Annotated in this window: 810 protein-coding genes, 19 tRNA genes, 6 rRNA genes, 5 other RNA genes, 5 pseudogenes, 1 riboswitch and 2 other annotated features (2 of these 848 cut by a window edge); of the genes and pseudogenes, 498 read left to right on the top strand and 347 right to left on the bottom strand. The window is 49.8% G+C overall.

All coding sequences use genetic code 11. From position 1 onward, the window contains the following. Positions 1-419 carry the 3' portion of a GMC family oxidoreductase gene (locus A7K98_RS18040; protein ID WP_198361119.1) on the top strand. The gene continues 1207 nt to the left of window position 1, outside the view, so only the last 419 of its 1626 coding nucleotides appear in the window; its start codon lies beyond the left edge, outside the window; it ends in the stop codon at positions 417-419. Beyond that, positions 419-1843, top strand: coding sequence for a c-type cytochrome (locus A7K98_RS18035; protein WP_198361118.1), 1425 nt, complete (start codon positions 419-421; stop codon positions 1841-1843). The genes A7K98_RS18040 and A7K98_RS18035 overlap by 1 nt, the downstream gene beginning before the upstream one ends. A gap of 52 nt (positions 1844-1895) precedes the next feature. On the opposite strand, the gene A7K98_RS18030 is transcribed toward A7K98_RS18035, so the two are convergent. Further along, positions 1896-2804: a LysR family transcriptional regulator gene (locus tag A7K98_RS18030; protein ID WP_087489805.1), complete on the bottom strand. Its 909-nt coding sequence runs from the start codon at positions 2802-2804 to the stop codon at positions 1896-1898. A gap of 151 nt (positions 2805-2955) precedes the next feature. Here A7K98_RS18030 and A7K98_RS18025 point away from each other — a divergent pair, with 151 nt between their 5' ends. After that, complete coding sequence (locus A7K98_RS18025; protein ID WP_087489804.1) at positions 2956-4599, top strand: alpha-keto acid decarboxylase family protein; 1644 nt, start codon at positions 2956-2958, stop codon at positions 4597-4599. 469 nt (positions 4600-5068) lie between these two features. Then, a complete protein-coding gene (locus A7K98_RS18020; RefSeq protein WP_087489803.1) occupies positions 5069-7441 on the top strand; it encodes a glucose/quinate/shikimate family membrane-bound PQQ-dependent dehydrogenase in 2373 nt (790 codons plus the stop codon). Positions 7442-7531: 90 nt separating this feature from the next. Here A7K98_RS18020 and A7K98_RS18015 read toward each other — a convergent pair whose 3' ends face one another. After that, positions 7532-8326, bottom strand: a complete 795-nt coding sequence (locus A7K98_RS18015) for an AraC family transcriptional regulator (RefSeq protein ID WP_087489802.1) — start codon at positions 8324-8326, stop codon at positions 7532-7534. A 109-nt stretch (positions 8327-8435) separates the two neighbouring features. On the opposite strand from A7K98_RS18015, the gene A7K98_RS18010 reads away from it, so the two are divergent. Next, positions 8436-9260, top strand: coding sequence for a sulfite exporter TauE/SafE family protein (locus A7K98_RS18010; RefSeq protein WP_198361117.1), 825 nt, complete (start codon positions 8436-8438; stop codon positions 9258-9260). A 16-nt stretch (positions 9261-9276) separates the two neighbouring features. Here the strand turns inward: A7K98_RS18010 and A7K98_RS18005 are convergent, their stop codons facing one another. Both A7K98_RS18005 and soxS read right to left on the bottom strand, forming a co-directional pair. Next, complete coding sequence (locus A7K98_RS18005; protein WP_087489800.1) at positions 9277-9558, bottom strand: YjcB family protein; 282 nt, start codon at positions 9556-9558, stop codon at positions 9277-9279. 252 nt (positions 9559-9810) lie between these two features. Further along, the gene (gene soxS / locus A7K98_RS18000) at positions 9811-10221 is read right to left on the bottom strand and encodes a superoxide response transcriptional regulator SoxS (RefSeq protein WP_087489799.1); all 411 of its coding nucleotides are present in this window, start codon (positions 10219-10221) and stop codon (positions 9811-9813) included. A 102-nt stretch (positions 10222-10323) separates the two neighbouring features. Between soxS and soxR the strand changes: the two genes are divergently transcribed. Both soxR and A7K98_RS17990 read left to right on the top strand, forming a co-directional pair. Beyond that, a complete protein-coding gene (gene soxR / locus A7K98_RS17995) occupies positions 10324-10863 on the top strand; it encodes a redox-sensitive transcriptional activator SoxR (protein ID WP_087489798.1) in 540 nt (179 codons plus the stop codon). Positions 10864-11169: 306 nt separating this feature from the next. After that, entirely contained in the window at positions 11170-12819 is a 1650-nt protein-coding gene (locus A7K98_RS17990; RefSeq protein ID WP_087489797.1) for a Na+/H+ antiporter, read from the top strand. Between the two features lie 42 nt (positions 12820-12861). Here the strand turns inward: A7K98_RS17990 and A7K98_RS17985 are convergent, their stop codons facing one another. After that, positions 12862-13764: a LysR family transcriptional regulator gene (locus A7K98_RS17985; protein WP_087489796.1), complete on the bottom strand. Its 903-nt coding sequence runs from the start codon at positions 13762-13764 to the stop codon at positions 12862-12864. 102 nt (positions 13765-13866) lie between these two features. On the opposite strand from A7K98_RS17985, the gene A7K98_RS17980 reads away from it, so the two are divergent. From A7K98_RS17980 to A7K98_RS17970, 3 genes are all read left to right on the top strand, one after another. Then, complete coding sequence (locus A7K98_RS17980; protein WP_087489795.1) at positions 13867-14295, top strand: CidA/LrgA family protein; 429 nt, start codon at positions 13867-13869, stop codon at positions 14293-14295. Then, positions 14288-14983, top strand: coding sequence for an LrgB family protein (locus A7K98_RS17975; RefSeq protein ID WP_087489794.1), 696 nt, complete (start codon positions 14288-14290; stop codon positions 14981-14983). Before A7K98_RS17980 ends, A7K98_RS17975 begins: the two co-directional genes overlap by 8 nt. 120 nt (positions 14984-15103) lie before the next feature. After that, positions 15104-15646 (top strand): YfaZ family outer membrane protein, encoded by a 543-nt coding sequence (locus A7K98_RS17970; RefSeq protein WP_087489793.1) that lies wholly within the window; start codon positions 15104-15106, stop codon positions 15644-15646. Between the two features lie 38 nt (positions 15647-15684). On the opposite strand, the gene A7K98_RS17965 is transcribed toward A7K98_RS17970, so the two are convergent. The 3 genes from A7K98_RS17965 to acs all read right to left on the bottom strand — a co-directional run bounded on the left by A7K98_RS17965 (position 15685) and on the right by acs (position 19796). Continuing rightward, the gene (locus A7K98_RS17965) at positions 15685-17337 is read right to left on the bottom strand and encodes a cation acetate symporter (protein ID WP_087489792.1); all 1653 of its coding nucleotides are present in this window, start codon (positions 17335-17337) and stop codon (positions 15685-15687) included. Continuing rightward, complete coding sequence (locus tag A7K98_RS17960; protein ID WP_087489791.1) at positions 17334-17645, bottom strand: DUF485 domain-containing protein; 312 nt, start codon at positions 17643-17645, stop codon at positions 17334-17336. Before A7K98_RS17960 ends, A7K98_RS17965 begins: the two co-directional genes overlap by 4 nt. Positions 17646-17840: 195 nt before the next feature. Beyond that, positions 17841-19796, bottom strand: coding sequence for an acetate--CoA ligase (acs, locus tag A7K98_RS17955; protein WP_087489790.1), 1956 nt, complete (start codon positions 19794-19796; stop codon positions 17841-17843). Positions 19797-20311: 515 nt separating this feature from the next. Here acs and gltP point away from each other — a divergent pair. From gltP to yncE, 3 genes are all read left to right on the top strand, one after another. Then, complete coding sequence (gene gltP, locus A7K98_RS17950) at positions 20312-21619, top strand: glutamate/aspartate:proton symporter GltP (RefSeq protein WP_087489789.1); 1308 nt, start codon at positions 20312-20314, stop codon at positions 21617-21619. Positions 21620-21767: 148 nt separating this feature from the next. Then, entirely contained in the window at positions 21768-22679 is a 912-nt protein-coding gene (gene murQ / locus A7K98_RS17945) for an N-acetylmuramic acid 6-phosphate etherase (protein WP_087489788.1), read from the top strand. Between the two features lie 225 nt (positions 22680-22904). Beyond that, positions 22905-23948 carry a 7-bladed beta-propeller protein YncE gene (yncE, locus tag A7K98_RS17940; RefSeq protein WP_087489787.1) on the top strand — a complete coding sequence of 348 codons (1044 nt, stop codon included), beginning with the start codon at positions 22905-22907 and terminating at the stop codon, positions 23946-23948. A gap of 149 nt (positions 23949-24097) precedes the next feature. Here the strand turns inward: yncE and A7K98_RS17935 are convergent, their stop codons facing one another. Beyond that, entirely contained in the window at positions 24098-25015 is a 918-nt protein-coding gene (locus A7K98_RS17935) for a ParB/Srx family N-terminal domain-containing protein (RefSeq protein WP_087489786.1), read from the bottom strand. A 227-nt stretch (positions 25016-25242) separates the two neighbouring features. Continuing rightward, on the bottom strand, positions 25243-26478 hold the full coding sequence (gene sbmA / locus A7K98_RS17930; protein WP_087489785.1) for a peptide antibiotic transporter SbmA: 1236 nt from the start codon (positions 26476-26478) through the stop codon (positions 25243-25245). Positions 26479-26779: 301 nt separating this feature from the next. Here sbmA and A7K98_RS17925 point away from each other — a divergent pair, with 301 nt between their 5' ends. From A7K98_RS17925 to A7K98_RS17915, 3 genes are read left to right on the top strand one after another with little or no spacing between them, the layout of a single operon-like run. Further along, on the top strand, positions 26780-27517 hold the full coding sequence (locus tag A7K98_RS17925) for a gluconate 2-dehydrogenase subunit 3 family protein (protein ID WP_087489784.1): 738 nt from the start codon (positions 26780-26782) through the stop codon (positions 27515-27517). Positions 27518-27519: 2 nt separating this feature from the next. After that, entirely contained in the window at positions 27520-29304 is a 1785-nt protein-coding gene (locus A7K98_RS17920; protein WP_087489783.1) for a GMC family oxidoreductase, read from the top strand. A 12-nt stretch (positions 29305-29316) separates the two neighbouring features. After that, the gene (locus A7K98_RS17915; RefSeq protein WP_087489782.1) at positions 29317-30639 is read left to right on the top strand and encodes a c-type cytochrome; all 1323 of its coding nucleotides are present in this window, start codon (positions 29317-29319) and stop codon (positions 30637-30639) included. A gap of 53 nt (positions 30640-30692) precedes the next feature. On the opposite strand, the gene A7K98_RS17910 is transcribed toward A7K98_RS17915, so the two are convergent. Together A7K98_RS17910 and A7K98_RS17905 are read right to left on the bottom strand one after the other, a co-directional pair. After that, complete coding sequence (locus tag A7K98_RS17910) at positions 30693-32105, bottom strand: MFS transporter (protein WP_087489781.1); 1413 nt, start codon at positions 32103-32105, stop codon at positions 30693-30695. Positions 32106-32342: 237 nt separating this feature from the next. Continuing rightward, entirely contained in the window at positions 32343-33215 is an 873-nt protein-coding gene (locus A7K98_RS17905; protein WP_087489780.1) for a nucleoside-specific channel-forming protein Tsx, read from the bottom strand. Between the two features lie 497 nt (positions 33216-33712). Here A7K98_RS17905 and A7K98_RS17900 point away from each other — a divergent pair, with 497 nt between their 5' ends. The 3 genes from A7K98_RS17900 (at position 33713) to A7K98_RS17890 (ending at position 36455) form a co-directional block, all read left to right on the top strand. Then, positions 33713-34183, top strand: a complete 471-nt coding sequence (locus A7K98_RS17900) for an OsmC family protein (protein WP_087489779.1) — start codon at positions 33713-33715, stop codon at positions 34181-34183. Positions 34184-34227: 44 nt separating this feature from the next. Next, positions 34228-35124, top strand: a complete 897-nt coding sequence (locus tag A7K98_RS17895) for a LysR family transcriptional regulator (RefSeq protein WP_087489778.1) — start codon at positions 34228-34230, stop codon at positions 35122-35124. Positions 35125-35240: 116 nt separating this feature from the next. After that, on the top strand, positions 35241-36455 hold the full coding sequence (locus A7K98_RS17890) for an MFS transporter (protein WP_087489777.1): 1215 nt from the start codon (positions 35241-35243) through the stop codon (positions 36453-36455). Positions 36456-36504: 49 nt separating this feature from the next. Here A7K98_RS17890 and A7K98_RS17885 read toward each other — a convergent pair whose 3' ends face one another. Next, positions 36505-37962 carry a peptide MFS transporter gene (locus A7K98_RS17885; RefSeq protein ID WP_087489776.1) on the bottom strand — a complete coding sequence of 486 codons (1458 nt, stop codon included), beginning with the start codon at positions 37960-37962 and terminating at the stop codon, positions 36505-36507. A 476-nt stretch (positions 37963-38438) separates the two neighbouring features. On the opposite strand from A7K98_RS17885, the gene A7K98_RS17880 reads away from it, so the two are divergent. Both A7K98_RS17880 and A7K98_RS17875 read left to right on the top strand, forming a co-directional pair. After that, a complete protein-coding gene (locus tag A7K98_RS17880) occupies positions 38439-39137 on the top strand; it encodes an EAL domain-containing protein (RefSeq protein ID WP_087490579.1) in 699 nt (232 codons plus the stop codon). A gap of 128 nt (positions 39138-39265) precedes the next feature. Continuing rightward, a complete protein-coding gene (locus A7K98_RS17875) occupies positions 39266-39973 on the top strand; it encodes a flagellar brake protein (protein WP_087489775.1) in 708 nt (235 codons plus the stop codon). A 143-nt stretch (positions 39974-40116) separates the two neighbouring features. Here A7K98_RS17875 and A7K98_RS17870 read toward each other — a convergent pair whose 3' ends face one another. The 7 genes from A7K98_RS17870 to A7K98_RS17835 form a co-directional block, all read right to left on the bottom strand. Continuing rightward, positions 40117-41178, bottom strand: coding sequence for a fimbrial protein (locus A7K98_RS17870; RefSeq protein WP_087489774.1), 1062 nt, complete (start codon positions 41176-41178; stop codon positions 40117-40119). 11 nt (positions 41179-41189) lie between these two features. Further along, a complete protein-coding gene (locus A7K98_RS17865; protein WP_157666003.1) occupies positions 41190-43748 on the bottom strand; it encodes a fimbria/pilus outer membrane usher protein in 2559 nt (852 codons plus the stop codon). A 26-nt stretch (positions 43749-43774) separates the two neighbouring features. Beyond that, a complete protein-coding gene (locus tag A7K98_RS17860) occupies positions 43775-44449 on the bottom strand; it encodes a fimbrial biogenesis chaperone (protein ID WP_087489773.1) in 675 nt (224 codons plus the stop codon). Positions 44450-44486: 37 nt separating this feature from the next. Then, entirely contained in the window at positions 44487-45026 is a 540-nt protein-coding gene (locus A7K98_RS17855; RefSeq protein ID WP_157666001.1) for a fimbrial protein, read from the bottom strand. 476 nt (positions 45027-45502) lie between these two features. Continuing rightward, complete coding sequence (gene araD, locus A7K98_RS17845) at positions 45503-46198, bottom strand: L-ribulose-5-phosphate 4-epimerase (RefSeq protein ID WP_087489770.1); 696 nt, start codon at positions 46196-46198, stop codon at positions 45503-45505. Between the two features lie 51 nt (positions 46199-46249). Then, positions 46250-47752 (bottom strand): L-arabinose isomerase, encoded by a 1503-nt coding sequence (araA, locus tag A7K98_RS17840; protein WP_087489769.1) that lies wholly within the window; start codon positions 47750-47752, stop codon positions 46250-46252. Between the two features lie 10 nt (positions 47753-47762). Further along, entirely contained in the window at positions 47763-49475 is a 1713-nt protein-coding gene (locus A7K98_RS17835) for a ribulokinase (protein WP_087489768.1), read from the bottom strand. Between the two features lie 235 nt (positions 49476-49710). On the opposite strand from A7K98_RS17835, the gene ytfQ reads away from it, so the two are divergent. From ytfQ to araC, 8 genes are all read left to right on the top strand, one after another. Beyond that, complete coding sequence (gene ytfQ, locus A7K98_RS17830) at positions 49711-50667, top strand: galactofuranose ABC transporter, galactofuranose-binding protein YtfQ (protein ID WP_087489767.1); 957 nt, start codon at positions 49711-49713, stop codon at positions 50665-50667. 48 nt (positions 50668-50715) lie between these two features. After that, on the top strand, positions 50716-52236 hold the full coding sequence (locus tag A7K98_RS17825) for a sugar ABC transporter ATP-binding protein (RefSeq protein ID WP_087489766.1): 1521 nt from the start codon (positions 50716-50718) through the stop codon (positions 52234-52236). Continuing rightward, positions 52229-53242 (top strand): galactofuranose ABC transporter, ATP-binding protein YtfT, encoded by a 1014-nt coding sequence (ytfT, locus tag A7K98_RS17820; RefSeq protein ID WP_087489765.1) that lies wholly within the window; start codon positions 52229-52231, stop codon positions 53240-53242. The genes A7K98_RS17825 and ytfT overlap by 8 nt, the downstream gene beginning before the upstream one ends. Continuing rightward, complete coding sequence (gene yjfF / locus A7K98_RS17815) at positions 53242-54225, top strand: galactofuranose ABC transporter, permease protein YjfF (protein ID WP_087489764.1); 984 nt, start codon at positions 53242-53244, stop codon at positions 54223-54225. Before ytfT ends, yjfF begins: the two co-directional genes overlap by 1 nt. Before the next feature lie 366 nt (positions 54226-54591). Next, the gene (locus A7K98_RS17810) at positions 54592-55575 is read left to right on the top strand and encodes an arabinose ABC transporter substrate-binding protein (RefSeq protein WP_087489763.1); all 984 of its coding nucleotides are present in this window, start codon (positions 54592-54594) and stop codon (positions 55573-55575) included. Positions 55576-55654: 79 nt separating this feature from the next. Continuing rightward, complete coding sequence (gene araG, locus A7K98_RS17805) at positions 55655-57178, top strand: L-arabinose ABC transporter ATP-binding protein AraG (protein WP_087489762.1); 1524 nt, start codon at positions 55655-55657, stop codon at positions 57176-57178. Positions 57179-57193: 15 nt separating this feature from the next. Further along, positions 57194-58180 carry an L-arabinose ABC transporter permease AraH gene (gene araH, locus A7K98_RS17800; RefSeq protein ID WP_087489761.1) on the top strand — a complete coding sequence of 329 codons (987 nt, stop codon included), beginning with the start codon at positions 57194-57196 and terminating at the stop codon, positions 58178-58180. A gap of 69 nt (positions 58181-58249) precedes the next feature. After that, positions 58250-59143: an arabinose operon transcriptional regulator AraC gene (gene araC / locus A7K98_RS17795; protein WP_087489760.1), complete on the top strand. Its 894-nt coding sequence runs from the start codon at positions 58250-58252 to the stop codon at positions 59141-59143. Between the two features lie 36 nt (positions 59144-59179). Here the strand turns inward: araC and copC are convergent, their stop codons facing one another. From copC to frmR, 14 genes are all read right to left on the bottom strand, one after another. Next, entirely contained in the window at positions 59180-59551 is a 372-nt protein-coding gene (gene copC, locus A7K98_RS17790; protein ID WP_087489759.1) for a copper homeostasis periplasmic binding protein CopC, read from the bottom strand. 302 nt (positions 59552-59853) lie between these two features. Next, positions 59854-60285 (bottom strand): DUF2946 domain-containing protein, encoded by a 432-nt coding sequence (locus tag A7K98_RS17785; protein ID WP_157666204.1) that lies wholly within the window; start codon positions 60283-60285, stop codon positions 59854-59856. Positions 60286-60495: 210 nt separating this feature from the next. Then, positions 60496-61785: a TonB-dependent receptor gene (locus tag A7K98_RS17780; RefSeq protein WP_232461560.1), complete on the bottom strand. Its 1290-nt coding sequence runs from the start codon at positions 61783-61785 to the stop codon at positions 60496-60498. Positions 61786-61856: 71 nt separating this feature from the next. Then, on the bottom strand, positions 61857-63239 hold the full coding sequence (locus A7K98_RS17775; RefSeq protein WP_087489757.1) for an 8-oxoguanine deaminase: 1383 nt from the start codon (positions 63237-63239) through the stop codon (positions 61857-61859). Beyond that, positions 63232-64635 carry a uracil-xanthine permease family protein gene (locus A7K98_RS17770; protein WP_087489756.1) on the bottom strand — a complete coding sequence of 468 codons (1404 nt, stop codon included), beginning with the start codon at positions 64633-64635 and terminating at the stop codon, positions 63232-63234. The genes A7K98_RS17775 and A7K98_RS17770 overlap by 8 nt, the downstream gene beginning before the upstream one ends. 498 nt (positions 64636-65133) lie before the next feature. Beyond that, a complete protein-coding gene (locus tag A7K98_RS17760) occupies positions 65134-65748 on the bottom strand; it encodes a cupin domain-containing protein (protein ID WP_087489754.1) in 615 nt (204 codons plus the stop codon). 50 nt (positions 65749-65798) lie between these two features. Next, complete coding sequence (locus tag A7K98_RS17755; protein WP_087489753.1) at positions 65799-66497, bottom strand: DUF1989 domain-containing protein; 699 nt, start codon at positions 66495-66497, stop codon at positions 65799-65801. Next, positions 66494-67753, bottom strand: coding sequence for a M20 family metallo-hydrolase (locus A7K98_RS17750; RefSeq protein ID WP_087489752.1), 1260 nt, complete (start codon positions 67751-67753; stop codon positions 66494-66496). The genes A7K98_RS17755 and A7K98_RS17750 overlap by 4 nt, the downstream gene beginning before the upstream one ends. Continuing rightward, positions 67750-68562, bottom strand: a complete 813-nt coding sequence (locus A7K98_RS17745) for an amino acid ABC transporter ATP-binding protein (protein ID WP_087489751.1) — start codon at positions 68560-68562, stop codon at positions 67750-67752. The genes A7K98_RS17750 and A7K98_RS17745 overlap by 4 nt, the downstream gene beginning before the upstream one ends. A 4-nt stretch (positions 68563-68566) precedes the next feature. After that, a complete protein-coding gene (locus A7K98_RS17740; RefSeq protein WP_087489750.1) occupies positions 68567-69214 on the bottom strand; it encodes an amino acid ABC transporter permease in 648 nt (215 codons plus the stop codon). Then, positions 69211-69870 (bottom strand): amino acid ABC transporter permease, encoded by a 660-nt coding sequence (locus A7K98_RS17735; RefSeq protein ID WP_087489749.1) that lies wholly within the window; start codon positions 69868-69870, stop codon positions 69211-69213. The genes A7K98_RS17740 and A7K98_RS17735 overlap by 4 nt, the downstream gene beginning before the upstream one ends. Positions 69871-69881: 11 nt before the next feature. Beyond that, a complete protein-coding gene (locus A7K98_RS17730; RefSeq protein WP_087489748.1) occupies positions 69882-70736 on the bottom strand; it encodes a transporter substrate-binding domain-containing protein in 855 nt (284 codons plus the stop codon). A gap of 278 nt (positions 70737-71014) precedes the next feature. Next, entirely contained in the window at positions 71015-72124 is a 1110-nt protein-coding gene (locus A7K98_RS17725; RefSeq protein WP_087489747.1) for an S-(hydroxymethyl)glutathione dehydrogenase/class III alcohol dehydrogenase, read from the bottom strand. Positions 72125-72156: 32 nt separating this feature from the next. After that, positions 72157-72432, bottom strand: coding sequence for a formaldehyde-responsive transcriptional repressor FrmR (gene frmR / locus A7K98_RS17720; protein ID WP_087489746.1), 276 nt, complete (start codon positions 72430-72432; stop codon positions 72157-72159). Positions 72433-72769: 337 nt separating this feature from the next. On the opposite strand from frmR, the gene A7K98_RS17715 reads away from it, so the two are divergent. From A7K98_RS17715 to A7K98_RS17680, 8 genes are all read left to right on the top strand, one after another. Continuing rightward, positions 72770-74674 carry a beta-glucoside-specific PTS transporter subunit IIABC gene (locus A7K98_RS17715; RefSeq protein WP_087489745.1) on the top strand — a complete coding sequence of 635 codons (1905 nt, stop codon included), beginning with the start codon at positions 72770-72772 and terminating at the stop codon, positions 74672-74674. Then, positions 74661-76073: a glycoside hydrolase family 1 protein gene (locus A7K98_RS17710; protein ID WP_087489744.1), complete on the top strand. Its 1413-nt coding sequence runs from the start codon at positions 74661-74663 to the stop codon at positions 76071-76073. Before A7K98_RS17715 ends, A7K98_RS17710 begins: the two co-directional genes overlap by 14 nt. 9 nt (positions 76074-76082) lie before the next feature. Next, positions 76083-76946, top strand: coding sequence for a PRD domain-containing protein (locus A7K98_RS17705; RefSeq protein WP_087489743.1), 864 nt, complete (start codon positions 76083-76085; stop codon positions 76944-76946). Between the two features lie 446 nt (positions 76947-77392). Beyond that, the gene (locus A7K98_RS17700; protein ID WP_087489742.1) at positions 77393-78382 is read left to right on the top strand and encodes an LLM class flavin-dependent oxidoreductase; all 990 of its coding nucleotides are present in this window, start codon (positions 77393-77395) and stop codon (positions 78380-78382) included. After that, positions 78382-79134, top strand: coding sequence for an amino acid ABC transporter ATP-binding protein (locus tag A7K98_RS17695; RefSeq protein ID WP_087489741.1), 753 nt, complete (start codon positions 78382-78384; stop codon positions 79132-79134). The genes A7K98_RS17700 and A7K98_RS17695 overlap by 1 nt, the downstream gene beginning before the upstream one ends. Before the next feature lies 1 nt (position 79135). After that, positions 79136-79810 (top strand): ABC transporter permease subunit, encoded by a 675-nt coding sequence (locus A7K98_RS17690; RefSeq protein ID WP_087489740.1) that lies wholly within the window; start codon positions 79136-79138, stop codon positions 79808-79810. A 1-nt stretch (position 79811) separates the two neighbouring features. After that, a complete protein-coding gene (locus A7K98_RS17685; protein ID WP_087489739.1) occupies positions 79812-80513 on the top strand; it encodes an amino acid ABC transporter permease in 702 nt (233 codons plus the stop codon). A gap of 11 nt (positions 80514-80524) precedes the next feature. Next, positions 80525-81364 (top strand): transporter substrate-binding domain-containing protein, encoded by an 840-nt coding sequence (locus A7K98_RS17680; protein ID WP_087489738.1) that lies wholly within the window; start codon positions 80525-80527, stop codon positions 81362-81364. A 62-nt stretch (positions 81365-81426) separates the two neighbouring features. Here A7K98_RS17680 and A7K98_RS17675 read toward each other — a convergent pair whose 3' ends face one another. Both A7K98_RS17675 and A7K98_RS17670 read right to left on the bottom strand, forming a co-directional pair. After that, positions 81427-81693 carry a hypothetical protein gene (locus A7K98_RS17675; RefSeq protein ID WP_087489737.1) on the bottom strand — a complete coding sequence of 89 codons (267 nt, stop codon included), beginning with the start codon at positions 81691-81693 and terminating at the stop codon, positions 81427-81429. A 267-nt stretch (positions 81694-81960) separates the two neighbouring features. After that, positions 81961-83139 carry an aminotransferase class I/II-fold pyridoxal phosphate-dependent enzyme gene (locus tag A7K98_RS17670; protein WP_087489736.1) on the bottom strand — a complete coding sequence of 393 codons (1179 nt, stop codon included), beginning with the start codon at positions 83137-83139 and terminating at the stop codon, positions 81961-81963. A gap of 239 nt (positions 83140-83378) precedes the next feature. Between A7K98_RS17670 and A7K98_RS17665 the strand changes: the two genes are divergently transcribed. The 9 genes from A7K98_RS17665 to A7K98_RS17625 all read left to right on the top strand — a co-directional run bounded on the left by A7K98_RS17665 (position 83379) and on the right by A7K98_RS17625 (position 92777). Further along, positions 83379-84191, top strand: coding sequence for a MetQ/NlpA family ABC transporter substrate-binding protein (locus A7K98_RS17665; RefSeq protein WP_087489735.1), 813 nt, complete (start codon positions 83379-83381; stop codon positions 84189-84191). A gap of 8 nt (positions 84192-84199) precedes the next feature. Further along, positions 84200-85213 carry a methionine ABC transporter ATP-binding protein gene (locus tag A7K98_RS17660; RefSeq protein ID WP_232461649.1) on the top strand — a complete coding sequence of 338 codons (1014 nt, stop codon included), beginning with the start codon at positions 84200-84202 and terminating at the stop codon, positions 85211-85213. Further along, positions 85206-85874: a methionine ABC transporter permease gene (locus A7K98_RS17655; RefSeq protein ID WP_087489733.1), complete on the top strand. Its 669-nt coding sequence runs from the start codon at positions 85206-85208 to the stop codon at positions 85872-85874. The genes A7K98_RS17660 and A7K98_RS17655 overlap by 8 nt, the downstream gene beginning before the upstream one ends. A gap of 36 nt (positions 85875-85910) precedes the next feature. Beyond that, positions 85911-88247, top strand: coding sequence for a molybdopterin-dependent oxidoreductase (locus tag A7K98_RS17650; RefSeq protein WP_087489732.1), 2337 nt, complete (start codon positions 85911-85913; stop codon positions 88245-88247). A 141-nt stretch (positions 88248-88388) separates the two neighbouring features. Further along, on the top strand, positions 88389-89405 hold the full coding sequence (locus tag A7K98_RS17645) for an isopenicillin N synthase family dioxygenase (protein ID WP_087489731.1): 1017 nt from the start codon (positions 88389-88391) through the stop codon (positions 89403-89405). A 33-nt stretch (positions 89406-89438) separates the two neighbouring features. Beyond that, on the top strand, positions 89439-90236 hold the full coding sequence (locus tag A7K98_RS17640) for a MetQ/NlpA family ABC transporter substrate-binding protein (RefSeq protein ID WP_407703122.1): 798 nt from the start codon (positions 89439-89441) through the stop codon (positions 90234-90236). Next, on the top strand, positions 90233-91021 hold the full coding sequence (locus tag A7K98_RS17635) for a methionine ABC transporter ATP-binding protein (RefSeq protein ID WP_087489729.1): 789 nt from the start codon (positions 90233-90235) through the stop codon (positions 91019-91021). Before A7K98_RS17640 ends, A7K98_RS17635 begins: the two co-directional genes overlap by 4 nt. After that, a complete protein-coding gene (locus tag A7K98_RS17630; RefSeq protein ID WP_087489728.1) occupies positions 91009-91677 on the top strand; it encodes a methionine ABC transporter permease in 669 nt (222 codons plus the stop codon). Before A7K98_RS17635 ends, A7K98_RS17630 begins: the two co-directional genes overlap by 13 nt. Positions 91678-91694: 17 nt before the next feature. After that, positions 91695-92777 (top strand): iron-containing alcohol dehydrogenase family protein, encoded by a 1083-nt coding sequence (locus A7K98_RS17625; protein ID WP_087489727.1) that lies wholly within the window; start codon positions 91695-91697, stop codon positions 92775-92777. Positions 92778-92829: 52 nt separating this feature from the next. Here A7K98_RS17625 and A7K98_RS17620 read toward each other — a convergent pair whose 3' ends face one another. From A7K98_RS17620 to A7K98_RS17600, 5 genes are all read right to left on the bottom strand, one after another. Beyond that, positions 92830-93402, bottom strand: coding sequence for a helix-turn-helix domain-containing protein (locus A7K98_RS17620; RefSeq protein ID WP_087489726.1), 573 nt, complete (start codon positions 93400-93402; stop codon positions 92830-92832). Positions 93403-93517: 115 nt separating this feature from the next. Then, on the bottom strand, positions 93518-94468 hold the full coding sequence (locus tag A7K98_RS17615; RefSeq protein ID WP_087489725.1) for a PDR/VanB family oxidoreductase: 951 nt from the start codon (positions 94466-94468) through the stop codon (positions 93518-93520). Positions 94469-94481: 13 nt separating this feature from the next. Beyond that, the gene (locus A7K98_RS17610) at positions 94482-94985 is read right to left on the bottom strand and encodes an MOSC domain-containing protein (protein WP_087489724.1); all 504 of its coding nucleotides are present in this window, start codon (positions 94983-94985) and stop codon (positions 94482-94484) included. 8 nt (positions 94986-94993) lie between these two features. Next, the gene (locus tag A7K98_RS17605; protein ID WP_087489723.1) at positions 94994-96301 is read right to left on the bottom strand and encodes an MFS transporter; all 1308 of its coding nucleotides are present in this window, start codon (positions 96299-96301) and stop codon (positions 94994-94996) included. A 266-nt stretch (positions 96302-96567) separates the two neighbouring features. Next, positions 96568-97503 (bottom strand): LysR family transcriptional regulator, encoded by a 936-nt coding sequence (locus A7K98_RS17600; protein WP_087489722.1) that lies wholly within the window; start codon positions 97501-97503, stop codon positions 96568-96570. A 123-nt stretch (positions 97504-97626) separates the two neighbouring features. Between A7K98_RS17600 and A7K98_RS17595 the strand changes: the two genes are divergently transcribed. Both A7K98_RS17595 and A7K98_RS17590 read left to right on the top strand, forming a co-directional pair. After that, on the top strand, positions 97627-98400 hold the full coding sequence (locus tag A7K98_RS17595; protein ID WP_087489721.1) for an SDR family oxidoreductase: 774 nt from the start codon (positions 97627-97629) through the stop codon (positions 98398-98400). 157 nt (positions 98401-98557) lie between these two features. Then, positions 98558-99748, top strand: a complete 1191-nt coding sequence (locus A7K98_RS17590; RefSeq protein WP_087489720.1) for a low temperature requirement protein A — start codon at positions 98558-98560, stop codon at positions 99746-99748. A gap of 75 nt (positions 99749-99823) precedes the next feature. Here the strand turns inward: A7K98_RS17590 and A7K98_RS17585 are convergent, their stop codons facing one another. Next, the gene (locus tag A7K98_RS17585; RefSeq protein ID WP_087489719.1) at positions 99824-101194 is read right to left on the bottom strand and encodes an MFS transporter; all 1371 of its coding nucleotides are present in this window, start codon (positions 101192-101194) and stop codon (positions 99824-99826) included. A 99-nt stretch (positions 101195-101293) separates the two neighbouring features. On the opposite strand from A7K98_RS17585, the gene A7K98_RS17580 reads away from it, so the two are divergent. Together A7K98_RS17580 and A7K98_RS17575 are read left to right on the top strand one after the other, a co-directional pair. Continuing rightward, positions 101294-102154, top strand: a complete 861-nt coding sequence (locus tag A7K98_RS17580; protein WP_087489718.1) for a LysR family transcriptional regulator — start codon at positions 101294-101296, stop codon at positions 102152-102154. 177 nt (positions 102155-102331) lie between these two features. Further along, entirely contained in the window at positions 102332-102808 is a 477-nt protein-coding gene (locus A7K98_RS17575; RefSeq protein WP_087489717.1) for a cold-shock protein, read from the top strand. A 56-nt stretch (positions 102809-102864) separates the two neighbouring features. On the opposite strand, the gene A7K98_RS17570 is transcribed toward A7K98_RS17575, so the two are convergent. Continuing rightward, entirely contained in the window at positions 102865-103383 is a 519-nt protein-coding gene (locus tag A7K98_RS17570; RefSeq protein ID WP_087489716.1) for a DMT family transporter, read from the bottom strand. Positions 103384-103917: 534 nt separating this feature from the next. On the opposite strand from A7K98_RS17570, the gene A7K98_RS17555 reads away from it, so the two are divergent. The 3 genes from A7K98_RS17555 to A7K98_RS17545 all read left to right on the top strand — a co-directional run bounded on the left by A7K98_RS17555 (position 103918) and on the right by A7K98_RS17545 (position 106893). Further along, positions 103918-104193 carry a LysR substrate-binding domain-containing protein gene (locus A7K98_RS17555; protein WP_087489714.1) on the top strand — a complete coding sequence of 92 codons (276 nt, stop codon included), beginning with the start codon at positions 103918-103920 and terminating at the stop codon, positions 104191-104193. A 302-nt stretch (positions 104194-104495) separates the two neighbouring features. Then, positions 104496-105674, top strand: coding sequence for an MFS transporter (locus A7K98_RS17550; protein WP_087489713.1), 1179 nt, complete (start codon positions 104496-104498; stop codon positions 105672-105674). 112 nt (positions 105675-105786) lie between these two features. Further along, entirely contained in the window at positions 105787-106893 is a 1107-nt protein-coding gene (locus A7K98_RS17545; protein WP_087489712.1) for an alkene reductase, read from the top strand. On the opposite strand, the gene A7K98_RS17540 is transcribed toward A7K98_RS17545, so the two are convergent. Together A7K98_RS17540 and A7K98_RS17535 are read right to left on the bottom strand one after the other, a co-directional pair. Then, the gene (locus A7K98_RS17540) at positions 106894-107805 is read right to left on the bottom strand and encodes a LysR family transcriptional regulator (protein ID WP_087489711.1); all 912 of its coding nucleotides are present in this window, start codon (positions 107803-107805) and stop codon (positions 106894-106896) included. It lies immediately after the preceding gene. Positions 107806-107808: 3 nt separating this feature from the next. After that, complete coding sequence (locus A7K98_RS17535; RefSeq protein WP_087489710.1) at positions 107809-108552, bottom strand: hypothetical protein; 744 nt, start codon at positions 108550-108552, stop codon at positions 107809-107811. Positions 108553-108760: 208 nt separating this feature from the next. Here A7K98_RS17535 and A7K98_RS17530 point away from each other — a divergent pair, with 208 nt between their 5' ends. The 9 genes and pseudogenes from A7K98_RS17530 to A7K98_RS17495 form a co-directional block, all read left to right on the top strand. Beyond that, the gene (locus tag A7K98_RS17530; RefSeq protein WP_087490576.1) at positions 108761-109759 is read left to right on the top strand and encodes an LLM class flavin-dependent oxidoreductase; all 999 of its coding nucleotides are present in this window, start codon (positions 108761-108763) and stop codon (positions 109757-109759) included. 3 nt (positions 109760-109762) lie between these two features. Beyond that, on the top strand, positions 109763-110848 hold the full coding sequence (locus A7K98_RS17525) for an alkene reductase (RefSeq protein WP_087489709.1): 1086 nt from the start codon (positions 109763-109765) through the stop codon (positions 110846-110848). 44 nt (positions 110849-110892) lie between these two features. Next, positions 110893-111864 (top strand): nuclear transport factor 2 family protein, encoded by a 972-nt coding sequence (locus A7K98_RS17520; RefSeq protein WP_087489708.1) that lies wholly within the window; start codon positions 110893-110895, stop codon positions 111862-111864. Between the two features lie 36 nt (positions 111865-111900). After that, the gene (locus tag A7K98_RS17515) at positions 111901-112341 is read left to right on the top strand and encodes a nuclear transport factor 2 family protein (protein WP_087489707.1); all 441 of its coding nucleotides are present in this window, start codon (positions 111901-111903) and stop codon (positions 112339-112341) included. A gap of 191 nt (positions 112342-112532) precedes the next feature. Beyond that, positions 112533-113558: an LLM class flavin-dependent oxidoreductase gene (locus A7K98_RS17510; RefSeq protein WP_198361115.1), complete on the top strand. Its 1026-nt coding sequence runs from the start codon at positions 112533-112535 to the stop codon at positions 113556-113558. Between the two features lie 551 nt (positions 113559-114109). After that, positions 114110-114829 carry a transporter substrate-binding domain-containing protein gene (locus A7K98_RS17505; RefSeq protein WP_087489706.1) on the top strand — a complete coding sequence of 240 codons (720 nt, stop codon included), beginning with the start codon at positions 114110-114112 and terminating at the stop codon, positions 114827-114829. Between the two features lie 3 nt (positions 114830-114832). Further along, a complete protein-coding gene (locus A7K98_RS21425) occupies positions 114833-115045 on the top strand; it encodes a hypothetical protein (RefSeq protein WP_157665999.1) in 213 nt (70 codons plus the stop codon). A 368-nt stretch (positions 115046-115413) separates the two neighbouring features. Then, entirely contained in the window at positions 115414-116082 is a 669-nt protein-coding gene (locus A7K98_RS17500) for an outer membrane protein (RefSeq protein ID WP_087489705.1), read from the top strand. 1044 nt (positions 116083-117126) lie between these two features. Next, positions 117127-117433: pseudogene (locus A7K98_RS17495) on the top strand (integrase core domain-containing protein); the annotation flags it as partial. A gap of 75 nt (positions 117434-117508) precedes the next feature. Here A7K98_RS17495 and A7K98_RS17490 read toward each other — a convergent pair. Then, positions 117509-117584 (bottom strand) — tRNA-Phe (locus A7K98_RS17490). A 299-nt stretch (positions 117585-117883) separates the two neighbouring features. Between A7K98_RS17490 and A7K98_RS17485 the strand changes: the two genes are divergently transcribed. The 6 genes from A7K98_RS17485 to A7K98_RS17460 are packed head-to-tail and all read left to right on the top strand — an operon-like array spanning position 117884 to position 123369. Beyond that, positions 117884-118909 carry a LacI family DNA-binding transcriptional regulator gene (locus tag A7K98_RS17485; protein WP_087489703.1) on the top strand — a complete coding sequence of 342 codons (1026 nt, stop codon included), beginning with the start codon at positions 117884-117886 and terminating at the stop codon, positions 118907-118909. After that, positions 118902-119909, top strand: a complete 1008-nt coding sequence (locus A7K98_RS17480) for an ABC transporter substrate-binding protein (protein ID WP_087489702.1) — start codon at positions 118902-118904, stop codon at positions 119907-119909. The genes A7K98_RS17485 and A7K98_RS17480 overlap by 8 nt, the downstream gene beginning before the upstream one ends. Continuing rightward, positions 119910-120752, top strand: coding sequence for an ABC transporter permease (locus tag A7K98_RS17475; RefSeq protein WP_087489701.1), 843 nt, complete (start codon positions 119910-119912; stop codon positions 120750-120752). Continuing rightward, positions 120749-121546 carry an ABC transporter permease gene (locus A7K98_RS17470; protein ID WP_087489700.1) on the top strand — a complete coding sequence of 266 codons (798 nt, stop codon included), beginning with the start codon at positions 120749-120751 and terminating at the stop codon, positions 121544-121546. The genes A7K98_RS17475 and A7K98_RS17470 overlap by 4 nt, the downstream gene beginning before the upstream one ends. 12 nt (positions 121547-121558) lie before the next feature. Beyond that, positions 121559-122527 (top strand): ABC transporter ATP-binding protein, encoded by a 969-nt coding sequence (locus A7K98_RS17465; RefSeq protein ID WP_087489699.1) that lies wholly within the window; start codon positions 121559-121561, stop codon positions 122525-122527. 5 nt (positions 122528-122532) lie between these two features. Further along, positions 122533-123369: a phosphodiesterase gene (locus A7K98_RS17460; RefSeq protein WP_087489698.1), complete on the top strand. Its 837-nt coding sequence runs from the start codon at positions 122533-122535 to the stop codon at positions 123367-123369. Positions 123370-123410: 41 nt separating this feature from the next. Here A7K98_RS17460 and dicD read toward each other — a convergent pair whose 3' ends face one another. The 4 genes from dicD to aspA all read right to left on the bottom strand — a co-directional run bounded on the left by dicD (position 123411) and on the right by aspA (position 127634). Beyond that, positions 123411-123977: a division control transcriptional repressor DicD gene (gene dicD / locus A7K98_RS17455; protein WP_087489697.1), complete on the bottom strand. Its 567-nt coding sequence runs from the start codon at positions 123975-123977 to the stop codon at positions 123411-123413. A gap of 51 nt (positions 123978-124028) precedes the next feature. After that, entirely contained in the window at positions 124029-125765 is a 1737-nt protein-coding gene (locus A7K98_RS17450; RefSeq protein WP_087489696.1) for a protein-disulfide reductase DsbD, read from the bottom strand. Continuing rightward, entirely contained in the window at positions 125741-126064 is a 324-nt protein-coding gene (gene cutA / locus A7K98_RS17445; RefSeq protein WP_087489695.1) for a divalent cation tolerance protein CutA, read from the bottom strand. Before cutA ends, A7K98_RS17450 begins: the two co-directional genes overlap by 25 nt. A gap of 136 nt (positions 126065-126200) precedes the next feature. Further along, positions 126201-127634 carry an aspartate ammonia-lyase gene (aspA, locus tag A7K98_RS17440; RefSeq protein WP_087489694.1) on the bottom strand — a complete coding sequence of 478 codons (1434 nt, stop codon included), beginning with the start codon at positions 127632-127634 and terminating at the stop codon, positions 126201-126203. A gap of 369 nt (positions 127635-128003) precedes the next feature. On the opposite strand from aspA, the gene A7K98_RS17435 reads away from it, so the two are divergent. The 4 genes from A7K98_RS17435 (at position 128004) to A7K98_RS17420 (ending at position 131441) form a co-directional block, all read left to right on the top strand. After that, complete coding sequence (locus A7K98_RS17435) at positions 128004-128477, top strand: FxsA family protein (protein WP_157665997.1); 474 nt, start codon at positions 128004-128006, stop codon at positions 128475-128477. Between the two features lie 314 nt (positions 128478-128791). Next, positions 128792-129085 carry a co-chaperone GroES gene (locus A7K98_RS17430; RefSeq protein ID WP_025901066.1) on the top strand — a complete coding sequence of 98 codons (294 nt, stop codon included), beginning with the start codon at positions 128792-128794 and terminating at the stop codon, positions 129083-129085. Between the two features lie 47 nt (positions 129086-129132). Beyond that, entirely contained in the window at positions 129133-130779 is a 1647-nt protein-coding gene (groL, locus tag A7K98_RS17425; protein ID WP_087489692.1) for a chaperonin GroEL, read from the top strand. 308 nt (positions 130780-131087) lie between these two features. Continuing rightward, positions 131088-131441, top strand: coding sequence for a DUF4156 domain-containing protein (locus A7K98_RS17420; protein ID WP_087489691.1), 354 nt, complete (start codon positions 131088-131090; stop codon positions 131439-131441). A gap of 87 nt (positions 131442-131528) precedes the next feature. On the opposite strand, the gene A7K98_RS17415 is transcribed toward A7K98_RS17420, so the two are convergent. Beyond that, positions 131529-131957 carry a DUF1090 domain-containing protein gene (locus A7K98_RS17415; RefSeq protein ID WP_087489690.1) on the bottom strand — a complete coding sequence of 143 codons (429 nt, stop codon included), beginning with the start codon at positions 131955-131957 and terminating at the stop codon, positions 131529-131531. A gap of 151 nt (positions 131958-132108) precedes the next feature. Next, the gene (gene epmB / locus A7K98_RS17410) at positions 132109-133137 is read right to left on the bottom strand and encodes an EF-P beta-lysylation protein EpmB (RefSeq protein ID WP_087489689.1); all 1029 of its coding nucleotides are present in this window, start codon (positions 133135-133137) and stop codon (positions 132109-132111) included. Between the two features lie 40 nt (positions 133138-133177). On the opposite strand from epmB, the gene efp reads away from it, so the two are divergent. From efp to epmA, 4 genes are all read left to right on the top strand, one after another. Continuing rightward, positions 133178-133744 (top strand): elongation factor P, encoded by a 567-nt coding sequence (efp, locus tag A7K98_RS17405; RefSeq protein ID WP_087489688.1) that lies wholly within the window; start codon positions 133178-133180, stop codon positions 133742-133744. Positions 133745-133823: 79 nt separating this feature from the next. Then, positions 133824-133928: an entericidin A/B family lipoprotein gene (locus tag A7K98_RS17400; RefSeq protein WP_407703121.1), complete on the top strand. Its 105-nt coding sequence runs from the start codon at positions 133824-133826 to the stop codon at positions 133926-133928. A gap of 110 nt (positions 133929-134038) precedes the next feature. Further along, positions 134039-134173, top strand: coding sequence for an entericidin A/B family lipoprotein (locus A7K98_RS17395; RefSeq protein ID WP_038023569.1), 135 nt, complete (start codon positions 134039-134041; stop codon positions 134171-134173). A gap of 235 nt (positions 134174-134408) precedes the next feature. Beyond that, positions 134409-135386 (top strand): elongation factor P--(R)-beta-lysine ligase, encoded by a 978-nt coding sequence (gene epmA / locus A7K98_RS17390; protein ID WP_087489686.1) that lies wholly within the window; start codon positions 134409-134411, stop codon positions 135384-135386. Positions 135387-135448: 62 nt separating this feature from the next. Here epmA and mscM read toward each other — a convergent pair whose 3' ends face one another. The 3 genes from mscM to rsgA form a co-directional block, all read right to left on the bottom strand. After that, positions 135449-138769 carry a miniconductance mechanosensitive channel MscM gene (gene mscM, locus A7K98_RS17385; protein WP_198361191.1) on the bottom strand — a complete coding sequence of 1107 codons (3321 nt, stop codon included), beginning with the start codon at positions 138767-138769 and terminating at the stop codon, positions 135449-135451. Positions 138770-138797: 28 nt separating this feature from the next. Continuing rightward, on the bottom strand, positions 138798-139694 hold the full coding sequence (asd, locus tag A7K98_RS17380; RefSeq protein WP_087489684.1) for an archaetidylserine decarboxylase: 897 nt from the start codon (positions 139692-139694) through the stop codon (positions 138798-138800). 87 nt (positions 139695-139781) lie between these two features. Beyond that, on the bottom strand, positions 139782-140834 hold the full coding sequence (gene rsgA / locus A7K98_RS17375) for a small ribosomal subunit biogenesis GTPase RsgA (RefSeq protein WP_087489683.1): 1053 nt from the start codon (positions 140832-140834) through the stop codon (positions 139782-139784). A gap of 103 nt (positions 140835-140937) precedes the next feature. Here rsgA and orn point away from each other — a divergent pair, with 103 nt between their 5' ends. The 3 genes from orn to A7K98_RS17360 all read left to right on the top strand — a co-directional run bounded on the left by orn (position 140938) and on the right by A7K98_RS17360 (position 141827). Next, positions 140938-141486 carry an oligoribonuclease gene (orn, locus tag A7K98_RS17370; protein WP_087489682.1) on the top strand — a complete coding sequence of 183 codons (549 nt, stop codon included), beginning with the start codon at positions 140938-140940 and terminating at the stop codon, positions 141484-141486. A 149-nt stretch (positions 141487-141635) separates the two neighbouring features. Continuing rightward, a tRNA-Gly gene (locus A7K98_RS17365) sits at positions 141636-141711 on the top strand. Positions 141712-141751: 40 nt separating this feature from the next. Continuing rightward, a tRNA-Gly gene (locus tag A7K98_RS17360) sits at positions 141752-141827 on the top strand. 167 nt (positions 141828-141994) lie between these two features. On the opposite strand, the gene A7K98_RS17355 is transcribed toward A7K98_RS17360, so the two are convergent. Together A7K98_RS17355 and A7K98_RS17350 are read right to left on the bottom strand one after the other, a co-directional pair. After that, positions 141995-142471: a DMT family transporter gene (locus tag A7K98_RS17355; RefSeq protein WP_087489681.1), complete on the bottom strand. Its 477-nt coding sequence runs from the start codon at positions 142469-142471 to the stop codon at positions 141995-141997. 2 nt (positions 142472-142473) lie between these two features. Then, positions 142474-142911 (bottom strand): DMT family transporter, encoded by a 438-nt coding sequence (locus A7K98_RS17350; RefSeq protein WP_087489680.1) that lies wholly within the window; start codon positions 142909-142911, stop codon positions 142474-142476. Between the two features lie 108 nt (positions 142912-143019). Between A7K98_RS17350 and A7K98_RS17345 the strand changes: the two genes are divergently transcribed. Beyond that, positions 143020-143949: a LysR family transcriptional regulator gene (locus tag A7K98_RS17345; RefSeq protein WP_087489679.1), complete on the top strand. Its 930-nt coding sequence runs from the start codon at positions 143020-143022 to the stop codon at positions 143947-143949. A gap of 237 nt (positions 143950-144186) precedes the next feature. Then, positions 144187-144262: transfer RNA gene (locus A7K98_RS17340), tRNA-Gly, on the top strand. A 205-nt stretch (positions 144263-144467) separates the two neighbouring features. Here A7K98_RS17340 and A7K98_RS17335 read toward each other — a convergent pair. Continuing rightward, a complete protein-coding gene (locus tag A7K98_RS17335) occupies positions 144468-145325 on the bottom strand; it encodes a branched-chain amino acid aminotransferase (RefSeq protein WP_087489678.1) in 858 nt (285 codons plus the stop codon). 816 nt (positions 145326-146141) lie between these two features. On the opposite strand from A7K98_RS17335, the gene nnr reads away from it, so the two are divergent. From nnr to rlmB, 14 genes are all read left to right on the top strand, one after another. Continuing rightward, the gene (nnr, locus tag A7K98_RS17330) at positions 146142-147638 is read left to right on the top strand and encodes a bifunctional ADP-dependent NAD(P)H-hydrate dehydratase/NAD(P)H-hydrate epimerase (RefSeq protein WP_087489677.1); all 1497 of its coding nucleotides are present in this window, start codon (positions 146142-146144) and stop codon (positions 147636-147638) included. Between the two features lie 14 nt (positions 147639-147652). Then, positions 147653-148129 carry a tRNA (adenosine(37)-N6)-threonylcarbamoyltransferase complex ATPase subunit type 1 TsaE gene (tsaE, locus tag A7K98_RS17325; protein ID WP_087489676.1) on the top strand — a complete coding sequence of 159 codons (477 nt, stop codon included), beginning with the start codon at positions 147653-147655 and terminating at the stop codon, positions 148127-148129. Further along, positions 148126-149718 carry an N-acetylmuramoyl-L-alanine amidase gene (locus tag A7K98_RS17320; protein WP_087489675.1) on the top strand — a complete coding sequence of 531 codons (1593 nt, stop codon included), beginning with the start codon at positions 148126-148128 and terminating at the stop codon, positions 149716-149718. The genes tsaE and A7K98_RS17320 overlap by 4 nt, the downstream gene beginning before the upstream one ends. 51 nt (positions 149719-149769) lie before the next feature. Then, positions 149770-151653, top strand: coding sequence for a DNA mismatch repair endonuclease MutL (mutL, locus tag A7K98_RS17315; protein WP_087489674.1), 1884 nt, complete (start codon positions 149770-149772; stop codon positions 151651-151653). Further along, positions 151646-152596 (top strand): tRNA (adenosine(37)-N6)-dimethylallyltransferase MiaA, encoded by a 951-nt coding sequence (gene miaA / locus A7K98_RS17310; RefSeq protein ID WP_087489673.1) that lies wholly within the window; start codon positions 151646-151648, stop codon positions 152594-152596. Before mutL ends, miaA begins: the two co-directional genes overlap by 8 nt. A gap of 99 nt (positions 152597-152695) precedes the next feature. Then, the gene (gene hfq / locus A7K98_RS17305) at positions 152696-152995 is read left to right on the top strand and encodes an RNA chaperone Hfq (RefSeq protein WP_087489672.1); all 300 of its coding nucleotides are present in this window, start codon (positions 152696-152698) and stop codon (positions 152993-152995) included. A gap of 77 nt (positions 152996-153072) precedes the next feature. After that, on the top strand, positions 153073-154353 hold the full coding sequence (gene hflX, locus A7K98_RS17300) for a ribosome rescue GTPase HflX (protein WP_087489671.1): 1281 nt from the start codon (positions 153073-153075) through the stop codon (positions 154351-154353). 92 nt (positions 154354-154445) lie between these two features. Beyond that, the gene (gene hflK, locus A7K98_RS17295; RefSeq protein WP_087489670.1) at positions 154446-155696 is read left to right on the top strand and encodes an FtsH protease activity modulator HflK; all 1251 of its coding nucleotides are present in this window, start codon (positions 154446-154448) and stop codon (positions 155694-155696) included. Next, positions 155696-156709 carry a protease modulator HflC gene (hflC, locus tag A7K98_RS17290; RefSeq protein ID WP_087489669.1) on the top strand — a complete coding sequence of 338 codons (1014 nt, stop codon included), beginning with the start codon at positions 155696-155698 and terminating at the stop codon, positions 156707-156709. The genes hflK and hflC overlap by 1 nt, the downstream gene beginning before the upstream one ends. Positions 156710-156766: 57 nt before the next feature. After that, positions 156767-156955, top strand: coding sequence for a DUF2065 domain-containing protein (locus A7K98_RS17285; RefSeq protein WP_087489668.1), 189 nt, complete (start codon positions 156767-156769; stop codon positions 156953-156955). Between the two features lie 148 nt (positions 156956-157103). Continuing rightward, on the top strand, positions 157104-158402 hold the full coding sequence (locus A7K98_RS17280; RefSeq protein ID WP_087489667.1) for an adenylosuccinate synthase: 1299 nt from the start codon (positions 157104-157106) through the stop codon (positions 158400-158402). A 195-nt stretch (positions 158403-158597) separates the two neighbouring features. Then, positions 158598-159041: a nitric oxide-sensing transcriptional repressor NsrR gene (gene nsrR, locus A7K98_RS17275; RefSeq protein ID WP_087489666.1), complete on the top strand. Its 444-nt coding sequence runs from the start codon at positions 158598-158600 to the stop codon at positions 159039-159041. 14 nt (positions 159042-159055) lie between these two features. Next, complete coding sequence (gene rnr / locus A7K98_RS17270; protein ID WP_087489665.1) at positions 159056-161557, top strand: ribonuclease R; 2502 nt, start codon at positions 159056-159058, stop codon at positions 161555-161557. Between the two features lie 75 nt (positions 161558-161632). Beyond that, positions 161633-162370, top strand: a complete 738-nt coding sequence (gene rlmB, locus A7K98_RS17265; RefSeq protein WP_087489664.1) for a 23S rRNA (guanosine(2251)-2'-O)-methyltransferase RlmB — start codon at positions 161633-161635, stop codon at positions 162368-162370. On the opposite strand, the gene bsmA is transcribed toward rlmB, so the two are convergent. Next, on the bottom strand, positions 162371-162721 hold the full coding sequence (gene bsmA, locus A7K98_RS17260) for a biofilm peroxide resistance protein BsmA (RefSeq protein ID WP_087489663.1): 351 nt from the start codon (positions 162719-162721) through the stop codon (positions 162371-162373). 103 nt (positions 162722-162824) lie between these two features. Further along, the gene (locus A7K98_RS17255) at positions 162825-163292 is read right to left on the bottom strand and encodes an Ivy family c-type lysozyme inhibitor (protein WP_232461559.1); all 468 of its coding nucleotides are present in this window, start codon (positions 163290-163292) and stop codon (positions 162825-162827) included. A 335-nt stretch (positions 163293-163627) separates the two neighbouring features. Between A7K98_RS17255 and rpsF the strand changes: the two genes are divergently transcribed. Genes rpsF through rplI form a run of 4 tightly spaced genes read left to right on the top strand, consistent with a single transcriptional unit; the run spans position 163628 to position 165071 of the window. Continuing rightward, the gene (gene rpsF, locus A7K98_RS17250) at positions 163628-164023 is read left to right on the top strand and encodes a 30S ribosomal protein S6 (protein WP_038023514.1); all 396 of its coding nucleotides are present in this window, start codon (positions 163628-163630) and stop codon (positions 164021-164023) included. Between the two features lie 3 nt (positions 164024-164026). Then, positions 164027-164347 (top strand): primosomal replication protein N, encoded by a 321-nt coding sequence (priB, locus tag A7K98_RS17245; protein WP_087489662.1) that lies wholly within the window; start codon positions 164027-164029, stop codon positions 164345-164347. Positions 164348-164351: 4 nt separating this feature from the next. Then, on the top strand, positions 164352-164579 hold the full coding sequence (gene rpsR / locus A7K98_RS17240; protein ID WP_000135199.1) for a 30S ribosomal protein S18: 228 nt from the start codon (positions 164352-164354) through the stop codon (positions 164577-164579). Positions 164580-164618: 39 nt separating this feature from the next. Next, entirely contained in the window at positions 164619-165071 is a 453-nt protein-coding gene (gene rplI / locus A7K98_RS17235; protein ID WP_087489661.1) for a 50S ribosomal protein L9, read from the top strand. Between the two features lie 81 nt (positions 165072-165152). Here rplI and A7K98_RS17230 read toward each other — a convergent pair whose 3' ends face one another. Then, the gene (locus A7K98_RS17230; RefSeq protein ID WP_232461558.1) at positions 165153-165812 is read right to left on the bottom strand and encodes a LysM-like peptidoglycan-binding domain-containing protein; all 660 of its coding nucleotides are present in this window, start codon (positions 165810-165812) and stop codon (positions 165153-165155) included. Between the two features lie 208 nt (positions 165813-166020). Between A7K98_RS17230 and fklB the strand changes: the two genes are divergently transcribed. The 3 genes from fklB (at position 166021) to A7K98_RS17215 (ending at position 168251) form a co-directional block, all read left to right on the top strand. Beyond that, positions 166021-166641 (top strand): FKBP-type peptidyl-prolyl cis-trans isomerase, encoded by a 621-nt coding sequence (gene fklB, locus A7K98_RS17225; protein WP_038023492.1) that lies wholly within the window; start codon positions 166021-166023, stop codon positions 166639-166641. Between the two features lie 201 nt (positions 166642-166842). Then, a complete protein-coding gene (gene cysQ, locus A7K98_RS17220) occupies positions 166843-167589 on the top strand; it encodes a 3'(2'),5'-bisphosphate nucleotidase CysQ (protein WP_087489660.1) in 747 nt (248 codons plus the stop codon). Positions 167590-168044: 455 nt separating this feature from the next. Continuing rightward, positions 168045-168251: a DUF1107 domain-containing protein gene (locus A7K98_RS17215; RefSeq protein WP_038023414.1), complete on the top strand. Its 207-nt coding sequence runs from the start codon at positions 168045-168047 to the stop codon at positions 168249-168251. Between the two features lie 37 nt (positions 168252-168288). Here the strand turns inward: A7K98_RS17215 and A7K98_RS17210 are convergent, their stop codons facing one another. Beyond that, positions 168289-169632, bottom strand: a complete 1344-nt coding sequence (locus A7K98_RS17210) for a hemolysin family protein (RefSeq protein WP_087490572.1) — start codon at positions 169630-169632, stop codon at positions 168289-168291. A gap of 496 nt (positions 169633-170128) precedes the next feature. Here A7K98_RS17210 and tamA point away from each other — a divergent pair, with 496 nt between their 5' ends. The 3 genes from tamA to A7K98_RS17195 are packed head-to-tail and all read left to right on the top strand — an operon-like array spanning position 170129 to position 176114. Beyond that, on the top strand, positions 170129-171874 hold the full coding sequence (tamA, locus tag A7K98_RS17205) for an autotransporter assembly complex protein TamA (protein WP_087489659.1): 1746 nt from the start codon (positions 170129-170131) through the stop codon (positions 171872-171874). Then, a complete protein-coding gene (gene tamB, locus A7K98_RS17200; RefSeq protein WP_198361114.1) occupies positions 171871-175761 on the top strand; it encodes an autotransporter assembly complex protein TamB in 3891 nt (1296 codons plus the stop codon). The genes tamA and tamB overlap by 4 nt, the downstream gene beginning before the upstream one ends. Positions 175762-175763: 2 nt before the next feature. Then, complete coding sequence (locus A7K98_RS17195; RefSeq protein ID WP_087489658.1) at positions 175764-176114, top strand: gamma-glutamylcyclotransferase family protein; 351 nt, start codon at positions 175764-175766, stop codon at positions 176112-176114. Positions 176115-176167: 53 nt separating this feature from the next. On the opposite strand, the gene ppa is transcribed toward A7K98_RS17195, so the two are convergent. Continuing rightward, the gene (gene ppa, locus A7K98_RS17190) at positions 176168-176695 is read right to left on the bottom strand and encodes an inorganic diphosphatase (RefSeq protein WP_087489657.1); all 528 of its coding nucleotides are present in this window, start codon (positions 176693-176695) and stop codon (positions 176168-176170) included. A gap of 255 nt (positions 176696-176950) precedes the next feature. On the opposite strand from ppa, the gene A7K98_RS17185 reads away from it, so the two are divergent. Beyond that, on the top strand, positions 176951-178507 hold the full coding sequence (locus tag A7K98_RS17185) for a methyl-accepting chemotaxis protein (RefSeq protein WP_232461557.1): 1557 nt from the start codon (positions 176951-176953) through the stop codon (positions 178505-178507). Positions 178508-178565: 58 nt separating this feature from the next. Here the strand turns inward: A7K98_RS17185 and fbp are convergent, their stop codons facing one another. Next, complete coding sequence (fbp, locus tag A7K98_RS17180) at positions 178566-179573, bottom strand: class 1 fructose-bisphosphatase (protein ID WP_087489656.1); 1008 nt, start codon at positions 179571-179573, stop codon at positions 178566-178568. A gap of 152 nt (positions 179574-179725) precedes the next feature. On the opposite strand from fbp, the gene mpl reads away from it, so the two are divergent. Next, positions 179726-181087: a UDP-N-acetylmuramate:L-alanyl-gamma-D-glutamyl-meso-diaminopimelate ligase gene (mpl, locus tag A7K98_RS17175; RefSeq protein WP_087490569.1), complete on the top strand. Its 1362-nt coding sequence runs from the start codon at positions 179726-179728 to the stop codon at positions 181085-181087. A 38-nt stretch (positions 181088-181125) separates the two neighbouring features. On the opposite strand, the gene yjgA is transcribed toward mpl, so the two are convergent. Beyond that, positions 181126-181671: a ribosome biogenesis factor YjgA gene (gene yjgA, locus A7K98_RS17170; protein WP_087489655.1), complete on the bottom strand. Its 546-nt coding sequence runs from the start codon at positions 181669-181671 to the stop codon at positions 181126-181128. A 114-nt stretch (positions 181672-181785) separates the two neighbouring features. Between yjgA and pmbA the strand changes: the two genes are divergently transcribed. Together pmbA and cybC are read left to right on the top strand one after the other, a co-directional pair. Further along, on the top strand, positions 181786-183126 hold the full coding sequence (gene pmbA / locus A7K98_RS17165) for a metalloprotease PmbA (RefSeq protein WP_087489654.1): 1341 nt from the start codon (positions 181786-181788) through the stop codon (positions 183124-183126). A 77-nt stretch (positions 183127-183203) separates the two neighbouring features. Continuing rightward, positions 183204-183590: a cytochrome b562 gene (gene cybC, locus A7K98_RS17160; RefSeq protein WP_087489653.1), complete on the top strand. Its 387-nt coding sequence runs from the start codon at positions 183204-183206 to the stop codon at positions 183588-183590. A 45-nt stretch (positions 183591-183635) separates the two neighbouring features. On the opposite strand, the gene A7K98_RS17155 is transcribed toward cybC, so the two are convergent. From A7K98_RS17155 to A7K98_RS17125, 7 genes are all read right to left on the bottom strand, one after another. Next, positions 183636-184418: a class II aldolase/adducin family protein gene (locus tag A7K98_RS17155; RefSeq protein ID WP_087489652.1), complete on the bottom strand. Its 783-nt coding sequence runs from the start codon at positions 184416-184418 to the stop codon at positions 183636-183638. Between the two features lie 19 nt (positions 184419-184437). Continuing rightward, a complete protein-coding gene (locus A7K98_RS17150; protein WP_087489651.1) occupies positions 184438-185223 on the bottom strand; it encodes an ABC transporter ATP-binding protein in 786 nt (261 codons plus the stop codon). After that, positions 185217-186215 (bottom strand): ABC transporter permease, encoded by a 999-nt coding sequence (locus A7K98_RS17145; protein WP_087489650.1) that lies wholly within the window; start codon positions 186213-186215, stop codon positions 185217-185219. The genes A7K98_RS17150 and A7K98_RS17145 overlap by 7 nt, the downstream gene beginning before the upstream one ends. Next, a complete protein-coding gene (locus A7K98_RS17140) occupies positions 186196-187293 on the bottom strand; it encodes an ABC transporter substrate-binding protein (protein WP_087489649.1) in 1098 nt (365 codons plus the stop codon). Before A7K98_RS17140 ends, A7K98_RS17145 begins: the two co-directional genes overlap by 20 nt. A 90-nt stretch (positions 187294-187383) precedes the next feature. After that, the gene (locus A7K98_RS17135; protein ID WP_087489648.1) at positions 187384-188571 is read right to left on the bottom strand and encodes an acyl-CoA dehydrogenase family protein; all 1188 of its coding nucleotides are present in this window, start codon (positions 188569-188571) and stop codon (positions 187384-187386) included. 20 nt (positions 188572-188591) lie between these two features. Then, positions 188592-189683, bottom strand: coding sequence for an LLM class flavin-dependent oxidoreductase (locus tag A7K98_RS17130; protein WP_087489647.1), 1092 nt, complete (start codon positions 189681-189683; stop codon positions 188592-188594). Positions 189684-189855: 172 nt separating this feature from the next. After that, the gene (locus tag A7K98_RS17125; protein ID WP_232461556.1) at positions 189856-190818 is read right to left on the bottom strand and encodes an ABC transporter substrate-binding protein; all 963 of its coding nucleotides are present in this window, start codon (positions 190816-190818) and stop codon (positions 189856-189858) included. Between the two features lie 111 nt (positions 190819-190929). On the opposite strand from A7K98_RS17125, the gene A7K98_RS17120 reads away from it, so the two are divergent. Continuing rightward, the gene (locus A7K98_RS17120; protein WP_087489646.1) at positions 190930-191814 is read left to right on the top strand and encodes a LysR family transcriptional regulator; all 885 of its coding nucleotides are present in this window, start codon (positions 190930-190932) and stop codon (positions 191812-191814) included. 120 nt (positions 191815-191934) lie between these two features. On the opposite strand, the gene rnpB is transcribed toward A7K98_RS17120, so the two are convergent. Both rnpB and rsmI read right to left on the bottom strand, forming a co-directional pair. Beyond that, positions 191935-192309, bottom strand: an RNA gene (rnpB, locus tag A7K98_RS17115) — RNase P RNA component class A. Between the two features lie 33 nt (positions 192310-192342). Further along, positions 192343-193218: a 16S rRNA (cytidine(1402)-2'-O)-methyltransferase gene (rsmI, locus tag A7K98_RS17110; protein WP_087489645.1), complete on the bottom strand. Its 876-nt coding sequence runs from the start codon at positions 193216-193218 to the stop codon at positions 192343-192345. 62 nt (positions 193219-193280) lie between these two features. Between rsmI and A7K98_RS17105 the strand changes: the two genes are divergently transcribed. The 4 genes from A7K98_RS17105 to dolP are packed head-to-tail and all read left to right on the top strand — an operon-like array spanning position 193281 to position 196965. Beyond that, a complete protein-coding gene (locus A7K98_RS17105; protein WP_087489644.1) occupies positions 193281-195422 on the top strand; it encodes a penicillin-binding protein activator in 2142 nt (713 codons plus the stop codon). Further along, positions 195380-195775 carry a YraN family protein gene (locus A7K98_RS17100; protein ID WP_087489643.1) on the top strand — a complete coding sequence of 132 codons (396 nt, stop codon included), beginning with the start codon at positions 195380-195382 and terminating at the stop codon, positions 195773-195775. The genes A7K98_RS17105 and A7K98_RS17100 overlap by 43 nt, the downstream gene beginning before the upstream one ends. A gap of 15 nt (positions 195776-195790) precedes the next feature. Then, a complete protein-coding gene (gene diaA, locus A7K98_RS17095) occupies positions 195791-196378 on the top strand; it encodes a DnaA initiator-associating protein DiaA (protein WP_087489642.1) in 588 nt (195 codons plus the stop codon). Between the two features lie 14 nt (positions 196379-196392). Next, on the top strand, positions 196393-196965 hold the full coding sequence (gene dolP / locus A7K98_RS17090; protein WP_087489641.1) for a division/outer membrane stress-associated lipid-binding lipoprotein: 573 nt from the start codon (positions 196393-196395) through the stop codon (positions 196963-196965). 20 nt (positions 196966-196985) lie between these two features. Here the strand turns inward: dolP and A7K98_RS17085 are convergent, their stop codons facing one another. Beyond that, the gene (locus A7K98_RS17085; RefSeq protein WP_087489640.1) at positions 196986-197702 is read right to left on the bottom strand and encodes a pirin family protein; all 717 of its coding nucleotides are present in this window, start codon (positions 197700-197702) and stop codon (positions 196986-196988) included. Positions 197703-197808: 106 nt separating this feature from the next. Here A7K98_RS17085 and A7K98_RS17080 point away from each other — a divergent pair, with 106 nt between their 5' ends. Then, positions 197809-198723: a LysR family transcriptional regulator gene (locus A7K98_RS17080; protein ID WP_087489639.1), complete on the top strand. Its 915-nt coding sequence runs from the start codon at positions 197809-197811 to the stop codon at positions 198721-198723. Positions 198724-198758: 35 nt separating this feature from the next. Here the strand turns inward: A7K98_RS17080 and A7K98_RS17075 are convergent, their stop codons facing one another. From A7K98_RS17075 to A7K98_RS17035, 9 genes are all read right to left on the bottom strand, one after another. After that, a complete protein-coding gene (locus tag A7K98_RS17075; protein ID WP_087489638.1) occupies positions 198759-199739 on the bottom strand; it encodes a glutathione S-transferase family protein in 981 nt (326 codons plus the stop codon). 137 nt (positions 199740-199876) lie between these two features. Next, on the bottom strand, positions 199877-200161 hold the full coding sequence (locus A7K98_RS17070; protein WP_087489637.1) for a YqjK-like family protein: 285 nt from the start codon (positions 200159-200161) through the stop codon (positions 199877-199879). Then, a complete protein-coding gene (locus A7K98_RS17065; protein WP_087489636.1) occupies positions 200158-200556 on the bottom strand; it encodes a phage holin family protein in 399 nt (132 codons plus the stop codon). Before A7K98_RS17065 ends, A7K98_RS17070 begins: the two co-directional genes overlap by 4 nt. Before the next feature lie 2 nt (positions 200557-200558). Continuing rightward, a complete protein-coding gene (locus A7K98_RS17060; RefSeq protein WP_087489635.1) occupies positions 200559-200864 on the bottom strand; it encodes a DUF883 family protein in 306 nt (101 codons plus the stop codon). A gap of 129 nt (positions 200865-200993) precedes the next feature. Then, positions 200994-201227, bottom strand: a complete 234-nt coding sequence (locus tag A7K98_RS17055; protein WP_087489634.1) for a DUF1090 family protein — start codon at positions 201225-201227, stop codon at positions 200994-200996. A 166-nt stretch (positions 201228-201393) separates the two neighbouring features. After that, the gene (gene mzrA / locus A7K98_RS17050) at positions 201394-201717 is read right to left on the bottom strand and encodes an EnvZ/OmpR regulon moderator MzrA (protein ID WP_087489633.1); all 324 of its coding nucleotides are present in this window, start codon (positions 201715-201717) and stop codon (positions 201394-201396) included. After that, entirely contained in the window at positions 201717-202388 is a 672-nt protein-coding gene (locus A7K98_RS17045; protein WP_087489632.1) for a DedA family protein, read from the bottom strand. The genes mzrA and A7K98_RS17045 overlap by 1 nt, the downstream gene beginning before the upstream one ends. Before the next feature lie 432 nt (positions 202389-202820). Then, a complete protein-coding gene (gene sstT, locus A7K98_RS17040; RefSeq protein ID WP_087489631.1) occupies positions 202821-204071 on the bottom strand; it encodes a serine/threonine transporter SstT in 1251 nt (416 codons plus the stop codon). A 245-nt stretch (positions 204072-204316) separates the two neighbouring features. Continuing rightward, a complete protein-coding gene (locus A7K98_RS17035) occupies positions 204317-205279 on the bottom strand; it encodes a TerC family protein (RefSeq protein WP_087489630.1) in 963 nt (320 codons plus the stop codon). Between the two features lie 346 nt (positions 205280-205625). On the opposite strand from A7K98_RS17035, the gene A7K98_RS17030 reads away from it, so the two are divergent. Together A7K98_RS17030 and rlmG are read left to right on the top strand one after the other, a co-directional pair. Beyond that, complete coding sequence (locus A7K98_RS17030; RefSeq protein WP_232461555.1) at positions 205626-207314, top strand: chloride channel protein; 1689 nt, start codon at positions 205626-205628, stop codon at positions 207312-207314. A 116-nt stretch (positions 207315-207430) separates the two neighbouring features. Further along, complete coding sequence (gene rlmG, locus A7K98_RS17025; protein ID WP_087489629.1) at positions 207431-208555, top strand: 23S rRNA (guanine(1835)-N(2))-methyltransferase RlmG; 1125 nt, start codon at positions 207431-207433, stop codon at positions 208553-208555. Here the strand turns inward: rlmG and A7K98_RS17020 are convergent. Together A7K98_RS17020 and A7K98_RS17015 are read right to left on the bottom strand one after the other, a co-directional pair. Then, positions 208552-210576: an NADPH-dependent 2,4-dienoyl-CoA reductase gene (locus A7K98_RS17020; protein WP_087490566.1), complete on the bottom strand. Its 2025-nt coding sequence runs from the start codon at positions 210574-210576 to the stop codon at positions 208552-208554. The two genes, rlmG and A7K98_RS17020, sit on opposite strands and share 4 nt — an antisense overlap. Positions 210577-210685: 109 nt before the next feature. Then, on the bottom strand, positions 210686-211411 hold the full coding sequence (locus A7K98_RS17015; RefSeq protein WP_087489628.1) for a polyphenol oxidase family protein: 726 nt from the start codon (positions 211409-211411) through the stop codon (positions 210686-210688). A 111-nt stretch (positions 211412-211522) separates the two neighbouring features. On the opposite strand from A7K98_RS17015, the gene A7K98_RS17010 reads away from it, so the two are divergent. Beyond that, positions 211523-212320, top strand: coding sequence for a 5'-nucleotidase, lipoprotein e(P4) family (locus A7K98_RS17010; protein WP_087489627.1), 798 nt, complete (start codon positions 211523-211525; stop codon positions 212318-212320). Between the two features lie 46 nt (positions 212321-212366). On the opposite strand, the gene A7K98_RS21420 is transcribed toward A7K98_RS17010, so the two are convergent. Then, positions 212367-212507 (bottom strand): hypothetical protein, encoded by a 141-nt coding sequence (locus A7K98_RS21420; protein ID WP_157665994.1) that lies wholly within the window; start codon positions 212505-212507, stop codon positions 212367-212369. Positions 212508-212699: 192 nt separating this feature from the next. Between A7K98_RS21420 and A7K98_RS17005 the strand changes: the two genes are divergently transcribed. Further along, entirely contained in the window at positions 212700-214100 is a 1401-nt protein-coding gene (locus tag A7K98_RS17005; protein WP_087489626.1) for a GGDEF domain-containing protein, read from the top strand. A 23-nt stretch (positions 214101-214123) separates the two neighbouring features. Here the strand turns inward: A7K98_RS17005 and ddlA are convergent, their stop codons facing one another. The 3 genes from ddlA to A7K98_RS16990 all read right to left on the bottom strand — a co-directional run bounded on the left by ddlA (position 214124) and on the right by A7K98_RS16990 (position 218361). Beyond that, entirely contained in the window at positions 214124-215224 is a 1101-nt protein-coding gene (ddlA, locus tag A7K98_RS17000) for a D-alanine--D-alanine ligase (RefSeq protein ID WP_087489625.1), read from the bottom strand. A gap of 108 nt (positions 215225-215332) precedes the next feature. Continuing rightward, on the bottom strand, positions 215333-216007 hold the full coding sequence (locus tag A7K98_RS16995; protein WP_087489624.1) for a Fe2+-dependent dioxygenase: 675 nt from the start codon (positions 216005-216007) through the stop codon (positions 215333-215335). Positions 216008-216057: 50 nt separating this feature from the next. Further along, complete coding sequence (locus A7K98_RS16990; RefSeq protein WP_407703120.1) at positions 216058-218361, bottom strand: catecholate siderophore receptor Fiu; 2304 nt, start codon at positions 218359-218361, stop codon at positions 216058-216060. Between the two features lie 773 nt (positions 218362-219134). On the opposite strand from A7K98_RS16990, the gene A7K98_RS16985 reads away from it, so the two are divergent. Further along, positions 219135-220463 carry an MFS transporter gene (locus tag A7K98_RS16985; protein ID WP_087489623.1) on the top strand — a complete coding sequence of 443 codons (1329 nt, stop codon included), beginning with the start codon at positions 219135-219137 and terminating at the stop codon, positions 220461-220463. A 113-nt stretch (positions 220464-220576) separates the two neighbouring features. On the opposite strand, the gene A7K98_RS16980 is transcribed toward A7K98_RS16985, so the two are convergent. After that, entirely contained in the window at positions 220577-221425 is an 849-nt protein-coding gene (locus tag A7K98_RS16980) for a YfaZ family protein (protein ID WP_198361113.1), read from the bottom strand. Between the two features lie 473 nt (positions 221426-221898). After that, complete coding sequence (locus A7K98_RS16975) at positions 221899-222657, bottom strand: glycosyltransferase family 2 protein (RefSeq protein WP_087489622.1); 759 nt, start codon at positions 222655-222657, stop codon at positions 221899-221901. A 241-nt stretch (positions 222658-222898) separates the two neighbouring features. On the opposite strand from A7K98_RS16975, the gene A7K98_RS16970 reads away from it, so the two are divergent. Then, positions 222899-224275, top strand: coding sequence for an aldehyde dehydrogenase family protein (locus A7K98_RS16970; protein WP_087489621.1), 1377 nt, complete (start codon positions 222899-222901; stop codon positions 224273-224275). A gap of 21 nt (positions 224276-224296) precedes the next feature. On the opposite strand, the gene pdxR (A7K98_RS16965) is transcribed toward A7K98_RS16970, so the two are convergent. Further along, complete coding sequence (gene pdxR, locus A7K98_RS16965) at positions 224297-225826, bottom strand: MocR-like pyridoxine biosynthesis transcription factor PdxR (RefSeq protein ID WP_087489620.1); 1530 nt, start codon at positions 225824-225826, stop codon at positions 224297-224299. A 111-nt stretch (positions 225827-225937) separates the two neighbouring features. On the opposite strand from pdxR (A7K98_RS16965), the gene gabT reads away from it, so the two are divergent. The 6 genes from gabT (at position 225938) to argE (ending at position 232312) form a co-directional block, all read left to right on the top strand. Beyond that, complete coding sequence (gene gabT / locus A7K98_RS16960; RefSeq protein WP_087489619.1) at positions 225938-227194, top strand: 4-aminobutyrate--2-oxoglutarate transaminase; 1257 nt, start codon at positions 225938-225940, stop codon at positions 227192-227194. Between the two features lie 139 nt (positions 227195-227333). Next, complete coding sequence (gabP, locus tag A7K98_RS16955; protein ID WP_198361112.1) at positions 227334-228737, top strand: GABA permease; 1404 nt, start codon at positions 227334-227336, stop codon at positions 228735-228737. A 141-nt stretch (positions 228738-228878) separates the two neighbouring features. Next, positions 228879-229640 carry a dimethylarginine dimethylaminohydrolase family protein gene (locus A7K98_RS16950; protein ID WP_087489618.1) on the top strand — a complete coding sequence of 254 codons (762 nt, stop codon included), beginning with the start codon at positions 228879-228881 and terminating at the stop codon, positions 229638-229640. Positions 229641-230044: 404 nt separating this feature from the next. After that, entirely contained in the window at positions 230045-230476 is a 432-nt protein-coding gene (locus A7K98_RS16945) for a RidA family protein (RefSeq protein WP_087490562.1), read from the top strand. Positions 230477-230490: 14 nt separating this feature from the next. After that, positions 230491-231165: a DUF1028 domain-containing protein gene (locus A7K98_RS16940; RefSeq protein ID WP_087489617.1), complete on the top strand. Its 675-nt coding sequence runs from the start codon at positions 230491-230493 to the stop codon at positions 231163-231165. Further along, positions 231158-232312, top strand: a complete 1155-nt coding sequence (gene argE, locus A7K98_RS16935; RefSeq protein ID WP_087489616.1) for an acetylornithine deacetylase — start codon at positions 231158-231160, stop codon at positions 232310-232312. The genes A7K98_RS16940 and argE overlap by 8 nt, the downstream gene beginning before the upstream one ends. A gap of 17 nt (positions 232313-232329) precedes the next feature. On the opposite strand, the gene A7K98_RS16930 is transcribed toward argE, so the two are convergent. Further along, positions 232330-233238: a LysR family transcriptional regulator gene (locus A7K98_RS16930; protein WP_087489615.1), complete on the bottom strand. Its 909-nt coding sequence runs from the start codon at positions 233236-233238 to the stop codon at positions 232330-232332. Between the two features lie 351 nt (positions 233239-233589). Here A7K98_RS16930 and A7K98_RS16925 point away from each other — a divergent pair, with 351 nt between their 5' ends. The 8 genes from A7K98_RS16925 (at position 233590) to A7K98_RS16890 (ending at position 242918) form a co-directional block, all read left to right on the top strand. Then, positions 233590-235110 (top strand): amino acid ABC transporter permease/ATP-binding protein, encoded by a 1521-nt coding sequence (locus tag A7K98_RS16925; protein ID WP_087489614.1) that lies wholly within the window; start codon positions 233590-233592, stop codon positions 235108-235110. A 60-nt stretch (positions 235111-235170) separates the two neighbouring features. After that, a complete protein-coding gene (locus A7K98_RS16920; RefSeq protein ID WP_232461648.1) occupies positions 235171-235947 on the top strand; it encodes an ABC transporter substrate-binding protein in 777 nt (258 codons plus the stop codon). 67 nt (positions 235948-236014) lie between these two features. Further along, entirely contained in the window at positions 236015-236746 is a 732-nt protein-coding gene (locus A7K98_RS16915; protein WP_087489613.1) for a class II aldolase and adducin N-terminal domain-containing protein, read from the top strand. Between the two features lie 4 nt (positions 236747-236750). Further along, the gene (locus A7K98_RS16910) at positions 236751-237734 is read left to right on the top strand and encodes a 2-hydroxyacid dehydrogenase (protein ID WP_087489612.1); all 984 of its coding nucleotides are present in this window, start codon (positions 236751-236753) and stop codon (positions 237732-237734) included. A gap of 288 nt (positions 237735-238022) precedes the next feature. After that, positions 238023-238922 carry an ABC transporter substrate-binding protein gene (locus A7K98_RS16905; RefSeq protein ID WP_232461554.1) on the top strand — a complete coding sequence of 300 codons (900 nt, stop codon included), beginning with the start codon at positions 238023-238025 and terminating at the stop codon, positions 238920-238922. Next, the gene (locus A7K98_RS16900; RefSeq protein WP_087489610.1) at positions 238919-239830 is read left to right on the top strand and encodes an amino acid ABC transporter permease; all 912 of its coding nucleotides are present in this window, start codon (positions 238919-238921) and stop codon (positions 239828-239830) included. Before A7K98_RS16905 ends, A7K98_RS16900 begins: the two co-directional genes overlap by 4 nt. Further along, positions 239823-240584, top strand: a complete 762-nt coding sequence (locus A7K98_RS16895) for an amino acid ABC transporter ATP-binding protein (protein WP_087489609.1) — start codon at positions 239823-239825, stop codon at positions 240582-240584. The genes A7K98_RS16900 and A7K98_RS16895 overlap by 8 nt, the downstream gene beginning before the upstream one ends. Before the next feature lie 27 nt (positions 240585-240611). Then, positions 240612-242918 (top strand): molybdopterin-dependent oxidoreductase, encoded by a 2307-nt coding sequence (locus A7K98_RS16890; protein WP_087489608.1) that lies wholly within the window; start codon positions 240612-240614, stop codon positions 242916-242918. A 24-nt stretch (positions 242919-242942) separates the two neighbouring features. On the opposite strand, the gene A7K98_RS16885 is transcribed toward A7K98_RS16890, so the two are convergent. From A7K98_RS16885 to A7K98_RS16875, 3 genes are read right to left on the bottom strand one after another with little or no spacing between them, the layout of a single operon-like run. Continuing rightward, entirely contained in the window at positions 242943-244262 is a 1320-nt protein-coding gene (locus tag A7K98_RS16885) for an MmgE/PrpD family protein (protein WP_087489607.1), read from the bottom strand. After that, a complete protein-coding gene (locus A7K98_RS16880) occupies positions 244259-245416 on the bottom strand; it encodes an amidohydrolase (RefSeq protein WP_087489606.1) in 1158 nt (385 codons plus the stop codon). Before A7K98_RS16880 ends, A7K98_RS16885 begins: the two co-directional genes overlap by 4 nt. A 12-nt stretch (positions 245417-245428) precedes the next feature. Further along, positions 245429-245971, bottom strand: a complete 543-nt coding sequence (locus A7K98_RS16875; RefSeq protein WP_087489605.1) for a GNAT family N-acetyltransferase — start codon at positions 245969-245971, stop codon at positions 245429-245431. Positions 245972-246228: 257 nt separating this feature from the next. Between A7K98_RS16875 and A7K98_RS16870 the strand changes: the two genes are divergently transcribed. Beyond that, entirely contained in the window at positions 246229-247299 is a 1071-nt protein-coding gene (locus A7K98_RS16870; protein ID WP_087489604.1) for an iron-containing alcohol dehydrogenase family protein, read from the top strand. Between the two features lie 42 nt (positions 247300-247341). Further along, a complete protein-coding gene (locus A7K98_RS16865; protein WP_087489603.1) occupies positions 247342-248646 on the top strand; it encodes an LLM class flavin-dependent oxidoreductase in 1305 nt (434 codons plus the stop codon). A gap of 46 nt (positions 248647-248692) precedes the next feature. On the opposite strand, the gene A7K98_RS16860 is transcribed toward A7K98_RS16865, so the two are convergent. From A7K98_RS16860 to A7K98_RS16835, 6 genes are all read right to left on the bottom strand, one after another. Then, complete coding sequence (locus tag A7K98_RS16860; RefSeq protein WP_087489602.1) at positions 248693-249388, bottom strand: ABC transporter ATP-binding protein; 696 nt, start codon at positions 249386-249388, stop codon at positions 248693-248695. Next, positions 249381-250163 carry an ABC transporter ATP-binding protein gene (locus tag A7K98_RS16855; RefSeq protein ID WP_087489601.1) on the bottom strand — a complete coding sequence of 261 codons (783 nt, stop codon included), beginning with the start codon at positions 250161-250163 and terminating at the stop codon, positions 249381-249383. Before A7K98_RS16855 ends, A7K98_RS16860 begins: the two co-directional genes overlap by 8 nt. Beyond that, positions 250150-251199: a branched-chain amino acid ABC transporter permease gene (locus A7K98_RS16850; protein WP_087489600.1), complete on the bottom strand. Its 1050-nt coding sequence runs from the start codon at positions 251197-251199 to the stop codon at positions 250150-250152. The genes A7K98_RS16855 and A7K98_RS16850 overlap by 14 nt, the downstream gene beginning before the upstream one ends. Further along, entirely contained in the window at positions 251199-252098 is a 900-nt protein-coding gene (locus A7K98_RS16845; protein ID WP_087489599.1) for a branched-chain amino acid ABC transporter permease, read from the bottom strand. The genes A7K98_RS16850 and A7K98_RS16845 overlap by 1 nt, the downstream gene beginning before the upstream one ends. 20 nt (positions 252099-252118) lie before the next feature. Then, a complete protein-coding gene (locus A7K98_RS16840; protein WP_087489598.1) occupies positions 252119-253255 on the bottom strand; it encodes an ABC transporter substrate-binding protein in 1137 nt (378 codons plus the stop codon). A 560-nt stretch (positions 253256-253815) separates the two neighbouring features. After that, positions 253816-254112, bottom strand: a complete 297-nt coding sequence (locus A7K98_RS16835; RefSeq protein ID WP_087489597.1) for a DUF5862 family protein — start codon at positions 254110-254112, stop codon at positions 253816-253818. Between the two features lie 1021 nt (positions 254113-255133). On the opposite strand from A7K98_RS16835, the gene A7K98_RS21680 reads away from it, so the two are divergent. Then, the gene (locus tag A7K98_RS21680; RefSeq protein ID WP_269466928.1) at positions 255134-255559 is read left to right on the top strand and encodes an RcnB family protein; all 426 of its coding nucleotides are present in this window, start codon (positions 255134-255136) and stop codon (positions 255557-255559) included. A gap of 58 nt (positions 255560-255617) precedes the next feature. Here A7K98_RS21680 and opgB read toward each other — a convergent pair whose 3' ends face one another. Continuing rightward, entirely contained in the window at positions 255618-257945 is a 2328-nt protein-coding gene (opgB, locus tag A7K98_RS16825) for a phosphatidylglycerol--membrane-oligosaccharide glycerophosphotransferase (RefSeq protein ID WP_087489596.1), read from the bottom strand. A 685-nt stretch (positions 257946-258630) separates the two neighbouring features. Here opgB and A7K98_RS16820 point away from each other — a divergent pair. Then, on the top strand, positions 258631-259836 hold the full coding sequence (locus tag A7K98_RS16820) for an MFS transporter (protein WP_087489595.1): 1206 nt from the start codon (positions 258631-258633) through the stop codon (positions 259834-259836). A gap of 29 nt (positions 259837-259865) precedes the next feature. Here A7K98_RS16820 and A7K98_RS16815 read toward each other — a convergent pair whose 3' ends face one another. Then, positions 259866-260324, bottom strand: a complete 459-nt coding sequence (locus A7K98_RS16815; RefSeq protein ID WP_038023247.1) for a YbaK/EbsC family protein — start codon at positions 260322-260324, stop codon at positions 259866-259868. A gap of 190 nt (positions 260325-260514) precedes the next feature. Between A7K98_RS16815 and A7K98_RS16805 the strand changes: the two genes are divergently transcribed. Further along, positions 260515-260799 carry a DUF1435 domain-containing protein gene (locus A7K98_RS16805; protein ID WP_087489593.1) on the top strand — a complete coding sequence of 95 codons (285 nt, stop codon included), beginning with the start codon at positions 260515-260517 and terminating at the stop codon, positions 260797-260799. Between the two features lie 120 nt (positions 260800-260919). Here the strand turns inward: A7K98_RS16805 and A7K98_RS16800 are convergent. The 4 genes from A7K98_RS16800 to rsmC form a co-directional block, all read right to left on the bottom strand. Next, positions 260920-261006 (bottom strand) — tRNA-Leu (locus tag A7K98_RS16800). A 27-nt stretch (positions 261007-261033) separates the two neighbouring features. Next, positions 261034-261120: transfer RNA gene (locus tag A7K98_RS16795), tRNA-Leu, on the bottom strand. A gap of 27 nt (positions 261121-261147) precedes the next feature. Next, positions 261148-261234 (bottom strand) — tRNA-Leu (locus A7K98_RS16790). A gap of 143 nt (positions 261235-261377) precedes the next feature. Next, positions 261378-262409 carry a 16S rRNA (guanine(1207)-N(2))-methyltransferase RsmC gene (gene rsmC, locus A7K98_RS16785; RefSeq protein ID WP_087489592.1) on the bottom strand — a complete coding sequence of 344 codons (1032 nt, stop codon included), beginning with the start codon at positions 262407-262409 and terminating at the stop codon, positions 261378-261380. Between the two features lie 105 nt (positions 262410-262514). Between rsmC and A7K98_RS16780 the strand changes: the two genes are divergently transcribed. The 3 genes from A7K98_RS16780 to yjjG are packed head-to-tail and all read left to right on the top strand — an operon-like array spanning position 262515 to position 264048. After that, complete coding sequence (locus A7K98_RS16780; protein ID WP_087489591.1) at positions 262515-262925, top strand: DNA polymerase III subunit psi; 411 nt, start codon at positions 262515-262517, stop codon at positions 262923-262925. Further along, on the top strand, positions 262897-263337 hold the full coding sequence (gene rimI / locus A7K98_RS16775; protein ID WP_087489590.1) for a ribosomal protein S18-alanine N-acetyltransferase: 441 nt from the start codon (positions 262897-262899) through the stop codon (positions 263335-263337). Before A7K98_RS16780 ends, rimI begins: the two co-directional genes overlap by 29 nt. Before the next feature lie 24 nt (positions 263338-263361). After that, the gene (gene yjjG / locus A7K98_RS16770; protein ID WP_087489589.1) at positions 263362-264048 is read left to right on the top strand and encodes a pyrimidine 5'-nucleotidase; all 687 of its coding nucleotides are present in this window, start codon (positions 263362-263364) and stop codon (positions 264046-264048) included. A gap of 23 nt (positions 264049-264071) precedes the next feature. On the opposite strand, the gene A7K98_RS16765 is transcribed toward yjjG, so the two are convergent. From A7K98_RS16765 to A7K98_RS16745, 5 genes are all read right to left on the bottom strand, one after another. Beyond that, complete coding sequence (locus A7K98_RS16765) at positions 264072-264956, bottom strand: LysR family transcriptional regulator (RefSeq protein ID WP_087489588.1); 885 nt, start codon at positions 264954-264956, stop codon at positions 264072-264074. Positions 264957-264983: 27 nt separating this feature from the next. Next, positions 264984-265874: an AEC family transporter gene (locus A7K98_RS16760; protein WP_087489587.1), complete on the bottom strand. Its 891-nt coding sequence runs from the start codon at positions 265872-265874 to the stop codon at positions 264984-264986. An 87-nt stretch (positions 265875-265961) separates the two neighbouring features. Then, positions 265962-267422, bottom strand: coding sequence for an aldehyde dehydrogenase family protein (locus tag A7K98_RS16755; RefSeq protein WP_087489586.1), 1461 nt, complete (start codon positions 267420-267422; stop codon positions 265962-265964). A 51-nt stretch (positions 267423-267473) separates the two neighbouring features. Next, positions 267474-268001 carry a lactoylglutathione lyase gene (gloA, locus tag A7K98_RS16750; protein ID WP_087489585.1) on the bottom strand — a complete coding sequence of 176 codons (528 nt, stop codon included), beginning with the start codon at positions 267999-268001 and terminating at the stop codon, positions 267474-267476. 264 nt (positions 268002-268265) lie between these two features. Beyond that, the gene (locus A7K98_RS16745; protein WP_087489584.1) at positions 268266-268982 is read right to left on the bottom strand and encodes a YtjB family periplasmic protein; all 717 of its coding nucleotides are present in this window, start codon (positions 268980-268982) and stop codon (positions 268266-268268) included. Between the two features lie 118 nt (positions 268983-269100). On the opposite strand from A7K98_RS16745, the gene serB reads away from it, so the two are divergent. The 3 genes from serB to nadR all read left to right on the top strand — a co-directional run bounded on the left by serB (position 269101) and on the right by nadR (position 272855). Continuing rightward, positions 269101-270078 (top strand): phosphoserine phosphatase, encoded by a 978-nt coding sequence (serB, locus tag A7K98_RS16740; RefSeq protein WP_087489583.1) that lies wholly within the window; start codon positions 269101-269103, stop codon positions 270076-270078. 14 nt (positions 270079-270092) lie between these two features. Continuing rightward, positions 270093-271478, top strand: a complete 1386-nt coding sequence (radA, locus tag A7K98_RS16735) for a DNA repair protein RadA (RefSeq protein ID WP_087489582.1) — start codon at positions 270093-270095, stop codon at positions 271476-271478. 117 nt (positions 271479-271595) lie between these two features. Then, complete coding sequence (nadR, locus tag A7K98_RS16730) at positions 271596-272855, top strand: multifunctional transcriptional regulator/nicotinamide-nucleotide adenylyltransferase/ribosylnicotinamide kinase NadR (protein WP_087489581.1); 1260 nt, start codon at positions 271596-271598, stop codon at positions 272853-272855. 48 nt (positions 272856-272903) lie between these two features. On the opposite strand, the gene ettA is transcribed toward nadR, so the two are convergent. From ettA to A7K98_RS16715, 3 genes are all read right to left on the bottom strand, one after another. Further along, positions 272904-274571, bottom strand: coding sequence for an energy-dependent translational throttle protein EttA (gene ettA, locus A7K98_RS16725; RefSeq protein ID WP_087489580.1), 1668 nt, complete (start codon positions 274569-274571; stop codon positions 272904-272906). Between the two features lie 137 nt (positions 274572-274708). After that, entirely contained in the window at positions 274709-275635 is a 927-nt protein-coding gene (locus A7K98_RS16720; RefSeq protein WP_087489579.1) for a DMT family transporter, read from the bottom strand. Beyond that, a complete protein-coding gene (locus A7K98_RS16715; protein WP_087489578.1) occupies positions 275632-276216 on the bottom strand; it encodes a TetR/AcrR family transcriptional regulator in 585 nt (194 codons plus the stop codon). The genes A7K98_RS16720 and A7K98_RS16715 overlap by 4 nt, the downstream gene beginning before the upstream one ends. A gap of 609 nt (positions 276217-276825) precedes the next feature. Between A7K98_RS16715 and A7K98_RS16710 the strand changes: the two genes are divergently transcribed. After that, positions 276826-277362, top strand: coding sequence for an OB-fold protein (locus A7K98_RS16710; RefSeq protein WP_087489577.1), 537 nt, complete (start codon positions 276826-276828; stop codon positions 277360-277362). Between the two features lie 238 nt (positions 277363-277600). Here A7K98_RS16710 and urtE read toward each other — a convergent pair whose 3' ends face one another. From urtE to atzF, 8 genes are all read right to left on the bottom strand, one after another. After that, entirely contained in the window at positions 277601-278299 is a 699-nt protein-coding gene (urtE, locus tag A7K98_RS16705) for an urea ABC transporter ATP-binding subunit UrtE (protein WP_087489576.1), read from the bottom strand. 1 nt (position 278300) lies between these two features. Further along, on the bottom strand, positions 278301-279092 hold the full coding sequence (gene urtD / locus A7K98_RS16700; RefSeq protein WP_087489575.1) for an urea ABC transporter ATP-binding protein UrtD: 792 nt from the start codon (positions 279090-279092) through the stop codon (positions 278301-278303). Then, positions 279085-280161: an urea ABC transporter permease subunit UrtC gene (gene urtC, locus A7K98_RS16695; RefSeq protein ID WP_087489574.1), complete on the bottom strand. Its 1077-nt coding sequence runs from the start codon at positions 280159-280161 to the stop codon at positions 279085-279087. The genes urtD and urtC overlap by 8 nt, the downstream gene beginning before the upstream one ends. Then, positions 280161-281735: an urea ABC transporter permease subunit UrtB gene (gene urtB, locus A7K98_RS16690; RefSeq protein ID WP_198361190.1), complete on the bottom strand. Its 1575-nt coding sequence runs from the start codon at positions 281733-281735 to the stop codon at positions 280161-280163. The genes urtC and urtB overlap by 1 nt, the downstream gene beginning before the upstream one ends. 85 nt (positions 281736-281820) lie before the next feature. Beyond that, positions 281821-283089, bottom strand: a complete 1269-nt coding sequence (urtA, locus tag A7K98_RS16685; protein ID WP_087489572.1) for an urea ABC transporter substrate-binding protein — start codon at positions 283087-283089, stop codon at positions 281821-281823. Between the two features lie 22 nt (positions 283090-283111). Beyond that, positions 283112-283819: a GntR family transcriptional regulator gene (locus tag A7K98_RS16680; RefSeq protein WP_087489571.1), complete on the bottom strand. Its 708-nt coding sequence runs from the start codon at positions 283817-283819 to the stop codon at positions 283112-283114. Further along, complete coding sequence (gene uca, locus A7K98_RS16675; protein WP_087489570.1) at positions 283816-287445, bottom strand: urea carboxylase; 3630 nt, start codon at positions 287443-287445, stop codon at positions 283816-283818. Before uca ends, A7K98_RS16680 begins: the two co-directional genes overlap by 4 nt. A gap of 2 nt (positions 287446-287447) precedes the next feature. Then, positions 287448-289247 (bottom strand): allophanate hydrolase, encoded by a 1800-nt coding sequence (atzF, locus tag A7K98_RS16670; RefSeq protein WP_087493489.1) that lies wholly within the window; start codon positions 289245-289247, stop codon positions 287448-287450. A gap of 279 nt (positions 289248-289526) precedes the next feature. On the opposite strand from atzF, the gene sltY reads away from it, so the two are divergent. After that, positions 289527-291473 carry a murein transglycosylase gene (sltY, locus tag A7K98_RS16665; RefSeq protein WP_407703087.1) on the top strand — a complete coding sequence of 649 codons (1947 nt, stop codon included), beginning with the start codon at positions 289527-289529 and terminating at the stop codon, positions 291471-291473. Positions 291474-291517: 44 nt separating this feature from the next. After that, positions 291518-291835 (top strand): trp operon repressor, encoded by a 318-nt coding sequence (gene trpR / locus A7K98_RS16660; protein ID WP_087489568.1) that lies wholly within the window; start codon positions 291518-291520, stop codon positions 291833-291835. Here the strand turns inward: trpR and yjjX are convergent. After that, on the bottom strand, positions 291811-292347 hold the full coding sequence (yjjX, locus tag A7K98_RS16655; RefSeq protein ID WP_087489567.1) for an inosine/xanthosine triphosphatase: 537 nt from the start codon (positions 292345-292347) through the stop codon (positions 291811-291813). The genes trpR and yjjX overlap by 25 nt on opposite strands. A gap of 57 nt (positions 292348-292404) precedes the next feature. Between yjjX and gpmB the strand changes: the two genes are divergently transcribed. Beyond that, entirely contained in the window at positions 292405-293052 is a 648-nt protein-coding gene (gpmB, locus tag A7K98_RS16650) for a 2,3-diphosphoglycerate-dependent phosphoglycerate mutase GpmB (RefSeq protein ID WP_087489566.1), read from the top strand. Positions 293053-293095: 43 nt separating this feature from the next. Here gpmB and robA read toward each other — a convergent pair whose 3' ends face one another. Then, positions 293096-293980, bottom strand: a complete 885-nt coding sequence (gene robA / locus A7K98_RS16645) for an MDR efflux pump AcrAB transcriptional activator RobA (protein WP_087489565.1) — start codon at positions 293978-293980, stop codon at positions 293096-293098. Positions 293981-294187: 207 nt separating this feature from the next. Here robA and creA point away from each other — a divergent pair, with 207 nt between their 5' ends. After that, positions 294188-294676 carry a protein CreA gene (gene creA, locus A7K98_RS16640; protein ID WP_087489564.1) on the top strand — a complete coding sequence of 163 codons (489 nt, stop codon included), beginning with the start codon at positions 294188-294190 and terminating at the stop codon, positions 294674-294676. Positions 294677-294753: 77 nt separating this feature from the next. Here creA and arcA read toward each other — a convergent pair whose 3' ends face one another. Continuing rightward, positions 294754-295473 carry a two-component system response regulator ArcA gene (gene arcA / locus A7K98_RS16635; protein ID WP_087489563.1) on the bottom strand — a complete coding sequence of 240 codons (720 nt, stop codon included), beginning with the start codon at positions 295471-295473 and terminating at the stop codon, positions 294754-294756. Positions 295474-296032: 559 nt separating this feature from the next. Here arcA and A7K98_RS16630 point away from each other — a divergent pair. From A7K98_RS16630 to A7K98_RS16605, 6 genes are all read left to right on the top strand, one after another. After that, entirely contained in the window at positions 296033-296719 is a 687-nt protein-coding gene (locus A7K98_RS16630) for a tRNA/rRNA methyltransferase (protein ID WP_087489562.1), read from the top strand. Between the two features lie 202 nt (positions 296720-296921). Further along, on the top strand, positions 296922-296993 hold the full coding sequence (gene thrL, locus A7K98_RS16625) for a thr operon leader peptide (RefSeq protein ID WP_072055937.1): 72 nt from the start codon (positions 296922-296924) through the stop codon (positions 296991-296993). Next, positions 296929-297051: a sequence feature (Thr leader region), on the top strand. (Overlaps the previous gene by 65 nt.) A gap of 26 nt (positions 297052-297077) precedes the next feature. Continuing rightward, entirely contained in the window at positions 297078-299540 is a 2463-nt protein-coding gene (thrA, locus tag A7K98_RS16620; RefSeq protein ID WP_087489561.1) for a bifunctional aspartate kinase/homoserine dehydrogenase I, read from the top strand. Between the two features lie 2 nt (positions 299541-299542). Continuing rightward, complete coding sequence (gene thrB / locus A7K98_RS16615) at positions 299543-300472, top strand: homoserine kinase (RefSeq protein ID WP_087489560.1); 930 nt, start codon at positions 299543-299545, stop codon at positions 300470-300472. Positions 300473-300475: 3 nt separating this feature from the next. Further along, positions 300476-301768, top strand: coding sequence for a threonine synthase (gene thrC, locus A7K98_RS16610; RefSeq protein ID WP_087489559.1), 1293 nt, complete (start codon positions 300476-300478; stop codon positions 301766-301768). Positions 301769-301844: 76 nt separating this feature from the next. Next, a complete protein-coding gene (locus A7K98_RS16605; protein WP_087489558.1) occupies positions 301845-302249 on the top strand; it encodes a YybH family protein in 405 nt (134 codons plus the stop codon). Positions 302250-302303: 54 nt separating this feature from the next. On the opposite strand, the gene yaaA is transcribed toward A7K98_RS16605, so the two are convergent. Then, on the bottom strand, positions 302304-303083 hold the full coding sequence (yaaA, locus tag A7K98_RS16600; RefSeq protein ID WP_087489557.1) for a peroxide stress protein YaaA: 780 nt from the start codon (positions 303081-303083) through the stop codon (positions 302304-302306). A gap of 261 nt (positions 303084-303344) precedes the next feature. Here yaaA and tal (A7K98_RS16595) point away from each other — a divergent pair, with 261 nt between their 5' ends. From tal (A7K98_RS16595) to nhaA, 6 genes are all read left to right on the top strand, one after another. Next, positions 303345-304298 (top strand): transaldolase, encoded by a 954-nt coding sequence (gene tal, locus A7K98_RS16595; RefSeq protein WP_087489556.1) that lies wholly within the window; start codon positions 303345-303347, stop codon positions 304296-304298. 100 nt (positions 304299-304398) lie between these two features. Further along, positions 304399-304986, top strand: coding sequence for a molybdopterin adenylyltransferase (gene mog, locus A7K98_RS16590; protein ID WP_087489555.1), 588 nt, complete (start codon positions 304399-304401; stop codon positions 304984-304986). 117 nt (positions 304987-305103) lie between these two features. Further along, entirely contained in the window at positions 305104-306396 is a 1293-nt protein-coding gene (locus A7K98_RS16585; RefSeq protein ID WP_087490558.1) for an MFS transporter, read from the top strand. A gap of 306 nt (positions 306397-306702) precedes the next feature. Next, a complete protein-coding gene (dnaK, locus tag A7K98_RS16580) occupies positions 306703-308613 on the top strand; it encodes a molecular chaperone DnaK (RefSeq protein ID WP_087489554.1) in 1911 nt (636 codons plus the stop codon). A gap of 102 nt (positions 308614-308715) precedes the next feature. Continuing rightward, a complete protein-coding gene (dnaJ, locus tag A7K98_RS16575) occupies positions 308716-309858 on the top strand; it encodes a molecular chaperone DnaJ (RefSeq protein ID WP_087489553.1) in 1143 nt (380 codons plus the stop codon). 140 nt (positions 309859-309998) lie between these two features. Next, on the top strand, positions 309999-311168 hold the full coding sequence (gene nhaA, locus A7K98_RS16570) for a Na+/H+ antiporter NhaA (protein ID WP_087489552.1): 1170 nt from the start codon (positions 309999-310001) through the stop codon (positions 311166-311168). Between the two features lie 95 nt (positions 311169-311263). Here nhaA and rpsT read toward each other — a convergent pair whose 3' ends face one another. Next, positions 311264-311527 carry a 30S ribosomal protein S20 gene (gene rpsT / locus A7K98_RS16565; RefSeq protein WP_038023165.1) on the bottom strand — a complete coding sequence of 88 codons (264 nt, stop codon included), beginning with the start codon at positions 311525-311527 and terminating at the stop codon, positions 311264-311266. A gap of 318 nt (positions 311528-311845) precedes the next feature. Between rpsT and ribF the strand changes: the two genes are divergently transcribed. The 13 genes and pseudogenes from ribF (at position 311846) to ascB (ending at position 330376) form a co-directional block, all read left to right on the top strand. After that, positions 311846-312784, top strand: a complete 939-nt coding sequence (gene ribF / locus A7K98_RS16560; RefSeq protein ID WP_087489551.1) for a bifunctional riboflavin kinase/FAD synthetase — start codon at positions 311846-311848, stop codon at positions 312782-312784. 27 nt (positions 312785-312811) lie between these two features. Then, positions 312812-315628 (top strand): isoleucine--tRNA ligase, encoded by a 2817-nt coding sequence (gene ileS / locus A7K98_RS16555; RefSeq protein ID WP_087489550.1) that lies wholly within the window; start codon positions 312812-312814, stop codon positions 315626-315628. Next, positions 315628-316131 (top strand): signal peptidase II, encoded by a 504-nt coding sequence (gene lspA / locus A7K98_RS16550; RefSeq protein ID WP_087489549.1) that lies wholly within the window; start codon positions 315628-315630, stop codon positions 316129-316131. The genes ileS and lspA overlap by 1 nt, the downstream gene beginning before the upstream one ends. Before the next feature lie 3 nt (positions 316132-316134). Further along, a complete protein-coding gene (fkpB, locus tag A7K98_RS16545; RefSeq protein WP_087489548.1) occupies positions 316135-316605 on the top strand; it encodes an FKBP-type peptidyl-prolyl cis-trans isomerase in 471 nt (156 codons plus the stop codon). After that, positions 316586-317539 (top strand): 4-hydroxy-3-methylbut-2-enyl diphosphate reductase, encoded by a 954-nt coding sequence (ispH, locus tag A7K98_RS16540; RefSeq protein WP_038023152.1) that lies wholly within the window; start codon positions 316586-316588, stop codon positions 317537-317539. The genes fkpB and ispH overlap by 20 nt, the downstream gene beginning before the upstream one ends. Before the next feature lie 231 nt (positions 317540-317770). Continuing rightward, the gene (gene dapB, locus A7K98_RS16535; RefSeq protein WP_087489547.1) at positions 317771-318586 is read left to right on the top strand and encodes a 4-hydroxy-tetrahydrodipicolinate reductase; all 816 of its coding nucleotides are present in this window, start codon (positions 317771-317773) and stop codon (positions 318584-318586) included. 457 nt (positions 318587-319043) lie between these two features. Further along, positions 319044-320192, top strand: a complete 1149-nt coding sequence (carA, locus tag A7K98_RS16530; protein ID WP_087490557.1) for a glutamine-hydrolyzing carbamoyl-phosphate synthase small subunit — start codon at positions 319044-319046, stop codon at positions 320190-320192. Between the two features lie 14 nt (positions 320193-320206). Further along, positions 320207-323431, top strand: a complete 3225-nt coding sequence (carB, locus tag A7K98_RS16525; RefSeq protein WP_087489546.1) for a carbamoyl-phosphate synthase large subunit — start codon at positions 320207-320209, stop codon at positions 323429-323431. Positions 323432-323723: 292 nt separating this feature from the next. Then, positions 323724-324812: a porin gene (locus A7K98_RS16520; protein WP_407703119.1), complete on the top strand. Its 1089-nt coding sequence runs from the start codon at positions 323724-323726 to the stop codon at positions 324810-324812. A 277-nt stretch (positions 324813-325089) separates the two neighbouring features. Beyond that, positions 325090-326232 carry a porin gene (locus A7K98_RS16515; RefSeq protein ID WP_087489545.1) on the top strand — a complete coding sequence of 381 codons (1143 nt, stop codon included), beginning with the start codon at positions 325090-325092 and terminating at the stop codon, positions 326230-326232. Positions 326233-326447: 215 nt separating this feature from the next. Continuing rightward, positions 326448-326930, top strand: a complete 483-nt coding sequence (gene folA, locus A7K98_RS16510) for a type 3 dihydrofolate reductase (protein ID WP_087489544.1) — start codon at positions 326448-326450, stop codon at positions 326928-326930. 538 nt (positions 326931-327468) lie between these two features. Further along, a pseudogene (locus A7K98_RS16505) lies at positions 327469-328854 on the top strand (PTS transporter subunit EIIC); the annotation flags it as partial. 130 nt (positions 328855-328984) lie between these two features. Next, positions 328985-330376 (top strand): 6-phospho-beta-glucosidase, encoded by a 1392-nt coding sequence (ascB, locus tag A7K98_RS16500; RefSeq protein ID WP_087489542.1) that lies wholly within the window; start codon positions 328985-328987, stop codon positions 330374-330376. 51 nt (positions 330377-330427) lie between these two features. Here ascB and apaH read toward each other — a convergent pair whose 3' ends face one another. Genes apaH through lptD form a run of 6 tightly spaced genes read right to left on the bottom strand, consistent with a single transcriptional unit; the run spans position 330428 to position 337213 of the window. Next, positions 330428-331252 carry a bis(5'-nucleosyl)-tetraphosphatase (symmetrical) ApaH gene (gene apaH / locus A7K98_RS16495; protein ID WP_087489541.1) on the bottom strand — a complete coding sequence of 275 codons (825 nt, stop codon included), beginning with the start codon at positions 331250-331252 and terminating at the stop codon, positions 330428-330430. Positions 331253-331306: 54 nt separating this feature from the next. Beyond that, positions 331307-331684 carry a Co2+/Mg2+ efflux protein ApaG gene (gene apaG, locus A7K98_RS16490; protein WP_087489540.1) on the bottom strand — a complete coding sequence of 126 codons (378 nt, stop codon included), beginning with the start codon at positions 331682-331684 and terminating at the stop codon, positions 331307-331309. Positions 331685-331687: 3 nt separating this feature from the next. Continuing rightward, positions 331688-332512, bottom strand: a complete 825-nt coding sequence (gene rsmA / locus A7K98_RS16485; RefSeq protein ID WP_087489539.1) for a 16S rRNA (adenine(1518)-N(6)/adenine(1519)-N(6))-dimethyltransferase RsmA — start codon at positions 332510-332512, stop codon at positions 331688-331690. Continuing rightward, positions 332505-333497: a 4-hydroxythreonine-4-phosphate dehydrogenase PdxA gene (gene pdxA, locus A7K98_RS16480; RefSeq protein ID WP_087489538.1), complete on the bottom strand. Its 993-nt coding sequence runs from the start codon at positions 333495-333497 to the stop codon at positions 332505-332507. The genes rsmA and pdxA overlap by 8 nt, the downstream gene beginning before the upstream one ends. Next, positions 333490-334782, bottom strand: coding sequence for a peptidylprolyl isomerase SurA (gene surA, locus A7K98_RS16475; RefSeq protein WP_087489537.1), 1293 nt, complete (start codon positions 334780-334782; stop codon positions 333490-333492). Before surA ends, pdxA begins: the two co-directional genes overlap by 8 nt. 55 nt (positions 334783-334837) lie before the next feature. Beyond that, positions 334838-337213, bottom strand: coding sequence for an LPS assembly protein LptD (gene lptD / locus A7K98_RS16470; RefSeq protein ID WP_087489536.1), 2376 nt, complete (start codon positions 337211-337213; stop codon positions 334838-334840). 179 nt (positions 337214-337392) lie between these two features. On the opposite strand from lptD, the gene djlA reads away from it, so the two are divergent. Continuing rightward, on the top strand, positions 337393-338208 hold the full coding sequence (djlA, locus tag A7K98_RS16465) for a co-chaperone DjlA (RefSeq protein ID WP_087489535.1): 816 nt from the start codon (positions 337393-337395) through the stop codon (positions 338206-338208). A 57-nt stretch (positions 338209-338265) separates the two neighbouring features. On the opposite strand, the gene rluA is transcribed toward djlA, so the two are convergent. The 3 genes from rluA to A7K98_RS16450 all read right to left on the bottom strand — a co-directional run bounded on the left by rluA (position 338266) and on the right by A7K98_RS16450 (position 344378). Further along, complete coding sequence (gene rluA / locus A7K98_RS16460; protein WP_087489534.1) at positions 338266-338919, bottom strand: bifunctional tRNA pseudouridine(32) synthase/23S rRNA pseudouridine(746) synthase RluA; 654 nt, start codon at positions 338917-338919, stop codon at positions 338266-338268. 37 nt (positions 338920-338956) lie between these two features. Continuing rightward, positions 338957-341863, bottom strand: coding sequence for an RNA polymerase-associated protein RapA (rapA, locus tag A7K98_RS16455; RefSeq protein WP_087489533.1), 2907 nt, complete (start codon positions 341861-341863; stop codon positions 338957-338959). 154 nt (positions 341864-342017) lie between these two features. Beyond that, complete coding sequence (locus A7K98_RS16450) at positions 342018-344378, bottom strand: DNA polymerase II (protein ID WP_087489532.1); 2361 nt, start codon at positions 344376-344378, stop codon at positions 342018-342020. 177 nt (positions 344379-344555) lie between these two features. Here A7K98_RS16450 and A7K98_RS16445 point away from each other — a divergent pair, with 177 nt between their 5' ends. Beyond that, positions 344556-345320 carry a DedA family protein gene (locus A7K98_RS16445; protein WP_087489531.1) on the top strand — a complete coding sequence of 255 codons (765 nt, stop codon included), beginning with the start codon at positions 344556-344558 and terminating at the stop codon, positions 345318-345320. Here the strand turns inward: A7K98_RS16445 and thiQ are convergent. The 4 genes from thiQ to sgrR form a co-directional block, all read right to left on the bottom strand. Continuing rightward, positions 345310-346023 (bottom strand): thiamine ABC transporter ATP-binding protein ThiQ, encoded by a 714-nt coding sequence (thiQ, locus tag A7K98_RS16440; protein ID WP_087489530.1) that lies wholly within the window; start codon positions 346021-346023, stop codon positions 345310-345312. The two genes, A7K98_RS16445 and thiQ, sit on opposite strands and share 11 nt — an antisense overlap. After that, positions 346007-347617 carry a thiamine/thiamine pyrophosphate ABC transporter permease ThiP gene (thiP, locus tag A7K98_RS16435; RefSeq protein ID WP_087489529.1) on the bottom strand — a complete coding sequence of 537 codons (1611 nt, stop codon included), beginning with the start codon at positions 347615-347617 and terminating at the stop codon, positions 346007-346009. Before thiP ends, thiQ begins: the two co-directional genes overlap by 17 nt. Then, complete coding sequence (gene thiB / locus A7K98_RS16430) at positions 347593-348579, bottom strand: thiamine ABC transporter substrate binding subunit (protein ID WP_087489528.1); 987 nt, start codon at positions 348577-348579, stop codon at positions 347593-347595. The genes thiP and thiB overlap by 25 nt, the downstream gene beginning before the upstream one ends. A 42-nt stretch (positions 348580-348621) precedes the next feature. Further along, a riboswitch (TPP riboswitch) is annotated at positions 348622-348713 on the bottom strand. 35 nt (positions 348714-348748) lie between these two features. Further along, on the bottom strand, positions 348749-350410 hold the full coding sequence (gene sgrR / locus A7K98_RS16425) for an HTH-type transcriptional regulator SgrR (RefSeq protein ID WP_087489527.1): 1662 nt from the start codon (positions 350408-350410) through the stop codon (positions 348749-348751). Positions 350411-350650: 240 nt separating this feature from the next. Between sgrR and A7K98_RS16420 the strand changes: the two genes are divergently transcribed. After that, entirely contained in the window at positions 350651-351832 is a 1182-nt protein-coding gene (locus A7K98_RS16420) for an MFS transporter (protein WP_087489526.1), read from the top strand. Between the two features lie 66 nt (positions 351833-351898). Here the strand turns inward: A7K98_RS16420 and leuD are convergent, their stop codons facing one another. From leuD to leuA, 4 genes are read right to left on the bottom strand one after another with little or no spacing between them, the layout of a single operon-like run. Continuing rightward, on the bottom strand, positions 351899-352504 hold the full coding sequence (leuD, locus tag A7K98_RS16415; protein WP_087489525.1) for a 3-isopropylmalate dehydratase small subunit: 606 nt from the start codon (positions 352502-352504) through the stop codon (positions 351899-351901). Positions 352505-352514: 10 nt separating this feature from the next. After that, a complete protein-coding gene (leuC, locus tag A7K98_RS16410) occupies positions 352515-353915 on the bottom strand; it encodes a 3-isopropylmalate dehydratase large subunit (RefSeq protein ID WP_087489524.1) in 1401 nt (466 codons plus the stop codon). Between the two features lie 3 nt (positions 353916-353918). Continuing rightward, positions 353919-355010, bottom strand: coding sequence for a 3-isopropylmalate dehydrogenase (gene leuB / locus A7K98_RS16405; RefSeq protein WP_087489523.1), 1092 nt, complete (start codon positions 355008-355010; stop codon positions 353919-353921). Positions 355011-355012: 2 nt separating this feature from the next. Beyond that, positions 355013-356578, bottom strand: coding sequence for a 2-isopropylmalate synthase (gene leuA, locus A7K98_RS16400; RefSeq protein WP_087489522.1), 1566 nt, complete (start codon positions 356576-356578; stop codon positions 355013-355015). Between the two features lie 902 nt (positions 356579-357480). Here leuA and ilvI point away from each other — a divergent pair. The 22 genes from ilvI to mutT all read left to right on the top strand — a co-directional run bounded on the left by ilvI (position 357481) and on the right by mutT (position 383198). Next, positions 357481-359202: an acetolactate synthase 3 large subunit gene (ilvI, locus tag A7K98_RS16395; RefSeq protein WP_087490555.1), complete on the top strand. Its 1722-nt coding sequence runs from the start codon at positions 357481-357483 to the stop codon at positions 359200-359202. Next, positions 359202-359693 carry an acetolactate synthase small subunit gene (gene ilvN, locus A7K98_RS16390; protein ID WP_087489521.1) on the top strand — a complete coding sequence of 164 codons (492 nt, stop codon included), beginning with the start codon at positions 359202-359204 and terminating at the stop codon, positions 359691-359693. Before ilvI ends, ilvN begins: the two co-directional genes overlap by 1 nt. Before the next feature lie 170 nt (positions 359694-359863). Beyond that, positions 359864-360874 (top strand): catabolite repressor/activator, encoded by a 1011-nt coding sequence (gene cra, locus A7K98_RS16385; protein ID WP_087489520.1) that lies wholly within the window; start codon positions 359864-359866, stop codon positions 360872-360874. A gap of 428 nt (positions 360875-361302) precedes the next feature. Continuing rightward, a complete protein-coding gene (gene mraZ, locus A7K98_RS16380; protein ID WP_087489519.1) occupies positions 361303-361758 on the top strand; it encodes a division/cell wall cluster transcriptional repressor MraZ in 456 nt (151 codons plus the stop codon). 3 nt (positions 361759-361761) lie between these two features. After that, positions 361762-362703, top strand: coding sequence for a 16S rRNA (cytosine(1402)-N(4))-methyltransferase RsmH (gene rsmH / locus A7K98_RS16375; RefSeq protein WP_087489518.1), 942 nt, complete (start codon positions 361762-361764; stop codon positions 362701-362703). Next, the gene (gene ftsL / locus A7K98_RS16370; protein ID WP_087489517.1) at positions 362700-363020 is read left to right on the top strand and encodes a cell division protein FtsL; all 321 of its coding nucleotides are present in this window, start codon (positions 362700-362702) and stop codon (positions 363018-363020) included. Before rsmH ends, ftsL begins: the two co-directional genes overlap by 4 nt. A gap of 15 nt (positions 363021-363035) precedes the next feature. Next, positions 363036-364802 carry a peptidoglycan glycosyltransferase FtsI gene (locus A7K98_RS16365; RefSeq protein ID WP_087489516.1) on the top strand — a complete coding sequence of 589 codons (1767 nt, stop codon included), beginning with the start codon at positions 363036-363038 and terminating at the stop codon, positions 364800-364802. After that, the gene (gene murE / locus A7K98_RS16360; protein WP_087489515.1) at positions 364789-366276 is read left to right on the top strand and encodes a UDP-N-acetylmuramoyl-L-alanyl-D-glutamate--2,6-diaminopimelate ligase; all 1488 of its coding nucleotides are present in this window, start codon (positions 364789-364791) and stop codon (positions 366274-366276) included. Before A7K98_RS16365 ends, murE begins: the two co-directional genes overlap by 14 nt. Next, a complete protein-coding gene (gene murF, locus A7K98_RS16355; RefSeq protein WP_087489514.1) occupies positions 366273-367637 on the top strand; it encodes a UDP-N-acetylmuramoyl-tripeptide--D-alanyl-D-alanine ligase in 1365 nt (454 codons plus the stop codon). Before murE ends, murF begins: the two co-directional genes overlap by 4 nt. Continuing rightward, a complete protein-coding gene (gene mraY, locus A7K98_RS16350) occupies positions 367631-368713 on the top strand; it encodes a phospho-N-acetylmuramoyl-pentapeptide-transferase (RefSeq protein ID WP_087489513.1) in 1083 nt (360 codons plus the stop codon). Before murF ends, mraY begins: the two co-directional genes overlap by 7 nt. Positions 368714-368715: 2 nt before the next feature. After that, complete coding sequence (murD, locus tag A7K98_RS16345; protein WP_087490554.1) at positions 368716-370032, top strand: UDP-N-acetylmuramoyl-L-alanine--D-glutamate ligase; 1317 nt, start codon at positions 368716-368718, stop codon at positions 370030-370032. Next, positions 370032-371258, top strand: a complete 1227-nt coding sequence (ftsW, locus tag A7K98_RS16340; RefSeq protein ID WP_087489512.1) for a cell division protein FtsW — start codon at positions 370032-370034, stop codon at positions 371256-371258. Before murD ends, ftsW begins: the two co-directional genes overlap by 1 nt. After that, on the top strand, positions 371255-372313 hold the full coding sequence (murG, locus tag A7K98_RS16335) for an undecaprenyldiphospho-muramoylpentapeptide beta-N-acetylglucosaminyltransferase (RefSeq protein ID WP_087489511.1): 1059 nt from the start codon (positions 371255-371257) through the stop codon (positions 372311-372313). The genes ftsW and murG overlap by 4 nt, the downstream gene beginning before the upstream one ends. A gap of 64 nt (positions 372314-372377) precedes the next feature. Beyond that, the gene (murC, locus tag A7K98_RS16330) at positions 372378-373853 is read left to right on the top strand and encodes a UDP-N-acetylmuramate--L-alanine ligase (protein ID WP_087489510.1); all 1476 of its coding nucleotides are present in this window, start codon (positions 372378-372380) and stop codon (positions 373851-373853) included. Further along, entirely contained in the window at positions 373846-374766 is a 921-nt protein-coding gene (locus A7K98_RS16325; protein WP_087489509.1) for a D-alanine--D-alanine ligase, read from the top strand. The genes murC and A7K98_RS16325 overlap by 8 nt, the downstream gene beginning before the upstream one ends. Position 374767: 1 nt before the next feature. After that, positions 374768-375604 (top strand): cell division protein FtsQ, encoded by an 837-nt coding sequence (gene ftsQ / locus A7K98_RS16320; protein ID WP_087489508.1) that lies wholly within the window; start codon positions 374768-374770, stop codon positions 375602-375604. Beyond that, the gene (gene ftsA, locus A7K98_RS16315; RefSeq protein WP_087489507.1) at positions 375604-376860 is read left to right on the top strand and encodes a cell division protein FtsA; all 1257 of its coding nucleotides are present in this window, start codon (positions 375604-375606) and stop codon (positions 376858-376860) included. The genes ftsQ and ftsA overlap by 1 nt, the downstream gene beginning before the upstream one ends. 71 nt (positions 376861-376931) lie before the next feature. After that, entirely contained in the window at positions 376932-378086 is a 1155-nt protein-coding gene (gene ftsZ / locus A7K98_RS16310; RefSeq protein WP_038023055.1) for a cell division protein FtsZ, read from the top strand. A 101-nt stretch (positions 378087-378187) separates the two neighbouring features. Then, positions 378188-379105: a UDP-3-O-acyl-N-acetylglucosamine deacetylase gene (lpxC, locus tag A7K98_RS16305; protein ID WP_087489506.1), complete on the top strand. Its 918-nt coding sequence runs from the start codon at positions 378188-378190 to the stop codon at positions 379103-379105. 255 nt (positions 379106-379360) lie between these two features. After that, positions 379361-379867 carry a secA translation cis-regulator SecM gene (gene secM / locus A7K98_RS16300; RefSeq protein ID WP_211276809.1) on the top strand — a complete coding sequence of 169 codons (507 nt, stop codon included), beginning with the start codon at positions 379361-379363 and terminating at the stop codon, positions 379865-379867. Between the two features lie 65 nt (positions 379868-379932). Beyond that, positions 379933-382638 carry a preprotein translocase subunit SecA gene (secA, locus tag A7K98_RS16295; RefSeq protein WP_087489504.1) on the top strand — a complete coding sequence of 902 codons (2706 nt, stop codon included), beginning with the start codon at positions 379933-379935 and terminating at the stop codon, positions 382636-382638. Between the two features lie 164 nt (positions 382639-382802). After that, on the top strand, positions 382803-383198 hold the full coding sequence (gene mutT / locus A7K98_RS16290; RefSeq protein WP_087489503.1) for an 8-oxo-dGTP diphosphatase MutT: 396 nt from the start codon (positions 382803-382805) through the stop codon (positions 383196-383198). 50 nt (positions 383199-383248) lie between these two features. Here the strand turns inward: mutT and yacG are convergent, their stop codons facing one another. From yacG to coaE, 3 genes are read right to left on the bottom strand one after another with little or no spacing between them, the layout of a single operon-like run. Then, entirely contained in the window at positions 383249-383440 is a 192-nt protein-coding gene (yacG, locus tag A7K98_RS16285; protein ID WP_087489502.1) for a DNA gyrase inhibitor YacG, read from the bottom strand. Positions 383441-383449: 9 nt separating this feature from the next. After that, the gene (zapD, locus tag A7K98_RS16280) at positions 383450-384193 is read right to left on the bottom strand and encodes a cell division protein ZapD (RefSeq protein WP_087489501.1); all 744 of its coding nucleotides are present in this window, start codon (positions 384191-384193) and stop codon (positions 383450-383452) included. Continuing rightward, complete coding sequence (coaE, locus tag A7K98_RS16275; protein WP_087489500.1) at positions 384190-384807, bottom strand: dephospho-CoA kinase; 618 nt, start codon at positions 384805-384807, stop codon at positions 384190-384192. Before coaE ends, zapD begins: the two co-directional genes overlap by 4 nt. A gap of 197 nt (positions 384808-385004) precedes the next feature. Between coaE and A7K98_RS16270 the strand changes: the two genes are divergently transcribed. Then, entirely contained in the window at positions 385005-386051 is a 1047-nt protein-coding gene (locus A7K98_RS16270; protein WP_087489499.1) for a GMP reductase, read from the top strand. 342 nt (positions 386052-386393) lie between these two features. Here the strand turns inward: A7K98_RS16270 and hofC are convergent, their stop codons facing one another. The 4 genes from hofC to nadC all read right to left on the bottom strand — a co-directional run bounded on the left by hofC (position 386394) and on the right by nadC (position 390462). Continuing rightward, positions 386394-387593, bottom strand: a complete 1200-nt coding sequence (hofC, locus tag A7K98_RS16265) for a protein transport protein HofC (protein ID WP_087489498.1) — start codon at positions 387591-387593, stop codon at positions 386394-386396. Next, complete coding sequence (gspE, locus tag A7K98_RS16260) at positions 387571-388971, bottom strand: type II secretion system protein GspE (protein WP_087489497.1); 1401 nt, start codon at positions 388969-388971, stop codon at positions 387571-387573. Before gspE ends, hofC begins: the two co-directional genes overlap by 23 nt. Then, entirely contained in the window at positions 388968-389414 is a 447-nt protein-coding gene (gene ppdD / locus A7K98_RS16255; RefSeq protein WP_087489496.1) for a prepilin peptidase-dependent pilin, read from the bottom strand. The genes gspE and ppdD overlap by 4 nt, the downstream gene beginning before the upstream one ends. 169 nt (positions 389415-389583) lie before the next feature. Then, the gene (nadC, locus tag A7K98_RS16250) at positions 389584-390462 is read right to left on the bottom strand and encodes a carboxylating nicotinate-nucleotide diphosphorylase (RefSeq protein WP_087489495.1); all 879 of its coding nucleotides are present in this window, start codon (positions 390460-390462) and stop codon (positions 389584-389586) included. Between the two features lie 206 nt (positions 390463-390668). Between nadC and ampD the strand changes: the two genes are divergently transcribed. Both ampD and ampE read left to right on the top strand, forming a co-directional pair. Beyond that, entirely contained in the window at positions 390669-391223 is a 555-nt protein-coding gene (ampD, locus tag A7K98_RS16245; protein ID WP_087490553.1) for a 1,6-anhydro-N-acetylmuramyl-L-alanine amidase AmpD, read from the top strand. Positions 391224-391255: 32 nt separating this feature from the next. Continuing rightward, positions 391256-392110, top strand: coding sequence for a beta-lactamase regulator AmpE (ampE, locus tag A7K98_RS16240; protein ID WP_087489494.1), 855 nt, complete (start codon positions 391256-391258; stop codon positions 392108-392110). A gap of 81 nt (positions 392111-392191) precedes the next feature. Here ampE and aroP read toward each other — a convergent pair whose 3' ends face one another. Beyond that, entirely contained in the window at positions 392192-393547 is a 1356-nt protein-coding gene (gene aroP / locus A7K98_RS16235) for an aromatic amino acid transporter AroP (RefSeq protein WP_087489493.1), read from the bottom strand. 469 nt (positions 393548-394016) lie between these two features. Here aroP and pdhR point away from each other — a divergent pair, with 469 nt between their 5' ends. From pdhR to lpdA, 4 genes are all read left to right on the top strand, one after another. After that, positions 394017-394781 carry a pyruvate dehydrogenase complex transcriptional repressor PdhR gene (pdhR, locus tag A7K98_RS16230; protein ID WP_087489492.1) on the top strand — a complete coding sequence of 255 codons (765 nt, stop codon included), beginning with the start codon at positions 394017-394019 and terminating at the stop codon, positions 394779-394781. Between the two features lie 115 nt (positions 394782-394896). Then, positions 394897-397560, top strand: a complete 2664-nt coding sequence (gene aceE / locus A7K98_RS16225; protein WP_087489491.1) for a pyruvate dehydrogenase (acetyl-transferring), homodimeric type — start codon at positions 394897-394899, stop codon at positions 397558-397560. 13 nt (positions 397561-397573) lie between these two features. After that, positions 397574-399457, top strand: coding sequence for a pyruvate dehydrogenase complex dihydrolipoyllysine-residue acetyltransferase (aceF, locus tag A7K98_RS16220; RefSeq protein WP_087489490.1), 1884 nt, complete (start codon positions 397574-397576; stop codon positions 399455-399457). A 258-nt stretch (positions 399458-399715) separates the two neighbouring features. Further along, positions 399716-401140 (top strand): dihydrolipoyl dehydrogenase, encoded by a 1425-nt coding sequence (gene lpdA / locus A7K98_RS16215; protein ID WP_169715441.1) that lies wholly within the window; start codon positions 399716-399718, stop codon positions 401138-401140. 60 nt (positions 401141-401200) lie between these two features. Here lpdA and mgtA read toward each other — a convergent pair whose 3' ends face one another. After that, complete coding sequence (gene mgtA, locus A7K98_RS16210) at positions 401201-403900, bottom strand: magnesium-translocating P-type ATPase (protein WP_087489488.1); 2700 nt, start codon at positions 403898-403900, stop codon at positions 401201-401203. Between the two features lie 778 nt (positions 403901-404678). Here mgtA and acnB point away from each other — a divergent pair. Both acnB and A7K98_RS16195 read left to right on the top strand, forming a co-directional pair. Beyond that, positions 404679-407276 carry a bifunctional aconitate hydratase 2/2-methylisocitrate dehydratase gene (acnB, locus tag A7K98_RS16200; protein WP_087489486.1) on the top strand — a complete coding sequence of 866 codons (2598 nt, stop codon included), beginning with the start codon at positions 404679-404681 and terminating at the stop codon, positions 407274-407276. Positions 407277-407525: 249 nt separating this feature from the next. Beyond that, positions 407526-407840, top strand: coding sequence for a YacL family protein (locus A7K98_RS16195; RefSeq protein WP_407703118.1), 315 nt, complete (start codon positions 407526-407528; stop codon positions 407838-407840). 67 nt (positions 407841-407907) lie between these two features. Here the strand turns inward: A7K98_RS16195 and speD are convergent, their stop codons facing one another. The 3 genes from speD to A7K98_RS16180 all read right to left on the bottom strand — a co-directional run bounded on the left by speD (position 407908) and on the right by A7K98_RS16180 (position 410048). Continuing rightward, positions 407908-408711 carry an adenosylmethionine decarboxylase gene (gene speD, locus A7K98_RS16190; RefSeq protein ID WP_087489484.1) on the bottom strand — a complete coding sequence of 268 codons (804 nt, stop codon included), beginning with the start codon at positions 408709-408711 and terminating at the stop codon, positions 407908-407910. 30 nt (positions 408712-408741) lie between these two features. Further along, on the bottom strand, positions 408742-409602 hold the full coding sequence (gene speE / locus A7K98_RS16185; RefSeq protein ID WP_087489483.1) for a polyamine aminopropyltransferase: 861 nt from the start codon (positions 409600-409602) through the stop codon (positions 408742-408744). 95 nt (positions 409603-409697) lie between these two features. Further along, positions 409698-410048, bottom strand: a complete 351-nt coding sequence (locus A7K98_RS16180; RefSeq protein ID WP_087489482.1) for a YacC family pilotin-like protein — start codon at positions 410046-410048, stop codon at positions 409698-409700. Positions 410049-410204: 156 nt separating this feature from the next. Between A7K98_RS16180 and cueO the strand changes: the two genes are divergently transcribed. The 4 genes from cueO to A7K98_RS16160 all read left to right on the top strand — a co-directional run bounded on the left by cueO (position 410205) and on the right by A7K98_RS16160 (position 414634). After that, entirely contained in the window at positions 410205-411851 is a 1647-nt protein-coding gene (gene cueO, locus A7K98_RS16175; protein WP_087489481.1) for a multicopper oxidase CueO, read from the top strand. Positions 411852-412002: 151 nt separating this feature from the next. Continuing rightward, positions 412003-412539 carry a hypoxanthine phosphoribosyltransferase gene (gene hpt / locus A7K98_RS16170; protein WP_087489480.1) on the top strand — a complete coding sequence of 179 codons (537 nt, stop codon included), beginning with the start codon at positions 412003-412005 and terminating at the stop codon, positions 412537-412539. A 401-nt stretch (positions 412540-412940) separates the two neighbouring features. Then, positions 412941-413864: an ABC transporter ATP-binding protein gene (locus A7K98_RS16165; protein ID WP_087489479.1), complete on the top strand. Its 924-nt coding sequence runs from the start codon at positions 412941-412943 to the stop codon at positions 413862-413864. Next, positions 413864-414634 carry an ABC transporter permease gene (locus A7K98_RS16160; RefSeq protein ID WP_087489478.1) on the top strand — a complete coding sequence of 257 codons (771 nt, stop codon included), beginning with the start codon at positions 413864-413866 and terminating at the stop codon, positions 414632-414634. The genes A7K98_RS16165 and A7K98_RS16160 overlap by 1 nt, the downstream gene beginning before the upstream one ends. A 43-nt stretch (positions 414635-414677) precedes the next feature. Here A7K98_RS16160 and panD read toward each other — a convergent pair whose 3' ends face one another. The 9 genes from panD to thpR all read right to left on the bottom strand — a co-directional run bounded on the left by panD (position 414678) and on the right by thpR (position 421687). Beyond that, positions 414678-415058, bottom strand: a complete 381-nt coding sequence (panD, locus tag A7K98_RS16155; RefSeq protein WP_087489477.1) for an aspartate 1-decarboxylase — start codon at positions 415056-415058, stop codon at positions 414678-414680. Positions 415059-415092: 34 nt separating this feature from the next. Then, the gene (panC, locus tag A7K98_RS16150) at positions 415093-415944 is read right to left on the bottom strand and encodes a pantoate--beta-alanine ligase (protein ID WP_087489476.1); all 852 of its coding nucleotides are present in this window, start codon (positions 415942-415944) and stop codon (positions 415093-415095) included. Positions 415945-415960: 16 nt separating this feature from the next. After that, positions 415961-416755, bottom strand: coding sequence for a 3-methyl-2-oxobutanoate hydroxymethyltransferase (gene panB / locus A7K98_RS16145; protein WP_087489475.1), 795 nt, complete (start codon positions 416753-416755; stop codon positions 415961-415963). Between the two features lie 100 nt (positions 416756-416855). Next, positions 416856-417335, bottom strand: coding sequence for a 2-amino-4-hydroxy-6-hydroxymethyldihydropteridine diphosphokinase (gene folK / locus A7K98_RS16140; RefSeq protein WP_087489474.1), 480 nt, complete (start codon positions 417333-417335; stop codon positions 416856-416858). Positions 417336-417337: 2 nt separating this feature from the next. Further along, the gene (gene pcnB / locus A7K98_RS16135) at positions 417338-418753 is read right to left on the bottom strand and encodes a polynucleotide adenylyltransferase PcnB (protein ID WP_211276811.1); all 1416 of its coding nucleotides are present in this window, start codon (positions 418751-418753) and stop codon (positions 417338-417340) included. A 40-nt stretch (positions 418754-418793) separates the two neighbouring features. Continuing rightward, positions 418794-419726 carry a tRNA glutamyl-Q(34) synthetase GluQRS gene (gene gluQRS / locus A7K98_RS16130; protein WP_087489472.1) on the bottom strand — a complete coding sequence of 311 codons (933 nt, stop codon included), beginning with the start codon at positions 419724-419726 and terminating at the stop codon, positions 418794-418796. A 69-nt stretch (positions 419727-419795) separates the two neighbouring features. Next, the gene (gene dksA, locus A7K98_RS16125) at positions 419796-420251 is read right to left on the bottom strand and encodes an RNA polymerase-binding protein DksA (RefSeq protein WP_038022990.1); all 456 of its coding nucleotides are present in this window, start codon (positions 420249-420251) and stop codon (positions 419796-419798) included. Between the two features lie 179 nt (positions 420252-420430). Continuing rightward, complete coding sequence (gene sfsA / locus A7K98_RS16120; RefSeq protein ID WP_087489471.1) at positions 420431-421135, bottom strand: DNA/RNA nuclease SfsA; 705 nt, start codon at positions 421133-421135, stop codon at positions 420431-420433. A gap of 12 nt (positions 421136-421147) precedes the next feature. Next, positions 421148-421687 carry an RNA 2',3'-cyclic phosphodiesterase gene (gene thpR, locus A7K98_RS16115; protein WP_087489470.1) on the bottom strand — a complete coding sequence of 180 codons (540 nt, stop codon included), beginning with the start codon at positions 421685-421687 and terminating at the stop codon, positions 421148-421150. Positions 421688-421823: 136 nt separating this feature from the next. Between thpR and hrpB the strand changes: the two genes are divergently transcribed. Next, on the top strand, positions 421824-424271 hold the full coding sequence (gene hrpB, locus A7K98_RS16110; RefSeq protein ID WP_087489469.1) for an ATP-dependent helicase HrpB: 2448 nt from the start codon (positions 421824-421826) through the stop codon (positions 424269-424271). A 95-nt stretch (positions 424272-424366) separates the two neighbouring features. Then, entirely contained in the window at positions 424367-426865 is a 2499-nt protein-coding gene (gene mrcB / locus A7K98_RS16105) for a bifunctional glycosyl transferase/transpeptidase (protein WP_087489468.1), read from the top strand. 72 nt (positions 426866-426937) lie between these two features. Here the strand turns inward: mrcB and hemL are convergent, their stop codons facing one another. Continuing rightward, on the bottom strand, positions 426938-428218 hold the full coding sequence (gene hemL, locus A7K98_RS16100; protein WP_087489467.1) for a glutamate-1-semialdehyde 2,1-aminomutase: 1281 nt from the start codon (positions 428216-428218) through the stop codon (positions 426938-426940). A gap of 156 nt (positions 428219-428374) precedes the next feature. Here hemL and clcA point away from each other — a divergent pair, with 156 nt between their 5' ends. Then, positions 428375-429787, top strand: a complete 1413-nt coding sequence (gene clcA, locus A7K98_RS16095; RefSeq protein WP_087489466.1) for a H(+)/Cl(-) exchange transporter ClcA — start codon at positions 428375-428377, stop codon at positions 429785-429787. A gap of 72 nt (positions 429788-429859) precedes the next feature. Continuing rightward, positions 429860-430207, top strand: coding sequence for an iron-sulfur cluster insertion protein ErpA (gene erpA / locus A7K98_RS16090; RefSeq protein WP_087489465.1), 348 nt, complete (start codon positions 429860-429862; stop codon positions 430205-430207). Between the two features lie 321 nt (positions 430208-430528). On the opposite strand, the gene mtnN is transcribed toward erpA, so the two are convergent. After that, complete coding sequence (gene mtnN / locus A7K98_RS16085) at positions 430529-431230, bottom strand: 5'-methylthioadenosine/S-adenosylhomocysteine nucleosidase (RefSeq protein WP_087489464.1); 702 nt, start codon at positions 431228-431230, stop codon at positions 430529-430531. Between the two features lie 96 nt (positions 431231-431326). On the opposite strand from mtnN, the gene dgt reads away from it, so the two are divergent. Continuing rightward, a complete protein-coding gene (gene dgt, locus A7K98_RS16080; RefSeq protein ID WP_087489463.1) occupies positions 431327-432814 on the top strand; it encodes a dGTPase in 1488 nt (495 codons plus the stop codon). Between the two features lie 131 nt (positions 432815-432945). After that, a complete protein-coding gene (gene degP / locus A7K98_RS16075) occupies positions 432946-434376 on the top strand; it encodes a serine endoprotease DegP (protein WP_087493488.1) in 1431 nt (476 codons plus the stop codon). Positions 434377-434453: 77 nt separating this feature from the next. Here the strand turns inward: degP and A7K98_RS16070 are convergent, their stop codons facing one another. The 4 genes from A7K98_RS16070 to map all read right to left on the bottom strand — a co-directional run bounded on the left by A7K98_RS16070 (position 434454) and on the right by map (position 439488). Continuing rightward, a complete protein-coding gene (locus tag A7K98_RS16070) occupies positions 434454-434840 on the bottom strand; it encodes a DUF3461 family protein (protein ID WP_087489461.1) in 387 nt (128 codons plus the stop codon). 202 nt (positions 434841-435042) lie between these two features. Further along, complete coding sequence (gene dapD, locus A7K98_RS16065) at positions 435043-435867, bottom strand: 2,3,4,5-tetrahydropyridine-2,6-dicarboxylate N-succinyltransferase (protein ID WP_087489460.1); 825 nt, start codon at positions 435865-435867, stop codon at positions 435043-435045. A gap of 110 nt (positions 435868-435977) precedes the next feature. After that, complete coding sequence (gene glnD / locus A7K98_RS16060; RefSeq protein ID WP_087489459.1) at positions 435978-438632, bottom strand: bifunctional uridylyltransferase/uridylyl-removing protein GlnD; 2655 nt, start codon at positions 438630-438632, stop codon at positions 435978-435980. 61 nt (positions 438633-438693) lie between these two features. Then, positions 438694-439488: a type I methionyl aminopeptidase gene (gene map / locus A7K98_RS16055; RefSeq protein WP_087490552.1), complete on the bottom strand. Its 795-nt coding sequence runs from the start codon at positions 439486-439488 to the stop codon at positions 438694-438696. Between the two features lie 397 nt (positions 439489-439885). On the opposite strand from map, the gene rpsB reads away from it, so the two are divergent. From rpsB to tilS, 19 genes are all read left to right on the top strand, one after another. Next, on the top strand, positions 439886-440611 hold the full coding sequence (rpsB, locus tag A7K98_RS16050; protein ID WP_087490551.1) for a 30S ribosomal protein S2: 726 nt from the start codon (positions 439886-439888) through the stop codon (positions 440609-440611). 194 nt (positions 440612-440805) lie between these two features. After that, a complete protein-coding gene (gene tsf, locus A7K98_RS16045; RefSeq protein ID WP_087489458.1) occupies positions 440806-441657 on the top strand; it encodes a translation elongation factor Ts in 852 nt (283 codons plus the stop codon). Positions 441658-441820: 163 nt separating this feature from the next. After that, positions 441821-442546 carry a UMP kinase gene (gene pyrH / locus A7K98_RS16040; RefSeq protein WP_087489457.1) on the top strand — a complete coding sequence of 242 codons (726 nt, stop codon included), beginning with the start codon at positions 441821-441823 and terminating at the stop codon, positions 442544-442546. Between the two features lie 148 nt (positions 442547-442694). Continuing rightward, a complete protein-coding gene (gene frr / locus A7K98_RS16035; protein WP_046791789.1) occupies positions 442695-443252 on the top strand; it encodes a ribosome recycling factor in 558 nt (185 codons plus the stop codon). A gap of 132 nt (positions 443253-443384) precedes the next feature. After that, on the top strand, positions 443385-444578 hold the full coding sequence (ispC, locus tag A7K98_RS16030) for a 1-deoxy-D-xylulose-5-phosphate reductoisomerase (protein ID WP_087489456.1): 1194 nt from the start codon (positions 443385-443387) through the stop codon (positions 444576-444578). 172 nt (positions 444579-444750) lie between these two features. After that, positions 444751-445503 (top strand): (2E,6E)-farnesyl-diphosphate-specific ditrans,polycis-undecaprenyl-diphosphate synthase, encoded by a 753-nt coding sequence (gene ispU / locus A7K98_RS16025; protein WP_087489455.1) that lies wholly within the window; start codon positions 444751-444753, stop codon positions 445501-445503. An 18-nt stretch (positions 445504-445521) separates the two neighbouring features. After that, the gene (cdsA, locus tag A7K98_RS16020; RefSeq protein WP_087489454.1) at positions 445522-446379 is read left to right on the top strand and encodes a phosphatidate cytidylyltransferase; all 858 of its coding nucleotides are present in this window, start codon (positions 445522-445524) and stop codon (positions 446377-446379) included. 12 nt (positions 446380-446391) lie between these two features. Next, positions 446392-447744 (top strand): sigma E protease regulator RseP, encoded by a 1353-nt coding sequence (gene rseP, locus A7K98_RS16015; RefSeq protein WP_087489453.1) that lies wholly within the window; start codon positions 446392-446394, stop codon positions 447742-447744. A gap of 49 nt (positions 447745-447793) precedes the next feature. After that, positions 447794-450208 carry an outer membrane protein assembly factor BamA gene (gene bamA / locus A7K98_RS16010; RefSeq protein ID WP_087489452.1) on the top strand — a complete coding sequence of 805 codons (2415 nt, stop codon included), beginning with the start codon at positions 447794-447796 and terminating at the stop codon, positions 450206-450208. A gap of 111 nt (positions 450209-450319) precedes the next feature. Beyond that, positions 450320-450820 carry a molecular chaperone Skp gene (skp, locus tag A7K98_RS16005; RefSeq protein ID WP_087489451.1) on the top strand — a complete coding sequence of 167 codons (501 nt, stop codon included), beginning with the start codon at positions 450320-450322 and terminating at the stop codon, positions 450818-450820. 3 nt (positions 450821-450823) lie between these two features. After that, positions 450824-451849, top strand: coding sequence for a UDP-3-O-(3-hydroxymyristoyl)glucosamine N-acyltransferase (lpxD, locus tag A7K98_RS16000; protein ID WP_087489450.1), 1026 nt, complete (start codon positions 450824-450826; stop codon positions 451847-451849). A gap of 164 nt (positions 451850-452013) precedes the next feature. Further along, positions 452014-452469 carry a 3-hydroxyacyl-ACP dehydratase FabZ gene (fabZ, locus tag A7K98_RS15995; RefSeq protein ID WP_038022936.1) on the top strand — a complete coding sequence of 152 codons (456 nt, stop codon included), beginning with the start codon at positions 452014-452016 and terminating at the stop codon, positions 452467-452469. Between the two features lie 2 nt (positions 452470-452471). Next, entirely contained in the window at positions 452472-453260 is a 789-nt protein-coding gene (gene lpxA, locus A7K98_RS15990; protein ID WP_087489449.1) for an acyl-ACP--UDP-N-acetylglucosamine O-acyltransferase, read from the top strand. Positions 453261-453263: 3 nt separating this feature from the next. Continuing rightward, the gene (gene lpxB / locus A7K98_RS15985; protein WP_087489448.1) at positions 453264-454409 is read left to right on the top strand and encodes a lipid-A-disaccharide synthase; all 1146 of its coding nucleotides are present in this window, start codon (positions 453264-453266) and stop codon (positions 454407-454409) included. Then, positions 454406-455005, top strand: coding sequence for a ribonuclease HII (rnhB, locus tag A7K98_RS15980; protein ID WP_087489447.1), 600 nt, complete (start codon positions 454406-454408; stop codon positions 455003-455005). Before lpxB ends, rnhB begins: the two co-directional genes overlap by 4 nt. A gap of 37 nt (positions 455006-455042) precedes the next feature. Then, positions 455043-458525, top strand: a complete 3483-nt coding sequence (dnaE, locus tag A7K98_RS15975) for a DNA polymerase III subunit alpha (protein WP_087489446.1) — start codon at positions 455043-455045, stop codon at positions 458523-458525. Between the two features lie 12 nt (positions 458526-458537). Next, complete coding sequence (gene accA, locus A7K98_RS15970) at positions 458538-459497, top strand: acetyl-CoA carboxylase carboxyl transferase subunit alpha (RefSeq protein ID WP_087489445.1); 960 nt, start codon at positions 458538-458540, stop codon at positions 459495-459497. 141 nt (positions 459498-459638) lie between these two features. Further along, the gene (locus tag A7K98_RS15965) at positions 459639-460028 is read left to right on the top strand and encodes a VOC family protein (RefSeq protein WP_087489444.1); all 390 of its coding nucleotides are present in this window, start codon (positions 459639-459641) and stop codon (positions 460026-460028) included. 135 nt (positions 460029-460163) lie between these two features. Then, positions 460164-461483: a tRNA lysidine(34) synthetase TilS gene (gene tilS / locus A7K98_RS15960; RefSeq protein WP_087489443.1), complete on the top strand. Its 1320-nt coding sequence runs from the start codon at positions 460164-460166 to the stop codon at positions 461481-461483. Positions 461484-461532: 49 nt separating this feature from the next. Here the strand turns inward: tilS and rof are convergent, their stop codons facing one another. Next, entirely contained in the window at positions 461533-461793 is a 261-nt protein-coding gene (rof, locus tag A7K98_RS15955) for a Rho-binding antiterminator (protein ID WP_157665988.1), read from the bottom strand. Positions 461794-462140: 347 nt separating this feature from the next. On the opposite strand from rof, the gene A7K98_RS15950 reads away from it, so the two are divergent. Then, positions 462141-462686: a YaeQ family protein gene (locus A7K98_RS15950; protein WP_087489442.1), complete on the top strand. Its 546-nt coding sequence runs from the start codon at positions 462141-462143 to the stop codon at positions 462684-462686. Then, entirely contained in the window at positions 462683-463102 is a 420-nt protein-coding gene (arfB, locus tag A7K98_RS15945; RefSeq protein ID WP_087489441.1) for an alternative ribosome rescue aminoacyl-tRNA hydrolase ArfB, read from the top strand. The genes A7K98_RS15950 and arfB overlap by 4 nt, the downstream gene beginning before the upstream one ends. An 86-nt stretch (positions 463103-463188) precedes the next feature. On the opposite strand, the gene proS is transcribed toward arfB, so the two are convergent. The 6 genes from proS to metN form a co-directional block, all read right to left on the bottom strand. Next, on the bottom strand, positions 463189-464904 hold the full coding sequence (gene proS, locus A7K98_RS15940; protein ID WP_087489440.1) for a proline--tRNA ligase: 1716 nt from the start codon (positions 464902-464904) through the stop codon (positions 463189-463191). 95 nt (positions 464905-464999) lie between these two features. Then, positions 465000-465707, bottom strand: coding sequence for a tRNA (N6-threonylcarbamoyladenosine(37)-N6)-methyltransferase TrmO (gene tsaA / locus A7K98_RS15935; protein WP_087489439.1), 708 nt, complete (start codon positions 465705-465707; stop codon positions 465000-465002). Next, the gene (gene rcsF / locus A7K98_RS15930; protein ID WP_087490549.1) at positions 465704-466108 is read right to left on the bottom strand and encodes an Rcs stress response system protein RcsF; all 405 of its coding nucleotides are present in this window, start codon (positions 466106-466108) and stop codon (positions 465704-465706) included. The genes tsaA and rcsF overlap by 4 nt, the downstream gene beginning before the upstream one ends. Before the next feature lie 126 nt (positions 466109-466234). After that, positions 466235-467053: a MetQ/NlpA family lipoprotein gene (locus A7K98_RS15925; RefSeq protein WP_087489438.1), complete on the bottom strand. Its 819-nt coding sequence runs from the start codon at positions 467051-467053 to the stop codon at positions 466235-466237. Between the two features lie 32 nt (positions 467054-467085). Further along, the gene (locus A7K98_RS15920) at positions 467086-467739 is read right to left on the bottom strand and encodes a methionine ABC transporter permease MetI (RefSeq protein ID WP_087489437.1); all 654 of its coding nucleotides are present in this window, start codon (positions 467737-467739) and stop codon (positions 467086-467088) included. Continuing rightward, positions 467732-468763 (bottom strand): methionine ABC transporter ATP-binding protein MetN, encoded by a 1032-nt coding sequence (gene metN, locus A7K98_RS15915; RefSeq protein WP_087489436.1) that lies wholly within the window; start codon positions 468761-468763, stop codon positions 467732-467734. The genes A7K98_RS15920 and metN overlap by 8 nt, the downstream gene beginning before the upstream one ends. 667 nt (positions 468764-469430) lie before the next feature. Between metN and gmhB the strand changes: the two genes are divergently transcribed. The 7 genes from gmhB to A7K98_RS15870 all read left to right on the top strand — a co-directional run bounded on the left by gmhB (position 469431) and on the right by A7K98_RS15870 (position 479185). Next, positions 469431-469997 carry a D-glycero-beta-D-manno-heptose 1,7-bisphosphate 7-phosphatase gene (gene gmhB / locus A7K98_RS15905; RefSeq protein ID WP_087489434.1) on the top strand — a complete coding sequence of 189 codons (567 nt, stop codon included), beginning with the start codon at positions 469431-469433 and terminating at the stop codon, positions 469995-469997. 413 nt (positions 469998-470410) lie between these two features. Next, a 16S ribosomal RNA gene (locus tag A7K98_RS15900) occupies positions 470411-471952 on the top strand. Positions 471953-472038: 86 nt separating this feature from the next. Further along, positions 472039-472114, top strand: a tRNA-Glu gene (locus tag A7K98_RS15895). A gap of 191 nt (positions 472115-472305) precedes the next feature. Further along, positions 472306-475209: ribosomal RNA gene (locus A7K98_RS15890) — 23S ribosomal RNA — on the top strand. A gap of 171 nt (positions 475210-475380) precedes the next feature. Beyond that, positions 475381-475496 (top strand): 5S ribosomal RNA (gene rrf, locus A7K98_RS15885). The 16S, 23S and 5S rRNA genes sit together here with 1 tRNA gene alongside, the layout of an rRNA operon. Positions 475497-476627: 1131 nt before the next feature. Further along, positions 476628-477890: an MFS family transporter gene (locus A7K98_RS15875; protein ID WP_087490548.1), complete on the top strand. Its 1263-nt coding sequence runs from the start codon at positions 476628-476630 to the stop codon at positions 477888-477890. 77 nt (positions 477891-477967) lie between these two features. Further along, positions 477968-479185: a glycosyltransferase gene (locus A7K98_RS15870; protein WP_087489432.1), complete on the top strand. Its 1218-nt coding sequence runs from the start codon at positions 477968-477970 to the stop codon at positions 479183-479185. A gap of 83 nt (positions 479186-479268) precedes the next feature. Here the strand turns inward: A7K98_RS15870 and A7K98_RS15865 are convergent, their stop codons facing one another. The 5 genes from A7K98_RS15865 to trxC all read right to left on the bottom strand — a co-directional run bounded on the left by A7K98_RS15865 (position 479269) and on the right by trxC (position 490290). Further along, positions 479269-484287 carry an autotransporter outer membrane beta-barrel domain-containing protein gene (locus A7K98_RS15865; RefSeq protein ID WP_087489431.1) on the bottom strand — a complete coding sequence of 1673 codons (5019 nt, stop codon included), beginning with the start codon at positions 484285-484287 and terminating at the stop codon, positions 479269-479271. A gap of 642 nt (positions 484288-484929) precedes the next feature. Next, a complete protein-coding gene (gene pssA, locus A7K98_RS15860; RefSeq protein ID WP_087489430.1) occupies positions 484930-486285 on the bottom strand; it encodes a CDP-diacylglycerol--serine O-phosphatidyltransferase in 1356 nt (451 codons plus the stop codon). A 99-nt stretch (positions 486286-486384) separates the two neighbouring features. After that, positions 486385-489057 carry a bifunctional acetate--CoA ligase family protein/GNAT family N-acetyltransferase gene (locus A7K98_RS15855; protein ID WP_087489429.1) on the bottom strand — a complete coding sequence of 891 codons (2673 nt, stop codon included), beginning with the start codon at positions 489055-489057 and terminating at the stop codon, positions 486385-486387. A gap of 30 nt (positions 489058-489087) precedes the next feature. Next, the gene (locus A7K98_RS15850) at positions 489088-489789 is read right to left on the bottom strand and encodes a tRNA-uridine aminocarboxypropyltransferase (RefSeq protein WP_087489428.1); all 702 of its coding nucleotides are present in this window, start codon (positions 489787-489789) and stop codon (positions 489088-489090) included. Between the two features lie 81 nt (positions 489790-489870). Then, positions 489871-490290 carry a thioredoxin TrxC gene (gene trxC / locus A7K98_RS15845; protein WP_087489427.1) on the bottom strand — a complete coding sequence of 140 codons (420 nt, stop codon included), beginning with the start codon at positions 490288-490290 and terminating at the stop codon, positions 489871-489873. Between the two features lie 175 nt (positions 490291-490465). On the opposite strand from trxC, the gene A7K98_RS15840 reads away from it, so the two are divergent. After that, positions 490466-491458: a tRNA/rRNA methyltransferase gene (locus A7K98_RS15840; RefSeq protein ID WP_087489426.1), complete on the top strand. Its 993-nt coding sequence runs from the start codon at positions 490466-490468 to the stop codon at positions 491456-491458. 55 nt (positions 491459-491513) lie between these two features. Here A7K98_RS15840 and emrB read toward each other — a convergent pair whose 3' ends face one another. The 10 genes from emrB to A7K98_RS15785 form a co-directional block, all read right to left on the bottom strand. Continuing rightward, complete coding sequence (gene emrB / locus A7K98_RS15835; protein WP_087490547.1) at positions 491514-493064, bottom strand: multidrug efflux MFS transporter permease subunit EmrB; 1551 nt, start codon at positions 493062-493064, stop codon at positions 491514-491516. Between the two features lie 17 nt (positions 493065-493081). Next, positions 493082-494260 (bottom strand): multidrug efflux MFS transporter periplasmic adaptor subunit EmrA, encoded by a 1179-nt coding sequence (gene emrA, locus A7K98_RS15830; RefSeq protein WP_087489425.1) that lies wholly within the window; start codon positions 494258-494260, stop codon positions 493082-493084. 152 nt (positions 494261-494412) lie between these two features. Then, positions 494413-494922 carry a transcriptional repressor MprA gene (gene mprA, locus A7K98_RS15825; protein WP_087489424.1) on the bottom strand — a complete coding sequence of 170 codons (510 nt, stop codon included), beginning with the start codon at positions 494920-494922 and terminating at the stop codon, positions 494413-494415. A gap of 394 nt (positions 494923-495316) precedes the next feature. Continuing rightward, entirely contained in the window at positions 495317-496315 is a 999-nt protein-coding gene (proX, locus tag A7K98_RS15820) for a glycine betaine/L-proline ABC transporter substrate-binding protein ProX (protein ID WP_087489423.1), read from the bottom strand. A gap of 51 nt (positions 496316-496366) precedes the next feature. Beyond that, positions 496367-497554 carry a glycine betaine/L-proline ABC transporter permease ProW gene (proW, locus tag A7K98_RS15815; RefSeq protein WP_087489422.1) on the bottom strand — a complete coding sequence of 396 codons (1188 nt, stop codon included), beginning with the start codon at positions 497552-497554 and terminating at the stop codon, positions 496367-496369. Further along, positions 497554-498747, bottom strand: coding sequence for a glycine betaine/L-proline ABC transporter ATP-binding protein ProV (gene proV / locus A7K98_RS15810; RefSeq protein WP_087489421.1), 1194 nt, complete (start codon positions 498745-498747; stop codon positions 497554-497556). Before proV ends, proW begins: the two co-directional genes overlap by 1 nt. A 380-nt stretch (positions 498748-499127) precedes the next feature. Continuing rightward, complete coding sequence (gene nrdF / locus A7K98_RS15805) at positions 499128-500090, bottom strand: class 1b ribonucleoside-diphosphate reductase subunit beta (protein ID WP_087489420.1); 963 nt, start codon at positions 500088-500090, stop codon at positions 499128-499130. A gap of 16 nt (positions 500091-500106) precedes the next feature. Then, positions 500107-502245 (bottom strand): class 1b ribonucleoside-diphosphate reductase subunit alpha, encoded by a 2139-nt coding sequence (gene nrdE / locus A7K98_RS15800; RefSeq protein ID WP_087489419.1) that lies wholly within the window; start codon positions 502243-502245, stop codon positions 500107-500109. Continuing rightward, positions 502221-502628: a class Ib ribonucleoside-diphosphate reductase assembly flavoprotein NrdI gene (gene nrdI, locus A7K98_RS15795; protein ID WP_087489418.1), complete on the bottom strand. Its 408-nt coding sequence runs from the start codon at positions 502626-502628 to the stop codon at positions 502221-502223. Before nrdI ends, nrdE begins: the two co-directional genes overlap by 25 nt. Positions 502629-503136: 508 nt before the next feature. Continuing rightward, positions 503137-503451: a DUF883 family protein gene (locus tag A7K98_RS15785; protein ID WP_087489416.1), complete on the bottom strand. Its 315-nt coding sequence runs from the start codon at positions 503449-503451 to the stop codon at positions 503137-503139. A gap of 150 nt (positions 503452-503601) precedes the next feature. On the opposite strand from A7K98_RS15785, the gene A7K98_RS15780 reads away from it, so the two are divergent. Beyond that, a complete protein-coding gene (locus A7K98_RS15780) occupies positions 503602-503937 on the top strand; it encodes a DUF2002 family protein (protein ID WP_087489415.1) in 336 nt (111 codons plus the stop codon). A gap of 52 nt (positions 503938-503989) precedes the next feature. Here the strand turns inward: A7K98_RS15780 and speG are convergent, their stop codons facing one another. Further along, positions 503990-504538: a spermidine N1-acetyltransferase gene (gene speG / locus A7K98_RS15775; protein WP_087489414.1), complete on the bottom strand. Its 549-nt coding sequence runs from the start codon at positions 504536-504538 to the stop codon at positions 503990-503992. A 183-nt stretch (positions 504539-504721) separates the two neighbouring features. On the opposite strand from speG, the gene puuE reads away from it, so the two are divergent. Then, a complete protein-coding gene (gene puuE / locus A7K98_RS15770; protein ID WP_087489413.1) occupies positions 504722-505672 on the top strand; it encodes an allantoinase PuuE in 951 nt (316 codons plus the stop codon). Between the two features lie 48 nt (positions 505673-505720). Here the strand turns inward: puuE and hpxZ are convergent, their stop codons facing one another. The 4 genes from hpxZ to A7K98_RS15750 are packed head-to-tail and all read right to left on the bottom strand — an operon-like array spanning position 505721 to position 509282. Beyond that, positions 505721-506104 (bottom strand): oxalurate catabolism protein HpxZ, encoded by a 384-nt coding sequence (hpxZ, locus tag A7K98_RS15765; protein WP_087489412.1) that lies wholly within the window; start codon positions 506102-506104, stop codon positions 505721-505723. Further along, complete coding sequence (locus A7K98_RS15760) at positions 506101-507501, bottom strand: AtzE family amidohydrolase (RefSeq protein ID WP_087489411.1); 1401 nt, start codon at positions 507499-507501, stop codon at positions 506101-506103. Before A7K98_RS15760 ends, hpxZ begins: the two co-directional genes overlap by 4 nt. After that, complete coding sequence (hpxX, locus tag A7K98_RS15755; RefSeq protein ID WP_038022849.1) at positions 507498-507683, bottom strand: oxalurate catabolism protein HpxX; 186 nt, start codon at positions 507681-507683, stop codon at positions 507498-507500. The genes A7K98_RS15760 and hpxX overlap by 4 nt, the downstream gene beginning before the upstream one ends. Positions 507684-507695: 12 nt before the next feature. Then, on the bottom strand, positions 507696-509282 hold the full coding sequence (locus A7K98_RS15750; RefSeq protein WP_087489410.1) for a gamma-glutamyltransferase family protein: 1587 nt from the start codon (positions 509280-509282) through the stop codon (positions 507696-507698). A 139-nt stretch (positions 509283-509421) separates the two neighbouring features. Between A7K98_RS15750 and A7K98_RS15745 the strand changes: the two genes are divergently transcribed. The 7 genes from A7K98_RS15745 (at position 509422) to uraH (ending at position 515042) form a co-directional block, all read left to right on the top strand. Beyond that, positions 509422-510261, top strand: coding sequence for a MurR/RpiR family transcriptional regulator (locus A7K98_RS15745; RefSeq protein WP_087489409.1), 840 nt, complete (start codon positions 509422-509424; stop codon positions 510259-510261). A 186-nt stretch (positions 510262-510447) separates the two neighbouring features. Continuing rightward, on the top strand, positions 510448-511233 hold the full coding sequence (locus A7K98_RS15740) for a transporter substrate-binding domain-containing protein (RefSeq protein WP_087489408.1): 786 nt from the start codon (positions 510448-510450) through the stop codon (positions 511231-511233). A 252-nt stretch (positions 511234-511485) separates the two neighbouring features. After that, positions 511486-511653, top strand: a complete 168-nt coding sequence (locus A7K98_RS21410) for a hypothetical protein (RefSeq protein WP_157665986.1) — start codon at positions 511486-511488, stop codon at positions 511651-511653. A gap of 23 nt (positions 511654-511676) precedes the next feature. Further along, on the top strand, positions 511677-512921 hold the full coding sequence (locus A7K98_RS15735) for a pyridoxal-phosphate-dependent aminotransferase family protein (RefSeq protein WP_087489407.1): 1245 nt from the start codon (positions 511677-511679) through the stop codon (positions 512919-512921). After that, positions 512914-514185, top strand: coding sequence for an allantoate amidohydrolase (hpxK, locus tag A7K98_RS15730; RefSeq protein WP_232461552.1), 1272 nt, complete (start codon positions 512914-512916; stop codon positions 514183-514185). The genes A7K98_RS15735 and hpxK overlap by 8 nt, the downstream gene beginning before the upstream one ends. Before the next feature lie 30 nt (positions 514186-514215). After that, entirely contained in the window at positions 514216-514710 is a 495-nt protein-coding gene (uraD, locus tag A7K98_RS15725; protein WP_087489406.1) for a 2-oxo-4-hydroxy-4-carboxy-5-ureidoimidazoline decarboxylase, read from the top strand. Next, the gene (gene uraH / locus A7K98_RS15720; RefSeq protein ID WP_038022834.1) at positions 514707-515042 is read left to right on the top strand and encodes a hydroxyisourate hydrolase; all 336 of its coding nucleotides are present in this window, start codon (positions 514707-514709) and stop codon (positions 515040-515042) included. Before uraD ends, uraH begins: the two co-directional genes overlap by 4 nt. 54 nt (positions 515043-515096) lie before the next feature. Here uraH and A7K98_RS15715 read toward each other — a convergent pair whose 3' ends face one another. Continuing rightward, positions 515097-515870 (bottom strand): amidohydrolase, encoded by a 774-nt coding sequence (locus A7K98_RS15715; RefSeq protein WP_087489405.1) that lies wholly within the window; start codon positions 515868-515870, stop codon positions 515097-515099. Next, complete coding sequence (locus A7K98_RS15710; RefSeq protein WP_087489404.1) at positions 515858-517018, bottom strand: pyridoxal phosphate-dependent aminotransferase; 1161 nt, start codon at positions 517016-517018, stop codon at positions 515858-515860. Before A7K98_RS15710 ends, A7K98_RS15715 begins: the two co-directional genes overlap by 13 nt. A gap of 199 nt (positions 517019-517217) precedes the next feature. Here A7K98_RS15710 and mtnC point away from each other — a divergent pair, with 199 nt between their 5' ends. Both mtnC and A7K98_RS15700 read left to right on the top strand, forming a co-directional pair. Then, positions 517218-517901 (top strand): acireductone synthase, encoded by a 684-nt coding sequence (mtnC, locus tag A7K98_RS15705; protein ID WP_087489403.1) that lies wholly within the window; start codon positions 517218-517220, stop codon positions 517899-517901. 1 nt (position 517902) lies between these two features. Further along, a complete protein-coding gene (locus A7K98_RS15700) occupies positions 517903-518445 on the top strand; it encodes a 1,2-dihydroxy-3-keto-5-methylthiopentene dioxygenase (RefSeq protein ID WP_087489402.1) in 543 nt (180 codons plus the stop codon). A gap of 15 nt (positions 518446-518460) precedes the next feature. Here A7K98_RS15700 and mtnA read toward each other — a convergent pair whose 3' ends face one another. Next, positions 518461-519492, bottom strand: coding sequence for an S-methyl-5-thioribose-1-phosphate isomerase (gene mtnA / locus A7K98_RS15695; protein ID WP_087489401.1), 1032 nt, complete (start codon positions 519490-519492; stop codon positions 518461-518463). Positions 519493-519605: 113 nt separating this feature from the next. Between mtnA and mtnK the strand changes: the two genes are divergently transcribed. Next, a complete protein-coding gene (gene mtnK / locus A7K98_RS15690; protein WP_087489400.1) occupies positions 519606-520802 on the top strand; it encodes an S-methyl-5-thioribose kinase in 1197 nt (398 codons plus the stop codon). Between the two features lie 38 nt (positions 520803-520840). On the opposite strand, the gene fadE is transcribed toward mtnK, so the two are convergent. Further along, positions 520841-523291 carry an acyl-CoA dehydrogenase FadE gene (gene fadE / locus A7K98_RS15685; protein WP_087489399.1) on the bottom strand — a complete coding sequence of 817 codons (2451 nt, stop codon included), beginning with the start codon at positions 523289-523291 and terminating at the stop codon, positions 520841-520843. A gap of 250 nt (positions 523292-523541) precedes the next feature. On the opposite strand from fadE, the gene lpcA reads away from it, so the two are divergent. Together lpcA and A7K98_RS15675 are read left to right on the top strand one after the other, a co-directional pair. Then, positions 523542-524120 (top strand): D-sedoheptulose 7-phosphate isomerase, encoded by a 579-nt coding sequence (gene lpcA, locus A7K98_RS15680; protein WP_038022824.1) that lies wholly within the window; start codon positions 523542-523544, stop codon positions 524118-524120. Between the two features lie 137 nt (positions 524121-524257). Beyond that, a complete protein-coding gene (locus A7K98_RS15675; protein ID WP_087489398.1) occupies positions 524258-525031 on the top strand; it encodes a class II glutamine amidotransferase in 774 nt (257 codons plus the stop codon). Here A7K98_RS15675 and dpaA read toward each other — a convergent pair. Beyond that, positions 524996-525736 carry a peptidoglycan meso-diaminopimelic acid protein amidase gene (gene dpaA / locus A7K98_RS15670; protein ID WP_087490545.1) on the bottom strand — a complete coding sequence of 247 codons (741 nt, stop codon included), beginning with the start codon at positions 525734-525736 and terminating at the stop codon, positions 524996-524998. The genes A7K98_RS15675 and dpaA overlap by 36 nt on opposite strands. Before the next feature lie 265 nt (positions 525737-526001). Between dpaA and dinB the strand changes: the two genes are divergently transcribed. Next, complete coding sequence (dinB, locus tag A7K98_RS15665; RefSeq protein WP_087489397.1) at positions 526002-527057, top strand: DNA polymerase IV; 1056 nt, start codon at positions 526002-526004, stop codon at positions 527055-527057. Between the two features lie 51 nt (positions 527058-527108). Here the strand turns inward: dinB and A7K98_RS15660 are convergent, their stop codons facing one another. Beyond that, on the bottom strand, positions 527109-528113 hold the full coding sequence (locus tag A7K98_RS15660) for an ABC transporter permease (protein WP_232461551.1): 1005 nt from the start codon (positions 528111-528113) through the stop codon (positions 527109-527111). Further along, positions 528110-529615: a sugar ABC transporter ATP-binding protein gene (locus A7K98_RS15655; RefSeq protein ID WP_087489396.1), complete on the bottom strand. Its 1506-nt coding sequence runs from the start codon at positions 529613-529615 to the stop codon at positions 528110-528112. The genes A7K98_RS15660 and A7K98_RS15655 overlap by 4 nt, the downstream gene beginning before the upstream one ends. 821 nt (positions 529616-530436) lie before the next feature. Between A7K98_RS15655 and A7K98_RS15650 the strand changes: the two genes are divergently transcribed. Beyond that, positions 530437-531057, top strand: a complete 621-nt coding sequence (locus tag A7K98_RS15650; protein ID WP_157665984.1) for a hypothetical protein — start codon at positions 530437-530439, stop codon at positions 531055-531057. A 247-nt stretch (positions 531058-531304) separates the two neighbouring features. Here the strand turns inward: A7K98_RS15650 and pepD are convergent, their stop codons facing one another. Further along, entirely contained in the window at positions 531305-532762 is a 1458-nt protein-coding gene (gene pepD, locus A7K98_RS15645; protein WP_087489394.1) for a beta-Ala-His dipeptidase, read from the bottom strand. A gap of 250 nt (positions 532763-533012) precedes the next feature. Here pepD and gpt point away from each other — a divergent pair, with 250 nt between their 5' ends. From gpt to A7K98_RS15610, 7 genes are all read left to right on the top strand, one after another. Further along, complete coding sequence (gpt, locus tag A7K98_RS15640) at positions 533013-533471, top strand: xanthine phosphoribosyltransferase (RefSeq protein ID WP_087489393.1); 459 nt, start codon at positions 533013-533015, stop codon at positions 533469-533471. Between the two features lie 116 nt (positions 533472-533587). Then, positions 533588-534835: an esterase FrsA gene (frsA, locus tag A7K98_RS15635; protein ID WP_087489392.1), complete on the top strand. Its 1248-nt coding sequence runs from the start codon at positions 533588-533590 to the stop codon at positions 534833-534835. A gap of 58 nt (positions 534836-534893) precedes the next feature. After that, positions 534894-535292, top strand: coding sequence for a sigma factor-binding protein Crl (crl, locus tag A7K98_RS15630; RefSeq protein WP_087490543.1), 399 nt, complete (start codon positions 534894-534896; stop codon positions 535290-535292). A gap of 382 nt (positions 535293-535674) precedes the next feature. Beyond that, positions 535675-536778: a glutamate 5-kinase gene (gene proB, locus A7K98_RS15625; protein ID WP_087490542.1), complete on the top strand. Its 1104-nt coding sequence runs from the start codon at positions 535675-535677 to the stop codon at positions 536776-536778. A gap of 9 nt (positions 536779-536787) precedes the next feature. Continuing rightward, entirely contained in the window at positions 536788-538041 is a 1254-nt protein-coding gene (gene proA, locus A7K98_RS15620; RefSeq protein WP_087489391.1) for a glutamate-5-semialdehyde dehydrogenase, read from the top strand. A gap of 283 nt (positions 538042-538324) precedes the next feature. Then, complete coding sequence (locus tag A7K98_RS15615) at positions 538325-538780, top strand: RcnB family protein (RefSeq protein WP_087489390.1); 456 nt, start codon at positions 538325-538327, stop codon at positions 538778-538780. A gap of 41 nt (positions 538781-538821) precedes the next feature. Next, positions 538822-539283 (top strand): RcnB family protein, encoded by a 462-nt coding sequence (locus tag A7K98_RS15610; protein ID WP_087489389.1) that lies wholly within the window; start codon positions 538822-538824, stop codon positions 539281-539283. Positions 539284-539332: 49 nt separating this feature from the next. Here A7K98_RS15610 and A7K98_RS15605 read toward each other — a convergent pair whose 3' ends face one another. The 3 genes from A7K98_RS15605 to A7K98_RS15595 all read right to left on the bottom strand — a co-directional run bounded on the left by A7K98_RS15605 (position 539333) and on the right by A7K98_RS15595 (position 541636). Further along, positions 539333-540055: an amino acid ABC transporter ATP-binding protein gene (locus A7K98_RS15605; RefSeq protein WP_087489388.1), complete on the bottom strand. Its 723-nt coding sequence runs from the start codon at positions 540053-540055 to the stop codon at positions 539333-539335. After that, positions 540042-540806: an amino acid ABC transporter permease gene (locus A7K98_RS15600; protein WP_087489387.1), complete on the bottom strand. Its 765-nt coding sequence runs from the start codon at positions 540804-540806 to the stop codon at positions 540042-540044. Before A7K98_RS15600 ends, A7K98_RS15605 begins: the two co-directional genes overlap by 14 nt. A 65-nt stretch (positions 540807-540871) precedes the next feature. Then, positions 540872-541636, bottom strand: coding sequence for a basic amino acid ABC transporter substrate-binding protein (locus tag A7K98_RS15595; protein WP_087489386.1), 765 nt, complete (start codon positions 541634-541636; stop codon positions 540872-540874). A 200-nt stretch (positions 541637-541836) separates the two neighbouring features. Between A7K98_RS15595 and A7K98_RS15590 the strand changes: the two genes are divergently transcribed. After that, complete coding sequence (locus tag A7K98_RS15590; RefSeq protein ID WP_087489385.1) at positions 541837-542364, top strand: isochorismatase family protein; 528 nt, start codon at positions 541837-541839, stop codon at positions 542362-542364. On the opposite strand, the gene A7K98_RS15585 is transcribed toward A7K98_RS15590, so the two are convergent. After that, the gene (locus tag A7K98_RS15585) at positions 542339-543205 is read right to left on the bottom strand and encodes a LysR substrate-binding domain-containing protein (RefSeq protein ID WP_087489384.1); all 867 of its coding nucleotides are present in this window, start codon (positions 543203-543205) and stop codon (positions 542339-542341) included. The two genes, A7K98_RS15590 and A7K98_RS15585, sit on opposite strands and share 26 nt — an antisense overlap. Positions 543206-543334: 129 nt before the next feature. Between A7K98_RS15585 and A7K98_RS15580 the strand changes: the two genes are divergently transcribed. The 4 genes from A7K98_RS15580 to tyrA all read left to right on the top strand — a co-directional run bounded on the left by A7K98_RS15580 (position 543335) and on the right by tyrA (position 547944). After that, positions 543335-544507 carry a methionine aminotransferase gene (locus A7K98_RS15580; RefSeq protein WP_087489383.1) on the top strand — a complete coding sequence of 391 codons (1173 nt, stop codon included), beginning with the start codon at positions 543335-543337 and terminating at the stop codon, positions 544505-544507. Between the two features lie 89 nt (positions 544508-544596). Then, positions 544597-545379: an ABC transporter substrate-binding protein gene (locus tag A7K98_RS15575; protein ID WP_087489382.1), complete on the top strand. Its 783-nt coding sequence runs from the start codon at positions 544597-544599 to the stop codon at positions 545377-545379. Between the two features lie 363 nt (positions 545380-545742). Continuing rightward, positions 545743-546819, top strand: coding sequence for a 3-deoxy-7-phosphoheptulonate synthase (locus A7K98_RS15570; RefSeq protein ID WP_087493487.1), 1077 nt, complete (start codon positions 545743-545745; stop codon positions 546817-546819). Positions 546820-546822: 3 nt separating this feature from the next. Next, positions 546823-547944 carry a bifunctional chorismate mutase/prephenate dehydrogenase gene (gene tyrA / locus A7K98_RS15565; RefSeq protein ID WP_087489380.1) on the top strand — a complete coding sequence of 374 codons (1122 nt, stop codon included), beginning with the start codon at positions 546823-546825 and terminating at the stop codon, positions 547942-547944. Positions 547945-548001: 57 nt separating this feature from the next. On the opposite strand, the gene pheA is transcribed toward tyrA, so the two are convergent. Next, on the bottom strand, positions 548002-549162 hold the full coding sequence (pheA, locus tag A7K98_RS15560) for a bifunctional chorismate mutase/prephenate dehydratase (protein ID WP_087489379.1): 1161 nt from the start codon (positions 549160-549162) through the stop codon (positions 548002-548004). Positions 549163-549196: 34 nt separating this feature from the next. After that, positions 549197-549322: a sequence feature (Phe leader region), on the bottom strand. Positions 549323-549416: 94 nt separating this feature from the next. Then, a complete protein-coding gene (gene raiA, locus A7K98_RS15555; protein ID WP_087490541.1) occupies positions 549417-549743 on the bottom strand; it encodes a ribosome-associated translation inhibitor RaiA in 327 nt (108 codons plus the stop codon). Between the two features lie 295 nt (positions 549744-550038). Here raiA and A7K98_RS15550 point away from each other — a divergent pair, with 295 nt between their 5' ends. Beyond that, positions 550039-551361, top strand: coding sequence for an IS4 family transposase (locus A7K98_RS15550; RefSeq protein ID WP_087487838.1), 1323 nt, complete (start codon positions 550039-550041; stop codon positions 551359-551361). Positions 551362-551420: 59 nt separating this feature from the next. On the opposite strand, the gene bamD is transcribed toward A7K98_RS15550, so the two are convergent. Next, entirely contained in the window at positions 551421-552155 is a 735-nt protein-coding gene (gene bamD, locus A7K98_RS15545; protein WP_087489378.1) for an outer membrane protein assembly factor BamD, read from the bottom strand. A 128-nt stretch (positions 552156-552283) separates the two neighbouring features. On the opposite strand from bamD, the gene rluD reads away from it, so the two are divergent. From rluD to A7K98_RS15500, 9 genes are all read left to right on the top strand, one after another. Beyond that, positions 552284-553264, top strand: a complete 981-nt coding sequence (gene rluD / locus A7K98_RS15540) for a 23S rRNA pseudouridine(1911/1915/1917) synthase RluD (protein WP_087489377.1) — start codon at positions 552284-552286, stop codon at positions 553262-553264. Beyond that, positions 553261-553989: a purine nucleoside phosphorylase YfiH gene (gene yfiH / locus A7K98_RS15535; protein WP_087489376.1), complete on the top strand. Its 729-nt coding sequence runs from the start codon at positions 553261-553263 to the stop codon at positions 553987-553989. The genes rluD and yfiH overlap by 4 nt, the downstream gene beginning before the upstream one ends. Before the next feature lie 125 nt (positions 553990-554114). Continuing rightward, entirely contained in the window at positions 554115-556688 is a 2574-nt protein-coding gene (clpB, locus tag A7K98_RS15530; RefSeq protein WP_087489375.1) for an ATP-dependent chaperone ClpB, read from the top strand. A gap of 483 nt (positions 556689-557171) precedes the next feature. Beyond that, positions 557172-558713: ribosomal RNA gene (locus A7K98_RS15525) — 16S ribosomal RNA — on the top strand. 74 nt (positions 558714-558787) lie between these two features. Beyond that, positions 558788-558864, top strand: a tRNA-Ile gene (locus A7K98_RS15520). Positions 558865-558972: 108 nt separating this feature from the next. Further along, a tRNA-Ala gene (locus tag A7K98_RS15515) sits at positions 558973-559048 on the top strand. A 181-nt stretch (positions 559049-559229) separates the two neighbouring features. Then, positions 559230-562133: ribosomal RNA gene (locus tag A7K98_RS15510) — 23S ribosomal RNA — on the top strand. A 229-nt stretch (positions 562134-562362) separates the two neighbouring features. After that, positions 562363-562478, top strand: a 5S ribosomal RNA gene (gene rrf / locus A7K98_RS15505). 100 nt (positions 562479-562578) lie between these two features. Then, positions 562579-562655, top strand: a tRNA-Asp gene (locus A7K98_RS15500). 277 nt (positions 562656-562932) lie between these two features. Here A7K98_RS15500 and A7K98_RS15495 read toward each other — a convergent pair. From A7K98_RS15495 to tauA, 5 genes are all read right to left on the bottom strand, one after another. Further along, positions 562933-564438, bottom strand: coding sequence for a sugar porter family MFS transporter (locus A7K98_RS15495; protein ID WP_087489374.1), 1506 nt, complete (start codon positions 564436-564438; stop codon positions 562933-562935). A gap of 562 nt (positions 564439-565000) precedes the next feature. Further along, positions 565001-565846, bottom strand: a complete 846-nt coding sequence (gene tauD / locus A7K98_RS15490) for a taurine dioxygenase (protein WP_087489373.1) — start codon at positions 565844-565846, stop codon at positions 565001-565003. After that, positions 565830-566675, bottom strand: coding sequence for an ABC transporter permease subunit (locus tag A7K98_RS15485; RefSeq protein WP_087489372.1), 846 nt, complete (start codon positions 566673-566675; stop codon positions 565830-565832). Before A7K98_RS15485 ends, tauD begins: the two co-directional genes overlap by 17 nt. Continuing rightward, positions 566668-567447 (bottom strand): taurine ABC transporter ATP-binding protein, encoded by a 780-nt coding sequence (locus tag A7K98_RS15480; RefSeq protein ID WP_087489371.1) that lies wholly within the window; start codon positions 567445-567447, stop codon positions 566668-566670. Before A7K98_RS15480 ends, A7K98_RS15485 begins: the two co-directional genes overlap by 8 nt. 12 nt (positions 567448-567459) lie before the next feature. After that, positions 567460-568443, bottom strand: a complete 984-nt coding sequence (gene tauA / locus A7K98_RS15475) for a taurine ABC transporter substrate-binding protein (RefSeq protein WP_087489370.1) — start codon at positions 568441-568443, stop codon at positions 567460-567462. A 326-nt stretch (positions 568444-568769) separates the two neighbouring features. Between tauA and dkgB the strand changes: the two genes are divergently transcribed. Continuing rightward, positions 568770-569573, top strand: coding sequence for a 2,5-didehydrogluconate reductase DkgB (gene dkgB, locus A7K98_RS15470; protein ID WP_087489369.1), 804 nt, complete (start codon positions 568770-568772; stop codon positions 569571-569573). Here dkgB and yafC read toward each other — a convergent pair. Next, positions 569570-570466: a DNA-binding transcriptional regulator YafC gene (gene yafC, locus A7K98_RS15465; RefSeq protein WP_087489368.1), complete on the bottom strand. Its 897-nt coding sequence runs from the start codon at positions 570464-570466 to the stop codon at positions 569570-569572. The genes dkgB and yafC overlap by 4 nt on opposite strands. Positions 570467-570571: 105 nt before the next feature. Between yafC and A7K98_RS15460 the strand changes: the two genes are divergently transcribed. Together A7K98_RS15460 and A7K98_RS15455 are read left to right on the top strand one after the other, a co-directional pair. After that, complete coding sequence (locus A7K98_RS15460) at positions 570572-571750, top strand: MFS transporter (protein ID WP_087489367.1); 1179 nt, start codon at positions 570572-570574, stop codon at positions 571748-571750. A 157-nt stretch (positions 571751-571907) separates the two neighbouring features. Then, on the top strand, positions 571908-572693 hold the full coding sequence (locus A7K98_RS15455) for an endonuclease/exonuclease/phosphatase family protein (RefSeq protein WP_087489366.1): 786 nt from the start codon (positions 571908-571910) through the stop codon (positions 572691-572693). A gap of 69 nt (positions 572694-572762) precedes the next feature. On the opposite strand, the gene mltD is transcribed toward A7K98_RS15455, so the two are convergent. Both mltD and gloB read right to left on the bottom strand, forming a co-directional pair. Continuing rightward, positions 572763-574142: a murein transglycosylase D gene (gene mltD / locus A7K98_RS15450; protein WP_087489365.1), complete on the bottom strand. Its 1380-nt coding sequence runs from the start codon at positions 574140-574142 to the stop codon at positions 572763-572765. Between the two features lie 76 nt (positions 574143-574218). Further along, on the bottom strand, positions 574219-574974 hold the full coding sequence (gloB, locus tag A7K98_RS15445; protein ID WP_087490540.1) for a hydroxyacylglutathione hydrolase: 756 nt from the start codon (positions 574972-574974) through the stop codon (positions 574219-574221). Between the two features lie 57 nt (positions 574975-575031). On the opposite strand from gloB, the gene A7K98_RS15440 reads away from it, so the two are divergent. Beyond that, on the top strand, positions 575032-575769 hold the full coding sequence (locus A7K98_RS15440) for a methyltransferase domain-containing protein (RefSeq protein ID WP_087489364.1): 738 nt from the start codon (positions 575032-575034) through the stop codon (positions 575767-575769). Here the strand turns inward: A7K98_RS15440 and rnhA are convergent. Then, a complete protein-coding gene (rnhA, locus tag A7K98_RS15435; protein WP_169715418.1) occupies positions 575751-576317 on the bottom strand; it encodes a ribonuclease HI in 567 nt (188 codons plus the stop codon). The genes A7K98_RS15440 and rnhA overlap by 19 nt on opposite strands. Between rnhA and dnaQ the strand changes: the two genes are divergently transcribed. Then, entirely contained in the window at positions 576271-577002 is a 732-nt protein-coding gene (gene dnaQ / locus A7K98_RS15430) for a DNA polymerase III subunit epsilon (protein ID WP_087489362.1), read from the top strand. The genes rnhA and dnaQ overlap by 47 nt on opposite strands. Before the next feature lie 126 nt (positions 577003-577128). After that, positions 577129-577205: transfer RNA gene (locus tag A7K98_RS15425), tRNA-Asp, on the top strand. 87 nt (positions 577206-577292) lie between these two features. On the opposite strand, the gene A7K98_RS15420 is transcribed toward A7K98_RS15425, so the two are convergent. Both A7K98_RS15420 and A7K98_RS15415 read right to left on the bottom strand, forming a co-directional pair. After that, a complete protein-coding gene (locus A7K98_RS15420) occupies positions 577293-577760 on the bottom strand; it encodes a hypothetical protein (RefSeq protein ID WP_087489361.1) in 468 nt (155 codons plus the stop codon). A gap of 265 nt (positions 577761-578025) precedes the next feature. Then, positions 578026-580326 (bottom strand): heavy metal translocating P-type ATPase, encoded by a 2301-nt coding sequence (locus tag A7K98_RS15415; RefSeq protein ID WP_087489360.1) that lies wholly within the window; start codon positions 580324-580326, stop codon positions 578026-578028. Positions 580327-580407: 81 nt separating this feature from the next. Here A7K98_RS15415 and cadR point away from each other — a divergent pair, with 81 nt between their 5' ends. The 4 genes from cadR to A7K98_RS15395 all read left to right on the top strand — a co-directional run bounded on the left by cadR (position 580408) and on the right by A7K98_RS15395 (position 583563). Beyond that, positions 580408-580851, top strand: coding sequence for a Cd(II)/Pb(II)-responsive transcriptional regulator (gene cadR, locus A7K98_RS15410; protein ID WP_087489359.1), 444 nt, complete (start codon positions 580408-580410; stop codon positions 580849-580851). Between the two features lie 123 nt (positions 580852-580974). Then, complete coding sequence (locus A7K98_RS15405; RefSeq protein WP_087489358.1) at positions 580975-581889, top strand: extracellular solute-binding protein; 915 nt, start codon at positions 580975-580977, stop codon at positions 581887-581889. Positions 581890-581894: 5 nt separating this feature from the next. After that, entirely contained in the window at positions 581895-582677 is a 783-nt protein-coding gene (locus tag A7K98_RS15400; RefSeq protein WP_087489357.1) for a molybdate ABC transporter permease subunit, read from the top strand. Between the two features lie 319 nt (positions 582678-582996). Beyond that, entirely contained in the window at positions 582997-583563 is a 567-nt protein-coding gene (locus tag A7K98_RS15395) for an RBBP9/YdeN family alpha/beta hydrolase (RefSeq protein WP_157665982.1), read from the top strand. Between the two features lie 129 nt (positions 583564-583692). Here the strand turns inward: A7K98_RS15395 and A7K98_RS15390 are convergent, their stop codons facing one another. Then, positions 583693-584604, bottom strand: coding sequence for an SDR family oxidoreductase (locus A7K98_RS15390; protein WP_087489355.1), 912 nt, complete (start codon positions 584602-584604; stop codon positions 583693-583695). Between the two features lie 102 nt (positions 584605-584706). Here A7K98_RS15390 and A7K98_RS15385 point away from each other — a divergent pair, with 102 nt between their 5' ends. Then, on the top strand, positions 584707-585528 hold the full coding sequence (locus A7K98_RS15385; protein ID WP_087489354.1) for a helix-turn-helix transcriptional regulator: 822 nt from the start codon (positions 584707-584709) through the stop codon (positions 585526-585528). A gap of 23 nt (positions 585529-585551) precedes the next feature. Here A7K98_RS15385 and A7K98_RS15380 read toward each other — a convergent pair whose 3' ends face one another. Further along, positions 585552-585941, bottom strand: coding sequence for a winged helix-turn-helix transcriptional regulator (locus A7K98_RS15380; RefSeq protein WP_087489353.1), 390 nt, complete (start codon positions 585939-585941; stop codon positions 585552-585554). Between the two features lie 97 nt (positions 585942-586038). On the opposite strand from A7K98_RS15380, the gene A7K98_RS15375 reads away from it, so the two are divergent. Then, positions 586039-586767, top strand: a complete 729-nt coding sequence (locus A7K98_RS15375) for an SDR family NAD(P)-dependent oxidoreductase (RefSeq protein ID WP_087489352.1) — start codon at positions 586039-586041, stop codon at positions 586765-586767. Between the two features lie 95 nt (positions 586768-586862). Here A7K98_RS15375 and A7K98_RS15370 read toward each other — a convergent pair whose 3' ends face one another. From A7K98_RS15370 to A7K98_RS15360, 3 genes are read right to left on the bottom strand one after another with little or no spacing between them, the layout of a single operon-like run. Further along, on the bottom strand, positions 586863-587339 hold the full coding sequence (locus tag A7K98_RS15370) for an OmpA family protein (RefSeq protein ID WP_087489351.1): 477 nt from the start codon (positions 587337-587339) through the stop codon (positions 586863-586865). Next, entirely contained in the window at positions 587336-588553 is a 1218-nt protein-coding gene (locus tag A7K98_RS15365) for a diguanylate cyclase domain-containing protein (RefSeq protein WP_087489350.1), read from the bottom strand. The genes A7K98_RS15370 and A7K98_RS15365 overlap by 4 nt, the downstream gene beginning before the upstream one ends. Positions 588554-588557: 4 nt before the next feature. Beyond that, on the bottom strand, positions 588558-589136 hold the full coding sequence (locus A7K98_RS15360) for a YfiR family protein (protein WP_087489349.1): 579 nt from the start codon (positions 589134-589136) through the stop codon (positions 588558-588560). A gap of 682 nt (positions 589137-589818) precedes the next feature. On the opposite strand from A7K98_RS15360, the gene A7K98_RS15355 reads away from it, so the two are divergent. From A7K98_RS15355 to A7K98_RS21505, 4 genes are read left to right on the top strand one after another with little or no spacing between them, the layout of a single operon-like run. After that, entirely contained in the window at positions 589819-590100 is a 282-nt protein-coding gene (locus A7K98_RS15355) for a PTS sugar transporter subunit IIB (RefSeq protein ID WP_087489348.1), read from the top strand. A gap of 3 nt (positions 590101-590103) precedes the next feature. Then, entirely contained in the window at positions 590104-591468 is a 1365-nt protein-coding gene (locus tag A7K98_RS15350; protein ID WP_087489347.1) for a PTS galactitol transporter subunit IIC, read from the top strand. Continuing rightward, positions 591465-591920, top strand: coding sequence for a PTS sugar transporter subunit IIA (locus tag A7K98_RS15345; RefSeq protein WP_087489346.1), 456 nt, complete (start codon positions 591465-591467; stop codon positions 591918-591920). The genes A7K98_RS15350 and A7K98_RS15345 overlap by 4 nt, the downstream gene beginning before the upstream one ends. Positions 591921-591962: 42 nt before the next feature. Beyond that, the gene (locus A7K98_RS21505) at positions 591963-592322 is read left to right on the top strand and encodes a MerR family transcriptional regulator (RefSeq protein ID WP_087489345.1); all 360 of its coding nucleotides are present in this window, start codon (positions 591963-591965) and stop codon (positions 592320-592322) included. A 659-nt stretch (positions 592323-592981) separates the two neighbouring features. On the opposite strand, the gene A7K98_RS15335 is transcribed toward A7K98_RS21505, so the two are convergent. The 3 genes from A7K98_RS15335 to A7K98_RS15325 all read right to left on the bottom strand — a co-directional run bounded on the left by A7K98_RS15335 (position 592982) and on the right by A7K98_RS15325 (position 595514). Next, positions 592982-593839 carry a PA4780 family RIO1-like protein kinase gene (locus A7K98_RS15335; RefSeq protein ID WP_087489344.1) on the bottom strand — a complete coding sequence of 286 codons (858 nt, stop codon included), beginning with the start codon at positions 593837-593839 and terminating at the stop codon, positions 592982-592984. A gap of 320 nt (positions 593840-594159) precedes the next feature. Then, entirely contained in the window at positions 594160-594591 is a 432-nt protein-coding gene (locus A7K98_RS15330) for a carboxymuconolactone decarboxylase family protein (protein WP_087489343.1), read from the bottom strand. Positions 594592-595070: 479 nt separating this feature from the next. Further along, entirely contained in the window at positions 595071-595514 is a 444-nt protein-coding gene (locus A7K98_RS15325; protein ID WP_087489342.1) for a MarR family winged helix-turn-helix transcriptional regulator, read from the bottom strand. Positions 595515-595589: 75 nt separating this feature from the next. Here A7K98_RS15325 and A7K98_RS15320 point away from each other — a divergent pair, with 75 nt between their 5' ends. The 10 genes and pseudogenes from A7K98_RS15320 (at position 595590) to A7K98_RS15260 (ending at position 613917) form a co-directional block, all read left to right on the top strand. Further along, complete coding sequence (locus tag A7K98_RS15320) at positions 595590-596402, top strand: HPP family protein (protein ID WP_087489341.1); 813 nt, start codon at positions 595590-595592, stop codon at positions 596400-596402. Then, entirely contained in the window at positions 596399-598204 is a 1806-nt protein-coding gene (locus A7K98_RS15315) for a chloride channel protein (protein WP_198361110.1), read from the top strand. Before A7K98_RS15320 ends, A7K98_RS15315 begins: the two co-directional genes overlap by 4 nt. A gap of 576 nt (positions 598205-598780) precedes the next feature. Further along, a complete protein-coding gene (locus tag A7K98_RS15305; protein ID WP_087489338.1) occupies positions 598781-600484 on the top strand; it encodes a ShlB/FhaC/HecB family hemolysin secretion/activation protein in 1704 nt (567 codons plus the stop codon). 200 nt (positions 600485-600684) lie between these two features. Next, the gene (locus A7K98_RS15300; protein WP_087489337.1) at positions 600685-609117 is read left to right on the top strand and encodes a two-partner secretion domain-containing protein; all 8433 of its coding nucleotides are present in this window, start codon (positions 600685-600687) and stop codon (positions 609115-609117) included. Continuing rightward, the gene (locus tag A7K98_RS15295; RefSeq protein WP_087489335.1) at positions 609114-609374 is read left to right on the top strand and encodes an immunity protein; all 261 of its coding nucleotides are present in this window, start codon (positions 609114-609116) and stop codon (positions 609372-609374) included. Before A7K98_RS15300 ends, A7K98_RS15295 begins: the two co-directional genes overlap by 4 nt. Positions 609375-609396: 22 nt before the next feature. Beyond that, a complete protein-coding gene (locus tag A7K98_RS21675) occupies positions 609397-610686 on the top strand; it encodes a VENN motif pre-toxin domain-containing protein (protein WP_087489336.1) in 1290 nt (429 codons plus the stop codon). Next, the gene (locus A7K98_RS15285; RefSeq protein ID WP_087489335.1) at positions 610683-610943 is read left to right on the top strand and encodes an immunity protein; all 261 of its coding nucleotides are present in this window, start codon (positions 610683-610685) and stop codon (positions 610941-610943) included. Before A7K98_RS21675 ends, A7K98_RS15285 begins: the two co-directional genes overlap by 4 nt. After that, a pseudogene (locus A7K98_RS15280) lies at positions 610930-612438 on the top strand (VENN motif pre-toxin domain-containing protein); the annotation flags it as partial. The gene A7K98_RS15285 and the pseudogene A7K98_RS15280, both read left to right, overlap by 14 nt. Beyond that, on the top strand, positions 612438-612704 hold the full coding sequence (locus A7K98_RS15275; protein WP_087489333.1) for a hypothetical protein: 267 nt from the start codon (positions 612438-612440) through the stop codon (positions 612702-612704). The pseudogene A7K98_RS15280 and the gene A7K98_RS15275, both read left to right, overlap by 1 nt. Positions 612705-613353: 649 nt before the next feature. Next, entirely contained in the window at positions 613354-613917 is a 564-nt protein-coding gene (locus A7K98_RS15260; RefSeq protein WP_087489331.1) for an Ail/Lom family outer membrane beta-barrel protein, read from the top strand. Between the two features lie 254 nt (positions 613918-614171). Here A7K98_RS15260 and A7K98_RS15255 read toward each other — a convergent pair whose 3' ends face one another. The 3 genes from A7K98_RS15255 to smpB all read right to left on the bottom strand — a co-directional run bounded on the left by A7K98_RS15255 (position 614172) and on the right by smpB (position 615779). After that, on the bottom strand, positions 614172-614645 hold the full coding sequence (locus tag A7K98_RS15255; protein ID WP_087490539.1) for a hypothetical protein: 474 nt from the start codon (positions 614643-614645) through the stop codon (positions 614172-614174). Between the two features lie 238 nt (positions 614646-614883). Continuing rightward, positions 614884-615247: a transfer-messenger RNA gene (gene ssrA, locus A7K98_RS15250) on the bottom strand. 49 nt (positions 615248-615296) lie between these two features. After that, complete coding sequence (gene smpB, locus A7K98_RS15245; RefSeq protein ID WP_038022759.1) at positions 615297-615779, bottom strand: SsrA-binding protein SmpB; 483 nt, start codon at positions 615777-615779, stop codon at positions 615297-615299. A 155-nt stretch (positions 615780-615934) separates the two neighbouring features. Here smpB and A7K98_RS15240 point away from each other — a divergent pair, with 155 nt between their 5' ends. Further along, positions 615935-616369 (top strand): type II toxin-antitoxin system RatA family toxin, encoded by a 435-nt coding sequence (locus A7K98_RS15240; RefSeq protein WP_087489330.1) that lies wholly within the window; start codon positions 615935-615937, stop codon positions 616367-616369. Further along, positions 616359-616658, top strand: a complete 300-nt coding sequence (locus A7K98_RS15235; RefSeq protein ID WP_087489329.1) for an RnfH family protein — start codon at positions 616359-616361, stop codon at positions 616656-616658. Before A7K98_RS15240 ends, A7K98_RS15235 begins: the two co-directional genes overlap by 11 nt. Before the next feature lie 100 nt (positions 616659-616758). Here the strand turns inward: A7K98_RS15235 and bamE are convergent, their stop codons facing one another. From bamE to nadK, 3 genes are all read right to left on the bottom strand, one after another. Beyond that, on the bottom strand, positions 616759-617100 hold the full coding sequence (gene bamE, locus A7K98_RS15230; protein WP_087489328.1) for an outer membrane protein assembly factor BamE: 342 nt from the start codon (positions 617098-617100) through the stop codon (positions 616759-616761). A gap of 184 nt (positions 617101-617284) precedes the next feature. Continuing rightward, positions 617285-618946 carry a DNA repair protein RecN gene (gene recN / locus A7K98_RS15225; protein WP_087490538.1) on the bottom strand — a complete coding sequence of 554 codons (1662 nt, stop codon included), beginning with the start codon at positions 618944-618946 and terminating at the stop codon, positions 617285-617287. Positions 618947-619031: 85 nt separating this feature from the next. After that, positions 619032-619910, bottom strand: coding sequence for an NAD(+) kinase (gene nadK, locus A7K98_RS15220; protein WP_087489327.1), 879 nt, complete (start codon positions 619908-619910; stop codon positions 619032-619034). 119 nt (positions 619911-620029) lie between these two features. Here nadK and grpE point away from each other — a divergent pair, with 119 nt between their 5' ends. Further along, a complete protein-coding gene (gene grpE, locus A7K98_RS15215; protein WP_087489326.1) occupies positions 620030-620614 on the top strand; it encodes a nucleotide exchange factor GrpE in 585 nt (194 codons plus the stop codon). Positions 620615-620731: 117 nt separating this feature from the next. Here the strand turns inward: grpE and ung are convergent, their stop codons facing one another. Beyond that, complete coding sequence (gene ung, locus A7K98_RS15210) at positions 620732-621409, bottom strand: uracil-DNA glycosylase (RefSeq protein ID WP_087489325.1); 678 nt, start codon at positions 621407-621409, stop codon at positions 620732-620734. A 256-nt stretch (positions 621410-621665) separates the two neighbouring features. Between ung and grcA the strand changes: the two genes are divergently transcribed. Next, positions 621666-622049, top strand: a complete 384-nt coding sequence (grcA, locus tag A7K98_RS15205; protein ID WP_087489324.1) for an autonomous glycyl radical cofactor GrcA — start codon at positions 621666-621668, stop codon at positions 622047-622049. Positions 622050-622274: 225 nt separating this feature from the next. Here the strand turns inward: grcA and srmB are convergent, their stop codons facing one another. Beyond that, positions 622275-623621 carry an ATP-dependent RNA helicase SrmB gene (gene srmB, locus A7K98_RS15200; protein WP_087489323.1) on the bottom strand — a complete coding sequence of 449 codons (1347 nt, stop codon included), beginning with the start codon at positions 623619-623621 and terminating at the stop codon, positions 622275-622277. 207 nt (positions 623622-623828) lie between these two features. Here srmB and A7K98_RS15195 point away from each other — a divergent pair, with 207 nt between their 5' ends. The 12 genes from A7K98_RS15195 to acpS all read left to right on the top strand — a co-directional run bounded on the left by A7K98_RS15195 (position 623829) and on the right by acpS (position 634335). Then, on the top strand, positions 623829-624566 hold the full coding sequence (locus A7K98_RS15195; RefSeq protein ID WP_157665980.1) for a tRNA1(Val) (adenine(37)-N6)-methyltransferase: 738 nt from the start codon (positions 623829-623831) through the stop codon (positions 624564-624566). 473 nt (positions 624567-625039) lie between these two features. Next, complete coding sequence (gene rpoE / locus A7K98_RS15190; protein ID WP_087489322.1) at positions 625040-625615, top strand: RNA polymerase sigma factor RpoE; 576 nt, start codon at positions 625040-625042, stop codon at positions 625613-625615. A gap of 29 nt (positions 625616-625644) precedes the next feature. Next, positions 625645-626301: an anti-sigma-E factor RseA gene (gene rseA, locus A7K98_RS15185; protein ID WP_087489321.1), complete on the top strand. Its 657-nt coding sequence runs from the start codon at positions 625645-625647 to the stop codon at positions 626299-626301. Further along, positions 626301-627251: a sigma-E factor regulatory protein RseB gene (rseB, locus tag A7K98_RS15180; protein WP_087489320.1), complete on the top strand. Its 951-nt coding sequence runs from the start codon at positions 626301-626303 to the stop codon at positions 627249-627251. Before rseA ends, rseB begins: the two co-directional genes overlap by 1 nt. Positions 627252-627253: 2 nt before the next feature. Further along, the gene (rseC, locus tag A7K98_RS15175; RefSeq protein ID WP_087489319.1) at positions 627254-627724 is read left to right on the top strand and encodes a SoxR-reducing system protein RseC; all 471 of its coding nucleotides are present in this window, start codon (positions 627254-627256) and stop codon (positions 627722-627724) included. 223 nt (positions 627725-627947) lie between these two features. Continuing rightward, a complete protein-coding gene (gene lepA / locus A7K98_RS15170; protein ID WP_087489318.1) occupies positions 627948-629747 on the top strand; it encodes a translation elongation factor 4 in 1800 nt (599 codons plus the stop codon). A gap of 9 nt (positions 629748-629756) precedes the next feature. Beyond that, the gene (lepB, locus tag A7K98_RS15165) at positions 629757-630728 is read left to right on the top strand and encodes a signal peptidase I (RefSeq protein ID WP_087489317.1); all 972 of its coding nucleotides are present in this window, start codon (positions 629757-629759) and stop codon (positions 630726-630728) included. Between the two features lie 133 nt (positions 630729-630861). Further along, the gene (rnc, locus tag A7K98_RS15160) at positions 630862-631542 is read left to right on the top strand and encodes a ribonuclease III (protein ID WP_087489316.1); all 681 of its coding nucleotides are present in this window, start codon (positions 630862-630864) and stop codon (positions 631540-631542) included. Next, on the top strand, positions 631539-632444 hold the full coding sequence (era, locus tag A7K98_RS15155) for a GTPase Era (protein WP_087489315.1): 906 nt from the start codon (positions 631539-631541) through the stop codon (positions 632442-632444). Before rnc ends, era begins: the two co-directional genes overlap by 4 nt. Positions 632445-632447: 3 nt before the next feature. Continuing rightward, positions 632448-633179 carry a DNA repair protein RecO gene (recO, locus tag A7K98_RS15150; RefSeq protein WP_087489314.1) on the top strand — a complete coding sequence of 244 codons (732 nt, stop codon included), beginning with the start codon at positions 632448-632450 and terminating at the stop codon, positions 633177-633179. A gap of 44 nt (positions 633180-633223) precedes the next feature. Then, positions 633224-633955, top strand: coding sequence for a pyridoxine 5'-phosphate synthase (gene pdxJ, locus A7K98_RS15145; RefSeq protein WP_087489313.1), 732 nt, complete (start codon positions 633224-633226; stop codon positions 633953-633955). Then, the gene (acpS, locus tag A7K98_RS15140) at positions 633955-634335 is read left to right on the top strand and encodes a holo-ACP synthase (protein ID WP_087489312.1); all 381 of its coding nucleotides are present in this window, start codon (positions 633955-633957) and stop codon (positions 634333-634335) included. Before pdxJ ends, acpS begins: the two co-directional genes overlap by 1 nt. A 13-nt stretch (positions 634336-634348) precedes the next feature. Here the strand turns inward: acpS and A7K98_RS15135 are convergent, their stop codons facing one another. Together A7K98_RS15135 and A7K98_RS15130 are read right to left on the bottom strand one after the other, a co-directional pair. Further along, on the bottom strand, positions 634349-634603 hold the full coding sequence (locus A7K98_RS15135) for a YfhL family 4Fe-4S dicluster ferredoxin (protein ID WP_087489311.1): 255 nt from the start codon (positions 634601-634603) through the stop codon (positions 634349-634351). Between the two features lie 419 nt (positions 634604-635022). Further along, positions 635023-635850 carry a phytanoyl-CoA dioxygenase family protein gene (locus tag A7K98_RS15130; RefSeq protein WP_087489310.1) on the bottom strand — a complete coding sequence of 276 codons (828 nt, stop codon included), beginning with the start codon at positions 635848-635850 and terminating at the stop codon, positions 635023-635025. A 347-nt stretch (positions 635851-636197) separates the two neighbouring features. Here A7K98_RS15130 and yfhb point away from each other — a divergent pair, with 347 nt between their 5' ends. Next, a complete protein-coding gene (gene yfhb / locus A7K98_RS15125; protein WP_087489309.1) occupies positions 636198-636830 on the top strand; it encodes a phosphatidylglycerophosphatase C in 633 nt (210 codons plus the stop codon). 28 nt (positions 636831-636858) lie between these two features. Here yfhb and A7K98_RS15120 read toward each other — a convergent pair whose 3' ends face one another. From A7K98_RS15120 to A7K98_RS15100, 5 genes are read right to left on the bottom strand one after another with little or no spacing between them, the layout of a single operon-like run. Beyond that, positions 636859-637812 (bottom strand): Csu type fimbrial protein, encoded by a 954-nt coding sequence (locus A7K98_RS15120; protein ID WP_169715417.1) that lies wholly within the window; start codon positions 637810-637812, stop codon positions 636859-636861. Then, positions 637802-640168, bottom strand: coding sequence for a fimbria/pilus outer membrane usher protein (locus A7K98_RS15115; protein ID WP_087489308.1), 2367 nt, complete (start codon positions 640166-640168; stop codon positions 637802-637804). Before A7K98_RS15115 ends, A7K98_RS15120 begins: the two co-directional genes overlap by 11 nt. Before the next feature lie 2 nt (positions 640169-640170). Beyond that, positions 640171-640932, bottom strand: a complete 762-nt coding sequence (locus A7K98_RS15110; protein ID WP_087489307.1) for a fimbrial biogenesis chaperone — start codon at positions 640930-640932, stop codon at positions 640171-640173. A gap of 13 nt (positions 640933-640945) precedes the next feature. Beyond that, the gene (locus A7K98_RS15105) at positions 640946-641470 is read right to left on the bottom strand and encodes a Csu type fimbrial protein (RefSeq protein WP_456154846.1); all 525 of its coding nucleotides are present in this window, start codon (positions 641468-641470) and stop codon (positions 640946-640948) included. Between the two features lie 2 nt (positions 641471-641472). Further along, complete coding sequence (locus tag A7K98_RS15100; RefSeq protein WP_087489306.1) at positions 641473-642036, bottom strand: Csu type fimbrial protein; 564 nt, start codon at positions 642034-642036, stop codon at positions 641473-641475. 503 nt (positions 642037-642539) lie between these two features. Here A7K98_RS15100 and tadA point away from each other — a divergent pair. Continuing rightward, a complete protein-coding gene (gene tadA, locus A7K98_RS15095) occupies positions 642540-643037 on the top strand; it encodes a tRNA adenosine(34) deaminase TadA (protein ID WP_087490534.1) in 498 nt (165 codons plus the stop codon). A gap of 1 nt (position 643038) precedes the next feature. Here the strand turns inward: tadA and mltF are convergent, their stop codons facing one another. Beyond that, complete coding sequence (gene mltF / locus A7K98_RS15090; RefSeq protein WP_087489305.1) at positions 643039-644475, bottom strand: membrane-bound lytic murein transglycosylase MltF; 1437 nt, start codon at positions 644473-644475, stop codon at positions 643039-643041. A 271-nt stretch (positions 644476-644746) separates the two neighbouring features. On the opposite strand from mltF, the gene purL reads away from it, so the two are divergent. After that, positions 644747-648637 carry a phosphoribosylformylglycinamidine synthase gene (gene purL / locus A7K98_RS15085; protein WP_087489304.1) on the top strand — a complete coding sequence of 1297 codons (3891 nt, stop codon included), beginning with the start codon at positions 644747-644749 and terminating at the stop codon, positions 648635-648637. Positions 648638-648688: 51 nt separating this feature from the next. Here purL and A7K98_RS15080 read toward each other — a convergent pair whose 3' ends face one another. Beyond that, on the bottom strand, positions 648689-650011 hold the full coding sequence (locus tag A7K98_RS15080; RefSeq protein ID WP_087487838.1) for an IS4 family transposase: 1323 nt from the start codon (positions 650009-650011) through the stop codon (positions 648689-648691). Positions 650012-650692: 681 nt separating this feature from the next. On the opposite strand from A7K98_RS15080, the gene A7K98_RS15075 reads away from it, so the two are divergent. The 4 genes from A7K98_RS15075 (at position 650693) to glnB (ending at position 654592) form a co-directional block, all read left to right on the top strand. After that, positions 650693-652126 (top strand): sensor histidine kinase, encoded by a 1434-nt coding sequence (locus tag A7K98_RS15075; RefSeq protein WP_087490533.1) that lies wholly within the window; start codon positions 650693-650695, stop codon positions 652124-652126. Next, a complete protein-coding gene (locus A7K98_RS15070) occupies positions 652123-652794 on the top strand; it encodes a hypothetical protein (protein ID WP_087489303.1) in 672 nt (223 codons plus the stop codon). Before A7K98_RS15075 ends, A7K98_RS15070 begins: the two co-directional genes overlap by 4 nt. A gap of 3 nt (positions 652795-652797) precedes the next feature. After that, a complete protein-coding gene (gene glrR, locus A7K98_RS15065; RefSeq protein WP_087489302.1) occupies positions 652798-654132 on the top strand; it encodes a two-component system response regulator GlrR in 1335 nt (444 codons plus the stop codon). 121 nt (positions 654133-654253) lie between these two features. Further along, a complete protein-coding gene (gene glnB, locus A7K98_RS15060) occupies positions 654254-654592 on the top strand; it encodes a nitrogen regulatory protein P-II (RefSeq protein ID WP_087489301.1) in 339 nt (112 codons plus the stop codon). Between the two features lie 52 nt (positions 654593-654644). Here glnB and hmpA read toward each other — a convergent pair whose 3' ends face one another. Next, entirely contained in the window at positions 654645-655832 is a 1188-nt protein-coding gene (gene hmpA / locus A7K98_RS15055) for an NO-inducible flavohemoprotein (RefSeq protein ID WP_087489300.1), read from the bottom strand. Positions 655833-656158: 326 nt separating this feature from the next. Here hmpA and glyA point away from each other — a divergent pair, with 326 nt between their 5' ends. After that, positions 656159-657412, top strand: coding sequence for a serine hydroxymethyltransferase (gene glyA / locus A7K98_RS15050; RefSeq protein ID WP_087489299.1), 1254 nt, complete (start codon positions 656159-656161; stop codon positions 657410-657412). 97 nt (positions 657413-657509) lie between these two features. On the opposite strand, the gene csiE is transcribed toward glyA, so the two are convergent. Together csiE and suhB are read right to left on the bottom strand one after the other, a co-directional pair. Then, positions 657510-658784: a stationary phase inducible protein CsiE gene (gene csiE / locus A7K98_RS15045; RefSeq protein WP_087489298.1), complete on the bottom strand. Its 1275-nt coding sequence runs from the start codon at positions 658782-658784 to the stop codon at positions 657510-657512. Positions 658785-659016: 232 nt separating this feature from the next. Continuing rightward, positions 659017-659820 (bottom strand): inositol-1-monophosphatase, encoded by an 804-nt coding sequence (suhB, locus tag A7K98_RS15040; protein ID WP_087489297.1) that lies wholly within the window; start codon positions 659818-659820, stop codon positions 659017-659019. Between the two features lie 118 nt (positions 659821-659938). Between suhB and trmJ the strand changes: the two genes are divergently transcribed. The 11 genes from trmJ to sseB all read left to right on the top strand — a co-directional run bounded on the left by trmJ (position 659939) and on the right by sseB (position 668566). Next, entirely contained in the window at positions 659939-660679 is a 741-nt protein-coding gene (gene trmJ / locus A7K98_RS15035) for a tRNA (cytosine(32)/uridine(32)-2'-O)-methyltransferase TrmJ (RefSeq protein WP_087489296.1), read from the top strand. A 147-nt stretch (positions 660680-660826) separates the two neighbouring features. Then, on the top strand, positions 660827-661327 hold the full coding sequence (gene iscR, locus A7K98_RS15030; RefSeq protein ID WP_087489295.1) for a Fe-S cluster assembly transcriptional regulator IscR: 501 nt from the start codon (positions 660827-660829) through the stop codon (positions 661325-661327). Between the two features lie 84 nt (positions 661328-661411). Further along, positions 661412-662626 carry an IscS subfamily cysteine desulfurase gene (locus A7K98_RS15025; RefSeq protein WP_087489294.1) on the top strand — a complete coding sequence of 405 codons (1215 nt, stop codon included), beginning with the start codon at positions 661412-661414 and terminating at the stop codon, positions 662624-662626. A gap of 21 nt (positions 662627-662647) precedes the next feature. Continuing rightward, positions 662648-663034, top strand: a complete 387-nt coding sequence (iscU, locus tag A7K98_RS15020) for a Fe-S cluster assembly scaffold IscU (protein WP_038022194.1) — start codon at positions 662648-662650, stop codon at positions 663032-663034. A 13-nt stretch (positions 663035-663047) separates the two neighbouring features. Beyond that, positions 663048-663371: an iron-sulfur cluster assembly protein IscA gene (iscA, locus tag A7K98_RS15015; RefSeq protein ID WP_038022191.1), complete on the top strand. Its 324-nt coding sequence runs from the start codon at positions 663048-663050 to the stop codon at positions 663369-663371. 78 nt (positions 663372-663449) lie between these two features. Further along, positions 663450-663965, top strand: coding sequence for a co-chaperone HscB (hscB, locus tag A7K98_RS15010; protein WP_087489293.1), 516 nt, complete (start codon positions 663450-663452; stop codon positions 663963-663965). 14 nt (positions 663966-663979) lie between these two features. Next, a complete protein-coding gene (hscA, locus tag A7K98_RS15005; protein ID WP_087489292.1) occupies positions 663980-665830 on the top strand; it encodes a Fe-S protein assembly chaperone HscA in 1851 nt (616 codons plus the stop codon). 2 nt (positions 665831-665832) lie between these two features. After that, positions 665833-666168, top strand: a complete 336-nt coding sequence (gene fdx, locus A7K98_RS15000; protein ID WP_087489291.1) for an ISC system 2Fe-2S type ferredoxin — start codon at positions 665833-665835, stop codon at positions 666166-666168. Between the two features lie 56 nt (positions 666169-666224). Next, on the top strand, positions 666225-666425 hold the full coding sequence (gene iscX, locus A7K98_RS14995; RefSeq protein ID WP_087489290.1) for a Fe-S cluster assembly protein IscX: 201 nt from the start codon (positions 666225-666227) through the stop codon (positions 666423-666425). A gap of 18 nt (positions 666426-666443) precedes the next feature. Next, positions 666444-667730 (top strand): aminopeptidase PepB, encoded by a 1287-nt coding sequence (pepB, locus tag A7K98_RS14990; RefSeq protein ID WP_087489289.1) that lies wholly within the window; start codon positions 666444-666446, stop codon positions 667728-667730. Positions 667731-667792: 62 nt separating this feature from the next. Beyond that, positions 667793-668566, top strand: a complete 774-nt coding sequence (gene sseB / locus A7K98_RS14985) for an enhanced serine sensitivity protein SseB (protein ID WP_087489288.1) — start codon at positions 667793-667795, stop codon at positions 668564-668566. 34 nt (positions 668567-668600) lie between these two features. Here sseB and sseA read toward each other — a convergent pair whose 3' ends face one another. Beyond that, a complete protein-coding gene (gene sseA / locus A7K98_RS14980) occupies positions 668601-669443 on the bottom strand; it encodes a 3-mercaptopyruvate sulfurtransferase (RefSeq protein WP_087489287.1) in 843 nt (280 codons plus the stop codon). Between the two features lie 344 nt (positions 669444-669787). Between sseA and ndk the strand changes: the two genes are divergently transcribed. The 10 genes from ndk to A7K98_RS14930 all read left to right on the top strand — a co-directional run bounded on the left by ndk (position 669788) and on the right by A7K98_RS14930 (position 679728). Beyond that, the gene (gene ndk / locus A7K98_RS14975) at positions 669788-670219 is read left to right on the top strand and encodes a nucleoside-diphosphate kinase (RefSeq protein ID WP_038022177.1); all 432 of its coding nucleotides are present in this window, start codon (positions 669788-669790) and stop codon (positions 670217-670219) included. A 190-nt stretch (positions 670220-670409) separates the two neighbouring features. Next, positions 670410-671576, top strand: coding sequence for a bifunctional tRNA (adenosine(37)-C2)-methyltransferase TrmG/ribosomal RNA large subunit methyltransferase RlmN (locus tag A7K98_RS14970; protein WP_087489286.1), 1167 nt, complete (start codon positions 670410-670412; stop codon positions 671574-671576). Between the two features lie 79 nt (positions 671577-671655). After that, positions 671656-672393, top strand: coding sequence for a tetratricopeptide repeat protein (locus tag A7K98_RS14965; RefSeq protein ID WP_087489285.1), 738 nt, complete (start codon positions 671656-671658; stop codon positions 672391-672393). Then, positions 672383-673396: a cytoskeleton protein RodZ gene (gene rodZ / locus A7K98_RS14960; RefSeq protein WP_087489284.1), complete on the top strand. Its 1014-nt coding sequence runs from the start codon at positions 672383-672385 to the stop codon at positions 673394-673396. The genes A7K98_RS14965 and rodZ overlap by 11 nt, the downstream gene beginning before the upstream one ends. A 33-nt stretch (positions 673397-673429) precedes the next feature. Continuing rightward, positions 673430-674551, top strand: coding sequence for a flavodoxin-dependent (E)-4-hydroxy-3-methylbut-2-enyl-diphosphate synthase (ispG, locus tag A7K98_RS14955; protein WP_087489283.1), 1122 nt, complete (start codon positions 673430-673432; stop codon positions 674549-674551). A gap of 108 nt (positions 674552-674659) precedes the next feature. Then, positions 674660-675934 (top strand): histidine--tRNA ligase, encoded by a 1275-nt coding sequence (gene hisS / locus A7K98_RS14950; protein WP_087490532.1) that lies wholly within the window; start codon positions 674660-674662, stop codon positions 675932-675934. Between the two features lie 39 nt (positions 675935-675973). Continuing rightward, complete coding sequence (locus tag A7K98_RS14945; RefSeq protein WP_087489282.1) at positions 675974-676591, top strand: YfgM family protein; 618 nt, start codon at positions 675974-675976, stop codon at positions 676589-676591. A 19-nt stretch (positions 676592-676610) separates the two neighbouring features. Continuing rightward, positions 676611-677792 carry an outer membrane protein assembly factor BamB gene (gene bamB, locus A7K98_RS14940; RefSeq protein WP_087489281.1) on the top strand — a complete coding sequence of 394 codons (1182 nt, stop codon included), beginning with the start codon at positions 676611-676613 and terminating at the stop codon, positions 677790-677792. Positions 677793-677966: 174 nt separating this feature from the next. Beyond that, positions 677967-679454: a ribosome biogenesis GTPase Der gene (gene der / locus A7K98_RS14935; RefSeq protein ID WP_087489280.1), complete on the top strand. Its 1488-nt coding sequence runs from the start codon at positions 677967-677969 to the stop codon at positions 679452-679454. Positions 679455-679503: 49 nt separating this feature from the next. After that, the gene (locus A7K98_RS14930; RefSeq protein WP_087489279.1) at positions 679504-679728 is read left to right on the top strand and encodes a YfgJ family double zinc ribbon protein; all 225 of its coding nucleotides are present in this window, start codon (positions 679504-679506) and stop codon (positions 679726-679728) included. A gap of 17 nt (positions 679729-679745) precedes the next feature. Here A7K98_RS14930 and A7K98_RS14925 read toward each other — a convergent pair whose 3' ends face one another. Beyond that, the gene (locus A7K98_RS14925; RefSeq protein WP_087489278.1) at positions 679746-680630 is read right to left on the bottom strand and encodes an AraC family transcriptional regulator; all 885 of its coding nucleotides are present in this window, start codon (positions 680628-680630) and stop codon (positions 679746-679748) included. Between the two features lie 88 nt (positions 680631-680718). Further along, complete coding sequence (gene xseA / locus A7K98_RS14920; protein WP_087489277.1) at positions 680719-682113, bottom strand: exodeoxyribonuclease VII large subunit; 1395 nt, start codon at positions 682111-682113, stop codon at positions 680719-680721. A 159-nt stretch (positions 682114-682272) separates the two neighbouring features. Between xseA and guaB the strand changes: the two genes are divergently transcribed. The 7 genes and pseudogenes from guaB to A7K98_RS14885 all read left to right on the top strand — a co-directional run bounded on the left by guaB (position 682273) and on the right by A7K98_RS14885 (position 689553). Next, on the top strand, positions 682273-683739 hold the full coding sequence (guaB, locus tag A7K98_RS14915; protein ID WP_087489276.1) for an IMP dehydrogenase: 1467 nt from the start codon (positions 682273-682275) through the stop codon (positions 683737-683739). A gap of 66 nt (positions 683740-683805) precedes the next feature. Further along, the gene (gene guaA / locus A7K98_RS14910; RefSeq protein ID WP_087489275.1) at positions 683806-685386 is read left to right on the top strand and encodes a glutamine-hydrolyzing GMP synthase; all 1581 of its coding nucleotides are present in this window, start codon (positions 683806-683808) and stop codon (positions 685384-685386) included. A gap of 286 nt (positions 685387-685672) precedes the next feature. Then, positions 685673-686095: a GNAT family N-acetyltransferase gene (locus tag A7K98_RS14905; RefSeq protein ID WP_087489274.1), complete on the top strand. Its 423-nt coding sequence runs from the start codon at positions 685673-685675 to the stop codon at positions 686093-686095. A 196-nt stretch (positions 686096-686291) separates the two neighbouring features. Beyond that, the gene (locus A7K98_RS14900) at positions 686292-686774 is read left to right on the top strand and encodes a glutathione peroxidase (RefSeq protein WP_087489273.1); all 483 of its coding nucleotides are present in this window, start codon (positions 686292-686294) and stop codon (positions 686772-686774) included. Between the two features lie 46 nt (positions 686775-686820). Further along, a pseudogene (locus A7K98_RS14895) lies at positions 686821-686991 on the top strand (type II toxin-antitoxin system RelE/ParE family toxin); the annotation flags it as partial. A 205-nt stretch (positions 686992-687196) separates the two neighbouring features. Further along, positions 687197-688255: a HoxN/HupN/NixA family nickel/cobalt transporter gene (locus A7K98_RS14890; protein WP_087489272.1), complete on the top strand. Its 1059-nt coding sequence runs from the start codon at positions 687197-687199 to the stop codon at positions 688253-688255. 320 nt (positions 688256-688575) lie between these two features. Further along, positions 688576-689553 carry a YncE family protein gene (locus A7K98_RS14885; RefSeq protein WP_087489271.1) on the top strand — a complete coding sequence of 326 codons (978 nt, stop codon included), beginning with the start codon at positions 688576-688578 and terminating at the stop codon, positions 689551-689553. A gap of 151 nt (positions 689554-689704) precedes the next feature. Here A7K98_RS14885 and A7K98_RS14880 read toward each other — a convergent pair whose 3' ends face one another. The 3 genes from A7K98_RS14880 to A7K98_RS14870 all read right to left on the bottom strand — a co-directional run bounded on the left by A7K98_RS14880 (position 689705) and on the right by A7K98_RS14870 (position 692766). Further along, a complete protein-coding gene (locus A7K98_RS14880) occupies positions 689705-690418 on the bottom strand; it encodes a DUF3750 domain-containing protein (protein WP_087490531.1) in 714 nt (237 codons plus the stop codon). Between the two features lie 316 nt (positions 690419-690734). Then, positions 690735-691760 carry a methionine synthase gene (locus tag A7K98_RS14875; RefSeq protein WP_038022130.1) on the bottom strand — a complete coding sequence of 342 codons (1026 nt, stop codon included), beginning with the start codon at positions 691758-691760 and terminating at the stop codon, positions 690735-690737. Positions 691761-691788: 28 nt separating this feature from the next. Continuing rightward, the gene (locus tag A7K98_RS14870; protein ID WP_087489270.1) at positions 691789-692766 is read right to left on the bottom strand and encodes a DUF1852 domain-containing protein; all 978 of its coding nucleotides are present in this window, start codon (positions 692764-692766) and stop codon (positions 691789-691791) included. A 507-nt stretch (positions 692767-693273) separates the two neighbouring features. Here A7K98_RS14870 and A7K98_RS14865 point away from each other — a divergent pair. From A7K98_RS14865 to A7K98_RS14845, 5 genes are all read left to right on the top strand, one after another. Then, positions 693274-694923: a purine-cytosine permease family protein gene (locus A7K98_RS14865; protein ID WP_232461550.1), complete on the top strand. Its 1650-nt coding sequence runs from the start codon at positions 693274-693276 to the stop codon at positions 694921-694923. Beyond that, positions 694920-696626 carry a nitrilase-related carbon-nitrogen hydrolase gene (locus A7K98_RS14860; protein ID WP_087489268.1) on the top strand — a complete coding sequence of 569 codons (1707 nt, stop codon included), beginning with the start codon at positions 694920-694922 and terminating at the stop codon, positions 696624-696626. The genes A7K98_RS14865 and A7K98_RS14860 overlap by 4 nt, the downstream gene beginning before the upstream one ends. A gap of 40 nt (positions 696627-696666) precedes the next feature. Continuing rightward, positions 696667-697827, top strand: a complete 1161-nt coding sequence (locus tag A7K98_RS14855; protein WP_087489267.1) for a transporter substrate-binding domain-containing protein — start codon at positions 696667-696669, stop codon at positions 697825-697827. Beyond that, on the top strand, positions 697824-698432 hold the full coding sequence (locus A7K98_RS14850; protein ID WP_087489266.1) for an ANTAR domain-containing response regulator: 609 nt from the start codon (positions 697824-697826) through the stop codon (positions 698430-698432). The genes A7K98_RS14855 and A7K98_RS14850 overlap by 4 nt, the downstream gene beginning before the upstream one ends. Positions 698433-699085: 653 nt before the next feature. Continuing rightward, on the top strand, positions 699086-700216 hold the full coding sequence (locus tag A7K98_RS14845) for a lactonase family protein (RefSeq protein WP_087489265.1): 1131 nt from the start codon (positions 699086-699088) through the stop codon (positions 700214-700216). Positions 700217-700482: 266 nt separating this feature from the next. Here the strand turns inward: A7K98_RS14845 and A7K98_RS14840 are convergent, their stop codons facing one another. Then, entirely contained in the window at positions 700483-701424 is a 942-nt protein-coding gene (locus A7K98_RS14840; RefSeq protein ID WP_407703086.1) for an AraC family transcriptional regulator, read from the bottom strand. Positions 701425-701573: 149 nt separating this feature from the next. Between A7K98_RS14840 and A7K98_RS14835 the strand changes: the two genes are divergently transcribed. Beyond that, on the top strand, positions 701574-702407 hold the full coding sequence (locus A7K98_RS14835; protein ID WP_087489264.1) for an oxidoreductase: 834 nt from the start codon (positions 701574-701576) through the stop codon (positions 702405-702407). 121 nt (positions 702408-702528) lie between these two features. Here the strand turns inward: A7K98_RS14835 and A7K98_RS14830 are convergent, their stop codons facing one another. Further along, a complete protein-coding gene (locus A7K98_RS14830) occupies positions 702529-703032 on the bottom strand; it encodes a GNAT family N-acetyltransferase (RefSeq protein WP_157665976.1) in 504 nt (167 codons plus the stop codon). A gap of 191 nt (positions 703033-703223) precedes the next feature. Beyond that, a complete protein-coding gene (locus A7K98_RS14825) occupies positions 703224-704150 on the bottom strand; it encodes a LysR substrate-binding domain-containing protein (RefSeq protein WP_087489262.1) in 927 nt (308 codons plus the stop codon). Between the two features lie 171 nt (positions 704151-704321). On the opposite strand from A7K98_RS14825, the gene A7K98_RS14820 reads away from it, so the two are divergent. Both A7K98_RS14820 and A7K98_RS14815 read left to right on the top strand, forming a co-directional pair. Further along, positions 704322-705098 (top strand): SDR family NAD(P)-dependent oxidoreductase, encoded by a 777-nt coding sequence (locus A7K98_RS14820; RefSeq protein ID WP_087489261.1) that lies wholly within the window; start codon positions 704322-704324, stop codon positions 705096-705098. A gap of 574 nt (positions 705099-705672) precedes the next feature. Next, positions 705673-706107, top strand: coding sequence for a GNAT family N-acetyltransferase (locus A7K98_RS14815; RefSeq protein ID WP_087489260.1), 435 nt, complete (start codon positions 705673-705675; stop codon positions 706105-706107). A 39-nt stretch (positions 706108-706146) separates the two neighbouring features. On the opposite strand, the gene A7K98_RS14810 is transcribed toward A7K98_RS14815, so the two are convergent. Beyond that, positions 706147-707526 (bottom strand): MFS transporter, encoded by a 1380-nt coding sequence (locus A7K98_RS14810; RefSeq protein WP_087489259.1) that lies wholly within the window; start codon positions 707524-707526, stop codon positions 706147-706149. Positions 707527-707792: 266 nt separating this feature from the next. Here A7K98_RS14810 and A7K98_RS14805 point away from each other — a divergent pair, with 266 nt between their 5' ends. The 4 genes from A7K98_RS14805 (at position 707793) to A7K98_RS14790 (ending at position 711500) form a co-directional block, all read left to right on the top strand. Then, a complete protein-coding gene (locus A7K98_RS14805) occupies positions 707793-708665 on the top strand; it encodes a LysR substrate-binding domain-containing protein (RefSeq protein WP_087489258.1) in 873 nt (290 codons plus the stop codon). A gap of 151 nt (positions 708666-708816) precedes the next feature. Then, positions 708817-709347, top strand: coding sequence for a sugar ABC transporter (locus A7K98_RS14800; RefSeq protein ID WP_087489257.1), 531 nt, complete (start codon positions 708817-708819; stop codon positions 709345-709347). Positions 709348-709545: 198 nt separating this feature from the next. Next, complete coding sequence (locus tag A7K98_RS14795) at positions 709546-710376, top strand: MBL fold metallo-hydrolase (protein ID WP_087489256.1); 831 nt, start codon at positions 709546-709548, stop codon at positions 710374-710376. A 197-nt stretch (positions 710377-710573) separates the two neighbouring features. After that, positions 710574-711500: a 2-hydroxyacid dehydrogenase gene (locus A7K98_RS14790; RefSeq protein WP_087489255.1), complete on the top strand. Its 927-nt coding sequence runs from the start codon at positions 710574-710576 to the stop codon at positions 711498-711500. A 99-nt stretch (positions 711501-711599) separates the two neighbouring features. On the opposite strand, the gene A7K98_RS14785 is transcribed toward A7K98_RS14790, so the two are convergent. From A7K98_RS14785 to A7K98_RS14760, 6 genes and pseudogenes are all read right to left on the bottom strand, one after another. Next, positions 711600-712493, bottom strand: a complete 894-nt coding sequence (locus tag A7K98_RS14785; RefSeq protein WP_087489254.1) for an oxidoreductase — start codon at positions 712491-712493, stop codon at positions 711600-711602. A gap of 35 nt (positions 712494-712528) precedes the next feature. After that, positions 712529-713293 (bottom strand): molybdopterin-dependent oxidoreductase, encoded by a 765-nt coding sequence (locus A7K98_RS14780; RefSeq protein WP_087489253.1) that lies wholly within the window; start codon positions 713291-713293, stop codon positions 712529-712531. Continuing rightward, entirely contained in the window at positions 713286-713912 is a 627-nt protein-coding gene (locus tag A7K98_RS14775; RefSeq protein ID WP_087489252.1) for a cytochrome b/b6 domain-containing protein, read from the bottom strand. The genes A7K98_RS14780 and A7K98_RS14775 overlap by 8 nt, the downstream gene beginning before the upstream one ends. Positions 713913-713990: 78 nt before the next feature. Then, positions 713991-714611, bottom strand: a complete 621-nt coding sequence (locus A7K98_RS14770) for a hypothetical protein (RefSeq protein WP_087489251.1) — start codon at positions 714609-714611, stop codon at positions 713991-713993. 332 nt (positions 714612-714943) lie between these two features. Next, positions 714944-715351: a DUF2000 family protein gene (locus A7K98_RS14765; protein WP_087490529.1), complete on the bottom strand. Its 408-nt coding sequence runs from the start codon at positions 715349-715351 to the stop codon at positions 714944-714946. 55 nt (positions 715352-715406) lie between these two features. Beyond that, positions 715407-716254 (bottom strand): annotated as a pseudogene (locus A7K98_RS14760) (helix-turn-helix domain-containing protein); the annotation flags it as partial. A gap of 643 nt (positions 716255-716897) precedes the next feature. On the opposite strand from A7K98_RS14760, the gene A7K98_RS14750 reads away from it, so the two are divergent. Further along, complete coding sequence (locus tag A7K98_RS14750) at positions 716898-717410, top strand: helix-turn-helix transcriptional regulator (protein ID WP_087489249.1); 513 nt, start codon at positions 716898-716900, stop codon at positions 717408-717410. Positions 717411-717589: 179 nt separating this feature from the next. Here A7K98_RS14750 and A7K98_RS21600 read toward each other — a convergent pair whose 3' ends face one another. The 3 genes from A7K98_RS21600 to A7K98_RS14740 form a co-directional block, all read right to left on the bottom strand. Then, positions 717590-717799: a type 2 periplasmic-binding domain-containing protein gene (locus tag A7K98_RS21600; RefSeq protein ID WP_232461548.1), complete on the bottom strand. Its 210-nt coding sequence runs from the start codon at positions 717797-717799 to the stop codon at positions 717590-717592. Continuing rightward, on the bottom strand, positions 717748-718413 hold the full coding sequence (locus A7K98_RS14745; RefSeq protein WP_232461547.1) for a LysR family transcriptional regulator: 666 nt from the start codon (positions 718411-718413) through the stop codon (positions 717748-717750). Before A7K98_RS14745 ends, A7K98_RS21600 begins: the two co-directional genes overlap by 52 nt. 228 nt (positions 718414-718641) lie before the next feature. Further along, the gene (locus tag A7K98_RS14740) at positions 718642-719001 is read right to left on the bottom strand and encodes a hypothetical protein (protein WP_087489248.1); all 360 of its coding nucleotides are present in this window, start codon (positions 718999-719001) and stop codon (positions 718642-718644) included. Between the two features lie 232 nt (positions 719002-719233). On the opposite strand from A7K98_RS14740, the gene A7K98_RS14735 reads away from it, so the two are divergent. After that, positions 719234-721669 (top strand): glucose/quinate/shikimate family membrane-bound PQQ-dependent dehydrogenase, encoded by a 2436-nt coding sequence (locus A7K98_RS14735; RefSeq protein WP_087489247.1) that lies wholly within the window; start codon positions 719234-719236, stop codon positions 721667-721669. Positions 721670-721706: 37 nt separating this feature from the next. Here the strand turns inward: A7K98_RS14735 and mgtE are convergent, their stop codons facing one another. From mgtE to purM, 6 genes are all read right to left on the bottom strand, one after another. Then, positions 721707-723137 (bottom strand): magnesium transporter, encoded by a 1431-nt coding sequence (gene mgtE / locus A7K98_RS14730; protein WP_087489246.1) that lies wholly within the window; start codon positions 723135-723137, stop codon positions 721707-721709. Positions 723138-723335: 198 nt separating this feature from the next. Continuing rightward, entirely contained in the window at positions 723336-723959 is a 624-nt protein-coding gene (gene tehB, locus A7K98_RS14725) for a tellurite resistance methyltransferase TehB (protein WP_087489245.1), read from the bottom strand. A 16-nt stretch (positions 723960-723975) separates the two neighbouring features. Further along, positions 723976-725502 (bottom strand): exopolyphosphatase, encoded by a 1527-nt coding sequence (gene ppx / locus A7K98_RS14720; protein ID WP_087490528.1) that lies wholly within the window; start codon positions 725500-725502, stop codon positions 723976-723978. Between the two features lie 5 nt (positions 725503-725507). Beyond that, positions 725508-727568: a polyphosphate kinase 1 gene (gene ppk1 / locus A7K98_RS14715; protein ID WP_087489244.1), complete on the bottom strand. Its 2061-nt coding sequence runs from the start codon at positions 727566-727568 to the stop codon at positions 725508-725510. Between the two features lie 159 nt (positions 727569-727727). Further along, positions 727728-728381, bottom strand: coding sequence for a phosphoribosylglycinamide formyltransferase (gene purN / locus A7K98_RS14710; protein WP_087489243.1), 654 nt, complete (start codon positions 728379-728381; stop codon positions 727728-727730). Beyond that, a complete protein-coding gene (purM, locus tag A7K98_RS14705; protein ID WP_087489242.1) occupies positions 728381-729421 on the bottom strand; it encodes a phosphoribosylformylglycinamidine cyclo-ligase in 1041 nt (346 codons plus the stop codon). Before purM ends, purN begins: the two co-directional genes overlap by 1 nt. Before the next feature lie 241 nt (positions 729422-729662). On the opposite strand from purM, the gene upp reads away from it, so the two are divergent. From upp to hda, 3 genes are all read left to right on the top strand, one after another. Beyond that, on the top strand, positions 729663-730289 hold the full coding sequence (upp, locus tag A7K98_RS14700; RefSeq protein ID WP_038022096.1) for a uracil phosphoribosyltransferase: 627 nt from the start codon (positions 729663-729665) through the stop codon (positions 730287-730289). 246 nt (positions 730290-730535) lie between these two features. Continuing rightward, the gene (gene uraA, locus A7K98_RS14690) at positions 730536-731804 is read left to right on the top strand and encodes a uracil permease (protein WP_087489240.1); all 1269 of its coding nucleotides are present in this window, start codon (positions 730536-730538) and stop codon (positions 731802-731804) included. Positions 731805-731906: 102 nt separating this feature from the next. After that, positions 731907-732608 (top strand): DnaA inactivator Hda, encoded by a 702-nt coding sequence (hda, locus tag A7K98_RS14685; RefSeq protein WP_087489239.1) that lies wholly within the window; start codon positions 731907-731909, stop codon positions 732606-732608. Here the strand turns inward: hda and arsC are convergent. From arsC to A7K98_RS14665, 4 genes are all read right to left on the bottom strand, one after another. Further along, the gene (gene arsC, locus A7K98_RS14680; RefSeq protein WP_087489238.1) at positions 732605-732961 is read right to left on the bottom strand and encodes an arsenate reductase (glutaredoxin); all 357 of its coding nucleotides are present in this window, start codon (positions 732959-732961) and stop codon (positions 732605-732607) included. The genes hda and arsC overlap by 4 nt on opposite strands. Before the next feature lie 3 nt (positions 732962-732964). After that, a complete protein-coding gene (gene bepA, locus A7K98_RS14675; RefSeq protein WP_087489237.1) occupies positions 732965-734443 on the bottom strand; it encodes a beta-barrel assembly-enhancing protease in 1479 nt (492 codons plus the stop codon). A 210-nt stretch (positions 734444-734653) separates the two neighbouring features. Further along, positions 734654-735118 carry a thioredoxin-dependent thiol peroxidase gene (bcp, locus tag A7K98_RS14670; protein ID WP_087490527.1) on the bottom strand — a complete coding sequence of 155 codons (465 nt, stop codon included), beginning with the start codon at positions 735116-735118 and terminating at the stop codon, positions 734654-734656. Positions 735119-735287: 169 nt separating this feature from the next. Further along, positions 735288-735866 (bottom strand): glycine cleavage system transcriptional repressor, encoded by a 579-nt coding sequence (locus tag A7K98_RS14665; protein ID WP_087489236.1) that lies wholly within the window; start codon positions 735864-735866, stop codon positions 735288-735290. 142 nt (positions 735867-736008) lie between these two features. On the opposite strand from A7K98_RS14665, the gene dapA reads away from it, so the two are divergent. The 6 genes from dapA (at position 736009) to ypfH (ending at position 742616) form a co-directional block, all read left to right on the top strand. Continuing rightward, positions 736009-736887 (top strand): 4-hydroxy-tetrahydrodipicolinate synthase, encoded by an 879-nt coding sequence (gene dapA / locus A7K98_RS14660; RefSeq protein ID WP_087489235.1) that lies wholly within the window; start codon positions 736009-736011, stop codon positions 736885-736887. A gap of 14 nt (positions 736888-736901) precedes the next feature. Beyond that, a complete protein-coding gene (gene bamC / locus A7K98_RS14655) occupies positions 736902-737930 on the top strand; it encodes an outer membrane protein assembly factor BamC (protein ID WP_087489234.1) in 1029 nt (342 codons plus the stop codon). A 141-nt stretch (positions 737931-738071) separates the two neighbouring features. Beyond that, entirely contained in the window at positions 738072-738785 is a 714-nt protein-coding gene (gene purC, locus A7K98_RS14650) for a phosphoribosylaminoimidazolesuccinocarboxamide synthase (RefSeq protein ID WP_087489233.1), read from the top strand. A gap of 177 nt (positions 738786-738962) precedes the next feature. Then, positions 738963-739850 (top strand): KPN_02809 family neutral zinc metallopeptidase, encoded by an 888-nt coding sequence (gene ypfJ / locus A7K98_RS14645; protein ID WP_087489232.1) that lies wholly within the window; start codon positions 738963-738965, stop codon positions 739848-739850. Continuing rightward, entirely contained in the window at positions 739847-741850 is a 2004-nt protein-coding gene (locus tag A7K98_RS14640; protein WP_087489231.1) for a tRNA(Met) cytidine acetyltransferase TmcA, read from the top strand. Before ypfJ ends, A7K98_RS14640 begins: the two co-directional genes overlap by 4 nt. A gap of 70 nt (positions 741851-741920) precedes the next feature. Continuing rightward, a complete protein-coding gene (ypfH, locus tag A7K98_RS14635; RefSeq protein ID WP_087489230.1) occupies positions 741921-742616 on the top strand; it encodes an esterase in 696 nt (231 codons plus the stop codon). A gap of 69 nt (positions 742617-742685) precedes the next feature. Here ypfH and A7K98_RS14630 read toward each other — a convergent pair whose 3' ends face one another. Genes A7K98_RS14630 through A7K98_RS14620 form a run of 3 tightly spaced genes read right to left on the bottom strand, consistent with a single transcriptional unit; the run spans position 742686 to position 744402 of the window. Next, positions 742686-742874: a YpfN family protein gene (locus tag A7K98_RS14630; protein ID WP_087489229.1), complete on the bottom strand. Its 189-nt coding sequence runs from the start codon at positions 742872-742874 to the stop codon at positions 742686-742688. 20 nt (positions 742875-742894) lie between these two features. Then, on the bottom strand, positions 742895-744022 hold the full coding sequence (gene dapE, locus A7K98_RS14625; RefSeq protein WP_087489228.1) for a succinyl-diaminopimelate desuccinylase: 1128 nt from the start codon (positions 744020-744022) through the stop codon (positions 742895-742897). Next, a complete protein-coding gene (locus tag A7K98_RS14620) occupies positions 744022-744402 on the bottom strand; it encodes an ArsC family reductase (RefSeq protein ID WP_087490526.1) in 381 nt (126 codons plus the stop codon). The genes dapE and A7K98_RS14620 overlap by 1 nt, the downstream gene beginning before the upstream one ends. Positions 744403-744970: 568 nt before the next feature. Between A7K98_RS14620 and ansP the strand changes: the two genes are divergently transcribed. Then, complete coding sequence (gene ansP, locus A7K98_RS14615) at positions 744971-746437, top strand: L-asparagine permease (RefSeq protein WP_087489227.1); 1467 nt, start codon at positions 744971-744973, stop codon at positions 746435-746437. Between the two features lie 152 nt (positions 746438-746589). Further along, positions 746590-747717 (top strand): DUF1176 domain-containing protein, encoded by a 1128-nt coding sequence (locus A7K98_RS14610; protein ID WP_157665974.1) that lies wholly within the window; start codon positions 746590-746592, stop codon positions 747715-747717. Here the strand turns inward: A7K98_RS14610 and ampH are convergent. From ampH to amiA, 5 genes are all read right to left on the bottom strand, one after another. After that, positions 747714-748853 (bottom strand): D-alanyl-D-alanine-carboxypeptidase/endopeptidase AmpH, encoded by a 1140-nt coding sequence (gene ampH / locus A7K98_RS14605; protein WP_087489225.1) that lies wholly within the window; start codon positions 748851-748853, stop codon positions 747714-747716. The genes A7K98_RS14610 and ampH overlap by 4 nt on opposite strands. A 148-nt stretch (positions 748854-749001) precedes the next feature. Beyond that, positions 749002-750993 (bottom strand): transketolase, encoded by a 1992-nt coding sequence (gene tkt / locus A7K98_RS14600; protein ID WP_087493486.1) that lies wholly within the window; start codon positions 750991-750993, stop codon positions 749002-749004. A 44-nt stretch (positions 750994-751037) separates the two neighbouring features. Next, positions 751038-751988 carry a transaldolase gene (gene tal / locus A7K98_RS14595; protein ID WP_087489223.1) on the bottom strand — a complete coding sequence of 317 codons (951 nt, stop codon included), beginning with the start codon at positions 751986-751988 and terminating at the stop codon, positions 751038-751040. Positions 751989-752187: 199 nt separating this feature from the next. After that, complete coding sequence (gene hemF / locus A7K98_RS14590; protein ID WP_087489222.1) at positions 752188-753096, bottom strand: oxygen-dependent coproporphyrinogen oxidase; 909 nt, start codon at positions 753094-753096, stop codon at positions 752188-752190. A gap of 36 nt (positions 753097-753132) precedes the next feature. Next, positions 753133-753987 carry an N-acetylmuramoyl-L-alanine amidase AmiA gene (gene amiA / locus A7K98_RS14585; RefSeq protein WP_198361186.1) on the bottom strand — a complete coding sequence of 285 codons (855 nt, stop codon included), beginning with the start codon at positions 753985-753987 and terminating at the stop codon, positions 753133-753135. A gap of 235 nt (positions 753988-754222) precedes the next feature. On the opposite strand from amiA, the gene A7K98_RS14580 reads away from it, so the two are divergent. The 11 genes from A7K98_RS14580 (at position 754223) to A7K98_RS14530 (ending at position 764029) form a co-directional block, all read left to right on the top strand. Then, complete coding sequence (locus A7K98_RS14580; protein ID WP_087489221.1) at positions 754223-754648, top strand: GNAT family acetyltransferase; 426 nt, start codon at positions 754223-754225, stop codon at positions 754646-754648. 46 nt (positions 754649-754694) lie between these two features. Then, on the top strand, positions 754695-755150 hold the full coding sequence (locus A7K98_RS14575; protein ID WP_087489220.1) for a DUF2919 domain-containing protein: 456 nt from the start codon (positions 754695-754697) through the stop codon (positions 755148-755150). Between the two features lie 63 nt (positions 755151-755213). Then, a complete protein-coding gene (locus A7K98_RS14570) occupies positions 755214-755825 on the top strand; it encodes an RpoE-regulated lipoprotein (RefSeq protein ID WP_087490524.1) in 612 nt (203 codons plus the stop codon). A gap of 124 nt (positions 755826-755949) precedes the next feature. Further along, positions 755950-756849: a Dyp-type peroxidase gene (locus A7K98_RS14565; RefSeq protein WP_087489219.1), complete on the top strand. Its 900-nt coding sequence runs from the start codon at positions 755950-755952 to the stop codon at positions 756847-756849. 240 nt (positions 756850-757089) lie between these two features. Continuing rightward, positions 757090-758103, top strand: a complete 1014-nt coding sequence (gene cysP / locus A7K98_RS14560; RefSeq protein WP_087489218.1) for a thiosulfate ABC transporter substrate-binding protein CysP — start codon at positions 757090-757092, stop codon at positions 758101-758103. After that, positions 758103-758936, top strand: a complete 834-nt coding sequence (cysT, locus tag A7K98_RS14555; protein ID WP_087489217.1) for a sulfate/thiosulfate ABC transporter permease CysT — start codon at positions 758103-758105, stop codon at positions 758934-758936. Before cysP ends, cysT begins: the two co-directional genes overlap by 1 nt. Beyond that, a complete protein-coding gene (gene cysW / locus A7K98_RS14550) occupies positions 758936-759811 on the top strand; it encodes a sulfate/thiosulfate ABC transporter permease CysW (protein ID WP_087489216.1) in 876 nt (291 codons plus the stop codon). The genes cysT and cysW overlap by 1 nt, the downstream gene beginning before the upstream one ends. After that, positions 759801-760889, top strand: coding sequence for a sulfate/thiosulfate ABC transporter ATP-binding protein CysA (gene cysA, locus A7K98_RS14545; RefSeq protein WP_087489215.1), 1089 nt, complete (start codon positions 759801-759803; stop codon positions 760887-760889). The genes cysW and cysA overlap by 11 nt, the downstream gene beginning before the upstream one ends. 84 nt (positions 760890-760973) lie before the next feature. Then, complete coding sequence (gene cysM / locus A7K98_RS14540; protein ID WP_087489214.1) at positions 760974-761858, top strand: cysteine synthase CysM; 885 nt, start codon at positions 760974-760976, stop codon at positions 761856-761858. A 123-nt stretch (positions 761859-761981) separates the two neighbouring features. Beyond that, positions 761982-762662, top strand: a complete 681-nt coding sequence (locus tag A7K98_RS14535) for a response regulator transcription factor (protein WP_087489213.1) — start codon at positions 761982-761984, stop codon at positions 762660-762662. Continuing rightward, positions 762659-764029 (top strand): ATP-binding protein, encoded by a 1371-nt coding sequence (locus tag A7K98_RS14530; protein ID WP_087489212.1) that lies wholly within the window; start codon positions 762659-762661, stop codon positions 764027-764029. The genes A7K98_RS14535 and A7K98_RS14530 overlap by 4 nt, the downstream gene beginning before the upstream one ends. A gap of 31 nt (positions 764030-764060) precedes the next feature. On the opposite strand, the gene arnF is transcribed toward A7K98_RS14530, so the two are convergent. From arnF to cysZ, 12 genes are all read right to left on the bottom strand, one after another. Next, a complete protein-coding gene (arnF, locus tag A7K98_RS14525; RefSeq protein ID WP_087489211.1) occupies positions 764061-764441 on the bottom strand; it encodes a 4-amino-4-deoxy-L-arabinose-phosphoundecaprenol flippase subunit ArnF in 381 nt (126 codons plus the stop codon). Continuing rightward, positions 764441-764776 (bottom strand): 4-amino-4-deoxy-L-arabinose-phosphoundecaprenol flippase subunit ArnE, encoded by a 336-nt coding sequence (gene arnE, locus A7K98_RS14520; protein ID WP_087489210.1) that lies wholly within the window; start codon positions 764774-764776, stop codon positions 764441-764443. Before arnE ends, arnF begins: the two co-directional genes overlap by 1 nt. After that, complete coding sequence (gene arnT / locus A7K98_RS14515; RefSeq protein WP_087489209.1) at positions 764773-766422, bottom strand: lipid IV(A) 4-amino-4-deoxy-L-arabinosyltransferase; 1650 nt, start codon at positions 766420-766422, stop codon at positions 764773-764775. Before arnT ends, arnE begins: the two co-directional genes overlap by 4 nt. A gap of 4 nt (positions 766423-766426) precedes the next feature. Next, complete coding sequence (gene arnD, locus A7K98_RS14510; protein ID WP_087489208.1) at positions 766427-767326, bottom strand: 4-deoxy-4-formamido-L-arabinose-phosphoundecaprenol deformylase; 900 nt, start codon at positions 767324-767326, stop codon at positions 766427-766429. Continuing rightward, the gene (gene arnA, locus A7K98_RS14505) at positions 767323-769305 is read right to left on the bottom strand and encodes a bifunctional UDP-4-amino-4-deoxy-L-arabinose formyltransferase/UDP-glucuronic acid oxidase ArnA (protein ID WP_087489207.1); all 1983 of its coding nucleotides are present in this window, start codon (positions 769303-769305) and stop codon (positions 767323-767325) included. The genes arnD and arnA overlap by 4 nt, the downstream gene beginning before the upstream one ends. Further along, positions 769302-770285 carry an undecaprenyl-phosphate 4-deoxy-4-formamido-L-arabinose transferase gene (arnC, locus tag A7K98_RS14500; RefSeq protein ID WP_087489206.1) on the bottom strand — a complete coding sequence of 328 codons (984 nt, stop codon included), beginning with the start codon at positions 770283-770285 and terminating at the stop codon, positions 769302-769304. The genes arnA and arnC overlap by 4 nt, the downstream gene beginning before the upstream one ends. A 1-nt stretch (position 770286) precedes the next feature. Then, the gene (arnB, locus tag A7K98_RS14495; protein ID WP_087489205.1) at positions 770287-771426 is read right to left on the bottom strand and encodes a UDP-4-amino-4-deoxy-L-arabinose aminotransferase; all 1140 of its coding nucleotides are present in this window, start codon (positions 771424-771426) and stop codon (positions 770287-770289) included. 858 nt (positions 771427-772284) lie between these two features. Continuing rightward, complete coding sequence (gene crr, locus A7K98_RS14490) at positions 772285-772788, bottom strand: PTS glucose transporter subunit IIA (protein ID WP_087489204.1); 504 nt, start codon at positions 772786-772788, stop codon at positions 772285-772287. A 42-nt stretch (positions 772789-772830) separates the two neighbouring features. Further along, entirely contained in the window at positions 772831-774558 is a 1728-nt protein-coding gene (gene ptsI / locus A7K98_RS14485; RefSeq protein ID WP_087489203.1) for a phosphoenolpyruvate-protein phosphotransferase PtsI, read from the bottom strand. A 156-nt stretch (positions 774559-774714) separates the two neighbouring features. Then, complete coding sequence (gene ptsH / locus A7K98_RS14480; protein ID WP_087490523.1) at positions 774715-774972, bottom strand: phosphocarrier protein Hpr; 258 nt, start codon at positions 774970-774972, stop codon at positions 774715-774717. A gap of 388 nt (positions 774973-775360) precedes the next feature. Further along, positions 775361-776332 carry a cysteine synthase A gene (gene cysK, locus A7K98_RS14475; protein ID WP_087489202.1) on the bottom strand — a complete coding sequence of 324 codons (972 nt, stop codon included), beginning with the start codon at positions 776330-776332 and terminating at the stop codon, positions 775361-775363. A 91-nt stretch (positions 776333-776423) separates the two neighbouring features. Continuing rightward, on the bottom strand, positions 776424-777215 hold the full coding sequence (gene cysZ / locus A7K98_RS14470) for a sulfate transporter CysZ (RefSeq protein ID WP_087489201.1): 792 nt from the start codon (positions 777213-777215) through the stop codon (positions 776424-776426). Between the two features lie 215 nt (positions 777216-777430). On the opposite strand from cysZ, the gene zipA reads away from it, so the two are divergent. The 3 genes from zipA to A7K98_RS14455 are packed head-to-tail and all read left to right on the top strand — an operon-like array spanning position 777431 to position 780804. Further along, the gene (gene zipA / locus A7K98_RS14465) at positions 777431-778510 is read left to right on the top strand and encodes a cell division protein ZipA (RefSeq protein WP_087489200.1); all 1080 of its coding nucleotides are present in this window, start codon (positions 777431-777433) and stop codon (positions 778508-778510) included. 60 nt (positions 778511-778570) lie between these two features. Further along, positions 778571-780589 carry an NAD-dependent DNA ligase LigA gene (gene ligA / locus A7K98_RS14460; protein ID WP_087489199.1) on the top strand — a complete coding sequence of 673 codons (2019 nt, stop codon included), beginning with the start codon at positions 778571-778573 and terminating at the stop codon, positions 780587-780589. Between the two features lie 2 nt (positions 780590-780591). Next, positions 780592-780804 (top strand): DUF3820 family protein, encoded by a 213-nt coding sequence (locus tag A7K98_RS14455; protein WP_087489198.1) that lies wholly within the window; start codon positions 780592-780594, stop codon positions 780802-780804. Positions 780805-780838: 34 nt separating this feature from the next. On the opposite strand, the gene A7K98_RS14450 is transcribed toward A7K98_RS14455, so the two are convergent. The 4 genes from A7K98_RS14450 to A7K98_RS14435 all read right to left on the bottom strand — a co-directional run bounded on the left by A7K98_RS14450 (position 780839) and on the right by A7K98_RS14435 (position 786350). Beyond that, positions 780839-782392 carry an efflux transporter outer membrane subunit gene (locus tag A7K98_RS14450; protein WP_087489197.1) on the bottom strand — a complete coding sequence of 518 codons (1554 nt, stop codon included), beginning with the start codon at positions 782390-782392 and terminating at the stop codon, positions 780839-780841. Position 782393: 1 nt separating this feature from the next. Beyond that, a complete protein-coding gene (locus tag A7K98_RS14445) occupies positions 782394-783962 on the bottom strand; it encodes a DHA2 family efflux MFS transporter permease subunit (protein WP_087489196.1) in 1569 nt (522 codons plus the stop codon). Next, the gene (locus A7K98_RS14440; RefSeq protein WP_087489195.1) at positions 783959-785101 is read right to left on the bottom strand and encodes an HlyD family secretion protein; all 1143 of its coding nucleotides are present in this window, start codon (positions 785099-785101) and stop codon (positions 783959-783961) included. Before A7K98_RS14440 ends, A7K98_RS14445 begins: the two co-directional genes overlap by 4 nt. Positions 785102-785348: 247 nt before the next feature. Then, complete coding sequence (locus A7K98_RS14435) at positions 785349-786350, bottom strand: bile acid:sodium symporter family protein (protein ID WP_087489194.1); 1002 nt, start codon at positions 786348-786350, stop codon at positions 785349-785351. A 92-nt stretch (positions 786351-786442) separates the two neighbouring features. On the opposite strand from A7K98_RS14435, the gene A7K98_RS14430 reads away from it, so the two are divergent. After that, a complete protein-coding gene (locus A7K98_RS14430; RefSeq protein ID WP_087489193.1) occupies positions 786443-787360 on the top strand; it encodes a LysR family transcriptional regulator in 918 nt (305 codons plus the stop codon). Positions 787361-787451: 91 nt separating this feature from the next. Next, positions 787452-787673, top strand: a complete 222-nt coding sequence (locus A7K98_RS14425) for a DUF1737 domain-containing protein (protein WP_198361109.1) — start codon at positions 787452-787454, stop codon at positions 787671-787673. 71 nt (positions 787674-787744) lie between these two features. On the opposite strand, the gene A7K98_RS14420 is transcribed toward A7K98_RS14425, so the two are convergent. Next, on the bottom strand, positions 787745-788368 hold the full coding sequence (locus A7K98_RS14420; RefSeq protein WP_087489192.1) for a LysE family translocator: 624 nt from the start codon (positions 788366-788368) through the stop codon (positions 787745-787747). Positions 788369-788479: 111 nt separating this feature from the next. On the opposite strand from A7K98_RS14420, the gene A7K98_RS14415 reads away from it, so the two are divergent. The 3 genes from A7K98_RS14415 to A7K98_RS14405 all read left to right on the top strand — a co-directional run bounded on the left by A7K98_RS14415 (position 788480) and on the right by A7K98_RS14405 (position 791198). Continuing rightward, positions 788480-788947: an Lrp/AsnC family transcriptional regulator gene (locus tag A7K98_RS14415; protein WP_087489191.1), complete on the top strand. Its 468-nt coding sequence runs from the start codon at positions 788480-788482 to the stop codon at positions 788945-788947. A 417-nt stretch (positions 788948-789364) separates the two neighbouring features. Continuing rightward, entirely contained in the window at positions 789365-790108 is a 744-nt protein-coding gene (locus A7K98_RS14410) for a DeoR/GlpR family DNA-binding transcription regulator (protein WP_087489190.1), read from the top strand. Positions 790109-790124: 16 nt separating this feature from the next. Continuing rightward, positions 790125-791198, top strand: coding sequence for an oxidoreductase (locus A7K98_RS14405; protein WP_232461545.1), 1074 nt, complete (start codon positions 790125-790127; stop codon positions 791196-791198). A 149-nt stretch (positions 791199-791347) separates the two neighbouring features. Here A7K98_RS14405 and A7K98_RS14400 read toward each other — a convergent pair. The 7 genes from A7K98_RS14400 to A7K98_RS14370 all read right to left on the bottom strand — a co-directional run bounded on the left by A7K98_RS14400 (position 791348) and on the right by A7K98_RS14370 (position 792240). Beyond that, positions 791348-791468: non-coding RNA, RtT sRNA (locus tag A7K98_RS14400), on the bottom strand. 57 nt (positions 791469-791525) lie between these two features. After that, positions 791526-791645: non-coding RNA, RtT sRNA (locus tag A7K98_RS14395), on the bottom strand. Between the two features lie 44 nt (positions 791646-791689). Then, positions 791690-791809: non-coding RNA, RtT sRNA (locus A7K98_RS14390), on the bottom strand. A gap of 44 nt (positions 791810-791853) precedes the next feature. Next, positions 791854-791929, bottom strand: a tRNA-Lys gene (locus A7K98_RS14385). A gap of 3 nt (positions 791930-791932) precedes the next feature. Beyond that, positions 791933-792008, bottom strand: a tRNA-Val gene (locus A7K98_RS14380). Between the two features lie 40 nt (positions 792009-792048). Further along, positions 792049-792124: transfer RNA gene (locus tag A7K98_RS14375), tRNA-Val, on the bottom strand. A 40-nt stretch (positions 792125-792164) separates the two neighbouring features. Then, positions 792165-792240 (bottom strand) — tRNA-Val (locus A7K98_RS14370). A 271-nt stretch (positions 792241-792511) separates the two neighbouring features. On the opposite strand from A7K98_RS14370, the gene gltX reads away from it, so the two are divergent. Further along, positions 792512-793927 carry a glutamate--tRNA ligase gene (gene gltX, locus A7K98_RS14365; protein WP_087489188.1) on the top strand — a complete coding sequence of 472 codons (1416 nt, stop codon included), beginning with the start codon at positions 792512-792514 and terminating at the stop codon, positions 793925-793927. Between the two features lie 47 nt (positions 793928-793974). Here the strand turns inward: gltX and A7K98_RS14360 are convergent, their stop codons facing one another. After that, positions 793975-794331 carry a YfeC-like transcriptional regulator gene (locus A7K98_RS14360; protein WP_087489187.1) on the bottom strand — a complete coding sequence of 119 codons (357 nt, stop codon included), beginning with the start codon at positions 794329-794331 and terminating at the stop codon, positions 793975-793977. Between the two features lie 275 nt (positions 794332-794606). Between A7K98_RS14360 and A7K98_RS14355 the strand changes: the two genes are divergently transcribed. From A7K98_RS14355 to A7K98_RS14340, 4 genes are all read left to right on the top strand, one after another. Next, positions 794607-794682 (top strand) — tRNA-Ala (locus A7K98_RS14355). 46 nt (positions 794683-794728) lie between these two features. Next, positions 794729-794804, top strand: a tRNA-Ala gene (locus tag A7K98_RS14350). A gap of 237 nt (positions 794805-795041) precedes the next feature. After that, entirely contained in the window at positions 795042-796196 is a 1155-nt protein-coding gene (locus tag A7K98_RS14345) for an AI-2E family transporter (RefSeq protein ID WP_087489186.1), read from the top strand. A 310-nt stretch (positions 796197-796506) separates the two neighbouring features. Beyond that, positions 796507-797550 carry a glycosyltransferase family 9 protein gene (locus A7K98_RS14340; RefSeq protein ID WP_087489185.1) on the top strand — a complete coding sequence of 348 codons (1044 nt, stop codon included), beginning with the start codon at positions 796507-796509 and terminating at the stop codon, positions 797548-797550. A 103-nt stretch (positions 797551-797653) separates the two neighbouring features. On the opposite strand, the gene A7K98_RS14335 is transcribed toward A7K98_RS14340, so the two are convergent. Further along, on the bottom strand, positions 797654-798844 hold the full coding sequence (locus A7K98_RS14335; protein ID WP_087489184.1) for a NupC/NupG family nucleoside CNT transporter: 1191 nt from the start codon (positions 798842-798844) through the stop codon (positions 797654-797656). A gap of 391 nt (positions 798845-799235) precedes the next feature. Here A7K98_RS14335 and A7K98_RS14330 point away from each other — a divergent pair, with 391 nt between their 5' ends. Together A7K98_RS14330 and glk are read left to right on the top strand one after the other, a co-directional pair. Beyond that, a complete protein-coding gene (locus A7K98_RS14330; protein WP_087489183.1) occupies positions 799236-800474 on the top strand; it encodes an Nramp family divalent metal transporter in 1239 nt (412 codons plus the stop codon). A gap of 290 nt (positions 800475-800764) precedes the next feature. Further along, positions 800765-801727: a glucokinase gene (gene glk / locus A7K98_RS14325; RefSeq protein WP_087489182.1), complete on the top strand. Its 963-nt coding sequence runs from the start codon at positions 800765-800767 to the stop codon at positions 801725-801727. A 58-nt stretch (positions 801728-801785) separates the two neighbouring features. Here glk and A7K98_RS14320 read toward each other — a convergent pair whose 3' ends face one another. After that, positions 801786-802517 carry a LytR/AlgR family response regulator transcription factor gene (locus A7K98_RS14320; protein WP_087489181.1) on the bottom strand — a complete coding sequence of 244 codons (732 nt, stop codon included), beginning with the start codon at positions 802515-802517 and terminating at the stop codon, positions 801786-801788. After that, positions 802514-804238, bottom strand: coding sequence for a sensor histidine kinase (locus A7K98_RS14315; RefSeq protein ID WP_087489180.1), 1725 nt, complete (start codon positions 804236-804238; stop codon positions 802514-802516). Before A7K98_RS14315 ends, A7K98_RS14320 begins: the two co-directional genes overlap by 4 nt. Positions 804239-804496: 258 nt before the next feature. On the opposite strand from A7K98_RS14315, the gene alaC reads away from it, so the two are divergent. From alaC to A7K98_RS14290, 5 genes are all read left to right on the top strand, one after another. Continuing rightward, positions 804497-805744, top strand: a complete 1248-nt coding sequence (gene alaC / locus A7K98_RS14310) for an alanine transaminase (RefSeq protein WP_087489179.1) — start codon at positions 804497-804499, stop codon at positions 805742-805744. Between the two features lie 377 nt (positions 805745-806121). Continuing rightward, positions 806122-806592 carry a universal stress protein gene (locus A7K98_RS14305; protein ID WP_087489178.1) on the top strand — a complete coding sequence of 157 codons (471 nt, stop codon included), beginning with the start codon at positions 806122-806124 and terminating at the stop codon, positions 806590-806592. Next, positions 806589-807392 carry a hypothetical protein gene (locus A7K98_RS14300; protein WP_087489177.1) on the top strand — a complete coding sequence of 268 codons (804 nt, stop codon included), beginning with the start codon at positions 806589-806591 and terminating at the stop codon, positions 807390-807392. The genes A7K98_RS14305 and A7K98_RS14300 overlap by 4 nt, the downstream gene beginning before the upstream one ends. Before the next feature lie 146 nt (positions 807393-807538). Next, positions 807539-807832: a hypothetical protein gene (locus A7K98_RS14295; RefSeq protein ID WP_232461544.1), complete on the top strand. Its 294-nt coding sequence runs from the start codon at positions 807539-807541 to the stop codon at positions 807830-807832. A 127-nt stretch (positions 807833-807959) separates the two neighbouring features. Then, on the top strand, positions 807960-808220 hold the full coding sequence (locus A7K98_RS14290) for a hypothetical protein (protein WP_087489176.1): 261 nt from the start codon (positions 807960-807962) through the stop codon (positions 808218-808220). A gap of 403 nt (positions 808221-808623) precedes the next feature. Here A7K98_RS14290 and A7K98_RS14285 read toward each other — a convergent pair whose 3' ends face one another. Together A7K98_RS14285 and A7K98_RS14280 are read right to left on the bottom strand one after the other, a co-directional pair. After that, positions 808624-809838, bottom strand: coding sequence for an L-lactate MFS transporter (locus tag A7K98_RS14285; protein ID WP_087489175.1), 1215 nt, complete (start codon positions 809836-809838; stop codon positions 808624-808626). A gap of 152 nt (positions 809839-809990) precedes the next feature. Beyond that, the gene (locus tag A7K98_RS14280) at positions 809991-810890 is read right to left on the bottom strand and encodes a DMT family transporter (RefSeq protein ID WP_087489174.1); all 900 of its coding nucleotides are present in this window, start codon (positions 810888-810890) and stop codon (positions 809991-809993) included. A 177-nt stretch (positions 810891-811067) separates the two neighbouring features. On the opposite strand from A7K98_RS14280, the gene A7K98_RS14275 reads away from it, so the two are divergent. Beyond that, entirely contained in the window at positions 811068-811934 is an 867-nt protein-coding gene (locus A7K98_RS14275; protein ID WP_087489173.1) for a helix-turn-helix transcriptional regulator, read from the top strand. A gap of 24 nt (positions 811935-811958) precedes the next feature. On the opposite strand, the gene A7K98_RS14270 is transcribed toward A7K98_RS14275, so the two are convergent. Next, complete coding sequence (locus A7K98_RS14270; RefSeq protein ID WP_087489172.1) at positions 811959-812210, bottom strand: DUF2534 family protein; 252 nt, start codon at positions 812208-812210, stop codon at positions 811959-811961. A 429-nt stretch (positions 812211-812639) separates the two neighbouring features. Here A7K98_RS14270 and A7K98_RS14265 point away from each other — a divergent pair, with 429 nt between their 5' ends. The 6 genes from A7K98_RS14265 to cho all read left to right on the top strand — a co-directional run bounded on the left by A7K98_RS14265 (position 812640) and on the right by cho (position 821247). Then, entirely contained in the window at positions 812640-812861 is a 222-nt protein-coding gene (locus A7K98_RS14265; RefSeq protein WP_087489171.1) for a hypothetical protein, read from the top strand. Positions 812862-814248: 1387 nt separating this feature from the next. Then, complete coding sequence (locus A7K98_RS14255; RefSeq protein ID WP_087489169.1) at positions 814249-815694, top strand: cytochrome ubiquinol oxidase subunit I; 1446 nt, start codon at positions 814249-814251, stop codon at positions 815692-815694. Between the two features lie 16 nt (positions 815695-815710). Next, entirely contained in the window at positions 815711-816757 is a 1047-nt protein-coding gene (locus A7K98_RS14250; RefSeq protein WP_087489168.1) for a cytochrome d ubiquinol oxidase subunit II, read from the top strand. Positions 816758-816763: 6 nt separating this feature from the next. Continuing rightward, a complete protein-coding gene (gene cydD, locus A7K98_RS14245) occupies positions 816764-818524 on the top strand; it encodes a thiol reductant ABC exporter subunit CydD (RefSeq protein ID WP_087489167.1) in 1761 nt (586 codons plus the stop codon). After that, complete coding sequence (gene cydC / locus A7K98_RS14240; RefSeq protein WP_087489166.1) at positions 818521-820164, top strand: thiol reductant ABC exporter subunit CydC; 1644 nt, start codon at positions 818521-818523, stop codon at positions 820162-820164. Before cydD ends, cydC begins: the two co-directional genes overlap by 4 nt. Positions 820165-820401: 237 nt before the next feature. Further along, positions 820402-821247, top strand: a complete 846-nt coding sequence (gene cho, locus A7K98_RS14235; RefSeq protein ID WP_087489165.1) for an excinuclease Cho — start codon at positions 820402-820404, stop codon at positions 821245-821247. Between the two features lie 22 nt (positions 821248-821269). On the opposite strand, the gene A7K98_RS14230 is transcribed toward cho, so the two are convergent. Next, entirely contained in the window at positions 821270-821731 is a 462-nt protein-coding gene (locus tag A7K98_RS14230) for an ester cyclase (protein ID WP_087489164.1), read from the bottom strand. A gap of 14 nt (positions 821732-821745) precedes the next feature. Beyond that, positions 821746-823170 (bottom strand): gamma-aminobutyraldehyde dehydrogenase, encoded by a 1425-nt coding sequence (locus A7K98_RS14225; RefSeq protein WP_087489163.1) that lies wholly within the window; start codon positions 823168-823170, stop codon positions 821746-821748. A gap of 271 nt (positions 823171-823441) precedes the next feature. Here A7K98_RS14225 and A7K98_RS14220 point away from each other — a divergent pair, with 271 nt between their 5' ends. Together A7K98_RS14220 and A7K98_RS14215 are read left to right on the top strand one after the other, a co-directional pair. Beyond that, on the top strand, positions 823442-824167 hold the full coding sequence (locus tag A7K98_RS14220) for a FadR/GntR family transcriptional regulator (protein ID WP_087489162.1): 726 nt from the start codon (positions 823442-823444) through the stop codon (positions 824165-824167). Positions 824168-824176: 9 nt separating this feature from the next. Continuing rightward, positions 824177-824887, top strand: a complete 711-nt coding sequence (locus A7K98_RS14215; RefSeq protein ID WP_087489161.1) for a cache domain-containing protein — start codon at positions 824177-824179, stop codon at positions 824885-824887. A 47-nt stretch (positions 824888-824934) separates the two neighbouring features. On the opposite strand, the gene A7K98_RS14210 is transcribed toward A7K98_RS14215, so the two are convergent. The 4 genes from A7K98_RS14210 to A7K98_RS14195 all read right to left on the bottom strand — a co-directional run bounded on the left by A7K98_RS14210 (position 824935) and on the right by A7K98_RS14195 (position 830593). Beyond that, positions 824935-826371: an NAD(P)/FAD-dependent oxidoreductase gene (locus tag A7K98_RS14210; protein WP_087489160.1), complete on the bottom strand. Its 1437-nt coding sequence runs from the start codon at positions 826369-826371 to the stop codon at positions 824935-824937. 61 nt (positions 826372-826432) lie between these two features. Continuing rightward, positions 826433-827758, bottom strand: coding sequence for an APC family permease (locus A7K98_RS14205; RefSeq protein ID WP_087489159.1), 1326 nt, complete (start codon positions 827756-827758; stop codon positions 826433-826435). Between the two features lie 100 nt (positions 827759-827858). Further along, positions 827859-829319 (bottom strand): APC family permease, encoded by a 1461-nt coding sequence (locus tag A7K98_RS14200; protein WP_087490520.1) that lies wholly within the window; start codon positions 829317-829319, stop codon positions 827859-827861. 374 nt (positions 829320-829693) lie between these two features. Next, positions 829694-830593, bottom strand: coding sequence for a LysR family transcriptional regulator (locus A7K98_RS14195; RefSeq protein ID WP_087489158.1), 900 nt, complete (start codon positions 830591-830593; stop codon positions 829694-829696). A gap of 95 nt (positions 830594-830688) precedes the next feature. Between A7K98_RS14195 and A7K98_RS14190 the strand changes: the two genes are divergently transcribed. After that, a complete protein-coding gene (locus A7K98_RS14190; RefSeq protein ID WP_087489157.1) occupies positions 830689-831699 on the top strand; it encodes a nitrilase family protein in 1011 nt (336 codons plus the stop codon). Positions 831700-832296: 597 nt separating this feature from the next. Here the strand turns inward: A7K98_RS14190 and A7K98_RS14180 are convergent. Next, the gene (locus A7K98_RS14180; protein WP_087489155.1) at positions 832297-832980 is read right to left on the bottom strand and encodes an O-methyltransferase; all 684 of its coding nucleotides are present in this window, start codon (positions 832978-832980) and stop codon (positions 832297-832299) included. A 574-nt stretch (positions 832981-833554) separates the two neighbouring features. On the opposite strand from A7K98_RS14180, the gene A7K98_RS14175 reads away from it, so the two are divergent. After that, positions 833555-834460, top strand: coding sequence for a sugar phosphate isomerase/epimerase family protein (locus A7K98_RS14175; RefSeq protein WP_087489154.1), 906 nt, complete (start codon positions 833555-833557; stop codon positions 834458-834460). A 97-nt stretch (positions 834461-834557) separates the two neighbouring features. On the opposite strand, the gene A7K98_RS14170 is transcribed toward A7K98_RS14175, so the two are convergent. From A7K98_RS14170 to A7K98_RS14155, 4 genes are all read right to left on the bottom strand, one after another. Beyond that, a complete protein-coding gene (locus tag A7K98_RS14170) occupies positions 834558-835499 on the bottom strand; it encodes a 2-hydroxyacid dehydrogenase (RefSeq protein ID WP_087489153.1) in 942 nt (313 codons plus the stop codon). A 43-nt stretch (positions 835500-835542) separates the two neighbouring features. Beyond that, positions 835543-836859 carry an MFS transporter gene (locus tag A7K98_RS14165; RefSeq protein ID WP_087489152.1) on the bottom strand — a complete coding sequence of 439 codons (1317 nt, stop codon included), beginning with the start codon at positions 836857-836859 and terminating at the stop codon, positions 835543-835545. Between the two features lie 186 nt (positions 836860-837045). Next, positions 837046-837897, bottom strand: a complete 852-nt coding sequence (locus A7K98_RS14160) for a sugar phosphate isomerase/epimerase family protein (protein ID WP_087489151.1) — start codon at positions 837895-837897, stop codon at positions 837046-837048. A 118-nt stretch (positions 837898-838015) separates the two neighbouring features. Beyond that, entirely contained in the window at positions 838016-838495 is a 480-nt protein-coding gene (locus A7K98_RS14155; RefSeq protein WP_087489150.1) for an RpiB/LacA/LacB family sugar-phosphate isomerase, read from the bottom strand. Positions 838496-838828: 333 nt separating this feature from the next. On the opposite strand from A7K98_RS14155, the gene A7K98_RS14150 reads away from it, so the two are divergent. The 13 genes from A7K98_RS14150 (at position 838829) to A7K98_RS14085 (ending at position 856023) form a co-directional block, all read left to right on the top strand. Next, complete coding sequence (locus A7K98_RS14150; RefSeq protein ID WP_087489149.1) at positions 838829-840589, top strand: dihydroxyacetone kinase family protein; 1761 nt, start codon at positions 838829-838831, stop codon at positions 840587-840589. After that, on the top strand, positions 840580-841350 hold the full coding sequence (locus tag A7K98_RS14145; protein WP_087489148.1) for a triose-phosphate isomerase family protein: 771 nt from the start codon (positions 840580-840582) through the stop codon (positions 841348-841350). Before A7K98_RS14150 ends, A7K98_RS14145 begins: the two co-directional genes overlap by 10 nt. Before the next feature lie 128 nt (positions 841351-841478). Further along, a complete protein-coding gene (locus tag A7K98_RS14140) occupies positions 841479-842441 on the top strand; it encodes a sugar-binding transcriptional regulator (protein ID WP_087489147.1) in 963 nt (320 codons plus the stop codon). Between the two features lie 492 nt (positions 842442-842933). After that, positions 842934-845120: a 1,4-alpha-glucan branching protein GlgB gene (glgB, locus tag A7K98_RS14130; RefSeq protein WP_087489145.1), complete on the top strand. Its 2187-nt coding sequence runs from the start codon at positions 842934-842936 to the stop codon at positions 845118-845120. Beyond that, positions 845120-847138, top strand: a complete 2019-nt coding sequence (gene glgX, locus A7K98_RS14125; protein ID WP_087489144.1) for a glycogen debranching protein GlgX — start codon at positions 845120-845122, stop codon at positions 847136-847138. Before glgB ends, glgX begins: the two co-directional genes overlap by 1 nt. Continuing rightward, positions 847135-848412 (top strand): glucose-1-phosphate adenylyltransferase, encoded by a 1278-nt coding sequence (gene glgC / locus A7K98_RS14120; RefSeq protein WP_087489143.1) that lies wholly within the window; start codon positions 847135-847137, stop codon positions 848410-848412. Before glgX ends, glgC begins: the two co-directional genes overlap by 4 nt. 75 nt (positions 848413-848487) lie before the next feature. Further along, positions 848488-849936, top strand: a complete 1449-nt coding sequence (gene glgA, locus A7K98_RS14115; RefSeq protein ID WP_087489142.1) for a glycogen synthase GlgA — start codon at positions 848488-848490, stop codon at positions 849934-849936. Between the two features lie 68 nt (positions 849937-850004). Next, positions 850005-852452 carry a glycogen phosphorylase gene (glgP, locus tag A7K98_RS14110; RefSeq protein ID WP_087489141.1) on the top strand — a complete coding sequence of 816 codons (2448 nt, stop codon included), beginning with the start codon at positions 850005-850007 and terminating at the stop codon, positions 852450-852452. A gap of 469 nt (positions 852453-852921) precedes the next feature. Next, on the top strand, positions 852922-853404 hold the full coding sequence (locus tag A7K98_RS14105; RefSeq protein ID WP_087489140.1) for a DUF1003 domain-containing protein: 483 nt from the start codon (positions 852922-852924) through the stop codon (positions 853402-853404). A gap of 228 nt (positions 853405-853632) precedes the next feature. After that, positions 853633-853707: transfer RNA gene (locus A7K98_RS14100), tRNA-Arg, on the top strand. A 763-nt stretch (positions 853708-854470) separates the two neighbouring features. Then, complete coding sequence (locus A7K98_RS14095; RefSeq protein WP_087489139.1) at positions 854471-854683, top strand: hypothetical protein; 213 nt, start codon at positions 854471-854473, stop codon at positions 854681-854683. Continuing rightward, entirely contained in the window at positions 854670-855191 is a 522-nt protein-coding gene (locus A7K98_RS14090; protein ID WP_087489138.1) for a hypothetical protein, read from the top strand. Before A7K98_RS14095 ends, A7K98_RS14090 begins: the two co-directional genes overlap by 14 nt. Then, a complete protein-coding gene (locus A7K98_RS14085) occupies positions 855178-856023 on the top strand; it encodes a hypothetical protein (protein WP_087489137.1) in 846 nt (281 codons plus the stop codon). Before A7K98_RS14090 ends, A7K98_RS14085 begins: the two co-directional genes overlap by 14 nt. Positions 856024-856110: 87 nt before the next feature. On the opposite strand, the gene A7K98_RS14080 is transcribed toward A7K98_RS14085, so the two are convergent. Both A7K98_RS14080 and A7K98_RS14075 read right to left on the bottom strand, forming a co-directional pair. Further along, a complete protein-coding gene (locus A7K98_RS14080) occupies positions 856111-856998 on the bottom strand; it encodes a LysR family transcriptional regulator (RefSeq protein ID WP_087489136.1) in 888 nt (295 codons plus the stop codon). 115 nt (positions 856999-857113) lie between these two features. Beyond that, a complete protein-coding gene (locus tag A7K98_RS14075) occupies positions 857114-858007 on the bottom strand; it encodes a formate/nitrite transporter family protein (protein WP_087489135.1) in 894 nt (297 codons plus the stop codon). A 455-nt stretch (positions 858008-858462) separates the two neighbouring features. Between A7K98_RS14075 and ccmA the strand changes: the two genes are divergently transcribed. Genes ccmA through mlaA form a run of 10 tightly spaced genes read left to right on the top strand, consistent with a single transcriptional unit; the run spans position 858463 to position 866315 of the window. Then, entirely contained in the window at positions 858463-859089 is a 627-nt protein-coding gene (gene ccmA, locus A7K98_RS14070) for a cytochrome c biogenesis heme-transporting ATPase CcmA (RefSeq protein WP_087489134.1), read from the top strand. After that, a complete protein-coding gene (gene ccmB / locus A7K98_RS14065) occupies positions 859080-859739 on the top strand; it encodes a heme exporter protein CcmB (protein WP_087489133.1) in 660 nt (219 codons plus the stop codon). Before ccmA ends, ccmB begins: the two co-directional genes overlap by 10 nt. Positions 859740-859785: 46 nt before the next feature. Then, positions 859786-860526, top strand: a complete 741-nt coding sequence (locus A7K98_RS14060; RefSeq protein ID WP_087489132.1) for a heme ABC transporter permease — start codon at positions 859786-859788, stop codon at positions 860524-860526. Further along, positions 860523-860756: a heme exporter protein CcmD gene (gene ccmD, locus A7K98_RS14055; RefSeq protein WP_087489131.1), complete on the top strand. Its 234-nt coding sequence runs from the start codon at positions 860523-860525 to the stop codon at positions 860754-860756. The genes A7K98_RS14060 and ccmD overlap by 4 nt, the downstream gene beginning before the upstream one ends. Next, the gene (ccmE, locus tag A7K98_RS14050; RefSeq protein WP_087489130.1) at positions 860753-861244 is read left to right on the top strand and encodes a cytochrome c maturation protein CcmE; all 492 of its coding nucleotides are present in this window, start codon (positions 860753-860755) and stop codon (positions 861242-861244) included. Before ccmD ends, ccmE begins: the two co-directional genes overlap by 4 nt. Next, positions 861241-863205 (top strand): heme lyase CcmF/NrfE family subunit, encoded by a 1965-nt coding sequence (locus tag A7K98_RS14045; RefSeq protein ID WP_087489129.1) that lies wholly within the window; start codon positions 861241-861243, stop codon positions 863203-863205. Before ccmE ends, A7K98_RS14045 begins: the two co-directional genes overlap by 4 nt. Continuing rightward, positions 863202-863759, top strand: a complete 558-nt coding sequence (locus tag A7K98_RS14040) for a DsbE family thiol:disulfide interchange protein (protein ID WP_087489128.1) — start codon at positions 863202-863204, stop codon at positions 863757-863759. Before A7K98_RS14045 ends, A7K98_RS14040 begins: the two co-directional genes overlap by 4 nt. A gap of 4 nt (positions 863760-863763) precedes the next feature. Further along, complete coding sequence (locus tag A7K98_RS14035; protein ID WP_087489127.1) at positions 863764-864222, top strand: cytochrome c-type biogenesis protein; 459 nt, start codon at positions 863764-863766, stop codon at positions 864220-864222. Then, positions 864219-865433 (top strand): c-type cytochrome biogenesis protein CcmI, encoded by a 1215-nt coding sequence (gene ccmI, locus A7K98_RS14030; protein ID WP_087489126.1) that lies wholly within the window; start codon positions 864219-864221, stop codon positions 865431-865433. Before A7K98_RS14035 ends, ccmI begins: the two co-directional genes overlap by 4 nt. Before the next feature lie 33 nt (positions 865434-865466). After that, positions 865467-866315 carry a phospholipid-binding lipoprotein MlaA gene (gene mlaA / locus A7K98_RS14025; RefSeq protein WP_087489125.1) on the top strand — a complete coding sequence of 283 codons (849 nt, stop codon included), beginning with the start codon at positions 865467-865469 and terminating at the stop codon, positions 866313-866315. A 64-nt stretch (positions 866316-866379) separates the two neighbouring features. On the opposite strand, the gene fadL is transcribed toward mlaA, so the two are convergent. Then, positions 866380-867654, bottom strand: coding sequence for a long-chain fatty acid transporter FadL (gene fadL, locus A7K98_RS14020; RefSeq protein ID WP_087489124.1), 1275 nt, complete (start codon positions 867652-867654; stop codon positions 866380-866382). Between the two features lie 349 nt (positions 867655-868003). Between fadL and A7K98_RS14015 the strand changes: the two genes are divergently transcribed. From A7K98_RS14015 to sixA, 4 genes are all read left to right on the top strand, one after another. Further along, positions 868004-868300: a YfcZ/YiiS family protein gene (locus A7K98_RS14015; RefSeq protein WP_087489123.1), complete on the top strand. Its 297-nt coding sequence runs from the start codon at positions 868004-868006 to the stop codon at positions 868298-868300. Positions 868301-868498: 198 nt separating this feature from the next. Further along, complete coding sequence (gene fadI, locus A7K98_RS14010; protein ID WP_087489122.1) at positions 868499-869809, top strand: acetyl-CoA C-acyltransferase FadI; 1311 nt, start codon at positions 868499-868501, stop codon at positions 869807-869809. Then, on the top strand, positions 869809-871905 hold the full coding sequence (gene fadJ / locus A7K98_RS14005) for a fatty acid oxidation complex subunit alpha FadJ (protein ID WP_087489121.1): 2097 nt from the start codon (positions 869809-869811) through the stop codon (positions 871903-871905). The genes fadI and fadJ overlap by 1 nt, the downstream gene beginning before the upstream one ends. A gap of 261 nt (positions 871906-872166) precedes the next feature. Then, entirely contained in the window at positions 872167-872649 is a 483-nt protein-coding gene (gene sixA / locus A7K98_RS14000; RefSeq protein WP_087489120.1) for a phosphohistidine phosphatase SixA, read from the top strand. Positions 872650-872679: 30 nt separating this feature from the next. Here the strand turns inward: sixA and smrB are convergent, their stop codons facing one another. Next, on the bottom strand, positions 872680-873228 hold the full coding sequence (gene smrB, locus A7K98_RS13995) for an endonuclease SmrB (protein ID WP_087489119.1): 549 nt from the start codon (positions 873226-873228) through the stop codon (positions 872680-872682). Between the two features lie 271 nt (positions 873229-873499). Here smrB and prmB point away from each other — a divergent pair, with 271 nt between their 5' ends. From prmB to A7K98_RS13965, 6 genes are all read left to right on the top strand, one after another. Beyond that, complete coding sequence (prmB, locus tag A7K98_RS13990) at positions 873500-874432, top strand: 50S ribosomal protein L3 N(5)-glutamine methyltransferase (RefSeq protein WP_087489118.1); 933 nt, start codon at positions 873500-873502, stop codon at positions 874430-874432. Positions 874433-874486: 54 nt separating this feature from the next. Further along, positions 874487-875572: a chorismate synthase gene (aroC, locus tag A7K98_RS13985; RefSeq protein WP_087489117.1), complete on the top strand. Its 1086-nt coding sequence runs from the start codon at positions 874487-874489 to the stop codon at positions 875570-875572. Between the two features lie 4 nt (positions 875573-875576). Continuing rightward, a complete protein-coding gene (gene mepA / locus A7K98_RS13980) occupies positions 875577-876401 on the top strand; it encodes a penicillin-insensitive murein endopeptidase (protein ID WP_087489116.1) in 825 nt (274 codons plus the stop codon). 8 nt (positions 876402-876409) lie between these two features. After that, on the top strand, positions 876410-877204 hold the full coding sequence (locus A7K98_RS13975) for a sulfite exporter TauE/SafE family protein (RefSeq protein WP_087489115.1): 795 nt from the start codon (positions 876410-876412) through the stop codon (positions 877202-877204). Between the two features lie 74 nt (positions 877205-877278). Beyond that, entirely contained in the window at positions 877279-877824 is a 546-nt protein-coding gene (locus tag A7K98_RS13970; RefSeq protein WP_087489114.1) for an elongation factor P hydroxylase, read from the top strand. A 32-nt stretch (positions 877825-877856) separates the two neighbouring features. Continuing rightward, a complete protein-coding gene (locus A7K98_RS13965; protein ID WP_087489113.1) occupies positions 877857-878141 on the top strand; it encodes a YfcL family protein in 285 nt (94 codons plus the stop codon). 22 nt (positions 878142-878163) lie between these two features. Here the strand turns inward: A7K98_RS13965 and mnmC are convergent, their stop codons facing one another. Beyond that, complete coding sequence (gene mnmC, locus A7K98_RS13960; RefSeq protein ID WP_087489112.1) at positions 878164-880173, bottom strand: bifunctional tRNA (5-methylaminomethyl-2-thiouridine)(34)-methyltransferase MnmD/FAD-dependent 5-carboxymethylaminomethyl-2-thiouridine(34) oxidoreductase MnmC; 2010 nt, start codon at positions 880171-880173, stop codon at positions 878164-878166. 155 nt (positions 880174-880328) lie between these two features. On the opposite strand from mnmC, the gene fabB reads away from it, so the two are divergent. Beyond that, positions 880329-881549, top strand: a complete 1221-nt coding sequence (gene fabB / locus A7K98_RS13955) for a beta-ketoacyl-ACP synthase I (RefSeq protein WP_087489111.1) — start codon at positions 880329-880331, stop codon at positions 881547-881549. Between the two features lie 70 nt (positions 881550-881619). On the opposite strand, the gene A7K98_RS13950 is transcribed toward fabB, so the two are convergent. Beyond that, the gene (locus A7K98_RS13950; protein WP_087489110.1) at positions 881620-882789 is read right to left on the bottom strand and encodes a M20 aminoacylase family protein; all 1170 of its coding nucleotides are present in this window, start codon (positions 882787-882789) and stop codon (positions 881620-881622) included. Between the two features lie 268 nt (positions 882790-883057). Here A7K98_RS13950 and A7K98_RS13945 point away from each other — a divergent pair, with 268 nt between their 5' ends. Then, positions 883058-884251 carry an arabinose transporter gene (locus tag A7K98_RS13945; protein WP_087489109.1) on the top strand — a complete coding sequence of 398 codons (1194 nt, stop codon included), beginning with the start codon at positions 883058-883060 and terminating at the stop codon, positions 884249-884251. On the opposite strand, the gene pdxR (A7K98_RS13940) is transcribed toward A7K98_RS13945, so the two are convergent. Beyond that, complete coding sequence (gene pdxR / locus A7K98_RS13940; RefSeq protein ID WP_232461543.1) at positions 884224-885648, bottom strand: MocR-like pyridoxine biosynthesis transcription factor PdxR; 1425 nt, start codon at positions 885646-885648, stop codon at positions 884224-884226. The genes A7K98_RS13945 and pdxR (A7K98_RS13940) overlap by 28 nt on opposite strands. Before the next feature lie 82 nt (positions 885649-885730). Here pdxR (A7K98_RS13940) and A7K98_RS13935 point away from each other — a divergent pair, with 82 nt between their 5' ends. Continuing rightward, positions 885731-886174 (top strand): rhodanese-like domain-containing protein, encoded by a 444-nt coding sequence (locus tag A7K98_RS13935; protein WP_087489107.1) that lies wholly within the window; start codon positions 885731-885733, stop codon positions 886172-886174. On the opposite strand, the gene flk is transcribed toward A7K98_RS13935, so the two are convergent. Both flk and A7K98_RS13925 read right to left on the bottom strand, forming a co-directional pair. Beyond that, positions 886171-887205 carry a flagella biosynthesis regulator Flk gene (gene flk / locus A7K98_RS13930; RefSeq protein ID WP_087489106.1) on the bottom strand — a complete coding sequence of 345 codons (1035 nt, stop codon included), beginning with the start codon at positions 887203-887205 and terminating at the stop codon, positions 886171-886173. The two genes, A7K98_RS13935 and flk, sit on opposite strands and share 4 nt — an antisense overlap. 132 nt (positions 887206-887337) lie before the next feature. Next, the gene (locus A7K98_RS13925; protein ID WP_087489105.1) at positions 887338-888234 is read right to left on the bottom strand and encodes a DMT family transporter; all 897 of its coding nucleotides are present in this window, start codon (positions 888232-888234) and stop codon (positions 887338-887340) included. A 188-nt stretch (positions 888235-888422) separates the two neighbouring features. On the opposite strand from A7K98_RS13925, the gene pdxB reads away from it, so the two are divergent. The 16 genes from pdxB to yfcD all read left to right on the top strand — a co-directional run bounded on the left by pdxB (position 888423) and on the right by yfcD (position 903101). Beyond that, positions 888423-889559, top strand: coding sequence for a 4-phosphoerythronate dehydrogenase PdxB (gene pdxB / locus A7K98_RS13920; RefSeq protein ID WP_087489104.1), 1137 nt, complete (start codon positions 888423-888425; stop codon positions 889557-889559). A 78-nt stretch (positions 889560-889637) separates the two neighbouring features. Beyond that, the gene (locus A7K98_RS13915; protein ID WP_087489103.1) at positions 889638-890645 is read left to right on the top strand and encodes an aspartate-semialdehyde dehydrogenase; all 1008 of its coding nucleotides are present in this window, start codon (positions 889638-889640) and stop codon (positions 890643-890645) included. A gap of 2 nt (positions 890646-890647) precedes the next feature. Continuing rightward, positions 890648-891475, top strand: a complete 828-nt coding sequence (gene truA / locus A7K98_RS13910; protein ID WP_087489102.1) for a tRNA pseudouridine(38-40) synthase TruA — start codon at positions 890648-890650, stop codon at positions 891473-891475. Between the two features lie 6 nt (positions 891476-891481). Beyond that, a complete protein-coding gene (locus A7K98_RS13905) occupies positions 891482-892138 on the top strand; it encodes a DedA family protein (protein WP_087489101.1) in 657 nt (218 codons plus the stop codon). A 151-nt stretch (positions 892139-892289) separates the two neighbouring features. Then, complete coding sequence (gene accD, locus A7K98_RS13900; protein WP_087489100.1) at positions 892290-893201, top strand: acetyl-CoA carboxylase, carboxyltransferase subunit beta; 912 nt, start codon at positions 892290-892292, stop codon at positions 893199-893201. 66 nt (positions 893202-893267) lie between these two features. Continuing rightward, positions 893268-894536, top strand: a complete 1269-nt coding sequence (gene folC / locus A7K98_RS13895; RefSeq protein ID WP_087489099.1) for a bifunctional tetrahydrofolate synthase/dihydrofolate synthase — start codon at positions 893268-893270, stop codon at positions 894534-894536. Next, positions 894526-895392 (top strand): SPOR domain-containing protein, encoded by an 867-nt coding sequence (locus A7K98_RS13890; protein WP_087489098.1) that lies wholly within the window; start codon positions 894526-894528, stop codon positions 895390-895392. Before folC ends, A7K98_RS13890 begins: the two co-directional genes overlap by 11 nt. 215 nt (positions 895393-895607) lie before the next feature. Continuing rightward, positions 895608-896096: a colicin V production protein gene (cvpA, locus tag A7K98_RS13885; protein ID WP_038022700.1), complete on the top strand. Its 489-nt coding sequence runs from the start codon at positions 895608-895610 to the stop codon at positions 896094-896096. Between the two features lie 36 nt (positions 896097-896132). Further along, positions 896133-897650 carry an amidophosphoribosyltransferase gene (purF, locus tag A7K98_RS13880; RefSeq protein ID WP_087489097.1) on the top strand — a complete coding sequence of 506 codons (1518 nt, stop codon included), beginning with the start codon at positions 896133-896135 and terminating at the stop codon, positions 897648-897650. A gap of 128 nt (positions 897651-897778) precedes the next feature. Continuing rightward, a complete protein-coding gene (locus A7K98_RS13875; protein WP_087489096.1) occupies positions 897779-898351 on the top strand; it encodes a UbiX family flavin prenyltransferase in 573 nt (190 codons plus the stop codon). A gap of 264 nt (positions 898352-898615) precedes the next feature. Further along, on the top strand, positions 898616-899398 hold the full coding sequence (locus A7K98_RS13870) for a lysine/arginine/ornithine ABC transporter substrate-binding protein (RefSeq protein WP_087489095.1): 783 nt from the start codon (positions 898616-898618) through the stop codon (positions 899396-899398). Positions 899399-899464: 66 nt separating this feature from the next. Continuing rightward, positions 899465-900151 (top strand): histidine ABC transporter permease HisQ, encoded by a 687-nt coding sequence (gene hisQ, locus A7K98_RS13865; RefSeq protein ID WP_087489094.1) that lies wholly within the window; start codon positions 899465-899467, stop codon positions 900149-900151. After that, on the top strand, positions 900148-900852 hold the full coding sequence (locus A7K98_RS13860; protein ID WP_087489093.1) for an ABC transporter permease: 705 nt from the start codon (positions 900148-900150) through the stop codon (positions 900850-900852). Before hisQ ends, A7K98_RS13860 begins: the two co-directional genes overlap by 4 nt. Positions 900853-900869: 17 nt before the next feature. Continuing rightward, entirely contained in the window at positions 900870-901643 is a 774-nt protein-coding gene (hisP, locus tag A7K98_RS13855; RefSeq protein ID WP_087489092.1) for a histidine ABC transporter ATP-binding protein HisP, read from the top strand. A gap of 162 nt (positions 901644-901805) precedes the next feature. Next, positions 901806-902450, top strand: coding sequence for a glutathione transferase (yfcF, locus tag A7K98_RS13850; protein ID WP_087489091.1), 645 nt, complete (start codon positions 901806-901808; stop codon positions 902448-902450). Between the two features lie 105 nt (positions 902451-902555). Beyond that, entirely contained in the window at positions 902556-903101 is a 546-nt protein-coding gene (yfcD, locus tag A7K98_RS13845) for an NUDIX hydrolase YfcD (RefSeq protein ID WP_087489090.1), read from the top strand. Between the two features lie 66 nt (positions 903102-903167). Here yfcD and pta read toward each other — a convergent pair whose 3' ends face one another. Together pta and A7K98_RS13835 are read right to left on the bottom strand one after the other, a co-directional pair. After that, positions 903168-905303 carry a phosphate acetyltransferase gene (gene pta, locus A7K98_RS13840; protein WP_169715439.1) on the bottom strand — a complete coding sequence of 712 codons (2136 nt, stop codon included), beginning with the start codon at positions 905301-905303 and terminating at the stop codon, positions 903168-903170. An 89-nt stretch (positions 905304-905392) separates the two neighbouring features. Continuing rightward, the gene (locus A7K98_RS13835; RefSeq protein ID WP_087489088.1) at positions 905393-906595 is read right to left on the bottom strand and encodes an acetate kinase; all 1203 of its coding nucleotides are present in this window, start codon (positions 906593-906595) and stop codon (positions 905393-905395) included. Between the two features lie 307 nt (positions 906596-906902). On the opposite strand from A7K98_RS13835, the gene yfbV reads away from it, so the two are divergent. Both yfbV and A7K98_RS13820 read left to right on the top strand, forming a co-directional pair. Beyond that, positions 906903-907352 (top strand): terminus macrodomain insulation protein YfbV, encoded by a 450-nt coding sequence (yfbV, locus tag A7K98_RS13825; protein ID WP_087489086.1) that lies wholly within the window; start codon positions 906903-906905, stop codon positions 907350-907352. A 109-nt stretch (positions 907353-907461) separates the two neighbouring features. Then, on the top strand, positions 907462-908118 hold the full coding sequence (locus A7K98_RS13820; RefSeq protein ID WP_087489085.1) for a sugar phosphatase: 657 nt from the start codon (positions 907462-907464) through the stop codon (positions 908116-908118). A gap of 56 nt (positions 908119-908174) precedes the next feature. On the opposite strand, the gene yfbR is transcribed toward A7K98_RS13820, so the two are convergent. Then, positions 908175-908780, bottom strand: a complete 606-nt coding sequence (yfbR, locus tag A7K98_RS13815; protein WP_087489084.1) for a 5'-deoxynucleotidase — start codon at positions 908778-908780, stop codon at positions 908175-908177. Positions 908781-908934: 154 nt separating this feature from the next. Next, positions 908935-910152, bottom strand: coding sequence for a pyridoxal phosphate-dependent aminotransferase (locus A7K98_RS13810; protein ID WP_087489083.1), 1218 nt, complete (start codon positions 910150-910152; stop codon positions 908935-908937). A gap of 936 nt (positions 910153-911088) precedes the next feature. Here A7K98_RS13810 and A7K98_RS13805 point away from each other — a divergent pair. The 12 genes from A7K98_RS13805 to nuoL all read left to right on the top strand — a co-directional run. Beyond that, positions 911089-912045, top strand: a complete 957-nt coding sequence (locus A7K98_RS13805; protein WP_087489082.1) for a LysR family transcriptional regulator — start codon at positions 911089-911091, stop codon at positions 912043-912045. 506 nt (positions 912046-912551) lie between these two features. Then, the gene (locus A7K98_RS13800; protein ID WP_087489081.1) at positions 912552-912998 is read left to right on the top strand and encodes an NADH-quinone oxidoreductase subunit A; all 447 of its coding nucleotides are present in this window, start codon (positions 912552-912554) and stop codon (positions 912996-912998) included. 15 nt (positions 912999-913013) lie between these two features. Then, positions 913014-913694 (top strand): NuoB/complex I 20 kDa subunit family protein, encoded by a 681-nt coding sequence (locus A7K98_RS13795; protein ID WP_087489080.1) that lies wholly within the window; start codon positions 913014-913016, stop codon positions 913692-913694. Positions 913695-913808: 114 nt separating this feature from the next. Next, positions 913809-915608, top strand: coding sequence for an NADH-quinone oxidoreductase subunit C/D (gene nuoC, locus A7K98_RS13790; protein WP_087490519.1), 1800 nt, complete (start codon positions 913809-913811; stop codon positions 915606-915608). Positions 915609-915610: 2 nt separating this feature from the next. Continuing rightward, positions 915611-916126 (top strand): NADH-quinone oxidoreductase subunit NuoE, encoded by a 516-nt coding sequence (gene nuoE, locus A7K98_RS13785; protein WP_087490518.1) that lies wholly within the window; start codon positions 915611-915613, stop codon positions 916124-916126. A gap of 2 nt (positions 916127-916128) precedes the next feature. Continuing rightward, entirely contained in the window at positions 916129-917469 is a 1341-nt protein-coding gene (nuoF, locus tag A7K98_RS13780) for an NADH-quinone oxidoreductase subunit NuoF (protein ID WP_198361182.1), read from the top strand. Positions 917470-917582: 113 nt separating this feature from the next. Next, the gene (nuoG, locus tag A7K98_RS13775) at positions 917583-920303 is read left to right on the top strand and encodes an NADH-quinone oxidoreductase subunit NuoG (RefSeq protein ID WP_087489078.1); all 2721 of its coding nucleotides are present in this window, start codon (positions 917583-917585) and stop codon (positions 920301-920303) included. Further along, entirely contained in the window at positions 920300-921277 is a 978-nt protein-coding gene (nuoH, locus tag A7K98_RS13770; RefSeq protein ID WP_087489077.1) for an NADH-quinone oxidoreductase subunit NuoH, read from the top strand. Before nuoG ends, nuoH begins: the two co-directional genes overlap by 4 nt. A gap of 11 nt (positions 921278-921288) precedes the next feature. After that, positions 921289-921831 (top strand): NADH-quinone oxidoreductase subunit NuoI, encoded by a 543-nt coding sequence (gene nuoI, locus A7K98_RS13765; protein WP_038021743.1) that lies wholly within the window; start codon positions 921289-921291, stop codon positions 921829-921831. A gap of 10 nt (positions 921832-921841) precedes the next feature. Continuing rightward, positions 921842-922396: an NADH-quinone oxidoreductase subunit J gene (gene nuoJ, locus A7K98_RS13760; protein WP_087489076.1), complete on the top strand. Its 555-nt coding sequence runs from the start codon at positions 921842-921844 to the stop codon at positions 922394-922396. Then, the gene (gene nuoK / locus A7K98_RS13755; protein WP_087489075.1) at positions 922393-922695 is read left to right on the top strand and encodes an NADH-quinone oxidoreductase subunit NuoK; all 303 of its coding nucleotides are present in this window, start codon (positions 922393-922395) and stop codon (positions 922693-922695) included. Before nuoJ ends, nuoK begins: the two co-directional genes overlap by 4 nt. Beyond that, a protein-coding gene (gene nuoL / locus A7K98_RS13750) for an NADH-quinone oxidoreductase subunit L (protein ID WP_087489074.1) crosses the window boundary here: on the top strand, positions 922692-922746 show its 5' portion. The gene runs 1781 nt beyond the window's last position; the window shows 55 of its 1836 coding nt (coding positions 1-55); the start codon lies at positions 922692-922694; its stop codon lies beyond the right edge, outside the window. Before nuoK ends, nuoL begins: the two co-directional genes overlap by 4 nt.

Below are 922746 nucleotides of genomic sequence, written 5' to 3'. Positions count from 1 at the left end.
CTATTGAACATGAGCTGATGCCGGATGCCAATAACCGCTTAACTTTATCGGCTAAAAAAGACTGGCTGGGATTACCTAAACCCAACATTTACTACGATGTCGGTGACTATGTACGCCAGGGATCGCAGCGCCATTCTTTACCTATCGCCCGCCAACTGGCAAAAGCGATGGGAGCGACCAAAGTAGATATTTCGACCGAATATACCAACAGTGACCATATTATGGGCGGCTGCATTATGGGGACCGATCCTGCAGTCTCGGTGGTGGATGTGGATTGCCGGGCTCATGACCATGAAAACCTGTTTTTACCGGGTGGAGCTGCGATGACTACCGGAGGATGTGGTAACAGTACCCTGACAATGTCTGCCTTAGCACTGAAAGCCGCAGATGCCATTCATGCACAATTAGGGAAAGCATAATGAAAAAACATGCCATAAAGTTTTCCCTGTCGCTAATGTTTGCCGGAAGCATGTTGTGGGCTGGTTCCGCTGCAGCCGCAACTGGCGATGCCGCGGCGGCCATTAGCCGTGGTGAATATCTGGCGACGGCTTCGGACTGTGCTGCCTGTCATACTGATAAAGGCGGTCTGCCGTTTGCCGGTGGATTAAAAATTGAATCCCCGGTCGGGACGATTATTGCCAGTAATATTACTCCCTCCTTAACCGCTGGGATTGGTCATTATACTGAACAGCAGTTTGCGGATGCGGTGCGTAAAGGGATTCGTGCCGATGGTGCTAACCTTTACCCGGCCATGCCTTATACAGCGTACTCGGTGATGACAGATCAGGATATTCATGATCTGTACCAGTACTTTATGCAGGGCGTAAAACCGGTGGATCATCCGGCCGCGGAGACTGAGTTACCGTTCCCGATGAACATCCGCATGATGATGAAGGCCTGGAATTTACTGTTCCTCAACGATAAACCATTCAGCCCGGATGCATCACAAAGCGCTGCGTGGAACCGGGGTAAATATCTGGTAACTGGTGCAGCGCACTGTAGTACCTGTCATACACCCAGAGGGCCACTGATGGAAGAGGAAAGCAGTCAGTTCCTGAGCGGTGGTCAGGTCGGGGCATGGTACGCGCCAAATATTACTTCGGATCCACAGTCAGGGATTGGCCGCTGGAGCCAGGCTGATATTGTACAGTATCTGCGCACTGGTAATCTGCCAGGTAAAGCCCAGGCTGCCGGTAGTATGGGAGAAGCGGTAGAGCATAGCTTCCAGCATCTGACAGATGATGACCTGAATGCGATTGCTACCTATATTCGTACCGTGAAGCCAGTGGCAACGCCCGAAAACGCCGGTTCAAGATTTATGCAGGGTGACAGCCACGATGCTACCGGAAAAATTCGTGGTCTGAGTCAGCAACAGGTCACTGATGCTAAACAGCAAGGGCTGGCGTTGTTCCAGGGCAATTGTGCCTCCTGTCATGAAGCTGGCGGGCAGGGAAGCAGGGATAGTTATTATCCGAGCCTGTTCCACAATTCAGTGACCGGCGCAGAGAACAGTAATAACCTGATTGCTACCATTCTGAATGGCGTTAACCGTACCACCCGGGACGGTCAGGTATTTATGCCAGGTTTTGGTCATCATCCAAATGATATCAATAATCTGACTGACGAGCAGATAGCGTCGCTGGCAAACTATGTGCTCACAACCTATGGTAAACCGTCGAAACCGGTGACTGCGGCGATGGTTGCCACCGTACGCCAGGGAGGGCCGGGTTCCAGTCTGGTGCTTCTCGCCCGGTTTGGAATAGCTGCCGGAGTGGTAGTTGTTTTGATTCTGCTGGGATTCTGGGTGGTTCGCCGCAAAAAAAACGTCAGGGATCCGTCGTAGTTATTTCGATGGCCTGACCCGGGCCACTGCTGTCAGGCAGTGGCCTGTTGTTTCAAGGGACCGAAGATGAAGCAGAACTGATACCCAGCATTTCGGCGGCCAGTTGATTCCATTGCTGGCAGCTGTGGCTAAGATAACGATCTTTGGCGTGCACCAGTGCCAGCTCATAGCTGAGTTCAGGTTCGATCAGCGGAATGGCTACAAAATCTTCCGATAAGTTATTAATACGAACGCTGCGTGGTAGCAAAGTAATACCCACTCCGGCATGAACCATTGCCATCATCAGGTCCAGATGGCAGGTCCGTCCGGCGACTACAGGTTTAACGCCGTATAATCCGCAGGCGCTGTTAATCAGGTTATTAATCCGGAATTCTTCAGCAAAAAAGATAAACGCTTCATGCAGCAGTTCTTTTATCCGGACTGTCTGGCGACTGGCCAGACTGTGTTGTTTCGCTGCCAGTAAAAACAACTGATCACGGGCGAAAGGCTGTAAGCTGAATTGTTCACCGTCAAACGGCAACATCACCGCTGCCGTTTCCACCCTGCCGGCTTGCAATGCCTCAGCCATCTGATTCGAACCCAGCTCAATAATCTTTAGCTCTACAGCCGGAAAACGGCTGCGAAACGCCATAATAATATCGGCAAAATAACTGGAACCAACTACCGGCGGCAGCCCGACCCGTAGTTCTCCGGACACAGAAGATGAATTGTCTTTGATTTCGCGGGAGAGATTATTGAACTGACAGAGAATCAGTTGTGCGTGCCGCAGCAGAATTTCCCCGTCAGAGGTCAGGCTGATCCCATGAGGATCACGAATCAGCAGTGTTTTTCCCAGCTGAGTTTCCAGGCGCTGAATATTACGGCTGACGGCGGGTTGTGTCAGATGCAGGGCTTCTGCGGCCCGGCCAAACCCGTTAAGACGAACCACTTCAGTGAAACAGCGTAATTCGCGGATATCCATACACACTCCGGTTGTTAATAACCATAGGTAATGGGCGGGATGATCATAATGCATTTCCATTATCGGTGACAGAGCGATAAAACAGATTTGGCCGTTTTTATCCCCGCGACGTTGACGACGTTACACCCCTTTATTCTGAGTGGAGAATGTCATGAAACAAACAGTGATTGAATATGTGCTTGAGCGGATTGCTGATTTAGGGATCCGCGATATTTTTGGTGTTGCCGGTGATTATGCCTTTCCGATAGAAGACGCAATATGTGCCAGTACTACATTGCGCTGGGTCGGTAACTGTAATGAATTAAATGCTGCTTATGCCGCTGACGGCTATGCCCGGGTTAACGGGGTGGCAGCATTAGCGACTACGTTTGGTGTTGGTGAACTCAGCGCTCTGAATGGTATTGCCGGTTCATATGCCGAGAACCTGCCGGTGATCCACCTGGTAGGTATGCCGGCCAGCGCGGTGCAGAATAAGCGGCGCCTGGTTCACCATACTTTGGGAGATGGCGATTTTTCGGTGTTCTATAAAATGTCTCAGGGAGTGGTCTGTGCCCATGCGCTTCTGACCCCGGACAACTGTATCGCTGAAACGGAACGGGTGATTGCCTGCGCTTTACGTGAACGACGCCCGGTCTATTTGGGGATTGCCTCAGATCATGCGGAAATGCCGGTAACCGGTGAGGCTATTTCTCTGCCAACACCGAAAAGCGATCCACTGGCGCTGGATGCCGCGCTGACTGCTATCCATCAGCGGCTCAGTCACTGCCGGAGTGCCTGCATTCTGCCCGGAGTAATAGTAGCAAGACGTGGTCTGCGGGAAGAAGTCACCTGTCTGGCAGAACGCAGCGGGTTGCCGTTCGCCACCATGTTTATGGATAAAAGTGTGCTGGATGAATCCCTCCCTAATTATCTTGGGATGTACGACGGACAACTGATGAATGAACCGGTCAGGGAGTTTGTCGAAAATTGCGACTGCGTACTGGGGATTGGTGTGGTCATGACCGACTTTAACTCCGGCTGTTTCACCGCCCGACTGGCTGTAGAAAACACCATTAATATTCACTCAGAATCTGTTGACGTCGGAGAAGTGAGTTTTCCGAATGTATTTATGAAAGATGTGCTCGACGGGCTCAACCGGCAAATCCGGCCGATGCAGGTGAATGCACCACAGGCGACAGGGTGCGGGAAACCAGAGATTCCTGCATCCGGTGAAATCAGTGTCGGTTACCTTTATCCGCGCCTGGAGCAAATGCTGAAATCAGATGACATTATTATTGCGGAAACCGGTACCTGCTCAATGGGGTTGGGATTTGCCCGCTTGCCCACCAATGTGCAGTTTCATAACCAGACATTATGGGGTTCTATTGGCTGGGCAACACCCGCCGCTTTTGGGGCTGCTGTCGCGGCACCACAACGCCGGGTGATTTTGCTGACCGGAGAAGGCTCCCATCAGTTAACTGTTCAGGAAATAAGTCAGTTTGGTCGTATGGGCCTGAAACCTATTATTCTGGTGTTGAACAATAACGGTTATCTGATCGAAAGACTGCTGTGTAAACAACCGGAGGCCAGTTATAACAATCTGGCTGGCTGGGAATACAGCAAACTGCCGGAGGCTTTGGGGTGCAAACAGTGGTTTTGTTGCCGGGTGACCCGCTGTGATGAACTGGACGATGCTTTATTGCAGGCAGAAAATGCACAACACGGCAGCTATATCGAGATTGTCACCGGCAGATATGAAGCTCCGGAACTTGCAACTAAACTGCATCAGTCACTCACTGCTCTTTACTCCGCCTGATGTCGTTTACGGACCTTGTGCCGCTGACAGGGTCCGGGTTTTACATCAGCACTCCGCGATTTCCCGCTGGTAATTTGTGAACAGAAAGACAAAATTTGCCAAAATGTGAATTTCACAAAGGTGTGTTATTTCACTGTAAACGTTACCACTCCTCAGCATAAACCTATATAAAGATTATTTTTACTGTTTTTTTATGCCAATTTATTCTCTAAAATTTGGTTTATCTGCAATCCTGGTATATCCGCGATTAAAGTAATATTCCGAATTTTGCCGCTAATTTATGGATTTTTTTACGAAAATTGTGCGAACAAATGAACATTTTTGTTGGTGCCGTGTCACGATTTCTATGAACAAATGTTATTGTCAACGGATCTGGATCACAAAAAACGATATTAAAGACAACTAAAAAGGACTAACCTTATGCGGTTCTTTACATATCTATAAAGTTGTTGATTCTAAGGTTAATTCAATGTCACAGGAATCCAGAGGCCTGCGCCTCATCACACTAGCAATATCAGTATTCTGCACCTTGTGGCTGATAATCGGCGGTGGCTGGTTACTGGCAATTGGCGGCAGCGCTTACTATCTCATCAGCGGCATCGTTATGGCGGTGTTCACTGTGATGCTGATGAAGAAAAGAAGCTGTGCTTTTTATCTTTACTCACTCATTCTGTTAGGCACCGCAATCTGGGCCTACTTCGAATCTGGCCTTGATTTCTGGGCCCTGGCACCTCGTCTTGATATCTGGGTACTGTTTGGTATCTGGATGATTTTGCCGTTTGTTTATCGCCAACTGGCGGCACCAAATCGCAAAGCGACTTCACTGATGGTGGTTGCTATCGTAATCAACCTGGCGATGGTCGTTGGTGCTTTCTTCGGTAAAGACCCTCAGGCAATCTACGGTAACCTGAATGTTGAAGCTCCGGCAACTCAGCCTGCTTCTGCCGGCAATGACTGGACCGCATATGGTGGTACTCAAGCCGGTGACCGTTACTCTTCATTAAGTCAGATCAATGAAAGTAATGTTAAAAACCTGCAGGTAGCATGGGTCTACCAGTCTGGTGATGTAAAACGCCCTGATGATCCGGGTGAGATTACTAATGAATCAACTCCGCTGAAAGTCGGTAACCTGCTGTATACCTGTACTGCGCACCAGATTCTGGTTGCTATTGATGCTGCAACAGGTAAAGAAAAATGGCGTTTTGACCCAAAAATCAAATACGACCCGACCTTCCAGCACATGACCTGTCGTGGTGTTTCTTATCATGACTTTAATACTGCGACTGATCCTCAGAGTGCTCCGGTTTCACCGGCAGCCTGTTCACGCCGCATCTATCTGCCGGTCAATGATGGTCGTCTGATTGCGGTTGATGCTGAAAGTGGTCAGCTGTGTAAAGACTTTGGTAACAACGGTGAGCTGGATCTGCAGCATCAGCAGCCAAATGCTTTCCCGGGTGGCTATGAGCCAACCTCACCTCCGGTGATTACCGATAAAGTGATTGTGATTGCCGGTGCGGTTACCGATAACTACTCAACCCGCGAGCCGTCAGGTGTTATCCGTGGTTTCGACGTGAAAACCGGTAAACTGCTGTGGGCATTCGATCCGGGTGCTAAAGATCCAAACGCAATTCCTGCGGATGGTCAGCACTATACTGCTAACTCGCCAAACTCCTGGGCTCCTTCAGCCTACGATCCGAAACTGGATATGGTGTACCTGCCAATGGGCGTGACTACTCCGGATATCTGGGGCGGAAACCGTACTCCTGAGCAGGAACATTATGCGAGTGGTATCCTGGCGCTGAACGCGACTACCGGTAAAGAAGTCTGGTTCTATCAGACTGTCCACCACGATCTGTGGGATATGGATATTCCGGCGCAGCCTTCACTGGCAGACATTACCGATAAAGACGGTAACAAAGTTCCTGTCATCTACGTTCCGACCAAAGTAGGTAATATCTTTGTTCTGAACCGTGTGACTGGTCAGCTGGTAGTTCCGGCTCCTGAGCGTCCGGTACCGCAAGGTGCAGCGAAAGGCGATCACACTTCTGCGACTCAGCCGTTCTCTGAACTGACCTTCCGTCCGGAAGCGAAACTGACCGACAGTAAGATGTGGGGCGGTACGATGTTTGATCAGATGATCTGTCGTATCATGTTCAAACGTCTGCATTACAATGGAACGTTCACACCACCATCAGAGCAGGGCACCCTGGTATTCCCGGGCAACCTGGGGATGTTTGAGTGGGGTGGTATTTCAGTTAACAGTGGTAGCGAGTTTGCTATTGCTAACCCAATGCAACTGCCATTTGTTTCAAAACTGATCCCACGTGGTCCGAACAACCCAATGGAACCGGGTAAAAACGGTGCCGGCGGTTCAGGTGGTGAGGCAGGTCTGCAACACATGTATGGCGTACCTTTTGGTGTGGAACTGAATCCGTTCCTGTCACCGTTCGGTCTGCCATGTATGCAACCGTCATGGGGCTTTGTCTCTGCGGTTAACCTGAAAACTAACCAGATTGTGTGGAAAAAACGTATCGGTACTATCCGTGACAGCGGCGGCCCGATTCCATTACCACCAATTACTGTAGGTACCCCGATGCTGGGTGCACCGATGACCACAGCCGGTAATATCTTCTTTATCGCAGCGACACTGGATGACTACATCCGTGCTTACAGTGTGCGTGACGGTAAACTGTTGTGGCAGGCACGTCTGCCAGCAGGTGGTCAGGCAACGCCAATGACCTATGAAGTAGACGGTAAGCAGTATCTGGTGATTGTTGCGGGCGGACACGGTTCGTTCGGTACTAAAATGGGCGATTATATTGTTGCTTATAAATTACCTTAACAGGTGAGTTCCGGAGGCTGTTATCAGCTTTCGGATTATCCCGGGGTAATCATCATCCCCGCCGGTAGTCAGCTACCGGCGGGGATTTTTTTATCTGTCGGGCAGGGAATTCACCTGTGATGGCGTAGTAGTAAACATGCCGGGAGTTTGCCCGGTCGCCTGACGGAACATGGCCGAGAAGGCGCTGATATTCTGATAGCCAAGAGTCAGTGCTGTGGCAGTAACTGACTCACCCCGGCTTAGTGCCAGGAAACTGTAATTAAGGCAGGCACGCTGTCTCCAAAGACCGAATGACAACCCGGTTTGCTGTCGAAAAAAGCGGCTGAATGTGCGCGGACTTTTATGTAACACGGCTGCCCACTGCTCCGGACGCTGGCGTATATCGGGGTGCCGGTTAAATGCACTGCACAGTGCTTTCAGGGTCGGATCGTAGGGAAGCGGGGTAAACAGCGGGTTAATCCCGGCCAGCGCCAACTCCTGCATGATTAACAGTATCACCAAATCATTCCGGCTCCCGGCCGGATAATCCAGAGGAATGTCTGCAGAAGTGAGCAATAGCTGGTGCAGCAACGAGCTGACATTCAGCACCTCACATTGGGTTGCAGGGCGTGGTGCTGCGGCCGGCTCAATATACAGGCTGCGGGTACTGGCCCCGAGCATTCTCACCGCATGAGTCTTACCTGCAGGTATCCAGACCCCATTGCCAGGCAACACCATCCATTGGCCTTCTTCACTGTTAACTTCCATCAGACCGCTGATGCTGTAGAGAAATTGCGCTCTGCGATGCTGGTGCGGAGCCAGCCAGGTATCGGGGGGATAGTCGGTCGCCAGAGCCAGTACTGTGCGTGGAATATGATCGACGTTGTTAATCGGTGTGTTACGCATGACCTGTCTCAGATGGCCCGAATTCGTTAATGATTGTCCTGAACCCGTAATTAAGTCATTCCCTGAAGTTTGTATACTCTGACCCACAGTAGCGGACAGGTAAATATTTATGATGGTTTTTTTAGCGATTGCCGGAGTTATTTCAGGGATCACCACGGTGCTATTTGGATTTGGTGGCGGGTTTATTACCGTGCCGCTGTTGGTATCGGTACTGGCGGCACAGCATTTACCCACTGATGCCGGGGGAGGAGAGGTGATGCAAATCGCGGTGGCAACTTCTGCTGCAGTGATGCTGTTCTCATCCCTGGTGGCCAGTCTGCGTCAGAGACAGTTACTCAGGCAACTGGCCGGGGTATTAAAACCTTTGTGGCTGATGATTGCGGTAGGTGGCGTTGTCGGAGCTGTGGCGGCACAGTTCAGCAGCGGGCAGTGGATTCGTGCGGGATTTGTGGTCTATCTGCTACTAACATTGCTGGATTGCCTGTTTCGGCCTGGTTTTTTACGCACGGCGCCTGCCGGAGAAGCAGGGATTCAGCCACTGAAACATTCTGCGCTGGCAGGGGGGCTGATCGGTGTAATTGCTGCGTTTCTCGGTGTTGGCGGTAGTGTGATGACGGTTCCGCTGATGCGGCGACGGGGAGCGACCATGGTACAGGCCGCAGCGTTAGCAAATCCACTCACCCTGCCGATGGCGCTGACTGCCACCCTGACCTATGCAATCACATCGCTGTATTACTCAGCACCTTCGATGCCAGGATTTGTGGGCTATATCGATGTGCAGGCCGCTATTATCCTGATGGCTGCCAGCTTTGTCGGAATGTGGCTGGCTGGTCATATGGCCTCGCAGGTACCGGATCAGTTACACGCACGGCTCTATCCGTGGCTGCTTAGCCCGGTACTGGTGGCAATGATATGTCTTCCTGTCGGCCACTAAGACCGTATGGCACTGATTAGTAGGTTGGCCAGCTTGACGGTGTCATTTCCATCACATTAATAAACGCTTCCTGAGCACTGCTGACAAACAAATGCCATTGCTGCATGCTCAGTGTGATGCCCATCAGACCAGTGACAAACCAGCATGACATAACGACACCAATGCTGCTGCAAACAAAGCTAAAGAAATAGTGACTGTTCTGCCGGCATTTAATTTTCACTGTGCTGGCGAGAAACATTACGATAGCACTGAGCAACCCCCAGCGCATGATGAGAAAACCTGCAGTTAATGTGCCCATTTTTTCTACCCGTGACAGATGCTTATAACAATTTTTCGAGTGACATAAACTCCGTCATCCGGGAAAACTGCAGCGGGAGCTGTACCTGGCGGGGACGGAATTTTGTGATGCAGGTCACATTATAGGCTTTTTTGTAAGAAAATCGAACGAAAAATACACGCTGTGTAAGTTTTTGTGGCAACAGGGCAACAGGCAGGCGGGAAATTATCTGAACATGCAGGGTGCCGCCGGTGAGGGCGGCAACATGACGACTTACATCATCCCCGATACGGACGCCGGGCGAGCTGAAGATAACCGGGACTCGCGGTTAATACTCTCAGCCGGGCTGAGTTCGCGGCAGCGCATCGCCTGACGATAAGCGGTAGGGGTTTGATCAAACTGACGGCGAAACACCCGTGAAAAGGTTTGCTGTGATTCATAGCCATACTGCAGAGCAATATCAAACACCGGGCGGCGGGTTTTGCAAAGTGCATCTGCGGCCATTTCCAGCCGGCGTTCGCGAATATAATCACCCAGCGTCTGCTGTGTCACTGCCCGGAACATACGTTGCAGATGCCATTTCGAATATCCTGATTTAGCAGCGACTTCATCGATCGATAAATGTTTCCCAAGGTTCTGATTGATCCACTGGGTTAACGAATGAATGATTTCTTCTTGCATCATAGTTCTGTCCTGTACGGCGAATATTATCACCGGGAGTGGTTCGGGATTTTTGCGTCGGAGTGGAGTATAATTCCTCAAGTTAACTTGAGGTAAAGGCCGAAAATGAAAAAAGAGAGAAACTATCCAAAACCGGTCCTGACACCCGGCGAAGTTGCCCGCCGAAGTGGGGTCGCAGTCTCTGCCCTGCATTTTTATGAAAGCAAAGGGCTCATTTCCAGTACCCGCAACAGTGGAAATCAGCGGCGGTACAGCCGTGATGTACTGCGTCGGGTGGCAATTATTAAAGTGGCACAGCGTATTGGTATTCCTCTGGCGTCGGTCAGCGAAAATCTGGCGCAACTGCCGCCGAATAAGCGGATGTCTGCCGGTGAATGGGAGGCTTTAACCCTGCACTGGCGTGAAGAACTGGATAAAAGAATCGCTACCCTGACTCATTTACGGGATGATTTGAACGGATGTATTGGTTGTGGCTGCCTTTCAATGCGCGATTGTCCGTTACGAAATCCGGGGGATCAGCTGGCGGCCAGTGGGCAGGGCGCCGTATTACTGGAACGAGGCCCTGCGGGGGAAACACTTGCCATCACCGATACCGATGATTTGACTCCTTCGGTGAGAAAGCGTCGCTCCCCATCCTCAGAATAATGAGCGCCGGGTTTTCCGGAAACAATCTGGCAGCTTGCACTGAGTGATTTATCAGGGGGCTGACTGAAATCCGTCGATGGGTGGGTTGCTGTTGCCGGGCAACCGGGCTTCTGTCCGGGCCGGATTGCGGTGGTTACGGTGAGCGCCGGGCACAGGCAGAAACCTGGAGAAATCCGTAAAGGACCGGTTTGGCCGCATTTTCGCACACCAGGATGCATTTAACTCCCTTATTTTGTTTTACACTATTACTGTATCTGATTTGTTCCTGGTTCATAAAACGCCTGTGGAAGAGGCTTAAAGGAAAGCATGGAAATCTTTTTTACCATTTTGATCATGACATTAGTGGTATCCCTGTCTGGAGTTGCAGGCCGGTTACTCCCGTTTCATATTCCCCTGCCACTGGTGCAGATTATCTCCGGGGCGATACTGGCATGGCCTTCAATCGGACTGCATGTCGATTTTGATCCGGAGCTATTCCTGGTCCTGTTTATTCCGCCATTGCTGTTCGCTGATGGCTGGAAAACTCCGACCAGTGAGTTTTTGCATCATGGGCGTGAAATTATCGGGCTGGCACTGGTGCTGGTACTGATTACAGTCGTGGGTATTGGTTATCTTATTTACTGGGCAGTACCTGGTATTCCGTTGATTCCGGCGTTTGCCCTGGCTGCCGTTCTGTCGCCAACCGATGCCGTCGCCTTATCCGGGATTGTCGGGGAAGGGCGAATTCCTAAAAAAATCATGTCGATAGTTCAGGGTGAAGCCCTGATGAATGATGCATCCGGCCTGGTGTCGCTGAAGTTTGCGGTGGCAGTTGCCATGGGTACCATGGTGTTTAGCTGGTCCGGAGCCACCCTCGAATTTTTAAAAGTAGCTATAGGCGGATTAGCCGCCGGGGTAATTATTTGCTGGTTGTACGGTAAATCTCTGCGTTTGCTAAGCCGCTGGAGCGGTGATGACCCTGCAACCCAGACGGTATTATTGCTGTTGTTACCTTTTGCTTCTTATATTATCGCTGAACATTTCGGTTTTTCCGGCATCCTGGCCGCGGTGGCCGCAGGGATGACCATTACCCGTTCCGGAATTATTCGTCAGGCTCCGCTGGCGATGCGTCTGAGAGCAAACAGCGTCTGGCAGATGCTGGAATTCGTGTTTAACGGCATGGTGTTTTTAATGTTGGGGCTTCAACTGCCCAGCATTCTCGAAACATCGATTCAGCAGGCTAATGCCGATGCCAACGTTAATATCTGGACATTGTTTGCCGATGTAGGCCTGGTGTATGTCGCTTTGCTGGTGGTACGTTTTGGCTGGTTGTTTATCATGCAACGGCTGAGTGTCCGGTTACTGAAGAAAAACCCAATGGAGTTCAGCAACTATTCGTTCCGTGAGTTGCTGATTGCTACTTTCGCCGGAGTTCGTGGAGCGGTGACCCTCGCCGGTGTGCTGTCAGTTCCTTTATATCTGGCAAATGGCGATGCCTTTCCCGCGCGTTATGAACTGGTGTTCCTTGCCACCGGAGTCATCATGTTCTCGCTGATCGTGGGCGTGATTATTCTGCCGATACTGTTACGTGGCATTCCGGGTATGGATAAGAGTGAGAATGCCCGTGAACTGAGGACTGCCCGTGCGGTAATGGCGAAGGTCGCTATCGACAGTTTGTATAAAATGGAAGAGCGCCTGGGGAAAGATAGCGAAGAAAATATCGATCCTGATGTCCTGAAAGAGGTCAGCTCCCGGGTGACCGGAAATCTGCGACGCAGAATTGACGGCAAAGAAGATGTAGAGCGGGCGATGTTTGCCGAAAACCTTGAACGGCGTTTCCGTCTGGCGGCCCTGCGCGCTGAACGGGCAGAGGTTTATCATATGCGTGCGACTCAACAAATCAGCAATGAGTCGATGCAGAAGCTTCTGCGCGATCTCGACCTGTTGGAAGCATTGCTGATCGAAAAAGAAGAGTGATCACTGTTGGAGTCACCTGGCAGCACAGGTGACTTCGGCCGTTTAAATAGACAGTACCGGAGAGTCTCCGGGCCAGAATTTCCGGCAGCAATCGATCCATGCCCTGGTGCTGCTGGAAATGTAATTCCCTTCACGCCAGACTAATCCCAACGTCCACGTTAGCTCTGATTCCAGCGGGATCCACAGTAACGAAGTGGGGTCCAGTCTCTGGCAAATCGGTTCCGGCAGAATTGCCACCCCCATATCCGCCTGTACCATGGCGGCCAGAAAATCCCACTGTCCGCTGCGAATAGCAATCGTCGGCGACAACCCCAGACGCTGAAAAGTTTTATGTAACTGGCGGTTCAGCGAAAACTCTTCGTTAAATACCAGTAGCGGGTAACGGGCGACATCCTGCAGCGTCAGGCTTTTCCGCTGTAACCACTCTTCGGTGCGAGGGACCAGCACACATAACGGATGTTCCATGAGCGGCAACACCTGCAACGGGAATTCACTCTCGGCGGGCAGCGCGGTCATGGCTATATCAAGACGCCCCTGCAGCACCGCCTGTTGCGCTGCCAGGCCGCCAAATTCAGAAATTTTAAGTTCGACACCCGGATAACGTTTATGAAAAGCGGAAATAGAACCGACAATCTGCATGCCTACCATCGGTGGGATCCCCAGCCGTAATTCACCGGTGGTCAGCTGGTTAATATCACTGATTTCGGCCTCCAGCTGGCGAAACTCCTGCAAAATTGCATTGCCGCGCTGGTAGACCGCTTTGCCGCTGTCGGTCAGGTACAGTTTTCGTCCTTCCCTCAACAGCAAGGTGCAGCCCAGTTCTTCCTCCAGTTGCCGCAGCATTTTGCTGATAGTCGGTTGAGTGACATACAGTTTTTCTGCCGCACGGGTGAAGCTTTGTTGACGTACCACCTCAGTAAAGTAACGAATCGCTCTCACATCCATAACTATTCCTAAATGGCATGGTTGGGATAATTTTAGTTCATTTTATTCACCCTGTGGTCAGGCTGTATACTAATTTCATTAATTTTCCTGGAGGAATTCGCCATGCTTGCAGCCCTTCGTTCACAGCGGCTGACAAAATTACCACGGTTGTTGCAGTTGCCTGTGCAGGTACTGATTTATATCGTTTTTTTTCTGTTTTCCCAACAACTGGTAGTGTGGCTGCATATTCCTTTGCCAGCAAATATTGTCGGTATGATATTGATGCTGATATTGATTGTGACCAAAGTTTTACCCGTGAAGTGGGTAAAAGCCGGTTCCAACTGGCTACTGGCCGAAATGCTGTTGTTTTTCGTCCCGGCGGTCGTGGCAGTGATTAACTATGGAACATTACTCCGTGAGGATGGTGTGCGTATCTGCCTGGTGATTGCTATCAGTACCGTATTGGTCCTGTCAGCGACCTCCTTTGTGGTTGAGCGCATCTATCGTTATGAAACACAGCGTGCAGAACGCAGGCAGGGCCGTGATGAATGATTTAGTGATTAGTCTGTTATGTGCGGTAGTCACTGTTCTGGTCTATTACCTGAATAAACGGCTCTACCGCCGCTGGCGTACTCTGCTGTTGATGCCACTGGTGATGACTCCGTTGGTTCTGGTAGTTCTGCTGCTGGTGACCCATATCAGCTGGAGTGACTATATTGCTCAAAGCCACTGGCTGTTATGGTTGTTGGGCCCGGCGACCTTAGCATTTGCGGTGCCGGTGTATGAGAATATCTACATTATCCGCCGTCACTGGATGTCACTCAGTGCCGGGGTGATAACTGCAACCCTGGTCGCGGTATGCAGTTCGGTCTGGCTGGCACGGCTGTTTACTTTGCCGGAAGAGATTCAGCGCAGCCTTGCCGTTCGCTCTATTACCACTCCGTTTGCTCTGGCTGCCGCGCAGCAGGAAGGAGGACAGCCCGATTTAGTCGCGTTGTTTGTGGTTCTGACTGGCGTATTTGGCATGGCGATTGGGGACTTTATGTTTCTCCGGCTGGCGATTAAACAAAGCCTGGCAAAAGGCGCTGGCCTCGGGGCTGCATCTCACGGTGCCGGTACGGCGAAGGCTTATCAACTGGGACCTCAGGAAGGCGTGGTTTCCAGCCTGGTGATGATGCTGGCGGGTGTTGTTACCGTACTGGCTGCACCGATTATTGGTCATGTGATGTGGCGGGCTTAATCCCCCGCTGATTTCAGAATATGACGAAATATACTTCTGCTTACCTATAAACAGGTTGCCGCCCCTATTTTATGCTGTTCCAATACCGGGTGCGCGTTTTTATTAACCAGGAGTATCACAATGAAAAAAATTATCCTCGCTGCAGGAGTAGCAGGTTTACTGGTCAGCGGTATGGCCCAGGCGATTGAAGGTGGAGTGGACATTGGCAGAAAGAGCACCAACCTGAATCTTGGTCTGGGTACCGCATCGCCAGGGTTGTTTGTTAAAGGCAACTGGCTGCGCAGTAATGATGACGGAAGCGTCACCGGCGCAGCACTGGGCTATAACCTGTCCGTAGGTCCGTTAAATTTCTCCCCGACAGCCAAAGCACTGTTTACTCATCCTGAAGACAGTAAAGATGGTTTTGCCGTTGCCGTTGGTTCCGGTGTCAGCTATCAACTGAATAACATGTGGGGCGTGTATGGTGAATATTATTACGCACCAAAATCGTTCTCTACTCATCTGCAAAACTACCAGGAAGCCGCCGGTGGTGTCAGCTTTTCTCCTATCTCTATGCTGAGCCTGCGGGCTGGTTATCAGTATGTTGAGCTGAACAATAAAGGCGACAATAAAAATAATGTACTGGTTGATGGCCCGTACATAAGTGCCTCAGTGAACTTCTGAGTCTTCTCCCCCGCAGGTAAGCCTGCGGGGGTACCTGCTTAGTGTGCTTTGCCCTGATCTATCCCAATACCGGTCTGTGACCGGATAAACTGCGCAGTGAAACGTTCCCGCTCACTTCTTCCCGCCACCGAATGGTCGGTGACCGAAAACAGCCAGCAGCAGACAAACGCAACCAGCATGGAAAACAGCGCTGGATATTCATAGGGATAAACGGGTTTATCGTGTCCCAGTACCTGCACCCAGATAGTCGGGCCGAGGATCATCAACACAATGGCGGTGAGTAAGCCCAGCCAGCCACCAGTGACCGCTCCACGGGTAGTCAATCCCCGCCAGTACATTGACAGCAGAATGATTGGGAAATTACAGCTGGCTGCGATAGAGAATGCCAGGCCGACCATAAAGGCAATATTCTGTTTTTCAAACAGAATACCGAGTGCGATCGCAACAACTCCCAATAACAGTACTGTGATCCTCGATACCCGCAACTCCTGCTGTTCGCTGGCGTTACCATTGCGTATTACACTGGCATAGATATCATGCGAAACCGCAGAAGCGCCTGCCAGGGTCAGTCCGGCTACAACCGCCAGAATAGTGGCGAAGGCAACGGCAGAAATAAATCCGAGGAAGGTACTGCCACCCACTGCGTTCGCCAGATGAACCGCGGCCATGTTAGTTCCGCCAGCCAGTGCGCCTGACGCATCCCTGAATTCCGGGTTGGCACTGACCAGTAGAATGGCGCCAAAACCAATAATAAAGGTCAGAAAGTAGAAGTAACCCATAAACCCGGTAGCCCAGAATACGCTCTTACGGGCTTCTTTCGCGTCGGCCACGGTGAAAAAGCGCATCAGGATGTGTGGCAGGCCCGCTGTACCAAACATTAATCCCAGCCCCAGAGACAGTGCCGATATCGGATCACTGACCAGACCGCCAGGCCGCATGATTGCCGCGCCTTTAGGATGGACCGCCATGGCCTGGCTAAACAGGCTGCTGAAACTGAATCCGGCAGCTTTCATCACCATTACAGCCATAAAAGTGGCACCAAACAGCAACAACACTGCTTTGATAATCTGTACCCAGGTCGTTGCCAGCATGCCGCCGAACAGTACATACAACACCATCAGTATCCCGACCATAACTACCGCTACAGGGTAGTTCAGGCCGAACAGCAACTGAATGAGTTTTCCGGCCCCGACCATCTGGGCAATCAGGTACAGCGCGACTACCACCAGTGAACCGCAGGCTGACAGAATGCGGATAGGTTTTTGTTGTAAACGGTAGGAGGCGACATCAGCAAACGTATAACGCCCAAGGTTCCTCAGCCGTTCGGCGATAAGAAACAGAATCATCGGCCAGCCCACCAGGAAACCCAGCGAGTAGATAAGACCGTCATATCCTGAGGTGTAAACCAGTGCCGAAATACCGAGAAATGAGGCGGCAGACATAAAATCACCCGCCATGGCCAGGCCGTTCTGAAAACCGGTGATATTCCCCCCGGCGGTATAGTAATCACTGCGCGAACGGGTCCGGCGTGATGCCCACCAGGTAATTCCCAGGGTAAAAGCCACAAAAACAACAAACATGGCGATTGCCTGATAGTTCACTGGCTGGCGGTGAACCTCACCGGTCAGGGCGTCGGTGGCCAGTAATGACGGGGCATAACAGAGTACCGCGAGTAAGCTGAGTTTTTTCATGATTCGCACTCCCTGATCACCTGGCGGGTTAACCGGTCATATTCCCCGTTTGCCCGCCAGACATACAGCCCGGTCAGCAGGAAAGAGATCACAATTAGCCCCACGCCGATGGGGATGCCGCGGGTCACGCTACTGGTTGCTGACAATGGGGTTCCCAGCCAGCCAGGAGCGAAAGCAATCAGCAATATAAAACCGATGTAGAGCGCCAGCATGATTAGAGAGAGCAGAGTGGCAAAATGTTGTCTCTTCTTTACCAGCTCGCGAAAGGTAGGGTTATCTGCAATTTTCTGACACAAGATATCGTTCATCGCTATGTCTCCGGAGGTAAAATAGTTTGCAGGTCTGTCTGTTTTATTATCCGGTGTTACGTGCCATGGCTGGCCGTTAGCCGGTGATGGACTGCATTTTCAGAGCGGGCATATCTTTGGAACGGAATACGGGGAAAGCGGGGCGGGTGGGCTGAAAACAGGGGCAGAGAACCCGCCCCTGATATTTTCAGGCGATTAAGGCATTTTTATCGACTGTTGTTCTTCGAGCAATTTCTCTACCACACCAGGGTCGGCCAGTGTCGAGGTGTCGCCCAGTCCGGAGGTATCCCCGGTGGCAATTTTTCTCAGGATACGGCGCATGATTTTCCCTGAGCGGGTTTTGGGTAACATATCCGCCCAGTGCAGTACATCCGGGGTAGCAATCGGACCGATTTCTTTGCGCACCCACTGGCGCACCTCGTTATACAGCTCCGGAGTGGGTTCCTCACCGGCATTCAGCGTGATATATGCATAAATAGCCTGCCCTTTGATGGCATGAGGAATACCAACTACTGCGGCTTCGGCGATTTTCGGGTGTGAGACCAGTGCCGATTCGATTTCGGCAGTACCCAGACGGTGGCCGGAGACATTCAACACGTCATCGACACGACCGGTGATCCAGTAATCACCATCCTCATCACGGCGTGCGCCATCGCCACTGAAATAGCAGTTCTTAAAGGTCGAAAAGTAAGTCTGCTCAAAACGGGCATGATCGCCATACAGTGTACGTGCCTGGCCAGGCCAGGAGTCGGTGATCACCAGGTTACCTTCGCAGGCTCCCTCCTGAACCACGCCGTCATTATCGACCAGGGCAGGCTGAACACCAAAGAACGGACGGGTGGCTGAACCGGCTTTCAGTTCGGTTGCTCCCGGCAACGGGGTGATCATAAAACCTCCCGTTTCGGTCTGCCACCAGGTATCGACGATCGGGCAATGGCTGTTGCCGATATTCTGGTAATACCATTCCCAGGCTTCAGGGTTGATAGGCTCACCCACCGAACCGAGGATTCTCAGGCTGGTACGCTCTGTGCCGGCAATCGCCTTATCACCTTCTGCCATCAGAGCACGAATGGCGGTTGGGGCGGTGTAAAGGATAGATACCTGGTGTTTATCAACCACCTGAGACATTCTTGCCGGCGTTGGCCAGTTTGGAACGCCTTCGAAAATCAGGGTTGTTGCGCCACAGGCCAGTGGTCCGTACAACAGGTAACTATGACCGGTAATCCAGCCTACATCGGCAGTACACCAGTAGATATCTTCCGGATGATAATCAAACACATATTTAAAAGTGGTGGCTGCATATACCAGGTAGCCGCCGGTGGTGTGCAGTACACCTTTAGGTTTACCGGTAGAACCTGAGGTATAGAGGATAAATAACGGATCTTCGGCATTCATCGCGACCGGAGTATGTTCAGTACCGGCTTCAGCCATCAGGTCATGCCACCACAGGTCGCGGCCTTCCTGCCAGCCAGGGAATCCGCCCGTTCTGCGGAATACCACAACATTTTTAATGCTGGTGACAGCAGGGTTTTTTAATGCGTCATCGACATTCTTTTTCAGAGGGATGGCGCGTCCTGCCCGGATACCTTCATCCGCAGTGATCACCAGTTTCGCCCCACAATCGACAATTCGACCTGCCACTGCTTCCGGTGAGAAACCGCCAAAAATAACAGTATGCACTGCGCCAATGCGGGCGCAGGCCAGCATGGCGACTGCGGCTTCCGGAACCATTGGCATATAGATGGCCACGACATCGCCTTTACGGATACCTAAATCCGTCAGCATATTGGCTGCACGGCACACCTGTTGGTGTAATTCACGGTAGCTCAGTCGGGTACTCTGGCTGGCATCATCACCTTCCCAGATAATCGCGGTTTTATCCGCATCAGTTGCCAGGTGACGATCAATGCAATTGGCAGCCAGGTTGAGAGTGCCATCCTCAAACCAGCGAATGTTGATATTGCCCGGGGCAAATGAAGTATTTTTTACCTGCTGGTAAGGTGTGATCCAGTCGAGGATTTTGCCCTGTTCAGCCCAAAATGCGTCAGGGTTTTCTACCGAGTTCCGGTACATTTCTGTATATTGCTGCGGATTAATCAGGGCATTTTCAGCAATCCCTGCAGGAATTGGGTGCTTGTGAATCTGGCTCATGTCAGGCCTCCTCTGCTATTGTTAGTATTATGTGACTAAATAGTTAATTAAAGAGCGATGGAAGGAATTTTTTGCTTTTGCGTTGCAGATCACGCGTCAGGGAAAAGTCATATTATCGGGGTGTTTTTTCACTTTAGTGTAAATCACAGGCAAAAGCAGCAATTATAACGATTTCCTCTGGATTGTTATCCGCTTCTGCCAACGGGTTAATGATTCTCAGTGTGTGGTTGGTCGCAAAATTCAGGATATTCTGATCTTATTATCTATTTCTATAACAATTAGTTATAACAGAAATCACCCCGGGGTAAAGATTTTCGGGGTTAATTGTTGTTTTTATTCGTTACGGAATAAGGTTGCCATTACCTGTCCAAAAATGTTACTTATCTATCTCTTATGCAGGGTTTGGCAGCAATTCTCGTCGATTTGAGGTCTGTTTTTACCCGGTGTTTGTTCACTTCACCGAATAATTCTCTGTTGATGAGAAGCGGAAGGGAAGTCTGACTAAGGAAACAAAAATGAAGAAAGGCATAAAGATTAGTCTTGCCTGGCAAATACTGATTGCGTTGATTTTGGGAATTATTGTAGGTGCTGTCCTGCATAACCAGCCCGGTGACCGTGACTGGTTAATTATCAATATTCTGAAGCCCGCCGGAGATATCTTCATTCATCTGATTAAGATGATTGTGGTACCTATTGTTATCTCCTCACTGATTGTCGGCATTGCCGGGGTCGGGGATGCTAAGAAACTCGGGCGGATCGGTGTCAAAACCATCCTTTACTTTGAAATTATCACCACGATAGCCATCATTCTTGGGATCACGTTAGCTAATGTGTTCCATCCGGGAACGGGTATCGATATGTCAACCCTGGCCACTACCGATATTTCAAAATATGAAGCGACGACTCAGCAGGTGCAGCATGGCCCGCACAGTCTGGTGACGACTATTTTGTCGGTCATCCCGCAGAATATTTTTGTCTCGCTGGTCAATGGTGACATGTTGGCGATTATTTTCTTTTCAGTGATGTTTGGAATGGGGCTGTCAGCACTGCCTGCTGAGCACCGTGACCCGCTGATTACGCTGTTCCGTTCAGTCTCCGAAACCATGTTTAAAGTTACGCATATGATCATGCGCTACGCTCCGGTCGGGGTATTTGCGCTGATTGCCGTGACAGTCGCCAGCTTTGGTTTTGCATCATTGTTACCGCTGGCTAAACTGGTCGGGCTGGTTTATGCCGCAATTCTGCTGTTTGGGCTGGTGGTTTTCGGGATAGTGGCAAGAATCTGCGGGTTACGGATTATGACTATTATCCGAATCCTGAAAGATGAGTTGATCCTTGCCTACTCAACGGCCAGTTCTGAAACCGTACTGCCACGAATCATGGAAAAGATGGAGGCTTATGGCGCTCCGAAATCTATCACCAGTTTCGTTGTGCCTACAGGCTACTCGTTTAACCTCGACGGCTCTACTCTTTATCAGAGTATCGCGGCAATATTTATTGCTCAGCTGTATGGCATTAATCTGTCACTCAGTGCAGAGATTATGCTGGTACTGACGTTGATGGTAACCTCTAAAGGGATTGCAGGCGTTCCGGGAGTTTCGTTTGTGGTACTGCTGGCGACACTGGGCAGTGTTGGTATTCCACTGGAAGGTCTGGCGTTTATTGCCGGAGTTGACCGTATCATGGATATGGCACGTACCGCGCTTAACGTAGTGGGTAATGCCTTAGCCGTGCTGGTTGTCGCTCGCTGGGAAAAACAGTTCGATACCGAAAAAGCCCGCGATTACGAACAAAAAATGAAAGCGCATTTGCTGGCTGATTAATCTGTATTGTGCGGGGTTATCACTGACCCCGCACCTCCTGCTACACTCTGCTTCTCCCCGTGATGTTCCTCCTGCCCGTCCTGCACTTTCCCCTCTGCGCGCCATGTTCTATGATGCAGCCTGACTTTCCCCGGAACAGGTAACGGATATGACTCTTGACCTGAATAAGATGATTACGGAAGGCCGTAATCCTGCCAGTGAAACGATCGATCAACTGACAACAGAACAGATGCTGACGGTTATCAATCAGGAAGACCAAAAAGTCGCCCTTGCTGTGGAAGCGATTCTGCCGCAGATTGCCAGGGCGGTGGATGCGATTACCGCAGCCTTTGCTGCGGGTGGACGACTGATTTACTGTGGTGCCGGAACCTCAGGGCGGCTGGGAATACTGGATGCCAGTGAGTGCCCGCCAACCTTTGGCTCTCCCCCGGAACAGGTGAGAGGGCTGATTGCCGGTGGGCATCGTGCGATTTTGCAGGCCGTCGAGAATGCCGAAGATAATCGTCAGCAGGGCGCGGCAGATTTACAGGAGATTGAGTTTGATGGCCGGGATGTGCTGGTCGGAATTGCGGCCAGTGGCCGGACTCCTTATGTACTCGGGGCGATGGAATATGCTGCACAATGCGGGGCGGTGGTGATAGCCCTGAGTTGTAACCCGCAAGGGGAAATGGCTGACAAAGCGTTAATCGCGTTGACCCCTGTGGTCGGGCCTGAAGTTATCACCGGCTCTTCACGCCTGAAAGCGGGCACAGCACAAAAGATGGTACTGAATATGCTGACCACAGGAGCGATGATCCGTAGTGGCAAGGTATTTGGCAATCTGATGGTCGATGTCGAAGCGACGAATCATAAACTGGTGAAGCGGCAGATCAATATTGTGATGCAGGCCACTGATTGTGATGCAGCTACGGCAGAGCAGGCGCTGAGTGCCTGCCACGGCCACTGTAAGACCGCCATCGTGATGTTGCTGGCAGGTCTGGATGCTCCTCAGGCGACGGCTCTGTTAGAGCAGCATCGCGGATTTATTCGCCAGGCACTTGCTGCATCACTACAGAACTAAGCCGCAACTTCCACCCGGAACTTCCTTTTTTTACGAAGTCAGTGCTTACTGACTTCGCGCCATCGCAATCTGTACTGATAAAATACTATTCATTTTATATGTAAATGATTATCCTTATCATATGGAAACTCATTTTACTTTCCTCTCAGGCTATTGCATCGCGAATCACTGATTCGTCGATATTCACGATTATGCGCAGTTTCTTATTCTGGAGAAGTCACCGAAATGCTTAGTTCTCATTCTGCTTTTTTACGTCCGCTGGTACTGGTTACCGCACTGTTTTCTGCCCATGCCTTTGCGGCTGAAGCCACAGCTATTCACCAGCCGGTAGGCAGTGGTTTATATGAACTGGCATACAGCCAGCCGGATAATGCCTTATTTGTTACCAGCTCGCAGGGTCGTGATGACAAAGGCGGAGTGGTGTATCAACTGGACCCGAAAGATTTGCATACCGTGCAGGCCCTGAAAAACCAGTACAAACCTTTCGGTATCGCCCTGGATGCGCAGGATAGCCTGTTATTCCTGGGGAACAGCCGTGACAATGCCATCACTTCGGTAAATGCCAAAACCGGTGCCGAAATTAAACACCTGGTCCTGGACAGCCGCCAGCGCAGTGAAACCGTTCATCCGCTGCAGATACGTGAAATAGTTTTTGATGCTACGACTCAGCGTTTGTACATTCCCGGCGTCGGTGGTGACAGTGTGGTCTGGGTAGTGGACGCAAAAAATCTGACTCTGTTGAATACCATTGAACATACCGGGAAAATTGCGACAGGTATTGCACTCGACAGCGATAACCATACTCTGTACATCTCTAATGGTGACGGTGAATTACTGGTGATTAACACCAATACCAATGCCATCGAAAAACGCGTTAAGCTGGTTGAAAACGGCGACAGTGCATTGCTGAATATCGCGCTGGATAAAGCAGGGCACCGGTTGTTTATTTCTGACTTTAAACAGGCTGGAGTGCTGGTGGTTGATACCCGTACTGACAAGCTGATTCATACTGTGGCAGTTCCTGAATCGCTGTCGGTATTATTTAACCCCTCCCGTGATGAGTTGTATGTCACTCACCGCAAAGCCGGTACAGTCAGTATCGTAAATGCTAAAGATTACTCGGTGAAACAAACAATTAAAGCTCCGGGTCTGCCAAACAGCCTGGCGCTGTCAGCGGATGGTAAAACGCTGTTTGTGACAGTGAAACAACCAGCAACACGCCAGAAACCAGCGACATCGCCGGATGAAGTGATGCGTATTAGCCTGTAACTGATGCAGGGCTGATGAAACTACCAGAAAGGGGAGTGAACTGGCCTGTGGTACTGCATTCACTGCCTGTCTCAGGGGGGTGAATGCAGAGGGAGCGTCCTTGCTCCCTTTGCCTGCTCAGGCGCTTCAGATCTGATTCTGAATGCGGTTTATGATTTGGCAGTAGCACCGCTAAACAGTACCGACAATTTCCCGTCAGGTTTACTCAGTTTATCCAGTTTTTTCTGGTTCACAGAATCCATTTTACCCAGTTGATCCAACGTAGGGGATGATGCATCGCTGGTGGTATGCTGGCTGCCATCTGCACTTACCATCGCTCTCGCAGCCTTCGACAGATAGGCCGCGTAACCTGCTTTGGTGGTTAAATCACTCTGAGTTGCTGGCTGATGATGACGCAACCAGTCACCTAAATAGAACTCAAGAAACGGCGGTGCATTCTTTGGTTTCTTGTAAGAAACCGAACGCAGGAAATAGAGCACTGAACGATAGGTATCGTTAGCCATAAATTTCATACCAACCTGTGCGGGTAAATCCGCCGGAGTTACTGCGTTACCTGCAGGGTCTTTCAGCCAGGTCAGATTATGCTGTTGCATCCATGTCCAGAATGCCGCCATGTTTGGCAGTGAACTCAGGTCATTAGTTATCCGTACACTGTAAGTAAAGTCCTGGCTGCCGGCGATATCGCGGTAAACACTGACAGTATGATGGCCATCAGTCAGATAAACCTGATGATCTGGCGCAATAACCGCGCTTTTAACTTCATCAGGATACGTTCCGTAGGCTGACTGACAGGTAAAGCTGGTGGGTTTGGTGATCAGCGACTGGCTATCGTAATGGCTGGCTTTACCGGCACCATTTTCTTCACAGAAACTATTAAACAACTCACCAGGGTTTGCTTTGTATTTCGCAACCTTATAAAGAATTTCATCATAACCTACCGCAGGCTGGGTAGGATGAATCTGGCTGACAGAAAGTTGTTTAATGCTGACAGTGTCTGCTGCCATGCTGTGTGCTGATACTACGCCGGTCAGCAACAACATCAGACAGGATAATCCGGTTTTTTTCATTCTTAGGTTCCATTCTTAAATGATTGGTGTCTGCAAATGTTCACTGACGGCGCGAGTATGGTGGCCGGAATGCATCAGCGGATACAGTCACTATACCCATGAAATTCCCTGACCATCGTGAATATTAGCGGTATATTCTAGGCCTGCTTTATGAATTAAAAATGAATGAATCTGTCAGGAAAGCAGACAGGTTTCTGTTACTGCACAGAAACCTGTCCGTGAGAGAGTTACTCTGCTGCGTCGTGCATCATTTCGTCATGAGGCTTATCCTGCAGGATCTGCTCAAAACTTCTCAGACGTTTGTAAATAGACATCAGCTCAACCAGTGTTGACCAGGAAGTGATCAGATACTGGAAGGATGAACGAACCTGGTCAAACACATTCGATACCTGATTCATGATTCCCAGCGTAATGGTCCCGGCAACAATTGACGGGAACAGAACAAACAGGCCAAACACGTTATCGACCTGCAGATAAAGGATGCGGGTAATGTTGAAATACAGGTAATGAAAATAGAGCCGGAAGTAGTTGTATCTGACCCGGCTAAACAGGTCATGAACTGTAGGCGGAGAAGCGCGTTCCCCGTCATCTTCGCCGTAAACCAGCTCTTTACGATATGCCGCCTCAACCCGTTGATTACGAAACTCCAGGCCCGGTAATTTTATCCCGACCAGTGCCAACAGTGCGGTACCAAACAGTGACCACAACAGCGCGATAATCACCAGGGCATACGGAATATTACCGACAATCGGCACATCTTTAACGTAATGAGATAGCGATACCAGCACCGGCAGGAAAGCAACCAGTGTCATAATGGCCTGAATAAAGCTGACCCCCCAGCCTTCGAGAGTACTGGCAAAACGCATGGTATCTTCCTGAACCCGCTGTGCCGCACCTTCTACCTGCCGCAAACGCTGCCAGTTAGCCATATAGTAATTGTTCATTGCGGTACGCCAGCGGAACACCCAGTGGCTGATAAAGAATGAATTCATCACCCCAATCACCACCGCGACCAGTGCTATTCCAAGGAAGGCAATGACCTGTGAGTAGAATACTGTGATGGGAACTGAACCTGCTTTGGTGAGTGCCTTCTGAATCAAATCGCCAAATGGACCATACCAGGCGTTAATCGCAACCCCAACCTGCACGTTAAACCAGGAAGTGAAGATGATCAGGGCAGAGCCCCAGACAGACCATAACTGCCAGGGATGGTTATCAATCACCCGCCAGCATAGTGCAAACAGTGCAGTCGCTATCCAGAAATAGAGATAAAACCAGATCTGTGACAGGTGAAAGAAGCGGGTTACTGTGGTTGGCAGCGGGCTGCTGGCTGATTTTGCCAGTGCCGGAATCATCTCCAGCGCATGCTCGGCGAAAAAGAACCAGACAAGGATAGTCACCAGACTCCAGATGGCCGCACTGGCGAAAAACGGCCCCGGGCGCGGGAAAAAACTTTTAAACATAGCAACTCCGTTAAATAGTCACATCCTGTTATAGCGTTAAAGCCTGTTAACTGTCTGTTGAAGTATGTTTCTGACAGTGACAAACCCTGATTAGTGCCAGCTGCTACTCCTGCAGCCTGGAAAAAATGTTAATAAAAATAGTGATTGATGTTTTTTTCTACTGAACCTTATTAATAACAGGTGTAGAATAAAATACATTGTTACCGGTAACACTAATTTGTTACTCACCCCGGAAACAAAAAAACATCATTATAAAGTTTAACATTTCATGCTGCATTATATGCGGTACTGAGGCAATGTCATGTCAGAACAGAACAAAGGGCAGTCTCGCAGGGATTTTTTACTAAAAACGATCACTTTAGCACCTGCAATGGCTGTCGGAAGCACCGCTATAGGTTCACTTGCTCTTAGCCCGGCAGTACAGGCCGCCGATACTCAAACCAGCGGCCCGCAAAAGGCCCGGGATTATCAGCCAAACTGGTTTACCAAAGAAGAGTTTGCATTTATCACTGCTGCTGTGGCGAAACTGATTCCAGCAGATTCCCGTGGCCCGGGAGCCCTTGAGGCGGGTGTACCTGAATACATCGACCGGCAAATGGATACTCCTTATGCCACTGGTTCAAACTGGTATATGCAAGGCCCGTTTGCCCCCGATACGCCGAAAGAACTGGGTTATCAGTTACCGCTGGTGCCGCGGCAAATTTATCGTCTGGGACTGGCCGATGCAGATAATTTCTGCAAACAACAATATGGTCACGTGTTTGCTGAGCTCAGCGATGATCAGCAGGTCACTGCACTGAAAGCTTTTGAATCTGGTCAGGCTAAATTCACTCAGCTTCCTGCCACACTGTTTTTTTCCTATTTACTACAGAACACCCGCGAAGGTTTCTTCAGCGATCCGATCCACGGCGGCAATCAGGGTATGGCTGGCTGGAAACTGATTGGTTTCCCTGGTGCCCGGGCTGACTTTATGGACTGGGTCGAACGTGGTGAACATTATCCGTTCCCACCAGTATCAATTCGCGGAGAAAGGGCATAAAAATGGCCAGTGTAATGAAAAAAACAGATGCAGTGATTGTCGGTTTCGGCTGGGCCGGGGCTATCATGGCAAAAGAGCTGACAGAAGCCGGGCTGAATGTTGTTGCGCTGGAACGTGGACCACAGCGTGATACTTATCCGGACGGTGCTTACCCGCAGTCTATTGATGAGCTGACTTACAACATCCGTAAGAAGCTGTTCCAGGATTTATCAAAAAGTACGGTCACTGTTCGCCACAATCCATCACAGACCGCCGTGCCTTATCGCCAGTTAAATGCGTTCCTGCCTGGAACCGGTACCGGAGGCGCCGGGCTGCACTGGTCAGGGGTTCATTTTCGTGTTGATCCGGCTGAACTTCGCCTGCGTAGCCACTATGAAGAGCGCTATGGTAAAGACTTTATCCCTCAGGGGATGACCATCCAGGATTTTGGTGTCAGTTACGATGAACTGGAGCCATTCTTTGATCAGGCAGAAAAGGTCTTTGGTACATCCGGAACCGCCTGGACAGTGAAAGGTGAGTTGGTCGGGAAAGGTAAAGGGGGCAACCCGTTTGCACCTGATCGTTCCAGTGACTTTCCTCTGAAAGCACAGAAACGTACTTATTCAGCGCAATTGTTTGCAGAGGCTGCGGAGTCTGTAGGCTATCATCCGTATGATATGCCGTCTGCTAACACTTCTGGTCCTTACACCAATACTTATGGTGCTCAGATGGGGCCGTGTAATTTCTGCGGATATTGCAGTGGTTATGCCTGCTATATGTACTCGAAGGCTTCGCCAAACGTCAATATATTGCCAGCCTTACGTCAGGAACCTAAATTTGAATTGCGCAATGATTCCTATGTGCTGCGGGTTAATCTGACCGATGATAAGAAACGCGCTACCGGAGTCACCTATGTCGATGCCAGCGGTCGTGAGTTTGAACAGCCTGCTGACCTGGTCATTCTGTCTGCGTTCCAGTTTCACAATGTCCATCTGATGCTGCTTTCCGGTATCGGTAAACCCTATAACCCGGTGACTAATGAAGGGGTTGTTGGGCGTAACTTTGCTTACCAGAACATTTCTACTCTGAAGGCTTTGTTCGACAAAAATATCACAACCAATCCGTTTATCGGTGCGGGTGGTGCGGGTGTCGGGGTGGATGATTTCAATGCCGATAACTTTGACCATGGTCCGCACGGTTTTGTCGGCGGATCGCCGTTATGGGTAAACCAGGCCGGTGTTAAACCAATCTCCGGACTGCCGACTCCTACCGGAACTCCGGCCTGGGGTAGCGAATGGAAAGCCGCTGTCGCAGACACTTATACCCATCATGTATCGATGGATGCGCACGGTGCTCACCAGTCTTACCGTACTAACTATCTCGATCTTGACCCTAACTACAAGGATGTCCACGGACAACCCTTGCTGCGCATGACTTTTGACTGGCAAGAGAACGACATCAAAATGTCGCAGTTTATGGTGTCGAAAATGCACAACATCGCACAGGCCATGAACCCGAAAATGATCATGGGTGGGCCAAAGACCGCCGGTACGCATTTTGATACCACCGTGTATCAGACCACTCATATGAATGGCGGCGCCATTATGGGTGAAGATCCGAAAACCAGTGCGATCAACCGCTATCTGCAGAGTTGGGATGTGTCGAATGTGTTTGTACCAGGGGCTTCTGCGTTCCCGCAGGGGTTGGGTTATAACCCGACCGGGATGGTCGCTGCACTGACCTATTGGTCAGCAAAAACCATCCGGGAAGTTTACCTGAAAAATCCGGGTCCGTTGGTACAGGCATAAGAGGCACAGAGAATGAAAAAAAGCATATTAGCGCTGGTGTTTGGTTCACTGGCTTTTTCTGCCATGGCCGAGGATAACAGTGGTCAGGATTTAGTGAAGCGGGGCGAGTATCTGGCGCGGGCAGGTGACTGTGTTGCCTGCCATACCAGCGAAGGCGGTCAGCCTTTTGCCGGTGGATTGCCGATGGCAACACCTATCGGAAAGATCTATTCGACCAATATTACTCCCGATAAGACTTACGGCATCGGAGATTATACTTATGACGATTTCCAGAAAGCGGTACGCCACGGGGTAGCGAAAAATGGTGAGACATTGTATCCGGCAATGCCTTATCCGTCGTACGCAGTGGTCAGTGATGACGACATGCACGCTCTCTACGCCTATTTTATGCAGGGTGTGAAACCTGTCAGCCAGCCTAATCACGCCACTGATATTCCATGGCCTCTGTCAATGCGTTGGCCGCTGGCTATCTGGCGGGGAATGTTTGCTCCGGCAGTAAAACCTGCCACAGCACAGCCAGGAGAAGATCCGGTGCTGGCGCGTGGACGCTATCTGGTTGAAGGGTTAGGCCACTGTGGTGCTTGCCATACTCCTCGTAGCATCACCATGCAGGAGAAGGCGCTTAACAATAGCGAAGGTACCGATTATCTGTCTGGCAGCAGTGCTCCGATTGATGGCTGGACAGCCATTAATCTGCGCGGCGACGATCGTGATGGTCTGGGCCGCTGGTCGACCAGCGATATTGCACAATTCCTGCGTTATGGACGAAATGATCGGACCGCCGTATTTGGTGGCATGACCGATGTGGTACAGCATAGCCTGCAATACCTGAGTGATGACGATATTAACGCGATAGCACGTTACCTTAAGTCTCTGTCACCACGGGATAGCCATCAGCCGGTATTTAAGGCGGATGATTCTGTCTCGCAGGCATTATGGAAAGGTAATGATCAGCGAACCGGGGCTGCTGAGTATGTTGACAGTTGTGCAGCCTGCCATAAGACCGATGGTAGCGGGTACACCCGCTTCTTCCCGGCGCTGAAAGGCAACCCGGTGGTACTGGCAGAAGATCCAACCTCACTTATCCATATTGTTCTGACAGGGGATACGTTACCCGGAGTTCAGGGCGCGCCATCGGCGATCACTATGCCGGCATTTGGCTGGCGGCTTAATGATCAGCAGGTAGCAAATGTCGTGAACTTTATCCGTAGCAGTTGGGGAAATACCAGCACTGCGGCGGTATCGGCAGATCAGGTGGCTAAGTTGAGAAAATCAGCCGATGTGCAGGGAAAAATGGGTGATGCATCAGTAGAGAAATTACCTAAACAGCCTTAAATGTAATATCCGGCTCTCCGTCACAGGGATGTTGCGGAGAGCCGGGCAACAAATTAAATATTCTCCAGGTCCAGACCGCGGGTTTTCGGACCATAAATGCCTACCGATAGCATCACTATCAGCATACTCAGGACGATAAAGATAATGACGCCCTGGCTGCCAGCGTACTGAAGTATCAGCCCAATCATAATGCTGCTAAACACCGTCGATAACCGGCTAAAGGAATAACAGAAGCCTACTGCCCGTGCACGGATATGAGTCGGGAAAATTTCGGTCTGATAAGCATGATAACTGTAAGTCAGCCATGCATTTGAGTAGGTTACCAGGAAACCACACGCGATAAGCAGCAGTGGCTGAGTCACCAGCGCGAATAATGTACCGAACACTACCGTCATCAGACAGGCAAACACAATCTGCCATTTGTTTTCGATTTTATCTGCGTAGCGGCTGCAAATCAGCGAGCCCAGAGGATAGGCCAGAGTAATAAAAAACGCATACAACAGGCTGTGGGTCAGTGTCGTCCCTTTACCGGACAGCAGAGCCGGCAGCCAGTTACCAAAGCCAAAGAAACCAATCGCCTGGAAGAAGTTCATCACCACTAACATCAGCGTTCTTTTCCGCCATTCCGGCGCCCATATTTCGCTGAATTTTCCCTTGCGCGGTGTCGCGGTTGCATCTGTTTTTGGCAGCTGTTCAGCCGATGGTGGTGTCACTCCACAACGTATTTCCATCTGACTCAACACCTGGTGAGCTTCCTGATGTCGCCCCTGCTGTGCCAGCCAGCGGGCCGATTCCGGCAGATTGCGGCGAATACTCCAGATCACTAATGAACAGACAGCCCCGGCAATAATCACCCAGCGCCATCCTTCGAGACTCAGCAAGGTTTGCGGAATCAGCCACCATGACATCAGCGCAACAGCGGGTACCGACAGAAACTGAATAAAGAACGAGAAGGCAAACGCCCGGCTGCGTAAATGTGCAGGCATCCATTCGGCCAGATAGGTATCAATAGTGACCAGCTCGACTCCCAGACCAATGCCGACCAGGAAGCGGCACAAAATTATGCCTTCAGCACTGTTCTGGAAGGCCATAATTAATGAAAAAATTCCATACCAGGCGAGGGCACACATAAAGCTGAAGCGCCGGCCAAATTTATCGGCGTACTTTGCCAGAAAACTGGCTCCGACAAATAATCCCAAAAAAGTCACCGAGGCAAATGCGGCCTGATCAGATATTCCGAAAACGCCATCCTTTCCCAGATGAAATATCTTTTCAGAGATTAAACCTGAACTAATATATCCCGTTTCGAATAAATCATAGAGTTCAAAAAAACCTCCCAATGCCAGAAGGGAAATAAAACGCCACAGGCTTTTACTGGAAGGTAATGCATCGATGCGGGCAGCGATGGTGTAATTATTATTTTGCTGAACAGCAGAAGATCCTGCTGTGGTACAGGTAGATGACATAACGAACTTAACCTCGGGATAACTGTATTTGCAATGCTGCGGATCACATTATTAGTATCGGATATCGGGGGTGATCAGCAGTGAATAAACAGCAGAATAGTCGAAGGAACGTAAAAAGACGAGATTAAATATGATTAATTATCGGGGCGAATTGAGCGGTTTTTTTCCTGCAGGAAAAAGATATCCTGCAGGAACAACACGGCTTATTACATTTGCTGCGTGGCAGTGAATTTCTTATCAGAAACTATAACCAACAACGGCATAATATCCCCAGCCGGTGGCTTTGGTACTGAAATCGCCGTCACCAAAATTAAGTTGTGTACCTTCTGACCATTGTCCGCCGTTATGGAAATAGCGGGCGACCAGAGAATAGTGCCAGTGATCATAACTGAGTGACAGAATATGGCTGGAGGCGATAGAGTTCCCGGAACGTGACGGTCCGGCTTTTTCACGCAGGTCAGAATCCCAGTCAACGTTGGTAAAGCCGATATAACTTAAATTGCCGCCCCAAAGCGTGGTCAGAGGCAGGAAGTATTTAATTTTGAAACGGTATCCGTCCCAGCTGTTTTCATTCGCTGCACCGTAGTTTTCCCACTGATATTTCGCGTAAACATTCAGCGATAATCCCAGTTTGGTTCCGGTATCGATATCGGTACCCAGGCCCATATACCAGGTATTCTGGCGATTAGCGTTATTCGGCCCCATGTCATAGATATAGTTGTTGGCGAAATACCACTCTTTAAACGGTCCGAAAGCCAGGCTGGTGCCGGTCAGTTTATCAATCGAAAAACGGGGTTCAATTTCCATAAACAGCGGAGAACCCACTCCTTTGTCCCAGATCCCGTTATCATTGCCGTTACCAGTGCCGAAAAATTTGGGTAAATCTACATAGCCGTAGAAATCAAACCAGTCTTTATGGGCAAATGCTTCGTACTCGAGATACAAATCATTATTCAACTTCGGTCCGAAGCGGGTGTGGTAACTGCCGACCACGTTAACGCTTTGATGCCACCAGTCAGAAACATACTGCGGAGATGTATCTGCGGCGTAAGACGAGCCCATGACTGAACCCGCTAAAATTGTTGCTGCCATCATTAATTTATATTTCATTTTATATTGACCACTCACTTTTTGTACAAATCGCGCCGCTCGCTGACGGAGTAAATAACCACGCAGAAAAAGAAATCAAACCATAAAGATAGCTCCGGGCAAGCCGGTGCTCTGTCAGGCAGGATCATGCCCGATATCATACGCGAGTAACCAGACAAAATTCACATTTGACAAAAGTTGTTGCAGTTTTAATCACCATTAATGTGACACATGTCACATTAATGTGCATGAAGAAGGGAACTTTTCCCACCTGATGGGTACCAGGAAAGACGCTGGCTTAATTGTCGTTAACCAATGAAGATGATTTTCTAAAGCGGATTTAGCGGGAAAACAGAGGCCACTATGCCCTCACTCCGCGCAGAGAAACCGGTTCTGCCAGCCGTTGCACCAGTGGTTAAACAATAAGTAAGTGTTATGATTAAACGATCAAATTCAGCGGATTCAATAGCCGTATCAGCGTTTCATCAACTGGCCTTTTACTCACACGGGAGTTGCCGATGGCTGTCAGACAACATCATTATCAGGTCACAGTGACATGGACAGGAAATCGCGGAGAGGGAACTTCCTCCTATACTGCATATGAACGATCGTCTGATTTACAGGCCACAGGCCGGGATACCATCTCACTGAGCGCCGACCAGGCATTTCGCGGTGATCCTTCCTGCTGGAACCCGGAGCAATTGTTGCTGGCCTCTGCTGCTGCCTGTCATAAATTATGGTATCTGCACGTCTGTGCTGATGCCGGGATTATTATTGACGAGTACCAGGATAACGCTGAGGGGATCATGGTGGAAGGCGTACGGGGGCATTTTACCCAAATCACCCTGCGGCCACAGATTCGCCTGCGTTATGCAGAAGATCAGCCGCGTGCTACAGATTTACATCACAAGGCCCATGACGCTTGTTTTATTGCTAATTCACTGAATTTTCCGGTCAATATTGAGCCGGTATTTCTTCCCGCCACATAGTCAGCCATTTAAGCTGTCACAGCCGTTAAACAGGAGGACAGGTCGTGCAACAGGGTGAAAACTTATTAGCGATGTATATTTTTTCCCGTGTTGTGGAGCAGCAAAGCTTCAGCCAGGCGGCCAGAATCCTCGGCATTTCCACTGCCAGTGTCAGCAGAGAGATTGCCGCTCTGGAAAAAAGACTCGCCATGAAACTGTTGCACCGCACCACACGGAAAGTGACTGTGACCGAATGCGGCCAGCAATACTATCGCTATTGTGAGCGAATCAGTGCGCAACTGGAGCATGCCGAAGATTTTATCCAACAAATGCACAGCCAGCCGAGTGGTCAGGTCAGGCTGATGACTCCGGTCACTTATGGCTGCCAGTGTATTGTGCCGGTATTACAGCCGTTTATGCAGCATCACATTCATGTCCGGGTCGATCTGGACTTAAGTGACCGTGAGCCGGACATGGCCCGCGATGATATAGATGTCGCGATAGTGGTACGCCAGCGCCCGCCGGAATATGAGCTGTTCCGGCCATTGTCGGTTATCCATTGGGGGCTGTATGCCAGTCAGGATTACCTGGCGGTAAATCCTCCGGTGACCCGACCTGAGCATCTTAACAGCCACCAGTTGCTGACCTTTCATGGCACAGCGCATCAGGCGGCACTCTCTTTCCGGCACGAGAAAAAACGAGTCGAAATTAATGCAGTCAGTCGTTTCCGTGCCAATAACAGCATGGCATTACTGACCGCTGCCTGTGCAGGTGCCGGAATTGCCTGCCTGCCTTCTTATATGGTGCATCAGGCACTGACGGACGGTATTTTACAACCCGTATTACCAGGCTGGCAGCTGCCAAGTTATCAGAGTTACCTGCTGCTTAAACAACCGGAACAGCGCTCCTCGCCTGTCACCTGGCTGTGTGACATGCTGACCGAGAAGCTCAGCCACAGCTGATTATTGCAGTGTGGTAACAATCGACGACCAGCCGGTAAATATCTGTCCGGATCTAGGGCTTTTTACCACCGACAGTTATTCTGTTATCTCCTTAACAAATTACCGGGTTATTTTCAATGACAGGATCTTCGGCCGAAGCGGCGGAACAGCACGTTTACTGGCGGCGTAATCTTTGGGTATGCACTCTGGGTTCGTTCACCACACTGATTGCAATGACACTGCTGTTACCGTTTCTGCCACTTTACCTCCGTTCGCTCGGTGTGGAAGAAGATGTCAGTATCGCACACTGGTCGGCAGTAGCCTACGGAGCAACTTTTCTGACAGCTGCGCTGACGGCTCCCTTGTGGGGACGACTGGCGGATAAATATGGTCGTAAGCTAATGCTGATCCGGGCCAGCCTGGGAATGGCGGTCGCCATGTCACTGATGGGGATGGCAACAGCACCCTGGCAGCTGGTGGCACTGCGTTTACTGGCCGGTTTACTGGGAGGTTATGCCTCCGGGTCAATGATTGTTGTGGCTTCACAAACCCCGAAAGAGAAAACGGGTTGGGCAGTCGGTATCCTCTCGTCGGGCATTATGGCGGGAAATATTGCAGGACCCTTAGTCGGTGGAATTTTACCCGGCTGGATCGGTATCCGTGCCACCTTTCTGCTGACCGGTGCAATTATATTTGTCACTTTCCTTGCTACCCTGTTTTTACTGAAAGAGCAGCGCCAGCCACCGAAAAAAGCGGCTGCCAACGCCGTGGCAGAAACCCCGGCCACAATACCGTTACCAGTAAAAATTATGTGGGTCTCCGGGATGTTACTGGTCTTTGCCAGTATGTCAGTTGAGCCGATTATTACGTTGTATGTCGCCACTTTTACATCATCGTTGCAACACGCCACCCTGTTAGCCGGGGTAGTGATGGCGGCGACTGCTCTGGGCAGTATTCTGGCTGCACCGCGCGTTGGCGCGCTGGCAGACAGAATAGGGCACTGGCGGGTATTATCCGTGGGTCTGGTGGTGTGCGGAATACTGCTGATTCCTCAGGCATTTGTGACCGGAGTCTGGCAGTTAGTGGTACTGCGTTTTTGTATGGGACTGGCGTTGGGCGGAATGTTGCCCTGTATTACCGCGATTATCCGTCATCATGCCGGTGCTAATAATACTGGCCGGTTACTGGGTTATTCCACTTCGGCGCAATATATTGGTCAGGTGACCGGGCCGTTGTTTGGCGGGCTGGTGGCGGGTAAATTGGGTACGCCGGCGGTATTTATTGGCACTGCGGTGGTAATGCTGGCGGCCGGAATACTTAATATCAGCTGGCGTCTGAAAAATCAGGGCTGAGTGAGAAATATCCGGCCGGTGCAGCTATCCTGCCCGGCCGGAAGTCAGATCACGATTTCGCGCTGTTCAGCGGGTTGATCAGACGGCGAAGTAACGGGATAAGCAGGGCGATGATAATGGCAGCAATCACCGATCCCCAGCCGAGAATACTGAATATATGGCTATATCCCGGATTCGTAGCTTGCGGGGTGGAGTCTGCATTTTGTGGCATCATTCCTGAGAAATAGCCGGCAAGTACCGAGGCAACACCTGTCACCATCATCCAGCTACCCATCATCAATCCCTGATGCTGTTTCGGTGCCAGCTTGCCAATCATGGCGTAGCCGATAGGCGAAATCAGCAGTTCACCAATGCTCTGCAGAACATAGCTGATTACAATCCATTTAAACGCCATCAGACCATCGCTGCCAGCCAGCTGAATTCCAACGGGTAACACCAGCATACCCAGTCCGATAAATATCAGTGAGCTGGAAAACTGCAATGGAATATCGATCCGCCAGCCTTTCGCCCGCAAACGGTTAAGGCCTGCCGCCAGCAACGGGCCACCGACAACAATTACGATAGTATTGATATCCTGAATCCACTGTGGGGCGACCTGCCAGCCATAGACATTCAGGTCAATATTGTGTTCAGAGAACAGCATCAGCCCCATTGGCGCTAACTGATACAGAGACCAGAAGACCAGAGAACCCAGCATCAGAATCAGATAAGCCCCCATTCGCGAGCGCTCTTCTGCCACCTGGTGTCTGGCAGTGAGAGCACACAGCAGAATAAACACCAGTACCCCAATAGCAATCACAAAGTAGCTACTGATCCCGGCATGGCTTAGCATCATCCGAATCACCGGCAGCAGTACAAGCAGGATGACTATTCCGGCCAGCAGGCGTTTACGAAAACTGGCAGGAGTGGCGGTACTCAGCGGCGTATCTTTATCTTTCACCTGTTTCCAGTAGATAAAGGTGAGCAGGATAGCGATGAGATTGCCGGAAGTCGCAAACAGGAACAGTGATTTGTAATCGGCAGACAATTGGTAGTAACCGGCAACGGTAAAACCGATGAAAAAACCGAGGTTCATTCCGGCATAGTTCCACAGGAACGCACTTTCACGGCGCGGGTCATTTGGAGTGAATCTCTGCGTTAGCATCATATTCAGGCAGGTCACATTCAATCCGCTGCCGGTCAGGAACATAGCCAGACCCCAGTACAATCCGCTGACTCCGGCACTGGCAATCAGATAACAGCCGATCACCTGCAAAACCATTCCCATGACGAACAGATTACGGTTACTCAGATAACGGCCGCCTAGGTAGCCGCCGAACAGGTGCAGGCCGTAATTGAAAGCGCCGAAGACTCCCATGATGGCATTCGCTGAGCTTTCGCTAAATCCCAGTTTTTTCGTGGCGTACAGCACCAGTGTTGAATACAGCACTGCGAAGCCAAGTGTCGAAAACATTTGTATAAAAAACAGCACGCCGGAACCGGCGCTTTTCTGTGGAAGCTGAGTCATTGAAGCGTTCAACGCTTTCCCCTTGTGATAGGTGATGTTGTGATGATTGTTTTATATCGCCGGACTGGCCGGCATCTTTTTGTCAGGTTTGTAAAAAAATGCCATTTTTTTGTAAGACTCACAACCGTTAATCAGTAATGAACTTTGGTTTTATGTCGCATAACCGGGATTTGGTTTTAATTAATATATTTTTTTAACACTTCGGTAGTATAAAATTCCGTCAATTGCTGGCTCGTCATCACCAGATATCCAGTCGCACAAAGGTTGTCCGGGCCTGGTTTTCGTTAATCGCTTTTTATCAGGGTTTGCCTAGGAATAATTCAATATTGATAGGGAGAGACTCTCATAAAACTATCTGCAAACGGGGCAGGCGGCGTATACTTTTATCAGCAGCCAGGCAGGCAGCACATCATCTGCCCGCTGAAAATTCAGGTCAAATGAGTGGCCTGCTATTTTTACATTATTCCGGGTGGGCTATGACCCCTTTAAAACTTGCTAATTTTTCTATTAATTTTGTTTTCCAGCCGATGTTTGGTAAAACCGGAGAATTGTTAGCGGTTGAATGTTTGTCAAGAATCACCGCCAACAACCAGGGGACAGCAATTTCTCCGGAGTTTTTTTTCCAGAATCTGACACCCGGAATGAGTATTGATATTCTGAAAGCACAGATTGCATTAATTGAAACTTACCGTGAATGGTTTGTGAGTAACAATGTGATTGTGACGCTGAACGTGGACGATAAATCATTAGAATTTGTAAACGAACACTATCTGTCCCGGGATAAAAATGCACTTAGCTTTATCCATTTTGAAGTCAACGAATCGTCAGACAGTCTGGTCGCTGAGCCCAATCAGTCTCCGGTATTTCTGAAGAAACAGACCTTCTGGCTGGATGATTTTGGCTCAGGGTTGTCAGGCTTTTCGGCCTTTTTTGATAACCAGTTTCGCTTTATAAAAATAGACCGTTTTCTGCTCTGGAATTTTATGAGCAAGCCAGGCGGTAGTCAGTTGATGGAAGCACTGTTGAATTTCTTTGCCCTGAATAACTGTAATGTTGTGGTGGAAGGTATAGAAACCGATCACCATGAGCAATGGTTATCGCAGATGCCATACTATGCTCTGCAGGGGAAACTCTGGAAAGAGCTGACAATTGAAGAGCTGTGCTGCGCTGCCTGAACATCAGGCAGCACTCAGTCATACTTGCTAAAGGTTAATCCGTCTTAACACCCACAACAATCTTGTGAACCTCTTCTTATTTTAATATGTTATTCTTCAGGCATGGTTAAGTAAGAAGGGTTGTTGTTATGGTGCGTTTTGAGACTGATTCCCTGACGATCAAAAAAGATCGTTTCGAGCTGATGGCAATCCTGAGGACGTTGATCAAGGAAAAACATCGTCTGAATCTGGGCTCAGAACAGGGATTTGATTTTGAAGTGCTACGTCTTGAATCCGGGCGGATCAATCTTATCCCTCTGCAGGACCCTGCAACCCTCCCTGATAACCTCGACCTGATTGCGGAAGGCCGTGAAGCCAAAATAATCTTCAGCACTCAGGTGGTGGCTTCACAGAATACCGACAATGGTGTGGTGATTGTTGGCGACATTCCTAATGAATTTCAGTACTACCAGCGCAGGATTAATCTGCGCGTTCCTCTGCCGATATGGAAACACTACACCCTGACACTGCCTGTCTCTGGTCTTACTGTTCCTCCGCCGTTTATTATTTATGACTTTTCTGTCGGCGGCGTTGGGGTTTACACCCAAAAACCCTTGTCAGAAAAGATTAAAGTGGGCTCGGTGTTTAAAAAAGCACAGCTCTCACTGGGTGAGTATGGTGAATTTAAAGCGAACGTTGAGATTATTGCCATTAACGATCTGGAAGATGAATTACCGGAGCACCCAGGTTATCAGCAGCGAATGTCGGTAAAATTTACCAATTTGTCACTGATTACTCAGAGAAATTTCCAGAAAATTGCGTATACATTTGAAGTGAATTTTAAGCGTAAGAAGTAAATCTGTCGCGGCTAATCAGCGGAATTAGCTGCGTCTGACCTTTCCTGATTTTCCCGATAATCAACATTGTTCCTGCCATGCCCTGTTGCGGTGGCCTGACCTGTTTTTATCCGCCCCCGGTCATTCCCGGGGGGCGGATATGGCTATTTAAAGGTGATATTAACGGTTGCAGTGGTATTAAAGGTACCCACTGTTGGTGAGTTAGTCAGCCATTTCAGATAAGCAATATAGCCCACCGGAATAGTAGTCACAGAACTGCTGGTAATGGCAGCCGAGGTGAAATTATAGGTCTGACCAAAAACAATTGGGGTACCGGTATCCGTACTGGAGGTCAGATAGACCCCAATACCCGGTTTAGTCGACGGGATCAGCAAAGTACTGTCGGAAGTACTGACATCGTTACTACTGAAACTTGCCACCAATTGTTGACCGACGCAGCCTCCACCGGAAACGTTAGCGGTGACGGTAAAGGGGATTGTTTTGGCAATCTTACCCACCGCAGAGGTCTCACGCATTACGCTGCCAAAGTTAATTGTTGACGGCGAGATGGTGACCGTCGGGGTGCACTGAATGACTTTAATATTATTAAAGTTGGTCAGGTTGGCCACATAGTTACTGTTGGGAGTGGAGTTAATCCCCAGCTCGCCATCCACCTGAAATATTCTGGCAGTACCAATGTCAGTGTACGTGGTTGGTGGCGCAACGCCGGTCGCTTTCAGATAAATTGAGAAGGTAAAACTGATAGTAAGTGGACGTGCCTGACCATATTGTCTTCTGTAGGCGGAATCCGCAATGGTTCCTCTGCCAACATCAATAGCTTTGGTCGCTACTGCGCTGTTAATGGAATCATAATCTTTACCATTAATGGTAACACCGACACTTAATGAAGAGTTAATTTTGCTCAGGTCGCCTTTTGGGTTCCAGTATAGCCAGGCATCTTCTCCCTGTGGGTAGCCTTGCATGTCCCAGCAGGTAAAAGTCGCGGTATAAGTCGAAGAACGCCATAGTACTTTGCCGGCAGTAAAGTCTGATTTTGCGAATGAGACTGAACCTATCGGGAAGTTTTCGGCAATATTGCCCGTCGGAGTCGTCGAACTGGCATTACTTCCCTGGCGACAGGACAGGGCAAAACTCTGCTGGCTGGCAAAGATTGCGCACAGCAACAGCAGCAGGCCGGTCAGTTTTTTAATCATATGCAGCGTCATTGCCTGGCTCCTCAGGGGCGTTGGCAGGTAAGTGTAAGTTCCTGGTAACCACTGGTTTTAGTTTGTGCATCCAGTTTTGCAGGGATCTGCAGATAGCATTTGTCGGCAGGGCCTTCACCCCATTTCACCGTCAGTTTATCGCCAGCGGCAATACCTGCGACGTAAAGATCACCATTCATACCCACAGTTCCGCTGTTACGGCCCTGGGAATTAAATACACTGGCGCCGATCTGCGGGAAGCTGTTATCCGCTAACCTTGAATGGATCAGCAGACTGTGCCCATAGAAGGTATTAAAGTTTACCCGGACAATCGCCTTCTCGGTCGGTACGGTCTGAATAATCGATTGTGGGATATCCAGACCCGGCCGCATTTCCTCGGTATTCAGGGCAACGGTGTTATAGCGGTATGGGGTGACGTTATTCACAATGGCGTAGCCAAATCGATCCACTTTCACGCCTGGTGAATTCAGTACGCCTACTCCTTCGGCATCCTTCGCCTTCACAATCACAAAAGTATCGCCCAGCGGTTGCGACAGAGTGACGCCACCGGAGTGAACGACCAGGCCACCGCTGGCACCCAGCGACGACTGGGTATAATCAGAGCTGTAACTATAGCTGCCGTTGACATTACCTTTGCTGCCGTCATAGCTCAGGTTACCGCTGCTGCTTTGTCCCCCTGACTGTGTATGGCCGGTAGAGACACCATAACTCAGACGGTTATCGTCAAGCAGGGTACCGGAAACACCAGTATTGTAACTATCGCCGCTCTGCTGATCGTGTGACAACTGAGTCGTGGAGACAATGACGTTGTTGTTGCTGTTGATCACCAACGGAATCGACAAGGTCACATTGACACTATTGTCAGAGTATCCGTATTGCGAACGGGTAGACTGCCAGTAAACACCATAGCTGGCGCCTTTCCATGAACTGGAATAACCAACCTGTACAGTACGGGTTTTTTCGCTGGTTCCCCAATAGGTTTGCTGGTTAGCATTCATATAAATGCTGCCATAACCATTCAGACTTTGGTTAATCGATACTTCCATCCGCTGACGTTTGTTGGCGTAGACGTTGGAATAGTAGGTAGCATTATTGGTTTGTGCCCAGCCGGGAGTCCCGGTGGCTACATCATTCGGATCAATATAGTCAGATTCGTATTGACCATTTTTCCATTCACGCCGTTCCTGAACAGCATCGTTGAAATCATAATATCCGGAAGTTGAATAGCGATAGCCGGCCAGCCGGAAGTCGGTGCCCAGCTCGTTGAGTGATTTTGCATACAGAATACGGTAACTCTGGCCCTGTTTAGTCCCACCAGAGGCCAGATTCGTTTTAGCGTAACTGCCGTCCAGTGAAATAGCGCCTAACGGACCCAGCCCGGAACCAACACCGGCGACAGCGGACTGGTAATTCTCGGCAATCAAAACCCCGCCATAGGGGGTCAGGTTATGACTGATACCACGCGCCACAGTGCCCTGAATAAATTCAGGGTTATATCCCCCGGTACCATCGTGGTAACGGCCCGCAGTCACTTCGTAATTCCATAACCCTTCACGCAGCATATTGGTCACAGAGGAATAGGCGACAGTAAACTGATGCGAAGAGCCATCGGCTTCAGTCACAGTGACATAGAGCGTACCACTGGTATTCGGGTAAATATCATGAATAGCAAACGGCCCCGGAGGTACCGTAGTGCTGTAAACCAGATAGCCGTTCTGCCGGATGGTTACCCGGGCATTAGAGGAGGCTACACCGCGGACTACCGGGGCATAGTTACGCATACTGTCAGGCAGCATGTCATCCACGCTGCTGAGTTTAACACCACGGAACTGAATACTGTCGAAAACACTGTTACTGGTAGAGGATTGTCCCACCAGAAAACGACTGCGCATAGAGATAATGTCAGTTTCCGCCCAACTGGAAATATTGTTCCAGTGGGAACCCGAGGTATTATCGTGGGTGTAGTTACCATTTTCCCGTAACCGCCAGCGGCCGAGATTAAGTCCGTTATTCAGCGACAGATAAGTATATTCATTACTGGAGGCTGAAGATGACCCATGGTAGGTATTTTTACTGTAATCCAGGTTGTAGTTAACAAATCCTGCATTAACTCCTTCATCCCACAGACGTGTCGGAATAGAACCTTTCGGCACAACGGTCATACTGGTTTGTGGGATAGTCAGATCAATACGCTGCTGGGTAATGTCGGGCGAAACTTTACCATCAGGGATCAGTTTCTTTAAATTCACACATTGCTGACCAGCGACCGGAGCAGGCAGAATAATACCGTAATTGTGCAATTGTTCAGCACTAAAGCACGGTTCTACGTCATTACCATCGCGGATAAAGGTGACCTGCAGGCTGTCTATTTTTTCTGAATTAAGGTAGATATCAAACGGGTAGCTACCAGGCTGAATACTGTCGCCAACAGATACTTCACGAGCAGTATTCATATTTCCAGCGCCATGAACGAACTGCATATTAAACTCTTCAGCACTAGCCGCAGAAATAACAAACATTCCTGGCAGGGCGACAACAAGCGGCAGAGAGCGAAACGTCTTTTTTTTCATGGCGACTGGCTTCTGAATTGTCTTTATTATTTGGTTGGGAAGTCTTTCACTTCAGAGGTCCCGCCAAAATCATTGACATAACTGAATGAAACGGCTGAACCCACCTGAGTATTCGCCGGTAAAGTAAACTGTTCGGTAGAATCTGGTGCAACCATATCCAGATAAATATCTTTGCCGCGAGCAAGATGTAAACGGTTGAGAGAAACATACATCGGGCCATTATTAGTCACCGATAATTTATTTCCAGTCTGCCGCCATACCAGTTTCTGAACTTCTTTATCCAGCGTGGTATTCAGTCCCTGCGGACGATAGAAAAGTTTTAACCGGCTATGTACCGCAATCTGCAATGTATTTGTGTCTTTAGCTGACGGCGGAATTTCCTGGAGATTAATCCAGAATAATGACTCACGATTAGTTGGCAGCCCGTGACCTGAATAAATAAAACGCAATGTGGCTTCCTTGCCGGCATCGATGCGCATAATTGGCGGAATAACCTGCATAGGTATCGCAGCATTACTGCTACGGTTTTCATTTTCCAGCCAGCTTTGCAGCATGTAGTTTTGGTCGCTGCCATTATTTAATGACAAAGATGCAGAACTACTGTTCGAATTATAGATAACTCTGGTGGCTTCCAGTTGAATCGCCGCAAAAGAAGAGACGGAAAACAACTGCAGCAGTGCAAAAATAAACAACTTCTTCATTATTTATTACCTGTTTTTGCCACCAGAATCTTAGCGATTACTGATATTCGATAGAGAAATCAGTAGTTGCATTTGCCGCACCACTTGGAGTACCGGTTGCAAACGCGTGATATCTGGCCGCCAGTTTAATATTCAGTGCACCGGTAGAGTCAAGTGCCTGGAAAGGCACTGCACTGCTGGTGTCGCCGATAGTATAAGCAGCTCCGCTCGCTAAGTCAGTGATTTTAATACCCACTGAGGTTGAAGGATCGTTGCTGGCACCGGTAGAAGTCAGTTTCAGTAAGGTTGGGTTGCCTGAAACCGCAGTACCATCGAAACGCACTTTAACTGAACCGGTTGCACATTTGGTCAGGTCGATTTCAAAAGGTTTTGGACCAGCTTCCTGGCCTGCAGTGGCTAATGCAGAACTGGAGTAGTTACCCATAGTTACAGTGATTGTCTTATTGGTTGCATTTGAAACAACGCAGCCTGACTGAGTGATGTTACCGGTGAAAGACACAGTACCATCGGCAGCGAATGCTTGTACAGATGCCAGACCTAAAGTTAATGCCGCAATTGGTAACAGAACTTTTTTCATTTTAATACCCCATGACTGATTAGTAAAACGCATCTTTTATTGTTGGGACGAATCAGTTTTATGATTCATCGGGGACTGCATTCTGATAACCAGCCTTGCGGGCAACACATCAGTCAGCATTTCCGTTGAAGAGAGATTACCACCAGGAATTATCTGTAGTGATAGGCAATGGAAATGGATATTTAGTTATTGATAGTTAATGTGCGCTTTACTGGAAGAAGTACAGAAAAAACAAGGGGTGAAAATACTTAGCAATATCCTGATCTTAGGTAGGCACCCTGTTTTAGATCAAAAAAAAATGAATTTTATGTCAGAAATGACGTCACCGGGGCGGTTGCAGGAAAATTTGGAGGCTTTTTCACCCGGGGCCTGCCACCAAAAATAAGTTAAGTAGCGTGATTTTTTTCGCTAAAAATCGAATGATTCAGATCAGCCGTAATTAAAAAAATTAAATTACGGCTGATGAAAGCGCAGGATTACTGACCGTAGTAGGCGTGACTGCCATGTTTACGCAGATAATGTTTATCCAGCAGGGTTTGTTGCATCGACGGTAAGTCAGGATTCAGCTGGTGAGAAAACAGACCCATATAGGCTATTTCTTCTAACACGATAGCGTTATGTACTGCATCAGCGGCATTTTTCCCCCAGGCGAAAGGGCCGTGAGAATTGACCAGCACTGCCGGAATCTGCCCGGGATCAAGCCCTTGCTGCCGGAAGGTTTCGACAATCACTTCACCCGTTTGCCATTCATATTCTCCATTGATTTCCTCATCGGTCATCAGCCGTGTACAGGGCACTGCACCATAGAAGTAGTCAGCCTGGGTTGTTCCGTTAGCCGGTATTGCCAGTCCGGCTTGTGCCCAGATGGTGGCATGACGGGAGTGGGTATGGACGATACCGCCAATCTCAGGGAATTTCTGATACAACAGCCGGTGGGTGGGAGTATCAGACGAAGGGCGTTTGTGACCTTCTACTACTTCGCCGGTTTGCAGACTGACCACCACCATATCGTCGGCTGTCATGGTGCTGTAGTCCACCCCTGAAGGCTTAATAACCAGTACGCCCTGCTGACGGTCTACTGCGCTGACATTTCCCCACGTCAGGGTCACCAGATGATGTGCCGGCAGCGCCAGGTTGGCGGCCAGCACCTGTTGCTTAAGTGATTCAAGCATTGTTCTGTCCTCATTGATGGCCAGTGCCGACGGGCAGCACTGGCCGCAGGATTATGACTGCCAGCGGTAATACACAGAATTCCAGCGCAGACTATCTTTCAGGCCATGCAGGGTGGTGTTCTGATCGATCACCGTGATCTCAATATTGTGCATTTCGGCAAACAGATACATATCTTCCAGCGTCAGTGCCTGGCTGAATACGGTATGGTGCGCTCCACCGGCCAGCATCCAGGCTTCAGAGGCGGTATAAAGATCCGGTTGTGGCTGCCACAAGGTTGCTGCCACCGGCAGTTTAGGCAGTGGGTGCTGTGCGGGTATGGAATCGACACAGTTGACCAGCAGACGGAAACGATCTCCAAGATCGATCAGTGAGGCATTAATCGCCGGTCCGGTCTGTGCAGCAAAGATAAGCCTCGCCGGATCCTCTTTACCGCCAATCCCCAGCGCCTGAACATCCAGTACTGGTTTTTCTTCATTGGCAATGCTTGGGCAGATCTCCAGCATATGTGAACCCAGAACCTGCTGTTCACCGGGCCGCAGATGGTAGGTGTAATCTTCCATAAAGGAGGTACCGCCTTGCAGGCCGCTGGCCATGACTTTCATCATTCTCAGTAGCGCCGCGGTTTTCCAGTCCCCTTCACCTGCAAAACCATATCCTTGTTGCATCAGGCGTTGCACTGCCAGGCCTGGTAGCTGTTTCAGCCCGTGCAAATCTTCGAACGTTGTGGTGAACGCATGGAATCCACCGTCGCTCAAAAAGCGTTTCATGCCTAGCTCAATCCGCGCAGCATCCAGCAGGTTCTGCCGCTTATCACCGTTAAGTTGCACTGCCCGGGTCAGCTGATAACTGCTTTCATACTCATCTATCAGGGCGTTAATCTCACCGTCGGTGATCTGATTAACTACGCTGACTAAATCCCCGACACCGTAACCATTCACCGAATAGCCAAAGGCAATTTGCGCGGCCACTTTATCCCCTTCCGTGACGGCCACTTCGCGCATATTGTCACCAAACCGCGCGACTTTTAGCTTACGGGTATCCTGCACCGAAACGGCCTGACGGACCCAACGACCCAGACGTTTCAGCGTGTCCTGATCCTGCCAGTGTCCGGTAATTACGCTGTGTGATAGCCGCATTCTGGCGCCAATAAACCCGAATTCCCGGCCACCGTGCGCCGTCTGGTTCAGGTTCATATAGTCCATATCAATACTGCCCCAGGGGATGTGGTCATTGAACTGAGTGTGGAACTGCAACAGTGGCTTGGTCAGCACATTCAGTCCATTGATCCACATTTTGGCCGGCGAGAAAGTGTGCAGCCAGACGATAATCCCGGCACAGCGGGTATCGCTGCTGGCCTGCTGGCAAAGTGCGGTAATATCATCCGGGCGGGTTGCTGTGGGTTTAAGTTGCAACCGACAGGGCAGGCCGCCCTGAGAGTTCAGGGAATCAACCACCTGTTGCGCCTGGCTGGCAACCTGACGGAGTGTTTCTTCACCGTACAGGTGCTGGCTGCCGATGACGAACCAGATATCATATTGCTGAAAAATGTTCATTCAATGCTCCTTAATGCGCCAGAGAGATACCGTCTGCGGCACTGACCGTGTCGGAAGTCCGGCTGTTCGGGGTATAGAGTTGTTCGGCAGCTACTGCCCATTGCTGATAGCGCTGGTACAGCTGCCTGAAAATGGCTGAACGTTGTGGGTCGGGTTGCAGTGTCTGCTCGATATTACTGGCCATATGCTGTTGAGCGGAGGCGATATCCGGCCATTCACCCGCAGCGACTGCGGCAAAAATAGCTGCCCCCAATGCGCAGCACTGATCAGAGGCCACGACCTGTAACGGGCGATTCAGTACATCGCAACACACCTGCATAATGACGGGGTTTTTACGGGCAATACCGCCCAGTGCCATGACGTGATTGACCGGAATATCCTGTCCGGTAAAGCAGTCCATAATGGCGCGAGCGCCAAACGCTGTTGCCGCAATCAGGCCGCCAAAAATAGCCGGTGCCTCACTGGCCAGTGTCAGGCCTGTAATCACACCTTTCAGTCGTTGGTTGGCATACGGGGTACGGCGACCATTTAACCAGTCGAGTACCAGTGGCAGATGCTCCAGTGCCGGCTGACTGGCCCATGCGCGGGTCAGTTCCGGTAATAATTGCTGTCGGCTTTTTTCGATGGTGTCCTGTAATTCAGGATGCTGTGTGGCCAGTTGATCCAGTGGCCAGCTCAGAACCCGGCCAAACCAGGCGTAGATATCCCCAAAGGCCGATTGCCCGGCTTCCAGGCCGATAAAATCAGGAACCACGCTGCCATCAACCTGTCCGCAGATACCGTGGACAGCGCGTTGCCCGACCTGCTGTTTATCGGCAATCAGGATGTCGCAGGTCGATGTGCCAATCACCTTAACCAGCGTATTTGGCTGGGCACCGGCACCCACGGCGCCCATATGACAGTCAAAAGCGCCACCGGCGATAGCTATTCCTGCAGGTAACCCCAGTTTTGAGGCCCACTCCGGGGTCAGTTTGCCCACCGGTTTCTCGGCAGTGAAGGTGTCACTGAACATCGGGTAAGGGAGATGCTGATTAAGTAGTGGATCCAGTTGATCAAAGAAAGCGGCGGGCGGCAATCCTCCCCAGCTTTCATGCCACAGAGCTTTATGCCCCGCAGCACAACGGCTACGGTGAAATTCGTTCAGGGCCGTCGTTCCGGAAAGAATCGCCGGGATCCAGTCGCACAACTCGACCCAGGCGACAGCCTGTTCCGCGACGGCGCGATCCTGACGGGTAATATGGAGGATCTTCGCCCAGAACCACTCACTGGAATAGATCCCGCCAATAAACAGAGAGTAATCTTCCGCAGCCTTGCCATGGCATAGCCGGGTGATCTCTTCGGCTTCATCCACCGCAGTGTGATCTTTCCACAGAATAAACATGGCATTTGGATTAGCGGCAAATTCTGGTCGCAGGGCAAGAACCTGCCCGCTGGCATCCACCGGGGCCGGGGTAGAACCAGTGGTATCTACCCCAATACCGGTAATTTGCTGTCGCTGTTGGTCGCTCAGCCTGCCCAGGGTCTGTTGCAGAGCACTTTCCATAGCTTCCAGATAATCACGCGGATGGTGGCGAAACTGGTTCACCGTTGCATCGCAAAATTCCCCGTGCTTCCAGCGGGAATACCAGGCCACACCTTCGGCAAGTTCTTTGCCATTTTCACAATCCACCGCCAGTGCACGGACAGAATCACTGCCAAAATCGAGCCCCAGTGTTACAGACATAATCAAACTCCGGTCAGGTAGTACATGGGGAAACAGTAGGGGGCTGGCAGAAAAAGCGGTATGACTCCGTGGCTGTAGATATGGACGATTTTGCTGAGGTCATCAGAAGTGTGAGCTGGCGCGATTTGCTGAACAGATCCTTATCTATATTTGCTCTACGCAACGATTTTTCTGCTACGGCAGGTTGCGAATAAATACCTATAAAAAACTCTACCCTACAAGCAAGAGGTGTCTTATGTGGAAACGTATTTTACTGGCAACAGCCATCTCCGCAGCCTTCACGTCGGCAGCTATGGCTCAGAACCTGACCGTTGGTTTTTCTCAGGTAGGTTCAGAATCCGGCTGGCGGGCAGCAGAAACCACCGTTGCAAAACGTGAAGCAGAGAAACACGGTATTACCCTGAAAATTGCTGACGGTCAGCAGAAGCAGGAAAATCAGATTAAAGCAGTGCGTTCTTTTATCGCTCAGGGAGTCGATGCCATTTTTATCGCCCCGGTAGTGCAGACCGGCTGGGAGCCGGTATTGCGGGAAGCTAAAGATGCAGGCATTCCGGTATTCCTGCTCGACAGGGCGATTACCGTAAAAGATCCGTCGTTATACATGTCGGTAGTCACCGCTGATAACGTGCTGGAGGGACGACTGATTGGTGACTGGCTGGTAAAACATGAAGCCGGTAAGCAATGTAATGTGGTTGAACTGCAGGGCACTGTCGGTGCCAGCGTAGCTATCGATCGTAAGAAAGGATTTGCTGAGGCGATTGCCGACCATCCGAACATTAAAATTATCCGTTCTCAGTCCGGTGACTTTACCCGCAGTGGGGGTAAACAGGTGATGGAAAGCTTTATCAAAGCTGAGAACAACGGCAAAAATATCTGCATGGTGTTTGCTCATAATGACGATATGGCCATCGGTGCCATCCAGGCGATTAAAGAAGCCGGCCTGAAGCCTGGTAGCGATATCCTGACCGGATCGATCGACGGTGTGCCGGATATCTATACCGCCATGCTGAAAGGTGAAGCCAATGCCAACGTAGAGCTGACTCCGGATATGGCTGGTCCGGCATTCGATGCGCTGGAAAAATATAAAAAAGACGGCACTCTCCCGCCAAAAATCATCCGCACAGACTCCCGACTGTATTTACCGGCTGACGCCAACGCGCAGTTAGCGAAAAAACAGGGTATGGGCTACTAACCGCCGGGCCGCCTGGTCACAGGCGGTCTGCTGCCAGAGGAGAACCCTATGGAGCTGTCACAGGACACCGGCTTACTGACTTTGCAAAATATCAGTAAGCGCTTTCCTGGCGTCAAGGCGCTGGATGATGTGTCATTTTCTCTCAGGAAAGGCGAAATCATGGCGCTGCTGGGTGAAAACGGTGCAGGAAAATCGACACTGATTAAAGTGCTGACGGGGGTATATACCCGTGATCAGGGCAGCATAATGCTCAATGGCCGGGAAATTAACCCGCGCAGTACGGCTCAGGCGCAGGAATCCGGCATAGGTACGGTTTATCAGGAAGTGAATTTGCTGCCAAATATGTCGGTGGCCGATAACCTGTTTATGGGGCGTGAACCCCGGCGTTTTGGGTTGATCGACCGACGCACCCTCAACCGCAAAGCCAACGAGTTGCTGCGGGAATATGGTTTTGAACTGGATGTTACCGCTCCGCTGGGCGTATTTTCGGTGGCGATGCAGCAGATTATAGCTATCTGCCGGGCGGTTGATCTGTCGGGACAAATACTGATTCTGGATGAGCCTACCGCCAGCCTGGATACCAGCGAAGTAGAAATGCTGTTCACCCTGATGGAGAGGCTGAAAGCCAGGGGAATGAGCCTGATCTTTGTGACCCATTTCCTTGATCAGGTCTACCGTATTACCGATCGGATCACGGTGTTACGTAACGGACGTTATGTGGCTACGCGGGATACTGCCACGCTGCCGCAACTGGAGTTGATCAAACTGATGTTGGGCAGGGAGCTGCTCAGCACCTCGTTACAACGCCAGGGCCGGACTCTGCACAGTGAAAATCCGGTAGTCAGTTTCAGCCAGTACGGACGTAAAGGAGATATTGAACCGTTCGATCTGGCTGTCCGCCCCGGTGAAATTGTCGGGCTGGCCGGATTGCTGGGTTCTGGCCGTACCGAGACAGCAGAAGTACTGTTCGGTATCCGCCGTGCCGATCAGGGGACTGCCTTGATCCGTGGCGAATCACAAAATATCCGCACTCCGGCACGGGCTTCCCGGGCAGGGATCGGATTCTGTCCTGAAGACCGCAAAACCGACGGTATCATTGGTGCCGCTTCAGTCAGAGAAAACATCATTCTGGCACTTCAGGCACAACGCGGCTGGCTCAGACCGCTCTCCCGTCATCAACAGACAGAAATTGCGGAACGGTTGATTAAAAGCCTGGGGATTCGTACTCCGGATGCTGAACAGCCGGTGGAGCTGCTGTCGGGCGGCAATCAGCAAAAAGTATTGCTGTCGCGCTGGCTGGTGACCCGTCCACAGTTTCTTATTCTCGACGAACCAACCCGCGGTATTGATATTGGCGCTCATGCGGAAATTATCCGACTGATTGAATCATTGTGTGCCGATGGACTGGCGTTACTGGTGATTTCGTCCGAGCTGGAGGAACTGGTGGGCTATGCCGACCGTGTGATTATTTTGCGTGATCACCGGCAGGTGGCGGAGATCCCACTGGAGCGATTATCAGTAGCGACGATCATGACTGCGATTGCCGACGGAGGAGGTCAGAATGGCTGAGATCCCTGAAACCGTTGTAATAACGGAAAAACGTAAACGGCGCTGGCCACCGGGGATTCCACAGATCCTCGCTCTGATACTGGTGCTGATTATTGACAGCCTGGTGTCGGATAATTTTTTTTCTGTACAAATTCGTGAGGGCCGGTTGTTCGGCAGCCCGATAGATATTCTCAACCGTGCAGCTCCGGTAGCCATTCTGTCTCTGGGGATGACTCTGGTGATCGCGACCGGGGGTATCGATTTGTCGGTAGGCGCGGTGATGGCTATCTCCGGGGCTACCGCTGTCAGCATGATGGTCGCGGGCCACTCACTGCCAGTAGTGATTGGTGTCGCGTTGCTTAGCGGTGTGGTTTGCGGCCTGTGGAACGGCATTCTGGTGGCTATTCTCAAAATACAGCCGTTTGTCGCGACACTGATCCTGATGGTCGCCGGGCGTGGTATTGCACAGTTGATCACCCAGGGACAGATCGTCACATTTGATAATCCGTCGCTGGCCTGGCTGGGATCAGGATCACTGGCAGGGCTGCCAGTACCGGTATGGATCACCTTACTGATCGCTTTACTGACCGGGCTGCTGGTGCGTAAAACTGCGCTCGGGTTGTTCCTTGAAGCTACAGGGATCAACCTGCGGGCAGCCCGTAACGCCGGAGTAAATGGCGCGGTAATCGTCATAGTGGCTTATGTGATCAGCGGATTGTGTGCGGCGGTGGCCGGAATTATCGTCGCGGCGGATATCCGTGCCGCAGATGCTAACAATGCCGGTCTGTGGCTGGAGCTGGATGCCATTCTGGCGGTAGTGATTGGCGGTACTGCACTGGCGGGCGGGCGGTTTAATCTGTTTCTGTCGCTGGTAGGGGCTCTGATCATTCAGGCGATGAATACCGGTATTTTGCTGTCAGGATTCCAGCCGGAACTGAATCAGGTGGTGAAAGCCCTGGTGGTTATGGCGGTACTGCTGTTGCAGTCTCCGCGGTTTCTGGCGCTGTTTACCCGGAGAGAACGCTGATGATTAAACGCTATTTACCTTTAATGATCACCCTGGTGGTATTTATCGCTGGCTACCTGTTTTGTCTGAGTCAGTATCCGGCGTTTGCCACCACAAGGGTTATCTGCAATATACTGACCGATAACGCTTTTCTCGGGATCATCGCGGTGGGTATGACTTTCGTGATCCTCTCAGGGGGTATCGATCTGTCGGTGGGGGCGGTGATCGCTTTTACCGGGGTTTTTATTGCACGGATGATCACTCAGTATCATATGGATCCGTGGCTGGCATTTGCCATTATTCTGGCAGCCGGAGCAGCGTTCGGGGCACTGATGGGCTGGCTGATTGATGCGCTAAAGATCCCTGCGTTTATCATTACGCTGGCCGGGATGTTTCTGTTGCGCGGCTGCAGTTATCTGATCTCTGAAAACTCGATTCCCATTGACGATCCCTTATATACCACGTTGTCCTCACTGAGCTGGAAAATACCCGGAGGAGGTCGCCTGAGTCTGCTGGCCGTCATTATGCTGGTGGTGGTAGCAGGGGGGATCCTGCTGGCTCACCGCAGTCGCTTTGGTAACCAGGTGTATGCCATTGGCGGAAACCTGACTTCTGCCCGGCTGATGGGGGTATCGGTCAGAGCGACGACTCTGCGGGTGTATATGCTATCCACCACCCTGGCGGTACTGGCCGGGATTGTTTTCTCGGTTTATACCTCTGCGGGCTATGCACTGGCGGGTGTCGGAGTTGAACTGGATTCGATAGCGTCAGTGGTGATTGGCGGAACATTATTATCCGGCGGAGTCGGCACTGTGTTAGGTACTCTGTTCGGCGTACTGATTCAGGGCCTGATTCAGACCTGGATTAATTTCGACGGCACCCTGAGCTCCTGGTGGACCAAGATTGCTATCGGAATTTTGCTGTTTGTCTTTATCAGCTTACAGCGCCTGCTGACTTACTGGTGGAGCCGTCAGAAAAATGCCCCGGTACGCCGGTTAAGTTGATTGTCTGCAGCGGCAACGGATTGCCTGCTGAACCGGTAAAAAATCGCTATACATAGCGATTTGAATGTTTGCTTCTTCCCTCCGCCAGTTGCAGTAAAATCCACAAAATATGGTCATATTTCTAATTTTTATCCGCTTAATGACCGAAATTGTGATCAACTTCAAATGTTACTCAAAGGTTAATTTAGCTGTATATATGGATAAATTAACTGTCATTGAGCGGTGTGATTTCGCTCTCCCTTTCCTGATGTAAACAAGGATAAAACTAACCCTGATTTTACCGGGGGGAGTGACCATTCGGCCAGGCGTAACTGCTGAAGTCCATTGTTCTGCCACCCGACATTGTGAACATTGCCGGAGAGAATGATGCGTAAATATACCCAACTGTTAGCTGCGCTTGGCCTGGCCGCTGTGATGTCCCATTCGGCGTTGGCAGAGAACCTGAAACTGGGTTTTCTGGTCAAACAACCGGAAGAACCCTGGTTTCAGACCGAATGGGCATTTGCTGATAAAGCCGGTAAAGATATGGGCTTTGATGTCATAAAAATTGCGGTGCCCGACGGAGAAAAGACTCTGAATGCTATTGATAGTCTGGCCGCCAGTGGCGCCAAAGGCTTTGTCATCTGTACTCCGGACCCAAAACTCGGGGCTGCCATCATGGCGAAAGCTCGTAGCTATGATATAAAAGTTATTGCTGTGGATGACCAGTTCGTCAATGCAAAGGGTCAGCCAATGACGACAGTTCCCCTGGTGATGATGGCGGCTACCAAAATTGGTGAGCGCCAGGGCCAGGAACTCTATAAAGAGATGCAGAAACGTCAGTGGGATGCCAAAGATACCGCAGTGATGGTGATTACCGCCGATGAGCTCGATACAGCCCGCCGCCGGACGACCGGTTCGATGGATGCCCTGAAAGCTGCAGGTTTCCCGGCCGCACAGATTTACCAGATTCCGACCAAATCGAATGATATCCCCGGAGCACTGGATGCCGGCAACTCACTGCTGGTTCAGCATCCGCAGGTTAAGCACTGGTTGATCGTAGGTATGAATGACAACACGGTGCTGGGCGGTGTCCGGGCGACCGAGGGCCAGGGTTTTAAAGCAGCAGATGTGATTGGGATTGGTATTAACGGAGTTGATGCTGTCAGTGAACTCTCCAAGTCTAAAGCCACCGGTTTCTACGGTTCCTTACTCCCGAGTCCGGACATCCACGGCTATAAAAGCAGCCAGATGTTATACAACTGGGTGACGAAAGGTCAGCAGCCTGCGGCCTTTACCGAAGTGACCGATGTGGTACTGATCACTCGCGACAACTTTAAACAGGAACTGAAGAAAAAGGGACTGATGTAAGCCTCTGCACCGGTCCCCGCAGCCTGGTGCCGGGGACCGGAACAGGAATTTCTGTCATCTACTGTGAGCGAGCGTTGTCATGATTACATCCTCCGCCCCCCTGGCATTTCAGGGAATTGGCAAAAGTTTTCCCGGGGTCAAAGCACTGCAGGATATCTCCTTTCGCTGTGAGCAGGGGCAGATTCATGCATTGATGGGAGAAAATGGCGCCGGAAAATCGACGTTGCTGAAAATCCTTAGCGGCAGCTATACACCCACCGAAGGCACTCTGATTTTGCAGGGCAAGCCAGTAGCCTTCAGTAATACCACCGAAGCATTGCAGGCGGGGATTGCCATCATTTATCAGGAGTTACATCTCGTCCCTGAGCTTACGGTTGCCGAGAATATATTCCTGGGTCAGTTACCGCGGCGTGGGGGATTGCTGAATAAAAAGCTGTTACGACAAAAGGCACAACAGCAACTGAACGCTCTGGGGATGACGCTGGACCCGGAAACTCCACTTAAATACCTCTCTCTTGGGCAATGGCAGATGGTGGAAATTGCCAAAGCGCTGGCGCGTGATGCGAAGGTGATTGCTTTCGATGAACCGACCAGTTCGCTGTCTGCCCGCGAAACTGAACACCTGTTTCGTGTGCTTCGCCAGCTGCGGGCACAGGGCAAAGTGGTTTTGTATGTCTCCCACCGGATGGAGGAAATCTTTGCCTTAAGTGATGCTGTGACCGTGTTTAAAGATGGCCGTTACGTCTGCACTTTTGATGATATGAACAGCCTTAGCCACGAGCAACTGGTACAGGCGATGGTTGGCCGCGATATTGGTGATATCTATGGTTACCAGCCGCGCCCCACTGGTGAAACTTTGTTGAGGCTGAACAAATTCCATGCCGCCGGGGTAAAACAACCGGTTTCCCTGGAAGTCCGATCCGGAGAAATTGTCGGACTGTTTGGACTGGTCGGCGCCGGACGAACTGAATTACTGAAAGGGTTATTCGGGGCCAGCAAAATACTTTCCGGGGAAGTGTGGCTTGAAGGGGTAAAGCTCCGGCTGTCGCAACCCATTGACGCTATTCGCTCCGGCATTCTGTTATGCCCTGAAGACAGAAAAGCTGACGGCATTATTCCTGTTCACTCGGTCAATGAAAATATCAATATCAGCGCAAGGCGGGAGCATTTGTCAGCCGGTTGGCTGGTGGATAACCGGTGGGAGCTGCAGAATGCCGGGCAGCATATCCGCGGTTTAAAAATCAAGACACCCACCGGCGAGCAGCAAATAGCCCGGCTCTCTGGCGGAAATCAGCAGAAAGCTATTCTCGGCCGTTGGTTATCTGAGAACCATATCAAAGTGATGTTACTGGATGAGCCTACCCGCGGTATCGATGTGGGAGCCAAACATGAAATTTATCAGCTGATCTATCAACTTGCCTCGCAGGGCGTCGCCGTGCTGTTTGCCTCCAGTGACCTGCCGGAAGTGTTAGGACTGGCTGATCGTATTATCGTGATGCGTGAAGGTGCCATTGCCGGAGAACTTTCCCATGATCAGGCTACCGAACCTCAGGCGTTAAGCCTGGCGATGCCGGTGGCTTCCGGACAACCGGCTGTTGCCTGAAACCAGGAGTTAACTATGACTAATTCAACTTCAACCCCTTCTGCCACCGCACCGCTGGCAGCGTCTTCCGGGCAACGCCTGAACCGGCTATGGAACAATTTTGGCATGCTGGTGGTGTTTGCATTGTTGTTTGTTGTCTGCGCCATTTTTGTACCGAACTTTGCCACGTTTATTAATATGAAAGGCCTGGGACTGGCGATGTCGATGTCAGGCATGGTGGCCTGCGGGATGCTATTTTGCCTGGCTTCCGGCGATTTTGACCTTTCAGTCGCTTCAGTCATTGCCTGTGCCGGGGTCGTGACCGCGGTGGTGATGAATCTGACGGAAAGTATGTGGATTGGCGTAGGAGCCGGTTTGCTTCTGGGCTGTCTGACCGGGCTGGTCAATGGCTTCGTGATTGCGCGACTTAAAATTAATGCACTGATCACCACTCTGGCGACGATGCAGATTGTGCGTGGCCTCGCTTATATCATCTCTGACGGGAAAGCGGTGGGTATTGATGATGATTCGTTCTTCAGTCTGGGATATGCCAACTGGCTGGGCGTGCCGGCACCGATCTGGCTGACCATTCTTACGATGGTTATCTTTGGATTTCTGCTGAACAAAACGATCTTTGGCCGGAATACTCTGGCAATAGGCGGTAATGAAGAAGCCGCCAGACTGGCCGGGGTACCCGTTGTCCGTACCAGAATCATTATTTTTATCCTTTCCGGGCTGGTGTCCGCCGCTGCGGGAATTATTCTGGCCTCACGCATGACCAGTGGCCAGCCGATGACCTCGCTCGGGTACGAGCTGGTAGTCATTTCTGCCTGTGTATTAGGAGGCGTCTCACTAAAAGGTGGGGTAGGACGCATTTCTTATGTCGTTGCCGGGGTATTAATACTGGGTACCGTGGAAAACGCTATGAACCTGCTGAATATTTCACCATTTTCACAGTATGTAGTACGTGGTGCTATTTTGCTGGCGGCCGTTATTTTCGACCGTTATAAACAAAAGAACTGAGCCTGAAAGTCTCGCTCTCCAGCATGCATTCTGGCTGATTTACTTCTTTAGTCCCGGGGAGAATTTACGATGCTGCATTCGCCATCCGGTATGTTACAGAAAGATCCGTTACTGCCTGGCTATCATTTTAATGCCTGGCTGGTGGCGGGGCTGACACCCATTACTGCCGGAGGGGCTCTTGATTTCTTTATAGACCGCCCTGAAGGTATGAAAGGCTATATTCTTAACCTGACTATCAGCGGCAAGGGTCGGGTTTTTGAAGGCGAATCCGGGTTCAACTGCGAACCGGGGGACATGTTGTTGTTTCAGCCACAAATGGCCCATTATTATGGCCGGGCGCCGGAGAGTGATAACTGGTTTCACCGTTGGGTCTATTTCCGTCCCAGAGCGTTCTGGAGTAACTGGTTACAGTGGTCGACACTGCAATCCGGCGTAGGCAGGTTACGGTTACCGGAGAGTCTGCAGGCTGAATTTAATCAGCTGTTTATTAATATTGAGCAGGTGCACAATTCAGGAAGACCGTTCGCCGAAGAAATGTCGATGAATTTGCTGGAAAATCTGCTGCTAAGAGCGGCGGAAGAAGACCCAAGACATCAGCAACAGGTTCGTGATGCCCGAATTGTTGAAGCCTGTCAGTTTATGACCCTGCGGCTGGCCAGTGACCTGAAAATTGAGGACATTGCCCGGCACGTTTGCCTGTCACCGTCACGCCTTGCTCACTTATTTCGCGAGCAACTGGGAGTTAACCTGCTGCGCTGGCGCGAAGATCAGCGGATTATCCGTGCCAGATTATTGCTGCAATCTACTCTCGAACCGGTGGCAACGGTTGCCAGAGAAGTGGGATATGACGATCAACTCTACTTTTCCCGGGTCTTCCGTAAACGGGTGGGAGTCAGCCCGAGTGATTTTCGTCGTCGCAGTCATGAAGATGAAGCGATGTTATCTGCCGAATCTCACCGGTAAGACGGCCGACATCTTCTGATGCCGGCATCTGCGTATTTACTTCACACTAAAGGTATAGCTGCCTTTGGTTTTATGGCCATCGACAGACAGTGCGTGCCAGTCAACCTGATACTTCCCCTGGCTCAGTGGATGAGTCACCGGCACAATCAGGGTGCTTTTTGAGGTATCTTCCACACTGGCTTTACCGGTAGCGACCTGAGTACCGTCGTGTGACAGGGTGATACCAGTGAAAGCCACTTCTAAATCTTCAGAAAAGTGCAGCGTTAAATGGTCAGGTGCAACCGAAACTTCGCTCTGTTGTGCCGGTTCGGCAGACGTCAGATGAGCATGGGCCAGAGCCTGCTGACTGAGTAAGGCACTGCCGAGTAAAGATAACGCTATAACGGTCTGTTTTGCTGAAAAAGACATAATTATTCCTTGTTAATTGCCGGTCGTTAACTGACCCGCATGAATCAATAATATATTTCAGGCAGCACGCCTTATGGCGGGCTGTTATTTATTCCCGAAGACTGAACACTAGCCTCCGGACCGTAAAGGCCACGGTGGGTGATTATTCTGTAAATATAGAAATTACCGATCCTGATACTGAAAATAATAACGGAATATTTGTCATTTATTTAAGACGTAATTATCCCTGCGCGAATGCACATATTATTTACCCATGGCAAAATAATCTGCCGTTTATCATCAGTGATCAGAACAGAAGAAGATCAGATACAGGAAGGAGGCCCACGGGGTTGCAGGTAGCCGGTGAATAAGCGAACCGGCAGGGCACAGTGCCGCCTGACAGGGGGTGCCCTGCGTATCAGTAAACTGAACCAGCACAGGAATACCATCATTGCCAGCAATACCGGCATATGCAGCAGCATCACGCAGTAACCACAGGCAATATCATCCATGCCTGACATCGGGTCAACAGACGGAACAGAGTGGGTAGTGCTGTGCTTTTCCATTGTCATATGCGCGGGCATCGACATGCCGGGCATGGCCATCTCAGAAGATGCAGAGATACCGGCCGGGGATTGCGGGGATGAATCTTGTAATGAACGGGATATTTCCGGGGCGATAAACAACATCAGTATTGCCAGGATGGCAATAACTGCTGGAAGTTTAGCGTGTGATAACCGGATAAGAAATGACAAATGAAAATTCCACATCGTTCCCGTTAATAATGGCGTTAGTGTAATCTTTTTTTTGCCCGGTTGTTAAGTGTGTTGTTATTTTATTTAAAATTAATTTCGCCATTGCTTTACCGGATTGTGGCTAATGGTCATGGCTGACCGTAGAGAAATGACGTAATTAGCGGAACAGATCAGAAAAACAGCGGGTGCAGGCACCCGCCGGAAAATACATTAGAAATCGTATTGCAGAGTTACGCGGTTCTGCCAGAAATCTTTTTTGTACAGCGGAGAGGTCTGCACCCCAAGGAAGTCGTTCAGGCTCAGCCCTTTCAGCACGCCATCAAAGTTCCAGACGCCATAGACCAGATATTCTGACTGACGCAGGCTACCGGAAGCAGCCGGAGGAGTCAGATCCATCCAGGTATAACGGGTACCGACGGTCAGATTCTGGTTGTAGTTATAGTTCAGGCTGGTTGACCATGCGTTGCCATTTCCCAAATCCTGAGTACTGGTGAAGAACGGTTGTGCAAAGTAAGGGCCGGATGACGCGTTGTGTGCGTACGGAGTGACCAGCGCGTACTGATAACTGTTGGCGTTATTCGCCAGGTAGTCATAACCGAGTTTCCAGTTCAGTTGCGGTGTCAGATTCAGAGATAACTGCCAGCCGATGCTTTGGCTGTTGACCGGTCCGGCCAGATCTTTGCCGTTACCCGTACCACGAATATACTGCACCCCAAAATCAGGGGTCATGGCGACGTTATTCCAGCTGGCGTGACCTTCGGTATAGAAAATATTGGTGTAGTCACGATAGCTTTCGTACCAGGCTGCCCCATTCAGATGAGTGCTGCCGACATCCAGGTGATGTCCGGCGCCCAGTGACCACATGCCCGGGGTTTTATCGGTAGTGTCATAGGCGGTATAGCGGCCCTGAGTATCGCTGCCCCACGGCTTGTAGCGGAAAACTTTAGTTGCGCGCAGGAAATCTTCACCCTGGCCATACTGCATATCCACGGCCTGGTAAATAATAGGAGTAATACGCCAGTCATAGCTGCCAAGGAAAGGTAAATCCAGCTGTTGGTTACCGCCAGTAATGCGGAAATCATCACCTTTCCACTGTAACCAGGCCTCACCGATATTCGTCTGGTTATCACCCAGCTCGCTCACGGTTTGTTCAGCACTGCCGTGATCAATGCCACGGACAAACAAACCACTGACGCCCAGGTTAAAGCCGTCATAAGGCGCAGTTTCATATTTCAGGAACCCCCCGTAGCTGACGGTATCCTGGTTGTACTTAGAGACAAAATAGGCATTATGCGTGGAATAGTAGAGCGAACGGATACTACCGCTGACTTTACCTTTGGTGAAAATTTCACTGAAATCGTTAGCAGTCTGTGTGTTGCCATCATCGGCGACGGCCTGAGCCATCACTGGTAACAGGCAGGCAGCCAGTAATCCACCACCAATCGCCTTTTGCCAGCCGGCACGGCGTAGTACATTGCTATCATTAGTTATTTTTTTCATTCGTCGTTCCCGTTTTTTGCCACATTACTTTTATGCAGGAGCAGTCAATGCTGCTCTGCTGTTTTATTTTGTTATGCCATAACCAGTTGCTTTGCCGCCTGACGATGACGGGCAATCAGCGCTTCGGTATCCAGCCCGACAATACTGCCGTCGGTGACCCGCCATTTGCCGCCAATCATCACACGATCAGCCTGTTCCGCCCCGCACAGCAGCAAGGCTGCCAGAGGGTCGTGACTGCCGCTGAATCGCAAATCATCCAGCCGGTACAGGGATATATCGGCCTGTTTACCCACCGCCAACAGTCCTATATCGCTGCGTCCCAGTGCTTTTGCTCCCCCCAGGGTCGCCCAGCGCAGGATCAGCTCCGGGGTAATGTCCCTGGCACCGTAACGTAAACGCTGCAGGTACAGCGTCTGCCGGGCTTCATACATCATGTTGGAAGCATCGTTTGAGGCAGAGCCATCAACGCCCAGGCTGATTATTGCGCCAGCCTGTTCCAGTTCCAGCGTTCTGCAGATCCCTGAGGCGAGACGCATATTAGAGACCGGACAATGGCATATCGCGCAGCCGGCTGCTCCCAGACGTTCAATTTCCTGCTGATTAAAGTGAATTCCGTGTGCAAGCCAGGTGCGGTGACTTAACCAGCCCACTGAATCCAGATAATCGACGGTACGCAAACCGAAACGTTTCAGACAAAACTCTTCTTCATCAAGCGTTTCGGCCAGATGGGTATGCAAACGGACATCCAGAGCTTCAGCCATTTCTGCGCTGGCGCGCATGATATCAGTGGTAACCGAAAAAGGAGAGCATGGTGCTAAGGCAATCTGAATTTGTGCACCGTCACCACGCTGATGATAACGTTTAATCAGACGCTCGCTGTCAGCCAGAATGTCTTCTGCGGTCTGAACCGTATGCTCAGGAGGCAGGCCGCCGGAGGCCTGACCAAGACTCATTGAGCCCCGGGTCAGCATCGCCCGCATGCCCATCCGACTGACCACCTCAGCTTCAATATCAATGGCATCTTCCATCCCCTGAGGGAACAGATAATGGTGATCGCTGGTGGTGGTACAGCCCGAAAGTAATAGTTCCGCCATAGCCACTTCGGTTGCGAGGGCCAGTGCCTCTGGCGTCAGTTTTGCCCATACCGGGTATAACTGTTGTAACCAGGGAAACAGCGGCTCACTCACTACCGGGCCCCAGGCCCGCGTCAGAGTCTGATAAAAATGATGGTGAGTATTTACTAACCCTGGTAGAACCACATGCTCACGCGCATCAAATACTTCGTCACAGGGCTGTGAGGGCTGCTGTCCCGTAGCCAGTACTTCGCTAATGGTATTGCCGGTGATGACCAGGCCGCCGCCGGCCTGTTGGTCGGTGGCAGTAAAACAGGCCAGTGGCTGTTTAATCCAAATCCTGCGCCCGGAAGTTCCGGAAACCGGGTGCTGTTCAGACATGAGTTTCTCCCGAAATTGAAGTGTTGCTATCATTCTGAATGTGAGTATTTACTTCGGCTTTATGCTTTGAGCGGGGAAGCACCAGGTTCAGCAGAATTGCCAGAATACCACCGCTGGTGACCGCGCTCTGGAGCAGGGTGCGTGCAAAGGCTGGCAGTTCTTTAATCACATCCGGTTGAGCTTCAATACCCAGACCAACACCAAATGAGATGGCAATAATCAGCATGCCCCGGTTGTCTATAGTTTCGCGGGTCATAATACGAATGCCTGCCGCGACAACATTACCGAACATGACCAGTGTGGCACCACCGAGAACCGGAGGCGGCAGTTGTTCCAGTACATGGCTAAACATCGGGAACAGGCCGAGCAGCACAAAGATGCCGCCAATCCAGAAGCCCGCATAGCGGCTGGCCACCTGGGTCATCTGAATCACGCCATTATTCTGTGCAAACGTGGTATTCGGGAAAGAGGAAAAAGCAGCGGCCAGAATGCAGCTGACACCGTCACCGAGAATCCCGCCTTTGATACGTTTTTCAAATTCAGGACCTTCAACCGGTTGTTTTGACAGCATACAGTTGGCTGTCAGGTCACCTACGGCTTCGATAATCGAAATCAGTGATACCAGAGCAATTGGGATAAACACGCTCAGGTTAAACGCTACACCAAAGCGGAATGGAACCGGCACTGTCAGTAGTTCTCCACCAGAAGTAAACTGTGGATGGAAAGAACCTGTCAGCCAGGCGGCCACACTACCAACCACAATGCCGGTAACAATCCCGGACAGTCGTAGCCACGGTGAGCGACTGCAATTCATCAGTACAATGACAACCAGAGTCAGTGCGCCCAGACCCAGATTATGCGGAGAACCGAAATCTGCTGCCCCGAAACCGCCGCCCCAGTCACTGATGCTGACTTTAATCAGGCTAATACCGATCAGTACAATCACACTACCGGTCACCAGCGGGGTCAGCAGTCGTGAAAAGGTATGAATAAAGCGGCTAACGATCAGTGGAATAATGGCTGCCACCAGGTTACAACCGAAAATCATGGCCAGAATCTGCTCCGGCGTTCCGCCCTGGCCTTTGATCATCATCCCACCGGAGATAATCACACCCAGAAACGCAAAGCTGGTGCCCTGCAGACAAATCATTCCCGCCCCGATAGAAAAGAAACGCCCGGCCTGCAGAATAGTCCCCAGACCGGATGCAAACAGTGACATGCTGATCAGGTAAGGCATGTAAGCATTCAGCCCCAGAGTTGAACCAATGATCAGTGGCGGGGTGATAATACCGACGATACTGGCCAGCATGTGCTGAATAGCGGTAAAAATCGCAGGGACGGTCGGTATTTTCTCATTCAGGCCATACAACAGCCCAGTATCACGTTGAGTCTTCATCGGGTTGGCTCCGGGGAAACGAAAGTTTCTTACCAAAGCAATAATCAGGCCATATCGCGACATGCACAGGCTCGCCATCGTTAAGAAATTGCTAACTCACGGCGAATTAAAGAAAATTTATCGCAGATGACTTTTATGAAACAACCGGCTCACAATTTATGGATTTGTTGTTTTTTGGTTCATTGGTTTGCAGTGATGCACCAATTTGATGCTTATGCACCGTTGTCTGGCGTGAGGCAATTTCAGAAAATCCGCCGTGTATTGTGGGGAAGGAAACCATTGTCAGGCGGGTAACCTGTTTATAATAATAAGAATAATTATTATCTTTCCGATGTGAGTCTTCATTTTTCTGTGTGGAGGGCATCAGGTGAGGTGAAACTTAAGGTCGCAGATTATCAATGGAATGATTTTAATGTTTCAGACGCAGCAGCCATCATATAGCTGGTAAACATCAGCCTGTGGCCTGCTGCTGAGTGGAATAAACAGCCTGGCAGGCTGTCAGAAAGTGACCGGGGTATTCACCCAGAGCACCTGAGCTTCTTCATCCCCGTGGTTATGATAGCCGTGAGGGATGTGGCTGGGAAAATGGAATGAATCCCCGGCAGACAGCGAATAGCTTTTGTCACCCAGAATCAGTTCAATACTCCCTTTTAATACATAGCCCATCTCTTCACCCTGATGTTCAATCAGCCCGTCACTGCGGGTATCGGGGGCAATAATATGAATATTCCCCTGTAATAACATTCCTTTACGGGAAGGCGTCAGCCGTTCCAGCTCAATACCTCCACCTTTATTGCGTTTAACAAACCGGGTCCGGGAACGTTTTGATGCTGTCTGCACCGGTTCTTCCTGTTCCCAGGTTTCGGCAGTCAGATCTGAAATATTGGTATTGAGGGCGCGTGCCAGGCGGTGAAGCATCGCCAGCGATGGTGAAGCGGCATCGTGTTCGAGTTTGGAAATCAGGCTTTCAGAACAACCAGCCTGTACTGCGACTTGTTTGAGTGTCAGCTCTGCAACCAGCCGGGCATGTTTAAGCCGGCCTCCCAGCCCTGGCAGGCTGGCGGAATTTCCTGAAGGTGCATTCTGCGCGGTTTTTTTTTCAGTATTAGCCATCAGTACTCTCTGGAATGAAAAACGACCTCATCATGAGGCCGTCAGTAATATCAGTCGTTGACCACAAAATGCACATCGACCGGATTTAAGTCATTGATTGGCACAATGTCCTGAGGGCAGGCGGACATCACTACCACACAATCCATCGTGGCACGAATCTGTACATAATCGCCCGGTTTTGATACCGGCGGCAACCAGTCAACAGTGTAATCCGGTTTCACCGGAATGTTCATCCATAAGTTAAACGGCTGTGGAACTTCTCTGGCGCGTAGACCGATAGCATTTAACGCCATCCGCATATTGTCAGCACAGCTGTCGTGGTAGCCTTCAACACCAAGATTAGTATAACGATACAAATCACAGGCTGCCATCAGGGTATCGTGAATCCCCGGCGAGGTGTCTGCAATCAGTTCACCAATCGGCCGTCGCTGGTTGGTGACCAGTAAATCGCCTGGCTTAGGAATGATTTTATCGATAAAGGCACGGGCATGCTCCATTGACAGGAACTCGCTCATATCTTCTGCATTAAACATCCACGTGTCACAGACCTGCGTCCCGTGGGTATTGGTGATAGTGATCACCTGGCCTTTTTTCAGTTTCACAGCCCGTCCACAACGCGCAGGAACGGTATAGGTTTTGCCGGTTTCCGGGGTGCCATCAGCCGAAATAGGTTGTTCAAGCGTTGCGTTATGGCCTAATGAGGTGCCGTTATCTTTATGGCAGCAGGCAGGGTAAGTGTTCTCGTTCATAAACTCTCCGGTGATTCAGATTGATTAGCAAGTTCGGCCAGACACCAGGCAAGGATCCGGGTGCCAGCGGTAAGATCCGCAGGTTCAGTAAATTCTGCGGGGTTATGGCTGATACCGTCCCGGCTCGGAACAAAGATCATTCCGGTCGGGCAATGGGCGGCCAGGTACATCGCATCGTGGAATGCGCCTGATCGCAGGGTAATAAACGGTTGGTTCAGTGCCTGACAGGCGGCGGTGACGGTACCGACAATCGTGTCAGGGAACTGCACGGGTGGGTGGATAAAACCGGCAGTGGCCTGGCAATATTCAGGTAAGCACTCTGTCAGTTGCTGATCGAAAGCTTCCAGTACCGCCGGGTCTGCATGCCGGAAATCCACACTAAACGTCACTCTGGAAGGAATGGTATTGATAGCATTTGGTTCTACCTGCCAGCGGCCAAAGGTAATGCGCAGCTCACTCCCCGCCAGAGTATCCCCTAACCGGCGAAGCTGCTCTGTGGCAGCAATCGCCAGTGACATAGCATCACGCCGCATATGCATCGGAGTGGTGCCTGCATGTGCAGCGCTTCCCTCACAAACCACCTGATACCAGCGAACCCCCTGAATGCCAGTGACAGCCCCGAGAGTTATCCCAGCATTTTCCAGTACCGGGCCTTGTTCGATATGCAGTTCAAGGAATGCGGACATCGGGATTGCTGCACGGTGTGGCAGATCAGGGAACGCCTGATGATGATCAGTTAATGCTTGCTGCAAAGTCACCTGATCCGCATCGGTAGCCTGCAGATAGAGTGGCAGGCGTTCAGGATGGACAAATGCGCTGGAACCCATCGCGCCTGGCGAGAAACGGCTGCCTTCTTCATTCATCCAGATGGCGACTTCTATCGGACGTAAGGTAGAAATACCGGCATCATTCAATGCGGCAAGGCATTCGAATCCGGCCATGACTCCCAGGCAGCCATCATATTTTCCGCCGCACGGCTGAGTGTCGATATGGCTGCCGGTGACGACCGGCGGCAGGTCTGAGGTTCCGGCACGACGGAAAAACAGATTGGCGCAGTCATCGGTAAACACGCTACAACCCAGCGACACGGCCCGTTCAACCAGCCATTGTCTGGCCTGCAGATCCTGCTCTGACAGTGCCTGACGGTTGACCCCGCCATCTCCGGTGGAACCGAAGCTGGCCAGATATTCCAGCGAATCAGTCAGGCGCTGTTGGCTGACGGCCATTGCCAGTTTCCCGGCACAGGAATCACTCATGACACACGTTCCTTGTTATCAGAAAAATTAAGACTGCGGTTAAACCAGGGGCGCAGGAAAGTTTGTAAGCGTTCTGTCTCCGGGGTATGAAACAGTTTTTGTGGCGGGCCGGTTTCGATAATTTTCCCGGCTTCCATAAACACCACCTGACTGGAAATTTTGGCAGCAAAGCTCATCTCATGGGTGACCATCACCATGGTCATGCCGGCGCTGGCCAGTGATGAAATGACCTGCAGTACCTCTTCAACCAGCTCAGGGTCGAGTGCAGAGGTCGGTTCATCCAGCAACATCAGTTGTGGTTCGACAGCCAGTGCCCGCGCAATACCCACCCGCTGCTGTTGTCCGCCAGATAAGCGTGCCGGAAAAGCAGACATTTTCTGCCGCATTCCGACTCTGTCGAGTGCAGCAATCGCCTGATTCTGAGCCTGGTGTTTCGCGATATTTTTTCCCAGAACCAGCGGCGCCATGACATTTTCCAGCACAGTCATATGTGGCCACAGATTGAACTGCTGAAAGACCATCGATAACGGGCGACGCACTTCAGCAATGGCGGCCGGGCTGTCCTGAAATCTGGCACCGCGCTGACTGCCACTGTAACCGAGCAACTGACCGGCAATAATGACTTCACCTTCATCGTAGGTTTCAAGAAAGTTCATACACCGCAGAGCGGTGGTTTTTCCTGACCCGGATGGGCCGATCAGCGAAACAATTTCACCAGGCATCACCTGCAAACTGATATCACTGAGCACACGATGTGAGCCGTAAGATTTACCCACGGAGCGTAGCTCCAGAAGCGGAAGGGTTGTCATACGATCATCCTTTGAGATAACGGTTGGTTCGCTGTGCGGCGAAACGAAAAATAACGGTGACACTCTGCGTCAGGAACCAATAGCTCAGCACCAGCAAGGTATATGGCACCACATAGGAAAAGGTGTCACTGACAATCTGGCCTGCGGTCATGGTCAGTTCAGGCACAGTAATAATGGAGGCGACGGCACTCTCTTTAATGGTCAGAATGACCTGGTTACCGAGCAATGGCAGACAGAAGCTGAATGCCTGCGGTGCCTGAATATGCCAGAAAATACGCCGGCCAGGGATTCCGTGGACACGGGCTGCCTCAATATGACCCGCCGGGACAGTATTCCATGCGGTACGAAACAATTCGGCAAAATACGCAGCACTGTATAAAGCCAGAGACAATATTGTGGCCTGTACTGCACTGAGAGTGATTCCAATGACTGCCAGGCCAAAATAGGCAACAAACAGCTGTGCCAGATAGGGTGTTCCGCGAATAATCCAGATGTAAAAGCGGTAAGGCAGCACGAAAACCGGCAGGGTGAGCCGCAGAGCATTCAGCCCGAATCCCAGTAATCCGCCCAGTAAGGCTGCAGCCAGGCTTACTTGTAAGGTCACCAGTAAAGCGTGAACAAATAGCGGGAAATCGGTGAGGTAGGCATTCACTGATAGCGCTCCTTCCAACGTTTTTCCAGCAGCGAGGCGGCCATCGACAGTAAACTGGTCAGCAGCAGATAGAACACTGCAGTGACCAGATAAACTTCCAGTGGCCGGTAAGTCTGAGAAACCAACTGCTGCCCCACACGCATCAGGTCTGTCACCGAAACTACAGAAACGACGGCCGAGACTTTAATGACATCGATTAACTCCGACACCAGTGCGCTGAGGGTTAAACGTAAAACCTGAGGTAGCTGAATGCTGCACAATGTTCTGAAACGGCTGATCCCAAAAATGGCGGCAGCTTCAAGCTGCCCCCCGGGTATGGCATCGAATCCACTGCGCAGAATCTGTGACTGATAAGCTGAAGTATTCATTGCCAGCACAATAATGGCGGCCATAGTGCCGGGAATATCCAGCCCCAGAGCGGTAGGCAGATAAAAGCACAACAGCAATTGTGCCAGTAATGGCGTGCCCCGAAAGAAACTGCAATAAACGCCACAGAAGGCTTGCAGGCTTTTATGCCGTGACTGGCTCAGCTGGCAGAGCAACACTGCCAGAACAAAGCCAATTGCCATCCCTGCCACACACAGTGTAAGTGTCACCATTGCTCCGTGACGCAACTGTGGGATATACATCACCAGCCGTTGAATAAAATCAGTCATCAGTGCCTGCCTTAGATCTTAGGTACCGGCATCGGGCCTTGTGGCAGCTGTGTGGTAAAGCCAAACCATTTCTGCTGCAGGCGCGTCAGGGTGCCGTCTTTTTCAGCCCGGGCGATGCCATCGCTAAAGAAGGTCACCAGAGACTGGCTGTCAGCATCTTTACGTCCAACCCAGCCAAAATAGGTTTTCGGACCCAGCATTTCAGGCAGGGTGGCGAACACACCTGGCCGCGCTTTGATTAACGGGCCAAGATTGGCCAGTGACTGGGCTACACCGTCCAGACGATGTGTGGCAAGGTCAGCATAGGCTTCGTCAAAACTGACATACTGACGTATTTCTTTAATGCCAGGTTTGCCTTCGCTTTTCAGATGCTGGTTGTAATCCTGCAGAATCTGTAACTGACCGGAACCCGCCTGTGAACCCACGACTTTGCCGCTCAGATCTTCCGGGGATTTAATCGAGTTATCATCATTACGTTTAAGCAATGCCACCGTGGATTCGGCAATTGCAGAAGAAAAAGCAAAATTATCCATCCGTTGCTTATTAACGGTCACCGCGGTAACGACAAAATCGAATTTTTTCGCATCCAGACCCGGCAGGATACTCTGGAAAGGCAGATCCAACTGTTTCACTTTGACACCAGGCAGTTGTTTCAGGATGTAGTTCATCAGATCGACATCGAAGCCCACGATCTTTCCGTCTACTACAGATTCAAATGGTGCATAGCGCGCCTCAGTGGCGATAGTGATTTGTTTATTCTGTTTAATTCTTGCCAGTAAATCTTCGGCATGTGCTGCGGCAGATGCCGCCAACAGGGCACATGAAACAACAGCGGCAGTAGTCAGTCTCAGTCGTGGAAATCGCATGTTCAACTCTCCGTGGGGCTCTGTCCAGTTATTGATTTAAATTCAAGTTACTTGAATGAAATTAAATAAGCATGAATCATGCCAGGATCGTTATGAATTTTTGTTGTTAAAAATCATGAAGTTGATTTTTTCGATCATTAGAAAGGGCAACAGAGTGCACAGTCAGAGCGCAACTTACAGGGAAGTGCATCAGCAGAGAGCAACGATGAGGGTGTGTAATGATTCGTGGGAAAAACGATGGAAAAACAAAAATCCCCCTCCGTGGAGGGGGAACAGCATCAGAAATTAATGACAGTACGGATAGACTTGCCTTCGTGCATCAGATCAAAGGCATCATTGATCTTGTCCAGGGTCATGGTGTGGGTCACAAACGGAGCCAGTTCAATTTTACCGTTCATTGAATCTTCAACCATACCAGGCAGTTGCGAACGGCCTTTGACGCCGCCGAACGCCGTGCCTTTCCAGACACGCCCAGTCACCAGCTGGAACGGACGGGTAGAAATTTCCTGACCGGCACCGGCCACACCGATGATCACTGATTGTCCCCAGCCACGGTGAGCACTCTCCAGCGCAGCGCGCATGACATTAACATTACCAATACATTCAAAGGTATGGTCAACACCCCATTTAGTCATTTCGATAATCACCTGCTGAACCGGCTTATCGTAGTCATTAGGGTTGATAAAGTCGGTGGCACCGAACTGTTTCGCCAGGGCAAATTTATCAGGGTTAGTATCGATGGCGAAAATACGGCCAGCTTTTGCCTGACGAGCGCCCTGAACAGCGGCCAGACCAATTCCGCCAAGCCCAAAAATAGCCACTGAATCGCCTTCCTGAACTTTGGCAGTGTTATGAACCGCACCGATACCCGTAGTCACGCCACAACCCAGCAGGCAGACATGTTCGTGGTTGGCTTCAGGGTTAATTTTTGCCAGTGATACTTCTGCAACCACAGTGTATTCACTGAACGTTGAACAGCCCATATAGTGGTACAGCGGTTGACCGTTATAAGAAAAACGTGAGGTACCGTCTGGCATCACCCCTTTCCCCTGAGTTTCACGCACCGCGACACAGAGGTTGGTTTTACCTGATTTACAGAAATCGCATTCACCACATTCAGCGGTATATAACGGGATAACATGGTCGCCAACACTGACGCTGGTAACACCTTCTCCCAGCTCTACAACCACACCGGCACCTTCATGTCCCAGCACTACCGGGAACAATCCTTCCGGGTCACTGCCGGACAGGGTGAACGCATCGGTATGACAAACACCACTGTGGGTAATTTTGATCAGCACTTCGCCTTTTTTGGGCGGAGCAACATCAATTTCGACGATTTCCAGCGGTTTTCCGGGGCCGAAAGCGACCGCAGCACGTGATTTCATAGTGTGTATCCTTTATTCATGGGAAAGGGGCGCTATTTCAGATAAGCGCGAACCAGATCAATAGTATCGTTTACCGAGGTATTCAGCTGTCGGCTGTCTGTATCAGAACCGTCAAATGTTTCTCTGATATGACTCTCCAGCACTTCAGCCATCAGGCCATTAACTGCACCGCGCACCGCAGCAATCTGCTGCAATATTGCCCGGCATTCTGCACCCTCATCCAGCGCACGTTCCAGGGCATCAATTTGCCCGCGGATGCGCCTTGCACGGGTCAGGGTCTTCTTTTTTGCTTCAGGAGTTGACGGCATAGGTCGTTTTCTCAGTCGGGTGACGCAATCAATATACTATATGGGAGTATAGTATATGAAGTGTTTTTATTGTTATTAACCGGCAAGTCGTCATCTCTGATGGTTGCTTTAGCCCAATTTTTCCTGTGAATCCATAACTCTATGCTATGTGATTTAGATCACATTTTTAATTTCTGTGAATTGCCACCCCGGGGCGGCTAAACAATACTCAGGCCAGAAAACTGATCTTATTGCGGCGTGTTACTGCATTCGCAGGCAAGACCAAAATAGAGTTGTTTCCCGTATTGGGGAGCATCACTATTTTGGTCTTTTTTTTTGCTTAAATGTGAGAAAAATCATGAATAACAATGAATTGTCGGAAGAGATCATCAGAGAGATTGGCGGAGCGGCAAATATTCGTACACTGACCCATTGTGCCACCCGACTGCGGATGGAGTTTAATCAGCGCCACCGGGTTAACCAGACCGCCATCGAACAGCTACCCGGTGTGATCAGTGTTGTCGACAGAGGGGGGCAGTTTCAGATTGTAATTGGTAATGACGTTCAAAGGGTATTCTCAGCCATTCAGAAAAAGCGTAATGCCAGCCAGTCAGATACCACGCCGGATACAGATGAGGTTGCGGATAGCCCACATCAGAATATCATGAGCCGGATCATCAGCGTGATCTCTACCACGTTTACCCCGGTCATCCCGGCTATCACCGGGGCTGGGATGATAAAAGCATTACTGGCCATTCTGACACTCACGGGAGTCTTGTCTCCTGACAGCAGTAGCTACCAGATACTTAACATTATTGCGGATGCTGCTTTCTTCTTTTTACCGGTGTTACTGGCCTACGGTGCATCCGTCAAATTTGAATGTAGCCCGATTCTGGCAATGACCGTGGCCGGGGTATTGTTACATCCCGGCATCGCACAGATGATGGCAGCGGGCAAACCCGTGGACTTCCTGGGGATCAAAGTCCTGCTGGCTGATTATTCCGGGTCAGTTTTGCCTATTATTCTGACTGTCTGGTTAATGTCATGGATAGAGCGCTTCGCTGAAAAATATTCTCCTGCGATCATTAAGTTTTTCGTCAAGCCCATGATTGTGCTGTTGGTTTCTGCGCCGCTGGCTTTGGTGGTAGTCGGCCCGTTAGGCATTTTTCTGAATGATATTGTCGCGTCAGGCGCAGCGATCATTGACCAGCATGCCCGCTGGTTAATTCCGATGCTGATGGGGGGATTACAACCATTCCTGGTCATTACCGGAACAGCATGGGCAATGACGCCAATAGCGACTGGTCAGTTGAGTAAAAACGGCTTTGAGATGATTAATGGCCCGGGAATGCTGGCGTCAAATATCGCACAGGGTGCAGCCACGCTGTGTGTGGCACTGAAAACTAAAAACAGTGGCTTACGCCAACTGGCTTCTTCTGCCGGATTTACTGCTCTGATGGGGATTACTGAACCTTCGCTATACGGGGTCACACTTCGACTAAAAAGGCCACTGATTGCCGCGATGATTGGTGGAGGTTGCGCAGGGATTTATGCCGGCCTGAGCGGGTTGGTTCGATATGCGTTCGTTTCCCCGGGACTGGCAGCATTACCGGCGTTTATCGGTGCTAATCCGATGAACATCGTCCATGCACTCATTACCTGTCTGATTGCGCTGGTGGTGACTTTTGTCCTGACCTGGGTATTGGGTTTCGAAGACAGCGCCTTGTCAGTGCCTGGTACGACCTCTACCGCTGAGCCCTTGACACCGGAAAGGGCAGGGGATGATGAACTGCGTATTTTCAGCCCACTTCAGGGAGAAGTAAAACCGTTGTCGGCGGTGAATGATGATGTGTTTTCCGGAGGACTTTTGGGTAATGGCGTCGCTATTGAACCGCAGGAGGGGGTACTCCGTGCGCCTTTCAGCGGAAAAATCCAGATGTTTTTACCTTCACGGCATGCCGTGGGTATCCTGCATGAAAGCGGTCTTGAACTGCTGATTCATATCGGTATTGATACCGTGAATCTGCAGGGACAATATTTTGATTCTGACTTGCAGCCGGGAGATGTTGTCAGCCGGGGGGATGTGTTGGTCCGGTTTGATAGCGATGCTATCCGTGCTGCCGGATATGACTTAATCACCCCGGTCGTCGTGGTGAACAGTGATGACTATCCACTGCAGGATTGTCATGAAACGGGAATCGTAGGATTTGGAGAAGTGTTGATGACTCTGAATGCCGGAGGAAAAAATCATGCAATATCATAAAACGACAGAGTTTCCGGACGATTTTCTGTGGGGAGCATCAACAGCCGCTTATCAGGTCGAAGGTAACGGTGGAGGAAAGGGGCCGTCGGTTGTGGACAGGTTACTTCACCCGCCCGGTACCGCCGATTTTTCAGTGGCCAGTGATCACTATCATCACATGGAAGAGGACGTTGCGTTATTTGCCGAACTCGGCCTTAAAGCCTATCGTTTCTCGATTGCCTGGTCGCGTGTTCTGCCCACAGGCAGGGATGTGCTGAATCCAGAAGGCATTGCCTTCTACCATCGGTTAATTGATGCATTACTGGAAGCCGGTATTACGCCCATAGTCACTATGTATCACTTTGATTTGCCACAGGCTCTGGAAGAAGATGGTGGCTGGCTTAACCGGTCAACTATCGACGCATTTGTCGACTACGCCGGGATATTGTTTGGTGAATACGGGCATAAGGTGAAGTACTGGCTAACCATCAATGAGCAGAATACGATGATTCTGCATCCCGGAGCTATCGGATTGCCGCCAGGTAAATCATTGCCGGATAAAAAAACACTCTATCAGCAAAGCCATCATATGCTGGTGGCTCAGGCCCGGGTTTTCGCGCTATGTCACCAGTTGTGCCCGCAATCCGGTATCGGGCCAGCAATTAATACCACCTCGATGTACCAGGAAAGTTGTCGTCCTGAAGATGCCATAGCGGCTCATAACTGGGAAACATTGCGTTGCTGGAGCTTCCTTGATGTAGCGGTACTCGGGCGTTATAACGCGCTTGCCTGGTCTTATCTTGAAGACAGAAACATTGCACCGACGATGTTACCAGAGGATCTACAGATTTTAGCGGCGGCAAAACCCAATTTTGTGGCGATTAACTATTACTCGACCGCCACTATTGCAGCCAGTCAGGGAGACAATAGTGATATTTCAGCCAGGGCCGGGGATCAGCAGATTATGCTGGGAGAACCCGGCGTTTATCGTGCCGCAGAAAATCCGTTTGTCGGCAAAACGCCCTATGGTTGGGTGATTGATCCTGTGGGGTTACGTCTGACCTTACGAAAAGTCTACGAACGTTACGGCCTGCCTGTGATTATCACCGAAAACGGTATTGGTGCCAGAGATGTGCTGGAGGATGGAGACTGTATTAATGACGATTACCGTATCGATTTTTATCGCCAGCATATTGAACAGATGAAACTGGCCATCGCGGATGGTGTAAAGCTATTTGGCTACTGTCCATGGGCCGCTGTCGATGTGGTCAGCACCCATCAGGGTTATGCCAAACGCTACGGATTTATCTATGTCGACAGGGGGGAACAGGAACTTCGATCTTTGCGCCGTATTCGTAAGCGCAGTTTTACATGGTATCGTGACGTTATCGCAAGAAATGGCTGTATGCCCCCGGAATAAGCTGATGCTATGAAAGTTGAAAAAGTACTGAATAATAGTCTTATTCTGACCAGGGATAGCGACAACCGTGAACTGATCGTGATGGGTAAAGGGCTTGGGTTTAACAGTCGGCCTGGCGATGATATCACCGAAGACAAAGTTGAAAAGCGGTTTGTGGTACAGGAAAATGTCCGGGGGAAGGATTATCTGCAAATGGTCGCCGGTTTGTCGGAGGATATTCTGCAAATGGCGGGACATATATTGTCAGTGGCCGACCAGCAACTGGAAAATAAGGTTCGCGGTCAGATATTATTTACCCTGGCGGATCATCTGGCTTTTGCGGTTGAGCGTCACCGACAGGGCATTGTGATTCAGAACCGGTTATTACATGAAGTTCAGCGTTTTTATCCGGCGCAATACCAGGCGGCGCGACAGGCACTGGATACCATTAACCTGCAGTACGGGTTAAGTCTGCCGGATGAGGAAGCCGGTAATATCGCTTTCCATCTGGTTAACGGGCAAAGTGACGGCGATGATGTGGGTAAGGCAATGCAGTCCGTTAAAATGCTGAAAGATATTCTCACCGTTGTTCAGTATCATTTTCAGATTACCCCTGCTTATGAATCATTAAATTATTCACGATTTCTGACTCATATCCGCTTTTTTATACAGCGTCTTCAAGGAGAGCAATCCCGTTCTCTGAATAAAAATCCATTAACCTCACAACTGGCCTGTCAGTATCCTGAGTCATTCCGGTGTACCTTGTTAATCTGTGAATATGTGAAAAATCAGGTGCAGACTGAATTATCTGAAGATGAACAACTCTGGTTAATGGTGCATTTAGTCCGGCTTTCCGGAGAAGACAGACAGGGGGGGACCTCAGGTAGCGACTAAGCAAAAGTCATGCAAAGCAGGCGACAGTTTAAGCACTGACCTGATCTCGCAAGGGGGGGGGTAACTGTGTACATCAGTCTTCTTAACCGGCTCTCTGCTTCGTTCATCGTTTAGCTGACACCGTAATGTGTTTCACTTTGCCAATCCCTACGGTGTTTTTCCTGTGTCCGACAATGATCATATATAAAAATTTCGCCGGGAATAGTTCTTTATTTCCTCCTGAAATTAACAATTTATTTTAAATAAGTACAAAATAAATACACATTTAATGGTTCGCTTAATAAAGGGGTTTGGGTAAATAAATCAGCAATGATTAAATATTTTTCTAAAGCTAAAAAAAACATATCAATAGATAAATTGGTTGTTTAGCAGCAGATTGCGGCTGACTTTTAATACTGATATTTTTAAAAAAGAAAATTAATAATGAAATAATTAATGGTACGGTTATGTCTTTAGTCAGCAAAAAAAAACAGTTAGGTTTTCTTACCCGTCTGCTGGATGATACTTCGGCGCAGCAACGTTACCAGATTGCATTAGAACAAATAATCCTCGCAGAAAAGCTGGGATATGATAATGCCTGGATAGCACAACACCATTTTGACCGTGAAGAAGGCGGCTTACCGTCACCCTTTGTGCTGCTGTCAGCCGCAGGCCAGGTTACTCAAAAAATCACTCTCGGTACCGCAGTTATTACCCTGTCATTTGAAAACCCGCTGCGGGTGATTGAAGACGCCACCGTACTGAATTTACTGCATAACCAGCGTCTGGAGTTGGGGCTGGGCAGTGGAGCGACCGATGCCACGTTTAACGGTTTCGGTCTGCAGGCAACGAATCGCCGCAAAATCTTTGGTGATAACTTTTCCCGGTTTCAGGAAATACTCAGCAATAAACAACAACTCTATCCGGCACCGGAAAATCTGCAGCCGAAAACCTGGCTGGCCACGTTTTCTGAACAGGGGGCGGCTCAGGCTGGCGCCGCTGGCTATGGCCTGATGCTATCCCGCACCCAGCCACGGGTCGCCGGAGGAGAGCCGTCATTGCTGGCTATTCAGCACCGGATTATTGACAGTTACCTGGCGGCATTACCGGCAGGAACGGAACCGCGAATTATGGTGTCTCGTACTGTACTGGTGGTCGATGAGCACAGTGAAGGCCAGCAATGGCTGGATGGATTTATCAAAAGATTCGACGAGAAATATGCCGATCCGGCGAGTCAGGATTACTGTGCGCTGAATGAATTTGCCACTATCAAAGATGCTTATTATGGCACTCCGGAACAGGTGGGGCGTTTGTTGGCTGAGGACAGTGTGTTGGAGCGTGCGACTCATATTGCTTTCCAGTCGCATACTATTGAGCCTGATTACCGGCTCAGCAATCGTTCACTGGAACTGCTGATTGATGTGGTAGCCAAAGACCTGGGCTGGAGAGGCAAATAATGTCGCAGGAAACGATTTTTTCTGCCAGTAATCTCTCGAAGAAAATAGGCAATGCAGAGATTCTTAGCCAGGTATCGCTGGAAGCAAAACGTGGTGAAATTATTACACTTATAGCCCCAAGTGGGTCAGGGAAAACCACTCTGCTGAGAACTCTGAATTTATTAGCTCCGGCTGATAGCGGTACTCTGAATATTTCAGGGACTGTTATTGAATTTGGCCAGTATAATAAAAAACAGGAAGGCGATATCAGGAAAAAGACCGGTATGGTTTTCCAGAACTATAATCTGTTTAATAACCTGACGGCTTTGCAGAACATTACTGAAGGCATTATCTACGGTAAGAAAATAGCTGCAGCACAGGCGAAAGAAATTGCAGTTAAGTATTTAACTGAAGTCGGGCTGGCGGATAAAGCCGGTGAATATCCGCGCAATTTATCCGGTGGCCAGAAGCAGCGGGTGGGTATTGCCAGAGCACTGGCTATGCAGCCAGAAATATTGCTGCTTGATGAACCCACATCGGCGCTGGACCCTGAAAATATTGGCGGTGTTTTGCAGCTTATCCGTAAGATTGCTGCCGCGGGTCAGACCATGATCATCTCCACCCATGAATTCTCTTTTGCCGAAAAAATCTCCGGTAAAGTGGTATTTATGGAAGGCGGTAAAATCATTGAATCTGACACGCCTCAGGTGATTTTCCATGCGGCTAACAATGAACGTACCCGCAATTTCGTTGATAAAGTAACGCATTACTAATATGAAAAGCTTCAGCGACGTTTTTATTAAATTATTGCTCGGCTTAGGGACCACACTGGAAATTATCCTGTTTTCGGTGCTGATTGGCGCTGCTCTCGGACTGGTGTTACTGGCACTGAGAGCGGGCGGTGTGGCGGGCAGAACTCTGTATGGTCTGTATACCGGAGTAATGCGAGCTTCACCTATTCCGATAGTGATCCTGCTGTTTTATTTTGGTGGCAAATTTCTGTTGCAGCAAGCCGGAGCCGATATCACTGCTGTACGCGACATCTGGTATGCCATCGGTGCCATTGCGGCGATTGCAGGGGCTTACTTTGCAGAAATTATCCGCTCGGGTATCCAGTCTGTGGATAGTGGGCAGGCAGAAGCAATTACTGCCAGCAATATTCCACCCCTCACGGGATTTCTCAGAATCATTTTACCGCAGGCCTGTGTGATTTCGGCAGGAAGCTTTGCCAATCTTTTAATTACCATCGTTAAAATGACCTCAGTGGTGAATCTGGTGGGGATTAATGATGTGTTCGGACTGGCGAAGCGAATATCTAATGCCAGTTACGGTATGCTGCAAATTCAGTCATTTATTAGCACACTGCTGATTTACTGGTTACTCAGTATGATTATTGCTGGTCTGCTGAAAATTCTGGAACATAAATACCAGATCATTACGGGTAAATAGCATGGATAAGTCATTTTTATTCACCTCCACGCCATTTATCCTTAGCGGATTAGGCGAAACGCTGCAAATTATACTGTGGTCATTATTATTTTCACTGATAGCTGGCGGAGTAGTTTGCCTGATAAGCCTTAAGGTAAAACACAGAGCCTGGCAGAAACTGATTTTCCTGTATCTGTCGCTGACCCGTTCCATCCCGGTGATAGTTCTGATGTATATGGTGTTTTATACCCTGCCTTATCTGCTGGTGGCGGTATTTAACCTGGTGGGGATTCACGGTATATCAGCCTGGAAACTGAAGTTGCCTCAGAATGTTGCGGCAATTGCTTCGCTGGTGTTTGTGTATTCCGGTTATTTTTCAGAGTTCTTTCGTTCTGCCTGGCTCTCAGTTGACAGTGGACAGTCGGAAGCCGCCAGAACCGTTAATCTGCCGCAGTTCAGCAGCTTTCGGCGAATTATTTTCCCGCAGATGATGGCGACCAATAGTCCGGCATTCTGTAACGTTGTGATGGATTTGATTAAAGACTCGGCACTGGCTTCCACTATCGGGGTGATTGATGTGGTTGCTAAATCCAATATTGTTTCAGCCCGGACGTTTAATTATGTCGAATCCTACCTGATTGTTTATATCGTGTTTGTCGGGCTGGGATTGTTATTCGCCAAAGCTATCGATCTTATTATTAAAAAAACACTAATAAAATATTAAAAGGAATACTCATGTCATTTAAAAAATCACTTGCAGGTGCCCTGATAGTTTCCGGGCTGGCATTATCATCGTTTGCGTCTCTGGCTCAGGCCGCCACGCAACAGGTAAATGTCGCTATGGACAGCAATAACTATCCATTTTCTTATGTAGATGAGAATGGAGCTATATCCGGTTATGATGGCGATCTTCTGAAAATTATTCAGAAGAAACTGCCGGAATATAAATTTACTTACAGTACGGTATCTCAGGATGCGATTTTGACCGGGCTGAAAACCGGTGCTTATGATCTTTCATCAAACCATTTTTATCTGAATAAAGATCGTGCGAAAAGTTTTGATTATTCACATGAACCTACCGGTATCAGCGATTTAAGGCTGATTGTCAGAAAAGATGATAACAGCATTAATTCTCTGGATGATATTGCGACTAAGCATAAAAAACTGAACCCGATTAATGTCAATGATGCCCGTTATACCGTCATTGAACAGTATAACCAGACGCATCCGAAAACCCCGATTACTCTCACACCTTCCGGTGAGGAATCAGCATTAGATATGTTCCGTTCGGTAGATTCAGGTGAATATGATGCGGCCATTTATCCTATCGGTGGCTATCTGTCACTGATAAAGAAAGTACCGTTGAATATTAAAGCGTCTGCCAGTGTTGGCCTGTTCCCGACTATTGTCCTGTACAAAAAAGGGGAAGACCCGGTACTGATCAGCAAAATTGATAATATTCTCAAAACGCTGAAACAGGATGGTACGTTGGCGAAGCTGTCTGAAAAGTGGTATCAGGAAAACGTCTATACCCTGCCTGGTGCTGATAAGGTCGTTGTGAAAAACGATCTTTAATCTGACTAAGTAATTACTGAGAACATGCAATCAGGGCACCGTGGGTGCCCTGATTTTCACAATTAACTTTCCTGTTCACTGTGGTTTACTGAGATTTCCAGATCCTGAATCACGGATTCTGTCTCATCCAGCAACTTCCCTTGCTGATTCAGTAATGTATTAATCCGTTCTGCCAGTTCTTTATCTTCATATTCACCGGTATCAAAAGCCAGCCAGTGTGCTGATAAAGTTTCGGTATTTGTCTGTGCATAATGGCGTATTTCTTTTAGCTGTGAAATAACATCACGAAGAAAATCAACTTTAGTTTTTTTGATTTCTGAATCACTCATTACTCACCTCGGTTAATATTATTTTTTCACTATTAATCCTGGCATGATTTATATGTTTATCCTTAAGAAAATTCTAATAGTTATATTTTTTATTTTTTATTTGAAATATAGGCTGATAACTTACTGACTGCTAAGGATTATTTTATGTAAGTGTTGTGGTTATATTTACTTTTTTTCACCAATAATACAGTAATGAAATTTATTTGATGGCAGTAAACTAAGGCTAAATGGCGAACGAAATTGTCAGCCATTTAGCACAGCATTACATTAATAGAAAAGTTTTAGTGCAGCAATTCGCTTCAGTGCTTCATCAAGTATGTTGTCATCGGTAGTCAGACTCAGTCGGATATAGCCTTCTCCTGCAGGGCCAAATGCCTGGCCTGGCGCTACCAGAACCTGAGCTTCGCGCAGCAGATATTCAGCAAATTGTTGGCTCTGGTAACCTGCCGGGACGGGTAACCAAAGAAAGAATGTTCCCTGGTCAGGGGCTACCGGCCAGTGCATATCATTTAGCCTTTGGATAACCTGCTCCCGGCGGCGGTGATAGGCTTCAGCAAACTGGCTGACAGACTCTGCTGGCAGAGATAATGCAGTGACAGCTGCGTCCTGTATTGCTCCGAACACCGTGCTGTAACTCTGCGTGTGTAGCTTTTTAAACGCACCAATCACCGAGGCATTACCGACTGCAAACCCTAACCGCCAGCCTGCCATCAGGAAAGTTTTCGACATGGTATAAATTTCCACTCCCCATTCTGCACCTTCCGGGCGGGACATCAGGCTCAGTGGAGCATGATGGGGCTGGCTTCCCACCGAGGCATAAGCAAAATCATGCAGCAACGGAATATTCTGCGTTCTGACAAAGTCCAGTGCTTCATCAAATAACTGTTCAGTGGCAATGGCTCCGGTCGGGTTGTGCGGGTAATTCAGCATCAGCAAGCCGGCATTCTGTCTGACTTCGGCGGGCACCTGGCTAAAGTCTGGCAGAAACTGTCGTTCAGGCTGTAAAGGAATACCATAAAATCTGGCCTGAGCCTGTGCAGCGGCAGAACGATAGATGGGGTAGCAGGGATCGGTAGATATCAGGTATTCACCAGGGCTCAGAATTGCCCGGGGGATCCCTGAAACTCCGATATGCGCTCCCTGAAAAATAGCAATTTCGCTCTCCGGGTCCGGATGATAGCCGTAGTTTGCCTCGCAATAGCGGGCAATGGCCTGGCGCAACTCCGTTTTTCCCCAGAAAGAAGGGTAATCATGATTATCAGGCCTGGCAGCCGCCAGCTGTAGTGCTGCGACTACTGCAGGGGGCGTCGGCTGGCGCGGACTACCGGATGACAGGTCAATAACGGGACGCTGCAAAGCATCGGTTTGTGCTGCCATTTTCTCCAGCACACTAAAGATATTGTCTTCTAACTGGCTTATCAGTGGTGACGAGCGAAATACCGGCATAGTTTTCTCATTTTCAGTTCGTACAGATAAACTATCTCACAGCTTACTCCTGCCCGGGAATGATATCCGCTAAGCGAACAAGCAATAATTAATATAAAGATAGTGATAAAAGGCAATAACAAATTAACGCTAAACCTTAGCAAATAAAAGCCATAAGCAGAGTCTGGTACTGACCGAAAGTTTCGGGTAGATATGTGATTTATCAATAGTTACCGGAATTTTTGGGAGATCTTTTTCTTATGTATCGTTCACTGACGAACACGCTGATTGTTTCTTTACTGGCTTCCTCGGCTCTTTTCTCCGTGGCCCATGCTGATACAAAGCTAATCAGGGTAGGATTTAACCCGGGGCCTTATAAAGATGAGTTCCGTGACGGAGTGGCCCCTTATTTAATTAAGAAAGGCTATAAAATTGAATATCTGGATTTCAGTGATGGAATTCAGGTGAATGATGCCGTCGCCCGGGGAAAAATTGAAGCTAATATTATGCAGCATCCGGTATATCTGAAATCAGTGAATGACCGGCTGGGTATTGATAATGTCGGGATTGTGCAGGTTCCTACACCTCCTATGGGATTGTATGCCGGTAAACTGAAAACGCTGAATACTCCGGCTCCGGGCACGGTGATTTCAGTGCCTAACCAGGCACCGAATGAATATCGTGCCGCTTTGGTGCTGCAAAGTTTAGGCTGGCTGAAGATAAGTCCGGACAGCGACCCTGCGACTTTTTCGCAGCGTAATATTAGCGAAAACCCTTACAAACTGGTTCTGAAAGAGATGGATAATGCTCAGCAGGTACGGGCATTACCGGATGTCGATTACGGATTGATTCAGGGGAATTTTGCGGTTTCCAGTGGGATTAAACTGGCATCGGCACTGAAACTGGAAACACCTGTCAGCCAGTTTATTAATGTGGTGACCGTCGCCGGTAAAAATAAAGATGCACCGTTCGCCAAAGATATTATCGCCGGATATCATTCAGCCGAATTTAAAACCTACATTCATTCTCACCATCAATATGATGGCTATTTGTTACCTGACTACTTCAAATGAACTCTCCAATAATTAGTTTTAACGCTGTCAGTAAAGTATTTTCCCGTAAAGGCGAAAGTGTTACTGCATTAGATAATATTAATCTGACTATTCAGCAGGGAGAAATTTTTGGGGTCATTGGAGCCAGCGGGGCAGGTAAGAGTACCCTGTTAAGGCTTATCAATAGCCTGGAAACTGCCGACCGTGGTGAAGTCCTGATTAATGGTGTTTCACTGCAGGGCCTTTCCGGGCGGGAACGTAGCCAGGCTAAAAAAGATATCGGTATGATTTTTCAGCATTTTAATTTGCTGAATTCCAGAACCGTATTCCATAACGTGGCTATTCCGCTGATTCTGCAAAGAAGGAGTAAGCAGGAGATCCGTGAACGGGTACGTGAATTGCTGGCGTTTGTTAATCTTAGTGACAAAGCACAGAGTTATCCGGATGAATTGTCCGGGGGGCAAAAACAGCGGGTGGGTATTGCCAGGGCACTGGCTACCAATCCGTCGGTGCTGTTGTGTGATGAAGCGACCTCGGCGCTCGATCCGCATACCACGGTTCAGATTTTATTGTTATTGCAGGAAATTAACCGCCGCTATGGGATCACGATTGTGCTGATCACTCATGAAATGTCGGTGGTACAAAAAATTTGCCATAAAGTCGCGGTGATGTCCGGAGGGCGAATTGTCGAACAGGGAAATGTACTGGATCTGTTCAGCCAGCCACAGCAGGCAGTGACTGCGGGGCTGGTGGAAACGGTTATCCATGACCGGTTGCCGGAACAGACGCTGGCGGCAATTCGTGAGCAGCCAGACGGACGGGCACTGCGGCTGGAATTTGTCGGCCAGACAGCACAGCAACCGATTATAAATCAGCTGATCCGTGACTATCCGGTACAGGTCAATATCCTGTTTGCCAGTATGTCGGAGGTAAGCCAGACCATCCTTGGTTTTATGATTCTGCGGATCAGTGGTCAGGCGGCTGATATTGATTCTGCAGTCGGGTATTTAGTGAATGCAGGGGTGAAAATCAGCGATGTTTGATTTCTTTAATACCGCCGTCACCGGCGATCAGTTCCTGGGGGCAGCACAGGACACCTTACTGATGGTCAGTATTTCTCTGGGATTTGGTGCGCTGGTTGGAATCCCGTTGGGGATCGTTCTGGTGATTTGCCGGCCGGGGGGAATACTGCCTAATCGCGCCGTTCATCAGTTACTCAATCCTGCGATTAATATTCTGCGTTCACTGCCGTTTATTATTCTGCTGATTACTATTCTGCCGCTGACCCGTTGGCTGGTTGGCACCACCATTGGAACGGCTGGCGCGATTGTTCCGCTGGTCGTGTTTATCGCCCCGTATATCGCCCGGCTGATTGAGAGCTCGTTGCTGGAGGTGAATGATGGAATACTGGAATCTGCGGATGCCATGGGTGCCAGTACATTCCAGACTATCTGGCACTTTATGCTGCCGGAAGCGGCTTCCTCGTTAGTACTGGCGCTCACTACTGCCACTATCGGTTTACTTGGTGCCACCGCAATGGCCGGTACCGTGGGCGGAGGCGGGATTGGCGATCTGGCGATTACCTATGGCTATCAGCGTTTTGATGTGTTTGCCACCGTGTCTACTGCATTAGTCCTGATTGTGGTCGTGCAATTGCTGCAGACACTGGGTACCCGACTGGCACGTCGGATTCGCCGTGAGTAATTTCCTGAACTCTGTTGACTGAAATCCGGGAGCGTTATGAACCATCGGAAAAATGCTAAACATTCACTGATTGTTACTCACTGGGGAACCTATCAGGCACAGGTGGAGCAGGGAGTGCTGACGGCGGTTACCCCGTTTGCTGCTGACAGCCAGCCTTCACTTATCGGCTATTCGTTGCCGGATAGTGTTCAGGGAAACAGCAGGGTAAGGCGTCCGGCGGTTCGTCTTGGTTTTTTGCAGGGTAAAAATAATCCGCAGCAGCGTGGCCGGGAACCTTTTGTTGAAGTGAGCTGGGAAGAGGCACTTAGCCTGACTGCCGGAGAGTTACAGCGGGTCGCGACCTCTTACGGTCATCAGGCCATTTATGGAGGGTCATACGGCTGGGCCAGTGCTGGCAGATTCCATCATGCTCAGAGTCAGTTACACCGGTTTTTTAACTGCTTCGGCGGTTATACCGGCAGCACCAATACCTACAGTATCGCCGCGGGTGAGCGCGTGCTGCCACATATTTTGGGTGATCTGGACGAACTCCAGCGCCAGCATACCCACTGGCCGGTACTGGCAGAGCATTGTCAGTTGTTTATCGCGATTGGCGGATTGCCATCACGAAACTCTCAGGTCAACGGGGGAGGAGCTAATGATCATGCGCTGGATCAATGGCTGCGTACCCTGCAGGATAATGGTTGCCGGTTTATCAATGTCAGTCCGGTTCGCAATGATCTCACCAGTGGAATTTCGTCTGACTGGCTGGCGATTAAACCAGGCACAGATACCGCATTATTGCTGGCGATCTGCCAGGTATTGAGCGAAGAACAGTTAGTTAATCAGGAGTTTATCCGGCGATGTACGGTTGGCTTTGAGCAGTTTAATGACTATCTGCAAGGCAACATCGACGGTCAGGTAAAAAATCCACAATGGGCTGCAGAGATAACCGGCCTGGAAGCGACAACTATCCGTTCACTGGCCCGGTTGATGGCTGAACGGCGAACGATGGTGAATATGGCCTGGTCTGTGCAGCGAGCCAGGCAGGGAGAGCAGGCATTCTGGGCTCTGGTCGCCGTGACCGCACTGTTAGGGCAAATAGGGACCCCGGGTGGGGGAATTGGTTTTGGTTACGCTTCGACCAATTTGTCGGGAGCACACCGGCGTCGTTTTTCCGGGCCGCGGATGCCTGCGGGCACCAATCCGGTGAAGGAGAGGATTCCGGTAGCGCGAATTACCGATATGTTGCTGAACCCGCGAAAGCAGTATCAGTTTGATGGTCAGACGCTAACCTATCCGGATATCCGGTTGATTTACTGGGCTGGCGGGAATGCCTTTCATCATCAGCAGGATCTGAACCGGTTGATTCGTGGCTGGCGTCAACCCGAGGCGGTAATTGTCCATGAGCAATACTGGACTGCTCAGGCAAAATTTGCCGATATTGTGTTGCCGGCGACGACCTCTCTGGAAAGAGAAGATATTGGCAGTGCCTCTAATGATGGTTTTATGATAGCCATGCACCCGCAGTTTCCGCCACATGCAGAAGCCCGCGATGATTACCTGATTTTTAGCCAGCTTGCCGACAAACTGGGATTTGCAGAGCGCTTTACCGAAGGGCGCAATGAGCAGCAGTGGCTTGAATATCTCTATCAGCAATCGCTGCCCAGAGCGGCCGCCGAAGGCATTAGATTACCCTCTTATGCTGAATTTCAGGAAGCTGGCGTTATCGAGTATCCACGACCAGTGAAGCCACAAATCTTACTGCAGGCTTTCCGCGAAAATCCACAGGCTGCGCCGCTGGCAACGCCTTCGGGAAAAATTGAGTTATTCTCCTCGACCGTCGCCGGATTCGGCTATCCGGAGGCACCCGGCTATGCCTGCTGGTACCCTCCCGAACAGAACCACCGACAGCAGGAGCAACAGCAGTGGCCGTTGCATTTATTATCCAGCCAGCCACGAACCCGCCTGCATAGCCAGTATGACCAGGGATCTGTCAGCCGTAAAACCAAGATCCACGGCCGGGAACCTCTCTGGATGCACCCCGTGGATGCGGCATTGCGGGGGATTACTGATCAGTCGGTGGTCAGAGTATTTAATCAGCGTGGCGCGCTGTTGGCAGGCGTGCGTTTGAGTGAAGATATTTTGCCAGGGGTGATCCAGATCTCGACCGGAGCCTGGTATGATCCGCTGGATCCTATGCTCGAAGGATCTCTGGATAAGCACGGTAATCCAAATATTTTAACTCCGGATACCGGCAGCTCACGACTTGGTCAGGGTTGCAGTGCTCAGACCTGTTTTGTTGAGGTAGAAATATATCCCGGGCCGTTGCCAAAAATAACGGCCTGGCAGCCTCCTGAATTTATTTTTCGCGAAGATTTTCCCGGGGAATAAAGTGTTTTTTCCCGTATCCGGATGATAAATATATAAATAGCGATATTCATTTTTTTGCTTAAGCACAGAACTTTATGTTGGTAGTGAATAGCAAACTGCAATGGCATGATGCAATTATTCATCAGTCAGGGGCAGATATTCATGGCAGCAGATAATATAGCGTTACCGGTGATAGATTTCTCCGAATTACAGGGTAACCCACAACAACGAGCGGCATTACTGGAAAAACTGGGAAAAGCCGCACGGGATATCGGATTCTTTTATCTGACCGGCCACGGTATTTCCTCTGAATTACTCACCCATGTTCAGCATATTTCCCGACGTTTCTTTGCCCTGCCTGAAGCCGATAAGCTGAGCGTCAAAATGGCAAACTCCCCCCATTTCCGTGGCTACAATCGTGCGGGCGTGGAAATAACCCGCAGCCAGCCGGATTACCGCGAGCAGTTTGATATTGGTGCAGATCGGCCGGCGATAGATAACCCTCAGGCCCCTGTCTGGCAGCGGATGCAGGGGCCTAACCAGTGGCCGGAAACTTTGCCGGAACTGCGGATTGTGCTGACCCGCTGGCAGCAGGAGATGACCTCCGTTGCTCTGGAGTTATTACGGGCGTTTGCTGAATCATTGTCTCTGCCGCGCCATGCTTTTGACAGACTGTATGGTGAATATCCTAACGAGCATATTAAGGTTATCCGTTACCCCGGACGCAGCCAGGACCAGTCACGCCAGGGGGTCGGAGCGCACAAGGATTCTGGTTTTTTAACCCTGTTATTGCAGGATGACCAGGGAGGTTTGCAGGTCGAGGTTTCGCCCGATGAATGGGTGGATGCGGTCCCCGTGCCGGATGCCTTTGTGGTGAATATTGGCGAATTGCTGGAACTGGCGACTAACGGCTATTTACGGGCGACCATCCACCGGGTGATTTCTCCGCAGGCCGGCCATGAACGGTTGTCTGTAGCTTTCTTCCTTGGTGCACAGCTGGATGCCACGGTGCCGTTATATCAGTTGCCGGAACATCTGGCGAAATTAGCTCCCGGACCGGCCAGTGATCCGTTAAATCCATTGCTGCGTGATGTCGGCTGGAATTATTTAAAAGGTCGCCTGCGTTCCCATCCACAGGTTGCCGAACGTTTTTACAGTGAGTATCTCAATAATAAATAACAATTCATTCGGAAAATAAGGAAGAGTGTGATGATGAAATCAGCATATTATGGTCTGGCAGGGCTGGCGTTAATTATTTCTCAGACGGTGCATGCCGCACCATTAAGGGTTGCTGCTGATCCCGTGCCACATTCAGAAATACTGGAATATGTTCAGAAAATAGATCCAAAATTAGATCTGAAAATTATCCAGATGAATGGTGGTGTGAATCCGAATGCGTTATTAGCTTCCGGCGATGTCGATGCTAACTATTTTCAGCATCTGCCGTATCTGAAGGATCAGGAAAAAGAGCTGGGTAAGACTTTTAGTGTCGTAGCCTCAGTACATATCGAGCCATTAGGTATCTATTCCCATAAAGTGAAATCGCTGGCCGATCTGCCGGAAGGCGCCAGTATTGCAGTACCGAATAATTCCACCAACCTGAGTCGTGCACTCTATTTACTTCAGGACAAAGGCGTTATTAAGCTTAAATCCACCGGCGATGCGACTTCTGTACTGGTGACTCCGAAGGATATCGTTGATAACCCTAAAAAGATTAAAATCATCGAGATTGAATCACCTCAAATCCCGCGTTCTCTTGATGACGTAGATGCCGCGATTATTAACGGCAACTATGCACTGGAAGCCGGTCTGGTTCCGGCCAAAGATGCACTGGGACTGGAATCAGCCAAAAATAACCCGTATGCCAACCTGCTGGTAACCCGACCTGAGCTTAAAAATGATCCACGGATCGTTGAACTGGCAAAAGATCTGGAGTCTCAACAGGTCGCTGACTTTATTCGCAAGAAATATAACGGATCAGTGATTCCTGTCAGGGATGCAGGGCAATGATTCGCCTGGAACAGGTCAGCAAGCTTTACCCCGGAGCGGCTGAACCAGCAATCCGCGATGTGTCACTGACCATAGAGCAGGGCACCATTTTTGGAATCCTCGGACACAGCGGCGCGGGGAAAAGTACTCTACTGCGCTGCCTGAATCGCCTGGAACAGCCCACTTCGGGGCGGGTGGTGATTGATGGTCAGGATATTGCGCAGCTTCCGGTCAGTGGTCTGCGCCAGCAGCGACAGCAGATGGGAATGATCTTTCAGCACTTTAACCTGCTGCACTCACGTACCGTCAGCCGCAACATCGATCTGGCCCTGGAGATAGCCGGGGTCGCAAAGCCGCTGCGCCGGCAGCGGGTAACAGAGTTATTGCAACTGGTCGGCCTGGAAGCCTTTGCTGATGCCTGGCCAGGTCGCTTGTCTGGCGGGCAGAAGCAGCGGGTTGGTATTGCCCGCGCACTGGCGGCCAGTCCGCGTTATCTGCTGTGCGATGAAGCCACCAGTGCGCTGGATCAGGAAACGACCTGTTCGGTGCTCGATCTGCTGGCGGATATTCAGCAAAAACTGAAGATAACAGTGGTACTGATCACCCATGAAATGATGGTGGTGAAGCGTATCTGCCATGGCGCGGCATTGATGCAAAAAGGTCAGTTGGTGGAGAGCGGGACGCTGCAACAAATTATGGCCCGCCCTGACGGGGAACTCCGGCAGCTACTGCTGCAGGATGGCGATACCGATCGTGCTTTCAGGGCAAAATATCTGACGGAGGTGGCTCAGAGATGCGTAGCGTAGACTGGGGACAATTTCGGGATCTGATGATCAGCGGAACCACGGATACTCTGTATATGGTGTTGTTGTCGGCACTGTTTACATTGCTGATTGGTCTGCCGGTGGGTGTCTTGTTATTCCTCACCCGTAAGGGGGGCTTGCTGTCAAACCCGCTGATCTCTCACCTGCTGAACTGGGTGGTGAACATTGGCCGTGCCTTACCGTTTGTGATCATGCTGATCGCTGTGATCCCTTTCACCCGACTGATTGTCGGGACCACTCTGGGCAGTACTGCTGCCGTGGTACCTATTACTCTCGGGGCGTTTCCGTTCTTTTCACGGATAGTAGAGAGTGCCCTCAATGAAGTGGATCGCGGCCGTATTGAAGCAGTGCAGTCACTGGGAGGCAATCTCTGGTATATCGTCAGCCGGGTGTTGCTGCCGGAAGCGTTACCGGCACTGGTTTCCGGTGTCACACTGACCATTGTTATGCTGATTGGTTTCTCTGCCATGGCCGGTGTGGTGGGGGGGGGCGGGCTGGGAGATTTGGCGATTCGTTATGGTTATCAGCGCTTTGATAACACGCTAATGGCAGGGACAGTGATTATGTTGCTGTTTCTGGTACTGGCGATTCAAAAAACCGGCGATATTGTAGTGCGATCGCTGGCCCATCGTCGTTAACCGGCTAAGGAACTCAGATGTTTAGCGTAAAATCTCCGCAAAATTATCTGCAACGGGCAGGTCTTCTGGCACAGGCTGGTGAGCTGATTCGGCCACAGGCCGGTTATCTGAGGATACTGACTTCTCCCCGCGCCTGGCAGGCGGTAAACCCACAGCTGATCCATAGCCTGGAACAGGCAGGGATTCGCTGGGAGACCGAATATTTACAGGGTGAGTGTACTGAACAGGCGGTAGCTGACTTCCGTGACAATGTCAGGCAGCAGGGAGCGGATGGCATTCTGGCGGTCGGCGGTGGCCGGGTACTGGATACCGCTAAAGCAGCGAACGAGGCCCTGGGGGATCGTCGGCTATTTACCGTACCCACTCTGGCAGCAACCTGTGCAGCCTGGTCACCGTTAGCGATTATTTATAATTCACAGGGTGGTCACCTGAGCAGTAATGAACTGTCAGAAATGCCGGCACTTATTCTGGTGGACAGTGCTGTTATTGCTGCGTCAGATCCGCGTTATTTGCGTTCCGGCATCGTAGATGCATTAGCAAAATGGTATGAGTTCGAACCCTTTCAGCGGAAAAATCCTCACTTGCTGGCTTTGGATTTAAAAGTGGCGGCAGCTCGTCAGGCCACTGATATTTTTCTGCGCCAGGGACATGCGGCAGTGGTCGCTAATCAGTCGCAGCAGGTCACTGAAGATCTTGAGAAGGTGATCGAAGCGAATATTGCCCTGGCCGGACTGGCAAACAGTGTCCGTGGCTCGCTGGCGACCCCCGGGGTTGCGCATGTGATTCATGATACGTTGACCCATCAGCCTGAGCTTCATCACTGGCTGCACGGGGAAAAGGTTGGCTTCAGCCTGCTACTCCAGTCATTGCTGGATAACGATCTGCAGCAGCCCGACTCGCAGTTGCTCAGCCTATTACGGCAGTTTGGTACCCCACTGCGCCTGCCGGCATTGCAGGGTGACAGGGCAGCCAGACTGTATCAGATTGCGCATCAGATTCGTTTTCCGGCTGGCAGCCTGGATGATTTACCGTTTGCAGTGACATCCACGGCTTTATTACGGGCCCTGCAACTCACCGAAACTACAGATTATTCCGTCTGAGTCAGCCGGGGATGCTGAACAAGTCAGATTTATCACCGGCAGACCGGCTGATTTATTTTCCGTCAATAATCAGCAGATATTCACAGGCCTCCGCCGCTGGGTTAGAGAAACCATGGCGGACGGTGGCAGTGTAAAACATAGAATCCCCTGCATTTAACAGGCTGACGGTTTCCCCCACCGTAATCTGTAATTGCCCCTGCAGCACGTAGACATATTCTTTAACGGAGTGGCTGTGGGCGACCAGTTCACCGGAGTCTGAATGTCCGCCCAGGTTCACTTTCACCACATCAACCCCTCTGCCGGGAAGGATTGGAGATAAACAGGTGCGGGTAAAATGATTAGCTTTGTCCCGGAGAACCGGGTGTTCTCCGGAGCGCAGAACCACAATGTCCTCTGAGGCTCTGGAACCCATCAGGCTGGCAAAACTCAAATCCAGCGCATTGACCAGCCGCGAAAGCACCGAGGTTGAAGGGGTGACTTCACCGCGTTCCGTCCGCGAAATCATTGACACGCTGACCCCTGAACTTTCTGCCAGGGACTGCAGAGAAAGGTTTAATTCTTTGCGGCGTTCTTTAAGTTGCAGGGCAATTTTTTTGCGGGTAATTTCTTCAGGGCCACTGGTCATAGCTTATCTGTGTTCATCCTGGACTCAGCAGATCAGGCTTGAGTTCTTAGGTTATAGGGCAGTTCACTATAGCCTGAACTTTTCAGCGATGCGATGAAAAAACCGCCGTTTATCATTATAAATCGAGGACCAGCCTGCGACTTTCACAGCCAGCGACACACAGGATCAGCTCCTGCTGGCGTTGTTGCTCAGTCAGTACTTTATCTCTGTGTACCGGGCTGCCTTCACACCAACTGACACGACAGGCCCCACATATCCCTCCTTCGCAGGAGTGGTCAACATAAACATCGGCCTCCAGCAAAGCCTGCAATGGAGACTGCCCTTTTCTGACCGTGATTTCTCTGCCGGATTGCCGAAGTTCAAGCTGGTAGGACGGAAACATGGAATCATCCAGCTCCATCCCGGAAAAATGCTCCTGCTGGCACTGAGAACTGTGCCACTGTGCAGTGCTCGCATTAAATGCGTCCATCATTCTCTGAGGACCACAGCAGTAGAGGCACCAGTCGTCACCGGGTTGCGGAATAATATCCGGCAATTCTGTTTTCCTGCCCTCCCTGTACCCCTGCGGATAAAGAAAGATCTCTCCCTGTTGCGCCACTTGCTGAATCTCTGCCAGTAATGGCGGAGTTCCGCGATAAAAATAATGTAACTGATAAGAGAGTCCGGCGCGCTCCAGTGAATAAATCATCGACAGCATAGGGGTGATACCAATTCCGCCGGCAATTAACAGATGTTTTTGTCGGTGCGGCTGAATCTGTAAAGTCGTGCGCGGCAGAGAAACCCGGACTTCCATCCCGGGAGTAAACTGTTCATGGATCCACTGTGATCCGCCGCGACTCTCTGTTTCTCGTTTTACCGCTAACTGATATTCATAACGGTTAGCGGGATCACCACACAATGAATAGCTGCGTCTTATCCCGTTACCGAGCAATAAATCAATATGGGCTCCGGCAGAAAATGGCGGAAGCTCCCAGCGATCCGGATCCGCCAGTGTGATCAACAAGGCATCATCACCGGTAGTCTGTAGCCCGGTAATGACTGTCGTTATATAGGTGATAGGGTGCATAGTATTTATTCACTCATTCATTGCGGATCAGATCGTTCAGAGTCACGATCCCGCCCTGTAAAATTTTACAATTCAGCCCGGATCGGTTAATTAACGGATCAAAGACCGGTTTTCCGGTAATTTCCTCCAGGTGCTTGCAGGGAGTTGAAAGCCGGGTGGATTCCAGTAACACCTCTCCAACCCAAAAGCGTTTGCCAACCAGATGATTTAGCGGCACTCCCCGGACAGTGATATTTCTGCGATGTTCTTCCGGGGCAAAATCAATATTGTGGTCCCGTTTCAGGGCTTCAAGCGTTTCAATTTCAAACAGTGTGACCTGGCGTCCTTCCTCTGGCTTATGTGAGTAAAAACCACTGCTCAGGCTGTAGCGATCGCCCTCAATCCCCTGACCAGCAATAAGATTTAATGAGCTGACTGATCGCATTGGCAAAAACGCCCGCGGGCATAAATGTAAGAACTCGACCTTGCCGCTAAAGGTGATCAGGTCATTGCTGGCGGGTTGGGTAAGTGAATTCATGGTTACCTCTAAAGATCACTGTGAGCTGTTTCTCTGGCGGCAAATGTTGCCCAGAGGGTGAGCATGGCGATGATTATCAACATCACGGATACCGCCCAGGTAGAACCACCGGCCCAGACCAGTAAGGCTGAGGCAGCCACAGGTACCACACCGCCTCCCAGCGCACCACCGATCTGCATCCCCATAGAAGCGCCGGTATAACGTAAATGGGTAGGGAACAGCTCACATATCCACGCAGCTTCCGGGCCAAACATGATCCCCTGGCCAAAACTGACAGCCACGGCCACGGTCAGTGCAATAATTGTCGGATCGCGGGTATCCAGCAGGGTAAACAACGGAAATGCCGCAATGATGGTGAACAGGCAGCCGCAGAAAAACAGCGGCCGCCTGCCGAAACGGTCAGATAAATAACCGAATAACGGGATGGTGAGCAGTTCCAATGCCGCGGCGCAGACTAACCCGTTCAGAATGACTGTTTTTGGTAATCCCAGTTGCCGGGTGACATAACTGACACCAAAAACAGTGATGGTCACCACCCAGGCGATTTCCGAGAGTTTGATACCAATCGCGGTGAAAAAGGTCCGGCGGTGATATTTAAGAATATCGAGAAAAGGCAGCGACGTTTTAGCTGTCTGATTAGCCGACTGTTCGAATACCGGGCTTTCTTCAACGTAAATGCGGATCAGTGTTCCGGCAAACACCAGCACAATGCTGACCAGAAACGGAATGCGCCATCCCCAGCTCATAAAACTGTGTTCCGGCAGCAGGGTCATTAATGCAAAAACTGCGGTAGACAGCAGGACGCCCAGAGGGTAACCGAGCTGAATAAGGCTGCCAATCAGTCCCCGGCTATTTTTTGGTGCATGTTCTACCGCCAGTGCGACAGAACCAGCCCACTCCCCGCCAATTCCCAATCCCTGTGTAAAGCGTAATATCACCAGTAATACCGGAGCCAGTAGCCCGACCTGGTGATAAGTTGGCAGGCAGCCAATCAGAAATGTTCCCATCCCCATCAGCACCAGGGTCAGCGTGAGCATCGCTTTGCGCCCCAGCTTGTCTCCAAAATGCCCAAAAATGATGCCTCCGAGCGGCCTGGAAAAATAGCCTACGGCATAAGTACTCAGAGAAAGAATGATGCCAACCGAAGGATCAAAAGCTGGAAAAAAGAGATGATTGAACACCAGTGCTGCTGCCATTCCGTAAATCACAAAATCGTACCATTCAATGACGGAACCAATAATGCTGGCGTATAAAACACGTTTCATCTGGCGACTGAACAATGTGCTTTCATTCACCGTAGTCACAACATTCACCATGGCAGCCTCTTTTTTGCATTTAAGGGAAAAATTTATACTTAATGCAAAGCCAGAATCGTGCCATGTTTTATTCTGAGGAAAATGAAAATTTAACTGTTTGATTCGTATCAGCTAAAAAGTTTTTTCTTCAGGAATTAGCTGTTGATTTCATTATGTATTTTTTTATATAGCGCGAGAAACGATCCATGCTGGTACGTAATATGCACTGTTGGCGGGCGTGGCGGAATCTCAATACAGGCAAAATCGTCCGGCGGGTGCCTGCAAAATTATGAATTTGCAGGACGGCGGTTCCTGGCATCTCTGAGCTGCATTTTTTCCCTGAGCAACGGTTCCAGCCAGTCAATAAACAGCTGTAATGGTCGTGAGAGGTGACGGCGATGTGGGTAAATGATATTGACCGGCAATGGCGGTGGCAGATAATCCATCATCACTTCAAGCAGAGTGCCGGCAGCCAGCAGTCCGGCAACATCATATTCCGGAATCTGAATCATCCCCATCCCTGCCACACAGCCGGTTATCCAGGCTTCTGCATTGTTGACACTCAGCAGGGCATTCACCCGGGTCGACAATATTTTATCATCTGCGACCCATTGCCAGTTTTCCCTGCGACCGGAAGTGGGCGAGGCATAACCGACCACGTAGTGATTCTGTAACTGTCCGGGGTCGACTGGTCTGCCATAGCGGTGCAGGTAACCGTCTGAGGCGACGTTAATCAGCTTCAGCAGACCGGTAGGGCGGGCAATCAGTCCGGAGTCGCTGAGCACGCCGACCCGAACCGCACAGTCGATACCTTCTTCTGCCAGATTGACACTACGATCGGTCACCCCCAGTTCGATGGAAATCTGCGGATAGCGGGCAAAAAAGTCGGGCAGGGCGGGGATAATAATCTGGTTGCCGACTCTTCCCGGCACATCGACCCTGAGCCGGCCGGTGACTCTGTCATCCTGCTGCCGGAACAGATTTTCGGTTTCTTCCATATCCTGTATCAGCTGTTGGCTACGTGCGTAGAGGGTTTCTCCGTCAGAAGTCAGAGAAACGTTGCGGGTTGTCCGGTGGAACAGCCGTGTCCCCAGCCGGTTTTCCAGCTCACGAATGGCTGCCGAGACCGTTGAAGCTGGCCGGTTCAGGGTTTCCGCGGTGCGGATAAAGCTACCAATCTCCGCGACACGAATAAAAATACGAAATTGTTCCAGAGTATCCATAAGCGCTAATTAATCGTGTTTTCTGCATAGTGAATACAAAATAATCACCTTTATACAATAAAAATCTGTACTAATCTGCTTATCAGCGGGATCGTCGCGTCATAATTCACTCAGGGGCAGGTTATGTCAGAACATTCAGTTAAAGGTAAAGTCGTGATTATTGCCGGGGGCGCAAAAAACCTCGGAGGGTTGATTGCCCGTGATTTTGCACAGCAGGGCGCAGCGGCTGTTGCCGTGCATTACAACAGCGCAGCTACCCGTCAGCAGGCCGATGATACTGTGGCGGAGATTATCGCTGCCGGGGCGAAAGCAGCAGCTTTTCAGGCAGACCTTAGTTCAGCGGCGGCGATGGAGAAACTGTTTGCTGATGTAGTGGCGCAGTTTGGCCGTCCGGATATTGCCATCAACACAGTCGGTAAAGTGCTGAAGAAGCCAATGGCTGATATCAGTGAAGCAGAATTTGATGAGATGAGCACGGTCAATGCCAAGACTGCGTTCTTCTTCCTGAAAGAAGCCGGCAAACACCTGAATGATAATGGCCGGATTTGTACGCTGGTCACTTCTTTACTTGGGGCTTATACCCCTTACTATGCCGCCTATGCGGGCATGAAAGCGCCGGTAGAACATTTTACCCGGGCTGCGTCGAAAGAGCTGGGTGAACGTGGGATTTCGGTAACAGCAATCGGACCCGGGCCGATGGATACTCCTTTCTTCTACCCTGCAGAAGGGGCAGATGCCGTGGCTTATCATAAAACCGCCGCTGCGTTATCGCCGTTCAGTAAAACCGGTCTGACAGATATCAAAGATATAGTGCCGTGGGTACGTTTTCTGGTCACTGATGGCTGGTGGATGACCGGACAAACCATCCTGGTTAATGGTGGCTATACTACAAAATAACTGCCATAGCCTGTTGCCGGGAATATCCGGCAAAGCCTTCGCAGGATCATTGCCCGGCGTTTTCCGTCTGATAGCGGAAAGCGCCGGGTTTGTTGCATTAAAAAGTGGGCGGCAGCCGCAGAGCAGGAAGCCCTGACTGACGATAAAGAGACTATGTATGGCTGATAATAATAATCTGGCGACTGCTTTGTTACGCCAGCGTGATGGCCACCATGCGCGGGTTACATGGGAGGAGTTGTTTTTTGACCTGGTGTATGTGTTTGCGGTCACGCAACTCAGCCACAGCTTATTGCATGACCTGAGTTTTTCAGGAGTGCTGCACACACTTATCCTCTGGTTTGCAGTCTGGCTGGGCTGGCAATACACCTGCTGGGTAACTAACTGGTTCAGCCCGGAAACCCCGGCTATTCGCGGGCTGCTATTTTTTGTCATGGCGGCTGCGCTGGTGATGTCGGCTGCGTTACCGGAAGCCTTTACTGACCGGGCATGGATTTTTACTCTGGCCTATGTGGTGATTCAGGCCGGTCGTACGCTGGTGATTGTGGTTATTCTCGGGCGTGAACATGCGCTCAGCCCTAACTATCGACGGATGCTGGCGTGGCTACTGGTTTCAGCATTGTTCTGGTTTGGCGGGGCGCTGGCCGGAGGGGAATGGCGCACATTACTCTGGGTGATTGCGGTGTTATGTGAATACCTGTCGCCGATGAATGGTTTTGCCTTCCCGGGAATGGGGCGATCCTCCACCCGTGACTGGACGATAGAGGGGGGACACCTGACGGAGCGTTGTCAGTTGTTTGTGATTGTGGCACTGGGGGAGACTCTGTTGGCGACCGGAGGATCACTGTCGGCAGAAACTCACTGGAGTGTTTCTGAAATATCCGCAATGGCAGCAACTTTTCTGTCAGTGCTGGCGGTTTGGTGGCTTTATTTTGGCACTTCCGGCAAAGAAGCGACGCTGGCGATTAGCCGCTCTGATGATCAGGGGAAGATGGGGGCCAGATTCCATTATCTCCACGTCATCCTGATCGGCGGTATTATCGTGATGGCTGTCGGTAATGATCTGACCATGGAAGCTCCGCAACAAACCACGCAGCTTTTGCACAGCCTGGTACTGTGCGCAGGTCCGGTGATCTTTCTGGCAGGTAGTGCGTTTTATAAAAAAACCGTTTACGGGAAAATCCCTGTGCCACACCTGGCCGGAGCCGTGGTGCTGTGCCTTATTCCATGGCTTATTGCGCCACTGAGACTGGAATGCGCCAGTTGGGTGACTACCGTAGTGTTGCTGCTTACCGCGCTGGCAGAAGGTCGGGTTCACCGCCGCCGCCGGGAACCGGGAAGCGAAGAGTAATAACAACGGGCGGCAGGCTATTTTTGCTGTGCCGCCTTGATGATAATTGTGCTGATATGATCTTCTGTTTACCGGTCAGGCCGGAAGATGCTGCTTTTTTCGGGAATTTGGCACGGGTTTTAGCCAAAACCCGCTGATTCCGGCCGCCAACAGTAGCAGTCCGACAGAGATCATCAGAGCAGTATGCATTCCGTGAGTAAACTGCAACGGGCTGTGGCTGTTAATCAGTGTACCGAATAACGCAACCCCGAATACCCCGCCAGCCTGCCGTGCTGCATTCAGTAGCCCACCAGCGATCCCCGTCTGATTCGGTGCGACAGAAGCCAGTGCTGCACTGGTGATTGCCGGAATAGCCAGCGCAATCCCGCTACCGGCCAGTAACATTGCCAGAGGTGTTGCCAGATGACCGGCGCTGATAAGCCATCCGTAGCCGCTGGCGGAAATCAGTAATCCATAAACTGTCAGCCGTTTTACCCCGACCCGCGGCATGATTCTCCCGGCCAGAATATTCATGACGACCAGGATTGCCATCATCGGTAAAAAGGCACTCCCGGCCTGCTGCGGAGAGTAGTGCAGTACCGTCTGAAAGTAGAGGCTCAGCACAAAGATCATGCCGTAAAATGCCAGGTTTGCGATAAAACCAACCAGGGTGCTGGTGGTTAAAGTTACCTGGCGAAACAGGCTGAGTGGCAGCATAGGGTCAGGATGGTGGCGTTCCGCGACCATAAACAGTAGCGCGCTGACCACCGAAATGATTAGTGAGATAAGCACGTGCTGGCTGGTCCAGCCGTCATGTCCGGCAGTAATCAGCCCGTAAGCCAGTGAACCTGCCATGATTATCGCCGCTAACTGACCGGCAATATCCGGGCGCTTAGCAGGCCGTGGCACTGAAGGTGGTGCATAGCGCGCGACAATCAGTAGTCCGAGAATCCCGACAGGAACGTTTAACAGAAATACTGATGGCCAGCCCTGTAATGTCACCAGCCAGCCACCGGCTACCGGACCTGCTGCCAGGGCAATTCCACCGGCTGCTCCCCACCAGCCGATGGCTTTACCGCGTTCGGCGTCATCACGGAACAAAATGTGAATCAGAGACAGTGAAGCCGGGACCAGTAAGGCAGCTCCCACTCCCTGAATGATCCGTGAGGCAATTAATGTTCCGGCAGTAGCAGACATTCCGCAACACAGAGACCCGAAAGTAAACAGAGCAAACCCGGCAAGAAACACTGGCTTACAGCCAAATCTGTCCCCCAACACCCCGGCGGTGAGTAACAGAGCAGAAAAAGTCAGAGAGTAGCTGTTAATAATCCACTGTATACCGCGCATATCGGTATGCAGGCTATGACGTATTGTGGCGATGGCTACATTCACTACGCTGGTGTCCAGCAGCACAATCGCGAAGGCCAGGCAGGTGGCAACCTGGGTGATTCTGGTTTGAAAATTCATGGTGACATCACTCCTTTCTTCAGAGGATGCAGCATAGATAATTGTGAGCTGTGCGTTAATTCTCTATAGTTGCACAATACTCCGGGGAAAAATGCACAAATGCTAAACTGGGAAGATCTGCGTTATTTGCTGGCAGTGGCAGAAGCCGGCAGTTTGTCGGGGGCTGCTCGTCGGTTAGCGGTCGATCATGCTACTGTCAGCCGGCGGCTCAACAGTCTCGAAACCAGCCTTAACAGCACACTGATTCGACGCTCTACCCGTAGCTGTTCTGTAACCCCGTTTGGACAGCAGATTCTCGGTATGGCCAGACGGATGGAAGAAGCGGCCTTCGCTATTGAGCGCAGTGCCCGTGCCGAACAGGAGCTGGTCGCAGGTAACGTTACTATCAGTGCGCCACCGGTGCTGGCGACCCATATGCTGGCAGGCAGTCTGCAACTTTTCCGCGAGCGCTATCCGCAGATACAGCTCAGTATTGTCAGCCAGGCAGCGCGGATCTCCCTGAGTCGCCGTGAAGCCGATATAGCTCTGCGGCTGGCTCGCCCTGTAGACAATAACGATGTGGCTCGTAAACTTGGAGCTATGCCGTTTTCACTCTATGCACACAGAGATTACCCACAGAAAAATCAGCCGGCTGACTGGGCATTTATCGGCTATGGCAGCCAGTATGCCACCATGCCGCATGCCCGATGGATAGTGGCAGCGGCTGACGGACGACCGGTTAGCTGTGCTGTCAGTGATATCACCAGTCAGTTGATGGCTGCGAAAAGTGGTGCCGGAGTGGCATCGCTGCCACAATTTATTGGTGATGTGGAACCTGAGCTGCAGCGTTTGCCGTTCAGCGGGGAACTGTTTGCGCCGGAGATTTGGCTGGTGGTGCATGCTGATTTACGCGGTTCTCCGCTGTTGCGCAGAGTGCTGGACTTTGTCGGTGAAGTCGTGACTGCCAAAGGGCTTGCCTGACAGCCAGTAAATCATCACTGTTTTCTACTGGCCGGGCAAAATGGTCGTGAATCAGATGAACACCTGCAAAATTATCACTCAGTCAGGTGCCAAAAACATAGTCTGTGCGGGCATTGTATTTTACACTGCGCGCTGCAAAAATTGAGCAGATAAACGAGTTAACAGGCGGTAACAGCGATGAACGGAACAATCACAACCTGGTTTAAAGATAAAGGTTTTGGATTTATCAAAGATGAAAACGGCGATAACCGCTATTTTCATGTGATTAAAGTCGCCAACCCTGAACTGATAAAGAAAGACGCAGCGGTGACTTTTGAGCCCGGCACAAATAACAAAGGGCTTTCTGCATTCTCGGTAAAAGTCATTCCTGACAGTAAATATATCTTTATTGCCGGTGAGCGACTGAAACTGACCGCGATTAAATCCTTTGTGGTTTACAGCGAAGAAGTGCCTGCTGATGCCGGAATCGATAAAGAAAATACCGTACTGTCCGTCGGCGCGCTGATGAACAGTATCCGGCCAAAATCCGAGATTACCCCGGGGGCCATGCGGTCACTGAGAAAACTGGCAATCACCACTTTTCAGGGCTCGACACTGATTTTCACTGAAGATGAAATCGATATCGATGCCACAGTAAAAATGCTGAAAATCTAACTCACCCGGTATCCCGGCCGGAGCTGAGAATGGCTCACTCCGGCCTGTGTCCTGTATCAGCGGGAAGCACTGATACCAGGTTTTGCTGATTTGGCAGGCGAGCTGACAAGCATCCAGACCGACAGACCAATAATCACTGCCCCTGCGGTAAATCCGCGGTTGATTGTTTCACCGAGCACCAGATATCCCCACAGGACAGCAAAAGGCGGGATTAAAAAGGTTACGCTAAATGAGCGTAAAGGCCCGATATCTGCCAGCAACCGGAAATAGACAATATACGCCCAGGCGGTGCAAAAAAGCCCGACAGCAATCACACTCACCCATGCACTGGTCTCTTCCCAGTGTGTCGGCGCACCGACGCTAAGGTGTCCGATAAAAAATGGCAACAGGAACAATGAAGCGCCGCCCTGGCTGCCGCAGGCAACCATTTCGGGGGCCAGACCACCTTTGTCTGCTATCCAGCGCCGGGCAAGAAATCCCGCCAGGCCATAGCAACTGGTGGCAACCAGGCAAAGCAGAATCCCTGTGACAGTCCCGGTTGCCTGACTGGTGGGATCTCCGCTGTCGAAGCGCAAATATTGGTTGCCATCTGTGCTGCCTGAATTTCCTTACTTATCTGTGAGTTTCCAGCGGAATAATTAATGCTATGCCCAGCCCGTAAATAAGATGCCGGTGATGTTCCGGTTCGGCGATTGTCCCGGGCGTCCCCATGTTTCGGGATAACCGGCGGAAGAAAACAGTCGTGGTCTCGAACGTTCAATGACCCGGCTAATATATTCTGTACTGGTATGACCGTCACCGATCCTGATTGCCAAATCAAGTCCTTCTTCCGCAAAATCAACTACCCGATCGGTAAAACTGGCTTCGACTTTCAGCAGTGGATGAGCGGAAAGAAACTGACCGGAGAACGGGATAATACTGGACTGGTAGCTAAGAAGTTAGGCATACAAAAGCTGGTTGTTTGTGCTGCCCCTGATTATCCTGAGCGTTCTGGCATCCCAAAAACGCCTGAGGATCTGAAAGGCAGAGACTGTGTCACAGGCTGGAAAAAATCGGGGTGATATAGCTGATTTTTGAAAGATAACTCAGGAAACGAAGTTCAACTCCCTGTGAAGTCACGTTTTGAAATGAGCGATGGAGAAGGGATGGCAAGCTCAGTACTTGCCGGTTGCGGTCTTTGCCCATTACCTACCTGGCTTATTAATAAAGAGCTTGAGGAGGGGCGTCTGGTGACTGTTTTGAATAGCTTTGCAGGAGCAAAAATGCCTATTCATGCTATATGGCCAAAGACCCTTTATCCAAAACCAAAAGTTAGGGCCATTATTGACGAACTGCAAAAGGTTTCAATAAATACCCCTGAGATCTTTGGCAGCGATAAACTTTAATATACCAGAGAAAAATTGGATGGTTGGTTGCTATACGTTCACTGATAAATAGCTTTTCTGGAATAAATACCCCGTTAGTAATCCTGCTTTCTATCTGTTTAAAAAACACCTTTTCCAATGGTTATGATATGAAAATCAGATTGAAGAATCTATGTCTTCACTGTAGCTCCTGAATACCTGTTTTTCCCGATGTGAAAGTTCGCGATGATGTACGTCCGGAAATTATCTGACCATCGCAAATAACAATTTCTTTGTCAGTTTAGTTTCCGTTTTTTATTGTTGTTCTTTCATAAGGGTATGCTATGCAAAATAAAAGCACTTTGCTTTTACTGGCTTTGTCGGTTGCTGTATTCGGGGTAATTACAACAGAAATAGCCATCATTGGCCTGTTACCAAAACTTGTCTCACAACTTCATGTGACGTCACAGCAGGTCGGTTTTCTGGTCAGTATCTATGCTATTATTGTGGCGATCACTGGTCCGTTTATTACCCTGTTACTTTCAGGATTTAACAAGAAAACAGTTCTGCTGACTATTCTGTGTGTATTTATCATCTCTAACTTAATTTATGCGACAACAGATGTGTTTAATCTGATGCTGGTATTCCGTATTCTCCCTGCACTGGCACATGCTGTTTTCTTTGCTGTTGCATTGGTGGTTGCTGCCAGCTCTGTCCCTAAAGAGAAAGCTGCTGGTGCTGCTGCTAAGGTGTTTGCCGGGGTGGCTATAGGCCTGGTATTGGGTGTTCCTTTAAGTTCTCTGATTGCCGACCATTTCTCACTGGCCGCGGCTTTCTATTTTGGCGCTGCTGCCTGCGTTGTGGCTTTTATTGGGGTCCTGTTCCTTATGCCTTCAATGCCTGCTACGCATAAAGTGTCTTTTGCCAGTCAGGTTTCTGTGCTGAAAAACAAAAAGCTATGGTTGACTATTTCCACTGTTACGCTGGTTTTCGCAGCCATGTTTTCCTGTTTCAGCTATGTTGCCGATTATCTGACCCGAGTGACACATCTCAATAGCAATTCTATCAGCGCTATGCTGATTTTGTTTGGTGTGTGTGGTTTTGTAGGTAACTTTATCTTCAGTAGTTTTTTGCAAAAGAATACTGTGAAGACAACTCATATTTATCCACTGCTGTATATTTCTGTTTTACTGTTGGTTTGGTGGTTAGGTTTTTCTCCAATGGCAATGTGTCTGCTCACAGTTTTCTGGGGCGCATGTCATTCTTCCGGCCTGGTGATCAGTCAGACATGGCTAATGCGTGAAGCCAGAGAGGCACCTGAGTTTGCGAACAGCCTGTATATGTCATTTTCCAATCTGGGAATTACTATTGGCTCGCTTGCCGGTGGTTGGTTTATTGCCCACCTTGGCGCTCACTCTGTAGTACTCAGCAGTGTAATTTTTGCGGGGCTCGCATTCTACAGTATTGTTATTAAACATCGTTCTGATGTTAAAACAGTTTGCTTATCAGAAGGATCAGCATAAGAATTTAAAGTAATGTAGAACTTATGGAACATCTGTGAGGAACAAACAGGTGTTCCATAAACGGCAGCAGAGCTCCATGATGAAAGCATTATTTGCAGCTAAGGAGCTAAATATGGACAAATTATTTACAGCTTATCAGTTAGGTGGAATTACTCTTAAAAACCGAATTATTATGGCGCCTATGACCCGTTCACGAGCCAAAGCGGGAGATACCGCCGATGATCTGACGGCAAAGTATTATCAGCAACGTGCTTCAGCAGGACTGATTATTACAGAAGGTGCTCAAATTTCAGTTCAGGGGCAAGGATATTTGTTCACCCCGGGTATTTATAATGACGAGCAGATTAAAGGGTGGGAAAAAACGACCCGTGCGGTTCATGAGGCGGGTGGAAAAATTTACCTCCAAATCTGGCATGTAGGACGAATCTCACATACCAGTTTGCAGCAAGACGGTGAAGCACCGGTCAGCTGTGTTGCTGTCAGAGCAAACAATTCAACCTGCTATGCCCGCGATGAACAAGGAAACCCTGGTCCTGTACCCGTCTCTGCTCCACGTGCATTGGCGACCGATGAACTCAGCCAGATTGTGCAGGATTATGCACGAGCTGCCAAAAATGCCATACAGGCAGGTTTTGATGGAGTAGAAATCCATGCGGCGAATGGTTATCTGTTAGAACAGTTCATTAATGGCGGTCTTAACACCCGTACTGATGAGTATGGCGGCCCGCGACCAGAGAACCGGCTGCGTTTTGTTCTGAATGTTACTGATGCAGTATCTCAGGCTATTGGCGCAGACAAAACAGGGATTCGACTTGCTCCTTTTGGTCGCCTGTTTGATATGCATGCTTTTTCAGGGGAAGAAGAAACCTGGTTACTCATCGCGAAAGAACTGAGCCGCAGATCGTTAGCTTATGTACATCTCAGCGACCAGCAAACACTGGGTGAGCAGGCGATACCTGATGGGTTTATTGAAAAATTCCGAGATGCTTATCACGGCACATTGATCATTGCTGGCGGATTTAATAAAGCTCTGGCGGAGTCTTATATCACTTCAGGAAAAGCTGATTTGATTGCCTTCGGCCGGCCTTACATTGCGAATCCGGATCTGGTGGAAAGAATGCAAAATGACTGGCCATTGAATGAAGTAAACCGGGCGACTATGTATGGCGGTCTTGAAGAAGGTTATACGGACTACCCTGTTTACAAATCGCAGGACTGATTAATCGAGTGTGCCGTCTTTTGCCGCCTGAACCAAAGTGTCTACGACATATCTGATTTTCGGTAGCAGCTGGCGGCTTTTAGGCCAAAGAGCGCTGATGGGCATTTCACCTCCGGAGTGCCCTACCAAAACTTCCTGCAATTCTCCGCTTTCCAAATATTTACCTACCAGCCATATGGGTAGCTGTGACAAACCACACCCTGCCAGAGTTGCCTGCAGCATGGCGTCACCATCGGCAAACTCATGTGTTGCAGGGGGAGTATATCGTGTTATGTGTCCCTGGGAATCTTTCAATAGCCATGACACAGGCTGATGTCGTCTGAAACCAATGACACATTGGTGTCCGGAAATATCGTCTATGGTTTCTGGTTCACCGCTATAGAGCAGATAGTCCGGAGAGGCGCAAATCACCAGTTTTTGAGTCGTGAGCCTTCTGGCGACCAGCCCGCTGCTATCGGCAAGCTCGCCAATGCGGATGACCAGATCGATGCCTTCATCAATAAGATCAACAAACCGCTCGCTGAATGTCACTGTCAGAGCAAGTTCGGGATATTTACGGGTAATTTCCAGTAAGATTGGCAATATGCGTTGCCTGCCGAAAGCAGCAGGCAAATCTACCCGAAGCCTGCCAGCAGGCTGTTGGATATGAGATTTTAATTCCGCTTCCGCCTGGTCAAGAATATCGAAAGCGCTCTGGCAACTGATTAAAAATCGCTCACCATCCGGAGTCAGGCTGAGTCTACGGGTGGACCTGTGGAATAGTTTTAGTCCCAGGCGGTCTTCAAGCCGACTGACGCTTTTACCCACTGCAGATTTAGTCAATCCCAGCCGTTCGGCGGCTGCCGTAAAATTACCCAACTGAGCTGTGGTTATGAATGCATTTATTCCACCCAGATGATCGGTTTTTCTCATGGTTTATCCAACTTTCTCTAATAATTCAGCATGTTTTATAGATATATAGCGTCCTGGTGCTTCGTTAAGTGACAGGCTCAACTCATAAATCGTAGTGGATAAAGAAAATTGAATCAAAAATGATAATGATTCTGGATCTGAACTTATAAGCAAAATATCACTTATGTTCGAGGATTCAGGCAATGATAAAACTCTGTTTAAGCTATAAGATTCAGGCGCAGAGCTGAATAATGACCGAATATCTGCGTTGGGTGTCAGCATCAGATAGAAGAGATGGTTAATAAATGACCTCAGGCGATTGTCAGCAAATGAATCATGAAATACTTTATCAGGATTTGGCATCAGTGGGGTTTTCTGTATAAAAGTAAATACAGCATTATTCTCATTATCATAAGTAACCAGTGTCTGGTATTTAGATAACGCTCCTCCAACTGTTCCGTCTTTACCTATTGCCTGATAACTGATATCCATATTTACTTCGGCCTGGTCATTCTCTAAAGGTTTAACATCAATATGTCGAATAAAATGTGATCCTTTTTCATAAGGCAAGTTATTCAGCCACTGAATAATTTCTGATTTCCCTTTTGCCAGCAGATGAGTTCCTGCATGTACTAACATAATGTCTTCAGAGAAGATGCTGCTGTGAGAAATAACATCTTCTGTTTCTCCTTCAAAATACGCAAACCAGCGGTGTGCAATGTCACATGCTGAATGATATCGGGCTTCAGTTTTTGCTGTTCTGGACATCAGATCTCCGTGGGAAAAAATTAAGGATTAAATGATATATCTGTACATTTTCTTCAGTGCTAAGAATAGCGCTATTTAATCCGGGGTATTGGAGAATATATGTATACACAGCTCCGAATGTAACCTGATTTATCATGCTTATGAAACCTGACATAGTGACTGCCATATTTATTTTTTACGACAGAGGAAGGAGATTAAATTGATGACTATGAAATTTTCTGACATTCCTCTGTCACTTTTGGACTTGTCTCCTGTCACCGAAGGGCATTCTGTTTCTGATGCCATTAACACCAGTATTACTCTTGCCAGGGCGGCGGAAGATGCAGGTTATCATCGTTTCTGGATGGCTGAACACCATAACAAGCCAGATATTGCCAGTGCTGCTACTGCGGTGCTTCTGAGCCACATTGGAGCCCGGACTCATAAAATACGGATTGGTTCTGGCGGGATTATGTTGCCAAATCATGCTCCTTTAATTATTGCTGAGCAGTTTGGGACGCTTGAGACACTCTATCCTGGCCGGGTAGATCTTGGTATTGGGCGAGCCTCCGGAATCGATCAGGAAACTCGCCGGACGTTACGGCGTGATGGCCTTTCACAAAGTTTTGAATTTCCTGGCTTGCTGGAAGAACTCCAATATTTTCTGGCTGAGGCACACTCCGGACAGAGTATCACTGCCATACCAGGTGCAGGGCTGCCTATTCCTGTCTGGCTGCTTGGGTCTGGTACTTTCAGTGCGAAGCTTGCGGCACAGAAAAGTTTACCTTTTGTGTTTGCTTCTTATTTTTCACCAGGCGATATGGCTAACGCTATTGATACTTATCGATCAGAGTTTAAGCCGTCGGAATTCCTCGAAAGCCCGTTTGTCATGGTATGCGTTAACGTTATTGCAGCAAATACACAAAAAGAAGCTGACCTGTTGGCGACTACGGAATTGCAGAAGTTCCTCTATTTTCGGCGGGGGATTGCTGTAAAGCTGCTGAAGCCAGTTCGTAACATGAATATATTATGGCGGCCCTCTGAAGCCCAACAAATACTCACGCAGTTAAGAGAATCAATATGGGGAACTCCGAAGGGGGTCCGCGCAGGCTTAATGGACCTGATCCGTCGTACTGGTGCAAATGAAATTATGGTGAATTCATGGATTCACGATGCTGAAGCACGTATTTATTCTCACCAGCTTATTGCTGATTGTTGGAGCAACTGAACAATGTCAACTAATGAACTTTTTACAACTTATCACATGGGGAAAACACAGCTTGTGAACCGTTTTGTCATGGCTCCCATGACACGTTCCCGTGCAAGAGATGAACATGCAGATGATCTGACCACTCAATACTACGCTCAGAGAGCCAGCGCCGGGTTGATAATCTCTGAGGGGTTGCCTATATCCCGTGAAGGCACCGGATATCTTTTTACCCCGGGGATTTACCGTGAATCGCAAGTAGTTGCCTGGCGTCCGGTCACCGAAGCTGTTCATCAGCAAGGCGGAAAGATTTTTGCTCAGCTATGGCATGTCGGGCGAGTCTCTCACGTCAGTTTGCAACCTGAAGGGCTTGCACCTGTCAGTGCATCCTCTGTTAAGGGAGGCAACGCATTTGCCTGGGACGACAATGGACAGCCTGCGACAGTGACAGCAAGCACACCAAGAGCACTTGCTACCGAAGAAATACCCCGGATAGTGAATGATTTTCGCCTTGCGGCAATTAATGCGATAGCGGCTGGTTTTGATGGGGTAGAAATTCATGCTGCTAACGGATATTTGATCGAACAGTTTATCAATCCCCTGATAAACACTCGTGATGATATATATAACGGAGCGACTATTGAAAACCGAACCCGTCTACTACTCGAAATTACCGATGCAATAGTGGGTGAAATTGGTGCTGATCGCACGGGGGTGCGTCTTTCCCCCTGTAATCAGTTGCAGGATATGCCCGCTTATTCAGAAGCATCGGACACATATCTTTATATTGGCCAGCAACTCAGCCAACGGAATATCGCTTATGTGCATCTGATGGCGCAGGGAGATGTTATGTTCAATGGATTTCTGCGTAATTTTCGTCGGGAGTGGAAAGGGACGTTGATCCTGGCTGGAGGACTGAATATTAATCAGGCTGACACGCTTATCAAAGATAATATGATTGATCTTGCCGCGTTCGGCAGCCCATTTATTGCAAATCCGGATTTTGTTGAACGAATTAAAAATGGTTGGCCGCTATCCCAGGCAAATAAAAACGCTTATTACGGAGGAGGCTCGAGTGGATACACAGATTACCTGCCGTATCGGGAATAGCAATTTTACTAATGGCTTTTAACTGTATCCGGAAGTGAATTACCATGACAGAGAAAAATTTACGAACTGCAGTGAACTCAATTATCAATAGCTTTTTTAATTCATGGTCTGATGGTCAGTGGGAAACACTGTTCCCCAGTCTGGCAGATGATACTGTATTAATGAGCGGCCAACATGGCGAGGCTCACGGAGGCGCTGAGTGGAAACAACTGCTGGCAGAAGATACTGATTTGTTCAACTGGATGCGTACCAGCAACCATGCTACGGTAATCGGAAATAATAATATCGCAGTATCCAGCGCCTATGTGATGGGGTTACTGCAACGTGGTCGGCAGCAGTTTCTTTTTGGTGGCAGTGTTATATTTCAGTTTCGGTTTAATGCGTCCGGGGAAATACTTTTGCATGAAGTGCGCATTCAGGCTAACTGGTCTAAAGGTGATCCATCGCTGGCTAAACACTGGCTATATATTCCCACAGATAATGGCTGGCAATTAGGAGATCCCTCCCCGGTCATTGTTAGCGAACTGAATTCTCCCTGGAGTGTTGTTCGGGATGAACAACAACAATCTGAACTGGCAGGTGCGGTTGCTCAGTTATACAGTAAATATTCCTGGGCTATTGATCAGAATGATATTTCTTTGCTGAGCGACAGCTATTCAAAAGATGCCGAGGGCGGATTTTCGCCTATGGGACGTCTGAAGGGACGTCAGTCAATTATTGGACAGCAAAAAAACTTTCGCCGTCATTGGCCATGGATGCAGCATTTTGCAGATGTCTTAAAAATTGAACCTGAAGCTGATCAAAAAACTGCCCGTATGATAGTTGGACGTATTATTCCTGATCAGCCTTATGATGAAAAAGGGCATAAAGTCTATGGCGCTCATTATCAATTGCAGGTGCAGCTGGAAAATGATAACCAATGGCGTATTAGCTGGTTCGATTACAGACCAGGCTGGTTCAACGAAAAAAATATTCCTGCTTTCGATATTGGTGTGACCGAGGCTGAATTTTTATAGTAACAAACAACCTAAATTTAACCAGAGGGTGATGTTATGGACAAGAATATTCAGAAATTAATTGATATTGAAGAAATTCGTAATCTCCGGGTGCTGTATTCTCATTATCTTGACGGAAATAATATTCAGTTGCTTGATCAGGTCTTTTCTGAAGAGGCAGTGGTCGAAGTCACTGTCGGGAAAATGGAAGGGATTACAGAAATTAAAGCTGGCCTGGCAGATGCTTTCAGATTATATGACAGAGATAACACAGGGTCTTATCCGTTTATGCATGTTATTTCAAATCATTGGGTTAATATCACCGGGGAAGATACTGCCGAAGGCAAGTGCTATCTGATTGACCTGGAAACCGCATCTAAACCATCATCAAATCCTCTTCTACTCTTTGGAGTATATAAAGATGAATACCAACGGATTGACGGTGCCTGGAAAATCACACGAACTGTTTTAGATGTTGTCTGGGAAAACAAAGAATAGTTCATGTAACTCGTCTATTGACGATTAAAATTAAATCCTTCATTGAAGATTTATTTTTTTTATAAAACTGACTTTAATTTTGATATGGTAATTTAACTGCATCTTATTGATTTGATAACAACAAGATGTAAGGCTAACTTTTTGTCTTAATTAAAGGTCTCTATATTTTTTATTTAGTGCTGGATTATTATATGTATCAGAAAAAATTGAAACTTAGCTTACTGGATTATTCACCTGTAGATGAAGGTCTGATGCCTCATGATGCTTTATCCGCAACTGTGCGTCTTGCACAATCTGCAGAAAAGAATGGTTTTCACCGCTACTGGGTATCGGAGCACCATGGTATGCCGGCGATTTCAGGTAATTCTCCTGAAATACTCATGGCGCGAATTGCTTCTGCAACACAGAAGATTCGCCTGGGGTCCGGGGCTGTTCTGTTACCTAATTACAGTAGCTTAAAAATTGCAGAAAATTATCAGTTGCTGGAGTCATTATTTCCAAATCGTATTGATCTTGGTTTTGGACGGGCGCCAGGTGCTGATAGCAGAACAGGCTCTGCACTTAATGATGAGAAGGGACGAACAATTCCTTACCCGCAAAAAGTTTCTGATTTAATAGGTTTTATTACCGGAAAGCATAGTGAAAATTCACATTATGCAGGTATGAAAGCTTATCCTGAAACAAATACGAAGCCTCAACCTTTCGTACTGGGGGCGTCGGGTTCAACAGCACAGTTTGCTGCTAAAATGGGCCTGGGTTTTACATTTGCCCATTTTATTAACCCTGGCTTCACTGGCCCTCATGCCGCAGATGAGTATCGTGATGCATTTCAGAAGAGTGATTTTTCTGAAAAACCAACGGTCATCGTTTGTGTATTTGTGGTCATTGGTAATACTGAGCAGGAAGCGAAAGAGTTTGCTGATGCGTTTCATTTGTGGCTGTCATATGCAGAAAGCGCTCATCCTTTTTCCAGAATTCCTTCTCTGGAATCCAGCAGAAAGCATTCCTGGTCTTACAGTGAATTAGCCGTACGGGAACAAAATAAGCACAGATTAATTTCCGGAACAGCTTCGGCTGTTGCTGAGAAACTGCGAAATTTAGCAGATTCTTATGATACGGATGAGGTTATGATTAATCTTATGATGCCCGGTGAAGCTTCCCGGATAAATGCTTTAGAGATTTTAAGTGCTCAACCAGGAATGTCAGTAGGTGATTAGTTCTACATCAAGGACAAGAAACTAGCGCCTGTGTTTTTTATTTCAATGAAAGTTAGCTGATAATTAATTTAGGCGCTATTTTATTTATTTTCTCATTATTGTAATAGACGATCGAAAAATACATCAAGGGCGAAGTGCTCTCTGGAATTAGTCTGTAAATGTTCATGGTCTGGTTTCTGGTGATAGCGATTGATGAGGGCTACTGTAAAAGTGAAGTGGCTATTATTATTTTATTATGATTCTTTTGTTTGTTGGTTTTTTAGTGGGGTTGTTCTGAATCATATTCGGGTATTATTATCTATAAAATACTCGTTCCAGGCTATTGGTTATTTATTTTTGATTGATCCAGATTGTTGGTTTCATTAAACATGGAGTAATGGAAATTTTTGTGTAATTAAAGTTTAACAGTTTATATGCAGAAGCTTGCCTCATACCAGAATATTTTCCTGATAAGGAAAAGCGTTTAAAAATAACAGATACGAATTGCCCACTTTTCCATTAAACTCTCATTATCCGATTATCAGGGATTATGCCTGAAGAGGCGTTTGACTATGGCAGAAAAAACAATCATTGCAGAGCTTGCACCCAAAGGTCGCCTGCGGGTGGCCATTAACTATGGAAACCCTGTGCTGGCACAGCAGGGCGAAGCAGGGCAGCCTAAGGGCATTTCGGCAAAGCTGGCCGGTGAACTGGCGCAGGAACTGAACCTGGCTATTGAATGGGTAGAGTTTGATGCCGCTGGCCGGGTTTTTGCTACCGTGGATGATGATTGCTGGGATATTGCCTTTCTGGCCATTGACCCGTTGCGGTCAGAGAAAATAGCTTTCAGTCAGCCCTATGTGACCATTGCCGGGACTTATCTGGTAAGGGCCAGCTCGGATTTTCAGCAGGTTGCCGATCTGGACCAGCAGGGAGTCACTGTTTCGATAGAACGCGGTGCTGCCTATGACTTGTTTCTTAGCCGCCAGCTACAACATGCAGAAATTAAAAGGGTGGATACTGCCTCGTTAGCCATTGAGGCATTTATGGCTCGCGAGGCAGATGCAGTGGCGGGATTACGCTATCAGTTACAGGCTTATGCACAGCAAAATAGTGACTTTCGGTTACCTGTAGACGATTTTACCAGTATCCACCAGGCGATGGCGGTACCCCGACAACGAACTGTAGCAGCGGGCTATGTCGGTGATTTTATCATTCGGAAAAAACGGGAGGGATTTGTAAAAGCTGCACTGGTGGCTAACGGGCAGCCAGGGTCGCTGGCGGCTGAATAAGGCATGCCTCTGATACCTGATATCTCGTTGTGTAAGGATAAATCATCTATTTTCACTTTTGGATTGCCGTGGGTGGATAAATTTACCCGCGGGTACTACGAAACACACCGCGACTGCGGGATGCTTTATGTCACCCCGGAAAAGCGGCATCGAGGAGAAGATGTGAGCTTCCTGAAGCAACGGGATGTACCGTCAGGTGCAGAGAATATACTCTGAACGGTAGTCAGGGAAAACGAGCAAATGGCAGAGACGTTAGTCCTGAATGGGAAAAACAGGCTGCTTAAATTAACCCGTGCTGACGACTGCCTGGACTACCGGTTTTAATAACGCTGAGTAACTATTATTTTCAGATCGCAGATATTTTTGATATGAAGAGTAAAACCACGACACAGGCAGCCCAAAACGCATTTATCGCCAGGAAATCCTCTCAGCGACAGGGCCACTTATCCGGAATATCCTTTATTCAATAAAACTTCAACAAAGTAAAAAAAGATGAATGAAATGATGATTAGCCTGTTTATGTTAAGAAAAACCGAATCCCGGCGATAAGATTGAAACACGTTTATCATACAGGCAATTAAGTAATGAAAAAGTTCATTTTAACTTCTCTGATTTCACTGTTATCAGTATCCACAGTATATGCAGCTGATAACTCGGGAGTTTACGTTTCCGGTAAGGTAGGTTCATCCATCGAAAACACTCATGGAATGAAATATGATTATGCAGGAAATGACTCTAAGTCATCGTCAAAATCAAAAGGTGTTTTTGGTGGCGGTGTCGCTGTTGGTTATGATTTTTACTCTCAATATCAGTTCCCTGTGAGGGTTGAAATTGCATCGACTTTTAGGGGGAAGAGTAAATCTGTAGGTGAGGCTGATAATGGAAGTGTAAGTACGCGTAACAAAGTCAGAATGGATACGTATATGGTGAATGGTTATTATGATTTACATAATCAGTCAGCCTTTACACCCTATTTGACTGCTGGTATTGGTATTGCTGATTTAAAACTTAAGAACAGTTTTGAGTCAGGTGCTCTTTCAGGAAACTCATCGGATTCCAATACAAATTTTGCCTGGGATGTCGGACTTGGTGTTAAATATGCGGTAACTACAAATATAGCTATTGATGCAAGTTACGTATATACCGATGGTGGTAAATCTCATACAAGTAATTCATATGGTGGGGATGAGTACAGAACAAGAGTGAAATCTTCATCGAATGATATTATGCTAGGTGTTTCTTACATGTTTTAAATAATACCTGTAATCTGTTGATTGATAATTTCTGACGCTGCAAAGGGCATCAGATATCGTAATATCTGTTTAATATTCATCTTCAATATTTATCATCAGATTGATAGCGTGATCGGAAAATAGCCGCCTTAACCTATAACAGGTTAAGGTGACTTCATGCACAATAACGAAACAACTAACTGCCGGGCGGATTGCGATTGCTCTGGTCAGTTTTCATGGCCTCCTCCGACCCATAGCAGGGCACGATATGCAGCGTTAGGATCACCGACAGATTGTCTGCCAACCAAAACCGCAGAATTCCACCCTCCCAGCCGGTTAAGAAACTCACCGGCAGTATAGCAACTGACTTTTCCGTGATTTTCAGAATGATCTATCTTCACGTTGCTCACATAAATACCATGGGGTTGTGTAAGGCTGAATCGTCATTCACATTGTACGATGGCCAGCTGTCGTGGGCCCATCGATACCATTCCAGCGCAAATTATCCCGTAAAGACATTAATAATATTTTCCCATGACCAGTCACGGATCACGGGGGAGTTAAACGTTTCATGTCTTCGGAAAGAACACACCAGCAGACTGGGCTCCCGGAGACGGACAGACACAGGGTAAATACATTTTCAGCAGACTCTGCAGCGGCCAGGCAGGAGTGCTATCTGTAAAATATCTTCAGTTGTTCTGTTCGGTGATTCAGGCCAGAAAAGCACGGATGCGGAAATACTGTGTCCGGGACGACCCGATAAGACCGAGTTTCGGACTACGTAATACTGCTACCAGAAAAACGGGAACGCTTCATAGAAATCCCCCTGAATTCACGTTAGTAGAAAATTCTACTTATGAACACACCGATTTTTCGGGAGGATATACCATATTCGGCCATCCGGATGACGAATTTTTGCATCGTGGTGTTTTTTAACTATATCCAGGGCTATCAGTGTCGCTGACAAAAGTGTTCATTAGTTTTCTCCACTTGTGACGGATACAGACATTACAAGTTGTAGAAAATAGCTGACTCAAATGCCAGACGGATGCACTCAATAGGTATCACGGACCGGAATTTATCTCACTGATACTGGCCCAATGGGCTGAAGATCACGGTGTGCAGCTGGAGTTCATTCAGCCCGGAAAACCCACTCAGAATGCTTTTATTGAACGATTTAACCGGACATACCGAACTGAAATACTGGAATTTTATCTGTTCAGAACACTGAATGAAGTACGGGAGATCGCAGATCGCAGGCTGACAGAATATAACAGCGAACGACCTCATGAATCCCTGAATAATCTGACGCCGGAAGAATACCGGTTGATGGCTGAAAAACCGGAAACCTCAAAAAAGTGCCTGGAACTAAAACGGGTCTACTTACATTGCTGTTCACTGGTGCTTAAAAGCAAAAAACCCGCCAGAGGCGGGTTCTTCTAAATAGTGGTGCCCGAACTCGGAATCGAACCAAGGACACGGGGATTTTCAATCCCCTGCTCTACCGACTGAGCTATTCGGGCAACGGGGCGCATTAAACCGTAATGGCCCTTGCGCGTCAACACTTTTTACCAGGGGAAATGTAAAAATACGACTGACTGATTGCTTTATATACTAAAACCCTCGTTTTGCTGATTTTTCCTGCTGTAAACACCCGCAGTAACGCCCATAACGCTTTTTATTTTGTGATACCTGGCACAAATCGACGATGAAACCTGTTCCCTGTGGCGTGTCTGCAAATTCACTGGAATGACACATTACTGTCATTTTCTCTGCTTAGGCTTGCTGCCATGAGATCGATCTCATTGGTTATGGAGAAGTGATGAGTAATCTGAATACAGTTGCCAGACTGGCCGGTGTGTCGCGGGCCACAGCTGCCCGGGCATTTTCCAGCCCCGAAAAAGTACAACCGGCGACCCGTGAAAAAATCTATGCCGCAGCCCAGCAGTCAGGATTCCGCATCAATCTGGTGGCCCGGCAGCTTCGTACCAGCACCACTCATCTGATTGGCGTGATGGTACCGACTCTCGACAACCCGGTGTTTAACGAACAACTGAGTGCCATGGAGCAGGTGGCCCGGCAGGCCGGTTATTCGTTACTGGTCGCCACCACTGGCTATGACCCGCAGCGTGAGCAACAAACTCTTGAGCAGATGCTGTCACGTCAGGTTGACGGGCTGGTGATGACGGTAGCAAGCAGCGGTGAGCAACTGTCCGAATCCGGCAGTGGCTGGCCGCCGTTGCCGGTGGTACTGGTGCACAACGAATCGGCTGCCGGTGAGGTTGTCTGCCTGAGTATTGATAACTGTCGTGCCATGGCTGAGGCAACCCGTTATCTGCAACAGCAAGGGCATACGCGGATTGCCATGGTTGCCGGTCCGTTACAGCAATCCGACCGGGCAGCGAGGCGCTATCAGGGATATTGCCAGGCAATGTCCGCTGAAGATCTGACACCCTGGCCATTAATCGAGATGCCGGAGCATACCCGCAGCGATGCCAGCTATCTGCAGGATTTACTGGAGAGCCCGGAGCCGCTGACTGCGGTGTTGTGTTCTAACGATCTGTTGGCGATCAGCCTGATTGGTCAACTGCAAAGGCGCGGAATCCGGGTACCACAGGATCTGTCAGTAGTCGGTTTCGATGGCATCGCACTCGGGCAGATGGTGACACCATCATTGTGTTCGGTAGTACAGCCGCGTGAGGCGCTGGGTTCCGGTGCTATCACCACTCTTTTACAACTGATTCAGGGCCAGCAGGCAGTATCACGTCAGCTGGATTTTGAAATTCGTCAGGGGGAAAGCGTGGCTGCCCCCCGGAATATTGCCCACACCAGAGGAAATTATGAATAAATCTGTTTTTGTCCGCAGTGCTTTGCTGGCGACTTCGCTGGTTATCACCGCACAGGCCCAGGCCGCCGTATCAACCGCTATCTGTTACAACTGTCCGCCAGAATGGGCTGACTGGGGAACCCAACTCAAACATATCCGTCAGGATCTGGGGATCCAGGTGCCGCAGGACGATAAAAACTCCGGCCAGGCTCTGGCGCAGCTGGTGGCAGAAAAAAATAATCCGGTGGCTGATGTTGCTTATCTGGGAATCACCTTTGGTATTCAGGCGGCGAAATCAGGAGTGGTTGAAGGGTATAAACCTGCCAACTGGGATCAGATCCCGAAAGATATGAAAGATCCGGACGGAAAATGGATTGCACTGCATTCCGGAACCATCGGCTTTATGGTGAACGTAGATGCGCTGGGAGGATTGCCGGTCCCACATTCCTGGAAAGATCTGTTGAAGCCGGAATATAAAGGGATGATTGGCTACCTGGATCCGGCCAGTGCTTTTGTGGGTTATGCCGCTGCTGTCGCGGTAAACCAGGCAATGGGCGGTTCATTAAATAATTTCAGTCCGGCAATTCACTATTTTCAGGAGTTAAGTAAAAACAGCCCGATCGTGCCGAAACAGACTGCCTATGCGCGGGTGCTTTCCGGAGAGATTCCGATTCTGCTGGACTATGACTTTAATGCTTACCGCGCCCGTTATACGGATAAGGCGAATGTACAGTTTGTGATCCCTCAGGAAGGGACCATCCAGGTACCTTATGTTATAAGCCTGGTCAAAAATGCCCCGCATCTGGCTGAGGGTAAAAAGATTATCGATTATGTGCTGTCACCCAAAGGGCAGCAACTGTGGGCAAATGCCTGGTTACGACCGGTGATTGAGACAGCCGGAATGAGTAAAAAAGGCTTCCTGCCAGACAGTGATTATGCCCGTGCACATACCGTGAATTATCAGCAAATGTCGGATGTGCAAAAGGCATTTTCTGCTGAATATCTGAGTGAGGTTCACTAAATGCGGCGGTTGTTCGCCGGCAGCAAGTGGCCAGGGGTAAGGATCTATGCCCTGGCACCGGCGCTGACGGTATTTGTTGCCTTCTGGGCAATCCCTTTTGTGTATCTGGTAGTGATGGGGGCAGAGCCGGACAACAGCACCCATCTTAATGCTTATCTGACGGTTCTCACGCGCTCACGTTATCTGAGCAGCCTGGGCACGACACTATTGCTGTCAGCAGCGGTTTCGCTGGCAGCAGTGGCCATCAGTGCAGTAGTTGCCTGCTATCTGGCCCGCCACGCAGTTCCAGGTAAAGGGTTATTGCTGGCGCTACTGACTTTCCCGCTGGCATTTCCCGGCGTGGTGGTTGGCTTTCTGATGGTGATGTTGGGTGGTCGTCAGGGATTGCTGGCCCAACTAAGTGTACTGCTGACCGGTGAACGCCTGACTTTTGCCTATAGTCTGGGCGGGCTGTTCCTGGGTTATCTCTACTTTTCAATTCCCCGGGTCATTATGACTTTGTATGCAGCCTGCGAAAAACTGGATATCTCACTGGAGGAAGCGGCCAGGGCAATGGGGGCGGGTCCACTGCAGATCACCCGTGATGTTATTTTACCGGGCCTGGCTCCGGCACTGATTGCCAGTACTGCGCTTTGCTTTGCCACCAGTGTCGGGGCGTTTGGTACTGCCTTTACTCTGGGTACTCAACTGAACGTGCTGCCTCTGACCATTTATGGCGAATTCACCAATTATGCCAACTTCGCCACTGCGGCTGCATTATCAGTGATCCTTGGGGTCATCACCTGGGCAGTATTGCTGCTGGCCAGACGCCTGACAGAAATTCCTGCGGGAGGTTCGGCATGAAGAAACTGTTATCCGGAGGCCAGGCACTGCTGACCCTGCTGGTGTGCCTGTTTTTGATTGTTCCGGTGGTGATGTCAGTGATGACCGGATTTATGCAGAACGCATTTCGCGGTATCAGCGGAGGATTCACGCTGCACTGGCTGACGGATGTGTGGTCAATGTATTCCGGCACCTTCTGGCTTACGCTGAAAATTGCACTGGCCTGCCTGATATGCAACCTGATACTGGGGATTCCGGCGGCCTGGGGATTGCTGAAACTGCCCCGGCGCCAGCAGGCAGTTATTGAAGAGTGCCTGCTACTGCCGGTAGCTATTCCCGGGCTGGCAACGGCTCTGGGGATGTTGCTGCTGTATGGGCGGTTTCATGATTTCCGTGGCAGCTGGCTGTTTATTCTGAGTGGCCATGTGCTGTTTACCCTGCCGTTTATGGTGCGTCCGGTACTGGCAGTGATGAAGTCATCCGGGATTTCGGTAATGGAAGAAGCAGCATCCAGCCTCGGTGCAGGCAGCCTGTACCGACTGTTTACGGTGGTGATCCCTAACTGCTGGTCGGGGATTATTGCCGGGGCATTTATGGTAATTACGTTGTCGATTGGCGAATTCAATATTACCTGGATGCTGCATACCCCGCTCACCAAAACTCTGCCGGTCGGACTGGCCGACAGCTATGCCTCAATGCGGCTGGAAACCGGTTCTTCATACACCACCTTATTCCTGATCATGATCATGCCGCTGCTGACTGCTATGTATGCGTTACCCCGACTGCAAAAACGACTTTGTCGTGATGATAAATAGAGGAGAGAGACAATGTCTCAGCCTGTAGGTATCCGGTTAACTGAATGTTCCCGGACCTTTAATCAGCATATTGCCCTGCATCCACTCAGCCTGGAAATTATCCCGGGAGAGACGCTGGTGTTGCTGGGCCCTTCCGGATGTGGAAAAACCACAACGCTCCGGATTATCAGCGGGCTGGAACAGTGCGATCCCGGTGGTGAAATCTGGTTTGGTGATCGCAATGTCACGAATGTTGCGATCGAAAAGCGGCATGTAGGAATGGTGTTTCAGAACTACGCACTGTTTCCCCATCTGAATGTGGCGCAGAACGTTGCCTATGGCCTGAAAATTCAGCGATTGCCATCTGATGTTATTCGCTCAAGGGTGGCAGAAATGCTGGAAATGGTGGATCTGACTGCGCTGGCGCAGCGCCCGGTGCAGGCACTTTCCGGTGGTCAGAAGCAGCGGGTAGCGCTGGCAAGGGCGATGGCTGCCAGACCCGGCGTTTTATTGTTTGATGAACCTCTGGCGGCCCTTGATGCGCAACTTCGCGACCGGTTGCGTGACGATATTGGCCGGTTGCTGAACCGGCTGTCTATCACGGCCGTTTATGTCACTCATGATCAGCAGGAAGCGATGGCGCTGGGAGATCGTATAGCTGTAATCAATCAGGGACGTATCGAGCAAATCGGGACTCCGCGCGAAATTTATCATCATCCGGAAACGGCGTTTGTCGCCGATTTTATCGGTGCGGTGAATCGTATTGGCAATCACTATTGCCGTCCGGAGGATATCCGGCTCGGAAGTATCAGTGGAGCCACCCTCACAGGGCAGGTGGTGGAAAGTGTGTTCCTCGGTCAGGTGCTGAGGGTCACAGTAGATACCGGCAGCCAGCATAAAATCAGTGTCGATTGCCCGCCGCGCGAACAATGGTTTGCCGGACAGCATGTCGGTTTGCATCTGGCGGGGGATGCGTTATTTATGGCAGGAAAAAGGATTTAAAGGAAATGGCAGACACTCAATTTACCCTGGTGCAGATCAGTGATTTACATATAAAAGCAGCCGGTCAGCTAACCTATAAAGTTGTCGATACCTATCATGCGTTGCAACAGGTTACTGAGCAAATTAACCGGATGGTCCCTGCAGCAGATGCTGTGGTAATCACCGGGGATTTAACCGATTTTGGACGCGATGATGAATATCGCCAGGTGCGCCAACTGCTGGATACATTACAAATGCCGTGGTTTGCGATTCCGGGGAATCATGATGACCGACAGGCGTTTTGTCGTGCTTTTGCTGATAAGTCATGGTGCCCGGTTCCGACTCCGGCACTGAACTGGGTGAACGACGATTATCCGTTACGGCTGATTGGCCTGGATTCATCCATTCCGGGGAAGCCCGGCGGAAGGCTTGATACGCAGACATTGCTCTGGCTGGAGCAGGTGTTACAACAGGCGCCAGATAAGCCAACAATGGTCATGCTACATCATCCGCCGTTTGTTAGCGGAATAGGTCATATGGATCGTCAGCGTCTGGAAAACCCTGATGAATTGCAGAAGATTATTAGCAGACACCCGCAGGTGATTCGTCTGCTGTGCGGCCATGTTCATCGCTATATGGTCAGCACTCTTGGGAACACTCTGGTATGTACAGCACCCGGGACATCTCATCAGGTTGCGCCGGATTTCAGTGCTGGCGGGGCTGCCTGTTTTGTACTGGAACCTGCAGGCTTTCTGGTACACCGCTGGCAGGCGTCACAGCCACTGGTGACCCATTATCTGCCGGTTGGAAACTATCCGGGACCCTGGCCATTTTACGATGAGAATGGACAGTTAATTGATTAATCCCTGTCACTCCGGGCCTGTAGGCCCGGCAGTGGGAGGGATCAGCTGAGGGCGCCGTTCTGCCGGCATAATGCCATTTGCAGAATATCTTCGGCTAACCGTCGGGCAGTGGCGATATCCTGCAGGTTACGTTTTACCAGCAATTTGCTCAGACAGCCTTCCAGCACCAGTTCCAGTTGATCGGCCACCATGGTTGGGTTATCCAGCTCCAGCGCAGTCAGATGCTGGTGAGTGTATTGCCATGAGGCTTGTTTTTGCTGCTCAGCTACCTGATGAATCGGATGATGAGGAGCAGGAAAAATGCTGCAGGCGGCAATAAACAGGCAGCCGGGGAAACGACCGCGCCGGACATGCTCTTCCAGCAGGGTGTAACGCATCAGTAATTTCTGAATCTGGCTCAGTTCAGCATTCTGTTCAATTTGCTCCCGCCATTCGCCTATCTGACGGCCGTGAAACTCCAGTGCATCCCGCAGCAATATCTCTTCTGAGAGTGCTTCGTCGGCGGTGGTGCCACGGTCCTGCAATTGTTGCTTCAGGCTACCGGCCGCAGCAAGGCCCTGTTGCTCCAGAATGAGTAGTATCTGCTCATGTACTTGTTCCTGAGACACATTAACCTCCGTGAGTTCTGCACCGGCGATTAGCCGGTACAACTGGTTATGTTATTCAGCGCGTAGCTTTCGCAGATGTGCCAAAAACTCGCTGGCGTTCATATAGCCGGTGACCCGTGAATCAGGAATTTCATGTCCGTTGGCATCAAAAAACAGCAATGTCGGCAGTCCCAGCACATTCAGATGTGTCAGCAGGGCGTTATCCTGCGCACTGTTGGCTGTAACATTTGCCTGCACCAGCCGGAACTGACCAAACTCCTGTCGCACCTGCGGGTCGGTAAAGGTATATTTTTCGAACTCTTTACAGGCTACACACCAGTCAGCATATAAATCAACCATGGTGATTTTTCCCTGAGCCTGACCGAGTTGCTGCTGCAGTTCAGAAACCGTGTTGATGTTATGGAACGGCAGAGTCGGGGCCTGTGATACTGTTCCGCCCGGGGTGGCAAATGCCCAGTCCTGTAAAGGACGGGCGGCCACCAGGGCTGCCAGCAACCAGACAATCTGCAATACCCGCATCCAGCCTTTTGGACTTTTCAGGCTGAGTGCAAATGCCCAGCCAAAAAATGCCACGCCTAACAGGCTCCAGAGTCTCATTCCCCAGAGATCTCCGGCGACACGGTCAATCAGAAATACCGGCAGCGCCAGGATAACAAAGCCAAAACCTTCTTTTACCGACTGCATCCACGGTCCGCTTTTTGGCAGCAGTTTATTGCCAAACACAGTCACGATAATTAACGGCAGTCCCATACCCAGAGCATAAAGATACAGGGTGCCTCCGCCGGCCAGCATGTTACCGCTCTGGGCGATATAGAGCAGGATGGCGCTCAGCGGTGCTGTGGTGCAGGGTGAACAAATTAAGCCAGCTAAAGCTCCCATCAGGAAGACTCCGCTCAGCGAACCGCCTTGCTGCCGGTTGCTCCAGAGTGCCAGCCGGGTTTGCAGTGAGGAGGGCAGTTGCAGTGAAAACAGCCCAAACATCGATAAGGCCAGCAGGATAAATACCGCGGATAAGGTCAGCAATATTACCGAGCTTTGTAGTGCAGCCTGAAAACGTAGTCCGGCGGCGGCGACAATAATACCCATCAGCGTATAGGTCACAGCCATGCCCTGCACATAGACGAAGGCCAGCAACAGAATTCTCGAGGCTCTGACATCACGGCGCCCGCCAAGAATGATCGCCGAAATTAGCGGATACATCGGCAGTACACAGGGGGTAAACGCAATACCAATACCGATCAGCAACGCCCATAACGGTGAAAATGGCAACCGGGATACTGCCGTGCCACTTTGTGGTTCCGGTACGGGGGCCTGTGTGGCAGCCGCTGTTGTCGAAGCTTCGGAACCTGTTGCGCTAATCTGCGATAACGGGATTTCACGGGTTTCTGGCGGATAACAGAATCCGGCAGCCGCACACCCCTGATAACTGACTTTCAGAGTCGCACCAGGGCGGGTGCTTTTCAGCGTAACAGGGACCTGTAAATCCTGAGGGAAAATCTGACTTTTGCCGAAGAATTCATCTTCATGAGGCTGTCCGGGGGGCATGGCAATACCGGCAATATCTGCATTGCTGCCGGTGATACTTATTTGCTGGCGATACAGGTAATAACCCGATTTCACCTTCCAGCTCAGCAATACCTTGTTGTTATTCTGGCTAAAGTCGAAACCAAAAGCCTGATTCACCGTCACAAAATGTGGCGATGATCCGTTATCGAATAAGCCTGCCTGCGCTTGCAGGCTGAAAAGTGTCAGTGCCAGTAAAATCAGGCGAGTGAGGCGTGCAACCATGACAAGTATTCACTATCTCCGTGTTGTACAGGGATCACCAGCAATTCAGGGACATCATAAGGATGGGCCTGTTTCAGCAGTGACAGTAAGTCCTGTTGATGCTCCGTATCACTTTTAAAAATCAGTTGTACTTCTTCGGAACATTCCAGCTGATCCTGCCAGCAATACATTGAGGTAATACCGGGCAGAATATTAACGCATGCAGCAAGTTTGTGGCGTAAGGCCAGACGGGCCAGAGCCGTTGCTGTCACTTTATCGGGGGTGGTGCATAACACAATAATGGCAGAAGATGGATTCATCACGCACTCCTGAGTCAGGCGGGCATGATAGCATTTTTTTTCAGCAGCAACAGAATGCAGACCGTAACAGAAAAATTCAGGCAGGCGGGAAAGCGGACAAGGTCCGGCCCGGCATCAGCTGCCGGGCCGGAAATTATTACTCGTTATCTTCGGTATAACGTTTGGCTTTATACACCGGGTGCATCAGGTTTTCTACCGAGAAAATATCATCCAGCTGCTCATCCGTCAGCAGCCCGCGTTCGAGCACGACTTCACGAACACTCTTACCGGTTTCAGCACAAATTTTCCCGACGATATCACCATTGTGATGGCCGATATACGGGTTCAGATAGGTCACGATACCGATAGAGTTGAATACGTATGACTCACAGATTTTCTGGTTAGCCGTAATGCCGGTGACGCATTTTTCCAGCAGGTTAAAGCAGGCGTTGCTCAGAATGCTGATGGACTCAAACAGTGCCTGACCGATGACAGGTTCCATCACATTCAGCTGCAACTGCCCGGCTTCTGCTGCCATGGTCACAGTAGTGTCATTACCAATCACTTTAAAGCAGACCTGGTTGACGACTTCCGGCACTACCGGGTTTACTTTAGCTGGCATAATTGATGAACCGGCCTGTAACTGCGGCAGGTTAATCTCGTTCAGACCGGCACGGGGACCAGAAGATAACAGCCTGATATCATTACAGATTTTCGACAGTTTTACCGCCAGTCGTTTCAGCGATGAGTGGACCATGACATAGGCGCCGCAATCGGAAGTCGCTTCAATCAGGTCTTCGGCGGCCACAACCGGCAGGCGGCTGACTTCGGCCAGATATTTGACGGCCAGTGGCTGATAACCGTCTGGCGTGTTCAGACGGGTACCAATAGCGGTTGCTCCGAGGTTCACTTCCAGTAGCAGTTCACCGGTACGCAGAATACTGCGGGTCTCTTCTCTCAGCAGTACGCTGAAAGCCTTAAATTCCTGGCCGAGAGTCATAGGTACTGCATCCTGAAGCTGGGTACGACCCATTTTCAGGATGGTTTTGAATTCTTCTGATTTGCGCTGAAAACCATCGGCCAGCGAATTAATAGCATCCACCAGTTTCAACAGTGAATTATACACCGCAATACGAAATCCTGTCGGGTATGCGTCGTTGGTTGACTGACACATATTGACGTGATCGTTAGGGTTAAGGTATTGATATTCGCCTTTATTATGCCCCATCAGCTCCAGGCCAATATTAGCCAGCACCTCATTGGTATTCATATTTACCGAGGTTCCCGCACCGCCCTGATAAACATCTACCGGGAACTGGTCCATGCAGGTGCCATTATTCAGCACTTCATCACAGGCTCTGATCAACGTATCAGCAATGCTGTGGGGGATGGTTTGCAATTCACGGTTGGCCATGGCTGCAGCTTTCTTCACCATCACCATGCCACGGACAAATTCAGGGATGTCACTGATTTTATTACTGCTGATGTAAAAGTTTTCAATTGCACGTAACGTATGAATTCCGTAATAGGCATCCGCCGGAACTTCACGCATGCCGAGCAGGTCTTCTTCGATACGAATATTGTTAGCCATGTTAACCTTCTTATTGTGTGCTTTCTTACTGAAGCGATGTGTCACAGGTTATGTGATCATTTTGTTGTGAGTGTCTGATGCCGAGATTTTATCTGCATATCAGTTTATCAGCACGATCATCTTCTGTTTATACATTAAATAAGCAATGCAGATCACTTTTCAATCACTTCTTTTTAACATAACAGCTCAATGTGGCGCGATTTATGAAATACTGGCGGTACGGACAGCCGCAGGGCTAGTTATAACGAATTTCCGTCGCGCGGTTGAAATCACTTTTTGTTATACCCATCTATAACTTTATCATCATTACGATGTGACTGATTTTGCTGCCCTGCCACATTGCGGGGCCTTCACTTACAGGAGACCGCCGTGCGCTGGTTACCGTTTATTCTCTTTTTTCTGCTCGCCTGGATCGAAATTTCGATATTTATCCAGGTCGCTCATGTGATTGGCGTCCTGCTGACGCTGATACTGGTGATTTTCACCTCCGCAATCGGTATTTCCCTGGTCAAAAATCAGGGGATGAAAAATTTTATGTTGTTGCAGGAGAAACTGGCCCGTCAGGAAAACCCTGCGGCTGAGATGATAAGAAGTGTGTCATTGATCATTTCCGGCTTCTTACTGGTTTTACCGGGCTTCTTTACCGATTTCCTGGGGCTGTTGCTGTTGCTGCCTCCGGTTCAGAAACACCTGACCCTGAAAGTTATGCCGTATCTGAAAGTGTGGCGGGGTGGTCCCGGTGGTGCGGCCAATGACAGTGGCTTCACCGTTGAAGGAGAGTTTGAGCGTAAGTCGCAGGATGTGATTGAACATCAGGACGACAGTTCTCCACGGAAACCTTAACCGACCTCCGGCAGCTCAGCATCTACATTTTCTGATGCTGCCGTTCCCTCCTGAATTCCGTTGCCATTACTGCAGATTGCCATCCTTCCAGCATAAAATGGTGATTTCCTCTTCGCTCCCTTAACTCTTCCAGCAGACTTCCCCTGAGACAGGCTTTGGGGCAGTAGTTGTTATCGAATTAAAAAAAATAATTTTTTTTACCCTTGAAAGCACTGTGGGCTGACCTTATCTCTGGTTGCATGAAGCCGACGCCAAGAGGCCGGTGTTCAACCTCAATAAACCAGTGACTGGGCATTTCAAAGGAGAGCTATCAAATGACAATTCGTCCATTGCACGATCGCGTTATCGTCAAGCGTAAAGAAGTAGAAGCTAAATCTGCTGGCGGCATCGTTCTGACCGGTTCTGCTGCGGGTAAATCTACCCGTGGTGAAGTGCTGGCCGTAGGCAATGGCCGCATCCTTGAAAGCGGCGAAGTTAAACCACTGGATGTGAAAGTGGGTGATGTTGTGATTTTCAACGAAGGTTACGGCGCTAAAACTGAGAAAATTGATAATCAGGAAGTCCTGATCATCTCAGAAAACGATATCCTGGCCGTTGTGACAGAGTAATCTGGCAACCTATTCCACCAACGAACTCAATTTAAGGAATATTTCAAATGGCAGCTAAAGACGTAAAATTTGGTAGTGACGCGCGTGTGAAAATGCTGCGCGGTGTGAACGTACTGGCAGATGCAGTAAAAGTTACCCTGGGCCCGAAAGGCCGTAACGTGGTTCTGGATAAATCTTTTGGTGCACCGACCATCACTAAAGATGGTGTTTCTGTTGCCCGTGAAATCGAACTGGAAGACAAGTTCGAAAACATGGGAGCCCAGATGGTTAAAGAAGTAGCTTCTAAAGCTAACGACGCTGCCGGTGACGGTACTACCACTGCAACCGTTCTGGCTCAGTCTATCGTTAACGAAGGTCTGAAAGCAGTTGCTGCGGGTATGAACCCAATGGATCTGAAGCGCGGTATCGACAAAGCGGTTGTCGCTGCAGTTGAGAAACTGAAAGCACTGTCAGTTCCTTGCTCAGACTCTAAAGCAGTAGCTCAGGTTGGTACTATCTCTGCAAACTCTGACGAGTCTGTAGGTACCCTGATTGCTCAGGCGATGGAAAAAGTTGGTAAAGAAGGTGTTATCACCGTTGAAGAAGGTACCGGCCTGCAGGACGAGCTGGACGTGGTTGAAGGTATGCAGTTCGACCGTGGTTACCTGTCTCCTTACTTCATCAACAAGCCAGAAACAGGTTCTGTTGAACTGGAGCAGCCATTCATTCTGCTGGCTGACAAAAAAATCTCTAACATCCGCGAACTGCTGCCAGTTCTGGAAGCGGTAGCTAAAGCAGGTAAACCTCTGCTGATCATCGCTGAAGATGTTGAAGGCGAAGCGCTGGCGACTCTGGTAGTTAACACCATGCGTGGCATCGTTAAAGTTTCTGCGGTTAAAGCTCCTGGCTTTGGTGACCGTCGTAAAGCAATGCTGCAGGATATCGCTATCCTGACCGGTGGTACTGTTATCTCTGAAGAGATCGGTATGGAACTGGAAAAAGCTACCCTGGAAGATCTGGGTCAGGCAAAACGCGTTGTGATTAACAAAGATACCAGCACCATCATCGATGGTATTGGTGAAGAATCTGCTATCAAAGGCCGCGTTACTCAGATCCGTCAGCAGATCGAAGAAGCGACCTCTGATTACGACAAAGAAAAACTGCAGGAACGTGTTGCTAAACTGGCCGGCGGTGTTGCTGTGCTGAAAGTTGGCGCTGCGACTGAAGTTGAAATGAAAGAGAAAAAAGCCCGCGTTGAAGATGCCCTGCACGCAACCCGTGCTGCGGTAGAAGAAGGTGTTGTTGCTGGTGGTGGTGTGGCGCTGGTTCGTGTGGCTGCACAGATCTCTGGCCTGACCGGTCAAAACGAAGACCAGAACGTGGGTATTCGTGTTGCTCTGCGCGCGATGGAAGCTCCACTGCGTCAGATCGTTGCTAACGCCGGTGAAGAACCTTCTGTAGTTGCAGACAAAGTGAAAAACGGTGAAGGTAACTTCGGTTACAACGCTGCAACTGAAGAATACGGCAATATGATCGACTTCGGTATCCTGGACCCAACTAAAGTTACCCGTTCTGCACTGCAGTACGCAGCTTCTGTTGCTGGTCTGATGATCACCACCGAATGTATGGTGACTGATCTGCCTAAAGATGACAAAGCTGACTTAGGTGCTGCCGGCGGTATGGGGGGCATGGGCGGCATGGGCGGCATGATGTAATCATCCTTGCACTTACTCCGGTAAGTGCACGGACAGAACGGCAACCAGCGCTGGTTGCCTTCTGGAGCATCATTTCTCCCCGGACCCGGTATCCTCATGAACCGGGTCTTTTTTTTGCTTGTATGAGTGTGATAAAACATTCTGAACAGGCATTTGGTCACTATTATATGGCAAAGTATTTCGTGGCTGGTTTTTTAATTTTGCCAGCGCTATGGTGTTAATCTGTTTTGCGGATTATATTTCCCACTCTCTGGTTGAAAGCTGCCACAGTTGTCGGTTCTGGCATAACGAAAATAATGAGGAAGAATATGCGTTTAAAAATCTCTGCGGGGCTGTTTTTTGCCGCTGCAATGCTAACGGGATGTAGTTCTGCCGGTAATCAACTAACTTCCAGCGGCGAGAGCGTGCGTTTTGTCGATGCGCAACCTGCAGCACAGTGTAAATTCCTGGGAACCGCTACCGGAGAGCAGAGTAACTGGCTGTCTAATCAGGGCACCGAAGGTGGAAGCTCCATGCGTGGTGCGGCCAACGATTTGCGTAACAAAGCTGCCGAAATGGGTGGTAACGTGATTTATGGTGCCAGCACTCCTGGAATGTCTATTGTTTCCAGTTTTGTGCCACTGGCGACCAAAATGTCTGGCCAGATTTATAAGTGTCCTTAATACCCCGGTTAACCCTGATAGTGGCTGTTGTATCCACTGTGGGACGGGAGGTAACAGGCAGGGAAAGCTACCCTGCCTGTACTTTATTTAATTCAGGCGCTTAAAGTCATGATTTGCCTGATTTAGCTGACGGTTCAGTTTTTCAATATCCTGTTTTTTCTCCGCCACTTTTTCCTGATATTTCTTTATTTTACTGCTGTTACCGCGGGCAATTGCCTGGTTCAGGTCGTCTTCTGCTTCACGCAAATCCTGCTTTTTATCGGCAAGTTTCTTTTCTGCCTGCTTAATGTCCTTACGAGCATCATGTCGAACTGACTCTGGCGTACAGTGAGCATTCACCTCGTCCAGTGCTTTCTGCAATCCAGACAGCTGGAAACTGTTGTTATGCTGACGGGCGTAGCTCATTTGGTTTTCAATCGCGGCACGTTTATCGGCGCAAGTTTCTGCGGCACTGGCTGCATTGATGGCCAGCAGAGAGAGCAGGGTCATACTTAATGCGGTCAATGTCTTTTTCATAGATTATCCTTTGGTATTGTTTATCAGTGCTGTGCAAACAGTGCACAACAAAATAAAGCTGCCGGGCCAATGAGCCAGCCTGACAGCAATGGCCGGATAATAGTCATTTATTGCGGAGTTTTAGCTGCGTTTGATCAGTAAATGTCAGGTTTCAGTTTTGTCTGAGTTGTAAATCCAGCGGGGTTTTGCTGGGTTCTCCGCCAATTTCCCGTGCCAGTTTTGGTACCAGATAGCCGGAAACCATCGTCAGTAGCTGGCGCATAATCTGCCGGGCCTGTTCATCAGAAACATAAAAATGAGCGGCACCCTGTACTTTATCCAGCACATGCAGGTAATAGGGCATGATTCCGGCATCAAACAGCGCATTGCTTAATGCAGCCAGCGTTGCAGCATTATCATTCACTCCACGCAATAACACACTCTGGTTGAGTAATGTCACGCCACAGCGTTTCAGACGCCCCATGGCTTCTGCCAGTGACCTGTCTATCTCATTGGCATGGTTAATATGCGCTACCAGAATCACCTGCAACCGGGATTCAGCTAACCGACGACATAGTGCATCAGTAATTCTGGCCGGAATAACAACCGGTAACCGGCTGTGGATCCTTAACCGGCGGATATGCGGGATAGCTTCCAGTTCACTTATCAGCCAGTCCAGCTCATGATCTTTAGCCATCAGCGGATCGCCGCCTGAAAAAATGATCTCGTCCAGTTCCGGATGCTGGCTGATATAGTCCAGAGCGGCACGCCAGTTTCGCTTATTACCCTGATTATCCTGATAAGGGAAATGGCGGCGGAAACAGTAACGGCAATTAACGGCGCAACCACCTTTTACCAGCAGGAGTGCACGATTACGGTACTTATGTAGCAGGCCAGGCACTGCACTCTGCTGCTCTTCCAGCGGATCGGTGCTATAGCCAGGAGTGACGATAAATTCTTCCTGGTCGGTGATCACCTGACGTAACAGCGGATCTTCCGGATTGCCTTTTTCCATTCTCCGGATAAATTCGCGCGGTACCCGTAAGGCAAATAACCGGCGAGCATCAGCTCCGGCATGTAAAGCCGGGAGGTGTTCCAGATTTAAAAGTTTCAGTAATTCATCAGGTTCGGTCACAACTTCCGCAAGTTGATGCAACCAATCTTCTCTGGAAGGGGTATTTAGGGTTACAATGTTTGCCATTTTTTTGGCTTAGTCCAGTATCCATATGTCGAGGGCCTTCATGGCAACATATTCTAGCAACGATTTTCGTAACGGTCTTAAAATTATGTTTGATGGCGAACCTTATGCCATCGAAGCGAGTGAGTTTGTTAAACCAGGTAAAGGCCAGGCGTTTGCTCGTGTAAAAATGCGCCGTCTGCTGACCGGTAAACTGATTGAAAAAACATTTAAGTCTACCGACACCGCAGAAGGTGCAGATGTTGTCGATGTTACTCTGACTTACCTGTACAACGACGGTGAATTCTGGCACTTCATGAACAACAGCACCTTTGAACAGCTGGCTGCTGATGAGAAAGCTGTTGGTGAAAACGGTAAGTGGTTACAGGATCAGGCGGAATGTATCGTTACGCTGTGGAACGGTAATCCAATCACCATTAACCCGCCTAACTTTATCGAAGCGGAAGTTATCGAAACTGATCCGGGCCTGAAAGGTGATACAGCTGGTACAGGTGGTAAGCCTGCAACTCTGTCTACCGGTGCAGTGGTTAAAGTGCCACTTTTCGTACAGATCGGCGAAGTCATTAAAGTTGACACCCGTTCCGGCGAGTACGTTTCCCGCGTTAAATAAGTTTTATCAGGCGCATCCCTGTGATGCGCCTGAATCACGGATTGAAAACACAATGAAACAGCGAATCTGGAAGCTACTGATGCTCTGTTTACTGACATCAGCACTGAACGGATGCAATACTTTTCATGGTTTCGGCGAAGATGTTTCCCACCTCGGCAATGCCATCGCCAAAGCAGCGAACTGAAAAATAAATTTTGTGAACTACCTCATTTAGTTGACTCACAAATTTCCAAATAGCAGCTATGCTTTAGTTGCTGGTCATTTTGTTGTCATTTCTGTCATGAGGGAGTTTATATGATTGCTAAAGGCGTGTTGGCTCTGGTTTCTGTAATTCTGCTTTCTTCGGTTCTGACGGCTTGTAATACCACCCGGGGTGTCGGCGAAGATGTTGAAGCCGGAGGGAAGGCTATTCAACGCACAGCCCAGTAAAGCGCAATATTCTTTCTGTGTTACGGGGACGGCGCTGCCGGCCCCTCTTCTGACAGTTTCCCCCGCGGGTTTTCTTTTCTTCTGAGTAACTTAACCATCTGTAGCCACTGCCTGGTAGCCGATAGCGGTGAGACTGCGGCCAGCCACAGAACACCACACCCCGTCAGACCGCCATTGTTTGTCGGTTAAGTTGCATGTAGACTTCCTCACTTTTGTGAGATCCGGAGTCCCAGACATGAACGAAACCGCAACCTGGCAACCCAGTGCCCCTGTTGCTAATCTACTTAAACGTGCGGCTATTTTAGCGGATATCCGACGTTTTTTCGCAGATCGCGGTGTCCTCGAAGTTGATACTCCGGCAATGAGCCAGGCTACGGTTACCGATATTCATCTGGTACCTTTCCAAACCCGTTTTGTCGGCCCTGGTGCCTCACAGGGGCTGGATTTATGGCTGATGACCAGCCCTGAATATCATATGAAGCGCCTGTTAGCCGCTGGCAGCGGCCCGATTTATCAGATGAACCGCAGTTTCCGTAATGAGGAAGCCGGGCGTCACCATAACCCTGAATTCACCATGCTGGAGTGGTACCGGCCACATTACGATATGTACCGGCTGATGAATGAAGTGGATGATCTGTTGCAACAGATCCTTGAGTGCGACAGCGCAGAAACGCTTTCCTATCAGCAGGCTTTTATTCGTTGCCTGAATATCGATCCGCTGTCTGCTGAAAAAGAAGCGTTAGTAGCGGTTGCTGAAACACTGGGGGTGGGTGATCTGGCTGCCGCAGAAGATGATCGCGATACCATTTTGCAGCTGTTATTTATGCTTGGGGTAGAACCGAACATTGGCCAGGATAAACCGGCATTCGTCTATCATTTCCCTGCATCTCAGGCATCACTGGCCGAAATCAGTACCGAAGATCATCGTGTTGCTGAGCGGTTTGAGGTCTATTACAAAGGTATTGAGCTGGCGAATGGTTTTCGTGAACTGACGGATGCCCGTGAACAACGCCAGCGCTTTATGCAGGATAACCGGCGTCGTGCGGAGAAAGGGCTGCCACAGCAGCCGATTGACCAGTTTTTGCTGGACGCACTGGAACACGGATTGCCTGATTGCTCAGGAGTCGCGCTGGGTGTTGACCGGTTGATTATGCTGGCTCTGAAAGCGGAATCACTGAGTGAAGTTATTGCCTTTCCGGTAGATCGTTGCTGATTATTCGGGCCCTGCCATCCGGCAGGGCCTTCTGCTTCTAACCTGTCTCTGATGGTTAACCGTTATAATCCACCCGATTTATAGGTTTTAGTCGCTGGTGTTCCCTGGCTGGCTGGCGACGCACTGCCAACTTTTTCCATTCTGACCTGGAAAGGCGGGAAAGGCATTTCGATGTCATTCTGCTCGAAGCCATGCAAAATCAGCTGATGAAGTTCATGCCGCAATGGCATACGGTGCCCCATTTCTGCGGCGTAAATACGCAATTCGAACAGCTGTATCCCTTGTTGTAAATCGACCAGAAATGCTTCCGGGACAGGGGTGTCCAGTACGTAGCTGCAACGCTCAGCGGCCTGCTTGAGTATCTTTGTCACCAGTTCACTTTTCACATGAGCAGGTGCCGGGATGGTCAGCACTACACGGGTCACTGCGTCAGACAGTGACCAGTTAACAAACTGCTCGGTGATAAAGGCTCTGTTCGGCACAATAATTTCTTTGCGATCCCAGTCGGTAATGGTTGTCGCACGGGTGTTTATCCGGGAAATAGTACCGGTCAGGTCGCGGATGGTGACCGTATCACCGATACGGATCGGTTTTTCAAACAGAATGATCAGGCCGGAAATAAAGTTAGCAAAAATCTCCTGTAAACCGAATCCCAGCCCGACACCCAGAGCAGCGACCAGCCATTGCAGCTTAGCCCAGTCTATACCCAGCATCGAGAACCCGGTCATCACGCCGATGATCATCAGTACATATTTGGTCAGCGTGGTGATGGCATAACCGGTACCAGGAGTCAGGCTCAGGTGTTGCAGTATCGCCAACTCCAGCAGCGCCGGCATATTTCTTACCAGCTGCAGGGTGATAATCAGCACCAGAATGGCAATCAGAACAGCTCCCAGGGTGACCGACTGAATATTTTCACCGCCTTGTGAGGAAGAGACATCCCACAAAGGGATATTTTCGAGGAAAGCGAAGGCTGAATGTAATTCAGACCACAGCAGGATCAATGAAACCAGGGCTATCAGGGTGAGCAGGGAACGTACCAGGCGCAGTGATTGTGCGCTGATGGTATCCAGATCGACTACCGGTTCATCAATCTCGTAAGATTCGCCGCCGGTCGAATGATGTTCTTTTTCTTCTTCGCCACTACGGGCGCGACTGGCCAGTTTATCGGCCCGCTTCTGCCGGGCACGGTCAAATTCAATTCTGCGGCGCTGAATCAACATCCAGCGACGAATAATATGATAAATGACCAGCAGTACAAACCAGATAGCCAGTGAGCTTTCCAGCCGTGCAAGCAACGCCTGCGATGTTGCCAGGTAACCGACACAGGAGGCAAGGGCGGCAACCAGTGGGATGGCCATCATCACATCCCAAAGCAGGGTGTTGGTCATATTGTCGCTGTTGCCTTGCCGGTCAAAATAGAGTGGCAGCCCGGCACGTTTCAGGGCATTGGTCACAACGGTCAGAGCAATACAGATACAGATAAAACTCAGACGGCCCAGTGAAGCCGAAAATTGCCGATCCTCCAGGTTATCAAAGGTAATCAGTACCATGATCAGTGGAACGATAACCCCGACGGTCAGCGAGTAATAACGCATTGCTCTGGCAACACTGGCCTGCGGCCAGCGAAAATGGGTAATAAACAATCCGTGGTTACGGGCAAACGCAGCACTGATCATAAAAGCCCACAACACTGGCAGCGTGGCTGTCACCCCGTCACCGATCGCAACAGCGATGGGATAGGGCCAGGCATGCTGTAAACCATAACCCAGGGCTGCCCACAGTACCGGCAGTGGCAGCGCCACCAGGATAGACCAGAAAACGGTGCGGACAGTCAGGCTAAAGCTGTCCAGTGTCACCTTGCCAACTTTTGATGCGGCACGTTCGAGAAATGCGCGGTAGTGGCGTCGCGAACTGATACTGATGACCACCAGAAACAAAGCACCAATCACCGGAAGAATAGATTCGCGAGTGGTAAACATCATGATCAAGGCTTTACCTAACTGGCTAAAGGTATCCAGCGAAATCAGCCGTGACAGATCCTGAGCGACTTCAATCGGATAGTGCAGCGTGACTGGGCCGACATCGGCTGTCCAGAACAGGTAGCGGTGAGTAGCATCTTTAACTTCGTTTAATGCATCCTGAAGTTGAGTATTTGCAACTTTCAGTTTGGTAATTTCGAGAATCAGAGAATCACAGCCGGAAATCAGTGAGTTCAGCAATTCCCGCTGTGTTTTTAGTTGTGCATCCAGAATACGTGTCTGGTCGCTGGTCAGTGCTGCACCGTTTTCCTGGGTCAGTGAGTGCAAACTTGCCTGACGGTTAAGTAAATCCTCGTAGTGCAAACGCTGAACCCGTAATTCACCCATCTCGCTGTCAATCTGCTGAGATTTAGGAACTTCCGGTAACCTGGCCACCTGGGCCCGCAACGCTTCACCCAGTAAGTTAGACTCCCCCAGCCATTGTGACTGTTCCCGTAAGGTGGTGAGTGCCTGACGTACCTGCAGTGTCTGGTTGGCGGCCAGGCGTTGCTGGGAGGCCACCAGATCCATACGTTGCGCCTGCTGATTCAGGTCAGAGGAGAGATCACGGTTAATATTGAATTGATCACTGATGCCAGGTGGCAGTTCACCACTGTTTTCCGCCAACTGCTCGGTACGTTCCAGTGCCTGCTGTGCTTCCTGCTGGCGCAAAGTATTCAGCTGATTACGCAACGCCTGCAAATAGGCATCCAGCTGCGTCATGGTTTTCTGGTGCAGTTCTGCCCGCAGACGTGCCAGTTCCTGGCGGTTACTGGCAGATAACTGAGCCAGTTCCAGCTCATCGACTCTGGCTTTATTGGCTGCATTGCCCGTTTCCCTGGCCCAGATTTTAGCCTGGCCCACGGCGGTCGGCGGGGTCTGTAACCCCTGTAAACGGCGGTCACTGTCGGCCAGTGCCCTCCGGGCTTCGGTCTGTTGTTGTGGTAACAAGGTCAGGGAGTCACTGATTTCACGTGCTCTGTCCTGTTCCTGCTGAGCCTGGCGGCCTTCTTCCAGTTGCTGGCTGCTGGCCTGCAGGATTTCCTGTTCCAGGTCACTGCTGTTCAGCGAAGTGTTAACGGTTTTTGCTGTATCGCTGACAGCAGCGATCTGCTGCCTGAGTTCTTTAGATAATTTAGGAAAATTATCAATGACCGACTGATACTGACGGGCCTGATCAATAGATGCTGTGCGCTGATCGACAAATTCCAGGGCTGCCTGCAGCGACTGTATCTGCTCGGTTTGTGCGGCACTGGCTTTAGTATTTTTTGCCTCTTCCAGTGCCTGTTTCAACTGGGTGGCGTCCGGTACAGTGGCCGCACACAGTGAAAAGCTGAGCATTAAGCCCAGCAGTAAAACCATTATCGAGCGCACAGTATCGTTCTCCGGATTAGCCTGCTACTGAACTGTCATCACTGTCCGTAGTGAACGGAGTTGCCAACGGCTGGCCGAGGCGTGTTTTCGATTCCGATTCCAGAGACTCGCTGAAAATGACTTTGTTGCGGGCAAACAGATTGATCACCGTGGAACCGAGTTTGAAACGTCCCATTTCGGCACCTTTCAGCAATACGACAGCGCCTTCTGCATCGGCGTCCGGATAGTGCCAGCGTTTAATCACACCTTCACGAGGTGGCGTGATAGTGCCCGCCCACACGGTTTCGATACTCCCGACAATGGTCGCTCCCACCAGAATCTGTGCCATCGGGCCAAAATCAGTATCGAAATAGCAGATTACACGTTCATTACGGGCAAACAGATTAGGGATATTGCGTGCCGTCAGGGGATTCACGGAATAGAGATCGCCCGGGACATAGACCATCTCACGTAAAATCCCGTTACACGGCATATGCACGCGGTGATAATCACGCGGAGCAAGGTAAGTGGTAATAAACTGTCCGTCACGGAATGCTTCTGCCCGTTGGTCATTGCCTGCCAACAGAGCTTCCAGTGAATAGTAATGACCTTTGGCCTGGAAAATCTGGTCATTTTCAATACGGCCTGCCTGGCTGACAGCACCATCAGCCGGTTGGATCAGGTGGTTAGGGTTCTGATCGATAGGCCTGGCATCTTCTTTCAGCGGACGAACGAAAAAATCGTTAAACGTCGGGTAGGCAGTGGTGCTTTTTTGCAAAGCTTCAGACATATCGACTTTGTAGTACCAGACAAACAGATCGATCACGGCGCGGGTCAGCCAGCCACCACGACGACTAGCCGCCCATCCGGCCAGTTCGGTTAAATGTTTTTTGGGTAAAATTGCATTGATGCCTAATTTGATACGGTCCAGCATTTTGCCTCCTGCGTAATCACAAAGTTAAAATAAACAGGCGCAACAAAGTGATGCCTGAGTGCGTTGGCGAACCCGCCGTTATGTCAGTTAGTCCTCACTGACAGAGAAATTTTTTCTGACTTTAACTGCAGCCATACTTTCCAGAATCCGGTGATAACTGTCGAAACGAATATCACTGATTTTCCCTTCCTCCACCGCCTGGCGGATAGCACATCCCGGGTCTGTGCCATGTTTGCAGTCGCGGAATTTGCAGAGGCCGAGATAGTCGCTAAATTCGACAAAACCCCGGGTGATTTGTTCAGGCTCAAGATGCCACAGGCCAAATTCACGTACTCCCGGAGAATCGATAACATCTCCGCCTTTTGGAAAATGGTAAAGGCGTGCTGCCGTGGTGGTATGTTGCCCCAGGCCGGAGTTATCAGAAACATCGTTAGTCAGAATTTCATTCTTACTCTCGACAGTTAGCCCCAGCAGCGTGTTCAGCAGACTTGATTTTCCTACACCGGACTGGCCGGCAAAAATGCTTATCCGGTCAGTGAGTGCTTGCTCAAGGGGTTGTAAACCCAGTTGGCTGTGGCTGGATACCATCAGTACCGGGTAGCCAATCTGGCGATAGATATCCATCTGTCTGTCCACAAACCGCCGGGCTTCTTCATCCAGCAGATCGGTTTTGTTCAGTACCAGCAACGGAGCAATGCCAAGTGTTTCACAGGCTACCAGATAACGGTCGATAATATTCAGTGACAGTTCAGGCAATATCGCCGAAACGATAACAATCTGATCAATATTCGCAGCTACTGGTTTCAGACCATCATAATAGTCAGGCCGGTTGAGCTCCGAGGTTCGCTCATGCACCGCTTCAACAATACCTTTGCCGGTACCGCTCTTCGGTGCACGCCAGACCACGCGGTCACCGGTAACCAGTGAACGGATCGTACGGCGGATATTACAGCGCAGAGTCTGTCCTTCGCTGTCTTCCACATCGGCATGCATTCCCAGGCGGCTTATAACAACACCTTCCTGCGGTTCGCCAAACAGGCTGTCATCCGGCTCGGCTTTCTCAACCCGTGGTTTCAGACGCCGCTGATGGTTAGCATTGACACGGCGTTGCTGACCTTTTGACAGTTTATTTTTGCTCACACACCCTCTCATGACTTGCCGGACTTCGACCCGACGATGCAAAACGGCTATGATACCATTAATAGTGTTCAATAGACGATTTTAGCAACGGCGAGAAATACTCATGTCCACAGCAAGTGAAAATAACCTGATTTGGATCGACCTTGAAATGACCGGCCTGGAGCCGGAGCAGGATCGAATCATTGAAATTGCCACTCTGGTCACCGATGCTGACCTGAATATTCTGGCAGAAGGGCCGGTGATTGCCGTTCATCAGTCAGATGCGCAACTGGCTCTGATGGATGACTGGAATGTCCGAACTCATACCGGCAGCGGTCTGGTAGACAGGGTGAAACGTAGCGAATATGACGACCGTGCTGCTGAGTTGGCGACCCTGGAATTTTTAAAACAATGGGTTCCGGCTAATGCCTCACCTATCTGCGGCAACAGTATCGGTCAGGACCGGCGCTTTTTATATAAATATATGCCAGAGCTGGAAGCCTGGTTCCATTATCGGGCCCTGGATGTCAGTACTCTGAAAGAGCTGGCTCGTCGCTGGAAGCCGGAGATTTTACCTGGCTTTAAAAAAGCCGGTACCCACCAGGCGCTGGACGATATTCGTGAATCAGTGGCGGAACTGCGTTACTACCGCGAAAATTTCCTTAAGCTTTAAGCTAAATTGTCTAATCTGTCAGCAACCTGCCGATTAAAGCAGCAGTCAGCATAAAAGCAGGAAAAATATCATCTGCGGGGCTTGCGCCGGGAAATTATTCTCGTATAATTCGCACCCCGTAACGATGAAGAAATTTATACGTTGCCGGCGCGGGAATAGCTCAGTTGGTAGAGCACGACCTTGCCAAGGTCGGGGTCGCGAGTTCGAGTCTCGTTTCCCGCTCCAGATTAAGATGTAAAGTTACAGATGTAAAAAGCACCACCCTGCGGGAATAGCTCAGTTGGTAGAGCACGACCTTGCCAAGGTCGGGGTCGCGAGTTCGAGTCTCGTTTCCCGCTCCAGATTCAGAGATACAGAATGACAATTGCCTCTGTGTTTCACAGAAAAAAGGACCCTTCGGGTCCTTTTTTCGTTTCTGCGTTTCGTCCGAACAATTATGCGCGACCATCACTACCGGCTGTGCGGAGCCTTATCCTGAACCCGGTGTTCAGAACAAGGCCATGTAGGATTATCCGGCACGTTTTTTCTGGCTGGCCTGAGATGCAGATTTATTCCCGCTATAGATAAACCAGAGCGCAATCACCAGACACACCGCAGCCAGGATGCGATTCCACGACAGAGGAATGGCGTGGTTGCCCAGCCAGCCAAAGCTGTCAATCATCATCGACATCGCCAGTTGTCCAAGAATCACTGCCACGGTAGCCACGGCAGTGCCGATACGCTGCACAGCAAAAACCATGGTCAGTACATAGGCAAGGCCAAGGAATGATCCGGTTAGCTGCCATTTCGGGACATCAAACAGAGTGATGCTGTGTGCCGGTTCCAGAAAGATGACCAGCAGCGCACTGACTGCAGTGCCACAAAGAAAGGTCAGAAAGGTGGTGCGGATAGCCCCCTGGGTTGCCCCAAGCTTACCGTTAACAGCTGCCTGTACACTGAGCAACGCACCGCCAATAATGGCGAGTATCACCATCAGAATAATCATTGTTATTTGCCTCCGGCAATTAAAATCAGGGCTGCAGCAACAAACACCAGAGCTGTCAGCCTTTTACCATTCACCGGCCGGCGCGGTGCACCAAACCAGCCAAAATGGTCAATCAGCAGGCTTTTACTGACCTGTCCGGCCAAGACTCCTGTCATCAACAGAGTGATTCCAATCACCGGGGTTGCGACGGTCAGAATAATGACGTACATCGGCCCCCAGATACCCCCGGTCAGTTGCCAGCCCGGGGAGGTAAGAAAGGGTTGAGGATTTCTTGGCCCCCAAAACAGCATCAGTATCCAGGTTAAGGCGGCTTCAACACCGAACAAGCTCAGGCTTGCCCAGTAATGCCCTACACGTTCCCCCAGTGGTCCAAGGATACCGGCTTCAACGGAGAGTCCCATCCCGGCCAGTATTACCAGCAGGATTGCGGCTAATTTCATGATTTTTAACTTCCGAAAATAAAGAAAAAACCAATAATAAGATTTGAGCAGTTTTCTAAAAAGAGGGAAGATTGCATAACACTTATGCAAAAGATGCACAGATAAATCATGATGAGTATTAGCACCAGGGCGATGCAGTTGTATGTTGCGGTTCTTGATACCGGCAATTTTTCCGGCGTAGCGCGCCGGGAATCTATGTCACCGTCATCGGTATCAAGGATTATCAGCCAGCTGGAAGATGAACTGGGATTACAGCTGTTGTTTCGCAATACGCGAACTATTGTTCCGACAGAGGCAGGGCGGCTGTATGGCAATACTTTTCGGCGGGTACTGGATGAGCTGAGTAGTACGACTCAACTGTTACTGGACCGTGAGAGCCAGCCGGCAGGGTTGGTACGAATCAATGCACCGGTGGTTTTTGGTTACCGGCATATTGCACCCTGGCTGGCAGAGCTGACTGAACAGTATCCCGGGTTGCGCATTGAACTGACTCAGACTGACGATTTTATCGATCCGCTAAGCGATACTGCTGATCTATTGTTTCGTATTGCACCTTTACAGGATTCTGGTCTGCACGTCAGAGTCGTCGATACTTCTGTTTATCATCTGGCAGCCAGTCCTGAATATCTTGCCCGCCACGGTACGCCGCAACTGCCGGGTGAGCTGGATGATCATCGTTGCCTGGTCTACAAAGGGGTGATGGGGGCACAGCGGTTGTTTTTGACAAAACCAGGCCAGACGACTGAGATTCAGGCTCCACAAGGGGTGCTGTTATCTAACAATGCAGAAACTTTGCTGAATGCTGCATTACAGGGCGGCGGTATTATTGCCATGCCGGACTGGCTGATTGGTGAATTACTGAAACAACGCCAGCTGGTGCGTTTGCTACCTGATTACCAGGTTGCCATCAGCCAGCAGGAACTGGCCATTGCTATGCTTTATCCGCATGCACGTTTTATGCCGCTGAACGTACGTACGGTTATCGACTTCTTCGCCGATAAATTTGGCAGTCCTGCATACTGGAAATACCAGCCATAAGAAAGATAACCCGTCGACGGGGGAGAGCGCATCGCCGCAGGCTTTGAAACTGGCGGATGTGGCAATGAATATCACCCGAAAAAAAAAGATGGCATGAGGCTTGCTGTCACTGAAAAGTTAGTCCATAATACTGTCCATCCTGTTAAGGGGAACAAAAAACACCTTTCAATCAAAGGGTTAGTTCAGGTTCACCAGCGAAAGCACAGTAACAGAGATGCAGCAGTAACACCTTCCAATGCGGGAATAGCTCAGTTGGTAGAGCACGACCTTGCCAAGGTCGGGGTCGCGAGTTCGAGTCTCGTTTCCCGCTCCAGTTTTTTTGTATCTTCTCTTTTTACTTCTTTCAGTCTTTCAGTCTTTCAGTCTTTCAGTCTTTCAGTCTTTCAGTCTTTCAGTCTTTCAGTCTTTCAGTCTTTCAGTCTTTCAGCTGATAAAGCGTGATTTCTTACGCCTGTAACTATTCAGCACATAAAAAAGCCAGCGTATCAACGCCGGCCTTAACTGATAAAACCTGCGTGTTATCCGGCAACTTTCTCTGATTGCAGAGTAAATTCCTGATACAGCTCACGGGCGCGGGCACTGACAGGACCACGGGTGAGGGCTTTGTCTTCAATGCGGTTGCAGTGCAGGACTTTTCCGTGGTTACCGGTACTGAAAATTTCATCGGCATTCAGTACATCTTCCGGAGTCAGGGTCACTTCCTCTACCTTAATTCCGTCACCACTCAGCAGCTTAATCACTCGCTGGCGGGTAATCCCGTTCAGGAAAGTACCGTTTGGCACCGGTGTATAGGCGATACCATTTTTCACGATCCACAGGTTAGCAGCGGCAAACTCAGCAATGTTGCCTTCTGCATCCAGCACTGCAGCGGTGTTAAAGTCACGCTGGTTAGCTTCGCGGATAATACGCTGTGTATTCGGGTACAGGCAGGACGCTTTTGCTTCGGTCGGAGCCATAGTCGCATCCGGACGACGGAACGGGCTGAAGGTAGCGCTAAATCCGTTATCTTCCGGCAGAGCAGTTTCAAAAATATGCAATGCGAAAGTGGTGGTATCCGGATCAGGTAACAGGAATCCGCCCGGAGAGAAGAACAGGACCTTAATATAGTAATCAGTATCATGAGGCAGTTGTTTCAGACCTTCACGAACCAGATTCGCAATCTCTTCTGCAGAGATTTTAGGAGCCATACCCATAGTGATCGCGGAACGGATCGCCCGCTGGCAGTGCGGTTCGAGATCCGGCAGGTGGCCTTTGACAGAGCGCGCGCCATCAAATACCCCTGAAGCCATCCATAGTGCATGATCGGTTAATCCAATAACCGGCTTGTCCGTTGTACTCCACTCTCCATCAAACCAAATGATTTCGCGACTATTCATTGTTATTTTCCAGGTTGCTTATTTAATTTTCTATCGAAACTGTTTCGTATGGAAAGTAATTACCAGTTAGAACAACAGCTAAATGCAGCATACCAAGAAATACAGCGGGCTGAATAGTTTCCTGCGGGATGATTTTATCGCGATCTATTATCCTGCTGACAAACGATCCCGGAGTCGATCCTTGTCTGTGACTGAAGGATCGAAAGATCTTATTCCTATCCTGCTGATCAGGTTATTTTTTCTCCCTCTGCCCATGCAGGTTTTACTACAGAATATTCGCCAGCTATTGTACAGATACTAAGCGAACAGTCTGCAGCAGAGGATTTGGTGATTGCTATCACGGGGGGATACCTGCATAATGCGCCTCCCCGAAAGGCATCGGCTGATGTCACTCTGCGCAATGCAGACTTAAAGTAGTTTTTTCTTCGGGAAAATCGTCTGAAATCGGTCAAAAACCATGGTTTTATTCTGTAGTCTGTAAACAGAGTTATCCACAGTCACAGATGATTTGTTTTCTCTGAACGCGCTACTGTCCTGGTATGACCAGGATGATATAATCTATTGATTTAATTATTTATATTTTTCCTTCCTCACAGATGTGACCCCGGTCATATTTCGTCTGTAGCCTTTGAATGTCTGAGGTTTTTTATTTTTATCCACAGAAGAAAAAAACTACCAGCCAGCCCTCCGGAATTATTTTCTGTCTCAGACCAAAATAGTGTATTCAACTGATGTCAGGACAATTTCTGCTCAACCCCCTTTTGACCTTTGGTATGTTATTGTGACTGCTTTCCTTTTGCTGGTAAGAGGTGGTCCATGTCTGCAAATAACTTCAGTCTGTCGTCACTTTCCGGGGCCGTCTGGCCAGCCAGTCAGTTTCCGTCACTTGAACAACAACTCTGTAGTATTTGCGGGATATCCACCAGAACGTTGATGGAGAGGGCGGGGCACGCGGCTTTTCAGCATATTTGCCGTCTATGGCCGCAGGCTGAACACTGGCGGATTCTTTGTGGTAGCGGAAATAACGGCGGTGATGGTTATGTGGTGGCCCGGCTGGCTAAAGAGGCAGGTTTCCGGGTGACAGTGATTGCCTGCGATGCCGCCCGGTTACCGGCGGAAGCATTGCAGGCAAGAGAGCAATGGCTGGCCTGTGGTGGCGAATGTTTGCCAGCTGACAGCGACTGGATCGGTGAAGAACATCTGATCGTTGATGCTTTGCTGGGGATCGGCCTGAATCGTGCACCGGAAGATCCTTACCGTCAGTTGATCGAAAAAGCGGAGGAGCGATCCGTCCCGATAATTGCTTTGGATATTCCGTCCGGAGTCATGGCCGACAGTGGCACGGTACCTGGTGTGGCAATCAAAGCTGATGTCACACTGACATTTATTGCTCTGAAAGCCGGATTACTTACCGGTAAAGCCCGCGATTATTGTGGAACGATCCTGTTAGATCCTTTAGGCCCTGAGCTGGCAGGGAACTATGCTGATCCTCCGGTATGGCGCAAGGACGTTAGCCATCTGGCTGGCTGGTTACCTGCCCGTAAAGCGACTGCGCATAAAGGTGATCATGGCAAACTAGTACTGATAGGCGGTGATGATGGTACCGGTGGCGCAATTCGTCTGGCGGGGGAGGCGGCTCTGCGTAGCGGTGCCGGGCTGGTGCGGGTTCTGACGCATCCAGATAACGTTAACGCGTTAGTGACGGCACGCCCGGAACTTATGGCTGCTGCAATGTCTGAACAATGGCTGGAGGAAAGTCTGGAATGGGCCGATACCGTGATGATCGGTCCGGGGCTTGGCCAGCAGGCATGGGGAAAATGGGTCTTTAACCAGGTAAAAAAAAGTAAAAAACAGACACTTTGGGACGCAGATGCCCTTAACCTTCTGGCAATCAGTCCCGATACACGTCAGAATCGCATTCTTACTCCTCATCCGGGAGAAGCTGCAAGATTATTAGGCACATCGGTGCAGAAGGTGGAAAACGATCGTTTGCTGGCGGCGCGGCAGTTAGTCCAACGCTATGGCGGAGTCGTGGTGCTGAAAGGTGCAGGTACTGTTATCAGCTCATCGACCGGGGAAACAGTCATTGCCGATGTAGGCAATCCGGGGATGGCGACGGGTGGGATGGGGGATGTTCTGAGCGGGGTTATTACTGCACTTGCCGGTCAGAAGCTCTCTCTCTATGATGCAGCCTGTGCAGGGGTAGTCGCCCACGGTGGCGCTGCCGATTGGGTGGCCCGCGAGCATGGAATGCGAGGTATGTTAGCCAGCGATCTGTTTGAACCGCTCAGGCGATTAGTTAATCCGGAATGAATCTAAAACAAATAATGAATACCATTGTCATCTCTTTACCCGAAGAATCAGCAACGCTTGCCTTAGGTGCGGCTTTGGCTCAGCTCTGCCGTCAGGCAACCATTATTTATTTGCACGGCGATCTCGGAGCCGGCAAAACCACGTTCAGTCGCGGTTTTATTCAGGCACTTGGTCATCAGGGAAATGTGAAAAGCCCGACTTATACTCTGGTAGAACCCTATGTGATTGCTGAACGGTCAATCTATCATTTTGATCTTTATCGTCTGGCGGACCCGGAAGAACTCGAGTTTATGGGAATCCGCGACTATTTTGGCGGTGATGCTATTTGCCTGGTGGAGTGGCCACAGCGGGGACAGGGCTTTCTGCCTGAGCCGGATTTAGTCGTAACGATGAGCTACGATGGCGATGCCCGACAGGCTGAGATTGCTGCGGGAAGCCCGTATGGTCAGAGTCTGGTGAATGCACTCACTACCGACGGGAAGCACGCATGACCTGGCAGTGCCGCTGCCGGTATGGGGTCACATTGTTGCTGCTGTTGCTGTTGCCAGGGCTGTCGTCTGCGGCTTCCCTGTCTGACATTGGCGTGGATAATGGCCAGTCACTGACAACCGTGACTCTCAATTTTACCGGCAAACCTGGCTATTCATGGTTTCCTCTGCATAACCCGGAACGGATTGTGCTGGATATTCGCCAGGCCGGAACCATTAAAGGTTTACCACTGAATTTTAGTGGTCAGAACCTCGTAAAACGTATTCGTACCAGTCGTCCGGTGAATAATCAGAGTTTCCGCCTGGTGTTTGAACTGGCACAGCCATCCAGCACAGTGGTGCGGGTGGCGCAAAAAGGCAATCTTTATCAGGTTATCTTTTCGCTGCGAGGCAAGGGCGCAGCCAACCCTTCCAGCTCATCAGCGTCTGCTGCACCGCCGGTGAATACGGTCACCCAGGTCGCCTCGCCGACACCCGTCAGCCACGCTGTGATTGACGAACGGGTGATTGTGGCGATTGATGCCGGGCATGGCGGCCAGGACCCTGGCGCCATTGGGCAACATGGCCTGAAAGAGAAGAACGTCACTATTTCTATTGCCCGTAAATTACAGAAGTTGCTCAACGCTAACCGGATGTTTAAAGCTGTGATGACCCGTACCGGAGATTATTATGTGTCGGTGATGGGACGTTCTGAAGTAGCACGTAAAGAGAATGCTAATCTGCTGGTCTCTATCCATGCCGATTCAGCACCCAGCCACAGCGCGACCGGGGCATCAGTTTGGGTATTGTCGAACCGGCGGGCAAATTCTGAGATGGCCGGCTGGCTGGAGAAAACCGAGAAGCAGTCTGAATTACTGGGTGGTGCCGGAGATCTTCTGGCCAATAGTCAGGCCGACCCATATTTCAGCCAGGCTGTATTAGATCTGCAATTTGGTCATTCTCAGCGGGTTGGATATGACGTTGCGGTGAAAGTTATCCAGCAATTGCGGGCAGTAACGCCGATGCATAAACGACTGCCGGAGCACGCCAGTCTGGGAGTTTTACGTTCGCCGGATATCCCGTCATTGCTGGTGGAAACCGGATTTATCAGTAATCGTAATGAAGAGCGGTTACTGGGCAGCAATGCCTATCAGGATAAAATAGCCAAAGCGATTTATCACGGGCTGTATAACTATTTTAAAGCCCACCCGATACAAAATATCCCAAGAAAAGAGAACAAAGCACTGCCGGTGAATTCGGTTAAACCTGTCAGCGGTGGCACACTTCAGATTCATGTCGTTCAGCGTGGTGAAACTTTATCGGGGATTGCACAGCGATACGGCGTCAGCACTCGTGAACTGACAGAACTGAACAAACTGAAGAAACCTGGTGTCTGGGTAGGGCAGCGCCTGAAGATTAATGCGGTGGCCAAAAATGTGTCGGCGACTGGAGTAGGAAAACCTGCCGTGATAAGACATAAAGTCGTGCGGGGCGATAGCTTAAGCAGTATTGCTTCCCATTACGGGGTAAGCAGCAAAACAATCATGCAGCAAAACCATATGCGCTCTGAAAATGTCATGCTGGGTCAGACCCTGACTATTTCGCAGCCATAGATTACCCGGCAACGGCGGGCTGCCCGGACGCAATTTTTGTGAGGATCGGCGATGGCAATACAGATATTACCGCCGCAACTGGCGAACCAGATAGCTGCCGGAGAGGTGGTTGAACGCCCGGCATCGGTGGTAAAAGAGCTGGTGGAAAATAGTCTGGATGCAGGCGCGACAAAAATTGAAGTTGAGATAGATAAAGGCGGCGCAAAGCGGATATCTATTCGGGATAATGGTGCGGGTATTGCTAAAGATGAGCTGACAATGGCGCTGGCGCGCCATGCCACCAGTAAAATCACCAGTCTGGATGACCTTGAAGCCATCATGAGCCTGGGATTTCGTGGCGAAGCGCTGGCCAGTATCAGTTCGGTGTCGCGACTGACACTCACCTCCCGTACCGCCGAACAGAGCGGGGCCTGGCAGGCCTATGCAGAAGGCCGGGATATGGCGGTAACGCTGAAACCCGCAGCACATCCTTGCGGAACTACGCTTGAAGTGCTGGACCTGTTTTATAACACACCGGCCCGCCGGAAATTTTTGCGTACCGAGAAAACAGAATTTGCCCATATTGATGAAATTATCCGACGGATTGCGTTGGTGCGTTTTGATGTGGAGTTATTGTTAACTCATAACGGTAAAATGGTCAGGCATTACCGGATTGCTACCGATCAACGACAGCGGGAACGTCGTTTAGCGGCAATTTGTGGTTCAGCTTTCCTGGAACATGCTTTGCATCTGGAGTGGCAACACGATTCTCTGAATCTGACCGGTTGGGTTGCAGACCCTCAGGGGGCCCGGCAGATCACCGACCTGCAATATTGTTACGTCAATGGCCGCATGATGCGGGATAAACTCATTAATCACGCCATCCGCCAGGCCTATCAGGATAAACTCGGGGAAGATCAGCAACCTGCTTATGTTCTTTATTTGCAGATTGATCCGCACCAGGTGGATGTCAATGTGCATCCGGCCAAGCATGAGGTCCGTTTTCACCAATCCCGGCTGGTTCATGATTTTATCTATCAGGGAGTATTGAGTGCGTTGCAAAGTGCAGGGCAAATCTTACCTGCCGAACCATCACTTCCTGATGAAGGTCTGAGATTTGCACCGGTCAACCGAAGTGCTGCCGGAAGTAACCGTTTTTCGCAGCCCCCGGTGGTCGAACCTCAGGTGACAAAGCCAGTAGAATTGTCATCACCCGCGCCAGCTGCTGCAGGAACGGCGGGAAACCGCAGTTCTTCCGGTCGTTCTGCGACGCCAGCGTTTGGTGCTCCGGAGTACCAGGCTAAGCAGGGAGCGCTGTATCAGCAGATGCTGTCCACTGCCAGCCAGTCACTTCCTAAAGCCAGGGAGCCAGTCCCGGTTCAGGCGCCGCTGGCATCACACCAGCAGAGTTTTGGCCGCGTATTAAGTGTGCTGCGGCAGTCATATGCGTTGACAGAAGGTTCGCAGGGGCTGAGTATCATTTCTCTGAGTGTTGCCGCTCGCTGGCTGATTCGGGCCCAGTTGCAACCTGTCGATGGCGCGTTACGTTCGCAACCTTTGCTGATTCCGGTACGGTTAAAAACTGAAAAACAGGAGCGCCAGAGTCTGGCGCGTCATGCTGACTGTTTGCAGGCTCTGGGGCTGGATTTTGCGACGGATGCTCAGCATGTGACCCTGCGCGGGGTGCCTTTACCATTGCGCACACAAAATTTACAAATCTTGATTCCGGAACTGTTAGGCTATCTTGCCCTTCAGTCAGAGAGTAGTGCAGAGCAGCTTGCCCAATGGCTGGCATTACGTTGCCATACTGCACATTCAGAATGGAATCATACACAGGCGATTGCCCTGTTGGCTGAGCTGGAACGTCTGACACCTGCCCTGGTGTCGGCACCTCCTGCCGGATTATTACAGGCAGTGAATTTAGATAATGTTTTTGAAGCGTTGGAACATGAGTAACATAAATCCGGCTGACCGGCCGAAGGCGATATTTTTGATGGGGCCGACAGCTTCAGGGAAGACAGCACAGGCAATTGCATTACGTCAGAAACTGCCGGTTGAGATTATCAGCGTTGACTCTGCGTTGATCTATAAAGGAATGGATATTGGTACGGCCAAGCCTTCGGCAGAGGAACTGGCGCAGGCACCACACCGCTTACTGGATATCCGTGACCCGGCAGAAGCTTATTCTGCAGCTGATTTTTGTCGGGATGCTCTGAAGGAAATGGACGATATCGTACAGCAGGGGCGTATTCCGATGCTTGTTGGCGGTACCATGCTGTATTTCAAAGCGCTGCTTGAAGGATTATCACCATTGCCAGCGGCAAACCCTGAAATCCGCCAGCAGATTGAAGACAGAGCAAAAAAGGAAGGCTGGGAGTCATTACATCGTGATCTATGCCAGATTGATCCGCAATCCGGAATGCGTATTCATCCGAATGATCCCCAGAGACTCTCGCGGGCACTGGAAGTTTTTTTTATTTCAGGTAAAACTTTAACAGAGCTGACGAAAGTTTCCGGTGAAGCGTTACCATACGATGTCTTACAATTTGCTATTGCACCTGCCACACGTGAATTGTTGCATCAGCGTATCGCGTTACGTTTTGAACAGATGCTGGCGTCAGGTTTTGAGACTGAGGTGCGGGAATTATTCGCGCGAGGTGATCTGCATACCGATATGACTTCAATTCGTTGCGTAGGTTATCGCCAGATGTGGTCTTATTTATTGGGTGAAACCGATTACGATGAGATGGTTTTTCGCGGTATTGTGGCTACCCGCCAGCTGGCAAAACGGCAGGTAACATGGTTGCGTGGCTGGCAAAATGTTCACTGGCTTGACAGTGATCAGCCCTTATTGGCACAAGATGCGATTATGCAGGTAGTTAGTGCTAACATTGGGTGAATGTGTACAATTGATTGGTTACCGTGCGCAAAATTTTTCGCAATTTTTACACTGTTGGTTCTGCAATAATAAACAACAAGCATATAAGGAAAAGATAGAATGGCTAAAGGGCAATCATTACAAGACCCGTTTTTAAACGCTTTGCGTCGCGAACGTGTACCGGTTTCGATTTATCTGGTGAATGGCATTAAATTGCAAGGTCAGATTGAGTCATTTGATCAGTTTGTCATTCTGTTAAAAAATACCGTGAGTCAGATGGTTTACAAGCACGCAATTTCGACGGTAGTTCCTTCCCGCCCGGTCTCTCATCATACTAATGCACCGGCAGGTGGCAGTAACTATCATAACAACGGGTCAGCACCGGCTCAGTCACAACAAGACGGTGACAACGCAGAGTAATTAGTAATCCGCAATGCCAGGGTCGGTGACAAACGTGTTGTCCCCCGCCCTGGTCTTTTTTTAAGAGAGGTTGTCGCTTGTTTGAGCGTTATGATGCCGGCGAGCAGGCCGTACTGGTCCATATCTGGTTTACACAGGACCGGGATGTTGAAGATTTACAGGAATTCGAAACACTTGTCTCTTCAGCGGGTGTTGAATCACTCCAGGTAGTGACCGGAAGCCGTAAAGCCCCCCATCCCAAATATTTCGTTGGTGAAGGCAAAGCAGAAGAAATTGCTGATGCGGTGAAGGCGACGGGTGCCTCAGTGGTACTGTTTGACCATGCTTTATCGCCTGCCCAGGAACGAAATCTTGAAAGTTTATGTCAATGCCGGGTTGTTGATCGCACCGGGCTGATTCTGGATATTTTTGCACAACGTGCCCGTACTCATGAAGGTAAGCTACAGGTTGAGTTAGCCCAGTTGCGCCATCTGGCGACCCGACTGGTCAGAGGCTGGACCCACCTTGAGCGCCAGAAAGGCGGAATAGGCTTGCGCGGGCCTGGTGAAACACAGCTGGAAACCGACCGTCGATTGCTGCGTAACCGTATCAGTCTGATATTGTCGCGGTTATCCAGGGTTGAAAAACAGCGTGAACAGGGACGTCAGGCCAGAGCGAAAGCCGATGTTCCCACGGTTTCGCTGGTGGGGTATACCAACGCCGGAAAATCGACACTGTTTAATACCGTGACCTCCGCGAATGTTTACGCCGCAGATCAGTTATTTGCCACCCTGGACCCGACCCTGCGTCGGTTGCAGATAGCTGATGTCGGAGAAGTTGTTCTGGCGGATACGGTCGGTTTTATTCGTCATTTGCCCCATGATTTAGTCGCCGCTTTTAAAGCGACATTGCAGGAAACCCGGCAGGCTTCATTGCTGATGCATGTGATTGATGCTGCAGATTTACGGGTGAATGAAAATATTGATGCGGTAAATGAAGTGCTGGCTGAAATTGAGGCCGACGAAATTCCGACATTATTAATTATGAATAAAATCGATATGCTGGAAGATTTTGAACCGCGTATTGATCGTAATGAAGAAAATATGCCAGTCCGTGTCTGGTTATCTGCACAGACTGGTGCCGGAATTCCCTTGCTGTGGCAGGCGTTATCAGAACGTCTGGCCGGCGAAATTGCCAGCTATGAGCTGCGTCTTCCGCCAGGTGCGGGAAAATTACGCAGCCGCTTTTATCAGCTGCAGGCCATTGAAAAAGAGTGGAATGAAGAAGATGGCAGTACCGGAATGCAAATCCGGATGCCAATTGTTGACTGGCGGAGAATGTGTAAACAGGAACCTTCAGTAATTGATTATATTGTCTGATTTTTTATTAATACCTTAAATAGTATCGCAGCATCGGATACCACCGCACATACGTTAAATTATCACCGCACTACTATAAATGGAGTATAAGCATGGCGTGGAATCAGCCCGGTAATAACGGACAGGACCGCGACCCCTGGGGAAGCAGCAATAAAAAAGGCGGCAATTCCGGGGAGAATCGTGGGGGTCGTGATCAGGGACCTCCTGATTTGGATGATATTTTCCGCAAGCTTAGCAGCAAGCTGGGCAAATTCGGTGGCGGAAAATCTGACGGTCAGGGCCAGGGTCAGGGTCAGCACGGCGGTAAAATTGCCGCGGTGGTGGTGGCCGTTGCGGTGGTGGTCTGGGCCGCCAGTGGTTTTTACACTATCGGTGAAGCAGAGCGTGGGGTGGTTACCCGTTTTGGTCAGTTTAGTCATCTGGTGGAACCGGGGCTTAACTGGAAACCGACCTTTATTGATAAGGTCCGCGCTGTGAATGTGGAAGCCGTGCGTGAACTGGCAACTTCCGGTGTGATGCTGACTTCAGATGAAAACGTCGTGCGTGTGGAAATGAACGTCCAGTACCGGGTCACGGATCCTGAACGTTATCTCTATTCTGTCACTGATGCAGACGATAGCCTGCGCCAGGCGACTGACAGTGCGTTACGCGGTGTCATTGGTCGTTCAACAATGGACAGAGTTCTGACCGAAGGGCGAACTGTAGTGCGCAGTGAAACTCAGCGTGAGATCGAAGAGACTATTCGTCCTTACAATATGGGCATCAGTGTACTGGATGTTAACTTCCAGGCGGCACGTCCACCGGAAGAAGTTAAAGCCGCTTTTGATGATGCCATTGCGGCCCGTGAAAACCGCGAACAGTATGTCCGTGAAGCCGAAGCTTACGCCAATGAAGTTCAGCCAAGGGCCAACGGCCAGGCACAGCGTATTCTGGAAGAAGCTCGCGCATATAAAGAACGTACTGTGCTGGAAGCTCAGGGTGAAGTTGCGCGCTTTGCCGAAATTTTACCGGAATACAAAGCAGCACCTCAGATTACTAAAGAACGTCTGTATCTGGATACCATGGAGCGGGTGCTCTCTCATACCCGTAAAGTGATAGTGAGTGATAAAAGTAATAACCTGATGGTATTGCCACTCGATCAGTTGCTGAAAGGTGGCGCTGCAGCGGCAGCTACGTCAGGTAAAACGGCTAAGCCGGTAACCCCGTTGAAGCCTTCATCTTATTCATCTTCTGATGTCAGCATGCGCCAGAGCACTTCTGGTTATTCACCGGAAAGTGTTCTGGATCAGCGCAGAGCCAATGCGCTACGCAATGATGGCCAGCGTGATGGAGGAGATGAATAATGCGTAATTCTGTAATTGTAGCGATTGTTGTAGTGCTGGTGTTGTTATTCACCTCTATGTTTGTTGTGCCGGAAGGCCAGCGCGGTATTGTTGTGCGTTTTGGTAAAGTTCTGCGGGACAGCGAAAATAAACCGCTGGTTTATACTCCGGGACTGCATTTTAAAATGCCTTTCTTTGAAACGGTTAAGACGCTTGATGCCCGTATTCAGACCATGGATAACCAGGCTGACCGGTTTGTAACCAAAGAGAAGAAAGACCTGATTGTTGATTCCTATATTAAGTGGCGGATCAGCGATTTTAGTCGCTATTATCTGGCTACCGGTGGCGGTGATATCTCTCAGGCCGAGTTGCTGCTGAAACGTAAGTTTAGTGACCGTCTGCGTTCTGAAATTGGTCGTCTGGATGTACGTGATATCGTTACTGATTCTCGTGGCCGACTGACAACGGATGTCCGTGATGCACTGAATACCGGCAGCGCGGGAACGGATGATGAAGTACAGACTCCTGCAGCTGATGATGCGATTGCCAGTGCTGCGGCACGGGTAGAGCAGGAAACTCAGGGTAAAGTTGCAGCGGTAAATCCTAACAGCATGGCAGCTCTGGGGATTGACGTGGTCGATGTTCGTATCAAACAGATCAATCTGCCGGCAGAAGTGTCGGATGCTATCTACAACCGTATGCGCGCAGAGCGTGAATCGGTAGCCCGTAGCCAGCGTTCACAAGGCCAGGAAGAAGCGGAAAAACTGCGTGCCCAGGCTGATTACCAGGTCACCACGACTCTGGCAGAAGCACAGCGTCAGGCATTGATCATTCGCGGTGAGGGAGATGCTCAGGCCGCGAAACTGTTTGCGGATGCCTTTGGCAAAGATCCTGACTTCTATTCTTTCGTCAGAAGCCTGACTGCGTATGAAAACAGTTTTAAAGATAATCAGGATGTGATTGTTATGAGCCCTGATAATGATTTCCTGCGCTTTATGAAACCACCGACTGCGGTGGCAACTCCGGCGCATTAATCTGCAATTAATAATGACAGGCCGGCGTTAGCCGGCCTTTTTTATGGAATATCAGAAATGAATACAACAATCTGGATGGCGCTGGCTCTGGTATTAGTGCTGGAAGGCCTGGGACCGATGCTCTACCCCGGGGGATGGCGAAAATTTATTGCGGCGATGACTCAGCTTCCCGATAGCCTGTTGCGGCGGTTTGGCGGTGGTCTGGTGGTTGCAGGTATTGTTATCTATTACATGGTGAGCCGCTGAACTTTTCATGAAACAGGCCGGGCTGACCGGGTTTTGTGCGGCTGCGCAAAAACAGAGCAAAAAAAGTGCGCAATCGTATGCTAAAAATGCTGAAAGAGCGGTTTTCAGATGGTAGAATCCTTTTTTAAGCAATCGGTGGTTTTGGAAAATGGGTAAGAACGTTGTCGTACTTGGCACCCAATGGGGTGACGAAGGCAAAGGTAAAATCGTAGATCTTCTGACTGAACGTGCGAAATATGTTGTTCGCTATCAGGGTGGCCACAATGCCGGTCACACACTTGTCATCAACGGTGAAAAAACCGTCCTCCACTTAATTCCATCAGGTATTCTGCGTGATAACGTGACCAGCATTATTGGTAACGGCGTAGTGTTGTCACCTGAAGCTCTGATGAAAGAGATGAAAGGCCTGGAAGATCGCGGGATACCGGTACGCGAACGTCTGCTGTTATCTGAAGCCTGCCCGTTAATTCTGCAATACCATGTTGCGATGGACCTGGCCCGCGAAAAAGCGCGTGGGGATAAAGCCATTGGTACCACCGGACGTGGCATTGGTCCTGCTTACGAAGATAAAGTTGCCCGCCGTGGTCTGCGTGTTGGTGATCTGTTCGATAAAGAGACTTTCGCCACCAAACTGAAAGAGATTGTTGAGTATTACAACTTTCAGCTGGTGCATTATTACAAAGCAGAAGCGGTTGATTACCAGACTGTCCTGAATGATGTACTGGCGATTGCTGACATCCTGACAGGTATGGTTGTTGATGTTTCTGAACTGCTGGATAACGCACGTAAGCGCGGTGATCTGGTGATGTTCGAAGGTGCTCAGGGTACACTGCTGGATATCGACCACGGGACTTACCCGTATGTTACCTCTTCAAACACCACTGCAGGTGGCGTGGCGACCGGTTCAGGCCTGGGTCCTCGCTATGTTGACTATGTACTGGGTATTGTGAAAGCGTACTCTACCCGTGTGGGTGCAGGTCCTTTCCCGACAGAACTGTTTGATGACATCGGCGAGTTCCTGGGTAAAAAAGGCAACGAGTTCGGTGCTACCACTGGCCGTCGCCGTCGTACCGGCTGGCTGGATGCAGTTGCAGTGCGTCGCGCAGTGCAAATCAACTCCCTGTCTGGTTTCTGTCTGACCAAACTGGATGTGCTGGATGGTCTGGAAACCGTTAAAATTTGCGTCGGTTACCGGATGCCGGATGGTCGTGAAGTGACAACCACTCCACTGGCTGCTGAACTCTGGGAAGGCATTGAGCCAATTTACGAAACCATGCCTGGCTGGAGTGAAAGCACCTTTGGTGTGAAAACACCGGAAGGTCTGCCACAGGCAGCACATGATTATATTCGTCGTATTGAAGAACTGACCGGCGTTCCGATTGATATTATTTCTACCGGTCCTGACCGTAGTGAAACTATGATTCTGCGCGACCCGTTTGATGCATAATCATACTCAGGCCGGAATATTTCCGGCCTTTGTCTTTCCTGCCAGCATTTTCCTTTCTCCCCGCTTGCTGACCTGGTTTACCGGTTCTTTAAATAATTCTCCGTAACCCCGCTCTCTGGTTTATTATCAGTACACAGAGGTTTTTTTGTTTAACCACTATTCAGTTTTTTGCCCGGCAAACACGACGAGGAAACAGTGCAGCTAACCAGCTTTACAGATTATGGCCTGCGGGCACTCATCTTTATGGCGACGTTACCGGAGCACCGGATGACCAGTATCACTGAGGTGACGGATGTCTATGGTGTTTCGCGGCACCATATGGTTAAAATTATTAATCAGTTAAGTCGTGAAGGGTTTGTCCGTGCCAGCAGGGGAAAAAATGGTGGAATCCGTCTGGGAATGCCTGCTGAGTCAATTAATCTCGGTGATGTGGTGCGGAAACTGGAGCCTTTGCAACTGGTGAATTGTGAGGAGTGTGCTATTACCCCGGCTTGCCGCCTGAAAGCAGCGTTAAATAGTGCAATGGAACAATTTCTGAGCGAACTGGATAACTATACGCTGGCGGATATCGTTCAAAATAACGACAATTTATACAAAATTCTTATCACGGATGCCGCTGTGGTAAATACACATTCATGACATTGGAGGAACCTATGTCAAAAGATCCTTTTCAGCAACGGGAAGCGGAAAAATATGAAAATCCGATCCCCAGCAGAGAATTTATTCTTGCCCATTTGGATAAACGGGAAAAACCTGCCAGCCGTGAAGAACTGGCCCGCGAACTGAATATCAGTGGTGAAGAGCAGACAGAAGCCCTGCGTCGCCGCCTGAGAGCTATGGAACGTGACGGACAGTTGGTCTTTACCCGCCGTCAGTGCTATGCCTTACCTGAGCGCCTGGACCTGTTACGTGGCAAAGTTATTGGTCATCGTGATGGTTACGGTTTTCTGCGGATAGAAAATTCCAAAGATGACCTGTACTTATCGGCCGAACAGATGAAATTCTGTATGCACGGTGATGTTATCCTGGCACAGCCGGGTGGCGCTGACCGTAAAGGTCGTCGTGAGGCGCGGGTTGTACGGGTGTTAGAGCCACGTAACAGCCAGATTGTCGGACGTTATTTCGTGGATGCCGGCGCTGGTTTCGTCGTGCCGGATGACAGCCGCCTGAGTTTCGATATTCTGATTGAACCGGAATTTACCCTCAATGCCCGGATGGGTGCTGTGGTGGTAGTGGAACTGGAAAAGCGTCCGACCCGTCGCACCAAAGCTATTGGCCGTGTTATTGAAATTCTCGGTGACACCATGGGAACCAGCCTGGCTGTAGATATGGCACTGCGCACCCATGAAATTCCACATAGCTGGCCGGAAACCGTTCTGCAGCAAATGGCTGCCATGAGCGAAGAGGTTCCGGAAAAAGCTAAAGCAGGTCGTGTCGATCTGCGCAAACTGCCTCTGGTCACTATCGACGGTGAAGATGCCCGTGATTTTGATGATGCCGTCTATTGCCAGAAAAAACGTGGTGGAGGTTGGCGTTTATGGGTTGCGATAGCTGACGTCAGCTATTATGTACGCCCCGGAACCGAACTGGACAATGAAGCACAGCTTCGCGGAACGTCAGTTTACTTCCCGTCCCAGGTGGTTCCAATGCTGCCGGAAGTTCTGTCCAACGGCCTGTGTTCACTGAATCCGCAGGTAGACCGTCTGTGTATGGTCTGCGAAATGACTATTTCTGCTTCAGGAAAACTGAGTGGCTATAAACACTACGAAGCAGTAATGAATTCTCACGCCCGTCTGACTTATAACAAGGTGTGGAGCATTCTGCAGGGCAATCCGGAACTGCGGGAGCAATATGCACCGCTGGTCGGAGACCTGGAAGAGTTGCATCGTATGTATCAGGTGCTGGAAACTTCGCGGGCCGAACGTGGCGGTATTTCGTTTGAAACCGAAGAAGCTAAATTTATCTTTAATGCCGAACGCAGAATCGAACGGGTAGAACGTACCAGCCGTAATGATGCGCATAAGCTGATTGAAGAGTGCATGATTCTGGCAAATATCGCCTCGGCGAAATTCGTCGAAAAATATCAGGAACCGGCGCTGTTCCGCGATCATGACCGGCCATCTGATGACAGTATTAAAAGTTTCCGCACTGTGTTGAGTGAACTGGGGCTTAGCCTGTCAGGAGGCGTTAAACCCGCACCTCTGGATTACGCAGAGTTGTTGGAAAAAATTGCCGACCGGCCGGATGCAGAAATGCTGCAGACCATGCTGCTGCGTTCAATGAAACAGGCGGTTTATGACCCGGAAAACCGTGGTCACTTTGGTCTGGCACTGACATCTTACGCGCACTTTACCTCGCCTATTCGTCGTTATCCGGATCTACTGCTGCACCGTGCAATTAAGTACCTGCTGGCAAAAATTGCCGGTGAACAGGAAGGGAATACTACCCCGACCGGCGGTTATCACTACGATCTGCAACAGATGCTGCAACTGGGTCAGCACTGTTCTATGACCGAACGGCGTGCTGATGAAGCGACCCGTGATGTTGCTGACTGGCTGAAGTGTGATTTCATGCAGGATCAGGTCGGTACTACTTTCAGTGGCGTTATCTCCAGCGTCACCGGATTTGGCTTCTTTGTCCGGCTGAATGATCTGTTTATCGATGGCCTGGTGCATGTCTCAACTCTGGATAACGACTACTATCGCTTTGATGCGATAGGACAGCGGCTGATCGGTGAATCCGGCGCCCATACTTACCGGTTGGGTGATATTGTCGAAGTTCGGGTTGAAGCCGTACATATGGATGAACGTAAGATAGACTTCGCTCTGATATCGAGCCAGCGCCAGCCGCGCGGAGCCGGTAAAACCGCCCGTGAAAAAGCGAAGAAAACGGGCACGGCCAGTGCTGCCGGAAAGCGTCGTCGAGAAGTTAGTTCCTCTGCTAACTTCGAGCCAGACAGTGCTTTCCGTACTGACAGCAAGAAACCGGCGAAGAAGCGCAGTTCGAAAAAGAAAGCCGCGCAAAACAGCAGTAGCGCTGAGACTCCGGTGAAGAAAGTCAAAAAAGTCTCGGAGAAAACACGTAAAATCGCCGCAGCCACTAAAGCGAAACGTGCAGCTAAAAAGGAAAAGTCTGCGGCTAAAAAAGCTGACTGACAGCCTTTATCCAAGGACATCTGTCGCTCCCCCGACAGATGTCTGTTATTTAACGTCCAACCATTGAACTGAGTTATGAGCGAAATTATTTTTGGTATTCATGCCGTCGAGGCCTTACTGGAGCGTGATCCGCAGCGTTTTCAGGAAGTATTTATTCTGAAAGGACGCGATGATCGCCGTCTGCAGCCGTTGATCACTGCACTGGAAGCCCAGGGTGTTGTGGTTCAGATAGCCACGCGTCAGTGGTTGGACAGTAAAGCGGAAGGGGCGGTACATCAGGGGATCATTGCTAACGTGAAGCCCGGTCGTCATTACCAGGAAGGGGATTTACCCGATCTACTGGAAAAAATCGAACAGCCATTCCTGCTGATTCTGGACGGAGTGACTGACCCGCACAACCTCGGTGCCTGTCTGCGGAGTGCAGATGCCGCCGGAGTTCATGCTGTTATTGTACCGAAAGATCGCTCGGCTTCACTGAATGCAACGGCTAAAAAGGTAGCCAGTGGAGCAGCAGAGTCTGTGCCATTAATCCGTGTTACCAACCTGGCACGTACCATGCGTCTGCTTCAGGAATACAATGTATGGATTGTGGGCACAGCTGGTGAAGCTGACCATAATCTGTATCAAAGTAAAATGACCGGCCCGATGGCACTGGTGATGGGGGCTGAAGGCGAAGGTATGCGCCGCCTGACCCGTGAGCATTGTGATGAACTGATCAGCATCCCGATGTCCGGCAGCGTTTCGTCACTGAATGTGTCGGTCGCGACCGGAATTTGTCTGTTTGAAGCGGTGCGCCAGCGCCAGACTTCCTGATTAACAGCCTCCGTCCGTGGTGCTTCCGGCTCTGCGGACGGCGGGACTGGTCCGGTAAAATATTGCCTCACTGTACCATCTGCCCGGCACCACCGTATCACTCACCATAATAATCCGGTACCAGCGTACGCCAGCCTGATTCGCCATCGCGTGAATTGCCCGTTCTGCATCATCCGGCGATCCGTAGACAGTCACATGCACATTGGCGGTTTTACACAGATCCAGCGTCTGCGCCAGACTGAGTTCCTGGGCATAAGGCTTCAGGGGCGGGCGGGGCACCGGGGTTGGATGTACCAAAGCGCAACCACTCAGTAGCAGCGAAAAACATAGTGTGAGTACACGTAACGGCATTTTATCCTTCACCTTAGTGTCAGAGGGCAGCAATCACAGAGTGACTTGCGGATATTCACGGATGGCCCCCGGAAGGCAGCTGCCGTGCTGTGGACTATCGGGCTTAGTGTTGACTGGTATAATTGAAATCGTGCGGATGATTGGCCAGACTGCCGCTGATGGCCGCATACAGCACGGTCTTACCATCCACTGAAAACTTATCACTGATATTCAGCCAACGTAGCTGCTCTTTATGATTTTTTTCATCAACACGGGACCATAATCCACTCATACTGTTGTCAGCCGGTGAATAAATCAGGGCAAAACGATCAGCGGCGCAGTCATGAGGCTTGCAGCTGTAGTACAGCTGGTAAGTCGTACCGTCCAGAGTCACTTCCTGCATCGGCGTTTCTACTCCGCCTTTCTTTATCCAGCCAGGTAAATGCTGTCCGGCAATTAGTTGTGAAAAGGCTATGCGGCCTTGCTGGCTCTGGAGCAGGGAGCTGAGGCCGGGCAGTGGTTGAGCAACAACGGGCAGGGCCGTCGCAGAGAGCAGTACGGCAGCACATGCGATACGGAATGTCATATTCATCACTTCCTCCTGTTGAGTCAGCAGCCATTTCTGAATGGCTGTGGATGACCTGCTGAGCATAGCACGTGGGTGAGATTTTCACCTGCGCGTCAGGATGATTGTGGTCTGAAAGGGGAATCGCAGGGGGAAATGATCAGGCTTTTGCCTGACCGTCAGCCGGTTTCTGCCCGACGGACAGATATTTTCTACCACTGGCTGATTTATTTGCTTGAGTTTCACTCATCTGGTCAGTATTATTACGCGTCAATTTTTCAGCCGTACTTAAAAACGTTCCTTGCTTCCATGGGCCACGGCTGACCCTGACAGGAGGCTGAATAATCCGTAAGGAGCAACCGATGCGTCATTACGAAATCGTATTTATGGTCCATCCTGACCAGAGCGAGCAGGTTCCAGGAATGATCGAGCGTTACACTGGTGCTATCACCGGTGCTGAAGGCACGATTCACCGTCTGGAAGACTGGGGTCGCCGTCAGCTGGCTTACCCGATCAACAAACTGCACAAAGCACACTACGTTCTGCTGAACGTTGAAGCGCCGCAGAGTGTTATCGATGAGCTGGAAACTAACTTCCGCTTCAACGACGCCGTTATCCGTAGCATGGTTATGCGCGTTAAAAACGCGGTAACTGAAGCGTCACCAATGGTTAAAGCAAAAGAAGAACGTCGTGATCGTCGTGAAGATTTTGCTAACGAAACCTCTGATGACTCAGATGCTGAGGATTCTGAAGAGTAATCCATGACGGTGGCTAATCATCTGCGCTTGTCCGGTACTGTCTGTGGCAATGTTGTCAGAAAGACCAGCCCCTCAGGAATTCCTCACTGTCAGTTCGTGCTTGAGCACCAGTCACTGCAGGAGGAAGCCGGATTATCCCGGCATGCACGATGTCGTATCCCTGTGATTATCAGTGGTAATGAACATCTGCAGATTACTCAACATATAACGGTCGGCACACAACTCATTCTTGGCGGTTTCCTGCATTGCCATCAGGCAAAAACAGGACAAAGCAGAATGGTGTTACATGCCGAGCAGATTGAATTGATAGATTCTGGAGACTAGCCTAATGGCACGTTATTTCCGTCGTCGCAAGTTCTGCCGTTTCACCGCGGAAGGCGTTCAAGAGATCGATTATAAAGATATCGCAACGCTGAAAAACTACATCACTGAAAGTGGCAAAATTGTACCGAGCCGTATTACCGGTACTCGCGCAAAATACCAGCGTCAGCTGGCCCGTGCTATCAAGCGCGCGCGCTACCTGTCTCTGCTGCCGTACACTGATCGTCATCAGTAATCGGCCACTGTCCATTAACGACTTTGAGAGGATAAGGTAATGCAAGTTATTCTGCTTGATAAAGTAACAAACCTGGGTAACCTGGGTGATCAGGTCAACGTAAAAGCGGGCTACGCTCGTAACTTCCTGGTTCCACAGGGTAAAGCTGTCCCTGCAACCAAAACCAACATCGAGTTTTTCGAAACTCGTCGTGCTGAGCTGGAAGCTAAACAAGCTGAAACTCAGGCTGCTGCCAATGCCCGTGCTGAGAAAATCAATGCACTGGGTACTGTAACCATCAATTCTAAAGCCGGTGACGGTGGCAGACTGTTTGGTTCTATCGGCGCACGCGACATCGCTGACGCAGTAACTGCGGCTGGCGTTGAAGTTGCTAAAAGCGAAGTGCGTTTACCGGAAGGCGTTCTGCGCGCTATCGGTGAATACGAAGTTAATTTCCAGGTTCACAGCGACGTTGTTGCTAAACTGGTTATTAATGTCGTTGCTGCTGCTTAATCTGCAGCGCAACAAAAACGCCGGCATTATGCCGGCGTTTTTGTTTCTGCCATATGCTGGTATCACCAGCATAAAATAAGCTCACTGAGCCCGGATAAAGCTGCCGTTGCCCTGACGGACAAACAGCACTGGTCCGTTGCTACCGTTAAGGGTTAACCCGGTCACGGTACCTCTGGCATTAATTCGCAAGCGTATTTGCTGACCAGTCTGTAAATTACTTAACGGTTTATCCGCCCCTTCGACATTTGCCATCGCAAACACATCACTGACCGGTAAATTATTATCTCTGAACAGCTGTGCCAGCGTCTGACCATCGGCAATCTGATAGTTATGCCATTGGCCCTGTGGATCATCTGACGATGGCACCGGAATAGATGATGAAGTATCACCGCTGTTATCTAACTGTGCCTGCATCACTGTTGAGTTGCTATTCACCGGGCGCTGTACCGGAAATTGCTGTGACTGACCTGGTAGTAAAATTCCGATTACCACCAGTATGACTCCGGCAAAGATTCCCCAGCGATGAGTGAGTGGCAGGGGGTCCATCCAGCGCAGTTTCTCAGGCCAGTGCCCGACCGAACTGAACAGGGAAGGCTGACCGGCGGTATTTTCCTGTTTCCGCATACTCGTTTCCTCTGGCGGAGTAAACAAATGGCGCAGACTGCCGGGCTTTGCTGCCTGTATGGCATCTGCAACGCGACTTCGGATAGTAGGGTGCTGACGGCGGGCAAATTGGCCCATCTTTATTCTCTCTTGTTACACAGCGAATGAATGTTCTGTTACGAATCTGACATATTGTTTATAGCAGACCCGCAGATAGTTGCACTTTATGCCTGCTATTGTTTATCTTTCAGAAAAAAAAGTCACCAGTTGCAGGTTCGGTTTTACCCCGGGGCCGCGCACTGTTATGCTGCCGTCTCAATTATCGAGGATAAAACAGGAACAGGAAATGACGACTCTTTCTTTTGATAGCGTTGAAGCGCAGGCAAGCTACGGTATTGGACTGCAGGTTGGGCAGCAGCTGCTGGAATCAGGATTACAGGGATTACAGCCTGAAGCGTTACTGGCCGGTCTGCGTGATGCACTGGAAGGAAACTCGCCGGCTGTCCCTGTGGACGTCGTACATCGTGCACTGCGTGAAGTTCATGAACGTGCTGAAGCTGTGCGCCAGGAACGTACTCAGGTTATGGCTGCTGAAGGGCTGAAATACCTCGAAGAAAACCGCCAGCGTGAAGGCGTCAGCAGCACAGAATCCGGCCTGCAATTCCGGGTACTGACTCAGGGTGAAGGTCCGATTCCTTCTCGTCAGGACAGGGTTCGTGTTCATTACACCGGTAAACTGATCGACGGAACTGTGTTCGACAGTTCGGTTCAGCGTGGCGAGCCTGCTGAATTTCCTGTCAGCGGTGTTATCGCTGGCTGGATTGAAGCGTTAACCCTGATGCCGGTTGGCTCGAAGTGGGAGCTGGTTATCCCTCAGCAGCTGGCCTACGGCGAGCGTGGTGCAGGCGCATCTATTCCGCCATTAAGCACTCTGGTGTTTGAAGTAGAATTACTGGAAATCCTGTAATTCTTCTGCTCAGTGTAAACCGGCCAGTGTGCCGGTTTTTTTTGGCTTAAATTTACCCGTTTTGATGGATTAAAGGGCATTGAGTGGCAGATATTCGCCTGTTACAGCCTTCTGCAAGCCAGATAAAAATACGTTACACTGAAAAAACTGAGATTAATGATGCATCTCCCTGATGAGATGCTGAATGCAAAGAGGTGAATCATGCTGGAACAACTTTGCCAGCTGGCAAGAGCGGCCGGGGCTGAAATTATGCAGATCTACAATGCCAGCCAGCCCACAGAAGTGTTACATAAAGCAGATAACTCACCGGTTACTGCGGCCGATATTGCAGCGCATCATGTGATCCTTGAAGGATTGTCCAGGCTAACCCCGGATATTCCGGTATTGTCGGAAGAGTCTCCGGTTCCCTGGGAAGAGCGCAGACAATGGCAGCGCTACTGGCTGGTAGACCCACTGGATGGGACTAAAGAATTTATCCGTCGTAATGGTGAGTTCACCGTGAATATTGCTCTGATTGAGCAGGGTGAGCCGGTTGCCGGAGTGGTTTATGCCCCGGCTAGTGATCTGATGTACTTTGCCGCCGATGGACAGGCCTGGAAAGAAGAGCAGGGCGCCCGCACTCCTATCCAGGTACAGCAGGCTAATCCACCGCTGGTGGTTGTCAGTCGCTCGCATGCGGATGCTGACAGCGAACTGAAAGAGTACCTCAGCCAGTTGGGTGAGCATCAGACCGTTTCAGTAGGCTCTTCTCTGAAATTCTGCCTGGTCGCAGAAGGCAAGGCTCAGCTTTACCCGCGTTTCGGGCCTACCAATATCTGGGATACCGGAGCCGGGCATGCAGTTGCAAAAGCCGCGGGTGCGCATGTGACCGACTGGGCCGGGAAAACGCTGGATTACACGCCTCGTGAATCCTTCCTTAACCCGGGTTTTCGTGTCAGCCTGTTCTGATACTACGATTTCATTTGGAATAATCTGCTGCTTTCCACGGGCATAAGCACAGCCAGTAACGGAAAACAGCAGATTTCAAAGAGCACTCTGGTGTGCTCTTGTGGCTTTTTGTGCGGCAGGAATATTTCTTTAGCTTCGTTGTCTGCCACGAATTACCGCTTTACCCGGCCTTTAACTGCGGCACCTGCCTGCTATTTTAACCTTCGTTCATTTTACTGAAACATAACCCCTGCATGATACGCGCTCGCAGGTTGTTAATAATTTGTGTGAGACTGCACAGATATTAGTTTTATACTGTATTACAATAAATATACAAGATATAAGACTATTCCATGATGATTTTGTGGTTTATCTGATTGAGCGGTGGGGCACTTTTTCAGTAAATTGTGGTCATAACAGTGAAATCCGTTTTGGATCTCTGACTGTCAGGGCATCAGCAAGTAAGGATCATAAGGATGAAGATTTTTCAGCGATATAACCCTCTGCAAATCGCTAAATACGTCAAAACGTTATTTAAAGGCCGTTTGTATATTACTGGCATTGGGGCTTTTGATTTCGATAAAGGCAGGTTGTTACTGCCATCTGTAAAAGATAAGCAGCAACTGAATGTGATGTCGGAGATTAACCGGCTGGTATTGCGCTTACAGGCAGAATATCGTTAAAAAAGCCAGGGCGCCGACAGGCGCCCTGATTGTTGGTTTAGCTGACCGTGGTACTTTCTTCAGCCACCGCCGTTCCCGCCGGAACCAGAACTGCAGGTCGCTCATCTATCCTCGTGACCAGTAACTGATCGATACGGTAGCTGTCGATATCCACCACCTCGAATTTGTAGCCAGAGAACATCACAAAGTCGGTACGTTTCGGTATTTTCCTCAGCATATACATCATAAAGCCGCCGATGGTTTCGTAATTACCGTTATGCGGGAACTCATCAATATGTAAAACCCGCATCACATCGTCGATAGGCGTACCGCCCTCAACCAGCCATGAATTCGCATCCCTGGCGACGATTTGTTCTTCAAAGCCCTGTCCTACCAGGTCACCCATCAGTGTCGTCATTACATCATTCAGTGTGATAATACCCACTACCAGTGCGTATTCATTCATGATGACTGCAAAGTCTTCACCTGCAGATTTAAAACTTTCCAGTGCTTCTGACAGGGTTAAAGTATCCGGAACTATCAGTGCCGAACGAATCTGCACACCACTGTTGAGCGTCAGACTTTGGTTACCCAGTACACGTAACAGCAATTCTTTGGAATCGACATAACCAATAATATGGTCAATATCGTTATTACAGACCAAAAATTTGGAATGCGGATGACGTGCGATTTTCGACTTCAGGCTCACTTCATCTTCATTCAGATCGAACCAGACAATATTTTCACGCGAGGTCATGGAAGACGGAACAGTACGTGATTCAAGCTCAAATACGTTCTCAATTAACTCATGTTCCTGTTTCCGAAGTACCCCGGCCAGCGCACCCGCTTCTACTACTGCGTAGATGTCATCAGGTGTGATGTCATCTTTACGTACCATCGGTATTTTAAACAGGCGGAAAATATTGTTGGCCATGCCGTTAAAGAACCATACCAGTGGCCGGAACACCGTCAGGCAAAAACGCATCGGGTGGATAATTCGTAAAGCAATTGCTTCCGGAGCAATCATACCGATGCGCTTCGGCGTCAGGTCAGCAAACAAAATGAACAGGCTGGTAACGATGGTAAAAGAGCAGATAAAGCTTAACTGGTCGGCAACTTCCGGCGAGAAAAAGCGTAAAAACAGCGAGTTGAAAGCCGGTGAAAACGCTGCATCACCGACGATACCGCCAAGAATAGCAACTGCATTCAGGCCGATTTGTACGACGGTGAAGAACATGCCCGGGGATTCCTGCATTTTCAGGATATGTTGCGCCCGAACATCTCCTTCATCCGCCAGTAATTTAAGTTTAATTTTGCGGGCGGCAGCCAACGAAATTTCAGACAGAGAGAAGAATGAACTGATCACTATCAGTAATAAGATGACAAATAAGCTATCTAACATAGAAGGTCCAATTTTTATACTTTTGTCATTTTTGGCGTGGGCAACAGAAACTTCCACGTATGACATGAGTGCCATACTGGCTATCCGCGCCAAAAATGTCTGTCCGGCAGCTAAATAGCATACCTCTCAGACAGAAACGACTCAGGTTTTCCTGAAGGGCCGATTATAGCAGCAGCCGCAGAGGGGCCGCCAGAGGTAAAGGTGAACAAATTTTCATCAATAGAAAAATGTATCGCCAATATGAAAATGGTAGTTTTTTATCCCGGATTTTGTGGTGAGTTTGCCGGTTAAAATCGCTGGAGTGGTTTTTTATCTCACTACGGGTGTTGTGTTAACTGATGCATTTACCGACAATAGCCGATATCTCTGTTATTTTTATCTTTTTGGTTGTTTTTTTACCCGCGGGTCCGGATGGACGACTACGCTGTAGATAAGGTATTTATATATACTCCGGGCGATGACTCCGGGAAAACGGCCGGTATAAACAGGAGTTTGCGTGCCACGTCTACGTTTATCGCTATATGGTGTGACGGTATTGCTTTTGGCAGCGCCTTCGCTTCAGGCTGCGACTGTTAAGTTGCAGCTGACAGGGCTTTCAGGCGAATTACAGAACAATGTCCGGATTCGCCTGGCGGCAATTGCCAGTGAAGAAGTCTCTGCTGACAGTCGTTTTCAGGCTCGTCTGACGGATTCTATTAAAGTGAGCCTGAGAGCGCTGGGCTATTATCAGCCAGAAATCACTTTCCCGACGCCACCCGATGCGCTGGGGGGGGGAAACACGGTAATCCGTGTGAATGTCGATGCAGGCCCGCCAGTGAAAATTGCCGGCAGTACCATAGTGGTGGAAGGCGAGGCCAGTAAAGATCCTGATTACGCTCAGTGGGTGAAAAAAGGACGGCCGAAAAACGGTACCGTACTGAATCACGGACAATATGACAGTTTCAAAAGTGGCTTTTCCAGCATCGCATTGCGTAAAGGCTACTTTGACGGCGAATTCAAAAAAAGCCAACTCGGCGTCTCGGTTGACCGGCATGAGGCTTTCTGGGACCTCGACTATGACAGCGGGCCGCGTTACCGCTTCGGGGATGTCAGCTTTGCAGGCTCAAATATCCGCGAAGAATATCTGCGCAACCTGATCCCTTTTCATAAAGGGGACTATTACAGTTCCACTGACCTGGCCGAGTTAAACCGTCGGTTATCTGCCACAGGCTGGTTCAGCTCAGTAGTGGCTGCCCCTGAATTTGATAAAGCGCATACGACTAAAATTCTGCCGGTTAATGCAGCACTCACCCCGGCGGTAAAAAATTCTGCAGAGACTGGTATTGGTTATTCCACCGATGTCGGCCCGCATCTTAAAGCCACCTGGAAACGACCGTGGGTTAACGATTACGGCCAAAGTCTGTCGGTGAATACTTACCTGTCACAGCCGGAACAACAGCTGGACACGACTTATAAAATCCCGTTACTGAAAAGCCCGCTGGAGCAATATTATCTGTTGCAGGGTGGGTTAAAGCGTATCAACCTGAACGATACCAAATCAGATACCTCGACAGTGGCCGTATCACGTTACTGGGACAATCAGTCCGGCTGGCAAAAAGCACTGAATTTGCGCTGGAGTCTGGACAACTATACCCAGGGTAATGTGTCGGATAAGACCATGTTGATCTACCCCGGAGTGAGTGTTAACCGGACCCGCTCGCGTGGCGGGATGATGCCTACCTGGGGAGATTCCCAACGCTATTCAGTAGATGTCTCTGATACCACCTGGGCTTCGGATGTTAATTTTGTTATTTTTCAGGCACAAAACGTCTGGATCCGAACGCTGGCGCAAAAACACCGTTTTGTATTCCGTGGCAACTTTGGCTGGATAGAAACCAGTGATTTTGAACGTATTCCACCGGATTTACGTTTTTTCGCCGGGGGTGACCGCAGTATTCGTGGTTATAAATACCAGGGTGTTTCGCCGCGCGATTCTGACGGCAAGCTGACCGGTGCTTCGAAAATGGCTACCGGGTCGATTGAATATCAGTACAACTTTACCGGCAAGTGGTGGGGGGCGGTATTCGTCGACTCCGGCGAAGCGGTAAATAATTTTAAAGATACCAACATTAAAACCGGGACCGGATTTGGTATCCGCTGGGCTTCCCCTGTGGGCCCAATCAAACTGGATATCGCCGCCCCGGTGGGTGACAAAGATAATCACGGAATGCAGTTTTATATAGGACTGGGGCCGGAACTATGACGCGATGGAAGAAAGTCCTGACAGGGATTCTGATATTTTTACTGCTGCTGATAGCGATAGTTGGTTTTCTTATCGGCACAGCGCCAGGCCTGCATCTGGTGCTTAACAGCGCAGCCCGCTGGGTGCCAGGGCTGAAAATTCAGCAGGTTGAAGGTGGCTGGAGCAACCTTACTATCAAAGGGCTGGGATATCAGATGGCCGGTGTTAGTGTGTCAGGTGGCGAACTACACCTGTCGCTGGATGCTTCGTGTCTGATTCACTCTTCAGTCTGCGTTAACGATATTTCCCTGAAAGATGTCAGCGTGGTGGTGGACAGCAGTAAAATGGCACCCGCTGCACCTGAAAAAACGGAAGACGATAGCAGCAGTGGTAATCTTTCCACCCCGTATCCCATCACATTACGGCATCTTGGTTTAGATAATGTCAGTGTTAAGATTAATGATACGGCGATTGCTCTGGGAAGTTTTTCGACCGGGCTGAACTGGCAGGGTCGCCAGCTGACACTGACACCAACCAAAATCGCGAACCTGCTGCTGGCATTGCCTAAAGCCAAAGCCGCGGCAGAGCAGGTTTCAACTGAGGCTGTGGTTAAACAGACTGACAAGCTGAAGCAGAATGTTGCCGCGACGGCCGGACAACCGGTAACCCCAACGGCTACCCCTGCGACCGCAACAGATAATCAACCCTCTTCAGAGTCGAAAACCGCACAGACAAAACCCCAGCCGGTTCCGGAACAATCGCCGTCTGAGATGCTGAGAGCGTTGTTTGCCAAACCATTACTGGATTTGCCTGAGTTTCACTTACCGCTGGATCTGACTATTGAAGAGATCAGCGGTGAAAATCTGCGTCTGACCGGGGATACCGATCTGACCGTCAACCAGTTGCTGCTGAAAGCTCAGGCGGTCGATAATAAAGTGGATTTACAGACCCTGAAAGTGAATGCTCAGCAGGGAATACTCAGCGTCACCGGCCAGGCGACCCTGAGTGGTGACTGGCCGCTAAATCTGACGCTGAACAGCGACATTAATATGGACCCGGTCAAAGGCCAGAAAGTGAAGCTGGTGATGCAGGGCGCAGCCAAAAAACAGGTCAGTCTGAATCTTAATCTGTCCGGTCCGGTAAAAGCCCAACTGCAGGCGATGGCTCAGCCTGCGGTAACGGGGCTGCCGTTCTCGTTATCTTTCAACAGTTCTCAGTTACGCTGGCCACTGACCGGGCAGGCTGACTGGCTGGTGAAAAATCTGGCCCTGACCACTGGCGGGAAAGCGACGGATTACACTATCTCATTACGGACATCAGTGTCCGGTACCTCCATCCCGCCAGCGGATATTGCCCTCGATGGTAAAGGGAATACCGATCAGTTCTCTCTGGATAAGTTGCGGGTGTCGGCGTTGCAGGGCAATGTCGATCTTCATGCATTGCTGGACTGGACTAAAGCGATTAGCTGGAACAGCCAACTGACGCTCAGTGGTATTAATACTGCAAAACAGTATCCGGACTGGCCGGCGAAACTTGACGGTAGCATAACCACGCGCGGCAGCCTGTATGGTGGTAGCTGGCAGGTTCGGGTGCCGTCACTCTCACTGACCGGCAATGTGAAACAGAATGCAGTTAACGTAAAAGGTTCTCTTTACGGCAACAGCTATAACCAGTGGAGTATTCCGGAGATCAGTCTGCTGCTGGGCCAAAACCGGTTGGATGTGAAAGGAACACTGGCCGATAAAATTAACCTTGATGCCACTATTGATGCCTCGCACCTCAATAATGCCTTACCGGGGCTGGGTGGGGTCGTGAAAGGGACGATTAATGCCCGTGGTACATTACAGCAACCGGAACTGCAAGCTGATCTTGATGGTCGTGGTTTACGCTGGCAGCAGCTGAGTATTGGCAGCTTTAGTCTGAAAGGTAATGTCAGTTCAGCACAGCAAATCGCCGGTAAGCTGGCCTTGCGGGTCTCGCAGTTACAGCAGGCGGCGCTAAAAATTAGCAGCATTGTGCTGGACGCCAGTGGTAACGAAAAACAGCACCAACTGAAACTGACGGTGGATGGTGAACCGGTATCGGGGCAGTTACAGCTAAACGGTAGTTTCGACCGGCAGACCCAACGCTGGCAGGGCGCACTCAGCAATACGCACTTTAATACTCCGGTGGGTGAGTGGCGACTGAGTAAGGCTGTTAGCCTGGATTATAAAAATGCGCAGAAAACGATCACGGTGGGTACCCATTGCTGGCTGAATCCGAACGCACAGATTTGTGTTCCGGAGCCAGTGGTCGCCGGGGCCGACGGGCATGCGCATATTCAGCTAAGCCGCTTCGATTTGGCGATGCTTAAACCAGTGTTACCGGCGGATACGGAACTTAAAGGGGTATTCAGCGGCGACGCCCGGGTTAACTGGACAGCAGCCGGTGGCTTGCCGACCGGTAATGTCACTCTGAGCGGTAAAGGTGTTGAGGTAAAACAGAATGTTCAGGGCAATATTTTACCCATAGCCTTTGATGCTCTGAATCTGAAAGCCTCGCTGGTGGGAGGAAAAGCCCAACTGGGATGGCTGGTGAAGATTGCTAACAATGGTCAGTTGGATGGCAACATTCTGATTAATGATCCACAGAAGGTGCGCAATCTCAGTGGTTCGGTCAATATTGCTAATCTGTCACTGGCGCTATTTAATCCTGCGCTGGCGAAAGGCGAGCAGATTAAGGGAATGTTGAACAGCAAGCTGCGGTTGTCCGGGAATCTGCAAAATCCACGGATCTTCGGCCAGACAGCATTAACTGATATGGTGATTAACGGCAATTTTATGCCGGTAGAGATGACCGGGGCGAATCTGAATCTGGTGTTCGCCGGAGTCAGCTCAACCCTGCAGGGGCAGATCCAGACCCGACAGGGTACCCTGAATCTGACAGGGAATGCCGACTGGGCTCAGTTGGATAACTGGCGCGCACGAGTGGCAGCCAAAGGCGATAAAATCCGGGTGACGGTCCCGCCAATGGTCAGGATGGATGTCTCACCAGATCTGGTGTTTGAAGCGACTCCGTCGGCCTTTAATCTCGACGGTAAAGTGGATGTGCCCTGGGCAAGAATTACCGTTCAGCAGGTACCGGAGAGCGCCGTAGGGGTTTCTTCTGATGAAGTGATGCTGGATGATAATCTGAAGCCGATTCAGCCTAAAACAACATCAATTCCAATAAACAGTAATTTAATCATACATGTAGGTGACAACGTCCGGCTGTCTGCTTTTGGTCTGAATGCCCGTCTGACCGGGGATTTAAAAGTAATACAGGATAAGAATGGACTAGGACTTAACGGACAGATTAATATCCCGTCAGGACGCTTCCATGCTTACGGTCAGGATCTGCTGGTACGTAAAGGACAATTACAGTTCTCCGGCCCGCCGGATCAGCCGTATGTTAATCTGGAAGCTATCCGCAACCCTGAAGCGACAGAAGATAGTGTGACAGCGGGGATCCGTGTGACCGGTCTGGCTGATGAACCTAAAGTTGAAGTGTTCTCAGACCCGACGATGTCACAACAGGAAGCGTTGTCTTACTTATTACGCGGACAAGGGCTTGGCAGTGACGGTGACAGCAATGCACTGACATCGGCACTGGTTGGGTTAGGGGTTGCACAAAGTGGTCAGGTCATGGGCAAAATCGGCGAAACCTTCGGTGTGAGTAATCTTTCTCTTGATACCGCAGGGGTCGGTGATAGTCAGCAGGTGCAGGTCAGCGGTTATGTCCTGCCAGGGCTGCAGGTGAAATATGGTGTCGGATTATTTGATTCTCTGGCGACCTTAACCCTGCGCTACCGGCTGATGCCTAAACTCTATTTGGAAGCGGTGTCTGGTGTTGATCAGGCCCTCGATTTGCTTTATCAGTTTGAGTTTTAGCAATGCGAATAATCGTCTATGGCAGTTTAAGGCGCAAACAAGGAAACAGTCATTGGATGACCAATGCGCAGTGGTTAGGGGATTATCAGGTCGAAGGTTACGATCTGTATAATCTCGGCCTTTATCCTGGCGTGGTTGCCGGGCAGGGAAGTGTTTATTGTGAAGTGTACCGGATCGATGCAACTACGCTTGGTGAACTGGATGCGTTACGCACCCGGGGCGGAGAGTATAAGCGTCAGTTAATATCCACTCCCTATGGTACTGCGTGGATGTATATCTACCAGCGACCGGTAGCAGATCGTCAGCAGATTATGAGCGGCGACTGGCTGAAAAGGGATGAAGAGTCGTTATAAATAAAAAACGCCGTCTGAAACAGACGGCGTTTTTTTATCCGCGGAGCCGCAGATTACTTCTTAGCGCGTTCAAAAGAAGAGACGATTTCGGCTTTCGCTGCAGCAGCATCTGCCCAACCGTCAACTTTTACCCACTTACCTTTTTCCAGATCTTTGTAGTGCTCAAAGAAATGGGTGATCTGCGCACGCAGTAATTCCGGTAAATCGGTCACATCTTTAACGTGATCGTATTCTTTGGTCAGTTTGCTGTGCGGAACAGCAACGACTTTCGCATCTTCACCGGATTCGTCGGTCATTTTCAAAACACCGACCGGACGGCAGCGGATCACTGAACCATGCTCTAACGGATATGGTGTAGGAACCAGAACGTCTACCGGGTCACCATCCAGTGACAGGGTATGGTTGATGTAACCGTAGTTACATGGGTAGAACATGGCAGTAGACATGAAACGGTCAACAAACAGAGCGCCTGATTCTTTATCAACTTCATATTTGATCGGGTCAGCGTTTGCCGGGATTTCAATGATTACATAAATATCTTCTGGCAGATCTTTTCCTGCCTCAACCAGGTTCAGACTCATCGTTTAATTCCTTCAATGACATCAATTAAGTGCCCGGTATTATAGCTAACTGACAGTGAAAGTATTGCCTCTTTTTCTGCTTTCAGAGTGATCCGTCCAGTGCTTTATGCGAAAAAACCCCTTATACAAAGCGCTCCCGGATAACTTAGCCCTTAAGTCACAGTGCTGGTGGCTGGTAAACCATGTAAAGGATTACCGGCCAGGGACGATAAACAGAGTATTCCTCCCCACAGACCTGTTAAGGAATGGGTTGTTATGCTGTTTAAATTGTCTCTGCGTAGTGGCTTACTGATTATTCTGACGCTAATGGCTGCACTGCTGATTGTGGTCAGTGCTACCGGATTTTTTGCGCTGAATGCGGCAGACCACTCACTGACCGAAATTAACCGTATTCATGAAGATGAACTGGCCAGCCTTTACCAGAGTAACAGTGATCTGTTGCATGGGCGGTCGCTGGCCGCACTGGCCGTGCGTAAAGCTGAACTGGGTGACAGTCGTGCGGCGGAAAAATATTTTCAGGACGTAAGTACGGCGGTCACTAATTCACAATCGCATATGAAGAAGTTTCTGAAAGCAGGTACCGTCACTTTGAAAGGCAAAGAGATGGCAGAGGATGTAGCTCAGAACTACCAGGCTTATATGGATCAGGCAATACTGCCAATGGTGGCCGAACTGCAACACGGAGACCTGGAAGGCTATTACCGGAGTATAGAAAAATTTCCGGCGTTAATGGCCGCGTTCAGTCAGTCAGTTCAGAATTTTAATCGCTATGCCAGCCATGTTGCCCAACAACAGTTTATCCTGGCCGGAAGTCGTAAATGGCAAATGGAAGTGCTGCTGGTTATCTGTTCGGTTATTGCCCTCGGTACGATGGTCGTCAGCTGGCGTATTTTACGTAAAGCATTGCTGAATCCGCTGGCCCTGGTCAGGGAACATCTGACATTGATTGCTGACGGGGATCTGACCCGCAGCGTCCCGCTGGCCGGTAACAAAGATCTGCATGTGGTGATGGGTACGCTACAACATATGCAGAACTCACTGACCCATTCTGTACAACAGGTATCGGGAGCCAGCTTTCAGATTGATCTCGGTTGCCGCGAGTTGGGGGCAGGGATTGTTAATCTGTCACAGCGTACCGAAGAGTCTGCGACTTCTCTGGAACAGACTGCAGCAAGTATGGAGCAGATTACAGCCACTGTGCGGCTAAATGCCGGTAACGCGCATCAGGCTCATCATTTATCTACCAGAGTATCTGAAACGGCACAGCGCGGGGCTAATGTGGTGAATCAGGTGGTTGAGAAAATGCAGGATATCACCCAAAGCTCGCAAAAGATCGGCGATATCCTGGGAATGATTGATGATATTGCCTTTCAGACCAATATTCTGGCTCTTAACGCCTCGGTAGAGGCGGCTCGTGCCGGTGAGCAAGGGCGGGGTTTTTCGGTGGTCGCTAATGAAGTCCGGAGTCTGGCGCAGCGCAGCGCCAATGCGGCAAAAGAGATTCGGCAATTGATTGTGACTTCGCAATCGCAGGTCTCCGACGGCAGTAAAATGGCCAGCCGTGCCGGGAGTGCAATGAATGAAATTTATTCTGAAGTATCTCAGGTCACTGTATTGATGAAAGAAATATCGGTGGCTTCAGATGAACAAAGTCGTGGGATAGAACAGATTAATGTCGCAGTAACTCAGATGGATGAAGTCGCACAACAAAATGCGGCACTGGTAGAACAGGCCACCTCTGCCACTCATGTGCTTGAAGAACAAAGTGCGCGGTTACAACAGACAGTCGCGGCGTTCAGGCTGGCTGTCTGACAGAAAACTCCCCCGCAGAGGCCGCCTGTGGCAGCGTTCTGTGGGGGACTACGGCAGATTATTTAGCGTTGTCGTCCGGATTATCATGGATGAGACGTTCAACATCATCCACCATCGCCGTGTTGCCGACAAAGAACGGACTGCGCTGATGGATGGTCTGCGGTTTCAGTTCCAGAATACGGTTAACACCGTCGCTGGCTTTACCACCGGCCTGCTCAGCCAGGAAAGCCATTGGGTTGCATTCATACAGCAGACGCAGTTTTCCTGTAGGATAACTTGCCGTGCTTGGATACAGATAGATACCGCCTTTCAGCAGGTTACGGTGAAAGTCAGCCACCAGAGAACCGATATAACGTGAAGTGTAAGGACGGTGAGTCTCTTTATCTTCTTGCTGGCAGTACTTCAGGTACTTCTTCACGCCGTTAGGGAAACGGGAATAGTAGCCTTCGTTAATTGAATAGGTAGCACCATAGGCCGGGAAGGTCATCCGTTCCTGGCTCAGACAGAACAGGCCAAGAGAAGGATCATAGGTGAAGGCATGAACGCCGTGACCGGTGGTGTAAACCAGCATGGTGGAAGAACCATAGACCACATAACCGGCAGCAACCTGCTCAGTGCCCGGTTGCATAAAGTCTTCTTCGGTGACCGGAGTGCCGACAGGGGTGATACGGTGGTAAATAGAGAAAATGGTACCTACCGATACGTTTACGTCGATATTTGATGAGCCATCCAGCGGGTCCATCAGTACGACGTATTTACCGTTCTCTACGCCTTCAAAGATGACAAACTCATCTTCTTCCTCAGAAGCGATACCGGCGACAATACCACGGGCTTTCAGTGCGGACTTCAGCTTTTCGTTGGCAAACAGGTCGAGCTTCATCTGCTGCTCGCCCTGAACGTTTTCAACACCGTTGGCACCCAGAATGTCCACCAGGCCTGCTTTATTGATGTCGCGATGTATAACTTTCGCGCCAAGTTTGATTGCTGAAATCAGTGCAGTCAACTCACCGGTAGCGTGCGGAAAGTCATTCTGCTTCTCAACAATAAATTCACCCAATGTTTTCATAACAATTCTCTGGAAAGGTTAATTAATGAATTACTCGATATTAACACTATTGCAAACTTAACGGGCGTGAATAACTTAATCAATCATCCTATTTCTTAGTTATCAGCTCTGGCGTTACACTGTACAGTAACTTTTGGGCAATGGATCAGTTTATGCGCATTCACATTCTGGGTATTTGTGGCACCTTTATGGGCGGGCTGGCAATACTGGCACGCTCGCTGGGGCACGAAGTGACAGGTTCGGACAGCAATGTCTACCCACCAATGAGTACTCTGCTGGAAAAACAAGGTATTGAACTTACTCAGGGCTATGATCCGCAGCAGTTGGAACCCGCACCGGATCTGGTGATTATCGGTAATGCCATGGGCAGGGGAAACCCTTGTGTTGAGGCTGTGCTGGAAAAAAATCTTCCCTTTATGTCTGGTCCGCAATGGCTGCATGATTTTGTGTTGCGGGACCGTTGGGTACTGGCCGTGGCCGGAACCCACGGGAAAACCACCACCTCCGGAATGCTGGCATGGATACTGGATGCCTGCGGTCTGGCGCCAGGCTTTGTGATTGGCGGTGTCCCGGGCAATTTTGACGTGTCTGCCCGGCTGGGTGACAGCCCGTTTTTCGTGATTGAAGCGGATGAGTATGACAGCGCATTTTTCGACAAACGTTCGAAGTTTGTCCATTACTGCCCACGTACACTGATCCTGAATAATCTGGAGTTTGATCATGCGGATATTTTTGATGATCTGCGGGCAATTCAGCGTCAGTTCCATCATCTGGTGCGTATTGTGCCAGGTCAGGGAAAAATTATCTGGCCAGAGCAGGACAGTAATCTGCGTCAGGTGATTCAGATGGGCTGCTGGAGTGAGCAGGAGACACTCGGTGAGCAGGGACACTGGCGGGCGCAAAAGCGTAATGCGGATGCTTCACACTGGGAAGTTCTGTTCGACGGTCAGCCTGTGGCTGAGGTGAACTGGTCGCTGGTGGGTGAACATAATATGCATAATGGTCTGATGGCGATGGCGGCCGCCAGGCATGTGGGTGTTACCCCTCGCGATGCTGCTGCGGCACTCAACAACTTTGTTAATGCCCGTCGCCGCCTGGAGTGGCGTGGTAAGTTTAACGGTATTGATGTATATGATGATTTTGCGCATCACCCGACAGCCATTCTGGCAACATTGTCAGCATTACGCAGCAAACTGGGTGGCAAAGCGCGGATTCTGGCGGTGCTCGAGCCTCGTTCAAACACCATGAAACTGGGAATCAGTAAAAACGATCTGGCGCCATCGCTGGCCAGGGCGGACCAGGTATTCCTGTTCCAGCCGCCTCACATTTCATGGCAGGTGTCTGAGGTGGCTGAAGCCTGTATGCAACCGGCACACTGGAGTGCCGATATCGATACACTGGTCGAAATGATTGCCAGAGAAGCGCAGCCAGGCGATACCGTGCTGGTGATGAGTAACGGCGGCTTTGAAGGTATTCATCAAAAACTGCAACAACGACTGGAAAAGCTCAGCTAATCCGCCGGCAGGGCGAAAAGTTCGCCCTGCCAGAACCTTTATTCGGCTTCAGCCAGTTCACGCAGGTACTGAAAAATCAGTCGTGCAGATTTTGGTGGCTTATTGGCGGACTTCTCTTTCTGAGCATTACGAATAAAGCTACGCAGCTGCTGACGATCAGCATCCGGATAGAGATTAATCACTTCGGCGATGGCATCATCACCCTGCTCAATTAAGCGGTCACGAATGGCTTCCAGTTTATGGAACAGTGCCACCTGCTGATTATGGCGGTTCTTCAGTTTATCTAACGCCTGACGTAATGGTTCGACGTCACGTGAACGTAATAATTTACCGATTAATTGTAACTGGCGGCGACGGGCTTCCTTCTTGATACGCTGTGCCAGTTCAATGGCATCGCGCAGTTGCTCATCCAGCGGAATGCGTTCCAGCTCATTTTTGCTTAAGTCGATAAGCTCCGCACCGAGGCGCTTAAGCTCTTCGGCATCGCGTTTTATCTCACTTTTACTGACCCAGATAATCTCATCATCTTCATCTTCCTGTGGGTCTGGCTCGTTGTCGAGCCACTCTTCTGGCTGTTTGGTCATTATCGGGCTCCTGAAAAAAGAGGCTAATGCTAACAGGTTACAGGGCGACTGCGAAATTGTTCTCTGACTCTGATAGACTGAATATATTCATACATAAGAGTAGACGGCGAATCGATGAACGTATCAACTCAGGTTGCAGAACAACGTAAGCTGCTGGAACAGGCAGTGTCTCACGCACTGGAACTGGCAAAAAACAGCTCAGATGGTGCAGAAGTCGCAGTAAGCAAAACCACCGGTATCAGCGTCAGTACGCGTTATGGCGAAGTGGAAAATGTTGAATTCAACAGTGATGGTGCGTTGGGTATCACCGTCTATCTGCAACAGCGAAAAGGCAGTGCCTCTTCGACTGACCTGAGTCCGGAAGCTATCCAGCGTACAGTTCAGGCTGCGGTAGACATTGCCCGTTATACCTCACCGGATCCCTATGCCGGAGTTGCCGAAAAAGATTTACTGGCCTGGGATGCGCCGGACCTGGATCTTTTCCACCCGTTAGACATCGAAGTTGACCGGGCTATCGAACTGGCGGCAGAAGCAGAACAATTTGCCCTGCAGGCAGACAAACGGATTATCAATACCGAAGGCGGCAGTCTCAACAGCCATGCCAGTATCCGCGTATTTGGTAACAGCCATGGTCTGCTTAACAGTTATTGCAGTAGTCGTCACGGCATCTCTGCCAGCGTAATTGCTGAGCAGGATGGTCATATGGAACGTAATTACGCTTATACAGCGTCCCGTGATTTTGCTGATCTGCAGTCTGCACAATGGGTGGGTGAAGAGTGTGCGCGCCGTACACTGGCCCGACTGGCACCGAGAAAACTTTCCACTATGGAAGCCCCGGTTATTTTTGCTGCTGAAGTGGCGACCGGACTGTTTGGTCATCTGGTTGGAGCAATCAGCGGCGGGAATGTCTATCGCAAGTCTACTTTTCTGCTGGATTCTCTCGGCAAACAAATTTTTCCTGACTGGCTGACCATTGAAGAACGCCCACATTTGCTGAAAGGCGTGGCTTCCACACCGTTTGACAGTGAAGGGGTTCGTACCCTTGACCGGACGATTATCGACCGTGGTGTATTGCAGGACTGGTTACTGACCAGCTACTCAGCCCGTAAACTAGGCTTGCACAGCACCGGGCATGCCGGAGGCATTCATAACTGGCGGATTGCAGGTCAGGGCAGCTCTTTTAACGATTTGCTGAAACAGATGGGCACCGGGCTGGTGGTGACAGAACTGATGGGACAGGGCGTCAGCGCGATTACCGGTGATTATTCGCGCGGAGCTTCAGGTTTCTGGGTAGAAAATGGAGAGATTCAGTACCCGGTCAGTGAGATCACTATCGCAGGAAACCTGAAAGATATGTGGCAGAACATGGTTACTGTCGGCGATGACATTGAAACCCGCAGTAATATTCAGTGCGGATCGGTGTTGTTGTCCGGGATGAAAATCGCCGGCCAGTAGTTCGGCGATAAGCTGCGGGTTCCGGTGACAATCATAACTATGCCGGAGCCCTGATTATCCACATTGAGGAGTGAGCAATGCATAAATCGTTGAAAACAGCATTATCTGCTGCGTTACTGCTTTCCTGTGCCACAGCCTATGCGCTACCGCTGGAACAGGATATGGACATCTTAGGTACCGAACTGGCTACCGTTCAAAGCACCAGTAGTGCGACAGAAATGCAGCAATCATTACAGAAAATGCACGATGCGGCTGAAGATGCGAAGAAATCGACCCCTTATAAACTGCAGGGCCAGTCAGCCGACAGTGAAGGGATAAAGGAATACCATGCCGGGCTGGATCAGCTGATTGCACAAATCGCGGTGGTGGATAAGCTGGCTGCTGCCAATAAACTGCCGGAAGCCAAAGCTGCAGCCAAAAAGCTGGGTGATATCCGTAATCAGAACCACAAGAAGTTCCGCTAGACCATAAAAGCCGGCACTGCCTTGTCAGGACAGTGCTGGTTGTTTTCAGCGCAACTCCGGGTCGGGTAGCGAGCGGAGTAATGCCTGCCAGTGTTTCCGGGTGATGGGGTCGTTACCGTCGCGGAAACGGGACGATTGCTGACGAACCTTATCAATCGCCTCCTGCGGCGCCAGTAAAATATTTTCCCTGCCACCGGCCAGTGCAGCTATCTGAATATTACAGGCCCGCTCCAGCATATGCAGATTACGAAATGCCTGGGCGATGTTTGCACCCGCCGCCAGTAAGCCATGATTTCTCAGGATCATCACATCGCTGTCCCCCAAATCATTCACCAGCCGCTGCTGTTCATCCAGATCGAGAGCAATGCCTTCATATTCGTGGTAGGTGATACGCGAGTAAAAACCGAGTGCATGCTGTGAAATGGGCAGTAACCCTTCACGCTGTGCCGAAACCGCAACACCATCACGGGTATGGGTATGCAGAATGGCTTTCAGATCCGGACGGGCTTCATGGATAGCCCCATGAATCACATAGCCGGCTTCATTAATTCCCAGCCCTGTCGGATCATCAATAATATTGCCACGCACATCAATTTTGATCAGGCTTTCAGGAGTAATTTCTTCAAATAACAGACCGTAAGGGTTAATCAGGAAATGCTCTTCTTTTCCCGGCACCCGTACCGAAAAATGAGTGTAAATATGGTCGGTAAACTTGAGTTGTGCGGCCAGTCGGTAGGCACGGGATAAATCCAGCCGGACAGCATATTCTTCAGCAGTCCAGGGATGTGCAGCAGCAGTACTGTGGCGAGCTAAGGTGTCTGTACTCATAAGGATTCCTGTCGATAAGTTACCAGTCAGTCCCCTGGCCCAGCAGGGCCAGAATTTCCTGACGTTGTTTCACCAGCAAAGGAGCATCACGATGGCGCGGGAAAGGCGCCGGATTATGAAATTCCGCGAGAATTCGCGCCGGACGTGGCGAAAACACCACCACCCGGTGGCTGAGTAACAAAGCTTCTTCAATATCGTGGGTAACCAGTACACTGGTATAACCCTGGCTTTGCCACAGGGTAATTAATTCACTTTGCATCCGGATTCGTGTCAGTGAATCCAGTTTGCCCAGCGGTTCATCCAGTAACAGCAACCGGGGTTCATTCAATAAAGCTCTGGCCAGCGCGGCACGCTGCGCCATACCCCCTGAAAGTTGTGCTGGCCAGGCATGGGCAAATTCCTGTAAACCGATACGGGAAATCAGCTGATCAGCTTTGGGGTGCTGGTCTTTAAGTTTTCTGGCCTGTGGACCGAGCAGGACGTTTTGCCGCACGGTTAGCCACGGATAGAGCGTCGGATCCTGAAATACCAGAATCCGGTCAGGGCCGGGAGCCGTCACCGGCTGATTATCTGCCAGCAGTTGCCCTTGTTGCAGAGGTTCGAGTCCGGCCAGCAGTCGTAACAGGGTCGATTTTCCACAGCCTGAAGGGCCGAGCAGCGCGACACTTTCCCCCGGCTCAATCTGCAGGCTGACATTATCCAGTACCGGCAGTTGTTTATCTTTCAGGGTGAAGCGGTGACTGATATTGTTCAGGCGAATACTCAGTCCGCGGGAATAGTCTGTTGCCAGTGCGGTATTTACCATTTCATGGTTCCTTTTTGCCAACGTAATACCCGGTTTCTGACGGCAAACAGCAGGCTAATCAGACCTGAACACAGCAGAGCCATCAGTATTAAGGCCGCATACATATTGGAATAAGCCGCCCAGCCTTGCGCCCACTGCAGATAGAAACCAATTCCCGATTTCACACCCACCATTTCGGCCACAATTAACACCGAAAATGAAGCGCCAAGGCCCATAAATAAGCCGACAAACACGCTGGGTAACGCCGCAGGAATAGCGACCCGCAAGATCAGAAAGCGCGAATTCCCACCCAGAGTACGTGCGACGTCGTACCATGCCTGATCGATACTGGCGACGCCGGACCAGGTCAGAACGGTTACCGGAAACCAGGTCGCCAGAGCGATTAAAAATACGCTGGCATCGTGGCTGGTAGGGAACAGGAAAAAGCAGAGTGGTAGCAGGGCGGTTGCCGGTAGTGGTCCCAGCACCCTGAGTAACGGATGCATCCAGTAGCCGACCCGGGGTGACCAGCCAATCGCCAGACCTGCAATAAAGCCGAATAGTGTGCCCAGCACTACTCCACTAAGCAGCAAGGACAGTGAGTGATACAGGCTGTCCAGCAGACGTGGCCAGTCATCGTGGAAAACCTGCAGCAATGCCTGAGGTGGCGCGAAAAATGGCACCGGCAGTAACAACAGTTTTGCAGTCAGGATCTGCCAGCTACCGAGCAGTACCGGCAAGGCTATCAGCCACGCTGCGGCATGATTCAGGCGTGGCAGGCGGCCAACCCAGTGTCGGTAAGTCAGGGTCAGCGCCAGCAATAATATCGCGATAGCGGTATTTATTTCCGCCCACAATTGTGAGTAAGGCCAGTCTCTGGCGCCATTTGGCCAGTAAACGGTAATTGCGGCGGAGAGAAGCCAGAACAACGCGGCAATTCCGCCTTTAGTCCAGAGCCGCGGTAATCTCAGTCGGGCAGGGGCCAGCAGGTCATCAGGCGAATACATTTGCATAAATACTCTCCGCGAACTGGTGAGGATTTACTGAAGCACTGATGACCTGTACCCGTTGCAAATCAGTCACGTAACGGGTCATTTCATTGACAAATACCTCTCCCACCGCATGGTGGTCGTGTGCCTGACTCATCAGGATGGCTGAAACTTCCTGTGGCGTGGTATTCAGTGCATGGGCCATAAATTCAGTACCCACTTTTTGCGGGTTTTTTGCTGCAAAGCTATGAGCATCCAGCAGGGACTGGGTCAGGGCTGCGGCTGCAGCTTTATGCTTACGTGCCAGAGTGCCGCTGACCCCGATAACACAGCAACTGAGATTGGCGTATTCGCCGGTCATATTACTGGCCAGTAGCTTGTATTTACCGGTATCCAGCATTCTGGTGCTGAAGGGTTCACTACCGCTGACGGCAGCAATTTCCCCGTTATCCAGTGCACGGGTCATCAGGTCCGCCGGATAAACTTTCCACTGAACATCGGAAATTGGGTCAACGCCATGATTTTTCAGTAAAATTGCGAAGAAGTTCTTATCCGGCCCGGCCATGTCTGTGACACCGATAGACTGGCCTTTCAGGCTGCTCAGTGAAGTGTAGGAGGAGTTTGTTGTGGTCAGCAGGCTCAGGCATCCCCCATGCGTTCCTGCCGTCAGTTTGACATCGAATCCCTGCTCCAGGGCTTTTAACCAGCGCAGGGCCATACCAATTCCGGCATCGGCTTTACCGGTGGCAATCGCCTGCAACAGCACATCGGTCGAGTTACCGAAGTTAACGAACTCGACATCCAGATTGTATTTGCTGAACAGATTCTGCTGCTGCGCCACCGTGACCGGCGCAATACAGATAGCACTTTGATTTATTGCCAGTTTTAATTTAAAAGGCTCCGGCAAACGTAGCGACGAAGTATCCGCCACCCCGCCTTTGGTATTGTCGGCAGCCTCTATCATCCCGGCCATACCAGCCATAGAATCACTGGCCGGCTGAGCCGCCCACAGTGGTGAAGAAAATCCCCCCAGTAACGGTGTGGCGGCAAGTCCGGAACTTAGCGCCAGAAAACGCCTGCGGGATAATACAGAAGAGCGCATAAATTATTTCCTTGTCATCAGTTCCCGGTCGCGGGAAGAAAGCCATTACCGGGCAGCATTACCCGGATCAGATTCGTGGCATGAAGGTGATTATTCCGTTGCCGGTGATATCGTTGTGTTTGTGGTCATCAGTCGCTGGCGCCCTGCGAGAATCCAGGCACTATCCCGTTGCGGTGTGTGAACTCTGCCGCAGAGAACATTGCGGTAATGACGCTCCAGAGGATTATCACGGGTCAGCCCGTGGTTACCGGATAACTGCAGAGCCAGATCGACTACCGTAATGGCATTGTCAGTAATGGTCGCTTTGGCCAGCCCGGCATCGGACTGGCTGAAGGCTTCACGGGCAGCTAAATCCAGCAGGCTGCGGTTGGTCAGTAACAGAGCTTCAATCTGTCCGACCTGCTCATGGACACGTGGCAGTGAAGCCAGAGGTTTGCCCAGTCCGGAAGGTATTCGTTGTTGCAACCAGCCGGTAAGCCAGGTGATAGCTGAACGGGCTATCGAATCATAAATGGCTGCCAGCAAAGCGGTATTTGCGTTGGCAAACCGGGTTAAAGCCTCATTATCTGGCGTAACTGCTCCGGTATACGGAGTCACATCTGCGGCATAATTCAACGGAACTGTTACATCTTTCAGGATCACCTCATGGCTGCCGGTACCGCGCATACCAAGATGATCCCAGCTGTGAATAATGCTGATGCCCGGCGCTGATTTAGGCACCAGCCAGCTTCCGACCAGTGGTGTCTGGTCGTCGCTCCGGGCCCAGACCGCCAGCCAGTGCAGTCCCTCAATGCCGGTGGTATAAAGTTTGTGGCCATTCAGCACCCAGCCGGTTGCGGTACGTTTGGCTATCGTCTGCGGTAACCCGCCACGGGCAGGCGAGCCAAGTTCCGGTTCTACCCGCAGGCTGTTAATTAATCCACCTTCACTGACCGCCGATTCCGAAACCCGACGGATAAGCTCTGCCGGCCAGCGATTAGGCTGGCGCAGACGGAGATGATGAAGATAGTGCATACAGGTAATCAACGCGGTAGAAGGCTCTCCTCCGGCAATCGCGGCTATCACCTGTTGCAGTGTGGCTAACGACGCACCATTACCTCCGTATTGCTGAGCCGTTGCCAGAGACAACAGTTTATTTTGCCGCAGCCATGTCAGATTCTGATGCGGGAAAGCGCCATTCTGGTCAATCTGCTCTGCACTTTCTGCCATCTTTCGGCCGATGTCAGCAAACTGCGGGCCGGCAGGCCAGGGGGACGAACGGTTTTCTGCCTGGATCATTGAAGCTTCCTCTACAGGTATCAGGCGCGTTTGCGTTCAGCCTGCTCACGGGCAGCGACTTTTTCCCGGGTCAGAGGCAGCAGAGCTTTGCCGTAGTCCACCGCATCATTGAGCGGATCAAAACCACGAATCAGGAAATTCCGCACGCCGAGATCGTAGTAATCCAGTAGTGCATCAGCCACTTGTTCCGGAGTACCGACCAGAGAGGTAGAGTTTTGGCCGCCGCCAACCAGACGGGCAATTCCTGTCCACAGACGTTTATCCACCACATCACCGAGGGCGGCGGTTTCGCGCAGCCTTCTGGCTCCGACACTTTGCGGCTTATTGTCTGGTTTCAGCGGTCCTGAGGTCTGTTGACGATGGGTAGCAGTAGCAAGAATCTGCTTAGCTTTTTCCCAGGCGGCTTCTTCGGTATCTGCAATAATTGGCCGGAAAGAGACACTAAACTCAACTTCGCGACCATGACGCGCGGCTTCTGCCCTCACACGCTCAATGGTTTCTTTGGTCTGGGCCAGAGATTCTCCCCACAGCGCATAAACATCGGCATGCTTACCGGCGACGCGGATGGCTGCGTCTGATGAACCACCAAAGAATACCGGGATTGGCTGATCTGCTGCCGGACGAATAGCAGATACTGCCTGCTCTGCCTGGTAGAACGAATTACTGAAATCGAAAGGTTTGTCACTGGTCCAGACATTACGTACTACATCAAGAAACGCCTCACTTCTGGCGTAGCGTTGATCATGGTTGAGAAAATCGCCATCTTTACGCTGCTCGGCATCACTGCCACCACTGATGATATGCACCGCCAGGCGGTTATCCAGCAGCTGATGCAGAGTTGCAAATTTCCGGGCTGCGAGGGTAGGAGAAACAAAACCTGGGCGATGGGCGAGTAAAAACTTAATTTTTTCGGTAGAAAGTCCGGCCAGCGCGGTGACCAGAAAGCCGTCAGGCTGGTCAGAGGCATGGGCAACCAGCAGTCGGTCAAAGCCGGCATCTTCATGGGCGCGGGCGATACGGGTGATGTAATCTTTATCAAAAATAGGGCCAGAGGCTGCAATAGTTTCTGAACTCAGGCGGTGGCTGATCATGCCGATAAACTGAATGCTCATAGTCGTTTCCTGTATACCTAACTGGTTACCGGGGACCTCCGGAGGCCGGAGGAGATTTTTTATACTCTAGGCTGAATATTAATATGATCAAAATTCATTTTTAACATTAGTAATTATGCATATCAGATATAACAAGCCCGTGCTGGCGGCGACTGAGATGATTTAGCGCCAGTTACAGAAATCCTTTGATGGCATGATCGGTGACGTTGATTTTGTCCGGCAGGATGCCGTAGTGATAAAAACGGTCTGCAGTTGCCTGCAAACTGGCAAGATCGGCAGAGGTCACACTGCGTGAGTCTGTAGCGGCCCGGGAAGTGATCAGCACGGCGGTGGCTGGTGGCAGATGACTTAGTTTTGCGTAACTGTCAGCATATTGTTGTGGATGGCTAAGAGCCCACAACCTGGCCTGACGAACCCTGCCGGCAAAATCTTTTATAGCCTGCTGTTTGGCCGGATCAGCTAACGATTGGCTGGTGGCCGTCAGAAATGAAAATGAGGAAGTGAGTTTGCTGGCGTCGGTAATTAGCCGTCCGCCATTTTGCTGAGCTACGGCCAGGTAGGGATCAAATACAGCCCACGCTTTGATTTGGCCACTGTTGAAGGCCGCGCTGGCATCGACGGGTAGCACAAAGCGGATTCGTGCATCCTGACGTGACAGACCTGCTTTTTCCAGTGCCAGATAGAGCAGGTTTTGTGAAATACTGCCGGCGGCTGAAGAAACCACCACCTGCTGTCCGCGCAGATCACTGACAGTTTTAACCGGACTATTGGCCGGCACTACGATCCCGTTACCTTTGCCGCTGCTCACTTCGGTAAGAATAATTTTAAGATTAACCCCTCCGGCCAGTGCCTGTAATACCGGCAGATCGCCTGCATAAGAAGTATCGACGGCATCGGCCCGCTGGGCTTCAAACAGTGGGGCGGCGCCCTGAAAATTGGCCCAGCGGATTTGGTACGGAATCCCCTGTAATACTCCTGAGGCTTCAAGCAGGCTGCGTAAAATACGAGCCTGATCGCCAATGACCAGTGTGGTTTGCGCTGCACTGGCACTGATAACCGAGCCCAGCATCAACCACAGACCCAATATCCCGGCAATCATGCGTGTGGACTGACGAACTGCTAAGGAAAAACGCATAAATAATTCCTGACTGAAATGAAATGTGATATTACGTTAGCAAAGGGATTTTTATTCCTAAAATGCAATTTTAAGCTAAGCTAATATGCAATAAGTTCATAAGAGAAAAGCATGCGAATAGACGACATTGATGCACTGCTGGCAGTGGTGCAGTTTTCTTCACTGAGCCAGGCAGCCGAACATCTGGGGATCACTCAGTCGGCGATTACCCGCCGCTTACAAAGCCTGGAGCAGTCACTGGGTACACAGCTGCTGGACAGACAGACCAAGCCTTTGCGTCTGACTACCGTCGGGCAGCGGGTTTATCAGCAATGTCTGACCCTGAAAAGAGAAGCCAGACGGTTGTATGCACTAGCGGATGAAGAAGGCCAGGCCCGCGGGCCACTGCGGCTGGGCTTACCTCAGAGCCTGAGTGAAGTCAGCCTGACCCGGACGCTGGAGAAATTACGCGAGCAATTTGAACATGCCGGCGTGACTATCAGTTGCGGGTGGGGAGGGCAGTTGCTGAAAAGGCTGGAAAATCTTGATCTGGACGCGATGCTGGCAATCGGTCCTGCTAATCTGGCGATACCGGAAAATATCCAGGCAGCCAACCTTAAACCCCTGGCCGTTGCCGTCATTGCCCGTAAAGGGATGTATCCGGACGATATTCCTTTGTGTGAAGCTGCCCGGCAGGGATGGGTTCTGAACCCGGAAGGGTGCGGCCTGCGGGCCGGGGTTATCCGTTATCTTGAACAGCAGGGCAGCCGGTTAAAGGTCAATGTGGAAAGTGCCGGGGCACATTTGCAGATGGAGCTGGTAGCTAACGGTGTTGGTATTGGTATCGTGCCACTGGCGGTGCTGGAAAGCAGCCCGCTACGGGATAAATTGCAGATTATTGCCGGTCGGGAATATCAGCCGGAAAACTTTCTGTGGCTGCTATCTCCGCCAGAACAGGGAAATCTAATGCCTGCCATCCAGGCATTTGCCCGCCAGGTGGCTGATCAACTGCCGTAAGCTGGTCAGGGGCGTTTTGTGGGGTGAACAGCGTCGTGGACCGTCCGCGACAGGGCAGCGGTGAGCATGTTTCATAATGCAGAAAGCAAAAAACCCGCCGAAGCGGGTTTTTCACATAAAAGTTGAAGCTGACCGGTAAGCCGGGTTCTGTCGTGGACAGTCATTCGTCTAGGCCAGCAATCGCTCACTGGCTCAAGCAGCCTACCCGGGTTCAGTACGGGCCGTACCATGTGAACCCCTATTTGGCCTTGCTCCGGGTGGAGTTTACCGTGCCACGGACTGTTGCCAGCCGCGCGGTGCGCTCTTACCGCACCCTTTCACCCTTACCTGATCCCGTAAACGGGCCATCGGCGGTTTGCTCTCTGTTGCACTGGTCGTAGGCTTGCGCCTCCCAGGCGTTACCTGGCACCCTGCCCTGTGGAGCCCGGACTTTCCTCCCCTCCGCCCGTCTCCCCGAAGGGACGACGACGAAGCGGCGACTGTCTGGTCAGCTTCGGCGGCGGATGATAGGGTATTCGCTGACATTTGTCACGCGTCTTGCGCATCTTCCTGTTGATCTAATGCGTAACGGTAAAGTGCATTTTTCTTTACGCCATGAATCTCTGCCGCCAAAGCAGCCGCTTTTTTCAGCGGTAATTCACGCTGCAACAGGCTCAGGGTGCGCAGTGCTTCCGGAGGTAAAGCCTCTTCCTCTGCACGGTAGCCTTCCACAATCAGCACCATTTCGCCTTTACGCCGGTTCTCATCTTCTTTCACCCAACTGAGCAATTCGGCCACCGGTGCACCATGAATACTCTCCCAGGTTTTGGTGATTTCTCGCGCCAGCACGACATACCGGTCGGCACCCAGTTCCTGCACCATATCCTGCAGGCTATCCAGCAGACGATGGGTAGATTCATAGAAGATCAGGGTTCGGGGCTCAGTCACCAGGGCACGCAAGGTATCGCAGCGCCCCTTGGTTTTCGCGGGCAGAAATCCTTCGTAACAGAATCGATCTGACGGTAATCCCGAGGCACTTAATGCTGTTATCGCCGCACAGGCTCCGGGCAAAGGTACAATACGCACTCCAGCCTGGCGGCATTTGGTCACCAGATGATAGCCGGGGTCATTAATCAGCGGAGTACCGGCATCAGAAACCAGCGCTATACTTTCTCCTGCCTGTAACCGGGTTATCAGCAGGTCGGCCTTTTGCTGTTCATTGTGGTCGTGTAGTGCGAACAGGCGCGCATTGATTGCGAAATGTTGTAGTAACATGCCGGTGTGGCGTGTATCTTCTGCGGCAATCAAGTCTGCGTTTGACAGGACATCCAGTGCACGTTGTGTGATATCGCCCAGGTTACCTATCGGGGTGGGGACGATATACAAGGTGCCCGCAGAAATCTCTGTCTGATCGTTTTGTTTCATTGTTTCATCCGAATTGCCGAATTATTATTAGGCGTTCTGAAAAAAACATAACCGGAAACCGTATGCTTCTTTCAAATGTGAATCGTCGTAAAGCAGGGCGTTTTGTTCCTGTCGTTCTCGCCGGACTTATTCTGGCTGCCTGCTCCACTCAGGGGCCACAGACACCTGCGGTTAATGTGCAGGCTCCGGCCACCGGCACCTCTGCTTATTACCTGCAGCAAATGCAGCAAAGCAGTGATGATAGCAAGACCGACTGGCAATTACTCGCAATCCGCGCGTTAATGGCTGAAGGAAAGTATCCGGATGCCGGAAAACAGTTGCATACACTGCCGCAGAAAGTCACCGCGACTCAGCAGCAGGAGCTGAATTTACTGAAAGCGCAGTATGCGGTTGCTACCAATAATTCCGCCGCAGCTCTGCCATTGCTGAAATCGACTGATGTTTCCGGTTTATCTGCCGATCAGAAGACTCGCTATTACGCAACAACTATAGCTGCGACCAGCAATCAGCCAACCCTCGAAACGGTACGTGCTTATATAGCCTTACAGCCGTTGTTGCAGGGTGATGCAGCACAAAAAAATCTGGATGCTACCTGGCAAACGCTGCGCAAATTCTCTCAGCAACAGACCAATAACTTCGTGTTCAATGCGAATGAAAATGTGCTGCAGGGATGGTTGGATCTGCTGGGCGTCTACTACCGTAGCAATGGCGATCAAAATACACTAAAAGCCGGTGTTAAAGACTGGCAAACCCGTTATCCGGACAACCCGGCTTCTAAACAGCTGCCTGCAGGGCTGCTGCAAAGCATGAATATGACCCCGGCCTCGACCAATACCATTGCCTTGCTGCTGCCATTAACCGGGCCAGCGGCAGTATTTTCTCAGGCGATTGAGAAAGGGTTTGAAGATGCGCGTAACGGAGTGATTAATCAGGTGGCTGCAGCACCGGCACAACCCGGCACTGCAACCCCTGCGGCAGGTACTGCGGCACCTGCCGGAGCGCAAGGGGCAGTAACACCGCCAGCGACAACAACAGTCACCGGTAGTGCTAATGCACCGATCAGTGCGACTTCGCCGACTGACCCGAATACCGTAGTCAGCCCGGCGGCCGCATCTGTGCCTGGCACTACTCCGGCCATAACAGCTGCGAGTGCAACACCGGCAACGGCTGCTGCACCAGCTCCGGCTCAACCGGAGACCGCACCAGCCAGCAGTAACGCGCAGATCAAAGTGTACGACACCAATGCTCAGCCGGTCGCACAGCTGATTCAGCAGGCACAGAATGATGGTGCAACGCTGGTGGTCGGGCCTTTACTGAAAGAAGATGTCGCGACTGTGGCCGGTTTATCTACTCCGCTGAATATTCTGGCACTTAATGAGCCTGGCAGCCTGCAGAACCACCCGAATATGTGTTATTTCGCATTGTCACCGGAAAATGAAGCCCGCGATGCAGCCCGCCATATCTGGCAGCAAAATAAGCGGATGCCATTGTTGCTGGTTCCGTCGAATAATTACGGTACCCGCGTGGCTAACGCATTTACTCTGGAGTGGCAAAAGCTGGGCGGTTCGGTGGTTGAAGAACAGACCTTTGGTTCAGTCGCAGATCTGAAACAACGAATTAACGGTAACTCTGGTATTCCGATGTCCGGAACTCCTGTGGTGGTTCAGGCGCCTGCAGCAGCAGCACCTGCTGCAGTTTCGGTCGCAGGTCTGACCTTTAATGCGCCAGAACAACCAGCACCTGTCACTGATACACCAGCCTCCGGCAAGATAGATTCGGTGTATATCGTTGCAAGCCAGAACGAACTGTCGCTGATTAAACCGATGATCACTATGAGTACCGGTTCCCGCAGTAATATTGCACTGTATGCGAGCTCACGCAGTTCCCAGGCAGGTGCCGGACCAGATTTCCGTCTGGAAATGGATGGATTGCAGTTTAGTGATATTCCGTTACTGTCCGGCGCTAATCCGGCGCTAATGCAGCAGACAGTGAAAAACTTTAATAACGATTACTCACTGGCACGTCTGTATGCCATGGGTATCGATGCCTGGACACTGGCTAACCATTTCAGCCAGATCCGTCAGCAACCCGGTTATCAGATTAATGGTGATACCGGTATTCTGAATGCCAGCCAGAATTGCGTGATAAACAGGACGTTATCATGGAATCAGTATTCTCAGGGACAAATCGTGCCGGTGCATTAAGCCGGATTTTCAGCGGAAAGTTGCAGGAGCGGCGTGCGCGCCGTTTTCTGCAACGCGCCGGGCTGAAATGGGTAGCGAGTAATGTCAGTTATCGCTCCGGCGAAATTGACCTTATTATGCGCGATGCGCTGCAATGGGTGTTTGTCGAAGTCCGTTATCGACGAACGGATGAATATGGCGGCGCGCTGGCCAGCATTACCTGGCAAAAACGACAGCGGGTACTTAAGGCCGCCGCAATCTGGCTGGCCGCCAGGCAGCAGAGTTTCGCTACCACAGACTGTCGTTTTGACATCATTGCTGTGACCGGAAACCGGTGGCAATGGTTAAAAAACGCTTTTAATACCGAAATGTAATCACCAGGTGGTCTTGTGCAGGAAAGAATTAAAGCTTGTTTTACCGAAAGTATCCAGACGCAGATAGCAGCGGCGGAAGCCTTACCGGATGCTATATCCCGGGCTGCAATGACTCTGGTTCAGTCGTTACTTAACGGGCATAAAATCCTGAGTTGCGGCAACGGAGCCTCAGCGGCGAATGCGCAGCATTTTACTGCCACCATGATAAATTACTTCGAAAATGAACGTCCCAGCCTGCCCGCAGTCTCATTAAGTGCAGATAATATTATGCTGACGGCTATCGGCAATGACAGACAGCATGATGAAATTTATGCCAAACAAGTCAGAGCGTTGGGCCAGGCAGGCGATGTATTACTGGCTATCTCCACCCATGGCAACAGCCGTGATATTGTCAGGGCGGTCGAAGCAGCGGTAACCCGCGATATGACTATTGTCGCTCTGACCGGATTTGACGGCGGAGAACTGGCCGGTTTACTGGGGCCTCATGATGTTGAAATTCGAATTCCTTCGCATCGAAATGCAAGGATTCAGGAAATGCATATGCTGACGGTGAATTGTCTGTGTGAACTGATTGATAACACTCTATTTCCCCAGCAGGAATAACTGAAGGAGCATTAATGAAACAATTTTCGGTGTTAGCGATTCTGATCTCTGCCCTGATGCTACAGGGTTGTGCCGCCGTAGTGATCGGCAGTGCAGCAGTAGCAACAAAATCGGCAACAGATCCGCGTACCGTTGGGACTCAGGTCGATGATGGTACGTTAGAACTGCGGGTAGCCAATGCACTGGCGACCGACAAGCAGATTAAAGCTGAAACTCACATTAATGCCACAGCGTATCAGGGCAAAGTACTGCTGACCGGTGAAGCTCCGTCGCAGGAAGTTGCTGACCGTGCCAAACAGATCACTGCAGGTGTGGATGGCGCAACTGATGTGTATAACGAGATTCGCATCGGGCCAAATGCTACCCTGGGAACTTCTTCCAGTGATACCTGGATTACTACCAAGGTTCGTTCACAGCTACTGGCCAGTGACAAAGTTAAATCTTCCAACGTGAAGGTGACCACCGAACAGGGCGAAGTATTTCTGCTGGGGCTGGTAACCGCTCAGGAAGGGCAGGCAGCCGCAGAGATTGCCAGCCGGGTCAGCGGGGTAAAACACGTGACGACTGCCTTTACAATGCTGAAATAACCCTTGCTTCAGGCAGCCACTCAGGCTGCCTGAAGATCATCTTTACAGTCAATAATCAGTAGTTTCCCGTCTGTAGCTGCCGTGATCTGAATTTCTGATTCATCTCTTATCAATGCTCCGTCGCCACAGGTGAGTGCCAACGCATCCTGTTCACCTGTCAGAGAAACTTCTCCGTGCACTGACTGAAAATAGCTCCGGCTGCCTTGCAGACGAAACGGCAGTGTCTGCCCTTCACGGCAGTTAATCTGATAAACCCAGACTTGCTGGCGCAGTTGAAGACTGCCATTTTCACCTTCCGGAGAAGCAATCAGAATACATTGTTCATCACAAGGCAGAGCACGGTGTTGAACGGGCGGTGCGCTTTGCTGCGGACAGGCATTTAGCCATAGCTGCAGACGAATTAACGGACGGATTTTGCAGGGGTTAGATTCCTGATAGATACTTTTATCATTGGCTGATAACAACAGTGCTTCTCCCTCTGCGGCGCGTGAAATTTGCCCGTCATTACTGCGGTATTCCGCTTCACCCTGCAGAATAATATTCAGGACATCGACTTTCGGGAAACTGCGTGGCTGAAAAGTACTCCCTGCTGCCAGAACTTCCTGATTCAGTACCTGCAGATATCCAAAACCCATCAGCGCAGGATCGAAATAGTGACCAAAGGAAAAACTGTAGCGGGCTTTCAGCCAGCCATAATCGGCTGTGCCGCATTTTTCTGCTGACCGGAGAGTTAGCATTTTTCCTCCTGTGGGTAATATGCTGCTTTTATCTTAAAGGGCTGGACGGCGTAATGTTAGCCAGTTAATCTGCCTGCTATATTCAAATTTACTGAAAGAGAATCCGATGGTAAGAGAACGTGCACTGACACTTGAAGCTCTGCGGGTCATGGATGCGATAGACAGGCGGGGTAGTTTTGCTGCGGCAGCAGATGAACTTGGCCGTGTTCCTTCTGCCTTGAGTTACACCATGCAAAAGCTTGAAGAAGAACTGGACGTTGTGCTGTTTGATCGCTCTGGCCATCGAACTAAATTCACTAACGTCGGACGTTTGTTACTGGAGCGTGGCAGGGTGCTGCTGGAAGCGGCAGATAAGCTCACCACGGATGCCGAAGCGCTGGCTCGCGGTTGGGAAACCCATCTGACCATTGTTACTGAAGCATTAGTGCCCTGTGAGCATCTGTTCCCGCTGGTGGACCGTCTGGCAGAGAAAGCTAATACTCAGGTTTCTATTCTGACTGAAGTGTTGGCAGGTTCCTGGGAGCGGCTGGATCAGGGGAAGGCCGATATAGTGATTGCCCCGGCCCTGCATTTCCGGACCTCCAGTGAAATAAATACCCGCAAACTGTACAATATGGTCGGCGTATATGTTGCCAGCCCTGATCACCCGATTCACCAGGAACCGGAACCTCTCTCGGAAGTGACGAGGGTAAAATACCGGGGAATTGCGGTGGCCGATACCGCACGGGAACGCCCGGTAATCACCGTACAGCTACTCGATAAGCAGCAGCGCCTTACTGTGAGTTCATTAGAGGCTAAGCGTAAAGCTTTACTGGCGGGGTTAGGCGTTGCCACCATGCCATGGCCCTGGGTAGAAAAGGATGTGGCGGAAGGACGGCTGAAAGTGGTCAGCCCCGAGTATCGCAATGACATCAATATCATCATGGCGTGGCGGCGTGACAGCATGGGCGAAGCAAAAGCCTGGGCATTACGTGAGATCCCGCGGCTGTTAGCCAAATATCAGACATCCTCAGTATGGTAACAGGGGGCGGGAAATTCCCCGCCCTTATGCTTTAATCAGCGGTTAACCCGTTGGTGCGGGGTCAGCCAGTCGTGTTGCGGGCCGACCGGGACAATTCCGTACGGGTTTATTTGCCGGTGACTGGCGTAGTAGTGATAACAAATATGTTGCAGATTGACTGTCTCCGCAATTCCCGGCATTTGATAAATTTCACGCAAAAAACCATACAGATTTGGATAATCAATGATACGCCGATGGTTGCATTTGAAATGCGTGACATAAACATCATCGAAACGAATCAGAGTGGTCCATAACCTGATATCGGCTTCTGTCAGACGATTACCGGTCAGATACCTGCGTTCTGCCAGAATAGCCTCAGCTTTATCCAACCCGGCCATTACACTACTGACTGCTTCATCGTAGGCCTGTTGAGTGGTGGCAAATCCTGCGCGATAGACGCCATTATTGATTTGCGGGTAAATCCACTCATTAAGCTGATCAATTTCCTGTTGCAGTTCAACCGGGTAAAAGTCGTGGTCGTTAGCACCACAGGCAGCAAAGGCAGTATTCAGCATCCGCAATATTTCGGCAGATTCATTGCTGACTATAGTCTGACGCTGTTTATCCCATAACACCGGGACGGTAACACGGGTGGTAGCTTGTGGATCGGCTTTCAGATAGACCTGATAGAGATAATCCAGCCCGTAAAGCGGGTCGCCATCCGCACCCGGAAAATCACGGTCGAATGTCCAGCCGTGTTCCAGCATCAACGGATGCACTACGGAAACTGAGATCACTTCGGTCAGAGCTTTCAGCTGACGCATGACCAGTGTGCGATGTGCCCAGGGACAGGCCAGTGAGACATACAGGTGATACCTGTCTTTTTCGGCAGCAAATCCGCCTTCGCCGGTAGGGCCGGCTTCCCCCTGCGGGGTGACCCAGTGGCGCCATTGTGATTGTGTGCGTACAAAGTTACCGCCACTGGCTTTGGTATCGTACCAAACATCTTGCCAGCGACCTTCAGTCAGCATTCCCATAATAATCTCCGGAGATAAACAGCCAGGCAGTGATTTTGCAGGACAGGACAAACAGATGGAAGAATAAATATCCGCGTAAATATTTCAGTGTCAGAAAACAATCAGCCAGCCCGAAGGCTGGCTGAGATAGCCGGAATTTATTTTCGCGGCAAGGCATTACGTATTACCCGCCAACTGCTCCATAAGCCGAAGGCGCGCTTGCCCCAGCGAATCATGAATTTCGGATGGCGCAGCGACCATACAGCGGCAAGGCCGCTGCCGACAGCAATATAGCGGCGCAAACCGAGTGCGGTATGCCACAAATCATCGTAACGCCGTGTCGCCTGGTACCAGTCACGTTCGCAGGCTTTTAAATCCAGACGCTGTTGCTGAACCACAGCCAGCAAAGCATCGCGGCGGCGTTCTATATCGCGACGGCTCATGACTGACGCTCCTCCAGCAGCTCCCGATCGGTAGACAACTCCTTACGGGTATGACGTAACAGGGTAGAGCGCCGGGATTTTACCAGTACCCATATTCCCAGAATCAGTGCCAGGGCAAATAACACTCCGGTAGTGATCCCAATAGCCATCAGGCGATATTCAGCCCCAACTGCCACGATGATTAATATCATCAGGCTCATCAGCCCGAATGCTGTAAAGATCATGGTTAAGCCGACCATTAACAGCATCTGAATCAGATTGGCTTTTTCCTCTTCCAGCTCGACAATTGCCAGACGAACCCTTGTCTCGACAATGCTGGCAAGGGTTGTCACCATGCGCTGACCGATAGTAATAAGGCTCTTGCCCGGTCCTTCGTTTTGAGGATGAGTAGCCATAATTAACGGCGCGAAATCAGGATGCCGAAGACGACACCAAGGGCTGCGGCGATACCGACACCGTGCCATGGTTTTTCATGAACATATTCATCGGCTTTTTGCGCGGCTTCACGGGTAGTTTTTGCAATGTTCTGTCCCGATTCACCAAGGCTGTCGCGGGTGCTTTGCAGTGTAGCCCGGGCTTTTTTATGCAGTTTATCGACTTCAACTTTTGATTTTTCGCTGGCGCCACTCAGTACTTCTTCCAGGGTATCCGCCAGAGTTGCCAGTTCAGCACGCAGGTCCTGTGATGATGGAATATTAGCCATTTGAAACTCCTTCTGAAAGTTGTGTTAAACCGCAAACGCGGAGGAAACAGACTCAGTTGTGATGTTCAGTCAGACTCAATAATAGCAGTCATTACACACTTTTTTTGGCTCTCTGGTGTCAATGACCAGTTACTGGTGCTGTTTACGTGAAACTTCGCTGTCAGAACAGCTGGTTTGTAATTCACTCAGCGCCCGTTTTAAGCCATTAATCCTGCGTTGATTATGATGCCGCTGAGCCAGAGTAATTTCGTGCTCAATGCCTGCCGCTTTTTCTTTGTATTGCGGCGGGCAGCGGTTTTCCTTTGCCTCAGCGGTGGCTGATAACATCATCAGAATGCAAATCAGCAGTACCATTATTTTCATCAGGATCAGTGTTATCACATGAGAGAATCAGCAAAAAAACAGTACTGATAAAATTTACCTGACTGTTTTCATTTAGTTATCTGAGTATAGATTCAGGTGGCGGAAAGTTCAAAGTTATGATGAGTCAGAACGATTTACCCCGGAGGTTCTGTGAACCTCGTGGCTCTCAGGCACTGGTGTAAGCGTCAGAAAGTATCTGATTAAGTACTTTTTGTGCAGCCAGTCGCTGTTCTTCGTTTTCCAGACGAATCACCAGTTTGCCTTGCTCAGGGGTGATACTCTTGATGTTCACACCATGAGACGCCAGTTGCTGATAGACAAAAAAACCATCGGGTAAATTACTGCCTTTCCGGGCTACACCGATTTGAATTTCAGGTTCTTTTGCCATTAAGCCTGAAGCCAGCACGATTCCGGTAATGGCCATAATCGTGCTGAGCAGCACTACCCCGGCCAGCCGGTAACGGCTATACAGTGTTTGCGAATGTTGCATTAACCCGCATCCCTGTCTTGTCTGGCACGCTTACGCCACAAAATATATAAAGAACCGAACAGGCCAAACACCAGAAGCACCAGTGGCAACATCATCAGGCAGAACATCAGCTGATCTTCATACTTGCGAAATAACGGCGTTTTGCCAAGGGCATATCCTGCAACGGTCAGTATGACTACCCACAGTAAGGCGCTTATCCAGTTGAAGAACTGAAAGCGGGCGCTTTTCAGGCCGGAAATCCCGGCGATAGTAGGCAGCAGGGTACGGACAAAAGCGATAAACCGGCCAACCAGTAACGCCGATAAGCCATGACGGTGGAACAGGCTATGAGCGCGCTGATGGTATTGCGCAGGTAAATGAGACAGCCATTTCTGCACCAGCGGGGTATTCCCCAGCCATCGCCCCTGAATATAACTAACCCAACAGCCAAGGCTGGCGGCGGTCGTCAGAATAAACACGGTGAGTGGAAAGCCCATGGTGCCTTTAGCAATCAGCACCCCGACCAGAATTAATAAACTGTCTCCCGGCAAAAATGCGGCGGGCAGTAAACCGTTTTCCAGAAACAAAATAATAAATAAAATGCCATAGATCGCCCAGACCAGTGATGGGTCGGCAAGTGTTTCGAAGTCCTGCTGCCATAAGGCGTGGAGTAAGGCTTGTAGGGTATCCATGTTTTGTTCCTGGCCAGCATTAATATTCCCGGGAGAAGTCTTAAAGATAATGCACTCCGGGGAATCTGCCGGAATGGTTCCAGACTTCTGCTCAACGACCCTTGATTTATTTTGGTGAAGGGTAAAAAAAGCGTACTAAGTGTAACAAAAAATATGTGACTTCAATACAGCTAACGCTGCGTTGAGGCAGAGTTTTACCTGGTCAGGCATATTGCAAAAGGATATTTACAAGGACTGACATAACAGGGGTTTTTTAACCGGTTGACGGGGATCAGAGTGCGCGTTTCTGGCCGGGGTTCAGAAAAGCTCATCGCTAAATAGAGAATTTCTCAATGTGGGAGAGGAGATTATTAATTAACCCTGCCATAGGGCCAAATCATTTATATCAGTGATGCAGAAAACAGGGGAAAACAGTGTTTCCCCTGTGAGCGATTATTTTGGCAGATTCTGTTCAGCCAGAGACAATTTCTTTTGCTCATCTGACTGACAAACGGCGGCGGTAAACAAAATATCGGTGGATGAATTCAGGGCTGTTTCGGCAGAGTCCTGTAATACGCTAATCAGGAAGCCAACGGCGACCACCTGCATGGCAGTATCATTCGGAATACCAAACATATTACAGGCCACAGGAATCAGTAACAGCGAACCACCGGCAACACCTGATGCTCCGCAGGCGCAGATTGACGCGACCAGGCTCAGCATAATTGCGGTAGGCAGATCGACCGGAATATTCAGAGTATGAACGGCTGCCAGGGTGAGTACGGTAATAGTAATCGCCGCACCAGCCATACTGATATTGGCACCCAGAGGGATTGAAACTGAGTAGGTATCTTCATCCAGTCCCAGGCGTTTAGCTATCCCCATATTCACCGGGATGTTAGCCGCAGAACTGCGGGTAAAAAAGGCGGTAACTCCACTTTCCCGCAGACATAAAAAGACTAACGGATAAGGATTACGACGGATTTTCCAGAACACCAGTAGCGGGTTTATGACCAGCGCCATAATCACCATACAACCCAGTAACAGCGACAGCAGCGATGCATAATCCCAGAGAGTAGAGAAGCCGCTGCTGGCAAGGATGGATGATACCAGACCGAAGATTCCCAGCGGCGCACAGCGAATGACTTTACGCACCACCCAGCCAATCGCGGAGGAGATATCATTCAATACCTGACGTGTTGTATCGCTGCTGTGACGGAAGGCCAGGCCCAGGCCAATTGCCCATACCAGAATACCAATGTAATTGGCGTTCATCAGAGCATCAATAGGGTTAACCACCATACTCAGTAGCAGGCTGTGGAGGATTCCGCTGATTCCCTGTGGAGGAATGATTCCCTGATGAACGTGCGACAGCAGCAGTTGCTGAGGAAAATGGTAGCTGGCAATAACCGCCACCAGAGAGGCAAAAAATACACTTAACAGATAGAGGACAACGACAGGACGAATATTTGACTGTTTACCTTGCTGATGATTGGCAATAGAGGAGGTCACCAGGACCAGAACCAGAATAGGGGCAACCGCTTTCAGCGCATGAACAAATAATTCACCTAACAGTCCGACAGAACTGGCCGTCTGTTTAGAGACCAGAGCCAGTAAAATACCAGCCAGCAGTCCGACAATAATCTGCCCGACCAGGTTACCTGTGCGTAACCAGTTCAAAAAACCATTTGTTTTATTAATCATATAATATTTACTTAGTTGTCAGGATGTTATCATTTTTTTAACTTATGCCGAAGTCGGTAAAATGACGTTTGCCCGCGCAAGTATAAGTAAAAGATCTGCAAGATAAAGGATAAATTAAGGGCAGAGTAAATGACTGCAGGGATAAACAGGTGATTTGGCAGAAAATTCCGGAGATAAATAACGCTTATTATGGGAAGTTCTGTGTTTAGCAGGGAGATATGCTCTCCCTGCGGGATTTTATCTTGTTATCTGTTTTGCGACAGCTGACGGTTTTTTAGGTGATTTATCAGTAACGTCACCACTAAAATAGTAGCAATCACTGCCAGTGAAACAAATGTTGGTATATGCCAGATATCCAACAGCAGCATTTTTATACCGATAAATACCAGGATAATTGCCAGCCCGTATTTCAGTAATGAGAAACGTTCTGCAATACCAGACAGCATAAAGTACATGGCCCGTAATCCAAGAATCGCGAACAGGTTAGAGGTCAGTACGATAAACGGATCGGTGGTAACAGCAAAGATGGCAGGGATACTGTCTACAGCAAAGATAACATCACTGAATTCCACCATGATCAGTGCCAGCAACAGTGGGGTGGCATAACGTACACCGTTGCGGACCACAAAGAATTTTTCTCCTTCCAGAGTATCGGTTACCCGGATATGTCGGCGTAACCAGCGGATCATCGGTTTGTCATCACTATCCTGCGCTGATTTTTTTTCCGGGACTGCCATTTTTATGCCGGTGATGACCAGGAAGGCACCGAACAGATAGAGGATCCAGCTGAATTCATTAACCAGCCAGCTGCCGGCAAATATCATCGCGGTCCGCAGCACAATGGCTCCCAGCACACCATACACCAGCACCCGTTGTTGCAAAGCAACAGGCACCGAGAAGTAGCTGAAAAGCATCAGCCAGACGAAGACATTGTCCACCGCCAGTGCTTTTTCCAGCAAATAGCCGGTGAGAAATGCCAGGGTCTGAGTGCCGGCGATTTCGGGGCCGACCTGCGCCTGTAAATACCACCACAACGCGGCAGCAAACAGTAGTGAAATGATAACCCAGACGGCTGACCAGCAGGCAGCCTGACGAAAGGTCATTCCGACGCGGTCACGACGACCCTGCAGCCGAAGGTCGACCAGCAGCATGATGATAACGACGACTGCGAAACAGCCCCACAACAAAGGATTGCCAATGCTTTGCATAATTCTGTCCTGATAAAAAAACGGCTGAGATCAGAAGATGTCAGCCGCGTATTTACTGCAAGCAAACCTCACCTTCCGGCAAGGTCTCACTTACAACACAGAATTATTCCGGGTTGCCTGGTGACCGGTTGTTTTCACAACGTAATGACGATCAGCCAGCTTTTAAGTTACTCCCCTTTGCTTTATGCAGCCTAATCGCAGACTGCGGTCATTGCAATACACATCAGATAATATTTAGAAATATTCAGACATTTTTACCCGGGGGAGGACTGTTGATTCCCGAATTGCATGCCTGCAGCGACAGTTTTATCATGGCACTCTCGCTCCCCTCTGTGCAGGATACTCAGTGAAGGAAGGAAAATTCGTACTCAGCTGGACAGCATTACTGATAGCGATACCCGTTGGCTGTGCCGGAGCTATGGTAACTCTTGGTTTTCGTCTGGTTATTGAGTGTGTTAACCGTCTGCTGTTTGGTCGCAGCGATGATATTACGCAGGCGATGCACGTCTGGCCGTGGTTTTTCTGGCCGGTGATTGTCGGCGGAGGCGGGGTTATCGCCGGTTTTTTCCTGCGCTATGCCGTTGCTCTTGAAAAAAAACAGGCGGTCGGAACTGATTATCTGGATGTACTGAATGCCCGGCTGGATGCGGTACCCACCCGTACCTCTCTGTTTCGCGCTATTTCCTCTATAGCCAGCATTTCGAGCGGGGCCTCCATTGGTAAAGAAGGGCCAATGGTTCAGCTATCGGCATTATGCGGCAGCATTATTGGCCGTTTTCTGCCTGGTAGTTTTCATCTGAAAAATTCCGATGTGGTGGCAATGGCTGCGGCTGCCGGGCTGGCTTCGGTGTACCATGCCCCACTGGCCTCAGCGATTTTCGTGGCTGAAGTGGCTTTTGGGATCAGTGCATTACAGCGTCTTATCCCTTTGGTGATTGCCTCAGGGACTTCGGTGATGACCATGTGGCTACTGGGCTACCGTTCTGCGCTCTATCCACTGGCGGATGTCAGATTTCATGTCAGCATCCATAGTGTATTGATAGTGATTGTTATCGGCCTGGTATGCGGGCTGGCGGGGGCAGGGTTTATTACTCTGGCCGGCTACAGCAAAAAGCAATTTGCCCGGATCTCCAGTTTGCCTGTACGGCTCGGTGTCGGGGGTGTCGCGGTAGGTGTACTGGCGATGTTCTCCACTGACATTCTTGGCAATGGTTACGAAGTTATAGTTAATATTTTCAGTGGCCAGTATCTGTTATGGGGGCTGGCCGGTCTGCTGGTGCTCAAACTATTAGCAACCTGTTGTTCGGTGGGTTCTTCTGCGGTCGGGGGAATGTTTACTCCGTCGTTGCTGATTGGTGCACTGGTCGGGGCCATTTTCAATGTTGTTACCTCTGATAGCGGTTTTGCCGCACAACCAGGCTGGCTGTATGCCGCACTTGGGATGGCGGCGGTACTGGCTGCCATCAGTCAGGCGCCGTTGATGGCCATGCTAATGGTTACAGAGATGACACTGAACAGCAGTCTGCTGTTTCCGCTGATGATTACTTCCGTGCTGGCCACGATGGTGGCTTACCGGTTGCAGTCCGCAGTGACTTATCCGCTGATCTCCACCCATTTTAACCGTGCTGAGGCACGTTATGATTTCGACAATACCACAATAGCCGGGCTGATAATCCCCGGGGCAGCATTACTTCCGGATGCCTCGGTAGGCGACGCTTTAGCGATCAGTTCACTCAAACGTGAGCGCTATGTGTATGTCATTAATGAAGGCGGGCGTTTTTTAGGGGTTGTTTCGATTCATGAAATTGCCGCCAGTGTACTGTCGCAAAAAATCACACCGGATTCACCGGTCAGGGAAGTGATGGATGATGATTTCCCGTATATTTGCCAGAACAAGAGCCTGCGTGAAGGCTGGGAGGCATTTTCTCAGGTTACTCTGGAACGCCTGCCGGTACTGAGTGATGATGAGCAACGCTATTTTCTGGGAGCACTGACGAAAACCAGTCTGATCCGTAAAGCCGGAGCCTTTATCTGAAGCAGCAGAGCAAGGTCTGCGGGACAATAGCGAGCTTTACGGTTGGGTTTATCCGGTAAAGCCAGTATACTGCGCCCCTTTTCTGCGTGACCCCCCAGACCTGTGCCGGAGATACCATGAGCCAATTCGAACTGAGTGATTTTTCACTTACCCTGCATCGCTTTCCGCGTACCGGCGATGATAACGCGCTACAGGCCTGGGATGCAGCTGATGAATATCTGTTACAGCAGGAACTGCCAGCGGGACCGGTGGCTGTTTATAACGATAATTTTGGGGCACTGACCTGTTCACTGGTTCAGGCCGGGCGGCAGGTCTGGCATGTTGGTGATTCACTGAACAGCCAACAGGCTGCACAGATGAATCTGGCGGAAAATAATCTGGATGCAGATCAGGTTACTTTCCTCGACAGCCTGAGCCCGCTCCCTTCTGCCCCTGCGGTCGTGTTAATTAAAGTACCCAGAACACTGGCGCTGCTTGAGTATCAACTGATCAGCCTGCGCAGTGTCGTTACTCCTCAGACGCTAATCATCAGTGGTGCCAAAGCTAAGGATATCCATAATTCCACTCTGGCTATCTTTGAAAAGATTATTGGTGAAACCCGGACTTCGCTGGCGAAGAAAAAAGCCCGTTTAATTTTCAGTCAACTGACTGTGCAGCAACTGCCTGAACGCGATTTAGCCCTGCGCTGGCCGCTGGATGGTACGCCTTATATTATCCATAACCATGCCAATGTGTTTTCGCGTCAGTCGCTGGATATCGGTGCTCGATTCTTTATGCGTAATCTGCCGCGCAATATTGAGGGTGATATTATTGACCTCGGCTGTGGCAACGGCGTTATCGGGCTGACAGTACTGACTCATAACCCTGAAGCGACGGTACATTTTGTGGACGAGTCGTGGATGGCGGTCGATTCGGCCAGAATCAATGTTACAGAGAATCTGGCCGATGAGCTGGCTCGTTGTCGCTTTACGGTCAATAACTCGCTGAGCGGATTTCCGGCCGACAGCTTTGCCGCGGTAGTGTGTAATCCTCCGTTTCACCAGCAAAATGCGGTGACCGATCATGTCGCCTGGCAAATGTTCCGTGATGCTTTCCGTTGTCTGCGTTATGGCGGCGAATTCCATGTCGTGGCAAACCGCCATCTGGACCATCAGGGAAAACTGAAAAAACTGTTTGGTAACTGTCAGGTCGTGGCTTCAAATACTAAGTTTGTGGTTCTGCGTTCGGTCAAATTACGCTAAATCTGCAGTGCCAGAGCAGTCGCCGCGGCAATCGCCTGGCGGGCATCTGTCTGTGCATTCTGACCATCTCCGACCAGTATATGCACAGGTCGTTGTTCTCCGGCTGACCGCAGTTGTTCTGCCAGCGTGGAACAGGGCTGCTGGCCGGTACAGATAATAATGGTATCGACCGGCAGCAGTTGCGATTTCCCCTGATAACCGATGTGCAGACCCTGATCATCAATATACTGATAATCTACGCCACCCAGCAGATGTACCCCGTTTGCCTGCAGGCTGATGCGCGAGATCCAGCCGGTCGTTTTTCCCGGCCCCCGGCCAGGAGTGGCACCACTGCGTTGCAGTAACCAGACCTCGCGTGGAGATTTTTCCAGCAACGGCTGGATCAGGCCACCACGCCGCTGACGTTGCGGATCGATTCCCCACTGCCGACAAAACTGCCGCTTTTCTTCTGCGGGAGTTGCCGTGGGTTCACTGAGATACAAGGCGATATCGACTCCAATCCCCCCGGCCCCGATCACTGCCACCCGCTGACCAACCGCCACTTTTTCCTGCAATACCTGTATCCAACTCACGACTGAAGGATGACCGATACCTTCAATTGCCGGCATCTTCGGAAGAATACCTGTCGCGAGGATTATTTCATCAAAACCTTCCAGTAGTGCCGGAGTCACGGTGATACGAGTTCGTATTTCAACACCGCTGGCAGCCAGCTGGTAACGAAAATAGCGGAGTGTTTGGTTAAATTCCTGTTTCCCCGGAATTTGGCTGGCCAGCAGCAGTTGCCCGCCGATATGAGTACCGGCATCGAACAGAGTAACCTGGTGCCCGCGTTGTGCAGCATTCAAAGCAAAGGACATCCCGGCAGGACCGGCTCCGACCACCGCCAGTTTTTTCGGGAGAGCGGCCGGTAACACCGGCATTTCAGTTTCATGGCAGGCACGCGGATTGACCAGACAGGAGGTGATTTTTCCGGCAAAGACATTATCAAGGCAGGCCTGATTGCAGGCGATGCAGGTATTGATCTGCTGAAATTGCTGTTGCCGTGTCTTTTCGACAAAACGTGCATCAGCCAGAAATGGTCTGGCCATTGAGATCATATCAGCATCTCCCCGTGCCAGCAGCTGTGCTGCCAGTTGCGGGTCATTAATCCGGTTTGTGGCTATCACCGGTACATTAACGTGGCGACGCAACTCAGCAGCCAGCCAGCTAAACGTTGCACGGGGGACAACAGCGGCAATCGTCGGGATTTGCGATTCATGCCAGCCAATGCCGGTATTTAGCATGGTGACACCATTACGCTCCAGCAAACGTGCCAGCAGCAATGTTTCTTCGGCCTGACAGCCTTGCTCCACCAGATCAATCATAGAAATACGAAAGATGATAATAAAGTCATCACCAGCTGCCCTGCGAACCGCTTTGAGGATGTTGAGCGCAAAACGCATTCTGCCGCGAACTGTTTTTCCATAGCGATCCTGGCGCTGGTTGGTGGCGGGGGCCAGAAACTGATTGATCAGATAACCCTCAGAACCCATGATTTCCACACCGTCATAACCCGCCTGACGAGCTAACTGAGCACATCGGGCATAGCTGTTAATCGTGTTGTTAATGGCCGTGTCAGTCAGCTCTGCAGGAGTGTAAGGATTAATCGGGGCTTTCAGTGCTGACGGAGCCACCAGTGAGGGCTGATAACTGTAACGCCCTGCGTGCAGGATCTGTAATACGATTTTCCCCCCTGCCTGATGAACTGATTTAGTCACTGGCTGATGCCAGCGGGCTTCATCTTCATTGGTCAGGCAGGCAGAGTGTGGGTTAATCCGGCCCTCAGGGCAGGGAGCAATGCCTCCGGTAACGATCAGAGCAACACCTGCGGAAGCGCGTTCTGCATAGAACGCTGCCAGTCGCTCAGCACCTTGTGGATGCTCTTCAAGACCGGTATGCATAGAGCCCATCAGAAAACGGTTGTTAAGCCGCGTAAATCCCAGATCCAGTGGCTGGAATAATAGTGAGACAGGTTCCACCATAATCATCACTCACTTTCAAGTGGTCGGATGAGTTAACCATAGTCTGGTTGTGGCAGAATCCTATCTCTTCCGCTGCGAGTTGTGAGCAGAATCAAATAACTTCAGCGGCTCAGTCCGGATTGGCAGCGATCCAGGAAAAACGCAATTGGTACCCTTCTCCGGTATGAGTATTACGCCGGTAACTGGCTCCGCTTTCAGCCATACAGTATGTGCAATGTTGCAGGCACTCTATCTGTCCGTCCGGTACTCCTTCATTGATTAGCATTTGCCGTGCCAGTTCCGGTAAATCCAGCCACAAAGCAGGAAAGGATTGCGGGGCACATGAGCGCACTGAGTGAGGGTTTTTCGGGGGAGGTGAGTACCAGGGAATAGTGCTGTTCACCCGTGGATTCTCCTCCATCTCTTCCAGTAACGGCATTCCGAGCTGATAACAGCAAGGGCCAATGGCAGGCCCGATGGCAATATATAAACTGTCAGACGGGGCTCCCTGTTGTCTGAGCTGTTGCAGGGTTTGCTGAAGCACCCCTGCCAGAGTTCCTTTCAGCCCGGCATGCACTGCCGCGACCTGGCGGGTAAGGGGGGATGCAATCAGTACCGGCAGGCAATCGGCGGTATACACCGCGACCGGCTGGTTGGTATGGCTGATCAGAGCATCGGAAATCGCCTGCTTCGGCGGGAAGTTCTGTTCCGCAGGCAGTACATTGGCGGTGTGGCGCTGGATTCCATAAGCGGTATTGTCCGGGGGACGAACACCGGCAGGCTGAAACTGGTGGCTGATCCAACCCAGAGAGTCGAGCAGTGGGGATCGCAGGCCGTCAGAAGCAGTAAGAGACATAAATGTTTCCTGTATCAGAAGCGCATCCGGAGTTGCATTTCCGGTGAAGATACTGCGATAGTCATTACGGGGTCAACTACTGATAACTTTGGCATAACAAGAGGATATCCGATGCAAAAACGCTGGCTTATGACGCTACCGGCCGTATTTATTCTCGGGCTGACAGGCTGTGCTGACAATGTACAGCAGCGGCTCAATGATCAGACAGTGACGGCAGTTAACTGGACTCAGCAGTCCGGAGAGTATCAGGCCCTGACCTGGCAGGCATTTAATTTGGCCACTATGGCCTTCGATAAAGCGGGCTCCCTGACCGGAAAACCGAAAGCAGTCATTGTCGATCTGGATGAGACAATGCTGGATAACAGTGCTTATTCAGCGTGGCAGGCGAAAAATGGTCAGCCATTTACTGATGCAACCTGGTCAACGTGGACCCGTGCCCGCCAGGCGCTGGCTGTTCCGGGCGCGGTGGAATTTGCCCGTTATGTTGACAGTCACGGTGGCACGGTATTCTATGTTTCCAACCGTGATCAGAAAGATTATCAGGCCACAGTCGATAATCTGAATGCGTTGGGTTTCCCGGGAGTGAACAGCAACACTCTGCGTCTGAGTACCACAACTTCAAACAAACAGGCCAGGTTTGATGAGATTAAACAATCCGGGGCCAATGTGGTTCTGTACATCGGCGATAACCTGAATGATTTTGGTGGCGCGACCTGGCACAAAAATAATGCGGAGCGCAGAGCGTTCGTCAGCACTAATCATGCCCTGTTTGGTACGCAGTTTATTATTCTGCCAAATCCGGAGTACGGAGACTGGGAAAGCGGTCTGGCCGACGGATACAATAAACTGAGCGATCAACAAAAGATTCAGGTGCGGGAGAAAAGTTTACGCGCCTGGAACGGTAAGTAACTCCTGACTATTCACCCTGGCACCGCATCTGGTGCCATTAAATTTGTTAATTATTGCTGGTCATTTGCTGCCATTTTGCCAGAATAGAGCCAAACGCAGGATAATTCTGAGAACCAGAGGTTCCGCTGCAATCCAAAATCCGGGAATCACGGCGCTCACAGTGACGCCGGAACTCTGAAAATGTCATATTCCTCCGGCAGAATAATCAGCGCCGGAGAAATGTGTGAGTCAGGTGATTCTTGTCCTGAGACAAACAATAAGTTTCTGCTGCCTTTCCGGTCAGCCGCTGTGCCATATCTGAATATCCTGTGTCTTACCCTGCGGGGTGACAGCAGACAGAGAACAGTGTGGAAGGACCGGCAGCATGGGGTATTAAGTAATGAAGTTTCGGCTTTTTAAAGAAAACAGAATTATACAGAACGGTATGATTCTGCTGGTCATTACAGGTCTGCTGTCCGCGTTTGGCAGTCACCTCAGGTTGCCAATGGTATTGTCGCTGTTTTGGATTGTTAACGCAGTGATAGCCGGACTATTTATCCGTAAACCCTGGCTGCATACGCCGCTGAACTATCTGTTTTGCTATGCCGGTATGGTTGCGAATGATCTGCTGTTCTCCGGCTGGGCCAAAGAAGCCTTCACCATTAACTTTGCCAATATCATTTTTATTATGATTACGGCAATTCTGCTGAATCGCCTCCCTTCGTTTAATTCCGGGAAAACCAGCATCACTAATGTGATGATTATTTTTCCGGTGTGCCTGCTGGCTGCTCTGGTATCGGCCACCTGGGGAGTGATGGCTTCGCCGGATGTGAACACCGGGCTGGCGTTTTTTAGTGCGCTGGGCGCGTGGAGCAGTGAGCAGTTTTCCACCGGGCTGTTGTTGTTACCATTGATACTGACGATTGGCCGGAAAAATAATTATCAGTGGCGGGTAACGTCAGTGCTGCCGGTGATTGCTGTGGTAGTGTTACTTACAGCCTCTATCATGTTGGGCGGGCCTGGTAGTCTGACGCTGCCCTTGCCAGGGCTAATCTGGTGTGCTCTGGTGTTGCCGGTCTCTGTTGTCTGCCTGATCACCTGCGTGATCGGTGTTGTCGAAATCATGCTGATTTATTTAAATATTATCACCGTCGGTTCCGGATTTATGCCGTCAGAGGTGACACCTTTGATTTCGGTGCGGCTGGGTATTGCCGCGCTGGCACTGACTCCGTATATGGTGGCAGTGAGTATGAATTCGATACGCAGCCTCAACCGGCAGCTGGCGATCCGTGCTAATTATGACTTTTTGACTCAGCTCCTGTCGCGTTCCGGGCTATTTGATAGCCTGAGCAGTGAGCCGTTTCAGCAGAAAAAACCGATGGGACTGATTCTGCTGGATATCGATTTCTTTAAATCCATTAATGATAATTTCGGTCATGATGAAGGTGATCATGTACTGAGAGAAATGAGTCGCCGGCTGGTGGCTCTGTTGGGTGAACAATGCCGTGTCTCCCGGTTTGGCGGAGAAGAGTTTGCCATCGTACTGTTCAATACCGATGCGGCTGAAATCTACCAGCGTGCCGAATCCGTCCGTAAAGTGGTTTCGGATGAAACTTTTATCATTCAGGGTACTGAGGTGCCGGTTTCGGTGAGTATTGGTACGGCTTTAGAACCGGCAGGTAGTGAAGACAACAACTGGGTTTCTGTCATGAACCGGCTAATTAGTACAGCGGACAGAAACCTGTATGTGTCAAAACGCGGCGGGCGCAATCAGACATCACCGGCCTGGCTGGAACAGTAACCGCCAGGGCCGGTAATCAGGGATTAGTGATCGAAAGAGGCCATCATCAGTTGGTCCTGCTGATAACGTTCCTGAGCCAGTTCAATCAGCCGGGTAATCAAATCACTGTATCCCAGACCACTGGCTTGCCAGAGTTTGGGATACATGCTGATATTGGTAAATCCTGGCAGCGTATTGATTTCATTAATCACTATCTGTTTGTCGGCGGTCAGAAAGACATCCACCCTTGCCATACCGCAACATTCCAGAGCCTGGTAAGCCTGTAAAGCAACCTGACGAATACGTTCATCGGTTTCTGGATCCAGCTGCGCCGGCACCACTACCTGAGCCCCTTTTTCGTTAATGTATTTGGTCTGGTAGGAATAAAACTCATCGCTGAGAACAATTTCTCCGCAATGGCTGGCCTGTGGCGAGTCGTTGCCTAACACCGCACACTCAATTTCACGGCCAACAATGGCAGTTTCGATCAGGACTTTACGATCATAACGGAATGCATCCTGCAACGCCGGTAACAGTTGTTCTGCGCTACGGACTTTGCTGACTCCGACCGATGATCCCTGATTGGCTGGTTTAACAAACAGTGGCAGCCCCAGCTGTTCGATAGCCTGCTCCGGGTTGAATTCTGCCAGACGGGTGCGGGTCAGGCTGATAAACGGCGCCACCTGCAGACCAGCGTCACGCAGCAGGCGCTTGGTGACATCTTTATCCATACTGACGGCAGAACCTAATACTCCGGAGCCAACAAACGGCAGGTTAGCCATCCGCAGTAGTCCCTGTAATGACCCGTCTTCACCCAGTGTGCCGTGGACGATAGGGAAAATAATATCGACCTGAGGTATCGGGGATGACTGCTGACTGCCGACTAACTGTTGCTGCTGTTGGCCAGGAATAAGAGCTACCTGTTGAGCAGATGGGTTCAGGGCAATATGTTGAGGGTCATTCGCATTGAGTAAAAAGTCAGATTGCTGATTAATCTGCCAGTGTCCCTGCTTATCAATACCCAGAAGTACAACTTCAAATTTTGTTTTATCAATAGCATCAATGATGTTTTTGGCTGACTGTAAAGAGACTTCATGTTCAGCCGATTTCCCGCCAAAAATAATTCCTACGCGTTGTTTTGTCATTCTGGTTTGCCTGATAGCCTGGAACAAAACAACAACATAACATGCTGAGAATAGTGACAACAGCCTTCAGCAATATTCCGGAGTGGTTATTCCTGTTGACCAGCTCAGTTACTGTTCACTCCACTCTCTCAGCAGGTTGTGATAGAGGTTTAGCAGTGACATTGAGACCTCTGATGACTGAGAGTGCTGATTGAGTTCCTGAATGTTTTCATCCAGTGAGATCAGCATTGCCCGTTTTTTGTCATCACGGATCATTGACTGTATCCACATAAATGAGGCGATCCTTTCCCCTTGTGTCACCGGAGTCACACAATGCAGGCTGCTGGAAGGATAGAGAATCATATCACCGGCTGGCAGTTTGACGCTGTGCTGGCCATAGGTGTCCTGAATAATCAGCTCCCCGCCTTCGTAGCTGTCCGGTTCTGTCAGAAATAAGGTGGCCGAAATATCCGTCCTGAGCCATTCATTACCTTCGCGCCGTACAGCACCATCCACGTGAAAACCATAGGTTCCGCCACCGCTATACCGGTTAAACAACGGGCTGGAGATATTGACTGGCAGAGTGGCAGAAAAGAACTGAGGATGGCTGTTTAGAGTGTTCAGCAGATATTGCTGTAGTTCCTGCCACTGTTCGCTATTGGTATCGACCTGCTGGTTGGCCTTGACCTGCGCACCCTGAGTGCCGGTAGTCGCGCGGCCATCCACCCAGCGACATTGTGACAGTTTATCGAGTACCTGTCGGACTTCCTGTTTACTCAACAGACCCGCGATTTGTTGCATCATAACGATAATTCCTGAAAAAAACGCCGCAGATCCCTGCGGCGTGGATAGGGTCAGAAGTGGACGTTAGCGGTCAACATCCAGCTACGCTCTGCACCCGGGAAGTAGCGATAACCGCTCTTGTTGATCGATGAAACATAATGAGTGTTAGCCAGATTATAGACATTCAGTTGCAGATCAAGGTTGTTATTCACTTTGTAACCCGCCATAGCATCCGCGACCCAGTAGCTGTCCACTTTATCCGGCGTACCGACGGCACCGTCGGTGCCACGATGCATGCTGCCCACGTAGCGCGCACCGGCCCCGACGATTAAATCATTAGTAACCTGATAAGTGGTCCATGAAGTGAAGGCATGTTTCGGGGTATAGCTGATGGCGCTGGAACCGTCATTACTGACGGCAGCACCTTCTTCCACCGTTGCATTCTGCAGGGTGTAACCTAACATCACATGCCAGTCACGGGTAATATCGCCGCTGGCGGTCAGCTCATAGCCCTGAACCCGTTTGCGACCAGTCTGGATATACTCCAGTGTGGAGGCATCCTGGCTCACTTCATTTTTAATATCGGTGCGGAACAATGCACCGGTCAGCAGCAGAGTATCATTGAACAGGCTCCATTTAGTGCCCAGCTCCGCAGTTTGCGCTTTCTGTGGCTGGAAATCAGTGCGGTTGGCACTGTTACCGGTGCCTCCGTCAGCCAGCTGGAAGTTACTGCCTCCTGGCGGTTGCTGTGAAACGCCATAGTTAACATAAACATTCCCCTGACGAGTCAGGTGATACAGAGCGCCAGCTTTCCAGTTGAACAGATTGCCATGTTTGGTGGTATCAACAGTGGTGACCGGAGTTCCGGTTGCCGACCCGGCAGGGCAGGTGATAGCACCACGACCGGTTCCGCCACAGGCGGTTGAAGAGTCATATTCGGTATGATAGCTGTCCAGTCTGATGCCGCCGTTCAGCTCAAAGTCAGAGGTGATTTGTAGCGTATCGAAGGCATAAATGCCGAAAGTGTTAGTGGAACCATTGGCATTGGCTCCGTTGGGGCTCAGCCCGCCAATAGAAACATTACTGTCAGGCGCATAGATATTAACTGCCGGGGCTGTCATTGCATTCAGCCCATAGGTTGTCTGTGTTTCACGGGTGAACTCAACCCCGGTACTGATATCGTGTCCGACAGAACCGGTATAGAACTTCGACGTCAGGTTGGTCTGGTTGGTGAGTATTTTATTGACCACATCTTTGGTGTTGATCAACCGCGATAGCTGCCAGTCATCAGGATTATCTGAGGTGCTGGCAGTCACTCCCATAAATGACGACAGCAAATACTTTTGTTTCGTTTCTGACCAGCGGGTGGTGTTTCTGATGGTAGTATTATCTGACAGATCATGCTCGAAACGCATAGTGGCAGTATCTGTGGTGGCATTACTAAAATCAGAATTGGTGCCGTAATAGTTATGCGGGTTCACTTTCCCGCTGCGCGTCAGGGCTTCAAATCCAGCCGGGGCGCTATAACCTGGCAGACCAATCGTCGGTACACCTCCGTCCGGAGTACCGCGCTGATGCAGATGGAAATAATCGAGATATAAGCGGGTCGGAGTATCCAGCCCGAAAGCCAGTGAGGGTGCAATCCCATATTTTTCATGGCTGATATTATTACGGGTTCGGTCGTTACCCTTGTCACCCATCATATTGACGCGAAACGCACTGTTGTCGCTGATCATCTGGTTATAGTCGAGGGTGGCACGGCGCTCAGAGGCGCTGCCATAGCTGACTGAACCATCGACACTGGTATCCAGCGTCGGTTGTTTGGAGATCATATTGATAGACCCGGATGGAGCGCTACGGCCATAATCCGAACCTGAAGGTCCTTTAATCACTTCCACACTTTGAGTATTAAACGTATCACGGGTGGTGGAACTGATATCACGAATACCATCGACATAAATACTGTTCGAGGTGTCGATACCCCGCATGTAGATAGTATCCCCGGTTGAAGTACTGCCGTTTTCTCCGGCAAAGAAGGCACCTGCACCAGCCACGTTTTTCAGGGCATCCGTCAGTGTGGTGGCATGCTGTTCCTGAATGACTTTTTCAGGAATTACGGTCACTGTACGCGTGGTATCTGCTAGTGGCCGGGTAAATTTAGGGTCTGACAAACTTTTGGGCAGATAGAGCGATGGCAATGCTGCACTGACGACCAGAGTGGGTTCCGGTTTCTGAACAGTCACCTTGTGGTTAACCCCCGAAGGGGTAGCATCAGCCGTTGCTGGTGTCGTGGCGGCGATTGCCGGCCCTGAAAGTCCTGCACACAAACCTGCAAAAACACCCAGTTTGCCGACGGCAGGAAATGACGGGGATATATTATGCTTACTTTTCAAAGAGGTACCCTTGTAATAATTTACAGTATAATGAGAATTGTTATCATGTACATTCGTATTATTATTTTTTTCTAATCTCTGGTAAAGACTTTGTAAGCATTTATTGTCTTATTACGTCATTGTGTAAGATTTATGGTTATTTTTTGTCTGGTTTGGGTGAGGGAAGATAGTTCGACTGTGGCTGAGCAGAGGCTGATTGACGGTGGTTCGAACACGCCAGTGTTTTCCGCGATCATTACCTGTATTGCAGTCAGGCTCTGGTAATAAATTCCGACATCACTGATTCCCGAACAGCGCCGCGATGCTGCAAAATCTGCAGTGATGCAACAGACCCCGCAGGCAAAACTACATCGTCGTTTTCTCTGTCGAATAGCGTTGTCTTAGTCAGCCGATGCTGACTAATTAGTGCGCCATACTTGTTTTCACGCTTCTTTCTACAGTCTCAGTACAGGGGTAAAAATCCCCTGCTTCAGCGCTGTCCGGAAACTTTTTTGTCCGAAAAGCGCGAGGGATATGGTTTGATGGGCTACAGTAAACAACAGGTGGGTATGGTTTTTATGCCACCGGAACGTCATTTAACAACATCGGGAAGCGCCCGGGAATCAGATCAATTTTCCACCCTCAGAGGGATGATTGAAGTGCAGGGATGACCACATCCTGCACCGGCCTGATCAGCGGTGCCACTGTTCAGGCCGGCTGCCATCTATTCCCGGACGTTATTCATTCATTCTGTGAATAACTCTCGCGGAGATTTAATGCAAAAAATTTTGAATACCTTTCTGCCTTTGTATACCACCACTCTCCTGATGTTACTGGGGTCGGGTTTACTGACTACCTATGTTTCATTGCGGCTGGCACACGAAAATATCAGTGGTACGGTGATTGGTTTAATTACTGCGGCTCATTACATTGGATTAGTGGTGGGTGGGAAAGTCGGGCATAACCTGATAGCGCGGGTGGGGCATATCCGTGCTTATGTGGCTTGTGCGGGAATTATTACTGCATCGGTTATTGGCCACGGGCTGAGCGATTACATTCCGGTGTGGATAGTGCTGCGTTTTATCATCGGATTATGCATGATGAGCCAGTACATGGTGCTGGAAAGCTGGCTGAATGACCAGGCAGAATCTAATCAGCGAGGGGTCATTTTCGGCCTGTATATGGTGGCAACCTATCTTGGATTGTCCGCCGGGCAGATCATCCTTACGCTGCAAAGTGGTTTTGGCATGCTGCCATTACTGATAGTTGCTCTGTGCTTTGCTCTGTGTCTGGTTCCAATTGCCCTGACGACCCGGACAAAAGTTCATCCTATGTCACCCGCACCGCTGGAGCTGGGTTATTTTCTCAGGACAATTCCCCGCATTCTGGTCATTACCCTGCTGACAGGCATGGTGACCGGTGCTTTCTACGGGATGGCCCCGGTATATGCCAGCCAGATGGGATTCACTACTTCTCAGACAGGGATCTTTATGGCGGCAACCATCTTTGCCGGCCTGGTAACTCAGTTTCCGTTAAGCTGGCTTTCAGATCGTTATGATCGTCAACGGCTGCTGTTTTTTACCGCAGTTATCTTTCTGTTGGCTTCGTTACCACTGGCTGCTCTGAAACATCTGGGCTTTGCTCCGGTCACCGGTATCGCGTTTGTCGCCAGTATGATGCAGTTTGCTTTGTACCCGCTGGCGGTGGCTCTGGCAAATGACCGAATTCTCGCTGAGCGCCGTGTTTCGCTGACCGCCTGTTTGCTGATGTCGTATGGTATCGGTGCCAGTATCGGACCGTTGCTGACAGGTGCTTTGATGCAACCGCTGGGTGGCAATATGCTGTACGCCTTTTTTGTGGTTTGCTGCGCAGTAGTCATCGGATTAACCCGCCTGCGTTCATCTTTACCGGAAGTGACTGCGGAAGAACAGGTTCCGCACGTACCTTTAACCGATGGTCTGGTGAGCTCACCGCTGGCAGTAGCACTCAATCCGGCCATTGATGAGGAAGATATTCAGAATACGATGGTGAATTTGCCGGAAGAGGAACTCAACGAGAACGAAGCCAGTCCTCCGGAGGAGGAGGAACAGAAGCCGCCGCAATAAGAGATATTATGCTGAGCCATGATAATAATTGAGATCATTCGTGGTGAATAAAAGAAAATTATTATCTGGTTTTTGCATTATTACCGCAGCTGGTGTCCCAAAATTCGTCATGGTCAGAAACGCCAGCTCGCTCCTAACATAGGGCCGTTTAATCGTACATCGTAAACCCGGCCAGCATGATCGTAATTGATTTTTAAAATCTTATATCCGGCTGATACTGATAAATTACGGGTGACTATGTAATTGGCTGTAGCATTAACAGACCAGGTTATCTCTGAACCTATGCCGAACCCGCCAACATCTGCCTGATTCTGTAGCGATAATTTATTAGTTAACGGAATAAATGCACGTACTCCAATGACAGGATCTACCCAGCCAAAATCTTCGCTGTAACTTTCGGTACGCTTTCCGATATATGGATTATTCGCGGTCACTGTGACTTTATTGTCGATGTGCCATAAGCGCACACCGGTGAGTGCATCCAGGGTGATATTTGATTTGTCGACTAACCGATACCCTGCCATTAGCGTCGCCATCGACTGCCTGCTATCAATTTTTGCTCCGACATGACTGCCGGGTGGGATTGTCACTCCTAAACCAGGGATCTGATAAGAAGATAACGGGCCGCTTGCGTGAGAGTTGGTGGTGTCGATATAGAGAATATCACCGGAGAAAACGACCCGGTCATGGCGAGCCCAGATATTTAAAAACCCTCCCGCGTTAAAATCACTCATGATATCGGAAAAAGATTTATCCACATTCATTGTTGTTCCGCGTTGATACGGTGACATTCTTCCATGAAGCCCGGCAGCCCAAATAAAAGGGGTCACCTGTAAAGCCCATGCAGATTTATCAACATTACTCAGCGGTGGAGTACCAGCATCTGCCGGGCTTTGAGCGATAGCATAAGAGATGTTTATCCCGCAGAGGGTTAACACGGTGAGTGATTTCAGGGTTTTCAATCACTGGCTCCTTATTAAGAAATACTTATTAAATAAATGCGGTCATTGGTGAAATAAGCAGAAATAAGTACATTTTTAATAATATTATCTAATGTTTTATGAAGTCCATCTCAATTGACTGACTGGCGGAGAAATCTTCATTTTATAGTCCGTGCTGGTTAATACATTTCTGTGAGAACCCGGAAAACCAGGGGGGAAGGGGATAAGTACATTCCAGTAGCTTTGCTAAATTCGGCAGGGTTCAACCGTGAATTGTATTATTTCCCGCAGAGGTGTAGTGAATTGCGGCTGTTGACCAGACTGGCCCGCGGCAATACGGGTATTCCGGGGAGAAGAAGAAGTTTGTGGGAAGGGGATAAACGCTAATCCTTTCCGACAAACCACAGACCCGGTGAGAATGTGGTTTGCAGGTTGTTCTCAGCCAGACGATGTCCCGACAGGGGAAGGCATGACAATGACTGAAGGTCCGTCGGTTACTTATTGTTGTGCTGATACCAGGCCTTAAAATATTTCATAAAGCTGTAGAGTGTGGCGTAAACGCCGGTGGCAAAGCCCACTTTCCCCAGACGCCAACTGCCGTTAAGCAGATACCACTTAAAAAAGGCACCAATGGCACTGAAGGTACCACGAACCAGTGACGGGCGAATGCGCTGATTTTTGACCAGCCGGGTGGTATAGCTGTTCATCTTACTGAACATTTCGTGCAAAGAATAAAAGGTGTCGTGGCGGACATGGCCCGGGATGACCGAACTCTGTTTTTCACCGACAACTTCATCATCGACTGGCCGGTCATTAAAACCAGCGACGGTGCGGTTAAACAGCCGTACAGGGTAGTCAGGCGAGGAAACCGGGTAAATGGTTTTTACCTCTTTACCCAGTACATACCAGTAGCGGGAAATGCGCCATGCCTGATCGATAGCCGGCTGATCTGCTGCAGACTTTAGCTGCTTAATAAAATCCAGCGTCTGAGTATCAAGAATTTCATCGCTATCCAGACAAAATACCCAGTCATTCTCAGCCAGCGCAATGGCTTTATTCATTTGTCTGCCATGCATTTCATACGGACTGTAATGGGCTTCAATCCCATGATTACGGCAGATTTCTAATGTCTGATCACTGCTGCCGGAATCCAGCACAATGACCTGGTCTGCGATGGTAAGTACCGGGGGAAGAACGTCGTTCAGGGTGCGTGCAGAGTTGAAGGTTAACACGCAGACAGTTATTTTTATCATTGCCTGGCTCATCAGGTTTAATATTTACGGGCGCAATTATAGCTGAATCATAACACTTTTCTGGTCTTTAGGTGTGACCATGCCCGCAGCTAACCGTGAGTGTTAATGGTTTCATCTGTTTAATGTTTGACAGGTTGTTCTTTATTCATCACTAACTTCGTTATAAATATTCATTTTAAAACAGCTACTGGTGGGCGTATGGTAATCAGCATTGCCTGTTAACCCGCAGTAAGGATTATTTATGACTGATTATGCTGTATCTATCAACCCTGCCACCGGTGAAGAACTGGCCCGCTATCCGTTTCAGAACAGTGACGCTATCGAAAGCAGCCTGCAACGTAGTGCCAGCGCATTTTCAGACTGGCGTGTGACTCCGATGGAGACTCGTGTCAAAGTGCTGCGGACGTTGGCTGCACGACTGCGGGAACGTTGTGATGAACTGGCACAGATGATGACACTGGAGATGGGGAAACCTATTGTTCAGGCGCGTGCCGAAGTCAATAAATGTGCCCAGGTTTGCGAATGGTATGCCGATAACGGCCCTGCGGTATTGGCGGCTCAGCCAACTCAGGTCGAAAATCAGCAGGCCTGGCAGGAGTTTCGTCCTCTCGGCGCCATTCTGGCTGTTATGCCGTGGAACTTTCCTTACTGGCAGGTTTTGCGCGGTGCTGCCGGAATGTTGTTGGCCGGAAATACCTATATTCTGAAACATGCGCCGAACGTGATGGGATGTGCGACTCTGTTACAGGAAGTCATGAATTCTGTGGGTTTCCCTGAAGGTACCTTTGAACTACTGAATGTGGATAATGCCGGGGTTTCTCAGCTGATTAAAGATCCACGAGTCGCTGCCGTTGCAGTTACCGGTAGCGTCAGAGCAGGGGCAGCTATTGCCACTCAGGCCGGGGCTGCGCTGAAGAAGACAGTACTGGAACTTGGGGGTTCTGATCCGTTTATCGTACTGGCAGATGCTGATCTGGATGAGGCGGTGAAAGCCGCGGTAGCGGGGCGTTATCAGAATACCGGACAGGTCTGCATGGCGGCAAAACGTTTTATCGTTGAAGCGCCGGTAGCAGCGGAATTTGAATCCCGTTTCAGTGCGGCAGTTCAGGCACTGAAGAGTGGTGATCCCCTCGATGAAGCGACTTATCTGGGACCGATGGCCCGTTACGATCTGCGTGACGAGTTACATCAGCAGGTCCGGGATACGTTGAGTCAGGGCGCCAGACTGGTGTGTGGCGGCGAGAAAATTGCCGGGGTTGGTAACTACTATGCACCGACAATACTGGCTGACGTCAGCGAAGAGATGACCGCATTTCGCGAAGAAATCTTTGGTCCGGTCGCCGCCCTGACAGTTGCCCGCGATGCAGCACATGCGCTGGCACTGGCAAATAATAGCGAATTTGGCCTGAGTGCAACCGTGTGGACAGCGGATGAAGCACTGGCAGACCATTTTGCCGACAGCCTGGAAACCGGAGCAGTCTTTATTAACGGTTATGGCGCCTCTGATCCTCGTGTGACCATTGGCGGGGTGAAGAAAAGTGGCTACGGGCGTGAGCTGAATCATTTTGGCCTGCATGAGTTCTGTAATATTCAGACCGTATGGCGTAACCGTCGCTAACGCACCAGAGTGGTCCTGCCGTCAGGCCGGACCACTCTGCTCTTCGCCCGGAATTGCCGGTCGTTGCCGGCAGAGCCCGGCGTTGATCAGACACTGACGCAGCAGATGGAAAGCAGTAAAAATCTGCTGTTCATTGACGCAGGCGTAACCCAACAATAATCCGCGCTTTTTCTGACGCTGCATATAGTATTGTGACAGCGGCCGGACACTCACTCCTTTACGCAGGGCTTCCCGTGCGATAGCCACATCATCACTTTTATCCGGCAAAGTCATGACCAGGTGTAACCCGGCATCGTGGTTATACCGCGGCATAAAAGCCTCCCCGAGATAGCGCTGAATCAGACTCAGTAAAAATTTTCTCCGCTGATTATACAGTAGCCGCATGCGACGGATATGGGCTGCGTAATGCCCCTGACTGATAAATTCGGAAATGGCCCGCTGGATAATCAGGTGTCCGCCCCGGTAAAGTTCGGCTGCTGCGGTACGAAGCTCGGTCTTTAGATTTTTTGGCACCACCAGATAACCAATACGTAAGGCCGGATAAAGCGTTTTACTGAAGGTACCCATGTAAATCACCGGGGCGTCTTCCTCCAGACCCTGCAATGATGGCCAGGGGCTGCCGGAGAAACGAAATTCACTGTCATAGTCATCTTCAACTATCCAAAAACGATGCCGGCGAGCCATATCCAGTAGCTGTTTACGGCGGCTCAGGCTGAGGTGAACCCCTAACGGATACTGGTGAGATGGAGTCACGAACACCATTTTGGGTGCTGGTCTGCGGGCAGTGATTTCCGGCAACATTCCCTCTTCATCGACCGGTACTGCATGTACATCCAGGCTGTTAATTCTTAATAAATTTCGGGTTCCCCAGTAGCCAGGCTCTTCAATCCATACCGTATCGTTCTGATCGCACAATACCCGCGACACCAAATCGACCGCCTGGTGAATCCCTTCGGTAATGATTATCTGATCTGCTTCAGCCCGAATTGAACGGGCAACTCTCAGGTAATCTGCCAGCGCCTGGCGCAGATAAGCGCAACCACCGTCATTACTGTAGATCAGCTGATTGATATCAGGCTGCTGACTGAGTCTTGCCTGGATTTTGCTCAGTGTTTTATGTGGAAATGCAGTGACATCCGGGGCTCCCGGTACAAAAGCTCCCCACTGGAAAGGAGACGCGGTCGCATGCCCCAGTAGCGCGGCACCCCGGGCAGACAGTATAGGGGGCAATTGCTGCTCAGGAATTTCTGCTGTCTGCTGGCTGGCACTGTTAAGACAAAACTCGGGCAATGTTTTGGCGACCCGTGTCCCGCTGCCGGTTCGTGATGTGACATAGCCTTCAGCCAGTAAACTGTCGTAGGCGTTAAGCACGGTATTACGTGAAATTCCCAGCTCTTTCGCCAGATCACGGGTAGCGGGCAGCCGGGTTTCCGGCGGAAAAACGCCGTCAATAATCGCCTGCTGTAACACCCGCAGTAAACGCTGGTGCAGCCTGCCATGCTGTTCGAATTGCAGACGTTCCAGCAGGTGATCGGCATAGAGTGTTCGCAATTGGCACCTTCTTTTTACGCTCAAATGGCTCTGGAAAGTACACCAAATGGCGGGATAAATAAAAGCAGTTTTATAACAAAAGATACAGCAATCTTACGAGGCAGATATAACATGAGTGACTCTAAAAACGCATTAAACCAACGTAAACAAAACGCTCTGCCACGCGGTAATGCGGTGATGTGTGACTGGTTTGTCAGCAGCGCCGAAAATGCCACCCTCCGGGATACAGAAGGTCGTGAGGTGATTGATTTTGCAGGTGGTATTGCGGTACTAAATACCGGCCATCGTCACCCGAAAGTCGTGGCTGCAGTGGCTGAACAGTTGCAGAAATTTACCCACACCGCCTTTCAGATTGTACCTTACGAGAGTTATATCTCTCTGGCCGAGCGTATTAATCAGCGTGTTCCGGTGGAAGGCCCGGCAAAAACCGCATTTTTCTCTACCGGCGCTGAAGCGGTCGAAAACGCTGTGAAAATTGCCCGCGCCTATACCGGCCGTCACGGAGTAATCACTTTTGGTGGCTCCTTCCACGGACGCACCATGATGACCATGGCAATGACCGGCAAAGTGGCTCCTTACAAACAAGACTTTGGCCCGATGGTTCCTTCCGTTTTCCATGCCCGTTTCCCGGTGGAAAACGAGGTCACTGTCGGACAGGCACTTAGCAGCCTGGAAGACATTTTCCACTACGACATTGCGCCACACAACGTTGCTGCGATTGTGCTGGAGCCGGTGCAGGGTGAAGGTGGATTCCGTGTGGCACCTGACGAGTTTATGGCTGGGCTGCGTAAACTGGCTGACCAGCACGGTATTCTGTTAATTGCTGATGAAGTTCAGACCGGGTTTGCCCGTACCGGAACCTTGTTTGCGATGGAAAACTTCAGCGTGAAGCCAGATATCATCACTATGGCGAAAAGCCTGGCTGGCGGTTTCCCACTGTCTGCTGTTTCCGGACGCGCAGAAGTTATGGATGCTCCGAATCCCGGCGGCCTGGGCGGTACCTATGCCGGTAACCCGCTGTCGATTGCGGCGGCGCACGCAGTACTGGATGTGATTGACGAAGAACAGCTTTGCCAGCGTTCACAGCAACTGGGCAGTGAGCTGGTTAGCTGCCTGCGGGAACTGCAGCCACGCTGTCCGGCCATCAAAGAGGTTCGCGGACTGGGTTCAATGGTTGCAGCCGAGTTTCATGACACCCAGGTAGCCCGCCAGGTACAGGCTGCTGCAATGGAACAAGGACTGCTGTTGCTGACCTGTGGTCAGAAAGGCAATGTCATTCGCTTCCTTTATCCGCTGACCATTCCTACCGATCAATTCCGACAGGCACTGGGTATTCTGACCAATGCATTACAGCAATATGCTGTCTGATTTTTAACTATTCGCAGTACAGGGTGTTCTCCCGGGGACCGTTCCTCCCCGGGAAATTTATTACCTCTATTCCCGACCAACCACGGCGTATCCAGTGTTACGGGGTATTCCGTCTAAAAATATTATGATGAGGGAAATCATGAGCATTACTTCTCCAAACACAGACACACTTTCTCCGGGACTTAAATCCCGGCATATCCGTATGCTTTCAATTGCCGGCGTCATTGGCGCAGGCTTATTTGTGGGTTCGGGCCATGCGATTGCAGAGGCCGGACCGGCAGTGTTGATTGCCTATCTGATTGCCGGCGGTCTGGTAGTATTAATTATGCGTATGCTGGCCGAAATGGCCGTCAGCTCACCGGATTCCGGGTCATTCTCGACCTACGCACATCGGGCGTTAGGCCGCTGGGCCGGGTTTACCATTGGCTGGCTGTACTGGTGGTTTTGGGTACTGGTGATTCCGCTGGAAGCCAATGCTGCAGCGACCATTCTTAATAGCTGGTTTCCGCAAGTCGCTATCTGGCAGTTTACCCTGGCCATCACACTGATCCTGACAGTCAGTAACCTGTTCAGTGTGAAACACTATGGCGAATTTGAATTCTGGCTGGCGCTGGTTAAAGTGGCCGCCATCGTGGTTTTCCTGGTGCTGGGATGTGTCGCTATCTTTGGTCTGATGCCGGGCAGCCAGGTCAGTGGTATGAGCCATCTGTATGACAGCGGTGGATTTATGCCACATGGCTTTGGAGCAGTACTGGCAGCGATACTGACCACGATGTTCTCTTTTATGGGGACCGAGATTGTCACTATTGCGGCAGCAGAATCTAAAAATCCAGGCAGCGAAATCTCTAAAGCGACCAATTCGGTAATCTGGCGTATCTCTTTATTCTATTTGCTGTCGATTCTGTTTATTGTTTCGCTGGTACCCTGGAACACCCCTTCACTCGCCAGCAAAGGGTCTTACCAGACGGTGCTGGAGATGATGAACATCCCGCATGCCAAACTGATTGTTGATATTGTGGTGCTGACGGCGGTGTGCAGCTGTCTGAACTCTGCTCTTTATACTTCGTCGCGGATGCTCTATTCGCTGGCAACCCGTCAGGACGCTCCGGCGGCGGCGGCAAAAACCAGCGCTGCAGGTACCCCGTGGGTGGCGGTTCTGTTCTCTACTGCTGCTGCTTTCCTGGCCGTGTTTGCCAACTATGTTGCCCCTGCGGAAGTATTTAACTTCCTGCTGGCCAGCTCCGGGGCCATTGCTCTGCTGGTGTATCTGGTGATTGCCTGTTCTCAGTTGGTGATGCGCAAGCGGATGGAATCTCAGGGGGAACTTCCGTCATATAAAATGTGGCTGTTTCCTGGTCTGACCTGGTGTGTCATTGTCGTGATTGTCGGGATACTGTGTTCTATGTTGTTTATGCCTGCTCACCGTATCGAGATTATAGCGACCGGAATACTGGCCGTGCTGGTGGTGCTGGCCGGTATGGTGTTGAGTTCTCGTCAGCGTAACAGCCAGCGATTGCCCGACGGACAACGCAGCGGCATATAGGTCTGACGAACAGATAAAATAGTGAACTGTCATACCGCAGACCTAAAAGCTGCGGTATTTTTATGTCGCTTCAGACCTATCGTTAAGATGATTCGCGGATTTTTTTATCGTTAACCTTAGTTTTCTGTAAAAGGATAAAGAATGCATTTTACTCAGGTAATCACCCGTCTCCCTGCTCTGAACTGTGCCCGTGGCGAAACCACGGCGACAGAAGGGCTTCCCGACAGCGCCAGAACACGTCAGCAATTCTTTCGTTATATCGAGGTTCTGCTGGAGCAGGGACTGCGCGTGACATTATTACCTGCTGAACCAGATTACCCTGATGCGCATTTTGTAGAAGACCCTGCGGTGATTATTCCGGAACTGGCGATAATGACTCATCCCGGGGCTATCAGTCGGCAGGGAGAAGAAGAGTTGCTGGCTGCCGAACTGGAGAAATACCGACCTTTGTACCGCATGAGCCACGACGGGCATCTGGATGGCGGGGATGTTTTGTTAGTGGGCAAACAATTCTTTATCGGCCTGACACAAAGGACCAACCAGATAGCTATTGATGAGTTTACCTCGGTGGTTACGCCACTGGGCTATCAGGTGAAGGCGGTAAAAACCGGCAGCGGATTGCATCTGAAAAGTGTGGTCAACTATATAGGTAACAATACTCTGTTGCTCACCGCAGCCTATGCAGAACTGCCTGCTTTTGCTGATTTTCAGCGTATCGTCATCCCCGATGAGGAAGCCTATGCAGGTAATACGCTACTGATTAACGGTACCCTTATCACTCCCGCCGGATATCCTGTCACACTAAAAAAACTGAGTGAACTTGGACTGCCGGTTGTCACCATTGATACCAGCGAATTTAAAAAAATGGATGGCAGTTTGTCCTGTTTGTCACTACGTTTCTGAACAGAAGGCGGGTCCGGGACTCGCCTGTTTTCTGCAGAAAACCCTCCCTGTATTACATCCTCGCGGCTCTGCCTCCTTATCCTGTCCCCCTGTCTGCGGTGATATTTTGTCTTGTCAGCAGAATGCAGGAACTGTAAAAAAATCTGATAAGTATTTAACTGGGCAGTCGCTATAAAAAAAATAATTTCTCTGTTGTTCCGCTCTGGCGATGATGGTAGTCAGGAAACTACTGGGAATGGCATCAGCGAATCGTCCGACAGGCAACGAAAACCCGATGACACCCGGTATCAAGCCAGATCAATTTTCTGCCGCTCCCCGTGGACTGCCGGTATGGCTCCGAAGGGATGAGCGATTATTCCGGTCATGACCGGAAACTGACTGATGACTCAAAGAGAGAGAACATGATGAGTAAGCCAACCCATACCCGTATTCGTATGTTTAATACCAAAGAAACTTACCCAAACCAGTCACTGAATAATGATCTTTGCCAGGCAGTGCGGGCCGGAAACACGGTCTATGTGCGTGGACAGGTTGGTACTGATTTTGACGGTAATCTGGTCGGGTTAGGCGATGCCCGCGCTCAGGCTGAGCAGGCGATGAAAAACGTGAAACAACTGCTGGAAGAAGCTGGCAGTGATTTATCACATATTGTGAAAACCACGACTTATCTTATCGACCCGCGTTACCGTGAACCAGTCTACCAGGAAGTCGGGAAATGGCTGAAAGGCGTGTTCCCGATCTCTACCGGACTGGTTGTTTCTGCACTGGGTCAGCCACAATGGCTGATGGAAATTGATGTTATTGCGGTGATCCCTGACGACCAGATGCCTGAATAAACTGAGGAGCGACTATGACATTCTCTATTGCTGCACGTTGCGCCGAGACCGGCCAGTTAGGCATTGCCATTAGTTCGTCGAGCATTGCGGTCGGCGCGCGCTGTCCGTGGCTTCAGGCGGGAGTCGGAGCGGTTTCCAGCCAGAACATTACTCTGCCGGCACTCGGGCCACAGATTCTTGACCAGCTCGAAAAAGGGAAACAGCCACAACAGGCGATAGATGACGTTCTCTCCAGTCAGGGCTACAGCCAGTACCGTCAGGTGACGGCAATTAACGCTGACGGTACAACTGCATTCTTCAGCGGCAGTAAAGCCCTCGGAACTTACCATGCGGTGGCTGGTAAAGATTGTGTGGTCGCCGGTAACATGCTGGCCGGAAAAGAAGTTATCGAAGCCATGGTAGAGGCCTTTGAGCAGAGCAGTGGCCAGTTGCCTGAACGACTGATTATTGCCATGCAGGCTGGTGTAGCCGCGGGAGGCGAAGCGGGCCCGGTGCATTCCGCAGCAGTAAAAGTCGTCGGCGACCTGGTATGGCCGATTGTTGATTTGCGTGTCGACTGGGCGGAAGAGGACCCGATTGGCGAACTGGCCAGTTTGTGGCAAAGCTACCAGCCACAGATGGATGACTATATCACCCGTGCTATCGATCCTACCCGTGCACCGAGTTATGGAGTCCCCGGAGATGAGTGATGCCACCCGTGACTGGCTGGCGCGCTTGTTATCCTTTGATACTACCAGCCGTGAATCAAATCTGCGTTTAATTGAGGCTATTGCCGGTTATCTGACTGAGCTGGGAATTGAACATCAGCTGATTTATAACGATGACCGTAGTAAAGCCAATCTGCATGCGAGACTGGGTCCGGCTGAAGATGGCGGGGTCATGCTTTCCGGGCATACCGATGTAGTGCCGGTTGACGGACAAAACTGGACCACAGAACCTTTTGCCCTCACGGAGCGTGATGGCCGCTATTACGGCCGTGGCAGTGCGGATATGAAAGGTTTTATTGCCTGCGTGCTGGCTGCGTTACCGGGCTTTCTGGCCCGGCCGTTACGCTTACCACTGCACCTGGCTTTTTCCTATGACGAGGAAGTGGGCTGCCTTGGTGTCCGGAGTCTGATTGAGATGCTTAACAGCAGCCCGCAGAAACCAGGTTTATGCATTGTCGGCGAACCTACCGAAATGCAGCCGGTGTTTGGTCATAAAGGAAAAATTGCCATGCGCTGTCATGTGCAGGGCCATGCCTGTCATTCTGCGTATGCTCCTGAGGGCGTCAATGCTATTGAATATGCCTCGAAAATCATTCACCGGATGGGCGAGGTTGCAGAGCAACTGACTCTGGAGCAGGATACGCGTTTTTCTCCGGCGTTTAGTACGCTTCAGACTGGGGTGATTCGTGGTGGTAATGCGTTAAATATCGTTCCGCGTGAGTGCCAGTTTGATTTTGAACTGCGTCATCTGCCTGACCAGCCAGCTGAGCAAACTATCCGTAGCATTACGGATTTTGCCCAGCAGCAACTGTTGCCGAAGATGCGAGCGGTATCAGACCAGTGTGATATCACCTTTACTCCGCTCAGTCAGTATCCCGGATTATGCACCGATCCTCAGTCGGATATAGCCCGCTGGGTCAGTGAATGGTGCGGGCACAGTACATTAACTACCGTTCCTTACGGAACCGAAGGCGGATTGTTTGATGAAGCGGGGATCGCCACGATGGTGTGCGGACCCGGATGTATGGACCAGGGGCACAAAGCTGACGAGTTCGTGGCCATAGAACAACTGGCACAATGCAGCGCGATGCTGGATAAATTGTGCCAGTGGATGCGTAGTGACAGTTAAACCACGCTAACGCTGGCTCAGGACTCCTGAGCCAGCATCTCTTTGCAGAAATCAACAAACAGCCGTGCAGGCTTAGTCAACTGAGTTCGGGTCAGCCAGGCGGCGGATAACCCGGAGCCTTCCACATCTTCGCGAATCTGTAGCGTGACCAATGGCTTGCCATCGTAGCTAAAGGTACTGTGCGGTTTGGTCACCAGCAAAGCAAAACCAAATCCCTGACCGACCATTCCCCGTACCATTTCAATCGACGGTGAGCTGAACACAATATTGGGAGTGAGGTCCGCCTGAGTGAACAGATCGACAAAATAGTTACGGCTCGGTTGTACATCCAGCAGAATCATTGGTTCTGAGACCAGATCTTTTAGCGAGACTGACTGTTGTTGTGAGAAACGGTGATCCGCCGGTAACAACACATAAGGCCTGGAAGGGGGCATCAGTGGTTCGGTGGTAATACTTTTATCCAGCTCATGCTTATACAGCAGTGCCAGATCGAAGCTGCCAGCGGTTAATCCCTGAACCAGTTCATGCTGTTCACCGTCACGCAAAATAAATTCGACACCCGGATAACGCTCTTTAAATCCGGCAATCAGCTTTGGCAGGATTAACGGCGCCACCGTTTCAAAGCAGCCAATATCAATTTGCCCGGCCACCACATCATTATCGGCCAGTGCATTCTGCTCAAACTCGTGGGCCATGCGCAGCAGTTTCTGCGCTTTACGGTAAAAACGTGCCCCGGAAGGTGTCAGAGAAACTCCCTGAGCATGGTGACGGATAAACAGCTGTACACCAAAGCTGTCCTCCAGCCCTTTTATTGCCGTCGATATCGATGGCTGGGCGATATAAAGCTTTCGCGACGCTTCCGCCACACTGCCGCACTCAACTGTGGTAATGAAATACTTAAGTTGTCGCAGAGTATAGTTTGCCATACGTCCTCTTTTATCATCGCAATTTCCTATGATAAAGCAATTAACATGCCACCAAATCATTACATATTGTGTGGTTATTGTTTTCCTAAGGATAACTGAAAAATAACACTGGCAGTTGCAGGGCTATTATGGTTAAAAAATACTCAGTTAGTTTTTTTAGTGTCATGCTCAATATATTTAATAATTTTCATATATCCCAAAAGCCATGAGGATGAATATCAAGGAGACCGTCTCCATTCATCAGTGTCAGCCACGGTAAATCCTGTCCGGCATTCTGCCCTTGTAGTCACGTATGTAGTCAAAATGTATACGGACTGATACTGGCGTCAAAGAAGATTAAAAGGTGTATATATGACGTTTGACTGGAACTATTTATTCAGCCTGTTCAAAGACAAAGATTTTTGGTGGGCCACATGGACCGTTATCAGACTTAGTCTGATGACCTGGGTGATCAGTATGGTGCTGGGCTTTGCGCTGGCATTGGCAAAACAGTCCTCTAAACCGGTTCTGCGCTTTCTGGCCAACCTGTATATCTGGTTTTTCCGCAGCCTACCGCTGTTGGTATTGCTGATATTTGTCTACAACATGCCACAGGCGGTTCCTTCAACCTCAGTGGTGCTGAGTAATCCGTTCTATGCCGGGCTTATTGCTCTGGTGCTGAGTGAAACCGCCTACATGGCAGAAATTCACCGTAGCGGCCTGTTATCGATTAACAAAGGCCAGTATGAAGCGGGCAGGGCGTTGGGGCTGGCTTACGGTGGAATTCAGTGGAAAATCATTATTCCACAGGCTGTCAGAGTCGCTCTGCCAGGTCTGGCGAATGAATATATTTCGATTGTAAAACTGACATCGCTGGTGTCGGTGGTTTCTCTGACCGAAATCCTGCTGGTTGGACAGCGTCTTTATTCAGAAAACTTCCTGGTCATGGAAACCATGACGGCGGTGGCGTTCTACTACATCCTGGTAGTGACTGTGTTCGATTTCCTGCTGAAACAGCTGGAAAAATACCTGGATGTCACGCGTAAAAAAGGACAGACCGTTCCACGGGAATGGCTGGACCTGGCGGAAAAACCAGTTTCAGTTATGGCGCCGCCGGTGAGTACCCAGGGAGTTCCTGCTCTGGATGCGCGTCGCCTGCACAAAGCCTATAACAATGTGGAAGTGTTGGGAGCTGTCGATCTGCAGGTCAAACCAGGCGAAGTTGTATCGGTGATTGGACCTTCCGGTTCCGGTAAAACTACTCTGATTCGTCTGCTGAATGGTCTGGAGCAGATTGATCACGGTGAAATTGAAATGAACGGCCAGCCGTTTATTCAACTGAAACAGCAGGGTGCAAGTCCGCCGGTGTTCAGTGAGAATAATGCGCTACGCCTGAATATTGGTATGGTGTTCCAGAGCTTCAACCTGTTCCCGCACCGTACAGTGATGGAAAACCTGTTGCTTGCACCAAAATATCACAAAGCAGGCGACACTTCGTCGCTGGTGCACCAGGCTTGTGCACTGTTGCACAAAGTTGGGATGCTGGAACATGCCTGTAAATACCCGCATCAGTTATCCGGCGGTCAACAGCAGCGTGTGGCAATTGCCAGAGCGTTGATGATGCGCCCACAAATTATGTTGTTTGATGAACCCACTTCCGCGCTGGATCCTGAAAAAGTGAATGAAGTGCTGGGTGTTATCGAAAGTCTGGCACAGGAGGGCATTACCATGGTGATTGTGACCCATGAAATGAACTTTGCATTTGGTGTTTCAGACCGGATTGTATTTATGGAGAAAGGTCGGGTGGTCGTTGATGAGGCACCGGCTTTACTACGAAGTGGCAGCAATGCAAGGGTCACCGATTTTCTTAAAGACGTCACACTGGCGGGTTAATCAGAGGTTGATATGCGTAATAAAATGACAGCAGTTAAACTGGCAGTACTTTCTCTGGGTATGGTTGCGGCAGGAGCACATGCTGACTTCCTGCAGGCGGGAAAAATTGTAGCCGGTTCAGATGTGACATTTGCTCCTTATGAATATATGAAGAATGATAAGCCGGCAGGCTTTGACATTGAGATGCTGACCGGAGTGGCGAAAGCGATGGGTCGTCAACTGGTCACTCTGGATACCCGTTTCCCGAACCTGATCCCGGGGCTGAAAGGTAAAAAGTTTGATGTGACCAACTCAGCCATGTACATCACTCCGGAACGTCTGAAGGTGGTGGATATGATCCCTTACCTGAAAACCGGACAGAGCATTGTGGTATTGGCGGGTAGCCAGTTTAAGCCAAAATCTGCGGAAGACTTATGTGGTCACAAAGTTTCTGTAATGGCCGGGACATCTTTCCTGCAGAATCTGCATAAATTCTCGACCGATTATTGCGTTAAAAATAACCTGAAACCGATGGCTATCAGTGAATTCTCTACTGACCCACAGGCAACTCAGGCGCTGCTGTCACACGCGGCTGACGCACAGATTACCGATGTGGCTGTCGCACTGTCTGCGGTCGATAAGCTGAAAGGTCGTCTGATTATCAGCTCTGACAAACTGTTATATCCACAGCTGTTGGGCATGGGTGTCCGTAAAGATGATCCGCAGGTGAAACAGGCGATCACTGAGGGATTACAGAAGTTCACTCAGACAGCGGAATACCGTCAGTTACTGGCAAAATATAAATTTTCTGCCCCTACCGCGGAAGATATCAAAACGCTGATGCCGACAGCTGAATAAGCTGTTTTGCTATCATCCCTGCCGGCAGCCGTGAGCTGCCGGCATCCCTGGACACGCGGAGAATGAGATGTCGTTAAGCCACGAACAACAGTTACGTATTGATTTGGCAGCAGTATTTCGCATCTGTGCACAGCTGAATATGCATGAAGCTGTTGCTAACCATTTCAGTGCGGCAGTTTCAGAAGACGGTAAAAAATTTCTGATCAACCCGAAATGGGTACATTTCTCACGGATTAAACCGGGGGATCTGCTGCTGCTGGATGCAGATAATCCTGAAGATGGTAAACGCAGTGATGTTGACCCGACAGCCTGGGCCATTCACGGACAGATTCATCAGCGACTCCCGCATGTGAAAGTCGTTCTGCATCTGCATCCGGTCTACACCACCGCCATTTCCTGTCTGGAAGAACCGGTGATCCCGCCAATCGACCAGAATACCGCCAGATATTTCCGCCGGGTCGCGGTTGATACCATGTATGGTGGTATGGCGGATACGGAAGCGGAAGGTGAACGCCTGACCAGCCTGTTGCAGGGCCACAGTCGTTTGCTGATGGGTAACCACGGAGTAATGGTAACGGCGGCGAATGTCGGCGAAGCGTTTGATGATATTTATACTCTGGAACGCGCCTGTCAGATCCTGATTACTGCACTGTCTACCGGTAAGCCGTTACGGGTACTGGCAGATGATGTTGCTGAAAAAACCGCTCAGGACTGGGAAAAGATTACCGATTTCTCCCGTGAACATTTTGAAGAAATGAAGCGGATGCTGATCAAAAACGATCCATCGTTTCTGGAGTAGTTGAATGACTGCAGCCTCAGAAGGCCGTGCGGCGAACAAGGCAGTATTTTTAGACTATGCGTCGCTGGATTTTGGCGATCTTGATCCGGCGTGTTTGTACAACGTACTACCTGAACTGGAACTGTATCCACATACCGCACCCGCGGAAATCGTTGAGCGGTTACAGGATGCAGAAATTGCCATTGTCAGCGATCTGCTGTTACCGGCGGAAATTTTTAGCCAGTTACCGCAGTTAAAGCTGGTGCTGTTGTCGGCGACCGGAACCAATGCAGTGGATTTACAGGCTGCCCGCCAACATGGGGTGACAGTGTGCAACTGCCAGGGGTACGGCACCCATTCGGTTGCTCAGCACACCCTGGCTCTGATCCTGTCACTGACCAATCATGTTGCCCGTTATGATGCACTGGTCAGACAGGGTGACTGGGCCGCATCGGACCGGTTTTGTCTGACAAATTACCCGCTGACAGAACTCAACGGTAAATTGTTGGGGATTGTGGGGCAGGGTGAACTGGGCAGTAAAGTGGCACAGCTGGCAGAAGCATTTGGTATGCAGGTCAGGTTTGCGCAGTTACCGGGGCGCGACAGCAGTCCGGATAAACTGCCACTGGATGAGCTGCTGGCGACAGCAGACGTGGTGGCATTACATTGTCCACTGACTCCGGAAACCAGCGGGCTGATTAATTCTTACCGGCTGAGTTTAATGAAGCCATCGGCCTTGCTGATCAACAGCGCCCGCGGAGCATTGATTGATGAACAGGCGCTGGCGGAGGCTTTACGTCGCGGTGAAATCGGCGGGGCTGCGGTGGATGTGCTGAGCCAGGAACCGCCGTCACCGGACAATCCATTACTGGCCGGGGGGATTCCAAATTTGTTGATTACTCCACATATCGCCTGGGGCAGTACCGAAGCTCGTCAGGGAGCACTTTTTCAGCTGGCTGAAAATGTCAGTGCCTGGCAGTCAGGTGCTGCGCTGCGGGTAGTCAGTTAGTGCGGTAGTTTTATCTGTAAAACGGGGTTCTGTCATGACAGAGCCCTTTTTTGTGGTTTTTTATCTCCGCCAGTGCTGCTTATTCTTAAATGGAATTAGAATAGCTGTTTTTGGAATTTGCGATTAGTTTGTGATTAAAAGACAATGATCTTGATCACAGCCTTGTGAGTTTTTATCATCCGCACACGGTTTATAACTCGTATTTATAACGCGGGGCCAACAGCCCGGCGTTTTTTCTTTATTCCCGTTCGGGAAATACTTTGCAGACCAACCAGGAGAATGATTCCGGTGAACAGATTTTTAAAAGGAATAGCTGTCGTCGTGTCAGCACTCAGTGCGACCAGTGCTCTGGCAGCCGATCTCTCAGTACCGACTCACAGTTCAATCCAGGTCAAAGAAGATCCTGCACTGAATAAGCTATTACCTGCCGATATTGCCAAACGTGGTTACATTGTGGCGGCAACCAACCCAAACACACCACCGACCACGTTTTTTGAAACTGACAATAAAACTCTGGCAGGGCGCGAAATCGATGTGATGAATGCCGTAGGTCAGCGTCTGGGTGTTCAGGTGCAGTGGCGTAACAGTGGTGGTTTTGACAATATCATTCCTGGTCTGAAAACCGGCCGCTATGATGTGGCGTTATCCAATATTAATGCCACTCAAACCCGTCTGAAACTGATTGATTTTGTCAGCTACTACGATGCCAGCAAACTAGGGGTTATTTCGCTGAAATCTTCTGATATTAAGCCGTTTACCTCATTTGATGCGTTGTGTGGCAATCAGGTCGGCGCCGGTTCAGGCACCACTCAGGTGACCCGTCTGGAAGATGCCAGCAAACAGTGCCAGACCGAAGGTAAAAAACCTATTCAGGTCGCGGTATTCCCGGACCGTCCGGCAGGTGTTCAGGCCGTGGTCAGCGGACGGGTACCGATGTTCCTGGGACCGTATGAAGGTCTGATCTGGCAGGTGAAACAGATTAAGCCTGCCACCGTCAGTGGTGTGTTAACGGTGAATGATGCCCCGGTGTCAGTGGCTTTCCCGAAAGACTCTCCGTTGGAACCTGCGGTTCAGGCGGCACTAAACTCCCTGATTAAAGATGGCTCATACCAGAAAATTCTCGACCACTGGGGTATTGGTTTTGGTGCAGTAAAACAGTCACTTCGTAATGAAGAGATCTTTAAATGAAATCAGTAACTGAACCGGCAGAAGAACTAAAAATTGTCGGTAAACGTTATTATGGTCGTTGGATTAGCGCACTGATCGTCCTGTTATGTGTGGCGGGAATGATCGATTCAATGGTCAATAACCCGAACTTTGCATGGCAGGTGATAGCCGATAACTTTACCGAAGCGTCGATACTGCAGGGGGTATTAATGACCCTGCACCTGACCGTGATCTCGGTAGTGCTTGGTTTCTTTTTCGGTACCTTGTTAGCGTTAATGCGTCTGTCGTCGAATCCGGTGCTTTCCACCGTGAGCTGGGCCTATACCTGGTTCTTCCGTGGTGTACCGATGCTGGTTCAGCTATTCCTGTGGTACAACGTTGCTGCGTTGTACCCGACCCTGTCCGTTTCTTTGCCGGGACTGGGTGAGCTGTGGAGTGTGAAGTCAAATACGCTGATAAGCCCGTTCACGGCGGCAGTGATTGCCCTGGTGATGCATCAGTCGGCCTATGCCGCCGAGATTGTACGTGCCGGTATTCAGAGTGTCAGTAACGGACAGATTGAAGCCGCCCGCGCGTTGGGATACCGCCCGGCACAGATTTTTCGCTACACCATTTTACCGCAGGCGATGCGAGCCATCCTGCCTCCGGCGGGTAATGAAGTGATTGGTCAGCTAAAAACCACGGCGATAGTTTCGGTAATATCCCTACAGGATGTACTTTACTCGGCCCAGATCATCTATCAACGCACTTACGAGGTGATTCCTCTGCTGTTGGTAGCAACGCTCTGGTATCTGCTGATGACGTCAGTGCTTTCTGTGGGGCAGTATTATATTGAACGCTATTTTTCCCGCGGGGTGACACGCCGTGAACCTTCGGGGATCGCTAAACTGCTGAGCCGTGTGGCCCGCAAGGAGGTATCCCGTGGCTGAGGCTATTTACTTACGTAAAGTGACCAAGCGATTTTCCGGTAACACCATTCTTAAACAGGTTGATCTGGATATTCCTGCCGGTTCAGTGACGGTGATTCTGGGGCCTTCGGGGTCCGGAAAATCGACTCTGTTACGTTGCATCAACCATCTTGAAAAACTGGATGGCGGTACGATCCGTGTCGGTGAAGAGCTGGTGGGATATCACCAGAAAGGTCATACCCTGCATGAACGCAGCAACCGTGATATCGCGCGTCAGCGTCGCGATATCGGGATGGTGTTTCAGCAGTTCAACCTGTTCCCTCACCGTACTGTGCTGCAGAACATCATTGATGCACCGATGCGGGTTAAAAAACAGGGGCGTCAGCAGAGTATCGATCAGGCGCTGGAACTGCTGAAACATGTAGGGCTGGATGGCCGTGAAAATGAATGGCCACAAAACCTTTCCGGTGGGCAACAACAGCGAGTGGCGATTGCCAGAGCGCTGGCGATGAACCCCGGAGTGATGTTGTTTGATGAACCGACCTCCGCACTTGATCCTGAGCTGGTGGGTGAAGTATTGCAGGTGATTAAGCAACTGGCACATTCCGGAATCACTATGGTGATTGTGACCCACGAAATCGGCTTTGCTAAAGAAGTGGCTGATAACATCGTGTTTATGGAGTCAGGCAGCATTGTTGCCGCTGGCCCCACGCAGCAGGTACTTGATGATCCGCAAAACGGACGGGTACGTGAATTTATCGCAACGGTGCTTTAGGGCACCGTTTTTTTTACTGGCAGAATCATGAGTTCATCTAAGAAAATGCATAGCGCCCATTGGGGGGCTTTTCGTGCCGAGATGCAGGACGGAGAAGTCCGCGTGACTCCGTTTCCGGGCGATCCGGACCCCAGTCCGTTACTGGATAACTTTACCAACGCACTGAATCATCCGGCTCGTGTCACTCAGCCAATGGTTCGCCGTGGCTGGCTGGAACAGGGGCCTGGCCCGGACTCTCGACGTGGTAGCGATGAATACCTGCCACTCAGTTGGCCGGAAGCTATCGAACTGGTAAGTAACGAACTTAAACGGGTGGGTTCGGCTTACGGCCCTGAAGGGATCTTTGGCGGGTCCTACGGCTGGTCGAGTGCCGGGCGTTTTCATCATGCCCAGAGTCAGGTACACCGGTTTCTGAACACTGCGCTTGGCGGCTATGTGCGATCGGTTAACAGCTACAGTTCCGGTTCTGCAGCCGTGTTGTTACCGCATATTGTGGGCTCAATGGATGAGATTGCCCGTAAGGGCGTAAGCTGGCAGGAAATTGCCACAGACACCGATATTGTTATGGCGTTTGGCGGCCTGGCTCTAAAAAATTCGCAGGTAGCCAGTGGTGGAATCAGTGAGCATACCGAGCGTGGCTTTATGCAACAGGCTGCAGCACGGGGAGCCCGGTTTATTTCAGTCAGCCCGCTGGCCAGTGATCTGCCTGCTGAGGCCGATGGTGAGTGGCTGGCCATTATTCCTGGAACAGATGCGGCACTGATTATCGGCATTCTCTCTGTTCTGACGGAACAACAACTGACTGATGAAGCCTTTCTGGCAGAGTATTGTGTTGGCTGGCCAGCTATGGTGGCTTATCTTCGTGGTGAAGAGGATGGGGTGGTGCGGGATGCTCACTGGGCAGCGGATATTTGTGGTATCAGCGCTGCTGAGATCACCGCACTGGCGCAGCGTTTACACGGGAAGAGGGTACTGATTACCGTAGCACATGCCCTACAGCGCTCTCAGCACGGAGAACAGCCGGTATGGCTGGGACTGGTACTGGCAGCGGCTCTTGGTCAGCCTGGCTTACCCGGGGGTGGTTTTACCTACGCGCTGGGTGCGTTGGGACATTACGGTAAACTGTTTAATCTGGTGAGTTTCCCTTCGCTGCCACAGGGGCGTAACGGAATTGACCGTTTTATCCCGGTCGCAAAAATTTCCGATATGCTGTTACATCCCGGCGAGCCCTTCCACTATAACGGCCGTCGACTGACCTATCCGGACATTCGGCTGGTGTACTGGGCGGGAGGAAATCCTTTCCATCATCACCAGGATCTCGCCAGGTTGCGTCGGGCATTTTGCCAGCCTGATACTCTGATAGTGCATGAAACCGCCTGGACCGCGACTGCCCGTCATGCTGATATTGTGTTGCCGGCGACCATGACGCTGGAACGTGAAGATATTGGCGGTGCCCCGACTGACCGGCATCTGTTTGCCATGCATCCGGTGGCTAAACCGGTAGGTCTGGCCCGTGATGATTTCGAGATTTTTGTGGAGCTGGCGCGTGCGCTAGGCCGTGAGCAGGAGTTTACCGAAGGGCGGAGTTCTCAGCAGTGGCTGGAAATGATGTATGGTCAGTTGCGGGAAAAACTGGCGGCACTGCAGTTTACGTTACCGGATTATCAGACGTTTCAACAACTGGGTATGATTGAATTACCTCAGCACACCGAAAGCGGACTGATGATGAAAGCGTTTCGTCGTGATCCGCAAGGGGCACCGCTGACCACGCCCAGCGGGAAGATAGAGATCTATTCCGCGACGATTGCTGGTTTTGGTTATGCCGACTGCCCCGGACATCCGGTGTGGTTAGCTCCGCAAGAACAGGCTGTGGCGGGAGAGTCCTGCTGGTTAATTGCCAACCAGCCAGCTACCCGGTTACACAGTCAGCTGGATTTCGGTAAGTACAGTCAGAGCAGTAAGCGTCAGAATCGTGAAGTTTGTTGCCTGCACCCTGAAGATGCCAAAGCTGCGGGGATCAGCGAAGGGGATATCGTTGAACTGTATAACGACAGGGGGACGGCTCTGGCTTCAGCCAGCCTGACGGCGCAGATTCGTCGGGGAGTAATTCAGCTGCCGACCGGTGCCTGGTATGATCCGGTGGAACCGCGTGCCGATAAGCCGGTATGCAGACACGGTAACCCGAATGTTCTTACCCGGGATATTGGCACATCCGCTCTGGCTCAGGGCTGTACCGGGCAGATTACCGTGGTTAAAGTGCGGAAGTTCACCGGCGAATTACCGCCGATGCAGGCGTTTATTCCTCCTGCCGGGGCAGTTTGCCAGACCGCCTGAGTCAGACTCAGGCGGTGATGCTGATTACGCCAATAAGGCGTTAATCAAATGGTTAAGTTGCCGGCTGTCGGTCAGCCGGCAATCATCGACCACGCTCTGCCGGCTGTCTGCCGTTTCCTGTTGCAGTGCCAGCCAGAGTTTTTCCTGCACATTCACCGGTTCTGCCAGAGATTCCTGACGGGTACGGCGGCAGCTGAGCTGGCGCCCGTCGGTCAGCATCAGAGTCACCTCATGAAAACGCAGTGCCGGATTAATGGCATCCGGCGGCGCAGTTTCGTCCGGCGTTCTGTGAACTTTGGCGGCCAGTGCCATCACTTCCGGGTTGACCGGACCCTCGGCAAAATCAGTCATACGTAAATCATCGTACAGCAGCATGGCGGCGATAACATATTCCAGACTAAACCGCGCTTCGATACCGGTGTGTGGATGACGGACCGATGCGGCGATATCTCCGCCAGGCGGAAAGGTGACGGTGATGCTGTCGGTTAACGCCAGTAAACGGTCGATATTTCCCTGTTCGCTGATCCACTGTCGGCGAATAATCCGCGCAGCTTCTGCAGCACTGTGGGTACCACTGCAGGTGGCAAACGGTTTAAATTCCAGCCCGGGCTGAGTGATACGCCAGGGGGTTCCCCAGTCTGCAGTCAGTTTTTCTGGCAGCGCCTGATCGTTGCTGGTGGCTGACAGAAAAGCTTCAATCACCCCGTGAGGTTGCCCGTCAAAACCGGCCAGAGCCAGTTGAGTCGCTCTGACAGCCCGTTCAGCAGCCAGTCCGGCATGCAGAGGTTTTACCGCAGAACCAAACTGTGCTCTTAAACCACTGGCTTCCGTGGCGGCTATCCCCAACAACACAGCGGTTTGTGCCATACTAGCCCGGCTAAGACGAGCCAGCGCTGCTGCTGCTGCCAGGGTGCCAAGTGTCGCAGTATTATGGTAACCACGGGTATAGTGTTGTTGAGTGGCAGCCAGCCCCAGTCTGCCGGCGGTTTCCACTCCGACAATATAGGCATCGAGAAACTCTTCAGCACTGTACGACGGTTGAAAGCTGCACCAGGCGAGTAAGGCGGGCAGAATCACCGTGGTGGGGTGGCCCCGAAAATCAGCATGGAAGTCATCATAGTCCAGGGCATGACCGGCATAGCCAAGTAACAGCGCACGCTGCGCAATGGTTTGTTCGGGATACACCTGCCTGAGTATCGGCAGACCGGAATCCGGAACCTGCTGATGCATCAGCGGCCAGCAGACAGCAATAAAATCACAGACCCCATCGCGGGCATTCTGTCGTGCCTGATCATCAGGACGACTGCTGATAATCTTTTCTGCCAGCTGTTCAGTGATATTCACTGTGCGGACTCCTGCTTCAGATCCAGCGCGCGTTCTGCCAGCTGTGCCAGATACTGTGATGTTGGCAGCAATACTTCATCATTGATCCGAAATGCCGGGTGATGCAGGGCGTATTGCTCACCGGTACCGACCATAACGAATGCCCCCGGCAGCTGCAACTGATAGAAAGCAAAGTCCTCGCCAATCGGGCTCGCTTCGACCACACGGGCTTCAAAGCCACATTTTGCCGCCTGTTCAAGCGCAAAATCAGCCCAGCGCGCATCGTTGATCACCGAAGGAGGACCTGCCTGCCAGTCGAGACTGATATCGGCATCAAAAGCGGCCGCGAATCCATCCAGAATGGCGCGAAAACGTTTTTCGATCAGTTGTCGTGTGTCCGGGGAGAACGTTCGTACCGTTCCTTCCATCCATGCACTGTCCGGAATGACATTCCAGGTGCTGCCACTGTGGATTTGGGTGATGGAAACGACTGCATTATCTGATGACGGAGCATTACGGCTGATCACCGTTTGTAGGACACCCGTCAGCTGTCCGGCAATAATTATCGGGTCATTGCCTTCATGGGGCCGGGCCGCATGGCTACCGGTGCCTTTTATTGTGATACTGAAACGATCAACAGAAGCCGTCAGAGCGCCGGCTTTACTGCCTATCACTCCGGCCGGCAGCGTCGGGTCATTGTGCAATCCGAAGATAGCGAAAGCTTCTGCCAGTGCCCCAGTATTAATGATATCAGGTGCCCCCTGGCCGGTTTCTTCTGCTGCCTGAAACAGAATTCTGACACGGCCCGGCAACGAAGCTTCATTTTTTTTCAGCAGAATAGCGGCACCCAGGGCTGCGGTACTGTGAAAGTCGTGACCACAGGCATGCATAACGCCCGGGTTTTGTGAACGATAGTCTACGCCTGATTGCTCTTCGATAGGCAATGCATCAATGTCTGAACGAAGAACCACCAACGGCCCGCTGACGGGGCCTACTTCGGCGACCAGCCCGGTATTCAGAGGCAAGTCCAGCACCCGGATGTGATGTTGTTCCAGTTGCTGGCGGATACGGGCTGTTGTCTCAAATTCCTGATTGGACAGTTCAGGAAAACGGTGCAGTTCATGGCGAAAAGCGATCAGGCTTTCAGCGAACAAATCTTCAGTAATATCAGTCATGGTGTTCTCCGGTTACTTTTTTCCGTCAACAGGCACCTGACGTGCCAGCCAGCGCTGGTGAGCCTCTTTATCGAGGACTTTTTTCATATACAGGGTGATATGTCCTTTCCCCAGGTCAGCCTGGTGCATCGGCTCAAAGCCGCGCTTCCGGTACATTTCGATCAGCCAGGGATGGTTGGTGGCTGTTCCCAGAGAAACGGCCGGAGCTCGCAGCTCGCCTGTCAAAATTTCCTGCTCCAGTCGTTGCAGAATTTTACTGCCATAGTGCTGACCAGGATACTCCGGATGGGCGGCAAACCAGCCGATATGTGGCAAACCAAAGGGCCCGGGCAGAGGTCCCCATGGATAGCGGATAGTGACGGATGCCACCATCAGCTCATCCTGGTAAAGCCCATAAACCCCATGATTTTGCAGGTGCAACAGGGCTTTTTCCCGGGTGGTAGTGGCTGCATCGAAATGGATTCCCATCGATATTGTGGGTTGGTAGGCGGCCAGCACCAGTGCAAGATAGGTATCTACCTCGTCGTCTTTGACCTGACGGAAAGTAAGGTTCATGGTTATTTCCGGGATTATGAAAAAAAAGAGTATAACAAAGCGTGGGGAACAGAGATTAACAGTAAAGTGAACACTCCCTATATATAAAAAAGCTATAAGCTAATTCCATTTTGGAAAGTCGGACGGGCGGCTTTTCATTGCGTAAATAGCCAGTTACCGTAGACTATATTGCATCTCCGGTGTATCCCTGTCAGGGATACTCAGCTTAGTTACCATCGGATGCCGGTGGTCTGCAATATAGTGTTCAGGGTGACCCCGTGTTAGCAATCAAATCTCCAAATGGCTATTTTCAACAGCCCGGTCTGCGTACCCAAACCGGAAGCTATCTGAAAGCTTTTTCCTCCGAAGTTCGTATTATCACCTCTCCGGCGGCCTGGCAGGCGGTCAATCCTGAGCTAAGCCATAGCCTTGAAGAACAGGGCATTCGCTGGCAACTGGAATATCTGACCGGAGAATGTACTCAGCAGGCGATTGATACTCTTCAACAAAATGTTGTGGAACAGGGTGCCGGAGTATTACTGGGAATTGGCGGCGGGCGTGTGATGGATGCGGCAAAAGCTGCAGGCGCCGCGCTGGCAGAGGTTAAAGTGGTGAATATGCCCACCCTGGCGGCTACCTGCGCAGCCTGGTCCCCGGTGAGTATCATTTATAATGATCAGGGCGGACACCTGCGTAGCCAGTTACTGCCTGCCATGCCGGAACTGGTGCTGGTAGACAGTGAAGTGATTGCCCGGTCTGATGTGCGCTACCTGAAAGCTGGCATGGTGGATGCGATGGCGAAATTGTTTGAATTTCGTCCTTACCAGCTCAATAATCCCGACAACCTGTCGCTGCAATTAAAAATATTGCCAGCGCAACAGGCGCTCGAAATATTTAAACAGTATGGTGATCAGGCGATTGCTGATAACCAGGCTGGCGTGGTGACTCCGGCACTGATCAAAGTGATTGAAGCCAATATCGTTTATGCCGGGCTGTCAAACAGTGTGCGCGATACTCTGGCAACTCCTGGCTTTGCCCATGCAATCCATAACCGGCTGACTCATCAGCCGGAACTGCATCACTGGCTGCATGGTGAAAAAGTAGGTTTCTGTCTGTTGATTCAGTCACTGATCGAAAATCACGGAGAAGCCGACGCAGAACTATTGGCATTACTGCAGCGCTATTCAGCACCACTGAAACTGCCTGAACTGGCGGGAGAGCGGAAAGCAGTATTACGCACCATGGCAGGAGCTGTACGTTTTCCGGAGCGTAGTGCTGCTATGCTGCCGTTTGAGATTTCACCAGCTTCGCTGGAAAAAGCTTTTTTACTTGCCGATACCCTTTTTTAACCACCGCTGTGCGGTGATGAATGCTACAAACAGGAATGATTAATGGACAGTTCAACAACTCAGCGTCGTCTTCGTCTTGGCCTTTTTGTTCAGCCAGTAGGACATCATGTCAGCGGCTGGCGGTTAACCGAAAACCTTGGTTCACCTACCGATATTGACTGGTTGATTACCCTGGCGAAAAAGGCAGAGGCAGGCACCTTTGATCTGTTTTTTGTCGGTGATGCGCTGGCAACCAGTATGTATCGCCTGCCTTCTACGATGGCACGTCTGGAGCCACTGACTCTGCTATCTGCGCTGGCCGTAAATACCCGGCGTATTGGTCTGGCAGCAACGGCATCAACGACTTTCAGCGATCCCTTTACTCTGGCACGCAGTTTTTCTTCGCTGGATCATATCAGCCGTGGGCGTGCCGCCTGGAATGTTGTGACTTCATTCTCTACCGATGTGGCGCGTAATTTTAGCCGTGAAGATATGCCTGACCATGCGCAACGTTACGGACGTGCCCGTGAATTCCTGGAAGTAGCCGATAAATTATGGGCTGGCTGGGAAGAAGGCGCGGTTCAGCCGGATCCTGCCAGTGGTCGTTATTTCGTGGATGAAAAAATTAAGCCGATTGATCACCGGGGAGAACACTTCCAGGTGCAGGGTCCACTGAATATTACCCGTTCTCCTCAGGGACGTCCGGTGATCATTGAAGCGGGCTCATCTGCCGATGGTCAGAAGCTGGCAGCAGAAACCGCCGAAGTGGTATTTACCGCCGCAGCAAGCCTGGAAGAAGCTCAGACATTCTATCGTTCGCAAAAAGATCAGGTAATCGCTGCCGGGCGTAATCCTGACCATGTGGTGATTATGCCGGGTGTGATGCCAATTGTTGGCCGGACCCGTGAAGAAGCCAAAGCATTGTGGAAAGAGCTGAATACTCTGGTGGATATTGAGAACGGTCTGCGCCAGCTTTCATTGCGGTTCGGTATGGATCTTTCTGCCTATCCGCTGGATGGTCCGGTACCGGAAGTTCCACTGGGTGAAGGTAATCAGAGCCGGGTGAAACTGATGACCGATATGGCAAAACGCGAAAATCTGACTTTGCGTGAACTGGCTGCGATTGCTGCCGGATCCCGTGGTCACCGTGTCATTGTCGGTACTGCGGAAGATATTGCCGATGATTTTCAGCTGTGGCTGGAACAAGGCGGGGCTGACGGCTTCAATGTGATGCCAGCGATCATGCCTGAGCAACTGGATCTGTTTATTGAACTGGTGATCCCGGAATTACGTCGTCGTGGGCTGTTCCATGAAGACTACGAGTTTGCCACGTTGCGTGAAAACCTCGGATTGCCGGTAGTTCGTTAATCCTGTCTGACGAGCCGGTGTGGCAGTAAACCACACCGGCGTATTCTCAGGCCCCCAGATACATCTTCTTCACTTCCGGATTTTTCAGAATATCCTGCGCATCACCGGACAGCACAATCTTGCCGTTTTCCAGCACATAGGCCCGGTCAGCAATTCTGAGCGCTGCGGTGGCATTCTGTTCGACCAGCAGAATAGTGATATTGTCTTCCCGTAGCTGGCGAATAGTGGCAAATAATTCACCGACTATTTTGGGAGCCAGACCGAGGCTCGGTTCATCCAGCATCAGTAGTACCGGCTCGCTCATCAGTGCACGGGCAATCGCCAGCATTTGCTGTTCACCACCACTCATGGTTCCCGCCATTTGGGTACGGCGTTCCTTAAGACGTGGGAATAGTTCAAACATCCGGTCACGTAGTACGGTAAAACGGGCCAGATTATTGTAGGCACCCATCTTCAGATTTTCTTCAATCGTCAGATTGGTAAACACCTTTCGGCCTTCAGGAACCAGTGCCAGCCCTTTACGGACAATGTTATGGGTCTGGCTGCGGGAGATATCTTCATTGAGGAAGCTGACCGAACCGGTCGACTTCACCATATTGATAATCCCGTTAAGTGCCGAAGTTTTGCCTGCACCGTTACTGCCAATCAGAGTGACAATTTCCCGGTCATTAACCTGTAAATCGATGCCCTTCAGTCCCTGAATCATGCCATAAAATACTTTCAGCTCACGGGCATTAAGCATAACTGAGGTCTCCCAGGTAAGCGGCAATCACTTCCGGATGGTTAATGGCCTCTGACATCAGCCCGCTAAATAAGGGTTTGCCATATTCCAGAACCATGACGCGTTCGCAGAGTGCATTCACAAATGGCATATCGTGTTCGATGAGTAACACGCTGAGCTGATAGTCTTTACGCATCCGGAAGATTAACTGAGCCAGATCTTCGGTTTCTTTCGGGTTCATCCCGGCGGCTGGTTCATCAAGCAACAGCAGTTTCGGAGAGGTTGCCAGGGCGCGGGCAATTTCCACCTTACGCTGGTTACCATAACTGAGGTTAGTGGCCTGCATATTGGCAAAGTCAGCAATTCCGATGTAATCCAGCAACTCCATTGCTTTGTCACGGGTCTGGCGCTCTGCTGAAAAAAAGCGGCCAATACGTAATGCGGCTTCTGCCAGCGAATAACGGCTGGTGCGATCCAGCCCGATCATCACATTTTCCAACACGGTCATTGAATTAAACAACCGGATGTTCTGGAAAGTGCGGGCGATTCCCCGAGCAACGACCTGGTTCGGTTTTAGCCCGGTCAATGGTTTTCCGGCCAGCACTACTTCACCAGAGGTTGCCCGGTAATTAGCCGTGATAATGTTGAACATGGTGGTTTTACCGGCGCCGTTTGGCCCGATCAGACCGAAAATTTCGGCTTCACTCACCTGAAAGCTGACATTATCGATAGCCCGTAAACCACCAAACTGAATACTGACATTTTTTACGTCAAGGATAACTTCAGGACTTTCCATGGCGCTTTCTCCCCGGACGAATTTGCCAGATCTCTTTCTTGCCCAGTAAACCTTCACGGGCAAATAACATAATAATTAACAGGATCAGTGAAAATACCACCATACGTAACCCGGGATAGGAACCGAGGTCATAGCCGAACAGGCTCAGTGGCTGGTCAAGGAAACGCAGCCATTCACCACTGCCAATCACAATAATCGTGCCCAGAATGGCGCCGGTAGTGCTGCCCAGGCCACCAAGCACAATAATAATCAGCAACTGGAAGGTCAGCATAAAATCAAATAAGCCAGGGGAGATAGTGGTCAGCAGCGAGGCCAGCAAACCTCCGCCGATCCCTTCGAAAAAAGCACTGGTGGCAAATGCACAGGTCTTAATCCGGAAAGTGTTTACCCCCATTGCGATTGCTGCGTCTTCATCGTCACGAATCGCTTTCATCATCCGGCCATATTTAGAACTGACCAGTTGTAAAATGATCCCTGTAGAAACTAACGCGGCCAGCCCACACCAGAACAGCAGGTGGGGTTGCTGAGGGATATCGCTCAGGCCAATCGCACCGTTGGTGATCTGCGGGTTATTAATCGCCAGAATCTTAATAATGAAGCCAAAACCCAGGGTGACAATAGCCAGATAATCTCCCCGCACCCGGAACACCGGAAACGCCAGACAGACTGCCAGGACCGCAGAACATACTCCGCTTATCAACAGAGCAGGCAGGAAGCTGGTATGCAGCGCGAGGATAAACTGGCTGGGCGAAGCCATTTCGTACATGTCCAGTTTACTGTCACTGGTCAGCAGCAGGATTGAGGTCACATAGGCTCCTACCGCCACAAAACCGTTCGGTTCCAGCGATAGTTGCCCGGTCACCCCGTTAATCAGGTTATAACTGACCGCCAGAATCATAAAAATAAAAATGGTGCTGATAACCCTGATAATGTAGTCATTAAACAAGGAGTTAATGGCAAACAGCAACGCAATACCGATCACTATGACCAGCAGGCTGCGGCCCACAGAGGCCGGACCAGAAGTGGCTATTTTCATCAGAAACGGCTCCTTTCCAGACGTTCATCTCCCATAATTCCGACAGGGCGGAACAGCAGAACCAGAATCAGGAACATAAAGGCAAAGGCATCTTTATAGCCTCCCAGTTCAGGGAATAGTGCAACGGCGACAACTTCGGTGAACCCCAGAATAAATCCACCCAGTACGGCTCCGGTGACACTGCCAATGCCGCCGAGTACTGCGGCAGCAAACGCTTTCAGACCGATCAATACCCCCATCAACGGATCGATGGTCGGATAGCTGATGGCATAAAACACTCCGCCCAGTGCCGCCAGGCTGCTGCCAAGCGCAAATACCAGTGAAATAATCCGGTTGGCATCAATGCCCATCAGCCGGACCGTATTGACATCAAAAGCCACTGCGCGAATAGCCATGCCATAACGGGTACGGTATAGCAGCCAGAGAATGGCACACAGCAACAGAACAGTTATTACCGGAACCAGCCAGGCAACGTTGGTAATGGTGATACCGCCAGGATTGATGGTGCGGTTGAAAAAGTCCGGTGCAGCGAAGAAGCGGGTGCTGCCACCAAACAGGACATTAAACAGATTTTCCAGGAAAAAGCTGACACCGATAGCGGTGATCAGCATTGAGATTTTTGAAGCATTGCGCAGGGGGCGATAAGCCACCCTGTCAATCAGCATCCCGAACAGCCCACACAACATGAGTGTCAGGAATATGGCTACCCAGAAGGGTAGCCCGAGCGAAGAGAACAGAAATAACGTCAGGAAGGCACCTACCATCATGACATCAGCATGAGCAAAGTTAATTAAGCGCAATACGCCGTAGACCATGGTGTAACCAATGGCAATTAAAGCGTACATACCTCCCAGGCTCATCCCATTGACGACCTGCTGCAGAAAAATGGCACCATCCATTGCTATCTCCTTATTAAAACCTATGGATTAACCACAGTTTTAAACGCCAGTTTTCCGTCCTGTACTTCGTTGATGACTGCACTGCGGATAGCATCGCCGTCTTTCAGAGTCAGAGTTCCGGTAATACCTTCGTAATCTTTAGTGGCACGAATTTTATCATTCACGCAGGTACGATCATGGGCGTTACTACACTGGTTCATTGCATTCACGATGACGTTATAAGCATCAGCGGTCATTGCACCCCAGGTGTGGGTCGGCTGTTTATATTTATCTTCCCAGGCCTTGATAAATTTCTCGCCTTCCGGAGTCTGCTGTTTAGCAGTAGGTGAATAGTAGTCGGTGGTCATATAACCATTAACCGCATCTTTACCCACTTCGAAGAACACCGGATCTGCTGCCAGACCATCGCCGCCCACAACCGGTTTTTTCAGCCCAAGTTGCTGAGACTGAACGGCTATCAACGCACCTTCGGTGTAATAAATAGGCATGTAGATCATGTCCGGATCTTTGGCTTTCACACTGGATAACTGGGCTTTAAAATCTTTGCTGCCAGTGGGTGCCTGAACTTCGATGACGATTTTGCCGCCGTTTTTGACAAACTGATTGCGGAAGGCTTTTGCCAGACCCACGGAATAGTCATTACTGCTGTCAAACACGATAGCGGCGGTTTTGGCATGCAAATCGCGGGATGCCAGATTTGCACCAACGACGCCCTGGAAACTGTCAGAGAAACATACGCGGCTGACATACGGATGATTGCGGGTTACGCGGTCATTGGTGGCAGTAGGGGAAACAATCGGGGTTTTGCTGTCATCGGCAATTTTTACCATCGCCAGAGTATTGGTGGAGGTGACTTCACCAATGACCGCATCGACTTTATCGCTGGACACCAGGCGCTGCATAGCATTTGCCGCTTCAACTTTGTCGCTCTTGTCATCAATCACAATCAGTTTAATGGTATCGCCATTTTTCAGTTTAGGTGTCAGAGACTGAATGACTTCCAGGCCTTTTTGTGAAGGCTGGCCGTAACCACTTAACGCGCCACTGAGTGGCAGAACAACACCAATTTTAATTTCATCAGCATGAGCTGCCCAGCTGCCAGCCAGCGCCGGAACCATTAATGCAGCGACAGATAATTTCCCAACAAAGCTTTTCATAGTTACCTCATCATCCGTTTATATAAGTTGTGTAAGACGTGTACAGGTACATCAGTTGAAACAGGGAAAGCGACAGGCTGATAAAACTCCCCACAGGTTAAATAACCCGGCATGTTGATTCTCCCGGGTCAGAACAGAGTGGATTTCTGCGGTTCCTTATGTCAGTGACGGAATATTTCAAAATGCTTCACACTAGCTAAAGCAAGTTGCATGCCATTTTTAAATGAAACAAAATGCAGTTAATGTGTCGCCCGATTAATCTATGTTGCACTAATGTAAATATTATAGTCATCGAAATGGTGCATTCGGGCTTTTTTCTGAACTCTTTTAGTGCAATGTGACGGTGGTAAATATTTTGGGTCCGGAGGATGATCGTAAACAGTGCAGAAGGTCAGAAAATGGCAGGTCAGCAGGGTGAACGAATAAAGTCATCTGAGAAGTGGAAAGTATTCAGTGACCCAAAGCGGTTATTCCGTTATGGGGAGGTTGCTATAAATATTAAACAGCGGAGATAAAGGAAGAAAGAGAGTAAACGGATTACTCTCTTTAGTAAGGACTAATTACATTTTCCGGTAGGTTTCAATATAAGCCTGAGCTTTTTCATAGCCAACTAATCCGCCATATAAAAAGCCGCCAATCCCGCCACCAACCGCAGAAACGGTTAAACCGACCAGTTGGGCTATCCCACCGACAATCCAGCCACCTGATCCGCCGTATTTACCGCCGACTGCAGCACCGGTTCCGAAACCGTCAATAGCACCCAGGACAGAGCCCCAGATGGCACCCGTAAAATCATTATCAACGATGCCACCAGCACCGGAAACAGAAGCGACTTCAATAATGGTGAGTTCTTTCATATCAATACTCCCTGTAGATGTTAAGTCAGGCTATTTCCTTGTGACCAAAACTCCCGACGAGATAAAACAACCATCCTAAATGGTCATTCCGGTGATAAGTTCTGCCGGAATGCACAATAAAAATATACACATTGATAGTGGAACCTTTAATAAGGAATGGTAGATTTGCGATATCTATCACATTAATTAATGTTGCTGGGTTTTTTTATTAAGAATAATACAAGACTGGATTAACTTATTGTAATTAATCAGAACTATTCTTTTTTTGTTTTTGAATGGCGTGGTGTTTATCCTGTGAATTACGGATAAGGTAATTTCAGTAATGGGTTTTTTCTACTGCTTCCTGTGATTCAGTCGCTAATTCAGAGGGGCGTGATGATAATTATAAACGGAATAATTTGCTGCAGAATAAGTTTTTATTAATTTAAAGTTTTGCTGCTTATTGAGACAAAGTGCTGATGTCCGTAAACCATCATGTGGGTGGTTCACTATTGCAATGATTTATGGCCGAAAGAGATTCTCTGTATCTGATGAGGGTGAGGAAGGGGCATCCGTTCAGTGGAAATCTGGTTTGCTTTTCTTCGGGGGCCGGTCAGCGTGGGCGAGGATGCAGGTTATCATAACGGCAAATCAGCGTAATTTCAGGAATTGGGTCCTTTGGGTCACTGGTGAGTGTGAAAACCCGTAAAATAAATGATGGCAGTGAAAAGCAGTCTGCAGTGGTGCGCTGTTGCCGCTTCTAATGCTGAATAATGACAGAGCAAAAAAGAGTTTCAGCCGTCCTCCGCAGGCGATAATTCCAATGTTTCTGAGGTCTGATCTGTAATTTTTGTATCGTATGGTGTATTTTTCACCGCTCAGAAATGATTTTTGATAGTTTGAGATATTATGTCACAGATGAGTAGGGGAAAAAGTACCCCAATACTGTTCTACTTATCGGCTGATAAATCTGTGTGCAATCGCAGCACAATTGTTGTCTCCTGTACTGTGGGTTACGGGAAACGTTTGTTAGGGAGTAATTATGCGTAAGCCGTTAATTTTGGCCTCATCTGTCATCCTGATGTCAGTGAGTTTATTAAGCGGGTGTTCTTCGGCATCAAAGCACGCCTCAGAGGCACCTGTGACCACTGAAGCACCCGCGGCAGATGCAAATCAGCCTGCACCTGAGGTCGCGACACCGGCTCCGGCAGCGGCACCGGAAACTAAGTTTGCTGACCCACTGGAAAAAAATTCAGTGTTTGGTGATTTCCGCCACTACAAAATTGGCGACATCATTCCTGCTCTGTACCGGACTCAGACTTACAACATATCTAAGTGGCAACTGAGAAAAATTCCTGCGCCAACAGCCGGCAGTCACTGGACTTACTTCGGAGGTGATTATGTGCTGATTAGCGATGAAGATGGGAAAATACTGCGTATTTTCTCTGGCGATATTATCTATCGTTAATACTGCCGGTCAGGAGTGCTGATAGCCGCGCTCGCGCGGCTATCAGCAGGTATTTCTGTTATTCCTGTTGCGGGGTGTTTTCTGGCTGATCCCTGCTATCTCCACTGATAATCTGTAGCGATTTCAACCCAATGCCCAGTTTTCGTGGGTCCTGCCCGATAATATTGTCCAGCATACTTTCAACAGGTGATGGTGGAGTAATTACCAGCGTACGACTGTTGCCGTGCCGAGTAAATTGCAGTGAATAATCAGCCATACTGGCGGTCGGAATAAAGCTATGTTGCTCATCGCCGACGCTGACGACGACAGGCTTGCCAATATTCGGCCCATATCCTTTGGCGGAGATTTGCAGCGTAAACTCTTCCGGCAGCGGGTGGGTATAGTTAATGGTAACAACCGGTGCCAGGTTGGCATTCGACCAACGTCCCCAGTTCTCTGCACGGGATAAGCCGCTGTAACTGGCTACGGATTGTGGAGCACCTGGCAGATAAAACAGGTAACTGTCAGACGGGTAACGGATATCGTTATCTGCAATCTGTAACTGTTGCAGAGTATGCTGATAGGTATCTTCTGAGATAACTGCAGGGGTAAAAGCCACATTGCCCTGGTAATTACCGTGGCCGATTTCCGTCACCACTGGTCTCCCTCCCGGTTCACCGGTGGTGTAACAAAGCGCATCAGACAGTGCAAGGTTCGGCGCCCATAGCCGGCCAGCTTTATAACATTTATCAAACCAGACAAATTTATCCCCGGCTGCGAATTTAGCCAGGCGTGAGGTTAATGTTTCGGCATAGACTCCTTCCGGAATCGGTTCGACTTTATCACTTTCTACTTTTATCAGTACCGGCAAGCGGAACGTGGATCCGGAGAAGCTCAGGGTATTTTTTTGCTGATCGACAGTAAACCGGTCAATACGGCGCGGGAAATTCCATAACTGAATAATATCGGGTTTCCACGCGGTGATCTTTTTCGGCAGGTCAGTGAATATTTCGGATAATGAGGTTCCTGACAGGCTGCTTCGTCCCAGACCAATAAAATTGTCTCCCCCCAGAATATCCAGCACGGTAGCACCGTTATCCATTGTACTGCGTTTACGGTTAATCTCAGTGGCTTCCGGCTTATCACCACGGATAATAAAGAAGCTATCGTGGCGTGGATGTTTAATCAGGTAACGATAGGCCGTGTTATTCATCGCCAGATGGTCTGATCCCACCACGATGATAGTATTTTTAAACCATGGTGAGCTTTTTATCCGCGAAATCAGCCGGGCAATATGTTCCTGTGAGCAGGAGACAGCACTAAACGACTGATTATTTTTCCCGTCGTAGGAGTAGGTTTTACGCTGACAGGTAGCAGAGATAAACCCGTCCGGGTGATGGGTATCTACGGTCAGGGCAAATAATGCGAAGCGTTGTTTTTGCTCAGACAGTTGCTGGTATTTTTCAAAGACTTTGTCCAGAACCGTATCATCATAAAACCCCCAGTTATTGCGGTAACCCGGATCGGCGACCTGAGATTTCAGTTCTTCTGACCCTTCCAGATGTTGCGGGTCAAACCCGTGGGATTTCAGAAATACGTCTTTACCACCGAAACGCAGGTCTGCACCCTGCAAAAACCAGTTCTGATAACCAGAATTTTTCAGTATATCCCCAAGGCAGATATTTTGCGGATAGAAGCTGGAGAGGGAAGAGGATGCATTGCCTTCAAACGGCGCAAACAGCGGGATACCACATTGCGAGGCAACCATTCCCGCGATGGTATAATCGGTCCCCGGGAGCTGTTCGGTGCGGGTAAAATCGAGGCCTGAGTGCATCTGCTGTGATAATTCCGGGGCCAGATCAGGGAAGGCTTGTTGATCAAAATAGGTCCGTTCCAGGCTTTCCGCATAGATATAGACCAGGTTCAGTGAAGGCTTTTCAATCTTTGCCGCAGGGACTTTAAAATAGTCATCAAAATCTGAACCATCTTTACCGGCATGGGACGTAATAATCTCTTTAACCTGGTAGTACGCCGGGCTGGTTTTGATCGACAGCAGAGCGAGAACACAGGCCAGCAGGCTCCAGCCTAAATGGTGCTGGTGGTCTTTTTTATGCAGCAGCCAGCCCAGCAAGCAGAACAACGCGATAATCAGCAGGATCAGGGCCCCTGCCGGCAGGATGTATTTGGCGGTGCCGGCACCGGTCAGGCTGCTGGTCAGGGTATAGATCACTGCATCAGTGATGCCATTGCCGGTAAAATAGTTACTGGCAAATAACACCGCGTTAAGCAGCAGGAAAATCATCAGCAACAGCAGCATAAGCGTGAACCACAGACGATGCCGTCCGGCCTTACGCGAATAAAGCAGTACTGACGCAATAAAAAGTCCGAATGAAACAATGACTGACACTACCTGATTCTCCTGAATAAAAACGTGCTACTGACAGGCCGGTCCGCCCCTGTGTCGCCCGGTGTTCTGCAGAAATAAAACCATCCGGCAGGCAAGGGGGATTTTCTTCCGGCCAGGCAACGTGAAATACCGTTGTTACCCGGTTGTTCACCGGCTGAGAGGTGAACACGCAGGCTGCTGTGCGATAACCGCAGCAATTGTCATACAGATGTCATCCAGGCAGGGTAAGTTGCCACTATGGCATGCTGTCTCTGACTGACTGGCCAGCCACAGGCTGAAGACATCAGCGTTGTAGCTAACTATTTGATTTTTTTTCTTAATGTGTTTTTTTGTTCCAAAGAATAAGTATAAAACACATTCTGTATCTTGTGATGATATTTCCGGGCTAATTGAGATCTGTTGAAGTTTTTTACACGCAGGATAATCTTTACTCCGCTGATGCCGGTTGCTAAAACCCGATTCTTTCGGCGGTTACCGTTATTCCTTTGATAAACCCCTGACATTTTTACTTACATCTCACTAACATTTCTGACAAATACTCTCCTTTAGCTTCTGTTCCGAAGTGCTATAAAAAAGAGTATTAACAAAAAAATAACCTCACCTCTTCCCTCTTGTTATCCGCGTTACCCTGGCCTTCCTGATAACGGGTACAGCCTTAGGTAATGTGCTGAAAAGGATAAATAATATGTTTAACTGGACGTCAACTCAGCGTAATGTCGCCTTTGCCAGCTTTATAAGCTGGACTCTGGATGCGTTTGATTTTTTTATTCTGGTGTTTGTGCTGAGCGATCTGGCCCAGTATTTCCATAACAGCATTACCGATGTCTCACTCGCTATCATGCTTACTCTGGCAGTCAGACCTATCGGTGCGTTGATATTCGGCCGCCTGGCTGAAAAATTTGGTCGTCGCCCGATTCTGATGGTCAACATCGTCATGTTTTCGGTATTTGAACTGTTATCTGCCTGGTCTCCGACCTTCGGCGCATTCCTGGCTTTCCGTGTGATCTATGGGATTGCAATGGGCGGAATTTGGGGCGTTGCATCTTCACTGGCAATGGAAACTATTCCGGACCGCTCCCGTGGTTTGATGTCAGGGATTTTTCAGGCAGGATATCCGTGTGGTTATCTGCTGGCTTCTGTGATTTTCGGTCTGCTGTATAACCTGATTGGCTGGCGTGGAATGTTTATGGTGGGTGCTCTGCCTATCCTGCTGCTGCCTTTTATCTATTTCAAAGTTCCTGAATCGCCGGTATGGCTGGCATCTAAAGCCCGTGCAGAAAGCCATGCTTTGTTGCCGGTAATTAAGCAGAATGCCAAGCTGTGCTGCTACCTGGTGATACTGATGGCCTGTTTTAACTTCTTTAGCCATGGTACTCAGGATCTCTATCCAACCTTTCTGAAAGTCCAGCATCAGTTTGATGCACATACCGTCAGTATTATTGCCATCTGCTATAACATCGCGGCAATGCTGGGTGGTGTTTGCTTCGGTTTGCTGTCTGAGAAAATCGGGCGTAAGAAAGCTATTATGCTGGCATCGATCCTGGCTTTGCCGGTTCTGCCGTTATGGGCTTTCTCTTCCGGTTCCTGGATGATTGGTCTGGGCGCATTTTTAATGCAGTTTATGGTGCAGGGTGCCTGGGGAGTAATTCCAACCTGGCTGACCGAACTGGTTCCTTCTACTGCCCGTGCTGTATTGCCTGGCTTCGTTTATCAGTTGGGGAATCTGATTGCCTCGGTAAACGCGACGTTGCAGTCAAAAATTGCCGCAACGCATGGCGGTAACTATGGTCTGAGTATGGCTATCGTGGCAGGAACAGTGGCGGTGCTTATTTGCCTGCTGACTGCTTTTGGCCGTGAAACCCGGGGTATCCGGATTTCAGGTCAGGATTGATACCGGCGGTGGAAATCACCGCCAGCTACTCACTGGCAAACGTCAACCCAGCTGGCGTTTGTCAGTTCTGCCATGCGTTGCGGGGAAATTCTGACCGCACTGTGAGTGGCTCCTGCGGCAGGCAGTACTTCATCAAACGCCTGCAAAGAGACATCGCAGTATACTGTTAACGGATTTTCCAGCCCGAAAGGGCAGACGCCTCCTACCGGATGGCCGGTAGCATTAATCACCTCATCAACACTCAGCATTCGTGCTTTGGCACCCAGAGTATCTTTCAGTTTCTTATTGTCCAGTCGCGCATCACCGCGCATCACAATCAGCACAATTGCCTGCTTTACTTTCAGAGACAGGGTCTTGGCTATCTGACCGGGAGTGACACCATGAACCCGTGCTGCCATATCGACCGTCGCGGTACTTTCTGTGGTTTCAATCACTTCAATATCAGGGGCATGCTCAGCGAAAAACTGCTGTACCGACTGCAGACTCATGTTTATCTCCGGGAATTATTCAGCCTTAAAAATTGCCACAAGCCGGAGGCGCTGTAAACGCCAGGCCCCTGAATTCAGCCGTCTGGCTGCCAAAAAAACTTTTTTTTGTGTCACAAACGTAAAAAAGCTGGAAAATGACAACTATTATCATATGATAGTGAAAATCATTATCATTCACGAGGCGTAATCGATGGAAGTTGCAATGCTGGCTTCAGGGTCGTTATGGATGTTCAGTTGGGTGATGGGTAAACGACTGGACAGTGGCTGGGGAATTTTGCTGCCATGTATCGCGTTACCACTATTTGCATTGTGGCAGCCCGGTTTTGATCAGTGGCGAACCATCATGCTGATTGCGTTACTCATGACACTGGTGATGCTGTTCCACCATCGTCTGCGCCACTATCTGTTATTGCCTTCCTGCCTGGTATTGTCCGGAGGACTGGCAGCAATGATGGTTAATTTTCAGCTAAGCTAAGCGGCTGGCAGGAAGAATTCAGGGAACAAGAAGCAACGAATTTACGGAAGAATTTCAGGGAAAATTGTCAGGGATGACTTTCTGAATGCAGGCGTAATAGCCCAGGGATGTGAGACAACGTGGTGCGAAGAGAGGGACTTGAACCCTCACGTCCGTTAAGACACTAACACCTGAAGCTAGCGCGTCTACCAATTCCGCCACCTTCGCATTGGTTGTCATTTTATATCAGTATCCTGGTGCGAAGAGAGGGACTTGAACCCTCACGTCCGTTAAGACACTAACACCTGAAGCTAGCGCGTCTACCAATTCCGCCACCTTCGCAGTGGTTGTCATTTTATATCAGTATCTTGGTGCGAAGAGAGGGACTTGAACCCTCACGTCCGTTAAGACACTAACACCTGAAGCTAGCGCGTCTACCAATTCCGCCACCTTCGCATACCGTCAATACAGCGTTACTGTATTGTCACCACGGAGGCGCATTTTAGAGGTTTTCCACCCCGCGTCAACTGATATTTCATTGACGGGGGTGTATTTGCTGTAAAATTCAGCAACGCTGCCAGCCGCTTAGCAACAGCAGGTTATTTCGAACGGCTGCCACGACCATACACGCTACGGTAGACACGGAAGCGACCTGTCTGTGCCAGCACTTCATGGTTACCGAAGGTTTCGTCCAGTACCTGCGGGTAAGGTAAAAAGGCATTAGCGACAATCCGCAGTTCACCACCTGTGTTCAGATGTTTCGCTGCACCGCGAATCAGTGCTGTTGCGGCGTCCAGACTGGTTTGCAGCCCTTCATGAAATGGCGGATTGGAGATTATCATATCAAACCGGCCGGTGACGTCAGAAAACACATTGCTGGCAAATACTTCACCTTCAATCTGATTCGCCGCCAGGGTAGCCTGACTGGCTGCCAGGGCCGCCGCATTGACGTCGGTTAACCACAGGCGCACTTTCGGCGAATGTCTGGCCAGTGTTACAGACAGCACACCAGCGCCACAGCCCACATCCAGTACTTTCCCTTTAGTATGCGGGGTAAGGGTAGAGAGGAGTAAGGCACTGCCAATGTCCAGTCCGTCGCGACTGAATACACCCGGCAGGGTATGAATTGTAAGCCCGTCACTCTGATAGTGATTTGCAAAACTGTCGGCACTGAATTCCGGCTGCTTATCAAGACGGCCGTGGTACAGCCCGCAACGTCTGGCACTGTCAATTTTTTCGAGTGTTGCAAAGGGTGCCAGTATTGTTTCTGCACTGCGAACACCGCTACGGTTCTCTCCAACGACAAAAATATCGCTACCCACGGGCATCAGCGACAGCAGGTTCTGCAACTGGAACTGAGCTTCCGGTTTGTTTTTGGGCCAATAATACACCAGGGTGTCACAGCCGCTGACCATTTCGGCATCAGCCACCAGACTGAAACTGGCATCGTCACCCATCCGCTGGCTGAGATTCTGCCAATGGTGATATTGCTGGGTATGAACTTTGCGGGACGCGGTGGCCAGCTGTGCCGGCAAATCATCCTGCAGGTCCCCGGCAAATAAAACATGACGGGTTTCGAACTCTTCACTGTGGCGCAGTATGACTTCACTGGCCGGTGTATACGCGGACATATTGGCTCCTTATTCTTAAGCCCGATGATTATAGTGGTTTGTTGGCGCATGTACGATGGGTTTGCTAGCATAGGCACGCAATCTTCTTACTGACGGACTTAATTCATGGCAAGCAGGCGCGACTGGTTGTTACAGCAGATGGGTATCACGCAATACCGGCTTCATCATCCCCGTGTGTTACAGGGGGAGGTTGCAGTCAGGCTGCATCCGGATACCCGGCTGGTGATCGTTGCGGCCGACAATTTGCCATCCCCGCAGAGCTTCCTGCAGGATGTGCTGCGCAGCTTAGGACTTGAGGAGCATCAGTCCCGGCTATTGACGGCCCGCCAGCTCGCCATGCTGCCGGAACCTCTGAGTTGTCCGGTCTGGCTGCTGGGCATTCCGGCCGATAAGCAATATTCGACGGTACAGTTGGTTTCGCCTCCGCTTGCGGAGCTTATTAACAGCAGCGCGGCAAAGCGCACCTTGTGGCAACAAATAACAACTTATGACAGTCATTTCTTCTCTCGCGCCTGAAGATCAGGCACAGGCGCTGGCCATTGAGCAGCGTTGCCATGCTTTCCCCTGGTCAGCAGAAACCTTCGCCGGAAATCAGGGTGAGCGTTTTCTGAATTACCGGATTGATGCTGACGGCAAAATGGCCGGTTTTGCGATTACCCAGATAGTGCTGGATGAAGCCTCATTATTTAATATTGCGATTGACCCGGATTTTCAGCGACGTGGTTTCGCCCGCCGTTTACTCGAGGCCCTGTTAGAAGAGTTAATTGCCCGCGGTGTACTGACACTGTGGCTGGAAGTGAGAGAGTCTAATCTGCCGGCAATTGCGCTTTATGAACAACTTGGTTTTAATCAGGTCTCTCGCAGACCCCGTTATTACCCCACCCCTGCAGGCCGTGAGGATGCACTCATCATGGCTCTGGTGCTGTAATCAGATTTAATGGCGGAGACCCCCATGCTGGATAGACTGGACTGCATTATTTTTGATGCAGACGAAACACTGTTTACTTTTGATTCATTCCGCGGCCTGCAGCAAATGCTGCAGGCTTATCAGGTAACTTTCACCGAACAGGATTACGCCGATTATCAGGCAGTGAATAAGCCGTTGTGGGTGGAATATCAGGACGGAAAAATCAATGCCACTCAGTTACAGGTCAGGCGTTTTATGCACTGGTCAGCCCGGCTGGATGTGCCGGCTGAACAGCTGAATGACCAGTATTTAGCGGCAATGGCCGATATCTGTCAGCCATTGCCAGGTGCGGAAGCACTGCTTAACAGCCTGCGGGGTAAAGTCAGGCTGGCTATCATTACGAATGGTTTTACCCGTTTACAGCAGATCCGACTGCAACGTACCGGTTTCAGTGATTACTTCGATGCCCTGGTGATCTCTGAGCAACTGGGCATTGCCAAACCGGACCGGGCTATTTTTGACTATACCCTGCAACAACTCGACAATCCTCAGCCTGGCAGAGTGTTGATGGTGGGAGATACCCCGGAGTCAGATATTCTGGGAGGTATTAATGCCGGAATGAAGACCTGCTGGCTGGATCATGGTACCCGGACTCTGCCCGGGACAATACGTCCTGACTGGCAAATCAAAAATCTGGCGGAATTACAGGCTTTATTGTCCGCAGAATCCTGAGAACGGAGAGTGGCAGCCAGCCGTTAGTTAACGGCCGGCTGTTTTGCTACCCGATGGCCAGTGACATGCCGGTAAAAGGCTTCTGCCAGCGCTGACTGTTCTACGGACTGACTCACCAGATAGATATCGCAGGATGGAATGTTATCCAGCGGAAACAGGTGCAGACCTGACAGTAGCGGATTATTGTCGATAAAGGTCTGCGGCATCACAGTAAATCCCAGCCGCCGGTGAACGGCACTTAGTATCAGATCGTAAGACTCGATATCCGACTGGCGTGCATAACGCAGGTTCTGCTGGCTCAGCCACTGGCGGACCAACAGATGGTAGAAACATTTTTCCCCGAAACTGAACAGAGTCAGACCAGAGGCATGGTCACGAAACTGCTGACGATCGGCCAGGTGAGTGACCAGCGACAGCCTTTCCGGTGCAAAAAATTCTGCTTTCAGCGCCGGATGTTCTATCGGGCCATCGACCAGAATCATATCCAGCTCGCCCTGTAACAACTTCTCCATCAGTGTCAGGGACGAGTGACAGCAGATATTGATTTGTACCTGCGGATTTTGGTGCATAAATTCCACAACCGCCTGTTGTAGCGGGCCTTTCAGGGCCACATCCAGAACCCCTATCTGTAGCTGGCCCTGCAACAGTGAATGCTGAAAGAAGGTCAGGCATTGCTGGCTCTGCTCAAGTAACCTCTGAGCTTTAGGATAAAAAGCGCGTCCTTCCGGCGTCAGAGTCAGGCGTTGTTTATCGCGGTTTACCAGCGCGACCCCGAGACTGCTCTCCAACTCCTTAATACGTGTGCTGATGTTCGACGGGACACAACACATTTTATCTGCAGCCGCAGCGACACTGCCTTCTTCTACCAGGGCACAAAAGAAACCTAACTGATGTAATTTTAATAACATACTGACTCCGTTAACCGTACTCTACGGTCAAAACACTCCATGCCAACCCACAATGGTGGCAAAGGAGAATAAAATACCGTAACTCTGTAATGCAGTGGCCAGCTCCGGTTTCAGCCCCGCCCGTTGGGCCATAATCGCGGCTGCTATCATCGGTGCCATACCGGCCTGTAGTACTGAAATATTTCTGACTTCAGCGCTGACAGGGAACAGCAGTGAGGTCAGCAATACCAGTGCCGGGGCTGCCAGTAGCTTCCATATCGTCCCTGCCAGCAACGGAGCAAATAACCGACGTGGCGGACGCAGCCGGATCTGTAATCCGACCGTAAACAGCGCCAGCGGAGTCATTGTTGCTCCGATACTGGCAACCGGAGTTTGCAGCATGTCCGGCAGACCATCGGTCAGTTTCAGCAACAGACTTGCGATCAGGGCCACAAAGGGAGGAAAAGAGATAATCCGTTTTGAGACCTGCCTGAGACTGACCTGGTTTCCTGAGCAGAGAGCCATAACAATAACTCCGACAGTGGACAGGATAATAAAGCTGCCTAACTGATCGGCAATCACTGCCGTTTTCAGTCCTTCTGCCCCGTAATAGCCAGAAATAATGGGATACCCCATAAACGACGTGTTACCGATACCTGCGACCAGAATGATGACTCCGCAAACTTCCCGCGACCAGCCGGCAACCCGGCGGGCCAGCACCGCCAGTATCAGGGCTCCGAGGAACACCAGCCACATGCTTAGCACAGGAAACAGACTGGAGCTATCGAACCGGGTATGCGGGATCAGGGTCAGGATAACGCAGGGCAAAGCAATACTGATCAGCCACCAGTTAACCGAGGGGATCAGCTGTTCAGGAAACGTGATAAATCGTCTGACAAAAATTCCCAGCAGCAGACAGAGGATCAGTAACACATTCATAAAAAGTCCTGTTATTCAGAGCAGGCTATATACGCCTCACATTCTGGCGTAACCCGGGACACAGGACGCGCCCCGGGTCATAGCAGATTACTGATAATCGATGTAGATGGTCTTGCGTTTAATGTACAGCTGATAGCCATATTCGCCGTCATCACCGCCAAGTCCGGAGAGTTTCCATCCGGCATGGAAGCCATTGATCTCTTCGGGGCCGAAGCGATTAATATAAACCTCACCATATTCCAGCTGATCGGAAATCTGCAATGCAGTTGAAAGGTCACGGGTATACAGATAAGAACTCAGGCCATATTCTGCGGCATTGGCTTTGTCGATGACCTCTTCCTGAGTGTCAAATACCACCACTGGCAGAATCGGGCCGAACACCTCTTCGGTGAGGATTTGAGCATCAGCCGGTAAGTCGGTAACAATTGCCGGCGCGACCCAGTTGCCTTTTGCCAGAGCCGGGTCCTGCGGCAGTTTTGCCTGCCAGAGGATTTTTCCGCCCTGTTTAACGGTGGTTTCCAGTAACTCATCGACATGCTGTTTTTCTGCCGCTGAAACTTTCGGGCCTACAATAGTGCCTTCCTGCAACGGATCACCCACCACAATCTCCTGTGCGGCTTTCTGCAAAGCTTTGATAAACTGATCGTACACTGCCCGCTGAACGTAGGTTCTTTCGTTACAGATACAGACCTGTCCGCAGTTTGCCATCCGTGAATTCAGTGCGTCACGTGCAGCTTTCTCAATATCCGCATCCGCCATCACAATGAATGGCGCTTTACCGCCCAGTTCAAGTGATACCGGAATCACTTTCTCTGCGGCATTTTTCATGATCTCTTTACCGGCACGGGTTGAGCCGGTCATGGTGATCAGTGCTGTGCCAGGATGTTTAACCAGGGCATCGCCAACTGAGCGACCTTCGCCACACACCACATTGACAATACCGTCAGGAATTCCGGCCTGCTGGCTCAGTGTTGCCAGAGCCAGAGAACTGAGTGGTGTCACTTCACTTGGCTTAATCACAATCGAGTTTCCGGCAATCAGGGCCGGAGCTGCTTTACGCAGGAACAGTGCCAGCGGGTAATTCCACGGGATGATTGCCCCGATAACGCCTAACGGCACTTCACGGGTCACGGAATGTTGATGAGGTGCCGAGGATGCCAGTACATCTCCCTGACGTTTCCAGGCAAAATTAGCGGCATAACGCAGCATAGTGATTGCCATATCAACCTCACCACGGGCTTCACTGAGTGGTTTACCTTGCTCAGTGGTCAGTAGTGTCGCCAGGGCTTCATAATTTTGTTTAATCTGTTCTATCCAGGCCTCCAGAAAAGTCGCACGCTCTGGCTGTGGCTTGCTGGCCCATGCTTTCTGCGCTTTTATGGCTGCCCGTACGGCCTGGTCGACGACTTCTTTATCGCCCTTAGCTACCTGACAAATAACCTTGCCAGTGGCCGGGTTCAGAACTTCATCGTGTTGTGCTGACTTCACCCAGTGTCCGTTAATAAAATGGGCAGGTGAATCAGGGAGCAGGTGATTATATTGGGTCATAGAATTCTCCGGTACAGTGAAAGGTTAGCGATAACCACGGTAAACGGATAGTTAGTTATCCAACGGGGTAGGTTGCAGAATCTCAATCCAGTAGCCGTCAGGATCCTTAATAAAAGCCACGTAGTTCATGCGGCCCTCCGATAACTTTTTCTGGAAAGGCACCGACAGCTGTTCAAAGCGCTCACAGGCCTGGCGGACATCGGGTACGCTGACACACAGATGTCCAAATCCTTGTGGCTGGGCATTTCCGTTGTGATAGTGGAAATCAGCCTCTTTTTCTGTGCCGTGGTTCCAGGTCAGTTCCAGCACGCCGGGCTGACTTAATGCCCATTGTTTCAGTTGCTGATCGTCCTGTGGGATCTCAGACAACGGACGGCGTACCAGATAAACGATGGTAAAAGCAGCCTCTTCAAAACGTTCTTCATACACCGGAATAAATCCAAGAACCTTGCTATAGAAATCGATGGCTTTCGGCAGGTCTTTCACGCGGATCATGGTGTGATTAAACACATAATCGTCTGCCTTACGGGCTGCTTCGATATTAATCTGGTACTTATTAATCAACTCAGATAATGACATTGTCGGGTTCCTCATCGTCGGTGATGAATCTGGTTAAGCCAGTAGCGAGAGCCGCTACAGGCTGCGGCGGATGGTACTAAGTATAGAAATACCTGGTCGCCATATTTGCCGATTGTTGCGGGGCTGGTGACCAGACTGCCGTCAGAGTGCATTAGCCGCAGCGATATGCAGGTAAGCATGGCAGAAATTGTTGTTACACGAAATTAACATTTAAAGCGGGGGTCTGTTCACTATTTGTGAACAGACTGGCAGGTATTGGCAGGACTAGCGTGAAGAGCGGCGTCTTTTACGGTTACGTGGTGGTCGGGAATATTTGGCCGGAGCCTTCCTGGCGGGCGATGGCTGGTCGTTGTCTTCCGGTTCCGCCGGTACTGGCTGGCTGGCCGTCAGCAGGAAGGGGGACTGCTGCCAGTGACTGCGCCGGTTTCTCAACAACGTACGGCTCAGTACCAGGCCGATAGCCAGAGCCAGCAACATCATCAGTCGCAATATATTGGTGGTGTTATCTACTTGCCGGGATTCAGTGGCCAGTACATGGGTATCCAGTGTCAGTCGCAAAAAGCCCAGCGGCCCGTTTTTGCCCTGTACTGGCTGAACAATCTGATGATTGAAATAGCTGCCGGCACGTTGTCCGTCAAGCCCCAGGCGATCCCTGACCGTGATGCTTTCGCCACTACGGGCAACCAGTGCGCCGTTAGTGTCATAGACTGAAGCATCGAGTATCCGACTGTTGGTGGTCAGCTGATTTAAAATCGCTTCAATCTTTCCCTGTTGGTTATTACTGTCATTGAGTAACGGGACCAGGCTAAATGCGACCTGCCGGGAAAGAGTTTCTGCCAGTTGTCGGACCTGAGTGGATTGTACTTTCTGGCTGTTCAGGCTGAACCAGGACGCTCCCTGCATCAGCAGTACCAGCAATGCCAGGCAGGCCAGAATGATCACTGAGCGGTGCAGGGTAAACTTGATTTTCTGTTGTGCCATGGGCGGCGTGTCTCATTCCTACGCGAATAATCGTAATGACTTATGGTTTATGTTGCCAGAATAGCTGCACTCGGGGTAGCCTCTTGCGTGGTTTTGTTGTCCCCCTACAGGAGCTCTGATGCCAAACCGTCTTACCTGGTGTGATCTGCCTGCGAATGTCGCGCAATGGCCGGGTCTGCCTTTATCTTTAAGTGGTGATGAAGTAATGCCACTGGATTACCGTGCCGGCAGTACCGGCTGGTTACTTTACGGGCAGGGGCTGGATAAACAGCGCCTGACTGACTATCAGCATCGTCTGGGTGCAGCCATGGTAATCGTCAGTGGCTGGTCTGTCGAGGATATGCAGGTGATCCGGCTGGCCGGTTCTCTGACACCCCGTGCCAGTAAACTGGCTCATGAGTGCGGCCTGGATGTCGTACCTCTGGGGGAGTTACCGCACTTGAAAACTCCCGGATTACTGGTGATGGATATGGACTCGACTGCAATCGAAATTGAGTGCATTGATGAAATTGCCAAACTGGCCGGCTGTGGTGAACAGGTTGCAGAAGTTACCGAGCGAGCCATGCGTGGTGAGCTGGATTTTGAAGCCAGCCTGCGCCAGCGTGTTGCTGCACTGAAAGACGCTGATGCATCAATCCTTAAACAGGTTCGTGATGAGCTGCCGCTGATGCCGGGCCTGCGTACTATGGTGGCTGAGCTACAGTCGCATGGCTGGAAAGTGGCCATTGCTTCCGGAGGCTTTACCTTTTTTGCCGACTATTTACGTGATGAACTGGACCTGGTGGCGGTAGCGGCCAATGAGCTGGAAATTTACGATGGCCGGCTGACGGGTAATGTGCTGGGCACCATTGTTGATGCAAAATATAAAGCAGTGACTCTGGAAAAACTGGCAACCCGGTTTGACATTCCGAAGCACCAGACCGTGGCAATTGGCGACGGAGCCAATGACCTGGTCATGATGAAAGCCGCAGGATTGGGGATTGCTTATCATGCCAAACCCAAGGTGAACGAAAAGGCCGGCGTAACCATTCGAAATGCATCCCTGATCGGTGTGCTCTGTATTCTGAGTGGTGGTTTGATCCACGAACAACGATAAGCTGAGGAGTCATTTTGGCCAAAGCGGTAAAACGTGCATACGTTTGTAATGAGTGCGGAGCTGACTATCCGCGCTGGCAGGGACAATGCAGTGCCTGTCAGGCATGGAACAGTATCACTGAGGTGCGCATCGCTGCGACTCCCACGGCGGCCAGAAACGAGCGATTGTCTGGTTATGCAGGCAGTGCCGGAGTCTCCAAAGTACAAAAACTTTCAGAGATTAGCCTGGAAGCGTTACCTCGTTTCAGTAGCGGGTTTAAAGAATTCGACCGGGTGCTGGGAGGTGGTGTGGTACCAGGCAGCGCCATTCTGATCGGCGGAAATCCGGGAGCCGGGAAATCGACCTTACTGTTGCAGACGTTGTGTAAACTCGGTGAGCAGATGAAAACGCTGTATGTCACCGGGGAAGAGTCATTGCAGCAGGTGGCGATGCGTGCCCATCGTTTGGGACTGCCGACAGATAATCTGAATATGCTGTCTGAAACCAGCATTGAACAAATTTGCCAGATTGCCTCGGAAGAGAAACCGCGTCTGATGGTTATTGATTCCATCCAGGTAATGCATATGGCCGATATCCAGTCTTCGCCTGGCAGCGTGGCGCAGGTCCGGGAAACCGCGGCTTATCTGACGCGATTTGCCAAAATGCATGACGTAGCGATAGTGATGGTCGGGCATGTCACTAAAGACGGCTCGCTGGCCGGACCTAAAGTTCTTGAACACTGTATTGACTGTTCGGTATTGCTGGATGGTGATGCAGACTCACGCTTTCGGACCCTGCGCAGCCACAAAAATCGTTTTGGTGCAGTGAACGAGTTGGGTGTATTCGCTATGACAGAGCAGGGAATGCGCGAAGTCAGCAACCCTTCCGCTATTTTTCTGTCCCGGGGCGATGAGGTCACTTCCGGAAGTTCTGTGGTGGTGATTTGGGAAGGTACCCGGCCATTGCTGGTGGAGATTCAGGCCCTGGTCGACCATTCAATGATGGGTAATCCCCGCCGGGTGGCCGTCGGACTGGAGCAAAATCGTTTAGCCATTTTGCTGGCAGTTTTGCATCGTCATGGCGGATTGCAAATGGCGGATCAGGACGTATTCGTTAATGTTGTCGGTGGCGTAAAAGTCACCGAAACCAGTGCCGATCTGGCATTATTGCTGGCAATGGTTTCCAGCCTGCGTGATCGTCCGTTGCCGCAGGATTTGGTTATCTTTGGAGAAGTGGGACTGGCGGGTGAAATTCGCCCGGTACCCAGCGGTCAGGAGCGTATTTCTGAGGCGGCGAAACACGGTTTTCGTCGCGCGATAGTTCCAGCCGCCAACGCTCCTAAAAAGCCCCCGGAAGGGATGACGGTTTATACTGTCAAAAAGCTGTCCGATGCACTGGATGTTTTAGAAGAACTGGCATGATATACCCGGGCCGGCACTTTTTTTGTGCCGGTTCTGTCACCCCTGTAGTACCCGGTTACCGGCAGCGCAGCAAAGTGGATGCCAGACAGCTGTCCGGCAGATGACAAGAGGCAATGAATGTCGACTTATGACTATCTGAAAAAGGCAATTCGTCAGCAAGGATACACGCTACAGCAGGTAGCGGATGCCTGCGATATGACTAAGGGCTACCTGAGCCAGCTGATTAACGCCAAAATAAACAGCCCCAGTGCCCGAAAACTGGAAGCATTACATCGCTTTCTTGGGTTGGAATTTCCCCGCCGTCAGAAAACGGTTGGAGTGGTGTTTGGCAAATTCTATCCGTTGCATACCGGTCATATCTACCTGATACAGCGTGCCTGCAGCCAGGTTGATGAACTGCATATCATTATGGGGCACGATGATCCACGGGATCGCCTGTTATTTGAAAGCAGTTCAATGTCTGAACAGCCAACCACCAGTGACCGTTTGCGCTGGTTATTGCAGACCTTTAAATACCAGAAAAATATTCGCATCCACTCTTTCAATGAAGAAGGAATGGAGCCATATCCGCACGGTTGGGATGTCTGGAGTCACGGTATGAAACAGTTCCTCGCCGCGCAAGGAATTGTTCCTGATAAGGTGTACACCAGCGAGGCTGCCGACGCGCCGATGTTCGAAAAACATCTGTCGATTCAGGCGGTACTGGTCGATCCTGATCGTTCATTTATGAATATCAGTGGCAAGCAGATCCGTCAGGATCCGTTTCGTTACTGGGACTATATTCCGACTGAAGTGAAGCCGTTCTTCGTCCGTAAGGTCGCGTTACTTGGCGGAGAATCCAGTGGCAAATCTACCCTGGTGAATAAGCTGGCGAACATTTTCAACACCACCAGTGCGTGGGAATATGGGCGTGATTATGTGTTTTCTCATCTGGGCGGCGATGAGATTGCATTGCAGTATTCAGATTACGATAAAATTGCACTGGGTCAGGCACAGTATATTGATTTTGCGGTGAAATATGCCAATAAAGTCGCCTTTATTGATACTGATTTCGTGACGACTCAGGCTTTTTGCCTGAAATACGAAGGGCGCCAGCACCCGTTTGTCCAGGCGCTAATTGATGAATACCGTTTTGATCTGGTGATAGTGCTGGAGAATAATGTGCCCTGGGTGGCAGATGGCTTGCGTAGTCTGGGCAGTTCGGTTGACCGGCGGGAGTTTCAGACGATGCTGCTGGGGATGCTGGAGCAGAACAATATTCGCTATGTGCGGGTTGAGGAAGATGACTATGATTCCCGCTTCCTGCGTTGTATTGAACTGGTGAAACATATGCTGGAACATCCGGCTGATCAGTTGCCACCGGAACGTCAGCGTTAGGATAACACCCGAAAAGTTACCGGGCCGCCGGGCCCGGTAAGCTCAATACTACTTGGTCATACGCTTGTACTTGATACGTTTTGGTTCCAGTGCTTCAGCACCCAGAGTCCGTTTCTTGTACTCTTCATATTCGGTGAAGTTACCTTCGAAGAAGGCGATATTCCCTTCATCCTGGTAATCAAGGATATGGGTAGCGATGCGGTCAAGGAACCAGCGGTCATGCGAGATAACCATGGCACAGCCCGGGAACTCCAGCAGGGCGTTTTCCAGGGCCCGCAGGGTTTCCACGTCCAGGTCGTTGGTAGGTTCATCGAGCAGTAACAGGTTGCCGCCAACCTGCAGCAGTTTGGCCAGGTGCAGACGGCCACGCTCACCACCAGACAGCTCACCAACACGTTTGCCCTGGTCAGTCCCTTTGAAGTTGAAACGACCCACATAAGCGCGGCTCGGCATTTCAAAGTTACCAATTTTCATGATGTCCTGACCGCCGGACACTTCTTCCCAGACCGTTTTGCTGTTGTCCATCGCATCACGGAACTGATCAACTGACGCCAGTTTCACGGTTTCACCCAGTTCAATGCTGCCTGAATCTGGCTGTTCCTGCCCGGATAGCATACGGAACAGGGTCGATTTACCGGCACCGTTCGCCCCGATAATTCCGACGATGGCCCCTTTCGGTACTGAGAAGCTCAGGTCATCAATCAGCAGACGATCACCGTAGCTCTTGGTCAGGTTATTCACCTCAACCACTTTATCCCCGAGACGTGCGCCAGGTGGGATAAACAGCTCACTGGTTTCGTTACGTTTCTGGTACTCAACGCTGTTCAGCTCTTCAAAGCGTGCCAGACGGGCTTTACCTTTAGACTGACGGCCTTTAGCCCCCTGACGTACCCATTCCAGCTCTTTTTCAATCGATTTGCGACGAGCTGCTTCTGAGGACGCTTCCTGAGCCAGCCGCTGATCTTTCTGCTCCAGCCAGGAGGAGTAGTTACCTTCCCACGGAATACCTTCACCACGGTCCAGTTCCAGAATCCAGCCGGCCACATTATCCAGGAAGTAACGGTCGTGGGTAATCGCCACTACCGTTCCTTCGAAGTCGTGCAGGAAACGTTCCAGCCAGGCGACAGACTCAGCATCCAGGTGGTTGGTAGGTTCGTCGAGCAGCAGCATGTCAGGTTTTTCTAACAGCAGACGACACAGGGCGACACGACGACGTTCCCCCCCGGAGAGATTGGCAATTTTTGCATCCCAGTCTGGCAGGCGCAGAGCATCGGCTGCACGTTCAAACTGAGTGTTAATGTTGTGGCCGTCATGTGCCTGGATGATTTCTTCCAGACGTCCCTGTTCTGCAGCCAGCTTATCAAAGTCTGCATCGGGATCGGCGTACAGTGCATAAACTTCATCCAGACGCTTCAGCGCGCCAACCACTTCTGCCATGGCTTCTTCAACGGATTCACGGACAGTGTGTTCAGGATTAAGTTTTGGTTCCTGTGGCAGGTAGCCAATTTTCAGGCCAGGCTGAGGACGTGCTTCACCCTCAATGTCGGTATCAATACCGGCCATAATGCGCAACAGGGTGGATTTACCGGCACCGTTAAGTCCCAGAACCCCGATTTTGGCCCCGGGGAAAAAACTCAGGGAGATGTTCTTCAGGATATGCCGCTTTGGCGGGACAACTTTGCCCACGCGATGCATGCTGTAAACGAATTGAGCCACGAGAATGAGCCTCTTTTAATACATATTGATCATGATAATTCAGCTGTGGAGTGTAGCCTGTTTCCGGGCATAATCACAGAGAGCGACAGCGGATGTCATCCCGGAAAACAAGGTAGTTTTCCAGGATGCGGCAAAGATCATGCGGTAACACGACGACGCAGACGGAACAATCGCGCCGGCAGGGTAATAATGACCAGACACAGGATGATAAGCCCGATACCGGCCCAGCCGGAAGCCGGCAGGCGTTCTCCCACCAGAGTCACCGCCAGCAAGGCCGCGACTACCGGCTCTGTTAATGACAACGTGGTAGCGGTACTGGCTTTGATGCGTGCCAGGCCGATTCCGTAGCACAGATAACCGATAAACATTGGCACCAGTGCCATATAAAGAGCGACGGCGATATTGGTAGTGGAGGCCAGCAGTGGTGCGCCGGTCAACAGTAATACAGGAATCAGCAGTATCCCACCGGCTCCGAAAGTGGAACCCATGGCGGCCGTGGCATTGACGCTGTTGTGCATCATGCGTCGTGCTGACCATGAATAAAGAGCATAAGTGAAGCCAGCCACCAGTCCCAGCAAAATACCACTTAGTGTTTGCAGGCTGTCTCCGGAAGTAGCAGCCCGGTCTTCGGCAATACACAGCAGAATCATCCCGGCCACTCCGATCGATGCACCACAGATCCACTGGCGGCTAAGTGGATGTCCGTCAAAATAGTATTCGATCAACGCGGATAACAGCGGGGCAGAACCAATAGAAATCACAGTACCTGCCGCCACTCCGGCATAATGCATCGAGGCATAAAACGCCAGCGGATAAACGGCGACCGCCAGTGCGCCAATAAGTAAATTCAGCCAGTTAGCTGCAATCTGCCGGCGACCGGAGAGCATTTTTGGCAGGGCCAGCAAAGCCTGTAATATTCCGCCACCCCCCATAGCCACCGCTCCAATCGCCAATGGGCTGACGCCTGAAGCGAAAGTCGCGGCAGTCCCCGTCGTTCCCCAGAGAACAGAGGCGGCCAGCACGGCGGCTATTCCTGCCTGCGGGCGAGAAGTCTGTGAGGTCATAGGGTCTCCAGCAGGCTTTGTGCCATGGCGGAGGCCTGGCTTATGCAGTCACTGTTACCTTCCAGACCGGCCCGTGTAATGCTTCCTTCCAGCAGAAATGATAAATGTCGGGCCAGTAAATCACAGCGCGTCTGGTCTTTCGTCAACTGACTAATGTGCTGTTTCAGAATATCTTCCACCTGTTGTTTGTGCTGACAAATAGCTTTACGGCCAGGAGCTCCGGTAGGCAGTTCTGCGGCGGCATTCAGCAGCCCGCAGCCACGAAAAGCATATTCGTATTCAAATTCAGCGTGATCGGTATAGGCGTTAAATACGGCCATGATGCCTTGCTGAGGAGTGGTTGCGGTTGCAGAACGGCGCTGATAGAGATCCAGCCATTCCTGATGACGAGCTGTCAGATAGGCCTCAATCAGTGCGTCTTTGGAACTGAAATTGTTATACAAACTTTTTTTAGCCACACCGGCCCGTTTCACTACCGCATCGATACCAGTGGCAGCAATGCCGTAGTTATAAAACAGCACTCTGGCAGCCATCAGTAGTTTGTCATAGGCCGTGGATTTTTGATCCTGAACGACAGTCATAGAGAGATCCTGAAAGTTAGTAGGTAGACCAGTATACTTACTTGTAAGTTAAAGTCATGCCGGATGATCAGGTGATTTGCACGAACAGTTATCAGTGCCGGAGGGGGAGTAACACGACTTTATCCGGAAAGTTTAGGGCAATACTTTGCCATTTCGTCGAAACAAACTCTGCTACTGACCAGATAACCGGTGATTACTGACAATATTGTTCAGGGCTGAACCTGGCGAATAACCGGTGTTACACCGACTGACGGTCTGTCTACGAAGACCCATATTTTCGGCTATTGAGACTGGTGTGCCGGTTTGTATTTCGATAAGGAAGAACAGTCGATATTTCTACCTGAGGCATAGCCCCGGATTAGACTAATCCAACAGAATTTCTAATTTTTCCAGCCGAGTTCCCGAAAGATAATATCCTGATCAGGATAATGCTTTAAATGAAATGCAAACAGTATCATTATCTTAAATGGTGTAGGCTGAAAGGGGAAGGTGGGAACGGCTTGAGTATACATTAATAATAATATAGATTCATTCGGCTTGCATGATAACTTTCTGATGTTAATTCTTCATTCAATACCGCTGTTAAATTTATAAGGGTTTGTCTATAAAATGAAAAAATATATCCTTCCCGTCATTGGTGCAGCTATATTGCTGTCGGGCTGCCAGCAATTACAACAAACTTTAAATGATGCCTCAGCGCAGGTTAATAAACTGACCAGCAAAAGCTCTTCAACATCAGGGACATCAGGTAATGATGATGCCTTACTGAATGGTAGTGCAACCAGCACGACGTTGGCACAAATATGCAGTGACTTTAGTAAGAACTCCTTCAGGGCAAAAGAACGCTGGGAAAATAAGACCGTTCAAATTACTGATGTGATCACTAACATTAATGAATCGAGACCATTAGTTAATGGCGACCCGGGATTTGTTAAGCAGGCAACGTTGAGTTTCAGAACTAAATATGAAGCGACCGCAAACCTGGGTGGATGTAATGCCAATGCCTTTATCGATTACAGCGAACTGACTAAATACAGTGTTGGCCAGCGGGTGACTTTAAAAGGTGTTGTCAGAATGGGAATGGGCGATTCAAGTGTGACATCGGTAATTGTACTGTCGCCGGCAAAAGTTATCAGCGCACATTAATCCCGTCTGTTGTTATCACCGGGTGATGAGATAAAATTCATGATGGTTAAAGTTTTCCGCCATCATGAAATTTAGTTACCCTCACTCTCTGTTTTTAACAGCGGCAATGAGTCGTGGAGCAAAGCCAGAAGGAGTAACAATTACCGCACGAATAACGCAGTACGGAATTCAGACGGGCCATCGTGAATGGCCAGATAACAGACCAGCGGCTGTTGAAGCACAACCGCCAGTCCTGGTACTAAATTGCCACCAGTTTTCTGACTCCATCCTTTTCCATATCTGCGCCAGAGCCTTGTTGAATAATCTCGCCTCTGGACATCACCAGATACTGATCCGCCAGTTCAGCGGCAAAGTCATAGAACTGCTCAACCAGTAAAATCCCCATATCACCACGCTGAGCCAGCATTTTAATAACCTGGCCAATTTCCTTAATCACCGAAGGCTGAATACCTTCTGTCGGTTCATCGAGGATGAGTAATTGCGGGCGGCTGGCGAGCGCACGGCCAATTGCCAGTTGCTGCTGCTGGCCTCCGGAGAGATCCCCGCCACGACGATGTTTCATCTCCTTTAGTACCGGGAACAGCTGATAAATATCTTCCGGGACGTGACGTGCCTCGCGGGCTGAAAAGCGTGACATACCCAACAGCAGGTTTTCTTCTACCGTCAGACGTGGAAAAATTTCACGCCCTTGCGGTACCCAGGCAATGCCTGCATTGACCCGCTGGTGGGGTTTACGCTGATTAAGCAGCTGTTGCTGCCAGTGGATAGTGCCTGACTTCACGGGTAACAGCCCCATCAGGCAACGCAGCAGGGTGGTTTTACCAACCCCGTTGCGACCCAGCAAACAGGTCACCTGACCGACAGGCACTTCAAACGACAGGCCGCGCAAAATATGGCTGCCGCCATAATACTGATGTAATTCGGCAATCTGTAACATGTTAGCGCCCCAGGTATACGTCAATAACGTGTTCATTGGCCTGTACTTCACGCAGAGAACCCTCTGCCAGTACCTGCCCCTGATGCAGGACTGTGACATGGTCGGCGATAGTTTCGACGAATCCCATATCGTGCTCCACCACCATCAGTGAGTGTTTTCCTGCCAGCTCGCGGAATAACTCAGCGGTGTATTCTGTTTCTGCATCGGTCATCCCTGCGGCGGGTTCATCCAGCAACAACAGATGGGGTTCCTGAACCAGCAGCATACCGATTTCGAGAAACTGTTTTTGTCCGTGCGATAACAACCCTGCCAGCCGTTGTTGCTGGTCTGACAGACGGAGCAATTGCAGAGTCGAGGCGATTCTGTCCTGTTGCTCTCCGTTCAGTCTGGCCCGCAATGAGGCCGCCACGGTTTTTGGTGCTTTCAGTGCAATTTCGAGATTTTCGAACACGGTTAGCGCTTCAAACACGGTTGGTTTCTGAAATTTACGGCCAATACCGGCGCGGGCAATTTCTGAGGGTGACAAGCGTGTCAGATCGGTACGCTGGTCGTACACTACTTTGCCCTCGTCCGGCCGGGTCTTACCGGTGATAACATCCATCAGGGTAGTTTTACCGGCACCATTCGGCCCGATAACGCAACGCAGTTCCCCGACGCCGATATTCAGCGACAGGTTATTCAGGGCGCGAAAACCGTCGAATGTCACCGAAATATTTTCCAGCTGCAACACCGGATCGGTTTGCTGACGATGCCGGTCGGCCGGTGAGCTGTGGGTATAAATTTGATCAGTCATTTTTCCTCCGGCGCAACAGCCCGACAACACCCTGTGGCAGAACCAGGGTAACCACAATAAACATCAGGCCGAGGAAAAACAGCCAGTAATCCGGGAAACTGACGGTAAACCAGCTCTTCGCCCCGTTAACAATCGCCGCACCTAACACCGGGCCAATCAGTGTGCCGCGGCCGCCGAGTGCTACCCAGATTGCGGCTTCAATTGAGTTAGTCGGTGACATTTCTCCCGGGTTGATGATTCCAACCTGCGGAACATAGAGTGCCCCGGCCAGGCCACACATGACGGCCGACAGGGTCCAGATAAATAATTTGAAACCGCGTGGGTCATAACCACAAAACATCAGACGGTTTTCGGCGTCACGCACTGCCGTCAAAATGCGGCCGAATTTACTGCGCGCCAGCAGGAAGCCAGTGAGCAGTGATAACGCCAGCAGAATCACTGTGGCCATAAACAGCGCAATACGGGTTCCTGTGGCATCAATCTTCCAGTCGAGCAGTGTGGTGAAGCCGGTGAATCCGTTATTGCCGCCAAATCCGGTCTCGTTACGGAAGAACAGCAGCATTCCGGCGTAGGTCAGTGCCTGAGTCATGATCGAAAAGTAGACCCCTTTGATTTTTGAGCGAAAAGCAAAGAAACCAAATAACGCAGCCAGCCCGCCAGGCAACAACACAATCAGGCATAACGTCCAGATAAATGACTGAGTTCCGGTCCAGAACCAGGGCAGATGGTCCCAGGAGAGAAACGACATAAAGGCCGGCAGGGCGTCACCAGAGGCCTGACGCATCAGGTACATCCCCATAGCGTAGCCCCCCAATGCAAAGAACAGCCCGTGACCCAGCGACAGCATCCCTGCGTAGCCCCAAACCAGATCCAGGGCGACGGCAACGATGGCATAACAGAGGATCTTACCGCACAGTGTCAGAGTATAAGTCGAGACTGACAGCGGATTGCTGGCCGGAAGTAAACTAAGAAACGGCATAATCAGCAATGCCAGCAGGACCACACTGACCAGCGTCAGCGTCAGTACCGGCATTTTTTTGCCTATGGTGACAGTAATTGGCTGGCTCATTAGTCAATGACCCTCCCTTTAGCAGCGAACAGCCCCTGAGGACGTTTCTGGATAAACAGGATAATCGCCAGCAGGATGATGATTTTACCCAGCACAGCACCGACCTGCGGTTCCAGCACTTTATTCAGAATACCCAGACTCAGTGCGGCTGCCACGGTTCCTGCCAGCTGCCCGACACCACCGACCACCACTACCAGGAAGGAATCAATAATATAACTTTGTCCCAGTTCCGGACCGACATTACCTAACTGAGATAAGGCGACGCCTCCCAGACCGGCCAGGCCGGAACCCAGGCCAAACGCCAGCATATCCACTTTGCCGGTAGCTACTCCGCAACAGTCAGCCATTGCGCGGTTTTGGGTAACGGCACGGATATTCAGTCCGAGCCGGGTTTTGTTGAGCAGCAGCCAGGTGAGCAGCAGCACACCAACCACAAACACAATGACGGCAATCCGGTTATAAGGCAGTACCAGGTTCGGTAACACCTGCCAGCCTCCGGATAACCAACCCGGGTTAGCAACTTCCAGGTTCTGCGCGCCGAACAGTATCCGGACTCCCTGGATCAGAATCAGGCTGATGCCCCAGGTAGCCAGCAGTGTTTCCAGCGGGCGGCCATAAAGGTGACGAATAATAGTACGTTCAAGGATCATGCCGATAGCGGCAGTCAGCAGGAAGGCGGCCGGCAGCGCCAGTATTGGATACCATGCCAGCCATTGTGGTGCCCATTGCTGGAACAGGCTTTGGATCATCCAGGTGGTATAAGCACCTATCATCAGCATTTCGCCGTGGGCCATATTAATCACCCCCAGCAGGCCATAGGTAATGGCGAGACCAAGTGCTGCCAGCAGCAGTATGGAACCAAGAGACAGGCCACTAAATGCCTGACCGAGCCAGTCACCCCACATCAGTCGATGGTGGATCTGCTGCAGGCTGTCAGCTGCAGCCTGGCGTACCTTCGCATCCGGTTCGGTTGATGCCTGAGTAAGAGGTTGCAGGCTGGCCTGTACATCAGGGTTACTGGCCTGACCTAACAGTTTCACTGCCTGCAGGCGCACTTCCGCCTGAGGATTAGTCAGTTGCAGCAGGGCTACTGCCTGTGACAGGGCATCGCGAACCTGCGGGTTAGTTTCTTTCTGCAACTGTTGTTGCATTAGTGGTAGCTGATCGCTGGCTACATCATTCTGTAACTGCCGTGCGGCCAGCAGACGGAGTGCCGGATCATGGCTGGTTAGTTCGATAGCTGACAAGGCGCGGGAGGTCAGAATTCGCAGCCGGTTGTTCATCAGCAATTTACGGGTATTGCCGGTAGGCTGTTGTGCACTGTCCAGTGGCACCAGTTTGTCGCCGGTTTTACTGAAAGGCTGCTTGTTCTCATCTGTTACCACATTCTCATTATGTAATGCATTCAGTAGTGGCAGTAAATGTTCATCAGGTGCGGCAGCCCACTGCTGTAACAATGTGGCCTGCTGTGTGCGGCTGGCGGCGGCAAAATCTGCCGCAGGACCGGCACTGGCGAGTAATGGCTGGCACAGTGTTAACCACAGTAATGACCAGAAAACGCGGCGTAGTGTGATCATAATCTTTGCTCAACTGAGGGCAGGAACGGACCTGACCGGGTTAGCTAACGGACCCGCCGACAGGCAGCGGGTCAGCGGATGGTCAGAACGTACCTTTGACCGGGGTATCAGGTTTTTTGTCGTTCCCGGCAATATACGGGCTCCACGGCTGAGCACGTACGGTACCGTCGGTCTGCCAGACCACGTTAAACTGGCCGTTGGCTTCAACTTCACCAATCATCACTGGTTTATGCAGGTGGTGGTTGGTTTGGTCCATGGTCAGAGTGTATCCATCCGGCGCTTTAAACGTCTGTCCGGCCATTGCTGCACGAACTTTGTCCACATCGGTGGTGCCGGCTTTCTCGACTGCCTGAGCCCACATATGGATGCCGACGTAGGTCGCTTCCATCGGGTCATTGGTAACTACGGAGTCAGCGTTTGGCAGATGGTGAGCTTTGGCATAGGCACGGTAATCGGCAACAAATTTAGCGTTTACCGGGTTATCCAGAGATTCAAAATAGTTCCAGGCAGCCAGTTCACCAACCAGAGGTTTAGTATCAATACCACGCAGCTCTTCTTCACCTACCGAGAAGGCCATGACCGGAATATCGGTAGCTTTTATGCCCTGGTTAGCCAGCTCTTTGTAGAACGGAACGTTGGAATCGCCGTTAATGGTGGAGATAACCGCAGTCTTACCACCGGCAGAGAATTTTTTGATATTGGAAACAATGGTCTGGTAATCGCTGTAACCAAACGGGGTATAAACTTCCTGAATATCTTTATCCTGAACCCCTTTGGAATGGAGATAGGCACGCAGGATTTTATTGGTGGTACGCGGATAGACATAGTCAGTACCAAGCAGGAAGAAGCGTTTAACATTGCCGCCATCTTCGCTCATCAGGTACTGTACTGCCGGAATTGCCTGCTGGTTTGGTGCCGCTCCGGTATAAAAGACGTTCGGTGACATCTCTTCGCCTTCATACTGCACCGGGTAGAACAGCAGACCATTAAGTTCTTCAAATACCGGCAGAACGGACTTACGTGATACCGAGGTCCAGCAACCGAAGACGACAGCAACTTTATCCTGGCTCAGTAACTGACGGGCTTTTTCGGCGAACAATGGCCAGTTGGATGCAGGGTCAACCACCACTGGCTCCAGTTTTTTACCCAGCACACCACCGTGCGCATTAATTTCATCAATGGTCATCAGAGCCACATCTTTCAACGGCGTCTCTGAAATCGCCATGGTGCCGGAGAGTGAATGCATAATCCCGACTTTGATAGTGTCGGCAGCATAAGCACCGAGACTGACCCCCATACTGACGACAGTAGCGGAGAGAGCAAAAGCTTTAAGTAATGAACGTCTTTTCATTGTAATACCCCTGATAAGCGAATTATGACTCGGGTGATGTTCTTGCCTGCTGTAACATGTGTAGTGTTATTTTGCGGACTTCCGCTTTACTCTCTGCGATATGCCTGGTGAGCAGTAGCTGTGCCTCCTCGCTGTTTTGTTGAAAAATCTGGTTTAAAATCAGGGCGTGTTCCCGGTATGTGGCACTGATCCTGTCTTCGCGGGTAAAGTCCAGACGACGGATGATGCGAATTTTCTCGGTGACAATCGCATGGACTTTCGCCATTTCACGGTTTCCTGCCGCATCCAGTAACCCGCGATGAAACTCTTCATCACAGGCTGAGATTTCCTTGCCATCACTGAGTGGCAGCGGTGGCGTATCAATCCAAAAATTTTGCAGTTCGGTTAATGCCTGGCGGCACTGCTCTGCCGGTAAACGGCACAACCGGCGCACGGCTTCACATTCCAGAACGGTACGGAAGTCGTACAGTTCTTCGAAATACTCGAAATCGAACGGTTTAACCTGCCAACCACTGCGGAAATAGACCTCCAGGTAGCCTTCATGGGCCAGCCAGTAGAGTGCCTGCCGGACCGGGGTCCGGCTGACCTGCATTTTTTCAGCAATATCGTTTTCACTGAAGCGATCACCCGGCAGTAAACGGAAGTCGAAAATATCGTCCTTCACTGCCTGATAAACCCGCGAAGCCAGTGCTTCTGGTCGTGATTTATTGCTGTTACTCACAGAACTCATTGCTCCTCCCCGGCTAACCACAGCAGCACATCCCCCGGAGCAACCTGGCGCCCTGGCTGGCATGCAATCTGGCTGACCACACCTGCGGCAGGTGAACTGATGGTCAGTTCCATTTTCATCGCTTCCACAATCACTACTGGCTGACCGGCAACGATGGTGTCGCCTGGTGACACCAGGACTTTCCAGACACTGCCATTCAGGTCGGCATTGACCGGCAATAATCCTGCGGTATCTTCTTCGGCGACCAGAGGCTGATCGTCTTCTGACGGAGAGTTCAGCGCTTCGCGGCTCCACAACTCCACTTCTTCAGCAAAAGCAGTGGCCTGGCGCTCTTTAAACTGGTTAATAGAGTCCGCGTTTTCTGCCAGGAAACGGCGATGGGCTGCGTAATCAAATTCACTTTCCTCGATGCGCACGCTGGCACGGCCTTCACGGAAATCATCACGCAGTTGCAGTAATTCATCTTCAGTGACCGGATAGAAACGCACCTGATCGAAGAAATGTAATAACCAGGGTTCGTCGGCGGCGAACTGATCGTTTTTCAGATATTTGTTCCAGATAGGCAGCGTACGGCCCACCAACTGGTATCCACCCGGCGAATCCATCCCATAAATACACATATACATGCCGCCGATACCGACAGTACCTTCGGCAGTAAAGGTGCGGGCAGGGTTATATTTTGAACTGAGCAGCCGGTGGCGCGGATCTACGGGGACTGCACAAGGGGCTCCCAGATAGACATCGCCCAGGCCAAGAATCAGATAGCTGGCATCAAACAGAATGCGTTTAACTTCCTCACGGCTTTCCAACCCGTTGGTCCGTTGCAGGAAATCAACGTTATTCGGCAACCACGGCGCCTGCTGACGGACGGTCTGCTGATAACGGCTGACCGCGTCTAAGGTTGCGCTGTCTTCAAAAGCCATTGGCAGCCAGACAATACGTGAAGGGACTTTCAGCTCGCTGACATCACCGAGCGAGGTTTCCAGCTCCAGCAGCAGGTCAATCAGTGCTTTCTGTGATAACTGCAGGCTGTCATAGCGGATCTGTAATGAACGAACACCCGGGGACAGTTCGCGGATCGCCGGGATCGCCTGCTGACGAATCGCTTCAATCAGCAGATGAATCCGAAGGCGTAACGCCAGATCCAGGACGTTGTCGCCATACTCGATCAGGATGTAATGATCACCCGCCTGACGGTAGACCACAGACGGACGGTCCCCTTGTGCCGGTAATGCAGCCAGTGCGGTCGCCGGAACTCCGTCAGTGGGTTGCAGATTAACCGGAGAAAATTCTGGTATCGCTGCGGGTGTAAGCTGTTCAATTTGCTGATTGCAGGCCGTTTCCAGCGCCTGAGCTTCATCAAAACTGATCGGATAGAAGCGGATTTTATCGCCGGGTTTGACCTGACCGACTTTCCATAGCTCGGCGCTGGCAATTGTCACCGGGCAGACAAAACCACCGAGGCTCGGTCCGTCACGGGTCAGGATGACCGGGAAATCACCGGTAAAGTTAATGGCACCAATGGCGTATTCGCAGTCATGCACATTAGAAGGGTGCAGGCCGGCTTCGCCGCCGTTTTCCCGCGCCCACTCGGGTTTAGGGCCACTCAGCCGGACACCCAACCGGTTTGAGTTGTAATGCACTTCCCAGTCGGTCGCAAAGAAGGTATCGATCGCCTGTGGGGTAAAAAAGTCCGGAGCACCATGCGGGCCATATAACACCCCAATCTGCCAGTGATTACCGTATTCCGGAATCATCTCTGTCGGCAGAGCCTGCGGTTCACTGATAGCGGGTGGTGTAGTGCAGGCAGGTAATTCTGGTTGTGATACCGGCAGCATATCTGCCTGGCGTAAAATTCGTCCTGCATGGCCCCCAAACTGTCCCAGGGCAAAGGTTGAGCGGCTGCCCAGATAGACCGGGACATCAAAACCGTGGCGGATGGCAAGGCAGGTACGGCAACCGGAAGTGGCACGACCAAGTACCAGAGTCTGACCTGCTTTTACGGTCACTGGCTGCCAGAATGCGACCGGCTCATCATCCAGGGTTGCTTCTGAAGGGGCTCCGGTCAACGCGATAACGCAATCGCAGTGGAATTTTAAAACGGGTCCCTGCAGAGTAAATTCCAGCCCTGCTGCTTCCGGCGCATTACCTACAATTCGGTTAGCCAGCCGGAAGGCATAATCATCCATCGGGCCGGAAGGCGGAACGCCGATATCCCAGTAGCCCGGGCGGCCCGGATAGTCCTGCACCGAGCTCCAGGTACCTGGCTGAATCACTTCCACCACATGGGCATTGGCGGTAAATTTATCGAGGAAGCGGGTGTAGCTGCGCCCTTCGCGGAACTCACGGGTATTAATGACCTGACGCAGATAGTCGAGATTTGAAGCAATCCCCTGAATCCGGGTTTCTGACAGGGCCTGACGTAATTTTTCCCAGGCAGCTTCACGGGTATCGGCATGAACAATCAGTTTTGCCAGCAGTGGATCGTACCAGGCGGAAACTTCCGTGCCGGTACTCACCCAGCCATCGACCCGCACATTATCCGGGAAGCTGACATCGGTCAGTGTACCGGGTGAGGGCTGAAAGTTTTTCAGCGGGTCTTCTGCATACAGGCGAACTTCGATAGCTGCCCCTTGCGGAGCTTTAGCCATGGCCTGCCAGTCCGGAGTTTCGCCGGCGGCGACCTGCAACATGCAGGCGACCAGATCCAATCCGGTGACTGATTCAGTTACCGGGTGTTCTACCTGTAACCGGGTATTCACTTCCAGGAAATAGAATTTATCCTGAGCGCCGTCATAGATGTATTCGACTGTACCTGCACTGCGATAATTCACACTCTCACCAAGTCTGACCGCACTTTCCAGTAACGTACGGCGTGTTTCTGGCGGCAGGTGAGGGGCAGGCGTTTCCTCGACGACTTTCTGGTTGCGGCGTTGCAGAGAACAATCGCGTTCTCCCAGGGCAACGACCTTGCCCTGACCATCTCCGAAAATCTGTACTTCAATATGCCGGGCCTGATCGATACAACGTTCGAGGAAAACACCCGCATCATTGAAGAATTGTGCGCCCAGACGACGGACACCTTCCCATGCATCGGATAAGGCTGCTTCATCGGCACAGCGGGTCATGCCAATGCCACCGCCGCCGGCGGTGCTTTTCAACATCACCGGATAGCCGATAGTAGCGGCAGCCTGCAAGGCTTCCGGTAGTGAATTCAGCAATGGAGTTCCCGGAGTCATGGGGACTCCGGCAGCAGCAGCCAGTTCGCGGGCGCGGTGTTTTAATCCAAACTCGCCAATCTGATGGGCGGTAGGACCAATAAACACGATCCCTGCTTCTTCACAGGCAGCAGCAAAAGGCAGGCTTTCTGATAAAAATCCGTATCCCGGCCAGATAGCCTGGGCGCCACTCTGTCGGGCCGCCTGTAAAATTTTCTCTATCGACAAATAACTGTCAGTCGGTTTATCACCGCCAAGGGCAATTGCCTCGTCAGCCTCTTTCACATGCGGGGCGTTTTTATCTGCATCGGAATAGACAGTGACGCTACGAATTCCCAGACGTTTCAGAGTTTTCAACGCACGGCAGGCAATTTCACCACGGTTAGCAATCAGTACGGTATCAAACATGATTAACGGGTCTCCTGTGAGCTTAACCAGCGGCGCCAGCCACCTGTTTCGGTGATATCGAGGGCATTACTCAGTGCATAAGGTTCGCAGACAAATCCCTGAACAGTGCGCCCGTCGGCCAGCGTCAGGGTGCCAATTCCTAAAGGTGCCGGGATCTCGGCAACAAACTCGCCATAACGGGCCAGGGGGATATCCCAGAGTTCGACGATAATGGCAGCGCCACTGTCATCGCGAACCAGACCTGGTTTTTTAATCGCTCCGCCACTCAGGGCATACAGGCGGTAATGCGCAGCAGTGGTGGTTTCTTCCACCAGAACCGCCTGGCGGGAGGTGAGCTGATAATTGAGAGGCATACCAGTCAGATGCGCACCGACGACCGCGATGCGTACATGATCAGCAGATGCCGGCAGAGAAACCGCTGACTCTGGTGCAGGCAGTCTGGTGGCACCCAGAGGCAGTTGTTGTTGCTGTTGCCAGCGTAAGCCAAAACCAGCCAGGGCCCGGTCATACCAGGCAGGAGCAATCAGCGTGATTCCGGCGGGCAGTCCGTCGGCCCGAAAACCTGCTGGCAGGGCCAGCGCACAGAGATCGGCGAGATTAGTAAAATTGGTGTAGGTACCAAACTGAGCGTTGTATTTCACCGGTTCCTGCTGCATTTGCTGGCGGGTGCGGATAGTGGGTGAAGTCGGGACCACCAGTCCGTCGAACTGTGCCAGAGTTTGCTGAATCTGACGGCTCAGTTCGGAACGCAGATATTCAGCCCGCCAGGCATCGGTAGCTGAGAATTTCTCACCCTGCCTGACAATGCCGTAGACCACCGGGTCGAGTTTGTCCGGATTCTGTAACATCTCACCAACGGCCGCGGTTCTTTCAGCAACCCACGGGCCGTTGTACAACTGTTCTGCCAGCCGGTGAAACAGTGTGAAATCAATAGCCGACAACGTGGCACCGCAGGTTTGCAGGTCGGTTAATGCGGCTTCCCAGGCGGCACGAGCCTGCTCATCATCAAAGAATTCCGGATTGGCAGGAATGGCAAACTTAGGGGAGGCCGGCAAGGCAGCTGGCGCGGTATGGGGAGAAGACCGTGAATAGCTGTCTCCGCTGTCATAACCCCCGGCGAGGCTGGCTACCTGCCAGGCATCTTCGGTGGTGAGTGCAAACACTGAAATAGTATCAATCAGACGACAGGCAGGGACCACGCCGGAGGCAGAGAGCCAACCTTTGGTTGGTTTCAGACCGACAATATTGTTAAACCCGGCCGGAACACGTCCTGAACCGGCAGTATCTGTTCCCAGAGAGAAAGGCACCAGGCCGCGTGCTACCACCGATGCAGAACCAGAACTGGAACCGCCGCTGACATAATCCGGATCAAAGCTGTTAGGTACTTCACCATAAGGTGAACGGGTGCCGACCAGTCCGGTGGCAAACTGATCGAGATTGGTTTTTCCGGCCACAATGGCCCCGGCAGACTTCAGACGGGCTATTACTTCAGCATCATTGTCGGCCACATAACTGAACGCGGGACAGGCGGCGGTGGTGTTAAAACCGGCAACATCAATATTATCTTTAACCGCAAACAGGACGCCGAACAGTGGCAGCGAGGTTGGATCCTGCAGAAAACGTGGCAGAATTTCGCTGACCTGTGCAGTGATTTGTGCCGGAGTCGCGACACTTATCCATGCCGGATCCTGTGGATCAAACGTTGCCAGCCATTGATTCAGAATTTCAGCCAGCTGCTGAGGGTGTTGCTGACAATGGTGAGTCCACTGTCCAAGAGTAAGTCCTGCGCTTAAAGAGGTCATATGAATTCCATCATGTATACCAGATGGTATTCATCTGAGCAAAGAGCGTGCCATAGTTGTAACTTAATGAAATTTATTGATTAAATGAATTGTGGCGAATGACGTAATCAGCAAGGTTGACCATTTTTGGCGCAGGGCCGCCTTCGAATGGTGCAAATTTGTGCAATGCTTTTACACTCAAACGTGCCAGTGAACGTCAGACTGAGTAAATTTTTGGCAGATGATAGTAAGTCATCATTTAACCCGCTAGCATGGAAGACTGTCAGCGGGTCTGCTGATATGTGCCGGGGAAAAGAGGAGAAGCATGTGATTAATTGGAAGCATTGGGTATTGGGTCTCTGTCTGACAGGGGTTGCCGGTCTCAGTCAGGCAGACTCGTTGGATCAACAGCGTCTGCGATACCAGCAAATTAAGCAGGCCTGGGATAACAATCAAATGGATGTTGTGGCGCAGATGATGCCGTCACTGAAAGATTACCCGCTTTATCCTTACCTTGAATACCGGCTACTGTCCCAGGATTTGAATCAGGAAACCTCTCTGGCAATTACCAATTTTGCCAACCAGTACCCGACATTGCCTTCCGCCCGCAGTCTGAAAAACCGCTTTATCAATGAACTGGCAAGACGCCAGGACTGGCAGGGCTTATTAAGCTTCAGTCCAACCCGTCCGGCACCGGTACAGGCACAATGTAACTGGTATTACGCCAACTGGGCGACCGGCAACCGGCAACTGGCCTGGGAAGGCGCGAAAAAATTATGGCTGACCGGGGCCAACTTACCCGACAGTTGCGATGCACTGTTTACTGCCTGGCAGTCATCGGCACAATTCAGTCCGCAGGCTGTTTTACAGCGTGTGATCCTGGCCTTTAAAGAGGGGAATGATTCGCTGGTGCGTCATTTGATCACCATGCTGCCGGTAAATTATGCAACCGTTGCCACAGCCCTTTCGACGCTGGGACAAAACCCGCAGACGGTCAGCAGTTTTGCCACTACGGTGGCCCCCGGGGATTTCAGTCGGCAGATAACCCTGATTGCTTTCAGCCGGCTGGCACGACAGGATGCCGAAAATGCCCGCTCACTGATCCCGGTGCTGGTGGCGGCCCAGAAAATGTCTGATTCTGAAGCTCAGGCCATGAAAGAGTCAGTGGCCTGGCAATTTATGGGCAGCGATGTGACGACGGAACAGATGCGCTGGCGGGATGCTGTTGTGATGGACAGTGATTCTACGTCACTCATCGAGCGACGTATCCGCCAGGCGATTTCGGATAATGATCACCGGGGCCTGAATACCTGGATCGCCCGGTTACCTGTCGAGGCTAAACAAAAGGATGAGTGGCAATACTGGCAGGCGTGTCTGTTACTGGAGCAGGGCCGTAAACAGGAAGGCGATGAACTTCTCAGCCAGCTGACACAGAAACGTGGTTTCTATCCTATGGTTGCGGCCCAAAAACTGGGTGTACCTTATAAACTGACGATTGATCCGGCACCTGCACCGACCGCCGCAGTTGCCAGCGGCGCAGAGATTAGCCGTGTCAGAGAACTGATGTACTGGGGAATGGATAATCTGGCCCGAAGTGAATGGGCTAACCTTATCAGCAGCAAACCCCTGGAACAACAGAAGATGCTGGCTCGCTATGCCAGCGAGCAGGACTGGTGGGATCTGAGTGTTCAGGCCACCATTACCGCCAAAATGTGGGACAGCCTGAAGGAGCGTTTCCCGCTGGCTTGGCAGCAGTACTATCAACAATATTCTGCCGGGAAAGCCATCCCGGTGAGTTATGCGATGGCCATTTCGCGACAGGAAAGTGCATGGAACCCAAAAATTCGCTCGCCGGTCGGTGCCAGCGGGCTAATGCAGGTAATGCCCGCGACTGCGGCGCATACTGTCAAAATGTTCCCGATCAGTAATTACGTGAACAGTAGCCAGCTGTTAGATCCGCAGATGAATATCCAGATCGGGATGCAGTATCTGGATTACGTGTACCGTCAGTTTGACGATAACCGTATTTTCTCTTCTGCGGCCTATAATGCTGGTCCTGGCAGAGTCAGGAAGTGGCTGGCAGTGAGTGGGGGTAAGCTGGATGCTGTCGGGTTTATTGAAACCATTCCTTTTGCCGAAACACGTAACTATGTGAAAAATGTGCTGGCTTATGATGCCTACTATCGTTATTTCATGGGACAGCCGGGCAAACTGTTACAGGATACAGAGTGGAATCGCCGCTACTGAGTATGCTATGCTTCTGTACTCATCAATGAGTACGGAAGCCGTCTATGTTGCCCACTGCCAATGCAGAAGAAAATTTTGAGTTTAACTGGCCTCGTGTTGTCAGCTTACTGAAGCAGGCAGTGGACGATCAGCAGACAGAGGCGTTACTGCAACTGATGATGACTCCGGATGAACGGGAAGCGTTGGCGACCCGGTTAAGAATTATTGAAGAACTGATGCGTGGTGAACTGAGCCAACGGCAGTTAAAAGATCAACTGGGCGTTGGAATTGCCACCATTACCCGGGGTTCTAACAGCCTCAAGGAGTCACCGGCTGTATTTCGTCAATGGCTGGAACATCAGCTGTCGCTGAGTGGTGACTGATTGTAGTAAGGGTGCAGCAACGGGCATAGCGCCAGCAATAAAGCCTGATGATAAACGGAGGTCCGGGTCAGCCGGCCTTCAGTCAGTGCTCCAATCGCTCCCCCTTTTTGTTTGATATTATCGATGCCGGTCAGTTGTGCCATCACATCTCCGAGCTCCCGCCCCTGATGGAGTTGTTCAGAGACTGCCGCGGGTAATAAGAAACTGGCAGAACGCGATTCACCCCGCTGTGAAGCATTTTCTATCACCATCCAGGCGAATGCCTGCTGACCGTCAATACCGGCTTCAATCGCTACCCAGAAATCTGCTTCGGGCTGACGATGACGGGCATTAGCAACGCGCTGACGGGCACCTTTAAGCGTTTCTTCATCACTCATCGGTTGCGCTGAAACACCGCTGTCAGTTTCTGAACCCGAAATCTGGCATTGGCCGGCACCAAAAACATCTTCGAATGCCTGTAGGATAGCGCTGATTTTTGCCGGGTTGCTGGTAGCGGCGACAACATGGTACATAATAGTTAAACTCTCAGGGCAGATGGTTGCACTGACTCAGTATAATGGATAGGTAACATGCTACAAGTCTTTCTGGTTCGTCATGGTGAAACCCTGTGGAATACCGAACGTCGTCTGCAGGGACAAAGCGATAGCCCATTAACCGTACAAGGAGAGCAACAGGCAAAGCAGGTGGGAGAGCGGCTTCAGTCTTATGGTATCACGCATATCATCAGCAGTGATTTAGGCCGGACCCGCCAGACTGCGGAAATTATTGCGCAGTATTGCCAGTGCCCGATAGTGACCGACAGTCGGTTACGGGAATTGAATATGGGAATACTGGAAACCCGTCGTCTGAGCGAGTTGTCTGCTGAAGAAGAAGGCTGGCGTAAGTCGTTAGTGGATGGCACTGAAAATGGGCGGATCCCCGGCGGGGAAAGTATGACTGAACTGGCCGGCCGTATGCATCAGGCGCTGGATGCCTGTCGTGAGTTACCGTCTGGCAGTCGCCCGGTGTTGGTCAGCCATGGTATGGCTTTGGGAACGTTAATCAGTACTTTGCTGGGGTTACCGGCTTTTGCTGAGCGGCGCTTGCGGCTACGTAACTGCTCGCTTTCCAGAGTGGATTATCAGCACAGTGAATGGCTGGCTAATGGCTGGGTGGTGGAAACTGCCGGAGATGTGGCTCATTTAACGGCTGACGCTCTGGATGAACTACAGCGTTAAATAACATACCCCGGATTCTGTGAATCCCGGGGTATGTTAGTGGTCAGGCAACGCGTCGGGCTTCGTTGCGAATAGGGATCAAATATTCGCAGGTCAGTTCTGCGGTATTTTCTTTGGTCAGTTTGCCACCCGGGGTATAGAAGCGTTCAATATCCTGTCCGGCACGTCGGGTCAGCCCAAGGGTTGGCATACAGGTGCTGTACAATACCAGGATAAAGTCCTGGAGTTGTTCTTTAGGACCTTTGTAGCTGAACTGAACGTATTCACCACCTTCCAGAATGATCTTCTGTGCTGATTGCAGGCTCTGCCCTGAATCGTTTTCGGTGACTGCAGTGGTGTAAAGAATTTCCTGCTCGTCTTCTTTATCTGCACTACTTTTCACCTGATGCAGTCCATATAAAATATGCGGCGCATCGGTATCGTGCAGGAACTGGCGCCAAAAATGGCCGCGCATTTCCGCACGATAAACAGAAATCTGTTCCAGAGTACAATTGTAGCTTTGAGTTTGCCCCATCAGCGTGGTTTCCGGCAACGTGACATACGTTGGCTGAGGCATAGAAAACTCGCCCATACGAATTGGTGGACGTAACCCAAAGGAATTCCAGTCAGAGGCACGGCGATAACCAGCAGGTGTCTGATTGAACTGTTTTTTAAATGCACGGGTGAACGTTTGCTGAGAATCAAACCGGTATTGCAGCGCAATATCCAGAATTGGGCGACTGGTAAGTCTCAGTGCAACAGCAGCTTTAGACAGGCGTCTGGCCCGGATATAAGCGCCAATAGCATGACCTGTTACGTTCTTAAACATCCGCTGTAAATGCCATTTGGAGTATCCGGCCTTAAAGGCAACATTATCCAGAGATAAGGGTTGGTCCAGATGGCTCTCCAGCCAGACAAGCAAATCGCGAATGATACCAGCTTGGTCCATATTACATCCTCACAGTCCTGGTTGGCATAATTGATCAGGCAACCTTCATAAAGCTAAGAGTAGCATTAAATGCAAAAAAAACAGGAAAGGGCGCAAATATACCGTTTCCTGTTGTTACAATAATTCAGTGCGACAAAGGAACACTTGAAGGTATCAATAGTAACCTTATATTGATTATTCAGTAATCACCTAATAAGCGGTAACTTAATGAAAATCAAAAAACTACAGTTTTTTATCAACAAATTTGCGGCAGCCGGCTGTGTACTTTTTGCTCTTAATGGCATGGTACATGCTGAGGAAATTGGCTCTGTAGATACCGTTTTTAAATTACTTGGTCCGGATCACAAGATTGTAATCGAAGCCTTTGATGATCCAGATGTTAAAAATGTTACATGTTATATCAGCCGGGCTAAAACCGGAGGTATAAAAGGCGGACTGGGTCTGGCTGAAGATACGGCAGATGCCGCCATTTCCTGTCAGCAGGTCGGACCGGTAACTATTCCTGACAACCTGAAACCAGGGGAGTCAGACGTGGTATTTAAAAAACGTACCTCGTTGATATTTAAGAAACTTCAGGTTGTTCGTTTTTATGACAAAACACGGAATACACTGGTATATCTGAGCTATTCTGACAAACTGGTCGATGGTTCGCCAAAAAATGCGATCAGCGCTGTCCCAATCATGCCATGGCACTAAGGGTGTCGCACAAAATGTAAAAAAGCCCGCCGGTCATCAGACCGACGGGCAGCGTAAAACAGTCCGCATCCGGGAAGTTAGTTATCTTCTAACTCACCGCAAAAACGATAACCTTCACCGTGGATCGTAGCGATGATCTCCGGGGTATCACTGTTTGACTCGAAATGCTTACGAATACGACGGATGGTCACATCCACCGTACGATCGTGAGGTTTCAGATCTCTGCCGGTCATTTTCTTCAGCAAGTCAGCGCGGGTCTGAATTTTTCCCGGATTCTCACAGAAGTGCAGCATGGCACGGAATTCACTACGTGGCAGTTTGTACTGCTCGCCTTGCGGGCTGACCAGAGAACGGCTGTTAATATCCAGTGTCCAGCCGTTAAACTGGTAATTTTCCACATGCTTACGTTCTTCACTGCTGACCGCCAGATTCATGGTACGGGACAGCAGGTTACGTGCACGAATGGTCAGTTCACGTGGATTAAACGGTTTGGTGATGTAATCATCCGCACCGATCTCCAGCCCAAGAATCTTGTCGACTTCATTGTCACGCCCTGTCAGGAACATCAGCGCTACGCTTGCCTGTTCGCGGAGCTCGCGAGCCAGCAGCAGGCCGTTTTTACCTGGCAGGTTGATATCCATTATCACCAGATTGACATCATTGTCAGTCAATAACTGGTGCATTTCAGCACCATCAGAGGCTTCGAATACGATGTATCCTTCAGCTTCGAAAATACTCTTTAAAGTATTTCGGGTTACTAGCTCGTCTTCGACGATAAGAATTTGCGGGGTCTGCATGGTTCGCTACCTAAAATTTGCCATCAAAATTGATACAAGGCATACAGTGCTGATGTCTGAGATATCGGTCGACGTATAATGAGTCTGCATTGCCAATTTACGACGTTTTGTTCTTGATGCATCACAGATTAATGTCACTGACGAATTTCAACGTAAATACAGTTGGACTGTATGCGCCTAAACTGGTCTTTATGCGCTTCATCCTAACCTCTTTAACAGCGGGCTAACAGCACCAACAACATTCAGGAAGCAAATAAAAACGCTTCGTTGACTTATATCAAAACTGAGTGTAGCACGTTAACACTTGTGTGAAAAATATCTCTTTTTTATTCTCCTTATAGGAGAAATCGCTAAATTATGCCGTAGCACGTGCCAGGTACTCACAGTAAACTCGCTGATTTTTTAATTTAACATATTGTAATTTAATGATAAAAAAATAATTTTCCGGTTTTTTTTGTTGATTTCATGTTCTGTCTGGCATTTAACTGGTTAAAATTTCTTATGAAACCAGACAAAATAGCCAGTACTGAGTTGTTTAGTGCATTGTTTAGGTGATGATATGTCATTCCCGATTATTTTAGTTTCTCCGGCGCGTGCCGAAAATGTAGGGGCGGCAGCCCGGGCGATGAAAACCATGGGTTTTAGTGAGCTGCGTATCGTCAACAGCAGTGTCTGGCAGGAGGCCGCCGCGTATCGGGTGGCTCATGGGGCTACCGACATACTGGATAATGTGCACCAGTACCCTGATTTGGCAGCCGCGCTGGCCGATGTAGATTTTTCAATTGCCACTACTGCCCGTAGCCGTGCCCGTTATCATTATTATGCAACGCCTCAGCAGGCTGAAGCATTGTTGAAAGAAAAGCAGCAGTGGCTGAACCGGCTGGCATTGATTTTTGGTTGTGAGGAAAGCGGTCTGACCAACGAGGAGCTGGCGCTGGCCGATGTGCTGACAGGAATTCCTATGGCGGTTGACTATCCGTCATTAAATCTGGGGCAGGCGGTAATGGTACTGTGTTATCAGTTTTCTTCACTGATGCAGGTAAAGGCAGAGGCTCAACCGGTGGCAGATCCACAACAACTGCGGGCACTGCGTCTTAGAACTCATCAGTTACTTGAGCGTTTGTCGGTCAGCGATGACCTGAAAATGGCCGACTGGCTGGATCAGCGGCTCGGGTTGCTGGAGCAGAGAGACAGTGCAATGCTGCATCGTTTACTGCATGATATCGAAAAAAAGCTTGCAGAGTGATCTGCTGATAAATTGATATTTTATGGTGTCCGGTCAGGAATATTGTGCCGCAGAGCATATAGATTAGTTGTTTTTGACCAAGTGAACAGAATCAATGCGTAGTAGTCTTGTTAAGCAGAAAATGACAAATTGATTGACTTATCGGGCGGTTTGTTTTACTTCTGAGAGCAGACAGTTTAGATAAAAGACAGACAGACATTAAATGCGAAATCACAGCCTGAACATTACTATTATTACCACCATCACCATTACCACAGGTAACGGTGCGGGCTGACGCATAACAGGAAAAAACGAAAAAGCCCGCTCCCTAATCAGGTGCGGGCTTTTTTTTCGGCATAAATTCAGGAGTTATTGACCCATGCGAGTGTTGAAATTTGGCGGAACCTCGGTCGCAAATGCAGAACGTTTTCTGCGTGTTGTCGACATACTGGAAAATTATGCACAGCAGGAACAGGTTGCGACAGTCCTCTCCGCTCCGGCAAAAATTACCAACCACTTAGTTGCACTTATCGAAAAAACTATCTCCGGGCAGGACGCCTCAGCCAATCTGAATGATGCCCGCCAGATATTTGACCAGTTACTGCAGGGGCTGGCTGAAGCGCAGCCTGGCTTCGGTTTGCAGGCAATGACTCAGTTTGTCGATAACGAATTTGCCCGGTTACAGGAAATTATCCTCGGGATTAACCTGCTGGGACAATGCCCTGACAGCGTGAATGCAGCGGTGATCTGCACCGGTGAAAAGCTGTCCATTGCCATTATGCAGGCACTGTTGCAGGCCCGTGGTCACCAGGTCACAGTTATTGATCCGGTCGAGAAGCTGCTGGCTGTAGGCGGCTATCTGGAATCTACCGTTGATATTACTGAATCGACCCGGCGGATTGCTGCCAGTCAGATTCCACCAAAAAATTATGTACTGATGGCTGGTTTTACTGCCGGAAATGAGCAGGGCGAACTGGTGGCGTTGGGACGCAATGGTTCAGACTATTCAGCAGCAGTGCTGGCTGCATGTTTGCGTGCCAGCTGTTGCGAAATCTGGACAGATGTTGACGGTGTTTATACCTGTGACCCTCGTCAGGTGCCGGATGCGCGTCTGCTTAAATCGATGTCCTATCAGGAGGCCATGGAGCTCTCCTATTTTGGTGCCAAAGTACTTCATCCGCGCACCATTACCCCGATTGCCCAGTTCCAGATCCCTTGCCTGATTAAAAACACTGCTAATCCGTCAGCACCAGGTACCCTGATTGCCGCAGGGCAGGGTGAAGATTCGACTCCGGTGAAAGGCATCACCAACCTGAATAACATGGCCATGTTTAATGTTTCCGGACCGGGAATGAAAGGCATGGTTGGTATGGCTGCCAGAGTGTTTGCCGTGATGTCGCGCAAAGGGATTTCGGTAGTTCTGATTACCCAGTCTTCTTCTGAATACAGTATCAGTTTCTGTGTGCCGCAAAATGAAGCCCTGTCTACCCGCCGTGCTCTGGAGGATGAGTTCTATCTGGAGCTGAAAGACGGCTTGCTTGACCCGCTGGAAGTTATCGAAAGCCTGGCCATCATTTCTGTAGTGGGTGACGGAATGCGCACTCTGCGGGGGATTTCGGCAAAATTCTTCTCAGCACTCGCCAGGGCCAACATTAACATTGTCGCTATTGCTCAGGGCTCGTCAGAACGCTCTATCTCGGTGGTGGTCAGCAATGATGAAGCAACTACCGGTGTGCGGGTCGTCCATCAGATGCTGTTTGCCACTGATCAGGTCATTGAGGTGTTTGTAGTGGGTACCGGCGGAGTCGGTGCGGCATTACTTAACCAGTTACACCGTCAGCAATCCTGGCTGAAAAACAAACATATTGATTTACGGGTGTGTGGTATTGCCAACTCAAAAGCATTACTGACCAACGTTCATGGTATTAATCTGGACCAATGGCAGGATCAGCTTTCCCGGGCAACTGATGAGTTTTCCCTCGAACGCCTGACTCGTCTGGTTAAAGAATATCACCTGCTGAACCCGGTGATTGTTGACTGTACTTCCAGTCAGCAATTGGCCGACCAGTACGCTGATTTTCTGAGTGAAGGCTTCCATGTGGTGACGCCGAACAAAAAAGCGAACACCTCCTCATGGGAGTATTATCAGCAGATTCGGGCAGCAGCAGAGAAAACACGGCGTAAATTCCTGTATGACACTAACGTGGGTGCAGGGCTGCCGGTGATTGAGAATCTTCAGAACCTGCTCAATGCCGGTGATGAGCTGCTTAAATTCAACGGCATCCTGTCTGGCTCTCTGTCGTATATTTTTGGCATGCTGGATGATGGTGTATCGCTGTCAGAAGCGACCACCAAAGCCCGCGAGCTGGGCTTTACCGAACCTGACCCACGGGATGATTTGTCGGGGATGGATGTCGCGCGAAAACTGCTGATTCTGGCCCGTGAAGCAGGAATGGCGCTGGAACTCAGTGATATTGAGATTGAAGCCGTACTGCCGGAAAGATTGTTATCGCTGGCCGACGCGGATGAGTTTATGCAGCAACTGCCGTCACTGGATGCAGAGTTCTCGGCGCGGGCAGCTAAAGCCCGTGATGAAGGTAAAGTGTTACGTTTCGTCGGTGCCATTGATGAACAGGGCAAGTGTAGCGTGAAAATTGCGGCAGTGGATGGCAATGATCCGTTGTTTAAAGTGAAGAATGGTGAGAATGCACTGGCATTCTACAGCCGTTATTATCAGCCTCTGCCTCTGGTGCTTCGGGGGTACGGAGCCGGTAACGATGTTACAGCGGCCGGGGTGTTTGCTGATTTATTGAGAACTCTGACGTGGAAGCTGGGAGTCTGATCATGGTAAAAGTTTATGCACCCGCCTCTATCGGGAATGTCAGTGTCGGGTTTGATGTGCTGGGCGCGGCGGTTTCGCCGGTTGACGGCACATTGCTGGGCGATTGTGTCACTGTTGAGACAGCGGAATCTTTTAGTCTCGAAAACCGTGGCAGTTTTGTGTCAAAACTCCCGGCAGATCCAAAAGAGAATATTGTTTATCAGTGCTGGGAGCGTTTTTGCCAGGAAATTGGCCATGAAATTCCGGTCAGAATGGTGCTGGAAAAGAATATGCCGATTGGTTCCGGGCTGGGTTCCAGTGCCTGTTCGGTGGTCGCCGGACTGATGGCGATGAATGAGTTCTGTGATCGGCCTCTGGATGATGACCGGTTACTGGCTCTGATGGGCGAACTGGAAGGCCGGGTTTCCGGTAGCGTACATTTTGATAACGTTGCTCCCTGCTTTCTGGGAGGAATCCAGCTGATGCTGGAAGCGAATGGTATTACCTGTCAGCCAGTGCCGGGCTTCGATGAATGGTACTGGGTGATGGCCTATCCAGGGATTAAAGTGTCCACCGCTGAGGCCAGAGCAATTTTACCGGCGAGTTACAGTAAAGCCGACTGTATTACCCACGGGCGGATGCTTTCAGGATTTATTCATGCCTGTCATACCCGCCAGCCACAATTGGCTGCCAGCCTGATGAAAGATGTCATCGCTGAGCCATACCGTACCGAATTACTGCCAGGCTTTGCGCAAGCACGGCAGGCCGTGACCGAACTCGGAGCGCTGGCCTGTGGTATTTCCGGTTCCGGACCGACACTGTTTGCGGTCTGTGATACACCGGAGGTGGCTGAGCAGGCTAAAGCATGGCTGCAGCAGCACTATCTGCAGAACGATGAAGGCTTCGTACATATTTGCCGTCTTGATACGACGGGCGCACGTAAACTGGGATAAGCGATGAAATTATATAATCTGAAAGATCATAACGAGCAGGTCAGTTTCACTCAGGCCGTAAAACAGGGTCTGGGTTCACAACAAGGGCTGTTCTTCCCGAATGAACTGCCAGAGTTTGAACTGACTGAAATTGATCAACTGCTGGAGCTGGACTTTGTCAGTCGCAGCAGCAAAATTTTGTCAGCATTTATCGGTGATGAGATCCCTGAAGCAGAACTGGCTGCACGGGTAAAAGCGGCATTTGCTTTCCCGGCACCGGTTCAACCCGTCTCAGCAGATATCGCTTGCCTGGAGCTGTTCCACGGTCCTACGCTGGCATTCAAAGACTTCGGCGGCCGGTTTATGGCGCAGATGCTGGCACTGAGCAGTAATAAAGATGAAAAAATCACTATCCTGACAGCAACCTCCGGAGATACCGGTGCTGCCGTGGCTCATGCATTTTATGGCATGGAAAATATCCGGGTAGTTATTCTCTATCCTCAGGGCAAAATCAGTCCGCTACAGGAAAAACTGTTCTGTACTCTGGGTGGAAATATTCAGACCATCGCTGTAGACGGCGATTTTGATGCCTGTCAGGCACTGGTGAAACAGGCATTTGATGATCAGGCACTGAAACAGGCGATTGGCCTTAACTCGGCGAACTCCATCAATATCAGCCGTTTGCTGGCTCAGGTTTGCTATTACTTTGAAGCAGTAGCTCAGTTGCCTCAGGAAAAACGTAACCAGCTGGTGATTTCAGTACCGAGCGGGAACTTTGGTGATTTAACCGCCGGATTACTGGCGAAGAGCCTTGGACTGCCGGTTAAACGTTTTATTGCCGCGACCAATGCCAATGACACCGTTCCTCGTTTCCTGAGCAGCGGTGAGTGGGCACCGAATAAAACCGTTGCGACGCTTTCTAATGCCATGGACGTCAGCCAGCCGAATAACTGGCCACGTGTTGAAGAGCTATTCCGTCGTAAAACCTGGCAACTGAATGAACTGGCCTACGGTGCACTGAGCGATGAGCAGACACGCACGGCGATGCGTGAACTGGCTGCTGAGGGTTATATCTCAGAACCGCATGCTGCGATTGCCTGGAGTATGCTGCGTGACCAGTTACGTGACGGCGAGTATGGATTATTCCTGGGTACTGCGCATCCGGCGAAATTCAAAGAGAGCGTGGACGAGATTCTGCAGAAAGATCTGCCGTTACCGGCTGAATTAGCGGAACGTGCCGACCTGCCTCTGCTGTCTGATAACTTGCCGGCAGATTTTGCGGTTTTAAAAGAGTATCTGCTGACCAAACGTATCTGATCCTTCCTGTCATAACTCACCTGCAGGCGCTGCCTGCAGGTTTTCTGTTTTCCCCTTCCAGCCAGCCGGAGCTCTGATGACCACACACCCTGTTCGACAGATCATCGAAGATTGTGACCGTGCTATTTCTGCCGGTGACTTTGATGCAGTGATGGAGTACTACACCGAAGATGCGGCGTTGGTGATTAAACCAGGCATGATTGCCCGTGGAAAAGCCGATATCCGTAAAGCCTTTGGGCTGATTTCTGACTATTTTCAGGGGCAGTTGCAGGTCACTCAGGGCGATATGCAGGTAATTGAAGGGGGCGGGGATGTGCTGGTCATAATGGAAAGCCGGCTAAAATTTCCCGGGCCGCAGGGGGAACCCGTTGAGATAAACCGTCGTGCGACCTATGTTTTTCGGAAAGAGCCGGACGGGCGCTGGTTGTGCAGTATCGATAATTCGTACGGCACGGACCTGCTGAATACAGAAACAGTCTGAATTGCTCAGTGACTGCCGTCGTTGCTGAGTGCCAACCACGACGGCTTACTGTGATCAGGCAGTTTGCTCGTGGCGTTTAAACACCAGTTCCTGCCCGTCGCTGGCAGCACCGTCAAAAAAGTAGCCTTCACTGTCGAAACCGGTCAGCTGTTCCGGAGTCGTCAGCCGGTTCCGGATAATGTAACGGCTCATCAGTCCACGGGCTTTCTTCGCATAGAAGCTGATGACTTTAAATTTGCCGTTTTTCTCATCGAGGAATACGGGTTTAATAATTTTTCCGGCCAGCTGTTTTGGTTTAACCGCTTTAAAATACTCATCAGACGCCAGATTAATCAGAACATCATCGCCCTGTTCTGCCAGAGCTTCATTCAATACTTTGGTCAGCCGGTCTCCCCAGAAGCTGTAGAGATCTTTGCCTTGCGGATTGGCCAGTTTGATCCCCATTTCCAGCCGGTAGGGTTGCATCAAATCAAGCGGGCGAAGCACGCCATATAATCCTGACAGCATACGCAGGTGTTGCTGAGCGAAGTCAAAATCATCGTCACTCAGGCTCTCGGCCGCCAGCCCTGTATAGACATCGCCTTTAAAGGCCAGAATGGCCTGACGGGCATTGTCCGGAGTGAAATCTGCCTGCCAGTCATTAAAGCGCTCAGCATTAAGATGGGCCAGTTTATCGCTGATGCTCATCAGTGAGGCAACCTGTGCCGGAGAGAGCTGACGTGCAATATCAATTAACTGTTGAGAATATTTTAACAGTGCTGGTTGGGTGTATTTTTGGGTTGCCAGCGGGCTTTCATAATCCAGCGTTTTGGCCGGAGAGATAACCATCAACATCTTTTTTTCCTCATAACTGGCCCGCGCGGGCTCACTGTTTTACCGGCAGTGTAACAAAAAAGTTGCACGGATAGATCAATCGTTGTCATTCATCCGGGCTATGGTGTAAGGCAGATGGCCGGGAAAACCGGGGGCGAATGCCTGTGTTGTACAATGCGATTTCGTGATTGTTTAGCCGGGCTGGTCTTGCACCTCAGGAAGTGCGTGATATTATCCGGAGAGGCTTTTTTACCCTGACAGTTCAACAGAAGAGAAGCAAACATGACGGACAAACTTACCTCACTGCGCAAGTTAACCACAGTCGTTGCCGATACGGGTGACATTGCAGCAATGAAACTGTACAAACCACAGGATGCAACCACTAACCCTTCACTGATCCTCAATGCTGCACAGATCCCTGAATATCGTAAGCTGATTGATGAAGCTATCGAATGGGCACGTAAGCAGAGCAACGATAAAGATCAGCAGATTGCTTTCGCCTCTGACAAGCTGGCCGTAAATATCGGCCTGGAAATCCTGAAGTTAATCCCTGGCCGTATCTCTACCGAAGTTGATGCTCGTCTTTCTTATGACACCGAAGCCAGCATCGCTAAGGCACACAGCCTGATTAAACTGTATAACGATGCTGGTATCAGCAATGACCGTATTCTGATCAAACTGGCCTCTACCTGGCAGGGGATTCGTGCGGCAGAACGTCTGGAAAAAGAAGGTATCAACTGTAACCTGACTCTGCTGTTCTCTTTTGCTCAGGCGCGTGCCTGTGCTGAAGCGGGTGTATTCCTGATTTCTCCGTTTGTCGGCCGTATCCTTGACTGGTACAAAGCTAACACCGACAAAAAAGAGTACGCACCGCATGAAGATCCGGGTGTGGTTTCTGTGGCTGAAATCTACAGCTACTACAAGCAACACGGTTATGAAACTGTCGTCATGGGCGCAAGTTTCCGTAACACCGGCGAAATTCTGGAACTGGCTGGTTGCGACCGTCTGACCATTTCTCCGGGACTGCTGAAAGAGCTGTCAGAAACTGACGGTGAAGTTGAGCGTAAGCTGAGCTACAGCGGTGAAGTGAAAGCCCGTCCGGAAAAAATGTCAGAAGCCGAGTTCCTGTGGGATCACAACCAGGATCCAATGGCCATTGATAAACTGGCTCAGGGTATTCGTAACTTTGCTCTGGACCAGGGCAAACTGGAAAAAATGATTGCAGATTTACTGTAATTAACCAGCCCGCAGCAGCAACGCTGCTGCGGGACATAAACATTCCCTGTAATCCCCCGCATTTGCTGCCACTGGCGGCCCTCAGACAAAGCGAATAATCATGACTATTTTACGTATCGGACTGGTCTCCGTTTCCGACCGCGCCTCTCAGGGGGTATATCAGGATCAGGGTATCCCGGCCCTTGAAGAATGGTTGTCCCGGGCACTGACTACACCGTTTCAACTGGAAAGCCGGGTGATCCCGGATGAACAGGCGTTGATAGAGCAGACTCTGGTGGATTTGGTTGATGAGCAGCATTGCCACCTGGTCCTGACCACTGGCGGCACCGGGCCGGCATTACGTGATGTGACTCCGGATGCAACCCTGGCTGTGGCAGACCGCGTGATGCCAGGCTTCGGTGAGCAGATGCGCCAGATAAGCCTCAATTTTGTCCCTACGGCTATTTTGTCGCGACAGACCGGCGTTATTCGCAAGCAGGCTCTTATTCTGAATCTGCCGGGGCAACCAAAATCGATTAAAGAAACCCTGGAAGGGCTGAAAGATGAGTCCGGTCAGGTTAAAGTGGCTGGCATTTTTGCAAGTGTACCATATTGTTTACAGTTGCTTGAGGGGCCTTATGTCGAAACTGACCCGCAAGTGGTAGCAGCATTTCGTCCTAAAAGTGCAAGACGTGAGATAAACGACTAAAAATAGACTTTTTTAAGGATAAAGTTCATTGTTGCTGGTGTGATAAATGATTGCCGATATAGTAAGGAAATATTTACAACCATCCCTTTGACCTTACCTCTGAAAAGTATATTTATTATGGATAATCACCCCCCGGGCCGCCTGAGCGGGCAGGACTATAAAACACTCATTCTGGCTGCACTGGGCGGTGCCCTGGAATTTTACGATTTTATTATTTTCGTTTTCTTCGCTGCGGTTATCGGCGATCTGTTTTTCCCTGCCGATATCCCTCAATGGTTACGTCAGGTTCAGACCTTTGGTATTTTTGCTGCCGGTTACCTTGCCAGACCGTTAGGCGGGATAGTTATGGCGCATTTTGGCGATGTTCTCGGACGCAAAAAAATGTTTAGCCTGAGTATTCTGTTAATGGCACTGCCAACTCTGGCTATGGGATTATTACCTTCCTATCAGTCGATCGGTCTGGCGGCTCCACTGTTGATGTTGCTGATGCGTTTACTGCAGGGAGCGGCTATTGGCGGTGAGGTGCCTGGTGCCTGGGTGTTTGTTGCTGAACATGTACCTGGCAACCGGACCGGAATTGCCTGTGGCACACTGACCGCCGGGCTGACGGTGGGTATTCTGCTGGGATCGTTGGTTGCCGGTGCGATTAACCGCAGCATGTCTCCTGAGCTGGTGGCATCTACCGGCTGGCGTCTGGCTTTTCTGCTGGGCGGCGTATTCGGTTTTATTGCGCTATATTTGCGTCGCTGGTTGCAGGAAACGCCTGTGTTTCGCCAGATGCAACAGCAAAAATCCTTATCTGAAGCTCTGCCACTGAATACGGTAATCCGCTTTCATCGTAAAAGTCTGCTGATCTCAGTATTGCTGACATGGCTACTGTCAGCTGCCATTGTGGTAATTATCCTGATGGCTCCGGCCTTAATGCAGAAAATGTATCACATCCCGGCTGCGTTGAGTTTGCAGGCCAATAGCATCGCTACTGTCATGCTACTGCTGGGATGTATTATCGCCGGATCACTGGTTGACCGTTTTGGTGCGGGGCTCTGCTTGTCGGTGGGATGCCTGTTGCTGGCTATCAGTTGCGGGTTATTATTCAATGTCATGGCAAGCCAGCCACAGTATCTGATAGCTGTGTATGCTCTGACCGGACTCTGTGTCGGGACTGTTGGGATAGTGCCGTTTATTATGGTCCGCGCATTTCCTCCGGCGATCCGTTTCAGCGGTATATCTCTGGCTTACAATCTTTCTTATGCATTGTTTGGTGGGCTGACGCCGATTTTTGTGACACTGGCTTTACGTATCACTCCGATGGCACCCTGTGGGTACATTATTGGACTGTGTGTGATGGGTGGGGTGATTGGTTTATATCTACACTCGCAGACTCGTTCTCTCCGCCAGGCCAGTGCCTGAACACATTGGGGGCCTGGCCCCCACTGTGCATTAACACCTTCTTTCCTCTGCCTCACCGTTATTTGCTGGCTGACCGAACCCACAAGAGATGTTCTCCCTCAGCCCCCAGTCTGTTGTCATCACGCTGCTTTTTTTTACTTTTTTTTACTCCACCCCTTGATGGTCGACAAACTGACCCCATCTTGTTCTCATAGCGAGTTATGAGCCGAAAAAAAAATGCAATCCGGGGCTTGAATTAATCACCTGAGACCGCATTTAAGGTTCATATCCGAACGAAAACAGAATTTAAGTGGGAGATGTGTAGAGATGGGTAAAATTATTGGTATTGACCTTGGTACAACCAATTCATGCGTAGCAATTATGGATGGTGGTAAAGCACGCGTACTGGAAAATGCTGAGGGTGATCGTACAACACCTTCAATCATCGCTTACACCCAGGATGGCGAAACTCTGGTAGGCCAGCCTGCTAAACGTCAGGCCGTGACTAACCCGCAAAACACGCTGTTTGCTATCAAACGTCTGATCGGCCGTCGTTTCCAGGACGAAGAAGTTCAGCGTGATCTGAAAATCATGCCTTATAAAATCATCGGTTCTGACAACGGTGACGCATGGTTGGATGTAAAAGGCCAGAAAATGGCACCGCCGCAGATCTCTGCTGAAGTGCTGAAAAAAATGAAGAAAACGGCTGAAGATTATCTGGGTGAGCCAGTAACTGAAGCGGTTATCACTGTACCTGCATACTTTAACGATGCACAGCGTCAGGCTACTAAAGATGCCGGTCGTATCGCAGGTCTGGAAGTCAAACGTATCATCAACGAACCAACCGCTGCTGCACTGGCATACGGTATGGATAAAGGCCAGGGTAACCGTACTATCGCGGTTTATGACCTGGGTGGTGGTACTTTCGATATCTCAATCATCGAAATTGATGAAGTTGATGGCGAAAAAACCTTCGAAGTTCTGGCTACCAATGGTGATACCCACCTGGGTGGTGAAGACTTTGACAGCCGTCTGATCAACTACCTGGTCGATGAGTTTAAGAAAGAGCAGGGTATTGACCTGCGTAACGATCCGCTGGCAATGCAACGTCTGAAAGAAGCTGCAGAGAAAGCGAAAATTGAGCTGTCTTCTGCACAGCAGACTGACGTTAACCTGCCGTACGTGACTGCCGATGCAACAGGTCCTAAACACCTGAATATCAAAGTGACCCGTGCGAAACTGGAAGCTCTGGTTGAAGATCTGGTTAGCCGTTCTATCGAGCCGCTGAAAGTTGCTCTGAAAGATGCCGGCCTGTCAGTATCTGACATCAATGACGTGATTCTGGTTGGTGGACAGACCCGTATGCCACTGGTTCAGACCAAAGTTAAAGACTTCTTTGGTAAAGAACCACGTAAAGACGTTAACCCGGACGAAGCAGTAGCAGTAGGTGCAGCAGTTCAGGGTGGTGTTCTGGCTGGTGATGTTAAAGATGTTCTGTTGCTGGACGTAACTCCTCTGTCCCTGGGGATCGAAACCATGGGCGGCGTAATGACCAGCCTGATCAGCAAAAACACCACTATCCCGACCAAACACAGCCAGGTGTTCTCTACAGCAGAAGACAATCAGTCTGCGGTAACTATCCACGTGCTGCAGGGTGAGCGTAAACGTTCTTCTGATAACAAGTCACTGGGTCAGTTTAACCTGGATGGTATTCAGGCAGCACCACGTGGTATGCCTCAGATCGAAGTCACCTTTGACATCGATGCGGATGGTATCCTGCATGTGTCTGCTAAAGACAAAAACAGCGGTAAAGAGCAGAAGATCACCATTAAGGCTTCTTCCGGTCTGAACGATGAAGAAATCGAAAAAATGGTTCGTGATGCAGAACTGAATGCAGAATCTGACCGTAAATTTGAAGAGCTGGTTCAGGCGCGCAACCAGGGTGACCAGGTAGTACACAGCACCCGTAAACAGTTAGAAGAAGCCGGTGATAAATTATCTGCTGAAGATAAAGCACCGATTGAATCTGCACTGACTGCGCTGGAAGCTGCGCTGAAAGCAGAAGATAAAGCTGAAATTGACGCCAAAATTCAGGCGCTGGTTGAGGTATCCGGTAAGCTGATGGAGCTGGCACAGCAGGCTCAGGCGAACGGTGCAGCTCAGGGTGCAGACGCTTCTGCTCAGAAAGATGACGATGTTGTCGACGCTGAATTTGAAGAAGTTAAAGACAAAAAATAATTGCCCATGACCGGGCTCAGCGGTGGGGGATCCTGCCGCTGCTAACCAGCACGGGCGTAGGAGAATATCCACGCCCGTGCGATCATGTTAAAGGCAATGAAAATGGCGAAGAGTGATTACTACGAGATTTTAGGCGTATCCAAATCAGCGGATGAGCGTGAAATCAAAAAAGCCTATAAACGGCTGGCAATGAAATATCACCCTGACCGTAATCCAGGCGATACCCAGGCCGAAGAGAAGTTCAAAGAAGTTAAAGAAGCCTATGAAATTCTGACGGATGATCAGAAACGTGCAGCTTATGACCAGTATGGTCATGCGGCGTTTGAACAAGGCGGCATGGGCGGTGGCGGATTCGGCGGTGGCTTTGGTGGCGGCGGCGCAGATTTCGGCGATATCTTTGGTGACGTGTTCGGTGACATTTTTGGCGGTGGTCGTCGTCAGCGAGCAGCCCGCGGTTCCGATCTGCGTTATAACATGGAACTGACTCTGGAAGAGGCGGTTCGTGGTGTAACCAAAGAGATTCGTATCCCGACACTCCAGGAGTGCGATACCTGTCATGGTAGCGGGGCGAAAGCAGGCTCTAAACCACAAACCTGTACTACCTGCCAGGGAGCTGGTCAGGTGCAGATGCGCCAGGGGTTCTTCACGGTGCAGCAGCCGTGTCCGACCTGTCAGGGCCGTGGCACCATTATTAAAGATCCGTGCAACTCCTGTCATGGTCATGGCCGTGTTGAGAAAACCAAAACTCTGTCAGTGAAAATTCCGGCAGGCGTAGATACCGGTGATCGTATCCGTCTGAGTGGAGAAGGTGAAGCTGGCGAGCAGGGTGCTCCGGCGGGTGATCTGTATGTACAGGTCTCGGTGAAAAAGCATCCGATCTTTGAACGTGAAGATAATAATCTTTACTGCGAAGTACCTATTAATTTCGCTATGGCAGCATTGGGTGGCGAAATTGAAGTTCCCACCCTGGATGGCCGGGTGAAGCTGAAAATCCCTGCCGGCACGCAAACCGATAAATTATTCCGGATGCGTGGTAAAGGTGTGAAATCGGTTCGTGGCGGTTCCATTGGTGATTTGTTGTGCCGCGTGGTGGTCGAAACGCCGGTGAACCTGAGCGAAAAGCAGAAAGAGTTGCTCAGTGAACTGGGTGAGACTCTGGGTGGCCCGTCAGGCGACAATAACAGCCCCCGCTCGAAGAGCTTCTTTGATGGTGTGAAGAAATTCTTTGACGATTTGACCCGCTAAACGGTCGGTTCAACGAAATAAGCCAGTGCTCTGTAGTGCTGGCTTTTTTTTTGTATATTAATCCGGGAATGTTTGGCAATCAGCAACATAACTGAGAACATTATCCGAACCGAAAAAACAAACCGGAAGGATGCTGTTTGATGTCAGTTTTGAAAAAATTATTCCTGAGCGAGGCTGCCGGAGGCGTAGTCTTAATCGTTGCCGCAGTGCTCGCTATGGTGCTGGCAAATGCCAGCTGGAGTGCGGAGGGATATCAGCATTTCCTGCATTTTACCCTGTCGGAAGGCAGCAGTGCTGATGCACATCCTCACAACACCCTGTTCTGGATTAATGATGCCCTGATGGCGGTCTTTTTCCTGCTGGTCGGGTTGGAAGTCAAACAGGAACTGGTCAGTGGAGCACTGGCAACCCGTCAGCAGGCTATTTTCCCACTGCTGGCTGCGCTGGGGGGAATGATTGCACCGGCGGTTATCTTTCTGGCAGGCAACGGTCACCATCCTGAGTTTCGTAATGGCTGGGCCATTCCAACGGCCACGGATATAGCTTTTGCTCTGGGCATCCTGGCATTGCTGGGGCACAGGGTTCCGGCGGTTCTGCGGGTGTTTTTGATGGCGCTGGCGGTGATTGATGACCTGGGCGCCATTATTATCATCGCTTTATTTTACAGCGGGCAAGTCTCACTGCTGGCGCTGGGCGCTATGGCGGTGATGGTTGTGATTCTGGCGCTGATGAATCGTGCCGGAGTACAAAAACGCAGTGCCTGGCTGCTGGCCGGGGTGGTGCTGTGGTATGCGGTGCTCTCATCCGGAGTGCATGCCACCATTGCCGGCGTCATCCTTGGGCTGATGATGCCAGTCAGGGGGCAGGGAGAGCATTCTGCGGCATCTGCGCTGGCACACGCTCTGGCACCGTGGAGCCGTTGGCTGATCCTGCCATTATTTGCTTTTGCCAATGCCGGAGTCGTCCTGAATAACCTGAGTCTGTCTGATGTATTGTCGCCATTACCGTTAGGGATTATCGCGGGCCTGCTGATTGGTAAGCCTCTGGGAATTGCACTGATTTGCTGGCTGAGTACCAGGCTGGGTATCGCCAGATTCCCCGGCAAAACAGGTATTGCTGATATTGCGACCATCGGTGTGTTGTGTGGTATTGGTTTTACCATGTCGATATTTATTGCCTCACTGGCATTCGGGCAACAGCATGCACAACTGGTGAATGAAGCTAAGCTGGGAATTCTGGGGGGCTCTGTTTTGTCTGCGGTCGTAGGATATGTTCTACTGCGGCTGCGTTATGCGGCGCCATCACACTAGCAAATCCACTTGCCAGTAAAGTCTGGCCAGTGGAATTTCAGGCATAAAAAAACCGGCCAGGGCCGGTTCTTTTCAAAGCAACAACAATCAGGCGATTAAGCCAGTTTGTTGATCTGTGCAGTCAGGTTAGCTTTATGACGTGCAGCTTTGTTTTTGTGGATCAGACCTTTAGCAGCCTGACGGTCCACGATTGGTTGCATTTCGTTAAATGCGTTCTGCGCAGCTGTTTTATCGCCAGCGGCGATTGCAGCGTATACTTTTTTGATGAAAGTACGCAGCATTGAGCGACGGCTTGCGTTGTGCTTGCGACGTTTCTCAGATGTTACAGCGCGTTTCTTAGCTGATTTGATATTAGCCAAGGTCCAACTCCCAAATATGTTCTATATGGACAAATCAAAGGCCGAGGACTATGCCTTTTGCGCCTTCTTTTGTCAATGGATTTGTGCAAATAAGCGTCGTTTAAACAACAACACCCGGTTACGTAATTGATGGCGCAAGATTCTACCAGCTTCCTGGCGCTGAATACAGCTTTTCGCAACAAAATTGTCGGGAATTTACCCGGCCACAAATAAACATGAGGAAAAGCAGTAAAGAAGCATCGAAAGGGTAAGTTGACGGGTTAAATTTGTACGCCGTAAAGGGTATAATCCGGCGATTTCCAGCGATTTGAGTCGACCATGAAGTTTATCCGCGGTTTACATAATCTTTCAAAGCAGCATCAAGGCTGCGTTTTGACTATTGGTAATTTTGACGGTGTGCATCGCGGGCATCAGGCGCTACTGACGCAGCTTTGCGAAGAAGGACGGAAACGTCATCTTCCGGTAGTGGTTATGTTATTTGAACCACAACCGTTGGAGTTTTTTGCCCGCGGGCAGGTCCCGGCACGACTGACAAGATTACGGGAAAAAATTCATTATCTGGAACAGGCCGGAGTTGATACGGTACTGTGTGTTCGTTTTGACAGTGCGTTTTCGGCACTGACAGCGGATGATTTTATCCGCAACATCCTGGTGGATAAACTGGATGTTCGCTTTCTGACTGTCGGCGATGATTTCCGCTTCGGCGCTGGCCGGGAAGGGGATTTCCTGTTATTACAGAAAGCCGGGCAGCAGTATCACTTTGAAATTGCTAATACCCAGACATTTTGTCATGAAGGGCTGCGGGTCAGCAGTACCAAAGTCCGGGAAGCGCTGGCTGCTGATGATTTCGCTGCGGCAGAACGATTGCTGGGACGTCCTTATGCAATTTCCGGCAAGGTGGTACACGGTGATGCTCTGGGCCGAACACTCGGCTTTCCAACTGCGAATATTCCGTTGCGACGGGCTGTGGCGCCAGTGAAAGGTGTGTTTGCGGTCGAGGTACAGGGCATCAGTGGAAGTCCCTTTTATGGCGTGGCGAATATTGGAACGCGACCAACTGTAAAGGGCATCCGCCAGCAACTGGAAGTGAATTTACTGGATGTAAATATTGATTTATATGGCCGCCATATCTCAGTGGTATTGCGGCATAAAATACGTAATGAGCAACGATTTGCCTCGCTTGATGAACTAAAAGCGCAAATTGCCAAAGATGTGGTGACGGCCCGGGAATTTTTTGGGCTAAAAGCAACGGTGTAATGACCGAAATATGGAACCGAGAATCTGATGAGTGACTATAAATCTACCCTGAATTTACCAGAAACAGGGTTCCCGATGCGTGGCGATCTGGCCAAACGGGAACCAGCAATGCTGCAGCGCTGGACCGACGATCAACTGTACCAAACTATTCGTGCAGCTAAGAAAGGTAAAAAAACCTTTATTCTGCATGACGGCCCTCCGTACGCTAACGGCAGCATTCATATTGGTCACTCAGTTAATAAGATTCTGAAAGATATTATTGTTAAATCCAAAGGTCTGTCAGGCTTTGATGCCCCGTACGTGCCGGGTTGGGACTGCCACGGATTACCGATCGAACATAAAGTTGAACAGATGATCGGCAAACCTGGCGAAAAAGTCACTGCGGCGGAATTCCGCGCGGCTTGTCGTGAGTATGCGGCTGAGCAGATTGAAGGGCAGAAAAAAGATTTTATCCGTCTGGGTGTGTTAGGTGACTGGAACCACCCTTACCTGACGATGGATTTCAAAACCGAAGCCAACATTATCCGTGCGTTAGGACGTATCATTGGTAACGGCCATCTGCTGAAAGGGGCAAAACCGGTTCACTGGTGTACCGAGTGCCGCTCTGCACTGGCTGAGGCAGAAGTTGAATATTACGATAAAACTTCACCATCTATCGATGTGATGTTTAACGCGACAGATGCAGCTGCGGTAGCCGCGAAATTTTCTGCGGCGGTTCCGGAAGCTCCGATATCGCTGGTTATCTGGACCACTACTCCGTGGACCATGCCTTCTAACCGGGCAATTTCTGTTAATCCGGAATTTGAATACCAACTGGTTCAGGCCGACGGCCATGTACTGATTCTGGCAAAAGAACTGACCGAAAGTGTACTGAAACGTGCCGGGATCACCGAATGGACTGTGCTGGGCGAATGCCGGGGTGATGCGCTTGAACTGCTGCGCTTCCGTCATCCGTTCCTCGACTTCGATGTTCCGGTACTGCTGGGTGATCACGTTACTCTGGATGCCGGTACAGGTGCGGTCCATACCGCTCCGGGCCACGGTCCGGAAGACTATGTCATTGGTCAGAAATATGGCATTGAAGTAGCCAATCCTGTCGGCCCTGATGGCAGCTATCTGCCAGGAACTTATCCGGGTCTGGATGGCGTTAATGTGTTCAAAGCAAATGATCTGATTGTGGAATTGCTGCGTGAGAAGGGTGCGCTTCTGCATGTGGAAAAATTACACCACAGCTATCCGCACTGCTGGCGCCACAAAACGCCGATTATCTTCCGTGCAACGCCGCAATGGTTTATTAGCATGGATCAGAAAGGTTTGCGTGCTCAGTCACTGAAAGAGATCAAAGATGTGCAATGGATCCCGGACTGGGGCCAGGCACGTATTGAATCGATGGTAGCTAACCGCCCTGACTGGTGTATTTCCCGCCAGCGTACCTGGGGTGTGCCAATGGCGCTGTTTGTCCACAACCACACTGAAGAGCTGCACCCGGATACCCTGCAACTGATGGAACAGGTTGCACTGCGGGTTGAGCAGGATGGTATTCAGGCATGGTGGGATCTGGATGCTAAAGAGTTACTGGGTGATGATGCCGAAAACTACAGCAAAGTCCCTGATACTCTGGATGTGTGGTTTGACTCAGGATCGACCAGTTGTTCTGTTGTCGATGTGCGTCCGGAATTTAACGGCCACAGTGCAGATATTTATCTGGAAGGCTCTGACCAGCACCGTGGCTGGTTTATGTCATCCCTGATGATCTCTACAGCTATCAAAAGTAAAGCACCTTACCGTCAGGTACTGACTCATGGATTCACCGTGGATGGTCAGGGCCGTAAGATGTCTAAATCGATTGGAAACACCGTCAGTCCTCAGGATGTCATGGATAAACTGGGTGCAGATATTTTACGTCTGTGGGTAGCTTCTACCGACTACTCAGGTGAAATGGCAGTATCAGACGAGATTCTGAAACGTTCTGCAGATGCCTATCGCCGTATCCGTAATACTGCCCGCTTCCTGCTGGCGAACCTGAACGGATTTAATCCGGAAACTGATCAGGTAGCTGCGGAAGATATGGTGGTTCTGGATCGCTGGGCTGTCAGTTGTGCGCTGGCTGCACAGCAGGATATCGTTGCCTCTTATGAGCGCTATGATTTCCACGAAGTGGTACAACGCCTGATGCAGTTCTGTTCAGTCGAGATGGGCTCGTTCTATCTGGATATCATCAAAGATCGTCAGTACACCGCGAAAGCCGATAGTGTGGCTCGCCGGAGTTGTCAGACCGCGCTGTGGCATATTGCCGAAGCACTGGTTCGTTGGATGGCGCCAATTATGTCGTTTACCGCCGATGAAATCTGGGGACACCTGTCCGGACAGCGTGAACAATATGTGTTTACCGGTGAATGGTACCAGGGACTGTTTGGCTTGTCGGAACATGAAGCGCTGAATGATTCGTACTGGGAACAGCTGCTGAAAGTTCGTAGTGAAGTGAATAAGGTGATTGAACAGGCTCGTGCCGATAAGCGAATTGGCGGTGCTCTGGAAGCTTCAGTTGTCCTTTATGCCGATGATGCTTTGGCTGAAAAACTGAAAGCTCTGGGAGATGAGCTGCGCTTTGTGCTTCTGACGTCTGCGGTGCAGGTTGCTGACTACTCGTCGGCGCCGGCTGATGCCGTTCAGAGTGAACACCTGAAAGGTCTGAAAGTAGTGCTGACTAAAGCTGAAGGCGAAAAATGCCCTCGCTGCTGGCATTACACCAAGGATGTTGGTCAGAACCCTGAACATGCTGAAATCTGTGGACGTTGTTACACCAACGTGGCAGGTGCTGGTGAAGAGCGTAAGTTTGCCTGATGAGTAAATCATTGTGTTCAACCGGCTTACGCTGGCTATGGGTTATGGTACTGGTGATAGTCATCGATTTCGCCAGCAAACAGTGGATTATGGCAAATATGCAGTTGCACGAGAGTCGTGCGCTGGTGCCTTTTCTGAATCTGTTCTATGCGCATAACTATGGTGCAGCGTTTAGCTTTCTGGCAGATAAAGGCGGATGGCAGCGTTGGTTCTTTGCCGGTATTGCGGTGGCTATTGCCATTGCATTACTGGTATTGATGTACCGCAGTCGCGCCAGCCAGAAGCTAACTAACATTGCTTACGCTATGATTATTGGTGGGGCATTAGGCAATTTACTTGACCGGGCATGGCATGGTTTTGTTGTCGATTTTATCGACTTCTATGTTGGTGACTGGCATTTCGCAACCTTCAATATTGCAGACTGCGGAATTTGTATTGGTGCGGCACTGGTAGTTCTGGAAGGGTTTATCCCTTCCTCAGCTAAACAGGCTGACAAAGGGTAAGGCATGAGTAACACGCTACAACATGATAATTCGCTTCTGGTGCATTTCACTCTGACCCTGGAAGATGGATCTGTTGCCGAATCAACCCGTGCAAACGGTAAACCGGCATTGTTCCGGCTGGGAGACGACAGTCTGTCTCCGGCATTTGAGGCTGCTCTCAACGGGCTGAATGCCGGCGATACCCATCAGTTTACTCTGGCGCCGGAAGATGCTTTTGGTGCAGCGAATCCTGATTTGATTCAGTATTTTTCTCGCAGAGACTTTGCTGATGCCGGTGAGCCTGAACAGGGTGCGATAATGTTGTTTACGGCAATGGATGGCAGTGAAATGCCAGGCGTTATCCGTGATGTGTCCGGTGATTCTATTACCGTGGATTTTAACCATCCACTGGCCGGGCAAGTGATCACTTTTAATGTTGAAGTGCTGGAAGTTAATCCACGACCGGAGGCCGAAAATGCAAATTCTGCTCGCTAATCCGCGAGGATTTTGCGCCGGTGTTGACCGGGCTATCAGTATTGTGGAACGTGCGCTGGAGATGTATGGCGCACCGATTTATGTCCGCCATGAAGTGGTACACAATCGCTATGTTGTGGAGAGCTTACGTGAGCGTGGAGCGATTTTTATCGAAGAAATCAGTGAAGTGCCTGATGGTGCAATTCTGATTTTTTCCGCCCATGGCGTTTCTCAGGCGGTCAGGGCGGAAGCCCGCTCCCGTTCACTGACTATGCTGTTCGATGCAACCTGTCCGTTAGTGACAAAAGTGCATATGGAAGTTGCCAGGGCCAGCCGCAAAGGGGTGGAAGCGATACTGATCGGGCATGCAGGACATCCGGAAGTTGAAGGTACCATGGGGCAATACAATAACCCGGAAGGGGGAATGTACCTGGTGGAGTCTCCTGAGGATGTGTTCAGACTGAAAATTAAAGATGAATCTAATCTGAGCTTTATGACTCAGACGACCTTATCTGTTGACGATACTTCAGAGATTATCGATGCGTTGCGTGAGCGTTTCCCTGCCATTATAGGCCCACGTAAAGATGATATCTGTTACGCCACCACCAATCGCCAGGAAGCTGTAAGACATCTCTCTGATCGTGCAGAGGTTATTCTGGTGGTCGGGTCGAAGAATTCTTCTAACTCTAACCGGCTGGCCGAACTGGCACAACGAGCGGGTAAACTGGCCAAACTGATTGATTCAGCCGAAGATATTCGCGAGAGCTGGCTGGAAGGCGTCAGCTGTGTCGGGGTTACTGCAGGCGCTTCAGCGCCGGATATCCTGGTTCAGCAGGTGATTGCCAGGTTGCGTGAGTTTGGTGGTGAAGCGGCAATAGAGCTGATTGGTCGCGAAGAAAACATTGTTTTTGAAGTGCCAAAAGAGCTTCGGGTTGATATTAAAGAAGTTGAATAATCCCACGTTCCTGCAGCCGGCTCTCGTGCTGCGGAACTTCAGCTATAGCTGATCTGTTTTTACCGGTGGTATTTGTTTCTGAGTGCCACCGGCTTCACGTCTCATTGTTTTTGCTGATAATATCCTCATATTCCACTGAAATTCTAATGATGCTTTATTTTACTGGTGCCCGCTTACGAGGCTGGTTACTCTGAGCCGGCATTTTATGCACACGTACAGGAATGAATAGTTATGAAAAACATCCGAATAGGTATTGTCGGAGCCTCAGGAAGAATGGGTCGCCAGTTAATCGAAGCCACCTTGCTGGCGAGCGGTGCCAGCCTTGGCGCAGTAGTGGTTCGTCAGGGTTCTTCTTTAGTGGGGTGTGATGCTGGCGAGCTGGCAAGTGCCAGCAAAACAGGAGTATTGGTAACCGACAATCTTCTGAAGGTGAAAGATGATTTCGATGTCCTGATCGATTTTACTCGTCCGGAAGCCACACTTGAGTACCTTGAGTTTTGTCAAAATCATAAAAAAGCGATGGTGATTGGTACTACCGGGTTTGACGAAGCCGGCAAGCAGGCTATTCGTTCTGCCAGCCAGCATGTCCCGATTGTTTTTGCGGCCAATTTCAGCGTTGGTGTAAATCTTGTGCTTAAATTGCTGGAAAAAGCAGCGAAGGTGATGGGTGAATACAGTGATATAGAAATTACTGAAGCGCATCACCGCCATAAAGTCGATGCGCCTTCAGGTACCGCACTGGCGATGGGCGAATCAATAGCAGAAGCTATGGACTGGAAGCTTGCAGAACATGCAGTGTACAGTCGTGAAGGTCATACAGGTGAGCGTAAGGCGCAGACTATCGGCTTTGCCACGGTACGAGCCGGAGATATTGTCGGTGAGCATACGGCTATGTTTGCAGATATTGGTGAGCGGGTAGAAATTACTCATAAGGCTTCCAGTAGAATGACTTTTGCAAAAGGGGCAGTTAAAGCCTCTGAATGGGTTGTGTCTCATGAAAATGGTCTTTATGACATGCGTGATGTGCTGTCATTAAATGACTTGTAAAGTGTTGTGATGTGAATGGCAATCAGTAAGTAATTGATTGTGATGGAGGGATTTTTTAATCCCTCCTAATTTTTTAAATACAGACCACTGGTTTTATTTTCTTCATTTAACTGTCATTTTATGACGATAACCTGTTTTTTATCCCCGTCTCAGACATGAATTTCGGACCATTTGGTCTGAAAAGTCGCTTTTTTAGCATCTGTGCTATGCTCCTTGTCAGGCAATCGTTTTAATGCGCTATTAATCCACCATTTTTGCAGCTGTCATTAGATTTTTAGCTTCAGTGCGTTAAAAAAAACAATATTATTGGCTTTCAGACTGGACATAGTGCATGACGCTCATTAGAATGCGCCCAATTTGCCAAAAATCGACCTGAAAGGTGTTTTTTGGATTGATTCAGGTGCTATTCATGAATTAATATGCAGGTATAGTGACTATTTATTCCCTGGAGGAAGTTTTGACAAAGTCAGCAATCCTGGTTCTGGAAGACGGAACCGAGTTCCACGGTCGGGCCATTGGGGCATGTGGGTCGGCAGTGGGAGAGGTCGTTTTCAACACGTCAATGACCGGTTATCAAGAAATCCTTACTGATCCTTCCTATTCCCGCCAGATCGTCACTCTTACTTATCCCCATATCGGTAATGTTGGTACCAATCCCGCAGACGAAGAATCATCTCAGGTTCATGCTCAGGGATTAGTCATCCGAGACCTGCCATTGATTGCCAGTAATTACCGCAGTACCGAAGACCTCTCAGCCTATCTTTCCCGTCACAATATTGTTGCTATTGCCGATATCGACACCCGTAAGCTGACCCGCTTATTACGCGAAAAAGGTGCTCAGAATGGCTGCATTATTGCCGGTGATAATCCGGATGTGGCCGATGCACTGCAGCAGGCGAAAAGTTTCCCTGGTCTGAAAGGGATGGATCTGGCGAAAGAAGTAACGACGGATAAGACGTATGCATGGCAGCAGGGTAGCTGGACGCTGGAGAATGAACTGCCGGCGGCAAAAGATGAGAGCGAATTGCCTTATCACGTAGTGGCTTATGACTTTGGTGCTAAACGCAATATCCTGCGTATGCTGGTTGATCGTGGTGTCCGACTGACTGTAGTTCCGGCCAAAACATCAGCAGATGAAGTTTTAAAAATGAATCCGGACGGTATCTTCTTATCGAATGGTCCTGGTGACCCGGAACCTTGTGATTACGCAATCAGCGCAATCAAACAATTCCTGACGACTGATATTCCGGTATTTGGTATCTGTCTTGGACATCAGTTGCTGGCTCTGGCCAGTGGCGCTAAAACGGTGAAAATGAAGCTGGGACATCACGGCGGAAACCATCCGGTGAAAGATCTGGACCGTAATGTCGTGATGATCACCGCGCAGAACCACGGTTTTGCTGTCGATGAGCAGAATCTGCCTGAATGCCTGCGTGTGACCCACAAATCCCTGTTTGACCATACTGTGCAAGGGATTCACCGGACAGATAAACCTGCGTTTAGTTTCCAGGGGCACCCGGAAGCGAGCCCGGGACCGCATGATGCGGCACCGCTGTTCGACCACTTCATCGATTTAATTAACACTTTCCGTTCCGGTAAAAGGTAATCAGGAGCCAATAAATGCCAAAACGTACAGACATAAAAACCATCCTGATCCTTGGTGCCGGCCCAATTGTGATTGGCCAGGCGTGTGAATTCGACTACTCCGGTGCTCAGGCGTGTAAAGCATTGCGTGAAGAAGGTTATCGTGTGGTGCTGGTGAACTCAAACCCGGCAACCATCATGACTGACCCGGATATGGCGGACGCCACCTATATTGAGCCAATCCACTGGGAAGTGGTACGTAAGATTATCGAGAAAGAGCGTCCGGATGCAGTATTGCCAACAATGGGTGGCCAGACAGCTCTGAACTGTGCACTGCAACTGGAAAAGCACGGCGTACTGGAAGAATTCGGCGTCACCATGATTGGTGCAACGGCAGATGCTATTGATAAAGCAGAAGATCGCCGCCGTTTTGATACAGCAATGAAAAGTATCGGACTCGACACCGCGCGTTCCGGCATTGCCCACACTATGGAAGAAGCCTTAAAGGTTGCTGAAGAGGTCGGTTTCCCGTGCATCATCCGTCCTTCCTTTACTATGGGTGGCACCGGTGGCGGTATTGCTTATAACCGCGAAGAATTTGAAGAGATTTGTGAACGCGGGCTGGATCTCTCTCCGACTAACGAGCTGCTGATTGATGAGTCGCTGATTGGCTGGAAAGAGTATGAGATGGAAGTGGTTCGTGACAAGAATGATAACTGTATCATTGTTTGTTCTATCGAAAACTTCGATGCGATGGGTATTCACACCGGTGACTCAATCACTGTAGCACCAGCTCAGACCCTGACCGACAAAGAGTACCAAATCATGCGTAATGCCTCGCTGGCAGTACTGCGTGAAATTGGTGTAGAAACTGGCGGGTCAAACGTGCAGTTCTCGGTGAACCCTGAGAATGGCCGTCTGATTGTTATTGAAATGAACCCAAGGGTTTCACGTTCTTCAGCTCTGGCCTCGAAAGCAACCGGCTTTCCGATTGCGAAGATCGCCGCCAAACTGGCAGTAGGTTATACCCTCGATGAACTGATGAACGATATTACCGGTGGCCAGACTCCGGCGTCATTTGAACCTTCAATTGACTATGTCGTGACTAAGATTCCTCGCTTTAACTTTGAAAAATTTGCCGGCAGCAACGATCGTCTGACCACGCAAATGAAATCCGTTGGTGAAGTGATGGCCATTGGCCGCACGTTCCAGGAGTCAATGCAGAAAGCATTACGTGGTCTGGAAGTTGGAGCCTGTGGTTTTGACCCGAAAGTGGATCCGGAAGATGCTGAAGCATTAACCCGTATCCGTCGTGAACTGAAAGATGCTGGCAGCGACCGAATCTGGTACATCGCCGATGCTTTCCGTCTGGGCATGTCTGTGGATGGTGTCTTTAATCTGACTAATGTGGATCGCTGGTTCCTGGTACAGATTGAAGAACTGGTTCGTCTGGAAGAGCAGGTAGCACGCCAGGGGCTGAATGGCCTGAGCTATGATTTCCTGCGCCAGCTGAAACGCAAAGGTTTTGCTGACCTGCGTCTGGCTAATCTGGCCGGAGTAGCTGAAGGTGAAGTCCGGAAACTGCGCCAGCAATATAATTTGTACCCGGTCTATAAGCGGGTAGATACCTGTGCGGCAGAATTTTCGACTGATACTGCGTACCTGTACTCCACTTATGAAGAAGAGTGTGAAGCTAATCCAAACCATGATCGTGAAAAAATCATGATCCTTGGCGGTGGCCCTAACCGTATTGGTCAGGGGATTGAGTTTGACTACTGCTGCGTGCATGCCGCATTGGCATTACGTGAAGATGGTTATGAAACCATTATGGTCAACTGTAACCCTGAAACAGTGTCTACCGATTACGATACTTCGGATCGTCTCTACTTCGAACCGGTTACTCTGGAAGATGTACTGGAAATTGTCCGGATTGAACAACCGAAAGGGGTTATTGTGCAATACGGTGGTCAGACACCACTGAAACTGGCACGTGCCCTGGAAGCCGCAGGAGTTCCGGTTATCGGAACCAGCCCGGATGCTATCGACCGTGCAGAAGACCGCGAGCGTTTCCAGCAAGCAGTAGATCGTCTGTCCCTGAAACAGCCTGCCAACTCAACCGTTACAGCGCTGGAGCAGGCGGTAGAAAAAGCAGCAACCATTGGTTATCCGCTGGTTGTTCGTCCGTCTTATGTTCTGGGCGGTCGTGCGATGGAAATCGTTTACGACGAAGTTGACCTGAAGCGCTACTTTATGACTGCGGTTTCCGTGTCCAACGATGCTCCGGTATTGTTGGACCGCTTCCTGGATGACGCAGTAGAAGTTGACGTAGATGCAATCTGCGACGGTGAGCAGGTATTGATTGGCGGAATTATGGAGCATATCGAGCAGGCGGGTGTTCACTCTGGTGACTCTGCGTGTTCTTTGCCAGCCTATACGCTGAGTCAGGAAATTCAGGATGTGATGCGTGAGCAGGTGAAAAGCCTGGCCTTTGAACTGAATGTCCGTGGATTGATGAACGTGCAGTTTGCGGTAAAAGATAACGAAGTGTATCTGATTGAAGTTAACCCGCGAGCTGCCCGTACTGTTCCTTTCGTTTCTAAAGCGACAGGCGTGGCACTGGCTAAAGTCGCAGCCCGTGTGATGGCCGGGAAGACTCTGGCACAACAAGGTGTCAATAAAGAGATCATCCCTCCTTATTATTCGGTCAAAGAAGTTGTGCTGCCGTTTAATAAATTCCCGGGTGTTGACCCTATCCTTGGACCAGAAATGCGTTCTACCGGGGAAGTCATGGGTGTCGGTCGTACCTTTGCCGAGGCGTTCTCCAAAGCGATGCTGGGCGCTCAGTCCACCATGAAAAAATCCGGGCGTGCTTTGTTATCGGTTCGCGAGGGAGATAAACAACGGGTTGTCGATCTTGCGGCAAAATTGCTGAAGTTTGGCTATGAGCTGGATGCAACTCACGGTACTGCTGTAGTACTGGGTGAGGCCGGAATTAATCCTCGTCTGGTAAATAAAGTCCATGAAGGGCGTCCACATATTCAGGACCGTCTGAAGAATGGTGAATACAGTTATATTGTAAATACTACTGCCGGTCGTCAGGCAATCGAAGATTCTCGTTTGATCAGACGCAGTGCACTGCAATATAAAGTACATTACGACACAACACTAAACGGCGGCTTCGCAACCGCAATGGCTTTGAATGCTGATCCAACTGACCGGGTTATTTCGGTCCAGGAAATGCATTCTGAAATAAAAGCGTAATACTCCTCGCGTAATATAAGCGGTCCTTATAACAAGGATCGCTTATTTCATAAATATTCTTTATAAAAACCGCACTTTCTACCCTATAAATACATTTATTTTTCTGACAGGATATGTTTCGATATGTATGTATGTACGGACATATAAGAAAATTAGAAAGTGTTAGTTGTTTTTTTGCTTTGCCTCAATACCCCGGACAAAAAAAATTTAAATTTTATTATTCATGTGGATAATCTTAATGAAGAAAAGCTGGCGTAATAAATCTCTAACCGGTGGCCTGGTGCTAATGTCGATGCTTCCTCTGGCCTCTCAGGCGGAGATTCACTTAGTTCCTCAGGTTCCTGATGATAGCGTGTTGAGCCGTCTGGATTTAACTGTTGGCGGAAGTATTCGTCCTCAGTTTAACCATTCTACAGGGGTGAACGACAAATCTTATAAACGTAATGGATTCGATGGTGGTACACGTTTTCGTTTCGGAGCTAACTATCACTTCAATGATGATCTGACCTGGATCAACTACTATGAGCTGGGAGTAAATATCCCGGCGGTATTAAAGTGGGATAACCACTATCAGAAAGGTGCAAACCATACGACTCGTCGTATGCTGTACACCGGTCTGGACAGTAAAGAGTGGGGTCGCCTGACTATTGGTCAACAGAACAGTGTTTACTATGATGTAGTCGGGGCTAAAACCGACATCTGGGATGACGATATGTTGGCCCAGGCACCAGGTAACGGTATCAGCGGTGACTACGATGGATCTTATCGTGGGCGTAAAATGCTGAAATATAAAAAATCCATTGACCAGGTTGACGTCTATGCGGGCTTCCTGTTTGCTGATTCAAGCTATTATCCGGGCAATGGCCTGGCGTATAAGCGTCAGGGCGGTGGTTCTTTAGGTGCTGATTACCATATCACCAAAGATCTGACCTGGGGTACGGCATGGAACTACACCAAAGCTTCAATGCGCAATCCTTCTACCGGTGAAGGCAGCAAATACAACCAAAACATTTTTGGTACTGCTCTGAGCTGGACCCCGGATAACTGGGTATTATCAGCAGGTGGCGGTTTCTATGAGAACTTCCTGCTGACTAAGAGAGCGAACCTTAACGACTACTTCGCGGGTAACGCATGGGGTCTCGAGTATTTCGCCGGATATAACTTCCATATCGATCAATACGGTCTGAAAGTTATCCAGCCTTACTTCATGGGTGACCGTCTGCAGTACGTGAGTGGTCGTAATTATCAACGTATTGATAATGGTCTGGGTGTATCGTTCCAGCTGCAGCACGGTTTCCGTGTTGATGTTGAACATATGTTCACCTCCAGCACCGACAAAATTGGCGACCTGAATCTGGTTCGTCTGCGCTACGACTTCTAATCCGTTGTACGCATAAAAAGGGGCAGCTTTTTAGCTGCCCCTTTTTTATTGCCGTTATTTCACCTTTTAAAAATATAAAATATTTTACAGTGAAGACGAATTATTTTTTTCTGTGAGTAAGTTAATATTCACTGAACAGTGATCGTGTGCTTTAGACGATAAAATGTCCTGTTATCTTCGCTATTAATTACATTCTGGCGTGATAGTTTGTTGCCGGTAATTTACCAGGGAACATGAATGCTAATGTAAGAATAATTAATATTAACCAGGATTAACTATGAATAAATGCCGTTGTCTATTACTCTCAGGATCATTAACAATATTATCATTACTTCCAATGATCAGTCGGGCTGAAATAACATTAATAAAAACTGACCCACAAAAAAATGATGTGATGAGTCGCCTGAATTTTAAAGTGGGTGGTAGTATTCGCCCGCAAATAAATCATATGACCGGAGTGCAAGGTAATAACTATAAACGTAATGTATTTGATGGAGGTAGCCGGTTTCGTTTTACTGCTGATTTCCGGATCACTGACTCACTTATCTGGACGAATTATTATGAACTGGGAGTTAATATTCCGGCATTGTTGCACTGGGATAATCACCATGCTGAAGGGGCAAGAAATACGTTACGCAGGATGATGTACACCGCATTACGTAGTCAGCAGTGGGGGGAACTGAGTTTCGGTCAGCGCAATAGTATTTATTATGATGTGGTGGGAGCTAAAACCGATATCTGGGATTACGATATGCTCGGACAGGGGCCCGGTAACGGAATTAACGGTGATTATGATGGTTCGTACCGGCCCCGGAAGCAGTTGAGGTATCAGAACCAGTTCGGTGATGTCAGTTTATACGTTGCCTACCTGTTTTCTGATGATGATTATCTGCCGGGAGACGGGCTTCGCTACAAACGGCGAGGCGGTGGCTCACTGGGATTTAATTACACTATCACCCCTGATTTAAACTGGGGGATGGCATGGAACTACACTAAGGCCCGGATGAGAAGCCCACAACTCCATGAAAATAAAAACGAAAATCAGAATTTGCTGGGAACTGCATTCAGTTGGCGACCCGGTCAGTGGCGGCTGGCTGCCGGCGGAGGCTGGTATCAGAACTTCGCGCCCAGCCATCGTATTGATGTTCAACATTATTTCGCAGGGGATGCGTGGGGTGTAGAATATTATGCCGGATATAACATCCCTGTGCAGCGTTATATTCTGCAATCAGTGCAACCCTATTTTATGGGGGACCGTATGCAGTTTGTTACAGGAAGAGATTATCAGCGTACAGACAATGGATTAGGGATATCTTTTGCACTGGATTATGGATTCAGGGTCGATTATGAGTATGTCATTACCGCTGATTCTGATCACCAGGGAAATATGAATGTAATCCGGCTCTATTATAATTTTTAACCGATACAGCACGGCCAGCCACTGCATAATACCTGTGAGTGTTTGCTGCAATTTAATATCCTGTTTCACCGGACTTTTCTGCAGCAGGAAGACTGTCTGGCCGTCAGCCAGACCAGCATATGGTCCATAGATAATGATGAAATAGTTTCCATGCCTATCGACGAACACAAAGCCTTTCCGTATGATGTCGCCAATTTTTCGAGCGGGTTAACGTAATGATTAGTCTGATTGCTGCCATGGCAGCGGATCGTATTATTGGCATGGATAATGCCATGCCGTGGAGCCTGCCGGCGGACCTGGCCTGGTTCAAAAAGCATACTCTGAACAAGCCTGTAATTATGGGGCGCCGGACGTTCGAGTCGATAGGCAGACCACTCCCTGGACGGCTGAACATTGTTATCAGTCGCACACCCGGGGAAACCGCGGGTGTCACCCGCGCCACATCTCTGGAAGAAGCTTTACAGCTCGCAGGGGAAGCTTCTGAGATTATGATCATCGGTGGTGGAAAAATCTATGCTCAGATGCTGGAAAAAGCTGACCGGTTATATCTGACACATATCGATGCCGAAGTAGAAGGAGATACTCAGTTTCCTGACTATAACCCGGATCAGTGGCACTCTGTTTTTAGTGAGTTCCATGATGCTGACAGTAACAACACCCACAGTTTTTGCTTCGAAATCCTCGATCGCCGTCGTTAGTCTTTGCCCTGTACCGTCAGGAGTTCTGTCGTGTTATCAGGATTCCTGACAGCTATTGCTGCCGGCTGAAACGCATTATCGGCCGGAATTGCAAAATACAGTTTCCCACGTCTTAATTCTCTTTTTATAAAACGATCTCGTTCACAATTTTTATCTTCCCGGTAAATAAAAGTGGATTAACCAGCCTGCAGTGTTATTTTTGGAAATATCGATGCCAGTAAGGCAATAGGAATTTTCCATAATAATGATCGTAAATCATCATTATGTCGGTGATTACCTGAAGAAAGTGTTTTTAATCTGTAGTTGTCTCTGGAATTGTAAACTTTAATGGCAGTCCTTAAATGTTACTTTCCTGGCGTGCTTGCTTGTAACACAAAGTTAACATTTTTATGAATAAGGATATGTCATCAGAAACAATGACAGCCGGGAATGCAGAAAGTTATTTCCGTGACTGCAGAGAGAAATGAAAGCAGACGAAACTGTTGAACGGATATTAACAGTAAATAAGGAAATTAAACAGTAACTCAGGGAGATAAGAATGACAGGATTTGTGCAACTGGCGAGGCAGATCGTCGAAACCGTTGGCGGAAAAAATAATATCCTGACGGTGGTTCATTGTGCAACCAGATTACGTTTCAAACTGGTATCAACACCTACTGGTGCGGCAGAAGCCATTAAGTCACTCGAAGGGGTGATTACCGTGGTTGAAAGCGGCGGACAATTCCAGGTCGTGATTGGCAACCATGTCGGAGAAGTATTCAGGGCGATAGAAGACCATCTGTCCGGGAGAGAAGAGTCATTACCCGATCCAAAACACGCGCCACAGTCAGAACCAGGCAGCAATCTGCTGGCGCGCTTTATTGACCTGGTTTCAGGGATATTCACTCCCGTACTGAGTGTGATGGCCGCCTCAGGAATGCTGAAGGGTTTTCTGGCTTTAGCGCTGGTACTTAACCTGCTGACACAGGAGAGTGGTACTTATCAGCTATGGTTTGCTGCCAGTGATGCGTTGTTTTATTTCTTCCCACTGGTACTGGGGTATACCGCGGGTAAAAAATTCGGTGGTTCCCCGTTCCTGACCATGGCGATTGGCGGGGCACTGGTTCATCCATTGGTCATGTCATTGAGCCAGGGTAGTGACCCGTCGGCAGTTGATACCTTTTTTGGTTTGCCACTAACCTTTATTAATTACAGTTCATCGGTCATTCCAATTATTTTTGCCTCATGGGCGTGTTGCTGGCTGGAAAAACGGCTTTATCCACGTCTGCCTTCAGCCATACGTAATTTCGCTACCCCGCTTTTCTGCCTGATGGTGATAGTCCCTCTGACATTCCTGGTGATAGGTCCGGTGTCTACTTTCCTGAGTCAGTGTCTGGCTACGGGGTATCAGTGGATCTATGACATTGCACCGTGGATTGCCGGCATGTTCCTCGGCACTGTGTGGCAGATTTGCGTGATTTTCGGCCTGCACTGGGGGCTTATTCCGGTGGCTATTAATAATCTGAGTATGCTGGGATTCGATACTATCGTTCCGTTGTTGTTGCCTGCAGTCCTGGGGCAGACAGGGGCTGCGTTGGGCGTTTTGCTGGCTTGCCGGGATCAAAAACTAAAAATGCTGGCAGGCACATCCGTGACCGCCGGTTTGTTTGGTATTACAGAGCCGGCCATCTATGGCGTGACGTTACCGCTCAGAAAACCATTTATGTTTGGCTGTATTGCCGGGGGACTTGGTGGTGGCATTGTTGGGCTGTTCCAGGCAAAAGTCTGGTCATTCGGACTTGTGAGTATATTTTCGTTTACTCAGATGATCCCAGCCGAAGGTGTTGACCCCTCAGTCTGGGGGGCTGTGGCCGGGGCATTGAGTGCTCTGGTGCTTTCCTGCCTGTTGACGTTTTTCTTTGGTGTTCCCCGTGTAGCACCTGCAGCAATGACTCAAAAATGATAACTACCGGTGGGCCACAATCTGTAAAACCTGCAAGATTGCAGGCCTGCCGGAAATCAGAGACTACGGCCACTGTGCCGGAGAATGACAGCCACTATCTAAGGAGAGATAAATGAATTTGTTTCCGGAATCATTTCTATGGGGAGGGGCCATTGCAGCCAACCAGGCGGAGGGAGCGTGGCAGGAAGATGGTAAAGGACTTTCAACTTCAGATGTACAGCCGAACGGTATTTTCGGAGGAATTGATCCACGTACTTCCGCACAAAGCTATCTGAAAGATGTTGCAATCGATTTTTATCACCGCTATCCGCAGGATATTGCGCTGTTTGCCGAAATGGGCTTTACCTGCCTGAGGTTATCCATTGCCTGGACACGAATTTTTCCGCGCGGTGATGAGAGTGAACCAAATGAAGCCGGACTGGCATATTACGACAAGCTGTTTGCGGAACTGGAAAAGTATCACATTCAGCCGGTGGTCACTCTGTCGCATTATGAGATGCCGTGGGCGCTGGTTTCTGAGTACGGTGGATGGGGCAACCGTCAGGTCATTGAGTTTTTTATGCGTTATGCCAGAGTGGTCTTCACGCGCTATCAGCAACGCGTTCGTTTGTGGCTGACCTTTAACGAGATCAATATGTCTCTGCATGCGCCATTAACCGGAGTAGGGATTGCCGCTGACAGCAGCCTTAATGATATTTATCAGGCCATTCATCATCAGCTGGTGGCCAGTGGGCTGGCGGTACAGGCATGCCACCAGATTATCCCGCAGGCCAAAATTGGCAATATGCTGTTGGGGGGATTGTTGTATCCGTTAACGCCAAAACCTGACGATGTCTGGGCAACCCTGAGTGAAAACCGCCACTGGTTGTTTTTTGGTGATGTCCAGGTCAGAGGAGAGTATCCGGGCTATATGCGGCGCTATTTCCGTGACAACAATATCAGCCTGAAGATAACGGAACAGGACAAAGCGGCCCTCAGGCACAGTATAGATTTTATCTCTTTCAGTTATTACATGTCCGGATGTGCCTGTGCAGATGCATCAGCTCAGGAATCCTGCCAGGGTAACATTTTGAATATGATCCCTAATCCACATCTTGCGGCCTCTGAGTGGGGCTGGCAGATTGATCCGCTGGGGTTGCGGGTGCTGCTGAATCTGCTGTGGGATCGTTACAATAAACCATTGTTTATTGTTGAGAATGGTCTGGGCGCCCGCGATCAGTTAACAGAGGATCATCAGGTGATCGATGATTACCGGATCAGTTACATGAACGATCATTTACTGCAGATCAGAGAGGCTCTGGAAGATGGGGTGGAAATTATGGGATACACCAGTTGGGGTCCAATTGATCTGGTCAGTGCATCTAAGGCTGAAATTTCGAAACGCTACGGTTTTATTTATGTCGATCGACAGGATGACGGACAAGGCAGCTTAGAACGCTATCGTAAGAAAAGTTTTGGCTGGTATCAGTCTGTCATTGCCAGCAGGGGAGAAACACTTAAATAAAGGCATTTACGGTTGCCCTGTGACTTATCACGGGGCAACTGTATCAACGGATCAGTTCTTTTTACGTTTCAGTGACGGCTGGCGGAAATATTTTTTGTCTTCCCAGCGTAACATCGTCAGATTACCACCCCAGCAGCAGCCTGTATCCAGTCCGATAATCCCTTCAGGTGTTCCTTTGCCTTCCAGTGATGCCCAGTGACCAAATACGATAGTGTAGTTATCCCGAACCGGGCCATTCAGCATAAACCAGGGTTTTAGCGGAGGAATGGCTTTTTCCGGAGAGTCCTTGCAGATCATATCCAACTGCCCGTTAGGAAAACAGTAGCGCATCCGGGTGAATGCGTTTGCACTAAATCTCAGGCGTGACAAACCGCTGAGATCCGGTGACCAGTTATTAGGCATATCACCATACATTGCATCAAGAAATAGTGGGTAACTGCCGCTGGAGAGAATGGCTTCCAGTTCTCTGGCACAGGCTTTCGCAGTCTCTATATCCCACTGTGGTGTGATACCGGCATGAGCCATAACCAGTTTTTTCTTCTCGTCTATCTGCAGTAACGGTTGACGACGAAGCCAGTTGATCAGACTGTCACAGTCTTCAGCAGTCAGTAAGGCAGAAAGATTGTCTTTTGGTTTATTACGGCTAATTCCGGCATATACCGCAAGGATATGCAAATCGTGGTTGCCAAGAACCAGCCGGACCGAATCACCCAGCGCTTTCACTTTACGTAACACCGCCAGGGAATCAGGCCCACGAGCCACCAGATCACCGGTCAGCCAGAGCTCATCTGTTGACGGGTCGAAGTTGACCTTTTTCAGCAACGCAGTAAATTCAGCGTAGCAACCGTGAATATCACCAATCAGATAGGTACTCATGAAAATCCTGTCAGCGTAAAACAGCCGCCCCGGGGGACAGGCCGGCGATGGTTCTTAATGGAGCTGTGCGGAGACGGCCAGACGGAATACAGGGATAGGGGTATGGAATTGTTCGCCATGCTCATCCTGCATAATATAATGTCCCTGCATGGTGCCAATAGGTGTTTCCAGGACGGCACCACTGGTGTATTGATACTCACCACCTGGCGCAATCACGGGTTGTTCACCGACCACACCTTCTCCGCGAACTTCAGTTTCGTTGCCGTTACCATTAGTAATCAGCCAGTAGCGTTCAAGCAACCGGACAGTGTCATGCCCAAGATTACGAATAGTAATAGTATAGGCGAACACATAACGTTCAGCTTCCGGTTGAGACTGTGAAGCTACATAAAACGTCTGTACGTTGACGTAAACGCGTCTGGATCCACTCATGGTTTAGCTCTCCTGAGGTTGCTCCGGATGTTCAGTCAGCCAGTGTGCCAACTGGCAATACTGGGCAATAGTCACATTTTCTGCACGCAGATTATTATCAATACCTAAATCGGCAAGGACAGCTTCAGGAAACAGGTGTCCCAGACTGTTACGCAGAGTCTTACGGCGTTTACCGAAAGCCTCGGTAGTGATACGGCTCAACACTTTCACACTGACTGCCGGATAAGGAGACTGCGTATGCGGTATCAGACGAACAACCGCAGAGTCGACTTTAGGCGGAGGCGTGAAAGAGTGTGGCGGTACTTCCAGTACAGGGATAACCTGACAGTAATATTGTGCCATCACGGTTAAGCGCCCATAAGCTTTACTGCCCGGACCAGCCACCAGCCGGTTAACCACCTCTTTTTGCAGCATAAAGTGCATGTCTTTAATCGCACCAGGATAGCTGAAAAGGTGGAACATCAGTGGGGTAGAGATGTTGTAAGGCAAATTACCAAACACCCGCAGTGGCTGTCCTCGTTCTACTGATAACTCAGCAAAATTGAAGGTCATGGCATCCTGCTGGAAAATCGTCAGTTTCGGACCAAGGAACGGATGAGTCTGCAAACGCGCAGCCAGATCACGGTCGAGCTCGATCACCGTTAAGGCATCGAGTTGCTCTCCGACGGGTTCAGTCAGTGCTCCGAGTCCGGGACCGATTTCAACCATCGCATCGCTTTTTTGCGGATGAATGGCTGAGACGATGCTATCTATAATGTATTGATCGTTAAGGAAGTTTTGCCCGAAACGTTTACGGGCGTAGTGCCCCTGATGGACGCGATTATTCATTACTGCTCTTAATCATATTTATGGCGAGGTTGATCGCCGTAATAAAGCTTCCCGGATCTGCCAGGCCCTGGCCGGCTAACTCAAGCGCAGTTCCGTGGTCAACAGAAGTCCGGATAAATGGCAGGCCAAGGGTAATATTCACCGCCCGGCCAAAGCCCTGATATTTTAACACGGGTAAGCCCTGATCGTGATACATCGCCAGCACCGCGTCTGCGTTTTGCAGATACTTAGGCTGGAACAGGGTGTCGGCGGGTAAAGGCCCGATAAGGGAAATCCCCTGCTGCCGCAGTTCTTCCAGTGCCGGTTCAATGACATCAATTTCTTCATGGCCCATATGACCACCTTCACCAGCATGCGGATTCAGGCCGCAAACCAGAATTTTAGGGCTGGCAATATGAAATTTATGCTGTAAATCGTGATGAAGAATAGTGATTACTTCATGAAGATTCTCGCGGGTAATTGCCGCAGAGACATCTTTCAGGGGCAGGTGAGTTGTGGCTAATGCTACCCGCAACTCTGTGGTTGCCAGCATCATTACTACTTTCTCACAGCCTGCGCGGTCAGCAAAAAACTCAGTATGTCCGGTGAACGGGATGCCGGCATCATTAATAATGCCTTTATGAACCGGGCCGGTAACCAGCGCGGAAAATTCACCATTCAGACAGCCATCACAGGCCGTTGCCAGAGTTCGCAGTACATAATCACTATTGTCTACTGACAACTGTCCGGCAATAGTATCAGTATTCAGAGGAACGGATAACAGGGTTAAACTACCCGCTTGCTGGGGTTGTGCCGGAATGCCTGGCTGATAATCTCTCAGCGTGAGTGGCAGTCCAAGTTGTGCTGCCCGGTCCAGCAGTAGCTTTCTGTCAGCGCAAACAACTAATTCGGCCGGCCATTGCTGGCCGGCCAGAAGTACGGTCAAATCAGGACCAATCCCGGCGGGTTCGCCGGGAGTGATCACTATTCTTGGAATATCAGCCATTGTTATCCAGAATCTTCACATAAGCTTCAGCACGTTGTTCCTGCATCCAGGTCTGTGCTTCTTCTGCAAACTTACGGTTAAACAGCATCCGGTAAGCACGGTCTTTACCGGCATCTTCGGTGCGGTCAACCTGGCGGGTATCCATCAGTTGAATTAAATGCCAGCCGAAAGATGAACGGACAGGCTCGCTGATCTGGCCTTTATTCAGATGCATAACTGCGTCACGGAAAGCCGGGTCGTAAATGTTAGGTGAAGCCCAACCCAGATCGCCGCCCTGGTTAGCTGATCCCGGATCTTCTGAGTACTGTCTTGCAGCCTGAGCAAAGGTAATTTTACCGCTACGGATGTCTGCGGCAATTTGCTCAATTTTAGCGCGCGCCTGCTGGTCAGACATGATTGGCGAGACTTTAACCAGAATATGACGAGCATGAACTTCGGTGACCGAAACATTTTGAGATTCACCGCGTACATCATTCACTTTCAGAATGTGGAAACCAACACCAGAGCGGATAGGGCCAATGATATCGCCTTTATGAGCGGTGCTCAGCGCCTGGCTGAACAGGCTTGGCAGCTCTTCAATTTTACCCCAACCCATGTTGCCGCCTTTCAGCGCCTGAGGGTCAGCAGAGTAAGTGACGGCCATTTTACCGAAATCGGCACCGTTCTTCAGTTCACCAACCAGTTTCTTAGCCAGAGCTTCTTCATCATCTACCTGTTGCTGAGTAGGATTTTCAGGCAATGGTAACAGAATCATGCTCAGGTTCAGTTCAGTACCTGGTACGTTCTGGCTGGCTATCTGTTTTGCCAGGTTATCAACTTCCTGCGGGAGAATAGTGACCCGGCTTCTGACTTCGTTGTTACGAACGGTAGAGATCAGCATTTCCTTACGGATCTGGTTACGGTAGTTCGCGTAGTTAACACCGTCATAGCTCAGTCGGCTGCGCAACTGATCCAGAGTCATATGGTTCTGCGCCGCAATATTCTGAATAGCCTGATCCAGTTCCTGATCGCTTATCTGAATTCCGGCACGCTGGCCTATCTGAGTGATGATACTGTCCATGATTTCACGATCCAGAATCTGATGACGTAACGTCTGATCGTCAGGCAATTGCTGGCCGGCCTCTTTAGCCTGAGTCTTCACCGTACTCATCATGTCATCAACGTCGCTTTCTAACACCACACTGTTATTCACAATCGCAGCGACTTTATCAACCATCTGTGGTGCTGCAATAGCAGTAGTAGCATTCATCGCTACGCACAGAATCAGCATTCTCCAGTTCTTCATACTTTATCCATCGTTGTTACCGCTTTGCGGAATTTACCGGCCATACATTACAACATCAAAACGCTGGCTGATAAGGGATAATTCCCTGATGCAGCATTTGAGCAGTTCCCAGACTGTAATCAGAACTCAGGCCCCGGAACTCTATGTTGAATGAAATCGAGTTGTCATATTTACTTGTGTCATTTTCCCAGCCGTTGATTTTACGCTCGTATCCGAAACGGATAGCGTAACAACAGGAGCTGTACTGAACGCCTAACAGTTGGTCCGCCGGTTTGCTATTACGGGTATCGTAATAGTAAGAACCCACGATAGACCATGCATCTGCAATCGGCCAGCTTGCCGTCATCCCGACCTGTGAAATCCCGTTCTTATAAATCGGGTTCTCCAACAATGATGCATCATTCAGTGCCTGCGCGACATATTGCGGGCTGCTGTAGCGATAACTCAGTTGCACCATACGATCGGCATCACGACGATATTCCAGAATCGCATTGCCCTGGGCAATGTTATCCAGTTTTGTATCATATTGCAGACCGCCACGGACACCCCAGTAATCACTAACTTTCCAGTAAGTATCACCGGCCCAGGTCAGACTTCCACGGTCGTTACTATCGTCAAGTTCATCACTTCCCGTACGTGCTGGTGTAAACGAATAGATTTGACCTACAGAAACGTTAAAACGTTCAACCAGATTGTTATCATAAATTCGGGTGGTCACCCCGGAAGCAACCTGGTTAGCAGAAGAGATACGATCCAGACCACTGTATGTGCGGTCACGGAACAGCCCGGTATAGTCGGTCTGTAACAATGTTGAATCGTAGGGATAGATATTACTCTGGTTACGGTATGGCACATACAGGTACTGAACCCGGGGTTCCAGCGTCTGGGTATAGCCAGGCGACCAGTCCATATCCCGGTCGAACACCATTTTTCCATCCACTTTAAACTGTGGCATGGTGCGGTTAACCGAGTTTTTCAGCTGATAGCGATCAGCGGAGCTGTCAATTGAACCGTTGTTATAGTTTTCAATATTATCCTGCTGATAGTGGGTCGCCAGTAATTTTGCTTCAGTATCCAGACTGGCCCAGCCATTTGACAGTGGCAAATCGAGAGTGGGTTCAATATGCAACCGGTCTGCCCGCGGATAATTCGGGTTAGTGTTGGTAAACCTTGCAAACTGGCCGTAAACATGCGCATTAAACGGACCGATATCATTCTGGTAAACATTCACATCCAGCTGTGGCAGTACACGGTAAATACTGTTGGAGTTGGTATGTGAGAAGGTCTGGAAGTCTTTACTGGACAGTGTGGCGTCCCAGTTCGTATCTGCATAACCGATACTGAATTTCTGGTTCGCATAGCCGTCAGTCGAACTGTAGTATTTTGACGCCAGATCGTTGAAGTAATAGCTGTCACTGACTTTGCTGTAATCTACGTTGAAGCGCCAGTGTTGGTCATAAACACCGGTATGGCGCCAGTAGAACAGCCAACGGTTTGAACTGTCATCGGATGCAATGTCGCGAGCTGCTTTGTCTTTATTGTACTGGCTATCAGAAGGCAGATAATCCAGTTCCATCAGACCACTACCAAATACAGACAGATAACGGAATTCGTTTTGCAGTTGCAGGCCGCGTTTACTCATGTAGTGCGGAGTAATAGTCGCATCCATCTGCGGCGCAATATTCCAGTAATATGGCAGCATAAACTCGAAGCCATTATCATTACCGTATTTTGCGTTCGGGATCAGGAAACCGGAGCGGCGACGATCGCCAATCGGTAACTGCAGGTATGGGCTGTAGAAAATTGGCACTGAACCCACTTTAAAGCGGGCATTCCAGATTTCTGCCACCTGTTCCTGGCGGTCTTCAATGATCTCTGAACCGGCGACACTCCAGCTGTTGTCTCCGGGGAGGCAGGAAGTAAAACTACCGTTTTCAAGGATGGTATAACGGTTATTACCGCGTAATTTCATCTGATCAGCAGAACCACGGCCCTGGCGGCCAACCATCTGATAATCGCCGTTCCAGACATTAGTATCTTTAGTATTCAGATTGGACCACGCTTTCGGGCCCTTAAGAATTACCTGATTATCGTCATAATGCACGTTTCCCAATGCATCAACGGTACGTGTCGGTGTACCCTGCCCGGGCTGCTGGCGCTGATGAAGCTGGACTTCATCAGCCTGTAGCTGGCCGTTACCCTGGTTTACACTGACCTTGCCGGTAAAAACGGAATCGTCAGGATAAGTCCCTTTAGCGGAATCAGAATGAATAGTGACCGGTTGCTCATTCGGCGTACCGCTGGTTAAAGGACGGTTATAAGAGGGTACGCCCAGCATACATTGCGACATAAGATCATCGGCAAGGCTGTGCTGGCTGTAGAGCGCTGCGCCAATCATCGTGGCCAGCAAGGTTGGTAATCTTTTATTCATACGTAGTATTAAGGATTCCGTAAAAACTGGCATCATGCCGACAATCAGACGGAGACTAACTTACCGCATAATAGCGCTGGTGTTAATCCTGATCTCTTCGGTTTGCGGATAGGCGGTTAACCAAATGACAGGTATGATAATGCAAATTTCGGCCGTAAGCATGGCGAATTGAGGAGTTTATGCGCTATTGGGGTAAAGTAATTGGATTAGCAGTGGGTATTTTATCCGGAGCAGGCTTCTGGGGCATTGTTCTGGGAGTAATGATAGGCCACGCAATCGACAAAGTTCGTATCGGAAACGGGCAAGGGTACTTTTCAGATAACCAGTCCCGGCAGAATCTGTTCTTCCGCACCACTTTCCAGGTGATGGGGCATCTGACCAAGTCTAAAGGGCGTGTGACGGAAGCAGATATTCAGATTGCGTCGGCATTTATGGAGCGGATGCAGCTGCATGGCGAATCCCGCCTTTCGGCTCAACAGTCCTTTCGTGAAGGTAAAGACAGCAATTATCCGTTGCGGGAAAAACTGCGGGAATTTCGCAGCGCCTGTTTTGGGCGTTTTGACCTCATCCGGATGTTTCTGGAAATTCAGGTACAGGCTGCTTTTGCAGATGGCGTATTGCATCCTAAAGAGCGCCAGGTGCTGTATGTGATTGCAGAGGAGCTGGGGATCTCGAGGGTACAATTCGATCAGTTTCTGCGGATGATGGCTGGCGGTGAACAATTCTCCGGTTCGGGTGGTGAATATCACCAGGGGAGTTATCAGCAGCAACAGCGAGGTCCGACACTGGAAGATGCCTGCAGTGTGTTGGGAGTGAATCCGGGAGATGACAGTACTACTATCAAACGGGCTTACCGGAAACTGATGTCGGAACATCATCCGGACAAACTGGTGGCGAAAGGTTTGCCACCAGAGATGATGGAAATGGCAAAACAGAAAACCCAAAAAATACAGTCTGCTTACGATCTGATCCGTAAGGAAAAAGGGTTTAAATAACCCCGGAAACGGGCATTACCACTTATGGGTAATGTCCGCAGAGCCGATTGTGCATTTTCAGAAGTCCGCCGGCTGGCGGAATGTCATGGGAGTGCCATAGTGCGGGTGAGTAATAGTCAGTGATTCTGCATGCAATAACAGACGGTCTGCCAGTGCTTTGGCTTCCGGATGCGCGTAGAAGCCATCTCCGAGAATCGGATGACCGAGTGCCAACATATGAACCCGCAACTGATGTGAGCGACCAGTGACAGGCTTTAATTCGACTCTGCAACTTAAGTCGTCGCAATACTCAAGCACCCGCCATTCAGTCTGAGCTGCTTTACCGGTTTCAAAACAAACTTTTTGCTTTGGCCGGTTCGGCCAGTCACAAATTAACGGCAGATCCACCAGCCCCTCGTCTTTTTCCAGGTGTCCCCAGATCCGTGCGATATAGGTTTTCTTAGGTTCACGTTCCCGAAACTGTCGCTTCAGCTCGCGCTCTGCCGCTTTGGTTAATGCCACCACAATAACACCGCTGGTCGCCATATCCAGCCGGTGCACCGACTGTGCACCAGGAAAATCGCGCAGAATCCGCAGCATCACACTGTCCTGATGTTCAGGCAGGCGACCTGGAACGGATAACAGCCCGCTGGGTTTGTTAACCACCATGATATGACTGTCCTGATACAGGATATGCAGCCAGGGTTCGGTGGGGGGATTATAAGCTTCCATTGTGTATCCATCGGGGGGATTTTCCCCCCGTTTGCGGTTACTGATGTGTGACAACAATCAGCCGTAATGCATCCAGTCGCCAGTTGGCCTGAGCCAGGCTTTCGGTGACTTCACGGCGGTTAGTTTCCAGTGCTTCAACTTCATCGTCACGGATATTCGGGTTGACGGCCTGTAATGCCCGCAGACGATCCAGTTCAGCCCCCAGTGTTTCATCAGCCTGGCGACGAGCCTGTTCAATGACCCCCTGTGCATCACTGACCACCAGTTCTTCACCACGGGTCAGAATCTGGTAAACATCCTGCTGGACGGCATTGACCAGTTTACTGCCGGTATGACGGTTTACTGCTGTCAGTTGGCGGTTAAAGCTTTCAAATTCCACTTTGGTCGCCAGATTATTGCCGGCTTTATCCAGTAACAGGCGAAGCGGAGTCGGCGGCAGAAAGCGGGTCAGTTGCAGATGTTTTGGCGCCTGCGCTTCAACAACATACATCAGTTCTACCAGCAGAGTACCTACCGGTAATGCTTTGTTTTTCAGTAATGAAATAGCGCTGCTGCCAGTATCACCGGAAAGAATAAGGTCCAGCCCGTTACGGATTAATGGATGTTCCCAGGTAATAAACTGAGTATCTTCACGGGACAATGCCTGTTCACGGTTAAAAGTGATAGTACAGCCATCTTCCGGTAACCCGGGGAAGTCCGGTACCAGCATATGGTCTGATGGTGTAAGCACAATCAGGTTGTCACTGCGGTCGTCCTGATTGATCCCGACAATATCAAACAGATTCAGTGCAAAGTTGACCAGTTCAGTATCATTATCCTGAGCGGCAATGGCATCAGCCAGCTCTACGGCCTGCTCTCCACCGTTGGAGTTAAGCTCCAGCAACCGGTCGCGACCTTGCTCCAGTTGTGATTTCAGTGATTCGTGTTGTTGGCGGCTGTCGGCTATAAATTCATCCAGCCCTGAGGTATCTTCCGGCGAGGCCAGATATTTCAGTAGCTGTGGATGTACATTGTCATAGATCGTGCGACCAGTAGGGCAGGTATGTTCAAAAGCATCCAGACCTTCATGGAACCAGCGAAGTAACACAGCCTGGGCGGTATTTTCCAGCCAGGGTACCAGAATCTGAATGTCATTCTGCTGGCCGATACGATCCAGACGACCAATACGTTGTTCCAGCAGGTCCGGGTTGAAAGGCAGGTCAAACATGACCAGTCGACTGGCGAACTGGAAGTTACGGCCTTCCGAGCCAATCTCCGAACACAACAGGACCTGAGCGCCATCTTCGCGGGAGGCAAAAAACGCCGAGGCTTTATCCCGTTCAATGATGGATAAACCTTCATGGAATACTGCGGCACGGATACCTTCGCGCTCACGAAGATATTGTTCAAGTTGCAGCGCGGTGGCGGCTTTAGCACAGATAACAAGCACTTTCTCTTTGCGGTTTTCCAGTAAGTAATTGCTCAGCCACTCAACGCGTGGATCAAATGCCCACCAGGTTCCGCTGTCACCTTCAAACTCCTGATAAATCTGCTCCGGATAGAGCATGTCCCGGGCTCGTTCTTCGGCGCTCTTACGGCTGCCCATAATGCCGGATACTTTGATCGCGGTCTGGTACTGAGAAGGTAACGGCAGACGGAATTGCTGTAACTGGCGTTGCGGAAAGCCTTTCACACCCTGACGGGTATTACGGAACAGAACACGGCTGGTACCATGACGATCCATCAACAGTGCCACCAGTTTCCTGCGAGCTTCCAGCCGTTGTTCATCGCGACTGTTGGCTTTTTCGATCAATGGGGCGATATCCTGATCGCTGATCAGATTATTGATCATTGCGACTTCTTCTGCGGAGACCGGATGATCGGCGAGTAATGAGGTAACGGCATCAGCAACCGGTTGGTACTGCTGTTGCTCTGCCACAAATTGCTGATAATCATGGAAACGGTTAGGATCGAGCAACCGCAGACGGGCGAAGTGGCTCTCCATTCCCAGCTGCTCAGGGGTTGCTGTCAGCAGCAACACTCCGGGAATATTTTCTGCCAGCTTTTCAACCACCAGATATTCACGACCGGCTTTACCATCATTCCAGGCCAGGTGATGGGCTTCATCCACCACCAGCAAATCCCATTCGGCTTCAGCCATCGCTTCCAGACGCTGCTTATTTTTACAGGCAAAATCCAGCGAGCAAATGACCAGTTGCTCGGTGTAGAACGGATTGCTGGTATCAAACTGAGCTTCGGTATAGCGTTCGTCATCAAACAGCGCAAAACGCAGATTGAAGCGACGCAGCATCTCCACCAGCCACTGATGTTGCAGGGTTTCCGGTACAATAATCAGGACACGTTCGGCACGGCCTGCCAGTAATTGTTGCTGGATTATCATCCCTGCCTCAATGGTTTTCCCCAGTCCGACTTCATCAGCCAGTAATACCCGGGGAGCGTGCCGGTGACCAACATCATGAGCGATATGTAGCTGATGTGGGATCAGATTGGTGCGCATACCACGTAATCCACTAACCGGCAGACGGTACTGAGCACTTTGATATTTACGGGCACGAAAACGCAGAGCAAAACGGTCCATGCGGTCAAGCTGACCGGCAAACAATCTGTCCTGAGGTTTACTGAATACCAGTTTACTGTCGAGCATAACTTCCCGCATGCTGACACCGGTTTCCTGCGTATCAGTCCGCACTCCGGTGTAAGTCATTATCCCGTCATTATCTGTGACGTTTTCTACGGTTAGCTGCCAGCCTTCATGGCTGGTAATGGTATCGCCCGGGTTAAAAATGACGCGGGTGATCGGAGAATCATTGCGGGCATAGAGTCTGTTTTCGCCAGTTGCCGGAAAAAGTAAAGTGACCATACGTGCATCGATAGCGACGACCGTCCCCAGTCCAAGTTCACTTTCTGTATCACTAATCCAGCGCTGACCAAGTGTAAAAGGCATAAATAATTAGCTCGATTCTCTTAACATGTAAAAAGATATTCATGCTCTGCAGGCAATAGCACGGTGACCAGACAAGAGGTCTGGTAAATAAATGCAGAGCAATGAAATTCAGGGAGGGCGCTATGGTACTGGAAGGCGAGCCATTCGTCACCTATCAAAACAGCCCCAGTTGCCCGGTAATCAGTGTGGCAAAATTTCCGCCTACAAACCCAAGTATGCCGTCTGCAATCGGCTCTAACTGCCGGCTCAGATAGTGATCATAATCCAGCGGTGCAGTACGGGCGTTCAGGGGTTCAGGTCCACGGGTGGTTATCACATAATGTATTGTGCCACCTTTCTGGTAACGCAAAGGCTGGCCGGCTTTACGGTGCTGTTCATCTGCCAGTAAGGCTGCCCGGGCGTGTGGTGGAACATTTTTCTGATAGTCGCCCAGTGGCCGGCGCAGTCGCTTACTATAAATCAGCAAGTCATCCAGTTCCCCTGCCATCAGTTGTGCGACGGTATCCCGCACATATTGTTGCCAGGGCTGGCGACGGAAGATTAAATCATACAGTGTCTGCTGAAACTGTCGGGCCAGTGGGGTCCAGTCGGTACGTACCGTTTCCAGCCCTTTAAAAATGATTTGCTGTTCGCCTTGCTGGCTAACCAGCCCTGCATAGCGTTTTTTACTACCTTGTTCTGCTCCACGGATGGTAGGCATCAGAAAGCGGCTGAAGTGAGTTTCATATTCCAGTTCCAGTGCACTCACCAGATTGAACTGCTGAGCCAGTTGCTGCTGCCACCAGGCATTCACGCCTTCTGCCAGTTGCCGGCCAATATCCGCGGCTTGCTGTTCGCTGTGGGCGGTTTTCAGCCAGACAAATGTGGAGTCAGTATCACCATAAATCACCTCGTATCCCTGCTGTTCAATAAAATCACGGGTTTTTTGCATGATTTCATGCCCGCGCAGAGTAATCGATGAAGCCAGTCGCGGATCGAAGAAACGACAGGCCGGAGTCCCAAGCACGCCGTAAAAGGAGTTCATAATTATTTTCAACGCCTGGGACAGCGGCTGATTTTTCTGCTGCTTTGCCAGTTCACGGTTTTGCCAGATCTGACTGATGATTCCGGGCAGGCATTGCACTGTCCGTGAGAAAAAGGCTCCGAGGAAGCCCGGCACCGGATCAGGATCGGCAGGGTTTCCCATTCCTTCTGCCAGTCCCACAGGATCTATCAGAAAGGTTCGGATGATCGACGGGTAGAGGCTTTTAAAATCCAGTACCAGCACTGAGTCATATAATCCGGGCCGGGAGTCCATAACATATCCCCCGGGGCTTGCTGCCGGAGTCACCTCTCCTAAATTCGGAGCAACAAAGCCAGAACGGTGCATACGCGGGATGTACAAATGCCCAAAAGAGGCCACCGAACCGCCATGGCGATCGGCCTGAAGCCCGTTGACACTGCTTCTTTCCAGTAAGAAGGGCATCAGGCTGGTTTCGTGGAAAATTCGGGTCACCAGTTCACAGTCCCGCAGATTATAGCGGGCCAGAGCACTCTTATTGGTGGCAAAATTGCGGTTAATTTCGTCCATTCGCTGGTCAGGATCTTCGGTAAGTTTGCCTTCACCGAGCAGTTCACGTGACACATTTTCCAGACTAAAAGAGCTGAATTCGCGGAACGAAGATTTGAGCGCTTCAATACCATCAACAATCAGTCGGCCAGCGGCCTGCGCCATAAAGACACCGGGTTTAAAACCATGTTCCCGCCATTCCAGAGTGCTGCCACCACGCCCGGCCCTTAACGGAATCTGGTAACGGTCGGCATGTTTTTGCAGAACCCGTAAATCAAACTGGATCAGATTCCAGCCAATGATGACATCGGGGTCGTGGTCAACAAACCACTGATTAAGCATCTCCAGTAACTGCTGAGGAGTAGCTGCGTAATCCAGTTGAAAATCAACCTGCTGATTTTCCGTTGTTGGTTCTCCCAGCATCATCACCTGACGCTGGCCACAACCTTCAATGCCAATACAGTAGAGATCTCCGTGTTCGCTGGTTTCAATATCCAGAGACATCCACTTTAACGTTGGCCGGTAATCAGGATGTGGTTTCAGCCGGGCATTATCAATCAGCGTGCCGTCCTGCTCACCATTGAACCATACCGGGGCGGTGATAAACCGTTCCATAAGAAAGCGTTCTGCCGGGCGGATATCGGCCTCATACACCGGAATTCCCTGCTCACGGAGAACTTTCTCCAGCCGCTGCAGTTGCCGGTACTGACGGCAGTAAAGACCGGACTGAGGTTGCTGGTGGAAATCACGTAGCTGCAATGGCAGCAAACGAATATTTCTTTCGCCGCTTAACAGCTTTGCCGCTTCATCTGCCGCAGACTGCGGGATAAACGCGACAGCTTCCTGCGGCGGCACACGAATCTGCACCGGCCCCTGGTCGGTTGCCAGCCAGAAGGTCAGTTCGATGCCACGAGGGGTATCCCGCCAGTGACGGGTTAACAGAAAGCCAGGTTGGGGATTATTCACGGGATCTCCGGAGTTTCACTCCCCGGAGTATAACATATCTGCCGGGAGGGACCGGCATTCCCCGGGGTCATAGCCTGATGTGTGGTTTTGTATTTGTTTGTATTAAAGCTCAGACATTGCTTGACGTCTGTGCGCTTGCTCTGGACAATCCAGGCTCAGTTTACGTGAGGAATGTTTATGGAAGTCTGGATCCAACACCTTCTGACTCAGTCACTGGAGTGGGCTTTGTTTGCGGTCGCCGTGGTGACTTTTTTTGAGTCTCTGGCGCTGGTGGGGTTGATCCTCCCGGGAACGGTGTTGATGGCAAGTCTTGGCGCACTGATTGGCAGCGGAAAAATTGGTTTGTATCCGGCATGGGGGGCAGGGCTGGCAGGGTGTCTGCTGGGCGACTGGCTTTCCTTCTATATAGGCTGGCGTTTCCAGGGCCCTTTGCATCGCTGGAAATATCTGCAAAAGCATCGCAATTTACTGGACAAAACTGAACATGCCCTGAATGAACACAGTGTGGCAACGATTCTGATTGGCCGGTTTGTTGGTCCTACCCGGCCATTGATTCCACTGCTGGCGGGGATGCTGGAATTACCAGTGAAGAAATTTCTTCCGCCGAACATTATTGGCTGTATTTTGTGGCCGCCGGTTTATCTGTTACCCGGTATTCTGGCCGGAGTGGTGATTGACGCACCTCATAATGCGCAAACCAGTTTATTTAAGTGGCTGCTACTGGCCGAAGCTATCGCTCTGTGGCTGGCTGTCTGGACCGGGTGGCGTTGGTTACGCGGCACCAAAAAACAGGACTGGGCCAGCAAACTGTTGCCGGCCGGTCGCCTGCGCTGGCTCGCACCGTTACTGATTATTCTGGCCGTTGCCGGGCTGGTGGGTTTACAGTTCGATCCGATGATGCCGCATTTTCGACAACTATTATGGCGGGTATTTATTGCCTGATTGTCGCGGGTGAGATGCCGAGCAGTTCTGCATCCGCAACCTCTCCGTTAAGCAGTGTCTGACTCTCTCCCTGCCAGACAATGTGACCATCATTCACCAGCAAAGTCTGTCCGGCAATTTGCCGGACATCTTCCAGATTATGTGACACCATCAGTAATGTAATATTATGAGCGGTGCACATTTGATCGGTCAGTATCAGCATTTCCTGACGCAGTGCCGGGTCCAGTGCCGAAAAAGGTTCATCCAGCAATAACACCGGTTGTTGACGTAACAGACAACGGGCCAGTGCGACTCTTTGGCGCTGCCCGCCTGATAGTTGTCCGGGGAGTCTGTCCAGCAGTCCCTGCAATCCAACACTGGCGGCAATATCTGTTACCTGTTGCTGCTGCTGACGGGTGAGCCGCAGTCCCGGATGCAATCCAAGCCCCAGGTTTTGCCCGGCGGTCAGATGAGCAAACAGGTTATTTTCCTGGAACAGCATCGATACCGGCCGTTTGGAAGGGGGCAATCGGGTACAGTTTTTCCCGTCAATCCATAGCTCACCGCCACTGAGTGGCAAAAAGCCGGCTATCATACTGAGCAGAGTACTTTTACCCGCGCCGCTGGGGCCAAGAATGGCGACCCGTTGGCTCCGCGCTATCTGCATTGAGAAGCGCATCGTTTGTGACTGATAGTGATAGGTCAAATCATTCAGCGTCAGCATGATTTCCTGCAATTTTTTCAATCAAAGTGAACAGTACAAAACACACCAGTAACAGCAGCAGGGCACTGACTGCTGCCTGTTGTCCGCGATAGGCACCAATCTGCTGGTAAAGGTAGAACGGCAGAGTCCGGAAATCATCGCTGCCAAATAACGATACCACCCCAAAATCACCTACCGACAGTACGCAGGCAAAGGCCAGTGCCTGAGCCAGCGGCCGCTTCAGTGCCCGTTCTTCAACCAGACGTATTCTTTGCCAGCCCTGAATTCCCAGTGACAGACAGAGCTGGTTATAGTGTTGGGCAATATCACGCATTGGCGTATCCAGAACTTTTAGGGCATAGGGCATGGCAATCAGGGCATTCACCAGTACAATGATATTTTCCGGAGAATCCGGGACCCCGCTGGTGCTGTTGTAAAACATAAAAATTCCGCTGGCCAGTACGATTCCTGGCATCGCAAGGATCAACATACCGCTGGTATCAAGCAATTGCGCTGGCAGCAGATTTCCGCGCAGCCGCAACTCACGACTACTCCACAGTAGCATCATGGTCAGGATGACTGATAACACCCCTGCGCGTACTGCAATACTGACAGAATTCCAGGTGGCTACCCAAAGTCCGGACTGACGTAATGAACTGAACAGATTAGGGTTCAGACCATTAATTACCACCGCCAGTACAGGCGGGATCAATAATAACAAAGTCAGAATGATCACCAGACTGTCGGTAATTCTGGGGCGCCAGCGATCGTCCGGGGAACGCCAGTGACTGACCAGCGGACTGTTACCAGCCAGCGTTGTATTTAGCCGCAGGCTGAGCAATACCAGCAGCAGACAGAAACTCAACTGAACCAACGCGAGTACTGCGGCTTTCTCCGGGTCGAAATCGTAACTAAGTGCCTGGAAAATCGCCAGTTCCAGTGTCGTTGCCCGTGGCCCGCCGCCCAACGCTAGTACAATGGCAAAACTGGCAAAACAGAGCATGAAAATCAGCGCAGCCACCGGCAGTAACTGGCGTTTCAGCCAGGGCCACTCCAGCCAACGGAACAGGTAAAATCCCTGCATATTGAGCTGTGCTGCCAACTGACGCTGTTCGGCTGGGATCTGTTCTAAAGATTGCAGCAATAACCGGGCTGCCAGTGGCAGGTTAAAAAAGACGTGTGCCAGCAAAATCCCTTGCAGACCATAGACAGAAAAGCTGTAGTGGAACCCGGCAAGAGTAGCGAGGCTTGCCAGCCAGCCATCTCGGCCATAGACACTCAGCAGACCAAACACCGCCACTAATACCGGCAGTACCAGTGTCATTGCGCACAAGCGGAGTAGCAGTTTTCGGCCCGGAAAGCGGCGTCGGTAGAGTGCTCTGGCGACCAGAATCGCCGGCAGCACAGAGAGTAAGGTGGATAATGCTGCCTGCTCAAAGGAAAAAGCGATGACATGCCGCAGATAAGGATCGCTCAGCCAGCGATATCCGTGAGTCAGAGGTGCATTCCAAAGCAGGCTTGCGAAAGCCAGCAGCGCTATACCACAGGTGACCAGGGCTGCCAGCAGCCCTGGTATTAACCAGCGAGGCATCAGTGGCTGACTGCGTTCTGCCATGCGCTAATCCATGCATCGCGGTGAGTAGCGACTTCTTCAGGTGTAAACTGCAGGGCAGTTTTAGGAACCGTGAGTTGCTGATAACCCGCTGGCAAAGTGGTTTTTATGACCGGATACATCCAGTTCCCGGTCGGCAGCGTTTGCTGGAAGGCCGGGCTGGTGACAAACTGCATAAACTGTTTTGCCAGCGCCGGGTGTGGGCTGTCTTTCAGCCGGGCTGCCACTTCCACCTGCATATAGTTACCTTCCGGGAAGTTGGCGGCGGCATAATCAGAATTATGCTCCTCAATAATATGATAGGCCGGTGAGGTGGTGTAGCTCAGAACCAGATCACTTTCCCCTTTCAGGAACAGACTATAAGCTTCACTCCAGCCACGGGTCACGGTCACTGTTTTGGCGGCCAGTTTCTGCCAGGCAGCCGGAGCCTGGTCGCCGTAAACTTTTTGCATCCACAGCAGTAGGCCAAGTCCCGGAGTACTGGTCCGTGGATCTTCATAAATAACCCGCCATTTCTCCGGGCTTTCGACCAGTTGTTTCAGGCTGGTCGGGGGATTTTTCAGGAGTTTTTTGTTGTACACGAACGCAAAGTAACCGTAGTCATAAGGAACAAAGGTTGTGTTATTCCAGCCGCCTGGTACGGTGAGATGGCTGTAATCAACTGGTGTAGGTGCGAACAGGCCGGTTTTTTGCGCGGCATCCAACAGATTGTTGTCCAGCCCGACTACGACATCGGCTTTACTGTGTTTCCCTTCCATTCTCAGGCGGTTTAACAGAGCAACGCCATCACCGAGGGAGACATATTTCAGGGTGCAGTTGCAGTTAGTTTCAAAGGCTTTTTTAATGGCGGGTCCCGGGCCCCAGTCTGACGAGAAAGAGTCGTAGGTGTAAACGGTCAGTTCTGGTTTGGCGGCCAGAACCGGGGCAGATATCAGCAATAATACAGGCAGAACTTTTTTTAACACTTTGCGCTCCTTGAGGCGGGAATTTTTGTGCGCAAAGGATCTGAGTGAGTCAGTCTCAAATCCCTACGCCGGTGTTAACCGGATCAGGTTCTACGGGTATATCTCAGCAACAATGTGCACCCCGTTGAGAACGGCTTATTCTAGTCAATTCACGGCCGTGGTGAAAGCATCAAAGTTCCGGTGGAACAAACCAGGCTGATTTAAAATCAAACCAGCCCAGCGAATTCATCCGGATGCCACGCATGCTTCGTTGTCCCTGTAATGTCAGCCAGTGATGGAACAGTGGCAGCAGGAGATGGCGGTGATGTAATTGCTGGTACCACTGTTCTGTATTGAGTACCTTCTGGTGCCAGGATGGTAACGACAGCGAGAGTTCATCTCCCAGGCAGTGATGAAAAAGCGGCATTTCACAGACCAGGGCAAACACCGACCACTCCAACGGGGCGGTGAAGTTGCAACTCCCCAGCCAGAGATCGGCACTGGCATCACCGTTAAACCATTGCTGGTAGCTGACTTCTTTACTGATTAACCGGATGCCATGACGGGCGAGTAGTGGGCTCACAATCTTCACAATGGCCAGATGTTCAATATGTGAGCCGTACCAGCAGAGCGTGAGATGAGTAAGGCCGTCCGGCTTTTCTGACAGAGACTCATAACAGGTGTGTTGCCAGTCAGGTAACATCCCTCGCGCCGGAGACCAGAAGCGTTGGTGTGTTGAGGCGGCCTGTTGCAATAAATTGTCCGGGTTAAACAAATTACTCAGCCAGCGTCGTATTGATGGCTGGCGAGCAAGCGCTGAACGCTGATCGAACAACATAAAATAGCAACCTTGTTCCAGCCGGCTCTCTCCGGTGGTTTGCTGATTTTCATTTCCCTGTAATGTCAGGCCCTGATAAACAAGATCTTCACTGATTTCCGGCAATACCCAGATAGTGACATTGTCAATCAGTGGGCGATAACCAAAGTAGTCATCAAACGCTTCTATACGGAGCTGGCTTTTCTGGTTTTCCACCACGTAATAGGGGCCCGTACCGCTGGGTTTAGTGGCAAAGTCGGGCATGGTTTGCCATTCTGCGGGCAGTATCAGGGCAGCAACGCTGCCAAGCAGCCAGGGCAGCCATTCATCAGCAGAAGTCAGATGGATATCCACAATCCAGGCCGCCGGTGAGTCGATACTTGCCAGATGACAAAACAAAGGATGGTTGGTTAAGCGCTGCAGACTACTAATAATATCGGTGACCTGCAGTTCACGACCATGATGAAAGTGAACCGCAGGGCGAATATAAAATCGCCAGTGCAATGGTGAGAGCTGTTGCCAGTGATGGGCAATATCGGGACCGGTTTCGCCGGAAAGCTCATCAACCCGTACCAGACCATTAAATATTTGCCGGGCAATGTGAGTTTCACTGCGCCGTAGCGGTGAGCCCGGGAGTAAACTGAGCAATGGCCGGTAGTAGGGTACCCGCAGAATATGTCGCCCCTGGCGAAAGCTGCGGCCGAGCCTTGCCAGTATCATTTGCCGTACCCGTGACTGATCTCCTGTTAGTTGTAGTAACTGTTCAGTCTGGTCTTGTTCCAGAAGTGCTTCGGCTTGTTGTTGACGGAGTTCACCTGCGGTTATCTGAAAGTACAGCCCGGAGCGTTTTCCTCTGCCGGAGTGGCTTTCCCAGCGCAGCCATTGCTGCTGTTGCATACGATTTAGCAGGTTACGGATATGCCTGGCAGAACAATGCAGTTGTTCTGCCAGCTGTGCCAGAGTGGTTTGCTGGTCCTCACCGTGGCTCAGTTCCCACAGACGGATAAATTGCTCTTTCAGTCGTTTGGTTGTCATAAAAGAGGAACTCTTTTTTTAAACTGCTCAATATTAATTTCCTTATATTAAGAGCAGACTTCAGGTGAACGGAAGTCTGCGATGCCGGTTTTGTGCTCCCCGTCTTTTGTTCATCTTTCTCAAAAAAATTTGCGACATTTCGGGTGTTAATTGCTCTGCCGGCAGACAATGTCTGCCGGCTTTTCCCTATTTGTTATATGATCTTTCTATCGTCACATTTTGATGCGGATGTATTTTTCTATGCAAACCCCTGAGCCTCAGCCAGCAAAAGGCAACACCATATTTGTATTTTTTATGCTGGTGACCTTTATCGTCAGTATTGCCGGCGCGTTGCAGGCACCGACACTTAGCCTGTTTCTCAGTAAGGAACTGCATGCTGAGCCCTTTAAAGTCGGGCTGTTTTTTACCGTGAATGCCATAACCGGGATTCTGGTCAGCTTTTTGCTAGCTAAGCGATCGGATAAGAAAGGAGATCGCCGTAATTTACTGATGCTTTGCTGCATGATGGCGATTGGCAATGCCATTGTGTTTGCTTTTACCCGCAGCTACTGGCTGCTGATTAGTCTGGGATTATTGCTGTCGGCTTTTTCAACCGTGGTAATGCCACAGATTTTTGCACTGGCAAGGGAATATGCCGACTATACCTCGCGGGAAGTCGTGATGTTCAGCTCACTAATGCGGGCCCAGATGTCGCTGGCCTGGGTGATAGGCCCTCCGCTTTCGTTTGCACTGGCGCTGAACTGGGGGTTTATGACCCTTTATCTGGTGGCCGCGTCGTTGTTTCTGGTGGCATTGTTTTTTATCCGGCTTAGCCTGCCTTCGGTACCGAAGATTTTTCCGGAGGCAAATATTGCCCGCAGTACTGTCTCTGGCTGGAAAATACCTGGAGTACGCCGCTTATTTATTGCGTCGGTGCTGATGTGGACCTGCAACATTATGTACATCATTGATATGCCACTCTATATCAGTAGTACGTTGGGGATGCAGGAGAAGGTCGCGGGGATCTTTATGGGAACTGCGGCGGGTCTGGAAATTCCTGTGATGCTGCTGGCGGGGTTGATGGCGAAACGAATTGGTAAACGCCCACTGGTGCTGGCCGCAGTATTTGCAGGGGTGCTGTTTTACCCGGGGATGCTGTTGTTTCATTCGTTCCACAGTATGCTGATGCTGCAACTGTTGAATGCCATATTTATTGGTATTGTGGCCGGACTGGTTATGCTGTGGTTCCAGGATCTGATGCCTGGCCGGGCTGGTGTTGCGACCACTATGTTTACTAACTCTGTCTCTACCGGGATGATTTTTGCCGGATTATTACAGGGGAGTGTCAGTGACTGGTGGGGGCATGAGGCAATTTACTGGCTGGCCTCAGGATTGATACTGGTGTCACTACTGCTGACCTGGCGGGTGAAAGAGTCGGCATAACAGGCCGGAAACGAAAACCCCCTCAAAAGAGGGGGTATCGGCTAAAAACAGTGACTCAGCTGCGGCTTAACGCAGAAACACCGGCTGGCGGGTTTCGTAGGCCGAAATAGCCGCTTCGTGCTGTAACGTCAGGCCAATACTGTCCAGACCGTTAAGCATGCAATGGCGGCGGAAACTGTCCAGGGTAAACGGATAGTGTTTATCACCTGCGACTACTTCCAGTTTTTCAAGATCAACCAGGAATTCGATCCCCGGTTGTTCTGCGACCAGACGGAACAACTCATCCACTTCTTCTTCTTTCAGTTTTACCGGCAACAGCTGGTTGTTGAAGCTGTTTCCATAAAAAATGTCAGCGAAGCTTGGGGCGATAACGGTACGGAATCCAAAATCAGTCAGAGCCCACGGAGCATGCTCACGTGATGAACCACAACCGAAGTTTTCCCGTGCCAGAAGAATACTGGCACCTTTGAACACGGGTTTGTTCAGTACAAATTCAGGATTAGGGATTTTCCCTGCATCGTCCAGAAAACGCCAGTCATTAAATAAGTGCTGACCGAATCCGGTACGGGTTACTTTCTGCAAGAATTGCTTTGGAATAATTGCATCAGTATCGACATTGGCTGCATCCAGCGGCGCAACAATCCCGGTATGTTGGGTAAATTTAGTGGCCATCAGAAGCTCCTTAGTTCAGTTCACGGATGTCGGCAAAACGGCCCATCACAGCTGCAGCAGCGGCCATCGCCGGGCTGACCAGATGAGTACGCCCGCCACGGCCCTGACGGCCTTCGAAGTTACGGTTGCTGGTGGAGGCACAACGTTCACCGGCATTCAGCCGATCGTTGTTCATTGCCAGACACATTGAGCAACCAGGCAGGCGCCATTCGAAACCTGCATCGGTAAAGATTTTATCTAAACCTTCTTCCTCTGCCTGGGCTTTTACCGGACCTGAACCCGGTACTACCATTGCCACGATTCCCGGGGCAACTTTACGGCCCTTGGCAATGGCTGCTGCGGCACGTAAATCTTCGATACGTGAATTGGTACAGGAACCGATAAACACTTTATCAATGGCGACATCGGTCAGTTTAACGCCGGCATCCAGTCCCATATAGGCCAGTGCTTTTGCTGCTGAGGCACGTTCAACCGGATCGCTGAAAGATTCAGGGGCCGGAATGGCCTGATTAATTGCAATAACCTGACCAGGGTTAGTTCCCCAGGTTACCTGTGGTGCAATATCAGCAGCATCCAGAGTAACGATGGTATCAAAAACCGCGTCGCTGTCAGATTTCAGACTTTTCCAGTAAGTTACAGCCTCGTCCCACTGTTCGCCGGTAGGAGAGAACTGACGGCCTTTCAGGTAATTAAAAGTGGTTTCGTCCGGAGCAACCAGTCCGGCTTTAGCACCCATTTCAATCGCCATATTGCACAGGGTCATACGGCCTTCCATGCTCAGCGCTTCGATGGCCGGGCCGCAGAATTCCACCACATGTCCGGTACCACCGGCACTACCGGTTTTACCGATCACCGCCAGCACGATATCTTTCGCGGTAATTCCCACGGCAGCTTCACCGGTGACTTCAATTTTCATGGTTTTCGCACGACCCTGTTTCAGGGTCTGGGTTGCCATGACATGTTCAACTTCTGAAGTACCAATACCAAACGCCAGTGAACCAAAGGCACCATGAGTAGCGGTATGTGAATCTCCGCAGACGATGGTCATGCCAGGCAGGGTCATTCCCTGCTCAGGACCGATAACATGCACGATACCCTGGTAAGGGTGGTTCAGGTCATACAGCTGTACGCCGAATTCTTCGCAGTTTTTAATCAGTTCCTGCATCTGAATACGGGCCATCTCACCGGACGCATTAATATCACGGGTCTGGGTAGACACGTTATGGTCCATGGTGGCGAAGGTTTTGGATGGCTGCCGTAAACGGCGGCCATGAGCGCGTAAGCCATCAAATGCCTGCGGTGAGGTCACTTCATGAACTAAGTGGCGATCGATATACAGTAACGGGGTTTCGTTTTCTGCTTCATAGACGACATGTGCATCAAATAACTTCTGGTATAAAGTTTTGCTCATTTTTTATTTTTCTCCGGTGATAAAGCGGGCAATGATATCGCCCATTTCATCAGTACTGACAGAAGGACCCTGACCAGCTAAATCACGGGTGCGATGACCTTCTTCTAACGCACGGTTAACGGCGCGTTCAATACTGTCTGCGGCATCACCGGCGTTCAGGCTATAGCGTAACAGCAAGGCCAGTGACAAAATCTGTGCAATAGGGTTAGCGATGTTTTTACCGGCAATATCCGGTGCTGAACCACCAGCAGGTTCATACAGGCCAAAACCTTGTTCGTTCAGGCTGGCAGACGGCAACATTCCCATAGAGCCGGTGATCATTGCACACTCATCGGAAAGGATATCGCCGAACAGGTTGGAACACAGCAGTACATCAAACTGAGAAGGATCTTTGATTAACTGCATGGTCGCATTATCAATATAGATGTGTTCCAGTTCGATTGCCGGGTACTCTTTGGCAATTTCTGTCACAGTTTCACGCCATAAAATGGATGACTGCAACACGTTAGATTTGTCGACAGAAGTTACTTTACCGCGACGTTTTGCAGCTGACTCAAAAGCCAGACGGGCGATACGTTCGATTTCATAACGGTAATAGACTTCAGTATCAAACGCCCGCGTCTGATCGCCGCTGCCATCACGACCTTTCGGCTGACCAAAGTAGATACCACCGGTCAATTCACGGACGCACAGAATATCAAAACCTTTTGCGGCAATATCGCTACGCAACGGACAGAAAGCTTCCAGGCCATTATACAAGGCAGCCGGACGCAGGTTACTGAATAATTTGAAGTGTTTACGCAGTGGCAGCAGGGCGCCGCGTTCTGGCTGACCATCCGGTGGCAGATGCTGCCACTTTGGACCACCGACGGAACCAAACAAAACTGCATCGGCTTTTTCACATCCAGCCAGAGTTTCTGGTGGCAGTGGCTGACCGTGGTTATCAATTGCAATACCACCAACATCGTATTGCGCAGTGGTGATGTTAATTGAGAAACGCTGCCGGATAGCTTCCAGAACTTTCAGCGCCTGGGTCATGACTTCCGGACCAATACCATCACCCGGTAATACTGCAATATGATAGGATGTAGACATAATTACACAGTTTCCTTAGCTTCAGTCTTAAATTTACGCTGCAATTCTTTTTCAACCTGTTTGGCCTGCCAGATATTATTCAGGGCATTGACCATTGCCGTTGCTGAAGATTCGACAATATCTGTCGCCAGCCCGACACCATGGAATTTGCGATCGTTATACCGAATCACAATATCGACCTGACCCAGTGCATTTTCGCCCTGGCCTTTGGCTGACAACTGATATTTAACCAGCTCTGCCTGGTAACCAGTGATGCGGTTGATAGCCTGATACACGGCATCTACCGGACCGTTACCGGTCGCTGCTTCTTCTTTAACTTCATCGCCGCAAGCCAGTTTTACCGATGCGGTAGCAGTAATGCTGGAACCCGACTGGACATTAAACTCCTGCAGGCGGAAGTGGTCATGTTCTTCATTTTGCTTATTAATAAACGCCAGCGCTTCCAGATCGTAATCAAAAATCTGGCCTTTTTTATCTGCCAGTTTCAGGAAGGCGTCATACAATGCTTCCGCATTATAGTCGGTTTCTTTGTAACCCATCTCTTCCATACGATGTTTCACGGCGGCGCGACCGGAACGTGAGGTCAGGTTCAATTGCACCTGATTCAGACCGATAGATTCCGGGGTCATGATTTCGTAGTTTTCACGATTTTTCAGTACGCCATCCTGGTGGATACCGGAGGAGTGAGCAAAAGCGTTGCTGCCGACTACCGCTTTATTGGCAGGAATAGGCATATTACAAATCTGGCTGACAATCTGACTGGTACGGTAAATTTCCTGGTGGTTTATTCCGGTGGTCACGTTCATCATCTGCTGGCGGGTTTTGATGGCCATGATGACTTCTTCCAGAGCACAGTTCCCGGCACGTTCGCCCAGACCATTCAGCGTTCCTTCAACCTGGCGTGCGCCTGCCTGAACGGCAGCAATTGCATTACCTACGGCCATCCCTAAATCATCATGAGTATGGACAGACAAAATAGCTTTATGGATGTTAGGAACGCGCTGAGTTAAGGCTGAAATGATGTTGGCATATTCGTGGGGCAGGGTATAACCGACAGTATCCGGGATGTTAATGGTTCGGGCGCCAGCATTGATCGCCGCTTCTACCACCCGACACAAATCATCAATCGGTGTCCGGCCGCCATCCTCACAGGAAAATTCTACATCATCAGTATACTGACGAGCGTGCTTAATCATATAAACGGCACGTTCGATAACCTCCGGCAAAGTACTGCGCAATTTAGTCGCAATATGCATCGGAGAGGTTGCAATAAAGGTATGAATACGGAACGCTTCAGCAACTTTCAAAGCTTCATAAGCGGCATCGATATCTTTTTCAACACAACGTGCCAGTCCGCAAACGCGACTGTTTTTGATAGTTCGCGCAATCGTCTGAACCGATTCAAAGTCACCAGGAGAAGAAACCGGAAAGCCAACTTCCATAACATCGACTTTCATTCTTTCCAGTGCCAGAGCAATTTGTAATTTCTCTTTGACACTCAGGCTTGCCTGCAGCGCCTGTTCACCGTCACGTAACGTTGTATCAAAAATAATGACTTGCTCGCTCATCAGTAAATTCCTTGTGTGTTTTATGGCACCAGTCTGCGGGCATAAAAAAACCCGCGCTGCGGCGCGGGTTTTTCTGTTTTCAGGCCCGAATCATTTTTTGATTCCGCCCACAAAACTACCGCGCACATTTAATGCGAGAAGGAGTAGTCCTGATAGGCGGATAAAACGAATCATTGGTTCAGACCCTGGAAAATAAAGTATGCCTATATTGGTACTGGAATCTGTGGCTGATGTCAACTTAAAGTCAGTGGCTATTCTGCGGGGGGCAACAGAGGATTATTCTGCATTCATCAGCTCAGCAAGATATCTGTCGTAAGAGTGTGTTATCGGTATGCGGAGGTGGTGCGGTTGTTGAGTTTGTTTACGAAGATTGAATCATAACATGCTGAAATAAAGTCACTTTATGTCTGGTGATTAAGGGTGAATGCTTTGGTGCAGATGAAGGGTTCCAGTGAAATATTTTGCAAGGCGATTATTTTTCAGAGAATAACGTTATCACTGCAAAGATATCCGGAACAGGGTTCTGAGTTTATGGCAGAAATAAAATAGTTAAATTTCATTATTATCTGTGGGTAATCATAAAGTCAGAATATTAAACTACGAAAAAACGTGGCAGTAGTTTTATTCAGGACCGGTTGTTCGTGATCGCAGTAACTTTTATTAAATATTTATCTCCCTTAAACAGACAGGGGTTTGCCTGACAACATTTCTGCGGTTATGTTAGCCGAATGAAATGCAGATAATAAATGCTGTCTTTCCCTGTATACACTCAATGAAGAGATGATTCCAGCACCTTACTCAAGGTATAAGCTTTTGATCTTCATTGCAGAATGTCATTAACGGAAGGCTATCGTTTGTCAGTCGTGCGTGTCCGTGAATTCAGTTATCGCCTGGAGGCAAAAATGGAGATGTTGTCAGGAGCCGAGATGGTCGTTCGATCGTTGATTGACCAGGGCATAAAACAGGTTTTTGGTTACCCCGGGGGGGCAGTGCTGGATATTTATGATGCACTGCAAACCGTTGGCGGGATTGACCATATCCTTGTTCGTCATGAACAGGCTGCTGTGCACATGGCTGACGGCCTGGCCCGCGCCACCGGGGAAACCGGCGTGGTACTGGTGACTTCCGGGCCGGGAGCAACTAACGCCATTACCGGTATTGCGACGGCCTATATGGATTCAATTCCGATGGTTGTTCTTTCGGGGCAGGTAGCTTCCTCGCTCATTGGTAGTGATGCTTTTCAGGAATGTGACATGGTGGGAATATCCCGCCCCGTGGTTAAACACAGTTTTCTGGTAAAACGCACCGAAGATATTCCTGCCATTATAAAGAAAGCCTTCTGGCTGGCATCGTCCGGGCGTCCGGGGCCGGTAGTGATCGATCTGCCAAAAGATATTCTGAACCCGGCAGTAAAACTGCCCTATTACTGGCCGGAACAGGTATCCCTGCGTTCTTATAACCCAACGACCCAGGGCCACCGTGGCCAGATTAAGCGGGCTTTGCAGGTGTTGCGGGCGGCGAAACAGCCAGTGATTTATGCCGGTGGCGGGGTGATTACTTCCGGCTGCGAACAGGCGCTGATTACACTGGCAGAAACCCTGAATATTCCGGTGACCACGACTCTGATGGGCCTGGGTGCTTTCCCTGGTACACATCAGCAAAGTGTCGGTATGCTGGGTATGCACGGAACCTATGAAGCCAATATGACGATGCATAATGCTGATGTTATCTTTGCGATAGGTGTGCGTTTTGATGACCGTACTACCAATAACCTGGCAAAATATTGTCCGGATGCCACGGTAATCCATATCGATATCGACCCGACATCCATCTCCAAAACCGTTGCTGCGGATATTCCTGTTGTTGGTGATGCAGGGCAGGTATTACAGCAGATGCTGGAACTGTTGAACGCCGGTGAGAAAACTGCCGAAGATCACAGTGACTGGTGGCAACAGATTGAAGGCTGGCGTGCCCGTCACTGCCTCGCTTTTGATACCGAAGGTGAGACCATTAAACCTCAGGCCGCTATTGATGCCATCTGGCGTCTGACAAACGGCGATGCTTACGTGACCTCTGATGTCGGTCAGCACCAGATGTTTGCAGCGTTACACTATCGCTTTAATCAGCCGCGTCGCTGGATTAACTCTGGTGGTCTGGGCACGATGGGCTTTGGTCTGCCTGCTGCGTTAGGCGTGAAAATGGCGGTGCCGGATGCCACGGTTGTCTGCGTAACAGGCGACGGCAGTATCCAGATGAATATTCAGGAATTATCGACGGCATTGCAGTATGAATTGCCAGTGTTAATTCTGAACCTGAATAACGGTTATCTGGGGATGGTGAAGCAATGGCAGGATATGATCTATTCTGGTCGCCACTCACAATCCTATATGCAGTCATTACCCGATTTTGTCCGGCTTGCAGAAGCTTATGGCCATGTCGGAATGACCATCAGTAATCCGGCTGAGCTGGATGAAAAGCTGAGTGAAGCTCTGAAAATTGTTGCCGGTGGCCGTCTGGTATTTGTTGATGTGCATGTCGATGGCAGTGAGCACGTTTACCCGATGCTGATTCGTGGTGGCGGTATGAATGAAATGTGGTTAAGCAAAACCGAGAGGACTGAATAATGCGCCGTATTTTATCTGTATTACTTGAGAATGAATCCGGAGCATTATCGCGCGTTATCGGACTGTTTTCACAACGTGGCTATAATATCGAGAGCCTGGCGGTAGCACCGACTGATGATCCTACTTTATCCAGGATGACAATTCAGACTGTAGGTGATGCCAAAGTTCTGGAGCAAATCGAGAAGCAGTTACACAAACTGGTAGACGTATTACGGGTGAGTGAATTGGGCCAGGCTGCCTGCGTAGAACGCGAAATTATGCTGGTTAAAATTCAGGCGGAAGGCGCTCAGCGTGATGAAGTTAAACGCTGTTCTGATATTTTCCGCGGACAGATTGTTGACGTGAGCGCCTCTCTGTACACCGTACAGCTGGCGGGAACCAGTGACAAACTGGACGCATTCCTGAATACACTGCGCGGAGTGACAGACATTGTCGAAGTGGTTCGTTCCGGAGTCATCGGGCTTTCCCGTGGCGAACGCACCATCGGCTAAAGGCAGAATCCTGCCTCTGTCATTATTTAAGGCCCGTTATCCGGGCCTTTTTTATCGGTATCAATAAAACGGTTGCTCCGTTGCGGCATCTGCGCTTAGATCAGAAAAAAGTTCGCGGCTGTACGCAGCTCATCGGGCATCGGTAGAATTCTTTGTACGCTGGGGTAAAAGTGAAACTGGATGAAATTGCACGTCTGGCGGGTGTTTCCCGGACGACGGCGAGTTATGTAATCAATGGCAAAGCCAGGCAATACCGTGTCAGCGAAAAAACGGTAGAAAAAGTCATGGCTGTTGTCAGGGAACATAATTATCAGCCAAATGCGGTTGCAGCAGGATTACGTGCAGGACGTACTCGTTCTATCGGGCTGGTGATCCCTGATCTGGAAAATACCAGCTATACCCGGATTGCAAAATATCTCGAACGCCAGGCCAGACAGCGCGGTTATCAGCTTCTGATTGCCTGTTCTGAAGACCAGCCAGATAACGAAATCCGGTGCATCGAACATTTACTACAACGCCAGGTGGATGCATTAATTGTATCAACGTCGTTGCCCCCTGAGCACCCTTTCTATCAGCGCTGGGTTGGCGATTCATTGCCGATTATTGCTTTGGACCGGGCTCTGGACAGAGAACATTTCACCAGCGTAGTAGGGGCTGATCAGGAGGATGCATTTGCTCTCTCCAGCGAATTACGCAAACAGCCGATAGACAATGTATTGTTTTTAGGCGCATTACCCGAACTGTCAGTAAGCTTTCTTCGCGAGCAAGGCTTTCGTGATGCCTGGCGCGGTGACAACCGTCAGGTGGAATTTATCTACAGCAACAGTTTTGAGCGAAGTGCGGCGGCAGAGACTTTTGTCCGTTACCTGGAAACACATCCGATGCCTGCAGCATTGTTCACTACCTCATTTGGCCTGCTGCAGGGAATGATGGATGCCTGCCTGCGGGTTCATGGTCATCTGCCTGGTCATGTTTCGATTGCTACGTTTGGTGATAATGAACTGCTGGATTTTCTGGAATGCCCGGTACTGTCGGCAGGACAACGTCACCGGGATATTGCTGAACGAGTGCTTGAATTAGTTCTGGCCAGCCTGGATGAGCCTAAACGGCCTAAACCGGGGCTGACCCGTATTCGTCGTAATCTTTATCAGCGCGGCAAACTGGGGCGCCGGCCTCAATAACTCACCGGCTGAAGCTGCTTTCTTGCCAACAGAGCTCAGTTTTCATGGCTGTCGTTTGACTCAGACAGCCACAGGCTGATTAGCTTTACTAATATCACAGTATCTCTGCTGTGATTCCGGTAAGAAATTCCTTAAAATGCCCGCCGTGAATACACCGCCCGAAGTTAACAATTCCGTCGTTTTTCGCCGATTTTTATTAACCCTTCCCCGCAGTGTTCTCAATTTATTGCAGTTATTCATCGAGTTAATTCTTTTGGCTCTGTTTTTTATCAGTGATGTCTCTGGAATTATATGAATTTGCCGCAGGAAATAATGTTATTAAGCGACCTTTGTTGCTTGACAAGGATTTCATCCGCTCCGTACACTCAATTAGTGGTAAATTGTGGGGTAAAGTGGTGAAACAGGTTAACTGAGGGGATCAACAGTCAATGTTTCGCGGGGCAACGCTGGTTAATCTCGACGGTAAAGGCCGGATAGCAGTACCTACTCGCTACCGGGAAATACTGATCGGGGAATCTCAGGGGCAAATGGTATGTACCATTGACCTCCACCAGCCCTGCCTGCTGCTTTATACCCTGCCTGAGTGGGAAGTCATTGAAAGAAAGCTGTCTCGCCTGTCGACTATGAACCCGGCCGAACGCCGTGTGCAGCGCCTGTTACTCGGGCATGCCAGTGAATGTCAGATGGACAGTGCAGGGCGGTTGTTGCTGGCAGGAACACTCAGACAACATGCCGGATTACAGAAAGAAATCATGCTGGTCGGTCAGTTCAACAAATTTGAACTGTGGGATGAACAGGCCTGGTATCAACAGATCAAGGAAGATATTGAAGCAGAGACGGCTCAGGATGTGTTATCTGAGCGTTTGCAGGATTTATCGCTATAGCTTATGTCGGAAAATTTTAAACATACCACAGTGCTGTTAGATGAAGCAGTCAACGGACTTAACCTTCAGGAAGACGGCATCTACATTGATGGCACCTTTGGCAGGGGAGGGCACTCACGTCTGATCCTTTCCCGGTTGGGAAAAAATGGCCGGCTTATCGCGATTGACCGAGATCCTCAGGCGATTGCGGCGGCGGCGGAAATTAATGATCCGCGTTTTTCCATTATCCATGGTCCATTTTCCGGCCTGGCTGAATACACAGATTCACTGGGATTGCGTGGCAAAATAAACGGCATCTTACTGGATCTGGGAGTTTCTTCCCCGCAGCTCGATGATGCCGAGCGTGGATTCTCCTTTATGCGTGACGGGCCACTGGATATGCGTATGGACCCGACGCGTGGACAATCAGCTGCAGAATGGTTGTTGCAGGCGGAAGAGCAGGATATTGCGTTTGTACTTAAGGCATATGGTGAAGAACGCTTTGCCAAACGAATCGCCAGGGCCATCGTTGAACGTAATCGTGAACAACCGATGACCCGTACCAAAGAGCTGGCCGAAGTGATTTATAACGCGACGCCAGTGAAAGACAAGTTTAAACACCCGGCAACCCGCAGCTTTCAGGCTATCCGGATCTGGGTGAACAGTGAACTCGAAGAGATTTCACAGGCATTAAACGGGGCTCTGACAGCCCTGGCACCGGAAGGTCGCCTGTCAGTGATCAGTTTCCATTCACTGGAAGACCGACTGGTAAAACGCTTTATGCGTGATCAGAGTCGTGGTGCACAGGTTCCTTCGGGATTACCACTGACTGAAGCACAGTTGAAAGCTCTGGGCGGTCGTGAACTGAAAACACTGGGCAAGCTGGTACCAGGAGAACGTGAAGTTGCCGATAATCCCCGGGCCCGCAGTTCGGTATTGCGTATTGCACAGAGGACCGCTGAATGATCGGCAATGAACGCCACAGCCTGCCCGGCATTATAGGCGGAGATTTACTGCGCCACGGAAAATTGCCCTTGCTGTTAATTATTGCAGTACTGGTTTCGGCGGTAATGGTGGTTATCACTACCCATAAAACCAGGTTACTGACCGCACAGCGTGAACAGATGGTACTGGAGCGGGATTCGTTGGATATCGAGTGGCGAAACCTGATCCTTGAAGAGAATGCGCTTGGAGATCATAGTCGGGTAGAACGACTGGCGATTGAAAAACTTCATATGCAACATGTTGATCCTTCTCAAGAAAACATTGTGGTTCAACCATAGGAAACCGATAACGGCATGAGCAGCGCGAAAAAAACGCTGAAGTCCAGAAAACCGGAAAACAAAGCCAGCTTTATCAGCTGGCGTTTTGCGTTGCTGTGTGTCGGAATTCTGGCTGCACTGGTGGGACTGGTTTCGCGGGTAGGATATCTACAGGTCGTTAGCCCGGATCGTTTAGTCAAAGAGGGCGATCTCCGTTCATTGCGTGTTCAACCGGTGCCTACCTCCCGGGGAATGATAAGCGATCGTGCCGGTCGTCCTTTAGCGGTAAGTGTGCCGGTGAACGCCGTTTGGGTCGATCCGAAAGAGCTGAATGATAAAGGCGGGATCACGGTTGATAATCGTTGGAAGGCGCTGGCTGATGCGCTGTCGATGACTCAGGACCAGCTCTATGCCCGCGTAAATACCAATCCTAATGGCCGGTTTATTTATCTTGCCCGGCAGATCAACCCGTCAGTCGGCGAATATATTAAAAAACTGAAATTACCGGGTATCCATCTGCGTGAAGAATCCCGCCGTTACTATCCGGCAGGCCAGGTGACCGCTCATCTGATAGGTTTCACCAATATTGATGGTGAAGGCATTGAAGGAATCGAGAAGAGTTTTGATAAATGGCTGACAGGACAGCCAGGTGTCAGAACCGTACGCAAAGATCGCCAGGGCAGAGTGATTGAAGATATCTCCTCTGTCGACAGCAAGGCCGCACATAACCTGACCCTGAGTATCGATGAGCGTTTACAGGCGCTGGTTTATCGTGAACTGAGTAATGCGGTTGCGTTCAATAAAGCTGAATCTGGTTCCGCCGTGCTGGTGGATGTGAACACCGGAGAAGTGCTGGCTATGGCAAACAGCCCCGCATACAACCCGAATAATCTGGGTACCACCACCAAAGATGCGATGCGTAACCGGGCCATTACCGATATTTTTGAACCGGGTTCTACTGTAAAACCGATGGTGGTGATGACCGCGTTACAGCGTGGGGTTATCCGCGAAAACAGCGTCATCAACACCGTGCCGTACCGGATTAACGGCCATGAAATCAAGGATGTCGCACGCTATAACGAACTGACACTGACAGGTGTCTTACAAAAATCGAGTAATGTCGGTGTATCAAGACTGGCATTAGCGATGCCCTCCTCAGCGCTGGTAGAAACCTACTCGCGTTTTGGATTGGGTAAACCGACTAATTTGGGGCTGGTCGGGGAAAGCAGTGGCATATACCCTAAAAAACAACGGTGGTCTGACATAGAGAGGGCCACCTTCTCATTCGGCTACGGGCTAATGGTAACGCCGTTACAGTTAGCGCGTGTTTACGCCACCATTGGCAGCTACGGCATCGCCAGACCATTATCAATCACCAAAGTTGACCCACCGGTAGCAGGAGAAAGGGTCTTCCCTGAATCGACTGTAAAAACTGTGCTGCACATGATGGAAAGTGTTGCTCTGCCTGGCGGTGGTGGCGTTAAAGCTGCCATTAAGGGTTACCGGATTGCTATCAAGACCGGGACGGCCAAGAAAGTGGGTCCGGATGGTCAGTATGTTAACAAGTATATTGCTTACACCGCAGGCGTAGCGCCTGCCAGTCATCCACGTTTTGCACTGGTTGTGGTGATTAACGATCCACAGGCAGGCAAGTATTACGGTGGTGCGGTATCTGCACCGGTTTTCGGCGCCATCATGGGTGGCGTATTGCGAACGATGAATATCGAACCGGATGCATTACCTGCCAATGACAAAAACGATTTCGTGGATAACAGAAATGAGGACGAAAGTGACAGATCGTAACTTGCGCGACCTGCTGGCCCCGTGGGTGCCCGGTGCGCCGGAACGTCAGCTAAAGGAAATGACACTGGACAGCCGCACTGCGGCTGCCGGCGATCTGTTTGTGGCTGTGACGGGACATAGCGTTGACGGACGTCACTATATCCCTCAGGCCATTGCCCAGGGTGTAGCTGCAGTGATTGCCGAAGCAGAAGGCGAAGCTGCAGATGGTGATATCAAAGAATTGCATGGTGTGCCGGTTGTTTATCTGAAGCAATTATCTCAACGGCTATCTGCACTGGCTGGTCGTTTCTATGATAATCCGGCAGAGAAACAGACATTAATCGGTATTACCGGCACCAATGGTAAAACCACTACCAGTCAGTTGCTGGCTCAGTGGGCTAATCTGCTGGGTGAAACCGGTGCGGTAATGGGCACGGTAGGTAATGGCTTATACGGACACCTCACGCCGACAGAAAATACCACCGGCTCGGCAGTTGATATCCAGCAGGTTTTAGCAGGATTAGTGGAGCAGGGTGCAACACTGACGGCGATGGAAGTTTCGTCACACGGGCTGGTTCAGCATCGTGTTGCTGCCTTGCCATTTGCCGCGGCAGTGTTCACCAATCTGAGCCGTGATCACCTGGATTATCATGGTGATATGCAAAATTACGAAGCGGCAAAATGGTCGCTGTTTGCTGAACACCAGGTCGGGCAGGCGATTATTAATGCCGATGATGAAACGGGCCGTCGCTGGCTTGGAAAACTCACCGATGCTGTTGCGGTTAGCATGCAGGGACAGATTCCTGCCGATCATCATGGCCGTCGTCTGGAAGCCATTCAGGTCGAATATCTGGATAAAGGGGCGAAAGTCACGTTCCGCTCTGACTGGGGTAACGGCGAGTTTACCAGTCAGCTGATGGGTGCATTTAATGTCAGCAACATGCTGATGGCTATGGCGACTCTGCTGGCATTAGGTTATCCGATGGAGCGTTTGCGTGACACGGCTGCCCGCTTGCAACCTGTCTGTGGCCGGATGGAAGTTTTCCATGCTGATGGCAGACCGACGGTAGTGGTCGATTATGCTCATACCCCGGATGCGCTGGAAAAAGCACTGGCTGCAACCAGGTTGCATTGTAGTGGCAAACTTTGGTGCGTGTTCGGATGTGGCGGCGATCGCGATAAAGGTAAGCGCCCACTGATGGGAGCTATTGCCGAACAACTGGCCGATCAGGTGATTGTTACCGATGATAACCCACGCAGCGAAGATGCTCAGGCGATTGTTAATGACATTCTGAGCGGGCTGCTGGACCCGGGCAGAGCGCTGGTGGTACCCGGACGCGCACGTGCAGTTACTCATGCACTGATGCAGGCTGGCCCGCAGGATATCGTCCTGGTGGCAGGTAAAGGGCATGAAGATTATCAGATAATAGGTCAGCGCCGTCTGGATTACTCAGACAGAGAGACCGTAGCTTCATTACTGGGGGTGCTGGCATGATTTCGATGACCCTGCAGCAACTGGCAGATCTGACCGGCGGTCAGCTTTCCGGAGATTCTGCACTGAGCTTTTCTTCGGTGACCACAGATACCCGTAAAGTCACGGCAGGTTGCCTGTTTATCGCCCTGATTGGTGAACGTTTTGATGCCCATGATTTTATCAGCGATGCCCTGAAAGCCGGAGCATCCGCGCTGTTGGTCAGCAAACCTTTGCCGCTGGATGTCCCTCAGGTGGTGGTCAGAGATACCCGTATCGCATTCGGCGAACTGGCTGCGTTTGTCCGCCAGCAGGTACCGGCGCGCGTCGTTGCCCTGACAGGTTCGTCCGGGAAAACCTCGGTTAAAGAGATGACCGCATCTATTCTGAAACAATGCGGCAATACCTTGTATACCGCAGGGAACCTGAATAATGACATTGGCGTGCCCATGACCCTGTTACGGCTGACGCCGGAGCACGAATATGCAGTAATTGAACTGGGTGCTAATCATCAGGGTGAAATCGCCTATACCACCGCGATGGTCCGCCCGGAAGCTGCTCTGGTCAATAACCTGGCAGCAGCACACCTTGAAGGTTTTGGATCGCTGGCTGGTGTTGCCAAAGCTAAAGGCGAAATTTTCGGTGGCCTGCCACAGAATGGTATCGCCATCCTCAATGATGACAGCAATGACTGGCCTCACTGGCAGACTCAGCTGTCGGATAAGACAGTATGGCGTTTCTCCCCTGCCGCAGAGTCGACAGCAGATTTTCATGCCCGCGATATTGTCGTTAGTGGTGCGGGTACTGCATTCACCCTATCTACCCCGCAGGGCAGTGTGGCGGTTCGTCTGCCATTGCCCGGACGACATAATATTGCCAATGCACTTGCTGCAGCTGCGCTCTCTCTGGCGGTTGGCGCTCCGCTGTCAGCAATTGCTAAAGGGCTCAGTGACCTGCAACCGGTACCCGGAAGACTGTTCCCGGTCAGATTATCCGAACAACAGCAACTGTTGGACGACAGTTATAACGCAAATGTCGGCTCAATGACGGCAGCAGCACAGGTGCTGGGCGAGATTCCCGGATACCGGATTATGGTAGTAGGCGACATGGCTGAATTAGGCGATGAGGCTGAACAATGCCATCGTGCGGTTGGCGTCGCTGCGCGGGAAGCAGGTATTGATAAAGTATTAAGTGTCGGAGCACTGAGCCGTTTTATCTCTCAGGAAAGCCAGCACGGTGAACATTTTACTGGCAAACCGGAGCTGATTGCACGGTTGCGGACATTATTATCTGAACATCAGGAAGTTACCATTTTGATTAAAGGTTCGAGAAGTGCAGCTATGGAAGAAGTGGTTCAGCAATTACAGGAGAAAGGCACATGTTAGTCTGGTTTGCTGAGCACCTGGTTTCCCTCTACTCAGGATTTAATATCTTTTCGTACCTGACGTTTCGCGCCATCGTCAGTCTGCTGACATCGCTGTTTATCAGCCTGTGGATGGGGCCGCGCTTGATTGCATGGCTGCAAAAACTGCAGATTGGCCAGGTTGTTCGTAACGACGGCCCGGAGTCACATTTCAGCAAACGTGGCACGCCAACGATGGGCGGGCTGATGATTCTGACATCGATCACTATTTCGGTGCTGATGTGGGCTTATCCGTCTAACCCTTATGTCTGGTGTGTCCTGGTCGTTCTGATTGGTTACGGGATCATCGGATTTGTCGATGACTACCGCAAAGTGGTGCGCAAAGATACCAAAGGTCTGATTGCCCGCTGGAAATACTTCTGGCAGTCGGTAATTGCATTGGGTGTCGCTTTCGCACTCTATGCCATTGGTAAAGGCACTCCTGCCACCCAGTTGGTGGTTCCATTCTTCAAAGATGTTATGCCACAACTGGGTCTGAGTTATCTGCTACTGACTTACTTTGTCATTGTGGGCACCAGTAACGCAGTAAACCTGACAGACGGTCTGGATGGCCTGGCAATTATGCCAACAGTATTCGTCGCTGCCGGTTTCGGTCTGGTGGCCTGGGCCACTGGTAACGTGAACTTTGCTGAATATCTGCACATCCCTTATCTGCGTCATGCAGGGGAGCTGGTGATTGTCTGCACGGCGATTGTCGGAGCAGGACTGGGCTTCCTGTGGTTTAACACTTACCCGGCACAGGTCTTTATGGGGGATGTCGGTTCGCTGGCTCTGGGCGGTGCGCTTGGGACAATTGCTGTGTTATTACGTCAGGAATTCTTACTGGTGATTATGGGCGGGGTATTTGTGGTTGAAACTCTGTCGGTCATTCTGCAGGTAGGGTCATTTAAGCTGCGCGGACAACGTATTTTCCGTATGGCTCCTATCCATCACCACTATGAACTGAAAGGCTGGCCGGAACCTCGCGTTATCGTGCGTTTCTGGATTATTTCTTTAATGCTGGTTCTGATTGGACTGGCGACCCTTAAGGTACGCTAATGATGTCTGACTATCGGGGTAAAAAAGTTGTCATTATCGGGCTGGGGCTGACCGGCCTGTCCTGTGTTGATTTCTTTTTAGCCCGTGGGGTAACGCCGCGGGTGGTAGATACCCGAATGTCCCCACCTGGTCTGGATAAATTGCCGGAGCATCTGGAGCGTTACCTGGGGGGGATTAATGAAGACTGGTTACTGGATGCCGATTTAATTATTGCAAGCCCGGGTATTGCGCTGGCACATCCGGCGTTGGCAGAAGCTGCCGATGCCGGAGTGGAAATTATCGGTGACGTTGAACTGTTCTGTCGGGAAGCCCGTGCGCCGATCATTGCGATTACTGGTTCTAACGGTAAAAGCACCGTCACCTCTCTGGTTGGAGAAATGGCTAAGGCTGCCGGTTGGCAGGTAGGAGTAGGCGGCAATATTGGTTTACCGGTGTTGTCCTTACTGGAACAACCGGCTCAGTTGTATGTACTGGAATTATCCAGTTTTCAACTGGAAACTACTTACAGCCTGGCAGCGGCAGCGGCAACGATTCTGAATGTTACCGAAGATCATATGGATCGTTATCCACTCGGGATGCAGCAGTATCGTGCGGCCAAATTACGAGTTTATGAAAATGCCAGTGTCTGTGTGGTTAATGCCGATGATGCGTTGACGATGCCGGTACGCGGAGTCGATGACCGTTGTATCAGCTTTGGCGTGAATGTGGGTGATTACCACCTGAACAGCCAGCAAGGCAGTACCTGGTTAAGAGTGAAAGGCGAAAAAGTGCTGGATACCCGGGAAATGAAGCTGACCGGCCAGCATAACTTTACCAATGCGCTGGCGGCTCTGGCACTGGCTGATGCAGTAGGTCTGCCTCGTGCATCCAGCCTTAAAGCACTGACTACATTCAGCGGGCTGAGCCATCGTTTTAATCTGGCCCATCGTAACAAGGGTGTGGACTGGATCAATGACTCCAAGGCAACCAATGTTGGCAGTACTGAAGCTGCGTTGAAAGGTCTCAATGTTGCAGGAACATTATGGTTATTACTGGGGGGAGACGGAAAGTCAGCAGACTTCTCACCTCTGCAACCTTACCTGCAGCGGGATAATCTGAAGGTCTACTGTTTTGGCCGGGATGCGGCTGAACTGGCGGCATTACGTCCTGACGTTTCTGAATGCCGGGAAACATTGCAGCAGGTCATGGCAGAGATTGCGCCACAGACCCGACAGGGAGATATGGTGTTGCTGTCTCCGGCGTGTGCCAGTCTGGATCAGTTTAAAAATTTTGAGCAACGGGGCGATCTTTTTACCCGTTTAGCTAAGGAGTTAGGCTAATGCGTATTCCAGGCCTGGCACTTGCCGGCACGGCAGTGATGGCAGTTTCCAGTCGGTTAAGAGACTGGGTCATGGGTGCCAGAGAAAGTGATGATACTGCCATCATTCTCTATGACCGCACTCTGCTGTGGCTGACCTTTGGTCTGGCGATTATTGGTTTTGTGATGGTGACTTCGGCGTCTGTTCCGGTGGGGCAGCGTATGAGTGACGATCCGTTCTACTTTGCAAAGCGTGATGCGTTCTACCTGGGACTGGGTTTTGCGATATCACTGTTCACATTGCGGCTACCGATGTCTTTCTGGCAGCGCTACAGCAATGTGATGCTGATGGCCTCGGTGGTTATGTTACTGGTCGTTCTGGTGGTGGGAAGCTCTGTAAACGGGGCCTCGCGCTGGATTGCTTTGGGCCCGTTGCGTATTCAGCCAGCAGAATTTTCCAAACTGTCCCTGTTTTGTTATCTCGCCAGTTATCTGGTGCGAAAGGTGGATGAAGTCCGGAGTAACTTCTGGGGATTCTGTAAACCGATGGGAGTGATGGTTGTTCTGGCCGTATTACTGCTGGCGCAGCCAGACCTTGGTACGGTGATTGTACTGTTTGTTACCACGCTGGCGATGCTGTTTCTGGCCGGGGCAAAGTTATGGCAGTTCCTGGCGATTATCGGGTCCGGTATGTTTGCGGTTGTTTTGCTGATTATCGCTGAACCTTACCGCATGCGGCGTGTAACTTCGTTCTGGAACCCATGGGCCGATCCTTTCGGCAGTGGTTATCAGTTAACCCAGTCACTTATGGCCTTTGGTCGCGGAGAGTTCTGGGGGCAGGGACTGGGAAATTCGGTCCAGAAACTTGAATATTTACCGGAAGCCCACACCGACTTTATCTTCTCGATTATTGGTGAAGAACTGGGCTTTTTCGGTGTGGTACTCGCACTTTTAATGGTATTCTTCGTCGCTTTTCGTGCTATGTCCATTGGCCGCAGGGCGCTGGAGTTAGATCAGCGTTTTTCCGGATTCCTGGCGTGTGCGATAGGTGTCTGGTTCAGTTTCCAGGCATTGGTTAATGTCGGGGCGGCTGCAGGAATGCTGCCAACTAAAGGTCTGACGTTACCCCTGATCAGTTACGGGGGATCGAGTCTGATCATTATGTCTACAGCGATAGTGTTGTTATTACGAATAGATTATGAAACACGTCTGACAAAAGCACAGGCGTTTACCCGGGGTAGTCGATGAGCGGCAAACGACTGATGGTGATGGCCGGAGGCACCGGCGGACATGTGTTTCCCGGACTGGCTGTAGCCCATTATCTGATGGAACAAGGCTGGCAGGTGCGCTGGCTGGGAACGGCAGACCGGATGGAAGCTGATCTGGTGCCAAAGCATGGAATTGATATCGACTTTATTCGTATCAGTGGATTGCGTGGCAAAGGAATAAAAGCACAGTTAATGGCGCCGTTGAGGATTTTTACCGCATGGCGGCAGGCCCGGACAATTATGAAGTCCTGGCAACCAGACGTAGTACTCGGAATGGGCGGTTACGTTTCCGGCCCTGGTGGTCTGGCAGCCTGGAGTTGTGGAATCCCTGTAGTGTTGCATGAGCAAAACGGGATAGCCGGGCTGACAAATAAAGGACTATCGAAAATCGCGCGCAAAGTGTTGCAGGCTTTTCCCGGGGCGTTCCCTGATGCAGAAGTGGTTGGCAATCCGGTACGAACCGATGTGCTGGCGCTGCCGGCACCGGAACAGCGTTTTGCCGACAGAACAGGACCGGTACGGGTACTGGTGATTGGTGGTAGTCAGGGAGCCAGAATCCTTAATCAGACTATGCCACTGGTCGCTGAAAAAGCAGGTGAGAGTATTACCCTCTGGCATCAGACCGGTAAAGGTGCTTTGCAACAGGTAAATGACTTGTATGCCAGCGTCGGACAAACCGGCCACAGGGTTGCTGAATTTATCGATGATATGGCCGAAGCCTATGCCTGGGCTGATGTGGTGGTGTGCCGTTCCGGAGCACTGACGGTCAGTGAAATAGCGGCGGCAGGTTTACCGGCGATTTTTGTTCCGTTTCAACATAAAGATCGCCAGCAGTACTGGAATGCCTTACCGCTGGAAAAGGCGGGGGCCGCAAAGATTTTCGAACAGCCAGATTTTAACGCTCAGGTGGTCGCTGATACCCTGGCGGGCTGGGATCGCCCACAGTTACTGGCTATGGCTTTAAAAGCTCGTGCCATTGCGATTCCGGATGCAACAGAACGTGTGGCAAATGAAGTGGCGAAAGCCGCCAAATGAATAGTGCTCCAGAAGAGCAGCTTCCCGGTAAAACGGGCAAAGTGATAACAGGTAGTGTGAATAAATGAATACTCAGCAATTAGCAAAACTTCGCTCTGTTGTGCCTGAAATGCGTCGGGTCAGGCATATCCATTTTGTCGGCATCGGTGGTGCCGGCATGGGCGGTATTGCTGAAGTGCTGGCAAATGAAGGCTATCAGATCAGTGGTTCTGATCTGGCGCCAAATCCGGTGACCCAGCATCTGAGTTCACTGGGTGTGACGGTTTACTTTAACCACCGCCCGGAAAATGTGACAGATGTCAGTGTGGTCGTGGTATCCAGTGCGATTTCTCAGGATAACCCGGAACTGGTCGCTGCCCGTGAGGCACGGATTCCTGTAATTCGTCGGGCTGAAATGCTGGCTGAACTGATGCGTTTCCGGCACGGAATTGCGATTGCCGGTACTCACGGTAAAACCACAACTACCGCGATGGTTTCCAGCATCTACGCGGAAGGTGGTCTGGATCCAACATTTGTTAATGGTGGTCTGGTTAAAGCTGCCGGAACCCATGCACGGCTGGGCAGCAGCCGTTACCTGATTGCTGAAGCAGATGAAAGCGATGCATCGTTCCTGCACCTGCAACCGATGGTTGCGATTGTTACCAATATTGAAGCGGATCATATGGACACGTATCAGGGTGATTTTGAAAACCTGAAACAGACGTTCGTTAACTTCCTGCATAACCTGCCATTTTATGGCCGTGCTGTGCTGTGTGTGGATGACCCTGTGATCCGTGAACTGATCCCTCGAGTCGGGCGTCAGATAACAACTTATGGTTTCAGTGATGATGCTGACGTAAGAATTGAAAATTATCAGCAGCAAGGTGCCCGTGGCCACTTCCGGCTGGTGCGCCATGACAAGCCGGTTATGGAAGTGACACTGAATGCTCCTGGCCGACACAATGCACTGAATGCCGCCGCTGCTGTCAGTGTCGCGACAGAAGAAGGCATTGAAGATGAAGAAATTCTGGCGGCACTGGAGAATTTCCAGGGAACAGGCCGGCGATTCGATCTACTTGGCGAATACCCGACAGCCCCGGTAAATGGCATCAGTGGAACAGCGATGCTGGTGGATGACTATGGTCATCACCCGACAGAAGTTGATGCCACTATTAAAGCGGCGAGGGCGGGCTGGCCAGATAAGAAACTGGTCATGATATTTCAGCCACATCGCTATACCCGGACCCGTGACCTGTTTGATGATTTTGCTAATGTGCTGTGCCAGGTCGATGTGTTACTGATGCTGGATGTCTATTCGGCCGGTGAAGCGCCGATTGCCGGAGCAGACAGCAGGGCATTATGCCGGTCAATCCGTAGCCGTGGCAAAGTCGACCCGATTCTGGTCGCTGACAATGAGTTACTGGCTGAAATGCTAGCTCCGGTGCTTAGCGGTAATGATCTGATTCTGGCTCAGGGAGCAGGGACTGTTGGTCGTATTGCCCGTACTCTGGCAGAGCATAAGTTACAGCAGGTCACCCGAACGGAGGAGCAGCATGGTTGAAAAAATTGCTGTTCTGATGGGCGGAACCTCCGCAGAACGTGAAGTTTCTCTTGAGTCTGGTCATGCTGTTTTGGCCGGATTAAAAGCAGCGGGACGCAACGCTTACGGCATAGATACCCGCGACCAGTCCGTGCTGACTTTGAAAGAGCAGGGTTTTACCCGTGCCTTTATCGCTCTGCACGGGCGGGGAGGGGAAGATGGTACTTTGCAGGCAGTCCTGGATTTTATCGGTTTGCCTTATACCGGCAGTGGTGTGATGGCTTCGGCAATCACCATGGATAAAGCACGGACTAAATGGTTATGGCAGGGGTGCGGATTACCTACCAGTCGGTTTGTTTGTCTGACTCATCAGCAGATGACGGCAGGGCTGGATCAGTCCACTTTGGAGTCAGTTAACGCACTGGGGCTGCCATTATTTGTAAAGCCTGGTAACGAAGGTTCCAGTGTCGGTATTAGCCGGGTTAACCATGCTGACGACCTGTTCGCTGCTTTAGAGCTTGCTTTTCAATATGATAACGAAGTTCTGGTCGAAGCTTTTGTTAGTGGCGCAGAATATACGGTTGCAATTATTGGCGATAAAGTTCTGCCTTCGATACGAATTAAAGCTAAAACAGAATTTTACGACTACAATGCAAAATATCTCGCTGATGACACAGAATATTTTTGTCCGTCAGGATTAGATGAACAACAACAGATTGCGCTGAATGAATTAGTGATTGCGGCATGGCATTCTTTAGGTTGCACCGGATGGGGCCGTGTTGATGTCATGATGGACGGAGACGGTAATTTTCAGCTGTTAGAAGTCAATACCTCGCCAGGCATGACCAGCCATAGTCTGGTGCCAATGGCAGCAAAGCAGGCGGGTATGGAGTTTTCGCAATTAGTGACCATGATTCTGGAGTTAACAGACTGATATGTCTCAGGCGGCTTTAAATACACGCAACCGGGAACCACAGGATCGTATGGGGTCCGGACGTAGTAATGGTTCACGCCTGTTCGGGATGATCTTTTTGTTAATGGTCATCGGTGTCATGGTGTTGGGCGGTGTAATGGTCCTGAAGTGGATGGATGATGCATCCCGTTTGCCACTTTCGAAACTGGTGGTCACCGGTGAAACTCATTACACCACTCATGATGATATCCGCCAGGCGATTTTATCACTGGGCCCGCCAGGCACTTTCATGTCCCAGAATGTGGACGTGATACAGCAGCAGATAGAGCGGTTGCCATGGATTAAACAGGTCAGTGTACGTAAGCAATGGCCTGATGAGTTAAAGATTCACCTGGTTGAATATGTTCCTGTAGCCCGCTGGAATGATCAGAACGTTGTGGATGCAGACGGTGTTTCCTTTAGTTTGCCGCTTAGTCAGTTAGGTAAGCAGGCGATGCCCATGCTTTACGGGCCGGAAGGCAGCGAGAAAGAGGTCATGGCTGGTTTCTATCAGATGAGCGATATGTTAAAGCCTTCAAAAGTCACTCTGAAGGCAGCGTCGATGACCGCCAGACGTTCATGGCAACTGGTCACCAGCGATGATATGAAAATCGAACTGGGACGCGATGAAACAATGAAACGCCTACAGCGTTTTATAGACCTTTACCCGGTACTGCTCAGGCAGGGGCAGGCAGAAAATAAACGGATAGGTTATGTGGACCTGCGGTATGACTCCGGTGCGGCTGTTGGTTGGATAGCCGTTCCTGTTGACCCAAAGACCACTAATCAGCAACAAAAGCAGGCACAGGCTAAACAATAATGATCAAGGCAACGGACAGAAAACTTGTAGTAGGACTTGAAATCGGCACCGCTAAGGTTGCTGCCCTTGTAGGGGAGATTCTGCCCGATGGTATGGTCAATATTATCGGAGTAGGCAGCTGTCCGTCCCGTGGGATGGATAAAGGCGGCGTAAACGATCTTGAGTCAGTGGTGAAATGTGTTCAGCGGGCAATCGACCAGGCTGAATTAATGGCTGACTGCCAGATATCGTCGGTTTACCTGGCACTGTCCGGTAAGCATATCAGTTGTCAGAACGAAATCGGGATGGTTCCGATTTCAGAAGAAGAAGTAACCCAGGATGATGTAGAGAATGTGGTACATACGGCGAAATCAGTTCGCGTCCGTGATGAACATCGTATTCTGCACGTTATTCCTCAGGAATACGCCATCGATTACCAGGAAGGGATCAAAAATCCTGTAGGGTTATCGGGAGTCAGGATGCAGGCGAAAGTACACCTGATCACCTGTCACAACGATATGGCGAAAAACATCGTCAAAGCAGTTGAACGCTGCGGGCTGAAAGTAGACCAGCTGATTTTTGCCGGACTGGCATCAAGTTATGCCGTTCTGACCGAAGATGAACGTGAACTGGGTGTCTGTGTGGTTGATATTGGTGGTGGTACAATGGATATGGCGGTTTATACCGGCGGTGCATTGCGTCATACCAAAGTGATTCCTTATGCAGGGAATGTGGTGACCAGCGATATCGCTTATGCGTTTGGCACCCCACCGACCGATGCGGAAGCGATTAAAGTCCGTCACGGCTGTGCATTAGGTTCGATTGTGGGTAAAGACGAGAATGTCGAAGTCCCGAGCGTGGGTGGACGACCACCACGTAGCCTGCAACGTCAGACGCTGGCAGAGGTTATCGAACCTCGTTATACCGAACTGTTAAATCTGGTGAATGACGAAATCCTGGAACTTCAGGAACAGTTACGTCAGCAGGGAGTTAAGCATCATCTGGCTGCCGGTATCGTGTTAACCGGTGGGGCAGGGCAGATCGAAGGTCTGGCAGCATGTGCACAACGGGTATTCCATACTCAGGTTCGTATTGGCCAGCCTTTAAATATTACCGGCCTGACCGATTATGCGCAGGAACCTTACTATTCAACGGCTGTTGGCCTGTTGCATTATGGTAAGGAGTCGCATATGGGTGGCGATGGTGACAGCGAAAAAAGAGCATCAGTCGGCGGTTGGTTCAAACGAATCAACAGTTGGCTCAAAAAAGAGTTTTAATTTTTACTAAAGGAGATCATGCTAACAGCATTTATGGTCTCCAGGCGACAGGCACATAACGGAGAGAAATCATGTTTGAACCTATGGAATTAACCAACGATGCGGTGATAAAAGTCATCGGCGTTGGCGGCGGCGGCGGTAACGCCGTAGAGCATATGGTACGCGAGCGTATCGAAGGTGTTGAATTCTTTGCAGTAAATACCGATGCTCAGGCATTACGTAAGACTGCTGTCGGCCAGACCATCCAGATTGGTAATAACATTACTAAAGGGCTGGGTGCGGGTGCTAACCCTGAAGTTGGTCGTAACTCGGCAGAAGAAGATCGTGAAGCACTGCGTGCCGCACTGGATGGTGCAGACATGGTGTTTATCGCTGCAGGCATGGGTGGTGGTACCGGAACAGGTGCTGCACCGGTTGTTGCTGAAGTGGCCAAAGATCTCGGCATTCTGACAGTGGCTGTTGTTACTAAGCCATTTAACTTTGAAGGCAAAAAGCGTATGGCTTTTGCTGAACAAGGTATTGCTGAGCTTTCCAAACATGTTGACTCATTAATCACCATCCCTAATGACAAACTGCTGAAAGTGCTGGGCCGTGGTATTTCGTTGCTGGATGCCTTTGGCGCAGCTAACGATGTATTAAAAGGTGCTGTTCAGGGTATCGCTGAACTGATTACCCGCCCGGGCCTGATGAACGTCGACTTTGCAGACGTACGTACAGTGATGTCTGAAATGGGTTATGCCATGATGGGTTCTGGTGTAGCTTGTGGTGAAGACCGTGCTGAAGAAGCTGCCGAAATGGCAATTTCCAGCCCGTTACTGGAAGATATCGACCTGTCTGGTGCTCGTGGTGTGCTGGTTAACATCACTGCAGGCTTCGACCTGCGTCTGGATGAGTTTGAAACCGTCGGTAACACCATCCGCGCATTTGCTTCAGATAATGCCACCGTGGTTATCGGTACTTCCCTGGATCCGGAAATGAACGATGAGCTGCGTGTTACTGTCGTTGCGACCGGTATTGGCATGGACAAACGTCCTGAAATCACCCTGGTGACCAATAAGAATGCCAGCCAGCCAGTGATGGATCATCGTTACCAGCAGCATGGTCTGACTCCATTACCACAGGAACAAAAACCTGCGGCTAAAGTGGTCAACGATCCGGCAGGCCAGGCGAACAAAGAGCCTGATTATCTTGATATTCCGGCGTTTTTGCGTAAGCAGGCTGACTAAGAATATACCGATATTTGGCCTTGCTCGCTCTTTGTGCTAAAATGGCGGCAACTAAGTAGTGTATAGTCACGAACGAAGAGTAATTTTGCGAGATTAATACGATGATCAAACAAAGGACATTAAAACGTATTGTTCAGGCGACAGGTATCGGTTTACATACCGGTAAGAAAGTCACTCTGACACTGCGCCCTGCGTCGGCCAATACCGGGGTCATCTATCGTCGCACAGACTTGAATCCACCGGTGGATTTCCCGGCTGATGCAAAATACGTGCGCGATACCATGCTGAGTACCTGCCTGGTTAACGATGAAGGTGTGCGTATTTCAACCGTTGAACATTTAAATTCAGCGCTGGCTGGCCTGGGTATCGACAACATTATTGTTGAAGTTGATGCGCCAGAAATCCCGATTATGGATGGTAGTGCTGCGCCGTTCGTTTATCTGCTGCTTGATGCAGGAGTTGAAGAACTTAACAGTGCTAAAAAATTCGTTCGTATCAAACAGGCTGTACGTGTTGAAGACGGTGACAAGTGGGCAGAGCTGAAACCTTACAATGGTTTCTCACTCGACTTTACTATCGACTTTAAACACCCGGCGATTGATGCGAGTTCACAGCGCTATCAGCTGAACTTCTCCGCCGACGCGTTTGTTCGCCAGATTAGCCGTGCCCGTACTTTCGGCTTCATGCATGAAATTGAATATCTGCAGTCTCGTGGCCTGTGCCTGGGCGGTAGTCTTGACTGTGCGATTGGGCTGGATGAATTTCGTGTACTGAACGAAGATGGCCTGCGTTTTGAAGACGAATTTGTTCGTCACAAAATGCTGGATGCTATCGGTGACTTATTTATGTGTGGCCATAACGTGATTGGTGCATTTACTGCATTCAAATCCGGACACGCACTGAATAACAAGTTGCTGCAGGCAGTACTGGCGAAACAGGAAGCCTGGGAATGGGCGACCTTCGAAGATGAAGCTGAGTTGCCTCAGGCGTTTAAAGCACCGAATCTGGTCTTTGCCTGATAAAATCTAAGAACAGCAGGAATTACTGATACTCTCTCCGGTCAGTAAGCCTGCTGTTTTTTTATACCCTTCAGTTGTTCTGTTGAAAAAAACAGCAAAACCCCGAATTTCTTCCCTGGTTTCTTATTCTCTGATGTTGAAAACTGTCATTAGTGTTACTATCTCTCTTATATCAAATGACATGTCCGGCCGGCTTTTGCAGGGATAGCTGAATTTCCCCCGGAGATGTGTATACCCGTATTCAATGGACAGATTGTGATCGGACTTTTTTCGCGTTGGCGACAACTTGGCATGCGTTATTTCTGGCCGCATCTCCTGCTGGGGATGGTCGCGGCGAGTCTTGGCTTGCCGGTAGCGAATGCTCAGGCGCTTGAATCCGGCAACGGGGCAGATGTCCCCGCAAATACACTGTTCATCGGTACTGCTGCTCCGTTTGAGAATCTGCTGCGAATTCGCTCGACGGTACGCCGTCCCGGAGTGAATGTCGATTACTGGCATCAGCATGCTATCCGGGTGGTAATCCGCCATCTGTCATTTTCCCTACCGCAGCTTCAGCCAGAAACACAGCAACAATTATTGCCACTGGCAGTACAAAAAATTGCAGTGCTACAGTCACTGCATGCGTTGCTGACTACCCGGCCTCCTGTTGGTGTACTGATCTCCCGCCCGCTGCCTGAGGGTATGCGGCACCCTTCCGTTTTCAATAGTGGCCTGTGGCTGGCCGGGACTCAGGGCATACGTGCCGGACCCGTGGCCGCCTGAGATCAAGCAAACAATTACCCCCGGTTTTTTGCAGCAAATTTTTGCTGAATTGAGATTATAAAAAAATGGTCATTAAATTATTAACTAAAATTTTTGGTAGCAGTAATGATCGTACTTTACGCCGTATGCGTAAAACGGTTGATATTATTAATAAAATGGAACCTCAGTTCACAGCACTGACTGATGAACAGCTTAAAGAGAAAACTACAGAATTCCGCGCTCGCCTGGAAAAAGGCGAAGTCCTGGAAAGCCTGATTCCTGAAGCCTTTGCCACGGTTCGTGAAGCCAGTCGCCGTATCTTTAATATGCGCCATTTCGACGTGCAGTTAATGGGTGGTATGGTTCTGAACGAACGCTGTATTGCTGAGATGCGTACAGGTGAAGGTAAAACACTGACCGCGACCCTGCCTGCTTACCTGAATGCATTGTCAGGTAAAGGCGTGCACGTGGTAACAGTCAACGATTACCTGGCTCAGCGTGATGCGGAAAATAACCGTCCTCTGTTTGAATTCCTTGGCCTGACTGTTGGTATTAACCTGCCTGGAATGCCGGCACCTGCTAAGCGTGAAGCCTATGGTGCAGATATTACCTACGGTACCAACAACGAATATGGTTTTGACTACCTGCGCGACAATATGGCTTTCAGCCCGGAAGAGCGCGTACAGCGCAAACTGCACTATGCGCTGGTGGATGAAGTCGACTCCATCCTGATCGATGAAGCACGTACACCTCTGATTATTTCTGGTCCTGCAGAAGACAGTTCTGAGCTGTATATCAAGGTGAATAAAATTATTCCTCACCTGGTTCGTCAGGATAAAGAAGACTCTGACACTTTCCAGGGCGAGGGAGATTTCTCTGTTGATGAGAAATCACGTCAGGTGCATCTGACTGAACGTGGGCTGGTGAAAATTGAACAGCTGTTGGTCAGCCAGGGGATTATGGAAGAAGGCGAGTCTCTGTACTCTCCAACCAATATCATGCTGATGCATCACGTCACTGCTGCACTGCGTGCCCATGCGCTGTTTACCCGTGATGTTGACTACATTGTGAAAGACGGTGAAGTTGTCATCGTTGATGAACACACCGGTCGTACCATGCAGGGCCGTCGCTGGTCTGATGGTCTGCATCAGGCGGTAGAAGCTAAAGAAGGTGTTGAAATCCAGAATGAAAACCAGACTCTGGCGTCAATTACCTTCCAGAACTATTTCCGTTTGTATGAAAAACTGGCCGGGATGACCGGTACTGCAGATACCGAAGCCTTTGAATTCAGCTCAATCTACAAACTGGATACGATTGTGCTGCCAACTAACCGTCCGATGGTACGTAAAGACCTTCCTGACCTGGTCTATATGACAGAGAAAGAGAAAATTGATGCCATCATCGAAGATATCCGCGAGCGTACCGCTAACGGACAGCCGGTACTGGTCGGTACTATCTCGATCGAGAAATCAGAAGTGGTTTCTCATGAACTGACTAAAGCGGGAATTAAGCATAATGTTCTGAATGCGAAATTCCACGCCAGTGAAGCTGATATTATCGCGCAGGCTGGTCAGCCATCTGCTGTGACCATCGCCACCAATATGGCCGGTCGTGGTACCGATATTATGCTGGGCGGTAGCTGGCATGCTGAGGTTGAGGCCCAGGATAATCCATCGGAAGAAGAAATTAGTGAGATTAAAGCTGAATGGCAAAAACGTCATGATGCAGTACTAAACTCAGGTGGTTTGCATATTATCGGTACCGAACGTCATGAATCACGTCGTATCGATAACCAGCTGCGTGGCCGTGCTGGTCGTCAGGGAGATAAGGGTTCTTCCCGTTTCTACCTGTCGATGGAAGATGCTCTGATGCGTATCTTCGCCTCTGATCGTGTGTCTGGCATGATGCGTAAACTGGGAATGAAACCAGGGGAAGCTATCGAGCACCCGTGGGTGACCAAAGCTATCGCTAATGCACAGCGTAAAGTTGAAAGCCGCAACTTCGATATCCGTAAGCAGTTGCTTGAATACGATGATGTTGCAAGCGATCAGCGCCGTGCAATCTATACCCAGCGTAATGAATTGCTGGATGTGTCTGATGTCAGTGAGACCATTAATGGTATTCGCGAAGATGTCATGACCGCGACCATTGACAGTTATATTCCACCACAGTCACTGGAAGAGATGTGGGATATTCCAGGACTGGAAGAGCGGTTACGTAATGATTTCGATTTGAATCTGCCGATTGCCGACTGGCTGGATAAAGAGCCGGAACTGCATGAAGAGACATTGCGCGAACGTATTATGCAGCGCACTTTGGAGAACTACAGCGAGAAAGAAGTTGTGGTCGGTGCAGATATGATGCGTAACTTTGAAAAAGGGGTGATGCTTCAAACCCTGGATTCATTGTGGAAAGAACATCTGGCGGCTATGGATTATTTACGTCAGGGGATTCATTTACGTGGTTATGCACAGAAGGATCCTAAACAGGAATATAAACGTGAATCCTTCTCTATGTTCTCTAACATGCTGGAATCACTGAAATATGAAGTTATCAGTACCCTGAGCAAGGTTCAGGTTCGCATGCCAGAAGAAATTGAAGCGCTCGAGCAGCAACGTCGCGAAGAAGCGGAACGTTTAGCCAGCCAGCAGCAGCTTAGTCATGTGGATTCTGATACCGCTGCAGCAGCAGAGTTAGCTTCTCAAAGCGGTGAGCGTAAAGTTGGTCGTAATGACCCTTGCCCTTGTGGTTCAGGTAAAAAATTCAAGCAATGTCATGGGCGTATTGCCTGAGTGACAGGCAACCGGCCGTAAGGCCGGGATATTGCTAACCAATATGACGGAGGTTCATGGCAACATGGACCTTTTTCTTGGCCGTCATTCCCGGGCAGCACTACAGATATGCCACGAACACCGGCATTTTATCTCCGGGCATGCAATGACTCTAAAGGTAATCAATGAAACATCTTCAGGTAGCGGTAGGTATTATTCGGGACCCTGTGCGTGGAATTTTCCTGGCCCAACGTTCATCAACCTCCCATATGGCAAATAAATGGGAATTTCCCGGCGGGAAAATTGAACAGAGTGAAACCGCTGAGCAAGCGCTGAAGCGTGAACTGATGGAAGAAACCGGCATTGAAGTACTCTCTTCCCGGCCAGTGGGCAATGCCGATCACACGTATGACAATGTCCGGGTGACCCTGCACTTTTTTATTGTGGAACAATGGAATGGCGAGCCGTGGGGAAAAGAAGGGCAGCCGCAACGCTGGGTTGCACAGCAGGATCTTCAGGCGGAAGAATTTCCACCGGCTAATCATCAACTGGTCGGCAGACTGGTTGCCGGAGAGCTGTAATCAGAAAAGGGGCGATGCCATAGGCATTTAGCCCCTGTCTGGTGGGCGTGTTATTCTCCGCTCCACTCTTCATCTTCAGAAAGTTTATCATCCACCGGGATACGTTTTTCCTCAGCAGCCCACTCACCTAAATCAATCATCTGGCAACGTTTTGAGCAAAACGGTCGCCACGGGCTGAGCTCATCCCAGATAACATCTTTTTGGCAAGTCGGGCATTGAACCGTGACAATATCTTCCTGCATACTTTCCTCTTAACAACATGCGAGTTCAAACTGTAACCGGGGCGGTATTTCCCCGCCGCCAGTGTCCATCGGTAAAAAACGGATGGCATAACGATTTTTGTGGCCGGAAATTTGTGGATAAAGTGCCGAGCTGTTCTCCAGCCTGAGCCTTAACAAATCGGCATCTTCGGCGGTATCCTGGAAAAAACCATTCAGGCTGGTCTGTGGCTGAAAATTGCCTGACTGGCGAATCAGTTCCAGTACTGAAGTCAGACTTTCGCGCAACGGTTCCAGCGAATCGAACCATTCTGTCACCTGAGACTGACGTTCATCTTCCGGAAGATTCAGCCAGACATGCAAAGCTGGCAGGTCAAAGCTGCAACATCCACCCGGGATGCTCAGACGCTGGCGAACCTGGCTAATAAACCGGTCTTCGCGAAGCTGCTGTCCCATACGCGGGGCACTCATCAGCCGGGCTGACTGACCTTTCAGCTGTTGCTGCAGTTCAGATACCCTGAGCGTATCAACCCCGCTGACGCTCAGCCAGCTTTGCAGTTTCTGTTGTTGGCGATCCAGTTCTTTTACAAGATCTGCCCGCATATCACCACGATCAAAGATATCCAGTAAATCGCCGATTCCGCGGAAAAAACTCAGAGCGGATACCGGATCACTGACCGGCATGCTTCCGGTTAATTGTTGTATGAGATACTCAATTCTCAGCCAGGTACGCATTTTTTCATTTAACGGATATTCAAACAGGACAACAGAACTCATGGTACCGATCCTTTTTTTGCTGACGCCAGTAACTGATAGCGCTGGTGTAGCATCGCCACGACCTGCTGCTGATCCTCCGGTGAACCGGAGTTATCAATCACATCATCGGCAATCTGTAAGCGCGATTGCCGGCTGGCCTGAGCCGTCAGAATGTCAGCGGCCTGCTGACGCGTAATATTATCTCTGTCCATGGTGCGCCGTATCTGGGTTTCTTCATCGACATCCACCACCAACACCCGATCTGCACGATGATGCAAGCCGTTTTCTGCCAGCAGTGGCACGACCCAAAGGCACCAGTCATCGGTAATTGCGGTAATCAATTGCTGTGTCTGTTGCTGAATTAATGGGTGCAACAGAGCGTTCAGCCAGTTTTTACTGGCAGGATCAGCAAAAATGCGCTGTCGTAACCATCCCCTGTCCAGATTGCCTTCAGGCAGTATGGCCTGTGGGCCAAAGTGATGGCGAATCTCTTCAAGAGCCGGTGAACCGGGTTCGACGACCTGACGGGCTATGATGTCTGCATCAACAATTTTTACCCCTAACCGGGCAAACATCTCTGCGATAGTGGTTTTGCCGCTACCAATACCTCCGGTGAGCGCAACAACATAAGGCATATTGCATGTATCCTGACTGTAAGCGGACGAACCGGAATGCAGAGAAACTCACGGGTGGCGAAAATTATCTCAGCCTGATTAAGCGAATTGTAGCGCAATAAAAACCAAAAACGCAGCCTTGTTGTTGCTTTATTGCGGCGTATGATAACACTGGAAGGAACCTACGTTGTCTCACTGTAACAGGAACGGACTAAATTATGCGTATTGAAGAAGATATTAAACTGGGATTCAAGGATGTCCTGATCAGACCCAAACGCTCTACACTGCAAAGCCGCTCTCAGGTTGAACTCAGCCGTGATTTTACCTTTAAACATTCCGGACTAAGCTGGTCCGGGGTGCCGGTCATTGCCGCAAATATGGATACTGTCGGCACTTTTCGGATGGCAACTGCATTGGCCGATTTTGGTATGCTGACCGCCGTTCACAAACACTACAGCGTAGAACAGTGGCAGCAGTTTTTACAGGCTGCTCCGGAAAAGGTACTTAGTCATGTGATGGTATCAACCGGAACGTCTGCTGCTGATTTTGATAAGCTGAAGCAGATACTGTCATTGTCCACCCGATTGAGTTTTATCTGTATTGATGTGGCGAATGGTTACTCAGAGCACTTTGTTAATTTTTTACAACGTGCCAGAGACGCTTTTCCTGATAAAACGATTTGTGCCGGTAATGTCGTTACCGGCGAAATGGTTGAAGAGCTGATTCTTAGCGGTGCCGATATTGTAAAAGTCGGGATTGGTCCTGGTTCAGTATGCACAACCCGGGTTAAAACCGGTGTAGGTTATCCGCAGCTATCGGCCGTCATTGAATGTGCTGACGCAGCTCACGGACTGGGAGGACAGATAGTCAGTGATGGTGGCTGCAGCGTGCCGGGTGACGTAGCTAAAGCATTCGGCGGCGGTGGCGATTTTGTTATGCTTGGCGGAATGCTGGCCGGACATGATGAATGTGAAGGCACCATTGTTGAAGAGAACGGTCACTCCTTTATGCTGTTTTATGGAATGAGTTCGGAATCTGCGATGAAGCGCCATTCAGGAAGTGTCGCAGAGTATCGCGCTGCAGAAGGTAAGACTGTTCGCCTGCCACTTCGGGGGCCTGTTGACCCTACCGTCAGAGATATTCTGGGAGGATTACGATCTGCCTGTACTTATGTAGGAGCTGAGCGATTAAAAGAACTCACCAAGCGCACTACGTTTATCAGGGTCGCAGAGCAGGAAAACCGCACATACAACGGTAAAGAGTAATTTCCCCGCCGTCTGTATAAAAGCAGTCTGCATAATAGTAATCCGCAGGCTGCCTTCTTAATCGGACAGATACTGAACGACTCTGTCATCCCTGACGCGAATGGCGATATAAGTCTGTCGTTTATGTCGCTGCAGGTTGTAGCTTCACCGGTTGTAGCTTCACAGGTTGTAACCTCATTAAGGTTGTAGCGCTATACAGGGCTGTCTGATAACCCTTGCTACAACACCTGTCTGGTGTTGGTGAATAACTGTGTGCCGTTTTCATCAGCTTCTTCCACTGGCAACGGGCCAACGCCCGCGAAGTTAACAGGTATGGAACAAGCTGAATCCCGTAGCCTGCTGCTAAAACAAGGCTTCACCCAGACTGAACATGGGTAAATACATTGCCACCACAATGCTGCCGGTAATAATACCGGTAATCATTAACATGACTGGTTCGACAGACGTTGTCAGTTCAGCTGTAGTTCTGCTGGCCTGGGCTTCATACCAGTCAGCCAGCCTGCCAAATAACTGGTCAAGAGTGCCGGTTTGTTCACCCAACCTTATCAGCATATAGCAGAGCGGCGGAAAACCTACCTGTTGAATTAAGCCTGATGACAGCGATTGTCCTTGTTCAATATGCAGGCGCAAATTTTCCAGTGCCTGATGCCAGAGCCCGCCATGTTGTAGTTGTCCTGTGATGTTCAGTCCTTCCCTTAGTGGCAATCCGGATTGCTGTGTCAGCGCCAGTATGCTGAATATCTGTGCCAGAATTGTGGACTGCCACAAAACACCCGCCAGCGGTAGTCGCAGCAACCAGCGTTGTTCAGTCTGTTGCCATGAGAGATTGTTTTTTCTTTTGAGCCGCCATCCGAAAATTAAGACAATCCAGAACAACAGAATCCCGGGTAACATGGCTAGCAGGTTGTCTGATAACGAGATTAACCAGCGGGTGAATTCAGGTAGTGGTGTGTCTGATGAGCGGTAAATCTCTGCAAATTCGGGCAGCACCCATAACAGCATTCCGCCACTGATCATCACTGTTAGCAACAGCATAAACAATGGATAGCGCATAGCTTTGAATAGCTGCTGTTTCAACTGCAACTGACGTTGCTGTTGCTGTGCCAGTTTCATGCAGCAGTATTCCAGTTTCCCGGTCTGCTCTCCGGCACTGACCAGTGAAATACAGACTGACGGGAAAATCTCTGGCCACTGACGAAGTGCTACCGAAAATGATTGTCCGGATAGTATTTGCTGCTGTAACTGCAGCATTACCGACCGCCAGTGTTTCGCCGGATGGCTGCTAGCCAGCAGATTTAAGCCATCTGCCAGCGGCAGACCGGCTTGTAGCAGAGTACCTGCCTGGCTGAAAAACAGTATTCTGTCCGACCAGCGCCAGTGGCGCGCTGAGTAGGTTTTCTTTCTGGTAATCTGTACCGGCACCAGTCCTTCAGTCTGCATGAAATCGTCCAACTGTTGGCGTGTTCTGACCAGTCTTGTCCCTGAACAGTGTTCGCCCTCACGGTTGACTGCCTGCCAGTCAAACAATATTGAATGATTCACCGGGACCTCCGGTTATCCTGACAACCTCAGCCCAGGATGTCTGGCCCTCTCTGACGGCGTTGAGCCCTGCAAAGAATAGTGTCTGCATTCCCTGACGGGTAGTTATGGAGATTAGCTCCTCAGCAGTAGCATCACGGGCAATAGCCTGATGAAGGTCTCCCTGTACGGTCAGTATTTCAAATAATGCAATACGGCCGTAATACCCGGAAAAACAGAAGTCACAACCAACAGGCAGCCAGTGTGTTAAGCAGGGATCTCCGAATGAAACCGGCAGTGTAATCACTGACTCAGAAACTCTGCGACAGTGAGTGCAAAGTTTGCGAACCAGCCGTTGGGCAATCACCAGTTTAAGAGAGGCGGCCAGCAAATAGCCGGCAATGCCCATCTGTCGCAGGCGAATTAGTGTTTCATGAGTTGAATTGGTATGCAGTGTGGACAGAACCAGATGTCCTGTTTGTGCAGCTTTTACCGCTATTTCTGCGGTTTCATTATCCCGAATTTCGCCAATCATGATGACATCAGGGTCCTGGCGAAGTAAGGCCCGTAGAATACGGGCGAAATCAAGTCCCGCTTTGCTGTTAATCTGCGACTGGTTGACACCATTCAGAGGCATTTCAACGGGGTCTTCAACACTGCTGAGATTTTTATCACTGGTGTTAAGCTGGTTCAGCAGACTATACAGGGTAAATGTCTTCCCACTGCCTGTCGGGCCGGTCACCAGAATCATTCCCTGGGGTTGGCTAAGAACATCAATGACCTGCTTTAAATGCTGTTCGCTCAGTCCCAGTTGTTGCGGATTCAGGGTGGCGGGAAGTAGCTGCAACCGCCTGAGCACCAGTTTTTCTCCAAGCCTGGTAGGCAGAGTCGATAAACGAAAACTGTGATTTTCTCCGTTAATTTCCAGTGATAACTGGCCGTCCTGAGGTAAGCGGGATTCGGCAATATCCAGCCCGGCCAGGATCTTAAACCTGGCAATCAGTGCCGGAGCAGTAAACGAGCCGGGAAGAGTCGCGGGTTGCAGCAAACCATCAATACGTAAACGAATAACGGTACCCTGAAGCGTTTGTTCAAGATGAATATCTGATGCACGTTGTCTGACCGCCAGCTGCAGCAGTTGGCTGGCAACCTGCGGAACACCTGGGATTTCATATTCAGGAACTTCCTGGTGCAAACGGCGAGGCTGATTCCTGAGCTGATTTTCAATTCGGGTCAGTGGCCAAATCTCATATTCCACCTGACACTGGCTGGCAAAACATAATGCTTCGGTGATTTCCGCAGAAGGCTGTGTAGCCACCGCCAGTTTCAACTGTTGATGATCCCTGGAAATAATGCAGGCAGGGAGCTGACGACAGAGAATATCCAGGGATAAACCGGTCATAGTTGCTCCTGTTGATCACTAAATCTGAACTGGTTCTGGCAGTTATTCAGAAGTAAGCGATTCTCGCTCTGGCACTTCTTATACCACTGCAAATCCCCTTTTTTGGCGTCCCAGTGAGGGAAAAGTTGCACACTTAAACCTTTCAGGGTTTCAAGGCCAGTGAGTGTGATTTGCCCGTTGCTGATGGTCACTTTTTCGCTGTAACGGGAGCCCTTTTCGGCGGGGATGCCATAGGTTTCAGCATTGCAGTTTTGCACGCTGCCTCTTTCCATAGCACAGAGCTCAATGGCGGTTTTATAGGGCATCATCAGTTGCAGCATATCGGTGATAGCGGCTTTCTGCAGGTAGTTCTGATAAGCAGGTAACCCAATGGCGCTGAGGATTGCAATGATAGCAATCACGATCATCAGCTCTGTTAGCGTAAATCCTTGCTGGTTATGCATGTTGTCCTCCTTAAGCACTAAGCCAGGAGAATAACGTGGGCATGGCTGAAATACCTGGGGCCGATAATCACGTTGAGAAAGGGCTCTGCGTGATTATCGGGAGGTTTCGGCCATACAATAAAACGTGGGAGATGGCTTCAAAAAACTGCCTGGTAGCAGCCGGTTGTGATTAGCTGGCAGCAGCCTGGAATTGCAGCGATATACTGAGAGGTCTCTGGTGGCGAATCAGGGCGTCTGCTGATACATAACCGATGCCTGTCCGGACCAGTTCATCAAGGTCATCCCCGGAAATATTCCCTCCGGCTTCCAGATGAGTTTGTGCTGCATTTTTTCTGACAAAGTCGACAGCAGTTGTGATCTCAGCTGTAGTAAAACCATTAAGCAAAATAAAGTTAGCTCCGGCACTGCTCGCCTCTGACAACTGCTGTTGAGATGTCACTTCAATTTCAACCGGCCGGTCCGGATCTATCCAGCGGGCATTTTCTATCGCTTCTAATACTGAACCACAGGCAATAATATGGTTTTCCCGCAACGGAATCATGTCACTGAAGTCCAGACAGGCGGATTGCTTCGTACCCATGAGCAGAGCATATTTCAGACTGTTCGTGCCGGGGGTGCTGCTCAGGCTGTCAATCAACCGGGTTTGGGAACCATTCAGTTGCTCAACAAGCTTATTGATTTGTGTGGCAACTCCGGAAAGATTTTGTAAAAAATTAACAACCACACTCTCCGCAACTAACAGCGCTGCTGCCGGGCCATTTACTATTGCCAGTGTCTGACCGGCCTGAATAGCGTCCGAATCGTTGACCTGCCATTGCACAGTGATGCTGGTATCCAGTTGGCTAAATATTTCATCTGCCCAGGCCTTTCCACAGAAAATACCGTCTTCTTTACAGACAATAATGGCCTGTCCTGGTCTGTCTCCTGGCAGGGTAGATGCGGGGTGCGCATTTTTAAGTGCCAGTTGAACAGATTCAGGAATTTCTGTTTGAATTCGTTCCAGTAATAACTGGCGGCAGTGTTCTGCTGCGTAATGGCTGATCGGCATAAGACGGTTTGCTCCTTTAATGGCAGGAATAAATACTGTAGCCTGAAGCGCAACACACCACCAGTTGAATAGAGTAACCAGTTAAGTATCAGGGTAAGCATCGGAATAACCACAATAAACATATGATACTGGTCTGTATTAACAGGAAACAATATCATGCCAGTATTTATGATATTCTCAAATTCAGGCAGGGGAACGGCACAGGTATGAAAATAGAATCAGGCTGGCTGACAGAGGCAAGGAAGGTACCTTCAGAACATTTTAATGAGCGTCCTGAAGATACCAGTCCCTGGTTACTGGTTGTACATAATATCAGCCTGCCTCCTGGCAAGTTTGGCGGCCCATGGATTGATCAGTTATTTACCGGCAACCTTGACCCGCAGGCCGATCCTTATTTCAAAGATATTGCTGAGCTAAAAGTGGCCGCGCATTGCCTGATTCGCCGTGACGGAGAAATTGTCCAGTATGTGGCCTTTGATAAGCGGGCCTGGCATGCCGGACAGTCTTGTTACCAGGGGCAGAGTAATTGCAATGATTTTTCTGTAGGTATTGAGCTGGAAGGAACCGATACTCTTCCCTATACCGAACAGCAATATCAGGCACTCTGTTCACTGACCCGTGCTCTGATGAACTGTTACCCGATTAAAAGTGAACATATTACCGGGCATAGTGATATCGCTCCCGGGCGAAAAACCGATCCGGGAGAAGCTTTTGACTGGCGCTATTACCGCCAACAATTGCTGGCTATGACAAATAAGTAAACCGGAATAAATAAAGAGAAAGGCTGGAAAGTATGACGTTATTTAGTTTGTTACTGGTTCTCGGCTGGGAACGTTTATTTAAGCTCGGTGAACACTGGCAACTTGAGCACCGTCTGAGACCTGTATTTCGTGGACAAACGCATTTCTCGATGGTGCGAACCGGTGGAATGGTTATTCTGGCCATGTTAATCACCCTGGTGCTGGTACTCAGCTTAAAGGGAATATTATTTGGTATTGCCTCTTTATTGTTATGGGTTGTTGTCGGGGTTCTCTGCATTGGTGCCGGAGTGACCCGTCAGCATTATCATGCTTATCTGAAGTCCGCCAGCCATGATGATAACGTTGCTCATCAGGCAATGGCTGAAGAGTTGGGTATGATTCACGGCCTGCCTGATGTCGCCAACGAACGTGTATATCTGCGGGAGCTGCAAAACGCATTATTGTGGATTAATTATCGCTTTTACCTTGCGCCGCTGTTCTGGTTTGTCGTCGGAGGTCCCTGGGGGCCGGTGACGCTGGTGGGTTATGCTTTTTTACGGGCCTGGCAGGGCTGGCTGGCAGCGAATCATACGGCGGCAGAGCGTGAACAATCCGGCGTTGACCGGCTACTGTTTGTTATCGACTGGATTCCGGTCCGTCTGGCAGGGCTGGCCTATGCGTTGCTGGGTCACGGAGAGAAAGCATTACCGGCATGGTTTAAGTTTATGTCAGATGTTCGCCACAAGCCTTATCAGGTTCTGACACAGCTGGCACAATTTTCACTGGAACGCGATCCCTGCACCGATAAAGTTGAAAAACCTCGTATTGCAGTAGCACTGGCGAAACGAATTACTCTGGTGCTGGTAGTTGTAGTGGCGTTACTGACGATTACCGGGACGTTGTTATAACCGGAAAAAGTGTACATCGTAGCGAAAAAAACGGGCGCAGTTCAGACTGCGCCCGTTTCTGTTTATATTGCCCGACAAGTATCAGGCCGCTTGTTTTTTCCTGGTAAAGCGATAACCGATAGCCAGAATAACCAGCCAGACCGGAATCAGCCATACAGATATCGCCATGCCTGGTGTCATCGCCATGATGACCAGGATTGCCAGCATAAACAGCAGGCAGATCCAGTTACCCAGCGGATAGAGCAGCGACGGGAAACGAGTGATTACCCCTTGCTTATCTTTGGCTTTGCGGAATTTCAGGTGCGCCAGACTTATCATCGCCCAGTTAATCACCAATGCAGATACCACCAGTGACATCAGCAAGCCGAAGGCTTTCGCCGGCATCAGATAGTTAATTAATACACCGATTGCAGTGGCTACTGCAGACAAGCCTAAGGCCACATAAGGAACACCACGGCGGTCAACTTTTAGTAATGAACGCGGGCCATTCCCTTGTTTCGCCAGACCGTACAGCATACGGCTGTTACTGTATACGCAACTGTTATACACCGATAATGCTGCAGTCAGAATGACCACATTCAGGGCATTCGCAACCAGACTGTCACCCAATTCATGGAAAATCATGACAAACGGGCTGCCGCCTTCAACGACTTTTGTCCACGGATAAAGAGACAGCAGAATGGTCAGTGAGCCGATATAAAAAATCAGGATACGGTAGATGACCTGATTGGTGGCTTTTGGAATGCTGATTTCCGGATTATCGGCTTCTGCCGCGGTAATTCCTACCAGCTCCAGCCCACCAAAGGAGAACATAATCACGGCCAGTGACATCACCAGCCCGGTAATTCCATGCGGGAAAAATCCGCCTACCTGCCAGATATTGGTGATAGATGCCCCGGGAGCCCCATGGCCGCTGAACAGCATCCAGCCACCAAAAATGATCATGCCCACCACGGCGACAACTTTAATGATTGAAAACCAGAATTCCATCTCACCGTAAATTTTGACGTTTGTCAGGTTGATGGCGTTAATCAGCACGAAGAAGATCGCGGCGGAAACCCAGGTCGGGACATCAGGCCACCAGTACTGGATATATACACCTACAGCGGTGAGTTCTGCCATGGCGACCAGCACATAGAGGACCCAGTAGTTCCAGCCAGAGGCAAACCCGGCAAAACTGCCCCAGTATTTGTAGGCAAAGTGGCTAAAAGAACCTGCTACAGGTTCTTCAACAACCATCTCTCCCAACTGGCGCATAATCATAAACGCAATAAATCCGCCAATGGCATATCCCAGAAGTACCGATGGCCCGGCCATTTTAATCGTTTGAGCAATCCCCAGAAACAGGCCAGTACCAATGGCACCTCCCAGAGCGATCAACTGAATGTGACGGTTTTTTAACCCTCTCTTCAGTGTGTCCTCTTGCTGTTTTTCCATACAAACCTCGTGATGATGAACAGAGCGACGATTCGTAGTTACGAATGCCGCTATTTATTTGACTATGATTATTATTTTTACCCTGTGACTACCGGTGAAAGCACCAAATCAGTCCGCGCATCAGAATAGTGATAAGTTGCCTGTATTGCACCAGACTTTTGTTGTTTAGTGCGGAAAATATGATATACAACTGCCGGACAGCGACAGCGTGGCCGAAAATAGAATTGCCGCGAGCTGATTGTTTTCAAACAAAAATATCCACAGGCCTGTTGAGGGTTATCTGAACAGTTGCCGCACACTCGTCTGAATCGCAGGGCGAAAACAGTGAATAACGGCATTTGATCCTTCTGAAAACGCGATCGCGGATTATAGACACCTGGTAAATAGTTTGTTACTTTACGGCCGTATTTTGCGAATTGGTCATACCAATTATCCGGTTCATGGACAGGAAAATAACGAATACTCCGCGATGGCATATAGCAAAATCCGACAACCCAAGCTCTCTGATGCCATTGAGCAGCAGTTGGCGACACTTATTATGGAAGGTTCACTGTGCCCCGGGGAGCGACTTCCTCCGGAACGTGAGCTTGCACGCCAGTTTGAAGTGTCACGCCCTTCAGTGCGCGAAGCTATTCAACGTCTGGAAGCCAGAGGATTATTATCACGGCGCCAGGGAGGAGGAACCTTCGTGCAAAACGAGTTGTGGCAAAGTGTCAGCGATCCACTGGTCGGGTTGCTGGCCAACTCTTCGGAATCCCGTTTTGATTTTCTGGAAACACGGCATGCGCTGGAAGGTATAGCCGCGTATTATGCTGCTCTGCGGGGAACCGAGGAAGACTTGCAGCGAATTCAGGAATATTATCTGCGGATTCGGCTGGCCCAGGACAGTGGCAACCTTACTGCTGAAGCCAGTGCCGTCATTAAATATCAAATAACCGTTACCGAAGCCGCCCATAATGCTGTGTTACTGCATTTGGTTCGTGCAATGGGACCGTTACTTGAGCAAAATGTCCGGGAAAATTTTGAAATACTTTACTTAAGTCGCGATATGTTAGCGAAAGTGAGCGGACACCGCGCCAGAATTTTTGAGGCGATTATTGCACGTGAGCCGGAAAAAGCCCGTGAAGAATCAAACTCACACCTGGCGTTTATTGAGGAGATATTGCTGGACAGAAGTCGGGAACAAAGCCGGCGGGAACGTTCTTTAAGGCGTCTTCAGCAACGCAAGGATTAAGCACATTCGGTGTGCAATAAAATATAGGTTTATCTGCGGTTTTGTACCCTGAAATTTGCCGGTCAGATATTCTTATGAAAACTCAACGAAATAGACACAGATAAGGAATAGCCCCATGTCAGAACGTTTACCTAATGACGTGGATCCGATTGAAACCCGCGACTGGCTACAGGCGCTCGAATCGGTCATCCGTGAAGAAGGTGTTGAACGTGCTCAGTACTTAATTGATCAGGTACTGGACGCTGCACGCAAAGGTGGTGTTAATGTTGCGGCCGGTGCTACGGTACACAACTATATCAATACTATTGCCGTTGAAGACGAACCGGAATACCCGGGGAATCAGTCACTGGAACGACGCATTCGTTCAGCCATTCGCTGGAATGCTATTATGGCAGTACTGCATGCCTCCAAAAAAGATTTGGAGCTGGGTGGGCATATGTCGTCCTTCCAGTCATCAGCGACCATCTACGAAGTGTGCTTTAACCACTTCTTCCGCGCCCGTACCGAGCAGGACGGTGGCGATCTGGTTTACTTCCAGGGTCATATCTCTCCCGGTATATACTCCCGTGCTTTCCTTGAAGGCCGTCTGACCGAAGATCAGATGAATAACTTCCGTCAGGAAGTTCACAGTAAAGGTTTATCGTCCTACCCGCATCCAAAACTGATGCCGGATTTCTGGCAGTTCCCGACTGTATCTATGGGGCTGGGGCCGTTGGCTGCGATTTATCAGGCGAAGTTCCTGAAATATCTGGAACACCGTGAACTGAAGAAAACTTCAGCGCAAACCGTTTATGCCTTCCTGGGTGACGGTGAGATGGATGAGCCGGAATCAAAAGGCGCTATCACCATCGCAACCCGTGAAAAACTGGATAACCTGGTGTTTATCATTAACTGTAACCTGCAGCGTCTTGATGGCCCGGTAACAGGTAACGGTAAAATTATCAACGAGCTGGAAGGTATCTTCGCAGGTGCCGGCTGGGAAGTGATCAAGGTTATCTGGGGTGGCCGTTGGGATGAGCTGCTGCGTAAAGATACCAGCGGTAAGCTGATCCAGCTGATGAATGAAACCGTTGATGGTGATTACCAGACCTTTAAATCCAGGAATGGTGCTTATGTTCGTGAGCACTTCTTTGGTAAATATCCGGAAACCGCTGCATTGGTCAAAGATATGACCGATGATGAAATCTGGTCTCTGAACCGCGGTGGTCACGATCCGAAGAAAGTTTATGCTGCTCTGAAAAAAGCGCAGGAAACTAAAGGTAAGCCAGTAGTGATCCTTGCCCACACCATTAAAGGTTACGGCATGGGTGAAACTGCAGAAGGCAAAAACATTGCTCACCAGGTGAAGAAAATGAACATGGATGGCGTGCGCTATATCCGTGATCGTTTTAATGTGCCGGTCAGCGATGATCAGATTGAAAAACTGCCTTATGTGACCTTTGAGAAAGGCTCAGAAGAGTATAACTACCTGCATGGCCAGCGTGAAAAACTGGGTGGCTATCTGCCAAGCCGTCAGGAAAAATTCAGCGAAAAACTGGAAATTCCTGCGCTGGATGAGTTCAAATCTCTGCTGGAAGAGCAGAATAAAGAGATCTCAACCACCATTGCTTTCGTCCGTGCCCTGAACGTTATGCTGAAAAATGCTTCAATCAAAGATCGTCTGGTACCGATCCTTGCTGATGAAGCCCGTACCTTTGGTATGGAAGGCTTGTTCCGTCAGATCGGTATTTACAGTCCTAATGGTCAGCAATATACCCCTCAGGACCGTGAGCAGGTTGCTTACTATAAAGAAGACGAAAAAGGTCAGATCCTTCAGGAAGGGATCAACGAACTGGGTGCCGGGGCTTCCTGGCTGGCTGCGGCCACTTCGTACAGTACTAACAATCTGCCGATGATCCCGTTCTACATTTACTATTCAATGTTCGGTTTCCAGCGTATTGGTGATTTGTGTTGGGCGGCAGGTGATCAGCAGGCGCGTGGCTTCCTGGTGGGCGGAACCTCAGGACGTACAACGCTGAACGGTGAAGGCCTGCAACACGAAGATGGTCACAGCCATATTCAGTCTCTGACTATCCCTAACTGTATCTCTTACGATCCAGCCTATGCCTATGAAGTTGCAGTGATCATGCACGACGGTCTGGAGCGGATGTATGGTGAGTCTCAGGAAAATGTTTATTATTACATTACAACCCTGAACGAAAACTACCATATGCCAGCGATGCCAGAGGGTGTCGAAGAGGGTATCCGTAAAGGTATCTACAAACTCGACAGCGTTGCAGGCAGCAAGGGCAAAGTACAGTTACTGGGCTCAGGATCTATTTTACGCCATGTACGTGAAGCCGCAGAAATTCTGGCCAAAGATTACGGCGTTGGTTCTGATGTCTACAGTGTGACATCGTTTACTGAACTGGCCCGTGACGGGCAGGACTGTGAGCGTTGGAATATGCTGCATCCGACCGAAGAGCCTCGTGTACCTTACATTGCTCAGGTGATGAATGAAGCACCGGCCGTAGCGTCAACTGACTACATGAAACTGTTTGCCGAGCAGGTACGTAACTATATTCCTGCCAGTGATTACCGCGTGCTGGGTACCGATGGTTTCGGTCGCTCTGACAGCCGTGAGAATCTGCGTCATCATTTCGAAGTTGATGCTTCTTATGTGGTGGTGGCTGCACTGGGTGAACTGGCGAAACGCGGTGAGATTGATAAAAATGTGGTGGCTGAAGCTATCCGCAAATTTGATATCCATGCGGATAAAGTCAACCCGCGTCTGGCCTAAGAGGTAATGATTGATGTCTATTGAAATCAAAGTTCCGGATATCGGTTCCGATGAAGTTGAAGTGACCGAAATTCTGGTCAAAGTGGGTGACAAGGTAGAGACCGAGCAGTCACTGATCACCGTAGAAGGTGATAAGGCATCTATGGAGGTGCCTTCACCTCAGGCGGGTGTGATCAAAGAAATTAAAGTCGCAGTTGGTGACAAAGTTGAAACTGGCTCACTGATTATGGTGTTTGAATCTGCTGATGCGGCTGTAGAAAGCAAAGCGGAAGCACCTAAGGCAGCTGCACCTGCGGCGGCCCCTGCTGCCAGCAGTGCAGTGCGTGAAGTGAATGTGCCTGACATTGGCGGCGATGAAGTAGAAATTACTGAGATTCTGGTGAAGGCGGGGGATACCGTTGAAGCTGAGCAGTCTCTGATCACCGTTGAGGGCGATAAAGCCTCGATGGAAGTCCCTGCACCATTCGCGGGTAAAGTGAAAGAGATCAAAGTGGCGACCGGTGACAAAGTCAGTACCGGTTCGCTGATTATGATTTTCGAAACTGCTGAAGCTGGTGCAGCAGCTGCGCCTGAAGCTCCGGCTTCCCAGGCATCGGCATCGGCACCTGCCGCTGCTCAGGCTAAAGAAGTCCAGGTACCAGATATCGGCGGTGATGAAGTAGAAGTCACCGAAGTGATGGTCAAAGTGGGCGACAAAATTGCAGCAGAGCAATCACTGATCACTGTTGAAGGCGACAAGGCCTCGATGGAAGTTCCGGCGCCGTTTGCCGGGACAGTCAAAGAGATCAGGATTGCGACCGGAGATAAAGTCAGCACCGGCTCACTGATCATGGTGTTTGAAGTGGCGGGTGCAGCAGCACCTGCTCAGACCGTGGCACCTGCTGCAGCGCCTGCGCCTGCTGCAGAAAAACCAGCGGCTCCGGCTGCGGCGAAACCTGCAACACCGGTACCGGCGGCGAAAAATGATTTTGCCGAGAATGACGCCTATGTCCATGCCACTCCGGTTATCCGCCGCCTGGCTCGTGAATTTGGTGTGAACCTGGCGAAAGTCAAAGGCACGGGTCGTAAGAACCGCATTCTGCGTGAAGACGTACAGGCTTATGTTAAAGATGCAGTGAAACGTGCAGAAGCACCGGCTGCAGCTGCTGGCATTAGCGGAATGCTGCCATGGCCAAAAGTTGATTTCAGCAAATTTGGCGAAATCGAAGAAGTTGAACTGGGTCGTATTCAGAAACTGTCAGGGGCTAACCTGAGCCGTAACTGGATGATGATTCCCCATGTTACTCATTTCGATGAAACAGATATCACTGAGCTGGAAGCCTTCCGTAAGCAGCAAAACGTGGAAGCTGAGAAGCAGAAACTGGATGTGAAAATCACTCCTGTTGTCTTCATCATGAAGGCGGTAGCTAAGGCGCTGGAAGCATATCCGCGTTTTAACAGTTCAATTTCTGAAGATGCGCAACGTTTAACGCTGAAAAAATACATTAATATCGGTGTCGCAGTCGATACGCCAAACGGCCTGGTCGTTCCGGTATTCCGCGATGTTAACAAAAAAGGTATTACCGAGTTATCTCGCGAGTTAATGGAGGTCTCCAAAAAAGCCCGTGGTGGTAAGCTGACCTCCGGCGATATGCAGGGCGGTTGCTTTACTATCTCCAGCCTTGGCGGGTTGGGAACCACGTCCTTTACTCCGATTGTCAACGCGCCAGAGGTTGCCATTCTTGGCGTCTCTAAATCTGCGATGAAACCGGTATGGAATGGTAAAGAGTTTACCCCACGCCTGATGCTGCCGTTATCACTGTCGTTTGACCATCGGGTCATTGACGGTGCCGATGGTGCACGGTTTATCACTTACATCAATCAGGTGCTGTCAGATATTCGTCGCCTGGTGATGTAAAGCAGGATGGATAAGGCCGGTGAAGACCGGCCTTATTGCTATTAACGCAGATTGACAGGTTGTTTTTTGGGTTCAGCCGGCCCTGGCTGACAGGGATGTGCTGATACCGGAAAGTCGTTTTTCTGTTCAGACAAAGCCGTTTGCAGTTTATTAACAATTCTGTAAACTCTTGCGCTAAATGCGTCCCGGTGGCTAGCTGAACGTTATCACTGATAACAACTGGCGTCGGACCGCCGGATAGTCAACTAAGAGGTCATGATGAGTACAGAGATTAAAACCCAGGTCGTGGTACTTGGAGCGGGCCCTGCAGGTTACTCTGCGGCTTTCCGTTGTGCCGATTTAGGATTAGAGACAGTACTGGTTGAACGCTACAGCACTCTTGGTGGTGTTTGTCTCAATGTGGGTTGTATCCCTTCCAAAGCGCTGTTGCATGTGGCGAAAGTCATTGAAGAAGCAAAAGCGCTGGAAGCACACGGTATTGTCTTCGGTCAGCCACAAACTGATATCGATAAAGTCCGTACCTGGAAAGAGAAAGTCATTAACCAACTGACCGGCGGTTTAGCCGGTATGGCGAAAGGTCGTAAAGTTACCGTAGTCAACGGGCTGGGTAAATTTACCGGGGCCAATACTCTGGTAGTTGAAGGTGAAGGCGGCGCGACAACGATTAACTTCGATAACGCGATTATTGCTGCCGGCTCACGTCCGGTGAAATTGCCTTTCATTCCACATGATGACCCGCGTGTCTGGGACTCTACAGATGCACTGGAGCTGAAAACTGTCCCTGAGCGTCTGCTGATCATGGGTGGTGGGATTATCGGTCTGGAAATGGGTACCGTTTACCATGCTCTGGGTTCACAGATTGAAGTCGTTGAGATGTTTGATCAGGTGATCCCTGCAGCTGATAAAGACGTAGTGAAAGTATTCACTAAGCGTATCAGCAAGCAGTTTAAACTGATGCTGGAAACGAAAGTCACCCAGGTCGAAGCTAAAGAAGATGGTATTTATGTTTCGATGGAAGGCAAAAATGCCCCTGCTGAACCACAGCGTTATGATGCTGTGCTGGTAGCTATCGGACGCGTACCGAACGGTAAGAATCTGGATGCCGGCAAAGCTGGCGTTGAAGTTGATGATCGTGGCTTCATTCAGGTTGATAAACAAATGCGTACCAACGTCCCGCATATCTATGCGATTGGTGACATTGTGGGTCAGCCAATGCTGGCACACAAAGGTGTGCATGAAGGTCATGTGGCAGCTGAAGTCATCTCTGGTAAGAAACACTATTTCGATCCAAAAGTGATTCCTTCTATCGCTTACACCGAGCCGGAAGTTGCCTGGGTTGGTCTGACCGAAAAAGAAGCCAAAGAGAAAGGCATCAGTTATGAAACCTCTGTCTTCCCATGGGCGGCTTCGGGGCGTGCGATTGCCTCTGACTGTGCAGACGGTATGACTAAACTGATTTTCGACAAAGAGTCACACCGTGTTATCGGTGGAGCGATTGTCGGGACCAATGGTGGTGAACTGTTGGGCGAAATCGGTCTGGCGATCGAAATGGGCTGTGATGCTGAGGATATTGCTCTGACTATTCACGCTCACCCGACTCTGCATGAATCAGTCGGCCTGGCGGCAGAAATTTACGAAGGTAGCATTACCGATCTGCCAAATCCGAAAGCGAAGAAAAAGTAATTTTCGGAATCATGATGGAAACGGCTCCGGATGGAGCCGTTTTTTTTTACCGCTGAGAAATTAAAACCACTGACCAAACCGGCGGCAGTAGAGTTGTTTCATCGTCTGACTCAGCAGGCAATAGCCTGCCAGAATGAGCAACAGCCACGGGAAATAGCTGAGTGGTAAAGCCTGTAAGTGAAAATTAGCCGCCAGCGGCGAGTAGGGCAATACAATGCCGATCACCACCACTGCCAGAGTGCTCAGTAATACCGGCCAGCGGGCGCAGCTCTGTAAAAATGGCACTTTACGGGTTCTGAGCATATGGACTACCAGCGTCTGTGATAATAATCCTTCGACAAACCACCCTGACTGAAACAAAGACTGAGTTTCACTGCTGTGAGCCGCAAAAACGTGCCACATCAGGGCAAAAGTTGCCACATCGAACACTGAAGATACCGGGCCAAAAAACAGCATAAACCGGCCGATATTGCCCGCATCCCATTGCCGGGGTTTTGCCACAAACTCCTCATCCATTGCATCCCAGGGTAATACCATCTGTGACACATCATAAATCAGATTTTGCAGCAGTAACTGAATCGCCAGCATGGGCATAAAAGGGATAAATGCACTGGCAATCAATACTGAAAATACATTGCCAAAATTTGAGCTGGCGGTAATGTTCAGATATTTAATAATATTGCCAAAAGTCTGACGACCAATTCGTACCCCTTTTTCCAGCACCTGCAAATCTTTCTCCAGCAGGATAATATCTGCTGCACTCTGCGCAATCTGAGTAGCATTATCAACAGAGATCCCGACATCCGCGGCATGTAATGCAGCGGCATCATTAATACCGTCCCCCAGGAAGCCGACAGTTTCTCCGCCAGCCTGGAGCAGAGTGACAATCCGGGTTTTATCAGACGGTGTCAGTCGGGCAAAAATAGTATGGCCGGCCAGTTGCTGTTGCAGGGTGTCATCATCCATTGCTGCAATTTCTGGCCCCTGCAACGGTTGCCCGCTGTCCAGTCCCAGTTCTTTGCAGATTTTTTCGGTGACTTCTGCATTATCCCCGGTCAGCACTTTTACCTGCACCCCGTGCTCTTTAAGTGCCCGGAGTGCAGTATCGGCGCCGCGTTTTACCGGATCAAGAAACAACAGGACACCGCACAGAGTCAGATTTTGTTCATCGTCATAAGTCAGACGCCGCAGAGATTCTGTCATATCCAGAGTTTTACGACCCAGCAACAGTACGCGGTATCCTTCGCGGTTGTAACCGGCAATTTTATCCCGTAACTGGCGATTTAATTCGGGAGTCAGCTCTGACTCCTGGTCCCCGGAGAGCACATACTGACAGCGAGCCAGCATCTCTTCGCTGGCACCTTTGCTGATCAGTTGCTGGCGACCGTGGTCATCATAAACAGAAACAGACAGACAGCGACGGGTAAAGTCGAAAGGTAATTCGTCAGCTTTGCGGACATGCATCAGACGCCTGGCCATACCATGTGCATTGGCAAAGCGGTTGATTGCTCTGTCCATCGGGTTATCAATTCCCTGCTGGAAATGGCTGTTCAACCAGGCCATTTCAGCAACACGGGGATCTTCCTCGCCCTGCAGATTCAGCGCCTGTTCAAGGACAATATTATCGTCAGTCAGGGTGCCGGTTTTATCAGTACAAAGAACGGTCATTGCCCCGAGGTTCTGAATAGCATTGATCCTTTTTACCACCACCTGGCGAGCAGCCAGAGCCATTGCCCCTTTAGCCAGATTGGTACTGACAATCATTGGCAGCATTTCCGGAGTGAGGCCGACAGCGACTGCCAGAGAAAAAAACAATGCTTCTGTCCATTCGCCTTTAGTAAAACCGTTGATCAGGAAAACGATCGGTACCATCAGCACCATAAAGCGGATCAATAACCAACTGACACTGTTTACACCTTTATCGAAAGACGTTTTAGGTGCCTCACCGGCAATACTGCCAGCCAGTGATCCAAACCAGCTATGTTCGCCAGTGGCAACCACGACAGCAGTGGCAGAACCACTAAGTACACTGGTACTCATCAGCACAATGGCAGGCTGGTGTAGCAGGGCATTTTCACTGACACTGGATAATGTCTCTTCCTCTGTCAGCCTGGCGTGTTTTTCCACCGGCAGAGTTTCTCCGGTTAGTGCTGACTGATTCAGTTGTAATGAGGTACTTTCCAGCAACCGCATATCAGCGGGAATAATATCCCCGGCACTCAGCAGAACAATATCTCCGGGCACCAACTGATGGCGGGGGACTTTAGCTTCGATTGGCTGGTTTTGTGCATCACGACGACGCACTGTGGTAGTTACTTCAACCAGTGAGTTAAGGGCGTTCGCTGCTTTATTGGTTCTGAACTCCTGAACAAAACGTAGCAGGGTGCTGAACAGGATCATGCAGCTCATGATGATGACCCCGGTGAGGTCCGGAGTATCTCCTGAACGGAGTGGAATCCAGTAATCCGTAATAAAACTGACGGCAGCTAATGCCATCAGAACGTAGATAAACGGATTATTAAACGCCAGTATCCACTGCAGCAGAGCGGAAGGGGCTTTTTTAGTGGCGATTTCATTAGGGCCAAAGGTTGCCTGGCGTTCATTCACCTGCTGTATGGTGAGCCCGTCAGTAGTGGCATCCAGTAGCTCCAGAGTGGTCTCTGTGCTGGTCGCAATATGCCGGGTAATCTGCCAGTCATTTTGCTGTTGCGGTTGTTTTTTTCCCTGCAGTGGCAGAGAGAAATTTATAATCTGAGTCATCTCTTTTGGTCCATTTATTTACCGCCAGGCACGCTTCACAGCGATACAGGCAGCCAGTCATTGAGATGCGTTGCAGATTTTTCGGGGTTCAGGCGGGAATACCCCTGCAACGCGCGTAACGTTGCCTGGTCGGGTCATCATCCATTTTGGGCTCCTTCATTAACCGCACGGATGTGCAATGCTGATTTTAAAAAACTGGGACTATCGGAATGTGTGCCTGAGAGGCTCGCCCGGAGGAAAGAGGGTATGGGTAATCATTGTGAGTGACCTCGCGTCTGTTGCAAAAAATAAGACAAGCGGGGCATCATTTATGGCTCGCTGTCTGCCGGTTGAGGCAGACAATATATTTATCTGCCCTTGTTGGTTCGGTAACTGTTCAAGGGAGGTTCCTGTGATTAAAGACGGGCAAAATATAAGGTTTTTATTCTTGTCGGTAAACCTGTAACTTAAACCATGAATCAACCATCGAAATTTTTATCTGGCGGAAGGATGCACAAGCTCACAGTCGCCAGCAGAGTTACAGGTTATAGTTTGTCGTTATATTTCTGGGATAGTCGTCATTATTATAATAATTTATTATTTTTCAATTAGTTATATAAATGTGAGCTCAGCGAAGGGCCTGGTGCAGATATGTTGATTTTTTGTAAACAGATTAACAATCAGACAGGTTCCTGATATGCTGTCAAGGCGGAACCGGACACCGTAACCCTGCATAGAAAAATATCAAGTGGTGAGTCGGGGGCCCGGAAGCCAATACAATGTGAGTGAGGAGAACGTCGTGCTAGAAGAATACCGTAAGCACGTTGCCGAACGTGCTGCCCAGGGAATTGTACCAAAACCCTTAGATGCAACCCAAATGGCAGCACTGGTTGAACTGCTGAAAAACCCGCCAAAGGGTGAAGAAGAATTTCTGACAGACTTACTGATAAACCGTGTTCCCCCTGGTGTTGATGAAGCCGCCTATGTGAAAGCCGGTTTTCTGGCCGCCATTGCCAAAGGTGAAGCGACTTCCCCACTGGTTACCCCTGAAAAAGCTATCGAACTGCTGGGTACTATGCAGGGTGGCTACAATATTCATCCACTAATTGAAGCCCTGGATAACGACAAACTGGCCCCGGGCGCGGCAAAAGCGTTATCTCATACACTGCTGATGTTTGATAACTTCTACGATGTAGAAGAGAAGGCGAAGGCCGGAAACAGCTATGCGCAGCAGGTATTACAATCCTGGGCCGATGCAGAATGGTATCTGTCCCGTCCTCAACTGGCCGAAAAAATCACACTGACAGTATTCAAGGTTACCGGTGAAACAAATACCGATGATCTGTCGCCTGCGCCGGATGCCTGGTCACGTCCTGATATCCCGTTGCATGCTCTGGCGATGCTGAAAATTGCCCGCGAAGGTATTGAGCCGGATGATGCCGGCAATATCGGCCCGATTAAACAAATCGAAGCACTGCAAAGCAAGGGCTTCCCGCTGGTTTATACCGGTGATGTTGTTGGTACCGGATCTTCTCGTAAATCAGCAACCAACTCGGTGTTGTGGTTCATGGGTGAAGACATTCCTTATGTACCTAACAAAAAGGGTGGTGGTCTGGTTCTGGGTGGTAAAATTGCACCTATCTTCTTCAACACGATGGAAGATGCCGGTGCATTGCCAATTGAACTCGATGTCAGCGAACTCAATATGGGTGACGTGATTGACGTTTATCCGTACAAGGGTGAAGTTCGTCGTCATGACAGTGATGAACTACTGGATAAGTTTGAGCTGAAAACTGATGTACTGCTGGATGAAGTACGTGCCGGAGGAAGAATCCCGCTGATTATCGGTCGTGGCCTGACTACCCGTGCCCGTGAATCACTGGGGCTGCCTCACAGTGATGTCTTCCGCAAAGCAAAAGATGTTGAGAAAAGCAGCCGTGGTTTCTCCCTGGCGCAGAAAATGGTCGGGCGCGCATGTGGCGTAGCCGGCATTCGCCCTGGTGAATACTGCGAACCTAAAATGACCTCTGTCGGCTCGCAGGATACCACCGGTCCGATGACCCGTGATGAGCTGAAAGATCTGGCATGTCTGGGCTTCTCTGCTGACCTGGTGATGCAGTCTTTCTGTCATACTGCGGCTTATCCTAAGCCGGTAGACGTTGCGATGCAGCACTCTCTGCCTGACTTTATTATGAACCGTGGTGGTGTTTCACTGCGTCCTGGCGACGGTATTATCCATAGCTGGTTAAATCGTATGTTGTTACCGGATACTGTAGGTACTGGCGGTGACTCTCACACCCGTTTCCCGATTGGTATTTCGTTCCCGGCAGGTTCAGGGCTGGTGGCATTTGCTGCGGCCACTGGCGTGATGCCTCTGGATATGCCTGAATCGGTACTGGTACGTTTTAGCGGTAAAATGCAACCGGGTATCACCTTACGTGACCTGGTACATGCCATCCCACTGTATGCTATCAAACAGGGTCTGTTAACCGTTGAGAAGAAAGGTAAGAAGAACATCTTCTCTGGCCGGATTTTGGAGATTGAAGGGCTGCCGGAACTCAAAGCCGAACAGGCTTTTGAACTTTCCGATGCATCAGCAGAACGTTCTGCCGCAGGCTGTACCATTAAACTGGATAAAGCGCCGATTATCGAATATCTGAATTCGAATATTGTGCTGCTGAAATGGATGATTTCTGAAGGTTACGGCGATCGTCGTACCATCGAACGTCGTATTCAGGGAATGGAAAAATGGCTTGCCGATCCGCAACTGTTGGAAGGTGATGCTGATGCCGAATATGCCGCAGTGATTGATATTAATCTTGATGAAATCACTCAGCCTATTCTGTGTGCTCCAAACGATCCGGATGATGCCAGACTGTTGTCTGATGTTCAGGGCACCAAAATTGACGAAGTATTTATCGGTTCCTGCATGACCAACATTGGCCATTTCCGTGCGGCTGGTAAATTACTGGACAGCCAGAAAGGTCAGTTACCAACACGTCTGTGGGTTGCTCCACCGACTAAAATGGACGCCGCTCAGTTAACTGAAGAAGGCTACTACAGCGTCTTTGGTAAGAGCGGAGCCAGGGTAGAGATTCCGGGCTGTTCATTGTGTATGGGTAACCAGGCACGTGTAGCGGACGGGGCAACGGTAGTATCTACTTCTACCCGTAACTTCCCTAACCGTTTAGGTAACGGAGCCAATGTTTACCTGGCTTCTGCTGAGCTGGCGGCAATTTCTTCTCTGCTGGGCAAATTGCCAACTCCGGAAGAATATCAGCACTACATGGCTCAGGTAGATAAAACAGCCAGCGATACCTATCGTTATCTGAACTTTGATCGCCTGTCACAGTACACAGAAAAAGCCGATGGTGTCATTTTCCAGAGCGCCGTCTGATTTTTAAACGTTGTCTCTGAGCTAGCTAAAGCACAGCATCCGCTGTGCTTTTTTTGTTTTTCTTCAGGCTGATTTCTAACGGTGGAGTGAAGACACTTTCCTGCCAATGGTGTCCGCAGTTCGGTTATTTGGTTACACTATGCTGATTCTCTGTCAGCACCAGTGCGCTGACAGGCATAACGTCGCAGTAAGGAGTCCGATGTGGAATACCAGTTTGTCAATGATGTCACCGGCAATGTTATCGTCAGGATGTCGATGGATCATGAAGCCGTGGGGCACTGGTTTAATGAAGAAGTGCAGGGTGATATGGCGCTGCTGGATGAGGTAGTCGCGGCATCACTGGCACTGAAAGGCACCGAAAATCAGTGGCAGAAAACCGGTAAAGAATACACGCTGTGGCTGGATGCGGAAGAAGTGATGATTGGTGCTAATCTGCTTTCTTTCGAAACGGATGAATTAGAAGAAGGAATGGCCTACTACGATCAGGAATCCCTGTCATTCTGCGGGCTGGAGGATTTTCTGCAGCTGATTTCGGCTTACCGTGAATTTGCCCGTGGTCGCTAAGTAACACGTTGTCTGAGATAACTGCGTTAAGATCTTGTGGACCGGCATAAGCGCCGGTCCGTCTGCATTATTTATTACTGATCGCCGGAATGTTGCGGCCATAATAAATTTCCCGCATCTCCTTCCACAGCAGATCAGTGATCCGCTGATGCTCCTGAGGCGTCAGGTCTTCCGGGCGGGTATTAAACAGGTAATGTTTCAGGTCAAATTCCTTTAACAGCATTTTGCTGTGGAAGATATTTTCCTGATATACATTCACATCCATCATGTCATACATTGATTTGATATCTTTGGACATGAAATTCTGTATCGAGTTAATTTCGTGATCAATAAAATGCTTTAATCCATTGATATCACGAGTAAAACCTCTTACCCGGTAATCGATGGTGACAATGTCTGATTCCAGCTGGTGGATCAGATAATTCAGTGCCTTCAGCGGTGAGATCACCCCGCAGGTTGAAACTTCTATATCGGCGCGGAAGGTACAGAGTCCACCTTCTGGATGGCTCTCCGGATAGGTATGCACGCAGATGTGGCTTTTATCCAGGTGCGCGACAATAGCATCCGGTAACGGGCCTGGGTGTTCCGAGGTATCAATATCTTCAGGATTAATGGGTTCTTCGCTGACAAGGATAGTGACACTCGCTCCCTGAGGCTCGTAGTCCTGGCGGGCAATATTCAGAATATTTGCGCCGATAATTGAACAGGTTTCGCTGAGTATCTCGGTTAGCCGGTTGGCATTATATTGTTCATCAATATAGGCAATATAACCATCACGTTCTTCTTGTGAATTCGCATAGCAAATATCGTAGATACAAAAACTCAGGCTCTTAGTCAGGTTGTTGAAGCCATGTAGTTTAAGCTTTTGCAATTTAGTTCACCTCCTCAGGTATTTCAGGGATTACTCTGCGTTCAGAGCGTCCAGTAAATATTGTGGCAGGGCGAAGCTTGCCTGGTGAATGTCCGGAGTATAATAACGGCAACGTATGTCAGTTTCCTTAAAGCGTGCTTTTAGCGTGTCCGCAGGTAACTGGCGTAACTGTGAATTGTTGCTGGCCCAGGCAAAAGTCATGATGCCACCGTAATAGGTTGGCACTGCCGCCTGATAAAAGGTGACGTCGGAAAAATAAGGACTGAGTCGACGATGGCTGTTGACCGCTTCATCCTGTTGCAGGAAGCAGACGCCGTTCTGGGCAACAAAGATACCATCTTCATTCAGGCAGCGTTGGCAGCCGGCATAAAAGTCTGAAGTAAAGAGGCTTTCACCAGGGCCAATCGGGTCGGTACAGTCAGAGATGATCACATCAAATTTCTGTTCAGTCTGACTAACAAAATTTACACCATCATCAATGACCAGCGTGAAGCGAGGATCGTCATAGGCTCCGTTGCTGTGGGACGGCAGATACTGGCGACAGAAGTTAACCACTCCGGCGTCAATTTCTACCATGGTGATTTTTTCAACCCCCGGATGGCGGGCAACTTCCCGAAGCATACCACCGTCACCGCCACCGATAATCAGCACGCTTCTGGCATCACCGTGTGCAAACAACGGAACATGGGTGAGCATCTCATGATAGATGAATTCATCCCGTTCTGTGGTCTGAACCACGCCGTCCAGGGCCATTATACGGCCAAAGGCGCTGTTTTCAAAAATGACCAGATCCTGGTGTTCTGTCTTGTCCCGGTATAATTGTTTATCGACGGTAAAATACTGCCCGAACCCGTCATGAAGTGTTTCATGCCATTTCTCATGCTGAGACATGTTATGACCCCCCTCTGCTACATTGCGATGAAAATGAGCAGGCTATGATAGCGAAGTCCGGGGGGGGATGCACGACTGGTAAGGGAAAGATGGCGTTACTTATTCACATAGGCCAGTAAACTTAGCGATTTTTCTGCCAGAGAGTGGCACTTTTTCGCTTCAGGTACTGCAATACCACTGAGATCTTCATAACTTGATTCACCACGTTGCTGCATGTTCATCAAATCATAATTGCTCAGATCCCAGTGGTTCTGGCGGGCAAAGAAAACCAGTGCGTTACGAATTTGTGCATCGGGAATATCCTGATAGCCACAGTCATTTTTAAGATAGATAAATACTGCCGTTAAATCGGCCATATCTTCTGCCTGTGATTCGTCAAGTGCGAAACTTGTGCCGGATGCCCCTAGTAACACGGATAGCAGCAGGAACCTGAACATTTTGGTCATGGGCGTTCTCTGATCACTGTAATGTGATGAACGTTAACATAGTTATTGTCAGGATGACGATAGTTTTGACCTCTTGACCGGGAAGCGTTACTTGACCTTCCTGCAAGGGAAGGGTTTAAGCTTAACAAATCACATTTTTGTCTAAGGGATACGGGTATGCAGCGTCGCGACTTTTTGAAACTTACTACCGCATTAACGGCAGCCGGAATTTTGCCGGTCTGGAGCCGTTCACTGATGGCAGCTCAGCGGCCCTTACTTCCGATCCCGGCACTGCTGACCCCGGATATTCGTCAGCAAATCAGGTTGACCGCTATGGCGGGGACCACCCAATGGCAGGGGAAAAATGTTGAGACCTGGGGTTATAACGGCAGCCTGCTTGGCCCGGCTATTCGTCTGCAACGCCATCAGCCAGTGACAGTGAATATTAATAATACCTTACCGGCAGCCACCACTCTGCACTGGCATGGGCTGAAAGTGGGGGGAGAAGTTGACGGAGGCCCACTGGAAATTATCGCCGCAGGTAGCCGTCGTCAGGTTACGTTTACCCCGGACCAGAACGCCGCAACCTGTTGGTATCACCCCCATTTACATGGACATACCGGATTTCAGGTCGCCAAAGGGCTGGCTGGCCTGGTGATTATTGATGATGATGAAATTGGCAAAATGCGCTTACCGACCGAATGGGGAGTTGATGATATTCCGCTGATATTTCAGGATAAACAACTGACCAGTGACGGAACTGCCATTGATTATCAACTGGATATTATGCGGGCCGCTGTTGGCTGGTTTGGCGATATGATGCTGACTAATGGTGTCAGTTATCCTCAGCATGCAGTGCCGCACGGCTGGGTTCGTTTTCGTATGCTCAATGGTTGTAATGCCCGCAGCCTGCACTTAACTACCAGTGACAAGAGACCTTTGTACATTATCGCCAGTGATGGCGGCCTAATGGCGGAGCCGGTCAAGGTTGAATCTCTGTCGTTTATTCCGGGTGAGCGTTTCGAAGTGATGGTCGATACCACAGATGGGCAGCCTTTTGATTTTGTGACTTTGCCGGTTGAACAGGCCGGTATGACGCTTTCTCCGTTTGATCAGCCTCTGCCACTGATTAATATTCTTCCGTTGCGCGTTGCCGGCAGCAGCATTTTGCCAGACCAGCTAACTACCATGCCAGCCCTGCCTGCAGCAGACTCAATTAAACAGCTAAATCACAGAACTCTGACGCTATCCATGGATAAACAGTTGGACCAGCAGGGAATGGCGGCACTGATGAAACGCTATGGTCATAAGGCAATGGCAGGAATGCATCAGTCTGATTCACAGGAGTCTGCAGACAGTATGCAGGGTATGCAGATGCCTGCCGACGACCATATGGCAGGTATGTCTATGTCCTCTGACCATTCGATGCATTCAATGAGTATGGGATCGGGTCATCCAACCGGAAGTTATGATTTCCATCAGGGAAATAAAATTAACGGCAAGGCGTTTGACATGCATCAGCCATCTTTTGATGTCCCGCTACAAACGTCGGAAGTCTGGCGGATAAGCGGGGAGGGAGACATGATGCTGCACCCGTTCCATATTCACGGTACGCAATTTCGTATTCTTTCTGAGAATGGCCAGCCGGTCGCCGCACACCGTAGTGGCTGGAAAGATATGGTAAGAGTGGAAGGAGGGGTTAGCGAAGTGCTGGTCAGTTTCCCCCATACTGCCTCGAAAGAGACCGCATATATGGCGCATTGTCATCTGTTGGAACATGAAGATACCGGTATGATGCTCGGGTTTACGGTGAGTGGCAGCTGACAAGGGGGCCAGAATTGCCGGGTTAATCGGCTGTCGGTCTATCGTGCAGGCCCTTGTCTGTGCGATAATCCGCGCCATGATCGCAGGATCATCAATGTATTTATTCCGGCCATTAATGAGGTTTAGCTGAGTAAAATCAGTGAGATATATTATGAAACACACTGTAGAAGTGATGATTTCCGAACAGGAAATTAAACAGCGTATCGCAGCGCTTGGACAGCAAATTTCCGCCGATTACCGTGACCGCGGCAATGATATTGTGCTGGTCGGGCTGTTGCGTGGATCATTTATGTTTATGGCTGATCTGTGCAGAGCCATAGAGGTATCTCACGAAGTCGATTTTATGACTGCCTCAAGCTATGGCAGCGGCATGTCGAGTACCCGTGACGTGAAGATCATGAAAGATCTGGATGAAGATATCCGTGGGAAAGATGTGTTAATCGTTGAGGATATTATTGATTCAGGAAATACCCTGAGTAAGGTTCGCGAAATATTGAGCCTGCGTGAACCAAAGTCACTGGCTATCTGTACTCTGCTGGATAAGCCGGACCGCAGAGAAGTTCATGTAGATGTTGAATATGTTGGCTTTACTATTCCGGATGAGTTTGTTGTCGGCTATGGAATTGACTACGCGCAACGCTACCGTCACCTGCCGTATGTCGGCAAAGTGGTAATTCTTGAGCCCTGAGAGGGCCAGTGAAATAGCACAATCTTTCAGGCCAGCTTTGCTGGTCTGAACTATACTGAGCGCGATTTTTCACCGGCTAACCGGTTGATCGTGGCCTGGCAGGTAATGATAACCACCTCCGGGTCAATAAGCAGAGGTTCGCGGCTAAGGCTGACGAACCCTGTTACTCTGCTGCCACCCTGGTGTGAAATTCCCAAGACATTGAGTTCGGCCTCATTTTGACTGAGTGCTCATCTTCAGCAGTATGTCCTGTTTTGTGTTGCGTCTGAGCGCGTGATTCACGGTGAACGGGGACGCAGCTATGCACAGTATTGTAATGCTCTGATGGCCGGAAGACCCCGGCGCAATCACGACACCATTATTCATGTTAAACACGTCAACACGACGGGTATGGAGCAGGTATGACTTATGCACTGGAAATTTCCGGACTGACCAAAACCTATGGGGACAGTGTCAGAGCACTGAAAGGGCTCGACTTAAAGGTACAGGCGGGGGATTTTTATGCACTGCTGGGGCCTAACGGTGCCGGAAAATCAACAACTATCGGGATCATCAGTTCACTGGTTAATAAATCTTCCGGGCAGGTAAAAGTGTTCGGTCACGATCTTGATACTGACAAAGTGAATGCCAAACGCAAGCTGGGACTGGTCCCGCAGGAATTTAATTTCAACCCGTTTGAAACCGTACTACAGATTGTGGTTAGCCAGGCGGGTTACTACGGTGTTGAACGCAAGGAAGCGCTGGTTCGCGCTGAAAAGTACCTGCGTCAGCTCGATTTATGGGAAAAACGGGATCAGCGGGCCAGAATGCTCTCCGGTGGGATGAAACGCCGCTTAATGATTGCCCGCGCCCTGATGCACGAGCCAAAGCTGTTAATTCTTGATGAACCTACCGCCGGGGTAGACATCGAATTACGGCGTTCTATGTGGGTCTTCCTCAAGGAACTGAATATCCATGGAACCACGATTATTCTGACTACCCATTATCTGGAAGAAGCTGAAATGCTTTGCCGTAATATCGGTATTATTCAGCGCGGGGAATTGGTTGAAAATACCTCGATGAAAAATCTGCTGGGTAAACTCAAATCGGAAACATTTATTCTGGATTTGGCACCCCACAGCCCGTTGCCGAAGCTGGAAGGTTTTAATTTTAAACTGGTAGATACCTCGACTCTTGAAGTTGAAGTGTTACGTGAGCAGGGGCTGAATAGTGTGTTCAGCCAACTGACCGCACAGGGCATTTCGGTACTGAGTATGCGTAATAAAGCGAACCGTCTGGAAGAACTGTTCGTCAGCCTGGTCAACGGCACAACGGAGGAAAAATAATGGCGCATTTGTATTGGGTAGCGCTGAAAAGCATCTGGGCAAAAGAAACCCACCGTTTTATGCGGATCTGGATTCAGACGCTGGTGCCGCCAGTCATCACCATGACCCTGTATTTTATTATTTTCGGTAATCTGATCGGCTCACGAATCGGTGATATGCATGGTTTTACCTATATGCAATTCATTGTTCCCGGCCTGATTATGATGTCAGTGATCACTAACTCTTACGCGAATGTGGCTTCATCATTTTTCAGCGCTAAGTTTCAGCACAATATAGAAGAGTTGCTGGTTGCTCCGGTCCCAACCCATATTATTATTGCCGGCTATGTTGGTGGCGGCGTTGCGCGGGGAATTTGCGTCGGGGTGTTGGTCACGGCGATATCACTGTTCTTTGTGCCGTTCCATGTCTACTTCTGGCCAATGGTGGCACTGACCATAGTTCTGACCTCGGTATTATTCTCACTGGCAGGGCTGCTGAATGCGGTTTTCGCCCGCAGTTTTGATGATATCAGTCTGATTCCTACTTTTGTGCTGACGCCTCTGACTTACCTGGGCGGGGTATTCTACTCACTGTCATTACTTCCACCGGTCTGGCAGATTGTCTCTAAGCTGAACCCGATTGTTTATATGATCAGTGGATTCCGTTATGGATTCCTGGGGATTAATGATGTTCCGGTGGGGCTGACCATTGGGATTTTGCTGGTGTTTATTGCGGTGTTTTACGCAGTAGTCTGGACGTTAATTCAGCGTGGCAGAGGTTTGCGCAGCTGATTTATCAGAATCAATCCGGCCCCCTGAGGGGCCGGATTGCCATTCAGGCCATCTGCACCGGAACAGCTTTCGCCACCCGCTGCATCTCATTACCTTCGCCAAAATAAGCAACTTTTGGCTGCCACACCCGGGCCTGTTCATCCGCTACCTGCACATAGCTGCAAATAATCAGTAAATCACCGACACAGGCACAACGCGCTGCTGCCCCGTTAACCGAGATTATGCGCGAGCCGCGTTCAGCCGCAATCGCATAGGTTGAGAAGCGCTGACCGTTATTCACGTTATAAATATCAATAGCTTCATATTCGAGGATCCCGGCGGCTTCCATAAAGTCCTGGTCTATCGCGCAGGAACCTTCATAGTTAAGATCGGCCAGAGTCACACTGACGCGATGTAATTTGCCCTGCAGCACGGTACGTAACATAGCACTCTCTCCCCACAAATTTAGCGTGTCAGTTTTACAGAAAACTGACCTGCTGATTATCGATAAGGCGGGCTTTACCCAGCCATGCAGCCATCAGGATCACCGCACTGTCACTGTCAGCAGTCAGTGGATGCAGAGTCTGGCTGTCACAGATAGCAATCCCGTCAGGCGTAAATCCATTGTCACGTAACTGCTGCTCCGCCCCGGCAATGATAGCCGCAGTATCAGACTGAGCGCTGGTGAGCTGCTTTGCCATGGCATTCATGATTTGGCTAAGCCGTGGCGCATTCTCGCGCTGCTCTGCTGTCAGATAGCCATTACGTGAACTGAGTGCAAGATGGTCCGGAGCCCGAACTGTAGGCACGCCGATAATCCGGATGTTATAGCCGAGATCGGCCACCATTTTGCGGATAAGCTGCAGTTGCTGAAAATCTTTTTCACCAAAGCAGGCAATATCAGGCTGCACCATATTAAACAACTTACTGACAATGGTTGATACGCCACGGAAATGCCCGGGGCGACTGGCTCCCTCCAGTAAATAAGAGATTTCAGGGACCTCAACGAATGTCTGAGCACCGGTGCCACCAGGGAAGATCACTTCTGCTGACGGAGCGAATAAAATATCGACCTGATGTTGTTGTAGTTTTTCGCAGTCTTCTGCAAAGGTTCGTGGGTAGCGGGCCAGATCATCGGCACGGTCAAATTGCATCGGATTCACAAAAATTGATGCCACGACGATATCTGCCTGTGCTTTTGCAGTATCCATCAACGTCATATGGCCGTCGTGCAAATTCCCCATTGTCGGGACCAACGCGATACTCTGATTCAGTTGTCGCAGTCGGCGAATTTCCTGATGCAATTCTGCCGGCGTTTCAATCACTTTCACGATTCTTTCTCCTGAACTACTGATAACTGTGTTCTGCGGCAGGGTAACTGCCTTCCGCAACCTGACGAATATACAGGCGTACGGCATCGCGGATATTGCCCGTTTCTGCCAGGAAGTTTTTACTGAATTTTGGCAAATGGCCATCGGTGACACCCAGGGCATCATGCATGACCAGAATTTGCCCGTCGGTCTGATTACCGGCACCAATGCCGATCACCGGGACAGATAATGCGGCAGTCACTCTCGCGGCCAGAGACTGTGGCACACATTCCAGAACCAAAAGTTGCATACCTGCACGTTCCAGTGTCAGGGCGTCGTTCAGTAATGTTTCGGCCGCTTCGTTGTCACGTCCCTGAACCTTGTAGCCGCCGAATACATTGACTGACTGCGGTGTCAGCCCCAGATGACCACATACCGGCACTGCCCGTTCGGTCAGTCCGAGAACTGTTTCAGCCAGCCAGGCGCCTCCTTCCAGTTTTACCATATTCGCTCCGGCCCGCATCAGTTGCGCAGAGTTTTCATACGCTTGCGCAGGGGATGAATAACTCATAAATGGCAGGTCTGCCAGCAGCAGAGCGGCACCGGCTCCGCGGCGCACTGCTGAGGTATGGTAGGCAATCTGTTCAACTGTGACCGGCAGAGTGGAATCATGGCCCTGAATGGTCATACCCAGAGAATCGCCCACCAACAGCACCGGAATGCCTTCGTCAGAGAAAAGGTGAGCAAAGCTGTAATCATAAACGGTCAGTGCGGCAAATTTTTCGCCCGACAATTTCCATTTGCGAAGATCATTAATCGTGACTGATTTCATTATGACCTCTTGTCATTATTTTTTCTTATGGGGAGTTTACAGGATTAATCAGCCGGGGTGAATGGCCTGTAAGGGCCAGCCACCGGGCCGTAAAACGGGGCTACCAAAGGCTGATAGCGGAACTATCCAGTGTGGAAAGTAGTGATGCAACAGAACGCCCATCGGGATAGTGGCAGTCAGGGGCTATCTCGTTAAGCGGCAGCAGCATAAAAGCACGGTTGTGCATATCGTAATGCGGAACAGTCAGGCGCGAGGTCATAATTTCCTGCTGGCCAAACAACATAATATCCAGGTCCAGCGTACGGGGACCCCAGCGCTCATCTTTACGTTCACGCCCCTGCTCGAGTTCGATACGCTGGGTATGTTCCAGTAGTTGCTCTGCAGTCAGCGAGGTTTCCAGTGCAATGACGGCGTTAAGATAGTCAGGCTGGTCCGGCGGGCCATAAGGCGGGGTGCGGTAAAACGATGAGGTAGCGATCCGCTGACTGTGCGGGATCGCATCCAGTGCCTGTAAGGCTGCATGTACCTGTTGCAGAGGATCCGCCAGATTACTGCCCAGGGCAATATAAGCCAGCGTCATTCTCAGCTATTCCGTGGTGCCGGTTGACGACGGCGCGACCGGTTAGGACGACGACGTTGATGCGGATCGCTTCCCAGACTGTTGATCATCGAAGACTGTCGTGCCGGAGGTGCTGACTGAAATTCTCCCCACCATTGTCCCAGTCGCTCCAGCTCGCTGTTTTTTTCTACCTCAGCACGCAGTAACAACAGGTCGTAGGCTGCACGGAATTTTGGATGCTCCATCAGTTTCCATGCCCGTTTACCGTGGCGACGTGGCAGGCGTAGCTGCAGCGACCAGATATCACGAATCAGGCTGGTAATGCGTTTCGGAATGGCAATCGCACGACAGGCTTCATCCAGGGTGTCATTCATGGCCAGCGCAAAGGCTTCGTACCATGGAAGACCGCTTTCCTGGGCAATCTGCTGAGCACGTTCTGACTGCGGATACCAAAGCATAGCGGCAAACAGAAATGCCGGATTAACACGCATATCGTTGTTAATCCGCCGGTCAGTATTTTTCAGTACCTGGACTATCATCCGTTCCATTGCACTGTCACCCTGTGGGGTCAGATATTGTGTAATGGTTGGGAAAAGAGGCTGGAACAGCTGGTACTGCAATAATAACTGGTAGGTTTGTTCCCCGTGACCGGCCTGCAGTAATTTCAGTGATTCTTCGAATAAACGTGCTGACGGAATGTCGGTCAGCAGACTTGCCAGCCGGGTCACAGGTTCTGCTGTTTCCGGAGCAATGCTCATATTCAGTTTGGCGGCAAAACGGACTACCCGCAGCATCCGCACCGGATCTTCACGATAACGGGTTTCCGGGTCACCAATCAGGCGAATAATCCCTTGTTGCAGATCCTGTAATCCACCAACATAATCGCGAACAGTAAAATCAGCCACGCTGTAGTAGAGGCTGTTAATCGTCAGGTCACGGCGTTGAGCATCATCTTCAATGGATCCAAAGATATTGTCGCGCAGTAACATACCATTCTGACCACGTTGAGACTGGTTGCGGTCATGTTCATTATCATTTTCGGCTTCAGCTTCGCTGGCATGATGGCCGCGAAAAGTCGCCACTTCGATCACTTCCGGGCCAAACATTACATGTGCCAGACGGAAACGTCTTCCCACCAGACGGCAGTTGCGGAATAGCTTACGCATCTGCTCAGGAGTTGCATTGGTGGTAATGTCGAAATCTTTCGGTTTTTTACCCAGCAGAAGATCACGGACACCACCGCCGACCAGATAAGCTTTAAAGCCTGCTTTATTCAGCCGATACAAGACTTTAAGCGCATTTTCGCTAATGTCTTTTCGGGAGATATTATGCTTATCACGTGGAATGATAGTCATCAGATTTTGGTCTTTTGTCTCAGCGGGGACCTCTTCTTCGCGAAGAAGAACTTTCCGACAAAAATTCGCTACTCGGGTAAAAATAGTACACCTCGACAGTGACATAAAATAAGTAATGCTCAAATCAGCGGCTAATCATAGCCTGTTGTGAGCAATTTGAGAATGCTGTAAGTGGCTCTGCCGGGATTAAAGCGTCATTTATTGGGATATCGACGACATTCCAACGGGATATTGCCTGAATCAGCAATGCTTCTCTGGAGAGATCCTGCCATCCATCGTCTACCGTCTGTCCCAGAAAACGCAGTGCTTTCACCAGTACCGGCCGCGGATCACCTTCCGGTAAGTGAGGAGCGTGATTCTGTTTCGACAATTTGTTGCCTTCAGGATTTAAGGCCAGCGGTAAATGCATATAGTCAGGGACAGGCCAGCCAAGTTGCAGATACAGAGAAATTTGCCGTACCGTCGGAGCAATTAGATCAGCACCACGAACAATTTCAGTGACTCCCTGAAAATGGTCATCTACGACTACTGCCAGGTTGTAAGCAAACAGACCGTCACGGCGATGAATAATAAAATCTTCGGCAGCTAGTGCCTGATCGGCAATTAACCGGCCACGTAACCGATCTTCGAAGGAGAATACTGGCTGATGCTGGCAAATCCGCAATGCGGCGTCGTCAGATGAAAGCTTTAGCTGACGGCAATGGCCATCGTAAATACCGCCTGTCTCACGGATTCTGCTGCGGGTACAACGACAAAAGTAGCTGTTATGGCAGGTAATCAGTTGGTTGATAACTTCCTGGTAAGCATCGGCTCGTTGTGATTGCCACAGGACATCGCCGTCCCAGAACAAGCCATAATGTTCCAGCTGGCGAAGAATGGTGTCGGCAGCGCCCTGAACTTCACGGGGAGGGTCAATATCTTCGATACGCACCCACCAGCGGCCTTGTTGCGCCCTGGCATTCAGATAGCTGCCAAGAGCAGCAATTAAAGATCCGAAGTGTAAAGCTCCGGAAGGGGATGGCGCAAAGCGCCCGGTACAACCTTTATCTGGCGTCATAAGCAATCATACAGCGTACAACAGAGCCAGTGTGACTCTGTTGTACGTTAGCTTTCCGGCAGGCAGAAATCAGCCAGCCATTTGCTTTTCACGGATCTCAGCCAGCGTCTTACAGTCGATACATAAATCGGCAGTAGGACGGGCTTCCAGACGACGAATACCGATTTCAACTCCGCAGGATTCGCAGTAGCCAAAATCATCATCTTCAACTTTCTTCAGCGTTTTTTCGATCTTTTTAATCAGCTTACGCTCACGATCACGGTTACGCAGTTCCAGACTGAACTCTTCCTCCTGAGCAGCCCGGTCAACCGGATCGGGGAAGTTTGCCGCTTCGTCCTGCATATGTGAGACAGTACGGTCGACTTCATCCCTGAGTTGATTACGCCAGGCTTCAAGAATTTTTCTGAAGTGTGTCAGCTGGGCTTCGTTCATATACTCTTCGCCCGGTTTCCCTTGATACGGCTCCACCCCAGCGATGGCGAGGATACTCAGGGACGATGTTTTACGGTTTTGCCCTTCTTGCATGCTGTTTCTCCTGGATAACACGCACTATCGATTCCCGATGAGGGAAAAAAACAGGCCGCTATAAATAGCAGAAGCTATCTCTGTTGGCAATTACTGATATTGTATGTTGTTGCTCACTTGTCAATAAATTTGACGCTTAAATGCCGAATTATCTTTTCAATACACGCCGTTGCAGCCATTTATTGGCCGAAACCAATAGAAAATTCTATTTTAGCATCGGCAGGTGTGAGCGAAGCTTTATAGACCAGAATCTCCACTCCAGCCAGTATTGCTTGATCAAGAAGTGCTGCGTAACCTGGATCGATATGACGGGCGGCGTTTACGTTATGAATCCCGCTATGCAGCACTGCAAAAAAAAGCACTGCACGATGGCCCTCTGCGACGATAGACATCAACTCCCGAAGATGTTTTTGTCCCCGCAATGTCACCGCATCCGGAAAGTATCCCTGGCCGTCCTGCAGTAAGGTGACCGATTTTACCTCCACATAGCAGTCCTTAAGACCCGGTTGTTGCAGTAAAAAATCAACCCGGCTGTTTTCCGAACCATAACGAACTTCACTCTGACATTGCTGATACCCGGCAAGCTCCGGGATGCATTGCCGCTCAAAAGCTTCACGAAACAACGTATTGGCCCGCAGGGTGTTCACACAAATCATGTCACCCGTGGCAGTTTCGGTGAGTTCCCAACTGTGGGGATATTTACGTTTCGCATTGTCTGAAGTGGAGTACCAGACAGTATCCCCGGGAGTCGCACAGCCGGTCATCGCACCGGTATTGGCGCAATGCAAAGTGAAAACCTCTTGCTCAGGAGTTACCACATCGGCCAGAAACCGCTTGTAGCGTTTGATTAACGTGGCTGACTGTAAGGGCGGCTTAAACTGCATCTGAACATCTCTTTATGGTTGTAAATGGGTTTGCAACGGGAATGTGGCCACGCAGCGATGAGCGGCTTTTCGACCTGATGCCCCTGCCGACATTAATGAAAACTGAGTGACCGGAAATTGCCAGCGAAATCCGGCAGGTGGCAAATGAACCCTGCTAAAAGCATGGTGCAGAATTCTTACATGCGGATGAAAGTCACCGGTAGATTGCTGGCACCCCTGTCGCGCAGCCTGTGAACGTAACAGTGCCCCCAGCTTTAGCAGCTCCCGGGGGGCGGGGCGACATCCCAGCCATACCGATCCTGAACGGGGCCAGTGGCCAGCATCATTCAGCGTCAGCATAAAATCCGGTTGTTGAATTCTCGCTGCCTGTTGTTGTAATCGCCGGAGAGTCGTGTCGCTGATCTCTCCCAGCCAGGCCAGGGTAAGCATCATTGCTGCGGCCGGAACTGGCCGGCCGCTATCGGCAGGAAAATTTTCCGCCCGCCAGTGGACTAAGGATTTTTGCAGCTCTGTGGGAAGCTGAATGGCAAAGAAATAATGTTGCCCTGTCATTTCAGGCTCCTGATGTCGGTCTGCTCCTGACGGCCACGGTTCAGGCTCTGCGCACATACCACGGGGCAGGCGTGAGGAACCGACGGTTGAGTGTTATTATGGACGTTATATTAACACAGCTTGCAGGGAGTTTTATTTGCAGCCATTACCTGTCAGTGAAGTGCTGGATGAATTGTCCGCTGCACTGGAATATGCCCCTCAGGCGTTATTAATCGCCCCTCCGGGAGCAGGGAAGTCAACCTGGTTACCTTTGCAACTGCTTACGCGGATACCAGACGGTGGGCGCATTTTGCTGCTGGAGCCAAGACGTCTGGCAGCGCGCAATGTTGCCAGACGGCTGGCAGAAACACTGAATGAGCCGGTGGGTAAGACGGTGGGATACCGGATGCGTGGCGAAAGCCGTAGCGGACCAGAAACCCGACTGGAGGTGGTAACCGAAGGTATTCTCACCCGTATGCTGCAACAAGATCCGGAACTGCAGGATGTCGCCCTGGTCATTCTGGATGAATTTCATGAACGAAGCTTACAGGCAGATATTGCCCTCGCATTGTTACTGGATGTTCAGCAAAGCCTGCGTGACGACCTGAAAATATTGCTTATGTCAGCGACACTGGATTACCAGCGATTATCGGCATTGTTGCCACAGGCTCCGGTGATTATCTCAGAAGGTCGCAGCTATCCGGTCGAACGCCGTTATATTTCTCTGCCTGCACGGCTACCATTTACGGAAGCTGTGGCGCGAGAAGCCGCACAACTGCTAAATGAGCATTCGGGGTCGATGCTGGTTTTTTTACCCGGAGAGCGGGAAATTCTGGCGGTTAAGCAACAACTGATAGCACGACTCAGTAATGAAACTGATGTTTTTCCTTTATATGGCGCAATGAGCCTGGCAGACCAACAATTAGCCATCAGCCCGTCTTTGCCGGGGAAACGTAAGGTTGTGCTGGCGACCAATATTGCTGAAACCAGTCTGACGATTGACGGCATACGTCTGGTGGTTGACTGTGCGCTGGAACGGGCAGTACGTTATGACAATAAAAGCGGTTTGAGCTTGTTACAAACTCAGCGTATCAGTCAGGCATCTATGGTCCAGCGGGCAGGGCGTGCCGGCCGTCTGGAACCCGGAATTTGCTGGCATTTACTAAGCCAGGAACAGGCTGAACGTGCTGCTGCGGTTAGTGATGCGGAAATCCTTAACAGCGATTTAAGTGCGCTAATGCTTGATGTGTTGTGTTGGGGATGTCGGGAACTGACACAACTGCAATGGCTCGACCTGCCGCCTGTCAGCCGTCAGGCCGCAGCGTTTCGTCAGTTGCTACAGCTCGGTGCAGTGAACCCGGCGAATCAGTTAACTCCTCGCGGGAGGCAAATGGCAGCAGCGGGTACTGAACCGAGACTGGCGGCCATTCTTTGTGCAGCACACGACTCTCCTGCAGCGATGGCGACAGCGTGTTTGCTGGTGGCTATTCTCGAAGATCCACCACGTAACAGCAGTGCTGATCTGCTGTCGCTGTTTTTGCATCCTCAGCCTCAGTGGATAACGCGTGCCAGGGCACTGCAGCAACGCACAGGCATCCAGGGTGGGCAGGTTGATGATGGTTTATTACCTAAGTTGCTGATGGCTGGTTTTAGTGATCAGTTGGCCCGGCAACGCGATCAGAGTGGACGATATCTGATGGCAAAAGGGACCGGAGCTTCGGTGGCCATCGATGATCCACTGGCGCGCTACGAATGGTTGCTGATACTGAGACTGTCGTTTGGTCCACAACAGAACGAAGCCCGGATAAGGCTGGCATTGCCGGTGGATATTACAGAGCTTACCCGGCAATGTCCGGACCTGATTGAAGAACGGGATGATGTTGAATGGGATGAAGAGAAAGGTATTTTGCGGGTGCGGCGGCAGCAGGCTATTGGCGCGCTGATCCTGACTTCACGGCCGGGGAACCGACCGGAAGCAGAGGTGCTGCATCAGGCAATGTTACGTTGGATCAGAAGTAAAGGCCTGTCAGTGCTGCCCTGGAACCCTGCAGCTTTGCAGCTTCGGGCCAGACTGGGTTGTGCAGGTAAATGGCTGGCGGAGGAGAATTGGCCCTCCATGAGCGATTCGGAGTTGCTGGAGACGCTTGAACAGTGGCTGCTACCGGAAATGGCGACAGTAACCGATGCCCGTTCTTTTAACTCTATTAATATTTCGGCAGCTTTATTACATTTAATCACATGGTCACAACGCCAGCGACTGGATAGTGAGCTGCCAACTCATTACACTGTGCCCACGGGCAGTCGTATACTGATCCGTTATGACACCGAACAACCACCGGTTCTTGCAGTACGTATGCAGGAGATGTTTGGTGAAGCTCATACGCCAGTGATTGCCGGGGGAAGAATCCCTCTGCTGCTGGAATTATTATCACCGGCAATGCGTCCGTTACAAATTACCCGGGATTTAGCCGGGTTCTGGCAGGGGGCTTATCGCGAAGTGCAAAAGGAAATGAAAGGCCGTTATCCAAAGCATCCATGGCCGGATTCGCCAGCTACTGCACTGCCAACCCGCCGGAGTAAAAAATTTTCCCCCGGACATTTGTGAAGTTCCCTCGCTTTCAGAGGGTTCCGGCATGTAATTATGCCGGAACGGGATTAAAGTAACGCGCATGCTGAGGCTATGCCTGGAGAATAAAATTCATGTCTGGGAACGATCGCGAACCGATCGGGCGGAAAGGGAAAACGCCTCGTCAAACGGAAAAAGTCCGCAAACCTGCGAAGAGTAAAAAGAATAGTAGTTACGATGATCAGGATATCAACGAGTACGCTGAGGAGCAGTCATTGCCACGTAAAGGAAAAAAGAAACCCCCGGTAAAGAAACGGCGTTGGCTGGGGCTGTTTATCAAACTGTTTCTGGTAGCTGCTGTGGTGATAGCTGCCTGGGGCGTCTATCTCGATTCTGAAATCCGCCATCGGGTGGATGGTAAGGTCTGGCAGTTGCCAGCGGCAGTTTATGGCCGTGTGGTAAGTCTTGAGCCAGGCATGCCTTTCGACCGTAAAGGGATGGTTGATCTGCTGGAAGGAACTCAGTATCGCCAGGTGACCAAAATCACCCGACCTGGAGAGTTTACGGTTAAAGGCAATACTATCGATTTATTACGTCGGCCATTTGATTTCCCGGATGGAAAAGAAGGTCAGATCCATGCACAGATGACTTTCAGCAATGGTGAACTGTCGGAAATTAAAAATCAGGATACCGGGCGTGACTTTGGTTACTTCCGTCTTGATCCACGGCTGATTACTATGCTGCAGTCACCCAATGGTGAACAGCGGTTATTTGTACCACGTTCCGGTTTCCCGAATTCACTGGTCGATACGCTGGTGGCGACCGAAGATCGCCATTTTTATGAGCATGACGGAATCAGTTTATATTCCATCGGCCGTGCGTTTGTCGCGAATATCACCGCCGGCAGAGCAGTGCAGGGGGGAAGTACCCTGACACAGCAACTGGTGAAAAACCTGTTTCTGACCAACAAGCGTACCTTGTGGCGTAAGATTCGTGAAGCCTATATGGCTATCATCATGGATGCTCACTACAGCAAGGATCGTATTCTGGAACTGTACCTGAATGAAGTGTATTTAGGGCAGGCAGGAAATGATCAGATTCGCGGTTTCCCACTGGCCAGCTTGTATTATTTTGGCCGCCCGGTAGATGAACTGAGTGTCGATCAGCAGGCGCTGCTGGTTGGTATGGTGAAAGGTGCATCGCTGTATAACCCGTGGCGTAACCCGAAATTAGCTCTCGAACGGCGCAATGTGGTCCTGCGATTGTTGCAACAGCAAAAATATATCGATGAAGATATGTATAACATGCTGTCTGCACGACCGTTAGGTGTGCAGCCTAAAGGCGGGGTGATTACTCCTCAGCCAGCCTTTATGCAGATGGTTCGTAGCGAGTTGCAGGATAAACTGGGTGATAAAGTCCAGGATCTGTCCGGCGTGAAAATATTCACTACTCTGGATCCTATATCTCAGGATGCCGCCGAAAAAGCGGTGACTGAAGGTATTCCACTGCTGAAAAAGCAACATGGCTTAAAAGATCTTGAAACTGCAATGGTGGTGGTCGACCGCTTTAGTGGGGAAGTCCGTGCGATGGTCGGTGGTGCGGATCCTCAGTTTGCCGGGTATAACCGTGCAATGCAGGCGCGTCGCTCTATCGGTTCTCTGGCTAAACCGGCAACCTATCTGACGGCTCTTGCTCAGCCTCAGGTATACCGCCTAAACAGCTGGATCGCCGATCAGCCATTATCGCTGAAACAGCCGAATGGTCAGATCTGGAGCCCGGAGAATGATGACCATAAATTCAGCGGCAAGGTGTTACTGGTGGATGCATTGACTCATTCGATGAACGTTCCGACAGTTAACCTTGGGATGTCTCTGGGGCTGCAGAATGTGGTGGATACCTGGACTAAGTTAGGGGTCGGCAAAGATCAGCTGACTGCTGTTCCGGCGATGCTGCTCGGTGCGCTTAACCTGACACCAGTCCAGGTAGCTCAGGCATTCCAGACTATTGCCAGCGGTGGTAATCGCGCGACGTTGTCCGCAGTTCGCTCAGTAATTTCTGAAGATGGTAAGGTGTTGTACCAGAGCTACCCTCAGGCACAGCAGGTTGAACCTCCGGAAGCGGCTTATCTGACACTGTACGCAATGCAGCAGGTCGTTAATCGCGGTACTGCTCATGCTCTGGGTGCTCAGTATCCGACAATGCATCTGGCAGGAAAGACCGGGACGACCAACAATCTGGTGGACAGCTGGTTTACAGGGATTGACGGTAAGGAAGTCACCGTGACGTGGGTTGGCCGTGATAATAACCAAACCACTAAACTGTGGGGATCGAGCGGGGCGCTCCAGTTGTACCGTCGCTACCTGGCGAACCAACCACCAACACCGTTGGATCTGACTCCACCGGAAGATGTGACAACCATGAACATCGATTCGGCCGGTAACTTTGTCTGTGGTTCCGGTAGTGCGACCTGGCGTTCTCTGCCGGTTTGGGCGGCTGATCCGACAACGCTTTGCCAGCAGCAACAGCAGCAGCAACAGCAACAGCAGCAACAACAACAGCAGCAGCAACAGGTACAGCAGGACAGTGATGGTAAGGGTGTCGCCGGATGGATTAAGGATATGTTCGGTCAGTAACCTGAGTCATCAGGTCATCAACCATAAAAAAGGCGCCTCGGCGCCTTTTTTTTCTGCTGAAATCCAGTGCTATTACAGGCGGGCAAAGCTGCGACGGGCAGCATCAACTGTTTTCCGGATATCTTCCGGACTGTGGGCCAGTGACATAAAACCAGCCTCAAACGCCGAAGGTGCAAAGTAAATCCCCTCTTCGAGCATCAGGTGGAAGAATTTTTTGAAACGTTCCACATCACACTTACAGACATCCTGATAGCAGGTCACAGTTTCGGCATCGGTAAAGAAAATACCAAACATACCGCCAACATGATTGATGACCAACGGGATATTTTCCTGTTGCGCCGCATTCAACAGGCCTTCAGCCAGGCTATTGGTCAGTTCGGTCAGCGTGGCGTGAGTTCCGGGTTGTGCAACTTGGCCCAGACAGGCAAAGCCGGCGGCCATCGCCAGCGGGTTACCCGACAGAGTTCCTGCCTGGTAGACCGGACCGGTAGGGGCTAAAGCTTCCATAATTTCACGACGCCCGCCGAAGGCACCTACCGGCATACCGCCACCGATAATTTTTCCAAGGCAGGTCAGGTCTGGCTGCACATCATAATATTCCTGCGCGCCTCCAAGGGCGACACGGAACCCGGTCATGACTTCATCAATAATCAGCAGCGCGCCATTTTCATCACAAATCTGGCGTAAGCCCTGCAAAAATCCTTCAGCAGGAGGAATACAGTTCATGTTCCCGGCAACCGGTTCAACAATAATACAGGCAATCTCTTGCGGGTGTTGACCGAAAGCTTCACGAACGGATTGCAGATCATTGTAAGTACAGGTCAGAGTGTGTCGTGCAAAATCTGCCGGGACTCCCGGGGAGTTTGGCTGACCAAGGGTTAATGCACCAGAACCTGCTTTGACCAGCAGACAATCAGCATGTCCGTGGTAGCAGCCTTCGAATTTAATAATTTTATCACGACCGGTAAAGCCACGGGCCAGACGGATCGCGCTCATCGTTGCTTCGGTGCCAGAGTTAACCATACGCACCATGTCCATTGACGGAACCAGTTCACACACCAGTTCTGCCATTTTGACTTCCATTTCGGTAGGAGCGCCAAAACTTAGACCACGCGCTGCAGCTTCAATCACGGCATTGCGAATTACCGGATTGTTATGCCCCAGAACCATCGGTCCCCATGAACCGACGTAATCGACATAGGCTTTACCGTCAGCATCATATAAGTAAGCCCCTTCAGCCCGTTCAATAAAGAGGGGGACGCCGCCTACGCCGGTAAAAGCGCGCACCGGAGAGTTAACGCCTCCCGGAATTAGACGTTGCGCCGCACTGTAGAGGTTTTCAGACTTGCTCATCGCTTCGGTTCCTGTTGATAACTGAATATGTCACTAGTGTACGAGAACTTCGGGACCGGACGAAAGCCCCGGTTATTGGTTTGCTACATTTAAGCCCTAAAAATTAGCCGCTTCACAGGTATACTGTACTGATGGTCCTTAATCTGTTGCCTTATCATGCAAAATATACCTGCTTCAACTGATGAGATACCGGTCGTTCCGTTACGACGCATTGATTATTTACGTTTGTTAATACGCAAAGATAAAACCCCACTGGCAGTGCTGCTGCTGGCAGGGTTAGTCGGTATTCTCGTCGGACTGGTCGGAGTCGCTTTTGATAAAGCAGTCAATGCCGTACTGCACTACCGGCTGCATCATTTTGCCGGTAGTTTTGGTTTTGTCTCGCTGATAGGTGGAATAGTAGTCTCTGCGTTGCTGGCAGTAGTAGGTTACTGGCTGGTAAGGCAATTTGCCCCTGAGGCGGCGGGTTCTGGTATTCCGGAAATAGAAGGTGCGCTGGAAGAATTACGTCCGGTTCGTTGGTGGCGAGTCATTCCGGTTAAGTTTTTTGGTGGTATCGGCACTCTGGGGGCTGGTCTGGTGTTGGGCCGGGAAGGGCCGACAGTTCAACTGGGGGGGAATATCGGGCGTATGGTGCTGGATATTTTCCGAATGAAAGGGGCTGAGGTCCGGCATACATTGCTGGCGACCGGAGCGGCATCGGGTCTGTCGGCGGCCTTTAATGCACCGCTTGCCGGGATACTGTTTATCATTGAAGAGATGAGGTTGCAGTTCCACTACAGCCTGATTTCAGTGAAAGCGGTGTTTATCGGAGTCATCATGTCCTGTATCGTTTTTCGCGTTTTTAACGGGGAAAGTGCGGTGCTGGATGTTGGCAAGCTGACCAATGCACCACTGAATACGCTATGGCTATACCTGGTGGCCGGGATGGTGTTTGGTATTGTCGGGGTAATTTTCAACCGGCTTATTTTTAAAGTTCAGGATCGTTTTCAGCAACTGCATGGCGGGCGAATGAAGACTATCCTGTTAATTGGGGCGATCATCGGCGGGACCTGTGGCGCACTGACACTTCTGTTTCCGGAACTCACTGGTGGAGGATCGTTGCTGATCCCGTTAGCAGCCAAAGGCGAATATGGTCTTGCCATGTTGCTGACGCTGTTTATTCTACGGATGCTGATGACATTGCTGTGCTTCTGTTCCGGTGCTCCCGGCGGTATTTTCGCACCAATGTTATCGTTAGGGACTTTGCTGGGAACCGCTCTGGGTGTTCTTGCCACATCGATGTTTCCGGAATACCACCTGCAGGCAGGGACATTTGCCATTGCCGGAATGGGGGCGTTGTTTGCGGCGTCTGTCAGGGCACCCCTGACCGGTATCGTTCTGGTACTGGAAATGACAGATAATTATCAGCTGATTCTGCCAATGATTATTACCTGCCTGGGTGCCACATTACTGGCGCAGTTTTTGGGTGGCACTCCGCTGTATTCAACATTGCTGGCACGAACTCTGGCAAAGCAGGCATCAACGGAGGCCAGGGAAGCGGCACAGAGTGTACAGCAGAGCGCTTGATCGCAGCCGATGGCTGACGGATAATGTAGCAATTGAGGTCCTTAAAGACCCTGTAGTTTACCGGAGTAATTTATGAGCGATGATATTGCAGCACTGCCGTTACAGTTCACTGAAGCTGCGGCCAACAAAGTAAAATTCCTGATCGCTGACGAAGATAACCCTGAGCTGAAATTGCGGGTGTATATCACCGGGGGTGGGTGCAGTGGATTCCAGTATGGTTTTACCTTTGATGATAAGGTAAATGATGGTGATATGACCATCGAGAAGCAGGGTGTATCACTGGTAGTCGACCCGATGAGCCTGCAATACCTGGTAGGTGGTTCGGTTGATTATACCGAGGGCCTGGAAGGGTCAAGGTTTATTGTGACTAACCCTAACGCTAAAACCACCTGTGGTTGCGGTTCTTCATTCAGTATCTGATTTTAATCAGCATCTTTCATCCGGAAGATGCTGATTCTCTCTCCCCCCCTCAACGTTCTTTTCACTGATACCCATTTTATCTGAACAGACTGTCTGAAATGCCAGATGACTGATTAATTATTGTGCAAATAATCTGAAGATCTGACGGGCACGTTGTCAGCCTGATTCAGCCGTTCGTTTTTTTTTGTAAAGTTAAAGGTGCGTGTGGTTATGGCGCAATCAATCGGGGATTTTCTGAAACATTTTTGAGAACAGACAGGTAACTTTCGCGGGAATACTGACAGTCCCCATACGGAGACTGCCAGAAAAAGCTTAAATAAATCAGTGGCTGGCAGAAAGGCGGGCCACCAGATCCTCTACCATCAGAGAGGATTGTTTTGCTGCAACGTCGAGGAACTCTTCAAAGCTGAGATGCGATTCCTGATCAGCAACGTCAGAGATAGCGCGAACCACCACGAAAGGCACGTTAAAACGGTGACAGACGTGTCCAATCGCAGTAGCTTCCATTTCAACTGCAATGGCAGCAGGGAAGGTTTCACGGATACGCGCCAGCGGAGCTGCGCCATTGATAAAAGCATCACCGCTTACGATTAAACCACGAACCGCATGCAGATTTAAGGCCTTAATGCTCTGTTCTGCTGCGCTAATCAGTTTCTCGTCAGAAACAAAACTTTCCGGACAACCGGCCATCTGACCAGGGGCATAACCAAAAGCGGTAACGTCAGCATCATGGTAACGTACCTCTTCAGAAACCACGATATCACCCACTTTCAGTGACGATGCGAGTCCGCCGGCAGAACCGGTATTGATCACGATATCAGGCTGGCAGATGTGCAGTAATAACGTGGTGCCCAGCGCGGCAGAAGTTTTACCGATTCCGGATTTCAGCAGGGCCACTTCAGTACCGTTCAGAGTTCCGGTATAAATTTCGCACCCGGCGATGAAGAGAGTTTTAAGACCTTCAATCTTCTCACGCAACAGAGTGACTTCCTGCTCCATTGCACCAATTATTCCTGCTTTCATAGCGTATCTCACCAATGTTATAGAATTAATCTTCAGGCATGGCATAGTCTACCATGAGAGGGCAGGTATTTATTATTGAATCGTAGCGGAGCTGAAATGGAGATTAACTTTAAGCGCAGAATCAGTGTCAGCCGTCCTTATCCTTCGGGCAAGCCGCCTCAGGGCGAAGAGCAGATCACCCGCTATTTTGAAAGTGACCGCGGCAGAATTATCCATTCTGCGGCTATTCGCCGTCTTCAGCAAAAGACTCAGGTGTTCCCGCTAGAGCGAAATGCCGCAGTGCGTTCGCGTTTGACGCATTCCCTGGAAGTACAACAAACGGGGCGTTATATCGCCAGAGAAATCCTGCAACGGCTTAAAAAGCAGCCCGGTGGCTTAGAGGCTTTCGGATTAGAAGAGTTTGAACGTGGTTTTGAGAGTCTGGTCGAAATGGCCTGCCTGCTGCATGATGTTGGCAATCCTCCGTTTGGACATTTTGGCGAAGCCGCGATTAATGACTGGTTCCGCGAGCATTTGCCGGAAATTTTGTCACTCACCATGCCTTGTGAACCAGAGGTTCCCGATAATTTGAGTGAATTACAGAATGTTATACGCCAGGACTTGTCGCATTTTGAGGGCAATGCTCAGGCTATCCGGCTGGTACATACTATTCTGCAGTTGAATCTGAGCTATTCTCAGGTGGCCTGCATCCTGAAGTACACAGCTCCCGCCTGGTGGCAGGGTGAAAAACCGCAGAATTTTTCGGTGTTGATGAAAAAGCCGGGTTTCTATTTATCCGAACAGAGCTATGTTGCTGATTTATGTGCAGCTACCGGTATGCAGGAATTTCACCGTTTTCCACTGACTTACATCATGGAAGCCGCTGATGATATTTCTTACTGTATTGCCGATTTAGATGATGCCGTTGAAAAAGCGATTTTTGATGTAGATAAGCTGTATCACTATTTATGCGATGCCTGGGGGGATGTACAGCCAAATGATATTTTCCAGCGAACTGTAACTGATGCCTGGCAGGAAGCCGGTTCAGGAAAACGTCGCAGCCAGAGCGATCAGTTCTTTATGTCACTGCGGGTGAATGTCCAGCGTACGTTGGTATCTTTTGCCGTCCGTCGTTTTCTGGATAATCTGCCGGCTATATTCCGTGGCGACTTTAATCATGCATTACTGGAAGACGGTGGTGATGAGGAGCGCTTACTGGCTGTTTTTAAACAGGTTGCCCGAAAACATGTGTTTAATCACACGGAGGTGGAACAACTGGAACTGCAAGGTTACCGGGTCATTCGGGGATTGTTAGATGCTTACAAGTCAATGATGTTGTTGAGTGCCAACGATTTTTCCCGGCTAATGGAAACTGACGAGTTAGCCGGACATCCCATCGAAACCCGTCTGTTTCACCGTTTATCTGATAAACATCGTAAAGCTTACCAGAATCATGTCAGGCAACTGGACCCGGCCAGCGATGCTGAATGGCCACTGCGCGAACGCTATTACCGGTTGCGGCTGGTGCAGGATTATATCAGTGGTATGACCGACTTATATGCGTGGGATGAATATCGCCGTCTGATGGCCGTCGATTTTGTCTGACTTTTGTAAAGCGCGGGAATAATTTTTTACTTTTAACAAAAGCTTTGATGTGAACTAACGGGTAAATAATAACTCTCATCAATTGACCACAGCAATGGGTCCAAATAGCAAATACTACAGAGAGCCGGAAAATGAAAAAAACCACTTTAGCATTAAGTGCACTCGCATTAAGCCTGGGATTGGCATTTGCGCCTTTGACTGCTTCTGCGGCGGAAACTGCATCTTCATCAAGTCAGCAATTACCGAGTCTGGCTCCTATGTTGCAAAAAGTCATGCCCTCAGTTGTCAGTATCAGTGTTGAAGGAACAGCGCCGGTGAAAGCCGCTCAGGGCGGCCAGCAATTCCAGCAGTTCTTCGGTGATATGTCACCTTTCTGTCAGGACGGTTCACCGTTCCAGTCTTCCCCGATTTGCCAGGCTCCGGGCGGCGGTAATGGCGGGGCTCCTCAGCAGGAAAAATTCCGTGCTTTAGGTTCAGGTGTTGTGATTAATGCCGAGAAAGGCTACGTGGTTACTAACAACCATGTGGTTGAAAATGCCTCAACTATTCAGGTGCAGCTCAGCGATGGTCGCCGTTTTGATGCAAAAGTCATCGGTAAAGATCCTCAGTCAGATATTGCATTGATTCAGCTGAAAGATGCTAAAAACCTGACCGCAATTAAAATTGCTGACTCTGATAACCTGCAGGTCGGTGATTACACCGTAGCGATCGGTAACCCGTACGGACTGGGCGAAACAGTGACTTCCGGGATTGTTTCAGCCCTGGGACGTAGCGGACTGAACGTCGAAAACTATGAAAACTTTATTCAGACCGATGCAGCGATCAACCGTGGTAACTCTGGCGGTGCGCTGGTTAATCTGAATGGTGAACTGATCGGAATTAATACCGCGATTCTGGCACCGGATGGTGGCAACATCGGTATCGGTTTTGCTATCCCAAGTAATATGGTGAAAAACCTGACTGCCCAGATGATTGAATACGGCCAGGTGAAACGTGGCGAACTGGGGATTATGGGTACCGAGCTGAATTCTGAACTTGCTCAGGCAATGAAAGTTGATGCCCAGCGTGGTGCTTTCGTCAGCCAGGTACTGCCAAACAGTTCAGCAGAAAAAGCGGGTATTAAAGCCGGGGATGTCATTGTCTCTCTGAATAACAAACAGCTGAACAGCTTCGCTCAGTTGCGTGCTGATGTAGGCTCTCTGCCAGTGGGTACCAAACTTGAGCTGGGCTTACTGCGTGACGGCAAACCACTGACAGTGAATGTAGAACTGCAGCAGAGTACTCAGGCAAAAGTCCAGTCTGCAACTATCTATACCGGCATTGAGGGTGCGGAACTCAGCAACTTCGATTCTGCGGGTCAGAAAGGGGTAAAAGTTGACAGTGTTAAAGCTGGCAGCCGTGCCGCTGCGATAGGCCTGAAAAAAGATGACGTAATTCTGGGTGTTAACCAGCAGGCAATTACTAACCTTGGTGAGCTGCGCAAAGTTCTGGACAGCAAACCTACAGTGTTGGCACTGAACATTAAACGTGGTGACAGCAACCTGTATCTGCTGGCTGAGTAATCTCAGGCAGCAGTTGTAAAAAAGCCGGTCAGTATTGACCGGCTTTTTATTTGCCTGAACAGTCTGCACGCAGAAAATCAGCGGTTAGTCAGTTTTTCCAGATCGGCTTCAATTTCAGAAATCTTATTCGATACCACCAGTTCAAGGTGACGAAGATCATCAAGGATCTTAATTTTCAGATCGACTTCGGCTTGTTCCTGCTGGCACAGCTGATCCAGTTCATCTATGACGTAACGCAGATTTGGGCTGATTTCCTGAACTTCTTTAAAGCCTTGTCCGGATTGATCAGAGACGACCGTCTTACGCTGGCGTGGATATTTAAACTTCACGCTTTTAGCAAAAAATTCGCCTTTATCCTTACGGAAATAAATTTTCAGAATATCGTTATTGGCTTCCTGGCGCAGGCTGTAACGGTCAACTTCTTCAGGATGGGTAATACCTAAGCTTTTTAAGTTATCGTACATGGAAAATTACCTTTTCAGAGAACAACATTCAGAATGAACCGTGGCAATTGTTCAGGAACAGTGCTCACGGGCCGCAAAGTCATCACACCAGGCTGCAGGCTTGAAGGGCCAGTGCAGAAAATTCACTGCCCGCGGTCAGGTATTCGTAACCACAGGCAGCAGATTCAGGACTGCATCCGCCGTATTGGCGGAAAGTACTGAATTAGTCGATAGAACGCAGCAGTTCGTTGATTCCAACTTTACCGCGGGTTTTGGCATCAACTTTTTTAACAATCACTGCGCAATACAGGCTGTAGCTGCCATCTTTAGACGGCAGGTTACCGGAAACTACTACTGAACCTGCAGGCACACGACCGTAATGAACTTCGCCGGTTTCACGGTCATAGATTTTGGTGCTCTGACCGATATATACACCCATTGAAATCACAGAACCTTCTTCAACGATGACACCTTCAACGATTTCTGAACGGGCACCGATAAAACAGTTATCTTCAATAATGGTTGGGTTTGCCTGTAATGGCTCAAGTACACCACCGATGCCAACACCACCTGACAGGTGGACGTTTTTACCGATCTGTGCACAGGAACCCACTGTCGCCCAGGTATCAACCATAGTACCTTCATCTACATAGGCACCAATATTGACATAAGAAGGCATCAGAACGGTATTACGGGCAATAAAGGCACCCTGGCGAACGGCAGCCGGAGGGACTACGCGGAAACCTTCTTTTTTGAAACGAGCTTCGTCGTATCCGGCAAATTTCATCGGAACTTTGTCGTAGAAACGGGTTTCTGAACCTTCCATGACCTGGTTGTCATGGATACGGAAGGATAACAATACTGCTTTTTTCAGCCATTGATGAGTGATCCATTCACCGTCAATCTTCTCGGCAACACGCACTTCACCGCGGTCAATTAATTGTACAACCTGAGTAATCGCATCACGGGTTTGTGCATCTACATTGTCCGGGGTGATATCGGCACGGCGTTCGAATGCGGCTTCAATAATTGTTTGTAACTCTTGCATTGTCTGTTTCCTGCATCAATGGTTTGGTAAAAAATCTGACAACCGGGGAGTTGGATAACTCCCCAAAGTAAAAGTGAATCCCGGAGCGAATATCGCTGGCCGGAGGGTAATTACCCTTTATCGTTTGGATTCAGTGCCTCTGTCAACCGTTGTCGTAAACTATCACGCATTTTATCGTCTAACGCTCGTCTTTCGCTGTCTGCCAGAATGAATAAGTCTTCAACCCGTTCACCGATGGTACTGATTCGGGCACCATGCAATGAAATTCCTGCCTCAGCAAGAACAGCACCGATCTGTGCTAACAATCCCGGGTGATCTAAGGCAACTAACTCCAGATATGTCCGGTGATTGGTATGAGCAGGCAGATAACGAATTTCGGTATCAACGTTAAAATGACGCAGGCGGGGTGACAGCCGCCGTGGCCTTGGTGGTACCCACTCTGGCTGTGATAACGCCTGCGTCAGGCCATGAATAATCGCTTCATGACGGTCAGCAGCCAGTGGCCGGCCATCGGGCTCCAGGACAATAAATGTGTCCATCGCCATGCCGTCACGGTTGGTGAAAATCTGTGCGTCGTGGACACTCAGATTACGTCGATCCAGCTCCCCGGCGACGGTGGCAAACAGGTAAGGGCGGTCAGGACTCCAGATAAAAATCTCGGTCCCCCCCCTGGATGCCTGAGGACTTATCAGCACCAGTGGTTTTGAAAGCGAATGCTGCAACAGATTACGCGCATGCCAGGCCAACTGACTGGCACTGTGGCGCAGGAAGTAATCGGCTCTGCAACGGTTCCAGATCTTATGCAGACGGGTTTCATCAATATTGTCCATCCGCAGTAACGCGAGAGCCTGCAGGCGGTTGTGGCGAACCCGCTCGCGCAGATCGGGGTTGCTGTCCATTCCCCGGCGCAACTGTTTTTCGGTGCCAAAATAGAGTTCACGTAACAGACTCTGTTTCCAGCTGTTCCATAAGCTTTCATTGGTTGCGCAAATATCAGCAACGGTTAAACAGATCAACAGTCGCAGCTGCTTCTCGTTCTGCATAACTTCGGCAAATTGCTGGATAACACTCTGGTCCTGAATATCCCGGCGTTGTGCCGTCACTGACATCAGCAAATGGTGTCTGACCAGCCAGGCGACTAACTGAGCATCCCGTGAAGGCAGTGCGTGCAGCCGGGCAAATTCCATGACATCTTCAGCTCCCAGAGTAGAGTGATCTCCCCCGCGGCCTTTGGCAATATCGTGGAACAGTGCTGCTATCAGCAAAATTTCCGGATGGATCAGCCGTTGCCAGATTTCGACACACAGCGGATGTTTTTCCCGGGATTTTTCGTTGCCAAAGCTTTCCAGCTTTTGTAATACGCGGATGGTATGTTCATCGACGGTATAAGCGTGAAACAGGTCAAACTGCATCTGCCCGACAATTTTGTTCCATTGAGGCAGGTAGGCGGATAAAACGCTGTGGTGATGCATTGGCACCAGGGCACGGCTGACCGCGCCAGGATGACGCAGGATATCCATAAACAGTAACCGCGCTTCGGGGATTTCACACAGCGGATAATCCAGGGCTCGCAGGGCATAACGCAGCTGTCGCAGTGTCGCAGAATAAATACCGTCAATGGTTTTATTCCGTACAATCACATTAAACATGCGAATGATGGATTCCGGCTGACGGATAAATAACTTGTCGTCCCTGAGATCTATCAGTGAGCCACGTAGTTGAAACTCATCATCCAGCGGTTGTGGCTTATCTGTAGCGGGCAGCGCCAGAATGGCTTCATCAAACAACTGCAGCAACATTTCGTTGAGTTCTCCGATGTCCCGGGTGACGCGATAAAAATCTTTCATCATCCGTTCGACCGGTTCGTTTCCTTCGCCCTGATAATTCAGCCGTTGTGCTACCGCCAACTGTCTGTCAAACGATAACCGGTTGTCATATCGGATCAGAGTCAGGTGCAGAGCAAAACGAATTCTCCACAGAAAGTCCTGGCACTGATTCAGTTCATCCCGTTCGTCACGGGTCAGGAAACCAAAATCAACCATCTCAGCCAGTGAGGTAGCACCAAAATGACGGCGCGCTACCCACAGCAACATATGAATGTCCCGCAGTCCCCCGGGGCTGCTCTTAATATCCGGCTCAAGGTTATAGCTGGTACCGTGATAACGCTGGTGGCGTTCCTTTTGTTCTTCAATTTTGGCGGCATAAAATTCAGACGAAGGCCAAAAACCTTCACTGAAAATATTTTTCTGCAATTCAAGAAACAACGTAACGTCGCCGGTAAGCATCCGCGATTCGATGAGATTTGTGGCAACAGTGAGATCTGATAACCCTTCCAGTAAACACTCTTCCAGGGTCCGGACACTGTGCCCGACTTCCAGCTTGAGATCCCAGAGCAGGGTCAGTAATTCGCTGGCCCTGTGAGCACTTTGCTCATCCAGCGGCTGGCGACTAAGAATTAATACATCGATATCAGAGAGCGGATGCAGTTCTTTTCGACCGTAACCGCCGACCGCAACCAGGGCCAGGCCTTTAATTCCATCGAATTTAAAGAAGCGCCAAAGTCTGCATAACAGATGGTCAATAAACTGGGTTCTGGCGTCAATAAGCTGGTGGACGGACTGACCTGCATCAAAAGCTTCTCCCAGCCGGTTTTGGAACTCATCCAGCAGGGATCTCAGCATTTCGCGGTTCAGGGTTTCATCGGGCCAGTGAAGCGGAGCGTTAATACTTTTTTTATCAATTATTTCCGGCAGGCGGCTACTCATCGTCGCTACTCATTGGATAAAAAAGCCGGCAATAGCCGGCTTTGGGAATTATTTGTCAGGTTTAACCCTCGTTAACCAGAATGGCCGGAAGTGTTTCTTCCTTACGCAGGGTTAAAATCTCACAGCCATTGTCTGTCACCACAATAGTATGTTCGTATTGTGCCGACAAGCTTCGATCTTTGGTTTTTACCGTCCAGCCGTCTTTCATACTGCGAATCCGGTAATCACCTGCATTGACCATTGGTTCGATGGTAAAAGCCATTCCCGGTTGCAGCACGACTCCGCCGTCATCTGCATCGTAATGCAATACCTGAGGTTCTTCATGGAAGCCTCTGCCAATACCGTGGCCGCAATATTCACGTACAACAGAGAAGTCCTGAGCTTCAACAAACTTTTGAATTTCGCGTCCCAGGGTGCGTAAACGGATGCCTGGTTTTACCATTTTCAGCGCCAGGTAAAGACTCTCCTGAGTCACCCGACACAGCCGCTCACCCAGAATAGTCGGGGTGCCGGCAATAAACATTTTTGAGGTGTCGCCATGAAAGCCATCTTTAATTACGGTCACATCAATATTGACGATATCGCCATCTTTGAGCAGGCGATCGTCGCTGGGGATACCATGGCAAACTACTTCATTGATCGAAATACAGACAGATTTCGGGTATCCGTGATAGCCAAGGCAGGCTGAAACCGCCTGCTGATGTTGAGTAATATAGTTATCACAGATACGATCCAGTTCACCGGTAGAGATACCTGGTTTCACATGTTCTGCAATCATTTCCAGCACTTCAGCCGCCAGGCGGCCGGCAACGCGCATTTTTTCGATATCTTCGGGAGTCTTTATTGAAATAGCCATCAAATCAGTCCGGGTGCAGCCAGCCAAAGCCGGCAAAAAAACAAAAACAACGATACCGGATATGTTAACAGCCAGCCAAACGACTGCCAATGTTAATCCGTCCGTAAGGCTTGTACAGAGCCGCAGGAATTTTAACCATTCCTGGTAACAAATATTGCCGTGAGTAGGGGATTTGTGGTATAAAACGCGCCGACGAATCTGTGGGTCAGCTTTCGCTGTTCCGGGTCCGTTTAATTCTCGTTATGTGAAAAGGCAGGGCATTCCATCGCGTTAAGCGACAGGAAATGCAGACTGACCAAAACACACATGTATCGACACATACTCCGGGGTGCCTTAACAGGTCGGTGGTATGGGATACATGGAGGCTCAACCCCAACATATATTTTTAGAGGTAATCATGGCTACTGTTTCCATGCGCGATATGCTTAAGGCCGGTGTTCACTTTGGTCACCAGACCCGTTACTGGAACCCGAAAATGAAACCTTTCATCTTCGGTGCTCGTAACAAAGTTCACATCATCAACCTTGAGCAGACTGTACCAATGTTCAACGATGCACTGGCTGAACTGAACAAAATTTCTTCCCGTAAAGGTAAAATTCTGTTTGTTGGTACTAAGCGTGCTGCAAGCGAAGCGGTTAAAGAAGCTGCTCTGAGCTGCGATCAGTACTTCGTTAACCACCGTTGGTTAGGTGGTATGCTGACTAACTGGAAAACTGTTCGTCAGTCAATCAAACGTCTGAAAGATCTGGAAGCACAGTCTCAGGACGGTACTTTCGAAAAACTGACCAAGAAAGAAGCTCTGATGCGCGGTCGTGAACTGGCTAAGCTGGAAAACAGCCTTGGCGGTATCAAAGACATGGGCGGTCTGCCGGATGCCCTGTTCGTTATCGATGCTGATCACGAACACATCGCTATCAAAGAAGCAAACAACCTGGGTATCCCGGTATTTGCGATTGTTGATACTAACTCTGATCCGGATGGCGTCGATTACGTTATCCCTGGTAACGACGATGCGATCCGTGCTGTCACTCTGTATCTGACTGCTGTTGCTACTACCGTTCGTGAAGGTCGCTCTCAGGACCTGGCTGAACAGGCTGAAGAAGCATCTTTAGAAAACGTCTAATAAGGTTTGCTCTGTAAAGAGCCCTTAACGTCAGATGTGATCTGCAAGGGGCCGAAACCGGCCCCTTTCATTATTTAAAATTCGTTTAGCGTGAATACGTTCCGCTGGGCGAAGTAAATCTCCTGCGAAATGATGCTGTTTGTTGCTATCTCCGGGTAAAGCAAACAGACCACAGTTAACCGAGGACATTAAGAATGGCTGACATTACCGCTGCTCTGGTAAAAGAACTGCGCGAGCGTACTGGCGCTGGCATGATGGAATGTAAAAAAGCGCTGGTTGAAGCTAACGGCGACATCGAACTGGCTATCGACAACATGCGTAAGTCTGGCCAGGCAAAAGCTGCGAAGAAATCTGGTCGCGTTGCTGCTGAAGGTGTGATCCTGACTAACGTTGAAGGTAACACTGGCGTAATTATCGAACTGAACTGCGAAACTGACTTCGTTGCTAAAGATGCTGGCTTCCTGGCATTTGGTAAAGAAGTTCTGGCTGCAGCAGTTGCTGAGAAAATCACTGATATCGATGCTCTGAAAGCTAAATTTGAAGAACAGCGTACTGCGCTGGTTTCTAAAATTGGTGAAAACATCAATATCCGTCGTGTTGCTCAGCTGGAAGGTGACGTTGTAGGTTCTTACCTGCACGGCGCACGTATCGGTGTTCTGGTTGCTGCAACCGGCGCTGACGAAGAACTGGTTAAGCACGTTGCTATGCACATTGCTGCCAGCAAACCTGAATACGTTAAACCAGAAGACGTTCCTGCAGATGTGGTTGCTCGTGAGCACCAGATCCAGCTGGATATCGCGATGCAGTCTGGTAAGCCTCGCGAAATCGCAGAAAAAATGGTTTCAGGCCGTATGAACAAATTCACCGGTGAAGTTTCTCTGACCGGTCAGCCGTTCGTTATGGATCCTTCTAAAACTGTTGGTCAGCTGCTGAAAGAAAAAGGCGCTGATGTAGTTAACTTTATCCGCTTCGAAGTGGGTGAAGGTATCGAGAAAGTTGAGTCTGATTTTGCTGCTGAAGTTGCAGCAATGTCCAAACAGTCTTAATGCTCTGAAAGAACCGCCAGAAGGGCGGTTCTTTTTTGTCTGTTGATAGTGAGTTCACAGACAATTTTCGTTTCATCCCGTGAGCCTGTTGAAAAAGGGCCTGGCGGATGAAAGACCAGATTTACCTCTTCTTTATTCACTCATGTTCCAGGAATTAATGATCATGGCGACCAACGCAAAACCGGTATATCAACGTATCCTTCTGAAACTGAGCGGCGAAGCCCTGCAGGGTGCCGAAGGTTTCGGTATTGATGCCAGCATCCTTGACCGTATGGCTCAGGAAATTAAAGAGCTGGTTGAATTGGGCATCCAGGTTGGGGTCGTGATTGGCGGCGGTAACCTGTTCCGCGGAGCCGGTCTTGCTAAAGCCGGAATGAACCGTGTGGTCGGTGACCATATGGGAATGCTGGCTACCGTAATGAATGGTCTGGCCATGCGTGATGCTTTACACCGCGCTTATGTCAATGCCCGTCTGATGTCCGCAATTCCTCTGAACGGTGTATGTGATAACTACAGCTGGGCAGAGGCGATTAGCCAGCTGAGAAATAACCGGGTGGTTATTTTTGCTGCCGGAACCGGTAACCCGTTTTTTACTACGGATTCAGCGGCCTGTCTGCGTGGTATCGAAATTGAAGCCGATGTCGTTTTAAAAGCGACCAAAGTTGATGGCGTGTACTCTGCGGACCCAATGACGACGCCGGATGCTGAATTACATGAAAAATTGAGCTATCAGGATGTACTGGAACGCGAACTGAAGGTCATGGACCTGGCTGCCTTTACTCTGGCACGCGATCATAATCTGCCGATTCGGGTATTCAATATGAATAAACCGGGAGCATTACGTCGGGTGGTTATGGGTGAAAAAGAAGGCACCCTGATCGCGCAGTAATCCTGTCAGCATAAATTAAAATAAGGTATATTCTGAACAACACTGGTTATCTGTCATTGGTGCTGTTCAGATTAACTGATGATGACGGACCCCATTTTGCCTGCCACTAAGGCAAAACATCAGATCAAACGAATCCAAGGGTTTTAATGTGATTAACGATATTAAAAAAGATGCTGAAGTACGCATGGAAAAATGCGTAGAAGCGTTTAAAAATACGATTTCTAAAGTGCGCACCGGGCGTGCATCTCCTTCTCTGCTGGATGGCATTGTAGTTGAGTATTACGGTGCCCCAACGCCTCTGCGTCAGCTGGCTAGCGTTACTGTAGAAGACTCCCGCACACTGAAGATCAATGTGTTTGATCGTTCATTAAGCCCGGCAATCGAGAAAGCAATCATGGCTTCTGATCTGGGGCTGAATCCAAGTTCAGCCGGGTCGGACATCCGTGTTCCGCTTCCAGCGCTGACTGAAGAGCGCCGTAAAGATTTGATCAAAGTGGTGCGTGGTGAAGCCGAGCAGGGGCGTGTGTCCGTGCGTAACGTGCGTCGCGATAGCAACGATAAAATCAAAGCTCTGCTAAAAGATAAAGAAATCAGCGAAGATGATGAACGTCGTGCTCAGGACGAAATCCAGAAAATGACTGATGTCAGCATCAAAAAAGTAGATGCAGCTCTGGCAGAAAAAGAAGCGGAGTTAATGGAGTTTTAATCTCGCTTTGCCAGACTGAATAACGCCGCGTAGAAAGACATAACTATGGCTTTCTCTCGCGGCGTTTTACATTGCTGGCTACCCCGACAGCATCTCTGGTTGTTTACTCTTTGATTATAAATGGAAATATTCATGAAACATTTGACTCTGCTGGGTTCCACAGGTTCTATCGGGACCAGTACTTTGTCGGTTGTGCGTGAAAACCCTGAAACATACCAGGTGATTGCACTGGTTGCGGGTAAAAATGCCGAACTTATGGCTGAACAGTGTCGCGAATTCAGGCCGACTTATGCCGCAATGGCAGATGAGCTGGCGGCGGTGGAGTTGCGTGAACGACTGAAAGCATTGAAGGTTGATACTGAAGTGCTCTCCGGCGTTCAGGCGATAAGTGAATTAGCCGCTTTACCTGAAGTTGATCAGGTGATGGCGGCAATTGTCGGGGCATCAGGTTTGTTGCCAACACTGGCAGCGATTCGCGCAGGCAAACGGGTTCTGCTGGCTAATAAAGAGTCGCTTGTCACCTGTGGACGACTGTTTATGGATGCGGTTCGTCAGGCAGGAGCCTGTCTGATGCCGGTAGACAGCGAACATAATGCGATTTTTCAGAGTTTGCCTGCGGTTATACAACAACAGTTGGGCTATGCTCAGCTGCGTGATAGTGGCGTTGACTCGATTATTCTGACGGGATCCGGAGGACCTTTCCGCGATGTCCCGCTGGCTGATTTACCCCTGATGACGCCGGAACAGGCTTGTGCTCATCCAAACTGGACGATGGGTAAGAAGATCTCGGTAGACTCCGCCACTATGATGAATAAAGGTCTTGAATACATAGAAGCTCGCTGGCTGTTTAATGCTGCTGAAGCGCAAATGGAAGTGGTGATTCATCCTCAGTCGGTGATTCACTCCATGGTGCGTTATTGTGATGGCAGCGTCATTGCACAGTTAGGATCACCTGATATGCGTACTCCGATTGCTCATTCAATGGCATGGCCGGACAGGATTCAGGCAGGCGTGAAGCCTCTGGACTTCACCCGTCTGGGCGGATTAACGTTCGCGGCACCTGATTACCACCGTTACCCCTGCCTGAAACTGGCGATGGATGCCTGTGCATCGGGACAGGCCGCAACAACGGTGCTGAATGCAGCAAATGAGGTGGTAGTAGAAGCATTTCTCAACCAGCAAATTCGTTTCACTGATATTGCAGCTGTTAATCAACAGATACTGGATACCGCGGTATTAGAAGAACCTGAAACTGTGGAAGCGGTGATGGAGATTGATAAGCAGACGCGGATTCGGACAAAAAACTGGCTGGCGAAACTGATGTAACAGGTTTGTGTCGCCGCTATTTGTTCGTATCGGGCGAAAATGGTATAGTCCCACGCTCATATTTCAGATGTGCGTGGGGGGCTTTTGCCTTGCCTCAACGGTGAAAAGTTTTTGCGAGTAGAAAGTATTCAGAGGTATCTGGCTCTCTGATGAAAGGAATTTAATACGCATTATGTCGTCCCTATACCAAGAACATATCCCTGATACACACAGGGCTCTACCGCGGCATGTTGCTATCATTATGGATGGTAACGGTCGCTGGGCGAAAAACCAGGGAAAGTTACGTATATCAGGACACCGGGCCGGAGCAAAAGCCGTAAGACGTGCGGTCAGATTTGCTGTCACGAAAGAGATGGAAGCACTGACGCTGTATGCATTTAGCAGCGAAAACTGGAACCGTCCCGAACAGGAAGTTTCAGCACTGATGGAGCTTTTTATCTGGGCACTCGACAGTGAAGTTAAAAGTTTACATAAACACAATGTACGCCTGAAAGTGATTGGCGATGTTAAGCGTTTCAGTGCCCGGATTCAGGAACGCATTCGACTGGCAGAGTCTCTGACGGCCGAAAACAGTGGTCTGACGCTTAATATTGCCGCAAATTATGGCGGTCGCTGGGATATTGTCGATGGCGTCAGGAAACTGGCACATCTGGTACAGCAGGGTGAGTTAGCCCCGGAAAATATCTCTGAACAACTGCTGGGTGATGAGCTTTGTCTGTGCAAACTCTCCCCGGTTGATTTAGTAATAAGGACAGGGGGAGAGCATCGGATTAGTAATTTTCTGTTGTGGCAGGTAGCCTATGCAGAATTTTATTTTAGCGATGTTCTCTGGCCCGATTTTGATGATCATGTTTTTCAGGGTGCACTGGATGCCTTCTCTTTACGGGAACGCCGGTTTGGCGGCGCAGCACCGGATGGCGCATAAATGGAGCGGGGGTAACCTTTGTTAAAGTCACGTTTGATTACCGCGATGATTCTGATTCCGTTGGTAATCATTGCATTATTCTGGTTACCACCTATCGGCTTCAATATTATTGTTCTGATTATTTGCATGCTGGCAGCCTGGGAATGGGGTCAGTTTGCCGGGCTGGTCAACACACAACAACGTATCTGGCTGGCCGTCCTGTTTGGCCTGGTGTTGGCGTTGATGATGCTGCCATTACCTCCCTATCAGCATGATATCCATCAGCCACCGGTTTCACTCTCATTGTATGTCTCACTCAGTTGGTGGTGTGTAGCGTTGGTTCTGGTGTTATTTTACCCAAAATCGGCAGTGCTCTGGCGTGAGTCTCGCTTCCTGCGTCTGGTGTTTGGAGCGTTAACCCTGATCCCGTTTTTCTGGGGAATGATTGCACTGCGTCAATACCATTACGAAATTGATCACTTCACAGGTGCGTGGTGGTTGCTGTTTGTCATGTTATTGGTATGGGGCGCAGATTCCGGAGCTTATATGTTTGGTAAGCTGTTTGGCAGGCATAAACTTGCGCCCAAAGTTTCACCGGGGAAAACTCTCGAAGGATTTCTGGGGGGACTGGTGACTTCCGCGATTATTGCCTGGGTATTTTCAAGGCTGGCTCCTTTATCCGTCGACACTAAAACTCTGATTATTTGCGCTATTTTCGCTACCCTGGCGTCAGTTCTTGGCGACCTGACCGAAAGTATGTTCAAGCGGGAAGCGGGTATTAAAGACAGCGGAAATCTGATTCCGGGACATGGCGGTATACTTGACCGTATCGATAGCCTGACGGCTGCGGTACCGGTTTTTGCGTGTCTGCTACTGCTGGTGTTCCATATCGTTTAAGGAAGTCATGTGATGGGAAGCATACTTTGGAGTATTGGCGCATTCATTGTCGGACTAGGGATTCTGATTACCGTCCATGAATTTGGCCACTTTTGGGTTGCCCGTCGCTGCGGTGTTTGGGTAGAACGCTTCTCTATCGGTTTCGGTCCTGCGTTATGGCGTAAGAAAGACAAACAAGGGACCGAGTATGTTATTGCTGTCATCCCGCTGGGCGGCTACGTCAAAATGCTGGACGAACGTGCCGGTGAAGTTCCTGCCGACCGCCTTCATCAGGCCTATACTCGTAAAACAGTTGGCCAGCGCGCAGCTATTATTGCTGCGGGTCCTGTCGCAAATTTCATCTTCGCTGTGTTTGCTTACTGGCTGGTTTTTATGCATGGTGTACCAGGCATAAAGCCGGTGACCGGTGAAATAACCAACAACTCTGTGGCTCAGCAGGCCCAAATTCAGCCGGGAATGGAACTTAAAGCAATTGACGGTATCGAAACGCCTGACTGGGATGCTGTGAGAATGGCATTGATAGGGAAAATTGGTGACAGTGAAGCAACTGTAACTTTATCTCCTTTCGGCCAGTCAAATGAAGTGGTAAGACACCTGGACCTGCGGCAGTGGGCTTTCGATCCTAAAACACAGGATCCTGTGACCTCGCTGGGAATTATTCCAAAGGGTCCGGTCATCGAAACCACTCTTGCACAGGTGCAGAAAAATTCACCTGCAGCAATGGCAGGTTTGCAAGCCGGAGACAGGATCGTTAAAGTCGATGGTAAAGTTATAGAAAACTGGCAATCTTTTGTGGTTGATGTCAGGGATAATCCGGGTAAACCGCTGCAGGTTCAGGTTGAACGTAGTGGTGAAGTTCGGGAATTAACCATGACTCCAGCGGTCAAATCAGCTGGTCAGGGCAAGGAAGGGTTTGCGGGAGTTATTCCCCGTGTTCAGCCTCTGCCGGATCAATACAAAGTATTGCGACAGTACGGGCCTGTAGTGGCAATAGGTGAAGCCTCGGTAAAAACCTGGCAACTTGTGAAGCTGACAGCGTCAATGCTGGAAAAATTAGTGACTGGTGATATAAAGCTGAATAACCTAAGCGGGCCGATATCCATCGCCCAGGGAGCTGGTGCTTCAGCTGAGTACGGAATGATATACTATTTGATGTTTTTGGCGTTGATTAGTGTCAATCTGGGGATCTTTAACCTTGTCCCGTTACCGGTGTTAGATGGTGGGCATCTGCTCTTCCTGTTGGTCGAAAAGATCAAAGGCGGGCCGGTGTCTGAGCGAGTTCAGGACTTTAGTTATCGCATTGGCTCTGTTGCGCTGGTGTTGTTAATGGGGCTTGCACTTTTCAATGATTTCTCACGTTTGTAGAGAGTGGAATTCTGCTAACGGGGATGTGTTAGGAACACGCATAATAACGATGGCGATGAAAAAGTTGCTCATAGCGTCGCTGCTGTTCAGCAGCGCCACCGTGTACGGTGCAGACGATTTCGTAGTGAAAGATATTCATTTCGAAGGGTTGCAGCGAGTCGCCGTCGGGGCGGCATTGCTCAGCATGCCTGTTCGTGTTGGTGATTCAGTAAATGATGATGATATCAGAAACACTATTCGTTCACTTTTCGCAACCGGTAATTTCGAAGATGTTCAGGTACTGCGTGACGGTAATGACCTGATAGTCCAGGTCAAAGAGCGCCCGACGATTGCCAGTATCACTTTCTCCGGTAACAAAGCGGTTAAAGATGATCAGCTGAAGCAAAACCTGGAAGCGTCCGGGGTTCGCGTGGGCGATGCTCTTGACCGTACGACAATTTCTTCGATTGAGAAGGGGCTGGAAGATTTCTATTACAGCGTCGGTAAATATACCGCCAACGTAAAAGCGATTGTGACCCCCCTGCCACGTAACCGTGTTGATCTGAAATTTGTCTTTGTCGAGGGTGTATCTGCTCAGATTCAGCAGATTAACATCGTCGGTAACAAAGCATTCAGTTCTGACGAACTGATCTCACGTTTCCAGTTACGGGACCAGGTGCCATGGTGGAACGTGGTTGCTGACCGTAAATATCAGAAGCAGAAACTGGCGGGTGACTTAGAAACTCTGCGTAGCTTCTATCTGGAGCGCGGTTATGCACGGTTTAATATCGATTCAACCCAGGTCAGTCTGACTCCGGACAAGAAAGGGATCTATATCACTGTAAACATCTCTGAAGGCAATCAATATAAGATTGCCGGTGTCGAGGTGAATGGTGATATGGCTGGCCATTCTGCTGAAATCGAACAGCTGGCTAAAATTAAGCCAGGTGAGTTGTATAACGGAACTAAAGTTACACATATTGAAGACAGCATTAAGAAACTGTTGGGTAACTACGGATATGCCTATCCGCAGGTTATGACTCAGCCAGAAATTAATGACAAAGACAAAACTGTAAAACTGCATATCAGTGTAAATGCCGGAAATCGTTACTACGTGCGTAAAGTGATCTTTGAGGGGAATACTACCTCTAAAGATTCCGTACTACGTCGCGAAATGCGCCAGATGGAAGGTGCGTGGCTGGGCAGTAACCTGGTAGAGCAGGGTAAAGAACGTCTGAATCGTACCGGCTACTTTGAAAGTGTTGATGTGGATACTCAGCGCGTACCTGGTTCACCGGACGAAGTCGATGTTATCTATAAGGTGAAAGAGCGTAACACCGGGACCTTTAATATTGGTCTGGGTTACGGCACAGAAAGTGGCGTCAGCTTCCAGGTGGGTGTGACCCAGGAAAACTGGATGGGTACTGGTAATACCGTGGGTATCAGTGGTACCAAAAACGATTACCAGACCTATGCAGAGCTGTCGATGACCGATCCGTACTTCACCGTTGATGGTGTGAGTCTGGGTGGGCGTTTATTCTATAATGACTTTAAAGCAGATGATGCTGACTTGTCTGACTATACTAACCGTAGTTATGGTCTGGACGGTACGCTCGGCTTCCCGGTCAACGAGAATAACACCCTGCGTGTCGGGCTTGGTTATGTACATAATGATTTGTCGAATATGCAACCCCAGGTTGCGATGTGGCGCTACTTCAAATCAATGGGTAAAAACTTTAGCACCGATAATGACGACAGTACTTATTCATCGGATGATTTTACCTTTAACTATGGCTGGACCTATAACACCCTGGACCGTGGTTTCTTCGCAACCTCAGGTAACCGAACTAACCTGAATGGTAAAATCACTATTCCTGGTTCTGATAACAGCTACTACAAGCTGACGTTTGATACTCAGCAATATGTGCCGTTAAACGAAAACCGGACCTGGGTATTACTCGGCCGGAGCCGTCTGGGCTATGGTGATGGTCTGGGCGGTAAAGAAATGCCGTTCTATGAAAACTTCTATGCCGGTGGTTCCAGTACTGTCCGTGGCTTCCAGTCAAATACCGTGGGGCCAAAAGCGGTATATAATAACTACGGTAGCAGTTCGAATTGTGGAACCAGTAGCAACAGCCTTTGTAAATCGGATGATGCGGTAGGTGGTAATGCTATGGCTGTCGCCAGCCTGGAATTAATCACTCCGACACCGTTTGTCAGTCAACAATACAGTAACTCACTGCGTACCTCGGTATTCTTTGATGCCGGTACAGTATGGGATACTAAATGGCAGAATACCGCGGAAACTGAAGCCTTAGGTATTCCTGACTATAGTAAAGCCGGTAATATCCGTGCTTCAACGGGTGTTTCCTTACAGTGGATGTCGCCGTTAGGTCCGCTGGTGTTCTCATATGCCCAGCCTGTTAAGAAGTATGATGGTGATAAAGCGGAGCAGTTCCAGTTTAATATCGGAAATACCTGGTAAATTACAGGTTGTAATTTGCTAAAGTGTATTGCAACAAAACAGCATAACCTGCTGTTTTGTTTTTGCAAAAACAGTGTCTAAGACACAAACGGTGATGGTAAGGAGTTTATAGTGAAAAAGTTGTTATGTGCCGCAGGTCTTGGTCTCGCTCTGGCTGCTTCTTCTGTAGCAGCACAGGCCGCTGACAAAATTGCAGTAGTCAACGTATCTAATATTTTCCAGCAGCTGCCACAGCGTGCTGCGATCGCCCGTCAGCTTGAGAACGAGTTCAAAGGTCGTGCAACTGATCTGCAAGCTCAGGAACGTGCTCTTCAGGCCCAGATGCAGAATTTCCAGCGTAACGCTTCTACAATGAAAGCCAGTGTTCGCGCTAGTACTGAGAAAGACATCATGGCTAAACGCCAGGCTTTCTCTGAAAAAGCGCAGGCTTTTGAAGATGACAACCGTCGTCGCCAGACTGAAGAGCGTAACAAACTGCTGACTCAGATTCAGGCTGCAGTGAAGAAAGTTGCAACCAGCGAAGGCTATGATATTGTTATCGATTCAAACGCTGTTGCCTACGCAACTGATGCAAAAGATATCACTGCTGACGTGCTGAAACAGGTTAAATAATTAATGTCATCTATTCGACTGGCTGACTTAGCTCAGCAGTTAGATGCAGAATTGCACGGAGATGGTGATATCGCCATCTCCGGCATTGCTTCTATGCAATCTGCAGTCCCCGGGAAAATTACATTTCTGGCAAACAGTCGCTACCGCGAGCAACTTGCGCACTGCAAAGCAGATGCTGTGGTGCTGACGGAAGCCGATCTGGAATGGTGTCATAGTGCGGCGTTGGTGGTAAAAGATCCCTATCTGACATATGCCCGTATGGCTCAGATCCTCGACAGTACCCCTTCTCCTGCAGAAAATATTGCACCTGGTGCGGTAATTTCACCTGCCGCGAAACTGGGCTCAAATGTTTCAGTGGGCGCAAATGCCGTGATTGAATCAGGCGTTGAGCTGGGTGATAACGTGGTTATCGGTGCTGGCTGCTTTATTGGTAAGAATACCCGCATCGGTGCAGGGACAAAACTCTGGGCAAATGTGTCGGTCTACCATGAAGTTGTGATTGGTCAGCAATGTCTGGTGCAGTCCGGGACAGTGATTGGTGCCGACGGTTTCGGCTACGCCAACGACCGGGGCAACTGGGTTAAAATCCCTCAACTCGGTTCAGTCATTATCGGTGACCGTGTAGAAATCGGTGCCTGTACCACAATTGACCGCGGAGCGCTGGATAACACTCAGATTGGTAATGGTGTTATCATAGATAACCAATGCCAGATTGCACACAATGTTATAATTGGTGACAATACAGCAGTCGCTGGTGGTGTTATCATGGCCGGTAGCCTGAAAATTGGTCGTTACTGCATGATTGGCGGCGCCAGTGTGATTAATGGTCATATGGAGATTTGTGATAAAGTCACCGTCACTGGTATGGGAATGGTGATGCGACCTATCACTGAATCCGGGGTTTACTCTTCCGGGATACCTCTTCAGGCGAACAAAGTCTGGCGCAAAACAGCTGCGCTGGTAATGAATATCGATGATATGAGTAAACGACTGAAGGCCATCGAGCGTAAAGTCGGTAAAGATAACTAACCATAATACCGGCCTGTTCCGCAGGATGTTGTGACTGATTTCAGCATGCATCCGGGAAACATTGAGCTGACTCGATATTTTTCTATTTGCGACCTGCGGTGCACTTTTTGAGCATGCGGGTCGTGTTATTATTGATAACAGATTTTTAGGACAGGAAGAGTATTTTGACTACTGAAATACATACTCTGAAAATTGAAGAGATTCTGGAGCTTCTGCCACACCGCTATCCATTTTTACTGGTAGATCGTGTAGAAGATTTTGAGCCACATAAGTATCTGCGTGCAGTGAAAAATGTGACTGTCAATGAGCCGTTCTTCCAGGGGCATTTCCCGGGGAAACCTATTCTGCCAGGTGTGTTAATTCTTGAAGCAATGGCACAGGCCACCGGTATTCTGGCATTCAAAAGTGTTGGTAAACTGGAACCGGGTGAACTGTACTATTTTGCTGGTATTGATAACGCACGTTTCAAAAGACCTGTCGTACCGGGAGATCAGATGGTGATGGAAGTCACTTTCGAGAAAACCCGTCGTGGTTTGACGCGTTTCAGTGGCGTTGCTACTGTTGACGGTAAGATTGTCTGTGAAGCAACAATGATGTGTGCACGTAGCCGGGAGGCATAAACGTGATTGATAAAACCGCCAGCATTCACCCCAGCTCTATCATTGAAGACGGTGCCATCATCGGACCTGGCGTTCAGATTGGCCCGTTCTGTGTTATAGGACCTCATGTTGAGATTGGCGAAGGGACTGTCGTTAAGTCGCACGTCGTGATCAATGGTCATACACGGATTGGTAAAGAGAATGAGATTTACCAGTTTGCTTCAATCGGTGAAGTAAACCAGGATCTCAAATACGCGAGAGAAGAAACCCGTGTTGAAATCGGGGATCGCAACCGTATTCGTGAAAGTGTCTCGATTCATCGCGGGACGACGCAGGGCGGTGGTGTCACTGTAGTAGGCAGTGATAATCTTCTGATGATCAATACCCATATTGCACATGACTGTCAGATTGGTAACCGCTGTATTTTTGCGAATAATGCGACTCTCGCCGGCCATGTGACGGTAGATGATTTCGCTATTATTGGTGGTATGACTGCGGTACATCAGTGGTGCACGATTGGTGCGCACGTGATGGTTGGTGGATGTTCAGGCGTTGCTCAGGATGTCCCTCCTTATGTTATTGCTCAGGGCAACCACGCCACACCGTTCGGTATTAATATTGAAGGTCTGAAACGCCGTGGGTTCAGTAAAGAGGCGCTACACGCTATTCGTAACGCTTATAAATTACTGTACCGCAGTGGTAAGACACTGGATGAAGTGAAACCAGAGATTGAAGCTCTGGCAAAACAGCACAGTGAAGTTCAGCCGTTTTACGACTTTTTCGACCGTTCAACCCGTGGAATCATTCGGTAACGAATGGTGATACGTCCTCTGACAGTTGCACTGATCGCCGGGGAAACCTCCGGCGATATTCTTGGTGCTGGCCTTATCCGGGCTTTAAAAGCAAAACATCCTGATATCCGTTTCGTTGGTGTCGCCGGGCCGCTTATGCAGGCAGAAGGCTGTGAAGCATGGTACGAAATGGAAGAGCTTGCCGTCATGGGGATCGTCGAAGTGCTGGGCCGGCTCCCCCGGTTGCTGCATATCCGGCGTGACCTGACCCGACGGTTGACTGCCCTCAGACCCGATGTTTTTGTCGGTATTGATGCTCCCGATTTTAATATTCCGCTCGAAGGCCGTCTGAAACAGGCCGGTATCCGGACTATTCATTACGTCAGCCCGTCAGTATGGGCCTGGCGACAGAAACGGGTATTTAAGATTGGCCGTAATACCGACCTGGTGTTGGCCTTCCTGCCGTTTGAAAAAGCCTTCTACGATAAATATGATGTTCCCTGCAGGTTTATTGGTCATACCATGGCTGACAGTTTGCCATTGGTTCCGGACAAGTCTGCAGCACGGGAAAAACTGGGAATTTCGTCAGAGGCTCTCTGTCTGGCATTATTGCCTGGCAGCCGGAGTGCTGAAGTTGAGATGCTGAGTGCTGATTTTCTGAAGGCTGCGCAGATACTACGTGTGCGTTATCCGGCGCTCGAAATTGTTGTACCTATGGTCAATGCTCGTCGCCGTGAGCAATTTGAGCAGATCAAATCTGAGGTAGCTCCTGAGCTGGTATTGCACCTGGTTGATGGTCAGGCTCGTGAGGTGATGATTGCCAGTGATGCTGCTATTCTGGCTTCTGGTACCGCTGCGCTTGAATGCATGCTGGCAAAATGCCCGATGGTCGTCGGCTATCGCATGAAGCCGTTTACTTTCTGGCTGGCTAAACGCCTGGTAAAAACTGAGTGGGTTTCTCTGCCGAATCTACTCGCAGGCAGAGAAGTGGTAAAGGAATTACTCCAGGATGATTGCCAGCCTGAATTGCTGGCAGCTGCACTCGAGCCTCTGTTGCATCAGGGGCCTGAACGAACGGCTCTCCTCGCAACCTTTACCGAATTGCATCAGCAAATTCGTTGGAATGCAGATGAACAGGCAGCACAGGCAGTACTGGAGTTAGTATCATGACAGAATTTATTTACCCACAGGCAACGTTAATTGCTGGCGTGGATGAAGTTGGCCGCGGACCGCTGGTTGGCGCCGTGGTGACCGCTGCGGTAATACTTGACCCTGCAAATCCGATCCAGGGACTGGCCGACTCCAAAAAGCTCAGCGAGAAACGCCGGCTGGCATTGTTTGATGAGATTAAAGAGAAGGCGCTGTGCTGGAGCCTGGGACGCGCAGAGCCGGAAGAGATAGACCAGCTCAATATTTTACATGCCACTATGCTGGCGATGCAAAGAGCAGTTGCCGGGCTTTCTGTCACTCCTGACTGGGTACTCATTGATGGTAACCGTTGTCCGTCTCTACCCATGAAATCCCAGGCAGTAGTAAAAGGTGACAGTCTGGTGGCAGAAATTAGTGCTGCATCTATTATTGCTAAAGTCACCCGCGATGATGAAATGGCGAAGCTGGATGCTGTTTATCCTGAATATGGTTTTGCTAAACATAAGGGATATCCCACAGCTTACCACCTCGAAAAACTGGGTTTGTTGGGAGCAACGCCTCATCATCGCCGTAGTTTTGCACCGGTCAGAAATGTTCTGAACACGGGTCGAAACTGATTTCACTTATCTCTTAAATTGTATTACCGGATACTCTATGGCTGAACCCCGTTTTATACATCTGCATGTACACAGTGACTATTCCATGATTGATGGATTAGCGAAAACGGGTGCAATGGTAAAAGCTGCAGCAGCTCTGGAAATGCCGGCAATTGCTATTACAGATTTTACTAATCTGTGTGGTCTGGTGAAATTCTATGGTTCTGCCCACGGGGCCGGAATCAAACCGATTATCGGAGCAGATTTCCTGGTTGCCAGTGAACTTACCGGAGATGAACTTAGTGCTCTGACCGTTCTGGCAGCCAACAACACCGGCTATCAGAATCTTACTTTACTGATCTCTAAAGCTTATCAGCGTGGTTATGGTCCTCAGGGGCCGGTGATCGATCGCGACTGGCTGGTGGAATTAGGTGAAGGTTTGATTCTGCTGTCCGGTGGGCGTAAAGGTGATGTTGGTAAAAGTCTATTACGCGGTAATGATAGTCTGACACGGCAGTGTCTTGAATTTTATCAGCAATATTTTCATGACCGTTTCTATCTTGAATTGCATCGTACCGGCCGCCAGGATGAGGAAGATTATCTGCATCTGGCCATAGAGCTGGCCGTTGAACATGATATTCCGGTAGTTGCCACCAATGATGTCTGTTTTCTGAATAGCGATGATTTTGATGCGCATGAAATCCGCGTGGCTATTCACGATGGCTACACCCTGGATGACCCCAAACGCCCTCGTCTTTACAGCTCACAACAATATCTGCGCAGTGAAGCAGAAATGTGCGAGTTGTTTGCCGACATTCCTGCTGCACTGGCAAACAGCGTTGAAATTGCCAGACGCTGTAATGTAACTGTCAGACTGGGTGAGTACTTTTTGCCCCAGTTTCCAACCGGGGAAATGAGCACCGAAGACTTCCTGGTAGACAGTTCACGTAAAGGATTAGAAGAACGGCTTGAATTTCTGTTTCCGGACCCGACTGTACGTGCTGAAAAAAGACCTCCCTATGATGAGCGCCTGGAAATTGAACTGGGGGTTATCAACCAGATGGGATTCCCGGGCTACTTCCTCATCGTTATGGAATTTATACAGTGGTCGAAGGATAACGGCGTACCGGTCGGTCCTGGAAGGGGATCCGGAGCAGGATCATTGGTCGCTTATGCACTGAAAATCACCGATCTTGATCCGCTGGAATTTGATCTGCTGTTCGAACGTTTTCTGAACCCTGAACGTGTATCTATGCCAGATTTCGATGTCGATTTCTGTATGGAAAAACGTGATCTGGTTATTGATCATGTTGCGGAAATGTACGGTCGTGATGCGGTTTCGCAGATCATCACTTTCGGTACGATGGCTGCAAAAGCGGTTATCCGGGATGTGGGCAGGGTGCTGGGCCATCCTTATGGATTCGTCGATCGGATCTCTAAACTGGTTCCTCCGGATCCGGGAATGACGCTGGAAAAAGCTTTTGCAGCAGAACCTCAGTTGCCGGAAATATACGAGGCTGACGAAGAAGTCAAAGCGCTGATCGACATGGCGCGTAAGCTGGAAGGCGTCACCCGTAATGCCGGTAAACATGCCGGTGGTGTGGTAATTGCACCGACCAAAATTACGGATTTTGCTCCCTTATATTGCGATGAGTTCGGGCAGCATCCGGTCACACAGTTTGATAAAAATGATGTCGAATATGCCGGGCTGGTGAAGTTCGACTTCCTCGGTCTGCGTACCCTGACTATCATTAACTGGGCATTGGAAATGATCAATGCCAGGCGTGCAAAGTTGGGCGAACCGCCGATCGATATCGCGTCTATTCCGCTGGACGACAAGAAAAGTTTTGATATGTTGCAACGGTCGGAAACTACGGCTGTTTTCCAGCTCGAATCCCGGGGCATGAAAGACCTGATAAAACGTCTGAAACCGGACTGTTTTGAAGATATGATCGCGCTGGTGGCATTGTTCCGTCCGGGGCCCCTGCAATCCGGGATGGTAGATAACTTTATTGACCGTAAACATGGCCGTGAAGAGTTGTCCTATCCGGATATTCAGTGGCAGCATGAGTCACTGCAACCGGTGCTGGAGCCCACCTATGGCATTATCCTGTATCAGGAACAGGTAATGCAGATTGCCCAGGTTCTGGCCGGCTATACCCTTGGTGGAGCAGATATGCTGCGCCGTGCGATGGGTAAAAAGAAACCGGAAGAGATGGCTAAGCAGCGATCGGTATTTCGTGACGGTGCAGAGTCGATGGGAATTGACGGTGAGTTGTCGATGAAAATCTTTGACCTGGTAGAGAAATTTGCCGGTTACGGATTTAACAAATCTCACTCAGCTGCCTATGCTTTAGTGTCCTACCAGACCTTATGGCTGAAAGCCCATTACCCGGCAGAGTTTATGGCGGCAGTAATGACCGCGGATATGGATAACACCGAAAAGGTGGTGGGGCTGGTAGATGAATGCTGGCGTATGGGGCTTAAAGTTCTGCCGCCGGATATTAACTCCGGATTGTTCCCGTTCCATGTCAACGATGACGGTGAAATCGTTTACGGTATTGGTGCAATAAAAGGTGTCGGGGAAGGGCCGATAGAGGCGATTCTCGAAGCACGAAACAATGGTGGCTACTTTAAAGAGTTATTTGACCTGTGCGCCAGAACAGATATTAAAAAAATAAATCGCCGGGTGATGGAAAAACTGATAATGTCCGGAGCCTTTGATCGGTTGGGGCCTCATCGTGCTGCATTGATGAGCTCCCTGAATGCAGCATTAAAGGCTGCCGATCAGCATGCGAAAGCTGAGGCGATTGGCCAGGCGGATATGTTTGGTGTACTGGCTGAAAAACCTGAACAGGTGGAACAGTCTTATGCCAGTGTGATGCCTTGGCCGGAACAGGTGCAGCTGGATGGTGAACGGGAAACGTTAGGATTGTACCTGACAGGTCACCCGATCACCCAGTACCTGAAAGAAATTGAGCGCTATGTCGGGGGGGCGCGTCTTAAAGATATGCACCCGACAGAACGTGGTAAGATAACCGTTGCTGCCGGATTAGTTCTGGCTGCACGAGTTATGGTGACCAAACGAGGTAATCGTATTGGCATCTGTACTCTGGATGATCGTTCCGGTCGTCTGGAGATCATGCTTTTCACTGATGCGCTTGATAAATACCAGCATTTGCTGGAAAAAGATCGTATTCTGATCGTTAGCGGACAAGTCAGCTTTGATGACTTCAGTGGCGGACTGAAAATGACTGCCAGGGAAGTTATGGATATTGACGAAGCCCGGGAAAAATATGCCCGTGGTCTTGCTATCTCGCTGACGGACAGGCAAATTGATGACCAGCTTTTAAACCGTCTCCGTCAGTCCCTGGAGCCACATCGTTCGGGGACCATTCCGGTACATCTCTACTATCAGAGAGAGGATGCTCGGGCCAGGTTACGCTTTGGTGCATCGTGGCGAATCTCGCCCAGTGATCGTCTGCTAAACGATTTGCGTTCGTTGATAGGATCGGAGCAGGTGGAACTGGAGTTTGACTAAAACAGGAACATTATGAGTCTTAATTACCTGGATTTTGAACAACCAATTGCAGAACTGGAAGCGAAAATTGATTCGCTGACTTCAATTGGTCGTCAGGATGAAAAACACGATATTAATCTGGATGAGGAAGTTCAGCGTCTGCGTGAAAAAAGCGTAGAGCTGACCCGTAAAATTTTCTCAGATTTGGGTGCATGGCAGGTGGCGCAACTTGCGCGCCATCCAATGCGTCCATATACCCTGGATTATATCCGCCATGCGTTCGATGATTTTGATGAACTGGCGGGAGACCGTGCTTACGCGGACGATAAAGCTATCGTCGGCGGTATTGCACGTTTAGACGGTCGGCCAGTGATGATCATTGGTCATCAGAAAGGCCGTGAAACTAAAGAAAAAATTCGCCGTAATTTCGGAATGCCGGCCCCGGAAGGTTATCGCAAAGCACTGCGGCTGATGGAAATGGCTGAGCGTTTTAAAATGCCAGTGATCACTTTCATCGATACTCCGGGAGCTTATCCTGGTGTTGGTGCTGAAGAACGTGGTCAGTCTGAAGCGATCGCACGCAATTTACGTGAGATGTCAGGTCTGAAAGTTCCGGTCATTTGTACCGTTATCGGTGAAGGTGGTTCCGGCGGAGCACTGGCTATCGGCGTCGGTGACAAAGTGAATATGCTACAGTACAGCACCTATTCAGTGATCTCTCCGGAAGGTTGTGCATCAATTCTGTGGAAAAGTGCTGATAAAGCCCCTCTGGCAGCTGATGCCATGGGAATTACTGCAAATCGCCTGAAGGAACTGGATCTGATTGATACCGTGATTCCTGAGCCTTTGGGTGGTGCTCATCGCCATCCGGAAATTATTGCCGCGTCCCTGAAACAGCAGTTGCTGAGTGACCTGGCTGAACTGGATGCGCTGAGCGAGGAACAGTTACTGGACCGTCGTTATCAGCGGTTAATGAATTACGGCTACGCCTGATCATTCTTTCAGTCCAAAAAGGCCGCATAATGCGGCCTTTTTTGTGGAAATCAAACAGCAGGGATGTTGCTCTTCTTGATCTCCTGACTTTAGTCCATTAGCGTAGACCCTCGTTGTGGACGATTAAACAGGAGTGCCGCGGTGCCCGGACTAAAAAGTATCAATCATATTGCCATTATTGCTTCTGACTACCCGTCGAGCAGGGCATTTTACTGCGATATCCTGGGGTTTACTCTGTTACAGGAAACTTACCGTGAAGCGAGAGACTCCTGGAAAGGTGACCTGAGCCTGAACGGAGAGTATCTTATTGAGTTGTTTTCATTTCCTTCAGCGCCCCCGCGTCCCAGTTTTCCGGAAGCTATTGGCTTACGCCATCTGGCCTTCAATGTAGATGATATTGAAGCCTCAGTCGCGGAGTTAAAACAGCGGGGGGTGGAATGTGAGCCGATCCGGATAGATCCGATTACCGGTAAACCATTCACTTTTTTTGCCGATCCTGATGGTCTGCCACTGGAACTTTGCCAGAACTGAGATGCCCTGAGCAGCTACAGGTGAATACTGGTTACTGTTCAGGAGATCACTACAGATATAGCCACGACGGTAGCTTGAATGAAATCTGCTTTCCCGGTAACGTGCCGGATATCAATACCGACAGATAGCTAATCTATGGGCCAGAATCGCGGGTTTTTCGGGAATATTTCTCTCTATGGGTTCAGCCAGGTGCTGGTGGCATTCAGCGGTGGTCTGGATTCGACGGTGCTGTTACACGCAGTTGCAGGTTTACGCCGGCAGCAGAATATTGCTGTGCGTGCAATCCATATCCATCATGGTCTCAGTCGTTATGCTGATCAATGGGCGGAACACTGCCGGTCAGTTTGTCAGTCACTGGATATTCCGTTAACCGTAGAAAGAGTGAAACTGAACACTCAAGGGCTGGGCACAGAAGCTTCTGCTCGCCATGCTCGTTATGCAGTGTTCGCCGATATGCTGAAGCCCGAAGAAGCATTATTAACGGCTCATCACCAGGATGATCAATGCGAAACCTTACTGCTGGCATTGAAAAGAGGTAGCGGCCCGGCGGGGCTGGCAGCGATGCCCGCGGTGTTGCCGTTTTCTGGCGGTGCGATTGTCCGTCCGTTGTTAGCTTTTACCCGGCAACAACTGACAGATTATGCAGAATATCACCAGTTACAGTGGGTCGATGATGACAGTAACAGTGACCCTGCTTATGACCGTAATTTTTTACGGTTAAATATTCTGCCACTACTTGAGCAGCGCTGGCCCCATTTTCCGGTAGCTGTAGCCCGCAGTGCAGAGTTGTGTGGCGAGCAGGAAGCTTTACTGGATGAATTATTACAGGATGAACTAGGTCAACTCATTACCTCCCGGAATAGCCTGCCAATCCCCCCGCTTACCGAAATGACGCCCCTGAAACGCGCAGCAATACTGCGTCGCTGGCTGGCACATTGCGGAGCTGCGATGCCATCACGTAATCAGTTAGCACAACTCTGGCAGGATGTGGCCTGTAGCCGTGAAGATGCCAATCCTTGTCTGGTGGCCGGAAACGGAGAGATTCGTCGTTATGCCAGTCAGTTATGGTGGGTCAGGCCCGTCCGTGGATTACGTAATAACCAGCTTGAGTGGGCTGATCGGAATCAACCGCTGACACTACCAGGTCATCTTGGTCAACTGGTGTCTGCCTCTTCGGGGGTTCGGATACGGAAGCCTGCCATTAATGAACATTTGTCGGTTCGGTTCGCTGTTACGGGGCGTTTGCATATTGTAGGGCGTGATCGCGGGCGGGAACTAAAGAAAATCTGGCAGGAGTGCCAGATTCCACCCTGGCAACGAGGGAATATCCCGATACTCTTCTATAACGACGAACCGGTATGCGCTCCCGGCGTATTTGTTTGCAAGCAGGCTCAACCGACAGAGTTATCGGAACAGGAATGTTGGTATCTGCAATGGCTGCAAGGGGAAACATAGATACGTGTAACAGAAGGGAAAAGGGCAGCTGAGGCTGCCCAAAGGAGACTTAGCTTTCGCTGATAACCACCGTGCCGATTTCCGGGTGGCTGAAGCTGCTGATGCTGTCCAGACGAAGTTCGCGCTGTTGCCCACTCAGTTCGACAATCAGATATTCGACTTTTTTACGCAGCAATAAGTCGCTGGCTTTAGCCTGAAGCTTTTCGCCATTTTTCAGTTCAATCATCAGTTCCAGATGATGCTGGCAGGCGAGTTCAAGGTAGTCATAATCATCACAATTGATGGGTTGATAGGTATCATTCATTGACATAGTCGCTCACCGTGAATTCTTAGCGGTAACTCCCGCATAATCCCTGAAAAATGCGCAATATCCGCGCCCTGTGATCTCTGAATCCCCTGCAGGCAGAGAGATATTTATCAGAAGGTGCCTGATGATTTCATCATAGCGTGTGCGCGCTGATTCACAATATTTATCCACAAAACCTCCTTTTATTTCCGGGTCTGGTGATAAAATTCTGTCACTAACAGCCTATGCTGTTGATGCAATAATCGCAAGATCCCGAAGATCTCCGGCTGCCTGCGATGAAAAAAATATTCGGATTATCTGTCACGTACTGCTTTCCGTTACAATAGCCGGATTCTGTTATCGGAGGGGCCATGGCCTTAAAAGCAACTATTTATAAAGCGACAGTCAATATCGCCGATCTCGATCGTCAATATTTTACTGATGTACAACTGACACTGGCCCGGCATCCTTCTGAAACTCAGGAACGTATGATGCTGCGACTGTTGGCATGGATACTTAATGCGGATGACCATTTGCAGTTCACTAAAGGTCTTTCTGCTGAAGAAGAGCCTGAAATCTGGCTGCATTATGATTATGGCTCGGTAAAACTGTGGATTGAACTGGGGCTGCCTGAAGAGCGGCGTCTGAAAAAAGCATCTGCGCTAGCCGGGCAGGTTGTGTTGTACACCTACAGTGAACGTGCGGCTCAGGTCTGGTGGCAGCAAAATCAGAACAAGCTAAGTACTCTTTCCAACCTGAGTATCTGGTATATCGATGATCAGCAACTGGGGAAACTGAGCGAATTTGCCAGTCGGAATATGAATCTGCAGGTTACCCTTCAGGAAGGTGTCATTTGGTTATCTGACGGAGAACGTCATACAGAACTGCAATTACACCACTGGCAGGCTGCAAAATGATTGAGGTTACCCGCAGGATTAGCCTGGATCCGGAAGATATGCAGTTTAGTGCCATTCGTGCTCAGGGTGCCGGCGGGCAGCATGTGAATAAAGCGTCTACTGCGATACACCTGCGGTTTGATATCCGCGCGTCACAACTTTCTGAAGAGATTCAGCAGAAGCTACTCAGTGTTAACCATCATCTGATCACTGCGGAGGGTGTTGTGGTCATCAAGTCACAATCTTTCCGAAGCCAGGACAAAAATAAAGCTGAGGCAATACAACGGTTGGTCGATTTGATTCGTGAACTCACTCACGAAGACGCGCCACGTAAAGCAACGCGGCCGACCAGGGCGTCTAAAGTCAGGCGACTACAGTCGAAATCCCGGCAGTCGACCACCAAAAGTTTACGCGGTAAAGTCCGGGATTTGGGGTAATACTCAACAGAACTGAAAGCAAAAAAAAACACATTCGCCCGAATGTGTTTTTTGTCAGCCCCGAAAACCGGGGCAGCTTGTTAAGATTAGCCAATCTGAGCGGTAAGATGTGCAATGATTTCGCTGGTTTTAATCATCTGCTTTTCAGACTCACGACGATTTTTATACTCAATCTCTTCGTTATCCAGGTTGCGATCACCGATAACAATTGTATGAGGCACACCAATCAGTTCCATATCGGCAAACATAACTCCCGGACGCTCTTTACGATCGTCGAGAATGACATCAATGCCTTTTGCCCGCAGTTGCTGGTATAACTCTTCAGCCAGTTGCTGGACGCGGAAAGATTTATGCATATTCATTGGCAGAATAGCTACCTGGAAAGGTGCCAGAGCATCAGGCCAGATAATACCACGCTCATCATGATTCTGTTCAATGGCGGCGGCCACGATACGGGTAATCCCGATACCATAACAACCCATCGTCAGTACCTGATTACGTCCGTCTTCTCCCTGAACTGCAGCTTTCATTGCTTCAGAGTATTTAGTACCCAACTGGAAGATATGCCCAACTTCAATACCACGTTTAATCTGTAGCACACCTTTACCGTCCGGGCTGATATCACCTTCTACCACATTGCGGATATCGGCTACTTTGGCTTCCGGCAGGTCACGGCCCCAGTTAATACCAAACCAGTGTTGGTCATCAATGTTTGCACCGGCACTGAAGTCGCTCATTTTAGCCACAGTGCGATCAACGATAACTGGCAGAGTGAGACCTACAGGACCCAGTGAACCGGGACCCGCACCTAACTCACTACGTAATTCTTCTTCGGTGGCGAACGTCAGAGGTGCCGCAACTTCCGGCAGCTTCTCAGCCTTGACTTCGTTGAGCTGGTGGTCGCCACGAACCAGTAATGCTACCAGACGATGACCGCTCTCTTCCGAGGCCTTAACCAGCAATGTTTTAACCGTTTTTTCAACCGGAATACCAAACTGTTCAACCAGTTCAGCAATAGTTTTCGCGTTCGGAGTATCTACACGAGTCATTGTCTGGGTTGGTGCAGGACGCTCTCCTGCCGGGGCAACGGCTTCGGCCAGTTCAATATTGGCTGCGTAATCTGATTCGCTGGAGAAAATCACATCATCTTCACCATTTTTTGCCAGTACCTGGAATTCATGTGAAGCATTACCACCGATGGACCCTGTATCCGCCTGTACAGCGCGGAAATCCAGCCCCATACGGCTGAAAGACTGGCTGTACGCACGATACATTGCATCGTAGGTTTCCTGTAATGATTCCTGTGAAGTATGGAAAGAGTAGGCATCTTTCATAATAAATTCACGGGAACGCATGACGCCGAAACGTGGACGAACTTCATCACGGAATTTGGTCTGAATCTGATAAAGATTCAGTGGCAGCTGCTTATATGAACTCAGTTCATTACGGATAAGATCGGTAACCACTTCTTCATGGGTCGGGCCGAGTACAAATGGACGTTCGTTACGATCATTAATGCGCAACAGCTCCGGGCCATATTGTTCCCAACGACCACTTTCCTGCCACAGATCGGCGGGTTGTACTACTGGCATGCTGATTTCAATGGCTCCGGCATTATTCATTTCCTCTCGTACGATAGTCTCGACTTTTCTGAGGACACGAATACCCGTTGGCAACCAGGTATATAACCCTGATGCCAGTTTGCGGATCATGCCGGCACGCAGCATTAACTGATGACTGATGACTTCAGCATCAGACGGAGTCTCCTTAAGAGTGGAGAGCAAGTATTGAGAAGTACGCATTAATATAATATTCCAGTTAAACGGAAGATCGGAAAAGAGACTATTGTTGGCTGGTGGCTAGTGTATCAGTGAGTGACGCTGTCAAAAAGCGTGATTTAACCGGGTTCAATAGCAAAAACCTCATTACTCCCGGCGATTACTCTCCAGCGAACATTAAAATCCAGCAGTCTGACGGCATACTCATGTTTATCTTCGCTATTTTTTCGGTAAGCCGGGCGTGGGTCCTGGGCCAGAACTTCAGCCAAAAATTGCGGTAAATTAGGGTAGCGGGCGGATAAAAGCTGTAATTGCTGTTGGGCCTCTGCAGTAAATATTACCGGCATGCTGGCATCCGGTGCCTGTTGTGCATAGCCAGCTTTGGCATCAGGGATTGATTCAGCAAATGGCAGATAAGGCTTAATATCTACTACCGGGGTACCGTCAATCAAATCCAGACTTCCCAGCTCAAGAATGACCTGTTGCTTAGCAATACGTATTCCGTTAAGCGCTACCAGTGACATCCCCAACGGATTAGGCCGAAAAGTGGAACGTGAAGCAAAAACGCCCATCCTTTGGTTACCACCGAGGCGAGGAGGGCGGACAGTCGGGTTCCATCCCTGAGCCATGGTCTGGTGAAAAATAAACATAACCCAGAGATGGCTAAAATTTTCCAGCCCCCGGACTGCATCACTCTGGTTATAAGGAGATAGCAGATGCAATTCCCCACTTCCCTGAGTAATCAGGCCCGGCTGACGCGGTACGGCAAATTTCTCTTTCCACGGGGAGTGGATAACCCCGATCTGCTGAAAGGTAAATCCGGTCATTGGTTAGTAACTTTCAGTGCCGAGCCCTGGCAGACTGCCTGGCGATAACAGCCAGGTGTTGTTGTAATTACAGCACACTGGTGCAATAACACAGCGTTGGCCTTTAATGCTGAAGCCTTAATCTGCATACGCTTACGGGCGGTATTAATATTAGCCGGTGAATCCTGTGAGTCTGACTGGCAATCTTCGCCTGACACTTCTCCTAAATCGCGAAACGGCTTATTAATCAGATCGGTAGGTGTGGTATAAATCTGCACCGGAGCTGCCCGGCGTACCGGTCGGCTGCGCTCAGGTTCAGAGTGTCTGCCGGAGGTTAGCGGCTGATGTTGCGCTGGTGTTTCATGTTGGACAGAACAGCCTGTCAGCATTAACGCAAACACGCAAAGCGGGAACAGACGCATGGAAATACCCTCATAGAATAGAATTGCGGCTATTGAAACAAGAGAGTGAAAAAATAACAAGCCGCAGCTGCGGATAAATAAAAAGGGTGGCATTTCTGCCACCCTTACTTGTGAACTATCGTCGGCTTACCAGCCCTTGACAGCTCCACCATTGAAGATTTTTTTCGCTGCTTCAGCAACTTCGTCAGACTGATATGCCTTAACGAATTCTTTCACATTTTCCGCGTCTTTATTATCTTCGCGGGCAACAATCAGGTTCACGTAAGGTGAATCTTTATCTTCCACAAAGATACCGTCTTTTTCCGGAGTCAGACCAATCTGGCTGGCGTAGGTAGTGTTGATAACGGCCAGAGTAATTTTATCGTCATCCAGTGAACGTGGCAGTTGTGGTGCTTCAAGTTCAACGATTTTCAGGTGTTTTGGATTGTCGGTAATATCCAGTGCGGTAGGCAACAGGCCAACACCATCTTTCAGTTTAATCAGGCCAACTTTCTGCAGCAGCAGCAATGAACGTCCCAGGTTCGTCGGGTCGTTAGGGATAGCAATCTGAGCTCCATCCTGCAGTTCGCTCAGTGATTTAATTTTCTTGGAATAACCGGCAATCGGGTAAACGAAGGTGTTACCGACCGGGACCAGTTTATAGCCACGATCTTTAATTTGCTGATCCAGATAAGGTTTATGCTGGAAAGCATTCGCATCGATATCACCCTTGCTCAGGGCTTCGTTAGGCAGTACGTAATCATTGAAAGTAACCAGTTCTACGTCCAGACCATATTTTTCTTTGGCAACTTTCTGTGCAACTTCAGCAACCTGTTGTTCTGCGCCGGCGATAACACCGACTTTGATATGATGCTGGTCTTCTTTACTCTTCTGGTCGCAGCCTGCCAGTGCGATAACACCGATCAGAGCACCCAATGCGGCCATTTTCTTAAAGGTAGAGGTCATAAGTCGTCCTTAATAAAAATTATTTAAATGTCTTATTTATGGGTGACGGCACGCACAATGCGGTCACCGCCAAACTGAATTAAATACACCAGAATAACTAACAATACTAATACCGTATTCATCACTAAGGCGTTATATCCGATATAACCGTACTGGATACCGATTTGACCAAGACCACCGGCTCCTACTGCACCACCCATAGCTGAATACCCAACCAGAGTGATCAGTGTGATCGTCGCGGCATTAATCAGTCCCGGTAATGCTTCTGGTAGCAGAACCTTACGGATGATTTGTAACGGAGTTGCTCCCATGGCACGTGAGGCTTCAATCAGCCCGGCAGGGAGTTCCAGTAAGGTATTCTCCACCATTCGTGCAATAAAAGGAGCCGCGCCGATAGTTAACGGAACGATAGCTGCCTGCAACCCGATAGATGTTCCGACCAGAACACGGGTAAAAGGTATCATCCAGACCAACAGGATAATAAATGGTATGGAGCGAAAGATGTTAACGATCGCTGAAATTGTCCGGTAAAGAGATTTGTTTTCAATAATCTGTCCCGGACGGGTGACATACAGCAGTACCCCAACAGGAAGACCTATCACAAATCCAAAGAATCCCGAAACAAAGGTCATTACTAGTGTTTCCCAGACCCCGCCGGCCAGTAACCAAATCATGGCCTCAGACATACCCTAATACCTCTGCTTTTACATGTTGTTCACGCAGCCATTCGATGGCCGCCTGGCTTTTTGTCGGTTCACCGCTAATTTCAGTGAGCATAATTCCAAATTTGACCCCTCCGGCATAATCCATCTGAGCGCTGATAATATTGCAGTCAACGGTGAAGCGGCGGGCGACTTCTGAAAGTAAAGGTGCATCCACAGATTCACCGGTAAATTCCAGACGCAGAAGCGGAATTTTACCTTCGGTTGGTGTGGCGCTCAGGCGTTGTTGATAATCATCAGGAATATCAAGATGCAGAGTTGACTGAATAAACTGCTGAGCCAGTGGGGTTTTAGGATGTGAGAATACTTCGCTCACCTGATCTTTCTCTATCAGCTTGCCCTGACTGATGATGGCAACCTGATCACAGATTCGCTTTACCACATCCATTTCGTGGGTGATGAGCAGGATAGTCAGCCCCAGACGACGGTTAATATCTTTTAGCAATTCCAGAATTGAACGGGTTGTTGCCGGGTCAAGTGCGCTGGTGGCTTCGTCACAGAGTAATACCTTAGGATCGCTGGCCAAAGCACGGGCAATCGCTACTCTCTGTTTTTGTCCGCCGGACAGGTTTGACGGGCGGGATTGATGTTTGTCTGCCAGACCAACCAATTCCAGCAATCCGGTGACCTTACGGTTAATTTCTTCACGCGGACGGTTTTCCAGTTCCAGAGGCAAAGCCACATTCCCAAACACGGTACGTGAATTCAGCAGATTAAAGTGTTGAAAAATCATGCCAATCTGCCGACGCGCCAGAGTCAGTTGCTTTTCTGAAAATGCGGTCAGATCCTGGCCATCGACCAGAACCCTTCCGGAGGTCGGACGCTCCAGTAAATTGACGCAGCGGATAAGGGTGCTTTTACCGGCACCTGACGAGCCGATAACACCATAAATCTGGCCGGCAGGAACATGCAGACTAACATCGGACAATGCCGTGATTGTCTGGGTGCCCTGGCTGAAGACCTTACTGATGTTTTCTAATTTAATCATCTAATTAATCGTTGTTTTGTAAGATTATTCCGTGGTTATCAGACATAAATGCAGAGACAATGTCTGTCAATGCGTGGATGTTAAGGCATCCAGACGTCTAAATCAATGAAAGTCTTATCGTCATTAAGTATATCTGATAGCTATCTGATCGTTATCAAAAGGCAGGCGGGTATTGCTTAAGGTAAGGGAGACTTTTTTAATCTCTGCCTGTCTCACTTTGCTATGGTATTTATTACTATTCTGGTCTGCAGAAAATCTTATCAATGACTGAATTTGATATGAATGTTGTCCTGATGGCTGTTCTGTCAGTGCGGCATCTGACGATTACCATTCTGGTTGTTTTCGGTATAGGGACATCACTGGTTATTGCACTACGGGCAAATGAAATGAATGAACCAGTACTAAATACCTTCCTGCTAATAAGGTGGAAGTACCTACCATTCATGCCCTGAATGCAGACTCCCGGAGACTCAAAGCAGTCTTGCCATATAAATGAAAGAACTTTGGGTGTAACTGGCATAATGACTTTACTGGTTTGTTGCCTGCTTAGATCCCGATAAACCTCTCCGGGATGGCAGAACGTTCCTCTATCCCACTTTCCGGCTTTTAATGCACACGCGTCGTGGATCATGCGATAATGCTGGCAGTTAAACAGAGGAGTGAATGAGTGGCGAACAAAATACCGGCAATTTTCCTGGACCGTGATGGCACAATTAATATTGATCATGGTTTTGTGCATCAGATTGATGATTTTCAGTTTATTGAAGGTGCTATCGAAGCGATGCATGAACTGAAAGCTATGGGCTACGCACTGGTGATAGTGACCAATCAGTCTGGCATCGCACGTGGTAAATATACTGAAGATCAGTTTATGCAACTGACCGAGTGGATGGACTGGTCGCTGGCTGACAGGGGCGTTGACCTGGACGGTATCTACTATTGTCCGCATCATCCTGAAGGTGTGGTTGCTGAATACACTCAACAATGTGATTGCCGTAAGCCGCAGCCGGGTATGTTGCTGTCAGGGCAGAAACAGCTGAATATCGATATGGCAGCTTCTTATATGGTCGGCGATAAACGAGAAGACATGTTGGCTGCTCAGGCTGCAGGAGTAGGGCATAAAATACTGGTTCGCAGTGGTCAGCCGCTGAACGCAGATAGTGAATCTGCTGCAGATGTCGTACTCAATAGTCTGGCGGAATTACCAGAACTGATTAAAAACTCCGCAAAATAGCCCCGAATCGCTTAAGTTTGTATGAAGTTTCAGCAGTCAGAAAAAAAACTTTGATTTGGGCTTGCGCTCCTGAAAACATTCCCTATAATGCGCTCCCACTGACACGGTAAAGCGCGATGCGCCAAGGCGTGACAGGGACTGAAGCGATTCGGTCCGGAGAAAAAATCACGAAATAGTGATTGACTCCTGAGGTGAAAAGCGTAATATACGCCACCTCGCAGCGACAACCTAAACGGTTGAGTTGCAACGCTCTTTAACAATTTATCAGACAATCTGTGTGGGCACTCGCAGGATTGATATCAGCGTCTCCGGACGTAAAAAATATCAAGTCTTAAGAGTGAACACATAATGAAATTCATTATGAATGTTTTACACTTGAGCATCGCTTAACTCGTTTAAGCAAATCAAACTTTAAATTGAAGAGTTTGATCATGGCTCAGATTGAACGCTGGCGGCAGGCCTAACACATGCAAGTCGAACGGTAGCACAGAGGAGCTTGCTCCTTGGGTGACGAGTGGCGGACGGGTGAGTAATGTCTGGGAAACTGCCTGATGGAGGGGGATAACTACTGGAAACGGTAGCTAATACCGCATAACGTCGCAAGACCAAAGTGGGGGACCTTCGGGCCTCACACCATCGGATGTGCCCAGATGGGATTAGCTAGTAGGTGGGGTAACGGCTCACCTAGGCGACGATCCCTAGCTGGTCTGAGAGGATGACCAGCCACACTGGAACTGAGACACGGTCCAGACTCCTACGGGAGGCAGCAGTGGGGAATATTGCACAATGGGCGCAAGCCTGATGCAGCCATGCCGCGTGTATGAAGAAGGCCTTCGGGTTGTAAAGTACTTTCAGTCAGGAGGAAGGGTGTAGTCTTAATACGGCTATGCATTGACGTTACTGACAGAAGAAGCACCGGCTAACTCCGTGCCAGCAGCCGCGGTAATACGGAGGGTGCAAGCGTTAATCGGAATTACTGGGCGTAAAGCGCACGCAGGCGGTCTGTCAAGTCGGATGTGAAATCCCCGGGCTCAACCCGGGAACTGCATTCGAAACTGGCAGGCTAGAGTCTTGTAGAGGGGGGTAGAATTCCAGGTGTAGCGGTGAAATGCGTAGAGATCTGGAGGAATACCGGTGGCGAAGGCGGCCCCCTGGACAAAGACTGACGCTCAGGTGCGAAAGCGTGGGGAGCAAACAGGATTAGATACCCTGGTAGTCCACGCCGTAAACGATGTCGACTTGGAGGTTGTGCCCTTGAGGCGTGGCTTCCGGAGCTAACGCGTTAAGTCGACCGCCTGGGGAGTACGGCCGCAAGGTTAAAACTCAAATGAATTGACGGGGGCCCGCACAAGCGGTGGAGCATGTGGTTTAATTCGATGCAACGCGAAGAACCTTACCTACTCTTGACATCCAGAGAACTTAGCAGAGATGCTTTGGTGCCTTCGGGAACTCTGAGACAGGTGCTGCATGGCTGTCGTCAGCTCGTGTTGTGAAATGTTGGGTTAAGTCCCGCAACGAGCGCAACCCCTATCCTTTGTTGCCAGCGATTCGGTCGGGAACTCAAAGGAGACTGCCGGTGATAAACCGGAGGAAGGTGGGGATGACGTCAAGTCATCATGGCCCTTACGAGTAGGGCTACACACGTGCTACAATGGCGCATACAAAGAGAAGCGACCTCGCGAGAGCAAGCGGACCTCATAAAGTGCGTCGTAGTCCGGATTGGAGTCTGCAACTCGACTCCATGAAGTCGGAATCGCTAGTAATCGTAGATCAGAATGCTACGGTGAATACGTTCCCGGGCCTTGTACACACCGCCCGTCACACCATGGGAGTGGGTTGCAAAAGAAGTAGATAGCTTAACCTTCGGGAGGGCGTTTACCACTTTGTGATTCATGACTGGGGTGAAGTCGTAACAAGGTAACCGTAGGGGAACCTGCGGTTGGATCACCTCCTTACCTGAAGATACGTTCCCGTGAAGTGTCCACAACAGATTGTCTGATAGAAAGTATGAGCAAGGCGTCTTGCCGAAGCAGACTTCAGTGTCCCCTTCGTCTAGAGGCCCAGGACACCGCCCTTTCACGGCGGTAACAGGGGTTCGAATCCCCTAGGGGACGCCACTTGCTGGTATGTGAGTGAAAGTCACCGACCGAATTATCTTAAAGATGACTTACGAGTCATGTTTAAGATATTGCTCTTTAACAATCCGGAACAAGCTGAAAATTTGAAAACAATGAATGACGAAAGTTATTCAGAGTCTCTCAAAAACTTTTACGATTCATAGTCGTTGCAAGACGTCTGTGGGTTGTGAGGTTAAGCGAATAAGCGTACACGGTGGATGCCCTGGCAGTCAGAGGCGATGAAGGACGTGCTAATCTGCGAAAAGCGCCGGTAAGGTGATATGAACCGATACAGCCGGCGATGTCCGAATGGGGAAACCCGGTGCACTCAGTGCATCATCGTTAACTGAATTCATAGGTTAACGAGGCGAACCTGGGGAACTGAAACATCTAAGTACCCAGAGGAAAAGAAATCAACCGAGATTCCCCCAGTAGCGGCGAGCGAACGGGGAGCAGCCCTGAACCATCATCAGTGTGTGTGTTAGTGGAAGCGTCTGGAATGTCGCGCGATACAGGGTGAAAGTCCCGTACATGAAAATGCACACATCGTGAGTTCGAAGAGTAGGGCGGGACACGTGGTATCCTGTCTGAATATGGGGGGACCATCCTCCAAGGCTAAATACTCCTGACTGACCGATAGTGAACCAGTACCGTGAGGGAAAGGCGAAAAGAACCCCGGCGAGGGGAGTGAAAAGAACCTGAAACCGTGTACGTACAAGCAGTGGGAGCACCTTTATGGTGTGACTGCGTACCTTTTGTATAATGGGTCAGCGACTTATATTCTGTAGCAAGGTTAACCGTATAGGGGAGCCGCAGGGAAACCGAGTCTTAACTGGGCGTTAAGTTGCAGGGTATAGACCCGAAACCCGGTGATCTAGCCATGGGCAGGTTGAAGGTTGGGTAACACTAACTGGAGGACCGAACCGACTAATGTTGAAAAATTAGCGGATGACCTGTGGCTGGGGGTGAAAGGCCAATCAAACCGGGAGATAGCTGGTTCTCCCCGAAAGCTATTTAGGTAGCGCCTCGTGAATTCATCTCCGGGGGTAGAGCACTGTTTCGGCTAGGGGGCCATCCCGGCTTACCAACCCGATGCAAACTGCGAATACCGGAGAATGTTATCACGGGAGACACACGGCGGGTGCTAACGTCCGTCGTGAAGAGGGAAACAACCCAGACCGCCAGCTAAGGTCCCAAAGTCATGGTTAAGTGGGAAACGATGTGGGAAGGCTCAGACAGCCAGGATGTTGGCTTAGAAGCAGCCATCATTTAAAGAAAGCGTAATAGCTCACTGGTCGAGTCGGCCTGCGCGGAAGATGTAACGGGGCTAAACCATGCACCGAAGCTGCGGCAGCGACACTATGTGTTGTTGGGTAGGGGAGCGTTCTGTAAGCCGTTGAAGGTGGGCTGTGAGGTCTGCTGGAGGTATCAGAAGTGCGAATGCTGACATAAGTAACGATAAAGCGGGTGAAAAGCCCGCTCGCCGGAAGACCAAGGGTTCCTGTCCAACGTTAATCGGGGCAGGGTGAGTCGACCCCTAAGGCGAGGCTGAAAAGCGTAGTCGATGGGAAACAGGTTAATATTCCTGTACTTGGTGTTACTGCGAAGGGGGGACGGAGAAGGCTATGTCATCCGGGCGACGGTTGTCCCGGTTTAAGCGTGTAGGCTGAGGTTCCAGGCAAATCCGGAACTTCTTAAGGCTGAGGCGTGATGACGAGGTACTACGGTACTGAAGTGACAAATGCCCTGCTTCCGGGAAAAGCCTCTAAGCTCCAGGTAACACGAAATCGTACCCCAAACCGACACAGGTGGTCAGGTAGAGAATACCAAGGCGCTTGAGAGAACTCGGGTGAAGGAACTAGGCAAAATGGTGCCGTAACTTCGGGAGAAGGCACGCTGGCGCGTAGGTGAAGGGACTTGCTCCCGGAGCTGAAGCCAGTCGAAGATACCAGCTGGCTGCAACTGTTTATTAAAAACACAGCACTGTGCAAACACGAAAGTGGACGTATACGGTGTGACGCCTGCCCGGTGCCGGAAGGTTAATTGATGGGGTTATCCGCAAGGAGAAGCTCTTGATCGAAGCCCCGGTAAACGGCGGCCGTAACTATAACGGTCCTAAGGTAGCGAAATTCCTTGTCGGGTAAGTTCCGACCTGCACGAATGGCGTAATGATGGCCAGGCTGTCTCCACCCGAGACTCAGTGAAATTGAAATCGCTGTGAAGATGCAGTGTACCCGCGGCAAGACGGAAAGACCCCGTGAACCTTTACTATAGCTTGACACTGAATATTGAGCCTTGATGTGCAGGATAGGTGGGAGGCACTGAAGTACGGACGCCAGTTCGTACGGAGCCATCCTTGAAATACCACCCTTTAATGTTTGATATTCTAACGTAGACCCGTCATCCGGGTTGCGGACAGTGTCTGGTGGGTAGTTTGACTGGGGCGGTCTCCTCCCAAAGAGTAACGGAGGAGCACGAAGGTTAGCTAATCACGGTCGGACATCGTGAGGTTAGTGCAAAGGCATAAGCTAGCTTGACTGCGAGAGTGACGGTTCGAGCAGGTGCGAAAGCAGGTCTTAGTGATCCGGTGGTTCTGAATGGAAGGGCCATCGCTCAACGGATAAAAGGTACTCCGGGGATAACAGGCTGATACCGCCCAAGAGTTCATATCGACGGCGGTGTTTGGCACCTCGATGTCGGCTCATCACATCCTGGGGCTGAAGTAGGTCCCAAGGGTACGGCTGTTCGCCGTTTAAAGTGGTACGCGAGCTGGGTTTAGAACGTCGTGAGACAGTTCGGTCCCTATCTGCCGTGGGCGCTGGAGAATTGAGGGGGGTTGCTCCTAGTACGAGAGGACCGGAGTGAACGCACCACTGGTGTTCGGGTTGTCATGCCAATGGCATTGCCCGGTAGCTAAGTGCGGAAAAGATAAGTGCTGAAAGCATCTAAGCACGAAACTTGCCCCGAGATGAGTTCTCCCTGACTCCTTGAGAGTCCTGAAGGGACGTTGAAGACGACGACGTTGATAGGCCGGATGTGTAAGTGCAGCGATGCATTGAGCTAACCGGTACTAATGACCCGTGAGGCTTAACCTTACAACGCCAGAGGCGTTTTGCAGAGACGCAAAGAATTTTCAGCGAAGTTCCAGATTAAAGAACAATTTAAGAATTAGCAGTGTTCTGCGGACGAACGTATTCTCCGCAAGAGCAGAGCGATTTTAAGAATTAGCGGGAACGAAAAAGATTTGTTCCGTGCACCAAGATTTGCCTGGCGGCTAGAGCGCGGTGGTCCCACCTGACCCCATGCCGAACTCAGAAGTGAAACGCCGTAGCGCCGATGGTAGTGTGGGGTCTCCCCATGCGAGAGTAGGGAACTGCCAGGCATCCAACAAGACAAAAAGGCCATCCTGACGGATGGCCTTTTTGCATTTGTACTTCCAAAAACTGTTCATCAGACAACAAACAGGCACAGTGAAACGCCGCAGCGCCGGTGGCAGTGTGGGGTCTCCCCGGGCGGGAGCAGGACAGAAGCAGAGCTTCTGAACGCTGCCTGCGGCAGCGGCCCGGAGGGCGGTTCACGGAGTGAGCCGTCAACTGCCAGGCATCCAATAAGACAGAAAGGCCATCCTGACGGATGGCCTTTTTGCATTTGTACTTCCAAAAACTGTTCATCAGACAACAAACAGGCACAGTGAAACGCCGCAGCGCCGGTGGCAGTGTGGGGTCTCCCCGGGCGGGAGCAGGACAGAAGCAGAGCTTTTGAACGCTGGCTGCGGCAGCGGCCCGAAGGGCGGTTCACGGAGTGAGCCGTCAGCTGCCAGACATCCGGTAAGACAGAAAGGCCATCCTGACGGATGGTCTTTTTGCATTTTTGTATCTGAGTACCGGAAATAACAGATAACAGACCGCGAATACAGACCGGCACAATAAAAAGCTACTGCGCTGCTGGTTTTGCGAAGAAAGCCCGGACAGAAATAACAATACAAAGCAGTTGTCGCAGAATCAGTATGCAGCAAAACAAAAGCCAAATACGGGCAACGGGTATAAGCAGATCTTTTGGATAGTTGAGTATGATTTCTTAGTTAGTCACAGCTAGCAGACTACAGCAAACAGGGCTGGTAACATGCCTCAATCGGGAAACTGGATGATTATGCAATGATTTTGCAATTTTATTGCCGTGACGAGGCCAGGATCAGTCCATTTTCAGGAAGTTTATCAAAGTTAACTAATTAATTATTCGGATAATTATTTTATTTTTTTGATGTTCTTTAGTTAAATCACTTAGCATAAAGTCATATTTTCGTGTTTATTGCTGAAAAAATACAGATTCTTCTTATCTTATGCTTTCGGCATGCTTAATTTAACTTCAATATAACAAAAAACGATAAATAAGCTTTACTTTAAATCTACGATACTTATGCTTGGATAACCAATAAATATCTAAAAAAATACTAAGGCCACTCATGATAAAGAGCCAACTCTCTGCGGCCGCTACTGCAGATCCACAACAACCTATGACCAATATGCAGCGCATAAAAGCTATTGTCGGAGCTTCCTCTGGCAATCTGGTCGAATGGTTTGATTTTTATGTCTACTCATTCTTCTCACTCTATTTTGCCCATATCTTCTTCCCGGATGGGGATACGACTTCACAGTTACTGAAAACTGCAGGCATATTTGCTGCCGGATTCTTAATGCGGCCGATTGGTGGCTGGCTGTTTGGTTACATTGCGGATCGCTACGGCCGTAAAAATTCGATGCTGATCTCTGTGTGTATGATGTGCTTTGGTTCGTTTGTTATTGCCTGTCTGCCTTCATATTCCTCAATCGGCGTTGCAGCACCAGCACTGCTGCTGCTGGCCCGTATGTTACAGGGGCTATCCGTCGGGGGGGAGTATGGTACCAGCGCAACTTATATGAGTGAGGTGGCGGTTAAAGGGCGCAAAGGCTTTTACGCTTCATTCCAGTATGTCACTCTGATTGGTGGCCAGTTGCTGGCGGTATTAACTGTTGTCGTATTGCAGCAGATTTTATCTGATCATGAGTTACGGACGTGGGGCTGGAGAATTCCTTTTATCATTGGCGCGGTACTGGCCATTATTGCCGTCTGGTTACGCCGTTCTCTGCATGAGACCTCAGAGTCAAAAAACCGGCAGCATAAAGATGCTGGTAGCCTGAAAGGGCTTTTGACTCACCACTGGCGTCCTTTCCTTATGGTCATTGGATTTACAGCCGGCGGTTCTCTCAGCTTTTATACCTTCACCACTTATATGCAGAAGTATCTGGTGAATACTGCCGGGTTTAATGTGAAGTCGGCCAGTCTGATTATGACTTGTGCCTTGCTTATCTATATGATCCTTCAACCGGTTATCGGAGCGCTTTCAGATAAAATTGGCCGTCGTGCTTCTATGCTGATCTTCGGTGCCGGGGTAACGTTATGTACTGTTCCTCTGCTGACATTACTGAAAATACCAGGCAACAGTAGCGGATTTACCTTACTTCTGATCGTGGTAGCTCTGTTAATTACCAGTTTTTATACTGCGATTAGCGGCGTGCTTAAAGCGGAAATGTTTCCACCAGAAATCAGGGCACTGGGTGTCGGGTTACCTTATGCATTAGCCAACGCTATTTTTGGTGGTTCCGCGGAGTACGTTGCGCTAACGCTCAAAGATGTCGGGACAGAGAGCACGTTCTTCTGGTATGTTTCTGTGATGGGTGCGGTTTCGTTCCTGATAGCTTTAGGGCTGCACAGAAAAAATAAAGGCATTGAACTTTAAGCGGTCAGTAAACAGCCCTCCGGGGCTGTTATTCCTGATACTAAAAAGCGCTGATTACTGAGCGATACGGAGCCGGAATGAGCAGTATCTGCCTTAATATGATAGTTAAAAATGAATCAGCTATTATTGCCGCGACTCTGCAAAATATCATTCAACATATCCCGATATCCTGCTGGGTGATATCTGACACCGGTTCAGCTGATAATACCTGTGACATTATTCGCCAGTTTTTTGATGAAGCCGGAATTAATGGTGAACTTTACCAGGATGAATGGGTAGATTTTGCCCATAACCGGAATCTGGCATTACAACGTTGTCATGGGAAATCTGATTATGTGTTTTTTTTTGATGCAGACGATTTTTTTGAAGGGGAAATTAATCCCGGAGAACTGACTCAACACAGTTACTTTATGAATATGTGTGACGAAAGCAAAACCACATATTACTTCCGAAAATTACTGATAAAAAATGACCCACGCTTTAAATGGCGCGGAGTGTTACATGAGTTTATTGAAGATCCTGTTAAAGATACCGGAACACTTCGTGGTGATTACACGGTAATTTCAGGACGCAAAGGTGCACGGAGTCTGCAAAAAGATAAATATCTTCGGGATGCTCAGGTGCTGCAAGCAGCTTACCAAAAAGGAGCAGACCCGGATTTACAGCCGCGTTATGCGTTTTACTGTGCACAGTCTTATCACGATGCTGCGTTGTATGATGAAGAGAACCGACAGCAACTCTATCGAAATGCACTGCACTGGTACAAAGTGCGTTTGACAGAGCAGGGATTCTCCGAGGAAAAATATTACAGTCTGATGCGTATCGGGTTGCTGTATGAACGTTTGTCTGATATTTCTGCGGCAGTTCCTTTTCTGCTGGAAGCTTATCAGGAAAATCCGCTACGGACGGAAAGTCTCTATCATCTGGCCAGGATCTATAACCATCTGGAAAAACATCATCTGGCTTATCAGTTTGCGTTGATGGCTAAGAAAGTAAAAATTCCGGAAGGTAATTTTCTGTTCGTTAATCATGATATTTATCATTACTGGATTGATTATGAACTGATGATCAATGCATTCAAAGTAAAGGATTTTTCTGCCAGCTATTTTTATGCAAGGAAACTGCTGCTCGATGACAGAAATGAAAATATGGCTTTAAGAGCAATAGCCGTGCTCCGTGATTTACCGGTCAACCTGCAATCAGATTCACTGCGCAACAAAAAATTACTTCGCCTCAGTCTGGATAAATACTCTCAGCATACACATGTAGCAGAACTTTTAAGTTTATTAAGTTAACTACTGGTATATTTCCCGGAATTAAACGCAAAAAAATGCTGACCAGTGAACTGATCAGCATTTGAGTACAATGTGCTTCAATATCAGAACTTCAGTTTAAATCCGACACTGCCTTGTAAAGTCTGATAATTATGGCTACCCGTGGTATAGGATGTATTCACCCACAAACTTGCCTGGCGGGTTAATGCAGCCTCAACCCCTACCTTAGTTTCAAAGGCAGTTTTCCCACTGATAGCCGCGACCGAAGTGCCATCAAGCTGTGGCGTTTGGTCCTTGCTGCTATTTTTGAGATTAAATTCAACATAAGGCTGAATAAAACCATCCCTGCTCAGTGAGGTTATGTAGCTGCGTACGCCTAATCTGGTCTCTGTTGCCTTGCCATTTCCGGTGACTTTGGTTCCGGTTTGTTCTGTAAAGTCATCAGAGGTCACCCCGAGGTAGGTAATCTGAGCCTGTGGCATGATCCAGAAGCTGGTTTTATCGTTGCCTGTGACTTTCCAGGCATAACCAGTTTCAAATGCCGCGGTAATACCGCGCAGGTGGTATTTTTCTTCCTGGAACTGATCACCGGAAACCTTGGCATTAAAATCATTCCAGCGCAACCAGGTGTCGGTATACCATCCTGACTGATCCGCTGCATTCTCAAACCAGGTCAGGTACATCCCGACACTGTAACCATTAAGCTCACCTTTCGAGCTGTAACCGGTGACTGAGGAGCGGGTTTTGCTGTCGCTGTTCCCATAACCTGCCATCAGACCAAGATGGAAACGTTGTTGATTCACGTCCCATTGGACTATATCGCCACCCATTTCTACAGAAGTATCATATATACGTGTATTCAGCTGACCATAGGCATTACTCTCGGTGCGTTTTCCGGTACTGCGAATCCAGAAGCTGTTAGCCAGATTACTGTCTTTGCCCTGACCCATAATGTTGTTTTCACCTACACGATCATGCAGGGACATAGAGAACATATGGTTAGCACTCCAGGCGTTGGCAGCATAGCTGCCCGTTTCCGGACGATAAACAGGGAGATGCGGTTCACTGCTGCCTGTTGAACCACTGTTTCCGGTGGCTCCGGTATCGCCTGTTGTGCCGGTATCACCGGTCGCACCAGTCTCACCTGTAGCTCCTGTAGCTCCTGTAGCTCCGGTCGCACCAGTGGCTCCGGTAGAGCCTGTTGCACCAGTGGCTCCGGTAGAGCCGGTCGCACCGGTGGCCCCGGTGGCCCCGGTAGAGCCAGTCGCACCAGTGGCTCCGGTAGAGCCGGTCGCGCCAGTGGCTCCGGTAGAGCCTGTAGCGCCGGTAGATCCAGTCGAACCTGTTGCGCCAGTAGCTCCGGTAGAGCCGGTCGCACCGGTGGCCCCGGTGGAGCCGGTCGCACCAGTGGCTCCGGTAGAGCCGGTTGCACCCGTAGCTCCGGTAGAGCCGGTCGCACCAGTAGCTCCGGTAGAGCCAGTCGCACCAGTGGCTCCGGTAGAGCCGGTCGCACCAGTAGCCCCGGTAGAGCCTGTTGCACCCGTAGCTCCGGTAGAGCCGGTCGCACCCGTAGCTCCGGTAGAGCCGGTCGCACCAGTAGCCCCGGTGGAGCCGGTCGCACCAGTAGCCCCGGTAGAGCCTGTTGCACCCGTAGCTCCGGTAGAGCCGGTCGCACCCGTAGCTCCGGTAGAGCCAGTCGCACCAGTGGCTCCGGTAGAGCCGGTCGCACCAGTGGCTCCGGTAGAGCCAGTCGCACCAGTGGCTCCGGTAGAGCCGGTCGCACCAGTGGCTCCGGTAGAGCCAGTCGCGCCAGTAGCTCCGGTCGAACCTGTTGCACCCGTAGCTCCGGTAGAGCCTGTAGGCCCGGTGGCTCCGGTAGAGCCGGTCGCTCCGGTGGCTCCGGTGGAGCCGGTCTCACCAGTAGCTCCGGTGGAGCCGGTCGCGCCAGTAGCTCCGGTAGAGCCTGTAGCGCCGGTAGATCCAGTCGAACCTGTTGCGCCAGTAGCTCCGGTAGAGCCGGTTGTACCAGTAGCTCCGGTAGATCCTGTTGCACCAGTGGCTCCGGTAGAGCCGGTCGCGCCAGTAGCTCCGGTAGAGCCGGTCGCACCCGTGGCTCCGGTAGAGCCTGTTGCACCAGTAGCTCCGGTAGAGCCGGTTGCACCAGTAGCTCCGGTCGAACCAGTCGCACCAGTAGCTCCGGTAGAGCCGGTCGCACCAGTGGCTCCGGTAGAACCGGTCGCGCCAGTAGCTCCGGTAGATCCTGTTGCACCAGTAGCTCCGGTAGAACCGGTCGCGCCAGTAGCTCCGGTAGAGCCAGTCGCACCAGTGGCTCCGGTAGAGCCGGTCGCACCAGTGGCTCCGGTAGAGCCAGTCGCACCAGTGGCTCCGGTAGAGCCGGTTGCACCCGTAGCTCCGGTAGAGCCGGTCGCACCAGTGGCTCCGGTAGAGCCAGTCGCGCCAGTAGCTCCGGTCGAACCTGTTGCACCCGTAGCTCCGGTAGAGCCTGTAGGCCCGGTGGCTCCGGTAGAGCCGGTCGCTCCGGTGGCTCCGGTGGAGCCGGTCTCACCAGTAGCTCCGGTGGAGCCGGTCGCACCAGTAGCTCCGGTAGAGCCTGTAGCGCCGGTAGATCCAGTCGAACCTGTTGCGCCAGTAGCTCCGGTAGAGCCGGTTGTACCAGTAGCTCCGGTAGATCCTGTTGCACCAGTGGCTCCGGTAGAGCCGGTCGCGCCAGTAGCTCCGGTAGAGCCGGTCGCACCAGTGGCTCCGGTAGAGCCTGTTGCACCAGTAGCTCCGGTAGAGCCGGTTGCACCAGTAGCTCCGGTCGAACCAGTCGCACCAGTAGCTCCGGTAGAGCCGGTCGCACCAGTGGCTCCGGTAGAACCGGTCGCGCCAGTAGCTCCGGTAGATCCTGTTGCACCAGTAGCTCCGGTAGAGCCGGTCGCACCAGTGGCTCCGGTAGAACCGGTCGCGCCAGTAGCTCCGGTAGATCCTGTTGCACCAGTGGCTCCGGTCGAGCCTGTTGCACCAGTAGCTCCGGTAGAGCCGGTCGCCCCGGTGGCTCCGGTAGAGCCTGTAGCCCCGGTATCTCCGGTGGCCCCGGTATCTCCGGTCGCGCCTGTTGTACCTGTCATCGAATAACTTTCCAGATACCATGAACCATCATCGGCATGCTGATTTAACAGATACTCGTAATTACCTTTTACGACCCTTTTCTGTAACAGGAATTCGCCGTCAGAACTTCCGTCAACTTTGATCAGTTCAAGAGATTCCTGGCCGGTAGGGTTATTGATATTCAGGTTATTAATCCAGACCTGATCATAACCACTGCCAGTAACGTTCCCTTTAATTTCGACAGTATCTGTATAAGATTTGCCATCAGATTCGTTATCGGTGCTTTGCCCTGTACCGGTCAGATATGAGTCCATCAGCCAGGTATTATTCTGGGTGGTATAGTTTCCAGAAATCACCATCTTATCGCCCGCCACACCATTCGCCAGGTCGATAGTCGCTCCGGACGCAGTAAGATCACCGCCGATGGTCAGGGTTGAAGGTGTTGAATCCGTGGAATTAAGTTGCATCAGGGTATCGGTGGTCACATTACCATCGAGCATGGTACTGCCATTACTGATAAAGGTCCCCAGGAGGTTAATCGCTGATTCAGAATTGGCGCTGGCTGCCCAGGTGGAACCGTCATTAAGCGTTAATGTACTGCCCTTCGCCAGATTGATTTGCGAAACACTGGCATTATCGCCGGCAGCATGGTTGAACGAGGTCACATCGGATGTGCTGCCAATGTTTATCACAGAGCCAGTGGTACCGGTAATATTTCCTGCGATAGTGGGGTTTGATACAACTGCATCAGAAGATGCCAGTAAATTGAGGGTATTGGTTCCCAAAGCAACATTACCTACCAGGCTGCCGTAGTTATTCAGCCCGTTAGTCAGGATTCCACTGGTTGAATACACGGCATCAGTACCTGTGCCGGAAATGGTTCCGTAGTTATTAAACGTATCAATAGTACCGGCGTTATATACCCCGTAATTACTGCCGCTGATTATCGCACCATTATTATTGGTTAAGGTAGTCAGATAGGGAGTAAGCACCAGGCTTGATAACGTTAACGGATTAAGATTAATTCCGGTACCGGATGAAGTAATGGATCCTGAGTTGGTAATATAAGCATTTGCCACTTGCTTAGTTGTCAGTATATCCACACCAATATTACTGCTGGAAATTGATGCATTTGCATTATTAACAACATAAGCCTGGGCAGCTGACGGAACCAGTAACTCAACGGCTGAAGCATGCGCCTTCAACACGTTAGACGATGATGAACTCAATGAGCCGGTCTGGGAAATGGTTCCGTTATTGGTTAACCCCACAATATTATTATAGGAGTAGGCGTAGGTACTGAGCGCCCGAAACGCACTGGATGAGCTGGTGGCTGCATCCCTGAATGAAATTCCCCAGGCCGAGGATGAATTGACTGTACCATTGTTCGTAATTAACTGATCGACCGGGCTGTCATCCGCGTCCATACCAATAGCGCTGCCAAAATCCAGACTACTGGTACTCGAAGTACCGGTGTAATTAACTGTTCCGTTATTGGTAATTGACATGCTGGCACGCGCATCCGGAGTGATCCAGCTGGCGACTACTGAAGTTCCGTCGCCATTAGTGGTGTAATAGCCAGTTCGGGAATAAAGCACAGGACGTGTCAACCCTGAACCAGTCACGGTAACTCCGTCATCGACATTAATTTCCATCGCGGTAGAGGAACTGGCATTGGTCCAGCGTAATACCTGAGAGGTTTCTGCTGCTATTTTAGGACTAAACTCCAGTAATGACCCGTATCCGGCATAGGAGCCTGATATCGTAGTAGTTGCTGTATCTGAACTGCAATCAATTATAGCATTCTGAATATAGGAACCACTAAAACCATTAGTATTGGTTCCATTACTTGAGGTACAGGTAGCAAAAGCACTGACTGGTATTGCTGAAACAGCTAATGCCGCAGTAACGACTAATCTGCTACGACCTTTTCCCTGGCGACTGCCAAGTTCAGAACAGACTACCCAGGCTCTTTTGGCCTGGCACCATACTAACCGGTATATTTTATTCATTTAATTTTCATCCGTATCCATGCATCATTACAGGACATTCCCTGTTAATGATTATTCTTATTACGAATCTGTGAAATAGAAAATGAATGCCTGCAACAATTAAATTATTATTAATGAGGCGGTGGTGGGTATTAATAAATACCTCCCCGAATAATAATGATTGAATGGTCGTAGTGTGACTATTTCTCAGCTGTGTGTAGCCCGTAAAATAACGGGTGGTTATTTTTTAAATTAAAAATTATTTTTTTTATTAATGTCCACCGGATAAAACCAATGGATGTAGGGTTTAACCAGATATGCCCTGAAACCAATCTGTCGCATATTTAGAAATATCAGGAAATATCTCATAACATTAATCCTACTTGAACAGTGTTATGTAAGCAATCTGTAGGGTAATTGTTAATGATAGTAATAACCAATCAACCTGATGGCTTTGATAGCATTTGTTGATGGTCAAAAATACAAAAGTGGTTTAGCAGCGAAGGGAGCTGGCAACCTGAAAAGATAGAGGAAGGCCGCGAACATCATAAATCCAACGGAGATATTGGCAGCTTTATGCTTTCAGGTACCGAAAAGATAGTCAGGGTGATGGCGGAGAGTGAAAATCAGGCAGATAACCCCGTGATAACGGGGTTACAAAACTCAGAGAATCCGGCCAATCAGGCGATCCATACGGATGCGTCTCATCCTGCGGATCAGTTTTTTTATCCGCGCCGGGTATTCCGAGATACTTTCCAGATCATTGTAGTGAGCAACCACGCTAGTATGCTGACGAATCAGAGCAAGTTCTTTCACTTTCTGTTCCAGCAGCTGGTGGCGGGGATCATGTACCAGAATGGCATTTTCGAGGTCCAGTCTCCAGGCGCGAGGATTCAGGTTATTACCGGTCAGCAACATCCATTCATCATCAACCCAGATACCTTTCAGGTGATAACTGTTTTCTCCGTCTTTCCATAAGCGTACCGTCAGCTGTTTGTTATCAATGTAATATTGCAGACGGCTGACAAACCGGCGCAGATTGATCTCGTACAGATAAGGTAAAGCCCCGATAATTTTAAACGGTTCCTGGGGAGGAATATAAAAATCATTCGCGGTTTTATCACCAATAATAATTTCAACCTGCTTACCCTGACGCAGCAAGCGAATGATATTGCGCACCAGAATTGCCGGCAGATTAAAATAAGGCGTGCAGATAGTTAATTTATGCTCGGCACAAGGCATCAGATGGAAAATAGTCTGATTCAGAATATTGCGTTTACCCAAACCGACTAATGGCGTCACACTGAGCTCGCCTTCCTGAGCCTGTGCTTCAAACTGATAGTTAAAGGTTCGCAATTCCTGGCGGAATAAGCGGGTTTCAGTTTTAATTTCCGGGCTGGAAGGTCTTTCAGTCTGATCAAGACGATGTACTGCCTCAGCCTGCTTCAGGTTAATACCAATCCATTCAAACATCGTATCTGCCAGGGCAGGGTTACGGATGATTTGATATCGATCGTAGCGATAACGCTCATGTTGGTGAAGGTAAACATTGTTCAGACTGGCGCCACTATAAATCACGCAATCATCAATGATAAATCCCTTCAGATGAAGTACACCGAGGGCTTCACGGGTATTCACCGGGATTCCGTAAACCGGAATGGCAATATCGGGATTGGCAGACGCCATTTCACAATACCAGTCAGCATTGGTTGATCCCTTAGCTGCACCAATTCGTCCGCGCTGTGCACGATGCCAGTCAACGCAGATGCTGATATCCAGCGCCGGATTAGCCCGTCTGGCTGCATAAAGTGCATCCATAATACTTCGCCCGCCTTCATCATTTTCAAGATACAAAGCGACCAGACAGATGCGAGTTGTGGCGGCGGCAATTTTATCCAGCAAGGTACGGTGAAACTCAGCCGCAGAATAAAGCATGGTGAAATCAGCGGCTGATTGCGAAAGTGCGGGCAGTTGCGCGAGGTACTGTTGGTGATTATTGAGTTTAAATTTTGACAACATCACAATGCGCTTCTTCTCTGTTCAATATATTGTCATAATCGACAATGTCATGGCCTTAACCTTGAAGTGTAACATTAACCATCTGCTGTCGTGACAATTTTACTCTTCTGTACGTTTTTTTTCGGCAGCCTGCAAAGCCAGTTGCAGGGTAACAATCCCTTCATCCAGTTGCCGCTCAATCCTGAAATCCAGCTTACGTGCCAGAGTGATCATCCCCTGATTATTAGGCATGGTGATGCCATTGAGCTGTTGCAGGCCATGTTGGCGGGTATACAAAATCATTTTTTCCAACAATTGCCGGCCAAGACCAAGATTTTTTAGATCAGATCTGACCAGGATTGAAAACTCCGCATCAATGTTATCAGAGTCAGAAATCGCTCTGGTCACGCCAATGATCTCGTTGCGATCTTCATCGGTATAAACCGCGACGATTGCCATTTCCCGATCATAATCGATCTGGGTCATATTGGCTAAATCTTCATGAGTGAACTCATTGATTTCACTGAAATAACGATAGTAGAGATCTTCTTTTGTCACTCTGGAAATAAACTCTTTCAGCCCGGGTTCATCTTCCGGCAAAATCGGGCGGAACAGACATTCACTACCATCTTTCAGGATAACCGCCTGTTCGAGACGTTGTGGATAAGGGCGAATGGCGAGTCGGGATTCGCTTTCACCGCTAAATTCCTTCAGGGACACGGTGGCATCGAGCAGAGTGAGATTATTTCCCGAAGCAAGTAAAGGGTGAATGTCCAGCCATTCGATTTCCGGGCAGTCGATAATCATATTCGAAATATGCACCAGACACTGGCTCACAGCATTGATATCCAGAGCCTGAAGCGAATTTCTGCCACGTATCGCGCCGCGGATGATGGCCTGATTGACCAGATTTTTTGCCAGAGTCATATTCAGGGGAGGGAGGGCAACCGCAGGCTGCTGGTCTGTCTGCCAGTCACCATTTCCTTCACCAAGAATTATTACAGGACCGAACAGTGGATCGGGTTGAACTGAGATCCTGAGCTCTTCCGCCCCTGCACGTCGGGCCATGCTCTGAACCACCAGACCCTGAATATGAGCTTCCGGCCATGCAGTTTTGGCCCGTGACAATATGGCATCTGCTGCGCTGGCCACCTCTGCAGCAGTATGCAGATAAAGCATAACCCCCTGAATTTCTGATTTATGTGGTATATCCGCAGAGCGGAGTTTTAGCGCTACCGGATAACCAATATTGTCTGCAATTACCACGGCTTGCTGGCTGTCAGTCGCAGCCCAGGTGGACAGGGTGTTTATTCCGTATCCCTGAAAAATGGCCTGAACTTCATGAGTATCCAGCCGGTTTCGTCCTTCAGCCAGAGCCTGCTGCAATAGCTGACGGATATTAATTCGTGTTTGTGGTAGCCGGGCGGGGAGCGAAGGTGTTTCCCTTAATTGTTTCTGATTGCGCCGGTATTCTACCATGTGCATAAATGCAGTTACCGTGCCTTCCGGGGTTCTCCACGTTGGTATACCTGCTCGGGTAAATGCAGCCCTTGCTTCACGTGACGAGTATTCTCCTCCCCAGTTGGTCAGTAAAGTGATCTGCCGGCCCCGGGGATGTTGCCTGACCAGTCGGATAATCTCGTTGGCACTTTCACTGGCCGGAGAAACAGCGCTGGGGGCGTGAATAATCATCAGTGCATCCAGGGCATGACTTTCCAACAGCAGATTGATGACTGACAGATAGCGTTCTGTCGTAGCATCATCCTTCAGGTCCAGCGGATTGCCTGCGTGGACAGACGGAGGCAATATTTTATTCAGTGCTTCGATCGTGGCCTGGTCGGGACTGGCTAATGTGCCGTTACGTTCGGTCAGTTCATCCAGAGCCAGTGCCGCGGGTGCAGCACCGTTGCTGATAATAAATAATCGTTCACCGCGTAGCGGTCGCATGTGATTGAGCGTCTCTACCGCAGAAAATAGCTCATGGGTATCTTTGACCCGCAACATGCCTGCTCGCTGAATAGCGGCATCCCATGCGGCATCCAGGCTATCAGCCGTGCCGAGAAATTGTCTTGCCTGGCGACTTCTGCCACTTTTAATCACCAGGATAGGTTTGTTGCGTGCAGCACTTCGGGACGAAGAAACAAACCTTCGGGCATCTTCTAAATGTTCCAGAGACAGTAATATGGCGCTGGTTTTACTGTCTCTGGCAAGAAAATCGAGTAAGTCATCGACATCAATATCAATGCTGTCACCCAGGGCGATAAACCAGGAAAACCCCAGATTACGTTGCTGCGCCCAGTCCAGTAAGGTATTAGAAACAGCGGCAGATTGTGAAATGAACGCCAGTTTTCCACGCTGGACGGGTACCGGAGAGAAACTGGCATTGATTCCCTGCCAGGGAGAGAGCAGACCCAGGCTGTTGGGACCAAGAATACGAATATTCCAGTGAGCAGCACACTCTTTTAGTTCGCTTAGCTGTTCTCCGGGGGACGAAAGGATAATACAGGCCCGACAGCCTTTTTCTCCCAGTTGCTGCAGAATTTCCAGATTACGCCGTGAATGGGTACAAATGACGGCGAGGTCAGGAATGCAAGGCAACTTATCAATCGAAGGATAAGCCATCACACCGCATACGGCTTGCCATGCAGGTGTCACAGGTAATACCGGGCCACTAAATCCTCCTGCCAGCAGATTTCGCATCATCAGATGGCCAGCCCGGTCAGGTTTCTCTGACGCGCCAATAACCGCGATAGAACCGGGTTTGAGTAATGCTTCAAGACCGCGCTGACTCATCTGTATCCTCCTGAGGCTGAAGGCAATAGTTTATCCGTTTTCCGGGAGCTTTTCCGTGAGGTATGCCTGATGTGAGGCTTTACCCGCCAGATATCGCTGGCGGAAACGTTCAAAGTGCGCCTGTAGTCCTGCCGCGGCTGCGGTGTCTCCAGCCTGCTCCAGCAGTGCAATCGCTACCTCTGCAGTGCAGTGTTGGCCAGCTGTCGGCGATTCACGCAGGCTGTAACGTGAAGGGCGTGACACATTTAGCGACATTACCGGAAAGCGATCGAGCCACGGGCTTTTACGGAACATTTTTGCGGCTTCGGTCCAGGTACCATCCAGCATAACAAATAGTGGCGGTTTACCGGTTGTTGGAGGGGTGGTCATCACTTCCCGTCCCGGGGCTGCATAATGACCGGGAAATACAACCAGAGGCTGAACATTCTCATCATTGACGGTGGCCAGCAATTGTTCAGGCGGTGCTGTTCGTGACCATTCAAACGCGGTGGTCTGAGGTAAAATATCGGCGATCAGACGGCCGGTATTACTGGGTTTCAGCGGCTCAGTATCGAACATCACCAGACAGAACTGACTACGGGCAGCAACAGGGGTGATGGTAGTGCACAGGCACTGCGCAACCGGTAACAGACAGCGTTGACAACGAACAACCCGGTTTCCTCTGGCGAGAAAAGGACGGGTTGCTCTGGCCAACCGTTGTGCCCTGAGGGTCAGGACGGCATTATCCAACATAATCTTTCATGACCAGCAAAAAGCGCAGTGTAATCGAAAACCGCGGTTCTGCGTAGTCTGGCTGAAAGCTTTAAACGTAAATCACAGGGATTCATCCAGCCACTGCTCGAATGATGCTTTAGGTAAGGCACCTGCCATTGTGTCGACATGCTGACCTTTACGGAAGATCATCAGTGTCGGGATGCTTCGGATATGAAAGCGGGCACTCAGTGCGGTCTGTTGTTCGGTGTTCACTTTAATAAAACGAACCTGTTGTGCCCGCTCTTCCGCGACATCTTCGAAGATCGGCGCAAAGCCAACACAAGGGCCACACCATGGAGCCCAAAAATCAATCACTACCGGAAGGTCATCCTGTAACAGCTTATCCAGCGTCTGTTCTGTGGCGTTAATAATCTCACCCTCAAACAGTGGTTCTTTACAACGTCCGCATTTTGCGGAATCGCTGATCTTTTCGTCCGGCACGCGGTTAGTGGCAAGGCAGTGGCTGCATACGGTATTCATCATGACCTCTGATTAGGATTGTCGCAAAATTTTGCGTATGATTATCAGACATCCTGAACGGTTGAACCAGCAGGATCTGTCGATGGCTATAATAGATGACAGCATCAAAGTCAAAGTTGATAGATTAGCAGCGTGACATCAGGTAATCTTCGCGCTCCAGGAACAGGAGGAAACAATGAACGACGATGTAAAAGGCAAAAGCAGTAAAGTAAAAGTGATGTATGTTCGCAACGAGGATAATACCCGTCAACGTACCGGTAACCCGCGGACAGGCAAAGGAGGTTATTCTCCGTCACGTCAGCAGGAGCCAGGTCGTCGTCAGGAAGAAAAATCCCGTTCCCCGTGGCGGACAGTTTCGCGCTCACCGGCAGAAGAACCAAAGGCATTGCCTACCGAGACCGGTCCACGGCCGATCGTCGATCCTGAGGTCATTCGCAAGCAGCGTCAGGAAGAAACCCGTGTCTATGGTGAAAATGCCTGTCAGGCTTTATTCCAGAGCCGTCCTGAAGCGATTGTTCGCGCCTGGTTTGTTCAGAGCGTCACTCCACGTTTTCGTGAAACCCTGCGCTGGCTGGCTGCAAACCGTAAAGCCTACCATGTGGTAGAAGATGCCGAACTGGTAAAAGCATCCGGTACAGAGCACCATGGTGGGGTCTGCTTCATTATCAAAAAACATATGGGACTGGCTGTCAGCGAGTGGCTGGAACAGGCTGCAGAAAAAGAGTGCGTTCTGGCCCTGGAAAATGTAGGCAACCCACATAACCTCGGCGCAATTATGCGCAGCTGTGCCCACTTTGGCGCAAAAGGTATTCTTGTTGATGATGCTTCTCTGCTTGAATCAGGGGCTGCTGTACGTACCGCTGAAGGTGGTGCTGAACATGTTCAGGCGATAACGGCGAATAGCTTTGCTGAGGGGCTGGATGCATTTCGCCAGGCGGGTTACACCATCGTGACAACTTCCAGTCATCAGGGAAGTCCGTTATCTGCGACAACCTTGCCTGAAAAAATGGTCCTGGTGTTAGGTCAGGAAAGTGACGGCCTGAAAGAATCTACCCTGAAACAGGGAGATATCAGTCTGTCCATTGATGGCACTGGCAGTGTGGAAAGTCTCAATGTCTCGGTTGCGACAGGGATTCTTCTGGCAGAATGGTGGCGTCAGAACCATTAATCAGCCATAAAAAAAGCGCCATCAGGCGCTTTTTTTATCCGCAGAGTAAACCCGATTAGTGAGCGCCTCCTCCGGCATCGCTTTTTTTACCTCCCGACCCCCCAAACGGCGGTTTGGCAAACCAGATGGTCACCAGCAACAGAATAAATATCCCGCCGGCAGCCCAGAAAATCTCATTGGCAGAAATAATCAGTCCCTGGCTGGTGATTTGCTCAGCAATATACTCAGAGGCCTGCTGGTGGCTCATCCCTATTGATTCCAGTTGTTGATACATATGCTGAGAATTAGGATTAAATGCCGTGACAGACTCTGTCAGATGGCTGTGATGCAGCGATTCCCTGTCGGTCCACAGTGTTGTGGTGATGGAAGTACCTATCGAACCGGCCAGGGTTCGTAAAAAATTGGACAGACTTGATGCCGCAGCCATCCGTTCCGGAGGTAATCCGGATAGGGTAATGGTGGTTAACGGCATAAAGAAGCAGGCAACTGCAAATCCCTGGATAAACTGTGGCCATGCTGATGCCGCAAAATTCATCGCCGGTTCAAACGTATAAGCCCGCCAGTAAAAACAAACTGCATACATGATGAAACTGAAAGTTACCAGTAATCGCATATCCAACTTATGCGCAAAACGTCCGATGATTGGCGAAAGTATCACTGGTAACACGCCCACCGGGGCAGATGCCAACCCCGCCCAGGTTGCGGTATAGCCGAATACCTCCTGGAGTAGCTGTGGCAGTAGGACAATCGTGCCAAAATAAAGCATATAAGCCAGGCTGATAGAGACGCACCCTATGGTAAAGTTCCTCGACCTGAATAATGACAAATCGACGATAGGGTGATCATCTGTCAGCTCCCAAATCAACAGAATTGAGAGTGCGACTACCGCAAAAACAGTCAGAGTGATAATTTCGGTCGAATTAAACCAGTCCAGCTCTTTTCCCCGGTCCAGCATTACCTGAAGGCAACCGATGCCCACCACCAGACATACCAGCCCTACCAGGTCGATTGGCTGCCGTGTGATAGTGGTTTCTCTCCCGCGTATGGTCTGAAGGCTTAAGAAGATCACCACTGCACCGATGGGTACGTTGATAAAAAAGATCCAGCCCCAGTGGTAGTTATCACTGATCCAGCCACCAAGGATCGGACCACAAATGGGCGCCACGATTACCGTCATTGCCCACAGTGACAGAGCAATACTGCGTTTAGCGGGTGGATAGTTATTCAGCAGCAAACTTTGCGAAAGAGGAATCAATGGTCCGGCGACCACCCCCTGAATGACACGAAAGAAAATCAGCATTGTCAGACTGTTCGACATACCACATGCCCATGACGCGATGGCAAATGTCACCGTGGAAAGCATAAACAGTCTGACCTCACCGAACCGTCGGGCCAGCCAGCCGGTCAACGGAATGGAAATGGCATTGGCGACCCCGAATGAGGTAATAACCCAGGTTCCCTGGGAGTTTGAAGCCCCCAGGTTACCGGCAATGGTCGGTATGGCTACGTTGGCAATGGTCGAGTCCAGTACCTGCATAAAGGTAGCCAACGACAAGGCAATCGTCATCAGTACCAGTTGCGTACCTTCGAGCGGTTTCTGCGCCATGGTTTTCTCCGCAGACATCAGCCGGCATTTGCCTTGATGATGTCAGAGATAGTCTGATTCACCTGACCCAGTTGCAGTTCCAGAGCATTACTCTCATAAGCCGGAGTTGTGCGTACTGAAGTGGCAAGAACCTGTCCGTCTTTATTTGCCGTATCAACGGTGACTAAGGTTGATAAGCCAATACGCAGCGGGTGTTTTGCAAGGTCTTGTGGATCGATATCTACGCGAACCGGCAAACGCTGGACCACTTTAATCCAGTTACCGGTAGCATTCTGGGCAGGCAGTAAAGAGAATGCACTACCTGTTCCCATGTCCAGACCAACCACTTTGCCGTGATAGACGACATTATCGCCATAGATATCAGAAACAATGGTCGCAGGCTGACCAATACGAACGTCGGCCAGTTGTGTTTCTTTAAAATTAGCGTCAACCCACAGTTGTTTATCAGGTACTACCGCCATCAGTGAACTGGAGGATGAGATCTGCGAGCCCACCTGAACGCTACGCTGCGAAACATAACCGTCTACCGGGCTTCGGATATCCGTACGTTGTAAAGCCAGCCAGGCGTCACGGACTGCGGAAGCACTTTGCTGCACAGCCGGCTGATTTTCCAGCGTGGTATTCAGTAATATTGCCTGGTTGGCATTATATTGTTGAGTAGCCACGTCGAGGTCTGCCTGGGCACTGGTTACCGCATCGCGGGCATGCTGTAAGTCTTCGCGACCAATTAACTGAGATTTGCCCAAGGGGATACGGCGTTCCAAATCGGCCTGCGCCTGTGCCAGTGCAACTTTTTTCAGGGTGATATTAGCCTGATACTGTTTGCTGTTGATCATTTCCTGGCGGGTTTGACGGACGCTGGTGGCAAGTGCAGTTTCTGCTTTGTCAAAAGCCTGTTGAGCATCGGTTTTGTCCAGTGACACCAGAATGTCACCTTTTTTGACATAATCAGTATCGTCAAACCAGACCCGGGTTACGCTGCCCGATACCTGCGGCATAATGACCACCTGGTTACCGGAAACATAGGCGTCATCAGTATCCTGGTAATGGCTGAGTACCAGAAACCAATAGGCAAAGTAGCCAACAGCGGCAATCAGGCAAATGATAGCCAGCAGAATCAGCAGAGTTTTACGTGCTTTCTTTTTATTTTGGGGCCGCGGGGCACCGGATTGCAGAGTTTCCTCACCTGCACTCATAGAATTTTCCACCTGTCATTGGTATTTTGGAACAGCAAATAAGGCCCGGTAATGCCAGTGTTTTTTTTACTGGCAAAGGTGCTGAAGCATAACCAAAACCCGATCATAATCTTTAGCACTTGATGACATATTACCGTCGCGTTACTAAATGGTTATGCTTTACTGTCCATTTCATCCAGGCGGCCGAGCAGTTTACGGGTAATACTTTCGAGTTGTTGTTGTTCTTCAGTAGAAAGAACTTCCCACAGATGTTTCAGACTCTGGTGCTGAGGTGGCATAACCTCACACAGAAACTCATAGCCCTGTTCAGTCAAATGCAGGTGTAAACAGCGGCGATCATTACTGCTTTCACGACGTTCTATCCAGCCGCGTTTCTCGAGCTCATCTGCAATACGTGTTGCATTGGTACGGGAAGACCCTAACGCAGAACTCAGTTCCGACGGTTGAATACTCTGATCCTTGCGTGCATCCAGGGTGACCAGTGCTGTAAACAGGGTGTCATTAATTCCACGTTCTTTCAGAATTTTGTTCCTGTTATCGAGCAGTTTTCCCTGAATATGCATACATAACCGGGTCAGCAGCATTTCCCGCAACGGGTAGTTAGTGTGGCGCTGAACCAGGACATGCAACATTTCTTCAATCGGAGTGAATGAACTTTCCACGCGAATACCTCACAGAAATTATTATTAGGATATTTTGGTGAGCCAAAGTCAGATGCAGGCATTTTCCCCGCAAAGTGATTGTCCCGTTAGTTACCTGAGACTGACTGGTCCTGTGTAGGGCAGAAATTAATCACCAGGTAATAGTTACTATTGGGAAAGTCACCTGACTAAAACTATATCCCGCTAACGATATCAGACCCCATGTCATGTTAATAGTCTGTAAGAGGCTTTTTGTCGCGGCAAATGTTACAAAAATGTGGATGGAAGAGGGCGGCTGAACTTTTCACCGGTGCTGAAGCAGGAAGGCAGAGGTGGGAACTGGCTGGTGATAAACGAGAAACTAACACTATAAAAAAAGGACAGCGCAGGCTGTCCTTAGGTGATTCAGAGCAGATTAGGATTTGGCAGCAGCTAATGCATCCTGAATCCAGTGGTTAAATTCAGCCTGATGAGCATGAATCCAGCCATCTACCTGACGATTTACATCTGCATCACTGCTTTGTCCGGCATTCATGGCTGCGTTCTGCGCATTGATATCTGCCAACGGCAGTTTCATTTCAGCAAACAGTTTTGCTGCGGCAGGATTCTTTTCAGCCCATGCTTTGTTGGCAACGATATGCATGGTATTTACAGGGAAGCCATAGTTCGCACCGTTAGGCAGTTTTGTATCGACATTTTTCTGTCCACCCGGCAAAGAAGAGAAAGGAACCTGTAACCAGACAACATCACGACCCGGTTTCAGCACATCACTCACCCAGTAAGGAGTCCAGGTATAATAAAGGATAGGTTTACCCTGTTTGTAACGAGCGATAGTGTCAGCCATCATCGCGGAATAATTACCCTGATTGTGCTGCACGGTGTTTGATAAACCGTAGGCCTGAATCTGGTGATTAATTACTGCCTCACAGCCCCAGCCCGGAGTACAACCGGTCAGGTCAGCTTTGCCGTCGCCATTGGTATCAAACAGTTTTGCCAGTTTAGGATCTTTTAGCTGAGCAATATCAGTAATATGGTATTTTTCGGCGGTTTTCTTATCGATCAGATAACCCTGCGCAGCCCCGCTGACATAGGTCCCTTCACGATAAAACACTTTATCGCCACCCGCCGCGTTATACATATCGTCATGCAGCGGCTGCCAGTTCACAGCGGTAAACGTTGCATCGCCCGCAGCGATAGAGGTGTAGCCAACGTTATAGTCCACTTCATCCGGGGTATCGACAGTGTACCCCAGTTTTTCTAAGGCACGACTCACCAGCAGAGTCTGAAAGGTTTCTCCGCTGATGGTGCTCTGAACAGGTTTAACGGTGATTCCCTTGCCTGGCAGATCAGCAGCATAGCTTTGTCCTGCAAGCAGCAGAGTCATTGCAGTGGTAGTGATGATTAACTTACGCATGTTTATTCCTCATCTCTGTGAGATGTCCGCTCATGGCGGACACCTCTGTTATTATTTGGTGGGTGAATTTTTAACAAACGGGCGCAGGACCAGGCCTACCGGACCGGTAAGATACCAGTGACGCTGTCCACGGCTACGGCTATCTGCACCAACAGACTGTGTCAGTCGATCAAGAATAATGGCCAGAATCACAATGCCGACTCCGCCGACGGTTGCCAGCCCCATGTCCAGCCGACCAATACCGCGTAACACCATCTGACCAAGGCCCCCGACGGCTATCATTGAGGCAATAACCACCATGGAAAGCGACAGCATCAGTGTCTGGTTGACGCCGGCCATAATGGTTGGCATGGCTAATGGCAGCTGTACTTTAAACAGCATCTGGCGTGGGCTGGCACCGAATGATTCGCTGGCTTCGATCAAATCTGCCGGTACCTGCTTGATACCAAGGATAGTCAGCCTGATTACCGGTGGCAGGGCGAAGATAATAGTTACTACCACACCAGGAACGTTGCCGATACCAAACAGCATGACAATAGGCACCAGATAAACAAAGGCTGGCGTTGTCTGCATGGCATCCAGCAACGGACGGATGATTTTTGCAGCACGATCACTGCGGGCCAGCCAAATTCCGACGGGCAGGCCAATAACCACACAGAACAGCAACGACGTTAATACCAGTGACAGCGTGACCATGGCATCTGACCATGCGCCGATGGCACCTATCACAATCAGAGAAAGCAGTGTCGCGATACCCATACCGACATTGGTCATCTGCCAGGCTATCAGTGTGAAAATCAAAATCGCTATAGGCGAAGGCATAACAGTCAGCAGATGCTGGAAGGTACTCAGGATAAAATCAACCGGTACACGGATTCCCTGAAATACCGGGCGGAAATTACCGACCACCCAGTCAATAGCATGAGTCACCCAGCTGTCTAACGGAATTAATGTCTTATGGAATGGATCCATAATATTAAAATGCTCATGCGTTACCGGAGCAGGAGCATTCAACCAGTCGTTAGATGAGGCTGCTGCATCGTGCCCGCCACTGCCGGAACTGGTGCCGGCAGAGCCCCAGGCATCTGACGAGCTGGTATCTGTAGAACTGCCAGCAGAGGGCGATGATGAACCGGAGGTTGACCAGGGATCACTAGCGCTGCTACTGCTGTCTGCCGCAGGAGCACTGCTGGCCTGAGCTGAAGTATCACTCCATGGATTATTATCTGGCTTGCTCATTATTGATTCCCCTCGCGATCCAGCGCCCGTAACAGACTGCTTTTTGAAATAATGCCGACATATTGGTTGTTTTCATCAGTAACTGGTACGGCACACGGGGCCGCAGCAACATGAGAAAATATTTCATTCAGCGGGGTTGCGGCAGGAATCGGCAGTGGAGCTTCCAGAAAAGCACTTTCCAGCGATCCCCCGGAAGCCAGGGCCTGTTGTAATGAATCACCGGAAACGATTCCGGCAAATTTCTGCTTATCCAGTACATAGCCGAATTCCCGATCCTGATCCCGGAGTAATTGCAGTGCAGTACGTGGACCGAACCCTGGTGCTTTACGCATCAGAGTATTTGCCCCACGACGGGCAATATCTTTCGCGCTAAATACCTGGCTGATATCGACGCCGCGGAAGAAGGTTTTCACATAATCATTTGCCGGATTATTGAGTATTTCATCCGGAGTACCGACCTGAACGACTTCCCCGTTTTGCATAATCGCAATCCGATCTCCGATACGCATAGCTTCATCAAGATCGTGCGATATAAACACAATGGTACGTTGCTGTCGGGTTTGTAATTTAATTAATTCATCCTGCATTTCAGTACGAATTAACGGGTCAAGTGCCGAGAAAGCTTCATCCATTAACAAAATATCCGGATTAATGGCTAATGCTCTGGCAAGACCCACACGCTGACGCATCCCTCCGGATAATTCATCCGGCCATGAGTGGGCATATTTTTCCAAACCAACCTGGCGAAGGGACTCCATCGCTTTTTCCTCTCGTTCCTGCAGAGGAATACCTGCCAGTTCCATACCAAAGGCAGCATTATTTAATACCGTCATGTGCGGCATTAATGCAAAGGACTGGAAAACCATGCTGATTTTATTACGGCGAATTTCCCGTAGCTGTGTGTCAGGAATTTTAGCAATATCCAGGCCATCAATAAGCACCTGTCCACGGGTAGGCTCGATCAGACGATTGAGAAGGCGAACCATAGTAGATTTACCGGAACCGGATAAACCCATGATCACAAAAATCTCGCCTTCTTCAATGGCCAGACTGGCATCTTTGACGCCAACAGACAGTCCTGTTTTATCCAGAATCTGTTCTTTGCTTAGCCCCTGGTCCAGATATTTAAATGCTTTACCCGGATGGTCACCAAAAATTTTATATAGATTTTTTACTTCAAGTTTAATTGCCATTCAGTCGTATTGTCCTGAGTTATATTTATTTTTTCATGGGGTTATAGTGTCCGGAAGGTGATGTACATTTATAACCGTACCATACTGAGATTATCTGACAACCCTTGATTTTTCTATTTTGCGGACAATGACGAAGGATATTTCCTGTGATGCCAGTGATATCAGGGGATTCGGGAGGGTAAAAGAGTGGGCAATATTTTCCTGGTGAAGTTAATTCATTGTTAATAATAATCTGCGGTACTTTTTTAAACGTACTGAAACAGCATTGGAAATATTTAACGGAATCGCCGTGAATAGAAGGATTTATTATGGCGGATTATTCACCGCAGAGAGATGCTGTCAGGAGAAAATATCGGGGAGAAAATCCCCGGTATTTTAGCTCAGAAATTCCAGTCATCATCTTCGGTGACGGCTAAATTTCCTATGACGTAGGATGAACCAGAGCCAGAGAAGAAGTCATGATTTTCATCTGCGTTTGGAGACAATGAGGTGAGTATTTCGGCGCTGACGTTGCATTCTCTGGCAGGAAATAATGTCTCATATCCCAGGTTCATTAAGGCCTTATTTGCATTGTACCGCAGAAACATTTTTACCTCATCAACCCACGGGGTTTCTGCATACAATTCTTCGGTATATATCAGTTCGTTTTGATATAATTTTTGTAATAATTCTCGTGCATACTGCTGTAATTCTTCTTGCTGTTGTGTCGGCAATTGGTGTAATTGTTGCTGGAATTTATAGCCGATATAATATCCATGAACTGCTTCATCCCGAATAATTAGCCGGATTAGATCAGCTGTGTTGGTCAGTTGTCCACGGCTTGACAGATGCATAGGCAGCCAGAAACCGGAATAGAACAAAAAGGATTCAAGAAATACACTGGCTATTTTCTTTTTCAGTGCATTTTCTGCAGCATAGTGCTGAAGAATGATAGTCGCCTTATGTTGCAGGGCCTGGTTGTGTTCACTCCAGCGATAAGCATCATCCACATCAGCGGACCGACACAGTGTAGAAAATATGGAGCTATATGAACGGGCATGAACGGCTTCCATAAAGCAGATATTGGAGAAGACGGCTTCTTCATGAGGCGTAGTTGCATCGGCCATCATTGCCACAGCGCCAACGTTATTCTGAACGGTATCCAGTAATGTCAGCCCTGTAAACACTCGCAGAGTCAGGGTCTGAATCGCAGGACTCAGGGTCTGCCAGCTTACCCGATCGTTAGATAATGGTATTTTTTCCGGCAACCAGAAATTACTGGTTAAACGATTCCAGACTTCCAGGTCTTTATCGTCCCGAAGACGGTTCCAGTTAATAGCCTGAACTTGCATGAGTTTCTGCATAATATTTTCTCTTCGGTTACAGGGCGCAGGCGACACAGCCTTGCAGCTCAGTGCCTTTCAGCGCTGCCTGGCGCAGACGGATGTAATACAAGGTCTTAATCCCTTTTTTCCAGGCATAAATCTGCGCTCTATTAATATCGCGAGTGGTCACATCCGCATTAAAAAACAGGGTCAGAGATAATCCCTGATCAACATGCTGTGTGGCTTCTGCGTAAGTATCAATAATTGCCTGCGGGCCTAACTGATAAGCATCCGCATAGTAAGCCTGATTGTCATTGGTCAGGTAGGGGGCAGGGTAGTAAACCCGACCGAGTTTTCCTTCTTTACGGATTTCTATCTTCGCGGCTATCGGGTGAATACTTGAAGTCGCATGATTGATGTAGGAAATTGAGCCGGTGGGTGGCACGGCCTGTAAATTGCTGTGATATAAGCCATGAACCATCACCTGTTGCCGTAACTGTTGCCAGTCGGCAACGGAAGGTAATGTTATCCCGGCTTTTTGAAACAGTTCTGTAACCCGGGCCGTTTTTGGCAGCCATGGCTGAGAGGTGTATTTATCGAAAAATTTCCCGCTGGCATAAGTCGATTGTTCAAAACCGGCAAAATGCTGTTGCCGTTCTCTGGCAATGTCGCAGGAAGTTTGTAATGCGTAGTAGGCGATACAATAAAAATAGAGGTTAGTGAAATCCAGACCTTCCGGTGAACCATACATTATATGTTCACGGGCCAGGTAGCCGTGCAGGTTCATCTGCCCTAAACCAATGGCATGAGATGCCCTGTTTCCTGCAGCCACTGAGGGGACGGAATTCATCTCACTCATGTCGGATACTGCGGTTAGCGCCCTAATCGCTACACTCACAGTATGCTCAGGTTGCCCGGCATCCATAACTTTTGCGATATTCAGGGAGCCAAGGTTACAGGAGATATCTTTTCCGGTGTGCCGATAACTCAGATCTTCGCGGAATTCACTGGCTTCGTTAACCTGTAAAATTTCGGAGCACAGGTTACTCATATTGATTCTGCCGGCCAGTGGGTTCTGGCGGTTGACGGTATCCTCAAACATCAGGTAAGGATACCCCGACTCAAACTGGATGGCAGCGAGTGTCTGGAACAGTGCCCGGGCGGAGATCCAGGTTTTCCGGATACGTTCATCCGCAACAAATTCGTCGTAACAGTCATTGATGCTGATATCCGCAAACGCTTTACCGCAGACACGTTCTACGTCATAGGGGGAAAACAACGCCATTGACTGATTTTCTCTGGCGAGACGGAAAGTCACATCCGGCAGAACGACACCGAGCGACAATGTTTTGATTCGGATCTTCTCATCAGCATTTTCCCGCTTGGTATCAAGGAAATGCAAAATATCAGGGTGATGAGCGTGTAACCAGACGGCACCGGCACCCTGGCGGGCACCAAGCTGGTTGGCGTAGGAAAAAGCGTCTTCAAGCATTTTCATCACCGGTATTACTCCGGATGACTGGTGGGCAATTTTTTTAATCGGCGCACCCTGCTCCCGAAGATTACTCAGACAAAATGCCACGCCGCCTCCACGCCGGGAGAGTTGCAGAGCCGAGTTTACCGCACGACCGATCGATTCCATATTGTCTTCAATACGTAGCAGGAAACAGGAAACAAACTCTCCCCGCTGTTGTTTTCCGCAATTCAGAAACGTAGGAGTGGCGGGCTGGAAACGTCCATGCAAAATATCCTTTAGGATATTTACCGCCAGTGCCTGATCACCTCGTGCCAGTGTGAGAGCCACCATGCAGCAACGCTGGTTGAAATTTTCCAGATACTGACTGCCGTCGAAAGTTTTCAACGCATAGCTTTGGTAAAACTTTAATGCACCAAGAAAAGTGGTAAAACGGTGCTCTGCATCTTCTGCCTGCTGGTGGAGTTCAGTGACAAAACTGAAAGGGTACTGATTGAACACTTCCGCTTCGTAATATCCTTCGTCCACCAGATAACGCAGCCTCTCTGCAATCCCTGAGAACCTGACCGTCCGCGGCACAACAGAGTCCCGGATGTAGAGATCGGCTGCCTGCAAATCCTTTTCAAACGGAATATTTCCCTGTTCGTCGAACAGATTAAGCATGGCATTCAGGGCATGAAAATCTTCGGCAGGGGTTAACATTGTGTGTGTTGTTGCCATAATTTCTCTACTCCGCAGCGAACGTTAATTAAGTCTTCGGGGGTGCCCATCAGTTCCACATTGCCGATACAGGGCACACCGCATTTCCGGGCGATGATTTTGCCGGCCAGGCAGTAACCGGCTCCGAAATTACGATTGCCGGTAGCAATGACACCGCACAGGTATTCCCGATAGCAGGGATTATTCAAAAAGTGGATAACCTGGCGAGGCACACTTCCACGCACTTCTCCACCGCCATAGCTGGGTACCACCAGTAAAAAAGGCTGAGAGACTTCAAATGTGGCTGGTTCGTCAAGCGGGATTCTTTTAGCGTCGAAGCCCAGTCGGGAAACGAACCGGTGCGTATTTTCAGAACGGCTGGAAAAGTAAATGAGTGGAAACATATGCCTTTATCTCCGTTGCTCTGCCTGCGGCTAACAGGCACATGGTTACTAATGCAAATGACATTGAGTGTGATTCGTATTCTCGTGTATGGATTAAAAAAAACCTGCAATGACAAAATTGCAGGGAGATTACTATCAACGTCGTCATGAAAAGATACTATATCTGGATTTTAAAAATATCAACACACACAATATGTGGTGTTGGAAGGGTGAGGCAGCCAGGTGGACGGGAAGGTGCAGAAACTATGGGGTGGAGACAGAAAAAAAATTAATGATTTTTTTTCCACCGCAAGTCGTTCCACAAACCTGATAATTCGTCCGCGGGATAACGGTGATTCGATTCACTACTTCCGTGATGCCATGTTTGACAGGGAATATCACAGAAAACCGGCGAGGGCAGGAAAACAAAATGATAAAGGGCGCTGTTCAGCGCCCTTCAGAGGTGGCTAACACCCGATTAGGTGACAGCCCGGGTTGATTCGCAGTTAAGCGAACAACCGGTATTAATTTATCGCCGTGCCAGTAACAGCCCAAATACTACACCCAACGCGGCCCCGATACCTGCTGCCGGAAGAGGATTATCGCGGACCCAGCTATCGGCACTACAACCGGACTGGTAAAATTTATCTTTAAGCGTTTCCTGGCCTTCATTCAGAGTAGCACGCGCCTTTTTCAGTAGTTTTTCGGCATTTTTTTGTGCTTCTTCCAGCCCCCCTTTAGCGTCATCACTGTAGGACTTCAGTAAAGCCTCCAGGCTGTCTGCCAGTTCACTTACTTCCAGTTCGCTTTGATCAATCTGTGATTTTTCTGCCTGAGTTGCCATTTTTTTCTCCGGTTTTATCAGCACTGTTTAATAATTATAGACGGGTAAAAACAGATTGCTGCCAGTTAGAGAAGATTCCGAATGATCCGGGCTACAGGATACTACACCTGCGATAAAGTAAGGCGGCATAAAAGTATAAGGGGATTAACTATGTATTTACGTCCGGATGAGGTGGCTCGTGTGTTGGAAAATGCCGGGTTTGAAATGGACATTGTGACACCAAAAGCCTATGGCTATCGCCGCGGCGAAAGCTATGTCTATGTAAACCGGGAAGCGCGACTGGGGAGAACCGCACTGGTGATTCATCCGACCTTAAAAGAAAAAAGTCATACCTTTGCTGAGCCAGCCTCAGAAATGAAAACCTGTGATCATTATAAAGAATTTCCGCTCTACCTGGCGGCTGATCCGCACGAGCATTACGGTATTCCACACGGGTTTAGTTCCAGAATGGCACTGGAACGTTATATCCGTGGAGTCTTTGGCTGAAGGAAATGGCAAACCGCAGAGAAGATGGCCTCTGCGGTTTGCCGATACCTGGTTACTGGGCGGTAGGCCCAAGCATAGGCGACCGTTCTGTCTTATATTTTTCAAGGAACTGGTGCTGAAAAATACACATCCGGATAGTATTTCGATACTCCCCGTTTATAAAAAATTCGTGTTTCAGCACACCTTCTGTTTCAAAGCCAAGTTTGGAATAAATATGAATGGCTTTTTCGTTTTCCTGATCAACAATCAGATACAGTTTATATAAATTGAGTACCGAAAACCCGTATTCCATCGCCAGTCTGGCGGCCTGGCTGGCCAGTCCTTTCCCCTGATGCAATGGATCGATGATTATCTGGAATTCAGCCCGCCGGTGAACATGATTAATTTCTACCAGCTCGACCAGTCCGGCATTTTGACCCTCATGTTCGACAACGAAACGACGTTCAGTCTGATCATGAATATGTTTATTGTACAGATCTGAAAGTTCGACAAAAGCCTCATAAGGCTCTTCAAACCAGTAGCGCATTACACTGGCATTATTGTCCAGTTGATGAACAAAATGCAGATCTTCCCGTTCCAGCGGGCGAAGTTTAATGGTCATTGCCTGTTCCTTTTCTTTCAGCAAAGCCGCTGTTGAACGGTTTATCTGATAAACCTTACGACAGCCGACGACAGATCGAATCTACTACAGCACAGAGCAAAAATCTCTGGCACAGAGCTTGCATTAATCAGATCAACGTTTACAGAGGGGGATGGTGCTCCTCTGGATCAGGAGAAAGCAGTGATGCCAAAAAGTAATCTACAACACTATGGACTGACGGATAATTATCCACGTGATTTAATCGGTTATGCCGGTAAACCCCCCGCCGCAAACTGGCCCGGGAATGCCAGAGTGGCAGTACAGTTTGTACTTAATTACGAAGAAGGTGCTGAGAACCATATCTGGCACGGAGATGCCGGATCTGAGCAGTTTTTATCGGATATCGTCGGAGCCGCCAGCTTTCCGGCACAGCATATGTCTATGGATTCAATGTATGAATATGGCTCGCGGGCCGGATTCTGGCGAATCCACGCAGAATTTGCCAAACGTGGCTTGCCACTGACTGTGTTTGGTGTCGCTATGGCACTGGCACGCAACCCTGAAATAGTTTCCGCAATTAAAGCTGCGAACTACGATGTGGTTAGTCATGGCTGGCGTTGGATCCACTACCAGGATATGCCGCCAGAAGAAGAGCGCCGGCATATGAAACAGGCAATAGATGTGCTGACAGAGCTGTTCGGCAAGCCGCCCACTGGCTGGTATACCGGACGTGACAGCCCAAATACCCGTCAGTTACTGGTAGAGGAGGGGGGATTTCAGTATGACAGTGATAATTACGGTGATGATTTGCCGTTCTGGACGCCAGTGACCTGCACTTCAGGTGAAACCCGCCAGCACCTGGTCATCCCTTACACCCTTGAGTGTAACGATATGCGTTTTGCCACGCCGCAGGGCTTCAATACCGCAGAGCATTTTTTTAGTTATCTGCGTGACAGCTTTGATGTGTTGTACGCCGAGGGAGAAACCTCGCCGAAAATGATGTCTGTGGGTATGCATTGTCGGATTTTAGGAAGGCCAGGCCGTTTTCGGGCGTTACAGCGCTTCCTTGATCATATCAGTCAGTTTCCTGATGTCTGGGTATGCACCCGCCAGCAAATTGCTGATCACTGGATTAAGGCTCATCCTGCGCCCTAGTTCTGCTTGCTATTCCGCTAGCGCCCCCGGCAGACCGGGGGCAATCATTTATGACATCAGACTGACCTGAGCAGCAACAATCCTCCAGCCTTCGGGGAAACGTACCCAGCTCTGCTGCTGACGACCGATTTTGTCGGTATTGGCACGGGTAAATTCAGTGCTACATACTGCAAAATCATTGCCATAGGTGGTGATAACAGTATTGCGTAGTGTCCGATCCAGCCCTGCCGATGGTCGGGCAGCGCGAAACGCCTGGATCTGTTCAATACCATAAAGGTTTTCACCGGCCCCGAGACGTACCGTAAATGAGCTGTGCCAGAACAGTTCATCCAGCACGTCAATATCATTCCCGGTCAGTGCTTTTTCGTAGCGATAAAACTGAGCGGTAACCTCTTCTAAAACTTCCGGTGCATTGATAACTGGCGTGGTCATTCAGCGTTATTCCTGAGAGTAAAGGGTGGCAGGGTTATCTGTTGCTGTTCCAGTATTCTGGCGGCCTGCAGGGCATGAGCTTCTTTAAACGGAGCCGCAATAATCTGTACTCCAACGGAGAGGCCGTTAGCCGCTGGTAACGGGACGGTACACACCGGCAATCCTAAGAAGGAAATGGGTTGCGTCAGCATACCCATGTTGGCACGAACCGGCAGCTGTTGTTGATTAATCAGCATAGTTTCCTGATTGATCACCGTTGCGCTGCAAGGGGTTGCCGGGGCCAGCAGAATATCAACATCATCAAATACCGGGAGAGTCTGCTGGCTGAAATGGCGGCGAAAACGCTGAGCCTGAACATACCAACTGCCTGGCAACATTGCCCCTGCCAGCAATCTTTCCCGTGAGTGAATTTCAAACAACTCCGGATGTTCACGCAGTGCTGGCAGATACTGATTACCGCCTTCACTGGCACTGATAATAAACGCGGCAGAACGGGCCAGCGCAGCATCTTCCCACACAATTTCACAGCTGGCATTCAGCGCTTTTGCCACAACAGCAACTGCCTGTCGTGCTTCATCATCACACCATTGTGAAAAGTAACCCCCCAGTACGCCCACTCTGAGTGGTCTGACAGGTGCGGTATGAGAGAGAACCGGTTCAGCCGCTCTCGGAGACTGGAATGCATCATTCGGGTCCTGACCTTGCAGACAGTCATAGACTAATGCCAGGTCTTCAACGTTACGGGCAAAGGGGCCGATATGATCCAGGCTGGCAACGAAAGGATGTGAACCCTGACGGGACAGGCGACCATAAGTTGGTTTCAGACCAAATATCCCACATAACGATGCCGGAACCCTGATAGAACCATTGGTATCAGTGCCTAATGAAAATGGGATCAGTCCTGCCGCGACGGCAGCCGCTGAGCCGCCGGAGGATCCCCCGGCAATACGCTGTAAATCACGCGGATTATGACATGGGCCATAATGGCTGTTTTCTGTGGTGAAGCCATAAGCGTAGGCATCCATATTTAGCATGCCGGAAAGCAATGCACCGGACTGGCTGAGTCGGGTCACCGCATATGCATCTTCTGTTGCCGGTGTTCGTCCGGCAAACAGTCTGGCGCCCGCGACGGTGGAATATCCTTTTACATCAAACAGATTCTTAACTGCATACGGAATGCCACTCAGCGGGCCTCCGTGGTTTCCTTGCTGCTGTTGTTTATCAACCTGGTCGGCTTCCTGCAACATGCGTTCGCCAGTCACTTCCGTCCAGGCATTAATTTGCGGGTTATATTCAGCGATTAATTGCAGCGTATGGCTGGCGATTTCACGGGCGCTGACTTCTCCACGTAACCGGGCCTGTTGCAGTGCGCTGATAGTCATTTCGTTCAGATTCATAACCGGTAAACCCCTGCAATTTCCAGACGGTCATCCAGCGGATAATCCATCAGAGGTTGTGCCATACCGGCAATACGGGTGATCTGTACCAGTAATTCAGCACGTCTTTCTTCGTTCAGTTCAAGATCTAAAATCTTTTCCATATGTGCCAGATATTCTGACCATTCGACGGGTTGTGTCATTGGGTATTCTCCTCAGAAACCAGCGGCGCTACCGTTGCTACGTGGGTCATAGGCACCTTCGAGCATGCCATTACTATGCCGTACGATGGCACCGGCATGGCCGACGGCTTCGCTATAATCTTCAAGAATTTCGACGTCGTGACCCATTTCTTTCAGAGCCTTAATCACGGTTTCACTGAAACGGCCTTCGAGTTTTAGAGATTCTGAGGATTGTCCCCAGGTGCGGCCAAGTAACCAGCGAGGGGCCGAAATAGCCTGCTGTAAAGGGATATTCTGCTGAATATGGCGGGTAAACAGGGTAGCCTGGGTTTGTGGTTGACCATCTCCTCCCATCGAACCATAGACCATAACACGGCCATCATTCAGACGTGCTGCAGCCGGATTCAGAGTGTGGAAAGGCTGTTTGCCGGGCGCCAGACTCAGTAACTGATTAGGTTTCAGGGTAAAAGAGGCTCCGCGGTTCTGCCAGATAAGTCCGGTGTCAGGGATCACCACACCGCTGCCAAACTCATGATAAAGACTTTGAATAAATGATACGGCCATACCCTGGCTATCAATTATCCCCATCCACACCGTATCTCCGGGATTTCGCTGACCTTCTGTCAGGGCAGCTTTGGTCAGATCAATCCGTGCAGTGAGCTGATCGAGCGTGTCGTCATTCAGCAAACTTTGCGCGTCAATGGTCATTTCCCCGGGGTCGGTGAGGTATTTATCCCGCAGACTGAAAGCCTGTTTAGTGGCTTCTACAATCCGGTGGATACTTCCGACTTCATCGGCTGCCGGCATATCCAGCCGGTCGGTGATCCCTGCAATAGCCAGAGAAACCAATCCCTGGGTCGGTGGGGTCAGATTGTAAAGTGTGCCTGTACTGTGCTGTAGTTCCAGCGGTGTTCTGCGGCGGGCACGATGTTGCTGTAAATCCTGCAGCGTCACCGGCATACCCAGTTCAGCCATTCCTTGTGCAATTTTATCGGCCAGCGGGCCGCGATAAAAACTGTCGAGCCCCTGGTCTGCAAGCATTTTCAGTGTAGAGGCCAGCGCAGTTTGCTTAAAACGGCTGCCAGCTTGCGGTATCTGCCCTCCGGGCAGGTAGGTCTCAGCAAAACCAGGTTGGTGCTGCAATTCGTTGAGCTTGGCTGAACTGGCGGCGGCCTGTGACTGTGAAACCGGAATACCGTCGGTTGCGTAGCGGATCGCATCTCCCAGTAAATCTCCGACAGAAGCGGGTGCGAAGCCTAGTTCTTCAGAAACAGACAGCGCTTCCTGCCAGCCACTGACGGTGCCGGCGACGGTGAGTGCTGCTTTTGGGCCCCGGTAAGGGATGCTGTCCATTCCGGCATAAAATTCAGCTGATGCCAGACTACCAGCGGCGCCGCTGGCGTCGATTGCCTGAGGTTGTCCTTCCGGTGGGACTATCAGCCAGAAACTGTCACCGCCCAGGCCATTCATATGCGGATAGACCACCGCGATGGTCGCGGCTGCGGCAACCATTGCTTCAATGGCGTTGCCACCGCGGCGTAATACTGCCAGAGCACTTTCGCTGGCCAGATGGTGGGGCGTGACCGCCATACCATTAGGAGCCATATTGCTTTGATTCATGAGTTCCTCAATACGGGACTTGCTGAGATACCCCTTCCCTAGCAATTTTTGTTCCGTTTTGCTGAATTTTCGTTGGCCACGCATAACAATGGATCGAATTGTGCTAGCTTTTGCTGTAACAAACGTTGCAGGAGTGATGATGAAACAACTTGATCAACGGCTGGAAAGCCATTACGCCCGGTTGTCCCCGCGGGAAAAACGGGTTGCTGATTTTGTTTTTGATCACTTCGATGATTTGATCAGTTACAACAGCGCCGAACTGGCCAGACTGAGTGGGGTTTCAAAAGCGACAGTCAGTCGGTTATTCAAACGGCTGGGCTATGAAAAATATAAAGATATGCATGACGAACTCAGGACATTACGCCAGTCCGGCATGCCTCTGACAGACAATCGCGATGCAGTACAGGGAAATACCTTACTTGCGCGGCATTATAAGCAGGAAATGGCGAATCTGACGTACTGGACGAATGCCATTGATGCTCAGCAGTTTACCGAAATAATTCAGTCGCTTAGCCAGTCAAAGCGGGTGGTGATTATCGGATTACGTAACTCTTATCCGGTGGCGATGCATCTGCGCCTGCAACTGATGCAGGTTCGTAACCAGGTCTCTTTATTACCGTCACCGGGTCAGACATTGTCAGAGGAGCTGGCTGACCTGAATAATGAGGATGTTGTAATTGTCGTAGGGTTTCGCCGGCGGCCGGCCATTATCAGGCTGGTGCTGGAACAGCTGCAACGCCAGTTTGTCCCGACAGTACTGTTAAGTGAGCCCCAGGTGCCAGGGTTACAGGAACTGGCACGGTGGCAGCTGGCAACCCCTCTGGAAAGCGTATCAGCCTTTGATAGCTACAGTGCGGCGATGAGTCTGGTCAATCTGCTGTCCAATGCCTTACTGCATGAAATGCTGACCGAAGGGCGGCAACGAATTCATCAGATCGCTGATTTGTACCAGCAACTGGATGAACTGGAGAGACGTTAATGGGGCGCAGTTATGGTGCATTGCATTATTTTTGTGCATATTAATGCACTGAAGGATGACGGGTAATTCAGCTTTTAGTTTAACTATACTGGTTTTAAACAAATTTTTTTGTTTGTGCTTCTGGCACATTAGTTGCAAACATTAATTCATAAGAATCTTTTGTTTCACTTAAGGCCAGAGGAAAATATGAAAAAGTTGATGATGGTATTTGCAGGAATGGCTTTACTGGCCGCTCAGACCAGTCTGGCCCTTGCTGATCAGTGGCAGGATATCCAGAAAAGAGGTGTTATCCGGATTGCAGTACCACAGGATTTTGCTCCTTTTGGTTCTGTCGGTACAGATCTCCAGCCGCAAGGCTATGATATTGATATGGCCAGATACCTGGCGAAACAAATGAAACTAAAGTTACAAATGGTGCCGGTGAGTAGTGCTAACCGCGTGGCTTATTTGCAGACTGACAAAGTTGATTTAGTGATTTCCAGTCTGGGAAAAAATGCTGAACGTGAGAAGGTGATTGATTTCAGTAGTGCCTATGCACCTTTCTTCCTGGGAGTTTTCGGGCCTAAAGGTGAGACGCTGAAAGATGTGTCAGCCCTGAGTGGCAAAACCATTGGTGTGACCCGTGGTGCGGTGGAAGATTTGGTTCTGACCGGTATCGCCCCAAAAGACGCCAATATTCAGCGTTATGAAGATAATAATACCACTCTCTCGGCCTACCTTTCCGGCCATGTTCAGTATGTCGCAACCGGTAATCTGGTGATTGCAGCTATCGCTCGTCAGCATCCTTCTGATGCCCCCGTTGCCCAGTTTATGCTCAAAGATTCTCCCTGCTATATCGGCCTGAGAAAAGACGAACCGGCTCTGAAACAGGAAGTAAATACTCTGATTGCTCAGGGGATTAAAGATGGCACTTTAAATCAGTTGTCAGAAAAATGGATGAAAGCACCGTTACCGGCTGATTTAGGTAAGTAAGTGCTGCTGTGGCCTGACACCTAAATTTTCGGGAATCCAGGCGTTATCACCAGCCACTTATCTGCGAATTATTGAAGAGCGTATTCATTATTCCCGTGCTGGTCTGTACGGGAGGCAGCAATGTCGGGTCACCTTCACCACGATTCTGGTGATAACCCCGGATGCGCTGTCAGATGATGACATTGTCTCCACGCCGGACCCGGAGCTGACAGGCTAAGTTTGCGGGTCCCTGAACAAAACATCACTGAGAGAATGACACTTACCCTGGTCACTGATGAGATAAGTTTCGCCACAAATATCCGTAACCGGGCAGTGTTTATGCATCAGGTAAAAATTCCGGTGCCAGGCAACCGCAAAATGCTATTCGCGCAGTCGCTGGTGACCGGATTTAGACAATTTATCTCGTCGGTTCATTTGTAACCTCAATTTCAAAGGAACGAGTTATGGAACTCAGCCAGTTTTCACCCTTAAATCCACCACAACGCTTGCTGATGGGCCCGGGCCCGATTAACGCTTATCCTCAGGTATTGCGGGCAATGTCCAGCCAGTTACTTGGTCAGTATGATCCGGCGATGACTGGCTATATGAATGAGGTGATGGCGCTGTACCGTGGCGTATTTTGTACCCAAAATCAGTGGACCATGCTCCTTAACGGGACTTCCCGTGCCGGAATTGAAGCGATATTAATCTCAGCCATTAAGCCTGGCGATAAAGTGCTGGTTCCTGTATTCGGTCGGTTCGGGCATCTGTTGTGTGAGATAGCTCACCGCTGTCGCGCAGAAGTTCATACCATTGAGGTTCCGTGGGGTGAAGTCTTTACCGCCGATCAGATTGAAGATGCCATTCGCCAGATCAGGCCACGTATGCTGTTGACCGTACAAGGTGATACCTCCACTACCATGCTACAACCTCTGAATGAGCTGGGGGCGATTTGCCGTAAATATGACGTGCTGTTCTATACCGATGCAACGGCATCACTGGGAGGCAACGTACTGGAGACCGATGCATGGGGGCTGGATGCGGTTTCTGCCGGGATGCAAAAGTGCCTGGGAGGACCTTCCGGGACATCTCCCGTGACTCTTAGTCCGGCGATGGAAGCTGTTATTCGGCAGCGCAAGCGGGTAGAGCAGGGGATCCGCACTGCCGATCACCAGGACGGCGATGAGGAAATGATCTATTCCAACTATTTTGATCTGGGGATGATCATGGATTACTGGGGACCTGAACGGTTGAATCATCATACCGAAGCAACCAGTGCATTATTTGCCGCCCGTGAATGTGCGCAAATTATCCTGAAAGAAGGTGTGGAAGCGGGTATTGCCCGGCATAAACTACACGGTGATGCCATGCTGAAAGGCATTCAGGCCATGGGATTACAGGTATTCGGTGATATCAGCCACAAAATGAATAATGTGCTGGGGGTTATCATCCCACAACAGGTGAATGGTGATCAGGTTCGCAGCATGATGCTGAACGATTTTGGTATTGAAATCGGCACTTCATTTGGGCCGCTGCACGGTAAAGTCTGGCGCATTGGCACCATGGGCTATAACGCCCGTAAGCAGTGTGTGTTACAGACGCTGACTGCTCTGGAAGCAGTGCTTAACCAGCTAAAATTCAGCACAGTCCAGGGGGCAGCGATGCAGGCCGCCTGGGATCATTATCAGACGGAAGGCAATCATGGATAACGGTATGAGCCCTGTTCAGGCGCAGCAGGCTGGCAACCGTGTGATGACCCGTAGCGATGAACTGGCAAGCATCAGTGAAACGCAGGGGCAGCTCACCCGCGTTTATTTGTCGCCTGAGCATTTGCGTGCCAACCAACAGGTAGCTGAATGGATGCAGGCGGCAGGAATGCGGACATGGCAGGACGAGGTAGGAAATATTTGCGGTCGTTATGAAGGTCAGACGGCCAATGCTCCGGCAATCCTGTTGGGCTCCCACCTGGATAGTGTCAGAAATGCAGGTCGTTATGATGGCCCGCTGGGAGTACTCACTGCCATTGAAACTGTTAGCTGGCTTCACCAGCAAAACATCCGCTTGCCGGTGGCTGTTGAAGTGGTTGGTTTTGCCGATGAAGAAGGCACCCGGTTTGGTATTACTTTACTGGGGAGCAAAGGGATCACCGGGCGTTGGCTGGAATCCTGGGCGAATCATCCGGATGCCGAAGGAATTACGGTCGCTCAGGCTATGCAAGCCTGCGGGCTGGATGTGGCGAAAATAGGCCAGGCTGCACGCCGGCCTGAAGAAATCGCGGCTTATCTGGAGTTGCATATTGAGCAGGGACCTTGCCTGGAAGATGCCGGACTGGCACTCGGGGTAGTGACTGCCATCAATGGAGCCAGACGTCTGAATTGCCGCTTTACCGGGCTTGCCGGACACGCGGGCACAGTTCCGATGACTCACCGGAAAGATGCTTTGGCGGCGGCAGCAGAGTGGATGGTTTTTATTGAAAGCTGTACTCAACAGCGCGGTTCTCAGCTGGTGGCCACGGTTGGTACCATTTCCTGTGCTCCCGGGGCTGTTAATGTGATTGCCGGAGAAGCGAAACTGTCGCTGGATATTCGCGGACCGCAGGACGAGCCTCTGGCCGCGCTGCTGGAAACGTTACTTGAACAGGGGAAACAAATTGCCCTGCGTCGTGGATTACAGTTCAGCGCTGAAGAGTTCTATGGAATTCCGGCAACTGCTTGTGATGAAGGGCTGCAACAGGCATTTACCGATGCGGTTACTGAAGTTCAGGGGCAATCAATGTTACTTCCCAGCGGTGCGGGGCATGATGCAATTGCGATTGCTGAATGCTGGCCGGTTGCGATGCTGTTTGTTCGTTGTGCCGGCGGTATCAGCCATCACCCGGCTGAGTCAGTCACCCCGGAAGATGTGGCTTTGGCTATTCGTGCTTACCTGCTGGCGATTCAGCGGGTTGCTGACCAGCATAAGTCTGCTGCCTGAGCTATTGATTATACGGAGAAGTGTTGTCTGATGAATATCGTCCAGTTTAATCACCTTTCGCTATCAGAAGCTAAAGCTGCCATTGAAGCCTGTGTTGCAATAGAAAGCTGGCAGCAACAGCTGGTGGCAGCCAGACCGTTTGATTCAGCCACTCAGTTAATGGAGGTTGCACGGTCGCTGACAGAAAACTGGCAGGAGACGGAACTGCTGCAGGCACTGAGTGCCCATCCGCGGATTGGTGAAAAAGCTACCGGCAGTCAGTCGCATGCTACGGCATCACGTTCTGAACAGTCTGCTGTACTCTCAGCAGATAGTCAGATAAAACAACAGATGTCAGAGGGAAACCGAGCCTATGAACAACGGTTCGGTCGTATCTTTTTGATCAGGGCCAAAGGGCGCAGCCCACAGGATATTCTGGCTTGCCTGGAGCAACGTCTGAATAATAATGACACCACTGAGATACAGGAAAGCATTCAGCAACTGCGGGAGATTACGTTGTTGCGTTTGCAGGAGATCTTTTCATGAGCACTATCACCACCCATATTCTGGATACAGCGCTCGGCAAACCCGCCCGCGATGTCAGAATTACTCTGGAGCAGCAATCACCTGAAGGTTGGTCGTTGACAGGACAGGGGAAAACGGACAATGACGGGCGACTGAAATCACTGACAACGGAACCAGTAACTCCGGGACATTACCGACTGACTGCAGAAATTGGTGACTATTTTGCGGTGACCGGACGACAGTCATTGTACCTGACGGCACAGATTGATTTTTTGATCCCTGAAGCAGGCAGCCATTACCATCTGCCATTTTTGATTACACCATGGTCATGGTCAACCTATCGCGGTAGCTGATATCAGTCTGACAGCTGGCTGTGGAAAATCATCACAGCCAGCTGTCAGTGATATTTACAGATCAAGAGTAAAATCGTCAGCATCACGCCAGGCCGGAAAACGCTCGCGATAGGCCTGTAACTCACTCAGTGACAGAACTGCCTGAGCAACCGCGGGTTGACTGGCCGGTAATGTAACCAGCAGCTCACCTGTCGGGCTGATGATTCTGCTGTCACCACTGTAGCTGTGGTTATTCGCATCATCCCCTACACGGTTACAACCCATCACGTAAGCCTGATTCTCGATAGCTCTGGCGAGCAACAGTGCCTGCCAGTGCAGACTACGTGGTGCCGGCCAGCTGGCGATATACAGTGCCAGATCATAATCATTACGATTACGTGAAAAAACCGGGAAACGCAGGTCATAGCAGACTTGTGGCAGAATCCGCCAGCCACGCCACTCAACGATCACCCGCTGCTGACCAGCCTGATAATAGTGATGTTCATCCCCCATCCGGAACAGGTGACGTTTATCATAACGATGAACCTCACCTTCCGGGGTAACCAGCAGAAAACGGTTCACTGCGCCTTCCGGAGTTTGTAGTGCAACACTTCCCCCCACCAGGGCCTGAAAACGGCTAGCCTGAGCATGTAACCACTCAATGACTACCGGCTCAGGCAGTGAACTTTTAGCCGCTTCCATAGCAAAACCGGTCGTGAACATCTCTGGCAGCAGAATCAAATCGGCTTCGGAGACTTCGTTCAGAGCCTGTTCAAAATGGCGAAAGTTGGCTTCACCATCCATCCAGACCAGGGGTTGCTGTAATAGCGCGACTTTTAGATCTGACATAATTTCTCCGCAGCGGCCTGCAATGTGGATTCCTGCTTAGCAAAACAGAGACGGACCAGCTTGTGAGGAAATTCACCGGCACAAAACACCGATAACGGAATGGCTGCAACACCGACTTCTTTGGTCAGCCACAGGCAGAAATTCACATCATCCATGTCTGATATTGCACTGTAATCGAGTAGCAGGAAGTAGGTTCCTTCACACGGCAGAACTTTAAAACGGCTGTTCTGCAGTGCATTGGTCAGGAAATCACGGCGGCTGCGGTAAAACTCTGGTAATTCCAGATAATGCTCCGGTTCCTGACGCAGCATATCCGCCAGTGCCAGCTGCGCCGGGGTATTTACGGCAAAGGTCAGGAACTGGTGAACCTTGCGAATTTCGGCTGAAATACCAGCAGGAGCCACGCAGTAACCTACTTTCCAGCCAGTCATGTGGAATGTTTTACCAAAAGACGATACCGCAATTCCGCGCTCACGTAATTGTGGGTGCTGTAGCAGGCTGACATGTCCGGCAGGTGCAAAACAGATATGCTCGTAAACCTCGTCACTCAGGACATAGATTTCCCGTGACTGAATTGCCTGCCACAGGCTGGCGAAATCGCTACTCTGCCAGACAGTGGCTGTTGGGTTATGCGGGGTATTGAGGATCACTAACCGGGTTTTATCACTCAGCAACTGATCAAATGCCTGCCAGTCCGGACGGAATCCCGGTGGCTGTAATGCGATACGTTTCAGGATGCCGCCGGATAATTCTACCGCGGGCGCATAGCTGTCATAACTTGGATCAAAACAGATAACTTCATCACCCGGTCTGACCAGCGCGGTGATCGCCGCAAACAGGGCTTCGGTAGCACCGGCCGTGACCGTAATATCGGTATTCACATCCGGGGTAAAGTCATAGCAGCGGTGAGTTTTTTCAGCAATAGCTTCGCGCAGCGACTGGGTTCCGGTCATTGGTGCATACTGGTTTGCTCCCTGGCTAACATGCAAGGCCAGGCGCTGTTGCAGATATTCCGGACCATCGAAATCAGGAAATCCCTGTGACAGGTTAATCGCGTTGTGTTGTTGTGCCAGGGCACTCATCTGACTGAAAATGGTGGTTCCCAGAGCAGGGAGTTTGCTTTCGGGGGTGAAGGTCTGCTGCGTCATTATTACTCTGCCTTATCTGCGGCTGTCCGGGTGAAAGATTAATCACTTGTCAGTTATACCTTTATTGATGCCACTATAAACAGGATGGTAATATTTGGCAATCAAGACACTTAGATGGCTAAATAGTAATTTGCGTTGCTGAACCTAAAAAAATAATGTCTGTTTTTCAGACAACAGGCAGCTATGCTGCGGAGGGTGAATGATTCGAGCAATTGTGACGGATATTGAAGGAACAACCAGTGATATCCGCTTTGTCCACCAGGTGTTATTTCCTTATGCACGTCAGCACCTGGCATCATGGATTAATCAAAATATTCATCGGTCAGAAGTGCTTCAGGCGCTTGATGACCTTAAAATCGAGCTGGCACAACCCGCTGCTGACAGAGAGCAACTGATTACCGCACTGTACCGGTTTATGGATGAAGACCGTAAATCTACTGCGCTGAAGGCATTGCAGGGGATGATCTGGCGGGAGGGTTATCTGAACGGCAGTTTTACCGGACATTTATACCCGGATGTATTGCCGGCATTGAGAAGCTGGCAACAGCAGGGGCTGGCACTCTATGTCTACTCCTCTGGTTCGGTCGCCGCGCAAAAGCTGTTATTTGGTTACAGCGATGCCGGAGATATCAATAACCTGTTCAGTGGTTATTTTGATACCCATGTGGGAGCCAAGCGGGAAGTAGAGTCTTACCGGAATATTGCACGTCAGTTGGGAATTGATGCCGGACAGCTGCTGTTCTTGTCAGATATCCACCAGGAACTGGATGCAGCACAGCAGGCTGGCTGGAAAACGCGGCAGTTAATCCGCGACGATGCTGATAACGACAGCGTTCACCTTCAGGTGAGCAGTTTTGAGCAGATTAACCCACAGGAGATCTGAGATGAGTGCTTTGACGATTTTTACTGACAGTGATGCTCTTCAGCCGGTTTGGCACAGTGAAGAGGCCACCGAAATTCACGACAAGCTGGCAGAAAAGCATGTCCGGTTTGAACGCTGGGCGGCTGACCGTGATTTAGGGGATAACCCAACGCCGGATAGCGTGCTGGAAGCCTATCAGCATGAGATAGAGAAACTGGTAGCAGAAAAAGGCTACCAGAGCTGGGATGTGATCAGTATGCGGGCTAACCACCCCGATAAGCAGGTCCTTCGTGACAAATTTCTGTCAGAACATACTCATGGCGAAGATGAAGTGCGCTTCTTTGTTGAAGGGGAAGGGTTATTTTGCCTGCACCTTGACGGTCATGTGTATCAAATTCTGTGCGTAAAGAACGACCTGATCTCGGTGCCCGCAGGAACTGCCCACTGGTTTGATATGGGTTCAGAGCCTAATTTTACCGCGATTAGAATCTTTGATAATCCGGAAGGTTGGGTGGCACGGTTTACCGGTGACAAGATAGCAGACAGTTATCCCCGTCTGGCCTGACGGGGATAGTGATTGCTACAGGGTTTTGGTTGGGTGAAATATGCCTTCAGCCACCTGTTGTGGAGTTACCACACCACTGTCCAGTACCCAACCACTGATAAGGTTCGCCGGAGTCACATCGAAAGCCGGATTATGCACCCGAATATTTTCCGGAGCCCACTGTACCGCTCCAAAGCAGCCGGACACCCCGGTGACTTCGGTGGCGGCACGTTGTTCAATCGGAATCTGTTTTCCGGAAGGACAGAAGCGGTCCAGAGTAGTCTGTGGAGCGGCAACATAAAACGGAATCCCGTGATGACGGGCCAGCACGGCCAGACTATATGTACCGATCTTATTGGCTACATCGCCGTTGGCGGCAATCCGGTCTGCCCCGACCCAGACAGCATCAACTTTGCCCTCTGCCATAAGCGCTGCTGCCATGCTGTCAGTGATTAGCTGGCAGGGGACTCCGGCTTCCGACAACTCCCATGCGGTAAGACGTCCTCCCTGCAATAGCGGGCGGGTCTCACCAACCCAGACATTCGCCACTTTCCCTTGCTGCCAGGCTCGCAGAACAACACCGAGTGCGGTGCCGACTCCGGCCGTTGCCAGTCCGCCAGTATTACAGTGAGTCAGGAGTTGGCTGCCTGGTTTAACCAGCGGTACGCCGGCATCGGCAATATTGTCGCATAGCTGGCGGTCTTCGTTGATAAGCCGCAGAGCTTCTTCCTCCATTGCTGATACAAATTGATCAGCAGCCAGCGCCTGTGACATCCGGTCAAGATTATTCATCAGATTTACCGCTGTCGGGCGCGCAGCCCGCAAGGTTTGTAATGATTCCTGTAGAGCATTACGTGGCATTCCGGCCCCGGCCTGCAAAGCAAGTAACAGTGACGCCGACAGGCCAATCAGCGGTGCGCCTCTGACCCGTAAAGCATGAATATGCTCAACCAACTGACCGGTAGTATGGGCACTCAGCCAGTTTTTTTCCTGAGGCAGGGCCTGCTGATCCAGGATCCATAACTGGTTACTGACAATTTTCAGGCTGGTGGTTTGCAGGTTTTGCATCGTTATCATTTCCGGGTTGCTCAACGGGCGGTTAGTATGCCAATATGCGTGATGGATGTGTAGACGTCTGAACGGCTTAAAATAACAAGTTATCAGCAGAGAGGATACAGGCAATGTCGCAATACCAAACATTCACCGCCACAGATGCTGTGGAATATGCCAGAAAATTTTCCGGTCTGAAACACCCGGAAACACTGGTGGATGCGCTGGAGGTTGGCGACGGCAATCTGAATCTGGTATTCAAAATTCTTGATCAACAGGGAGTTAGCCGGGTTATTGTCAAACAGGCCCTGCCGTATGTTCGCTGTGTGGGTGAGTCGTGGCCACTGACTCTGGATCGTGCCCGGCTGGAGGCTGAAACTCTGATCGGGCATTATCGTTTCTGTCCTGAGCATACTGTCAATGTCACGCACTATGATCCAGAGCTGGCAGTAATGATGATGGAAGATCTTTCTGATTACAAAATCTGGCGCGGTGAATTAGTCCGGGGTCGGTACTATCCCCGGGCTGCAGCACAGTTGGGGCATTATCTGGCCAGTGTGCTATTTTCCGGTTCTGATTTTGCACTGCACGCTCATGAGAAGAAAGCCCGGGTAGCGCAGTTTATTAACCCGGAGATGTGTGAGATCACTGAAGATCTTTTCTTTAACGATCCTTATACCGAACATCCACGAAATGATTATCCGCAGGCTCTGGAGCCGTTGGTGGCTTCGTTACGTGACGATGGTGAGTTGCGTCTTAGAATTGCAGAGCTGAAATTTGCCTTTCTGACTCATGCCGAAACGTTGTTGCACGGGGATATACATTCGGGATCCATCTTTGTGACTGAAACCGGACTGAAGGCTATCGACGCCGAATTTGGTTATTACGGCCCGATGGGTTTTGATATTGGTACCGCTATCGGTAATTTATTACTGAACTATTGTGGTCTGCCTGGTTTACTGGCTCCCAGAGAAGCTGCTGACGCCAGAGAGCAGCGTCTGGCAGATATTGTTACTTTGTGGCAGACCTTCAGCGCAGAATTTTTATCCCGTAGTCAACAGACCCGCGATATAGCTCTGGCTGTCCCCGGTTATGCTGAGCGTTTTTTACAGAAAGTCTGGCAGGATGCTATCGGGTTCAGCGGAACAGAACTTATCCGGCGTACCGTAGGGATGTCACATGTCGCGGATATTAGTGAAGTAAGCGACGATATGATGCGACTTGATTGTCTGCGTCATGCTATCACTCTGGGGCGTACCTTAATTCTTGCTGCGGCTCATATTCAGGACGCAGATGCTCTGGTTGCCCGTATCCGTCAGACCGCCTGAAAACGGACCCTGCCTGAGGCAGGATCCATTTCAGTGATTCAGGCTGCTTTTCCCGGATGAGCGTCGCTGGTTGTCGCAGGTTTATCACTTGCTGCGGCCAGTGCATCCGCGGCAAAGTCGTCAACATTAATGGTCTGCAACCGACTCACCTCAGCACGGCGTAAAATTTCAGCGTCATCATGCGTCAGCCATCCCTCTTTCAGACCTTCATCGGCCAGCTCATCCAGCCGGACAAATTGCGGTTTTTTCTTCAACTGTGGTGATACTCTGTCCATCAGATTTTCTGCCGCAATAATGTCGTTCAACGCCTGCTCTGCCAACCCGGCAGGGTTGTTTTCACTGGCTGCAAGATACTGTCCCCGGCCCAGGCGTGAGCGGGTCTCTGACGGAGTTTGCAGAATCTGAGCCAGTTTATGATCCAGCCGGTCAGTCGGTGCCTGGCTGTAGCGTCCGGTGGGGAAGATAAACAGCCGCAAAACCCCCGCCAGCCATCTGACCGGGAAGTTACGTAGCAGTTCTTCAATCGCGGTATCCGCGCGGTTTACCGCATCACTCACTGCCCATTCTACCAGTGGCAAATCTTCCCGCGGACGCCCCTCATCATGAAAACGTTTCAACGCCGCCGAAGCCAGATAGAGCTGGCTCAGAATGTCTCCAAGGCGTGCAGAAGTCCGCTCACGACGTTTCAGGCTGCCTCCAAGGGCTGCCATGGAAATATCTGCCAGTAATGCCAGGTTAGCACTCAGACGGTTGAGTTGCTGATAGGTACCCCGGGTAGCATCACTGACCGGAGCACGGCTGCCTTTACCGCGGGTTATCCCCAGCCACAGACTGCATAGCAGGTTAGCCGCAACATGACCGGTATGTCTGAACAAAGCGTCATCAAATCCGGCCAGATCCTGCTGTTGTGCCGCTGTCATCTCTTTTAACAGGAACGGGTGGCAGCGAATTGCCCCCTGACCAAAGATAATCATGCTGCGGGTCAGAATATTAGCCCCTTCAACAGTAATTGCGATGGGTGCTCCCTGATATGCGCGGGCAAGGAAATTACTTTTGCCCAGCATGATGCCTTTACCCCCGGCGATATCCATGGCATCGATGATGCTGCGTTGCCCACGGTCGGTACAGTGATACTTGACGATGGCAGATAGCACGGCAGGTTTTTCCCCGGCCACAATACCGTAAGTAATCAGTGATGCAGCAGCGTCCATGACATAACTGTTTCCTGCAATGCGGGCCAGTGGTTCTTCAATACCTTCCATTTTTCCAATCGGAATACGGAACTGACGACGAATGCGGGCATAAGCGCCGGTGGCCAGGGCAATAGTTTTAAGACTGCCGGTAGAGTTTGAAGGCAGAGTAATTCCACGACCAACCGCCAGACATTCAACCAGCATCCGCCATCCCTGACCGGCCATTTTCGGACCACCAATGATGTAATCGAGCGGGACAAAGATATCTTTGCCGCGGGTTGGTCCGTTCTGGAAAGGAATATTTAGTGGGAAATGACGACGACCAATTTCTACCCCGGGGGTGGCTACCGGGATAAGGGCACAGGTAATCCCAAGGCTGGTGGTCTCACCCAGAATATGTTGAGGATCGTACAGTTTGAATGCCAGGCCCAGAACGGTGGCAATTGGTGCCAGGGTGATGTAGCGTTTGTTCCAGGTAAGACGCATACCCACCACCTGTTTACCCTGCCATTCGCCGTAGCAGACCACACCTGTATCTGGTATAGCTCCGGCATCTGAGCCCGCTTCAGGACTGGTCAAAGCAAAGCAGGGGATCTCTTCGCCACGCGCGAGTCGCGGCAGATAGTGTTGTTTCTGTTCATCAGTACCGTAATGCTGCAGCAATTCTCCTGGTCCAAGAGAATTAGGTACCCCGACGGTAATTGCCAGAATACCGGAAACCCCGGCCAGTTTTTGTAACACCAAAGACTGGGCATAGGCAGAAAATTCCAGACCGCCATACTCTTTCTTAATGATCATGGCAAAGAAGCGATGATCTTTCAGGTACTGCCAGAGTTCAGGAGGAAGATCGGCCAGCTCATGGCTGATTTGAAAATCACAGGCCATACGACAGGCTTCGGTAACCGGACCCTCCAGGAATGCCTGCTCTTCCGGGCTAAGTTCCGGCTGCTTGTAACTGTGCAGTTTTTGCCAGTCAGGACGGCCACTGAATAAATCGCCTTCCCACCATGTGGTACCGGCATCGATGGCTTCTTTTTCTGTGGTGGACATTGCCGGCATGACCTGGTTAAACCGGCTCATGACAGCCCGGCTGATCAGTGACTGACGCAGCGCCGGTACATTGAGAATCAGCAGAATGAGGAATACCGGTAATAATACCCAGGCATTCCACAAGCCGGACAGGGCGAGTACAACCCCGAAGGCAGCCAGAATCAGGCTGGAAGTTCGCAATGTCAGGCGCCGACCGATAAGCACGGCAATCAGCACCAGGGTGGCAAGTATACTGAGTATTATCATAGTAAACTGCTCCGTTCATGGTAAGAGGTCTGACCTGTTGTCATTATGGTGTAATTTAGCTGGGATTTTTTATCAATCAGTTCACATGATAATTACAATCCATCTCACAGAATCTCTGCTGTACGACAACATTTTGCGAGCTGGCGCGACCGGGATAACAATCTGAGCAGGATAAGCTTGTCGCAGGCTTGCACTGCCCGATGATTGGGCTAAACTGGCGGCGTTAATTTTCCGATCAAGGACATCCCCTATGTACCAGGATATTATTCGTTCAGAATTGAATGAAGCAGCAGAAACGCTTAACAACTTCCTGAAAGATGAAAACAATATTCAGGCAATTCAGCAGGCTGCTGTGTTGCTGGCCGACAGTTTTAAGGCCGGAGGAAAAGTACTTTCCTGTGGTAACGGTGGTTCCCATTGTGATGCGATGCATTTTGCCGAAGAATTAACCGGCCGTTACCGGGAAAACCGTCCTGCATACCCGGCGATTGCGATTTCAGATGTCAGCCATATCTCCTGTGTCAGTAATGACTACGGTTATAATCATGTTTTCTCACGTTATATTGAAGGCGTGGGCCGTGCAGGGGATGTTCTGTTAGGTATTTCCACTTCAGGAAATTCTGCGAATATCATCAAAGCTATTGAAGCGGCACGTGCTCAGGGGATGAAAGTGATTACTCTGACCGGAAAAGATGGTGGTCAAATGGATGGCAGTGCAGATGTCGAAATTCGTGTACCGCACTTTGGTTTTGCTGATCGTATTCAGGAAATTCATATTAAAGTTATCCATATTTTGATCCTGCTGATCGAAAAAGAGATGGCGAAGTAATCATATCTTGCTACACCTGCTGAAATACCCCGGCTGGCTACCTCTGACGACTTGCCAGAGGATGGCCCGCATGCTATTCCTTTACTTATCTGTTGCATATTGTGCCTGACGACGGGAATTTAACGAGGTTTTAACTGATGTGTGAACTGCTCGGGATGAGCGCCAATGTGCCGACTGATATCTGTTTCAGTTTTACCGGGCTGGTTCAGCGCGGTGGCGGGACAGGGCCACATAAAGATGGCTGGGGTATTACTTTCTATGAAGGAAAGGGATGCAGGACGTTTAAAGATCCTCTGCCGAGTATTGATTCGCCGATTGCCAGTCTGGTCCGTGATTATCCCATCAAATCTCATTCGGTGGTTGCCCATATTCGCCAGGCGAATCGCGGTATGGTCTCGCTGGAAAATACCCATCCGTTTACCCGTGAGCTTTGGGGTCGTCACTGGACTTATGCACATAACGGGCAGTTGACGGGTTATCAGAAACTGGATAGCGGGAATTTTCGCCCGGTGGGTGAAACCGACAGTGAAAAGGCTTTCTGCTGGATTTTGCATAAACTTGCGACCCGTTATCCGCGTACTCCGGGAAACTGGCCGGCTGTTTTTCGCTATATTGCTACACTGGCTGCTGAGTTGCAGAAAATGGGTGTGTTTAACATGCTGCTGTCAGACGGACGTTATCTGATGGCTTACTGCTCAACCAATCTGCACTGGATAACCCGCAGAGCGCCGTTTGGCAAAGCCACTCTTATTGACCAGGATGTTGAAATTGATTTTCAGCAGCAGACTACGCCTCAGGACGTAGTGACAGTGGTCGCGACGCAGCCATTGACGGGAAATGAAACCTGGCACAGGATTGCACCAGGTGAATGGCAGTTATTTTGTCTGGGTGAGCGCCAGGAAAGTCTTTGAAGCATTCTCTGAGCTGTTGCTGAACGGGTTCTGATTCAGGACATATTGCCCGTTATCTACGGTCACGTTCGGCGGCTGCTTATGCTTGAGAAAATAATCATATCCTGGTTTTAACTGTTTCCAGAAACTGAAGTAAGCTGAATCCCGGTGGCGTTGCATATTACTGTCGGTCATCCGGAACGGGAAAATATTCACCTCAACTTCAGACTGGCCATTTCTCAGTGCAGCATTCACGTAGGTATAAATCTGATCCATATAGGCATTGGTCATGGCATAGCAGCCAATCGATACGCAGTTGCCGTGAATCATCAGATAGTTACCACTATAGCCATTTTCGCGATCATACTGATTTGGAAAACCAATATTAATAGCGCGGTAGAAATGGCTGTCCGGTTTTAGCTGATTAAGCTGCACAGAATAGAATCCTTCCGGACTTTTAAAATCTCCCTCGACTCTTTTCGGTCCAAGACCTCCGGAAAAATCGCAGATCCGGAAACTGTTCAGCAGCCGGTATTCATTACCTATTTTGCCGTACAGATCGAGTGTACGTTCTTCTTTAAAGATCTGAATAAATACCGGGGTACCCAGCAACTGTTGTTTGAGTTCTTTACTGACGGGCTGCTGTGGGGAGACCGGAGTTTCGGTCATCGCCAGGCAATAGGCCGGGATTAAAAGCATCGCAAGGAAAAGTGCGATTTTACGCATGCTGCTACTACCTTGAACAAAGAGTGAGAGAATACTGTCTTTTATACCATCGCTACGGATTAATCTTACATTGCGCTGGTTAAGCGCAACATTAGCATTGTCAGCAGTTTTATCAAGCAACAGACGCATAAATTTGTATCAATAGTCGTGTCAGTCAGGTTTCTGCGATTGATTAAAAAGCAGACAGGCCGACTGATACTCTGTAGTTGATATTTTAACTGAATATTTATACAGTACTTGCTCTGTTTATACCGGGGTCTGGCAGATGCGTAAAATCATTCATGTTGATATGGACTGTTTTTATGCAGCCGTTGAAATGCGCGATAATCCATCGTTGCAGGATATCCCTCTGGCAATTGGTGGCAGTCGCGAACGACGCGGTGTCATTAGCACTGCGAATTATCCGGCCCGAAAATTCGGAGTCCGGAGTGCTATGCCGACAGCAACGGCGCTACGACTGTGTCCGCAGCTAACATTGCTGCCAGGTCGTTTTGATGTCTATAAACAGGTTTCTGAACATATCCGACAAATTTTCGCCCGTTATACTTCGCTTATCGAACCACTCTCGTTGGACGAAGCTTATCTCGATGTCAGTGACTGTGCGCAGTTTCATGGCTCGGCAACGCTGATTGCCCGGGATATTCGCCAGGCTATCTGGCAGGAATTACAATTAACAGCTTCAGCCGGAGTGGCACCTGTTAAGTTTCTGGCTAAAATTGCTTCTGATCTGAATAAGCCTAACGGCCAGTTCGTCATTACCCCTGCCGAAATGGACTCCTTTATTTGCCAACTGCCGCTGGAGAAAATCCCCGGGGTAGGGCAGGTGTCAGCCAAAAAATTGACGGATATGGGCCTGAAGACCTGTGCTGATGTCAGGCAGGCTGATTTGTCATCGTTACTGAAAAATTTTGGAAAATTTGGCCGCGTCCTTTGGGAGCGCAGTCACGGGATAGATGAGCGGGATATCATTGCCGATCGGCAGCGCAAATCGGTTGGCGTTGAAACGACGCTGGAGAAGGATATCGATCGCTGGGAGCAGTGTCTTGAAGTTCTGGAGTTGCTTTATCCTGAGCTGGAACGCCGGCTCAAAAAAGTCCGTCCTGATTTGCGAATTTCCCGTCAGGGGGTGAAGTTTAAATTTTCAGATTTTCAACAAACCAGCCGCGAGCACGTCTGGCCGGTATTGAATAAACAGGATCTACTGACGATTGCGAGGGAAAGCTGGGATGAGCGCCGGGCTGGCAGAGGCGTCAGGCTGGTTGGCTTACAGGTGACATTGCCTGACCCCTATGCCGAACGGCAATTGCCGTTGGGGCTGTAATGCTTTGTCGGTCACATGCCGGCAATGACAGCCACTGCCGGCACAAATAAGTTATCCCTGACGCCCCCGAAAATAAGTCAGCGCCAGTGCCAGTGCCAGCACCAGACCTTTAATAATGTCCATTGCATAGTAGGGCACAGATAACATCACCAGGCCATTTTGCAGCACACCAAGTATGATGGCCCCAATCAGTGTGCCCAGGGCATTCGGTTTCCCTGACCCTGCCAGTGATAAACCTATCCAGGCTGCGGCGACAGCATCCATCAGATAACCACTGCCTGCGTTGACCTGAGATGAACCGATTCGGGATGCCAGTAATATGCCACCAAGCCCGGCCAGCAACGATGCCAGAAGGTAGGCGGCAACCCGATAACGGGTGGTACGGATACCGGAAAGTCGTGCAGCTTCCGGGTTACCCCCCAACGCATACATCCGACGACCGTGTTTGGTCAGTGAAAGACCAATCTGGGCTATGACGGTTACGACCAGCATGATGATTACAATGCCCGGAATTTCACCCAGAACACTGAAGTTTGCCGGAATAATGCCTTCAGCCATGTCACCACTTGGCATTACCATATTCTGAGTGATGGAACCGCCATAGCTGTAAGTCATAGCAACCCCTTGTACCACGAACAATGTTGCCAGTGTTGCCAGCATGTCCGGTATACGCAGAACGACAATCAGGAAGCTGTTAAACAACCCGACTAACAGGCACAGGGCCAGAGTAATAAGGATGGCGGTGGTGGTACCAAAACCGTGCCAGACAAACATCGAAATAACCAGTGCGTTGGCTAACGATGCGGTTGAACCTACCGACAGATCAAACCCACCAACGGTTAGTGACACCGCAACCGCCATTGCAATCACTGTAACGATGGCTATCGAACGCAGGATATTCAGCAGATTATCCGGCTCCAGGAATCCGTTGGCAGTCAGGCCAAAACCCGCCAGCAGGATCACTACAGTAAGTAACATTCCCCATTTATACAGGAAATCAAAAAAACGGTGATGCCAGCTAATCGCTGAAGAGGTTGAATTAGGGGTGCTGCTCACGCAGGAGTTCCTCCGGTTGAATAAAGTAACAGTGTTTCTTCACTGGCATTTTTTCCCTCCAGTTCGGCGACGATCCGCCCGTCCCAGAGAACACAAATTCGATCGCATAACCCGACCAGCTCGGCAAATTCACCGGAAGCATAGATAATCCCTTTGCCTTCTCTGGCAAGCTCATCGACTAACCAGAAAAGATCGGATTTAGCTTTAACATCGACGCCTTTGGTTGGTTCGTCGAAAATCAGAATGTCAGACTGGCTGGCCAGCCATTTACCGATGGCGACTTTTTGCTGATTTCCCCCCGACAAACGGCGTAATGTCTGTTGAGGACCCCGGCTTTTCACTGCAAGCTTGCTAATAATCTGCTGCGCCCATTGCACTGACTGCTTTACGCTAAAAAATCCATGAGAGGAAAAGCGATCGTCCGCACTGACAGACAGATTCATCGCAACCGATTCATCAATAAAAATACCTTCTTTGCGTCGCTCTTCCGGCACCAGAGCGATGCCTGCAGCGACTGAATCGGCAGGTGAACGGGGAGCCCAGGGTTTTCCGTGTAACTGATAACGGGACACCTTACTTTTGGTTGCCCCAAACAGAGCTTTGCACAATTCGGTTTTACCTGCCCCTGCCAGCCCGGCAATACCGAGGATCTCCCCTTTATGTAGTGTCAGGCTGATGTCCTGTAGCAGTTTTTTGTCATGCAAGCCTTCCACTTTCAGTAACTGTTCTGTGGAATGTGCCGGGCGGGCCGGTGGATACAAATCAGTTAGCGTATGTCCTATCATTTTTTCAACGATCTGCTCACCACTCAGGGCATTCATCTTTGTAGTTTCAATCAGTTTTCCGTCACGCAACACGGTGAGTTGATCGCAGATAGTTTTTAATTCATGAATGCGGTGGGAAATAAAAACAATTCCGATCCCCTGCTGCTGTAGATTTCGGACCACACTGAACAGCTGCTCACTTTCATGTTGATCCAGTGGGGCCGTGGGTTCATCAAGAATCAGAAAACGGCATTCGTGAGACAGGGCACGGGCCAACAGGATTTGTTGTTTTTCTGCCAGCGAGCATCGTTCCGCCGGTTGACGCAGGTCGATAGAAACATTGAGTTGTTTTAACAGTGTTGCGGCCTGGCGATATATTTCTCCCCAACGACAGATCTGTCCGGGGGCAGCCAGATAATCGAGCATGATATTCTCTGCCACACTGAGCGTCGGTATAAGACCATTATCCACCTCTTGCTGTACCAGATGGATTCCTGCCCGTTTAGCCTGAAGTGGTGTGCGAATATCCAGTGGCTGGCCGTCGAGCAATATCTCGCCCTGATAATGGTGGTGTGCACCGGATAACACTGCCATCAGCGTTGATTTACCGGCACCATTAGCGCCCGTCAGAGCATGTACCGAATGCCCTTCCAGGATAAAATCAACATTATCCAGCGCGGCAAATCCGGCGAAATTTATCGATATATTGCGCATTTCGAGGCGGTGAGCATCGGCCATAATTTATCCATACACAGCTAAGTAATGACTACAGGGTTTCTGTCTGAGAAGTCTGCGATCCGCGCTTCCTGAGTGACAGGGGTCATAAGCTACCACAAAAGACGTTTAGCCATCCAGAAGTCTGATTAGAATGATCGGTTTATCTCAAAACTGACGAATTTTTAGCGTCTAATCACAAGCTTGTGGGATTATTTGGTGAAAGATTCTGTTGTTACACTCCCTAAAAGCAGGAACCCGCAGTGGATATTCTCTGGTGGCTAGTGTGAAACCTAACGTCTGCAGAATGATCTGTCAGTTATTGAATGACCGATCAGAGAAGGAGCAAAACGATTGCCGCCATTGGTCTGAACAGTACTGCGAAAAAATTAACATTAGGCTTTTGAGCTATCAATATTCTGAAATAACACAATGGTGTTATTTTCTGAGTCTTCATAAGCAACAGTTTTGTTATGTCAGGGATATATTTCCAGTCGATGAAAATTTCGAGGCTGTCCGTTTTTTGACTATTTAATTTGCTAAAACAGAGATAGTGTTTTTATAGTTTGTTATTACCTGTCATTAATCAGGTATCTTATTTTGTTGTAATAAAACCTCTGGTTTAACAAGGTTATAGATGTTCTTGTTAGATAACAATAAGAGTGAAATCTATGATAAACATGAAATTAAAAAGGCTGACTGCCATAGTCGTGATAATTGTATTGTCTGGCTGTAGCAATCATGATGATGCTGACTCACTTCATACAGAAAGTGGGTCAACAGCATTACGATTTGCGCGGGCTATGAATTTGCATTTAATGGCGGACAGGGGAAAAGAGGGATATTTGATTTATAATCAATATACCAATAATACCGTTACTGCTCTGCCATCTCCTCTGATTGTTGATCAGCAAGGCAATGCCCAAAGGCTGGATAATAGCGCTGCTGAGGTTAATGCAGGTTTTATCGCGCATAATTCCATACTTAAACCCTCATTGGCTCAGCGTCAGGAAGGGCGGGCTCCGGTTCCGGAAGGGCTGGTGCGTATAGCATCATGGAATCATCAGAACGAGATGCTGAATGTCAGTAAAATGAGGGATGTTTTTTTAAAATATATCCCCTTGTTTTCCGGTTTCAGTTCCACTGAATACTGCACCGGTAAGGTTAGCCATGCAGAAGTCAGGCGGGAAAACCTTAAGGTGAATGCCTCTCTGCAAAACATCGATATGTCAGCATTGCCCCGGCCGCCATTAAAGAGAGCGTCACGAGTGCAGTTTTATGGGTTTAATACCTGTTTCAGCTATCTTGCTCAGCAGAAATCTAATTTGCCTGTGTTTGCTGCCATGAGCAGAGAGTTGGGGGAAAACTGGGCTATTTTTGTTCCCGGTAGCCAGCAACATCAGCCGTGGATATTTAATGAAGGGCGAGCTTATCCCTTTGCAAAAGAGGGTGAATCCCGTAGTTAGCCGGTCTCTTTTTACTTGTGTAAAAACAGATAACATCTGAAGGTCACAATGCCTGGCTGCGGCCCGGATATTTAGCGAAGAAGAGTGGCTTGTTCCAAACGGGAAGGGCTGTCATTACCGTCAGGCAGAGAAGATGTGGTTACGAAATGGAGCTTTACCAGTCAGATAGCTGGTGACAAAAAAGCCAGAGCAGGGCTCTGGCTTTCGTTTAACTCAAAATACCCGGGGTCAACCACAGTGCGGACAATTATTTCACCGGCACTTCTTTTAACAGACCAGTCAGTAACTGCCAGTATAAACCAACACTGCCAATATGAACCTGTTCATCCGGTGAGTGCGGGCCGGTGATGGTCGGACCAATCGAGACCATATCTAAATGCGGATAAGGTTTTTTGAATAACCCGCATTCCAGTCCGGCATGAATCACCTGAATATCGGGCATTTTACCAAACAGTTTCTGATAAATTTCCCGGGTTTTTGCCATGATTGGCGAATTCTTATCCGGCTCCCATCCAGGATAGCTGCCTGACGCCAGCGTTTTTGCACCCGCCAGCTCACCCAGAGAGGTCAGGGTATCCACGACATACTCTTTACCACTGTCGATCAGTGAGCGTACCAGACTGATAATTTCAGCGGTCTTGTCATTGAGTGTAACTACTCCGACATTCAGAGAGGTTTCCACAACGCCGACAGCTACGTCTGAATTACGAATCACGCCATTCGGGATGGCATTGAGTAACCGCAGGAAGGTATCACGACTGGCCACAGTTAATGCCGCTTGTGTTGTGGTGACTGCTTCAGTCAACAACACGACATTCTCGTCTTTAGGGCCTGCTTCATTTTTCAACAACTGTTGGTAATCGCTGACGGCCTGGTCAAACTGCTGACGATCTTTCTGACTGACTGCCAGAGTGGCAAAGGCCTCGCGGGGGATAGCATTGCGCAGAGTCCCACCATTAAAATCAACCAGTTGCAGATCTACTTTTTTGCTCACGTTGACCAGAAAACGAGCCAGTAATTTATTTGCGTTGCCCAGTCCCATATGAATGTTTGCGCCGGAATGACCACCACGCAGACCTTTTAACGTCAGTTTTAGCGTCTCGTAGCCTGTGGATACGGCCTCACGCTGTAATGGCAGTTCGGTTACACAGTCAATGCCTCCGGCACATCCCATGTAAATTTCACCTTCTTCTTCCGAATCGGTGTTAATCAGGATATCGGCCTGAAGCCAGTCAGACTGCAGGCCAAATGCGCCATCCATTCCTGCTTCTTCGGTCATGGTGAGCAGGACTTCGAGTGGCCCATGGACCACTGTGTCATCGGCCAGAACGGCTAAAGCCGAGGCCATACCAATACCATTATCAGCTCCAAGAGTCGTACCGCGGGCTTTCAGCCATTCACCGTCAACATAGGGGCGGATGGGGTCAGTGGTAAAATCATGCACAGTGTCGTTATTTTTCTGTGGCACCATATCCAGATGGGCCTGCAGCGCGACCGGAGTCCGGTTTTCCATGCCCGCAGTTGCCGGTTTCCGAATCAGAATATTTCCGACATTATCCCGTTCACACCACAATCCCTGCTCTTTGGACCAGGTGATAATATGCTGTGCTAAGGCTTCTTCATGATAAGAAGGATGTGGGATAGAACAGATTTTTGCGAAGATATCCCACAAAGGCTGTGGAGAAAGCTGAGACAGTTCAGACACAATTACTCTCCTGTAATGTTGCGGGTCAGGTCTGCCCGGGTTTACATTGGTCTGGCAGAGCGAGGAAATTTCTCTGCCGGCATGGCCTGAGAATACCATCGTTTGGTAACCGGCGGGGGAATTGAGGAGGAAAAAAGCGCCTGGCAGCAGCAGATGCTGGTTTTTAGTGCGGCATATCCTTATAATCTCGCGCAAACTTTTTACCCTTGCACTTAATTTAGGTCATCTGTATTGGCCGGGACTCCTTTAAATGAGCGAAAAATACGTCGTCACCTGGGATATGTTACAAATCCATGCCCGTAATCTCGCCCGGCGTTTGCTGCCGGTGGAACAGTGGACAGGTATCATTGCTGTCAGCCGCGGTGGGCTGGTACCCGCAGCATTGCTGGCCCGTGAGTTAGGGATCCGTCACGTTGATACAGTCTGTATCTCCAGCTACGATCATGACCATCAGCGCGATATGAAAGTTGTTAAACGTGCGGAGGGTGATGGTGAAGGCTTTATCGTTATCGATGATTTAGTCGATACCGGCGGCACTGCGAAAGCTATTCGTGAGATGTACCCTAAAGCACATTTCGTCACCATTTTTGCCAAGCCAGCTGGTCAGCCTCTGGTGGACGACTATGTGATCGATATTCCACAGAATACCTGGATCGAACAACCCTGGGATATGGGTGTGGCTTACGTACCGCCAATCGTCAAAGATTAATCATTACCTGGCAGCATTCTGAGTTTTAAGAATGCTGCTTTTTGTTTTCCGTCATCGCCTCGTCGTTTTCTCTCAGGTACACTGCTTCATTATTTTCCGCCCACGGAGCTGTGGCTATGCCGGAGAAAAATCTTAGTGAAGAGTTGTTTAAACCCCGTTTTGAACATCCTGAAACCTCATCCTTAGTCCGTCATATTGCGGGTCATGTGGCAGGTTCATCCTCAGTGATGTCTGCTAAATCTCCGCAGCGCTGGTACCGGACGCTCACGCCACTGGTGTGGAGCTGGCGAGGTGTTCCGGCTATCGAAATCAATGAAGTGCTGTCCAGAGTGGCGGCGAGCTCACTCGCCCGAACTAACGAACAGCAACTGGACACTGTTCGTGGATACCGTAATGGTAACTGGATTTATGAATGGTCAGTTCAGGCTGCCCGCTGGCAGCAGCTGGCACAGCAGCAAGAGGATAATGACACTGCGGGCCAGTACTGGTTGCATGCCGCAAATTTATTCAGTGTGGCTGCCTATCCCCATTTAAGTGGTGACGAACTGGCCGATCAGGCGCAACTACTGGCTTACCGTGCCTATGAACAGGCAACAGGTTTTTTGTCGGGTGAACTGAAATCTCTCAGTTTCCGAATGGAAGACGGTAAAACGGTGAACGCCTTTCTGCATATGCCAGGGCAGGTAAAACCCCCTTATCCGGTAGTGATGTTGTGTGGCGGGCTGGATACACTTCAGCTTGATCATTTTCGGTTATTTCACGACTATCTGGCACCCCGTGGACTGGCAATGCTCACCATTGATATGCCTTCGGTCGGCTACAGTTCCCGTTGGCATCTGACCCAGGATACCAGCATGTTGCATCAACAGGTCCTGCGACAACTGGCTGATGTTCCGTGGATTGACCACCGACGTGTCGGCATCTGGGGACACAGGTTTGGCGCGAATGTCGCTGTCAGGCTGGCTTATCTGGAAATTCCAAGGTTACGTGCAGTCGCCTGCCAGGAACCTATAGTGCATGGTTTACTGACGGATCCCTCGTTGCAGCAAGCGGTTCCGGATATGTTTCTTGATATTCTGGCCAGTCGCCTGGGTAAAACGACCCGCAGCGATGCAACATTATCTACAGAAATGAATGCTTATTCGCTTAAAACTCAGGGTTTGCTCGGCAGGCGGACTCCGCTACCGATGTTATCGGCTTGCCGGAAGAATAATCTCTACAGTCCGGCGGAGGATTCTGAGCTCATCTGCAATTCTTCTGCTAAGGGGAAATTAATCAGGATTGCCGATACTCCGGTGATGGCATCCTTTGAGCGCACGATCGTAGAAATCAGCGACTGGCTGGCAGGGCATCTAAAAAGATAAGTTGCGATTATTAGCAGGTTTGTTAAAAATTGACCCATCTTATAATGGAGGTGAAGTCATGGCATTACCTGGCGGACAACTAAGAGGACGTCTTTTAAAGCGTTTTAATGAACTGGGACCGTATCTCAGGGAAAATCAATGCGGGGCGGAGAACTTCTTTTTCGATTGCCTTGCAGTCTGTGTGAATGTCAAACCTGCACCTGAAAAACGTGAGTTCTGGGGCTGGTGGCTGACATTAGAAGCGCAGGATGATCATTTCACGTACCAGTATGCTTACGGATTATTTGACAAAGAAGGCGACTGGCAGGAAACCGTGATAAAGAAAGCGGAAGATAAAGAGGGTGTCGAACAGACATTACAAAAATTTTTTCCGCGCCTGGAAGCCCTGCTTACTCAGCTCAATATTCAGCTGATACCGGCAGCTGGTGCAGAAAAATTCGTACAGCAGTCGAAGTAAATCCGCACAGGGCAGAATGCATTCTGCCCTGTATCAGCGAACCTCCTTTCCCCGCGATTGTTCACTTGCTTAATCCTGTAAATGTCCATTATGGCTAATGTCTCCGGAGTTACCACAGGTTATCACTGCTGGTTCGACAGACATACGCGATGGTCACTCCGGAACGTTTAGCCGATACACAAGGGAGAGCCCTCAGAATCCGGCTGAGTTTTACTTATGGGCCTGAGCACAAAAAACACCTGTTTTGTGCGGTAAAAACGTCTGACTCTGCCCGCAGAACGGATAAATATTTTTATCTTTGGTCTGTGGCGGAATAAGGGTTGGATTCCCGCCCGACACCTGCTAAAAGGAAGGTTTGTTTATTGGTGAAATGGCAGGAAATATGAGTGGCAGTCAGACCCTGGTGGTCAAATTGGGAACCAGCGTACTGACCGGCGGATCCCGCCGGTTAAATCGTGCGCATATCGTAGAACTGGTCAGGCAATGTGCTCAGGCCATTGATGCCGGTCACCGGATTGTTATTGTGACCTCCGGCGCAATTGCCGCGGGACGTGAACATCTGGGTTATCCCGAACTGCCCCCCACCATTGCCTCTAAACAATTGCTGGCAGCTGTTGGTCAGAGTCAACTGATTCAGTTATGGGAACAGTTATTTGGTATTTACGGCTTGCATGTTGGTCAGATGCTGCTGACCCGTGCTGATATGGAAGACAGAGAACGTTTTCTGAATGCCCGGGATATGTTACATGCATTGCTGGATAACCGGATTATCCCGGTTATCAATGAAAATGATGCGGTGGCGACGGCTGAAATAAAGGTCGGCGATAATGATAATTTATCCGCGCTGGCCGCTATTTTGTCAGGCGCTGATAAATTACTGTTGCTGACCGATCAGCAAGGGCTGTTCACTGCCGATCCCCGTAGTAACCCGGATGCCAGGTTGATCACCGATGTGCATGTCATTGATGATGAATTGCGAATGATTGCCGGTGGCAGTGTTTCCGGCCTGGGAACTGGCGGAATGGCAACTAAGCTGCAGGCAGCCGATGTGGCCTGCCGTGCAGGAATTGACGTGATAATCGCCAGTGGTAGTCAGCCGGTATTAATTAATGAGGTGCTGAACGGACAACCGGCCGGCACTTTATTCCATGCGCAGAAAAATCGCCTGGAAAACCGTAAACACTGGATCTTCGGCGCACCTCCTGCCGGTTCGGTAACCATTGATGACGGAGCACTGAATGCGTTAATGGAACGCGGAAGTTCTCTGTTACCCAAAGGTATCCGTCAGGTTCAGGGCGATTTCTCCCGCGGTGAAGTAATTTCAATCCGCAGCCTGCAGGGGCGGGATATTGCTCATGGAGTTTCACGCTACAACAGTGATGCATTACGCATGATTGCGGGGCATCATAGTCAGCAAATTAGTGAAATTCTGGGTTATGAATACGGTGCAGTTGCGGTACACCGCGACGACATGATTGTCAGTTAAGGAATTATCATGCTTGAGACTATGGGTAAAGCCGCTCGTGCAGCGTCATACCAACTCTCTGTGCTTAGCACAGAACAAAAAAACCAGGTCCTGATGACCATTGCCAGCCAGCTGGAGCTGGAAGCCGGGGCTATTCTGCGGGCAAACGCAGAAGATGTTGCTGAAGCCAGGACCAACGGAATGGGGGATGCCTTGCTTGACCGTTTGACACTGACTCCCGAACGTCTTAAAGGAATTGCCGATGATGTTCGCCAGGTCTGTAATCTGGCAGATCCGGTGGGGCAGCTGATTGACGGAGGCCTGCTTGACAGCGGCCTGCGGATTGAGCGCCGTCGTGTGCCGCTGGGAGTGATCGGTGTTATTTATGAAGCCCGGCCAAATGTCACCGTGGACGTTGCCTCCCTGTGCCTCAAAACCGGGAATGCGGTTATTTTACGTGGCGGTAAAGAAACGGTCAGAACAAATGCGATGACCGTCAGTGTTATTCAGAAGGCTCTGGCTGCACATGGACTTCCGGAAGCGGCAATCCAGGCGATCGATAATCCTGATCGTCAACTGGTCACAGAAATGCTGAAGCTAGATCGCTATATTGATATGTTGATCCCTCGTGGTGGGGCCGGTTTGCATAAACTTTGTCGGGAGCAATCAACTATTCCGGTAATCACCGGAGGAATCGGTGTTTGTCATCTGTATGTTGATGAGACCATGGAGATTGACGCTGCACTCGATGTTATTGTTAACGCAAAAAAACAGCGTCCAAGTGCCTGCAACTCTTTGGAAACATTACTTATTCATCGGGATATTACTGCTGAGTTTCTGCCGCGATTCTGTCGCCGGATGGCAGAAGAGCAGATTATCTTACATGCCGACGAAAACATTCTGTCGCAGGTCAGAAACTTTCAACCTGAGACAGTTGCCGTGGCTGAAGGCGATTATGACGATGAATGGCTGTCACTTGATTTGAATATTAAACAGGTCGCTGGTCTTGATGAGGCGGTCAGCCATATTCGTGAACACGGCACTCAGCATTCTGATGGCATCCTGAGTCGCAGCCTGAAAAATGCTAATGACTTTGTGAATAAAGTTGATTCATCGGCGGTATATGTTAATGCCAGCACCCGTTTTACTGATGGCGGACAGTTTGGTCTGGGAGCGGAGGTGGCTGTCAGCACTCAGAAGCTGCATGCCCGTGGCCCGATGGGACTGGAAGCTCTGACGACTTATAAATGGATTGCCTGGGGAGAAGACTCCCTGCGCCGGTAATCTCTGACTCTTCCTGCCTGCGGGCAGGAAGAGGCTTTACTTTGCATACCATCGCTCTTTTCTTCCCCGGATAGTTGTTATTTTTCCTTTCGGCTATTCCACGAAACCCCTGTTTATCCTGCGAATTGTCATTAATTTAAACGTGCTGTAAGGATTGCGTTAAGGAAATTAACCGGTGTAATGACTGTTCACACTCCTGCCGGTTAAACCAGGAATAATCTTCATAAAATACTCACAGCTCTTATCCATAATTACCTGCATATCTCCTGTGAGGAACATAACAATGAAACGTACCATAATTGCTTTATTAACTACCTTACTCATTACCAACGGTGTCGGTATTTCTTCAGCAATGGCTGCTCCTGGCGATGATCAGGGACGTCCGGTGCCACATCAGCAGAATGATCACCAGGGCCAGGGTACACAACATCAGGGTCAGGGGCAACAGCATCAGGGCGGTCAAAACCGTCCACAACAGGCGGGTGATCGTGAGCATGGTCAGCCACATCGCCAACAGGCTTCGCGCTTTGCCTTCCATGGCAATGATTTCCGCAGAGGCCATGCAGCACCTGAAAGCTATCGCGGTGCTCAGTACCGTGTGAATGACTGGCGTGCCCGTGGCTTATCTCAGCCACCACAGGGTCATTACTGGGCGAATATCAACGGCAATTACGTGTTAATGGCCGCAGCTACCGGGATTATCACCTCTATTATTCTTAACGGTGCGCTGTCCCGCTAACTGTCAGCGTTATACGGTATCGATTTTCCGGAGGAAAAAAGATGAAAAAATCACGGATGGCTCTGCTGACACCAGCTGTGATGTTAGTCAGCGTAATCTCTTCTGCGCCAGCGAGTGCGGATGACCATGGACAGTGGGATCATCATGGGGGCGGTAATCACCAGGACGGCGGACGCGGCCCGCAAGGTGGACCTCACGGCGGCCCAAATGGAGGTTTTCATGGTGGGCCGCAGGGCGGACCTCATGGCGGACCCCACTGGCAGGGCGGTGGACCAGGTCGTGGCAATTCCTTTGCATGGCGGGGACATCGTTTTGAACCCGGACAACGTTTCCCGCGTGATTTCCGTGGACCGCATTATTGGGTGAATGACTGGAATAACCGCGGTTTACCACCACCACCTTATGGTCACCGCTGGTCATATGTTGATGGTAATTATGTGCTGGTGGCGATTGCCAGTGGCGTGATTACTTCAATCATTCTGAACAGCGCATTACATCCCTGAGTGATGTTATGCGGGAAAAAAGCATCCGGCTTGCCGGATGCTTTTTTTTTCAAAGAACTTTACTCAGAAAGCTTTGTGTACGCGGGTTCTGCGGATGAGTGAAGATATCTTCAGGTCGCCCTTGTTCCTGTATTATCCCCTGATCGATGAAAATGACCCGGTCAGCCACTTCACGCGCAAAGGTCATCTCATGCGTCACAATCACCATGGTCATGCCTTCGCGAGCCAGAGTTTTCATTACTTCCAGCACTTCGCCGACTAGCTCAGGGTCCAGTGCCGAGGTTGGCTCATCAAACAACATGATCTGCGGTGACATAGCCAGTGCACGGGCTATGGCGACCCGCTGTTGTTGTCCCCCCGATAAGCTGGCTGGCCAGGCTTTGCTTTTATCTTCCAGTCCGACTTTTTTCAGTAATATTTCAGCCTGTTGAGTCGCGGCGGCCCGGGATAATCCTTTCAGGCTTACAGGAGCCATGATGATATTTTCCAGAACCGTCATATGCGGAAACAGGTTAAATCGCTGAAATACCATTCCGGCAGACTCGCGGATCTTGTTCAGGTCACTTTTTTTGTCATGTACTGGCTGACCGTTAAGGAAAATCTCTCCTTCAGTGGCCGTTTCCAGTGCATTCAGGCAACGTAAAAAGGTACTTTTGCCTGACCCGGAGGGGCCAATGATGCATACCACTTCAGAGGGCTGAATATCACAGCTAATCCCACGTAATACGTGAGATTCGCCATAGTATTTGTGCAAATTATTAACGTGAATCACTTTTAGCCAGCCTTTTTTCTGTCAGGTCAACAAGCCGGGCAAGCAGGAACGTAATTACCCAGTAAATAACTGATATTGTCAGGTAGGGCTCCCAGTAAGTTGCGTAAGCACCGGAAACTGTACGGGCTGCATAAGCGAGGTCGGCCAACCCGATGGCCGAAGCCAGTGAAGAATCCTTTACGATGGCAATCGCATTATTACCGAGTGGTGGAAGTATCCGACGAAAGGCCTGCGGCAGAATGACCTTACGCATACTTTTCCACCATGGCATCCCCAGCGCTCTGGATGCTTCCATCTGCCCACGATCAATGGACTGAATACCAGCCCTGAAAATTTCAGAAACATAGGCCCCGGCATTCAGGGTAATAGCAACTATACAGGAGAGAAATGCACCATAGTCCGAACGTAATTCTCTGGCAAAATCCCCTCCCATAATCCCTGATGAAACCAGTATTCCGTTGTTAGGATTGATAAATAGCGGGATCAACGCAAAGTGAACCACCATTATCTGAACAAACAGTGGGGTTCCACGAATGGCGCTGACATAAAAACGCACCGGAAATTGTACCAGTATTGCCAGAATGTATTTCCAGGGACCATGCTCAGCACGGGCAAGGCGGCCGAGTCCCAGAATAAGTCCCCATAATGTGCCGGTGATAATACAGATAACCGTACATTTCAGTGTCATCAGGGCGCCTTCAATGAACAAGGGTTCATAGTCCCGGATGATTTCCCAGTTAAATCCACTCATGATAATTACCTGAAGCAGCCTCATGACACAGCCAGCGCTGCATCATGAGGGGGTGACGGCGAATATTATTCGGCAGGAAGGGTTGGAACGTTATTATCGAACCAGGTTTTATAAATTTTTGCGTAAGTACCGTCGGCAACAATTTTCTTCAGGCCATCATCCAGTTTGTTTTTCAGTGCCGTATTGCCTTTAGCTACTGCAATTCCGAAATACTGATGCTCGAATTTGCTGTCATCAACCAGTTTGAAGTCCTTGTCAGGGTGTTGATTAATATAGTATTTAATAACACCTACATCCCCGACTGCGGCACTGACTCCGCCCTGAGATAACTCCTCCAGCATCAGCGGAGTATTATCGAAGCGTTTAATAGCAGTGCTATTGCGTCCCAGGGTGTCGGATACCGCAATATCCCCTGCGCTGGAGTTAACCACTCCGACATTTTCACTTTTCAGTGAGGCCAGCGAAGTCACTTTTGAATTTTGTGGTACCACAATAACCTGTTGAGCAGGGAAGTACGGCGCTGAAAAATCGACCATCATTTTACGTTTATCAGTAATGGTAATACCTGAAATAATGATGTCGCGATCGCCGCTACCCAGCGTGGCAAAAATGCCTTCCCAGGGGGTATTGACTAATTTAATATTAAAATCTTCAGATTTTGCAATGGCTTTAATAAGATCGATATCAAAGCCTTCAAGCTGTTGCTGACTGTTTTCGTATTCAAAAGGGCGATAAGTTCCTCCTGAACCGACTACGTAAGTTTCTCCGGCGGCAAAACTGCCATAACTGACAGCCATCAGGCAGGCAGCGGCAAAAAGTTGTTTAATCATTGAATATACCCTGTCGTTTTATGCTAATAATCTGCATAAAAATACATAGGCGAAGCCGCTAATGCAACCCTGCTGCACGGGATTTACATCAGTAATCCGCGTCAGGACACAAAATTAATAGATAGTGGCTGTTATGGCGTTTATTCCCGGATATTCCTTCCGGGACAATAACTCAACGACGAAACGTATTAAAAGGGCAGATGATGTCTAACGTATTAATGGTTATCGATATGCAACAAGGGGTGCTGGCCACAGAGCGCTACCTTGTCGATGAAAAAATCAAAGTAATGAATCAGTTAATCAGCGCGGCAGATCAGGTGATTTTTATCCAACATTGCGAAGGTGAAATGCAGCCCGGACATCCGTCATGGGAGATTGTTTCCGGGCTTTACCAGCCTGAAAATGCCGGATATGTCAGTAAAACAGCCTGCGACAGCTTTTACCGGACATCGCTGGCAGAAGAACTGGAAAAGTCACAGATCAGGGCGTTTACCGTTTGTGGATGCGCGACAGATTATTGCGTAGATACCACCATTAAAGTGGGTGCCAGTATGGGATACGCAATTACGGTAGCCGCAGATGCGCACACCACCGCAGAAAGAAATTCAGTCACTGCAGCACAGTTAATCAGCCAGCATAATGAAGTTTGGGCGGAACTCTCTCTGCCTGATAACCAGATTCAGGTTTTGCCGGCTCAGCAGATTATTTCCCGTTGGCAGTCGGTTTAACTGGCTGATGAAGCCAGTGGATCAATGTTTTTAAAGCTTCATCTTTAACTGTTGTCGTCCGGTGCAACAGCCGGTAACTGGCCCCGGTTTTGGCAGTCTGATGAAACGGTGCTATCAGCCTTCCCTGGGCAATTTCAGGTGCGGCAAGATGAATATCGGCTACAGTAATTCCGAAACCTTGCGCGGCGGCATTGATGGCTAAATCCATAGTCTCAAAATGCTGGTTACGAATCATCTCTGGTGGTGCGGCCTGCTTATTCAGCCATAACTGCCAGTCTGACATATCGCGGGTAGGATGCAAAAACGTATAATTTTGCAGTTGCTGATAGTTTTCAGGAGCTGTCAGATGTCCTGCCAGTACCGGGGTGATTTCTTCGTCGAAAAGTTTTTCCCCGGGCGAATCAACGGCACCATAAATAACAGCAGCATCAAAATCCTCCAACTGCCGTCGGTGATCCAGCGTGGTCGTCAGAGCGACATGAAATTGCGGATAATGCTGTTCGAAAGAGACCAGTCGTGGAACCAGCCAGCGCATGGCGCAACTGGGAGCTTTCAGACGTATCTGTTCTGGTGAGAGCCTGACCTGTTCTGTCAACCGGTGCAGTTTCTCCAGTAATTGAGTCAGTTCGGGTAGCAACTGCTCAGCACGAGGGGTCAGAGTCAGGCCGCGAGCATGACGGTTAAATAACGGAAATCCGAACCAGGCTTCCAGAGTCTGAATCTGTCTGCTGACGGCTCCCTGAGTAATACATAGTTCGGTGGCTGCATGGGTCAGATTCAGGTGTCGGGCAGTGACCAGAAAAGTCTGGAGCCCGTTCAACGGCAGGGAGCGTTTTGACACAAATACCTCAGCTATGCATTTAACTCATGGCTATTATGACAACTTTTCGCTTGTTCTCCTAACGTTGTCACCGTTGAATATATCTCTGTCAGATTTCACATACTCACGTTTAACGTTCAGGGGTTACGCATGACTGTTCATACCGCCGTTACTTTACGTTCAAGGCTTCCAGATGTAGGGACCACCATTTTTAGTGTAATTGGTGATCTTTCCGCAAAGCATAAAGCGATTAATCTCTCCCAGGGCGCGCCTAATTTTCCCTGCGATCCTACGCTGATTTCAGCAGTGAGCCGGGCGATGACTGAAGGCCATAATCAGTATGCGCCAATGGCTGGCTTGCCGGTGCTTCGTGAAGGTATTGCCGCAAAAGTACAGCAGTTGTATGGACGTGAGTATGATCCGGCTGACGAAATCCTGGTCACCGGCAGTGCCAGTCAGGGGCTGTTTATGGCGATTTCAGCGCTGGTACATCAGGGAGATGAAGTGATCTTCTTTGAACCCGCTTTTGACAGTTATGCACCTATTGTCCGCTTACAGGGGGCGACCCCTGTGGGGCTGAAACTTACCGTTCCCGGTTTTACCATCGACTGGCAAGCGGTGGCTTCGGCGATTACCCCGAAAACCCGGATGATTATTCTTAACAGCCCACACAATCCGGGGGCGCAAACCCTGACGGTTGAGGATTTACAGCAACTAAACCGGCTGACCAGAAATACCGATATTGTGATCCTGTCTGATGAAGTGTACGAACATATTATTTTTGACGGGCAAAAGCATCTCAGTATGGCCACTGATGCACAACTGGCAGAACGCAGTGTCATCGTATCTTCTTTTGGTAAGACCTTCCATGTGACGGGCTGGCGAGTGGGTTATTGCCTGGCTCCCGCAGCGATTATGGGAGAGATCATTAAAATCCACCAGTTTATGATGTATTCTGCCGATACCCCCATGCAATGGGCGTTTGCGGAGTATTTACGTCATCCGGAACACTATCTTAGTCTTGCTGCTTTTTATCAGAAAAAAAGAGATTTACTGGCGAGCCTGTTGGCTGATTCACCGTTCCGGTTATTGCCCAGCGCTGGTTCATTCTTTATGTTGGCCGGATACGGGCATCTGAGTCAGCAGGCTGACAGCGAGATTGTCACCCAGCTCATCACCGAATGCGGAGTTGCTACCATCCCGTTATCAGCATTTTATACCGATGGTACAGATAATAAATTTATCCGCTTGTCTTTTGCGAAAGATGAAGAAACACTGAAAGCTGGTGCTGAAGCGCTTTGCCGTTTTTCGTTTCCGGCCTGACGCCGGCATCGCCGTTGATTGCTGAACAAAACCACTGTCCATTCCCCGACAGGGGATAACAATAATAACCAGATTTGGGGTGTCAGAATATGCAAAAGAAAATGAAAGCATTATGGATGGTATTAGGTATGTGTACCGCTTTACAGGCATTTGGTGCAGATACATTACGTTACGGGCTGGAATCACAATACCCGCCATTTGAAAGCCGGGATTCCCAGGGCCAACTGGTCGGGTTTGATATTGAGTTGGGTAAAGCCGTTTGTCAGACAGCTCATCTGCAATGCCAGTGGGTTGAAAGCAGCTTTGATGCATTGATTCCGGCGCTTCAGGCGAAGAAATTTGATGCAATTAACTCGGCAATGAATATTACCGAAGCACGGGCCAAAAGCATCGACTTTACGGTACCTATTTATCGTATTCCCAGTATGCTGATTGCTAAAAAAGGGCAGGCACTTAGCCCGACCGCTGAGAGTCTGAAAGGTAAATCCATTGGTGTATTACAGGGATCTATCCAGGAAACCTATGCTAAAAAGCATTGGGAATCTCAGGGGGTTAATGTTGTCTCTTATCAGGACCAGAATCAGGTTTACACCGATATGGTAGCAGGCCGTCTTGACGGAACACTGGTGATGTCAGCCGCAGGGTTAGATGGATTCCTGGATAAACCTCAAGGCAAAGATTTCACCTTCGTTGGTAAACCAGTGGAAGACGATGTGATTTTAGGCACCGGAATTGGTTTCGGGTTACGTAAAGGTGATACGGCGCTGAAACAGAAACTGGATACTGCAATTACCACGATTCAGAGCAACGGGACGCTGACAAAACTGGCAGCTCATTATTTCCCGGGAATTGATGTTAGCGTGAACAAATAATCTGATTTTTATCTTCTTACAGAGATCCTGCATTCAGCGGGATCTCTTTTTCCTGCCTGCTACCTGTCTCAGATCTCTTTGCCGGCCACTGCGCTCTGCCTTTTTCATATTTTCCCAAAAATAAATATCAAAAAATAACGATACTCACGTTGCGGAGCTTTTTAGCTGATCACTAACAACTTCAGTCATTTGCTGTTTTTAATGTATATTTTTGTTTACGATTGTCGTTTTATTTTGACCGCAATCGTCATAATGTAAATTAAAGTGTACACCTTGTGGATTGAATACTTTACTATCTGTGATAGTCTGTGACTCATAAAGCAGAGACAGCCCCGGAACTGCAAATTTCACAGGATAAGCACCATGCAAAAAGACGCGCTGAATAACGTACATATTTCCGATGAGCAGGTCATGATTACCCCCGAACAGCTAAAAGCTCAGTTTCCACTAACCGAACAGCAGGAGATGCAAATTTCTGCCTCCCGACAGATAATTTCGCGGATTATTTCCGGCGAAGATCGTCGTTTACTGGTGGTCTGTGGGCCTTGTTCCATTCATGACCCTGAAGCTGCACTGGAATACGCGCGTCGCTATAAGCAGCTGGCAGATAAATACAGTGACAGCCTCTACCTGGTGATGCGGGTCTATTTTGAAAAACCTCGTACAACGGTAGGCTGGAAAGGACTGATTAACGACCCTCATATGGACGGTTCATTTGATGTTGAACAGGGACTGCATATTGCCCGTGATTTGTTGGTGAAATTAGTGGCGATGGGGCTTCCTTTGGCAACCGAAGCGCTGGACCCTAATTCACCGCAATACCTGGGCGATTTATTCAGCTGGGCAGCTATTGGTGCAAGAACTACCGAATCTCAGACTCATCGCGAAATGGCGTCCGGGCTTTCTCTGCCGGTAGGATTTAAAAATGGTACCGACGGTAGCCTGAGCACGGCAATTAACGCGTTACGTGCCGCAGCAATGCCTCACCGTTTTGTAGGTATCAACCAGGCGGGGCAGGTATGCTTATTACAGACCCGCGGAAATTCGGACGGGCATGTTATTCTGCGTGGCGGTAAAGCACCAAATTACAGCCCTGCGGATGTCGCGGCCTGTGAAAAAGAAATGCAGAATGCAGGATTACGGGCTTCTTTAATGATAGATTGCAGTCATGGTAACTCCAGTAAAGATTTCCGCCGGCAGGCGGCGGTTGCTGAATCAGCAATGGCACAGATTAAAGATGGCAGCCGTTCGATTATTGGGCTGATGCTGGAAAGTAATCTGCATGAAGGTAATCAGTCTTCTGAACAACCTCGTTCAGAAATGCGCTACGGGGTATCGGTGACCGATGCCTGTATTAGTTGGGAAACGACAGAAGACCTGCTGCGTGATATTCACCAGGATATGTGTAGTACGTTGCAGGCGTCACAAGAGGTGTTATGAGTCATGGTGGCTGAACTAACCGCGCTACGCGATAAAATTGATGAAACAGATAAAGCTTTGCTGGAATTGCTGGCAAAGCGTCTTGAACTGGTAGCAGAAGTTGGTGAAGTCAAAAGCCGCTATGGATTGCCTATTTATGTTCCGGAGCGTGAAGCCAGCATGCTGGCTTCGCGTCGTAAAGAAGCTGAACAACTGGGTGTACCACCTGAGTTGATTGAGGATGTTTTGCGGCGTGTAATGCGTGAATCTTACTCAAGCGAGAATGATAAAGGATTTAAAACACTGAATCCTGATCTTGGCCCGGTAGTGATCGTGGGTGGCAATGGCCAGATGGGGCGGTTATTTACCAAAATGCTTACCTTGTCCGGTTATCAGGTAAAGTCGCTGGACAAAGATGACTGGCACCAGGCAGAACAACTGCTGGCGGATGCCGGGATGGTGATCATCAGTGTGCCAATTCATCTGACAGAGCAGGTAATCAGCCAGCTGCCTCCGTTACCGGAAAAATGTATTTTACTGGATTTATCATCCATTAAAAATCAGCCTTTACAGGCGATGCTGGCTGCTCACCCTGGACCGGTACTTGGGTTACATCCAATGTTCGGCCCTGACAGTGGAAGCCTGGCAAAACAGGTGGTGGTGTGGTGTGACGGCCGCCAGCCGGAAGCTTACCAGTGGCTGCTGGAACAGATTCAGGTCTGGGGTGCGCGTTTACATCGTACCAGTGCAGTAGAGCATGACCAGAATATGGCGTTTATTCAGGCTCTGCGGCACTTTGCGACTTTTGCTTATGGTCTTCATCTGGCTGAGGAAAATGTTGACCTGGGACAGTTGCTGGCTCTGTCTTCTCCTATCTATCGGCTGGAGTTGGCGATGGTAGGCCGCCTGTTTGCGCAGGACCCGCAATTGTATGCAGATATTATTATGTCTTCGGAAGCCAATCTGGCATTAATCCGGCGTTATTACACCCGGTTTGGCGAGGCCATTAGCTTGCTGGAAACGGGTAATAAATCAGCGTTTATTGAAAGCTTCCGTCGTATTGAGCACTGGTTTGGTGATTATGCCGGCTCATTTATGGCAGAAAGCCGTGGCTTACTCCGCTCGGCCAACGATAATCGTCAGTAACCGCCGGAAGTGATATTACTGCAACGGGCATCGTTAACGATGCCCGTTGGCATTCTGTTATTCTGCCGAAACCGGGATAACATCATCCCCGGGATAACAACCAAGAATTTTGATAAACCGCGTCAGTGCGGTTAGCTCTTCAATCGCTTCTTCCATGGCCGGCGAGTGGACATTGGCCTGAATATCCAGATAAAACATTTCTTCCCACGGATTACCATGAATAGGCCGTGACTCCAGTTTTGTCATGACCAGTCCCTGTTTTCTCAGAACCAGTAATGCATCAACTAACGCACCTGATTGCTGCCCGGTTGCCATCAGTAAAGTTGTTTTGGCCGGAACCTGTTCGGAAACCTTAACCGGCTTGCGTGCCAGAATGATAAAACGGGTCATGTTCTGTTGCTGGTTAGCTAAATCACGTTGCAGAACCTGCAGATTATAGAGTTTTCCTCCGGCTTCGCTTCCCAGTGCTGCAACGTGCTTGTCCTGCATTGCTGCCACTTTTTCCATGGCTGCTGCAGTACTTTCTGTATATTCAATTTTCCAGTGTGGGTAGCGGTTAAGAAACTGACTACATTGCTGGAAAGGCTGAGGATGACTATAGACAGTTGTTATTTCGTCCAGTGAGGTCTCTGACGGGACCAGTACGCAGTGATCGATTGGCTGCGTCATTTCACCGACGATATGCAAACGGGTGTGCTGAAGCAGGTCATAGACATCATTGATTGAACCAGAACTGGTATTTTCCAGTGGCAGTACGGCATAGTCAGCCAGTCCGGAGTCAACCTGTTGCAAAATATCCTGGAATTTACTGCAGCCAATTTCCGTCAGGTGATCAAAGTGACGTGATGCATACTGCCGTGCGGCCAGATGTGAATAGGAACCTTTCGGGCCAAGGAAAGCAATACGGGCAGTGTTTTCCTGTGACTGGTTCAGGGCTTTTTGCAGCAATGCCTGTTGAGTGAGCACCGATTCCTCGATGATCAGCTGAAAAATACGGGTGACAAAATGGCTGTCGAGTGACAGTTTCTTGCCTTTATCGATCAATAGCTCGAGCAGTTGCTTTTCTCTTTCAATGTCGCGGACCGGACGGTGAGTGGTCAGTTTAAATTTTCCGACTGCAACTGAGATATCCCGCCGTTCTGCCAGCAGGGCCAGCAGTTGATTGTCCAGCTGGCTGATTCTTTCCCTCAGCTGGTCTAAAGAGAGATCTGCACTCATTATTGTCACCTGTATTCCTGTTATTTTTATACCCAATAAAAAAGCCTCCCGGTTGGGAGGCTTTTCTGTTCGTCTTCTCATTCATTCTTACAGGACGAATCATCTCCCGGAGGGGGGGAAGCTAAAAAAGAATGAGAAGAAAAACATTGTAGTTTGCATGTAACTGTTCCTGCGTTTAGTTAAACCGAGATTAGCTTTTGCGGCGGAGCCCGTCAACTAAAAACGCGCCGGATGGCGCGTCTTCAGTGGCTGGATTATTCGGTAGGGATAATATCCTTCACGCTGGCTGCGGCTCTGCGGGCTTCCCCTTTATGCTGAACTTTATTTAACTGACGCTCCAGTTTAGCAATCAGTTCATTAATGGCGGCGTACATATCCTGATGACGCCCGGTAGCCACTAACGGGCCGTTTGGCGTGTTAATCGTCGCATCGGCGACAAATTCTTTAGGTTCTTTTGAGAGTACGATATGCGGGTTGATCAGCGGCGTCTGCCATTTCTCGAGCTTGGTAATACGCTCTTCAACGTGACTGCGGATAGCGTCGGTAATTTCCATTTGTTTACTGGTGATGTTCATGATCATCGCACTTACCTCTCTCGTTACCATCAGATTGATAACCAGAATAACGGCTTGTAATAACAATAATGTGATCTGGATCACAAAATAATGTCCATTTTTGTCAATAACATCGTTTTGTAAAAATCACCACAGAAACCCCCGATAACCATTGCCAGATACCGAAAAAACGGCCATTATCGACAGGATGACAAAAATGAAAAGGCAGCCTTATGGCTTAATGCCGATCGTTTAAGGATCATTTGACCGATCCGGTGGTTGGTGTAAAAAGGGTTCATGTGCAGACATGGACCCTTTTTAAATGGAACTTTCGCAAGCTCTCGGCATTATTAATCTCACTGCTCCCGAAGAAGTACAAAGCCTCTCTGACCTGCTCTCTCCTGACCTCATCCGACAGGCGTTTTCCCTCACTGATACCGTCACGCTGCGTAAGCGTAAACTTCCCCTTGAGTCGATGGTCTGGCTGGTTATCGGTATGGCCATATTCAACAATAAGCCCATGAGCCATATCGTGAATTTGATGGATATTGTTGACCGGACCGGACGGTCATTTACCGCACCCAGCTCTGTGATTGCCCGCCGAAAAACACTGGGCGAAGATGCCATCCGGGTCCTGTTTGATCTCACTCAACAACACTGGCACGAAGAAGCCAGACATCCCCTCTGGCACGGGTTGACGCTTAATGCTGTTGATGGCGTTGTCTGGCATACCCAGGACACTCCTGAAAATGCAGAGGCCTTCGGCAAAGCATCTAATCAGCATGGTGAACGCGGTTATCCTCAGGTTCGTATGGTGTGTCTGATGGAACTCAGCAGCCATCTGCTGCGTGCAAGTGTGTCAGGTCGCTACGATATCAACGAAATGCGGCTGGCCGCTCAGCTGGCAGAAAATGCACCGGATAACAGTATTACGCTGTTTGATAAGGGCTTTTACTCTTTAGGGTTGTTACATGACTGGCATAATGCAGGTGAAAATCGCCACTGGCTAACGCCGCTGAAAAAGAACACTCAGTATGAAGTGGTACGAAAGCTCGGCAGGCAGGACGAACTGATACGACTGAAAACCACGCCTCAGGCCAGAAAGCAATGGAAAGGCCTGCCGGAAGAACTCATAGTGAGGCTAATCAGGCGGAAAGTGAACGGGACGGAACGGCAGGTAGTCACTTCCATGACAGATGCGATGCGTTATCCGGCGACTGACGTGGCAGAACTTTATAAGCATCGCTGGGAAATCGAGCTGGGATATCGTGAGGCAAAGCAGTTTTTACTGGGAAACCGCTGGACGCTGAGAAGCCGGTTGCCCGATCTGGTGAAGCAGGAGCTATGGGGAATACTGCTGACGTATAACCTGGTGCGTTACCAGATGATTAAAATGGCGTTCAGCCTGAAAGGAAATTACCTGCCTTACCAGTTGAGCTTCAGCGGTGCAGTATCAGAGATATTACGGCTACTGATCGGTCTGCCGTGGGCTTCACCGGGAGCCATCCCGGGTCACCTTAAACACTTTTACAGTAATGCCGGGATGCTGAAACTGCCACCACGACGAGAACGGGAATATGTGAGAGAAGTGAGGGAGAAAAGGTCGAAATATCCCTTTAAAAACAATGCCGGTCACCTTAAGTGACCGGCATTAGCCTTATGGCTGCCTTTTTCGCTGAAAGAGTTCAGTTCGAACTGTTCAGATTAACTACTTTTGTTGGCTGCAATCAGCTTCGCCACTTTATCGGCTTCACCATTCAGCTGCATTTTACGGTAAGCATTTTCCATCAGTGGCAATGCTTCGCGGGTGGCTTCGGTGTCCGGATAATTGCTCAGCATACCCTGAGTACGGTTAACAACCGCGACATAAGCACCACGTTTGGTATAGTATTGCACCACTGAGAGTTCAAATTTCGCTAAACGATCTTTCAGCGCGACCAGCCGTTTTCTGGCATCGGCAGCATACTGGCTGTGTGGATAGTTCTGCAGTAACTGAGAAAAATCAGTGAACGCCTGGCGTGCATTGGTTGGATCTCTGTCTGAACGATCGATTCCAAAGAAATGCTGCACCGCAGATTCATCCATAGCCATGTCTGTCAGACCTTTCATGTACAGCACATAGTCGATGTTTGGATGGGTTGGATTGAGGCGCATGAAACGGATAATCGTTGCCTGTGACAAAGCCATGTCACCATTTTTGTAATAGGCGTAGATCAGATCAAGCTGCACCTGCTGTGAATAAGGACCAAAAGGATAGCGGTTATCCAGAGCTTCTAACTGGGTAATAGCAGCTTTAAAATTCCCGTCCTGCAGTTTTTGCTGCGCGGTTGCATAGATCACTGACGGTGGGTTGTCCGGGACAACTTCTTTAGAGCCGGAACATCCCACCAGTGCCAGGCCCAGAGTGGCAACGGCCACCAGATGTTTCATACGCGTCATGACGAAATGATTATCCTCAAAGTTTTATCGGAAGCTTTCTGTGAAGCTTCCATTGATGTTCAGCTAAGATAGCACATTATAGTAAACGGCTTTGCCGTGAAAACCCAACGTTAACGAAAGAAGCTTATATGGCACAACAAGTACAACTCACCGCGACAGTCTCCGAAGCGCAACTTGGACAACGCTTAGATCAGTCTTTGGCGGAATTGTTCCCTGATTATTCACGTTCCCGCATAAAAGATTGGATTTTGCAGGGACGAGTCACTCTCAACGGAGTGACAGCAACCATTCCGAAAGAAAAAGTTTTCGGCGGTGAGCGGATTAGTATTGATGCCGAAATCGAAGAGGAACTCCGCTGGGAGCCTCAGGATATCGCACTTGATATTGTTTACGAGGATGATGATATCCTCGTTATTAACAAACCTCGTGGTTTAGTTGTGCATCCCGGTGCCGGTAATCCGGATGGTACTGTATTGAATGCATTATTACACCATTATCCTGCTATTGCTGATGTACCCAGGGCCGGGATAGTCCATCGTCTGGATAAAGATACGACCGGGTTGATGGTGGTTGCCAAAACGGTTCCTGCTCAAACGCATCTGGTGGATTGTCTGCAGCGTCGCGAAATTACCCGTGAATATGAGGCTGTGGCGCTTGGTACTATGACTGCTGGTGGTAGCGTGGATGAACCAATTTCACGCCACCCGACTAAACGTACTCACATGAGTGTGCATCCGATGGGTAAACCGGCAGTGACCCATTACCGCATTATGGAGCATTTCCGTGCATCAACGCGGTTACGCTTGCGGCTGGAAACCGGACGTACTCACCAGATTCGTGTACATATGGCCCACCTGAGCCATCCGTTAATTGGTGACCAACTTTATGGCGGAAGACCGCGCCCGCCTAAAGGAGCCTCGGAAGAGTTTATTACAGTATTGCGGAATTTTGATCGTCAGGCACTGCATGCCACGATGCTGCGTCTGTATCATCCTATTACGGGGATTCAGATGGAATGGCATGCTGAGCTTCCTCAGGATATGGTCGAGCTGATCGAGGCACTGAAAGCCGATACCGCACTGCATAAAGATGAAATGGACTGGTTATGAGTCTGATTATCCCGGACTGGCCAGCACCGGCAAATGTGAGAGCTTGTTCCACAACCCGAATTGGTGGATTTAGCCAGGAACCCTGGAACAGCCTTAATCTGGGTGATCACGTCCGGGATTGTCCGCAGACGGTACAAAAAAATCGCGAGCAGCTTTGCAAACTTGCCGGGTTGCCGGCGATGCCAGCATGGCTGACTCAGGTGCATGGTACTGATGTACAGTCATTGCCTGCAGCATCGGAGGGGCCACTGGTTGCTGACGCCTGCCAGACGACTCAGCCCGGTCAGGTATGCGCAATAATGACCGCAGACTGTCTGCCGGTGATTTTCTGTTCAGCTGACGGGCGGCAGGTGGCCGCTGCTCATGCCGGTTGGCGCGGATTATGTCAGGGAGTGTTGGAAAAAACTCTGGCGGAGTTTAGTTGCCCTCCGGATGAGGTCCTGGTCTGGATGGGACCCGCCATTGGTCCTCAGGCCTTTGAAGTTGGCCCGGAAGTTCGTGATGCATTTATTGCGGTAGATCCTGCCGCTGACCAGGCTTTCCTCCCACATAACAGCAAATATATGGCGGATCTCTGGCTATTGGCTCGCCAGCGATTAACCCGTGCCGGAGTCGTTTCCATCAGTGGTGGCGGGCGTTGTACCTATACTGAAGGCGAATATTTTTTCTCCTACCGGAGAGAGAGCAATACCGGACGTATGGCAACTTTGGTGTGGCTGATATAATCTTAGCCGCTGGACGATCCTGTACGTATAATTTTTCTTTGTTTTCCGGGTCATTAAACTTGAATATTTGAGGGATTGGCCTCATTTAATCTCCTGTAGCATTTTGACCTTTAACAGGAGGAATTATGCGTCTGGATCGTCTAACAAGTAAATTTCAATTAGCACTGGCCGATGCACAGTCATTGGCTCTCGGCAACGACAATCAATTTATCGAACCTCTTCACCTTATGAGCGCATTACTGTCTCAGGAAGGGGGATCGGTGCGTCCTTTACTCTCCTCTGCCGGACTGGATGTTGCGGCAATTCAGGAGAAAATCAGTCAGTCCATAAAACGGCTGCCACAAATAGAAGGTAGTGACGGCGACGTGCAGCCGTCGGCTGATTTAATTCGTGTATTAAATTTGTGTGACAAGCTGGCTCAAAAACGCGGTGACAGCTTTATTTCATCTGAACTGTTTGTACTTGCTGCGCTGGAATCCCGCGGAGCACTGGCTGATATTCTGAAATCAGCAGGCGCCTCCACTGAGAAACTCACCAGTGCAATCGATCAGCTGCGTGGGGGAGAAAACGTGAGTGAACAAGGTGCCGAAGATCAACGGCAGGCATTAAAAAAATATACCATCGACCTGACTGAACGTGCCGAGCAGGGAAAACTCGATCCGGTGATTGGACGCGATGAGGAAATTCGCCGCACTATTCAGGTATTGCAACGTCGTACCAAAAATAACCCGGTATTGATTGGTGAGCCCGGGGTAGGTAAAACCGCGATCGTTGAAGGGCTTGCACAACGTATTATCAATGGTGAAGTCCCGGAGGGCTTAAAAGGCCGTCGGGTGCTGGCACTGGATATGGGTGCACTGGTTGCCGGGGCTAAATTTCGCGGTGAATTCGAAGAGCGCCTGAAAGGGGTGCTGAATGATCTGTCTAAACAGGAAGGTAATGTCATCCTGTTTATTGATGAGCTTCATACCATGGTGGGTGCCGGTAAAGCTGACGGCGCAATGGATGCTGGCAATATGTTGAAACCTGCACTGGCTCGTGGGGAATTACACTGTGTAGGTGCCACAACGCTTGATGAATATCGTCAGTATATTGAGAAAGATGCCGCACTTGAGCGCCGCTTCCAGAAAGTGCTGGTGGCTGAACCAACAGTAGAAGATACCATCGCCATTCTGCGCGGCCTGAAAGAGCGCTATGAATTGCACCATCATGTGCAAATTACCGATCCGGCGATTGTTGCAGCAGCGAATCTTTCGCACCGTTATATTGCTGATCGCCAGTTGCCGGACAAAGCTATCGACCTGATTGATGAAGCGGCTTCCAGTATTCGTATGCAGATCGATTCTAAACCAGAATCGCTGGACCGTCTTGAACGCCGGATCATCCAGTTAAAACTGGAACAGCAGGCTCTGAAAAAAGAGTCCGATGATGCCAGCGTTAAACGTCTGGAAATGCTGGAAACTGAGCTGAACCAGAAAGAGCGTGAATATGCTGAACTCGAAGAAGAGTGGAAAGCGGAAAAAGCCTCTCTGACCGGAACCCAGAATATCAAAGCCGAACTGGAGCAGGCTCGCCTTTCTCTGGAACAGGCTCGTCGTACCGGGGACCTGGCCGAAATGTCAGAACTGCAGTACGGTAAAATTCCTGATCTGGAAAAACAGCTGGCTGCCGCAACTCAGGCGGAAGGCAAATCCATGAAAATGTTACGTAACCGCGTAACTGACGTAGAAATTGCTGATGTGCTGGCCCGTTGGACAGGAATTCCGGTCGCAAGAATGATGGAAGGTGAACGCGATAAATTGTTGCGGATGGAAGAGTCTCTGCATAATCGGGTGATTGGTCAGGATGAAGCGGTTGAAGCAGTCGCGAATGCTATTCGTCGTAGCCGCGCAGGACTGGCAGATCCAAATCGTCCGGTGGGTTCGTTCCTGTTCCTTGGTCCTACCGGGGTGGGTAAAACTGAATTATGTAAAGCACTGGCTGACTTCCTGTTTGACAGCGATGAGGCGATGGTGCGGATTGATATGTCTGAGTTTATGGAAAAACATTCTGTTTCCAGACTGGTCGGTGCACCTCCGGGATATGTTGGCTATGAAGAGGGGGGGTACCTGACTGAAGCGGTCAGACGCCGCCCGTATTCGGTGATTTTACTTGATGAAGTTGAGAAAGCGCACCCGGATGTATTCAACATTCTGTTGCAGGTGTTGGATGACGGACGTCTGACGGACGGGCAAGGGCGTACCGTTGATTTCCGTAATGCCGTGATAATCATGACCTCTAACCTGGGATCAGACTTAATTCAGGAACGGTTTGGTGAACTGAATTATGGTGAGATGAAAGCGTTAGTCATGAGCGTTGTTGGTCATCATTTCCGGCCTGAGTTTATCAACCGTATTGATGAGCTGGTGGTCTTCCATCCATTAGGGGCTGATCATATTGCATCAATTGCACAGATACAGTTGCAGCGGTTACATAAACGTCTGGAAGAGCGGGGTTATCAGTTACACATTTCTGATGAGGCTCTGAAACTGTTAGGTCAGACAGGTTTCGACCCGGTTTATGGGGCGCGGCCTCTGAAAAGAGCTATTCAACAGGAAATTGAGAATCCGTTGGCTCAGCAGATTCTTTCTGGTGATTTGGTGCCGGGTAAAACCATCGAAATGGAAGTACGCGATGGCGAAATCGTCGCTCATCAGTAATTACTGACTCATGTTAATCACAAAAGCGGGCGTTTTTTGCCCGTTTTTGTCGTTTTTGCAGGGCAGGTAGCGGTTTTTTAGTGCGATGTGAGTAAAAATTCAGCTATCGGAAAAAGAATTCAAAATAGCGCTTGCGGGAAAATTTAATCTCCCTATAATGCGCTCCCACTGACACGGTAAAGCGCGATGCGCCAAGGCGTGACAGGGACTGAAGCGATTCGGTCCGGAGAAAAAATCACGAAATAGTGATTGACTCCTGAGGTGAAAAGCGTAATATACGCCACCTCGCAGCGACAACCTAAGCGGTTGAGTTGCAACGCTCTTTAACAATTTATCAGACAATCTGTGTGGGCACTCGCAGGATTGATATCAGCGTCTCCGGACGTAAAAAATATCAAGTCTTAAGAGTGAACACATAATAAAATTCATTATGAGTGTTTTACACTTGAGCATCGCTTAACTCGTTTAAGCAAATCAAACTTTAAATTGAAGAGTTTGATCATGGCTCAGATTGAACGCTGGCGGCAGGCCTAACACATGCAAGTCGAACGGTAGCACAGAGGAGCTTGCTCCTTGGGTGACGAGTGGCGGACGGGTGAGTAATGTCTGGGAAACTGCCTGATGGAGGGGGATAACTACTGGAAACGGTAGCTAATACCGCATAACGTCGCAAGACCAAAGTGGGGGACCTTCGGGCCTCACACCATCGGATGTGCCCAGATGGGATTAGCTAGTAGGTGGGGTAACGGCTCACCTAGGCGACGATCCCTAGCTGGTCTGAGAGGATGACCAGCCACACTGGAACTGAGACACGGTCCAGACTCCTACGGGAGGCAGCAGTGGGGAATATTGCACAATGGGCGCAAGCCTGATGCAGCCATGCCGCGTGTATGAAGAAGGCCTTCGGGTTGTAAAGTACTTTCAGTCAGGAGGAAGGGTGTAGTCTTAATACGGCTATGCATTGACGTTACTGACAGAAGAAGCACCGGCTAACTCCGTGCCAGCAGCCGCGGTAATACGGAGGGTGCAAGCGTTAATCGGAATTACTGGGCGTAAAGCGCACGCAGGCGGTCTGTCAAGTCGGATGTGAAATCCCCGGGCTCAACCCGGGAACTGCATTCGAAACTGGCAGGCTAGAGTCTTGTAGAGGGGGGTAGAATTCCAGGTGTAGCGGTGAAATGCGTAGAGATCTGGAGGAATACCGGTGGCGAAGGCGGCCCCCTGGACAAAGACTGACGCTCAGGTGCGAAAGCGTGGGGAGCAAACAGGATTAGATACCCTGGTAGTCCACGCCGTAAACGATGTCGACTTGGAGGTTGTGCCCTTGAGGCGTGGCTTCCGGAGCTAACGCGTTAAGTCGACCGCCTGGGGAGTACGGCCGCAAGGTTAAAACTCAAATGAATTGACGGGGGCCCGCACAAGCGGTGGAGCATGTGGTTTAATTCGATGCAACGCGAAGAACCTTACCTACTCTTGACATCCAGAGAACTTAGCAGAGATGCTTTGGTGCCTTCGGGAACTCTGAGACAGGTGCTGCATGGCTGTCGTCAGCTCGTGTTGTGAAATGTTGGGTTAAGTCCCGCAACGAGCGCAACCCCTATCCTTTGTTGCCAGCGATTCGGTCGGGAACTCAAAGGAGACTGCCGGTGATAAACCGGAGGAAGGTGGGGATGACGTCAAGTCATCATGGCCCTTACGAGTAGGGCTACACACGTGCTACAATGGCGCATACAAAGAGAAGCGACCTCGCGAGAGCAAGCGGACCTCATAAAGTGCGTCGTAGTCCGGATTGGAGTCTGCAACTCGACTCCATGAAGTCGGAATCGCTAGTAATCGTAGATCAGAATGCTACGGTGAATACGTTCCCGGGCCTTGTACACACCGCCCGTCACACCATGGGAGTGGGTTGCAAAAGAAGTAGATAGCTTAACCTTCGGGAGGGCGTTTACCACTTTGTGATTCATGACTGGGGTGAAGTCGTAACAAGGTAACCGTAGGGGAACCTGCGGTTGGATCACCTCCTTACCTGAAGATACGTTCCCGCGAAGTGTCCACAACAGATTGTCTGATAGAAAATAAAGAGAGCAGTAATCTTCTGCAGGCTTGTAGCTCAGGTGGTTAGAGCGCACCCCTGATAAGGGTGAGGTCGGTGGTTCAAGTCCACTCAGGCCTACCAAATTCTTTCTCATACGGCGTTACGACTCCGGCTCGCATAGTTCACTATGCGTCGTGAAGCCATGCCTTGTCTGATAAAGAATTAAGGTACAGAAGTTTACCCATCGATGGGGCTATAGCTCAGCTGGGAGAGCGCCTGCCTTGCACGCAGGAGGTCAGCGGTTCGATCCCGCTTAGCTCCACCATCATTCAGTATGCTCACTGAATACTTATCTTAAAGATGACTTACGAGTCATGTTTAAGATATTGCTCTTTAACAATCCGGAACAAGCTGAAAATTTGAAAACAATGAATGACGAAAGTTATTCAGAGTCTCTCAAAAACTTTTACGATTCATAGTCGTTGCAAGACGTCTGTGGGTTGTGAGGTTAAGCGAATAAGCGTACACGGTGGATGCCCTGGCAGTCAGAGGCGATGAAGGACGTGCTAATCTGCGAAAAGCGCCGGTAAGGTGATATGAACCGATACAGCCGGCGATGTCCGAATGGGGAAACCCGGTGCACTCAGTGCATCATCGTTAACTGAATTCATAGGTTAACGAGGCGAACCTGGGGAACTGAAACATCTAAGTACCCAGAGGAAAAGAAATCAACCGAGATTCCCCCAGTAGCGGCGAGCGAACGGGGAGCAGCCCTGAACCATCATCAGTGTGTGTGTTAGTGGAAGCGTCTGGAATGTCGCGCGATACAGGGTGAAAGTCCCGTACATGAAAATGCACACATCGTGAGTTCGAAGAGTAGGGCGGGACACGTGGTATCCTGTCTGAATATGGGGGGACCATCCTCCAAGGCTAAATACTCCTGACTGACCGATAGTGAACCAGTACCGTGAGGGAAAGGCGAAAAGAACCCCGGCGAGGGGAGTGAAAAGAACCTGAAACCGTGTACGTACAAGCAGTGGGAGCACCTTTATGGTGTGACTGCGTACCTTTTGTATAATGGGTCAGCGACTTATATTCTGTAGCAAGGTTAACCGTATAGGGGAGCCGCAGGGAAACCGAGTCTTAACTGGGCGTTAAGTTGCAGGGTATAGACCCGAAACCCGGTGATCTAGCCATGGGCAGGTTGAAGGTTGGGTAACACTAACTGGAGGACCGAACCGACTAATGTTGAAAAATTAGCGGATGACCTGTGGCTGGGGGTGAAAGGCCAATCAAACCGGGAGATAGCTGGTTCTCCCCGAAAGCTATTTAGGTAGCGCCTCGTGAATTCATCTCCGGGGGTAGAGCACTGTTTCGGCTAGGGGGCCATCCCGGCTTACCAACCCGATGCAAACTGCGAATACCGGAGAATGTTATCACGGGAGACACACGGCGGGTGCTAACGTCCGTCGTGAAGAGGGAAACAACCCAGACCGCCAGCTAAGGTCCCAAAGTCATGGTTAAGTGGGAAACGATGTGGGAAGGCTCAGACAGCCAGGATGTTGGCTTAGAAGCAGCCATCATTTAAAGAAAGCGTAATAGCTCACTGGTCGAGTCGGCCTGCGCGGAAGATGTAACGGGGCTAAACCATGCACCGAAGCTGCGGCAGCGACACTATGTGTTGTTGGGTAGGGGAGCGTTCTGTAAGCCGTTGAAGGTGGGCTGTGAGGTCTGCTGGAGGTATCAGAAGTGCGAATGCTGACATAAGTAACGATAAAGCGGGTGAAAAGCCCGCTCGCCGGAAGACCAAGGGTTCCTGTCCAACGTTAATCGGGGCAGGGTGAGTCGACCCCTAAGGCGAGGCTGAAAAGCGTAGTCGATGGGAAACAGGTTAATATTCCTGTACTTGGTGTTACTGCGAAGGGGGGACGGAGAAGGCTATGTCATCCGGGCGACGGTTGTCCCGGTTTAAGCGTGTAGGCTGAGGTTCCAGGCAAATCCGGAACTTCTTAAGGCTGAGGCGTGATGACGAGGTACTACGGTACTGAAGTGACAAATGCCCTGCTTCCGGGAAAAGCCTCTAAGCTCCAGGTAACACGAAATCGTACCCCAAACCGACACAGGTGGTCAGGTAGAGAATACCAAGGCGCTTGAGAGAACTCGGGTGAAGGAACTAGGCAAAATGGTGCCGTAACTTCGGGAGAAGGCACGCTGGCGCGTAGGTGAAGGGACTTGCTCCCGGAGCTGAAGCCAGTCGAAGATACCAGCTGGCTGCAACTGTTTATTAAAAACACAGCACTGTGCAAACACGAAAGTGGACGTATACGGTGTGACGCCTGCCCGGTGCCGGAAGGTTAATTGATGGGGTTATCCGCAAGGAGAAGCTCTTGATCGAAGCCCCGGTAAACGGCGGCCGTAACTATAACGGTCCTAAGGTAGCGAAATTCCTTGTCGGGTAAGTTCCGACCTGCACGAATGGCGTAATGATGGCCAGGCTGTCTCCACCCGAGACTCAGTGAAATTGAAATCGCTGTGAAGATGCAGTGTACCCGCGGCAAGACGGAAAGACCCCGTGAACCTTTACTATAGCTTGACACTGAATATTGAGCCTTGATGTGCAGGATAGGTGGGAGGCACTGAAGTACGGACGCCAGTTCGTACGGAGCCATCCTTGAAATACCACCCTTTAATGTTTGATATTCTAACGTAGACCCGTCATCCGGGTTGCGGACAGTGTCTGGTGGGTAGTTTGACTGGGGCGGTCTCCTCCCAAAGAGTAACGGAGGAGCACGAAGGTTAGCTAATCACGGTCGGACATCGTGAGGTTAGTGCAAAGGCATAAGCTAGCTTGACTGCGAGAGTGACGGTTCGAGCAGGTGCGAAAGCAGGTCTTAGTGATCCGGTGGTTCTGAATGGAAGGGCCATCGCTCAACGGATAAAAGGTACTCCGGGGATAACAGGCTGATACCGCCCAAGAGTTCATATCGACGGCGGTGTTTGGCACCTCGATGTCGGCTCATCACATCCTGGGGCTGAAGTAGGTCCCAAGGGTACGGCTGTTCGCCGTTTAAAGTGGTACGCGAGCTGGGTTTAGAACGTCGTGAGACAGTTCGGTCCCTATCTGCCGTGGGCGCTGGAGAATTGAGGGGGGTTGCTCCTAGTACGAGAGGACCGGAGTGAACGCACCACTGGTGTTCGGGTTGTCATGCCAATGGCATTGCCCGGTAGCTAAGTGCGGAAAAGATAAGTGCTGAAAGCATCTAAGCACGAAACTTGCCCCGAGATGAGTTCTCCCTGACTCCTTGAGAGTCCTGAAGGGACGTTGAAGACGACGACGTTGATAGGCCGGATGTGTAAGTGCAGCGATGCATTGAGCTAACCGGTACTAATGACCCGTGAGGCTTAACCTTACAACGCCAGAGGCGTTTTGCAGAGACGCAAAAGAATTTTCAGCGAGTTCCTGATAGTTAAATTAAAAAATTAGCAGTGTTCTGCGGACGAACGTCCGAAGGATTTTGCGCTGAGACAAGGCGGCAACTGCGTGATGAGAAGGAGCATACATGAGTATGTGACTGAACAGCACAAAGGCAGTCAACGCAGTATCAGTGAAAAAGACACAGGACACGGCACCAAGATTTGCCTGGCGGCTAGAGCGCGGTGGTCCCACCTGACCCCATGCCGAACTCAGAAGTGAAACGCCGTAGCGCCGATGGTAGTGTGGGGTCTCCCCATGCGAGAGTAGGGAACTGCCAGGCATCCAATTACGACCGGAATAATGGTCATGACTTTTACCGTGACGGGTAAAAGGTGAAATACCTGAGTTCAGACAGTTTCTGAGTTCAGTACAGAATCGGTGGAGCGGTAGTTCAGTTGGTTAGAATACCTGCCTGTCACGCAGGGGGTCGCGGGTTCGAGCCCCGTCCGTTCCGCCACTTTATACAGTGCATATCCGATTGATATGCCATAAGAAGACCGCACATTTCGATGTGCGGTTTTTTTTTGCTCCTGTTTCCCCCTGCGACAGAGATTTTTAACACCATTCACTGCTGATTTGACAGCCCGGGCCCCGGTTATTTATATACACAAGACAATTGTTTGTCGAAATCTGCGCTGAGTATGCCAGCCGTAAGTTCAAAGCTAAGTCAAAAAAATCCCCCCGTACAAACGGAGGGACTTGCAGCCAACAGGTAAATTGCTAAACCTACATAATCAGGAACCAGACTGAGCCGGAGACTGAGTTTGCTTAGCTTCTTTAATTTTCTGTCGGGGATAAAAACGGCCTTCTTTTAGCGAGATTTCTATCTCTTCCAGTGAACGGCCTTTGGTTTCCGGCACGACGAAATAGATAAACAGGAAGCCTAGTAAGTTCAGTAAGGCATAGAACCACATAGCCCCGCCAATCCCTAAGATATTAACCAGTGACAGAGCAGTTGCAGTCAGCAGCAGGTTTGAACCCCATAACATGGCTGCATGCAGACTGGTCGCTTTTTCTCTGATACCGGTAGGGTAAACCTCCGAACCAATCAACCAGCCAATGACCTGGATACCCCCGGAATTAAACACCATAAAAGCAAACAGGCAACTGACCACTAACCAGCCATGGCTGCCACCGTGGCTGTCCAGAATAAATACCGTGCCCAGCAGTATCAGACTGATAATTGCTCCGGGCATCATCCAGAGTGTTAATTTACGGCGCCCAATATGGTCAACCAGCAACTTACCCACAACAGTCAGCACCAGATAGATAACCGCGACACCCAGCGCAGAGTGCAGGGCAGCTGCGCGGCTGAATCCTGCATCAGTCAGAAACGTCGGGGTATAGTAGATCATCATCTCTATGCCGGAGAGCTGAGTAAAGGCCGCGACACCTAAGCCTGCAAATAGCGCAGGGCGTAGCCAGGGTTGTTTCAGATCCTTCCATCCCATCGTAGATTTTCGTTCTGTTTTATCGTGCACTTTTTGAATATTTCTAAGTTCATGCCGAACTTCACGATCCGTCTCTCGTACCATATTTAAAGCGATACGTGCTTCACGGGTTCGTTTTTGCCCAACCAGCCAGCGTGGGCTTTCCGGGAGTGGCAGCATACCAAACATCAGAATAAGCGCTGGAATAGCTGCAACGGAAAACATCACCCGCCAGCTCCAGATATCCTGCAGGAATGCACCGACCAGTCCTGCAGTAAGAATTCCGACACCAATGGAAATATTAAAAAAGGTCACCAGCCGGCCACGTTTATGTGAAGGCGCCAGCTCTGCAATATATACCGGAACTATTTGTGAAGCGCCGCCGACGGCAAATCCGAGCACAATTCTAGCCAAAGCCAGTGCTGTGGCCGAATCTGACCAGCCTGAGGCCAGAACACCAATAGCAAAGATCGCTGCGACAGTCATGACTGTATAGCGACGACCAATAGTTGCAGAGAGTTTTCCGCAAACCAGCGCGCCCATCACTGCACCAACCAGAATGGCGCTGGTGACCAGTTCCTGAGCCTGGCCGGATAGTGAAAAATCGTGGCTGATTTGTAACAACGCACCGGAAATAATCCCGGTATCATACCCGTAAAGAAAACCCGCAATAGCGGCAATTCCGGTAGCAGTTAACAGAAAGGCATCTGCGCTGAGAAAATAAGTTGTACTGTTCTCTTCGGTCCCGGCTATATCTGAGACTTCCGGTGGTCTGTCAGGTGAGGAGTGTTTGAGCTGTGGATCAGTCATAATTACCTTTTATAGTTAATGAGCGGAGTGTATTTTCCTTGCGATAAGTAATTTGGGAATCATCGGTTATCTGTCCGATAATGTGGTCTGAAAGCAGGAGTAGTGCGAAAGTTACGTACTACTCATACTTAAAAGATATAAGCAGATAAAAAAACATCTATATAAGCTATAACAGCTGAGGTGCGTGGTGTCATGTTATTTGTGACTCATATCACAAAAACTGCCGATATTTAGACGATAAATCTCCGGATCGCTGAACTCATAATATATATATCTGAAATATTTCCCGTATATCACAACATTAGTGAGGGTAGAACTTCTGCCAGGATAGATGATTTTTGCGGTAAATATTTTCTGTCAGGATATCTGAAGAGTCGTACTAGCAGGAAAGAGAAGGAGAGGGTATTCCAGAGTAAAAGTGAGACGGCAGACAAAGGAAGTATCCGGGGATAAACCCGCGGAAATGAGTTGTGATATCAGTTAAATCGCTGTGGTCCTGCCGGAAGCAGGGTGCTGCAAGAGCTGGCACCAAACCTCCGGAGGTATTGATATAGCGAGAATATTATCCGTTGATACCTTTTGGCCGGTCTCCCAGAATAGTGGCCCTGTGCATCACACGGCGCTGTGGACGATAATCATCACAGGCATAGTGTTGTGTAATGCGGTTATCCCACATGACCAGATCATATTGCTGCCAGTGCCAGCGCACACAGAATTCTGGCTGGGTGCTCTGAGCAAACAATAAATCGAGCAGAGCACGGCTTTCATTATCATTCAGTTCAACAATTTTACGAGTGAAACCGGCTGAGACAAATAACCCTTTTTCACCCGTCTCCGGATGTACTCTGACCACCGGGTGAATCACTGGTGGATTGTTGAGCCTGGCTTTATCAAACCGCTCTGATGCCTCAGGAGTACTGGCAAAACGGCTGACGGGAAAGGATAAAGTAATATCATGTTCCGCATGCAGCGGTTCAAGCAGAGCTTGTAACGGGGCCGACAGAGCGTTCCAGGCGGCGCTGCAACTTGCCCATAATGTATCCCCGCCAAACTCTGGCACCTGACGGGCACTCAACAGTGAAGCCATCGGTGGTGTCTGAATAAAGGTGACATCTGTATGCCAGAGGGCATTATCACGTAAATCATTGAGCTCAGTATCCAGAACCATGACCTCAGGATTTTCCGGTGACGACGGGTAAATCGGGTGTATATGGAGATCACCAAAATGGTTGGCCAGACGTGCCTGCTGTGCCGGAGTTACCGGCTGATTGCGGAAGAAAATAACCTGATGTTCCCGCAGTAATTGTCTGATTAATGCAACTTCTTCTGCCCGAAGATCCTGGCATAAATCTATACCACTGATCTCTGCGCCCAGCGCACTGGCAATCCGTTTAACTTTGGGCATCATGCAAACTCCAGCTGACAAAATGTTTTTGAACCTGGCGTAGGCCAAACTCGATAATTAATGCAATAAACGCAATGATAATGATCCCGGCAACCACCACCTCAGTGGAGAGAAACTGGGCCGCTGATTCCACCATAAATCCAAGCCCCTGATTTGCGGCTATCAGTTCTGCGGCAACCAGAGTAGACCAGCCGACACCCAAAGCAATTCTCAATCCGGTGATAATGTCCGGTAAAATAGCAGGCAGGATAACCAGTCTTACAACCTGCCCGTATCCTGCTCCCAGACACCTGACGACCTGAATCCGGTTGCGATCGACACGTCTCACCGCTTCTGATGTTGCAATCACCAGTGGGGCAAAAATCGCCAGGTAAATCAGCAGAACTTTCGAGACTTCACCAATACCAAACCAGATAACAATTAGCGGCAAATAGGCCAGTGGTGGGATAGGGCGATAAAAATCAATAAACGGGTCAACTACCGCTTTGGCAATTTTGTTTAGCCCCATCAGTATTCCCAAAGGCAATGCTGTAATCAGGGCAAAAAATAGTGCGGCCAGCACCCGGTACAGACTGGCTTCAATATGCTGCCCCAACGTCACATCCAGGTATCCCTGTTGCCAGAGGGTAGAAAATGCTTTCAGTAATTCCGGAATCGTAGGGAAAAATAACGGATTAAGCCATCCTGCATAGGGAGCGATAGCCCAAAGCAGAATAACTATTGCAATACTGAACAATGAAATTAATGTCGGATGCTCACTCAGGCGAAATGTTGCCTTTGGGGCTCCACTGATCGTTCGGGGGGCTAACTGATCGATAGCTTTATTAGTCATCACTCTCCTCCAATAACAGATCCAATATCTGCTGACGTTGTTGAGAGAATGAGTGTTCAGCCTTAAGCGTTCTGACACTTTCTCCGTCATGGAACCGGCGGGAAAATTCGGGATTAAAACGGGCAATTACACCGAGTGGCGGGCCTTTAAGTACCAGCAGATTACTGGCGAGTAACAGACCTTCATCGACGCTGTGAGTAATTAATAAAATGCCGACTCCGGTCTCTTTCCAGATTCGCAGTAATAACTGCTGCATCTTTTCGCGGGTTAATGCATCCAGAGCGCCGAACGGTTCGTCGAGCAAAATAAATCGTGGTTTGATTGCCAGTACCCGGGCAAGGCCGAGCCGCTGGCGTTGACCTCCGGATAACTCACTGACTGAATGGCTGGCATAATCCGCCAGCCCGACCAACTGCAGGTAGTGTAGTGCCTGTTGGTGTCTTGCCTGTTTGTTAACGCCATTAATCCGTAATCCGATAGCGACATTATCGATGGCATTTAGCCAGGGCATCAGAGCATGATCCTGAAATACCACCGCACGTTCTGCTGAGGGAGATGTCAGTTGCTGATGATCAAGGCTGACAACTCCAGAGTCAGGAGCTTTGAAGCCGGCGAGGATATTCAGTATTGTCGATTTACCACAACCGGAAGATCCCAGTAATACATTGATTTCTCCCTGTTCCAGGCTCAAAGAGAAGTCCTGAATAATCGGGCGAACCGAACGGCCTTTGGTATAAGACAGACTGATATTATTTGCAGTTAACCGGCTCATAGCTTTCCCCTGTTAATGTGCTGCGGGAATGTACTGACTGCTGACATACGGACTGTAGTCAGGAAGTACTGAAGGAATTCGTTTTTGCTGAAACAGAAATTCTGCTGTAGCTTTCGTCGCTTTCGCAATTCCACCGCCGAGATATTCAGGCCCTGCCTGTTCACTGGTGTCAGGGTATTTGTTTCCGGCGATCAATGCCGGAACATCGGCAGGATTAACCCCGACCAGCCGTGCAGTTGCGGCAGCATTTGCTGATGTCGCACTCCATTTTTCCGGGTGCTGACGATAATCATTGATACTGTCGAGGGTAACGGCAGCAAATTTTTTCAGTATCTCCGGATGTTTATCGGCAAAGTCCTTACGCGCTACCCAGACTTCAAACGTCGGCTCTCCCCATTTTCCAACCTGTGCTGCATCAGTCAGGACTGTACCTGATTTTTCAATTTCACTGAGTGCCGGAGCCCAAACGAAAGCACCATCTATGTCACCCCTTTTCCAGGCTGCTGCAATTTCTAAGGGCTGCAGATTGACGATTTTTACTTGTTTATCTGAGATGCCCCAGTGTTTCAGTGCACCCAGCAGGCTAAAGTGTGAGGTTGACACAAAAGGGGTAGCAATGGTTTTACCTTTCAGGTCCGCAGGGCTTTTAATTCCGCTGCCGTTTCGTACCACCAGTGATTCTGAAGACTGGATTTGATCCACCACCAGAAAAGCAACAATTGGAACTTTACGTGATACTGCTGCCGCAAAAGGGCTGGAACCTAAATCACCAATCTGAATGGCACCGGAAACCAGTGCTGAAACCACTCCCGGACCACTGTCAAAACGGCGCCAGTCCAGCTTCTGGCCGATTTCTTTATCATAAGTGCCAGCCGCTTGTGGGACTTTCGAAGGGTCAACCCCTGTCTGATAGCCAACCACAATATTTTCGGCCTGTGCAGATAAGGATAAAGCTAAGGCACTGAGTGCCAGGACAATCTTTCCGGTTTTTTTCATGGTGTTCTCCCCTTTAAAGATTTGATGCTAATTCGGAAAAACCACACGGAGAAATAACAAAACAGAAGATGTTAGTGATAATTGATATAACTACTTTCGATTAATTTATAGAAAGCTTATGTGTTTATTGAATAAGGCGGTAGGTGATTTATTTGTAGCGGTTTTTTCCTTTTTACAGCGCAGTTTAGGAAGGTGTGCGAAAGCTGTCAGATAACAGAACAGATTAATTATTGCTGTTTATGCAAAAATATTATGACAATTATGTCATTTCTCTGAAAGGCAAGGGTTGCAATACTTACCCCATAATTTCTACAGGAGAAAATACAATGACTGTTCCACTGTTTGGTTTAGGCACCTTCCGTCTGAAGGATGAAGTAGTCAAAGCATCTGTTACTCAGGCACTGGCTCTGGGATATCGGGCGGTTGATACGGCGCAGATCTATGATAATGAGGCTGCGGTGGGTGAGGCTATTCGCGACAGTGGTGTGGCCCGCCAGGATATTTACCTGACAACTAAAATCTGGGTGGAAAACCTGTCTGCAGACAAACTTATTCCCAGCCTGAAAGCCAGTCTGGAAAAACTACAGACCAGTTATGCTGATTTGGTACTGGTTCACTGGCCGTCACCTGGTCAGGCTGTCTCTGTCGCAGAAACAATGCAGGCGTTGGTTGAGGCTAAGGCTCTGGGGCTGACTCGGGAAATCGGTATTTCTAACTTTACCATTGATCTTATGCAGCAGGCGGTGGATGCCGTTGGCGCTGAGAATATTGCCACTAATCAGATAGAACTGTCACCGTTTCTGCAAAACCAGAAAGTTGTCGATTATGCGAGAACGTTGGGCATCCACATAACGTCTTACATGACGCTGGCTTATGGTGAAGCTCTGAAGTCAGAAGTGATTGGCCGGATTGCTGAAAAACATAATGCGACTCCGGCTCAGGTCATTCTTGCCTGGGCAATGGGGCTGGGATACTCAGTGATCCCGTCTTCAACAAAAGCGGAAAACCTGCAAAGCAATCTGCAGGCCGTCTCACTTCAGCTGGATGCTGATGATTATGCGGCGATTGCAGCTCTGGAGTCTGCTAACCGTCTGGTAAGCCCTGAGGGACTGGCTCCGGACTGGGATTAAACCTGCCGGGCAGACAGTTCGCTGCTAATGAAATCGATAAAAGCGCGGATCCGGCTGCTGACTGCGTTATCACTGTAAAATACAGCACTCACCGGCATTCCTACTGGCTGAGTGCTGTCTGCCAGCAGGACGACCAGTTCTCCACGGGCAATCTCATCATCCACCATAAAGTCTGACAAACAGGCGATTCCATTGTGCTGCAGGCACAACTGCTTAATAACTTCACCACTATTCGAACTCATGGCGGCAGTTACAGGCAACAGTTCCCCGTCAGCCACGTGAAGTGGCCATAAATTGAGTGAGGCTGGCTCAGTAAACCCCAGACAACGATGCTGGCTCAATTCTGCGGCAGTTTCTGGTGTACCCCACTCTGCAAGGTAGGCCGGAGTGGCAACAATACGCCGGTAACTGGTTAGCAGAGGCTTTGCTCTCAGTGTCGAATCACTTAAGGTACCCGCCCGGATAGCAATATCTACTTTACGTTCAATCAGATTTATAAAAGTTTCAGAAGAGATCAGCGACAGATTAATCTGCGGATAGCGACGATGAAATTTGGCGATAAGTGGGTTTAGCAGATAGAGCAAAACCGGCGTGGCTGCATCAATACTCAAATTACCCACCGGGATCTGTTGGCTTTCCAGTAATTCACTTTCGGCAGAAGCCATTTCCTGCAAGATAGCCTGGGCGCGACGAAAGTAACGTTCTCCCTCACGGGTCAGACTTAACTGGCGCGTCGTCCGGTTCAGCAGACTGATATTAAATTTATTTTCCAGCTTCTTAATTGAGCGACTGACGGCCGAATTGGCCATATCAAGTTGTTCTGCTGCACGACTAAAGCTGCCGCTTTCTACAACCGCGACAAAAATGGCCATTTCTTCTGAGGAGGCTTTCATTATTGCTCCGGTAGCAAAATTCAATTGAGATTATAGGTATTTTTGTCATTTAAACATAGCGGGATACTTCGCGTCATCTTAATAACAGAAGTTCCGGAGATAAAAATGCCTTTAGCACTACTCGCACTGACTATCAGTGCATTTGCCATAGGGACAACCGAGTTTGTAATTGTCGGTCTGATTCCCGCCATTGCTGATCAACTGTCGATTGGAATACCACTCGCAGGATTGCTGGTATCTATCTATGCTGTCGGGGTCGCTGTCGGAGCTCCGTTACTGACAGCACTGACGGGAAAAATGCCACGTAAACTGCTGCTCGTTGGCCTGATGGGATTATTCACTGTAGGTAACCTGGTGGCATGGCTGGCGCCGGATTATGAAACTCTGGTGATTGCCCGCTTATTGACGGGGCTTGCACACGGTGTTTTCTTCTCAGTAGGCAGCACCATTGCAACCAGTCTGGTCCCGAAAGAGAAAGCGGCTTCAGCAATAGCCCTGATGTTCGGGGGGCTGACAGTCGCTTTGGTCACCGGTGTGCCACTGGGAACATTTATCGGCCAGCATTTTGGCTGGCGTGAAACTTTCCTGGCGGTTTCTTTTATCGGCCTGATTGCTTTGCTGGCCAGTCTGCTGCTGGTTCCGTCTGATATCCCTCAGCGTGCAGCGGTTAGTGTAAAGCAGCAACTCAGTGTTCTGACCCATCCACGCTTGTTACTGATTTATGCCATTACCGCGTTAGGATATGGCGGGGTGTTTACTGCATTTACTTTTCTTGCGCCAATGATGCAGGAACTGGCAGGGTTTTCACCATCAGCGGTCAGTTTGATTCTGCTCGGCTACGGTATTTCAGTGGCAATTGGCAACCTGTGGGGAGGCCGGTTGGCGGATAAAAATGGCCCGGTCCCGGCACTGACTATTATTTTTACCGGCCTTGTCGTGCTATTGCTGGTATTCCAGGTGACAGCTTCACTACAGTATCCGGCACTGATTACGGTATTACTGATGGGGATTTTTGCTTTTGCTAATGTACCTGGCTTGCAGGTCTATGTGGTGCAAAAAGCGGAAGAAATTACCCCCGGGGCGGTGGATGTGGCTTCAGGACTGAATATTGCCGCTTTTAATATTGGAATTGCTCTGGGATCTCTGGTTGGTGGTCAGATTGTCACGCATTACGGACTGTCAGAAACTCCGTGGGTTGGTGCAGTCATTGTACTGGTAGCTCTGGTGATGGTGATTGCCGGAGGGCGGGCAGATAAACGGCACCAGACAGCGATCAGCAGTTAGGGGCTGGCAGGGCAAAAGGCTGGCCATGACCAGCCTTTATGGATTTAAAGTGTGGCGGCACACTGGAATTGACGGTTGCTGATTGAAACCCGGGCATAAAATCCCTATAACTGAGTTATGGGAAAAAAAACGGGTTTTGATAAGAGCAGGCGCTAACGTGCAGAAAAAGACTTATGCCATGAGATATGTCGCAGGACAGCCTGTGGAACGAACTTTTCCTCCGGCAGCTCTGTTACATGTCGGGAAGGCATTGCCTGCCGGTACACCACTGACCACCGAAGCGCGGTTAAAGGTATTGGTGTGGAATATTTTCAAACAGCAGCGTGCAGAGTGGCAATCGGTCCTGCAGAATTTCGGTAAAAATTCACACCTGGTGCTGTTGCAGGAAGCGCAAACTACACCGGAACTGATTCAGTTCGCCACCACTCACTATCTGGCTGCCGATCAGGTCCCGGCACTGGTACTGCCTCAACATCCTTCAGGTGTGATGACTCTTGCGTCTGCTCATGCCGTGTATTGTTGTCCGTTACGCGAACGTGAACCCTTACTGCGCCTGGCAAAATCCGCATTAGTTACTGCTTATCCGTTAGCTGGCGGAAAGATGCTGATGGTGGTTAACATTCATGCGGTTAATTTTAGTCTGGGGATTGATGTTTATCGCAAACAACTGGCAGTGATTGGCGATCAGATAGAGCATCATAATGGCCCGGTATTGATGGCCGGAGATTTTAATGCATGGAGTCGGCAACGTATCCACGTGCTCTATGAGTTTATGCGCCAGTTGGGGCTACGTGAGGTTATGTTTGCCCATGATTTGCGTCGTACAGCCTTTGGCCGGCCACTGGATTTTATTTTCTACCGAAATATGGATGTGAAGCATGCTGCTGTTCTAGAAACATCAGCTTCTGATCATAATCCTTTGCAGGCTGAATTTGCTTTCTGATCAGTGTCAAAGGCTTGCTTATCAATAAAAAAAGGGCTGACAATTGTCAGCCCTTTTTTGGCAGCAAAACTAACTGTTATTCACAAACAACGTCAGTTTATCGCCAGGTCGTAATGAACGCTCATCCGACAACAGTGCATTCCAGCGTAAAACATCTTTGATGTTTACGCCGTGCCGTACAGCGATGCTGGAAAGAGAATCACCCTTGCGAACATTGTAGGTGATACTGTTTCCATTATCTGCCAGCTGGCTCACTCTGGTATTACCAGAACCAAGCTTCAGTGTCTGTCCAGGTTTTAGCGCTGCCGTTCTCAGATTATTCAGTGATTTCAGGGAACGAACACTGATACCTGTTTTAGCGGCTACTGCAGAAAGTGTATCTCCGCGACGAACTCTGTAACTGCGTGGCTGCGGTATATTGTCATTACTGGCCATCAGTTCAGGCTGAATCGCCTGGATATCTGTTGAAGCCAGAGACATTTTCAACTGCTCAACATGGGACTTCGGTACCATAATGTACTGTGGTCCGTGGGGAGCAGTGGTCCCTTTTTTATACCCGGCATTAAAACTCTTCAGTCGTGAAACCGAAATGCCTGCCATTTCAGCCGCCTGGGTCAGCTTAATCTGCTGCCCAACGTCAACCCGTGCCAGAGCACGGCTGTCGTTCGGTGCCGGCAAACGGACACCATAACGTCTGTTGTTCTTCAGTATCTCACTCAATGCCAGCATTTTCGGGATGTAAACCGTCGTTTCTTTTGGCAGTGATAAGTGCCAGAAGTCGGTTGGTTTTCCACGCGCCTTATTTTCTTTGATGGCTTTTAGCACTGTACCCTCACCACTGTTATAAGCAGCAATTGTCAGTAACCAATCACCGTCAAACATCTTATTCAGGCGTTGCAGCATATCCAGAGCAACCCGCGTTGATGCAACAACATCTCTGCGACCGTCATACCACTGGTTTTGTTTCAGTCCATAATTCCGACCCGTGCTAGCCACAATCTGCCAGATGCCTGCGGCATTAGCGGCTGAGGTTGCATGCGGATCAAAAGCGCTCTCCACTATGGGTAGCAGTACCAGTTCCATCGGCATTTTACGTTGCTGTATTTGCCCGACTATCCAGTACATGTACGGTTCTGCCCGTAATGTTACATCGTGGAGATAGCTCTTATTTCTCAGATACTTATTTTTTTGTTCACGGATCCGGCTGTTATCCGGAATCCCCATCTTCAACTCGTCACTAATGGTAACCCAGAGATTGCTGTCTTGTGCGATATTAGTTCCATCATCCTGCCATCGCGGCGACAACATTCGCTCCCCGTATTTCCCATTTTCTCCCTGACCAGCCGAAGACAGACTCTGTGCATGCTGGACCGGTACATCAGCATCTTTCCCTGACGCCTGACATGCCACCAGCAAGACCGAGGCGAATAATATCGCTTTAGCCTTCATGTATGTGTCATCGTTGATAGTAGATTAAAAGACGAGCAATCATACGTGACGCAACGGCACAACACAATGAAAAATGTTAATAGTTGTCTTTCTTACGGCGCAGGGCAGCAAAAACTTGCGATGCTGCCGGTAAATTTACATCAGGCAGTATATTTCTTTGTAAATCAGTGTTGTGGGTGTTAAGGAAAACGTTAATTTCCCGTTCGGTTGCCAGGGTTGAAGGCAGTGTAATGCGATGATTATCGCGTAACTGCTTAATTTTATGGTGATAAGCGAGAATTGTCTGATTTTCCGGCCATACTGCGGCGGCAAAGGCCATATTTGATAAAGTATATTCATGTGCGCAGCATATGAGTGTGTCTGCGGGTAGGTTGTTAAGTTTTTGAAATGAGTCATACATTTGCTCAGGAGTGCCTTCAAAAAGCCTTCCGCAGCCACCAGAAAACATAGTATCACCACAGAAAAGATAAGGTTCACTGTAGTAAGATACGTGTCCTGAAGTGTGCCCGGGGGTAGCAGTTACACTGAACTCATGTTCAAGAATTGTGATGGTACTCCCACCGTGGACCAGTTGTCTGGCTCCCTTATTTTGGGTTTCCTGTGGGCCATAGACCACCAGTTCCGGCCATTTTCTGACCAGCTCAGCAACTCCATCTACGTGATCGCTGTGGTGATGAGTCAGCAAGATAGCGACAGGTTGCCACTGATTTGCTGCTATAGTATCTGTCACTGGCTGAGCTTCTCCCGGGTCAACGATAATACACTGTCCCCGGGTATTGCTGAGTACCCAGATGTAGTTATCGCGAAGCGCGGGGATACTGGTAAGATTCAAACGGGGAAGACTCATACTCGCCTCTCATAATTCTGAATGTTTTAATGATGGTAAAACATGAAGCCTGCGAAAACACGCCAAATTCTGACAGCCCCTGAGCGCTGGGAAGATATGCCCTGGGGCAACTATTTCCATGACGCGTTGAATTATCACCTGCAACCTTACCTGAATAAGCTGTACGGCACACATTTGCTTAAAATAGGTCAGTTAAGCAGCGCTATTGATACCCGTAGTTGTGCTATCAGCCATCAGGTAGACGTCAGTCCGTCGTGTGTCGCTGGTGGTGTGGCCGGGGAATATGGTCGGTTGCCATTTCTGAGTAAATCTGTGGATGCCTGTTTACTGGCTCATACTCTGAGTTGGAGCCAGGATCCACATCAGGTGCTACGGGAAGCTGACCGGGTACTGATTGATGACGGCTGGATTATCCTGAGTGGCTTTAATCCTTATAGCCTGCTGGGTATCGGTAAAATCGTGCCGGGCCTGCACCGACATTCTCCCTGGAATGGCCGGATGTTCAGTCAGGGGCGTCTGGTTGACTGGCTGGGGCTGCTTAATTATGAAATTATCTGCCGCAGCCGTTTTCAGGTCGTGCCCTGGAAGCAACAGGGCGGTAAATTAATCAGCGCCCATCTGCCGGCACTGGGCTGTATTAATATCTTAGTGGCCAGAAAACGAACCTGGCCATTGACGCCAACCCGGAATAAATTATCCGCCAGCAGGCCAAGGATCAGATCAACTGTCAATGTTACGCGACAGCTATCTGAGGCCAATGATCATGATAAAACGGAATAGCCAGTATCTTCGAGGTCAGCTTTTCCGGCAGCCTGACGCGCCAGTTCATCGCAGCGTTCATTTTCAGGGTGCCCGGCATGGCCTTTGACCCATTGCCAGTCAATGGTATGTCCCTGTAATGCCTGATCCAGCCGTTGCCACAGATCTACATTTTTAACCGGTTTTTTATCTGCGGTTTTCCAGCCACGTTTTTTCCAGTTAAATATCCACTGAGTAATGCCCTGGCGGACATACTGACTGTCGGTGCTGATAGTGACATCACAGGCTTCTTTCAGAGCTTCCAGCGCGACAATCGCTGCCATTAGCTCCATCCGGTTATTGGTGGTCAGTCGGTACCCCTGACTAAATTCTTTTTCGTGTTGTCCGTAGCGTAAAATTGCACCATAACCGCCTGGCCCGGGATTGCCCAGACAAGAACCGTCGGTGAAAATTTCTACCTGTTTGCACATCTCTGGTAGACTTCCTGTTGTGAAAAATCCAAGTCTGACATAAACGGCCCCTATGAGCACAGTAAAAAACCGCCAAATCGTTCTCGATACAGAAACCACCGGTATGAATATGATCGGTGTACATTATGAAGGTCACCGCATCATCGAGATTGGTGCGGTCGAAGTGATCAATCGTCGTCTGACCGGGAATAACTTTCATGTGTATCTGAAACCCGACCGGCTGGTGGATCCGGAAGCGTTCGGAGTTCACGGGATATCAGATGAGTTCTTGCTGGATAAACCGGTGTTTTCCCAGGTGGCCGATGAGTTCATGGATTATATTCGTGGGGCTGAACTGGTCATCCATAATGCTTCGTTTGATATCGGTTTTATGGACTATGAGTTCGGAAAACTGAATCGCGGACTGGAAAAAACAGAAACTTTCTGTCAGATAACCGATAGCCTGTTGATGGCACGTAAGATGTTCCCCGGTAAGCGTAACAGTCTTGATGCACTTTGTTCACGATTTGATATCGATAATACCAAGCGTACTCTGCACGGCGCATTGCTCGATGCCGAAATTCTTGCTGATGTTTATCTGGCTATGACCGGCGGGCAAACGACACTGACGTTTGCCTCTGACACCGATGCCTCTCAAAGCTCTGAACAGGGCATTTCCCATCGTGAAGTTCAGGCGAGTGGGGGATTGCGTGTGATTCGTGCGGACGATGATGAAATTGCTGCCCATGAATCACGACTGGATCTGGTTTTGAAAAAAGGAGGCAGTTGTCTGTGGCGTGTTTAATGCATCACTACAGAGAATAGCCGAAAGACTAAAAAAGCGGCAAACACATTGATTGCTGAAGAAAAACCATTGACGGGTTGAGTGAAGGCCATTAATATTCGCCTCGTTCCCGACGGGGAATGAAGCGGAGCGGTAGTTCAGTTGGTTAGAATACCTGCCTGTCACGCAGGGGGTCGCGGGTTCGAGTCCCGTCCGTTCCGCCACTATTCAGGGCCATGTCAGCAATGACGTGGCCCTTTTTCGTTTCTGCTTTTGACGGCAGGAATCTGGTTCACCGCCTGTTGATATCGCTATTTGTTTTTGCTTTTTCTGTATTCTTCCAGAAGATTTTTCTCACCGCTGTCATCTCCCTGCGCATTCAGACTGTTATAAAACGCAGTTTTGAAGGCATAGTGACTGGCGAGGCATGCGGTTAAATCATTATTATAGGCAGGGCTGTTTTTGGTGTTCATCAAGCCTGCGGCCTCACAGTCGTGGAGGATACTCATTTCCCAGGCTTTCTTTCCTGCGCTGAGATTTTCCAGAATCTCTTTTTTATTCTCTGCGTCTTTTAACCCATTAGCCAGTTGAGTCCATGCCTGACTATTCTGTTTTTTCTGTTTATCCAGAACAGATTGCAGACAGATTCCAGCCCCTTGCGTTCCGAAACAGGAATGAATGGCTGACTGAACAGAGATGCTGTTATCAGCACCCGGAGGTTTGTTTGCCAAAGCGAAAGGTGAAATAGCTAACATGATAAAAAAAACAATCTTTTTCACTCTGTCGCCCTCTTTTTAGATAAGAAATTCGATGGTGGCCATTTTCATATTTAAGTATTGCCGGTGTTGATGGAAAAAGCTTAATCCATCTGAAACAGCTGGTTGCCCGCAATTCTGAAATAAAGCAGTATGCAGATACTAACTACGACGGTAGCTGGTCTGCAATGTTTGGCCAGTGATAACCAGGTGTTATTTCAGCTGACAGGATATCGGAATCCAGCCAGCGGAGCCGGAGACCAGCCTGTGGTCCCGGCCGCTGAGTAATTTAGTCTGGCAGCGCTGTTTTTACCGCGGCATCATAGCGGAGTATTCTTAACCCGTTAGCCACGACTAACAGACTGGCACCGACATCAGCAAAAACTGCCATCCACAAAGTTCCTTTTCCGGCAATAGTCAGAATCAGAAATACCAGCTTGATAACCAGCGCCAGAGTGATGTTCTGAACCAGAATTTGCCCAGTTTTGCGTGATAGTCTGACAAACATGGCAATTTTACGTAAATCATCATCCATCAGGGCCACATCTGCAGTTTCGATGGCAGTGTCCGTCCCTGCAATCCCCATAGCAAAACCGATATCCGCTCTGGCCAGTGCCGGGGTATCGTTAATTCCGTCACCTGCCATCCCGGTCACACCCTGACGGCTAAACTCTTCGATTGCCTGTAATTTATTTTCCGGCAATTGCTGTGCTCTGGCCTGATCTATTCCTACCTGGCGGGCAATCTCTTCCACTGCAAACCGATTATCACCGGACAATAACAGGGTTTTTACGCCCAACTGATGCAGTTCATCAATGGCCTGTTTGCTGGTCTGTTTAACGGTATCTGCCAGTGCAAATATCGCCAGTAATCCGCGTTTACTGCCGAGTAATACCAGGGTTTTCCCCTGACTCTCCAGTGACCTAAACTGGTCTTCACTGTCGGTCATCGTAATACCCTGTGATTCCAGCAAACGACGATTTCCCAGCCAGTAATCTTCTCCCCCGATCTGGCCTGTGATGCCCTGTCCGGTGACTGAGGTAAATCCGTTAATATTCAGCGTCTGGCCAGTTGTATGAAAGCGGGTGATGGCCTCAGACATCGGATGATCAGAATAACCTGACAGGCTGGCGGCTATGGTTAATTGCTGATCCCTGTCTGCATCACCGGGGGTGATAACGTCAGTGACCTCAGGCTTGCCTTGCGTCAGAGTGCCGGTTTTATCCAGCGCCAGCCATTGCAGTTTTTTTCCCTGCTCCAGGTAAACGCCGCCTTTAATCAGTATCCCCATGCGGGCGGCCGCAGTCAGACTGCTGACCAGAGTGACAGGGGTAGAAATCACCAGCGCACAAGGGCAGGCAATTACCAGCATCACCAGTGCATTGTAAATCCATAATGACCAGGATTGTGCCAGTAGCAGAGGTGGCAGCAGGGCGATCGCCAGAGCCAGTACAAAAACTACCGGGGTATAAATCCGCGCAAACTGATCAACAAACCGTTGGGTAGGTGCTTTACTGGCCCGCGCTGACTCCACCGATCGGATGATTTTTGCCAGAGTGGTATCCTGAGCTTTGGAAGTCACCTGATAATCGAAACTTCCTGACTGATTCAGCGTACCGGCAAATACACTGTCATTGAGATTCTTTTCTACCGGCAGACTTTCTCCGGTGATGGCTGACTGATTGACTGTCGAACTTCCGTTAACCACTACCCCATCCAGGCCAATTTTTTCACCTGGTTTCACCCGGACAATGGCGGAAACAGGCACATCTTTGGGCTGCATTTGTTGCCAGCTGCCATCAGGCTGACAAACTGTCATCCATTCGGGCGCCAGTTTCAGCAGAGTATCAATGGCATTTCTGGCACGATCTAATGCCCTGGCCTCAATCAATTCGGCAATATTAAACAACACCATAACCATGGCGGCCTCTGGCCACTGCTGCAATAGTAGTGCGCCGGTCACCGCAACACTCATCAGTGCATTAATGTTCAGATTGAAATTTTTAACCGCAATCCAGCCTTTTTTGTAAGTCTTCAGCCCCGCCAGCAGTACTGCTGCCAGAGCACATAGCGCCTGAAATAGCGGCGGTAACTGCCACCAGTGCAGAAGTTCGGCGGCAAATGCCAACACTCCGGCTATTATCAACGGCAGATAGTTTAAACGCGGCTGAATGACCGGAGAGCTTTCTGTGGAGGAAGAGGGCAGTTCTGGCTCGAATCCCAGAGAACGAATGGCCTGCATAATTTCGTCCAGTTTTTCCTGGTGATGAGTCACGGTCAGTATTCTCTGAATTAAATCGAACTGCAGACTGACAACCCCCGGCATTCCGGAGAGCTTTTTAGTGATCAGGTTTTCTTCAACCGGACAATCCATTTGCATAATACGGATTGCCGTTACGCTGCCGTCACGGGTGCTTTTACCTGCAGGAATACCGGTAAATTGCGGTTGTGTGTCATTGCAACAACCACAGGAATCTTGCTCATCAGCGGCGGAAGGCAATGTTATCGCGGTTACTGCTTTAATTTTCCCTACGGATTGAGGTGATCCATCAGGCTGAAGTACGAGGTTATTTTTTTTATAGATGTTCATTATTTCTCCCGGTAGGTGTACCCTGGTGTTTATAGTAAAAACCCTGTAGTCGCTGTAGGGTCAAGGCGCAAAGGAGAGAAAATGAAAATAGGCGAACTGGCGCGTTTATCGTTATGTAGTGTCGGTACTATCCGCTACTACGAGAAAGAGGGGCTGTTGCAGGAGGCTCTGCGTGATCAGAATAATAATTACCGTTATTACGATCAGCAGCATCTGGATACTCTGATGTTTATTCGTCGCTGCCGTGCCCTGGATATGGCACAGGATGAAATCAAACAGTTATTACAGGCCCGTAGTCAACCGGAGGCCGATTGTACGGTGATAAATCAACTAATCGATGAGCATCTTAGCCATGTTCAATCCAGGATTAGCGAACTACTGGCACTGGAAAAACAACTCTCGGATTTACGCGACTCTTGCCATGACAGCCTGCCAACCCGTGATTGCGGTATCCTCAAAGAGCTGGAACACCCCCAGGCTGATTTACCGATTTTGACCAGTAAACATATCAGCAGTACCCATTAGGCGGAAGGAGGGTGAGCTACCCTGCAAACCGCACAAAAAACCGGCATAAATACATTGTGTTCCTGTCAGTAAGCCCGGATAATCGCTATATATTTTCTTACATATCGAAAGGGGCTGAAGAGTATGTCCAGGGTTATTTGTTCACTATTAGTTGCTCTGTCTGTCAGTATGCCTGCACTGGCATCAGATAATATTCGTGTGACTTATGCCGGTTCGATGGGCAAAGTTATGGATCAGTCTCTGGGGCCGGCATTTGCCAGTCAACAGCACGGAACCTATCAGGGCCAGGGGCAAGGTGCTTACGGAATGGCGCGGTTACTGGCCAGCCATAAAGTTACTGCCGATGTTTTTGTCTCTATCACTCCCGGGCCGATGCAGATCCTGAAAGATGCCGGTTTAATCGATAATGCAGTGCCAGTTGCCAGTACCAGCATGGTGATTGCCTACAACCCCAAAAGTAAATATGCCGCCGAATTTGCCGCAGCCAATAGCCGAAATGATGGCAGCTGGCTGAAAGTACTGGCGACGCCAGGACTGCAATTTGGCCGCACCGATCCTTACCTCGATCCTAAAGGGCAGAACATAGTATTCACACTGCTGCTGGCAGAGAAATATTATAAACAACCTGGTATCGCCAATAAGATTCTGGGTGGGGTACAAAACCCGCGCCAGGTTAACCTGGAAGGTGGGTTGCTGACGCGGCTGGAAGGCGGACAGGTGGATGCAGCTGCAGGCTACGAAAGTGAGGTAATCTCTGCAAAACTGCCTTACCTGAAATTCCCTGATGAAATAAACCTCAGCAATCCGGACATGGAAAAGCAGTGGTACGACACAGTCAGCTTTACCATTAAAGACAGCAAAGGCCAGGATAAAGTACTGCATACCCAACCACTGGTTTATTATGCAGCTGTGTTGAAAAATGCGCCAAACGGTGTCGCTCAGGGCGAGAAATTCGTCGACTTTATGCGCTCATCGCAGGGACAGAAGTTATTCCACGAAAGTGGTTATGCTGAACCTAAAGGTAAGGCGTTATACTGATTAGCATGCCTCCGCGACTGCCCCTGTTAGCTTTACTGGCCATGCCTGCACTTTTGTTGCTGGCATTGCCGTTTGCCACCTTACTGGGAATTACTCCGTGGGATAATTTTAGCCTGTCATACGGAGACGGTGGCTCGGTACTGGTGTCAGTCGGCTATGGGCTGGTATCACTGCTGCTGATTGTGTTAACTGGTTTACCGGTCGCCTGGTGGCTGGCAAGTTCAGCACGGGAAGGTAGCCTGCGGCGGCTGGTAGAGTTGCTGGTACTGTTACCTTTAATGACACCACCACTGGCGATGGGGATACTGCTTATCTCGGCGCTGGGACCTTACAGTCTGCCGGGGCAGTGGTTATCCTCAGTTGGCCTGACACTGGTTAACAATCCGGGGGCATTTATTCTGGCGCAAATCTATGGTGGTTTACCCTATTTTATTGTGACTGCCCGTTCAGCATTTGCTGCAGTTCCCCGCAGTTTGCTGGAAGCAGGACAAACTCTGGGGGCCAGACCATTACAGAGGTTTCGTTACCTGGTTCTGCCCTTATCTGCTTCGGGGCTGGCATCGGCGGTCGCTCTGGCATGGGTACGTGCAGTAGGTGAGTTTGGCATTGTGATGATTTTTGCCTATTTCCCGCAAGGTATGCCGGTCAAGTTATATACCAATCTGCAAAACGACGGTGTGGATGCCGTTTACACTCTGGTCTGGATACTGTTACTGGTGACCCTGCCGGTACCTTTGTTCTGTTTTATGCATGCGAGGAAGCGTGAACGAGCCGCTCTGTTAAAGTGACGCATCTGCAGAAGCTGGCCTCAGATTGTCAGCCGGCGGCCCTTTGAGTGTGTTCTGCAACATAACCCCGAAAGCCTGTATCCTGAAATTTTAGGAGTAGTGGGGCATAATCTATCGGGCTTAGCTTCCGGACAGTTTCACAATCCTTTCAGAAATGTCTTTCCCGGCGAACATAAATCCTGCCCGTTCTCACTTGTTTCATGCAACTGACTTGCTTTGCACTATTTGATAGTTGTGCAAATACCTCCGCAGATACAAACTGTTGCCGGTATCCTTCCGGTCGGACGGAGTTCATCAGTGTGCAATGGAGAACAAAGAGATGGCAGCAAAAAGACTGGTTATTGTCCATGGGTTTATGGCAGCACCGGAACATCACTGGTTCCCATGGCTGCAACAACAGGCCGAACAATCAGGTCTGAATGTCACCGTTCCAAAGCTTCCCGATTCTCAGGCTCCTCAGCCTGAAGCCTGGCTGGATGCCCTGACAGAAAGCATCGGTGAACCCGATGAAAATTGCTGGCTGGTGGGACACAGCCTCGGATGTATTACCTTGCTCAATTATCTGACGCAGCGTTTTCCGGAAGCCGTTGCTGGTGGGCTGTTATTGGTATCCGGATTCAGTGAACCCATACCCGGACTGGAAATGTTAGACAGTTTTACCCGGGAACCTGTGAATGCGGGCTCAGTAATTGCAAGGATCTCACAGCGGGTGGTTATCGGTTCACTGAATGATGAGATAGTCCCGCCGGAATATTCTTTACGGTTAAGCCAGCAACTTTCAGCACCTTTTTATGCTTTACCTGATCAGGGCCATTTCCTGGCCCGCGACGGGGTAACCGAGCTTCCGTTAATTACCTCGTTATTCAGCCCGTTCTGGCAGAAATAGCCACCAAGGCTGCGGCGTTATTGCAGCTGTAATTCATCATCGGGTTGCCGGCAGCCTTAACAATAAGCTGCCGGTTTCTGTATCTGATAAAAGGGGATCCAACCGCAATACCGGTGTCTGACCGTAATGTCAGGAAACGGTTTCGCCTTTGAACAGGCGATAATCCATATTCGATAAGTCTTCGATCAGGCCAGGGCCACGCGGTTTCCAGTCTAATTGCTGTTGAGTCCATGTCCCTGAAGCCGGCATATCCTTATCTGCAAACATGCTCATCCAGCCAAAGAATGCCTGTAGTTCATCACCACTGATAAATACCCGGGGTAAATTCAGCCCCTGACTCAGTGCCTGAGTAATCAAATCACTGGTCACTCCTTCTTCCGCTACCGCGTTATAACGTTGCCCTTTTTGTCCGCTCTTCAGAACCAGTGCATACAGGCGGGCGGCATCACTGACATGAACTGCCGGCCAGCGGTTGCTGCCATTATTCGCACAGGCAACTTTGCCCTGTTGAATACAGATGGCGGCATACGGAGAAAGCAGGCCTTGCCTGGTGGTATCGTGGACCTGCGGTAAACGAACCACACGCACATCAACTCCCCGGGCCAGTAATTTGGTACCTTCCAGTTCTGACACGATACGTGGGTTAGGATGGTCAGAGTTAAACACCGATTCCCGGGCAGGAAGCCCGTCTCCGGCATCGCCGGTTCCGGTGCCCGAAGTAATGATCAGTGGCCGGTCGGTGCCTTGTAAGCCAGCACCCAACGCTTTGATGGCTTCACGTTCTTTTTCACAGTTCTCTGCAAATTTTTCGAAGTTATGATCAAAGGCACAATGAATCACGGCATCAGCCAGAGAAGCCCCTGCGGTAAGTGTCTCAGGATGTTCTAAACTTCCCTTGTGCGCCAGAGCGCCACGTTGGTGTAGGTACTGTTCCGCTGCCTCTGTTCTGGCCAGCCCGATAACCTGATGTCCCGCTTCGGTGAGTTCACCAATAATCCGGGAGCCAATAAAACCGGTTGCACCAGTTAAGAATACTCGCATAGTCTGTTTCTCCGGGTCACATGTTCTGAAACTCAGTGTATCCGCGTCGTCACAGGATAAAAGTAGTGAGATTATCAGGGTATAAAAACTAACAGGAACACTATGACAACTGATCACGCGGACAACGCTTTAGGTGAATTTTTACGCAGTCGTCGGTTACGGCTCGATCCTGATCATTTTGGCTTTGCTGCCGGTCGCCGGCGCACTCCGGGGCTGCGTCGTGAAGAGGTTGCCTCGCTGGCAAATATCAGCCCTACCTGGTATACCTGGCTGGAACAGGGGCGGGGAGGCTCTCCGTCCAGAGAAGTCCTGGAGCGGATTGCCGGCGGTCTGATGATGAGTGAAGCCGAGCGGGAACATCTGTTTTTACTGGCGTTCGGCCATCCACCCTCAGCACTGTCTGCCGGACCGGAGAAAGTGACCCCTCGCCTTCAGGGGGTACTTGATGCACTGATCTACAGCCCGGCGATAGTCAGAACCCGTAGCTGGGAAGTCGTGGCCTGGAACCGTGCGGCGACGAAAGTTATGACGGATTACAGTGTGTTGCCACCAGAGCAGCGCAATGTGTTACGGAGAATTTTCACTGATCCGCAGATGCGTGAAATTCAGGCTGACTGGCAGAGTCTGGCCCATTTTATGGTCAGCGCATTTCGGGCGGATATCGCCCGGGCCGGAATAACCGAAGAAGTACAACAACTGGTGGCAGAATTATCGGTAGTCAGTCCCGAATTTGAGGCATTCTGGCGCAGCAATGATGTGGCTCACTCCGGGGAAGGCCGAAAGCGTATGTATCACCCGTTGTTGGGAGAGATAGAGCTGGAGTTTACCTCATTGCTGGTGGATGGGCAGCCGGAACTCAGCATGATGATTTTTAATCCGGCGACCGCAGAAACCTGGCAAAAAATCCGCCAGTGTCTGGAGTAACCCCTCAGTCAGCCCCGCCAGCACTATACGATGCTGCTACACTCAGCGGCGTTTTTTTCTGCATACTCCTGTTGAGCAGAGGCAATGCTTTCATTATAGCGACTGGCCCACTGCACCAATGCCACAAACGGATCTTTTAACGATAGACCCAGCTCAGTTATTGAATATTCTACTGCCACAGGAGAAGAGGCTATCACCCGGCGATTGACCAGCCCATTTTTCTCCAGTCTTCTGAGTGCTTCGGTCAGTGCTTTATGGGTAATTGGATCAAGTCGTTTTTTTAACTGATTGAAACGGGCTGGTTGTGGACACAGTACCGTCAGGATCAGAATTGACCACTTGTTGGCAATCTGATCGAGTACCACCCGCGTTGCATTAATTTCTGCCAGGGCTAATTCAACATTCTGAGTCATGGAAGTTTCCTGATGTATACCTGGTTTACTCCAGGTGCGTAATTGACACTAAATATACACCGTGTATCTTTGCTGAGTCAAAACTCAGGAGATAAACATGCTAAAACTGACAGGAAAAACGGCGGTAATCACCGGCGGCAACAGTGGAATAGGATTAGCCATTGCCCAAAGCTTTATTGGTCAGGGGGCCCGGGTTTTCATTGCTGGCCGACGTCAGGATAAACTCGATGAGGCGATAAAATTACTGGGCCCGGCAGCCGAAGGGGTTCAGTGTGATGTGACAAAAAGCGAAGATATTGTACGTTTATTTTCTGTGATATCAGAAAAAGTGGCACAGGTGGATATTCTGGTAGCTGCTTCCGGAATAGGTGAACCAGCTCCTCTGAATTTATTGTCTGAAGAGCATTTTGACCGGTTATTTGCGACTAATGTTCGTGGACTGGTGATCACGGTCAGAGAAGGTGTAAAGCTAATGGCTCAGGGCGGTAGCATCATCTTACTGGGATCGATTGCCGGTAAAGCTAATCCGGCGGGTTATGGCACTTATTCGGCAACGAAAGCGGCTGTTCGCAGCTACGGCCTTGCCTGGAGCAAAGAGCTCACAGGGCTGGGAATACGGGTAAATATTTTAAGTCCGGGTCCGACAGATACCCCTATCTTTGACGGCGTCAGTGATGAAGTCCGGCAAGGGTTTATCGAAAAAATACCGATGAAACGTATCGGTAAGCCGGAAGAAATTGCATCAGCAGCCCTGTTTTTCGCCTCAGAGGACAGCAGTTTTATTACCGGAACAGAGTTGTTTGTGGACGGTGGAATGACCGCCTGAATAAACAACACCCGCCCGGGGAGTAAAGTATTTCCACGGGCAGGTTATCTGTTATTCTCAGCCAGACCGGAACCCGGCGCAGCGGTATGGATAATTCAGGGGGCAGCAATAATAATAGCGACTCTGCGGTTCTGAGCACGGCCCTGGCTGGTACTATTACTTGCCACTGGGTATTTCATTCCCAGGCCACGGGTCTGTATGTTTTCACGTGGTACCGGCCCGCCAGCAGACCACTGGTCAGCGACGACATTGGCGCGTTTCAGTGATAATTGCTGATTATAGGAGACTTCACCATAATTATCGGTATAGCCATCTATTCTCAGGTGACGAATCCCCAGCGAGGAGAGTTTTGCGGCAATACGGCTAATGCTCGCTTTACTTTGTCCGGTCAGCGATGATTCATTAATCCCAAACAAGATACGGTCAGATAAACCTAAAGACCATCCATCATTTTGCTGAGTAAAACCCTCTTCCTGCATTCCTTTTATCTGGGCTGAGCTAAATACACCGCGGGTCTGACAACCTGCGGTACAGAGCAATAAAACACAAACCAGGCCGGTTACTACTTTCATCTCTGATCTCCATGAGTTTTTTTTATTTTGTACATATTGGCATCTGCCCGTTCAGTAATATCTTTGGCAGTATCAAAAGTACGCGACCATGCATAACCAATGGTCACTGAGGTGGCTATAATAATCCCGTTATCCAAAATAATTGGTATGGCGATTGCCGAAGAAATATGAGCGATAAGCTGTTGTACCTGATAATCATCAGCCAGGCGGGTCATCAGCATCGCAAATTCATCGCCGCCGATTCTGGCGACCATATCGTTGTCGGATTCGAACTGGCTTAGGCGCTGACTGATAGTTTTCAGTACCTCATCACCGGCACTGTGACCCCAGTTATCGTTGATACTTTTGAACCGGTCACTGTCGATAAATAGTAGTACAAACGGTTTATCAGCGGCAGAATCGAGCAATTTTTGCAAATGTAACACAAAGGCTGAGCGGTTAAAAATTCCGGTCAGTGGATCTTTCAATGCTTTTGCTGCCAGTAATTGATTTTCACTTAACAAAGATGCCTGTAACGAATGTATTTCGCTTAATAGCTTATTAATATCACCGGATAAAACATTAAACTCTTTAATTTCTATAGGAGGGATTCGCTGCGAAAAATCACGATGTTCGATGATATTATGGATCAGCTGAGTAATATTACGCAGTGAGTCAACGATACTCCTGTGTAACAGTTCACTGACAATCACTGAAGCTGATATAACAATAACAATTCCAACCAGCAAAATAATTACCGAATATTTAACAAAGTCAGCAACACCACTGATACTGCCGGTGATCGTTAAATGGCCAATAACTTTATCTGAGTGAACAATATTAATTTCCAGCGGGGAAGAAAATACCCAACAACGAAGGGTGTGGCGAAACCAGCTTTCATTATTATCATCATTATCATTATTCCAGCGAGCAATCAGAGTATTGTGCTCTGTCTTTAGCACTGCCGAGCTGAACATCCCCCTGGCTCCGGACTGGGCTATTTTATTTGCGGCATCATGGGCATCTTCAAACACGACACTGGCGGTCAGGCTGCTACTAAGAATCGTCGATATCAGTTCGAGATTCCGGAGTTCGTATCGTTTAATAAACAACAGCGAAGTCGAAAAAAGAAACATCCAGCACAGTAGTAAAATCAGCGTTGCATTGATAGCACTAACTTTCCTTAACCTGTAGATCAGTGATGTTTTATCTTTCCTGCTGTTGCTGTAATCCATGATATCAGTATCCTTTCCGTGAAAGTAACAAGACATCAGGGCTGACTTTAACCCCACTTCTGGAAAGAGAATCCAGATTGACAGAGAACGCAGGCGGAGACTGTTTCACCAGTAAACAGAATACTGCACCCAGAGTGCAGCCCGGATTATTTTCGGCAATCGATAATGTTGGACGACCTCTGGTCTTTTCCAGAATATCTGACTGTTGCTGTGGGGTCTCACTGCCAAAATAGATGGCATCACATTGTGCAGAAGGCAGGCTGGCTTTATCATTAATATAGGTAATATCAAAGGCTTTAGCCGGCTGAGACCTTATGTAATCATTACTGTATGAAAGATGCCTGGCTGTGGTGAAAATACAAAGCCTTGGCAAACCACTTTTACCTGGCCAGTGAGTGAAACTGATTATTCCACTGACAATCCGGTTAGCGACAGAATCAGTTTTATCGGCTGATAAGGCAGCGAAACTGCTCGTTGGCAGAAAAAGAAACAGCCAAACCAGCGGTACAAATACGCGAAGTTCTGGTTTTATTTTGTAGAGCAGTTTGAAATAACAGCTCAGAAAACCGATAGCTGATTTCATGACAATACAATATTTTCCGCAGTAACGAACGGATGCTGCAACAAATGGCTGATGCCAGTGAATATCATAATAGGGTCCGCATTATCGTTATTAATGTATTATCTGTGATCGCAGACAAGCATCGCAGGGATAATTATTAAAGATTACCCTCAGGAGAAAATTAAATAGTGCCACTACCCCGTGGGATAAATAAGATAATCAGGTAGCTAACGGATTTATTCTCCGTGAACTGTTTATGCCTGTCAATTCACATTTAACAGGCATAACCAATTAAACCCGATAAACTGATTGATAATTCCTTGATATTTCTACCCGACCGCCAGGAGATTTCTGGTATGCATTGCCGGGAAACCTATCCATTTTTAATGGCTGGCTCGTAACCTTACATGTTGCTAACAGTAGAGGTTCTACGGTACAGCGATAACTTAGTTCAGATTGTTTAACATCGACCGAAAATCATAAATAACCTTAATATTTGACGGGGTTAACCCACCAAAACCGTGAGCAGATTAACATAATTATTAAGAGGTGATTATTTTATTGGTTTAAAAATTATTTATTTTCAATGAGATGATTTTGGTAGTGCTAATCATAGTGTATTCGGTGTGTAAAATTACACATAGATCACAATTATGCATATCATGAAATGCTTTAATTCCGCTAACTAAATGGAGGGGGAATTATGAAGCATATGATGATTTGTTGTGGTGCCGGCGTGGCGACCAGTACAGTTGCACTTAACAAACTGCAGGACTACCTGAAGAAAGAGAATTTACTGGATAAAGTTCGTATCTCACAGGGAACGGTTTCCGAAGCGAAAACCCGCGATGATATTGATTTCATCGTCTCTACTTCCCCGATAAGCCTGTCTATTCCGGTGGTTAATGCACTGCCATTACTGACAGGTATGGGAACCGAAAAAGTCTTTAGCAGCGTAAAAGAATTAATTCTCGCCGGGAGTTAAGCCATGTTTATTATTGACTACATTGTGGGTCTGGGGGCATCCGTAATGATGCCTCTGATCTTTATGATCCTCGGGCTGATTCTGCGCTTGCCATTAGCTAAGGCTATTCGTGCGGGACTGATGGTAGGGATAGGTTTCATCGGTTTAAGTATCACCGTTAACCTGATGATCGAATCGCTGACCCCGGTGAGTAATGCACTGGTCGAACGCTTTGGTTTGCATCTTTCAGTACTGGATGTTGGCTGGCCGGCTGCAGCTGCTGTGGCCATGGGAACCCGTGTCGGGGCGCTGGTGATTCCGGTATGTGTCGCGATTAATGTCTTTATGCTCTATACCAAAACCACCCGCGTACTTAACGTCGATATCTGGAATTTGTGGCACCATGCATTTACAGGCTCACTGGTAGCTATTATTACAGACAGTTTGTGGATGGGGATTTTTGCGGCAGTCATTAACTGTATGGTAACGATGGTGATTGCGGACCGCACCACTAAGGATGTGGAAAAATATCTCAATCTGCCTTCGATATCTGTACCACATGGTTTTTCTGCTTCATTTGTGCCGGCAGCCTGGCTGGTGAATGCTATTGTCGATCGTATTCCCGGAGTACGGGATATCAAAATTGATACCGAAGTCATCCAGAAAAGACTGTCTATTCTGGGAGATCCGGCGTCTTTAGGGGCAATTATTGGCGGGTTACTGGGAATTATTGCCGGTATTGAGGTTAAGGCGATTCTGCAGACAGCAATTACTATGGCAGCAGTCATGACCATTATACCCCGCATGGCAAAAATGCTGATGGAGGGTGTGTATCCTATCAGTGAACGGATCCAGGAGATTGCTCAGTCCCGTGCCGGTGCCTTTGGTAATATTGCTATCGGTCTTGATTCAGCGGTTAGTGTGGGTCATCCGGTGACATTATCTGTGTCGATGCTGATGATTCCGGTGATGCTGGTGCTGGCTGCGGTGATTCCCGGAAATGAGTTCCTGCCATTTGCGTCGTTAACCGGACTGCCATTTGCTTTTGTTCTGGTAACGGCAGTATGCCGTGGCGATATGTTCCGTACTCTGCTGACAGGCATTTTGACATTAAGCCTGGCATTGTTGATTGGCACCAGTCTGGCCCCGATAGTGACCAGTACCGCTGTTAGTACCGGTTTTTCACTCCCTCAGGGAACAACCAGTATCAGTAGTCTGGATTATGCGGGTTCGATGTTGCCATGGGCCATTATCCAGGGATTCAATTTTAAAGCTATTGGGATCGCAGTTATATCGGTGCTAACAATACTGTTGTTGCTGTGGAACCGCAGAAAACTGGCTGTGGAAAGTCGTCAATTATCAGAAGCCACAGAGGAGAGCCAGCCATGATGTTCAGTGCACAACGTGTTTTCAAATTTACTACCCCGGTCAGCCGGACCGAACTACTTACAACCCTGGCTGCCAGTCTGCAACACGACGGGCTGGTGCATCCCGGGTTTGCTAACGGAGTTCTGGAGCGGGAAAAAATCTACCCTACCGGCATTTTTATGGAAACCCACAGTGTGGCTATTCCGCATACTGAGTTTGAACATGTGATACAAACCGGATTTGCGGTGGCGATTAACCAGGCTGGCGTGGAATTTCACCGGACAGATGAACCGGAACAGGTGGTGGTGCCACAGATAATCGTCATGATGGCGATTGATCAGACCTGTGAAAAAGTGTCCATTATCCAGTCCCTGTTTGCCTTGCTTGCCGACAGCCAGCGTGTTGAAGAAATCAGCCATCTAAGCACAGAGGAAATAGCAAAAGTCTTCACCCATGCGGTCATCACGCAGTAAGATACAATGCAGCGTGATGTGAGCGGGTCGGAGAAGGGCAAGATGCTACGAATCAGTGATGTCATTGATATGGCGAAAGTCAGTCGTAAAACTATCTATAATGCGATCAACAGTGGCCGGCTGAAATATCAGCTGGTCAGTGTCGATAACCGCCAGGTTCGCATGTTTCTGGAAGCGGATGTGTTCGAGGCTTTTCCAAAAACCAGCCATCCGTTATCACGGGAAAGTGAAGTTGAAGCTTTGCGAAAGGAAGTTGCCTCGCTCAAATTTGCCCTGGCAGAACTACAAAAAGCGGTAAGTGCGATGGACCCGGAGGTGCGGTTTGAAATGACCTCTGCAAATACTCTGCAGGATAAAGGAAAATCAGAATCTGATCCTGTGAACACTTTGAAAAGTAGATAACAGGCAGGTTAATTATTTCACTCGCTCAGAATTAACCGCTGAAAAGTTATGGGAGAGCCGTTATTTAGCCGGCGGTTATATATAATTCCGGTCATCAGGTCTGCCAGATTCTTTTTTCTTCTGGCATCAGCCGAGACCGGATACGGTATATATAATGTTCTGAACATTATATGTTGAGTCTTAACAGGATAAGGTAATAACCCGTACCCATGGAAGACTTGCTGATATTATGACTGAGGCTGGCCTACAGGACCCTGACCCACAGGACCACCCGGAACGGATTGCCCGCCGGCAGCTTGCGGTCTTCCTTGATCTATGGCATCGCTTTTATGCTGACATCCGGCTAGCACAGCCATTGTCGTGAGAATTAACAATCCTTTAATTGTGCGATTAATCATAACCAATCTCCTCATCTGATATAGAATTTAAAGGTGACCTGTAAAGAATAGATAATAATTCACTATGCCGGGAAACATTGAGAGTATTCTTATAAAATCATTATCGATTAAATCCTGATGAATTAAATTTAGGAAGGTGGGCAGGATGAATTATATCGGTGTCTGCATTATTAAAAAAGACACTAATATATGATAAATGAGAATTATAATATGTTGTGATTCATTTTATTGTTGTCCAATACTCTGAAGTTAACAGGGTGATTACTCATCCTCATTATTCTGCCGGATTGACCTCAGTCGTTCATAATGCTCATTTTCTGCTGTGATGATTTCATCAAGCAGTGACTCCATATCCACCTTATGTTGCTGTTCGGCATATTTTCCGGTTAACGGGGTTTCCGGAGTTAGTTTGCCCTGTGCATAAAGCGACCAGATTTCTTTGGCATACTGAGTGTCTGCCAGTGCCGGAGCAAACTGGCTGTAGTACGCGGTTATATTGCCGATATCACGTTCAAACATCGAGACTGCATGATGGTTGGCGGCGGCATCTACGGCCTGCGGCAGATCAATAATGACCGGGCCTTCCGCGCTCTGTAGCACATTAAACTCTGACAAATCACCATGGACTACGCCGGCACACAGCATGCGGACAATCTGACGGATCATCACCCTGAAATCCGCCTCTGCCTGCTGCTCATCCAGCATAATATCACTCAGTCGCGGGGCAACGGCGCCACCGGCATCGGTGACCAGTTCCATTAACAGTACCCCATCGATGCAGACATAAGGGCGGGGGACCCGAACTCCGGCATTATCCAGCCGAAACAGCGCATCGACTTCTGCTGTCTGCCAGGATTCTTCCTGCTGCTTTTTGCCGAATTTCGATCCTTTCTGCATCGCCCGGCTGTGGCGGGAATTGCGGACTTTACGTCCTTCCTGGTATTGCACGGCTTGTTTAAAACTACGCTGGGTCACTTCTTTATAAACTTTGGCACAACGAATCTCATCGCCACAGACGACAGTGAAAACATCGGCTTCTTTGCCGCTTTTCAACCGCCGCAGCACTTGATCGATTAAACCATCATCGATAAGAGGCTGGAGTCTGTGAGGAATTTTCATGCGGCGTTCTACCTTAGTTCGGCCGCTATTCTTATCAATAACAAATTATCGATGCTGTAGAAACAGGCAGCCAGGAAATGAATTCGCCAATTATACCGAAAAAAATAGTTTTGGGGAGTACTGCGCAGAGATGAATATTACTGTGTTTATTTTATTAAAAAACAATATATTAATTAATTTTCCCATGCGTTAACGATGTTGTCAGCAACCAGGCGATTCGGCCATTGCTGGCCGTTAGATGGCAGATAACCGGGCACGAGCCAGCGTTCCGGTAACACCAACGGCCCGCGGTTCCTGTTATTCGTTCCTGTCTAAAACAATTATTGTCTCATACCGATGGCCAGCCGGTTAAATGCGCTCATAAGGGCTACTGCAAAAGTAAGATCAGAGATCTCGTTATCCGTGAAATGTGATTTCAGGAGGTCATAATCACTGTCAGGAGCATGAGTCCCGGCGACATTGGCCAGAGATTCTGACCATTGCAGTGCTGCACGCTCGCGCGGAGTAAAGTGAGTACTGACATGCCAGCCAGCTACTGCATCCAGTCTGGACTGTTTTTCACCGCCATCACGTAGCGATTTTGAGTGCATTTCCAGGCAAAATGAGCAGCCATTGATCTGCGATACACGCAGATAGACAAGTTCAATCAGTTGGCTACCTAACGAGCTTTTCTCCAGGGATTTTTTAACCGACAGCAGCCCCTGATAGGCTTCGGGCGATAAAGATGAATAAGCAAGGCGAAGTGGTTTCATGATAAATCCTGTAGTTAAGGGACCCGTTATGGGCGGCTTGCAGGCCGTAGATTGCAGCATAGTGTTTAGCCGACCAGCCACTTTCCCTGAAATGCTCAGAACAGGACTTTGGTGATGTTAACGAGTGAGTGAAACTTTTAACTGAGCTGCGCTATTCACTCCGCAGATCTGCGAAGTGAGCAGTTATCGCGACGTGAGTGACTGCTTACCGACGGTTTACGGCTATTTTCGCGGGACAACGCCAGAACATTACCTGTTGTTAAGCAGGTGATCCCGGGGACGGGATTCACCTCTTGTTAATCCTGCCGACAGCGAACCGAAACTACCGTAGAAAACCTGTGTTTAAACAGTAAACGGCATATGCTACCTTCTCAGCCCTGGAGGTTGCCCCGGATCTCAACTGGAGAGGGGGAGTACGCAGCAAAGTCACACCATCAGGCAGTCTGAGTGAGTGCCACAGATGCGCGCTATGTTGAGGTTTATGAGTTGTGTTTCTTTTTACCGCCATCGGCAGGTAATGTTTCATTATTAAAGGCGGTAATCTGATTAACCTGGAAAATATCTTTCAGGGATGTCAGTTCAGCTTCGTGCAGGGCCGCCAGCTTTTCGAGCCTTCGTTGTCCTTCTGCCAGCAGGTGTACCTCAACACAACGCCGGTCATGTTCGTTCTTTCTTCTCTCCACCAGACCCAGGGATTCACAACGGGTTAGCAGTGCAACAGTACCGTGATGTTGCATCTGCAGACGCTCCGCCAGTTCTCCTACTGTTGCCCAGTGACGACCCGGAAATCCTTCAACATGCAGTAACAAAAGATACTGCAAAGGAGTTAACCCTTCAGTTCGGGCAATGGTTTCACTAAAGTGCAAAAAACGTCTGAGTTGATAGCGGAACTCAGACAACGCCTCATACTGGCTTTTTTTCATGTCAAAAACTCACTTGATAAAAAACATGATTAAAGTTGAAGTAAACATGATTTATATCATAACATGATATAAATCATGTTTAACTTTCCTATACTGATAATGAAATCGTTGCCCCGGATAAATATTCAAAACCTGTACAGTTTCAGGCCCATATTGTTACTCAGGGATGACCCTGGCTTTTTTTTATCAGCCATTGGTGCTGCTTTGGGGCTGATGCTGACGGCATGGATATCACACTCCCTGCTGGCCCAGGACATTCCGTGGTTGATTGCTCCAATGGGGGCGTCAGCGGTCTTACTGTTTGCCGCACCATCCAGCCCGCTGGCTCAGCCCGGTGTCGTCATTGGTGGTAATTTGCTGGCTTCACTCAGCGGGGTGACCTGCGCACTATGGATACAGGATACCGCACTGGCTGTTGGTTGCGCGGTAGCATTAGCAATTGTGGCAATGTTTTTCTTACGCTGCCTTCATCCGCCCAGTGGAGCTGTCGCGGCGACCGCAGTACTCGGTGGCCCGACGATCACTCATCTTGGGTATTATTTTGTTCTTATGCCAGTGATGCTTGAATCATTGCTGCTTGTTGCTTCGGCTCTGATACTGAATAACCTGTTCAGGCGACGTTATCCTAATCTCCGGCCATCACATCACCGGCCAACACAGCAGCCCGTATTATCTGGCGGACCGGGCATAAACGCGGCTGATTTACATGCTGAACTGATCGAACGTGGACATCTGGTGGATATCGATGAAAACGAGTTGATCGATATCCTTATACAGGCAGAGAAACGAGCTGAATTCAGAATGGCAGGCCAAACCATCATGTCGGAAGGTTCGACGAAGGCCTCTGTTCTCTCCCCACATTCTCCGCGAAATACGAGCCTGAAATGATGACCTCAAAATACGCTTCGGTACAAATAAATGACGCAATTCCGGTGGCTCCGTCACTGGAAGCCGCACTGCCAGCAAGACAATCTTCGTTTCCCGATCGCAGAGTGTTACTGATATCTGCTCTGTCTCTTCCTTTAGGAATTGCTGCTGCGCTGATCGCTTATGGTCTACTGGCATTGATTGGTCTGATTACCAATTTTACTTTTTATGCGCGACTTTCTACTGAGTTCAGCAGTCCGGCAATGAATCACCTCGGTCTGTGGGTTATCGTGGTGCCAGTGGTCGGCGGTTTTATTGTCGGTGCCATGGCAAAGTGGGGCTCTAAAGCGATACGCGGCCACGGTATACCTGAAGCAATGGAGCAGGTACTGCGTAATCAGAGCCGTATTCCACCACGCATGATTTGGCTAAAGCCGGTCTCCTCAGCCATTGTGATTGGTACCGGAGGACCGTTTGGTGCTGAAGGGCCAATTATTGCGACCGGAGGTGCACTGGGGTCATTGTTTGGTCAGATAATCAGAGTGACCGCGGATGAGCGCAAAGCTTTGTTGGCGGCGGGCGCGGCTGCAGGAATGGCCGCTGTTTTCGCGGCACCGCTTTCCGCCATTCTACTGGCTGTTGAGCTGCTATTATTTGAACGCCGGGCCCGCACTCTGATCCCTGTGATTATCGCTGTAATTTCGTCAACCAGTCTGCGTTATGTGCTGGAAGGTGACCATGCAGTATTTGCTATGTCTAATATTCAACAACCCGGGGTTGAGGCGTTAATTTTCTATACCCTGCTGGGAGCAGTATTGGGTGTGGTGGCTGTTGGAGTAACAAAGTTCACCTATGCCGTTGAAGATGCCTTTGAGAAATTGCCGTTACACTGGATGTACTGGCCAGCGATTGGCGGGCTGGTGATTGGCGTAGTGGGTTTTATCGAGCCACAAACCCTGGGGGTGGGTTACGACAATATTTCCGCAATTTTGAACGGCCACATGGCGGTGAATGCGATGCTGGTACTGTGTTTTTTTAAATTCTTCTCCTGGTCAGTTGCCTTAGGCAGCGGGACTTCCGGCGGAACACTGGCTCCGTTGTTTATGGTGGGTGGTGCATTGGGGGGGATTGCCGGTACAGCGATCAGTGCCACATTTCCACAACTGGGGATTGATCCGCGAATTGCTGCGTTGGTCGGGATGGCGGCATTATTTGCAGGGGCTTCCCGGGCATTTATGGCATCAGTAGTTTTTGCATTTGAAACCACAGGGCAATCACATGGAATACTGCCATTGTTGGCGGGATGTACTGCAGCTTATCTGGTTTCAGGGCTGATGATGCAGCAAACCATTATGACCGAAAAAATTCATCGTCGGGGTGTCAGGGTACCCTCTGATTATAGCAGCGACTATCTTGCGACCATCAGCGCCGGCGAGATATGTAGCAGGAATGTGGTGTTTATCGACGCTGGCTGCACCCTGGAGAATATTCGTCAGTGGCTTGAGCAACACAGCGAAGATGCTCAGCATCAGGGGTATCCTGTTAAAAATAACGGGCAGGTTATCGGGATGATCACTCGTAAGGATATCTCGAATACTCATCTGCCACTGGATATGACTGTGGGGGATTGTATTTCCCGCCCGTTACTGACGATAAGCGAAACCCATTCCGCGCGGGAAGCGGCAGACTATATGGTTGAGTCAGATATTGGACGGTTGCTGGTGATAAGTGACGATCCCTGTCCGCAGGTAACAGGCATCCTCACCCGTGGTGATCTGTTAGCTGCACACTCGACGCGCCTCAGAGACCAAAAGCAACGGTAGGCAGGGACCTGTAATTTATTCTGATTCTGACAGGGGATAAAAATCCCGGCTGTGGTTCCGTTATAGTCTACGCTGGGAATCGAGAATGGCTATCCGGTCCAGGCCGTTAAACAGCTCCGATTCAGCCCTGCCATGTTGATTATTTCATTCAGCCGGACGACCTTCGCGTCTGCTATCCATACATCGTGATTGTTAACCCGGCAGGCTCCGGAGCCATCACAGATCATATACAGACCCGTGGGTCGTACTGCCGGCGGCTGTTCGCCTGTTTCATTTTTCTGTTGATTGCAGGGCAGGGTTCATTTCAGCAGCAATTGCTGACTCTTATCTCCGGTTCTTTCACTATCACCACATGGCTCATCTGTCATTAGCCACCGCCGGTTGGTCGCATAAGTAAAAAAGGTTGGAAATCACAAAACAGAAATCTACTGTATGGTTTTTGATCATTTTATTGATATATTCTGCAGTAAATGTAAGTTTGTGAAAAAATATATGACACAAAAAGGATGTTTTGTGTTCAGCTCATAAGGATATGAAGTGATAAACCCTGCTCATCAGACGCGGTGCTGCGCGTACATGACTCTGTTAACGTTACTGTCTTTGCCGGTGCTTTCAGCCCCGGCAGCCCCCTCACTGTTAGTCAGTCCGGCAGGCTCCGGGTCTGGAAAAATAACGGATGCGGGTGACAGGCAATTTATACACCAGCAGGAGCAACAACGGGCATTAGAGCAGCGCCTGACCCCAAATGCACCAGAGGTGCGCCTCTCTGCGCCGGTCAGCAGTTTTGGCCGGATCAGTTTCCCGCAGGAAACGCCATGTTTTGCTATTTCGCAGGTTATCCTTTCAGGTGCTGACAGCCTACCGCATTGGTTGCCATTGCAACGTATCAGTAATCAGGCGATCGGCTATTGTCTGGGTGGCAAAGGCATCAACCTGCTAATGAGCACCCTGCAAAACCGACTGGTAGGGCACGGTTATATTACTACCCGTGTGCTGGCACCGCAGCAGGATCTCAACAGTGGCAAACTTAAACTGGTAATCGTCCCCGGTAATATCAGGCAGATAAAACTAACACCGGAAAGCGGTCACTACATCACTTTGTACAGTGCGTTCCCGGCCCATGAAGGTAAGCTGTTAGATCTGCGAGATATCGAGCAGGGGCTGGAGAATCTGCAGCGCTTGCCCACGGTACAGGCTGGTATGGAAATTTTACCCGGCAGTCAGCCGGGAGAGAGTGATATTGCGTTGCTGTGGCAACAACAACGGATGTGGCGGGTGGGCGCTTCACTGGATGATTCGGGTACCCGGAGTACCGGGCGTTATCAGGGAGGGCTGACACTGTCTCTGGATAATCCTCTCTCGCTCAGCGATCTGTTTTATCTGTCCGGTAGCCGCAGCCTGGACAGGCAGGGCGGAAAAGGCGCGGATAATATTACCGGTCACTACTCCGTACCTGTGGGGTACTGGATGTTTGGCATCACGGCCAACAGTTATCACTATCACCAGACGGTCGCCGGTCTGAACAGTGATTACCGTTACAGTGGTAAAAGCAGCAATGTTGGTTTTCAGGTCAGCCGCATCCTGCATCGTAGCGGCAGTCAGAAAACGACGCTGGTTTACGATGTGCAGGCCAGGGAATCGAAAAACTATGTTGATGATACCGAAGTTGAAGTTCAACGCCGCCGAACTGCCTCCTGGAGAATTGGTTTACAACATCGCCACTATATTGCTCAGACAACGCTGGATACGGGCATCAGATACCAGCGAGGTACCCGCTGGTTTGGTGCACAGCCTGCCCCGGAAGAATATTTCGGCGATGCTACAGCACTGAGCAAAATCGTACAGATATCAGCACAGCTTGATATTCCTTTCGCACTGGTTAACCAAAAATTCCATTACAACCTGCAATATCAGCGGCAGTTCAGCAATACGTTGCTGACACCGCAGGATCAGTTCGCCATTGGTAATCGCTGGACGGTGCGTGGTTTTGACGGGGAGCGTACGTTGAACGCCGATCGTGGCTGGATGGTACGCAATGATATCGCCTGGGCTACCCCGGTTTCAGGTCAGGAACTTTATCTGGGCGTTGATTACGGCGAAGTAGGCGGTCATGGCTCGCAATATCTGGTAGGTAACCATCTGGCCGGAGGCGCTGCCGGCATTCGTGGTTCGGCATTTAATACCGGTTATGATCTGTTTGCCGCCGTGCCGTTTTCTAAACCCGGGGGCTTCAAAACTGACCCGCTGTCGCTCGGTTTTAACCTCAACTGGCAATACTAACAGACGAAGATGCAAGCCGGAGCGTTTAGCGATAATTCCCGGTGTGGGCTACCGTTTCTGCCCTGAAGCATTCCGGAAAATACCAGGATCAGGTATTTCGTTTTCTCTGAAAATTCTGTCTCGCAGCTGCAGTACCGGAGTGGCAAAACCAGCGGGTATTACTGCGCGACAAGACTTTATTTTAAAGCAAGGACGCTGTCATGAATAAGAACCTCTACCGTATTGTATTTAATCAGGCGCGTGGCCTGTTGATGGTTGTCGCAGATATTGCCGGTGCTGGTCGTGCCGGAGCGTCAGCGTCTCGCTCCGGCACCGTACATCCCTTCAGCCAGTTAACGGGCAAAGTTCATGGCATCTGTTTTGCGATGTTGCTGGCGTTAGGTGCTGTCCAGCCTGTGCAGGCTGGTATTGTCGCTGATAGTCGTGCACCTGGCGGTCAGCAGCCCACCATAATTAACAGTGCTAATGGTATCCCTCAGATCAATATTCAGCCACCGGGTGCTGGCGGGGTGTCGCACAATAAATACAGCCAGTTTAATGTTGATAGTAAGGGTGCCATTCTCAATAACAGCCATAACAATGTACAGACTCAACTGGGGGGGATGGTTGCCGGCAACCCGAATCTGGCAAAGGGCGAGGCCAGAATCATTCTTAATGAGGTTAACTCACGGGATCCCAGCCAGTTAAATGGATTCGTGGAAATCGCCGGAAGAAAAGCACAGGTGGTGATAGCCAACCCGTCAGGGATTACCTGTAATGGTTGTGGTTTTATCAACGCCAACCGTGCCACCCTGACCACCGGTCAGGTACAGATAAATAATGGGCAAATCAGTGGCTATGACGTCAATCAGGGCGAGATTGTCGTCACTGGCGCAGGTATGGACAGTCGTCAGCAGGACAGTACTGACCTGATTGCCCGGGCAGTGAAAATCAATGCGGGGGTCTGGGCCAGTCAACTGAAAGTCACCGCCGGGCGTAATGTGGTGGATGCAGCGCACGACGTCGTCGCTGCCAAAACCGCCGATGGTAGCGTATCGCCCGGCATTGCCATCGATGTGGCGGCGTTGGGAGGTATGTACGCCAATAAAATTCGCCTGATGGGTACAGAAACTGGAGTTGGGGTGCATAACGCCGGGAATATTGGTGCTTCGGCAGGAGATGTAGTGGTTAATGCCGACGGAAGTATCAGCAATAGCGGATACATAACAGCCACCAACAATCTGCAGCTGACCACCGGAGGCTATCTTGATAATCAGGGCCACCTGTATGCCTCGGCCAATACCACCGTGAGCAGCCGTGGTACGCTGACTAACCGGGGCGTGATCGCCGCGCAGAACAATACGACGGTAAGCGCCGCAGGAATTAATAGTAATAAAACCAGTGTGTTCGCAGCGGGGATGGGTAGTGACGGCGCGCTGGCGGCCGCCGGTGATCTTAGCTTAACCAGTCAGGGAAAGCTGACCGTCAACGGAAAAAACTCCGCTGCCGGGAGATTAACGGTACAGGGCGCGGTGCTGGATTTCAGCGACAGCCAGACTTATGGCAACAATGTGTCGATTCAGGCGACGACCGGAGATATCAGCACCTCCGGTGCCACGCTGTCTGCCAGTCAAAAGTTTACTGCCCGGACATCAGGCACTCTCAATAACAATGACGGCAAAATCTCCGCCGGACAACTCACTATCAATGCAGACAAATTGTCTAACCGCAACGGGTTGGTACAGCAACTCAGCAGCAATGATCTGATGTTCTCCTTTGCCGGGGGGATCGACAACAGTGCCGGTACGCTGGCCAGTAACAGCAATAATTTCCGCCTGACAACTGCTGTTTTGAATAACCAGCAAGGGCTGGTCGCTCATTACGGAAACGGCTCGCTGGATGTGCTGACCGGCCAGATGACAGGAACGGAAGGCACGTTATTGAGCCAGGGAGCGCTGGGATTAAGTGCCTCGCAATTGCTACTTGATAACGCCACCACCCGGGCTGACCGGATTACGCTGACAGCAGATTTCTTCTCGCATCAAAGTGGCAACCTGGTGCAGACCGGGAGCGGCGATATGTCAGTTACGGTGAGCGGCGCGTTGAATAATCAGTCCGGAAGCCTGGCAGCGAATGGCAATATTAATCTGCAGGCTGACCACCTGAACAACCAGAACGGGAAGCTGACCGCTGCACAACAGGGGTCGCTGCATATCACCACCTTCAGCCTGCTGAATAATCAACAAGGGAGCCTGGCAGCCGCAGGAAAAGTGTGGCTGCAAAGTCGCGGGCTCAATAATGACCACGGGCTGCTACAGTCCGGAAGTGATATGCAGCTTGATATGCAAAATGGCCTCCTGAGCAACCGTTACGGCACCACCAACGGCGGTATTATTAGCCAGGGAACACTGTTACTTAGCAGTGGCGCACTGGATAATACCCGGGGCTATATCGGTGCCAGCGGTGGTACGCTGGCGACAGCAGAACTGAATAACTTCAACGGAAGCCTGATAAGCAATAAAGATTTGGCGCTCACCACACAAGGCGCCTTCAACAATCAGCATGGATTATTACAGGCCGGAAGCTCGATGGTTGTTAATACCTCAGGCGATGAGCTGATAAATACACAAGGGCAGATTGGCGCGGGCCAGTCGCTTAACCTGCTGAGCGGTACAGTGCTCAACCGGTCAGGACAGATCCGCAGCTCAGGCACGGCGCAAATCAATACTCAGGACCAGACGCTCGACAATAGCAGGGGCATTATTTCCGTCGCCGCAGATGCACAACTGAATACCGGAAGCCTCAATAACACTGAAGGTCAAATCCAGGTGGTAGGTACGGTGGCGATAAACGCGATCAAAGGACTGATTACCAACACTCACGGGCTGATCCGCAGCGGAGCTAACCTCGCTATCACGGCCCTCCAGCTGATTAACCGTGATACTCAGGCGGATAACACCGGGATTGAGGGGACATCGGTCACCCTCGACAGCGGTAATTTTGATAATGCCCGGGGGATTTTGCGGGCGACAGATTTACTGGAAATCACCGGAACACAACATCTCGACAATAGTGAAGGCCTGCTGTCGTCATCTGCCAAGCTGAACATTCACGGAGGCGATACTCTCTCTTTTATCAATACTTCCGGGACACTGATTGCCGGAAAAAAACTCAATCTGACCGCCGGTTCACTGACCGGCGATGGCAGCGTACTTTCGCAAGGCGCAATGGCATTAGTCCTGCAACAGGCTTATTTCAATCAGGGACAGGTGGTCGCTAATGGTGACATGAACCTGAGCCTTGGCAATCAGAGCCTGACGAATCAGGGAGTGATCAAAGCAGGTGGTGTACTGACGCTTCATGCCGATAGCCTCGACAACCAGCAACCGGCTGAAATCAGTGCCGGGGAAAACCATCTGTTGCTGACCAACGATTTAACTAACCGGGGTTTGCTGGATGGCGGCCTGACTCATGTTGTCGCTTCTAACCTGACTAACACCGGCACGGGGCGTTTGTACGGTGACCATATTGCACTGCAAACCGCGACACTGAACAATCTGGCTGAAAATGGTAGCGCGGCGACGATTGCGGCCCGCGATCAGCTGGATATTGGTGCAGCGGAGATCAATAACCTCGACCACGGGCTGATATATAGTGCAGGAAATGCCGCTATTGGCGGTGCGCTGGATAATAACTGGCGGGCAACCGGACAGGCATCGGTTTTCAATAATCACAGTGCCACGCTGGAATCCGCCGGTGATATGACGCTGAATGTCGGCCAGCTCAATAACATCAATGACCATTTAGTGACACAGGTCGTGGTAGTAGAAAAATCATACCACAATGAAGCCGTGCTCAAGGGGGCGGTTAACCGCTTTGACTGGGCGGATATTGATACCAGCTATAAAAATAAATACAAAGTGCAGGATGCGATTATGCCGGATGGCACGCGCAATAATAATTTCTACCAATATATCTATACCCGTACCATCACCGAAACGCAGGTAGTGGCAAGCGATCCCGGCCAGCTGATTGCCGGAGGCAATCTGACCATTAATAGTGATCAGGTTAATAATCACGACAGCCGGATTGTGGCCGGGGGGCTGCTGGGTGGCATCATTAATCAGCTGAACAATATCGCGACTGCCGGCCAGAGGGTGATCACCGATATTGGTAGCCAGATCCACTGGTATGCTAAAAAGTCGGGAGGAGGACCTGGTGGAACGAAAACCTCACAGGGTAAAGATCACAGCAGTTACACGCCGACTGCCACTATCCGGACCATTGATCTGCAAACCATGGACTGGCAGGGTAACTCGCAGGCCAGCGGTAGCGGCTTTACAGTAGCCGGACGCAATACCGCCGGAGACAGTACTGCTATTGTTGATGCAGCCAATATCACGGCCGATAGCGGGTTAATGCCGGTCACCCCACCTTCAGGGCAGATTGTCGATGTGATTCCACCGGGCGACGATAATACGGTGATCCGCCTGATAAGCCCAGTTATCACGCTGCCTGATAACAGCCTGTTCCATGTTCAGCCGGAGGTCGATGCCCGCTATCTGATTGAAACCGATCCGCGTTTTACCCAACAGAAAAAGTGGCTGGGTAGTGATTATATGCAGAACGCGCTTGCCAACGACCCGAACGCTTTGCTGAAACGGTTGGGTGATGGCTACTACGAACAACAACTGATTAAACAGCAGGTGCTGAATCTGACCGGTAATCGCTATCTGACGGGCTACAGTAATGACGAAGATCAATACCAGGCGTTGATGAATGCGGGGGTAGCCTTCGGCCAGCAGTTCTCGCTCGCGCTGGGCGTGGCACTGACTCCACAGCAGATGGCGCTGCTGACCAGTGACATGGTGTGGCTGGTGAAAAAAGAGATCACGCTGGCCGATGGCACGGTACAAAGTGTACTGGTGCCGCAGGTGTATGCGCGGGTTCAGCAAGGCGACCTGGATGGTAGTGGCGCGTTACTCAGTGGTAATAATATTGCATTAAATGTCAGTCATGACCTGACCAATAGCGGTCATATCAGCGGGCGGGAAGTCACCCAGCTTACTGCGGATAACCTCAATAACAGCGGCTTTATTGGCGCCAATCAACTGGCCCTGCGGGCAGTCACCGACATCAATAATATCGGTGGCACCTTACAGGCGGGTGACCGACTGACCGCCATTGCGGGGAGAGATTTTAACAGCAGCAGTACGCTGGGCGGTAGCGTGGGTAATATCACCTTTGATCGTCCTGCCGGAATTTATGTGCAAAACGACAAGGGTCAGTTGAGTCTGCAGGCAGTGCACGACATTAATCTGACTGCCAGCCAGATAAGCAACACCGGTGCGGGTAGCCAGACGCAGCTCAGTGCCGGAAATGACCTGAATCTGGGTACCGTGACGACCACGCACAGTGAAAAGGGTGACTGGGGTGGCGGCAATAACCGCAGCCTGACTCAATCTTTTGAGAACGGGACGCAGATTAACGGCAGTGGCGATGTCTCCCTGGTCGCCGGCCACGACCTTAATGCCCGTGCCGCGAGCGTCAATGCGCAGGATGGTCTGAATGTGGTGGCAGGAAATGATCTCACCATTACCTACGGCAACGACAGCTACCATCTGACAGAAAACAGCCACCAGACCAGCAGCGGGTTGCTTTCAAAAAAATCGATCACCACCCATGATGAGATTCAAAGCCAGACAGCGGCAGGCAGTGCCTTTAGTGGCAACGTCATCGCTATGCAGGCCGGACATGACCTGACTGTCACCGGCAGCAGCATTGCCGGAACGCAGGATGTCGGCCTGACCGCAGGCAACAACCTGACAATCAGCACCGCTGAAGAAACCCGGAAGGAAGTTCATCAGTACCAGGAGAAAAAGTCAGGCTTTTCCGGCACTGGCGGAGTAGGTTTTAGTGTCGGAAGCAGCAGCCTGAAAATTACCGATGACGGGCAAAGCTTAAGCAGCATGGGCAGTACTGTTGGCAGCACTCAGGGCAACGTTAACCTGACGGCCGGTAACCAACTGACCGTAAAAGGTTCAGACGTGCTGGCAGGAAAAGACCTTAACCTGACCGGTAAAGAAGTGAACATTCTGGCGACAGATAATCAGAGTTCGCAGACCCATACGGTGGAACAAAAGCAGAGCGGCCTGACGCTGGCCTTATCCGGTACGGCAGGTAGTGCGATTAACGCAGCTGTGTCGGGTGCCAACGAAGCCAGTAAGCAGAGCAACGATCGGCTGGCTGCCCTGCAGGGGATGAAATCGGCACTCAGCGGCGTGCAGGCCGCGCAGTCGGTGTCCCTTGCGGAAGCGGGCGGCAGTGAGGGTAGTCTGGTTGGTATCAACCTTTCATATGGCAGCCAGTCATCTAAATCAACGCAGACCAGTACTCAGAGCCAAAGCCAGGGCAGTACGCTGACCGCGGGCAATAATCTGACATTAAACGCCACCGGAACCGATATTAGCGTTCAGGGCAGCCAGCTGCAGGCCGGGAAAGAGGTCAGCCTGAATGCGGCGCGGGACGTGAATCTTTTCTCCGGGCTGAACAGTCAGACACTGGAGGGAAAAAATGAAAGTCACGGATCGTCAGTGGGCGCAGGTATTAACTTTGGCCAGGGCTCCGGTGGTGTAACGGTGAGCGCCAGCGTCAATAAGGGCAAAGGTTCAGAGACCGGCAACGGCATCAGCCATAATGAAACTACCATTAATGCCGGAAATCATCTGACCATCAATAGCGGCAGGGACACTACCCTGAGCGGGGCGCAGGTTAGTGGCAAAAAAGTGACTCTGGATGTGGGGCGTCATCTGACCCTGACCAGCGAACAGGATACTGACAACTACGATTCGACACAGAAAAATATCAGCGCGGGTGCCAGTGCAGGCATGGGGGGCGGTGCTTCGGTTAACCTGAGCCGGGACAACATGCACAGCACGTACCAGAGCGTGCAGGAGCAGACGGGTATCTTTGCCGGCAACGGTGGTTTTGATATCAGTGTCGGTGAACACACGCAGCTCAACGGTGCGGTTATCGGCTCGACGGCGGATGGCAGCCTGAATGCACTCGACACCGGAACCCTCGGGTTCATCGATATTAAAAACAGCGCCGAATACAAGGTTGAGCACCAAAGCGTTGGGGCCAGCACAGGCGGTAGCGCGGGCGGCCAGTTTCTGGGCAATATGGCCAGTAACCTGCTGGTGGGTTTTAATGGCAGCGACAGCGACAGTTCGGTTACTCATTCGGCAGTCAGTGAAGGCGCGATTAAAATCCGCGATAAGGACAATCAGCAGCAAAACCTTGATGACCTGAGCCGCGATGTCGAACATGCCAATCAGACATTGTCCCCGATATTTGACAAGGAGAAGGAGCAGAACCGGTTAAGGGAAGCGCAGCTGATAGGAGAGATAGGAAGCCAGATCGGAGATATTGCCAGAACTCAGGGGCAGATTGAGGCGACAAGAGCAGGTAAGGCAGAACTGGCTGCGAAAGGTGTTAAAGAGCCGGGCATAAATGCCACGAAGGAAGAACGTGCCGCATATGATAAAGCTTTGAAAGAAACTTCTGGCTACAAAAATGCGCAGCAGCAATGGGGAACCGGCAGCGCCATCCAGCAGGGTATCCAGGCGGTTACCGCTGCGGTACAGGGCCTGGCCGGTGGTGACCTGGCAAAAGCGATAGCGGGTGGTTCGTCGCCGTATCTGGCTGAGGTCATTCACAATATGACCACAGATGCATCAGGTAAGGTTAATACTGAAGCGAACCTGATGGCGCATGCGGTACTGGGTGCGGTAGTAGCGCAGATTAACGGTAACAGCGCGTTAGCCGGTGCAGCCGGGGCGACCACCGGTGAATTTATCGCACAACAGCTCTATCCGGGCGTTAACCGGAAAGACCTGAGCGAAGAGCAGCGGCAGACTATCAGCGCGCTGGGAACTCTGGCGGCTGGACTGGCTGGCGGTATCGCCGGTGACAGCACGGCAGATGCTGTGGCGGGTGCGCAGGCGGGGAAGAACTCATCCAATAACAACAACCTTGGCGGGCTGGGGAGCTATGGTCAGGCAGCGGCCTCGCTGGGAAGCTCAATGATCGAAGCCGGAGCAACAGCGGAAGAGATAAACGCGGCGCTGAGCAAGAATGCGAAAGGTGATTTACCAGCAAACCAGAATCCGGCCACCGGACTGTTAACTGCCTGGGGCGCGGGGATGACAACCGTTGTGGCTCCTGTTCTGCTACCAACTACCGCAACGGCGGGAAGTGTTATTGCTGCGGGAGCAATAGGCGGCTCAGCAAACGTGTTTAACCAGTTGAACAATGGCGACCCTTTCAGTGCCACCGATGCACTTATTGCTACTGGTGTCAGTGCGTTAACGCAGGGTAAAGGATTCTGGTTTACTGAAGCGGCCAGTATCACCGGAGCTTATGCTGGCGCTAAATTGCAGGGGAAAGATACACTTCCGGTTGTAGCTGGTGCAGTTATTGGTACTGTAATTGGTGCTGGCGGAGGTAAAGCTGTAGAAGTTGGTAATAAATATTTCCCAATTGTCTCAGATAAAACAGCTGGTATTGCTGGAGCTATTGGCGGCTCTGTAATTAGCGAAACTACGGGAAGTAAAGTTGAAGATAAGCTAAAGAATGCGGGAGATAAGAAATGAGACCTAATACTTATGGCTTAAAATCTCTTTTTATTTTAATAATAACTTTTATCGTTACCATGATTCTTGCTTTTTTGTCAGGCTGCTTATGTGCTGCAATTTTGGTTTATTTTAAAAATGGAAATTTCATTTTTGGCTGGCATGAGGATGTTTTTTTTTCAATTAAAAGAGGTATCGTGGTGGGAATCCCCACAGGAGTAGGTATCTGGCTTTTATCCAGGATAAAACAAAAAGAAGAACCATCCTCTAAGCAATAAAGAGCCGCCCCGGTACAGACCGGTGTTAGCTTACCCGTCAATCAGTCCTCAACTGATAGGGGAAATCGGGGTTCAGGCCGGGGATATTGCCAGGACGCAGGGGCGGATTCAGGTGACAAGAGCAGGTAAGGCAGAACTGGCTACGAAAGGTGTTAAAGAGCTGGGCATAAATGCCACGAAGGAAGAACGTGCCGCATATGATAAAGCCCTGAAAGAAACTTCTGGCTACAAAAATGCGCAGCAGCAATGGGGAACCGGCAGCGCCATCCAGCAGGGTATCCAGGCGGTTACCGCTGCGGTACAGGGCCTGGCCGGTGGTGACCTGGCAAAAGCGATAGCGGGTGGTTCGTCGCCGTATCTGGCTGAGGTCATTCACAATATGACCACAGATGCATCAGGTAAGGTTAATACTGAAGCGAACCTGATGGCGCATGCGGTACTGGGTGCGGTAGTAGCGCAGATTAACGGTAACAGCGCGTTAGCCGGTGCAGCCGGGGCGACCACCGGTGAATTTATCGCTCAACAGCTCTATCCGGGCGTTGACCGGAAAGACCTGAGCGAAGAGCAGCGGCAGACTATCAGCGCGCTGGGAACCCTGGCGGCGGGCCTGGCTGGCGGTATCGCCGGTGACAGCACGGCAGATGCTGTGGCGGGTGCGCAGGCGGGGAAGAACTCATCCAATAACAACAACCTTGGCGGGCTGGGGAGCTATGGTCAGGCAGCGGCCTCGCTGGGAAGCTCAATGATCGAAGCCGGAGCAACAGCGGAAGAGATAAACGCGGCGCTGAGCAAGAATGCGAAAGGTGATTTACCAGCAAACCAGAATCCGGCCACCGGACTGTTAACTGCCTGGGGCGCGGGGATGACAACCGTTGTGGCTCCTGTTCTGCTACCAACTACCGCAACGGCGGGAAGTGTTATTGCTGCGGGAGCAATAGGCGGCTCAGCAAACGTGTTTAACCAGTTGAACAATGGCGACCCTTTCAGTGCCACCGATGCACTTATTGCTACTGGTGTCAGTGCGTTAACGCAGGGTAAAGGATTCTGGTTTACTGAAGCGGCCAGTATCACCGGAGCTTATGCTGGCGCTAAATTGCAGGGGAAAGATACACTTCCGGTTGTAGCTGGTGCAGTTATTGGTACTGTAATTGGTGCTGGCGGAGGTAAAGCTGTAGAAGTTGGTAATAAATATTTCCCAATTGTCTCAGATAAAACAGCTGGTATTGCTGGAGCTATTGGCGGCTCTGTAATTAGCGAAACTACGGGAAGTAAAGTTGAAGATAAGCTAAAGAATGCGGGAGATAAGAAATGAGACCTAATACTTATGGCTTAAAATCTCTTTTTATTTTAATAATAACTTTTATCGTTACCATGATTCTTGCTTTTTTGTCAGGCTGCTTATGTGCTGCAATTTTGGTTTATTTTAAAAATGGAAATTTCATTTTTGGCTGGCATGAGGATGTTTTTTTTTCAATTAAAAGAGGTATCGTGGTGGGAATCCCCACAGGAGTAGGTATCTGGCTTTTATCCAGGATAAAACAAAAAGAAGAACCATCCTCTAAGCAATAAAGAGCCGCCCCGGTACAGACCGGTGTTAGCTTACCCGTCAATCAGTCCTCAACTGATAGGGGAAATCGGGGTTCAGGCCGGGGATATTGCCAGGACGCAGGGGCGGATTCAGGTGACAAGAGCAGGTAAGGCAGAACTGGCTACGAAAGGTGTTAAAGAGCCGGGCATAAATGCCACGAAGGAAGAACGTGCCGCATATGATAAAGCCCTGAAAGAAACTTCTGGCTACAAAAATGCGCAGCAGCAATGGGGAACCGGCAGCGCCATCCAGCAGGGTATCCAGGCGGTTACCGCTGCGGTACAGGGCCTGGCCGGTGGTGACCTGGCAAAAGCGATAGCGGGTGGTTCGTCGCCGTATCTGGCTGAGGTCATTCACAATATGACCACAGATGCATCAGGTAAGGTTAATACTGAAGCGAACCTGATGGCGCATGCGGTACTGGGTGCGGTAGTAGCGCAGATTAACGGTAACAGCGCGTTAGCCGGTGCAGCCGGGGCGACCACCGGTGAATTTATCGCTCAACAGCTCTATCCGGGCGTTGACCGGAAAGACCTGAGCGAAGAGCAGCGTCAGACTATCAGCGCGCTGGGAACTCTGGCAGCGGGCCTTGCGGGAGGCCTGGCCGGTGACAGCACGGCAGATGCTGTGGCGGGTGCGCAGGCGGGGAAAAATGCGGTTGAGAATAACTTCCTGAGTAACACCGACTCCGACAAGCTCGCTAAAGCCATAGAGAAAATAAAGCAGGGTGATAAATCACTGGCCGCTGCGAATGAGCTGATTAAGCTGGAAAACGCCGATAAACGCAGTGATGCGCTGGTGGATAAGTTCACCCGAGACCCTTCACAAATAAGCAGCACTGAGCGGGCAGAACTGGCAGGTTATTTGCGTGTTTATGCGTCTGAGATGGAAAAGGAATATGGTCCGGCAGTATCGCAGGAACTGGTTAAAGGATTGATCTCAGGGCAGGATTATATAAAACGTAATCCGGACTCGGAAGCCATGTCACAGGCACAAACTATTATGAATACCTGGGGCTACCATAAATCGAATGCCAGTATTGGCGATGCACCGCTAATGTTTAGTACGAATGTCCCGGGTACTACGATAAAAGAAGGTATGGCGTTAAATGCGGCTATCGGTATAGGGGGTAATGCCGGTGTTCAGCTCAGAGGAAATGAACCATTCAGTTATGTTGATGTGATTATGGCTGGTATAACCTCAGCCGCAACTACCGGTAAAGGCATCGGTACATCAGCAGCGATCAATATGGGAGGTGCTGCGGTGGGTAGCGGTATTAAGGGAGAGAATCCGGTCAACTCTATGGCTGGTGCTGGAATAGGTAGTGTGGCTGGAAAAGTAGCATCAGAGGTAATGAAGCCAGTGATAAAGGAAATGGCTTCTGACGTAGCTGAAGCTACGATTGGTTCTCTTACATCTGAAGTGACTGGTAATAAATTTAGAGATCAGCTAGATGATCACAAAGGGAAAAAATAATGAGATTCAAAAAAATTGATATCCCATTGTTTATTTTTCTTATTATTTATTGGATAGCTGCGATTTTTTTAATGATTTTTTTATTGAGTTTAAGTATTGCTCTTATTTTCTACTTAAAAAATGGTTATGAACTCTATTTTGATTTCTTACAAGAGTCGATTTATACGCTGCATAAGGCAATACCCGGTGGAATTATTCTAGGGAGTGGCATATGGATAAAAGCAAGGCTCCAGGAGCGTAATGGTAGTAAAAAAACAAATCAGTAAGCTGACGAATCCCAGATTCTTCGGTTGGAGTTGTTGTTGAGAATAACTCGCAAAGTGGAGATAAAGCCAGATAGTTGGTTAAACAGGCGGCTGAATACCTGAAAGATCAGCTACGGGATAAGCTGTAGGTAACGGTACGACATCGGCTATCGCCAACGCAATCATTAATGCCCTGGCTGATACTGGTGATGCAGCATTGGAAGGAGCGGATTACGCAGCAGATGCTGCACGGCTCTGTATAACCTGGAAGGGAAGAATCAGGCTTTGCTGGAAGCTACGGGTGGAATATTGGCTGGGATTATATTACCAGGTAAGAAAGTTCCTGCGGGTTGTTAAAGCAGTTGACCCGACCCTCAAAATTACAACCGGGCAAGCCGTAGGAGCCTTTCTGACAAGGAGCATCAGTGGAAACAGTAAACCCGGCTTATCTGAACAATCAGGGAGAGCTGGGGGAGTATTGGCAGAATCAGGCATGGCTGCTTCACATTCACTTCGCGTTGAATTCGCCAGATGCCTTTCTAGAATACCGGCCCGGTCACCGTAGTGAAAATACAGTCGTTGTCTACGGTGGATTGAGGGTTCAGGTAGTGAAGTCCTGCATTAAGGTGCGGGCAATTGATTGACACATTTTTAAAAGGAATTAAAACTCATGAAAGCAAAAATTATGATGGCGGCATTACTTTGTGGTGGCCTTTTTGCCAATACCAGCGTGCTGGCTGACAGTCACACGGTCTCAGTCGGTTATGCACAGAGTAAAGTGGCGGATTTTAAAAATATTCGCGGGATAAATGTCCAGTATCGCTATGAATGGGATTCGCCTGTCAGTGTAATCGGTTCATTCAGTTATATGAAAGGTGATAATGACTATTCATACCGGGTCGATTTTAATGGTGACCCCAGTGGATATGACGGCCATGATACTTTGAAATACTACTCATTGCTGACCGGACCGGCCTACCGCATTAATGATTATGTCAGCATTTATGCCCTTATTGGGGCGGTTCAGGCAAAAGCTGAAGGTAAAACAACCTATCTTACTCAGTATTCAGAAAAGTTTAGCAGTAGTGCAACGTCATTCGCTTATGGTGCCGGTGTTATTGTTAACCCGACTGAGAACTTCTCCGTTAATTTCGGCTATGAAGGCACCAGGGTTAAATTTGAGAAAAGTTTTGCAATAAACGGCTTTAACCTTGGCGTTGGCTACCGCTTCTGATCCCGACTGAAGTTGAGAATAATTATCTTCATGCAGGTCAGGCTCAGGCGTTCGATAATGAGCTGCCGGACTGCCAGTCGGTTATTGATTGACTTGTCTTGATATAGGTTGACAGTTTTCAACCCTGTAACGCCCGGTAGACTTCACCGGGCGTTTTGTATTTGAGTGACATATAGGGATGTAGTGTAAGTCTCCACCGGCTCTCTGACCATTTTCCTGGCCTGTTTAATACCTCCCTGCCTGTCACTCCTTCTCTATCTATTATTGCCAGCCCTGGTTGGTGCAGGGTTAGCGGAGACATAAATATATTTTGTTAAACCCATAGGACGGTTTACGCCGCGAGGATCGGAAAACGGCAGTTTTAACGTGGGAGATGCAGATACTTTTACTGTCCAGGTGGTATCACCGATAAAACGGAAGCTGGCGGAATGGGGCAAAACCTTTAAATCCTCGAAATAACCCGAAGAATAAGCGGCTCCGATAGTCAGTTCTTCTATTACACCTTGAGAGAGATCCAACAGTAATACTGTCAGCATCTCCTCATAGATAATGTCATCTGTCATGAATAAGAGATAGCGGCGCTCATCAACTCTTATTACAGCTTCAGGCACTTTTCCTGGAATAATAATCCCCGTTGAGTTACCGCCAATCAAAACTTCGGATCGAGCCTGAGTGGTATCTGTTGCTTCACTGATTTCGCAGAGTGATAGTGTAGAGACTTGTTCCATCTTTATTTCCACCAGTTGCCTGTTTCCCATACCGCAAAAGCATCGCCAACAAATCCGCCTAATGACACGCAAACAGGAGCACCAGGCCCTGATGTAAGAATATCAATACATAAACCATTAATCACTGGATTCGGGCGAGGGACCCGGACTTCTACAGGCACAAAAAAGCCCGCAAGGCTTGTGCCATGCGGGCTTTCAGGACTTCACCGGGTGATTCTGGTATCACCGGTGGAGAATTTGGTGGAGCTGGCGGGAGTTGAACCCGCGTCCGAAATTACTACACCGTCGGCACTACATGCTTAGTCCAGTCTTTACATTCGCCGGCCAGCTGCGGATGGACACGCTACTGACAAACTAGCCTGATTCAGTTTAATGCTTCAACCCCAGGCAGGGTCTCCACACGATCTCTTTTGGGTTTGACCTCTCTTGATCCCCGTCCTAAGAGCGGAGGCTAGGGAGAGAGGGCTCTTAGCAGGTTATTAAGCTGCTAAAGCGTAGTTTTCGTCGTTTGCGACTATTTTTTTGCGGCTTTTTACGAGGCCAACCGCCCCTCGGCATGCTCCTTGGGCTTCGCAAATCCCGTCGAATCCAGAATCAGCCCCAAGTACTGTGGTACACTATATCAGGAAAAGCGTCTGCTACACCAGTGGTTTAGCGATTTCCTTTCTTCATAATCCGTGCTTTGTCTATTTTCCATTCACGTTCACGGATGTCGTCACGCTTATCGTGTTCTTTCTTACCTTTTGCAACGCCAATCTTCAGCTTACACCAGGCATTTTTCCAGTAGAGCGATAACGCAACGATGGTATAGCCTTCACGGTTAACCCGGCCGAAGATCGAATCCAGCTCACGTTGTTTTAGTAATAATTTACGGTTACGGGTCGGATCGCAGACCACATGGGTTGAAGCACCAATCAACGGCTGAAAGGTAGCACCAAACAGAAAGGCTTCACCGTCACGTAACAGGATGTAGCTTTCACTGATATTGGCTTTGCCGGCACGAAGAGATTTTACTTCCCATCCTTGTAACGACAGTCCGGCCTCAAATTCTTCTTCAATAAAGTACTCATGGCGGGCGCGTTTGTTCAGGGCAATGGTTGCAGAACCGGGTTTGTGAGCTTTTTTCTTAGTCATAATATTGCTTATTTTACACCACTTATGCGCAGAAACCATCCCCCGTCTCGGGGGTAATAAGAAGCACATTCTAGCACGCCGGTAGCATGAAGACATTTTTGTTTAACTGTTGAAACTGGTATGATCGTCGGGTTTTTTACTAAGCAGGAAGTGTTATGGCCCAGATTAGTCGTTCAGCGCTGGTCCCGTACAGTGCTGAAAAGATGTACCGGCTGGTGAATGATGTTGATGCATACCCGCAATTTTTGCCGGGCTGCACCGGCAGCCGGATCCTCGACAGTTCAGAAGATCAAATGACCGCCTCGGTGGATGTTTCTAAAGCCGGGATAAGTAAAACGTTCACTACCCGCAACACACTGACCGATAATCAGCGTATTCACATGCAACTGGTCGATGGTCCGTTTCGCAAGCTGACTGGTGGCTGGCATTTTGTTCCACTGGGCGATGATGCCTGCAAGGTTGAGCTAAGTCTTGATTTTGAATTTACCAATATGTTGGTTGAAATGGCATTTGGTCGGATCTTCAAAGAACTAGCTAACAGCATGGTGCAGGCGTTTACCGTCAGGGCTAAAGAGGTTTATCGTGGCTGATATCCAGGTTGAAGTGGTTTACGCTCTGCCTGAAAAACAGTACCTGCGAACAGTCAGAGTGCCTGAAGGCAGTACCGTTGAACAGGCGATAATCGAATCCGGACTGACAACTTTGCGACGAGATATTGATCTCTCTGAAAACAAAGTCGGTATTTTCAGCCGTGCAGTCAAACTGCATGATGAGGTGAGTGACGGTGACAGAGTCGAAATTTATCGTCCGTTGCTGGCTGACCCGAAAGAATTGCGTCGTCAAAGGGCTGAACGCTCTGCTAACGCGAACAAAAAATAACTCCCCCGGGCAATTTTCAACAAAAAAATAGCGCAGTATTCACTGCGCTGTCCTGTCCTGTTTTCTATTGCCGGAGCCTGTTGCCGGGAATACTAACCGGCTAGTTTTTTGTCAGAGCCGGTTTGTTATCAATATTGGTCAGTATTCCACTGCTGTTAAAAGTCAGAGTCAGGGTCTGCTGAGTGATACCTGCATGGCTTGGTTCACGACGGAACACGTAATACCAGACATTGCTGCCAAACGGGTCACGCATCATCGGAGTTCCGAGGGTATACGCAACCTGTTGCTGATTCATGCCGGTATGAAGTTTACTAATATCACTCGCGACCAGATAGTTGCCCTGGTTAATATCCGGACGATAGACGACCTTTTCGATAGTTGAGCAACCAGCGGTTGCCATCAACATTACTACTGCAGCAGCAGCCAGTATTTTACTGCGCATGTATACATTCCTTTTTCGGACACATATGCCTGTGCAAGGCGGTTTTTGCCATCAACGATGAATTCTGCCTGTAACAGGTTTGCTTCGTCCGGCGAGATAAGATATCGATAATAATAGACCTTTCGCCGGATGGAAACCTTTGCAGAGTATGCATATGACTTCCGAACGATAAAAAAGTGCCAAATCACGCCGCTAAAAGTTCTCTGGCATTGGCCAGGGTATTGCGGGTGACTTCACTTCCTCCCAGTAACCGGGCTAACTCATGCAGTCTTGCCTGCTTATCCAGCAGCCGCATCTGGGTTTCAGTCATGGTTCCGTCGGTCATTTTACTGATAAAGAAATGGCTGTGACCACAACCCGCGACCTGTGGCAGATGCGTAACGCACATCACCTGGGTTGATTCTCCCAGTTGACGCAGCATTTTTCCGACAATGGCGGCCGTCGGGCCACTGATTCCAACATCCACTTCATCGAAAATCATTGCCGGGGTTTCCATTTTCTTCGCAGTGATAACCTGAATGGCCAGTGCGATACGTGACAATTCACCACCGGAGGCTACTTTAGCCAATGGCTGTAAAGGTTGTCCCGGGTTAGTGCTGACACGGAATTCGATGGTATCTGCACCTTCAGGAGTCAGGCGATCAGCATTGAATGTCACATCAATAGTAAAACGACCATGTTGCATCGATAACTGATGGATTGAATCAGTAATTCTGGCAGAGAGTTCAGCCGCAAACTGGCAGCGTTGCTGATTCAGTTGCTGTGCTGTTTGCAGGGCGGCCTGGTGATGTTTATTAACCTGCTGATTCAGTAGTTCCAGTTCTTCGTCGTGTGATTCCAGTTGCTGGTATTCAGACAGTAATTGCTGATGCAGCTCTGGCAGGTTTTCCGGTGAGACATGGTGTTTGCGGGCCAGTGAAATCTGCCGTGAGATACGCTGTTCCAGCTCCTGCAGACGGTTAGGGTCCAGATCAATACGTTCGCAGTAGTGACGAAGTTCATCTCCGGCTTCACTTATCAGGATAGCAGCATCTTCCAGCATGGTCAGAACCGGCGTCAGGGTTTCATCCATTGGCAGTAATTCACTGACGCTCTGGCGAGCCGTATGCAGCAAAGATTGCAGGGTGATGTCGTCACCTTCAGAAATCATTCGTGACGCCTGCTGGCTCAGTGTTAAGCGTTGTCCGCTACTGGCAAGGTGTTTATATTCATTGTCTGCCCCCTCAAATTCACCGGCGACAGGTGCAAAACTGTTTAGCTCTTTCAACTGATACTGCAGTAATTCTCTGCGGGACTCCCGCTCCAGGGTCTGTTGCTGCAGGCTGGCCAACGCGCGACAGGCAGAATGCCATTGTTGATAGTGATGGCGCATAGAATCAGACAACGGAGTTGGATCGGCATAAGCGTCGAGCAAGAAACGCTGATGCTCAGGTTTCAGCAGCAACTGATGAGCATGTTGGCCATGAATCTGAATTAATAGTTGGCCAAGTTCCCGTAGTTGTGAAAGTGGTACGGCTGTGCCATTGATAAAGCCGCGTGAACGCCCATCGGCATTGATGACCCGCCGCAGCAGACACTCGTCGTTATCATCCAGATGATTGTCTGCCAGCCACTGGCGGGCAGACGGGGAGGATTGCAGGCGGAAGCGAGCGCAGATATCTGCCCGCGTAGCGCCAGGCCGGACCATTTCGGCCTCTGCTCTGGCGCCCAGGCACAGGCTAAGCGCATCTATCGCAATCGACTTACCGGCACCGGTTTCCCCGGTGATGGTGGTCATACCCTGTTGGAAGTCGACATCCAGTTCACGGACAATTGCAAAATTACTGATGGTCAGTTGTGCCAGCATAATATCACCTGTATAGAAAAACATGACTGTTTTTTTATACAGTATAATCCGCTTTTTTACACAGTAAAGAGGGGCCGGCACATTTTTAAAATAATTTTTTAGACCAGCCGAGTTTCGTGCTTAACGTATTAAAATAATTGTAATTTTTTGGATGTATCAGGTCCAGGTGCTGTGGGCTGCGTTTGATCAGTACTTCTTCCCCCTCCTGAATCGGCAACGCAATCTGGCTGTCACAACTGATTTCCAGATCACTGCGCAATGATGAGAAACGCAGGTGGATTTCACTGCTGCTGTTTATAACCAGAGGCCTTGCTGACAGTGTATGAGGAAACATCGGGACTAAGCTGATAGCTTCGAGGCCTGGTGTCAGAATCGGGCCGCCGGCTGAGAGTGAGTAAGCGGTTGAACCGGTTGGGGTGGCAATAATTAACCCGTCAGAGCGCTGAGAGAAAGCAAAGTTGTTATCGATATATACTTCGAATTCAATCATATGGGCTACTTTCCCGGGATGCAGCACTATTTCATTGATGGCTGTGGCAATCCGGGGCGATCCCTGAGGTAGTGCAACTTTCGCTTCCAGCAAAAAGCGTTGCTCAGTGAAATAATGGCCATCAAGGACTTCAGCCAGTTGCTGACGGGCATTCTCAGGGTCCAGATCTGTCAGAAATCCAAGATTGCCGCGGTTAACACCGATAACTTTAATATCGTAGCGGGAGAGAATTCTGGCTGCGCCCAGCATATTACCGTCACCACCGATGACCACTGCCAGGTCAGCCTGCTGGCCAATTTCTGCTAATGTGCCGGTGTTTACCTGCTGCAAATGGAGTTCATTGGCAATTTGTTCTTCAACTATCACCTGATAGCCTTCACCGGTCAGCCAGTGGCACAACATTTCATGAGTGGCGAGGGCATTCGGGTGGCGCGGGTGGCCGACAATTCCGATACATTTAAAAATTTTGTTCATTTGCAGGCAATTCCTCCAGCCAAAACACCAGTCAATATTACACAGTCCCTTGAATCCGTAATTTTGATCCCCATAATAAGCCCAACGGCGAAATGAATATGGAAAACGCGGAGATTTTCATGAGCAGTAAAGAACAGAATAACCCTAACGAGCAATTTTCAGAAGAGCAGGCGGCAGAACAACAGACTGCGGCTGAAAATGCAGACACTTCCGGGACTAAAGATCCACGCGATGAGCGTATTGCTCAGCTGGAAGCCGAACTGGCGAAACTGAGTAACGGTGTGCGTGATGCGCAGTTACGTGCACAGGCTGAAATTGAAAATATTCGCCGTCGCACCGAACTGGATGTCGAGAAAGCACATAAATTTGCGCTGGAAAAATTTTCTAACGAATTATTGCCAGTGATTGATAGCCTGGAACGTGCACTGCAGGTTGCTGATAAAAGTAACAGTGAGCTGGCTTCAATGATCGAAGGGATCGAACTGACCCTGAAATCGTTGTTAGGTGCAGTGCGTAAATTTGGTGTGGAAGTGGTAGGTGAAACCCACGTACCTTTCAACCCGGATGTTCATCAGGCGATGTCAATGGTTGAATCTGATGAAGTCGCGCCAAACCACGTGCTGATGGTGATGCAAAATGGTTACACCCTGAATGGCCGTCTGCTACGTCCGGCGATGGTTGCGGTGTCCAAAGCTAAGGCATAATTTTCGCCTGCAGAATTTACTGCAGGCGAGCTGACGGGGCAATCCACGATCTTGCTCATGGATTGTCCGCAGATGCTGAATCGTCTGTCCGGGTCTGCCGGCCAGACGATTACCTGTTTATGGTAGTATCGGCATCCAGTCTATAGGGTCCCGGCCGGACTGCTGTAACAGAGCATTAGCTGAAGAAAAAGGTTTGCTGCCAAAAAATCCGCGATGAGCCGACAATGGTGACGGATGTGGCGCCTGCAAAACATGGTGTCGTTGTCTGTCGATAATTGCGCCTTTCTTCTGGGCATGAGCACCCCATAACAGAAATACCACTCCCTCCCTGTGCTGATTGATCAGCGAAATGACGGTATCCGTGAATTGTTCCCAGCCCAGTCTGGCGTGAGAGTGCGCTTTGCCTGCTTCAACGGTTAATACAGTATTTAACAGCAGTACCCCCTGAGTTGCCCAACTGGCCAGATAACCGTGATTAGGCCGGGTAAATCCTGCAATATCCTGCTCCAGCTCTTTGTACATGTTCAGTAATGAAGGAGGTATTGCCACGCCGGGTAGCACCGAAAAAGCCAGACCATGCGCCTGGCCCGGACCGTGATACGGGTCTTGTCCAAGAATAACTACCTTAACCTGGTGCAGTTCAGTTAACCGAAAGGCATTAAAAACATCCTTTTGCGGAGGGTATACGGTGACTCCTTCTCTGCGGCGTTGCTCAACGCTTTGCAGGGTTTGAATAAAGTAGTCCTGTTGCTTTTCGGGGGCCAGTACGTCATGCCATGTTAAAGTTGTCATTATTCCCTCCTGAATATCATGCCGGTCAGCTTAATGATTTTATCTTCCGGGTAAAGGCTTAAAAATAATTTGAAAAGTTACATATTATATTTATTTGAAAATATATTTAATATCAATAGCTTGTTTTTTGTATGTCAGAGCCGGTGACCGTTTATTGATAAAGGTCAAGGAAGTGAGTCTGCTCATTAGTTATACAATGATGATGAAGTTGATCCAGACAAAATCTTTGCTTAGACAGTATCAGCCCCGGAGGCAACCTATGATTAACGGAATTCAAATCACTAAATCCAGCAATAATGCATTGCTTAACTCTTTCTGGTTACTGGATGAAGAAAATGCAGAAGCACGCTGCCTGTGTGCAAAAGGGGATTACCAGCCAGACCAGCTAGTCCCACTCCGGGAACTCGGCGAAATTGAATATCGTCAGATCCCGCTGGAAATGAAACCACAGGTTCGGGTAGAGGGTGGTCAGCATCTTAACGTCAATGTACTACGTCGTGAAACACTGGAAGACGCAGTAAAACATCCGGAAAAATATCCGCAACTGACCATCAGGGTTTCAGGCTATGCGGTACGGTTTAACTCTCTGACCCCGGAACAGCAGCGTGACGTCATCACCCGTACATTTACCGAAAGCCTGTAACGGGTTTCTGGTCTGAAAATGGCGCTTAAGCGCCTTTTTTGTTATTGTTAACTCATTAATTATAAAGCAGTAAAATGGACCGGGTGGTTTTAATCGTCGGTCTGACTGCATCCGGTGATAAAGCGACAAATAAGCAGAAATGAAAACAAAAAAATCGCCCGGCGCGGGCGACTTAATATTACAACCGGTGAAATTGTAACCGGTAAATAGTACAGCTGGTTAATTTTACTCTGCAGACTCTTCCGTCGTTCCGGAGGCCAAACCGGCTGAAGATGCTGCTGGCTTACGGCGTTTTCCGATATTTTTGCTGTCACGATGGCGCACTTTAACTCTTGGTTTTTGTGCTTCTTCGTTTTTCTTCTGTTTACGTTTTTCCAGCTGTTTTTTCGACGGCTTCTTCGGCCCCGTAGCAGAAGGCGCCCGGGTTTTTGGCCGTAGATCCTCGATAGTTCTGATTTTCAGTGGTTCATTCAGGTAGCGACCAATTTTAATCAGCAACTCATTGTCATGTGCTTCAACCAGAGAAAGTGCAGTGCCTTTTTTACCGGCGCGGCCAGTCCTGCCGATCCGGTGCAGATAAATATCAGCCGTGCGTGGCAAATCAAAGTTGATAACCAGAGTGACATCATCGATATCAATGCCACGAGCCGCAACATCAGTCGCTACCAGCACGTTCACACGACCTTCGGTCAGGCGCTTGATGGCTTCAGTACGTTTTGCCTGAACCATTTCACCTTCAAGGTAGCTGCAACGTATATCGGCCTGACGCAACCATTCCGCAACTTCGTGTAACCGTTCACGCTTGCGAACAAAAACGATAGTACGGCTGGCGTCCGGCTGATTTAACAGATGAATCAGCAACCGGGTTTTATGTTCCAGGTCATCGGCGCGGTAATACCATTGCTGGATTTTTTTGCGCTCGCGACGACTTGGCTCCGCCTCAACAGTGACCGGGTCATTCAACAGACGATCTGCGAAATCTTCAATATGTTCGCCTTCCAGCGTGGCAGAGAATAACAATGTCTGTTTACGCCAGCGGGTTTCCCCGGCAATGGTTTCAATATCCTGAGCAAACCCCATGTCCAGCATCCGATCTGCTTCATCAAGAATTAGGGTTTCAACCGCGCGGCAGTCAAAGTTTTCTTCTTTAATATATTGCAGCAACCGACCGGTAGTCGCGACCACAACATCCTGATTGGTGCTGAATACTTCGGCGTGGTTCATATAAGCCACACCGCCGGTAATCGTCGAAATATCCAGGTGGGTATATTTCGCCAACTCACGCGCCTGTTCCGCTACCTGCATTGCCAGTTCACGGGTTGGAGTCAGGATTAAAATCCGCGGTGGTCCGGATTTTTTACGCGGGAAATCGAGTAAATGTTGTAAAACCGGCAGTAAGTAGGCCGCTGTTTTTCCGGTCCCTGTGGGCGCCGAACCCAGGACGTCACGGCCTTCCAGCGCAGGAGGAATTGCCTCTGCCTGAATTGCAGTAGGGCGCTCGTAGTTTTTATCCTGCAGAGCATTCAGCAGGCTTTCATCTAATTCAAGTTCGGAAAATGTGGTTACAGTCATGGTCTACCTCTGTTTGGGGCGCTGATTATAGACACTTCAGACGCATTCTTCATCTGTTGTCTGCGTCTGTTGACCGCAGAAGGGCATTTCTGACGGTAAAATTCCCGAAGACGGCGATTTTTCACGGTAATTTTTCTGTCAGGCGGTTACACTCCCTGAACAGGGTGACTGACCCTGTATTGGTAATGCAGGACAGGAAAGATTGCCGTGTCACAGAGTTTTAAGAAAAATGGTTTTACCTTCCGACAATTTTTTGTCGCCCACGACCAGTGTGGCATGAAAGTCAGCACTGACGGTATTATTTTAGGTGCTACAGCGCCAGTCCCTGTTGATGGCCGTTTACTGGACATTGGTAGTGGCAGTGGCCTGATTTCTTTAATGATGGCGCAGCGTATCCATGAGGCAGGCAGTGTTCCGCAGATTGATGCAGTTGAGATTGATTTAGCGGCGGTGAGTCAGTCACAGCAAAATATTGCACAGTCACCCTGGCCAGATGCGATACAGGTTCATCATGCTGATATCCTGACCTGGGAGGCTCCGTTCTCCCGTCGTTATACTGTTATAGTCAGTAATCCTCCGTTTTTTTCTCCGGGGGTGAACTGCAGCAGTAGCGCCAGACAAACCGCACGTTACACAACGACTTTGAGTCATCAGGCTTTGTTGCGAAGTGCGCAGCAACATCTCGCGGCGGATGGTTGGTTTTGCGTGATATTGCCGGTGGTTGCCGGGGAGGAGTTCATCTCCCTTGCAAAAAAGGATGGCTGGACCCTGCGTCATTGCCGCCGAATTAGTGAGTTTGCCGGGCGGCAACCACACCGGTTATTTGTGGCTTTTTCATTAAATTCCGGGGAATGTGTTGACGACCGTCTGGTGATCCGTGAGTCTTCCGGTGGATATTCCGATGACTACCGACAGCTGACAGGAAGTTTCTATTTATCGCGCTAAAAGCCTTGTTACCTGACTCCTGCCAGAAAGCCGGTCTGCCGGAATAGTGCCGGCCGCCAGATTAGGTATCTGGTAAAAATTGTCACTATCTCCCTCATTTTTCGTAAAAAAACTGCAGCGTGGTTTACCTGAAAGACAGAAGCATATGACAATCTCTGTTTTGCAGCGATTTTTTATTAAAACCCTAAACAGAACCTTGAATTAGAGATGAAATGCTTTGTTCGATGAGGTAACCTGCCTGTTAAATCACCTTTTGCCCGTTTTGGGACGGGAGAGGAGTGACGCAGTTCATCGATAGCACAAGGCCCGGGACGTTATTACAAACAGTTAAATTATGCTGTTACCCGGAGAATACAGGGAAACGCTGAACTTTCTTTAAAGTATCTACTCTAAGTCACTGCTTGCTCAGATCATGTGAGATGTTGCTGGTGGTTAATTGGATGTAGAACATATTTGTGGGGATATTACCTCGGATGAGCGAGCAGTTAACAGATCAGGTTCTTGTTGAGCGCGTCCAGAAAGGAGATCAAAAGTCATTTAACTTACTGGTGATTAGATACCAGCATAAAGTGGCGAGCCTTGTGTCGCGCTATGTACCGTCAGGGGATGTGCCGGACGTGGTGCAGGAGTCTTTTATTAAAGCCTATCGTGCCCTCGAGTCTTTCCGTGGCGACAGTGCTTTTTATACGTGGTTATACCGTATAGCTGTAAACACAGCGAAAAATTACCTGGTTGCTCAGGGACGCCGGCCTCCATCCAGTGATGTGGACGCGGTTGATGCAGAAAATTTCGAAAGTGCGGGTGCATTAAAAGAAATTTCGAACCCTGAGAACTTAATGTTGTCAGAAGAACTGAAACAAATTGTCTTTAAAACTATAGAAACATTACCTGAGGACTTACGGATGGCAATCACACTCAGGGAACTCGATGGTTTGAGTTACGAAGAGATTGCCGAGATTATGGACTGTCCGGTCGGGACAGTGCGTTCCCGGATATTCCGGGCCCGTGAGGCTATCGATAACAAAGTTCAACCGCTGATCCAACGTTAGTGATGGCGGCTACTTGAAAGGTAAAAGGCATGCAGAAAGAACAACTTTCCGCTTTAATGGATGGTGAAATCTTAGATCAGTCATTGCTTTCTTCGTTGGCGAAAGACCCGGAGTTGCAGCAAAGCTGGACAAGCTATCACCTGATTCGTGATACGTTACGTGGCGATGTTGGTACAGTGGTTCATTTTGATATTTCTGCCCGTGTGGCCGAAGCTATCGCGCAGGAACCTGCCCGTAATGTGACCCCGTTTATCCCGGAAGCGCAGCCAGAACCTTCACGCTGGAGCAAAATGCCGTTTTTTGGCAAAAAACGTCCGTGGGCTGCCCAGCTGGCACAGGTTGGTGTCGCAGCATGTGTTTCGCTGGCGGTGATCGTGGGTGTACAGCATTATGGTAATTCTCCGACAGGTTCAGGCAATGTCGCGGACACTTCGGATACCCCGGCGTTTAATACTCTGCCAATGATGGGTAAAGCATCTCCGGTTAGCCTTGGAGTGCCTTCTGACATTTTTGATGCCGGAAACGCTACTCAGCAGGTTCAGGAGCAACGTCGCCGTGTTAACGCGATGCTCCAGGACTATGAATTACAGCGTCGTCTGAATAACGATCAGTTTGAATCAGGTGTTCCTGAGCAGGCTCAGATCAATGTGCCGGGTAATCAGTCTCTGGGTATTCAGCAGCAGTAATGAAAAAACCTTTTATTCTGATTGCTACTCTGGCTGGTAGTCTGCTGTTTTCATCGGTGGCCTCAGCGCAGGATTCTGCGTCTGAGGTCATGCTGGAAAAGATGGAAAAAGCCAGTGCCACCCTCAATTATGAATTTGCCTACATTAATGTCTCCCGTCAGGGGATAGAATCCTTACGCTATCGCCATGCGATTGTCTCTGGTCAGACCTATGCACAATTGCTGCAGATGGATGGCCCGCGGCGTGAAATTATTCAACGCGGCAAAGAAATCAGCTATTTTGAAGCCGGTCTGGAACCTTTTACCTTACCGGGCGAGCACATCATCGATGGGTTACCTTCGGTGTTGTATGCTGATTTTGACCGGCTGAAAAACTATTATGATTTTATTCCGGTAGGGCGCTCTCGTGTTGCCGATCAGATGTGTGATGTTGTGCGTGTGGTTTCGCATGATGGTTCCCGCTACAGCTATGTTATCTGGCTGGATGTGGATACTTCTTTGCCGCTACGCGTGGATTTGCTGGCTCAGGACGGCGAACCTATCGAACAATATCAGGTGATCAGCTTCGCAGTAGATGAAGGCGTCAGCCATATGATGGAATCACTGAAAAACGCTAATCTGCCGCCAGTACTTTCTCTTCCTGCGGGAGATAAAGTGAATTTCAACTGGAAACCCGGTTGGGTCCCGGCCGGAATGCAGATGATTTCACAAACCCGTCGTCAGATTCCTACGATGGGGAAAGCGTTTGAAACCAGGCTATACTCTGACGGTTTATTTAGTTTTACCATTAATGTCACGGATGCTGATAAAGATAGCCTGAACCAGGCATTGCGCACTGGACGACGTACGATTCAGGTCGAAATACGTAATAATAAGGAAATTAGTGTTGTGGGTGAGTTGCCTGCAGCCACTGCAAAGCGTATTGCGGATAATGTCGACGTAGGTAACTAATTATGATGAGAGAATGGGCAACCGTGACTTCCTGGGAAAACGGGATCGCGACACTGCATACCGAAGCAAAAACCTCCTGCAACAGCTGTAACGCCCGTAAAGGTTGCGGCAGCCATCTGTTGAATAAACTGGGGCCTGAAGATGCAGAAGTTATGCAGATTGCCAGTAAACAGCCGTTGCAACCTGGTCAGCGTATTGAATTAGGTATTCGTGAGAGCAGCCTGCTGGGGTCTGCGTTACTGGTTTATATGACGCCATTGCTGGGTTTGTTTATTGTGGCCGGTCTGTTCCAGTCGTTGTTCCATTCTGATCTGGCTTCTGCCAGCGGTGCGCTGCTGGGCGGCGTTGGAGGCTTCATTTTATCAAAAGGCATCTCAGCCCTGATTGGTGATAAAGAAGCTTTTCAGCCAGTAATCTTAAGTGTGGCATTACCTCCGGATTCTTTGCGCTTCGAAACGGCAGAGAGTGAGTAGACAGAATGTCATGATGGCCGGATAATTTCCGGCCTTCCCCGTACTAAAATTTACCTTTCTCTGTAGCAATTACACCAGGTTACCGGCTTTCGTACAGGCCCTTAACAGTGTAATATGCCACCTCATTAATGAGGCTGACTCAACACGAGTAACGAGTGATGTTACTTATCATCTCTGTGCCCTGGTATTCAACAGACGTTTTTACGCGAAGATATTCATATAAATGAAGCATATAAGAAACTTTTCCATTATAGCGCACATCGATCACGGCAAATCTACGCTTTCTGATCGCCTGATTCAGACCTGCGGCGGGTTAACCGACCGTGAAATGGCTGCTCAGGTTCTGGATTCAATGGAACTGGAACGTGAACGCGGTATTACCATCAAAGCACAGAGTGTTACCCTCGACTACCATGCACAGGACGGGCAGACCTACCAGCTTAATTTTATCGATACTCCGGGCCACGTTGACTTCTCTTATGAGGTTTCCCGGTCGCTGGCTGCCTGTGAAGGTGCTTTGCTGGTCGTGGATGCAGGGCAGGGGGTAGAAGCTCAGACCCTGGCAAACTGCTATACCGCTATGGAAATGGACCTGGAAGTTGTTCCGGTACTGAACAAAATTGACCTGCCGGCGGCCGATCCTGATCGTGTATCTCAGGAAATTGAAGATATTGTCGGTATTGATGCAACGGATGCAGTTCGCTGTTCCGCTAAAACCGGGGTTGGTGTACCGGAAGTTCTGGAACGACTGGTTCGTGATATCCCGCCACCGGAAGGTGATCCGGAAGCTCCGCTGCAGGCACTGATTATCGATTCCTGGTTCGATAACTACCTGGGGGTTGTCTCGCTGGTGCGGGTGAAAAATGGCACGCTGCGTAAAGGCGATAAAATTAAAGTAATGAGTACCGGTCAGGTTTATAACGCTGACCGTTTAGGTATTTTTACGCCGAAACAACTTGATCGCAATGAACTGGGATGCGGAGAAGTTGGCTGGCTGGTGTGTGCGATTAAAGATATTTTAGGTGCTCCGGTCGGGGATACACTGACCAGTGCCCGTAATCCGGCAGAAAACGCATTACCAGGCTTCAAAAAAGTTAAACCACAGGTTTACGCCGGTCTGTTCCCGGTAAGCTCTGATGATTATGAATCTTTCCGTGATGCTTTAGGCAAACTGAGCCTGAACGATGCCTCACTGTTTTATGAGCCGGAAAGCTCTACGGCGCTTGGCTTTGGTTTCCGTTGTGGATTCCTGGGCCTGCTGCACATGGAAATTATTCAGGAGCGTCTGGAGCGTGAGTACGATATTGATCTGATCACCACAGCGCCTACTGTTGTGTATGAAGTTCAGACTACCGACGGCAATGTGGTCTATGTCGACAGCCCGTCGAAATTACCACCGCTGAACAATATTGAAGAATTACGCGAACCGATTGCAGAGTGTCATATGCTGGTCCCACAGGAATATCTGGGAAATGTGATTACACTCTGTATTGAGAAACGCGGCGTGCAAACCAACATGGTTTATCATGGAAACCAGATTGCCTTAACCTACGAAATTCCGATGGCCGAAGTCGTGCTTGATTTCTTCGATCGTCTGAAGTCCACTTCGCGGGGTTATGCATCTCTGGATTATAATTTTAAACGATTCCAGGCCTCTGATATGGTACGTGTTGACGTTCTGATTAACTCAGATCGCGTTGACGCATTGGCATTGATTACCCACCGCGATAACTCGCAATACCGCGGACGTGAACTGGTTGAGAAAATGAAAGAGCTCATCCCGCGTCAGCAGTTTGATATTGCTATTCAGGCTGCAATCGGTAATCACATCATTGCCCGTTCAACAGTGAAACAATTACGTAAGAACGTACTCGCCAAATGTTATGGTGGTGACGTGAGCCGTAAGAAAAAGCTGCTGCAAAAACAGAAAGATGGTAAAAAACGTATGAAACAGGTAGGTAATGTAGAATTACCTCAGGAAGCGTTTTTAGCCATTCTGCATGTGGGCAAGGACAACAAATAAGGACCTGGCATGGCAAATATGTTTGCACTGATTCTGGCTTTAGCTACTCTGATTACCGGAATCATCTGGTGCATTGATAAATTCGTATGGGCTCCTGCCCGTCGTAAAAAGCAGCAGCAGGCCCGTGAAATGGCGGGTAATGCACTGGACGAAAAAACACTGAACGCCGTGGACCGCCATCCTGGCTGGATTGAAACGGCAATATCGGTCTTCCCGGTATTGTTTGTTGTTTTCATCGTGCGTTCGTTTGTTTTTGAACCGTTTCAGATACCGTCAGCATCAATGATGCCGACCTTGCTGATTGGCGATTTTATCCTGGTAGAGAAATTTGCCTACGGTCTGAAAGATCCAATCACTCAGACAACGCTGATCCCGACCGGTCATCCGAAACGTGGTGATATCGCGGTATTTAAATACCCGAAAGATCCAAGTGTTGATTACATTAAGCGCGTTATCGGTTTACCTGGCGATAAAGTGGTGTTTGATCCTTACAGCAAAACCATCACGGTCACTCCGGGTTGTGGTTCAGGGCAATGTGGTAATGCAATACCTGTGACCTATAGTGATATGGAACCGAGTAACTTTATTCAGACCTTCAGTGGTTTTGATGGTAATGAAGTGGGTAACGGATTCTACCAGGTACCACTGGATCAAAGCATGAAAGGTGGTTTACGCCTTGGTATCCGTAAAGAAACCATCGGTGATGTCACGCATAATATCTTACTGGTAAACGAAGCTCAGAGTCAGGTGAGTTCTTATTATCAGCAACCGGGACAACAGCCAGCCACCTGGGTGGTTCCTGCCGGTGAGTATTTTATGATGGGTGATAACCGGGATAACAGTGCCGACAGTCGCTACTGGGGCTTCGTACCTGAAAAGAACCTGGTGGGTAAAGCCGTTGCTATCTGGATGAGCTTCGAAAAACAGGAAGGCAAATGGCCTACCGGAGTTCGCCTGAGTCGTATTGGTGGCATTCATTAATACCTATGTGGGCCCGCTTAGCGGGCCTTGTTACTGACCCTGGCCGGCAGGCCACTGCACACGAAACAGAGAGAGCTGTATCAGCCCTGTTTCATGTGCAGAGCAACAGACGTAATCTAAGAGCTGGAAACGCATGAACCCCATCCTGATTAATAAGCTCCAGAGGAAACTGGGCTATACTTTCACTCAAGCAGATTTATTGCAGCAGGCTTTAACCCACCGCAGCGCCAGCAGCAAACATAATGAGCGGCTGGAGTTCCTGGGGGATTCCATCCTGAGTTATGTGATTGCCAATGCCTTATACCACCGTTTTCCACGGGTGGATGAAGGTGACATGAGCCGGATGCGTGCAACGCTGGTTCGCGGTAATACGCTGGCAGAAATGGCACGGGAATTTGAACTGGGTGAATGTTTACGCCTTGGGCCGGGTGAACTGAAAAGCGGCGGTTTTCGTCGTGAATCCATCCTGGCTGATACGGTAGAAGCACTGATCGGCGGTATTTTCCTCGACAGTGATATTCAACAAATTGAAAAGCTGATCCTGAGCTGGTATCAGAGTCGCCTGGACTCGATCAGTCCTGGTGATAAACAAAAAGATCCTAAAACCCGGCTGCAGGAATTTCTGCAGGGCCGGCATTTACCATTACCATCTTATCTGGTGGTACAGGTGCGTGGTGAAGCCCACGATCAGGAATTTACCATCCATTGCCAGGTCAGCGGAATGGAAGAAGCAGTGGTTGGGGTTGGTTCCAGCCGCCGCAAAGCAGAACAGGCAGCCGCAGAGCAGGCGCTGATTAAGTTAGGAATGGAATGAGCGAACAAGCAACCCATTGCGGTTTTATCGCAATCGTCGGCCGGCCTAATGTCGGCAAATCCACATTACTGAACCAGTTACTGGGACAGAAAATTTCGATCACCTCACGGAAACCGCAAACCACGCGGCACCGGATTATGGGGATCGATACCCGCGATAATTATCAGGCAATCTATGTGGATACCCCGGGCCTGCACATGGAAGAGAAACGGGCCATCAACCGCCTGATGAACAAAGCTGCCAGCAGTTCTATTGGAGATGTAGAACTGGTTATCTTCGTAGTGGAAGGTACCCGCTGGACCGATGACGATGAAATGGTACTGGGTAAACTGAAGGCTGGCAAAGCGCCGGTCGTTCTGGCAATCAACAAGATTGATAACCTACAGGATAAATCTATCCTGCTACCACATATCCAGATGCTGAGCCAGAAAATGGACTTCCTGGATGTGGTGCCGGTATCGGCAGAACACGGTAATAATGTAGACACCATTGCTTCTATTGTGCATAAGCACCTGCCGGAAGCTGATCATCATTTCCCGGAAGATTATGTAACCGATCGCTCTCAGCGGTTTATGGCTTCAGAAATCATCCGCGAAAAACTGATGCGTTTCCTCGGCGCAGAGCTGCCGTATTCAGTCACTGTTGAGATTGAGCAGTTTGTGAATAATGAGCGTGGCGGTTATGACATTCATGGTCTGATACTGGTGGAACGTGAAGGCCAGAAGAAGATGGTAATCGGTAACAAAGGTGCCAAAATCAAAACTATTGGTATTGAAGCCCGTAAAGATATGGAACAGATGTTTGAAGTTAAAGTACATCTGGAGCTGTGGGTAAAAGTGAAATCCGGCTGGGCGGACGACGAACGTGCGTTACGCAGCCTGGGTTATACCGACGACCTCTGATTTATGGAAGGCTGGCAACGCGCCTTTGTGCTGCATAGTCGCCCGTACAGCGAAACCAGTTTACTACTGGACTTGTTCAGTGAGAATGAAGGACGAGTTCGGGTGCTGGCTAAAGGTGCGCGGGCCAAACGTTCGCAGTTAAAAGGAGCCTTACAGCCTTTTACTCCCTTGCTGGTCCGCTGGTCCGGTAAAGGTGATATCAGAACCCTGCGCAGTGCCGAAGCTGTTTCACTGGCACTGCCGCTTAACGGGACCTACCTGTACTGCGGTTTATATGTCAACGAACTACTGTCGCGGGTACTTGGACAGGAAATTCCCTTCTCCGAACTCTTCTTTGATTATCTTCATTGTATCCAGGGGCTGGCTTCGGCAACGGGATCAGCAGAACCGGTGTTACGCCGTTTTGAGCTGGCGGTGCTGGGACATCTTGGGTATGGCGTCGATTTTTTACATTGTGCCGGCAGCGGTGAACCCGTCAGTGAAACCATGACTTACAGTTATCGTGAGGAAAAAGGTTTTATTGCCAGTCTGGTGATTAACCAGCGTAGTTTTACCGGCCGTCATTTGCAGGCTTTGTATTCCCGTGAATTTCCTGACAGCGATACGCTAAGGGCCGCAAAACGTTTTACACGCATGGCCCTAAAGCCTTATCTTGGTGGAAAGCCGCTAAAAAGCCAGGAGTTATTCCGGCAATTTACTTTACCTGCCGTCGTACCACCGCAAAACAAACCGTAAACGGGGTGCCTGGCAAGGTGTGATTATTCAGACTGAGGATTGTCATGACGGAACTATTATTAGGGGTCAATATTGACCATATCGCGACCCTGCGCAATGCCCGCGGAACCCGCTATCCGGACCCTGTCCAGGCTGCTTTTATTGCAGAACAGGCGGGTGCTGACGGCATCACAGTACATTTACGTGAAGACCGACGTCATATTACCGATCGTGATATCCGATTACTGCGCGATACCATTCAGACCCGGATGAACCTGGAGATGGCGGTTACCGAAGAAATGATCACCATCGCCTGCGAAGTTCGTCCTCACTTCTGCTGCCTGGTACCGGAAAACCGCAAGGAAGTAACAACTGAAGGTGGACTGGATGTGGCCGGTCAACAACAGAAACTTAATGATGCCGTGAAACGTCTCGCTGCGGCAGGCATTCTTGTTTCTTTGTTTATCGATGCGGATCACCGACAGATTGATGCAGCTGTCACCTCGGGCGCACCCTATATCGAGATTCATACCGGTGCCTATGCCGAAGCTGCTGAAGGTCCGGAGCAGGATGCAGAGCTGGAACGTATTCGTGAAGCGGCGGAATACGCAGCTTCAAAAGGGCTGAAAGTGAATGCCGGTCACGGCCTGACTTACCACAACGTGTTACCAGTCGCTGCTATCCCGCAAATGCATGAACTGAATATTGGCCACTCAATCATTGGCCAGGCAGTGATCAGCGGACTGGCAGAAGCAGTACGCGAAATGAAAGTACTGCTGAGAGAATCACGTCGGTAATGGCTATTCTGGGTTTGGGTACCGACATTGTTGAGATTGAGCGTATCGAACAGGTGATTAGTCGCTCCGGTGACAGGCTGGCGCGCCGGGTATTGACTGAGTTCGAATGGCAGCAATATCAGCAACATCATCAGCCGGTCCGTTTTCTGGCAAAGCGTTTTGCGGTGAAAGAAGCGGTCGCGAAAGCCTTTGGTACCGGTATCCGGGGTGGTCTGGCTTTTAATCAGTTTGAAGTCTTTAATGATGCGCTGGGGAAACCGTGTCTGCGTTTCTTTGGCCAGGCAAACAGCCTGGCGGAAGATTTAGGGGTGCGGAATGTCCATGTAACCCTGGCGGATGAACGCCGCTATGCCTGTGCAACGGTGATTCTGGAAAACTAAAGCACTGGGGTGTTCAGACCGAATGCCACAGCGTAACAAATTTTTCCCATAAAGCTTCAGTCGTCTCTGTCTGCTGCGGATCAGTAATTATCGTATTATTGATCGGGCAGACACTCTGGCAGGTCGGGGCATCGTAATGACCGACACACTCTGTACAACGCTCTGCATCAATCTGATAAATAGAGCTGCCCATCGAAATCGCCTGGTTAGGGCATTCCGGTTCACACATATCGCAATTGATACAACGTTCGGTAATCAGTAAAGACATTTCGGTTAACTGCCTTTTTAATCTCTTTGAATCTGTTTGTTATAGGGGCTTTATTTCCCGGATATGATTGTCTGAAGGGCGTTAAGTACAGTCATGCCGTAACAACCTACTGGCATGAAACACAACCGCGACACAAACAGTAAATCACCCCGCGATAACTTTTAGTCAGCAAGTTTATGTTTACGGGGCTCAGGGCCGGGAATTTTAATGCCGCGCACTGTAACACATAACCCGGAAAACCCCAATAATGACGAGGTTTTGAGCATTCGGTTACGTCATGAGCATGTCGGTAAAGGCTTATGACTAGGTATCACTGACGAATGGGTGAGAGCTCCGGGTGGGCAGCGTTACGTGTTACTTCCATAGAGAGGGCAGTTGCCCCTTCAGTGAAGATGAAGGGAGCAACCCGGGGATCAGATTCAGGCAACCGATTTTGTCGGCCAGATCTGAGGGAAAATTGGGGCGATCAGTGGCTCGCCGTTCTTTAAAGTCAGCTCAGGGAATGGAGGCGAGGTCACTCCGCCCCGGTCAACAAACACCGCATCATCGCCTACCCAACGGGCAGAGAATACACGACGCGAACGGGCTGAATGATTTCCTGCCGCGCCATGAACGGTCCGGTAGTGGAAAGCTACAGCATCACCGGGTTCTACTGCCCAACTGACAATGTCGTATTCATCAGCATGAGCTTCAATATCCGGCATCTCTTTAAAATTCTTATGTTCGTAGAGTTTGGTGCCATTAAACCGGGTCGGGCTGAATTCATCGCCCCACAGGTGCGATCCACGAATACAACGCAGAGAGATGGATTGCTCTACCGGATCCAGAGGTATCCACAGGCTGACATTCTGCCGGCCTTCGACACAATAATAGGGTTGGTCATGGTGCCAGGGGGTAATGGTGCTACCACCAGGCTGCTTCACCAGTGTATGTTCATGAAAAAAGCGGGCTGTTTCGGACTGCATCAATCGGGCGGCAATTTCAGCGGCCGGGGAATTAAATACAAAGTCTTCAAATGTTTTGATCCGGGACCAGTTGCAATAATCCTGGAAAAAAGGCGCTGATCCGTCTTTAGGGATCACGGTTCGGGCGAAACCGTATTCGCTGGGATTCGCCATCAGCTCGCTGATCCCCTGTGCCAGGGTATCCACCCAGGGTTTAAATACACCCTTGAGTAAAACTACACCATCTTTCTGAAAAGTTTCTACAGTCTGATCATCAATCAAAGCCGGTGATTCTTTATACATTGCCGGAAATCCTGTCGCAGTTTGTCGGGTCTGAAGAAGGTGCAATTCTTATTCCTGAGCCACGAGAATCCTGACAGCATTTTTATTGTCTTAAACAATATTTATTTTTATCTGTATGTTTTAATGGTTTTTTTATCCAGCAGTGGGTTGCCAGGGAACAGAAAAGATAACGATGTATGCTATGGTCATCCGGAGAACTGCAGTTAAGTTGCACCACAACTATGCACTATTACTGCATAGTGCCACGGCTGCACTGATATAATAACGCGTCTTGCGTAATATGCCCTTAATATGGGAGTGATATACAGAGCTTGCTGACAGCTGAATGACCGAATTAACAGGAGTTTATGATGAAACCACAACAACGCATCGTATTCTTTGATCTCGACGGCACACTGCATAAGCAGGATCTGTTTTGTTGTTATCTGCGCTACTGTCTGGTGCGCCAGCCATTAAATCTGTTGCCGGTACTACTATTTGCACCGGTGATCATCGGGGCACTGCTGCTGAATAAGGCTGCGCGCTGGCCGGTGAGCCTGCTATTGTGGGCGGTTACCGTGGGGCACAGTGAAAGATTCTTGCAGCAACAGGAAACCGGGTTTTGCCGGTGGGCGCAACAACATATCACCCCTTTCCCGGAAGTTCTTCAGCGCTTGTATGGCTATTTACAGGATACCGATACCAGGGTCTGGTTAGTCACCGGTTCACCGCAGTCACTGGTTGAGGGGATTTATGGTTCTGCTTCTTTCCTTTGTCAGGTGAACCTGATTGGTTCACAGATGCAGCGGCGTTTCGGCGGCCGGGTTCTCAGCCTGCGCTGTTTTGGACGCCAAAAAGTGATCGAACTCGAACAACGTATCGGCTGTTTACCAAAACTGCATAGCGGCTACAGTGACAGCAACTTCGATACCCCGTTAATGGATTACTGCCAGTACCGCTGGCGTATTACGGCCAGCGGCAGCATACAGCAACTCGACTAACAACAATTCCGGCGGTGGCTGATAAAGATTAATAGGTTACGGTGACGGTAACCGTATCGCTATAACTGCCCGCCGGTTTATTGGTCTGGGCAGTATCAACGGTAGCGGTATAGTTGACCGTTTGTGAATCGCCAGTGCCGGTTTCACTCAGATCATTATCGGGCGTCCAGGCGGTTCCGTCCGGTTGATAAAACTGATACAGCAAATAATGGGTCGTTCCGTCACTGGTTGATGCCATCTGCCGGAAATCGCCGCTCAACGGATTACTGCTGGTCAGGTTAATTTTATAGGCGGCATTTTTGGTGCAACGCACCGTTAATGCACTGGCGATGGATGCAAAATTTGCCGGCAACGCCGCACTGCCAAAATCGACATCTGGCGCATCTACAATCGCGCAGTCATTGGTCACAATAGCTGAGAAAACTACTGTGGATGTCGCCGTACCGTTGGTATAGACACACAACCCCAGCAGGCCGATAAAACAGATATTATAATTCCAGTTGATGACAATCGTATCGGTATAAGTCCCCGCAGGCACATTCAGCCCAGCCGTCGTATGGATATACAGTGGTAAGGTGCCATCACTGGAATTAAACAATCCCAGTAATCCAAGCAGTGATGTTGATGTCCAGGTAATGGTCTGACCTATCGAATACGTTGAAGAACAGTCTGAGGCTGCACAGATAGTATAGGGGAAACTGGCTCCGGAGCTGCTGACCATTTGTGGCGTTGTGCCGCTTTCTCCGGTGGAGGAGGCCAGGGTGGCCGTAATAGTATTAGTACTGAGCAGGGTTAATAAACCGCCTGAACAGGTGAAACCCGACCCGGTTTCAACAGTTTCTGCAGTGCTGGCTAAGGTAAATGAGCTGACGGTTCCAAAATTTCCGCTGGACGAGATAGTGCTACAGTCTGCCCTGGCAAAATGTGAAATACCTGCCACTAACAACAATAGCAGTCTCAGGGCTAACAATTTAATGTTCATGTAATGCCTCCGGGGCTGGGGCTGACTGACAAATTATCGGGCCGATAATGGCCGGTACAGGGGTGTCTTCAGGTAAGTCAAAGGAATAGTGGCAGGTTCCGTTGGCGGTCATAATTTCCAGCTGATTATGCCGCCCAAGGTGTGAAAGCCAGGCCTGGCCGTCATAGCCGACGACTCCAGTCTGACCACTGTTAATCTCATCCACCGGGGTACCTACCGGTAAGGGATGGTGATGTTGATCGGTCACCGTCAGCACGGCAGAACGTACTTTCTCTACGGAGAAATGAACAATTGCACCGCTGCCTTCGCGTACGGCGACTTTTTGTTCTGATACCGGGACATCGGTATCTGTCGGAAAGTCCATGGTATTAATCGATACCCTGCCAGGGTACCAGGCTGAAACCCAGGGGATAAGCAGATGACCACTGCGGTCAGTATCACCAACATGGCGGTTTTCATAACTGATACTGGCTTTCGGGTATCCGTCAGTATCGGCCACGATAAAAGCGTCATTAATCCGGCGAGATAAGAACAGGTCATTATCCATAACGACGACAGATCCGCTGGCTTCAAACCATTGATCCGACTGACCAGTGGTTCCGTAATATCCGCCACTCAGGCTTGAGTAACGGTTTAACCATGTCAGGTTCAGTTGGTTATAGCTGTCTCCGCTTAGGGAGTGCGCTACTGTCCAGCCAACGCCGCCATCTACTGGCGCCGTTCGGGTATATTCCAGCCGGTTAGTGATATGACCATTGGCCGCAAGACTGGAGGAGCTGTTAACTACAGACTGGTCTCCCCACGGAATGGTGATTTGTGCGACTCCGGTAACGGAGTTGCTGCCAAGGTCTCTGTTCAGACTTAGGCTCAGGCTGGAATTTCCCCCCAGGCTATGGCTCCAGGAGAAATTGGCCAGTCGGGTTCGGGTGCCGTCATTAGCCTGCACTGAAAAATAGCCCAGCCCAAAAGTCCCGTAAATTTTACCGGCCGGGATGATGCTGACCGTGGCCTGGTCAGACTGCCGGCTTAACTGCATGTTGGTGTCTGTAGTAGAGAGATCCTGATAATGACCACTGACACTAATATGCTGAAGATTCAGGCTCCAGAATTTGCTGTAATAAGACCAGCCGGAGGTGTACTGATACCCTCTTTCATGCTGGTTGTTCTGGCTGCTGCTGGCCGACAGGCTAACTGTGCCCAACCGGCCCGGAGTAAAGTCTGCTCCAAGCCCTGTCAGCATCAGTCCGTTGCTGATTTCACTGTGTACAGTCCCTGTCAGCTGATTACTCAGTCCATAGCGGTAGATCCCGCTAACCGCAGCATTGCCATAATCTGCGTTGTCAGTTCCATAGTTTCTGCGCAGACTTCCTGCTGAAAAATCAAAGTCACTCAGCCCTTTCGCCAGTAGTTTATTGGATACATAAAATGGGATGGTGGTGGATACCTGGCGGCCCAGTGCATCGGTGGTCACCACCGTAGCTTCTCCGGCACCGTTAATAAACGGGACATTGGTCAGGCTGTAAGGTCCGGAATTTACGGCCTGACTGCTGGCTTTATAGCCGTTGACAAATAAATCGACGGTGCCTGGCACTGCGGCAGTGCCGCTCCAGTTGAGTAACGGGTACGTTACCAGGTCCGGGCGGACAGTGAAATTACGACTGATACGGACTCCGCCCATACGTACTGAGCGGCTCCATGTCACTGAATCACTGACAAAATCACCGACCTGAACACTGATGAGTTTTGAAATGTCGCTGTATTTCCAGACCGTATCATATCTGACATATCCTGAGGGTGTAGCGTTTATCCCGGCCCACTGGTTACGCCAGACTCCTGTTTGTGAAAGAGTTCCGGCTGCACCAAACCAGCGACCTTCCAGCAAGGTATTCGCAGATGTTCCGCCGCCAGGGGATCTCAGACTATAAGAGTCATAATTAAGTAACAGTCCACTGCTGCTGACCGGACGAAGGCTGTTTTTTGAAAAGCCACTGCCAAGTTGCTGCTCCGGCAGCCACTGGTCGGGTACCTGAAGATTCAGGATCTGTCGGGCACTATCATAACGGGCCTGTACCTGCGGTAGTGTTGAAACATCAGTTAAACCGGACGGGGGTTCGAGCCTCAAATGTGCTTTTAACAGAGGGAGCGCATCTATCCAGTAATGACCATTTTTCACCTGAACCGGCACCAGGCCAGGCGACGGTGTGCCGTTGACGGATAATGTCAGATACAGAGTATAACTTTCGCTTTCAGCACTGCTGAGAGATGGCGGAGGCAGTTGGTTGTAGTCGTCGGCCAGCGCCAGCGCCGGTAACGTACAGGCAATACTCAACCACAGCGGGCGAAATGCGTTAGGCATGGTTATCTGCCGGATGTAATGCCCACCGGAGCAACATTATCTGCCAGCCGGCTGAATAATGAATTTCCCGGGGCCTGATGTGCAGGGAGTGGAAACAGAACGGTCTGGCCCGGCAAAACGTAGCCTAAAAAGCCTTTTGAAATATAGGCCGTTGGATGTTGGGCATCACTTCCCCAGAAAATATCACTCAGCCGTGCATGCATAGATCCATGATTAGTCATAGCCAGATATGCCTGGCCTTTTTTGCTGGCAATGTTCCAGCTCAGGCTGTTGCGGATACTGCTCACCGGCCCATCCTGGCTGACGGGGGACATTCCCTGCCCATAAACAAACAGCGGTAAAACATAGCGCATTCGCATAATAAGGCCCGCGCTGTTGGTATTGGTCTGAGAGGCCGTACTGCCAGGTATCTCATCAATAACAATCCGGTAAGCATCTTCATGTTGTGGAGCTGTGGCCTGAAGACGAATCAGGCGTATTAATTGTCTTTGCCCGGGCTGAACCGTGACAAATGGAGGGCTGGCGAGGACTGCCTTTTGATCAGAATAGACACTGGCAGAATTACGTTGCTGCCATTTAAATACCCGCAATTGCAAAGTGACCGCACTGTTGCCACGGTTCTGTAGCCATAACTCGGAGCCTTTATCCGAACTGCTAATAGTTTGAAAAATTGGCCAGACTAAAACCGAGCTGGCTGCTTGTGCATTGATTGCCGTGGCGGAAAGCAGAATTAATAGTGCAGATAAATAATATTTAATTTTCATATATGTAAATTTCTTAATAAGTCAGGGTAACGGTAATTGTGTCGGTGTATGTGCCGGAGGCAGGTAAACCCGTGACCGGAAATAAACGGCCATAAATGGTGTAGGTCTGGGTGGTATCCGGGAAAGAGGCGACACTGTAAGCCAGGGCATCAGTTCCCCAGACAAGGGAGTGTGCGGCATCCTGGTAAAGCTGATATCCCAGCGTTGCTTCGGTCGTGCTGTTTTCCAGATAGCGTTCGCTGGCTGAGCCACCGTGAAGACCGTAATCCAGAGCAATGGATACTGACATCCCGGGGGTACAGGTAACAATTACCGAACCTGCGCCCGGAGTACTGGCAACATCCACATTACCGGCAATTGACGACATCGATCCAAAATCGATGGCGCCAAAATCAGTGACTGTGTCATTGCTGTCAGTCCCCAGAGCACAACCACTGGTGATTACCGACGATACGGTAAAGCTACTGGTTGTTGTATCAGCGGTGGCCCCGGTTACCAGCGACAAAAACAGCACCATAAAGGCAATGGTGCGATTAATACTCACCAGGAGAGTGTGGCTGTCACTGTATCGCTGTAAGTTCCTGAAGCCGGAGAGGTTGACGTCTGGTCATCCGGTACAATACGTCCGTAAATCGGGATGCTTTGCGCGGCACCATCCGCAGTCAGAGAGACTGAACCGCCGGGTTCAATTTCAGTAGTATGGTTGGCATCAGAATAGAGATGATAGGCAATATCTGTAGTAGTGGTGCCGCTGGTGTTGACCATATTCCTGACATTACTGGCTTCATTCTTCCCGCCATCCAGAGTCATGGTTGGAGTGAGACCATCAGTACAGGTAATGGTCACCGCATTTGTTCCGTCAGAACCGAGCACGGTTCCGTTGATAGCCGCGGTCAGATCAGCGTAAGTTCCGAAATTCAGCGTTCCCCAACTGTTCGTTCCGGAAGACGAACTACCATTGGTCACTGCACAGCCTTCTTTAATCGTGACCTGAACCCCCACCTGTCCGGATAAAGTGCCTTCTGCCGCACTGGCAACAGAAGGAACTACGCTGGTTGTCAATGCATAACCTAAAGCACATAACAGCATCTTGTTGATTTTCATGAAGTAACCTTTTGCAGTGTGTATTTAGTCTGATGAGCGACAAAACTAGCTGGCTTGAAACAGAGTGTTTCGCACTGGTTGTTACCGAAAATATAGGCGTTTTCCCTGCCATCATGATTATTATTGGTTAATTTGATTTAATATTTATGTAATCAACCACGAGACTAACATAGTGATGAGATTAATCTCAAAGGATTATTCCGGTTTCATGTAAGAGTTTGTTTTGAGTTTTTCATTTCTTTTTGATATGTAAAACATGTGGTTATGTTGGTAGTCTTCCGGGTGGGTAGTGACACCACCAGGTATTACGCCAGAAAATCAATATAAAATACGTGGATCGGGTTAATGAAAAGTATCAAATTTTGTTTCTATAATAAGTTTTATTTATATTTTTATGGGCGTATTTCCGTGATTATCGCTGATGGCCTGTCGAGGGTGCTATTCTCGCATTCATCAGTGATCCCGGTATAATGCGCCGCGATAACAACGACCAGGGGCATAGTGTGACCGAAAAAAATGACGAGTACTGGATGCGCCATGCATTAATGCTGGCAAAACGGGCTCAGGAAAATGATGAAGTTCCGGTCGGGGCGGTACTTGTCTGGCAGGGGAACATTATTGCTGAGGGCTGGAATCACCCTGTTGCATCTCATGATCCTACCGCGCATGCTGAAATCATGGCACTGCGCCAGGGGGGGAAGGCGCTAAGTAATTACCGGCTACTGGACACCACCCTTTATGTCACTCTGGAGCCTTGTGTTATGTGTGCGGGAGCAATGGTACATAGCAGGATTGCCCGGTTGGTATTCGGGGCTGCAGATGCCAAAACAGGTGCAGCGGGTTCGTTGCTGGATGTGCCCGGCCACCCGGGAATGAACCATAAAATAGTGGTGACTGGCGGGGTTCTCGCTGATGAGTGTGCCGCTCAGCTTAGTGACTTCTTTCGGTTACGCAGGGCACAAAAAAAAGCGCTGCGACTAGCGCAGCGGGAAAATCAGTAGATCAGTTCATGGCAATTTGCGGTTCGCTGGTGGTTGCCGGGTCTGCAGAGAGTTGCCGTTTTTTCTGCATTTCCTGCAAATAACCTACCAGGCTGATGTTGTATTTCCTGATATTTTCGACGTAATTATAGGCTTCACCGCCGCGCGCGTAACCATAAGTTGTCTGGCTATAGTAGCGCTTCTGTTCCAGTAGCGGCAGTCGGGTTTTTACATCTGTCCAGCTGTCCGGATTGCCTCCCTGCTTCATTGTCAGTTTTCTGGCATCCATCATATGTGCATAGCCAATATTATATGCTGTCAGGGCAAACCAGATGCGTTCTTCTGCAGGAATGGTTTCCGGCATTTTATCCATCAGTTTCTGTAAATACTGGCTGCCTCCACGAATACTCTCGGCCGCGTCAAGCCGATCGCTGACTTCAAGGCTATCCGCCGTGTTACGAGTCAGCATCATCATGCCTCTGACACCTGTTGGTGAGGTGGCTTGCGGGTCCCAATGAGATTCCTGATAGGCAATCGCTGCCAGTAATCGCCAGTCTATCTGGCTGGCGTATTTCTTGAACAACGGTTGCAGGGAAGGCAGGGTACTGTCAATTGCGCGTAAAAAGGTACGGGTATCAACATAATCAAAGCTGCCGGTATGCCCTAAATATTTCTCATCCAGCCTGGCCAGAGTGCCTTCTTCATTAATATTGTTATAAAAGTCGAGCAGCGCCGCATTCAGGCTGTCATCAGATGATTTAGCCATATACCAGTTTACCGGCGCTTCATTAGTCACATCAAAAGCGACTGCCAGCTGAGGGTGGATACGTTGCATCATACCGATGGTGACAGAATCACCAATGGTATAATTCAGCTTTCCTGCGGCAACCTGCTCCAGCATCTCTTGCGGGCTGAGTTTTTTCTCAATTTCCCAGCTTAATTGTGGAAATTTCCCTTGTCTGGCCGCTTCCAGTGTCGGAACAAATGAGGATTCCGACGGGACTGCCAATGTGCCATGTAAATCACCGAGGTTTTTTGGGCGTGGCTTATCCACACGGTAAACCAGTTGCTGTGTCGTGGAGTAGTACGCCGGACCACTGCGGTATTCTGCCTGGCGTGTAGTGTCCCAGGTCAGGCCCGCCGCCAGCAGATCCGCTCTGTGATGCTTCAGGTCATCAAACAGGCTTTCAATATTCGGGCGAACGGTAACCTCCAGCTTTACGCCCAGATAGTCTGCAAAGCGTTTTGCCAGTTCGTAATCCATCCCCGTGGGATTTTTATTTATCTTTTGCCAGGTCAGTGACGAATTTATGGTGCTGACACGCAAAACTCCGCGCGATTTAATCTGCGACAGAGTGTCTTGTGAACCTGAATGCCAGGGAATCGCAGGCCATAAAGCCATTGCCAGTAATAGAGTGACAAGACCGATCAAAAGATAATTAAACTTTAAATGTTTCAAGTAGTTATCTCGTTAATCAGCGCCGGGTTCAGCCTTTTGGCAGGATATAAAAAACAGGAATAGTACCCCGACGCGAAGTGCATTCTGAGCAACAAAAAGGCAAAGAGCAACTTTTATAGCAAGAAATGTGTGTTTTTTAATCGGCGATTTATACAGATAAAATCCGCGCAAACGGTTTCGTAACGGGGGCTTATTCTTTATAATATGCCCCGTTTTCCCCTGTTGCGCCCAATGAAGCGTCGCCCGGCGTTTCGAAGACGAGAGATCTTTAATGATGGAAATTTTGCGTGGTTCGCCCGCTCTGTCGGCATTTCGTATTAACAAACTGTTGACCAGCTTTCACGACGCTCATCTGCCGGTGAGTGAGATTTATGCCGAATATGTGCATTTTGCTGATGTCAGCTCAGCGCTGACTCAGGACGAACAGAATCGTCTTCAACGTCTTCTTAAATACGGTCCCTCGCTGGCAGAGCATGAACCTGTCGGACGTTTATTACTGGTAACCCCGCGTCCGGGTACCATTTCTCCGTGGTCTTCTAAAGCAACTGATATCGCTCATAACTGTGAGTTATCAAAAGTATTGCGGCTGGAGAGAGGTCTGGCGTTCTATATTCAGGCTGACACACTGTCTGAAGCTCAGTGGAGCCAACTGGCTGCACTGTTACATGACCGGATGATGGAAACCGTATTCAGCTCTCTGTCCCAGGCGGAACAACTCTTTGCTCATCATGAGCCACAGCCGGTTAAAGCAGTAGATGTGTTGGGCCGTGGCCGTTCAGCTCTGCAGGAAGCCAACCTTTCGCTGGGGCTGGCTCTGGCCGAAGATGAAATTGATTATCTGCTGGCAGCATTTACTGAGCTGGGGCGTAATCCAAACGACATTGAACTCTATATGTTTGCTCAGGCGAACTCTGAGCACTGTCGCCACAAGATTTTTAATGCTGACTGGGTGATTGACGGTGTTAAACAGCCAAAGTCGCTGTTTAAGATGATTAAAAACACCTTCGAAAAAAATCCGGAGCATGTACTGTCGGCTTATAAAGATAATGCTGCAGTGATGGAAGGTTCGAAAGTAGGGCGTTTTTATGCCGATGATAAACAGGGTATCTATGATTTCCATCAGGAAGATGCTCATATCCTGATGAAAGTGGAGACTCATAACCATCCAACGGCTATTTCTCCGTGGCCGGGCGCTGCGACCGGTTCCGGTGGCGAAATTCGTGATGAAGGGGCGACCGGGCGTGGAGCTAAGCCGAAAGCAGGCCTGACCGGTTTCTCCGTGTCTAACCTGAAGATTCCTGGTTTTGAACAGCCGTGGGAGCAGGATTTCGGTAAGCCGGAACGAATTGTTACTGCACTGGACATTATGACCGAAGGCCCGTTGGGCGGAGCCGCTTTTAACAATGAATTCGGACGTCCGGCACTGAACGGTTACTTCCGTACTTATGAAGCACAGGTTACCAGTCACAACGGTGAAGAACTGCGTGGCTACCATAAGCCGATTATGCTGGCCGGCGGGATTGGTAATATCCGTGCCGATCATGTGCAGAAAGGTGAGATTACCATTGGCGCAAAACTGATTGTGCTGGGTGGTCCTGCAATGAATATCGGTCTGGGTGGTGGTGCCGCGTCTTCTATGGCTTCGGGTCAGTCTGACGCAGACCTGGATTTTGCTTCAGTTCAGCGTGATAACCCTGAAATGGAACGTCGCTGTCAGGAAGTGATCGATCGCTGCTGGCAGTTAGGTGAACAGAACCCGATTCTGTTTATTCATGATGTGGGTGCCGGTGGATTATCGAATGCGATGCCGGAACTGGTAAGCGATGGTGGCCGTGGCGGCCGTTTCAACCTGCGTGACATCCTGAGTGATGAACCAGGCATGAGCCCGCTGGAAGTTTGGTGTAACGAATCGCAGGAACGTTATGTACTGGCGGTTGCGCCGGAGAAACTGGCGTTGTTCGAACAGCTCTGTCAGCGTGAGCGGGCTCCTTATGCAGTGATCGGCGAAGCCACAGAAGAACAGCATCTGACTCTGAGTGATGAGCATTTTGCTAACCAGCCGATTGATATGCCGCTGGATGTTCTGCTCGGTAAAACACCGAAAATGACCCGTGATGTGACCACTTTGAAAGCAGAAGGAACAGCTCTGGCACGGGAAAATATTTCGGTGGCTGACGCTGTTAAACGTGTTATGCACCTGCCAGGTGTGGCTGAGAAAACTTTCCTGATCACCATTGGTGACCGTTCTGTTACCGGTATGGTTGCCCGTGATCAGATGGTGGGTCCATGGCAGGTGCCGGTAGCTAACTGTGCGGTCACGACAGCCAGCCTGGACAGCTACCATGGCGAGGCGTTTGCGTTAGGTGAGCGTGCTCCGGTAGCTCTGCTGGACTTCGCAGCTTCGGCACGACTGGCGGTAGGTGAATCACTGACTAACCTGGCAGCGACCGACATCGGTGAGCTTACCCGGGTAAAACTGTCTGCTAACTGGATGTCTGCAGCCGGACACCCGGGTGAAGATGCCGGCTTGTATGCCGCAGTGAAAGCTGTCGGTGAAGAGTTATGCCCTGCGCTGGGTCTGACCATTCCGGTGGGTAAAGACTCGATGTCGATGAAAACCCGCTGGCAGCATAATGATCAGCCGCGGGAAATGACCTCGCCACTGTCGCTGGTTATTACTGCTTTTGCCCGTGTTGAAGATGTCCGCCGTACCGTGACACCACAGCTGCAGACTCAGACTGATAATCTGCTGTTGCTGGTCGATCTGGGTGCTGGTGCAAATACTCTGGGGGCGACTGCGCTGGCCCAGGTTTACAGCCAACTGGGTGATAAGCCTGCGGATGTGCGTAGTGCACAGCAACTGGCAGGTTTCTTTAATGCCATCCAGCAGCTGGTTTCCGAACAAAAATTACTGGCTTACCATGACCGTTCTGACGGTGGTTTGCTGGTCACTCTGGCAGAAATGGCCTTTACCGGGCATTGCGGAATTGATGTTGATATCGCAACGCTGGGTCAGGATGTACTGGCTGCTCTGTTTACCGAAGAGCTGGGTGCAGTTATCCAGATTACGGCGGCGGAACATTCCGCAGTCAGCGCAGTGTTCGCTCAACACGGATTAAGCGATTGCCTGCATGTCCTGGGTTCTGCGCAGCAGGGCGATGATTTTATCGTACGTTCTTCTGAGCAGGTAGTGTACCAGGAAAAACGTTCAACTCTGCGTAACTGGTGGGCGGAAACAACCTGGCAGATGCAGCGCCTGCGCGATAACCCTGAGTGTGCTGACCAGGAACATCAGGCTAAGCAGGATAATAACGATCCGGGACTGAACGTTTCATTAAGTTTTGATCCGTCGGAAGATATTGCCGCACCGATGATTGCTACCGGAGCACGCCCTAAACTGGCGGTGTTACGTGAACAAGGCGTTAACTCACATGTTGAGATGGCGGCAGCGTTCCACCGTGCAGGTTTTGATGCGGTCGACGTGCATATGAGTGATTTGCTGGCCGGACGTCAGCAACTGGATGACTTCCAGGTTCTGGCTGCGTGCGGCGGATTCTCCTACGGCGATGTGCTGGGTGCCGGAGAAGGCTGGGCAAAATCGATCCTGTTTAATCCACGGGTTCGTGAAACCTTTGAACAGTTCTTCCATCGTGATCAGACACTGGCGCTCGGGGTGTGTAACGGTTGTCAGATGATGTCCAATCTTCGTGAACTGATCCCTGGAAGTGAACTGTGGCCACGCTTTGTGCGTAACCAGTCAGAGCGCTTCGAAGGTCGTTTCAGTCTGGTTGAAGTCACAGAAAGCCCGTCGTTGTTGTTATCAGGTATGGCCGGGTCACGGATGCCTATCGTGGTATCTCACGGGGAAGGTTTTGCTGAACTACGGGATCAGCAACAGCTGAATGCCCTGGAATCGCAGCAACTGGTTGCCCTGCGTTTTGTAGATAACTACGGTAATGTTACCGAGAATTACCCGGCGAACCCGAATGGTTCTCCGAAAGGTATTACTGCTGTAACCAACACTTCGGGTCGCGTCACTATTATGATGCCTCATCCGGAGCGCGTGTTCCGTACCGTCAGTAACTCCTGGCATCCGGCTGAATGGGGTGAAGACAGCCCATGGATGCGTATTTTCCGTAATGCGCGTCATCAGCTGGGTTGATAAGCCCTGACAAGCAGTTCTGATAAAAGGCACCCTTCGGGGTAATGCCGGTCACTTAAGGTGACCGGCATTGTTTTTAAAGGGATATTTCGACCTTTTCTCCCTCACTTCTCTCACATATTCCCGTTCTCGTCGTGGTGGCAGTTTCAGCATCCCGGCATTACTGTAAAAGTGTTTAAGGTGACCCGGGATGGCTCCCGGTGAAGCCCACGGCAGACCGATCAGTAGCCGTAATATCTCTGATACTGCACCGCTGAAGCTCAACTGGTAAGGCAGGTAATTTCCTTTCAGGCTGAACGCCATTTTAATCATCTGGTAACGCACCAGGTTATACGTCAGCAGTATTCCCCATAGCTCCTGCTTCACCAGATCGGGCAACCGGCTTCTCAGCGTCCAGCGGTTTCCCAGTAAAAACTGCTTTGCCTCACGATATCCCAGCTCGATTTCCCAGCGATGCTTATAAAGTTCTGCCACGTCAGTCGCCGGATAACGCATCGCATCTGTCATGGAAGTGACTACCTGCCGTTCCGTCCCGTTCACTTTCCGCCTGATTAGCCTCACTATGAGTTCTTCCGGCAGGCCTTTCCATTGCTTTCTGGCCTGAGGCGTGGTTTTCAGTCGTATCAGTTCGTCCTGCCTGCCGAGCTTTCGTACCACTTCATACTGAGTGTTCTTTTTCAGCGGCGTTAGCCAGTGGCGATTTTCACCTGCATTATGCCAGTCATGTAACAACCCTAAAGAGTAAAAGCCCTTATCAAACAGCGTAATACTGTTATCCGGTGCATTTTCTGCCAGCTGAGCGGCCAGCCGCATTTCGTTGATATCGTAGCGACCTGACACACTTGCACGCAGCAGATGGCTGCTGAGTTCCATCAGACACACCATACGAACCTGAGGATAACCGCGTTCACCATGCTGATTAGATGCTTTGCCGAAGGCCTCTGCATTTTCAGGAGTGTCCTGGGTATGCCAGACAACGCCATCAACAGCATTAAGCGTCAACCCGTGCCAGAGGGGATGTCTGGCTTCTTCGTGCCAGTGTTGTTGAGTGAGATCAAACAGGACCCGGATGGCATCTTCGCCCAGTGTTTTTCGGCGGGCAATCACAGAGCTGGGTGCGGTAAATGACCGTCCGGTCCGGTCAACAATATCCATCAAATTCACGATATGGCTCATGGGCTTATTGTTGAATATGGCCATACCGATAACCAGCCAGACCATCGACTCAAGGGGAAGTTTACGCTTACGCAGCGTGACGGTATCAGTGAGGGAAAACGCCTGTCGGATGAGGTCAGGAGAGAGCAGGTCAGAGAGGCTCTGTACTTCTTCGGGAGCAGTGAGATTAATAATGCCGAGAGCTTGCGAAAGTTCCATTTAAAAAGGGTCTATGTCTGCACATGAACCCTTTTTACACCAACCACCGGATCGGTCAAATGATCCTTAAACGATCGGCATTACCCTTCGGGGTGCCTTTTTTATTATCGTTATCTCGGGGGTCGGGAGAGAGCTTCTGAGTGAAAGTGTCATTTCGACGACACTTTAAGTGATCGAACTGTCTCTGATTTGTGACACTTAACTCATTGAAAAATAATAAGGCTCACAGAACAGGCTTAAACTGTCTCTCCGGGGAGACAGTTTAAGGCGGAGTTGCCGAAGAATTCGACGAAAAATCTAATCAAACTATTGATATAAAAAGACTTGTAATTTGTGGCATGGCTATTGCATTATACATCCCGCAGCTCATTCTGCTCTTTATGATGCCCTGCGAAAGCGGTCAAGAGCTCATAAACTTTGAATGACGCCCCAAGGTGCCTGCCGTCCGACTGTTGATAATCGTAAGTTTTATTGCGTTATCATGCCACGGGCGTAACGTTGAGTAAGGCACCGCCTTCTTCCATAACGCCGGTTTTTACCGGCGTTATACTTTTCAGGCGTTTGCGACCCTCATGCCAGAGGGGACAAAAATATCTCTTTATCTCTGTTTTAATCTGAGCGGCTTCCTTCCTGACGTTAATCCGGCTAGCATCTGAGTTTTACTCCCTGATGGCGATGACTTTGAAAAGCTGGCGTTTTGTTCCCCGTTCGCTAAGACAACTGGTACTGCTGGCCTTTGTGCTGGTCCTGCTACCATTACTTATCCTGGCATGGCAGGCCTGGGAGAGTTTCTCCAGCCTAAGTGAACAGGCCGCGGAAACTAACCGTAATACCTTTACCGATGTTCGTCTGAGTGAACTTATGGCACGCAGTGCGCTGGAAATCGAGCGTAATTACCGGCAGTTCTGCGTGCTGAATGATCCGACACTGGAATCGTTGTATCAGCAGCAATACCTGCGTTATCAGCAAATGGCCGGTACGCATCTGCAACGGTTGCCGCAGCTAAAGTCCCTGCAGAAAATTCAGCAATTGTTGCCTGAGCTCAGCCAAATGCACTGTGATCAGGGTAATCCGCAGGAACCTGCTTCTGATAATCTGATAGCTTTCTCTATTGCGAACAGCCAGCTGGTTGAAGAGACCCGTCAGACAGTATTTACCCGGGGTTTAGAACTGCAGCATGAAATTGCGGACCGGGGAGCTTTTTTTGGCTGGCAGGCCCTGTTGCTGTTTCTGATCAGTCTGGTGTTTATGCTGCTGTTTACCCGAATGATTATCGGGCCGATTAAGAATCTCAAACAAATGATCCACCGTCTGGGAGAAGGAGGGGAGATAGATGCAACCATCGACTTTCGTGGCCCGGATGAAATTCGTTCTCTGGGGCAGCGGGTGGTATGGCTGAGTGAACGCCTGTCCTGGCTGGAAGCTCAGCGTCACGAATTTTTGCGCCATCTCTCACATGAGCTGAAAACGCCTCTGGCAAGTCTGCGTGAAGGCAGTGCTTTGCTGGAAGATGAAGTCACTGGCCCGCTGAATAGTGAACAAAAAGAGATAGTTGCCATACTTGACCAGAGTAGCCTGCATTTACAGACACTGATCGAACAATTACTGGATTATAATCGTCATAGTGCCGACAGCGGTGGGGGGATGAGTACTGTTGATCTGCAATATGTTATCGACGGTGTGGTAACTGCACATGCATTGCCCGCCAGCGCAAGAAATATTGAGACAGAGATAGTTCTTGAGGAACAATATTGCCTTGCTGATCGACAGTTACTGGCCAGGACTCTGGATAATCTCTATTCCAATGCCATAAATTACGGAAAACCCGGAGGGTGGGTGACATTTACCTCCAGCCGACAGGGTGACAAAGTCCGGATTGATGTGTCTAACAGTGGTACGGCGATACCAGCGCACGAACAGAAAATGATATTTGAGCCTTTTTACCAGGGAGCCAGACAGCGCCGGGGACCGGTAAAAGGCAGCGGACTGGGTCTGAGCATAGCCAAAGATTGTATCCAGCGTATGCAGGGTGAACTCACACTGGTTAATAAAAATGCGGCTGAGGTATGTTTCAGGATTGAATTACCGCTGACTAACGGGGCTAATCAGCCATGAGTGACTTTTTTTATCTGCGTCTGTTGTCAGTATCTCTGGTGGCCTTACTGGCCGCCTGCAGCCAGTCCGGGGGAAGAACCACCACGGATATGCAATCAACGAATCTGGTTGCCAGTGCGCCGGTGGCGGGTTGCCTTTCAGCCACGGCACACATGACGGAGGATCAGCAAAATGATCCGCGTTACTGGTTACAGTTGATGGTGTGTGTGCAACAGCAATCTACTGCGGATAACTTTCGCCAGTCTGAACAGGTTATTGCTGACAGCTGGGCACACTCTTTTCTTCACAATATTTTATTGTCCGGAGCTGATATAACCGATCAGCAACGGCAGCAGATGCTGGATCAAATGTCTGCCTGGCAGCCGCAAGTCAGTGCCGGAGTCAGGCCGCTGTTGCAGCTATGGCGGGACAATCTGAGTAGTCAGTTGAATGCTTCGCGAACTGAACTGAAATATCAGCAGCTTCGCCAGAGCAGCGACAATGAAATGGCAGCGCTACGTGTGCAACAGCAACAGCTTCAGCAGGAGCTATCAGATAAACGTCAGCAGTTGCAGAGGCTTGCGGATATTGAACGCCAGTTGTCCAATCGCAAACCCGTTGATCTTCAGGAGAGTTCGCATCTTCACTCATCTGCTGTTGCGGGTGGACAGGAAAAGGAAACTAATTAATCCATGACAAAACAAGCCGCAAGATTATTACTGGTGGATGATGATCCCGGAATACTCAAACTACTTGGCATGCGGTTACGCAGTGAGGGTTTTCTGGTTGCAGCCTGCGAAAATGGTACCGATGCTTTACGGCACTTAATTCGTGAACCGGTTGATTTGGTGATCAGTGATTTACGGATGGATCATATGGACGGTCTGACTCTGTTTGGCGAAATTCAGAAACAGTTTCCGGGGATGCCCGTGATTATTCTGACGGCTCACGGTTCTATTCCCGAAGCTGTCTCTGCAACCCAGCAGGGCGTATGTAGTTTTCTGACCAAGCCAGTCAATCGTGATGCATTATACCAGGCAATTGATCAGGCGCTGGCTCAGCGTGGAACGGTAACTGAACACCAGTTAAGCGACACTATTGTGACCCGGAGTCCGGTGATGATGCGTTTGCTGGAGCAGGCACAAATGGTTGCCCGTTCGGATGTCAGTATTCTGATTCAGGGACAAAGCGGTACTGGTAAGGAAGTGCTGGCGAAAGCTATTCACCATGCCAGCCCGCGGCAAAATCGCCCGTTTATTGCGATTAACTGTGGCGCTTTGCCGGAACAATTACTGGAGTCGGAGTTGTTTGGCCATGCGAAGGGTGCGTTTACCGGGGCCCTGAACGCCAGAGAAGGTCTGTTTCAGGCAGCTCAGGGCGGAACACTGTTTCTGGATGAAATCGGCGATATGCCTGCAGCGTTGCAGGTGAAACTGTTACGGGTATTGCAGGAACGAACCGTCCGGCCATTAGGCAGTAATCAGGATGTGGCTATCGATGTTCGGGTTATTTCAGCTACTCATCGTGACCTGCCGAAAGCTATGGAGAAAAAAGAGTTCCGGGAAGACCTCTACTATCGCCTCAATGTCGTGACGCTGCGTTTGCCATCACTGAATGACAGGGCAGAGGATATTCCATTGCTGGCTAACGCATTGCTGCGACAGGCTGCTGACCGGCATAAACCTCATATCCGCAGCTTTTCGGCTGAAGCCATGAAAAGGCTGATTGCGGCCAGCTGGCCTGGTAATGTCCGGCAACTGGTAAATGTGATTGAACAGTGTGTGGCACTGAGCACTGCCCCGGTGATCACTGACCGTCTTGTTGAACAGGCTCTGGCCGGAGAAAATACGGCATTACTGACTTTTGCCGAAGCCAGAAATCAGTTTGAATTAAATTATTTACGCAAACTGTTGCAGATGACTCAGGGGAATGTGACCCATGCTGCACGGCTTGCGGGACGTAACCGTACTGAATTTTATAAACTTCTCTCTCGTCATGAACTGGACGCGAGCGATTTTAAAGGGTAATTTGCTGCCAGTTATTTTTATTGCCATTCCGGTGGTGCCAGCAAAAACGCTGTGGTTTAACTGATACCGTTCCGCTAAACAACCGGCAACGGAGATCACTGGCGAAAGATAAGGTTCTGATATGAAAAAAATTGATGCGATTATTAAACCCTTCAAACTGGATGATGTTCGTGAATCTCTGGCTGAAGTAGGTATTACCGGGATGACTGTCACGGAAGTGAAAGGTTTTGGCCGCCAGAAAGGGCATACCGAGTTGTATCGCGGTGCTGAATACATGGTCGATTTTCTGCCTAAAGTGAAAATCGAACTGGTGGTTTCTGATGATATCGTTGATACCTGCGTTGACACCATTATGCGCACGGCGCAGACAGGCAAAATTGGCGACGGTAAAATTTTCGTGTTCGATGTTGCCCGTGTTATTCGTATCCGTACAGGTGAAGAAGACGAAGAAGCTATCTGATAGCTTAGCCGGGCCATACATTGTGTCAGCATGGCCCGGTGAATCTGCATTTCTACAGCGATTTGTGCGGCCCGAACATCTCATAATGGATATGTTCAGGCGCAATGCCTGCTGCTGTCAGTTGTTTAAAGACTGACTGCATAAACTCCAGAGGCCCGCAAAGATAAAAATGACGGTCCGGGCTGAACTGACTCGCACCAGCAAGACTGACATCCATTCGTCCACTGAACTGTGCAGCAGGGTTATCTCCGGCCTGTGGTGTGCTGTACCAGAGCAGTTGACGAAATTCCTTCAACTGATTACCCAGCGTTGTTACTTCATCTGCAAAAGCATGAGTTTTACTGCTGTGTGTGGCATGCCACCAGTTAACTTCCGCCGGATAGTTCTGTTCTGCCAGTTGGTGCAGCATAGCCAGCAATGGAGTTTGACCTACACCAGCAGAGATCAGCGTTAACGGGGCAGGTGATAGTGACTCGTCCAGGACAAAATCACCACCAGGCACAGCAACTTCCAACCGGTCACCACATTTAGCCTGCTGATGCAGCCAGCCAGACACGGTTCCGCCGTCCTGGTGACGAACGGCAATCCGGTAATCCTTACCATTGGTACTGCGGGTCAGTGAATATTGTCTGATTTGCCGGTAAGGTATGCCTTCTGGTTGCAGGTACACTGACAGGTACTGACCCGGCAGATAGCCTGCTACCGCTAAACCGTCTTCCGGTGTGAGTACAAAACTTTTAATGACATCACTTTGCTTTGTAATTTCACTGATGATAAATCGCCGGGTATTGCGCCATCCACCAGGCTGATGCTCATGTTCCTGGTAAATCTGCTCTTCACGATTGATAAATATGCCCGCAAGTACTCCATATACTTCTGCCCAGGCGTTAATCACTTCTTCTCCCGGGTTTAGCAATTCGCGAATAGTCCCCAGCAAATGCTCCCCGACGATGGCGTACTGTTCCGGCGTTATTGAAAGGCTGACATGTTTCTGGGCAATTTTTTCGACGGCAGGCAGTAATGCGGCGGGATTATCCAGGTGGCTACCGTAGGCACAAAGCGCGGCAAACAGAGCTTCCGGCTGGCGGCCGTTAGTCTGATTTGTCAGGTTGAACACATTTTTTAGTTCCGGATTGTGGCTCAACATTCTCTGGTAAAAGTGCTTTGTGACCGCAGGACCGGCATTAGCAATGGCAGGAAGGGTCGATCTCACCAGTTCCAGTGTTTTGATATCAGGCATTTTGAGTTCCTCTCAGTGAATTATTAAACATGTATTTTAAATGCATGTTATTACCAGCAACGCAGAATGTAAACAGGCTTAGTGTTCACAGGGTCTTTTTATGTTGCAGAGAAAATCATCATAAGGCCTGATAGCAGGAAACAATCCGGTGAAAAAAGGAGCTTATTTTCAGCAGTTAATCCGCAACAATGCTGATTGCCAATCGTTTGCGCAAAAAGAGTGTATTCCGGCTACCGTCCACCGTTAAAAGAGTTTACACTGTTGGCCGTTGCCCGCCGATGGGTGTTAAAATGCCGTTTTTAGGTTAGCTGAGTCAGGAGATGCGGATGTTAAAGCGAGATATGAACATAGCCGATTATGATGCCCCACTGTGGGAAGCGATGGAGCAGGAAAAAGTGCGTCAGGAAGAGCACATTGAACTGATTGCTTCAGAAAACTACACCAGCCCACGCGTAATGGAAGCTCAGGGTTCACAGCTTACCAATAAATACGCAGAAGGCTATCCCGGGAAGCGTTACTACGGCGGATGTGAATATGTTGACATCGTAGAGCAACTGGCAATTGACCGTGCAAAAGAGCTGTTTGGCGCTGATTTTGCTAACGTCCAGCCACATTCAGGTTCTCAGGCTAACTTTGCAGTCTATACCGCATTACTGCAACCCGGCGATACCATCCTTGGGATGAACCTGGCACACGGTGGTCACCTGACTCATGGCTCACCGGTCAACCTGTCCGGTAAACTTTATAACGTGGTTCCTTACGGCATCGACGAAAGCGGCAAAATCGATTACAACGAACTGGCTGAATTAGCTAGACAGCACCAGCCAAAAATGATTGTCGGCGGATTTTCTGCTTACTCAGGTGTGTGTGACTGGGAAAAAATGCGTGAGATTGCTGACAGCGTGGGTGCGTGGTTATTCGTTGATATGGCGCACGTTGCAGGCTTAGTTGCTGCAGGTGTCTATCCGACTCCGGTTCCTCATGCACACGTTGTGACTTCAACTACCCATAAAACCCTGGCAGGTCCGCGTGGCGGCCTTATCCTGGCGAAGGGTGGTGATGAAGATCTGTACAAAAAACTGAACTCTGCTGTTTTCCCTGGCGGCCAGGGCGGTCCTCTGATGCACGTTATTGCTGGTAAAGCGATTGCGCTGAAAGAAGCCATGGAACCAGAGTTTAAAGCTTACCAGCAGCAGGTTGCAGTCAACGCGAAAGCGATGGTAGAAGTTCTGCTGGCTCGTGGTTACAACATCGTTTCCGGTGGAACTCATAACCATCTGTTCCTGCTGGACCTGGTGGATAAGAATCTGACCGGTAAAGAAGCTGATGCAGCGCTGGGACGTGCGAATATCACTGTGAACAAAAACAGTGTCCCTAATGATCCGAAAAGCCCGTTTGTGACTTCAGGTATCCGTATTGGTACCCCGGCAGTAACTCGTCGTGGCTTTAAAGAAGCCGATGTCCGCGAACTGGCTGGCTGGATTGCTGATGTTCTGGATAACATTAACGATGAAGCAACTATCGAGCGTGTGAAAGGCAAAGTGCTGGAAATCTGTGCACGCCTGCCGGTTTACGCCTGAGATTATTGATTCTGAGCGTCGCTGATTACCTCATGTAATCAGCGCTTTAAACGGCTCGCTGTGACTGTATTAAGCAGTTCAACAGCGGGCCGTTTTTTTATGCACTCAGTATTTTGCGGATGCACTCTTGTTGGTGATCCGTAATTGGCAGTTCGGTGTGAATCAACGGAGGAGAAAATAGCGGCAACTGGACTATATAAGGAGAGATCACCAGTGCAACTCCACGCGGTGCGCCGTATTGACGGAAGCTGTTAAGCGTCTGACGATGCACAGTTACCGGCAACAATACCGACTCTCGCAAAATCCTCTCTACTTCCTGTTCCAGTTCCGGATTGTCATTGGTCAGAACGATAATCTGCCTTTCCTCATAACCGGTAACTTCCATTGCACCGGAGACCAGCAGCAAAGCTATCAGCATAGTTTCCTGTCGGGAGAAAGTTAGCTGATATTGTTGTTCAAATACTGATAGCGCCTGTGATGTCAGGCGGAACATGCCCGGATACATATCAATCAATTCATTGCTGACACTGTTGTCGATGCCGATAGAAAAATAGTGCCGCTCAATAGCCAGACTCAGGTGGCAGTACAACCTCTGCTGCAGGGAAATATTACCCGACATATCAATTGAGGAAAGCAGGCCAAAACGGTGAATCAGTTGTCCCGAGGCATTCATTAGCTGTGTTTGCAGGTGACCATGCTGGAGATTTCCGGAGGGGGTATCCAGCAGTGTCAGTAAAAGAGCCAGAAAACGGACTTCATCTTCTGGTAGTAATGTTGCTGGCATGCCCTGCTGCTGGCAATAAGTGGCAATATTATTGGCCATTGGCAACCACTCTTTAGCGCCTAACCATTCGCGCTGGCGGGTATTAAATCGCACCCGTTCGGCAGAGGCAAAAGAGTAATTCAGCACAAGTTGTAGCAGCAACAGATTGCTGTCATTCAGGTGGCTGCACAACTGTGATGGCAGGGTAGCCGGAATAAATTGTGTGAAGGTTTCAGATCCGAAAACGAGTGAAGGGAGCTTCCGGTTTTGCAACCGCTGTTCGACTTTCAGGGCGATAATATTTGCCAGTGACGGAGTCTGGCGTAACAGGCGTCTGAAATGTGAAAACAGACAAATACGTTTTTGCAGTTCACTGCCAGTGAGCCGGTAACCTTCGCCAGGTAATGACACCAACTGCAACTGATAGTTATTGCGCAGAATGTCGGTTAACAGATGCAGGTCTTGCTCTGTTTCCGTCAAGTCAGGCATATCAGGCAGCTGTAACCGGGCAGCACTGAGGGAATGATCCGCAATCACTAATAGCAGTGTCAGGTAGCTTTGCCGCTGGCTCCGGGATAATGCCGGCAGCGTATGTCGGTCTTCGCTCATAATTCTCTCCCGGCGCAGTACGGATTTTCAGAGGTTAACTAATGATAAGAAAAGGTGAAAGAATCTGCCGGAGGTTTTAGTCAGAGGTTGAAGCGAAGTCACATTTTATTCGTATAAAGAGGGGGACAGCCTGGTAACAGGGGGGAAAGTGACAGTGCGAGGGAGAAAGGCGAATACAGCAGGCAACAATAGCAACGGCAGCTGCAAAAGTACAGTCTGCCGTTGCCCGGAATTAGCGTTTCAGAGCTTCACTTAACTCATCACGCATTGATGCCAGGATTGCCCGCACTACGCGTGGGTTACCGGCAACAATATTCCCTGAGCTGATATAACCGTGGCCACCGGTAAAATCGGTGACCAGACCACCGGCTTCACGGACCAGCAGTTCACCGGCAGCAAAGTCCCATGGCTTCAGGCCAATTTCGAAGTAACCATCGGTACGTCCGGCAGCAACATAGGCCAGATCCAGTGCGGCAGAACCTGTGCGTCTGAAATCAGCACACTGAGTGAACAGTTTGGCAACTACGTTAATAAACGGAGCAGCATGTTGTTTAACTTTGAACGGGAATCCGGTAGCCAGAATAGTACCGTCCAGATCACGGGCAGAGCTCCCACGCAAACGGTAACCGTTTAACTGGGCGCCTTGTCCACGGGCTGCGCTGAACAGTTCGTTACGCATTGGATCGTAGACCACGGCAACTTCGGTGCGGCCTTTAATACGTACAGCGATTGAAACAGAGAAATGCGGGAAACGTTTAATGAAGTTGGTGGTGCCATCCAGTGGATCAATAACCCATTGAACATCCTTATCTTCACCTTCCAGTTCACCACTTTCTTCGGTGATGATGGTGTGCTGAGGGTAAGATTTACGAATCACCTCAATAATCAGGCGTTCCGCCTCGCGATCGACATTAGTCACAAAGTCGTTGCTGCCTTTCTGACTGGCTTCAACAGCATCAGGCGTTTCATAGTGTTTGGCGATTAAATTACCGGCCTTGCGCGCAGCGCGCACGGCGATGTTCAGCATCGGATGCATCAGTTATTCCCACTGGATGTTAAAGAACGAAAAAACGCGGAGAAGTATAGCAGCCTGTTCAGGTAATGTCTCTTTTTATGTTAGTATCCTTTCATCATTTTAAGAGCGGCCTCCAATTATGTTGCAGAATATTCGTATTGTCCTGGTGGAAACATCACACACCGGGAATATGGGCTCCGTTGCCCGTGCCATGAAGACTATGGGCCTCTCCAGCCTTTATCTGGTCAACCCTCTGATTAAGCCTGACTCTCAGGCAATTTCTCTTGCAGCCGGTGCCAGCGACTTAATCGGTGATGCCAGCATCGTTGATTCACTGGACGAAGCGATTTCCGGTTGTAGCCTGGTCGTCGGAACCAGCGCCCGTTCACGTTCACTGCCGTGGCCAATGCTCGATGCCAGAGAATGTGGAGTGAAAAGTGTTGAGGAAGGCCAGCAGGCTCCGGTGGCACTGGTATTTGGCCGTGAACGTGTCGGTCTGACCAACGAAGAACTGCAAAAATGTCACTACCATGTTGCTATCCCGGCCAATCCTGAATACAGCTCGTTAAATCTGGCAATGGCAGTACAGCTAATTGCTTACGAAGTGCGGATGGCATGGCTACAGGCTGAAGCCACTAAAACACCGGCGCCGGTGTATGCAGAATCTCCGTATCCACTGGTCGATGATCTGGAACGTTTTTATGTCCACCTCGAAAATATGATGCTGGACAGTGGTTTTGTGCGTAAAGACCAGCCAGGGCAGGTGATGAGCAAATTACGTCGCCTGTTCACCCGTGCCCGCCCGGAGCGCGATGAACTGAATATTCTGCGCGGGATGCTGTCGTCTTTCGAAAAGAAGGAACCGAAAAGCCGCGGGTAGTCCCGGAAAGCGGGCAGCACGTCCGGTTAAATACCTGAGTAATTTACCCGGTTAAATAGTTGACCATTTTACTCAGGAATGTCAGACTTACGTTTATCAACTTTATTAACACTCCGGTAACCGGATACTGATCGAGGTCGTATAACGATGAGACTGACATCCAAAGGACGTTATGCTGTCACTGCCATGCTGGATGTGGCACTTCATTCCAATGAAGGCCCGGTACCTCTGGCCGATATTTCTGAGCGTCAGGGTATTTCGCTCTCTTATCTTGAACAGCTGTTTTCCCGCCTGCGTAAAAATGGGCTGGTGGCCAGTGTCCGCGGACCTGGTGGTGGATATCTGCTGGGTAAAGATGCCGGCCAGATTGCCGTAGGAACAGTGATTACGGCAGTGGATGAGTCTGTCGATGCGACCCGTTGCCAGGGTAAAGAAGGCTGTCAGGGCGGTGAACGCTGCCTTACGCACGTATTGTGGCGTGATTTAAGTGACAGAATCAGTGAGTTTCTGAATAATATCACGCTGGCTGAATTAGTGAATAATCAGGAAATTCTTGAGGTAGCGGATCGTCAAAATAATGATAACCGACGTTTCCTTGACCCACGCCTGCAGTCAGCCATTGACGTCAAGCTGCGTGCTTACAACTAGAGACTATGGCGTTATTTGCCTGCGTAATATCTTCGCCATAATATAAATTATTAGCATTGAAGTGATGTACGGAGTTTAAGAGCAATGAAATTACCAATTTATCTGGATTACTCTGCAACCACGCCGGCTGATCCGCGTGTTGCAGAGAAGATGATGCAGTATCTGACTCTGGACGGGGTGTTTGGTAACCCCGCTTCCCGTTCACACCGTTTCGGCTGGCAGTCAGAGGAAGCGGTAGATATTGCACGTAATCAGATTGCAGACCTGGTCGGGGCTGATCCCCGCGAGATCGTGTTCACCTCTGGTGCGACCGAAGCTGATAACCTGGCAATTAAAGGTGCGGCTCAGTTCTATCAGAAAAAAGGTAAGCACATCATTACCTGTAAAACCGAACATAAAGCGGTGCTGGATACCTGCCGTCAGCTGGAAAGAGAAGGATTTGACGTCACTTATCTGACACCTCAGACCAACGGTATTATTGATCTGGCTGTCCTGCGGGATGCTATTCGTGAAGACACCATTCTGATTTCCATTATGCATGTTAATAATGAGATTGGTGTGGTTCAGGATATTGCCGCCATTGGTGAAATTTGTCGTGAACGCGGAATTATCTTCCACGTTGATGCTACCCAGAGCGTAGGTAAACTGCCTATCGATCTGAGTAAACTGAAAGTTGATTTAATGTCTTTCTCTGCGCATAAAATCTACGGACCTAAAGGTATCGGTGCATTGTATGTTCGCCGTAAACCGCGTGTTCGTCTGGAAGCGCAGATTCACGGTGGCGGTCATGAGCGCGGCATGCGTTCAGGCACCCTGGCAGTTCATCAGATTGTCGGTATGGGTGAAGCTTACCGTATCGCGAAAGAAGAGATGGATACCGAGATGGCTCGTCTGCGTCGTCTGCGTGACCGTCTGTGGAATGGTGTGAAAGACATGGAAGAGGTTTACCTGAATGGTGATCTCGAAAATGGCGCACCGAATATTGTCAACATCAGCTTTAACTACGTTGAAGGTGAGTCGCTGATTATGGCCCTGAAAGATCTGGCCGTATCTTCTGGTTCAGCCTGTACGTCTGCGAGTCTGGAGCCGTCTTATGTACTGCGCGCTCTGGGTATGAACGATGAACTGGCCCACAGCTCAATTCGTTTCTCTTTAGGACGTTTTACTACTGAAGAAGAAATCGACTATGCCATCAATCTGGTGCGCAATTCTATCGGCCGGCTGCGTGACCTTTCTCCGTTGTGGGAAATGTTTAAAGCAGGTATCGATTTGAACAGCATCGAATGGGCGCATCACTAACAGTCTTCAGGAGAATTTAAAATGGCTTACAGCGAAAAAGTAATTGATCACTACGAAAATCCCCGCAACGTGGGTTCTTTTGACAATGCTGACCCGACTATCGGTAGCGGCATGGTAGGTGCACCTGCCTGTGGTGACGTTATGAAACTGCAGATCAAAGTAAGTGATAACGGCATCATCGAAGATGCACGTTTCAAAACTTACGGTTGTGGTTCAGCTATCGCTTCCAGCTCACTGATCACCGAATGGGTGAAAGGTAAGTCTCTGGATGAAGCTCAGAGCATTTCTAACATGCAAATTGCTGAAGAACTGGAATTACCACCGGTAAAAATCCACTGTTCTATTCTGGCTGAAGATGCGATTAAAGCAGCGATTGCTGACTATAAGAGCAAAAAAACTGATAAGTAAGCGAGGGTGAGAGATGTCGATTTCCCTGAGCGATTCCGCTGCTGCGCGTGTCAGTAGTTTTCTGGCAAACCGTGGCTCAGGTTATGGGTTACGTTTAGGCGTAAGAACATCAGGCTGCTCTGGTATGGCCTATGTGCTCGAGTTTGTAGACGAACCACAGCCTGAAGACACTGTGTTTGAGCAGAAGGGCGTCAGAGTCGTTGTCGATGGCAAAAGCCTCGTTTATCTGGATGGCACAGAACTGGATTTTGTGAAGGAGGGCCTGAATGAAGGCTTTAAATTCAACAATCCGAACGTGAAAGATGAGTGCGGTTGCGGCGAGAGTTTCAACGTATAATTTCTGTGTCATACACTGAACATCTGCCCCAGCCTGCTGGGGCGTTTTTTTTATTTTTTTCTCAGATTCGGGCCGGTTATGAATTATTTTACCCTGTTTGATTTGCCAGAATCCTTTGATATTGATACCGCAGTACTGGCTGACAATTTCCAGACACTGCAACGTCAGTATCATCCTGACAAGTTTGCGACCTCTCCGGAAGCAGAACGGCTGAAAGCATTACAGCATGCGGCCTCGATCAATCAGGGCTATCAGGCCCTGCGCCAGCCACTCTCCCGGGCAGAATATCTGTTGTCTCTGCATGGGTTCGATATTAATAACGAACAGCACACTGTCCGTGATACGGCTTTTCTGATGGAGCAACTGGAGTTGCGTGAAGAGCTGGAAGGTATCGAACAGCAGAAAAACAGTGATGCACTGGCATCGTATTTCAGCCGCCTGAATGATATGGAACAGCAGCGCAGTCAGCAAATGCGCCAGTTATTTGCTCAGCAGCAATGGCCGGAAGCGGCGGATACCGTGCGTAAGCTACGATTTCTCTTCAGATTGCGCGTCGAAGCAGAGAAGCTGGAAGAGAAATTGCTGGATTTTTAAACGGGAAGCTCGTTATGGCGTTATTACAAATCAGTGAACCAGGGTTAAGTGCTGCACCTCATCAGCGTAAGCTGGCTGCAGGTATTGATCTTGGTACGACCCATTCTTTAGTGGCGACAGTTCGTAGCGGACAGGCAGAAACGCTGCCGGATGAGCTGGGGCGTCATTTGTTACCTTCAGTGGTGAACTACCGGCCGGGACAGTTGATTATCGGCTGGGATGCCCGTGCGCAGGCAGCCACTGATCCGCAACATACCTTTAGCTCGGTGAAGCGCCTGATAGGCCGTTCGCTGGCTGATATTCAGCAGCGCTATCCGCACCTTCCTTACCAGTTCAGGGCCAGTGAAAATGGCCTGCCGATGATGGAAACCCCCTCAGGTCTGATCAACCCGATTCAGGTGTCAGGAGATATTCTGACAGAACTGGCGGTCAGGGCCCGGGAATCTTTAGGCGGCGAACTGGACGGGGTGGTCATTACGGTACCGGCCTATTTTGATGACGCTCAGCGTCAGGGAACCAAAGATGCCGCACGTTTAGCCGGTCTTAATGTGCTACGACTGCTGAACGAACCGACGGCTGCCGCTGTTGCTTACGGGCTTGATTCCGGGCAGGAAGGCGTGATCGCGGTTTATGATTTAGGCGGCGGAACCTTTGACATCTCTATATTGCGTCTCAGCCGTGGAGTGTTTGAAGTTCTGGCTACCGGCGGAGATTCTGCGCTCGGTGGTGATGACTTCGATCAGCTGTTAGCCGAATGGATCTGCCGTGAAGCTGGTATTAGTGATCTGAGTGATCGCAAATTACAGCGACAGATCCTGGATATTGCTACCGCCACAAAAATTGCCCTTAGCGATAACGAGAGTACGTCTGTTGCAGTGGGAGACTGGCAGGGAACCATCAGCCGTGAACAGTTTACTGCGCTGATTGCTCCACTGGTCAAACGGACGCTAATCGCCTGCCGCCGCACCCTGAAAGATGCTGGTGTCAGCGTTGATGAAGTCAACGAAGTTGTTATGGTCGGTGGCTCGACAAGAACTCCGGCCGTTCGTGAGAGCGTGGGTGAGTTCTTTGCCCGTCAACCGCTGACCTCTATTGACCCCGATAAAGTGGTAGCATTAGGGGCTGCAATTCAGGCTGATATCCTGGTAGGTAATAAGCCTGACAGTGATATGTTGCTGCTGGATGTCATTCCATTGTCACTGGGACTAGAGACCATGGGCGGATTGACTGAAAAAGTGATTCCGCGCAATACCACAATTCCTGTGGCGCGCGCTCAGGAATTTACCACTTTTAAAGATGCTCAGACAGCAATGAGTATTCATGTGGTTCAGGGTGAACGCGAACTGGTCAGTGATTGCCGTTCGCTGGCACGGTTTGCTCTGCGCGGTCTGCCACCGCTGCCAGCAGGTGGTGCACACATCCGTGTCACTTTCCAGGTAGATGCTGATGGTCTGCTGAGCGTCACCGCGATGGAAAAGTCTACCGGTGTTGAAGCGTCTATTCAGGTAAAACCGTCTTACGGTCTGACTGAAAATGAGATAGCGACAATGATCACTGACTCAATGACATACGCACGTGATGATGTGGCAGCCCGGAAACTGGCAGAACAAAAAGTGGATGGCCTGCGAGTGCTGGAAAGCCTCGACGGTGCACTCAAAGAAGACAGTGCGTTACTTTCTGCAGAAGAACTGCAGCAAATCCGCGATGCACAGGACAGTCTGCGGGATGCTGTGGAAGGTAATGACGAGGCACAGATAGCTGCCGGAATTAAATTATTGGATCAAGTGACTCAGGAGTTTGCCGCACGCCGGATGGATAACTCAATTCGTCGGGCACTGACCGGACACTCTGTGGATGAGGTTTAAGAATGCCTAAAATTGTAATTTTACCCCATAAAGATCTGCTGCCTGAAGGCGGGGTCTATGATGCTGCACCTGGTGAAACTATCCTGGATGTTGCATTACGCAACGGGATCGAAGTTGAACATGCCTGTGAAAAATCATGTGCCTGTACCACCTGTCACTGCGTAGTTCGTGAAGGATTCGACTCGCTGGCTGAAAGCACCGATGATGAAGATGATATGCTGGATAAAGCCTGGGGGCTTGAACCAGACAGTCGTCTGAGTTGCCAGGCGCGCGTTGCCGATGAAGATTTAGTCGTGGAATTCCCGCGTTATACCCTGAACCACGCACGCGAACATTAATTTATATTCCCTTTGGGCCGGAGATTTCCGGCCTTTTTTGTGTCTGAGGAAGCAAAATGTCAATTAAATGGACCGACAGCCGTACCATCGGCGAAGCACTTTACGATCTCTATCCGGATACTGACCCGAAAACAGTCCGGTTTACCGACTTACACCAATGGGTTTGTGAACTGGAAGGTTTTGATGATAATCCTGAAGCTTCTAATGAAAAAATCCTCGAAGCAATTCTGTTAGTCTGGATGGATGAGTACGAATAACGATTAAGGAGTGATTTCATGACCACACAAATTATGCAGATCAGACTCAGCCAGCAGGCCGCAGATGCCCGTTGGGGAGAAAAAGCCATTATTTCCAGCGCTGATCAGGGGATGACTATTCACCTTTCTTCAGGGAATGAGTTACAGGTTATCCAGCGTGCTGCACACAGAATTGATGGTCAGGGGATCCGTTCGGTTGAACTGACCGGAGAACACTGGGATCTCGAACGCTGCTGGGCATTCTGGCAGGGTTTCCGTTCGCCTAAAGGCCATCGTGAAGTTCAGTGGCCGGCGTTGAGTGACAGTGATAAACAGGAATTCCAGAACCGGCTAAAAATCGTTGACTGGGTTCGTGATGTTATTAACTTGCCTGCAGAAGAGCTGGGGCCGGAAGAACTGGCTGGTGCTGCTATTGATCTGTTGACCGGGCTGGGTGGTGATGCAGTGAAGTATCGCATCACCAAGGGCGAAGATCTGCGGGAGCAAGGCTACAACGGATTACATATTGTCGGCCGTGGTTCTACCCGACCTCCGGTATTGCTGACACTTGATTTCAACCCGGCAGGTGATGAAGCCGAACCGGTAGATATCAGCCTGGTGGGGAAAGGGATTACTTTCGATACCGGCGGTTACAGCCTGAAAGGCAGTAACTTTATGGATTCGATGAAATCGGATATGGGTGGTGCTGCCACTCTGACCGGGGCACTGGCTTTGGCAATTAGTCGTGGTTTGAATAAACGCGTGAAGCTAATCCTCTGCTGTGCCGATAATATGGTCAGTGGTGGTGCGTTACGACTGGGTGATATTATTCGTTATCGTAACGGTAAATCAGTAGAAGTCATGAATACCGATGCTGAAGGTCGGCTGGTGCTTGCTGATGGGCTGATTGACGCCAGTGCACAAAAACCACGTTTGTTGATTGACGCTGCAACGCTCACCGGTGCTGCTAAAACTGCACTGGGTAATGATTATCATGCGTTGTTTAGCTTTGATGACCAACTGGCCGCTAAACTGATGAGCAGCGCAGAAGCCGAAGGTGAACAGTTCTGGCGTTTACCGCTGGCTGAATTCCACCGTCAGCATCTGCCATCAAACTTTGCTGATCTGAACAACATTGCCAGCGCGGCACATTCTGCCGGAGCAAGCAGTGCGGCGGCTTTCCTCTCCTGGTTTGTCGAAGATTACCAGCAAGGCTGGCTGCATATTGACTGTTCTGCCACTTACCGTAAAAGTGCCGTTGACCAGTGGTCAGCCGGTGCGACAGGGCTGGGTGTGCGTACTCTGGCTAATTTGTTACTCAAATAATTTAGCAGGCAGTTATTTTTGGGCAGACCCTGGTCTGCCCTTGTTTTTCGGGCAGGTCACAAATGCAGACATCACTTGAAGATCTACTGAGTAAAGCGGCTACTGAGCCGGCTCACCGTCCTGAGTTTTTTCAGCGACTGTTGGAATCTGAAGTCTGGACTGCCGGCAGTCAGTCTGCCGGTGAGACAGAAAACAGTGCCAGTTACTCGCTGGAACACTGGGAAAAAGATGACGGGCAGTCAGTTATCCCGTTCTTTACTTCGGAAGCAGCGTTTATCGAAGCTGCAGGTGAAAACAAGCCGCGACTGAAACTGAGCGCCAGGGCATTGTTTGAAATGACCAGCGGCGAAACACTGTTCCTGAATCCAAAGCTCAGCAGTGGTAAAGAGTTTACTGCGGCTGAAATTCGCGCTCTGCTCAGTGGGGCAGGGAATGCACTCAGCGAGTTCAGTGTTCCGGACCACGGGCAAACCTTGTTGCTGTCGGCAGTAGAACAGCCTCCGGCTCAGCTGGTTTCGTCGTTAAAGCAGTTGTTTGGCAAATACAAACCGGTACGCAGAGCATTTCTTGCCTGGTGTCGTGAAAGTGCTGAGCAGGAAGGTAATCTGTTGATTGGTATTGAAGCGAGTGCTGATCTGCAGGAGATTATTCAGGCGGCCGGGCATGTTGCGATAGATACTTTGCCGGATGATGCACTAATTGATTTTTGTGAAGTGAATGAGCAGGCGTCGGGTGTCAGTCACTTCTTCACCGCCCATATTGAACCCTTTTACCAGCGTCCGCACGGCAGTTTTCTGCGCGGGCTGGATTTGAAAGGCGGACAGCGTATTCTGTAATGTCTCCGGGGGATACTCCCCCGGAACATTGATGTTATAGCACGCCCGGCAAATCGTCGCGGCTTCCCCATTCTCCCCAGGAACCGTCATATAGCGTGGCATCGTTATTTCCCAACTGAGCCAGTGCTGCTAACACGACCACGGCGGTAACTCCGGAACCACAACTGGCGATTACCGGTTGGCTGACGTCCACTCCGGCGGCACGGAATACCTCACGTAACTGCTCATCCTCAAGTAACCGGCCATCGGTAACCAGCGTATTCCACGGCACATTCAGGCTACCTGGAATATGACCACGCTTCAGGCCAGGGCGGGGCTCATCTACTTCGGCATTAAAACGGGCCGCAGAACGGGCATCAATAATCTGAGCTCCCCCTTCATGACTGGTCAGCAGGACATCATTTAACCGTTTAACCTGCCCCGGCTGAGGATGGGCGTCGAAATTCCCATCCTCCAGTGACGGATTCCCCGTTTCTGTTGGTAATCCTGCCGCTTTCCAGGCCTGCAATCCGCCAGCCAGAATAGAGACTTGTGCCACACCGAAATGACGTAACATCCACCAGGCCCGTGGAGCAGAGAACAGATTACCTTCATCGTAAACTATCAGATGCTTATCACTGTCGACCCCCAGTTCGCGCATAGCGACTGCAAAAGCCTCAGGCCGTGGCAACATATGTGGGAAGGGACTGCTATGGTCTGACAACGCTTCAATATCAAAGAAGGGCGCACCAGGCAGATGCCCGGCCAGATATTCATTGGTGATATTGCGGGTCAGTTCCTGACCCGGAGGTAGCATTCTGGCATCGAGAATTTGTAGCTGTTCATCGTTCTGATGCCCGGACAGCCAGTCGGTAGTGACAAAAAGTGCCGGATTCATAGCCTCTCCTGTGCAATTGCTTTTTTTGAGTGTCGGTGATTTTACCAGCCAGCTCAAGATCTCACGGTGAAAAAAGGTGGCATTGCTGTGTTCAGCACGTCAGCTTCAGAGACAGACTCCGGTTAACGGTAAAAGCGAAAATGGTCATGAATTGCTCACCATTTTGCGATTCTGCGGCCCGTCTCAGGATTTTTTCAAAAAAAATGCGATTTACCGTAGGCAATGGCGGCGCAGACCCCTATAATTTGCGCCGTTTCTTCGCCGGAATGGTTATTTCGTACACTGTTTTCAGTCGGCTTTAACCGTTCGGGTGATTTATTGTGGAAGTTCAGACTGAGGTCAAAATGACAATCGAACGTACGTTTTCTATTATCAAGCCAAACGCAGTTGCTAAAAACGTGATTGGTGCTATCTATAACCGTTTTGAAAGCGCTGGCTTCAAAATTGTTGCTGCAAAAATGCTGCACCTGACCAAAGAACAGGCTGAAGGTTTCTATGCAGAACACAAAGGCCGTCCTTTCTTTGATGGTCTGGTAGAATTCATGACTTCAGGTCCGGTTGTTGTTTCTGTTCTGGAAGGCGAAAATGCCGTTCAGCGTCACCGTGACCTGATGGGTGCAACTAACCCTGATAACGCTCTGGCGGGTACTTTACGCGCCGACTACGCTGACAGCTTCACTGAAAACGCAACTCACGGTTCTGATTCTCAGGAATCAGCGGCACGTGAAATTGCTTACTTCTTCGCTGAAGGTGAAGTTTGCCCGCGTACCCGTTAATCTGTCCCTGCGGGCAGTCACTGTAAATAAACAGTGACAAAATAGTCAGTAAACGGGGCGACCCTGAATGGCATCCCGCAACAGATAATGTACAATGAGCACCCCTGCAGATCGTTCTGCAGGGGTGTTCCTTTTTAACTGTCTACCTATAACCGTGCCATAACGTGTAACAACGAGGCCAGAGATTATTATGTCCGAACCTGCAGCAACTCCTGTATCCGTCACGCCTGTCGCCGCGTCGCCAAAAGCCAAAATCAATCTGCTGGATTTAAACCGCCAGCAAATGCGTGAATTTTTCCTTCAGCTCGGGGAAAAACCGTTTCGTGCCGATCAGGTCATGAAGTGGATTTATCACTATTGCAGTGATGACTTTGAGCAAATGACCGACATTAATAAAGTCCTGCGGCAGAAACTGAGCCAGGTGGCCGAAATTCGTGCGCCGGAAGTCGCTGAAGAGATGCGTTCTTCTGATGGCACTATCAAGTGGGCTATCCGTGTCGGTGATCAGTTAGTTGAAACGGTGTATATCCCTGAAAATGATCGCGCGACCCTGTGTGTTTCATCTCAGGTGGGTTGTGCGCTGGAGTGTAAATTCTGTTCCACTGCGCAACAGGGCTTTAACCGTAACCTGCGGGTTTCTGAAATTATCGGTCAGGTCTGGCGTGCCGCCAAAATCATCGGTGCTGCCAAAGTGACTGGTCAGCGTCCTATCACCAATGTGGTGATGATGGGGATGGGTGAACCACTGCTGAACCTGAACAATGTGGTTCCGGCGATGGAGATCATGCTGGATGATTTCGGATTTGGTCTGTCAAAACGTCGTGTGACGCTTTCAACATCGGGTGTTGTCCCGGCGCTGGATAAGCTGGGAGATATGATAGATGTTGCGCTGGCAATTTCTCTGCATGCCCCGAACGACGCACTGCGTGACGATATCGTACCGATCAACAAAAAATACAATATCGAAACTTTCCTGCAGTCGGTAAAACGCTATATGGAAAAATCGAACGCCAACCAGGGGCGTGTGACTGTTGAATATGTTCTGTTAGATCATGTGAATGACAGTACGGATCATGCACACCAACTGGCGGAAGTCCTGAAAAATACCCCATGCAAAATTAACCTGATTCCATGGAACCCCTTCCCGGGAGCGCCTTACGGCCGGAGTTCTAACAGCCGGGTTGACCGTTTTTCTAAAGTGCTGATGGATTATGGCTTTACCACCATCGTACGTAAAACCCGTGGTGATGATATTGATGCTGCCTGTGGACAATTGGCCGGGGATGTTATCGACCGGACTAAACGTACCATGCGCAAAAAAGCGGCAGGTGAAGAAATCTCTGTGAAGGCTGTCTAAGCTTAAGCAATCAGGGCATTCCCTCCTTTTCCATACTGTGTGAGTCTTCCTGCTCCCCGGACAGAGCAGGAGACAAAGGATGTCGCAACAGATATGTATAATTTACGTGGTGGTAGTGTTACTGGCCGTCAGTGGTTGTAGTAGTTTGCGCCCACGGCATGCATCAGAAGCGCGTTTACAACTGGGGCTGCACTCTCTTATGGCCAGGGACTACGCTGCTGCCGAACGCCATTTGCAGCGTGCCCGGCAGAATGCTCCTGAAGATTACCGGCCGGTTTTAGGGCTGGCCCGGCTTTATCAGACCCGGGGGCATGATGATATGGCCAGAGTCTGTTACACTCAGGCAGAGAAAATGGCACCGGAAAATGGCTATGTGCTTAATAATTACGGTGCGTTTCTCTGTGCTTTAAGGCAGTATGATAAAGCCCGGACCCGATTTACGCGGGCAATGCGGGCAACAGAAACCGGCAGCAGGACTCAGGCTCTGCTATCCTCAGGATTCTGTTTGCTGGATGCAGGAAAAACTGCCCCGGCGGCTGAAAGGTTGATTACCGCTATCAGGGCTGACAGTACTGCTGCAGCCAAAATACTGACAGAGGCCCGACAGCGGCTGGAGCAACTGAAGTACGCAGATACGCGTTTTTTGGCAGATATTTATCACCAGCAACGTTCTGCCAGTGCAGAAAGTTTATGGTTAGAGATTCTTTACGCCGCGCGACAAAAGGCCACCGGTGATGTGAAACGTTTTGGTGACCAGTTAGCGCGGAATTATCCACTTTCGATACAGTACCAGCGTTATTTAGCTAATGAATACTGAAGCCACCCAAGAAAAATCTGCAGTCCAGTCCACAGGTGAACGCCTGCGTATAGCCCGTGAATCCAAAGGGCTGACGCAGCAGAATGTTGCAGAACGTCTTTGCCTGAAAGTGTCCACGGTACGCGATATCGAGGAGGATAAGTCACCGGCTGATCTCGCGGCGACCTTCTTACGCGGATATATCCGCTCTTATGCCCGTCTGGTCAACGTGCCGGAAGATGACATTTTGCCAATGCTTTCGAAGCAGGCACCGGTACGTTCAGCCAAAATAACCCCAATGCACAATATCTCACTGGGTAGCAGCAGCAGGCGTAAAAAGCGCGATGGTATGCTGACAACCTTTACTGTGCTGGTTATCCTGGTGGTTATTGGCCTGACTGTGGCATGGTGGTGGCAGAACCACAAAGCATCCCAGGCGGATATGGCCGCGATGACCAATTCTGCTACCGATAATTCTGCCAGTGGCAATGAACAGTCTATCCCGTTATCTACCGGTGATGCTGACAGTACTCCGACTGATAATAACTCAGCACCAGTTGCTACCGATACTACTCCGGCAACTGCTGGCTCTGTCCCGGCAGCTTCTGCCAGTAACACGACCACGCAACCAACAGAGCAGCCTGCGGCCGTTTCTCCGTCCCAGACTTCACTGCCTGCCGCTGGTAACACAGCAGACCAGACTTCAGCAACTACAGGTACTCCGGCAACAGCTGACAGCCAGACTGCTCCTGCTGCTGCAACTCCTGCACCGGTCAGCCCTGATGCAGTGGTGATGAATTTTAATGCGGACTGCTGGCTGGAAGTTACTGATGCCACAGGTAAAAAGCTGTTCAGTGGTTTGCAGCACAAAGGTGGAATGCTTAACCTGAGTGGTAAAACCCCATACCGGTTAAAAATTGGCGCACCAGCGGCTGTCTCTGTTCAGTTCCGTGGTCAGCCAGTAGATTTAAGTCGTTTTATTCGTACAAACCAGGTCGCCCGCCTGACGATTGGTGCACAGTAACGTGCCGTCTCAAGGGACTTGTGGAGAAAAAATATGCATAACCAGGCTCCAATAAACCGCCGTAAATCCACCCGGATTTATGTTGGTAAGGTGCCAGTCGGCGACGGAGCGCCTATTGCCGTCCAGTCGATGACGAATACCCGGACTACAGATGTTGACGCAACCGTTGCACAAATTAAAGCGCTGGAACGGGTAGGGGCAGATATTGTTCGTGTGTCTGTACCTACGATGGATGCGGCCGAAGCTTTCAGGCTGATTAAACAGCGCGTCAGCGTACCGCTGGTGGCTGACATTCATTTTGACTACCGGATAGCCCTGAAAGTCGCAGAATACGGGGTGGACTGTTTACGAATCAACCCCGGTAATATCGGTAATAATGAGCGTATCCGCCAGGTTGTGGATTGTGCTCGTGACTACAACATTCCAATTCGTATCGGAGTGAATGCAGGTTCTCTGGAAAAAGATCTGCAGGAAAAATATGGTGAACCTACCCCTCAGGCACTGCTGGAATCAGCGATGCGCCATGTGGATCACCTGGATCGGCTGAACTTCGACCAGTTCAAAGTCAGTGTTAAAGCTTCTGATGTGTTCCTCGCCGTTGAATCCTATCGTCTGCTGGCTAAACAGATTGATCAGCCACTGCATCTGGGGATCACCGAAGCCGGTGGCGCCCGTGCGGGCTCGGTAAAATCTGCCATTGGCCTGGGCCTGCTGTTATCGGAAGGGATTGGCGATACCCTGCGTATCTCACTGGCGGCCGACCCGGTTGAAGAAATCAAAGTAGGTTTTGATATTCTTAAATCACTGCGTATTCGCGCACGTGGTATCAACTTTATTGCCTGCCCAACCTGTTCCCGTCAGGAATTCGATGTCATTGGTACGGTGAATGCGCTGGAACAGCGTCTTGAAGACATCATTACCCCAATGGATGTGTCGATCATCGGTTGTGTAGTGAACGGTCCGGGAGAAGCGACAGTTTCCACGCTGGGTGTGACCGGCGGCAGTAAAAAAAGCGGTTTCTACGAAGACGGAGTCCGTCAACGTGAACGGCTGGATAATACTGATATGATTGAACAGCTTGAAGCACGAATTCGCGCTAAAGCTTCGATGCTGGATGAAAATCACCGGATCGATGTTCGTCAGGTTGAGAAATAAGGGAGATGCATTCCGTGAGTGGGTGCATTGTTTAACGATTGCTCCTGTGCGGTATCTGCCTCATAAGGTATGATGCCGGACAGGTTTTTTGTTTTAAGAGATTTTGACGTGGCGAAGAATATTCAGGCTATCCGCGGAATGAACGATTATCTGCCAGCAGATACCGCACTTTGGCAACGAATTGAGCAGGTCCTGAAACAGGTTCTGGCAGGCTATGGCTTCAGCGAGATCCGCCTGCCGATAGTCGAACAAACTCCTCTTTTTAAGCGCGCCATCGGCGAAGTGACCGATGTGGTTGAAAAAGAGATGTACACTTTTGATGATCGTAATGGCGACAGCCTGACGCTGCGTCCTGAAGGGACTGCGGGTTGTGTGCGTGCCGGTATTGAACACGGCCTGTTATACAATCAGGAACAGCGTTTATGGTACATCGGACCGATGTTCCGCTATGAGCGTCCGCAAAAAGGCCGTTATCGTCAGTTTCACCAGATTGGCGCTGAAGTATTTGGTCTGAACGGGCCGGATGTTGATGCTGAATTGATCATGATGACCGCCCGCTGGTGGAAAGCCCTGGGGATTGCGGAACATGTTCGCCTGGAACTGAACTCTATTGGTTCATTAGAAGCCCGTGCAAATTATCGTGACGCACTGGTGGCATTCCTCGAGCAGCATAAAGATGCACTCGATGATGACTGTAAGCGCCGGATGTATACCAATCCGTTACGTGTTCTGGACAGCAAAAACCAGGATATCCAGCAACTGCTGAATGATGCTCCGCAGTTAGGTGATTACCTGGATGATGAATCGCGCGAACATTTTACTGGTCTGTGCAGCCTGCTGGACGATATGGGGATCAGCTATACCGTGAACCAGCGCCTGGTGCGTGGTCTGGATTATTATAACCGTACAGTGTTTGAATGGGTTACCAATAGCCTGGGCTCTCAGGGCACGGTTTGTGCCGGCGGTCGTTATGACGGGCTGGTGGAACAACTGGGTGGCAGGGCAACTCCGGCGGTCGGTTTTGCGATGGGTCTGGAACGGCTGGTACTTTTAGTTCAGGCAGTTAACCCGGAATTTGAACCGACCCGTAAAGTCGATGTCTATGTTATCGCTTCCGGTGCCGGCGTACAGTCAGCTGCCATGCAGTTGGCCGAAAGCCTGCGTGATGCCATTCCGGAAATTAAACTGATGACCAATTTTGGTGGTGGTAACTTCAAAAAACAATTCGCCCGTGCAGACAAGTGGGGTGCCCGTCTGGCCCTGGTACTGGGTGAAGATGAAGTTAAAAACAACCAGGTTGTCATCAAAGATCTGCGTTCCGGCGACCAGCAAACGGTAACCCGGGATGACATATCCGGAGTATTGCTGTCTGCGTTACAGTAACTGACGGATATTATTAAGCTTTTACAGGAGTAGGATTGCGTGGAAGTTTACAGCAATGAACATGAGCAGACTGATGCTCTCAAACATTTCTTTGCCAATAATGGTAAAGCTCTGGCCGCTGGAATAGTGATTGGTCTCGTTGCTCTGGGTGGCTGGCGCTATTGGGTCAGCCATCAGGAAAATACTGCTCTGGAAAACTCTGCCCGCTACCAGCAACTGACAGAGGCAATGAAGGCTGATAAACCTGAAACACTGGATGCTGTTTCAGCTTTCGTGAGTCAGACTCATGGTTCTTACGGCGCATTAGCGGCGATGGATTTGGCGAAAGTCTATGTTGATGCGGGGCAGACTGATAAAGCGGCTCTGCAGCTTCAGCAGGGAATCAAAGATACTGAAGATGCTAATCTCCAGGCGGTGATGAGTCTTCGCCTGGCACGTTTGCAGTTACAGCAGAAGCAGGCTGATGATGCTCTGAAAACCCTGGATAATGTGAAAGGGGACAGCTGGACGGCGATGGCAGCAGATGTTCGCGGTGATGCTTTGCTGAGTAAAGGCGATACCCAGGGTGCCCGTGCAGCCTGGAGTAAAGGTATTGATTCTAATGCTTCACCTGCACTGAAACAGATGATGCAGATGAAATTGAATAATTTAAGCTAAGACTGTAAAGAGAGAGCGCATGGAATTACGTAAATACCTGCTGCCGGGACTGTTTTCAGTCACTTTGCTCAGCGGTTGTTCGCTATTCAGTGGCGAAGAAGATGCAGTTAAAATGTCTCCACTGCCTACAGTGGTGAATCAGTTCAATCCGACTCAGGTCTGGGATAAGTCGGTCGGCGACGGAGTGGGTGATTTTTACTCTAATCTGCATCCGGCATGGCAGGACAATGTTGTTTATGCGGCCGACCGCTTTGGTATCGTAGAAGCACTGGATGCGGATACCGGTAAGGAAAAATGGAAAGTCGATCTTTCTACCAAAACCGGCTTCTTCTCTTCAAACCTCTCCGCAATGCTGTCTGGCGGGATCACCGTACAGGGTGATTTGCTGTATATCGGCAGTGAGCACGGTGAAGTGTTTGCGCTGAATACTAAAGACGGTTCAGTTGCCTGGCACACCCAGGTTTCCGGTGAAGCGGTATCACATCCGGTAGTCAGTGACGGTCTGGTGCTGATCCATACCAGTAATGGTATTCTGCAGGCATTAGATCAGACGACTGGTGCCAGCAAGTGGGTGGTCAACCTGGATATCCCGGCACTCTCTCTGCGTGGTGAATCTGCCCCGGCAGTCGCTTTTGGCGGAGCCATTGTTGGTGGTGATAACGGCCGCGTCAGTGCTGTTATCATGAACCAGGGTCAGATGATCTGGCAGCAACGTATTTCTCAGCCAAGCGGCGCTACAGAGATTGATCGTCTGAGTGATGTTGATACGACTCCGGTGATTGTGAACGGTGTAGTTTATGTGCTGGCTTATAACGGTGATTTATCAGCACTGGATCTGCGTTCAGGCCAGATTCAGTGGAAACGTGATATTGGCGGCGTGAAAAACCTGCTGGTAGATAATGGCCGGATTTACCTGGTCGATCAGGATGACCGTGTAGATGCTGTTAATGCTGATGGCGGAGTTGAAATCTGGCGTCAGAGTGGTCTGCTGCACCGTAATCTGACCTCACCAGTACTGTTTGACGGTTACCTGGTGGTTGGTGATGGTGAAGGTTATCTGCACTGGATGAACACTCAGGATGGTCGCTTTGTTGCTCAGCAAAAAGTGGACAAATCAGGCTTCCAGACTCAGCCAATCGTTGCCGGTGATAAACTGATTATCCAGGCGAAGAAAGGCGAGGTTTACGCCTTTAAACGCTGAGTTACCGGCAAAAGTACGGGTTAAAATGACCTGCTAATGACGGCTCCTGTGATACAGGGGCCGTTTCGTTTTTCTTCGGCCTGTAGATTTTCTGGTGAATAGCCTGAACTCTGCACAACTAATCGTTATAATCATCCGATTCGGTCGAAATATTTTTTGTAATGAGGCTTTATTATGGTACCTGTGGTCGCGCTTGTTGGACGCCCCAATGTAGGAAAATCCACTCTTTTTAACCGTTTAACGCGTACCCGTGATGCGCTTGTGGCGGATTTCCCTGGTCTGACACGTGATCGTAAGTACGGGCGCGCTGAGGTAGAAGGTCAGGAATATATAGTGATTGATACCGGTGGTATCGATGGCATGGAAGAGGGTGTTGAAACCCGTATGGCAGCCCAGTCGCTGATGGCGATTGAAGAGGCGGATATCGTTCTGTTCCTGGTGGATGCCCGTGCGGGGATCATGCCTGCGGATGAACAGATTGCACAGCACCTGCGTACCCGCCAGAAGCCGACGTTCCTGGTTGCCAATAAAACCGATGGTATGGACCCTACCAATGCAGTGCTTGATTTCTATTCACTGGGTATGGGCGAGATTCATCCGATTGCAGCTACTCATGGTCGTGGTGTGCATAACCTGCTCGAAGCGGTACTTGAGCCGTGGATGGAAACTGAAGAACCTGAAGAGCTCACCGAAGAGCAGGAAAATGCGGCCTATTGGGCAGCCCTTGAAGCAGAAGAAAACGACAGCATTCCTGAAGACGAAGAAGACGATTTTGATCCGACGACTCTGCCTATCAAACTGGCGATCGTCGGACGTCCGAATGTTGGTAAGTCTACGCTGACTAACCGTTTTCTGGGTGAAGACCGCGTTGTGGTTTACGATATGCCGGGAACCACCCGCGACAGTATCTATATTCCGATGGAACGTGATGATCGCGAATATATACTGATTGATACTGCCGGGGTTCGCAAACGCGGTAAAGTGACCGATACGGTTGAAAAATTTTCGGTGATCAAAACACTGCAGGCGATTGAAGATGCAAACGTGGTGTTACTGGTTATTGATGCCCATGAAGGTATCTCTGATCAGGACCTGTCATTGCTGGGCTTTATTCTGAACAGCGGTCGTTCACTGGTTATTGTGGTGAATAAGTGGGATGGTTTATCACAGGAAATTAAAGAAGAAGTTAAAGAGGCTCTCGACTACCGACTGGGCTTTATTGATTTCGCCCGCGTGCACTTTATTTCTGCATTGCACGGTAGCGGTGTAGGTAATTTGTTTGAATCGATTACCGAAGCGTATGACAGCGCAACCCGTCGTGTGAATACCTCCATGCTCACCCGTGTGATGAATATGGCGGAAGAAGACCATCAGCCACCGCTGGTCCGTGGCCGCCGTGTCAAACTGAAATATGCCCATGCCGGCGGATATAACCCTCCGATTGTGGTAATTCACGGTAATCAGGTTAAAGACCTGCCAGATTCCTACAAACGTTATCTGATGAACTATTTCCGTCGTTCACTGAATGTAATGGGTACCCCTATCCGGATTCAGTTTAAGGAAGGGGAGAACCCGTATGCAGGCAAACGTAACCTGCTGACGCCTACTCAGCAGCGTAAGCGTAAACGTCTGATGTCGCATCTGAAGAAAAACAAGCGATAATTCGAAGAAGAGGGCTATAAGGCCCTCTTTTTAATGGGAGAGACAGCTAATGAATGTTATTTGCAGCCATTGTCAGTCCACGCTCACTGGTGAACAGGACGAAATACAGTGCCCGAAATGCCATACCTGTTACCGCAATACCGCTTACTGTCCGGACTGTCAGACGACACTACAGGTACTGAAAGCCTGTGGTGCAGTAGATTTTTTCTGCCAGCAGCATGGGCTGATTTCCTCTTCGCGCGTAGTGTGGCGCCCGGAAGTCATCGAAAGTTAATGGCTGAGACGACAAGATCAGTCGTTAAGTGGAAGAAAAATATCGGTCACTAACTGATGCTCAGCGACTTCATGAACAAAGTTATGGTAGTGAAACCACAGCGGAAAATCACGTAACGTCTCACCACTGGCAGGCAGCCAGTCACGGTACAGTGACTGCGCCAGCGCGGTTAGCCGCTCATGAGAACCCTGATGCCGCACAGTGGCACAGCGTCCGCCCGGGATTACGCTGTTCACGACACCAAACTCATTATCTTCAGGTATCGCGGCAGAAACTTCACCGGCAATCATAAAACGAAACTGCTGCGGATCACAGTTGTGCGGATCGTCCGGCGCAATACCAAAGGTCCGACAGCGACGCACCGGAGAATATCCGCTGGTTTTCCTCCACTCTACAAACCGGGCGGCAGTCTGATTAATGGTTTCCGGAGATCCCTGATGAACCAGCATAGCGACAGGAATATCAGGTAAAGTAACAATAGCAATTTGCATATCGGGTTCTCTTCTGATTTGCGGAGCGGCCGGCATCTGACTGTGCCATGACTGCCACTCTGGTTGGCGGCGAAACTCGCCCGGAGAGACTCCGAATACCTGCTTAAAGGCACGGCTGAATGACTCAGAATGAGTAAAACCCGTCTCCAGTGCGATATCGGTAATCTTTTGCTCAGGATTAAATGCCAGCCGGTATGATGCATAACGCAGCCGCAATAGCTGGATATAACGGCCTGGCGGGATGCCAATGCAGGCCGTAAATTGCCGGTGAAAGTGGAATGCAGAAAAATGGGCCACTTTACTGAGGCTCTCCAGCAACAGAGGTTCACATAGATGACTGTCAATATATTCCAGCACCTGAGTGATTCGTTTCTGATAATTAGCGGTATAACGTTGTTTATCGGTCAGCATAACATTCTCCTGTAGAGAAAGTATGTCGCCCTGTTGTGAGGCTGTCCTGACCGATCTTGCTGAATTACAGCATCATCGAAAAGGCAGATTACTGAGCGGCAGGATCCGAAGAGGCTTTAGGACGCTTTTTAGGAGTAATGGCAGGCTGAGTTGCCGTGACTTCACTCTCCACCCAGCCATCATTTAGCCGGGTACGCAATGTGTCACCGCGCTGCAACTGACGGGTATTTTTAATCACGTCGCCGTTGGCTTTGGTGGTTACACTGAATCCTCGTGCCAGCGTGGCTAATGGACTGGCAGTTTCCAGTTGTACCGCCAGTGTACCAAAGCGTTGACGGTTGTCATTCAGCCGTTGACTGATTGCCTGCTGCAACCGGTAACGCAACTGCCCTAATTCCTGATTTGCCTGGTAAATCTGAGATTGTGGCTGACGGCGTTGTAAACGCTGTGAGAGTTGCTCAAAGCGCAGACTGTGTTTTTGTAACTGTTGTTGCAAAGCAGCCTGAAGACGGCGCTGCTGTTCTGACAGCTGGTTGTGTTGCCTTGCAAGACGCAATTCAGGATGTTGCTGATTAAGGCGGTGCTGAAGTTGTGCAAAGCTACGCTGACGGCGGGCCAGATAAAAATCCATCGCCATTTCCATCTGTTGCTGCGCTGAGAGTAGCTGCCTTAACAGTTCAGTCTGGTTACGACTAATCAGCTCTGCGGCCGCAGAGGGGGTAGGTGCCCGAAGATCGGCAACAAAATCAGCAATGGTGACATCAGTTTCATGGCCGACAGCACTGACTATCGGTAACTGGCTGGCAAAAATAGCTCTGGCGACCCGTTCATCATTGAAACACCATAAATCTTCCAGTGAGCCGCCGCCGCGGCCAACAATCAACACATCACATTCCTGACGCTGATTTGCCAGTTCAATCGCGCGGACAATGGCGGGAACTGCATCATTACCCTGTACGGCGGTCGGATAAATCACTACCGGCAGAGAGGGATCCCTGCGGCGTAATACCTGCAGGATATCGTGCAGCGCAGCACCACTGGCGGAAGTAATTACGCCGACCTGGCGGGCAGGAGAGGGCAGAGCTTGTTTATGTTCTGCAGCAAACAGCCCTTCGGCATCCAGGCGGTTTTTCAGTTCGGTAAACTGCTGTTGCAACAGTCCTTCACCGGCAGGCTGCATGCTTTCAACAATCAGTTGATAATCGCCGCGTGGATCGTAGAGGGTGACTGAAGCACGAACCAGCACCTGCTGGCCGTTTTGCGGTCGAAAACTGACCCGTTGATTACTGCTGCGAAACATAGCACTTCGGACCTGAGCATTGTCATCTTTCAGGGTGAAGTACCAGTGCCCTGACGAAGGCCGGGTAAAATTGGAAATTTCCGCGGTCAGCCAGACCCGGCCCATCTCATGTTCCAGCAACTTGCGGACAGTAGCATTTAGACGGCTGACAGAGAAAATTGTGGCGTTTTCGTCGTGCAACATGTGATGAAGATCAAATAGTAAATCAGCGGGTTAATTAACCGATACTACAGTGACCTGTGTAAGTATCAAGAGTTTTTTATAAAAAAAGCTGGAGGCAATCGATTAGCCCCTGTATAATTCCGCTGCAATATTTTATCACTCCCAGGCCGAGATATTGCTATGCTAAGAATCATTAAAGAAGCCCTCACGTTTGACGATGTTTTACTCGTTCCTGCTCACTCTACCGTACTGCCAAATACTGCAGAACTCGGTACGCAACTGACCAAAAATATCCGTCTGAATATCCCAATGGTTTCCGCCGCAATGGATACCGTGACCGAAGCCCGTCTGGCAATTGCGCTGGCACAGGAAGGCGGTGTGGGCTTTATTCACAAAAACATGACGATTGAGCGCCAGGCTGAAGAAGTCCGCAAAGTGAAGAAGTATGAAAGTGGCGTGGTCGTTGATCCACAAACTGTTCTGCCAACTACTTCACTGCTGGACGTCAAACGTCTGACTGAAACTAATGGTTTCGCCGGTTATCCGGTAGTTAACAGCGATAACGAGTTGGTGGGTATTATTACCGGCCGTGACGTGCGTTTTGTCACCGATCTGAATCTGCCAGTTTCTGCGGTAATGACACCGAAAGAGCGTCTGGTCACTGTGAAAGAGAGTGATTCACGCGAAGTTGTACTGCAAAAGATGCATGAAAAGCGTATCGAAAAAGCACTGGTCGTGGATGACGCTTTCCACCTGCTGGGCATGATCACCGTAAAAGATTTTCAGAAAGCTGAACGTAAACCAAACGCCTGTAAAGATGCCCATGGCCGTCTGCGCGTTGGTGCTGCTGTTGGCGCTGGTGCTGGTAACGAAGAGCGTGTAGATGCGCTGGTTGCTGCCGGTGTTGATGTGTTGCTGATTGACTCTTCTCACGGTCATTCTGAAGGTGTATTGCAACGTATCCGTGATACCCGTGCTAAATATCCAAACCTGGAAATTATTGGTGGCAACGTTGCTACCGCAGCCGGTGCTAAAGCTCTGGCTGATGCAGGTGTCAGCGCGGTTAAAGTCGGGATTGGTCCTGGTTCTATCTGTACTACCCGTATTGTTACCGGTGTAGGTGTACCGCAGATTAGTGCTGTTTCTGACGCAGTTGAAGCGCTGGAAGGTACCGGTATTCCGGTGATTGCAGACGGTGGTATCCGTTTCTCTGGTGATATCGCGAAAGCCATTGCTGCCGGTGCTTCCTGTGTCATGGTAGGTTCCATGCTGGCCGGCACCGAAGAGTCTCCGGGCGAAATTGAACTGTATCAGGGGCGTTCATTCAAATCTTACCGTGGTATGGGCTCGCTGGGTGCGATGTCTAAAGGATCTTCAGATCGCTACTTCCAGTCTGATAACGCAGCGGATAAACTGGTGCCGGAAGGTATTGAAGGGCGTGTGGCTTATAAAGGCCGTCTGAAAGAGATCATTCATCAGCAGATGGGTGGCCTGCGTTCATGTATGGGTCTGACCGGTTGCCAGACGATTAATGATCTGCGCACTAAAGCTGAATTTGTTCGCATCAGTGGTGCCGGTATTTCTGAAAGCCATGTGCATGACGTGACTATCACTAAAGAAGCTCCAAACTACCGCACCGGATCTTAATCTCTTCCTGTTTCCTGCGCCCGGCTTACCGTCGGGCGCTTTAATTTTTTTGCCTGGAAAACTGTAATGACGACGGAAAATATTCATAAGCACCGAATCCTGATCCTTGATTTTGGTTCTCAGTATACTCAGCTGGTTGCACGCCGTGTTCGTGAACTGGGTGTGTACTGCGAACTGTGGGCATGGGATGTCACCGAAGAACAAATCCGCCAGTTTAATCCTAACGGCATCATTCTTTCCGGTGGACCGGAAAGTACTACCGAACTCAACAGTCCACGAGCTCCTGAATACGTGTTTACTGCCGGTGTTCCGGTACTGGGTGTCTGTTACGGAATGCAGACCATGGCAATGCAGCTGGGTGGTAAAGTTCAGGGTTCTTCTGAGCGTGAATTCGGTTTTGCGCAGGTAGAAATCAAAGCAGAAAGCGCCCTGGTTAAAGGGATTCAGGACAGCCTGAATGCCGCCGGCGTACCGCTGCTGGATGTCTGGATGAGCCATGGCGATAAAGTGACTGCTATTCCTGATGATTTTGTCACTGTTGCCAGCACCGAAACCTGTCCGTTTGCCATTATGGCCAACGAAGAGAAGCGTTTTTACGGTGTACAATTCCATCCGGAAGTCACCCACACGCGCCAGGGCCTGCAGTTACTGCAACGTTTCGTTCTGGATATTTGTCAGTGTGAAGCGCTGTGGACTCCGGCCAAGATCATCGACGATGCTGTGGCTCGTCTGAGTGAGCAGGTCGGTGACGATCATGTGATTCTGGGGCTGTCAGGTGGTGTTGACTCTTCAGTAACTGCATTATTACTGCACCGTGCTATCGGTCCACGTCTGACCTGCGTGTTTGTGGATAATGGTCTGTTACGTCTGAACGAAGCTGAGCAGGTAATGGAAATGTTCGGTGACCAGTTTGGTCTGAACATTGTTCACGTGAATGCGGAAAACCGCTTCCTGGATGCGCTGGCCGGTATTGATGAGCCTGAAGCCAAACGTAAAACCATCGGCCGCGTGTTTGTTGAAGTGTTCGATGAAGAAGCACTGAAACTGGACAATGTTAAATGGCTGGCTCAGGGCACTATCTATCCTGACGTTATCGAATCTGCAGCCTCTGCTACCGGCAAAGCGCACGTGATTAAATCGCACCACAACGTGGGCGGCCTGCCGAAAGAGATGAAAATGGGCCTGGTTGAACCGCTGAAAGAGCTGTTCAAAGATGAAGTTCGCAAAATTGGCCTGGAACTAGGTCTGCCTTACGACATGCTGTATCGTCATCCGTTCCCGGGCCCGGGTCTGGGTGTTCGTGTACTGGGTGAAGTGAAGAAAGAGTATTGCGATCTGCTGCGCCGTGCCGACGCTATCTTTATCGAAGAACTGCACAAAGCCGACCTGTATAACAAAGTTAGCCAGGCCTTTACCGTATTCCTGCCGGTTCGTTCTGTTGGTGTTATGGGCGATGGTCGTAAATACGACTGGGTTGTCTCTCTGCGTGCTGTAGAAACTATCGACTTTATGACCGCGCACTGGGCACACCTGCCGTATGATTTCCTCGGCCGTGTATCCAACCGCATCATCAATGAAGTGGATGGTATCTCCCGTGTTGTTTATGACATCAGCGGCAAACCACCAGCCACCATTGAGTGGGAATGATTTCCAGGCTAACCCGGCCTAATCATTTCTCATCATAATGTTACGAAAACCCCGCACTGTCGGGGTTTTCTTTTTCCTGTCTTATCACTCCTCATCATCCAGACTTAGATTTATTACGCTATTTTTGACGGTATCAGGTTTTATAAATATTGTGCTTTGGTTAATGACCGTCAGTCACAGAATATATTCTGGTGAATCAGGATGGGTGTTTCCTGAAAAATAAATTACTGATAGTGTTTTGCTCCTGTAATTTACGGTCTGGGTTAACAACAAACGGAGTGCCGCAGTGAGTCGGTTAACTATTGAAGTCTCTGATGCCATTACACCTGAATTCTCCTTAGCGATTGAATCGGGGCTTAATCATTACAATGAGGAGGCGGTGGGATATAACGACAATAAACCTCTTGCTGTTATGGTCAAAGATGAAAGCGGGGTGGTATTGGGAGGGATGATGGGGCGTACCTACCTCGGAATGTTATTTATAGATCTGGTGTACCTGCCACCGGAAGTGAGAGGCAAGGGATTGGGGAGCCAGATTCTTAAACGTGTTGAAGATGAAGGCAGAAGCCGGGGTTGTAAAACCGCCGTGTTGTATACCATTACTTTTCAGGCACCGGTATTTTATGAAAAAAACGGCTGGCAGAGATTTGGTGAAATAGCCTGTCTTCCTGAAGGAACCAGCAGGGTCTTTCTGAAAAAAGACCTGTAATTTTCCGTGGTGGGCAATCCTGTTCAGCAGATTTAAGGCAACAGCTGTTGCATTGGCAGATGACTTATCAGTGTCTGCGGATAACCCCGTCGCTGGTTGTTGTGCCAGACGCAATCAGTGTCAGGTGATTCCTCTCTTCATTAGCAAGTTACATGCTAATCTGGTTACCGGACTGTTTGTGTTTAAGGATTCCGTTATGACGACTTTCTATCAGCTTTCGGCCACCCGCCTCGATGGCCGGCCGGGCTCAATGGCTGATTATGCAGGTAAGGTGATTCTGGTGGTGAATACCGCCAGTCATTGCGGTTTCACGCCACAGTATGCAGGGCTTGAAGCGCTCTACCGGAAATATGCCAGCCAGGGACTGGTGATACTGGCTTTCCCGTGCAACCAGTTTGGCAGGCAGGAGCCGGGAAGCGCTGAAGAAATCTCACAGACCTGTTATATCAACTACGGTGTAAGCTTTCCGGTGTTTGAAAAAGTGGAAGTTAACGGTTCTGCAGCACACCCAATATTTCGCTATTTGAAACACGAGTTATCAGGGATATTGGGGGGCAGGATCAAGTGGAACTTTACGAAATTCCTGATTGGACGTGACGGAAAACCCCTTAAACGATTTGCACCAGTGTCTACCCCGGAGAAAATCGAAACAGCAATCCTTGCTGCGCTCCGGGATTAAGCCGGCAGGCTACTGCTGAGTTTTACAGACGATTTTCCGGTGATTCATATTTCCTGAACTATTGAAAATTGGTTACGCAAAGTACCGCGAATTTAATCATCCGGAAGGTTACAGAGTTTTATATTCTGTCGATGAAAGCTCAGTGACAGCATATGCAATTTTGTCGCACCGTCAGGATATCCGGCAACTGCTGTTTAACCGGTTAATTATGGCCTGATCATCCTGATAGCCGGTTTACCATACTCCCAACCCTAAAGCTTCTCTGTCATGTTCAACGGAAATTCTTTTCCTCTAAATTCAAGTCCCTGACAATTGATATTGTGACGCAGGGCATAACCTGAGTCTCCCCTGTTTGCTCATGGGTATCTGGCGTCCTACTATTTCTGTGTACGGTATGATGTCTGGTATTGCAGGGAGTCAGAATGCGGAACACTTTTGCACGCATTTTTAACGACCATGGTGGTCAGTTATCGCTGAAGATCATTGGGCTTTATCTTATTCTTATCGCGGCCAACGTCGGAGCATGGGCATGGGCGTTTATTGCCTTTCGTGATCATCCGGTTCTGTTGGGAACTGCTTTACTCGCCTATAGTTTCGGCCTTCGCCACGCGGTCGATGCCGACCATATCGCGGCCATTGATAATGTTACCCGTAAGCTGATGCAGGAGAAAAAACGACCCGTTTCGGTGGGTTTTTTCTTCTCGCTCGGGCATTCCACCATTGTCATTCTGGCTACGATTATCATCGCGGCCACCGCAACCGCATTTAAAAGCCAGATAGAGGCCTTTCACTCCGTTGGTGGTGTTATCGGGACTCTGGTTTCTTCACTGTTCCTGCTGACGATTGCTGCTATGAACATTGTCATACTGTCGGGGATCTGGCGGACATTTCGCAAAGTAAAATCCGGCGGGCGGTATGTTGATGAAGACCTGGATATTTTCCTGGCTAACCGCGGACTGCTGGCCAGAATTTTTCGCCCGATGTTCGCTTTTATTCATCGCAGCTGGCATATGTATCCGTTGGGCTTGTTGTTCGGTCTGGGGTTTGATACTGCGACCGAGGTTGGATTGCTGGGAATCTCCGCAGCACAGGCCTCTCAGGGGATGTCTGTGTGGTCGATCCTGGTATTTCCAGCCCTGTTTACTGCAGGTATGTCACTGATTGATACCACTGACAGTATTCTGATGCTTGGAGCATATGGCTGGGCATTTGTGAAGCCAATCCGCAAACTCTACTACAACATGACTATCACTCTGGTCTCGGTCATTGTTGCAGTAGTGGTTGGAGGCATTGAGGCCCTGGGGCTGATTCAGGATAAACTCAATCTTTCCGGTCTTTTCTGGGATGGAATCGGGTCACTTAACGATAACTTCGGGACTATCGGTTATCTGATTATTGGTATTTTTATCGCTGCCTGGATAATCTCCGCAGTAATTTACCGGCTTAAAGGCTATGACCAGTTAGAAGTTAATCCGGACTGAATCAATCCCCTGACAGGGTGCTGCCACGCAGAGCCGGACAGCGCTGCTGGCTTTGACGCTCCTCTGTTTCTGCGCTCTGTGACTTATTGCTGATCTCTCCCCCGGGGCCTTTTCCCCGGTTTATCTGTTTGCCTTTTCTGCACAGTTTTTCCTGAATTTATTTGCGCCCCGGATATCTTTTCAGCAGTTGGAATCGTCCTAAAAACCTTCTTTAACGGCACAAAACTACCTGTTGAATGCCATCCTGAATAGATGCAGCCGATTGACTCACTGCGTGTCACTTATCTGAAAGTCGATATCATCATGGAGATAGTAGAGATATGAAGATAGAAAACACCACTGGTTTTGGACTAATTGCGGTAGATAAATCAGCAGGCCGTATTTTATTTCTCGACCCTGAAACACTGAAAATTCGTAAGGTTCTTGATGATCTGCCACGAAAACCTCACGAGTTGTTGGTGTTACCTCAAAAAGGTAAGGCATATGTGCCTATATTTGGTGATGGTGTTCACGGCGATAATCCCCATCCACAACATCAAATTGCTGTGGTGGATCTGGCAGGTGAACAACTCATTACTTTGATTGATATCTCCCCGTTTAAAGGTCCGCATACTGCCCGACTGGGTTACAACGGGCTGATTTATTGTTGCTGTGAGGAAAGTGCTGTAATTGTCATTATCGATCCACAAACAGATACGGTAACCGGCACCATTAACTCAGAGTCTTACAATGTACACCGGCTGGCCGTTATTCCCGGAAAAAATGTATTAATCACCGAAAGTGAAGAGGAGGGGACGTTATCGCAGATCGTTTTTGATGATAACAGCGGCCGGATAGTCAAAAAGTTGAGTGTGCCGGGTAGCCTGAATGGCATTGATGTGTCACCAATACGACCGTGGGTTGTCGCAACTAATGGTAGCGCTCCTGAAATTTTTTTGATTGATCGCGAACAGTTGGTGCTTCTGGATACTATTCCGCTGAAGCGTCATAACAAACCAGCTCAGATAGTCCGTTTCAGAAATGATGGTGAGATTGTTGCCGTTATTGGCGATTTTGATCCGGTAGTCAGTTTCTTTGATGCGAATATGCGATATCTGTTTACCGCGGGGCTACAGAAAAAACCTCTGGATGGCGCGTTTACTCCGGACGGACGATATTTCCTGGTTGCAAATGAAGACAGTGGTACGGTTTCTGTGATTAGTCTTGAAGAGGGGCGGGTATCGGAGCATGTGTCTGTACCAGAAGGTTGTGAAGTTCTGGCTTATTACCCGTTAAAGCCATTCGCTTCTCGGTCATAAATCCATGACTTAGCTTATTTCTGATACAAATTGCGAACCCGTGAACATAATCAACCAGCCCCGGGCTAACCGCTGATGGTTTTAATCTTAAAATTAACGGAACGTTAGCGGGCAGGGCTGGTTACCTCCCGCCATTGTTCATGTTCATCATTCAGTCGGGTTGGCTGGTGGCGTTTTGAGAACCCGCGTGATTAATTGATCCAATAAACGGAAGACGAAGTTTAAAGGGTGAGAACTGCATTCCCATATCGAGACCTAACAGGTTAATTTCAACACCTTCAACCGGCCCGGCAGTAAAGCCAATCAAACCCAGCAAAGAGACCTGAACACCCTGTCCCGATGGCGGGAGACCGATAGGCCTGGCGAGGTCGCGGTAATCTTTTCCGATAGCATTGGCTGGCATATTCAGATGCAAAGCGGGAACATTACGACCGATATGGGCCATAAAGGTATTGCTGTTTGGACCGGGCCAGGCGTGGTAAGTCTCTTTCCACGGATAGGACGCTATGGCAGCTTCTATTTGCGGTATTAAAGCAGCCGCCTGAGGGCCGCGATAATCGACCAGTAAATTGGGTTTTGCACCAAACCAATAATCGTCCGGGCCATGGCTATTTTTGCGTATCCGATCGCCGCTCCCCCAACCGGTGACTTCATATCGGGTATATTGCGTGTCTCCGGCGCGTTTAAATATGATCCACGGATGAACGGCTGCTTTGCCACGCCAGCCATAGGTTGCCGCATCATAGATCTGAACTATCGCGGTATTAGCCATTTTGATGGGATCCGGGGCCTGCCCTGATGAATCATGACGTGCTGCCCACCAACCCTCTCCGACTGAAACTCCCGGATGCGTATCGCGCATCATACTTGCTACCAGTGAGACCAGCACCACACAAAGAAATACCAGACCAGATATTTTCAGCAATTGAACAACTCCCGGCAGTATGGCGTTAGAAACTAACTATAGCGCAGATTAATTAAAGCTTTGTCAGGGGCCGTGTAAGGAGAGAGTAATAAGCATCCGGAAATGTAAGAGGTTGTAATCCCCTTATTTGCGGTGAAGGTACCATAAAAAACACGGGCTAAAGCCCGCGTTCAAAAGACTATTTTCCGGGAAAAATTGCCAGTAAATCTGTAATTTCTCTTGATCCCCCTGATCGGCAGGGGGATCCCAGTACCGTTTAAGCCAGTTCTTTACGGATGATTTCTGCACCGGCGCTTAATGCATGCAGTTTACCAGTAGCGACTTCACGTGAAAGTGGAGCCATACCACAGTTAGTTGAAGGATAAAGTTTATCAGCATCAACGAATTGCAGAGCTTTACGCAGGGTATTGGCAACTTCTTCCGGAGTCTCGATAGTGTTGGTTGCTACATCAATAGCACCTACCATTACTTTTTTACCGCGAATCAGCTCAATCAGATCCATTGGAACGTGTGAGTTCTGGCATTCCAGTGACACGATATCAATGTTCGATTTCTGCAGTTTAGGGAAGGCTTCTTCATACTGACGCCATTCATTACCCAGCGTTTTCTTCCAGTCGGTGTTCGCTTTAATACCATAGCCATAGCAGATATGGACGGCAGTTTCACACTTCAGGCCTTCGATAGCGCGCTCCAGAGCTGCAACACCCCAGTCGTTAACTTCGTCGAAGAATACGTTAAACGCCGGCTCATCAAACTGAATAATATCTACGCCTGCAGCTTCCAGTTCTTTCGCTTCCTGGTTCAGGATTTTAGCGAATTCCCAGGCCAGCTTTTCACGACTTTTGTAATGATTGTCATACAGCGTATCAATCATAGTCATCGGGCCAGGCAGTGCCCATTTAATTGGCTGTTTTGTCAAAGAACGCAGATATTTAGCGTCATCCACAAATACAGGTTTAATACGCTCAACAGCGCTCACGACTGTCGGTACGCTGGCATCATAGCGATTACGGATTTTAACGATTTCGCGCTTCTCGAAATCAACACCACTCAGATGTTCGATAAAGGTGGTAACGAAATGCTGACGGGTCTGTTCACCGTCACTAACAATATCGATACCTGCACGCAGCTGATCATCCAGGGACAGACGCAGTGCGTCTTTTTTTCCGTTAACTAACTCTTCGTCCTGCAGTTTCCACGGCGACCAAAGTTTCTCAGGCTGTGCCAGCCAGGACGGTTTTGGCAGACTTCCGGCAGTTGACGTAGGTAACAAAATTTTCATAGCAGGTGACCTTGTATTTTTTTATGACTCAAAGACCGTAAGTTTCAGACCATTGTTCAAGAACTGTCTTGTATGGTTTGATGAAGTATTGTTCAGTATATTTACCCTGTTCAATCGCTAACCGACTGCGCTCTTCGCGATCATAAACAATTTTTGTTAATGAGTAGTCCTGATAGTTCAGGCTTGGCTGGTACTGCAAACCAGCAACGGAGTTAGCGTTGTAAATTTCAGGGCGATAAATTTTCTGGAATGTTTCCATAGTACTGATGGTAGCAATCAGCTCGAGGTCGGTGTAATCACTCAGCAAATCGCCAAAGAAGTAAAATGCTAACGGTGCAACGCTGTGTTTCGGCATGAAATAACGGACCTGCAGGCCCATTTTGCTGAAGTAGTTATCTGTCAGCGAACGCTCATCCTGGCGGTATTCAATACCAAGCACCGGATGTTCGTTACCTGTACGGTGATAAACGTTTTTGCTGGAAACACTCAGACAGATTACCGGAGTTTTTTTGAAGTTACTTTTATAAGCTTCTGAGTTTACGAAGCTTTTGAAAATGTTACCGTGCAGCTCACCAAATTTCTCCGGAATAGTGAAATCAGGTTTATCTTTATTATGATCCAACAACCATACGCTGAAATCGTAATCCCGCACGTATGACGAGAAGTTATTTCCGGCAATACCTTCGGTACGCTGACCGGTTTTTTTATCGATAATATTAGTTTTCAGAATCTCGATAGCCGGGAAGCTGCCACTCTCTTCGTCAATTTTCATTTCAACAGAAATGATGTCGATTTCGACAGCATAACGATCGGCAGTCGGGTTGTCCCAGGTCGCCAGTGAGTTAAAACGGTTGTTCATCATCACAATGGTATTGCGCAGGTTCTGCTGACGGCTTTCACCGCGGGCCAGGTTCGCAAAGTTAGTGGTGATACGCGTATTTTCAGAAGGGTTATAGTTCTCGTCGAAGCTGCTGCTCTTAATCGAGTAGGTAAAATCTTTATTCATTGTGAGCCTGAATCCTGGTCCTGAGATGAAAACTGAGTTTAGTTGCTGATTATCCAGAAATTTCGGTGATCGAAATACACAGTTTTCATATTATCGAAAGTGAATAATCATACGTATTTTATGCCTGACTCACGGAGTGAGTGAAAGTGATTTAATTTCACTCGCAGATGAAAATTTTTCATGTTGGTGCAGGACAAGAAACGGCAGGTACAAAAGGAAAGTGGGGCAGACAGCAAATGACCGGATATTTAATCACTAAAAAGCTCCGGAGAAACTTACCGGACGGTTTTTATGCTACGTCATACCGCTTTCGCGATTCAATAGGCTGGCTGAATTAAATTACCCGAAAGTGTGGCAGGAAAAATGTACAGGTTGGTGTTTGCAACACAGTCATTCTTTAAAATGAGCGGTGTCAGGTAGTGCAGTCTGCACCAGAATGGTGCTCTTTCAAAGGCAGTCCAGGCTGACAGAGGCACGGGAAAGCCATTTTTGAAAATGGCATATTAATTGCTTCCTTTTGTTAACCGCGTCCTGAAATTCAGGAACAGGCAGCGAAGTCTGGTAAGCGGTCTGTGGCACAGGCCACCTAAATATATTGATTTCAGGCGAAGAAGCCCTGCCGGCAATGATGTCGGCGGGGCTTTTTTTTGGAGTAAATCTATGAGCAAGTTCAAACAATGGTTTCAGGGACCACAGGATATTACTGAGGCCGAAGCTGTAGAGGATTATGCGGTTGGTCGTGTTCCTTCACATTATCGTTGGCCAATTCCGGCAATCATTCTTGTGTTACTTGGTAATTCAACAGCAATGTTTTGGTTCAGTCTTGGCGCAGATATGAGCAACCAGGTAGGTTGGCCAATGCTGCTGTTACCAATTGCATACATGGTGGTGTTTGCAACACTCATCGGCTCCTGCATTATGAAAATGGCCAGTAAGGAGGGGCTTTCGCTGAATCTGATGACCCGTGGGCTCGGTTTTGGCTATATGGGGTCGGCATTTACATCGCTGATTTACGCAGTAAATTTCATTTTCTACTTTCTGTTTGAAGGGACCATCGTTTCACACGCAATCGCTAATTATGCCGGTGTTCCTGTCAATTCTTTTACCGGGATTGCAATATTTGCATTAATGGGATTGGCTGCTATTTGGTTTGTCTGGAAGGGCATGTCGTCGATGCAGTTTCTGCAAACCTGGGGAGTCCCTATTTTTATCTTATTGTTCGGATTTTGTATCTGGCAGCTTACTCATCACTATCCGTCAGTGGGCTTTAGTGGCTGGACGCCGGGAAGTCATGTTGACAGCAATTCCCTATGGCTGGTGATGAATATGGCTAATGGACAGATTGTATTTCAGGGGTTAATGGCAACCGATTATGGGCGTTTTGCTCGCCCCGGTATTAGTCATAAAGGTACGGCAACGATTATGTTAGGTATGCTGATACCTATTGTCGTGGTCATGTTGTTTGGTGCTTTCATGGCCTATACATTGTTACCTCATATAGAGGGAACAGACGTCTGGTCGCAGGCAATGGATCCTGGTTTTGTTTTTCCGCTAATAATCGGAGTTGTCGGCGTTTTTTTTGCGGTGATTACACAAGTCCGTATTAACGTTCTCAATCTTTACTCAGGTTCAATTGCCTTGTCGAATACTATGGATATGGCATTTAATTTCCGTCCCGGGCGGCAATGGTGGATGTTACTGGTCTGGCTTATGGGGGTAGTGTTTTATATCTTCAATATTCTGCAGTACACCGGGACGTTTTTATCTATAACCGGGATTCTGACCAATACCTGGGTATTTATCATCCTCGCTGATTATTTCATCTGTCGTAAGATGTTAAATCTTGCTCCTTCAGATTTTGTTGAGTTCAGAAAAGAATATCTGAGAATGTGGAATCCATCGGGTGTCATAGCACTTTGCGCCGCTGTTGCCGTTGGAGCTGCAGGAGTGTTGGGGGCTTACCCAATGGTCTATGCATCATTCATTGCGATGTTTATCGGACCAGTATTACATGTTGCCATCAGCGTTCTGACTCGCGGCCGTTATTATTTCAGAACTTTTCCTGCAGATATGCCTACCAGTTGGGTGCCTTCAGCTTCCTGCCATAGTCCTAAACCAGCACTGATGCCTCTACTCGAAAAGGAGACTGAAAAATGAGCATAAAGGTTGCTACTCTTCAGTTTGAACCTACACAATTTCAGAAAGAAAAAAATGTTGCCCGTTTACTGGAGTTAGCCGAAGAAGCGGCAAGAGGCGGAGCTCAACTTATTGTTATGCCAGAGATGGCAACCACCGGGTATTGTTGGAAAAATCGGGAAGAGGTCCGGCCTTATGTTGAAACAATAGACGGAGCATCTACCCGGGCATTTACTGCATTAGCTCGTGAGTTTAACTGCTATCTGGTTTATGGAATGCCGGAATGTGACCCATTGACGGATCTGTTTTATAACAGTGCTGTACTGGTTGGTCCCGAAGGTGTTGTGGGTGTTCACCGTAAAACTCATCCATACATATCGGAACCCAAATGGGCTGCAAACGGTGATGCCGGGCATCAGGTATTTGAAACAAAAATTGGGAAAATTGCCCTGCTGATATGCATGGACATTCACTTTATTGAAACAGCACGTCTTGTTGCTGTCGGTGGTGCTCAGGTTATCTGCCATATCAGTAACTGGCTTGCTGAACGGACTCCTGCGCCTTACTGGTTAACCCGTGGTTGGGAAAATGGTTGCGCATTAATAGAAAGCAATCGTTGGGGGTGGGAGAGAGGCGTTCAGTTTAGTGGTGGCAGTTGCATAATTGACAGTCAGGGGGAATTACTGGCTTGCTGTGACAGTGGTGATCAGATATTAACAGCGGAACTTGTATTACCTGAAACTAATCCATGGCTCAAAAAACGTCGCCCTGAATTATACCAACGTTTAATGACGAATACTTATCTATGGAATCCAAAAGAGTATTTTGGATTGTACGGTTGTGAACCACTTCCTGAAGGGAAAAATTCACGAATAGCGGCCGCCCAGTTTTATCCGCAAGATAGCATTGATGAGAATTTACATCTGATACGTAAACAGATTGAGCAGGCCAAAGTTAATGGTGTTGAGCTACTGGTATTGCCAGAGCGGGCTCTCACTGGTGGCGAAGGTAGTCACAATGCACTACCAAAAGATCATCCGGCAATTAAGTCACTTATCAGTCTGGCAATAAATTTCGATATCGCATTGCTGGCAGGTTTTGCTGAGTATGATGGCAGCAATTATTACAATAGTGCATTACTGGTCAGTAGCGCAGGTATAGATGCACATTATCGCCAGATACACCTTGCTACTGAGGATGAGAAATGGGCAACCGCAGGTCAACATTGGGTTACCTGTGATTTGCCCTGTGGGCGGGTAGGTATTTTAATTGGTGAAGATTTACTCATGCCGGAGTCGGCACGTATTCTTGCGCTGGAAGGTTGTGACATTGTTGCATGCCCGGCCAGGCTAAATATGCCGATTCCATTACCACATAATGGTACAGCTATTCAGCATAACTGGCCGATTCCCCGGGGTGCGGATCCTTTTCACTGGTTACTCCCCCGGGTCAGAGCAGGTGAAAATAATGTCTGGCTGGCTTTTTCAAACTGGTCTGAAAATAAGCAATTCAGTATAGGTATGAGTGGAGTCTATGGACCGGAAACTTTTGTGTTCCCAAGACAGGAGCGTAAGGTCATTGACTCCGAGGGGCAAGTTTTTCTGGATATCTCAACGGGCAGTGCAGATAGTCGCTACCCTGACCATGTGGTCAGACGTAAAGATTTGGTTCTGATGCGTCAGCCACATTATTACACCCCTCTGATAATCCGTCAGCCAGGTTGATTAAAGACGCGGCCGAAAGGCCGCGTGATTCGGAGTTATTATGTCCTTAACGCCACAACAGTCAGCAAAAATTGTCATTCCAGTAGGAATATTGTATTCCGTTTCCGGGGATTATGCCGTGATAGGCCGTGAAATGCTCAACGGCATACTGCTGGCCATCGAAGAAATAAATGCAGATCCTTCACATATGTTCACTCTGGCGCCAGTCATACGTGATCCCAGAGGTTCACTCGATCATTATTATGAGTACTGTCATGACCTGTTATACCGACATGGCGTCCGCCATATCATCGGATGTTATACCTCTGCGGCACGTAAAACCATTTTGCCTTTAATTGAAGGGGCAGATGCTCTGTTGTGGCATCCTGCACGTTATGAAGGGTTTGAAAGTAGTAACAGTGTTATCTATTTGGGGGCGGCCCCGAATCAGCACGTGTTGCCAATGCTCGGTTGGTTAGTACAACAGAGTAAAACGGAAATATATCATGCCGGCTCTAATTATGTATGGTCCTGGGAGATGGACCGTATCGCTCGTGAAGCGCTACTCCCAACGGGTGGTAGTGTCCTTCAAAGCAAAATGCTTCCGCTTGGAGAAGAAAATGTTGATGAGCTGATATCTGATATTATTCGCCGCCGACCTAAAGTTATTCTTAATACTATGGTAGGCAAAAGTGCTTATAGTTTTTACAGAGCCTGGTACAAAGCCTGTCTGATTCAACCATCTCTAAATGAAATACTAAAACTCAGTCTGACATTATGTGAGCCAGAGGTGCAATTGTTGGGGGCTGAGGTAGTCGAAGGCTACCTTGTTTCAGCAAGTTGGTTCCAGTCAATTGACTCCGATGCTAACCGTAATTTTCTGAGTCGCTACCGGCAGCGTTTTGGAGACGAAGTTTCACCTTCGGTTGACAGCCAGACTGCGTGGTTGGCAGGACATTTGCTGGCAAGAGCTATTGACCGGCACGGAAATGCTGACGTTGAGGGAGTGAGGGATACCGTATTGCGGGATGAACTTAATTCGCCTGCCGGGCAAATACGGCTTGATACTGATAATAATCATTGCTGGTTAACGCCCCATTTGGCGCAATGCCATCAGGGAAAACTGGAGAGTTTTTGGCAGGCTGCGGCACCAGTTAAACCTGATCCCTGGCTGGCATGGACAGATCTCAGCAGCTTCAGTAATGGCGGAGACTGTGCATGAGCCGAAAATTTCCTCAAATGCGTGGGCTGAAAGTCTGCGTAATTGGCTGCGCAGAAAGAGATAATCAACATCTTTCTCAGCAGTTCACCCGCATTGGAATCTCAGGTAGTTTCAGTTCTGAATTCCCGGATGCAGTCAGTCTGGCTGAACCGGATTTGTTATTGTTTGATGGTGATAACTCAACGTTATTTCATCCTACGATTAGCCTGCCCTGGCCTGATATACCTAAAATTGCTCTGACAGCCATTGAAACGCCTTCCCGTTTACAATGGATTGCTGAGCAAAATATTAATAGTTATATTCGTAAACCCATTCGATATGACGGGGTTATGACTGCTTTTACATTAGCGCTGAACCATGCAGAACGGATTAAGCAACTCGAACAGCAGATTAGACGACAGGAAGAGCGGTTACGCGCAAGAAAGTTTCTGTTCTCTGCTCAGTTGATAGTTATGAATGAGTTTCAGCTGAATGAAGATGATGCTTATAATTTATTGCGGAGGGCGGCTATGACACAACATATGACGATTGAAAATCTTAGTTGTGAATTCCTTAATGATAAACTGCTTTGGATACATCGACTTAAGACTTTACAGGCTGGGTAGCCTCAGTGGTTAAATGTTTACTGCTCAACAGGCAGGCAGCGAAAGTAAAGTGAGCCGTTACTGATCATGGTGAACTTATGAAATTCAGCAATACGGAAACTGGAACAGGATATGAGGTAAGGGATGAAAATTAAATGGTAATTTATTGCATTTAAATATGTAATTTGAAAGTGAGTCTGCAGTACCGATATCGACAAGACCCCTTTCATTCGTTCAGGCTCTTTAAGCTGACGCTGCTAAACGTCAAATGTTGGGTTAACCTAATTCTTCTGTCTCATATCAGCCATCTTCGGAGTTCAGCAAACACGCTTAGACGTTTTTCAGTGTGAGCCTGATTCAACGATATGGCTAATGACCGGGTCACTGAGGCTATATATTTACTGTCTGTAATCTGGTAGGAGTTCAGCAAACGTGCACAGGTTTTACTTATCACTGACTCGTTTTTTCTATATTTCGGGGCAGCGATAATAGTTGTCTGACGCCCGGTGGGACTGAGTCCTGGTTTTTTTGAAATTAAAAATTACACTTAATTACGATTAGTAATTTTAGTATCATTAAGTGCTAATGGTTTGTTTTGTTTGTTGATTTAGTTGATGGTCGGGAATAATATTTTTAACCACAATGAAACACCTTGTTAACCTTGTGGAATAATAATGCGTAAAATATTTTTAAGTTCACTGTGCGCTATTGCATTATCAGCGTCTTTTGCCAGTGATGCTAAAACTTTTGTCTATGTATCGAATGCAGGCTCAGGAAAAATATCCCACTATGAGCTGAATGAAAAAGCCGGAAAGATGGTATTTTTGGACGAAATAACAGCTGGTGGAAAGGTTATGCCTACAGCCATAAGCCCGGACCATAAATATTTTTATGCAGCAACACGTTCTAAGCCTTACAGTATTGTTTCATGGAAAATTGATCCAACTAATGGAGATTTAACTGATAAAAAAGTCAATCCGATTGATTATTCTTATGCCTATATTGCGACTGATCATTCCGGGAAATATTTGTTTGGTGCCTCTTATGGTCAGAATGTAGTGGTCAGTTATCGTCTTGAGAACGGCCAGTTAACTAAAGCCATATCGGTATTCCCTACAGGTCCACATGCCCATTCGGTGATTGTCGATAAAACAAATAAATCATTGTATGTTGGTAATCTCGGGGTTGATAAAGTTCTTCAGCTATCACTGGCAAAGGATGGTAGCCTTTCACCCATTGGCTCCGGAGCTGTCGGGACGGTTGAAGGTGATGGTCCGCGTCATTCTGTGATTTCTCCGGATAACCGCTTTGTGTATAACATCGGAGAAATGGGGGGCATTATCAGTCAGTTTTCCAGAGCACCTGATGGTTCTTTGAAACGGGTAGCCGATGTAGCTTCTGCGGTGGCAGAAAAATACAAATTAGAACATGGAAAAGAACGGCCTGACGATTATAGTGATCCGACGCCAAGGATCTGGGCTTCAGATATTAAAATTACACCTAATGGTGATTATATTTATGTTTCCGAGAGAACAACCAGTACGCTCTCCGGATACAAAGTTAATAAGTCAACCGGTAAACTTTCTTTGATTGGTATATGGAAAACAGAAACACAGCCAAGAGGAATCGCAGTTTCTCCGGATGGTCACTGGCTAATTGCCTCAGGTGAAAAAAGTAATTTTGTTTCCGTTTATCGGATAACTAACCAGACAGGAAAGCTAACCTTTAATCAAAGAATTATGGCCAGTAAGGATAATTCGCCACAGGATGCCTGTTGGATTGTTACAGAGGATTTTAGCAAGTAACTCCCCGTTCCAAGCGTGTTCGTATCTAAAAAAAGGTACCGGAATATATTCTTCCGGTGTCCTGTTAAATATTATTTCTAATGCCGAAAAGTATTTTCTATTTAATTTACTGGAGTGAAGTATTGATATATTTCCGTGAATATCCAGAAAAATTCTCGCCAGAGGATATCGGATTATTTTCTTCACAAGTAAAAGTACCGCGCTTAATAGTGTCAGTAGAGTGGGGATGGTTACACCAGTGTGGCCATTCCTTGCTTTTAATAAAGCTAATGCGATGAAATATACTCTGAAGCAGTAAGTGGTGCAGGCATTGAAAAGGTCTTTTTCATCCGTTCAACCTCTTTTACCGGACTGAGTCCAAACATACGTTTAAATTCCCGGCTAAATTGTGACACGCTTTCATAGCCAACGCTGGCACAGGCTGCAGATGCCGTCAGGTGGTTTCGCAGCATCAGTAATCTGGCCTGATGAAGCCTGGTAGATTTCAGATATTGTATCGGCGAAGTGTTGGTTACTGTTTTGAAATGCGAGTGGAAAGCAGGAATGCTCATCCCGGCTTCTTTAGCTAAGCGATTGACGTCCAGGCTGGTGTCATATTCTGTGTGCATTTTCCGCAAGGCCCTGGCAACTTTACCAAACTGCCCCTGCATGGTCAGAGTACTGCGCATAATGGCACCCTGAGGACCGGTCAGTACCCGGTAGTAAATTTCCCTGACCATTGCGGGGCCCAGCATAACGGCATCGGCAGGGGACGACATAATTTGCAGAAAACGTAATACCGTGGATCTTAATGCCGGCTCCATGGGGGTAGACATCATGCTGCGGGGGGAAGGGGGAGTAGTTAGCGGGTTTTTCTCATCCAGTTCAAGGATAACTTTAGCTGCCAGGCTAAAGTCCAGCCTGAGATAAACAGCCAGCAAGGGTTTATCAACAGAAGCATTGGTTTCCATCGTGAAGGGTACCGGTACTGAAACCATCAGATAGTGACGGGCATCATATACATAGCTCTCATTACCCAGAAATCCGCGCTTTTCGCCCTGCACAACAATCACTATTCCCGGTTCATACAATACAGGGACCTGGGCCATGGGGTGACTGACTTTTAAAAAACGAATGTCCGGCATTACTGTGAGATTGTAGCCTTCATCCGGGGTGAGATTACCCAGCAATGACACCATCTGTCTGATTGTTTGTTCTTCCATTCTCATTTCCTCACTAAACCTGTCTCAGTGTGGCACCTGTGAGAAGTCACGTCCATTGGTCTGATAGGAACAGGCAAACATTAGAGAGAAACAGAGATATCGACACTCCCTTACCAGGCGTAGTCTGTAGTGACTAATCACAGAGAGGGTAATTTATGAGTACGTCAAAATTATTTTTTATTACCGGTGTCAGCAGTGGCTTTGGCCGGGCACTCACCGAAGAAGCTATTAGCGCCGGACATCGGGTGATTGGAACTTTGCGGGATGAAGCACTAAAAGCAGAATTTGAACAGCGTTATCCGGGGCAGTTTTATGGACGCGTGCTGGATGTTACTGATTTTTCTGCACTGCCGGCAATTGCGGAAGAAGTTGAGCAACAGATTGGTGCCGTGGATGTGCTGGTAAATAATGCCGGATACGGCCATGAAGGGATAATGGAAGAGTCTCCGATGGAAGATATTTTCCGCCAGTTTAACGTCAATGTGTTTGGTGCCGTAGCGGTGATTAAAGCTTTTCTGCCTTATTTTAGACAGCGTCGGGCAGGGCATATCCTGAATATCACTTCGATGGGCGGATTTATTACTATGCCCGGTATCAGTTATTACTGTGGCAGTAAATTCGCCTTGCAGGGCATTTCTGAAACACTGTCAGCAGAGCTGAAACCCTTCAATATTGCGGTGACTGCGGTGCAACCCGGTTCGTTCCGGACTGACTGGGCCGGGCGTTCGATGGTCCGTTCTCCTCGTTCAATCAGCGATTATGATCAGAGTTTTGGGCCAATCCGGGAAACCCGGGAAAAGCGTAGTGGCCATCAGCCCGGGGACCCTCGTAAGGCGGCGCGTGCTTTGTTAACGCTGGTGAATATGCCGGAGCCTCCGGAGTTTTTACTGTTGGGCAGCGACGCGGTCAGACTGGTCAGAGACAAAATCAGCCGTATGCAGACAAGCCTGAACGAAATGGAATCACTCAGCCAGTCGACGGATGGCTAATCTGTTTACCCTGGCAGCGGGGCTGTGATAACCCCCGCCGGGGAACCTGCGGCAGCAGTGCGATACAGGCAGTTGGCATAAAACTCTGAAGCGACTTCAACAAGACCCGGTAACTGGCAGCTTAATCAACGATTGGGGCGCTTAAACCCATCAGTAATACATCGGCGAACTGACCTTTGCGCAATGCAGATGCTTTGCGCAGTCCTTCAGGTTCAAAACCAAACTTTTTATACAGTGCAATCGCCGCTTCATTATCAGGAAACACTTCCAGCTCAATTTTACGGGCCGCCAGCCAGTCAAATGAATAGCTGAGACAAAACTCCATTAATGCTGAGCCGATACTCTTGCCGGCAAGGGCGGGATCTACAAAAAGACCAAACGTCGTTTTGTGTCTGAGTCGCGGATGCTGTGGATTTTCTATCGTCAAAATACCTGCAACCTGATCCTCCGCCATTGCTGTAAAGTGCCAGCAGCCATCTATCCCATTACCTGCCAGATGTTTTTGCCAGTGCTCCAGCGAAGGATAGGGCATTCCGAGGGTATTTTCCTGAATCTGTGGCAACGAAGATAATCTCTGAAAGGCTTCAGCGTCGCTGCTCTCTGCACTACGTATCACAATTGCCATGTTGTCCTGCATCCTCTGAGCTGCACCGGCTAACAGTAATAGCGTATTCCTGGCTGTGATGCATGGCTTAAACTATGACAGATCTCACAGAAAGCGTCTGTTCAGACCAGAGGCCCATCGGCCTGCAGGGGCTTAATAATAATTTCACCTGACAGAATAAGTGAAATCGCAAATTTAGCGGTGCGGTGCACTTACCTTATCTGCTTTGGGGATTCGGCCACCACATCATCCCGAAGCCAGTCATGAAATAATTTAGCCGCAGGGCGCAAAGTAGTGTCATGGCTGGTCACCAGGTAATAAGACCATGTCAGTGGCCAGCGGTGCTGAGGATATAAGTGGATTAACTGCCCGGTTTCTGTCAACTGCTTCACCAGCGCACGGCGCACAATAGCGACTCCGCGACCACTTAAGGCCGACAGAATAACTGCTGCGGTGGAGTTGATATGCAGCCCGCTTTCATCTGTGCGGGAGGTTCCCACCGTTTTCAGAACTTCTTCCCATGACGGAAATGAGGCGCCAGGGTGGGGGCTGTCATCAAAGATCAGTTTTTGTGTTCCCAGCCAGTCCGGACCAGGCTGTCGGCCTGTCGGCAACAGTCGCGGACTACACACCAGAACTGCTTCTTCATCCATTAACCAGGTTTTATCCAGACCTGGCCACTCTCCTTTCCCGCAACGAATACCGATATCTGCCTCTCCATGAGTCAGATCCATCAGCCTCTCAGTTACATTCAGGCGTAAATCAATATTTTCATGAGTTTCAGAGAAGCGGTTAAGTTTATCCATTAGCCAGTTCATCACCAGCACCTGAGAAGCCGTCACCACCACCACCGGACGGGCACGCTGGCCGCGCAATTTATTCAGTCCGCTTTCCAGGCTATCCAGCCCCCGGGCAATGTCTTTTAAGGCGTCTTCTGCGTCAGTCATCAGTGTGAGCCGTTCTTTTCCGGATTTGCTGCGATGCAACAACGGATGACCAACCCAGTCTTCAAGGGAGCGAACTAACTGGCCCACCGCGGCGGGGGTTACTCCCAGTTCTCGTGCAGCGCCGGTAAAACTACCGTGTCGTGCAGTGGCCTCGAAGGCATGCAGCCACTTCAGTCGGTTAAGCGATCGCATGATGTCTCCTTTTATGAATATCAGCCACAGTATAAACAACCGGGAAAGATTTTCTTCGTCGCACAGTGAATTCTTATGATTCGTTAAAACCGGACAGGTCTGTCACTCTGCCATTCGTAACCAGCAGAGTACTGCTTATTTGAAAGTGTTGAACCTGATATGGAGCTTGCAATGAACAGCTGTTTTTCCGGAAAAAAATTATTAGTTGTCGGTGGAACCAGTGGAATGGGCTTAGCCACGGCAAGGCAGATTTTAAAACAAGGTGGAAGCGTGGTGCTGGTGGGGAATCGCCAGCACAAAGCGGAACAGGCGCGCACTGAGCTTGCCGAACTCGGGCCGGTATCATTAATTGTTGCCGATCTGCTGACTGAACAAGGGATGAAACAGGTTCAGCAGGCGGTGAATACAGAACATAAAGATATCAGCCTGCTGGTCAATGCAGCAGGAGTCTTTTTCCCTAAACCTTTTATCGATCATGATTTTGCGGATTACGATATTTATATGAATCTTAATCGCGCTATTTTCTTTATCACCCGGGATGTCGTGCGCAATATGATTGAGGCGAGCAGGGAAGGGGCGATTGTGAATATTGGTTCGATGTGGGCACAGCAGGCGATAGGAGCCACGCCTTCATCAGCCTATTCAATGGCGAAAGCCGGGCTGCATGCATTCACCCGAAATCTGGCGATTGAACTGGCAGGAAAAGGAATCCGGGTTAATGCAGTTTCTCCGGCAGTGGTGCACACCCCGGTATATGAAGGTTTTATCACCAAAGAGGATGTTCAGCAGGTGATGGACAGCTTCAACAGTTTTCATCCCCTTGGGCGTACTGGTACTGCCCCGGACATTGCAGAAACAATAGTCTTCCTGCTGTCAGAAAAATCAGGCTGGGTGACGGGAGCTATCTGGGATGTTGACGGCGGTGTAATGGCTGGTCGCAATCTCTGATCATTCCGGTAACTACCAGTAATGATAAGTGGTGTTTGCTGAACAGCAACCCGATAAACTCAGGGAGGATTTACTGGTTAATTTGTGACTGTATGCTGCAACTAACTCTGGATTAGGTTGCAGGCTAATTCCATGCAGTCCAGCAAATCAAAGACAGTGATATGACAGCCATCAGAGCTCCTATCCGTCGATATGACTTCTCATTCTTTTTAACGGAAAGATGCCAGAATGCCAGGCTTATACATAATAAAGGGATGGCAATTTTTAATGTGACGGGCATGCGTAATCCTCACAGGGTTATGTTCTGAGCATTTGCAGGACATCTGTTGAATGCAATAACACCCAGGCTGATTAATATTTACTGATAACGATGATTAAGTCATTACCTAATATAAAAAGAGATAGCTAACCGGTTATTTAGCCATCAATCAGAATGAGTTGTGACCCGTCGATAACTTAATCAGCCTGCCATCCGGTGCACAAAAAATCTGTCGGGAAACAATGATGAAAATATCTACTGCTGCATCTGTTGTGGCAATATTAATCACCACTTTGCCACTGCAGGTATTATCAGATGATCACTATCAGAACAGCGAATCCGAACGACGATAAGTGTTTGTGCGCTCTGTTCAGCCAGCTTGGCTATGCGTTAACCAGGGAGGAAGTCGGGGAAAAATTAAACGGAGTGGGGAGCTATGGCCACCTGCTGGTAGCTGAATCTGCCGGTACCCTTCACGGGGCTATAGCTTTCCACTTTATAACGCCTTTCCATGATGCAGGCCAATGGTGTGTTATTTCCGCTCTGGTGATTGATGAAGCCACTCGCGGTGCCGGTATTGGTCGTCAGTTGCTGCTGGAAACGGAGCGTTATGCCCTTGAGGCTGGATGCAGCAGAATAGAACTGGCATGCAACGAAAAAAGGATTAACGCCCACTATTTCTACGAAAAAAATGGGTTCCGTGAAGTCAGAAAACGCTTTATAAAACGACTGTCGGGTGCTGCGGGCTAGCTTAAGAAGTTTGCCTTTCCGGAAGTTCTTTTTCTCCGTTTATTCCGGTTCCGGGAGCGGAATAAACGTGCTCTTTGGTAACAGCCAACGCAGAGCGAGGCACCATGCCAGAAGATAAAATGGTAAGGTAGCCAGTAAAGCAAGGTGCATACTGTGCAGAGATAAATTTTGATCCCCCATAAAACTCCCGGCCATTGCCACACCGAGCACACTGCCACTTTGTCTGGCGGTATTAATAATACCTGAGGTAATTCCTCCCTGGCCTAAAGGTGCTTCAGCCATACAGGCTGCAACAGTGGCCGGAGCGGTTAATGACATTCCCATCCCGGTCAGAAGCATTGGGATCATCACGCCGATATACGAACTGTTTGTCGGTATCAGCGATAGCCATAACAATCCGATAAATGAAACCGACAGTCCTGCCAGCACCGGGATTCCCGGACCGGTTCTGGCAATGATTCGGCCGCAGCAGAACGCGGTAGCCGCCATGATGATTGCCTGTGGCAGCAGTGCCAGCCCTGAATGCAGGGTGGTATAGTGTTTTATTTGCTGGAAATACAAACTGATAATAAATAACTGCCCGTAAAACCCTGAGTTAATAATCAGCCCGATACTGGTGGCTGCTGCAAATTTTTTTATCCGGAAGATCCCGCGAGGCAATAACGGGATTTCTGATGTTATTTCGTAAAATATAAACCCGGTTATGGCAGCAATACACAACAAACCTGAAGTAATCACTGTTGCAGAGAGCCAACCGTCATAGCCTGCTGTGATAAAGGCCCAGGCCAGAGAAGCCAGTGCTACAGCTATCAGCAGTTGCGCCAGTGGGTTGATTTTTCGCGGAACCGTAGCGATCTCCGGGAGGTATTTTAAGGCCATTGCCAGAGATAAAACTCCGACAGGGATGTTGAGAAAAAATGCAGCCTGCCAGCCAAATCTGGAAATAAGTATTCCTCCAGCCACCGGGCCCATGGCAATCGCAATTCCCCCAACGCCTCCCCAGATGCCAAAGGCCTTCGCTCGTTCCGGCGGCTGGCTAAAAATACCCTGTATGAGTGACAGTGAATTAGCAACTAACAGTGCTGCACCGGTTCCCTGAAGTATTCTGGCAATGACCAGAAATGACAGTGAATGGGCAATGCCACATAGCAGTGACGCTACGCTGAATAACAGTAACCCACAGCAAAAGATTTTTTTGGGCCCTGTAATATCTCCTGCTTTACCGGCGCTTAATAACAGGGTGGCAAAAGAGAGAGTGTAGGCATCAATCACCCATTGCAGGCCACTGATGCTGATCCCTAAATCCTGTTTTAACTGACTTAATGCAACATTCACTACTGTTACATCCAGGCTGACTAAAAAGAATCCCATCGAGATAATAGTCAGGCTAATGATTTTCTCTGATTTTGTTTGTTTCATGATGAACACCAGGTTTCTGTCGAATAATTCAGTCCGGCTGAGGAAATAGCAAACTGCTGAGTATTAAGCTGGAAATGAACTGGCTGAGAGGGCAGACTGATCATTTACCGATAAGCCATTAATCTGCCTATGCATATCAGACGATTTATAAAAGAGTCTGGCGACTGTAATGCATCCTGGTACCGTCTGAAAAACGACTTTTTAACACCCCAGCTTGATCAAATGTTATTCTGAATGTCGCCACTGAACATCAGGAGATCCTCCCGTTGAAACGAATTCTTCCGGGGACCCCGGCATTAATTGCTTTTGAAGCCAGCGCCCGGCATGGCAGTTTTTCACGGGCAGCAACAGAACTGTTTATTTCAGAAGGTGCTGTCAGTCGCCAGATTGCCCGGCTGGAAGCTCAGTTAGGTACAACCTTATTTCTTCGTCGTGGAAACCGTGTCGAATTATCCGGGCAAGGACTGCGTTATGCCGCAGAGATAAGGGAGATTCTGGGACGACTTGAACAGGAAAGCCTGCGACTGGTTGCTCAACCCGAAGATGGCAGAATACTGGAACTGGCAGTTATCCCGACCTTTGCCAATCGCTGGCTTATCCCAAGACTGCCGGATTTTGTACAACAGTATCCGAATATCATTGTGAATCTGTCAGAACGGACAAAACCCTTTCCACTGGCAGGAAGTGGTTTTGATGCTGCTGTGCATTTTAGTCATCCTGCCTGGGTGGGGCACCATCTCCGCCCTTTATTTGATGAATACCTGATACCGGTTTGTCGTCCTGATGGTTTATCGTCGCAGATGTTATTGCATAAACGTAATACTCCTAATGCGTGGCGAGACTATGCACAATCCAACCCGGTACCGCTCTCCAATACAATGGCAGGACCCAGATTTGATCTGTATTCGATGTTGATTGATGCAGCATTGGCCGGGCTTGGTATTGCTCTGGTTCCTGAGGTTTATGTTGCTGCGGAACTGGCATCCGGAAGGTTACATATTCCATGGGGAGGCAGACAGAAAGGTCAGACACTGGCCGTTATCACGTTAAATGATGAAATTGCCGATCCTCATTGCCACACATTGATACGCTGGCTGACGGAACAGGCTGCACTCTATTCGGCACAATATCTTCCATAAGAGAACAAATGCAGAATAGTGATTACATCGTTCAGGTTGATTTTTTATCACTGAAGCGTGCCAAAATATCGTTTTAAACTGCTATTTCTGTTTATTACCATGACCCGAAGTCAATATGGTGCTGGTGTGAATCACCGGTGACGGAGGAGTGATGCTGTATATTGTGGAGTGTGGTTTTTCGGATCCGGGCAGTGAAGCTGAATGGAATGATTTTTACAGCCAACAGAAGCTACCGGCGTTAATTTCGGTCAGTGGTTTTTTGACCTCTCAACGTTTTCGGGCGACAGATGGCGGATGCCCGAAATATCTTGCAGTTCACACTATCGGAAGCACTGAGGTGTTGCATGGGGAGGAGTATCGTCAAAAAGGGGGGGGTAACTTTTCCCGCTGGCAACCGCATATCACTGACTGGCGACGTAATATTTACTCCGGAGTCTCTCTGGCACCCGCAGTCAGAAAAAATCACTTTTTGCTGATTAGTGAATCCGGGCCCGAACCACTACTTAAAGCTGGCATATCTCCGGAGTATTTGCAGGCGGTCGCCCTGGATCAGTTTCCCTCACAGCGCTGGATAGCCGTTGCCAGTGAGGAAATTTCGGATATTCAGGACCTGTTATCTCAGGGAGTATTTTGTTATCAGCCCATGGCGGACCAACTGACACCGCTTGTCATGTCTGCCTGATATTACGCAGGGCTATTCCGGGTTAGCCAGTCAGAGACTCAGAATAAGCAGAGCAGTTGATAGCGGCTCAGCGTGTGCTGTTGCAGATAACTACTTTCGGCTTTGCCATAAGCAGTGATACCAGACTGAATCGCCTGATGTGTTCAGATTCATCCGGTGATCGCGTAAAACTCAACATCTGTATTGAAGGTCATAACGATGGAATCAGTGGTAAAACAGGTAGGTGAATTCACGATAACCGCTCTCAGTGATGGATTCCTCTCTATTAGTCCGGAGCTCCTTTCCGGCATTACTCCTGAACAGGCGGTCGATTTACAGCTCCAGGCAGGAATTACCGATCCTTCTTCAGTACACATTAACAGTTATCTGGTGCGTGGCCACGGGCGGACCGTGCTGATAGACGCCGGTGCTGGTGGGTTTAAACAGTGGGGAGGAAAGATGACAGCCAGCCTGGCGGGTGCGGGGGTTTTGCCTTCTGACATTGACTGTATCCTTCTTACTCATGCACACCCTGACCATATCGGTGGTCTGACTGATGAAGCAGGACAAGCGCTGTTTCCGCAGGCAGAGTTGGTGGTTCATCAGCAGGAAATTGATTTCTGGCAGGACGATGCCTGCCTGAGTCGTGCAGCAGAACGTGCCCGTGGTAATTTCCTGTTTGCCCGTAATATTTTTGAGTTATACCGGCCAAATATACGTACGTTTAACGCAGGGGAAGTGTTGCCCGGAATTACGGCATTACATCTGCCGGGACATACGGCGGGCCATTGTGGCTATTCACTGAATTCTGGTGACCAGGGATTACTGATTTGGGGCGATATTGTTCACTTCCCGGAAATCCAGATTAGCCACCCCGGAGTAAGTATTGCATTTGATCAGGATCCACAGCTGGCTGCTGACACCCGGTTACGGTTACTGGAACAGGTGAGTGCGGAGCAGTTGTCAGTGGCAGGTATGCATTTCGCCGATGCCGGATTTGGGATGATCCGAAAACAGGGTAAACATTTTCATTTAAGCTACGATCGTTGAGCAATTTCTACTATCACGCAACTTCTGGCAGCCAAAATCATTCTTCATTACTGGGGCATAAATGAGCCGCTATTTGCCCATAAATCAGGTGCTTTTATCCGGTAATTATCCTAAGGTGTAGCGCTGAATTTAGGTGACATATCCGGTTGTACTAAACAGAGATGGCGCCTCTTTGGCCTGTATAGAGATTTTCTGCAATGAAGATAATTTGCCAGTTTGGTGATGATACTGAATTAGCCCGCCTTTGGGCGGAACATCTGCAACAGGCTCTGCCCGGGGCAACGGTGAATGTCTGGGAACGAGGGATGGCGGCGGCAGATTTTGCTATTGTCTGGCAGCCTTCAGCAGAACTTTTTGAACAGCAACCCGGACTGAAAGCGGTATTTAATGCCGGTGCCGGAGTTGATGCTTTCCGTCATATTAATTTGTCCGGTAATGTTCCTGTTTTCCGTCTTGAAGATGCCGGTATGGCTGAGCAGATGAGCGATTATGTCTGCCAGGCGGTATTACATCATTTCCGTGAGATGGACAGCTATGCCCGCCAGGCAGTAACACAGGTCTGGAAAAGCCTGGCACCACGCAGGAAAGATGATTTCCCGGTAGGAATCCTGGGGTTTGGCATTATGGGCAAGGCAGTGGCGCATAGCCTGTGCCATCTCGGGTTTCGGGTCAATGCCTGGACCAGAACCGGGCAGACACAACAAGGTGTTACCTGTTATGTCGGAGATGAGCAGCTTGAGGATTTTCTGGTAGCCAGCCGAATGGTGGTTTGTTTATTGCCATTAACTCCGGCCACCCGGGGGATTTTGTGCGCCAAAAATTTCTCTCACATGCCGCAGGGTTCTTACATTATCAATGTTGGCAGAGGAGGGCATCTGCAGGAAGATGATCTGCTTGCCGCTCTGGATAACGGGAAGATTGCAGGAGCAACTCTGGATGTTTTTCAGCAGGAGCCACTACCGGCAGAGCATCCGTTCTGGCAGCATCCTAAAGTCGTGGTTACTCCACACATTGCCGCAGCGACGCTGATTGAAAATTCCGTCGGGCAAATCGCGCAGAAAATTGTGGCATTAGAAGCCGGGCTACCGGTATCCGGGCAGTTAGATACGGTTCGGGGCTATTAAGCGATTTCCGCAAGCCTTAACCAGCCATTACTGAGACTGTCCCGCATTGCACAATGACACGGATGAGGGACAGCGGGGGGCTTTAACTATTGCCTCAACTCAGCCCGGTCCTTCACCGGCAGCGGCGAGTAACGGTACGACGACGTCACTGACTGGGGTCGGAATTCCGTGCTGTTTACCACGGCGCTGAATAACCCCGTTACGGCAATCCCATTCCAGAGGATGACCTGCCTGGCGATCGGCAAGAATAGATGTTCCCAGATCGGTCGGTGCCAGACGAAATCTGTTGATAATATCCTGAGAAACTGTGTCAGCAAGAGTGGCACCTTCTGCCCGGGCAACTTTCAGTCCCTCTTCAATATAACGCTCAGCCAGGGCGATGATATCGTCACGTCTGAACATTCCGGCACGACGCAGGCTTAATACCATCAGTCCGGCAACCGCATTTTGCAGCAGTTTTCGCCATGCTACAGAGACAAAATCATCGGAAAGATCGACAGCACAACGGGTATCCTGCAATAGAACTTGTACCTGACGGGCCTGAGGCGTGTCCGGCAGAGTGAGCCGTGCATTATCCCGCAACCAGACCAGCGTATCGGATTCCCGTTGGGCCGGAAACCAGACGACGGAAGGTAATACTGTCGCCTGCCCGGTAAGGGGGGCGAATTGCTCTTTTTGCTCAACTCCGTTTTGCAGTACACAGACAACAGTCTCTGGTCCGCACATTTTTTTAAGCCAGGGAGTGATAGCTTCTGTCTGTGTCTGCTTAACGGCGACAAAGATAATATCAAACGGACCTTCAGCTTCCGATGGATCCGTCTTTACCGGACCAGGCACAATGATACTTCCATCATCATGACGTAATTCAAGGTGAGGGTGGGCGGTACGACCAAATATCTGCAGGTGGTGGCCTTTTTCAAACAATGCAGCAGCAATTGTTGTACCAATTGCACCTGGCCCGATGAGGGCAGTTTTTTGTTGTCGGGAAACCATCTTTACTCTCCTAAATTCATTTATCAGGCGAAAAATCAGACACCGCTAAACCAGTTATAGCCCTGATCTTCCCAGTAGCCACCCGGGTAATTATCAGTCACAAAAATAGCCGCAATATGTTTGGCATTTTTAAAACCGAGTTTTGTAGGAACCCTCAGTCGTAGCGGATAGCCGAAATCCGGAGGCAATGCCTGTCCATCAAAATCAAGGGCCAGAATGGTTTGTGGATGCAGGGCGGTCGCCATATCGATACTGGTGTAATAGCGGTCATCACATTTGAATCCGACATATTTGCAGGTCAAATAGGCACCGATATGTTCTAAAAAAGTCTTCAGCGGAATACCCGCCCATTGGCCGATACAACTCCATCCTTCTATACAGATAAGCCGTGTTATCTGGCTGTTTTGCGGAAGGCCCCTGAGTTGCTCCAGAGTCCAGGGCGTGGTGTGACGGACTTTTCCTGAAACTTCCAGCCGGTAGTTAGGGATATCAATATCAGGGACATTGTATTCGGGGTAATAAGCATTAAAGCGAAAAGGTTTGGTCAGTTGATCAGGACGATAAGTTTGGGCCATCTTCTGACCACTGAATAACCAGCTCTGTACTCTGTCATTCCAGCGCGACATCGCCCACAAGACTTTATCAACGTCATCGCCGTCCTGCATGTTACAGCCAGTCAACATAGAAACAGCCCCAAGCGTCAGCCCGGATTTAATCATCAGACGGCGTTCAAGATTGACCAACAATCGCCTTTGATCTGGCTCAGCGATTAATTTTGCAGGTTTTTTCTTCTCAGTCATGGTTCTGTTCCGGGGCATTTTCAGGAGATGCCTGCCCGCCGGTGATCATTGCAGGCAGTGTTTTGGGTACCAGTATCACCATCAAAACATGGATACACACAAACACCACAATCGTACTCATGGCAAAAAAGTGCACATAACGGGCGGTAGCAAATCCCCCCATCAGAGCGACCAGAGAACTGAACTGGACGGGTTTCCAGATAGATAGCCCGGAAAGCACTAATAAGACGCCTGCCAGTAAGACCAACAGGTACATCAGTTTTTGTACTGCATTATAGCTGCGGGAACGGTGAGGCAGGCGAAAGCGCAGCGCCAGAGAAATATCCTGGCCAACAGCGCCGGCAGTTAACGGAAAAAAGCGCCGCCGGAAGTGGCCGCTCAGTATCCCCCAACTCAGGTAAATTAACCCGTTGAGACCCAGTACCCACATTACAGCAAGATGCCAGGCAATATTCCCACCCAGCCAGCCACCAAGGGTAGCTTTTTGCGGGAAGCTGAAACTAAATAGCGGATCGGCGTTATAGATCCCCCAGCCACTCATCACCATGCCAACCATCACCGGCACATTAAGCCAGTGACATAACCGGACAGGCCAGGGGTGGACAGTGGATTTGCGCATGAATATTCCCTTGCCGGAAAAAGCTTCGGACCACCGTTGCTATGGAGGGTAAATGGATGGTAGTCCGAAGCTGTTAAGTTACATCGGTGGAGTAACGCCGTCTTTGCCTGCCGAAATGCGGTTGGCAACCAGGGCACCTGAAGCGTCTTTTGCCGGGAAGAGAATAATATGTGCGCCAGGTTTCAGAAGGCTACGATCACCCGGAGCCAACAGTACGACCGGAACATCATCCGGGACGACTACGGTTTTCTGACCATTCTGATATTTCACGGTCAGGGTCCGGCCATTAGCATTGACCAGTTTACCAACGGTACCGTTAGTCATTGTGTTGACTTTTCCGTCCGGGGATTCGAACGGATTGAAACCTTCACCACTGCCGCGCAGGCTTGGGGCAAAAACATGCACTTCCAGAGCTTTCAGAGTACCGTTAGCCTGTGGAACCGCTGCAGTACCGATAAAGCTGTCAGGTTTGATATCGGACATTTTACCGGTAGTCACTTCAGTGACTTTAGTTTCAGGGGTGAGTTTGACATCCAGCTTTTCGCCCTGACGGGTAGTCAGGTGAAGCTCCGTGGCTGTCACGGAATCAATGGTTCCACGGGTTGGCTTAATGATATGCCCTGCATCGGCCGCGAATGCACCACTGCTTAGTAACAGTGTAGAAAGTAGCAGGCCAGCAAGACGTGAAGATTTCATCATAATACGCTCCGTATTTCTGCACGAAAAAACTGCGGTCAGGGACGTTACATTCCTTTCCCTGAATAATTAACTGCATCTGTTAATAGTAGCCAGATTGAACGAGAAACGGCTCAAGGTCGAGAATTAAACAGCAGAATATTGTGATTAAAGATTTCATAAACAGTATAAAATCCTTACATTGTCATGGGTTATTAGAATGATTACAGACAGGCAGAACATAGGCAGGCAGCGGTGAGTAACGCTATGGTTTAGCCACAGGCTCTTAGCTAAGAACGGAGGAGACTGTGGCAGAAATGAAGCAAACTGTTTACCGGCAAGGTTTACTTCACCGGTTATTGGTGCAGCGAGAGTCCCTTAATGACTTTGTCGATAATTTTTTTCGGACCGCGCATGGCCAGCCCTACCAGGTCCATATTTTCTGCAGGCTCTGCCTGAAATATTTCTCTGTTAGCCTCATCATTTCCCGTTGAAAACATCGGATAAACGTATGGCATCATAACCAGCTCCCGATCAAATCCCCTGGCCTGTACTTTCCTTAATCCTTCAGTATCTGCTGAGAAGATCATTATTGGCTGACCAGCGAGTTTTCCGTACTGACGCCCGCCGGAATCTACATAGGGTTGTCCCATAATCTCCGGGGAATCTGCTGCAATGCCAGTGGCGAGAAACGCTGTGACGTTGAGTTTTTGCCAGACGGCAAGATCTTCACGAATGACAAAAACAATTTTGGTATCGAACATGGTTGCCTGTACTCCAAACATTTCTGAAGAAGCATCTTATGAAATTGTCCGATATCCGTTCTGGAAGATTTGTGCACTTCGTTGATATTGTGCAGGGCTCATGCGATATGCACGCTGAAACCAGCGGCCCATATGGCTTTGATCTGCAAAACCAACGGCTTAAGCAACCACCGCAGGCTCGATTCCGCGAGCCAGCATACTGCGGGCTGTTTTCAGACGCAGCCGTACCCGCCAGGCATGCGGAGACTGGCCAAAAACTTTTTTGAATTGCCGGCTTAAGCGGAACCGGTCAATACCAGTCTGCGCAGATAACTCCTCCAGACTAATATCCAGCTCCATGTTGTCGTGCAAAAAATCTCTGACCTGGTAGATTTTTCTGAGTGAATCATCTGCATGCCCGGCAGAGGAAACCTGACTGATATGGCGGGAAAGCAAAAAGATAAGTTCATCGAGTGACTGGTCACGCGCGAGCCGTCCTTCCTGGTGATGAATCGCAAAAAAAGCCTGACGGATCGCAGTGATCAGCATCTGATCATCCGTAAGGGTGTGGCTGAATGCCGCTCCCAGATCGGAGATGTCACCCAGCCCTCTGCGTTGCATATTTCCACTAACCCAGGTCTGGGGTAAGTAGAGCATCAGATAAGTAAAACCCTCACTTTCGATAGCATGTCCGTCATGAACAGCTCCGGGTTCAATTAAAATTGCCCGGCCGGGATGGCTGGTATGCAGTGTACGATGACAATGAAAACGCTGCAGTCCTTGTTGGGTTACTCCGACCAAAACTTCATCATGATCATGTGCGTCGTAGGCATGGCCGCAAAAATGAGCATGGATACTTTCAATGCCAGTCTGGTGGTCACGTCGAATGTTAACCCAGTCATTTATCACGTTATTCTTGTTCATTTACATAACTGTCTGCGGCAAGTGTTTAACAGGATTCTGACCACATGTGGCGAAGTGACCAGAGGGCAATTATCGTTTGAAACCAGCAGGAGAGTCCTAAGTGTGAAGGCGTACAAGTCAGAAGGCTCACCCCGGAGTTAATTTAGTTTAGCGTAACACCTCGCTGCGTGCCGCCAAAACCCTGCCAGATGTAGCGATGATTTACGAGCCTCCCTACAACTTTTCACGGCAACATTTGTTGATTACCTGAGTGGATTAGATCCTGCAAGTTTCCGGTACTACCGCTGGACCAGGAAGAATCAGAGGAAATTAATATCATGGTTGTCAATTGACAACCCGGGGGGGAGATCAATATGCTTGAGGAAGAGTTATGAGCAGGGCGAAACACCCACACAAAGAGATTGAACAAGCGCTTTTGTATGCAGAAGCTCATGGATGGAAGATTGTGACAGGAGGCAGCCATGCCTGGGGGAAAATGTATTGCCCTGAAAATAATAAATATTGTCGTTGTGGCGAATTTTGTATTCTCTGTGTGTGGTGCACTCCAAAGAACCCGCATAATCATGCCAGAGCACTTCGCCGGATTGTAGACAGATGTGCATATCCTGGCAAAGGCCGTTGCACGGAACATTAAGGAGTTGAAATGGAATTTATCTTCACGCTGAGATACCAACTGTCTGAACTGGATGCTAACCAACATAATATCGTCGGGAGGCTGATTGCTGCAGGATGTGATGATGCCGTCATCGGTGTTGGTCTGCCTGGCAGGTTGGCCCTTGAATTTACAACAGAGTCTGAAAGTGCAGTACAGGCAATCCGGCAGGCTATCACCGGGATAAAAAACGTTGTGCCTTCAGCACTGTTGACTGAAGCTGCCCCCGATCTGGTGGGATTAACGGATGTTGCAGAGCTGGTTGGAGTTTCACGACAAAATATGCGGAAACTGATGCTCGCTTATCCAGGAAACTTTCCTTCTCCGGTCCATGAAGGTAAAACCTCGTTATGGCATCTGACAGATATCCTCAGTTGGTTACAGTTGCGGGGGAATTATCAGATTCCTCAGTGGCTTGCTGAGGTTGCTGTAGCAACCATGCAGGTCAATATCAGCAAAGAAGCCAGCCGGTTAGCCGACAAAGGTCTGCTGGCGTTATCATAGGCGGGTCAAGGCGGGTTGCCTCAACCCGCCCGGGCTGTCTGATGCTCAAACCAGTGACGATGCCAGCGTTTCAGCGGCCTGTTGGTCAGCAGCAAAATAATATCTGACGCCGAAAGACAGAGCTCATAAATGATCCGTCTTAACCAACGATGAGCAGCCTCTTTTTGAAAGCGCGGATGTCAGGCCTGGATAACCGGAATGGGCTCCAGTGCTAAAGGCAGCGAGAAAGCACGGGTTTTTATTCCCATCCGCAATACGGCACTTACAACATGTTCCGGTAACGGCAGAATCAGGTCTGAATTGCCCAACGAGAAAACGCCAGAATGAAATGTTGGTACTACCAGTGAAACCGTTCGTACCAGCCCGGCTTCAGCCAGGCATTTATCCATTGGCCCTCTGGCGCGGCCGCGTCGCGAAACACTGATTTGCTCATAGGCAGCAAAACGCTGAGGGTGACCGGCGCCGAAAAAATAGGGTGATCTTCACGAGCCAGCCCCATAAAACGGGTGGAAAACAGTGACTGAACATGAATATCTTCAGGCATTGGTCGCATTGCACTGATATACAGATCGACCTTACCGTCCCGCAGACTGTCCTCATCACTGCCATTCTCTGCTGTAAACCGGAGTCCGACATTCGGTGCCTGCTGTCGTAATCGCTCCAGTAACTGTCCGCCAAATGCACTGATAAATACATCATTTGCGTGTAAAGAGAATGTGCGGTCCAGTGAGGCTAAATCCAGCGCTGATTCTGGCTGCAACACCTGAATGGCATTTTCCATGGTTTGATGAATCTGTTCACGCAGCGCAAGGGCTCTGGGGGTAGGGACCATTTTCCGGCCATTTTTTACCAGAATAGCATCCCCCAGCTGATCACGGATTCGGGTCAGTGTGCGGCTCATCGCTGGTGGGCTGAGATTCATACGTCTCGCGGCTCCGGTGACTGAACCTTCTTCCAGCAGTGCATCAAGCGCGATAATCAGATTCAGATCTGGATACTTCATTTTTCCGGTTCATCAGCGAATTTTTCTGAGTTATAGCACAGTCAGTCAGCGTTGTACTAACCCTGTCAGGAGCATCGTTGCGGGGTAACGATAAATAAAAAATCTATAACAAAAATAATGTTATTGATTATCATTATCGTTTAATGTTTGAATACTGCCCACCGGAACTGTTCAGTATTATGAATATTTTCGGTGGACAGAGTGCTGACAGAAAATTAATGGCTGGTTTTATGCGACAGATCGCATCAGCTGCAGACACTGATGGCTATCATTTCTTGCCTGCAGCTGTTGGCTCACAGAAAGCTTGTTCCATTGGCGGATGACTGCATCCCCTGCATTGCTGTCGTAATGGTACTTTCTTAAAGAGTAATCAGAATTAGAACCTTCAACGGTTCTTTTCAGTACCTGGGTGAAATCTGTTTCTGATGTGTGCTCTGGTCCTTTAACCACGGCACACAATAGCGACTGATAGTAATCCATTGTCTGTGGTTCCACTTTTTTCGGCCACCACCAGGCAACGATGGCGATAACGAGGATCAGTAACAGGTAAAATTTTCGGCTGCGAAAACCGGAGACAGGAAGTGACATATTCAATTTTTTCGGTATATGGCGGCTAACAATGTTGCTAAATAGTACCACAGGAGTGTCACATTTCTTTAAACCGGCTGCAGATTCAGCTGCTGACTGGTATGAAAAATAATCATTTGGGATGTTTTTATTGCGAAAAGGTATAAATAACTGATTCGGTTATTTTCCAAATGTTTCGTTTCTGTTTTTCATATGTATAATCTCGGCTCATTTTAACTCAGGGTGTCTGATTATGGCCTCTTCATTAAAACAAAAGCCTTTATGGCTAAGAGTATGTAGTTTCTTACTAGGGATCATTCTTGTTCTGACCGCTATAGCGTTTATCTATGGCGGTGTAAAACTGGTTACGTTAGGCGGTAGCTGGTACTTCCTGATCTCCGGCGTTCTGATGCTGATCAGCGGATACCTGTTCCTGCGGAGTCGTTCTGCCGGTGCAGTACTTTATATAGTGACCATGATTGGTACGATAATCTGGGCACTGTCAGACGCCGGGCTTAATTTCTGGCCGTTAATTTCACGTCTGATGTATCCGGGGGGCCTGGCTATTCTGGCTTTCCTGCTCCTGCCATCTCTGCGCCGTTATGAAGAACGTGGTTCAGAATGGAAAGGATCCTATGTGTTAGCGGTACTGTCGATTGTGGCTTTCGCCGTTGCCTTTGGTTATATGTTCGTTCCTCATGATCCGGTCGCTTTTTCTGGTCAGGAAAAACCACTGGTTCCGGTGGACAAAGACCAGATGCAGAAAAACTGGGATAACTACGGTAATACTCCGGGCGGCAGTCGTTTTGTCGCGCTGGACCAGATTAACCGTAACAACGTGTCTGAACTGAAACCAGCCTGGACATTCCACACGGGTGATATTCCGATTAGCCCAACCGGAAATGGTGCTGAAGATCAGGAAACTCCGCTGCAGGTAGGCGATAAAGTGTTCCTGTGTACTCCACACAACAATGTGATTGCGGTAGACGCGGATACCGGTAAGCAAATCTGGAAAGCGGATATTAACGCAAAATCTTCTGTATGGATGCGTTGCCGTGGTCTGGCTTACTTTGATGCGACCAAACCATTACCTCAGCCAACCGTACCGGGCAGTACTCCTCCGGCACCAGTAGCTGCTGTAAATGCGGGTGGTTGTGAACGTCGTATTCTGATGAACACCATCGATGACCGCCTGATTGCTCTGAATGCGGACAACGGTGAGTTCTGCCAGGATTTCGGTGACAAAGGTACCGTTAATTTGTTGACCGGAATGGGTAGTGCACCAGATCCACAATATGTATTAACCTCCGCACCAACGCTGGCTGGTACTACCGTCGTGGTTGGCGGGCGCGTGTCAGATAACGTTAGTGTTGATATGCCTGGTGGTGTGATTCGTGGTTTTGACGTGATCACTGGTCAGTTACGTTGGTCATTCGATACCGGTAATCAGGATCCGAATGCAGTGCTGAAACCGGGCGAGCATTATGTCAGAAGTACCCCGAACTCCTGGGCACCAATGTCGTATGACCCGTCAATGAATACTGTATTCATGCCGATGGGTAGTTCTTCAGTAGATATCTGGGGTGCTAACCGTACTGCTCTGGACCATAAATATGGTGCTTCTATCCTTGCTGTTGATGCAACAACAGGGAAAGAAAAATGGGATTATCAGACGGTCCATAATGACCTGTGGGATTTCGATGTCCCGATGCAACCAAGCCTGATTAATTTCAAAACCAGCGATGGTACTGAAAAACCTGCAGTAGTTATCGGCACCAAAGCAGGACAGATCTATGTACTGGATCGTCTGACTGGTCAGCCTCTGACTAAAGTGGAAAATGTCGCAGTGAAAGGCGGCGGAATTCCTGGTGAACAATATAGCTTTACCCAGCCACGTTCTGTCGGCATGCCGCAGATTGGTGCGCAGACTCTGAAAGAGTCTGACATGTGGGGTGCGACACCGTTTGACCAACTGGCTTGTCGTATCAGCTTTAAATCAATGCGCTATAACGGGCTGTACACCGCTCCGGGCACTGATATATCGCTGAGCTTCCCGGGATCTCTGGGTGGCATGAACTGGGGCAGCCTGTCTACCGATCCGGTAAACCACTATATCTTTGTTAATGATATGCGCCTGGGCCTGTGGCAGCAGTTGGTACCGGCTGATCCAAATGCTAAAACTGGCGTAAATACTGGCGGTGAAGCTGTGAACACCGGTATGGGTGCGGTTCCGATGAAAGGTGCGCCTTACTCTGTGAACAAAAACCGCTTCATGTCCCCACTGGGTATTCCATGTCAGGCACCGCCATTTGGTACGCTGAGTGCTATTGATATGACCACTCAGAAAATCGTCTGGCAGGTACCAGTAGGTACTGTTCAGGATACCGGGCCTTTTGGTATCAAGATGGGTGTGAAAATGCCAATCGGCATGCCAACACTGGGTGGTACTCTGGCAACGCAGGGCGGCCTGGTATTTATTGCCGGGACTCAGGATTACTACCTGCGTGCATTTGACAGCTCAACCGGAAAAGAAGTCTGGAAAGCTCGTTTACCTGTCGGAAGCCAGGGTGGACCAATGAGCTATGTATCGCCGAAAACCGGCAAACAATACATTCTTATTTCTGCCGGTGGTGCCCGTCAGTCACCAGACCGTGGTGATTATGTAATTGCCTACGCACTGGATAAATAATCTGTGCAATTTCTGCCCCCGCAAGGGGGCAGAAGTTTTAATGCAGTAAGAATAACGTAGCTAGTCCCAGAAAGATAAAGAACCCTCCGGTATCTGTCATCGCAGTAATTAATACACTGGATCCAATGGCAGGATCGCGTTTCAGTTTTGTCATTATCAACGGAATCAGTACCCCCATACAGGCGGCAAGCAGCAGGTTAAGAATCATCGCCAGCATCATTACGCCACCCATTGCCAGGTTGTGATACATAAGCCAGGTAATTCCACCCATAATCCCGCCCCAGAATATCCCGTTAATCAATGCCACTCCCACTTCTCTGAGAAACAGGAAGGAAAAATTACCAGGCTCAACCTGATGCAGGGCAAGGGCACGGACTATCATAGTGATGGTCTGATTACCGGTATTACCACCAATACCGGCAACAATTGGCATCAGAGTCGCCAGTGCCACCAGATGTGCAATAGTGTTCTCAAATAAGCCAATCACCCGCGACGCTATAAATGCAGTACACAAATTGAGTGCCAGCCAGGCCCAGCGGTTTTTTACCGCCTTACTTACCGGTGCAAAAACATCCTCTTCCTGGCGTATCCCGCCCATCTTACGAATATTATTTTCGTTCTCCTGATTTACAAGATCGATAATATCTTCGATGGCAATCCTGCCAATCAATCGCTGCTGCTGGTCTGTGACTGCGGCAGATATCAGGTTGTATCTTTCAAAGGCACTGGCAGCATCTTCCGCTTTATCCTGTAACCGGAAGGTGACGGGTGAGTCATTCATTACCTGACTGACCAGACAATGCGGGGCATTCACTAAGATATCTGTCAGCATCAGTTCACCTAACAGGGTGTTATTGCTGTCGGTGATAAAGAGTTTATCGGTGCCGGCAGGAATTTTTCCTTTGCGGCGCAAAAAACGCTGAACGACGCCCAGCCGGACATCATGGCGGGCAGTGAGAAAGTTAAAGTCCATGACTCTGGCTACACCGTCAACATCATTTTTGATGATGTTCAGCAGGTCAGAGCGCTGGCGGGGAGCCAGAGAGGTTAGCAGCCTCCCTGTCAGGTTACGTGGCAAAAACCGGGCCAGCCAGGCCTGGTCATCAATATCCAGTGGTTCGATAGCTTTGAGAATGGCTTTATCTGACATATTCTCTGTCAGACTTTCCCAGACTGTTTCTGAAGCTTCCACTAACACCTGGCCACGACTTTCCACCGGCACCAACTGCCACAGTGCCTGTCGGGCATCTTCCGGCAATGACTCCAGAATGTCTGCAATATCTGCCGCATGAAGTGTGCTGATATCAGAAATGAGTTGCTGGCAATATGCATTCAGCTGCGGGTTATCGAAGGCTGCAGCTTTGTCAGGGTGCGCTAACAGACCGTTAACCAGCGCAGGAGAGTTCAGCAATCTGCTGATGATTTGTTGACGTTTTTGCTGCAATGTTCGGTTTTCTGGTGCTGGCATAAAGCATCCTCTGTTGGGAAACCACAGTGGTTTACCTGAGACAGTTGAGAATAACCATAACCGAAAACTGGCAGGCCGGGGCAGAGAATTTATCAGTCAGTCGCAAGCGCCTCCCGAAAACGTCGCGATTCAGCAAAATCAGATCGATTAAGCTCCCGGGCGGGGGCTTAACCTGGTAACAACTGGCAGGACAGGGAATTATTTTACCGGGGTCTTACGGGCCAGCAGGGTTGCAAAACGCATCCTGATACGTTGTCCGTTAGCATCGGTTTTATGTAACTCCCCGTGGTGCTCATTATATTTAATGATATGCCAGTTACGGTAATAATGGCTCAGTTCCCCGGACTGGAAGGTAAAAGGAAAATCCAGCGGGCAGGGGGTATCCGTGGTGTTCATGGCACAAACAATCAGATTGAACCCATCTTTTGCGGTAGCCGCCTGCATATCGGCTATCAGTTGCGGGATGGTTTCTGGTTGCAGAAACATCATGACTACCGTTGAAAGTATCAACTGATAACTGCCGTTGAAACGGTGCTGGTTGAGATCGACCGATGAGCAGCGGATTCCTGTCAGTTGTTCCTGGTCAATAATGTGCTGCAAATGAGCCAGACTACCAGGGTTGTTATCCCATCCGGTTACATCAAAACCATGGCTGTTCAGGTACAGGCTGTTACGCCCACGGCCACAACCGATATCGAGCGCTTTACCCGAGGTTAAATGTGCTAACGCCTCACGAAGCTCAGAGTGAGGCAGCGAAAGCTGGTATTTATCCGCATAATAGTTATCGGGCTGTAACCCGCTCTGCGTCAGCGGTGCATCCATGATTATTCTGCTCCTGTTACTCTTCTTCTTTCAGATTCAGTTGCCAGCCGGCAACATCCTGCCAGTACTGTTGTTCACGTTCCAGATCCAGCTGGACCAGGGTGTTCTGGCTAAAAAATCCGGAAGGAAAGGTCAGTGTCCAGTGCCCGTCATCTGTATCCAGTATCAAAGATTCAGGATGTGTCGTCGCCTGGCGCTGGTTACTGAGTAACGCAGCCAGCCGCAAAATAAAGATCAACGGCAGAAACTGTTTCTTTTTAAAAGACATAAACCGCGGAAATTCCTCGGCTTTTATACCTTTACGATGATAGCGGACCATGGTGGACAGCAACAGTTGTTGTGCCTGACTAAAGCCAGGCATATTGGAGTTTTGCAGTATATATGCGGAGTGGCGCTGCATGCCGCTGTGATTTATCGACAGCCCGACCTCATGCAACATTGCCGCCCATTGCAGCACTGCTGTTAACTGAGGGTCAGCCAGTTTCTGGTTTTGTTCCTGCCACTGGCTGTGCAAATGCTGTGTTGTTTTCAGAACACGGTTGGCCTGTTCGCTGTCAATTGCATAATGGTTTGCCAGGCTTTGTGCTGTACGGGTACGGATATCCTGATGGCGGAAACGACCTTCCATTTCATACAGAACCCCTTCGCGTAGGGCACCATCTGAATACAACAACTCGCGGATCCCCAGAGAATCAAATACACCACGTAAAATGGCTAGCCCCGGAATAAACACGGTTTTACGATCGTCGGCCAATCCGGGCAAGCTCAATTCATCAAAGGATTTAAACTTAATCACTTCGTCATACAAACGGTCCAGGCCTTCCGGTGTAATAGTTTTTTCTTTTTCACCTAAGGCTTCCAGAACCTCGCAGGCGGCTTTAATCGTTCCGGAAGCACCCAGAGCATATTTCCAGCCCTGTAAACGAAACTGCCAGGCCAGAGTTTCCAGCTTCTGGACTGAAGCCAGCCGTGCACGGCGAAAATTCTCCGGAGAAATGACACCGCCAGGGAAGTAGATATTGGAAAAACTGACGCAACCCATGCGACGACTTTCTACTAACTGCGGTTCAAAGTCTTCACCGATGACCAGTTCTGTGGAACCGCCACCGATATCAATTACCAGTTTGCGGCCTTTTTCAGGCTGAGTATGTTCAACCCCCATAAAAATCAGGCGGGCTTCTTCATTACCCGGAATGATCTCTATCGGGTAAGGAATGATTTCTGCAGCGCGCTGCAAAAACTCTTCGGCGTTATCCACGACTCTGAGAGTGTGGGTACCCACGATAGAAACATTCTCAGGATTAAAGCCTTGAAGGCGCTCGGCAAATAATGCCAGGCAGGCCAGGCCCCGCTGGATACCTTCTTCTGTCAGCTGATTTTTCGGATCGATGGCATCAGCCAGATGAACCCGTTGTTTTAACCGGCTGAGAACCTGTAATGCCCCGTCCACTACGCGGGCAATCACCATATGAAAACTGTTAGAACCGAGGTCTATCGCCGCGAATTCCTGAGGTTTATCTGCTTTACTGGCTGTAGTTGTCATAGGCATTATTCAGGTTGTTCCAGGTTTTTGATGTAGTCATAGATGGCCAGTTGTCCGCGAACTTTGCGGCGGTTACCCCTTGGCACATAACGATTACTCAGCTCTTTATCAATGATTCTTGCTTTAACGGTATCGCTGAACAAAATACCAATCATCTCAAGAATACGTTGCTTTATCTGTGGGTCGAGAATGATCACCGCGACTTCAATACGATAATCGATATTTCTGGTCATCCAGTCTGCTGACGACAGGTAAACTTTCTTGTCACCATTATTTTCGAAAATATAGACTCTGTCATGTTCCAGATAACGATCCAGAATACTGATCACCCGGATATTGGTGCTGATGCCGGGTAAATCAGGAATCAGCGAACACATTCCTCTGACCAGCAGATTAACTTTCACCCCTGCGCTGGAAGCGGCGTACAGGCGATCAATCAGTCCCTTATCAACCAGGTTATTAATTTTCAATGTAATGCCGGCCGGAAGACCTTGCTGTGCATTGGAAATTTCCTGGTCCACTAACTGGTAAAGCATGCGCCGCGAATTTTGCGGAGAGACCATCAGATAGTCAAACGACACCGGGCGGTAAGGGTTTTCAATAAAGCTGAATACCCGGCGAACTTCATTAGTAATCCGGGCATCGGATGTCAGCAGAGAGTAGTCGGTATACAGACGGGCGGTTTTCTCATTGAAATTACCGGTACCGATATGCGCATAACGGACAACTTCTTCACCTTCTCTCCGGGAGATTAAAAATAGTTTAGCGTGGATTTTCAGGCCCGGTGCTGAAAATATGACATGTACTCCGGCTTCCGTCAGCTGTTTGGCCCAGTGAATATTCGCGGCTTCATCGAATCTTGCCTGTAATTCCACAACCACCGTGACTTTTTTACCATTATGGGCTGCGTGGATCATGGCATCCATGATGCGGGAGTTTTTGGCTACCCGATAAATATTGATTTTGATTGATAAAACCGCCGGGTCAAAGGAGGCCTGACGCAAAAATTCGAGCACATGTTCAAAGGTGTGGTAAGGGTAATAAAGCAGGATATCCCTGGCCCGTACGGCATCAAATCCGTTACGGTAAGCGTCAAATCCGAGGTGACGAATTTGCGGCAGTGGTTTATTTTCCAGGTTCCGCTGGCCGACATTCGGGAACTGAATAAAGTCTTTAAAATTGTGATAACGACCGCCTGCCAGGATGGAGTCGTAGTTTGAAACCGACAGCTTTTCACATAACATTTCGACCATAGCGGTGGGCATATCCCGCTGGTATACAAAACGTACCGGTTCAGCGGTCAGTCGCTGTTTCAGGCTGGAAGACATCAGTTCCAGCAAACTCGATTCCATTTCCGTGACCAGGTCATACTCGGCATCACGGGTCATCTTCATCGAATAAGCATTCAGCTCATCATAATCAAAAAAACCTTTGAAGATATCGTCCAGACAATATCTGAGGATGTTATCCAGCAATATCATTGGTTTCTTTCTGCGTGGCGGCTCAGCAGGCAGATTAATAAAACGCGGAACTTTATCTGACGGAATTTCCAGCAGTGCATAGTGGGTGTCTTCACCACGGATGACTTCAACGGCCAGATAGGTGTAATCGTCCTTAAGGAACTGAGCCAGGTCAGTATCACTGTTAATCAGGATTGGCGTCACATGCGGGCGCAGATGCTGGCGAAAATAGTCACGCAGCCAGATTTGCTGATTGACCGAAAGCTGGCGTTCATTAATCAGGAAAATCTGATTACGGGCCATCTCCAGTAGCAGTTCATTGTAGAGAAGATCAAATTCCTGGTCGGCCCGCATTACCCGCTGTTGAATTTTTTTTAGTAGATGGCGGGGGACGGTTACGGAGCCTTGCTCTTCACCAATCAGGATACGACGTTTCAGTTCAGCAAAGCGGACTTTATAAAATTCGTCGAGGTTACTGGAGTAAATACCAAGGAAACGCATTCTTTCGATCAACGGGTTGAGTTTGTCAGCAGCTTCCTGCAGTACCCGTTCATTAAATGATAACCAGCTTAATTCTTTTTCTATATATAGTTTTTCCTGACCCATCCTGACTCCATTTCGCTGTGACAGAACTAAAGCTTCAGTCTCTCATATCATTATGGCGAGAATATGGCAGAAATGTCCATTGCCGGACGGGCAATAAAAAGAGGTATTTAACAGGAAACAATGACAAGGCAGACGCTGTTCTTCTACAGCGTCTGTAGATTAACCGATAGTCCCGGGCTGAAATCCCCCGACAGGAAGCAGTGCGCCATCCAGCCATGCCTGGTGATTCTTCAGTTCGAGACGATTTTGTGCAAACCAGTGGATGACCTGCGGATAAATAATGTGTTCCTGCTGGCGTACCCGTTCCTGTAACTGAGATTCAGTTTCTTCCGGCAGCACCGCGATGCGGGATTGCAGAATAACAGGGCCACCATCCAGCTGTTCGGTCACGAAATGAACTGAAGGGCCATGTTCGGCATCACCATTTTCTAAAACCTGACGATGAGTATTGAGACCCGGGTAGGCGGGTAACAGGGAAGGGTGGATATTGATCATCCGTCCACTATAGTGGCGAACAAATCCTTCACTGAGAATGCGCATATAACCTGCGAGGACAATCAAATCCGGAGAATACTCATCAGCGATGCTCATCAGTTGCTGATCGAATTGCTGACGATCTGCAAAGTCTGACTGTGCCAGTGAACGGGCAGGGATACCGGCCTGTCTGGCAAGTTCGAGGCCACCGGCGCTTGCTTTATTACTGATTACCGCAACAATTTCCGCGCTGCCGTTCAGCTGGCCAGACCTGCAGGCATCAATGATTGCCTGCAGGTTGGTGCCGGTGCCGGAAATCAGGATCACCAGCTTTTTCATCACTTAATAATTACCTGCTCACCATCAGCCGGAGCGGATTCAATCACACCAATTTTCCAGGCTTTTTCACCCGCATCCTGCAGCAGTTGCAGTGCTTTATCGGCGTTGTCCGGGCTCAGTGCGATGACCATACCCACACCACAGTTAAAGGTACGGTACATTTCATGACGGCTGACATTACCTGCCTGTTGCAGCCAACTGAATACTGCCGGCCACTGCCAGCTGGATTCGTCAATGACTGCACGGGTATTTTCTGGTAACACACGTGGGATATTTTCCCAGAAACCACCACCGGTCAGATGCGCAATCGCATGAACGTCAACCTGCTCAATCAGACTCAGGATATTTTTGACGTAGATACGGGTTGGGGTCAGCAGGTGGTCGGCTAATGATTTGCCTTCCAGCTGTTTTACTTCCGGATCGGTCTGACTGACTTCAAGGATTTTGCGAACCAGTGAGTATCCGTTGGAATGAGGCCCACTTGAGCCCAGAGCCAGAAGAACATCACCGTCACTGACTTTGCTGCCATCAATAATTTCTGATTTCTCAACCACTCCGACACAGAAACCAGCAACATCGTAATCTTCACCGTGATACATACCTGGCATTTCAGCGGTCTCGCCACCGACCAGAGCACAACCAGACTGTGAACAGCCTTCGGCAATTCCGCTGATAACTGCAGCAGCGGTGTCAACATCCAGTTTGCCGGTAGCGTAATAATCCAGGAAAAACAGTGGTTCAGCACCCTGTACAACCAGGTCATTGACACACATTGCCACCAGATCAATACCGATATGGTCATGACGTTTCAGATCCATGGCTAAACGCAGTTTAGTGCCTACGCCATCTGTGCCTGAAACCAGAATCGGTTCACGGTATTTTTGTGGTAAGGCGCACAGTGCACCAAAACCACCGAGTCCGCCCATCACTTCCGGACGGCGGGTTTTTTTAACTACGCCTTTAATGCGATCAACCAGATCATTCCCGGCATCAATATCAACACCGGCATCTTTATAACTGAGAGTGGTTTTGTCGGTCACTGCAGAATCCCCACGCGAATTGCGGTTGGTGGTTTAAATAGAGCGGGGCTATTCTATCAGTGCAGGCAAACGTTTGCGAGTCTGATGTGCAGCGGAAATTATCTGTCTGCAGGTTTGAGTCCATTCCCCGTAACAGCAATAAAAAATTGTAGCTGTTTGATGTATAGCAGTATTAGCACTGGTAAAAAAGCGCTATAATCCGGCGATTTTTTTTAGCTCAACACATTCCGGGAGAAGAATAATGAAGATCGTGGAAGTCAGACACCCGCTGGTCAGACATAAACTGGGCCTGATGCGTGAGCATGATGTCAGCACCAAACGTTTTCGCGAACTCGCATCTGAAGTTGGCAGTTTGCTGACCTATGAAGCGACTGCTGATCTGGAAACAGAAACCGTGACAATCGAAGGATGGAACGGTCCTGTCGAAATTGATCAAATTAAAGGCAAGAAAATCACTGTAGTTCCGATTTTACGTGCCGGGCTTGGGATGATGAACGGGGTTCTGGAACATGTTCCAAGCGCAAGAATCAGCGTAGTCGGCGTGTACCGCGATGAGAAAACTCTTGAGCCGGTACCGTATTTTCAGAAACTGGCCTCCAATATGGATGAGCGTATGGCGCTGGTGGTGGACCCGATGCTGGCGACCGGGGGATCAATGATTGCCACTATTGATCTGCTTAAGAAATCTGGCTGTTTTGCTATCAAAGTGCTGGTACTGGTGGCGGCTCCGGAAGGTATTGCTGCGTTGGAAAAAGCACATCCGGATGTCGAGTTGTATACGGCCTCTATTGACCAGGGATTAAATGAGCATGGCTATATTATCCCGGGACTGGGTGATGCCGGTGATAAAATCTTTGGTACTAAATAATCAATAAATCTGTGTGGGGCAATACAGAGATGCATACCCGGCGTTTGAACAGCAGTTTACTCCGCTGTAACGGTGACTCGTGGTTACTGTCTTTTCTGCCATTGCCCGCTGATAGCAACACTGCATTTAAAATAACGGTGATGTCACCGTTTTTTTTCGCCGGAAGATACCAGCAGCAGTGTGTATTTCAGGACCGACATTTTGTCGGTTTTTTTATGTCCGTATCATTTTAAGGGGATATACAGCATGACCCGGCGTACTATTGCAGTGGATGAAAGACCTCCGTTACTTCAGACCATACCGCTCAGCCTGCAGCACCTGTTCGCAATGTTTGGTGCAACGGTGTTGGTGCCTATTTTATTTCATGTAAATCCGGCGACAATTCTGCTGTTTAACGGAATTGGCACTTTGCTGTATCTGTTTATCTGTAAAGGAAAGATACCCGCCTATCTGGGATCCAGTTTTGCGTTTATTTCTCCGGTATTGCTGCTGTTGCCTCAGGGATATGAGGTTGCTTTAGGTGGCTTTATATTGTGTGGAGTCTTGTTTTGCCTGGTCGGACTGATTGTTAAAAAAGCAGGTACCGGCTGGCTGAATGTGATGTTCCCTCCGGCGGCAATGGGGGCCATCGTTGCTATTATTGGTCTGGAACTGGCCAGCGTAGCGGCAGGTATGGCTGGCTTACTGCCAGCTAACGGTGTTGCTGTAGACAGCAAAACGGTGATTGTTTCACTGGTAACCTTAGCTGTAACGGTTTTTGGTTCAGTACTGTTCCGTGGTTTTCTGGCGATTATTCCCATTCTGATTGGTGTCGTAGTGGGTTACGTTGTTGCCTCCTTTATGGGAATGGTGAACTGGACCGGCGTTGAGCAGGCACACTGGTTTGCCTTACCTACCTTTTATAAACCCCGTTTTGAATGGGCGGCAATGCTGACAGTACTTCCTGCCGCATTAGTCGTTATTGCTGAGCATGTCGGACATCTGGTGGTCACCGCAAACATCGTTAAGCGTGATTTGATTAAAGATCCTGGTCTGCATCGTTCAATGTTTGCTAACGGCCTGTCTACGGTGATTTCCGGATTTTTCGGTTCCACTCCAAATACCACTTATGGTGAAAACATCGGTGTAATGGCCATTACCCGTGTCTACAGTACCTGGGTTATTGGCGGTGCCGCTGTCATTGCTATCTGCCTGTCATGCATCGGAAAACTGGCGGCAATTATTCAGGCGATTCCGGTTCCCGTGATGGGCGGTGTCTCCCTGCTGTTGTACGGAGTGATTGGCGCTTCCGGGATTCGTGTGCTGATTGACTCTAAAGTGGATTACAGCAAGGCGAAAAACCTGATGCTGACTGCGATTATTTTAATTATCGGAGTGAGTGGGGCGAAAATTCAGATTGGAGCCGTGGAACTTAAAGGTATGGCGCTGGCAACTGTGGTCGGTGTGGTACTGAGTGTGATCTTCCATGTAATAAGTCTGGTTCGCCCTGACGAGGAAGATGACGCCGCGGTGTAGCGTCTGAGTGTTAAAGCAGGCAACCCTGAGTTGCCTGATTCATATCGACAGGGAAGTTGTGATAAACTCGAATAGTTTCTTGCGAGTTATGCTGAGGTATACCTGAACACGCCGGCGCAATTGTCATTGCCACTTTATTTGCCAGACGACGAAACCTTCGCCAGCTTCTGGCCGGGTTCAAATTCGTCTTTACTGGCTGCGCTCAAAGGAGCGCTCGATCAGCAGCATGGTGGTTATATCTATTTTTGGTCCCGCGAAGGTGGGGGCAGAAGCCATTTGCTGCATGCTGCGTGTACGGAAATCTCATCCCGTGACGAAGCGGTAGGATATGTGCCTCTGGATAAACGAACCTGGTTTGTACCGGAAGTGCTGGAAGGAATGGAACATCTGGCACTGGTATGCATTGATAATATTGAGTGTATTGCCGGTGATGAAGCCTGGGAGATGGCCATATTTGACCTGTATAACCGGATACTGGAAACCGGAAAAACCCGGTTGCTGATTACCGGCGATCGACCTCCACGGCAGCTGAGTCTTAAACTGGCTGATCTCGCCTCACGGCTGGACTGGGGGCAAATCTACCGTCTGCAGCCATTATCCGATGAAGAAAAATTACAGGCACTGCAACTTCGTTCAGGATTGCGGGGGTTTGAATTACCGGAAGATGTCGGGCGGTTTCTGTTAAAACGACTCGACAGAGAAATGCGTACTTTGTTTGAAACGCTGGACAGACTGGATCATGCTTCGATCACTGCCCAGCGCAAACTAACCATTCCGTTTGTAAAAGAGACCCTCGGACTTTAGTCCTGCAGGATAGTCAGAACATTCTCCGGTGGCCTGCCAAGTCTGGCCTGATCGCCATTCACGACAATGGGGCGCTCAATCAGTTTGGGATGTTCTGCCATCGCAGTCAGCAGGGCTTCATCACTTAATGTGGGTGAAGCCAGTCCGAGCTGTTTATATACCTCTTCCCCTTTGCGCATTAACTGACGCGGTTCAGAGAATCCTAGTTTTTTTAGCAGGTTTTTCAGCGTAGCAACCTCTGGCGGGTTATCCAGATAAAGGATAACTTCCGGGGTAATACCTTGTTGTTGCAACAGTTGCAGTGTTTCGCGGCTCTTTGAACAACGGGGATTATGATAAATTTGTATCGTCATTATTTACGATCCTTTCTGATACTGTCGGAAGCGTTGTTGCAGCTGGCGGAGCTGGTCGATCCGGGCATCATAACGTGCCTGTTTCAGGCTGCCAACCGGCGACTGTGCGCTGGCGCTGCTCAGTGCTCTTATCGCCTGATCAAGCTGACCATTAAGTGCCAGCCCCTGTGCCTGGTCAAACAGCACTTCATCACTGAGTCCCTGGGCGGCATTGGCCTGCCCCAGTAAATCCCAGCCGTTAGGATCATCCGGGTAAGACCAGGTATAGCGGTTTAGTAGTTTACTGGCATTAGCTGGCTGTCCGGCCTGCAAATAAGCATTGGCCAGGTTTAACTGAATCACCGGGTTCTTCTGCGGACTGCTGGCTGAAGTCAACATACTGACGGCGGCGGCTGGTTGTTTCAGTCCAATATCAATATCGGTCATGATATCCAGAAACCACGGATTAGACGGCTGACTTTGTAGCAGTGGCTGGATGATATTTTTCGCATCCTGGAATTTCTTTGCCTCAAGGAACTGTACCGCTTTACCGTATTTTGCCGCCAGTTGCTGACGGACATTACCCCTGGCATATTGTGCCAGTACGTCATCCAGCAGGCCGCTGCTGTCCGGGAGCTGAGAAGTTCCGTACATTCCCATGATACGAACTTTGGCAAAAAAGAAATCCTGTGAAGAGTGAGCAACTACCCGTGGCATCTGGTTAGCCCTGTCGCGGGCATCAGCCAGACGGCTGTCAGGAAGTGGGTGAGTTAGCAGAATTTCCGGAGGTTTCGAAGCATAGCGGGTCTGGTCGGCAAGTTTCTGTAAGAAAGCCGGCATGGCTTGCGGGTCAAAACCTGAACGTTGCAGTACCTGTATTCCTATGCGGTCCGCTTCCTTCTCATTTTCCTGAGTAAAACTGATCATTCCCTGCTGCGTCCCGGCCAGAGTGCCGGTTAATGCCGCCATTCCGGCTTCAGGATTGGCAATGGCCAGTAATATTGAACCTAAAGCACCTACCCAGGTAAGCGGAGCACTGCGTTTTTGCGCTTCCATTGCTCTGGCTAAATGCCGTTGGGTAACGTGCGAAATTTCGTGGGCCATCACTGAAGCAAGCTGACTTTCATTATCGGTATAGCGAAATATCGCTGAATGCAGCACGACATTTCCGCCAAAAAAAGCGAAAGCATTCAGTTCATCATTTTGAATCAGATAAAAATGAAAGGGTGTTTTGACTGACCAGGCATGAGCAACCAGCCTCTGACCAATACTATTGATATATCCGGTCAGCAATGGATCGTTAATCAGTGGCGAGCTTCCACGCAGTTCGCGGACGTAAAAATCCCCAATCTGCAATTCCTGATTGATTGACAGCGTCGCCCCGGCCGTGGTTCCAATATCCGGCAGTGTATCCGTCACATCGGCTAAAGATGCCGGTATTGCCCCGGATACTGAGGTTACTAACATCAAAGCTGCCAGCGTTTTGTTGAATGAGTATCTCATCACTTCTCCCTGTTCGTCGGCCACGAAATTTTTGACTCTGATACTGGCCGGAGGTTCACGGAAAGTGACCTGCTGCGTGTCGTCGTCATCCGGCAGATCCTTTGATGTGTCTGACAGCGACTCGCCATGCAGTATAGCAGAGTGTTTCTGGCGTGAAGAGAAAGGAAGACGCCGCCGGAACCGTCTCCGACGGCAGAGAATAGCGAAAAATCAGGCTTGCAGGTAACTAAGGACAACATCGTGATGGTTTGAGGTTTTAAAATCATCAAACACTTTTTCGATTTTTCCGTCAGTTCCAACCAGGAAAGTTGTACGATGGATCCCGTCATAGGTCTTGCCCATGAAGTTCTTTTCTCCCCAGATACCAAACTGTTCGCAGACCTGATGATCTTCATCAGATAACAGCGTAAAGTTCAGCAGCTCTTTCTCGGCAAAACGGGAAAGTTTCTCGGGTTTATCAGTGCTGATGCCCAGTACCTGTACTCCGGCATTGTTCAGTGCTGCCATGTTGTCCCGTAAGCCACAGGCTTGCACAGTACATCCCGGGGTCATCGCTTTAGGATAAAAATAAATGAGTACCCGTTCTCCCTGGAAGTCGCTCAGGTTCACTTGCTCTCCATCCTGATCTGGCAAGCTAAACAATGGGGCACTATCGCCGGCTTTCAGTGGATTCATCACAACTCTCCGATTCTTATCTTTTGGCTGAATCAGCCCGTTAACATTAATTTTATCAGACTGCATTACCTTCGGTAATAAACGGCCGCAGAGCAAGTGCGGAAAATGCTTATTACTGCAGATAAACACGCTGACGCAGTCAGAAGATTTCAATGGCAACCGGGGTCACTCATTGTGCAGGGAATGTCTCTGATGCGTCACTGTCCAGCATGCTGTACAGCCGTATACTGCCTTGTGCTTTCAGTTCTGTACAGAGCTGATGAAACGCCTGCTCAAATAAGTTGCGTTGCCGCAGGACAGCGCTGTGCGCGGTCATCTGTATATACAGGGTTGGCGGCGAATTTTCCTGTGCTGGTTTTATCCGTGAGACTAGTTCCGCAATATTCATCTGATGTTGATCAAGCAGGTCAGTAAAACGTTCAATGATACCCGGAGTATCGGCAACTTCGACTTCAATCCAGGTCGTTTCCGGTCGCGGGGGATGTGCATCAACCCGGGTTCGCTTCATTATTATTAATAGTTCGAGTTCTGCCCCTTTCAGCGGCAGAGTAGACTCAATCAAACCAATAGCATTCCAGCTGCCGGAAAGCAGCATAATAAAGGTAAACTCATCTCCAAGCAGGGCGAGGCGGCTGTCGTCAATATTGCACCCGCAACGGCTGACATGGCGGGTGATAGTATTCACGATCCCCGGCCGGTCAGCACCGAGTGCGGTAATAACCAGATGGTGTTGCTGTGATTGCGGCAATGTCGTCTTTCCTGTTTTTTACTAATAACCTTAAGGTAAACATAAAAAAAACTGCTGACAAGCACAGGAAGCGACTGGCTTGCTTGCTTTTCACCTGAACTAAACCTTACCATGAAGTAATCGTCAGCTGAGGGGATCACTAATGTTTACCGGAAGTATTGTTGCGCTGGTTACACCAATGGATGAAAACGGTGATCTTTGCCGTGACAGCCTGAAAAAATTAATTAATTATCATATTGATAGTGGAACTTCTGCCATCGTTTCTGTCGGAACAACCGGCGAATCGGCAACACTCAGCCATGCTGAGCATGTGGAAGTGGTGAAAGCAACCGTTGAACTGGCTGAAGGACGTATTCCGGTAATCGCCGGTACCGGTACCAATGCAACAGCGGAAGGCATTGAATTAACCCGTCACTTTGAAGATAGCGGAGTCGTTGGTTGCCTGACCGTGGTTCCTTACTACAACCGTCCGACTCAGGAAGGGATGTATCAGCACTTCAAAGCCATTGCAGAAAGCAGCGCATTGCCGCAAATCCTGTATAATGTTCCGTCGCGTACTGGTTGTGACATGTTGCCTGAAACGGTCGCCCGTTTAGCCGAAATAAAAAATATTATCGGAATAAAAGAAGCGACAGGGAACTTATCACGCGTTAGTCAGATCCAAGAGCTGGTTGATGACAAGTTTATTTTACTGAGCGGCGATGACGCCAGTGCGTTAGACTTTATGCAACTGGGTGGTTCGGGCGTAATTTCAGTCACAGCTAACATTGCTGCCCGCGTAATGGCAGAGTTATGTCGGCTGGCCGAACAAGGTAATTATGCTGAAGCCCGGCATCTGAATCAGCGTCTGATGGTATTACATCATACGTTATTTTGTGAACCCAATCCGATCCCCGTTAAGTGGGCAGCGAAACAGCTGGGGTTGATCGCGAACGACACATTACGCCTGCCCATGACCCCGCTGACTGCGAATGCAGCGCCGGTGGTTGAAAAGGCATTGCGTGATGCAGGTTTGCGATAATTTAGGGAGTTTGAATGGCTTACTCAGTTAAGAGTTCTGCAGTCGCAAAAGTAGCGGGTTTATCAGTGGTTTTATTACTGGCAGCCTGCTCTAACGATCAGCATTACAAGCGGCAAATCAACGGGAATGAAGACTATCTGAAAGCTTCTGGTTTACATGAACTGAACGTTCCTTCCGGGATGATTTTACCGCTGGAGAACGGGCAGTATCAGGTGCCACCGACAACCGCTCAGGGCGCGACCGGTAAGATGCTGGATATCCGGCCACCGGCACAGCCACTGGCATTGTTGAATGGAACCCGTACTCAGGTTAGCGGAAACAGTGCAGCACTGATCCTTGAAACTCAGCAACCCGATCTGTGGACCCAGGTGATTAACGTCCTGGAAGCGGATAAATTTAAGATTGCCGATCGCAATGATGCAGCACAGCAACTGACAACTGACTGGATCAACTGGAACCGACCGGATGAAGATATTCAGTATCGCGGGCGTTATCAGGTTTCGATTCAGAAACAAAGCTATCAGACCGTGTTAACTGTGCGTTCACTGGAACTGCAACAGAAAGGGGTTGCGGTAACTTCTACCGGTGAGGTTCAGCGTTATACTGCACAATTGCTGAATGCGATTACCACCGGGCTGAATGCTCAGGAAATGGCCCGTGAAAATGCCGGAAACAACAGAGTCGGCACTATTGACGTGCAAAGTGGTGCGGATGATACCGGATTACCTGATTTGATTATCCGTGCACCTTATACTGCTACATGGCAGCGTCTGCCGGCAGCATTGCTGCGTATCGGGATGACGGTATCGGATAAAGACCGTTCAGACGGTAGCCTGAAAGTTTCTTATAAAGAACCTGGCAGTTCTGCATGGGATGCTCTTGGAGCGAAAGATCCCGGACTGGCTAAGGGTGACTACAAGTTGCAGTTAGGTGATTTGGGTAACCGCAGTAGCCTGCAGTTCATCGATCCGAAAGGACATGTCCTGACTCAGTCGCAGAATGATGCGCTGGTGCCTGTTCTTCAGGCGGCATTTAACAAATAAATTGAAAAGGCCGGAGATTCTCCGGCCTTTTTGTTTTTAATTTGGCATAATAGTCGCTGGCAGGTAAACGATTGCGTAGGGTAATCGTTTAGCTAAAATCAGTAACCGTGCGTAAGTTCTTTCATGTTTGGAGTTAACAAGATGCAAAAGCAAGCTGAGTTGTATCGCGGCAAGGCTAAAACAGTATTCAGTACCGATAATCCTGATTTGCTGATACTTGAATTCCGCAATGATACATCAGCAGGAGACGGAGCCAGAATCGAGCAATTTGACCGTAAGGGAATGGTTAATAACAAGTTTAACTATTTTATTATGCAAAAATTGCAGCAGGCCGGCATCCCGACTCAGATGGAAGCATTGCTTTCAGATACCGAAGCGCTGGTAAAAAAACTGGATATGGTACCGGTAGAGTGTGTGGTTCGTAACCGTGCCGCCGGGTCTCTGGTAAAGAGACTGGGTGTGGAAGAAGGTATTGTCCTGAACCCACCGGTATTTGATCTGTTCCTGAAAGATGATGCGCATCATGACCCGATGATCAATGAATCTTACTGTGAAACCTTTGGCTGGGTCAGCCAACAGCATCTGGCACGGATGCGTGAACTGACTTTTAAGGCAAATGAAGTGTTGAGCCGTCTGTTTGACGACGCCGGGCTGATTCTGGTGGACTTCAAACTGGAATTCGGATTATTCAACGGTGAAGTCGTACTGGGTGATGAATTCTCCCCGGACGGTGCACGCCTGTGGGATAAAACCACCATGGCCAAAATGGATAAAGACCGTTTTCGTCAGAGCCTTGGCGGTGTGGTTGAGGCTTACGAAGAAGTTGCTCACCGTTTAGGTGTACCACTGGACTAAGTTTTTTTCCGCGATTCTTCCAAACGCCGGCCGGGCAGAGTTTCTGTCTGGCCGGCGTTTCTGTTTTTATCTCCCCGGTTTTGTTATTCCCTCTGAGTTTCAGATAGCGGTGCTGGTGATCTGCCGGATACGCAACTAAAATCATCAGGATGTAAAAAAAAATGACAGAGGTAACAGATGCGTTGGCAAGGGCGTCGTGAAAGCGACAATGTGGAAGATCGTCGCGATCAGTCTTCAGGCAGTGGTGGTATGGGCGGGGGTGGAATTCGGATTCCACGAGGTAAAGGTGGGATAGTTATTCTGATCGTTGTGGTGGTTGCGGGTTATTATGGTTATGACCTGACTCCGTTGCTCGGCGGCGGAGGCAGCAGTAGTGTGACAACCACACAGTCCCACAGCCAGGGACAGAGCCATGCACAAAGCTCCTCTGATGCGGAGGCTGCTAAGTTTACTTCCGTTATTCTGGCCTCAACGGAAGATACCTGGAGTGAAATTTTCCAGAAAATGGGCAAACATTATGTGAACCCAAAACTGGTGATGTACCGCGGGCAGACCACTACCGGATGTGGCACCGGGCAGTCAGTGATGGGGCCCTTTTATTGCCCTGCAGATCAAACAGTGTATATTGATCTGTCGTTTTATGATGAGCTGAAAAATAAACTCGGGGCTGGTGGCGATTTTGCTGATGGTTATGTCATCGCTCATGAAGTAGGGCATCATGTACAAAAACTGCTGGGAATCGAAGAAAAAGTCAGAGAGCAGCAGCAACACAGTACTCAGACGGAAGCGAACCATTTATCCGTGAAACTCGAACTTCAGGCAGACTGTTTTGCCGGCGTCTGGGGACATTATATGCAACAGCAAAATGTGCTGGAAGCCGGTGATCTGCAGGAGGCTCTTAATGCTGCAGAAGCGATTGGCGATGATAAACTGCAACAACAAAGTCAGGGGCGTATAGTGCCGGATAGTTTCACCCATGGTACCTCTCAACAGCGCTACAGCTGGTTCAAACGTGGTTTTGACAGCGGCAATCCTGCGCAATGTAATACTTTCTCTGCCGGATGACCAACTGGCAATCTGGTAGTGAACTGATGCGCCGGGCGGGAGTCCGGCGCATTTGCGTTATCTGCGGCAGTGATGACTGGGTTATCACTGCCGCCAGCGATATCCGGCAATCAATGTCCGGTGACTGGCTGACTGTCAGTCCGGATCCACAGGCTCCTTCTCCTTGTTTACTCCCTTCAGCGGTTAAAGGTCTGCTGGGCCGTGAGTTTATGCATGCTATTTTCGATGCGAGGCAGGGTTTTCATGCAGAAGCACTGGCCTGCCTTGCCGGAACGTTGTTACCTGGCAGCTGGTTGCTGTTATTATTACCACCTGTGGAGCAATGGGGCCGTCGTCTCTGCCAGGACAGTTTGCGCTGGGCGGACACGTCTCAGGCAATTGCAGCCCCTTATTTTATGCAACACTTAAAGACTGTTCTGGGCAGCGACAGCGATATTAGTTACTGGCATCAGCATCAGTTACCGGATATCCGTCCGCTGGCTGTGACCGCTTGTTGGCACTCCTCAGCCGGTGAGCAACAAAGTGTTATTCTGCAGCAACTGCAGGCACTTCCGGGGGGAGTTGCAGTTGTAACAGCACCTCGTGGCAGAGGAAAATCTGCACTGGCTGGCATGCTGGCCAAAAGCCGTCCGGGGACATTGATTACTGCACCGGCAAAAACCTCTGTTGATGTGTTGAGACAGTATGCGGGAGAAACATTTTGTTTTGTCGCTCCTGATGCATTACTTGCCGATCCGCCATCTGACGGTGACTGGCTGATTGTTGATGAAGCCGCAGCTATTCCTGCGCCTGTATTGCGGCAAATGATTAGCCACTTCCGGCATGTTTTATTAGTGACTACGGTACAGGGTTATGAAGGCACGGGCCGGGGATTCCTGCTGAAATTCTGTGCCTCATTGCCTGAGGTACAATTCTTTAGTTTGTCTGAGCCTTTACGCTGGGCCGCAGACGATCCGCTGGAGCGGATGATTAACCGGCTGTTTTTGTTTGATGAAGAGATTGTGCCCCTGTCTGAAAATCACCGGGAGATACACCGGTTGCCGCAGGATTGCTGGCAGACGTCGGTGGAAAAAGCCCGGGCTGTATATCAGTTGTTAAGCAGTGCTCATTACCGGACGACTCCGCTGGATCTACGCCGGATGATGGATGCACCCGGTATGCATTTCTGGCTGGCAGAAACAGCCACTGAGATCCACGGAGCATTATGGTTGCTTGAAGAGGGAGGGCTCAGCCGCTTGCTCAGTGAAGCCGTATGGGCAGGTTTCCGTCGTCCCAAGGGTAATCTGGTCGCTCAGTCGCTGGCAGCCCATGGCGGTTTTCCTGAGGCGGCGATGATGCGCTCATTGCGTATTAGCCGGGTGGCTGTTCATCCACAGGTCAGAAGACAAGGTATTGGCAGAGCCCTGGTCAGCACGGTGATCAGCGATGCTGGTTCTGACTGTGATTACTTGTCGGTAAGTTTCGGGCTGACCGACGAACTTTGGCAGTTCTGGTACTCCTGCGGATTTCGCCTGGTCAGAATTGGTAACCAGCGGGAGGCCAGCAGCGGGTGTTATACCGCCATGGCAGTATTGCCATTAAGTGACAGAGCAATGCATTTTACCAGGCAGGCTGAACATCGATTGCAGAGGAATCTGGCGTCTGGCGCATCCTCATGGCTTGCCGAATTACCATCAGGTGTTTGTCAGTCAACAGAGCCGGATATGGATCCGTTGAATGAAGCTGACTGGCAGGAGCTGGCCGGATTTGCCTGGGGTAACCGACCATTTGAAACCTCATATCCGGTACTGATGCGGCTACGTGCCTTATCTTCACACCCTCCGACATTGCTGGAGGCGTGCGACGGCGCTGAAGTACAGAATCAAAGTATTGTGGCAGCCGGTGGGCGTAAAGCCTGGTTGCAGCAATTAAGACAGCAGATTGCCCGGCAATTAACCAACCTTGACCCTCAACAGTCTGTACAGTGGCAGCAGAAGCTGGAACAGTTGCGGAAAATTTGACGATTATGGTCAAAATCTTCCGCGTGAGAGTATCCGGCCGGCAGGCTATAGTATTTAGCAGGAGGAGATTATGGATATTGAACAGGTAGTTGTGCAGTCACCCGCAGGCCCGGGGACTCAGCTGTTTTTATTATTTCATCGCAGTGGTGATAATCCTGCTGCAATGGCCCAGATTGGCCGGTGGTTTGCACAGGCATTCCCGCAGTCACACGTGGTCTCTGTCGGTGGTCCTCATCAACTGATGACCGGAGGCAGCGAATGGTTTAGTGAACAGGACTGTTCGACCACTCTGAGACAAAATGATATCGATAAGGTCATGCCGCAATTCACCCGACTGGTTAAGGAGTGGCAAATTCAGACCGGAGTGACGGCCGCAGCAACAGCATTAATCGGATTTTCTCAGGGAGGAACTATGATCCTTGAGGCCCTGAAAACCATTCCCGATTTGGCTGGCAGGGCAGTGGTATTGTCAGGAAGCTATAATACACCGCCGGTGGCTGTTTCTCTGGCTGCGACTTTCCATCTGATACATGGTGATGAAGATGAAGTCATCCCCTATCAGAAGGCGGAGCAGGCGGCAGAATGGATAACCGGGGCAGGGGGAGATGTGACTCTGGATTGTGTGGAAGATTTACCTCATGCCATCGATGAGAAAAGCCTGCAACTGGCAATTAATCATCTGAAATACACGATCCCAAAGCGTTATTTCGATGAGGCGTTGAGTGGCGGTACTCCGGGGCAGGATGATGTCATCCCGATGATCTAAAGCTTAAGTTTTGCAACTGTATGCAGCTGCCCCCGGAGTCCGGAGGTCAGCTGCATCAACTACAGCGGATTACTTTTTAGCCGGCCAGTCATCATCATCGTCCCACTTATCGTTAAAATCACGATGTGGGGGCAGTTCGGGTTTGTTATCCAGATATTTTTTCGGATCGACACGTTTCAAATCTTTATAAACGTTCATCAGAATTCCGATCATAAACAGGATAACAATGACCCACCAATAGTGTTTCAACCATTCCATGACTGTAGCTCCTTCAGTGATCAGGCAACAAGTTGATCCATGATCCGTTGATACATCCGGCTCAGCAGTTGCAGATCGGATGCTTTTACACACTCATTGATTTTGTGGATCGTGGCATTTACCGGCCCCAGTTCAACCACCTGTGTGCCCATTCGGGCAATAAACCGGCCATCAGAGGTACCTCCGGTGGTCAGCAGCTGAGGCTTAATCTCATTATAGTGCTGAACGGCCTTAACTACCGCATTTACCAGTTTACCTTGTGCAGTCAGGAAAGGTTGACCGGATAAATTCCACTCCAGACTGTAGCGGAGCTGGTGGCGATTCAGTAGTGCTTCAACCTGTTCACGAATCATGGTGTCGGTCAGTTCGGTACTGAACCGGAAGTTAAACTGAACAAACAGATCCCCCGGGATCACATTGTTGCTACCTGTCCCCGCCTGGACATTGGCAATTTGCATGCTGGTTGGCGGGAAAAATTCGTTGCCGTTATCCCACTGTGTCGCAACCAACTCATTCAGTGCCGGCATGGCACGGTGCACCGGATTATCGGCAAGATGCGGATAAGCAACATGGCCCTGTACCCCGTGTACGGTCAGATTTGCAGTGATGGAACCTCGACGGCCATTTTTGACCACATCGCCAACCACTTCAGTACTGGAGGGTTCCCCGACCAGACAGTAATCCATCCGTTCCTTGCGGGCCATCAGAGCTTCAACGACTTTCACTGTGCCGTTGATGCCACTGGCTTCTTCGTCAGAAGTGATCAGAAAGGCCAGACGACCGCGGTGGTAAGGGTGCATAGTGACAAAGCGTTCTGCTGCGACCACCATGGCTGCCAGCGATCCTTTCATATCCGCTGCGCCACGACCAAACAACATACCGTCACGGATCGTCGGTTCAAAAGGGGGATTAATCCAGTGGCGTGCTTCGCCTGGTGGCACTACGTCCGTATGGCCGGCAAACGCCAGAGTTTCGCCTTCTCCGCGGGTCGCCCAAAAATTACGGGTGTCACCAAAATTCATTTGCTCAATCTTAAAGCCAATTGCCTGCAATCTGTCGATCAGCAACGCCTGGCAACCCGCATCTTCCGGGCTGACTGAAGGGCAACGTATCAGTTGTTGTGTAAGCTCAATTACCGGACAAAACATCAGAGATTCTCCTGGATAAACGTCTGGTAGGCGGCCGGGTCAAAGCCGGTCAGCATGGCATTGTTTGCTGCACACAGCAGCGGACGTTTAATCACAGCAGGATTTTCCAGCATTACCTGCATGGCGCTCTGATTATCGGTAACGGCTGCCCGGGTCTCTTCCGACAGTTTACGCCAGGTGGTTCCGCGGGTATTCAGCAGGGTTTTATAGCCCAGAGTATCAATAAAGGTACGCAACAGCGTACTGTCCAGTCCGTCGGCCCGGTAATCGTGAAAATGGTATTCCACGCCCTGATCTTCCAGGAAACGTCGGGCTTTACGAATCGTATCGCAATTTTTAATGCCATACATCGTCAGGCGGGAGGGGGTATCACTGTTCATCATTTAATACGACTACCTGTCAAAGAGAGTGTCACCAGCGTGGTCGGGCCCGCTGATCGGTGGCGGTGCTTTTGTTGTATGTCAGTGATAATGCCGTAAACACCTGCTTTGATCCACTGTGGCGAAGGTTTTCCCGGCAAAGGTGAAGCTGGCAAAGACCCGCAGATGCCGGATAAATATGCTATCTGAGTTACAAATCAGGCAGAATCCTCTGTTGCAGGCAAAATTTTTACTGAAAAAATGGCTAATCCAAGGCAAAATCCGCTGTCGTCTGGAAGTTGTCACGTTCTGTGATTACCAGAAATGCTGTTGCACACTGCGGCATTAAGGGACAGGTAGGTTACATTTCATAACAATAACTTATGACGTTGTTTTTGATATTCATCATAAGAAAGCCTTCACCTTGATTTACAGGGCTTTACGACAACTGTCTTTAGCGGGTAGGATTCAACGCCCGGTTTTTCTTATGGCAAAATCGTATGGCTGCGTAGGGTTGAAGAGATAAACCTCCCATAATTACGCAAACGATTACTATGTGTTGCGGGTGGTCAGGACAAACAGGAAAAATATGAAAAATACAAAAAAAACAGCTGAAGAGCTACGTGCGGCAAGACGCAAATGGCTTAATTCACATGACAGCGGCTACCGTAAAGAGATGGGTAACCGCCAGGTTCAAATGATTGCAATTGGTGGTGCAATTGGTACCGGGTTATTTCTGGGGGCTGGTTCCCGTTTACAAGCGGCAGGACCGGCACTTGCGTTAGTGTATCTGGTATGCGGTATCTTCTCTTTCTTTATTCTGCGAGCTCTGGGTGAGCTGGTTATGCACCGTCCATCCAGTGGGAGTTTTGTCTCATATGCCCGTGAATTTATGGGAGAGAAAGCCTCGTTTGTTGCAGGGTGGATGTACTTTGTTAACTGGGCAATGACCGGAATTGTGGATATTACGGCAGTTGCACTTTACATGCATTACTGGGGAGCTTTTGGTGATATTCCACAGTGGGTGATAGCTCTGGCGGCCCTGGCTCTGGTGGGTACCATGAACATGATCGGTGTAAAGTGGTTCGCCGAAATGGAATTCTGGTTCGCTCTGGTAAAAGTGCTGGCTATCGTTATTTTCCTGATTGTCGGTGTCGTGTTCCTGGGAAGCGGTAAACCTCTGGATGGCGTACAGACCGGCTTCCATCTGATCAGTGATAATGGGGGGATTTTCCCTCACGGCCTGTTAGCGGCGCTGGTACTGATTCAGGGGGTTGTCTTTGCCTTCGCTTCTATCGAATTCGTTGGCACTGCGGCTGGTGAATGTAAAAATCCGAAGATTATGGTCCCGAAAGCCATTAACAGCGTTATCTGGCGTATCGGCCTGTTTTATGTGGGTTCAGTGGTACTGCTGGTATTGCTGTTACCATGGAATGCATATCAGGCGGGGCAAAGTCCGTTCGTGACTTTCTTCTCTAAGCTGGGTGTTCCCTACATCGGCAGTATCATGAATATTGTGGTACTGACAGCGGCCTTGTCCAGCCTGAACTCAGGTCTGTACACTACCGGTCGTATTTTACGCTCAATGTCGATGGGCGGTTCTGCACCGAAATTTATGTCTAAGATGAGCCGCCAGCAGGTACCTTTCGCCGGTATCCTGGTAACTATCGGAGTCTACGTCATTGGGGTTGTCCTGAACTATTATGTACCGAGCCAGGTCTTCGAAATCGTGCTGAATTTCGCGTCTCTGGGTATCGTTTGTTCGTGGGCATTCATCGTGCTTTGCCAGCTGAAACTACGTCAGGCTATTAAAGAAGGCAAAGCGGATGATATCAGCTTCAAATTACCGGGGGCACCGTTTACCTCCTGGCTGACGTTGCTGTTCCTGTTTAGCGTTATTGTGCTGATGGCATTTGATTACCCTACCGGGACATATACCGTTGCGTCTATTCCGCTGATTATCATTCTGCTGATTATTGGCTGGTATGGTGTTCGCAAACGGGTGCAGGCCATTACTGCACGGCAGCATGATGACATTCAACATGATGCTGAATAGCTACCGCTAATGGTTGTTAAAAATACCCTGCCTGGCAGGGTATTTTTTTATCCGTAATCTGAGCCGGCAATAGCGAGAGTGTGAAAGTATATTTATGTCACAGAGCGGGAATAGTCCGAAGATTCTGATTGAGCCTCATGAAGTCATTCAGGATGATAAATGTTTTAACAGGTATTCTGGCCAGTAACAGCGCCGCACAGCCTTCTCCCGGTATCTTCGTTATGCAACTACCCAAAGCAATGTTGTTATTGCTGCTAATATCTGCGACTGGCCGCGTATCGGCACAACCGGTACAAAAGGTATTTTCTGGCTGGGAATTAAGCTGTGATAATTTTGCATCCTGCCAGGCCAGAAATATTGATCATGGCAGTGGGCTGGTTATCAGCTTTTACCGGTCGGCGGGTGAAGCAAACATTCATGAGCTACGGATTGATTATCATCCTTCACAGATATCTGCGGCAGATAATCAGCCGCCGCTGGCCCAACGGTTATTGATTGATGGCCAGCCCTGGCCAAAGCCAGATATTCAGAGTGATGCCCGCTCAGTCGTTACCGATGATCCTCAGATGGCACAAAGCCTGCTCGACATTCTGAGTCACGCGGCTCAGATAAGTGTTGGCGAGGATACTCATGTCAGCCTGTCTTTAACTTCATTACCCGCGTTTCTCGAAAAAGCATCAGAAATCCGGGCCAGTCTGAGTAGTGAAACTCAGGGGATGGAAACATCACCATCCACTCTGGTGGTTGAATCGGGATTAACGCCGCCAACACCGACAGCTCTTTCCCGCGATGAAATAAACTATTTTGTTAACTACGGTATTTCGCAAATCAGTGTGCAGTCCTGTTCGCTGGAACCGGTATTCCGGCAGATTAAAGTGGCGCCGGTAAGTGATACTCAGGCATTGCTGCTGATTAGTTGTGAAAGTGCTGCCTATAACACGTTCTACCAGGCATGGCTGATGAGTCGCAATTTCCCGTTGCAGGCGCGTCAACTGACCTTCCGTTTGCCTTTTTCTCAGAGCACTCAGGCGGGGGATAATTTTGAATTAACTAACGCCGGTTATGATCCACACACCAGGATGCTGACTACAGTGTTGTGGGGTCGTTCAGTGTCGGATTGCGGAACGATGAGTCGCTGGCAATTTGATGGTCAACAGTTTGTCCTGAAACAGTTTGCCAGCGAAAGTGTTTGCGATCGCTGGCATTCTGCAGACCACTGGCCGGTCATCTGGTCAGCAGCCCCTGCGGAAGTTTCTGCCCCCGCAGGAAACCATTTTTAACGGTGGTTGCGCACCAGTTCAGCAATGAGTTCGTTAACTCCGTTGCTCATTGGTGAGAAATGGCTTAACGATGAACGGGCAACCACAATAAAGACCCCAACGTTATTTTGCGGCGACATGGCGATATAGGTCATAAAGCCACCTCCACCCCCGGTTTTCTCAATCAGAGCAGGTGAGTCGTCGGTGGCAGCCATATGTAGCCAACCCATTCCGATAGCATCCGCATGGCCCGCCACATCCATGCCATTAACCCGTAATAATGAGGAGCGCGGATAGACCATTCTTTGCAATTCACCCGCCAGTGGGTTGCGCGGATGGCCGACCGAATTCAGGAATTGTTGCATCCAGCGTCCCATGTCATCAGGGGTGGAATAAACACCTCCGCTGCCGATGGCTGCCAGGGTGTTATTACAAGGGCTGGCACTTTGTTCCGGTACCATCAGACGTTGGCACTGATCCGGTGATGGAGTGAAAGTGGTATCTTTCATCCCCAGTGGCCGGGTAACCAGTTGTTGTAATAACTGCGGGTAAGGTTTAGCTGCCGCCCGGGAGAGGGCATCAGCCAGAAAATCGAAGCCCAGGTTAGAATAGGAAACTTCAGTTCCCGGCGCATATTTCAGTCTTGCATGTGCCAGCCAGGCCCAGCGCTGGCTGCGCACCGGCCAGACAAATACCGGACGGTGAGCTTTACCTCCTGGCATTTCGCGTGGCAAACCAGCGCTATGTGTTGCGAGGTTAATTAACCGAATACTGTTACCGTGCCATGTCGGAACCACAGCACCTCTCGGTGCATAACGGCTTAACGGATCATTGAGTTTGACAGTGCCAGCCCTGGATAATTTAACCAACACTTCGGTGGTCATTAATTTACTCAGTGAGGCTATCCTGATCACTGAATCTTTCTGCGGCCGGATATTATTTCCGGGACGGGTTTCCCCCAGACCAGTAAACACCCGCTGGTTGCCATCAATGACTACCATGGCCATGCCGCTGGCGCCGCTACCATAAAAAATATGGTTAGCATAACGGTCGACAATCTGTGATGTCAGTTCAGGAGAGGTGGTGACCCCGGCAATGCCAGACATTGAATACAGTGAAACAACCAGAGCTAACAGCAAAGAAGAGCGCTTTTTCAATCGAGAGTGTCCGTGGGAAAATGAAAAGGGATATTTTAAAGAGTTTATGGCTAACGAAAAGGGGACAATAACGCTTTTTATGTTTCCTGATATGAGAATCGTTACGCTTTTAAACCAGCCCCCTGCAATGAGCAGGGGGCCGTGAGCGTTACAGAATGGCTTTTGCTTTCGCTACCACGTTATCCACGGTAAAGCCGAACTCTTTAAACAGCAGATCTGCCGGGGCAGACTCACCGAAAGTGGTCATCCCTACAATCTCACCTTTCAGGCCGGTGTATTTGAACCAGTAGTCGGCAATGCCTGCTTCCACTGCCACACGGGCGCTGACGGCCGCAGGCAGTACAGATTCACGGTAAGCCGCATCCTGTTTGTCGAAGGCATCGGTGGATGGCATAGAAACCACACGCACTTTACGTCCTTCAGCAGTCAGTTTGTCCGCCGCGTCCACCGCCAGAGAAACTTCTGAACCGGTGGCAATCAGGATCAGTTCCGGCTGGCCGTCGCTGTCTTTCAGGATATAACCGCCACGGGCCACGTTCGCCAGCTGCTCTGCACTGCGCGGCTGCTGGGTCAGGTTCTGACGGGAGAAAATCAGCGCACTCGGGCCGTCCTGACGTTCAATCGCATATTTCCAGGCCACTGCAGATTCCACCTGGTCACACGGACGCCAGGTGCTCATGTTAGGCGTGGTACGCAGACTGGCCAGCTGTTCAACCGGCTGGTGAGTCGGGCCGTCTTCACCCAGACCGATAGAGTCATGGGTATACACCATGATCTGGCGGATTTTCATCAGTGCTGCCATACGCGCCGCATTACGGGCATATTCGACAAACATCAGGAAGGTCGCGGTGTACGGCAGGAAACCACCGTGCAGGGCCAGACCGTTGGCAATCGCGGTCATACCGAATTCACGGACACCGTAATGGATGTAGTTACCGGCCGGGTCTTCGTTAAGCGGTTTGGAGCCGGACCACATGGTCAGGTTACTTGGTGCCAGGTCAGCTGAGCCGCCCAGATATTCCGGCAGCAGTTTGCCGAAAGCTTCAATGGCATTCTGTGAGGCTTTACGGCTGGCGATATTTGCCGGATTTGCCTGCAGCTGCTCAACATATTTCTGAGATTCGGCCTGCCAGTTTGCCGGCAGCTGGCCGGTGGTACGACGCTGGTACTCTTTTGCCAGTTCAGGGAAGGCTTCGCGGTAAGCCGCAAATTTCTGGTTCCACGCCTGCTCTTTTTCCTGGCCGGCAGCCTTGGCATCCCAGGCTGCATAAATATCAGCAGGGATTTCAAACGGAGGGTAGTTCCAGCCCAGCTGTTTACGGGTCAGTGCAATTTCGTCATTACCCAGAGCCGCGCCGTGGGCATCATGAGTTCCGGCTTTGTTCGGTGAGCCGAAACCAATCACGGTTTTACACATCAGCAGTGACGGCTTGTCTGTTACGCTGCGGGCTTCTTCAATCGCTTGACGCACGGCTTCACTGTCGTGACCGTCGATTCCGCGGATTACGTGCCAGCCATAGGCTTCAAAGCGCAGTCCGGTGTCATCAGTAAACCAGCCGTCAACGTGACCATCGATAGAGATACCGTTGTCATCGTAGAACGCCATCAGTTTGCCGAGTTTCAGGGTACCTGCCAGTGAGCAGACTTCGTGAGAAATCCCTTCCATCATGCAGCCGTCACCCATAAACACGTAAGTGTGGTGATCGACGATGTCATGACCAGGGCGGTTAAACTGTGCAGCCAGGGTACGTTCAGCAATCGCGAAACCGACTGCATTGGCAATCCCCTGTCCCAGAGGACCGGTGGTGGTTTCCACGCCTGGGGTGTAGCCGTATTCCGGGTGACCCGGGGTACGTGAGTGCAGCTGACGGAAGTTGGCCAGTTCCTGAATCGGCAGGTCGTAACCTGTCAGGTGCAGCAGGCTGTAAATCAGCATTGAGCCGTGGCCGTTAGACAGCACAAAGCGGTCGCGATCACTCCATGACGGGTTCTGCGGGTTATGGTTCAGGTAATCGCGCCATAACACTTCGGCGATATCTGCCATACCCATAGGGGCGCCAGGGTGGCCCGATTTGGCCTTCTGAACGGCATCCATACTGAGAGCGCGAATCGCGTTGGCGAGTTCTTTATGTGAGGGCATGTTTCTTTCCACCTGATTAAAGATAATTATATGAAATGAAGCAACTAAAGCCGGGCTACCAGCATATCTTCCAGCTTTTGCTGGTCTGTGGCGAACTGTCGGATACCTTCCGCCAGTTTATCTACCGCCATGGCGTCCTGGTTGTGTTGCCAGCGAAATTCATCTTCTGACAGTGGTGCTGGCTGATGAAATGCTTCAACCGATGCCTGAAGTTTTTGTTCTACCGGAGCATCGCTGTTTTTAAGAGCATGGAGTAATTCCGGAGAAATAGTTAAACGATCACAACCGGCAAGGGCAAGAACCTGTCCGGTATTGCGAAAACTGGCACCCATAATGATAGTCGGGTAACGATGCTTCTTATAATAGTCGTAAATATTGCGAACCGACTTAACTCCCGGGTCTTCATCTGCCTGATAAGCGGTTTCAGGGTTTCGGCTGTGGTACCAGTCTGAGATGCGGCCGACAAACGGCGAAATCAGATAAACTCCCGCCTCAGCACAAGCCCGTGCCTGAGCAAAAGAAAATAGCAGGGTAAGATTACAGTTAATGCCCAGCTGCTCCAGTTCTTCTGCGGCCTTGATACCTTCCCAGGTGGAGGCCAACTTAATCAGAATTCGTGAGCGGTCAATATTTTGCTCTTCATACATCCTGACCAGTTTTTCTGCTTTGGCAACGCACATTCCCCGGTTAAATGACAAACGTGCATCAACTTCTGTTGAGATTCGACCCGGGATGCTTTTGAGAATTTCAACACCCAGATTGACAGCTACACGATCGCTGGCATTAATGATTCGGGTCTCTTTATTTCCACCCTGCAGATTAGCGTACTGGATAGCATCATCAATTAATGGCTGGCAGGCAGGTAGTACTGCGGCTTTCAGGACCAGAGAAGGATTAGTGGTTGCATCCTGAGGCTGGTAATCGCGAATTGACTGTATATCCCCACTGTCAGCGACTACGGTTGTGAATTGTTTTAACGCATCGAGCTGATTCATGAAACGGCTTCTCATCCTTTATGAGCAAATTATTCCACTGCAAACGGAACAATCTATAACAGGAATTTAACACTCTGCCGGAATTTGTGCGCGAAGAAAATATGTTTTCTCCGATAATAGTGAGAGGCAAGCGGATGAAAAGTGCGGAAACAGAGGCGGGAGAGCTGTGAAAGCGAATCCTCCCGCAGAAAGGTAACAATCAGACCCAGTCTTTGACCGGCAGAAAATGCTGGTACAACTCAGCTTCAGGGCTACCTGGTTGTGGCTGATAGTTATATTCCCAGCGAACCTGAGGAGGCATCGACATCAGAATCGATTCCGTTCTGCCGCCGGTTTGTAAACCGAACAGGGTGCCACGGTCCCAGACCAGATTAAATTCAACGTATCTGCCACGGCGATATAGCTGGAACTCGCGTTCCCGCTCACCCCAGGGCAGAGATTTACGGCGTTCAACTATCGGCAGGTAGGCCTGAGTAAAGCCATTACCAACAGCGCGGGTAAAGGCAAAACAGTGCTCAAAGTCCGGACTGTTCAGATCGTCAAAGAACAGGCCGCCGATGCCGCGCTGTTCATCACGATGGCGCAGGTAAAAGTAGTCATCACACCATTTTTTATAGCGCGGGAAAACCTCTTCACCAAAGGGCTGACAGAGGTCTTTAGCGGTCTGATGCCAGTGAACAGCATCTTCGGTAAAACCATAGAAGGGGGTCAAATCAAAACCACCACCAAACCACCAGATAGGCTCTGCTCCTGGTTTTTCAGCGATAAAAAAACGAACATTTGCGTGGCTGGTCGGTACATACGGGTTATGTGGATGGATAACCAGCGATACACCCATGGCTTCAAAACTACGGCCAGCCAGTTCAGGGCGGTGTGCAGTGGCCGATGCCGGCATACCGTCGCCGTAAACATGAGAGAAGTTAACGCCTGCCTGTTCAAAGACCGCACCATTGCGCAGTACCCGGGAACGTCCGCCACCCCCGGCTTCGCGCTGCCAACTGTCTTCCGCAAATTCTGTGGTTCCGTCGGCGGCAGCCAGTTGCTGACAAATTTGATCCTGCAATGACAGCAGGAATTCCTTGACCTGATTTTTGTCGGGAGCGTTCATATCACATCATATATTGTGGGGTTTTACCGATTATACCTAACTTACCCGCCGGTTGTGGATAGCGGATTCATTATAATAATTCACAATCCCTTCGGTAATCGCTGTAGCAATCTTGTGCCGGAAAGCGGTGGAACCGAGCAATTTCTCTTCTGCCGGATTGGTAATAAATGAGGTTTCTACCAGTACGGAAGGGATTGAAGGTGATTTGAGTACCGCAAATGCAGCCTGTTCAGTGTGCTGACTGTGCAGATGATGCACCGGGCGAATTTTGTCCAGGACATGTTTACCCAGAGTCAGGCTGTTTTTGATGGTGTTGGTCTGAACTAAGTCAAAAAGGATCTGCTGCAGATAGTGATCTTTTTCCTGCACTTTTAATCCGGCAACATCATCTGCCGCATTTTCACGTTCAGAGAGATAACGGGCCATAGCACTGGTAGCTCCACGGTTTGACAGTGCAAAGACCGACGCTCCATGGGCTTCAGGGCTTGTGTAACCGTCAGCATGAATAGACATAAACAGATTCGCCCCATGCTGGCTGGCGATTTCCACTCGCTGATAAAGCGGGATGAAATGATCGCTGTCGCGGGTCAGGCGTGCTTCTATATGCGGATGGTTACTCAGTAACTGGCGAATGGTACCGGCAATTTCCAGCACCACATGTTTCTCCATGGAACCTTCTTCTCCGACAGCGCCGGAATCAATTCCGCCGTGACCAGGGTCGATCATGACAATAAACTTACCGTTAGTAGGTTTTTTCGTCGCAGATTTACTGGCTGGCGTTGATTTAATTGATGACTCGCGGGCTAATACGGCTCGTGGAGACAACACGGCCAGCGCCAGGCCGGAAAAGATTAACTGGCGGCGATTGACCAGTTGTTTCAGTAGGGACATTTTTTTCATCTGCAGTTCCATCTCCGTCCGGATTAAAAAAGTAAATCGTCACTCCTTTGTTATATCGTAACATTCGGATTATTGCGACCTGCCAAATATTTCAGCGTTTTACCGAGTATTGCAGTTCTGTTCTTTACAAATGGCAGTTTTTTCTGCTTTTGTTAGTCTGACAGGGTTGCAGATAAAGTGTAAAACGCCATAATCAGCCAATATCAGTTACTACAGGGGCAACGCGATGGAAATTCGTGGATTTCGCCAGGAAGATTTTGATGAGGTCATTACCCTATGGGAGCGTTGTGATTTATTACGCCCCTGGAATGATCCTGAAATGGATATTGAAAGAAAAATGCAGCATGACCCGGATCTTTTTCTGGTAGCTGTTGCCGGAGGGCAGGTAGTTGCCACTCTGATGGGCGGCTACGACGGCCATCGTGGTTCAGCCTATTATCTTGGCGTGGATCCGGATTTTCGTGGTCGTGGCTATGCAAATGCTCTGATGAACCGGCTGGAGAAAAAACTCATTGCCAGAGGCTGCCCCAAGATTCATCTGATGGTGCGGGAAGAGAATGACGTAGTCATGGGCTTTTATGAAAAACTGGATTACGAAGTCGTTGATTCCGTTCTTTTAGGCAAGCGGCTGATTGAAGATCGGGAATATTAAGATAAAGCGTGGAATTTTTTCGCTGTACCAGGATATCTGATTAACATTGATTCACTATTCTCCCGAAAATTACGACAGTAAAGGCCAGCTTAAACTTCCTTTTTTGTTCTGGCTGATTCTGATATTGCAGGCACGTACCTGGATAGTGCTAGTGATTGCCGGCGCATCAAGACAACAGGGTGAGACACTACTCAGCTTATTTTATCCGGACAGGCAAGGTTTTTATCCTGGTCTGGCACTGGGGTTGGTGGCTGTGGCAGCATTTTTACTCAGTGGGTATCGCCAGCGAATGGTGCGGCTCTGGTCGGCATGGCGTTGGGTGCTGGTAGCCAGTTCACTGTTGACGTTTGGCTGGCAGCTGACACAACTTGATTATTCTCTGTTAGAACAATCTCCATTGCCGGTCATTTTACTGATCTTTGATTTGTTATCTGCCTACTGGCTGGTGGCTAACCGTAGATTACGGGACTGTTTTATTCCTGACTCTTCAACCGCTGAATAAACTTTTTGCGGTTTTATGACTCCAAGCTGGCATTGAATGAATGTGAAAGGGACAGAAATGTCGATGAAATTATTGAAAACCACACTGCTCACCGGTGTGCTGGTAATAAGCGGTTGCGCCGGATCTGCGCAAAACAGTAGCAGCAGCGATAGTGTTAAATGGTGGAACCCGCTGACCTATTCCTGGTCATCTGCATTACCCTGGCACTGGTTCGGATCTTCACTGACTGTAACTGAGAATGGTGTCGACGGGTTAAACAGCATGACCCCGATGACTGAATCCGGTATTCGTGGAGGACTAGGCAGTCATTATCAGTTGCGGGAAGGAATGCGCACTGAAAAAGGTGAGATTGTGACTTTCTGGCAGGCATTAAAAGACGGCCAGGTGATGATGAATATCCAGGGGCAAAGCACCGTTTCCCGGATTGAAGTATCTGACCCTGATGTGGCCACTGCTGGTGGGGTAAAAATTGGTAGCAAATTCTCACAGGTTTACAGCAAAGCCTTTGGCAATTGCCAGCCAACTTCGAATGGCGATGTTGTCAGTTGCCGTGCACCTGGTAGCCAGCATATTCTTCTTGAGTATCATGGTGAATGGCGTGGTCCGCAGGGGATTATGCCAGCTGATGATACGCTAAAAAACTGGACTGTATCGCGAATTATCTGGCAGCAATAGCCGCGAATAATTCTTCACCATTCCGGTGAAATAATCTTCTGATCCGTAACAGGTTTCTGAATCACATTTCCGGTATAATCAGGTAAAAATAAATAGTTTTTACTTAATTCCGGAGATGTGAGCAGTGGCGGACTATCAAAGCGGCATTTTGCCCGAACATTGTCGTGCTGGCCTTTGGCTGGAAGGTTATTTTAAGGCTGATATAGGACAGGCCGGGCCGCAAATACGTTTATTCCTCGAACGCCAGGCAGAATTGCAGCAAAAGTATCCTGATGCCCGCCTGGGCAGTGTGATAGCTTTTGGTGATCAGTTATGGCGTCAGTTAAACTCTTCATCAGCATCCGCCCCTGAGTTAAAGCCGTTCCGGGCGCTGGGTAAAGGGATGGCGCCGGCGACCCAGAGCGATGTGCTGATTCATATTCAGTCACAACGTCAGGATGTCAATTTTTCTCTGGGTCAGATTGCTATGGAGCTGTTAGGGCCATTGCTTGATATCCGTGAAGAAACCCAGGGATTTCGTTGGGTCGAAGATCGCGATCTGAGTGGTTTTATTGATGGTACTGAAAATCCTCAGGGTGAAAAACGTCATCAGGTCGCTATTATTGCCGATGGTGAAGATGCCGGGGGCAGCTATGTGCTTGCTCAGCGCTGGATACATAATCTGAAGCCGTGGAATAAATTACCGGTTGAGAAGCAGGAAGCAATCATTGGCCGGACAAAGCAGGCTAATGAGGAGCTGTCCGCCGAATCGCGACCGGTGACTTCTCATCTGAGCAGGGTCGACCTGAAAGAGGATGGGGCGGGTCTGAAAATTTTGCGTCAGAGTTTGCCTTATGGTTCCGTCAGCGGTACTCATGGACTCTACTTTATTGCCTACTGCGCGCGTCTGCATAATATTGAGCAGCAATTGCTGAGTATGTTTGGCGAAACTGATGGTAAGTACGACGGTTTATTACGTTTTTCTAAACCCGTCAGCGGCAGCTACTTCTACGCACCTTCTTTGAGTCAGTTAACCCGTCTTTAATTTCAGCTAACGGTAATGGCCGCCGGTATTTTTCGCCACGGCGTGGGCGGCCATTGCTGCGGATCCCCGCCCGGTGAAGTGCCGGAAAGCCAGCCACCAGAAAGTCATTTCAGGCCCTTATGCATTTTTAAACTTTTAAAGCAATAAACGGTATATAAAACCGCTACAGCTTTACCCTGAGAAATAAATACACTAATTATGCGGCTAACGGGTGCCGCTTCTGAGCTCAGGGGTTAGCCAATGAATATTTCGGGTAAAAAATGGATCGGTGCGGCATTACTAACGCTGATGACGGCCGGTGCAGCCAATGCGACAACTTTACTTAACAGTTCTTATGACGTTTCCCGTGAGCTATTCACTGCGCTGAATCCGTTATTCGAGAAGCAATGGGATCAGGCCCATCCAGGCGATAAACTGACGATCCGCCAGTCCCATGGTGGCTCATCAAAACAGGCTCTGGCAATTTTGCAGGGATTGCGTGCAGACGTGGTGACCTACAATCAGGTATCAGATGTTCAGATTCTGCATGACCGTGGCAATCTTATCCCGGCAAACTGGCAAACCCGTTTGCCAAATAATAGTTCACCGTTTTACTCCACCATGGCGTTCCTTGTACGTAAAGGAAACCCAAAACATATCCATGACTGGGCTGATTTAACCCGCAGCGGTGTTCAGTTGGTATTTCCTAATCCAAAAACCTCCGGTAATGGCCGTTATACATGGCTTGCTGCCTGGGGTGCCGCTGCCAAAGCCGATGGTAATGATCAGGCAAAAACAGAAGCGTTTATGACGCAGTTTGTGAAAAACGTCGCGGTATTTGATACCGGCGGCCGGGGCGCGACCACGACCTTTGCAGAACGAGGATTGGGAGATGTACTGATCAGTTTTGAATCAGAGGTCAATAATATTCGCCTGCAATACCCAAAATCAGACTTTGAAGTGGTGGTTCCGAAAACCAACATTCTTGCAGAATTCCCGGTTGCCTGGGTAGATAAAAACGTCAAAGAAAATGGCACTGAGGAGGCAGCAAAACAATATCTGCAATTCCTCTACACTCCGGAAGCCCGCAAGGTGATCCTTGGCTTCTACTACCGTGTTAATGATCCAAAACTGATGGCTGAGAACAAATCACGCTTCCCGGACGTATCGTTGTTCCGTGTTGAAGATGTCTTTGGCAGCTGGGATCAGGCCATGAAGACTCAATTCGCCAATGGCGGAGAATTTGATAAATTGCAGTCAGCAGGACATGAGTAATGAAATCTATGCGTCATAAGCGGGTGTTACCCGGATTTGGATTAAGTCTGGGTACCAGCCTGTTTTTTACCTGCCTGGTATTGTTGCTGCCGATGAGTGCCCTGGTCATTCAGCTGTCAAAAATGACCTGGGCGGATTACTGGCATGTAGTGACTGAGCCGGAACTGGTAGCCGCGTATAAAGTCACTATTTTATCTGCCGCACTGGCATCGGCATTTAATGCTGTGTTTGGACTGCTGATGGCCTGGATACTGACCCGCTATCAGTTTCCGGGGAAAACCCTGCTCAACGGATTAATGGACCTGCCGTTTGCTTTGCCCACCGCGGTGGCTGGTCTGACTCTGGCCGGTATTTTCTCAACCACGGGTTGGTACGGAGAATGGCTGGCCCAGTTTGGGATTAAAGTTTCCTACACCTGGCTGGGGATTGCCGTTGCCATGGCGTTTACCAGTATTCCTTTTGTTATTCGTACTGTGCAACCGGTTCTGGAAGAACTGGGGCCGGAATATGAAGAAGCAGCAGAAACGCTGGGTGCCAGACCATGGCAGGCTTTTTATCGGGTGATTTTGCCTGAAGTCGCACCGGCTTTGCTTGCAGGGACCGCGCTTTCATTCACCCGTAGCCTGGGTGAATTTGGTGCAGTTATCTTTATTGCGGGGAATATCGCCTGGAAAACCGAAGTGATCTCGCTGATGATTTTTATCCGTCAGCAGGAGTTTGATTTTCCGGCATCTACAGCAATTGCTTCAGTCATTATGGCGGCATCGTTGCTGCTGTTGTTCGGGATTAATGTTCTGCAGAGCCGTTATGGCCGTCGTCTGGGAGGCCACTAATGACTGAATTAACTTCCGGAAATTTTGCCGTTAAATCAAAGTTCCGCTGGGGCCGTTTTCTGCTGATTAGCCTCGGGGTTCTGCTCTCGTTTCTGATGCTGATTGTTCCTTTGATCTCAATATTCTGGCAGGCATTGGGCAAAGGGGTGATGGCGTCGTTACACAGCCTGACCGATCCGGATATGTTACATGCTATCTGGATGACCGTGTTGATTGCACTGATTACCGTGCCGGTGAATCTGGTGTTCGGAACGTTACTGGCATGGCTGGTGAGCCGGTTTAATTTTCCGGGCCGTCAGTTATTACTTACGCTGTTCGATATCCCGTTTGCTATTTCTCCGGTAGTGGTCGGCCTGCTTTATCTGTTGTGCTGGGGAGTGAATGGTCCTCTGGGACACTGGCTGGATGCCCATAACATTCAGATTATGTTCGCCTGGCCCGGGATGGTTTTAGTGACCATTTTCATCAGTTGCCCGTTTGTTATTCGTGAACTGGTTCCGGTGATGCTGAGCCAGGGGAGTCAGGAAGATGAGGCTGCTATCCTGTTAGGGGCCAGTGGCTGGCAGATGTTCCGTCGGGTGACACTACCCAACATCCGTTGGGCATTGTTGTATGGACTGGTCCTGACCAATGCCCGTGCATTAGGCGAATTTGGTGCTGTTTCCGTAGTATCCGGATCGATTCGCGGTGAAACCTATACTTTGCCATTGCAGGTTGAACTGATGCACCAGGATTACAATGAAGTCGGGGCGTTTACCGCTGCGGCATTACTGGCCCTGATGGCCATTGTCACGTTATTTTTGAAAAGCGCACTGCAATGGCGACTGGAACGTCAGCAACAGCGTCAGCAACAGGACGGCAACTATGAGCATTAATATTCATCAGATTAATAAGTCTTTCGGCAAAACATCGGTACTGAAGGATATTGACCTTAATATTGCTTCAGGAGAGATGGTGGCCTTACTGGGGCCTTCGGGTTCCGGGAAAACGACCTTATTACGCATTATTGCCGGACTGGAGCATCAAAACAGTGGTCGGATTTCATTCCATGACCGTGATGTCAGCCAGTTACATGCCCGCGATCGGCATGTTGGCTTTGTGTTCCAGCATTATGCACTGTTCCGGCATATGACGGTGTTCGACAACATTGCGTTTGGTCTGACGGTCTTACCTCGTCGTGAACGTCCTTCTTCGGCAGATATTCGTAAGAAGGTCCTTAATCTGCTGGAAATGGTTCAGTTATCCCACCTGGCGGGGCGTTATCCTGCACAGTTATCCGGCGGACAAAAACAGAGGGTAGCACTGGCAAGAGCACTGGCGGTTGACCCACATATCCTGTTGCTGGATGAACCTTTCGGGGCACTGGATGCTCAGGTGCGCAAAGAGTTACGTCGCTGGTTACGACAACTGCATGAAGAGTTACAGTTCACCAGTGTCTTTGTCACCCATGACCAGGAAGAGGCAATGGAAGTGGCAGACCGTATTGTGGTGATGAGCCAGGGGAATGTAGAACAAACCGGTACGCCGGAACAAGTCTGGAAGGAACCTGCCTCACGGTTTGTACTTGAGTTTCTCGGGGAAATTAACCGGCTGGAAGGTCAGATTGTCGGTAATAAACTGCAGGTCGCCGGATACCAGTGGCCACTGGACTTTACTCCTGCCACCCAGGGTGAAGTGGATCTGTTTCTGCGTCCGTGGGAAACCGATATCAGTCGCAGCCAGAGCCAGGCTACGCCTCTGGCAGTGAAAGTTGTAGAAGTGAGCCCGCGTGGCCATTTCTGGCAGCTGGTGGTTCAGCCGGAAGGCTGGTCAGGCAGCGATTTGACCCTGGTCTATGAGCATGAAGATCACCCTCCGGTTCGTGGCGATAAACTGTATATCGGAGTAGATAAAGCCAGAGTCTATCAGGGCGAACAGTTAGTTCAGCCTGTTGCCTTTGCCAAAACTGCCTGATATTTTCATTCCATCGTCTGTAAAACAGCCTGGCGCTATCACAGCGAACAGGCTGTTTTCGTTTCTGCATACAGGGATCTCCCCGTGATTACACTGGAAAATACTATAGGTAATACCCCGCTGGTTCGTCTGCAGCGGCTGGTGGTTGATAATGGCAGTGAAGTCTGGGTAAAACTGGAAGGAAATAATCCAGCCGGATCGGTTAAAGATCGGGCGGCGTTTTCAATGATTCACCAGGCTGAATTGCGGGGTGAAATTGCGCCCGGAGATACGCTGATAGAAGCAACCAGTGGTAACACCGGAATTGCTCTGGCGATGATTGCTGCAATGAAAGGTTATCACCTGACGCTATTGATGCCTGACAATATGAGCATGGAACGTCAGGCATCCATGAAAGCCTATGGCGCCAGCCTGGTTTTGGTCAGCCAGCAACAAGGCGGGATGGAAGGGGCCAGAGATATTGCTGCTGAAATGGCAGCGCGCGGGGAAGGGAAAATACTCGATCAATTCAATAATCCCGATAACCCACTGGGCCATTATCAGACCACCGGGCCGGAAATCTGGCAGCAGTCGCGGGGAGAACTGACACACTTCGTTTCCAGTATGGGGACCACCGGGACCATCAGTGGAGTGGGGCGGTATCTGAAAGAGCAAAACCCTGCAGTGCAGGTCGTGGGGTTGCAACCTGAAGATGGTGCACAAATCCCGGGTATCCGGCGTTGGTCTGAGGCTTACCGGCCTGGAATTTTTCAACCTCAATGGGTAGATCGTACTATTGATATGTCTGAAGCATTAGCAACTGAAACAATGCGCCAACTGGCACGAAAAGAAGGTATTTTCTGTGGTGTAAGTTCCGGCGGTGCGGTTGCCGGGGCACTGCAGATTGCCGTTGATGAGCCGGGATCCCGGGTCGTGGCCATTATCTGTGATCGCGGCGACCGTTATCTTTCTACCGGAATTTATGAATAATCACTCAGCGATTAACTGATTTATCCGGTACTGGTCAATAATGATGTAAGGATAGTGAAAATCCTGCAGCAACTGCCAGATTCTGCGGTCAGAATAGTGTCAATTTACAGAAGAGAGTGTTTCATGAAAATTTTGCTGGTCGATGACGATCATGAACTGGGATCTATGCTTAGCCAGTACCTCGAAGGGGAAGGATTTACCACTGAGCTGGTGACTACCGGTAAAGAGGCGATCAGTAGTGCCGCATCCGGCCAGTACAGCGCAATGATTCTGGATATTATGCTGCCGGATATGAGTGGCATTGATGTGCTGCGGCAAATCCGGCAACGCAGTCGTTTGCCGGTGATTATGCTGACTGCAAAAGGCGATAACATTGACCGGGTCATTGGTCTGGAAATGGGGGCAGATGATTATGTGCCTAAACCCTGTTATCCCCGGGAGTTGGTGGCCCGGTTGCGCTCGGTGATGCGCCGTTTTGACGAGCAACCTGCTCCGGCGGAGAAAAAAGATATTCTGATTCGGGGTGAACTGACGCTTAATCCTGCCACCCGGGTATCAGCATGGAAAGGCGAAGCTTTCGATCTGACCGCTTCAGAATTCAATTTACTGGAACTACTGATGTCCGCCAGTGATCGGGTGGTATCGAAGGATGAATTATCTGAGAAAGCCCTGGGCAGACAACGTGAAGCCTACGACCGTAGTGTTGATGTTCACGTTAGTAATATCCGGCAGAAACTGAGCAAGCTCACCAACGATCAGCTAAATATCGAAACCGTTCGCAGCATCGGTTATCGCATCCGATGAGCTACGACTATCCCGGACGCCTGTTCTGGAAAATGTTGCTTGGCTTTATGCTGGTTTTCCTGGTGATTAGCCAGTTTATGTGGCTCGGGTTTAGTTTGTTGGGTTCTGAGCCACCGGAACAGAGGCTGACGCGTCAGTTACTGACTACTCAGCTGGACCTGGCCGCTGATCAGGTCGAACAGCACGGACCGTCAGGATTTAACCAACTGGCCGCCAGATGGCCGGAGTTGCTCCGGTCAGCCACTCTGTTCAGTGAAACCTCTGAACCGACAACGCCTCCGGACATGCTGAATAGTCCGGATGATCAATCCGGGGATAACAAACCTGACTCCGGAAAACCAGAGCCAATGCTGACCCGAGTGGTGCAGGCTCCTGATAATCAGCATTATCAGATTTCAATCGATATGCACCTGCTTCATTCAGGCAAGGAATGGAGAACGTTGCCATTAATTCAGCGTTTTTTGCATGTGCCGATGCCGGTGTTAATTTTTATCATTCCGATGGGCTTGTTGTTTAGCCTGTTGTTAGCCTGGAACCTGATTCGGCCGATGCGCCAGCTGCGGGAAGGTTTCGGCCAGATTTCCAGTGGCGACCTCACGGTGCGGTTGTATCAGAAAATGCAGCGTCGCCATGATGAATTTTCTATTGTCGCCCGCGAATTTGATGCGATGGTGGAGCGTCTGGACGTGCTGGTTAAGGCCAGAGAAGAACTTCTGCACGATATTTCACATGAATTACGAACCCCCCTGGCAAGGCTTCAGTTAGCCACCGCTCTGGCTCGTCAGGCGCCGGCTAATGTGAATGATTCACTGGAAAGGATTGATAACGAAGCTCAGAAACTGGACAAAATGATTGGTGAACTGCTGACATTATCCCGAAGTGAGCACGGTCATCCGGAACAGGACCAGTATTTTGACCTGACCAGTTTACTGGATGTCGTTGTGGCAGATGCCCGTTTTGAAGCACAGATTCCGCAGGTAAAAATTAACGTCAGCTATGATTTGAATGCTGACTTTATGGTGCAGGGCAATGCTGAGATGATTCGCCGTTGTATCGAAAATGTATTGCGTAATGCATTGCGTTTTTCATCTGCGGGTCAGACTATCGATATCTCGATGGATTCCGGCCAGGAATGGCTGACATTACTGATCCGCGATCAGGGGCCGGGAGTCGAACAGGATAAACTTTCCAGTATTTTTGATCCTTTTGTTCGGGTGAAGTCGGCTAAATCAGGAAAGGGATATGGATTAGGGCTGGCTATTGTACGTAAGATTTTGCTGGCTCATAACGGTGAAGTCAGAGCCCGCAATCGCCCTGAAGGTGGGCTGGAGATTGCCCTGCGGATACCACACTGGCATCAGAACTAAACAGACACCGGCAGAATCACTGCCGGTGCTATTATCGTTTAGCCGAAGGCATACAAACTAACATCACCCCGACAATCACTGACAAAATTCCAGCCAGTGTTGTAAAAGAAAAACGTTCTCCCTGAAAACCCAACGTTATCGCAGCAGCCCAGACAATAATGTAACTGAGACTGAGTAATGCATAGGCTTTGCTCAGAGGCAGGCGTTTCAGGGCCAGAAACCAGCACCCCATTGAAAGAGCATAGCCTGCCAGACCGGCCAGCAACCACCCGGCATCAGCCGGATGTTCTGCCAGATCGCGGACAAAGTCCCCGATTCCGACACTGGCAGGAAAACGACTCATCGCAAACTTCATGGCTACCTGAGCAAAACTGACCAGTAGCACACTACAGATAGCCGGAATATATCCCATCAGACAGCTCCGCTGATTAACACAATGCCGAGAATTATCAAACCTGTACCGCACCAGTGGCGGAGGCTGACTGGCTCGCCCCATAGCCAACGTGCAGCCAGAGTTACCCAGATAAAATTCATGCTCAGCATCGGATAAGCGATTCCGACTGGCAGAGAACGTAATACCTGCAACCATAGCAACATGGCGATACCCAGACAGAACACTGCTAATCCCAGCCAGCGGATCAAATGGCCGGGATTAGATGCTCCATTTATCGGAGCGGCTGCCTGTTTCTGACACAGCTGCCCAAGGCAGCTGATCAGACTGGAAAAAATCAGCAACAGCCAGGTCATTTCGCCGGGCCGTATTCAACATACAGCAGGCGACCTTGCTGATAGCTAAAGTCTGGTGCGGGAAGTTGCATCTGCTGTAAGCCCTGGTTTTTCTGCAGTAACAATACCAGTGATACACCTTTGCTGCGATGAGTTGCCAGCCAGTCCGGAAAAGCACTGCGGCTGATTAGTCGCCCCTGACCGTTAGGATAGGCCAGACCATAGGCCATCTCCCCTGACTGATTATACATATCAATATCTGAGCGTTTTAAATGCCAGGCAATGCCTGAAGCAAGGCCCACACCATCGGCCAGAATATAACCACTATTATCCATGCGGTCACTGACCTTACTCAGAAAATCCTGTGGCTGTTTAGAATCACGTATCTTTTCAGGAATGGCATAACCAATGGTAAGGATTAATACCAGCGGGCAGAGTACCGCAGCGTGCCAGTATTTTTCGGTCTTAATCAGGGTAACCGCACCAATAATGGCCCAGAACAGGAATGCCAGCATTGCCAGAGTGAAGCCTAAGACCTCGTCAGGTGAAAACAATGGGTGCGACGGTAACAGGCGGCAAACCAGCAGAGCCACCATACCCAGTACCCCAAACAGCAGATTGATCCAGCCGTTAGCTTTAGCACTGACTCTGATTTTCTGATATCCACGACAGACAACATTCGCCATTAAAATAGCCAACGGACCGAAGCAGGGCAGGATGTAGGTAGGCAATTTACCTTTTGCAATGCTGAAAAATATTAACGGCATAATTACCCAGCCCGCCAGGTAGATGGCCCCCGGGGTCTGATGGCGTTGCTGCCAGCCACTTTTGAGCGCTGCTGGCAGATAACCGAGCCACGGTAACGCGCCAAGCAATAGGATCGGAATGTAATACCAGAAAGGTGCTTTATGCTGGGCATTGGGCTCAGCAAAACGCTGAATATGTTCTATCCAGAAGAAATAGTGCCAGAAATCAGGTTCTCTGGCATTTATTGCCAGTGCCCAGGGCAGAGTAATGATTGTGGCACTCACTACAGCGAGCGGGCCATAAACAAGTACTTCCTTCCAGCGGCGTGTGACAACAACCCACGGAATAATGCTGATAACCGGCACTGCCAGTGCGAGGAAACCTTTAGTCATCACCCCCATGCCGCAGGTTAAACCCAGTAGCAGATAACCGGCGGCTTTTTTCCCTGAGGTTTTCGATTCACTGGCCAGCCAGAAAGAAGCCATGGCCGCACTCATCCACAGGGTAATCATTGGGTCTAATACAGCGTAGGTACCAATGGAATAGACCAGCATGCAGCTCAGGTAGATGACAGCAGCAAACAGTGTCACTTTACGATCGCGCCAGATACTCCAGGCCAGCCAACTGACCAACATCGCACTTACGGAGATGGAGAATACTGAGCCAAACCGGACGGCGAAATTGTTATGACCAAACAACCACTGGCTAATATTGTTAATCCAGTATCCGGCGATAGGTTTTTCAAAATAACGCAGACCGAAGAAATGTGGCACAACCCAGTTATGAGTTGCCAGCATTTCACGGCTGATTTCGGCATAGCGGAATTCGTCTGGCTGCCATAGTGCACGCATATCTAAAGGCAACAGATAGCAGAGTGCAAACAGGAACAGCAGGATAAAACCAGTTTTTGTGATTTTCATTGATTCAACGCCGTGTAACAGGGGTTTGACATCCCAGCCAGCCTTCCCTGCCGGGTAACATACCCCGGGAAATTTTTCCTGCCGGCAGGAAATGGTCGGACTCAGGGAGCAATTCACTGAGTGGAACAAATTCAATGCCTTCTTCACGCGCCATTGCCAGCAGTTGAACGAAATCATTCAGGCCAATGATCCCTTCTACTTCTGCATGGATGGTATAGACAGGAGTTCCCTGGTCTTTATGCATGGCATCCAGAATAAAACGATTAAACTGAGAAGGCTCAACCTGCCGGCCGACAACCTCGTCCCAGGTGGGTAAGGTTACTGGTATCTGAACCGTACCAAGAGTGGATGTGGTGAGTTCAGGAAGAAACGGCGACGTTCCCCGGCAGTCACTGTTGTAGCGGAAGTTGAATGGCTGTTTTGCCTTGACCACTCGTTGGTCGGCACGCCAACCGGCAACGGCAGAGCAGGTGACTTCGGTACCAATAATAGCTTCCAGCGCTTCTTTTCCGCGTCGGATATGTGCAGATAACTGGGGTTGTTTCCAGACCCCGGCCCACATTTGCCAGGCATGATGATCCCAGGCATGCAAACCGGTTTCGTGTTGGCGGGCAGTACGGCGGATAATTTCTGCATTCCCGGTACCAATGATACGTCCTGGCCAGGCAGTCCCGGCCAGTAAAATATCCCAGCCGTATAACGACGGAGCTCCCGAACGCAGCATTTTCCATAAAAACGCAGGTTTAATCAGGCGCCACAGGTGGCGCCCCATATTATCCGGTCCGACACTGAAGAAAACTGACGACCGGACGCCGGCATTTTCCATGGCGTCCAGAAGTGCAGGCATTCCCAGACGGGTGCCGCGCCAGGTATCAACATCAATACGCAGGCCGACTTTTTTCATGGAGTATTATCCGACGTAATCACAGTGCGCAGGAAGAAATCCAGCGTTTGCTCTACCGTAGTTTCCATTTCGGTCTCAGGTGTCCATCCCAACAGGCGACGGGCATTACGGATATCTGGTTTACGGTGCTCGACATCCTGGTAACCTTTGCCGTAGTAGCTGCTGCTTTCCACTTCACGGTAACCTGCAAATGGAGGGAAATGATGACGCAGCGGATGGCGTTCAAAGCAGCGATACAGCATTTCTGCCAGCTCTCTGATACTTGCTTCGTTCTCGGGATTACCTATATTGATGATCTGACCATCACACTGACCATTTTTATTCTCGATAATCCGGAACAGAGCTTCAATACCGTCGCTGATGTCGGTGAAGCAACGTTTCTGAGCTCCGCCATCAATCAGTTTAATAGGCGAACCTTCTACCAGATTCAGGATTAACTGAGTAATGGCACGGGAACTACCAATACGTGCTGAATTCAGGCTGTCCAGACGAGGTCCCATCCAGTTGAACGGACGGAACAGGGTGAAGCGCAGGTTTTCTTTTTCGCCATAAGCCCAGATTACGCGATCCAGCAGCTGTTTAGAGACCGAATAAATCCAACGCTGTTTATTGATAGGACCGACCACCAGATTTGAATTATCTTCATCAAAGGTTTTATCAGTACACATTCCATAAACTTCAGAAGTGGATGGGAAAATTATGCGTTTTTTATGTTTTACACAACCACGGATAATTTTCAGGTTTTCTTCAAAATCGAGCTCAAAGACCCGTAACGGATTTCGGGTATATTCAACCGGAGTGGCAATAGCTACCAGAGGCAACACGACATCACATTTTTTGATGTGGTAATCGATCCATTCTGAATGAATGGTGATATCACCTTCGACAAAATGGAATCTGTCGTTAGCCAGAAAACGGGATACAGCATCAGAGCCGATATCCATACCATAGATTTCGTAATTATCGTCCTGCAGCAGGCGCTCAGTCAGATGATTACCGATAAAGCCATTTACACCCAGAATCAGTACCCGGGTACGTTTTTTATCGCGGGTCACTGGCTGGCTGCTTAACACTGCACCTTCTACCAGACCCAGAGTTTTTGCCAGCTCGTTACCCTGCATATACACACTGTTATCAGTCTGACCGGTAACGACTTCAAGCGCACCCTGAGCGGTGGCAATAGTCAGCGGTGCGGTAGCAAGCACTTTGCCCGGAATGGCTGCTGGCAGGTCCTGACGAACACGGGATTTCCAGACAATAAACCGGGTGGTTCCTGAAAAACTGAAAGCTCCAGGCCAGGGTTCACTGACTGCCCGAACCAGATTATGGAGCTCGGCCGCACTACGGTTCCAGTCCAGCCGTCCATCTTCCGGGGTTCTGCGACCGACATAGGTGGCTTTACTTTCATCCTGCGGAGTCAACTTCAGTTGGCCGTTTTTGATTAAAGGTAGCTGTTCGTTTAGCAATTCCCGTGCTGTACGGGTTAGTTTTTTGTGCAGACGCAATGCATCATCGGTGGGTTCAATAGCAACTTTATACTGGGCTGCGATATCACCGGCATCGGCACGATGTACCATTTTATGCAGAGTCACGCCGGTTTCGGTTTCACCATTAACCAGTACCCAGTTTAACGGCGCACGCCCACGATAACGGGGGAGCAGTGAGCCATGCAGATTAAATGCACCCTGTTGTGGGATTGACAGGATTTCATCACAAATCAAATCACGGTAGTAAAAGGAAAAAATGATGTCAGGAGCACTTTGTTTAATCCGCTCTATCCACAGAGGATGATTGACGTTTTCCGGCGAAAAAACTTCAATATTATGTTCCGCCGCCAGATGGGCGACCGAACCAAAGAAATGATTCTCACCAGGATTATCCAGGTGGGTGTAAATTGCCGTTATCTGATACCCGGCGTCAATCAGCGCTTCAATACCGACGCATCCCATGTCGTGATAAGCGAAGACTATAGCTTTCATTTTGTTTCTTCCTCAGTAGTTGAAGCCGTGCTGTGATTGACAACACGCTGTACGAAATAACGCGGGCGGGCTCTGACATCACTGTATATCCGGCCGATATATTCGCCCAGTAAACCCATACCAATAAATTGTGCGCCGATAAAAATAAACAGAATGGCAAACAGGCTGAATACACCTTCTGCACCCCAGTAAGCGCCGTAAATCAGGCGCAGTACCAGTAACAGGAATGCGAACAGAAAACCTGCGCAGGCTATCAGTGCCCCAATAACGCTCAGCATCCTCAGAGGTGTGGTTGTCAGGCAGGTGACAAGGTCATACATCAGGTTGATCAGCCGCATAAAACTATATTTTGAGGTGCCATGTTCGCGTTCTGCATGCAGCACCGGAATTTCGGTGGTGTGTCTTGCAAATGTGTTGGCCAGAATAGGGATAAAGGTACTTCTCTCCTGGCAATGCAGCATGGCTTCAATAATCGAACGACGATAGGCCCGCAGCATACAGCCGTAGTCGCCCATGGCTTTACCGGTGGTACTCTGAATTAACCGGTTAATCATTCTGGAGGCAATCTTGCGGAACGGGCTGTCCTGCCGGTTTTGCCGGACGGTACCTACCACGTCATACCCTTGTTCAGCAGTCGTGACCAGGCGAGGGATCTCTTCCGGCGGGTTTTGCAAATCCGCATCCAGGGTGACAATTAAATCGCCCGTAACATAGCTAAAACCGGCCATAATTGCTGAGTGCTGGCCATAATTGCGGTTCAGTAATACCGCCACGATTGAACTGCCAGGTTGTTCTGCGGCATCAATGATCATTTGTGCAGAGTCATCGCTGCTGCCGTCATCAACTAACAAAATTTCGTAAGGCCTGTTTAGTAATTCACAGGCAGCTGTGGTTCTCGAAATCAGAACCGGAAGGCTGTCCTGCTCGTTATAAACAGGAATAACCACGGAGACTTTATTTACCAGGTAAGAATTTTGCATTTCAGCTCTCTGCAATCTCATGAATAGCGGCAATGACCCTGCTGCAGTCAGCATCTGTCATGTCCGGAAACAGAGGAATGGAGCAAATACGATCGCTGTTCCATTCCGTTGCGGGGAGCTGTAAAGAAGGATACCGCTCACGGTAATACTTTTGAGTATGCACCGCCCGGAAGTGCATCCCGGTACCAATATTTCGGTCTTTCATCTGCTGCATAAACTGGTCACGATTCAGGCCACAACGCTGTTCATCAACACGCAGCACAAACAGGTGCCATGCATGCTGGTGAGGCCAGACTGGGATTTCCAGTGGCAGGAATGGGGTATCGGCCAGCTCGCGCAGGTAACGTTGTGCAATAGCTTCTCGCCGCGCATTTATCTGTGGCAGTCGGCTAAGTTGATTCAGGGCTATCGCGGCCTGGATATCTGTCAGGTTGTATTTAAAACCCGGAGTAATAACTTCGGCCTGGGGCTTACGGCCCAGTGTTTCACGGTCAAAGGCATCGACACCCAGCCCATGGAATTTCAGGGTACGAATTCGGTTAGCCAGTTCTTCATCATTGGTGACAATCATTCCGCCTTCAGCACAGGTAACATTTTTTATGGCATGAAATGAAAAAATAGCGGTCTGTTGGTTCCCGACATGCTTGCCTTTGTAGTAACAACCTGCGGCGTGAGCGGCATCTTCAATCACCGGAATATTATGTTGCTCCGCGACAGCACAAATGGCATCAAGGTCAGCAGGAGCTCCGGCAAAGTGTACCGGGATAATGGCTTTGGTTCGGGCAGTAATTGCGGCCTCAATGGCTTCCGGGGTCACCATGAGTGTATTCGGGTCAATATCTACCATGACGGGTTCGGCACCCAGCAAAGCTATCATATTGGCTGTTGAAACCCAGGTGAGGGAAGGGGTGATCACTTCATCTCCCGGGCCAATACCCAGCGCCATTAATGCCACATGCATTCCACCGGTTGCCGAACTGACAGCAATAGCATGACTGGCACCGGTTAACTGGCGAAATTCGGCTTCCAGCGCCTGGTTTTTAGGACCGGTTGTGATCCATCCTGATTGCAGTACATCCCGGATAGCTGACACATCATCTTCATTCAGTGCCGGCCGGGAGAAGGGGAGAAAGTCTGTCATAAATTGTCCTGGCATTAACTTTAGTGCTCACAATAAAAACGGTCGCGTTGAAACAAATAAATACCGCCCTCAGGCGGCGATTCTATCTATACACAGATATATCGTCCCTCAACAGGCTGGTATTAGTTTAATTCAGGATGAAACATTTACCTCTGTTATGATAGTTCAGTCAAAGAAAAGTTCATGCCAGCTAACGGATTTGTTTGATTATTTAATATGAAATGAAAATTTAATCTTTTCTTAATAATTTCTTAGTCGGAAAAGTTAAATGAACAATAAATAGAATTGATATTTTCCTTCCTCTTAAACTAATCTTCATTTTTTTTCAGGAAAGAACTGGCACTTTTTAAGATCAATACTATTATGCCTGCCTGCCTGCCTGCCTGCCTGCCTGCCTGCCTGCCTGCCTGCCTGCCTGCCTCATTTAAATAATATAGCTATTACATTGTCTTCTGACAGTGGCAGCCAGATACACAGTAACTAAACAGGTAGTCGGGAATGAAACTCAATTAACTTAAACTACCTCAGTATGCCTGTTTTTTTAGTGCCCGTGATGATTATATAGCCTGCTAATTTAATTTCCCTTGTCGTGTGTTCCCGGAATAACAGCTGGCTTTAAAAACGTGTAGCTTATAATTTAAAATTTGTCATTAAATGAAAGCGATTATGACGTTATGTCACAGTGAGAATGTGATTAATGTCAGTGTTAAGATAATATTAAGATAACCATTGCGGTATCAGAAGGGATCACGGGAGTTAAATTCAGGGTGATAACTTTTAACAGTGTGATCACCCGTAAGAAAAAAAACAGCCAGAAACAATTCTGGCTGATAGTTGACTGTCCTGACCGGTTGTCAGTTATTTTTTGATACGAATCACCGGAGTTTCACCAGCGACTACCTGACCTGTCAGTTTAACCAGTTCTTTAATCTCATCCATGTTTGAGATAACAACAGGGGTGAGTGTTGATTTAGCTTTCTCTTCCAGCAGAGGGAGATCAAACTCAATCACAATATCGCCTTTCTTCACTTTTTGCCCTTCGGAAGCAATGCGCTTGAAACCTTCACCTTTTAGCTCGACAGTATCAATTCCAAAGTGGACAAACAGTTCGATACCGTTATCAGACTCGATGGAAAAAGCATGGTTGGTTTCGAAAATTTTACCAATGGTGCCGTCTACCGGGGCAACCATGGTGCTGCCGTTCGGCCGGATGGCAACGCCATCACCGACAATCTTCTCTGCAAAAACCACATCAGGTACATCTTCAATGTTTACAATTTCGCCAGACAGAGGAGCGACGATATCAATAGTACCGGAGGTACTTTCTGCTTTGTCGCCAAATAATTTAGAAAACAATCCCATGATCTTCTCCTGAGCAGTAATTTCGGTCTTACGTATAGCAGACTAGCAGAGTGTTTTCTCTTTGATGAATTTGTTGACCAGATTCATCAGATCCTCTGCAGTAGGCTGTTCCAGTGCCTGTTCTGCTAACGCTTTAGCGTCCCCAAAATTAGTATTGCGAATAATTTTTTTGATACGTGGAATTGAAATGGCACTCATACTGAATTCGTCCAGCCCCATTCCCAGTAATAATAGTGTAGCACGTTCATCACCTGCCAACTCACCACACATCCCTGTCCATTTTCCTTCAGCATGCGAAGCATCAATCACTTGCTTGATCAGACCCAGCACAGAAGGGCTCATAGGATTATAGAGATGTGAAATTCTATCATTACCACGATCTACGGCCAGAGTATACTGGGTCAGATCGTTAGTGCCGATACTGAAAAAATCAACTTCTTTAGCAAGATGGCGGGAGATCACTGCAGATGCCGGCGTTTCCACCATAATTCCGATCTCAATACTTTCGTCAAAACTTTTACCTTCATCACGTAATTGTGACTTCAGCATTTCAATTTCGTTCTTCAGAAAGCGGACTTCTTCAACGGCAATAATCATCGGGAACATAATTCTCAGCTTACCAAAACTGGATGCCCGCAGAATTGCTCGTAGTTGTGCATGCAGAATTTCTTTGCGATCCATCGCGATACGGATGGCACGCCAGCCGAGGAACGGGTTATCTTCTTTCGGCAGGTTCATATAGGGCAGATCTTTATCGCCACCGATGTCCATGGTACGAACAATAACCGCCTGTGACCCCATCGCTTCAGCCACCGCTTTATAAGCAACAAACTGCTCTTCTTCTGATGGCAGGGAATCACGGTCCATAAACAAAAATTCAGTACGGTATAACCCAACGCCTTCTGCACCATTACGTTCGGCACCTGCAACATCACGTACGGTGCCGATATTGGCGCAGACTTCAACCTGATGACCATCCAGAGTGATCGCCGGAAGGTCTTTCAGCTTAGCCATTTCTGTTTTTTCGCTGAGATACTGTTCCTGAATCTCTCTCAGGTTATTCACCACATCAGCTGGTGGGTTGATGTAAATCTGATTGTTGACTCCATCGAGAACCAGGAAATCTCCGTTACTCACCTGAGTGGTGATATTTCCGGTTCCGACAATCGCCGGTAATTCGAGAGACCGCGCCATAATGGAAGTATGTGAGGTTCTGCCACCCAGATCAGTGATGAATCCAAGGACTTTTTGCAGATTCAGCTGAGCAGTTTCAGAAGGGGTCAGATCTCTGGCAACCAGAATAGACTCTTCGGTAATCGCACTTAAGTCGACAATATGCAGTCCAAGAATGTTCTGAAGCAGACGTTTACCAATATCACGGACATCGGCGGCGCGTTCTTTCAGATATTCATCATCCAGCTCTTCCAGCGCAACGGCCTGTCCTTCAATGACAGTGTGAACAGCGGCATCGGCAGATTTATGATCTTTTTTGATCAGATCAATAATTTCCTGCTCCAGCTCTTCATCTTCAAGCAGCATGATATGCCCTTCGAAGATAGCTTCTTTTTCGGCACCAAAAGTTTCGCCGGCCTTAGTTTTTATGGCTTCAAGTTGAACGGCGGCTTTACTGCGCCCGTCAATAAAACGAGCAACTTCTGACTCTACCTGATCATCAGCAATTTTTTTCTGGTTGATGACGATCTCATCTTCTTTCAGCAGTAGTGCTTTGCCAAAAGCGATACCTGGGGATGCGAGAATGCCTGAAATCATAACCTTACCTTTGAGTACGATGGCCAAAAAGAATGACGATGCGCCATTTGCCGTGATGTAGAACAATCTACGGAAAGAATAGCGCGGACAAATTGTCCGCGATCAAGACCTTTACACTGTATCGTTTTTTTCTGCACATGTTGGCAGGAAACAACGTTATTCCAGTTCAGCCATCAGTTTAACCAGATGTTCAACTGCCTGCTGTTCATCTTCACCAACTGCTGCGAGAGTGATGACTGTGCCCTGGGTCAGGCCCAGAGTCTGCAATTTAAACAGGCTTTTAGCACTGGCTGATTTGCCGTTTGAAGTAACAGTAATTTCAGACTGAAAAGCTTTTGCTTCTTTAACAAACTGCGCTGCAGGACGGGTATGCAAACCGTTAGGAGCTGTGATAGTGACTTCTTGCTGGAACATTTTTATTTCCCCAACGTTATCAGAGTTTATTGGTGGCACCAGAGCCGGCGATGAACCCCGCAGAACTCTTGTCATCTGCAACTGCAAAAAAGCATCCACTGCAGATGGCTGACCAGTTTTAACCTCAGAACTTTCCGCAGACTGCCGGAGGTCCTGCCAGTCATTATGCCGATGTTTTCAATTATGCCCTATCAGTAATTGTGCTGGTTTTGATCCGCTTCATAACAATGACTAATTATTTTGGGCTTCTAAATAAATAGTAGCGCGATAGCATACCCGCGAACATTAAATCCATCACATGCATAACAAAAGTGAGATCCAGAGCACAAAAAAAAGCACCGCAAGGGTGCTTTAGCATTTATCGTCATTTGGGACAAAATTCTGCGACTTACTGATTCAGTTCTTTCTCTGTAAACAGGTCTGCAAACAACGCTGTGCTCAGATAGCGTTCGCCGGAAGATGGCAGAATCACGACAATATTTTTGTCGGAAAATTCTGGCTCCTGCTGCAACTGAAGTGCAGCGGCAACAGCTGCTCCGGAAGAAATTCCGGCCAGAATACCTTCTGACTCCATTAACTGACGCGCAGTGGCAATGGCATCTTCATTGGTGATAGTTACCACGCGATCGACCAGCGACAAATCCAGGTTGCCCGGGATAAAACCGGCACCAATGCCCTGAATTTTGTGTGGGCCAGGTTTAATTTCTTCACCTGCCAGAGCCTGGGTAATTACCGGTGAGTCGGTAGGTTCAACCGCGACGCTAACCAGTGACTTTTTGCCTTTGGTATTTTTCAGATAACGGCTGACACCGGTCAGAGTGCCACCGGTACCCACACCTGCAATAAAGACATCTACTTCACCATCAGTATCTTCCCAGATTTCAGGGCCTGTGGTCTGTTCGTGAATTTGCGGGTTAGCCGGATTGCTGAACTGCTGCAGTAAGACATATTTCTCTGGATCTGAGGCAACAATTTCTTCAGCTTTGGCGATTGCGCCTTTCATTCCCTGGGCACCGCCGGTCAGAACCAGGTTTGCCCCTAACGCTTTCAGCAGCTTACGGCGCTCAACGGACATGGTTTCTGGCATCGTCAGTGTCAGTTTGTATCCGCGGGCTGCGGCAACGTACGCCAAAGCAATCCCGGTATTACCACTGGTTGGCTCAACCAGTTCAACGCCAGGTTTCAGGATACCGCGTTTCTCCGCATCCCAAATCATGTTGGCACCGATACGACATTTAACGCTAAAGCTTGGATTACGCGATTCAACCTTCGCCAGAATACGCCCGTTACCAATGCGGTTTAATCTGACCAGTGGAGTATGGCCAATGGTTAACGAATTATCTTCGTAAATCTTACTCATAGCTTGTCCTTAACTCTTTGAAATATGGAGAACCCAATGAGAATACGCTTTCTGGCCCGACAGTGAAGTAAAGAAATAGTATATCGTTATGTCAGGGGGCAATAACGCCGCTGGTTTCAGGGCCGTTGCCAGTGACTTTTAGTGAGCGGTAGTGGTCGACCCACATTGCTGTTGCACCACATACTGCAACCGGCATTATGACCAGATTAACCAGTGGCACCAAAGTAAAAATGCTCACCAGCGCACCAAACTGCAAATGCGCAGTTCTGTGAGTTGCCAGTGTTCTGCGCATCTGGAGGAACGGCACGCGGTGATTATCAAACGGATAATCACAGTACTGAATCGCCATCATCCAGGCACCAAACAAAAACCATAGCAATGGAGCAAGCGTCTGGCCAACCACCGGAATAAAATGTATCAGCAACAGGATAATGGCACGGGGCAGATAGTATTTCAGCTTTTGCCACTCGCGTAACATGATGCGTGGCAGATCTTTAATCAGTCCTTTCCAGCCGCCGTCAGCCAGAGGATGTCCGGTCAGCCGACTTTCCAGTTGTTCAGCCAACAGGCCACAAAAGGGTGCCGCTATCCAGTTAGCCAGGGTGGAAAAGAAATAACCGAAGATTAGAAGCAATGACAATATGGCCAGCGGCCAGAGCAGATAGTCCAGCCATTGCAGCCAGTGGGGAATATGCCCCAGTAACCGGGGAATCCATTGTTCAAGGCGAAAAAACAACCAGCTAAAGGCCGCGCCCATTAAAACGATATTTACCAGCAGCGGAACGATGACATAACGACGTATGCCCGGTAATGTCGCCAGTTGCCATCCCTGACGAAAATAGTGAATCCCATTAACTTCCTTTGCGGAATTCCTGTTCTGCATATTCATTCTCTTATTAAGGCCGTCAGCGGCACATCATAACGTTGTTTGACCGGCAGGTAAGTAAAGTTTTGTGTGAAAAAGCAGCAGTCACGCGACGGATATCAGAATATTTGTCAGAAAATACTATGCAGACTTGCACTTGTTGGGCCTGGCAAATACATTTAAGGGTAAAGGTGCCTTTAGCAGGGCAAAGTATTGGAACAACAGAGAATACAATGATGCAGGATTTGCGTCTGATATTAATCGTTGTTGGTGCGGTTGCCATCGTTGCACTTCTCCTTCATGGTCTTTGGACCAACCGCAAGGAGCGGTCTTCGGTTTTCCGTGATCGTCCGCACAAGCGTTTAAAGCAACGCGACAACGATGACCTGAGTGACGAAGAAGATATTACGGACTTTCGTGCCAGCCGTGAATATCACGAAGAAGATGAAGCACCTGCCTATACTCAGCAGGGGCGGGCGTCTGACGACGTGTATTCTCCGGCACCAGCAGCGAAAACTTCGTTGCGCCACCGGCAGGAGCCTGTCGCTGACCCATTAATGGACTCAGATAATGGCTATTCGTCTGCGCCAGTGCGTCAGTCTCAGGATTACCATCGTGAGGAGCCACGGGAGCCGGTACGTGAATCTGCTGATCGCCATGCTTATTCTGCTCCGCAGGAAACGCCGGTACAGCGTCCGCAACCTGTGATCACAGAGGTTCCGGAACAGTATCGTGCGCCGGCACCGGAGTTCGAGCCACTGCACCCGGTGGAACCTGTAGCGACTCATACGCACAGTGAACCACAGGAACCGGCAGCAACCGAATTCGCCAGACAATCTACTCCGGAAGTGCCTGAACCTGTGGCTGAGCCCGCACAGGAAAAACAACCGGCAGCCAAAGAAGCGGTGCTGGTATTGCATGTTGCAGCGCATACCGGGGGTGAGCTGAACGGGGAGTCACTGTTACAGGCTATTCTGCAGGCAGGTTTCCAGTTCGGTGAAATGAATATTTTCCATCGCCATCTGAATCCATCAGGTAGCGGCCCGGTTCTGTTTAGCCTGGCAAATATGCTTAAGCCCGGATCTTTTGATCCGGAGCAGATGGGTGATTTTACCACGCCGGGTGTCTCTATCTTTATGATGGTTCCATCCTATGGCGATGCTCATCAGAATTTTAAACTGATGCTGCAATCTGCACAGCGGATAGCTGATGATGTTGGTGCTGTTGTTCTGGATGATGAACGCCGGATGATGACGCCACAAAAACTTGAAGTTTACAAATCACGGATTCGGGAAGTTACCGACCAGAATTAATCCCGTTTCCCGGTTATCTCAACCCCCGCTTGTCGGGGGTTTTTTATCTTATGGGGTAGTATGAACGATATCCTGCAGCAGCTTAATTCCCTGCGTACCCGGTTGCGCCACCACGAATATCTTTACCATGTGCTGGATGCCCCTGAAATCCCTGACGCTGAATACGATAAACTGATGCAGGCGCTTAAAGCGCTGGAAGAACAACACCCGGAGTTAATTACCAGGGATTCTCCGACCCAACGGGTTGGCGCCACACCATTGTCTGCTTTTGAACAGGTACAACACGAAGTGCCGATGTTATCGCTGGACAATGTGTTTGATGACGAAGGATTCCTGGCATTTAATAAACGAGTCATTGACCGGTTAAAGAATGATGCGGCGGTAGACTATTGCTGCGAGCTGAAACTGGACGGTCTGGCGGTCAGTCTGCTGTATGAACAAGGTGAACTGGTACAGGCGGCCACCCGCGGTGACGGAACAACCGGCGAGAATATTACAGAAAACGTCCGCACGATCCGGGCCATTCCGTTGCGCCTGAGCGGGGAAGATATTCCGGCTCGCCTTGAAGTCCGTGGTGAAGTGTTTATGCGGCAGAGTGGATTCGAAAAGCTTAACAATGATGCGCGTAAAACTGGCGGGAAAGTATTTGCTAACCCACGGAATGCGGCAGCCGGTTCTCTGCGCCAACTCGACCCGAAAATCACCGAAAAACGTCCGTTAACTTTCTATTGCTATGGGATTGGAGTAGTGGAAGGCGGAGTTCTGGCCGAAGGACACTACCAGCGTCTTCAGCAACTCAAGGGCTGGGGATTACCGGTGAATGATCGGGTAACCGTTTGCCAGACTCCACAACAAGTGCTGGAATTCTATCATCAGATTAATGAACACAGGGCTGAACTGGGCTTTGATATTGATGGTGTGGTCATTAAGGTGAATTCGCTGGCACTCCAGCAACAGTTGGGCTTTGTTGCCAGAGCACCACGCTGGGCAACGGCATTTAAATTTCCGGCACAGGAACAGCTAACTACTGTCCGTGATGTCGAGTTCCAGGTTGGCCGTACCGGCGCAATCACTCCGGTGGCACGTCTTGAACCGGTGCAGGTTGCGGGTGTAATGGTCAGTAATGCCACATTGCATAATGCCGATGAAATTGCCCGGCTGGGAATTCGTATCGGCGATACCGTGGTTATCCGCCGTGCCGGTGATGTAATTCCGCAGATCGTTAATGTCGTGACAGAAGATCGTCCGGCCGACAGCCGCGAAATCATTTTCCCTGAACATTGTCCGGTATGTGGCTCAGATGTTGAACGTGTCGAAGGCGAAGCCGTTACCCGCTGTACCGGTGGGTTGATTTGCGGAGCACAGCGTAAAGAAGCACTAAAACATTTTGTCTCCCGCAGAGCACTGGATGTGGATGGTATGGGCGATAAAATTATCGATCAACTGGTCGAGAAAGAGTATGTGCATACTCCCGCCGATCTGTTTCGTTTGAGTGCAGGTAAGTTGACGGGACTGGACAGAATGGGACCAAAATCGGCGCAGAATATCGTTGATGCGCTGCAAAAATCCAAAATGACCAGTTTACCGCGGTTTCTTTATGCGCTGGGAATTCGTGAGGTAGGCGAGGCCACCGCGTTAAGTCTGGCTTCTCATTTTGAAAAATTGCCGGCACTGATGGATGCTCCGCTGGAATCTTTGACGCAGGTTGCTGATGTCGGTCCGGTAGTCGCCAGCCATGTCCGCCATTTCATGGATGAAGAAAGTAACCGTGAAGTCATCCGTCAGTTAGTAGAGGATATCGGTATTCAGTGGCCGGATATGCCATCACAAAATGCACCTCTGGCCGATAACCCGTTTGCCGGTAAAACGGTGGTTCTTACCGGCTCACTGAACCTGATGACCCGGGATGAAGCGAAGGATCGGCTCACAGCGTTAGGCGCAAAAGTCAGTGGTAGCGTATCGAAAAAAACCGATCTGCTGATTGCCGGTGAGGCAGCCGGATCAAAGCTTGAGAAGGCTAATGCTCTTGGCATTCAGGTGATTGACGAACTGCAGATGATTGAGTTGCTGGGAGGCTGATACTGGACAAGCACAATCTGGTGGAACTGGCTAATACCAGGATGCCGTTTGGTAAATATCAGGGCAGAGTACTGATTGATTTACCCGAAGAGTATCTTCTGTGGTTTGCCCGTAAGGAAAGTTTTCCCGAAGGCCATCTTGGTGATTTGTTGCAGCTGGCACTGGCGATTAAAATCGAAGGTCTTCAGGGGCTGGTTGATCCGCTTCGAAAATAATAACGCCCCCTGATAAAAGGGGGCGTACTGTTTATTACTGACTTTCAGCGTTGACCCCGGTTTTAGGGGTGTCACCAAACACATGATAGTCAGGAAGTTTTACCTGTTGATACTCCTGCCATCCCCCGCCCAGAGATTTGTACAACGCGACCAGGTCGGTTGCTGCCGTGGCCTGTACCTGAACTACCTGTTGCTGAGTTTGTGATAACTGCCGCTGAGCGTCCAGCACATCGATATAAGTGGTAATGCCTTTCCGGTAGCCTTCGGAAGAGAGTGACCAGGCTTGTTGCAGCGCTTTTTCAGAGGCCTGCAATGAAATTAGCTGTTGCTGATCGGCCCGGTAGCTGACCAGAGCATTTTCTACTTCCTGTAGCGCTGTGAGTACTGTCTGACGGTAGCTTAACGCGGCATTAGCCTGCTGAGCTCTGGCCAGTCGGACATTCGAAACCAGTTGTCCGCCCTGGAAAATAGGCAATGAAATACCCGGGCCAATACTGTAGAAATGGCTGCTCCAGTCATCCAGATAACTGGCGTCAGTATTCCGGACTCCCAGTTGCCCGGTCAGAGAGATACTTGGGAACAGCTGAGCGACTGACACCCCGATATTCGCTGTCTGCGCATGCAGTGTGGCTTCAGCCTGACGAATATCCGGGCGGCGGCGGGCCAGTTCCGAAGGGACTCCGACTGATACCAGATTCGGCAGGGCAGGAAGCGGACGAACGGCCTGCAGCTCATTATCCAGCGCACCAGGTGTTTTCCCGAGCAGTACCGCCAGACCATTCATAGCCTGAGCAATCTGAGACTGATAACCCGGTAGTTGTGCCTGTAATGCGGTGACGCGGGCGGTGGCATTTTCCAGATTGGCGGCCGGTGCCAGACCATTTTGTAACTGGCTGGCGGTCAGCTGGGCGGTCTGTTGTGCGATGGCGATCTGTTGTTCTGTGACCTGTGTTATCGCCTGAGCTGCGCGTAATTGCAGATAGGTACGGGCTACTTCCGCTTCCAGAGAGACCAGACCATCGTTACGTTGCTCGATAGCGGCCTGCTGCTCTGCTACAGCCATTTCGCGCTGACGGCGGGCTTTACCCCACAGATCCAGTTCCCAGCTGGCATCGAATCCTCCCTGATAAAGGTTGACACGGCCAGTGGCCTTGTTTACCAGGCTGGTTTCGTCGTCGGTCAGATTGTCATAGACATGGTGGGATTTAAGTATGCCTTTTAGCCCCGGTTGTTGCAGAGAATAACTGGCCTGACCGTTGACAGTAGGCATCAGTGCTCCGGTAGCCTGAGCTACCTGCTCACGGGCTCCGGCGATGCGTAATACGGCCTGTTGCAGTGTCAGATTACCGGCAATGGCCCGGCTTATCAGGCTATCGAGCTGCGGATCTTTAAAATTACTCCACCAGTTTACCGCCGGATCAGCAGACAACGGGCGGGATTGCTGATCGGAGGCCATATCGTGCCACTGAGCCGGCAGATTATTGGCCGGACGGCTGAAATCAGGTCCGATACTACAGCCGGCCAGTAACAGGCTGATAAACAGCGCACTGAACCGGTAACTGACTGGTTGCATAGCAAATTCCTTCATTTTAATGGCCTCCTGCACTGCCTTCACTTTTGACCGGGGCAAGTAACAGACAGAATGGGATCATTACCAGCCCGATAAGGCAGAGCCCGGAGAATACATCAACATAAGCCAGAAAACGCGCCTGGCTAATCATTTGTTTATACAGTTGCCCCATCGCCACTGAGCTGGCGTCTCCGGCAATACTGGTAAAGTTTTTAACCGCATCTGTCATCTGAGTGACTGCCTGATTAAATTGCTGATCAAGGGTGCTCATATGATCCGATAAATAGGCTGACCGTGCCTGCTGTCGTTCGGTTATCGCTGCCGTGGATAGCGAAATACCTATTGAACCCGCCACATTACGGAACATGGTAAAAAGCGCAGATGCATCAGCATTCAGCCGCTGAGGTATGGTAATAAACGCAATAGTGGTGAGTGGCACAAACAGGAACCCCAACCCTATTGACTGGGTACTACGCATAAACACCAGCGATCCAAAATCAAGATCCGGAGTCAGATGTTGGGCCGAAAAGAAAAATGAGGTGGTCAGACAGATAAAGCCAATCATGATGATAAAGCGGGTCTGAATCACCGGCATCAGCCGCAATACCAGCGGGATGGTGAGAATAATACAGATAGCTCCGGGGGTGAGTACCAGACCGGCAAGGGTGGCAGTATAGCCAAGATCCTGCTGCGCCAGTTGTGGAATAACCACCGAACTGCCGTACAGAATAAATGCCATTGCAGCCATTAATAGCCCGGCGACCCAGAAATTCCGATCCCGCATCACCAGAATATCCACCACTGGTTTTTTAGCGTACATCAGCCAGTAAATTGCGCCAACAATACCAATCACTGCCAGGGTAGCGAACAGAATGATAAAATTTGAGTTAAACCAGTCTTCATCTTCTCCGCGGTCAAGGAACACCTGCAGACAACCCAGCCCTAAGGTGATCAGGCTGATCCCGATATAATCCACCTTCATCGTTTTGGCGGACTTTTTCTCCCACGGTGGATCTTCCAGTAACTGGTAAATCGCCAGTGCGGTCATAATGCCGACAGGAATATTAATAAAGAAGATCCAACGCCAACTGTAGTTATCAGTGATCCAGCCGCCGAGGGTCGGACCAATGACCGGGGCCACAATGATAGCGATAGAAGATAAACCAAATGCTTTTCCGCGATCTTTCTTACTGAAATAGTCCAACAGTACGGATTGCTGGACGGGCTGAAGACCACCGCCAAAAAATCCCTGCAGAATACGAAACAGAATCAGCTGCCAAAGCTCAGTGGCAATGCCGCACAGGAACGAGCACAGGGTAAACATGACAATACACAGCAGGAAGTAATTCTTCCTGCCAAAATAGCGGCTCAGGAAAGCCGATATAGGAAGCACAATCCCGTTGGCCACCAGATATGAGGTGAGAACCCAGGTTGATTCATCATAACTCGATGAAAGCGACCCGGCGACATGTGGCAAGGCCACGTTGACGATAGTGGAATCCAGCACTTCCATAAATACCGCCAGAGTAACCGTCAGGGCGACCAGCCAGGGGTTACTGGCTGGTTTCCAGCTATCGGAGGCACTCATTTCACAGTGACCTCTGGTTCAACGGATAATCCCAGTGGTAACGGATGGTTCGGATCAAGACCTTTATCAATCACAATTTTTACCGGCACACGCTGTACAATTTTTACAAAATTACCGGTGGCATTTTCTGCAGGGAATGCCGAGAAATGTGAGCCTGAACCCATCTGGATACTGTCTACATGGCCTTCCAGTTTCAGGTCCGGATAGGCATCAACACTAATGCTGACATGATCACCCGGTTTCATGTACTGCAGTTGTGATTCTTTGAAGTTGGCGGTTACCCAGATATCCGGGGACACCAGAGAGAACAACGAGCTGCCGGCCTGTACCAGACTACCCAGTTCGATATTACGCTTAGTGATATATCCGCTGTATGGGGCGATCACTTTGGTATAGGAAAGATTGAGATTCGCTGTTTCCAGCTGTGCCTCTGCCTGGCTCACCTGTTGCTGACGGGCTTCAACGTTGGTTTCCTGCTGGCGAATCTGCAACGCCACCTGAGAAGCAATTTCTACCTGTGCGGTAGCGTTCTGATACTCAGCCTGAGCAGAACGCCATTGAGCAGTGGCACTGTCGATATTGCTCTGAGTCGTCGCTTTTGGATCAACACCATGCTGGCGGCGGTAGGCTGCTTCAGCATTCTGTAACTGAGCACGAGCCTGAGCCTGGCTGGCCAGGGCCTGATCACGCTGGGCCGGGTACTGTACTTTTGACAGTGCCAACTGGGCTTCTGCCTGATGGAGCTGTGCCGTTGCCAGCCCAAGCTGAGCCTGTGCCTGATCACGCTGAGCTGTTGCATCTTTCGGATCAATTTCTGCCAGCAAATCACCTTTGTTAACTTTCTGGTTATCGTTCACCAGCAAACGAACGATATAACCGGAAGTTTTTGGTGCAATGATGGCCGCATTACCGTCAGTAAATGCATCATCCGTAGTTTCCAGACCGCGGTTCATCAGCCAGTAGATGATGGCCGCGATGACCACAATAATGACGATAATGGCCAGAATGACGAGTGGCTTTTTACCGGGTCGCTTGCGTTCCTCTTCGGGTTCAGCCGCTGCTGTCTGAGACTGATCAGCGCGTACAGGAGGTTCTTCCCGTGACTGCTCCGGGCCGCCGTCGTGTGTCTGTTGATTCATATCTGTTCCTGCCATTAAAAGTGAAGGTACAGCCCGTTGAGTGCTCAGTTCATTTTATTAGGGTATGGATTATTCGGGCTGGTGGTATGCCATAACAATGGTTTAATCATTGTCATAAGCATCAGAAAAATCAATAGGAAGAAGTGCTGAGTGAGTGACAATCTGTTATGGGGAACTCAGAAAAAAACAGGGAGATTATAACTGCCGAAAATGCTGAGACAGCATTGGTGCTGTCTCAGACTGATGTTTACTGACTTTCTGACGCTTTCGCGGTGACAGATTGTTGTTGCTGATTTTTTTTCTGATATCGCTGTGCAATAAAGGAGCAGGTCATTAGCTGTACCTGATGGAATACCATCAACGGCAGCACGATGATACCGACGGAACTGGCCGGGAACAAAATATTGGCCATAGGGACACCATTGGCCAGGCTTTTTTTAGAGCCACAAAACAGGATGGTTATCTCATCCGGGCGGCTAAAACCAAAGGCGCGTGCAGCGATAACGTTAATCAACAACACGATTGATAACAGTAACAAGCTACCGACAATAATCCACAGTAACGTGCTGACTCCCACCCGGTGCCAGATCCCATTGACCACAGCTTCACTAAAGGCGGAATAAACCACTAACAGTATCGACGTCTGGTCAGTTTTGCCAATCAGGCTGCGATGTTTATCGACCCATCCGGCAATCCAGCGGCGTGAGAAATGGCCGAGCAGGAAAGGCACCAGCAGTTGCAGCATGATTTTCCCAATCTGTTCCAGACCATTACCAGGCACGCTGCTGTGGACATTCATTACCAGATTGACCAGCAACGGAGAGATAAAGACCCCCAGCAGGCTGGAAGCAGAGGCACTGCACACTGCGGCGGCGACATTGCCTCCTGCCAGTGAGGTAAAAGCAATCGATGACTGAACGGTTGCAGGCAGAATGCACAGATAAATAAAACCGGTATAAATTTCCGGAGAGACATCGACCGGATGCCACCACACCAACAGCAGTCCGAGAATTGGGAACATGACAAACGTGCTGAACAGGATCCACAGATGCAACCGCCAGTGGCTGCTGCCGGCGATGATTTTATCACGAGACAGTTTGGCGCCATGCATAAAAAACAACAAAGCAATTGCTGCAGTGGTCAGCCATTCGAAAAAAGGAACAAAAATCCCTTTCGCTGGCAGGAAGGTGGCAAGCAGTACGGTGATGATCAGTTTAATCATCATCGGGTCAAGACGAAAGATGCCCATCGGTAGTTTCCGGTCTGAAATAAAAAAAGATTGTGCTGCATCAGGGCTTAGAAATAAAATTGATTTATTAAATCTATATATGAATTTACTGCATGAATTATACCCTGCGTCAGTTAAGAGTATTTGCCGCCGTGGCCAGTCAGGGCAGTTTTAGCCTGGCCGGGCAGGTTATCGGCCTGAGTCAGTCCGCCGTCAGCCACAGTATTAAAGAACTGGAAGCGGAGATAGGAGTGAAACTGCTGGACCGAACCACCCGGGAAGTGGTGCTGACTCATGCGGGGCAGCGGCTTGCTTCACGCCTGACAGTGCAGCTCGAGGAACTTAACAGCACGCTGCTGGAGTTAAGGCGTTATGGCGGCAACCGCAGCGGTACCGTCAGGCTGGCTGCCAGTCAGACAATTTCAGCCCGACTGATGCCCCTATGCCTGGCTCAGGCCCAGATTTGTTATCCGGAAATCCGGCTGATGTTGCAGGACAGTGTTCAGCAGTCAGTGCTTCACAGTGTACTCAATGCAACGGTGGATTTTGGTATCGTCATTGAACCACAGGTTGGAGAGTTTGAGTCACAGCCATTATTGTTTGACCCTTTTCTGCTGCTCTGCCGACAGGATGATCCGTTGAACAAAGTCGAAAGGGTGGAATGGCAGCATTTACAGGGCAGGCGTATGGTATTGCAGGATTATGCTTCCGGCAGCCGGGCGCTGGTGGATCGTATTTTTCAGCAACAGCATGTGACCCCGGAAGTCATACAACAGGTTGGCCACCCGGTGACCCTCTATCCTATGGTCGAGGCAGGAATTGGCATCAGCATCTTGCCCGGTCTGGCACTACCTGTGCCTTCCGGCAGCTCATTACAGGTGCGTCGTATTTATCCGGAAGAACACCGTACACTGATGCTGATCCGCAGAAAGAACCGCTCTCTGAGCCCTGCGGCAGAAGCCATCTGGCAACTGGTCAGCGAACAGGCAGAGCTGTTAAGCCAGCAAAGCAGATTGTTGCCACAAAGGTAATTGGTGGCAGGAGATATTTGTGTCGCAGCAGGCAAAGCTCCGTTGATCTGTCATACTGACTACCGGTGATTAAATTTTTTATCTGAGATAAATGATGAACCAGAAAGAGAATCATGATTTGCCGGTATACCGGCTGCTGACCGGTCCCGATAATGCAGATTTTTGTCGCAGGGTAAGTGAAATGCTGAACAACGGCTACCAGCTCTACGGATCTCCTTCGGTGACTTATGATCCTGAGAAAAAAACAGTCATTGCAGCTCAGGCGGTGATCCGCGTTGCTGATACAAAAGCATTCCTTAACCTGCCAGAGTGATCTTCTGAGTGACTATGCCAGGTTGCAGAGAATGCCTTTCCATGTTTATGGCTAAACAGGGGTATTCGCCGTTAACTTAATGAATGTAACTGCTCTGCCAGTAATATCAGAGCAACGACTATCATTGTTACTCCGGAAATTTTACTAACAATGCGCGCAGCTTGCGGGCGTGTCGACAGTAATTCTCTGGCGGTGTAACCCACTCCGAAATAGATTGATGAACAACTGGCCAGATGAATTGCTCCCAGCAGCATCAGTTGCAGACTTACCGGCCAATGGCCACCAGGCCTGACAAATTGCGGCAGTAGCGCGAGAAATAACAGAAACACTTTAGGATTCAGACCGCTGATGCATAACCCCCTGACAGCCCATTGGTGCCAGGTCTGTGCGACAGGCGATGACGCGGCAGCGATCACTGCGGGCTGGCGTAACACACAACTGCCCAGCCATAGCAGGTAAGCAGCACCAGAAAAAGTAAGTATACTGAGCACTGCAGGATGGCTGGCGACTATTCCACCCACCCCAGCGATAACGATGACTAACGCCAGCAAATGCCCGGACATCAACCCGCTGACTGCAGCAGTAATTTTACGACCATCGATGCCGGACGCAATAACATAGGCCCAGTCTGCCCCCGGGGTTATACTCAGTAGTAACGAAATCATCCAAAATCCCAACACCATTTCTGAATTCACCGCATCTTCTCCGGTTATGCTTTATACTCAGCAGAAGAATACTCTTGTCAGACCGGGATTAACTTTTATAATTGCCCCTAAATCACCTGATTACAGGAAGGAAAGCCCTCATTGGATACCACAGACAGAAAGATTCTTGCTGAGCTGCAGTCAGATGGTCGTCTTTCTCTGACCGAACTGGCAGACAGAGTGAATTTGAGCCTCTCTCCATGCCATCGCAGGGTCAGGGCACTTGAACAGGACGGAGTCATTACTGGTTACCGGGCAGATCTTGATCCCGCGAAGATGGGGTTTAACTTTGTCGCTATTGTGTTTGTGACATTAAAGCAAGGTGACAAAAAGGCGGTCGAGACCTTTGAGCGGGCAGTGACCGATATCCCGCAAATTATCCTGGCGCAACGTCTGTTTGGGGATCCGGATTATATGATGCAGGTCGTAACCACTGATCTCACTGCTTTTCGGCAACTTTACGATGGTAAGTTGTCGGCAATGCCAGGAGTGCTGCACCTTCGCTCAACATTGGTTATGAAAACGGTCGTTCAGGATCGGCCTTATCCGTTAGGGATTGTTGCTGGCTAATCTGGTACTGTCGGGTCTGTCTTGCCTGATTAAACCAGCCCCCTGCAGCTGACTGGCAGGGGGGCTGGATTCATTATCTCAGTCTTTGTCATTCATTTTGTACAGCCTTAAGAACTCCATTCCCTGCACTGATGACCTGCTTAACAGGCAGTCGATAATTAACCGATAAACGCCGGCATTTCACGTTATCCGAAGACTCTCCGTAATATCTGTATATTGAGTGAAACGACTCTGAGAACTTTTTCAGACCTGAATATATCCCGCTTTTTTCTTGCAAAATTCCAGACCAGTTTTCTTTATATGATGTGTTACTACGACTGCTATATAAGCCGTTGAACTTATCTTCTTTGCTACTGGAAAAATAATTTTGCTGTATTATGATGCTTATTGCGACATTTTGCGGTTTTGGGTTTAGCTATGCATAAAACAGCCAGACAGAAATTACTTATGGAACTGCTGCTCAAAGACGGGCAGGTGGGAATTAGCCAGTTAGTGGAGCAGCTTCAGGTTTCTGCAGATACTGTGCGGCGTGATCTGGCCTACCTTGAAAAGAAGGGGCTCGCTCAGAAAAATCATGGCGGGGCAGTAGCTCTTGATCTTTCGGCCATGAACCGCCAGCAACGAAGTGTGCTGATTCCGGCAGTTAAAGCCAGCCTGGGAAGCTATGTTGCGGACAAGATTCCCGCAGGTTCGACACTGTTCCTGGATGCAGGCAGCACGATGCTGGCCGTAGCATCGATGCTAAAAGGACCCGCAACAGTAATTACCCCTTCTCTGGATATCGCTTTTCACCTCAGTGACAAACCTGATATTGAACTGATAGTCCTGGGTGGGCAGTGGGATAAACAACAACGTCTGTTTTCCGGCAGCGCCACACTGAAACTGCTGGAACAATATCGTGCCGATATTGCCATTCTCGGTGCATGTGCGTTGCATGCCGAATTCGGACTGAGTGCCAGCCAGGAGGCGGACGCTGAGGTCAAGCGTGCAATGTTAGCCGCCAGCAGTGAGCATTGGGTAGTCGCCGATCATATGAAGCTCAACCGGTGTGAGCCGTATCTGGTTGCTCAGCTTACGGAGATTCAGCAGCTGTTTTTGAATTCCCCGTGGAATGAGTTTGAGGGTTCCGGTTCAACTCAGGTAAGCATCTCAAACAATTAATGGTATGGAGAGCATCATGAATACGAAAACAGAGTTCAACGTTGCACTGATTGGGTACGGATTCGTAGGTAAAACATTTCACGCCCCTTTAATTGCATCCGTTGCCGGGTTGCGTCTTTTCGTGGTTTCGTCCGGCAACGAGGAAAAGGTCAAAAAAGACTTCCCGGATGTGAAAGTCGTAGCTTCAGCAGAAGCGGCTATCAAAGATCCTGAGGTCGATTTGGTGGTTATTGCATCACCTAATGATACACATGCGCCGCTGGCAGAAATGGCACTGACTGCCGGCAAACATGTGGTGGTCGATAAACCCTTTACGCTAAACCTGGAGGAAGCCCGGGCTCTGGCCAGCCTGGCTAAAGAGAAACAATTACTGCTCTCGGTCTTTCAGAACAGACGCTGGGATAGTGATTATCTCGGTGTCAGAAAGATTATCGATTCCGGAATAATTGGTCAGGTAAAACACTTCGAGTCTCATATGGATAGGTTTCGTCCGGAGGTTCGCGACCGCTGGAGAGAACACTCCCTTCCTGGCAGTGGTTTATGGTTTGATATTGGACCACACGTTGTTGATCAGGCGTTACAGATGTTCGGGCTTCCGGAAACGGTCTCTGGTGATTTAGCAATTTTGCGCACCGGTGCGCGTATTAATGACTGGGCGCATGTCACTCTGAGTTATCCGGGACACAGGGTCATACTCCACGCGACCATGCTGGCTGCCGGGGGAGTATCACGTTTTACCGTGCATGGTGATAAAGGAAGTTTGATTAAAAGAAACGCCGATCAGCAGGAAAGCCAGTTAGTTGCAGGGATTTTGCCCGGTTCAGAGAGTTGGGGAGAAGATGATGATGATTTAGTTATTTTTGACGCTCATCAGCAAACTACCCGGATACAAACCCCACGGGGAGATCAGCGCCAGTACTACCTTCAGATTCGTGATGCGCTGAGCCAGGGGAAAGCCAATCCCGTATCGCCAGTGCAGGCGATTGCTGTTATGGCGGTACTTGAAGCGGCGGTACGTTCATCCGAAACGGGCAGGGTGCAGAAGGTGGATCTCACTGAAGGTGAGACGGCAGAATTCAATAAACCTTAATAAGTTCTGTAGGCCGTTGCTTTACAACGTTGTCTCAATGCGTTCGAGCCGAACCTGCGGCAGGTTCTCATCCTGCACGTTTTTTTTCTGAGCACAGAAACGAAAAAAGCACGCCGCTGTTTATAACAACGGGGTGCTCTTTTCTGAATGGGTGGGTCGTGCAGGATGACTCGCTTCGCTCGCCCTGCGGGCCGTTGCTTCACAACGTTGTCTCACTGCGTTCGACCCGAACCTGCGGCAGGTTCTCATCCTGCACGTTTTCTTTCTGAGCGCAGAAACGAAAAAAGCACGCCGCTGTTTATAACAACGGGGTGCTCTTTTCTAAATGGGTGGGTCGTGCAGGATGACTCGCTTCGCTCGCCCTGCGGGCCGTTGTTCACAACGTTGTCTCACTGCGTTCGACCCGAACCTGCGGCGGGTTCTCATCCTGCACGTTTTCTTTCTAAGCGCAGAAACGAAAAAAGCACCCTGAAGGGTGCTTTTCTCTGAATTGGTGGGTCGTGCAGGATGACTCGCTTCGCTCGCCCTGCGGGCCGTTGTTCACAACGTTGTCTCACTGCGTTCGACCCGAACCTGCGGCAGGTTCTCATCCTGCACGTTTTCTTTCTAAGCACAGAAACGAAAAAAGCACCCTGAAGGGTGCTTTTCTCTGAATTGGTGGGTCGTGCAGGATTCGAACCTGCGACCAATTGATTAAAAGTCAACTGCTCTACCGACTGAGCTAACGACCCGAGTGGTGGGTGATGACGGGTTCGAACCGCCGACCCCCTCCTTGTAAGGGAGGTGCTCTACCAACTGAGCTAATCACCCGAATTCTTTTCCTGTTCCAGCGGGTCACCTACCTAAGTATTGGTGGGTGATGACGGGTTCGAACCGCCGACCCCCTCCTTGTAAGGGAGGTGCTCTACCAACTGAGCTAATCACCCAAATTCTTTTCCTGTTCCAGCGGGTCACCTACCTAAGTAGTGGTGGGTGATGACGGGTTCGAACCGCCGACCCCCTCCTTGTAAGGGAGGTGCTCTACCAACTGAGCTAATCACCCCCGCTGTGTGGAGTCGCATTATAGGGATAGTTGAATATGAGTCAACGATTTTTCTGAGGAAAATGTTTGTTCGTCTTAAATTTAGCCATCATGCGGGGTTTTCAGGCAGAATGTTTATTTTTTTACCGGAATGAAAAGATTAAACGTCCTGATTCTGCGAGCAATGATTGAGGATTCACTGCCAGGTGTTAAAATGAGGCCACTGAATTCCGCAATTTTTCCTGGTTTTTGGCGTTTGTGATCGAAAACCCGCGTCCTAAGGCAATGTTTAATGAAGATTAAGACTCGTTTTGCGCCAAGCCCTACTGGCTATCTGCATGTTGGTGGTGCTCGTACTGCTCTTTATTCCTGGTTGTATGCCCGCCACAATAAAGGCGAATTTGTTCTGCGTATTGAAGATACCGATCTGGAGCGTTCTACCCCGGAAGCGATAGAAGCGATTATGGACGGTATGAACTGGCTGAGTCTCGACTGGGATGAGGGCCCGTATTACCAGACCAAACGTTTTGACCGCTACAATCAGGTTATTGATGAGATGCTGGTCGCCGGCACCGCATATAAATGCTATTGCTCGAAAGAGCGGCTGGAAGCGTTGCGTGAGCAGCAGATGGAGAACGGTGAAAAGCCACGTTATGACGGTCGCTGCCGTGACAGTCATGAACATCACAGCGATGATGAACCTTGCGTGGTACGTTTTCGTAACCCACAGGAAGGTTCGGTAATCTTTGATGATCAGATTCGTGGACCGATCGAATTCAGTAACCAGGAACTGGATGATTTGATCATTCGTCGTACCGACGGATCTCCGACCTATAATTTCTGTGTAGTCATTGATGACTGGGATATGCAAATTACTCATGTCATTCGTGGTGAAGATCATATTAATAATACCCCGCGTCAGATAAACATTCTGAAAGCGATTGGTGCTCAGGTACCCGTGTACGCACACGTATCAATGATTCTGGGTGATGACGGTAAGAAGTTGTCCAAACGTCACGGTGCGGTTGGGGTAATGCAATACCGTGATGATGGCTATCTGCCGGAAGCATTGCTTAATTATCTGGTGCGGATGGGCTGGGCTCATGGCGATCAGGAAATTTTCTCTGTCGCAGAAATGACCGATTTATTCCGTCTGGAATCAGTTAGTAAATCGGCCAGTGCATTCAACACTGAAAAACTTCAGTGGCTGAACCACCACTATATTAATAGCCTGCCACCTGAATATGTGGCGACTCAGTTGCAGTGGCACATTGAGCAGCAGAATATTGATACTTCCACCGGCCCTGAACTGGCTGAACTGGTGAAATTACTGGGAGAACGTTGCAAAACTCTTAAAGAGATGGCCGAAAGCTGCCGCTATTTCTATGAAGACTTCGCTGAGTTCGATGCCGATGCAGCGAAAAAACATCTGCGGCCTGTTGCCCGTCAGCCACTTGAGCTGGCGGCAGAAAAACTGGCGGCAGTGACAGACTGGACGGCAGAAAATGTTCACCAGGCCATTCAGGACACAGCTACCGAACTGGATGTTGGTATGGGTAAAGTGGGTATGCCGTTACGTGTTGCTGTTACGGGCGCGGGGCAGTCACCGGCATTGGATGTTACGGTGACAGCTATTGGTCGCAAACGTAGTATTGAACGAATCGGTCAGGCACTGAACTATATCAGTGAACGCGAAGCACAGGCATAAGTTCTTACCTGTCGCTATATGCCGGAGCCTGCGGGCTCCGGTGTTTATTACTCCCGCGCATCAATCTCCAGCCGTTTAAGTATTCCTTTTATGCCTTCACGTAACAGCAGAGCACTGAGCTGATCTTTTTCGTGCGCATTCATCTGACTAATACTGCTCAGTAATAAACTGGCAAGAGTATCACTGGCCGCAAAATACTGGCCACGCGGTTCGGAAACATGGCGAATGGCATGCAGAAATGCAGTGACATTTTCGTCGATATGAATGAGGCGGGCTTTGCCACCCTGAACGCCAGGTTTCGGTAAAGTTGACCAGCCTTCACGTTTAATCCACTTATTAATTGTCTGGCGACTATAACCTGTTTCCAGAGCCAGTTCTTCCGGTGTCATCCATTCCTTTTTCACGCTATTTCCCTTTCGTGGTTGTTGTAACAATGGCATTTTACAGGGAAAGGTAACGTGAACCTGTAAAAAAGAAAAGAATTTCACCCTACAGCTATGGGCTGTTTAACTTTTTTTGTGGTGAATGCCGGTAATTTAGCGAGCGGATGTTGCTGGTGGTGGGCGATCCTGGTGCCTTTTTCAGCAATCAGACACAGATTCGTAATTTGCCGTTGACACCTATCGACCGGTTTCATATTATGCCGTCCGTCAGGTTGACCCTGACAACTTTTCGGCCCGGGGGTATAGCTCAGCTGGGAGAGCGCTTGCATGGCATGCAAGAGGTCAGCGGTTCGATCCCGCTTATCTCCACCAAACTCTTACTTTTTAAGAGTTCAGGCACCGAAAAGATTCCAGATGTGGGGGTATAGCTCAGCTGGGAGAGCGCTTGCATGGCATGCAAGAGGTCAGCGGTTCGATCCCGCTTATCTCCACCACTTTCTGCAGTAATCTGTGTAGTATCCTGTGTGTTCCTCTTTCTTTTCAATACCCTGTTTACCGACGTTCCCTGTTATTTCCACAAACAGTTGATTTTGGCTATTAGCCAGAAACTCCCACCCCCGTTAGCCCTGTTTTTCTGTTCCCAATGCCTGGATAATTTTGCCGATGAATTATTGTAATATTTAGGTTATTTACTACAGTTAACAGCAGGTTAATTGTGCCGGGAGCACTCCATGAAAGTGAAGGGAATTAACGAGGGTTTCTTTGTACTATTACTCGTTCTTAGTACACTGGCCTTCTGTATGGTACTTAAAGCGTACTATTCATCGATATTCTGGGGAGTGATCCTCGCGCTACTGTTTTATCCGCTGAAAACAGGGATTCGCAAAAAGCTGGGCGATAAAAACGGACTCGCAGCCTTTCTTACGTTGCTGATTATCTGCCTGATAGTGTTTATTCCGTGTGTGATAGTTATGTCTTCACTGGCGTATGAAGGTAATGAGCTGTACAACAATATTCAGCAAAATAATCAGGCACTGACCTCGTCAATTACTACTGCAATTCATCATCTGCCAGGTTTTGTTCAGGATTTCCTTAACAAATATGATCTGACTAACGTTGATAAATTACAGCAAAAAATTTCCGGGCTGGCGATGCAGGGGAGCAGAACCATTGCCGGCAGTGCGTTGGTGATAGGCCAGGGAACGTTCAGCTTCACCGTCGGTTTTGTGATCATGCTCTATTTACTGTTTTTCTTTCTGAAAGATGGTTCTTATCTGATCAATCTGATGCTGGATGCATTACCACTCACTGATTATGTAAAACATCACCTGTTTAAAAAACTGGCGGCAGTTTCTAAAGCAACCGTGAAAGGCACCGTGGTTGTGGCACTGGTTCAGGGGGCACTGGGAGGGCTGGCGTTCTGGTTCCTGGGTGTGCAGGGGAGCGTATTGTGGGGAGCATTAATGGCCTTCCTGTCTTTAGTTCCCGCGATTGGTTCGGCAATTATCTGGGTACCTGTGGCTATCTATTTCCTGGCTGCAGGTCCACTGTGGAAAGGTATTTTCCTGGTCGTATTCTTTGTGGTAGTTATCGGGCTGGTGGATAACATACTGCGTCCGTTACTGGTAGGGAAAGAAACCCGAATGCCGGATTATCTGGTGCTGATTGCGACTCTGGGTGGAATGGAGTTGTTCGGGATTAACGGATTTGTGATCGGGCCATTAATTGCGGCTCTGTTTATCGCCTGTTGGAATCTGCTATCCGGTCGCGATAACGAAGAAAACTCTGATCAGCTTGATGCCGGATTTATCGCAGAAGGTCAGGAAGAAAAACAAAACCAGCAGGAAAATAATAACGAAGCAGAACAGCCCAAAACTGCGGGCTAGTATCCACGCCTGACACTCTAAACAAGCCCATGTTTTCATGGGCTTGTTTTTGTTCTTATCCTCAACTCCGGGCTTTTATTATCTAAGCTGAAACATCCTGCATCAATTGCTGTCTTAGCTCAGTACTTAGCACGTATCGATAAAATAAAACGGGTGAATTTTAAGCAATGGAATGCGGAAAAAATCACAGTTGTAATCAAAAACAGCCCTTAAGCTGGCGGTCGAACGCGACAGATTACAGTTCTGGCAGGCAGAATTCTGACCCGGCGATACCGGTGCAGAACGAAAATGATGGTATTCAGGCAATAGTATGAAAATATTAATTATTCGCAGAGATAATATCGGGGATTTAATCCTGACTACACCACTGATAGCTTCACTGGCACGCCACTTTGGTGGTCCGGTGGATGTACTGGTGAATACTTATAATCAGGCGGTGCTGGAGAATAATCCACATATCGGGACCGTGCATCTGTACAGCAAACTGCACCACCGTCAAAACGGGCAGTCTGCTCTTGGTGTGATAGTTAACCGGATAAAAACGTCGTTACAGCTACGACGTGCCCGTTATGACGTGGCAATTATCGCTAAAGAGCACTGGGATAAGCGACCACTACAGTGGGCTAAACTTTCCGGGGCTAAAAGAATTATCGCCATCGGTGATCAGGCTCCTTCTTCTATTACCGATCTGGTTCCCTCTCTGAATGGCCAGCGACATATCGTTGAACTCCTTTCGCAACTTGCCTTGCCGCTGGGTATCACGCTGCCACCAACGGAGCTGGAACTCTATCCGCGTGAGCAGGAAGTCTCCGCATTGCGTCAGCGTCTGGCAATCACTGAAGGATTACCGGTATACGGAATTCAAATCAGCGCCAGAAAACCAGGGCAGCGTTGGCAGGCAGAAAAATTTATCCGGTTTATGCATGAAATTGCTGCACAGCATCCGTGCCAGTTTCTGCTGTTCTGGTCGCCAGGTGCGTCAGACAACAAAAGCCATCCGGGAGATGACGAAAAAGCTGCAGAAATTCTGAAGCATTGCTCAGACATTTCGGTAACTGCGGTACATACCTCCGGGTTACGTGAGCTTATTGCCGGGATGTCGTTATGCCAGCAAATTCTGACCAGTGATGGTGGAGCGCTGCATGTAGCTGCCGGAGTGAATGTGCCGACGGTGGCTATGTTTGGCAACAGTGATGCATGGTTTTGGGGGCCGTGGGGAGTCCCTTCGGAGACACTGGAGGCCCCGGGTCAGGAAGTCGCACAGCTTACGGTAGAACAGGTGAAAGAGCGTTTTATGGCATTACGCCAGCGGGTACTTGCAACTGAAGTCAGTGAGGTTGTGCCGGCAGCTTAACTGTTTACTACCAGGCTGGAAGGGTGGCTGTCGTGTAGTTTGCAGTTATTTTCAGCCAAAAAAAACGGGGCAAACAATGCCCCGTTTTTTTTCGCACAGCAGATTACCAGGCCAGAACCAGACCGGCAATAGCCGCTGAAAGCAGGCTGACCAGGGTTGAGCCGTAAAGTAATTTCAGACCGAAACGTGAAACCACATTTCCCTGTTCTTCGTTTAGTCCTTTAATCGCTCCGGCAACAATCCCGATAGATGAGAAGTTAGCAAAAGAAACCAGGAAAACAGACAGAATGCCTTCGGAGCGCGGAGTCAGTTGGCCGGCCATTTTTTGCAAATCCATCATTGCGACAAATTCGTTAGACACCAGCTTGGTAGCCATTACGCTGCCGACTTTTAACGCTTCATCAGCCGGAACACCGATAACCCAGGCGAAAGGATAGAACAGATAACCCAGCACGCCCTGGAAGCTGATACCAAAAATACTGGTGAACAGGGCATTAATTGCAGAAATCAGGGCGATAAAACCGATCAGCATGGCGGCCACGATAATAGCTACGCGGAAACCAGCAATAATATATTCGCCCAGCATTTCGAAGAAACTCTGTCCTTCGTGGGTGTTTTTCAGTTGTAAATCTTCTTCCTGTTCAACTTTATACGGGTTGATCAGAGACAACACGATAAAGGTACTGAACATATTCAGAATCAGTGCCGCGACCACGTATTTCGGTTGCAGCATCGTCATATAAGCACCAACAATAGACATCGACACGGTAGACATTGCCGTTGCTGCCATGGTGTACATACGATTTTTCGACATCTTGCCCAGAATATCTTTATAGGCAATAAAGTTCTCTGACTGACCAAGAATCAGGGAGCTGACGGCGTTAAACGATTCGAGCTTGCCCATACCGTTGATTTTAGACAGTACGGTACCAATCGCGCGAATGACCAGCGGCAGAATGCGGAAATGTTGCAAAATACCGATTAAAGCTGAAATGAAGACAATAGGGCACAAAACATTAAGGAAGAAGAATGCCAGGCCTTTGTCGTTCATCCCTCCGAACACAAAATTTGTACCTTCTGCTGCATATTTAAGCAGGGTGTCAAAAAACGCCGCAAATCCTTTTACAAAACCCAGACCTGCTTCGGAATTGAGAAAAAACCAGGCCAACAGCACTTCAATAACCAGTAACTGAGCCACGAACCGTAAGCGAATCTTTTTCCTGTCCTTACTGACCAGCAGGCAAAGCACAGCGACAACTACCAGTGCCAGAATAAAATGGAAAATTTGTGACATACAGACTCCAATTTTGAGGAGAGTTATATTTTGTTATGTATTCTATGAAACGTTACATATAAAAACGAGAGCAAAAACCCATTATAAGTAAGAGATCTCGTTAATTTTATGAAAATTGTTGCTCTGTACTCACTTTTCGGAAGTGGCGGTTATTTTTTGTTCTGTGGAATGTTGTGTACATTTTTCTGTCTGATGTCCGTACAGTTAACGCTCTGCTAAGCGTCAAAAACAGATTGCTCAAATTTTGTTAATCAGGTAACGTTGCTGTCATATTTATAGCCAAGGCTATACTTTTTAGCATAGTCTATTGAATCAATCATTATTACCGATTTAACTGTTCTTCTGAGGGCGGGTAAAGTGGTGCGAAAGCAGTAAATTACGGGGACGTCAGATGTCAGAAGGTCAGACCGCAGACAGCAATAAGAAGCAGAGAAAGGTAAAGCTTGCGCTGATGGGCCCTGCTTTTATTGCGGCGATTGGCTATATCGATCCCGGTAATTTCGCCACCAATATCCAGGCCGGGGCCAGCTATGGCTACCAGTTACTTTGGGTGGTTGTCTGGGCCAATATCATGGCGATGCTGATCCAGTTATTATCGGCAAAGCTGGGGATTGCGACAGGTAAAAACCTGGCGGAACATATTCGCGATCGGTTTCCACGCCCGGCAGTCTGGTTCTACTGGGTGCAGGCAGAACTAATTGCGATGGCCACCGATTTAGCTGAGTTTATCGGTGCTGCCCTTGGTTTTAAATTGCTGTTCGGCGTCACCCTGTTAGAGGGTGCGGTTATCACAGGGGTTGCGACTTTCCTGATTCTGATGCTGCAAAGCCGTGGCCAGAAGCCACTGGAGTGGGTGATCGGCGCAATGTTGTTGTTTGTTGCCGGAGCCTATGTGGCGGAAATGATTTTCTCCCAGCCTAATCCAGGAGGATTAATCCGTGGGATGGCGCTGCCTGTATTGCCGGACTCTAATGCGCTGTATCTTGCTGCCGGGGTGTTGGGGGCAACGATTATGCCTCACGTTATTTATCTTCATTCGGCGCTGACCCAGCAGGACGATGGTGCCAGCAAGAAGCAACGTTATGCTTCAACCAAACTGGATGTCGCCATTGCTATGACGATTGCCGGATTTGTTAACCTGGCGATGATGGCAACAGCTGCTGCAGTGTTCCATTTTAATGGACATACCGGAATTACCGAACTCGATGACGCTTATCTGACGCTGAAACCTCTGCTTGGCAATGCCGCCGCATTGGTCTTTGGCCTGAGTCTTGTAACTGCGGGTCTCTCTTCAACAGTCGTGGGAACGCTGGCAGGCCAGGTCGTCATGCAGGGCTTTATCCATTTTACTATCCCGTTATGGGTGCGCAGGGTGGTGACCATGCTGCCGTCATTTATTGTCATTTTTGCCGGGATGGACCCTACCCGTGTGCTGGTTCTTAGCCAGGTATTCCTGAGTTTTGGTATTGCACTGGCGCTGATCCCTCTGCTGGTATTCACTGGCAACCGGCAATTAATGGGGGCACTCACCAACAAAAGAAAAACTCATATCGCCGGTATTGTGATTGTAGTGCTGGTGATTGTGTTGAATGTGGTGGTGTTAAGCGGCGAATTACCTGGCCTGTTTTAACCCTCTCTGAACTGCATTTCTTTGCCGGGCGACTATGGTTACCGCCCGGCAGACGAAACCATGATATAGTGTTTTTTTGCCGGTTTTATGCAGTTGTACTGCATATGCCATCCTCTGTTCAGCCAGCGCGTATTCAGCATCTTACCTATGTGCATCGGCTGCCTGGCAAGGTATGGTAGATAACTGTGAAAATGATGAATTAATTTCACCTGGTTCCGGTGACCAGCAGATTTGAAGAAGGCGTAACTGTCTTCACCATTAATTACCCCCCCAAGCGGAGTAGCATAAGAATGACAAACTATGCCTTGGTCGGCGATGTAGGCGGAACTAACGCCCGCCTTGCGTTGTGTGATGTGACTGACGGCAGCATCTCGCAGGCCAAAACCTTTTCAACCGAGGATTACCAGAGCCTGGAAGATGTTATTCGTGAGTATCTGGCGGATCAACAAGCCATCACCTGTGCATCTATCGCCATCGCCTGTCCGGTGAAAGATGACTGGATTGAAATGACTAATCATAGCTGGGCGTTCTCTATCAGTGAGATGAAACAAAATCTCGGGCTGGAACATCTGGAAGTGATTAACGATTTCACTGCGGTCTCCATGGCAATTCCAATGCTGGGCAGTGACGATGTCATTCAGTTCGGCGGTGGTGCACCGGTAAAAGATAAACCGATAGCCATCTATGGTGCCGGAACAGGACTGGGGGTGAGCCATCTGGTTCATGTCAACAAACACTGGGTCAGCTTGCCTGGTGAAGGCGGACATGTAGATTTCACCTGTGGTACCGAAGAAGAAGACATGATCATGAGTGTGCTGCGTGCAGAACGTGGCCGGGTGTCAGCTGAACGGGTGCTGTCAGGAAAAGGTCTGGTGAATATTTACCGGGCCATTGTGATTTCTGACAACCGTGTTCCTGAACGTCTGCAACCTCAGGACGTAACCGAGCGTGCATTATCCGGAAGCTGTACTGACTGTCGTCGTGCACTGTCATTGTTCTGTGTGATTATGGGACGTTTTGGCGGGAACCTGGCCCTGACACTTGGAACCTTCGGTGGGGTGTATATTGCCGGCGGAATTGTTCCACGCTTCCTGCAGTTCTTTAAAGCCTCCGGTTTCCGTGCTGCTTTCGAAGATAAGGGACGTTTCCGTTCTTACGTACAGGATATTCCGGTCTATCTGATTACCCATGATCAGCCGGGGCTGCTGGGTGCCGGTGCCCATATGCGCCAGACTTTAGGGATGGAACTGTAATCTCTGTATCATTCCTGCGCCGTGTGATGACAACCAACGCGGCCAGGAATGCATTCTGCTATAAATGCATCAGTTGACGAAATTCTTTGACCTTACTGCGGCTGACCGGGATCTGAAATTCCAGTTCGCGTAATTTAAGAATGTAGGTATTGTTAAACCAGGGCTCTATTTCGCTGATTTGATTCAGATTTACGCAATATGAGCGGTGACAGCGAAAAAACTGACTGTCAGGCAGTCTCTGGCAAAACTCACTAATACTCATCGACATAATAAACTGATCTCGTCGGGTATAGACGATCGTCAGCTTTTCATGCGCTTCTGCATAACAGATATCATGGATATCGGTCACGATGATCCGATCATCTTTGACCAGATTGATCGTTTGCTGCATTGCCGCATGATTTTGTGCAGTGATGGCGTTTTGCTGATGGTGCCAGCCAGCCTCCAGTTTATTCAGCATGCTGATGATCCGGGATTCCTGATACGGTTTCAGAATGTAATCAAAAGCATCCAGTTCAAAGGCTTCTACGGCATGCTCTTTCCAGGCCGTAATAAACACAATCAGAGGTTTGACAGCAAACTGGCTAATATTTTTTGCCAGCAGCATACCGTCAAGTGACGGGATGTTGATATCCAGAAAAATAACATCGGTCTGATGCTGTTGCAGATACTTCAGGACATCCAGCCCGTCAGTAAAACAGGCTTCAATGCTGATATTACTGTATTGTTGTATCATCCAGCTGAGTTCCTGCTGGGCCAGGTACTCATCTTCGACAATGATAGCCTTCACGTTACATTCTCCGTACCGAACTGTTTTTTACCGCTGTCAGCTGCCAGGGAAGGGGAAGTTTTGCTGACAGTAAAGCTGATTTCGGTGCCTGGCGAGAGCCGGCGGATTTTCAGTCCCTCTCCGTACAGCAGTCTGACGCGATGATGAACATTAAGCAGACCAATCTTGTTGCCGGGCATTTCGTTATTGACCACTCTGCGGATCACTTCCTCGCTGATACCTTCACCGGTATCTCTCACCGAAATGTTTACGTTATCGTCAGATTCACCCTGGCGAATAGTAATGGTCACGACACCTTTTCCCTGGGTACGCTGAATACCATGAACTATGGCATTCTCAACCAGTGGCTGGATAAGCAGGCTGGGGATTTTACAGGAAATCTCTTCATCGATGTCATAGATCACCGATAACTTGTCACCAAATCTGGCCTGCTCAATCGCGATATAATCCATCACCTGATAAAGCTCTTTCTTAATATCAATCACTTCATCATCACTGAGTTCCAGGTTGTAGCGCAGATAACGCGACAGATTGATCACTAACTGACGGGCGGTATCCGGATTCATGCGTATCGACGAGGAGATAGCATTCAGCGCATTAAACAGAAAATGCGGATTGATTTTACTTTGCAGGGCGCGTAATTCAGCTTTGTTCGCCATCTCCCGTAGCTGCTCAGCCCGTGAGACTTCCAGCTGTGTAGAGATGATTTGTGATAAGCCAACGGCCATCTCTTTCAGAGAGCCGGTTATCCGGTGGGCGCGACGATAATAGATCTTCAGGGTGCCTGCAACCTCACCTTTTTCCCGCAGTGGTATCACCAGAATCGAATGAATGTCCCGCGTACGATTGGCTTCATCGTTGTTACGGATAATGATTTTTCCACTGGTGATGGCAAGCGTCGTGGTGGCACTCAGACCAATATTACCGGTCTGATACTGCTCTTCACCGTAACCGACATAGGCGAGAATTTCCTGGCGGTTAGTCAGCGCCACCGCATCGGCATTGATATCGTTACGGATGATTTCGCACACCTGACGTAATGACTGGCTGTTAATATTCCGGAACAATGGCAGTGTTTTATTGGCAATATCCAGCGCCAGTTTCGCCTGGCGTGCGGCCTGCGCTTCCCGTTCACCTTCAACGCTTTGCACCAGCAATACAATCAGTCCGATACTGGTAGAACCGAGAATCATCGGCAGGGCAATTTCGCTGACAATCTCTATGCCCAGGCTGGTGGGGCGAGCCAGCAGGACAATCAGGATCATTGTCAGGCTTTCACATAACATCCCGCACAGGATCCCGACGCTCCAGCGCCGGGATTTTTCGATATGCCGATAAATCAGCCCTGAAACTATGCCTGCCAGTACACTGGTAATCAGGCAGGGAACAGCGCTCACGCCGTGAATATCGGTTAAAAAACGGTGCAACCCGGCAATAACACCGGTGGCAATACCTACCCAGGGGCCGAATAATATTCCGCCTGACATCACGGCAATGATTCGCACATTGAGTAGCGAACCATCCACATTTATCCCGGTCCAGGTACTGAACAGGGCAAACAGGGAGAAAATCGCCGTCACCGCCAGCTTTTCCGCCGCAGTATAATCATCTTTTTGTAACAGTTGGCGGAAGGGTGCTGCCCGTGTCAGAAAAAACAGGCAAATCAGCATTAGCGCTGCACGGTCAAAAACCGCCAGTAACTTATCCAGATGAAGAAACATCGCGGCGGGCCTTAGGCGAATAAACAATAAAACAGGCGGTTATGATAGAAAAATTCCCGGCCCTGCACCAGCGCTTCACCAGGTTAATCTGAGTGAAACTGAATCAGGATCAATTTTGGCTAAACAATTTAAAAAAATATCAGTGACGACCGGAGATTATTCTCTGGACAAATACTGAATCTGACAGGTATGTTGAATTTACTCCATTCGGAGTGCGTCGCTCGGACGGTCCGGGCGCTAACGTTTAGCGGAGTTTTTATGTCAGATAATCAGCCAGTCCGTCGTTTTACCCGTATTGATCGCCTGCCTCCTTACGTTTTCAATATTACCGCAGAATTAAAAATGGCCGCCCGTCGTCGTGGCGAAGATATTATTGATTTCAGTATGGGAAATCCGGATGGTCCTACACCACCGCATATTGTCGAAAAACTCTGCCAGGTAGCTCAGCGCGAAGATACTCACGGTTATTCCACCTCTAAAGGGATTCCGCGGTTACGCAGGGCTATTTCCCGTTGGTATGCTGATCGTTATCAGGTGGATATTGATCCTGAATCTGAAGCGATTGTGACTATCGGTTCCAAAGAGGGTCTGGCTCACCTGATGCTGGCTACGCTGGACCATGGTGATACCGTGCTGGTACCTAATCCCAGTTACCCGATTCATATCTACGGCGCGGTGATTGCCGGAGCGCAGGTGCGTTCGGTTCCACTGGTGTCTGGAGTTGATTTCTTTGCTGAACTTGAGCGGGCAATTCGTGAAAGCTATCCAAAGCCGAAAATGATGGTTCTGGGATTTCCGTCAAACCCGACAGCTCAGTGTGTCGAGCTGGATTTCTTTGAACGGGTTGTTGCCCTGGCCAAACAATATAATGTCCTGGTGATACACGATTTAGCTTACGCAGATATTGTCTACGATGGCTGGAAAGCACCTTCCATTATGCAGGTGCCTGGTGCCCGGGATGTGGCTGTCGAGTTCTTTACGCTGTCGAAAAGTTACAATATGGCCGGCTGGCGTATTGGATTTATGGTGGGCAACAAAGAACTGGTTTCAGCGCTGGCCAGGATTAAAAGCTACCACGATTATGGTACTTTCACTCCACTGCAGGTTGCAGCAATAGCAGCACTGGAAGGTGATCAACAATGTGTCCGCGATATTGCTGAGCAATATAAGCGTCGTCGTGATGTATTGGTCAAAGGCTTGCATGATGCAGGCTGGATGGTGGAAAACCCGAAAGCATCGATGTATGTCTGGGCGAAAATTCCGGATCATTATGCTCATCTCGGATCACTGGAATTTGCAAAACTCCTGCTGGAAGAAGCGAAGGTCTGCGTTTCTCCGGGTATTGGCTTTGGAGATTATGGTGATACGCATGTTCGTTTTGCACTGATAGAGAACAGTGATCGTATCCGTCAGGCAGTGCGTGGCATCAAAAACATGTTCCGCGCGGCAGGCCTGGCGCCAAAAAACAGTAGTGAAGCCGTGTCTGCTGATAACTCAGCTTCCTGATCATTGCTGCTCAGGGGAGCCTTCCCCTGAGCTTTCCCGTCTTTTACTTCCCGCAAAATCCTGCTTAACGCCCCTTAGCGAGTCAGTCCGGTGTTACAGCTGGTAACTTCGTTACATCAATCGTTGTGGTTTTGAAAATTAATTAAAATCTGTTTTTCCCCGTGCAGTGTTCGCTTTAAAATTAACTGTTTTTCTTAAGGCTACTGCGATTGCCAGGCAGGGGAGAGAAAATCAGTCAGGTAATACTCTGACAATTAAAGTAAATCAGGATACATTAACGGAGAGAATGTTACGGGCGGTGTCTGTAGCCTGTTGTTCCGGGCAACCTTTACAGGTCTGATACCGGTATCTACTACTCTCCGGAATGGAGCTGGATAATGAAAACATTATTAATGGCCATTGATCGCCAGGCCTCTATGGCAGAAAAAATTATCAGAACCACCCTGGATCAGGCACGTGCGCATCAGGCGTCAGTCGTTATTGTCTGTTGTGTCATGTCAGATGATATTTCAGGAAGCCAGCCGATAGAAATTGACACCGCAGAGCGCGGGTCATTATCGCTGAATGCCAGAGACAGTCAGAACTCGGCAGAGCAGATGTTGCGCTATGCGCTGAACCCGTTTGCTGAGGCCGGAATTCCTGCGCGTGGATTGATCTGCAGTGGCGAACCGGCAACTACCATTGTTGATCAGGCTGATCGTCTGCAAGCCTCTATGATAATTATGGGACGCCGCCATCTTTCTTCTTTCAACAGAATTCTGAAAGGTTCAGTGAGTGCTGCTGTTATTGAACGAGCTCATTGTCCTGTTCTGGTTGATGTTACCCAAGAGACTTCGTCCACGGTATGACCGAAACACTACTTCCTTCTGTCGTCAGCCTGATTATTTTAGGGTTGCTGCTGACTGTGATTGTCAGAAAAACACGCCTTTCGCTGGTAGCAGGTATTCTGCTCACGGTTATCCCTGTTGCGGCAGGAAACCTGTGGTGGTTTTACGCTTATAAGCCACAGCATGATGCAGAACTTTTGGCTCAGCACTCGCTGGCTGAACTATCGGCATTACCCGGTTACCGGGTTCTGAAACAGCAGGAACCTAAACTCTGGGCGGTATTGCAACAATCGTTTCTGCATTCGATAAGTCAGGGGATGAGCATGCCACTGGCGGTCGGGCAGTTGCGTGGCATGCTGGCCGATGTGGTTAACCAGCGAATTGGCCGGGCCAGTGATCAGGCCGTCATTAACTATGTCACGGTCAATGTGGACGAAATGATCGCCCTGGAAAAGATTTCGCCTGAATACTGCTTTCGTTTCCTGTATCCACAGGTTGAAGGTGGCGTTAATCTGATGCAAGTGTTGCCACCGTCGCTTAATGATCGTGATTCTGTGGCGCTGGAGCAGTTGTTACTGACCAGTGAAGGTCCTGATAAGCCGTTGAATAAAACACTGGCCAGTGACACCCTGAAACAGGTAGTGGGTACCCTCTATTCACGCTGGGGCGATAAGCTGAAACAATTAAATGAACCAGGTGATACCTCTTCCGATCACCAGTCATTGTGTGCAATGACAATTGACTTGTACCAGACAATCCTAAAATTGCCGGCACCTCAGTCTGCCAACCTGTTGCGTATGATGGTGGTCAGTGCGGAATAGTTTCTGAACAGTGTCTGCTGCCAGTCGGGCAGACATGTCTGATTTCTCCTTTGGGTTCTCCGGTTACGGTCTAATCCGATGTGAAACCACCGGAAGGTGGATAGATTACCAATAACCTATATTTTTTCCGGACAGCAATTCTGAACATGACAAAAAATCTTAGTACTCTGTGTGTGGCTGGTTTGCTCAGCATGCTCCTGAGTGGCTGTGCCCACCAGTATCCTGGTGGTTACGCGCAGGTAGACAGCGATAAAGCATCAAACAGCCTGCAATTCCGCTACAAACCGACACAAGTCAATCTGACTGCACTAAACACCACCGTGGCAGACTATTGTCATCAGCATGGTTTTGATAAAGTTGAACCGTTGCCGGAAGAAAATAGTGCCTGGCCGGGAGACAAAACCCGTTGGTTCCAGTGCAATTATTCAGTTGAAAACTAACCCCCGATAAAACGAAGTGCCTGGCACGGGGAAGAGGCAGGGGCATTATCTGACAGTGACATCTTTTTGCGGGTATCAGGTTTGGCTGGTATTAGCCTGCCTTTAATCGTGGCTGGAGGGTTTATCCATGAGCTGTGCCAGAGTGCTAAATTCGATAAACCGCTATCGCTGGTGGTTCTTTATTCTCTGGGCTATCCCGACGTTTTTTATCTGGGCGATTGTTGGGGCCCGGGTGGCACTCCAATATGATCCTGATGCCCCTGGTGGGCCGTATATCTTCGCCGGGCTGGTGGTGTGGTTCTTTGTGCATTTGCTTCCTGTCATCGTTGTAGCCTTGTTACTGGCTGTTTATCGTTGGCGGGTCCGGGTTGCGTTAAGACAGGGATGATCCCTCGGAAACACGGCAGAGCATAGGCAGCCGAACATTTCACCCAGTAAATTATCCCGCCATTTTCGCGGCGAATAGATATTCCTGGCAGCAAAACTGACTCACTCCATGAATCCTGCTCCTCCATTTTGTCTATTTTAACTCCTGATACTCAGGGTGTCGGTGCTGATAAATTGTCAGGGGAAACTACTACTGTACAGTTGCCTGTAAGGCGGGTTGAGCGGTTACACGGGGAAGGGGTTCTGATTTGTCGCCTGTGTAGCGAAGTGAGGTGGCCGGAAAACGCCGGTAAAATGCACCTCACAGAAAAACGCGGAATCCGGGGGGAAAGGGGGAGGTCAGAGCCCCGAAGAGTGGAGATCATGCCCTGGCAGGCAGGGCATGGGGCAATCACTGACAGCTATTAGTTTTGTACCAGTGGCGCGGGTTGTTGTGAATGTTGACCAGGCTGGCGAACAGTCAGTGACAGAACCAGGGATGCTGCCAGAAGTACCATAATCAGTACAAAGGTCACCATAAATCCGCCGAAAATTGACGCGACCAGCGAACCAAGAATACTGCCAATTCCAAAACCGAGATAAATCACCCCGTAGTTTTTGGTCAGGTTGTTCAGACCAAAGAAATCGCTGACCAGTGACGGGAATACTGTAATTGAACCACCAAAGCTGAAAGCGATGCAGGCAACGGCGAAGAAAAATGATTCCTGGTGGAGATGAGTAAACAGCAGCAAACTCATCCCGGCCAGTGAGATAATCTGGGCCAGTGAGATGACGCGGATACGTGCCAGTTTGTCGGATAACACACCAAGCACCAGGCGTCCCGCCAGATTGGCCATAGCAATGACCGTAACTGCATTCGCGGCACTCAACGCAGGTAAATGCACCAGATTCTGGCCGATATCTTTGGCTATCCCAATGACATATAAACCGCTCATACAAGCCGTCAGGAACATTAAGGCCAGCATCCAGTATTGTGGCTGGCGCATAGATTCAGCGAGCGTAAAGTCACTGGCAGAGTCACTTCCTTGCTGCGCCTCTGTGCGTGGCGCATCTTTCATCATAAGCGCACCGACTGTCACAATCACCAGAGTGATCACTCCCCACATCATAAAGGTATGTTCCAGACTCTGATGCGCCAGCAGATAACTAAAGATAAATTTAAATCCCAGACTGCCCAGGCCATAGGCACCAATAGAGCAGGCTGAAATCACCCCTTTACGCTCAGGGAACCATTTTACGCAGTTGGATAAAATCAACAGATAGCCGGTTCCGTCCGCCAGACCAACCAATACTCCGGCACTCAGATACAACATGCCAATAGAGGACGATTCAGCGGTAAGAAACAGGCCGATAGCCAGTAAGATCCCGGCACTAAGGGTGACGTTACGCACCCCGAATCGCTCCTGCAGTTTTCCGGCCATCGACGATGCCAGAGCCAGGGTAAGGCTCAGTATCCCAAATGACAGGGCGACCTGGCTGACCGGGGCTGAAAGTTTCTGGGACAAGGGCTGATTAAACAGGCTCCAGGTGTATACAGATCCTAAGGCAAACTGGGTAATAACAGTCCCGGCCAGAGTCAGCCAGCGGGTGGCTGATGGCGGTTGGTGGGTAGTGTTCATGTTCGCGCTCCGCGAGAGATTCATTTTCTGCGGTCAGGATAATTAATTACCGGGAGTTTGTGGGGGATTATGGCATGAGCTGCCATTTCCGGGGAATGAAATGCATTAAACCGGGTATGAATGACGCTCAGTGCCATTCATACCCTTTTACCTCAGGCCGTTCGCATACGACGGCTTGCCGGCAGGCGGACAAACATCATCAGATTGGCCAGAGAAATGCTGACCAGTCCCAGTACGGCATGGGGTTGCCAGATAAAGCCTTCATACTCCGCAGATAATGCCAGGGCAACCAACGGGAATAATAAGGTGCTCCAGGCCGCTTTTGCAGCACCGATTCTGCCCAGCAAGGTAAAGTAGGCACCGAAGCCACACACCGAACCAATCACCGCCAGATAACCGACGGCAGCCAGCCAGTGAGTGTTAAATGATGGTGCAAGAGACTTGCCAGTCAACAAACTCAGTAATGCCATCACCAGTGCGCCGTAAAGCATCGCATAACCGGTGGTCGTCATCACATCTTGTTTCTGACGCTGGTGGCGTACGCTCAGCATATTTCCCAGCGAGAATCCAAAGGTCCCCAGTGCCGATAAGCCAATCCCCGCCAACAGTTGCAGTGAGTAATGATTTTCACTCAGTTGCGGCCAGAACATGATTACCATTCCACCCAACCCAAAAATCAGTGCCGGAATAAACTGGGCCGGTGGTTTCTGGCGAAAAAAGATCCAGCTATTGATGGCGTTATAAATCACCGCCATTGAAAAAATCACCGATTCCAGTCCGCTGTTAATCCACTGTGCTGCGGTATAGAAGCAGATAAAATTTCCACCAAAAATGCAGCATCCCTGTAGCAGGCAGAAAAAATGAGTCTGTCCGGATAAGTGTTTCAGGCGACGGGTCAGTTTAAGGGTAACCAGCAGCACAACTGCTGCCAGCAAAAAGCGCCAGAATACCGAGGTCATCACCGGCACAGCGGCTGAATGTTGCTGGACGAAAATAGCTATCCACGTGGTTCCCCAAATTAGTACTACGGTAAAATACAGTACGATGTTCATCTTTTCCTCCCCGGCCGTAAACTGCCATTATGCCGGGATTTGCTGAGGGAGGTTGTTACCGGCTTGCGGTCAGTTTGCAAAATCCTGCGGTTTTTTTTGTATTCGCAGAGCCAGCACTGGCAGCAACAACACCAGCCGATTACACTGAGAAAGTGACAGGGGAGGGCCGGAGAGACGATGTCCTATCAGACTTTTGATATTTTACAACGCCGCAAGGCACAGCTACGTGAGTCCGTTACGCTCGATAGTGGCATACAGTTAGCCTCTTGGTTCAACTGCCAGGACCAGGTGACAAATCTTAGCGATCACCATACCCTCAGTTTATATATTGCCGATGGTTATGATACCTGGCATAAAACTCCGCATGGCTGGCGTAACGGTGGCGGACCGGATCGTTTTTGCCTGATGCCTGCTAACAGTGAGTCCTGCTGGGATATCCGGGCAAGACTGTCGTTTGTCCATCTCTATTGTACCGAAGGGCATTTACTGGAACTGGCCGGCAAAATATGGGATCGCAACCCGCAGATGATCTCTCTGGATGAGCAGGTATTTGCCGATGATCCCCGAATTACTCAGCTATATCGCCACTTTTTACTGAGTTGTGACTGGCAGCAACCAGCAAATCATCTGATGCTCAGTACTGCCGCTACTTTGTTAATGACCGGACTGGTGCAGCAGTACAGCACTGTTAACTGGCAATTGCCGTCTGTGCGTGGCGGGCTGGCACCCGGGGTGCTCAAAAGGGTAGATGAATTTATTACCTCACAGCTGAGTTCGCCTCTGACTCTGGCCGAACTGGCGGCTGAGGCAGCACTAAGTGATTACCATTTTGCGAGGATGTTTCGTCAGAGCACCGGTCAGTCACCACATCAGTATGTGATGATTAAACGGATGAACAAAGCTGAACAATTACTCCGGCATAGTGCGATGTCGTTGACTGCTATCGCAGAAGAGTGTGGTTTTTCTTCTCTGAGCCATTTCAGCAACCGTTTCCGCGCTCATTTTGGTCAGAGCCCGTCAGTATACCGCCAGACACGGCTGTAAAGCCGTGCCAGCTGTTAAAGGGTGTTAGTTTTTATCGTCACTTTCGCCCAGGAAGAAATACCAGAGCGGAATGGAGAGCAGGCCGGTGAAAACAGCGGTATAGATAACAATCATAAAACATTGGGTCAGGTAGAGGTCGGCGGGCCACTGGCTGAATGGAAGATGGTACTCGTCAAAAACGCCACCAATAATCGCGCGTGTCATAATGGCAGCAACGATTAAACCAACCACCACCACTCCGCTAATAAAGTGCCGGGTTTTTTTATTCTTAAACATTATCACCGTACCTCGTCCTGAAAAATATCATCCGCAATATATTGTTACTCACCGTTATTAATGAATATTCCGGATTGTGAGTCATCGGGATAAATAGTGTAACCCGGTCAGGAATAAATTCCGACACCCACCCAGCGACATATTCCCTTTTAATATTTAAATGATATATATGATGTGATTTTAATTCTTTATATCCATAAACAGTGGCTATTCATTTCGTCGGGTAATCCACGGACCGCAGGATTTTTGTTGCGCTAATGCTCAGGCAGATACTCAGAAAATTATTTAATCATTTGAAATTATTGACTTTATTTTTTTGGGTAAAAAAAAGCCAGTGTTTGCATCACTGGCTGTCAAAAAACTGGTTTGCTATCATCATTTTTTAGTTATTGAGTAATAATTAAACATAATTGTTGCCCGCTGTTAAATATGATTTTTGTATTTATTAATCTTAGTCCTCCTGTTGGCAGAGACAGACGACAAAGCTACCTGGCGGTCAGTCTGGTTATTGCGTCTGAAGCTGCCCCGCTCGTCGCATCTGCGCAATCATCAGTCAGCTTACTTTCAGAGGATTACAGCATTATGAATGAGCCGGTTTCTCTGGCGATTACCCTGGCAAAGTTACAGGTTAAGTTTCAGGGAACAGCATGAATCAGTGCGCCGGAATCTGCCCTGAAGATCCTGATTATGTTCAGTGTTTACTGAACTTCACCGCAAAGAGATCGGGTGGCTCTGGCAAGCCCGGGTGGAATATTCTGCTTTAGTGGTGAAAAGTTGTGAAATAGCTACAGAACTGTCCGGGGGAGGGGAGATACATAGTGTTTCTCAGGCAACGCAGGCGGCCAGAATTCCCATGGAAACCACTGCATTCTCCGGCAAAAAACTGGCGGTTTTTTTCGTTAGTTTAGCGGAGGCCCGGGACGAAATTCGCGGCCCCGGGGCTAAGTTTCTGTTATGCCTGTGCCACAGAAAGGCTGATCCGATGGCCGCTTCCCCGGGGTTTTAAAGCACCTCTCAGTGCTGATGATGTTCAGATGTTAACACCTGAAACAGGTGTAATGCCGCAGTTGCGAAAGATGCAATAAATCTGAGTGGATGATACTGAAATCCTGGAAATGAAAATTTTCTAAATTTAATAAAACAGCATTAAGTGTCTAAATGGAATAAATTCTTATTCTCATCTGCATTATGTTATAAAAAGGTTATTTAAGTTATAAAATATGATGTCAGGTGTATTTTGTGTTTATTCGGTGATAATTGAATTGCATTTTTATTTTGAGCATTATCTCTATTTATATTACCTGTAGGTTATTGAAAATATCTCCTGGTGGCTATTTTGTTATTCTGACTGAATATCAATAGTGGAATTGATGCGCAGTCATTTTGAAGGTTTGTTTTTTAAGTTACTGATTTGGATGGTTAAATTTATTATAAATTACACCGGATTATGGCCGGAATGCTGTGTTTAAATAGCAGAAGATTAAAAATTAATTTTCGTTTGGTTACAATTGGATTATTGAATGAAGAATATTTTGTGAGGTGTGAACGAATATAATACACCGTGCAACAAAAAAGCGGTTTACCTACATTTTTCTTGACAAGATCCGGGTGCAGAGGAATATACTGGGACTCATTCGGACTACACAGAACCAGTATTGTGCTTTTTTATGACAATATTTGCGTCTCGAAAATCTGGGTACATCTCTATATAAACAAATTCAGATTCTGCAGTAATTTGCTTGTCGTCAATACTGCATAGCGCTTATCAAATAAGCTTTGCCGACAAATGCTCCTTTGTGAGTGATGTTACATGTCCATCTTCGAAAGGAAATGGGCGTGGTGGCGATTTTTTGTTCTGTTCCCGGTGGGGGACAGGGATATGTGCTATACAAACAGTATGACGTTTAGAGGAAAGGATGGTGCGACACCTGTTTCTACTCTTCCTGCCTCATCTCTTATCATTCTACCTGCCTGATAAGAGACAAGGCACTTGGGTGTCGTGGGCTAATACGGTCACTTAATACAAAAGAAGATAGCAATGTTAAGCAATGATCTCACATCGCTGATTACGCGAATTGACTTCGCGTTAATCTCATCAATTCATATCATCTATCCGCCACTGACCATCGGTCTGGCCCTGCTGCTTTTCATCGCAGAAGCAATGTGGGTCAAAAACAATGATGAGAAGTGGTACCGCATCTGTCGTTTCTTTGAAAAGCTGTTCATCGTTAACTTTGGTGCCGGTGTGGCTACCGGGGTAACAATGGAAATGGCTTTTGGTATCCTTTACGGCCGTTTTTCGCAGGCTGCCGGACCTTTTTTTGGTCAGGTATTAGGATACGAAACCATCACAGCCTTTATGTATGAAGCCGGATTTATCGGTTTGATGATTTTTGGCTGGGGCAAAATCAGTCGCAAAATGCACCTGTTTGCTACCTTTAACGTTGCTCTCTCTTCAACACTGTCGGCAATGTGGATTCTGGTGGCGAACTCCTGGATGCAAACACCGACCGGTGTTCAGTTGAAAAACGGCATATTCGTCGTCACTGACTGGGTTGCTGCGCTGTTCAATACTAACGTTCGTTCTGCGTTCCCGCACATGTTACTGGCGAGCTTTGAGCTGTCACTGACTTTTGTGGTAGCCGTGTGTGCATGGTTCGTGCTCAAGCGTCGCAACGTTGATATTTTCCTGCGTCCTCTGAAATATGCACTGGTTGCGCTGGCAGTGGTTGCTGCAGCCCAGGTGTATATGGGTGATGTTCTGGGTGAAAACACCCTTGAGAACAAGCCTGCGGCACTGGCAGCTATGGAAGGTCAGTATGATGCTTATGATGCTCAGGGCAACGTTAATAATGCCTGGAACATTATCGGATGGCCAAACAAAGAAGGCACTGGTCTGGCATGGTCCATCTCTATTCCACACGGTCTGAGCCTGATTGAAACCAAAACCTGGAACGGTCCGGTTCGTGGCCTGAACAGCTTCCCTAAAGATGAACAGCCACCAGTGGTTCTGCCGTTCTATGCCTTCCGTGCGATGGCCGGAGCAGGTGGTGCACTTCTGCTGGTCAGCCTGTGGGGTGTCTGGTTAATCGCTCGTCGTCGTATGACTCCGGAAACTGCATCATCTAACAAGTGGTTCCTGATGATTGCCGTGGCCATGGTCGTCCTGCCGTATATTGCAGTGATTGCCGGCTGGTGGACGCGTGAGATTGGTCGTCAGCCGTGGATCGTTTACGGACTGATGCGTACTGAAGATGGTATGAGTGCAATGACCACAGGCCTGGCTATCTTCTGGTTTGTCGGTTTTGCAATTTTCGAATCAGCGGTTGTCACCGGGACAATCTGGTTCCTCGCGAAAGTCGTTCGCAATGGACCTGATTTAACCAGCAATATCCCTGGTGAAGGTCATGAGCATATTGGTCATCTGGATCTTCCGGAAGACGAAAAGCACGCTGACCATCCTGAATACATAAGACCGGTCTGATACGGAGAGAATACTCATGGATATGTTAACTCATACTCAGCATTTTTTGGTCATTGCCTGGTGGCTGGCTTTTGGTATCAGCGTACTGTTATATATTGCGCTGGATGGTGCAGACCTTGGTGCAGGGATTTTCTCTCTGTTCGTCAGAGATCACCACGAACGTGGCGCGATTATGGCAGCGATGGCCGGTACCTGGGATGCTAACGAAACCTGGCTGATTGTCGCGGGTGGTATTATGTTTGGTACCTTCCCGTTTGTTTACGGTTCTGCGTTCAGTTACCTGATGGTGCCAATGGCACTGGTGTTATGGGGCATTATGTCCCGTGCCGTGGCACTGGAATTCCGTCATCTGGCATCACCATTCTGGCAGAAATTCTCAGATGGTGTGTTTGGGATTTCCAGCCTGACGGTGACTTTCTTCGGCGGCATGAGCGTAGGCGCTGTACTGCAGGGCTTTGCACTGGATAATCCGGCTCAGGGTGTTCCGCACTATGCCGGTGGCGCGTTTAACTTTATTTCTGCGTTCTCCATCTGGACCGGTATTGCATCCTGCATCGCAATGACGTTATCCGGAGTACTGTTTGTACGTGCGCGTTTTGAAAAAACCGAGCCATTGCGTCAGATTGCTGCCCGCTGGACGGCAGTCACATTCTGGTTAGCCATTATTGCGGTGGTTGTGACCTGGATTTGGAGTGCATTCGACTTTGACTGGGCACGTGCTAAATGGTTTGGTCCGCACTTCTGGATTTGGGGACTGTTTGGTCTGATCGCACTGTTCTGTATTGAGCAGGTACGCCGCGATACGCTGAAAGATAAAGATTTTGCTGCTATCCTTTGGTTTAATGGTGCCGCATTGATCCTTGGTTTCGGCATGCTGATCACCATGTTCCCATGGATCGTACCAAACACCTGGACCATTTGGGCCGGTGCGACCCCGCAGGTTTCCCTGATTACCTTCACTCTGACAATGGGTGGATTTGTTCCGGTCATGCTGATGTATAACTGGTACCAGATCTGGGTTTTCCGCGGTCGTATCTCCAAACTGGTCGGTTACGGACACTAATCTTATATGTCGTCTCGCCCACCCCTTAGTGGAGCGGCCGCTCGCCTGGCAGAACGCTGGCTTTCAAGCCAGCGTCGCCAGGCTGGTGCGCTCTTTTCCCTGTCAGTCGTCATGGCTACCCTGAACGCGGTAATGATGATTGCCCAGTGCTGGTTACTGGCATGGCTGATTGACAGTGTGGTTATTGGTGGCAAAGAGCTGTCGGGGTTATTCCCGGCGCTCTGGTTACTGCCGCTGGTCATGTTACTGCGTGCTGGTCTGGAAATGTTACGCCAGGGTTTTGCGTTTGAAAGCGCCGCACGTATTCGTCAGACTCTCCGCTCTACCTTACTTGAACGTATTTCAGCACTGGGACCTTCATGGAGCCAGCAGCAACGTACCGGCAGTATTGCCAGTACGCTGGGTGAAGGTGTTGATGCTATCGAAACTTATTTCTCTGCTTTCCTGCCACAGAAAATCATTATCGGTGTGGTCCCGTTGGCAATTCTGGTCGCATTGTTTCCGTCGGACTGGGTGTCCGGGCTGATTATGCTGATTACCGCGCCACTGATACCACTGTTTATGATTATTGTCGGGAAAGGTGCAGAGAAAATCAGCCTCAGGCAGTGGCGTAAGCTGAGCCTGATGAGCGCCCACTTCTTTGATGTGATTGCCGGACTGACCACACTGCGTCAGACCAATGCTGCCCGTCGTCAGGCAGAAATCATTGCGGCAATTTCAGAAAACTATCGCCAGACCACAATGAAGGTGTTGCGTGTTGCATTCCTGTCGTCACTGGTGCTGGAATTTCTTGCCACTGTCAGCACTGCAATGGTGGCAGTATATGTCGGTTTCCGGCTCTATTACGGTGAACTGGCCTTTTTGCCTGGCTTATTTGCTCTGCTGCTTGCACCTGAGTTTTTCCGTCCGTTGCGTGATCTGGGAGCACATTACCATGCCCGGATGGATGCGATTGGGGCGACCGAAGGGCTGCTGGATATTCTGAATACCGAACTGCCAGAACAGACTCCGACTCAGGTGTTGCCTGTTGCTGAACCTCAGGAAATCCGGGTGGAAAATCTTGGCTACCAGCATCCGGAAGGCGGCGGTATCGAAGATATTTCATTCTCGTTGCGGCGTGGAGAAACACTGGCAATTGTCGGATCAAGTGGGGCAGGTAAAACCACATTAGCCCGGTTATTGCTGCGTTTTATCAGCCCGACCCGAGGAAATATTCTGGTTAATGGTCAGGATTTGTCACAACTGGATTTGCCGGAATGGCAGAAACAGATTGGCTGGTTACCGCAACGCCCGACACTGTTTGCCGGATCGATTGCCGATAACATCTGTCTTGCTCATCCACAGGCCAGTGAAAGTGAGCTAAAAAAAGCAGCGCGCCTTGCTCAGGCTGACGGATTTATCAACGGCTTTGCTGATGGTTATGCCACCCAACTGGGCGATGGTGGTCAGGGACTTTCCGGCGGGCAGGTACAGCGCGTTGCAATGGCTCGTGCATTACTAACCGCACCTCCGGTGATGATACTTGATGAGCCTACGTCATCCCTTGACAGCCAAACCGCGCATCAGATGATGTCGGCACTGGTCGAAGCTTTCCCTGATTCTGCACGGCTGGTGATCACACATGATACCTCGGTGGCTGTTATGGCCGATCGGATTGTGGTGTTGGCGCAGGGCAGGGTGATTGAATCCGGTACTCCGGCTGAGTTGCTGCAAAGCGGCGGGGTGCTGGCCGAACTTGAACGTTTGCAGAAAGGAGCAACAGAATGAGCGACTTACGTCATCTGTTAGCACTGGCCCGTCCGTGGCGGGCACGAATGGCTATCGGCATATTACTGTCAGTGGTGGTCATTCTATCAAACGTATCACTGCTGGCACTTTCCGGCTGGTTCATCGCTTCGATGGCGCTGGCCGGTGTTGGCAAAATGACGCTGGAATTTTTTACCCCTGCTGCCGCTATCCGTGGTCTGGCAGTACTGAGAACTTTGGCACGCTATCTGGAACGTGTGGTTACCCATGATGCGACTTTGCGTTTACTGGCGGTATTGCGCGTCTGGTTTTATAAGCATCTGGAACCCCTTGCACCTGCCAGACTGCAGGAGTTTCGTGATGGCGATTTGCTGACCCGCCTGAGGGCAGATATCGATAGCCTGGATAATTTCTACCTGCGAATTCTGGCTCCGGCCATTGCAGCACTGATTTCCTCGGTTGCTATTTTATGTCTGCTGTTCTGGTTCTCTCCGGCAGTCGCAGGGATTGATGCTGTGATGCTGCTGGTTGCGGGGGTGGTGATCCCGGTGATTGTGGCTTCTCTGACCCGGGCCTGCGGTAATGCGGTTACCGGATTACGTTCATCTCTGCAGGTGGCCTCAACAGATTTAATTCGTGGCCTTGGCGAGTTACAGGTAGCCGGCGCGGTGAATCGCCAGACTGAGCACCTGAGCAGGCTGTCTCAGCAACTGATAGCAGCGCAGCGTCGCCAGGCGTGGATCTCAGCTGCGGGTAACGCGCTTTCCGCACTGGCGGGACAGATTGGCATGTTCTGTACGTTGATCCTGCTGGTCAGTGCAGCTCATAACGGTGCGCTGGCGGGTAATGACTTTGTTATGCTGATATTTGCGGTGCTGGCCAGTACCGAGGCGGTTGCTGCACTACCGGCTGCTTTCGCGGCTCTGGGTGTTACCCGTGAAGCAGCCCGCCGTATCTTTGCAATGGCAGAACTGACTCCCGCGATTCGCTTACCGGCTTCCAGTGACAAACCTGAACACTTTGATCTGGTATTCTCAGCAGTGACCATGCGCTATACTGCGGACAAACCGGCAGTGCTCGATGCCATGAGCTTTAAAGTTCCGGAAGGCCATTGTCTGGCGCTGCTTGGCCCGAGTGGTGCCGGGAAAACCACGATCCTTAATCTGGTTCAGGGGTTCTGGGAATGCGAACAGGGTACGATTTCGATTGGCGGACATCCGGTCAGGGAACTATCAGATCAGGTATTACGACAGACTATTTCTGTGGTCAGTCAGAAAACCTATCTGTTTAATGCCTCTGTGCGCGATAATCTGCGGATGGTTGCCCCTGACTCCGATGACGATACTCTGTGGCAGGCCCTTGCTAAGGCTTCTCTGGCCGATGAAATCAAGGCTTTCCCTCACGGCCTGGATACGATGGTTGGTGAGTTAGGTGCCCGGTTATCTGGCGGGCAGGCACGCCGAATCGCCATTGCCCGTGCATTTTTGTCTGATGCTCAGGTTATCCTGTTGGATGAACCGACAGAAGGTCTCGATGCCACGAATACCGGGCTGGTGCTTACGTCCCTGCAACAACTGGTAAAAGGCAAAACGACCTTACTGGTTACCCATCAGATTCAACCACTGGTGCTGGCAGACAGCCGGCTGGTGCTGGAAGGCTGATATCCGACCAGACCCGCACAGAGGGTAGGATTTCTGTGCGGGTCTGTCTGACCTGATCTGCCTGTTCCTGACGTTATTTCACGCCTCATTCTGACCCTGTCTTATTTCTGTTTCTGGCCAGTTTCCATCTTATCCCGCCGTCCACAGTGGCTCCTGACACAGCTTCGGACTCCGCCGGATGTTATCTGTGACATAACCGGCTAAAATAGCAGCACTGTATCAGAGGTTACTAATTTTATGAGAAACAGGCGGACTGACTGGCAGCCGGAAGCTATACCTTTTGTTTATCCCCATAATCTGCGGGAAGAGGCCGGAGATGTCCCGGCTAAACCTGGTGTCTATTTTTTCTATGGTGAAAGCGACAGCATGCCACTGTATATCGGTAAAAGCGTGAATCTGCGCGCACGGCTACTGTCGCATTTCCGCAATACTGATGAAGCAAAACTGTTGCGTCAGACCCGTTACATTCGTTATCAGCAGACTGCCGGAGAAATAGGCGCATTGCTGCTCGAGGCTCAACTGATTAAACAGTTAAAGCCACTGTTTAACAAAAGATTACGGAAGACCCGCCTGCTACACACCCTGAAACTGACCGATCAGGGTGTGAGTATTATTTCTCTTAGCGGACAGGAGATGGACACGGCGGATGATATCTATGGTCTGTTTAAAAACCGTTATACCGCTTTGGGGGCCCTTAAGGAGATAGCTGATCAACATGCACTGTGCTACGGATTACTGGGTATTGAAAAAAATCCCCGGGGGCGCGCATGTTTTCGTCATGCTTTGCGTAAATGTTCCGGGGCCTGTTGCGGAGTAATCACTGCTGAGCAGCATCATGCACAGTTAAAACAGGCCGTTGCCGCGCTGAAAATTGTCTGCTGGCCATGGCCGGGACGAATTGCCTTACGTGAAGGTGAAAAGTTTCAGGTGATTGACCACTGGGTATGGCTGGGAGAAGCCGACAGCCTGACCCGTGCACGCGAACTGTACGGGGTCAGGGACGGTTATGATATTGATGGCTACAAGATCCTCTGCAAACCACTACTTTCAGGGAAATATGAAATTATCCCGCTGAACAATTGATGTCTTCGCAGTACGGAATGGGTTATTTCAGCTCTCGGGATAGTGTGGCAGAGTCATAATAATCTCCCTGATAAGTGATCTTACCCTGTTTCAGTTTGATAAAAGAAACACCGGAGAACTGAATCGCCTTGCCAGTTGGCGGACTGCCAGCCCAGTTGCCGGTATTGTGCCCTGAAAATACCCATTCAAAGGACACAGTAGTTTTATTCCAGACGGGTTCTCCCACCATTTTCCATTGCAGATCAGGGACCCCCTGAATAAACGGAGCAATGACCTGCTGCTCTGCAGCGCTTTTTCCGGTTACCGGCGTACCCACAGAGGCATCGTAATACACTCCCTCTGGTGAAAAATAGTCAGCCGCCTGCTGCGCATTATGATGATTCCAGGCGGCCATATAGGATTTCACTATTTGTACCGGGCTTTCTGCGGCAGATGCGGCAGATGTACAGACAGCCATAATCACGAAGCAAAGATTTTTGTTCATCAGTTAAGTCACCTTTATGAAATATCACTCATGACATGTTTAATCCGCGTATATTCTTCCAGTGAATAGCCAGATAAATCCTTCCCATAGCCTGATTTCTTAAACCCGCCATGTGGCATTTCTGCAGCTAATGGGATGTGGTTGTTAATCCATACAGTCCCGAAGTCCAGATCATTACTTATCAGCTGTGCTCTGCGGTGGTCACGGGTCCAGACACTCGCTGCAAGTCCGAATTCAACATCGTTTGCCATCTCCAGCCCTTGTTGGTCTGAACTAAAGCTCTGCAAAGTCATTACCGGGCCAAATACTTCCCGTTGGATGGCTTCATCCTGTTGCTGCAGGCCGGAGATCAGGGTGGGTTCGAAATAGAAACCGGGTCCTTTTCCTGCCCTGCCGCCGGTTTCAATTTTTGCGTGAGCAGGCAAACGGTCAATGAATCCCTGGACCTGCTCCAGTTGATTTTTACTGTTCAACGCACCATACAAAGCCGTTGTGTCATCGGGTAGTCCGTAATGAAGGTGTTTGATTTCATTAAGTAATGCGTCGAGAAATTGTGGATAGATGCTTTCCTGAACAATCAGCCGTGTGGCTGCGGTGCAATCCTGCCCGGCATTAAAAAAACCCGCGGTACACACTACCTTTGCTGCTTTGGCGATATCGGTATCTTCAAACACTAATACAGGGGCTTTCCCGCCTAATTCCAGATGTGCGCGGGTCAGGTTGGCAGCAGCCGAGGCAGCGACCTGTAAACCAGCTCTTACCGAACCGGTGATTGAAACCATCGCTGCCTGTGGAGATGAGACAACCATAGAGCCGGTAGTTGCTTTTCCAAGTAGCACGTTAATACTGCCGGCAGGGAAGAAAGGTGCAGCAATTTCTGCCAGTAGTAGTGTGCTAAGGGGAGTGGTATCACTTGGCTTCAGGACCACTGTGTTGCCTGCTGCCAGGGCCGGAGCAATTTTCCAGATTGCCATCATAAACGGATAGTTCCATGGTGTTACCTGGCCAACAACACCCAAAGGCTCCCGACGAATTACGGAACTGAAGCCTTCAAGATACTCACCGGCTGATTTACCTTCGTGGCAACGGGCTGCACCAGCAAAAAAGCGCACTGCATCGCAGGAAGCTGAAATTTCTTCCTGACGAATAAAGTGTTTCAGCTGGCCTGTTTCCCGGCTTTGTACGTCGATGATCTGCCCGGCATGTTGTTCTATAGCATCAGCCAGTGATAGCAACGCTCTCTGGCGTTGTGAGGGGGTGCTTTTTTTCCATTGCTTAAAAGCACGATGTGCCGCCTGATAAGCTGCATCAACTTCTTCCTGTCCGGCCTCGGGAGATAATGCGTAAGCCTCTCCTGTCACTGGGCTTATCAGCGGGAAAAAATCACCTTTGCTTTCAGCGGTGAAGCTATTGTTTATATAGTGAGATAGTTTACGCATGACACATATCCTTTAACATAAGTTTTATTATGTTTTATCATTGGTACATGAAGATTTATAGCGTTGATGTCATATGATTTTTATATGGCAACTGGCGAGCAAAGCAGGCGAAGGGTGATAAAATTGTGGTGATATTTTCCGTAAATAGCAGGGGGATAATCCTGTGTCGGCTCGCGGAACAAGCGGGCCCGGTGACATATCATTGACGGTGGTTTTATGTTATCAATACTCACCATTCTTTTAAGCAATAACACAAGAAATCACGAGGTCTATGATTACTCATGCTGTGATTTTTTCACCTATCGGCCAGTCCAGCCGTTCAGACCAGATCATTCAGCGACTGGCCAATGCGATTATTTCGGGCTTGCTCGCGGCCAATGAACAATTGCCTAATGAAGCCGATTTGGCCCGGATGATGGGTGTATCACATATCACCATCAGGGAAGCTCTGAATACCCTGAGAGCGAAAGGATTAATCTATACCGCTCGTGGGCGAAATGGTGGAAGTTTTGTCGCAGAGTCAATTGCCAAAGAGGCTTTTCCCAGCGACAGTTTCCGGTCAATCAGTACCGAATATTTATCAGATCTTGGCGAATGGCATTGCGCTATTTTCTGCCATGCCAGTCGACTGGCGACCGAAAGGATGACCGCCAAAGATTTGGCTGCTCTGACCGGGTTTGTCGAGGCACTGGAACAGTCTGCCAGTCCTGAAATACGTTGCCAGTCAGACATGCGATGTTTGCTCACCATTGCGGCAAACTCACAATCAGCCCGGATTGCGAACCAGGAACTGATGGTCCAGGCAGAATGGGCGGCACTGGTGACCATGCTGTATCAGTCTGATGAGTTTCACCTGCAAATTGTGGGATTTTATCGACATTTGCTGGCAGCTTTTGAACAGCGGGATAGCGAACAGGCGGTACGTATTGCCGGAAATATGGTGAATCATTTTACTTCCAGACTTATCGAAGTTAAGTTCAGTATTCATACAACATAGTGGAAAAAAATGCTAAGTGATGATGAATGTAAACAACAGCTTGCAGACAAAACAGACGCTTTACTCCATGCGGTAACCCATTCTGCACAGCAGCTTTCAAAGATGCTGTCGCAGCAACTGGCAGCGCATACTACTGATGAAAGCCTGCCGCAAAAAATTCGTGAAAGTCAGTTAAGGAAACTCCTGTTTCCTTCCATTGAATCTGTACTTACCGGCAGCCGGCACTGTTTTGGTGCCGGATTTGCCAGCCACCACTATTCCACAGACCATCAGCAGCCTTACTGGTTTCTGGAATGGTGGTTTAAAAATCCCAAAAATCAACAAGCTTCCTGCCTGGAACTTGATCAGGCTACCCAACAACGCCTGGATTTCAGTACTTTTGACTGGTTTAAGCATCGGCCAGAAGAGCAGAACGTTAATCTGCACGGACCTTACGTAGATTACATTTGCACTTCAGCCTATACCCTGACGGCATCTTCACCTGTGATGATTGACGGTGTGTTGGCAGGAGTTGCGGTGGTGGACATCCTGGTCAGCGTAGTTGAGGAGGAATTATTATCACTCATCCGTCAGTGCAGAGAGAGAGTGGTGATTATTAACCCGGAAGGGCGGGTGATGGTTTCCAGCCATCCTGGTTTTCGTACCGGGGCGCTGGTGGCCAGGGTGCCGGAAAAAGAAGTTATCAGTAAACCTTTTTTCCGGTTGTTTGTGCCGGAGTGACGGTTATGCCAGCTTTGCAATTTGCCCGCAAAGCTGGCGAAAGCCTGTCAGAACGAGATCATTTTACCTGGTGCTAACTTTGATGAAATCCCCAGTAGCGTTTTTGCCAGCGGGATAGCTACCGGAGCTAACTGACGTCCCAGCAATAGCGAGGTATGCTTTATTGATGTCAGCATCTTAAAATCATCGTTGCGTCCGGTAATATCATCAGTAATGGCTTTTCCTATTCTGACGGTCTGTGCAATGCCATGACCACTCCAGCCGTGTACAGAATAAATCTGCCCGTGAGCACCATTTTGACGACAGTCAGTCGCACCATTCAGGGTTAAGTCGGTAGTGCCACTCCATGCAAAATCTAACTGAATATCATCGCGCTGCGAAAACACAGTACGCAGACGTGAAGTGAGGTAGTCTACAGTCCGTGTATCATCCCAACGCATACCTGTTCCCTGCCCACCAAACAGTAAGCGCTGATTACGTACCGGGCGATAATAATCAATCTGTAACTGTGTATCATAGACAGGTTTGCCGGTGGGTAACAGCGACTGATGCCCGCCTTCCACGGGTGAAGTTACGCCCACGTAAGTATAAAAGGGCAGGGTAGTTGAGCTGTTTTCATTAAGCAGATTATGAGTTTCGTCATGCACGGCAATAACGACTCCCCGGGTTGCTGTTATCACACCGGAAGCAGTATGTACTTTCGTTCCAGTCGGACTTTCTTCTATTTTTATGACCTCGCTATGCTCGTGGACACAGCCGCCGTTAAGTAAGAAGCCGTAAATTAAGCCCCGGTTGAGTGCCAGTGAGTGGATCTGCCCGCCACAATTATCGAGTACGCCTCCGTAGTAAATATCCGAGTTAATATGATCCTGCAGCTGATAGTTACCCAGAATGGTGACCTGTTCATCACCCAGAAACTTACGGGCATCGGCGGCCTGTACCAGTGCATTCATATGCCCGGGATGGACAGCAGCTGTCAGGTGTCCATACTGTCGGTCCAGTTGTAGATCGTACCGACCGGCTATTTCATCAATCAGGCCCATAGCCTCAGCCGAGGTAAAACGCCATAAACGGCGGGCTTCGTCCGTTGAAAGATTTTCAAGCATCGACTCCGCTTCCCAGCGAGCCAGTCCCGGAGTTAATTGCCCGCCATTACGACCAGAAGCTCCACTACCGATAGTGTTCTTTTCCAGCAAAATGGTATCAATCCCTGATTCTGCAAGGTGCAATGCTGTTGAAGCACCGAGCAGACCACCGCCAATGACTACGAGTTCACACTGCTTATCTGTCTCCATTGCAGGGAAAGACATCCAGGGAGCTAGCGTAGACTCGTAGTAATTCGCGGGTATACCAGGGTCAAATTTAATTTTGTCGTTGTCCGGACGAACCCAGTTCCAGTCTCCGTCCGTAATAATTTCACTGATCAAACTCGTTCGTGCATCGTTAACCAGTGCTGGTTTAATTAAGTTTTTGGTGATGTCCATTTTTTAATTCCGGTTAGTTAATAAAATCACAGGTAACCTCACTGTGAATGTAGGACTTGCATTATTCAGGAGCCATAACTGATGATTTACTGACAGAACTATAAATAACCCACACCAGACCAACGATGGCCCAGACTGAACCGAGTACAAAAGCATCGTGATCCAGATTTATCCACATAAATGCCACGCTGATTAATCCACAGCCAGGAGACAGCAGATGGTTAAAAAGAGACCGTGCTGATTTTATTTTCTTTTCACGCCAGGCGAATTTGGCAATAACGCAGATATTAACAGCACTGAAAGCTACCAATGCTCCAAAGCTAATCAGAGATACAGCGGTGTCCAGACCAAAAAATACCGAACTGAGAGATATAAAACCGGTGAGTAGTACACAATATAAAGGCGTTTTGCTTCGGGGATGTATAAATCCCAGTACAGGGCTGGTTATACGGTTTTCTTTGCCCATAATATGTAGCAGCCGGGCGGAGCTGGCATGGGAGGCAAGTGCAGATGCAAAGGTATTACAAAGTATCGCGACAAGGAAGATTGACTGAAATAACCGGCCACCGACATAAAGTACAATTTCAGGCAGTGCTTCAGTTGGGTTTTTAAATGCTGAGTTATCCGGGTAATATAACTGAATAAACCAGGCAGCAACAAAGAAAATAACACCGCCACTTAATGCTGTATAAAATATGGCTTTTGGGATGATTTTTTCTGGCTGTCGGGTTTCTCCTGACAGTGTCGTGACCGCATCAAATCCCAGATAAGAAAAGCAAAGAATAGCAGCACCACTGATCAGTGGCATAATAGAGTTATGCCCGTTATATAATGGACTAAACGTGAGCACCCTCTGAATACCATGAGCCGAACTCAGATCATGTACCACCATATAGATAAATACTACCATCAACAATACCGGCAGGCCTACGAATAAAAAATTAGCATTTGCTAAAAGCTTTATATTGCAGCAATTAAAAAAAGTAACCAGCATAGTAAATATTAAAATAGAAACCCATACAGGCACTCCTGGCATTAATGACTGAAGATATATGCCTGCCAGTAAAGAATTGATCATCGGGAGTAGCATATAATCTAACAGCGAAGACCATCCGACCATAAAACCAGCTATATTGCCAAAGATGCTTTTTGTATAGGTATAAGCGGAACCTGAAGAAGGATATTCTTTCACCAAGCTTCCATAGCTTTGTGCAGTAAATAAAACTGCCACTAATGCAATTAGATAGGTTAAAGGAACTCTGCCTTCAGTAATGCCAGAAACTATACCAAAAGTATCAAATACAGTCATTGGTGTCATATAGGCAATGCCGATAATAACGACCTGCCATAATGATAAATTTCTTTTCAGTTGTATGCTTTTATTCATAATCCTGCCTTTTAAAAATAAATGATACCGACAGTTAACCAATAGCCATGATGATGTTTCAGTTAATATTTAATAAACCGGGGGACACCCCCCGGATTTATTATTCAGCAGGGATATGTTGCTGGTAATGAGATCCCTGTTCTGTTTTTTCGTAAGGGCGGGCAATAAACAGATAAAGTGCACCTGACAGCAGGACGATTGCCAGACCAATAAGTACAATCCATTTATCCAGGAAACTGTCACCACTGCCGGGCTGACAAAGTAACCAGATACCAAACAGGCCGTAGGCCAGGGCCAGAATATTCACCAGTAGCCCGAAGCTGCCTAAAGTCCAGCTGCCAGCGGGTTTCCACCCTTTCAGACGCTTACGTAAAGCCGCAAGGACGACCATCTGAAACGAGATGTAGATACCGACAACGGCGAAAGCGGTGATCCTTGCCAGGTTATCCGGCTGGTAGTAGACCCAGACACAGATGAGTAGCGGTAACAGGCAACTGACAATCATGGCGTTATCCGGCACATTATTGCGTGATATTTTTGCCATCCAATGGCTGGCCGGTAACATATTGTCACGGGAAAATGAGAACAGCAGTCTGCTGAGTGCAGCCTGTAAAGAGAGAATGCAGGACAGCATGGCAATAACAGCCACCACAATAAAAATCTTCTCGCCCTGTGGTCCCAGAGCATTGTTCAGAATTTCAGGAATAGGATTGTCAATCTTCCCGGATACAATTGCTGACAGATTTGGGTAAGAAAGCAGGTAACCCAGTACTGAAATAATGGCGGAAATGGCCCCAAAGAAAATACTAAGCATCATTGCTACCGGTATTTTCCGCCCCGGATTTTTTACCTCTTCGGCGACATTGCCACATGCTTCGAATCCAAAAAACATAAACAGCCCGAGCAGCGATGCCGACATAAATGCATGAGAGTAACTTCCGGAGCTTCCGGTACTGCCCATAGCGTCAAACAATACAGACAATGGCTGAGTGCGATGAAAAATTAACAGATAAATTCCCAGTGCGATAACACTGATGATCTCGCACCAAAAACCAATTCTGGCAACCCTGGCGAGATTTTTGGTTCCTGACAGATTGACTATCATCATCAGCAATAGCAGCACGACAGAAGTGAACAGCAAATGTGGTGCTGACTGTGAATAGTCAAACAGAGTAGCGACGAAGGTAGCACTGTATTCTGCAATGGATGTAATAGTAACGACCAGTGCCCATAAATAGATCCAGGCGGCTATCCAGGCATATTTTTTGCCCCATAAAATTCGCGACCAGGGATAAAGCCCGCCAGTGATGGGGTACTGTGACGCGACTTCACCGAAAATCATAGCGACAAGCATCTGACCTGCAGCAGCAATCAGTATCCACCAAATGGCTGGTGGGCCTGCCAGAGTCATTGAGAGTGCAAACAGCGAATACACTGCAGTGAGCGGGGAAAGATAGGTGAAGCCTAGCGAGAAATTAGACATCAGGCTGATAGACCTGGTAAACCTCTGTTCATCCGATGGGGATGATAAACCTGTTTGTTCTGTGGGTGGGTTGCTCATTAACGCCTCCGGCATCAGGTGTTTATTAAGGATTTCTAATTTATAAAACATAATATTTTTTATGTATATATGATTACCGAAATATTAATTTTATGTGATTGATAATGAAATGAAATTTTGTCATACCTCTTTCTTATGACCATTTTTAGTCATCAATCTGCTGAAGATGTGCGGGATTTTCGGGTGATTTTTAACCGTTTATGAAGTGGGGTATATTATTTTTTTTAACCAATTGGTCCGGTTTCGAACCTCTGAAAATGATCAGGGCAGGATTAAGACATTTATCCGGCCTGAGAACAGACATCACAAGACCAGGTAATCCACGGTGGAAGTTCTTCGTCAACCGGTAGCAGCTATTTACGGATAAAATAATTTCAGAAAGACTCACCGGTCTCTGTAGCGGTTTTTTGTGCATTAAATACGATATCCAGGAAGTTATCCCGTAACGGATCTTTTATCCGGGGATCCCACGCGATACCGGTCTGCCAGTGACTGTTTTCCCCTACGACAGGATGCAAACTTACCCCCTGAGGCAGTATATTCGCTACGCTGGCGGGCAATAGCGCAATGCCTTCTCCCGCAGAGACACGAGCCAGCAGAGTCTGAATATCATCCGCTTCTGAGACTGAATGTGGCACTAACTGATTGGTTTTCAGGAAGGTAGTGATCTGAGCAAACAACCCTTCGCCGCGGGTTTTAGTCAGCTGTAACAAACGACTGTGACTAAGCCATTCACCGGTAGACCGGATTACTGACTCTCCGTCTTCACTGGCGACAGCCAGTACCAGATTTTCCTGCGTCAGCACCCGACTGCAGAGTGGTTCAGGCGCTGGCAACCGCACAAATCCCGCCTGTAACTGCCCTGTAGCTAACAGCTGATATTGCACGATTGAAGAGATATCGTTCAGCGATACCTGGACCTGAGGAAAACGAAGCCGGAATCCGGCCACCATTTTTGGGGCCAGACGAAATGATGACACTCCGAATCCGAGATTGAGTTCACCTTCATTCCCATGCTGCATTTCTGCGATATGGCTGACAAAACTATCATAGTGGTCGACCACACCTGCGGCCTGTTCCAGAAGCTGATGGCCGGAAACCGTCAGCCTTGCTCCCTGGCGGCCCCGCTGAAACAGAGTCATTCCACAATGGAATTCCAGGGTCTGGATCTGCTTTGTCAGAGCTGGCTGGGTGATAAACAATTTTTCTGCCGCCGCACGGTAATTGCTCAGTCGGGCGAGTGTTACAAAGGCTCGCAGTAATTTAATATCCATTCCGTCAGGTTATCGAAGCTGGAAAAAACGTGATTATACATGCTGGCGGGAGGTCTGGTGAAATAGCATGCATAACTTGCCGACAGGAGTATGTCATGAACCAGCAAATCCGCGCAGCCAGTGTGCAGTTCTGCCACCGTGCCAGCGATAAACAGTACAATCTGGCAGCAATGGAAGAGATGTGTCATCAGGCTCACAGGGAAGGGGTTAACATTCTGGTTTTCCCGGAAATGTGTATTACCGGTTACTGGCACGTACCAGACCTGGATCGTCAGGCTCTGGAGCATCTGGCAGAACCTGCGGCGGACAGCCCGTCACTGGCCCGGATAGCCAGACTGGCAGAACAGTATCAGATGATGATTGGTGCCGGCTTTATTGAACAGGCTCCGGACGGTCAGCTATACAATGCTTATGCGGTATGCATGCCCGACGGAACCCGTCCGGTACACCGTAAACTGCATGCTTTTGAACATCCGGAAATTTCTCAGGGTGACCATTTTACGGTGTTTGAAACTCCGTGGGGAGTTAAGGCCGGAGTGCTGATTTGTTGGGATAATAACCTGACCGAAAATGCCCGGATAACTGCACTGTTGGGGGCCGATATACTGATTGCTCCGCACCAGACAGGCGGAACAAACTCCCGTAGTCCATATGGAATGAAACCGCTGCCTGTCACTCTGTGGGAAAACCGACATAATGATCCACAAGCCCTGGAACAGGCTCTTAGTGGTGACAGTGGCCGTGGCTGGCTGATGCGCTGGCTGCCCTCCAGGGCGCATGATAATGGCATGTTTATTCTGTTCAGCAACGGCGTAGGGCTGGATAATGGTGAAATCCGTACCGGGAACGCGATGATCCTCGACCCTTATGGCCGGATTGTGAATGAGACCGGCAGCTATCAGGATACCCTGGTTTACGCCGATCTGGACCTGAGCCTGCTACCTATGTCCACCGGACGGCGCTGGATCCATGGCAGACGGCCTGCACTGTATGGAGTTCTGTCTGAGATTCAGGGCTATGAGCGTGACGCCCGTACTGCCCGTTTTTCCGAAGAGCTTCCGGTTTTCAGCCATCCAAATCAGGTTGCCCACAATCCGCAAAAATAATCGAAGAGTATTTTTAAATTAAATAATATTAATATGTTACAGTAATTATCCTTCCAGTAGCCCCGGATGCACCAGTGCTACTGGCGGGATTTTATTTTCAGGAAGATACCGCTGATGATTCAACCTAAAACATTCAAAATTTGCAAAGTCATATTGTTGCTGTTAACCGCTTTATCACTGACAGCAATAGTATTTAATATTATCGACCTTATGAACGGAAAGGCCGGTACCAGTCATTCGATGCTGATCACCTCCTGTTTTCAGACACTGGTCTATGTGTTTTTGTATACCAGGCTACATCGTCGACAGGCACAGTCACAGGCACAAACGGGCACAAAATAATCTGTCTCCACAGCGATGGCACCGGTCGATGGTTAGCCCGGTCCGGTGGATAAAATTTCAGGAGTTACCAGACCCGATGAGCTGGTCACTGGCGGTAATATAAGCCAGCTGGTTGCTGACCAAAGCTAGCTACGGGACCTGGCAAAAATGGGAAGGTGCAGGGCCAGAGGCGTCAGATATTTTTGCTGGCTCGCGGAATAACATCTCAGCTTCGGAAGATTGCCGGGCTGAATTTGTGGTCTTCCCGGAAGAAATTCAGGCCGCTTTAACTATCGCCAGTACAAAACCATCCCAGCCTTTCTCTCCCACAGTTTGTATTGCAGTGGCTTCAAGCTGTGGATTTTCTGAAATCATCCGGATAAATTCCCTCAGGCCCTGTACGTGAGGATCATCACTGGAAGAATGAATGACACGTCCACCACGCACCGTATTATCTCCGACAATCACTGTACCGGGTCTGGATAATTTCAGAGCCCATTCCAGATAACGAGGATTGTTGGCTTTATCAGCATCAACAAAAATAAGGTCAAAGGGGCCGGTGAGTGTAGGCAAAATGTCCAGTGCAGCGCCGGTATGTTGTTCAACTCGTTCAGAGAGACCGGAATCAGCAATATTTTGCCGCGCAATCTCTGAATGATGTTGATTAAACTCTATAGTTGTTACACAACCGTGTGATGGTAATGCTTTAGCCATCCAAAGAGTGCTGTAACCCCCGAGTGTACCGATCTCCAAAACCCGAGTTGCACGGACCATCTGAACAAAAATTGCCAACATTTTGCCCTGTAAAGCTGAAACATCGTGGGCAGGTAATCCTTGTTCAGCATTCTTCTCCAGAGTGAGTTGCAAAGCGGGGTAGTCAGGGATGAGTTCTTCTGTAAACCATGCGTCCACTTCAGCGGCCTGGTTACTATAGGGGAGTGAATAATCAGGAGTTCTCATCGCAAGCGTTTCTCAGTTAAGGGCCCTGAACAGTTTAAACCTTAATTGTGACAGTTATTCGTTGCGGAATTACTCAGGTAATAGCGGGTACCGGAGATTGTCGTCCTGCCATATTGTTCAGTTCTGATGTGTATTATCTTAAATACTGATTAACCAGAAATGACCCGTTTAGCTGGTGGGTGGCAGTATCAGTGGCGACCAGGTGGCTGATTAACCATGAAAAGATGTTTTCAGCAGTAATGGCTGATTGCCGATAAAGCCGAATGCGCAGCGCTGTTTAGCGCAAGGTTACAAACAGCCATGAAGACAGAACCACGCTGCTGGTTTTCAGCACATACCTTTGCGTATGGAATGTTGTTTCCCTGATATTTGTCACCCGCAATCAGCTTTTTTGTGCCTCCCGAAGTCGAAAAATGAGATTGCCGTCAAAGAATTACTGACCGGATTCGTTGCTCACTGTTCATGTGTTCCATAGATGATAAAATGTTCATAGGCGGATCAGGCGCTGAGTAAGCCCCGGTAAGCGTCCGCAAAACATGAACCCGCGTTACCTTTCAGGAGGCAGTCGAATTCTATGAATACCCAATTATATCCTTCCGCGCATATCGCCGAGTTATTCTTCCCTGAAATGACTCAGGAAGCCAAAGTTGCGGATATTGTCCGTCGGATTGCCGATATCGGTTATTACCGTGGTTTTGAGACAGGGATCATTCATCAGCCAGAAATTGCCCGTCAGATCCGCACCGTCGCTGAAGAGCGTCGGCTCAGTGTGACGCAGTGGCTAACCTTTGAATTACTAAAAGATAACTTAAATATGTGCAGTCTGGATGCTGAATTGCGCAAAAAGTCGATGCTGCGAGCCTGTGAACTGGTGCATCTGGCAGCGGAATGTGGCACCACAAAATTGTCACTGGTCAGCGGTAGTGATCCGGGCCCTGAACAGCGTGAAGAAGCAAAAAAAGTGTTTGGTGAAGTATTGGTCCAGATAGGTGAGGTAGTGCGGCAGTATCCGGGCATGATCATGCAGATTGAACCGCTGGACAGGTTTGCCCACAAACGTCAGCTGATTGGCCCAACCCCGGAAACTGTCAGCTGGATGAACGGCCTGAAAGCTGACTGTCCGGACCTGTATATGGCGTGGGACAGTGCCCATGTGGCATTAAATGAGGAAGATCTGGCTGAATCACTGACCCTGTCGGCACCACTGATTGGTCAGCTGCATCTGGCGAATGCCATTCTGGACCCGGCAGCCGGGGGGTATGGCGACTGGCATATGAAATTCGGTGAACCTGGTTTCCTGACCACCGAAGTTGCAGGTAATATTATCGCGACAGCGCTCAGTTTACCGCTGCCGATGCACAATGGCCCGGTATCGATTGCTGTAGAAATGCGTACTACGGCGCAGGATGATCTGTGGGATAACGAACGCCAGTGCCGCGAGTTTTTACAGGCTGCCTGGCGGGTGGCTCTGGGGCTGTAACGGAGGCAGGTTCCGCAGCTTTCAGGCCGCGGAGCCAAAAAAAAACCTGATATTCTGCACCGCAGAAATCAGGTTTTTTTGTGAAGGATTGTTGTTATCAGGCTTTTGGTGTCACCGGAGTCAGCAACGGCTGACCGTTCTGAAACGCCGTAATATTGTCGATCACCAGTTTTGCCATATCCGCCCGTGTCTCGTGTGTACCACTGGCAATATGCGGAGTCAGTACTACTTCAGGACGATTCAGCAGCGCTTCCGGAACCGACGGTTCTGCGGCAAACACATCCAGCCCGGCTCCGCCAATTTCTCCACGGGTAATGGCGTCAACCAGAGCAGCTTCATCAACCACACTACCGCGTGAAATATTGATTAGAATTCCTTTTGGACCTAACGCTGTGAGTACCTGCTTGTTGATCAGTCCACGAGTCTGAGGGTTGGCACTGACACAAACCACCAGAATATCACTGTTATGAGCCAGCTCAGTTAAATCGCCATACCATTTAACATCCTGATCGGTGACCGGATGCCGGCTGAAACAAGCAACAGGCATTGAAAAACCACGCGCACGGTCAGCCACTGCCTGACCAATACGGCCGTAACCCACAATACCCAGACGTTTACCGGTAACTTTACTGGCCAGCGGAAAAGAACCTGAGGCCCAATTGCCTTGCTCAATAAAGCGTTGAGCTGCATTGATACGTCGGGAAGCATTGAGAATCAGTGCAAACCCGAGATCGGCGACATCATCGGTGAGAATATCCGGAGTATTGGTGACCTGGATATTTTTGCTGGTGGCAGTCGCAACATCAATACCATCATAACCAACCCCGAAAACGGCAATCAGTTTTAGATTAGGGAACCGGCTGATCATCTCTGCATTGACCGTCGACTCGCCGCTGGCCACGATGATTTCAGTCTGTTCACTGATCGCCTGAATCTCTTCAGGCGATGATTTCGTGTAGAAATATAACTGATAGTCGTTTGCCAGTTTTTCTGCCAGAGCCGGTGGAACTTTGTCGGCTAACACCAGGGATGAAGACATATTTTTATCCTGTATTAAGAGTGTGTTTGCCGGCAACCGGATGTTATTTCTGGAACGATAATTGTTTTCTGGTTACCGGAACTTTATTAAAATTAATACATAACGTACCCAGTGTATAGCATCCGGCACATATCGCAAAATAGACTAAAACGCTTTTGAAACTGCCGGTGGCCTGCAGAATAACGCCTACCAGAATGGGTACCAGGATACCCGCAACACTGTTAGCCATGTTCATTAACCCGCCCACCATACCGACACGATCTTTAGGTGCCAGGATAGCAGGGAAGCTCCAGTACAGGCTGCCAAACATCAGGAAAAACGCCGCTACCGCCAGTAATATGACCGCTTTTTCCGGATCGGTAATGGAAGACAGGGCATACAATGCACCCAGACCAACAATCCCGGATACTGACAACATGCTTTTCAGAGCAACGTTATGACTGACGCCTTTTTTCACCATAAAGTCAGTGAAAAAACCGCTGAACAGGCAGCCAACAGTACCGACAATAAAGATCAGGAAGGTTGAGTTGCCAATTGCTGCCAGCTTCAGCCCCTGAGCCTGTGCCAGATAGCTTGGACCCCAGGTCAACAACCCCCAGTAGACCATGCCCCATGATGCACGACCGATCATAATCGCTATCATGGTCAGCCAGCTAATCCCCAGACCCTGAGTCGGACGTTCGTCAGAATCATCAGCTTGAGTGATATTACCGGCATGGATATAGTCCAGTTCCTGTTGGTTGACTTTCGGATGCCATTCCGGGCGGTCACGTATAATTTTCCAGGCGAAGAGACCCAGCAGCATAGTGAACAGACCAACCAGTACGAACGCGATGCGCCATGAATCCAGCAATACAATCAGATGTGCAACAATAATACCACCGAATGCCACGCCGAGCGGGCTGCCGGAGTCCATCACTACCGCACCACGACCTCGTTCAGATTTGGTCAGCCATCTGGAGCTCAGTTTTGCCCCACTGGGAGACACGGGTGCTTCCATCACTCCCAGGCCAATACGTGCCAGCATCATACTAATGCCGCCGGTGGCAAAGCCAATAATGGCCTGGAAGAATCCCCAGCCAAACAGTGCACCGGTCACCACTTTACGCGGACCAAAACGGTCCAGCATCCAGCCACCAGGGATTTGTAATAATGCATATGACCAGAAGAAACTGCTGAGTATTAAACCTTGCATGGTCGGTGACAGAGAGAATTCGTCCTTAATAAAGGGCATTCCGATAGACAGAGTGATACGGTCCATCAGGTTAACCGCAACTAAAAAGAACATGGCACCAAATAACACCCAACGAAAACTTGAGGGTTTTTGGTTATTTGCAGGAGTCAGTGTAGAGTCAGACATAATTAACCTTCAGTTTTAATCGTTTTTGAATAACAGCAGCGGTTAAATTTTTTAAATTCAACTCTGCTGTGAACTTTGGTTAGGTCTTTTTATTGTTTTATCGTAAGTCATTGTAGAAACAGATAATTGGCAGCCAGTCTTATTACCAGAACAGAAGTTTGCCGCAGGCCGGAAAAAACAGGGCAGTTAACTGCTCAGTGAATAGCCCAGCCAGTTTTCCAGTTGCTGACGCGATTGTTTTAAAACCTGCAGGCTGATAGCAGGATCAACCGGAGTCTCACCCCGTAGCGGATAACTATCGCGCTGGCGGTGCATACGCAGCGGTATCTCCAGGCTGCACGGAATACCACGTTGTTCCAGTTGCTTAAGCATAGGAACGTAGTCGAGTTGACCCTGACCAATCGGCGTAAACCAGACTTCTCCGTCACGCACCTCAAGATCTTTCAGATGACAGTGAGCAGCCAGAGGTAACATTTCAATGGCGGCCTGAATCGGATCCACTTCCGGGATCAGTGACACAATATTGCCGGCATCGACATTCACCGATACTGCCGGACTGCCTACTGCTTCAACCAGAGCTGCGCCATCGTCTGCCAGACGGAACACGTCATAATTCGGGTCTCCACCGTTTTCCAGACAAATAATGCAGTTTTCCTGTTCGGCAATGGGCGCGAGTTCCCGAAGATGACTAATAATATTCTGTCGATCTTCTTTTTTACCGACGCAAACATTGATCCATTTAGCACCAATCATTCCGGCAAACCGGATACGGCGGGTAAATTGCTCCACGGCATCTGCTGCACCAAAGTTCATGGTTGCTCCCAATGAATGGGTCAGTAGTTGATGCTTATCCAGCAGGCGACGAATTTCACGGGCATTCCCTTCGGCGAATAATTCCGGAGGCATATGGCCCACATAGCCCTGGTTATAAGCCAGTTCCACATAACGGAAACCGGACTCGCGAATGGCCCCGAAAGCAATATCAGGATCAATACCATCAAACATGGCTGTATTTACGCCAACAATAAGTTTACTCATACAGCGGACTCCTTAATAACCTGCTCACAGCAGCGGGGGGAGATTCACCCGCTGATGTGATGACTGTTACCTGATGCAACGATGACAGAGGGAACGGTAGCGATACTGCGTCTGTGGCTTATTTTTCAATCCGCGCAGTACCTGCCGGATGCAACAGAGTTTCGTAGTAATCAATACGCTCTACTTTTGGACCTGAACGACCGGCTTCGAATTCAGAGTTCAGCCAGGTATCAACCAGCATCAGTGCCAGTTCACTGCCAATGACCCGTGCGCCCAGTGTCATAATCTGTGCGTTGTTACTTTTACGTGCACGTTCTGCTGAATAAACATCATGGCATTGTGCGGCACGGATCCCCGGAACCTTGTTGGCCACGATGGCCATGCCAATTCCGGTACCACAGAACAGAATACCGCGCTCAAAAGTTCCTTCGCGGATAGCCGTGGCCAGGTTAAAGGCAATATCCGGGTACATCTGATCGTTACCCTCAACATCGTGACTGAAGTCAGTCACTTCGATACCACGTTCTGCGAGAGTTTTTTTCACCAGGTTTTTTAGATCGGTGGCGGCATTATCTGCGCCAATAGCAAGTTTCAGCATTTCTCTTTCCTCATGTCTGATAACGTCTTCATTGAACTTATGCTCGGATGTTGTTCATGTGATGGTTCCGGGCTTAACGTTGAGATCTGTTATTGTACTAAAGTTCAATGAGTGAACTAATGATATTAGTAATAGCAGGGATAAAAGTGGGGAAAAAGTCTCTTTAAGGCAGTTTGAGGGCCATTTTCCGAATTTAAGACCCTGCTCACAAAATCACATAATGAACATTTGATTGGGTGGCGGCTTCTGCTAGCTTCAGGGGGTGATGGTTTCAAAACATGCCAGTCGCTGGTTACCGGGCTTGGAAATGTCAAATTTTGTGGAGAAACAAACATGACCTGGATTTTTAACCGCCCGTCAGATTTTGCTAAAGAGATGGTCGCAGGATTTGTCAGCGCCCATGCTTCTATGGTGCGTCAGGTTCCCGGCGGTGTAGTACGTAATACTAAAAGCAAGCCAGGCAGTGTTGCCGTCGTGGTCGGCGGAGGTTCCGGACATTACCCGGCATTTGCCGGTCTGGTAGGGCAGGGGCTGGCCCATGGTGCAGCAATGGGAAATCTGTTTGCTTCACCTTCAGCACAACAGATCTGTTCAGTGGCCCGTGCGGCGAACAACGGTGGGGGTGTGCTGCTGATGTTTGGTAACTATGCCGGAGATGTGCTGCATTTTGGGCTGGCCTGTGAACGGCTGCGCGCTGAGGGTATTCCGTGCGAAGTTATGCCGGTAACCGATGATATTTCCAGTGCACCGCTCGCTGAAAGAGCTAAACGCCGTGGAGTTGCCGGCGATTTGGTGGTGTTCAAAACTGCCGCTGCTGCTGCCGAACGTGGTGATTCACTGGCTGAAGTGCTGGCTGTGGCTCGTCATGCTAATGATAATACCCGTACTCTGGGCCTGGCATTCTCCGGATGTAAATTCCCTGGGGCGGAACAGCCATTGTTCACCGTGCCGGAAGGCAAAATGGGCTTTGGTCTGGGGATTCACGGCGAACCCGGTATCAGTGAACTGCCAATCAGCTCCTCTCATGATATTGCTTCAAAACTGACCGAAAAATTGCTGGAAGAGCGCCCTGAAACTATTCACCAGACCTCGGGCGCGCGCCTGGGTGTGATTATCAACGGTCTGGGTTCGGTAAAATACGAAGAATTATTTGTGCTGTGGAATGATGTCCATCACAACCTGGAAAAAGCGGGTGTCGAGCTTGTTGATGTTCAGATTGGTGAGTTTGTGACCAGTTTTGATATGGCCGGCTTCTCAGTAAGCTTTATCTGGTTTGAAGGGGAGATCGAAGAATTGTGGCTGGCTCCGGCAACCACTCCGGCTTTCAGTCGTGGTTCAGTACTGTCACATGAACCTCTGGATCCGGTACAGTTACAACAGTCCGGCGAAGTGAAAATACCTGAAGCGACAGAAGAGTCAAAAGCCGCAGCAGCCAGCACAATGGTTATTCTGAATGCGCTGGAAACACTGCTGACTGAAAAATGTGAAGAACTGGGCCATATTGATGCGATTGCCGGTGACGGTGACCATGGTATCGGGATGTTGCGTGGCGTTGTCGCTGCCTGTAAGGCCGCTAATCAGGCGCTGAATAAGGGTGCCGGGGTAGGTTTCCTGTTACAGACAGCGGCAGATGCCTGGTCTGATGATGCGGGCGGAACCTCCGGAGCCATCTGGGGCGTTATTCTGAATACTCTGGGAACAACACTCGGTAACAGTGAAAAGCCCACCGTTGAGAGTGTAACCAAAGGTGTGGTGCAGGCTAACCATGGTGTTATGCATTTCGGTAAAGCAAAACCCGGAGATAAAACGCTGGTGGATGTGCTGATGCCGTTTAGTGAGGCTCTGGACAGTGCTGCGGCAGAAGGACTTTCTCTGGCGGAAGCATGGCACAAAGCGGCTCAGGTGGCAGAAAAGAGCGCTGCTGCAACTGCTGGTCTGGTTCCTAAAATTGGCCGTGCACGTCCGCTGGCTGAACGAAGTGTTGGCACTCCGGATGCCGGTGCTGTCTCTCTGGCATTAATGATTGCCACAGTAGATGAACATCTGAGTAATAAATATCAAAATGCCCGTCAAGGGGAGCAGGTATGTCAGTAAATCTGGTGATTGGCACCAGCCATAAAACCTATTTTGGTTACCAGCAAACCCGACAGTGGTGCAGCCAGGTGGCAGAAATTGTACAACAACAGTCGCCGGAACTGCTGGCACAACTGGAGTTGTTTACTTTCCCTGCAACCCCCGCACTGGAAAGTGCACTGCAATGTTTCGCCGGTACCCCGATGGCTACCGGTGCACAGAACATCTGTGGTGCGCCTTCGGGAGCATGGACCGGTGAAAATGCGGCAGAGATGGTCAGTGAAATGGGCGGGCGTTATGCCGAAATTGGTCATGCTGAACGCCGGCGTTACTTTGGTGAAACCACTGATCTGATTCAGCAGAAAATTGCACGGGCTTACGCCAGCCAACTGACCCCGGTCATTTGTATTGGTGAGGAACTGGAGGTTAGCCCGCAACAGGCTGCAGACATTGCTATTCAGCAGGCCGATGAACTGCTGGTAGCCTTTGCCGGACAAACCTTGCCAGCGACTGTTTTTGCCTGGGAACCGCAGTGGGCCATTGGTGCTGAAAAACCGGCCAGTGACAGCTATATCCGGCATGTCTGCAAGACACTTCGCAGCCATCTCCACCAGAAATATGGCAGTCAGTGTCAGGTGATTTATGGCGGTAGCGCCGGACCCGGTCTGCTCAGCAGGTTGTGGCCGGATGTCGACGGCATTTTCCTCGGCCGCTTTGCACATCAGCCCTCTGCTTTTGGCAGGATTCTGGCAGAAGCAGGGGAAATCCTCAGCAGAAACTGACCTGTCCTGGCGTGGTTTTATGCTCTGACGCACTGCGCTTTCATTGCCTGAAAGCGCAGCATCTCTGTTATACTTCACGCAAATGTTCACCCTCTAAACACTTTTTTGTTGAACGGAGAAACTGGCGGATGGAAAAATCAGGTATGTCCAGGGATTATGAATTGCTGACCGAAATCGCAGTGGCTTATTACTGCGACGAAGTGACTCAGGAAGAAATTGCCAATAAATTCGGTTTCTCACGAATCAAAGTCGGAAGGCTGTTAAAAAAAGCCAAAGAGGAGGGGATCGTTGAAATTAACGTCCGCTACCATCCTGTCTTTAGCACCCAGCTGGAAAAACAGCTCAAAGAGCGTTTTCCTGTTACCCGTGCACTGATTGCCCTCGATCACAATGATGAGGAAGAACAACGACGTCAGGTCGCTGCACTGGTCTCAGCACATCTGAATAATGTGCTAAAAGATAACCTGGTAGTTGCTGTCGGGCAGGGGCGCAATGTTGCCGCAGTCGCAGAATCTTCAGGGACTATTCAGCCAAAAGATTGTCGGTTTATTTGTGGTATTGGTGGTACCCATCGCCCGGGGGATATCATTAATGCTGATCACATCAGCCGCTTATTATCTAAAAAGTTTGGCGGCAGCAGCGAATCGCTTTATGCCCCGGCTTACGTCGAAAATATGCAGTTGAAAGAACTGTTGCTGCAAAACGGTACCATCAAAGAGACTCTTGATCGTGGTCGTAAAGCCGACATCGCGTTGGTGGGTATTGGTGATATGAACGAAGACAGCTACATGGTCAAACTGGGCTGGTTCACCCCGCAGGAAATTAATGATGCCAGCCTGAATCAGGGGGTTATCGGGGATATTGCCGGGTATGATTTTTTTAATGCTCGTGGTGAGCATGTGAACACCGTCATGGACAACCGTGTTATCGGCCTGAATGTCGAAGAATTGCGACAGATTCCGTGTGTGATTGCGATTGCTTCAGAAAATACCAAAGCGATGGCCATTATGGGCGCATTACGTACCGGCGCTATTGACATTATTGCCACCAGTGCACGAAATGTTCGTGCGATATTAAGCATGAGTCAGTAATTCGTTGCAGGTTCGCTCTGCGAATCAGTAAGCAGTAATTTCAGAGGCAGTGCCGGTAATGCTGCCTTTTTTATTCCACATTTTTCACATTTCTCCTCCCCGATTTACGGTTAAAGACCCTTTTGCTCTCCGATGTCTGTCCTCAGGGTATTTTCGTCGTTTATTCGCTTCCCGATAGCCAGTTTTTTTAACCAAAAGTGCTAACAAAATCTTTACTTAACTTTCTTCGCGATCTGGCGTTGATTTAATCAATCCTTGTCTATGATTAACTGTATGAGCAGTGATTTCCGGTGCGTACAGGATTTCTCCCGGAAAACCGCGAGAATGGTTTTTTTGCTTATTTTTGTTAACAGAATGCTGCAAATGACGATTCTTCAGGGTTATCTGTTCATCGGCCAATGTCAGGAAGACTTTACGGCAACAGGGAAAAATGGCCCGGTCTGCCAGACTGATTTTTTGAATTGCTGATTTAATTATCAAAGGATGAACGCTATGCCAGTAGTCCCCGACCAGCAGGTTATTCGTCAGATCATTTCCGGGCACTATGCCGATCCGTTCTCTTTTTTGGGAATGCATCTGGTGGATGCCAGTGTAGAAGTGCGTGCCCTATTACCCGATGCCGACCAGGTGTGGGTCATTGATTCTAAAAAGCAAAGCAGAGTGGCTGAACTCCAGCGCTTTGATGACGGCGGGGTATTTATTGGAGTGATTCCGCGCCGGAAAAAAACTTTTCGTTACCAGCTGGAGGTTCGCTGGGGCGATGATATCCATCTGATCGACGATCCTTACCGTTTTGGCACTCTGATTCAGGATATGGATGCCTGGTGGCTGGCGGAAGGTAACCATCTGCGTCCCTACGAAGTACTCGGTGCCCATCCGGCAGATTATGATGATGTGCCCGGTGTTACTTTCGCTGTATGGGCCCCAAATGCACAACGGGTATCGGTGGTCGGAGAATTCAATTTTTGGGACGGTCGCCGCCACCCGATGCGCCTGCGCAGGGAAAGTGGCATCTGGGAACTGTTTGTCCCAGCGGTGCAGGAAGGGCAGTTATATAAATTCGAAATTATCGATTGTCATGGCAATACCAGCCTGCGTGCCGACCCTTACGGTCTGGAAACACAAATGCGCCCCGAAACGGCTTCACTGGTTCGTCGGCTGCCGGAAAAAACACCGGCTTCTGAGCAACGTAGCCAGGCGAACGCGCTGACCTCAGCGGTTTCGGTCTATGAAGTCCACCTTGGTTCCTGGCGTCGTCATACGGATAACAACTACTGGCTGAGTTATGGTGAGCTGGCTGAACAGCTGGTTTCCTATGCTAAATGGATGGGTTTTACTCATATTGAACTGATGCCGGTAAGTGAACATCCGTTTGATGGTAGCTGGGGATATCAGGCGCTGAGTATTTACTCCCCGACCCGTCGTTATGGTTCGCCCGATGAATTTAAAGCCTTTATCAACGCTGCTCACGAAGCGGGTCTGAATGTCATTCTGGACTGGGTGCCAGGGCATTTTCCTTTTGATTCACATGGTCTGGTGCAGTTTGATGGCACCGCGCTGTATGAATATGCGGATCCTCGTGAAGGCGTTCATCGCGACTGGAACACGCTGGTTTATAATTTTGGTCGCCATGAGGTTCGTAACTACCTGGCAGGCAACGCTCTGTACTGGCTGGAACGCTATGGTATCGACGGATTGCGGGTTGATGCAGTTTCTTCAATGATTTACCGGGATTACAGCCGCCCTGACGGCGAGTGGTTGCCTAATTATTATGGTGGTCGCGAAAACCTCGAAGCTATTGCTTTTCTGCGTTATACCAACCACACCATCGGCAGTGAAGCCCGTGGGGCGATTACTATGGCCGAAGAGTCCACCGATTATCCTGGAGTCACTCTGCCGCCGGAACATAACGGGCTTGGCTTCCATTACAAATGGAATATGGGCTGGATGAATGACTCGTTGCGCTATATGCAACTGGACCCGGCTTATCGCAAATACCACCACAATCTGATGACCTTTGGTATGGCTTACGCGTATACCGAAAATTTTATGTTGCCTCTGTCCCATGACGAAGTGGTGCATGGCAAAGGTTCATTACTGGATAAAATGCCTGGTGATTGCTGGCAAAAATTTGCCAGTCTGCGTGCTTATTACGGCTATATGTGGGCACATCCGGGTAAAAAATTGCTGTTTATGGGCAGTGAGTTTGCCCAGGGCAGAGAGTGGAATGTCAATCAAAGCCTGGACTGGCACCTGCTGGAAGAAGCTGGTGGGTGGCACAAAGGCGTTCAGTCGCTGGTGCGGGACCTTAATCACTGTTACACCGGCCATCCGGCAATGTATCAGCTGGACTTCGATCCGCAAGGTTTTGAGTGGCTGGTGGTCGATGATAATGAAAATTCGGTTTTTGCTTTTGTGCGCCGGGATGCTGAAGGTAACGAGATGCTGGTGGTCAGTAACTTCACCCCGGTAGTCCGTGATAATTACCGTATCGGTGTCTCGCAGCCAGGATGCTACCGTGAAGTGATAAATACTGATTCGGCCTACTATCGCGGCAGTAATCTGGGTAATCAGGGGCAGGTCCGAACTACAGCAGAGCCGATGCATCAGCGTGAATATTCGCTTTCACTGCTTCTGCCTCCACTGGCCACGTTGTATCTGTGGCGGGAGGCGATGTAATGAGCGTACTGTTACCGGGCAAACCTTATCCGTTTGGCGCCAGCCTGCAGGAAAACGGGGTGAATTTTTGCGTTTTCTCGGCAACAGCAGAGAAAATCGAACTATGCCTGTTTGACAGTAAAAACAACGAACAAAGACTGGAGATGCCAGCCCGTACCGGTAACCTGTGGCATGGTTTTTTGCCGATGGCCAAAGTGGGTCAACGTTATGGCTATCGTGCTTACGGTACGTTTGACCCGGCACGTGGCCTGCGGTTTAACGCTCAGAAATTGTTGATTGACCCCAGTGCCCGGGCGCTGGAAGGTTCACTGAATGATGATCCTCATCTCAATGGTGGAATACACCATCCGGAACCGGTCGATACTGCTTACCGGATTCCGAAATCAGTAGTCACGGATGAACATTTTGACTGGGAAAATGATGCCCTACTGATGACTCCGTGGGGGCAGACCATTATTTATGAGGCGCATGTTCGTGGTCTCAGTATGCTTCATCCGGAGATTCCGGAAGATATTCGCGGCACCTATCTGGCACTGGCACATCCTGCCATGCTGGCGCATTTCAAAAAACTAGGCATTACCGCCCTGGAACTGTTACCCGTAGCTCAGCATTCTGATGAACCACGGTTGCAGCATATGGGGTTGCACAATTACTGGGGTTATAACCTGCTGGCGGCCTGGTCGCCGGAACCTCTTTATGCCACTCACTGTCAGGGTAGTTCGGCAGCAAAGGAACTCAAAACAGCGATAAAAGCTCTGCATCAGGCGGGAATTGAAGTCATTCTGGATGTGGTGTTTAACCATACCGCGGAACTGGATATTGATGGACCGACCTTATCGCAACGTGGTTTAGACAATCCCGGCTGGTACTGGCTGAATGCTGATGGCACTGACAATAATGTGACCGGTTGCGGTAATGCGATGCGGCTGACAGATAACGATATCATTGGCTGGGTATTGTCTTGCCTGCGTTACTGGGTCGAACAATTTCATATCGATGGTTTCCGTTTTGACCTGGCACCGTTGCTGGGGCGTACCCCTGAGTTTCGCAGCGATTCACCGATGCTGCAGGCAATTATCTCCGATCCACTACTTAGTCGTTGCAAACTGATTGCCGAGCCCTGGGATATTGGCCCCGGTGGCTATCAGCTTGGAAATTTTCCGGCTCCGTTTGCCGAATGGAACGACCAGTGGCGGGATGGCATGCGAAAATTCTGGCTGCACGGTACGCTGCCAGTTGGGGATTTTGCCGGCAAAGTCTCCGCTTCTGCATCTCTTTTCAAACACGCAGGTCGGTTGCCGAATGCGACCATAAATATGATCACGGCACATGATGGTTTTACCCTGCAGGATTTAGTCAGTTTTAACCAGAAACATAATCATGCTAACGGTGAGAACAACCGTGACGGCCATGATGATAATTACAGCCAGAACCACGGTACTGAAGGCCCTGAGGCCAGTGACAGCGTATTGAGCCAACGTCGCCTTAGTCAGCGTGCATTACTGGCAACTTTGCTGCTATCTCAGGGCACACCAATGTTACTGGCCGGAGATGAATTCGGGCACAGCCAGCAGGGTAATAATAATGCCTATTGTCAGGATAACCGGCTGAGCTGGCTCAACTGGCAGCAGGCAGATTTAGCACTGACAGATTATGTGAGTTCTCTGATTACGTTAAGAAAAAAAATTCCGGCGATCACGCTTAATCGCTGGTGGGAAGAAGGTTCCGGGGATGTGGCATGGTTTAACAACCATGGACAACCAATGACGACAGAACAATGGCTGCAACCCGGGCTGCAGTGTCTGCAAATATGTCTCTCTGGCCGCTGGTTAATGGTGGTCAATGCCTCGCTCAATGACGTCGATATGACATTACCCACGGGTAGCTGGCATGCCGTTGCACCTTTTGATAATCCTCTCCGTACCCTCGCTGACGGCTTATCCTGGCGGTCTATGGCAAAAACAGTCTGTGTATTCACCCGGGATGTACCAATAACACCAGGAAGGATTCAGCCATGACTACATTAGATATAAATGATCGCATGATGTTGGCCCGACAGTTACCGGGAAAATCAGTGGCACTGATTCTTGCCGGAGGTAAAGGCTCAAGATTACATGGGCTGACGGCTGCCCGTGCTAAGCCGGCAGTCCACTTTGGCGGTAAATTTCGTATTATCGATTTTGCCCTGTCAAACTGCCTTAACTCCGGAATTCGTCGAATCGGGGTGATCACCCAGTATCAGTCGCATACACTGGTGCAACATATTCAGCGTGGCTGGTCTTTCCTGAATGAAGAGATGAATGAGTTTGTCGATTTACTGCCGGCGCAGCAACGACAAAGTTCCGGCCACTGGTACAGGGGCACGGCCGATGCGGTCTGTCAGAATCTGGATATTATTCGCCGCTATCGTGCCGAATATATAGTGGTACTGGCCGGTGATCATATCTATAAAATGGATTATTCGCGGATGCTGATTGACCACGTTGAAAAAGGCGGGGAGTGCACCGTAGCCTGTATAGAAGTTCCGCGCCAGGAAGCCAGCGCTTTTGGCATTATGGATGTCTCGGAAGATGGCCAGATCCTGTCATTTCTTGAAAAACCTGCTGACCCGCCGGGCATCCCCGGACAGCCGGACAAGTCCCTGGCCAGCATGGGGATCTATATCTTTAACGCCGCTTATCTGTTCCGTTTACTGGAGCAGGACTTGGCAGACGATCAGTCCAGCCATGATTTTGGTAAAGATATCATCCCGCTGATTACCCGCGAAGGTAAGGCCAGGGCGCACTCTTTTAATCTTTCTTGCGTGACTTCCAGCGATGATCTGCCGCCTTACTGGCGTGATGTGGGTACGCTGGATGCTTACTGGCACGCAAATCTCGATCTGGCCTCAGTGACTCCGGAACTGGATATGTACGATAGCAACTGGCCGATTCGCACTCATATGGAACCCTTGCCACCGGCTAAATTCGTTCAGGATCGTTCCGGGCGACATGGAATGACGCTGAATTCGTTAGTGTCCGGTGGCTGTATTGTTTCCGGATCCGAGGTGGTGAATTCAGTTTTATTTTCACGCGTGCGGATTAATTCATTTTGCAATATTGACACTAGTATTCTGTTACCGGATGTCGTTATTGGCCGATCCTGCCGACTGCGCCATTGCATTATTGACCGCGCCTGTCAGATACCGGAAGGCATGGTTATTGGTGAAGATGCCGAAGAGGACAGCCGCCGTTTTCACCGTACGGAAAGCGGTATTGTGCTGGTGACCCGCAGGATGCTGGAAAAATTATAAGGCGCGGTGTACCCGCCGGATTACTGTACAACGCGCCATGCGGATTGCCTGACGCGAGACAAATCAGGAGCTCCAATGCGTATATTACATGTTTGTTCCGAGCTGTTTCCGCTGCTGAAAACCGGCGGTCTGGCTGATGTTGCCGGGGCATTACCGGCGGCACAGATTGCCGCTGGTGACGATGTTCGTGTCCTGATTCCGGGATTTCCGGATATTAAAAAAGGACTGGGTGAAACCCACCGGGTCGCGGGCATAGACACCTTTGCCGGATATGTTGAATTACGCTACGGCATTTTTCAGGGCGTGGGTATCTACATTATTGATGCGCCCGGCTTATATGACCGGCCGGGCAGCCCATACCACGATCAGTCACTCAATGCTTATGGTGATAACCATCTGAGATTTGGAGTGCTTGGTTGGGTGGCCTGTGAACTGGCCGTCGGGGCTGATTTTTTGTGGCGACCGGAAGTGGTGCACTCCCATGACTGGCATGCAGGGCTGGCTTCTGCCTATATCGCGGCGCGCGGATATCCGGTGAAAACCGTGTTTACGGTACATAATCTGGCTTATCAGGGGCTGTTTTATGCTCATAATTTACATCAGCTATGGTTACCCGATGACTTTTTCCAGATGCACGGACTGGAATTTTACGGGCAGATTTCATTTCTGAAAGCCGGTCTGTTTTATTCCGACCATATTACGACGGTCAGTCCGACCTATGCGCGGGAGATTACCCGGCCGGAATACGGTTATGGCATGGAAGCCCTGTTGTCAGAACGGCAGTCACAGGGACGGTTGACCGGGATTCTGAACGGTGTGGATGAGGAAATCTGGGATCCGGACAATGATCCCTTACTGGCAGCACGCTACAACGACGAGTATTTGCAAGCCAAGGCGCAAAATAAAACCTCGTTGCAACGGACGATGGGGCTGGATACTGACAGCTCACGGCTGTTGTTTGCGGTGGTGAGTCGGTTGACCAGCCAGAAAGGGTTGGATCTGGTTTTGGAAGGGTTACCGGAGTTGCTTTCTCAGGGCGGGCAGTTGGTATTACTGGGGGCCGGGGATGTTCCCCTGCAACAGGCTTTTCTGGCCGCGGCAGCGGAACACCCGGGGCAGGTTGGAGTGCAACTGGGGTATCACGAGGCATTTTCCCACCGGATTATGGCCGGTGCTGATGTGATTATGGTCCCAAGCCGCTTTGAGCCCTGTGGGCTGACTCAGCTATACGGACTTAAATATGGCACCCTGCCTCTGGTCAGACGTACCGGTGGTCTGGCGGATACCGTGGTGGATTGTGCTATCGAAAATCTGGCGGATAACACGGCCAGTGGTTTTGTGTTTGAGGAGAGCAACGGCAAAGCTATCAGTAATGCTATCCGCCGTGCTTTTGTGTTGTGGAACCGGCCACGCCACTGGCGCAACGTTCAGCGCCATGCAATGCGCCAGGATTTTAGCTGGTCGGTCGCTGCACGCGTTTACCAGCAGCTTTATCAGCGTTTAACCGGAACAGAGTTTCACTGACGGTTACCTGTAACGTTTACCTGTTTTGTTTTGTGAAACTGCACGACAGCATTAAGGAATACAACGCTATGACATCACCGTTTATTTACAACGCCCCAACCGTCAGTGTGGATGCTCTTAAGCATTCTATTGCTTATAAACTAATGTTTATTCTCGGTAAAGATCCTGCCATTGCAAAAAAACACGACTGGCTGAATGCCACACTGTTTGCTGTACGTGACAGGATGGTTGAACGCTGGCTTAAATCAAACCGGGCGCAACAGTCTCAGGACGTGCGCAAAGTTTACTATTTATCGATGGAGTTTCTGATCGGTCGTACCCTGTCCAACGCCTTGCTGGCACTGGGGTTGTACGATGATATCAGCAAAGCGTTAGATGAAATGGGTCTGGACCTCGAAGATTTAATCGATGAGGAGAACGATCCGGGATTGGGCAATGGTGGTTTAGGTCGCCTGGCGGCCTGTTTCCTTGATTCTCTGGCTACCCTGGGGTTACCGGGTGGCGGGTACGGTATTCGGTATGAATACGGAATGTTTGCCCAGAAGATAGTCAATGGCCAGCAGGCAGAATCTCCGGATTACTGGCTGGAGTATGGTAATCCGTGGGAGTTCCAGCGTTACAGTACCCGCTATAAAGTCCGGTTCGGTGGTCGTTTGCAGCACGAGGGTTCAAAAACCCGTTGGCTGGAAACCGAAGAAATTGTCGCCGTGGCTTACGACCAGGTGATCCCCGGATTTGATACTGATGCCACGAATACTCTGCGGCTATGGGGCGCTCAGGCCAGTAACGAAATTAACCTCGGTAAATTTAACCAGGGCGACTATTTTGCTGCGGTGGAAGATAAAAACCACTCCGAGAACGTATCGCGGGTACTTTACCCGGATGACTCCACCTATTCGGGGCGGGAACTGCGGTTACGCCAGGAGTATTTCCTGGTATCGGCGACGGTGCAGGATATTCTTAAACGCCATCACCGCACTCATCAGACCTACGATAACCTGGCAGATAAGATTGCCATTCACCTGAATGATACCCATCCGGTACTGTCGATTCCTGAACTGATGCGACTGCTGATTGATGACCACAAATTCAGCTGGCAGAAAGCCTGGGATACGGTCAGCAAAGTATTCTCATATACTAACCACACACTGATGAGCGAAGCGCTGGAGACCTGGCCGGTTGATATGCTGGGGAAAATTCTGCCGCGTCATCTGCAGATCATTTTTGAAATTAATGAATACTTCCTGAATGATGTGGAAGAGAAAGTGCCGGGCGACGATGACCTAAAACGTCGTGTATCGATAATCGACGAGAATAACGGTCGCCGTGTTCGCATGGCCTGGCTGGCGGTGATTGCCAGCCATAAGGTGAACGGGGTATCCGCGCTGCACTCTGATCTGATGGTACAGTCACTGTTTGCCGATTTTGCGCGGCTGTATCCGGATCGATTCCTGAATATGACCAACGGAGTGACACCGCGTCGCTGGCTGGCTCTGGCTAACAAACCGCTTTCCGATCTGCTGGACGATGCCATTGGCCAGCACTGGCGTACCGATTTAAGCCAGTTGGAAGAACTGAAGCAGGATATTGATTATCCAAGTTTTCTGCAGGCACTGCAGAAAGCCAAGCATGACAACAAAAAGCGTTTGGCAGGTTACGTTGCCGATAAACTGGAAATAGTGATCGATCCCCATAGTCTGTTCGATGTGCAGATTAAGCGTATTCATGAGTACAAACGTCAGTTACTGAATGTGCTGCATGTGATTACCCGCTACAACCGGATTATTGATGATCCGGATGCGGAAGTGGTACCACGGACCGTGATTTTTGCCGGTAAAGCAGCTTCGGCCTATTATGCGGCTAAACAGATCATCCACCTGATCAATGATGTTGCCACGGTGATTAACAACGATCCCCGTACCCGTGAAAAACTGAAAGTGGTATTTATTCCTAACTACAGTGTCAGTCTGGCACAGTTGATCATTCCGGCGGCGGATCTGTCTGAGCAGATCTCTCTGGCGGGAACCGAAGCGTCGGGAACCAGTAATATGAAGTTTGCCCTGAATGGTGCGCTGACTATCGGCACCCTGGACGGGGCTAACGTCGAAATACTGGAACATGTCGGTGAGGATAATATCTTTATATTTGGTAATACCACACCACAGGTTGAAGCACTGCGGAGCAACGGCTACAACCCGCATGAGTATTATGATAAAGACCCTGAACTGCACCGTGTGCTGACGCAGATTGCCACCGGAATCTTCAGCCCGGGTGAGCCAAAACGTTATCATAATCTGTTCGACAGTCTGGTTAACCTCGGGGATCACTATCAGTTGTTGGCCGACTATCGTAGCTATGTCGATACCCAGGATAAAGTCGATGAACTGTATCTGCAAAAAGATGAATGGGCACGCCGGACCTTACTGAATATTGCCAATATGGGATATTTCTCGTCCGACCGTACCATCAGTGAATATGCAGAGAAAATCTGGGATATCAGCCCGGTAAAACTATAATTCCGCAACGGCGGGGCAGGTTTTTCCTGCTCCGCTTTCCTGTCCCGAAATTAACGCTGCCTGCTTTGGTGGGGTTCACTGTTCAAGCTTCCTCTTTATTTCAACATCCAGCGTTAAACATCTCATCTGTCTTAAAGCCTGACGGAGATTTTAGGTGCGATAGTTAAGTGGGCAGGATGCTGTAAGCACCGGCAGAAATTACTCCTGATGATCGTGATATAAAGGTAATTACCCTCCGGGTAATCTGCGGCAGGAGCTGAATTTTAGCTAATCCAGCCAGTGTCAGCTGTTGATTAAAATTCCGGGTTTTTATCAGTAATGATTACATTAACGTACACAAATGTACTTTGTGAAGAGGTCTCAGGCGGCGTATAACATGCTAAATGGTTGTTTCTTATGATGCTGTTTCTGCTCTTACCGATGTCAAAAAATTCGGCGATTCTGACACTCACCACAGGATTTTTTTGCAATGCATACAGATAAAAAATTTCGTTTATACCGCCCGTTGAAAGGGATAACTCATACTTTCGGCGATGAATGGTTTGCATTGAAAGCAGAAGCTTTCGCCCGATTTTTCGGGACCCCGACTTTTTTGGTTGGGCAAACCATCGCGGTAATTATCTGGATCGTTCTGAACGTTGCTGGCCTGCTTAAGTTTGACCCATATCCGTTTATTTTGCTCAACCTGGCCTTCAGCATACAGGCGGCTTATGCAGCACCATTGATCCTGTTGGCACAAACCCGCCAGGCAGAACGCGATCAGGCACATGCATTGACTGATGCTCAGCATCGCGAAGATCTGGATGCAGCAATGTCAAAACGCCAGATGGTATCCGAAGAACTGACCGAACAGCTACTGGAATTGCTGAAACAAAATACTCAACTGACCCAACAGACGTTACAAATGGCCGAGCGTATCGAAACGCTGACCCGACAGCTTGAGCAGCGATAGTGGGTAATACGGAATCTTAAATGATGAGCTGTTGCTGCCAGTGGGGCAGTAACAGTAATCCTGGTATTCTCTTGCTGGGAGTCAATCTGGATTGTGGGTATAAACCACAGGATAAGTGAGACAATGCTGGCGTTTCGCTGCCAGAATTACAGGTAACACTTGTAAAAACCTGAGTCTTTACGGTAGGATACCCACCGCTGTCGGGCGTTAGCTAACGCAGCCGCCAGAGTCCTCTTAGTTAAATGGATATAACGAGCCCCTCCTAAGGGCTAGTTGCAGGTTCGATTCCTGCAGGGGACACCATTCATCTCGTACGGTTGTTTTCCTCAGATACTTTCAAATCTATCCGTTTCATCTCGCTAAAGTTTCATCAGAATATCTTGTTTCGAATGACTGAAATATCAGGAACGTTGCTATTATCTCTTCCCAAAATATAGATAAATTTCTCCTTATCAACGTCCAGATTATGGGCCATAAATAATGCCATCAGATAATTGATATCATTTTTAAGATTTTTTTATGACAATATCCTGCTGTAGTACTCAGAGCCATGATCATCATCTTTCTTTTTCATAAGACATCTATTTAACAGGAGCGAACAATCACCGCAAGCAGAGCTGTCCGTGATGCAGAGTACAGACGATGGTGGCTATAGTCCCGTTTATCCTTCGCAGATTTTCAGTCAACACAAAAAAATCAGTTGGTATGCATAAATAAAGTTTTTGATCATATTCCTATAGTTTTAACCGTATCAGAGGCACTTTTTAGAATATGAAGCTGCTGTCAGCGATATCGAGGCGGCCAGTTCCTATGCTACCAGAGAAACAAAAGGCACAAAGAGAGTGTAACAGAAGGATTGATCAGAAAATCAAATATGGCAGATGATTTTTGTTGAAGATATATGAAAAATGCTTATGATTTTCTGAATGACCGGAATATTAATCCTTTAAAAAGTTTCCCCAGAATTCCGGCGCTGATAAGGCCGGTAGAACTCTGTTTGGTTACCCTGTAAATACTCATCTGTCATGCATCGTCTGCCGATATTTAAGCCCGACAAAGGAAAGTCATGGATAAACTCGCCCTGCAAGAGGTTGGTAAGAAAACCATCATCGATATAGAACTTAAGGTCGAGGTGATTAATCAGCTTTTGCCATTACTCAATCAACAACAGAGAGATAAACTGACAGAGTTGTTGAGTGATTTATCCCCGTTTTATGATTCCGCCACGCTATTCCTGGATAAGCAACCCGGTGTGGGAGAAAATAATGAAAGGGTCTGATGCTATTCAGTCGCAGATTGATTTACTGCATTCGCAATATTCGAACACTGATCGGGATGGTTACTTTTATGCCCGGCTGTCTGAACTTGAATCGCATCACTACTGGCAAAAAAGTCAGGAACGTCAGCAAGCTGAAGCTCAGCGGGAACAGCAAAAAAAGGATCAGGAGCAACAGCAGGCCACAGCTAAAGCTGCGGCATCGCATGCCAGGAGAAATAAACTTCAGGCCGCCAATATGGCTTTGAAAATCATCAATGAAGACTCTGCAGAAAGCCCTGAACAACAGGTGCTTAAATTGATTTACCGGAAATGTCATTTGCTGGTGGCTAAAAAACTTTTGTTGGACGCCGCACTCGGAGAAATTAGAGAGATTGTCGGTGACGAACTTATCCATCAGTACATGGAACAATCAGTTAAAAATATCTCTGCCATAGATGCCGCCGCACTTGAACGTAAGTTTAGTGAAATCATCACATCGAAAGGAAAAACAAGTAATGTTAATTTATAGAATCCTTAGCCTTATTATTGGCTTTGGTGCTTTTTTTCTGCTGTCATCAATGGCTGCCGGTGCAGGAGTGACTTCCCCGGTTACCATGATGTGGATCGGAGGATTTCCTGGTGTTCTGATCATGCTGGCCAGTTTTGTCTGTTTTGAGTTGTATTGCAGGAAAAAAGGCAAAAATGACAGCGAAAAGCAGTTTATACATGATGCGGTAATCAATAGCGTGAAATACCGTATCGTCAGTGTTGTCATTGGTTTTCTGTTTTTTATGTGGTGGTCTCAGTGGGTATCAAGGCCCGGAGATGGAGTATTCCTGTCCGTTGTTCTGAAAGTGGTGCCAGCGGTAATTGTCTACCTGCTGGTCGCGAAAGTGATTAATGCGATTCCTGCCCGTTCAGAGAAAGTACAGTCAGAAGTTAAACGTCAAAATGACCAGAATAAGCAACGTGAGCAGCAGCAACGTGAACAACAGAAAACACAGTTGACGTTGTTAAATGAAGGCATTGCGATGGTTAATGCACAGGATAAAGATGCAGCAACGGTGCTGGATTTTTACAAATCTCTGAAATGGATTGCAGAACAAGTGCGTATGCAACCACTGAAAGCGGCAACTTACCGTTATGCAATCGAATACCTGGATTATGCTTACGCTGACCAGAATTATATTGAAAAGCTACAGAAACGCAGTGCCAGTGAAGAAACCGGTCTGCTGGTGAATGAATATCGTGCATTCATCCAGCAACAACTACCTTTGGCCCTTGGTTATAACGAAAGGAAAGCGGCCTGGGAAGAATCTCTGAAATCAGTGCCTGCTGCTGCAGGAGTTAACGATATCTGAAGAGACTTGCCGATCGTTATGGATCGGCAAACTTAACTGTTATCAGCCGGGAAACAAAGCCCGGTTTTTTGCAGGCTCCTGCCCGGCTTAAATCGTTCGTTCTGCCATAACCGTCTCGGTAAATAATGCAAACTGTCTGGCTTTGGCGCTGGTGAGTCTGCCGGAGGGGAATACCGCCCAAAGGTCGATGTCAGGTAGCTGCCATTCGGTCAGCAGTTTTACGACCTCACCGGAACGTAACTCATCATAAAACATCCAGTCTGAGGCAATACACAATCCCATATGATTCAGAACTGCAGCGCGTTGCCCTTCGGCAGCACTGACCCGTATCCGGCCCTGCAGACTAACAGAGGCGAGCGTACCCTGATGGTTAAAGGTCCAGGTCGACGGCTGTGCGCTATACAGGATGGCCTGATGCTCTGCGAGTGCTGCCGGAGTTAACGGTTCGCCACAGGTTTTCAGATATTGCGGAGTGGCAATCACCGAACGTTTGGCGGTCGCAAGCTTACGCGCGGTAGCAGAAGAATCTGCCAGTTTGCCCATTCGCAATGAGACATCAACTCCCTCAGCCAGCAAATCGATCACCCGGTCGTCGAGGATCACTTCTGTCTGAAGGTCAGGGTGACTATCCAGAAAACGGGGTAATTCAGGAATAATATGGATTCTGGCAAAAGTGGTTGCGGCTGAAATGCGTAAATGACCGGACAAACCACTGGCGGAATGACGGGCTGCCAGTTCAGCTTCGTCGGCTTCATCCAGAGCAGTTTTGGCTCGTTCGTAATAACGTTGCCCGGCTTCTGTGGGCGTCAGCCCGTGTGTGGTTCGTGCCAGTAACCGGGTATTCAGGTGGCTTTCCAGCCGTGCAATCAGTTTAGAGACTGCCGGCTGGCCGAGATTAAGCTGACGAGCTGCGGCAGAAAATGAGCCTGTTTCTACGACCCTGACAAAAGTGGCCATTGCCTGAAATCGATCCATAGCATTCCTTTGAGGAACAGAAGTGTGCTAAAAACAGACTTTATCATTCCCTGGAAATACGCACCAGCCACTGTCTCTGCCGGGAAAGTCAGTGCTTAACTGTCGTGGTGATCGATCAGTTTTCCGGGGGGCGTCCTGCCTGTAATTTTTTTTGCTCACTGAGATCATTACGGATCTGCACGTGGCTCATCAGAGCAAAAATAAAGGTCCCGCCGGTAATATTACCCGCCAGAGTGGGCAGAGCAAAAGGCCAGAGAAATTCAGACCAACTGAGATGCCCGTTAAATACCAGGTAAAAAGCCTCTACCGATCCCACCACAATATGCGATAACCCGGCCAGTGACATTATCCAGGTGATCATAATAATCACCAGGATCTTAGCGGCACCTGAATGAGGAAACATCCAGACCATCGTGGCAATCAACCAACCGGAAACCAGCGAACCGCAAAACATTTGTCCTGCATCGTGATTTACCGCGGCCTCGCTCAGATGAGTGAACGAGTTTTGCAACTCGTCATTGAATACCGGCATATGGTTAAACGCCAGCGCCACCAACGCGGTCCCTATAAAGTTACCAGCCAGTACCAGTCCCCAAAGCCGGATTAGCAGTTTGAAATTATTCATCACCGGTTTATGCATTACCGGTAATACGGCAGTGATGGTGTTTTCAGTGAACAGTTGTTGGTGGGCGATAATCACAATGATGAAGCCGACGCAATAACCGAAGTTTTCCAGCAGAAAACTGCCGGGCAGGCCTTCGGTATGTACCTGCAACAGACCTTTTACCAGTAGTGAAGTGCCCATCGATAATCCGGCAGCAATGGCTGACAACAACAGTGCCATACTGTCGCGTTCCAGCTCTTTCTCGCCGTTCTGGCGTATCGTTTCATGAATAGCTACCGCTTTCGAAGGCAATTGTTCTTCTGCAGTCGTAATCGAAGTTTCATTACTTTTTTCTTCACTATCGACCTGATTGTCACGGGTAGATTGATGGGGGGGATTTTGCACGTGGCCTCCGGGAAAACAGATAAATGACTGATAGTCTCAGTGTAGTATTTCTCTGAGAATCTGATGCAAAAATCAGCAATTACTGTTGTTAGTGTGATGTTGTCTTTATGGGGGTGAGGTGAAATCCAGTTGTAAATGCCGGAGGCAGGAGACGCAGAACTATCATGGTTGTTTTTTCGGCGTAAATAGCACAAACCCGCATAGTAATTGATTTCGCATCTGTTAGGATTTAGCGTCTCACAGAAAGTAATCGCACTGAATTCCCACGAAAATGGGGGCCGGAAACTGTGGGTAAATCAAAATAAGCGTAACAAAGTTTTATCATTGTCCGGTTTTTAGGCAGAAAAGTTGTGGTTAAGGGACTTTTAAGTAACCGTTTCCATTTTCGGCATTCGGCAGAGAGTTTCCTTATGATATAGTGCGGCCTTCATAACGTTATCGTGAATATAAGTTGCATGCTGGAAGCCAAAGATCTTACCTGTGCCCGGGATGAGCGAGTGTTATTTTCACAGCTCTCATTTACGGTCAGCGCTGGCGATATTGTCCAGATAGAAGGTCCTAACGGGGCAGGAAAAACATCCTTATTACGTATCCTCGCTGGCCTGAGTCGGGCTGAGTCCGGGGAGATCCTGTGGAATCACACGGCAGTCAGCCGGCAGCGTGATATCTGGCAGCGCGAGATGTTGTATCTCGGTCATCAGCCCGGGGTAAAAGGAGTCTTGTCTCCGCTCGAAAACCTGCGTTTTTTTCATCCGGATTGTAGTGATGAGCAAATTTTTAATGCTCTGGATGAAGTGGATTTGACCGGCTATGAGGACGCAGTTGTTGCCCAGCTTTCTGCAGGTCAGCAGCGCAGAGTGGCGCTGGCCAGATTATGGCTAAGCCGGGCGCGGTTATGGATACTTGATGAACCACTGACGGCGATTGATAAAGCCGGGGTGGAAAAAATAATGACACAATTTGCCAGTCACGCAGGGCAGGGTGGATCCGTTATCCTTACTACCCATCAGGATCTTCCGGATCAACAGGATGTGGTGCGTAAAATACGCCTGACAGCGGAAGGACGAGACACATGCTGGTAAGTATTATTCGCCGTGAGCTAAAAATTGCCTTTCGCAGCGGGTCAGAAATTATTAATCCGCTGTGGTTTTTCCTGATAGTAATTACGTTGTTTCCGCTGGGTATTGGCCCCGAAACAAAATTACTCGCCAGAATTGCGCCCGGTATCGTCTGGGTCGCGGCATTACTGTCATCATTACTGGCACTGGAACGTTTGTTTCGGGATGATTTTCTGGATGGATCACTGGAACAACTGGTGCTGTTACCGACCCCATTGCCATTAACGGTACTGGGAAAAGTGATTGCCCACTGGCTGGTGACCGGAGTGCCGTTAATTATTTTATCGCCGCTGGCCTCGCTATTATTGTCGCTGAATTTTCAGGGCTGGTTCGGGCTGGCGATGACATTGTTATTGGGTACGCCGGTGTTGAGTTTTATCGGCGCTATCGGAGTCGGGCTGACAGTCGGGTTACGACGCGGCGGAGTGTTATTAAGTTTACTGGTTTTGCCTCTGGTAATTCCGGTGCTGATTTTTTCAAGTGCAGCCATTGATGCTGCAAGCCAGGGATTATCGATAAGTGGTTACCTGGCCATATTAGGCGCAATGCTAATCGCCAGTATTACCCTGGCACCTTTTGCCACAGCCGCAGCGGTACGTATTAGTCTTCAATAAACTGCGAGTTGTGCTGCTTTTAGTAAATATTAGTGAGCAATACAAAATGTGGAAATGGTTACACCAACTGGCAAAGCCAGAACGGCTATATAACATTTGCGGCAGGTTTATTCCCTGGGTAAGTCTGGCAGCGTTGATTACCCTGTTGTTGGGCTGGGTTTGGGGATTTGGTTATGCCCCGCCGGATTATCAGCAGGGTGACAGTTACCGTATAATGTATATTCATGTGCCGGCAGCGATGTGGTCGATGGGGGTTTACGCCTCAATGGCTATTGCAGCGTTTATCGGTCTGGTCTGGCAGATGAAAATGTCGGATCTGGTGGCATCGGCGATGGCTCCGGTCGGGGCAGTATTCACCTTTATTGCGCTGGTGACCGGGTCGGCCTGGGGCAAACCGATGTGGGGCACCTGGTGGGTCTGGGATGCACGTCTGACTTCGGAACTGGTGTTGCTGTTTATCTATATGGGTGTCATTACCCTGTATAACGCCTTCGATGATCGTCGCGTTGCCGGCCGTGCCGCTGGTATCCTGATTCTGGTTGGCGTGGTTAACCTGCCAATTATTCATTACTCGGTTCAGTGGTGGAACACCCTGCACCAGGGCTCTTCTGGTATTTTACAGCAGGACATTGCTCCGTCGATGCGTACCCCGTTACGCTGGGCAATTCTCGGTTATCTGCTGGTCTTCATTTCCCTGACGTTGATGCGCCTGCGCAACCTCATTCTGGTCACTGAACGAAATCGTCCCTGGGTTTCTGCTATTGCCAATAAGGGGCGTAAATCATGACTCCTGCATTTTCCTCATGGTCAGCTTTTTTCCACATGGGAGGCTATGCCTTCTATGTCTGGCTTTCTGTCTGTATGACGTTACTGGCACTGGGATGTTTGATCATCCATACCCTGGTACAACGAAAACAATTATTAAAAGAAATAAGACAGCGTGAATCCCGTGAACGCCGGATCAGCGCTGCAAAACGAAAAAAAACCGCCGCTAACACGGCAGGAGATCACTTGTGAACATTCGTCGTCGTCGCCGCTTACTGGTTGTGGTGGCAATACTGGTCGGCCTCGGTCTGGCGACTAGTTTAGTTATGTATGCACTGCGTTCAAACATTGATTTGTTCTATACACCCAGTGAAATTCTGAACGGGCGTGGCCCGGAACATAAGGATATACCTCATCCGGGGCAGCGGTTACGTATTGGCGGCATGGTTATGCCAGGCAGCGTAAAACGTGATCCGAAAAGTCTGGCTGTGGATTTTAAACTGTATGACGCCAACGGAGTCGTCAGTGTGAGCTATGTCGGTATTCTTCCTGATCTTTTCCGTGAAGGGCAGGGGATTGTCGCAGAAGGCGTGCTGGAAGATGGCAATATGATCAAAGCTGATCAGGTGCTGGCTAAACATGATGAGAAATACACGCCACCAGAAATTGAGGATGCGATGAAACAGAACCATAAAGGGCCTGCGGCACGCTATCAGAACCCACAAGGTGAGCAACAATGATACCTGAAATAGGCAGTTTTTTGTTATGCCTGGCCCTTGGCCTGGCTGTGTTATTAAGTATTTATCCACTGTGGGGGGCTGCTCGCCAGGACAGTCGTCTTATGGGGCTGGCCCGCCCACTCACCTACGGACTGTTTGCCTGTATTGCCGCGGCATTTCTGATTCTGGTTCATGCGTTTATTGTTAACGACTTCACTGTGGCGTATGTCGCAGAGAACTCCAATACCTTGCTGCCAATCTGGTACCGGATTGCCGCAACCTGGGGTGCTCATGAAGGATCGTTGCTGCTGTGGTTACTGATGCTTAGTGGCTGGACACTGGCGGTGGCACTGCTGAGCCGTGGCATGCCACAGGATGCAATCGCCCGCGTGCTGGCAGTCATGGGCATGATTAACCTTGGCTTCCTGCTGTTTATTACACTGACGTCTAATCCATTTATCCGGACATTGCCTGATTTTCCTGTTGATGGCAGCGATCTTAACCCAATGCTCCAGGATATCGGGCTGATTTTCCACCCGCCATTGTTGTATATGGGGTATGTCGGCTTCTCGGTGGCGTTTGCGTTTGCCATTGCTTCACTGATGACCGGACGACTGGATACTGCATGGGCTCGCTGGTCACGTCCGTGGACGACGGCGGCCTGGATTTTCCTGACCATCGGGATAGTTTTAGGTTCAGCCTGGGCTTACTACGATCTGGGCTGGGGTGGCTGGTGGTTCTGGGATCCGGTAGAAAATGCTTCACTGATGCCATGGTTGGCCGGAACCGCATTGATTCACTCACTGGCGGTAACTGAAAAACGCGGAACCTTCAAATCCTGGACCGTGTTACTGGCCATTACCGCGTTCTCGCTAAGTCTGCTCGGTACCTTCCTGGTTCGTTCCGGTGTGCTGGTTTCTGTTCACTCATTTGCTTCCGATCCTTCGCGCGGTATTTTTATCCTGTTATTCCTGGTGATTGTCATCGGCAGTTCATTACTGCTGTATGCCATCCGCGGAGGCCAGGTGCGTAGCCGGGTACAGAATGAAGGCTGGTCGCGAGAGTCGTTCCTGCTGGGGAATAACGTCCTGCTGATTGCTGCCATGTTGGTGGTACTGCTGGGGACACTGTTACCACTGGTTCACAAAGAGCTGGGCCTCGGCAGTATTTCGATTGGTGCTCCGTTCTTCAATACGATGTTTACCTGGATTATGGCGCCGTTTGCTCTGATGCTGGGTATCGGGCCGCTGGTGCGTTGGCGCCGTGATGAGCCACAAAAACTGTATAAACGCTTAATTATTGCGGCGGTTGTTACTCTGATTGCCTCAATTGTCCTGCCTTTACTGTTGCAGGATCGTATTGAAGCGATGACCGTGGTAGGTCTGCTGATGTCAGTCTGGGTTATTATTCTGACACTGATGGAGCTGCACGAGCGTGCAACCCATCGCCACACTTTCTTCCGTGGACTGGCTCATCTTTCCCGCAGCCACTGGGGAATGGTGTTGGGTCACCTTGGGGTAGCAGTGACGGTCATCGGAATTGCGTTCAGTACCCAATACAGTGTCGAGCGTGATGTTCGCATGAAAGCCGGTGATAACGTCGATATTCATAATTATCACTTTATTTTCCGCGATGTGCAGCGGCTGGTAGGACCTAACTATACCGGCGGCGTAGCGATTATTGATGTCACCCGTAACGGAAAACAGGAAGCGGTATTACACGCTGAAAAACGCTTCTACACCGCAACCCGCACTATGATGACAATGGCTGCCATCAGTGGTGGTTTTGGCCGTGATCTTTATGCTGCACTGGGTGAAGAAATTGGTCAGGGTTCCTGGGCCGTTCGTATTTATTACAAACCTTTTGTTCGCTGGATTTGGTTCGGCGGTGTGTTTATGGCGGTTGGCGGTATTCTGTGTCTGCTGGATCCACGATATCGTTCCCGTAAGAAAGCACAGGCGCAGGAGGAATCATTATCATGAATAAAAAAATCCTGTTTATCCCGTTAGTACTGTTTCTGTTGCTGGCTGCGGCATTGCTCTGGCAGCTGAACCGCAACGCGGATGGTGATGATCCGACACTTCTGGAGTCAGCACTGGTCGGTAAGCCGGTTCCGGTGTTTAAACTGGAATCACTGCAAAACCCTGGCCAGCTGTACAGCCAGAAAGCGCTGATCAATGGTAAACCGCTGCTGCTGAATGTCTGGGCAACCTGGTGCCCGACCTGTCGTGCTGAGCACGAATACCTGAATACCCTGGCAGAGAAAGGGGTGCGGGTGGTTGGTCTGAACTATAAAGATAACCGGGTGAAAGCGGTTAACTGGCTGAATACTCTGGGAAATCCTTATGCGCTGAGCCTGTATGATGGTGACGGAATGCTGGGGCTGGACTTAGGAGTGTACGGTGCACCAGAAACCTTCCTGATCGACGGTAAAGGTATTATCCGTTATCGCCATGCAGGCGATATGAATGCTGAGGTCTGGAAGGACGAAGTTCAGCCATTATGGAACAAGTACAGCAAGTTAGCGGAGGATTAACCGGATGAAAAAGTTGATCCTTTTCCTTGCCGCGATGATGACCAGTTTCAGCCTGTGGGCGGCTATTGATGCCTACCAGTTTAAATCGGTAGCACAGGAAGAACAGTACCGGGATCTGACGCAGTCGCTGCGTTGTCCGAAATGTCAGAATAACAGTATTGCCGATTCCGGAGCGATGATTGCCGCGGATATGCGTCAGAAGGTCTATGAGCTGCTGCAGCAAGGACAAACACGCCAGCAGATCGTTGAATATATGGTGAAACGTTACGGGAACTTCGTCACCTATGAGCCTCCGGTAACACCTTCGACCATTATCTTGTGGGTCGGACCACTGTTATTTGTAGTTGCAGGTGCTGCGATAATTATTTTACGCAGCAGAAGAAAAAAAACGCGGGCTGAGCTGGACACAACAGAACAGCAAAGACTGGCCGCGTTACTGGATAATGACGGGAAACCGCTATGAGTGCCCTTTGGTTAAGCATCTGTATTATATTACTGGCGGCGTGTGCATTAATTCTCACCAGTGGCTGGCGTTCAGGAAAAGACACCAGCAATCAGCGTGATCAGCTGAACAAATCTTTCTATCGTCAGCGTCTGACCGAGCTGGAACAAGATGAACAGCAAGGTGTTGTCGCTGAAAAACAGGAAATGATTGCTGAGTTACAGCAAACATTACTGACCGATATTCCGGAAAATCAGCGTCAGACCCAGGCGCGGACTTCCGGTCGTTGGGTATTATGGCCGGGGCTGATTGTATTAGTGCTGATTACCCTCGGAATGTATCTGAAGACTGGTGGTTTGTTGCAGGTCATGCAATGGAATCAGATCCGCAATGATTATCCGGCATTGCGTCAGCGTCTGATGGACCCTCATGCCAAAAATCTGAGCATGCAGGAGTTGCAGGAATTTGAAGTCGGCTTGCGGACTTCACTGCAATCCGATCCAGATAATCTGAATGACTGGGAAATGCTGGGCCGTCTGGGCATGGTGCTGAATAATGTACCGCTTTCCAGCCAGGCTTTTCAGCGTGCACTGAAATTGTCACCGAATAATACGGCGCTGAAGCTGGATTATGCCGAAGTGCTGGTCCGGTCTCCGGATCCTGAAGATAACCGTCAGGCAGAAGTCATGCTGGGAGATATGCTGAAAGCTGACCCGCAAAATATTCGTATCCTGAGTCTGTTGGCTGCTGACAGTTTTACTGAGCAGAACTACGATAAAGCGATTGGTTATTGGCAGAAAATGCTCACTATGATCCCTGCCGATTCGAAGGAAGCAGACGCGGTACGTAAAGGCATAGAGCAGGCCCGGACCAATGCAGGGCAACAAACCAGCAAGCTGACACTGAATATTGCGATTGCACCGGCAGCAGAAAAAATGTTAACACCGAACGGAATATTGTATATTTCCGTAACTGACGGTGTTTCTCCGGTTCCGGTTGCGGTGAAACGACTGCCATTAAGCCATTTCCCACTGACGATTACGCTGGATGACAGCAATGCGATGATGCCGGAACGTTTGTTATCTGCACAGCATACTATCCAGATCCGGGCGCGGATTTCCCGGGACGGAGCAGCAAATCCTCAGTCAGGGGACTGGTTCGGCCAGACTGATAAAATTCAGTATAATGGTCAACAGACAGTGGCTGTTGAAATCAACCAACAGCAGCCCTGAACTCACGAACAATAATTGCACAGGGAGCTCAGCATGCATTACCGCCTGACCAGTCTGGGGGTGGCCAGTTTACTTCTGGTAGGGTGTGCCGGTAGTAAGCCGGCCACTGATAACACAAAGCAGGTTACGAAGCCTGAGACGCAACATATAGCGAAAGCTGCTGTTGCGGCCCCGCAGTCACAACCTGCAGCCTCAGGGGCAGGGCAGCGTAGTGATCCGCTGGAAGGTTTTAACCGCACGATGTTTAACTTCAACTACAACGTGCTGGATCCTTATGTGCTTCGTCCTGTGGCAGTTGCCTGGCGTAATTACGTGCCGGTGCCTGCCAGAACGGGTCTGAGCAATGCGCTGAGTAACCTGGATGAACCATCCAGTATGGTGAACTCCCTGTTACAGGGACATGTAAACCAGGCGGCAATTCATTTTACCCGCTTCTTCCTGAACTCTACTCTGGGGCTGGGCGGATTTATTGATGTGGCCGGTAAAGCGAACCCTAAACTGGCACGCGAACATGCGAATGGCTTTGGTACCACGCTGGGCCGTTACGGTGTCGGATATGGTCCGTACGTAGAACTGCCGGGTTATGGCAGCTTCACCGTTCGCCAGGATGGTGGTGATATGGTTGATACGTTGTATCCACCATTGAGCTTCCTCACCATCTGGCTGTCTGCCGGTAAATGGGCCCTGGAAGGTATCGAAACCCGCGCCGAATTACTGGATTCGGATGCAATGCTGAAACAGCAAAGTGATCCGTACTCATTTATTCGCAATGCTTACTTCCAGCGTTACGATTTCCTTGCTAACGGCGGGAAACTGAAACCAGAGGTCAACCCGAATGCTCAGGCAATTCAGGGGGATTTAAGCGAGATTGATTCTGACTAGGGTTGAAGTTTTGCCATAGTGGACAATGTGACGGGCCGGAGAAATCCGGCCCGTTTTTTTATGCTCAGAAGCGGTAGTTAAAGCCGGCACCGTACAACCAGGCCTTACCATCGGAGTTAAAGGTATAAGGGCCTTCGTGAATAGTCACGTGCTGGCCATGCATATAAGAGACACCGACATCTACAGAGGCATCTGGGGTAAAGGCGTAGGAGGCACCGGCACTCAGCCAGACACGGTCCTGGTCGGGTATAGAAATACTCCGGTAATTGGCGGATACCGGGCTGTCATCAAAAGCAATACCGGCGCGGAAGGTCCAGTTATCGTCATAGTAGTAGGTGGTACCTAATGCCAGACGATAGGCATCATGGAATTTTTCATCTTTCTGCATCAGAATCTGACCGTTATCCCCGGTACCTTTCAGTTCCTGGAACTGACTCCAGCTGGTGTAAGCCATGCTGTAGTGCACTGCCCAGCGCGGTGCTACTTTATGCCAGCCCGAGACTTCCCACATTTCCGGCAAATTAAGGGTCAGCGCACCCGGGATACTACTGCCATTGGTGCCATAAAGACCAGCTTGCTGCCAGACCGCGTTATAAGCTGAAGGCAACTGACTACTGTAGTTGCCATTAAATTTCACTTTGACTTCGGAACGGTAAGTAAAGCCAAAGCGATTGTTCTGGTCTACCTCGTACAGAATGCCAGCATTCCAGCCGTAAGCCCACTTGTTGCCCTTCAGATGAGAAATTTGGGTATCCGCCGGGATACCGTAAGCCGCAAAGCTTTCCCCGGCATAACGGTCCAGTTTAGCTCTGGCATAAATGGCATCAAAACCGACACCGAAACTCAGGTGGCTGTTCATCCTCCAGGCAGTACTCAGATTAAAGTTAGCCGTGGTTAAATCGGTTTTACCACCATAGGGACCAGCCGTATAACCATTCGGATATTCGGTCGCCAGCCCGTAGTTAGAGGTAACAGAAGCGCCAACCCACCACTGATCATTCAGCGGCTGGATATAATGGATGTCCGGCACCCAGGCCGTAGGAGCGATATTATTGGCATCCAGACTGGCTCCCGACGGGCTGGCACCACTGATATTTACGTCAGGATCAATAAAGACTGCTCCAACCGAGAACGCAGGACGGTCAAACAGTGCCATAGTGGCGGGGTTACGGCTGGCTGAGGCAGCAGTGTCGCCAATTGCGCCTTCGCCGGAATAGGAACGACCCAGCCCAATTGCAGAAAATTCATTCAGTTGGAAACCGGCTGCCAGAGCCTGACTGGTCGCCAGTGTTACCCCGATAGCCACGGCGGTTTTTAACCACTGCTTTTTATGCATCATAAGTTTAACCTCATGTTATTTTTGTATTTTCTGCAACCAGAGCTATCAGGAAATGTTGCAGTGTAGGGTTCAGTCTCAACTACTCTGACCAGTTCAGATGAGTATAGGTCCGACCTGTTACTATGTTGCAATAATGTTATTCAAATATTTCTATATCGATCATAAAAATGAATAAAAATCATCCAAAAAATGCCAAAGTAAGGTGGCTAAAAAAACAGGCGGGGAAGGGTTGTTGCGTTGGATCAAGCTTTGCGCGTTCTTCGGATAAGCAAGGCGCTTTAGTCTGGTGCCGGTCCTCACCGGGGGCGTACACTGTACTGAATAATTAACAACCGCACCGGAGCAGATGATGACTGATGCAATTAAAAAATGTAGTGCCAACGAAACCGCGGCCTGTTGTTGTGTAGATGTGGGAACGGTGATGGATAACAGTGACTGTACTGCCAGCTGGTCTGCCCGCTATGTTGATCGCCCGGCGGCAGAGTCTGCGCTGGCAACACTCACTGCCAAAGCCCGCGCAGTAGAATCTTCACCTTGCGAAATTGTGGCTAATTTTAGTAATGAAGCAGAATCTGTCCGGCTGGATGCTGAATTTATATTTAGCTGCCAGGCTGAAAGTATGATTTTCCAGTTGGGCCTGCGTTAAGTCCTTCCTGAGCCGCTGCCGCGGCTCTTTTATTTCCGGCACAAAGTCCGTTTAATCGGCGATGACCAGCTACTTCAATTCGTGTTGCTTCTCTCATTTTTTGTTACCGTTATTGGCGTAAAAATCGCATCCGGGCAACACTGACAATCAGGTCAGACCTCTTCCCTGACAAGCCACAAGCAGTCACAAGGAAACCGAATGAATAAATCCCAGCCTTTACGTACGCGACAGGGCGAACGAATTGTATTTACTCATGGTTTACGCACACCGTTTGTCCGTCAGGCGACCGATTTTCACGGGTTGCCTGCGATGGAATTAGGCCGGATTTTAATTTCAGAACTGATGGCTCGCAGTGAGCTGTCCCCCGAAATTATTGACTTACTGGTATTTGGTCAGGTGATCCAAATGCCGGAAGCACCCAACATTGCCCGTGAGGTGGTACTCAGCAGTGGTTTACTGCCGCGTACAGATGCCTACAGCGTTAGCCGGGCCTGTGCAACCAGCCTGCAGTCAGTTGCCAGTGTGGCTGAGAATATGGTGGCTGGTCACTGTAAAGCAGCTATTGCTGGCGGGGCTGATTCATCCTCTGTGTTGCCCATTGGAGTATCTAAACCACTGGCAAAGGCTTTGCTGGATATGAGTAAAGCCAAAGGCTGGTATCAGAAACTGGCCTGCCTGTCCGGGATGGGATTGCGAGATTTCCTGCCTCAACAGCCTACGGTAGCTGAATATTCCACCGGATTACGGATGGGAGATACCGCAGAACAGATGGCAAAGAGCTACCATATCAGCCGGCTGGAGCAGGACAATTATGCAAGAAATTCTCACCAGCTGGCGGCACAGGCCTGGGATAGCGGGCAGCTGGATAAGGAAGTGATGACCGTCTGGCTGGCCGGAAAATCAGCCCCGGTCAGCCGGGATAATACCGTTCGTGCCGACAGCTCTCCGGAAGATTATCAGCGCCTGAAACCCGCGTTTGATCGCCGTAACGGCAGTGTGACTGCTGCAAACAGCAGTATTCTGACCGATGGCGCTGCGGCGGTGATCATGATGACTGAATCACGGGCACGGGATCTGGGGCTGAGGCCGTTGGGGTTCCTGCGGAGCTATGCGTTCACAGCCATTGATGTGTGGCACGATATGCTGCTTGGGCCAGCCTTCGCATCGCCGCTGGCTCTGGAGCGGGCTGGCATTACGCTACAGGATTTAACCCTGATCGAAATGCATGAGGCTTTTGCGGCCCAGGTGTTGGTGAATCAGAAGATGTTTAGTGATCCACTGTTTGCCAGCGAGAAGCTAAAACGGATGCAACCGTTGGGCGAAATCGATCCGCAGCGCTTTAATGTTCAGGGAGGATCGCTGGCCTATGGTCATCCGTTTGCGGCAACCGGCGCAAGAATGATTACCCAGACGCTTAACGAACTGCAACGCCGTGGTGGTGGGCTGGGGCTGGTGACTGCCTGTGCAGCAGGTGGTCTGGGTGCGGCAATGGTCCTGGAGGTCGAATAATGACGACAGAAGCAGCTTTCCGTCTGACGATCGGCGATGATCATGTTGCCGTGATTACCCTGGATGTGGCAGGGGAAAAAGTGAATACCCTGAAAGCGGAGTTTGTTGATCATCTACGCACGGTAATTGACGCTGCCCGTAAAGACCCTCAGTTAGCGGGAATAGTCTTTATTTCCGGGAAGAAAGACAGTTTTATTGCCGGGGCTGATCTGCGGATGATTGATAACTGTCAGAGTGCCGGTGAAATTGAATTTATTTCACAGCAAGCTCAGTCGCTGATGGCTGATATTGCGGCATTGCCGGTGACGGTTGTCGCTGCGATCAACGGCGCCTGCCTGGGGGGCGGGCTGGAATTTGCGCTGGCCTGCGATATCAGGATCTGTACCAATGATGAGAAAACCCGACTGGGACTGCCGGAAGTACAGTTAGGCCTGTTACCGGGATCCGGAGGTACACAACGTTTGCCTGCGTTGATTGGCCTGGCGGAGGCCCTGCCACTGATTCTAACCGGAAAAACCCTCCGACCTCGCCAGGCATTGCGGATAGGACTGGTGGACGAAATTGTCAGCCCTGAAGGGTTGTTACAGATTGCCCGACAAAAAGCAGTTAGCGGGAAAAAGACGCCCCGTAGCCCGGACTTCAGACAGCGTTTGTTATCCGTCGGCCCTATTCGACAAATCTATTTCCGGATAGCCAGGCGGCAGGTTGAGCAAAAAAGTCGTGGCCATTATCCGGCCGTTGAACGGATACTTTCTCTGCTGGAACATCATCGTACTGTGCCCTCAGCCGGGGATTATCAGCAGGAGAGTCGCTTTTTTGCAGAACTAGCGATGACCCCGGAATCTGCCGCATTGCGCCGGTTATTTTTTATATCCACAGCCCTGAAGAAAGCGCAGGAACTTCCTCCGGGAGTCGTTCCGGTAAACCGTGTCGTAGTATTGGGCGGTGGGTTGATGGGAGGCGGGATTGCGGCCATTAGTGCATTAAACGCCGGAGTGGTGGTAAGAATTAAAGATATCACGCCACAAGGTGTTCGGCATGCCATCAACTACAGTGCCGCAATTCTCAGGAAAAAAGTTCAGCGCAAACATTTGAGCAAGGCGCTAATGGCTAAGCAGATGTCCCGTATTACCGGAGATACTGAATGGCGGGGAATGAGCCACTGCCCCCTGGTGATTGAAGCCGTATTTGAGGATTTAGCGACTAAGCAACAGATGGTAGCTGAAACGGAACAACGTTGTATGCCATCCACGGTATTTGCTTCCAATACTTCTTCATTGTCTCTGCAGGATATTGCCCTGAATGCAGAACGACCTGAGAATATTATCGGGCTCCACTACTTCAGCCCTGCAGAGAAGATGCCACTGGCTGAGATTATCCCACAACCAGCAACTTCTGAACGAACTCTGGCTCTCACCCTGGCGTTTGCCAGACAGCAGGGAAAAATACCCTTGGTGGTCGCAGACCGCCCGGGATTCTACGTAAATCGTATTCTGACCCCTTATCTCAACGAAGCAATGCACTGTCTGCTGGAAGGTGAACCGGTTGAAGTGATTGATCAGGCGCTGGTGGATTTTGGCTTCCCTCTCGGTCCGTTTCAGTTGCTGGATCAGGTAGGAATTGATGTGGCTGCTAAAATATCCCCGGTACTATATCAGGCGTATGGTGAGCGTTTTCAAACGCCTGAACGAATTTCAGCGATGATTAATGACGGGAGAAAAGGCCGCAAGAACGGTAAGGGTTTTTACCTCTATCCGGCAAAAAAAACGCGTTTCTCCCGTAAGTCTCAGGCTGATTCAGCTGTTTATTCATTGTTGCAGGTGAAACCTCATGCCCGGCTGGCTCCGGAAGAGATAGCCCGGCGTTGCGTACTGATGATGCTTAATGAGGCTATGCGCTGCCTGGATGAACAGGTGATCCGCAGTGAGGAAGACGGAGATGCCGGAGCCGTATTTGGAATTGGTTTCCCTCCATACCTTGGCGGCCCGTTCAACTATATCCGGCAACAGGGTGAAGAAAAAATATTAAGGGAACTGGATCAGGCGGCCGGCCAGTATGGTGAACGATTCACGCCTTGCCGGCCAGTACCGGAGTGAAACCGGATATGCAAATATCCTATGGCAGAGTTGGCGCGGGTCGCTGCTATTTTAACTGGCGGCCAGTTAGCTGAAGTTAAGGTAGAATTCAGCGGGTTCCCGGGATTTGCGCAGGGTCAATGTGAGGGGAGATAGACTGTTCAGTAAATAAACAATTGGTTGACTGTAGCACAGGCTTTAGGTAAAACACCTGCTTCATTGCTTTTTGCAGCTTACTGCAGGTAATGAAACCGTTCTTTTTTCAATTAACAGCGGTGCCATATGCAAGTTTATATCATGCGTCACGGTGAAGCGGCGCTCGAAGCGGACAGTGATTCGGTCAGACCTCTGACTCATTGTGGTTGTAGTGAGTCTCGACAAATGGCCAGTTGGCTGTGTAAACAAACTGTCGATATCGAACGTGTGCTGGTGAGCCCTTATCTGCGAGCTGAACAGACCCTTTCTGAAGTCCGGGGCTGTATGCAGCTGCCGAAAGAGTTTGAAGTATTACCTGAGCTGACTCCTTCAGGGGATGCGGCTAGTGTTGCCAGTTATCTTGAAGTTCTGGCGAAGCAGGGCGTAAGCTCGGTGTTAGTCGTTTCTCACCTTCCGTTAGTTGGCTATCTGGTGTCAGCGCTCTGTCCACAGGAAGCGCCACCGATGTTCGCCACCTCCGGTATAGCCTGTGTCAGCTATGACGAGAATAGCGGGCAGGGAGAACTGCTCTGGCAGGTTAGCCCTTCAAGGCTTGATAAAGCAATGTAACCGGTACTGACCCGGGGGCAGGCCCCCGGGTCAGAGTAATTCCGGAGGTTGCCACTCTTCTGTTTCAATCAACACCAGTAATGCAGCATCGCCTCCAAACAGCCGTGGGGCCTGATGAAAGGCCATCACATACGGGTGCTGAGCCAGCCATAAAGGTGTCTGTTGCTTCAGAATGTGCTTACCATGTCCGTGCATGACACTGGCGCAAAACAGATGCTCCCTGCGACATGCCGCCAGTAATGCCCCCAGTTCCTGTTTTGCCTGTTGCTGTGTCAGACCGTGAAGGTCGAGAAATATTTCCGGCGTATAATCCCCGCGACGCAGTTTCTTCAGTTCATAATGACTGACATCAGCCCGCACATAGCGGACCGGCCCTTCCTCAGCAAGCAATGGCTGAAATTCATCAGAAAAATAGTGGCTGTTATCTGCCTGTTCAGACAGTGCACGTTTTTCCGGAATATTACGCCCTGAGGTCCGCAACGGGGTATGCAGCACAGTATCCTGTTTCAGGCGTCGGGTATCTGACATCAGTTGCCGGAACAATGCCTGGTCTTCATGAGGTGTTTTTTTTGAATTCATATGACCACTGTTCCTGTCAGGGCGGATAAAGGGCTATTTTCCCTGCTTCCTTTGAAAATGCAAATTCGATTCCTGTCTGTGACTCACCGTTTTGGTTATCAGCCGCGACCGGTCAGTGTACACATCTGTCAACAAACTCATTTTTGTCGCTTTGGTGACGTCGCTTCAGGATAACAGATAAAAGCCGGCTTTTTATCATCAGGACGCTGAATTCTGAGTCACTTCATGGCAAACTATCGCCAGTTTTTGGTTATCGCCCCCGGAGGGCAATGTGGACAAAATTTTCGTCGATGAGGCAGTGAACGAACTGCACACCATTCAGGATATGCTGCGCTGGGCAGTAAGCCGCTTTTCAGCGGCTGATATCTGGTACGGGCACGGCACAGACAATCCCTGGGACGAAGCTGTTCAGCTGGTTTTGCCGACCCTCTATCTGCCACCGGAAATTCCGGAAGATATGTATACTGCGCGTCTGACCAGCAGTGAGAAAAAGCGTATTGTTGAGCGGGTGATCCGCCGTGTTAACGATCGGGTGCCGGTCGCCTACCTCACTCATAAAGCCTGGTTTTGCGGGCATGAATTTTATGTGGATGAGCGTGTGCTGGTTCCGCGTTCGCCAATCGGTGAGCTGATTAATCATCGTTTTACGGGGCTGATTAATACCCAGCCTGAACGCATTCTCGATATGTGTACCGGCAGTGGTTGTATCGCCATTGCCTGCGCCTATGAATTCCCGGAAGCAGAAGTGGACGCTGTGGATATTTCGGCTGATGCTCTGGCCGTGACTGAACAGAACATTGAAGCGCACGGTTTGATGCATCAGGTCACTCCTCTGCGCTCTGATCTGTTCCGTGATTTAGCTGCGATTAAATATGATTTAATCGTGACCAATCCGCCGTACGTTGATGCTGAAGATATGGATGATTTACCGGATGAGTATCGCCATGAGCCTGAATTAGGACTGGCAGCCGGCAGTGATGGCCTGGTGCTGGTGCAGCGGATACTGGCGAATGCCGCAGATTTCCTGACCGATGACGGCGTGCTGATTTGTGAAGTCGGTAACAGCATGGTGCATATGATTGAGCAGTATCCTGAAGTGCCTTTTACCTGGCTCGAGTTTGAGAATGGTGGCGACGGGGTGTTTATGTTGGATCGCCAGCAACTGATCGAGGCAATGCCTTACTTCAGACAGTACCAGTTTTAATTTCAGGATGAGCCGGTGGCCTGCCGGTTTGTGTTGCAGAATTGAGGAACTACCATGGCCGGAAACAGTATTGGACAGCTTTTCAGAGTCACCACTTTTGGTGAATCGCATGGAATTGCCCTGGGATGTATCGTAGATGGTGTCCCGCCAGGGATCCCGCTTACCGAAGCAGATATTCAGCATGATCTCGACCGCCGTCGTCCCGGGACTTCGCGTTATACCACTCAGAGACGTGAACCAGATCAGGTACGGATCCTGTCAGGTGTTTTTGAGGGAGTCACCACCGGAACCTCTATCGGGCTGTTGATCGAAAATACCGATCAACGTTCCCAGGATTACAGCGCCATCAAAGATCTGTTCCGTCCGGGACATGCCGACTACACCTATGAGCAAAAGTATGGCCTGCGCGATTACCGTGGCGGCGGGCGCTCTTCTGCCCGGGAAACTGCAATGCGTGTTGCGGCAGGTGCGATTGCAAAAAAATATCTGCAACAGACACATGGCATTGTGGTTCGTGGCTATCTGGCACAGATGGGTGATGTCCGTTGTGAATTACGTGACTGGCAGCAGGTAGAGCAAAATCCATTCTTCTCTGCAGATGAAACGGTACTGGATGCACTGGATGAGTTGTTGCGTGGCCTGAAAAAAGAAGGCGACTCGATTGGCGCTAAAGTCAGTGTCGTCGCGGAAGGTGTTCCTCCGGGACTGGGTGAGCCTGTGTTTGATCGTCTGGATGCTGATCTGGCACATGCTCTGATGAGCATCAATGCCGTGAAAGGTGTGGAGATTGGTGATGGTTTCGCGGTGGTCAGCCAGCGTGGCAGCCAGCATCGTGACGAAATTCGCCGTGATGGTTTCCAGAGTAACCATGCCGGTGGCATTCTGGGTGGTATCAGTAGTGGTCAGGCGATTCTGGCGACGCTGGCACTAAAACCAACGTCCAGCATTACGGTTCCCGGTAATACCATCAACCGTGATGGTGAAGAAGTAGAAATGATCACCAAAGGGCGTCATGACCCTTGTGTGGGGATCCGTGCGGTGCCGATTGCGGAAGCAATGATGGCAATTACTTTGATGGACCACCTGCTGCGTCATCGTGCTCAGTGCGCCGATGTGCAGAGCAGTGTACCTCGCTGGTAAAACGATGAAAAAAATTGCGCTTGCGGTTTTGATGTTGCTGCTGAATGCCGGTGCTATGGCGGCAACGCCATGGCAGCAAATCCAGAAACCGGTCAGTGGCCCGCCACAATCCATTGGTAGTTTTGCTAACGGTTGTATTATTGGTGCTCAAAGCCTGCCTTTGAATGCTGATAATTATCAGGTGATGCGTCAGGACCAGCGGCGTTATTTTGGTCATCCGGAACTGATCCAGTTTATTCAGCGCTTTAGTGCCAGGGTTGCTCAACAGCGACTGGGTGAGGTACTGATCGGCGATATGGGGATGGCGGCGGGTGGACGTTTCAGTGGCGGCCATGCCAGCCATCAGACCGGTCTGGATGTGGATATCTGGCTGCAACTCCCTAAGTCACGCTGGACAGCACAACAGCTTTTGCATCCTCAGCCTCTGGATTTAGTGTCTGCCGACGGTAAACAGGTGGTCGTCCGGCACTGGACTCCTGCGGTGGCGCAAATGATTAAACTGGCGGCAGAAGATCCGCAGGTTACGCGTATTTTTGTTAATCCGGCGATAAAGCAGCAGCTTTGTCTGCAGGCTGGTAATGATCGCAACTGGCTAAACAAAGTTCGCCCGTGGTTTGCTCACCGTGCGCATATGCATGTCCGGTTGCGTTGCCCGCCTGGTAGCTCTGAGTGCCAGGACCAGCCACCACCACCGCCTGGTGACGGATGTGGTGCTGAGCTACAAAGCTGGTTCCAGCCGGCGAAACCTGGCAGTGGCGCTCCGGTAAAACGGACACCTCCGCCGTTACCTCCTTCCTGTCAGGCATTGCTCGATAAACATTTATTGTAAGGAACACTATGGAGTGGTTTTTGGTCTCACCCGGGACGGTTGCTCTGTTATTTCTGGTGGCAGTTGCCGCGGCATTTATAGATTCGATTGCCGGAGGCGGTGGGTTATTAACGGTACCGGCACTGTTGGCCGCCGGGCTTTCACCGGCCAATGCTCTGGCGACCAATAAGCTTCAGTCGGTAGGGGGCTCTTTTTCAGCCAGCCTCTATTTTATTCGCCGGGGAGCTATCAGGCTGTCAGACCAGCGTTTGAATATTGTCATGACCTTTATCGGGGCAATGATTGGTGCCACAGTCATTCAGCATTTACGTGCTGATTTGTTACGCCAGCTGTTACCAATACTGATGATCGGAACCGGGTTATGGTTTTTGCTGATGCCAAAATTAGGCGAAGCAGATCGCTCTTCAAGGCTGACTGGTCTGGGATTTGCGTTGGTTGGTGGCGGATGTGTCGGCTTCTATGACGGATTTTTCGGTCCGGGCGCTGGCTCGTTTTATGCGCTGGCTTTTGTCACTCTGAGTGGCTTTAATCTGGCGAAAGCTACCGCACATGCCAAGCTGCTGAATTTTACCTCTAACTTCGCCAGTCTGCTGTTTTTTATGTTTGGCGGAAAAATTATCTGGGGACTGGGTGCTGTCATGTTGCTGGGTGCTTTTTGCGGAGCACGGCTGGGAGCGCGACTGGTACTGACCCGTGGCCAGCAGCTGATTCGGCCGATGGTAGTCACCGTTTCACTGGTGATGAGTCTGAAACTTTTATGGGATAGTCATGGTCAGGCGATTCTGCATGCTTTAGGGCACTGAATCTTCTGACTCACAGGGAACTGAGCCGCAGTACTGGCGGCTCAAAGTGGTGTATATCAGGTAACGAGTAATCAATGACAACGCATAATTATCAGGATCTGATGGTCATATTTGACCAGTGTTTTTACGACGAATTTAATACCCGGCTGGTAAAAGGCGATGATGAGCCTGTATATCTCCCTGCAGATCAACACAGTGATTTTCACCGTATCGTTTTCGCTCATGGTTTTTTTGCCAGCGCTTTGCATGAGATTTCCCACTGGTGTGTCGCCGGTGAAGCTCGCCGCAAGCTGGTGGATTTTGGGTACTGGTATTGTCCTGACGGGCGTGACCAACAGACGCAACAGCAATTTGAGGCTGTGGAAGTTACACCTCAGGCGTTTGAATGGATGTTTTCGGTCGCTGCCGGATTTCCGTTCAATGTCAGCTGCGACAATCTGGAGGGAGACTGTGAACCTGACAGGGTCGCATTTCAGCGTAAAGTTCATCAGAAAATTTCGGATTTCCTGGCGCGGGGAATTCCCGGGCGCCCCTTACGGTTTATTACAGCATTAAACCGTTTCTATGCGACTCCGGCACTGACTGCTGAACATTTTCCGTGGCCGGAAGAGTTGTGCTAAGCGGTATTCCCCTGAATGAGAGGTTCTGAGTAATGGTTGAAATTGAAGCGCACATCCTGGCGATGATTGATGATATGGTGGAGAGTGCTTCCGATGATCAGTTATTTGCCGGTGGTTATTTGCGCGGGCATCTGACGCAGTCGGTTGCAGAACTGGAGCTGCTGGGAGAAACCAGCCCTCAGGCACTGAAACAACAGGTTGAGCAAAGCCTGCAGGCAGCGATTCGCCAGCAGGAGTTATCGCCTCCGGATCAGATTCTGGTCCTTAGCATGTGGGAAGATCTTTATCATAAAGCCAGCAGTGCAGTGGCTGGCTGAATCACAGAAGCTGCCACCGTCATCAGTTGACGGGGCGGCCTTTCAGTAATTTTCTTATCCAGAAGCGGTTTGGTTGCAAGGCATCCAGAGTAGTGGCATCCAGTAGCTGAGGCTCTCCACTTATCTGTGCTGCCAGTACTTCAGCGGCCAAAGGTGCGCTGCATAATCCCCTCGAACCCAGAGCGGCCAGCACAAAAAGGTGTGGCCAGACGGGAGCTGTTTCAGTCGATTCCGGCTGACGGCTGAGTTGCTGCAATGCTGAATAGCGGGACAGGGTGGTGTCATAGTCGGGTAATGCTCCTGCCATAGGCAGGTGGTCACGAATAGCGCAACGCACACCGTTCCTGGCCTGTGGCTGCGAGACATCCACTTCTGTCGCCCACGTACTGTCTGGCAAACAGTTAATCAGCCGCTGGCGATTTTCCTGTTGGTCTGTCTCGCGAAAGCAGGCGTTCTCTTCACCACGATGATAACTGGCACCGATACAGTGAGTCTGAAAATGAGGGCTGAGAGGGGTCAGATATCCGTCGTAACAGAGTACGGTTTTCAGCGCGGACAAACCCGGGTAAGCAGGAATATGGCTGACCTGGCCTGAGACCGGATAAACCGGTAACTTTGCTGACTGAGTTAGCTGACTAACCCGGTGACCATTCGCCAATACCACCGCAGCATGTTGTCTGGACGGAAGTGAGGCAAAATTTAACTGCCATCCGTCATCCTGTGATTGTAATGACAGCAGGTCATGTTGCCAGTAGCATCTCATGCCTTGTTGTTCTGCCATGCGGATCAGGTTGGTCGTCAGTTGCGCAGGATTAAGCCAGCCACCCTGCGGATAAAAAATACCTCCGCAGTTTATTTCTACCCCGGCCAGTTTGCTGGCTTCCGTAGCATCGACACCGCGGGCAACAGATGATGGTAAATCCATCTCCAGCATTTGATCGATCTTATGCTGACTTTTCTCATCCCAGCCCAGTTGCAGCACACCGCTCCAGTTATGTTCAAATTCGCAGGGCAGGGTGTCGTAAAACCGACGCGCAAAGCTGAATGCTGTCGGGAAAAAAGTGGCCAGCGCCGGATCATGGCTGTTCAATAAAGGATAGAGTGCGCCCTGGCGATTACCGGACGCATTGGCGGCCGGAGCGTCATCCGCACAATACAAACTCACCTGATAACCACGGCGAAGCAAAGCAAGTGCCAGGCAGGCGCTGGCAATTCCGCCGCCAATAACCGCAATTTCCTTTCCTTTTTCCGCTGGCCGGTTAAACCAGGGATGTGATACCGGGACAGGCACAGCCTGAGGCAAACTGCCACACAGCATCTCCCGTTTGCGTCCGAAGCCTTTGCGTTTTTCTGCCTGAAATCCTGCCTGTTGCAGCCCGCGCCGGACAAAACCCGCGGCGGTAAAAGTTGCAAAGGTGCCGCCCTGGCGCGACAGTCGGGCCATGGCAGAGAATACACGGTCATTCCACATTTCCGGATTTTTGGAAGGAGCAAAACCATCCAGAAACCATGCATCGACCTGATGATTCATGCTGTCATCAAAAGTATCAATCAGCAGGTTAATATCACCGAGCCACAGGTCAAGAGTGACCTGGCCATGGTTAAACAACATTCTCTGGCATCCGGATAAGGCTTCCGGCCATTGTTGTTGTAACTGGCTTGCGTATTTAGCCAGCTCTGGCCAGTGCTGGTGGGCAGCAATAATATCCTGACGGGTGAGTAAGTATTTTTCACAGCTGATGAAGTGCAGGCGCTGTACGCTGGCTTGCGGATGATCAGACAACGCCTGGTCAAAGGCCTGCCAGAGTGTCAGAAAATTGAGTCCTGTACCGAATCCGGTCTCAGCAACAATAAAAAGATCGTTTGGATGAGTGGTGAAACGTGCCGGAAGCTGGTTTCCGCCGAGAAAAACATAGCGGGTTTCATTTAGGCCGTCGTCGTTAGAAAAATAGACGTCATCAAAAAATTCAGAAACAGGTGTACCCTGTTCGTTCCATCGGAGGGTAGCTTGTTCTATTCGGCAGGGCTTCACGGCTTAAGGCTCATTGGTCAGGCAATAAGCGAATTTTATCGATATAGTTCCTGCGACGCAAATTTACACGGGAATTTGCTGATCGGACTTGTTCGGCTTACAAGTGTACGCTAAAGTGCACCGTAAATCGAAGTGATGTGAATGAGGACTTTTGAATGAAACGTGCAGTGATCACTGGCCTGGGGATTGTTTCCAGCATTGGTAATAATCAGCAAGAGGTACTGGCATCCCTGCGGGAAGGCCGCTCAGGTATCACCTTTTCAGAAGAAATGAAAGAAGCCGGCATGCGCAGCCATGTCTGGGGAAATGTTAAGCTTGATACCACCGGCCTTATCGATCGCAAAATTGTGCGTTTTATGAGTGATGCATCTGTCTATGCCTATCTGTCGATGGAAGAAGCGGTTAAAGACTCTGGTCTGAGCGTTGAGCAGTATCAGAACAACCCACGTGTCGGCCTGATTGCCGGTTCAGGTGGTGGTTCTCCTCGTTACCAGGTGTTTGGTGCGGACGCAATGCGTAGCCCGCGTGGCCTGAAAGCTGTCGGACCTTATGTGGTTACTAAAGCGATGGCTTCCGGTGTATCGGCCTGCCTGGCAACTCCGTTTAAAATCCATGGCGTAAACTACTCTATCAGCTCAGCCTGTGCTACTTCTGCACACTGTATTGGTAACGCGGTAGAGCAAATTCAGTTAGGCAAGCAGGACATCGTCTTTGCCGGTGGTGGTGAAGAGCTGTGCTGGGAAATGGCCTGTGAGTTTGATGCGATGGGTGCTCTGTCAACCAAATATAACGATACTCCGGAAAAAGCGTCCCGTACTTATGATGCAAACCGTGATGGTTTTGTTATCGCCGGTGGCGGCGGAATGGTTGTGGTTGAAGAACTGGAACACGCATTAGCCCGTGGCGCGCACATTTATGCTGAAATTGTTGGCTATGGTGCGACTTCTGATGGTGCAGACATGGTTGCTCCTTCAGGTGAAGGTGCCGTGCGTTGTATGAAGATGGCGTTGCAGGGTGTGGATACCCCGATCGATTATCTGAACACCCACGGTACGTCGACTCCGGTCGGAGATCTGAAAGAGCTGGGAGCAATTCGCGAAGTATTTGGCGATAACACTCCGTCACTGTCTGCGACCAAAGCAATGACTGGCCACTCGTTAGGGGCTGCCGGGGTGCAGGAAGCTATCTACAGCTTACTGATGTTGGAGCATGGCTTTATTGCGCCAAGCATTAACATCGTAGAGCCAGATGAAGCGGCAAGTGGTATGAACATCGTGACTAAACCGACTGAGAAAAAACTGACGACTGTTATGTCTAACAGTTTTGGTTTCGGCGGCACCAATGCCACGCTGACAATGCGTAAATACCAGGCATAAGCCTGTTTCCGCAGATTCAAAAAACCGGCCCTGTTTCAGGGCCGGTTTTTTTATGCCAGCTCACCGGTATCTATTTAAGATATTCACTCACCAGCGCGACCCAAAAACTGGCACATGGCACTATTAACTGATCATTGAAATCATAACCAGGGTTATGCAAAACACTGTAACCCTGTTCATCGCCATTACCAGCCAGCAGGTAGCAGCCACGGGGATTCGCCTCCAGCATATAAGTGAAGTCTTCACTCCCCATTAATGGCGGCGTGTTGAGATGGACTTTGTCTGCACCAAACAACCGGGTGGCGACTCCGGCCGCAAACCCGGTCTCTTGCGGGGCATTTATCAGCACCGGACTGCCATTTAACTGGCAAATGCTGGCGGTGGCGCCAAAACTTTCTGCCTGAGCAGTTACCAGTTGGTGGATTCTGGCCAGTACTTTGTCACGCACTTCCGGTTTCAGTGCCCGGACACTGAGTTTCATAATGGCGGTATCATTGACCACATTCGGAGCATCACCGGATTGAATACTGCCGATAGTAATTACCGCGGCATCTGCCGGAGCAATATTACGTGAGACAATACTCTGTAATGCACAACCGATCTGGCAGGCGACCAGGGTGGCATCAATGCCGTTTTCCGGCATGGCACCATGAGCACCTTTACCCGTGACAGTAATTTGCAGGTTGTCTGAAGAAGCCATAAAGGCACCGTCAGCGAAATAAAACTCACCGGCTTTCAGACCCGGCATATTATGCATCGCAAAGATGGCATCACAGGGAAAACGGCGGAACAAGCCATCATCAATCATTGCTTTCGCGCCGCTAAGGGTCTCTTCGGCAGGCTGGAAAATCAGTTGCAATGTCCCATTGAAATCACGATGTTCTGCCAGGTATCGGGCAGCACATAACAGAATGGTCGTGTGTCCGTCATGCCCGCAGCCATGGAATTTACCAGGCTGATGGCTGCTCCATGCTTTACCGCTATTTTCCTGAATCGGCAGAGCATCCATATCTGCCCGTAAACCCAGTCGTTTCACTCCCTGGCCTTGTTGAAGGGTGGCGACCAGTCCGGTTCCGCCAATTCCCCGGCTCACCGCGTATCCCAGATTTTCCAGGTAGTCAGCCAGCCACTGACTGGTGGCATATTCTTCAAAGCCGGTTTCCGGATGACGATGCAGTTGATGGCGAATGCCGGTAAATTCCTCCGACAGTTTTACGATTTCACGGCTAATCCTTTCCATTCTGTTATCTCCGTTGAGAATGTAAGGGTATTGTAGGGAGCGGGGATATCTGTGTTATACAAAACGTGAGATCTAATCAAACTGCCCGGACGCTTCTGTCATTAGTCAGTGAAGGCCAGATAGCACGGGATGACCTTTATCGGGTTTTGATCTGTGTGATGGCTGTGTCAGAATCGATGGTTCACTGGTTTTTCCGGGAATTCCCGGATCTTTCCCGGGCTCTGTGCACTGCGGCACAGGCCGGAGAGCTTAATGGAGTTTGTTTGTCATGGCTGAAGCTGCATTACCAGAAACAACTGCCTCAACACTGCCGGTAGGGATCACCTCCTTCTCGGTTTTTATTACCTATCTGACAGCCGGGCTGGCACTGCCGGTGATTCCGTTGTACGTGCACCAACAATTGGGAATGAATGATGTCATGGTCGGTTTTGCGGTGGGAATTCAGTTTTTTGCCACCTTGCTGACCCGTGGCTTTGCCGGGAAGCGGGCAGATCAGCGAGGCGCTAAGCTGACAACATTGCAGGGGATGTCGGTCATCATTCTGGTCGGGGTGGCCTATCTCTGTTCCGCATTACTGAACGGCTCAGTGGCTCTGCAATTTACACTGTTGATCATTGGCCGTTTATTATTAGGTTTTGGTGAAAGCCTGCTGTTTACCGGCAATCTGACCTGGGGGCTGGGGCTGATTGGTCCAAAGCGCTCCGGCATCGTAATGTCATGGAATGGTATGGCAATTTATGGTGCGTTGGCGGCTGGCGCCCCGTTAGGCTTACTGATTCAGCATCATTATGGTTTTTTAGGGGTCAGCGCGGTAGCCACAATTTGTCCGATAGTGGCCTTGCTTTGTTGTTTCAGTGTCCGGTCAGTCCCGGTTTCCAGCGGCAACCGGCCGTCACTGTTTAGTGTCGTTCGACAGATTCTGACACCGGGAGTAGTGCTGGCATTACAGGGAGTGGGATTTGCGGTGATTGGTGCTTTCACTTCACTCTATTTTGCCGATCGCCACTGGGGAAATGCCGGTTATACGCTGACGGCCTTTGGCTTATTCTATGTTGTGGTACGTATCTTCTTTGGCGGTTTCCCCGACAAAATTGGCGGTGTACGGGTTGCCATGATTTCCCTGGCGGTAGAAACCGTGGGATTACTGTTATTGTGTCTGGGGACTCATGAGTGGATGGCATTTGCCGGCGCAGCCCTTACAGGATGCGGATGCTCACTGGTATTCCCGGCAATGGGTGTGGAAGTGGTGCACAGCGTGGATGCTAAAGTCAGAGGAACTGCACTGGGCTGCTTTTCAGCCTTTCAGGACATCGCTTATGGAATTAGCGGCCCGATTGCCGGATTGCTTGCCAGTGGATTCGGTTATGGCTCGGTATATCTGGCCGGTGCATGTGCTGCGCTCGCGGGTCTGATTATTTCTCTGCGGTTACTTTTTCAGACAAATAGCGCCTTAAGCCGCTGACATGCTTCAAGAATTTCGGCCCGTTGCAGGGCCGAATAACCCAGTATCCAGCCCTGTAATTTCTGATCGCTGATAAACAGCGGGGATACCGGAGGCAAAATCAGCCCGCCAGCGGATGCCTGGCGGGTGAGAGCAGTTTCCTGGCCCCGGAGCAGTTCAACAGTCAGCTGTAGTCCTCCATCACCCGGGATCACCCTCAGCCATTGGCCAAAGTTTTGTTGTAGCTGTTCTGTCAGCAACTGACGACGGCTGCCGTAAAGTTTACGCATCAGCCGTAAATGCTGAGCGAAATGGCCTCGCCGGATAAATTCGGCGGTCACCGCCTGAGAAATCTGTGGGGTGTGCCCGTCGGTCAGAGTCCTGGCCCGTACCATACTGTCGGTCAGTGATACCGGCAGTACCATCCAGGCGAGACGCAGCGACGGGAAAAGGCTTTTGGAGAAGGTTCCCAGGTAAATCACCCGCTGATGGCGATCTTCTGACTGTAATGCCGGTAACGGCGTATCCTGATAATGAAATTCACCGTCGTAATCATCTTCAATCAGCCAGGCTTCATGTTGTTTAGCCCATTCTAACCATTCCTTCCTGCGTGTCGGGCTCATTGACATACCTAGTGGGTACTGATGAGCGACGGTCAGATAAGCCAGTTTTGCAGCAATATCGGGGACCTGAGCACCCTGTTCATCCAGTTTCAGGGGAGATAATTCTGCACCTGCTGCTGCAAATGCATTACGCGCGCCAGGGTAGCAGGCCTGTTCAACCAGCACCTGATCCCGAGGATCGATCAATAACATGCTGATTAACTGTAATGCCTGTTGAGAACTGCTGAGGATGATGACCTGCTGAGCTGTGCAATTCACCTGCCGTGAAAGTGCCAGATAATCGGCAATGACAGCTCGTAATTCGGCTAAACCCTGAGGATCACCATAGCCTAATAATTGAAGATCCTGACGGCGAAGTATGTCATCGTATAATTTTTGCCAGACGGGGTAGGGGAATTCTCGCAGATCCGGTGAACCGGCAGCAAATGCCGCCGGAGTTCGTGGATCCTGACACCCGCCGGTAGCGACAATTTGTCGGCCACGCTCTGACAGTGCCGGAAGAGTAAAAGGATCGCTGGCAGAACGATGGATAGTTCTGACTGATGTTGCAACAAAGCTGCCTTTCCCCTGATAACGCACCAGATAGCCTTCGCTCTCCAGTTGGCTGTAGGCTGCTTCTGTGGTTACCCGTGATAGTGACAGGTCGGCAGCCAGCTGGCGGCTGGAAGGTAACTTTTGCCCTGCAGAGAGGTGCCCGCGATGGATGGCCTGGCGCAGGGTTTCACATAACCGCTCGCGATGGCCACGACCTTTTAAGTTGTCAAATATCATTAGCCAGGGAGAGGGGGGTTGCATAGTGGTCTTATCTGTCCGCCAGAAATGGTATTAATAGTTCACATATCCTGCGGTAATCTGAGCTGAGTTAGCAAGGAGAATAATGATGAAGTTTAATCTGTCACCCATTGCCCAACCGGGCCAGTCAGTCGAATATTTGCAACATAAACTGGCATTCTACTCAGATGCCTGGGATTTGGCAGAAGACCTGCAAAATGGTCATCCGGAAATAGTAGTATTAGATGTCCGGTCTGAAGCCCACTATCAGCAAGGGCATATCACTACGGCACTCAGTTTTCCTCACCGCACAATGACAGCAAAGACACTGGCCCAGCTGGATCCGTCATTGTTGTATATCACTTACTGCGATGGTATCGGCTGTAACGGCTCGACGAAAGGTGCATTAAAGCTGGTGCAGGCGGGTTTTTATGTGCGTGAACTGATAGGCGGTCTGGACTTCTGGAAACGTGATCAACATCCGGTGACGACGGGATCTACCCCGGGAGAATGGCCGTCATCACCAACCGATAAACAATGTGGCTGTTAGAACAGCCACACCAGCAGAATAATCACCAGGGCCAGCAGGATAATCAGCCAGCTACGAGGCAAACGTGACCAGTAACTGGCTGGTGCCGGAGCCGGAATTGCCGCAGTCAGCGGTTGCGGGCCTGCGGCAGATTCTTTTTTTCCCACCAGTATCAGCTGTTCCGCCCGTAAACGAAATAAACGATGCAACACATCCTGCGCCTGAACATCAGTCAGTGGTTGTGTCGCAACGGCAGAGAATTGCTGCTCGCAATAACCTGTCAGGTGCTGGACTTCTGCATCTGATGGCGGTTGTTTTAACGATTTTAATAACGCCGGCAATGTCAGCGATGAAGCCTGGCTGTGGGTGTGCAGCGCGATTCTGGCCTGCAGATACTGGGACAGAAGCGGGTAAAATCGTGACGGGATAGGGTCACCATTTTTCAACGAAATCAGACTGAACAACTGTTGCCAGACCGCAGACGGAGAACCGCCCCCGGAAATCGTCAGTTTAATCACCTGCTGTTGCAAATTCTGATGTTCAGCCGGAAGCAATGTTCGATCAGTGGTGCGCAACTGCTGTGGCTGGGGAATATCCATCTGACCGTTTTGCAACATGGTCAGTACCTGTTGCAACTGAGGTTGAGTCAGTGAACTGAGTACTGTCTGGCCAAAATTCTGGCGAATAAAATGACTGACGGCCTGGCGGTTATTTCCTACCGGCAGCAGATCTGTCAGTTGCTGGAGCAGTATTCTTGATGAGCGGGCATTTTGTTCCTGGATAAGCCGTCCGGTCAGCCATTGTTCTGCTGCAGGAAAATGGCTGGAGAGTAGCTCATTGTCATGCTTTACCCCCGACTGATGGCGTATTCCCGCCCATAATTCAGGTGATTTCAGGGAACTGATCGCCATAATTTTGACAATAATGCGTTCCAGCGCCGTGCGCTGTACTGTGGTCAGCGCAGCCGGTGACGCAGGAGCAAGAGATTCCCGTGAATGGGCAGAAGGCGTTGTTTCGCCAGGGACCCCGGATGGGCCGCGGAGTGGTTGCATGACAATCATTCCAGCAAGTAGAGAAAATTCAGCCCGGGGTTAGCCGGAGTATCAGCGGCTATGATAACAATCCCCCTGATAAATCCCAAGTGATAAGCAGGGGGATTTGGTCAAACAAATGACAGAGAGTGGTTAACGGGACAGATTTTGTCCGGCCCGGCGTCCAAGCGGGGTTCGTAACCGCTGGGCAAGCACCACTCCGGCCAGAGTCAGACCTCCACCAATCCAGTGAAAGCTGTGTAATTTCTCATGCAGGAAAATAATCGCGATGATGGCGGTAAATACCGGTGAGAGATTCAGAAAAATACTGGCGGTATTGGCGCCCAGGCGAACCACCCCCTGAATCCACAGCCACGGAGCAATGACTGATGCAGGGATCGCTGCATAAAGTACCAGCGGAATATTCTGTGAAGTTAAGGCAATGTTTGGGGTCAGCAAAAAACCAGGAATCAGCAGCAGCACCGCAAACAGGATCTGGACATACAGGCTTTGCCATTGTGGCAGATTCATCGACCAGCGTTTGGTTAGTACGCCATACAACGCATACGCTGCAGCTGCGACAATCATCATCAGCTCACCGCTGCCTAACCCATGAGACAACAACTGTTGTGGATGCCCCTGACTGATAAGCCAGGTGAGTCCGGCAAAGGAGAGAATAGCGCCAAATACAATACCCAGTGTCGGCTTCAGTCGCAGGATAAACAGGCTGAAAATAATCGTCAGTAACGGAATGCTGGCGACAATAATTCCGATAAATAGTGCACTGACAGTTCGCGCGGCATAGTAGGCCAGACTCTGATATAACACCATTCCCAGTGCCCCCAGCACTAACAGTTTTAACCATTCGCGGGACAACGCAACACGGTTACGGATCACCGAAGGTAAAACGAAGGGAGTCAGCATCAGTAACGCAATTATCCAGCGATAAAAGGATATCGCCTCCGGAGTAATCAGTCCCACCGTCAATTTACTGACAATAGAGTTGATAGCCCAGATAATCACGGCGCCAAGGGGGAACAAAAAATTCATAACCAGTCCTTCAACAGAATGTCAGCGCAGTCTCCCGGGTATGACCGCTTTAGAATGTTCAACAGAGCCGGATAAGATGACGGACAAGAGACGTTAAGGCAAGCAATTCACCGCACAATCGCCGGATGTTTTCCGGCAGGCTTTATGACAGAATATCTTTATAATTCTGCTCCAACAGGACAAGGCCAGTGAAAATTGTTGTCGATGAAAATATGCCGTATGCCCGCGAATTGTTTAGCCGGCTCGGGGATGTGATCGCGGTTCCGGGAAGAACTGTCTCTTCAGCGGAGCTGGTGAATGCAGATGCATTGATGGTTCGTTCTGTCACCCGGGTGAATCACTCGTTGCTGGAAGGTACTGCGGTGCGTTTTGTGGGTACGGCGACAGCCGGACAGGATCATATCAACACTGCAGATTTACAGGCGGACGGTGTGGCTTTTTCGGCAGCGCCAGGTTGTAACGCCATTGCAGTCGTCGAATATGTGTTTTCAGCGCTGCTCGCGCTGGCAGAGCGTGACGGCTTCCTGCTCACGGATCGTACTGTCGGGATTGTCGGGGCAGGTAACGTGGGTGGCCGGTTGCAGCGTCGGCTGGAAGCCGCGGGCATTAAAACCCTGATTTGCGATCCACCCCGGGCTGATCGTGGTGATGAGGGTGAATTTCATTCACTGGAAACGCTGGTGCGTGAAGCCGATGTTCTGACTTTTCATACTCCGTTATTTAAAGACGGACCGTATAAAACCTTGCATCTGGCAGATCAGGCATTGCTGGAACAGCTCGCAGAAGGCGCTATTTTGATCAATGCCTGCCGTGGTCCGGTAGTGAATAACCAGGCATTGCTAGCTGTACTGGCGAAACGACAGGATCTTTCGGTGGTGCTGGATGTCTGGGAACCTGAGCCGGAGTTATCGCTGGCGCTGCTGGAAAAAGTGGATATCGCCACGGCACATATTGCCGGGTATACGCTTGAGGGGAAAGCCCGTGGAACGACACAGGTCTTTGAAGCATGGTCAGCCTTTATCGGTCAGCCACAGCAGGTTCCCTTAGCTGAGTTACTGCCAGTTCCGGATATCCGTCAGGTTTCCCTGCGCGGAGAATGTGATCAGGCAATGCTAAAACGTCTGGCACATCTGGTGTATGATGTGCGCCGTGATGATGCGTTGTTGCGTGCGGTTGCTGATAAGCCCGGGGAATTTGACCGCCTGCGTAAGCAGTATTGGGAGCGCCGTGAATGGTCTTCTTTGCAGGTCGATTGTGACAACGCAGACACCGCAGAAAAACTACGTTTACTGGGTTTTGATGCAAAATTTACCGGTGATTGCTAAGTTTATTGGCCATCACCACATCTTGTTCAGGCGGTGGATTTCACCGCTTTATTTTTTGTTTTTCTGGAGTAAACCAACATGTCTGACGGCTGGAATATCGCTCTCTTAGGGGCAACTGGTGCAGTGGGAAGTGCTGTACTGGAGTTGTTGACGGAGCGTCAGTTCCCGGTTGGTGAGTTATTCTTATTAGCCAGTGAAAACAGTGCCGGAGAGTCGGTGCGGGTGGATGGGAAAAACCATCTGGTACGTTCTGCCACAGATTTCGACTGGGCACAGGCACAGTTAGCGTTCTTTGTGGCTGGTAGTGAAGCCTCAGCACAGTATGCAGAGCAGGCAGCCAGTGCCGGATGTCTGGTCATTGACAGTAGTCCGTTATTTGCCCTGGAGCCGGACGTACCGCTGGTGATTGCAGAGGTTAATTCTCAGGTATTAGCCGATTACCGGAACCGAAATATTATCACTGTGGCAGACAATCTGGTCAGCCAGCTGTTATGTGCCATTAAACCACTGGCCGATGCGGCAGGGATTGGGCGTATCCAGGTCACAAACCTGATATCGGTCTCCAGCCACGGCAAAGCTGCGGTGGACGGGCTGGCGGGTGAAAGTGCTCGTTTGCTGAACGGGGTTCCGGTTGATGAACATTACTTTGGCCGTCAACTGGCGTTTAACCTGCTGCCATTACTGCCGGATGAGCAGGGGAGTGTGGCAACTGATCGCCGTCTGGTGGATCAGGTTCGTAAAATCCTGCAGGACGAAGGATTGCCGGTATCGGTCAGTTCAGTCCAGGCACCCGTCTTTTACGGCAATGCTCAAAGTGTACAACTGGAATGTCTGAGACCTTACTCTGCAGATGAAGCACGCAATGATCTGGCGATGTCCGGAGATATTCTGCTGAGTGACGAGGGAGAGTTCCCGACACCTGTCAGTGATGCTACCGGCAGTGGTCAGCTGTGCATCGGATCGTTACATAATGACTACGGAATTCCTGAACAACTGCAATTCTGGTCTGTAGCCGATAACATCCGTTTCGGCGGAGCATTAATGGCAGTAAAAGTCGCAGAACGGCTGGTGCAGGAGTATCTGTAAACATGTCTGAAGTGAAGACACGTAAGCTGGCGTTGGGTATTGAGTACGACGGCAGCCGGTACTACGGCTGGCAACGCCAGCCAGAGGTCCGCAGCGTACAGGGCTATCTGGAGCAGGCATTAACCACTGTGGCCAACCATGAGGTCAATGTATTTTGTGCCGGTCGCACTGATGCCGGTGTTCATGGCACCGGCCAGGTGGTGCATTTTGAAACCACGGTACAACGGCCAGACAGTGCGTGGACTCTGGGGGTGAATGCCAATTTGCCCAAAGATATCGCGGTACGCTGGGTAAAAGAAGTGGCCGATGATTTCCATGCCCGGTTTAGTGCTACTGCACGCCGCTATCGCTATATTATTTATAATCAGCGTTTACGTCCGGCCATTCTCGGGCAGGGGATCACGCATTTTTATCACCCGCTGGATGAAGCTGCTATGCATCGTGCAGCACAGAGTCTGTTAGGCGAAAACGACTTTACCTCATTCCGGGCGGTACATTGCCAGTCCAAAACTCCGTGGAGAAACATCAGCCATATTCATGTCTGGCGTCAGGGAGCTTTTGTGATTGTTGATATTAAAGCCAATGCGTTTGTGCACCATATGGTGCGCAATATCGTCGGAAGTTTGCTGGAAGTGGGTTGTGGTAACCAACAAGAGTCATGGATAGCAGAATTACTGGCAGCAAAAGATCGTAAGCTGGCGGCAGCCACTGCCAGAGCAGAAGGTTTATATCTGGTCTCGGTCGATTATCCGGCGAAGTTTGAACTTCCGGATGTTGAGCCGGGCCCGTTGTTTCTGACCGGCGATAATTTATTCTCAGGTAAAGGATAAGCATTCATGGAGTACATCCATTTTATTGTTGATTTTATTCTGCATATCGATGTTCACCTTGCACGACTAGTTGCGGATTATGGGGTATGGATTTATGCCATTCTGTTCCTGATCATTTTTTGCGAAACTGGTCTGGTGGTAACACCGTTCCTGCCGGGCGATTCGCTGTTATTTGTCGGCGGAGCTCTGGCCGCACTGCCGGGCAATGATTTGAATATTCATTTGCTGGCATTGTGTATTGTGATTGCCGCCATCGCCGGAGATGCGCTCAATTACACTATCGGCCGGTTGTTTGGCGAGAAACTGTTCCAACGGGCAGATTCAAAAATTTTCCGTCGCAGCTATCTGGATAAAACTCATGGTTTTTATGCAAAGCATGGCGGAAAAACGATTATTCTGGCGCGTTTTATCCCAATTGTCCGTACCTTTGCCCCGTTTGTGGCCGGAATGGGTAAAATGTCTTATCGTCAGTTTGCCTTATTTAACATCGCCGGGGCGATTGCCTGGGTGGTGCTGTTCAGCTATGCCGGTTACCTGTTTGGTGATTTGCCGGTAGTGCAGAAGAATCTTAATTTGCTGATTGTTGCTATTATTGTTATTTCGGTATTGCCCGGCATTATCGAAGTCTTGCGGCATCGCAGACAGGCTGCACGGAAAAATTAGTTTTTCCTGCAGGCCTCTGACGGTTAAACCAGATTTTTATCCACAGTGTGGGCAGGTTGTGGTTTAATGGGCGTCATTTACCGGCTGTTGGATGAAAATTCAGCAGAAACAAAACAACTGGATAACCCAGGTTCAAACAGAAAGGTCATCAATGAGCTGGATTGAACGCATTCTTAATAAAAGTAATGTCACCCCAACGCGTAAAGCGAGTATTCCTGAAGGGGTTTGGACGAAATGTGATAGCTGTGGCCAGGTGCTGTATCGCGCTGAATTAGAACGGAATCTCGAAGTCTGCCCTAAATGTGATCACCATATGCGTATGCATGCCCGTGATCGTTTAGCGTCATTTATGGACCAGGGGACGACAGTTGAACTTGGCAGTGAGCTGGAACCTAAAGATGTTCTGAAGTTCCGCGATCAGAAGAAATACAAAGATCGCCTGCTGGCTGCACAGAAAAGTACCGGCGAGAAAGATGCACTGATCGTCATGAAAGGTGAGTTGCACGGTATGCCAGTAGTTGTGGCTGCATTTGAGTTTGCCTTTATGGGTGGCTCAATGGGCTCAGTGGTTGGTGCACGTTTTATTCGTGCAGCAGAACAGGCTCTGGAAGATAATTGTCCTTTGATCTGTTTCTCTGCCAGCGGCGGCGCACGTATGCAGGAAGCATTGATGTCACTGATGCAGATGGCTAAAACCAGTGCTGCATTGGCGAAACTGCGTGAGCGCGGTTTGCCGTACATTTCGGTACTGACAGACCCTACCATGGGTGGTGTTTCTGCCAGCTTTGCGATGCTGGGCGATTTAAACGTTGCAGAGCCTAAAGCACTGATTGGTTTTGCCGGTCCGCGGGTTATTGAACAAACGGTTCGTGAAAAATTGCCACCTGGTTTCCAGCGCAGTGAGTTTTTGATTGAGAAAGGGGCGATTGATATGATTATTCGCCGTCCTGATATCCGCTTCAAAATCGCCGGTCTACTGGCAAAAATGATGAATCTGCCGGCACCTTTGCATGACGGTGTTCAGTCTGAACCTGAGACTGAAACGGAACATGACGAGACCTGACAGTAATGATAAAGACGCTTTTACGGCGTCTTTTATTTATGCACTGTAATGATATCAACGGGACACATGGAAAATCTTCACCTACCACAGGCCACGTCTCCTCTTGCTACGTGGCTGACTTATCTGGAAAACCTGCACAGCCAGGCGATTGACCTGGGTCTTGAGCGTGTACGCCGTGTGGCGTCACAGCTTAATCTGTTAAAACCGGCACCTTTTGTTTTTACTGTAGCCGGAACCAACGGCAAAGGAACCACCTGCCGCACTCTTGAAACGTTACTGATCGCAGCGGGTTACCGTGTTGGTGTGTATAGTTCACCGCATCTGGTTCGCTATACCGAGCGAGTGCGTATTCAGTCGCAGGAACTCAGTGACGCAGAGCATACAGCCAGTTTTGATTTTCTTAATCAGGGGCGTGGTGAAACGTCACTGACGTACTTTGAATTTAGCACCCTGTCAGCCTTATATCTGTTTCGCGAAGCGGATCTGGATGTGGTGATCCTTGAGGTCGGACTTGGAGGACGCCTGGATGCGACCAACATCGTGGATGCGGATGTTGCGGTTGTCACCAGTATCGCTCTGGACCATACCGACTGGTTAGGACCAGACCGTGAAAGTATCGGCCGCGAAAAAGCCGGTATTTTCCGTCAGGGAAAACCTGCGGTGGTGGGCGAGCCGGATATGCCAGCTTCTATTGCCCGTGTTGCGGCTGATAAAGGTGCTGTGCTGCTGCAACGGGATCATCAGTGGTCCTACCATGAAAATGGCGATGTCTGGGATTATCGTGATATTCAGGGAGAACTGCATCAGTTACCGGTGCCTAAGGTACCATTGCCTAATGCAGCGACTGCCCTTGCCGCTTTAAGAGTGTCCGGATTGCAGGTCAGCGAAGCCTGTATCCGCGAGAATTTACCTAAAGCCGAATTGCCCGGTCGTTTTCAGACTATCAGCGAATCTCCGCGGGTTATTCTGGATGTGGCGCATAACCCTCATGCTGCGGCCTATCTGGCGTCGAGATTAGCCGCCTTACCAAAGACTGGTAAGGTACATGCAGTGGTGGGAATGCTGCATGATAAAGATATTGCCGGAACACTTGCTGAACTTAGCCGGCAGGTGGATTACTGGTATTGCGCGCCGCTGGAAGGCCCGCGCGGAGCCAGTGCTGAAGAATTAGTCGTTCATTTACCGCAGGCAGCCCGTTTCGCCTCAGTAGATGAGGCGTGGCATGCAGCAAAACTGCAGGCTGATGCGCAGGACATTATTCTGGTTTGCGGCTCCTTCCATACGGTAGCGCATGTGATGACGTCTATCTCAGGGGAGAAAGGAAGTGGCGAGTAAATTTCAGAATCGTTTGGTGGGCACCGTCATTCTGGTGGCTATCGGAGTTATTGTGTTACCCGGTCTGTTGGACGGTAAAAAGAAACACTATAAAGAGGAATTTGCGGCAATCCCTTTGGTGCCTAAGCCTGGTGATCAGCAGGATAATGATCTGGTACCGCCGGTGACCCAGCCATTGACCGGGCATGCCGCTACGGCACCAGGCACGGCAACAACACCGCCTGGCGGGGAAGATACCGATAGTGACACTATTGGTAACAGCGGAAATAGCACGTCGCAGAGCCCGCAACAGACTGGCAGTAACGTGCAGTCTCAGTCACAACAGACGCAGCAGCAGCAACAACAGCAAGCGCAGAATGATGCCGCTGAACGCCAACAGGAAGCCGCTCGTCAGAAACAGGCACAACTGGCTCGCCAGCAGGCGGAACGTGAAGCCAGTCAGGCTCAGGCGCAAGCCCGTGCCGAGCGTCAGGCCAGTGAAGCTGCAGCTAAAGCAAAAGCGAAGCAGGCTCAGGCAGAGAAAGAACGTCAGCGGGCACTGCAGGCACTGAACGATCAGTCTGCAGCGCAGCCATCGGCACCAGCGACAGAAACTAAAGCTGATGCACCGACCGGCCAGGCATACGTTATTCAGCTGGGAGCATTGAAAAATGCGGCTAAAGCGACTGAAATTGTGACAGAACTGCGGGCGTCAGGTTTCCGTGCTTATTCAGTACCAGCAACACCGGTTCAGGGACAAATTAACCGCATACTGGTGGGGCCGGACAACTCGAAAAGCCATCTGCAATCGCAGATTGAACAGCTGAAAAGCAAAACGGGTCTGAGCGGGGTCGTGAGACCATATGCTGTACGGTAATGGCAGCGTTTCGTTACACTGACTGAAAGCACAATAAATAATATGGATAAAAATCAGCTGGTTAATTAGCTGAACTTACAGGGGCAATGAAACGAAATTTTCATTGCCCTTTTTCTCTGCAGTCGGGGGAAAACGGTACGCAAACGTTTTCTTTTTCTGTTAAAATGCGCCCCGAACAGATTGCAGAAGGGATCACTGTTGCACCGGAAGAGCTCATGAACTGGATTGATTACGTCATAATCGGGATTGTCGGATTCTCGGCTTTAGTTAGTCTGATCAGGGGATTTGTGCGGGAAGCCTTATCTTTAGTCACCTGGGGATGTGCTTTTTTTGTTGCCAGTCATTATTTTTCTTATCTGGCAGTCTGGTTCACCGGGTTTGAAGAACCCATGGTACGTAATGGTGTAGCAATAGCCGCGCTGTTTATTGCGACGCTGATTGTCGGGGCGATTGTCAATTATGTGATTGGATCGCTGGTTGAAAAAACCGGACTGTCGGGCACTGACCGGGTACTGGGTGTTTGTTTCGGAGCATTAAGAGGAGTGTTGATTGTTTCAGCTATCCTGTTTTTCCTTGATACATTCACCGGATTTTCTAAGAGTACTGACTGGTCACAATCGCAGCTGGTTCCGCAATTCAGCTACATCATCAGATGGTTTTTTGACTATTTACAGAGCACGTCGAGTTTTTTACCCCGGTCATAAGGCAGGGGAGATGCGGCTTAATGAGGAAATGACAACATGTGCGGTATTGTCGGTATCACCGGATTTCTGCCGGTCAACCAGTCTATTTATGATGCATTAACGGTATTACAGCACCGCGGCCAGGACGCGGCGGGTATCTGCACCATTGATGCGATGAACTGCTTCCGCCTGCGGAAAGCAAACGGACTGGTGAGCGATGTGTTTGAAGCACGTCATATGCAGCGCTTACAGGGGAATATGGGGATTGGCCATGTTCGTTACCCGACAGCAGGAAGCTCAAGTGCCTCTGAAGCCCAGCCTTTTTACGTAAACTCTCCTTACGGTATTACGCTGGCACACAACGGAAACCTGACTAACGCCCATGAACTGCGCTCACGTTTGTTTGAGTATGGTCGTCGTCATGTAAATACCACCTCAGATTCTGAAGTGCTGCTGAACGTTTTTGCTCAGGAACTCGATCGCTTTCAGGTATATCCACTGACGGCAGAAAATATTTTTGCTGCCGTAGAATCGCTGCACACCCTGGTTCGTGGGGCCTATGCAGTGGTTTCGATGATTATTGGTCATGGTATGGTGGCTTTCCGTGACCCGAATGGTATTCGTCCGCTGGTGCTGGGCAAACGTGTACTGCCGGATGAGCGCACTGAATATATGGTTGCGTCAGAAAGTGTGGCACTGGATACCTTAGGTTTTGAGTTTATCCGTGATGTTGCCCCTGGCGAAGCGGTTTATATCACTGAGAAAGGTGAGCTTTCGACCCGTCAGTGTGCGGCTAACCCGAAAAGCCATCCTTGCCTGTTTGAATACGTTTATTTTGCGCGTCCTGATTCATTTATCGATAAAATCTCGGTATACAGCGCCCGTGTTCGTATGGGTACCAAACTGGGTGAGAAGATTGCCCGTGAGTGGGAAGATCTGGATATCGATGTGGTGATTCCAATTCCGGAAACTTCTACTGATGTCGCATTGGAAATTGCCCGTATTCTGGATAAACCTTATCGCCAGGGGTTCGTTAAGAACCGCTATGTTGGCCGGACCTTTATTATGCCCGGACAGCAAATGCGTCGCAGTGCGGTACGCCGTAAGCTGAATGCTAACCGCGCCGAATTCCGTGATAAAAATGTGCTACTGGTTGATGACTCGATTGTCCGCGGTACCACTTCTGAGCAGATTATTGAGATGGCTCGTGAGGCCGGAGCGAAGAAAGTTTATCTGGCTTCAGCGGCACCAGAAGTTCGTTTCCCTAACGTCTATGGCATTGATATGCCAAGCGTCACTGAGCTGATTGCTCACGGACGTGAAGTTGACGAGATCTGCCAGCTGATCAAGGCGGATGCGTTAATTTTCCAGGATCTGAGTGATCTGATCGATGCAGTGCGTGAAGAAAATCCGGATATTACTGAGTTTGACTGCTCGGTGTTTGACGGTATTTACGTCACTAAAGATGTTGATCAGGGGTATCTGGATTATTTACAGTCACTGCGCAACGATGATGCTCAGGCAATTGCCAGACAAAATGAAGTTGAAAATCTGGAACTGCACAACGAAGGTTAAACTTCACTCAATCGCAGCGTAAATACAGGGCGGATATTCCGCCCTGTTTTTTTTGGAATTCTGTTCGCCTCAGCGCACCGTCACACGTTATTATGCTTTTTTTCAGTGCATTCCCCCCGGAGCAGGTTATGAAAAGACTCATTGTTGGTTTATCAGGGGCCAGCGGCGTTATTTACGGCATTCGCCTTTTAGAGGTGCTAAAAGATCTGCCGCAGGTGGAAACCCATTTAGTTATGAGTCAGTCTGCCCGGCAGACACTTGCAATGGAAACTGATATCAGCGCGCGGGAAGTTCAGGCACTAGCTGATGTGGTGCACGATAATCGTGATATTGGTGCCAGTATCTCTTCCGGTTCATTTAAAACCGATGGTATGGCTTTATTACCCTGTTCAATGAAAACGCTGTCGGGGATTGTACACAGTTACAGTGACAATTTGCTGACCCGCGCGGCTGATGTGGTGCTGAAAGAACGGCGGACCCTGGTACTTGGTGTTCGTGAAACTCCTTTGCACCTTGGGCACCTGAGAATGATGACCACTGCCGCGGAGATGGGAGCGATTATCATGCCGCCGATGCCTGCGTTTTATCATCGCCCGCAGAACGTCATGGAGATTATCGATCAGACAGTTAACCGGATTATTGATCAGTTTGGTATCGAACTACCTCAGGATTTATTTGCCCGCTGGCAGGGCAAGAGCTGAACCGGGGATGCACCAAAATAGAACTTACTTCGCCAATGGCACCATAATGGTGCCGTTGTTGCATTGTAATGGTGCGCATGCAGTTTTGGCCTGTGATGAGGTGGTATTCCGGGGATAATTAATCCGCGACAAAATAAAGTATTCGTCCGTTCTGGCTTATTTCAGGTAAGGTTATGCTGCCTGGCACGAAAAGTGCTAAAGAAATTGTGAACACACAACATTCATTACTCAACACTATAAAAAATATCAACCTGAGGGCAGTCTATGAAAAAGCGAGTATTAGCTCTTTCTCTAATGTTGGCAATTTCCAGCGTTGGCAGTGTATTTGCTGCGATTCCTAAAACGCTGCGTATCGGAACCGACCCAACGTATCCGCCCTTTGAGTCAAAAGATTCCAGTGGCAAGCTGGTGGGCTTTGACATTGATCTGACAAACGAAATTTGTGCGCGTATCCACACCAAATGTACCTATGTGGAAGGTGACTTTGACGGACTGATTCCTTCACTGCAAGCCAATAAAATCGATGCCATCATCTCCTCGTTATCTATTACTGAGAAGCGTGAGAAGCAAATCGCGTTTTCTGAAAAACTGTATGCGGCGAACTCCCGACTGGTGGCTGTGAAAGGTTCTCCCCTGCAACCGACAGTGGCATCGCTGAAAGGTAAAAGTATTGGTGTTGAGCAGGGGACGACTCAGGAAACCTATGCCAATGAATACTGGCGCCCACAGGGTGTAAATGTCGTTTCTTATTCCGGACAGGACCAGGTGTATCAGGATCTGCATGCCGGACGTATTGATGCTGCTTTCCAGGATGAAGTTCAGGCCGGAGAAGGCTTCCTGAAAAGCCCTGTTGGTCATGCTTATGCCTTCGCAGGTCCTGCGGTTAAAGATGAGAAAATCTTTGGTGTAGGTACCGGAATGGGAATGCGCAAAAGTGACACAGATCTGAAAGCCGCAGTAGATAAAGCTTTCGAGTCTATGCGTAAGGATGGAACTTACGACAAACTGGCGAAGAAATATTTCGACTTTAATGTCTACGGCGATTAATTAGCCGCGAGCTGCCCGCCGCCAGTTGCGGGCAGTTGTTGTCTCTTTTGTTGCAGGAATTGCTTAATGCTCTATGGATATACCGACGTCATTATGAAAGGCGCGCTGGTAACAATTGAACTGGCGGTCAGTTCTGTGGTTCTGGCGGTTATTTTAGGACTGATAGGCGCCGGAGCCAAACTTTCAAAAAGCACAATCTTACGAACTGTGTTCGGTTTATATACCACCATTATTCGTGGCATCCCCGATTTGGTATTGATGCTGCTAATTTATTACGGCCTGCAGATTGCTCTTAACCAGTTCACTGACCTGATGGGCTGGGACCAGATTGATATTGATCCCATGACGGCCGGGATTATCACCATTGGCTTTATCTACGGCGCTTATTTTACCGAGACGTTCCGTGGGGCCTTCCTGTCTGTGCCTAAAGGACAGACGGAAGCTGCAACGGCGTATGGCATGACCAACTCTCAGGTATTTCGCCGGGTGTTATTCCCGTTAATGATGCGCTTCGCTTTGCCTGCTATTGGTAATAACTGGCAGGTCATTCTTAAAGCGACTGCCTTAGTTTCATTACTTGGCCTGGAAGATGTGATTAAAGCAACGCAACTGGCAGGGAAAAGTACCTGGCAGCCGTTCTACTTCGCGATTGTCGCCGGAGTCATCTATCTGTTCTTTACCACGGTCTCCAATGGTGTGTTGTGGTGGCTGGAACGCCGCTATTCAGTTGGGGTGAAAAAGGCCGAATTATGATTGATATTATTCACGATTATTGGCAGTCACTGTTATGGACGGATGGCTACCGCTTTACCGGTGTGGCCGTAACACTCTGGCTGTTAATTATATCTGTTGTGATTGGTGGAGTGATGGCCGTGATCCTGGCGATTGCCCGGGTATCATCTAATCGCTTTATCAGCACTCCGGTATGGATTTTTACCTATGTTTTCCGTGGTACGCCGTTGTATGTTCAGTTGCTGGTGTTTTACACCGGGATGTATACCCTCGAAGTGGTGAAAGGCAATGAGTTGCTGAATGCCTTCTTCCGCAGCGGTATGAACTGTACCTTGCTGGCATTTGCTCTGAATACCTGTGCTTATACCACCGAGGTTTTTGCCGGTGCCATCCGTTCTGTACCTCACGGAGAGATTGAAGCCGCACGTGCTTATGGTTTTTCCCGTTTTAAAATGTATCGCTGTATTATTCTTCCTGCGGCACTGCGTATTGCACTGCCGGCATACAGTAATGAAGTAATACTGATGCTGCACTCCACATCACTGGCGTTTACCGCCACGGTGCCCGACGTTCTGAAAATTGCCAGGGATATTAATGCCGCGACTTACCAGCCATTTACTGCGTTTGGTATTGCTGCGGTTATTTATCTGGTCATTTCGTATGGTCTGATTACGCTGTTCCGTATGGCCGAGCGTCGCTGGCTGCCACATGTTAAATCCTGATCCCGCTGAGTAAAAATATGGCTGAAATAAAATTAAGTGTGACAGAACTCCACAAACGTTATGGAGAACATGAGGTTCTCAAGGGAGTTTCATTACAGGCTGCGGCTGGTGATGTGATTAGTATTATCGGTTCTTCCGGATCCGGAAAGAGTACTTTTTTACGCTGTATCAATTTTCTGGAGAAACCCAGTGAAGGCACTATTTCTCTGAACAAAGAAAATATTAATCTGGTTCGTGATAAAGACGGCCAGCTTAAGGTCGCCGACAAAGAGCAATTACGCAAATTACGCACCCGCCTGACCATGGTGTTCCAGCACTTTAACCTGTGGAGCCACATGACGGTGCTGGAAAACGTGATGGAAGCTCCGGTGCATGTTCTGGGGGTCAGCAAGCAGGAAGCCCGTGAAAGGGCAATCAAGTACCTGGATAAAGTTGGGATTGATGAGCGTGCCCGTGCGAAATATCCGGTACATTTGTCCGGTGGTCAGCAGCAACGTGTTTCGATTGCCAGGGCGCTGGCAATGGAACCTGAAGTTCTGTTGTTTGATGAACCGACATCGGCTCTTGACCCTGAACTGGTAGGTGAAGTTCTGCGGATTATGCAGCAACTGGCGGAAGAGGGGAAAACCATGGTTGTGGTAACGCATGAAATGGAATTTGCCCGCCACGTCTCTAACCATGTCATTTTCCTGCATCAGGGGAAAATTGAAGAGCAGGGCGATCCGGAGATTGTTTTCAGTCAACCTAAAAGCCCGCGCCTTCAGCAGTTTCTTTCCGGCGCATTAAAATAACCACCTTCCTGTCTGTACCGCTGGTACAGGCAGGATTTTTTTATTCAGCAGGAGTTGTCGGCACAAACTCTCGCCCCTGCGGTGATAAAACAGCCAGCAATTGCCTTCCTGCAAAAAAATCTGTAAACAGATATTTATCGTCAATCATAGCGAGAGCTGCTTATGTCTTCTCCCGAATTAATTTTGTGGTGTGACTCAGCGTTTCATAGCCCTTATGCCATGTCAGTGTATGTTTGTTTGCAGGAGAAAGGACTGCGTTTTAGCGTGAATCCGCTGAATTTAGCGCAGCACCAACATACCAGCCCTGAGCTGTCTTCGTTGTTACTAACAGGGCGAATCCCTTGCCTGCAACATGACGGTTTTGCAGTTTCTGAATCTTCAGCAATTGGCGAGTATCTGGACGAAACATTCCCTGCACCGGATTATCCACGAGTTTATCCGGCAGATCGTCAGCAAAAAGCCGTGGCCAGACAGGTCCAGGCATGGCTGCGAAGTGATTTTCTGGCATTACGCACGGAACGCCCTACAGATGTTATTTTTTCCGGACGAAAATACCCGCCATTGTCTGCTGCGGGTGAACAGGATGTAAAAAAACTGATTAGTGGTGCTTTACAGCTATTAGGACAACGCACTTCGTTGTTTGGTCAATGGTCAGTAGCTGACTGTGATTTAGCCGTAATGTTGAACCGGCTGGCGTTGCATGGCGATCCTCTTCCGGAAAAGCTTCGTGAGTATGCGGCATTCCAGTGGCAGCGGGCAGCGATACAGCTATGGGTGAATGAGGCTCAAAAGCTTAATAATAAATAAACCTGCGATGGGCGGAGCAATATTTAACATTAACTTTACGTCCATTGTAATAATTGTCTGATAATATTAGATACTGTGAGTATCTGCGAGATAAAAGGGTTACGGATGGTGGAGCAAATTCCTGAAGACGGTATTGAGTGGGTTGATATCGTAAGTGAAGATGATGAAGTCGTCACAACAGCCAGTCGCGCGCAAATGCGTGCTGAGTGTCTCCGTCATCGGGCAACCTATATCGTGGTGCATGATGGAATGGGGCGAATTCTGGTTCAGCGTCGTACTGAGATTAAAGATTTCATGCCGGGGAAGCTGGATGCGACCGCAGGTGGTGTAGTGCAGTCTGGGGAAGATCTGCTGATTTCTGCGCGACGCGAAGCTGAGGAAGAACTGGGAATTGCTGACGTGCCTTTTGCTGAGCACGGAAAATTCTACTTTGAAGATCAGCATTGTCGTGTCTGGGGTTCGTTATTTAGTTGTGTGTGCCACGGACCGTTTGCAATGCAGGAAAGTGAAGTTGCTGAAATCTTCTGGATGACTCCTGAAGAAATTACCGTTCGTTGTGATGAGTTTACTGACGACTCGCTGAAAGCCCTGTCTTTATGGATGAGCCGTAACAGCGAAGCCCGGCGTGCTTCTAACGAAATGCAGTCCTGATTCAGCACTAAAATGTTAACAGGCGGGCAATGTTGCCCGCCTGTGTCATTTATACCAAAACCATTTTTACTCGTGAGTTTCTGCCTGCTTTGACTGGATTGCAGTCAGTGCGATGGTATAAACAATATCATCCACCAAAGCACCGCGTGACAGATCATTCACCGGTTTACGCATGCCCTGCAACATCGGCCCAATAGAGATAAGGTTTGCTGAACGCTGTACTGCCTTATACGTGGTATTGCCGGTATTCAGATCAGGGAAGATAAACACGGTGGCACGGCCTGCGACCACTGAGTCCGGGGCTTTAGATTTTGCCACATCTTCCATAATTGCCGCATCGTACTGTAATGGCCCGTCAATGATTAAGTCCGGGCGTTTCTCTTTGGCCAGCCGGGTAGCTTCTCTGACTTTTTCAACATCACTGCCTGCACCCGAATTCCCTGTGGAATACGAGATCATGGCAACTCTCGGCTCAATGCCAAAAGCAGTAGCTGAATCGGCAGACTGAATAGCAATCTCAGCCAGTTGCTCTGCTGTAGGATCCGGGTTAATGGCACAGTCGCCATACACCAGCACCTGCTCAGGCAGCAGCATAAAGAACACGGAGGAAACCAGTGAGCTGTTAGGCGCAGTCTTAATCAGCTGTAAAGGCGGGCGAATGGTGTTTGCGGTAGTATGAACGGCTCCGGACACCAGTCCATCCACTTCATTTTTTTCCAGCATCAGTGTTCCGAGAACAACATTGTCTTCCAGCTGTTCTCTGGCGACAATTTCGGTCATTCCTTTGCTTTTACGCAATTCAACCAGCCTTGCCACATAATCTTCACGCACTTTCATAGGATCAATGACTTCAATCCCTTTGCCAAGGGTTACACCCTGGGTCGCTGCTACACGATGAATTTCATCCGGTGAACCGAGCAGGATACAAGTGGCAATCCCTCGTGCCGCGCAGATGGCTGCAGCTTTAACCGTTCTTGGTTCATCGCCCTCAGGCAGAACAATGCGTTTAGCTGCCTGACGAGCCAGTTCAGTCAGCTGATAGCGGAATGCCGGCGGAGAAAGCAACCGGTTACCGGCGGAGGCGCCGCTCAGCGAGTTCACCCAACCAGTATCGATATAACTTGCGACATACTCCTGAATCTTCTCGATTCGCTGGGTATCATCAACCGGAACTTCCAGATTAAAACTCTGCAGATTAAGCGACGTTTGCCAGGTGTTGGTATTTACGGTGAAGACAGGCAACCCGGTTTGCAGGGCCCGCGAGCAGAGATCACGGATTGGCGGATCGATTTCATAACCACCAGTCAGTAAAATCGCGCCAATTTCTACTCCGTTCATTGCCGCAAGACAGGCAGAAACCAATACGTCCGGGCGATCTGCTGACGTTACCAGCAGAGAACCAGGGCGGAACAATTCCAGCATATGTTGCAGGCTACGGGCGCAGAAGGTGACTGACTGAATGCGTCGGGTTTGAATATCACCTTCGTTAACCACCCTGGCATTCAGATGACGGCACATATCAATGGCCCGGGTCGCTATCAGGTCAAAACTCCATGGGATGCACCCCAGCACCGGTAACGGGCTGCTTTCACGTAGTTTGGCAGCATCCAGGCTGGCAATACTGGCTTCGGTAGAATCCTCAAAAATTTCAGACAGGTCGGGACGGGTCCGGCCCTGATCATCAACAGGGGCATTCAGCTTGTTGATGATGATCCCCGCAATGTTTTTATTTTTCTTACCACCAAAACTGCTCTGGATAATCTCGATACGCTCTCTGAACTGAGCGGCGGTATCGTTGCCCGGAGACATCACAAAGATGATTTCGGCATTCAGGGTACGGGCAATTTCATAGTTGAGCGAATTGGCAAATTCATGCTTACGGGTCGGGACGAGGCCTTCGACTAATACCACCTCAGCATCACGGGCATTTTCGTGATAACGGGAGATAATTTCTTCCATCAGCACATCCTGTTGGTTGGATCCCAGCAGGTTTTCAACGTAAGACATGCGGAAGGGCTCTGCAGCCGGAATGACTGAATTATGACGGATAATAGCTGTGGTGTGATCTTCTGCATCGTTATTGGAACGAGGCTGCGCAATGGGTTTAAAGATGCTAAGGCGCATCCCTTTTCGTTCCATGGCACGGATAACACCGAGACTGACGCTGGTCAGACCGACACTGGTGCCGGTGGGAATTAGCATAATTGTGCGGGACACAATTGACCTCTCTTCTTTTTTATTCGGTCCTAAAACAACACCGTCAGCCTGGGCTGACGGTGGGGGGGGGTAAATCAGGCTGTCAGTCTTGCAGCGTCCCGTGCAATGACTAATTCTTCATTGGTTGGGATGACCAGTACTGGTCGGGTTCCGGGCTGATTAATAAAGCCGGATTGTCCAAAGCGAGCTTCCAGGTTACTGTCATGATCTACTGCCAGATTCAGCAAGGCCAGTTTTTTCAGTGTCTGCTCACGAACCGTGGCGGCATTTTCACCAATGCCTCCGGTGAACACTACTGCATCCAGCCGGCCATCCATCAGAGATGTGTAGGCACCAATATATTTAGCCAGACGATGACAGAAAACATCCATAGCGCGTCGGGCGTTATCCAGAGTCAGGTAATTATCTTCAACATAGCGGCAGTCGCTGGTGGCTTCAGTCAGACCCAGCAGGCCAGACTCTTTAGTCAGCATCTGATTGATCTGTTCTGTGTTCATCCCCAGATTATCGTGCAGGAAGAAGATGATAGCCGGGTCAATATCTCCACAACGAGTTCCCATGACCAGTCCTTCCAGCGGGGTTAATCCCATTGAGGTATCTACTGACTGGCCATTGCGTATTGCTGTCACTGATCCACCATTACCAAGATGGCAGGTTATGACATTGAGGGATTCAATGGGTTTTTCCAGCATTTTGGCCGCTTCACGTGATACATAATAATGACTGGTCCCGTGGGCACCGTAGCGGCGAATTCCATGCTGTTTGTAGAGTTTGTACGGCAGAGCGTAAAGATAAGACTCTTCAGGCATTGTCTGGTGGAAAGCTGTATCAAATACCGCTACATTTTTATCGGAAAGATGTGGGAAATTTTTTAGCGCTTCTTCAATACCAATCAGATGGGCCGGGTTATGTAACGGGGCAAAATTAGAAGATTTTCGGATTTCTTCTATCACCTGATCGTTGATAATGACAGATTCTGTCAGGCTTTCACCGCCATGAACCACCCGGTGCCCGATAGCAATAATCTGATCTGAAAGTTGTGGCTGTTCGCGCAGGATGGTATGAACAATAAAATCGAGTGCTTCACTGTGGGCTGCACCAGCACCCAGTGTGGCTTCCTGTTTAATGCCATCATGTTTCCACTTTATCCGGGCTTCCGGCAAATTGAAGCATTCAGCAAGCCCTGAAAGGTATTCATCCCCGTTTTCAGGGTCTATGATGGCAAACTTCAGGGAAGAACTGCCGCAGTTAAGAACCAGGACTAACTTACTCGACATGGAAGCACCTATTTGTTTAAAGTGGCGATTAACAGCGCCATCAGACGTTAATGTAACCCATGAATGCAGACAGGTTTAGAATAAATACCCGGCCAGGGCAATATATTGTCCATACTCAAAAAAATCAGTAATTCTTGCGATTTTTTTGAGTATGCGGCGATAAGCTGCCGTCCCGGATGTTACAGGTTTGGCAGAATCAGCGATTGCGCGGCTACCAGTGGTATTTTCAGCGAGCCTAAATTTACCCTGGTTGATGGTTGGATTTCAAAATTTTTTGATGTTTTATTGATATAATTGAGGTGCCGTGATGAGTAATTCTGGCAATGTGAGCTGGTTTGGCGTATTGCAACGCGGGCAACACTACATGAAAACCTGGCCGGATGATAAACGTCTGAGTCCGGTGTTTCCGGAGCACAGGGTAGGGAAGGCGATACGCTTTGCTGTGCGCTTTATGCCGCCGCTGGCTGTCTTTACCCTCTGCTGGCAGATTGCACTGCATGCGCAGTTAGGACCAGCGGTTGCCAGCGCCTTATTCGCCTGTAGTCTGCCATTGCAGGGGCTATGGTGGATGGGAAAACGTTCGATGAAGCCATTGCCACCGACTCTGTTGCACTGGTATCACTCGTTACGCGAAAAACTGGCAGAGGCCGGTCAGGCTACGGCGATGCCAGAGGGTGCTCCTACTTACCAGTCCCTGGCAGATATCCTCAAACGGGCATTTCGTCAGTTGGATAAAACGTTTCTTGATGATCTCTGACAGCTGTCGTTGCACCTGATGTGTGGCCGGAGAAAGACGGATATTGCGAAATCTACGGACAAATGAAGAGTATTAAGCGCGGCTGCCTGAGAGTGGCCAGGGAAAAACAATGTTTAAAACATTCTTGTTTGATTTAGACGGTACTTTGGTGGACTCGTTACCGGCAGTTGAACTCGCCTGGACCGAATGGGGTCACCGGCATCAGATCGATGCCGCACAGATTCTCAGTTTTATCCACGGCAAACAAGCCATTACCTCGTTACGTCATTTTCTGGCAGGTAAACCGGACTCGCTTATTCGTGAGGAGTTTGCCTGGCTTGAACATCGCGAAGCGACACAGACCGACGGAATTGTTCCGTTGCCCGGAGCCACGCAGTTGCTTGAATCGCTCAACCGCCAGCATATCCCGTGGGCCATTGTGACCTCCGGAAGCTATCCGGTTGCGTTTGCTCGCTATCAGTGTCTTGGATTGCCTTTGCCGGAAGTGTTTATTACCGCAGAAAAAATTACCCGTGGAAAACCTGAACCCGATCCTTATCTCACCGGAGCACAGCAGATGGGATTCAGCCCACAACAATGTGTGGTGGTTGAAGATGCGAGCGCAGGGGTTATTTCTGGTCTGGCAGCAGGGTGCGCTGTTGTGGCGGTGAATGCGCCACAGGAAACACCAGGAATTGAAAACTGCTTACTGCGTCTTACCTCACTTGAACAACTCGTTGTAGAACTACAACATGAGAACAGTTTCAGATTAAGTAAAGTCTCCTGAGCCCCGCTGGTGATGCCCGCAGAATAAGTACTGCGGGCTGCTTTCGCTTCAGGAAATCAGTGATAATGTTCGGATATTTTGTCCAGTGTTGTCGTGCAGCTGGCACAAAATACTTCCATAAAATCATTTACTTCTGGCATCTCTTTTCTAAGTTCTGCAATTCTGCTTTCCAGTCCTTCTTTCACATGCTGAAATTCATCGTTATGGAAGCGCAGTTCATTTAATGCCTTGATGTAAGCCGATAAAATATCTGCGGCCTTCACAATGGCTTTATAGCGCGGATCGACGTTTTTCTGAATGATCAGTCCTGAGAAACTGTCCCGTAAGTCTTCAGGCAGAGTTTCGATACATTCCTGTTCAGCCAGCGTTTCCAGTTTCTTAAACGCCTCAGTAAACTGTGGATTGTGGTACTTAGTTTTTGAGTTTATATCCTGCAGCTTGGTTTCTGACACCTCATGATACAAAGCGATCACTGCTGCCCGGTCAGGATCCAGCGTGTTACCGTAACGCGTGTTACCGATCACGGTGAGTAAATGTGCAATCACGGCGACCTGATGGCTATGCTCAGCGACATTTTCTTCCTGAAAACAATGCATTAATGCCCAGCGTTTGATTAGCGGCATCCGGGTGATCCATGCCATAAAAGTACTTTGTAGCTTCATTATCTGGTTCCTTTTGCGCCGGTTGGTAAATGCAGTGGCGTCAATAATAGCAGGAGTTTGCTGCAGACGGACGGTGAGACTAAAGAGCAAAGCACGAGAGGATAATGGTAAATAAGGGCGTCCAGCCCGGGAGGGCCGGACGACAAAGCAGAGATTACTGGCGATAATGTTCCAGGAAGCGGCCAAATTTACCAATTGCCATTTCCAGATCATCCACACGGGGCAGGGTAACTATCCGCACATGGTCCGGCCATGGCCAGTTAAAGGCAGTACCTTGTACCAGCAGAACTTTTTCCTGCAGAAGAAAATCCAGTACCATTTTCTGATCATCATGCAGGTTGAATTTTTTAGGATCAATGCGAGGGAACATATACAGCGCTCCCTGTGGTTTCACGCAACTGACCCCGGGAATATCATTAATCAGTTCCCATGCCCGGTCCCGTTGTTGGTACAAACGGCCTTCCGGTACAATAAATTCGCTGATGCTTTGATAACCGCCGAGCGCTGTCTGGATAGCGTGCTGTGCCGGAACATTGGCGCACAGGCGCATGGAAGCGAGCATTTCCAGGCCTTCGATATAGCCTTTAGCATGCTTTTTCGGTCCGTTGAGAACCATCCATCCCTGGCGGAAGCCAGCAACACGGTAGGTTTTCGATAGTCCGTTAAATGTCACCGTCAGCAAATCCGGTGCAAGTGCGGCAATGGAGTGATGCTGAGCTTCATCATAGAGAATCTTATCGTATATCTCGTCGGCAAAAATAATCAGGTTATGTTCGCGGGCGATGGCAACAATCTCCAGCAACAGCTCTTTACTGTAAACTGCTCCGGTTGGATTATTCGGATTAATAATCACAATCCCACGGGTACGTGGCGTGATTTTGGCGCGAATATCCTCGAGGTCAGGAAACCATCCGGCAGATTCGTCACACAGATAATGAACGGCTTTACCGCTGGATAAAGATACTGAGGCCGTCCACAGTGGATAATCGGGGGCCGGAACCAGCATTTCATCTCCGGTATTTAATAATGCCTGCATAGACTGCAGGATTAATTCGGAGACACCGTTACCGATATAGATATCTTCTACCGTGACATCCCGCATGCCACGTTCCTGGTAGTGCTGCATAATAGCTTTTCGGGCGGAATAGAGCCCTTTTGAATCACAGTAACCCTGAGACGTAGGCAGATGCTTTATCACATCGACCAAAATTTCGTCCGGTGCTTCAAAACCAAAAGGAGCCGGATTTCCGATATTGAGTTTAAGAACTTTATTTCCTTCTTCTTCAAGGCGTTTCGCCTCTTTCAGAACCGGGCCCCGGATATCGTAACAGACGTTATCGAGCTTCGCGGATTTTTCAATTTTTTGAGTCATTACAATCGCCTTGGATGGCAGAGTCCATTTGTCTGCCCTGTGAGTCAACCCTATAAATGTACTCCTCTGATCCGGCTAAAAGAAGGGTAAAGAGCTGTTTTGGACAGTTGTTTAGCTCATCAGTTATTTTAATATTATTATATAATGTCAATCATCAGATATCTGGATTGAATGGCTGCAAAAAAGTTCAAAATCAGAATTTTGTACTGGTGTGTTGTTGCTTTGTATCTGGTTGATATTCAGAGAATATCTGCCAGATATATTTCCCCGTTAAAAAATAAAAGCCGCCAAATATCAGTTAGTGTTAATTGATTATTTATCTATGTAATCGCTTTCATTTTTATTGTAAAGATTAGAAAAACAACAAATAGCATTCCGAATCAATAGTTAATTAAGATAATTCTGCTAAATTCTAATAAATACTGATGGTTTATTTATCATTGAATTAGAAAATTACATATTAAAAACATGAAGATAGTTTATTTCCGAAGGGTGAGCACCCTATAAGTAAAGTCCCAGTGTAAAAGAAGAGAAAATGTGAGTCACTGAATATGAACCAGGTCAAAAATTATGTAGTTTTATATAAAAAAAATTCCAATTCACGGTTAAAAATGATTAAGTATTATTAATAAATTTAATGCGATTGAAATCTGCAATGAATTTTACGCGCTGCCTTTTAATGAGGCATAAATCATCTAAAATTGTTGATGAAGCATTCCGGGAGGTAATGCAGTAGCAGGTGAATGAGATAATGAAACTAACTATCTGTATCCATGAGAAATTTCTGAATATCAGGGACTTTTTCTTTGACTGGCCTGATTGCCGTCGGACCCTGACCTGGAGATTTCTGGGTTCTGTTTGTATCCTGTCAGTAGGCAGGTTTTAAAGTAACACCAGGGCAGTAAGTAATAAAAAACTTATAAGTGACTATAAAATATGACAAATACTAATCCTCCAATTATGAATCTGGACCTTGATCTGTTAAGGACCTTTGTTGCAGTAGCTGATCTGAATACCTTTGCGGCCGCGGCAGCAGCAGTTTGCCGTACACAATCTGCAGTCAGTCAGCAAATGCAGAGGCTTGAGCAACTGGTTGGTAAAGAACTGTTCGCCAGACATGGCCGTAATAAGTTACTGACTGAACACGGTATTCAGTTACTCGGTTATGCCCGTAAAATATTACGATTTAATGATGAGGCTTGTGCATCACTGATGTATAGCAACGTCCAGGGCGTTCTGACCATAGGCGTTACCGAAGATACCGCTGAAACGTTGCTGCCTTACGTTCTTAACCGTATTACCACGTTGTACCCGAAACTAACGATTGATATTCGCATCAACCCTTCGGCGACCGTTTTCACTCTGCTGGAAAATAAAGATGTTGATATTGTGCTTACTACAGCAGGGCACGAAGGTGTTATCAGTCAGGTATTGCGTACCTCACCCACATTGTGGTTCTGTGCCGCAGATTACGCATTCCGTCACGGCGAAGCATTACCTCTGGTTCTGCAGGATGAGCCAAATCCTTACCGTGAAATGGCCATTGATAGTCTGAACCGTAACGGCACGCCGTGGCGAATCTCATATGTGGCCGCGTCGTTATCTGCCGTAAAAGTAGCCGTCAAATCAGGACTGGGTGCCACTGCCCGACCTGCAGAAATGATTGGCCCGGAAGTTCGGGTGCTGGGGAACGCCGAAGGACTACCGGCACTGCCCGATACTCAGTATCTGCTGTGTCGTTTGGAAAACAGTGATAATGAATTGTTGAGGTCAATTTTCACTGTGTTACAACCGCTGGCCGATCCTTCCCATCCACTGTCTGCACATGATGAATATAGCGGTGAAGACGAAGAGGATATGGCAGAGCTGACCGCCAGAGATATTGCTGGCTAATAGCACTTTACTACCAGCCAGGGTTGATACAGACCCGCAAAACCCGCCGGCAAAACGTTTGCCGACGGGTTTTTTTATGTTCGGAATTTAACGTTCAGCTGAATAAAAAGCCGGGAAATGGTTATTTTTTATTCAGTCTCGCCATAAGCCTGCTCTCGATCAAAAAAATAATCTGTGTTCAGGAAGGAAAATGACCAAAGACCTGCCAGACTATAAGGACTTAGTCTGTGATTTGAACAAGTTGGCTATTAGGCGACCGCAACTGAAGCGATTTAGCTGGACGTAGGCGCACTACTTGTTAATAATATGTTTGTTTTGTGAATTAGTCTTTAACTATAATTGTCAAGGTTGACAAAAGGTTACCAAAAGGGGTAAAAAACCCATAAAAATGCTGTGGATACGAATCCTGCAGCACTCTTTATAACGTTAATACCCTTCCCTTGAATTGTTGTGGTGATGGACGATCGCTGTCTGGTAAGTCTCTGAGCCACGTTTGATGAGTAAGCATGAGTATGTCAACAACCATTGAAGTAATCGCACATCATTGGGCTTTCGTTGTATTTGTCGTAATTGCTTTTGGTCTCTGTGCCTTCATGTTAACCGGTGGCTGGTTACTCGGCGGCAGGGCTAAAGCCCGATATAAAAATACTCCTTTCGAGTCGGGTATCGACGCGGTCGGTAATACTCAGCTGCGCTTGTCTGCAAAATTTTATCTGGTGGCGATGTTCTTCGTCATTTTCGATGTTGAAGCCCTGTTCCTTTACGCCTGGTCTACCTCAGTGCGGGAAAGTGGCTGGGTCGGCTTTGCAGAAGCGACAATTTTTATTTTGGTATTACTGGCAGGTCTGGTGTATCTGGCGCGGATTGGTGCGCTGGACTGGGCGCCAGCCCGCCGTCGGGTCCCTGTCACTACTGACGCCGGACGCAGTGATATTCCCTCTCAAAAGCAGTAACAGCGAGGCATTAAAATGGACTATACGCTGACCCGCATAGACCCCGAAGGTAATGGTGACAACGATCGTTACCCTCTGCAGAAACAGGAAATTGTAAGCGATCCGCTGGAGCAGCATGTCCACCGCAGTGTGTATATGGGCAAACTCGAGCACGCATTACATGACATGGTTAACTGGGGCAGAAAAAACTCGCTCTGGCCTTATAACTTCGGTCTTTCCTGCTGTTATGTCGAAATGACAACCTCTTTTACTGCAGTGCATGACGTAGCGCGTTTCGGCGCTGAAGTTATGCGTGCTTCTCCTCGCCAGGCTGACTTTATGGTCATTGCAGGCACCCCGTTTACCAAAATGGCTCCCGTTATTCAGCGGTTATATGACCAGATGCTGGAACCGAAGTGGGTTATTTCGATGGGAGCCTGTGCTAACTCTGGCGGAATGTACGATATCTATTCGGTAGTGCAGGGCGTGGATAAATTCCTGCCGGTTGATGTTTACATCCCGGGATGTCCACCCCGTCCTGAAGCTTATATGCAGGCGTTATTGCTGTTGCAGGAGTCAATCGGCAAAGAGCGCCGTCCACTCTCCTGGGTTGTAGGCGATCAGGGGGTTTACAGAGCCAATATGCCATCGGAACGTGAACGTAAACGTGGCGAGCGTATTGCTGTGACTAACCTGCGCACCCCGGATGAAATTTAAGCCGGTTATTTAGGGATGCGATTTACCTGGCGTAGGCAGAATTAACCCCGCCGGATTTTCATCCTGATGTCATCTTATAAGTGCCCGGATACGGGCCGAAATGGTGAATATCGTATGACTGATTTGAACACGCAAGACTCCGTTCTGCCGGCATGGCAAACAAGGGATCATCTGGATGATCCTGTTGTCGGTGAGTTGCGTAATCGTTTTGGCCCCGAGGCCTTTACTGTTCAGCCAACCCGTACCGGAATACCGGTGGTCTGGGTGCCGCGTGAACAATTACCGGAAGTAATTACCTTTTTACGTAAGCTGCCTAAACCCTATGTCATGCTTTATGACCTGCATGGTGTAGATGAACGACTGCGTACCCACCGTCAGGGCTTACCGGCTGCTGACTTTTCTGTGTTCTACCATCTGTTATCCGTGGAACGTAACCGCGACATTATGATTAAAGTCGCGCTGTCAGAAAACGATCTGTATTTACCTACAATTACCAGTATTTTCCCAAATGCTAACTGGTATGAACGTGAAACCTGGGAAATGTTTGGTATCACCTTCCGTGGGCACCCGCATCTGACCCGCATCATGATGCCTGACACCTGGACCGGTCATCCGCTGCGTAAAGATTATCCGGCCCGTGCTACTGAATTCGATCCGTTCTCGCTGACTAAAGCCAAAGAAGATCTGGAAATGGAGGCACTGACCTTTAATCCGGAAGCCTGGGGCATGAAGCGGGGGACGGCGAACGAAGATTTTATGTTCCTGAACCTTGGTCCTAACCACCCGTCGGCGCACGGTGCCTTCCGCATCATTCTGCAGCTGGATGGTGAAGAGATTGTCGACTGTGTTCCGGATATCGGTTACCACCATCGTGGCGCCGAGAAAATGGGTGAGCGTCAGTCCTGGCACAGCTATATCCCTTACACAGACCGTATTGAATACCTCGGTGGTTGTGTTAATGAAATGCCTTACGTACTGGCAGTAGAAAAGCTGGCCGGTATTACTGTGCCGGACCGGGTTAATGTCATCCGCGTCATGCTGTCTGAGTTATTCCGTATAAACAGCCACCTGTTATATATCTCCACCTTTATTCAGGACGTCGGAGCAATGACTCCGGTGTTCTTTGCCTTTACTGACCGCCAGAAAATTTACGATGTGGTTGAAGCTATCACCGGATTCCGTATGCATCCGGCCTGGTTCCGTATTGGTGGTGTGGCACATGATCTACCGAAAGGTTGGGAACGGTTGTTGCGCGATTTCCTCGACTGGATGCCAAAACGTCTGAAAGAGTATGACAAAGCGGCATTACGTAACACGGTACTGATTGGGCGTTCTAAGGGTGTTGCCGCTTACAACCAAAAAGAAGCGCTGGAGTGGGGCACTACCGGGGCTGCGTTGCGTGCGACCGGGCTGGATTTTGACGTTCGTAAATGGCGTCCATACTCAGGCTATGAAAATTTCGACTTTGAGGTCCCTGTCGGGGATGGCGTCAGCGATGCTTACAGCCGTGTGATGCTGAAAATGGAAGAGATGTGGCAGTCATTACGCATCCTTGAGCAGTGCCTGAATAATATGCCTGCAGGAGCATTTAAAGCCGATCACCCGCTGACAACTCCGCCGCCGAAAGAACGTACTCTGCAACATATCGAAACGCTGATCACTCACTTCCTGCAGGTTTCCTGGGGACCGGTGATGCCGGCCAATGAGTCGTTCCAGATGATTGAAGCTACTAAGGGGATTAACAGCTACTACCTGACCAGTGACGGCAGCACGATGAGCTACCGCACCCGTGTCAGGACCCCAAGCTTCCCGCATTTGCAGCAAATACCGTCGGTGATCCGTGGCAGCCTGGTTTCAGACCTGATTGTCTATCTCGGCAGTATTGATTTTGTTATGTCTGACGTGGACCGCTAATGATGAATGACCAGAAAATAGCCGTTAAAACGATTGACCCTGCAGAAACTTTTGTGCTGAACGCAGAAGAGTACCAGGCAATTGAACACGAAAAGCATCATTACGAAGATGCCCGTGCAGCGTCGATAGAAGCATTGAAAATTGTTCAGAAACATCGCGGCTGGGTGCCTGATGGTGCGATTGATGCCATTGCTGATGTGCTGGGTATCCCTGCCAGTGATGTGGAAGGTGTCGCTACCTTCTACAGCCAGATTTACCGTAAGCCGGTCGGACGACATGTGATTCGTTACTGCGACAGTGTGGTTTGTCACATTACCGGTTATCAGGGGATTCAGGCGGCACTTGAACAGGCGCTAAATATCAAGCCAGGCCAGACGACCGCAGATGGTCGCTTTACATTGCTGCCAACCTGCTGTCTGGGTAATTGCGACAAAGGGCCGACGATGATGGTAGGCGAACAGACGCATGTCCATCTGACCCCGGAATCGATTGCCACTTTACTGGAGCAGTATCAATGACCGTGAAGACTATCATTCGTACTGCGGAAACACATCCTCTCACCTGGCGTATGCGTGACGATCAGCAGCCGGTGTTTCTGGACGAATACCGCAGTAAAAACGGCTATGCCGGCGCCATTAAAGCACTGCAGTCGATGGCCCCTGATGAAATTGTGGCACAAATCAAAGATTCCGGGCTGAAAGGGCGTGGTGGCGCAGGTTTCTCCACCGGGCTGAAGTGGAGCCTGATGCCAAAAGATGAATCCATGAACATCCGTTACCTGCTGTGTAACGCCGATGAGATGGAGCCAGGCACCTACAAAGACCGTTTGTTAATGGAGCAAATGCCGCACCAGTTGGTGGAAGGGATGTTAATTGGTGCATTCGCTCTGAAGGCTTATCGCGGTTATATCTTCCTGCGCGGTGAATATATTGAAGCCGCAGCCAACCTGCGGCGGGCAATTGAAGAAGCGACAGCAGCCGGACTGCTGGGGAAAAACATCCTCGGAACCGGATTCGATTTTGAGTTGATGGTGCATACCGGTGCAGGGCGTTACATCTGTGGTGAAGAAACCGCACTGATTAACTCGCTGGAAGGACGTCGCGCTAACCCGCGTTCCAAGCCTCCTTTCCCGGCATCGGCCGGTGCCTGGGGTAAGCCTACCTGCGTAAACAATGTGGAGACCCTGTCTAACGTACCGGCAATCATGGCCAATGGCGTTGAATGGTACAAAGGGATTTCCGGCAGTGAAGATGCAGGTACCAAGATGATGGGCTTTTCCGGACGGGTAAAAAACCCGGGTGTCTGGGAGTTGCCGTTCGGGATCACTGCCCGGGAAATTCTTGAGGATTATGCCGGTGGCATGCGGGATGGCCTGAAATTTAAAGCCTGGCAACCAGGCGGAGCAGGTACCGATTTTCTGACCGAAAGCCACCTCGATCTGCCAATGGAATTTGCCAGCATTGGTAAAGCGGGCAGCCGTCTTGGAACAGCTCTGGCAATGGCTGTCGACCACGAGATTAATATGGTGTCGCTGGTGCGTAACCTTGAAGAATTCTTTGCGCGTGAATCCTGCGGCTGGTGTACCCCGTGCCGCGATGGTTTGCCGTGGAGTGTGAAGATTCTTCGTGCTCTGGAGCAGGGCAAAGGGCAACCGGGTGATATCGAAACCTTGCAGCAATTATGTCGTCAGCTGGGGCCGGGCAAAACATTTTGCGCCCATGCGCCGGGCGCCGTGGAACCTTTGCAGAGTGCGATTAAATACTTCCGTGACGAGTTTGAAGCGGGTATTGCACCTCAGGTATTCGGCAATCTTAACCAGATTGCGGGCATCCAGCCTAACCTGCTGAAATCACGCTGGTAGCCCTGGTCAGCTTTCGCCAACACAGCGTGCGAAAGAGCCCCGGAAACCACGAAAATTATAAGTATTATGTTTAACGCTCGTGCCGGCACGAGCCTTACGGAAGCATGTTCACTATGGCTACTATTCATGTAGACGGTAAAGAATATGAAGTAAACGGGGCGGACAACCTGTTACAGGCTTGTCTTTCTCTCGGGCTGGATATTCCTTATTTCTGTTGGCATCCGGCGCTCGGGAGCGTGGGTGCCTGCCGCCAGTGTGCGGTAAAGCAATATCAGAATGCCGAAGATACCCGCGGACGTCTGGTGATGTCCTGTATGACTCCGGCCTCTGACGGTACCTTCATTTCTGTTGAAGATGCCGAAGCAAAGGAATTCCGTGAAAGTGTGGTGGAATGGCTGATGACCAACCACCCCCATGATTGTCCGGTTTGCGAAGAGGGCGGTAACTGCCACCTTCAGGATATGACCGTGATGACGGGCCACAGTTTCCGCCGCTATCGGTTTACCAAGCGCACCCACCAGAACCAGGATCTCGGTCCGTTTATCTCCCACGAAATGAACCGTTGTATCGCCTGTTACCGCTGTGTCCGTTACTACAAGGACTATGCCGGAGGGACTGACCTTGGGGTCTACGGTGCGCATGATAACGTCTACTTTGGCCGGCCGGAAGACGGTACGCTGGAAAGCGAATTTTCTGGCAACCTGGTCGAAGTTTGTCCGACAGGGGTATTCACCGATAAAACTCACTCTGAACGTTATAACCGTAAATGGGACATGCAGTTTGCTCCCAGCATCTGCCAGCAGTGCAGCATCGGTTGTAACATCAGTCCCGGTGAACGTTATGGTGAACTTCGCCGTATCGAAAACCGTTTCAATGGTAGCGTAAACCATTACTTCTTATGCGACCGTGGCCGATTTGGTTATGGCTACGTCAACCGCAAAGATCGCCCGCGTCACTCCCGACAATTACGGGGCACTGACTGGGTATCTCTGAGTGCTGAGCAGATTGTTAATGCGGCGGCAGATATTATGCGTCAGGGCAAAAAAGTCATCGGTATCGGCTCCGGACGCGCCAGTATTGAAAGTAACTTTGCGCTGAAACAACTGGTAGGTGCAGACAACTTCTCTACCGGGATGGCCAGCCGTGAACATGACAATGTTATGCGTATTCTGGAAGTGCTGCGTGACGGCGGAATTTATACCCCGTCTCTGCGTGAAATTGAGTCATACGATGCAGTGTTAGTGCTGGGCGAAGATCTGACCCAGGTAGGTGCGCGCGTTGCTTTATCTGTTCGTCAGGCAGTGAAGGGCAAAGCCCGTGAACTGGCAGCGGCTCAGAAAGTTGCTGACTGGCAGATTGCCGCCATCCTGAACATCGGGCAGCACGCGAAACATCCACTGTTTGTCACCCATGTGGCTGAAACCCGTTTAGATGATATTGCTGCATGGAGCTATCGTGCCAGTGTGGAAGAGCAGGCACGGCTTGGTTTTGCAATTGCCAATGCGATTGACGGAGATGCCCCTGCGGCCGGTGAGTTTGAACGTTCACTGAACGGTAAACTGGATGTGGTTGTCCAGGCACTCAGCGGTGCGAAAAAACCGCTGATTATCTCCGGAACTCACTCCGGTAGTCAGGCCATGATTGAAGCGGCAGCTAACGTCGCCAGAGCGCTGAAAAATAAAGGTGCAGATGTCGGTATTACGTTGCTGGCTCCGCAGACGAACAGTATTGGCCTGGCGATGCTTGGCGGACAACCGCTGGAGTCTGCACTGGATATGCTGACCAAAGGTGAAGCGGATACCGTCGTCATTATGGAGAATGATCTTTACCGTCACGCTCCTGCAGCGCTGGTTGATGCGGCACTGAATAACAGCCATCAGGTGATCGTGCTGGATCATCAGCAGACTCAGACTCTGGAAAAAGCAGATTATATCCTGCCTGCATCAACCTTTGCTGAGAGCGATGGTACCGTCGTAAACCATGAAGGCCGCGCACAACGGTTCTTCCAGGTGTTTGACCCGGCATTTTACGATAACAGTGTTCAGGTCACCGAAAGCTGGCGCTGGTTGCATTCACTGCACGCTGTGCTGGAAAGCCGGAAAATTGACTGGTCACAACTTGATCATGTAATTGACACGGTGATCGCAGAATATCCTCAACTGGCAGCGATTAAAGAGGCGGCACCGGATGCTTCGTTCCGCATCCGCGGTCAAAAACTGGCGCGTTCACCTCATCGTTACAGCGGGCGTACCGCCATGCGTGCCAATATCAGTGTGCATGAGCCGCGTCAGCCTCAGGATAAAGACACGATGTTTGCGTTCTCGATGGAAGGTAACAACCAGCCATCGGCTCCGCGGTCGCAGATTCCGTTTGCCTGGGCTCCGGGCTGGAACTCACCTCAGGCATGGAACAAATTCCAGGATGAAGTGGGCGGGCATTTGCGTAACGGTGATCCTGGCGTCCGGTTAATTGAACCTTCGGCCAGCGGGCTTAACTGGTTTACTCCTGTTGCGCCAACTCCGGCGGCCGGGCAGTGGCAGGTTGCACCGATGTATCGTCTGTTCGGCAGTGAAGAGCTATCTCAACGCTCGCCGGTGTTCGGTCAGCGTATGAGCGAAGCAGTGATGGTGATTAACCCTCAGGAAGGGGAAAAACTGGGAGTTAACGAAGGTGCGCTGCTGCAATTACAGTGTGGCGGCGAAACCGTAAATCTGCCGGTGCATTTTTCTGCGGCACTGCCTGCCGGTCAGGTCGGTCTGCCACTGGGAATGCCGGGTGTTCCTTTGTTCCTGTCTGGCGCAACCATTGAAAAACTGCAGGAGGCAGCACAATGAGTTGGTTTACTCCTGAGGTAATAGCGGTTCTGATTCAGGTAGTGAAAGCGATAGTGATCCTGTTGGTGGTGGTCGCCTGCGGAGCTTTTATGAGTTTTGCAGAACGACGCCTGCTGGGGCTGTTCCAGAATCGTTACGGACCTAACCGTGTTGGCTGGGGCGGTTCGCTGCAGCTGGCCGCTGACATGATTAAAATGTTCTTTAAAGAGGACTGGGTTCCTCCTTTCACTGATCGCGCTATTTTTACTCTGGCTCCGGTGATTGCGTTTGTCGCATTGCTGCTGGCATTTGCCATTGTTCCGGTTTCTCCGGAATGGATGGTCACCGACCTGAACATCGGGCTGTTGTTTTTCCTGATGATGGCAGGACTGGCGGTGTATGCGGTGCTGTTCGCTGGCTGGTCGAGTAATAACAAATATTCTCTGCTGGGTGCGATGCGTGCTTCTGCACAAACCCTGAGCTATGAAGTGTTCCTCGGCTTATCCCTGATGGGCGTGGTAGCACAGGCAGGGTCATTTAATATGACCGCGATCATCACCAGTCAGACACACCTGTGGAATATCATTCCTCAGTTCTTCGGTTTTGTGACCTTCTGTATTGCCGGAGTTGCGGTGTGTCACCGTCACCCGTTCGATCAGCCGGAAGCAGAACAGGAACTGGCCGACGGCTACCACATTGAATATGCCGGGATGAAATTCGGGCTGTTCTTTGTTGGTGAATATGTGGCTATCACTACTGTTTCAGCGTTAATCGTTACGCTGTTTTTCGGTGGCTGGTTAGGCCCGTGGCTCCCGCCATTCATCTGGTTTGCCATTAAAACCGCATTTTTTATGATGATGTTTATTCTGATCCGCGCCGCGTTACCTCGCCCGCGCTATGACCAGGTGATGTCGTTCGGCTGGAAAGTATGTTTGCCGTTGACGCTGTTGAACCTGCTGGCGACTGCCGCAGTGATTCTGTACAACGCGCAATAAGGAGTAACACCATGACATTAAAAGAGATTGTGGTGGGCTTTGCGACACAGGTGCGCAGTATCTGGATGATAGGAATGCATGCCTTTGCCAAGCGCGAAACCCAGATGTATCCGGAAGAGCCGGTTTATCTGCCACCACGTTATCGCGGAAGAATCGTGCTGACCCGCGATCCTGACGGCCAGGAACGTTGTGTTGCCTGTAACCTGTGTGCGGTTGCCTGTCCGGTGGGATGTATCTCGTTACAGAAAGCGGAAATGAGTGATGGTCGCTGGTATCCGGAGTTTTTCCGAATCAACTTCTCTCGCTGTATTTTCTGTGGATTATGTGAAGAGGCTTGTCCGACCACTGCGATTCAGCTGACCCCCGATTTTGAACTGGGCGAATTTAAACGTCAGGACCTGGTATATGAGAAAAATGATCTGCTGATTTCAGGCCCCGGGAAATATCCTGAATATAACTTTTACCGGATGGCAGGTATGGCTATTGACGGTAAAGAGAAAGGTTCCGCCGAAAACGAAGCCAAACCTATCGACGTTAAAGGCTTATTACCCTAAGGAGTCGGGAATGGAGTTCGCATTTTATTTTTGTGGGGCAATCGCGGTGTTAACCACGCTTAGGGTGATTACTCACACTAACCCGGTGCATGCCTTGCTGTATCTAATCATCTCGCTGTTGGCTGTTGCCGGGGTGTTCTTTTCGCTCGGGGCTTATTTCGCGGGTGCACTGGAAATTATCGTTTATGCCGGTGCGATTATGGTGTTGTTCGTGTTCGTCGTGATGATGCTGAATCTTGGCAAAGTGCAGCAAAAACAGGAGCAGGAGTGGCTGAAACCGTCATTGTGGATTGGTCCCGGGATTATTGCATTACTGCTGCTGATTGCACTGATTAAAGCGATTTCCAGCATCAATGATCAGGGAATTGACGGTACGGTGATTGATGCTAAAGCGGTCGGTATCAGTTTATTCGGACCTTATGTGCTGGCAGTTGAACTGGCATCCATGTTGCTGCTGGCAGGCGTAGTGGTGGCTTATCACATTGGTCGTGAAGACCGGCGGGGAGAGGTGCTGAGCAACCGCCCCGACGACACCATCAAAGCAAATAAGGAGGAAAAAATATGATACCTCTTCAACACGGACTCATCCTTGCGGCTGTGTTATTTGTTATGGGGCTGACCTCACTGGTTCTGCGTCGTAACCTGCTGTTTATGCTGATTGGTCTGGAAATCATGATTAATGCGGCGGCGCTGGCGCTGGTCGTTGCCGGAAGCTACTGGGGCCAGGCCGATGGTCAGGTAATGTATATTCTGGCGATCAGCCTGGCAGCGGCAGAAGCCAGTATCGGGCTGGCATTGCTGCTGCAATTGCATCGTCGTCGTCAGACTCTGAATATTGATTCAGTGAGTGAGATGCGCGGATGAATCTTCTCTACTTAACCGTATTACTGCCATTGATTGGCTTCCTGTTACTGG

Source organism: Tatumella citrea (assembly GCF_002163585.1).
GTDB lineage: Bacteria > Pseudomonadota > Gammaproteobacteria > Enterobacterales > Enterobacteriaceae > Tatumella > Tatumella citrea.
The sequence above is the reverse complement of the archived record's forward strand: the minus strand, read 5'-3'. Positions and strand labels throughout refer to the sequence as shown.

What these genes read in the sequence shown, in the direction of transcription:
- A7K98_RS18035 (WP_198361118.1), top strand. Translation starts at nt 419, where the DNA reads ATGAAAAAACATGCCATAAAGTTTTCCCTGTCGCTAATGTTTGCCGGA.
- A7K98_RS18030 (WP_087489805.1), bottom strand. Translation starts at nt 2,804, where the DNA reads ATGGATATCCGCGAATTACGCTGTTTCACTGAAGTGGTTCGTCTTAAC.
- A7K98_RS18025 (WP_087489804.1), top strand. Translation starts at nt 2,956, where the DNA reads ATGAAACAAACAGTGATTGAATATGTGCTTGAGCGGATTGCTGATTTA.
- A7K98_RS18020 (WP_087489803.1), top strand. Translation starts at nt 5,069, where the DNA reads ATGTCACAGGAATCCAGAGGCCTGCGCCTCATCACACTAGCAATATCA.
- A7K98_RS18015 (WP_087489802.1), bottom strand. Translation starts at nt 8,326, where the DNA reads ATGCGTAACACACCGATTAACAACGTCGATCATATTCCACGCACAGTA.
- A7K98_RS18010 (WP_198361117.1), top strand. Translation starts at nt 8,436, where the DNA reads ATGATGGTTTTTTTAGCGATTGCCGGAGTTATTTCAGGGATCACCACG.
- A7K98_RS18005 (WP_087489800.1), bottom strand. Translation starts at nt 9,558, where the DNA reads ATGGGCACATTAACTGCAGGTTTTCTCATCATGCGCTGGGGGTTGCTC.
- soxS (WP_087489799.1), bottom strand. Translation starts at nt 10,221, where the DNA reads ATGATGCAAGAAGAAATCATTCATTCGTTAACCCAGTGGATCAATCAG.
- soxR (WP_087489798.1), top strand. Translation starts at nt 10,324, where the DNA reads ATGAAAAAAGAGAGAAACTATCCAAAACCGGTCCTGACACCCGGCGAA.
- A7K98_RS17990 (WP_087489797.1), top strand. Translation starts at nt 11,170, where the DNA reads ATGGAAATCTTTTTTACCATTTTGATCATGACATTAGTGGTATCCCTG.
- A7K98_RS17985 (WP_087489796.1), bottom strand. Translation starts at nt 13,764, where the DNA reads ATGGATGTGAGAGCGATTCGTTACTTTACTGAGGTGGTACGTCAACAA.
- A7K98_RS17980 (WP_087489795.1), top strand. Translation starts at nt 13,867, where the DNA reads ATGCTTGCAGCCCTTCGTTCACAGCGGCTGACAAAATTACCACGGTTG.
- A7K98_RS17975 (WP_087489794.1), top strand. Translation starts at nt 14,288, where the DNA reads ATGAATGATTTAGTGATTAGTCTGTTATGTGCGGTAGTCACTGTTCTG.
- A7K98_RS17970 (WP_087489793.1), top strand. Translation starts at nt 15,104, where the DNA reads ATGAAAAAAATTATCCTCGCTGCAGGAGTAGCAGGTTTACTGGTCAGC.
- A7K98_RS17965 (WP_087489792.1), bottom strand. Translation starts at nt 17,337, where the DNA reads ATGAAAAAACTCAGCTTACTCGCGGTACTCTGTTATGCCCCGTCATTA.
- A7K98_RS17960 (WP_087489791.1), bottom strand. Translation starts at nt 17,645, where the DNA reads ATGAACGATATCTTGTGTCAGAAAATTGCAGATAACCCTACCTTTCGC.
- acs (WP_087489790.1), bottom strand. Translation starts at nt 19,796, where the DNA reads ATGAGCCAGATTCACAAGCACCCAATTCCTGCAGGGATTGCTGAAAAT.
- gltP (WP_087489789.1), top strand. Translation starts at nt 20,312, where the DNA reads ATGAAGAAAGGCATAAAGATTAGTCTTGCCTGGCAAATACTGATTGCG.
- murQ (WP_087489788.1), top strand. Translation starts at nt 21,768, where the DNA reads ATGACTCTTGACCTGAATAAGATGATTACGGAAGGCCGTAATCCTGCC.
- yncE (WP_087489787.1), top strand. Translation starts at nt 22,905, where the DNA reads ATGCTTAGTTCTCATTCTGCTTTTTTACGTCCGCTGGTACTGGTTACC.
- A7K98_RS17935 (WP_087489786.1), bottom strand. Translation starts at nt 25,015, where the DNA reads ATGAAAAAAACCGGATTATCCTGTCTGATGTTGTTGCTGACCGGCGTA.
- sbmA (WP_087489785.1), bottom strand. Translation starts at nt 26,478, where the DNA reads ATGTTTAAAAGTTTTTTCCCGCGCCCGGGGCCGTTTTTCGCCAGTGCG.
- A7K98_RS17925 (WP_087489784.1), top strand. Translation starts at nt 26,780, where the DNA reads ATGTCAGAACAGAACAAAGGGCAGTCTCGCAGGGATTTTTTACTAAAA.
- A7K98_RS17920 (WP_087489783.1), top strand. Translation starts at nt 27,520, where the DNA reads ATGGCCAGTGTAATGAAAAAAACAGATGCAGTGATTGTCGGTTTCGGC.
- A7K98_RS17915 (WP_087489782.1), top strand. Translation starts at nt 29,317, where the DNA reads ATGAAAAAAAGCATATTAGCGCTGGTGTTTGGTTCACTGGCTTTTTCT.
- A7K98_RS17910 (WP_087489781.1), bottom strand. Translation starts at nt 32,105, where the DNA reads ATGTCATCTACCTGTACCACAGCAGGATCTTCTGCTGTTCAGCAAAAT.
- A7K98_RS17905 (WP_087489780.1), bottom strand. Translation starts at nt 33,215, where the DNA reads ATGAAATATAAATTAATGATGGCAGCAACAATTTTAGCGGGTTCAGTC.
- A7K98_RS17900 (WP_087489779.1), top strand. Translation starts at nt 33,713, where the DNA reads ATGGCTGTCAGACAACATCATTATCAGGTCACAGTGACATGGACAGGA.
- A7K98_RS17890 (WP_087489777.1), top strand. Translation starts at nt 35,241, where the DNA reads ATGACAGGATCTTCGGCCGAAGCGGCGGAACAGCACGTTTACTGGCGG.
- A7K98_RS17885 (WP_087489776.1), bottom strand. Translation starts at nt 37,962, where the DNA reads ATGACTCAGCTTCCACAGAAAAGCGCCGGTTCCGGCGTGCTGTTTTTT.
- A7K98_RS17880 (WP_087490579.1), top strand. Translation starts at nt 38,439, where the DNA reads ATGACCCCTTTAAAACTTGCTAATTTTTCTATTAATTTTGTTTTCCAG.
- A7K98_RS17875 (WP_087489775.1), top strand. Translation starts at nt 39,266, where the DNA reads ATGGTGCGTTTTGAGACTGATTCCCTGACGATCAAAAAAGATCGTTTC.
- A7K98_RS17870 (WP_087489774.1), bottom strand. Translation starts at nt 41,178, where the DNA reads ATGACGCTGCATATGATTAAAAAACTGACCGGCCTGCTGCTGTTGCTG.
- A7K98_RS17865 (WP_157666003.1), bottom strand. Translation starts at nt 43,748, where the DNA reads ATGAAAAAAAAGACGTTTCGCTCTCTGCCGCTTGTTGTCGCCCTGCCA.
- A7K98_RS17860 (WP_087489773.1), bottom strand. Translation starts at nt 44,449, where the DNA reads ATGAAGAAGTTGTTTATTTTTGCACTGCTGCAGTTGTTTTCCGTCTCT.
- A7K98_RS17855 (WP_157666001.1), bottom strand. Translation starts at nt 45,026, where the DNA reads ATGAAAAAAGTTCTGTTACCAATTGCGGCATTAACTTTAGGTCTGGCA.
- araD (WP_087489770.1), bottom strand. Translation starts at nt 46,198, where the DNA reads ATGCTTGAATCACTTAAGCAACAGGTGCTGGCCGCCAACCTGGCGCTG.
- araA (WP_087489769.1), bottom strand. Translation starts at nt 47,752, where the DNA reads ATGAACATTTTTCAGCAATATGATATCTGGTTCGTCATCGGCAGCCAG.
- A7K98_RS17835 (WP_087489768.1), bottom strand. Translation starts at nt 49,475, where the DNA reads ATGTCTGTAACACTGGGGCTCGATTTTGGCAGTGATTCTGTCCGTGCA.
- ytfQ (WP_087489767.1), top strand. Translation starts at nt 49,711, where the DNA reads ATGTGGAAACGTATTTTACTGGCAACAGCCATCTCCGCAGCCTTCACG.
- A7K98_RS17825 (WP_087489766.1), top strand. Translation starts at nt 50,716, where the DNA reads ATGGAGCTGTCACAGGACACCGGCTTACTGACTTTGCAAAATATCAGT.
- ytfT (WP_087489765.1), top strand. Translation starts at nt 52,229, where the DNA reads ATGGCTGAGATCCCTGAAACCGTTGTAATAACGGAAAAACGTAAACGG.
- yjfF (WP_087489764.1), top strand. Translation starts at nt 53,242, where the DNA reads ATGATTAAACGCTATTTACCTTTAATGATCACCCTGGTGGTATTTATC.
- A7K98_RS17810 (WP_087489763.1), top strand. Translation starts at nt 54,592, where the DNA reads ATGCGTAAATATACCCAACTGTTAGCTGCGCTTGGCCTGGCCGCTGTG.
- araG (WP_087489762.1), top strand. Translation starts at nt 55,655, where the DNA reads ATGATTACATCCTCCGCCCCCCTGGCATTTCAGGGAATTGGCAAAAGT.
- araH (WP_087489761.1), top strand. Translation starts at nt 57,194, where the DNA reads ATGACTAATTCAACTTCAACCCCTTCTGCCACCGCACCGCTGGCAGCG.
- araC (WP_087489760.1), top strand. Translation starts at nt 58,250, where the DNA reads ATGCTGCATTCGCCATCCGGTATGTTACAGAAAGATCCGTTACTGCCT.
- copC (WP_087489759.1), bottom strand. Translation starts at nt 59,551, where the DNA reads ATGTCTTTTTCAGCAAAACAGACCGTTATAGCGTTATCTTTACTCGGC.
- A7K98_RS17780 (WP_232461560.1), bottom strand. Translation starts at nt 61,785, where the DNA reads ATGAAAAAAATAACTAATGATAGCAATGTACTACGCCGTGCCGGCTGG.
- A7K98_RS17775 (WP_087489757.1), bottom strand. Translation starts at nt 63,239, where the DNA reads ATGTCTGAACAGCACCCGGTTTCCGGAACTTCCGGGCGCAGGATTTGG.
- A7K98_RS17770 (WP_087489756.1), bottom strand. Translation starts at nt 64,635, where the DNA reads ATGAAGACTCAACGTGATACTGGGCTGTTGTATGGCCTGAATGAGAAA.
- A7K98_RS17760 (WP_087489754.1), bottom strand. Translation starts at nt 65,748, where the DNA reads ATGGCTAATACTGAAAAAAAAACCGCGCAGAATGCACCTTCAGGAAAT.
- A7K98_RS17755 (WP_087489753.1), bottom strand. Translation starts at nt 66,497, where the DNA reads ATGAACGAGAACACTTACCCTGCCTGCTGCCATAAAGATAACGGCACC.
- A7K98_RS17750 (WP_087489752.1), bottom strand. Translation starts at nt 67,753, where the DNA reads ATGAGTGATTCCTGTGCCGGGAAACTGGCAATGGCCGTCAGCCAACAG.
- A7K98_RS17745 (WP_087489751.1), bottom strand. Translation starts at nt 68,562, where the DNA reads ATGACAACCCTTCCGCTTCTGGAGCTACGCTCCGTGGGTAAATCTTAC.
- A7K98_RS17735 (WP_087489749.1), bottom strand. Translation starts at nt 69,870, where the DNA reads ATGACTGATTTTATTCAACGGCTGGTGATGTATATCCCACAGTTGCGT.
- A7K98_RS17730 (WP_087489748.1), bottom strand. Translation starts at nt 70,736, where the DNA reads ATGCGATTTCCACGACTGAGACTGACTACTGCCGCTGTTGTTTCATGT.
- A7K98_RS17725 (WP_087489747.1), bottom strand. Translation starts at nt 72,124, where the DNA reads ATGAAATCACGTGCTGCGGTCGCTTTCGGCCCCGGAAAACCGCTGGAA.
- frmR (WP_087489746.1), bottom strand. Translation starts at nt 72,432, where the DNA reads ATGCCGTCAACTCCTGAAGCAAAAAAGAAGACCCTGACCCGTGCAAGG.
- A7K98_RS17715 (WP_087489745.1), top strand. Translation starts at nt 72,770, where the DNA reads ATGAATAACAATGAATTGTCGGAAGAGATCATCAGAGAGATTGGCGGA.
- A7K98_RS17710 (WP_087489744.1), top strand. Translation starts at nt 74,661, where the DNA reads ATGCAATATCATAAAACGACAGAGTTTCCGGACGATTTTCTGTGGGGA.
- A7K98_RS17705 (WP_087489743.1), top strand. Translation starts at nt 76,083, where the DNA reads ATGAAAGTTGAAAAAGTACTGAATAATAGTCTTATTCTGACCAGGGAT.
- A7K98_RS17700 (WP_087489742.1), top strand. Translation starts at nt 77,393, where the DNA reads ATGTCTTTAGTCAGCAAAAAAAAACAGTTAGGTTTTCTTACCCGTCTG.
- A7K98_RS17695 (WP_087489741.1), top strand. Translation starts at nt 78,382, where the DNA reads ATGTCGCAGGAAACGATTTTTTCTGCCAGTAATCTCTCGAAGAAAATA.
- A7K98_RS17690 (WP_087489740.1), top strand. Translation starts at nt 79,136, where the DNA reads ATGAAAAGCTTCAGCGACGTTTTTATTAAATTATTGCTCGGCTTAGGG.
- A7K98_RS17685 (WP_087489739.1), top strand. Translation starts at nt 79,812, where the DNA reads ATGGATAAGTCATTTTTATTCACCTCCACGCCATTTATCCTTAGCGGA.
- A7K98_RS17680 (WP_087489738.1), top strand. Translation starts at nt 80,525, where the DNA reads ATGTCATTTAAAAAATCACTTGCAGGTGCCCTGATAGTTTCCGGGCTG.
- A7K98_RS17675 (WP_087489737.1), bottom strand. Translation starts at nt 81,693, where the DNA reads ATGAGTGATTCAGAAATCAAAAAAACTAAAGTTGATTTTCTTCGTGAT.
- A7K98_RS17670 (WP_087489736.1), bottom strand. Translation starts at nt 83,139, where the DNA reads ATGCCGGTATTTCGCTCGTCACCACTGATAAGCCAGTTAGAAGACAAT.
- A7K98_RS17665 (WP_087489735.1), top strand. Translation starts at nt 83,379, where the DNA reads ATGTATCGTTCACTGACGAACACGCTGATTGTTTCTTTACTGGCTTCC.
- A7K98_RS17655 (WP_087489733.1), top strand. Translation starts at nt 85,206, where the DNA reads ATGTTTGATTTCTTTAATACCGCCGTCACCGGCGATCAGTTCCTGGGG.
- A7K98_RS17650 (WP_087489732.1), top strand. Translation starts at nt 85,911, where the DNA reads ATGAACCATCGGAAAAATGCTAAACATTCACTGATTGTTACTCACTGG.
- A7K98_RS17645 (WP_087489731.1), top strand. Translation starts at nt 88,389, where the DNA reads ATGGCAGCAGATAATATAGCGTTACCGGTGATAGATTTCTCCGAATTA.
- A7K98_RS17640 (WP_407703122.1), top strand. Translation starts at nt 89,439, where the DNA reads ATGAAATCAGCATATTATGGTCTGGCAGGGCTGGCGTTAATTATTTCT.
- A7K98_RS17635 (WP_087489729.1), top strand. Translation starts at nt 90,233, where the DNA reads ATGATTCGCCTGGAACAGGTCAGCAAGCTTTACCCCGGAGCGGCTGAA.
- A7K98_RS17630 (WP_087489728.1), top strand. Translation starts at nt 91,009, where the DNA reads ATGCGTAGCGTAGACTGGGGACAATTTCGGGATCTGATGATCAGCGGA.
- A7K98_RS17625 (WP_087489727.1), top strand. Translation starts at nt 91,695, where the DNA reads ATGTTTAGCGTAAAATCTCCGCAAAATTATCTGCAACGGGCAGGTCTT.
- A7K98_RS17620 (WP_087489726.1), bottom strand. Translation starts at nt 93,402, where the DNA reads ATGACCAGTGGCCCTGAAGAAATTACCCGCAAAAAAATTGCCCTGCAA.
- A7K98_RS17615 (WP_087489725.1), bottom strand. Translation starts at nt 94,468, where the DNA reads ATGCACCCTATCACCTATATAACGACAGTCATTACCGGGCTACAGACT.
- A7K98_RS17610 (WP_087489724.1), bottom strand. Translation starts at nt 94,985, where the DNA reads ATGAATTCACTTACCCAACCCGCCAGCAATGACCTGATCACCTTTAGC.
- A7K98_RS17605 (WP_087489723.1), bottom strand. Translation starts at nt 96,301, where the DNA reads ATGGTGAATGTTGTGACTACGGTGAATGAAAGCACATTGTTCAGTCGC.
- A7K98_RS17600 (WP_087489722.1), bottom strand. Translation starts at nt 97,503, where the DNA reads ATGGATACTCTGGAACAATTTCGTATTTTTATTCGTGTCGCGGAGATT.
- A7K98_RS17595 (WP_087489721.1), top strand. Translation starts at nt 97,627, where the DNA reads ATGTCAGAACATTCAGTTAAAGGTAAAGTCGTGATTATTGCCGGGGGC.
- A7K98_RS17590 (WP_087489720.1), top strand. Translation starts at nt 98,558, where the DNA reads ATGGCTGATAATAATAATCTGGCGACTGCTTTGTTACGCCAGCGTGAT.
- A7K98_RS17585 (WP_087489719.1), bottom strand. Translation starts at nt 101,194, where the DNA reads ATGAATTTTCAAACCAGAATCACCCAGGTTGCCACCTGCCTGGCCTTC.
- A7K98_RS17580 (WP_087489718.1), top strand. Translation starts at nt 101,294, where the DNA reads ATGCTAAACTGGGAAGATCTGCGTTATTTGCTGGCAGTGGCAGAAGCC.
- A7K98_RS17575 (WP_087489717.1), top strand. Translation starts at nt 102,332, where the DNA reads ATGAACGGAACAATCACAACCTGGTTTAAAGATAAAGGTTTTGGATTT.
- A7K98_RS17550 (WP_087489713.1), top strand. Translation starts at nt 104,496, where the DNA reads ATGCAAAATAAAAGCACTTTGCTTTTACTGGCTTTGTCGGTTGCTGTA.
- A7K98_RS17545 (WP_087489712.1), top strand. Translation starts at nt 105,787, where the DNA reads ATGGACAAATTATTTACAGCTTATCAGTTAGGTGGAATTACTCTTAAA.
- A7K98_RS17540 (WP_087489711.1), bottom strand. Translation starts at nt 107,805, where the DNA reads ATGAGAAAAACCGATCATCTGGGTGGAATAAATGCATTCATAACCACA.
- A7K98_RS17535 (WP_087489710.1), bottom strand. Translation starts at nt 108,552, where the DNA reads ATGTCCAGAACAGCAAAAACTGAAGCCCGATATCATTCAGCATGTGAC.
- A7K98_RS17530 (WP_087490576.1), top strand. Translation starts at nt 108,761, where the DNA reads ATGAAATTTTCTGACATTCCTCTGTCACTTTTGGACTTGTCTCCTGTC.
- A7K98_RS17525 (WP_087489709.1), top strand. Translation starts at nt 109,763, where the DNA reads ATGTCAACTAATGAACTTTTTACAACTTATCACATGGGGAAAACACAG.
- A7K98_RS17520 (WP_087489708.1), top strand. Translation starts at nt 110,893, where the DNA reads ATGACAGAGAAAAATTTACGAACTGCAGTGAACTCAATTATCAATAGC.
- A7K98_RS17515 (WP_087489707.1), top strand. Translation starts at nt 111,901, where the DNA reads ATGGACAAGAATATTCAGAAATTAATTGATATTGAAGAAATTCGTAAT.
- A7K98_RS17510 (WP_198361115.1), top strand. Translation starts at nt 112,533, where the DNA reads ATGTATCAGAAAAAATTGAAACTTAGCTTACTGGATTATTCACCTGTA.
- A7K98_RS17505 (WP_087489706.1), top strand. Translation starts at nt 114,110, where the DNA reads ATGGCAGAAAAAACAATCATTGCAGAGCTTGCACCCAAAGGTCGCCTG.
- A7K98_RS21425 (WP_157665999.1), top strand. Translation starts at nt 114,833, where the DNA reads ATGCCTCTGATACCTGATATCTCGTTGTGTAAGGATAAATCATCTATT.
- A7K98_RS17500 (WP_087489705.1), top strand. Translation starts at nt 115,414, where the DNA reads ATGAAAAAGTTCATTTTAACTTCTCTGATTTCACTGTTATCAGTATCC.
- A7K98_RS17485 (WP_087489703.1), top strand. Translation starts at nt 117,884, where the DNA reads ATGAGTAATCTGAATACAGTTGCCAGACTGGCCGGTGTGTCGCGGGCC.
- A7K98_RS17480 (WP_087489702.1), top strand. Translation starts at nt 118,902, where the DNA reads ATGAATAAATCTGTTTTTGTCCGCAGTGCTTTGCTGGCGACTTCGCTG.
- A7K98_RS17475 (WP_087489701.1), top strand. Translation starts at nt 119,910, where the DNA reads ATGCGGCGGTTGTTCGCCGGCAGCAAGTGGCCAGGGGTAAGGATCTAT.
- A7K98_RS17470 (WP_087489700.1), top strand. Translation starts at nt 120,749, where the DNA reads ATGAAGAAACTGTTATCCGGAGGCCAGGCACTGCTGACCCTGCTGGTG.
- A7K98_RS17465 (WP_087489699.1), top strand. Translation starts at nt 121,559, where the DNA reads ATGTCTCAGCCTGTAGGTATCCGGTTAACTGAATGTTCCCGGACCTTT.
- A7K98_RS17460 (WP_087489698.1), top strand. Translation starts at nt 122,533, where the DNA reads ATGGCAGACACTCAATTTACCCTGGTGCAGATCAGTGATTTACATATA.
- A7K98_RS17450 (WP_087489696.1), bottom strand. Translation starts at nt 125,765, where the DNA reads ATGGTTGCACGCCTCACTCGCCTGATTTTACTGGCACTGACACTTTTC.
- cutA (WP_087489695.1), bottom strand. Translation starts at nt 126,064, where the DNA reads ATGAATCCATCTTCTGCCATTATTGTGTTATGCACCACCCCCGATAAA.
- aspA (WP_087489694.1), bottom strand. Translation starts at nt 127,634, where the DNA reads ATGGCTAACAATATTCGTATCGAAGAAGACCTGCTCGGCATGCGTGAA.
- A7K98_RS17430 (WP_025901066.1), top strand. Translation starts at nt 128,792, where the DNA reads ATGACAATTCGTCCATTGCACGATCGCGTTATCGTCAAGCGTAAAGAA.
- groL (WP_087489692.1), top strand. Translation starts at nt 129,133, where the DNA reads ATGGCAGCTAAAGACGTAAAATTTGGTAGTGACGCGCGTGTGAAAATG.
- A7K98_RS17420 (WP_087489691.1), top strand. Translation starts at nt 131,088, where the DNA reads ATGCGTTTAAAAATCTCTGCGGGGCTGTTTTTTGCCGCTGCAATGCTA.
- A7K98_RS17415 (WP_087489690.1), bottom strand. Translation starts at nt 131,957, where the DNA reads ATGAAAAAGACATTGACCGCATTAAGTATGACCCTGCTCTCTCTGCTG.
- epmB (WP_087489689.1), bottom strand. Translation starts at nt 133,137, where the DNA reads ATGGCAAACATTGTAACCCTAAATACCCCTTCCAGAGAAGATTGGTTG.
- efp (WP_087489688.1), top strand. Translation starts at nt 133,178, where the DNA reads ATGGCAACATATTCTAGCAACGATTTTCGTAACGGTCTTAAAATTATG.
- A7K98_RS17400 (WP_407703121.1), top strand. Translation starts at nt 133,824, where the DNA reads ATGCTCTGTTTACTGACATCAGCACTGAACGGATGCAATACTTTTCAT.
- A7K98_RS17395 (WP_038023569.1), top strand. Translation starts at nt 134,039, where the DNA reads ATGATTGCTAAAGGCGTGTTGGCTCTGGTTTCTGTAATTCTGCTTTCT.
- epmA (WP_087489686.1), top strand. Translation starts at nt 134,409, where the DNA reads ATGAACGAAACCGCAACCTGGCAACCCAGTGCCCCTGTTGCTAATCTA.
- mscM (WP_198361191.1), bottom strand. Translation starts at nt 138,769, where the DNA reads ATGGTTTTACTGCTGGGCTTAATGCTCAGCTTTTCACTGTGTGCGGCC.
- asd (WP_087489684.1), bottom strand. Translation starts at nt 139,694, where the DNA reads ATGCTGGACCGTATCAAATTAGGCATCAATGCAATTTTACCCAAAAAA.
- orn (WP_087489682.1), top strand. Translation starts at nt 140,938, where the DNA reads ATGTCCACAGCAAGTGAAAATAACCTGATTTGGATCGACCTTGAAATG.
- A7K98_RS17355 (WP_087489681.1), bottom strand. Translation starts at nt 142,471, where the DNA reads ATGATTATTCTGATGGTGATACTCGCCATTATTGGCGGTGCGTTGCTC.
- A7K98_RS17350 (WP_087489680.1), bottom strand. Translation starts at nt 142,911, where the DNA reads ATGAAATTAGCCGCAATCCTGCTGGTAATACTGGCCGGGATGGGACTC.
- A7K98_RS17345 (WP_087489679.1), top strand. Translation starts at nt 143,020, where the DNA reads ATGATGAGTATTAGCACCAGGGCGATGCAGTTGTATGTTGCGGTTCTT.
- A7K98_RS17335 (WP_087489678.1), bottom strand. Translation starts at nt 145,325, where the DNA reads ATGAATAGTCGCGAAATCATTTGGTTTGATGGAGAGTGGAGTACAACG.
- nnr (WP_087489677.1), top strand. Translation starts at nt 146,142, where the DNA reads ATGTCTGCAAATAACTTCAGTCTGTCGTCACTTTCCGGGGCCGTCTGG.
- tsaE (WP_087489676.1), top strand. Translation starts at nt 147,653, where the DNA reads ATGAATACCATTGTCATCTCTTTACCCGAAGAATCAGCAACGCTTGCC.
- A7K98_RS17320 (WP_087489675.1), top strand. Translation starts at nt 148,126, where the DNA reads ATGACCTGGCAGTGCCGCTGCCGGTATGGGGTCACATTGTTGCTGCTG.
- mutL (WP_087489674.1), top strand. Translation starts at nt 149,770, where the DNA reads ATGGCAATACAGATATTACCGCCGCAACTGGCGAACCAGATAGCTGCC.
- miaA (WP_087489673.1), top strand. Translation starts at nt 151,646, where the DNA reads ATGAGTAACATAAATCCGGCTGACCGGCCGAAGGCGATATTTTTGATG.
- hfq (WP_087489672.1), top strand. Translation starts at nt 152,696, where the DNA reads ATGGCTAAAGGGCAATCATTACAAGACCCGTTTTTAAACGCTTTGCGT.
- hflK (WP_087489670.1), top strand. Translation starts at nt 154,446, where the DNA reads ATGGCGTGGAATCAGCCCGGTAATAACGGACAGGACCGCGACCCCTGG.
- hflC (WP_087489669.1), top strand. Translation starts at nt 155,696, where the DNA reads ATGCGTAATTCTGTAATTGTAGCGATTGTTGTAGTGCTGGTGTTGTTA.
- A7K98_RS17285 (WP_087489668.1), top strand. Translation starts at nt 156,767, where the DNA reads ATGAATACAACAATCTGGATGGCGCTGGCTCTGGTATTAGTGCTGGAA.
- A7K98_RS17280 (WP_087489667.1), top strand. Translation starts at nt 157,104, where the DNA reads ATGGGTAAGAACGTTGTCGTACTTGGCACCCAATGGGGTGACGAAGGC.
- rnr (WP_087489665.1), top strand. Translation starts at nt 159,056, where the DNA reads ATGTCAAAAGATCCTTTTCAGCAACGGGAAGCGGAAAAATATGAAAAT.
- rlmB (WP_087489664.1), top strand. Translation starts at nt 161,633, where the DNA reads ATGAGCGAAATTATTTTTGGTATTCATGCCGTCGAGGCCTTACTGGAG.
- bsmA (WP_087489663.1), bottom strand. Translation starts at nt 162,721, where the DNA reads ATGCCGTTACGTGTACTCACACTATGTTTTTCGCTGCTACTGAGTGGT.
- A7K98_RS17255 (WP_232461559.1), bottom strand. Translation starts at nt 163,292, where the DNA reads ATGAATATGACATTCCGTATCGCATGTGCTGCCGTACTGCTCTCTGCG.
- rpsF (WP_038023514.1), top strand. Translation starts at nt 163,628, where the DNA reads ATGCGTCATTACGAAATCGTATTTATGGTCCATCCTGACCAGAGCGAG.
- priB (WP_087489662.1), top strand. Translation starts at nt 164,027, where the DNA reads ATGACGGTGGCTAATCATCTGCGCTTGTCCGGTACTGTCTGTGGCAAT.
- rpsR (WP_000135199.1), top strand. Translation starts at nt 164,352, where the DNA reads ATGGCACGTTATTTCCGTCGTCGCAAGTTCTGCCGTTTCACCGCGGAA.
- rplI (WP_087489661.1), top strand. Translation starts at nt 164,619, where the DNA reads ATGCAAGTTATTCTGCTTGATAAAGTAACAAACCTGGGTAACCTGGGT.
- A7K98_RS17230 (WP_232461558.1), bottom strand. Translation starts at nt 165,812, where the DNA reads ATGGGCCAATTTGCCCGCCGTCAGCACCCTACTATCCGAAGTCGCGTT.
- fklB (WP_038023492.1), top strand. Translation starts at nt 166,021, where the DNA reads ATGACGACTCTTTCTTTTGATAGCGTTGAAGCGCAGGCAAGCTACGGT.
- cysQ (WP_087489660.1), top strand. Translation starts at nt 166,843, where the DNA reads ATGCTGGAACAACTTTGCCAGCTGGCAAGAGCGGCCGGGGCTGAAATT.
- A7K98_RS17215 (WP_038023414.1), top strand. Translation starts at nt 168,045, where the DNA reads ATGAAGATTTTTCAGCGATATAACCCTCTGCAAATCGCTAAATACGTC.
- A7K98_RS17210 (WP_087490572.1), bottom strand. Translation starts at nt 169,632, where the DNA reads ATGTTAGATAGCTTATTTGTCATCTTATTACTGATAGTGATCAGTTCA.
- tamB (WP_198361114.1), top strand. Translation starts at nt 171,871, where the DNA reads ATGACGCGATGGAAGAAAGTCCTGACAGGGATTCTGATATTTTTACTG.
- A7K98_RS17195 (WP_087489658.1), top strand. Translation starts at nt 175,764, where the DNA reads ATGCGAATAATCGTCTATGGCAGTTTAAGGCGCAAACAAGGAAACAGT.
- ppa (WP_087489657.1), bottom strand. Translation starts at nt 176,695, where the DNA reads ATGAGTCTGAACCTGGTTGAGGCAGGAAAAGATCTGCCAGAAGATATT.
- A7K98_RS17185 (WP_232461557.1), top strand. Translation starts at nt 176,951, where the DNA reads ATGCTGTTTAAATTGTCTCTGCGTAGTGGCTTACTGATTATTCTGACG.
- fbp (WP_087489656.1), bottom strand. Translation starts at nt 179,573, where the DNA reads ATGAAAACATTGGGTGAATTTATTGTTGAGAAGCAGAATGACTTTCCG.
- mpl (WP_087490569.1), top strand. Translation starts at nt 179,726, where the DNA reads ATGCGCATTCACATTCTGGGTATTTGTGGCACCTTTATGGGCGGGCTG.
- yjgA (WP_087489655.1), bottom strand. Translation starts at nt 181,671, where the DNA reads ATGACCAAACAGCCAGAAGAGTGGCTCGACAACGAGCCAGACCCACAG.
- pmbA (WP_087489654.1), top strand. Translation starts at nt 181,786, where the DNA reads ATGAACGTATCAACTCAGGTTGCAGAACAACGTAAGCTGCTGGAACAG.
- cybC (WP_087489653.1), top strand. Translation starts at nt 183,204, where the DNA reads ATGCATAAATCGTTGAAAACAGCATTATCTGCTGCGTTACTGCTTTCC.
- A7K98_RS17155 (WP_087489652.1), bottom strand. Translation starts at nt 184,418, where the DNA reads ATGAGTACAGACACCTTAGCTCGCCACAGTACTGCTGCTGCACATCCC.
- A7K98_RS17150 (WP_087489651.1), bottom strand. Translation starts at nt 185,223, where the DNA reads ATGGTAAATACCGCACTGGCAACAGACTATTCCCGCGGACTGAGTATT.
- A7K98_RS17145 (WP_087489650.1), bottom strand. Translation starts at nt 186,215, where the DNA reads ATGCAAATGTATTCGCCTGATGACCTGCTGGCCCCTGCCCGACTGAGA.
- A7K98_RS17140 (WP_087489649.1), bottom strand. Translation starts at nt 187,293, where the DNA reads ATGCGCTCTTCTGTATTATCCCGCAGGCGTTTTCTGGCGCTAAGTTCC.
- A7K98_RS17135 (WP_087489648.1), bottom strand. Translation starts at nt 188,571, where the DNA reads ATGATCCAGGCAGAAAACCGTTCGTCCCCCTGGCCTGCCGGCCCGCAG.
- A7K98_RS17130 (WP_087489647.1), bottom strand. Translation starts at nt 189,683, where the DNA reads ATGAGCATTCAGTTTATCGGCATGATCAGCCACCGCCTGAGTTCAGAA.
- A7K98_RS17125 (WP_232461556.1), bottom strand. Translation starts at nt 190,818, where the DNA reads ATGCGTTTTTCCTTAGCAGTTCGTCAGTCCACACGCATGATTGCCGGG.
- A7K98_RS17120 (WP_087489646.1), top strand. Translation starts at nt 190,930, where the DNA reads ATGCGAATAGACGACATTGATGCACTGCTGGCAGTGGTGCAGTTTTCT.
- rsmI (WP_087489645.1), bottom strand. Translation starts at nt 193,218, where the DNA reads ATGAAACAAAACGATCAGACAGAGATTTCTGCGGGCACCTTGTATATC.
- A7K98_RS17105 (WP_087489644.1), top strand. Translation starts at nt 193,281, where the DNA reads ATGCTTCTTTCAAATGTGAATCGTCGTAAAGCAGGGCGTTTTGTTCCT.
- A7K98_RS17100 (WP_087489643.1), top strand. Translation starts at nt 195,380, where the DNA reads ATGGAATCAGTATTCTCAGGGACAAATCGTGCCGGTGCATTAAGCCGG.
- dolP (WP_087489641.1), top strand. Translation starts at nt 196,393, where the DNA reads ATGAAACAATTTTCGGTGTTAGCGATTCTGATCTCTGCCCTGATGCTA.
- A7K98_RS17085 (WP_087489640.1), bottom strand. Translation starts at nt 197,702, where the DNA reads ATGCTAACTCTCCGGTCAGCAGAAAAATGCGGCACAGCCGATTATGGC.
- A7K98_RS17080 (WP_087489639.1), top strand. Translation starts at nt 197,809, where the DNA reads ATGGTAAGAGAACGTGCACTGACACTTGAAGCTCTGCGGGTCATGGAT.
- A7K98_RS17075 (WP_087489638.1), bottom strand. Translation starts at nt 199,739, where the DNA reads ATGGGAATGCTGACTGAAGGTCGCTGGCAAGATGTTTGGTACGATACC.
- A7K98_RS17070 (WP_087489637.1), bottom strand. Translation starts at nt 200,161, where the DNA reads ATGAGCCGTCGCGATATAGAACGCCGCCGCGATGCTTTGCTGGCTGTG.
- A7K98_RS17065 (WP_087489636.1), bottom strand. Translation starts at nt 200,556, where the DNA reads ATGGCTACTCATCCTCAAAACGAAGGACCGGGCAAGAGCCTTATTACT.
- A7K98_RS17060 (WP_087489635.1), bottom strand. Translation starts at nt 200,864, where the DNA reads ATGGCTAATATTCCATCATCACAGGACCTGCGTGCTGAACTGGCAACT.
- A7K98_RS17055 (WP_087489634.1), bottom strand. Translation starts at nt 201,227, where the DNA reads ATGAAAATAATGGTACTGCTGATTTGCATTCTGATGATGTTATCAGCC.
- mzrA (WP_087489633.1), bottom strand. Translation starts at nt 201,717, where the DNA reads ATGCAACATTCGCAAACACTGTATAGCCGTTACCGGCTGGCCGGGGTA.
- A7K98_RS17045 (WP_087489632.1), bottom strand. Translation starts at nt 202,388, where the DNA reads ATGGATACCCTACAAGCCTTACTCCACGCCTTATGGCAGCAGGACTTC.
- sstT (WP_087489631.1), bottom strand. Translation starts at nt 204,071, where the DNA reads ATGATTAATAAAACAAATGGTTTTTTGAACTGGTTACGCACAGGTAAC.
- A7K98_RS17035 (WP_087489630.1), bottom strand. Translation starts at nt 205,279, where the DNA reads ATGCAAAGCATTGGCAATCCTTTGTTGTGGGGCTGTTTCGCAGTCGTC.
- rlmG (WP_087489629.1), top strand. Translation starts at nt 207,431, where the DNA reads ATGAGCCAATTCGAACTGAGTGATTTTTCACTTACCCTGCATCGCTTT.
- A7K98_RS17020 (WP_087490566.1), bottom strand. Translation starts at nt 210,576, where the DNA reads ATGGTGGAACCTGTCTCACTATTATTCCAGCCACTGGATCTGGGATTT.
- A7K98_RS17015 (WP_087489628.1), bottom strand. Translation starts at nt 211,411, where the DNA reads ATGTCTCTTACTGCTTCTGACGGCCTGCGATCCCCACTGCTCGACTCT.
- A7K98_RS17010 (WP_087489627.1), top strand. Translation starts at nt 211,523, where the DNA reads ATGCAAAAACGCTGGCTTATGACGCTACCGGCCGTATTTATTCTCGGG.
- A7K98_RS21420 (WP_157665994.1), bottom strand. Translation starts at nt 212,507, where the DNA reads ATGACATTTTCAGAGTTCCGGCGTCACTGTGAGCGCCGTGATTCCCGG.
- A7K98_RS17005 (WP_087489626.1), top strand. Translation starts at nt 212,700, where the DNA reads ATGAAGTTTCGGCTTTTTAAAGAAAACAGAATTATACAGAACGGTATG.
- ddlA (WP_087489625.1), bottom strand. Translation starts at nt 215,224, where the DNA reads ATGACAAAACAACGCGTAGGAATTATTTTTGGCGGGAAATCGGCTGAA.
- A7K98_RS16995 (WP_087489624.1), bottom strand. Translation starts at nt 216,007, where the DNA reads ATGATGCAACAAATCGCGGGTCTGTTGAGTAAACAGGAAGTCCGACAG.
- A7K98_RS16985 (WP_087489623.1), top strand. Translation starts at nt 219,135, where the DNA reads ATGCAAAAAATTTTGAATACCTTTCTGCCTTTGTATACCACCACTCTC.
- A7K98_RS16975 (WP_087489622.1), bottom strand. Translation starts at nt 222,657, where the DNA reads ATGATAAAAATAACTGTCTGCGTGTTAACCTTCAACTCTGCACGCACC.
- A7K98_RS16970 (WP_087489621.1), top strand. Translation starts at nt 222,899, where the DNA reads ATGACTGATTATGCTGTATCTATCAACCCTGCCACCGGTGAAGAACTG.
- gabT (WP_087489619.1), top strand. Translation starts at nt 225,938, where the DNA reads ATGAGTGACTCTAAAAACGCATTAAACCAACGTAAACAAAACGCTCTG.
- gabP (WP_198361112.1), top strand. Translation starts at nt 227,334, where the DNA reads ATGAGCATTACTTCTCCAAACACAGACACACTTTCTCCGGGACTTAAA.
- A7K98_RS16950 (WP_087489618.1), top strand. Translation starts at nt 228,879, where the DNA reads ATGCATTTTACTCAGGTAATCACCCGTCTCCCTGCTCTGAACTGTGCC.
- A7K98_RS16945 (WP_087490562.1), top strand. Translation starts at nt 230,045, where the DNA reads ATGAGTAAGCCAACCCATACCCGTATTCGTATGTTTAATACCAAAGAA.
- A7K98_RS16940 (WP_087489617.1), top strand. Translation starts at nt 230,491, where the DNA reads ATGACATTCTCTATTGCTGCACGTTGCGCCGAGACCGGCCAGTTAGGC.
- argE (WP_087489616.1), top strand. Translation starts at nt 231,158, where the DNA reads ATGAGTGATGCCACCCGTGACTGGCTGGCGCGCTTGTTATCCTTTGAT.
- A7K98_RS16930 (WP_087489615.1), bottom strand. Translation starts at nt 233,238, where the DNA reads ATGGCAAACTATACTCTGCGACAACTTAAGTATTTCATTACCACAGTT.
- A7K98_RS16925 (WP_087489614.1), top strand. Translation starts at nt 233,590, where the DNA reads ATGACGTTTGACTGGAACTATTTATTCAGCCTGTTCAAAGACAAAGAT.
- A7K98_RS16920 (WP_232461648.1), top strand. Translation starts at nt 235,171, where the DNA reads ATGGTTGCGGCAGGAGCACATGCTGACTTCCTGCAGGCGGGAAAAATT.
- A7K98_RS16915 (WP_087489613.1), top strand. Translation starts at nt 236,015, where the DNA reads ATGTCGTTAAGCCACGAACAACAGTTACGTATTGATTTGGCAGCAGTA.
- A7K98_RS16910 (WP_087489612.1), top strand. Translation starts at nt 236,751, where the DNA reads ATGACTGCAGCCTCAGAAGGCCGTGCGGCGAACAAGGCAGTATTTTTA.
- A7K98_RS16900 (WP_087489610.1), top strand. Translation starts at nt 238,919, where the DNA reads ATGAAATCAGTAACTGAACCGGCAGAAGAACTAAAAATTGTCGGTAAA.
- A7K98_RS16890 (WP_087489608.1), top strand. Translation starts at nt 240,612, where the DNA reads ATGAGTTCATCTAAGAAAATGCATAGCGCCCATTGGGGGGCTTTTCGT.
- A7K98_RS16880 (WP_087489606.1), bottom strand. Translation starts at nt 245,416, where the DNA reads ATGACTGATATTACTGAAGATTTGTTCGCTGAAAGCCTGATCGCTTTT.
- A7K98_RS16875 (WP_087489605.1), bottom strand. Translation starts at nt 245,971, where the DNA reads ATGAACCTTACTTTCCGTCAGGTCAAAGACGACGAGGTAGATACCTAT.
- A7K98_RS16865 (WP_087489603.1), top strand. Translation starts at nt 247,342, where the DNA reads ATGGACAGTTCAACAACTCAGCGTCGTCTTCGTCTTGGCCTTTTTGTT.
- A7K98_RS16860 (WP_087489602.1), bottom strand. Translation starts at nt 249,388, where the DNA reads ATGCTTAATGCCCGTGAGCTGAAAGTATTTTATGGCATGATTCAGGGA.
- A7K98_RS16855 (WP_087489601.1), bottom strand. Translation starts at nt 250,163, where the DNA reads ATGGAAAGTCCTGAAGTTATCCTTGACGTAAAAAATGTCAGTATTCAG.
- A7K98_RS16850 (WP_087489600.1), bottom strand. Translation starts at nt 251,199, where the DNA reads ATGAAAATAGCCACTTCTGGTCCGGCCTCTGTGGGCCGCAGCCTGCTG.
- A7K98_RS16845 (WP_087489599.1), bottom strand. Translation starts at nt 252,098, where the DNA reads ATGGATGGTGCCATTTTTCTGCAGCAGGTCGTCAATGGGATGAGCCTG.
- A7K98_RS16840 (WP_087489598.1), bottom strand. Translation starts at nt 253,255, where the DNA reads ATGAAAAGCTTTGTTGGGAAATTATCTGTCGCTGCATTAATGGTTCCG.
- A7K98_RS16835 (WP_087489597.1), bottom strand. Translation starts at nt 254,112, where the DNA reads ATGAAAGAACTCACCATTATTGAAGTCGCTTCTGTTTCCGGTGCTGGT.
- A7K98_RS21680 (WP_269466928.1), top strand. Translation starts at nt 255,134, where the DNA reads ATGCGTAAGCCGTTAATTTTGGCCTCATCTGTCATCCTGATGTCAGTG.
- A7K98_RS16820 (WP_087489595.1), top strand. Translation starts at nt 258,631, where the DNA reads ATGTTTAACTGGACGTCAACTCAGCGTAATGTCGCCTTTGCCAGCTTT.
- A7K98_RS16815 (WP_038023247.1), bottom strand. Translation starts at nt 260,324, where the DNA reads ATGAGTCTGCAGTCGGTACAGCAGTTTTTCGCTGAGCATGCCCCTGAT.
- A7K98_RS16805 (WP_087489593.1), top strand. Translation starts at nt 260,515, where the DNA reads ATGGAAGTTGCAATGCTGGCTTCAGGGTCGTTATGGATGTTCAGTTGG.
- rsmC (WP_087489592.1), bottom strand. Translation starts at nt 262,409, where the DNA reads ATGTCCGCGTATACACCGGCCAGTGAAGTCATACTGCGCCACAGTGAA.
- A7K98_RS16780 (WP_087489591.1), top strand. Translation starts at nt 262,515, where the DNA reads ATGGCAAGCAGGCGCGACTGGTTGTTACAGCAGATGGGTATCACGCAA.
- rimI (WP_087489590.1), top strand. Translation starts at nt 262,897, where the DNA reads ATGACAGTCATTTCTTCTCTCGCGCCTGAAGATCAGGCACAGGCGCTG.
- yjjG (WP_087489589.1), top strand. Translation starts at nt 263,362, where the DNA reads ATGCTGGATAGACTGGACTGCATTATTTTTGATGCAGACGAAACACTG.
- A7K98_RS16765 (WP_087489588.1), bottom strand. Translation starts at nt 264,956, where the DNA reads ATGTTATTAAAATTACATCAGTTAGGTTTCTTTTGTGCCCTGGTAGAA.
- A7K98_RS16760 (WP_087489587.1), bottom strand. Translation starts at nt 265,874, where the DNA reads ATGAATGTGTTACTGATCCTCTGTCTGCTGCTGGGAATTTTTGTCAGA.
- A7K98_RS16755 (WP_087489586.1), bottom strand. Translation starts at nt 267,422, where the DNA reads ATGACCCAATATAATCACCTGCTCCCTGATTCACCTGCCCATTTTATT.
- gloA (WP_087489585.1), bottom strand. Translation starts at nt 268,001, where the DNA reads ATGTCATTATCTGAGTTGATTAATAAGTACCAGATTAATATCGAAGCA.
- A7K98_RS16745 (WP_087489584.1), bottom strand. Translation starts at nt 268,982, where the DNA reads ATGGCACAACAGAAAATCAAGTTTACCCTGCACCGCTCAGTGATCATT.
- serB (WP_087489583.1), top strand. Translation starts at nt 269,101, where the DNA reads ATGCCAAACCGTCTTACCTGGTGTGATCTGCCTGCGAATGTCGCGCAA.
- nadR (WP_087489581.1), top strand. Translation starts at nt 271,596, where the DNA reads ATGTCGACTTATGACTATCTGAAAAAGGCAATTCGTCAGCAAGGATAC.
- A7K98_RS16720 (WP_087489579.1), bottom strand. Translation starts at nt 275,635, where the DNA reads ATGACCTCACAGACTTCTCGCCCGCAGGCAGGAATAGCCGCCGTGCTG.
- A7K98_RS16715 (WP_087489578.1), bottom strand. Translation starts at nt 276,216, where the DNA reads ATGACTGTCGTTCAGGATCAAAAATCCACGGCCTATGACAAACTACTG.
- A7K98_RS16710 (WP_087489577.1), top strand. Translation starts at nt 276,826, where the DNA reads ATGAAAAAATATATCCTTCCCGTCATTGGTGCAGCTATATTGCTGTCG.
- urtE (WP_087489576.1), bottom strand. Translation starts at nt 278,299, where the DNA reads ATGTTACAGATTGCCGAATTACATCAGTATTATGGCGGCAGCCATATT.
- urtD (WP_087489575.1), bottom strand. Translation starts at nt 279,092, where the DNA reads ATGACTGATCAAATTTATACCCACAGCTCACCGGCCGACCGGCATCGT.
- urtC (WP_087489574.1), bottom strand. Translation starts at nt 280,161, where the DNA reads ATGAGCCAGCCAATTACTGTCACCATAGGCAAAAAAATGCCGGTACTG.
- urtA (WP_087489572.1), bottom strand. Translation starts at nt 283,089, where the DNA reads ATGAAAAGACGTTCATTACTTAAAGCTTTTGCTCTCTCCGCTACTGTC.
- A7K98_RS16680 (WP_087489571.1), bottom strand. Translation starts at nt 283,819, where the DNA reads ATGAGTTCTGTGAGTAACAGCAATAAATCACGACCAGAAGCACTGGCT.
- uca (WP_087489570.1), bottom strand. Translation starts at nt 287,445, where the DNA reads ATGTTTGATACCGTACTGATTGCTAACCGTGGTGAAATTGCCTGCCGT.
- atzF (WP_087493489.1), bottom strand. Translation starts at nt 289,247, where the DNA reads ATGACCTCTTTAAGCGCAGGACTTACTCTTGGACAGTGGACTCACCAT.
- sltY (WP_407703087.1), top strand. Translation starts at nt 289,527, where the DNA reads ATGTGCCGGGGAAAAGAGGAGAAGCATGTGATTAATTGGAAGCATTGG.
- trpR (WP_087489568.1), top strand. Translation starts at nt 291,518, where the DNA reads ATGTTGCCCACTGCCAATGCAGAAGAAAATTTTGAGTTTAACTGGCCT.
- yjjX (WP_087489567.1), bottom strand. Translation starts at nt 292,347, where the DNA reads ATGTACCATGTTGTCGCCGCTACCAGCAACCCGGCAAAAATCAGCGCT.
- gpmB (WP_087489566.1), top strand. Translation starts at nt 292,405, where the DNA reads ATGCTACAAGTCTTTCTGGTTCGTCATGGTGAAACCCTGTGGAATACC.
- robA (WP_087489565.1), bottom strand. Translation starts at nt 293,980, where the DNA reads ATGGACCAAGCTGGTATCATTCGCGATTTGCTTGTCTGGCTGGAGAGC.
- creA (WP_087489564.1), top strand. Translation starts at nt 294,188, where the DNA reads ATGAAAATCAAAAAACTACAGTTTTTTATCAACAAATTTGCGGCAGCC.
- arcA (WP_087489563.1), bottom strand. Translation starts at nt 295,473, where the DNA reads ATGCAGACCCCGCAAATTCTTATCGTCGAAGACGAGCTAGTAACCCGA.
- A7K98_RS16630 (WP_087489562.1), top strand. Translation starts at nt 296,033, where the DNA reads ATGTCATTCCCGATTATTTTAGTTTCTCCGGCGCGTGCCGAAAATGTA.
- thrA (WP_087489561.1), top strand. Translation starts at nt 297,078, where the DNA reads ATGCGAGTGTTGAAATTTGGCGGAACCTCGGTCGCAAATGCAGAACGT.
- thrB (WP_087489560.1), top strand. Translation starts at nt 299,543, where the DNA reads ATGGTAAAAGTTTATGCACCCGCCTCTATCGGGAATGTCAGTGTCGGG.
- thrC (WP_087489559.1), top strand. Translation starts at nt 300,476, where the DNA reads ATGAAATTATATAATCTGAAAGATCATAACGAGCAGGTCAGTTTCACT.
- A7K98_RS16605 (WP_087489558.1), top strand. Translation starts at nt 301,845, where the DNA reads ATGACCACACACCCTGTTCGACAGATCATCGAAGATTGTGACCGTGCT.
- yaaA (WP_087489557.1), bottom strand. Translation starts at nt 303,083, where the DNA reads ATGTTGATGGTTATCTCTCCGGCCAAAACGCTGGATTATGAAAGCCCG.
- tal (WP_087489556.1), top strand. Translation starts at nt 303,345, where the DNA reads ATGACGGACAAACTTACCTCACTGCGCAAGTTAACCACAGTCGTTGCC.
- mog (WP_087489555.1), top strand. Translation starts at nt 304,399, where the DNA reads ATGACTATTTTACGTATCGGACTGGTCTCCGTTTCCGACCGCGCCTCT.
- A7K98_RS16585 (WP_087490558.1), top strand. Translation starts at nt 305,104, where the DNA reads ATGGATAATCACCCCCCGGGCCGCCTGAGCGGGCAGGACTATAAAACA.
- dnaK (WP_087489554.1), top strand. Translation starts at nt 306,703, where the DNA reads ATGGGTAAAATTATTGGTATTGACCTTGGTACAACCAATTCATGCGTA.
- dnaJ (WP_087489553.1), top strand. Translation starts at nt 308,716, where the DNA reads ATGGCGAAGAGTGATTACTACGAGATTTTAGGCGTATCCAAATCAGCG.
- nhaA (WP_087489552.1), top strand. Translation starts at nt 309,999, where the DNA reads ATGTCAGTTTTGAAAAAATTATTCCTGAGCGAGGCTGCCGGAGGCGTA.
- ribF (WP_087489551.1), top strand. Translation starts at nt 311,846, where the DNA reads ATGAAGTTTATCCGCGGTTTACATAATCTTTCAAAGCAGCATCAAGGC.
- ileS (WP_087489550.1), top strand. Translation starts at nt 312,812, where the DNA reads ATGAGTGACTATAAATCTACCCTGAATTTACCAGAAACAGGGTTCCCG.
- lspA (WP_087489549.1), top strand. Translation starts at nt 315,628, where the DNA reads ATGAGTAAATCATTGTGTTCAACCGGCTTACGCTGGCTATGGGTTATG.
- fkpB (WP_087489548.1), top strand. Translation starts at nt 316,135, where the DNA reads ATGAGTAACACGCTACAACATGATAATTCGCTTCTGGTGCATTTCACT.
- ispH (WP_038023152.1), top strand. Translation starts at nt 316,586, where the DNA reads ATGCAAATTCTGCTCGCTAATCCGCGAGGATTTTGCGCCGGTGTTGAC.
- dapB (WP_087489547.1), top strand. Translation starts at nt 317,771, where the DNA reads ATGAAAAACATCCGAATAGGTATTGTCGGAGCCTCAGGAAGAATGGGT.
- carB (WP_087489546.1), top strand. Translation starts at nt 320,207, where the DNA reads ATGCCAAAACGTACAGACATAAAAACCATCCTGATCCTTGGTGCCGGC.
- A7K98_RS16520 (WP_407703119.1), top strand. Translation starts at nt 323,724, where the DNA reads ATGCTTCCTCTGGCCTCTCAGGCGGAGATTCACTTAGTTCCTCAGGTT.
- A7K98_RS16515 (WP_087489545.1), top strand. Translation starts at nt 325,090, where the DNA reads ATGAATAAATGCCGTTGTCTATTACTCTCAGGATCATTAACAATATTA.
- folA (WP_087489544.1), top strand. Translation starts at nt 326,448, where the DNA reads ATGATTAGTCTGATTGCTGCCATGGCAGCGGATCGTATTATTGGCATG.
- ascB (WP_087489542.1), top strand. Translation starts at nt 328,985, where the DNA reads ATGAATTTGTTTCCGGAATCATTTCTATGGGGAGGGGCCATTGCAGCC.
- apaH (WP_087489541.1), bottom strand. Translation starts at nt 331,252, where the DNA reads ATGAGTACCTATCTGATTGGTGATATTCACGGTTGCTACGCTGAATTT.
- apaG (WP_087489540.1), bottom strand. Translation starts at nt 331,684, where the DNA reads ATGAGTGGATCCAGACGCGTTTACGTCAACGTACAGACGTTTTATGTA.
- rsmA (WP_087489539.1), bottom strand. Translation starts at nt 332,512, where the DNA reads ATGAATAATCGCGTCCATCAGGGGCACTACGCCCGTAAACGTTTCGGG.
- pdxA (WP_087489538.1), bottom strand. Translation starts at nt 333,497, where the DNA reads ATGGCTGATATTCCAAGAATAGTGATCACTCCCGGCGAACCCGCCGGG.
- surA (WP_087489537.1), bottom strand. Translation starts at nt 334,782, where the DNA reads ATGAAGAACTGGAGAATGCTGATTCTGTGCGTAGCGATGAATGCTACT.
- lptD (WP_087489536.1), bottom strand. Translation starts at nt 337,213, where the DNA reads ATGAATAAAAGATTACCAACCTTGCTGGCCACGATGATTGGCGCAGCG.
- djlA (WP_087489535.1), top strand. Translation starts at nt 337,393, where the DNA reads ATGCGCTATTGGGGTAAAGTAATTGGATTAGCAGTGGGTATTTTATCC.
- rluA (WP_087489534.1), bottom strand. Translation starts at nt 338,919, where the DNA reads ATGGAAGCTTATAATCCCCCCACCGAACCCTGGCTGCATATCCTGTAT.
- rapA (WP_087489533.1), bottom strand. Translation starts at nt 341,863, where the DNA reads ATGCCTTTTACACTTGGTCAGCGCTGGATTAGTGATACAGAAAGTGAA.
- A7K98_RS16445 (WP_087489531.1), top strand. Translation starts at nt 344,556, where the DNA reads ATGGAAGTCTGGATCCAACACCTTCTGACTCAGTCACTGGAGTGGGCT.
- thiQ (WP_087489530.1), bottom strand. Translation starts at nt 346,023, where the DNA reads ATGCTGACGCTGAATGATTTGACCTATCACTATCAGTCACAAACGATG.
- thiP (WP_087489529.1), bottom strand. Translation starts at nt 347,617, where the DNA reads ATGGCAGAACGCAGTCAGCCACTGATGCCTCGCTGGTTAATACCAGGG.
- sgrR (WP_087489527.1), bottom strand. Translation starts at nt 350,410, where the DNA reads ATGACAACCAAACGACTGAAAGAGCAATTTATCCGTCTGTGGGAACTG.
- A7K98_RS16420 (WP_087489526.1), top strand. Translation starts at nt 350,651, where the DNA reads ATGCAAACCCCTGAGCCTCAGCCAGCAAAAGGCAACACCATATTTGTA.
- leuD (WP_087489525.1), bottom strand. Translation starts at nt 352,504, where the DNA reads ATGGCCACTAAATTTACCCAACATACCGGGATTGTTGCGCCGCTGGAT.
- leuC (WP_087489524.1), bottom strand. Translation starts at nt 353,915, where the DNA reads ATGAGCAAAACTTTATACCAGAAGTTATTTGATGCACATGTCGTCTAT.
- leuB (WP_087489523.1), bottom strand. Translation starts at nt 355,010, where the DNA reads ATGTCTACATCCTATCATATTGCAGTATTACCGGGTGATGGTATTGGT.
- leuA (WP_087489522.1), bottom strand. Translation starts at nt 356,578, where the DNA reads ATGAGCGAGCAAGTCATTATTTTTGATACAACGTTACGTGACGGTGAA.
- ilvI (WP_087490555.1), top strand. Translation starts at nt 357,481, where the DNA reads ATGGAGATGTTGTCAGGAGCCGAGATGGTCGTTCGATCGTTGATTGAC.
- ilvN (WP_087489521.1), top strand. Translation starts at nt 359,202, where the DNA reads ATGCGCCGTATTTTATCTGTATTACTTGAGAATGAATCCGGAGCATTA.
- mraZ (WP_087489519.1), top strand. Translation starts at nt 361,303, where the DNA reads ATGTTTCGCGGGGCAACGCTGGTTAATCTCGACGGTAAAGGCCGGATA.
- rsmH (WP_087489518.1), top strand. Translation starts at nt 361,762, where the DNA reads ATGTCGGAAAATTTTAAACATACCACAGTGCTGTTAGATGAAGCAGTC.
- ftsL (WP_087489517.1), top strand. Translation starts at nt 362,700, where the DNA reads ATGATCGGCAATGAACGCCACAGCCTGCCCGGCATTATAGGCGGAGAT.
- A7K98_RS16365 (WP_087489516.1), top strand. Translation starts at nt 363,036, where the DNA reads ATGAGCAGCGCGAAAAAAACGCTGAAGTCCAGAAAACCGGAAAACAAA.
- murF (WP_087489514.1), top strand. Translation starts at nt 366,273, where the DNA reads ATGATTTCGATGACCCTGCAGCAACTGGCAGATCTGACCGGCGGTCAG.
- mraY (WP_087489513.1), top strand. Translation starts at nt 367,631, where the DNA reads ATGTTAGTCTGGTTTGCTGAGCACCTGGTTTCCCTCTACTCAGGATTT.
- murD (WP_087490554.1), top strand. Translation starts at nt 368,716, where the DNA reads ATGTCTGACTATCGGGGTAAAAAAGTTGTCATTATCGGGCTGGGGCTG.
- ftsW (WP_087489512.1), top strand. Translation starts at nt 370,032, where the DNA reads ATGCGTATTCCAGGCCTGGCACTTGCCGGCACGGCAGTGATGGCAGTT.
- murG (WP_087489511.1), top strand. Translation starts at nt 371,255, where the DNA reads ATGAGCGGCAAACGACTGATGGTGATGGCCGGAGGCACCGGCGGACAT.
- murC (WP_087489510.1), top strand. Translation starts at nt 372,378, where the DNA reads ATGAATACTCAGCAATTAGCAAAACTTCGCTCTGTTGTGCCTGAAATG.
- A7K98_RS16325 (WP_087489509.1), top strand. Translation starts at nt 373,846, where the DNA reads ATGGTTGAAAAAATTGCTGTTCTGATGGGCGGAACCTCCGCAGAACGT.
- ftsQ (WP_087489508.1), top strand. Translation starts at nt 374,768, where the DNA reads ATGTCTCAGGCGGCTTTAAATACACGCAACCGGGAACCACAGGATCGT.
- ftsA (WP_087489507.1), top strand. Translation starts at nt 375,604, where the DNA reads ATGATCAAGGCAACGGACAGAAAACTTGTAGTAGGACTTGAAATCGGC.
- ftsZ (WP_038023055.1), top strand. Translation starts at nt 376,932, where the DNA reads ATGTTTGAACCTATGGAATTAACCAACGATGCGGTGATAAAAGTCATC.
- lpxC (WP_087489506.1), top strand. Translation starts at nt 378,188, where the DNA reads ATGATCAAACAAAGGACATTAAAACGTATTGTTCAGGCGACAGGTATC.
- secA (WP_087489504.1), top strand. Translation starts at nt 379,933, where the DNA reads ATGGTCATTAAATTATTAACTAAAATTTTTGGTAGCAGTAATGATCGT.
- mutT (WP_087489503.1), top strand. Translation starts at nt 382,803, where the DNA reads ATGAAACATCTTCAGGTAGCGGTAGGTATTATTCGGGACCCTGTGCGT.
- yacG (WP_087489502.1), bottom strand. Translation starts at nt 383,440, where the DNA reads ATGCAGGAAGATATTGTCACGGTTCAATGCCCGACTTGCCAAAAAGAT.
- zapD (WP_087489501.1), bottom strand. Translation starts at nt 384,193, where the DNA reads ATGAGTTCTGTTGTCCTGTTTGAATATCCGTTAAATGAAAAAATGCGT.
- coaE (WP_087489500.1), bottom strand. Translation starts at nt 384,807, where the DNA reads ATGCCTTATGTTGTTGCGCTCACCGGAGGTATTGGTAGCGGCAAAACC.
- A7K98_RS16270 (WP_087489499.1), top strand. Translation starts at nt 385,005, where the DNA reads ATGCGTATTGAAGAAGATATTAAACTGGGATTCAAGGATGTCCTGATC.
- gspE (WP_087489497.1), bottom strand. Translation starts at nt 388,971, where the DNA reads ATGACCGGTTTATCCCTGGATATTCTCTGTCGTCAGCTCCCTGCCTGC.
- ppdD (WP_087489496.1), bottom strand. Translation starts at nt 389,414, where the DNA reads ATGCATAACCAGCAAGGATTTACGCTAACAGAGCTGATGATCGTGATT.
- nadC (WP_087489495.1), bottom strand. Translation starts at nt 390,462, where the DNA reads ATGCCGATCAGCCATTACGCAGCAGAACACTGCCGCCAGTTATTACTG.
- ampD (WP_087490553.1), top strand. Translation starts at nt 390,669, where the DNA reads ATGAAAATAGAATCAGGCTGGCTGACAGAGGCAAGGAAGGTACCTTCA.
- ampE (WP_087489494.1), top strand. Translation starts at nt 391,256, where the DNA reads ATGACGTTATTTAGTTTGTTACTGGTTCTCGGCTGGGAACGTTTATTT.
- aroP (WP_087489493.1), bottom strand. Translation starts at nt 393,547, where the DNA reads ATGGAAAAACAGCAAGAGGACACACTGAAGAGAGGGTTAAAAAACCGT.
- pdhR (WP_087489492.1), top strand. Translation starts at nt 394,017, where the DNA reads ATGGCATATAGCAAAATCCGACAACCCAAGCTCTCTGATGCCATTGAG.
- aceE (WP_087489491.1), top strand. Translation starts at nt 394,897, where the DNA reads ATGTCAGAACGTTTACCTAATGACGTGGATCCGATTGAAACCCGCGAC.
- aceF (WP_087489490.1), top strand. Translation starts at nt 397,574, where the DNA reads ATGTCTATTGAAATCAAAGTTCCGGATATCGGTTCCGATGAAGTTGAA.
- lpdA (WP_169715441.1), top strand. Translation starts at nt 399,716, where the DNA reads ATGAGTACAGAGATTAAAACCCAGGTCGTGGTACTTGGAGCGGGCCCT.
- mgtA (WP_087489488.1), bottom strand. Translation starts at nt 403,900, where the DNA reads ATGACTCAGATTATAAATTTCTCTCTGCCACTGCAGGGAAAAAAACAA.
- A7K98_RS16195 (WP_407703118.1), top strand. Translation starts at nt 407,526, where the DNA reads ATGTCGATGGATCATGAAGCCGTGGGGCACTGGTTTAATGAAGAAGTG.
- speE (WP_087489483.1), bottom strand. Translation starts at nt 409,602, where the DNA reads ATGTCTCAGCATGAGAAATGGCATGAAACACTTCATGACGGGTTCGGG.
- A7K98_RS16180 (WP_087489482.1), bottom strand. Translation starts at nt 410,048, where the DNA reads ATGACCAAAATGTTCAGGTTCCTGCTGCTATCCGTGTTACTAGGGGCA.
- cueO (WP_087489481.1), top strand. Translation starts at nt 410,205, where the DNA reads ATGCAGCGTCGCGACTTTTTGAAACTTACTACCGCATTAACGGCAGCC.
- hpt (WP_087489480.1), top strand. Translation starts at nt 412,003, where the DNA reads ATGAAACACACTGTAGAAGTGATGATTTCCGAACAGGAAATTAAACAG.
- A7K98_RS16165 (WP_087489479.1), top strand. Translation starts at nt 412,941, where the DNA reads ATGACTTATGCACTGGAAATTTCCGGACTGACCAAAACCTATGGGGAC.
- A7K98_RS16160 (WP_087489478.1), top strand. Translation starts at nt 413,864, where the DNA reads ATGGCGCATTTGTATTGGGTAGCGCTGAAAAGCATCTGGGCAAAAGAA.
- panD (WP_087489477.1), bottom strand. Translation starts at nt 415,058, where the DNA reads ATGTTACGTACCGTGCTGCAGGGCAAATTACATCGCGTCAGTGTGACT.
- panB (WP_087489475.1), bottom strand. Translation starts at nt 416,755, where the DNA reads ATGAAATCAGTCACGATTAATGATCTTCGCAAATGGAAATTGTCGGGC.
- folK (WP_087489474.1), bottom strand. Translation starts at nt 417,335, where the DNA reads ATGACGCTGGCTTATATTGCCCTGGGCAGTAATCTGGCGGATCCTCTG.
- gluQRS (WP_087489472.1), bottom strand. Translation starts at nt 419,726, where the DNA reads ATGACGCCAGATAAAGGTTGTACCGGGCGCTTTGCGCCATCCCCTTCC.
- dksA (WP_038022990.1), bottom strand. Translation starts at nt 420,251, where the DNA reads ATGCAAGAAGGGCAAAACCGTAAAACATCGTCCCTGAGTATCCTCGCC.
- sfsA (WP_087489471.1), bottom strand. Translation starts at nt 421,135, where the DNA reads ATGCAGTTTAAGCCGCCCTTACAGTCAGCCACGTTAATCAAACGCTAC.
- thpR (WP_087489470.1), bottom strand. Translation starts at nt 421,687, where the DNA reads ATGACAGGGCAACATTATTTCTTTGCCATTCAGCTTCCCACAGAGCTG.
- mrcB (WP_087489468.1), top strand. Translation starts at nt 424,367, where the DNA reads ATGTCTGGGAACGATCGCGAACCGATCGGGCGGAAAGGGAAAACGCCT.
- hemL (WP_087489467.1), bottom strand. Translation starts at nt 428,218, where the DNA reads ATGAGCAAGTCTGAAAACCTCTACAGTGCGGCGCAACGTCTAATTCCG.
- clcA (WP_087489466.1), top strand. Translation starts at nt 428,375, where the DNA reads ATGCAAAATATACCTGCTTCAACTGATGAGATACCGGTCGTTCCGTTA.
- erpA (WP_087489465.1), top strand. Translation starts at nt 429,860, where the DNA reads ATGAGCGATGATATTGCAGCACTGCCGTTACAGTTCACTGAAGCTGCG.
- mtnN (WP_087489464.1), bottom strand. Translation starts at nt 431,230, where the DNA reads ATGAAAGCAGGAATAATTGGTGCAATGGAGCAGGAAGTCACTCTGTTG.
- dgt (WP_087489463.1), top strand. Translation starts at nt 431,327, where the DNA reads ATGGAGATTAACTTTAAGCGCAGAATCAGTGTCAGCCGTCCTTATCCT.
- degP (WP_087493488.1), top strand. Translation starts at nt 432,946, where the DNA reads ATGAAAAAAACCACTTTAGCATTAAGTGCACTCGCATTAAGCCTGGGA.
- A7K98_RS16070 (WP_087489461.1), bottom strand. Translation starts at nt 434,840, where the DNA reads ATGTACGATAACTTAAAAAGCTTAGGTATTACCCATCCTGAAGAAGTT.
- dapD (WP_087489460.1), bottom strand. Translation starts at nt 435,867, where the DNA reads ATGCAAGAGTTACAAACAATTATTGAAGCCGCATTCGAACGCCGTGCC.
- glnD (WP_087489459.1), bottom strand. Translation starts at nt 438,632, where the DNA reads ATGAGTAGCCGCCTGCCGGAAATAATTGATAAAAAAAGTATTAACGCT.
- map (WP_087490552.1), bottom strand. Translation starts at nt 439,488, where the DNA reads ATGGCTATTTCAATAAAGACTCCCGAAGATATCGAAAAAATGCGCGTT.
- rpsB (WP_087490551.1), top strand. Translation starts at nt 439,886, where the DNA reads ATGGCTACTGTTTCCATGCGCGATATGCTTAAGGCCGGTGTTCACTTT.
- tsf (WP_087489458.1), top strand. Translation starts at nt 440,806, where the DNA reads ATGGCTGACATTACCGCTGCTCTGGTAAAAGAACTGCGCGAGCGTACT.
- pyrH (WP_087489457.1), top strand. Translation starts at nt 441,821, where the DNA reads ATGGCGACCAACGCAAAACCGGTATATCAACGTATCCTTCTGAAACTG.
- ispC (WP_087489456.1), top strand. Translation starts at nt 443,385, where the DNA reads ATGAAACATTTGACTCTGCTGGGTTCCACAGGTTCTATCGGGACCAGT.
- ispU (WP_087489455.1), top strand. Translation starts at nt 444,751, where the DNA reads ATGTCGTCCCTATACCAAGAACATATCCCTGATACACACAGGGCTCTA.
- rseP (WP_087489453.1), top strand. Translation starts at nt 446,392, where the DNA reads ATGGGAAGCATACTTTGGAGTATTGGCGCATTCATTGTCGGACTAGGG.
- bamA (WP_087489452.1), top strand. Translation starts at nt 447,794, where the DNA reads ATGGCGATGAAAAAGTTGCTCATAGCGTCGCTGCTGTTCAGCAGCGCC.
- lpxD (WP_087489450.1), top strand. Translation starts at nt 450,824, where the DNA reads ATGTCATCTATTCGACTGGCTGACTTAGCTCAGCAGTTAGATGCAGAA.
- lpxB (WP_087489448.1), top strand. Translation starts at nt 453,264, where the DNA reads ATGGTGATACGTCCTCTGACAGTTGCACTGATCGCCGGGGAAACCTCC.
- rnhB (WP_087489447.1), top strand. Translation starts at nt 454,406, where the DNA reads ATGACAGAATTTATTTACCCACAGGCAACGTTAATTGCTGGCGTGGAT.
- dnaE (WP_087489446.1), top strand. Translation starts at nt 455,043, where the DNA reads ATGGCTGAACCCCGTTTTATACATCTGCATGTACACAGTGACTATTCC.
- accA (WP_087489445.1), top strand. Translation starts at nt 458,538, where the DNA reads ATGAGTCTTAATTACCTGGATTTTGAACAACCAATTGCAGAACTGGAA.
- tilS (WP_087489443.1), top strand. Translation starts at nt 460,164, where the DNA reads ATGGGCCAGAATCGCGGGTTTTTCGGGAATATTTCTCTCTATGGGTTC.
- rof (WP_157665988.1), bottom strand. Translation starts at nt 461,793, where the DNA reads ATGTCAATGAATGATACCTATCAACCCATCAATTGTGATGATTATGAC.
- A7K98_RS15950 (WP_087489442.1), top strand. Translation starts at nt 462,141, where the DNA reads ATGGCCTTAAAAGCAACTATTTATAAAGCGACAGTCAATATCGCCGAT.
- arfB (WP_087489441.1), top strand. Translation starts at nt 462,683, where the DNA reads ATGATTGAGGTTACCCGCAGGATTAGCCTGGATCCGGAAGATATGCAG.
- proS (WP_087489440.1), bottom strand. Translation starts at nt 464,904, where the DNA reads ATGCGTACTTCTCAATACTTGCTCTCCACTCTTAAGGAGACTCCGTCT.
- tsaA (WP_087489439.1), bottom strand. Translation starts at nt 465,707, where the DNA reads ATGACCGGATTTACCTTTCAGCAGATCGGGGTTATCCACTCCCCGTGG.
- rcsF (WP_087490549.1), bottom strand. Translation starts at nt 466,108, where the DNA reads ATGCGTCTGTTCCCGCTTTGCGTGTTTGCGTTAATGCTGACAGGCTGT.
- A7K98_RS15925 (WP_087489438.1), bottom strand. Translation starts at nt 467,053, where the DNA reads ATGACCTCTACCTTTAAGAAAATGGCCGCATTGGGTGCTCTGATCGGT.
- A7K98_RS15920 (WP_087489437.1), bottom strand. Translation starts at nt 467,739, where the DNA reads ATGTCTGAGGCCATGATTTGGTTACTGGCCGGCGGGGTCTGGGAAACA.
- metN (WP_087489436.1), bottom strand. Translation starts at nt 468,763, where the DNA reads ATGATTAAATTAGAAAACATCAGTAAGGTCTTCAGCCAGGGCACCCAG.
- A7K98_RS15875 (WP_087490548.1), top strand. Translation starts at nt 476,628, where the DNA reads ATGACCAATATGCAGCGCATAAAAGCTATTGTCGGAGCTTCCTCTGGC.
- A7K98_RS15870 (WP_087489432.1), top strand. Translation starts at nt 477,968, where the DNA reads ATGAGCAGTATCTGCCTTAATATGATAGTTAAAAATGAATCAGCTATT.
- A7K98_RS15865 (WP_087489431.1), bottom strand. Translation starts at nt 484,287, where the DNA reads ATGAATAAAATATACCGGTTAGTATGGTGCCAGGCCAAAAGAGCCTGG.
- pssA (WP_087489430.1), bottom strand. Translation starts at nt 486,285, where the DNA reads ATGTTGTCAAAATTTAAACTCAATAATCACCAACAGTACCTCGCGCAA.
- A7K98_RS15855 (WP_087489429.1), bottom strand. Translation starts at nt 489,057, where the DNA reads ATGAGTCAGCGCGGTCTTGAAGCATTACTCAAACCCGGTTCTATCGCG.
- A7K98_RS15850 (WP_087489428.1), bottom strand. Translation starts at nt 489,789, where the DNA reads ATGTTGGATAATGCCGTCCTGACCCTCAGGGCACAACGGTTGGCCAGA.
- trxC (WP_087489427.1), bottom strand. Translation starts at nt 490,290, where the DNA reads ATGAATACCGTATGCAGCCACTGCCTTGCCACTAACCGCGTGCCGGAC.
- A7K98_RS15840 (WP_087489426.1), top strand. Translation starts at nt 490,466, where the DNA reads ATGAACGACGATGTAAAAGGCAAAAGCAGTAAAGTAAAAGTGATGTAT.
- emrB (WP_087490547.1), bottom strand. Translation starts at nt 493,064, where the DNA reads ATGGCGCAGAAACCGCTCGAAGGTACGCAACTGGTACTGATGACGATT.
- emrA (WP_087489425.1), bottom strand. Translation starts at nt 494,260, where the DNA reads ATGAGTGCAGGTGAGGAAACTCTGCAATCCGGTGCCCCGCGGCCCCAA.
- proX (WP_087489423.1), bottom strand. Translation starts at nt 496,315, where the DNA reads ATGCGTAAGTTAATCATCACTACCACTGCAATGACTCTGCTGCTTGCA.
- proW (WP_087489422.1), bottom strand. Translation starts at nt 497,554, where the DNA reads ATGAGCAAGCCAGATAATAATCCATGGAGTGATACTTCAGCTCAGGCC.
- proV (WP_087489421.1), bottom strand. Translation starts at nt 498,747, where the DNA reads ATGGCAATTAAACTTGAAGTAAAAAATCTATATAAAATTTTTGGTGAC.
- nrdF (WP_087489420.1), bottom strand. Translation starts at nt 500,090, where the DNA reads ATGCAGAAACTCATGCAAGTTCAGGCTATTAACTGGAACCGTCTTCGG.
- nrdE (WP_087489419.1), bottom strand. Translation starts at nt 502,245, where the DNA reads ATGGCAACAACACACACAATGTTAACCCCTGCCGAAGATTTTCATGCC.
- nrdI (WP_087489418.1), bottom strand. Translation starts at nt 502,628, where the DNA reads ATGTTTCCACTCATTTACTTTTCCAGCCGTTCTGAAAATACGCACCGG.
- A7K98_RS15785 (WP_087489416.1), bottom strand. Translation starts at nt 503,451, where the DNA reads ATGGCAACTCAGGCAGAAAAATCACAGATTGATCAAAGCGAACTGGAA.
- A7K98_RS15780 (WP_087489415.1), top strand. Translation starts at nt 503,602, where the DNA reads ATGTATTTACGTCCGGATGAGGTGGCTCGTGTGTTGGAAAATGCCGGG.
- speG (WP_087489414.1), bottom strand. Translation starts at nt 504,538, where the DNA reads ATGACCATTAAACTTCGCCCGCTGGAACGGGAAGATCTGCATTTTGTT.
- puuE (WP_087489413.1), top strand. Translation starts at nt 504,722, where the DNA reads ATGCCAAAAAGTAATCTACAACACTATGGACTGACGGATAATTATCCA.
- hpxZ (WP_087489412.1), bottom strand. Translation starts at nt 506,104, where the DNA reads ATGACCACGCCAGTTATCAATGCACCGGAAGTTTTAGAAGAGGTTACC.
- A7K98_RS15760 (WP_087489411.1), bottom strand. Translation starts at nt 507,501, where the DNA reads ATGAATCTGAACGAAATGACTATCAGCGCACTGCAACAGGCCCGGTTA.
- hpxX (WP_038022849.1), bottom strand. Translation starts at nt 507,683, where the DNA reads ATGACACAACCCGTCGAATGGTCAGAATATCTGGCACATATGGAAAAG.
- A7K98_RS15750 (WP_087489410.1), bottom strand. Translation starts at nt 509,282, where the DNA reads ATGAATCAAAGCAATATGGCTCCTAATGGTATGGCGGTCACGCCCCAC.
- A7K98_RS15745 (WP_087489409.1), top strand. Translation starts at nt 509,422, where the DNA reads ATGAAACAACTTGATCAACGGCTGGAAAGCCATTACGCCCGGTTGTCC.
- A7K98_RS15740 (WP_087489408.1), top strand. Translation starts at nt 510,448, where the DNA reads ATGAAAAAGTTGATGATGGTATTTGCAGGAATGGCTTTACTGGCCGCT.
- A7K98_RS21410 (WP_157665986.1), top strand. Translation starts at nt 511,486, where the DNA reads ATGACACTTACCCTGGTCACTGATGAGATAAGTTTCGCCACAAATATC.
- A7K98_RS15735 (WP_087489407.1), top strand. Translation starts at nt 511,677, where the DNA reads ATGGAACTCAGCCAGTTTTCACCCTTAAATCCACCACAACGCTTGCTG.
- hpxK (WP_232461552.1), top strand. Translation starts at nt 512,914, where the DNA reads ATGGATAACGGTATGAGCCCTGTTCAGGCGCAGCAGGCTGGCAACCGT.
- uraD (WP_087489406.1), top strand. Translation starts at nt 514,216, where the DNA reads ATGAATATCGTCCAGTTTAATCACCTTTCGCTATCAGAAGCTAAAGCT.
- uraH (WP_038022834.1), top strand. Translation starts at nt 514,707, where the DNA reads ATGAGCACTATCACCACCCATATTCTGGATACAGCGCTCGGCAAACCC.
- A7K98_RS15715 (WP_087489405.1), bottom strand. Translation starts at nt 515,870, where the DNA reads ATGTCAGATCTAAAAGTCGCGCTATTACAGCAACCCCTGGTCTGGATG.
- A7K98_RS15710 (WP_087489404.1), bottom strand. Translation starts at nt 517,018, where the DNA reads ATGACGCAGCAGACCTTCACCCCCGAAAGCAAACTCCCTGCTCTGGGA.
- mtnC (WP_087489403.1), top strand. Translation starts at nt 517,218, where the DNA reads ATGATTCGAGCAATTGTGACGGATATTGAAGGAACAACCAGTGATATC.
- A7K98_RS15700 (WP_087489402.1), top strand. Translation starts at nt 517,903, where the DNA reads ATGAGTGCTTTGACGATTTTTACTGACAGTGATGCTCTTCAGCCGGTT.
- mtnA (WP_087489401.1), bottom strand. Translation starts at nt 519,492, where the DNA reads ATGCAAAACCTGCAAACCACCAGCCTGAAAATTGTCAGTAACCAGTTA.
- mtnK (WP_087489400.1), top strand. Translation starts at nt 519,606, where the DNA reads ATGTCGCAATACCAAACATTCACCGCCACAGATGCTGTGGAATATGCC.
- fadE (WP_087489399.1), bottom strand. Translation starts at nt 523,291, where the DNA reads ATGATAATACTCAGTATACTTGCCACCCTGGTGCTGATTGCCGTGCTT.
- lpcA (WP_038022824.1), top strand. Translation starts at nt 523,542, where the DNA reads ATGTACCAGGATATTATTCGTTCAGAATTGAATGAAGCAGCAGAAACG.
- A7K98_RS15675 (WP_087489398.1), top strand. Translation starts at nt 524,258, where the DNA reads ATGTGTGAACTGCTCGGGATGAGCGCCAATGTGCCGACTGATATCTGT.
- dpaA (WP_087490545.1), bottom strand. Translation starts at nt 525,736, where the DNA reads ATGCGTAAAATCGCACTTTTCCTTGCGATGCTTTTAATCCCGGCCTAT.
- dinB (WP_087489397.1), top strand. Translation starts at nt 526,002, where the DNA reads ATGCGTAAAATCATTCATGTTGATATGGACTGTTTTTATGCAGCCGTT.
- A7K98_RS15655 (WP_087489396.1), bottom strand. Translation starts at nt 529,615, where the DNA reads ATGGCCGATGCTCACCGCCTCGAAATGCGCAATATATCGATAAATTTC.
- gpt (WP_087489393.1), top strand. Translation starts at nt 533,013, where the DNA reads ATGAGCGAAAAATACGTCGTCACCTGGGATATGTTACAAATCCATGCC.
- frsA (WP_087489392.1), top strand. Translation starts at nt 533,588, where the DNA reads ATGCCGGAGAAAAATCTTAGTGAAGAGTTGTTTAAACCCCGTTTTGAA.
- crl (WP_087490543.1), top strand. Translation starts at nt 534,894, where the DNA reads ATGGCATTACCTGGCGGACAACTAAGAGGACGTCTTTTAAAGCGTTTT.
- proB (WP_087490542.1), top strand. Translation starts at nt 535,675, where the DNA reads ATGAGTGGCAGTCAGACCCTGGTGGTCAAATTGGGAACCAGCGTACTG.
- proA (WP_087489391.1), top strand. Translation starts at nt 536,788, where the DNA reads ATGCTTGAGACTATGGGTAAAGCCGCTCGTGCAGCGTCATACCAACTC.
- A7K98_RS15615 (WP_087489390.1), top strand. Translation starts at nt 538,325, where the DNA reads ATGAAACGTACCATAATTGCTTTATTAACTACCTTACTCATTACCAAC.
- A7K98_RS15610 (WP_087489389.1), top strand. Translation starts at nt 538,822, where the DNA reads ATGAAAAAATCACGGATGGCTCTGCTGACACCAGCTGTGATGTTAGTC.
- A7K98_RS15600 (WP_087489387.1), bottom strand. Translation starts at nt 540,806, where the DNA reads ATGAGTGGATTTAACTGGGAAATCATCCGGGACTATGAACCCTTGTTC.
- A7K98_RS15595 (WP_087489386.1), bottom strand. Translation starts at nt 541,636, where the DNA reads ATGATTAAACAACTTTTTGCCGCTGCCTGCCTGATGGCTGTCAGTTAT.
- A7K98_RS15590 (WP_087489385.1), top strand. Translation starts at nt 541,837, where the DNA reads ATGATGTCTAACGTATTAATGGTTATCGATATGCAACAAGGGGTGCTG.
- A7K98_RS15580 (WP_087489383.1), top strand. Translation starts at nt 543,335, where the DNA reads ATGACTGTTCATACCGCCGTTACTTTACGTTCAAGGCTTCCAGATGTA.
- A7K98_RS15575 (WP_087489382.1), top strand. Translation starts at nt 544,597, where the DNA reads ATGCAAAAGAAAATGAAAGCATTATGGATGGTATTAGGTATGTGTACC.
- A7K98_RS15570 (WP_087493487.1), top strand. Translation starts at nt 545,743, where the DNA reads ATGCAAAAAGACGCGCTGAATAACGTACATATTTCCGATGAGCAGGTC.
- tyrA (WP_087489380.1), top strand. Translation starts at nt 546,823, where the DNA reads ATGGTGGCTGAACTAACCGCGCTACGCGATAAAATTGATGAAACAGAT.
- pheA (WP_087489379.1), bottom strand. Translation starts at nt 549,162, where the DNA reads ATGAGTGCAGATCTCTCTTTAGACCAGCTGAGGGAAAGAATCAGCCAG.
- raiA (WP_087490541.1), bottom strand. Translation starts at nt 549,743, where the DNA reads ATGATCATGAACATCACCAGTAAACAAATGGAAATTACCGACGCTATC.
- A7K98_RS15550 (WP_087487838.1), top strand. Translation starts at nt 550,039, where the DNA reads ATGGAACTTTCGCAAGCTCTCGGCATTATTAATCTCACTGCTCCCGAA.
- bamD (WP_087489378.1), bottom strand. Translation starts at nt 552,155, where the DNA reads ATGACGCGTATGAAACATCTGGTGGCCGTTGCCACTCTGGGCCTGGCA.
- rluD (WP_087489377.1), top strand. Translation starts at nt 552,284, where the DNA reads ATGGCACAACAAGTACAACTCACCGCGACAGTCTCCGAAGCGCAACTT.
- yfiH (WP_087489376.1), top strand. Translation starts at nt 553,261, where the DNA reads ATGAGTCTGATTATCCCGGACTGGCCAGCACCGGCAAATGTGAGAGCT.
- clpB (WP_087489375.1), top strand. Translation starts at nt 554,115, where the DNA reads ATGCGTCTGGATCGTCTAACAAGTAAATTTCAATTAGCACTGGCCGAT.
- A7K98_RS15495 (WP_087489374.1), bottom strand. Translation starts at nt 564,438, where the DNA reads ATGACTGATCCACAGCTCAAACACTCCTCACCTGACAGACCACCGGAA.
- tauD (WP_087489373.1), bottom strand. Translation starts at nt 565,846, where the DNA reads ATGATGCCCAAAGTTAAACGGATTGCCAGTGCGCTGGGCGCAGAGATC.
- A7K98_RS15485 (WP_087489372.1), bottom strand. Translation starts at nt 566,675, where the DNA reads ATGACTAATAAAGCTATCGATCAGTTAGCCCCCCGAACGATCAGTGGA.
- A7K98_RS15480 (WP_087489371.1), bottom strand. Translation starts at nt 567,447, where the DNA reads ATGAGCCGGTTAACTGCAAATAATATCAGTCTGTCTTATACCAAAGGC.
- tauA (WP_087489370.1), bottom strand. Translation starts at nt 568,443, where the DNA reads ATGAAAAAAACCGGAAAGATTGTCCTGGCACTCAGTGCCTTAGCTTTA.
- dkgB (WP_087489369.1), top strand. Translation starts at nt 568,770, where the DNA reads ATGACTGTTCCACTGTTTGGTTTAGGCACCTTCCGTCTGAAGGATGAA.
- yafC (WP_087489368.1), bottom strand. Translation starts at nt 570,466, where the DNA reads ATGAAAGCCTCCTCAGAAGAAATGGCCATTTTTGTCGCGGTTGTAGAA.
- A7K98_RS15460 (WP_087489367.1), top strand. Translation starts at nt 570,572, where the DNA reads ATGCCTTTAGCACTACTCGCACTGACTATCAGTGCATTTGCCATAGGG.
- mltD (WP_087489365.1), bottom strand. Translation starts at nt 574,142, where the DNA reads ATGAAGGCTAAAGCGATATTATTCGCCTCGGTCTTGCTGGTGGCATGT.
- A7K98_RS15440 (WP_087489364.1), top strand. Translation starts at nt 575,032, where the DNA reads ATGAAGCCTGCGAAAACACGCCAAATTCTGACAGCCCCTGAGCGCTGG.
- dnaQ (WP_087489362.1), top strand. Translation starts at nt 576,271, where the DNA reads ATGAGCACAGTAAAAAACCGCCAAATCGTTCTCGATACAGAAACCACC.
- A7K98_RS15415 (WP_087489360.1), bottom strand. Translation starts at nt 580,326, where the DNA reads ATGAACATCTATAAAAAAAATAACCTCGTACTTCAGCCTGATGGATCA.
- cadR (WP_087489359.1), top strand. Translation starts at nt 580,408, where the DNA reads ATGAAAATAGGCGAACTGGCGCGTTTATCGTTATGTAGTGTCGGTACT.
- A7K98_RS15405 (WP_087489358.1), top strand. Translation starts at nt 580,975, where the DNA reads ATGTCCAGGGTTATTTGTTCACTATTAGTTGCTCTGTCTGTCAGTATG.
- A7K98_RS15400 (WP_087489357.1), top strand. Translation starts at nt 581,895, where the DNA reads ATGCCTCCGCGACTGCCCCTGTTAGCTTTACTGGCCATGCCTGCACTT.
- A7K98_RS15395 (WP_157665982.1), top strand. Translation starts at nt 582,997, where the DNA reads ATGGCAGCAAAAAGACTGGTTATTGTCCATGGGTTTATGGCAGCACCG.
- A7K98_RS15390 (WP_087489355.1), bottom strand. Translation starts at nt 584,604, where the DNA reads ATGCGAGTATTCTTAACTGGTGCAACCGGTTTTATTGGCTCCCGGATT.
- A7K98_RS15385 (WP_087489354.1), top strand. Translation starts at nt 584,707, where the DNA reads ATGACAACTGATCACGCGGACAACGCTTTAGGTGAATTTTTACGCAGT.
- A7K98_RS15380 (WP_087489353.1), bottom strand. Translation starts at nt 585,941, where the DNA reads ATGACTCAGAATGTTGAATTAGCCCTGGCAGAAATTAATGCAACGCGG.
- A7K98_RS15375 (WP_087489352.1), top strand. Translation starts at nt 586,039, where the DNA reads ATGCTAAAACTGACAGGAAAAACGGCGGTAATCACCGGCGGCAACAGT.
- A7K98_RS15370 (WP_087489351.1), bottom strand. Translation starts at nt 587,339, where the DNA reads ATGAAAGTAGTAACCGGCCTGGTTTGTGTTTTATTGCTCTGTACCGCA.
- A7K98_RS15365 (WP_087489350.1), bottom strand. Translation starts at nt 588,553, where the DNA reads ATGGATTACAGCAACAGCAGGAAAGATAAAACATCACTGATCTACAGG.
- A7K98_RS15360 (WP_087489349.1), bottom strand. Translation starts at nt 589,136, where the DNA reads ATGAAATCAGCTATCGGTTTTCTGAGCTGTTATTTCAAACTGCTCTAC.
- A7K98_RS15355 (WP_087489348.1), top strand. Translation starts at nt 589,819, where the DNA reads ATGAAGCATATGATGATTTGTTGTGGTGCCGGCGTGGCGACCAGTACA.
- A7K98_RS15350 (WP_087489347.1), top strand. Translation starts at nt 590,104, where the DNA reads ATGTTTATTATTGACTACATTGTGGGTCTGGGGGCATCCGTAATGATG.
- A7K98_RS15345 (WP_087489346.1), top strand. Translation starts at nt 591,465, where the DNA reads ATGATGTTCAGTGCACAACGTGTTTTCAAATTTACTACCCCGGTCAGC.
- A7K98_RS21505 (WP_087489345.1), top strand. Translation starts at nt 591,963, where the DNA reads ATGCTACGAATCAGTGATGTCATTGATATGGCGAAAGTCAGTCGTAAA.
- A7K98_RS15335 (WP_087489344.1), bottom strand. Translation starts at nt 593,839, where the DNA reads ATGAAAATTCCTCACAGACTCCAGCCTCTTATCGATGATGGTTTAATC.
- A7K98_RS15330 (WP_087489343.1), bottom strand. Translation starts at nt 594,591, where the DNA reads ATGAAACCACTTCGCCTTGCTTATTCATCTTTATCGCCCGAAGCCTAT.
- A7K98_RS15325 (WP_087489342.1), bottom strand. Translation starts at nt 595,514, where the DNA reads ATGAAAAAAAGCCAGTATGAGGCGTTGTCTGAGTTCCGCTATCAACTC.
- A7K98_RS15320 (WP_087489341.1), top strand. Translation starts at nt 595,590, where the DNA reads ATGTTTAACTTTCCTATACTGATAATGAAATCGTTGCCCCGGATAAAT.
- A7K98_RS15315 (WP_198361110.1), top strand. Translation starts at nt 596,399, where the DNA reads ATGATGACCTCAAAATACGCTTCGGTACAAATAAATGACGCAATTCCG.
- A7K98_RS15305 (WP_087489338.1), top strand. Translation starts at nt 598,781, where the DNA reads ATGACTCTGTTAACGTTACTGTCTTTGCCGGTGCTTTCAGCCCCGGCA.
- A7K98_RS15300 (WP_087489337.1), top strand. Translation starts at nt 600,685, where the DNA reads ATGAATAAGAACCTCTACCGTATTGTATTTAATCAGGCGCGTGGCCTG.
- A7K98_RS15295 (WP_087489335.1), top strand. Translation starts at nt 609,114, where the DNA reads ATGAGACCTAATACTTATGGCTTAAAATCTCTTTTTATTTTAATAATA.
- A7K98_RS15285 (WP_087489335.1), top strand. Translation starts at nt 610,683, where the DNA reads ATGAGACCTAATACTTATGGCTTAAAATCTCTTTTTATTTTAATAATA.
- A7K98_RS15275 (WP_087489333.1), top strand. Translation starts at nt 612,438, where the DNA reads ATGAGATTCAAAAAAATTGATATCCCATTGTTTATTTTTCTTATTATT.
- A7K98_RS15260 (WP_087489331.1), top strand. Translation starts at nt 613,354, where the DNA reads ATGAAAGCAAAAATTATGATGGCGGCATTACTTTGTGGTGGCCTTTTT.
- A7K98_RS15255 (WP_087490539.1), bottom strand. Translation starts at nt 614,645, where the DNA reads ATGGAACAAGTCTCTACACTATCACTCTGCGAAATCAGTGAAGCAACA.
- smpB (WP_038022759.1), bottom strand. Translation starts at nt 615,779, where the DNA reads ATGACTAAGAAAAAAGCTCACAAACCCGGTTCTGCAACCATTGCCCTG.
- A7K98_RS15240 (WP_087489330.1), top strand. Translation starts at nt 615,935, where the DNA reads ATGGCCCAGATTAGTCGTTCAGCGCTGGTCCCGTACAGTGCTGAAAAG.
- bamE (WP_087489328.1), bottom strand. Translation starts at nt 617,100, where the DNA reads ATGCGCAGTAAAATACTGGCTGCTGCTGCAGTAGTAATGTTGATGGCA.
- recN (WP_087490538.1), bottom strand. Translation starts at nt 618,946, where the DNA reads ATGCTGGCACAACTGACCATCAGTAATTTTGCAATTGTCCGTGAACTG.
- nadK (WP_087489327.1), bottom strand. Translation starts at nt 619,910, where the DNA reads ATGAACAAAATTTTTAAATGTATCGGAATTGTCGGCCACCCGCGCCAC.
- grpE (WP_087489326.1), top strand. Translation starts at nt 620,030, where the DNA reads ATGAGCAGTAAAGAACAGAATAACCCTAACGAGCAATTTTCAGAAGAG.
- grcA (WP_087489324.1), top strand. Translation starts at nt 621,666, where the DNA reads ATGATTAACGGAATTCAAATCACTAAATCCAGCAATAATGCATTGCTT.
- srmB (WP_087489323.1), bottom strand. Translation starts at nt 623,621, where the DNA reads ATGACTGTAACCACATTTTCCGAACTTGAATTAGATGAAAGCCTGCTG.
- rpoE (WP_087489322.1), top strand. Translation starts at nt 625,040, where the DNA reads ATGAGCGAGCAGTTAACAGATCAGGTTCTTGTTGAGCGCGTCCAGAAA.
- rseA (WP_087489321.1), top strand. Translation starts at nt 625,645, where the DNA reads ATGCAGAAAGAACAACTTTCCGCTTTAATGGATGGTGAAATCTTAGAT.
- rseB (WP_087489320.1), top strand. Translation starts at nt 626,301, where the DNA reads ATGAAAAAACCTTTTATTCTGATTGCTACTCTGGCTGGTAGTCTGCTG.
- rseC (WP_087489319.1), top strand. Translation starts at nt 627,254, where the DNA reads ATGATGAGAGAATGGGCAACCGTGACTTCCTGGGAAAACGGGATCGCG.
- lepA (WP_087489318.1), top strand. Translation starts at nt 627,948, where the DNA reads ATGAAGCATATAAGAAACTTTTCCATTATAGCGCACATCGATCACGGC.
- lepB (WP_087489317.1), top strand. Translation starts at nt 629,757, where the DNA reads ATGGCAAATATGTTTGCACTGATTCTGGCTTTAGCTACTCTGATTACC.
- rnc (WP_087489316.1), top strand. Translation starts at nt 630,862, where the DNA reads ATGAACCCCATCCTGATTAATAAGCTCCAGAGGAAACTGGGCTATACT.
- era (WP_087489315.1), top strand. Translation starts at nt 631,539, where the DNA reads ATGAGCGAACAAGCAACCCATTGCGGTTTTATCGCAATCGTCGGCCGG.
- recO (WP_087489314.1), top strand. Translation starts at nt 632,448, where the DNA reads ATGGAAGGCTGGCAACGCGCCTTTGTGCTGCATAGTCGCCCGTACAGC.
- pdxJ (WP_087489313.1), top strand. Translation starts at nt 633,224, where the DNA reads ATGACGGAACTATTATTAGGGGTCAATATTGACCATATCGCGACCCTG.
- acpS (WP_087489312.1), top strand. Translation starts at nt 633,955, where the DNA reads ATGGCTATTCTGGGTTTGGGTACCGACATTGTTGAGATTGAGCGTATC.
- A7K98_RS15135 (WP_087489311.1), bottom strand. Translation starts at nt 634,603, where the DNA reads ATGTCTTTACTGATTACCGAACGTTGTATCAATTGCGATATGTGTGAA.
- A7K98_RS15130 (WP_087489310.1), bottom strand. Translation starts at nt 635,850, where the DNA reads ATGTATAAAGAATCACCGGCTTTGATTGATGATCAGACTGTAGAAACT.
- yfhb (WP_087489309.1), top strand. Translation starts at nt 636,198, where the DNA reads ATGATGAAACCACAACAACGCATCGTATTCTTTGATCTCGACGGCACA.
- A7K98_RS15120 (WP_169715417.1), bottom strand. Translation starts at nt 637,812, where the DNA reads ATGAACATTAAATTGTTAGCCCTGAGACTGCTATTGTTGTTAGTGGCA.
- A7K98_RS15115 (WP_087489308.1), bottom strand. Translation starts at nt 640,168, where the DNA reads ATGCCTAACGCATTTCGCCCGCTGTGGTTGAGTATTGCCTGTACGTTA.
- A7K98_RS15110 (WP_087489307.1), bottom strand. Translation starts at nt 640,932, where the DNA reads ATGAAAATTAAATATTATTTATCTGCACTATTAATTCTGCTTTCCGCC.
- A7K98_RS15100 (WP_087489306.1), bottom strand. Translation starts at nt 642,036, where the DNA reads ATGAAAATCAACAAGATGCTGTTATGTGCTTTAGGTTATGCATTGACA.
- purL (WP_087489304.1), top strand. Translation starts at nt 644,747, where the DNA reads ATGATGGAAATTTTGCGTGGTTCGCCCGCTCTGTCGGCATTTCGTATT.
- A7K98_RS15080 (WP_087487838.1), bottom strand. Translation starts at nt 650,011, where the DNA reads ATGGAACTTTCGCAAGCTCTCGGCATTATTAATCTCACTGCTCCCGAA.
- A7K98_RS15070 (WP_087489303.1), top strand. Translation starts at nt 652,123, where the DNA reads ATGAGTGACTTTTTTTATCTGCGTCTGTTGTCAGTATCTCTGGTGGCC.
- glrR (WP_087489302.1), top strand. Translation starts at nt 652,798, where the DNA reads ATGACAAAACAAGCCGCAAGATTATTACTGGTGGATGATGATCCCGGA.
- glnB (WP_087489301.1), top strand. Translation starts at nt 654,254, where the DNA reads ATGAAAAAAATTGATGCGATTATTAAACCCTTCAAACTGGATGATGTT.
- hmpA (WP_087489300.1), bottom strand. Translation starts at nt 655,832, where the DNA reads ATGCCTGATATCAAAACACTGGAACTGGTGAGATCGACCCTTCCTGCC.
- glyA (WP_087489299.1), top strand. Translation starts at nt 656,159, where the DNA reads ATGTTAAAGCGAGATATGAACATAGCCGATTATGATGCCCCACTGTGG.
- csiE (WP_087489298.1), bottom strand. Translation starts at nt 658,784, where the DNA reads ATGAGCGAAGACCGACATACGCTGCCGGCATTATCCCGGAGCCAGCGG.
- suhB (WP_087489297.1), bottom strand. Translation starts at nt 659,820, where the DNA reads ATGCATCCGATGCTGAACATCGCCGTGCGCGCTGCGCGCAAGGCCGGT.
- trmJ (WP_087489296.1), top strand. Translation starts at nt 659,939, where the DNA reads ATGTTGCAGAATATTCGTATTGTCCTGGTGGAAACATCACACACCGGG.
- iscR (WP_087489295.1), top strand. Translation starts at nt 660,827, where the DNA reads ATGAGACTGACATCCAAAGGACGTTATGCTGTCACTGCCATGCTGGAT.
- A7K98_RS15025 (WP_087489294.1), top strand. Translation starts at nt 661,412, where the DNA reads ATGAAATTACCAATTTATCTGGATTACTCTGCAACCACGCCGGCTGAT.
- iscU (WP_038022194.1), top strand. Translation starts at nt 662,648, where the DNA reads ATGGCTTACAGCGAAAAAGTAATTGATCACTACGAAAATCCCCGCAAC.
- iscA (WP_038022191.1), top strand. Translation starts at nt 663,048, where the DNA reads ATGTCGATTTCCCTGAGCGATTCCGCTGCTGCGCGTGTCAGTAGTTTT.
- hscB (WP_087489293.1), top strand. Translation starts at nt 663,450, where the DNA reads ATGAATTATTTTACCCTGTTTGATTTGCCAGAATCCTTTGATATTGAT.
- hscA (WP_087489292.1), top strand. Translation starts at nt 663,980, where the DNA reads ATGGCGTTATTACAAATCAGTGAACCAGGGTTAAGTGCTGCACCTCAT.
- fdx (WP_087489291.1), top strand. Translation starts at nt 665,833, where the DNA reads ATGCCTAAAATTGTAATTTTACCCCATAAAGATCTGCTGCCTGAAGGC.
- iscX (WP_087489290.1), top strand. Translation starts at nt 666,225, where the DNA reads ATGTCAATTAAATGGACCGACAGCCGTACCATCGGCGAAGCACTTTAC.
- pepB (WP_087489289.1), top strand. Translation starts at nt 666,444, where the DNA reads ATGACCACACAAATTATGCAGATCAGACTCAGCCAGCAGGCCGCAGAT.
- sseB (WP_087489288.1), top strand. Translation starts at nt 667,793, where the DNA reads ATGCAGACATCACTTGAAGATCTACTGAGTAAAGCGGCTACTGAGCCG.
- sseA (WP_087489287.1), bottom strand. Translation starts at nt 669,443, where the DNA reads ATGAATCCGGCACTTTTTGTCACTACCGACTGGCTGTCCGGGCATCAG.
- ndk (WP_038022177.1), top strand. Translation starts at nt 669,788, where the DNA reads ATGACAATCGAACGTACGTTTTCTATTATCAAGCCAAACGCAGTTGCT.
- A7K98_RS14970 (WP_087489286.1), top strand. Translation starts at nt 670,410, where the DNA reads ATGTCCGAACCTGCAGCAACTCCTGTATCCGTCACGCCTGTCGCCGCG.
- A7K98_RS14965 (WP_087489285.1), top strand. Translation starts at nt 671,656, where the DNA reads ATGTCGCAACAGATATGTATAATTTACGTGGTGGTAGTGTTACTGGCC.
- rodZ (WP_087489284.1), top strand. Translation starts at nt 672,383, where the DNA reads ATGAATACTGAAGCCACCCAAGAAAAATCTGCAGTCCAGTCCACAGGT.
- ispG (WP_087489283.1), top strand. Translation starts at nt 673,430, where the DNA reads ATGCATAACCAGGCTCCAATAAACCGCCGTAAATCCACCCGGATTTAT.
- bamB (WP_087489281.1), top strand. Translation starts at nt 676,611, where the DNA reads ATGGAATTACGTAAATACCTGCTGCCGGGACTGTTTTCAGTCACTTTG.
- der (WP_087489280.1), top strand. Translation starts at nt 677,967, where the DNA reads ATGGTACCTGTGGTCGCGCTTGTTGGACGCCCCAATGTAGGAAAATCC.
- A7K98_RS14930 (WP_087489279.1), top strand. Translation starts at nt 679,504, where the DNA reads ATGAATGTTATTTGCAGCCATTGTCAGTCCACGCTCACTGGTGAACAG.
- A7K98_RS14925 (WP_087489278.1), bottom strand. Translation starts at nt 680,630, where the DNA reads ATGCTGACCGATAAACAACGTTATACCGCTAATTATCAGAAACGAATC.
- xseA (WP_087489277.1), bottom strand. Translation starts at nt 682,113, where the DNA reads ATGTTGCACGACGAAAACGCCACAATTTTCTCTGTCAGCCGTCTAAAT.
- guaB (WP_087489276.1), top strand. Translation starts at nt 682,273, where the DNA reads ATGCTAAGAATCATTAAAGAAGCCCTCACGTTTGACGATGTTTTACTC.
- guaA (WP_087489275.1), top strand. Translation starts at nt 683,806, where the DNA reads ATGACGACGGAAAATATTCATAAGCACCGAATCCTGATCCTTGATTTT.
- A7K98_RS14900 (WP_087489273.1), top strand. Translation starts at nt 686,292, where the DNA reads ATGACGACTTTCTATCAGCTTTCGGCCACCCGCCTCGATGGCCGGCCG.
- A7K98_RS14890 (WP_087489272.1), top strand. Translation starts at nt 687,197, where the DNA reads ATGCGGAACACTTTTGCACGCATTTTTAACGACCATGGTGGTCAGTTA.
- A7K98_RS14885 (WP_087489271.1), top strand. Translation starts at nt 688,576, where the DNA reads ATGAAGATAGAAAACACCACTGGTTTTGGACTAATTGCGGTAGATAAA.
- A7K98_RS14880 (WP_087490531.1), bottom strand. Translation starts at nt 690,418, where the DNA reads ATGATGCGCGATACGCATCCGGGAGTTTCAGTCGGAGAGGGTTGGTGG.
- A7K98_RS14875 (WP_038022130.1), bottom strand. Translation starts at nt 691,760, where the DNA reads ATGAAAATTTTGTTACCTACGTCAACTGCCGGAAGTCTGCCAAAACCG.
- A7K98_RS14870 (WP_087489270.1), bottom strand. Translation starts at nt 692,766, where the DNA reads ATGAATAAAGATTTTACCTACTCGATTAAGAGCAGCAGCTTCGACGAG.
- A7K98_RS14860 (WP_087489268.1), top strand. Translation starts at nt 694,920, where the DNA reads ATGAGCATAAAGGTTGCTACTCTTCAGTTTGAACCTACACAATTTCAG.
- A7K98_RS14855 (WP_087489267.1), top strand. Translation starts at nt 696,667, where the DNA reads ATGTCCTTAACGCCACAACAGTCAGCAAAAATTGTCATTCCAGTAGGA.
- A7K98_RS14850 (WP_087489266.1), top strand. Translation starts at nt 697,824, where the DNA reads ATGAGCCGAAAATTTCCTCAAATGCGTGGGCTGAAAGTCTGCGTAATT.
- A7K98_RS14845 (WP_087489265.1), top strand. Translation starts at nt 699,086, where the DNA reads ATGCGTAAAATATTTTTAAGTTCACTGTGCGCTATTGCATTATCAGCG.
- A7K98_RS14840 (WP_407703086.1), bottom strand. Translation starts at nt 701,424, where the DNA reads ATGAGAATGGAAGAACAAACAATCAGACAGATGGTGTCATTGCTGGGT.
- A7K98_RS14835 (WP_087489264.1), top strand. Translation starts at nt 701,574, where the DNA reads ATGAGTACGTCAAAATTATTTTTTATTACCGGTGTCAGCAGTGGCTTT.
- A7K98_RS14830 (WP_157665976.1), bottom strand. Translation starts at nt 703,032, where the DNA reads ATGGCAATTGTGATACGTAGTGCAGAGAGCAGCGACGCTGAAGCCTTT.
- A7K98_RS14825 (WP_087489262.1), bottom strand. Translation starts at nt 704,150, where the DNA reads ATGCGATCGCTTAACCGACTGAAGTGGCTGCATGCCTTCGAGGCCACT.
- A7K98_RS14820 (WP_087489261.1), top strand. Translation starts at nt 704,322, where the DNA reads ATGAACAGCTGTTTTTCCGGAAAAAAATTATTAGTTGTCGGTGGAACC.
- A7K98_RS14815 (WP_087489260.1), top strand. Translation starts at nt 705,673, where the DNA reads ATGATCACTATCAGAACAGCGAATCCGAACGACGATAAGTGTTTGTGC.
- A7K98_RS14810 (WP_087489259.1), bottom strand. Translation starts at nt 707,526, where the DNA reads ATGAAACAAACAAAATCAGAGAAAATCATTAGCCTGACTATTATCTCG.
- A7K98_RS14800 (WP_087489257.1), top strand. Translation starts at nt 708,817, where the DNA reads ATGCTGTATATTGTGGAGTGTGGTTTTTCGGATCCGGGCAGTGAAGCT.
- A7K98_RS14795 (WP_087489256.1), top strand. Translation starts at nt 709,546, where the DNA reads ATGGAATCAGTGGTAAAACAGGTAGGTGAATTCACGATAACCGCTCTC.
- A7K98_RS14790 (WP_087489255.1), top strand. Translation starts at nt 710,574, where the DNA reads ATGAAGATAATTTGCCAGTTTGGTGATGATACTGAATTAGCCCGCCTT.
- A7K98_RS14785 (WP_087489254.1), bottom strand. Translation starts at nt 712,493, where the DNA reads ATGGTTTCCCGACAACAAAAAACTGCCCTCATCGGGCCAGGTGCAATT.
- A7K98_RS14780 (WP_087489253.1), bottom strand. Translation starts at nt 713,293, where the DNA reads ATGACTGAGAAGAAAAAACCTGCAAAATTAATCGCTGAGCCAGATCAA.
- A7K98_RS14775 (WP_087489252.1), bottom strand. Translation starts at nt 713,912, where the DNA reads ATGCGCAAATCCACTGTCCACCCCTGGCCTGTCCGGTTATGTCACTGG.
- A7K98_RS14770 (WP_087489251.1), bottom strand. Translation starts at nt 714,611, where the DNA reads ATGATGAAATCTTCACGTCTTGCTGGCCTGCTACTTTCTACACTGTTA.
- A7K98_RS14765 (WP_087490529.1), bottom strand. Translation starts at nt 715,351, where the DNA reads ATGTTCGATACCAAAATTGTTTTTGTCATTCGTGAAGATCTTGCCGTC.
- A7K98_RS14750 (WP_087489249.1), top strand. Translation starts at nt 716,898, where the DNA reads ATGGAATTTATCTTCACGCTGAGATACCAACTGTCTGAACTGGATGCT.
- A7K98_RS21600 (WP_232461548.1), bottom strand. Translation starts at nt 717,799, where the DNA reads ATGGATAAATGCCTGGCTGAAGCCGGGCTGGTACGAACGGTTTCACTG.
- A7K98_RS14745 (WP_232461547.1), bottom strand. Translation starts at nt 718,413, where the DNA reads ATGAAGTATCCAGATCTGAATCTGATTATCGCGCTTGATGCACTGCTG.
- A7K98_RS14740 (WP_087489248.1), bottom strand. Translation starts at nt 719,001, where the DNA reads ATGTCACTTCCTGTCTCCGGTTTTCGCAGCCGAAAATTTTACCTGTTA.
- A7K98_RS14735 (WP_087489247.1), top strand. Translation starts at nt 719,234, where the DNA reads ATGGCCTCTTCATTAAAACAAAAGCCTTTATGGCTAAGAGTATGTAGT.
- mgtE (WP_087489246.1), bottom strand. Translation starts at nt 723,137, where the DNA reads ATGCCAGCACCAGAAAACCGAACATTGCAGCAAAAACGTCAACAAATC.
- tehB (WP_087489245.1), bottom strand. Translation starts at nt 723,959, where the DNA reads ATGGATGCACCGCTGACGCAGAGCGGGTTACAGCCCGATAACTATTAT.
- ppx (WP_087490528.1), bottom strand. Translation starts at nt 725,502, where the DNA reads ATGACAACTACAGCCAGTAAAGCAGATAAACCTCAGGAATTCGCGGCG.
- ppk1 (WP_087489244.1), bottom strand. Translation starts at nt 727,568, where the DNA reads ATGGGTCAGGAAAAACTATATATAGAAAAAGAATTAAGCTGGTTATCA.
- purN (WP_087489243.1), bottom strand. Translation starts at nt 728,381, where the DNA reads ATGAAAAAGCTGGTGATCCTGATTTCCGGCACCGGCACCAACCTGCAG.
- upp (WP_038022096.1), top strand. Translation starts at nt 729,663, where the DNA reads ATGAAGATCGTGGAAGTCAGACACCCGCTGGTCAGACATAAACTGGGC.
- uraA (WP_087489240.1), top strand. Translation starts at nt 730,536, where the DNA reads ATGACCCGGCGTACTATTGCAGTGGATGAAAGACCTCCGTTACTTCAG.
- arsC (WP_087489238.1), bottom strand. Translation starts at nt 732,961, where the DNA reads ATGACGATACAAATTTATCATAATCCCCGTTGTTCAAAGAGCCGCGAA.
- bepA (WP_087489237.1), bottom strand. Translation starts at nt 734,443, where the DNA reads ATGAGATACTCATTCAACAAAACGCTGGCAGCTTTGATGTTAGTAACC.
- bcp (WP_087490527.1), bottom strand. Translation starts at nt 735,118, where the DNA reads ATGAATCCACTGAAAGCCGGCGATAGTGCCCCATTGTTTAGCTTGCCA.
- dapA (WP_087489235.1), top strand. Translation starts at nt 736,009, where the DNA reads ATGTTTACCGGAAGTATTGTTGCGCTGGTTACACCAATGGATGAAAAC.
- bamC (WP_087489234.1), top strand. Translation starts at nt 736,902, where the DNA reads ATGGCTTACTCAGTTAAGAGTTCTGCAGTCGCAAAAGTAGCGGGTTTA.
- purC (WP_087489233.1), top strand. Translation starts at nt 738,072, where the DNA reads ATGCAAAAGCAAGCTGAGTTGTATCGCGGCAAGGCTAAAACAGTATTC.
- ypfJ (WP_087489232.1), top strand. Translation starts at nt 738,963, where the DNA reads ATGCGTTGGCAAGGGCGTCGTGAAAGCGACAATGTGGAAGATCGTCGC.
- A7K98_RS14640 (WP_087489231.1), top strand. Translation starts at nt 739,847, where the DNA reads ATGACCAACTGGCAATCTGGTAGTGAACTGATGCGCCGGGCGGGAGTC.
- ypfH (WP_087489230.1), top strand. Translation starts at nt 741,921, where the DNA reads ATGGATATTGAACAGGTAGTTGTGCAGTCACCCGCAGGCCCGGGGACT.
- A7K98_RS14630 (WP_087489229.1), bottom strand. Translation starts at nt 742,874, where the DNA reads ATGGAATGGTTGAAACACTATTGGTGGGTCATTGTTATCCTGTTTATG.
- dapE (WP_087489228.1), bottom strand. Translation starts at nt 744,022, where the DNA reads ATGTTTTGTCCGGTAATTGAGCTTACACAACAACTGATACGTTGCCCT.
- A7K98_RS14620 (WP_087490526.1), bottom strand. Translation starts at nt 744,402, where the DNA reads ATGAACAGTGATACCCCCTCCCGCCTGACGATGTATGGCATTAAAAAT.
- ansP (WP_087489227.1), top strand. Translation starts at nt 744,971, where the DNA reads ATGAAAAATACAAAAAAAACAGCTGAAGAGCTACGTGCGGCAAGACGC.
- A7K98_RS14610 (WP_157665974.1), top strand. Translation starts at nt 746,590, where the DNA reads ATGATAAATGTTTTAACAGGTATTCTGGCCAGTAACAGCGCCGCACAG.
- tkt (WP_087493486.1), bottom strand. Translation starts at nt 750,993, where the DNA reads ATGCCCTCACATAAAGAACTCGCCAACGCGATTCGCGCTCTCAGTATG.
- tal (WP_087489223.1), bottom strand. Translation starts at nt 751,988, where the DNA reads ATGAATCAGCTCGATGCGTTAAAACAATTCACAACCGTAGTCGCTGAC.
- hemF (WP_087489222.1), bottom strand. Translation starts at nt 753,096, where the DNA reads ATGAACGCTCCCGACAAAAATCAGGTCAAGGAATTCCTGCTGTCATTG.
- amiA (WP_198361186.1), bottom strand. Translation starts at nt 753,987, where the DNA reads ATGTCCCTACTGAAACAACTGGTCAATCGCCGCCAGTTAATCTTTTCC.
- A7K98_RS14580 (WP_087489221.1), top strand. Translation starts at nt 754,223, where the DNA reads ATGGAAATTCGTGGATTTCGCCAGGAAGATTTTGATGAGGTCATTACC.
- A7K98_RS14570 (WP_087490524.1), top strand. Translation starts at nt 755,214, where the DNA reads ATGAAATTATTGAAAACCACACTGCTCACCGGTGTGCTGGTAATAAGC.
- cysP (WP_087489218.1), top strand. Translation starts at nt 757,090, where the DNA reads ATGAATATTTCGGGTAAAAAATGGATCGGTGCGGCATTACTAACGCTG.
- cysT (WP_087489217.1), top strand. Translation starts at nt 758,103, where the DNA reads ATGAAATCTATGCGTCATAAGCGGGTGTTACCCGGATTTGGATTAAGT.
- cysW (WP_087489216.1), top strand. Translation starts at nt 758,936, where the DNA reads ATGACTGAATTAACTTCCGGAAATTTTGCCGTTAAATCAAAGTTCCGC.
- cysA (WP_087489215.1), top strand. Translation starts at nt 759,801, where the DNA reads ATGAGCATTAATATTCATCAGATTAATAAGTCTTTCGGCAAAACATCG.
- A7K98_RS14535 (WP_087489213.1), top strand. Translation starts at nt 761,982, where the DNA reads ATGAAAATTTTGCTGGTCGATGACGATCATGAACTGGGATCTATGCTT.
- A7K98_RS14530 (WP_087489212.1), top strand. Translation starts at nt 762,659, where the DNA reads ATGAGCTACGACTATCCCGGACGCCTGTTCTGGAAAATGTTGCTTGGC.
- arnF (WP_087489211.1), bottom strand. Translation starts at nt 764,441, where the DNA reads ATGGGATATATTCCGGCTATCTGTAGTGTGCTACTGGTCAGTTTTGCT.
- arnE (WP_087489210.1), bottom strand. Translation starts at nt 764,776, where the DNA reads ATGACCTGGCTGTTGCTGATTTTTTCCAGTCTGATCAGCTGCCTTGGG.
- arnT (WP_087489209.1), bottom strand. Translation starts at nt 766,422, where the DNA reads ATGAAAATCACAAAAACTGGTTTTATCCTGCTGTTCCTGTTTGCACTC.
- arnD (WP_087489208.1), bottom strand. Translation starts at nt 767,326, where the DNA reads ATGAAAAAAGTCGGCCTGCGTATTGATGTTGATACCTGGCGCGGCACC.
- arnA (WP_087489207.1), bottom strand. Translation starts at nt 769,305, where the DNA reads ATGAAAGCTATAGTCTTCGCTTATCACGACATGGGATGCGTCGGTATT.
- arnC (WP_087489206.1), bottom strand. Translation starts at nt 770,285, where the DNA reads ATGCAAAATTCTTACCTGGTAAATAAAGTCTCCGTGGTTATTCCTGTT.
- arnB (WP_087489205.1), bottom strand. Translation starts at nt 771,426, where the DNA reads ATGACAGACTTTCTCCCCTTCTCCCGGCCGGCACTGAATGAAGATGAT.
- crr (WP_087489204.1), bottom strand. Translation starts at nt 772,788, where the DNA reads ATGGGATTGTTTTCTAAATTATTTGGCGACAAAGCAGAAAGTACCTCC.
- ptsI (WP_087489203.1), bottom strand. Translation starts at nt 774,558, where the DNA reads ATGATTTCAGGCATTCTCGCATCCCCAGGTATCGCTTTTGGCAAAGCA.
- ptsH (WP_087490523.1), bottom strand. Translation starts at nt 774,972, where the DNA reads ATGTTCCAGCAAGAAGTCACTATCACAGCTCCTAACGGTTTGCATACC.
- cysK (WP_087489202.1), bottom strand. Translation starts at nt 776,332, where the DNA reads ATGAGTAAGATTTACGAAGATAATTCGTTAACCATTGGCCATACTCCA.
- cysZ (WP_087489201.1), bottom strand. Translation starts at nt 777,215, where the DNA reads ATGCAGAACAGGAATTCCGCAAAGGAAGTTAATGGGATTCACTATTTT.
- zipA (WP_087489200.1), top strand. Translation starts at nt 777,431, where the DNA reads ATGATGCAGGATTTGCGTCTGATATTAATCGTTGTTGGTGCGGTTGCC.
- ligA (WP_087489199.1), top strand. Translation starts at nt 778,571, where the DNA reads ATGAACGATATCCTGCAGCAGCTTAATTCCCTGCGTACCCGGTTGCGC.
- A7K98_RS14450 (WP_087489197.1), bottom strand. Translation starts at nt 782,392, where the DNA reads ATGAAGGAATTTGCTATGCAACCAGTCAGTTACCGGTTCAGTGCGCTG.
- A7K98_RS14445 (WP_087489196.1), bottom strand. Translation starts at nt 783,962, where the DNA reads ATGAGTGCCTCCGATAGCTGGAAACCAGCCAGTAACCCCTGGCTGGTC.
- A7K98_RS14440 (WP_087489195.1), bottom strand. Translation starts at nt 785,101, where the DNA reads ATGAATCAACAGACACACGACGGCGGCCCGGAGCAGTCACGGGAAGAA.
- A7K98_RS14435 (WP_087489194.1), bottom strand. Translation starts at nt 786,350, where the DNA reads ATGGGCATCTTTCGTCTTGACCCGATGATGATTAAACTGATCATCACC.
- A7K98_RS14430 (WP_087489193.1), top strand. Translation starts at nt 786,443, where the DNA reads ATGAATTATACCCTGCGTCAGTTAAGAGTATTTGCCGCCGTGGCCAGT.
- A7K98_RS14425 (WP_198361109.1), top strand. Translation starts at nt 787,452, where the DNA reads ATGATGAACCAGAAAGAGAATCATGATTTGCCGGTATACCGGCTGCTG.
- A7K98_RS14410 (WP_087489190.1), top strand. Translation starts at nt 789,365, where the DNA reads ATGCATAAAACAGCCAGACAGAAATTACTTATGGAACTGCTGCTCAAA.
- A7K98_RS14405 (WP_232461545.1), top strand. Translation starts at nt 790,125, where the DNA reads ATGAATACGAAAACAGAGTTCAACGTTGCACTGATTGGGTACGGATTC.
- gltX (WP_087489188.1), top strand. Translation starts at nt 792,512, where the DNA reads ATGAAGATTAAGACTCGTTTTGCGCCAAGCCCTACTGGCTATCTGCAT.
- A7K98_RS14345 (WP_087489186.1), top strand. Translation starts at nt 795,042, where the DNA reads ATGAAAGTGAAGGGAATTAACGAGGGTTTCTTTGTACTATTACTCGTT.
- A7K98_RS14340 (WP_087489185.1), top strand. Translation starts at nt 796,507, where the DNA reads ATGAAAATATTAATTATTCGCAGAGATAATATCGGGGATTTAATCCTG.
- A7K98_RS14335 (WP_087489184.1), bottom strand. Translation starts at nt 798,844, where the DNA reads ATGTCACAAATTTTCCATTTTATTCTGGCACTGGTAGTTGTCGCTGTG.
- A7K98_RS14330 (WP_087489183.1), top strand. Translation starts at nt 799,236, where the DNA reads ATGTCAGAAGGTCAGACCGCAGACAGCAATAAGAAGCAGAGAAAGGTA.
- glk (WP_087489182.1), top strand. Translation starts at nt 800,765, where the DNA reads ATGACAAACTATGCCTTGGTCGGCGATGTAGGCGGAACTAACGCCCGC.
- A7K98_RS14315 (WP_087489180.1), bottom strand. Translation starts at nt 804,238, where the DNA reads ATGTTTCTTCATCTGGATAAGTTACTGGCGGTTTTTGACCGTGCAGCG.
- alaC (WP_087489179.1), top strand. Translation starts at nt 804,497, where the DNA reads ATGTCAGATAATCAGCCAGTCCGTCGTTTTACCCGTATTGATCGCCTG.
- A7K98_RS14305 (WP_087489178.1), top strand. Translation starts at nt 806,122, where the DNA reads ATGAAAACATTATTAATGGCCATTGATCGCCAGGCCTCTATGGCAGAA.
- A7K98_RS14300 (WP_087489177.1), top strand. Translation starts at nt 806,589, where the DNA reads ATGACCGAAACACTACTTCCTTCTGTCGTCAGCCTGATTATTTTAGGG.
- A7K98_RS14295 (WP_232461544.1), top strand. Translation starts at nt 807,539, where the DNA reads ATGACAAAAAATCTTAGTACTCTGTGTGTGGCTGGTTTGCTCAGCATG.
- A7K98_RS14290 (WP_087489176.1), top strand. Translation starts at nt 807,960, where the DNA reads ATGAGCTGTGCCAGAGTGCTAAATTCGATAAACCGCTATCGCTGGTGG.
- A7K98_RS14285 (WP_087489175.1), bottom strand. Translation starts at nt 809,838, where the DNA reads ATGAACACTACCCACCAACCGCCATCAGCCACCCGCTGGCTGACTCTG.
- A7K98_RS14280 (WP_087489174.1), bottom strand. Translation starts at nt 810,890, where the DNA reads ATGAACATCGTACTGTATTTTACCGTAGTACTAATTTGGGGAACCACG.
- A7K98_RS14275 (WP_087489173.1), top strand. Translation starts at nt 811,068, where the DNA reads ATGTCCTATCAGACTTTTGATATTTTACAACGCCGCAAGGCACAGCTA.
- A7K98_RS14270 (WP_087489172.1), bottom strand. Translation starts at nt 812,210, where the DNA reads ATGTTTAAGAATAAAAAAACCCGGCACTTTATTAGCGGAGTGGTGGTG.
- A7K98_RS14265 (WP_087489171.1), top strand. Translation starts at nt 812,640, where the DNA reads ATGATTTTTGTATTTATTAATCTTAGTCCTCCTGTTGGCAGAGACAGA.
- A7K98_RS14255 (WP_087489169.1), top strand. Translation starts at nt 814,249, where the DNA reads ATGTTAAGCAATGATCTCACATCGCTGATTACGCGAATTGACTTCGCG.
- A7K98_RS14250 (WP_087489168.1), top strand. Translation starts at nt 815,711, where the DNA reads ATGGATATGTTAACTCATACTCAGCATTTTTTGGTCATTGCCTGGTGG.
- cydD (WP_087489167.1), top strand. Translation starts at nt 816,764, where the DNA reads ATGTCGTCTCGCCCACCCCTTAGTGGAGCGGCCGCTCGCCTGGCAGAA.
- cydC (WP_087489166.1), top strand. Translation starts at nt 818,521, where the DNA reads ATGAGCGACTTACGTCATCTGTTAGCACTGGCCCGTCCGTGGCGGGCA.
- cho (WP_087489165.1), top strand. Translation starts at nt 820,402, where the DNA reads ATGAGAAACAGGCGGACTGACTGGCAGCCGGAAGCTATACCTTTTGTT.
- A7K98_RS14230 (WP_087489164.1), bottom strand. Translation starts at nt 821,731, where the DNA reads ATGAACAAAAATCTTTGCTTCGTGATTATGGCTGTCTGTACATCTGCC.
- A7K98_RS14225 (WP_087489163.1), bottom strand. Translation starts at nt 823,170, where the DNA reads ATGCGTAAACTATCTCACTATATAAACAATAGCTTCACCGCTGAAAGC.
- A7K98_RS14220 (WP_087489162.1), top strand. Translation starts at nt 823,442, where the DNA reads ATGATTACTCATGCTGTGATTTTTTCACCTATCGGCCAGTCCAGCCGT.
- A7K98_RS14215 (WP_087489161.1), top strand. Translation starts at nt 824,177, where the DNA reads ATGCTAAGTGATGATGAATGTAAACAACAGCTTGCAGACAAAACAGAC.
- A7K98_RS14210 (WP_087489160.1), bottom strand. Translation starts at nt 826,371, where the DNA reads ATGGACATCACCAAAAACTTAATTAAACCAGCACTGGTTAACGATGCA.
- A7K98_RS14205 (WP_087489159.1), bottom strand. Translation starts at nt 827,758, where the DNA reads ATGAATAAAAGCATACAACTGAAAAGAAATTTATCATTATGGCAGGTC.
- A7K98_RS14200 (WP_087490520.1), bottom strand. Translation starts at nt 829,319, where the DNA reads ATGAGCAACCCACCCACAGAACAAACAGGTTTATCATCCCCATCGGAT.
- A7K98_RS14195 (WP_087489158.1), bottom strand. Translation starts at nt 830,593, where the DNA reads ATGGATATTAAATTACTGCGAGCCTTTGTAACACTCGCCCGACTGAGC.
- A7K98_RS14190 (WP_087489157.1), top strand. Translation starts at nt 830,689, where the DNA reads ATGAACCAGCAAATCCGCGCAGCCAGTGTGCAGTTCTGCCACCGTGCC.
- A7K98_RS14180 (WP_087489155.1), bottom strand. Translation starts at nt 832,980, where the DNA reads ATGAGAACTCCTGATTATTCACTCCCCTATAGTAACCAGGCCGCTGAA.
- A7K98_RS14175 (WP_087489154.1), top strand. Translation starts at nt 833,555, where the DNA reads ATGAATACCCAATTATATCCTTCCGCGCATATCGCCGAGTTATTCTTC.
- A7K98_RS14170 (WP_087489153.1), bottom strand. Translation starts at nt 835,499, where the DNA reads ATGTCTTCATCCCTGGTGTTAGCCGACAAAGTTCCACCGGCTCTGGCA.
- A7K98_RS14165 (WP_087489152.1), bottom strand. Translation starts at nt 836,859, where the DNA reads ATGTCTGACTCTACACTGACTCCTGCAAATAACCAAAAACCCTCAAGT.
- A7K98_RS14160 (WP_087489151.1), bottom strand. Translation starts at nt 837,897, where the DNA reads ATGAGTAAACTTATTGTTGGCGTAAATACAGCCATGTTTGATGGTATT.
- A7K98_RS14155 (WP_087489150.1), bottom strand. Translation starts at nt 838,495, where the DNA reads ATGCTGAAACTTGCTATTGGCGCAGATAATGCCGCCACCGATCTAAAA.
- A7K98_RS14150 (WP_087489149.1), top strand. Translation starts at nt 838,829, where the DNA reads ATGACCTGGATTTTTAACCGCCCGTCAGATTTTGCTAAAGAGATGGTC.
- A7K98_RS14145 (WP_087489148.1), top strand. Translation starts at nt 840,580, where the DNA reads ATGTCAGTAAATCTGGTGATTGGCACCAGCCATAAAACCTATTTTGGT.
- A7K98_RS14140 (WP_087489147.1), top strand. Translation starts at nt 841,479, where the DNA reads ATGGAAAAATCAGGTATGTCCAGGGATTATGAATTGCTGACCGAAATC.
- glgB (WP_087489145.1), top strand. Translation starts at nt 842,934, where the DNA reads ATGCCAGTAGTCCCCGACCAGCAGGTTATTCGTCAGATCATTTCCGGG.
- glgX (WP_087489144.1), top strand. Translation starts at nt 845,120, where the DNA reads ATGAGCGTACTGTTACCGGGCAAACCTTATCCGTTTGGCGCCAGCCTG.
- glgC (WP_087489143.1), top strand. Translation starts at nt 847,135, where the DNA reads ATGACTACATTAGATATAAATGATCGCATGATGTTGGCCCGACAGTTA.
- glgA (WP_087489142.1), top strand. Translation starts at nt 848,488, where the DNA reads ATGCGTATATTACATGTTTGTTCCGAGCTGTTTCCGCTGCTGAAAACC.
- glgP (WP_087489141.1), top strand. Translation starts at nt 850,005, where the DNA reads ATGACATCACCGTTTATTTACAACGCCCCAACCGTCAGTGTGGATGCT.
- A7K98_RS14105 (WP_087489140.1), top strand. Translation starts at nt 852,922, where the DNA reads ATGCATACAGATAAAAAATTTCGTTTATACCGCCCGTTGAAAGGGATA.
- A7K98_RS14095 (WP_087489139.1), top strand. Translation starts at nt 854,471, where the DNA reads ATGGATAAACTCGCCCTGCAAGAGGTTGGTAAGAAAACCATCATCGAT.
- A7K98_RS14090 (WP_087489138.1), top strand. Translation starts at nt 854,670, where the DNA reads ATGAAAGGGTCTGATGCTATTCAGTCGCAGATTGATTTACTGCATTCG.
- A7K98_RS14085 (WP_087489137.1), top strand. Translation starts at nt 855,178, where the DNA reads ATGTTAATTTATAGAATCCTTAGCCTTATTATTGGCTTTGGTGCTTTT.
- A7K98_RS14080 (WP_087489136.1), bottom strand. Translation starts at nt 856,998, where the DNA reads ATGGATCGATTTCAGGCAATGGCCACTTTTGTCAGGGTCGTAGAAACA.
- ccmA (WP_087489134.1), top strand. Translation starts at nt 858,463, where the DNA reads ATGCTGGAAGCCAAAGATCTTACCTGTGCCCGGGATGAGCGAGTGTTA.
- ccmB (WP_087489133.1), top strand. Translation starts at nt 859,080, where the DNA reads ATGCTGGTAAGTATTATTCGCCGTGAGCTAAAAATTGCCTTTCGCAGC.
- A7K98_RS14060 (WP_087489132.1), top strand. Translation starts at nt 859,786, where the DNA reads ATGTGGAAATGGTTACACCAACTGGCAAAGCCAGAACGGCTATATAAC.
- ccmD (WP_087489131.1), top strand. Translation starts at nt 860,523, where the DNA reads ATGACTCCTGCATTTTCCTCATGGTCAGCTTTTTTCCACATGGGAGGC.
- A7K98_RS14045 (WP_087489129.1), top strand. Translation starts at nt 861,241, where the DNA reads ATGATACCTGAAATAGGCAGTTTTTTGTTATGCCTGGCCCTTGGCCTG.
- A7K98_RS14040 (WP_087489128.1), top strand. Translation starts at nt 863,202, where the DNA reads ATGAATAAAAAAATCCTGTTTATCCCGTTAGTACTGTTTCTGTTGCTG.
- A7K98_RS14035 (WP_087489127.1), top strand. Translation starts at nt 863,764, where the DNA reads ATGAAAAAGTTGATCCTTTTCCTTGCCGCGATGATGACCAGTTTCAGC.
- ccmI (WP_087489126.1), top strand. Translation starts at nt 864,219, where the DNA reads ATGAGTGCCCTTTGGTTAAGCATCTGTATTATATTACTGGCGGCGTGT.
- mlaA (WP_087489125.1), top strand. Translation starts at nt 865,467, where the DNA reads ATGCATTACCGCCTGACCAGTCTGGGGGTGGCCAGTTTACTTCTGGTA.
- fadL (WP_087489124.1), bottom strand. Translation starts at nt 867,654, where the DNA reads ATGATGCATAAAAAGCAGTGGTTAAAAACCGCCGTGGCTATCGGGGTA.
- A7K98_RS14015 (WP_087489123.1), top strand. Translation starts at nt 868,004, where the DNA reads ATGACTGATGCAATTAAAAAATGTAGTGCCAACGAAACCGCGGCCTGT.
- fadI (WP_087489122.1), top strand. Translation starts at nt 868,499, where the DNA reads ATGAATAAATCCCAGCCTTTACGTACGCGACAGGGCGAACGAATTGTA.
- fadJ (WP_087489121.1), top strand. Translation starts at nt 869,809, where the DNA reads ATGACGACAGAAGCAGCTTTCCGTCTGACGATCGGCGATGATCATGTT.
- sixA (WP_087489120.1), top strand. Translation starts at nt 872,167, where the DNA reads ATGCAAGTTTATATCATGCGTCACGGTGAAGCGGCGCTCGAAGCGGAC.
- smrB (WP_087489119.1), bottom strand. Translation starts at nt 873,228, where the DNA reads ATGAATTCAAAAAAAACACCTCATGAAGACCAGGCATTGTTCCGGCAA.
- aroC (WP_087489117.1), top strand. Translation starts at nt 874,487, where the DNA reads ATGGCCGGAAACAGTATTGGACAGCTTTTCAGAGTCACCACTTTTGGT.
- mepA (WP_087489116.1), top strand. Translation starts at nt 875,577, where the DNA reads ATGAAAAAAATTGCGCTTGCGGTTTTGATGTTGCTGCTGAATGCCGGT.
- A7K98_RS13975 (WP_087489115.1), top strand. Translation starts at nt 876,410, where the DNA reads ATGGAGTGGTTTTTGGTCTCACCCGGGACGGTTGCTCTGTTATTTCTG.
- A7K98_RS13970 (WP_087489114.1), top strand. Translation starts at nt 877,279, where the DNA reads ATGACAACGCATAATTATCAGGATCTGATGGTCATATTTGACCAGTGT.
- A7K98_RS13965 (WP_087489113.1), top strand. Translation starts at nt 877,857, where the DNA reads ATGGTTGAAATTGAAGCGCACATCCTGGCGATGATTGATGATATGGTG.
- fabB (WP_087489111.1), top strand. Translation starts at nt 880,329, where the DNA reads ATGAAACGTGCAGTGATCACTGGCCTGGGGATTGTTTCCAGCATTGGT.
- A7K98_RS13950 (WP_087489110.1), bottom strand. Translation starts at nt 882,789, where the DNA reads ATGGAAAGGATTAGCCGTGAAATCGTAAAACTGTCGGAGGAATTTACC.
- A7K98_RS13945 (WP_087489109.1), top strand. Translation starts at nt 883,058, where the DNA reads ATGGCTGAAGCTGCATTACCAGAAACAACTGCCTCAACACTGCCGGTA.
- pdxR (WP_232461543.1), bottom strand. Translation starts at nt 885,648, where the DNA reads ATGCAACCCCCCTCTCCCTGGCTAATGATATTTGACAACTTAAAAGGT.
- A7K98_RS13935 (WP_087489107.1), top strand. Translation starts at nt 885,731, where the DNA reads ATGATGAAGTTTAATCTGTCACCCATTGCCCAACCGGGCCAGTCAGTC.
- flk (WP_087489106.1), bottom strand. Translation starts at nt 887,205, where the DNA reads ATGCAACCACTCCGCGGCCCATCCGGGGTCCCTGGCGAAACAACGCCT.
- A7K98_RS13925 (WP_087489105.1), bottom strand. Translation starts at nt 888,234, where the DNA reads ATGAATTTTTTGTTCCCCCTTGGCGCCGTGATTATCTGGGCTATCAAC.
- A7K98_RS13915 (WP_087489103.1), top strand. Translation starts at nt 889,638, where the DNA reads ATGTCTGACGGCTGGAATATCGCTCTCTTAGGGGCAACTGGTGCAGTG.
- truA (WP_087489102.1), top strand. Translation starts at nt 890,648, where the DNA reads ATGTCTGAAGTGAAGACACGTAAGCTGGCGTTGGGTATTGAGTACGAC.
- A7K98_RS13905 (WP_087489101.1), top strand. Translation starts at nt 891,482, where the DNA reads ATGGAGTACATCCATTTTATTGTTGATTTTATTCTGCATATCGATGTT.
- accD (WP_087489100.1), top strand. Translation starts at nt 892,290, where the DNA reads ATGAGCTGGATTGAACGCATTCTTAATAAAAGTAATGTCACCCCAACG.
- folC (WP_087489099.1), top strand. Translation starts at nt 893,268, where the DNA reads ATGGAAAATCTTCACCTACCACAGGCCACGTCTCCTCTTGCTACGTGG.
- cvpA (WP_038022700.1), top strand. Translation starts at nt 895,608, where the DNA reads ATGAACTGGATTGATTACGTCATAATCGGGATTGTCGGATTCTCGGCT.
- purF (WP_087489097.1), top strand. Translation starts at nt 896,133, where the DNA reads ATGTGCGGTATTGTCGGTATCACCGGATTTCTGCCGGTCAACCAGTCT.
- A7K98_RS13875 (WP_087489096.1), top strand. Translation starts at nt 897,779, where the DNA reads ATGAAAAGACTCATTGTTGGTTTATCAGGGGCCAGCGGCGTTATTTAC.
- A7K98_RS13870 (WP_087489095.1), top strand. Translation starts at nt 898,616, where the DNA reads ATGAAAAAGCGAGTATTAGCTCTTTCTCTAATGTTGGCAATTTCCAGC.
- hisQ (WP_087489094.1), top strand. Translation starts at nt 899,465, where the DNA reads ATGCTCTATGGATATACCGACGTCATTATGAAAGGCGCGCTGGTAACA.
- A7K98_RS13860 (WP_087489093.1), top strand. Translation starts at nt 900,148, where the DNA reads ATGATTGATATTATTCACGATTATTGGCAGTCACTGTTATGGACGGAT.
- hisP (WP_087489092.1), top strand. Translation starts at nt 900,870, where the DNA reads ATGGCTGAAATAAAATTAAGTGTGACAGAACTCCACAAACGTTATGGA.
- yfcF (WP_087489091.1), top strand. Translation starts at nt 901,806, where the DNA reads ATGTCTTCTCCCGAATTAATTTTGTGGTGTGACTCAGCGTTTCATAGC.
- yfcD (WP_087489090.1), top strand. Translation starts at nt 902,556, where the DNA reads ATGGTGGAGCAAATTCCTGAAGACGGTATTGAGTGGGTTGATATCGTA.
- pta (WP_169715439.1), bottom strand. Translation starts at nt 905,303, where the DNA reads ATGCTAATTCCCACCGGCACCAGTGTCGGTCTGACCAGCGTCAGTCTC.
- A7K98_RS13835 (WP_087489088.1), bottom strand. Translation starts at nt 906,595, where the DNA reads ATGTCGAGTAAGTTAGTCCTGGTTCTTAACTGCGGCAGTTCTTCCCTG.
- yfbV (WP_087489086.1), top strand. Translation starts at nt 906,903, where the DNA reads ATGAGTAATTCTGGCAATGTGAGCTGGTTTGGCGTATTGCAACGCGGG.
- A7K98_RS13820 (WP_087489085.1), top strand. Translation starts at nt 907,462, where the DNA reads ATGTTTAAAACATTCTTGTTTGATTTAGACGGTACTTTGGTGGACTCG.
- yfbR (WP_087489084.1), bottom strand. Translation starts at nt 908,780, where the DNA reads ATGAAGCTACAAAGTACTTTTATGGCATGGATCACCCGGATGCCGCTA.
- A7K98_RS13810 (WP_087489083.1), bottom strand. Translation starts at nt 910,152, where the DNA reads ATGACTCAAAAAATTGAAAAATCCGCGAAGCTCGATAACGTCTGTTAC.
- A7K98_RS13805 (WP_087489082.1), top strand. Translation starts at nt 911,089, where the DNA reads ATGACAAATACTAATCCTCCAATTATGAATCTGGACCTTGATCTGTTA.
- A7K98_RS13800 (WP_087489081.1), top strand. Translation starts at nt 912,552, where the DNA reads ATGAGTATGTCAACAACCATTGAAGTAATCGCACATCATTGGGCTTTC.
- A7K98_RS13795 (WP_087489080.1), top strand. Translation starts at nt 913,014, where the DNA reads ATGGACTATACGCTGACCCGCATAGACCCCGAAGGTAATGGTGACAAC.
- nuoC (WP_087490519.1), top strand. Translation starts at nt 913,809, where the DNA reads ATGACTGATTTGAACACGCAAGACTCCGTTCTGCCGGCATGGCAAACA.
- nuoE (WP_087490518.1), top strand. Translation starts at nt 915,611, where the DNA reads ATGAATGACCAGAAAATAGCCGTTAAAACGATTGACCCTGCAGAAACT.
- nuoG (WP_087489078.1), top strand. Translation starts at nt 917,583, where the DNA reads ATGGCTACTATTCATGTAGACGGTAAAGAATATGAAGTAAACGGGGCG.
- nuoH (WP_087489077.1), top strand. Translation starts at nt 920,300, where the DNA reads ATGAGTTGGTTTACTCCTGAGGTAATAGCGGTTCTGATTCAGGTAGTG.
- nuoI (WP_038021743.1), top strand. Translation starts at nt 921,289, where the DNA reads ATGACATTAAAAGAGATTGTGGTGGGCTTTGCGACACAGGTGCGCAGT.
- nuoJ (WP_087489076.1), top strand. Translation starts at nt 921,842, where the DNA reads ATGGAGTTCGCATTTTATTTTTGTGGGGCAATCGCGGTGTTAACCACG.
- nuoK (WP_087489075.1), top strand. Translation starts at nt 922,393, where the DNA reads ATGATACCTCTTCAACACGGACTCATCCTTGCGGCTGTGTTATTTGTT.